A 922,746-nucleotide genomic window follows, 5' to 3' on the forward strand; every position below is an offset into this window, starting at 1 on the left:
TTGGTGATAGCCATGGCAATGCTCTTGGCGGCCTGGCTGGTCGCCATGGCTTTACCAAAGATTGCGCCACACAGGAACAGCAGGAAGAAACGACCAGCAAAGCTGAAAGCACCCAGTTGACCACTGGCATAGTGATCCAGCAATGCAGTGGGAATGAACAGGCCATTGGTTACGGCAACTACCAGAGCGGCAAAAATGGAGGCAAAGAAGATATTGACGCCACGCAGCGCCATGAAGATCAGCAATGCCAGCCCCGCCAGCAAGCCCAGATTTCCCAACATAAATGCAATCCTTTTTGGAGTTATTGGATTGGAGGTGTGTCCACGCCGCAACAAGATACCGCAATGTCCTGTCAAGACAAGCAGATCATGGCTGCTGAATATCGCCAAAGCGCGTTGATTTATGGTCCAGACCCTTCACTGAGGCCAATCAGCTGCTAATATTGGCCTTGCCAGCTCCTGGCAAGGACTTATCAATTTAAGGGGATTTACATGAATACCATTGCACTGAAAGTATCTGCAGTTGCCCTGGGCGCTCTTCTGGCCGTTGGCTGTGCCAATACCGGTCAGCAAGAAATGAGTTCACGCATTTCTGCTGCTGAAAGCGCTGCCCAGCGTGCCCAGCAAACCGCTGATCAGGCCAACCGCAAGGCAGATGAAGCTCTGGCCGCGGCCCAGCGCGCTCAGCAGTCAGCTGATGAAGCCAACCAGCGCGCAGTTCGCATGCTGGAGCAAAGCAGCCGCAAATAAGGTTGTTTGCTGGCGAGTTATTGTCGGATTACAAACGCAATGGCTCGCCAATTTTTACCGGCACCCCTTCCGCTGCATCGACTACTTCCCGAATGCGCGCCCAATCCAGCCGCATGCCATAGGTCAACTCGGCTCGCTCGCTCATCAAGTCGCGAATCGCGGCGAAGCGATCCAGCGCTGTCGGCAAACCATGCTCATCCAGCGGTGTGTGCGCTTCCAGATAGAGCGCCCCCTGGTGTATCCCGAGCTTGAACGGTTGGTTGACAATAGTCACCGGTGTGCCCAGAGGGACCTGCGGGAACAACTCGCCGATATCATTGTTGTCCAGCCGGAAGCAGCCGGAACTGACCCGCATGCCAATGCCAAACGGCTTGTTGGTGCCATGAATCACGTAAGCACCCATGGCCAGATTCATTTTGTAGGCACCCAACGGATTCTCCGGCCCCGGCGGGACCATGCGCGGCAGGTGTTCGCCGCGCAACGCATAATCTTCGATGATCGATTGAGGCGGGAACCAGCGCGGATTGGCCTCCTTGTAACGTACCTGTGTTTCCCCGGTCGGTGAAGCCCAACCTTCGCGACCGATACCGATTGGATAGGTCACAACGCTGTCGCCTTCTGGCGAGAAGAAATACAGGCGGAATTCCGGCAGGTTGATCAGAATGCCCTGAGTCGCGCCGTGCGGCAAAACATGCTGCCCCGGCATCAGTACCGCAGTACCCTCCCCCGGCAACCAGGGGTCAATGTCCGGGTTGGCTGCAAGCAACTCCAGGTAACCGTAACCATGCTTTTTACCCAGCAAGTGAAAGGTATCCTCGAAGCGTGCCGGGACATGAAACAACTCACCGACCAGGTGATTGCCGGGCTGCCAGGGATATTCTCGTGCCAGCAAAGAAGGACTGAGCAGCAGCAACAGCAACAGGCCGGCACAGCAGCGAATCATCGTGGACATGGTCAGTCTGCCTGCTCATCGAGCCAGGCCTCAATCAACGGCCAGGCATGCTCAAGTATCAAGGGCTGCGCCGCAGCGGTCGGATGAATACCATCCGACTGCATCAGCGCCGGGTCTTCCGCAACCGGCGCGAGCAGGAAGGGCAACAACGGAATCTCGTAATTCTCACTGACGGCAACGAATACCTGGCGAAAAGCCGAGGTATAGCGCACCCCATAATTGGGTGGAATCTCCATGCCCAGCAGCAATACGTCAGCGCCGGCTGCTTGCGAGCGCTCCACCATCGAAGAAAGATTCTGTTGCATATTGGTTGGTGGCATGCCGCGCAACCCGTCATTGCCGCCCAGCTCAATGATCACCAGATCCGGTGAATGCCGCGCCAGCAAGGGCGCCAGGCGCGCCACCCCGCCCGCCGTGGTATCACCGCTGACCGAGGCATTGATCACGTCAACATCATGGTTTTCTGCGTCAAGGCGCTGTTCCAGCAGGCTGACCCAGCCCTGTTCGATTTCCAGACCGAAAGCAGCGCTGATACTATCACCGACAATCAGCATGCTCTGCGCATGCAACGGCAAGGCCAGCAACCACAACAGCGCTGCGCCGAAAAGCGTTTTCCACTGAGTTTTCAAAAGGCAGATTCCATGTCAGACCAGGTCATTGTTGCCGTTCACCTTAGCAAAGTCGTCCACAGCTCGGAAGCGGAGTTGACCATTCTTGACAATGTCAGCCTGAGTATCGAACGCGGTGCCAGTGTCGCTATCGTCGGCGCCTCCGGTTCCGGCAAGTCCACCCTGCTCAGCCTGCTGGCCGGGTTGGATCTGCCAAGCAAGGGCGATGTGCAACTGGCAGGGCAATCGCTCGGTGCGCTGAATGAGGACCAGCGCGCGGCCCTGCGCGCCGAGCATGTCGGTTTTGTGTTTCAGTCTTTCCAGTTGCTCGGGAGTCTGACTGCACTGGAAAACGTGATGCTGCCCCTGGAACTGAAAGGGCGCCGCGATGCACGCGACCAGGCAGACCGCCTGCTTGATCGGGTCGGCCTGAGTGCGCGCACCACCCACTACCCGCGCCAACTGTCCGGCGGCGAACAACAACGGGTGGCCATCGCCCGCGCCTTTGCCAGCGAGCCGGACATTCTGTTTGCCGATGAGCCTACGGGGAATCTGGATGCAGCAACCGGCGCGAAGATTACGGATCTGCTGTTTGACCTCAACCGAGAACAGGGCACCACGCTGGTCATGGTGACCCATGACAATCGCCTCGCCGAGCGCTGTGCCAGTGCACTGGCCCTGGATGCGGGTCGCTTGCAGGAGCCAGCGGTATGAGTGGACATCGCGCGGCGCCTTTGGCCGCTCGCCTGTTGGCGCGGGAATGGAAAGCCGGCGAGCTGCGGGTACTGGTGTTCGCCCTGGTGATTGCCGTGCTGGTCAGTACCGCGATCAGTTTTTTTACCGACCGTTTGCAGCGTGGCATGGTCAGTCGTGCGGCAGAGTTCCTGGGTGCCGATCTGGTGCTGTCGTCACGCGCCAGCTTGCCGGAAGAGTGGCGTCTGCAAGCCACGGAACTTGGCTTGCAGTACACCGATGTGGTCGAGTTCTCCAGTGTCATGACCAGTGACAGCGGCATGCAACTGGCCGCAGTCAAAGCCGTTGGCCCCGGCTACCCCCTGCGCGGTGAAGTGCGCATCAGTGACGAGCAGTTTGCCGAGGAACGCAGTGTTTCGAGCACGCCGCCGCAAGGTGAGCTCTGGGTGGAGTCTCGCCTGCTGAACATCCTGCAGCTGGATGTGGGCGCACCTCTGGATGTGGGCCGTAGCCCACTGATTGCCAGTGCCGTGCTGACCCATGAACCTGACCGGGTAGGTGATTTCTACAGTCTCAACCCACGGGTACTGATGAATCTTGCGGATCTGGAAGCCACCGGAATCATCCAACCCGGCAGCCGTATCCGTTATCGTCTGCTGCTCAGTGGCAATGAAGGCGCACTGGAACGCTTTCAGCAATGGGTAAGGCCGCAACTGGAACCCAATCAGCAGCTGACGACAGTCGCGGATGACAACCAGCAGATTGGCAGTGCACTCGACCGCGCCGGACAGTTCCTCGGTTTGGCCAGTATCGCTGCGGTGGTGCTGGCCGGCGTCGCTGTTGCCCTCTCCGCCAGCCGTTTTGCCACCCGGCATTTCGATACCAGCGCCCTGTTGCGCTGCCTGGGTGCCAGCCGGCGCCGGGTGATGCAGATTTTTCTGATTCAGCTCGCCTGTCTCGGGGTGCTGGCCACCCTGCTCGGTTTGTTGCTGGGCTGGTTTATGCAATGGGGGCTGATTTACCTGCTGCGCGACCTGCTACCGCCCAATTTGCCCGGTGTTGGCTGGCAGCCACTGCTGGTCGGTGCAGGTACCGGTCTGGTCGGCCTGACCGGCTTTGCCCTGCCGCCGCTCATGCGCCTGGGCAGAGTCTCCCCCTTGCGCGTTCTCCACCGCGAACTGGCACCGTTACCGAGCAGTGGCTGGCTGATCTATGGGCTGGCGCTCGGCGCGCTTTGTCTGTTGATGTGGCAATTCACCGGCAATCTGCCCATTACACTGGCGGTGGTACTGGGGGGCTCGGTTGCCGCCCTGCTATTGGGCATCGTAGCACTGGGCCTGCTCAAACTGGTCGGCAACCGGTTGCGGCGAACCAGCCTGGCCTGGCGCCTGGGCAGTGGGCAATTGCTCAAGCAACCCACCACCGCAGCCGGGCAGATTCTGGCTTTCGGTCTGATTCTGATGGCCATGGTGGTGATCCTGATCCTGCGTACCGAGCTGCTGGACACCTGGCAGGCACAATTGCCGGAAGATACGCCGAACCAGTTTGCACTGAATATCCTGCCCAGCGAAGAAGCTGCCTTTGTCGCCAAGCTGGAGGAGATTGGTGCCATCCCTGCCCCGCTCTACCCGGTTGCTCCCGGCCGCTTGACGCTGATCAATGATCAACCGGTGCGAGATCTGGTCAGCAAGGGTACTCAGGCCGAACGGGCTATCAACCGCGACCTGAGCCTGACCTGGTCAGCTGAGCTGGCAGAGGATAACCGTATTGTTGCCGGCCAGTGGTGGCAGGAAAGCCAGCCAGAACAGGCATACGTGTCGGTGGAAAGCGAGCTGGCTGAGAGTCTTGGCGTCGGGCTCAACGACCGCCTGACTTTCGTCATTGCCGGGCAAACCCTGGTTGCCGAGGTAGCCAGTATCCGTGAAGTGAACTGGGACAGTTTCACACCCAATTTCTTCATGATCTTTTCACCCGGCACACTGGATAACGTACCCACCACACTGCTGACCAGCTTCCGCCTGCCCAGCGAGCACCGCGATGGGCTGCGCGATCTGGCCCGCGCCTTCCCGGCAATGACGCTGCTGGATGTGGAAGCCATTTTGCAGCAGATTCGCGAGATTCTGGCCCAGGTTACGCTGGCGGTGGAGTACGTCCTGCTGTTTGTATTGCTCGCCGGCTTTGCCGTGCTCTTTGCCTCTTTGCAATCGACGCTGGACGAGCGCCTGCATGAGGGCGCCCTGCTGCGTACGCTGGGCGCACGACGCCAGCTGCTGCAACAGGCCAACCGCATGGAGTTCGCCCTGCTCGGAGCACTGGCCGGGATACTGGCGATTGTCGCTGCCGAACTGATCACCTGGTTACTGTATCGCAACGCGCTGGAACTCACCTGGCAGCCACATCTCTGGTACTGGCTGCTGGTGCCGTTGGGGGGAGCCCTGTTGATTGGCGTAGCCGGCGCCATCGGCACTCGACAGGTGGTGCGACAAAGCCCGATGTCATTGCTGAACCGGGGCTGAACATGAGTCGTTATCGTCCACCCCGGCAGGCCGGCACGCCCCTGATCACCGCTGCCGGCGCCCAGCGTCTGCGAGACGAGCTGCACGAGCTATGGCATGTACGACGGCCGCAGGTCACCCAATCGGTCAGTGAAGCGGCAGCCCAGGGTGATCGTTCGGAAAACGCCGAATACACCTACGGCAAAAAGATGCTGCGCGAAATCGACAGCCGGGTCCGCTTCCTGCGCAAGCGCCTGGAAAACCTCAAGGTGGTCGATCAACCGCCGGGCAACCCCGACAAGGTATTTTTTTCCGCCTGCGTCAGCCTGGAAGATGAAGATGGCAAGGAACTGGTGATTCGCATTGTCGGGCCGGACGAAATCGACCCCAAACAGCAGCACATCAGCATCGACAGCCCGATGGCCCGTGCCCTGCTGGGCAAGCAGGTCGATGACGAGGTCGTCGTCAGCGCTCCGGCGGGCGAACGCAGCTGGCTGATTGTCGCTATCGATTACCCCGTCAGCCAGGCCTGACCGTGTCAGGCTTTCGCGGTCAACCGCCAGGTGCGGTGGATCTTCGGGCTGCGCGCAAAGTCGCGATCAATGGTCTGCTGGGTGATGTCTTCCACGACAAACTGCTCGCTCAACTGCGGGTCCAGCTTGAAGCGCCGGAAGTTGTTGGAAAAATACAGCACGCCACCCGGTGCCAATCGGGCCATGGCCATTTCCAGCAGGGCAACATGGTCGCGCTGCACATCGAATACATCGTCCATGCGTTTGGAATTGGAGAAAGTCGGTGGGTCAATAAAGATCAGTTCATACTCATCACGGCACTCCGCCAACCATTGCATGACATCGGCACGCACCAGCTGATGCAGGTCTGACAAACCGTTCAGCGCCAGATTGCGCCGCGCCCAGTCCAGGTAGGTATTCGACAGGTCGACACTGGTGGTACGGCGTGCGCCTGCCATGGCCGCATGCACGGTGACGCTGCCGGTGTAACAGAACAGGTTGAGCAAACGCTTGCCACTGGCTTCGGCAGCAATCCGCAAACGCATCGGACGGTGATCCAGGAACAACCCGGTATCCAGATAATCGGTCAGGTTGACCAGCAGTTTGACAGCGTCCTCCTGCACCGGCATGAACTGCCCCTGCTGTGCCATGCGCTGGTACTGCTGCTTGCCCGCCTGACGCTGACGCTGCTTGAGTACGATCTGCTCACGGGGAATGCCCAGCACCTGCGGCAGTGCCGCCAGCACATCCTGCAAGCGCTCGGCAGCCTTGTCTTCGCTGATGCTCTTTGGCGCCAGATATTCCTGCACATGCGCCCAATCATCGTAGAGGTCGATAGCCACGGCAAACTCGGGCATATCGGCATCATAGACCCGGTAGCAACTGATGCCCTGTTGCCGTGCCCATTTACCCAGGGTTTTCAGATTCTTCTGCAAGCGATTGGCGAACATCTGGGCTGATTCGCCCAGCCGCGCTACCGTGGCCTGCACACCTGGCTGCCCCGCTGTCGGCTCGCCGCCCTCCAGCAGGTAAGCCTCGGGCTGCAAGTGCATCAGCAGCAACTTGCAGGGCAAGGCGCCATTGAACAGGTTGTACTGTTTGTGGCTGCGGATACCCATGCGCTTGCCCAGCTCCGGGTTGCCGGTAAAGATCGCCGCCTCCCACCCCTGACAGTGCTGACGCAACACTTCACCCAGTTTCTGGTACAGGTAGACCAGGCTGGCGGTATCACCGAGGCGTTCGCCGTAGGGCGGATTACAGACGACCAAACCTTTCTGGCCGCGATCCGGTTGCGGCGCAAAGGTCGCCAGCTCGCCCTGATACACTTTTACCCAGTCACTCAAGCCGGCGCGCTGAATATTGTTGCGCACCGGCTGCAGCAGCCGCGGGTCGGCTTCATAGCCGCGAATCCATGCCGGGGTCTTTTGCAAGCCCGCTTCAGCCCGTTCACGGGCTTCTGCCACCAGACGCTGCCAGACTGCCGGTACGTGCTGCAACCAGGCACTGAACCCCCATCGCTCGCGCTGCAGGTTGGGTGCAATATCGGCTGCCATCAGTGCCGCTTCAACCAGAAAGGTACCCGAGCCACACATGGGGTCAGTCAGCGCCTCCCCTGCCGCCGCTCGCCTGGGCCACTCCGCGCGCAGCAGAATCGCCGCAGCGAGGTTTTCTTTCAGCGGGGCAGCCCCCTGCTGCAAGCGATAGCCACGCTGGTGCAGGCTGGCACCGGACAGATCCACCGCCAACTGCACCTGACCGTTGCGGCAATGCACGTTCAGGCGCAGATCCGGTTGCACGCGATCGACACCCGGGCGCTGGCCATCGGGCTGTCGCAGCTGGTCGACCAGCGCGTCCTTGACCTTGAGTGCACCAAAATGCGTATTGTCGACACCCGGCAAGCGGCCACTGAAATCCACTGCCAGAGTACCCTCGGCTGTCAGATGGTCCGCCCAGTCGATGGCGCTGACACCCTGGTAAAGCGCTGCGGCATCCTCGGCGGCAAAGCGATCAAGAACCAGCAACACCCGATTGGCCAGGCGCGACCACAGGCAGAGTCGATAACCCAGCGCCAGATCACCCTGGCAACTGACTCCAGCCACGGTTTCCTTTGCCTGATCTGCGCCCAATTGACGCACTTCGTCGAGCAACAGGCCCTCGATACCTTTCGGACAGCTGACAAAATATTCAAGAGTCTGTTGCATCATGTTGATTTCCAGTGCGGTGTGACAGTGATATTGCAACCCCGTTTAAGCAGGGTTGCAAGTATGACAAAACGATCTTTTGCGCCAGCCAAGTCGATGCAGTACAACTTGAGCATGTCTTGAGCGTTTGATTTCGGCAGTCATTGACTGCCCAGTGAAACAGCCTCCCGGCTGTTTCGCCGTCCCGGACCAGGAGCCGGGCAAACTCCCGCTACGCGTGGCCATGTCGGCAAGCATAGCGGGTTGTGGAACCAAATGAGGGCTTTACCTTATGCGAAGACTCAAGCGTGATCCGATGGAACGAGCATTTCAACGCGGTTATCAACATGGTGTTCAGGGCAAGTCCCGTGATACCTGCCCTTTCAGTAACCCAGAGGTCAGACAGAACTGGATGAATGGTTGGCGCGAAGGCCGAACCGATAATTGGGATGGCCTCAGAGGCATTTCCGGCGTGCACCGATTGAACGAGATGCACGCGGTAGGTTAACTCCCCCGCATTTGCTGATTTTTCCATGGCGCTCCACCCGAGCGTCCGGCCCTCGAGGCCCGGCCCCCGCTTTGCGGGGGCCTTTCATTTCAGTGCATGTCAGATCTAATGGCCTGCAACCGCATCAACGGCTTCACGAATCAACGCGGGGCCGCGGTAGACAAACCCACTGTACAGCTGAACCAGGCTGGCACCGGCGGCAATTTTGGCCGCAGCGTCCGCGCCGCTGAGGATTCCGCCCACACCAATGATTGGCAGTCGCCCATTGAGCTCTTGCGCCAGCAGGCGCACCACTTCGGTAGAAGCCGCCGTCAACGGCCCCCCCGACAGACCACCGGCTTCATCACCATATTGCAAATCAGCCACCGCATCCCGTGCCAGCGTGGTATTGGTGGCAATTACCGCATCCATACCCTGCTCAAGCAAGGTATTCGCCACCAGCACCAGTTCTTCCGGCGTCATATCCGGAGCAATCTTGATCGCAATCGGCACATAGCGGCCCTGTTCTTCGGCCAGTTGCAGCTGTGCCCGCTTGATCTGTTCGAGCAGGACTTTCAGGGCATCACCATATTGCAGGGTGCGCAAACCCGGGGTATTGGGTGATGACAGATTGACCGTGACATAGCTCGCCCGACTGTAGACCTTGCGCAGGCAATACAGATAGTCATCCACTGCCTGTTCGACCGGGGTTACGGCATTCTTGCCGATATTGATGCCCAGCACGCCCTGGTAGCGAACTTTTGCCAGCCGCTCCAGCATGACGTCGACACCCAGATTATTGAAACCCATGCGATTGATGATTGCCTGCTGCTCCGGCAGCCGGAACATCCTTGGCTTGGGGTTGCCCTGTTGCGGCCGTGGCGTGACCGTGCCCACCTCGATAAAACCAAAGCCCAGGGCAGACAAACCATCCACCGCCTGAGCGTTCTTGTCGAGGCCGGCAGCCAGACCAACCGGATTGGCGAAGTCCAGCCCCATCACGCTCACCGGGAAACGGGCTGGTGGACGGGTGAAGCGGTCCGTCAGACCCAGTCGCCCAGCCGTCCCAATCATGCCCAGGGTCAGGTCATGGGCGGTTTCCGCCGGCAGTCTAAATAGCAGCGAACGCAACGTGGGGTACATGGGGAAATCCTTGGACTGACAGTGATTGGCGCGGATTATACGGGATGATCATGCAGACTGCAGCGCTGTTTGGCGATTCGCGCCGCTGGCTAGGTGGGCACAGCCTGGCGGCACAGCGCCATCCAGCGCTGCAACCCCGGGCCCTGGAACTTGTTGCGCGGAATGGCAAAATAGAACCAGCGATGAAAATCCCGCTGTGGCACCGGTAAAGGAACCAGACTGCCGCGCCGGAAAGCATCCACCAGGGTAACGGCCGACAGACAACCAACGCCAAGGCCCGCTTCGACCGCCCGTTTGATCGCTTCAGTGTGCTGCAGTTCGAGCTTGATCCTCAGCTCGGGCAGCAAGCCGTGCATGGCCCAGTCAAAGTGTTGCCGGGTACCCGAGCCCCGCTCACGCACAATCCACTCCTGTTGACACAGGTCTGCATCACTCAATGCCGAGCGGCCGGCCAACGGATGATCGGGTGCGGCAAATACGACCAGCTCATCCTTTCTCCAGGGCAGAATATCCAGCTCGGGGTGGTTGACCTCACCTTCGATCAAACCAATGTCCAATTCAAAATTCATCAGCCGGGCGACAATATTTTCTGTATTGGCAACATCCAGAACGACCCGTGCGCCGGGTTGTTCCTGCAGGTAGCGCGCCATGATCTCTACCGCCAGGTAATTGCCGATACTCAGGGTCGCGCCAACACTGAGATGCCCCGCGTCCTGATGCTGACGCAAGGCCAACTCCAGTTCTGCGGCCTGATCCAGCAGGCTTTGCGCCAGAGGCCTGATCCCCCTCCCCACCTCATTGATCCGCAAGCGTTTACCCAGACGATCAAACAACTGCACATCAAACTGGTCTTCCAGCTCACGCAGGGCACTGCTCGCTGCTGACTGTGACATGGACAGGCTGGCCGCCGCCTGAGTCAGATTCTGATAGTGAGCAGTCGCAAGAAAGACCTCTAACTGTCGGAGCGTATACTTCATTATCTATTTTACCGATTAGCATAAGAAAAATTATCCATTTAATCGATAGGATAGTTTGCGGCTAACCTTTGTACAACAGTTAAACAATCACGGAGACATCATGGCTGGTTTCAATACTGAAAGTGTACTCAGCGTGCATCACTGGACAGACAATCTGTTCAGCTTCACCACCACGCGTGATCCCGGGTTCCGCTTCAAAAACGGGCACTTCATCATGATTGGTCTGGAAGTTGAGGGCCGGCCTCTTATGCGCGCCTACAGCATTGCCAGCCCGAACCATGATGACACACTGGAATTTTTCAGTATCAAGGTGCCGGATGGCCCGCTCACGTCACGCCTGCAGAACATCAACAGCGGTGACCAGATCATCATCAGCCGCAAACCGACCGGCACGCTGGTTCTGGACCACTTGCTGCCGGGGCGCAATCTCTACCTGTTGAGCACCGGCACCGGTCTGGCGCCGTTTATCAGCATCATTCAGGACCCGGAAACCTACGCCCAGTACGACAAGGTCATTCTTACCCACGGCTGCCGGCATGAGCGTGAACTCGCTTACCAGGAGCTGATTACCGAACAACTGCCCAACCATGAATACCTGGGCGAGATGATTCGCGATCAACTGATTTATTACCCCACGGTGACCCGTGAGCCGTTTCGCAATCAGGGACGATTGACCGATCTGATGGTGAGTGGAAAATTGTTTTCCGACGTCGGTTTGCCGCAATTTGATCTGGAGCAGGATCGCTTCATGATCTGCGGCAGCCCCGGCATGTTGAAAGACACCTGCCAGATTCTGGATCAGCAGGGATTCTACGAAGCACGGCATGGCGACCAGGGCCATTACGTGATTGAACGTGCCTTCGTGGAGAAATGAGACGGATACAGAAAGGGAGCCTTGCGGCTCCCTGTTTCAGCTACTGCGACCGCGCGGCCCGGCAAAGAACCAGATAATCAGACCCAGCAATGGCAACAAGAGTACCAGCAAGATCCAGAGAACTTTAGCGCCGTTGCCAGCCTTGCTCTGAACAATGTTCACGATGGCCCAGATATCCAGGATCAGAATGATCAGGCCAAAAAAACCACCCACATTGACGTCCATACCTGCTCCTTGCCTGCCGTAAGTGCTTTACAATCTAGTTCAGCAATCGGCAACTCGCCAGCAGCAAGCTCAGAAATACGCGTTCTCGGTTACCGTGTGGTCAGTCACATCGCGTACGCCGGTGACTTCCGGAATACGGGAAATCATGGTTTTTTCAATGCCTTCTTTCAGGGTAACGTCAACCATGCCACAGCCTTGGCAACCCCCGCCGAACTGCAGCACGGCAATACCACCTTCAACCACATCAATCAGTTTGACTTCACCGCCGTGACTGGCCAGGCCGGGGTTGATCTCGGTCTGCAGCAGGTAATTGATGCGCTCGTTCAGCGGGCTGTCGTCATTGACCATGGGCACTTTGGCATTCGGTGCCTTGATGGTCAGTTGCCCCCCCATACGGTCAGTCGCATAGTCGACCACGGCGTCCTCAAGGAAGGGCTCGCTCACCGCATCAATCCAGACATTGAATGGCTCAAGGGCAAGCAACTGGTCTTCCGGCTTTTCTTCTCCCGGCTTGCAATAAGCAATGCAGGTTTCCGCATAGGGCGTACCTGGCTGGGTGATGAATACGCGAATTGCAACGCCCTCGCCGTCCTGCTTGGACAGTAGGTCGGCCAGATAAGCCTGGGCGGAATCGCTGAAAAAAATGCCTGCCATGAAGTGCCTCACATCGGTAACGGTATACCGCCTAGTGTACGGCATTGCGCATGACGAATAAAGTCCTACCATTCCGCTAGGGTATTTATCCGGGCGAAGTCTGCCAGCACATGAAAACCCTTCATGACCAACCTGAAAGCTTTCAGATTCAGCCCGGCGGCGCATTCTGCTATGATTGTCGGCTTTTCAAGTGGTCCCTGCCCCGGAGTCTCCATGTCTGACCTCAATACTCGTCTTGCCGCCCTGAATGAGGCCCTGCGCCAGCGCATCCTGATCCTTGACGGTGGCATGGGCACACTGATCCAGAGTTACAAGTTCGAAGAAGAGGATTACCGTGGCGAGCGCTTTGCCGATTGGCCGAGCGACCTGAAGGGCAACAACGACCTGTTGATTCTGACGCGCCCGGAAGCCGTTGGCGACATGCACAAGGCCTACCTGGATGCCGGGGCCGATATTGTTGAAACCAACACCTTCAACTCGACCCAGGTATCCCAGGCTGACTATGGCATGCAGGAGCTGGCCTATGAGTTGAACCTGGAAGGCGCGCGTCTGGCCCGTCGGGTATGCGATGAAAAGACCGCACAAACACCGGAGCGTCCGCGCTTTGTTGCCGGCGTACTGGGGCCGACCAGCCGTACCTGTTCGATCTCGCCGGATGTCAACAACCCCGGCTTCCGCAATGTCACGTTTGATCAACTGGTGGACGATTACATCAACTCCACCCGGGGCTTGCTCGAAGGCGGCGCCGATCTGATTCTGATCGAAACCATTTTCGATACCCTGAATGCCAAAGCGGCCATTTTCGCCGTGCAGCAGGTGTTCGAAGACACCGGTATCGAATTGCCGATCATGATCTCCGGTACCATTACCGACGCTTCCGGCCGTACCCTGTCGGGTCAGACCACCGAAGCCTTCTGGAACTCGGTTCGCCACGCCAACCCCCTGTCAGTCGGCCTCAACTGCGCCCTGGGTGCCAGCGAGCTGCGGCCTTATCTGGAAGAGCTGTCGAACAAGGCCGAAACGCATGTATCGGCGCACCCGAATGCCGGCCTGCCCAATGCCTTTGGTGAATACGACGAAACACCGGCAGAAACCGCCGCAGTAATTGAAGAATTTGCCGCCGCCGGCTTTCTCAATATCATTGGCGGCTGCTGCGGCACCACGCCGGCGCACATTCAGGCGATTGCCGAAACCGTTGCCCGGTTCCCGCCGCGCCCGGTTCCCGAGATTCCCCGTGCCTGCCGGCTGTCCGGCCTGGAACCTTTCACCATCGACCGCAATTCGCTGTTCGTCAATGTCGGTGAGCGCACCAACATTACCGGCAGCGCCCGTTTTGCCCGTCTGATCCGTGAGGACAACTACACCGAAGCACTGGAAGTGGCGTTGCAACAGGTGGAAGCCGGTGCCCAGATCATCGACATCAATATGGATGAGGGCATGCTGGATTCGCAGGCGGCCATGGTCACCTTCCTGAACCTGATTGCCGGCGAGCCGGACATTGCCCGCGTGCCGATCATGATCGACTCCTCCAAATGGGATGTGATTGAAGCCGGCCTCAAGTGCATTCAGGGCAAGGGCATCGTCAACTCGATTTCGATGAAGGAAGGCGTTGAGCAGTTCAAGCAGCAGGCGCGGCTGTGCAAGCGCTATGGCGCCGCCGTCGTGGTCATGGCCTTTGACGAACAGGGCCAGGCCGACACCGAAGCGCGCAAGAAAGAAATTTGCGAGCGCTCTTATCGCATTCTCGTCGATGATGTCGGCTTTCCGCCGGAAGATATCATTTTCGACCCCAACATCTTTGCCATCGCCACCGGCATTGACGAGCACAACAATTACGCGGTCGACTTTATCAACGCCTGTGCCTTCATTCGTGACGAATTGCCCTATGCACTGACCTCCGGTGGCGTGTCCAACGTGTCTTTCTCCTTCCGCGGCAACAATCCGGTGCGCGAGGCGATTCACTCGGTGTTCCTGTTCCACGCGATCAAGAACGGCCTGAGCATGGGTATCGTCAATGCCGGCCAGCTGGAAATCTATGACGAGATTCCTGCCGAATTGCGCGAAAAAGTTGAAGACGTGGTCCTCAACCGCACGTCGGAAGGCACCGAAGCGCTGCTGGCGATTGCCGACGACTACAAGGGCGACGGCAGCGTCAAGGAAGCAGAGACCGAGGAATGGCGCAGCTGGGACGTGGAAAAACGCCTGGAGCATTCGCTGGTCAAAGGCATTACCACCTTTATCATTGACGATACTGAAGAATGCCGCCAACGCATGAATCGCCCGATCGAGGTGATTGAAGGGCCGCTGATGTCGGGCATGAACGTAGTCGGTGACCTCTTTGGTGCCGGCAAGATGTTCCTGCCCCAGGTGGTCAAGTCCGCCCGGGTAATGAAACAGGCTGTCGCTCACCTGATTCCCTTTATCGAAGAAGAGAAAGGCGAAAACCCTGAAGCCAAGGGCAAGATCCTGATGGCCACGGTGAAAGGCGACGTGCATGACATCGGCAAGAATATTGTCGGCGTGGTACTTGGCTGTAACGGCTATGACGTCGTCGATATGGGCGTCATGGTGCCGGCGGACAAGATCCTGAAAACCGCCATCGAGGAAAAGGTCGACATCATCGGCCTGTCCGGCCTGATCACGCCGTCACTGGATGAAATGGTTCACGTCGCCAAGGAAATGCAGCGTCAGGGCTTCAAGATTCCCTTGATGATCGGTGGTGCAACCACTTCCAAGGCCCATACAGCGGTGAAAATCGACCCGCAATACAGCAATGATGCCGTGATTTACGTCACCGACGCCTCACGCGCAGTGGGCGTGGCCACCAGCCTGTTGTCGAAAGAAATCAAACCGGATTACATCAGCAAGATCCGCGAGGAATACGGTGTGGTGCGTGAGCGCACCGCCAACCGCAGTGCGCGCACCGAACGCCTGCCCTACCCCGAAGCGGTAGCCAACCGGCTGAATCTGGACTGGCAACGCTATCATCCGCCGGCGCCGACCTTTACCGGGGTGCGCACGCTGGAGGATATCGACCTGCGTGAACTGGTCGAGTATATCGATTGGACGCCCTTCTTTATTTCCTGGGATCTGTCGGGTAAATACCCGCGCATCCTGCAGGATGAGGTCGTCGGTGAAGCAGCGCGTAGCCTGTTCGATGATGCACAGGAGATGCTGCACAAACTGGTCTCGGAAAAACTGATCAGGGCCAAGGCACTGGTCGGTTTCTGGCCGGCCAACCAGGTCAATGCCGACGACATCGAGCTATTCGACAGTGACGGACAGCCGCTGACGACCCTGCACCATTTGCGTCAGCAGGGTATCAATCCTGAAGGCAAACCCAACCTCTGTCTGGCCGACTTTGTGGCGCCGAAAGAGACCGGGCTGACCGACTACGTCGGCGGTTTTATCACCACCGCCGGTATCGGCGCGGAAGAGCTGGCGAAAAGCTACGAGAACAAGGACGATGATTACAACGCCATCATGGTCAAAGCCCTGGCCGATCGACTGGCTGAAGCCTGCGCCGAATGGCTGCACGCCAAGGTACGTCGCGAACTCTGGGGCTACGCCCCTGATGAAAAGATGGACAACGACTCCCTGATCCGCGAGAAGTACCGCGGTATTCGACCGGCGCCCGGCTACCCTGCCTGCCCCGATCATACGGAAAAAGGCACGTTGTTCGAGCTGCTCGATCCTGACAACAACTGCGGCGTCACCCTGACCGAGCACTTTGCCATGTTCCCCACTGCCGCGGTCAGCGGCTGGTATTTTGCCCACCCTGACAGCAAATACTTCGCTGTCGGCAAGATCGAACGTGACCAGGTCGAAAGCTACAGCACCCGCAAAGCGCAGGATATCGCCGTCAGTGAACGCTGGCTGTCTCCCAATCTTGGATACGACGCCTGAGGCCTGATGACCTTCCTTCCCGCCCGTGATCGGTTGCGCACCATAACCTGGTTGGGCCTGCCGATCATGGGCGGCATGCTCAGCCAGAGCCTGCTCAATCTGGTCGACGCTGCCATGGTCGGCAGTCTGGGCAAGGAAGCACTGGCCGGGGTCGGCCTGGGCAGTTACGTCAACTTCATGGCCATCGCACTGATTATGGGGCTTGGGGCCGGGGTGCAGGCCATGGTCGCTCGCCGGCGTGGCGAAGGTGCCGAACAGCAGATAGCCGCGCCTTTGAACGAAGGTTTGCTGATTGCCCTGATCGCGGCCATTCCACTGACCCTGATCGGCTGGTTCAATGCCGACCACATCATCGGCTTTCTTTCCGACGACCCTGCTGTCGTGGCACTCGGCAGTGACTATTTCCAGTGGCGCAGCCTGGCCATTGTTGCCGTTGGCTTCAACTTCGCGTTTCGCGGCTACTGGAATGGTACGCGCCAGTCGGGGCTTTATCTGCAGATCCTGATTCTGATGCACCTGGCCAATGTAGCCATCAGTTACGGGCTGATTTTCGGCCACTTCGGGCTGCCGGAAATGGGGGCCGAAGGCTCCGGTCTGGGTACCTGTATTGCCATGTTCATTGGTTGCGGGCTGTATTTCGTGATGACCCTCAAGCGCGGCCGCCAACATGGCTTCCTGCAGGCCCGACCACGCTCCCGCGAGCTGAAAAGCATGCTGCGCCTGTCGGTTCCCAACTCGCTGCAGCAGTTCTTTTTTGCCACCGGGATTACCACCCTGTTCTGGATCATCGCCCAGGTCGGTACCGCCGAACTGGCGATTGCACATATCCTCATCAACCTGGCGCTGCTCTTGATCCTGCCCGGCGTCGGCCTGGGCATGGCCGCCACCACGCTGGTCAGCCAGAGCCTGGGGGCTGACAAAGCCGAAGAAGCCTATCGCTGGGGCTGGGATGTGGTTCGGGTTGCCGTTCTCGCGCTGTTCGTCATGGGTTTACCGTTCTGGCTCATGCCGGAACTGGTACTGCGGCTATTTACCCAGGACCCGGACCTGCTCGTCCTCGGCCAATGGCCGTTGCGAATAACCGGGATCGGCATGACTCTGGATGCCACTGCACTGGTACTGACCCAGGCGCTGCTGGGCGCGGGTGCCAGCCGCACAGTGATGCTGGTCAACCTGGGTAGCCAGTGGCTGCTGTTTCTGCCGCTGGCCTATCTGGCTGGCCCGGTGCTGGGAGGTGGCTTGCTGGTGATCTGGCTGATGCAGAGTTGCTACCGGGCGCTGACGTCCGTCATTTTCGCCATCATGTGGCGCCGACGGCATTGGGCGCAGATACGCATATAAGTTATGCTGACACGATTGACGAAGAGGTGATCATGCCCGAATCAACAGAAAACAGAGAGTCCGGCAAACAACCCATGCGCTTTCGCGACATGCTCTCCAGCGTGTTGATGGCCGCTCTGGGCGTGCAAAGCGAGAAAGCCCGGCAACGGGATTTCTCGCAGGGAAAACCCAGCCATTTCATTATACTGGGTGTCGGTTTTACCGCGTTGTTCGTGTTGATTGTGCTGGGCGTGGTCAAGCTGGTACTGAGCTTGAGTGGCATCTGACCGGCCAACGGCGTTGGCCACAGACGCAGCAAAGCAACCGCTCAACGCCTGGCGCGGGAGAGCGGTCGCGGGAAGAACCGGCGATCAAGCAGATGTTACTGCTGGGAAATCCAGAAAACAGCGGTAGCCACGGCGATCAGAATAATCACTACCGCAGCGAATGCATCTGCGTAGCTGTCGCCGTTATCGTCCTGCTCCAGCTCCTGGTTACGGATATCGTGGTCGCTCATGGTCGGTCCTCACTGTTATTGTTGTTGATTGCATCCGGGCAGCAAACCCGTAAACCACCAAGACTCAGGGTGGCTCTTGCGTAAAATACTGGTGCAGTAAAGCCCAGACGCGATAAAAACTCAACCCGGACGCGGTTGCGTACCCGGTAAACAGGCCAAAAACAGACACTTGGTTCTATCCATATAGATAAACATTACTTTTGTGCATATCCAAAAACTGGTAATGTCTGCGCGCCCGTGACATAGCCCCGGGATAGCCTGGTCGCTTACGAAAAGTTGGCCGCAGAGACCATCAACAGGTTGTCAGCATGTATATCTACGACGAGTATGATCAACGGATCGTTGAGGACCGCGTCAAGCAGTTCCGCGATCAGACACGCCGCTTTCTCGCCGGCGAACTGACCGAAAATGAATTCCTGCCGCTGCGCTTGCAGAACGGCCTCTACGTACAGCGTTATGCGCCGATGCTGCGCATTGCCGTGCCTTATGGTGTGCTCTCCGCCGAGCGTCTGCGCAAGCTGGCGTTTATCGCGCGTACCTATGACAAAGGCTATGCCCACCTGACTACCCGCCAGAACGTGCAGTTCAACTGGCCGGCACTGGAAGATGTGCCGGACATTCTGGCTCATCTGGCTGATGTGCAGATGCATGCGATCCAGACCAGCGGCAACTGCATCCGAAATACCACCACCGACCAGTTTGCGGGGGTTGCTGCCGACGAACTGTTAGACCCGCGCCCATGGTGCGAAATCATCCGTCAGTGGTCGACCTTCCATCCGGAGTTCGCCTATCTGCCGCGCAAGTTCAAGATTGCCGTCAACGGCGCCAGTGAAGACCGTGCAGCCATTGGCGTGCACGATATCGGCCTCAATGTGGTCAGGAACGACGCGGGCGAGATTGGCTTCCGTGTTCTGGTCGGTGGAGGCCTGGGCCGAACCCCGATTGTGGGTGCCGAAATCAACGCCTTCCTGCCCTGGCAGCACCTGCTGACCTATCTGGATGCCATTCTGCGTGTGTACAACCGTTACGGTCGTCGTGACAACAAGTACAAGGCGCGGATCAAGATTCTGGTCAAGGCACTCACGCCTGACGTCTTTGCCGAAAAAGTCGCCGCCGAATGGGCACACAGTAAAGATGGGCCAGCTACCCTGACCGAAGCCGAAGTCGCGCGCATCAGCAAACACTTCGTACTGCCTGCTTACGAAGCGTTCAGCGGCGATGATGCCGGCTACCTGACCAAGCGTGAAAGCGACAAGGGCTTCAACAACTGGTCACTGCGCAATGTGCACGCACACAAGGTTGCCGGCTACGCTGCTGTGACCCTGTCACTGAAGCCGACTGCCGTGGCGCCCGGTGATATCAGTGCCCAGCAACTGGAAGCCGCCGCCGACCTGGCCGAGCGTTTCAGCTTTGGCGAGATTCGCGTCAGTCACAACCAGAATCTGATTCTGCCGCACGTGCGTCAGGCCGACCTCTTCGCACTCTGGCAAGAGGCCCGGGAACATGGCTTCGCCACCCCGAACATCGGCCTGTTGACCGATATGATCTGCTGCCCGGGCGGTGACTTCTGCGCCCTGGCCAACGCCAAATCAATCCCGATTGCCGAAGCCATCCAGCGTGCCTTCGATGACCTTGATTACCTGCATGATATCGGTGATATCGACGTCAATATCTCCGGCTGCATGAATGCCTGTGGACACCACCACGTCGGCCATATCGGCGTATTGGGCGTAGACAAGAAAGGCCAGGAGTTCTATCAGGTATCACTCGGTGGCAACAGCGGCCGCAATGCAGCCATTGGCCAGATTCTCGGCCCATCCTTTGCTGCCGAACAGATGCCCCAGGTGGTCCAGCGCATCATCGATGTCTACCTGGAGCAACGCACTGCCGAAGAACTCTTTATCGACACCTATCAGCGGATAGGGATTGCCCCGTTCAAGGAGCGCGTCTATGCAACGAATCATTAAGGACCGCCAGGTCATCGACGAAAGCTGGCACCTGTTGCCGAAAGACGCCAGCCTCGACGGCCTGTCCAACAGCGACGACCTGATCGTTCCACTGGCCCTGTGGCAGGAACACAGCCATGCGCTGAAAGTGCGTGATGGCGGCCTGGGTATCTGGCTGGACAGCGACGAGGAAGTGGAAAACATTGTCGATGACCTGGCGCATTTTCAGGTCATCGCCCTCAACTTTCCGGTATTCAGTGACGGCCGGCACTACTCCAGTGCTCGCCTGCTGCGTGATCGTTTTGACTACCAGGGCGAACTGCGCGCCATCGGCGATGTGCTGCGTGACCAGCTGTTTTACTTACAGCGCTGTGGCTTCAACGCCTTTGCCATTCGCGAGGATCGCGACACTGAAGATGCCCTGCAAAGTCTGAATGACTTCTCCGAGGTATATCAGAGCGCCACTGACCAACCTGAACCACTGTTCCGACGGCGCGGCTGAAGAACCGGATTGCCTCCAGCCAGGCTACCCGCAAGGGCTAACCTGGCTGGAGACGCGATCAGAGCCCATCCAGGGGAAAAAATACCCCGCTACTCCACACTCCGGTTCGCTGCACACCATCCATTTCGCGCTCGACCGCCAGATCAACCAACTGATAAAACACGTTGCGGTGGATCAGCGCATCCAGATTGCTGCGGACTCGCACATAGGGCGCGGGCTCTGCGGAACTGCCGCGCAGCTCAACCCACAGAGGGTGCTCTGAGTCAGCGGTAACGCTGTCGTCCAGATTGGTCGTAAAGTTCAGGCTTTGCTGCTCGCCCTGCCCTTCAACAGTCAGCCGGGTAGCAACGAAAGGCGCGTCATCAACCTGAATCCCCCAGCGCTCCACAGGCGTTACCAGATAGTAACGCCCAGCGTCCGCATCGAATTTCAGAATACCGGCAAAGAGCTGTACCAGGGGCTTGCGCCTGATGGGATCACCTTCGTGATACCAGGTGCCGTCACGAGCGATGTGCATATCCATTTCACCGCTCAACGGCGGATCCCACAAATGCACCGGGGCTGGCTCGCGACGTTGCCCGCTGTCCGCTTGCGGAATACTGTCAAGCAGAGACTGCGGCGGTGGTGGTCGTTGCATAGAAATACTCCTTGATGCCGATCACTGTGCAAAAGTGCCGAACAATGATGGGGAGAATGGCTGTGGCAGCGCTGCAGGGTGAAAGACCCTGTCAACTCGCTCCAATATCCGCCGAGAACACTGCCTAGCGTGCAATAAGGCGATTCATGTAGTCATCCAGAGGGCGACGCAGAAGATCTTCGGGCTTTTGCTGATAGAACTGCAGAAAGCCGCCTCGGGTATGGATGACAGCATAGTCGACCTGACGACCACTGTTCACTTCGAACAGGGTCATCTGCAGAATAGCGCGATCGGTCCCCAGGTCACGAAACTGCCTGGATACCGACCAGTGTTCGCTACTGCCAACGGCATCCTTGGCCCGGGCAAAACGGGTATACAGCAAGTAATCGGCGTAATGCGACTGCGCCTCGGCCAGTGCCTGCTCAAGACCCAGGGGGTTCTCCGCCCGCCGCACGCGCGGAAAGACATTCACTGCCGCATAAAAAGCTTCTTCCGCCACCACATTGGGGCGTGCATAGGGGTTGTCCACCGGAAGAAAATGGCCCTGGGCAATATACAGCCGCGAATCCGGTTGCAGCGTCCAGTTCGCCGGGCGCTCCAGACGGTAGTGATTCATGGCCCCCATATCACCCAGATAGTGCCGCGAGGTCTTCTGCATGTCCGAAGGGCTGACACAGCCAGCCAGCATCACCGCACCAAGAACCACCAAACAACGCCAAATCCATCGCATAGCCAACTCTCCAGCTGTGCAGCTCTAGAGGCCGCGCATCCACTCCGGACGCAGACCAGCGGAAGCCGGAGTCTCCATCGCCGCGTGCACTTGTTGTAGCATACGCGCCTTGTCCGCGCCCAACACCCCTTTCAGCACCAGATAGTTGGACGCGTGGTCACTTCTGAACACGCTGTTGTCCAATTCCAGCGCGTCAAGCAGCAACGCCATTTCAGCAAACAGATCCTGCTGCTCCAGTGGTTCGAAGTCGGGGTACAGCGTCTTGAACCGGTCCATTCCCTGAGGAAAGCTGACTACCAGAGTAGACAGAAATTCCGGTTGTGTCTCATTGGCCAGGCGCGCCGAGTTCAGTGCATGCTGGCGGCTCAAACTGCGCCCGCCCAGGCCGTTGAGAATCATTACCGAGCGCTGCATACCGGCATCACCAGCCTTGTTCAGCGCCTCAATGGTGGAAGCGGCCGTCTCGCCTTTGTTGACGCGCTGCAGCACCTCGTCATCACCCGACTCGGCACCCACGTAGAGCATCGCCAGACCGGCTTCACGCAGCTCCTCCAGCTCGGCTACCGACTTGCGCTTGAGATTGCGTGGCAAGCAATAGGAGGTAACCCTTTCAACCGTTGGCATATGCTCACGAATGGCCTGCAGGATTCGCAGCAAGCGGTGGGTCGGCAGCACCATGGCATCGCCATCGGCCAGGAACACTCGCTGAACGATCAGGCGCTCGCCGCAACGGCGAATTTCATCCAGCACCTCACTTTCCTTGCGGGCGCGAAACTTTTTCTGTGGGGCCGTGTACATCTCGCAGAACGTGCACTGATTCCAGGAACAACCATTGGTGACCGGGAGAATCAGTGAGTGGGCTTCACTCGGTGGCCGGAAGACCGGCTCGATATAACTGACCGGAAGCTGATTGAGCATATCGCCGCGGCATCCTCGCTGAATTTAACTGCTCATTTTAGCCCTGGATAGCTGCAAATGGCCATCCCCTATATGGGCTTAGCGTAGCCAGACTTTTTCTCATATTGTATCAATTCAAGTCAGCTTGTCTGAGGAAGCCATGCATATCCAGACAATCACCCCCAGAGTGAGACAAGCCTGCCGAACAGCGCCTGCTACCCTGAGTAACAGGTCGTTTCAAGGGCTGCTTCTTCCATCAGGAGGATGAAGAGGCTTTGCACCGGCTTTCCTCAACAGGTCTTACCATTTCAGTCCAGGATAAGAACAATGCGCACACTAACCAACAAATCCGGGTTCGCTCTGACCAGCCTGTCCGCAATCATCCTCAGCGCCGCCCTGACCGGCTGCCTGTCCGGCTCCGGCTCTTCCGGCTCGGATGCTCCTCCGGTTGACCCCTTGACCATATCAACCCAGCAAGGTGACTTTTCCGGCATCAACCTGAACGGTGTCCGGGTCTTCCGCGGCATCCCCTATGCCCAACCACCTGTCAATGATTTGCGCTTTTCGGCCCCCCTCCCGGCCGAAAGCCATGACGGCGTCGTTGCTCTGTCAGAAGAATTCGGCAACATGTGCCCGCAGTCGGATATCAATACCGGAGCCGTTCAGGGTGACGAGGACTGCCTGTTCCTCAACGTCTACGCGCCCGAACAAGCTGCCGGCTTACCGGTAATGGTCTGGATTCACGGTGGCGCTTTCGTATTTGGCAATGGAGGTGGCGAATATGACCCCACTCGCCTGGTGGAGGAAGACGTCATTGTCGTCACGCTCAATTATCGCCTCGGCCATCTTGGTTTTCTCGCCCACCCGGAGCTGGGTGACGGGGATGGCAACTTTGGTCTGATGGATCAACAGCTGGCACTGCAATGGGTCAAAGACAACATCGCCGCATTTGGCGGCGACCCGGATACCGTCACCATTTTTGGCGAATCAGCCGGTGGTCACAGCGTCATGAGCCATATTGTTTCTCCCAGTGCGCAGGAAAACGACCTGTTCCAGCGCGCCATCATCCAGAGCGGCTCCTATGCACAGGACCAGGTCCCGCTCGCCCAGGGCCAGCAGATTGGTCTGGGGGTTGAAGGTGCCGCCCGGGCAACCTTTGCCGACGTCTGCGCCGAACAGACTGCCGCAGATTGTTTGCGCGCGCTGACGCCCACGCAGGTCCTGGCTCTGCAGGGATCACAGTCCATACCAACGGCCGGCGGCAATTTCCTCCCCCGCTCGATTGCCCAAGGTCTTTCAAGCGGCCAGATTGACAACAATCTGGATATCATGATTGGCAACAATCAGGACGAAGGCACGCTCTTCGTTGCGCTGGACGAGCTGACCAACAACCTGACCTCTCTCGATGCCATGGGAATCGGCGAGTACCGCAACCGGGTAGCTGATTTCTTTGCGCCCTACCTGGCGGTAGTGCCCTTCGACGTTGAGCAGATTGGCGACGACTATCTCGCCCGCTATACAGGCAACCCGAGCCAGCTCTCCCTCGCCCTGTCAGCCATCTGGACTGATTTCATGTTCGCCTGCAACAGCCAGGCCCAGGCCGGCCTCTTTGCCGGGCAAAACATGAATACTTACCAGTACTGGTTCCGCGACACCAACGCACCCTGGACTCTGGTGCCACCGGCAGTACCCGTGCCCAATGTCGGCAACGTCCCCATCAGCTTCCCGCTGGGGGCCACACACGCGGGTGAGATCCCCTATGTGCTCTACCCGGAAAGCATCATGCAGGATCGCTATACCGGCAATGAAGCAGAGCTCGATGACCTGGCAGCCAACATGGTCACCTTCTGGACCCAGTTCGCCAAATACGGTGACCCGAATGCCAGTGACGGTGCAACCCTTGAGTGGCCGCAAGTCAGCAGTGGAGAAATCATGCAGCTCGATACACCGCAACTGGAAACGGTTAGCGCCTCCGAGTTTGCTGGATATCACTACTGTGGCTACTGGGCCAACCCACCCCTGACACTGTAATTGTCCGGGTGTCGGAATAGCCCCACAAAAAACGCCGGCCTGAAAGGCCGGCGTTTTTGTATATCGATGCACCCTAATCCGTGCGCCGCTTGAAGCGGTTACCCATACGCACGCCGACATCAGTCAGAAATTGCATATAGCCTTCCTTGTCTTCAATAACCTCTTGCCAGAAGGGCGAGTGATACATCGCCATCGCCCCGTGCACCAGGGCCCAGGCAGCACAGTAATGGAAATAGGCCGGCACGTCTTCGAGCTTGCCTTCATCGATCCGCTGCTGGATAACCCCGGTGAGATGATTGAAATTTGAAGCGCGAATCTGGTGCAGTTTTTCCACCATGGCCGGCAGCTGGTGGCTTTTCACCAGCTTTTCTTCCAGACGGTCAAACAAGCGATAGCGCTCGGGATCACTCATGCGGAAGGCAAAATACTCTTTCGGCAAGGCAGCCTTGTCACGCTCGATAAGATTGGAATGCAACAGATCCGCCAGATCTCTCTCGTAATCCAGCATCAGGCGCAGAAATATTTCGGCCTTGGATTTGAAATGCTTGTAGATAGTCCCCTTGCCGATACCCACTTCATCGGCAATCATCTCAACGGTTACGCTGTCTTCACCATGCTGCAGAAACAGATTCAGTGCAGTATCAAGAATTTCCTGTTCCCGACGCCGGAACTCGCGTACTTTCCTGGATTCTTTTTGCATTGGCCTTCCCGGTTTAAAATCAGTATTCGGTCCAGTATATGCCAGCTGATGAAGTCTATGAACATTTTCTGACCAGGCAGGCACAATATGTTCTTTTCAACAACAAAGCGTTGTAAATAGAGGCATAATGGCGACCGCGTTCGCGCCTCAGGATTGCTTGCTGCCGGCAAACACATGTTCGGCATCCAGACTCAACAACGCCCGGTCAGGCTTGCCGATGGACAGCAAGGGCAAGTCGGCACTCAATACCCAATGCCTTGGCAGCTGCTCAACCGGCAGCAACTCGGACAACGCGGCTTCCAGCTCAGCCGCGTCGACCTGAAAATTGACTGGAACCACAAAGGCCACCCCCACGGCACCGCGTACCGCATCGCTGACCGATACCACAACAGCCTGCACCACTTGATCAAGTGATTCCAACGCCTCCTCGATCACCTCCGGCACCACCTCCTGCCCGACCGACAGAAAACGCCCGGCCAGGCGCCCCTGCAAACGCAGTGTTCCCGCCGCATCCGCTACTGCTAGGTCTCCTGAATGCAGCCAGCCATCCGGCGTCAACACCGCCTGGGTCGACTGCGGATCGCGCCAATAGGCCAACATGCGCCAGTCACGCGGCAACTGGATTTCACCCGCCGCCCCCTCGGGCACATCCAGCCCCAGCTCATCCACCAGGCGCGCCCGGATACCCGGCAATATCCGCCCGACCGACTCGCTCAGTTCAGGCGCTGCCAGCCCCGGTGGCGACAAGCTGCACAGAGAGACACCTTCACTGAGGCCATAGCCCCTTTGCACGATGGCACCGGTTTTCAGTAGACGCCGACACAGTTCAGTCCCCGGGCGCTCGGCAATCAATACAATACGCTGCAAGGCACTGAAATCGGAATGGGCCCAACGCTTGTCGGCCAGCAGACGAACACACCAGGCAGGCACCCCGATCAGAACGCTGATAGCCTCACCACTGATGGTCGCCAACACCTTGGCTGGTTTGTTGACAGGCTGAAACACCAGCTTCGCGCCAACCCATTGCGCCGCCGCACAGGTGTCCAGCAAACCGCTCAAATGGCCCATGGGCAAGTGGCACAGCATCCGGCTCCTGGCCGTCAGATCCAGCCCGCGGGAAATTTCCGCCGCCATGCGCAACAGCGTCGCTTCGCTGTGCAATACCCCCTTGGGCTCACCACTCGAGCCAGGGGTGAACACCAGCAAACGCGCATCACGGGTATCCAGCAACGCGTTTTCCGGGTGAGGTGTTTGCGCCGCACGGCACTGTACAGCGGCAATCGCAGCGGCCAACTGCGGCAGCGCTACCTCTACCGTCGACCACTGCAACAAACCTGGTTGTTCGGTCAGTCGCGGCTCAGCCAGTAAATCCATAATCAATGCCGGATCAGCCTGGGCAATCTGAGTCGTCAAGGTTGTGTCCCGACCAGCCGGGTCCAGCGCCACATAGATGGCATCACAGGCGCAGCATGCCAGAAACAGCGCCCAGGGTTCTGGTCGCGGACTGGCCAACACCGCGACCCGGTCACCCGGCCGGATACCAGCCTGGCGCAACGCTGACGCCAGCTGCTGAACCTCGCGCCAGACCTGGTTATGCGTAAACGTCTGCTCAGCCAGCGTCCAGGCGGGTTTGTCCGGTCTGCTTGCGGCCAGCTGCTGCAGCACCTCGGTCCAGCGAGAAACGCCTGCTGTCGTCAGATTGCTGTTGATCGGTGCTGGAATGGGTTGCCGATAGAACAACCAGTCTGCAGCCAGGACTACATTGCCCTGGTCATCCTCCAGCTCGACCGCCAGCTTCAAACGTATGCCTCCACGTGGATGCGGGGTCTTCTCTCGGCTATTGACGCGAGCGCGAACTGCACGCCCGACAACCAGTGGATGCAGAAAACGCAAACGGTCAAAACCATAATTGAGTGAATGGTTGATGTCGTAGTGGTCATCGTCACCAATGTCCTGACACAGCTGAATCAACAGCGCGACCTGCAAGAAGCCCTGCACGATAGCACCGCCATAAGGCATCTCTCGGGCGGCACGATCATCGTCGCAATGCACCCATTCCGCAAAGCCATCGCCGGTCGTCAACGCATGCTGATTGACCATTTGCCGGGTCACGGTCAACCAACGGGATTGCTCGGGTGCGGCCATTGCCGTTCTCCTTTTTGTTGTTGGCATTCAGAACCTGTTGCGGAACAAGCCTTCGCAACGGCATTGCCAGCCCCACAACCGGGCAACCAGCCTGCGACGGGAGCCTGACTGAGGAGCCCTGATTTTGGCACGCGAGGCCAAGGCATTCCTGATTCTGCTGTCACTATACTGAGAGCGAGTTACTGGCAATACCCCTATTGACCACAAGAATAATCCGGACTCAGCCATGACATGTTTACGCACATTACTACTGGCCGCCAGCCTGCTCGCCAGCTTCGTCACCCAGGCCGACACGCGCCCGAATATCCTGTTGATCCTCGCCGATGACATGGGGTTCAGCGACCCCGGCGCCTATGGTGGCGAAATCAGCACCCCCAACATCGACACACTGGCCGCCGAAGGCATGCAGTTCACCAACTTCAATGTGTCTGCCACCTGCTCTCCCACGCGCGGCATGCTGCTCACTGGCGTAACCAATCACAAGGTCGGCATGGGCAACATGCGGGAAATCATGGCCGACAACCAGAAAGGCCAACCCGGTTACGAAACCTGGCTGAATGATCAGGTTGTCACCCTGCCCACCCTGCTGCGTGACCATGGTTACCGCACCTATATGGCCGGCAAATGGCATCTTGGTGACCGGCCACAAAGCCTGCCTGGCGCACGCGGCTTCGAGCAATCAGTGACTCTGCTGGAAAGCGGAGCCGACAACTGGGAAGCCAAACACTACCTGCCCGGCGGCAGCGCTACTTATCTGGAAAATGATCAACCGATCAGCCTGCCGGATGATTTCTACTCTTCCACCTTTTTTACCGACAAGCTGATCGGCTACCTCGACGCTGATCGAGAACGCGACGAACCCTTCTTCGCTTACCTGTCATTTCAGGCAGTCCATGCACCACACCATGCGCCTGAAGCGTTCATCGAGCGTTATGCCGGAAAATATGATCAGGGCTGGGACGAAATACGCCGCCAACGCTACGAGCGAATGACGGCCATGGGGGTAGTTCCTCGCGCCATTGATTCCGTGGTTTCCAGTGACTGGGGCACATTCTACGATGCCGAAACCATCGACTGGGATAGCCTGGACGATGAAGAACGTCGCTACCGTGCGCGACAAATGGAGGTCTATGCCGGCATGGCTGAAGCCATGGATCACAACATTGGTCGCGTGTTCGCTTATTTGCGCGAACAGGGTCAACTGGATAACACCCTGGTGATTTTTCTCAGTGACAACGGTGGTGAATCTACCGAGCTGGTGAATGTTGCACCGATGTTCTACCGCTGGCGTTACAACCTCGAACGGGAGCAACTGGGCGCGCCCGGCAGTTACAGTGAATATGGTCCCGGCTGGGCCTATGCCTCCAACACACCGTTCTTTTCCTACAAGGGTTCACCCTTCAATGGCGGCATGCGCGTCCCCCTGCTGGTGCGCCAGCCTGGCCAGATAGCAGCCGGCGCGCAAACCAACGCCTTTGGCTACGTCACCGACATCACCCCGACATTGCTCGAGCTGGCCGGCATTGAGCAACCCGATGGCCGCTACCAGGAACGTGAAGTGCACCGCATTATGGGTAAAAGCCTGTTGCCCTTGCTGCATGGTGAAACCGAACGCATCCACGGCCCTGAAGATATAACCGTGTACGAACTGGCGGGAGGCATTGCAGTATGGCAAGGGGATTACAAGCTGGTCGTCGCGTCCGAAGCGATCAACAATCGCCAGGGACTGTTGCTTTTCAACCTGGCCGACGACCCCTTTGAACGCAACAATCTGGCCGCCAGCAACCCCGAGTTGACGGCGACCATGTACCAGTATTACCGCGATTACGTCGCAGCCAACAACCTGGTCGAAGTGCCGGCAGACTACGATGCCTGGCAACAGTTGCGCAGCAACGGTCGCGAGCAGCTTATCGCTCGTCACCGGATGTCCTTGCTTTTTGCCGGCATACTGGTTCTGTCACTGGCGGGTGCACTGATCTTCTGGCTGATCAACCGTCTACGCAGTTAGGGAACCCCTGAAAAACGCAGTTTGCGCGATGTAAACGAGCAGTGTGATCGGGCTCGCGCACAAGGATGTTTTCAACGCCGCTGCTGCAACCCGGGTAGTTCTGCAGAGGTGCCTCAGTCGTCCGTTTTGGCCTGATACATGGCGCGGTCAGCGACATTGAACAGGGCGTCGCTGTCGCCGGCATCATCGGGAAACAAGGCCTGACCGATACTGACGCCCACTGCAGCCTGCTGGCCATCCGGCAAATCCACCACGGTAGTCACCAGCCGCTGGAGCTTGTCGTGCAAGGCCGGCAGGCTGGCGGGATCATCCACCTGCTCCACCAGTACGACAAACTCATCCCCCCCGACACGGGCAATGGTATCCGACTCCCGCAATCCGTCGCGAAGTCGCCCGGCTATCTGCCGCAACAACTCATCACCGGCGCTGTGCCCGAAGCGATCATTGACCAGCTTGAACTTGTCCAGATCCAGTACCAGCAGAGCAAAGGGCTTGCCCAGGCGCCGGGACCGTGCCATCGCACTCTGCAACCGATCCGCAAGCAACTTGCGATTGGCCAGGCCAGTCAGATCATCATGATTGGCCTGTTGCTCCAATTGCGCCTTGCTGAGCAACAGCTCGGCGTTGGCTTGTTCCAGGGCTTCGGTGCGATGCAATACCCGGGATTCCAGCACCTGCTCACTTTCGCGCAAGGCTGCGACCATACGACGATTTTCAACCAGCGCCTGCTGTTGCGCCTGGTCCTGAGCACGCTGAATGGCATTGATGCGATCGCCCAACGCCAGTGAGAGCAAGACCATTTCCAGACCTGAGCCGATCAACATGGCGTTGGTGGTCAACAGGTTGCTGGGGAAAAAGCCCAGATTGTGCAATGCGAGTATGACCATGCCGATAAGCAAGGATACCCAGGCCAGCACAAAAAACCGCGCACCGGGACGCCCCTGATAGAAACTCACGGCGCCCAGCAACAAGGCTATCACCGCAAAAGTCAGCGCTGCCACGTTGACCGCCAGTGCAGCCAGGTAATACGACCAGAAGAGGGTACAGAAGAAAATAAACACGAAAACAACGCCCAGAGCAGGCATCAACCACTGCAACCGCAGGCTGCGCGGAGTCTGGCCGAGAAAACGCTGAACGAAAATACAGCCGAATATCCCGGCGGCTGACACCCCGCCCGTTGGCGACAAATGGGTCAACAGGGCGTTGTCAGGCCAGATAAACTGCCCGGTAAAACCTGCCAGCCCGGCCTGTCCGATTCCCAACAGCCCGACAAAAGCGACATAGGCCAGATACAGGGGCTCGCGCAAGGCCAGGAAAAGGAACAGGTTATACAGCATCATGCCCAGCAGCAGACCGTAATACAGGCTGAGCAGCGTATAAGTACCCTGATCATGCGACCAGATAGCATCCGGCTGCCAGAGCTTCAGCGGAATCGAAAGCGTACCCTGAGAGCGGGCACGGACAAACAGGCGGTATTCGGCATGGGATGCCAGTTCCCACTCGACAATCAGATTGCGATGGGCAACCGGACGTTGATTGAACGCAACCAGATCACCGGTATGTTGCTGTTGAAAATCGCCATCCGGCCCGGCCAGATAAAAATCCAGCACATCCAGTGACGGGTGTGCGACTTCCAGCAGCCAGCGCGAAGGGATTCTGGATGTGGAGAAATCCAGCTGCAGCCATACCTCATCCCGGGTAATGCCGAAGTTGGTTCCCTGCCCCGCCATTAACGCTTGGAACCGGCCCTGCCGATACGACTCGCGGGCCTCGTCCAGAGTCAACGGGGTACCCGGATTACGCAACACCTTCACATGCGCCGACAGAGCCTGGCTCGGCACATCGTTCAGCGCAAGAGAGGCGCCCATAACAGCTGGCGTTAGCAGAATCGAGCTCAGCAGGCTCAGCCAGCAGAGCAGGCATCGCAACACAGGGTTTTTATGCACAGCGCTCAGAGGGCCACACTCCTTTGTAGATGTTATCAGGCATCTGAAGTGCTCTATATTAGCTCATGCCAGACGCCCCTATCGGGATTATTGGGACAAAACACCCTGTTGCGAGCCAATAACCTGATCTGGAGCAAACCACTTGAGTTTATCGTGCAGCTGTACAACTTCACCAACAATCAACAGGGTTGGCGGTTCAACCGTGGTATTGGCTACCAGCTCAGGCATGCTGGCCAGTGTGCCGATCAAGACTTTCTGATTGCTGGTTGTACCCTGCTGAATCAGTGCAATCGGAGTGTCCGGGCCACGTCCATGACTGATCAGCCCCTGGCAGATGTCCGCCAGCCCGACCAGTCCCATATAGAACACCAGCGTCTGCCCCGGTGCTACCAGGTCACGCCAGGGTAGATCGGTCGTACCGTCTTTACGGTGGCCGGTGACAAAACGCACCGAAAGCGCATGATCACGGTGGGTCAGTGGAATACCGGCATAGGCCGAGCAGCCATTGGCGGCAGTTATTCCGGGTACGACCTGAAACGGCACGCCATGCGCCGACAGCTCTTCGATCTCCTCACCACCGCGACCGAAAATAAACGGATCACCGCCTTTCAGCCGCAGCACACGCTTGCCCTCTTTGGCCAACCGGACCAACAGCTGGTTGATCTGTTCCTGGGGAACTGCGTGTTCGGAGCGTCGCTTGCCGACATAAATCCGCTCCGCATCGCGCCGGCACAGGTCAATGATGGGGGTTGCAACCAGGCGGTCGTAGAGCACCACATCAGCTTGCTGCATCAGCCGCAAGGCGCGGAAAGTCAGCAAATCCGGATCGCCCGGCCCGGCACCGACCAGGTAGACTTCACCCTGGTAATCCTGCCCGGCCTGCTGCTCCAGACGCTCGGCCAACAAGGTTTCCGCCTCTTGCTCCTGACCAGCAAAGACGCGCTCGGCTATATCGCCCTGAAACACATTTTCCCAGAACACCCGGCGCTGGTTGATGCCCGGAAAAGCGGCCTTGACCTTGCCTCGGAAACGCTTGGCCAATTGCGCCAGGGTACCGTAAGTGTGCGGGAACAGGGTTTCGATACGGGCGCGAGTCAGACGGGCCAGCACCGGTGCATGACTGCCGCTGGAAATAGCGATCATCAATGGCGAGCGGTCGACAATAGCCGGGAAAATCACTGTACACAGATCCGGTGCATCGACTGCATTGACGGGCAAGTTGCGCGCCTGGGCAGCCGCTGAGACATCTGCATTCAGACCATCATCATCGGTAGCGGCAATCACCAACACCACGTCATCGAGATCGCTGGCCTGATAGCCACGCTGAAAGCATTCGCCACCACCCTCTTCAACCAGGGTTTTCAGCTGGCTTTCAATCTCAGGTGCAACCACCTTGAGGCGGGCACCCGCCTCGCTCAGCAGGCGGGATTTGCGCAAAGCAATTTCACCGCCCCCGATGACCAGCACCCAGCGGTGGTTCAGGTTATGAAACAGCGGTAAATAATCCATGGCGCTCTCAGTCGGTGTGTGTCGATAATCCGTACGGGAACAGCCTCAACCGATCCGTTCAATCCCACCCATATAGGGTCGCAACGCCTCAGGCACCGTCACCGAGCCATCGGCCTGCTGATAATTCTCCAGCACTGCGACCAGGGTGCGACCAACCGCCAGACCGGAGCCATTCAGGGTGTGCACCAGCTCAGGCTTGCCGGTCTCCGGATTGCGCCAGCGGGCCTGCATGCGGCGAGCCTGGAAATCGCCGCAATTGGAGCAGGAGGAGATTTCGCGGTACTTGCCCTGGCTGGGAACCCACACTTCCAGATCATAGGTCTTGACCGCGCCAAAGCCCATATCACCGGTACACAATGCCAGGGTGCGGTACGGCAGCTCCAGTCGCTGCAGAATATCTTCGGCATGCCCGGTGAGCTCTTCCAGTGACTGCATGGAATCTGCCGGTCGCACAACCTGGACCATTTCAACCTTGTCGAACTGGTGCTGACGGATCATGCCACGGGTATCGCGACCAGCAGCCCCGGCTTCACTGCGGAAACAAGGCGTATGCGCAGTCAGACGCAGTGGCAGACTGGCGGCATCGACAATCGACTGGCTGACGATATTGGTCAGCGACACTTCTGCCGTCGGTATCAGGTAGAGATCGCGCTGATCTTCCCGGCGAATGCGGAACAGATCTTCCTCGAATTTGGGCAACTGGCCAGTGCCCTGCAGGCTGTCGGCATTGACCAGATACGGCGTATAGACCTCTTCATAGCCATGCTCGTTGATGTGCAGATCGAGCATGAACTGCGCCAGCGCACGGTGCAAACGGGCAATCGGGCCGCGCATCAAGGCAAAGCGCGCACCGGACAGCTTGGCCGCGGTTTCAAAATCCAGATAGCCGTGTTGCTCGCCAATGGCAACATGATCAAGCACATCGAAATCGAACTCACGCGGAGTACCCCAGCGGCGTACCTCGAGATTGTCGTCTTCATCCTTGCCCACCGGAACCGAAGCATCCGGCAGATTGGGGATGCCCAGCAGCAATTGATCCAGCTCACCCTGAATACCTTCCAGATCCTGCTTGGCCTGATTCAGCTCTTCACCCATGCGGTCCACGTCAGCCAACAGGGGTTGAATATCCTCGCCCTGCGCCTTGGCTTTGCCGATCGCCTTGGAGCGGCTGTTGCGCTCGGCCTGCAGGCTCTCGGTGCGTGTTTGCACTTCTTTGCGCCGGGCTTCCAGGGTCGCCAATTGGTCGACATCCAGAATAAAACCACGGGTCGCCAGACGCTCGGCAATCTCTTGCGGTTGGCTACGAACCAGTTTGGGATCAAGCATGGGCATCATCTTCAGCTAGAGGCGAATGTAAGGCCCATCCGGGGCCGCCAAAGCCGCACAGTATACCCGCTCTGCCCCCCAATCGCCCAGCCTGAAACGCCACCCATGGACCGCCACGGCCTGCGGTCTCGCGGTGATGGCGGGGCCGAATACGACGTGCCCTGCCCTGAGGCCTCATGGCGAGAAGCGCAAAGACGCAGCAATCCACTCGGGCGGCAAATAAAACTTATGATCGGCGCTTGCGCGCACTTTGCTGATCCAGCCCACGCAAATGCTCGAGCTTTTGCGCGATCTTCAGCTCCAGCCCGCGCGGTACCGGCTGGTAATACTGCCGTGGCTCCAGGTCCTCGGGGAAGTAATCTTCGCCGGCCGCATAGGCTTCAGGCTCATCATGGGCGTAACGATAACCCACGCTGTAACCCAGCTCCTTCATAAGTTTGGTCGGCGAATTGCGCAGGTGCAGCGGCGGCTCATGGGAAGGCTGTTCGGCAACATCACGCATGGCTGCATTGAAAGCCTTGTACACGGCATTGCTTTTTGGCGCACAGGCCAGATAAACAATCGCTTGCGCCACGGCCAGTTCACCTTCCGGGCTGCCCAGGCGCTCCTGCACATCCCAGGCATTCAGGCACAGGGTCAGCGCCCGCGGATCGGCATTGCCGATATCTTCACTGGCCATGCGCACAACCCGGCGGGCGATGTATAGCGGATCACAACCACCATCCAGCATGCGGGCAAACCAGTACAGCGCAGCATCCGGGTTGGAGCCACGAACCGACTTGTGCAAAGCCGAAATCTGATCGTAAAAGGCTTCGCCGCCCTTGTCGAAACGCCGCCGGCTGTCATTCAACAGATCAGCCACCTGCGCCTGCTCGATGGTACCGCCATCATCCACCAGGTCTGCGGCTATCTCCAACAGATTGAGCAAGCGCCGGGCATCCCCATCGGCAGCATCCAGCAACATCCGGCGCGCATCCGCATCCAGGCTCAACGTGTGCTGCCCCAGGCCACGCTCCGTATCGGCCAATGCACGGTCGAGCAAAGCCTCCAGCGCGGGCTGCTCCAGTGCCTTCAGCACATAGACACGTGCCCGCGAGAGCAAGGCATTGTTCAGCTCAAAGGAAGGGTTTTCCGTGGTCGCACCGATAAACAGCAAGGTGCCATCTTCGACAAAGGGCAAAAAGGCATCCTGCTGCGCCTTGTTGAAGCGGTGCACTTCATCGACGAAGAGGATGGTCTGTCTGCCATTCTGTGCCGCCTGCTGGCGCGCCTGCTCGACCGCCTGGCGAATCTCCTTGACCCCGGCAAGCACCGCCGAAATAGTCACGAAGTGGGCATCAGCCAGAGTGGCCAGAAGTCGTGCCAGGGTCGTTTTACCCACCCCCGGCGGGCCCCAGAAAATCATCGAATGCAGGGCGCCCTGCTCCAGCGCCTGACGCAACGGACGACCCGGCCCGAGCAAATGCGCCTGGCCGGCATACTCGTCCAGGGTGCGTGGCCGCATGCGAGCGGCCAGAGGCTGATGTCGCGGGGCCTGGGCAAACAGGTCCATGTTATTCGCTGATCACATCGACCCCTTCGGGGATATCGAAGGTAAATGCGTCGTCATCCACCTCTGGGTTGATCTGCACATCGCTGAACAGGATGTTGGTGCGCTGGCCAATCGGATCGTTCAACTGCATGTCGTTGATCTTGCCATCCCAGAATGACAACCGTAACTCCTCGAACAGCGTGTCACTGGCTTTTGGGATCAAGGTGAAATCCACCACGCTACCGCTGTCTTCCACGTGGATGTCGAAGTTTTCCGCCAGGGTGCTGACGTCACCGGACAACAGCAAGGCCGGGGTATGCGTCAGGCGCGGGTCCATTTGCTGCACGGTTACCTGCATCAAATCCGGGTCATACAACCAGATCTGTTCGCCATCGGACACCAGCACCTGTTCCAGGGGTGGCGCGGTATGCCAGACAAATTTGCCCGGACGCTGCAGGGTTACCTGGCCTGTGGTTTCCTGCAGACTGTCGCCACTGGCACTGCGGGTCATCTGCGAAAAATCCGCTTGCAGGGTTTCTGCACTGGACAGCAAGCGATTCAATTCCGCTGCCGCCTCTGCCTGGCTGTCGGCCTGAACCAGGGCAGCACAACTACCGACTGCCAGGGTCAAGGTCAGCATGGATCGGGTTACAACTCGGTGAAACATCGGGCGCAAGGTGTGGCGCATGTATGCCTGTCCTCTCAATCACGTACCGGGGGTGGAGCAATCACTTCGCGACTGCCATTGGTGTTCATGGAGGTTACGACACCGGCCATCTCCATAGATTCAATCATGCGCGCGGCGCGGTTGTAGCCGATTTTCAGCTTGCGTTGCACGGCAGATATGGAGGCCCGCCGACTTTCGGTGACAAACTGCACCGCTTCATCGTACAAGGGATCATCATCTTCACTGCCGCCGCCGCTGCCGGCGGGGTCGATACCCGGAATCGCTTCATCGGTACCGTCGACGATGTCCTGAATATAATCCGGCTCACCGCGCTGCTTCCATTCATCCACCAGACGGTGTACTTCATCATCAGAGACGAATGCCCCGTGAACCCGCACCGGCAAACTGGTACCCGGCGGCATGAACAGCATATCGCCATGCCCCAGCAGCTGTTCAGCACCACCCTGATCGAGAATGGTGCGCGAATCGATCTTGCTGGACACCTGGAACGCCATACGGGTCGGGATATTGGCCTTGATCAGACCGGTAATCACGTCGACCGACGGGCGCTGGGTAGCCAGAATCAGATGAATACCCGCCGCACGGGCTTTCTGCGCGATCCGGGCAATCAATTCTTCGACCTTCTTGCCGACGATCATCATCATGTCGGCAAACTCATCGATCACCACCACGATGATCGGCAGGGTTTCCAGCTTGGGTGGCTCGTCTTCCGGTGATTCGCGGCGGAACAAGGGATCGTTCAGCGGCTCTCCGGCTTTCTCGGCATCCCTTACCTTGCGGTTGAAACCGGCCAGGTTGCGAACGCCCATCGCCGCCATCAATTTGTAGCGACGTTCCATTTCGGCGACACACCAGCGCAAGGCATTGGCGGCCTCTTTCATATCAGTCACTACCGGTGCCAGCAAATGCGGAATGCCTTCGTAGATCGACAACTCGAGCATTTTCGGGTCGATCATGATCAGACGCACTTCATCCGGCCCGGCCTTGAACAGGATCGACAACAACATGGCGTTGACGCCGACCGATTTACCCGACCCCGTGGTACCGGCCACCAGCAAATGCGGCATTTTAGCCAGATCCGCCATCACCGGATGGCCACCGATGTCATGCCCCAGCGCCAGGGTTACCGGTGAGGTGGCTTCATCGAATTCACGCGTTTGCAGCACCTCGGACAGGCGCACAATCTCACGATCTTCATTGGGGATCTCGATACCAACGGTGGTCTTGCCCGGAATCACCTCGACCACACGCACGCTGATGACGGCAAGCGAGCGGGCCAGATCCTTGGCCAGGTTGGAAATCTTGCTGACCTTGACGCCCGGTGCCGGCTGAATCTCGAAGCGGGTAATGACCGGACCAGGCTGGACCTTTTCCACCTCGGCATCGACGCCAAAGTCCTTCAGCTTGATTTCCAGCAGGCGCGACATCCCTTCCAGTGACTCGGCAGAAAAACCCTTGGTTTTCTTGCTCGGCGCATCCAGCAAACCAATCGGCGGCAACGAACCCGGTTCGACCCCGGCGAACAGGCTGGATTGCTTCTCTTTCTGGGCGCGCACGCTGGCTTCAACCGGCTTGGTATCCGGTGGCACGATTTCCGGAGCCTTGCGATGCTCCCGCTCGGCACGGTGCCGTGCCAGCGCTTCCTGGCGTTGCGCCCGGGACGCTTCCGCCTGACGTTTGGACTCGGCACTGTCTACCGGCTCACGACGTGGCGCCGCAGACGACGCAGCGGCCTTGCGTCCCTGTCGGCGCGCCATCCAGGAGGCCCAGGCACGCCGCAGCAAATCACACAGATCCAGCACAATTCGCCCGGTCAGATCCATCACCCGGAACCAGGACAAGTTGGTGAATACGGTAATCCCGAACAGAAACAGGGTAAGGAACAGCAATGTGCTGCCTTGCATGTTCAGAATGGGGTAACTCAACTGACGCAGCAACTCACCCAGGATACCACCCGCTCCGGCTCCCTCCGGGAAATTCGCCGGCGGGCTGCCATGCAAGGCCACCAGTGCGGTACCGGCCAGCAACGTCAGCACAAATCCGATCAGCCGCCAGGAAAACAGCCAACCATTCCAGACCAACGGCAGATGACGCCGGCGAAACATTTGCCATACCTTGAGCGCCACGATCAACGGAAACAGAAAGGCCAGGTAACCCAGGGTCAATAACAGGATATCGGCCACCCAGGACCCCATGCGCCCGCCAGCATTCTGGACCTGACTGACGTCACCACTGCGGGTCCAGCCCGGGTCTTCCGGGCTGTAGGTAAAAAGCGCCATGCACAGATAAAGGCACACAGCGATCATCGCCAGCAGAGCACCCTCACGCAGGCGCAAGCTGAGTTGCTCGCGCCAGGCCGGATGCGGCGGATTGGATTTAGCCGTTTGTGATGCTTTCAAAACCTGATTCCCTGTTTTGGGTCAGTGACTATTGTACGGCGACTGAGGCGGGTTCTGCATGTGTTGGTTGCACAGCCCCAACCCCAAAACTATTTATTTGCAAGACAATAACTTATAAGCTCTTCTTTATAAACCATGCAACTCATCCTGACGGATACCCAAGCCCATGTCCCTGCAGCAAGTCCAGCGCCTGACCTGGCTCGATCCCGATGACCTGCGCTTTCCTCCGCCCGAGCAGGCGCTGGACGACCCCAACGGCCTGATTGCCCTGGGCGGTGACTTGCGTCCGCAACGACTGATCAAAGCCTACCGACAGGGCATTTTCCCCTGGTATCAGGATGACCAGCCATTACTCTGGTGGTGCCCTGACCCGCGTACCGTTGTGACCCCGGACAGCCTGCATGTATCCCGCAGCATGCAGAAATTCCTGCGCAAAACCGATTTCCGGGTCAGCTTCGATCAGGACTTCCCTGCCGTGATCCGTGCCTGCGCTGCACCACGCAGCTATGCCGATGACACCTGGATCACCGATGACATGCAAGCCGCCTATAGCGCACTGCACCGCCTGGGCATTGCCCACTCGGTCGAAGTCTGGCAACAGGACCAACTGGTAGGTGGCCTGTACGGCATTGCCCTTGGCCGGGTGTTTTTTGGCGAATCCATGTTCAGCTGGCAAACCAATGCCTCGAAGACCGCATTTATCCATCTGGTTCGCCAATTGGGCGCATGGAACTTTGCGCTGATTGATTGCCAGATGCCAACCGATCACCTGTTCAGTCTCGGCGCGCAGTCCATGTCGCGCAGTGACTTTCTGCAACAACTGGCAAGACTGTGCCCGGCAGATGGCCCGAATGCCTGGGGGCAGTCACAGTAACGGAAAAAACAACGCAGACTTTGTCATCAACCGCTGACCGGCTCTATACTGAAACGACAACAATGTCAGCGCCTCATCCAACCATGACCAACCTGGCCCAACTCAAATTCTTTGCCACCCAACCGCATACCTGCAGCTACCTGCCGGAAGAGCGGGCCACCACGCTGTTTCTGGATCCACAACAAAGCATCGACCTGACCACTTACAGTCGCCTGTCCGATCTGGGCTTTCGACGCAGCGGTGACCATCTCTATCGCCCGCACTGCGAGCGCTGCAGCGCCTGCATTGCCGCACGCATCCCGGTCGACCGCTTTACCCCCAACAAACAGCAAAAACGCATTCTGCGACGCAACCAGGACATCCGCATCAGCGAGCACCACGCCGTTTTCAACGAGGAACACTACGCCCTGTTTGCCCGTTATATCGAGCAACGGCATGCCGATGGCGACATGTACCCACCCAGCCGCGAGCAATTTGAGTCCTTTCTGGTACGCGATCACAGCTTTACCCGTTTCTTCGAATTCCGGCTCGAAGAACAACTGATCGCCGTTGCCGTCACCGACATCATGGAGAACGGCCTGTCCGCGGTTTATACCTATTTTGCCCCGGAGCATGAGCGTCGCAGCCTGGGCCGCTTTGCCATTCTCTGGCAAGTCGAGGAAGCCCGGCGGCGTCAACTTCCGGCCCTCTATCTCGGTTACTGGATCAAGCAGTGCCGCAAGATGAATTACAAAACCGAATACCGACCACTGGAAATGCTGGTCAATCAGCGCTGGGTAGCCATCAGCTGATCTCAACGCCCCAAGCCCGCCTCTCGACAATCAAACCTGCATCAGATTGACACGCAGTTGCTGAATCTGATCACGCGTATCCGCTGCCGCCTCGAATTCCAGATCACGCGCATGCTGGTGCATTTTCTCTTCCAGTTGGCGAATGCGTTTGCTGATCTCGGCCGGTGAGCGCAAGGTCTTGTACTCGGCCGCTTCCTCGGCTGCCTTGAGCCGTTTGCGCTTGCCGCTGCGGCTACCCGGCACCACCGCGCCTTCCATTATATCGGCGACACTGCGGGTTACGCCCTTGGGCGTAATGCCATGCTCAAGGTTGAAGGCGACCTGCTTGGCTCGGCGCCGGTCGGTTTCGCCAATGGCCCGCTCCATAGAGCCGGTCATACGGTCGGCATACAGAATGGCCTTGCCATGCAGATTACGCGCAGCGCGGCCGATGGTCTGAATCAGCGAACGCTCGGAGCGCAGAAAACCTTCCTTGTCCGCGTCCAGGATGGCCACCAGCGACACTTCCGGCATGTCCAGCCCCTCGCGCAGCAGGTTGATGCCGACCAGCACGTCAAAGGTCCCGATACGCAAGTCGCGGATAATTTCCACCCGCTCCACGGTATCGATATCCGAATGCAGATAACGCACGCGCACATCGTGATCGGCCAGGTAGTCCGCCAGATCCTCGGCCATGCGCTTGGTCAGCGTGGTGACCAGCACCCGTTCTTCGGCGGCCACACGCAAACGGATTTCAGAGAGCAAATCGTCAACCTGGGTGGTCGCCGGGCGCACTTCGATCTCCGGGTCAACCAGACCGGTCGGACGGACCACCTGCTCGACCACGCGACCGGCGTGCGCTTCTTCATAGGGGCCCGGGGTGGCCGACACAAAAATGGCCTGCGGCGAAATGCTTTCCCACTCATCAAAACGCATCGGCCGGTTATCCAGCGCCGAGGGCAAACGGAAACCGTAGTTGACCAGGGTTTCCTTGCGCGAACGGTCACCCTTGTACATGGCACCGACTTGCGGCACTGATACGTGGGACTCGTCGATCACCAGCAAGGCATCGGCCGGCAGGTAATCAAACAGGGTGGGCGGCGGTGCACCGGTTTCGCGCCCGGACAGGTAGCGCGAGTAGTTTTCGATGCCATTGCAATAACCCAGCTCGAGAATCATTTCCAGGTCAAAGTTTGTCCGTTGCTCCAGACGCTGGGCCTCGACCAGTTTGTTCTGTTCCTTGAGCTGCGCCAGGCGCGCCTGCAGCTCGACCTTGATATGTTCCACAGCCTCAATCAGTTTCTCACGCGGCGTCACATAATGGCTTTTGGGATAGACAGTTACGCGTGGAACCTTGCGTATCACTTCACCTGTAAGCGGGTCGAAAAAGCTGATCTGCTCGACCTCGTCATCGAAGAGTTCGATACGTATGGCCTCAAGCTCGGATTCCGCCGGAAAGATGTCGATCACATCGCCGCGCACCCGGTAGGTTGCCCGCGCCAGCTCCATGTCGTTGCGCGTGTACTGCAGCTCGGCCAGGCGGCGCAACAGGCCGCGCTGGTCCAAACGATCACCACGGTCCACATGCAACACCATCTTCAGGTAGGACTCAGGATCACCCAGACCATAAATGGCGGAAACGGTCGCCACGATGATCGCATCCGGCCGCTCCATCAGGGCCTTGGTCGCCGACAGGCGCATCTGCTCGATGTGGTCATTGACCGAGGCATCCTTCTCGATAAAGGTATCGGATGACGGCACATAGGCTTCCGGCTGGTAGTAATCGTAATAGGACACGAAATATTCCACCGCGTTGTGCGGAAAGAACTCGCGAAACTCGCCATACAGCTGCGCCGCCAGCGTCTTGTTTGGCGCCATGATGATGGTTGGCCGGCGCACCTGCTGGATCACGTTGGCAATGGTAAAGGTCTTGCCCGAGCCGGTTACCCCGAGCAGGGTCTGGTGCGACAAACCGGCCTGCAGCCCTTCCACCAGCTGGCGGATAGCTTCCGGCTGATCGCCGGCAGGCTGAAAACGGGTTTGCAGCTTGAATTCGCTCATGGGTGGCTCCAGCAGGAATGGATCAGCCGGTAAGCATACCATCGACCGCAAGCGCCTGCCCCGGCGGCTCGCATCCGGTAACAGAGTACGTTTATAATGGGCAGCCTGAACGGCACGGCCCGACACCCATCATTCACCTAACGTATCGAGTTTGCCACTATCATGAGTGTGTTCTCCCCAGTTGAAATGGCCCCCCGCGATCCCATTCTTGGCCTGAATGAAGCCTTTGCTGCCGACCAGCGTGCCGGCAAGGTCAACCTCGGCGTTGGTGTGTATTACGACGAAGCCGGCAAGGTTCCGCTGCTGCGCGCGGTTCAGGCCGCTGAAGAGGCGCGGGTGGCCGAGCACGCCCCTCGCCCCTATCAGCCGATGGAAGGTCTGGCCAGCTACGATGCGGCCGTCCAGCGCCTGCTGTTTGGCCCTGACTCGCCACTGCTCGACGCCGGCCGCCTGATTACCGCACAGTCGCTCGGTGGTACCGGCGCCCTCAAGCTGGGTGCCGACTTCCTGCAGCGTCAGGCCGGCAAGCGCATGGTCGCGATCAGCAACCCGAGCTGGGAAAACCACCGGGCCATTTTCGAGGCAGCGGGCTACGATGTTGTCGCCTACCCCTATTACGATCCGAAGACCCATGGCCTGGATCTGGACGGTATGCTGCAGGGCCTGCGTGACCTGCCCGATGGCACCGTGGTGATTCTGCACGCCTGCTGTCACAACCCGACCGGAGTGGATATCGCCATGGCCGACTGGGTCAAGGTCATCGACGTGATTCAGCAGAAAGGCCACGTTCCTTTCCTCGATATCGCCTATCAGGGCTTTGGTTCCAACCTGGAAGATGACGCCGCTGCGGTGCGCCTGTTTGCCGAGTCCGGCCTGGCCTTTCTGGTTGCCAGCTCCTTCTCCAAATCCTTCTCGCTCTACGGCGAGCGCGTTGGCGCCCTGACCATGGTCACCGCCAGCCAGGAAGAAACCGCGCCGGTGCTGTCTCAGCTCAAGCGCGTGATCCGTACCAACTATTCCAACCCGCCGACCCACGGTGCCAAAGTCGTCGCCGCTGTACTGACTACTCCGGATCTGTACCAGCAGTGGGAAGTGGAACTGGGTGAAATGCGTGACCGCATCCGTGACATGCGCAGCAGCCTGGTCGCCAAACTGGCAGCAGCCGGCGTAGCGACAGACATGAGCTTCATTCAGCAGCAGCGCGGCATGTTCTCCTACTCGGGCCTGACCGCCGAGCAGGTAGCACGGCTGGCAGACGAGTTCGGCATCTATGCGGTGAGCAGCGGACGCATCTGCGTCGCCGCCCTGAACACCGGCAATATCGACGCCGTCGCCAACGCCATGGCCGCTGTATTGAAGTAAAATCTACCTGACAAAAATCATCCAAGATGTTGACTTGGATGATTTTTTTGTTAGAGTACGCTCCGTCATTCCGCGATAGCTCAGTTGGTAGAGCAAATGACTGTTAATCATTGGGTCCCAGGTTCGAGTCCTGGTCGCGGAGCCAGATTCAAAGGCCATGCAGGCAACTGCGTGGCCTTTTTTGTTGCCTTTAATCGCGACAGATCCAATCAGCCCTCACCCGAGCAAGCCTCAGCGGGCAGCCTGACCAATCCCCAGCCAAAGACCGGATCATGCCCGGCAGCCCCCAGATCCTGACTGTATCCCTGCAGTGCTCCATGCAGTATTCCCCGCGGCAGGTTGGGGTTGCGACGGAGGAAGTACGCAGCGACAGCCACCGCATGCGGCGCAGCAAAAGAAGTGCCGGAACGGTACTGACCGTCGCCGTCGCTACTGGCTGTCCAGACATCGACCCCGGGCGCGGCAAAATCGATATATTCGCCCTGGTTGGCAAATGGATAGACCCGCAGTGCAGCATCAATTGCAGTAATGGCAAACACGCCCGAATGGGCAGCAGGATAGGCTGGCTTGTCGCGTAGACGGTCGTTACCGGCAGCAACAAAAATCAACATCCCCTGCCCGACACTCCGATCCAGCACTCTATCCAGAACGCGGTTTGCACGCGTCCCTGACAGGGAAATATTCACCAACCTGACCTGCTGAGCAAGCAACCAGTCCAACGCCCGGGCGATGGCCTCGGTGGTCGCAACACTGCCATCATCAAACTGCTCGAGCACTGCAGCCGACAGCAATTCCACCTCCGACAGCAGTCCCATCAGGGCGGGGTCGTTGCCGTTGCCAGCCAGCAGCACAGCAATTGCCGTGGCATGTTGCTTGTCCATGCTCGCCTCGCGGCGGTAAAAAGGTTTCAGCTGCAGGCGCTGCCCCGCCAGACCGGGATGCTCCAGGTCAACCTCGCCATCAACAATGCCAATCCTGGTCGGTGTTGCCACGGGTTCGGGGCAATCACCAAGGCGCTGCCAGTTTATTGCCTCGTGCGCATAAAGCCGGGGTTCTGAAACCGTGAAATAGTAGTGATTTCGGTCCACCTCGGCATAAGGATAACGCGCACGCAGTTGTTCGATTGTGTTGTCCAGTTGATCGGTATCCGTGTGCACGACCAGCAGGCTGAGCTCCATGGCCGGCAGGTTGTGCTGGGCAAGCAGATCAAAGCCCCGGGCAGCGAGGTCACTGATAACGGCCGTCAGGTGATCGCTGTCAAATAACAGAACAACCTCGTCGGCTCGATACTCGCCACCTTGCCGAGGCACCTCAGGAGCAGCAAAAGCACAGGTGCGCAGATCCAGCGCACTGGGGCGAAGCTCAGGCGATGAGTCTGCTTGCACAAACAACCGATAGACCTGCTGCGGCTTGATTCGGCTGTCCACCGGCAACAATACACGCTGGACACGGTTGTTCTGACCGACCGCTGGCAAGCTGATGAATCCCCCGTCTACCTGAATCGACCAGGGTCGATTGGCCACTGAAGAATCCGCTGGCAGTGTCAGGGCTATCACCTGACCGGGGTAGACGCATGATCCCGCGGGAGCGCGCAAACCGGGAGGCGCGGAAGGCTCTCTTGGCGGTGGCTGTGGCTGCGCCTGCTGCTGTGGCTCTGATCGTGGTGTGCGTTGTGGTTGCGGTCGCTGCCGCGGCTCTGGTTGTGGTTCTCGTTGCAGTTGTGGTTCTCGCTGAGGCTGAGGCAAAGGCTGCACCCGAACCTGCGCCGGAGGAAACGGGCTGCGGGCGGTTGCCGGATCAGTCCGTGTCTCTGCCGCCCGAACCGGGAGGCAGACGGCAACCCCCAGCGCCAGAAACAGCAGCAGACGTTGCACCCTACTGGACCTGCAGTGAGTCGATGATGTCTTGTTCTTTCAGCCAGGCAATGGTGCCGTCTGCCTCATCCTGAACCAGGATCCGATAGATCCCCAGCGCCGACGGCCCATCGACAATCCGGCTGTTGCTCGCCAGCAAGACAGCACGTATCTGCTGTTCCGTGGTCTCCGGAGCAAAGGTAATGCTGATGGCAGTGCCACCAGCCTGGCCATCCACAGCCCCGCCAGCCGGGTAATAATCAGCAGGCTGCTCGACCTTCAGCACTATTGCGGTTTGCGCCAGCAGCAAGAATGAAGCCGCGATTGCGGCGATGTGCCAGCCACGAACGGATCGGGCTGTGCTGGCTGGCTGCGGCTTGTGCAACTGCTGTTGCAACCGCTTGAGCCCCATTTCACCGGGGCTGTTGGCGGCAGCTGGCTGACTTTTCAGGTGTTTGCGCAGGGCGCGCAAAAAATCCAGCTCTTGCTGCAGTTCGGGATAATCCGTCAGCGCATGTTCGACAGCCTCGACCTCGCCCTCTGTCAGGGTACCATTCAGATAAAACGGCAGAAGCTTCTCGGCATCCAGTCTAGTCATCATCATGAGCACCTCCCAGCAGGCGCGACAGGCACTTTTTCATTGCCTGTTTGGCATGGAACATCCGGGTTTTCACCGTGTTTTCCGGGCAGTCGACGACCATGGCAATATCGCCATAGGACATCTCTTCAAAAAAAGTCAGCTCCATGACCGCGCGATGGGCGACAGACAGCGTCTCGATGCAATGGCGAACCTGTTGGGCTTGCTGATCACCGATCAGGCAACTCAAGGCACCGGGGCTGTCATCGGCAAGCTCTGCCATTTTCTCGTCCTCCAGTTGCTGTGGCCTGTTTTTGCGCAGACGATCAATCACCTTGAAATAGGCGATACTGAACAACCAGGTAGACACCTTGGAGCGGCCCTGAAAGCTGTCGGCTTTGCGCCAGACATCCATGAACACCTCATTCAGGATGTCAGCGGCTTCAAAGGCATCGTGCAACTTGTTCAGGATAAAATTGAACAAGCGCGTCTCGTATTGCCGGTAGAAAGCAGCCAATGCCTGCTGATCGCCCTTGGCGATCTGACGCAGCAAATCTTCATCCTGTGTGCTCATAAGTCAGGGGTCCGAGCAGGTTTGCGCGGGGAAATGGCAATCACCCTGCCTTCGCTATCAAACGCCCGCAGCTGCCATTGGTAGCTTGTGCCGGATGACAGCCAGTCCAGCGTCATGTTCGACAAAGCCATTGAAAGATCAGCAGACGGCACCAGCTTGCCACTCAGGGGCACGCTGCCACCCCGGGCAAAGATTTCCACCTGATAGGCATGGGCATTGCTCACCGGTTGCCATGCAAAAGTCGTATCGTGATCCAGCAGCGCATTGTCCCGGGGCTGATCAACGACCAGTTCAGGGAGGTCAGCAACTGGCATCGGCTGACTATTGTCGATGACGAAGTAGCGCAGAATCGGAATATCCATCCGGGCACTGGTGTCACGTACCGAGAAAGCCAGCAGATACAAGCCCTGACGCTCTGTCGGCAACAGCGGGCTGACCACACGGACCTTGCCCTCGCCTGCGCTTACCAGGCTTTGCCGCACCACCTGAAGCACCCGGCCGGCACCGCTACCCAGACTGGCCGTGGGATCAATAACGCGCCATTCACCTTGCAACACTCCGCTACTGCGGAAGCTGACATCGGCCACCGCACGCAACTCGGTGCGCTGCCCCACCACATCGGTGCGGGATGCATCCTCAAAGGTCAGATCAATCCGACTGACTGTGAGCCCTTCTTCGCCGCTGCCGCCCGCATAAACGGCCAGGCTACCCGCCTCTTCGCGCTGGCCGTCACTGAACACGCGCACAATGCGTACGCTGCCGGCCGGGCTGTCGGCAATGCGTCTGGCCAGGCCAACATTTACCTGAAGGGTTTCATTGAAAGTCAGCGTACCGCTCTGCCCCGCTGTCAGTGCAGAGGTTTGGCTGAGCAATCCACCGACAGTGGCCACAGTCGCCCCGTCGATCTGCAGCACGGCCCCCGGAGAACTGACCTGACGCGTAACGGGACCGGCTCTGGTAGCCGCATCGCTCTCGGTACGACTGACTTGCCAGCCGACATTGACAGGCATTGTGCTGTTGACTGGCAGCGTCACCGTCCCCGGATTGGCCGCAACCGAATTGACAACCGCATACGCCGGTGTGTTGGCTGCAAACAACCACAACAGAACACTAAAAACCGCCAGCCAGGGGTGCATTGATGCGCAAAATTGCGAAGACCTGGTAGCGGTGCCGGCCTGAGGTGTACGCGGTAGTTTCATGATTGTTCTCCATAGAACCTCTGAATGCGAGAGCCACGCCTGGTTTGTTCTGCGATGCTTTCAACAGCGTCCAGCCCAACTCGGCATTGACCAGGTGTCTGTCTGGTAGGTCGTTGTCACCACTGGCGAGGTTCATATTGTAATTCATGCTGAAATCAAGCTTTCCGGGGACCAGGATCGAGTTGATCCCCAGGTTCAGGTTGGTGCTGTAACTGCGCTGCTCTTCAAACTCGGTACTGAATACGCCGTATTGCAAGTCAGAATTCAGTGACAGCCGTTCGCTCACCTGTTTGCTGGCAGCCAGCGACAGGAAGCGACTGTCAGTCCCCAGGCCCATTCCGGATCGATCGTCGAATTCTGCCTGGGTATATGAGCCGGACCAGTGCCATTGCGCGTAATTGGCGCCCCCTCCCAAGGTGATGGAACGAGCGATATTGTCATTATTGAATCCCAGGTATCCCTGTGGCGTTTTGTGTCTGTCCAGGTTGGCGATCAGGCCGGATAATTGCAGATAGGGCGTGCCCAACCAGGCACGAGAACCCGATTGCTGATCGAAGGTATAGCTGCCATTCCAGGCCAGGCTCTGTAAACGATCCGTTGGCATCCCTTCCAGATCAGCGACATTGTTGGTTTCCTGAGTAACCTGCACATTGGTCAACAGCCGGCCCCAATAAAAATCCGAGTAGACCGAGACCATATCCCGGTCTGCCGCCAGCCCCGGGTTGGCCAGGCTGGCAAAAAAAGTATCGATTCGCTGGTAATCCGTACCCACCACCAGATCAACCGGCTGGTCAAGCCAGTCAAGATCGGAAAAAGGCCTGAAATCAAAGCCCATTCGCCAGGCATCGCTGCTATGCATCACATCGGTATGATCGCTGATATCCGGGTCATAGCGACTGCGAGCGTACTCACCGCTCAGATTCAAGCGCCCCTGCCAAAAGGACTTTTCCAGCATCAACCCCCAACCCGATCCCTTGCCAGTACTTTGCTCTTCGCTAATGCCCAAGCCTGCCGTACTCCCCTCACCGCTGTAATACATCGCAGTGATCGCCAGACCGTCCTCACCTGCTGAAAAGGGCTGCAACCGGGTCGATAATCCGTGCATTCGGTTGCGAGTGTCATCAATCCCCGTCAGATGCCTTGCGCCGGCAATGGAATCCGGGCGCAGAGCAAAGAACTGAGTGGCCAAGCGGTTATTGTTGCTACCAGCCTGAACGGATAACCCACGCCGTTGTTGCGGGGAAAAGAGCAGGCCATCCAGCCCCAGACTGTGATGACCCAGATTCACACCGGTATGCAGATGCTCGCCCTGATGACGGGAAGCCAGGCTGTACTCGCCAAGGTCCAGAGTCTCACCGGTCAAGGTGTTCGATCGCTCGCTCTGCAACAGATAATTGCCCTGGGCATTGAACTGCCAGTTGTTACCCTGCAACTCAGCCGCGCCAACCCCGGCACCGGACAATTGCTGACGCCCGGTATCGCTCTTGATATTGTGCTCATGCAGGCGATAGCTGGCTTCCAGGGTATTATTCACGGACCAGGACGCTGAGCGCAGCCACTGCTCGGCAGCCGCTATTTGTTGCGCATCAGCCATGGCCGGGGCGGTGCCCGCAGCGCCGTCGGGTTGGGGTTGGTCAAAACGCCAACTTGCAACCTCTTCACTGCGGCCATCCGGCTGTAGCAACACCAGTCGAATGCTGTGTGGCCCCGAGCCCAGGGGCTCTGGTGGCGCGTAGAGAAAGTCGCCCTCTTCCCACGACAAGAACGCGGTGACGTCGATACCGTTAACCTCAACCGCCAGCCGGGTCAGGGTAAGCATATCGATATCGTCCGGCAGAGATATTGCGAATAGCTGACCGGCGCGCGGTGCAAGAATCAGCTCGGCCTGCACATCATTGGCCCAGAGCAACGCCGAGTGCAGCCACAAGGGTATTGACAGCAGCGCGCCTAGATATCTGCTCTTCATGGTAGCAAGTTCCCTTTAATCAATAAGGCAGAGCCTTCAATCAAGGCCCTGCCCGCCGCCCCTGTATGGGATCAGCAATCAACCATGGTTATCGCTTCGGCAAGGCAGCCGGCTCTTGTTCAACAGCCCGAATACGCGCAGGCGCACTTGGCTCAGATGCTGGTGCTGGCTGTATCTTGTCGAGTTCCGGTGTAGCCGCTTGTGGCCTGACCCGTGAAGGCGATGCTGGCGCTGGGCCTGGCGGTTGATCGGCCTGGAAGCCACCTGCACCACCGCCCGGCTGCACGGCCACCTGCGGTACACAGCGGTGGTTCCAGTTTGCGCTGCCATAGGCTTTCCATTCACTCCAGGTATTGCTGTCAGCATCCCTGACCGATGCTTTTATGCTGAGTGGATGGGTAAAAGTCTGATTCAAGGTATCCCAGCCAGCGTTATAGCCCTGATTCAACTTTGCCGTCAGCGGATAGCTGAAATCATGATGGGCATGCATGTTGGTCGTCGAGTCATAAACAATCTCTCCGCTGCTGTGCACGGGATTGCTGTTGTCTTCCACTCTGAAACGAATATGGCCTTTGCCATTACCGCTGTAATTGATGCGAATCACCGGGTCAGTCTCCGGAACACACCGGCCAATATAGTGGGGCATATTGGGCTGAAAACTGGCGCTGTTGAGCATCAACGGCAAATCATGACCAATATGACCCGGCATCTCGGTACCCGCCAGCTGACCACTGAGTTGCACCGGGGCAATCAGGTCCGGGTCACCTTTGTAAATCACCGTCATATCGATGGACGTCGAAGCAAAAGCCGGCCTCGAGGTATTGCTCGAGGTGTTTTTGCACCACCCCGCCAGCGACACAGTGCGGCTCACCGTAATGTAGTGATCCTGCCGGTAGAAATCGATAGCGCTGCCGCCCTGGCCAAGGTGCTGCTGCAATTCCTTGTTCAGTTCTTCCTGCGGATTGAAGCGGATGGCTGGATGCCCTTGCTTGATCTGGGACAGAGGAATACTGAAGCTTTGCTGGTTACCCGCTTCGGTGACTCTTTTGTTGCCCTTGCCGCTGGTGAAACTGGGATGATAAACCGCATCAAACAGGGTTTGCGGCGACTGGACAGAATCCAGGAACAGGGAGATCGGGCCAAAGTAGGCGCGAGCATGGTCAAACCCGACGTTATTGCTGGCTGCACAGGAAACAAGCCCAGTGAAATCAACATCAACATGTGTTTTGTCAGGCTGTAGCTGCATGGCTTGCAGCTGTTTGCTGGCTGCGATGTTTTCAAGTTCAACCGAATGCGTGTATATCCCCTTTTCCACCGACAGGGACACTCCGCTGATATATTCCGGGTACAGGTTGGCTGATGCAGCACCGGCAGTCATTGTCAGCGCCAGTGCAGCCAAGACACGCATACCGCCACTGGTGTCAAGTACTTTCATGATCAAATCTCCGTTTGAAAAAAGAAGCGTTACTTACACCAGCTGTGTCGTAGTCACTCATGGTGACGTTCAAATTATTTTCCAGATGTTGCGCATTATTTATGACTGACCAGTACCAATCAAGTACTCATCGTCATTACCTGTCGTCTTCGGTCCTTTTTCAGTTGGCCTGATACAGCCATCTTTTCAGCATCAGCGGCATGCTCTATTCTGCAGACATGATGATTTCCAACACGCACCCAACCCCCGCCCTTCGGCTGGCAAGCACGCCGGCCCACAGCAGGCAGCACATTGAATGAAAGCGCCCAGAGTAACCCTGGAGCAGTGGCGAGCCTTGCAGACGGTCGTTGACGAAGGTGGTTTTGCGCAGGCGGCAGAAGTACTGCACCGTTCGCAATCCTCAGTCAGCTACGCCATCAAACGGCTGGAGGAGCAACTCGGCATTCCTGTTCTGGAAATTGTCGGACGCAAAGCCGTGCTGACCGAAGCCGGGCACACTCTGCTGCAACGCTCTCGCAACCTTACCGATCAGGCCAGCCTGCTGGAAAATCTCGCCCAGCAGATCGAACAGGGCTGGGAACCGGAAATCAATCTGGTCGCCGATGCGGCCTATCCCACTGAACGCCTGGCCAATGCCCTCAAGGCCTTTCTGGCTTTCAGTCATGGCAGCCGCGTACAACTGCGCGAGGAAGTGCTCTCCGGCGTGGAAGAGCAGCTGCTGGCAGGCAACGCCGATCTGGCTATATCCGGGCTGCAGATAACCGGCTATCTGGCCAAGGAGTTGGGCAGTATCGAGTTCATTGCCGTTGCTCATCCCGAGCATGCCCTGCATCAGCATCAACATCTGCTGAGTCAGGATGATCTCAAGAGCGAATTACAGGTAGTCACGCGCGACTCCGGAGCCCGGCATCCCAGGGATGCCGGATGGCTGGGTGCCGAACAGCGCTGGACCGTCGCCAACCTGGCAACAGCCGCCGAACTGGTTGCCAGCGGCCTCGGCTTTGCGTGGCTGCCCACGCACGAAATTCGCCATTTCATGGTGGATGGCCGCCTCAAACCCCTGTCGCTGGTTCAGGGCGGTCGCCGCAACCACATGATGTACCTGTATGTTGGCCAGGAGAAACCACAGGGGCCGGCGAGCAAGATTCTTGCCGATTTGATCAGCCAACATGCCCTTCAACGACCCCTGACGAGCTAGCCCGTAAACGAATCACCCGGCACCCGCACCCAACCTTCCATCAGAATCCGCGCACTGCGACTCATGATCGCCTTGGTCGCGACCCAGTCACCGTCAACCTCGGCCACTTCCGCGCCCACCCGCAAGGTGCCGGACGGATGCCCGAAGGTCACCTGCGAACGCTCGCCACCCCCCGCGGCCTGATGGACCAGCGTGCCGGGAATCGATGCCGCGGTGCCAATGGCCACCGCCGCCGTCCCCATCATGGCATGGTGCATCTTGCCCATCGACAAGGCACGCACCACCAGATCAACCTCATTGGCTGAGACGCTTTTGCCACTGGACGCAGTGTAATCCTGCGCCGGTCCGACAAAGGCCACCTTGGGCGTATGCTGACGCCTGGCCGCTTCACTGATGTCATTGATCAAGCCCATCTTGACCGCCCCGTATGCCCGAATATTCTCGAACATCGCCAGCGCATCAGGCTTGCTGTTGATCGCATCCTGCAGCTCGGTACCGGTATAACCAATATCCACGGCATTGACGAAAATGGTCGGAATACCGGCCGTGATCATGGTCACCTGCAAGGTACCAACACCCGGTACTGTCAGATCATCCACCCGGTTGCCGGTCGGGAACATGGCACCCTCGCCATCGGACGGGTCCATGAACTCCAACTGGATTTCCGCCGCCGGAAAGGTCACCCCGTCCAGCTCGAAATCACCGGTTTCCTCCACGGCGCCATTGGTCACCGGCACATGGGCAATAATCGTCTTACCGATATTCGCCTGCCAGATACGCACCGTGCAGATGCCATTCTCCGGCACCCGCGCCAGATCCATCAGCCCCGCATGAATGGCAAAAGCCCCCGCCGCCGTCGACAGATTGCCGCAGTTGCCACTCCAGTCGACAAATGCACTGTCGATGGATACCTGCCCGTAAAGGTAATCGACATCATGACCCGGCTGTTCACTGCGCGACAGAATCACGCACTTGCTGGTACTCGAGGTCGCCCCACCCATACCGTCGGTATGTTTGCCATAAGGGTCCGGGCTACCAATCACCCGCAAAAACAACTGATCCCGCGCCTTGCCGGGAACCTGAGCCGCTTGCGGCAGATCCTCCAGCCGAAAAAACACCCCTTTGCTGGTGCCGCCACGCATATAGGTCGCCGGGATGCGGATTTGTGCTGCGTGTTTCATTTGGTGCTCCTGTTTGGTTGTGGGGTGATGGGCTTAATACCATCCCCCTCTCCCCAACCCCTCTCCCGCCAGGGGAGAGGGGCTATTTGTGCAAGCTTTCAGCTCATGCAAGAGGCTTGAACATATTCGGCAGTCATGCTTGGAGTCACCCCTCTCCCCTCGCGGGAGAGGGGTCGGGGGAGAGGGGGAGCGAAGATTGCTTAATCCGCCTGAACGCTCTCACTCACCCTCCCCCTCAACCGCCGCATAAATCACTTCCAACACCTGCTGCGTATTCAACAAAATCTCATTATTCCAAAACCGCAACACCCGAAAGCCCTGCGCCTGCAGCCATTCATCACGCGCCACATCATGCGGGCTTTCGTTATGTTGCCCACCATCAGCCTCGACGATCACCCGTGCACCGAAGTGCACAAAGTCGACAACGTACTTACCCAGCGGTTGCTGACGACGAAACTTCTGCCCAGCCAGGCGATGGCTGCGCAAGTGATACCAGAGCACTCGCTCCGCATCGGTCATTTGCCGACGCAATTGCTTGGCAAAGGCTTTCTGATCCATGGCTTCCCTGCCTTGATGTGGTTGTTTGGGGTGTTGGGGAGTTGGCTGGATCGGATTATGTCACCCGCTTCACCCTCTCCCCAACCCCGCCTGCGGCCCCCAGCCCTTCGCAGAGCTCAGGGCGTTCGGGCGGGCGAACCAGTGCTTCGCTTTTACCGCCCTCACCCCGTCAAGGGAGAGGGGCTAAATGGTGCGAGCTTGGCGATAGCAGAATATCTCCGACACTTCTCGTTAGTCAGCCAGAAGTCACCCCTCTCCCTTGACGGGAGAGGGGTCGGGGGTGAGGGTGAAAGCGATCCAGCAACATCAACCTCGCTGAAATACCCCTTAAACCGCCCCCTCCAAAAAGTCCTGCGCAAACCGCTGCAACACGCCACCCGCCTGATAAATCGACACCTCTTCCTGGGTATCCAATCGGCACGTCACCGGCACTTCCAACTGCTCGCCGTTGGTGCGGGTAATCACCAGGGTCATGTTCGAACGTGGTGTAATATCGCCGTGCACATCAAAGACTTCGGTGCCATCAATCGCCAGCGTCTTGCGCGTGGTACCCGGCTCGAACTCCAGCGGCAACACGCCCATACCCACCAGGTTGGTGCGGTGAATGCGCTCGAAACCTTCGGCGACAATCGCCTCAACCCCGGCCAGGCGCACACCCTTGGCGGCCCAGTCACGTGAGCTGCCCTGGCCGTAATCGGCGCCAGCAATAATGATCAGCGGCTGTTTGCGGGTCATGTAGGTTTCAATCGCTTCCCACATGCGCATCACCTTGCCTTCCGGCTCCACGCGCGCCAGTGAGCCCTGCTTCACTTTGCCGTTCTCGTCCAGCACCATCTCGTTGAACAGTTTCGGGTTGGCGAAGGTGGCGCGCTGGGCGGTCAGGTGATCGCCGCGGTGGGTGGCGTAGGAATTGAAGTCTTCCTCGGGCACACCCATTTTGTGCAGGTACTCACCCGCGGCGCTGTCCATCATGATCGCATTGGAGGGCGACAGGTGATCGGTGGTGATGTTGTCCGGCAACACCGCCAGCGGACGCATGCCTTTCAGCGTCGGCTCGGCTGCCAGCGCGCCTTCCCAGTAGGGCGGGCGACGAATATAAGTGCTCTTCGGACGCCAGTCATACAGCGGGTTGATGTTCTGCGCTTCGCGGGTGATGTCGAACATCGGAATGTAGACTTCACGGTACTGCTCGGGCTTGACGCTCTGCTTGACGATGGCGTCGATCTCTTCATCGCCCGGCCAGATATCTTTCAGGGTGACGGGGTTGCCGTTCTGGTCATGTCCCAGCACATCCTTCTCGATATCGAAACGGATGGTGCCGGCAATCGCATAGGCCACCACCAGCGGCGGTGACGCGAGGAAAGCCTGCTTGGCATAGGGATGGATACGGCCGTCAAAGTTGCGGTTACCCGAGAGCACCGCCGTGGCATAGAGGTCGCGGTCGATGATTTCCTGCTGGATCACCGGGTCCAGCGCGCCGGACATACCGTTGCAGGTAGTACAGGCAAAGGCCACCACACCAAAGCCGAGACTTTCCAGTTCCGGCAACAGATTGGCTTCTTCCAGATACATCTTCACCGTCTTGGAGCCCGGCGCCAGCGAAGATTTGACCCACGGCTTGCGGGTCAGGCCCAGCTTGTTGGCATTGCGCGCAATCAAACCGGCGGCAATCATGTTGCGCGGGTTGCTGGTGTTGGTGCAACTGGTGATGGCGGCAATGATCACCGCGCCATCGGGCATCTTGCCCTCTTCTTCCGCCCAGGCACCGGCAATACCACGACTGGTCAGCTCGGAAACCGGCAGCAAGGCATGCGGGTTGGACGGGCCCGCCAGGGTACGGGTGACGCTGCTCAGATCAAAGCGCAGCACGCGCTCGTACTCGGCGGTTTTCAGGCTGTCGGCCCAAAGTCCGGTGTGCCTGGCGAACTTTTCTACCAGCGCGACCTGTTCGTCATCACGACCGGTCAGTTTTAGGTAATCGATGGTCTGGTTGTCGATATAGAACATACCGGCCGTGGCGCCGTATTCCGGCGTCATGTTGGCGATGGTCGCGCGGTCACCCACGCTCAGGCTGTCAGCGCCTTCGCCGTAGAATTCCAGGTAGGCACCCACCACGCGCTCACGGCGCAGGAACTCGGTAATCGCCAGCACCATGTCGGTACCGGTAATACCGGGCTGCAGCTTGCCGGTCAGCTCAACGCCGACGATATCAGGCAAGCGCATCATGGAGGCGCGGCCCAGCATCACGCTTTCCGCTTCCAGACCGCCAACACCCACAGAGATCACCCCCAGGGCATCGACCATGGGGGTATGGCTGTCGGTACCGACGCATGTATCCGGGAAGGCCACGCCCTCACGCACCTGCACCACCGGCGACATCTTCTCCAGATTGATCTGGTGCATGATGCCGTTACCCGGCGGGATCACGTCGACGTTTTCAAAGGCCGTCTTGGTCCAGTTGATAAAGTGAAAACGGTCGTCGTTGCGGCGATCTTCGATGGCGCGGTTCTTCTCGAAGGCATCCGGATCGGAACCCGGCGCTTCCACCGCCAGCGAATGGTCGACAATCAGCTGGGTCGGCACCACCGGATTGACCTTGGCCGGATCCCCGCCCTTCTCGGCGATGGCATCCCGCAGACCCGCCAGATCGACCAGCGCGGTCTGACCGAGGATGTCATGGCAGACCACCCGCGCCGGATACCAGGGAAAGTCCAGATCGCGCTTGCGTTCGATAAACTGCTTGAGCGCAGCGGTCAGCTCGGCCGGATTGCAGCGACGCACCAACTGCTCGGCCAGCACCCGTGAGGTGTAGGGCAGTTTGGCGTAGGCACCGGGCTGGATGTCATCAACAGCAGCCTGGGTGTCGAAATAGTCCAGGTCGGTGCCTGGAAGTCTTTTGCGGTATTCAGTGTTCATGGTTCAACCTGTGGTTGGTTGGGCTGGGCTTGCTCCCTTCCCCCTCACCCCCGGCCCCTCTCCCGCGAGGGGAGAGGGGTGACTAAAGCTCAACCTTATGTAAGTCGATTAGGGAGCTCGATCATAGCCCCTCTCCCCTTGCGGGAGAGGGGTTGGGGAGAGGGGGGAAGTCAACAACAAACCCACCCAAAAAAATTACTTACGCTTTTCAATCGGCACAAACTTCACATCTTCCGGCCCGACATAGTTGGCGCTGGGACGGATGATCTTGCCATCGATACGTTGTTCGATCACATGACTCGCCCAGCCCGAGGTGCGTGCAATCACGAACAGCGGCGTAAACATGGCGGTCGGTACGCCCATCATGTGGTAGCTGACCGCACTGAACCAGTCGAGATTGGGGAACATTTTCTTGATCTCCCACATCACGCTTTCCAACCGCTCGGCGATGTCATACATCTTGGTGTTGCCCTGCTCTTGCGACAGCTCGCGGGCAACTTCCTTGATCACCTTGTTTCGCGGATCGGACACGGTATAGACCGGGTGACCGAAGCCGATCACCACTTCCTTGCGCCCTACCCGCTCGCGGATATCGGCCTCTGCCTCATCCGGGGTGTCGTAGCGCTTCTGGATCTCGAAGGCGACTTCGTTGGCACCACCATGCTTGGGACCACGCAGGGCGCCGATGGAGCCGGCAATACAGGAATGCATATCCGACCCCGTGCCGGCAATCACGCGGCCGGTAAAGGTCGAGGCGTTGAACTCGTGCTCGGCGTAGAGCACCAGGCTGGTGTGCATGGCACGGACCCAGGAGTCGCGCGGCTTCTCGCCGTGCAACAGGTGCAGAAAGTGCCCGCCGATGGAGTCATCATCCGTCTCGACATCAATGCGCTTGCCGTTGTGGCTGTAGTGATACCAGTACAGCAGCATGGAGCCGAATGATGCCATCAGCTTGTCGGCAATATCACGGGCACCCGGATGGTTGTGGTCATCCTTTTCCGGTGCCATGCACCCCAGAACAGAGACGCCGGTGCGCATCACATCCATCGGATGGGCCGACGGCGGCAGTTGTTCCAGCGCGGTTTTCACCCCGGCCGGCAGGCCGCGCAGCGACTTCAGTTTGGCCTTGTAACCAGACAGCTCAGACACGGTCGGCAGCTTGCCGTGGACCAGCAAATGGGCGATTTCCTCAAATTCGCAGGTGGTCGCCACATCGAGGATGTCGTACCCGCGATAATGCAGATCATTACCGCTGCGGCCAACGGTACAGAGCGCGGTGTTACCCGCTGCGGTGCCACTCAAGGCCACGGATTTTTTCGGTTTGAACGTCGGCTGCTTGTCGTCAGTCTTGCTCATGCGTTCATCTCCTCTCAGGTATTCTTGTGCGGATTATTTTTTCGCGGCAAAGAGCGCGTCCAGCTTGTCTTCAAAAGCATGGTAGCCAATGCGGTCATAGAGTTCGGCGCGGGTCTGCATACTGTCGACCACGGCTTTCTGATGGCCGTTTTCACGTATAGAGGTATAGACGTTTTCCGCGGCCTTGTTGGCCGCGCGGAAGGCCGACAGCGGGTACAGCTGAATGGCAACACCGACCGATGCCAGCTCGTCACGGCTGAACAGGGGCGTGGCACCAAATTCGGTGATATTGGCCAGCACCGGCACATCCAGTTCTTTGACGAAACGCTCGTAAGTCGGCAGATCATAGGCGGCTTCGGCAAAAATGCCGTCAGCACCAGCGGCCACATAGGCCTTGCAGCGCTCAATGGCAGCATCCACACCTTCGGCCTGGATGGCATCGGTACGCGCAATCAGGAAGAAATCCGGATCCGTCTTGGCATCTACGGCTGCCTTGATACGGTTGACCATTTCCTCGCAGGAGACAATTTCCTTGCCGGGGCGGTGACCACAGCGCTTGGCGCCCACCTGGTCTTCAATATGCGCCGCTGCGGCACCGGCCTTGATCAGGCTCTTGACCGTGCGTTCGATATTGAAGGCGCTGGGGCCAAAACCGGTGTCGATATCCACCAGCAGTGGCAGATCGCAGACATCGGTAATCCGGCGCACATCGATCAGCACGTCTTCCAGGGTATTGATGCCCAGGTCCGGCAGGCCAAGGGAGCCGGCAGCGACACCCCCACCCGACAGGTAGATTGCCTTGAAGCCGGCGCGCTGGGCCAGCAAGGCGTGATTGGCGTTGATTGCACCAATGACCTGCAAGGGGCTTTCGGCCGCCAGTGCCTGACGAAAACGTTTACCTGCGCTAGTGCTCATACTTGTCCCTCCTGAGGATCCCGGGGCGCGTCTTGCTGTTGCATGCGACGCTCGATATTGCGGCGTGAAGCGCTGATATGCCGGCGCATCAACATTTCCGCGAGTTCGCCATCACGATCGGCGATGGCTTCAATGATTCGGTGGTGTTCGGCAAACGCCTGCTGCGGGCGCTTGGGCGTGGTGGAATAGCGATAGCGGTACATGCGTACCAAGTGATAGAGGTCACCACAGAGCATGTCGCTCAGCGTCTGGTTCTTGCTGCCCTGAATGATCAGGTAGTGGATATCCAGATCGCCTTCCTGCTGGTAGTAGGACTCGTTGGCCTTGAGGCCGCTGTGCTTCTCATGGGTGGCCAGCACATTGCGCAGCCCGGCGATTTCCGCATCCGTCATATGCTCGGCTGCGAGCCGGCAGGCCATGCCCTCCAGCGCCTCGCGCACATGGTAGAGCTCAATCAGCTCCTTGAAGCTGAGCGACACCACACGGACACCGGCATGGGGAATGCGCACCACCAGACGACGCCCTTCCAGCCGGCGAATTGCCTCACGCAGCGGGCCGCGGCTGATGCCGAAGGTCGTGCTCAGGTAGTGCTCACTGATCCGCGTGCCTGGCTCAATCTCGCCTTTGACGATCGCCGTCTGGATGCGCTGAAAGGCACCATCAGACAGGGTGGTGGCCGGGGAATCGTGTTCTGCAGTAGCCAATTGTCGACAACCTCTAGGTTTAGCTGAGCTTTTATGGCTTTATTGTCGCCATTTTGCTCTCCGAACATAAAGATTGTCAACAATCTGCTCTCGGGAACGCCGAGTTGCACTCGGCTGGCAGTGCGCAGCGCTGCCTGGGTTAAACCCGCCAGCCCTGACGGGCTGCTGTGCCGAGTGCAACTCGGCGGTCCCACAAGGCGCGCCCTGAGAGTGGCGGTGCCAGTTGCTGCTACCTCCTCATCAATGTTCAGTACAAAAGCGCTTTGACTGGCCGCACGGTTCTTCCGGTGACGCTGCGCCTGGGAACGCCGATTTGTACTCGGCTGGCAGTGCGCAGCGCTGCTCGGGCTAAACCCGCCAGCCGTGACGGGCTGCTGTGCCGAGTGCAACTCGGCGGTCCCACAAGGCGCTCCCTGAGAGTGGCGGCACCAGTTGCTGCTACCTCCTCATCAATGTTCAGTACAAAAGCGCTGTTGACTGGATGCACGGCCCTGCCGGTGGCGCTGCGCCTGGGAACGCCGAGTTGCACTCGGCTGGCAGTGCGCAGCGCTGCTCGGGCTAAACCCGCCAGCCGTGACGGGCTGCTGTGCCGAGTGCAACTCGGCGGTCCGGAACTTCGGAGCAGAGTGATTTGATGACAGCTCTTTTCTTCTGCCCCAATCCAGCCCCTGTGTGCTCTGGCGAACCCGTGCTAATATGCATCCACCTCTACGCACGGCCCCCTTGCAGTCCCTGGCGTAGTCGAGTGACTTAGCCCTGAGAACAATATGCACGCCATCAATCTGCACCTGAAAATCCTGATTCTGCTTCTCGTTATTGCCGGACTGGGCACCACCGCCTACCAGATTTTCGTACTCGACATCCCCCTGACTGAAGACGAAACCGACAACATCTGGAGCCTCGATGCCCGGATGGAATTCCAGGCGCGCGAAGGCACGCCGGTCAAGGCGCAAATGTTCCTGCCGCCGTTGAATCAGGAGTACATCAGCCTTAACGAAAGCTTTATTTCCAGCAATTATGGCGTCAGCATCAACCAGATCGAAAGCAACCGCCGCGTTACCTGGTCGGCGCGCCGGGCACAGGGCAAGCAAACGCTGTATTACCGACTGGTGTTGACTCAGCGCTATGCCAACGAGCGCGATCGAGTCCCCCCGTTCCCCCAACGCACACCCGTGCCCCTTGAAGGTGTGGAAAAAACCGCTGCGGACGCGCTGATCAATCCGATTCGTCAACAATCGGCTGATATCGAAACCTTCATCAGTGAAACCATTCGTCGGGTCAATGACATCACCGATGACAATGTCAAACTGCTGCTCGGCGGCAGCACCGATGCACATGACAAGGCGCGCGTCATTGATCTGCTGCTGTCTCACGCCCGCATCCCGCTGGAGCTGGTGCACACGGTGCGACTGGAAAGCAGCAATGTTCAGGAGCCGGAACTATGGTTGCGCAGCCACAATGGTGAAGGCTGGATGTACTTCCACCCGGAAACCGGGCAGCAAGGCATTCCGGATAATCGCCTGGTCTGGTGGACCGGTAACGATCCACTGTTCACCCTCGAAGGCGGGCGAAACGCGAGTGTCAGCTTCACTGTCAACAACAGTGAAATGAACGCCATACGACTGGCTCGCATGGCCGACGAGACACGTGCCTCGGCATTGCTCGAATACTCACTGTACGGCCTGCCGCTGCATGCCCAGCAAGTCTATCAATTGATGATCATGATCCCGGTTGGCGTCCTCGTCATCCTCATTCTGCGCAACCTGATCGGCATGCAGACCCTGGGCACCTTCACGCCGGTACTGATCGCCCTGGCCTTCCGGGAAACGGATGTTGGCTGGGGTATTTTCCTGTTCAGCGTGATCACAGCACTGGGCCTGTCGCTGCGCTCCTACCTGGAGCACCTGAAACTCCAGATGCTGCCGCGCCTGTCAGTCGTGCTGACCTTTGTCGTGCTCTTGATCGCCGTTATCAGCCTGTTCAGTCATAAACTCGGCTTCGAACATGCGCTGGCTATCTCGCTGTTCCCCATGGTGATTCTGACCATGACCATCGAGCGCCTGTCGATTACCTGGGAAGAACGTGGCGGCGTGCATTCGTTCAAGGTTGCCGTAGGTACCCTGATTGCCGCCACTCTGGCTCACCTGCTGATGAGCATTCCGGAACTGACCTACTTCACCTTTACCTTCCCCGGCATCTTGCTGGTAGCCGTCGCCTTCATGCTTGCTATGGGCCGGTATCGCGGTTATCGCCTGACCGAACTGATGCGCTTCAAAGCCATGCTGAAAAAGAGCGGGGAGTCCTGAGCCATGTTCTTCTGGAAGACCTGGAAGGAACTCAAGGCCCAGGGCATCATGGGCATCAATCGGCGCAACGCGGATTACGTACTCAAGTACAACAAGCGGCACCTGTACCCGCTGGTGGATGACAAGATCCTGACCAAGGAAAAAGCCATCGGCGCCGGCATTGATGTGCCGCCGCTGTACGGCGTGATCGATACCGAAAAGGATATCGACACCCTCGACCGCATCACCGAAAAGTACACCGACTTCGTGATCAAGCCGGCACAGGGCGCGGGTGGCGACGGCATTCTGGTGATTGCCGACCGTTTTGAAGGTCGTTACAAGACGGTATCCGGCAAGATCCTCACCCATGAGGATATCGAGCACCACATCTCCGGGATCCTGTCCGGTCTGTATTCGCTCGGCGGCCACCGCGACCGCGTGCTGATCGAGGGCCGGGTGATTCCCGACCCGCTGTTCCAGAGCATCAGCTATGAAGGCGTGCCGGATATTCGCATCATCGTGCTGCAGGGTTACCCGGTCATGTCCATGGTCCGGCTGCCAACCCGGCAATCCAATGGCAAGGCCAACCTGCACCAGGGCGCGATTGGTGTCGGTGTGGATCTGGCCAGCGGTCTGACCATGGGCGGCACCTGGCTCAATAACAAGATCAACAAACACCCGGACACCACCAAACTGGTGGCGGGCGTTCAGATACCCGACTGGCGTGGCAGCATGGTGCTGGCCGCGTCCAGCCACGAGTTGACCGGGCTGGGCTATATCGGTGTCGACCTGGTGCTGGATGAGAAGCGGGGCCCGCTGGTGCTTGAGTTGAACGCCCGCCCCGGTCTGAGCATACAGATTGCCAACGATGCCGGCCTGACCCACCGCTGCCATGCCGTTGAACGCCATATCGCCGCGCTGAAAAAAGCGGGCAAAAAGGAAACGCCCGAACAGCGAGTCGAGTTCGTCATGCAGCATTTTGGCCACCCGATGCCGGTCATGTCGATCGAAGAAGCCGGGCCGCCGGCGGGCGAACCGGATGCCGGCGCCCCCGTGCCGGAGCAGGCGGAAGCCGCAGATGATTTGGCTGCAACCGAGAGCACTAACCAACCTGCAGGTGACGCCAAGCCGTGACTGCCCCGGCCCACACAGCCTACCGGCTGACCTCACTGCCCTATCAGACATCACCACTGCCGGCCCTGCAGGCAGTGCGCGATCTGGGCTATCCGGTCGTGCTCGATTCGGCCAGTCACACCTACAGCCGCTTTGGCCGTTACACCCTGCTCAGTGCCGGCCCGGACCACCTGATCGAACCCCGCGTCGGCGAATCCGGTTACCAGGTACTGGCCCGCCTGCGTCGGGCGCTGAGCGACTTGCCCGCTGCAGACTGGCCGGAAGAAACCCAGCTACCCTTTGGTGCTGGCGCCCTCGGACATATCAGTTATGACTTCGGCCGTTTGCTGGAAGACTTGCCCAGCCTCGCCAATAACGACCTGCAGGTGCCCACCCTGCGCTTTGGTATCTATGCCTGGAGCCTGGTCACCGATCACAAGCAACAACAAAGCTGGCTGGTCTGCCACCCGAGCCTTGCCAGGCAGCGTGAAGCCGCCTTGCTGCTGCGCTTGCAGGCACTGAGTGATTCCGGCTCCGATCCCGCGTGCGCAGACTTCAGGCTGACAGCCCCCTTCCGGCCCGAACAGGACCGCGCCCGTTATCAGGCTTCATTTCAGCGCGTACAGGACTATATTCATGCCGGCGACTGTTACCAGATCAATCTGGCCCAACGCTTCAGCGCGCCCTGTTCCGGTGATCCACTGACCGCCTGGGCTGCCTTGCGTCGTGCCTGCCCCACCCCTTTCGCCGCCTACCTCGAAGGCCCGGCCGATGCCCTGCTGTCACTGTCGCCCGAACGCTTTCTCAAGCTGGTCGATGGCGAGGTGGAAACCCGGCCGATCAAGGGCACCCGCGGTCGCGGCAAAACTGCAGAAGATGACCAGGCACTGGCTGATGACCTGCTCAGCAGCGAAAAAGACCGCGCCGAAAACCTGATGATCGTTGATCTGTTGCGCAACGACCTCGGCCGCAGCTGTCAATCCGGCAGCGTGCGCGTACCCGAACTGTTCAAGCTGGAAACCTACCCCAACGTGCACCACCTGGTCAGCAGCGTCACCGGCACCCTGGCCACCGACAAGGACGCCCTCGATCTGATCGCCGGCGCCTTTCCCGGCGGCTCGATCACCGGAGCGCCGAAAGTGCGGGCCATGCAAATCATCGAAGAACTCGAACCCGTGCGCCGCAGCCTCTATTGCGGCAGCATCGGCTACATCGGCTGCGAAGGCCAGATGGACCTGAACATCGCCATCCGCAGCCTGGTCCACCAGCAGGACCGCCTCTACGTCTGGGGCGGCGGCGGCATCGTTGCCGACTCCCGGGCCGAAGCCGAATACCAGGAAAGCCTGACCAAAGTCCGCGTGCTGATGGACACCTTGCACAACCTCTGACCCCAAGCAAGGACCTCCCCCCCTCTGGCAGCGCACAGACCCGGGAACGCCGAGTTGTACTCGACAAAGCCGTCCGCCAGGGCTGCCGGGGTTAACGCCCCACCACTCAACAACCCTGCACTGCTTCGCAGTGCCTGCCGAGTGCAACTCGGCGCTCCCAGGAACCACCCCCCCCAGAACAGCCCGCACGGACCCAGGAACGCCGAGTTGTACTCGGCAAAGCCGCCCGCAAGGGCTGCCAGGGTTAACGGCTCTCCACTAACAACCCGGCACTGCTTCGCAGCGCTTGCCGAGTGCAACTCGGCGCTCCCAAAAAAAACCGCACCCAGCTCACCCCACATCACCAATCTGACCTGGATCATGGGCACAGCCGCTCAAGATCGGTATATTGATGACTGAAGTCCAGCCAAGGCGAAATCATGCACAAGGACCAGCAGACCCCCGATACCCTGCCCGCTTACCAGCTCAGCCCCGAAGAATGTCTGCTTCAATTGCAGTCCGATGAACAGGGGTTGAGTCAGCTACAGGCTGATCAGCGCTTGCAGGACACCGGCCCCAACCGCTTGCCGGTGGCAGCCAAGGAAGGTCTGCTCAAGCGCTTTTTCAAGCATTTTCATGACATCCTCATCTACATTCTGTTGGTCGCAGCCGGTGCCACTGCCCTGCTCGGTCACTGGATCGATACCGGGGTGATTCTTGTCGTCGTCATCATCAATGCCACCATCGGCTTCATCCAGGAAGGTAAAGCCGAACAGGCCTTGGCAGGCATCCGTAAAATGCTGTCACAGCGCGCCACGGCCAAACGCGATGGTGACTGGCAGGAGATTGAGGCGGAACATCTGGTGCCAGGCGATATCGTCCGTTTACGCTCGGGCGATCGTGTCCCCGCCGACCTGCGCCTGCTCGAGTGCAACAATCTACGCATTGAAGAGTCCGCTCTGACCGGCGAGTCCATGCCGGCCGACAAAAACACCGAGACGGCCACCGCCGCAACCAGCCTGGGCGATCGCAGCGGCATGGCCTATTCCGGAACCCTGGTCGCCGCCGGGCGTGGGCTGGGCGTGGTGTCTGCCACCGGTTCAGCCACCGAACTCGGCCGCATCAACCGACTGATCGCCGACGTGGAAACCCTGCAAACCCCGCTGACGCGGCAAATGGCCCAGTTCAGCAAGATACTGTCCGTGGTCATTGTCGGCCTCGCCGGCCTGATGTTGCTGGTCGGCATCCTGCTGCATGACTTCGCCCTCAGCGAGCTGTTTCTCGCCGCCATCGGTTTCGCCGTCGCGGCCATTCCCGAAGGGTTGCCGGCAATTCTGACCATCACCCTGGCGCTCGGCGTACAGCGCATGGCCAAACGCAACGCCATTACCCGCAAGCTCAACGCGGTGGAAACCCTCGGCTCGGTCACCGTGATCTGCTCGGACAAAACCGGCACCCTGACACGCAACGAAATGACCACGCGCCACGTTGTAACCGCTGCCCACAGCTACCATGTCAGTGGCACCGGCTATGCCCCCGAAGGTGAGATCAGTTGTGATGACGACCCGATAAAAGCTGCCCAGCGTGTCGATCTGGACGCCCTGCTGGAAACCGTCGCCATTGCCAACGACAGTCGTGTTGAAGCCACCAATGGGCAATGGCAAGTCATTGGCGAACCCACTGAAGGTGCGCTCTGCACCCTGGTACACAAAGCGGGATTCGAGGCGCATAACTACCAGCGCATCGCTGAGATACCCTTTGAGTCGGACAATAAATTCATGGCAACCCTGGCCGACACTCCGGATGGTGAACGCCGCATTCTGCTGAAAGGGGCTCCGGACCGACTGCTGGAGCGCTGCCGTCTGCAACTGGATGCCAATGGCAACACCCGGCCACTGGACCCGACATGGTGGGAGCAGCAACTGAACCAGTTGAGTGGCGAAGGGCTCCGCGTACTGGCGGCCGCCGCGCGCACCGTGCCGGTCAGCAAAGACACCCTGAGCATTGATGATCTCGACGACCTGGTGTTTCTCGGTCTGATCGGCATTATCGACCCACCACGCCCGGAGGCCATCGAAGCTATTGCCAGCTGTCATGCCGCCGGCATCCGGGTCAAGATGATAACCGGCGATCACGCCGGCACCGCCGAGGCCATCGGTCGTGAAATGGGTATTGGCACGGATGCCGATCCCAAAGTCATCAGTGGCGCAGAGATCGAAGCCGCCAGCGACGAGGAACTGGCCCGGTTGGCGCAGACCTGCGATATTTTTGCCCGCACCAGCCCCGAACATAAATTGCGCCTGGTCAAAGCCCTGCAAGCAACCAACGAAATCGTTGCCATGACCGGCGACGGCGTCAACGACGCCCCTGCCCTCAAGCGCGCCGATGTCGGCATCGCCATGGGTATCAAAGGCACCGAAGCCACCAAGGAAGCGGCCGATATCGTTCTCGCTGACGACAATTTCTCGTCCATCGCCCAAGCGGTGGAAGAAGGCCGCACCATCTACGATAACCTGCGCAAGGCGATCATGTTTTTGCTGCCCACCAACGGCGCCCAGGGCCTGGTGATTCTCGCCGCCGTCGTGCTCGGCATGGTATTGCCGATTACCCCGGTGCAAGTGCTCTGGGTCAATATGATCGTTGCCGTCACCCTCGCGTTGGCGCTCGCCTTCGAGCCTGCCGAACCAGGCCTGATGCAACGACCGCCGCGTGATCCCGGCGCAGCCATTATCTCCCTGGTGTTCCTGATACGAATCGGCCTGGTCTCGGTATTGATTGGTGCTGCAACCATTGTCGTCTTCCAGTGGCAAATCCGCATCGGCACTGAACTCGACATGGCCCGCTCCACCGCCATCAACACCCTGGTCATCGCCCAGGCCTGCTACCTGTTCAACAGCCGCTTCCTTGCCACCCACAGCCTCAACCCGGCCCTCCTGTTCACCAACAAGGTCGCCTGGCTGACGATTGGTATATTGCTGCTGTTGCAAATGGCGTTTATCTACCTGCCCTTCATGAACACGGCTTTTGGTACCACGCCACTGGCGCTGCAGCACTGGCTCATGCCTCTGGCAGTGGGGATTGGGGTGTTTCTGGTGATAGAGGGCGAGAAGTGGGTATGGCAGCGGTTGAGGTAGGGGTGGTTATTTAATCGCCCCGGACGTTCGTAATGAGCGAAGCGGCGCTTCGCTTAACCCCCTCTCCCCCGGCCCCTCTCCCACAAGGGGAGAGGGGTGACGTCTTGCACATGCATGCGACTACCTCTGGCATACAGCGCTCGTTCAGCGGGCACTGTAAAACCCCTCTCCCCTCGCGGGGTGAAGACGGGGATGGGGTAAGGAAAAACGCTACATCAAATAACCAGACCAAACCTTACAGACTCAAATCCCGCACCGACGCCTTGATGAATGCTTGCTTCAGGTCAGCAAAGGCTTGCACCGCCGGGAATTGCGGAAATTCGGCGATGACATTATCCGGGGCGTGGAACAGGATGCCGGCGTGGGCTTCGGACAGCATGGTGGTGTCATTGTAGGAATCACCCGCCGCAATGATGCGGTAATACAGACTCTTCAGTGCAATGACCGACTGCCGCTTCGGGTCTTTCTGGCGCAGCTGGTAGCTCACCACGCGATCGTTCTCATCGGTGATCAGCTTGTGGCACAACAGGGTCGGGAAACCGAGCTGGCGCATCAGCGGCTGAGAGAACTCGTAGAAGGTATCCGACAGAATAACCACCTGAAAACGCTCACGCAGCCAGTCGATAAATTCGACCGCGCCATCCAGCGGCTTCAACGTGGCGATCACTTCCTGAATGTCGCCCAGTTTCAGGTTGTTCTCATCCAGAATGCGCAAACGCTGCTGCATCAGCACATCGTAATCAGGAATATCCCGGGTAGTCGCCTTGAGTTCTTCAATACCGGTTTTCTCGGCAAAGGCAATCCAGATTTCAGGGACCAATACGCCCTCAAGGTCAAGACAAGCGATCTCCACGCAACACTCCTGATATGACTAGTAATAGATGGCGCAACAATCTACCGGCTTCGCTGCAGGCACGCAATCATTAGCACCGGCATACCGGAAACATCAAACAAAAGAGCATAAAAATATAACCAAATAAAAGCAGATGTGCTAAGTCGCCTTTGTTAGACTGCCGCCTAGCCCGTGCCAAACAGGCCTGATGGAGACCAACATGACTAGCCCCTTTGACCCCGCTGCACTAGCCGAGCAGTATGCCAAAGCCACGCCGCAAGACATTCTCAGCCTCGCAATGGAACACTTTGACGACCTCTGGCTGTCATTCAGTGGTGCTGACGATATCGTCGTGCTCGACATGGCCTGGAAGCTGAACAAGAACATCAAGGTATTTACCCTCGATACCGGCCGGTTGCACCCGGAAACCTACCAGTTTCTCGAGCGGGTGCGCACGCATTACGGCATCGAACTGGAAGTACTGTCGCCCGATCACGAGGCCCTGCAGGCCTACGTCAAGGAAAAGGGGCTGTTCGACTTTTACCAGAGCGGGCATGGCGAATGCTGCGGTATCCGCAAGATCGAACCCCTGCGTCGCAAATTGTCCACGGTCGATGCCTGGATTACCGGCCAACGGCGAGACCAGAGCCCGGGTACACGCAGCCACGTTCCGGTGATCGAACTGGATACCGCCTTTGGTAGCGAAGAACACCCGCTGATCAAGTTCAACCCGCTGGCCAACTACAGCAGTGAAGAGGTGTGGACCTACATTCGCATGCTGGAAATACCCTACAACCGCCTGCACGAACGCGGCTTTGCCAGCATTGGCTGCGAGCCCTGCACGCGCCCCACCCTGCCCAACCAGCATGAACGCGAAGGCCGCTGGTGGTGGGAAGAAGCCACGCAGAAAGAGTGCGGCTTGCACGCAGGCAATTTGATCGCGCGGGACTGAAAACCCCGGTCACCAACTCCCCGAGGCAAGCCTGTCCAGGGCGTTGGTGACGGTACCCAAGGCCTCAGATACAGGTAGCACCACCATCAACAGGCAGCGCTATCCCGGTGGTAAAACCGGCATTGGCTGAACACAGATACAATACGGCAGCAGCCACTTCCTCAGCCTGACCAACCCGCCCAACCGGGTGCATGCCGGCAGCAAACTCGGCCTTGCGCGGCTCAATCTCGACCGCACGACGGAACATCTCGGTATCGATAACTGCCGGGCAAACCGCATTGATACGAACGCCCTTTTTGCCATACTCAACGGCAGCGGAACGGGTCAGGCCCAGAACGGCATGTTTGCTGGCACTGTAGATGCTCATCTTCGGCGCCGCCCCCAGCGCAGCAACCGACGCGGTATTGACGATAGCGCCGCCGCCCTGCTCCAGCATCAGGGGAATCTCATGGCGCATGCAGTGCCAGACGCCTTTGACATTGACATCCATGATGCGGTCAAACACTGCTTCATTGCCATCGGCCAGCTTGTCCTGCTCGATTTCAATCCCGGCATTGTTGAAGGCACAATCCAGCCGGCCATGCGCGGCGCGAATCTGCTCGATCAGAGCCTTCACTTCATCGGCATTGGTAACATCACAGGCAATAAAACTCGCTGAGTGGCCTTCGGCTTGCAGACGCGATGCCAGAGCCTCGCCCAGTGTCCGATCAATATCCGAAACAACCACCGTAGCGCCCGCTGCGGCAAAAGCTTCAACTGTTGCCAGACCAATACCCGCAGCACCACCCGTGACCAGCGCTACCTTGCCTTTGAAATCATTACTCATGCCAACCGCTCCTGAAACCACGCAGCCGAGGGAGTTCAGCCGCCTGCCCGCATGATAAAAGATTAAATATGATCTGGCAGTCACAAAAAGACTGAATAACTGATTTGGTTCCAGCCTTATCCCTGTGATCAATAATTCTGTCGCCGGCTTGAACGCATACCTGTAATCAAGGCCGTGAAAGGCTTAGAATACCCGTAGAACGCTCAAGCTGATGGATGTACTCATGGTCAACTCCCTGCAAGCACAACTGCTCAAATCCGGTCTGGTCGACGAGAAAAAGCTCAAGCAAGCCCAAAGAGCGAAGAAGAAAGCCGCCAAACAGGAACCGGAAAAGGCTGCCGATACCGGCGCAGCCATTCAGCGTGCCCGCGAAGAAAAGGCCGAGCGGGACCGTCAGCTCAACCTGGAGCGCAAGGCAGAAGCCGAACGCAAGGAACGCGAAGCCCAGGCCAAGCAATTGATAGAGCAGCACAAACTCGACCGCGCCGGTGGCGAAACGGCCTATCAGTTCGTGCACAAGAAAAAGATCAAGCGGATTTATGTCACCGAAGAGCAATTTGCCCAGCTGAGTCGCGGCAAGCTTGGTGTGGTACGGGTTTCAGGTAGTTATGAACTGATTCCGCTGGCAATTACCGAGCGACTGGCAGAGCGCGTCCCCCATTGGCCGGTCAGTGTTGCCAAGGTAGAGGCCGACACCCCTGCTGAAGACGATCCCTATGCCGACTACAAGATCCCCGACGATCTGATGTGGTAAGGCCGCGAGCCCGCCAGGGCTGGCGGGTTTGACCCGAGCAGCGCTACGCACTGCCAGCCGAGTACAACTCAGCGTTCCCGGGAGTAGCGCCACCGGAAGAACCGTGCGGCCAGCCAACGTGCTTTTGTACTGAACATTGATGAGAAGCCGCAGCAACTGGCACCGCCCCTCTCAGAAAGCACCCTGTGGGACCGCCTTATGGGACCGCCGAGTTGCACTCGGCATAGCAGCCCGCCAGGGCTGCCGGGTTTGACCCAAGCAGCGCTGCGCACTGCCAGCCGAGTGCAACTCGGCGTTCCCGGGAGCAGCGCCACCGGAAGAACCGTGCGGCCAGCCAACGTGCTTTTGTACGACAATTAATGAGAAAGCCGCAGCAACTGACACCGCCCCTCTCAGAAAGCACCCTGTGGGACCGCCGAGTTGCACTCGGCATAGCAGCCCGCCAGGGCTGGCGGGTTTGACCCAGGCAGCGCTGCGCACTGCCAGCCGAGTGCAACTCGGCGTTCCCGGGAGCAGTGCCACTGGAAGAACCGTGCAGCCAGTCAACGTGCTTTTGTACGACAATTAATGAGAAAGCCGCAGCAACTGACACCGCCCCTCTCAGAAAGCACCCTGTGGGACCGCCGAGCTGCACTCGGCATAGCAGCCCGCCAGGGCTGGCGGGGTTGACCCAAGCAGCGCTGCGCACTGCCAGCCGAGTACAACTCGGCGTTCCCGGGAGCAGCGCCACCGGCAAGGCCGAGCATCTTGTCAACAGCGCTTTTGTACTGAACATTGATGAGAAAGCCGCAGCCTCTCGCACCGCCACTCTCAGAAAGCACCCTTGTGGGACTGCCTTGTGGGACTGCCTTGTGGGACCGCCGAGTTGCACTCGGCATACCAGCCCGTCAGGGCTGGCGGGGTTGACCCAAGCAGCGCTGCGCACTGCCAGCCGAGTGCAACTCGGCGTTCCCGGCAGGGCCGTGCAGCCAGTCGCTGAGAGCGGCCTGCCTGCGACCTGATTACTGCCCGCGCACGAAGTCGATCAGGCCTTTGGTAGAGCTATCCAGCGACGGGTCCTGGGTACCGGAGCGGATAACCCCCAGGGTCTGATTGGCAATCTTCTTGCCCATTTCCACGCCCCATTGATCAAAGGGGTTGATGCCCCAGATGACCGACTGGGCAAACACCTTGTGCTCGTAGGCCGCGATCATCGCACCCATGCTGAAGGGTGACAGCTCACGCAACAACAGGGTCGTGCTCGGCTGATTGCCACGGTAGTGCTTCCAGGCTGGCAACTCCTCCGGATTGTCCAGAGCCGCCTCACCCAGCGCCAGCAAGCGTGACTGGGCAAAACAGTTGGCCAATGCCAGCTCATGCTGGCGGATCAGTTCATCCGAGCCCGCTTCGGCCTCAGCCTGATAGCGCAGCGCCGGTGCGATGAAGTCGCAGGTCACCACTTCCGTGCCCTGATGCAGCAATTGGTAAAAAGCATGCTGCGCATTCGGCCCTACTTCGCCCCAGAGCACCGGACAGGTATGCTGTTGCACCTGCTGCCCATCCCGCGTCACCGACTTGCCGTTGGACTCCATCTCCAGCTGTTCCAGGTAAGCCGGCAATTTCTCCAGACGGCCGTCATAGGGCAGGATGGCATGCGCATTGATACCCAGGCAGTTGGTGTTCCAGACGCCGATCAGCGCCATCAGCACCGGAATGTTTTCCAGCCAGGGCGCATTGCGAAAGTGCTCGTCCATCCACCAGGCCCCAGCCAGCAAGCGTCTGAAACCGGGCATGCCGATGCGCAAGGCAATCGGCAAACCGATGCAGGACCAGAGAGAGTAGCGCCCACCGACCCAATCCCAGATACGCAGCTGGTTCTCCGGCAGAATCCCCCAGTCAGCCATCTTGTCAGCGGCTGACGATACGCCGATAAAGTGGCAATGCATCAGTGCCTGGCTGGCACCCAGGCTGCGTTCCAGCCAGGCCCGCGCGGTATCGGCATTGGAGAGCGTATCGACAGTGGTAAACGACTTCGAGGAAATAATGAACAGCGTCTTGTGTGGGCGCAGGTCGTGCAGCAGCTGCGCCATCTGGCTGCCATCCATGGATGAGGCAAAGTGAATGCCCAGCTTGTGTTGCTCGTCATCCACCTCACCCAATGCCCGGCTGACCATCAGCGGGCCGAGATCAGAGCCACCCACGCCAATGTTCACCACATCGGTAATCGCCTCCCCCGTGACCCCTCGCCACTGGCCGGCATGCACCTTTTCCACAATCTGCTGCATGCGCCCCAACTGCGCCTGAACCCCGGCAAAAAGACCCGGCTGCGGGTCGGCAAACTCGGTATCTGCCGGCGCCCGCAAGGCCCAGTGCATGGCCGCCCGGTTTTCCGTATTGTTCACCGGCTCGGCACTGAACAGCCGCCGGGTCCAGTCACGCAGTTCCGCCGCATCCGCCAGGCTGGCCAGCGCCTGCATCACGGGCTGGTCAACCCGTTGCTTGCTGAAATCCAGCAACAAGGGCCCCTGCATGACCGAAAAGTGCTGATGGCGCTGCGCATCCGCCGCAAACAGATTGGCCAGATGCTGCCCCTGCAGCCGTTCGGCATGCTCGGCCAGATGTTGCCAGGCTCCGGACATCTGCGGATTACCGCCATCCGGGATGGCATTGTACTGGGCAGGTTTGATCGAATCGTTCACCGGCCTACTCCGTAATAAACAAATCCATGGCTGCGAACATAGGTCGGATCGTAAATATTGCGACCGTCCAGCAACACCGGTTCCCGCATCAGCTTGAGCAACCGGCTGAAATCCGGGCTGCCGTACTCCTGCCATTGCGTCATCAGCATCAGGGCATCCGCGCCTTCGGCCGCCGCGTAAGCGTCAGGTATACACTGCAGATCCTCGCGCTCGCCATAATGCGCCTGCAAGGCGGGCAACGCCTCCGGATCATGAATGCGCACACTGGCCCCCTGTGCCCACAAGGCTTCCAGGGTCCGCAACACCGGCGCATTGTCAATGCGGCCAGTCCCCGGTTTGAAGGCCGCACCCCAGATCGCTACCACTCGCCCTTCCAGCTCTGTCTGGTAGTGCTGCCACAGCTTGCGAAACAACACTTCCTTCTGTCGTTCATTGATTGCCAGCACCTGGTTGAGCAACTGCGAGCCCACACCGGAAGCCTGCAAGGTATCCACCAGATTGATCACGTTGGAGGCAAACCCGGGCCCACCAAAGCCCACACCCGGTTGCAGGTAGGCAGGGCCAATCCGAGAATCGGCCGCCAGCCCGCGACGGACCTGATCAATATTCAGGCCCAGGCTGTCGGCCTGGGCGGCCATATCGTTCATGAAACTGATCCGGGTGACCAGCATGCCGGTAATCGCCAGCTTGGTGAATTCAGCCTCACGCGGGGTCATCACCAGGAAAGGATCTTCACCACGACAGAATGGCCGGAAAATCTCGCGCACCAGGTGCTCCGCCCAAATCAGATCACACCCCAGGATGATTTTCTCCGGCTCAGCCATGCCCTTGAGTGCCTGCCCTTCCTGCAAAAAGTCCGGCAGGCTCACCACTGCAGCCTCGGCCTGCGCGGCCAGGGTACGCAGGCACACATTCAGTTCTTCAGTACTGCCGACGGCAAAAGGCGACTGATTGACAACCAGCCAGTTGCGTCCGGGTACGCGTGCAATGCGTTCTATCAGTGCTTTGGCAACCGCATACTCTTCCGCGCCCAGGCCAACAAAAACGGCCCGGCAGCCCGGATCGGGCAGAGCGTCGAAGTCAGCAAAACGCAAACGCTTCTGCTCCCGCTGCTGGGTCAGCAGCTGCGCCAGACCCGGCTCACTGAAACCCGACCGGCCCGCCGCCAGCTGCTCGGCCAGTGCCCCTTCAGGCACGCGCAAGGTCACTTCATGCCCGGTAGACGCCAACATGCCAGCCGTCACGACCGCAAACAGGGTGTTGCCGTATACATCGAGCTGCATCAAGCAATCTCCGCTGCATGCTGACGAATCAGGGCGGCCAGGGGTTCACCCACCTCGGGATGGCGCAAGCCATAGGCCAGAGTCGCCTGCATGTAACCGGTTTTACTGCCGCAGTCGTAAGTGTTGCCGAGCATGCGATAGGCCTCTACCGGCTGTTCTTTCAGCAAGCTGGCAATGGCATCGGTCAACTGGATTTCATTCCCGGCACCGGGCCGGGTTTCGCGCAGCAGGGCAAAAATGCGCGCCGGCAGGACATAACGCCCGACCACCGCCAGATCGGAAGGCGCATCAGCCCGAGCAGGCTTCTCTACCAGCGCCGTAACAGGCTGACTTTCCCCGGCTGCCGGCGCAGTGCCCTGCAAGGCGACGACACCATAGCTGGATACATTCTCCATCGGCACCTGCTCAACCATTACCTGAGCACCATGTCCGGCGGAAAAACGCTCGCACATCAGCGCCAGATCCGGCTGGCTACCCGCCGGCAAAGCGGCGTCATCGACCAGCACATCGGGCAGGAGCACGGCAAAATCCTCGTTGCCAACCACCTCTTGAGCACACAGAACGGCATGCCCCAAACCCAGTGCCTGCCCCTGCCGCACACTGATGATGCGCACATCCGGCGGCACTATGGAACGAAGCACCTGCAGCAAGGCATCCTTGCCGCGGCGCTCCAGCTCGGACTCCAGCTCGTAATTCACATCGAAGTGATCTTCAATCGCGCGCTTGGCCGAATGGGTCACCAGCACGATTTCACGAATACCGGCCGACACCGCTTCTTCGACCACATATTGAATGACCGGCTTGTCTACCACCGTGATCATTTCTTTCGGAATCGCCTTGCTCGCCGGCAAAAACCGCGTACCCAAACCTGCAACAGGGAGAATTGCCTTCTTGATCGTCACGGGCTACATCCTGAATTGAACAGTACATTGCATCAGCCGGCCCTGTTCAGGCCCGCTGACGTTGAACACGAATCGCGCGCAGGGGCATTTTCAAGCGTTGCTCACGGTGCAGCAGGTTGATCAGCAACACTGCCCGCTCATTTCCATCCGGATGCAGGAACACCGCATCAAGCTCGCGCAAGGGGCCTTCGGTAATGCGCACCAGGTCACCCACCCTGAACGCCGACTCCGCCGGTTGCTGATCAGCACGTTGCTTGATCGCATGAATAAGCGCCGGCTCGAGTTTCAGCGGCAAGCCTCCGAAAGTCACCATGCGCGCTACCCCTCGGGTCGAGCGAATGCTTGACCACTGCTCGGCACCTGCCGCCATGCGCACAAACAGGTAACCGGGAAACAGCGACTCGCTCAGCAGTACGCGCTTGCCGCCGCGAACCCGCTCCACACAGTGCACCGGACGATAACAATTGATCTGCTGATTGCGCAGGTGCCACTCGGCACGTTCATCCTGGCGTGATTTGCATTGCACCAGATACCAGCCATCAGCTTTGCTTGACTGCACATTCCCCTCCTGCCTCCATGGCTCAAATCATGACAGCGGTGAAATCCGTCCACCGTCAGTGCATTACCTCGTCGGACGTCTTCTGCTGAAGATGCAGCCAGTCCACTATATCTTCCTGGGGCTGATAACCCTGAACCAACTCCGCCATCAAAACCCGCAAACGCTGGTAATCGTCTGCCTCAATGGCTTCTGTCAGCCCGTCCAGAGCCGGTTTCAGGCTTCCCCAGGGCAAGAAATCCTCGCTCGCCCGCATGATCATTGCGTGATCAGTGGTACTCACGTTGCTACCGATCAACAGCTCCTCGTACAGTTTCTCACCCGGGCGCAAGCCGGTAAACTCGACCGCAATGTCGCCGGCGGGGTTTGACTCGTCCCGAATCGACAAACCCGACAGGTGAATCATCTTGCGCGCCAGGTCCAGAATACGAACCGGAGCGCCCATATCCAGCACGAACACATCCCCACCCTGCCCCATCGAACCCGCCTGAATCACCAGCTGCGCCGCTTCAGGGATGGTCATGAAATAACGCGTCATCGCCGGGTCGGTCACGGTTACCGGGCCACCGCGCAGAATCTGTTGCCGAAAGCGCGGAATAACCGATCCGGATGCCCCCAGCACATTCCCGAAGCGCACCATGGTGAACCGCGTCTTGCACCGTTTGCGTGACCCGGCTTCGGCATTATTACTGCTCAGTGCCTGCAATACCATCTCGGCCAAACGCTTGGTGACACCCATCACACTGCTCGGGCGCACGGCCTTGTCCGTCGAGATCAGCACAAAATTGTCCACCCCGGTACTGATGGCAGCCATCGCCGTATTCAGGGTACCAAACACATTATTGTGCACACCCTCACCAATATTGTGCTCTACCAGCGGCACATGTTTATAGGCGGCGGCGTGGTAGACAGTGTTCACGCCAAAGCTGCGCATTACGTCTTCAAGCCGCTGCAAGTTGCGTACCGTGCCCAATACCGGTTGCAACATAACCGGCAGATCGTCAGCGCGGATGCGCTCTTCCAGTTCTGCGTTGATGGTGTACAAATTGAACTCGGCATGTTCGAACAGAATCAGCGCGCGCGGCCCCAACCCCAGTATCTGGCGGCACAGTTCGGCGCCAATCGACCCGCCGGCACCGGTAACCATGACCACCTGATCGCGAACACAGGATTCCAGCAACGCCTTGCGCGGCGGCACCGGGTCGCGGCCCAGCAAATCGGCGACATCCACTTCCTGAATATCATCCACCTTGACCTTGCCGCTGGCCAGATCCATGAAGCCCGGCACACTGCGCACATGCAAGGGAAAAGCCTGCAGGTATTCCAGAATTTCACGTCGCCGTGCGCGCGAGGCCGACGGCATTGCCAGGAGCACTTCTTCAACCCCGGTCTCTTCGATCATTTCACCGATACGGGAAGGCTTGTACACCTTGATACCGGCAATCACCCGGTTGATCACATTGGGGTCGTCGTCGATGAACGCCACCGGCTCCATGCCACGCCCCAGACGCAGGGCTGCAACCAGCTGGTTGCCGGCTTCCCCGGCGCCATACACCGCCACCTTGATCCCCATTGAGCGAGCGTTTGCCGAATGGCGCACAAAGGGCAGACCCAGGCGGTAATCGCCGAGCACAAACTGTCGCATCAACAGGCGCAGGCCACCCAGCAGCACCAGACTGGTACCCCAGTAGATGATCACCAGTGAGCGCGGCACCAATGCCGTGGAGGAGCCGACAAAATAGATAATGGTCGCCAGCACCAGAGCGGACAAGGTGACCGCTTTCAGAATAGCCAGCAAGGCATCGCTGCCCATGTAGCGCAACACGGCGCGGTACATGCCGATTTTGATGAAGAAAGGCAGGGAGACCAAAGGCGCGGCACAAAACAGCCACAAATGCCCTCCGAACGGCTCGACCATCGAGGTATCGCCCAGGCGCAACAGGAAAGCCGACCACAAAGCCAACCAAACCAGCAGCACATCGACGGCCACCTGGATCAAACGCTTTGATCGACGGGGCAAATTCAGCAATTTATTGCGCAGCATCCAGCTTCTCCGCTCTCCCGGCACCCAGTACCAGTGCCAATCCCATCAGGGGTAACCACGCCAGCAACAACACTATCAGCCCCGGCAGGTGACCGGCGGCAGCAACCCAGGCCCAGGGGAACAGCCACACAACATTCAGCAGGCCAACCGCAACTGTCACTCTGGCATGGCTGTGCCAACGCCGGCTGGCAAACTGGTAAGCGTGACGCCGATGCGCATGATATACCTTCTCACCCCGCATCAGCCGACGCAACAATGTCACGCTGGCATCGACCATGAAAACACCCAGCATCACCAACCAGGCCCAGAACAATTCCACTGACAGCAAGCCACCGTGCAGTGCCAGCACGGCCAGCCAGAGGCCGAGAAACCCACTGCCAACATCGCCCATGAAAATGCGTGCCGGTGGCCAGTTGCAGAATAAAAATCCCAGCACTGCCATGGCTGACAACAGCAACAGCACGGCGTTCCCTGCAAAACCGACGGTCCAGTAGATGACTGCCATGGCCAGGGTCACGCTGACGGCCTCCAGACCGGCAATACCATCAATGCCATCCATGAAGTTGAACAGGTTCAACAACCACACCAACAGCAAGGTCGCCAACAGCCAGCCGATCAGACTCTGGCCAAGCTCGAAACCGAACAACACCAGCGGTGGCAACTCGCCCAGACAGAGCAGCGCCCAGGCCGCCGCCACAAAATGCCCCAGCAAACGCCAGCGTGCAGCCACATGCCCCGTATCGTCCACATACCCCATCACCGCGACCAGGGCACCCGCAGGCCCCAGCGCCAAGGCCAGGCGCGCCTCAACCAACGCCAACAGAAACAACAGCGGCAAACACAACACCAGGGGCAACACAAAAGCCAGGCCACCACCTCGGGGGGTGGGCAACCGGTGAGAGCTGCGCGCATTCGGCACATCCAGCAATTGCCGCTGCAACGCCCACCGACAGACGCCTGCGGTCAGCCCCCACGACAGCAGCACCAGCAACAGGGCCAACACCAGGGTTACCGTCATGCGCATGGTTCATCCCGCAGCAGCGCCAGCGCCGCCGGCATGCCGAGCGGCGGCGCCCAGTCCAGGTATTCCCGGGTCTTGCCGATATCAACCTGCAGACTTCCCAACAAGCGTTCCGCCTCCGCCGACTTGCCACAGGCGCGCGCCAGCCATTGCAGGCAGCCCACGGGCAACGGCAACAGACGCAGCGGACAACCCAGGGCCTGCGCCAATCGACGCAAGAGTTCCGGCGTACTCACATCATCCCCGTCACTGGCCATGAATATCTGATTGACCGCCCGGGGATGGTCAATACAGCGATTCAACAAATCCACCAGATTATCCAGTGCCAGCATACTGCGGCGATTATCAACCGCAGCCAACGGCAGCGGCCAGCCAGAGCGCACCCAGCGCATCAGACGGCGAAAATTGCCGCCCACACCCGGGCCATACACCAGCACCGGACGCACAATGACCACCTGCATCCCGGTGTCGGCGGCCAAAGCCAGCAAGGCTTCTTCGGCTTCGCGCTTGGATAGTCCGTAAGCGCCGTCCGGACAGGCCGGATCATCAGCCCGCAACGGCTTGCCGGGAAGGCTCTCGCCCCCTGCGGCCTTGACCGAGCTGACAAAAACGAAGCGCTGCACCCCAGCCGCTGCCGCTGCCCGCGCCAGCGCCAGCGTGCCTTCGACATTGACCCGACGAAACGCCGCCAACGGATCGCTGGCTTGCTCATCCAGCACATGCACCCGTGCCGCAGCATGCACCACGACGGAGTGACCACGAACGACCGGCTGCCAATCGGTTGCTTCCAGACTGGCAATGGAGCGGGTTGCAACAGAATCCGGCAGATCCGCCAATGGCTCGCGCAGTGCCAGGGTCAAACGCACATCTGCCCGTTGCTGCAAACGACGCCACAAACGGCCGCCGATCAAACCGGAAGCGCCGGTCAGCAACACCGCATGCTCGGCCTTCGGCTCAAGGTACTCATCAAGGTTCAAGCATGGCTCCTGTCGCACTCCGCACATCGTCCGCCATCTTACCGCTAAACCCGCAGCAACAGAACCGTCATCAAGCCTCGGGAATGACCACGTCCAGGGCTTTGCCACGGCGTTTTGCGTGCTCGCGCAGCTGCTCGGCCAGTGCCTGTTTCGCCTGTGGATCACCATGCACCAGGCGCACCTGCTCGGGCCAGTGTTCCATCCCCGTCACGAAGCCGACCAGGCCATCCCGGTCGGCATGCGCGGAGTATCCTCCCAGCACATGCACCTGAGCACGAATGTCATAGCGTTCATTATCCAGCTCCACATAACCACCGCGCGGCCCGTAGCGCTGAATCTGCCGCCCCGGCGTGCCTTCGGCCTGATAACCGACAAACACCACATCATGCCGTGCATCGCCCAGCATGGCTTTCAGGTAGTTGACGATGCGCCCGGCCGTGCACATGCCGCTGCCGGCTATCACTACCGCCGGTTGCCGGGTCTGTGCCAAACGGTTGACCATGGCCTGATGCTGAGCGTGATCATCCACCCGCAGCAGGTTGTCAAAAGCCAGCGGACGACGCCCGGCAGCAACCCGCTCCAGTGCTTCCTTGTCCCAGTAGGGCTGCAGTTCGCGATACAGGTCGGTAAAACGGCTGGCCAGCGGCGAATCAAGAATCACTGGCAGCCTGGCCCAGTCATAATACCCGCGCTGCTGGCTGATGATGTCTTCCAGCTCATAGAGCAGCTCCTGCGTGCGGCCAATACTGAATGCCGGAATCAGCACCGTACCGCCATCCGTCAACGCATGCTCCAGCACCGCCTGCAAACGCGCTTGACGCTGCCGCCGATTCTCATGCTGCCGGTCACCGTAAGTGCTCTCCAGCACAACCACATCGGCCTGCTCGGGAATAACCGGTGGTGGCAGCAGTGGCGCATGGGTTGCGCCCAGGTCACCGGAAAAAACCAGCCGGCGACGGCGTTCTGTCTCCGGGTAACGCACATCGCAGTCAACCCAGGCCGATCCCAGAATGTGTCCCGCGCGCTGCAGCCGGATCCGGCAACACACCGCCGCATTCTCGAGTACCGTCACCCACTCACCGTAGGCATGCCCTTGCAGGCGCTGCCTGACCAGGCCGACAAAACGGCCGGCCAGCTCGCGGTCCCGCTGCACGCCAACCATAAAGGCGTCTTCCAGCACCGTCGGCATCAGCAGTGCCGAAGCTTGCGAACAGTGCACCGGGCCCTGAAAACCCGCCGCCAGCAACCAGGGCAAGCGCCCGATATGATCAATGTGCACATGGGTAGCAATCAGCGCCCGTACCGACTGCATGGCGAACTCAATACTCAGGTCGCCCGACCCGGCACCGGCTGCGGACACCTCAGCGCCCTGAAACAGACCACAATCGATCAACACGCTGTTATCCGGAGTCAGCCATAGCTGATGGCAGGAACCGGTGACTCCGGTCACGGCCCCATGGTGTTGAATCCAGGGATAATCCTGCGGAAAACGCCTGATCTCGCCCATACAGCACTCCTTGCCGTTTATCTCAGCCGTGATTATACGCCGATCGCACAATAACTACTGTGAACCAGTTGGCAAAACCGCAAACTGGTAGCAGCCAGACATGTATAATGCCGCCTGCAAACACCAAAGCCCTGGCAGCAAACCACCGGAAGCCCTATGCCCCGCGGACCTCAACATCACTCATGACCCTCTGGCTGCAACTGTCTCGCACCCTGGTACGCTACCACCGGCTCTACCAACTGCTGTTTTTCATGACGCTGGGAGCAGCCCTGTACTTTGGCCTGCGCCCTCACCATGCGCCGCCCAGCCACAGCTGGATACCGCTGACCCTGCACGTCAGCGGCATGTGGTTCATTACGCTGCTCAGCTTTCTGGCCTTCCCGCGCGGGTACTGGTGGCTGCATGGGCTATTGCTCGGCGCGCTCGGCACCGGCATCGAGTTCGGCCAGTCCTTTCAACCCAGCCGCACGGTCGACCTGTATGACATCTATGCCAACCTCGCGGGCGTCGCGCTGGGCATCCTGCTGGTCGGCCTGCTCAAGGGCGCACGCAAGTGGCTCTCCTCGGGCTAACCGGTTTTCCGACGCACAGAGCTGTGGTGATTGGCCAGAACAGCCACCGCGCACAACACGACAAAAGTGGCGGCATTGGCGGGCATCTGCAAATCAAAATCAGTCAACCCGTGAAAGCCGATGGCAAGCACGCCGACGCCCACCCCCATGCCGACACCACTGCGATACAAGGACTCATTCAACCACACCGGTTGCAAAGCCAGCCTGAGCACCAACAGTACAAAGAGCAGCAACGGAGCAAAACCGAGCACACCGAATTCGACAAAAAACTGCATGTAATCATTGTGGGCCAGATCAAAATGCAGCCGGATATCCGGACCCGGGAAGCGCGGAAATACCGCCTCAAAGCTGCCTGCCCCCTGCCCCGTCCATGGCCGTTCCTGTGCCAGGGGAATAGCGGCAAAGAACACATCATCTCGCAGCTCGTTGGCCTTTTGCACCACCGCGCCATCCACCACCACATCGGTGAACTGAGTGCTCAACACGCGATCCTTCAGGCGTTCCAGGCCAAAATACTGGCTGATCACCAACACATCGATAATCAGAATACTGGCCAGGATAAGCCCATTGCGCAGTCGATTGCGCTTGTCACGCAAGACGAACAACCCGCCCACGCAGAGCAGCGCCGCAAAAAAAGCCGCATTGCCACCGCGTGAATGGGTCATGACCAACGCAATCACCATGATCACCAATGCCAGCCGCAACCGCGCTTTGGGCCCCAGCAGCATTTCAATCAGATTGGTCCAGCGAAAATCGCGGCTGTCACGCCAGGCCATCAACAAACCGATACCGGCCGCCAGGCACATGGCCAGATACCCCGCCATGCTGTTGCGATTGACAAAGGTTCCGGTCGCATTGCCGATATAGGTTTCCTTGGGCACCAACAGCAGCCACTCGATACCGGTCAGGGTCATGAAAGCGCCATAGAAGCCCTGCAGCGTTCCGCTGACCACCAGGGTGCCGAGCAACCAGTTCAGGCGCTTGCGGCTGCGAAACAGGCTGAGGGTGAGCAAAAACAACAGGCTCAAGGCGCAACCCAGCAGCAGGGCCTGCAGCGTAGCGCCGGTATCCATGCTCAACCCGGTCGCCCATTGCAGCGCCACCCACAGCTGGGCCAGCAGCAACAAGCCCAGCAGCGGCAATCCCGGCTTCAATGCCTTGCCTGGCGGCAACACTGCGCGCCACTGGGCAACAGCCCATATCAGGCCCAGGCCGCCAATCCAGAGCAACATGACCCCTAACGCCCATTCCCGGTTACTGGCCAGCGGCAACGGCAACCAGATAAGCAACAGCAAAACACCCGCCATCAGGATACGATCAAGAGAAAAAACCGTGCTGCTCATGCCGCCTCGTTGTCTGTAATGGTTCGGCCCACTGGGCAAGGCTGCGCAGTTTAGCACCGCAAAAGCGTCCCGACATATGCCTTGTTCAGCCCACGCATCAGTTCCTGCAGCGGAATATCCGCCATTGCCCTGACGTCAACAAACTGAGAATATACCCGCGAAAACTGAATTCAATCATTGCGTTGGACTACCCGGCATTGTCATCTAGACTACAGTTGTCAGGTTCGCACCAGAGGCAATGAATCCAGTTTATATGCCCTGCAGGCCGTGTTGTCAGGAAATACGCAGAATCCTGTGGCGGTAGCATGCTTGACGGCATACTTCATACCCGCCCCACGCATAGACCAACGAGGACGTTACCATGCGCAAAGCACTCACCGGCATCACACTTGCCATCGCCCTGGCTTCCGGCCATGTCATGGCGGATGAAGCCACCTTGACTGCCCTGCAAGACGCCAACATCGTCATGACAGACCAGCAAGCCGACGCCATTGAAGCAGCAACCGGTGAAGAACTGATCGCCCTGATCACCGAACTGGCTGAAGCCAACGTCGACCAGGCCGCCGCCATTGTCAGTGCCGCCGTCAAAGCCGCTGACAGCAGCGAGACGGCCACGGCGATTGCCAACAGCGTTGCCAATGCACTGCCAGCCAACGCTCGCCCAGCGATCATGGCCGCAGCCCGGTCTGCGGCGCAAAGCGCGGGCATGCAGATCAACACACCCGCTGGTGACCCGGGTGGCCCATCGGTACCATCGCCAACAGGCCCTGCGACCCCGAGCTCACCCGCCGGTGGTGGTAGCAGCAGCGCCAGCCCTACCTGATATTTTCCGGCCGGGTTGATGCCAACCAGCCCGGCTTTACTGACCTTCACATCCAAGGATAGTGACCGCATGAAAAAAACCACTCAACTCAGCCTGATCGCGCTGGCCGTTGCCGGTATCAGCTCACACGCCAGCGCCGTAGAGCCAGCCAGCATTCAGCTGACTGATGGCTTGATGCTGACCCCGGAAATCACTGCCGGCTACCGTTATGAAGACAACTTCCTGTCGGTGGAAAACAATGAATTGTCGTCCTGGATTACCACCATTAGCCCCTCATTGACCCTGCATGGTGGTGGCAGCAAATCGGAATACCGCCTGAATTACACCGGTGAGCGCGAGCTGGTCAATTCCTACAGCGAGTTTGGCAATACCGATCATCACATCACCGCCGATGCAGGTTTCGAGTTCAACGCACGCAATCGTCTGGTGCTGAACGCCGGCTACCACAAGGTAGAAGACCTCTCCAGCTCTGCGACCGGCGTCGCCGAACCCGACAAGTACAACACCCGCAACATTGGTGGCGTTTATACCTACGGCGCGCAGACCGCCCGTACCCAGATCGACCTGGGCGCCAGCCACACCCGCTTGCGGTACGACAACACCGGCAACCTCAATGCTGACAAGGAACGTGATACCGACGCCGTACACACTACCGTCTATTACCGCATAGCCCCGCGCACCCGCGCACTGGCCGAACTGCGCTATGCCGAGCTCGACTATGTATCGGCCAGCGCCTTGAATGCCAAGAACTACGCAGCACTGGTCGGTGCCACCTGGGAAGCCACAGCCAAAACCACGGGCACCGTCAAGCTGGGTGGCGAACGCAAGCGTTTCGACAGCAACGTGTATGACGACACCTCCGGCGGCATGTGGGAAGTCGGCATCAACTGGGCCCCGCGCACCTACTCGACCTTTGACCTGACCGCCACCCGCGCGCTCGACGAAGGGGAAGACGGCGCCTCCGCGATCCAGCGCACCAGCACCGGTCTGGCGTGGACGCATTACTGGGCCACCCGCCTGTATTCCAACGTCGGTTATACCTATACCGAACGTGATTACGAAGACTACAATCGCAAGGATGAACTCGACAGCTTCAACCTGGGTCTGACCTACGAGATGCGTCGCTGGCTGGATTTTGGCGTGCGTTACAGCTATCTCGACAACGACTCCACCTTCCCGGGTGAAAGCTACAAGCGCAACATCTTTGCCCTGAGCATGACCGCCAGCCTGTAAGCCTGGCGCCAGGCAAGACCCGAGGGGTGGCTTGCCACCCCTTTTTTACGCAAGACCCGTCGCAACCAAACAGAGAGCACATCACCCTATGGCCCACCGCATCTTCCACTACCTGCTTTTAGGTATGGTTCTGCTGGGAAGCAGCGTTCTCCAGGCACAGGAAAACTCCACCTATCGCCTCTCCTCCGGTGATGTCATCAGCATCAATGTGTTCGGCGAGGAAGACCTCAGTTTTGAAGAGTTGCGGCTCAATGATGCCGGCATCTTTTCGTTCCCTTTTCTGGGTGAAATCCGTGCCCGCGGCCTGACCGCCAGTCAGCTGGAAGACCTGCTCACCGAGCGACTCAAAGGCGACTACCTGATTTCACCCCGCGTATCCATCAGCGTGCTGCAATACCGTGAATTCTTCATCAGCGGTGAAGTGCGCGAACCCGGTGGCTACCCCTATCAGCCCGGCCTGACCCTGCGCCGTGCCATTGCACTGGCCGGCGGAATGACCGAGCGGGCCAGCACCAACCGCATCACCATCATCCGTGACCAGAGCGGCAGCAGCGAAAAAGGCAGCCTGGACAGCATCGTCATGCCCGGCGATACCATTACTATCGATCAAGGTTTCTTCTGAGCATGGAAAGCAGCACCAGCAACACCCCTGACAAACTCACGGCCATACAGCCGCTGGACGACAACAACGACGAAATCGACCTGCTCAAGCTCGCCCGCACTCTGTGGGCACGCAAGTGGAGCATTGTCAGTCTGACGCTGATCGTCATGCTGGTTACCGCGCTGGTAGTCCTCAGCATGACGCCGATCTACCGCGCCATCAGCACGCTGCTGATCGAAAAAAGTCAGGCTCAGGTCGTCTCCATCGAGCAGATGTATGGCATCGAAGGGAGCAACAGCGAATACCTGCAAACCCAGTTCGAGCTGATCCGGTCGCGCTCTCTGGCCGAGCGGGTGGTGCGCGAACTCAACCTGATGCACCACCCCGAGTTTGATCCGCGCCAGCAACCGGAACCACTGATCGACCTCAATCTGACCGCCCGCCTGCGCGAGCTGGGCATTGGCAGCGTCGTGCCCGCCACCCTGCCGGAAGACCTGGACCCGACCATCGAGCCGGCGGAAATCGAGATTTTTGATCAGGTAGTGCGCGATCTGCGCGAACGCATCACCGTCAGCCCCGTCGCCCGCAGTCAACTGGTGCATATCCAGGTGGACATGGCCGACCCACAGATGGCCGCACGCACCGCCAACGCACTGGCCAACGGCTTTATCGAACAACAGATGGAAGCGCGCATGGAAATGTCCATGACCGCGACCAACTGGATGAACACGCGTCTGGATGAGCTGCGTGACACCCTGCGCCGGGCAGAAAATCGCCTGCAGGAGTTCCGCGAAAAGGAAAACCTGGTCGATGTGGGCGGCGTAGCCACCATTTCCGCCAATGAACTCAGCCTGACCGGCGACCGCATGATCGATGCCCGGCGCGAACGCGCCGAAGCCGAAAGCCAGTACCGCCAGGTGCAGGCCATGCGCGGCGGCGGCTGGCAACAACTGGCAACCATCCCTGCCGTGCTCGGCCACCCGCTGATCCAGCAATTTCGTGCCGAGCAGGCCCGCGCCCGTGCGCGTGTGGATGAGCTGTCCAAACGTTATGGCCGCCTGCATCCGACCCTGCAAGCAGCGCAATCCGACCTGAATGCGGCCGAAGCCAGCCTGCGCGGCCAGGTTGAACAGATCGTCGCCGGGATCGAACGCAACTACCAGCTCGCGGTTGCCAACGAAAACTCCCTGCGCTCCAGCTTCAATGCCAACCGCGAACAGATTCAGGATATCTCGCGCAAGGAATTCGAGCTGCGCGAACTGCAACGCGAAGTGGACACCAACCGCGCCCTGTATGACACCTTCCTCGGGCGCCTGCGTGAAACCACCGCCACCTCGGACCTGGAAAGCGCCAACGCCCGCATTGTCGACCGCGCCACCATACCGGCCGAGCCGATTAAACCGAAGAAAACCCTGATTGTCGCCATTGCCGGCCTGCTGGCGGCTTTTGTCGGCATCGGCCTGACGCTGCTGCTGGATGCACTGAACAACACCTTCCGCCGCACCGAAGATGTCGAGCAGCGCCTCAACCTGCCCGTGCTCGGCATAGTGCCGCTGATCAAGAACCGCAAACGCAACGAAATCGCCCACCTGTTCAGCGACGGCCAGGACAAGGGATTCAGTGAATCCATCCGCACCATCCGTACCGGCGTCGTGCTCGCCAGTATGGAAAACCCGCAAAAAGTCATGGTGGTTACCTCCTCCATTCCCGGCGAAGGCAAAAGTACCGTGGCTGCCAACCTGGCCATGGCCCTGGGTCAAATGGAGAAAGTCCTGCTGATCGATGCCGATATGCGTCGCCCCACCCTGGCGAAAAACTTTGACTTCACCGTGGGCACCCCCGGCCTGGCCAACCTGATTGCCGGAACCGCCAAACTGGACGAATGCGTCAGGCGCGTGGAAGGCATCGACATGATGTGTGCCGGCAGCGTGCCGCCCAACCCGCTGGAACTGCTGAGCTCGCCACGCTTCAGCAAAATGATCGAGTTTTTGCGCAGCAAATATGACCGCATCATCATCGACTCACCGCCCACCCAGGCCGTCAGCGATGCCGTCGTACTCGCCACCCATGCCAACGCCCTGCTCTATGTCATCAAGGCAGAGGCTACCGCCGTGCCGCTGATCGAACGCGGTGTCGGTCACCTGCTGCAGAACCGCGCCCCGATTACCGGCATCGTACTCAACCAGGTCGACATCAAGAAGGCGCAAAAATACGGCTATGAATACGGCGGTTACTACGACTATTACGGCTACAGTGACAGCAAAGCCACATGATCGACCTGCACAACCACCTGCTGCCCGGGATTGATGATGGCGCACCGGACCTGCTGACCGCCCTGAAACTGGCCAGAATTGCCGAACAGGACGGCATCACCCACATGGTGTGCACACCGCACATCCATCCGGGCCGGTATGACAACAGCCCGGCCATCATCGGCCCGACCCTGGCACTGCTGCAGCAGGCCCTGCAGGACGAAGGTATCCAGCTGCAACTGGCCAGCGCTGCCGAAGTGCGCTTCGGCGTGGAAATCATGGCCCAGCATGCCAACGGCGAGCTGCCTTTTCTCGGCCAATGGCAAGGCAAGCAGGTACTGCTGCTGGAATTCCCCCACAGCGAAATCCCCTTCGGCGCCGAACGCCTGACCGACTGGCTGCTGCAGCGGGATATCATCCCCATGATCGCCCACCCCGAGCGCAACAAGGGCCTGATGCGTCAGCCCAGCAAACTCAAACCGCTCCTGAGTCAGGGTTGCCTGCTGCAAATCACCGCCGGCGCTGTTGTCGGCCGCTTTGGCGACAACGCCCGGGCACTGGCCACGCAGCTACTGAAAGAAAACCGGGTTACCCTGCTGGCCACCGATGCGCACAATCTCACTCACCGGCCGCCCGTGCTCAGCGAAGGTCTGGCCGCCGCCGCAGCACTGATCGGCGACAGCGCCGCACAGCAGCTGGTCAAAGACAACCCCTGGCAGATTGCTGCGAGCCACTTTGCATGAGCCGGAGCCGCACCGTCCCCCTGCCCCGCTGGCAGCAACTGTTACTGGCCCTGTTTGCCGCGCTGCTGGGTTGCGTATTGCTGATCACCGGCAGCCGGCTGCTGGTCTCCGGTATTGCCGGCTATCAGGTGCAGGCGTTCATCGAGAACTGGCGGCAACGCAACAGCGAGCCCAACCCCATCGCCTGGCAAGTCGCCGCGGACGCCGCCGACCGGGCCGTTCGCTGGCACCCCGGCACCAGCGGCTATCACCTGGAACAACGCGGCCACCTCTACCAATGGCAACATTACCAGCACGGCTATGGTGACCCCGCCGTTGCTGACGCGCGCGAGCAGTCGGTCGTCTCACTGCGACAGGCCATTGCCGCCCGTCCCAGCTGGCCGGACAACTACCTGGGCCTGGCCCACGGAAAAATGCAGCTCTGGCAACTGGATAGCGAATTCCTGCAAGCACTGGACAAAGCCCACTATTACGGCCCCTGGCGGCCGCATATTCAGGCCGGGCTGGCCCGGATCAGTCTGCAGATATGGCCACAACTGCCCCCCAGCCAGCAACAGCAAGCCCTTGAGACCGTCCAGCGCAGCCTGCGCCTGAACGGCAGGCGGCATGCCCGTCAGCTACTCAGCCTGCCCCTGCACACCATGACGCTGAGTGATGTCTGTGCGCGGTTGTCGCCAGACACCCCCGCCCGTGACGAACTCTGTCCTGCGCAAGCGAGTGATCAATGACCCCGATCAACACCACTCCGGCGCCCGGCCAGGTGCGCGGCCTGACCTTCTGGGGCCAATGGCTGGTCGCCCAACTGCTGAGCAGCAGCCTGCTGATCGGCCTGACGCTGAACAAACTCGACGATGTCACCTCGCCCTATCGCATCCTGATCATTCTGGCCGTGGTGTTCAGCATTCCCGTCTACAGCCTGCTGCAGACCTACCATAAGGAACACGGCAAACTGACCGGCCTCAGTCGGTTGCTGGGCGCCTGGCTGGTCCTGCTCGCCAGCCTGATCATTACCGCCTTTGTCACCAAAACCTCGGCCACCTACTCGCGGGAAATCATCCTGCTCTGGGCCTTCTTTGGCTTCCTGCTGCAAGCAGCCAGCTACCTGCCGCTTCAGGCCATTTCCAACCGCTATCATCAACGCCTGCGCCAGGAACGCCGCAGCCTGATCATCGGCACTGGCGAGCTCGCCGAACAACTGATCAAGGAAATCCAGCACCTGCAGCGCGACAAGCTGATCGGCCTGGTGCAGCACGACGACCAACCCGCTGATGACACTCGCCATGGCCTGCCCGTTCTGGGCAACCTCGACAGCCTGCGTGCGCTGATCCATGAAAAACGCATCAGCCGGCTGTATATCGCCTTGCCGCTGAGCGCCGCAACCACCATAGAAGGGCTCTACTTTGACCTGCTGGATGCCAGCGTCGATGTGGTGCTGATCCCCGACCTGCACAGCCTGGTGCTGCTCAATCACTCGGTACACAACATCGGCAGCCTGCCCGCCCTGCACCTGAACGAAAGCCCGTTGACCGCGCACCCCACCGCCGCCGTCAGCAAAGCCATCATGGACCGCAGCTTGGCCCTGCTGGCCATCATCGGCTTTGGCCCGCTGATGCTGTTGATAGCCCTGCTGGTCAAACTCAGCTCCCAAGGCCCGATCCTGTTCAAACAGCAACGCCATGGCATGAATGGGCACATCATCAACGTCTACAAATTCCGCTCCATGCGCCTGCATGACGACCAGAACGTCAAACAAGCCACCCGCGACGACACCCGCATTACCCCCATCGGCCACTGGATACGGCGCACCTCAATGGACGAACTGCCGCAATTCTTCAACGTCCTGCAAGGTCAGATGTCCCTGGTCGGCCCCCGCCCCCACGCCGTCGCCCACAACAACTACTACACCGACAAAATCGACGCCTACATGGCCCGCCACCGCATCAAACCCGGCATCACCGGCCTCGCGCAAATCAGCGGCTACCGCGGCGAAACCGACACCCTGGACAAAATGCAGAAACGCGTAGAACTCGACCTGGAATACATCAACAACTGGTCAATCTGGCTCGACATCAAAATCCTGCTGAAAACCCCCTTCACCCTGTTCAACAAAAACATCTACTAACCCCACCCCCCTGGGAACGCCGAGTTGCACTCGGCAAGCAGCCCAACAGGCTGCCCAAAACCATCCACCCCAACAGCGCCCCACCCCACCACCCAGCACAACCTGCCGCTCCCCGGGAACGCCGAGTTGTACTCGGCAAGCAGCCCAAAGGGCTGCCCCAAAAACCACCCAACCCAGCAGCGCCCCACACCACCACCCAAGTACAACTTGGCGCTCCCAAACACCAACCGCCCCCCTGGGAACGCCGAGTTGCACTCGGCAAGCAGCCCAAAGGGCTGCCCAACCCCACACTGGCCCACCAACCAATAAAAGCGTATTCTTGAAACCAAGGCAGTGGAGGTACAGCAATGAATGACTGCAAAGAAAACTCAGCCCTGACCAAAGTACGAAAAACCAAACGCAAACAGCCTTTTGACGACAACAAAATGCTGATGCAATTCGCCAGGCTGTCATCACGCAAATCCATCGAGAACCTGCTCGCCTCAGGCATCTCGGTTGTTTACATGAAAGACGGCGACCTGGTCAGCCAGAACCCTGACCATGAAATCACCGTCATCAAACCCGCCGAGAACAAGGAAAAGTTCGACCTGCGAGAGTACCTGTGCCACGGATAAGGCTGATAGCCGGCCCCAATGGCGCCGGCAAAACCTCTTTGATGAAAACCCTGGTCAGTCAGAAAGTCCCCATCGGCCAGTACATCAACCCGGATGACATCGCCCGCCACATCGTACTACCGGACGCACTGCAACGAACCGAGACAGCGTTGAATACGCATCCCGGCTGGCCTGAGCCCAACGAAGAATTCGACAATTACTTCTCGGTATCCCTCGCCCAGACCATAGCCACCGGCTTGCGTCAGGACTGGCTGCACTACCAGCTATCCCTGACCTACGAGTCCGTCATGAGTCATGAAAGTCACCTGGATTTCATCGACAGCGCCATAGCAGCAGGCTTTGAACCGTACCTGTATTACATCTGCACATCGGATCCAGAGATACACAAGGCACGCGTCAAGCAACGCGTAGCCTCCAACGGGCATGACGTCCCGGAAGACAAAATTGTCAGCCGCTACTATCGCAGCCTCAAGCTGCTTGAAAAAATGACACGCAAATGCAAAAGAGCGTACTTTTTCGACAACTCCGGCCACCATCAGCAACACTTTGCAGAAATCACCCCGGACGGCTACCTCGATATCTTCGAGGCACAATTCAACCAGGCAGACCCCATCTGGTTTGTAGACAACCTGCTAAAAGCATGGCCCAAATCCAAAATCCGCCTCGCCACCCTATAACCCCAACCCTAGCCCGCCTGGGAACGCCGAGTTGCACTCGGCAAAGCAGCCCAAAGGGCTGCCCCAAAAACCACCCAACCCAGCAACGCCCCACACCACCACCCAAACACAACTTGGCGCTCCCAAGCACCAAACCCATCCCCGGGAACGCCGAGTTGCACTCGGCAAGCAGCCCAACGGGCTGCCTCAAAAACCACCCAACCCAGCAACGCCCCACACCACCTCCCAAACACAACTTGGCGCTCCCAAACACCAAACCCGCCCCTGGGAACGCCGAGTTGCACTCGGCAAGCAGCCCAAAGGGCTGCCCCAAAAACCACCCACCCCAGCAACGCCCCACACCACCACCCAAACATAACTTGGCGCTCCCAAACACCAAACCCGCCCCCTGGGAACGCCGAGTTGCACTCGGCAAGCAGCCCAAAGGGCTGCCCCAAAAACCACCCAACCCAGCAGCGCTCCGCACTGCCAGCCAAGTACAACTTGGCGCTCCCAAACACCAAACCCACCCCCGGGAACGCCGAGTTGCACTCGGCAAGCAGCCCAAAGGGCTGCCCCAAAAACCACCCATCTCCCTTCAGCTCCCCCCACAAGCAAGGTACACTGCCTCAACACGCTCACACAGAGCACCGTCAATACCGCCGTTCTCAGGAAAATAACGCCAAATCCTGTGGCGGTAGCGTGTCGGAAAACCTTGCAACACCCAGCCTCAGGACGCCACCGGCATGCCGCCCATCATGAAAACCCTGACCATCTTCGGCACCCGCCCCGAGGCCATAAAAATGGCCCCACTCGCCCTGCAACTGGCTGCCGATGAACGCTTCAATGCCCAGGTATGCGTCACCGGCCAACACCGTGAAATGCTCGACCAGGTCCTTGACCTCTTCGACCAGCAACCCGACTACGACCTGAACATCATGAAAGCAGGCCAGGACCTGACCGACGTCACCTGCGCCATCCTGCAAGGCCTCAAGCCCGTACTGGCTGAAGCCAAACCGGATATCGTCCTGGTCCACGGCGACACCGCCACCACCCTGGCTGCCAGCCTCGCCGCCTACTACCAGCAAATACCCGTCGCCCACGTCGAAGCCGGCCTGCGCACAGGCAACCTCTACTCCCCCTGGCCGGAAGAAGGCAACCGCACCCTCACCGGCGTACTGACCGCCCTGCACTTCGCCCCCACCCCAGGTTCACAACACAACCTGCTGCGCGAAGGCATTCCAGCAGAACGCATTCACGTCACCGGCAACACAGTGATCGACGCCCTGCTCGACGTGGTTGCCAAACTGGACAACAACCCGACGCTACAAACACAGCTAGCCGAACAGTTCAGCATGCTCGACCCGGCCAGAAAACTCATCCTGGTGACCGGTCACCGCCGGGAAAGCTTTGGTGGAGGCTTCGAGCGCATCTGTCAGGCGCTGGCTAACACCGCCAGCCGACACCCGGACATACAAATTCTGTACCCCGTGCACCTCAACCCCAACGTGCGCGAACCGGTCAATCGCCTGCTCAGAGACCAGCCAAACATCCATCTGATCGAACCGCAGGACTACCTGCCCTTCGTCTACCTGATGAACCGCGCCCATATCATCCTGACGGACTCCGGCGGCATCCAGGAAGAAGCGCCCTCCCTCGGCAAGCCAGTACTGGTCATGCGCGACACCACCGAGCGCCCGGAAGCCGTCGACGCGGGCACCGTCAAACTGGTCGGCACCGATGCAACCAGCATCTGCCAACAGCTCGACCTGCTGCTACAGGACAAAAACGCCTACGCCGCCATGGCCATGGCCCACAACCCCTATGGTGATGGCCAGGCCTGCAGCCGAATCCGTCAGCACTTGCTGGACTGGGCCGGTGCCCGCTAAATGATGCAACAGAGAAAGCACATGACCTTCAACACCATCTCCATGATCGGCCTGGGTTATATCGGCCTGCCCACCGCCGCCGCCTTTGCCTCACGCAAAATCAAGGTCATCAGTGAAAAAATCAACCAGCATCAGCATCACAACCAAAGAGCCAATTCACCATGAAAATCGCCGTCGCCGGTACTGGTTACGTCGGCCTCTCCAACGCCGTACTCCTTGCCCAGCACAACGAGGTTGTTGCGCTCGATATTTTGCAAAGCAAGGTCGCACTCATCAACAACGGGCAATCCCCTGTCGTAGATGCAGATATAGAAGACTTCCTGCGTATCAAAGACCTCAATCTCACCGCCACGACTGACAAGTATCAGGCCTACGAGAGCGCAGAGTTCATTATCATCGCAACACCGACTGACTACGATCCGGATACAAACTACTTCAACACCACAAGCGTTGAAGCCGTAATCAATGACGCAATGGCAATCAACCCTGATGCCACCCTGGTGATCAAATCGACCGTTCCCGTCGGTTACACAAAAAACCTGCGCAAAGAAACCGGTAACCAAAACATCATTTTTTCACCCGAGTTTTTACGCGAAGGCAAAGCCCTGTATGACAACCTCCACCCTTCTCGCATCGTAGTCGGCGACCAAAGCGAGCGAGCACAAAAATTCGCAAAGCTGCTCAAGCAAGGCGCAATCAAGCAGGATGTAGAAGTACTGCTGACCAACAGCACGGAAGCCGAGGCAATCAAGCTCTTCGCGAACACCTACCTGGCCATGCGTGTCGCCTATTTCAACGAACTGGATACCTTCGCCGAAAGCCACGGTCTGAATAGCCGTGAAATCATCGAAGGCGTATGCCTTGATCCTCGTATCGGCAATTACTACAACAACCCCAGCTTTGGATACGGTGGCTACTGCCTGCCAAAAGACACCAAGCAGCTGCTGGCCAACTACCAGGAAGTACCCAGCAACATCATCAAAGCGATTGTCGATGCCAACACTACACGTAAAGATTTTATCGCCAATGCCATCATTCAGCGTAATCCAAAGGTTGTCGGCATATATCGCCTGGTAATGAAAGCTGGCTCAGACAATTTCCGCACGTCCGCGATCCAGGGTGTAATGAAGCGTATCAAAGCCAAAGGCATCGAGATCGTCATATACGAGCCGAGCTTAAAGGAAAAGACATTCTATAATTCGAGAGTTATCAATGAGTTGGGTGAATTCAAACAAGCCAGCTGCGTCATAATTGCCAACCGACAAAGTGACGAGCTGGAAGATGTAAAAGATCGGGTCTATACACGAGATCTGTTTGGTAGTGACTAGCTCATCAAATGCCCCAGAATATAGACTCTATCCCTACCAGGAAGGGGCTGAGTCAATTTTTCCAAGACCAGTTCCAGCAGCACCTTGAACACCACTAAACAAGAAAAACCCAGTAATAAGGGCGAGATGGTGCTCACAGATATAAACTAGGCATACTTGAACGGGCAACCTGAACAATGAGTTGCTTGGTTGCTGATTCGCCTGGCTGGATACGGGTACCAACGTAAGCCAAATGGATATACTGGAAGGAAAACAATGATTCCCGTAACCAAGCCGTACCTCCCAAACCGAAACAAGCTCAACGAATATATTGATAGTATCTACGAATGCCACTGGCTTACTAACAACGGTCCGCTGGTTCAAGAATTAAGTCGCCGCTTGGAAGAATATTTGGGCGTCAAGAATCTCCTGCTTGTCTCCAATGGCACCTTGGCCCTCCAAATTGCCTACCGAGCACTCGGTATTAATGAGCCGGTAAAAGGAAAACAGGCTGAAGCGATAACGACGCCATTTACCTTCATCGCGACAGCAAGCTCCTTAAAGTGGGATGGCATTCAACCCGTTTTTGCGGATATAGACCCGCAAACATGGTGCTTGGCTCCGGAGAATATTAAAGCCGCAATTACTCCTCAGACCCGTGCCATAGTCCCGGTACACGTGTTTGGTAATGCTTGTGATGTGGAAGCCATTGATACTGTTGCCCAAAAACACAAGCTTAAAGTCATATACGACGCCTCCCATGCCTTCGGCGTAAACTACAAGGGCAAAAGCCTGCTAGAACACGGCGATGCCTCTACTCTAAGCTTCCATGCCACCAAACTGTTTCATACCGGTGAAGGTGGAGCAATTGTTTTCAAGCGCAAGGAAGACCTAGACCGAGCAAAAAAAATGATTAACTTTGGAATCACCGGGCCGGAGACCATAGAAGAGTTAGGAATCAACGCCAAAATGAATGAATTGCAAGCAGCAATGGGGTTGTGCGTTCTAGACGAGATGGAAGGCAATATGAATGCCAGGGCTGAAATTTGGGCAAACTACGAAAGAAAATTAGCAGGTTCAGTACAGTTTCAAAAGATAAGTGAAAACATCTCATATAACTCAGCATACTTTCCAGTAGTGCTCGATACTGAGCAGAAAGCCATCGAGATAGAAAAAAAATTGAAAGAGATAGGGGTTTGGGCACGCCGGTATTTCTACCCATCACTAGAGACTGTCAGGTTTTTAAATGGGCAAAACCAGCAGCCCGTTTCACATGACATAGCCAGCCGTATTTTATGTCTACCAATTTACTGTACTTTAGCCATTTCTGACCAAGATAAAATCTCAAAAATCGTGAAAGAACAATCCGTCAAGACCTCAGAATGAGGCCAAGTTCAGGAGCGCATGAGCATATGAAAACAATTGGAGTGATAGGTGCTGGAGGATTTGGTCGTGAAGTCATGCCGCTAGTTAGAAAAATGATGAATGATCAAGAAGAGAAGGATTTTGTTTTCATTGTTGAAGATGAGTATGACACTGGAACCCAAACAATAAATGAATACAACGTTATAAAATTAAGTGATTTTCTCAAAATTAAAGGTGAGAAATATTACTGCATCGCAATTGGAGATTCAAAAATAAGAGAGAGGATCTCTACAAAAATTCCAGAAAACATGGCGACTCCTATCTCAGTTTTCTCAGAAACTCACATATCATTAGATCAGAACATGATTGGACCTGGCGCCATATTTTCCAACTTCACTCATGTAACATCAAATGCAAAGATCGGCAAGCACTTTCATTGCAACATATATTCATATGTGGCACATGACGTTGTAATAGGAGATTATGTAACTTTCGGGCCAGGGGTAAAGTGCAATGGTCATGTAGTCGTGGAAGATCATGTTTATATTGGCACCGGTGCAATCATAAAGGATGGAACACATAGTCCAATCACTATTGGTCAGGGGGCGATTATTGGGATGGGCGCCGTCGTAACCAAAAGCGTAGCTCCAGGCGAAATAGTTGTAGGGAACCCTGCAAGGCCAATTAAAAAAAATTAAGCCGGCTTTAACTAGACTGTTTAGATTGTTATGAAAATCCTACATATTGCAACGGACGATAAATTCATAGAGCAGGCCATCCCTGTATTTGAAAGTGTATTTCCGGGCAAGAACGACGTGATAATTTTCACCAAAACAACGCCGCTTCAATACGTTAAGCTTCAGACTGCAAAAGTAGTATTAAAAAACAAATTATTCTTTACAAGGGCCGCTGTAGATAGAGAAATCTACAACAGATATGAAATAATAGTTTTTCATTCATTCTCACACTTAACATATCCAGAAATATTCAACATACCCATAAACAAGGCGACAATATGGCTTGGATGGGGGTATGACTACTACGAGGATACGCTCGGGAAAGATACATTACTGCTTGAGAAAACGCTTAATCTTTCAAAAAGGCTCGAACCAACAACACCCATATATGTCATCAAGAAAATAATTAAGAAATCAGCTGTGTTCTTGGGTGTTATCGCTTCAAAGAAAAAAGCCATTGAGCGCCTAACGATATTTGCGCCTGTCCTCCCATCTGAATTTGATATGGTCAAAAATTCCAAGAATTGGAAGCGATTTCCTGACCATGCCATTTGGAATTATGGAACCATAGAGGATAATTTGATAAAAGGCTTTGAAACTGAGAGCGTGAGCGGAAATTCCATTCTTGTAGGAAATAGTGCGTCCTTAGAGTGCAACCACGCTGAAGCCTTCGACATATTGAAAAGCATAGGGATAAGTGACCGAAAAGTTGTTGTCCCCTTAAGCTACGGCCAATTGGAATACAGCAAACTGATATCGACCCTTGGCAAGGACTACTTCGGCGAAAACTGTGAATCTTTAAATACGTTCATGCCTATTGAAGATTACGTCAAGACCATAAGGAAATGCGGCTACGTAATAATGAATCATAAGCGTCAGCAAGCGGTTGGAAATATCGTGATCATGCTTTACCTGGGAGCCCGAGTATTTGTCCGCACTGAAAACCCAGTGTTCCGTTTTTTTAATAGCTTGGGTATTCAGCTATCCACGATGGAAGAGCTGGAAAACAATCATGACCTTATTAACACCCCCCTCTCCAGAGCTGAGCGAGCCTGGAATAGAAAAACTGTCAGCAATTACTGGTCGCGAGAAAAAGCATTTAGAAGAACCGAGCAACTCATCAACAATGCGTTTTCTCTAAGCCAGCAATACAACACAGATTCAAAAAAGCATTAACGACTTGACGGTCGAGAAAATAAATGAAAATAAGCAAGAATCATCACAACAGAAAACTCCATAATTGGTTGGCATATGATATTGGAGATCAGTTCTTAATAAAATATGTAGACCGATATAATGGAACACTCTACGACTTGGGCTGTGGCGAGTCACCGTACAAAGATTTTTTTCTGACTTATGCTGACCGCTATGTAGGGGTTGATTGGACAGGCAGCCTGCACAACACGAAAGCTGACATTGCAGCTGATTTGAATAAACCTTTTCCCATTGAGTCTGACGTGGCAGACACCATCGTGTCACTTTCAGTCCTGGAACATCTTTGTGAACCACAAAATATGCTGGATGAAGCCTTCCGCATCCTGAAGCCAGGGGGCAATATTGTCCTTCAGGTGCCTTGGCAGTGGTGGATACACGAAGCTCCTTACGATTTTTTCCGTTATACACCTTACGGCTTGAAGTATATGCTCGAGAAAGCAGGATTCAGGGATATCTTGGTGGAAGCGCAATCAGGCTTTTTCTCTATGTGGATCCTGAAAGCCAATTATTTCAGTAGACGATTGATAAAAGGGCCAAAGCCTCTTCGCTGGCTTATAGGGGCCATTTTGAGCGTGATATGGTTTGTGAATCAGAAAACAGCGCCACTACTCGACAAACTGGATCGCAATTGGGACCTGGAAACCAGTGGCTACTATGTAACCGCAAGGAAATCCTGAAATGAGCTTGAAGGCTCAAGCGGTTAGCGGTGTTAAATGGACCGCTTGGTCAACCTTGCTTATCACTGCCTTTCAGTTTGCTCAGCTATCTATTCTAGCTCGCCTTCTGGACCCGGCCGATTTCGGCCTCATGGCGGTAATGATGGTGGTCATCGGATTCTCTCAGGCCTTCCAGGACATGGGAATCAGCAACGCCATTATTCAGCGGCAAAATATAACCCATACACAGCTGTCAAGCCTGTACTGGCTGAACATCGCGTCGGGGATTGTGCTTTGCCTGATTGTAATGGCGATCTCCCCTTTGGCAGCAGACTTCTTCGACGAACCCAGAATCTCCGGGCTGATGAAAACCCTTTCCGGTGTTTTTATTCTGGTCGCAATCGGCAATCAGTATCGAGTACTTTGCCAAAAGGCGCTGCAATTTCGCTATACGGAAACCATCGATATCATTGCAGCTGCAGGATCTCTTGTTGTAGCTGTTTACTTCGCTTTACAGGGAGCGGGTGTATTGGCCCTTGTATACGCAATGCTGGCCCAGGCAGGCCTGGCAAGCGCCTTGTTTCTCTGGGTTGGCTTGCGCGAATATCACAGGCCGTCGCTTGTTTATCGGCACGCCGAACTGAAAGGGTTCTATGGATTTGGCCTGTACCAAATGGGTGATCGCTGTATCAACTACCTCGCTACCAACGCTGACAAATTGCTTATCGGGAAAATGGTGGGAATGAGTGCAGCCGGCTTTTACAACCTGGCATGGCAACTCATCATTTTTCCAGTCAGCAAGATCAACCCCATTGTTACCAAGGTTGCTTTCCCGGTCTATTCCAAGGTTCAGAATGACTTCACGGCTCTGAACCGATATTACACATTCAATGTGAAGGCATTGTCTTTGGTTACCTTGCCAATACTTGCCTTTCTGTTCTTCTTCTCGCATGACGTCGTTCGGATTGTATTTGGTACTGGATGGTCCGCTACCGCTGAATTGATTCCAGCCCTTGCGCTTGTAGGTATGCTGCGGGCGCTGGGCAATCCCGGTGGGGCGATTGTGCTGGCCCTGGGAAGAGCGGATGTGGGCTTTTGGTGGAATGTTGTATGGTCTGTTTCTATCGTGACCGCGCTCACCCTGGGGTTAATGATATCCCCCTCCGCACATACTGCAGTCAACATTTTAGTCGCTTTGTCCATCACGCTAGGAACGTTCTGGCATGTCATAATTGCAAGAATATCCAAAGTTGACTACTGGCCAATAGCCAGACATTTTTTCACCTTATTTACAGTAGTAATGGCTATAGGCTGGGCGGGAGCTTCATTGGTTGAGGGAAACGAAATAAACAATCCCGTATTACGGCTCGTCAGTGGCGGACTTTTCTGCATATTGACGTATGTGGTGTATCTTTATCTTTTCGAAAAAGAGATATTTAAAATACTGAGAAATCAAACCAATAATGAACTATAACTCTGTAAGCATATGATGATAGAGAAATGCTCAATTATAATACCGATATATAACAGCTCGCAATTCATTGAAGAATCATTGAATAGCATTGAAAAACAAACAGCAAATATTGAAGCAGAAGTTATTCTAATAGATGACAAATCAGACGATCTAGGTATCCTAAAAAATAAAACCGAAAATTTTAAAAGATTTCCAATACGGCTTATTGAAAAGAAAGTAAAAAGCAATGCTGCTACAAGCAGAAACCTTGGATTAAAACTATCAAGCTCTGATTATATATTTCTATTGGATAGCGACGATTTGTTTATGCCAGAACACATCGAACAAAGAATAGAAACACATAAAAGAACAAAGGCAGGCATTATATTTAGCGATTTTAACTTAGCAAGCAATCAAAAAATCAAGGATGAGAACATAAAGCGCAGCGAATTCATCCTGTCAGATATGCGTGAATACTTATTTGGCAACAATCAAAGCGACTTCCGAACCTCAACCATTAGCATATGTAAGTATTTTTACAAAGAAACATTATTTGATGACAGACAAAATAAACATCAAGACTGGGGGTTCGCCGCCAGGGCATCTGACAACAATGAAAAAATTTATTTCAGCTCATCTAAAACCATTATCATTAATGAACAAATAAATCCTCTCAGGATGAGCAACAAACAAAACTTAGCTGCAACTGATTACTTTATTGAACAGTACCTGTCAGATAAAAAACATGTTGTGAATTTTTGCAAAAGGCATATTGGCAATGCTATAAGAAACCAAGACACCAACGCGACAGCTTATTACCGAAAAAAACTACTGCCATATTTGAAAGAAACACCAATAAAACTCAAAAATTTTAACATTCATTTCTTGCTGCTTTTTTCACCCAGCCTAATAAGCAGAACACTACTACGTATAATTGATATATTTAAACTTTGGAAATCTCGAACTTTTTTAAACAGTAAAGCTTGGAAAAAGCAATGATAGAAAAAAGACTACACTACTGCTGGTTCGGCGGAAACACTCTACCTCCGTTACACCGTCGGTGCATTGAGTCCTGGAAACAAACTAATCCCGATTTTGAAATAATGAGATGGGATGAAACAAATACTGACTTTGATACACCTTTCCTTAAATATTCATTCAAGAAACGGCAGTGGGCATTCATATCTGACTATATCCGAATGCGTGTAGTCCATAAATTTGGTGGAGTATACTTAGATACAGACATGGAGGTAATAAAACCTCTTACGCCGTTACTCGATTCATTTTGCTTTTTGGGTGAAGAATCTAACGGGAGACCTAACACAGCAATTTTTGGTGCAACTACAAAACATTTATTCACTACAGAATGCATGAAAATAATAGATCATCGTTTCAAAACCAATATGCCGTATTTAATTGCGCCAGAAGTAGCTATCCAAGCAATCATGAATATGGATGACACCAATATAAAAGTGCTGCCTTCAGAATATTTTTATCCATACAACCCTTATGATATCGAAAGAGAAACAAAAAACTTAATGTATGCCGATATTACTCATAACACCTATGCCATTCACCATTGGGGAAAAAGCTGGGAGATGAGCCTATATGAAAGAATCAAACGAATCGCCAAAAAAAAACTACTTACTTCAAGAGCTGATTCATGAAAATATTAGCTCCTAACATTCCTAGGTTATTATTAAAATCAGGTCCATACTCACTAACCCTAATAACTCTAGCCTTACTTGCCATTTCAGGTCTATCATCACCATATGATTACAACTGGCTTCCAGCCTTTGGCATTCTTGAATTCACCTTTCTTATATCAGCAAGCTTAATCGCTACTAAACCAAAGCGTGAACTGCTGCCTTTGTTTGCTGTATTATTAGTATACTTGGTCACTACTTCAGTAATAGCTTACCAGACCAAGCCAACGCATACCCTGGATTACTTACAAGCATATAAAGCCTTTTTTTACTTACTCCCCATCCCCTTTCTTATAAAATCAAAAAATGTAGACCCAAAGCTTGTTTTGTATTTTTTTTACTTTTTGATTTTTTGTTTTTTGTTAAAATATAGTTACTCTAGAGTCGCTGAATTTACACCGCGAATGGCTGACCGCCCAGGCCTTTATGGTGAAAACAATTTTGAACTTATTTTCCTCATATTACTTTATTATCTTTTAAGTATTAGAACATCCTTACCGAAAGCAATCTTACCCTTGCTGGCAGTAATAATCGTATTATCAGGCTCAAGAAGTGCAGCCTTAACTTTTTTAGCTGTATTTTTCTTTGCGCACTTGTCCCAGCTAAACTATCGCAGCATTATATACATCATAGTTCTCCCTGCTGTAGTAGCAATAGTTTACTATGTAGTAACATCGCGCGGAGAGTTAACCATTGAAACAATAGACAGGTTTAAATTCTTCAATATCTTTCTCTACGAAATCAGACATTGGAGCATTTTTGACTTTCTTTTAGGAACTAAGCCGATCACCCCTTTAAGTGGAGCAACCTGTTCTATTCTAAGCTACTATGATGACTTATACAGCTTATCCGGAGACCAGACATGTTACTCAGTAATATTGCATTCATATATACTGCGGGTTATATTTGATCATGGAGTATTGGGCTTATTATTTATAATAATATTTTATTATTCAACACTTAAACTTTGCAAGTTTTCATCTAAAGATGCAATCTGCTTTATAACTATCATGTTACTTTCAGCGCTTTCGGTCTCATCATTTAATAGCATATTCTCACCATTAGCATTGCTTTTTTTTATAGCACTTAAAGGTACACATGAAAAAGAAACAATCATCAGACATCCTAAGACTCATATCGGAAAAAAACAAAAGCTCCTGCCAAATCAATAGTAATTCAGGGGAGAATACTACCTTCATAAATCACTATTCTTACGGTATTCTTCGGAAACATATTGAACTTTTGGAAAACTTTACATCTATTCACATAGATGGAATCTTACTTTGCATCGTATTAAATAGAATTGGAATCCCAGTTCGTCGTTTAAGCTTTGATATGACATCGCTTGCCCCCGCTGTTTTTGAGCGCGCCTCAAGAACCAATGAGTCAATAATACTTGTGGGCGGTGAAACAGGAGTCGCTAGAATTGCTGCAAGTAATTTCTGTCAAAAACACCCTGGCCTGAATATCATTGCAGTATATTCAGGTTTTTTCCCTCCAGAGCGCCCCAAAGAAGATGTTTTAAATGAAATCCGCTCTGCTGCCCCTGATATCGTCATATGTGGTATGGGTACACCTCGCCAGGAAGAGTTTTTAGATGAATTAACTAAAGCTGGCTGGCGCGGCACTGGATACACTTGCGGTGGTTTTTTACATCAAACAGCAAAAAGAGGAAATACCTATTACCCAACCTGGGCAGACAAGTATAATCTTCGCTGGCTATACCGAATCTACGACGAGCCCAAGCTTTTTAGTCGCTATACTATTGATCTTATTCGTTTTCTTTATTTCTTCGTTCACGATTATTACCGATATAAAAAATATAATCAATCAACTATAAGGTAATTCCCTCTAAAAACCAGAGAGCTCAAAAGTAGAGCTAACCGCAACGAAATTCTGCATGAAAAATCACGTTTTTCCGATAGCCAAATTATGGCAATTCTCAAACAAGCTGAGAACGGCGTGCCGGTACCCGAGCTGTACCGTGAACACCGCATGTGCAGTGCCAGCTTTTACAAATGACGAGCCAAGTTCGGCGGCATGGTTACGTCAATGATGAAGTGTCTGAAAGAGCTCGAAGATGAAAACCGGCGGTTAAAGAGAATGTATGCCGAAGAGCGTCTCTAGTCAGAGCTGCTTAAAGAAGCCCTGGAAGGGAAGTTTTAAAGCGATCTCTACGTCTTGAGATGGCACACAAAGCGGTTGCTGATGCCCGTTGCAGTATTCGTTGGCCTGCGCCATCTTGAGTGTCAGCGAATCCTTTATCGCTTCCAAGCCAAACTCAGAAGTAAAAATGCGGAGAGCGCCGACCTGCTGGTGGGGTTAATTCACAACAAGCGCAACTTGGCTTTAGCCTATTTTTCCTGTACTTGCGCAACGTGAAAAGACACTCCTGGAGCCACAAGCGCGTTTATCGGATTTACCGGAAACTGTAACTGAACATGCGGATCAAGCCCTGCAAGCGGCTGGTTCGTGAGTAGCCCAAGCCGCAGGTCGTGCCGACGGCCATTAACACCAGCTTATATGTACATGAAAATTTTACGGTTAAATCTAGGGGAAAATATGAAGAAGCTAATTAAGTCCGCCGCAAAAAAAATACTTCCGAAATCTATCACAAATGAAATTAAAGCAATTATAAATGCTAGGTCCGATAGAACTCCAATTGCTAAAAGGCACTGCAACATTTGTGGTTATGAGGGTTTTTTTAAGGGGTTTGGACGGCCGACGAGGCTTGACGCGTGTTGTCCAAAATGTGGTTCTCTTGAGCGCCATCGACTCCTCATGTTGGGAGTTGAACGTGGATCGATTTTGAATTTTGATAACAAGAATGCTGCTGTTTTACATTTTGCTCCAGAACCGATTTTAGAAAAAATTTTTAGAGATCGTTTTTCTGATTACTGTACTGCTGATTTATTTGCAGAGTCTGATATAAAATTAAATATAGAAGATATAGATTTAGGTGATGAGAAGTACGACATTGTCATTGCAAACCATGTGTTAGAACATGTTGATGATAGGAAAGCATCTAGAGAACTATCTAGAATTTTGAAGAAAAATGGAATTCTTATTTGTCAAGTCCCTATCATTGAGGGGTGGGATAAAACCTATGAAAATGACAATATCTGTACTGATTTAGAGCGTTGGGTACACTTTGGGAAAGATGATCACATAAGGTTTTACGGTAAAGACTTTAGGGACAGGATTTCTGAGAGTGGATTTAACCTGTTTCAGGAGATAACCGCTGAAGGTGTAGATGTTGTCAATAATGGTTTACTTCGTGGTGAAAAAGTTTTTGTTTTTCAAAAAGCTAGCAACTGAAGATATCCATCTAACGTAAAAACAGGCAGTTAAAGCGAGGAACCGGAGCGCTCAAAAGTAGAATTTTCCGTAAGCTAAACGCAGCGAGACTCTTCATGGAAAAATCAGAGGGTGTTCAAAACTCTGTGTCACCGACAGCAGCGTCACAGACTGATGTATTCGTCCAGGCGCTCGGGGAAGTGGATGGCCATCTGCGACAGCGTCAGGTTCCAGTTCTGAACGGGGTGGGTCCAGCGCTCGGATGCCTTGAGTATACCGGCATAGAGCAGCTTCAGTAAGGCGTTCTCACTGGCAAAGCCGCCCTTGGTCTTGGTCAGCTTGCGGAACTGGCGATGCACAGCCTCCACCGCATTGGTGGTGTAAATCGCAGTGCGGACGTAATCGGGATATTTGAAGTAGGCCGATAGGGTTGGCCATTTGCCCCGCCAAGACTTGATCACCATTGGATATTTCTCGCCCCATTTGGCTTCCAGTTCATCGAGTGCGATTTCTGCGGCGTTCAGCGTTGCAGCCTTGTAGACGGGCTTCAGATCAGCCATGAAGGCTTTCTGGTTTTTCGATGCGACATACTTCAGCGAGTTGCGGATCTGGTGAATCACGCAATGCTGGATTTCCGTTTTCGGGTAAATGCTCTCGATGGCTTCCGGGAAGCCTTTCAGGCCATCTACACAGGCGATCAGGATGTCCTTAACGCCACGATTGTAGAGGTCTGTCAGCACGGAGAGCCAGTGATGGGCGCCTTCCTGGTCGGACAGATACAGGCCAAGCAGCTCCTTCTTTCCCTCGATGTTCAGGGCGAGAATGGTGTAGATGGCCTTGCTGACGTAACGCCCGTTTTCCTTGATTTTGTAGTGAATGGCGTCAAGCCAGACAATTGGATAGATGACTTCAAGATCACGCTCTCGCCATGCCTGTAGCTCTGGCAGAAGTTTGTCGGTGACAGCATTGATGGTGCCGTTGGACAGCTCAATATCATATAACTCAGCAATGTGAGCGCGGATGTCCTGGTACCTGTTGCCGAGCGCAAACAGGGCCAGGATTTTGCGCTCCAGCTCATCGGTCAGGTGCGTCTGGTGTTTCTTGATAAGCTGGGGCTCGAAGGTGCCGCTGCGGTCACGGGGCGTCTTCAATTCGAAGCTGCCGACGGGGCCTTTCATGGTCTTGCCAGTCGTGCCATTCTTGCGGTTCGGCGTGGCCTCTTTGGCAAGATGATTGTCCAACTCAGCCTGCATGGCGGCTTCGGTGAGTTGCTTGATCAACGGCGTGAGAATGCCGTCTTTACCGGTCAAATCCTGGCCGTCACGCAGGGCTTGCAGGGCGGCGTCAATGTCGAATGTGGGTTTGCTCATGGTTCACCTCTCTGATGAGTAGATTAAAGAGGTGACACAGAATTATGAACACTACCAAAAATCACGTTTTTCCGATAGCCCGATTATGGCAATCCTCAAGCAAGCCGAGAGCCTATGTGTCAGCGTAGTTATCGCCTGATAATTTCAGAGGACAACCATGCCCATTACTCACCGGAACGTGAGGAAGCCATCCTCTAGAAGATGGCCCCACCTCATAGCCTGACGGTGGCCGAGCGAGCAGGTCGGGAAGGCATGAACCGCGATCTTGTACAATTGGAGTGAAGCAGCCAGAGATCGAGGTTCCGTTTTGCCGTCGAACTCAGCCACTCCTAAAAAGTGGAGTAGAGAAGAGAAGTGCCGCATTGTTCTGGAGACTGCCCCAATGACCGAGGCGGAGCGCAGCGAATATTGCCGCAAGCACGGTCTGTATCCGGAGCAAGTCGAAGCTTGGAAGACTGCCTGCATGGTTGCCAACGCTCATTCTCACGAACAGGCCAGGCGTCACCGGAAAGCGGCTAGTCGAGCCCGCTACAAAGAGCGTTTCACATGGGAGCGAGTCCTTGGTGAATACGAACAATTGCTGACTAAGTGGTACCCATCCAAATAATTACAAGTCAGCCTATCTCATTCACAGGACAGCAACTGTCGGTGCCCACTTAAATTGGTTATGTTCTGAAAAGGAGTTTTCATGAAAGGCATCATCCTCGCCGGCGGCTCTGGAACCCGTTTGCACCCTATTACCCGTGGCGTTTCAAAGCAGCTGTTGCCAATCTACGATAAACCAATGATTTATTATCCGCTGTCTGTTCTTATGTTGGCGGGCATTCGTGAAGTGCTGGTCATCTCAACACCAGAAGATCTCCCCTGCTTTCGTAAACTACTGGGAAATGGCTCGGATTTTGGTATTGAACTCAGCTATGCGGAGCAGCCCTCCCCTGACGGTCTGGCTCAGGCCTTCCTTATTGGCGAGAAGTTCATTGGCGACAGCAATGTCTGCCTGATTCTTGGTGATAACATTTTTTATGGCTATGGCTTCAGTGCCATGCTGCATGAAGCTGCGTCACGTGAGAAAGGCGCGACGGTATTTGGCTACCACGTTAGCGATCCAGAGCGTTTTGGTGTCGTTGAGTTTGGTAGCAATGGAAAAGCTATCTCCATAGAAGAAAAACCTGCGATACCAAAGTCCAGCTATGCGGTAACCGGATTGTATTTTTATGATAGCGACGTGGTCGACATCGCCAGACAGGTAAAACCTTCTCACCGTGGTGAGCTGGAGATTACTGATATCAACAATGCCTATCTGCAGCGTGGCGATCTGCATGTGAGCTTGCTCGGGCGAGGTTTCGCCTGGCTGGATACCGGTACCCATGACTCCCTGATGGAAGCCAGCCATTTTGTACATACCATTGAGTCGCGCCAGGGACTGAAGGTCGCTTGCCTGGAAGAAATAGCCTATCACCAGGGTTGGCTGGACGCAGCGCAATTGGAAGAGCAAGCCAACGCGCTCAGCAAGACCGGATATGGTCAGTACCTGCACAAGTTGCTGGTGAATCAGCAACCTAGTTAAGGCGTTAAGTGCGGGTTTGAGTCGTAGCGTTATCTGGTGATTGTAGGGTTGGACCCGGCAGCCCTGATGGGCTGCTGTGCCGAGTGCAACTCGGCGTTCCCAGGCGGTGGTGGTCCCAAAGCGTGGCGGTGCCAGCTGCTGCTTACCCATCGATCGTCGGTCCGACAGTGTTGTTGGTTGCAAGCACCGCCCTGCCGGTGGCACTGCTGCCGGGAACGCCGAGTTGCACTCGGCTGGCAGTGCGTAGCGCTGCTTGAGTTAAACCCGCCAGCCCTGGCGGGCTACTATGCCGAGTGCAACTCGGCGCTCCCAGACGCTGGTGGTCCCAAAGCGTGGCGGTGCCAGTTGCTGCTTACCCATCGTCGTCGGTCCGACAGTGCTGTTGTTTGCATGCACCGCCCTGCCGGTGGCACTGCTGCCGGGAACGCCGAGTTGCACTCGGCTGGCAGTGCGCAGCGCTGCTTGGGTTAAACCCGGCAGCCCTTGCGAGCTGCTTTGCCGAGTGCAACTCGGCGGTCCCAGGCGCTGGTGGTCCCAAAGAGTGGCGGTGCCAGCGGCTGCTTACCCATTGATCGTCGGTCCGATAATGATATTGGTTGAGTGCACGGTGCTGCCGGTGGCGCTGCTGCCGGGAACGGGCGCTCGCTTCTTGCAGGGTGTAATGGTGGGTTGAAGTGGCCAGTGGCCGGCTTTGGGCGCATACTGTGAGGCGTTGTGACTGGCAGCAAAAATAATAAGGAGTTGCCCCTCGATGCCCTCCAGGTACATGCCTCATGTGTACAGTCTTCGCACCGAACTGACGCTGTGGTTTGGTGGCCTTTCCCTGATTATTTTGCTCGCTGCGGGTTTTTATGTCGGCAATATTGCCACCGGGGCGCTTGCTGCCCACAGCGGAGAGCTGCTGTTTCAGCGGGCCAAGTCTGCAACTGACTTGCTGGAGACCCATCTGCGCGAACGTGAAAAGGAAATTGCGCTTTTGGCGCGTTCGCCTTTGCTGGTCAACGGGGATCTGGGCAGCGCCGTTATTCGTGAGGTGCTGGAGATGCGCCAGCAGACGAATAATGAATATGCCTGGATTGGTGTGTCCGGTGTGGATGGACGTATCACGCAGTCTACCGGAGGCTTGCTGATTGATGTGCAGGTGGATCAGCGGCCCTGGTTTCAGGCGGCGTTGAAGGGGCGTTTTATCGGTGATGTGCATGAGGCGCTATTGCTGGCCAAGAAGCTGGAAAATGCATCGCCGGATCAACCCTTGCGGTTTATCGATTTTGCTGCGCCCATCAAGGGCCCAGATGGCAAAACGCGCGGTGTGCTGGGTGCCCATGCCCACTGGCGCTGGGTGACGGAGACGGTCGAGTCGGTGATGACGGCGGGGCTGGACGATTCAGGCATTGAGTTACTGATTGCCGACAGCCGCGATAATATTATCTACCCTTTGGCCTTTGTTGGTACCACCCATTTGCCACAGATCGGCGCGGATCACGGTCATTATCTGCGCATGCGCTGGGCGGATGGTGAGGAGTATTTTACTGTTGTGCAGGATGTGAATACCGGCCTGGAGCCAGGGCTTGGCTGGCGTATCGTTGTGCGTCAGCCTTTGCATGCGGCATTGGGGCCAGCGGAATCTTTGCGTAATCATCTGTGGTTACTGGGTGTGCTGTCCGCGCTGATGTTTGTGCTGATAGCTCGGAGGTTGTCCGCCCAGCTCAGTCGTCCGATTGAGCAGTTGGCGGCGGCGGCCCGTTCGGTGACCAGTCGCAATGGCAAGGTTGACTATCCCCAGGCGGAGCATACCCGGGAGCTGAAACAGTTGGTGGAGTCGATCCGTTATATGACCGATTCGTTGCTGCAACAGGAAAGCGAGTTACTGGCACTTTGTCGCTGGAGCAACAAGTGGCTGAACGGACTCGGGAGTTGTCGGCGGCCAACCTTAGGCTTGAGAAGCTGGCGACTGAGGATGCGCTTACCGGCATTGCCAACCGGCGTTCCTTTGATGAGAAGCTGATGGAGCTGTGGCACGCTTTTCAGCGCACGCAACGGCCTTTCAGTTGTCTGATTCTGGATATTGATCACTTCAAACAGGTGAATGATGTGCATGGCCATGCGCTGGGCGATCAGGTATTGCGCGAACTGGCTGGGGTTTTGCACGATCAGGTACGGGTGACTGATGTGTTGGCTCGATATGGTGGTGAGGAGTTTGCGCTGCTGCTGCCTGAAACTCTGGCGCAGCCGGATGCGCTGGCTGTGGCCGAAAAAATCCGCGAGACGGTTGAAAACAGCCGGTTTGTTGCTGATCTGCGCATTACGGTAAGTATTGGGCTGAGCCAGGTGCGGGCTGAGGATGAGGCGCTTGATAAACTGTTTGAGCGGGCTGACGAGGCGCTGTACCGCGCCAAGCATCAGGGCCGCAACCGAGTTGCCTGCGCCTGACTCGCTGTTATAGCCAGGCACCGCCGCCCTTCCCGTCGGCAAGTGACATATTCATCGAATTAAATGAATACTTGATGTGAACAGTTAATATACCTGTAACCCGCCGCTCTGACGTCGATACTATCGCCCCCTCTTAAATGGCTATTTTCATCCTTTCTGGCCTCCTTGGCCTGGTCGGTATCAGGCGGGTGAAATACAACAAACTGACTTACGAAGGACGTTATATGAAGTCAGGAAAATTTTTGTTGGCAATCGCAGTGTCATTCCAATCGCTACGCCCGATGCCAGTATGGCGAGTGGGCAAAAGGGCTCTGTTTATATTGCCTCAGTGGTGGATAACCGGGTATTTGAGGAGGCCCCTCGGGACCCTCCAGTACCGTCACTGGGGTTTGAGGGTGCAAGTGCTGCAACAGATGCGATCAAGGCGCGAGCAATAGGACGAAAAAGAGACTCCTATGGCAAGGCGCTGGGTGACATTCTTCTGCCTGAAGGTCAATCGGTTGAGCAGTTAATACGTTTGCATGCGACCACTGCGTTCAATGATACGGGGTGGCAGGTGGTTGATATCGCCGTCATCGCGAAGCCGCAGGCTGTGGCGATCCATTTTTGGCCTGCACCATTGGATTGTCACGTCGCTGCGCTCCTCGCAATGACATGCATTATTTTTTCAGGGTGAGTTTGACGTTGAGGCCGCCGAGGGGGCTGTCTTGCAGCTCTAGCTGCCCCTGGTAGGTATCGACCAGGTCGCGGACGATAGCGAGGCCGAGGCCATGGCCGTTGACGCTTTGGTCCAGGCGGGTGCCGCGTTGCGTGGCTTGCTGGCGTTCCCCTGCGCTGATCCCGGGGCCGTCATCTTCGAGGCTGAGTTGCAACTGCTGGTTGTCCAGCGTCCAGTCCAGCCGAATCTGACTGTTGGCCCATTTGCAGGCGTTGTCGAGCAGGTTGCCGAGCAGCTCGAGCATGTCTTCACGGTCAAAGGGCCACTGCTGGCCGCTCGGGTAGTCGGGATGGCTGATGTGCAGGTGCTGGCCATGCACCTGTCGCAATGAGGTTATCAACAGGGGCAGATCAGTTGCCGGAGCAAAGCGTTGGCCGGCGTGACTTTCCGGGGCCAGACGGGCGCGTTGCAGGGCGCGTTCGAGTTGGCGGCGCATACCCTGCAGTTGGGTCTGTATAACCGCGCGGTCGTCTGCTTGCAGTTGGGGTTTGACCAGCAGACTTTCGATCACGGCCAGTGGGGTTTTCAGGGCGTGGCTGAGGTCGCCGACGTCGCGCCGTGAGCGCTGGATGATGCTGTCCATTTGCGCGCCCAGGTGATTGATTTCCTTGACCAGTGGCATGAATTCTCGGGGTACGTCGTCACTCAGCATCAGGCGTTCACCGGCCTGCCATTCGGCCACTTCCTGGCGGGCCTGGCGCAATGGACGCAGGGCGAGTTGCAGCAGGCTTTGTTGCAGCAGCAGGCTGACCAGTACGGCCAGCCCACCGAGCAGCCATAACCAGAGCCGGGCGCGTTGAAAGGCGGCGAGCTGGGGCTGATAATCCAGTGCGACACTGATCTGCACGCTTTGCCCGAAGCGTTCAAAACGGTCGGTGCGCACCAGCAGTTGCTGGCCCTGGGGGCCGGCAGCCAAGGCAAAGCGGCCGCTGCTATCGGCGGTGGGCAGACGCTGATCCCACAGCGAGCGCGAGCGCCAGCGGTTGTTGTCGGTTTCGATCAGGTAATAACGGCCGGAAAAGGGGCGCAAGTAATCGGGGCTAACGCGGGAGGCGTCGAGAAAAACCCCTTCCGCGTTTCGGCTGAGGGCTGCAAGCAGGGCATCACTTTCCCGTTGCAGGTCTTTGCCCAGGTAGTCGCGCTGGGCCTGGTCGAACAGCCAGATGGCGCTCTGCCCGACCAGTATGACGGTGGCCAGCAGGACCAGCAGCAGGCCTGTCCCCAGTTGCCGGCTGATCGATTTCATGGTGTCAGCCCGACCAGCACATAGCCCTGGCCGCGACGTGTTTCAATAGCCTGTTTGCCGAGTTTGCGGCGCAGGTGATTGATTTGTACTTCGATGACGTTTGAGTCACGCTCGGCTTCATAGTCGTAAAGGTGCTCGGCGAGGCGGGTTTTCGACAGGATCTGGCCCGCATGCAGCATCAGGTAACGCAACAGGCGAAATTCGGTGGCAGACAATTGCACGGCATGCAGGCCGGGGCCGGAAACTTGCTGGGTCGATTCATCGAGTGTCAGGCCGGCGGCATCAAGCGCCTGTTGCGGTTCACGGCCATGACTGCGGCGCAGAAGCGCCTGCAGTCGGAGGAGTAACTCCTCCGGGTGGAAGGGCTTGCTCAGGTAGTCGTCGGCTCCAGCACGCAGGCCTTCGACCCGTTCGGCCCAGCTGCCGCGGGCGGTGAGCACCAGCACCGGCATGCTCAGCCTCTGGTCGCGCCAGTTCTGCAGCACCTCAAGCCCGCCACGTCCGGGCAGGCCGAGGTCAAGAATACAGAGGTCGTAGGTTTCCTGTTCGCCCAGCAACTGCACATCGCGGCCATCGGTGCGCCAGTCAACCGCATAACCGGCTTGGCGAAGGCTTTGGGTCAGGCTGTCGGCCAGTGCTATGGAGTCTTCGGCAAGTAGCAGGCGCATTAGTCGTCCTCGTCGATATCGATATCCAGCAAAGTGCCGGTTACCGCATCATACTCGAGTTCGAGTACACGTCCGTCCCGGGTGATGACTTCAATTTCATACTCGTAGCGGCCATCATCGAACTCGAGTTCGGCTTCGAGAAAGCGCCCGGGGAATCGCTGCAGGGCATCGTCGATCAGGCTTTGCAGGGGTAGAATGCGGCCCTGCTCGACCAGCCTCAGTACCTGCTCCTGATCAATATCATCAGCCAGCAAGCCCCCCGCCAGCAGGCTGCCGATGCACAACCAGCCGCACAGGGCGGCGGGTTTGAGTGCGCGACGCAGATCAGTCATCAAGCTCGATCTTGATTGCTTCGCCGCTGCTGGCATCCAGGGTGATGTCCCATTTGCGGCCATCTTCCTGGCGGATATCCAGTTCATATTCATAACGGCCGTCATCCTGTTCCAGGTCGCGGTCGGTAATTTGACCGGGCTTGATGGCCAAGGCTTTTTCTTCCAGGGTTTCCAGCGGCATGATAATGCCCTGCTCGACCAGCAGAGTGGTCTTTTCGGTGCTGATGTTATCGGCAAAGGCGCTGGCCGAGGTCAGGGTGAGGCCGGTGATACAGGAGATTGCGATCAGTTTTTTCATTACGATATACTCCGTTGTTTGAAGACAGTCGCAGCATAGCCCGTGAAGCTGAACTGAAACTTAAAACCTGACAATGGATTGCTACGTCGTCATCGCTAAGCCGCAGGCTGTGGCGATCCATTCTTGGTCTGCAGCATTGGATTGCCACGTCGCTACGCTCCTCGCAATGACGATTGAGGGTCTAGGCAGCAGAGAGTGCCTGGCTAGGCAGTTGGCTCAATGTGGTTGAATGGGAACTTGACCTTAACGGCAAGAACAGCAACCCCGTACAGGCATGGCACAGATAACTTTGCGGCACCACCAGACAATCACAAAAGTAGACAGGGAAGATTATGCTTGCAGTACCCTCTTGTTGTCTGCCGCGGTCTGCGGCACGTCGTTTTTCTTTCTCCCGTTCACTGACAGCCACCCTGCTCGGACTGCTTGCTTGCAGCCCGGCCTGGGCTCTTGACTTTGCTGTTATCAATTCGCAGGACAGTGGCGCGGGCTCACTTCGGGAAGCCATTATCGATACCAATAATAATCCACTGTCTGCACCAAACCGGATTCTTTTTGCTCCCAGCATGAACGGGCAAACCATTACCCTGCAGAGTCCTTTGCCGCCAATAACAACTGATCTTGAGGTGAATCCGCCAGGCGGGCCTCGGGTCATCGTTAGCGGACAAGCGCTGCATTCGGTTTTTCATGTCGGCCAGGCCAGTGGCAGCTCAATCTCTGTGACGCTACGCAATCTGGATATTGTCGAAGGTCGAGCTCGTGGTGGTAATGGAGGCTCTTCCGGCGATGGCGGTTCGGGCGGTGGTGGTGCTGGCCTGGGTGGCGGGGTTTTTGTTGACAGTACAGCCGATGTAAGCCTGGACAATATTCAGTTTTCCAGCAACCAGGCTATTGGCGGCGATGCATTGCCCACTACCGGCAATTTCGACATAGCAGGCGGTGCTGGCGGTGGGGGCAAACTGTCTGATGGCCAGAATGCCACAGATTACGACGGTGCGAGTGGTGGCGGGCCGCTTGGTGGCGGCGGCGGCCTGGACGCTGGTGCTGTTTCAGGCGGAAATGGCGGAGATGGCGGACCAGACAGTGGCGGTGGCGGCGGCGGTTTTGGTGTTACCAATGGGGGCCAAGGGGGTAATGGTGGCTTCGCAGGTGGCGGCGGTGGCGGTGGTACTGGCGTTTCGAGAAGCGGTAACGGTAGCCGGGGTGGCGATGGCGGCTTTGGTGGCGGTGGCGGTGGCGGTGCTTTTACCACGGTTTCGCCCAAAGGCAGCGGAGGCAGTGGCGGTTTCGGCGGTGGCGACGGGAGTAACGCTGGCTCATCAGGCGGTCGCGGCGGTGGAGGTGCCGGTTTTGGCGGTGCTGTTTTTGTTCGTGATGGCGGCAGCGTCGCTGTGGTCAACGGTCAGTTCACCAGCAATACCAGTACCGGCGGTGCTGGCGGCAATAACGGTATGGCTGCAGGGGGTGAGTTCTTTCTGATGGGCGGTGGCGTGCTGGATATTACCGTGGATTCCGGCCTGACAACTACGCTGTCAGATGGCATTGCAAGCGACAATACGCCAGTGCGTCTGGATAAATCCGGTACCGGCACCTTGGTCCTGGAAGCCGAGAACGCCTTTGCTGATGGCCTGAATATCTTCGCGGGGAGTGCGCAGTTTGACGCAGCTTTCAATGCAGGTTTTCTGTCGCTAGGCGACGATACCAATTTGCTAGTAAACGGGACGATTGACGGCGATGTGGCTGGCAATATGACGCTGGCGAATGATACGACGGTGACGCTGGGTAGCTCACCCGGGGTGCTGGCCGTCGGCGGCAATTACTCCGATACGGCAACGACCACGCTGAACCTTCCCGTTACCGACAGCGCTGCCAGTCTTTTGCAGGTTGAAGGCAATGCGGCGCTGAGTGGTGGCACGCTGTCTGTGTCGATTGCTTCAGGCAATTACTCCGCTGATGCCGAGTATCCGGTTCTGATTGCTGATGGTGGTGTTACCGGCACCTTCAGTAATTTTCTGCAAGATAACCCGGCTCATCCGATGGAACTGATTTATCGCAGTGATGGGGTTTATCTCGGTGTGGTGAGTTATGACTTGAGCAGCAGCGTTATTTCTGGCAACGGTAGCGTTGACCCGGCACTCGCGCGCGTAGCTTCTGGTGCTGTGGGCCAGGTTGAGATTACCCCCGACACGGGTTGGTCATTGATATCGGTTAGCGGTGATACCTGTACACCCGTGAACAGCTCAGGCGAGCTCTGGACGGTGAGCAACCTGACACAGGATTGTGCCATTGAGGCCAGTTTCGAGATTAACCAGTACACCGTGAGCGCCACAGTGACAGAAGGCAACGGTTCTGTTCTGAGCCCAGCCACTCAACTCGTTGATCACGGTGACAGTGTGTCGGTAGAGCTGGCTGCTGATGAAGGCTGGCAAGTCGAGTCGGTTGTTGGTGACAGCTGCAGCTTTGAGGAACAGAGTGGGCAGTGGACAGCGGACAACCTGACCGGCGATTGCAACGTGGCCATCAGTTTTTCCCAAATTCCGGTTATAAGCCCAGTGCCTTCGCTGAATCCGGCTGGACTGTTACTGCTGGTACTGACGCTGCTCTCTGGCGGCCTGCTTGTACAGCGCCGTACAGCTTAACGTTATGGCCTTACAATGCCGTTTGGGAGCCAGCATATTAGCTTGACCTGGCTAATACTTGCCAAGGCAAGGCTGCCGTCCAGCAATGCATTGGCGTGGAGAACAATCAAATGGATTGCCACGCCGTTGCGCTCCTGGCAATGACGTCGTGTGGGTGGCTGGGCTGCTGGGCGAGCGCGATGACATAGTGTGGAATGCCGCAGCGTCATTTTCTTTACATCCAGCGGGCCAAGTTCATGCACCACAGCCTTACTGGATTTGCCTTCAGAAAACTCTATGGCTTCAGCCAAGCCCTGTTTAATACTTGAAAATGCATTAGCCATCATTGTCACCATAATGCTTACGTAAAAGACTGGTGAGTTGTGCAAGTTCATTTCGTTCAGAAGACCCAATGCATATTTCAGGAATTCAGGTAATTCTACGATTGTTTGCATGAGACCAAGGGCAATCCAATGGATTACCCTTGGTCAAGAAAGTGCCTTCAACGCATTTACGACTGGGTACTCTGGCAGGATAGCTGTCAGTCTCTATTTTTACCTGATGGGCAGTGAGGTCTGGTCACCCATTGCCAGTTTAGGTTGTTGTCGAAGGCCAAATTCAGAGATGAGCGGCGCTGGGTAAGTGTTGGGATGGACCCGGCAGCCCTTTGGGCTGCATTGCCGAGTACAATTCGGCGGTCCCAGGCGCTGGTGGTCCCAAAGAGTGGTGGTGCCAGTTGCTGCTTACCCATCGATCGTCGGTCTGACAATGTTGTTGGTTGCAAGCACGGCCCTGCCGCCGGCGCCGCTTACTGGGAACGCCGAGTTGTACTCGGCTGGCAGTGCGCAGCGCTGCTTGGGTTACACCCGCCAGCCCTGGCGGGCTGCTATGCCGAGTGCAACTCGGCGGTCCCGGAAACCCGGCAGCCCTGATGGGCTACTTGCCGAGTGCAACTCGGCGCTCCCGGAAAACCGATGGCCGTGCAGGTGTGGGTTATGCACTGTGCCCCGTTTCGGATACTGCACTCCACGGACGAATATTTTTCAGCTGATCCTCAAGAGCATCTTCCGCAATCTCAGTGTCGTAGGCTGCCTGTGCTCGCAACCAGTAACCATTGGACAAACCAAAGAAGCGACACAGTCGCAGGTCCGTGTCTGCTGTTATCGAACGCCTTCCAGCGATAATCTGGCCTATCCTCTGAGCAGGCACCCCAATCTCTTTGGCCAAACGGTATTGAGAAATACCCATCGGCTCAAGGAACTCCTCCTTCAGTAACTCGCCTGGGGTTACAGCTTCAATATTGCGCATGAGTTACCTCCTAATGGTAATCAACAATTTCGACCTCTTCCGCGCCAGCATTGGTCCAGCGAAAGCAAACCCGGAACTGCCGGTTAATTCTAATGCTGAACTGACCATGGCGGTCACCATGCAATGGCTCCAACATATTGCCGGGCGGTACTTTTAAATCATCCAGCTGGCTTGCAGCCTGGAGTTGCCGAATTTTCCTCAAGGCAACTCGCTCAAAGTTGATGAAGCGTCTGACGCGGCGCCCGCTTGCCAGCTTCTCGGTATCCTTACACTTGAACGATATGATCATAAGAGAATAATGACGCAGGGCATTAGTAACGTCAAGCGTTACTATTTAGTGAAGCAGGCTCAGAGAAACGGTGTTTTTCAGAGTGTGGTTTGAGTCAGATCTTGTATCTTTTACCTTTGGTCTGCGATCAAAGGTCTGGTGAAAATGGATTGCCACGGCCCGGAGTGCTGTTGGTTGAATGCACCGCCCTGCCGGTGGCACTGTTGCCGGGAACGCCGAGTTGTACTCGGCTGGCAGTGCGCAGCGTTGCTTGTGTTACACCCGCCAGCCCTGACGGGCTGCTATGCCGAGTGCAACTCGCCGATCTCGGACCTCGGTAGTCCCGCAAAGCGGGATGCCGTGGGTGGTGGTCATCGGCTGCAGCGGTCGAGGAGCCGACAATACGCACGACAAGGACGAGCAGCCTGTGCTAATTTCCAGCATTCAAAACCCAAACGGAATGATTCAATGGATAGTGAATCCCGATTTTCCCTTCTTTTTGCCATGGCGACAAAGCAAGCGCTTCAGTCCCCTTCTCCTCAAGCGCAGTCTTCAATACCACGATGGTTGAACCATCCGATAAGGGCCCTGGTCGCTCTGCTGTGTTTATTTTCTGCAACGTCCGTCTGGGCTCAGGGTACTGCCCTGGACTTTGATGGCGATGACGATTACGTAACACTTGCCGCACTGCCTGACCAGTGGACCACTCTGCTGGATGATGGCTTTACTGTGACCCTCAGGGTACAACCAAAAGACATCGGCACCACTCAGCGTCTGTTTTTTATCCAGGAGGACACTGATAACGTCGCCACAGCAATGATCAATAGTTTGGGTCAGGTTTATTTCATTATCAGGCATGACGGAACCTACTACTCCAGGTATAGCCAACTCAATGTGGCGAACGACACCTGGACCGACCTGGCCTTCGTCTGGGGTTCAAATAGCAGTCAAGTGTCTATATGGCTGGATGGCCAGGATTCGACCGCTCTTCTCGGTGGAAGCACATCCATGGGGGCCGATAATACGTTCACACTGGGTAGTCGCAGTGATGGTGATCAGACTCTGAACGGTGTGCTTGATAATGTTCGTATCTGGGATTCCGCTCTGGATGCCAGCACCATCAACCTGATTGCCAATAACTACTGCCTGCAGGCTGACATTCCGCTGCATGCCTATGACTTTGAAGTTGGCACGCCCGGTGCCGACAATACTGGCCTGAATACACTGCCAGATCTGATCGGCAGCAATCCGGGCACACTCTCTGGATTCGATCTGACCGGCAACCGCTCGAACTGGGTGGAGGGTGAACGCGGTGCTTGTGCGGACTTTGATTATGCCCTGACATCCACTGTTTCTCAGGCTGTCGTTGCTCCGGCTGATCAATTGACATGGTCAGCCACCCTGAGCAGCGACACCCTGGTTCCCGGTGATCTGCTGCCGGACGTGGAAATAGTCTTGCCTCTACCGGCGGGTTTGCTGTTTGATTCGCTGATATCAGACCCTGCATTCAGCTGCACAACACCGCCAGTCGGTGCGTCTGGCAGCCTGAGCTGCGCTGCAAGCGGATTGATTGCTCCCGGAACCTATGCTTTTGATGTCACCACCAGCGTTGAGCCTGCAGCCTTGCCCAATACCGCCTATACGGCTGAGTGGCGTGTTGTGCAGCCGACAAGCGACCGCCTGGGTCCCAACAACACATCGGCTGATGTCGCCAGGGTCAATAACCTGCTCCTGCTGGTTGATGATGACGTGACCGTGAACCCCTCATCACCGTACATTGATGTTCTGGCTAATGATTCCGATGCGCCCGGTGGCCCGGGGCTGGATGTTGCCAGTCTGGCTCTCAGCCAGGCAGCATCGAACGGAACGGCCAGCTGTGCTGCTGGTGTGTGCCGATATAAACCTGATAGTACATTCGTGGGCACGGACAGCTTCCGCTACCGGGTTTGCGATGTCGGCACGCCACAGGTTTGTGGCGAGGCTGAGGTGCGCATAGAGGTGATTTTGTTTGCCGTCCCCGTAACCGGCCCTCTGGCCTGGTTGATGATGGTGCTTCTGGTTTCGGGCGCAGGCGCCTACCGGTTGAAACTAGCAGGCCTGCCCACTCCCAAGGGTTAATGCTATCGCATATAACGCCATTCATTCGCTCCTGCCTCCGGGAACGCCGAGTTGTACTCGGCTGGCAGTGCGCAGCGCTGCTTGGGGTGGTGTTTGGTGGTGTGGTGCCGGATTCAGGTGAACCCGGCAGCCCTGGCGGGCTGCTGTGCCGAGTGCAACTCGGCGGTCCCAGATGGCGGTCCCGAACAACGGCGGTGCCAGCTGCTGCCTTTCCATCAATCGTCGGTCCGAGAGTGATGTTGGTTGAGTGCACCGCCCTGCCGGTGGCGCTGCTGCCGGGAACGCCGAGTTGTACTCGGCTGGCAGTGTGCAGCGCTGCTTGGGGTGGTGTTTGGTGGTGTGGTGCCTGATTCAGGGAACCCGGCAGCCCTGATGGGCTGCTGTGCCGAGTAAAGCTCGGCGGTCCCGGATGGCGGTCCCGAACAACGGCGGTGCCAGCTGCTGCCTTTCCATCAATCGTCGGTCCGAAAGTGATGTTGGCTGAGTGCACCGCCCTGCCGGTGGCGCTGCTGCCGGGAACGCCGAGTTGCACTCGGCTGGCAGTGCGCAGCGCTGCTTGGGGTGGTGTTTGGTGGTGTGGTGCCGGATTCAGGTGAACCCGGCAGCCCTGGCGGGCTGCCGTGCCGAGTACAACTCGGCGGTCCCAGATGGCGGTCCCGAACAACGGCGGTGCCAGCTGCTGCCTTTCCATCAATCGTCGGTCCGAGAGTGATGTTGGTTGAGTGCACCGCCCTGCCGGTGGCGCTGCTGCCGGGAACGCCGAGTTGTACTCGGCTGGCAGTGTGCAGCGCTGCTTGGGGTGGTGTTTGGTGGTGTGGTGCCTGATTCAGGTGAACCCGGCAGCCCTAGCGGGCTGCTATGCCGAGTGCAACTCGGCGGTCCCAGACGGCAGTCGTGGATTGCGGTGGTTCCGTTCCGTGAGGTTCCTGTGCCTTTCAGGATTCTATTCTTGCTGCCTTTACTGCCTCTGATTCTGCCTTGCCCGTGGGCCCGGTAGAATGCCATTCGGTGCGTGGCTGGAGAGCAAGCGAACACTGGTAATGCCGGCGATCTGGTGGCCGCGTTCGGAGATGGTGTTGATCACCTGGTCCACGACGGCTTGCACCAACATGCCAATCAATCCACCCGAGTTGCCATTTTGTTCTGTGCTCGAGGCAGTCGCCTGCCCTTTCCACAGCAACTGGCCGGAACGGCTGTCCACCAGGCTGGCTTCGGCAGTCACACGTGTGTCACTGGAAATAACCATATAGCTGGTGCCGTATTGCTTGATGGTGATGTACAACACGGCGTCTGCGGCAAAGACGTCATTCAGCCTGTTGAGGGGCAGGTTGTGAATATCTTCAGCGGTATGCAGGCCGTTGTCATGGAACATTTGCTGCACGACGGCTACCGGAAATACGTAATAACCGGATTCCGCCAACGGGTAGCTGACTTGTGTCAGCAAGCTGTAGCCCGCTTTGGGGTCCAGGGAGTTGTTGACCGGTGGCAATACCAGGATCGAGCGGGGCTTGCTCGCCTGGAAGGCGCTGTAGTCATAGGCATTCGGTGTGGCACACCCGCTGAGCAGCATACTGGCACCCAGCGCCAGCAACCCAATCCATTGTTTCATTGCTCATTCGCCTTGTGCATCGTCAGTACGTAATTGATGAAATGCGCGGACTCGGGAAACAGGCGCTGTTCAATCAGCAGTTGTTCGTGCGCCTTCGCATTCCTGCCCATCTCCGCATACAGCATGCCGAGGTGGGCGTGCACACCGGGAGGTACGCTGGAACCGGTCGCATGGGCCCGGTCGATCAGGGCTTCAATGTCTGCGGCCAGTTCTGCGTTCTGGGTGATGCCATCCTGGTGATGCGCATATAACGCTGGCTGATAATCCCCCCAGTAATACAGGTTGGAGGACTGCGTTGCGCAGCCGATAGTTGCCAGGGCCAGAAAGGCCAGGCCGAGCAATCGCGCTTTGTGGAGAGCAAATAGAGCAGTGCTTGTCATTGCGCCGGATTCCAGACTCCCCGATCAATCCCCTCTACCAGGCGATTGACTGCTTCCCGGATGGCCAGATCCAGTACTTTGCCATTGAGGGTGGCGTCATAACTGGCGGTGCTGCCAAAGCCAACGACTTCCCGGTTGGACAGCTCATACTCACCCGCGCCCTGGGTTGAGTACATAACTTCCGAGCTGGCGACGTCGACCACATTCAATACCACTTTGGCGTAGGCTACCTGAGATTTTCCGCGACCGAGAATGCCAAACAGCTGTTGGTCCCCGACGACTTTGCGGCCGAATTCGGTAACGTCGCCGGTAATGACGTAGCGGGCGCCTTTGATTTGCTGTTGCTGGCCGCTATAGCCGGCTTCGGCGCGCAAGGCCTCCATGTTGGTACGTTCCAGCACCCGGAAACGGTTGGTCAGCTGCAGGTGGGATACCAGTGTGGTTTTGGCCTGGTTGCCAAGACGATCAACACCATCGGAGAAAATGCCTCGCTGATAGCTGGAGCGGTTGTCAAAACTCCCGACTGAGATCTGGCTGCGCTCGCCCTGGTAATCCGAACCGTAGCTATTGACCTGTGCGACCGGCAGGCTGCGCGAGGTTTCAGTGGCACAACCCGTCATCAGCATCAACGTTGTGAGGCTGGCGGTCAAAAGATAGCGCGTCTGCATCGAGAAAGATCCTTTCCGTGGTGTTTGTATGGATACAGCCGAATATTATCACGCAAACCCGCAGCCGTGCGGCGCCGGGTACGCCGAGTTGTACTCGGCTAGCAGTGCGCAGCGCTGCTTGGGTTAAACCTGGCAGCCCTCGCGGGCTGCTTTGCCGAGTGCAACTCGGCGTTCCCAAATGGCGCTCCCTGAGAGTGGCGGTGCGAGTTGCTGCTTTCCCATCACTCGTCGACCCGGCAGCGCTGTTGACTGGGTGCACGGCCTTGCCGCCGGCGCTGCTGCCGGGTACGCCGAGTTGTACTCGGCTGGCAGTGCGTAGCGCTGCCTGGGTTAAACCCGCCAGCCCTGGCGGGCTGCTTTGCCGAGTGCAACTCGGCGTTCCCAGAACGGCACACCCTGCACGACTCCCTGGGTGCGCCGAGTTGCACTCGGCTAGCCGTCCGCAGGGCGGCCGGGGTTGGATCGCACAGGTCCAAAAGCACTGCTCCAATGCCACAGTTCAGGTTTTGCCACCAAACCCGCCTGCACCGGGTTTTCTTCGATATAGCGAATGACAGTCAGCAAATGCCGCTCGCTGCGAATAAATCTGTCCCAATAATCCCGATGCCACAAAGGCCCTGTACCAGAGCATGCCAGCCGGCCAATCTGGCGACTGCTGTAACGCTTCCAGCCCTGCACCACTTTACCCAATGGCCAGTCTGGTAGTTGCTCGAACAGCACATGCACATGGTTGGGCATTACCACCCAACGCAGCAGCCGATACCGCAAGCCATCACCAAACAACAACGCTTCCTGCATGATCGTGGCCGCCTCTGTATTGGCAAGCACGCAGCTGCCATACCCGGCATCCAGTAACTGATCCAGCTTGAGCAGACGTTGAGGTTCAGCGGAGGCCAATGGCGATTCGAGTGCCTCGGCTCGCAGCCGCATCAGTGCTTGCCGAGGTAGAGAGTCAGCCAAATGAAAACAGACATGTTGCACCGTACCCGGTACATCGAAGTGCGGAATATAGCCGCGAGAGACCCAGCCATCCTTGATTAAATCAGACATGATTCATCCTTGCCGAGGTTTATCCATAATCCCTGGACGCAGAATACACCCATTGAGCACTGCTTCGCAGTGCTGGCCAAATGCACTCCCGGGAACGCCGAGTTGTACTCGGCTGGCAGTGCGCAGCGCTGCTTTGGGTTACACCCGGCAGCCCTGGCGGGCTGCTTTGCCGAGTACAACTCGGCGGCCCCACAAGGCGCTCCCTTAGAGTGTCGTTTCCATCAATCGTCGACCCGGCAGCACTTTGACCAGGTGCACGGTTCTTCCGCTGGCGCTGCTGCTGGGAACGCCGAGTTGTACTCGGCTGGCAGTGCGCAGCGCTGCTTTGGGTTAAACCCGCCAGCCCTGGCGGGCTGCTTTGCCGAGTGCAACTCGGCGGTCCCACAAGGCGCTCCCTTAGAGTGTCGGTTCGAGTTGCTGCTTTCCCGTCACTCGTCGACCTGACAGCGCGGTTGACTGAGTGCACGGCCTTGCCGCCGGCGCTGCTGCCGGGTACGCCGAGTTGTACTCGGCTGGCAGTGCGCAGCGCTGCCTGGGTTAAACTCGCCAGCCCTGGCGGGCTGCTGTGCCGAGTGCAACTCGGCGTTCCCGGAAAAAAGGTAGCCCTTTGCGTTGCGTTGTCGAGTGCAACTCGGCGGTCCCACATGAAGGCGGTCCCATAAGGATTTCCCCAAGGGGGCTTTGCCCGATGACAGCTTCGTCGGGGGGCATTACACTCCTTTGCACGCACCGTCCGGTTTCGACACCCGGCCGGTAGTCATCCGCTATTGAACCGGAGAAATTACATGTCGATGATCAAACGACCGCTGGCCGTGCTGGCTGGCGCGTGCCTGTCTGTTGCCGCTCTGTTGTCCAGCGCCCACGCCACTGAGGTGCTGCGCGTTTCCGCCATCCCTGATGAAGCACCGACCGAACTGCTGCGCAAGTTCAAGCCGCTGGGCGAGTACCTGGAACAGGAGCTGGGCATGCAGGTGCAGTTCCAGCCAGTATCCGATTACGCCGGTGTGGTTGAAGCGCTGGGTGCCAAGCGGCTGGATCTGGCCTGGCTGGGCGGTTTTACCTTTGTCCAGGCGCGTCTGCGTACCGGCGATGCCATTCCACTGGTGCAGCGTGAGCAAGACGAAGTATTCACCAGCACTTTCATTACCGCTGACCCGGACATCAACAGCCATGCCGACCTGAAGGACAAGAGCTTTGCTTTTGGTTCGGTATCCTCCACTTCCGGACACCTGATGCCGCGCTATTTCATGCAGCAGGATGGCATCGATGTGGACAGTCATTTCAGCCGTATCGGTTTTTCCGGTGCCCACGATGCGACGGTTGCCTGGGTCGAATCCGGGCGTGTGGATGCCGGTGTGCTGAACGCTTCGGTCTGGGAAAAACTGGCTGCCGACGGCAAGGTCGACACCACCAAAGTGCGCGTCTATCAGACCACGCCGACCTATTTCGATTACAACTGGACAGTGCGTGGCGATCTGGACCCGGCACTGGTCGAGCGGATCCAGGCTGCCTTTCTCAAGCTGGACCCGGCCAATCCGGAGCACAAGGCGATTCTCGACCTGCAGCGAGCCAGCCGCTTTATCGAAACCCGTGCAGACAATTATGACGGCATCGAGCAGGCCGCACGGGCAGCCGGCCTGTTGCAGTGAGCGTACGGCTTGAGGGCGTGGGTCTGACCCACGCCAACGGCTTTGTCGCCTTGCAGGACATTAATCTGCAGATTGCCCATGGCGAGAGGGTTGCCATTATCGGTTCTTCCGGCGCCGGCAAGACCAGCCTGCTTCGCCTGCTGGGGACCAGCCTGCGGCCTGGCGGCGGCACGCTGGAGCTGCTTGGCAATCAGCCAGGCCGGTTGCGTGGACGGGCCCTGCGCCAGTTGCGCAGCCGTATCGGTCTGATCCACCAGAGCCCGCCACTGCCACCCCGCCAACGTGTGATCACGGCGGTGCTGGCTGGGCGGCTGGGTCAATGGTCGCTGGCCAAAGCTCTGCTGTCGCTGTGCTGGCCGCTGGATATTGACGGCGCGCGTGCTGCATTGGCGCCTCTGGATCTGGACGAGAAGCTGTTTGCTCGTTGCGATCAGCTGTCCGGTGGCCAGTTGCAGCGGGTCGGCATTGCCCGGGTGCTGTACCAGAATGCCGAGCTGCTGCTGGCCGACGAACCGGTCTCATCGATGGACCCGGTGCTGGCCGAGCACACGCTGGCAATACTCAACCAGTTGGCCAGCCAGCGCGGCCAAAGTCTGATCGCCAGCCTGCACGCAGTGGATCTGGCCCTGCAGCATTTCCCTCGGGTAATCGGCTTGCGCCAGGGGCAACTCTTGTTCGACAAGCCGTCCGAAGCGGTCACCCGGGACGACTTGCAGCAGCTGTATGCCAACCAGAGCCTGGATACACCCGAGGCCCCAGTTCACGGCAATAGCCCGGCGACGGCCACTGCGCCCCCGCGATGCGTCTGATGCACAAGGATACAGCCCGACGCTGGCAGGACCCTGCCGCCCTGCCCCGTGCCCTGATTACGTTGGGCGCGCTGATTCTGTTGTGGCCCGGGCTGGTACTGACCGAGTTCAACCCGGCGACCTTGTTTGACCCACGCAATGCTGACACCTTTGGACGCTTTCTGTCAGGTTTCTGGCCACCCGAGGTGTCACGCGAGTTCCTTGCTCTGCTGACTACCGCCACCCTGGAAACGCTGGCCATGGCCACCGCTGGACTGGCGTTGGCACTGCTGCTGGCGATTCCCCTGGGACTGATTGCCACGCGCGCTTTGTCGGTGTCGGCATTGCAGCGGGGGCAACCGGCGCTTCACGGCGGCTTGATCCGCTACCCGGTGCGGCTGCTGCTGGTCATCTTGCGCAGCGTGCCGGAAATCGTCTGGGCCTTGCTGTTTGTGCGCGCTGTGGGGCTGGGCCCCACTGCTGGTGTGCTGGCCATCGCCATCACCTACAGCGGCATGCTCGGCAAGGTCTATGCGGAAATCTGCGAGTCGGTCGACCAGCGACCGGCACAGGCGCTGCTGCAAGCCGGCAGCGGTCGTTTGGCGGCATTCTGTTACGGTATTCTGCCGGCCGCGGCTCAGGAACTGACGTCCTACACCCTGTATCGCTGGGAGTGCGCTCTGCGCGCGTCGGTGATCATGGGCTTTGTCGGCGCCGGCGGGCTTGGCCAGATGATCGACCTGTCGATCCGCATGTTTGCCGGCGGTGAGGTTGCCAGCATCCTGCTGACTTTTCTGTTGCTGGTATTGCTGGCTGACCAATTGAGCAGCCTGCTGCGCCGGAGGTTGGCATGAGCCGGCGCATTGAGGGGCTGTTCTGGCTGCTGCTGATCGGCGTCGCCGTGTTCGCCGCGTTCAGCTATCTGGGGCTGGATTTGCCCGGGCTGCTGCAGGGCGACAGCCCGCAACAGATGCGGGAATACGCCACCTCCTTTTTCCCACCGGAGCGTTCCGGCAGCTGGCTGCGTCAGGTCGGTTTTGGCGCGCTGGAGACTCTGGCTATCTCGGCCATCGGGACTTTGCTGGCAGCCCTGATCGGTGCCGGCCTGAGCCTGCTTGCTGCCGGACGACTGGGGCGAGTGGCCAAGGCACTTTCCCGGCTGTTGCTGAATGCTCTGCGCTCGGTGCCTGAACTGGTGTGGGCAGCCCTGATGGTTCTGGCTGCCGGACTCGGCCCCTTCGCCGGTACGCTGGCTATTGCCCTGCATACCGCCGGCGTGCTCGGGAGACTCTTTGCCGAGGCGCTGGAGAATACCCCGGCCGAGCCCACCAATGCCTTGCGCGAGGCTGGGGCCGGCGCGCTGGCAGCCTTCTGTTACGGCACCTTGCCGGGGGTGTTGCCGCAATGGTTGTCCTATAGCCTGTACCGCTGGGAAAACAACATCCGCATGGCCGCCGTGCTCGGTTTTGTTGGCGCCGGCGGCCTCGGCCAGATGCTCTATGTCACCCTCAGCCTGTTCCAGCAAGCACGCGCCTCCACGGTGATTCTGGCCATGCTGCTGATGGTCCTGCTGGTCGACGCCCTCAGTGCCTGGTTGCGCCGACGGCTGGGGTGAAAGGCAAGCGGAACCCGGGCAGCCCTATGGGCTGCTATGCCGAGTGCAACTCGGCGTTCCCGAAACAGCAAAACCTGCACGCCTCCCTGGGTGCGCCGAGTTGTACTCGGCTGGCAGTGCGCAGCGCTGCTTTTGTGTATGTGGTTTGGGTAACGGCCTTGCTGGTGGGGACCCTGGCAGCCCTGCGGGCTGCTGTGCCGAGTGCAACTCGGCGTTCCCATAACAACAAAACCTGCGTGCTTCCCTGGGAGCGCCGAGTTGTACTCGGCTGGCAGTGCGCAGCGCTGCTTTTGGGGGCAGGTCAATCTGTTACCCAGTTGTTCTGTCTGAGTCCGGCAATGTAATCGCTCAGGCTTGTCTGCACCGACCAGCCCAGGGCGCGGGTTTTGTCGGTCATCAGATCCGCGGTCATTCGGTTGCCTTGCCGCTCGGGCAGCATGATGACGTCGCCACCAAACAGAGCGGCAACATCGAGTACTGACAAGGCCTCCGGATTGCCAATGCCGAAGTCGTCACCAAAGCCTTGCTCGCCAACCCGTATAAGACCATCCACGATGTCGTCAACATGCGTGAAATTGCGTTTCTGGGTGCCGGGGCTGACCACCGAGAGCGACTCGCCTCTTCTCATCCGCTCGGCAAATGCGCCGATCAGCGTGGCATACCTGCCGCTGGCAATCTCGCGCCGCCCGAAGACGTTGTAGAAATACACGATGGCGTAAGGCACATTGAACCAGGCACCATAATTTCTCACCAGTTCGGTATTGCTGGCCTTGCTCCAGGCATAGGGACTCTGGTTGCGGCCCAGGCCGCCATCACCGAACTTGGTGCTGCTGCCGGCATACACCAGCTTGGCGCCAGTCTTGCGGCAGAACTGCAGCAGGGCAAAGGTTCCCTGTTTGTTCATCGTCCAGACCTTGTCGATATCATCAAAGCTTTGTTCAACCCGCGAGTATTCTCCCAGGTGATAAATACAGTCTGGAGCAAAGTCGACAAGGCTCTCTACATCGGCGCTGTCACCTGTCAGGTAGGTGACATTGTCAACGTGATTTTCAACGCGCCCGGTAAAATAGTTATCCAGCGATACCACATGATTACCCGGCACGTGTGCCAGACGCTCACACAAATGACTGCCGATAAATCCCGCACCACCCGTTACCAGTATCTGTGTCATATCCAATCTGTCAGTCAGCCATCCAGTTACAACTATGCGACAGTCTAAAGCAACTTTCCTGACCTGGATCACGGGACTTGTATTTCCGTGAACATAGTGTTTTGACGCCAAAAAAAACATATTTCACAAGATGTTTTGCGCTGCTATCTTTTCTGCAATTCAAAACAATGTTCAAGCACCCTGACTGTCCCGACCAATGAGCGCAATGGACGTGCTCACCTGCCTATTCACGGAGGATTACCCCATGAAACACATCGTTATCTGTGCCGATGGTACCTGGCAATCACCTGAATCCGATACGGCTACCCATATCCTGCGTCTGGCAGAGGGGGTTGCGCCGGAGGACAAGTCGGGCAACAAGCAAGTGGTGTATTACGACTGGGGCGTAGGGTCGGACGGTGATCGCTTTACCGGTGGTGTCACCGGCAAGGGCATCGACAAGAACATCATGGATTGTTACCGCTTTATCGTACACAACTACGATAGTGGCGATGCCTTGTATCTGTTCGGCTTCAGTCGTGGGGCTTATACCGTGCGCTCGCTCGGCGGCCTGATCCGCAATTGCGGGGTGTTGCGCCGCGAGCATGCTGACAAGGTGCCGGCGGCCTACGCGCTGTACCGACAACGGGGGCGAGCCTCTGCTCCGGGTGAAAACAAAGCCAATACCTTTCGACGGGATTACTCGGTGGCCGATGTAACCCGCATCCATTTCCTCGGTGTACTGGATACGGTGGGGGCGTTGGGCATTCCGGCACCTTTTCTGGGCACACTGGGAACCCATCGCTACCTGTTCCACGATACCGAGCCGAGCAGCATTATCAATCACGCGCGCCATGCGCTATCGATTGATGAAGACAGGCAGGATTTCGAGCCAGCCCTCTGGACGCCCAAAGCGGAAATCGACCTGCAACAGGTATGGTTTGCCGGCGTGCACACGGATATTGGCGGCGGGTATCCGGACCGCTCGCTGGGCGACCATGCCGGACACTGGCTGGCCAGGGAAGCAATGGCTTGCGGCCTGGCGCTGGAAGCGCATTTCCTGGATGGCCTGGCGCCAGATCATGCCGGCAAGCAGCATAATGAGTACAAGGGATTTTACCGCGCCATGCGCCGCCGCTTTATTCGCGAAGTAGAGCCAGTGCTGCACGCCAGTGTCAAGGCGCGCTGGCTGGACCAGCAACTGAACTACAAGAGCCCGGCGTTACGCGAGATGCTGCAACGTCTGGGAGATGATTGGGAGCACGTCAAAGTGATTGAGTAAAGAGATGCAGTGCATCTTCGCAGGCGAGGAGCGTCATGCCCGCGAAGATACTTCAGCCAGGTAGCCTTCAGCCTTCGCCGCCCTGAATCGGAGGCAGCGGTGGCAGCGGCTGCTCACTCATTTCCAGAGAGCATACCAGGTCACAGAACCCGGACGGTTCCAGGCGCAAGCCAACCCGGCAGAGCTCAAAGCTCGGAGGCCCTTCGAGATTGCAGTCAAAGCCTTCTTCTGAGCCGATACCGGTTATCTCCTGTGTGACATTGCTCTGATTGGTAACCTGGAATCTTTCAATCCACATTTCAGCACCGAATTGAGGCAAGGGTGCCAGCAGAACCACCGTGCCGCCACTGGGGGCTGTAAGGGAAACAGGGATTACCGGAATCTCGGCTTCCACATGGCCCACCAGCTTGAAGCCACTACCCGCAGAGAGCAGTGCGCCAGCGGCCAGCATAACAGCGGCCATCGGCATACCCGGGCGAATAGCGCCTCTGACCTTATGGAAAGCGATCACTCCCATCAACAGAGCGAGAATGATCAGCGCCCAGCCACCCAGCGTCGGTATCGAAGCTACAAAGGGTGAATGATCAATGGAACCAATCGGCCCCGATACCGAGCCGGCATGCAAGCTGGTGGCACAGGTCAGGGCCGTAGCTCCGGCAAAATGAACAAGCAATGGTCTGGTTCGCATATCAGTTCCTTCTTTAGCGTGGTTTGGCATGTTTTATGGTTGTTGCCCGGGGGCGAGTTGTATCGCGTGCATCCGATCTGTGTTGCCAGCGAAAAGGCAGCAACAGAAGCCGATCGATTCTTGAGCTGGCGGGATCACGAAGGTACTCAAGGCCGATCTGGTAGCCCCGAGCAGGCGCCGTGGCAGTGCCGAACAGGTAGTCATACCAGGGCACCAGGGTGCCGTAATTGGAATTGGTCAGTTGTTGCTCGCTGGCATGGTGATTCCGGTGAAAACCGGGGGTAACAATCATCCACCCTACGACCCTCTCGATTGCAGCGGGCAAGGTCAGCCGGCTGTGACTCCAGAGCACGACGACGATGCGCACCAGGGCAAACAGCAACCACACCTGAGCGGACACCCCCAGGAGCAGCGCTACCGGCACCAGAACGCAGGTAGTGATAATGGCTTCGCCCAGATGGTGCCGATGCGAGGTAGTGACGTCCAAACGGGTGTCCAGATGGTGCACGGCATGCAGCCGCCACAGGTAGCGGACATGGTGAAACGCACGGTGCAGCCAGTAACTGATGGCTTCGAATATCAGAACAATCAGCAAAAACTCAACCAGAGGGGGCAATGCGTCAAGGTGGAAAGCGGCAGGCAGGTCATGCAGGGCCGGTAGCAGGATCAAGGCACTCAGGAACATCCCGACAAAGAAATTGATCAGCCCCAGCCCCCAGTTCGAGAGCAAGCGGCCGGTATCGTTCAACCCGTCACTGTTCTTGCAGCTTTCCAGCAACATGAACAGCAGCATGCCGCCAAAGGTCAATACCAGCACTGCCAGAAGACTGTTATTCACCAACCATAAAAACATCTTGTCCACATCCTGTGACGACGTAACTCTGATGACTATTGCATCAATAAACTAGGGCGAAAGCGGAACAAATGCAACGCTGTTGTGGCAACTGTGAGAAAGTAATCTTACTTATGAACATGACAGGTTAAACAGCAAGAGGTCGTCCGGTTTCTGACGCCTGTAAACAGGCGCTAAAAACTGTACGCAATACATTGTCCCGGACGGTATTGTCTGCATAAACTACGTGCACGTGTGCCAATATGCATCAACTACAAGAATCTGGACGGGCACACCCAGCAGTCAAAACAGGAGTGGATCATGCTGCGTTTTTCCGTGAGTAGTTTTTCTTTGGGGGTGATATGTTCTGTTACTGCACTCAGTGCACAGGCCGCCCCGATTGAACTGGACCCGGCGTTCGGGAACAACGGCGTAGCCTCAGTCGCTGTCGACCCTTCCGCCGGCGACGAAGCACAGGCGATTGCGCTGGACAGCAACGGCAATATTGTTGCCGCGGGTTATATCAGCGCGCCAGGCAATGCCTTTGCCATCAGCCGGTTCACCGCCGACGGCAGCCTTGACACTACCTTCGGCTCCTCAGGCATTGTGGTCAATGATCTGACCACCCGCCCTGATGGTGCCTATGCCGTCGACATTGATGCCAGTGACAACATTATCGTTGCCGGCCGGTCCAATGTCGGCATGGGCACTGGTGACTTCACCCTGCTCAAATACACGCCGGCTGGTGTTCTGGATACCAGCTTCGGCACTAACGGCGTAGTGACCACCTCTTTTTCCACCTCAGCAACCCCCTATGCCATTGGCCGCGACAGCAACCAGCGCATCATCCTGGCTGGCGCTGTTGCAGGTAGCATCATCAGCCTGGCTGCATACTCAGCCGACGGCACGCTCGATACCAGCTTTGCCAGTAGCGGCACCCTCGAATCCGGTGCTGGTCACACACTTCGCGATCTCGCCATAGACGGCAGCGACCGCATTATTGTCGGTGGCTTCACCGCCAACAACGCCTCGGCCGATTTTATCGTTGCTCGCTACCTGAGCGATGGTTCCCTGGATACCAGCTTTGGCAACAATGGCACGGTCGTGTCGGATCTGGGTGACAAGGACCAGATTTACGGCCTTACGCTGGATGCAGACGGTAATATCGTGGTGGCAGGCGCCTCCGGCGGCGGTCTGGCCGTTGCCCGCTACACGCCTGACGGCACACTGGATAACACCTTTGCCGGTAACGGCTGGGCCACGGCAGACCCCTCCGGCGCCAACGACATTGCCTACGATGTCGCGATTGACCCCGCAGGCAATATTGTTGTTTCCGGGATCGGCGGCCCCAACTTCATGCTGGCGCGCTTTGACAGCACCGGCGCACTGGATACCACCTTCAATGACACCGGCTTCCTGGTTGAAGACATTACCGGTACCAATCAACAGGACAACGGCTACAGCCTGGTGCTCGACAGCAACGGCGGCTTTCTGGTCGGTGGTCGAAAATTCAACACCACGACCAGTTTTGATATGACCGTGGCCCGTTTTCAGGTAGGCAATGCTGCCCCGGTTGCCTCTTCGGTATCTGTTGACGGCGTGGCCCAGGTTGGCAGCACACTGACCGGGACTTACACCTATTCCGATGCGGACAGTGACCCGGAAGGCGCCAGCCAAATTCGATGGAGGCTGGATACTAATGCATCCGGCAACAATCTCATCACTATTCCTGGTGCCGACTCACTGCAATACGTGATCCAACCGGATGCTATTGGCAACTTCCTGTTCTTTTGCGTCACCCCTGTGGCCACCTCAGGTACCCTGACCGGTAACGAAACCTGCTCGCCCGCAACGGCAGCAGTACTGGCGGATGATGATGATGGGCTTGATGGCAGCATAGAAATTGGCGTACCCGACCCGGATGGCATCGGTAACGGCGACGGCAATGGCGACACTGTGCCGGACAATGAACAGGGCAATGTGACTTCCTTGCTGCAGTCAGGCAGCTCAGCTTATGCCACGCTGGTCAGCCTGGGTAACCTGCAACTGTCAGCCGTTACCGCCCAGCCAGCACCGGCCGGCTTGCCCGCCAGCGTCAACACACCTGTCGGGGCCTTCAGCTTTACCGCCACCGGCGCAGCACCGGGCGCCACTGAAGACTTCGAGCTGTACATTCCATTCGATCCTGCGATCACCATGGCGCTGAAAGAAAATCGTCTGACCGGCGAATGGGTCGATGTGGCTGACAGCATCACTCAGGTAGGCAACAAGACCCGCATCAGTTTCTCCATCACCAATGGAGGTCCCTTCGATGCGGATGGTGACGCCACCAACAATCAGATCCAGGACCCTATCGTGCCGGCCTCGGGCAACCTGTCCAACACGATTGCCATACCATCACTCTCTCAGCTTGGCCTGTTGATCATGGTATTGATGATGGGTATCAGCACCACGGTAGTGCGGCGGCGCAAAACAATCGGCTGAAAACGGGCAAGTAGTGCACATACCAGCTTCCTGCCTTGCGGGGGGCTGGCATTGTGGCTTTGCTTCGGCAACCCCTATACAGTCAGCGACTGCTTCCACTGTACGCCCCATTCAGTCACACCAACGCAAGCGCCCTCCTGCTTGTGTTCAAGCCGATTCTGCGAGACTTGAATTGCTTATCTGGTATAGAGTCGTTGTTCTAGCTGAATACCGAGGATGGTTTTGATGATGTCGAAGACAAGGATAACAGTGTTGCTTACTTTTTTGCCTGACTGTCGGACCCGCCAGAGCTTCAGACGCTTTGCCATGGCAAGCCTCTGCATGCTTTTCGTTCCATTGGCTCAGGCCAATTTTTCCGTTCCCCCCGGTGGTAGCTTTACCGTTCCTGCGGGCGGCTCTTTTGACGTGTCATGCGGTTTGCTGGACGTTCAGGGCGAGCTGCTCAACGACGGCGAAATCACACAAGCACAAGATGTCGACATTGCCGGTAGCGGAACATTGAATGCAGGCTCCGGAACGTTGTTCGTGGGGCAAAACTGGAACAACAGCGGTACTTTCATACCCGGCAACAGCACGGTAGTGGTCGATGACAGCTGCGGCACTGACCCGATTGTGTTTACCGGGGCTACAACGTTCAACAATCTGACGATTATCAGCAACTCAGGTCGCACAGTGCTCTTGCCTCCGGGCAATGGTCTGGTTGTCAACGGCACGCTCACGCTTCAAGGCGCCGGCGCCCAACCTCTTGTTCTGGAATCTTCCGGACCGGGCCTGGCGACCATTCAGCTTGGCCCCGAAGCCCTGGTCATCACTGACAATGTCGACGTGGCTTCGAACGTCAGTATCGGTGAACGGTCTTCACATATTGCCGCCATCCCGACTACCAGCACCCTTGGCCTGACACTACTAGCCATGTTGCTTGCCCTGCTGGCCCGTGCACGCCTTTCAACACGCTCACACTATCAACGCAACATCCGCCAAGGCTGAAGAATCCATGCTCAAACGCATCTTGACCTCCCCACTGGCAGTGCTTGTCGCCTGTGGCCTGTACCTGCCAACCACCTTGGCTGCAGATATTACCGCTACCCTGCCCGCTGCTGGCGGCTTCGTTATCAAAGGCTCCGATGGCGACGAGCGCATGCGCGTTGATGATGATGGCGCCGTCATTTTGCCTACCATTCCCACGTCAGCCGCAGGTGATACCGTGCTGTGTTATGACGCGTCAGGCATCCTGGGGCCCTGCGCCGCTGGCGTAGCCGTCGGCCCTGAGGGACCTCAGGGCCCCGAAGGTCAAGTGGGCCCGCAGGGGCCTGAAGGCCCGACAGGTCCGCAGGGCCTGACGGGGCCACCCGGCATTCAAGGTCCAGTCGGGCAAACCGGCAATACGGGTGCCACCGGTCCGCAAGGTATCCAGGGCCCACAAGGCGTGCCGGGGACTCTGGGGGTATTTGGCACCAATACGGGCAATGCCGCCGCCGGAAATACTAACGATTGCATCATGGGTACGCTGATACTGACTGCGGCGAATGTCGGGCCCGGTTTGCCTGCCAACGGGCAACTGCTGCCCATTTCCTCCAACACCGCTTTATTTGCTTTGTTGGGTACCAAGTTTGGCGGCAACGGATCAACCACTTTTGCCCTGCCGGATTTGCGTGATGCTGCCCCTGATGGAACGACCTATATGATCTGTGACGTCGGTATTTTCCCCAGTTATCGCTAGCAGCCGGACTGGCAACGGGTTACTCATGGCAGGCATGCGGCCTGCCATTTGAGGCGCAAACATGCAGTTGACATTACTCTTGCGTTATGAGTATAAGAATTGTTGAATTTTTATTCGCAATATCTCATGAGCCACTAAAGTGCGTGCTTGAAATGCGTGGCTAGAAAACCAGCACCAGTAAACGGAGTTACACAATGAACCTCAAAAGTTTTTGCACCGTCTCGATCGGCCTCCTTTGTCTGCTTTCTTTTGGCGTTGCCAATGCCGCTACCGTCTCCTATTCGATAACGCCCCCCTCCCTGCTCTTTGCTGATCCCGGTTACACACCTGATGGCAACGTGACGGCCACTGTTGCCGACACCCTCGACTGTACTGATGGCACTTTTACCGTTAACGCCAGTCCCGTTGCTGCCAGCGGGCCTGGCGGTTCGACGCCACCCTTAACTGCAGTCACAACGTATATCGGGTTCCCTGCAGGCAGTAACTTTTCCTTCAACAACGCCGGTTACGGTCAATACCAGATAACAACGACGACCACGGCCTGTGCCACAGGCACGCCACCCGACCCCATTGTCAATATCGTCACCCTCAGAGAAGCGAAGCCCATTCCAAGCCTGTCTCAACTCGGCCTGATTATCATGGCATTGATGATGGGCATGGGTGCTGTGGTCATGCGCCGCCGCCAGGCCTGAGACCGCTGACAACCTGACATCAAAGCGTCACTTTCCCACCCTACCCTTGGCCTGTACCTATCAGGCCAAGGGGCAAGCATGAAAGTTGCTGTAGTGGGAACAGGTTACGTCGGTTTGTCAGTTGCGGTATTGCTGTCCCAGCGTCACCAGGTTGTCGCGCTGGATATTGATCAGGAAAAAATCGAGCTGATCAGACAGCAGGTCAGCCCGATTGTCGATACCGATATCCAGCATTATCTGCAGAACGTCCCGCTCGACCTCACGGCCACCTGTGACCCGGTCCTGGCCTATCAGGATGCTGATATTGTGGTGATCGCCACCCCGACCGATTACGACCCCCAGACCAATTACTTCGATACCAGCAGCGTTGAGACAGTTGCCCGCGCCGCCCTGGCCTGCAACCCGACGGCCTGCCTGATTATCAAGTCCACCATCCCACAGGGTTTTACACGCCAGCTAAGAGCAACACTGAATCATGAGCGCATTATTTTCGCGCCAGAGTTTTTGCGTGAGGGCAAAGCCCTGCATGACAACCTCTACCCATCACGCCTGGTGCTGGGAGCGCGCAATCAGTGCGCGGAGCTGTTTGCCGAACTGATGCTGGAAGCTGTGCTCGGGCCAGCGCCTGAGGTGTTGTTTACCGATGCCGACGAGGCCGAAGCGATCAAGCTGTTCGCCAACACCTATCTGGCCATGCGGATTGCCTACTTCAATGAACTGGACAGCTTTGCCGAGTCTCACAACCTGGATAGCCGACAAATCATTGCCGGCGTCGGGCTGGACCCGCGCATCGGACAACACTACAACAACCCTTCGTTCGGTTACGGTGGCTACTGCCTGCCAAAAGATACCCGCCAGCTACTGGCCAACTATGCCAATGTGCCCAGCACGCTGATAAAAGCCATTGTGGCTGCCAACACGACGCGCAAGGACTTTATTGCCGATGCCATTCTGAGCCGCAAACCAGCCCGGGTCGGCATTTACCGTCTGGTAATGAAAAGCGCTTCCGACAATATCCGCTCATCTGCCGTTCAGGGCATCATGAAACGAATCAAGGCCAAAGGTGTACCGGTCCAGGTGTATGAACCGGTACTCGAGGACAGCAGCTTCTTCAATTCACCCGTGGTGACCGATCTTGCCGCGTTCAAACAGGATTGCGACCTGATTATCGCCAACCGCATGACCGATGAGCTGAATGACGTCAGGCACAAGGTGTATACCCGGGACCTGTTTGGCCGTGATTGAACAGCCATTGATCCCGGCCTAGTCGTTTATCAAGGCGCGATAGCGCTCACTCAAGGTGTCGATGTCATAAGCCCTTTCAGGCGCAATGCGCTCAAGCTGCAGTTCGGGCCCTTCATCAGTCAGATAATCGTAACCAGCCTGCTGCAAGCGATTTGCCGGATCGAGCCGCTGATAGAAGTCTCTGCGCTCTAGCCGACTGGCTTTATCAACCATTTTCAAATGGTACAAATGGAACCGGGCACGATGAATTTTTCCGCCTTCATGCAGCACATCAGTGAACCAGTCACCATGAAAGGCCTTGGTACCAGGCAAATGTATCGATCCCTTTGGCACACTGAAAAAACAACCGGTTTGCTTGCTACCCCATAATCCATCGACCCGGTATTGCAGGGGGTCATCCCACAGTTCACGCATGGACAGTGACAGAACGGCTTGTTTTCCTGGTTCAAAGCAACCCGCCAGCTCATGTATTTGCTCTAGAAAGAGACGTTCAAAGCGTTGATCGGCATCACAGGTCAGCACCCAGTCGTATCCCAGGTCTTGCGCTTTCTGCAGCAAGCGTCGGCGGTTTTCCGGTTCATTCCACTCGCGCGTGCTGCTCGCCGGATTGTGCAGACACTCAACGACGGCCGGATGAGCAGCCAGTATTGCGGCGGTGGCATCGGTAGAGCCATCATCCAGCGCAATAATCCCATCCACATAGCCCGCCAGGTGGTCCAGACAGCCGGGCAAATCACGCTCTTCATCATGCAACTGCATCAGACAAGCAATACGCGGCTTCCACTGCGCTGTCGGGGCAGAGCCGAGAATCCCTGCCTCACAATGGCGACAACTGAAAGCTTTGGCGTAATGTTGATGATTGCCGCACACTGAACAACGCCGTCTGGAACCCGCTTTTGCTGGTTCGATAAATGGAACCGTCTTCCTTATTGAGCTTTCCCAGTCGATTCCAGTGGTATTTTTTATTGGCCCTGAGCACAAGGCCACACGGGCAAAATCCTGCCCCCAACTTGCATCGTTTGCCTGAGCTGTGGAGATAGCACACTTTCGAAAAATGTCGTCCGCATCATATTGCTCACCACCCCTGCGCAAGCGATCTTCCAGGTGCAACAAGCGCATATGCGGGCAAAACAGATTCTGGTAACCAGCCAGCTCCATGCGAACGCGCAGATTGTCATCATCACCGCCCCAGACAGTGAAGTTTTCGTCATATCCATGCACGGCTTCAAAGGCCGCTTTGGGCGCACAAATGGAACCGTAGAAGCTGGCAATCCGGAAAATATCCGGGACAGCACAGTCAAACTGTCGGGCCAATTCCTGCGCCTGCTGCAGATAGGCAGCGTGATCCCGATAGAGGTGCGGGTTGGTATATAAATGGCTTTCCAGCTCCTCAAAACAGGCAAAACCGACCTGACCCAAAGCAATCGCTTGCGGGTATTCCAGTAACGTCCTGAGGGCGGCCGCAGGCACATCGGTGACACAGGCAGATTCAGGCGACATCACCAGCACATAATCACCCTGCGCATGCCGCAGACCCACGTTGATGGCGCAACATGGCGGGCGCCAGTCATGCGGCTGATCATTGACCACGACTTGCCAGCGAATATCGGGATAGAAGTTCAGCAGTTCAAGCACGGCCTGCTCTTCAGAGGGCTCATCCATCACCAGGATGACTTCAATGCCTGACCGGGCAAAATACAAGGCGTTGATGGGCAACACACGCCGCATATCGGCCAATTTTCGAAACCAGGGCATGACAATGCTCAGTACGGGGCGGCCATCAGGCTGACTGGGGAGCGGAGCCAGGGCAAACAGCGGTTTTTTCGGCCTGTCTGGCAAGGCTGGCTGCTGAGTATCTGCTGGCTGATCATTGGCGGCTGCCTGCCCACAACAGTGTTTATAGCGTTTACCGCTTCCGCAGGAACAGGGCGCGTTGCGTGACTGTGTGCTCAATGCTTGTCCTCACTGATTGAATCGAACCATATCGAATCATGCCTTCCTCGCTGCCGCAACCGGAAAAGCGTTTGATTTCATCAGACTGTAACAGTACTGACAGCCTGTGTATGATGCGCGCTTGAGCACTCAGTTCTTGTCAAGGATGCCATGACTCTCACCCTAGCCTCACTGATTCTGACCCTGCTGGGCATGCTGCTCGGTCTGCGCGCGATCAGCGCGGCCGCACCCCGGATTGCCTTCGCTGCCCTGTGTTGGTTGCAGCTGTTCCTGCTGGGCGCTTACTGGCTGGCGAATCATCTGAGCGGAGTCGGTATCGATGAGTCGGTGATTTATCACTTGCAGGAGGATATGCAAGGGATGGGGCTGGTCCCGTTTCTGGACCTCATCATCTTCAGTGCACTCTATCTGCTTGCCATTTTCGTGCTCAGCGGTCTGATTGTCCGCTTCAGCCGAGCTGCGGGCGTCAAAGCCGGCTCAGGCTGGCGTCGAATCAGCGGATTTGTCGCTCTCTGTGCTGCCCTGGCATTCAATCCGGCCAGCCATGACATCGTGGAGCTGTACATGCCGAGCGCGCTCATGGAGGGCATGGAAATACCGGTCGAATACCAGGCAGTAAACCACTTGCCTGCCACCAGGGAACCGAAAAACCTGGTTGTCCTGTATCTGGAATCCGTGGAAGACACCTATTTCGACGATGCACTTTTCCCCGATTTGCTTCCCGAGCTGAGCGCACTGAAAGAAACCGCCATCAGCTTCAGCGATATTCGCCAGGTTCACGGTACCAGCTGGACCATTGCCGGCATGACCGCTTCCCAGTGCGGCATTCCCCTTGTCACCCCGGGCAGCGGAAACAGCCAGGGCGGGCTTGATCAATTCCTGCCCAAGGCCATTTGTCTGGGCGACTTGCTGGCTGCACACAATTACCACTTGAACTATATGGGTGGCGCCACACTCAGCTTCGCCGGCAAGGGCCGCTTTTACGCCAGCCACGGTTTCACTGAGATTGACGGGCGCGATGAATTGCTGCCTGCGCAAGCTGACCCTGACTACCACTCCACCTGGGGCCTGTATGACGACACATTATACGACCTGGCTACCGAACGCCTGCACGAGCTGCATGCGGCCCCTGCCCCCTTCGGCCTGTTTCTGTTGACGCTGGATACCCACCATCCCGACGGACACATGTCTCGTAGCTGTGCCGATGTGGTCTATCAGAATGGCGACAACCCGATACTGAACAGCGTGCATTGTACCGACCGTCTGGCTGCCGGCTTTATCCGCCGGTTTCTTGCCAGCGAGGCTGCCGAAGACACCGTTCTGGTGGTGCTGTCCGATCATCTGGCAATGCCGAATACTGCAACCACGCTGTTGCAACAGGGAACCAGACGCAACCTGGTGATGCTCTTCACCCCGGATCAGCCCAGCGCACAGATCAACAAGCCCGGTTCATTGCTGGATGTCGCCCCGACGATCAAGCAGGCAATCGGGTTTGACAGCCCGTCTCTCGGCCTGGGGCGTTCGTTACTGGCTGATGTCCCTACCCTGGTGGAGTCGCAGCCAGATACAGATGAGTGGTTAAGAACCTACCGCCCGCTGTTTCAGAGCATGTGGTCTTACCCGGACATCAAGGAGGGCATTCTGATTGACCCGGCGGCAAAAACGGTTCAGCTGGGTCAACGACAGCTGGATTACCCCGTTCTGTTTTTGCTCAACGAGCAACAGGCCATTACCGAGGTCTACTTCAATGACGCAAACCCTGCCACCCTGACCCGCGAAGTAAGCAATCTGACGCAGGACCAGCCATTTATCTGGATAGACGAGTGCCGCAAACAATCCACCCGTCATGCCGACGAAGGCGAGTGTCTGTTATTCGGGCATCTTGGTCAGAGCGCACCCATGACCCCCGAACCGGTCAACGAACAACCGCTGCTGAGTTATGACCGGGTGCGCCAGGCAATGGATTCCCCCGCACTGGACGCTACCCGTTATACGACAAGGCAACAGCAACTGACGTCCATTGAGCAGACCTTGCGCACCCGTGAACACCAGTTTGCTGCCCATGATACGGATCCCATGCATGATGCTGAGTACTTGCTGCATTCATTTTCCGGCCCCGGAGTTACCTCCGCCGTACAAAACCTGGGGACCGACCAGACCCTGCCGCTTCAACGCGGGCTGACGCTGGTAGGGTTCTCCGCGAGGGAAGACGCTGCCATCCTGGCTCATGTCGATACCTGTCAGTTGGCTGAGCAGTCAGAAACCGCCGAACCCGGTGTTTTCCGGCACGCGATCGACAATGCCGAGCAATACAGCGCTTTCGCGGTGATAGCCCATGACAGCGCCCAATGTGGAGCGGTCGACTTCTCACCACTGTTTGCCAGCACACCCTTTACCCAGTGGGGCAATATCGGTTTTCGGGCACCTTATATCGGCATCATGACCCGCTCGGGAAAAGTTCAGGAACACGTCGGGCGGTTTGGTGAAAACCTCAGCGTGCATGCCGAACACTTCATCAGCCCAGAGCCCTGAAAAAACGCCGAGCGACCTTACGATTGTCATGCCTGGCTCTGATCATGTCTCTACAGCAAACCGTGACCGCAGCAATACGGGTTGATAAGCTCGTACACTACATTGATGTTGCCGGGCCCCAAGGCCATGCCTTTACAGCGAGTAGAATGCCATGCAAAAACCTCTGACCTGCTTCAAAGCCTATGATATTCGCGGCCAACTCGGCACCGAACTGAATGAAGAGATTGCCTACCGCATTGGCCGCGCTTTTGCTCGCTTCCTGCAGCCGCGCCGCATCGTGCTCGGGGGCGACGTGCGCGAGAGCTCACCGCAACTGAAAGCGGCGCTGGCCAATGGGCTTCGCGATGAGGGCGTAACGGTCTGGGATCTGGGGATGACCGGTACGGAGGAAGTCTATTTTGCTGCCTTTCACCTGACCGTTGACGGCGGAATCGAAGTAACGGCGTCGCATAACCCGATCGACTACAACGGCTTCAAGCTGGTTCGCGAAGGGGCCCGCCCCATTTCTGCAGATACCGGCCTGGCCGATATCCGACAGATGGCAGAAGCGATGGATATAGCGCTGGTCGACGGCAAGGACCCCGCCGTCGCCGAGTCCGACCGTGGCGACTACCGCAAGATTGATAACCGCGCCGATTACATCGAGCATCTGATGGGATACATCAACCCGCAGAACTTCACGCCCCTGCGAATTGTCGTCAATGCCGGCAATGGCGCTGCCGGTCCGGCCATCGATGCGCTGGAAGCGGCATTTACCGAGCGGGCGATTCCTGTTGAGCTGATCAAGATCTGTCATACCCCGGATGGCAGCTTCCCCAACGGCATTCCCAATCCCTTGCTGGAAGAAAATCGCGGCATGACCCGTGATGCGGTGCTGGAACACAAAGCCGACATGGGCATTGCCTGGGATGGTGACTTTGACCGCTGTTTTCTGTTTGACGAGCAGGGCCGTTTTATCGAGGGCTACTATATCGTTGGCCTGTTGGCGGAGGCCTTTTTGAAGAAGGAGCCCGGGGCGCGCATCATCCATGACCCGCGCCTGGTGTGGAACACCATCGAACAGGTTGCCAACAATGATGGGGTTGCCGTACAGACCAAGGCCGGGCACGCGTTTATCAAAGAACGGATGCGCCTGGAAGACGCAGCCTATGGCGGCGAGATGAGTGCTCACCACTATTTCCGCGACTTTGCCTACTGTGACAGCGGAATGATCCCGTGGCTTCTGGTAGCCGAGCTGGTTTGCCGCAAGCAACAGCCCCTCTCAACCCTGGTGGATGCCCGCATCGCAGCCTTCCCTTCCTCGGGTGAGATCAACCTCACCGTGGCCGACGCCGGCGCCGTATTGAGCCACATTGAAAAACTGTATACGCCTGATGCCATTGATGTCGACTATACCGACGGCATCAGTCTCTGCTTCAAGGAATGGCGCTTCAATCTGCGCGCATCGAATACTGAACCGGTTATTCGCCTTAATGTAGAAAGTCGCGGCGATATGGCGCTGATGGAAAACAAGACCCAATCTTTGCTCGAGGCGATAAAAGCATTGCCAGCGGGTAGTGTCTGATTGTTTTTTGGCGTCAAAACTTGACACTTTCAATATTTGCTGCGCTGACATACAGTTCTTCGGCAAACAATTTTTGCCACTTTCAATGAGCTGAAACGGCGCACCATGTTCATGCATGCAGTTGCCTTGCAGCTCGAAACGGATTTTAAATGCAAGGAGTACTTCATGTATCTGAAGAAAGCTTATGTCGCCAGCTTTTTGCTGATGACCAGCTTGCCTGTAGTTGCACAAGAAGGTGAACCCGGTTTTGATATTGGTTGGGGCAGCGGCTTGAACGCCATTCCCTTGGGCGGCTGGGCGACCGCTCTGATTACGTTGTCCATGCTGGTTACCGCCGGCATTTTCTTCAAGCAACGCAAAGCCGGTGGTGGTGTGGCTGCAGTTGTACTCTCGGCCAGCATTGCCGTGATTGGCTACCAGCAGGATGTGCTGGCCCTGCCCTCTTTGGTCGACAGGCTTATTGACAGCCCCAGTGGCAGCGACTTCCTCAGCTGCATTGAGACAGATGGCTGGGAAATCAGCACCAATCAGCCCAATGGCATTGTGTTTACGCGTATCGAACCAAACTTTGGTTTGATCCGACTCTCTGAGGGCGAGCCACTGCAACCAAAGCTAGGTGGCACATGCTCGCTCAACGATCGCCTGATGCCTGGCGAAACCTGCACCCTTGAATGCAGCTTCGGTGAAATCCCCATCGATCAGTTTCCGCAATAAACCGCCCTTCCGGCAGGCACTCGCCTGTGCCTGCCGGATTGCCACCAATTGCCCCCGAGCGCCAGCCAAGGTAGCATTGCCGGCCATATTTCCAAGGCAACAGGTCGGCCATTTATGAAGATTCTGGTTACCGGTGGTGCAGGCTTTATCGGCAGTGCAGTTATTCGCCATCTGATTGCCCATACGGAACATGCCGTCGGCAATATTGACTGCCTGACCTATGCCGGCAACCTGGAGTCGCTGGGCGACGCAGCAGACTCACCCCGCTACACCTTCTACCAACATGATATCTGCGATGCGCAGGCAATGGCGCAGGTATTTGCCGAGTTTTGCCCGGATGCCGTGATGCATCTGGCGGCAGAGTCACACGTTGACCGTTCGATTGATGGCCCGGCTGATTTTATCAATACCAATATCATGGGTACCTATACCCTGCTGGAAACGGCACGCCAGTACTGGGCACAGCTGCCCGCTGAACAGGCCAGGCATTTTCGCTTCCATCATGTTTCCACCGATGAAGTCTATGGCGACCTGGAAGGAACTGATGACCTGTTCACCGAGCAGACGGCGTACGCTCCCAGCTCACCCTACTCGGCCTCCAAAGCCAGCTCAGACCACCTGGTCAGAGCCTGGCATCGCACCTGGGGGCTTCCAGTCCTGATTACCAACTGCTCGAACAACTACGGGCCGTGCCATTTCCCGGAAAAACTGGTGCCGCACATGATCCTCAATGCGCTGCATGGCAAACCCTTGCCGGTTTATGGTGACGGGTCGCAAATACGTGACTGGTTGTTTGTTGAAGACCACGCTGCGGCCCTGGTTGAAGTGATTTCCCGGGGACAGCCAGGAGAAACTTACAATATTGGTGGTCACAACGAAAAGCGTAACCTCGAGGTGGTGGAAACCTTGTGTGCGCTGCTTGAAGAACTGGCGCCGGAAAAACCTGCCGGGGTGGCACATTACCGCGATCTGATCACCTTTGTGCGCGACCGGCCAGGTCACGATGTACGCTACGCCATTGATGCCGGCAAGATTCAGCGCGAGCTGGGCTGGACACCAGCGGAGACCTTCGACTCGGGTATGCGCAAAACGGTGCAATGGTATCTGGACAATCCACAGTGGTGGCAACGTGTGCTCTCTGGTGAGTACACGCTGAATCGTATCGGCACTCAGGGTTGATAGCCCACTGATTTACTGACAGGAACATGAATGAGCAAGCTCAAGGGCATTATTCTCGCCGGTGGCTCGGGCAGCCGGCTGCACCCGATTACTATTGGCGTGTCCAAACAACTGCTGCCGGTTTACAACAAACCGATGATTTATTATCCGCTGTCGGTACTGATGCTGGCCGGTATCCGCGATGTGCTGGTGATCTCTACCCCGGAAGACATGCCGGGCTTTGAACGCTTGCTGGGCAACGGCGAGCAGTTTGGTTTGCAGATCAGTTATGCCGTGCAAGCCGAGCCCAACGGGCTGGCGGAAGCCTTCATCATTGGTGCTGACTTCATCGGTGACAGCAATGTATGCCTGGTCCTGGGTGACAACATTTTCTACGGGCACTTCACCGATACCCTGCGCGAGGCAGCTGCCCGCCCAACCGGAGCAACCGTGTTCGGCTATCACGTCACTGACCCGGAACGTTTCGGTGTGGTCGAGTTCGACAACCAGGGGCGAGCAATCAGCCTGGAAGAAAAGCCGACACAGCCAAAATCCAACTACGCGGTAACCGGGCTGTATTTTTATGACAACGATGTGATTGATATTGCCCGCAATATCCAGCCTTCGCAGCGCGGTGAGCTGGAAATTACCGACGTCAATCGCGCCTACATGGAGCGTGGCGACCTGAATGTGACCTTGCTCGGGCGCGGCTTTGCCTGGCTGGATACCGGCACCCATGACTCACTGCTGGAGGCAGGGCAATTCGTGCAGACGCTGGAGCACCGCCAGGGCTTGCAGGTTGCCTGTCTGGAAGAGATCGCCTTTTCACAGAACTGGATCGACCGGGACCAACTTGAACGCCAGGGACAAGCCCTGGCAAAAACCGCTTACGGCCAATATCTGCTGCGCCTGGCAGAGGATCATTGATGAAGGTAATACCTACCCGACTGCCCGACTGCGTCATCATAGAACCCCGTGTATTCGGGGATGAGCGCGGTTTTTTTCTGGAGACCTTTCAGCTTGCCCGCTACGCCGAGCAAGCCGGGATCACCCTGCCCTTTGTGCAAGACAACCATTCGCGTTCCAGACGCGGCGTTCTCCGTGGCTTGCACTTTCAGATCAACAAACCCCAGGGCAAACTGGTGCGCGTTGTCTCGGGCGAGGTATTTGATGTGGCGGTGGATCTGCGTCCCGACTCGCCCGCATACGGCCAGTGGGAGGGGGTAATGCTCTCGGCCGAGAACAAGCGTCAATTCTGGGTACCGCCGGGCTTCGCACATGGTTTTGTTGTGCTCTCGGAGGAAGCCGACTTCGAGTACAAATGCACTGATTACTACGACCCTGACGACGAGGGCGTTATCCGCTGGGACGACCCGGAGCTGGCAATTGCCTGGCCACAGGGCCTGGAATTTACCTTGTCGGCCAAGGATACCGCCGCAGGCAGCTTTAATGAGTACCGCCAGGCATGAAGATTTTGCTGACCGGCGCCAATGGCCAGCTTGGCCGCTGCCTGCAGGATGTGTTGGCCGCTACCGAGCATGCATGGCTCGCCTGCAGCCGCGAACAACTGGATATCACCAATGCCCGGCAGGTACAGCAGCAGGTGTCACACTTCCAGCCCGAGGTGATCATCAACGCAGCGGCCTGGACCGGCGTTGACAGTGCTGAAACCCATGCCGAGTCGGCATGGAAGATCAACGCGGAAGCGGTCGCGTTATTGGCCCAGGCCGCCAACAGCGTGAATGCCCGGCTGATTCAGGTATCAACGGATTATGTGTTTGACGGCAACCACCAGCAACCCTGGCGGGAGACGGACCCTACCCGGCCCCTGGGGGTTTACGGCGCCAGCAAGCTGGCTGGCGAGCAGGCTGCCGCGCAAGCCAATGAGCATATTATCGTGCGCACGGCCTGGGTCTTCAGCGCCTATGGCAACAATTTTCTCAAGACCATGCTGCGCCTGGCTGGCGAACGGGATGAGCTGGGCATCGTTGCCGACCAGACCGGCACTCCGACCTGGGCGGGTGATCTGGCGCAAACGCTGGTGCAATTGATTGGCATCCCGCATGCGCGCGGCATTTACCACTTTTCCGGTGGCACGCCCTGCACCTGGTTTGATTTTGCCAGCGCAATTTTTGCCGCGCTGAAAGCCGGCGATCCCGACGCCAGGATCCCGCTACTGAAACCGGTAAGCACCGCCGAATTTCCTACGCCAGCCAAGCGCCCGGCCTGGTCGGTTCTGGATGACCAGCGCCTGCAAGAGCTGCTGCCCGGGTCTCGGGGCAACTGGGGCGCCGCGCTGGAGTCAGTGATAAGCGCCTGCCACCAGGCAGATTGATGACCTGCCACCCCTCGCCTTGACACACCTGCCGCAGCCGCCTGGGCCAGACCAATTGGTACTGGCCTGCAGGGCTGGTATACTGCGCTGCTAAACGATCAGGGAAGATCCTAATTCAAATTGCCAGCCTAGTGTAGGAGATAGCTTGTGGAACGCGAATTCATGGAGTTTGACGTTGTCATCGTAGGCGCAGGCCCGTCCGGCCTTGCAGCTGCCTGTCGATTGAAGAAAGAAGCCGCCGAAGCCGGCCAGGATGTGAGTGTTTGCGTCGTGGAGAAAGGCTCGGAGGTTGGCGCTCACATTCTGTCTGGTGCCGTTTTTGAACCGCGCGCCCTGGAAGAGCTGTTTCCTGACTGGAAAGAGCTCGGTGCCCCGCTGAACGTCCCGGTTGCGCGTGATGACATCTACATGCTTACCAGCGAAGAAAAAAGCACTAAAGTCCCCAACTTTTTTGTGCCGAAAACCATGCACAATGAAGGCAACTACATCATCTCCCTGGGCAATCTCTGCCGCTGGCTGGCCGAACAGGCAGAAAACCTCGGTGTCGAGGTGTATCCCGGTTTTGCCGCTCAGGAAGCACTGATTGATGACAAGGGTGTTGTGCGCGGCATCATTACCGGCGATCTGGGTGTTGACCGCGAAGGCAATCCCAAGCCGGGCGTGCATACGCCGGGTATGGAACTGCGCGCCAAGTACACCCTGTTTGCCGAAGGCTGCCGTGGCCACATTGGCAAGCAGTTGATTGCCAAGTACAAGCTCGATAGCGAAGCCGATGCCCAGCATTACGGTATCGGCATCAAGGAACTGTGGGAAATCGATCCGGCCAAACATGAACCCGGCCTGGTCGTGCATACCGCCGGCTGGCCGATGGAAATCATGGGCAGTGAAAATACTGGCGGCTCATTCCTTTACCACATTGAGGACAACCAGGTGGTGGTTGGTCTGATTGTCGACCTGTCCTACAGCAACCCGCACCTGTCACCCTTTGACGAGTTCCAGCGCCTCAAGCACCACCCCAAACTGAAGCAATACCTGGAAGGCGGCAAGCGCCTGGCTTATGGCGCCCGTGCCATTTGCAAAGGCGGCTACAACTCGCTGCCGAAATCAGTCTTCCCCGGTGGTGTTCTGATCGGTTGTGACCTCGGCACGCTGAACTTTGCCAAGATCAAGGGCAGCCACACGGCCATGAAATCCGGCATGCTGGCAGCGGATGCCGTACTCAAGGCACTGAAAGACGGTCGCGAGGGGGGTGACGAGCTGAACGAATACCCCGAACTGTTCAAGAACAGCTGGCTGTACGATGACCTCTTCCGCGCCCGCAACTTCGGCCCGGCGATTCACAAGTTCGGTACCTTCTTTGGTGCTGCCTTCAACTTTGTGGACCAGAACCTGTTCGGCGGCAAGATTCCGGTAACCCTGCGTGACACCACGCCGGATTACGCTTGCATGAAAAAGGCCTCCGAGGCTGAAAAGATTGCCTATCCCAAGCCAGATGGCAAGCTGAGCTTCGACAAGCTGTCTTCGGTCTTCATGTCCAATACCAACCACGAAGAAGATCAGCCAGTGCACCTGACACTGAAAGATCCGAACGTGCCACTGGACGTCAACCTGCCACAATACGATGAGCCGGCACAGCGCTACTGCCCGGCTGGTGTCTACGAGATTGTGACCAGCGAAGAAAGCGGCGAGAAGAAATTCCAGATCAATGCGCAGAACTGCGTGCATTGCAAAACCTGCGACATCAAGGATCCGTCGCAGAATATCAACTGGATCGCGCCTGAGGGTACCGGCGGCCCGAATTACCCGAACATGTAATAGTCGCCGTCGAAAAAACCCACTGCTTGCAGTGGGTTTTTTTATGGCTGTGCACAATGATTTGCATTGGGCACAAAAAAACCCCGGGGATCAACCCGGGGTTTTCAATGTCTGGCGCAGCGGACGGGACTCGAACCCGCGACCCCCGGCGTGACAGGCCGGTATTCTAACCAACTGAACTACCGCTGCGCTGAGTTACAGGGGCTGGACTGGCCGACACCGCTGAACTGGGGCGCATTCTATCTCTTTTTGGTGGCGAGTCAAGCACTTGCAGCACAAATCAGCCGCCCGACAAAAAGTTGCATAAAAAGGTAAGCTGGTCCAACCAGAGAAAACAATCTCTTGCGAGGAACCTATGCCCGCTATCGGCTGGATATTTATCATATTGGCCTTCGGTATGGTGCTGAGTAGTCTGTTGCTGTTGCGCGACAGCGCCAACACCATGCCAATCAGCCCGGAAAAACTGGCCCGCATCAAGGAGCGTCAGGCACAGCTCGAGGCGGAAGAGGCCAAAGAAAAACAGGCGGAAGAGAACCGGCCGGATTAACGTCTGAGAGGCCTCCTGGTTCAGCCTCCCTGCGTTTGACGGCAGGGCTGGCAAAGGCATGGGCTACGAAGTAGGATAATGAACAGTCTGTAAAAAATTTCCTACGCAGGGTCATGCCATGCCTACCATTCAACACGCGGACTCCTACTACGCCGCTTCCGCCAATCCCAGCCCGGACCGTCCAGCCTTGAGTGGCTCCACCCGTACTGACGTTTGCGTGATAGGGGCTGGCTTTACCGGTATATCGGCCGGCCTGTTTCTCGCCGAGCAGGGCTTCAAGGTCACCGTGCTCGAGGCAGCCCGCGTCGGCTGGGGCGCTTCCGGGCGAAATGGCGGGCAGATCGTCAACAGTTACAGCCGCGACATTGATGTCATCGAGCGTACCGCTGCGCCCGAACAGGCGGCGTTACTCGGCAAGATGGCGTTTGAAGGCGCGCAGATCATCCGCCAGCGGGTTGCCCGATACGGTATCCAGTGCGATCTCAAGGATGGCGGCATTTTTGCTGCCTTGACCGGCAAGCAGCTTGATCACCTGGAGCAACAACAACGACTGTGGGAGCGCTACGGCAACGACAAACTGAGCCTGCTTGATCAGGCAGACATCGCCCGTCGCGTTGGCAGTTCGCGTTATGTCGGCGGCTTGCTGGATATGAGTGGCGGACATATCCACCCGCTGAATCTGGTACTCGGCGAGGCGGCTGCCCTTGAATCTCTCGGCGGGGTGATCCATGAGCAGTCTGCGGTCACTCGCATTGAACACGGCCAGCCCGCTACCGTGCATACGGCCGATGGGCAGGTCGAAGCACGCTTCGTGATCGTCGCCGGCAATGCCTACCTCGGCAACCTGCTACCGCAGCTGGCTGCAAAATCGATGCCCTGTGGCACCCAGGTCATTACTACCGAAGCACTGGATGAGGACCTGGCGCTCAGCCTGCTGCCCCAGGATGACTGCGTCGAAGATTGCAATTACCTGCTCGATTACTATCGCCTGTCTGCCGATCGGCGGCTGATCTATGGTGGCGGTGTCACTTATGGCGCGCGCGACCCGGCCAATGTCGAAGCCCTGATCCGACCGAAATTGCTCAAGACTTTCCCGCAACTGGAAGGGGTAAGGATTGACTATGCCTGGACCGGAAACTTCCTGCTCACGCTCTCCCGACTGCCCCAGGTCGGCCGACTGGGAGAAAATATCTACTACTCCCAGGGCTGCAGCGGCCACGGTGTTACCTACACGCACCTGGCCGGCAAGGTACTGGCGGAAGCACTGCGCGGCCAAGCCGAACGTTTCGACGCCTTTGCCAGCTTGCCGCACTACCCTTTCCCCGGCGGTCGGCTTTTGCGTGTGCCCTTTACCGCCATGGGTGCCTGGTATTACCAGATGCGGGACAAATTCGGTATTTGATTGTCTATACCTGTTGAGACTTGTCTGACATCAACCGCAGCCATGTCTGAAAACACCAACAGCAAAGGAGTGAAACCTATGTCAACAATGCATTCGATCAAGCGTTACATGGCAGTCATTCTGTCTGTGGTATTTCTGCTCGGCAGCATCAGCGCCGCTTATGCGCAACCCGGCATGATCGGTACCCATGAAGTGGTCGCCGAGCAACAGATGAACGTTGACCGTGAAGCCTTGATCGCCATGCTCGACGAAGGTGCAGTCAAGGACAAGCTGGCCAGTATGGGCGTCTCGTCCGAGCAGGTTGAGCAGCGCATCAACAGCCTGACCACTGCCGAGCTGGCAGAGTTCAACCAGCAGCTCGACAATGCACCAGCCGGCGCCGGGGTGGTGGGTATCATTGCGCTCTTCCTGTTGGTCTTCATCATTACCGATATGCTCTGCGCAACCAATGTCTACAACTTCGTCAATTGCGTGCGATAAACCCGCCGAGGCGGAATGCACTCAGGGGCGCTTGCGCCCCTGAGTGCTGTTCAAACAAGGCCTTTCCATCCATGCTTACTGCTTCACTGCGCCTGACTGCCTTGCTCGGCCTGCTGCTCGTGCTGTCCGCTTGCGCCGGACGCGGTCCGCTGCTGCCGGATGACAGTGCGGTGGCCGAACTACCGCGCAAGGTGCAGCTCGACGTCCCCTTTCACGCTCAGGACGCCTATCAATGCGGCCCTGCTGCACTGGCCATGGTATTCAACCATTACGGACTGCCTGTCCATCCTGATCACATCAAGGACCGGGTTTACCTGCCGGAACGCCAGGGCAGCCTGCAAATGGAAATGGTTGCGGCCAGCCGTGAACGCGACCTGTTGGTCTACCCCCTGACAACTCGTCTGGAGGCGCTGCTGACTGAACTGGCCGCCGGCCATCCGGTACTGGTCATGCAGAACCTCGGGCTAAGCTGGCTGCCGCAATGGCATTATGCGGTGGTGATTGGTTATGACCTGGAGACGGAGCACCTGATCGTTCACAGCGGTCTGAATGCTGCACAGCGGGAAAGCTTTGCGTTGTTCATGCGTACCTGGGAACGGGCTGAACGCTGGGCGCGTGTGCTGGTACCCGCCGGGCAGATACCCGCCACTGCAGAACCCTTGCGCTACCTGCTGGCTGCCAGTGAACTGGAGCAGACCGGACGCTTGGCAGCGGCTGCCGAAGCCTACGAAAGCGCTCAGCAGCAATGGCCGGAACAGCCCGGGGCTCGCCTCGGTCTGGGCAACATAGCCTGGACACAGGCCCGCAAAGGCGATGCCATCGAGCATTTCCGCATGCTGGTGGATGACTTCCCGGAATTGACTGCCGGCTGGAACAATCTGGCAGTGGCCCTGGAGAACAGCGGTTGCCCGCACAGTGCCAAAGCGGTGCGCCAGTGCGAGACGGGGCATTCGGTCACGCTGTCCGTCGGCGTCCAGCATGAAAACGCCGCTCAATCCCGGTGTCGCCTGCCCAGGGTTTGCGGGCAAAGTGTGGACGAGCCTTGAGCCGTGCAACCCCGGGCAATAAATGACAGACACAAAAAAGCCGGCTTGCAAGCCGGCTTTTTTGTTGATTGGTGGAGCTAAGCGGGATCGAACCGCTGACCTCCTGCATGCCATGCAGGCGCTCTCCCAGCTGAGCTATAGCCCCGTGGTCTGACGACCCTGCCACATGAATGCGGCAGTAATAAATGGCGTCCCCTAGGGGACTCGAACCCCTGTTACCGCCGTGAAAGGGCGGTGTCCTAGGCCACTAGACGAAGGGGACGCAAACCCTTCTGATTTACCTTTGGCTGGTAAAGGCAAACCCTAGATTAAAACAGGCCAATGAACGAGTCACTGACCTAAAACTTGGTGGAGCTAAGCGGGATCGAACCGCTGACCTCCTGCATGCCATGCAGGCGCTCTCCCAGCTGAGCTATAGCCCCGTCTCGAGGACGGGGCGAATATTAGGGTCAGGGGAAGTCACTGTCAATAGAATTTTTTCCAAAACAGCGACTTAAGCTCGCATCAGGTCGTGTTGTCTGAGTACTCAGCGGTCTCGGAGCACGACGTTCACCCAGCCAGCAACCCGCGCAATACGTAGTGCAGAATGCCGCCGGCCTTGAAGTAGTCGATCTCGTTGCCGGTGTCGATACGGCAGAGCACCTCGAACTTGACCTGGTCGCCATTGGTCCGGGTGGCCACAACCGGCAAGCTTTGACCCGGTTTCAGGTCATCATCCAGCCCCTGGATATCAATGCGCTCATGCCCATCCAGGCCCAGTGCAGCGACACCCTGCCCATCCTGGAACTGCAAGGGCAGCACACCCATGCCGACCAGGTTGGAACGGTGAATACGCTCAAAGCTCTCGGCAATCACCGCTTTGATACCCAGCAAATTGGTACCCTTGGCCGCCCAGTCGCGGCTGGAGCCGGTACCGTATTCCTTGCCGGCCAGGATCACCAGCGGGGTATCTTCCTTCTGGTAGCGCATGGCGGCATCATAAATGGATTGACGTTCGCCACTGGGCACATGGATGGTTTCACCACCCTCCTCGCCTGCCAGCATCAGATTACGGATACGGATATTGGCAAAGGTGCCGCGCATCATCACCTGATGATTGCCCCGGCGTGAGCCATAGGAATTGAAATCATCCGGTTTTATGCCGAGACTTTGCAGGTACTCGCCCGCTGGCGAGCTGGCCTTGATTGAACCGGCCGGCGAGATATGGTCAGTGGTGATCGAGTCGCCAAAGACGGCCAACACACAGGCTTGCTTCACCGGCTCTACGGGCTTCAGCGGTTGATCAATATGCTCGAAGTACGGCGGGTTTTGCACATAACTGGACTTGTCATCCCAGGCATAGGTGCTGCTGTCCGGTACCTCAATACCCTGCCAGTGCTCATCGCCACTGAAGACGTCGGCATAGCGCTCACGGAACATGCTCTGTTCAACCATGGCCACTGCTTCAGCAATTTCGGCATTGCTGGGCCAGACATCCTGCAGATACACCGGCTTGTTGTCGGCATCCAGCCCGAGCGGCTCCTTGGCCAGATTCATGCGCGTATTGCCGGCCAGGGCATAGGCCACCACCAGGGGCGGCGAGGCCAGCCAGTTGGCCTTGACCTGCTGATGTACACGGCCTTCGAAATTGCGATTGCCGGACAATACCGACGAAACGACCAGGTCATGCTCAGTGATGGCTTTGCCGATGGCTTCCGGCAGGGGGCCGGAGTTGCCGATGCACGTGGTGCAACCGTAACCAACCAGATTGAAACCCAGCTTGTCCAGATAGTCATTCAGACCGGCCTTGGCGAGGTAATCCGTAACCACCTTGGAACCGGGCGCCAGGGATGACTTGACCCAGGGTTTGCGTTGCAACCCTTTCTCCAGGGCTTTTTTCGCCACCAGGCCGGCCGCCATCATCACGCTGGGGTTGGAGGTATTGGTGCAGGACGTAATCGCGGCAATGACCACGGCACCATGCTTGAGCACATGTTCCTCGCCATCGATTTCAACCGTCGTAGCCCCGCTATGCGATCCTACGGCCGTGCCGCCGCCCCCTTCACTTTCCAGCCGCGCTTCAGCCTCGTCATCCGGCGTAACCTGCAAGGCCAGCAAATCATCAAAAGCCCGCGGGACATCACCCAGGGCAACCCGATCCTGCGGCCGTTTCGGGCCTGCCAGGCTGGCTTCCACCTCATTCATATCCAGATGCAGGGTGGCGGTAAACACCGGTTCATGGCCCGACTCGCGCCATAACCCCTGCGTCTTGCAATAGGCCTCGACACGCTCGATAACCGCATCCGGCCGGCCGGTTTGTCGCAGGTAATTGATCGTGACGTCATCTACCGGAAAGAAGCCGCAGGTGGCGCCATATTCCGGTGCCATGTTGGCGATGGTGGCACGGTCCGCCAGTGACAGATCGGCCAGACCATCACCATAGAATTCGACAAACTTGCCGACCACACCCCTGGCCCGCAGCATCTGGGTTACCGTCAGCACCAGGTCGGTAGCCGTCATTCCCTCTTTCATCTTGCCGGTCAGTTTGAAACCTACGACTTCGGGAATCAGCATGGATACCGGTTGGCCAAGCATGGCTGCTTCCGCCTCGATGCCGCCAACCCCCCAGCCAAGCACCCCCAGACCATTGACCATGGTGGTGTGCGAATCCGTGCCGACCAGGGTATCCGGATAGGCCCATTGCTCGCCGTCCCGCTCTTCAGCCCAGACACTTTCGGCCAGATACTCGAGATTGACCTGGTGACAGATACCGGTGCCCGGCGGTACCACCCGGAAGTTGTCAAACGCCTGCTGCCCCCAGCGCAGAAAGGCGTAACGTTCGCCATTGCGTTCCATTTCTATCGCCACATTATCCTTGAAGGCGCTGGCATCGGCGAAGTGATCGACCATTACCGAGTGGTCAATCACCAGATCAACCGGTGACAATGGATTGATCTGCTGCGGGTCTCCACCCGCCTTGGCCACGGCATCCCGCATGGCGGCGAGATCGACGACTGCAGGTACGCCAGTGAAGTCCTGCATCAGTACCCGTGCCGGACGGTACTGGATCTCCCGCGTCGAGCGTTGATCCTTGAGCCAGTCAACCACCGCCTGGCAATCAGCCAGGGTCACGGTTTTGCCGTCCTCATTACGCAGCAAATTTTCCAGCAAGACTTTGAGAGACATCGGCAAACGACTGATATCGCCCAATTTTTCCGCCGCTTTCGGCAATGAATGATAATGGTAACTGGTGTCCCCGACGGCGAGGGTTTGCAGGCTGTCCAGGCTATTCTTGACTGTCATGCTGAGACCTCTTGGCAATGCGCTGGCAGCAAGCCAGCGGCAGAATTGATATACTCCCCAGACTACAGGGTCTGGCGCCCAAGCAACAACACAGGTAAAGAACTCTGACGTGTTGACGATAACAACAGCATAGACCAATAAAACCATTCGCCTCGCCGTATCAGGACGACTCCATGCGCAATAATCAGCCCGTCACCCAGCGGGAACAAAGCTTTACCCAGGATCAGCGATTGATTTCCACGACCGACCTCAAGGGCCTCATTCGCTACGCCAATGAGGCTTTTATTGCGATCAGTGGTTTCACTGCGGATGAGTTGATCGGTGCTCCGCACAATCTGGTCCGCCATCCGGACGTGCCACCGGCCGTTTTCGAGCATATGTGGACGGATCTCCAGGCGGGTCGCAGCTGGATGGGTATCGTCAAGAATCGTTGCAAGAACGGCGACCATTACTGGGTCAACGCCTATGTGACCCCGGTACTGGAAAACGGCAAGGTGACCGGCTACGAATCCGTTCGCGTCAAGCCGACGCAACAACAGGTCCAGCGCGCAGAGCATCTCTACCGACGCCTGAATCGTGGCGGTAAAGCCGTACAGGCCAACTGGCGGGGCTGGCTGGCTGATGTAACGCCCATGCTCGCCGTCGGTGGGGCTACTGCGGCACTCGGCAGCGCCTTGGGCCCTTGGGGTATTGCCACCAGTCTGATTGTCAGCGTGCCGGCCGCCCTGAGTGTGCGTGCCTGGCAGGAAGCACGTTTACAGCGCATTATTGGTCAGGCCACACAAACCATCAGTGATCCCCTGCTGGCGCAAATGTACACCCCTTACCGAGGCTCCCTCGGGCAGCTGGAAATGGCGCTGCTGAGCCAGCAGGCGCGTTTGCAAACCAGCCTGACCCGTTTGCTCGACAGCGCCGGGCAGTTGCGCAGCCAGGCTACCGAAGCCAGTCAGTTAGCGCTGGATAGCTCGCACGGCCTGAACCAGCAACGCCAGGAAACCGAACAGGTAGCCACCGCAGTCAATGAAATGGCTGCCGCCACCCAGGAAGTGTCCGGCAATGTGCAGCGTACTGCCGAGTCAACCCGCCATGCCAGCGCATTGGCCAGTCAGGGCAAAGAAGTGGCCCAGGCCACTCGCCAGGCCATCGAACAATTGGCCAGCGCGGTGAATGCCGCTGCCGAGGTATCCAGCCAGCTGGCCACTGACGCCAGGGAAATCGGGACCGTGGTGGATGTGATCAAGGGGATTGCCGAGCAGACCAACCTGCTGGCTCTCAATGCTGCCATCGAAGCCGCACGTGCCGGTGAGCAAGGCCGGGGCTTTGCCGTGGTTGCCGACGAGGTGCGCGCACTGGCCAGCCGGACCGCCGACTCGACCGAACAGATCCACGGCCTGATTGCCAACCTGCAGCAGGCGGCAGAAAAGGCCGTCAACGCCATGCAACAAGGTCATGCTCAGGCGGACAAGGGGCTGGAGCGTGTGGTGGCCGCAGATGAAGCCCTGGATGGGATCAGTCAGGCCATCGAGCAAATAAACGACATGACCAACCAGATTGCCAGTGCTGCCGAAGAACAAAGCGCGGTGGCCGAGGAGATCAACCGCAATATCACCACGATAGCCGATCTCTCGGAGTCGACCGCAGGCAAGGCACAACGCAGTGCAGACCTGAGTATCGAACTGGCGGATACCGCCGGACATCAGGCCGAGCTGGTTGAGCGCTTCAACCGCTGAAACTGTGACGTCGGGGCCGTATTGCCAGCCGGCCCCGGCTGGGATTACTTGATCAGCAGAACCGGCACCGGCACTTCATGCACAATGCGTGTGGCAACCGAGCCCATGACCAGGTTGCCCAGATTGCTCATGCCGCGGGTACCCATGACCACCGTATTGCAGCCCAACTGCTTGACCGCTTTGACCACTTCACCGATGACTTCGCCAATCACGGCATGGGTCTCGAAATTGATGTTTGCGGCCTCAAGCATGGCTGCAGCGTCGGTATTGATGTCCTGACCGTGCTGCAATGCCCCGTCATGCAATTGCTCCAGCATGCTAGCGGACACATAGTTGCCATACAGCTTGGGCTCGCTCTGCACGTTGATCACATGTACCTTGATGGCCGGATACTCGGCGGAAAAGTCGACCAGATATTGAATCGCCCGCTTGGCGCTGGATGATCCGTCAAAGGGTACCAGTACATTTTGCATAAATTGTCCTTTTCATTTCATGAAACCGCATGACCTGCTTGATTATAACCAGAATCCAGTGTGCCAAAACTGCCCGTTCTGCGGCTGACGCAGGTCAAACATGCGCATAGAAATACTGCCGGCGCTGCAATTACCCCTGGTCAACCGTTTTTACCGGGCCCAGGGCAGCCGCATGCGCGCCCGAGGACAGCACCAGGTCTGGGTGCTGCGTGATCCTGAGATTTGCTGTGCCCTGTGCCTGGAGCCGATTGCCGAAGGTTTCTGGCTGACCAGCCTGTGCACTGCCGTGGAGCGCCGGCAACAGGGACTGGCCCGACAGTTGCTGGGCGCCAGCCTGAGCAACTGCAAAGGCCCTGTCTGGCTGTTCTGCGCACCGGAACTAGGGTCCTTCTACCAGCGCCACGGCTTTGTGCCGATCCGGAATCTACCGCACCCGTTGCAGCAACGCCTGCAGCGCTACCAACGGCACAAGCGCCTGCTGGCGTTGCAGTGCACCAGCTTATGACCCAAAGCGCCATCATGGTGCACCACAAGACTGCAACCCGTCTGACATAATGCTGCAATAATTAGTCAAGGCATTGTTTTAATTGAAAAAATCAAAATTGGCACAGTTTCTGCTCAGATCATATCGCCAACCAATTCAACACGATTGAATTTTTACACAACGGGGATACACCAAATGATGAAGAAACTTGCCATTGCCATCGCCACCGCCAGCACACTGAGTGCTGCCAGCCTGGCACAAGCCGAAGCATTCGACACAGCTGTCGGTGAACTGGACGTGAGCATGACAGCTACGCTGGCCACTGATTACATCTGGCGCGGTCAGTCGCAAACTGCCGGCGTTGGTGCCGTACAGGGTAGCCTGGATATTGGTCACGAAAGCGGCCTGTATGTTGGTGCCTGGGCGTCCAACATTGACGCTGATGCTTTTGGCGGCTCTAGCGTAGAGATTGACTACTACGTGGGTTACGGTGCCGATATTACCGACAACATCAGCTATGACCTGAGCTGGAACACGTACACCTACCCTGGCGCGGGCGGCAACCTCGACAACGTCGATGAGTGGATTCTGGGCTTCGGCGTCTATGGTGTCGACCTGGCAGTCAAATATGCCTACGACCCCTCCAGCGCCCTGTACTACAGCGCTGGCTACGGCTTTGACCTGCCAGCTGGTTTCGGCCTCGGCTTCCACGTCGGCTACGCTGACACCAAGGATGAACTGAATGCCCCCACCGACACGAGCGAAAACTACACTGACTGGGCGATTACCGTGAGCAAGGAAATCCTGGGTCTGGATACTGCATTGATGTATTCCGATACCAACATCAAGAGCTCAACCTGTGACGCCTGGTACGGCAAGAGCAGCTACTGCAGCTCGAACTTCACACTGTCTGTATCCAAGAGCTTCTGATCGGCAATACCTGCCTGTTGTGACCCTCCGGGCTGCAACAGGCAGGCAGCTTCAACGTGCTGCTTCAGTTTCAACCCGGCATCCACGCGTGCCGGGTTTTTTTTATTCCGGTGTACTGCTCTGCTCAAGCAGGGTAATGATTTGCAGCGCCTGATCACGATGGCTGCCACAGATGGCCGGCTCGGCCTGAAACTCGGCGCACACCCTCGGCCGCAGTGGCGAACCAAACAGCTGGCAGCGCCATTCAGCATCCAGATGCGGACAGGCAACGCCGGCCGGCTTGCCCAAAGGCAAGCCCGGCAGCGGGCTGGAAATCGAGGGAGCGATACAACAGGCGGCACAGCCGCTTCGGCATTGCATCAGTTGCGGGATTGCAGACGGGTAATCAGGCTTGACGTATCCCAACGACCGCCGCCTGCGGCCTGCACATCGGCATAGAACTGGTCAACCAGTGCCGTCACCGGCAATTGACTGCCATTGCGCCGCGCCTCATTCAATACTATGGCCAGATCCTTGCGCATCCAGTCAACAGCAAAGCCAAAATCAAATTCACCGGCCAACATGCTTTTATGGCGGTTATCCAGCTGCCAGGACTGTGCTGCACCCTGGCTGATCACCGCCATTGCAGACTCGCCATCCAGACCGGCCTGCTGCGCAAAATGCAAGGCTTCCGACAATCCCTGTACCAGGCCAGCAATGCAGATCTGATTGACCATTTTGGTCAGCTGGCCACTGCCAACCGGCCCCATAAGCTGTTGCATACGGGCATAGGCAGACAGCACCGGCTCAACCTGACGATAAGTCGCCTCCGAGCCACCGAGCATAATGGTCAGCTGGCCGTTCTCGGCTCCGGCCTGTCCACCGGAGACCGGTGCGTCCAGAAAGCCGACGCCCTGCTCTGCTGCCCGTTCAGCCAGTTCACGCGCAACATCAGCCGAGGCCGTGGTGTGATCGACAATAATGGTGTCCGCAGGAATGCCGGCAAGCACTCCGTCGGGGCCACTGATCACTGCGCGCACATCAGCATCGTTGCCGACACAGACAAAAACCAGCTCTTGCCCGGCCGCAGCTGTCGCCGGTGTCGGGCAACTGCGGCCGGGGAATTGCGCCAACCACTGCTCGGCTTTACCGCCGCTGCGGTTATACACGGTTACCTCATGCCCGGCTTGAGCCAGATGCCCTGCCATCGGGAAGCCCATTACGCCAAGACCGAGAAATGCCACCTTCGCCATCATTCACCTCCGCAAACAAAACAGCCACGCCCTGAGGCGTGGCTGATGATGTTGAGCATGATAGCAAAACTGTCAGTCTTCGTGCGGAATCGGGTCCGGGTTGCGATCCCAGCCGACCAACAGAATAGTCGCCAACACACCGAAGGTCAGACCGATCCAGGGCTCGAAGAAGGCCAGAGCTGCGCCAATCAGTACAACGGTGCCGCGTGAGGTATTGTTCTGCGGAATCGACATGGCCACATAGGCACAGGCAAAGCCGGTCAATACCAGAGTCAGCGACAATGCCACACCCAGCAAGGGTTGCAGCCCGGTCAGCAATGGCAGCAGGAAGAACAGGATCGGCACGCCCATCATGTAATAGGAAGCCAGACCACTGTGCAGGCTGTTCATGCCTTCAACACCCTGCTTCCAACGCTGCACGATAATCACTTGAACCCCCGTCCACATGGCGCCCTGGGTCGGGAAGAAGGGGGCAAAAATCCCCATCAGTGCATTCCGGATGCCCACCGACAAGTGCGTACGCGTCGGGTTGATATCGATATGCTCATCCTGGCGCTTGGTCAGGCCATCCCGGATCACTTCATTACCGGTTACCATGTCGCCGAACAGGATGACGTAGGTAATGATTGCCAACGGCATGCCCTGCAGAAACATGTCCAGACTCGGCCAGCCGATAACGAAAGGCGACATCAGGTTCCAGGCCTCACCGACCGGGGGAATCAGGATACCCCACTGAATATCGTAGCTGACCTCACCTACCATGGGGCCAACCACGCCGGCGATGATAAAACCAGGCAACAGACCCAGTGCGCCGATAATGGCAAAAACCTTGTATCTTTCCTTCAGTTTCTGCATCGGCAGGGAGAAAGCAAAGATCAGGCAAACGGCACACGCGAGGGTAATGGCGATCGGCTGCTGAAACAGGAAGCGCTCGGCATCATCAATGAATACCCGTTTCAACGCTGCGATGGCGGCACCAAGAATGATGCCGGCTTTCAGCGTATCAGGCAGCCAGAGCACAAACTTTTTGCCCAGGCCACTGACCCCGAGAACAACCAGCAGCACGGCAAAATTGAGAGACAGTGCCGTCATGGCCTGAAAGCGGGACGCCGGGTCATCATAGCCGCCCAGCACGAAGGCAAGTACCAACGGCAATGCCGGCGTGACCCACCCCGGCGCATAGGGTTCCCCGAAGAAAATGACCGCTGAGCCGATGAGAATGGAGTGAATCATCGACATGGCCACAGCCTGCTCAAAGGTCAGGCCGAAGAACTCCATCATCAAGGGAACCAGGGCAAGACCGGTCGCTGCGGCCACAAACAAACCCTGCAGTGCTTCCTGCCAATAGAATCGTGTGTGGTAAAACGGCAAGCGGAAGGTAAAAGGGCCCCAGCGCCAGCCGGGAAGCTCGGGTTTAGACATGGCACACTCCGTGACTTTTTGAATTTGTTTTTTTGTTTTCCGAACCGGATCGGAATTGCGAATCATTATGCCGTTTGTTCACCGTCCGTGCATACGGCCATCGGGATTACGCCAGACCCTGATGCCGACGGCTTGACAACACATCTCCAGAACCACTGCTTCAACGCAGACCACTGCCGACAAGGGCCGCAGCAGTCTGCACTGGTTGACGACCATCACGCGCTGCTCTCAATCACACCATACTTGCATTATCACAACTATGAATAGCCCTGTTCAGAGCCCTCGCCACGCTCTTCCCGCAGCAGACGCAGCCGCGTTGCCGACGGTGAACCCGTACCACGGGCCATCAGGCTGTAGAGCACCGGAATCACGAACAGGGTCAGCACCATGGATACACTCACACCCGACATGACGACGATACCGATCACCGAGCGCGTCTCAGCGCCGGGGCCAAATGCAAATACCAGTGGCAAAGCACCCGCTACTGTCGTCACCCCGGTCATCAGGATCGGCCGCAGACGCAGCGTACTGGCTTCGACCAGGGCCTCATCAAAGGGTTTCCCGTCATCACGCAACTGATTGGCGAACTCGACAATCAGAATGCCATTCTTGGCGGCCAGCCCGATCAGCATGACCAGCCCGATCTGGCTGTACAGGTTGAGCGAATTCCCCGTCAGCCACAGTCCGATCAGCGCACCGCCAATGGCCATGGGCACGCCAAACATGATCACCAGGGGATGTATGAAACTCTCGAACTGGGCAGACAGCACCAGAAACACCACGACCAGCCCAAGTACAAAGACAAACAATAGCGACCCGCCAGCGTTGCGGAAATCCAGCGACTGGCCTTTGTAGTCAATCACCAGATTGTCCGGCAAATGCTCCCGCGCCAAGGCTTCAACGTGATCCAGCGCGTCTCCCAGAGAAACACCGTCAGCCAGCCCGGCTTCAAGCGTGATAGCCCGGTTGCGATTATAGCGGTTCAGCGTGGTCGAGCCGGCGTATTCCTCCAGACTGACCATATTGGACAACGGAATCAACTCGCCACTGTTGGCCGAGCGCACATAGATATTTTGCAGGCTGGTTGGCGCACGCTGACTTTCCGGCTCACCTTCCAGAATCACGTCATACTCTTCACCGTCATCGATGTAGGTAGTGACGCGGCGCGAGCCCAGCATGGTTTCCAGCGTGCGCCCCAAGGTGCCGATGTTGACGCCGAGGTCAGCAGCACGATCGTAATCCACGTGCACTTCCAGCTGCGGTTGAGTTTCCTTGTAATCCGAATCCAGATTGATCAGGCCGGGGTTGTCTGCTGCAATCCTGTCCATCAAGGTATCACGCCATTCCGCCAGTTCGGCATAGGTACCGGCGCCGCCAATCACCATCTGGAAAGGTTGTTGCCCACCGCTGCCGAAACCCTGACGCATGATCGGAAATGCGCGAACGCCAGGCAGATCAGCCAGTCGTTGCTGAATGTCAGCCATTATCTCCCATCCCGAACGCCGCTGCCCCCAATCTTCCAGCACAATGATCACAATCCCGGTATTGAAGGTTTCCACGCCACCAAAAGCACGCGGGGCACGCACCAGCAAGCGCATGATGTCGCCCTGGTCGACCAGGTGCATCAGGCGCTCTTCAATCTCGTTCATGTAATCGAGCATATAGTCGTAGGTCGCGCCTTCGGGACCATTGACGATCAGGAACATCGAGCCGCGATCTTCCCGTGGGGTATATTCACTGGGCAACTGGTTGAACAGCCAGCCTGTGCCGGCAAACATGGCCAGAAACACCAGCAGGGCCACCCAACGCCAGCGCAGAACCCGGACCAGCACGCTGGCATAGATGCCACGGGTGGCAAACAGGACTCGCTCAACCTGCTGCGTCAGCCAGTTCTCGCCATCGCGTGGCTTGAGCACCTTGGAGGCCAGCATGGCCGACAGGGTCAGGGCGACAAAACTGGAAAAGGCCACCGCTGCAGCCATGGTCAGGGCAAACTCGGAAAAAAGACGTCCGACATCGCCCTGCAGAAAGGCGATGGGCACGAATACAGCGATCAGCACCAGCGTCGTCGAGACCACGGCAAAGGCCACCTGGCGGGTTCCGTAAAAGGCGGCCACCAGTGGTGTCTCCCCTTTTTCGTCAATCCGCCGACGAATATTTTCCAGCACGATGATGGCGTCATCCACCACCAGACCGATAGCCAACACCAGCGCCAGCAGGGTCAACAGGTTGACGGTAAAACCGAACAGCAGCAAGCCGATAAAGGTAGCCATGATCGAGACCGGCAGAGTCACTGCGGGTACCAGAATGGCACGGGGACTGCCGAGAAACAGGAAAATGGCCAGTACTACCAATACCAGGGCTATGGCCAGGGTGCTGTACACTTCCTTGATCGCGCCCTCGATAAATACCGAGCCATCGAAGCTCGGTTCAATCCGCATACCCTCCGGCAGCGTGCCATTCAGCTCATCAACCAGAGCACGCGAAGCCCGTGACAACTCCAGGGTGTTGGCGGTGGATTGCCGCTCCAGGCCAATACCGACCATGGGTACGGTATTGCCACGAAACAGATTGCGTGCTTCTTCCGTACCCCGCTCCACTCGGGCAACATCGGCCAGACGTACCAGGTAATTGTCACCACGGGCAACGACGAGGCGGGCAAAGTCATCGGCCGTATTGAAACTGCGCGCGACGCGCACGGTGAACAATCGATTGAATGACTCGATATTGCCGGCGGGTAGCTCAACGTTCTCGGCACGCAGCGCATTTTCAATATCACTGACTGTCAGATCACGCGCCGCCATGGCTTCGCGGTCCAGCCAGATACGCATGGCGTAACGTTGCTGCCCACCAACACGGACCGCCCCGACCCCGTCCAGCGTGGAAAACCGATCGACCAGAAAGCGCTCGGCATAATCGGTCAGCTCGGTCATGTTGAGGCGATCACTGGTCAGATTCCACCAGATCACGACATCCTGGTTGGCGTCGACCTTGCGTACCGCAGGCGGATCAGCTTCATCCGGCAACTGACGCAGCACCGCCGACACCCGGTCGCGAATATCATTGGCGGCTTCGTTGACATCCCGGTTGATGGAGAAACGGATAGTAATGCGTGAGCGACCATCCTCGCTTTGCGAGTCGATAAACTCGATACCTTCGATACCTGAGACGCGTTCTTCGATAACCTGGGTAATCTGGGAATCAATGACACTGGCCGCAGCGCCTCGATAGTTGGTATCGATGGTCACCACCGGCGGATCTATGTCGGGGTACTCGCGCAGTGGCAACATGTTGAAAGCCACTACCCCGAATATCACCAGCAGCAATGCCAGTACGGTCGCAAAAACCGGGCGGGTAACCGCGCTGTCAGACAGAATCATCGACTACTCCCTGATTAATTGACGGCATCGTCGCTGCGCAATGTATCCGCCACTGACTGACCAATATCCAGCTCGGCCTTGATGCTCACACTCTGCCCCGGCCGCAGTTTGAAACCACCGTGGCTGACGACCTTGTCATCCGCGGCCAGCCCGGAAAGAATCTCCACGTAACCGGCAAAGCGCTGCCCCAGCTCGACCTGTTGCCGGGTAACCGACCAGCCGCCGTCTTCACCGGCATCCAGGCGCATGACAAACTGGCGCAACCCCCGAGGCAACAAGGCTTCTTCAGGAATGACCAGAGACTGGCGCGGCAGGCTGGCAATCCGGACGCTCATCAGCATGCCCGGGCGCAGCAAGCCTTGCGGATTGGGAATCAGCGCACGTACCCGCACCGTTCGCGTGACCGGATCAACCTCGTTGTCCAGAACGCTGATTTCACCCTCGAACAATGTATCCGGCCAGGCACCGCTAGTGGCGCTGATCATCAGACCCGATCGCAACTCGGCCATGCGGGTTTCCGGTACGCGAAAATCCAGCTTCATGACGCTGTCGTCATGCAGGGTGGCCACCGGAGTACCCGGTGTCAGCAGACTGCCGACACTCACCTCGCGCAGACCAACCACGCTGTCGAACGGAGCGCGAATCTGACGATCCGCCAGGCGAGCTTCAACGGCTTGTATCCGCGCACGGGCAATATCATATTCACGCTGCCGATCTTCCAGTTCCTGATTGGACAGGAAGCGGCTTTCCACCAGCTGACGCGCGCGCTGCAACTGACCCTCCGCATTGGCCAGCGCAACTCGCGCTTCTTCCAGCTGAGCTTGCTGCTCGCGGTTATTGAGTTCAACCAGCAGGTCACCAGCCTTGACCCGCTGGCCATCGCTGAAATGAATACTGCTGATGGTTTCCGTCAGATTGGCCGTCACCACGGCTGTTTCATTCGCCATCAGGGTGCCCAGCGCCTGGATGTCGGTCGACAGGTGGCGTTGCTCCGCCGCCACCACCAGGACCGGCGCTGGCGGCTGGGCCACAGCCAACCCGGCACTACCCGACAGAACCAGTGGCACCAGGGTTCGGAGCAAGATTTTCACCGCAGACATTCTGATCACCCGTAGCAGTCACCCCGCGTGGCGGGGCGAGAATAAGAATCAAGCTGACTATGATGACGTTATCCGGGTGAGCTGCCCAGTCCTGATTGGCAAGGATTTTCGAACACTATGTGACTGAATGTGCCGCCCTACTCTGCCAGGCGCTCACGCAGGAACAGGTGCATGGCAGCAAAGGCGCGTTCGGCAACCAGTGGGTGGTATTCAGCCTGCCCCGGCATGGCAGCGGTCGGGTCGGTGAAAGAATGCACGGCACCGCCGTAGCTGGTCAGTTGCCAGTCCACCTCGGCGGCACGCATTTCCGCTTCAAAGGCCTGTACCTGCTCGGGTGGTACATAGGGGTCATCCGCGCCATGCAGCACCAGTACCGAGGTCTTAATGGCCTGGGCATCATCTGCATTGGGCGTGTCCAGGTTGCCGTGGAAGGATACTACCCCGCCAATCTCGGTGCCGGAACGGGCCAATTCAAGCACAGTACCACCGCCAAAACAGAAACCAATGGCGGCCATTTTGCTGGTGTCCAGTGCGACCTGATCGGTCTGCTCCTTGAAAACTTCGAGAGCCGCATTGACCCGCTGGCGTTGGCGGGCACGATCATCGCGCACAAAGCTGGCGGCCTTGCCCGCCTCGTCGGCATCCTGCGGACGGATATCCTTGCCATACATGTCAGCGATGAAAACGACGTATTCGGAACCTGCGACCCGGTATGCCTTGTCTGCCGCCTGTTCGGTCACGCCCATCCAGTTGGGCACCATCAACAGGCCGGGACGTGAATCGCTGACGCTGCCGTCATATACCAGCATGCCCTGATAGGGCTCGCCATCGATATCATAGGCAACCGGTTGCGTGACCATCTCGGCCTGAGCGGCCGTGGCAACTCCTGCCATCAACAGGGAAGTCAGTGTCTTTTTCATGCCATTGTCCTTGGGCTTTGGAAAGTCAGGCTGAATTCAAGTTGTTGGCGGCCAACCTGTCAAGCGCGGTGACGGTTAAAACAGACACACATGCAAACGGGCGGTAGCCACCTGACAGCAACTACCGCCCGTTCTCGTCACCGCTATGGCCGGTCAATCAGCTCAGCGACTGAGCTCCACCAGCAGTGCATTCAGCCGACGCACGTAACTGCCGGGGTCCTGCAAAGACTCGCCGGCGGCCAACGCAGCTTGATCAAACAGGATATGCGTCAGATCGGCAAAGCGCGCCTCATCCTGTTCCGCATCGAGCTTTTCCAGCAATGGATGGCTGGTATTGATCTCCAGAATCGGCTTGCTGTCCGGTGCTTTCTGCCCGGTGGCTTCCAGGATCTTGCGCATCTGCATGCCCATGCCGTCTTCATTGATCACCAGTACCGCCGGTGAATCGGTCAAACGGTGTGAGACCTTGACCTCTTCCACGCCATCCTTGAGCACCTCCTGGATGCGCTTGACCAGGTCCTGCTTGGCCTTGGCCGCTTCTTCCTGTGCCTGCTTGTCTTCGTCACCTTCCAATTGGCCAAGGTCCAGATCACCACGGGCGATATCCACGAACTGCTTGCCCTGATATTCGTTGAGATGACTCATCAGCCACTCGTCGATGCGGTCAGTCAGCAGCAGTACCTCGATACCCTTCTTGCGGAAGATTTCCAGGTGCGGGCTGTTCTTGACCTGGCTGTAGCGCTCGCCAGTCAGGTAATAAATCTTGTCCTGACCTTCCACCATGCGCTCGATATAGGCATCCAGTCCCACCACTTCGCTGTCATCGGTCTGCGCTGTCGAGGCAAAACGCAGCAGCGCGGCGATCTTCTCGCGATTGGCAAAGTCTTCGGCCGGCCCTTCTTTCAATACACTGCCGAACTCTTTCCAGAAAGTTGCGTACTCCTCCTGCTTTTTCTTCGCCAGTTTTTCCAGCATGTCGAGCACGCGTTTGGTCAAGGCTGACTTCATGCTGTCGATGGCCGGATCTTTCTGCAGAATTTCCCGCGAGACGTTGAGCGACAGATCGTTGGAATCGACCACCCCCTTGATGAAACGCAGATACAAGGGCAGGAACTGTTCGGCGTCATCCATGATGAAGACGCGCTGCACATAGAGTTTCAGGCCACGCGGTGCTTCGCGCTGATAGAGGTCAAAAGGTGCCCGGCCCGGCACATACAGCAGGCTGGTGTATTCCAGCTTGCCTTCAACCTTGTTGTGGCTCCAGCTCAGCGGATTTTCGAAGTCATGCGCAACGTGCTTGAAAAACTCCTGATATTCCTCGTCGGTAACCTCGGTGCGCGGACGGGTCCACAGCGCACTGGCGCGATTGACGCTTTCCCATTCAACCTCAACCGGCTGATCCTTGTCGTCACCCATGTGTTGTTTGGGCAGTTCGATAGGCAGGGAGATATGGTCGGAATACTTCTTGACGATATTGCGCAGACGCCAGCCATCGGCAAATTCGCTCTCGGCGGCTTTCAGGTGCAGCACGATACGGGTTCCACGTTCGGGCTTGTTGATGGTGGCGATGCTGAACTCGCCCTCACCCGCCGACTCCCAATGCACACCCTCCTCGGCATCCGCCCCGGCGCGGCGAGTAAACACTTCGACCTTGTCGGCGACAATGAAAGCACTGTAGAAACCGACCCCGAACTGACCAATCAGACTGGCATCCTTTTGCTGATCGCCGGACAGCTGCTGCATGAAGGCAGCCGTACCCGACTTGGCAATGGTGCCAAGATTCTCGATCACTTCGGCCCGTGTCATGCCAATACCGTTGTCTTCGATAGTCAGCGTCTTGGCCGTTTCGTCGGCACTCAAGCGAATGCGCAATTCAGGGTCACTTTCCAGCAACTCAGGCTGAGCAATCGCTTCAAAACGCAGCTTGTCAGATGCATCTGAAGCATTGGAAATCAACTCACGCAAAAAGATTTCCTTGTTCGAATACATCGAATGGATCATCAGGTGCAGTAGTTGCTTGACTTCGGTCTGAAAACCGAGCGTTTCCTTTTGCGTTTCCACGGTCATGGCGTCAGTGTCTCCATTGGTCACAGGGGCCGCTATTGCGGCACGTTGTTATCCAGCAGACCTTGGCGAGCAAGGCTGCGTACATGGCAGGTAAATGGGGACAGTCGCGGTTATTTCAAGGGGCGCATTTCAATGCTGCGCACATCCAGCGGGTTGAAATGCAACTCGACCTGATTGGCATCGTGACGCTGCAGCAAGACCAGACGCTGACTCTCGCTGATACGTTGCAAACGCCCTTGATGGCTGCGTCCGGACCAGGTGACCAGACGCACCTCTTGACCCAGGTAGTCCGTCGGCTGTTCAAACAAAGCCATGAGACTGAGCAACTGCCAGTCATTGGCTGTCTGTCGGCCAGCGTCCATTGCTCTTTCCTGCTCGGCGGGAATGACCTCGACCGGGTTTGCCTCCTTGTCGGTACTCGCCTGATCAGGCTGCAACCATTCCGGCGACTCGGCCAGAGTCACGGTGCCGCGCACCCAGGTCTGATACGTGGCGGGCAGGCGCAGATCCAGCGTCAAACGCTCATGCCGCTGACCCAGGGGCTGAATAATCAGCGTGTAAGGATCGCTGACCTGACGCCAACCAGGCACCGACAGAGCGCCGTCATGCCATTGCATGACGACTTCGGGCCAGGGCCCGGCATCACCGGGCAACCATTGCAGACCCGTCTCGGGCAGCTGTTCCAGAGTGCTGAAGCGCAGGCGCAGTGAGCGCCGCAAACGATGGGTATCGCGCTCTTCCAGGATCAGATCCTGACCGGCCCAGAAGGCCTGGGTCGGATGAAAGGCTTGCCCCATCAGACGGCCATGCAAAGCGGTTTGAGTGCCCTTTTCGGCCGGATACCAGGCGCCGCTGATCAGCGCATCAAAGCGCTCCGGTTGCTGCTCATGCAGCCACCACAGGCCGCCGCCCATCAGCAACAACCCCAGCAACAGCAGCAAACGGGGCCAGAGCGCGAAGCCACGCCCACGCACCAGCAATAGAAGCGGCGCAGCCAGCAGTGCAGCAATGAAGTGCCCCGAAGACTGGCGCCAGGCAGTCACCGACAACCACAGCCAACCACCAGCCAGAAGCAACACCCCGACAATAATCAGCACGGCATCCATCCAGTGCGTGACTCCTGTTCAGTCGAGCTTGAAGTGGGCCCGGGCAGTAGCTATCGGCTCATCCGAACGCGTTTGCCAGGCCGTTACTGCCACATTACCTACTCGACGCCCCTGACGCCAGACCTGACAGGTCGCATAGGTATCCCGATCCAGGCCGGCACGCAGATAATCAATGGAAAAATCGATGATCTTGGGGAAGTTCTGACTGCTCATGAAAATCATCAGATGCAGCCAGGCGGCTTGCTCCATAAAACCGGCAATGACTCCACCGTGAATGGCTGGAAGCACCGGATTCCCGATATTGCCGGGTGATGTCGGCAGATGAAACACCACTTCTTCACCCAGGCGCATGACCTGGATGCCGATAGTCCGGGCATAGGGAATCAGCTCGATCACCGGGGCATAATTGCCACTCGCGTGCGCCTCGCGCAGCAACTGTTCAATTTGCTGGGCACTCATACCGGGCCTCCTGCATGCTTGCCGCCACCCGGCATCGATCCGGATTTGCCCAGACGCATGAAAGCCCCGACAACATGAGCAATCGGTTCATCCCGGTTGTCCTGATAAGCCACCCCACGGGTAAAAATAACCGCCGAGGTCAGACGATAACATTCAGCAAACCCGTAAATCGGTTTATGTGGCTCGGCCGGGTGCATGTAATCAATGCGCAGGTCCAGCGTTGGGCATATCTCGAACTCGGGCAGATAGCATACGGTGGAGATGCCGCAGCAGGTATCCATCAGGGTGGTAATGGCTCCTCCGTGTACAACACCAGTGAACGGATTGCCGACGATAGCGTCCGAATAAGGCAGTTTGAGGACCAGCCCTTGTTCGTCAGCCTGCTCTACCGTCATGCCCAGCTCCTGACAGTGACGCAGAATTGATAAAAAGCTGTTCGCTCGCTCAGCGATAGAACTCATGCAAAAACACCTGATAATGACTCATAACCTGGGCATATTACCTTGTCTGATCGCTTTCGGGTTTGCTTTTGTTGCCACCCCGGCTCTATTCTTGGTGCGGGCTGCAGGAACGTCAGAGCCCCTTTCATAGTAAAACCAAGGAGTTCTCAATGAAAAAGTTTGTTGCTACGACTGCACTACTTGCGAGTATCGGCTTGTTGGCTGCCTGCCAGAGTGAACCGGAACCGGAAGATCATATGGAATCAGCCGCTGAATCCATGTCTGACGCGGCAGAAAACGTCGGCGATGCCGCATCCGATGCTGCCGATGCCACCGAAGAAGCAGTCCGCGAAGCGACTGGCAACGAGCGCACGACCGGAGAGCGCATCGAGGATGGCGTTGAATCAGCCGGTGAAGCCATGGGCGACGCCTATGACAGCTCGGCTGAATACGTGGAAGAAAAGGCAGAAGATGCCCGTGAAGCCATGTCCGACGATCAGTAATTATTTTTGCTGGCCGAGGCCCTGCCTCGGCCAGCATCTGATCAGCCGAACAGCGGGCTGAGCAACAAGAGTACCGAACTGATAAAACCCACGCCCCAGACCAGACTGCGCAACAGGTGTACATCCTTGATGTACAACACGGTGTAACCGATTCTTGCCAGTACGAACAACGCTGCCAGCGTATTCACCAGCGTTCCCGCACTGCCCGTCACCTGGGCAACCAGCACCCCGGCAGCAAACACCGGAAAAGCCTCAAAGTGATTGGCATGCGCAGCCATTGCGCGCGCACCCCAACCGGTAAGCGCGGCCTGTTGCGCGCGTGGGTGACGGTTGTCATAACCTTTGTTTCCCGAACGCGCCATGGCGACAGCAACCGGCGCCTTGGTTGCTACCAGCAGCAAGGCTGCGATGAACAGACACCACAGGGGAAAACTCATCAGACAGACTCCTTGTTATTGTCAGTCTGCGGGGTCGGGGTATAAAGCATGGCCCGCAGCACGTCAGAATGAAACTCTCGCCGATACAGTACGCCAACCACTCCCGTGGTGACCAGAATGAAAATCCATGGATTGATAAACCAGCTCAGCGTAGCCAGGGCAAAGTAAAAAGCACGCAAGCCCAGGTTGAACTCATGCGCCGCCATCGACAACACCCGGGCTCCACGCTCAGCATAAGCCTTGCGCTCGGCTTCGGTAACATTCTTTTCCCCGACAATGGGGGCCGAACCGACCAGTACCGAAGCAAAGTTGTACTGCCGCATCCCCCAGGAAAAGGTAAAAAAGGCATAAACGAAGATTGCCAGCAAAACCAGTAGCTTGAGCTCGGACACCTCACGACTGACGGTAGTAACAAACGGCAGATCCTGCAGCAGGCTTTGTGCCCGATCGGTCGCCCCCAGTACAGCCAGCAGGCCCGCCAGAATCAGCAGTGTACTGGAAGCAAAAAACGCGGTATTGCGCTCCAGATTGCCCACTACGCTGGCGTCGGCAATCCGTTGATCGCGCAACAGCAACCGGTTCATCCAGTCCAGCCGGTAGAGATGCAGTATGCTGGCCAGACAGGCAGTATTCTTTGCCTTGTAGTCGGCGTAACGGGTATAACCTACCCAGCACAACATCAGCCATAGAAAAGCAAACAGGTTCAACCAGATATCATCGGCAGAAGGGATTGCAGGCAAGACAGTCTCCTTTAACTACATGCAGCGGAGTATTCATTTTCATCCGCCAGGCTGTCATTACTTTAGCACCAAAACAGAGCCCGGGGACTGACTCTCAGCGCCAAAAGTACTGCAAGCCGCATCCTGCAGATATAAAAAAACCGCAGCCGGAGCCGCGGTTTTTTTCAACTGACGAAAGGGACTTACTGCTTGATTTCCCAACCGGTCAGTTCTGCCAACGCCTTGCCGATTTCAGCCAGCGAACGCACGGTTTTAACCCCGGCATCTTCCAGCGCAGCAAACTTCTCGTCTGCCGTACCTTTGCCGCCGGAAATGATCGCGCCGGCATGACCCATGCGCTTGCCCGCCGGAGCTGTGACACCCGCGATGTAGGATACGACCGGCTTGCTGACATTGGCCTTGATATAGGCCGCAGCCTCTTCCTCGGCACTGCCACCGATCTCACCGATCATGACGATGGCTTCGGTCGCCGGATCCTTCTCGAACAACTCGAGAATGTCGATGAAGTTGGAACCCGGGATCGGGTCGCCACCAATACCAACACAGGTGGACTGGCCAAAACCGGAATCCGTAGTCTGCTTGACCGCTTCATAGGTCAGGGTGCCGGAACGGGACACGATACCGACCTTGCCCGGCAGGTGAATGTGACCGGGCATGATGCCGATCTTGCACTCGCCGGGCGTGATAACACCCGGGCAGTTCGGCCCGATCAGGCGCACACCCAGCTCGTCGCACTTGACCTTGGCATCCAGCATATCCAGCGTCGGGATACCTTCGGTGATGCACACGATCAGCTTGATGCCGCTGTTGGCTGCTTCCAGGATCGAATCCTTGCAGAAGGGAGCCGGTACATAGATAACACTGGCTTCAGCGCCGGTTTCGGCAACCGCTTCAGCAACGGTATTGAACACGGGCAGGCCCAGGTGGGTAGTACCACCCTTGCCGGGTGTTACGCCGCCAACCATCTTGGTGCCGTAGGCAATGGCTTGTTCGGAGTGGAAAGTGCCCTGGGAACCGGTAAAGCCCTGGCAAATGACTTTGGTATCTTTATTGATCAGGATGCTCATTATTTACCCTCCGCGGCCTTGACGACTTGCTGGGCAGCGTCGGTCAGACTGGTTGCAGCAATGATGTTGAGGCCACTATCGGCCAGAACCTGGGCGCCAACATCGGCGTTGTTGCCTTCGAGGCGAACCACGACCGGCACTTTTACGCCGACTTCCTTGACTGCACCAATGATGCCTTCGGCAATCATGTCACAGCGCACGATGCCGCCGAAAATGTTGACCAGCACGGCTTTGACATTGCTGTCAGACAGGATGATCTTGAACGCTTCGGTGACGCGTTCCTTGGTTGCACCGCCGCCAACGTCAAGGAAGTTGGCCGGGCTGCCGCCGTGCAGGTTGACGATATCCATGGTACCCATGGCCAGACCGGCACCATTGACCATGCAGCCAATGTTGCCTTCCAGCGCCACGTAGTTCAGTTCGAACTGGGCTGCGTGGGCTTCACGCGGATCGTCCTGCGACGGGTCGTGCATGGCGCGCAGCTTGGGCTGGCGGTACATGGCGTTGCCGTCGATATTGATCTTGGCATCCAGGCAATGCAGGTCGCCGTCTTCCTTGATCACCAGCGGGTTGATTTCCAGCAGGGCCAGATCATAGTCGGCAAACAGCTTGCCGAGACCAACGAAGATGTTGGTGAACTGCTTGATCTGGTTACCGGTCAGGCCCAGCTGGAACGCCAGCTCACGACCCTGGTAGGGCATCGGGCCCACCAGCGGATCAACCGTAGCCTTGAGAATCTTTTCCGGGGTTTCTTCGGCAACCTTCTCGATTTCCACGCCACCTTCGGTAGAGGCCATGAAAACGATACGGCGAGTCGAACGATCAACCACCGCACCCAGGTAGAGCTCCTGGGCAATGTCAGTGCAGGACTCAACCAGAATCTTGGTCACTGGTTGACCATTGGCGTCAGTCTGGTAGGTCACCAGACGCTGGCCCAGCCACTGTTCGGCGAATGCCTTGGCATCGTCCTTGTTCTTGATCAGCTTGACGCCACCGGCTTTACCGCGGCCACCAGCGTGCACCTGGGCTTTGACTACCCACATGTCACCGCCAATCTTGTCGCACGCTTCTACTGCTGCTTCGGGCGTATCGACAGCGAAGCCCTTGGAGACGGGAAGGCCATACTCGGCGAAGAGTTGTTTCCCCTGATATTCGTGAAGATTCATGCTTGTCTACCGTTTTGATCGTGTAGGAATTGCGTTATCGGCTACAGCAAACCACCCTGCAACCGGCCTGGATCCTGTTTAGGAACCTGCCGACCGGAGCCGGCGTACCATCCCGGGGTCAACCGAAACCGGCGAATCAGACTGCGACTCGCCGGTCATGCGGGCGCTAGTTTAACGCTTCTTGCGGTTGGCTACATGGATGGCGTGACCATTGACTGCCAGGGCCGCTTCTTTCAGCGCCTCCGACATGGTCGGGTGTGAGTAAACCATCATGCCCAGATCCTCGGCACTGGTGCCGAATTCCATGCCAATGGCACCCTGCTGCACCAGTTCGGCGGCAGCCGGACCAATGACATGCACACCCAGGACGCGGTCGGTTTTGGCGTCAGCCAGCATCTTGACCATACCGCCAGTATCATTGGCAGCCATGGCTCGTCCGCTGGCGGCGAAGGGGAAAACCCCAACCTTGTATTCGACGCCTTCCGACTTCAGTTGTTGTTCGTTTTTGCCCACCCAGGCAATTTCCGGGTGGGTGTAGATGACCGAGGGCACCAGGTCGTAGTTCATTGCGGTCTTCTGCCCGGCAATGCGCTCGGCAACCATGACGCCTTCTTCCGATGCCTTGTGGGCCAGCATGGCGCCACGCACCATATCACCCACTGCATACACGCCGGGTACGCTGGTCGCGCAATAGTCATCCACGAAGATGATATCGCGTTCATCCTTGTCGACACCGCAATCGGCAGCCAACAGGTTTTCGGTATAGGGGCGGCGGCCAACGGCAACAATCAGCTTGTCGAAAGTCAGCTGCTGTTCGCCTTCGGCATCGGTAAAGAACACGGTAACCTGTTTGCGCTTGATCTCGCTGCCGGTCACTCGAGCGCCCAGACGAATCTGCAGGCCCTGCTTGGTGAAGGTCTTGTGCGCTTCTTTGGCAATCTGCTCGTCAGCCAGACCCAGAAACTGCTCCTGGGCCTCGAACACAACCACTTCCGACCCCAGACGACGCCATACTGATCCCAGCTCGAGTCCAATCACGCCGGCGCCAATCACGCCGAGCTTCTTCGGTACGCTGGTGAAATCCAGTGCGCCAGTGGAATCGACGATGATGTCATCGGTCAACGGCGTCGGAGGAATCTCGATCGGACGTGAACCGGAGGCCAGCATGACATTTTCCGCTTCATAGACCTCGGTTTCACCATCCGGCCCGGTCACTTCGACTTTCTTGCCGGCCAGGAGTTTGCCATGGCCTTCGATACTGGTCACGCCGCTGGCCTTGAACAGGGCAGCAACACCGCCTGTCAGCTGCTTGACGATCTTGTCCTTGCGCTCGATCATTGCCTTGACGTCGATGCTGACACCTTTGGCTTCGATACCGTGAATCTTGAAACCTTCCTGGGCTTCATGGAATTTCCATGAGGAATCCAGCAGTGCCTTGGACGGAATGCAACCGACGTTGAGGCAGGTCCCGCCCAAAGCCAGCTTGTCATCCTTGTCGGTATACTTTTCCACACAGGCGACGCTCATCCCCAGCTGGGCAGCACGAATGGCACCGACGTAACCACCGGGGCCCGCACCAATCACGATCAAATCAAATTTTTTGCTCATAACCCAATTCCTCTATATGCAGCAGGCGGTCGCGGCCGCTCGCAAGCGACCCGACGCGCGCATAAATGTTGCTGATCAGACTTCGAGCAGCAGACGTGCGGGATCTTCCAGCAGGTCCTTGATGACCACCAGGAAGCTCACTGCTTCCTTGCCGTCGATCAAACGGTGATCGTAGGACAGGGCCAGATACATCATCGGCAGGATAACCACTTCGCCATTGACTGCCATCGGCCGTTCCTGGATCTTGTGCATGCCCAGAATGGCCGTTTGCGGCGGATTGACGATGGGTGAAGACAGCAGCGAGCCAAACACGCCACCGTTGGAAATGGTGAAGGTGCCACCGGTCATTTCCTCGATCGACAGCTTGCCATCACGCGCTTTGCGGCCGTAGTCGGCCACCCCGCCCTCGATCTGGGCCAGGCTCATGAATTCAGCGTTGCGCAACACCGGCACCACCAGGCCACGGTCGCTGGATACAGCCACGCCAACATCCATATAACCGTGATACACAATGTCATTGCCATCAATCGAGGCATTCACGCCGGGGAAGCGCTTGAGCGCCTCGGTGACCGCCTTGACGAAGAAGGACATGAAGCCAAGACGCACACCGTTGTGCTTCTTCTCGAACATGTCCTTGTACTTGCTGCGCAGCTCCATGATCGGCTTCATGTTGACTTCGTTGTAAGTGGTCAACATCGCCATCGACGATTGGGCGTCCACCAGGCGCTCGGCAACCCGGGCACGCAAGCGCGTCATGGGCACGCGTTTTTCCTGACGATCACCCTCGCCCACCTGCACAGCTTCTGATTGAGCCGGCTTGGCCGCAGGCTTTTCTTCAGCCTTGGGTGCGTTTTTCTTCGCCTCGATGGCGTTGACCACATCTTCCTTGGTGACGCGACCATCTTTACCGGTGCCCTTGATGCTGCCAGGGGCAATGCTGTTTTCTTCCGCCAGTTTGCGCGCCGCAGGTGACAGCAGAGGTTCTTCGTCACTATCGCCAGCGTCGGCCTGTTTGTCATTGCCGGCCGGGGCAGCCTCTTCCTTTTCCTTCACCGGCTTGTCACTGCCACCCGAAGCGGCTTTTTCGCCATCCTTGAGAGTGCCCAGCACTTCGCCGCTGAGAACGGTATCACCTTCATTCTTGATGATCTCGCCCATCACACCATCGGCTTCCGCCAGAACTTCCATCACCACCTTGTCGGTTTCGATGTCTACAACGAGTTCGTCGCGCTTGACTGCGTCGCCGGGCTGTTTGTGCCAGGTTGCCACGGTACCGTCAGCGATGGACTCGGGGAATGTCGGGGCTTTGAGTTCAATAGCCATTGTTGATCCTTATCGATTCGTCTTGTCGTCTGCCGGTATTTACGCTTTCAGCGCGTCTTCGAGCAGTTTTTCTTGCTGTTCCGCATGCATCGATGGATGGCCACAGGCCGGTGCAGCCGAGGCTTCCCGTCCAGCGTAGTCCAGATACAATTCTTTTACCTTGTGATCGGCGAGTACCCGACGCATGTGATGCTGGCTGCAATACCAGGCACCCTGGTTCATCGGCTCTTCCTGACACCAGACGACCTTCTTCAGGTTCTTGTAAGGCGCCAGAACCTCGGCCAGGTCCTCTTCCGGGAATGGATAGAGCTGCTCAATGCGAATGATCGCAACATTGTTCAGCTCTTCATTGCGCCGCTTCTCCAGCAAATCGTAATACACCTTGCCACTGCACATTACGACGCGATCAACTTTTTTCACATCCTGCTCGTCATATTCCGGCATGACGGGCTGGAAGGAGCCATCGGCCAGATCTTCGAGGCTGGAAATCGCCAGCTTGTGACGAAGCAATGATTTCGGCGTGAGGGCAATCAGCGGCTTGCGCAGCGGGCGAATGACCTGACGACGCAACATGTGATAGACCTGTGCCGGCGTCGAGGGTACACAGACCTGAATATTGTGTTCTGCACTCAACTGCAGGAAGCGTTCCAGTCGTGCTGAGGAATGCTCCGGGCCCTGGCCTTCATAACCATGCGGCAACAGCAGGGTCAAACCGCACAGACGGCCCCACTTGTGCTCGCCACTGGTGATGAACTGGTCGATGACCACCTGTGCTCCGTTGGCAAAATCACCAAACTGGGCTTCCCAGATCACCAGCACATTGGGTGTCGTGGTGGCGTAGCCATACTCAAAAGCGACCACCGCCTCTTCCGACAGCAGCGAATCATAGATATCGAAGCGCGGCTGATTGGCATCCAGGTTGGCCAGCGGGACATAGGCATCGCCCAGATCGCCCTTCTGGTTATGCAATACGGCATGGCGGTGCGAGAAAGTACCGCGGCCCACATCCTGGCCACTGATCCGCACGGGATGACCTTCATGCAGCAGAGTGGCATACGCCATGGTTTCGGCAAAACCCCAGTTGATTGCCAGAGCTCCCGCCGCCATTTTGCGCCGATCCTCGACAATCTTGCTCACCTGACGCTGCAACACCAGGCCATCGGGCAGGGTATTAAGCCGACCTGCCAATTCCTGCAGGGTCTTCAGGTCAAACCGGGTATCGTGGCGCGCGGTCCACTTGTGGCCCAGATAGGGTGCCCAATCGACAAAGGAGCTGACATCCGGCTCCTTGACCAGACTTTTGACCACGTGATCGCCGTTATCCAGGGCTGTTCGATAGTCTTCGAACATTTCCTGAACGCCCTCTTCAGTCAGGGCCTGTTCAGCAATCAGGCGCTCGGCATAGATTTCACGCGTGGTTGGATGCTTGGCGATCTTGGCGTACATGTGCGGCTGGGTACCCGAGGGCTCATCAGCTTCATTGTGTCCACGACGGCGGTAGCAAACCAGATCGATCACCACGTCGCGCTTGAACTGCATGCGGTAATCAACCGCCAGCTGGGTCACGAACAGCACCGCTTCAGGGTCATCACCGTTGACGTGAAAAATCGGTGCCTGAATCATCTTGGCGACGTCGGTGCAGTACTCGGTGGAGCGCGCATCATCCTGACGACTGGTGGTGAAACCGACCTGGTTATTGACGATGACATGGATGGTGCCACCGGTCTTGTAAGCCCGGGTCTGGGACATCTGGAAAGTTTCCATGACCACGCCCTGGCCGGCAAAGGCCGCATCACCATGGATGCTGATCGGCACAACCTTGTTGCCATCGCTATCCTTGCGGCGGTCCTGACGGGCGCGTACCGAGCCTACAACCACCGGAGACACGATCTCCAGATGCGAAGGGTTGAACGCCATGGCCAGATGGACTTCACCACCGGAGGTCATTACGTTGGATGAGAAACCCTGGTGGTATTTGACGTCACCGGAGCCCAGATCAACCTTCTTCTTGCCTTCAAACTCGTCAAACAGCTCACGCGGATTCTTGCCGAGAATGTTGACCAGCACATTCAGGCGACCCCGGTGAGCCATGCCGATAACAACCTCGTTGGTACCGTAGGAACCGGTGCGCTGAATGATCTCGTCCAGCATCGGAATCAGACTTTCACCGCCTTCGACACCAAAACGCTTGGTGCCCGGGTACTTGGTGCCCAGATACTTTTCCAGTCCCTCTGCCGCGGTCAGGCGCTCAAGCAGGTGGCGACGCGCATCCACGGAAAAGGTCGGTTTGCCACGCACGCTTTCCAGTCGCTGCTGAAACCAGCGACGTTGATTGGAATCGACGATGTGCATGTACTCGGCACCGAAGGTCGCGCTGTAGGTCGACTTCAGGGTTTCCATGACATCAGCGAGGGTGGCTTCGTCCTTGCCGTCCTGCAGTTCACCGGTGCGGAACACGGTATTCAGGTCGGCATCGGTGAGTCCATAGTCGGACATTTGCAGATCAACGATTTCTTCCCGCTGCCAGAGCTCGAGCGGATCCAGACGCGCTGCCTGGTGGCCACGCATTCGATAGGCCTGGATCAGACGCAGGACATCCACTTGCTTCTTCTCGTGGTCGACACTGACCGCGCCTGCGGACGAGCTGCTGGTGGCAGCTACCGGGCGGCGGTTGTTCTGGGTAAGAAGCTGGAATTGATGGCGTACGGCGGAGTGGGAAACGTCCGTGGCAGCATGGCCATTGACCTGGGGCAGCTTCTGGAAATAGCTGCGCCACTCATCGGCAACACTGTTCGGATCTTGCAGGTAGAGCTCGTAAAGCTCTTCAACATAGGAGGCATTCCCGCCGGATAGATGGGAAGTACTCCACAGCTGCTGCATATCGCTGTCTGACATGCTTGGTCACCCTCATAAAGGGGGACACCACCTGGCGCAAAGACCATTAATTGGCAGTCACCTGCCTTCCGCGCAGAACATGTTATAGGGCACCGCATTGTCCCTGCCGATAACCCTGCCAACCATATTCTGCCAAACCGGAATTTGCCGGCCCCGACAGATAGTTCGGGTGTTACCCGATTGTCCCTGTTGGTTGTGCTACTAAAACAGGCTGCGGCTTTTTGGGCTACAGCCCGATCTGTGTAACCGGCGCCCTATAGCAGGCGCCGGCACAGGTTCAGTCTGTGCAGACTCAGGTACCGCTTTGCAGCAACATGTTGCGAATGTGGCCGATCGCCCGGGTCGGGTTAAGACCCTTGGGGCACACATTGACGCAATTCATGATGCCGCGGCAGCGGAATACGCTGAACGGATCATCCAGTGCAGCCAGACGCTCATCGGTTTTGGTGTCACGACTATCCGCCAGGAAGCGGTAAGCCTGCAACAAACCAGCTGGACCAATGAACTTGTCCGGGTTCCACCAGAACGAAGGACATGACGTGGAACAGCAGGCACAGAGAATACACTCGTACAGACCATCCAGCTTGTCACGCTCTTCCGGCGACTGCAGGCGCTCGATAGCCGGCGCCGGCGTGTCGTTCTGCAAATACGGCTGAACCTTCTCGTATTGCTTGTAGAAGATGCTCATATCGACGACCAGGTCACGAATTACCGGCAAACCTGGCAATGGACGCAACACCAGCTTGTTGTTCTTCACTACGTCGGACAAGGGCGTGATGCATGCCAGTCCGTTCTTGCCATTGATATTCATGCCATCGGAGCCGCACACACCCTCACGGCAGGAGCGACGATAGGACATGCCGACATCCTGCTCTTTGACCAGGGCCAGTACGTCAAGCACCATCAGGTCCTTGCCACCGGTATCGACCTGAAAATCCTGCATATACGGAGCGCTGTCACTCTCCGGGTTATAACGATAAACACTGACTTGCAACATATCGGTCACCCTTAGTAGGTACGTACTTTAGGTTCAAAGGTTGGCACTGTTTTCGGCGTGAAGTTGACGGCCCGCTTCTTCAGCTCTTTGCTCTCGGGCATGAACAGACTGTGGCACAGCCAGTTCTCATCATCCCGGTCCTCATAGTCTTCGCGCGCGTGGGCGCCACGACTTTCGGTACGCAGGTTGGCCGCGATTGCGGTTGCTTCAGCCACTTCGAGCAGATTCTGCAGCTCCAGTGCCTCGATACGCGCAGTATTGAACGCCTGGCTCTTGTCGTTGATTTTGACCTTCTCGATACGCTCGCGCAGGTCAGCCAGTTGCTTGATGCCTTTTTCCATGAACTCGCCGGTACGGAATACACCGAAGTAGTTCTGCATGCAGCTCTGCAGCTCTTTACGCAGCGGAGCCACATCTTCACCGTCGGTACGCCCGTTAAGGCCGGACAGCCGGGCCAGCGACGTCTCGATATCGGACTCGGACGCGGTACGGTATTCGATACCGTCCTTCAGTGCGCTTTCCAGATGCAAGCCGGCCGCACGACCGAACACCACCAGATCCAGCAGCGAGTTGCCACCCAGGCGGTTGGCGCCATGCACGGATACGCAGGCCACCTCACCGACGGCAAACAGACCTTCAATGATTTTGTCATTGCCACTGGCATCCTGGGTAATCGCCTGACCATGGATATTGGTCGGGACACCGCCCATCATGTAGTGACAGGTCGGAACCACAGGAATCGGTGCCGTGACCGGATCGACGTGGGCAAAGGTCTTGGACAGCTCACAGATACCCGGCAAGCGACTGTGCAGCACTTCCTCACCGAGGTGATCCAGCTTGAGCATGACGTGATCACCATCCGGACCACAGCCGTTGCCGGCGAGAATTTCCTTGACCATGGAGCGCGCAACAACGTCACGACCAGCCAGATCTTTGGCATTGGGCGCGTAGCGCTCCATGAAACGCTCGCCGTCCTTGTTGATCAGGTAACCACCTTCACCACGGCAACCTTCGGTTACCAGGGTACCGGCACCGGCAATACCGGTCGGGTGGAATTGCCACATTTCCATATCCTGCGCCGGCACGCCAGCACGCAGGGCCATGCCCATACCGTCGCCGGTGTTGATCAACGCATTGGTAGTGGAGGCGTAGATACGCCCGGCACCGCCGGTGGCCAGTACCGTGGCCTTGGAACGGATATAAACGGTTTCACCGGTTTCAATACAGATGGCGATTGTACCCACCACGGCACCATCCTGGTTCTTCACCAGGTCGACCGCGTACCACTCATTGAGGAAGGTGGTGTTGTGCTTGACGTTGTTCTGATACAGCGTATGCAGCAGCGCATGACCGGTACGGTCAGCGGCAGCGCAGGTACGCGCGGCCTGAGTCGGGTCATCCGGACCTTTGGACTGGCCACCGAACGGACGCTGATAAATGCGACCCTGCTCGGTACGCGAAAACGGCAGCCCCATGTGTTCGAGTTCGAATACGGCTTCCGGGCCCACCGAGCACATATACTCAATGGCATCCTGGTCGCCGATATAGTCGGAGCCCTTGACGGTGTCATACATGTGCCAGCGCCAATCATCATTCGGATCAGCAGAGGCAATGGCGCAAGTGATGCCGCCCTGGGCCGACACTGTGTGCGAACGGGTCGGAAACACCTTGGTGACCACAGCAGTCTTGTGACCACCCTGAGCCAATTGCAACGCGGCACGCATGCCGGCCCCACCACCACCGATAATGATGGCGTCAAAAGTCAAAGTACGCATATTAGCCATTTAGATACCCCAAAGAATCTGCACGCCCCAGACGAAGAACACGAACATGGCAAGACCACACAACGCCTGGAACAGGAAGCGAATGATGGTCGCGGATTTGCCGATGCCCATGGGAGTCAGGTAGTCGGTGGAAATAGTCCACATTCCGACCCAGGCATGAACGCTGAGGGCCACCAGTGTGAGCAAGCTGAAGATGCGCATCCAGTTCTGGCTGAACAGTGCTTGCCATTCAGCATAGGTCAGACCCGGATTGAAAATCAGAAAACCAAGCAGGAACAACACATAGGCTGCCAGGACAACCGCGGAAACACGCTGCGCCATCCAGTCGTAAAGACCGCTGCGCGACAGATTGGTGACGTTGGTTACCATACCCAGACCCCCAGGAGAACAATGCAGATGGCGGAAAGCACGATCACGATCTTCGCGCCCAGTTTGCCGCTTTCCAGCTCTTCACCGATGCCCGCATCCATCACCAGGTGACGAATACCTGCAATCAGGTGATAAAGCAGCGCCGACAGCACACCCCAGACGACCAGCTTGGCCAGGGGATTCTGCAGGAAGTCTTGAACTTGCTCGAAACCAGCTTCGGAACTCAACGATGTATCCAGCATCCAAAGCAAACCAGCAATGAAGAGGAACAGGATGACGCCCGAAATACGGTGAGCAATTGACGTATAAGCGGTTACAGGAAGCTTGATTGTCCTGAGATCTAGGTTGACAGGTCTTTTGCTATTCACGGCTATATTCACACTCATGGCCCTGAGGTCAGGGCTGGATTATTGGAAGGTGCACGCTTTTGGGTACCCCAATGCCTTGTTTTTGCGCACTATACAGCTCTGTGCCAAGGTCATTTTGCCGGTGATGGAGTATAGAGACTTGCCCCCCTTATTACAATGCGCCGGACCCTTCGCAGCTTTGCAGAATGCGTCTGCATGGCCGCTGGGCGTTCAATTCCAGAGGCATAATAAAAGCTTTTTATTGACCCGATATCCATTCACAATCGGTATAATTGACAAACCGATTTATCACCTTATAGTGATGCGGGCCCTGCGTGGGGGGTCACACTTTCGATACCAGCAATTTAAGGAGGCCATCAATGGCTGACAAGAAGGCGCAGTTGATCATCGAGGGCGCTGCCCCCATTGACCTGCCTGTTTATTCCGGAACACTCGGCCCTGACGTCGTCGACGTACGCGGGCTGACCGGCGAAGGCTTCTTTACCTTCGATCCAGGCTTTATGGCCACCTCATCCTGTGAATCAAAGATCACCTACATTGATGGCGAAAAAGGTGTCCTTCTGCATCGCGGCTATCCGATCGAGCAATTGGCCGAGAATGCCGACTTCCTGGAAACCTGCTACCTGCTGCTCAATGGTGAATTGCCCACGGATGCCGAAAAGGCCGAGTTCGTCAGCACCATCAACAATCACACCATGGTGCATGAACAGCTGAAAACATTCTTCAATGGTTTCCGTCGCGATGCACACCCGATGGCCATCATGTGTGGCGTTGTTGGTGCACTGTCTGCCTTCTACCACGATTCGCTGGATATCAACGACGCCAAGCACCGACAGATTTCGGCCATTCGCCTGATTGCCAAGATGCCGACGCTGGCAGCCATGGTCTACAAGTACTCCCAGGGCCAGCCACTGATGTATCCGCGCAATGACCTCTCCTACTCGGAGAACTTCCTGCACATGATGTTCAACACACCCTGTGAAGAGAAGAAAGTCAACCCGGTACTGGCCAAGGCCATGGATCGCATCTTTGTCTTGCATGCCGACCACGAACAGAACGCGTCGACCTCGACCGTACGCCTGACCGGTTCCTCTGGTGCCAACCCTTTCGCCTGCATCGCTGCGGGCATTGCCGCTCTCTGGGGGCCTGCTCACGGTGGTGCCAACGAAGCCGTACTGAGCATGCTGGATGAAATCGGTGACGTTTCGAACATCGAGAAATTCATCGCCAAGGCCAAAGACAAGGACGACCCGTTCAAACTGATGGGTTTCGGGCATCGCGTTTACAAGAACTTCGATCCGCGCGCCAAGGTAATGAAGCAGACCTGCGATGAAGTGCTGGCCGAACTGGGGATCAACGATCCGCAACTGGAACTGGCCATGAAGCTGGAAGAAATTGCGCGCAACGATCCTTACTTCAAGGAGCGCAACCTGTACCCGAATGTTGATTTCTACTCAGGTATCATCCTCAAGGCAATCGGCATCCCGGCGTCCATGTTTACCGTGATCTTCGCTACCGGTCGCACACCTGGCTGGATCGCGCACTGGAACGAAATGATCAGCGGCCCGTACAAGATTGGCCGTCCGCGCCAGCTGTATACCGGCTCGACCCAGCGCGATTATCCGACGAAGTAAATCCGCTGCTCAGACATGTCTTCAAGAGCAAGCCAGACATTAAAAAACCCCGCCTGAAAGCGGGGTTTTTTAATGTCTGTCAATTCACATGTTCCGACACTAAATCAGCTCATGTATTCCGGCCCGACCCCGAGGCCCCAGAAAATCACCGAGGTGACAATCATGGATACCAGCATGACCAGGCCAACCGCCAGGATAGAGCTGGAGAACATGAAGCCCTCTTCCTTGGAAATACCCATGAAAATCGGGATACCCTGATAAAGCAGGAAGGTCGTGTAGCCAATGGCGGCGATGCCAACCAGCATGCCCAGCCACAGGCTCGGATAAAGACCGGCAACACCGGCAAGAAACAGCGGCGTCGCCGTGTAGGCGGCAAACACGACACAGTCATTCAGCGTCGGGGTGGAGGCATAGGTACGCGCCATCCAGTGAATAAAGCCACCCATTACGGCAACGCCGACAAGCATGGCGAGGTACGCCAGTACGGTCATTTGCAGAGCACTGGACTGAGTCAGCCTGACTGCCTCGGACCCACCGATACTCCAACCAACCTGAGTGGTGCCAATATAGGCTGAAACCGCCGGAATGGCGGCAAGTATGAGCACATGCGTGAGATACATATGGCCGATCGTTTCGTCTTCACCCTTGATATCCTTCCATTCCTGGTCCGGATGAGTGAACAACCCCAATACGTGATGGATCATGGTCTGACCTCCTGATTATTATTCAGCCCACCAGCAATCGTTGTGCCAGCGAGGACAGAAGGTGCGACCTCTTGTCGCATCCTCCTTGTCTAGGACTATAGCCAAATTCAGTATAAAAAGTGTCGCTTACCTTAGAGAGATTCGCGACTTCAAACCTTCCCGTAATAGCGTTGAAGAATTAAGAACGCATCATTGATCGCTTGTGCATCCGCCGTTGAACCGCCCCGATCGGGATGATGCTGACTGAGCATTTGCCGGTATCGTCGCTTGATCTGCCCGGCAGTAACCGGCTCTTGCAGGCCAAACAGCCTCAGGGCACGCGCATGTTCAGCAGGCGGAATGCTGGATCGTCCCTGAAAAAAATCACCCAGCAAGCGCTCGACGTCATCGGCATTGGTCTCAACCCATTGCCCCCAGTCAAGATAGTAGCTGCGCATCGGGTCTTCTCGCTGCAACCCTGCATACCCGGGCAACCTGGGCCCCAGACGAATCGTCAGCGCATGAATATCCAGTTGCTGGCCTTGGCCGGCAACTTCGTCCGCCAACTTGTACAGCTCGTGAAAGAGCAAAAAATGCAGCTGAAACAAGCTGAGTGGCTCACGCAGGGCGCCAGGCACAGCAAAGGGGGATGCGGGAAACTCGACAGCCAGCTGCTTGATCAGGCCGTACTCGTCGATACCTTGCGGAACAGTGCGCAGCAGATTCAGCAACCTGGCCGAAAAATCAGCTGGCAGCAAGTCTTCTGGTTGCAATTGCACGGCACTCATCGCCTCAGTTTAGCCAATACAGTTCGGATAAAACACCGCAGATTGAAGGAAATGTCAGCAAAGTGTCATTACCCGTTCATCAACATTGCGTTTGATAGAGCCTTCAATTTCAGACTGCAGGATATCCAGATGAACAGAGCGATGATACCGGGACTGGCGGTACTGACCGCCACCCTTTTGTCCGGCTGCCTTTCCAGCGGCAGTTCTTCCGACAGCAACGATGTCACTCCACCCCAGGTAATCACTCCCGAGCGGATTCAATTGAGTTTGCTGGGCCGCTACAGCGCCGGGGAGTACGACGTCAGCGCTGCGGAAATACCGGTCTATGATCCGGAGAACCGGCAAATCTTTGTCGTCAACGCCCGCAATGGTGCCGTTGATATTCTTGATGCCAGTGACCTGTCCAGCCCGGCCTACCTGAGTACCCTGACTGTGGATGACGTTGCGGCAGATGCCGTGGTCAACAGTGTGGCCTACTTCAACGGTCTGCTGGCAGTGGCTATTGAAGCCAGCCCGAAAACCGAGCCGGGTTATGCCGCCATTTATGATGCCACGACCCTGGAACGATTGAGCCTGACCGAAGTTGGCGCACAGCCCGACATGCTCGTTTTCAGCCCGGACGGTAGCCACTTGCTGGTGGCCAACGAGGGCGAGCCCAGCGACGATTATCAGATCGATCCCGAGGGTTCGGTAACCGTGATCAGCCTCGATGGCAGCAGCATCAGCAACGTCCGAACCGCTGATTTCTCGGCGTTCAATGGACAGCGACAGGCACTGCAGGATGCCGGGGTCCGCATTTTCGGACCGAACGCGTCGGTGGCAGAGGACATGGAGCCGGAATACATTACCGTCAGCGCAGACAGCACCACCGCCTGGGTCGCCTTGCAGGAAAACAACGCCCTGGCCAGGCTGGATGTCGCCAGCGCCACCATTACCGATATTTTGCCGCTGGGTTTCAAGGACCACGGCCTGCCGGGCAATGGCCTTGCAGCCAGTGACGATGAAGACGAGATCAATATCCGCACCTGGCCGGGGCTGGTCGGCATGTATCACCCGGACAGCATCAGCAGCTACACCGTGGATGGCCAAACCTACATTGTCACCGCCAACGAAGGTGATGCCCGGGCCTGGGGAGAAGACAACCAGGCTTACTGGGATGGAGATGCAAGCCAGGGGTTTGTCGAAGAAATACGCCTCAAGCACCTGGTGCATCGCAATGGCTTTGCGCGCCGCGTTGGTGATGACATGCCGGCGCAACTCAACCAGCTGGCCAATGGTGCGTTGCTCAACCCTGACGTTTTTGCCTACTGTGGCGCCAGTGCCGGGGAGCCCGGAGACTGCCGCGAAGATGAGATGCTGGGGCGCTTGACTGTCTCCTGGGTCGATGGCTACCGGAAAGATGCCAGCGGCAACCCGGTACTGTTCGACGCCAGCGGCACCGAAAACCCGGCGGGTGACCGTCTGATGTACGACCAGATATTTGCCTTTGGTGGCCGCTCTTTTGCTGTCTGGGATGAGGATGGCAACCTGGTCTGGGATTCCCGTGATCAAATCGAGCAGTTCATTGCCAGTGACGAGTGCATGGCAGGGTCGGAACGCAGCATTCCATGCAAGGACTTCTTCAACTCCAATCATTCTTCAGGTGACAGCTTCGGCAACCGCTCTGATAACAAGGGGCCGGAACCTGAAGGGGTAGCCATAGCTACGCTGGGTGAGAAAACCTTTGCCTTTATCGGCCTTGAGCGTATGGGCGGCATTCTTGTGTACGATGTCAGCAACCCGAGCGCTCCGACCTTCATGGATTACTACAACACCCGGGAAAACTTCATCCTTGATCCCGAAGATAACCTGGCTGAAGTCGGCGACCTGGGTCCGGAAGGTCTGGTTTTCGTCGACGCTGCAGACTCACCGAATGGTGAAGCCCTGCTGATCGTCGGCAACGAAGTCAGCGGCACTACGGTGATTTATCAGGTCAACCAGCTGGTTGACTGACTGTAGAAAGGTGCCGGCTGTTTTCCCCGGTCCGGCACCTTGCCCCACTTACCCGGGATTAAACCTCATTCTCTTCCTGCCGCTGTCGACTGTCCCGTACCGCCGTCAGAAAGCCCTCTCCCCAGTGACGAATATCGAAGTGACTGACAACGCTGAATAGCTCGCGAATACGCGCTTCGCGCTCGGCTCGACCCAGCGTCAAGCCGACGTACAGGGTGTCACGCAGATCGTGCGGGTCATGTGGGTTGGTCAGGAGCGCACCATGCAACTCCGCTGCTGCACCAGCAAACTCGGACAGCACCAGCACCCCACGCCCTTCGCATAGTCCCTGCGTAGCGACATATTCCTTGGCGACCAGGTTAAGGCCATCACGCAGCGGCGTTATCCACATGACATCCGCCATCAGGTAGTAAGGAATCAGTTCCTTGAACGGAATGGCGCGATAGAAAAACTGTACCGGCGCCCAGCCAACCTGGGAAAAACGCCCATTGATGCGTCCGACCGCCTGTTCGATCTGCTGCAGCAAGGTCTCATAGATGGTCATTTCCTTGGCCGCAGGTACGCACACAGTAATCAACGTGACCTTGCCGACCAACTCCGGGTGCGCCTCGAGCAGAGCTTCAAAAGCCTCGAGCTTGGCCAGAATCCCCTTGGTGTAATCCAGTCGCTCGACCGAGAGCACCACACGAATCCCGGTCAATTGCTCACGCAGGGTTTTCATCAAGGCCTGAGTCTCACGGGTATTCACCAGACTGCGAACCCGCTCGACATCCAGCCCGACCGGATGGGCGCCCAGACCGATTTGCCGGTTATGCACCTTGATCCGGGTCGTCATGTTGTCGAGCCCGACGGCACAACCATAGGTGCGGTATCGTGGTGCACAGGACTGGGTTTCAAGCACTTCGACCGGTGCAACGCCACGGACTACGTCGACAAAATTCTCCGCCTGACGGGGAATATGAAAACCGACGTAGTCGCACTGCAACAAACTGCCAACGATTTCCCGCCGCCAGGGCAAGACATTGAACACATCTGCCGAGGGGAAATACGTGTGATGGAAGAAAGCGATGGTCAGGTCGCCCCGCAAGGGCCGCAGAAACGCCGGCACCATCCACAGATTGTAATCATGGATCCAGACGACCGCGTTTTCTGCAGCCTCTGCGGCTACCCGCTCGGCAAACAGCCGGTTGACCTTGAGAAACACCGCCCAGTCATCCTCACGGAACACTGCCCGCTCCCAGAACGTATGCAGGGTTGGCCAGAAGGCTTCCTTGGAGAAACGCTTGTAGAACACATCGACGTCATGCTTGCTCAAGGCAACGCGCGCGGCGGTCAGTTTGGGGTAGTGCTCCTTGTCCACACTGGTGTGCACTTCAAAAGGCACTGCACTCCGCGGCTCATGCACCGACCAGGCAACCCAGGCTCCTGGTTGATCCGTCGAAAAGAAACTCAGCAGGGTGGGAATGATCCCGTTGGGTGAGGTCGGCGGCCGACGAATCAGCTTGCCCTGCTCCATCACCTCTTCGTACGGCAGGCGGTGATAGACCATCACCAGCTCAGACTTGCCCTTGACCTGCAAGTCCGGCAATTCGGAATCCACCCCCAGGGGGCCGAGGAAGCCAAAATGCCCGAAAGCTTCGAGGATACCGCCGCAACCGCTCAGGCGTGCGTGCAGGACCCGCGCCCGATCAGCGGTTGCATCCAGCAAGCCCGCTTCCGATTCACCCACACACACACCCTTGAAGCCCTGCTCATACATCGACAGATCGTTCAGGGTGTCACCGGCAACCAGCACATCATCAAAAGGCACACCGACATGCTCGACCAGGCGCTTGAGCGAACTGCCCTTGTTTACCCCGCGCGGCAGGCAATCCAGATACATGCCGGCAGAGAACAGTGCATCACACCCCAGGGACTGGATTGTCGCCACCAGCGCGTCAGTCACCGCCTCAGGTTCACAGAACCACGAACAGCGGCGCTGTTGCGGTACTTCCTGCCGCTCCAGTCCGGGAAAGCCTTCCAGTGCCCGCATCACCGGCCACTCACCCGGCCAGTTGGCTTCGATCTCCTGTTGCAGCGGATAGACCGGCTGCAAATTATGCCCATCCACCAGGGTCGCCCCGACATCACTGATGATGTAATCCGGGCGTGGTATCGCCGGGTCGGACAATAGCGGCTCAACCACTTCCAACCCACGACCGGTAACAAAAACCAGGGTAATACCCGGGTGGGCAGCAATCAGTTGGTAGAGGCGCTGGCGATTCTCCGGATCGCCAGCCAGAAAAGTCCCGTCCAGATCGGTGGCTAACAACATCAGCATTCTCCTGCTCACCGAACAGACGCTTTTCTCATTCAGTCGTCTGTCCGGGATGGGGTTTCAGGATGCGGAGCATGCTCCTCATCCAGCATCATCTCGAGTACAGCCGGTGATGTGCGCACCATAGGCACGTAATGCGCCGCTGATTCGACAATCTGGTCCTTGCCTTTGCGCCAGTGCTGCCAGGCATGCACTGCGCTGATGCCGAACATCAACATGAAAAACAGCGGCAGGGCCTGTGGTGCCCACCAGCCCATAAACCACCCTGCAAGCGCCGGGCCAACTGCGGCACCGCCGCCATGCAACATCAGCAGCGCAGCATTTCCCGGCAGCACTTCTTCCTGATGCAGATGATCCATCATGTGGGCGACCACACTGGGATATACGGCAAATGAACCGCCACCAAAGACCGCTGCAGCCACCAGTAACCAGTGCCCGTAGGGCCCCAGTATCGCCATCATCAAGCCGCCAAAGGTCGCAATGGCAGCAATGATAGCCAGCGCCAGACGCCGGTCCACGCGGTCAGACAACATACCCATCGGCCACTGCAACAGTGCGCCGGCCAGAATCACCAGGGAAATAAACCAGGCAATATCCCCGGCTGACATGCCCATGCGCCCGGCGTAGACCGCCCCCAGGCCCCAGAAGCCACCCATGGCCAGGCCAGACAACAAGCTGCCGGCACAGGCCACCGGCGCTGCCAGCCACAAGGTACGCAATGGCAACCGCGCCGTTTCGCCAATCACTGGCTGAGGCAAGCGTGTCGCGGCCAGTGGCATCACTGCCAGACACATCAACACCGCCGCCAGAGCGAACAGCGTGAAAGTCATCGGGCTGTCCAGGTGCAGAAATTGCTGCGCCACCGCCAACGACATCAGGTTCACAGCCATGTAGCTGGAAAAAACCCGGGCTCGATGCTCCTGCGGGGCCTGACTGTTAAGCCAGCTTTCAATCACGGTATAAATCCCGACCAGCATGAAACCGGTCAATACCCGAAGTGCGATCCATACCCATGGATTAACCATCAGGACATGCAGCAGGACACAGGCGGCGGTTGCCGCCGCGAAAAAAGCAAAGGCCCGGATATGCCCCATACGCCGGATCAGCCGTGGCCCCAGCAAGGTGCCGAGAATAAAGCCGACGAAGTAGGCCGAACCGAGCAACCCCAGTATCTGGTCAGTAAAACCTTCGCCAGCACCACGCAATGCCAGCAGTGTATTGAGCAAGCCGGTACCCAAGAGTAACAAGGCAATACCGAACAATAGGGCGGTAATCGGGAACAACAATTTCACCATGGGACCTGTCTCCTGAGTCGATAGAGGGGTTCCAGGCAGGTTTGGGCAGGGGTCAACGTTGTTTATTGCAACTCGTTGACCGCTGGCTGGCATGCCGCCAGTCCAGCTAAAGCAAGCACCGATAAAGGGCCAGCCGGATTTGTTATGGGGTATGCAGTGGCTGAAGCACTGCTTTCAGCAGTCAGCTACCTGAACACAGCCTAACCAACCATGGCGAGATGTGCCAGTTGACAGTCCGGCCGGACTCAGGTCGCATGGAGCTCAAGGCAGTTCAGACCAGGAGCCGGACATGACAAAAAAACGCTTGCTGATTGTGGCCCACGCCCCCTCGGAGAACACGCGAAAACTGGCTCAGGCCGTCCTCAAAGGTGCGGAACATGAGGATATCGAAGCGGTTGAAGCGGTGTGGAGGCCACCACTGGAAACGCAGCCGGATGATCTGCTGGCCGCTGACGGGGTGATTCTGGGCACTACGGAAAACCTCGGGTATATGAGTGGCGCCCTGAAAGATTTTTTTGATCGTTGCTATTACCCGGTACTGGAGCAAAAGCAGGGCCTCCCCTGCGCCCTCTACGTTCGCGCCGGCCACGACGGCACGGGCACCTTGCAGGCGATCAGGACCATAGTGACTGGCCTGCGCTGGCAATGGGTGCAGGAGCCGCTGTTGTTCAAGGGTGACTGGCAGGACGATTTTCTTGCGCAGGCCGAAGAGCTCGGGCTGTATATGTCCGCCGGCCTGGATGCCGACATTTTCTGATCCTGGCAGCCTCGGCCAAACTTCCTGACAAAAGCCTTCTGGAACAGGCCTTTCAGCCGTATAATAGCCAACATGAATGAGCTCATGCAGCGCCTAGAGGCGTGTTATCAGCAGGCTGAAAGCCACTTTGGCCGGCGCTTTGAACGCCCCGAGGTGCGCCTGGATTTACGTGGACAAAAAGCCGGCATCGCCTATCTGGATAGACGCTTGCTGCGCTTCAATGCCGGCATGTATGAGCGGCACGGCGAGGACTTCCTGCAGCAGACAGTGCCGCATGAAGTTGCCCATCTGATTGCCCATGCATTATTTGGCCAACGCATTCGCCCCCATGGACCCGAGTGGCAATCCATTATGCGCGACCTGTTTGGTCTGCCAGCGCAACGTTGTCACAGCTACAGCGTGCCCCAAAGACGCACCACCGAGTACCTTTATCGCTGCGCCTGCCCCAATCCGGTGCATTTCACCCCGCAACGACACCGCTGGGTTATCAAGGGGCGTCGTTATCAGTGCACCCGTTGCAGTCAATTGCTGCATTTCACCGGCCAGGCGCAGCAGAACCTGCGCTAAGAAGCGTCTTCCCGGACCAATCCATCACAGCGTCAAGCGACCTTGATCCAGCAAGCCTTGTATGCCATCCAGCAGCTTGCCATTGAGGGCGCTCGCCTTGTCCAGGCGCTCCTGATCAAAACGCCCATCCAGCGAGAAGCCACCGTCAAGCATGGACTCCAGCATCTCCCGGGCATCATTGCCGATCTCACTGGCCTGGCGCAGTGACTGCAACAGCCCGTCGGCGTATTCGCGAAGCGCATTGTTGGTCACGCTGGGTGCAGCACCCGGTCCGGATACCTGGCCATAGGCGGCACTGACCTGTGTAACCCGTGTCTGGGTCATGCTCAAGGACATTGAAGCCAGCTGACTGGTGTCCATATCCAGCGTCAATGCACGCTCGAAAGCACCCTGCACATCGCCGGCGTAAAAGGTGTCAGCCAGCTCCTGAACCTGTTGCATCAAGCCTTCCAGCGCCTTCAACTCATCGGCATCCAGCTCGCCATCCAACTCGACCTGCCATTGGCCGATACGCATTTCACTGCTGCTGGCGCGCACTGCCCCGCTCTGCCCGCCCGCGCCTGACTGACTGTAGGCCTGCAGCGTACCCATGGAGGCTGATGCCTGAGCAATACTGATACGCAACTGGTCGCCATCGCGGGTGGTCAGATTCATCTCGAAGGTTTCGGCCTGGGCACTGAACCGCTCAGCGCTGAGCTGGCTGGTGCGCTCGACAGGCGCAGCAGTGTCTGGCAGGAAGCGCTCGCGCAGGTTCTGCAGGCCACTCTGAATAGCCTCATAGGTGGCATCGATATCCGCTGCCACTTTGCCATTGAGCATTCCCATACCGTCGAGAATCTTGCGCGCTTCGGCAAAGCCTTTCTCGATGCCGCGGACGGCCTGATCCAACCGCTTTTGCAGGGCATCAGCATCGGCACCATCGGCAGCATCCTGCTGCAAACGGCCACCGACAAAGCCAAGAACGCGGTCGGCGACCTTGTTTGGCGCAAAATTGTCAGCCTGATCGGCGGCCAGACTACCGGGGGCCAGGCCCAGTTGCTCGGTCAGACGATTGGCCAGAGTCAGTTGTGGATTGAGGGATTCTCCACGTGGAGAATTCTGCGTCGCCGGCACCGAGTAGCGCGACTGGGCCGGGAGCAACGGGTTTGAAGAGCTCATAACATTCACCTCTGGTTGTCAGTCACGCTATCGGCGACTGACCCCGAGGCTTGAGTTCGCGGCGACGAACGGTCATTGCCGCACCAGATTCACAATGGACGCAGCTGGCTGATAAAGGGCCGCAGTGAGTAACCCAGGCGGGGCTCAAGATCATCAGCCCATTGCTGCATGGCCACCTGATCCAGTGACAAGGTCCCATTGGCCGGGACAAACAACAGCACATTCCCCTCTTTTACTTCGCTACGCAGTGCTCCCGGGCCGAGTACGTCGCGCAGCATCTGGAGGGCAAAGGGTTCTCCGTTGTCACGCTGTTGCCACTGATTGATCACCAGCACACCCTGTGGGTGCAAAGCGCGTCGACAGGCACGAAAGAAGTCCCCCTCCAGCTGCAGCCGCGACAGGCCACCCTCCATATACAGATCCACCAGCATAAGGTCACAACTGCCTGGCTGCGCCTGAAGGTAGGTATCGGCACAACCACGCACCACCTGCAGGCGCGAATCGTCCGCCAGCCTCAGCCATTGCACTGCCAGTTCCACGACCGCAGGGCGCAGTTCAACGGCCGTGACCTGCTCTGGTGCAAAATGCGCCAGCGCGCAATTGGCCAGGCTGCCACCGCCCAAACCGAGCACACTGACCGTCGGCTTCTCGCGAGCCCAGAAAAACCCCAATAACATGGCCCGGGTATAGTCATATTCCAGCCAGGTGGGGTCAGGCAGATAACAACAGCTCTGCTCGGTGTTTTCGCCAAAGATCAGGAAGCGGTATGGATAGGCTTCGGTTACCCGCAAGCGACCAAAATCGTCCAACACGCTTTCCACGATAATTTCATCGGTATCGGGCATGGGCGCCTGCCAGCGGCTTGTCAAACGAGACCATAGGGTTTTCAGATTCATGCCTCAGATTAGCACTCCGTCAGGAACTGCAACAGCGTTGCCCGGCCCGGCTGAGCAAAAGCTGCAAGGAGTGGTAAACTGCCTGCCTTCAAGCTTGCGCAAATAAGGATCTCTCAGCATGTGTGGAATTGTCGGTGCCATCGCTCAACGCAACATCACGCCGATTTTGCTTGAGGGTTTGCGGCGTCTGGAATACCGCGGTTACGACTCGGCAGGGCTGGCGGTCATCAATGCTGACGGCAAGGTGCAGCGCACGCGGGCAATGGGCAAGGTCATCGAACTGGAGAAGGCACTTGACCGGCAGCCGGCCAGCGGTCACCTGGGCATTGCCCACACGCGCTGGGCAACGCATGGGCGTCCCGCCGAGCGCAATGCCCATCCGCATCAATCCGGTGGTCTGGTCGTCGTGCATAACGGCATTATCGAAAACCATGCCGAGCTGCGTCGACAGTTGCAGTCCAGGGGCTTTACCTTTACCTCGGACACCGATACCGAAGTCGTTGCCCATTTGCTGGCCCAATACTACGGCGAGACGGATGACCTGCTCAGCGCCCTGCGCCTGACCCTGAATGAGATACATGGCGCCTATGCTCTGGCCGTCATGCACCAGGAGCAACCGCAGGCCCTTTACTGTGCACGCATGGGCAGCCCCCTGGTGATCGGTGAAGGCAGCGAAGAACACTATCTGGCGTCTGATCCTCTGGCCTTGCTGCAGGTTACCGATCGTTTTCGCTATCTGGCCGAGGGCGATCATGCCCGTGTTACCCGCGACGGCTGTGAGATATGGAATGCGCAGAACGAGATAGTCGAACGCCCGATCAGTCGCTATGAGCACGCAGCACACAGCCTGGACAAGGGCGACTACCGGCACTTCATGCAAAAGGAAATTTTCGAGCAGCCACAAGCCATAACCGACACACTGGCCGGCATGCTGGCGGATGACCACGTGTTGACTGCCGTGCTGGGGCCGGAAGCGGAAAATCGCCTGGCCGATATCGGCAATATACATATTGTTGCCTGCGGCACCAGTTACCACGCCGGCCTCGTCGCCCGCTACTGGATTGAAGAGCAGACCGGCCTGCCCTGCCAGGTAGAGGTTGCCAGCGAATACCGCTACCGGCAGGTGGTGGTGCCCGCCAACACCCTGCTCATCACCCTGTCACAATCCGGTGAAACGGCCGACACTCTGGCGGTATTGCGCCACGCGAAAACCCGCAACTATCTGGCCACCCTGGCCATTTGCAACGTTGCCGGCAGCTCGCTGGTTCGCGAGGCTGACTGGCGCTTGCTGACCCATGCCGGCCCGGAAATCGGCGTTGCATCAACCAAGGCCTTTACTACCCAGCTGGTAGCCCTGCTCTGGCTGACCACCGCTCTGGCCCAGGTTCGTGGTGTGCCGGCGGCAACGCTGAAAACCAACCTGGATGCCCTGCGCAGCCTGCCCGGTCTGGTTGAACAGGTGCTGACCATGGAGCCGGCAATCATCGACCTGGCACAGCGCTTCGCCAACAAGCACCATGCCCTGTTTCTTGGTCGTGGTGCCCACTACCCGATCGCCATGGAAGGTGCACTGAAGCTGAAGGAAATTTCCTATATTCATGCCGAGGCCTATGCAGCCGGTGAACTCAAGCACGGTCCGCTGGCGCTGGTCGACGAGGATATGCCGGTGATCAGCGTGGCGCCGAGTGACAGCCTGTTGGAAAAACTCATTTCCAATCTGGAAGAAGTGCGTGCCCGTGGCGGACAGTTGGTAACCTTTGCCTGTGAAACCGTCGATCACCAGAGCGGTGAACAGGATGTGACTCTGCACCTGCCCAATGTGCCTGACTGCATCTCGCCCATCCTGTTCACCCTGCCCTTGCAATTGCTCAGCTACCACGTTGCCCTGGTCAAGGGCACGGACGTGGACAAGCCACGCAATCTGGCGAAATCGGTCACCGTGGAGTAAGTAGCGGCAGATGAACAAGGCCAAGCGTTACGAGATCTTTCGCCGGCTGCGCGAAGACAACCCGAGCCCGACGACGGAGCTGGCATACAGCACGCCATTCGAGCTGCTGATTGCCGTGATTCTGTCGGCGCAAGCGACCGATGTGGGGGTCAACAAGGCGACTGCCAGACTCTACCCGGTGGCAAATACGCCCGAGGCCATATACGCCCTGGGCGTCGAAGGTCTGAGTGAGTTCATCAAGACCATTGGCCTGTACAACAGCAAAGCCAAAAACGTCATTGCCACCTGCCGTATTCTGATCGAGCAACACAACAGCCAGGTGCCGGACAATCGTGAGGCGCTGGAAGCGCTGCCCGGCGTTGGTCGCAAAACTGCCAACGTGGTGCTGAATACGGCTTTTGGTCAACCCGCCATGGCAGTGGACACGCATATTTTCCGCGTCAGCAACCGCACCGGCATCGCACCAGGCAAAACCGTGCTGGACGTCGAGAAAAAACTGATGCGTCATGTGCCGCGGGAATTTCTGCTTGATGCCCACCACTGGCTGATCCTGCATGGGCGGTATGTCTGCAAGGCTCGCACCCCGCAATGCGGCAGTTGCCGCATTGAAGACCTGTGCGACTTCACACACAAGACCAGTGATTGAGAGTCCGACTTTTTTTCGCTGCCGAGATATAAAAAATCTATTTCCGCTACAGCCCGACTCCCGCTATAAGGTGCGCAAGTGGTACCGTCAATGTGGAGTAATGTATGGCCAAAGCTAAACCCGATATTGAACTGGATGACGACGACTTCATTGACGAAGACGACACCCCTGATACTGATTCAAACACCAACCAGCGCAGCAATCTGACCAAGCGCCGGCAGATTGATGACTACCTGGAAGAACGACGTTTGCAAAAGCAGCTGTCAGACTTCGATTTTGATCTCTGAACACGTGGCGTGACCCAGGTCACGCCACCCACCCCTATAAAAACAAGTCGATCAATACATTTTTACTATCAAAACCATATTTCCTGGCAATTTGCTCGCTCCCGCAAGAGCCTCTAGGCTATCATTATTGAGAATGATTCTGATTACCCAGAGGTAAGACCAATGACCAAGACCATGAGTTTCGCCGTTGTCCATGTCACTATCGCCTTTACCGTGGTCTATGCCTTGACCGGCAGCCTGATGCTCGGCGGTGCCATTGCACTGATTGAGCCTGCGGTGAATACCCTTGGCTACCACCTTCACGAAAAAGTCTGGCAGCGGATCGAACACAAACGGGCACAACGCGATGCTGAAATGATTTCTCCGATCATTAGAGCCTGATGGCGGCCCGGGAATGAATAACCGTCTGGTACAGCCCAGGCCAATCAGCTAACCTCGCAGCATATAGTTGCTGTTATGGAGCCGGGATGAACCCGTCAACACTGATAGGTATTTTGGCCAGTCTGCTGGTGCTGGCCAGCGTGTTATTCATGTCCGCTCAGGACCCGCTGTTATTCATCAATCCGCCCGGACTGGCCATTGTGCTGGGTGGTACTCTGGCCGCCACTTTCATCAGTTATCCACTCAGTGAAATAGTGCGTATTTTCAGCCTGTTTCGCACTGTATTGCGCAATGAAAAACTCTATACACAGCATGATATTGACGAGCTGGTGAATATTTCGCGCCTGTACATGGACGGCAATTTGCCGGCTGTCGAGCGTGAATTGGACAAAGTGAACAATCCCTACCTGCGCACAGGGGTGCAATTGGTCGTTGATATGACGCCGGAAGAGGATATTCTGGATTTCATGCAGTGGCGCATATCCCGTTTGCGTGCTCGGGAGCACGCCGAAGCCCAGCTGTTTCGCGTTATGGCCAGCTTCGCCCCGGCGTTCGGCATGATTGGCACCCTGGTCGGGCTTATCAACCTGATGTTCATCCTTGGTGATGGCAACGTGGTCCAGATTGGTCAGCAACTGGCAATTGCACTGATGACCACGTTTTACGGCATCCTGCTGGCAAATCTGGTGTTCAAGCCCGTTGCGGTCAAACTGGAACGGCGGACCGAACAACGCGTCATCGTAATGAACATGGTTATGCAGGGCATTTCGATGATGTTCAACAAACGCAGCCCGGCACTGATGCGTGAAACCCTGAAATCGTTCATGGCCAACCATGAGGACGAGATTCGTGATGTCCGCCCGTTGAGAAAAAAACCGGATGCGGCCCCCAAGCCAGCCAGGAGAAACACCCATGGTTGAAGGCGGCACAGCCAGGGCTCGCCAACGGGATCACAGCATCGCTGTTACCGACAGCAGCGAAGAAGAAGCCTGGCTCATCACCTACCTGGATGTCATTACCCTGATACTGGTGGTCTGCGTCGTTATGCTGGCTTTTTCTGGCGGCCAGATTGGTCCTGCTCAGCGAGCCCAGGACAGTGCCGCTGAAACCGTCGCCCTTCTGCCCGGACAAGACGGGCTATTGGAAAGCAGCGCCGGCTCGGCACCGCCCTCAACCGATATTGCCCCCGATACTGCGAATGTGAAGCCAGCAACCGATGCGTTGCAATCCCCTGATCTCTCAAGCCTGAACCTGGAAGGTCTGGGTGAAGATATCGATGTCATTCTGCAGGACAGCAGTATCAGCTTTCGCATCAGTAGCGAGATTCTCTTCCCCTCTGGCGAAGCCTTCATGTCGCAAGCGGGCTATGACGTTCTGGATCAGTTGATTCCGGTGCTCGACGACGTCGATTATCAGGTCAGTGTGGCCGGCCATACTGACAACATCCCGATCAGAACCGCCCAGTTCCCGTCCAACTGGGAGCTTTCCTCAGCCCGGGCCGGAAGCGTCGTGCGCTACCTCGAATCCCATGGCATTGCACCTGAGCGACTGACGGCTATCGGTAACGGCAGCTCCAGCCCCTTGACTGACAACGACAGCGCTGAAGGCCGAGCGGCCAACAGGCGGGTCGAATTGACGCTGGAAATGCCTGGCAACTAGGCCTTGCGCTCCCTGAACACAACAGTAACTTTTTCCCGCAACTTGCTTTGCCGCACACAATCAGCCCTGCAGGTACTCCACCACCGCATCAGCATCTCCGGAAAACACCACACGCTCCTGTTTGTTTTCCCGTTGGTAGGCATACATGGGGTCGTAATACTCTTGCAGCAGAGCGGCAATCCAGTCTCGGTGCGCATGCACGTCACCCTGGCTGCCATGCAATGCCAGGGCATCCTGCATCAACGCCTGAATGCGTTGATGGCGTTCGCCACCAAGGCGTTTGCGGATACGCAGCAGACTGCTCAGCAGGTGCTCGCTCAAGGCCGCAAAGGCCGCCTCCGGCGCATCCGGATGCTGCACTGCAAATTCAGCCTGCATATCGAGCACATAATCCTGCAGGATACGCCCTGTTCGCTGCTCAAAGCTGTCTTCCAGCCAGACCAGTGGTGCCTGCTGCATGGCCTGGTACAACGGCAGGGGCACATTGCAACGGCCGACGATACGCCCTTCGTCTTCCAGTACCAGATGATTGAAACCGGCAGCCCGCCGCTGCAGCACTTCAATGACCAGGGCATTCTCGAAATCGATCTGTCCCGGTTGCGGTGTTGCATGGCGGCCAAAGCTGGAACCGCGATGATGGGCATGGTGCTCCAGATCCACGCTGTTCGCCAACCGCTGCAAGACCTCGGTCTTGCCCGTGCCGGTCAAGCCGGCAACAAGCTGCAGGGAACACTCACTGGCAGCAGCGTCCAGACTATCGATCAGAAACCGCCGCATGGCCTTGTAGCCACCGACAATACGCGGGTATTCGATCCCGGCGTCGGCCAGCCATTGCTGCACCAGCTGTGAGCGCAAACCACCACGAAAGCAATACAGATACCCATCAGGATGGGTGCGGGCGAAATCCGCCCAGGCCGCAATTCGTGACGCTTTCAGCTCGCCGGAAACCAGACGATGCCCCAGCGCAATGGCTGCAGCCTGACCTTCGCGTTTATAGCAAGTACCCACCTGAGCCCGCTCGGTATCATCCATCAACGGCAGGTTGATCGCGCCGGGAAAGCTGCCATGGGCAAATTCGACCGGGGCGCGCACATCGAACAAGGGTACTTCGTTCAACAGTATCTGGCGGTAATCAACGCTGTTGTCTCGCATCACACAACCTCGACACAGGGGCCATTACCCGGCGGCAGGCACTCGCCAATCGGCTGCAACTCCAGGCCCTGTTCACGCGCCAGTTGCTCGAAGGCGTCGCAGTCAGATGGATTGACGGCGACCAGCAAGCCACCGCTGGTCTGCGGGTCGCACAACAGGCTTTGCCATGCAGGATTCGCCAGTGAAACCTGATCACCATAGCTGACGAAATTACGGCCGGTGCCGCCGGGTACGCAACCGGCAGCCAAGTAGTGTTCGACCCCTGACAGGCGCGGCACGGCTGATTCACGTACCCGGGCAGTGATGCCTGAACCCGATGCCATTTCCACCAGATGCCCGAGCAAGCCAAAACCGGTCACATCGGTCATCGCGTGCACCCCTGACAAACGGGCGAAGTCAGCACCAATCCGGTTCAGCTGGCACATCAGATCGCGTGCCCTGCCCCGGTCTTCCTCACGCAATCTGGTCTGTTTTTCAGCAGTCGTGAAAATACCGATGCCCAGAGGCTTGGTCAGATACAACTGATCGCCGACCTGTGCCTGGTCATTGCGCTTCAGATGCGCACGTTCCACCCGACCAGTAACGGCCAGGCCGAAAATCGGCTCCGGGGCATCGATCGAATGCCCCCCGGCCAGCGGCATGCCCGCCGCACTGCATACGCTGCGCGCCCCGGCGATCACTTCTCCGGCAATTGCCGGCGACAACAGATTGATTGGCCAGCCAAGAATCGCTATGGCCATCATCGGCGTCGCGCCCATGGCGTAAATATCGCTGACCGCATTGGTGGCGGCAATCCGGCCGAAGTCAAAGGGATCATCAACAATCGGCATGAAGAAATCCGTCGTGCTGACGATCCCGGTCTCGGCATTCAGGGCAAATACCGCGGCATCATCGCGGCTGTCATTGCCGACCCAGAGATCCGCATAGGCGGGCCCAGGCTGGCCAACTGCGAGAATTTCATCCAGTACTCCGGGGGCGATCTTGCAGCCACAGCCAGCGCCATGACTGTATTGCGTCAGCCGAACGGGTTCAGACATGTTTACTCCTGACATCTTGATCGGGTCCGTGAATCAGCCCGCCAGCTTGCGCCTGACGAGCCTCGTATTGATCCAGCGCATCACTGGCGACAATGCGCCCGAGCTCGATCAATTCCGGTGCGCGGTAAAATTCGAAAAAACGACACAGACGCTTGGGAACATCAATCACCAGATCCGGCGGATAACCGGCAATCTTGTACTGCGTCAGTGACGCCTGCATGGTTTCGAACGACAGGTTGATCAGCTCGAGCATGCTGGCCGGCAGGGTATTCAAGCGGTCATCCATTACCGGATCATTTTCCGGTGGCAGATCGGGCAGATCATTGGGCTCCGTATTATCCAGATTCTCCAGCAATAACGCCTGCTCATCACCCGGCGAGCGCCGGCGTGACAACCAGCCGCTCAAATTCAGGTTATCCAGCCACTGATCCCACTGCTGACGAATCGATGGCGGTCGTTCCACCTCGGGTAGCGTATAGCCGTTGGTATGCATGCTGTTGAGGTTGACGGCAATGATCATATCGCAATGGGCCGAGACGACCGGCACTATGGGCAAGGGGTTCAGCAGACCACCATCGACCAGCACACGATTGCCCTGCCGTACCGGTGCAAACAGACTGGGGATGGCTGCCGAGGCACGCATGGCCTGATGCAGGCAGCCCTGCTGGAACCAGATCTCCTGCTGACTGGTCAGGTCGGTGGCGACTGCGGTGAAAGCAATGGGCAATTCCTCAATCCGGGTATCACCGACCATCTCGCGGATATGGCCGAAGACCTTCTCGCCACGAATTGCGCCAAGATTGCCAAAACCGACGTCCAGCAGCTTGATGACATCCAGATAGTCCAGCCCGGAAACCCAGTCGCGGTACTCGGCCAGCTTGCCTGCAGCATAGACACCACCAATCACCGACCCCATTGAACAACCGGCAATACAGTCTATCTGATAGCCCCGCCGCTCCAGCTCCTCGATCACGCCGATATGCGCGTAACCCCGCGCGCCCCCACTGCCCAACACCAGGGCAACCCGCTTTGCCATCCCGTTCTCCCCGCCGCCACCGACCATCACCAATTGACGAATTCCGTTGCCATGCGCAATATGCCGCAGTATACCCTCCAAGCAGGCGTTGGCGTGATCACAGGTAGACTGAGAATACTATTGAAATGGGTACTGGCGGCCATGCTGCTGGTCATGGCCGTTCAGCTCAGCCTTGGCTGGCTGCTCGACCGCGCTGCCGCGCAGCGCTCCGGCACAATGACCCTGAGCGGGCTGGAGTCGCCGGTGCAGGTCTATTTCGATGCCTGGGGCATCCCGCATATCGAAGCAGCCAGCGACCTCGACGGCTATCGTGCGCTCGGCTACCTGCATGCTCAGGATCGCCTGTTCCAGATGGATATGCTGCGCCGGATCGGCGGCGGACGCCTGGCTGAACTCCTTGGTCCCGAGTCAGTTGAAACCGACCGATTCTTCCGTTCGCTGGGCATAAGCCGCTTTGCCCGGGGCTATGAGCAACGCATGCAAGCACAACCCGACGAACCCCATGTTCAAGCCATGCAGGCCTATCTGGACGGCATCAATGCCTATATCGACAGTGGTGCCCGCCCTCTGGAATACCGCCTGCTACTCGCCCGACCAGGCTATTTTTCCATCCGCGACATCGCACACATCAGTGGTTACATGGCCTACAGCTTTGCCGAAGCCTTCAAGACCGATGCTCTGGTTGACCATATTGCCGGCACTCTGGGCGAACGCCATCTGCAGGATCTGGTTTTCGACTGGCCGGACACGCTGCCACCACGCAGCCGGAGACCAGCCCAAGAAGCGGGCGATGTGCAGAATGAAAGCGCGCTCTTGCCCTTGCTGCATCAGGTAGCTCGCGTCGAGCAGCAGCTTCCCGCACCGCGCTTTCTCGGCAGCAATGCCTGGGCGGTGAATGCGCGCCTGAGCCAAAGTGCCGCGCCGCTGCTGGCCAACGACCCGCATATGGGCTTTTCCATCCCGGCGGTGTGGTACGAAGCCCACCTGCGCACACCGGAACAGGAGGTCTATGGTCACTTCCTTGCCGGCATGCCTTTCCCCTTGTTGGGACACACCCGGCAGCATGCCTGGGGCCTGACCATGCTGATGAACGATGAAGTGGATTTCTATCGGCAACAGGTAAACCCGGACAACCCCAATCAGATACGAACTGAAGGCGCATGGCAAACCCTGCAGGTGCATGAGGAAGTGATCAAGGTTCGCGGCCAGGAAGACCGCCTGATCCGTTTGCGCAGCTCTGCTCACGGCCCGATCATCAACGACAATGCGATGGCGCAGACAGACGCTCAGAACCCGCCACCAGTGAGCTTGCTATGGACCTTTTTGCACCCGGACAATGACGTCGGCAAAGGCTTTTATGGCCTCTCTCGAGCCCGCTCCATTACCGAGTTCGATGCCGCTGCCGGCCATCACTGGTCACCCGGGCTGAATGCAATCTATGTTGATATTGACGATAACATTGCCCATTTCACCCTTGGTCGCCTGAAGCGCAGCCCCCAGAGCAACAACAGCTTCAGCTTGCTCGATGGCGCTGACAGTGAAGACCGCTTTCGTGGCTACCGCCCGTACAGTGACAACCCCCGCAATATCAACCCGCGCTCCGGCATGCTGTGGAGTGCCAATCAGCCATTCGCTGACGAAAATCCCCAGCGACATCTGCCTGGCTACTATGCTCCCAGCGAGCGCAGTGAACGACTACGGGAACTGTTGCAGGTCGATGCCACCTTCGATCTGGCCGACTTCAAGGCCATGCAGATGGACAACAAGCGACCCCAGACACTGGCAATGCTGCACGAAGCACTGCCACTACTGGATAACCGCCTGCTGCGCAGCGACCTGCGAGCACCCGCAGCTGAAGCTCGTGAATTACTCGAACAGTGGGATGGCCGCTTCAACCACGACAGTGCCGCTGCCAGCATTTTCCAGCGTTGGCAGGAAGCCTTGATGGAAGCGCTGTTTGCCGACGAACTGGGCAACCAGTACGCCTTTTTCAAGCAAACCCTGATGGCGGAGAAAACCCTGAATGCCCTGTTCTGGAAGTCAGCCTCGCCCTGGTGGGACAACCGTTTGCACCCCAGCCGTGATGGCCGCCAGGCGGCGGTTGAACATGCCTGGGTAAAGACAATCGAAGGCCTGAGCGAACAACTGGGCATCGTCCCGAAACGCTGGGCCTGGTCGCGCCTGACCCGCCTGGAACACCAGCATGCCCTGAATGATCGGCTACGCTTTGCCAGCCTCTTCAGCGTTGATCCCATCAGCGTGAATGGCGGTCGCGAAACTCTGAACAATATGGCGTTTGATCTGGGTGGCGAGCACTATTCCGTGAAGGCCGGGCCATCGACCCGCCGCCTGATTGACCTGGCGGACCTGAACAGCACATTGGGCAGCAACCCCCTGGGCCAGTCAGGCAACCCTTTTGATCCACATTTCATGGATCAGGCCGAGTTGTATAACAACGGCCACTATCGTACCCAACTGTTCGACTGGCAAGGCATCAGCGCTCTGCCCCACAGACTGCTGCTGCTGCCGTAAAAAGGCACTCGGATCAGAGTTTGCGCAACACTACCTGATCAACCGGCGCCTGCTCACCGATTTCCAGGCGATTGGGGCGGATGCCTCGCTGAATCAACCCATCGTAAAAATGCTGCGACTGCGCACCGTGAACAACCACGCGCATGCTCCGATCGGTACGCAGCATGCGATTGAGCTGATCCAGCCAATCATTGCTCAGATCACTCTCCCCGGCCTGCAAATCAAACGCAGGAACGGCAATATAGCCTTCGGATTGCATCTGTTTGATCAGCGTTGCCGGCGTGGGCAGCAAGGCATGCTGCAATGGAATTGCCGGCGTCAGCTGGTCAGTATGCAGATAGACCCGACGGTTGCCGCGCGTGATCGCATACAGACTTACAAAGTGCTGGGGCTCGGTATCCAGTCGCAAGGCGGCATAGAACTGGTTCTCCTCAGGGCCATACAGCCGGGAAAAATCAAATACCTGATTGGCCCAGATGCTGCTGCTGCCACACTCACGTCCCTCACAGAAGTACAGCACGCTGTGCGGCAACTGCTGCAACTGATTTTTCGCCTGAAAAAAAGCTTCGCGCGCTGTATGGCCTTCCGGAATCTGCTGGGTCAGCCTGATCAGCTCACCCTGCGTACGAACCTCGCGCTCAATACGCAGCTCGTTGTTGATGCGCCGAATGCTGCCCAGCACCACACTATGTTCACCCTCGAGATGCTGTTTGTTGACGACAATGCTTGCCTGCGGGAAAGGCACCAGCAACAGGTCTTCCGGCAGTTCAGCCGCGTTTACCCCCGCCGCCAGGACACCAGTGACAACCGCAGTCAACAACAAAGGACGCATGCGCTCTCCCATCATGCCAAAACAATAGGATCAGCCTTACCCAGCGCTATTCGCGGGTCAAGACAAATCGCTGAAAAAACTGTGAAGAAGGGTTGCAACCTCGGGGGCCTGCGCTTCCAGGTGAAGGTGGTGGCCACCATCCATTGCATGCACGCGGATATGCTCGAATTGCCAGACGCGTTCGACGACAGCCGGATATTTGGCCATCACGCCCTGGTTGGCCAGCACCACACAGGCTGGCGCCCGAATGGCCTCGATAAAGGCAATCGCATGTTGATTGGTAAAACGCAGCGGAGATGGCAAAAACAGCTGCGGATCGGTGCGCCAGGTCCAGCCGCCATGATCCGGCATCAAACCTCGCTCAACCAGGATGCCTACCGCCTCACGGGATATCGGGGTGTTGGCGCCCATCAAGCGTGCCTTGATGGCCTTCTCCACGCTATCGTAAATCGGCTTGCGCTTGTTCGCGGCCTGCAGACTGGCGGCGAAGTATTTGGCCATTTGTGCCGGCGCGTCGTCTGCCTCGGCCGTCACCGGCAACAATCCATCAATCATGCCTACACCCATGATCCGGTCCGGCAGGCTGCCGGCAAGAATGCCACTGATGATCGCACCCATGGAGTGCCCCAGCAGCGCAAACCTTTGCCAGCCCAGACTATCCGCAACCTGCAATACGGTTGCTGCCTGCTGCCACAGGCTGTAACCCGCCGCCGGCAGGTGATCGGACAGACCATGCCCCGGCAGGTCCAGCGCGACTATCTGCAGGCCCGGCATGCGCGCGGCGATCAGATCAAAGGTGGCGGCATTATCCAGCCAACCGTGCAGGGCAATGACCGGAACGCCATCGGCGGGGCCCCAGACCTTGGCGGCTACTTCAATATTCGGCAAATTGAACCGGACTTCATGACTCGTGGTTGCACTCATGCAGTTACTCGTTGTTATGGCCGGCCCATACTACCGGGCGACCGCTGACCGACCAGATGCTCAATCGGCTGGCATAAGCCGCCTCGATCACGGATCGGCGCAATTTCAGGGTAGGTGTCAGGTAGCCCTGCTCGATTCGCCAGGGGTCGCTGACGACGACCAGACAGGACAAACGACTGCGCCGCGGCAGACTCTGGTTGATCTCTTCCAGCAGACCGCTCAACTCACGTTCGATCTGTTCGCGATTATTGATCAAACGATCCTGTACCGGTGCTTTCAGGCGCAACAGAGCCAAGGGCAGCGGCAAATTGTTACCCAGGATGCACGCCTGATCAATCAATGGGTGCTCCTGAATGCGCAGTTCTATGGGTACCGGCATGACCCGCTGACTTTCACTGGTAACCAGCGCGTCCTGAATCCGGCCCAATACCCGCAAAAAACCTTCGTGATCCATCTCGACCAGATCACCGGTATGCAGAAACCCGTCAGCGTCCAGTGCTGCGGCCGTTTTTTGCGGATTTTTGTAATAGCCTTGCATCACAGCAGGACTGCGCACCAACAGCTCGCCTTCATCGCTCAGGCGGCACTCGACCCCCGGATTGGGCAGGCCAACCCACCCCGGCCGATAACGCTTGGGGCGGCCCAGATGCGAATAGCCGACATTCTCGGTCAGGCCATACCCTTCGGCGACCCCGACCCCCAACTGACGAAAAAACTGAATCAGGCCGATACTGGCCGGTGCGCCGCCGCTCACCAGGTAGCGTACATCGGCCATGCCCAGACGCCGGAGGATGCGCCCGGCAACCCGGTGGCGCAGAAAAGGTATGCGCATCAGCGTGCGCAACACACCCGGTGAAACCTTCTTTTCCACCCCCTGGCGCAAGACATCCAGAATGCGAGGAACGACAAACAACAGCGTCGGCCGGGCCTGCTTCAGATCACGCATGAAGGTGCAGCCTCTTGCTGCAAAATGTACCCTTATACCGGCGATCATCGAGGTAATTTCCATCACCTGACGCTCATAGATATGGCTCAGTGAGAGAAACGAAAACAAGCGATCGTCAGCGGTAATATTGAACAGACGCAGGTTGTTGCGGCCGACAAAGGCCAGATTGGCGAAACTGAGCATCACCCCCTTGTAGACACCGGTCGTGCCCGAGGTAAAAATCACCGTAGCCGTCTGCTGCGGATCGGGTACCGGTGAACCGGCAACGGGAGTAGCGGAATCGACAATACTGGCCCAGGCGCGCAGGCAGCCGTCTTCACTGGCGGTCGGCAGACCAATACGCGGAATACCGGCTGGCAAGGCCTGACTGATGCTGGCCCACTCATTGATTTCGCCGACAAACAACACCTGAACATCACCCTGGCGAATGATCTCGGCCATCGCTTCCGCATCCAGATTGGGGTGCACCGGCACGGAGATGTACCCGGCCATCCAGATGGCCAGATCGGCAACAAACCAGTGTGCCGAGTTTTTTGCCAGCAGGCCGATATGAGCTCTGTCGGACAGCCCCATCTCGAGCAAATAACCCGCCATCGCGCGCGCCTGGCGACCAACCTCGGCCCAGGTCAGGGTTTGAACATTACCCGCCACATCCGGCTGCAACAGCCAGGGCTGATCTGGATGGTTTTCTTCATGCGCATAGAAGGCGTGCAAGGGTGTTGCAGCCGCAGCCGGCCCCTTGTTCGACATGGTTACCTCAACTTTTTTATAGTTATTTCAAGGTGATAACCGCTTATCACATCACCTGTACGGGTGACTAACTATCCCACGACGAGGTCTGCTAAACAAGCCAATGCTCACGCATTGATCCGGCGCCCGCAGCAGCTCAACGACGAAGCTCGGCCGGCGCCTGCAAACTCAGGAGTTCGGCCACCCCGGCGGCGGCAAAATCCAGCTGCAGACAGGCCAGTGATGCCGTCGCCATGGGATAATGCCCCTGCCGGTTTCCCTCCACCAGCAAGCTGATCAATTGACTGACCAGGGGTTGATGACTGACCAGCAACAGCTCTTTTTCGCTGCGTTCGGCAAGAAAATCCAGCACGGCCATGGGCGCATCATCCGGAGTCAGCCAGGGGACTGTTGCTACCGCCCGGCGGTATCCGATGACATCCACAACTTCCGCAGCCGTCTGCTGCGCGCGGGTATAGGGGCTGGCCAGAATCGCCTCCAGCGGTTGATCGATCAACTCGATCGCCATCTCCCTGACTTCCTGATGACCGCGGGCGGTCAGCGTTCGTTGCGGGTCACTATCGGCCATGGCATGGGCCTGACCGTGTCGCATGATCCAGAGCTTCATCACACCCCCTCCAACGGCGTGCAGGCCATAAAGGCCGCGAATTCAACATCCTGCTTTTGCTCGGCACTCATCAATCTGCCGATAACCTTGTCCAGCGGCTGCTGTTCGAACAGAATCGCATGCAAGCCGGCCACCAATGGCATGTACACGCCTTCGGCATCGGCTTTCTGCTTGAGCACCCGCAAGGTATTCACCCCTTCTGCTACCTGCCCCAGGCTGGCGACAGCCTCATCCAGCGACTTGCCTTCCCCCAGCGCAAAACCCACCCGATAATTGCGTGACTTGGGAGACATGCAGGTAACGATCAGATCACCCACCCCGGCCAGGCCCAGAAATGTCAGCGGGTTGGCGCCCATATGTACCGCAAACCGGGTCATTTCAGCCAAAGCGCGGGTAATCAGCATGCTTTTGGTGTTTTCGCCCATACCCAGTGCTGCCGCCATCCCGGCAATAATTGCGTAGACATTTTTTAGCGCCCCACCCAACTCCACCCCGTAACGATCCAGGCTGGCATAGACCCGCAGTTTTGAACCTCCCAGCACATCCTGAACTGCCTGGCACAGCGCCTCGTCAGGGCTTGCCACCACTGTCGCCGTCAAGGCCCCTTCCGCCATTTCGCGGGCCAGATTGGGGCCTGACAACACAGCGACGCGGGCTTTGGGGGCCGCTTCTTCGATGATGTCGCTCATCAGCACGAAACCCGGCAGCTGGATCCCCTTGGTAGTGCTGACGACAATGCGGTCAGCCAGCAACGGGCCTATCTGTGCCAACACACTGCGCAGCGCACTGCTGGGAATAGCCAGGAAAATCACCGGGGCCTGCTCCACAGCCTGCAACAGGTCAGTGGTTACCCTCAGTTTGCTGTCCAGCTCAATACCCGGCAAATAGCGCGTATTGCTGTGCTGCTGGCTGATTTCTTCGGCGACTGCGGCATCGCGTAGCCACAGCGTGACCGGCACCCCGTCCGCGGCCATCAGATTGGCCAGCGTGGTACCAAAACTGCCGCCACCCAACACGGCGACCGGGCCCCTGGAATTGCTCATCAGACATCCTTAACAATTGGCTTTACCGGGTCAGTATAAGCCGCTGATCCGGGGGCATGCGATGAGTCCGTGAAAAAAAACCAATGTCTAGGTAATATGCAGAAACAAGCCACTAACCTGACATCACACAAAAACAATGTTGCCAAAAAAATCACTCGTCGCGGTTATCAGTCTCACCGCCAGCCTGCCATTGATGGCGCTGGATGACACTCTGAGTGAAGCAATGGATCTGCCCACCGTACTCAGTGCCACCCGCCTGAAACAGGCCCCAGCCGAAGTCCCCGGTAGCATGACCATACTGAATCGCCAGTTGATTCGTGCCAGCGGCGCCCGGGACATTCCCGAGCTGATGCGTCTGGTTCCCGGCATGAAGGTCGGTTATCGGAACGGGCATATTGCCAACGTCAACTACCACGGCACCAACTTCAATGAAGCCCGGCGCATGCAGGTCCTGATTGATGGACGTTCGGTTTACCGCCCCGGTCTGGCCAATGTCGACTGGAGTGACATTCCACTGGCGATTGAAGACATCGAACGCATCGAAATCATGCGCGGGCCGAATACCGCGGCCTTCGGTGCCAATGCCCTGATGGGGGTGATCAATATCATTTCGACGCGCCCGGAGTTGAGCCAGGGCTCACGAGTCAAGATTACCCGTGGGCAGCGTGGTGTCGATGATTTTTATGCTCGTCAGGGCATAGCCTTTGGTAACACCTATGCGCGGCTGAGCCTGATCGGCAAGCAGGATGACGGTTTCGAGCTGGACGAAGACGGCAACGACTACCGTGATGGTCGGCGACTGAATGCCGTCAATCTGCTGGGCAATACCGACATCAGCCCGACTCAGACACTGAGCTGGCAACTGGGCGCCAAAGAAGGCAGCAACCAACGCGCCAACGACTACACCGAGATGGCCGAACCGAGCGATGACAGCTTCCTGCTTGATCGCTTGCTGGCAGAAGAACTCAGCAGTGATTCCGATATCCGCGCACGCGACTATTTCATTCAGTTGCACTGGAAGAACGAACTCAGCCCGGATCACCGGCTTGAGGTGAAGACTTACGCTCAACACATGGAGCGTCTGACCGAAACCCGCGCCTGCGACTCACCTATCGTCTTTTCACCGGAAATGCGCGAGTTATACCTGGTAGGCAATGTGTTCCCGCGCCGCATGAATTACATACTGCGCAACCGCAGTGGCATATGGGCTGATCCTGCCTACTATCGACCAACACTGGTCAACCGGGACGGCCTGCCTCCGGAATACCTGCAGCTCATTGAAGACATCATTGACCAGCATGCCGCTGTCCGCAACGGCCCGCCAACCTGTTTCAATCTGAATGAAAACCTGCGTGAAACCCGTTTTGAAGTTGAACTGCAGAACACCGTGCAGATCACCTCGGATCTGCGTAGCGTCTTTGGCGTCAACCTGCGGCATGACCAGGCCAGCTCGCAGACGCTGTTTGGCGGACGGGTCAACAATACCATTGGGCAGTTGTTCGGCAACCTGGAATACCGGATCAACCAGCGCTGGCTGTTGCATGCAGGTGCCATGGCGGAAGAAGATCAGCTGAGCGGCTTTTCGTTTTCACCGCGACTGGCAGCGCACTACTTTATGCGGCCGACGCATAGCCTGAGAGCGGTGTATTCCGAAGCGGTGCGCTCTCCCGACATGTACGAGAACAATGCCTACTGGACCTATCGCCCGAGCAACCTTGAAGGCGCACCTACCACGGGCGACACCTATTACGCCCTGGCTGAAGGACCGGGCGACCTCAAGCAGGAGCGCATGCGATCTGTTGAACTGGGGTATAACGGCCATTTCCATCACTCGGGCCTGAGCATCGACATCAAGCTGTTCTACGATGAAATTCGTGACATGATCAGCCAGCCGCTGCAAATCGTGAACTTCGTTCCGGACAACAGCAGCTTTGCTCGCTTCAAGGGCGGTGAAACCCAGGTTGACTGGCAGGCCAACCGCAACCATCGCCTGCGCGCAACCTATGCCTATGTAGACTTTACCGCCACCAACCGACTTGATCAGCGCCTGACCTCGCGGCACTCAGGCAGTGCCGGCTGGATCGCCAACTGGAACAACCAGTTGGAAACCAGTGTGTTCTATTATGGCGCACAAAAGCTCAACGAGTTTCGTTTTGAGCGGCTGGACGCTCGTATCGCGACCAACTTCCGCCTGACTCGAGACAGCAACCTGGAACTGGCTATGGTCTGGCAACACCGACTGGATGACGAGCCACTGACACGGGATGACAACAACTTCAAGAACCAGAATTACTACCAGTTGAGTGCAGAGCTCAACTTTTGAGTTAAGCTGAGTAAACCTTCAGACAAGGACTGTCTTTCATGCGGTTAGACGCTCACGTCAGGACATACTCATGAATACAGCACGCAGAGCACTGCTGCTGATTCTGTTGTTGAGCGTCTGGCCCGCCTACAGCCAGACCCTCATCGTTATTCCTGCTGAAAGTCAGCTGACGCGTGAATTCATTGGCGGACTGGAAGCTGACTTACCACTCGGACCACTCAAGGTTGTCACCCTGGCCGAAGCCGAACTGACCAGCGCCCCCGAGCGCATCGTTACCCTCGGCCCGGATGCACTGGACTGGCGTCTTCAGCAAGCCAGTGACGTCCACACCCTCGCGCTCTATGTCAACCGTGGCCGGTTACCGCCTGATCGGCCGGATTGGCTCCAGGTGATGCTCTCCAGTCCACAACCCGTGCGCCAATTACGCCTGGCCAAAGCACTGGTACCCCGCGTGCAGCGTATCGGCCTGCTGTTCACCGACAAGAGTTCCGACCAGCTGCCAGCCTGGGACCCGGCGGCGGCGGACAGCGACCTGCGACTCATCAGCCGTGAATGGGAAACCGACAACCCGATTACCCGCCCACTGACGGACTTGCTGGATAACTCGGATGTGCTGGTCGCGCTGGATGATTCAACCATCTGGAATGCCGATCAATTGAAAACCATATTGTTGACCAGTTATGCCAGAAACCGGGTCATCATTGGCCCGGCGGCTCCCTTTGTAGATGCTGGCAGCCTGGGGACCACTTACAGCAGCGCAATGGATATGGCACTCAGCGCCCGTCGGCGCTTCAGTCAGCCATGGCAGCCCGGGGCTGTCTTCTATCCCGACGAATTTTCCCTGCGAATCAATGCCCAGGTAGCCCGCTCTCTGAGCCTGCCGGTGCCTGACGAGGCGGCATTGCTCCAACATCTCAAGGCCGAGGAGGCAGTCCGGTGAACCTGCTCAAGCGTGGCACCATACATGGCCGATTACTGTTGATCGCTTTATTGCCGGTACTCTTGTTCGGTATCACCACTCTCGTTTATACGACCAATGCGCGACTCAGCGAAGTCAACCGCAACCTGGCCGAAACCGGGCAACTGATCGCCGAGCAACTGGCCCCGGCAGTGGAGTACGGTGTAATCAGTGGCAACCTCGCTACCCTCACCGGCCTGATCAGTGGCGCCCTCGATTCCAGCCACGTAAAATACGTTCAGGTTATCGACCGTCACGGCCAGGTTTTGCTCGAGAGCAGCCGCGAGCTGGATGCGGAATCGGCCGCCAACCTGCAGTATTACAGCGCCGATATCCTGCGTGAACGCATCCTGTTGCAATCCGACCCCTTCAGCAGCACTCCGATCGGCAGTGAATTGACCGGTGACCGTTACCTGGGGCAGGTTCGTGTGGGCCTGAGCAATCAGGCAGTGCTGGACCAGCAGAACGAAATTCTCGCCCGCACAAGCTTGCTAGCATTGTTGGTGCTGCTGGGAGCTTTTATCCTTGCCGCGCGCCTGGCCAAGGCTATTTCCGCGCCTCTTCAGCGCATGGGGAAAGCCGTGCAGCGGCTCCAGACCGGACACCTCGATACCCGTCTGAAAATCACCGACACACATGAAATCGGCGATTTGATGCGCAGCATCAACGCCCTGGCCAATGCTCTGCAAAAATCTGATCGTGAACAGCAGGTTGCCATCGAACAATTGATCAGTGCCCGTGAAGATGCCGAACAAGCCAACCGGGCCAAATCCAGTTTCCTGGCGATGATGAGCCATGAATTGCGCACACCGATGAATGGCGTGCTTGGCATGCTGCAATTGCTGCAAACCACCCCGTTGACCCCTGAGCAGGAAGAATACGTTTCCGTCGCCGGCGAATCCACCGATCACCTGCTGCGGGTAATCAACGATATCCTCGACTTTTCGCGCATCGAACGCGGCATTATCGAACTGGAGAATGTGGTTTTCGATCTGCCACACCTGCTGCACAGCACCGTTAGCAGCTTCGAGCATGAGGCTAGACAGAAAGGCCTCGACCTCCACTTGCATGTGGATCAGGCCGCCGGCTTGCCGGAAGCCAGCCTTCATCAGGTAATGGGTGACCCTACGCGCATCCGGCAAATCCTGGTCAACCTGCTGGGTAATGCATTCAAGTTCACCAATAGCGGCAGCATCAAGGTCAATGCGCATATCACTGCCGACAGCGACGAGCGTCTGTGGCTGGCGTGTGAAGTCCGTGACACCGGTATCGGTATTCCTGCTGATCGACTGGACACCATGTTCGATGCCTTTGCTCAGGGCGACAGCAGCACATCACGACGTTATGGCGGCACTGGATTAGGCTTGTCCATTGCGCGCACCTTTGCCCGCCATATGGGCGGTGAGCTGACCGCGCGCAGCACAGAAGGCCTCGGGTCCAGTTTCAGTCTTGGCATTCCGCTGCAACGCGCCAGGAGCACCAGTCAGCGGCCCCACGCTCCGCCGGTCGCAGGTCCTCAGCTGGACACTCAGGACCCACATCCGATCCTGGTGGTCGAAGACAACCCGGTCAACCGCCTGGTGATGCAGGGGCTACTGCGCGAACTCAATAGCCCACTACTCATAGCCGACAATGGCGAGGAAGCCCTGCGCATGCTCATGGACACCCATGCCAGTCCTGTCAGCCTGATCCTGATGGATTTGCAACTACCCGACCGCAGCGGCCTGGCGGTCTGGAGCGACTATCAGCGGTTCTGTGAGCAACGGCAACAGACCCCCGCACCCTGTATCGCGCTGACCGCCAGCGCATTGAACAGCGAGCGTGAGGACTGCCTGCGGGCGGGCATGCAAGGCTTTCTCAGCAAGCCGGTATCACGGCAGAAACTGCTGTCTGAAATCGCCCGCGTTCGGGCCGGGGCGTCCGGCGATCATTGACTGGGCTGATCAAGCATCATTCTGCATGTCTGCCGACGTCCATGGGCATGGATTCTCGCGGCCACAGCAGGGAAAATGGAGCCCGTTTATCCAACCAGAGAGCCCGTCATGACCCTGACCGCAGAAAGCCCCTTCACTACCCTGCCTGACCTGATTGCCGACCACGCCCGTCAGCGTCCGCAGCACCCGGCCCTGATTCAGGATGGCGAACAGCTCGACTACACCGCCCTCGACCGGCAAATGGACCGGGTTGCCGCCGCGCTGCAGCGCGACGGCTTCAAGCCCGGCGATGCCATTGCCATCTGCGGTCTGAACAGCATCAATTACGCTTGCCTGTTCCTCGGCGCCCTGCGCGCCGGGGTCGTGGTCGCCCCACTGGCACCCTCATCCACCCCGGAAAGCCTGCTGACCATGCTTGCAGACGCTGCCGCCAGGCTCTTTTTTGTCGACCAGGCCACCGAACAGGCCCTGCAGGGTGTTCGCGAGCAGCTGCCCGGCCAGCCGATCAGCCTGGATAACAGCAGCAACAACAGCTTCAGCTACTGGCTGGCGGACGGACAACCGGAACCGGTCAATATCCCGCCGGAGCTGTCGTTCAACGTCATCTATTCCTCCGGCACTACCGGCGAGCCCAAAGGCATCGTGCAGTCCCATGCCATGCGTTTTGCGCACATCACCCGCAGCCTCAGCTTCGGCTACGGGCCGGAGAGCGTCACACTGATTTCCACCCCGCTGTACTCCAATACCACCCTGGTCTCCTTCCTGCCCACCCTCGGCCTCGGCGGTACCGTACTGATGATGGGCAAGTTCAACGCCGAGCGTTACCTGACACTCGCCGAGCAGCACAAGGCCACCCATACCATGCTGGTGCCGGTGCAGTACCAGCGCATCATGTCGTTACCCGACTTCGGGCAGTTCGACCTCTCCAGCTACCAGGTCAAATTCAGTACCAGCGCGCCTTTTCACGCCGAACTCAAAGCCGACATTCTCGCTCGCTGGCCGGGTGGTCTGGTCGAGTTCTACGGCATGACCGAAGGCGGCGGCTCCTGCATGCTGCCGGCGCACCTGTTCCCCAACAAACTGCATACTGTCGGCAAACCGCTGGAAGGCCAGGACATGCGGGTGATTGACGAAGACGGCAACGAACTGGCCGTTGGACAAATCGGCGAAGTGGTCGGCCATTCCACCGCGATGATGACCGGCTACCTGAACAAACCGGAAAAAACTGCCGAAGCCGAATGGTATGACGCCGAAGGCAAACGCTTTATCCGCACCGGCGATGTCGGCCGTTTTGATGAAGACGGCTTCCTCACCCTGATGGACCGCCGCAAGGATATGATCATCAGCGGTGGTTTCAATATTTATCCCAGCGATCTGGAACAGGTGCTGCGCCAACACAAGGATCTGGCTGATGTCACCGTGATCGGTGTCGCCTCGACCAGCTGGGGCGAGACGCCGGTCGCCTATGTGGTTCCGCAAGCGGGCAAAGCCCCCGACCCTGAAGCCATCCGTGAGTGGTTCAATGCCCAGGTCGGTAAAACCCAGCGCCTGACACGGGTTATACTGGCCACTGAACTTCCACGCAGCGCCATCGGCAAAGTGCTCAAACGCGAACTGCGTGACCAGTTTCAGGCTGATAACGGCGTGCTGGCTTGAGCCATCTGCAACTCAGCGTTGAAAGTGAGGCAAGCGAGGATGCGCCAAGGCAGCCGGCACAGATCAAGTGCAGTTTACAGTCGGTAAATGCGCATTGTGCGGCTGCTAGCATGCCTGCATCGTCAAGCACCATCGCTTTCAGGGCATAATTTTTGTGCTGAAGGTCGATCAAGGGTATCCTCAGCGCTGCCACAAGGTGTGACCCAATGGTCGCCCTGGTAGTCTGAGCTTAAGCAACGCCGAAATAATAGCGCCCCAACGGGGCAGAGCAGGAGCCACTCCATGTCACAACAGAATGCGTACAACCGGGAAGAACTGCTGGCCTGCGGCCGTGGTGAAATGTTTGGCCCGGGTAACGCACAATTGCCCGCCCCCAACATGCTGATGATGGATCGCATCGTGCAGATCACCGACAAGGGCGGTAAGTACGGCAAAGGCGAAATCATTGCCGAACTGGATATCAACCCGGACCTGTGGTTCTTTGCCTGCCATTTCGAAGGTGACCCGGTCATGCCCGGCTGCCTCGGTCTGGATGCCATGTGGCAACTGGTCGGTTTTTATCTTGGCTGGCTCGGCTATGCCGGCCGTGGCCGCGCGCTGGGCTCAGGTGAAGTCAAGTTTTTTGGCCAGGTTCTGCCCACTGCGAAGAAAGTCACTTACACCATTCATATCAAGCGGACCATCAACCGCTCGCTGACGCTGGGCATTGCCGATGGCAGCGTCGCCGTCGATGGCCGTGAGATCTACTCCGCCGAGGGCTTGCGAGTAGGCCTGTTCACTTCTACCGACAGTTTCTGAGGACAATTACCATGCGTCGCGTCGTAATTACCGGTATGGGCATCATGTCGTGCCTGGGCCAGGATCTGGAAGCCGTAACCGCCAGCCTCAAAGCCGGCAAATCTGGCATCCGTCACAATCCCGAATACGCCGAAATGGGTCTGCGTAGCCAAGTCTCCGGCAGTGTTGTCGCCAATCTTGATGAGCTGATCGATCGCAAGGTCAAGCGCTTCATGGGTGATGCCGCTGCATTTGCCTACCTGTCCATGCAACAGGCAATTGCCGACGCCAACCTGAGCGAAGATCAGGTCAGCAATGTTCGTACCGGCCTGATTGCCGGCAGTGGTGGTGCGTCCACTCTCAACCAGATGGAGTCGGTGGATATCCTGCGTGAGAAAGGGGTGAAGAAAATTGGCCCGTATCGCGTTCCGCGCACCATGGGCAGTACCGTCTCCGCCTGTCTCGCCACCCCGTTCAAGATCAAAGGCAACAACTACTCCATCTCCAGCGCCTGCGCTACCAGTGCCCATTGTATTGGTCACGCGATGGAACTGATTCAGCTCGGCAAACAGGACATCGTCTTTGCCGGCGGTGGTGAAGAAGAGCACTGGTCACTGTCCATGCTGTTTGACGCCATGGGCGCGCTTTCCACCCAGTTCAACGAAACCCCGGACAAAGCCTCACGCGCCTATGATGCCAAGCGTGATGGTTTCGTGATTGCGGGCGGTGGCGGCATGGTCGTCGTCGAAGAACTCGAACACGCTTTGGCCCGTGGCGCTAAAATCTATGCCGAAGTGGTCGGCTATGGCGCGACGTCCGACGGTTACGACATGGTCGCCCCGAGCGGTGAAGGTGCCATTCGCTGCATGCATCAGGCACTGGCCACAGTCGATGGTGATATCGAGTACCTCAACACCCATGGCACCTCGACGCCAGTCGGTGATGTCGCGGAACTGAAAGCCATCCGTGAAGTGTTTGGCGACAAGGCTCCGATGATCAGCTCGACCAAAAGCCTGTCGGGTCACAGCCTGGGCGCCGCCGGCGTTCAGGAAGCCATCTACAGCCTGCTGATGATGCGTGACAATTTCCTCTGCGCATCAGCCAATATCGAAGAGCTTGACGACAACGCCGGCACCCTCCCCATCCTGCGCGAACGCCAGGACAAAGCCGTGGATCTCGTCATGTCCAACAGCTTCGGTTTTGGGGGTACCAACGCAACCTTGGTACTCAAGCGCTGGAACGAATAAGGACGGTAAGCTGACCACTTCAGCAATCAGCAAAGACTGCTGACGCTGCAATACAAAACGGGCAATCATTTGATTGCCCGTTTTTTTGTACCCCGTCCAGAGCATTACCCACCTGACCCAGCCGGGGTTTTCACTGCTCCGGATTGCCATCACGGTTTTGCTGACAAAAAAAGGGGTACCCGGAGGTACCCCTTAAACTCAAATAGTCATTTGAGCAGCATGTAACGCTTAACGCACACCTGAGGCGCGCAGTGCGGCCGGCGTGAACTGGTTGTAACTCGGCGAGTAATCAAAGTTCGGCGCCGCACGCTCTTCGGTGTACATACCCAGAGCGATGTAACGACCAGCGATCAGATCATACAGGGTTTCAATTGCATAACCCGGGATCTTCTCGTGATAGTTGTGCGCAATGTGACCTTCACCTACGCGCCACAGGGTGCCACGACCGTCGTAGTGATCGGCCAGGGTAAGCAACCAGGAATCTTCATCCATAAAGAAGTTACGCTGGGCGTAAATATGGCGTTGACCATCCTTGACGTTACCCTGCACTTCCCACACACGATGCAGCTCGAAACGGGTGTGTTCCGGGTTGATATGACCCTCTTGCAGCACATCCGCGTACGGCAGACCGCGCTCGGTCAGCTTGTAGCTGTTGTAGGGAATGAAGACTTCCTTCTTGCCAATCAGCTCCCAGTCGTAACGATCCGGGGCACCGTTGTACATGGCGAAGTTGTCCGAGGTCCGCATGCCGTCCGACGCTGTACCCGGACCGTCATAGGCCACCTGCGGAGCGCGACGCACACGACGCTGACCCGCATTGTACACCCACGCCATACGCGGTTCCTGCAACTGATCCAGTGAATCGTGGACCAGCAACACGTTACCTGCCAGACGTGACGGCGCATTCACCCGTTGCTTGAAGTACAGCAAGGTGTTGGGAATGGACTCGTGATCCACATCCGCCATCTGGTTCGGATAACCGACTTCCTCTTCCAGCTTGATCAGCGTGTAGGAACCGTTCACCTGCGGCATCGCCTGCATGTAGAAGCGGTGCACGTTCTTGCGATAACGGGTGTTGTGGTTCCATACCACTTCCACGCCGCTCTGCGGAATCGGGAAGGCAAAGGTACCGTGCGGGAAGTTGGTGATGCCGTCACCGTTATTCACCAGTTGCGCCTGACCGGCCATACGCTGGACCTGGTCATACACATCCTGCGAATAACCGATGCTGCGATGTGACTGATACACCGGCATCTGGAAGGTTTCCGGATAACGCTCGAACAGGGCGATCTGACCGGGGGTCAGGTTGTCGCTGTAGTCCTGGTAGTTTTGCGCGGTAATCACAAACTCGGGCTGCTCGCCCTCGTACGGATTGACCGCAAAGCCATCCTCCAGAAGCCGACCGGCATCGCTATCCAGACCACCAGTCCACTCTGGAATGGTGCCCGCAGCATTGCCGGCACGCTCGGCACCGACCGGGGTCAGATCAGCACCCAGGCGGCTATAGTCGGGCTGCTGCGCCATGACGCTGGTGGCGAGCAAGCTAAGCGCCAGACCACCAGCACCCAGCAGAGTCATTTGTTTACGCATATTGTTTTCTCCAATGGCCAGTATTAGAAGCTTACGCTGAAGCTGACAGATGCAAAGTCACGATCAACGTTGGTGTTGTACTTACCATCGAAGTACGAGGTGTAGCTGATACTGGCGTTGTATTTGTTCGCGTAATCAGCATTCAGCGCCAGGCTGACTGATTTGGCATCTTCGTTGAAGTTCGGACCATAACCGTCAACATCATGCGACCAGGCAATGCTCGGGCTCAGGTTCACACCGCGGAATACGTTGCTGTAATTGAGCGCCGCGCGTACCCGGTAACCCCAGGACCAGTCGGTGTAGAAACCATCGTTCTCACACCAGCTCAACGCCCGGTTGCCACCGGTCAGGCTATCCGCATCGACCGAGGCACAGGTGCCTTGAGCGCCGGTATCACCAGCCACGTAGGGGCTCTGACCAAACAGCGAATCACGGCCGAACTTGGTGGTATCACCCAGGCCACCGATGTGGTTGACACCCACTTCACCTACCAGGGCCAGACGACTGGCACCCATCACACGCTCGATAAAGTGAATGGCGGTTACCTGCGCCTGCCAGAACTCCTTGCGTACATAACCCTGGATGTAATCGCCGGGGTTGACCTGACCTTCCAGGCCACGGTGGGTATTGTCACTACCCGGAACCACGGCTACACCACCCGGTACACCAATGCCATCCAGCGGAATGCCCGCGGCCAGCAGTGCGGTACGGCTCTGGTCACCGGAGTTGATCTGCATCGGCATGTTCGGACGGTAGCTGATTTCACCACCCAACGAAGTACCACCCAGATTGGTCTGGAAGCTGACGCCATACAGACGGATGTCTTCCGGGTATTCGAAGAAGTAACCCGCCGGACCCACGGCGCCATCAATCCCCTGTACCGGAGCCAGGGTAGAGCCGAAGATGGCAGGCGGCAGAGCGCCGGCACCGACCAGGGCATTCTGGCCCAGAACACGACCGGCAATGCTGGAGTAGAAAGGTGCACGGCTGTGGTAGTTCATGGCGTAGAAGCCGAACTCGGTGTCATTCAGCTGAGGCGCGAAATAACGGAAGGCGACACCCCACTGACCATCATCACTGGCATCCTTGTCTTTGCGCGCGCGAACGATGTACGACGCATTGCCCAATCCGGCCAAGGCATTCGTAGGCTCACCCTGCGGATAGTCGGGACCCGCGACGACCAGGCGGTCATTACAGCCCTTGGCCAGGGTGTCGGCACCCCAGAAAGTACCGCAGTTATCCAGAACTGAAGGCGCCCACTTCAGCTGATAGAAGGCCTCCATGCTCAGGTTGGCGGTCAGACCCTGGTTCAGGTAGAGCATTTCCACCGGAATCAGGCCTTCCTTGAGTTCTGCACCAGGGCGACGCAAGGCGGCTACGTCGATCGGGTTGATGCTGTTGATGGAGTTCTGGATGAAAGTACTTTCACCCCAGCTGACAACCTGGCGACCGAGACGGATGTTGCCCGGGTTGTTGCCGATGAAATAGTTGTGATAAACGAACGCATCCAGCAGATAGATACCGGAAGCCTTGGTCAACGGGTGACGGCCGGCATCATCGATATCGTAAAAACGCTGGCTACCGTCTTTGGTTTCGAAATCGTACCAGTACTTGCCGCGGAAAAAGGCACCAGAGTTCTCGTAGGTCAGCGAGAGGTCATGAGTACCACGAACGATCTTGGAGAAAATATCACCCTTATCGTAGTTCAGGCGGCCGTCATCCGAGGTGCGGGCTACGGCCTGGCCATTTTCGCCCGGAGTACGGTAATCGATGAACCGATCGTCCGCATCTTCCATGGACATGCTCACACCAATCGACAATTGCGAGTCAAACTGACCACGCACATCACCGATGTTGAAATCTACTGCGTTGGCGGTTCCTGAGAAGCTGGCCAGACTGATTGCCAGAGGCAATGCAGCAAGCTGCCAAGCATGCATTTTTTTTGTCATTGTGCTGCTCCGTTAGATTAGATCTGTGGAGCCCAGCGCCAGCCAAGGCGTCTGGGATCGGGACCAAGTCTGTCACGACGCAGAAAAATGATTTGACTGATTCGGACCAATTAGTTGACCCGACGGGACATTCACCATTTGAATAGGATAAATGCATAATCAGGATTCAGTGTTGCATTGTTTTGCACAATGTAGCGAAATCCTTTACGTTATGTTTCAAAGCGGCGTGACTCCAGCCGCACAAAACAAGAAAAAACGAAGAGAATGCAGTATGACTCAATCGACGTCACCGCTTGCCTGCCAGCGCTTGCAGGAAAGAGCTTTTTGGGTTCAGGGGATTTACAAGGCCTTGTCCTACTGCGACAAGTCACCGGAACAACTGCCCGATCACCTGCAGTCATTGTGCAGCGCTGACAATCTGACGGCCACCAAAGTCAGTCAGGCGCAGATGAATCAGCTCTGGCAGGCGGCCATGGAGTTGACCGGTGATCCGCATTTTGGCCTGCATATGGGGCAAATGACCTGCGGCAATACCCTGAAGGTATTGATTCTTGCCGCCTCTTCCAGCGCAACAGCGGGTGACGCCATTGAGCGTATCATTCATTTTTTCCCGATCTTCAGCACTCAAGCCCAACTGTATACCACCGAAGATGAGCAATACCTGACGCTCTATCTGCAACCCAAGGGCAACCCGCACGCCATGCATATCGAGGCATTGATCAGCCAATGCGAGAAAATCTGGCGTGCGATCACCCCGGAAAAATTGCCTCTGGTGATGGAAACCCGTCTGCCCCAGGACAGTGATCGCAATCGACCACTATACGAGCAAGCCCTCGGTTGCAAGGTGCGCACCGGCAGCAAACGCATTGCCGTGCGTTTCAACCACCAGGCACTTCGCGAACCTCTGAGCAGTGCTGATGATTTTTTGTTGCGACGACTGGATACCTCACTGGAAGACATGCTCAGTGAACTGCCCAATGTGGACTTTGCCGAGCAGGTCAAGCAGCGCATTCGGCAGCTGATAGGCGAGCGCGAAGTCAATGAAGAGCTGGTGGCGGCGCCTTTCAATATGAGCCCACGGCATTTGCGTCGCAAGTTGAGTGCCGTGCAAACCACCTATGAGCGCTTGCTGGACGAAGTACGGATGGAAATAGCCATTCGACTGATTCGAGAAGCGCGTCTGAGCCTGGGACGGATTGCCTACGAGCTGGGTTTTCTGGACCCGAGCAGCTTTACTCGCGCCTTCCGCCGCTGGACCGGGATGAGCCCGACGGCGTTCAAGGATAATGCCCTGAAAGATCGGGCTGCGTCCTAGGGGACAACCCGTCACAGTCCTGAATAAAAAAGGGGGAGCCGAAGCTCCCCCTTTTTTGTGGTCATCCCTGACCCGTCAGCTTGTGACTGACACCAATCAACGTACCCCGGATGCGCGCAGTGCGGCCGGCGTGAACTGGTTGTAACTCGGCGTGTAATCAAAGTTCGGCGCCGCACGCTCTTCGGTGTACATACCCAGAGCGATGTAACGACCAGCGATCAGATCATACAGGGTTTCAATTGCATACCCCGGGATCTTCTCGTGATAGTTGTGCGCAATGTGGCCTTCACCTACGCGCCACAGAGTGCCACGACCGTCGTAGTGATCGGCCAGGGTGATCAGCCAGGAGTCTTCGTCCATAAAGAAGTTACGCTGGGCGTAAATATGGCGTTGACCATCCTTGACCGTACCCTGCACTTCCCACACGCGATGCAGCTCGAAACGGGTGTGTTCCGGGTTGATATGACCCGCCTGCAACACATCCTCGTACGGCAGACCACGCTCGGTCAGCTTGTAGCTGTTGTAGGGAATGAAGACTTCCTTCTTGCCCACCAGCTCCCAGTCGTAACGATCCGGGGCACCGTTGTACATGGCGAAGTTGTCCGAGGTCCGCATGCCGTCCGACGCTGTACCCGGACCGTCATAGGCCACCTGCGGAGCGCGACGAACACGACGCTGACCCGCATTGTACACCCACGCCATACGCGGTTCCTGCAACTGATCCAGTGAATCGTGGACCAGCAACACGTTACCTGCCAGACGTGACGGCGCATTCACCCGTTGCTTGAAGTACAGCAAGGTGTTGGGAATGGACTCGTGATCCACATCCGCCATCTGGTTCGGATAACCGACTTCCTCTTCCAGCTTGATCAGGGTGTAGGAACCGTTCACCTGCGGCATCGCCTGCATGTAGAAACGATGCACGTTCTTGCGATAACGGGTGTTGTGGTTCCATACCACTTCCACGCCGCTCTGCGGAATCGGGAAGGCAAAGGTACCGTGCGGGAAGTTGGTGATGCCGTCACCGTTATTCACCAGCTGCGCCTGACCGGCCATACGCTGGACCTGGTCATACACATCCTGCGAATAACCGATGCTGCGATGTGACTGATACACCGGCATCTGGAAGGTTTCCGGATAACGCTCGAACAGGGCGATCTGACCGGGGGTCAGGTTGTCGCTGTAGTCCTGGTAGTTTTGCGCGGTAATCACAAACTCGGGCTGCTCGCCCTCGTACGGATTGACCGCAAAGCCATCCTCCAGAAGCCGACCGGCATCGCTATCCAGACCACCAGTCCACTCGGGAATGGTGCCCGCGGCATTGCCGGCACGCTCGGCACCGACCGGCGTCAGGTCAGCACCCAGGCGGCTATAGTCGGGCTGCTGCGCCATAACGCTGGTGGCGAGCAAACTAAGCGCCAGACCACCGGCACCCAGCAGAGTCATTTGTTTACGCATATTGTTTTCTCCAATGGCCAGTATTAGAAGCTTACGCTGAAGCTGACAGATGCAAAGTCACGGTCAACGTTGGTGTTGTACTTACCATCGAAGTACGAGGTGTAGCTGATACTGGCGTTGTATTTGTTCGCGTAATCAGCATTCAGCGCCAGGCTGACTGATTTGGCATCTTCGTTGAAGTTCGGACCATAACCGTCAACATCATGCGACCAGGCAATGCTCGGGCTCAAGTTCACACCGCGGAACACGTTGCTGTAATCCAGCGCTGCACGGACCCGGTAGCCCCAGGACCAGTCGGTGTAGAAACCATCGTTCTCACACCAGCTCAACGCCCGGTTGCCACCGGTCAGGCTGGCCGCATCGACCGAGGCACAGGTGCCTTCAGCGCCGGTATCACCAGCCACGTAAGGGCTCTGACCAAACAGCGAGTCACGACCGAACTTGGTGGTATCACCCAGGCCACCGATGTGGTTGACACCCACTTCACCCACCAGCGACAGGCGGCTGGCACCCATCACACGCTCGATAAAGTGAATGGCGGTTACCTGCGCCTGCCAGAATTCCTTGCGTACATAACCCTGAATGTAGTCGCCGGGGTTGACCTGACCTTCCAGGCCACGGTGGGTATTGTCGCTACCCGGAACCACGGCTACACCACCCGGTACACCAATGCCATCCAGCGGAATGCCCGCGGCCAGCAGTGCGGTACGGCTCTGGTCACCGGAGCTGATCTGCATCGGCATGTTCGGACGGTAGCTGATTTCACCACCCACCGAGGTACCACCCAGGTTGGTCTGGAAGCTGACGCCATACAGACGGATATCTTCCGGGTACTCGAAGAAGTAACCCGCCGGACCCATGGCACCATCAACCCCTTGTACCGGAGCCAGGGTGGAGCCAAAGATGGCAGGCGGCAGGGCGCCGGCACCAACCAGGGCATTCTGACCCAGAACACGGCCGGCAATGCTGGAGTAGAAAGGTGCACGGCTATGGTAGTTCATGGCATAGAAGCCGAACTCGGTGTCATTCAGCTGAGGCGCGAAATAACGGAAGGCCACACCCCACTGGCCATCATCACTGGCATCCTTGTCTTTGCGCGCGCGAACGATGTAGGGCGCATTGCCCAGTCCAGCCAGAGCAGCGTTGGGCTCACCCTGCGGATAGTCGGAACCCGCGACGACCAGGCGGTCATTACAGCCCTTGGCCAGGGTGTCGGCACCCCAGAAAGTACCGCAGTTATCCAGAACTGAAGGCGCCCACTTCAGCTGATAGAAGGCCTCCATGCTCAGGTTGGCGGTCAGACCCTGGTTCAGGTAGAGCATTTCCACCGGAATCAGGCCTTCCTTGAGTTCTGCACCAGGGCGACGCAAGGCGGCTACGTCGATCGGGTTGATGCTGTTGATGGAGTTCTGGATGAAAGTACTTTCACCCCAGCTGACAACCTGGCGACCGAGACGGATGTTGCCCGGGTTGTTGCCGATGAAATAGTTGTGATAAACGAACGCATCCAGCAGATAGATACCGGAAGCCTTGGTCAACGGGTGACGGCCGGCATCATCGATATCGTAAAAACGCTGGCTGCCGTCTTTGGTTTCGAAATCGTACCAGTACTTGCCGCGGAAGAAGGCACCGGAGTTCTCGTAGGTCAGCGACAGGTCATGAGTACCGCGAACAATCTTGGAGAAGATGTCACCCTTCTCGTAGTTCAGGCGGCCGTCATCCGAGGTGCGGGCTACGGCCTGGCCATTCTGGCCTGGCGTGCGGTAATCGATGAACCGATCGTCCGCATCTTCCGTGGACATGCTCATGCCAATCGACAATTGCGAGTCAAACTGACCACGCACATCACCGATATCGAAAGCGACTGCGTTGGCGGTTCCTGAGAAGCTGGCCAGACTGATTGCCAAAGGCAATGCAGCAAGCTGCCAGGCGTGCATTTTTTTTGTCATTGTGCTGCTCCGTTTAATTGACTAGTACCTGCGCACAAGTGAACAGGACGCGCCTAGTCTGCAACAGAGACAAGAGTTTTACCTGTCTCAGGCGGACCTTACTCTTTACCTGAGAGGACACGCCCAGGAAAAAGCTTAACGCCTCTATTTCAAGGGCAGACCCACCATTCAGACAATGAATACCCCTGTTCTCTTGGCTGGACGGGACATCGGAAATGCCGTACAACTAGCCGGACAGGACATAATGAGCTTAAAAGAAGAAACGTGACATGACTGCGACTTCCCCTTTGATCAGGACGAGCAGGGAGTCTAGCGCCGCACCGCAGGAACATGCCTGCTGGCTGACTCTCATCAACCTCGGGCTGGCTTGCTACCACTGCTCTCTGGATGACTCATCATCCTCCCGGCCATTCAGTCAGACTCCGCGCAGTGCAACAGACCGCCTGAGCCAGGATACGTGCTCCATGCTCTGGAGCGAGGCGGTGTCTATCAGCAATGAGCCCTTGTTTGGCCTCCGGCTCATGCAACAGCAACTTCCGACCCCCTTGCAAGCCGTTGCTTTGGCGGCCAGAGCATCTACCCACCTCGGCGCCGCGCTGGATATCCTGAGCCGCTATCTACCGTTACTGACCAATCAGGCGCGGCTGGACATCCACACTGACGAGCAACAAGCTCAGCTGATACTGCTACCGATCGGACAGCCTCACCAACAGCATCTTCATGCCATGTTGGGATATATCGTCCGATTGCTTGAAGAGTTGCACGAACATCGCCCGGCACAATTGCGTATTGAGATGCCACTGGAAAAGCACGTTCATGCTGAAGCAGAAAAACTGTTGCAGCATTCACTGCAGGCGACCACCGATTATTGTCGTATCAGCCTGCCACGCGCAGCGCTGGAGATTCCACTCAGCGGCGCAGACGATATACTGCTCAATGGCATGCATGACACCCTGGGCAACATGTTGGCGCATACGCCAACCATTAGCCTGATCGAGCAGGTAAAAAAGCGTATTTTGACCCTGATGAGCTCAGGCGAGATATCGGAAAAAGCCATTGCCGAACCGATGAAAATCAGCCCGCGGCATTTGCGGCGAAAACTCAACCAGCACGGCACGACCTACGAACAGCTGGTTGACGAGGTTCGCCGCGACAACGCATTGCGACTGATTGCTGACCATGGACTGTCGCTGACCGAAATCGCCTATGAACTCGGTTTTCTCGACCCAAGCAGCTTTACCCGGGCCTTCCGCCGCTGGACGGATATGAGCCCAACCGGCTACCGGCGGCAGCAGGCTGGGGGCAAGCGCCGGCTCAGTGCTTGATGAACAACAGGGTCATGCGATCACTTTCACCGATCGACAAATACTGTGCACGGTTTTCATCGCCAAGGCGCAGGGTTGGCGGCAAGGTCCAGACCCCTTCGGGGTGATCGGTATTATCCTGTGGATTCTGATTGACCGGGCTGCGCGACAACAACTCAAAGCCGGCCTCTTCGGCCATGGCAATAATCAGTTCCTCTGCCACATAACCGGTTTCGACCATCTGTTCCAGGCTGGTTCCGACGCGAGCACGGTGCTCCACCACACCCAGCTTGCCGCCAGGCTTGAGTGCAGCATAAAACTTGTTGAAAACAATTTGCGCCTGCTCTTCACCTGCGGCCAGCCAGTTATGCACATTACGGAAAGTCAGCACCCGATCGGCGGACTCGGGCTCGGCAATCGGCTGCTGCGGGTCGTAATTCAGCACACTCAGCTCAACACCCTCGAGCTTGCTGCGGGGGCGTTGCATGAGACGCTGATAGTCTTCCAGACTGTCACGAAAGTATTCGTTGTCGCTCTGCGGATCGAAATGGGCTGCAATCAGCTTGCCTTCCTCGCGCAGCAAGGGAGCGAGTATTTCACTGTACCAGCCCTCCCCGGGCCATGCTTCGATGACGGTATGCCCCGGCTCAACGCCAAAGAAGGCCAGCGTCTGTTCAGGGTTGCGATGAGCGTCGCGCATTACGTTGGTGATCGAGCGGCCGCCCGCACTCACCGCCTGCCGCACAGCCTCCTGGTGCTCCAGCGATAACTGTGGCGGCATTGCGGCGTCTTGCTGGGCAACGGCAGACAGCGACAATGACAGCGCAAGCGACCCGACTAACTTTCTCAACATGGCAAAAAGTCCTCTCCAGAATTTTCAAATCAATCTGAATCCAGCCTAACAGTTGGAAACATTCAGGTCATTGCAGCGCCGGCATTATCCGGACAAAGGTGTAACATAGTCATAACTGTTGCATCTCAACAATACAGTTACCGGCCAAAGGATTATTCCGTGCGCGACACCTTGCCCCTGCTGAATCAACTTGACTTCCCTGCCCTGCAACGACGCGAGCTGGAAACCTTGCAGGTCAACCTGACCTACCTGTGCAATCAGCGCTGCCTGCACTGTCATGTCAACGCTGGCCCGACGCGCACGGAAAGCATGTCCGACGAGGTAATCCAGCTACTGTATGCAGTGATTGACAGCCACGCGGTACAGGCCCTGGACCTGACGGGTGGCGCGCCGGAAATGCACCCTCGCTTCCGTGACATCGTTGCCCATGCCCGCGAAGAGGGGCTGGAGGTCATTGATCGCTGCAACCTGACCATTCTCAGCGAACCGGGCTATGCCGATCTGGCCGAATTTCTCGCCGAACAAGGCGTTCAGGTGTCTGCCTCCCTACCCTGTTATTCGCGGGACAATGTTGATCAGCAACGTGGAGACGGCGTATTCGAACGCAGCATACAGGGACTGCGCCAGCTCAACGCCCTGGGTTACGGACAGCCGGATAGCGGCCTGGAACTCAACCTTGTCTACAACCCGCAAGGTCCCAGTCTGCCACCTCCCCAGCAGGCCTTGCAGGCCGATTACCAGCAACACCTGTGGGAAGATTTCGGCATTGTCTTCAATCAGTTGCACACTATCACCAACCAGCCGATTGCCCGTTTTGGCAGCACGCTGGTGAGCAAGGGTCAGTTCAATACCTACATGACCCTGCTAAAGGACAACTTCAGCAGCGACAACCTGCCAGGACTGATGTGCCGCAACACCGTCAGTGTCGACTGGCAGGGCTATCTGTATGACTGTGATTTCAACCAGATGCTCGATCTACCCATGCCCACCCTCGCACGTGATCGTAGCCATTTGCGCGATTTGCTCGCAGCCCGATTGCAAGGCCGACCGATAGCGACCCGTGATCATTGTTTTGCCTGTACCGCAGGCCAGGGGTCGAGCTGCGGCGGTGCATTGGGTACATAAGCGGAGTTTCCGCAACGGACGCCTCAGCGTCAGGTCGTCTTTGGCTGCTCTTCGCGCGCTCGTATCTGCCGATACAGCTCTTCTGCCGCAGACTTCAACGCGCGCGCCTGTTCCAGCTCCATATCGGCCATACACCACAAGCGGTGGGGTATATCTTCAGCCTGCTGTCGCAGATCACGCCCGACCGCAGTCAGGCACATCAACCATTGCCGCTCATCGGTTTCGCCCTTGCGCCGTTCGATCAGTTCTTTTTGCTCAAGTCGCTTCAGGATCGGCGTCAAAGTGCCTGAATCCAAACGTGTTTTGCTGACCAGCTGTTTGATGGCGACGCCATCAGCCTCCCACAGAGCCAGCATGACCAGGTACTGCGGATAGGTCAGATCCAGCGGTTCCAGCAAGGGTCGATAGGCCCGTACCAGCGCGTTGGTCGCAGAGTACAGGGAATGGCACAACTGGTTTTGTAACAACAGCGGATCAACGGCGTCAGTAGGTAAAGACATGGCATACTCGGCAAGTAATGAATAATTTATTTTGCGCGCAAGCTATTGACCGGTCAACCTCCACTGCGTATTGTTTTGCGCACAAGATAATTTTATGGAAAAACGACCATGCTGAAAACTCTCCTGATCATTCTTGCCCTGCTCGCGCTGCTGATCGTGGCTTTTTTCGTCCGCATTTATTGGCAAAACGCGCAAGTACCTGCCCTGGGCCATACACAAGGCCAGCTGACTCCCCTGAGCAGCAAACCCAATGGCGTCTCCAGCCAAACCAGCGACGCGGATAAAAAAGTCGAGCCCTGGCCCTTTATTGACGATCAGAGCAGCAGCATGCAGGCCATTATGGCTGCGGTGCAAAGCTACGGTGAGGCCGACGTGGTTACGCAAGAACCGAATTATCTGCGCGTGGTCTTTGTTACCCCGCGGATGCGCTTTCGTGATGATGCCGAATTCTATCTGGATGCAGACACCAAGCTGGTGCACTTCCGCTCCGCCAGCCGTGCCGGACATTCTGACATGGGCCTGAACCGCAAACGCCACCAGGCATTAACCCGCCTGTATCTTGAACAGCAAAACTGAGGTCACTGATGTCACGCAAGAAAATTCTTCTGCTAGTCGGCCTGGCCACCCTGGTTGCACTGTTTTTCGGGCTGGAACTGAACCAGTATTTCAACCTGGAAACCATCAAGGCACAGCAACACAGCCTGGAGCAGATGGTCAGTGCCTACCCAGTGCTGGCGGCGGTGATCTATTTCGGCGCTTACGTCATCATCACTGCTGTCTCGCTACCCGGCGCAGCCTTGATGACATTGATCGGTGGTGCGCTCTTTGGCCTTGGCTGGGGGCTATTGCTGGTGTCCTTTGCTTCCACTCTGGGCGCCACTCTGGCCATGCTGATCAGCCGTTTTCTCTTGCGTGACTGGGTCAAGGCCAGATTTGGCCGCAAGCTGGATCGTATTGATCAGGGCGTCGAGCGTGAAGGCGGTTTTTATCTGTTCGCCCTGCGCCTGGTACCGGCTTTCCCCTTCTTTCTGATCAATCTGGCGATGGGGCTGACCCGGCTGAAGACCCGCACCTACTGGTGGATCACCCAGGTTGGCATGCTGCCGGGCACCGTGGTCTACGTAAACGCCGGGCGTGAACTCAGCCAGGTGGATACACTGGGCGGCATTCTGTCCCCCGGTTTGATTGGCGCCTTCGTGTTGCTGGGTCTTTTTCCCTTGATTGCGCGCAAGTTGCTCAATGTCGTACAGGCACTCAAGGTCTATCGCGGCTGGAACAAACCCAAGGTGTTTGATCGCAACCTGGTGGTGATTGGCGCCGGCAGTGGCGGCCTGGTCAGCGCCTATATCGCCGCTGCGGTCAAAGCCAACGTCAGCCTGATCGAAAAGCATGCCATGGGTGGCGATTGCCTGAATACCGGCTGTGTGCCCAGCAAGGCACTGATACGCAGCGCCCGCCTGGCCCATGATATTCGCCAGGCCAAACAGCTGGGCATCTCGGCGGGTGAACCGCAGGTTGATTTTGCCGCCGTGATGGAACGAATTCAGCGGGTGATCGCGGATATCGAGCCCCACGACTCGGTGGAACGCTACACCGGGCTGGGCGTGGACGTCATCCAGGGCGAAGCCACTATCACCTCGCCCTGGCAGGTTGAAGTCAACGGCAAGACCCTGACCACACGCAACATCATTATTGCCGCCGGGGCGCAGCCATTCATTCCTGATCTACCCGGCATCGATCAAGTGCCTTGCTATACTTCAGACAGCATCTGGTCGCTGCGTGAACAGCCCAGACGTCTGCTGGTTCTGGGCGGCGGCCCGATTGGCTGTGAGCTGTCCCAGGCCTTCCAGCGTCTCGGCAGCCAGGTGATTCAGCTGGAACGCAATAATTGCGTCTTGCCGCGTGAAGACAGCGATACCCGCGAGCTGGTGGAGAACAGCCTGCGCGCGGATGGCGTCGAGCTGCATCTGGAACATGCCGCAGAAGCCTTCAGTGCCGAGAACGGCAGCTACCGGATCAGCGTACGCAACCTGGCGACCGATGAAACCCGTCAGATCGAGTTCGATACCCTGCTGGTCGCTGTCGGCCGCAAGGCCAACACCAGCGGTTACGGCGCAGAGAACCTGGGACTTGAACTGCGGGAAAACGGCACCCTGGCCACCAACGAATATCTGGCCACCCGTTACCCGAACATCTTTGCCGTGGGTGATGTTACCGGCCCCTACCAGTTCACCCATGTCGCTGCACACCAGGCCTGGTATGCCGCCGTCAATGCCCTGTTCGGCAGCCTGAAAGGCTTCAAGGTGGATTATCGGGTCATCCCGCGGGTGACCTTTACCGAGCCGGAAGTGGCCACGGTGGGCCTGACCGAAAGCGAAGCCAATGAACAGGACGTTGCCTTTGAAGTCACTCGCTACGGCATTGACGACCTGGACCGGGCGATCGCCGACAACAGTGCCCACGGCTTCGTCAAGGTACTGACCAAGCCGGGCAAGGACCAGATTCTGGGCGTGACCATTGTCGGTGCGCATGCCGGGGAATTGCTCGCCGAATATGTGTTCGCCATGAAGCACAATCTGGGGCTGAACAAGATTCTTGGCACTATCCACAGCTACCCGACCCTGGCTGAGGCCAACAAGTTCGCTGCCGGCGAATGGAAAAAGGCCCATGCACCCCAGGGGGTCCTGCGCTGGGTGGCCCGCTATCATCGCTGGCGCCTGGGCAGTTGAGCATGCGCTTCAGCATGATCATGCCGGTGCGCAACGAAGCCGCCGGCATTCAACAGGCACTGGCCTCGCTGCAATCGCAACGGGGCGCTGAGCTTGAAATTATTCTGATTGATGGTGGCAGCAGCGATGCCACCGTCGAGCTGGCCCAGCCACTGGTCGATCAAGTGCTAAAGAGTCTGCCCGGGCGCGCCAAACAGATGAACACCGGCGCTGCGGTCGCCCGCGGCGACTGGCTGATCTTTTTGCATGCAGACACCCGTTTACCGTCCAACTTTACCCACATCATTCCCCAGCAAGTCTCTGACTGGGGGCGTTTCGATGTTCGCCTGGAGCCAACAAGCCCCCTGTTGCAGCTGGTGGCCTGGATGATGAATCAGCGTTCCCGGCTGACCGGCATCTGTACCGGCGACCAGGCCCTGGTAATCCGGCGCGACCTGTTCGAACAGATCGGTGGCTATGCTGACATACCCTTGATGGAAGACATCGAACTGAGCAAACGCTTGCGGCAGATATGTCACCCCGCTCGGCTTCGCCCGGCACTGACCACCTCCAGCCGGCGTTGGCAGCAGAACGGCAGCTTGCGCACCATTGCCCTGATGTGGTGGCTGCGCCTGGCCTTCTGGCTTGGCGTATCGCCGCAGCGCTTGGCTCGTTGGTATCGCTGAGCAAGGTGTGCTGGCGAAGGGATGGCATTATTTAACGTAATCTGTATAATCGCTCGCCGAATACAGGACACCACTCTGGTGTCGGCACAGGGATTGAGCCGTTATCTTGACCTGCCATGATGCACGCCCCCCCCTTTGCCCGCCTGATGATGCCTGATCCGTATCAGAAGTTCAGTCGAGGAAGACACAATGCATTACGGAAAACAGTTGGCCACTGTCGCCGGTTTTGGGCTCTTGGCTTTATTGCCGCTGGCAAGCCCGGCCATGACGCTGGAAGAACTGGCCGCTCGGGTCGAGCGTCTGGATGAAGAAAACCAGCAGTTGAAAGCCCGCATTGCCGAGCTGGAAACCAGACAGTCGGAACCCAATGAGCCTGCTCAGCAGTCAATTGCAACTGCCCGGCAGCAAAGCCGCCCCGAGCTACCCAGCGTCAAACTCGATCACCAACATGCCTATACCATGCTGGATCAGACCACACTGATCAATCGCAAGCAGGAGTACATTCTGCGTAGCAGGCAGTCGGGCGCTCTGGCCGACAACACGGTGTATCTGAGCGGTGCCATCAACGCCATTGCAAACTATCAAAAGAGCAACACCGAGAGTAAGTTCGGTTATCTGATGCGTCACCCGACCGCTAACAACCAGCGCACGGACAAGGTCTCGGAAGCCATCATTCATTCTGCGCAACTGGCCCTGACCGCATCTCTGGGCGACTGGACCAACGCGTACATGGAGTTCCTCTACGACCCGCACCAGAGTTTTGGTACCGGCACAACGACCGACCTGAACCGCAACCAGGTTCAACTGCGCCATGGCTACCTGCTGTTCGGCAACCTGGATCACTCGCCGTTCTATTTTTCACTCGGTAAAATGACTACCCCCTTCGGCCTGACCGATACACTCAATCCATTTACCTCATCGACAGTCTGGCACGCCTTTGGCGGCCTGGCGTATGGGGCCAATATCGGCTGGATGCATGAAGGCTGGAATCTGGACATCATGGCCATTCAGGGTGGCGCCCAGTTCCGTGCTGCCAATATGCCGGTGGACGACAGCAATGTGCCCAGCAAACTGAACAATTTCGCCGTTGATCTCAACTATACGCTGGACCTGTCTGCCGACAGCCACCTGCTGCTGGGCGCGTCCTATATCAAGGGCAGCCCGTACTGCCAGGATTTCCCGGTAGTGCATTTCAACCCGTGCTCGGACCGCAACGCAGCCTGGGATGCTTATGCGCAATGGAATCACCGCAATTGGACCGTTCAGGCAGAGTACGCATCGACGCTGGACGAGTGGCCCGGAACCTTCAACCCCAGCCTGCCGCAATACTCCGCCGCCAAGGTCAGCAGCTGGAACCTGGGTACCCGCACAGAGCAGCGTGTATTCGGCCAACCGGTGAATTTTTCGCTTGATTTCAGTCGTTTCAAATCCGGCCCCAGTGGCTCGCCCTGGGAAAAACAGGACCAATGGGTGCTGGGCATGTCAACCTATCTGACCCCCAGCACCAAGATGTTTACCGAGCTCGTTCGGGCCGAAGGCTATGTCCCGCTCAACTTTGTCAGCGGCGGCAATATGCAACCGGGTGAAACGCACAGTGACACCCATGCCGACAGTTCGATTTTTGTCCTGGGGGCCAACGTCGCCTTCTGATTGCCAAAACCGGCTGTGACTCCTGAGGCGGTTCGACAGATGTCGCAGGAGTCCGGCGCGCCCTATCGATGACTGTCTGATTCAGGCAGAGTAGGTGTCTTCGCCTGGGTCTGAATGGACATACGCCATGAAGTCACTGCCTTTACTGATTTTCGCCAAGGCGCCAGTTCCGGCTACCGTGAAAACCCGGCTGATCCCGGCACTGGGCGCAGACGGGGCCTGCACCCTGTATCGACGACTTCTGCGCCATACCCTGCAGCAGACCGCCCACTGGACAGGTCCGCGCGTGCTCTATTGCGCTCCTGACAGCAGCCATCCCGAGTTTCGGGCACTTGCCAGCGAATTCGATCTGCAACTGTGCAACCAGCACGGTGACGACCTGGGCATGCGCATGTTCAACGCCCTGTCTGACCACCCCGAAGGTGCCCTGTTGATCGGCACTGACTGCCCTGATCTTGATTGCAGCCATCTGCAACAGGCAGCCGAGGCGCTGGCCCGTCACCACAGTGTCTTTCTGCCCAGCGAAGATGGCGGCTATGTACTGGTCGGCCAGCAATCCGCGCATCCGGCACCCTTTGCGGACATGCGCTGGAGCCAGCCAGACGTCATGTCGCAAAGCCGACAGCGCCTGCATGCGGCCGGTCTGAATTGTTGGCTTGGCCCGACCCTGTGGGATCTGGATGAACCCGAAGACCTGTCGCGTTTGCAGCTGGATGACCAAGGCGAGTCATGAGTCGTCAATAATTGCCCACCCCTTCCATCACACTTGCTTATGCAAAGCTATTCCATCCATGGGACATAGTTCATCTATTGTCTCAGTGACTATATGGTCGCTATCAATGTCGAGCCCGGTAACGGCCTGTCGACCTACCATCACTCACTGATTGATAAAAGGACGCCCCATGTTCGAACTCAGCCCCCGCGTCAAGGAACTGAAGCAACAGATCCAGGCCTTTATGGATGAACACATCTACCCCAACGAAAAAGTGTTCTACGAGCAGGTCAAACAGAACAAATGGGGCCATCCGCCGATTCTGGAAGAGCTGAAAGCCAAAGCCAAAAGCCAGGGTCTGTGGAACCTGTTTCTGCCCCACTCCGAGCGTGGCGCCGGTCTGAACAACGAAGAGTACGCCCACCTGTGCGAACTCATGGGCCGGGTATCCTTTGCCGGTGAAGTGTTCAACTGCAACGCGCCCGATACCGGCAATATGGAAACCATCGAGCGCTACGGCAACGACGAGCAGAAAGAGCGCTGGCTCAAGCCGCTGCTGGCCGGTGAAATCCGCTCCTGCTTCTCCATGACCGAGCCCGATGTCGCCTCATCCGACGCCACCAACATCGAGTGCGAAATTCGCCGTGAAGGCGACGAGTACGTCATCAACGGTACCAAGTGGTGGTCCTCCGGGGCGATGAACGAACACTGCAAGATTGCCATCGTCATGGGCAAGACCAACCCGGATGCGCCCAAGCACCTGCAACAGAGCATGATCCTGGTACCGCTGGACACCCCCGGTGTGAAAATCGTCCGTGATCTGCATGTCTTCGGTTATGACCATGCGCCGCACGGCCATGCCGAAATCGAGTACACCAATGTGCGGGTACCCGCTTCGAACATGCTGCTCGGCGAAGGCCGCGGCTTTGAAATTGCCCAGGGTCGCCTCGGGCCAGGCCGTATTCACCATTGCATGCGTGCCATCGGTCAGGCCGAACGCGCACTGGAAGCCATGTGCCGCCGTGCCGCTGATCGGGTTGCCTTCGGCAAGCCCATGTACCGCCTCGGCAGCGTACCGGAAATGATCGCCAAATCGCGTTGCGAAATCGATCAGGCCCGCCTGCTGACCCTGCACGCAGCACGCAGCATGGACCTGCACGGCAACAAGGTTGCCCGCCAACAGATCGCCATGATCAAGGCTGTGGCTCCGACCATGCTGTGCAACGTGATCGATCGTGCCATCCAGATCCACGGTGCCAAGGGTGTCTGTCAGGACAGCTTCCTCGCCTCCGCCTATGCCAAGGCGCGCACCCTGCGTCTGGCCGACGGTCCGGATGAAGTACACCTGAACACCATCGCCAAGCTGGAAATGGGGCAGTACCTCTAAAACAGCCGCATGCGACAAGCTTCTAGCTGCAAGCGGGTTTCACCTGGCTTGCAGCTTGTCGCTTGTAACGTGCAGCTCAAGCGCAGCGAGGTTTTTTTATGAGCAAGCTGTTTGATCTGACCGACAAGGTCGCCATCATCACCGGCTCGACCAAAGGCATCGGCAAAGCCATTGCCGAGGAATATGCCAAAGCCGGGGCCAAGGTGGTTATCTCCAGCCGCAAGGCGGACATGTGCGAACAGGTCGCCAGTGAACTCCAGGCGCAAGGCTTTGATGCCCTGCCGGTTGCCTGTCACGTGGGTGACAAGGCGCAACTGCAGAATCTGGTCGACAAGACCCTGGAAGCCTATGGCCAGATTGATATTCTGGTCTGCAACGCCGCTACCAACCCGGTCTATGGCCCGACGCACAACGTCAGTGATGAGGCCTTTGACAAGATCATGGGCACCAACGTCAAGGGCACCTTCTGGCTGTGCAATATGGCCATCCCGCATATGGTCAAGCAAGGTGGTGGCAGCATTGTACTGCTGTCCAGCATTGCCGGCCTGCGCGCCAGCGCCAACATCGGGGTCTATGGCATGTCCAAGGCCGCCGAAGCCGGACTGGCACGCAACCTGTCGCTGGAATGGGGCCCGCAGAATATCCGCGTCAACAGCATCGCACCGGGGCTGATTCGTACCGATTTTGCCCAGGCATTGCTGGATGACCCTGCTCGCCTGCAACGCGTGGAAGAAAAGCTGCCGCTGCGCCGTGTCGGCGAGCCGGTTGATATCGCAGGGGTGGCGCTGTTCCTCGCTTCGGCAGCCGGTGCCTATGTCACCGGGCAAACCATCGTTGCTGATGGTGGCGATACCATCACCTGATGATAACGATGGATTCAGCAAGCTGTTGTTCACGCCAGACACCTGTCTGGCGTGTTATTTTCTAACCATAAGATTGTTTCCAGTCATCCAATAATTAACTACGGGATCTTCAAGATGAGCGAAGCCACCCTGATTGACGTCTTGCCTGCGCACCGCTTCGACGAGGCCAAACTGGCCAGCTATCTCAAGGGCAAACTGCCGGATGTCGACAAAGGTATTCATATCACCCAGTTCCAGGGTGGCCAGTCCAACCCCACCTTCCTGCTGGAAATCGGCGAAAAACGCTATGTTCTGCGCAAGAAGCCACCGGGCAAACTGCTGCCCTCGGCACATATGGTCGAGCGCGAGTTTCAGGTGATCAACGCCCTCGGCGACACCGGCGTTCCGGTCCCCAAGGCGCAATTGCTGTGTGAAGACCCCGAGGTGATCGGCACCAATTTCTACATCATGGATCACGTAGAAGGCCGCGTGTATTCGCAGCCGTTGCTGCCCGATGTCAGCCCCGAACAGCGCATGCCGATTCATCAGTCCATGATCCAGACCATGGCCAGGCTGCACAACGTCGACTGGAAAGCCGCCGGGCTGGAAGGTTATGGCAAGCCGGATGGCTATGTCGCTCGTCAGATCAAGCGCTGGAGCGGCCAGTTTGAAGCCAGCCGCACCGGGGACATGCCGTCGATGGACGCGCTGATGGCCTGGCTGCCCGAGAACGCCCCTCAGGATGACCACACCACCATTGCCCACGGCGACTTCCGTATCGGCAACCTGATCCTGCATCCCGAACAGCCGGAAGTGGTCGCCATTCTCGACTGGGAACTGGCCACCCTCGGCCATCCGCTGTCGGATCTGGCTTACTGCTGCCTGCCCTACCATCAGCCATCCAGTGTTGAAGGCATGCGCGGTATGCAGGGGCTGGATCTGAAAGCCTTGAATGTGCCGGAAGAGCAGCAGGTGCTCGACTGGTACTGCGAATACACCGGACGCAGCGACATTCCCGACTGGAACTTCTTCCTCGCCTTCTCCCTGTTCCGCCTGGCGGCCATTGTGCAAGGGGTTTACCACCGCGCCCTGCAAGGCAACGCCAGTAACGCCGATGCGCTGGACGTCGGCAAGCGTGCCAGCCTGCTGGCCGATATTGGCTGGGACATCGCCCAACGCTAACCTGTAGCAGGTGTCCGATAGCATCGGACACCTGTCTGACATTCCGCCGGAAACGAGCAAACCATGAGCAAACCGATCAAACGCGTCCTGTTGACCAATGACGACGGCTGGCGTGGCCCCAGTCTCAAGGTGATGGAAGAGATCGCCGAGCAGATTGCCGAAGAAGTCTGGGTGGTGTCGCCCGACCTGGACCAGAGCGGCGTCTCCATGTCGATCTCGCTGCATCAGCCGCTGCGTGTGCATCATTTCGACGAGCGTCGCTTCAGTGTCAGTGGCACACCGAGTGATTGCGTGCTGCTCGGCGTCAGCGAGCTGATGCCGGAAGCCCCTGACCTGATTCTCTCCGGGGTCAACAATGGCGCCAATATCAGTGACTCTGTCGCCTATTCCGGCACCATCGGTGGCGCCCTCACCGGCACCTTGCTGAATATTCCCTCGATTGCCCTGTCCCAGGCCTATCACAAGGGCCTGCCGGTGCATTGGGAAACCGCCCGTGAGTATGGCGCCGGCGTGATCCGTGAGCTGCTGAAAAAGGGCTGGCCGGCTGACTGTGCAATGAATATCAACTTCCCCGCGCGACCGCCGGAAAAAGTCACCGGTGTTGCTGTTTGCCGCGCCCGCGCCGGCAGCATCGGTGGCATCAATATCGAAAGCCGTCGCGATACCCGCGACGTGCCTTACTACTGGCTCGGCTTCCAGCGCCAAACCGAAAAGGTCACCGGCCTGGATACCGACGTGGGTGCCCTGCGTGCCGGACGTATCAGCATTTCACCGCTGCGTTTCGAGCGTGATATTGCCAGTTGGCAGATCGACAGTCAGACCCTGGCGAAAAACCTCGGCATTGCCGACCCCGAGTCAGATGATGGCCACACTGACGAAGTAAGCATTGATCACTGACACGCCTTTCAAGGAGCCTGTATGCAACGTTTCGAGAACAAGATTGCCCTGATTACCGGGGCAGGCAGCGGTATCGGCCGCGCCACGGCCAAACGCCTGGCCGCCGAAGGTGCCCGCCTGATGCTGGTCGACCTGAATGAAGAAGGTCTGGCGCAAACGGTCGCTGACCTGCCCGCCGGCAGTGAAGCCCTGACCCGCGCCATGAACGTTGCCGAAGAGGCGGCAGTGGAGCAATGTGTCGCCGATACCATCGCCCACTACGGTCAGTTGGATGTGCTGTGCAACAACGCCGGGGTAGCCGGTGGCGATTACAGTACCGCGCAGGAACAGAGTCTGGACATCTGGCAGAAGATTATCAGCGTCAACCTGTATGGCGTCATGCTGTTCACCAAATACGCTTCGCGGCAGATGGAAAAACAGGGCCAGGGCGCCATCGTCAATACCGCCTCGGTTGCCGGTATTCGTTCCGGTGCCGGCGGCAACGCCTACAGCGCCTCCAAGGCCGGGGTGATCAACTTCACCATGACCAGCGCCTGTGATCTTGGCGGCCTGGGGATTCGCGTCAATGCCGTGTGCCCGGGGCTGGTAGAGACCGGCATGACCAAGCCGGTGTTCGACTACGCCCGCTCCAACAACAAGGAACAGAAGCTCGGCGCCCGCTGCGAACTGCGTCGCTATGGACGCCCTGATGAAATTGCCGGGGCCATCGCCTTCCTTGCCAGTGATGATGCAAGCTATGTCACCGGTCAGGCCCTGGCGGTAGATGGGGGCAATACCGCTTCGCTGAATTTACCGGGCATGAAGGTATAACTGCAACCGACTCTGCCCGCCGGGGCCCTGGAGGCCCGGCGGGCAGCCGGCTTGTCACTCGCAGCACAAGCCAGCTGACTCAGATGGCGGCCGCCAGGCGCGCACCCTGATCAATCGCCCGCTTGGCATCCAGCTCGGCGGCAACATCCGCACCACCAATCAAGTGCACCGGCTTGCCCAGTGACTCGATACCGGCCTGCAATTCGCGCAGTGACTCCTGCCCGGCACAGACGATAATGGTATCCACCGGCAATACCTGAGGCTCGCCATCGGCAACGCGGACGTGCAGGCCCTGATCGTCAATTTTTTCATAGCTGACGCTGTTGAGCATTTTCACCTGCTTGTTTTTCAGGCCGGTACGGTGAATCCAGCCCGTGGTCTTGCCCAGGCCACTGCCGACCTTGGTGTCCTTGCGCTGCAGCAGGAAGACGTCGCGTGCCGGCGGATGCGGGTGCGCTTGCACGCCCTTGATACCACCACGGGCTTCGATGGCCGGATCAATCCCCCACTCTTTCCAGAACAGCTCATTGTTCTGGCTCGGGCTTTCACCGGCGTGGGTAATGAACTCGGACACGTCAAAACCAATACCGCCGGCACCGATCACGGCCACCTTGTCGCCCACCGGCTTGCGCTCGAGAATCGCATCCAGGTAGCTGATGACCTTGGCATGCTCGATACCCGGAATCTCCGGCGTGCGCGGCACAATACCGGTGGCCAGAATTACTTCGTCAAAGTCTTTCAGGTCTTCTGCGGTTACCCGCTTGCCCAGCGCCAGCTGCACGCCGTGCTTGCTGATCATCTTGCTGAAATAGCGCAGGGTTTCGTAGAACTCTTCCTTGCCCGGAATGCGCTTGGCGATATTGAACTGACCGCCAATCTCGTCGGCTGCATCGAACAGGGTCACGCTGTGCCCGCGCTCGGCGGCAATGGTTGCCGCAGCCAGACCGGCCGGCCCGGCACCTACGACAGCCAGCTTCTTCACCTGGGTGGTGGGGATATAGTTCAGCTCGGTCTCGTGACAGGCACGTGGATTGACCAGGCAGCTGGTCAGCTTGCCGCCAAAGGTATGATCCAGACAGGCCTGGTTGCAGCCAATACAGGTATTGATCTCATCGGCGCGGCCTTCCGCGGCCTTGAGCACAAATTCAGGATCCGCCAGGAAGGGACGCGCCATGGAGATCATGTCGGCATCCCCATCGGCCAGCACCTGATCCGCCACTTCCGGGGTATTGATGCGGTTGGTGGTGACCAGGGGAATCGATACTTCGCCCTTGAGCTTGGCCGTTACCTTGGTAAAGGCGCCACGCGGCACCTTGGTGGCAATGGTCGGGATACGCGCTTCGTGCCAGCCAATCCCGGTATTGATGATGGTCGCGCCGGCCTTTTCGATGGCCTTGGCCAGCATGACGACTTCATCCCAGGTGCTGCCATCTTCGATCAGGTCGAGCATCGACAGGCGATAGATAATGATGAAATTGGCACCCACGCCTTCGCGCACCCGGCGCACGATCTCGACCGGCAGGCGCATGCGGTTTTCATAGCTGCCGCCCCAGCGGTCGGTGCGCTTGTTGACGTGACTGACCAGGAACTGGTTGATGAAATAGCCTTCCGATCCCATGATCTCGACGCCATCGTAGCCAGCCTGCTGAGCCAGCTTGGCGCAATTGACGAAATCATTGATCTGCTTCTCGATACCCGCCTCATCCAGCTCTTTGGGGGTAAAGGGATTGATCGGCGCGCGCACTGCACTGGCAGAGACCAGATCCGGGGTATAGGCATAGCGCCCGGCGTGCAGAATCTGCATGCAGATCTTGCCGCCCGCCTCATGCACGGCCTTGGTGACCAGGGTGTGATGCTCGGCTTCTTCCGGTGTGGTCAGCTTGGCTGCGCCCTTGCCAACGCTACCCTCTTCATTCGGGCCGATGCCGCCGGTCACGATCAGGCCTACGCCGCCCTTGGCGCGTTCTGCAAAATAGGCGGCCATGCGCTCAAACCCGTGGGGGCGCTCTTCCAGGCCCGTGTGCATGGAGCCCATCAGGGAACGGTTGCGCAGGGTGGTAAAGCCCAGGTCAAGCGGGGCCAACAAGTGAGGATAACGGGCTTGCACGTTCATCGGTCTCTCCGGTGTCATCAGGCGTCAAATGCCGGCCTTGTTGTGGCCGATCGAGTCAGTGCTGAGACAATAGGCCGACTGCGGCACGTGAACAATCACCCTGAATAACATTTTTATAACTTCAGCTAACAATGCAGTAGACTTGCGTTACCAATAATGTCGAGGGGTGTGCCATGAAGCTGGGGGATCTGTCGGTAGGCTATCTGATCAGCCTGCGCCTGGCGCTGGAAGACAGCGGGCAGGACCCGTGGCCGCTGTTTCAGCGCTATCGCATTACCCCGGATATGCTTGCCGAGCCACAGGCCAGAATCAGTATTCCGCGCTTTATGCGCCTGGGCAATGCAGCCATTCGCCTGACCGGTAACCCGGCGCTGGGTTTGCGCATGGGGCAACTCAGCCAGCCCAGCCATCTGGGCCTGGCCGGTATGGCCGCGCAATGCGCGCCCACGCTGCGGCAGGCCCTGGAAACACTGACGCGGTTCGAGCGCCTGTCGAGCCAGAACTACCGCGGGCACTCTACCTTTGCGGCACCGGCGCACCGCTTCTATTCAATCAGCCCCTATAACGCCTTCAACTTTTTTGTGGTCGATTCGGCGCTGTCTTCACGCGCTCACCTGGCCTGGCAATTGACTGGGGCGCAGGCGCGTCTGCGGGAAGTCCACGTCGAGTTTGCTCCGCCGCCCTATGCTGACGACTACGAAGCCTTGTTCGGCTGCCCTGTGCATTTTGAGCAGGCAGAGAATCAACTGATCTGGGACAGCGCCAGCCTGGAGTTGCCGCTGGTGCAAAGTGCGGCCACCACTCATGCCCACCTGATTCAGCTCTGTGAACAGCAGCTGGCCGAGCAGATGCGTCATCGCCGCTTGCGGGAAAAGGTCGAAGAACTGATTTCTGCCCGCCTGCACCGCACGCTACCCACGCTTGAGCAAGTCGCGGCACAACTCGGCACGGCCCCCTGGACCTTGCGTCGGCGCTTGCTGCAGGAAGACCAGATCCGCTTTCAGGATATTATCGATCAGACCCGGCGGGATCTGGCAGTGAGTTACATACGTGATACCGAGCTGGCACTGGGTGAAATCGCCTTTCTGCTCGGCTTCTCATCCCCTGCCGCCTTTCAGCGTGCCTTCCGCCGCTGGACGGGGCAGCCACCGGGGCAGTTTCGGCGCAGTGAACTGCGGGCCGATCCATGAGCAATTGGCAGGCATAAAAAAACGCCGAAGGATTCACATCTCTTCGGCGTCATCAACATCATCCCCATCACGGGATCGCTGCTCGAGCAGCTCTTCTACATAGTCATTCATCGGTCATCTCCTGTCTGACTGGTGCACTGAACCTCCGTGGTTCACAGCCTGTTTAACATACTGCTGATGACAGTCAGATGACCGTAAGGCGCTATAGTTCCCCCATGTTAGCCATGCCACAGCTGAGAGTGCCAACCCCCTGCCATGCTGCGGCCCCCCGGCCAACCTGTCGCAGCAGCGGTCCCACGGGAAAAGTCCGCTGTGCCTTCCGACAGGGTTTTCTCTGGCGCCTCAGGCGGCGCTCTTCTCTACCTTGCGCTGTTTTTCATACAGGAAGCGCAAGACTGCCTGGCGATACCGGTTGTAGGTCGGGTCATCGGCCAGGGCAATGCGGTCACGCGGACGCGGCAGGTCGATATCCAGCACTTCGCCGATAGTGGCTGCCGGTCCGTTGGTCATCATCACGATGCGGTCTGACAGCAGCACGGCTTCGTCCACATCATGGGTGATCATCATCACGGTATTTTTCAGCTCGTTCTGGATACGCATGACCTCATCCTGCAGGTGAGCACGGGTCAAGGCATCCAGCGCGCCAAAGGGCTCATCCAGCAACAGCACCTTGGGCTGCATGGACAGCGCGCGGGCAATGCCGACACGCTGCTTCATGCCACCGGAAATTTCATCCGGACGCTGGTGCAGTGCATGGGTCATGTTGACCAGATTGAGGTTGTAACGCACCCACTCATCCCGCTCGGCCTTGCCCATGCTGCTGCCAAAGACCTTGTTGACGGCAATGGCGACATTCTCGTACACCGTGAGCCAGGGCAGCAGTGAATGGTTCTGGAACACCATGCTGCGCTCCGGGCCAGGGCCTTTGACTTCCTTGCCATCCAGAATCACTACGCCGTCACTGGCATCCAGCAGACCGGCGACGATGTTCAGTACGGTCGATTTGCCGCAACCGGAGTGGCCAATAATCGAGATGTATTCGCCGCGCTCGATCTTCAGATTGATGTCACGCAGTACATCATTGCTGGTTTTACCGGTGTTGAAACGCTTGTTGACCTGTTCAATGGTCAGATAGCTGTTACTCATGATAATTCTCCTCAGGCGCCAGAGGTGCCACGGGTAACCAGTCGACCGATCAGGGCGACCAGACGGTCAAGGGCGAAGCCGACGATGCCGACATAGATCAGGGCCAGTACGATGTCGCTGATCAGCGACGCGTTCCAGGCATCCCAGATAAAGAAGCCGATACCAACGCCACCTACCAGCATCTCGGCGGCAACAATCGCCAACCAGGACAGGCCGATACCAATGCGCAGGCCCGAGAAAATATAGGGCGCAGCCGCTGGCAGCATGATCTTGGCGAAGTACTCGGCACCGTTCAGGCGCAGTACCCGGGCAACATTGCGGTAGTCCTCAGGGATATTGCGCACCCCCACCGAGGTATTGATGATGACCGGCCAGATCGCGGTAATGAAAATCACGAATATGGCTGACGGGTTGCTGTCCTGAAAACCAGCCAGTGACAGCGGCAACCAGGCCAGCGGTGGCACGGTACGCAGGACCTGAAACAGCGGGTCCAGTCCGCGCATGGCCCAGGTCGATTGCCCGACCAGCACACCCAGGGCAACACCGACAATCGCCGCCAGGGTATAACCGTAGGCTACCCGCTCCAGGCTGGCGAGAATCTGCCAGGCCATGCCCACATCGTTACCGCCGTGGTTATAGAAGGGATTGACGATCAGTTCCCAGGTATCCGAGACCACCTGGCTGGGCGCCGGCAATGAACTGTCCGGAGCGGCGCAGAGCATCTCCCAGAGCAGCAAACAACCAGCAATCACCAGCACTGGCGGTAACGCCCGGTGCAACAGGAACTGACTGACATTGACCAGCCAGACCGGCATGCTGCGTTCCACAGCGGCCGTATCAGCAACCGGCTCGACGCTATTAATGGTTTCAATACTTGCTTTGGCATTCATCAGGCTATCCTCCTGCCAGGGCCTCAGGCCGTGGCTTTGATCTCAAGGCTGTCGAGGTAGGCTTTGGGGTTTTCCGGATCAAACACCTTGCCGTCGAAGAAGGTTTCCTTGCCGCGCGAGGTGCTTTCCGGAACAAGCTCGCTGCCCAGACCCAGATCGGCGGCGGCAGCGCGCCAGATATCCTCGCGATTGACCTGCTCGACCAGCCCCTGGGTATCGAAATTCATGGGCAGATAACCCCAGCGCTGGTTTTCGGTCAGAAACCAGAGGTCATGGCTCTTGAACGGGTAAGAGGCGTGGTCCTTCCAGTAACGCATCTTGTGCGGGCTGTTTTCGACCACCTTGCCGGTGCCGTAATCGAAGGTGCCGCGCATGCGCGCGATGATGTCGTCGAACGGGGCATTGATCCAGCGGCGACGCGAGCAGATGGTGGCAACCTCCTCAACATTGGCCGGATCCTCGCAGAACATTTGCGCTTCCATAACCGCCTTGAGCAAGGCGCGTGTTGCATTCGGATTCTGTTCAACCCAGTCAGCGCGCATGCCCAGGGCTTTTTCCGGGTGCTTGTCCCACAGCTCACCCGTGGTATTGGCGGTATAGCCAATGCCCTGACTGATCAATTGCTCGTTCCAGGGTTCACAGACACAGAAGGTGTCCATGCTGCCGACGCGCATATTGGCGACCATCTGTGCCGGCGGCACCACGATAGTGGCGATATCCCGGTTCGGGTCGATGCCACCCGCCGCCATCCAGTAGCGAATCCACAGATCATGGGTGCCGCCGGGAAAGGTCATTGCAGCGCGTACTTCATCACCCCCTGCTCGCTTGGCTGCCAGCGCAGCCTTGAAGGGGGTACTGTCGACCCCCAGCTTGAGATCGGCGTATTCACGGCCGACCGAAATGCACTGCCCCGCCAGGTTGAGCCGGGCCAGAATCACCATGGGTACCTTGACGTTGTTCGCAGTCATGGCCCCGGATGAAATCAGGTAGGGCATGGGGGTAAGGATATGCGCGCCATCAATGCCGTTGCGCTCGGAGCCGAGAACCAGGTTATCGCGTGTGGTGCCCCAGGAGGATTGCTTGAGCACTTCCACATCCGGCATGCCGTATTTGGCAAACATCCCCTTTTCCAGCGCGACAAACAGTGGCGCCGCATCGGTCAGAGCAATAAAGCCCAGCTTTGCCTTGGTGGTTTCCGGTGCATCCGAACCCGCCGCCCAAGCCGCGGTACGCAAGCCGGGAATCCCGCCACCCAAGAGCGCAGCACCCCCTGCTGCGGCAACTGAGTACTTCAGAAAATCACGACGTTTAATCGTATTTTCACTGATTTTTGCCGAATACTCTTTGCTCTTGTCCATCAGTGCACCCCTTGCAAATACGCAAAAAAAAACGGCGTGCACTCCGGTCTCGAGCAAATCGAGGTGGAGTGGACGCCGTTGTCCAAAATCAATGTGTAGCCTTACTGCTGGCCTGAGTATCGCAATGCAGAGCTTGTGCCAACTTGCCTGAACAGGACTGATTTCAGTCTGGGCATGCTCTCCATCCAGCCAATGGATGCACTCACATGCCTTTCCGAGAAGCAGGAATATTCCATTTGAATACAGCCACTTGCTCGAATAACCTGATAAACCTGAAGACCATGGGCATCAAGAGCTCGGGTATTCCGCTTGTGGTTCGATGTTATGACCCTTGAGCCGATAGCAGGAGAAGCAGACCCACGGATAAAGTGCACAGTTAAAGCGCAACTCAATAGGGACTTGCGCAGTGCCAGTGCATGCAATCACCTTCCCGGACGGCCTTTTTCCTGATTGATCAGAGTGCGTGCCACTTCCAGAAGTCGCACGCCCTGACTCATCGCCGCCTGCTGCAACAGCCGGTAAGCTTCAGGTTCATTGACCTTGTGCTGCTCCATCAGCAAGCCCTTGGCTCGCTCTACCCACTTGCGCTCGTCCAACGAAGTACGCACTACGGCCAGCTCATCGTGCAGTGCCAGCAAACGCTGATTCTGCTCATGCACCAAATCCAGCACCGAACGATTCAGTTGATGACCCATGGCATCGCCGGGCACTGATTCCAGCTCGGTTGCCTGCACGTTGTACAACCGGGTACCCGGACTGGCTGCCGTACTATCCATACTTCCCAGGCGCTTAAGCAGGGCACGATGATTGTCCAGTTCCGCGCTTGCCTCGGCAATGCTGCAATGGCATTGGTTACGCAACTCAAGCGTCAACTGATCTTCAATCGCCTTGAATGCATCAATTCGCGTCGTAGTCAGCTCAAACCACGGCAGATGCAAACTGGCAGGAATCGGTTGTTGCTCACTGCTGCGCATGGCTACCAGGCGCAACTGTTCAATCTCTGTCTGCCAGGGCTCAGCCGCCAGTGCCTTCCAGGCCAGCAAGGCTTCAGGGGTAGAAAAATCGACAAAGGTTTCAAAGCAGCGTTGCTGGCTCTCACCCAGAAAGTGCAACCGCTGGATCAGAACCGGACTGAACCAGCCATTGATGAAGCCAGCCACTCCGGTCGCCCGCTCCTGGCCAGCCAGTTCCTTGCCCTGCATCATGTTGAACAGTGCGACCAGGCATCGTGTGACCTTGGGATCACTGGCGGTATCTGCTGCCTCGAAAACCACCGCCAACAGGGCCGCAATCGGGCGACTGAAGGCAGCAGTGGACTCTTCGGCACTCAATGTTCGGCGCCGTACCGCAGCACGCAATCTGACCAGGCCTTCCAGCCCATGTAATACGGCTGCTATATGATTGAACAGCCGCACCTTCTCCGCAGCACAGGCGCGGTTCAGATCCGGCTGTTCAAACCCATCCAGCAAGACACTCTCTGCCAGCTTGCTTTGCGCAGTCAGCGCATCGAGGGCATCCTGACACTGGTCATCCGGGCTGCCCAGATGAATATTCGAATAACCCCGTTCACGCTGCAAGGTATGGACCAGTTGACTGACCTTGGCCACCAGTTCGCAGGTTGCATCGAGCTGTTGCAGCCCCTGAATTTCACTGCGACGGGCCGCCAGAATAAAGTCCAGTGCACGGGACATGGCAAAGCTCCAGAAAAAACACCATGTCTCATGTAAAGCAATACTTGTACCAACAACGGGCAGAACAGAAAGATCAGCTCTGGTTCGGGACGCCAACCGGCTTCAAGGTCAACCGGCAAAGCGCCGGAATAACCAATAAAGTGAGAAAGGTTGAGGCCAGCAAACCCGAGATGATCGCCCAGGCCATGGGTGGCCATAACGTCGAAGACGACAGCGCAAGCGGCAATAAACCCGCGACAGTCGTCGCCGTAGTGAGCAGAATGGGCCGTGTTCTTCGCTGCACCGCTTCTGCCACAGCATCCGCCACGCTGGCACCCGACGCCAGACGTTGATCAATCAGGTCGATCAGCACAATCGCGTTGTTGACCACAATACCGACCAGCGCAATCACCCCCAGCATGGACTGAAACCCGAAGGGCGACCCTGTCAGCACCAGCCCGGGTACCACCCCTACCGCAGCCAGAGGAACCGTCAGCAGGATAATGCCAACCCGCCGAAACGAATTGAACTGCCAGAGCAGAAAGAAAAGCAGTAACAGGATACCCACCGGGGCCGTTGTGGCCAGAGCGCTATTGGCATCCCCCGAGCCCTCACTGTCACCACCATATTCGAGCCGGGTTCCGGCTGGCAGCGGATTCTCGCCAAGGTGTTGTTGCAAAGCCTCCTGAACCTGGCTGAAAGCAAAGCCCGGCTGCAGATTGGCGCTGACCGTGGTGACCCGAACGCCATTGCGCTGCCTGATACTGGCCGTCTCCCACACGGGCTCAAGGCTGGCCAGAGCACTCAACGGCACAGCATTACCCTGCGGGCTGATGATCAGCCCGGAAGCCAATTGCCGGATGTCTTGCTGGGTGCCTTCCGGAGTTCGCAGCACCATTGGAATGGGTTCGCGTTCCTGCCGATAGAGTTCAACTCTGGCACCCAGGCTGCGCCCAAACAGATTCCGCGCAACGTCGGCCCGACTGAGGCCGAAGCGTTCTGCCTGGGCATCATCTACTCTGACCTTGATTGCAGGCACACCCAGATCAATGTCATGGCGAACATCTGCGGTACCTTCAACGCTGCGCAGGGCAGCAAAGACCTGCTCAGCCGCAGCATGCCGTTGCTGTTCATCGACGTGATACAAACGAACCTCCACCGGAGCCAGCCGTGGCGGCCCCTGGCCCAGGATACTGGTCACCAGCTCCAGTGACGGATGTTGCTGCAAGGAGTATTCACGCAGCTCATCCATAATAGTCCGGGTGGACGCCAGGTCACGGGTATGAATCACCAGGCGGGCACGGTGCGGCGATTCCGGCGCACGCATCAGATTGTAATAAAAACTGGGGCCTGCATAACCGGCGAAACGGTCTATACGCTGCACATCGTCACGCTGCAACAACCAACCCTCTACCTCTGATGCAACGGCCATGGTATGTGACTGGTCGCTGCCTACCGGCAAATACAATTCGGCAATCACCAGCGGTCGATCCGCGTTGGGGAAAAACTGTGTCTGCAACCAGGGCGACATTCCCACACTCAGTACCACCATGACAGCACCCATCAACACCAGGAGGCCAGGAGCGCGTCGACTGGCCTCGGCCAACAAGCCGGACAGCCATTGCATCCAGCGTCCCTGGGCACGCTGTCCAGGGTGCAGCAATTTGCTGGCCAACAAGGCACAGGCTGTCACCGCCATCAGGTAACTGATCGTCAATGTCAGCATGATCATGACGGGAATACCCCGGGTAAAATCGGCAGTGGCGCCTTTGGACAAAAGCAGTGGCGTAAACGCCGCCAGAGTGGTCGCTGTCGAAGCCCCGAGAGGGCCGGCCATCTCTTTGATTGCATCTTGCGCAGCCTCTGCACGGGGCTGACCACTGCTCAGGCGGTGCTGTATGTTCTCCACCATGACAATGGCATTATCAATCAGCACGCCCAATGAAATTACGATGCCGGTGACAGCGATCTGATGCAGGATGCCGCCGCCCAGGTTATAGATTCCCAGGCTGATCAGGACCACAAGCGGCAGCATGCTTGCTACCAGCAAGCCCATTCGCCACCCCATACCCAGGAGCACAACACCGACGATGATCAACACACTACCCAGCAGGCTGCGTTCAAGGCTGTCCAGCCGCTCTACCACCAGATCAGGCTGAAAATAGACTTCATCAATTTCCAGCGGTGCAAACTCACCACGCAGCTCCTGCAAACGCTGGCGGACAGCCTGACCAAATGCGACCGCATCCAGTTGACCGCGTCGTGGTATGAGGCTCAACATGACGGCCTGCTCCGAAGCAAACCAGGCACGCGGCTGATAGGGTTCAACCGGGCCGCGCCAGATATCGGCCAGTGCCGACAAAGAAACACTGCTGCCATCCGGCAGACCGATCTGGGTCAAGGCCAATTCGTCCAGGCTGACAAACTCGCTGTTCGGCAGCAGACTCAGCCGCTGTTCTGCCACGCTCACAAATCCGCCCGGCAGAACCTGGTTGCGTTCACTGAGTCGAGAAATCAATTGATTGCGTGATACGCCGAAACGCTGCAGATCGCTATCGCGCAACGCAATGGTGATCTGTTCGTCAGCCTGGCCGTCAACTTCAATACGCGACAAAGCCGGAATATCCATCATTGCCCGCTTGAGTCGCTCAGCCTCCTGACTCAATGTCACCAGCGAAGCATCACCACGAAGCGCGAGCACAACGGCAGGAATATCAATCAAGCGGTCATCCAGACTCATGCGCTGAATGCCGTCAGGCATTTCCAGCTCGGCTCTTTGCATGGCCTGACGAACCCGGTCCCAGGCCGAGTCGGTGTCGTAGATGACATCGCGCAACTGCAGGGTAATCAATGCCACCCCATTGCGGGCATTGGCGGTGAAATAATTCACTTCATCGACTTGCAGTAACTCGTCAGACAGCGGTCGCAAGACCAGACGTTCAATGGATTCCGCATCAGCGCCTGGATAAATGACTGTCAGCAAGGCAGCGCGGTAAGGAAAGCTCGGATCTTCCTGACGCGCCATATTGAAATAGCTGGACAGCCCGAGGAGGCACAACATGGTTACCACCAAACCGATCAGACGGGGACGACCAGCCAGCCAGCGGCTCATGGCAACACCTCCACCCGATCTCCGGGCAGTAGCCGACTCAATCCGGCATAGACAACCCGATCACCTGCCTGCAGCTCTCCTGGTGGCACCATGGCCCATTCCCCACGCAAAGCCACGACCCTCGCCACTACGCGCTCAACGTGCGAATCACGGACTCGAAATACTGCCGGCTCGCCAGCATGGCGCAGCACTGCAGCCAGTGGCACGCGCAAGCGCGAGTCAGCGTCACGGGGCAATTCAACCTGCAGGCTGTCGCCCGGACGCGCCTGACCGTCCGGCAAACGCAGCCTGACCGGATACAGTGCCTGCTGCCCGGACTGCCCCTGGGCCACTTCATGGACCTCAGCCTGCAAGGTCTTCCCTGTGCCTGCCGCCCATACCTCGACCACCTGGCCTGGATGCAAACCCTGAGCCCATTCGCCGGGTATACTCACGTGAAGTTCCAGCTTTTCTACACTGGTGAGGTGAACCACTGGCTGACCCACAGCAACAAACTCTCCCGACTCAACGGGCAAGCCTTGCACCTGACCGGAAAACGGTGCTCGCAGCTCTGCTTCCGCAGCGAGTTGCTGACGCTGGCGCAGCCCCGCTTCGGCACTGACCAGAGCGGCTTGCAGACGTTGTGCAGCAGACTCCAGCTGTTCGCGTTGCTGAGAGGACATGACCCCGCGCTCATGCAGTTGCCTGGCACGGCTGGCTTCGCGCTGCGCCTGCTCAAGCTGAGCACTCAGCTCATTCAGGCGCGCTTCGGCTGCCTGCAAGGCAGGCTGCAACTCGGGGTTATACAGGGTCGCGAGCAACTCACCGGCAACCACTGTCTGGCCTAGCTGCAAGCCTTTGCGACTGAGCACCCCGCCTACCTGAAAGGTCAGACTGGCTCGCTCCGATGGCATTGCCACGCCAGCGAAACGCAGGGTATCCGGATCGCTATCAAGATCCAGCACTGCAACCCTGACGGAAGCAAGCGCCGGAGACTCCTCTCCCTCGGCTGCTGCTAGCGAACCGGGATTGCTCTCGGTACAACCGAAAAGCAATAGAGTGCTGATTAAAATCGTGCTGACTGGGCGCATCTGATGCAACATGGCTGGCTCCATACTTTTGACACTTTGTCATTAACAGTTTGTCAAAGTTTGACAACTTGTCAACAGAAAAGCAGAATACGACCATCAATCACTATCAAGGCCCCCATGAACCACTCTCGTCGCACTGAAGAAAAGCTGAATCGCCGCGAAGCGATCCTTAACGCTGCCGAAACAGTCTTCTTTGATAAAGGATACGAGCGCAGCAGCATGCAGGAGATAGCGCAACAGGCCGAGCTGAGCCGGGCTTTGCTGTACGTCTACTTCAAGGACAAGCCAGCCATCATGCGCGGGATTATCTTGCGGGCCGGGCAGGCACTGAATGCGCGCTTCGAAAAGGTCATCGCGGAAGCCGACACCGGTATGCAGCAAGTAGGAAATATCGGTCGTGCGTATTTTGCATTCAGCCGCGAACAGCCCAATTACTTTGACGCATTAACCCAGGTCAGTGCTTTTGTGGAGCGCGAACAGCCTGACGATTTGACGCTTGAGCTTATCCATTGCGGCGAGCAGATAATGCAGAAAATGGTCGCCTGCCTTGAGCACGGCCTGCGTGATGGCAGTCTGAGCAAGGAGCGCGTCAGCAACCCGACAAAAACGGCGTTTTACCTGAGAGGCAGTTTACACGGAATCATTATGCAGGCCCGGCTGCACAGTGCCGAGGATAGCGACCACCCCGATATGGCCGAGATGGTCGAGTACACCCTGTCGATGCAGAAACACGCGCTGTCACCCTGATGTGGTAACAGCGCCGCTGAGGGAATCAGAGTAGCGCCAGACGCTTTTCCCAGGCTTTGATTTCCTTCTTCGAGCCAGGCCCCAGCAGTTCCAGCGCCTGACGCAGACGAAAACGTGTCAGATCCGGGCCCAGGTGGGCCATGGCGTCCAGTACCGAAACCGAGCTGGCCTGCCCGGTTATCGCCGGAAACAACAAGGGCATCAGGTCGCGCAGCTTCAATTCGAAAGCCCCGGCAATCTGGTTTATCGCTGCGGTGATGCCGTCCTTGTCCCAGTGACGCAACCCTTCCAGCTTCCAGAGCAGCAGTTGCAGGGCTTCACGAACCTGATCTGGCGTCAGTTTCTTGTGCGCAAACAGGGCCGGATCGGGATTCACCTTGCCACTGAGAAACACGGCGGCCAGCGGTAGCATGTCACTGAAGGTTTCCACCCGTGTCTGCAGCAGCGGCACCAGGGGTTTCAGGTACTCGGGATTGAGTGCCCAGGCCTGAGCGGCACGGACAAAAGCCTCGGTATCCAGTTCGCGCAACCACTGGCCGTTGAGCCAGGACAGCTTTTCCACATCGAAAATCGGCCCGCCGAGCGAGACGCGCTGTATATCAAAGTGTTCGACCATCTCGTCGAGGGAGAACTTTTCCCGTTCATCGGGCATCGACCAGCCCATGCGGCCAAGATAATTGACCACTGTTTGCGGCAGATAGCCCATGCGCTCGTAGAAGGTGATACTGGTCGGGTTCTTGCGCTTGGACAGTTTGCTCTTGTCCGGGTTGCGCAGCAGCGGCATGTGACACAGCTCGGGCATATCCCAGCCAAAATACTGATACAGCAACATGTGTTTGGGCGCCGAATTGATCCACTCTTCGCCACGCAATACATGGGTAATGCCCATCAAATGGTCATCCACCACATTGGCCAGGTGATAGGTCGGCAGGCCATCGGCCTTCATCAGCACCTGCATGTCGACCTGCTCCCAGGGAATTTCGATCTCACCGCGGAGCATATCCTGTACCTTGCAGACACCGTCACCAGGCACCTGCATGCGCACTACGTGCGATTCGCCAGCAGCCATTCGGCGCTCGACTTCAGCGGCATCCAGATGCAGGCAATGGCCGTCATAGCCCGGGGTCTGTTTATTGGCCATCTGCTCGGCCCGCAAGCTGTTCAGACGCTCCGCACTGCAGAAGCAACGGAAAGCATGGCCCTGCTCAATCAAGTGTTCGCTGTGTTGCTGGTAAATCGCACTGCGCTCGCTTTGCCGGTAGGGCCCATGCGGGCCACCGACGTCCGGACCTTCATCCCAGTCCAGCCCGAGCCAGCGCAGGGCGTCCAGAATCTGCTGTTCGGATTCTGGCGTCGAGCGCACCTGATCGGTGTCTTCAATGCGCAGGACGAACTGACCACCGTGCTGACGCGCGAAACACTGATTGAACAGGGCAATATAGGCGGTGCCAACGTGGGGGTCGCCGGTGGGCGACGGTGCGATACGGGTACGAACAGTCATGAAATCTCTCTACTGATGGGCCAGCGCCCGAAGGGGTCAATGCCGGCATTCTACCTGAGCGCAGGCCGCGCTTGAATCCTTGCGCTCAGGGAAACGGAGCACAATGCGACAGATGCACCCCGGCTGTCAGGCACCACGCGCAAGGACGCGCCCTCAGTTAATCAATGCCAGCAGCTCCTCGTCGAGACCGAGATTGACCCGCTGTTCCAGCCTGGCAATGACAAAATCGATAAACGCCTTGACCTTCATCGACTGAAAACGCCGAGAAGGATAGAGGGCATACAGCTCGCTGGAAGGCAATGTACAGTGCTCCAACACCCGGCACAATTTGCCCTCCTCCACCTGCGGCTCGGCAATGAAGGCTGGCACATTGATAATACCGGCGCCGGCAATGGCGGCTTCGCGGGCGAAGGTGATGTTGTTCACGGTCAGCACCGGGGTGATAGCGATGTTCGCATCCGGCTCGACAAAGCGCCATTTGCGGCTGCTGTCCATGACGGTATGGATACAGCGGTGCTGCACCAATTCCTGAGGAGACTGCGGGGTACCGTACTCTCGCAGATAGTCCGGACTGGCAAACAACTGTCTGGGGCTGGCCATCATCGGCCGGGCAACCAGGCTGGAATCCTGCGGGCGACCACGATGTATGACCACATCAACGCCCTCTTCCACCGGGTCAATAACCCGCGTCGTAAGATCCACCTCAACCTGAATGGCCGGATAACGGCACATGAACTCACCGACTACGCCACCGAGGAACAACTGGCCAAACTCGATGGGCGAGCTGACGCGCAATAAACCCGTCGGCTCGCTTTGCAGCTGCATGATAGCCTGCTCAGCTTCGGCAAATTCCTGCATGATCTGCCGGCAGCGCTCGTAATAGGCCTGACCGACTTCGGTCAAACGCAGCTTGCGTGTGGTTCGGTTGAGCAGGCGCACGCCGAGCCGTTCTTCCAATTGCACAATCCGTCGACTGACGGTGGACTTCTGCATGCCCAGTGTGGTCGCCGCACTGGTGAAGCTGTGGCACTCGACCACCCGAGTAAAAATCAACGCATCATCCAGACCCATAATACTGTTCCTTGAATGCAACAAAGTTTCCAGATTCCAAACTCTATATAGACATGCGCGACAGTGCTAGTGTTTAGCCAAAGGCACGGAACGCCCATATGCATTCTACATCAACAATAATCATTATCAGGTAAAACTGTGTCCACTCGCGTCCGTTTTCGTCTGTTGGCCTTTTTCTGTGTCGTCCTGCTTGCCTTGGCCGGCTATGGCACTTATTGGTGGCTGATCGGCCAGCACTACACCAGTACCAACAATGCTTATGTGCAGGCTGATATCACGCGCGTCAGCAGCCAACTCCACGGACAGGTCAGCGAGATACGGGTGACCGACAACCAACAGGTTCAACGCGGCGATATTCTGTTGCGACTGGATCCACGTGACCACGAACTGGCCTTGCGCCGCGCGCAGGCCCGGTATGCATCAACGGAAGCTGCCAGCGCCCAGGTCCGTGCCCGACTGGCACAGCAAGACAGCCTGCTGGCCGCAGCCCGTGCCAACGTAGCCGCGCGCGAAGCCGAGCAACAGCGTTACCAGCGCGATTTGCAGCGACTGACGCCACTTTTGCGCTCCGGTTACGCCGCCGTCGAGCAGGAAAGCACCCTGCAAGCCAATCTGGCCATTGCCCGCGCACAACAACAGCAGGCCGAAGCAGCACTGGCCACGCAGAGCCTGGCGGCTGCCAGTCTTGAAGCCGAGCTGTCGCAACTAGCCGCCGATCGGCAGGCCATAGCCAGTGATATCGAGCAAGCGCAATTGAATATTGAACGCAGTGATGTGCGCGCGGCGATTGATGGTGTCGTCGGTCAACGGAACGTGCGTCCTGGTCAGAGCGTGCAGCCCGGGCAACATTTGCTTGCCCTGGTACCACCGGACCAACAGTGGATCCAGGCCAACTTCAAGGAAACCCAGATCAGTCGCATGCGCCCAGGTCAGACAGCAAGCCTGACCCTGGATGCCTTCCCCGGCGAACAGATCGACGGACGCATTGACAGCCTGTTTCCGGCTGCCGGCTCGCAATTCAGCCTGCTACCGGCAGACAACGCCAGCGGCAACTTTACCAAGGTAGTGCAGCGGATTCCGGTGAAAATACTGCCGGATCCGACACACCCGTTGAGTGCCCGGATGCGCCCTGGCATGTCGGTCTCGGTTCGGGTCGACCTGCGTGACGACTGACCTGCGTCCGGAACTGATTTCACCCCCGACACGACGCGACTGGATCGCCATCCTGGCTGCGATTCTCGGGGCATTCATGGCGATTCTGGATATCCAGATCGTCAATGCCTCGCTGAAAGAAATCCAGGGGGCATTGTCAGCCACCCTGGAAGAAGGCTCCTGGATTTCCTCGTCCTACCTGGTCGCTGAAGTGGTGGTCATACCGCTGGCCGCCTGGCTGACCGTTGTGATGTCGCCGCGGCGCTTTGCGGTGAGTATATCCGGGCTTTTCGTGGTTGCTTCACTGCTCTGCTCGATGGCCTGGAGTCTGGAAAGCATGGTGGTCTTCCGGGTACTGCAGGGACTGGCCGGGGGTGCGCTGATCCCCTTTGCTTTCACTCTGGTGCTGACCAGGCTGCCACTGGAAACCCGTCCAAAAGGCATGGCGCTGTTTGCCATTACCGCTACCTTTGCGCCCTCGATCGGCCCCGCCATGGGTGGCTGGCTGACGGAGCATTTTGGTTGGGAGTATATTTTCTACATCAACCTCATTCCCGGCGCCCTGATGATCTCCGGGCTGCTCTATGGTCTGGATAAGCAACCGCCACGCTGGGAGTTACTGCGTCAGGGGGATTACGCCGGCATTCTGACCATGCTGATTGGTCTCGGTTGCCTGCTGGTACTCCTTGAGGAAGGGTATCGCGAGGACTGGTTTGAGTCCGTGACCATGCGGGTACTGGCGCTGATTGCCTTTGTCAGCCTGGTGACTTTCGTGATTCTTCAGCTGTCGCGGGACAACCATCTGGTTAATCTGCGCCTGCTGTCCGAACGCAACTTTCTGCTCGGCAGCCTGGCGAATATCGGTCTCGGGGTCGGGCTGTTCGGTACCATTTTTATCCTGCCGCTCTATCTTGCCCAGGTACAGGCCTATACCCCGCTACAGATTGGCCAGGTAATCATGTGGATGGGGTTGCCGCAACTGCTGGTAATACCGCTGGTACCCCTGCTGATGCGGCATCTTGATGCGCGCTGGATTTGTGCCTGTGGCTTTACTCTGTTTGCCACCGCCAGCTTTCTCAGCGGGCGGCTTAACCTGGACTTTGCCGGCGACCAGTTGCTGGCAATCCAGATCATTCGCGCTATGGGGCAGCCGATGATCCTCGTGCCCTTGTCAATTCTGGCAACCGCATTGATACCACCATCCCAAGCCGGTTCAGCGTCCACACTGTATAACATACTGCGCAATATTGGCGGCGCCCTGGGGATTGCCCTGCTGGCTACCCTGCTGGATAGCCGCAGCAGCGTGTATTACGAGCAATTGCGCGTACATATTCACCCCGGCAACCCGGAACTCGGCGAGCGGCTGGCAATACTTCAGTCCCAGCTGGGCAGTGAACAGGCCGCCTTGCAGGCGCTTCAAAACCAGGTACTGCAACAGGCGCAGATTCTTGCCTACAACGACGCTTTTCACTTTATTGGCGGCATGCTGGCTTTTTCCGTGGTTTGCATTCTGATAACCAAGGCATTGCCGCGTTCCTGAGCGTTCATCAGTAACCATTGAGAAGGCAAAACTGTGCAAGGAACACAACAACCTGGCCACTCATCAAACTGCCACAGGGATTAAGCGGCCCTTTAATATCAGAAAGCTCTTTCAAACTGTCCTTTAGTGCTATATTTGATCGCAACAAGCCATTATTCATCTCGCAATTGCGAGAAATAACTTTACCTAGACCCGGGAGTACTGGAATGACAATGCGGTTTTTTGGCGCCTCGACGACGGCTTTCATTGCCGCTGCCATTCTTTATTCGTCTCCCACCTGGGCGGTTTACTCTCTCAATGGCGATGGCACGCTGACAGATAGCACGTCTTCACTGGTGTGGGACACGTGCCATCTTGGCCAAACCGGCACCGCTTGTACGGGTACCGCCGGGATGTACAGCTGGGCTGGCGCACAAAGTGCCGCTACAACACTGAACCTGGCAGGCCAGCACGGTTTCAATGACTGGTGTGTTCCGACCTTTGCCATTAACAATGCACTCTGGACTAATCAGACCACCACCCTGCCAAACAATATTGCCGACTGGCATTGGACCTCCGACATCATCGGTGGCGGGCAATGGGTAACGAGCTTTGCGAATGGAGCCAATTCGGCAATTGTGACCAGCGCCGTAGCGCGCTTGGTGCGGCACCAGGGCAATGTGTACGGCGTCGACGCGCCCTGCGGGACGACGCTATCAAGCGCAGTGTCGGGTACAACGGCGACAACCACCACTCTGACGGCCACAGTGACCAATGGTGCAAGTGGTACCGGCTACTGGATCGCCATCATTGATGGTGGCACGCCCCCAACGGACGTGCAGGTCCAGGCTGGAGTCTCCTACCCCGGTGCCACAGTCGTCGCCGATGGTTCAGGAGCATTGATGCCGGGCCAGAGCAGCACAACTTTCAACGTTAACGGTTTGAGCGCCAACACAGCGTATTCGGTCTATTTCGTGGCCAGAGACGGTGCTGACAACTTCTCGTCCGTTGTTGGACCCAGAAATATCACGACTAGCGACGCACCTGTACCCGTGATGTTGACTCCGGTGCCGACTTTATCGGCATGGGCGTTGCTTTTGATGTCAAGCTTGCTCAGTGCTGTGGCACTGATGGTACTGCGGCAACGCCGAACCCAGGGCAGCTAGCCACGCTCAACTCAAGTTCTTGCTGCGTCAGGCAGGCGTTAGCCTGCCACGCGGCTAACGCCTGTCTTTCCTGATAAACTGCTTTGCTTTGGCGCTTTGTGCGTTTAAGCGCAGTAAAGCAGTGTTTCCATTCTTTCGTTTGCGCTGAATTATTGTGCCCGTATACCGGTGCTACATCGTCTGGTGGCGTTGCTACATTGTAGCAAGGGCACGCAAAAAACACGCGAAAACGCTAGCAAATGAGCATATAACAGGCACTACAGAATGCAGCAGAAACAGCCCTCCAGCCCAGCAACCACGCGCCCTGGCCCGTCGCGGCGCTTCTGCGTAGCGCCGATGATGGATTGGTCGGATCGTCACTATCGTTACTTTGCCCGCCTGATCAGCCAGCACGCCTTGCTGTACACCGAAATGGTCACCACCGGTGCGATCATTCATGGCGATCGCTCGCGCTTTCTCGGCTATAACGCCGAAGAACAGCCATTGGCTATCCAGCTGGGAGGCAGCAATCCTGAGGAATTGGCGCAGTGTGCCGCCCTTGCGGAACAAGCGGGCTTTGCCGAGGTGAACCTGAATGTCGGTTGCCCCAGCGACCGGGTTCAGAACAACCTGATTGGTGCCTGCCTGATGGGGCATCCCGCGTTGGTGGCGGATGGCGTCAGGGCCATGCGCGAGGCTTGCAAGCTGCCGGTGACAGTCAAACACCGTATCGGCATCAATGGCCGCGACAGCTATGCCGAGTTGTGCGACTTTGTCGGTCAGGTTAAGGAAGCCGGCTGCGAAACCTTTATCGTGCATGCACGCATAGCGATTCTGGAAGGTCTCTCACCCAAGGAAAATCGTGATATCCCGCCACTTCGCTATCCGGTGGTGTATCAGCTCAAGCAGGATTATCCCGGGCTGGAGATCATCATCAATGGCGGACTGGACTCACTGGCGCTGGCCGAGCAGCAATTGGCCCATGTCGATGGTGTCATGCTCGGCCGAGCGGCTTACCACAACCCCTGGCTTCTGGCCGACGTCGATCAGCGCTTTTACGCTGATCCGGCGCCACGCCCGGATCGCTTGCAGGTTCTGGCCGCCATGCGGCCCTACATTGCCCGACATATCGCCGGCGGCGGCAACATGAACCACGTCACCCGGCATATGCTCGGGCTTTTCCAGGGGCTGCCCGGCGCCCGACACTTCCGCCGCACCCTGAGCAGCGACATTCATCGCACCGATGATCCTCTGGCTCTGTATGACCGCCTGATGGCGGATATGCAGGCCCGCATGGCCAAACGGGATTGCTCCCTGTAACAGGCATAGGGTATGGTCAATTCAAACCCTCAGCTATCGAACAGACTATGACCAGCCAACTAGACAGCCTGAAACAACATACCCAGATCGTTGCCGATACCGGTGATATTGAAGCTATACGTCGCCTGCAACCGGTTGACGCCACTACCAATCCCTCGCTACTGCTGAAAGCTGCGCAACAGCCTGCATACAGTCATCTGCTTGACCAGGCGCTGCGCGACTCAGCCGGCAGTTATGAGCGCCTGGCTGATGCCTGTGACCTGTTTGCAATAGCCGTGGGCAAGGAAATCACCCAATTGGTGCCCGGTCGGGTTTCCACTGAAGTCGATGCCCGCCTTTCCTTTGATCGTCGCGCCACCCTGAACAAGGCGCGCAAACTGATTGAGGGCTACGAGCGTAACGGCATTAGCCGCGATCGGGTACTGATCAAGATTGCCGCCACCTGGGAAGGTATTCAGGCTGCCGCCGAGCTGGAAAAAGAAGACATCCAGTGCAACCTCACTTTGTTGTTTTCCTTCGCCCAGGCGCAAGCCTGCGCCGATGCGGGCGTTTACCTGATCTCGCCTTTCGTCGGTCGCATTTACGACTGGTACAAGGCCAGGGAAGGTCGCGATTTCAGTGGCCTGGAAGACCCGGGGGTGGAATCAGTCGCGCGCATCTACCGTTACTACAAGCATCATCTTTACAGCACTGTCGTTATGGGGGCCAGCTTTCGCAACAGCGGACAGATTGCCGCGCTGACTGGCTGTGACCGATTGACCATCAGTCCGGCACTGCTGGAAGAGCTGGCCGCAACGCCTGGCGAACTGACGCCCTCGCCCCTGCTGCAGGGCAGTGCCGAGCCCCGACAGAAACTGGAAGAGATTGATTTTCGCTGGGCCCACAACGAGGATGCCATGGCCACCGAGAAGCTGGCTGAGGGGATTCGAGCATTTGCTGCAGATCAGGTCAAACTGGAACAGCTGCTGGCCAACCGGGCAGCCTCAGCCGCTTGACTCCAGGGTGCTGACCAGATCGCGAAAAGCTTCGCGATTATGCTCATTGAGGTCCATCAGAATACGGTGGGCCTCGAGAACCTTGTCCTTGACCAGTTCCTCCGACAACATTTGCCCCGGCAGATCCTGCAACTCGGTATCAGTCGGTGCCGCCTGGGATACGATATTGAACACCTGATCGAACCCCATGCTTTGCAGCAGGCGGTTCATGTCATCGTGATTGGAAACCAGCGTCGGCAAAAAGCCAACCTTCTGTTGCGAAAGGATGGATAGCTTGGCCAACAAACCCAACGAAGTACTGTCAATCGCTTCGGTTTCACTCAGGTCAATGATAATGGCATCAAAGTTCAACGCACTGAAAATCTTCTCGATATAAGCATCCAGTGCCGCACACAGGGTCAATCTGACGTCACCGATAAACTTGAGCACAAAGGTGCCTTTGGCTTCGGCAAACTGAATTCGACCAGTGTTCATCATTCCTCATTCCTGCTCAGCAACATGACTGAGATATCATCCGGTTTGTTGCCCTGCCCCTGCTCCGGGAGCAGGCTGGAGAGCAATTGTGCAAGGTCGCCGCAAGACGCTTCGAGCAATTGTGGTAGCTGCGCTTCCTTGTCTCTCAGCTTGGCCCCGGGAATACAATCAAGCACGCCATCGGAGCACAGCAACAAGCTGAAGTTGTCAGGGAGGTCGATAGTGCAGTCTTCATAATCGGCATCCCCGAACAAGCCCACCGGCTTGCCTTTGCCGGGCAGATAACGGGCTTTACCGTCTTCCAGCAACAACGGAAGCGGCAGGTGGCCACCAATACTGTACGTCAGTTGGCCCCGCTTTTCATCAATCACGCCACCCAGCATGGTGACATGCTTGCCCAATTTGCAACTGATCAGGCTGCGATTGATATGCCCAAGCACTTCAGAAGGCTTGAAATCAACGCGACCTTCTCCCTCTCGCCGACGCTGCTCGTACAGCAGCCGCGTCGTCATGAACTTGAGCAGAACAGTGACAAAGGCCGACGAAGCGCCATGCCCGGATACATCGGCCAGGTAAAAGGCCAATTGCGTATCCGATACACGGAAATAATCGACAAAATCACCGGACAGGTACAAGGACGGAATGATTTTGTGCTCGAAGCAGAAGGTTCCGCTTCGCCAGGGACTGGGCGGCAGCATGTTGAGCTGAACCTGACGTCCGGCGGCCTGATCATCACGCAATTCTTTGAGGTGGTTTTCCAGCTCGCGATTGGCCAGTTCCAGACGATCACGAATACGCTGGTTCTCACTGCGCAAGCGCGCACGGTCGAGACTGCGGCGTACCGCATGCTCAACCACCAACAAGTCGGAAATCGGTTTGATCAGATAATCACTGGCACCCAACCGCAAGGCTTCAACGACCTCATTCATGTCGCCGGTATCAGATAGCACGACAATCGGCAGTAAAGGGGCTTGCTCGGCCAGCCTTTGCACCAGACTGAAACCGCTGTGATCCGCCATATTGAGGTCACAGATAATCAGTTCCGGGGGATGTTCGGCGAGCAGGGCCTGGCCTTCGGTCACGTCGGCGGCATGCAATACGACAAAGCCAGAGGATTCAAGATGGGACACGACAGCCTGCCGAGCGTGGGCATCGTCGTCAATCACCAACAGTGTCGTACCATTGAGTTGCATATCTTCCCTACATCAACGTCGCCCGATGCGAGACCGGAGTACAGGACGTCGGGGTACTAACTAGCCCAGTCAGACGGGCTGACCGTTTCAAGGTGCAAACACTACTCCCATCGCCGCCAACAGGCAACCACTTCACCGGGGTACAAGGGCAAGCAAAGAAAGCGCTCGCTCCGGCGATCAGCAAATGGAGAAATTTCCGCGATTTTAGTGTTAACTTAACCAGCAGCAAATAATGACAAACCACACCGGGGGATACAGCATGTCCTTTCATGACCAAAAGTACAGCGAAAAGCGCGACTTTATCCGCATGACAGTGGAAACGCCAGCCACGCTGGCCGCAACCGATTTTCCCGAAGGCCTTGCGGTGCAGTGTCAGGATCTGTCCAGCCAGGGCGTTCAGGTTGCCGCACCACGCGAAGTACCCGCCGGCACGCAAGTCGTTCTCAGCATTCCTTCGCCAACACCCAACCTTCCGGGACTTGAAGGCAAGGGTGAAGTGGTCCGCTGCACCCCGGATGATGCAGGCGGATTCACCCTGGGCGTGCGATTCGATCAACTGGGATGATTGTCAATGGCGGCTAAAAGTCGTCTTCGACATAGCCATCATTGATACGGAATTCGCGATTTTGCAGGTAGGCATTGCGAACAAAGATATAACGATCGCCGCGAATCATGCGCTCCTGCTCAAGGATACCGGCGCGGGAATTGACCATATCGGTAGCGTAAGCCAGGTTGCGTGTGCGCACATGAGTAATGTGGCCACCGTATTCATAATTGGCTGCAGTTTCCACCCGCGCTGCCGTATCACGAACCGTGCTTGGCCCCATGAGCGGCAAGACCAGATAAGGCCCGCTATCTACACCCCATATTCCCAGGGTAATACCAAAATCCTGACGATCATGTTCCAGCCCCATCCGCGATGCCACGTCGAACACGCCAACCACGCCCAGGGTACTGTTCAACAAAAAGCGTGACAGGTCGACACTGGCACCGTGCATTTCACCCTGCAATACGTGATTGAAAAAGTTTTTTGGCTCACCCAGGTTGCGGAATACATTGCTCACCCCGTCGTTGACCGGATCGGGCAACACACTATTGTACGCCTTGGAAATCGGCTTGAGCGTGTAAGTGTCGACCGTGTCATTGAAGCGAAAAATCGTCCGATTCATGGGTTCCCAGGGGTCAGGATTACGGGAATCAGCGGAATAATCATCGTCTTCCATGGCTGAAACCGGTGCTACCAGAGCCAACGACAATACGCTGCCAAGCAGTGCAGAGGTCAAGCTATTCAACGGGTTCATCAGGTCAATCTCCATTCGCCAGGCACGGCAATACCTGCATTGTAATCCATTATTCACTCTATCCCAGTGTGTTTTTCGCTGCCAGCTCGCCGTTGTTTTGCAATATTTTTCTGTTGTGCCACCTACAGAAAACAGCCAGGCAGAAGACGCAGGGATACAGCTCGGTTATAGTAAGTACAACCTATCTGCCTGGAGCATGCAATGTCTGCACAACGCCTCAAGTCGCAACTTGAATCGCTGCAAAACACCCTGGATGAAGTGGAAAGCCCCCTGACGGATGAAGAACGCAAAGCCTTGCAAGACGTGGCCGACAGCCTGCAGGCTCGCTTGCTGGCTGTCGAGGCGCAGGAAGAGCTGGAGGCCGACCCGACCCTGGTTGATGGGGTGCATTTGATGGTCGAGCGTTTTGAAGCCGAACACCCGCGTCTGACTGGCACCTTGCGCAACATTATGCAGACACTGTCAAACATGGGCATTTGAGCGACTGCGGGCCCGTTGCAGGGCCCGCGATGGATTCTGGTGTAACCGCTTACTGACGCGCCAGGCGCAGATTTTTCGGCATACCAGGCTGCGTCGATCGCCAAGGATTGATATCCAGCCCGCCACGGCGCAAATAGCGCGCATATACAGTCAATTCGGCGCCCTGCCCCAGTACCCGCAGCAGATCAACAAAAATCCGCTCGACACATTGCTCATGAAAATCTGCATGCTGCCGGAATGAGATCAGGTAGCACAGCAAAGCCTCCTGATCGAGTGCCGGGCCACGATAATCTATCTGGACACTGGCCCAGTCGGGCTGGCCGGTCACCGGGCAATTGGATTTGAGCAGGTGGCTGTACAGACTTTCCGCTACGTTCAGGCCACTGTCTGCCAGTCGAAGCAGCTCAGGGTTGTAGTGATATTCATTGATCGACACATCCAGATCATCCAGGCAGCGTCCTTGAAGCTTGCCGACCCCCTCCTGCAGCAAGACGTCCATGCCCGACAGGTGCACCATGACCGGGCCTTGAGCGGCAACGCTCAGATCCGATTCCAGCGTGCGCACCACATCCGCGCGATCACTGAATACCGTTTGATTGAAAGAGTTAAGGTACAGCTTGAACGATTTGGATTCGACGATCCGCGCCGCCTTTAGCGGAAACACGAACTCCACCGCAGCGACGGCCGGCTTGCCGGATGGCGTCAGCCAGGATAATTCGTAGCAATTCCAGATGTCGGCGCCATTAAAGGGCAACTGTTCAGGTTGCAAACCCAGCTCGGCCCACTTCGGCGCCCGCGCGATGGGAAACAGCAATGAAGGCGTGTAGACACTGACATAGTCACTGGACTTGCCCAGTGGCGATTGTTCGGCCGGATGTTGATCCATGCAAATACCCTCTATTGACGCATGCCGATGCCACGCACCAGCAGCCAGTAACTGATGCTGTAGAGCAAACCAGTAAAGATGAGCATCAGGGTCAATGCAACGCCGATACCGATATCCGACACGCCGAGAATGCCATAACGAAAGGCATTGACCATATGCAGAATGGGATTGATCAGGCTCACTTTCTGCCAGAACTCCGGCAGCATGCTGATCGAATAGAACACCCCGCCCAGGTAGGTCAACGGCGTCAGTACAAAGGTCGGGATAATCGCAATATCATCAAAGGTGCGAGCAAATACGGCATTGATAAAACCACCCAGGGCAAACACCAGCGACGTCAAGAACACCACCGTCACAGTCAACAGAATATTATCAACCTGCAAACGGGTAAACAGGAGCGACATCAGGGTAACAATCAGGCCGACCGCCAGGCCTCGGGCCACACCGCCAAACACATAACCCAGCAGGATGACATGCGGCGACACCGGGGCCACCATCAACTCCTCGATCGAGCGCTGGAATTTGGTACTGAAGAAGCTTGATACCACGTTGGAGTAGCTGTTGGTAATAACAGCCATCATGATCAGGCCCGGCACAATGAAATCGATATAGGGCAAACCGTCCATGTCGCCGATACGCCGGCCGATCAAATTGCCGAAAATCACGAAATACAGCGCCATGGTGATACCCGGAGGCAGCAGCGTTTGCGGCCAGATCCGGGTAAACCGGCGGATTTCCTTGTGCAGGATAGTGGTGAAGGCAATCCAGCTGGTACGCCAGTACATCATTACGCCTCCCCTTGTTTGATTTTGCGCGCATTTTCATCAACCAGCGAGAGAAACAACTCCTCGAGGCGATTGCTGCGATTGCGCAGACTCATGACCTGCACCCCCTGATTGTCCAGCTCGGTAAACAGCGCATTCATACCCTGGTTCTTGTCGACCTGTACCGCCAGAGTGTGCGCGTCAACCAGTTCGAAGGGATAATCGGCCAGACCGAAACCGGCAGGCAGGTCGTCACGGCAGTCGAGCAGGAAAGTCTCGACGTGCAGTTCTTTCAGAAGCGCCTTCATGCTGGTGTTATAGATGATATTGCCCTGGTCGATAATGGCGATGTTGCGACACAGCTGTTCGGCTTCTTCGAGGTAATGGGTGGTGAGAATGATGGTGATGCCCTGGGCATTGATCTCCTGCAGAAACTCCCACATCGAACGACGTATCTCGATATCCACACCCGCAGTCGGCTCATCCAGGATCAACAACCTGGGCTCGTGGATCAGCGCCCGGGCGATCATCAGGCGACGTTTCATGCCCCCGGAAAGCATGCGAGAAGGCACATCCCGCTTGTCCCACAAGCCAAGTCGTCTGAGGTAATGCTCGGCACGCTCGCGGGCACGGGCCAGGGGGATACCGTAGTAGCCCGCCTGATTGATCAGGATATCCATGCATTTTTCAAACTGACTGAAATTGAACTCCTGAGGCACGACGCCGATGCAGTGCTTGGCCGCCATCAACTCACGATCAAGATTGTGCCCGAATACCTCAACCTCACCACGGGTCTTGTTGACCAGCGAGCAGAGGATCCCGATGGTAGTCGACTTGCCAGCCCCGTTCGGGCCCAGCAAGGCGAAAAAGTCGCCCTGCTGCACCTCCAGGTCGATACCTTTCAGCGCCGAAAAACCATTGCCATAGACTTTTTCCAGCCCGCGAATACGAATTGCTGCCGTCATGCCGAATCCTTACCACGAAATAGGAGTTAACAATGGGGGCCCGACAGGTAAATTCAAGCCCGACGAAAAACCAGCTATGCTGTACGAGAGTGCCATCAACTACAACCAGGAGTGTTAAATGTTGACCCTACTCTGGCTGCTCGGCCTGATTCTCTGTGTTGCCGCCCTTGCCTACTATCGTAGCGGCCTGCTTAACGGCAGCCTGGCAACAGCTGTCTACCTTGTCGTGCTGACTCTGGTCAGTCCGGTGCATTGGGTTATTACCCTGCTGCTGTGGGTGGTTTTCCTCGGCATCGCCGTCCCCCTGAACCTGACTGAATGGCGGCGGCGCAGTATCAGTGCTCCCCTGTTCCAGTGGTTCAAGAAAGTGCTGCCCCCCTTGTCGGACACCGAACAGGAAGCGCTGGATGCCGGCACTGTATGGTGGGATGGCGACCTGTTCAGCGGCCGTCCTGACTGGAACAAGCTGCACAGCATACCCCAGCCGGTACTTACGGATGAAGAGAAGGCTTTTCTCGATGGCCCGGTGGAAGACCTTTGCCGGATGACTGACGAGTGGGAGATCACCACGGAACGTCAGGACCTGACTGAAGACATGTGGAATTTCATCAAGTCCAACGGATTCTTCGGTCTGATCATTCCCAAGGAATACGGTGGCAAAGGGTTTTCCGCCTATGCCCATTCACAGATTGCAATGAAACTGGCCAGCCGCAGCGGTGACCTTGGCTCGACCGTCATGGTACCCAACTCACTGGGGCCGGCGGAGTTGCTGATGCAATACGGTACCGATGCGCAGAAAGACCATTATCTGCCACGCTTGTCCAAGGGCCAGGATGTTCCCTGCTTTGCACTGACGTCTGCCGAAGCGGGCTCGGATGCCGGAGCGATGCCGGACAAAGGGGTTATCTGCAAGGGTCAATGGCAGGGTGAAGAGGTCATTGGTCTGAAAGTGACCTGGGAGAAGCGCTACATCACTCTGGGGCCAGTGGCTACGGTACTGGGTCTGGCCTTCAAGGCCTTTGATCCAGAGCATCTGCTGGGCGACGAAGAAGAGCTGGGAATTACGCTGGCACTGATTCCGACCGAAACACCCGGGGTCGAAATCGGCCGTCGTCATTTCCCGCTGAATGCCGCCTTTATGAATGGTCCCAACTCGGGCAAGGATGTGTTCATTCCGATGGACTACCTGATTGGCGGCCAGGACATGATCGGTCAGGGCTGGAAGATGCTGATGAATTGCCTCTCGGTCGGCCGGTCAATTTCCTTGCCGGCCGGGGGTACCGGTGCCGCCAAGATGACCAGTATGACAACTGGCGCCTATGCGCGCATCCGCCGTCAGTTCAATATGCCGATTGGTGAATTCGAGGGCATCCAGGAAGCCCTGGCGCGGATCGGCGGCAATACTTATGTGATGGATGCCACGCGTACCATGACCGCTGGCGCAGTCGATCTGGGTGAAAAGCCCTCGGTACTCTCGGCTGTGGTCAAGTACCACCTGACCGAACGCATGCGTGAATGCGTGAATGACGCCATGGACGTTCATGGCGGCAAAGGTATTTGCATGGGGCCGAAAAACTACCTGGGGCGGGGTTACCAGTCGGTACCGATCTCGATCACGGTGGAAGGGGCCAATATCCTCACCCGCAACATGATGATCTTTGGTCAAGGCGCCATACGCTGCCATCCCTTCGTGCTGCGCGAAATGCAGTTGACCCAGGAAAAAGACAGCGGCAAGGCCTTGCAGCAATTCGATCAACTACTGTTCGAGCACATTGGCTTTGCTGTTGGCAACGCTGCTGGCAGCCTGCTGCTGGGCCTGACCGGTGGTCGACTGGCGAAAGTTCCGGAACATGCCGACACCCGTCGCTATTATCGACAACTGAGTCGGCTGGCTGCCGCCTTTGCCACCCTGACTGATACCAGCATGTTGATCCTGGGTGGCGAGCTGAAGCGCCGTGAACGCATTTCTGCCCGCCTGGGTGATGTGCTCAGCAACCTGTATCTGGCCAGCGCCACGCTCAAGCATTACGAAGACCAGGGCCGCCCCGAGGAAGACCTGCCGTTCGTACGCTGGGGTGTCGAAGACCTGTTGGCAAAAACCGAGCAGGCAATGCATGAAACCTTGCTCAACTTTCCCGATCGCCGGATTGGCTGGCTGCTGCGCCCGATCATTTTCCCGCTGGGCCGTCGCCTGAGCCCACCGGCAGATCGTATTGGGGCCGAAGTCGCCCGTCGCCTGATGACTCCGGGTGCCGCTCGGGATCGCCTGCTGGAAGGCTGCTATGTCAGCAAGGACGCCGACGATGTCACTGGCCTGCTCAACCACACGCTGGAATTGATCATGACCACCGATCCCCTGGAAGTTCGCATCGCCAAAGCCATTCACAAAGGCGAATTGAACGTGGAACCGGGTCATGACGAGCTGGCAATGGCTGCCGAGAGCGGTGTCGTGACCGCCCAGGAAGCCGAAAAAGTGCGTCAGGCTCGTGCCGCTCGTGAAGCAGTCATCGCGGTTGATGACTTTTCTCCTGAGTCAATGCAGCCTGCGGCGAGCAAAAGTGCCGCGTCCAAACCCCGCGGCAAGAAGAAACCGGCCGTAACACCAGCCGAGTAAACCCACCCCGGTCGCGGATCGCCCCGGCGATCCGCGGTCTGTTAGAATGCGCGCTTACGGCAATCAACCGGAGCTGCGACACCATGCCCGTCACCCTCAGCTATCACGACTACCACCTCGCCCTGCTGAAAAGCCTGTTCGATACCCTGCGCGCGCAAGCCATGCTGATGGAGCAGGTGCCCGAGGAAAGCAATCAACTGTTTTTCGAACGCTTCGAGGAATTGATCGAACAACTTGAGCAAGGCGAGCAGGACAGCCTCTACAAGGGGCAGGACATCATCTGCCAGATCATCAGTCGCTACCCACAGATCGCCCAACTGATTCCACGTGACCTGCTGTGGTATTTCGGTGGCGACTGCCTGCATTTCATGCCGGACGAAGAGATTGTCAAATACCAGCAGCTCGATGAGCTGCAAGCAGAGGCACTGGATAGAGGCGAAGACTTTGACTGGGTATCAGCGCGGCAAGCAGCCTTCTGAGCCCGGCTCCGGGCTCAGAAGGCAACATAACATGAACTGTCACGCGCGAGGCAGGGTGACTCCGCGCTGCCCCTGATACTTGCCCCCACGGTCGCGGTAGGATATTTCACAGGGCTCATCAGATTCGAAGAACAGCATCTGCGCCACGCCTTCGTTGGCATAGATTTTTGCCGGCAAGGTCGTGGTGTTGGAAAATTCCAGCGTCACATGCCCTTCCCATTCCGGTTCCAGCGGCGTGACGTTGACTATAATACCGCACCGGGCATAGGTGCTTTTGCCCAGACAAATAGTCAGCACATTGCGCGGAATACGGAAATATTCGACGGTGCGTGCCAGGGCAAAAGAGTTCGGTGGAATGATGCAGACATCACTCTTGATATCGACGAAGCTGTTTTCATCGAAATGCTTGGGGTCTACGGTTGCCGAATGAATATTGGTAAACACCTTGAATTCATCGGCACAGCGCACGTCATAACCGTAGCTGGACACCCCATAGGAAATCACCCGATCGCCCTCGGCGCCGCGCACCTGACGCTCGACATAAGGTTCAATCATGCCCTGTTCCTGGGACATGCGACGTATCCAACGGTCTGATTTGATGCTCATGGGGCAGTCCTGCTCGAAGAAAAAAGTGCGTGCATGTTAACGGGTAATGTGCAGCGGCAAAAGCCCTGTTGCAGAATGCTGCCCTCCCCCTCAAGGAACCGGGTTCAGGCTTCAAGCGCTCACGAAGCCCACCAGCGGCGCAACAGCGAAACCCAGGCCTGATCAGTCATCACTGATACTGATCTGCGGCCCACCGGCATCATCATTCGCACGCTCAGCCAATCGCGCCCCGACATGCCGGGCAATATCCTGATAGAGCATGCTGATCTGGCACTCTGGCTCGGCAATCACCGTAGGTGTTCCGCCATCCGACTGTTCGCGAATCATCATCGACAACGGCATAGAGGCCAACAGGTCGACACCATATTGCTCGGCGAGCTTTTCGCCGCCACCGGCACCAAACAGATGTTCGGCATGGCCACAATTCGAGCAAATGTGCACAGCCATATTCTCGACCACACCCAGCACCGGAATATGCACCTTGTGGAACATTTCGATGCCTTTCTTCGCATCCAGCAAGGCCAGATCCTGGGGGGTGGTGACAATCACCGCACCGCTCACCGGTACTTTCTGTGCCAGGGTCAGTTGGATATCACCAGTGCCCGGCGGCATATCCACCACCAGGTAATCCAGCTCATCCCAATGCGTCTGGGTCAGCAACTGCAAGAGCGCGCCGGACACCATGGGGCCGCGCCAAACCGCTGGCGTGTTGTCATCCAGCAGAAAAGCCATGGACATCACCTGTATGCCGTGGGCTGTTGGTGGTACGAACCACTTCTCATCACGCACTTCAGGGCGGGTACCTTCAGGCAAACCCAGCATCAACCCCATGCTGGGGCCGTATATGTCCGCATCCAGGACACCAACCCGGGCGCCTTCCCGATGCAAAGCCAGGGCCAGATTGACGGCAGTAGTGGATTTGCCCACCCCACCTTTGCCCGAGGCCACCGCGATAATATTACGCACCTTGTCCATACCTGCCAGTGAGCCCTGCACTGGCGCCCGCGCTACCACGCATCGCACGTTGACAATGGCGGATGCGACGCCGGGGACAGCTTCAACGGCCACCTGCAACATCTGGCCAATACCGGGGCACAGGCTGTTGGCTGCGTAACCCAGCTCCAGCTCGACACGCACCTGATCCTGCTCAATCTGCAACTCGCGCAAGCAACCGGCACTGATCAGGTCGGTGTTCAGGTATGGGTCACGGTAATTTTTCAGCGCCGCTTCCACGGCTGAGTGCTCGATCATATTCATTTGCTAGCTCCGGCATCTGGCCTGGAAAAACATCAGACGGCTATCCTACTGCCTGCCTGCGGCAACGCAAGGCGATACCGGGTTTTCTTTGCTGCAAAACGACAACACACCGCAATTGCGGTGTGTTGTCATCTCATCCGGCACTTGATCACTGCATGCCGGTTACTGATTCAAAGGTTCACTCGGTCATGGTTTCCGCCGCATCGTCGGCAAGAGACTCAGCTTCGTCTGCTGCCGCCTCGGCAGCGTCTTCTGCTTCATCCATGGCATCTTCAGCTGCGGACTCAACGTTGTCAGACGTGGATTCCTGCGCCTCATCCACCATGTCCAGCAGCACCTGCATCAGACGAGTACCGCGCTCACCCACCATCTCGGCGAAAGTGTCACGCACCGGCAGACTCCGCTCGCGGAAGGCTTCACGCTCTTCAGCCGTCAGGTAAACCAGTTCAATGTCACTGTTCTCGGTGATGATATCCAGACGCTCGTTGTTCAGTTCGGTCTGAACGGCATGGATGTAGGGCACCAATGCTTCAACGGCTTCTTCGATAACAGTCTTGTGCTCGTCACTCAGACCATCATAAAAATCCTTGTTGGCCATGAAAGTGGCGATAAACTGCGCCTGATTGGCAAAAATCAGATAATCCTGTACCTGATAAAAGTCCATCTCCTGATGCGCGAATACCGGCTGGATGTTGCCGTCGATCTGACCCAGTTGCATACCGCTGAACAGCTCGCCGTATTCCATGGTGGTCGGGTCGGCACCGTAAGCCTGGTAAGTTTCGCGCAGCAGGCGGTTATCCATGGTACGAATAGCTACCCCGGCAAACTCCTCTGGAGTACGAATTTCCTGGTTGGCACTCCATACCTGCCAGCCTTCCGGCACGACAGCCAGCGGATGCAAATCACGCTCACGGAAAGAATCGAGCAGATCGGGATGTTTGCGAAACGCCGGATCATTGAGCACTTGCGCGTTGGTCCACTCGTCATCAGTCAACACGAAGTTGAGGCTGAACAGCTGCGACTCAGGCACCGTACCGCCGAGGAAACCGGAACCAAATGCAAAGTCTACGGCACCAGACTGCACCTGATCGTAGATGTCGGTCAGCCCACCCAGTTGACCATAGGTATAGATGCGCACATCCACTTCACCGTCGGTCTTCTGGTTGACCAGCTCGGCAAAGTGAGCTGCATATTCATACTGCACACTGCCTTCGATCTCTTCGATGGCAAAACCCCAGGTTACTGTTTCCATCGCCTCAGGTTCTGCCGGATCCGTCGTGGTAGTGACTTCGGGTTCATCCGAGCCACACGCTGCCAGCATTACTGCAGCTGCCAGACCGATACAGCCATTACGCCATTTCATGGAACGCTCCTTTTCAATTGTTCGTAATAACAAATTAACCTTAACACATGAAACCCAGCTGTCCATTCCGTGCAAAGGCTGGCGCTATGGGGTATGTTGAATCAGGGAGTCATTCAACAAGGAGTGGTCATGCCTGCAGCCATACTGCAGACAAAGCGCCTGCTGGTCGGGGCAGCAGCCTTGCTCGACCGTATTATCGAACAGATCGAGAAGTCGATTCTCGGTTGCAGCGTGTTGTTTCTTGCCGGCCTGCTGATCATCCATGTGATTGGCCGCCAGGTATTTGGCAACGGTGTTACCGGCCAGGTCGAACTCACCCAGATCAGCATGGTCATCATGACCTTTGCCGGCCTCAGTTATGCGGTACGCAGGGCGCGTCACATCTGCATGTCCGCCTTTTACGATCAGCTCAAGGGTCTGCCGCGCAAAATGCTGCTGGTAACGATTTCCCTGAGTACCGGTGCGCTGTTGTTCTATTTTTCCTGGCATGCCTGGGATTATGTCAGCACCCTGCAAGGTCGTGGGCGCACCTCATCGGCATTGTCGATTCCACTATGGATTCCCTACCTGATCGCTCCCATCGGCTTTGCCCTTGCAGGTATCCAGTACTGGCTGACGGCACTGCGAAATCTGACCTCCGATCAGCTCTACCGTTCTTTCTCGGAGCTGGAGGCTTATGACGAGGTGCCGAATGACGGCAACACAGGGCTATGAACACAAGGGAACTGAAATAGCATGCTGACCTGGATCATTGTCGTCATGGTGGTGCTACTGCTACTCGGTTTCCCGATGATGGTGCCGCTTCTGGTTGCCAGCCTGCTGGTCTTCTTTCTGATAATCGGCATGGACAATGTCGGCCTGTTGATGGGCCAGATGATCAGCGGCGTCCAGGCCTGGGCATTGGCTGCCGTACCACTGTTCATTTTTGCTGCTGACCTGATGACGCGCGGACATACGGCCAACCGTTTACTCGATTTGGTGCAGAGTTTTGTCGGTCACCTGCGCGGCGGCTTACCTATCACCACTGCCGCCAGTTGTACCCTGTTCGGGGCTGTTTCGGGCTCCACCCAGGCCACCGTCGTAGCCATGGGCGGGCCGATGCGCCCCAAATTACTGGAAAAGGGCTACAAGGATTCCTTCAGTCTGGCGCTGATCATCAACGCCAGTGACATTGCCCTGTTGATTCCGCCCAGTATCGGCATGATCATTTATGGTGTGGTGTCAGGGGCCTCGATCGGTGCCTTGTTTATTGCCGGCATACTGCCTGGCCTCCTGCTACTTGTCCTGTTCTCCGTTTATTGCTGGATTGCTTCTATTCGCATGGGCATAGAGCCCGAAGTCAGAGTGGGCTGGATGCTGCGTCTACGAGCACTCAAGCGCGCGTTATTGCCGCTGGGCTTCCCCCTGGTGGTCGTTGGCGGCATTTATCTCGGCGCATTCAGTCCGACCGAAGCAGCTGCGATCGCCGTACTCTATGCGCTGATACTGGAAGTGGTCATCCTGCGTGCGGTAAAAATCAGTGAACTGTGGGATGTCGCCATATCCACCGGGTTGATTACCGGCGTGGTATTCATTCTCGTCGCCGCTGGCAATGCCTTCACCTACACAATTTCCTTTGCCGGCATTCCGCAAGCACTGCTCGGCCCGGTGATTGAAACGATTGGTGACAGCCAGGTGCTGGTGCTGACCCTGATCGCCGTCGCCTTTTTTATTGGCTGCATGTTTGTCGATCCAATTGTCGTCATTCTGATCCTCACACCGCTGTTCAAACCTGCAGTAGAGGCGTCCGGACTTGATCCGATTCATGTCGGGGTAATCGTCACCCTGCAGGCTGCCATCGGCTCGGCTACGCCACCCTTTGGCTGCGACATCTTTACCGCCATGGCAGTATTCCGTCGACCCTATTTTGATGTCATCAAGGGTACGCCACCCTTTATTGCCATACTCTTGTTTGCCACGGTACTGCTTATCCTGTTCCCGCAGATTTCTCTCTGGTTACCATCATTGGCCAGCTGACAAAGTTTAATGCTAAATTGACATCCTAAATAAAGCGACGCTGCAGCCGACAACCAGTATGAGCCGGCTCTGCTTCGGCGCGTGACAATAATAATGCCCATATGGGCCACCCAGGGGGACCTTATGCCAGTCAGTCAAGTCGTCGACGTTGCGCATGCCTCACAGCCAAGGCGTTTCCGCGTGCGCCCGGCAACAATCAGCCTGTTTGCCTGCCAGCTAGCTCTGTTGGCTCTGGTGCTCTGGCAACTCAGTCATATCTGGCAACTGATCGGTCTGGTGCTCGGGGTCATCGTGCTTGGCCTTGCCTGGCACCTGCAACAAGGCAGCGGTGGTGACAGCACTCGCTTGCTGCAACGCCTGTTGAAGGCCAACGGCGAACAACTGGACCTGTCCGCAGATGATCAGCAAAGCGATGATGAACTGGTCAAGGCCTACGATCAGTTGAGCGAACGGCTGCGTGACATGTTTTCCGCGTTTCAGCGGCAAAGTCTGGCCATTGCCATCTCGTCGGGCAGCAGCCGCTTGCTGGCGGAGCAGGCTGCCCAGGAAGCCAAACAACAACATAGCCTGTCGGAGCTGATTTTTCAGGCCAGCGAACAAACCAACAATGCCTTGCAGGACATATCCAGCCGGGCTACCAACATTACCAGCTCAAACAGCCACAACCTCGAAATCGCCCGCTCATCCAGCCAGCAGCTGGGCGATGCACGCGAGCAAATGGCTCAGATCAACCAGGTAATGGGTAGTTTCAAGGAGAACATACAGGCGCTGGACAGCACCTCCAACCAGATCCGCGACATTCTCACCACGGTGCAGGATTTTTCTGCCCAGACCAACATGCTGGCGCTTAATGCTGCCATCGAAGCTGCCCGGGCTGGTGAACAGGGTCGTGGTTTTGCCGTGGTCGCCGATGAAGTCCGCAACCTGTCCATCAAAGTTGGTAGTGCCGCCGAAAAGATCAGCCAATTGATTGAACAAATGATCAAGGCCATGTCGGGTGCCGACCAGCAAACACACAACATACTGCAGCAGGCTGACCAGGCCAGCGCAGCAGTAAGCACTGCTGCCGATCAGTTTGAAGGAATGGTCAGCGACTTTCAGCAAACCAATGATGATCTGTTGATGGTCACCAGTGCACTGGAACAGCTAACCGTGACCAATCAGGAAACCCACCAGCATGGCAGCGCCATCCGTGACCTGAGCCTGACCATCGGTCAACACATGCAGGATACTTTTGCCCAGGCCGACCGCATGCGCGATGGTACCAATGAGGTTCTACAGGCCTTGTGCCGCTTCCGGCTCGGCGAAGGCCACCTCGAACACGTCAACGCGCTCTTGCTCGAGCGACGCCAGATCATGGAGCGTGAACTCGATGATCTGGCCGATCAAGGGGTCAATCTGTTTGACAATCACTTCACCCCGATACCCAACACCAAACCTCAAAAACACGAGGTCAGCTGGGCGGATGCAGCCATCGGCAAAATTCGGCCCTTGCTGGACTCCTGGGATCAAAATGGCAAGGACGGCATCATTTATATGTCGCCGGTCAACGATCATGGATATTTACCGACCAGTCGCTCGGCCTCCTCCAAGCCGCCAACTGGCGATCCACGCGTGGACGCCATGCAGAGCAACTACAAGATCTTCTCGATCAAGACTGATGCCGAACTGGAAAACCTGCGCAAGTGCAGCTTTATCAGCATGGGAACCTTTGTTCTTCCAGGCACCAATACTGTATTTTTTGTCATCTTTACCCCGCTCTTCGTCAAGGGTAAACGCTGGGGCGCATTGGCCGCCGGGGTGCATCCCAAGGTATTGGGCTTGCAATAACGCCCTTCATTGCCGCAGCAATCGGCGGGCAAAAAGGCCCGCCTCGACGGCTGCAGCTGCGATCAAGTCTTCCTGAGAGCGCCCGGACGCCTTGGTCGGGCGCAGATCATGCTCGCCATCATGCAACCAGCGCACCTCGACGCTATCCGCCAGACCATAGCCTGCCACCTCATGCTCGCGCCCAAACGGATCACGGGTCCCCTGCACGATCAGAATCGGTTTTCCCTGCTGTTGTAAATGCTCTGTGCGCAAGCGTTCCGGCTTGCCGGGGGGATGGAACGGATAGCCAAAGGCAATGGCGCCAAGCGCATCGGAATGTTCAAGAATATGGCTGGCAACCCGACCCCCCATGGATTTTCCGCCCAGTAATGCCGGCCCGGCCACCCCGTCCAGCTGCTGACGAAAAGCCTCCTCCAGCCGCGGCATCGGATTTGGTGGACGTTTGCGCCCACCGTTACGACGCTCGGCCATATAGGGGAACTCGAAACGCAGTACACTCAACCCCTCTGACAGCAAATGGGCGGCCAATAACTCCATATAGGGGCTATCCATCGGCGCCCCTGCACCATGCGCCAACACCAGCGTAGCCAGACGAGTGGAACCGGCAGGATGTTGCAGCATCGTCTAGACTCCAGCAATAAGGCTTGAGGGTGAAGGGGCACAGAATAGAAGCACTGCGACATCATGCCACAGCACTAGCACCCATGCTGCACTTCACTTTCAACACGCAGCTGTCTACCCTTTAACTAACCCCAGCCGCCAGAGCAGACCACAAGGGGTGAAATCCTTGACTGCGCCATGCCGTAAATCGTGTATACCGGTTGACAAAACGTGGCAGAAAGTGGCTTGCCAGAGCCTTGTAAAACCTTGGTTTTCATTGACATGTGTCATTGCAAACAAGGTCTCCATTGCTCATACTTGCCCCGCTTTGAATCCCCCTTAAACTCATAGCTATCCATGGAATCTCGCATGAGCACAGCTACTACAGAAACAGCCTATAACTACAAAGTAGTGCGCCAGTTTGCCATCATGACGGTGGTCTGGGGCATTGTAGGTATGGCCGTAGGCGTACTAATCGCGGCACAGCTTGTCTGGCCACAACTCAACCTTGACTTGCCGTGGACCAGTTTTGGTCGACTGCGGCCCTTGCATACGAACGCGGTCGTTTTCGCCTTTGGTGGCTGCGCCCTGTTTGCAACCTCGTACTACATTGTTCAGCGTACCTCACAGGCCCGGCTGATCTCGGACAAACTGGCTGCCTTCACCTTCTGGGGCTGGCAAGCGGTTATTGTTCTGGCCGCTGTAACCCTGCCGCTCGGGCTGACCAGCAGCAAAGAATATGCCGAGCTGGAATGGCCGATCGACATCCTGATCGCGCTGGTATGGGTAAGCTATGGACTGGTGTTCTTCGGCACCATCATGAAGCGCAAGATGAAGCACATCTATGTGGGCAACTGGTTCCTCGGTGCTTTCATCATCACCGTGGCTGTGTTGCATATTGTCAACAGCATGGCGATTCCGGTTACGCTGACCAAATCCTACTCAATGTACGCTGGCGCAACAGATGCCATGGTGCAGTGGTGGTATGGTCATAACGCGGTAGGCTTCTTCCTGACCGCCGGCTTCCTGGGGATGATGTACTACTTTGTACCCAAGCAGGCCGAGCGCCCGATCTACTCCTATCGCCTGTCGATCGTGCACTTCTGGGCACTGATCTCGATCTACATCTGGGCCGGCCCGCACCACCTGCACTATACCGCTCTGCCGGACTGGGCTCAGTCGCTGGGCATGATCATGTCCCTGATTCTGTTGGCACCCTCATGGGGCGGCATGATCAACGGCATGATGACGCTGTCAGGTGCCTGGCACAAACTGCGTACCGATCCCATCCTGCGCTTCCTGGTCGTGTCTCTGGCTTTCTATGGCATGTCCACCTTCGAAGGTCCGATGATGTCGATCAAAACGGTTAATGCGCTCTCGCATTACACTGACTGGACAATTGGTCACGTCCATGCCGGCGCACTCGGCTGGGTTGCCATGATCTCTATCGGCTCGCTGTACCACCTGATTCCACGCGTGTTCGGCCGCGTAGACATGTACAGCGTTGGCCTGATCAATGCGCACTTCTGGCTATCCACCATCGGCACCGTGCTCTACATCGTATCCATGTGGGTCAACGGCATCACCCAGGGCTTGATGTGGCGAGCAGTCAATGTTGACGGCACTCTGACCTACTCCTTCGTTGAAGCGGTTGTTGCCAGTGAACCCGGCTATTACGTGCGCGCACTCGGCGGCCTGCTGTTCCTCATCGGGATGTTCCTGATGGCTTACAACGTATGGCGCACCGTGCGTCTGTCCAAGCCGGCTGAAGTTCAAGCTGCTGGTCAGATGGCCTGAGGAGCAAGAAATGAAAAGTCATGAAATCGTAGAAAAAAACATGGGCCTGCTGGTGGTACTGATCGTCGTCGCCATCAGCTTTGGTGGCCTGACCCAGATCGTGCCTCTGTTCTTCCAGCCGGAAACCACGGAACCCGTAGAGGGGTTGCGTCCTTACACTGCCCTTGAGCTGGAAGGCCGTGACATCTATATCCGTGAAGGCTGCGTTGGCTGTCATTCACAGATGGTCCGGCCGTTCCGCGCCGAGACCGAACGCTATGGTCACTACTCGGTTGCCGGTGAATTCGTCTGGGAACACAACTTCCTTTGGGGCTCAAAGCGTACCGGTCCTGATCTGGCCCGTGTTGGCGGTCGTTATTCCGATGACTGGCATCGCGCCCACCTGATCAACCCGCGTGACGTCGTACCCGAGTCCATCATGCCAGCCTACCCCTGGCTGCAGAACAATGACCTGGATGGCCGCCACACCGCGCGCAAGATGGAAGTCCTGCGCACTCTGGGTGTCCCATACACGGATGAAGACATTGCCGGTGCACAGGAAGCAGTTGACGGAGTCAGCGAAATGGACGCCGTCATTGCCTACCTGCAGCACCTGGGCACAGTTCTCTCTGATCGTCGGTAACTATTATGGACATCAATACATTGCGCGGAATTTCGACCCTCTTTGTACTGCTGGCATTCATCGGCATCACATTGTGGGCCTACAGCTCCTACAAAAAGAAGGATTTTGACGAAGCGGCCAACTTGCCCTTCGCCGATGATCCGGAGGAAAAGCGCAAGGATGTGTCCCGTGAGCAGCAAGACACCAGGAGTAATAACGAATGACTAATTTCTGGAGCGGTTACATCATTTTCCTGACTGTAACCAACCTGGCGCTTATCGTGTGGCTGATTTTTGCCACGCGAAAGGGCCAACGGTCGAATACTACCGAAGAAACCGTAGGCCATAATTTCGACGGTATTGAAGAATACGATAACCCGCTGCCGCGCTGGTGGTTCATGCTGTTTATCGCCACCATTGTATTCGGGGTTATCTATCTGGCGCTGTATCCAGGTCTGGGCAAGTTCCCCGGCCTGCGCGGCTGGACCCAGATCACCCAGTACGAAGCGGAAGTTGAGCGCGCTGAAGAGCAGTTTGCCCCCATCTTTGCCCGTTTCGCCGACATGCCGGTAGAAGAGGTTGCCCAGGACGACGAAGCCCTGCGCATTGGTCAACGCCTGTTTGCGACCAACTGTTCAGTGTGCCACGGTTCAGATGCCCGAGGCTCCTTTGGCTTCCCCAGTCTGGCCGACAGCGACTGGATCTGGGGCGGTTCGCCGGACCAGATTCGTACTACGCTGGAGCGCGGTCGTCAGGCAGCCATGCCCGCCTGGCAACAGGTATTGGGAGACGATGGTATCCGCAATACAGCCGGCTACGTACGCCATCTGTCCGGGCTGGAAACCGAGAACGTTGATCTTGATGCTGGTCGCCAGCACTTCCAGAGCGTTTGTTCCGCTTGCCATGGTCCGGAAGGCAAAGGCAACCCGATGCTGGGTGCTCCCAACCTGACCAATGATACCTGGCTGTATGGCTCGACCATGACACAGGTTCAGCACACCCTGCGCTATGGCCGCAACGGTCACATGCCAGCCCAGGCTCACCTGGGTGACGATCGCATTCACATTCTGACTGCCTACGTACTCAGCCTTTCCGAAGACGCCGAGTAAGCCTGCTGCGACGGCAAGTCGCATGGCGCGACACTCTTGCACATACTATCCTGAGTATGTGCAAGAGCTAGCCCGCCTCCCGGCCGGGCTCCCCCCTTCCCTGAAGTCATGGCCTGATAATCATGAGCGATAAAATCCCACTCAAGGATGTTTCTGCAGACGCGGTCAAAACCTTTGACCTCTACGCCAAACGCGACCCCATTTATGTCCGCTCCTATCAGGGACTGTTCAAGAATGTTCGTCTACTGGGCGTCGGCTTTCTGTTTCTCATGTACTTCGGTACCGTCTGGCTGAAATGGGAAGGTCGCCAGGCAGTGTTGTTCGACCTGCCAGCACGCCAGTTCCACGTATTCGGCGCCACCTTTCAACCGCAGGATTTTTTCCTGCTGTCGTTCTTGCTGATCATTTGCGCTTTCGGACTTTTCTTCATTACCGTATTTGCCGGCCGCGTATGGTGTGGTTACACCTGTCCGCAAACCGTGTGGACCTGGATCTACATGTGGGCCGAGCGAGTTACCGAAGGTGAACGCAACAAGCGCATGAAGCTGGACAAACAGCCCTGGAGCCTGGACAAGCTGAAGCGAAAGTCAGCCAAGCATGCAATCTGGCTCACAGTAGCCCTGGCCACAGCGATCACCTTCGTTGGCTACTTCATGCCAATCCGGGAACTGGTCGTCGACATAGGGACTTTCCAGGTATCCGGCTGGGCCTTGTTCTGGGTATTTTTCTTTACTGCTGCAACCTATCTGAATGCCGGCTGGATGCGTGAGCAGGTGTGCATATACATGTGCCCTTACGCCCGTTTTCAGAGCGTGATGTTCGACAAGGACACCCTGATTGTGTCCTACGACGAAGCCCGTGGCGAACCACGTGGCTCGCGCAAGCGTGGCAGTGACCCTCGCGCCCAGGGCCTGGGCGACTGCATCGATTGCAATATCTGCGTGCAGGTCTGTCCAACCGGGATCGACATTCGCAAGGGCCTGCAATATGAATGCATCGGTTGCGCCGCCTGTGTCGATGCCTGCGACCAGGTAATGGACAAAATGAACTATCCGCGCGGCCTGATTCGCTATACCACAGAGCACAGCCTGGAAGGCCAGGAAACCAAACTGTTGCGCCCGCGCCTGCTGGGTTATGGCGCTGCACTGGCCATCATGATCGGGCTGTTTGTGGTCACACTCAGCAACCTCGCCCAGGTCAGCATGGACGTGCAACGTGACCGCAATGTGCTGTACCGCGAAACGCGCAGTGGCATGATTGAAAACGTGTACATTATCCGGATCAATAACCGCACCAATGCTGAAGCCAGCTATCAACTTGAAGTCGACGGCCATCCGCAACTGCACCTTGAGCTGCCTGCTGACCGCCTGACCGTCGAGCCGAGCAGTTCTTTGCAGATTCCGGTTAACGTACAATTGGATCCTGTTTACATGGAAGGAACCAATATTCCCATTCGCTTCCATGTCGAGGCCAATGACGACAGCGAGATCAACGCCACCGTCGACAGCCGCTTCATGGGCCCAACACTCAGGTAAAGCATGCATACGCAAGACAGTATCCCACCCTGGTACAAGCAATTCTGGCCCTGGTTCCTGATCGGTATCCTCGCCTTTGCCGTTGTGATCGGTCTCGGGTTGTTGTTTATCGCCATAGCCAACCAGGACTCCATGGTGCGCGACAACTACTACCGCGAGGGTCGAGCCATCAACATGCACCTGGGACGGGATCAAATGGCCCGCGAGTTGAGCTTGCGGGCCGACTTCAGCATTGATGATATAACAGGTGAAATAAGCCTGACCCTCGATGGCGGGCTGGAGCCTCTGCCGGAAACTCTGCAGCTGGATCTGATTGCTCCGACCCAGGCTCACAAGGACCGCAAATCGTTACTTACCCGTATCAGTGGCAATCAGTACCGGGGGCAACTGGATACCGGCGTTGAAGGTCGCATGTATATTGATCTGAGCGATCCCCAACGCGTGGGTAACGATGGCTGGCGTCTGACTGATGAGAAACACATTCAACTCGGCGAGCGTTACGAGCTCGTTGCCCGCTAAACCATGACCTTTCCGCTGCCCTGCTATCACTGCGGCGAGCCGGTTCCAGCCGGAGCGCCCTGGCAATCCCGGATCCTCGGTCAGGCGCGCCCCATGTGTTGCCCGGGCTGCGAAGCGGTGGCCGATGCCATCGTGGCCGGCGGTCTGGAATCCTTCTACCAGCACCGCACGGAAAACGCCGCCAACCCGGAAGCGCTGCCCAGGGTTCTGGAAGAAGAACTGGCCCTGCTGGATCGGGCCGAAGTGCAAGAACGCTTTATCAAGTCCGACGGTGACTTCCAGCAACTGCAACTTCTGGTCGAAGGCATCACCTGTGCTGCCTGTGGCTGGTTGATTGAACAACGTCTGGGTAAATTACCCGGGGTCAAGGAAGCACGCCTGAATCTGAGCAATCACCGGCTGACACTGGTCTGGGATCCTGCCCACATCCAGCCATCTGCCCTGCTCGGCGAGCTCAAGCGCATAGGATATACAGCGCATCCTTACCAAGACGACCGCGCCGCCTTGCATATGGCCGAAGAAAACCGCCGTTACCTGCGTCGCCTTGGCCTCGCCGGGCTGATGTTCATGCAAGTGATGATGGCCACCATGGCGCTGTCTCCCGAGTTCAATCAGGACATCACCCCGGCGATGGAAACACTGTTGCGCTGGGTCAGCCTGATCATGACTACCCCGGTGGTTTTCTACAGCTGCGTGCCCTTCTTTCAGGGCGCATTACGCGACCTGAAAACCCGCCGCCTGACCATGGATGTGTCGGTATCCCTGGCGATCGGCGGGACGTATCTTGCCGGTATCTGGGCTACGGTCAGCAACACCGGAGACATCTATTTTGACTCGGTCAGCATGTTTGCCCTGTTTCTGCTGGCCGGGCGATATCTGGAGCGTCGCGCACGTCAGCGCACCATGGAAAGCACCGCGCGACTGGTCAATCTGCTGCCCCCATCCGCCGTGCGCATCGACCGCAATGGTCAGCCCCGGCGGGTAATGCTCAGCGAAGTGCAAGCCGGTGATATTCTCGAGGTCAAACCGGGCGAATGCATTCCGGCTGATGGTGAGATCATTCAGGGCCGCAGCAGCGTTGATGAATCCGCTCTCTCCGGCGAGTATCTTCCGCTGACCAAATCAACGGGTGACCGGGTTACTGGTGGCACCCTGAATGTTGAAGGCCCCCTGCGTCTTCGGGTCGAGTTCATCGGTGAAGAAACCCGACTGTCAGCCATTGTACGCCTGCTTGAACGGGCCCAGAGTGACAAGCCACGCCTCGGCATGCTGGCCGATGCGGTCGCCCACTATTTCCTCATTGTGGTGCTCAGTGCCGCCGTCATCATCGGTGGACTCTGGTGGTGGCAGGCCAATCTGGATACCGCGTTCTGGATCGTCATCGCCATGCTGGTTGCCACCTGTCCCTGTGCCTTGTCGCTGGCAGCGCCCACAGCCCTGACAACGGCTACCGGCAGCCTGCACAAACTCGGTCTGTTGGTGACCCGTGGCCATGTGCTTGAGGGGCTTAACCAGATCGATACGGTGATCCTCGACAAGACCGGCACCCTGACCGAAGGTCGCATGACGCTTGAACGCATCGACACGCTGAATCAATGGCCGGAAGACCAGCTGCTGCGTTGGGCACGAATGCTCGAAGCCCGCTCTGAACACCCGATTGCCCGTGCTTTCGGTCGCAGCATGGAGGTGGCAAGCGATATTACCAATGTGCCGGGCCAGGGGCTGGAAGGCCAGTGTGAGGGACGCACCTTGCGCATTGGCAAGCCTGCCTTTGTTGCCAAGCTCGGTGACTACCCTGCCCCGGCCCTTCCGGATCAGCCGGGGCAATGGCTGTTACTCGGTGATACGCAGGGTCCGCTGGGCTGGTTTGTGCTCAACGACCGCCTGCGCCAGGATGCCGCTGATCTGGTACAGGGGCTAAAAGCACGCGGCTTGCAAGTCATACTGCTCTCAGGTGATCACCAACAGATTGTAGACCGCATGGCAGATACGCTGGGTATCGAGCAGGCCATCGGCAATGCCAGTCCGGATGACAAACTGGCTTTCGTGCAGCAATGTCAGGCTGCGGGCAAACAGGTGCTGATGCTCGGGGATGGCGTCAATGACGTCCCCGTACTGGCCAGTGCCAATATCTCGATTGCCATGGGAGAGGCATCCGATCTGGCTAAAACCAGTGCCGATGCGGTTTTGCTCAGCAGTCATTTGCACGTTTTGCTGCAAGCCCTCAACGCCGCCAGGCGTACCCGGCGAATCATGATTCAGAACCTGTTCTGGGCCAGCACCTACAATGCCTGTATTCTGCCGTTGGCAGCCTTGGGCATGGTTACCCCGGCGATTGCAGCATTGGGTATGTCTGCCAGCTCCTTGCTGGTGGTGTTGAATGCCCTGCGTCTGCTGCGCCTGGGCGATCACCAAAAACCGCGCGACAACCAGAGCCAAAGGCGCTGGCAGGAGCAAGTCACATGACCATTCTGTATATTCTGGTACCGATTGCCCTGTTGCTGGTCATCATTGCCGTAGTAGTGTTCAACTGGGCGGTGAATACCGGTCAATATGACGATCTGGAAGGGCCGGCACACAGCATTCTGTTTGATGATGACGACCCGGCCCACCTGGCGGCGCAGCCCGAAGAGCAAACGGCCAAAGAACAGCCTTCCAGCAGCCAGACGCCTGCACCTGATGCTCCGCCCGCAGGTGACAACAAAGAACACAAAGCCGGATGAGCACTGATCTGATCCCCTTGCTGTTGACCGCCCTGGCACTGGGTTTGCTGGGGGGCGGCCACTGTATCGGCATGTGCGGCGGGCTGATGGGGGCCATGACGCTGGCGATTCCAGCCGATCAGCGCAAGGGCTGGGTTCTCTGGCGCGTCCTGCTTGGCTACAACCTGGGCAGGATAGCCAGCTACACCCTTGCCGGCGCCTTGCTGGGTGGCCTGGGCTGGCTGGCGCAAGATATCGGGCTGGGCCGCAGCCTGCGCACGGTGGCCGGTTTGATGATGATCGCCATGGGCCTCTATCTCGCCAACTGGTGGGCCGGGCTGACCTATGTGGAACGCCTTGGCAAAGGCCTCTGGCGGCATATCCAGCCCCTCGCCAGCCGGATGCTGCCAATCACCAGCGCCCCGCGGGCATTGGTTGTTGGAGCGCTGTGGGGCTGGCTGCCTTGCGGCCTGGTCTACAGCACCCTGATATGGGCCAGCAGTCAGGGGCACGCTGGCCAATCCGCGCTGCTGATGCTGGCGTTCGGGGTTGGCACCCTGCCAACCTTGCTGGCGACAGGTGTGGCTGCGGAACGTCTACTCGCGTTGCTGCGATTGCGCAGAGTCCGCATTACTGCCGCACTGCTGGTCATTCTTTTTGGTATCTGGACCCTGCCCGGCCCGCACAAAGCCTGGTTGATGGGTCACAGTACCGGCCAGACTCACAACGACCAACCTGCACCCGCATTTGATCCACATCAAGGCCCGGAACAAAGCGACCGCCTACACTGAGCCCAGTATTCGTACTCAGTGAGGGAATACCCATGCAGGCTGTTCTTTACGCCCCGACTTCAACCAAGCCTGGCGGCAATGGTCAGTTACCTCTGCGCCAGTTGCTCCGGGAAACGGTGGATCACCTGGCCATCCGCCGGGCACTGCGAGCCAGCCGGCTTGCCGAACGTGATCTGGCCCTGAATATTCGGCTGCCTTTTTGCGCCAACGCCTGCTTTTTTTGCAACCGCTGCCGGATAATCGCCAAGGACCGTAGCAAAGCCAGCGACTATCTGCATTTACTGGGTACTGAAATCGCCACAATTGGCCGTCACCTGGACCAGCGCCAACAGGTCAGGCAACTGCATCTGGGGGGCGGCACCCCGACGTTTTTCGGCCATCAGGCACTGACCCAGTTGATGAACAAGCTGCACCGACATTTCAATCTGTCGGCCATGCCCGACATTGATGCCAGCGTGGCTATCGACCCGCGTGAGGTCGACTGGGCCACACTGGATTTACTGCGCGGCCTGGGCTTCAACCGTCTGAACATCATGCAGCCCAGTCTCGACCCTCGCGTACAAACTGCGGTCAACCGCTTGCAGGGTGACCAGCAATTTGCTGAATGCCTCGCCGCAGCACGCACCCTGCGCTTCCACAGCATCGGCATCGAGCTGATGGCTGGTCTGCCCGAACAAAGCCTGGACAGTTTCTGTCAGACACTCGACAGCATCGTTGGCTGGCGCCCGGAACGCATCCGTTTGACCTGCTACCGTCACCAACCAGAGCATTATCCGCCGCAGCGACGAATCAACCGGGCCAGTCTGCCCAGTCCCCAGGAGACTGCGGCGGCGAAGCAGCATTGCCAGCAGTACCTCCTGGCAACGGGTTATCAACGACTGCAACATGACCTGTTCGTTTTGCCCCAGGATCCACTGGCCATTGCCGCAGAGGACAGCACGCCATTGCGCCATACCGCGTGCGGCTTGAGCGGGCATCCTGATTGCGATGAAATCGGAGTCGGCCTGGGTGCAATCAGCGACGTCAACGGCCTCGCCTGGCAAAACAGCACGCAACTTGCCTGCTGGCAACAGCGAGCAGCGCGCGCCCAGTTTACCGCCCAGTATCAATGGCCTGCTCCAGCGGCCCCCTGACGCCGTCTTTGGCTCGCTTATCATGTTCGGCTATAGCGACAGTTAGCAATGGCGAAAGCAGGTTCCATGTTGTAGGCTTTCCAGATAATGCCCGGACGCTGGATGCCCCCATGAGTGACGCCATCAAACTACGTGCCCTGCCTGAAGCCCACTGCAAAGATTGCAGCCTGTCAGCCATGTGCCTGCCCCTCTCCTTGCAGGATCAGGAACTGGAGACTCTGGACAACATCGTCAAGCGCGGCCGGCCACTGAAAAAGGGTGAAAACCTGTTCCGTCAGGGCGATCCGTTCAATTCCATCTATGCGCTGCGCTCGGGCGCAATCAAGACTTTCAGTGTGTCTGACAGTGGTGAAGAACAGATCACCGGTTTTCACCTGGCCAGCGAAATGATCGGACTATCGGGCATGGATGACGAACGCTACCCCGTCTCGGCCGTAGCGCTGGAGACCACCTCGGTATGCGAGATTCCCTTTGAGCGCCTGGATGACCTGACCGCAGCCATGCCACAACTGCGCAAGCAGGTCATGCGCCTGATGAGCCGGGAAATTCGTGACGATCAGCAAATGATGCTGTTGCTGTCGAAAAAGACTGCCGACGAACGCATCGCAACCCTGCTGATCAACCTTTCCGCTCGGTTCCGGGCCCGTGGCTACTCGGCCACTGCCTTCCGGCTGGCCATGTCGCGCAATGAAATCGGCAATTATCTAGGCCTTGCGGTGGAAACGGTATCCCGGGTATTTACCCGCTTCCAGCAACAACAACTGATTGCCGCTGAAGGCAAGCAGATCGAAATTCTCGACCATGCGCAGCTGTGTGCTCTGGCCGGCGGTCAATTTGATTAAGCGTGACATAGGGTTTGCATGATTTTCGACGAATACAGTATCAAGTCTCAGGTGAGGCCGGTCCCGAACTTTCCCAAACCCGGGGTCACTTTCCGTGACATTACCCCTCTGTATCAATCGCCACGTGCCATGCGCATGATTGCCGACAGCCTGATTCAACGCTATGTGGACAGTCCGATTACGCATATCGGTGCTATTGATGCGCGCGGATTTCTTCTCGGCGCGGTGATAGCCTATGAATTGAACAAGCCCCTGGTATTGCTGCGCAAGCCGGGTAAATTGCCAGCGGACGCTCTGCGGCAGAGCTACCAGAGCGAGTATGGCGAATCTGCCCTGGAGATCCACCGCGATGCCTTGCAGGCCGGCGATCAGGTATTGTTGCTGGATGATCTGATCGCCACCGGTGGCACCTTCCTCGCCGCTGCCCGGCTGGTCAAACAACTGGGTGCCGACGTCTACGAAGCTGCCGCCATCATTGACCTGCCTGATCTGGGTGGCTCTCGCCTGATGCAGGATGCCGATATTCCCACCTTTACTCTGTGCGCCTTTGCCGCAGACGAGTAGAATTCCTCTCTGACCCGGGGTCACTGCACGTGGCCTCTGCCTTTCATCCCTGGCTATCTATCGAACTTATGACTGACTCTGTACAGAACCAGCAGCCCTGGCGACAGCGGCTGGCCAACTGGATCGAACGCCCGCGAGCCCAATTTACCATCATGATCCTGATCCTGATCAACGCGGTCGTGCTCGGGCTGGAAACCTCCTCAGAGATCATGCAGCAGTGGGGCACATTGCTGATGACGCTGGATACATTGATCCTGGGCGTGTTCGTGATCGAAATCAGCCTGCGGTTTATCGCCCATGGCTGGCGCTTGCTGAAAGATCCCTGGGGACTGTTTGACACTATCGTGATTGCCATTGCCCTGGTGCCTGCCAGCGGCCCTCTGGCCGTGTTGCGTGCGTTGCGGGTTCTCCGGGTATTGCGCTTGATTGCGTTGGTACCAAGCATGAAAATCGTCGTGCAGTCATTGCTTGCCTCGCTGCCCGGCATGGGCAGCATTGTCGCGCTACTCGGTCTGGTCTTCTATGTTGCGGCGGTGATTGCCACCCAGCTGTTTGGCCAGGCCTTCCCCGAGTGGTTCGGCACCCTGGGAGCCAGCCTGTTCAGCCTGTTCCAGATCATGACGCTGGAAAGCTGGTCTATGGGCATCGTCCGGCCGGTGATGGAGGTCTATCCGCTGGCATGGCTGTATTTCGTTCCCTTTATTCTGATTGCCACGTTCATGATGCTGAACCTGTTCATCGCCGTCATCGTCGATGCCATACAGAATCAAAGGGAACGTGTTGCTGCCAGCAAGGCCGGCACAGAGGGTCAGCATTCCCTGGAAGACGCAGCAAAATCCCACCCCCACACCAGTCTGTCCGGGGTCAATCAGGAATTATTGCTACTTGAAGTACGCGAATTGCGCAAGGAATTGGCCAGTTTGCGCAGTACCATGGCCAAGTAATTGGCCTGACCGGAAGAACGACAAGCGGCGCAAAAATGACCATGAATGGACCTTTTGCACAAGTTTGCTTATCATGCGCAGAATAACAACAACCGATGCCAACTATCACTCGGCATCACCTCACCGAGGAAACTGCTGCATGGCCCAAGCCACCTTGCCGCCAGATACACGCCTGCTGCTGATTGACGATCACCAGATCTATCTGGATGGACTGGGACTCACCCTCAGCAACCTGGGCGAAGGCGTTATCATTGATCATGCCGGTACCGCTCGTGATGCCGAACTGCAGGTAGCCCAGCACAGTTACGACCTGATCCTGCTGGATTTGCAGCTCCCCGACAGCAGTGGTCTCAGCCTCCTGCAACGTCTGCGTGATATTGACCCGGTTGCACCGATCGCCATTCTCACCGCCAGCAACAGCCCCAGCGACCAGGAAGCCGCCTTGCAATCCGGCGCTGCCGGGTTCATCAGCAAAACCGCCAATGGTCAGTTGCTACAGGATGCGGTAACCCGGTTACTGTTTGGTGAACAAGTCGTCATTGCCGGCGATAATCAGCCACTTGACCGGCAAAGCTGTGCGCGTGAACTGGGCGTTACCCCACGTCAACTGGAAATCCTCGACCTGTTGGCCGAGGGCCTCCCCAACAAGGTAATCTGCCAGCGCCTGTCGCTCTCCGAAGATACGGTCAAAACCCATCTAAAGGCACTGTTTTCCACCCTCAACTGCCATAACCGAACCGAGTGCGTAGCTCAGGCCCGCCGTCTCGGCCTGGTCAGCTTCTGACACTGTTGCGTAGCAAGGTTTGCAAATGACGGCGCAGGCGTGAGGGGAGAACCGGTTTATAAAGCACATGCACGTCGACCAGGCGAGCCTGTTCAGCAACTTCCTCACGGGTATCTGCAGTGACCAGTACCGCAGGCCCGGAGAAGCGTTTGCTGGTGCGCAACTGGCGCACCAGCTCCAGGCCATTGAGCTCCCCTTCCAGCCGATAATCGGATAGCAAGACATCCGCACCGGCAGATTCAAGGGCGATCATCACCTCCTCGGCCGACGCATAGCTGACCACCTCCAGCCCCCACTGGACCAGCAACCCCTGCATGGCCTCACGGTTGATTTCATCATTGTCAACTACCGCAACCTTGCCCTGCAGGCCCGGCTGCAACTGTCGGGCGGTGCTGGCCGGTTGGTCTCGCCACTCGGCTTGCGGCACCTCAAACCAGAACCGTGAACCCTGACCCGGGGCCGACACCACGCCCGAAGGATAGGTCAGCAAATGCAGCAATTGGCGGCAGATGGACAGGCCCAGGCCGACGCCTTTGTCCAGGCTTCGTGCCGGGTTCGCCAACTGGGTAAACTCCTCGAAAATACGCAGCTGATCGGCTTCAGTCATGCCACAGCCATCGTCCGCAATCGCCAGGCGCAGCCGGTCATCGGCACGACTGACTTCGACGCGCACTTCAGTCGCGCGGGCATGCACCAGAGCATTATTGAGAAAGTTGCGTACCAGCCGCTCCAGCAGTACCGGGTCACTCTGCACGGCCACCCGTGGCGGGCACAGCAGTTGCAACTCCACACCTTTAGCCCGGGCACTGGACTCCATGCTGGCCAACAAGCGACTCAGCCAGGGGTGCAGGTTGATACTCTGTAACTGAGGCTGGACCATACCCACACTCAGACGCGAAATATCCAGCAAGGCATTGAGCATATCCTGCAAGACATGGGCCGAATCCGCCAGACGCTTGAGCGTTTTGCGGGTTTCCATATCCGTGATGCGACCGTCAAGGTTTTCGATAAACAGCGTCATCGCGTGCAGCGGCTGGCGCAAATCATGACTGGAGGTAGCCAAAAAACGGGTTTTGCTCTGACTTTCGCGTTCCGCCCGACGCTGGGCTGCCTGCATCAGCCCTTCATTGAGAAAGCCGTAGCGCAGCATATATTCGTACAGGTAAGCACCAAAGGTCCCGATTACCGTAAAGCAGCTGAGATAGAGTCCATTGGCAAAAATTACGCTACGCGGTGCGCCAGCAGCGTACTCGGCCAGCAAATAGACGGCGACAATGATCCAGGAGCCCAGAACCGCATGCCGGGTCGGCAGGCCCAGCAAAAAAAAACCCGCCAGCAGCACCAGATACAGCCCTTCATGCGTGACTGCCACCGGCAAATCAACCTGCCGCGCAGCCACAATCACCAGCGCAACCATCAAGCCACTGAGGGTATAACCCAGAATAGACACAGCGAATGCCTGGTCTGGCGCCACCTTGGCAGGTCGGCCGGAATACCAGATCGCCCAACCAACCACCAGAAGTACTGCCATACGCGCAGGAATGGTGACCTGATACAGTTCTACCGTCAGATAAGCCCAGTCCAGCAGCATGAACAACAACATGAACGTGAACGCACAGACGGCAACCACAAAGGCTCTGTTGGCCAGGCGCACATGCATGTACCCGGCGAAGTCTTCTTCCAGTTCGGCATTGAAGCGCAAACGCCGAAGGCCACTGCGCTGAGCGAGCAAAGTCGGCTCATCCAGCATGCTCATGGCCTGACTGTCCAGGTTGGACATAGCAACTCCCGTGAGTTTCTTGTTATTTTCCGGTGACAGGCATCAACTGTCAGCTGGCGCGTTTTCCTGCATCCATTCAGCGACCCTGGCCTGCTCAACGGCATTCAGATGCAAGCCCAGCTTGCTGCGTCGCCATAATACATCGTCAACGCTCTGCGCCCATTCATCCCGACACAGATAACCCAACTCGGCTGCCGTCAATCCCGCCCCGAACATCTCGCCGAGATCCGCAGCACTGCGCGCCTCGGCCAGAAAACGCCAGCATAGCCGTCCATAACTGCGGACAAATCGCCGCCGCTGTGCCTGAGTCAACCAGGGAAAAGCCTCTTCCAGCTCTTGCTCAAGGGCCAGAGGACTTGCAAAATCACCACCGGGCAAGGGCTGCTTCGCCGTCCAGGCTGGCCCCATCTGGCCGAACCAGGGTTGCAGGTGCGCCAGGGCGGATTCAGCCAGGCGGCGATAGGTAGTCAACTTCCCCCCGAACACGCTGAGCAATGGCGGCTGGTCAGGCTGGCCCTGTACAGAGAGCGTGTAATCGCGCGTTACCGCGGCCGGGTTACTGTCATCGTCATCCAGCAAGGGGCGCACCCCCGCATAGCTATGCTGAATCTGTTGCCGGTCTACCGTCTGGCGAAAGTAATGTCCGATAACCGCCAACAGGTAATCTTCCTCGTCACGAGTCGGCTTGACCTCTGCCGGATCGCCGCGATAATCCCGGTCAGTCGTACCGACCAGAGTGAAATCATCCTCATAGGGCAACACAAAGACAATGCGTTGATCGACATTCTGCAGTATGTAGGCCTGGTCACCTGCATACAGACGCGGCAATACGATATGACTACCCTGAACCAGACGCAGCGCATGCGGGCTGGGCAAGTCGAGGGCATCTTCAATGACCTTGGCGGCCCAGGGCCCGGCAGCGTTTACCAGCCCCCGCGCTCGAACCTCTCTGAGCCCGGAGGCGGTTTGCAGGGTTACCTGCCACCAGGCCCCTTCACGCCGCGCAGCAATACACCGGGTCCGAGGCAAAATACTGGCGCCTACAGCATGCGCCTGCATGGCATTGAGCACGACCAGACGGGCATCATCGACCCAGCAGTCTGAATACTCGAAAGCGCGCAGCAGGTCTGGCCGTAACGGGTTGTCTTCAGCCAGTTTTACCGCCCGCGAGCCAGGCAAACGCACGCGCTGACCCAAGTGGTCATAGATAAACAGGCCTGCACGCAGCATCCACCATGGCCGCAAGTGCCGCTCATGGGGCAGCACAAAGCGCAACGGCCAGATAATATGCGGAGCCTTGGCCAGCAATATCTCGCGCTCCCCGAGCGCCTCGCGCACCAGACGGAAAGCGAAGTGCTCCAGATAACGCAACCCACCATGAATCAGCTTGCTGCTGGCCGAAGAGGTATGCGCCGCCAGGTCATCCTGCTCGCAGAGTAATACTGAAAGCCCTCGCCCAGCCGCATCATTGGCAATGCCCACCCCGTTGATGCCACCACCGATGACCAGCAGATCACAGGTATCCGGATCGCTATGCATCGATGCAGCCAAAAGCTGTGACTGTTGCATGTATTCCCCCACTTGACCCAGCCGGAAAAAGCCTCATGCCCCTTGGCCTGTTCGACTCGGGCGTTTAACCTGTTGCCTGGCACTCACTTGCGGCTTGAACTCCACAATAACAGCAAAACAACAGGATACCGACACCATGGCCACGCATCTTCTTGCTATAGACCAGGGCACCACCAGCAGCCGCGCCATTCTGTTTGATGCCGCTGGTACCCCCCTGGGCAGTGCGCAAGAGGAATTTAGTCAGTACTTTCCCTGCGATGGCTGGGTTGAACACGATGCCGAAGAAATCTGGCAAAGCACTCTGAGCGTTTGCCGGCAACTGCTTGCCGAACAGAACATGCACGCAAGCGACATCCGCGCCATCGGGATTACCAATCAACGTGAAACCACCTTGCTGTGGGACGCCGACAGCGGGGAGCTGCTGCACCGCGCCATCGTCTGGCAGGACCGACGCACGGCAGACTACTGCGCCGAGCTGAAACAGGCCGGGCATGAACCCATGGTCAGCAATAAAACCGGTCTGCTGATAGATCCCTATTTTTCCGCGACCAAGCTGCGCTGGTTGCTGGAACACATACCAGAGGCCAGAGCCAAAGCCGAACAGGGAAAGTTGCGATTTGGTACCGTCGACAGCTTTCTGCTCTGGCGGCTGACCGGTGGCAAGGTTCACCGTACCGATGCCACCAACGCCTCGCGCACCATGCTGTTCAATATCCACACCCAAAGCTGGGATCAGGACCTGCTTGAATTATTCGACATTCCCGCCAGCCTGCTCCCCGAGGTAATGGATACCGCTGCCGACTTTGGCCACACCGAGGCAGGTTTGTTTGGCGCAGAAATCCCCATCACCGCGATGGCCGGTGATCAGCAAGCCGCTCTGATTGGCCAGGCCTGTTTCCAGCCGGGCATGGTCAAGAGCACCTACGGCACCGGCTGTTTTATGATCATGAATACCGGTGACCAGCCGATTCGTTCGAACAATCGCTTGCTGACGACAGTCGGCTATCGCCTGCAAGGTCAGGTAACCTTTGCTCTTGAAGGGAGCATTTTCGTTGCCGGGGCGGCAATCCAGTGGCTGCGCGACGGCCTGAAGCTGATTCAGCACGCCGGTGAGACCGAAGCCATGGCCGAGCAGACCGGGCATGATTGCGGCGTCTATCTGGTACCTGCTTTCACTGGCCTGGGTGCACCCTACTGGGACCCCAAGGCGCGTGGAGCCATTTTTGGCCTGACCCGGGATACCGGCATTGCTGAAATCGTCACCGCCGGGCTGCAATCGGTCTGCTTCCAGTCCCGTGATTTGCTGGATGCCATGCAAGCTGACGGAGCTATCAGCACCTCGGCATTACGAGTGGATGGCGGCATGGTGGTCAATAACTGGGTCGTGCAGTCCCTGGCTAACATCCTTGGCGTACCGGTTGAACGCCCGCAAGTCACTGAGACAACGGCACTTGGCGTGGCTTATCTGGCCGGACTGCACAGTGGGCTGTTCGCCAGCCTGGAGGAGATAGCCGCGCATTGGCATTGCCAGCGCAACTTCAAACCGGATATGCCGGAAGACCAGCGCAATCAGCTCTATCAGGGCTGGCAGGATGCAGTGCGGCGTGTACGCGAGGGCTGACACAGCCCGTCAGAGATCGATTCGCCCGCGCAGCTGCTTCCTCTGGCCGTGACGAGTCTTGGCATCCAGCCGGCGCTTCTTCGCTGCCCGCCCCGGTTTGGTTGGTCGCCGCGGCTTGACCTCAACGAGCACACTGTTGATCAACTCGACCAGACGCCTTATGGCATCTTCGCGATTCTGCTCCTGGGTGCGGTATTGCTGCGCCTTGATCACCACCACTCCATCCTTGGTGATACGTTTGTCATTCAGCGCCAGCAGGCGTTCCCGGCAAATGTCCGGCAGGCTGCTTCGGTTGATGTCAAAGCGCAAATGGATAGCGCTGGATACCTTGTTGACGTTCTGCCCGCCAGCACCCTGGGCTCGAATCGGCAGGCACTCGAAGTCCGCTTCATCCAGTTGCAGATTTTTGTCCAGTTCGATCATTCGCTGCTCTTCAGACGACGACAGAGTATGCTGATACCTTAACATTGATCATGGCTCGGCATGGATATTCGACAACTGCAGTTTCTTATCGCGCTGGATGACACCCGCCACTTTGGCCAGGCGGCTGAACGCTGCCATGTGACTCAACCAACGTTGTCCATGCGCTTGCGCCAACTCGAAGAACAGCTTGGGCTGACCCTGGTACAGCGCGACCAACGCTTTCATGATTTCACCCCTGAAGGCAAGCGCATCCTCGCCTGGGCCCGCAGCCTGATGCGTGCACACGACGGTTTGCTGGCCGAAGCCGCAGCCTGTCGTGGTCAGTTGATCGGTACGCTGCGCCTCGGCATGGTACCCCTTGCGGGGTTCAATCCGGCCCGCCTTTTGGCTTTGTGGCGTCAGGAGTATCCGGAGCTGAGCCTGCAACTGACCACTCTGAGCAGTGAACAGATTCTTGAACAGCTGGCCAGCAACCAGCTCGACCTCGGCCTCGGCTATCTGAATAAAATCGATCCGGCCAGTTTTGCCAGCCTGACGCTGGCGATGCCAACCATGGGCCTGCTCTTCGCTCCGGCCCATGTCAGCCCACCCAGCGATTCACCCAACTGGCAGGAAGTAGCCAGATTGCCCCTTGGCTTGTTGTCCAGTGGCATGCATTTTCGTCAGGCGGTTGAACAAGCCCTGCGCAGCCGAGGTTTGCGCGCAAATCTGGTGATCGAAAGTGATGCCGTCCAGCAATTACTGCACAGCGTGCGTTACGGACTCTGCTGCAGCGTCATCCCTTACGATGCGGATCTGTTGGCAAGCAATCCCGACCTGAACTGGATCGCCATCGCCGAAAGCAGCAACCTGGCGCCCATCGGCTTGTTGATCAGGCGGCAGAAACCCACCAGCGTTATTGCCCAGACGTGTTTCAACGCCGCCAAACCACTGGAAATGGTGCAACCAGACGGGCCATAGACCACCTTGATCAGCCCATCAGCAGCAGCAATTGGACGACGCCCGAGGCAACCCCTAGGCTGATCGGAAGAATCTGCCTGCCAGCGAGTCAGTCATGCCCAGACCCGAACCTGTCCCACCTTTCAGCTACCAGACACTGCACACTCCGGCACAACTGCATGATGCCTGTCTTGCCGATGAAGTCGCCGTGGCGATCAACTACAACGACCTGAATCACGCTGTCATGATGGCCAGCCCTGATGATCTGCACGATTTTGCGATCGGTTTCAGCCTGGGGCAGGGCATTATCGAGCAGCCCTGCGAACTTCTGGATATTACCATCCAGCATGCGGGCGATCACTGCCAGCTCGATCTGGAGCTGAGCAGCCGGCGCCTGTGGCAGCTCAAGCGCCAGCGTCGCCAGCTTGCCGGTACCGCGGGCTGTGGCCTGTGTGGCAACAGCGCGCTGGAACAGGCCCTGCCACAGCTGCAACCCGGGCCAAGCCGCCCCCTGCCCCGACCCGAACATCTGGCCGGGCTGCGCCAGCGACTGGCCGCACGACAAGTCCGCGCTCGGCAATCCGGGGCCATGCATGCGGCCGGGTATATCGACGCCCAGGGCGAGTTGCGCGTGTGTCGGGAAGACATCGGCCGGCACAACGCCCTGGACAAACTCATTGGTGCACTGGCGTTGGCGCGCTTGCCTGCAACCGAGGGTTTCGCCATCGTCACCAGCCGCTGCAGCCTGGAACTGGTGCACAAGGCCGTTCGTGCCGGTTTGCCGACGCTGGTCTCCCTGGCTGCGCCCAGCCAACTCAGCGTACGCTGGGCCAGCGCTCTGGGCCTGAACCTGATTCATCTGTCGCAGCGCGCCGGCCCACGCGTGTATCGAATGGAGCCGGTCTTGTGAGTAAAACACCCCTGTACAAGCCCTACCCTGGCCCAGCCGCTGGCTGGGGCGCGCTGCGCAGCGTGACTCAAGCCTGGATGAACAGTCGCCAACCGTTGAAAAACCTGCGCGCCATGCTGCGCACCAACCAGCATGGCGGCTTTGATTGCCCCGGTTGCGCCTGGGGTGATGACCCCGCCGCCGGCAGAATAAACTTCTGTGAAAACGGCGCCAAGGCGGTCAACTGGGAAGCGACCCGAAGAGCAGTGGATGCCGACTTTTTTGCCCGTTACAGCGTAGAACAATTGCGCGCGCAGTCAGACTACTGGCTGGAATACCAGGGCCGACTGACCCGGCCGATGATTCTTCGCCCGGGTGACAGCCACTACCGACCCATCGAATGGAGTCAGGCCTTCGCGTTGATCGGCAATCAACTACGCCAATTGCCCGATCCACGACGGGCCGAGTTCTATACCTCTGGGCGTGCCAGCAACGAAGCGGCCTTTCTCTATCAACTCATGGTCCGTGCTCTGGGCAGCAACAATTTCCCCGATTGTTCAAATATGTGCCACGAAGCCAGCGGTGTGGCACTGAACCGTCACCTGGGCAACGGTAAAGGCAGCGTGACCCTGGATGATTTCGCTTATGCAGACGCCATTTTTCTGTTCGGTCAGAACCCCGGCAGCAATCATCCGCGCATGCTTGAACCTCTCAGTCAGGCCGTGCGCCGCGGTGCACAGGTGGTCTGCTTCAATCCATTGCGCGAGCGTGGGCTGGAACGTTTCCAGCACCCACAGAGTCCACGTCAGATGCTGGGAAATAACTCAGACCCCACACACAGCGCGTATTTTCGCCCCCACCTGGGTGGCGATCTGGCAGCACTGCGCGGCATGGCCAAGATGCTCTGGCAGTGGGAACAAGAGGCGCAGGCAAATGGCAAGCCAGCCGTATTCGATCATGCGTTCCTGCAAGCCAACAGCCTGGATCTGACACCCTACCTGGCACTTCTCGATGCAACACCCTGGGACACCATTTGCGAGCAATCCGGCCTGACTCTGGCAGAGCTGGAACGGGCAGCACGCATCTATGCCGCATCCGAGCGCGTTATTATTTGCTGGGCCATGGGTATTACCCAGCATCACCACTCGGTGGCCACCATCGGCGAAATCGTCAATTTGCAGCTGTTGCGCGGCAACCTTGGTCGCCCCGGGGCCGGTGTGTGTCCGGTGCGAGGTCACAGCAATGTGCAGGGCGACCGTACCATGGGCATCAATGAGCGCCCGGGCCAAGCCTTCCTTGACGCCCTGGAGCAACACCTTGATTTTCATCCACCGCAGGAACCGGGTCACAACACGGTAACCGCCCTGCAGGCCATGCTCGCGGGAGAAGTCGACGTATTCATCGGCCTCGGCGGTAATTTTGCCCAGGCAACACCGGACAGCCAGCAAGCCCATCAGGCCTTGCGCAACTGCCAACTCACCGTGCAGATCAGCACCAAACTGAATCGCAGTCACCTGACACCGGGGCAAACGGCTCTGATTCTGCCTTGCCTGGGCCGCACCGACATTGATCATCAGGCCAGCGGCGCGCAAGCGGTGACGGTAGAAGATTCATTCAGCATGATCCATGCCTCGTACGGACAACTGCCTCCGCTCTCAACGGAGATGCGCTCGGAGCCGGCCATTATCGCCGGTATCGCACAGGCAGCCCTGGGCAACTGGCCGGTCAACTGGTCTGAGCTGGTGGCCGATTATGACCGGATTCGCGACCTGATCGCTGCCTGCATTCCCGGCTTCACTGACTTCAATCAGCGCCTGCAACCCCCCGGCGGTTTTCATTTACCGAATCCAGTCAACCGGCATCAATGGCAAACCCCCTCCGGTCGTGCCGAATTCAGCCTCCATCCACTACCGGCCAGCCATCTTCCCGCGTCCGTACTCAACAGTGGTCAGCAACCCGAGTTGATTCTGCAAAGCCTGCGCTCGCACGACCAATACAACACCACCATCTATGGTCTGCATGATCGCTATCGCGGCGTCAGCGGGCACCGTCAGGTACTCTTCATCAATGCTCTGGATCGTGAACGTCTCGGCTGGCCACCCGGTGCCAGGGTTGATATCGAGTCACTCTGGGACGACGCAATCGAGCGTCGCGTTCCGGGCTTCAGCCTGATTGATTTCGACATACCGCTCGGGCAGGCGGCGGCATATTACCCGGAAATCAATCCGTTGCTCCCCCTGGCCAGCTACGGCGCTGAGAGCTTCACCCCAACGGCAAAATTTATCGCCATTCGGCTGCGCCCGAATACTGCCAGCAATCCTCCACTGTCTGTGTCAGGTGCTATTATCAATCTATAGCCGCCAGCCAGAGTGAACAGACTCATGACCAAGGTGATCATTGCTGCACTGAGCATTGTTTTTTTCGCCAGTCCGGTCATGGCCGAAGAGCAACAAGACGGTGATGACAGCGATCTTCCGGCCTGGGGTGAAGAACGGGTGGACCGGATGCATGACAGCGTCTCGCGCTGGGTCACCTCGACCTCGCGCAATCTCGATGGTTTTATTTCCCGCGAGTATCCCGACTACGACAACACCTCTTACCTGCGGTTGCGCTACACCTTCGACTGGGAAGAGGCTGAAACCAATGATCACGACCTGAGCGTGCGCTTTCGGCTTGACCTGCCAACCACGGAAGAACGCCTGCGCCTGATTCTTGAAAGTGAACCGGAAGAATCCCGGGGCACACTGGCCGAACAGGGCACCGGCCGTTTGACCGAGCAACAGACCTCGACCAGCAATACCATTCTTGGTCTCAGCCGACTGAGCGGCCGGGACAAGCGCGAACAGTGGAACTTCCGTACCGGTGCCGGGATTCGCTTGCGCCTGCCGCTGGATCCATACGTCCGCGTGAGCGCTGAAAGGCTGTGGGGTGTGGGTAACGGCCCCTGGCAACTCAGCTCGGACAACCGCGCATCCTGGTTCAATAAAGAGGGTTACTCAGCGCGATCACGCTGGGATCTTGGCCGACCGCTGGATGAACGAAGGCACTTCCGTTTCGTAACGACCTTTCAGTGGCAGGAGGATGAAGATACGCTGGAGTTTTCCGAAAGCATCGAGCTGCATCAGAAACTGAGCAATCGCAGCGCCATGCGTTATGCCGCAGTCATGATCGGCAACAGCCTGAGCAACCCACGAATCAATGACTATTACCTCCAGGCGTACTACCGCCGCGACATTCACCGTGATCGCGTGTTTCTCGACCTGATCCCCGAGCTGCAATTTCCCCGCCGAGCCAACTTCGACCCACGCTGGGCGTTCACTATGCGCTTCGAACTGTATTTCCGCGGTCTGATTCAGCGTACCCAGTACCCCTGAACCCGGGCCGGCATAGGCTCTCATGTCCCGCTGGCCCTGATTGCTGGTCAAGCATGCTCTGACATCCTGCATTGACAATAGTTCTCATTATCTATACGTTTAGCAAATGAGATTGATAGCGATAGACTATTCACAATAATTCGCATGCGTCCACAGCGAACGCGCGATCAGTCTCTTGGAGCGTCCCTTTTGCTGAAACCGCGCCCGGCAGAATCAAACAGCGGTTCAGAGCAAACCGGGTCAAGCAGTTACAACTACCCTCAGGAAAACCGAATGAAACACACGATGCATTTCAGTCGCCATAAGGTGGCCGTCGCTATCGCCGCAGCACTTCTCCCATCAGCCCTCATCGCCCAGACCAGTGAACCACTGCGCATGCCCGCCATGGAAGTTATCGGCAGCGATGAAGAGAGCATCCTGCGTCAGACCGGCGCCTTCGTCATCATCGATCGCGAGCAGATCGAACGTATTCAGCCGACTTCCACCGAGGATGTGCTGCGCCGAATTCCCGGCATCCACACCAAGACCGAAGAAGAGTCAGCGGTTGTCAGCAATATCGGCATTCGCGGCCTGTCAGCCAGTGAAGCCAAGTCGCTGGTACTGGAAGATGGCGTACCGGTCGCTCCCGGCCTGTTCATCGGCAATGACCGTTACTACAATCCCCGCATTCAGCGCATGCAAGGCATTGAGGTGCTCAAGGGCTCTTCGTCGCTGCGCTATGGCCCTTCAACCATTGGCGGTGTCGTCAACTACATAACCAAGACACCCGATGACGGGGTTGCCGTATCGGGCCGGGTAGGCTCTTTCAATACCCGCGAAACCACGCTGGAAGCCGGTGGGCGTACTGCATCCGGTGAAGCTTTCGGTGGCCTGGTTGCTACCCACGCGCGCAGCGATGGCTTCATGGACAAGGACTACGAGATGACCGACCTGATGTTCAAGGCCGGTGTTGCCCTGAACGCTGATCAGAGCCTGGGTTTCAAGTTTTCCTGGTACGAAAATGACGCCAACATCTCCTATCGCGGTCTGCTGCTGGACGATTATCGCAGTGGCAAAACCTACAACCCGGCGCCTGACGATTACTATCTCACCGATCGCAAGGCCTTTGACGTCAACCACGAATGGCACCTGAACGATCGTGCAACCCTGCGAACCCTGGCCTACTGGAGTGAAGTGACTCGTGACTATTGGCGCTACAGTGTCGATACCGCAGCATCCAACGCCGCCGGTCGCTGGGTCTATACCGATGACCTGACCGGCAACAACCGGAGTTTTGAGCGCTTTGGTGTCGAGACCCGCCTGACCCTTGATCACGACCTGTTCGGCTGGATCAACCAGGCCGAATTCGGCCTGCGCTTCATGCAGGAAGAGTCGGATGACAAGCGCATTCGTGCCACCCGGGACCAGGACCGTACCGGCATCAATGATCGGCACCGGGTCGACAGCGCCGACAGCATTGCGGCTTACGTCCACAACCGCATCATCGTCAGCGACCGCCTGACTGTGACTCCGGGCCTGCGCGTGGAATCCTATGAACAGAAACGCAAAATTCTGACCCAGAACAGTGCCTCGGAAACCACACGCAACACCGAATTTCTGCCGGGTATCGGTGCTACCTGGCAGCTTACACCCACTGCCCAGCTCTACGGTGGTGTATACCGGGCTTTCTCACCGGCATCCAACGGCGTAGCGCTGGACGGCCTTACCGATCAGAATCTTGATGGTGAGCGTTCAGAGAATTACGAACTGGGTATTCGGGGTGCCACCAGCGACCTGAACTATGAATTGACCGCCTTCTATATGGACTTCCGCAACCAGGTGGTAACCGGCAACAGTGATCCCAACCTGTCACAGTCCAACGCCGGCAAAACAAAACATTACGGCCTGGAAGCGGCCCTGGGCTATGACATCGGTGGTGGTTTCAGCGTTGATACCAACCTGACCTGGGTACCAAAATCCGAGTTCAGTTCAGGAGAATTCAGTGGCAACCGCCTGCCGTACGCGCCAAAGTACCTGGCCAATGCAGCGCTGAACTATACCCGGGGTAAACTGGCAACCGCCTTGACCGCCCATTACCAGAGCGAGCAATACGGTGATCCCAGCAACCGCAAGGATATTCCAGGCAACGCGGCTGGTGGTATCTGGGGTGGTGAAATGTCGTCTTACACCGTGTTCGACCTGACTGCGCAGTACCAGCTGAGCGAGCAATTGCGCCTGCAGGGTGCGGTCAAGAACCTGACTGACAAACGTTATATCACTGGCCTGCGCCAGGGTATTTATGTCGGTCCCGAACGTTCGATGGAAGTGGGCTTCAACTACCGCTTCTGAGCGTGAAACCGCAGTAAAAAAGCCCGCCCTGTGCGGGCTTTTTGCATGGCTGGATCGGGCAAAATTGAGGACAGCAAAGCCGGAAACAGAAAAGCCCGCTCAAGGCGGGCTTTTTTGCGTTTTCAGGGTAGTTTGCACCAACCGGAAAACCGGTGAAATTGGTCGGAGCGACTGGAATCGAACCAGCGACCTTCTCGTCCCGAACGAGACGCGCTACCAGGCTGCGCTACGCTCCGTAGTGGTCGGGCATTTTACCGAATCGACTGATTTACACAAGAGCACAGTGGAAAAATTTGTGTCACTGCGGGCAGTTAGCCTATTTCCAGTGCTCCGGCAGATTGGCATTGAACAGGCGTGGATCATCACCGGGCAGGTCCAGAAATACAGGTTGCTGACGGGACAACCAGCGCCGTGGACTGCGCTCACCCGTCACCCAGGCCGCTTGTAAAGCCGACAAACTCTCACGCGGCAAAACCGCCAGCAGGGGTTGCCATTGTTGGCCGCTACGCACCAGCACCGGATGCTGTGAACGTTGCGCGGCCAGATCCAGCAGGTCTTGCAGCAGCGCCGTGTCCAGATACGGCAAATCACATGGCAGCACCAACAGGTGGCTCCCCCGGCAAGCGTCCAGACCCGCAAGCATCCCGGCCAGGGGGCCCGGAAAATCAGTGTCGGCATCGGCCAGCAACCGATCTGCCCAGGCTTGATACATTGCCTGGTTGCGGTTGCAACTGATCAGCAGCTCGCCAACCAGCGGTCGCAGCAAGCTGCTCAAGTGGGCAGCTACCGGCTGCCCCCGCCAGATCATCAACCCCTTGTCCCGTCCTCCCAGACGCTGGCCGCGCCCTCCGGCGAGAATCAGCCCATCAGGTTGAAAGCTGTGATGCATAGCCATCAGGACCCTCCGTTAAGGCGCTTGCTGTGGTATAAATAGGCATCGTTTGCAACCCACAAGGATGCCTCGGCATGGCTCATTCTGCCAGTGAATTCACTCCGCTCCAGCTAGCGGTACTGACTGTCAGTGATACCCGCAACCTGGATAACGACACCTCCGGCCAGTTACTGGTTGATAATGCAACCGGCGCCGGCCACCAATTATGCGGACGGCAGCTGCTGCCCGATGACATCTATCAGATTCGTGCCTGTGTATCAGCCTGGATAGCCGACCCGGCCGTGCAGGTCGTTCTGATTACCGGTGGCACTGGCTTCACGGGTCGCGACAGCACTCCGGAGGCCATTACTCCGCTGCTGGATAAAACGGTAGATGGTTTTGGAGAGCTGTTTCGTCACCTGTCCTGGCAGGAAATCGGCACCTCAACCCTTCAGTCGAGGGCCCTCGCCGGACTGGCCAATCGTACCCTGATTGTTTGCATGCCGGGCTCAACCGGTGCCTGCCGTACCGCCTGGGAAGGTATTCTGGCCGAGCAGCTGGATAGTCGTACCAGGCCGTGCAATTTTGTTCAGCACCTGTCTGCAGTCGCTGCCTGTGAGACGCGGGGATGATTTTGACTCCAGTATCAGAAGCCCTTCATCAGGTGCTGAATCATGCCAGTCTGCAAGCGGCCAGACCCAGCCTGCAGGTACCGGTGCAGCAAGCATTGGGGCGGATACTGTCAGCTCCCGTGCGCACCCGGATTGATGTGCCTCCCTGGGACAACAGCGCCATGGATGGCTATGCCCTGTGCAGTGCCGACCTGGCGGAAACGGCAACGCTACCCATTGCCCAACGAATCACCGCCGGCTTGTCACCCGCGCCGCTACGCCCTGGTACCTGCGCGCGCATTTTTACCGGCGCACCGATACCCGCAGGTGCCGACGCGGTAGAAATGCAGGAGAACGTCGACATCGACGCTCTCGGCAATGCCCGCTTTCCGCATGCCGTCAGTGCCGGACAAAACATACGGCCACAAGGTCAGGATTTGCAGCAGGGTCAGACCCTGTTTGCTGCTGGCCGGCGCCTGCTGCCCCAAGACCTCGGTGTCATCGCCAGCTGTGGCATCACTACCGTGAGCGTGGCCCAACCCCTGCGTATTGCCGTGGTGTCTACCGGTGATGAATTGCTTGAGCCCGGTGCTCCACTGGCTCCCGGAAAAATATACAACAGCAATCGTTTCACGCTGTTCGGTTTGCTCGCGCATCTGGGTCAGGAAGTCATCGACGGAGGCATTCTCGCTGACAACCCGGAGCTGATACGCACACAACTGACACAGCTGGGCAAAACCTGCGACGTGATCATCAGTACTGGCGGCGTATCGGTTGGCGAAGCCGACTACCTGGGTCAGATTCTGCGTGAAAATGGACAGTTGACCCTGTGGAAGCTGGCTATCAAACCCGGCAAGCCCTTCACCCTTGGACAGATTGCCAACACGCCGGTGCTTGGCCTTCCCGGCAACCCGGCGGCCGTTCTGGTAACTTTTTTGCTGTTGGTCAAACCCTGGCTATTGTGCCGCCTGGGCGCCAGTGACTACCTGCCAACGGCGTTACCCATGCCCGCAGGTTTTGCCTGGAACAAACCGGGCAAGCGCGACGAATATGCCCGTGCGTATCTGCATCAGGGCCGCTTGCAGCTCAGCGGCAACCAGAGCTCAGGCATTCTCAGCAGCGCCAGCCAGGCCAGCGGGCTGGTGATCCTGCCGGCGGGCGATCAGATCAAACCGGGCGATCTGCTCGACTACCTGCCCTTCACCGGACTACTGGGTTAAGCACGCACTGAAGGCCCCGGCATCGTATTTGATCACAATCTTTGCTGGGGTCTGCCGCCCAACCCGTGTAGGGTAAATAGTAAAATTTGCCACTACTATCAAGATAGATCGAATTTTTGCTATCACGTTTTGAACCACAACGGAGGTTACCAGTGAACAACGCCGAACTTCAGGCCCTGAAAGAACGCTACGTTGCCGCCGGGGCTGCCAGCCCCAATAAAAACTTTGCCGCGCAGGCCGAGAACGCCATCATCCATGATGCCGACGGCAATCGTTTTATCGATTTTGCCGGTGGCATTGGCGTGCTGAATATCGGTCACCGCCATCCCAAAGTGGTTGCTGCCGTCAAGGCGCAGCTCGACAAGCTGATGCATACCTGCCAGACCGTCATGCCCTACGAGGGCTACGTCCGGGTCGCTGAAGCCTTGAGCAAGGTCACGCCGGTGCGTGGCCACGCCAAGGTCATGCTGGCCAATTCCGGCGCTGAAGCCCTGGAAAATGCAGTCAAGATCGCCCGTGCTGCAACCGGGCGGACCAACGTCATCTGCTTTGATGGTGGTTACCACGGGCGCACTTTCATGACCATGGCGATGAACGGCAAGGTCAAACCCTACCAGGGTGATTTCGGCCCCATGCCCGGCACCGTATTCCGTGCGCCCTACCCGGTTCCTTACCACGGCGTCGACGAAGAAGAAGCGCTGCGTGGGCTGCGCATGACGCTGCGCACCGATTCCGCACCGGAAAGCACGGCTGCCATCTTCATCGAACCGGTATTGGGTGAAGGCGGCTTCTATGCCGCTTCCCCGAGCTTTCTCAAGGCCGTGCGCGATATTTGCGACGAACACGGGATCCTGATGGTGGTTGATGAAGTCCAAAGCGGCTTTGGCCGTACCGGCAAGATGTTTGCCATCGAGCACAGTGGCGTTGAGCCGGATATGATGACCATGGCCAAGAGCATGGCTGACGGGATGCCGATCTCCGCCATTGTTGGTACCGACAAGCTGATGGATAGCTCCGGACCAAACTCCCTGGGCGGCACCTATACCGGTAGCCCGGTGTCCTGTGCGGCAGTTCTGGCGGTCATGGACGTGTTTGCAACCGAGGACATCCTTGGCAAGTCCCTACGCCTGGGTGACAAACTGGCCAAACGCTTTGCTGACTGGCAGGAACGCTTTCCCTTCGTCGACAACAGTCGCAACCTCGGTGCCATGGCAGCCTTTGAACTGGTCGAAGACAAGCAAAGCCGCAAACCCCGTGCCGATCTGGCTGCAGCAGTCACTGCCAAAGCCAAGGAAAACGGTCTGATTCTGCTCAGCTGTGGCATGCATGGCAACACAATCCGCTTCCTGATGCCGGTCACTATTGAAGAGGACATCCTGGAAGAAGGCCTGGCGATTGTCGAAGCAGCGCTGCAAGGACTGAGCTGAGCTACTGCCCCCACGGCATTGGGTGGCCGCCGACAGCTATCGGCGGCCACTGAATGCTCTGGGCCGCATGCCGGCTCACTCTGAACCAAAAAAGGGCCACCGGATGAAACGCCGGCGGCCCGAATACAACAGAGCGTGGCTGTTGTAGGGGAGCGTTACTCAAGCACTGATGGCAGTCATGCTCTTGTGTTCATTGATCAGGTGCTCAACCACACCAGGATCGGCCAGGGTGGAAATGTCACCCAATCCATCGTATTCGGCGACGGCAATCTTGCGCAGGATGCGACGCATTATCTTGCCTGAGCGGGTTTTAGGCAGTCCCGGAGCCCACTGGATAACATCAGGCGTGGCAATCGGGCCGATTTCGTGACGCACCCACTGGCGCAGTGCCTGACGCAGGGATTCACTGGCCTCTATACCATCATTCAGGGTCACGTAGACGTAGATACCCTGACCTTTCAAGTCATGCGGCATGCCAACAACAGCGGCCTCTGCGACATCCTTGTGTGACACCAGCGCACTCTCCACTTCGGCGGTACCCATACGGTGGCCGGAAACATTGAGCACGTCATCCACGCGTCCTGTAATCCAGTAGTAACCGTCCTCATCCCGCCGCGCCCCATCACCGGTGAAATAAGTGCCCTTGAAGGTGCGGAAGTAGGTATCCACAAAACGCTCGTGATCCCTGAAAATCGAGCGCGCCTGTCCCGGCCAGGAATCCAGCAGCACCAGGTTGCCCTCCGCTGCACCTTGCAGAATATTGCCCTCATTATCGACCAGCGCGGGCTGTACGCCGAAGAACGGGCAAGCGGCTGAACCTGGCTTGAGCGGCGTGGCACCGGGCAATGGTGTCATCAGGGTGGCGCCGGTTTCGGTTTGCCACCAGGTATCGACAATCGGGCAACGTCCCTTGCCGACGGTGTGGTAATACCAATTCCAGGCTTCCGGATTGATCGGTTCGCCCACTGACCCCAGCAGACGCAGGCTGCTGCCATCCGCTCCCGCCATTGCCGCATCACCCATGGCCATCATGGCGCGAATAGCCGTTGGCGCCGTGTAGAGAATATTGATCTTATGGGTATCAATTACCCTGGCCATGCGGGTGACATCCGGATAATTCGGCACCCCCTCGAACATTACCGTGGTACCGCCATTGGCCAGCGGGCCGTAGATGGTATAGGTATGGCCAGTAATCCAACCGATATCAGCGGTACACCAGAAGACTTCGCTATCCTTGTAATCAAATACATACTGGTGGGTCAGCGCAGCATACGTCAGGTAACCGCCGGTGGTGTGCAGGATTCCCTTGGGCTTGCCGGTCGAGCCGGAGGTATAGAGGATGAAGAGTGGGTCTTCACTGTCCATCGGCTCAGGCGGACAGAAATCATCAGCCTCGGCCATCAACTCGGCATAATCACGGTCGCGATGATCGTGCCACGGAATCTCGGCACCGGTATGGCGAACCACAATGACCTTGTCCACAGTCTTGATGTCGGCATGCGTCAGAGCCTCGTCAACGTTTGCCTTGAGTGGCGTTGAACGCCCGCCACGCAGCCCCTCGTCAGCGGTGATAACCACATTGGAACGGCCATCAAGAATGCGTCCGGCCAACGCCTCCGGCGAGAAGCCCGCAAAAACCACTGAGTGAATCGCTCCGATACGCGAGCACGCCAGCATGGCGATAGCCGCTTCCGGTATCATCGGCATGTACAGGGTTACCACATCACCCTGGGCGACACCCTGATGCTTGAGTGCATTGGCAAAACGGCAGACATCGCGGTGCAACTCGCGGTAGGTAATGTGCCTGGCCTGCCCGGGCTCGTCAGCTTCCCAGATAATCGCGGTTTGCTCGCTGCGCTGTTCCAGGTGTCGGTCCAGGCAATTGGCGGAAACGTTCAAATGACCACCGAGGTACCATTTGATCGATACGTTATGGTCATCAAAACTGGTCTGCTTGACCTTTTTGAACGGCCGCATCCAGTCAATCCGCTTGGCCTGCTCGGCCCAGAACTGCTCGGGATCGTCTATCGATGCCTGATACAGGCGCTGGTAGGTATCCTGATCAATCAGGGCATTGCGGGCAAACTCTTCGGGAACCGGATACAGGGTCGCGTTGCTCATGGGGTCACACCTCGGGCTGTCTTTTGTTATGGCCCACAGTCTTGCCGGAGAGACCGATGGGAACCATACGACCAAGGTAGAAAGCCGTTTAGACCTTAGGCTAAGGCGTCACTGCAAACGTGTGGCAATGTTTCAAAATGCTCACCGGCAACACATAGCAAGGCACAACTGCTAGGCTGACATCATTAAAAGCAACCGGGAGAAAAACCATGCAGCAGCCCTTGGCCGAACAGACGCTTGCCAGTCAGGCTGACAAAAGTGGTATGCCAGCAGAAAGTGATCTGGCAATACTGTTGAAGGAAATGCCTGGCTGGAGCCTGCGCCTGATTGATGGCGTTGCCCATCTGGAAAAAGTCTACGCCTTTGCCGACTTCGCCGCCGCGCTGGCCTTTACCAACCGGATCGGGCAGCTCGCCGAAGACGTCGATCACCACCCGGCCATCCTGACCGAGTATGGCAAGGTAACCCTGAGCTGGTGGAGTCATGGACTCGGTGGCGTACACCACAACGACCTGATCATGGCCGCGCGGAGTGACCAGCTTTTAAACGCGGACTGACAGGAAGCGCTGCTGTAACGGCATACTCAGCCTCGATTACCTGAAAACTGCCTGGATAACCCCCGACATCGGCGCCCAAAACATCCAAGTTCGGACATCCGAAACGATCATGGCGAGCGGTGTATATCCGCCCGCCACTTTCCTCATCACTCGCAGCGACGACGTCGCCCGACAACAGCTGTTAATGCGAGCGAAATCGACAGCAAGATCACCATCCACTGCGACAGCGACGGAATCGACGCGATATTATCGCTCAGGAGCTGAATCCCTGGACCACCCGGATCAGTGATGGTCGTGCTGTCAGCGTCGAAGTCGAAGGGTCCACCCTCGGTCAGCGGGAATACGATGCGCGTCTTGTTGCCAACCTGGCTAATGCTCGTAGCAATATTAGCCCAATTCCCTGACGTGTTCTGCTTCCAGTACCCGTTGATCTCGGCATTGAAGGGTACGAACAGCACCACTTCCTCCGTGGCTCCGGGCGTTACGTTGCTGATGGTGAAACTGAACATGCCGTAAGGAAACTGCACTCCTGCTGGTCCATTGACCGGTGCCGGCTCGGCGGAGACATTCACCAGTGGCTTGCTCGCGTCGCTGGTTTCGAGTGTTGCCATCGCAGCGCCAACGGAGGTGTTGAACGACGTCACATGGGCCTGTTGACTGTCCTGAACGCTGTCAGCGTTGCCATCGCCAAAGCCTGTGCCGTCCGGGTCAGGGACGTTGTTCTCTTCACTTGCATCCACGCCGTCGCCATCATTGGCGTACTCGTAGGCGCCGACATCAACCTGCGTGCCGATAACGCGCGAAAAGCCGATACCACGCTGATCGGTCGTCAAGGACACAGCCAAGGCATCATTGCCCGTGTCGATCGCAGCACTGCCAGGGAGCAGCGCATGCGTACGCGTCGGCCCGCCGTTGTTGGCGAGCGCTGCGAGCAGTGGCGTTGCGGCTGATCCGCCGCAAGTATCATCATCGGCGACGGTGTTGTTGTGGGTCATGCTGCCGCCGCAGTTCTCGAAACCGTTGGCCTGCATCGCGAACAAGGTGTTGTTCAGCGTCACTGTGCCAAAGCTTCTCCAGAGGCCTCCACCCGGCCCCGCCAAGGCTGTTGGTTCCGCCACATTCGACGCGTTGTCGGCGATCGTGACATTGGTGCTGGCGAAGCTGCCTCCCATGACAGCACCACCACCGCCTGCACCGCGTGACTGATTGCCACTGAGCGTGACATTGAATGCTGTCGCAGATCCCACGCCTGTTTCCATGCCACCGCCAGCCCCGACGCTGTAGTTACCTTCGATCAGTGAGCGCTCCAGGACCAGGGTGCCGCGATTGACCAGGCCACCACCAGCCGCATTCGAGTGCAAGTCGCGGAGGGTGCTCTCGCGTATCGTCAGACTGCCGTTATTATGGATGCCGCCGCCCGACAAGGTGGACTGACTATTTTCGATCAGGACGCGCTCGAGCAGCAACGTACCGTGGTTAAGGATGGCCCCTCCCCCCTTGAACTGGTCACAGCCGTTACGCACGCCAAGGTCACGCAACACGAGATTGCCGTCTCCCGCTACCCACAGCGGACTGAATCTCGCACCACTTCCTGAACAAGGCTGCCCACCAACGTTGAACAACGCGGCATCACGTTCGATGATTGCGCCATTGCCGTTGATCGTCAGTTGCGAACGGATGCGCGGCAAGCCTCTGAAGTCATCCACGGCCGACGTAAGAACGTAGGTGCTGTCTGTGGCGAGTTCGATGACGTCGGCACCGATTGTTCCGGCCACGCAGTCGCCAACGGATTGATCCGAGCCACTTTCCGCATTCCTGATTGCCTCGATCAGGGAGCATTGACCGTTGGCGGCCACTTCAACTTCTCCGGGTGCAACGGTGATCACCGCCGCATGCGCCGGTAACGCGAACAGGGCCACGCCGAGCGTGGCGAGTGCAAGACCGGTTTTCATGTAAAACCTCTCTCTGGTTCAAGGGGGGGATATGGGTTATGGGGCATGTCGCAGGTACAACCGGCACACCCTTGATCAGATGTGCCTCGGATAGGAACGGGAGGGGATACTGCTTTCTCGTGGCGCCGGTAGGCGACAAGCACATATGCAGTAGTGGCCGCAGACACCAACAAGACCAACTGGACCACATCGACCCAGCCTGTGCCAGCACCAGTCAAGAGTGGCCATGCGCTGACAAGCACCAAGAGTTCGAAACCCAGCAGCACACCACAGATGCTCCGGTACGAAAGACGCCTGCGCACACCCTGATCCGCACGCCCCTTGGCTGTGACCTCGAAGGGGGTATTCGGCGCGACCAGCGCCTTGAACAGTGACATGCAGTACAGCGGGCCAAGGAAGTTGCTCATCACTGCATTCTGGACAATATAGGTCTTGTGCTCAGGCTGAATGAAGAAGGTGCGCTCCCACAGGTGGTTGCCGATCACTCCAATCAGTAGCAAACAGAGCATCCCGACCAGCATCAATGGCCCGACCTCCAACGCCACTCCTGTAATCAGCAGGCCCAGCAACACGGCTTTGCCGAGTACGAAGAAGCCGCCCCACACATAGTAGTTGAGCAGCATGAAACCGAACAATCGGTCCTTCCACGAGTAGTGCCGCCACACCTTTGGGAAATAACGGAACAACAGATCAAGCCCGCCGGAAGCCCATCGACGCTGCTGACCAAGAAAGGCGTCCCAGGTCGCGGGCAACTCACCAACCGCGATCACCTCGTCGACGTAGATACCACGCAAGCCGAGGGCTCGCAGTCGCATCATCATCAGGTAATCCTCGGTCAGATGCACCGGATAGAAACCGCCCAGCGCATCAAAAGCGCTGCGACGGAAAGTAGTATGAGCGCCAACGATGACGGTCATACCCAGACCGAAGTAGCTGCGATGGACCAAGCCGAAGAAGGTATCACGCTCCAGACTGGCCGCGCGGGTGATGAAATTGTCATCGCGGTTGCGGAATACCTCAGGCCCCTGCACATAGGCCACATCCGGGTCACCGAAAAACGGAAGAACGGAACGGTAGAAATCCGGCTCGGGGATGTGATCCAGATCCATGAAAGTGATCAGGTCATAGCTTTCCGCCCGCGTTGCATCCAGCCAGGCGTTGATGTTCCCGCCCTTCTGCCGGGCCTGGAAAGTGCGGAAGCTGCGCCCGGACGGCACGTCGTTGTAGCGTTCGACCCCGTTGCGCGTGAAATGGAAGAAGCGAACGTCGCGATCGTGGTAACGGCGATTGAACTCCGCGACCAGCTTGCGCACTCGCGGGTCGTCCTCTTCGTCCAGCACCCAGTGGTCAAGGGCATTGTCGCCAGCCGACACCGCGGCCATGCCGGCCAGTTTCTGTTCGAGCAAGCCGAACTCCCGGCTTGGCACGATAGTGGTCGCCATCGCGATGCGCAGGCCCGTGGGCAGCTCTGTCCGGGTCGCTATCGCACGCCGCATCGCGAGCACGCGATAGACGTAGAGCGCCTGCCACAGCACCGCCAAAGTGCAGGTCATCACGATGATCGCAAACACCACGCTCGGGCTGAAAAAGCGCGGCAAGAGCATGCCCATCAAGGTCACTGCAAGCCACAGCATCCCTGCGAGCAACCCGACCTGCAGAATAATGAACAACACACGACGACTGGCGCCAACGACCGGGACCAAACGATAGGATGGAGGTGCGGCAGCCCCACAAGAATGAGTATCCGAGCCACTCGATTGAGAGCCGGAAGGGCTGGCATCACTCACATTCAATGTCATCAACTCCCTGTACAGTGACCACAGTCTGGTATTCATTCCAGGCAATTCGCAGCCCCAGGATTACCTCTGGTTCAGGCATTTAAAGACTAAACCACATAAACCGCGAGCCGTCCAGACTGATGACCTATGCGGGCGCCGGCTATAAGCAGCAAGTCGGAACCCTCCAGTTTCAGGTTTTACTTGCCGTTTGCCGCTAAGGATAGCGCTTCACGCGCCCCTTACTTCACCTCCACCGCCAGGCTCTCGGCAATTTTCTTCTGCCAGATCGCCGGACCCGTGATGTGCGCGGATTCACCCGTGCTGTCAACCGCGACAGTCACCGGCATATCTTCCACCTCAAACTCGTAGATAGCTTCCATACCCAGCTCCGGGAAAGCCACTACATCGGCTTTCTTGATTGCCTGGGCGACCAGGTAAGCAGCACCGCCCACTGCCATCAAATAGACAGCCTTGTGATCCTTGATCGCCTCAATGGCGATCGGACCACGTTCGGCCTTGCCGATCATTCCAAGCAGACCGGTCTGCTCCAGAATCGGACGGGTAAACTTGTCCATGCGCGTGGCAGTGGTCGGGCCGGCCGGTCCGACCACCTCTTCACGTACCGGATCTACCGGGCCTACGTAGTAGATAAAGCGGCCCTTCAGATCTACCGGAAGCTCTTCACCCTTGTTTAGCATGTCGACCATACGCTTGTGCGCAGCATCGCGGCCAGTCAGCATCTTGCCGGACAGCAGCACAGTTTCACCACTCTTCCAGGTCTGTACTTCTTCCGGGGTCAGGGTATCCATATTGGCGCGGCGAACACCGGTGCCGACTTCCCAGGTGATATCCGGGTAGGCATCCATCGGCGGTGCCTGCAGTTCCGCAGGACCACTGCCGTCGAGCACAAAATGCGCATGGCGGGTTGCCGCGCAATTCGGGATCATGCACACCGGCAGACTGGCCGCATGCGTCGGATAATCCTTGATCTTGATATCCAGCACCGTGGTCAGGCCACCCAGACCTTGCGCACCGATACCCAGGGCATTGACCTTGTCCATGATTTCCAGGCGCAGCTCCTCGACCCGGTTCTGCGGACCGCGTGCACGCAACTCATGGATATCGATGGAATCCATCAAGGATTCCTTGGCCAGCACGGCGGCTTTCTCGGCGGTACCACCGATACCGATGCCCAGCATACCCGGCGGACACCAGCCAGCACCCATGGTCGGCACGGTTTTGAGCACCCAGTCAACAATCGAGTCGGACGGATTGAGCATGACCATTTTCGATTTGTTCTCGGAGCCGCCACCCTTGGCCGCCACATCAAACTCGATGCCGTCGCCCGGCACTACCTGGTAGTGAATCACCGCCGGGGTGTTGTCCTTGGTGTTGGTCCGCTTGCCCGCCGGATCAGCCAGAATGGAGGCACGCAACACATTATCCGGATGGTTGTAGGCCTGACGGACGCCTTCATTGATCATGTCGTCCAGGCTCATGGTCGCGCCATCCCACTGCACGTTCATGCCGACACGGGCGAACACGGTCACAATACCGGTATCCTGGCAGATCGGCCGGTGCCCGGTGGCACACATGCGTGAGTTGATCAGAATCTGTGCCATGGCATCGCGTGCCGCCTGTGATTCTTCACGTTCGTAGGCTTCATGCACAGCCTGAATGAAATCCACCGGATGATAGTAGGAAATGTACTGCAGCGCCTCGGCTACACTCTGGATCACATCATCTTGTTTGATAACAGCCATGCTGAAACAGACTCCTCTGGTTAGTGGCAAGCAACCAATACAACCGCTGCGGCCAGGGCAATATCGGTGACGCCGCGCGTAACCGATTTTTCAGTACTTTAATGTGGCAAAGTGTGCACTGGTTCACAGACACAACCCACCAAATCACGGATAATGGGCGGCTGAATAACGCCCGGAAAATCAGGCCCGCATTATACCCAAGCTGGCCCACCTTCAAACCCGCATTTATGCGCGCTCGACCAAAGGCTAGGCAACAGAGTCAATTCGAGTTAAATTGACGTCAAAATGCCATCATCGGGAAGAGGGCATCACGTGACAGACACGGATACCGCTACACAAGCCAAATTTCAGCGCCTGCGCCTGCAGCGCTTTCTTATGGCCCAGCTTAATTACCTTATTACCTATGTGGTTATCATTACCACCTGGTTGTTCGGTGAGTATCACGGCACTGAATTGCAGGCCCTGAGTCACATATTGATCGGTTTCGGCACCCAGGCGGTTTTTCTCTGGCTGTTGATCAGCAACCTTAATCTGAAATTCCGCGACCCCAGCATGACGGTGGCACAAATCGTCGTCGCCACGCTGTTGCTGACCTATATGCTGGTCTACGTGGGTGAGTTGCGTGGCAGCATGACCACTGTATACGCCATCATCCTGCTGTTTGGCGTGTTCCAGCTCAGCCGCCGGGCCTTTGTTGTCTGCTCCGGCTTTGCCCTCGCCTGCTTTGGCAGTCTGATTATTCTGGAACCTATGCTGCTGCCGGAGCCGGCACCCGTCAACCGCATGCTGCTGCAATGGTTCCTGCTCGCATGCTTTCTCGCCTGGGTGTCAATGTTCTGCAGCTACATCCGCGATTTGCGTGAACGCCTGCAAATGCGCCACAACACCCTTCAGGTGCATCAGGAAACCCTGAAAGGCATGATGGGACAACTGGAAAGCCTGGCGACCACTGACGGCCTGACCGGACTACTGAACCGCCGCACGTTTTACCAGGAAGCCGACCGTCGACTGACCCTGCTGACTCCGGGAAAAACTGCCGGGCTGGCAGTCATCGACCTTGATCACTTCAAGCAGGTCAACGACACCTACGGGCATGACGTCGGTGACAAGGTGCTGAAAAGTTTTGCCCAGATAGCCCGTGAAAGCCTGCGCGAAGATGACCTGCTGGCCCGGTTCGGTGGCGAAGAATTCATCCTGCTGATTCACCATGCCGACGTCGACCTGCTCAATCAATGCGTTGAACGCATTCGTCAGCGCTTTGCGCAGACACGATTTGCCGGTTTACCAGAAGACTATCGCTGCACTCTGTCAGCCGGCTTGAGTCTGCTCGGCCCAGGTGACAGGCTGGATGAACGCATTCGTCAGGCAGACCAGGCTCTCTACGCGGCCAAGGCAGCCGGACGCAATTGCAGCCAGATCAGCGACGCGGCCTATGCCTGAGATCAAGCTCGCAGACCGACAGATCAGTCTGCCGCCTGGCAGCAACCTGCTCGATGGTTTGCTGGCTGCCGGCGCTCAGGTTCCTTATTCATGCCGCTCCGGGCACTGCCAGACCTGCCTGCTGCAAAATCACCAGGCGCTGGCAGATGATGACCCGGCCTGCTGCAACTTGAGCCCTGAACAACGCGCAGCTGGCTGGCTACTGGCTTGTCAGTGCCAGGTTACCCAGGACCTCGATTTGCACCCCTTCGACCCGCGCCACAGTGCCGTACCCGCACTGATCACCGGTCAAACCCGTTTGGCGGATGATGTGCTGGAACTGCGTCTGCGCCCCCGCGGGCTGTTACGCTACTTCGCTGGCCAGCACGCCACCCTGTGGCTGGATGAACATCTGGGGCGCAGCTACTCGATTGCCAGTCTGCCCGATCAGGGCGAACTGCATTTTCATGTACGTCTTTATCCACATGGGGCTTTTTCGCAACGTATTCAGCGCATGGATAATGGCCAGACAATCTATCTCTCGAATGTGGCAGGGAATTGCCACTATGACCCCGATTGGCATGATCGCCCACTGTTGCTCCTGGCCCGGGGCACAGCGGTCGGCATGCTCCAGGCAATCGCCCGGGATGCCCTGAAACAGGGGCACTCGGCCGGCATCACACTGATTGTCTGGCAACGTAGCGAAGACTCCGGCTACTGGCAGCAGAGCTTGCAGAGCTGGGCAAACCAGCACCCCACTGTCACCTATCTGACCACCACGGATGCTGAAGGCGATCGGCTGTTACGACGAAGAGGGCTTGTCGCCCGCAACACGATGGCGCTAGTCTGCGGCAGTCCGGCTTTCGTCGAGCGTCAGCGCAAACCCTTGTTCATGAACGGGCTGGCGCGCCGACAGATACTCGACGAAGCTTTTCTCGGCAGCCAGACAGCTGCCGTTGACCCGAACCATGGATAACCTCGCATGACCGAACACCTGCTGACCGAGCGTCAGGATGGCGTACTGACCCTGACCCTGAACCGTCCCGACAAGAAGAACGCCCTGACCCGTGATATGTACAGCGGCCTGGCCGATGCCATTGCCAGCGCCCAGGACGACAAGGCCATTCGCGCCGTGATCATTCGTGGCAGCGACAGCTGCTTTACCAGCGGCAACGACGTCAGTGACTTTATCAATACACCATCCAGCGGGCCCGACAGCCCGGTTTACCGCTTCCTCAAAGCCATCTGTCACGCCGAAAAGCCCTTGATTGCTGCCGTCAATGGCCCAGCTGTCGGGGTGGGCACTACCTTGCTGCTGCATTGTGACCTGGTCTATGTGGCTGACAATGCACGCCTGAAAATGCCCTTCGTAAACCTTGGTCTGTGTCCGGAGGCAGGCTCCAGCTTCCTGCTGCCACGCTTGCTCGGCCACCTGCGTGCTGCTGAACTGCTTTTGCTCGGTGAAGAAGTCAGCGGCCAGCGCGCTACCGAGATCGGTCTGGCCAATCAGGCCCTTCCCGCGGGCGACGCTGTGTACCAGGCCGCACTGGCCAGTGCCCAGCGCATTGCCAGCCTGCCGCCGGGCTCGATCAAATTGAGCAAGCAACTGATCAAGGCGGGCGTCAGTCGCCAGGCCGATGAGGTCATGAGCATTGAAGGGGAGCATTTCGCCCGCCTGCTGCAAGGTGCGGAAGCGCGCGAGGCATTAACGGCCTTTATGGAAAAACGCCAACCGGTGTTTGCCGATCACTAACCCCGGGGCCACGCTCAGCCACGAATATTGAACCACAGCATCGCCAATCGATTGAGCCTGCCCCAGAGGCCGATTTTTGCCCGGTGCCAGAGTGGCAAGCGCCGCCACTCGGCATAAGTCCACTCTTTGCACTGGGCAAAATCCTGACTGAAGCTGGCCACCACTGCAGTGGTCAGCGACCGATCCAGCGCCTGTTGGTTGGCTTCCAGATTCCAGTGCATGTTCCAGTGATCGAAATTGCACGAGCCAATACTGACCCAGTCATCAGCCAGCACCATTTTCAGGTGCAGAAAGCGCGGCTGATATTCAAAAATACGTACGCCTGTTTTGAGCAATCCCCGATAAAAACGCTGTCCGGCATACCTTACTGCGGGGTTGTCGGTAATACTGCCACACAGCAGCAATCGCACATCCACCCCACGGCGCGCCGCACGCTTCAACGCCCGACGCACCTGCCAACTGGGCAAGAAATACGGTGTAGCCAACCACAGACGCTGTTCTGTGCGGCTGATGGCTGCCAATAAGGCCTGCATGATTTCGCGATGCTCACTGGCATCGGTGTAGGATACCCGACCATAACCAGTCGGCTCGCCGGACACAGGTGGCGGCGGCACCCGGACCTTTTTCAGGCGCGGCGGCTGCCAGCGCAGGCGCCGTCCACACAAGCGCCACTGTCGCTCGAACAGATCCAGCCAATCAGCGACCACCGGTCCCTGAACGTCCAGCATGATTTCATGCCAATACGTGTTCAATTGCTCCGGCTGATAAAAATCGTCTGTCAGTCCCGCACCACCCACAAAGGCTTCCTGCGCATCCACCAGCACCAGTTTGCGGTGATCCCGGTGCAGGTTACCGCGCCCACCCAGCCATCGCAGTGGATTGTAGAAACGCAACTGAATCCCCGCCGCCTGCAGCTGATCGCGCTCAGCCTGATCCAATTGGGCACTGCCAAAGCCGTCGAGCAGACAACGCACCTGCACTCCCCGCCCGGCAGCCGCCACCAGCACCTGGATCACCGCCGCACTGGTTGCACCCGAGCTGACCAGATAAAACTCCAGATCAATGCTGTGCCTGGCCCCAGCCATGCATTGCAGTATTCGCGGCATAAAGGCGCCACCATCGATCAGCAAGCTGAAGCGATTGGCGCCATGCCAGGGATATATCGGGCCAGCCATCCAAAGCCTTTTGCCAGGGGCACAGCCAGTGCTATGCGGGCAAGTGCCTCGCTGGCCGTACCGATTACGGGATCCGGTAGTTCTCCTGACTGAGCAGATCCATGCCGCACTCCAGCTGGCTGATCCAGTCAAGGAACTGATTGATCATATCAGGCCCGACAAACGGACGGCCATGCTGGGGCACAATCATTGCCGGCTTCAGCTGGCGAATCATGTTGGCCCACAGGCGGCATACCTTGTTGCCGGCCATATAACGGCGGTGAAAGCCTTCCATACTGGACACATGCTTAGCAAAGTCAGTCACCGGCTCGGCGTCATCAAGCATTGAGGCGCCCATGTCACCAGAGAACAGAATGCCACTGATCGGATCAAAGAATTGCAGATTACCCACCGAATGCAAAAAATGCGCAGGCAAAGCCTTGATCACGGTTTCCCCGAGCGGAATATCCTGCCCCCGATCCGGTACGGCAATCATCCGCTCTGTCGTACTTATTCCGCCAGAACGCTGGGTCATGAAACTGGCTGACAGATGTGGCAAAAAACGCGCCCACAATTTGGAACAGACAACCTTGCAGCGGGTATGCAAAAACCATTTATCCAGCGATGCAATGATGTCCGGATCCTGGTGTGAAGCAAACACGTAGGTCAACTCCTGAACCGGAATGTGCCGGCTCACCGCCATCGACAGCGGCATATAGGTCAGGTCGCCACCTGGATCAAGCAAGGCATGCTGGTTGTGGTCAATGATCAGAAACTGATTCGACTGCACACCGTCACCGGTCACCAGTTGGTCGAAACACAGCACTTTGTGGGTACCGTTATCAAAAAGAATGCGCGGGGGACTGGACATAGTCTTGCTCCTTGTTGGCCAAGGCGCCCTTTATAGGTCAGGCAAGGCACGGACATACTGACCTGCATCAAGCGAGCGGCCTATTGTCACGGCTTGGTCACGCCGTCTTCACAGAATTGACATGGCAATAGCTGAGGATGATGGATAACCATTGTCCTCAGGGAGTTCGCAATGCAGCATAACGCCTATCCACTGGAGCAAACCGAGCGTCGCTTTGTCGTTGAGTTGGCGCACAGCAAGCAACTGCTGGAAGCCGCGCAAAAACTGCGCTATCAGGTCTTTCGCGATACCTATGGGGCCGAATTGAGCACGCAGACCGATGAGCGTGATCAGGATCACTTCGACCTGTTCTGCGAACACCTGATTGTTCGTGATTTACACACAGACCAGATCATTGCCACAACCCGCCTGCTCGACAGCCGGGCTGCCCGCCTGGCTGGCGGCTTCTACAGCGAAAGCGAGTTCCAGCTGGTCGGGCTGAACGAGCTGCGCGGAAATATTGTTGAAATCGGCCGGACCTGCGTCCACCCCGCCTATCGAAGCGGCGCCTGTATCGCTACCCTGTGGTCCGGTATTGCCCAGATGATGAACAGCCGGGGTTACAGTTATCTTATCGGCTGTGCCAGCATCGGTGTGCGTGATGGAGGCCTGCAGGCGCATGCGGTCATGCAGCGTTTGCGCGAACGCTACCTGAGCCGTGAATGGCTGAATGCAATACCGCGCCTGCCTTTGCCGGAAATGGAATTGCCCGCCAACGTGACCGCCCAGCTGCCACCCTTGCTGAAAGCCTATATGCGCCTGGGCGCGCAGATTTGTGGTGAGCCCTGCTGGGACCCGGCATTCAATGTAGCCGATATATTTATCCTGTTACGCCGGGAAAGTCTCAGCCCGCGTTACGCCCGTCACTTCAAGGCCGGCTGAGATGGACTGGAGGGCGGCCTGGCGCCGCTGCTGGCGCATTCCGGCGATCACTGGCTGGATAGCCTGGGGGTTGTTGCTGGCGTTGCTGCACGGCGCCTGGCGCCAGTGGCGCCCGCAACACAGCGAAGCGCAGCGGGCCCGCCTCATGCAGCACTGGATGCGTGGACTGCTCGACCTGTTGCCACTGGATGTTCGCTATCTGGGGGCAGCCACCCGACAACCCGCCCTGTGGCTGTGCAACCATATTTCCTGGCTGGATATCGTGGTACTCGCCGCTCTTTACCCGCAACGCTTTGTGTCCAAGTCCGAAGTCGCGGATTGGCCGCTGATCGGTCAGCTGGCCCGTGCGGCCGGTACCCTGTTTATTCGTCGCGGCAGCGCTTCCGGGTTGCAGCCAGCCCTGCTTGAGCAGCTGCAACAGGGGCATTCAGTCATTCTGTTCGCCGAAGGCACAACCACCAGCGGTGACCGTGTTGCGCCGCTGCATGGGCGCTTGTTATCCGCCGCACAGTTGAATGGCAGCCCGCTGCAACCGGTAGCCCTGGGGTATTATCGACGCGGTCGACGTGACACTCTGGCGCCTTTCATTGGCGATGATCACTTCCACCATCACCTGTGGCGACTACTTGGCAGCGCGCCGATTCAGGCACGGGTACAGTTTCTTCCCGCACTGGCTACCGACCAGGGCAGCCGCCAGCAATTGGCCGACAGTGCCCGGCAGGATATTGCTCAGGCCTTGGCCGTACCCTTGCTTGCAGCCTCGGGCAGGCGCAGGAACTCCCCGGCAACAAAAGCCTGCACGTCAGGCATAAAAGCCAGAAAGTCCGCTTCGAATCCGGCGTAATCCGCTTCCAGTTCGGCAACACCCCCCGGCAAAGCATTCTCTCTGCTCAGGCGCCGCGCCAGGTTATCTACCGCCCCGTGCAGATTGTCCAACTGCGCGTAACTGCTCAGCCAGTCATGCTCGGCCATGAGCTCGATCACCCGCCGCGCCCGTTCCGGCATCAGCTCGCGCTGACCGAGCAAGTGTCGATACATTCCTGCGGCATAGCCGTCCAGCGGCTCGGGATGAAAGCGTGACCAGTGTCGGGCCAACAGATGATCGTAATACATGTCGACCAGAATCCCCGCATAGCGTCGCCGCAGCGGACTGATGCGCTGCTTGCTGCGCAGCACCAGAGGGTGCTGATCGGTATAGCCGTCAATCCGCCGATGCAGCCAGATGCCTTCGCGCACACCGACCGGCAGGGCCAGAGTCGGGACCGGCCCCTTGACGAAATCACCCAGCACACTGCCCAGAGCCGGCTCGGCAGCCTGCGGCCCCAGATAGAGATGAGCGAGAAAGTTCATCAGCGCCCATCCAGTTTCTGCTGCAGCGTAGATATCTGGGTTTGCAGGGTATTGAGGTTGCGCGTGACCTGAACCCGGAAACTGTCGATCGCCCGCAACGCCTCACCCGTTTCTTCCTGCTCACGGTCCAGCCGGGCTGACAAGGCCAGAATGGCCTCTTCGGCAGCCTCCACATCGGGCTTGTCACGATTGACAAGGCGCTCGATTTCGGCCGCCTGGGCAGTTTGCTCGTTGCGCAAGCGAGCCAATTGATCCGACCAGCCGGACATCGCAGACACGTGCTGCTCCAGCCCGGCCAGTTCGGCCTGCAAGGCTGTCAGACCGGCATCACTTGCCTGCTGCAGGGTGCGCAAGGTGGCCGCCAGCTCAGTTTGCGCCGCCATGGCCTCCTCTCGGGCCACCACCGCTTCACTCGATGCCTGATCCAGCGCCGCCTGCAGAGCTGCCAGTTGCTGGTCTTGTTGCTGCTCGGCCACTTCCAGCTCCTCCAGCTGCCGGCCCTGCTCAGCCAATTGTTGCTGCAACGCAAGCAGCTGATCGTGCCGAGCTTGCTCGGCCGCTGTCAGCTGGGATTCAGTTGCCGACACCTGCCCGGTAATGTGTTCAATCTGTCCGGCCGCATCCTCGCTGATCCGCGCAAAACTGTCCTGGGTAGCAATCAACTGCAGGCGCAAGGCACTCTGTTGCTGATACCCCCAATACCCCAATCCAAGCAAACCCAGCGTCAAGGCTGCTGTCAACGCCCATAAAGCCCCCGTATTGGCCGGCACGCGCTGCTCGCGCACTACCGCACGCATACCGGCGGAAGCATCGCCAGACGCATCCAGCGTGCGTTCATCACGGCTGGCGTGAATACTGGGTAGCGCCTCATCGGTCTCATCAGCGGCCATAATCTCTCCTCAACAACGCCCCCTGGCGGGGCAAAAAAACACTGAAACGCACCAGCAGTAAGCGAAAAAAGCCCGATGCAGAGCGGTTGCTTCCCCATTATCGGGGCTTTGCAGAGCATTGTGAACTGGTATGCTTTCTGCATATGTCTGTTGTCAGTTGCCTGCACCGGATCGGACCTGCCAGCCTGGCTGTGGTTCCCGCATCCCCCCAGGCCTTGCCATCGGGAGGCATATCATGATTGCAGAAAGTCAATTCAACCGCTCTACCCTGGATTGCATGACCTTGCTGCGCCGCCGTTTAAAGCAAACACTGGGCGTCAGCATCCGTCTCAGCCAGCCAGACGCACCTGAGCAACTGGTCAAACATGCCAATGATTGTGATCAGGCTGATATCCGTGAGCTCGGCCAGCGCCTGAATGCGCTGTTGACGCCGGAAGCACACGAGGAAGTGCACGAGCCTGTGACTCCGGTCGTCACATTGGCCCAGGGGGCTATCGAGTCGCGTACCTACAAACCTGACCGCCAGACCGAAGCAGAGCAGGAACCCAGTGGCCGCAAACCCGGCGGCAGCGTGCGCGTGTATCGTGGTCAAGTCATCCACGTTTGACTCTCCTGTCGTAAACCCACACAAGTGCTCCGTGGATAGAATCCCCGCCAAATGCTATGCTTGACGCTTCCTGTCAGTGACCGACAGGCAGCGCCCGGGCATCATTGCCTTTACCAGAGGCGTAACGGGCGGCCCGGTTGACCGTGGCCGGTTGCCGACCCGGCAAGCATGTTTTGCACCAGTGAGCGGGGGAACCCGTTAACTGAACCTGATAATGGAGAGATAACATGGCTTTTGAATTACCCGCATTGCCCTACGAGAAAAATGCCCTCGAGCCGCAGATTTCCAATGAAACACTGGAATACCACTATGGCAAGCACCACAAGACCTATGTGGACAACCTGAACAAGATGGTTCCCGGCACCGAATTCGAAGGCAAGGGCCTTGAAGACATCATCAAGACCTCCAGCGGCGGCGTATTCAACAATGCTGCCCAGGTCTGGAATCACACCTTCTACTGGAACTGCATGAGCCCGAACGGCGGTGGTGCACCCACCGGCGAGCTGGCCAAAGCGATTGACGCCACCTTCGGTTCATTCGACACGTTCAAGGAAGAGTTCACCAAAACCGCTATCGGTACCTTTGGTTCCGGCTGGGCCTGGCTGGTGAAAAAGTCTGACGGCTCCCTGGCGCTGGCCAGCACCATTGGTGCCGGCAACCCGTTGACCAACGGTGATACCCCGCTGCTCACCTGCGATGTGTGGGAACACGCCTATTACATCGACTACCGCAATGCCCGACCCAAGTATGTCGAAGCATTCTGGGAACTGGTCAACTGGGATTTTGTGGCGAAGAACTTCAGCGCCTGAATCTGCTGACCTGCTCAGCCCGCAAACACCCCGCCCAGGCGGGGTGTTTGCATTTTTGCGCTTGCATCCCGCGGCCTGCTGACGGCATGATGGAGGAAAAGCCAACTCTGACTCTGGACAAAACAAAACCTTGAAACTAGAGCATCGGCATAGCCTTTCCGTCAAACTGCTTCGTCTCGTACTTATGTGGGCGATACTGGTTGGCATCATCCTGAGCTGCGGTCAGATCCTGTATGACCTGCGCCAGGAGCGCAAACTGATTGACGACAGCGCCACTCAGATTCTCGCCATGGCCCGCGACCCAGCTACCCAGGCGGTATACAGCCTGGATCGGGAAATGGCTACCCAGGTAGTCGAGGGACTGTTCGAATACCAGGCTGTGCGTTTTGCTTCCATCGGCCATCCGGATGAAACCCCGCTATCCCAGCGCGAACGCCCGCTGTCCGATCCCCCCTTTCGCACTCTGACCGATCACCTGTTCGGCGTTGATCAGCACTACGCCATCGAGCTTTATGGGCGCCCTCCATTCAACGAGTATTACGGCGACCTGCGCCTGACGCTGGATACCGCTCCCTTCGGCCAGGATTTTTTGCGCCGCTCAATGGTCATCCTGCTGGCCGGCATCCTGCGCGCGATGGCCATGGCCTTCGTGCTTTACCTCCTCTATCACCTGTTGCTGACCAAACCCCTGGCACGCATCATTCATCATATTGCCGAAATCAATCCGGACAAGCCCGGGTCCGCGCCCATTCCAATGATTCCCGGCCATGAAAAGAACGAGCTGGGCCTGTGGATCGGCAAGGCCAACGAGCTGCTTGACTCGATCCAGCGCAACAGCATGAAACGCCGCGAGGCCGAAGCCAGCATGTTGCGCATGGCGCAACATGACAACCTGACCGGTCTGCCCAACCGCAGCATGTTGCAGGACCAGTTGAATCGGATTCTGGCCGATGCTGGCCGCCGCCAACGTGGCGTTGCCATCCTCTGCTGCGGTATTGATGACTTCAAGGAAGTCAACGAACAGTTCGGCTACCAATCCGGTGACCGCTTGCTGATTTCCGTCGCCGACCGCCTGCGCGCCAACAGCGGCCGCCTGGGCAGCCTGGCACGCTTGGGCGGCGACCAGTTTGCTCTGGTGCAGACCGGCATCAATGAACCCTATGAGGCAGCTGAACTGGCGCAAACCATTCTGGATGACCTCGGCCAGCCATTTGATCTTGATGAACAGCGCGTCAGTCTGGGCGCAACCATCGGCATTACGCTGTTCCCGGATGATGGCGACAACGCGGAAAAACTGCTGCAAAAAGCCGAGCAGACCATGATGCTGGCCAAGGGGCGCTCACGGAACCGCTACCAGTTCTATATTGCCAGCCTGGATAGCGAAATGCGTGTGCGACGCGAGCTGGAAAAAGATCTGCGGGGGGCCCTCGACCGCAATGAGTTCTATCTCGTCTATCAACCGCAAATCTGCTACGACGAACACCGGGTCACCGGCGCGGAAGCACTGATCCGCTGGGTACACCCGGAGCGCGGTCTGGTACCGCCGGACCTGTTCATTCCGCTGGCCGAACAGAACGGCAGCATTATTCAGATTGGTGAATGGGTTATGGATCAGGCCTGCGCCGAATTGCGCACCTGGCATGATCTGGGCTATGACAATTTGCGCATGGCGATCAATCTGTCCACCGTACAGCTGCATCACAGTGAGTTGTCGCGCTCGGTTACCAACCTGATGCAGCGCTATGCCCTGCCCCCACTCAGCCTGGAAATGGAAGTCACTGAAACCGGTCTGATGGAAGATATCAGTGCGGCCGCAGCGCACCTCAACAGCCTGAAAAAAGCCGGCGTGCACATTGCCATTGATGATTTCGGCACCGGATATTCATCACTCAGTTATTTGCGCGGGCTGCCCCTGGACAAGATCAAGATTGACAAGAGTTTCGTGCAGGACGTACTGGTCGACGAGGATGATGCCACCATCGTGCGCGCCATTATCCAGCTGGCCCGCAGCCTGAACATGCACGTAATTGCTGAAGGCGTTGAAACCATTGAGCAGGAAGCCTACATCATCGCTCAGGGTTGCAGCGAAGGTCAGGGCTACCTGTACAGCAAGCCACTTGAAAGCAAGGCCTTCATTGACTGGCTACAGGCCTTTGACCAGCAGAGCCAGGCCGACAGAACAGTCCGGCACCAGACGACCCGCGACTGATCCTGCTAGCTGGTCACCAGCGCAAGAGCCAACCACACAGCCCCTGCACCGGCCAGCACAAAGCCGGCACAGCTCCATTGCGCATGCCGACGCATACGCCCGCTGAGGGCATCTTCATGGTGATCAGAAAGCAGAAAGGGCAATCCACGCCGGGGAGGCCTGGATAAGGTATGGACCACCTCGGCCGCATTCTGCTCACGCGCCTGACTGCTGGCCTCACTGGCAGCCGCCTGCTGGACCTGCTGCCACTCCTGCATATCGAGCTGACCGTCTCGATTATGATCAAAGCGCGCCAGCAAATCAGTGTAGTCAGCCTTCCAGTTGCTGATGATACGTCTTGCCATGGCCCTTTCGTCCACCGCCTCACGCCCACCTCCACGACTCTTGAACCAGCCGAGCGCGTAAAGCACTTCATCTGCCAGCAACAGCTCTTCACTATAGCGGTAACGCTTGCTGACCAGCAGATTCAACACCCCGCTACCACCGCCGGGATTCAGCGGCCAGCGCTGACGGCCTTCCCAGCGACGGCGCCGGGCCGGATGCACCTCCGCGCCTCGCGGATCGATCCAGCACTGACCGGTTTCATCACAGAGCAAAAAGGGTCGCTCGGATTCACCGCTTTCAATCACACGCCAGCGGCTGTTACGTCCAGAGCTACGATATTCTTCGACCTTGAAGCGGTACCACAGGCAATTGGCCCCGCCCAGGGGAGAAACCAGCGGCGCATGCCCGCCACTCTCCAGTCGCCCGGCAAGCTCAACCAGACCCTGGGCAGCCGAGCGAATACGCGAGCGCGGGGTGTCCTCGATCCAGCGAGCCCGACGGTAGCGGCTGAACATCAGCCAAGCACAGGCCAGTGTGGCAACGCAAACGAACAGGAGAAGCATCCAGAACTGCCCCGGGGGCAGCCAGAACAGGCCGTGCACGTCGATCATGAGAACAGGGCGCGGATATTCACATCCGCCTTTTCCTCATCAGTGAACTGCAACAATTCCGCAGACACAAAGTTGAAGGCACGCGCAATGATCACATCTGGAAACTGCTCGATACGCACATTATTGATGTTGACCGCCGCATTATACAGTTCACGCCGATCGGCAATGCCGTTTTCCAGTCCGGAAATACGGCTTTGCAAATGCTGGAAGGATTCATTGGCTTTCAGGTCAGGGTAGTTCTCGACCACGGCGAAGAGCTGCCCAAGGCCAGCTCTGAGCATGGTTTCGGCCTGGCCCAGGCCTTTCACGTCACCCTGTTGCCGGGCCTGAGACACTGCACCGCGTGCCTGGACCACCTTTTCCAGGGTTTCCTGCTCATGCTGCATGTAGCGCTGGCAGGTATCGACCAGCTTCGGTAGTTCTTCATGGCGCTGACGCAACAACACATCGATATTGGCCCAGGCCTGGCTGACCGCGTGCTTGATGGAAACCAGTTGGTTGTAAAGGATAATGGCGTAGATCAGCACCACCGCTACCAGCAACCCCAGACCGATATAAACTGGATTGAATTCCATCTTCACTCCTTGAAATGATCAGCGCTGGCCAGGCCTCTGCGCCATTACTGAAACAACGACTCACCGGTCAGGCCGTGCTGCTCGAGAATCTCGCGCAAACGTTTGAGCGCTTCAACCTGAATCTGCCGCACCCGCTCACGCGTCAGGCCGATTTCGCGCCCGACCTCTTCCAGCGTGCTGCTTTCATGCCCGCGCAAACCAAAACGTCGAGCGACAACTTCACGTTGTTTTTCGCTGAGTTCGGACAGCCACAGATCAATGCTGTTATTCAGGTCATCATCCTGCAACCGGTCAAACGGATCCGTCGATTGCTCATCCGTCAGCGTGTCGAGCAAGGTCTTGTCCGAATCCGGCCCGAGCGACATATCAACCGAAGCCACTCGCTCATTGAGACCCAGCATGCGTTTGACATCTGCCACCGGACGGTCGAGCAGATCGGCAATTTCTTCCGGGGAAGGTTCGTGATCCAGTTTTTGCGTCAACTCACGGGCGGCGCGCAAATACACATTGAGCTCTTTGACAACATGAATCGGCAAACGGATGGTACGCGTCTGGTTCATGATCGCCCGCTCGATAGTCTGTCGTATCCACCAGGTCGCATAGGTGGAAAAACGAAAACCACGTTCTGGGTCGAACTTTTCTACCGCACGAATAAGACCCAGATTACCTTCTTCGATCAGGTCAAGCAGCGTCAGCCCGCGATTGACATAACGCCGGGCTATCTTCACCACCAGGCGCAGGTTGCTCTCAATCATGCGCTTGCGCCCGGCGGGATCACCTTTCTGCGCCAGACGGGCAAAATGCACCTCTTCTTCCGGCGTCAACAAAGGGGAAAAACCGATTTCATTCAGGTACAGCTGGGTTGCATCCAGCTGCTTGGTAAACTCGAAACTGTTTTCACGCTTGTGATTGCGTGGTGTTGCCGGCGACTTGCGCTTGTTGGGCGAGTCCATGTCTGCCTCCTCGTCATCCATCGCAGCGCGATCAGCAACCGGAACATCCTCGTCCAAACCCAGGTCCGGCTCGTTATTCTTATTTGTTGCCATTGTGCATGCCCCATATTCAAGCCAACGCAGTCCGCTGTTGCCAGCGGGCCAGCAGCAATCGGCCATAGCCCCCACAGCTTCCACCGATGCTCACATCCATGTTGCAACAGCGCCATGACGGCACTGTTACCATTAATACTTTTACGGCATTTTCAACGCTTGGGCAAATATCGCAGTGGGTCAACCGGCTGCCCTCGCTGGCGGATCTCGAAATGCAGTTTGACCCGGTCAGTCCCCGTGCTGCCCATTTCTGCAATCTTTTGCCCCGCCTTCACCTGATCACCCTCTGCAACCAGCAATCGATTATTGTGTGCATAGGCGCTCAAATAAGCATCACTGTGCTTGATGATGACCATCTCACCGTATCCGATCAATCCACGTCCGGCATACACCACAGACCCCGCCGAAGCCGCTTTTACAGGCTGTCCCAATTGACCCGCAATATCAATCCCTTTATTCAAACTGTCGTTTGACTGAAAGCGCGCTATCAAGGGCCCCTCAGCCGGCCAGGACCAGCCATCGACCACCGTCGCCGGCGGGCTGGCAGCAGGGGGGGCTGCACGTGGACGCGAAGGCTCTGCGGATGGACTCGGATCAGGTGTGGAGGAGCGGACTGGCGGCCGGCTGGACGGAGCACTGCTGGTAGCAGCGGGCTGACGCCGGGTGGCCTGACTGGCTGGCCGCGCAGCGGCAGCCACGGGCCGCAAACTGAGCCTTTGCCCGGGGTAAATGGTGTAAGGAGCGGGAATGTTGTTGTTGGCTGCCAACTGGCGCCAGTCCCATCCATAGCGGAAAGCAATCGAGTACAGGGTGTCACCCTGCTGCACCGTGTGGGATCCACTGGTTACCGGTTGCCGCGACTGGCCACCACGGCCCCGGTCATCGATATGGATATTGCCCGAGGGGCTGGCGCAGCCTGCCAACAACACAATCAGGGAAGCAAATACCAGCAAGCGCACTCTGGCATCACCTCTTTGCCACCCGCGCTTCAACCCCATAGCAGCGTAAGCCCCATTATCTGTGCAACCCTCTTGTCGACAGGTCAAGGCCCTCGGCAACCTGTCAATCAGCTTGCTCACCACCCTGGTGCCGTCCCCAATAATCCAGAAGATACACTAATACCACGGCAGCCAACATCAATGCCAATCCAGCCGCCCACTGAGCGGGTTCGCCTGTCAGCCGGGCAAACTCGGCTGGCCAGATATTACTTTGCAGCAGAGGCACCTGCTCGCCAGCACTGTTCTCCCGCCAGCTCAAGGTCTGTTTCCACGGCCAGACCTTGCCCAGTGAGCCAATCAACAGCCCGGTGAGAAATGCCAGGGTAACGTTGCGCGCATGAAGCAGTAAGTAATTGATCAAACGTGAAAAACTCAATAGCCCGGCCACACAGCCGAGCAGAAAGACCACCAGCAGGCTGATATTGAAATCCCGCACTGCGCCCAACACGCTGGCGTACAGGCCGAGCAAAAGCAGGATGAAGCTGCCGGAAACACCCGGCAGAATCATCGCGCAAATCGCCAGTGCCGCGCCAAAGAAAACCACGACCGGGGTGGCTTGCAGTTGCAAGGGGGAACTGACGCCCAGCAACCAGGCCAGCCCAGCCCCCAAAACCAGCAGCAGAGCAACCCAGCTGTTCCAGCGTTCAATATTGCGCGCCACCAGAGGGATGGAAATGAGGATCAGACCGAAAAAAAATGACCAGATCAGAATGGATTGTTCAGCCAGCAGATAACTGATCACTCGGGCCAAGGTGGCAATACTGGTAAAAATACCGGCCAGCAAAACCAGCAGAAAAGTACCATCAATTGCCAACCAACTTTCCCGTACCTGACCGCGCATAAAGGCCAGAAGGCGGCCAGGTGTGCAGGCGGCAATGGCCGCCAACAGGCGCTCGTAAATACCGGTGATAAAGGCCACGGTGCCACCTGACACGCCGGGAACCAGATCAGCCGCGCCCATCGCCATGCCTTTGAAAAACAGCAACACAAAAGCCATTCTGCGCCGGTTCGACGGCTTCATGACGAAATTGCTCCCGCCAACAGAGGAACGAAACGGACCGGCTCGACCGCTTGATGAATGAAGTCATCACCCTCACGCGTCACCAGTGTCAACACCTGATCGCGCGCACCTACCGGAATGACAAGGCGACCGCCATCAGCCAGCTGCCTGAGCAACTCTGCCGGCACTTCCGGGGGGGCGGCCGTGACCAAAATGGCATCGTATGGCCCATAGGCCGGCCACCCCCAATTGCCATCGGCATGACGGAAGACGACGTTGCGAATATCGATCTCCTTGAGCACGGCCTTGGCCCTTTCCTGTAACGGATAAATGCGCTCAACACTGAAAATCCGCTCGACTACCTGAGCCAGAATTGCCGTTTGATAGCCCGAACCGGTGCCGACTTCCAGCACCTTGTCCAGCGGACCACCGCCCAGCAACAACTCGGTCATCCGGGCAACAATATAGGGTTGCGACAACGTCTGATTATGGCCAATCGGCAGCGCGGTATCTTCATAGGCGCGATGTGACAGCGCTTCATCAACAAACAGGTGGCGCGGCGTCCTGCGTATCGCTTCCAGCACGTGCAGGTTGCGAATGCCTTCTTCGAACAGCCGCTCCATGAGGCGTTCACGGGTGCGTTGCGAGGTCATGCCGATGCCGGTCTTGTAATGGAGGTCTCGCACGATGTCAGTCCAGGTGGTTCAGCCAGTCGTTGAGGTGATCAAACACCTCATAATGGGTTTTGTCGATGCGCAGCGGAGTCACCGCGACATAGCCTTGCATCACAGCATGGAAGTCGGTGCCCTGACCACCATCTTCGGCATCACCCGCCACCGAAATCCAATAGCCTTCCTTGCCGCGCGGATCAACCCAGCGCACCGGCTCTGCTGCTCGCGAGCGATGGCCGAGCCGGCATAGCCGGATACCCTTGATCTGCTCCAGGGGCAGGTTGGGAATATTCACATTGAGCACAGTGCGGGGTGGCAGATCAAGGCCTTCATGGGCCTCTACCATGCGCCGGGCAATAGTCGCTGCAGCCGGCAGGTTCTCGGTCTGTCGACTGGTCAGGGAAAAGGCCATCGCCGGGCGGGAGAGAAAACGCCCCTCCAGTGCAGCGGCAACCGTTCCCGAGTAAAGCACGTCATCACCCAGGTTGGCACCCAGATTGATACCGGACACCACCATATCGATGCTGTCGACAAAGAGCGCGTTCAGCCCCAGATGCACGCAGTCGGTTGGGGTACCATTCAGGCTGATATAGCCATTATCCAGAGTAAAGGGGCGCAATGGTTTATCCAGAGTCAGCGAGCTGCCGGCACCACTGCGGTCTTCCGCCGGTGCAATGACCTTGCAATCGGCATAATCGGTCAATGCGCTGTGCAGGGCTTGCAGCCCGGGTGCCAGCACGCCATCGTCGTTGGCTATCAGTATTCGCATCAGTGTTCGCTATCCAGTTCGCCTGCCGGGCTGCTGATCAAGCTGACCAACTCGCGCACCACAACGGTGGCGAAACAGCCGGTAGGCAGCGTAAATTCAAGTTGCAGGCAATCAGCCGTGGGATAATGCCACGTCAGCGCGCCTATGGGGAGGCGCAATATGCGTCGTTCCTGTTTCAGTCCTGCCGCTGCCAGCCAGGTACATACTACCGGCTCAGCGGCAGCAATGCCTTGCTCCAGAGCCAGAATCGGCCCGTCGACCGGTGGTTCACCCTGCCCCCACAAGGGTCCCGTTGGATGCACATCCAGCGCCTTCACCCGCGGATCATCGGCTGCCAACCGACTGGCAGCGAAGTGGCTGCGGCTATCGCTGAAGGCAACACAATCGTCATCCAGAATCTGCTGCCAGCTGCCATCCGCCACCCGTGCCGCCAGAACCCGGTTAAACAGGTAGCTGCGGGCGCTGGACAATAGCCGCGAACGCTTTCCCCGTGCTGGTGGCAAGGCACCACGCGCTGCCCAGTCCCGAGCCTCAAACAGGTTTTGCCCGGCATGGCCGAAGCGCTGCGGACCAAAATAATTGGGGACGCCACAGCGGCTCAGCGTTTGCAGACGCTGATCCAGCTGCAACCGCTCAGCCTGCAAATCGGTAAGCCGGATGGCAAAGCGATTGGCCTGATGGGCACCTCGTTGCAATTTACGTTGATGCCGCTGCTGCTCGATCAGTCGCAGATCAGCCGACCACAGGCTGGACAAATCCGGATCTTCGCGGCCGGGCAAATGCAAACTGAACCATTGTCGGGTCACGGCCTGACGGTCTTTGAGCCCCGCATAGCCAACATCACGCAAACGAATGCCCGCTGCCCTGGCCAGCAACCTGGCAACTGCTTCGGTATTCTGCTCACGCTTCTCAAGCAGTAACCACACATGCTCTCCACTACCGCTCAGCTCCAGATTGAGCACTTCCGTCACGCAAAAATCGTCAGCACTGGCTTTCAATCGCGCCTGTCCACACGGGCCACCCCAGGCACGGGGCCCCAGCAAAGCGTCAACCTCACTCACGATGCAGCCAGCAGAATCACCGCATGCACGGCAATACCCTCTTCCCGTCCGGTAAAACCCAGCTTTTCCGTCGTCGTCGCCTTGGCATTGACCTGATCCAGCGTCACCCGCAGATCCGCTGCCAGGTTGGCGCGCATGGCCGCAATATGGGGAGCCATCTTCGGCGCCTGGGCAATAATGGTGGCGTCGACATTACCTACTTTCCAGCCCTGGGCCGCCACCAGACCCAGCGCATCACGTAGCAGCACACGGCTGTCGGCACCCGCATAGCGTGGATCGGTATCCGGAAAATGCTGACCAATATCCCCCAGCGCCGCGGCGCCCAGCAGGGCATCCGTCACTGCATGCAAGAGCACATCACCATCGGAATGCGCGACCAACCCCTGATGGTGGGCAATGCGCACCCCACCCAGCACCAGGCTATCGCCAGGGCCGAAGCGATGCACATCATAACCGTGACCAATCCGCAGGTTCATTGCGTATCCGCCTTGCTGCCACCAAGACATTGCGGCGAATCCGGTGCTGCGGTTCGCGCCTGCCACTCCTCCGGGGTATAGGTATGCAGGGCCAGTGCGTGAATGCGCTGCATCAGCTCACCCAGCGCGGCATACACCGCCTGGTGGCGGCGCACTCGTGTGAGATCGCCAAAGGCATCGCTGACCACCACCGCCTTGAAATGGGATTCCGAGCCGGGCGGTACATTATGCATATGGCTCTCGTTGGTCAGTTCCAGGTGCGCTGGCGACAGCGCCTGCAAGGCGTCAGCCAGCATCGTCTGGGTGGTTGTCATGGGGTTATCTCCTGCTTGTACATGATGCGTAAGGGCTGCTGAGCAACCAGGCCACGCGCTGGCAACACCGCTATCAGCCACTGCAACTGTGTTCGGAAAGTCCAGTTTACCTCAGGTGCCATCCGCTTCGGAGGTTTCCCGCGGGCCAGGTTGGCGCTCTTTCAGTGCACTGTCCATCTCGTCCAGCACCTGCTGGACCTCTTCAGCCAGGCGCTCATCCCAGCGCTGCTGGGCAAGCGCCATGGATTCACTGCTCAAGCGGGGTAAATTCTCCATCAGTTTCTGGCCCACCTCCGACTGATAGAAATCCGCCAATTGTTCGAACTCCTCGGCAGTAAACACCGGCAAGTAAATGTCGATCAGATCGTCCTTGATCACTTCCCAGGCCAGCTGCTGATCCAGACGCGCACGCGCCAGCTCCTGATGTTCACGCAAAATCGATTCATACTGAAACGACCCACCGGCCTCGGTAAAGTGTCGGGTCAGTAATTGACTGACCTGCTGGTACAGGGGTGCGGCCATGCTTTCCGCCTTGGCCAGTTTGAGAAAACGCTCAGCACTGGCCCGGTGCCCGGCATCTGCAAACGCCGACGACGATAACCACAACCCCGCCAACAACAGGCTGACACTGAATAATCTGGCCATTCCGGCTCTCCCTATGCTCTGACTCACAGGCAGCTATACTGACAGGCCACAGCGCAATTGAGGAGTCCTTATGAGCACTCGCAGCGAAACCGACAGCATGGGCAGTATCGAGGTCGCCAAAGACGCTTATTGGGGCGCCCAGACCCAGCGCTCCCTGCAGTTTTTTGCCATCGGCGAAGAACGCATTCCGCTCGCGGTCATTTATGCCCTGGCCCAGATCAAGAAAGCTGCCGCGCGATGCAATAGCCAAGCCGGGAACCTGCAACCCGAGCTGGCCATTCTGATCGAACAGGCTTGCGACGAAATCATCGCTGGAGAGCATGATCGGCAATTTCCACTCTCGGTCTGGCAAACCGGTAGTGGCACTCAAAGCAATATGAACGCAAATGAAGTTATTGCCAACCGGGCCAATGAGCTGGCCGGACATGCCCTGGGCGGCAAGCAACCGGTACACCCGAATGACCACGTCAACCGCGGGCAGAGCTCCAACGACACCTTTCCCAGCGCCATGCACCTGGCGGCGCTGACTGAAACCGATCAGCACCTTTTGCCGGCGCTGCATGGGCTGCGTGATTGCCTGGCGGATATCGCCGATCACTATCAGAAGCAGATCAAGATTGGCCGCACCCACATGATGGATGCCACTCCGCTGACCTTTGGCCAGGAAATGTCGGCCTTTGTCAGTCAGCTGGATCTGGGCATTGAAGCCATTGAACAGGCGCTGCCGTCAGTCTGTGCCATTGCCCAGGGCGGAACTGCCGTAGGCACCGGCCTGAACGCCCCCAGGGGCTTCGCCCAGGCCATCGCCGACTGCCTGGCAGAGCAAACCGGATTGCCTATTACCAGTGCCGACAACAAGTTTGCCGCCCTTGCCGGCCATGAACCTCTGGTACGTTTGCACGCAGCTTGCAAACAGATCGCCGTGACTCTGATGAAGCTGGCCAATGATTTGCGCCTGCTGGGTAGCGGGCCTCGAGCAGGGCTGGGCGAAGTGCGTCTTCCGGCCAATGAGCCGGGCAGCTCAATCATGCCGGGCAAGGTCAATCCGACCCAGTGCGAGGCGCTGTCCATGTTGGCTTGCCAGATTATGGGCAATGACAGCAGTCTGAGCATGGCCGCCGCCCAGGGTCACCTGCAATTGAATGTATTCAAGCCGTTGGTGATCTACAACCTGTTGCAATCCATTCGTCTGCTGACGGATGGCAGCAACAGCTTCCGTCAGAACTGCTTGCTGGGGCTGGAAGTGGATGCCGACAAGATGCGCGAACACCTCGACAACAGTCTGATGCTGGTCACTGCACTCAATCCACTGATCGGCTACGACAAGGCCGCGGAGATTGCCAAGAAAGCATGGCAGGAAGGCAGCAGCCTCAAGCAGGCAGCCATGGCACTGGGGTACTTGAACGAAGCGGAGTTCGACCAGCATGTACAGGCGAGGAACATGCTGGGCGATTGAAGCACCCGGCCAAAGTAACACCGGCTACGGCAAAAGCCCCGGAGGATTACTCCAGGGCTTGATCGATACGCAGAGTGACTGCGTCTTCGGCACCGACCGTCACTGTCGCCAAGCGGCCTTCATGACTGCCCTGCATCACATTGCCATCCGGTGACAAGCGGGCAATCAACTCGACCTGCTGGCCCGGTTCCAGACGCACTCCCGGCAACATGGCATCGGCATTGCCCAGTACAACATCAGCCGGCAACTCGTCCGGGTTGAAGCGGCGAGCCACCAACGGCATTGGTTGCCCCTGGGGATCACGTGCAAAAAGGAACACCACAGCTTCCTCGCTGACGTTCTCCAACAGATTGGCTGCCAGCTCCAGGCGCACACGAATCACCGCCTGCGGATCATCCTGTGGTCGTTCGCCCTCATCACCCCCCAGGCGTCGCTCAGCCCGCTCAATACCACCACGAATGGTCGCAGCACCCTCACTGTCTTCAGGCATACCGGCCAGCAAACGTGTCCAATATCCAATAGCCCCCGTGTAATCCCTTCCTTCAAACGCTGCGATGCCCATCAGCCCCAACGCCGTCGGCTCCTGTGCATCCAGCTCCAGAGCGCGATCCAGGGCCTCTACCGCCGCGGCATCAAGTTGATTGCCTGCGGCGAAGTAGCGTGCCTGAGCCAACTGTGCCAGTACTTCGGGACGTTCACCCACTCGCTCCAGACTGTTGCCGAAGGCAGCTGCAGCCATCTCCGGCTGCTGAGCGCTCATGTAGGCGCGTCCAAGCATGTACCAGGCTTCACCATTTTGCGGCTGCACGCGCACGATGCGCTCCATGCGCTCAATATATTCCGGCAAGCTCTGGGTCGCGGACGTCTGCTGCAACTCGCGCTGCAAGGCCAGCCCCTCCGGATTTCCCCACAGGGTATAGAGCCAGACTACCGCTACCGGAAGCAGCAAGGCAGGCACCAGCAGTTGCCACCACCCGCCTCGCTTGCGAGGACGCACACCAGTATCGGCATTCGCCGTATCTTCCAGCAGCAGCCGACTGGCTTCCTGTTGCGCCTGTTCCTGCTGTTCGGCAGTGATGTCGCCTTGTTCCCGCTGAGCTGTCAACTCGGCGACCCGCTCTTCATACAAGGCCACATTCAGTGCAGTGCGGTCCACCGTCTTCTGCTGCCGGGTACGCCACAACGGCCAGATCAGCGTGAGCATGCCGACAAGGATCAACAGAGCACTCAATAACCAGAAATCAATCATCAGACGCTCGCTTCTTCAACAGGGATTGCAATCGTTGCTGGTCATCGTCGCTCAAGTCATGTACTTCCCCGGCCAACGCCTTGCGCCGGCGACGGACCATGACGCCGAGGATGGCAAAACCAGCCAGCAAGAGCACCCCAGGACCAATCCACAGCACCAGTGTCTGGGCATTGAGCGGCGGGCGGTAGCGGACAAAATCACCATAGCGCTGGACCATGTAGTCAGTGATCTCGCTATCGCTTTTATCCTCTTGCAGCAGACGGTAAACCTCACGGCGCAGATCAGCGGCAATCGGTGCATCCGAGTCAGCAATATTCTGGTTCTGACACATCGGGCAGCGCAGCTCCTGACCCAGCTGATAGTAGCGCTGCCGCTGCTCTTCGCTGTCAAACTCGAAGGTATCGACCGCCGCCTGAGCGAACCAGGCCAGGAGCGTGAATACGGCAACCAGAAGAAAACGCATCATTGCTCCTCCAGCAGCGCGTAGTAACGCGGTCCCAGCTCGTTTTCCCAGACACGGTCATCAACTACGCCAATGAACTTGTAACGAATCACCCCTTCAGCATCAATCAGAAAGGTTTCGGGGGCGCCGTAAACGCCCAGCTCAATCCCCAGACGACCGTCCTTGTCGGCTACATTTTGCTGGTAGGGGTCGTGAAAATCCTGCAACCATTTGCGCGCTGCAGCATTGTCATCCTTGTAGTTGATGCCGTGAATCACCACGCCGTCGCGGGCCAGCCGGTTGAGGTAGGGGTGCTCCACCCGGCAGGCCACACACCACGTACCCCAGACATTGACCAGAGCGGGGCCTTCAAGGTCCGCCGCTGTCAGCAAGCGCTCATCGTCTTCGACCGCTGGCAGACTGAATGCAGGGAGCGGCTTGCCGATAAGTGCCGAGGGCAAGGCATCGTCATCGACAAACAACCCCTTGAACAGGAAAACCGACATCAACAGAAAGACCGCCAATGGCAGCAACATCAATCCTCTATGCATCAGCTTGCTCCAGTTTTGCACTTTGGCTACGGGCCCGGCGTGCTTTCAAACGATAGCGCTTGTCGGTCGCGGCCAACAGGCCACCAAAGACCATGAGCAGACCACCCAGCCAGATCCAGCGCACAAAGGGTTTGATGTGTACCCGCATGGCCCAGGCATCGTTACCCAGTGGCTCACCCATGGCAACAAACAGATCGCGAGTAAAGCCGGCATGGATCGCTGCCTCGGTCATCATCTGGTTCTGCACGGTAAACAGGCGTTTTTCCGGACGCATCTGGGTAATTCGACGCTCGCCCTTGTAGACATTGATAATCGCCACATCCGACTGCCAGTTGGAACTGACCCTCGGCTGGATGCCTTCGTATTCAAAGCGATAACCACCCAGCTCCACCGACTCGCCCGGCGCCATGCGTAAATCGCGCTGACTGTCGAACAAACTGGCGCCAACCACGCCGACCGCGCACACCGCCATACCGATATGCGCCAGGGTCATCCCCCAATAACTGCGCGGCAAGCCGCGCAAGCCAGGCCACCACCCCTTGTGGCGGGTCTTGTTGTGTATATCCTTGAGACTCAATCCGACTACCCAGATCACCAGCAACATCAGACTGCCGATAGCAAAGTAGTGATCGCCTACCCACAGCGCCATGGCAATCGCGCCAATGGCGGACAACACAAGCACCCATTTGATCTGCCCCCACAGCCAGCGTAGTGGAGTCTCTTTCCAGCGACTGAGCATACCAATGCCCATGGCGGCCATCAGCAGTGCCATCAAAGGCACGAAAAGCGCATTGTAATAGGGCGGCCCGACAGAAACGATCGCCCCGGTCATGGCATCCAGCACCAGTGGGTACAGAGTGCCGAGCAGCACCATGAGCGTTGCCACTACCAGGATCACGTTGTTGACCAGCAGAAAGGTTTCCCGTGACCACAAATCAAAACCGATCCGGCTCTTCACCACTGGCGCGCGCAGGGCATACAACAGCAGGGAGCCTCCGACCACCACCAGCAGGAAACCAAGGATGAAGACCCCGCGTTCCGGGTCTGTGGCAAAGGCGTGTACTGACGTCAGCACCCCCGAGCGCACCAGAAAGGTCCCCAGCAGGCTGAGTGAGAAGGCCGCAATGGCCAACAGTACGGTCCAGCTCTTGAATACCCCGCGCTTCTCGGTAACCGCCAGTGAATGCAGCAGTGCCGTACCGACCAGCCAGGGCATGAAGGATGCATTTTCCACCGGATCCCAGAACCACCACCCTCCCCAGCCAAGCTCGTAATAGGCCCACCAGGAACCGAGAATAATGCCCAGCGAGAGAAAGGCCCAGGCTGCCAGCGTCCACGGTCGCGACCAGCGCGCCCAGGCCGCATCCAGGCGGCCACCCAGGAGCGCAGCAATCGCAAAGGCAAAGGCCACCGAGAAACCGACATAGCCCATGTACAGCGTCGGCGGATGCACGATCAGGCCAAAGTCCTGCAACAAGGGATTGAGATCGTTGCCATCGGCCGGGTGGAAAGGCAGTTGACGATCGAAAGGATTGGAGGTCATCAGCGTGAACAGCAGAAAGCCACAACCAATCATACCCATCACCGCGAGTACCCGGCTGAGCATCTCATCGGGCAAATCACGCGAGAATACCGCAACGGCAAACCCCCACCCGGTCAGCATCAAGGCCCACAGCACAAGTGAACCTTCATGCCCGGCCCAGACGGCGCTGAGCTGGTAATACCAGGGCAAGGCCGAATTGGAGTTGAGGGCGACATAGGTCACGCTGAAGTCATCGGTCAGAAAGGCATAGGTCAGGCACACATAGGCAAGCAGCACAAACAGCAGCTGCCCTGCCGCCGCCGGTCGGGCAAAATTCATCGCCAGACTGTCACCGCGCCAGGCTCCGTACAAGGGAATAATCGATTGCAATACGGCAATCACCAGAGCAATGATCAGCGCGACCTGACCCAGTTCAGGAATCATGCAGCCTCCAACATCAGTATGAATAGCCGGACGAGGATTCTTGCTCGCCAGCCTTGGACTCGTTCACTCGTTCCATGGCACGCTCCATCGCCTGGGCGACTTCCGGCGGCATGTACTCTTCGTCGTGCTTGGCCAGGACCTCATCAGCAATCAGGACCCGGTCCGCATTCAATCGACCCAGTGCAACGATACCCTGCCCCTCGCGGAACAGGTCCGGCAGAATACCATCGAAGCTCACCGTCACCGACCGCTCGCCATCAGTCAGATCGAAGGCTACATTCAAATCCGTTTGTGATCGCACCACACTGCCGTCCACCACCATGCCACCGGCGCGAATGCGCGTATCCAGCGGTGCCCCACCTTCGGCAATCTCGGTCGGGGTGTAGAACAGGTTGATATTCTGGCTCAATGCGGCCAGCGCCAGGGCTACGGCGATACCCACGCCGGCCAGAATCAACAAAACAATCGACAGTCGTTTCTTGCGAACCGGATGCATTACATCTCCTCCCGGCGGCGACGCCGTGCTGTTTCTTTGATCAGGCGCTTGCGCGCCAGCCAGGGCTGCACCACATTCAAGGCCAGTATCGCCAGGGTGATGACATAGGATGCCCAGACATAAGGCCCATGCCCATCCATGGCAAAAAATTCGCTCAGACCACTCATGACAAACGCTCCAGCTCGGCTTGTGCCCAGCGGGTTTTCGATTCACGACGCAGCACTTCATTGCGCATGCGCATCAACAAACACACCGTAAACAGGGTGTAGAACCCCAGCACCGCCAGCAATAATGGCAACCACATCTCGGCCGGCATGGCCGGTTTTTCAGTCAGTTTGAAGGTCGCCGGCTGATGCAGGGTGTTCCACCAGTTGACCGAGTATTTGATGATCGGAATATTGATCACCCCGACGATAGCCAGCACGGCAGTGGCCTTGGCCGCAGTGTCGCGATTGCTGATCGCTTGCGATAGCGCAATTACGCCAAAGTACAGGAACAGCAGAATCAACATTGACGTCAGCCGCGCATCCCAGACCCAGTAAGTCCCCCAGGTCGGTTTCCCCCAGATGGCACCGGTCAACAGCGCGACAAAGGTCATCCAGGCTCCGAAGGGCGCAGCACAACGCAGCGCCACGTCAGCCAGTTTCATCCGCCACACCAGGGTTACAATGCCGCAGGCAGCCAGCATGATATAGACCGATTGCGCAACAAAAGCTGCGGGGACGTGGATATAGATAATCCGGAAACTGTTGCCCTGCTGATAATCTTCAGGCGCATACAACAAGCCCCAGACGAGCCCGATAGTCAGCAGCAAGGCACTGGCTACGGCAAACCAGGGCAACCAGCGGCCGCTGATGTCGTAAAACCATCTGGGCGAACCCAGCTTGTGAAAAAACGTCCAGTTCATGCGTCAGACACTCGTTTCAGGAGTTGAAAACTCTAGGATCATTCGGCTACCCCGATCCGCAACCCGGCAGCAATCGCAAAGGGCGCCAGGGTCAACGCCAATACTGCCAGGCAACCCAGCCAGAGCAGATAACCGGCAACCGGCAAACCCTGCATGGCAGCTTCCACCGCGCCAGTACCCAGAATCAGCACCGGAATGTACAGGGGCAGAATCAACAGTGCCAGCAAAACTCCGCCACCGCCTTTGAGGCCGACCGTCAGAGCGGCTCCAACCGCACCGAGCAGACTCAGGACCGGCGTACCCAGCAGCAGCGTCAGACACAATACCGGCACCACGGCCAGCGGTAACGACAGCATCAGGGCAAAGACCGGCGCCAGCAGGACCAGGGCCAGACCCGATATCAGCCAGTGATGAACCACCTTGATCAACACCATCAGTGCCAGCGGATATGGCGACAATACCCACTGTTCCAGTGAGCCATCCTCGTAGTCACTACGAAACAGGCCATCCAGAGACAGCAAGGTCGCCAACAAGGCGGCCACCCAGACCACTCCCGGGGCCATTATCTGCAAGGTACCCGGCTCCGGCCCGACCGCCAGCGGAAACAGGCTGATCACAATGGCGAAAAATATCAGCGGATTGAGCATCTCACCCGGACGACGCCAGGCCAGACGCCACTCGCGGCAGAACAGTAACCAGAGCACACGTCCCATCAGGTCACCCGCTGCAAGTCAAGCTGGCGCACCTGTGGCAGGTGCTCCAGGCTGTGATGGGTCGTCAGGATGACGCAGCCACCCGCCTCCGCATGTGCCAGGACATGACGCTCGAGGCTGGCTACACCATCACGGTCAATGGCCGTAAAGGGTTCGTCCAGTATCCATACCGGATGCGCCTGCAAATACAGGCGGGCCAGGGCTACTCGACGTTTCTGGCCGGCCGATAGCTGGTGGCATGGTACATCTTCGAATCCACGCAGGCCCAGATTTTCCAGTGCCTGCCAGATAGCTTCGCGGCTGACCGGCGTGTTCAGCGCACATAGCCAGGCCAGATTCTCTTCCGGTGTCAGGCTCGCCTTGACCGCTGGTTCATGACCGATAAACAAGCGCTCACGCTGCCAGCGCTCACGACCAGTCGGGGTATACACCGAAGCATCGCCATAACGCACATCCCCTTCCAGTGCCGGCATCAAGCCGGCCAGAATGCGCAACAGGCTGGTTTTACCAGTACCATTGGGTCCGATCACCTGCAGGATGTCGCCGGATTGCAGCGCAAAATCCATACCGCTGAACAGCAGGCGCTCATCCCGCTCGCAGGTCAGATTGTGGACTGTGATCGACTGTGCTTGCACCTTGACCCCGTTAATGATCCCATCGAACTGATGAGCAAAGCGCCAGCGACCGCTATACTTCCAGGCAACTTTACTGGTCGGCGCGTGAAATTGCGCTAACCCCTTAATTTATGGGACTCATTATACATACAGCCCCTTTTACAGTGGCCATGATTTACATCAACTTGTGACAATATGAGCTCAGATTTCAGCTTGCCGCCACTGCCGCCACAAACCCCGGGGCCCATACCTGCGGGCACTTCCGCGCGTCCGAGCGACAGCCTCGCGGTCGCCCTGCAACTCATGCGTCCGATTGCCGCAGGATTGCTTGGTGCTCAAGCCGCCCAGGCTGAAGTCGTCAAAAGCCAACCAACCAGCAACGGTCAATTCGAGTTGATGCTGCGTGTCGTGGTGCAAGACAATCGCGGGGAACGCAACCTGCAGCTGCCTGTGCTGAGCCCTCGTCCCCTGCCGGAAGGCAGCCAGCTGAATCTGCAGCAAGTGAATCCGAACCGGCTCATGGCAATTCTCACTCCGGCGCTACCCGCTGCCGGCACAGAAACCATCACCCGACTGGATCCACAACGTTTTCCACCCAACAGCCAGGTACAGGCGCGGGTAATCCAGCAGCAACCTGTGGTTACCAACAACCAGACAACCTATGCGGTACAGGCACGCATCACCAGCGAACAGGCCAGTGGTCAATTACTCAACCTGAACAGCACCCGTCCAGTTGCCGTCGGGAGTCTGATCACGGCGTCAGTCGGTCAGCAAGGTGAGTTGCGTGTGGCTGCGCTACCTGATCAGCAACGTCAGCTGCTGGTCTTGCAAGGGCTGCGTGACACCCTGCAACGTCAGGCCACGGCGGAACCGCTGCTCCAGCGAGCAGACCAGCTGGCCCAGCCCGCAGCGCCGAACAGCCAGACGCTGACACCCCCGCTGCATACCGCCATCCGCCAGGTATTGCAGTACATCAGCACGACGCAGCAGCTAAGTACCGAAAGCGGCGTTGCCCGCGCATTGCGTGACAGCGGCGTATTTATGGAAGCCGGGTTGCAGCGCCTGACCCAGGCCTTGCAACAGAGCACTGCAACCGTCTCTACCGACAGCCGTACCCCGCAAAACAATGCAGAAACGGTGCGCTTGCCCGAACTCAAGGCATTGCTGCCCCTGCTTGGAAAACTGGCCAGCAGCAGCGAACCACCACCGGGCAGCGACCTGAAAAGCGGCTTGCTTCAGCTACTGGTCACCCTGCAGCAACATTTGCCGCCGGGTGGCATGCGCAACCTGTTGCAAGCCGGCAGCCCCTGGCAGGCACCACCAATGGTCAAACCCGGCCTGTTTCCGCTGCCTACCCGAGTCCTCCAGCAACTGGGCAATACGTCGGACCTCGGCAGCCTCCTGCGCCTGACCGCAGCCTTGCTGTCACGCATTCAGCACCATCAATTGCAGAGTGTGGGGCAAACCCAGAGTTTTGCCGATGGCAGCAGCCAGACGGTATGGCAACTGGAACTCCCCGTTCGGGACGGCCAGCAATTCAGCCATGTACAGATGCGTATTCAACGCGATGAAGAAGCGGCAAAGAAAAAAAACCAGGACGCCGCCTCCCCCCAATGGGAAGTGCGCCTGGCCTTCAGCCTGGAGCAGTTGGGCCCGCTGCAGGTTATTACCCGTCTGCACAAGGAAACGGTCAGCAGCCAGTTCTGGGCCGAGCAACCCGATACCCTGCAACTGGTCAGGCAGGAGCTGGACTACTTGCGCCAGCGTCTGGAAAGCCAGGGACTGGCGGTCGGCAAGCTGAGCTCGCACCGCGGCAGCCCACCGGAACCTGAACAACTGGTGCAACAACGCTGGATTGACGAGGTAACCTGATGGCTGAATCCACCACCCGGGAAGCCGTTGCCCTGGTTTATGACGGCGAAACCACCCCAACTCTCAGCGCCAAAGGCGAAGCCGAGATAGCTGAACAGATCATCGCCCTGGCGATGGAATATGAAGTACCCATCTATCAGAATGCTGACCTGGTTCAGGTACTGGCGCGCATGGAACTGGGCGACCAGATTCCAGCGGAACTGTACCGGACGATTGCCGAAATCATTGCCTTTGCCTGGTATCTCAAAGGCAAGGCGCCAGAGGGTTTCGTGCCGCCGGAAGCAGACCAGACGGATGTTGACGACGCAGAATAAGCGGGTCTTTGTTGATCAGGCAGAGGGCTTGCGGACGGCGTGCAACTTGAGCACCAATTCGGCTTCTGCACGGGACAACCCGCATGCCTGCGTCAGATCTTCCATGCTGGCCCCCATACCCACCAGACGGGCAGCCTGATTGTAGGGCAGGGTTTGCGGGTCCTGCTGCTCGACCTGCTGCTGCCGGTCATGCAGACGCTTGAGTTGCTCGCGTAGCACATTGAGCTCTTCCCCCATACCGACCGTACCCTGGCGGAAACCACTCAGATCACGAGTCAGCTGCTCGACGCGCTGCTCCAACCGGGCATGCCGGGTATCAATCTTAAGCAGACGACGGCGCAGGACAATGGCCAGCAGCACCAGAGCAGCTACCAGCACGCCCAGTCCAAGTCCTACCAGCAGCATTGCCCAGGGCGCCATCATGGCATCAGAATCCTTGCAGCTCGGCCCACTCTTCTTCACTCATCATCTTTTCCAGGTCCACCAGAATCAGCAACTCATTGTTCTTGTTGCAGACACCCTGGATGAACTTGGCCGACTCATCGGTACCCACATTGGGCGCAGTTTCGATTTCGGACTGGCGCAGATAAACCACTTCCGCCACGCTGTCGACCAGAATGCCGACCACCTGCTTGTCGGCCTCGATAATCACAATACGGGTATTATCGGTTACCGGCGCCGAAGACAGCCCGAAGCGCAAGCGGGTATCAATCACCGTCACCACGTTGCCACGCAGGTTGATGATTCCCATGACATAAGAAGGCGCGCCAGGGACCGGAGCAATTTCGGTATGCCGCAATACTTCCTGCACCTGCATCACATTGATGCCATAGGTTTCGTTGTCGAGGCGGAAAGTCACCCACTGCAGGATCGGATCTTCCGCACTCTGATTGTTGTCATTTTTCATCGTTATACTTCCCGCTCCAGGTTATGCGTTCATCCTAATGCGCCGGCGCAGGCTTGTCACCGCCTGTCTGCTGGCCATGCTGGCTAATCAGGCGGGCCAATGCCGAAACATCCAGCAAAGCGCACATATGTTCAATCACGGTACCTGCCAGCCAGGGACGTTTACCTTGCTGGGAACGCCACTTGACCTGTTCCGCCGTCAGCCTGATGGACTGACTGACGTCATGTACCGCCATACCCCAGTCGTATCCCTCAACAGAGATCACGAACTGCAGACGGTCCTGCAACTCCTCACGATAGCGCTCGGGCATCACCCAGCGCGCTGTATCCAGCACCTTCAGGTTGCCAGCCGGGGTCGGCAGGATGCCAAGAAACCAGTCCGGCTGCCCAAAGAGTGGCGTAATCTCGCTGTCCAGTGGGTAGATACTGCCCAGGGACACCAGCGGGACTGCCAGCGTCAGACCACCGACGTCAAACAGCAAGGCCTCGAACTCACCTTCACGCCAGGCTTCGTGCACAGCAGCTGCTGGTACCGGAGCCTCCTCCGGTGCAACCGTCTCGACGACGGCCTGACTCTCGATCGCCTTGTGCACGACCAGGGGAGCCGGCGGAGGGGCAACCGGTAGCGTTGGCTCAGCACTTTCCTGCAGCGCGACAGCTGCTTCTTGCAACAAATCATCCAGATAATGCTGCAGAGTCTGTTCCGGTATGTACTCCTGTACCGGGAGACGTTTACTCATGTGTAATGTGCCTTGTTGATCATGTCTGCTTCCTGTATCGGCCGTGAACGCATGGACATTAGCCTGACTCATGCTACCGCCACCTTGCCGGACAGCGACTGGGCGAGCAAATAGCGCAACAGAGCACGATAAGCCAGAACGCCACGGGCAGAGGCGTCCAGTTGCGAAGGCACGACGCCAGCCAGGCTGGCATCCCTCAGCTTGGTATCAATCGGGATAAACGCTTGCCAGAGATGATTGCCATAATCCAGACGCAAGGTTCGCAAGGTGCTCACCGAAGCCTGGGTACGACGGTCAAACAGGGTGGGCACGATAGTGAAAGGCAAGGCCTGCTTGCGCGATCGATTGACCATATTCAGTGTATGAACCATGCGCTCCAGGCCCTTCAGGGCAAGAAACTCGGTTTGTACCGGAATCACCAGTTGCTCGCAGGCAGCAAGCGCGTTGATCATCGATACCCCCAGGAGAGGGGGACTGTCGATCAGCACAAAGTCAAAACGGTCCCACAATTGCGCCAACGCACGCGACAGCACCAGACCAAAACCACCCTGGCTCGCTGACTGGCGCTCCAGCGTAGCCAATGAGGTACTCGACGGCATCAGGCTGATGCGTTCATGCGAGGTGGCCAGCAACAAGGCTTCCGCCAGCCCGTCAGGTACCTGGCCCTGATGCTGAAACAGATTGAATACGCTGCTGGTCAGGCTGTCAGGATCATGCCCGAAATAGCTGGTCATCGAGCCATGCGGGTCCAGATCAACCACCAGCACACGCTGCCCCTGATCAGCCAGCAAGCCGGCCAGGGCGACAGCTGTCGTGGTTTTGCCCACCCCACCCTTCTGATTGGCTACTGCCCAGACTCTCATTACACCCCTCCGCGAGTCATGTGCCTTGCCTGCAGTGCAGGCACACAACGAAATTTTGACGCCTGACAGGATCAGACGCAGCTATACAGAATTAATTAGCAGAAGTCGTGCCAGTTTGCGACCTGGCTTCGCGCATTGAGTCGATAGGGTCCGCTTCGTTATCGAACGGGGTATGCCGCTGATCGGTAAAGCGTGACACCAGTAGCACCACCCGACGATTCGCGCGCCGACCGGCGGCGGTGGTGTTGTCTGCCACTGGCTTGTGCTCACCGTAGCCGACTGCAGCCAGCCGCTGGGGATCGACGCCACCATTGGTCAGCATACGCACGACACTGGCTGCCCTGGCCGCAGACAACTCCCAATTGGTCGGATACTGACGCGAATTGATGGGCAGATTATCGGTAAAGCCTTCCACATGAATCGGGTTCTGATACGGTGCCAGAATGTCGGCTATACGATCGATCAGAGTGAATGCAGCATCCAGCGGCAAAGCGTCCGCACTGGGGAAAAGCAGGCTTGAGTTGAGTTCAATTTCGATCCACAACTCATTGCCGCGCACCTCCAGATCGCCGGCGCTGATCAGATCACCGAAAGCCGAACGCAGCGACTGGGAGATATCTTCCAGTGCGTCCTGGCCCTCGCCATCACCACGACCACTGGCCGCAAATTCGCTGGAACTACTGATACCACGCGGCACTTCTTCTCCGATCTGGATCGGCTGGATGGATCGCTGCGGGGTATTGAACGCTCCCACCAGCGTATCCGACAAAACCTTGTACTTGCCTTCATTGACCGAAGAGATGGAATACATGACAACGAAAAAGGCAAACAGCAAGGTAATGAAGTCAGCATAGGAAACCAGCCAGCGTTCATGGTTCTCATGCTCGGGCTGCATTCGACGACGCATGGCCTACTCCAGGAAGCCCTCGAGCTTCATTTCGATGGCGCGTGGATTTTCGCCTTCGGCAATTGAGAGCAGCCCTTCCAGCAGCATTTCACGGTAGCGTGATTGCTGCATGACGACCGCCTTGAGCTTGTTGGCTACCGGCAGCAGAAACAGGTTGGCCAGAGCCACACCATAAATGGTCGCCACGAAAGCGACTGCAATCCCGCTACCCAGCGCTGACGGGTCAGCCAGATTGCCCATCACGTGAATCAGCCCCATCACCGCCCCGATAATACCGATGGTCGGCGAATATCCACCCATACTTTCGTAAACCTTGGCCGCCATCAGATCACGGCTTTCCTGGGTGATAATGTCCACTTCCAGGATGCTGCGCAAGGCCTCCGGTTCGTTACCATCCACCAACAGATGCAGCCCCTTGCGGACAAAGGGGTCCGGTTCCAGATCGGCCAGACTTTCCAGCCCGAGCAAGCCCTCCTTACGGGCCGTAGTACTCCATTCGATGATGCGCGCGATACCTTCCTGCAAACGCTGCTGGGGTGGCACAAAAATCCAGCGTGCGATGGTCAGCGCGCGTTTGAAGATGGGCAAAGGCGTCTGAATAAAGGAAGCACCCAGAGTCCCGCCGATAACAATAATCGCCGCCGGGCCATTGAGCAGAGCGCCGAGATGCCCACCCTCAAGATAATTGCCCCCAATAATGGCCACAAAAGCCAGAATGACGCCAATTATGCTGAGGATATCCATCAGCCCAGCTCCGCCAGATAACGGCCGATATCATCCAGACTGTAAATACCATCGGCCAGGTTGGCCTTGGCAATAGCCATCGGCATCCCGTAAATCACGCAACTGGCCTCATCCTGCGCCCAGATCTGACTGCCCGCCTGTTTGAGCATGCGCGCACCTTCACGACCATCAGCGCCCATACCGGTAAGGACGACCGCCAGCACCTTGTCCTGAAAGGCCTTGGCAGCCGAACCAAAAGTGACATCGACACACGGCTTGTAATTCAACCGTTCGTCACCCGGCAGTATGCGTACCGTACCACGACCATCCACCATCATCTGTTTGCCACCGGGTGCCAACAAGGCTGTTCCGACACGCAATATATCGCCGTCCTCGGCTTCCTTGACGCGAATCCTGCAAAGCTTGTCGAGACGCTCGGCAAAGGCCTTGGTAAAGGCTGCCGGCATATGCTGCACCAATAGCAGCGGGGCCGGAAAACTGGCCGGCAATTGCGTCAGTACTTTCTGCAGGGCCACCGGGCCACCGGTCGAGGTGCCAATGGCAACCAGCTTGTATTGGCGTTTGCGTGGTGGTGGGCTGCTGGCCTGCCGAGGCGCTGCCGGGGCGTCTCGGCGGGGGGCAGCGGGCTCATTCAGCGGCCTGCGCAAGCCTGCTGCTGGCGCCGGGGTGGCTGCTGTGCTGCGGCTGGGGCCACTCAGACCCAGCGAATGCCGGTTGGTCCGTGCCAGGGTATGTACCCGCTCACAAAGCAGCTGCCGTACCTTGTCCGGGTTGCGCGAAATGTCTTCAAAATTCTTTGGCAGGTAATCGGCTGCACCGGCTTCCAGCGCATCCAGGCTGACGCGGGCACCTTCGTAAGTCAATGAAGAGAACATCAGCACTGGCGTAGGGAAGCGCTGCATGATTTCCTTGACCGCAGTAATGCCGTCCATCACCGGCATTTCATAATCCATGGTGATAACGTCAGGCCGCAGTGACTGGACCTTTTCGATTGCTTCCTTGCCATTGGTGGCCGTGCCGACAACCTCAATCTGCACGTCACCGGCGAGAATTTCCGTTACCCGGCGGCGGAAGAATCCAGAGTCATCCACCACCAGCACCTTAACCGCCATACTGTCTCCCAATCACTATGCTGGGCTTGTGTAGCCCGCGCCCTGACAATCCCGATTTATTCCGGAGCAAACCTACCGGCGGGCACAGCAACGTCAGCCACGACGTGCATAGCGCTTGAGCAGGCCCGGAATATCCAGAATCAGGGCAATTCGTCCATCCCCGGTAATAGTTGCTCCAGCCATACCAGCCGTGCCATGGAGCATTCGACCCAGGGGTTTGATCACCACTTCTTCCTGACCTACCAGTTGATCAACCACAAAGCCGACCTTCTGTGTTCCCACGGACACTATTACCACACTGGCTGCCGAATTGTCCGAGGTATCTTCCACCCCTGGCAGCAACCAGCGCTTGAGGTAGAACAGCGGCAGTGTCTTGTCACGTACGATAATGACTTCCTGACCATCGACGACATTGGTGCGTGACAGATCCAGGCTGTATATCTCGTTGACATTGACCAACGGCAAGGCAAACGCCTGGTCAGCCAGCATGATCATCAGGGTCGGCATGATTGCCAGTGTCAAGGGTACCTTGATGGCAATCCGCGAGCCTTTGCCCTTGGTCGACTCGATATTGATGGTACCGTTGAGCTGGGAAATCTTGGTTTTGACCACATCCATACCGACGCCCCGGCCGGACACATCGGATATTTCCGTCTTGGTCGAGAAGCCCGGAGCCAGAATCAGATTGAAGCATTCATTCTCGCTCAGGCGCTCGGCGGCATCCTTGTCCATCATGCCCTTCTCAACCGCCTTGGCACGCAGCACATCCGCATCCATACCGCGACCATCGTCAGTGATGGTCAACAGAATCTGATCGCCTTCCTGTTCAGCGGCCAGCACCACTTTACCGGTGCGCGGCTTACCCGCCTGCTCACGCTCATCAGGCATTTCAATACCATGATCGACCGAGTTGCGCACAAGGTGGACCAAGGGATCAGCCAACGCCTCAACCAGGTTCTTGTCCAGATCGGTTTCTTCACCAATCAGTTCCAGGTTGATTTCCTTTTTCAGGTTGCGCGCCAGGTCCCGCACCACACGCGGGAAGCGGCCGAATACTTTCTTGATCGGCTGCATGCGCGTTTTCATCACCGAACTTTGCAAGTCGGCAGTGACCACATCCAGATTGCTGACCGCTTTGCTCAATTCTTCGTCATTATTGCTGTCACCCAGGCGCACCAGTCGATTACGCACCAGCACCAGCTCACCGACCATATTCATGATCTCATCCAGCCGCGCGGTATCCACGCGCACGGTGGCGTCAACCGGAGCCGGCTCATTTCCACCGTTACCCCCCGCCGACTTGGCGGCAGGCTTGGCAGCCGGTTTTTTCTCGGCAGCAGGTGACGCTGCTTTGGCTGCGGCTTTGGGGGCCGCCTTGGCAGGTGGCTCAGTTTTTTCCGCAGGCTTGGCGGCTGCAGGCGGCGGAGCTGCACCCGCTGGCGCACCTTCGACACCGGGGCCCTTGCCTTTGCCGTGCAATTGATCGAGCAAGGCTTCGAACTCATCATCACTGATGTCGTCTCCGGCCTTCTCACCTGCCGGGCTGCCCGCCGCCTCGGCGTCAGCTGCGACGCCCGGGGCCTTGCCGCTGCCGTGCAATTCATCCAGCAGCGCTTCGAATTCATCTTCGGAAATATCATCTCCGCTGCTCGCTGGAGCAGCTTCGGCAGCTTTCAGTGCCGGGGCCTTGCCTGGCCCGTGCAACTGATCCAGCAGCGCTTCGAATTCATCATCAGTGATTTCATCACTGTCAGCCGACCCCTCTGCCGCAGGCGCTTCCGGGGCATCAGTGGCAGTACTTCCACCGGGTTCATGCAAGGCATCCAGCAACTGCTCGAACTCGTCGTCAGTTATATCGCCTTCAGGCGTTGCGTCCGGGCTTGTGGGTGCCGTTTCCGGCTCGGCACTGGCGGGCGGTTCCGGCGCCGCATCCGCCGACTCAGGCTGAGCCAGTACTGCCAGTGCGGCCAGGAGTTCAGGATCAGCCGGGGTCGGCTCAGTACGTTCACGCACTTCATCGAACATGCTGTTGACGCTATCCAGCGCTTGCAACACCACATCCATGAGTTCCGAGGTGACCTGACGCTCGCCTTTTCGCAAAATATCAAAGACGTTCTCGGCAATATGGCAACAACCGACCAGAGCATCGAGCTGCAGGAATCCAGCACCACCTTTTACGGTATGGAAGCCGCGAAAGATAGCATTGAGCAAATCCGTATCGTCCGGACGATTTTCCAGTTCAACCAGTTGCTCGGACAACTGTTCGAGGATTTCACCCGCCTCGACCAGAAAGTCCTGGAGGATTTCCTCGTCCGCATCGAAACTCATGCACCTACTCCCCTAGAATCCAAGACTGGACAGAAGATCATCAACTTCATCCTGCCCTGACACAACGTCTTCTCTTTTATCGGCATGAATCTGCGGACCTTCACCCCCAGAGGAGGATTTTTTCTGTTCTTGTTGTTTTTCATCGTGCTGAATACCGGCCATACGGTCGACGTGACCGGCCATTCGTACCAGACTGACCAGGCTTTCTTCGACATCGTGAACAAGGGTCGTTACCCGCTTGATCACCTGACCGGTCAGGTCCTGGAAGTCCTGCGCCAGCATGATATCGTTGAGGTTGCTGCTGATCTGACTACTCGACTGTTCGGTTTGCTCGAGGAATTCACCCATGCGCCGGTACAAGTCCCGGAACTCATCAGCGGCCATCTCGCGCCGCTGCAGGCGCTGCCAGTCATTGCGTAAGGCAGCGGCCTGCTGCCCGAGATCGGTCGCCACCGGAAGGGTGTCATCAACCAGATCCATGGTTTTATTGGCCGCGCCCTCAGTCAGCTTGACGACATAATCGAGCCGGTCAGAGGCATCGCTGATCTTGGACACTTCACCGTCTGGCTCCTGCTCTCCCAGAGCATGACTGGTATCCAGCTGAAAATTCACGATGGCATTGTGCAGTGCGCGGGTCAGCTGACCAACCTCATGGTAGAGGCCGCGATCACGCGCCTGGTTGATGGCATGAACCACCATGATGGCTTCACCGAACTTGCCCTGTTCCAGGTACTCGACCAATTGGCGCGCGTTGTCCTTGAGTGAGTTTTCGAACTCCTGAGCGGTCGCCTGGCCGGGATCCTTACTTAACGCCATAACCTGTACCCCGGTGCTTGATTATTGTGCCTGTACGCGCTCAAAAATCTTTTCGATCTTCTCTTTCAGAGCCTGGGCGGTAAAGGGTTTGACCACATAGCCATTGACGCCAGCCTGAGCCGCTTCAATGATCTGGTCACGCTTGGCTTCGGCAGTCACCATCAACACGGGCAAGTGTTTGAGGCGCTCGTCGGCGCGAACTGCTCGCAACAGGTCGATACCGCTCATGCCGGGCATGTTCCAGTCGGTCACCAGAAAGTCGAAGTTGCCGCTTTGCAGCATGGGCAGCGCAGACGTACCGTCATCGGCTTCAGCGGTATTGGTAAACCCGAGGTCGCGCAACAGGTTCTTGATAATCCGCCTCATTGTCGAAAAATCATCAACAATGAGAATTTTCATGTTCTTGTCCAAGTCGACCTCCGTACAAACCAGGAATCCAGCGGCTCGGTGCCCCGCCTACCTAATGTTATTGGCCAAACAAGCCGGTTAATAATCCAGCCGTCAGTCTACCGGACTTGCTGCAGCAGCGCTGCCGATAGCGACGAAAATAATCCCTGCGCATTGGGCGCCAACAGAACCGGGTCAGTCTCCCTGCCAACCCGACAATCGCGCTCGCAAGCGAGCAGCCGATTGCGAGTGGAGCTGACTTACCCGGGATTCGCTGACCCCGAGCACGGCGCCAATCTCTTTCAGGTTGAGCTCTTCGTCGTAATACAGCGACAACAGCAGCCGTTCACGCTCTGGCAGACTATCGATAGCCTCGACCAGGGCGGCGCGAAAGCGATCGTCACGCAAGCCATCAAACGGACCTTCTTCACCAACCGACTCGGCCGGCATCCCCGCAGCCAGCAAATCATCAAAACTGAACAGGCGGCTGCCGGCAGTATCGTTGAGCATGGCGTAATAATCGTCAACGCTTACGTCTAATTCGGCCGCAACCTCATGATCTTTAGCGTCACGCCCCAATCGGGACTCGACCGCACGTATCGCTTCACTGACCATCCGCGAATTACGGTGCACCGAACGTGGCGCCCAATCCCCCTTGCGCACCTCATCCAGCATGGCGCCACGAATGCGAATGCCGGCGTAGGTTTCAAAACTGGCGCCCTTGCCATGGTCGAACTTGCGCGACGCTTCAAGCAAACCGATCATGCCGGCCTGGAGCAAATCATCGACCTGAACACTGGCCGGCAAACGGCCCAGCAAATGATAAGCGATACGCTTGACCAACGGAGCAAACTGCTCCACCAACTGATCCTGATAATTATTATTTTGCGCTCGCGTATACATGCTCACCCCGCCAGCCGATGCCATCATAAGCCTGATCCTGTCCGCTGCACCAAGCGCTCGACAAAAAACTCGAGATGCCCGCGCGGGTTAGCCGGCAGCGGCCAGCCATCCACTTTTTGCGCTATGCCACGAATGGCAATAGAGGCCTTGCTGCGCGGAAAGGCTTCGTAAACTGCCTTTTGCTTCTGTACCGCCTTGCGTACCGACTCGTCGTAAGGAACTGCGCCAACATACTGAAGTGCGACATCCAGAAAACGATCCGTTACCTTGGTCAGCTTAGCAAAAACTGAACGGCCTTCCTGCGGCGTATGCACCATATTTGCCAGAACACGGAAACGGGTCATGCCGTGATCCCGGTTGAGCAGCTTGATCAAGGCGTAGGCATCGGTAATCGAAGTCGGTTCGTCACAGACGACCACCAGCACTTCCTGGGCAGCGCGCACAAAGCTGACCACCGAATCGCTGATCCCGGCAGCGGTATCCACAATCAGCACGTCAATATTCTGGCCGATATCACTGAAGGCCTGGATCAGACCGGCATGCTCCTGCGGTTGCAGATTGACCATCCGCGCAGCGCCAGAAGCCGCCGGCACGATGCGTATACCGCCCGGACCATCTATCAGCACGTCACGCAGCTCACAGGTACCGTCAAGCACGTCCACCAGAGTGGCTTTGGGTTTCAGGCCAAGCAGTACATCCACGTTGGCAAGACCAAGGTCAGCGTCAAGCAAGACGACGCGTCGCCCCAGATCAGCCAACGCCAGACTCAGGTTGACCGACACGTTAGTCTTGCCGATGCCGCCCTTGCCACCAGTGACTGCGATAACCTGAACCGGATGATTGCTCGCCATCTCGCTGCTTACCTTAATCTGTATTGTTTTCAACCAGCACGCTGGCTATTTAGTATACCGGCAAAAACGTCGGCCATGGTGGCATCTGCCGGTGTTTCCTCACTGGCCAGGCTGACTGCACGACTGACCAGCTTATGGCCAACGGCCTTACTGATGTCATCCGGAATACGCTGGCCATCTGCCAGATAGGCTAACGGCAAACCGACCTCCATAGCCAGCCCGAGTCCCTCACCCAGTGTCGCTGCCTCATCGACCTTGGTCAGCACACAGCCAACCAGGTTGCAGCGTTTATAGCTGTGCCAGGCAGCCTTGAGCACACGATACTGGCTGGTGGCCGGCAGTACCAGCAGAGGTTGCACTCGGCGACCCTGTTGCGCCAGCTCATTCAGCTGGCTGCGCAGCTCCGGATCATCCCCATGCATACCCGCAGTATCCACCAGCACCAGACGCTTGTCGGCAAAATCCGCCAACACCTCGCTCAGGTTGTTCTGTTCATCCACCACCCGTACCGGCACATTGAGAATACGGCCCAGGGTACGCAGCTGTTCATGGGCACCAATACGATAGGTATCCATGGTAACCAGAGCCACGTGTTGACTGCCGTGTTTGAGCACATAGCGCGCGGCCAGTTTGCCCAGGGTGGTAGTCTTGCCGGCGCCGGTCGGCCCAACCAGAGCGATAACACCGCCCTTGTCCACCAGGTCGGCTTCTGCAACCGGCAGGCTGTGCGCCAGATGAGCCAGGAGCAAGCGCCAGGCCTGGCGCTGATCGGAGATATCGGCCACCTTGGTCATCAATTGCTGCGACAGCTCTGCCGGCAAACCCAACTGGGTCAGCTTGCGCCACAACCCCGCCTGCTTGGGCTGCTGCTGATTGATCTGCCCCCAGGCCATGCTGCCCAGCTGTACTTCAAGCAAGTCCCGCAGGCCGGCAAGTTCGGCTTTCATCGCTTGCATACCGGCGCTGTCGCTGGCACTGGAGCTCGCCTGTTCGCTGTAGGCCTCAGGTGCTTTTGCGGGTTTGGCCAGCGGCGCCACATAAGGTTCGGTCGCTTCCTGCTGCAAGCGGGCGAGGAAATCACGGGCTTCAGTCGAGCCACTTTCAGCGGCCTCGCGCATGCTGTCGCCAAACATTTGGCGGTTGACTACCGGGCTGTCGCTTGAGCGCTCGCCGGCATCCAGTCGTGCCCGGGCGGTAACCATCTGCTCGCGGGTTTTCTTCAACTCACGATCCAGGCCCGGTGTGGGTGGCGTTACTCGTGCTGGCTCGTAATCCAGCGCAGCGGTCAGCTCAATTCCGCCAACTACCCGACGGTTGCCAATGATGGAAGCTTCCGGCCCCAGCTCGTCGCGGACCTGCTTCATCGCCTGACTCATGTTGGCGGCAAAGAAACGTTTGACTTTCATGGCTGACCTCACCCTTTATGCTCAATTCTGCCCGACGGTGGCCACGATAGTGACCTGCTTGTTGTCGGGAATCTCCTGGTAGGACAGTACGTGGGTACCTGGCGCGGCGTAGCGAACAAACTTCGCCATCATGTTGCGTACCGGACCGGCAACCAGCAATATTGCCGGCTTGCCTTGCATCTCCTGACGCTGAACCGCTTCTGCCAGGGAACGTTGCAGTTTTTCCGCCATTCCCGGCTCGAGCATGATGCCGTCTTCACCACCCTGTCCTGCCTTCTGAATACTCTGTAGCAACATCTGTTCCAACTTTGGATCCAGAGTGATCACAGGCAGCTCAACGTCAAGCCCGACAATGCTTTGCACGATTGAGCGAGACAAGGCGATGCGCACCGCAGCGATCAACGCGCCGGGATCTTGACTCTTGCTGGTCTGATTGGCGATGGCTTCGGCGATGGTACGAATGTCACGCACTGGCACCTGCTCTTGCAGCAGCCCCTGCAACACCTTGAGCAACCCGGACAGTGAAACAAGCCCCGGCACCAGCTCCTCCGCCAGCTTGGGTGAGGCCTTGGCCAACACCTGCATCAGCTGCTGCACCTCTTCGTGACCCAGCAACTCGTGGGCATGCTTGTGCATGATCTGGTTCAGGTGCGTAGCAACAACGGTACTCGCATCCACCACGGTATAGCCCAGCGACTGCGCCTGGTCTTTCTGCCCGGCTTCAATCCATACTGCTTCAAGACCAAAAGCCGGATCCTTGCCGGGAATACCCTTGATCTCGCCAAACACCTGTCCCGGATTGATCGCCAATTCACGGTCGGCATAGATCTCGGCTTCTGCCACACCAACGCCCATCAAGGTGATGCGGTAGACATTGGGCGCCAGATCCAGGTTGTCGCGAATATGTACCGAAGGCATCAAAAAGCCCAGATCCTGCGACAGTTTCTTGCGTACCCCCTTGATCCGCGCCAGCAACTGGCCACCCTGGTTGCGATCAACCAGGGGGATCAGACGGTAGCCGACTTCCAGGCCCAACATATCCACCGGGGTCACATCATCCCAACCCAGCTCTCGGGTTTCCGGCTTCTGCAATGCCGGTACCTCCGCTTCCTTGCGCTCCTCTTCCGCCGCGGCTTCTTCCTTGTTTTTCTGTTTCTGGGCTATCCAGTACGCGGCACCAGCAGCCAGCGCGCCGAGCGAGAGGAATGAAAAATGCGGCATGCCGGGAATCAGACCCATGACAATCAGAATACCGGCAGCAATAGCCATGGCTTTGGGTGAGGTAAACATTTGCCGCTGTACCTGGTCACCCATATCTTCCGAGGTAGAAACGCGGGTAACCATGACCGCCGCAGAGGTCGACAACAGCAACGAAGGAATTTGTGCCACCAAACCGTCACCGATGGTCAGTAGCACATAGATGCGCCCGGCTTCAGCAAAGGGCAAACCGTGCTGCGCCATGCCGATGGCCAGGCCACCAATGATATTGATCGCCAGAATCAGCAAGCCAGCCACGGCATCACCGCGAACAAATTTGCTGGCGCCGTCCATGGAACCATAGAAATCGGCTTCCTGAGCCACTTCCTGGCGTCTCAGCTTGGCTTCTTCCTGATTGATAATGCCGGCATTCAGGTCGGCATCAATCGCCATTTGCTTGCCCGGCATGGCGTCCAGGGTAAAACGGGCGCTGACCTCGGAAATACGTCCGGCACCTTTGGTCACAACCACGAAGTTGATAATCATCAGAATGGCAAACACCACCAGACCCACGACGTAATTACCACCGATGACCACTTCGCCAAAGGCCTGAATCACCTTGCCAGCGGCATCGCCACCCTCATGACCATATAACAGGACTACCCGTGTCGACGCTACGTTCAGTGCCAGGCGCAACAGGGTCGCTACCAGCAAAATGGTCGGGAAGACAGCAAAATCCAGTGGCCGCAAAGCATAGGCACAGACCAGCAACACCACCAGTGCCAGCGCAATATTGAACGTAAAAAAGGTGTCCAGCAGAAAAGGCGGCATCGGCAACATCATCATGCCGAGAATCACCAGCAGCAGAATCGGCACGCCCAGGCTGCCGTGACGCAAGCTGAGTAAACTGCTCCGCATATTCCCCAGCACTTGTGTGCGATCGACTGCCATGCCTGTCCTTTCCCCATCAAAAAGTTGACGCATAAAACCGCTTGCACAAGTACTCAGCAAGAAGCGTTCCATTTTACCGAGAATTTAGCCATGCATTCTCAACCACGGGCTGCCTCGAAGCCTGCGGCAATGATATGCTCTTGTGCTTACGGCCACCGCACCTGTTTGAGATGAGGCTCCATGAATCAGTTTTCTGCGCCGCTGTTAATCAGCCTGTTTGTACTGCTTGTTGGCTGTAGCGGCCTGCCTGAGCGGCAAACCGACAGTGGTGAAACAGACAAGGAAAGCACGTCCGACAGTCAAAGCGAACGCGAGACTGAGCTGGCTGAATTGTTTGCTCAACCCTACATCGATCCGCTGACTCGCTATCTGGAAGAGCATGAAGACAACCGCCGGTATAGCGCCTACATCGCGAAGGTCACCACCGAGAGAGACCAGCGCTGCCAGGCTATTGCCGAACAGTACCGCGGGCGGGCTGCCAGCCAGGAAAACCTGAACCGCTACCGTCGCGGTTACCTCTATTCCTGCCCGGATGATGTCAGTGCCTTTGCCGAGCGCGTCGAGAAAGCCATGGCAGTTGAGCGCCAGGCCAATCAGCGGAGTTCGGACACCCGTTCCTCTGTGCAGGAAACGACTCAGCGACAGATCAATAACTGCTACCTGTATTTCACCATTCGCAATCTGCGGCGGGCACGCAATAACTGTGAGCAACCGGCAGCAGCCGGTGACCCCAAGGCCCAGCACCACCTTGCCAGCCTGGAAAGAACGGATGGAGACCTGGCCAGCGCCCTGGAGTGGGCGCGGCTATCCGCAGAGCAGAATCATGCTCCCGGCCAACTGCTGTATGCTGAACTCTTGCAAACCGGCCAGGGTGACAACCTCAATAACCGCACGGCACTACAATGGCTGGAAGCAGCAGCGACACAGGGCCTGGCCGCAGCGCAATACGCTGCAGGGGTGGCCTATGCTGAGGGCCGTGGCACCAGTGTGGATACATCACGCAGCCGCAGCTACTGGTTTCAGGCCGCCGAGAAGAATCATCCTGATGCGCAGCTGGCGTTGGCAGAAAGCCTGCTGGCAGATAACACCGCCCAGACCGGCGCCGCTCGCGAGTGGTTGAGTCGCGCTGCTCGACTGGGGTCGACCCGGGCACAAATGCGTCTTGCCGAGAGTTTTGCCAAAGGCCTGGATGGCGCACCCGATGCCCAGCAAGCCTATATCTGGTATAGCCTGGCCCTGCTCGGCGGTGAGAGCGACGCCAGAGCCCACGTCGAAGAACAAGCCAGCCGGTTGTCCGATGAGCAACTGAATGCCGCTCAGCGTCGTATTCGCGACGACCACCGACAGATGCCCAGATGAAAGCTCCCCCGCGAGCAGTCAATCTCCGTCACAGCATACTTCTGGTGCTCGGACTGCTGGTACTGCTGTTCATTCTGGGCATGTGGCTGATGTCCACCCTGAACCTCAATTTTGCCCAGCAGGCAATGACCCAGCTTCGCGAACAACAGGTGGCCGACACCTTTTATGCCAACCTTGATCGCATAAACAGTCACCACAGCCTGATGGAGAAAAACACCCGTGACCTTGCCCGCATGACCCAACAATGGCATGCACTGGGCGGCAGCCTGACTGAGCTGGACACCATGCTGGAAACCACACTCGCAGAATTCCCTGACGTCTACGCTGCGAGCCTGCTGTTTGATGATGCCCCGCAGGGAAACAGTAGCCCACTGAACCTGTTCGCCTATCGCGATGGCGCGCATATTCAGCTGGATACCGAGAGTCCTCGCTGGCAACAAGGGAGTGGCTACCCTGAGTTGCACGAGATACTCAAGACTCACCCGGAACCCGCTGCACTGCATTGGACACCCGCCTACTACAGCATCCGCAGCGATGCGGTCGTCATCAGCCTGAGCACCCCCTTGCGGAATAGCGCGGGCGACTGGCTGGGGGTTGCCAGTACCGACTGGCGCGCCGACGACATCATCCGTCTGGTCAGTCGGGTTGAAGTTACCCCGAGCACCTTCGCCTTTCTGCTCGACCGCGAGAATCGCAACCTGAGCAGCCTGGCTCTGGCCGACACGCCAAAAGCCCAGCAACTGATGGATGCTATCGCAGACCGTGAACTGCACCAGCGACAGGTCGAAACCAATAGCGCTACCTCACTGACTGCTCGCGAATTGCTGGCACCCATGCAAAAAGACCGGATACGCATAGCAGGTGGCGATTATGCGCTGTTCTTTTCCACTACACGTGCGGGCATGACCTTTGGTATTGGTGTACCTCAGGCTGAAATCGATGCCGTATTAACGCCCATGCGTCAGAGCAATCTGCGCATTGCGCTGGGCATCGGCAGTGTGCTGTTACTGTTATCGGGAATCATCCTGTTCATGGTAGCCAGTACGCTCAGGCAGCTGCATAACCTGTATACCGACAGCCTGACCGGCCTGCCCAACCGGGCCCGGTTGCTGCTGGATTTGCGCAAGCGCAGCAAGCAGGGTTCGCTGGTGCTGCTCAACCTGGATGCCTTCAAGGAAATCAATGATGTGTATGGCCACCCCTGTGGTGATCACATCATCCTGCACCTGGCCAACAGCCTGACCGACTTCATGCGCACCAACCAGTCGTGGGCCAGCGCTCGGCTGTACCGAATGCCGGCGGACGAATTTGCCATCTGGCTGCCTGGGCGCCTTCAAACGCATGTGTTGCAAGATCGCCTCGCCAATCTGCACCACTTTCTCAATAGCCTGAACAGCCGCTGGGAAGACCAGCAGATCCCCCTGAGTGCCAGTCTTGGCCTGGCCAGCAGCTGGCAACTGGATAGCCAGCAACACCAGGCGCATGAGCTGCTTTCCTGTGCCAACATCGCCCTCAAGCAAGCGCGCCTGAGCCAGAACAGCTTGCGTATCTATGACCCGGCACAAGGCATAAAACGCGACTACGAGCATAATCTGCAGTGGGCCAACCGGTTGAAAACCGCACTGGAAAACGGCCGCATCCGCCCATACTTCCAGCCCATAATGGATGTGCGAACGGGGAAAATCGGCAAATACGAATGCCTGGTCAGGCTCATTGATGAACAGGAAGTAGCGGTCAGCCCGGGAGAGTTTCTCGCCGTAGCCAAAAAAATCCGTCTATACCGTTCGCTCACACGGACCATGGTTGAACAGGCCGTTGAGCGCTTTCGCGGTACTGACCAGCAATTTTCCCTCAACCTGTCCGGTGAGGATTTGCTCGACAGCGATCTGACCGACTTTATTCTGCAGCAGTTGGCCGACAACCAGGTTGCCGGTCAGGTCATCTTCGAGATTCTGGAGTCCGAAGGCATTGAAAATTACGCGGCAGTTCGCCAATTTATTGATCAGGCCAAGGCTATGGGCTGCCAGATTGCGATTGACGATTTTGGTACTGGCTACTCCAACTTCGAACACTTGCTGCGGCTGAATGTTGACCTGATCAAGATTGACGGCAGCCTGATCCGTCAGCTCGACCATGACAGTACCGCACTGACCCTGACCCGGGGCATTGTCCAGTTTGCCCGTGAGCTTGGCATGCAGACCGTAGCCGAATTCGTGCACAACCAGGCGGTATTTGACCAGGTGCAGCACCTGGGTATCGATTTCGCTCAGGGTGCTTATATCGGTATGCCGGGCGCCGAGCTGCTACCCAGCGAGGCTGCGGACGGGGCTAACGATAAATAATATCGCTGCGCATGGGTGCCAGCCGTGCCAGCAGACGATTTTGTGCAGCGACCGGCACGCCCTGCTCTTGCATGGCCGCAATCAGATCCTCAACCAGCGCATTGAAGTCCGACTCGGTCAGGTCCATACCGGTATGACTCTCGGCCATGCTGTCACCGGTGTATTCACACGGCCCACCCGCCTCGAAGCAGAACTGCTCGATCAACATGTCATGCAGCCGGTCAATGTCAGTGTCCTGGAAATGATGGACGATGCGCGGGTTCTCGGAAATATTGATCAGCAGGCCTTCGACGATACGGGCAATTCCGGCCTGACCACCCAGGGCCTGATACAGATCATCATCAGCTGGCGGCTTCTCGGGCGCAGCACAGGCACCGAGCCCCAGACACAAGACAGCAATGGGCAACAAACGCATGGTGACTCCTAATAACTCAGCTGCAATGACAGGTACATGCCGGTCTGATCGTCCAGCGTAGCGATCGACCCCAGGTCGGCCCAGGCCGCAACCACGGCAAGGTGTTTGTTCGGGAAATAACCCACGAAAATATCTTTCCAGTCACTTTCACGGGCAAACGACAGATTGTCTGGCTTCTGCCGATACTCGACTCCGACAACCCAATGGGGACTTGGCATTACCGCGACACTGGCCTCACCCAACCAGTCATGCTGATCGTTCCGGTCGCCACCAAAGCCCAGCAACCCGGTCTGGTTGGCACGGCTGTAGCGCAGCGTGCCATTCAGCAACAGGTTATAGCCAAAAGCCCCACCCAACACCAGCCGACTGGCTGATATGTAAGCATCTTCATCACTGCTGCGCCGCGCCCCGACCGTTTGCGGAATAGTAAAATTTCGCTGACGCTTGTGCTGCAAACCGGCCGACACCTGGGGTAAGCGGTCATACACCAGATCACCGAACAGGCGTACCTTGAGGCCGAAGACGTCCTGATGCAGGCTGCTGTCCGGCAAGCTCAATTGCCGGCTCAGGCGACCGATATCCAGGCGCTGGCGGGCGACTGACAACTCCACCCGATTGGCATAGCTGAAGCTGGCGCCAAAACTGTCAAAACGATAGTCCCGGGTATCCACATGGGTCGCGAATACATCGCCACCCCACTGCTCACGGGTCGCGTAACCGGACATCACGGCCCAGGGCACAATGCCGCCGCCAGCCGCGCCTTCAATACTGGTGGCACCGCCGGTCGCCAACAAACGATCACCCGCAAATGCCGGACTCAGAGCTGTCGCAGCCAACAGGAGACTGCTCAGTCCCAGCAATTGCAGCAATCTGCGTGATGTGGATCCAATCTGCATAGGTTCAGTTTCCTTGAATAACCGGTTTTTCGCGTGCTTGCAGCCACTTTTCCAGGTCAGCCACCGGCAGTGGGCGGCTGATGAAATAGCCCTGACCTATCTCGCAGCCGTGTTCACGCAACCAATTCAGGCTGGCCTCATCCTCAATACCTTCGGCAACGACCTGCAAGTTCATATTGTGAGCCAACTCAATGGTTGAGCGCACAATCACCGCATCATCTGCGTTCTGAGCCAGGTTGAGAACAAAGGACTTATCGATCTTGAGTATCTGTACCGGCAGGCTTTTCAATGTCGCCAGGGATGAGTAACCGGTTCCGTAATCATCCACAGCGAGGCTTATACCCAGCTCGCGCAATCGGCGCAGATTGACAATGCTGGCTTCCGGATCACGCATCAAGGCACTTTCCGTCACTTCCAGCGACAACGATTGTGGCGCTATCTGATAGCGCTCCAGCGCATTGCGCACCTGGGCCGGAAAGCCGGCATTCTCCAGATCCCGGGTCGAGACGTTCATTGCCACTTCGATATACCAACCTGCAGCCTGCCAGCGTTGCAACTGTGTCATGACCGCTTCCAGCATCCACTCGGTCAACAAGCCAATACTGCCGGTTTCTTCTGCCAGGACAATAAATTCATCCGGGCCGACAGGACCCAGTCGGCCATGGTGCCATCGTATCAATGCCTCTACGGCATGAACCTTACCCGTTGCCATGCATAGCTTTGGCTGAAAGACGACGGACAACTCATTGAGGCGAACAGCATGGGGCAGGTCACGAATCAATTGCATACGGCGCTGATAGGCCTGATCACGCTCGCTCTGGTACACCGCAAGACGATCAGCGCCCGGCTGGGCGGACGACACCGCCATGCGCACGCGGCGCAGCAACTCATCGCCATGATTACCCTGCTCTGGCCATAACACCAGCCCAGCCAGCCAGGTCAGGCTCTGTTTGCCGCCGGGCATACGCACGTCAGTGGAGAGCAGAGTCAGAGCCCGATCGGCATGGACCGCTGCCTGCGCCAGGGACTCCTGCTCCAGAAGTAAAAAGAATCCTTCACCGGGCTGATAGGCAATCAACTCGCTGTGTTCATCCCCTTGCTGCAAGGCGTCAGCCAGTTCAATGATGGCCTGCTCGAACGCCGCCTGACCATGCACCCGAATGATCGCATCCACCTCGGCCAACGCCAGTAACACCAGAACCCCGTGCTGCCGCGCCTGCAAGGACTCATCCAGTCGGCCATGCAAACGCGTCAGATTGGCCAGACCGGTCAAAGGATCATGCAGGGCATTGTGCTGGATTTGCTGCTCACGTTCGGCGATTTCGCCGCGCATCCGGTCGATACTCTGCGCCAGCAAGCCCAGTTCATCGCTGCGCTGCAGGCTCGCCTGCGCCCGGTAGTCACCACTACCGATCCGCCGCGCCATGATCGCCAACTCGCTGACCGGTCGCGACAGGCTGCCGGCCAGCAGCATGGCAGCAATAAAGGAGATCACCAGCGCCAGCAAGGCAATCAACCATAGCTCCCGCTTGAGCACATCAAAAATGGCCAGAGCTTCTCGCAAGGGGCTGAGCATTTCGGCGTAAACCGCCCACGGCGCTTCATCCAGCAAGTCAAGCCGCGTGGTCAGGTAATATTCCCCCGCCAGCACTCGCATCGCTGCAGCATCCTCCGCACGCGCCGGTGCAAAGTCACGCAGGGTGGCAACCTGATCGACGACCTGGTCTTGCTCACGGGTGACAAAACTGACCTCCAGGCCGGTCAGGGCACGCATATCAGTGGCCAACTCGGCATCCAGTGCAAACGCCAGCACTACTTGTCCGAGCAGCCTGGGGGCATGCACCAGCGCTTCGACCAGCAAATACGGCCGCCCTCCCAGCACCGCCAACATGCCGCCCTGAGGCAAGGGTTGCATGGCTTGCAGATCCAGATCATCACGACCGTCAACCGCACCCTGACTGGTCGCCCGAACACGGCCATCGGTATCCAGAAACAGGGCCTGATCAGCGCCAATGCGTGCCGCCTGATTGCGCAACGCCGAGGCCAGTGTCGGCATGTCACCACTGGCCACAGCGTCGCGGAAACCAAAATCCGCTACCAGCACTTCGGCGGCGTTGGCCAGCTCCCGCGCACGCAGCGCAAGCAGACGATCCAGAACATTGGCGCCAACAACAAGCTGCCGGTGCGCCTGTCGCTCAGCAGAGTTACTGGTGGTATTCAGGACGGCCGCAAAAACTGCCAGCAGAACCCCGGCCAGCAGTGCAATCAGCACCAGCATCAGCCGGGTTCGCAGTCGCTTAATCTTTGGCATGACCGGCAGCCCGGCGGAAACGTTGCTGTAAAGGCGACAGTTCAGGCTCAGCGCTGGTTACCTCTGCAGGGATAGCAATCTGAAGCCCATGCTGGCCCGCAGCAAACACACCCAGATCCACTGGAGCCGCATCCTGCAAGCGTGGATGCCAGACGGCTACCAGCCATTCTCCGGCAGGCAGGTCGACCAGCTCAACGTCGCCTGCCGCGTCGGTGACAGCATGGCGGGCCTGTTCGGCTACCAGAATATAGCCACGCATCCGGTCATGGATATTACAGCCCAGCACGACTGCGCCGGGCTTGTCGAACAGTACCGGAGGCGCTTCCGAGCCCTTGAACAGACGCAATTCGAAACGTTTGGCTGGCGAAAAAGAGTAAACGTGGTGGCGCACATCATCGCTATTGGGGAACTCCACCTCGGTGGCTGGCGGAACCACCAGCACCTGTGGCGTAAACTGCATATCAACCTGATCCATGACTGCAGCAGACAGGGGGGCAGCGGCGCTACCGGTATCCACCAGCACAACGGCTCCGGATAACGGGTTGCCAGCCGAGTCGCTGAGCTGCAGACTCAAGGTTTGCGCGGAGATTCCAACACTGGCCAGCAAAACCAACGTGGCGGTCAGCCCTACAGCAAACAATCGCCACCTCAGCACAGGTAATACCATTTGAATGCGCCCGTGAATGCACTTGAAGTTTGATATTACGACAGTAGCATAATTTTTCTGATACCAACCGAGCAATACAACCATGCCGATCCCCCTGTCCGTACTTGATCTTTGCCCGGTACCTGCCGGCAAGACACCGCGAGATGCCTTGCACAACAGCCTGGCACTTGCTCGTCACTGTGAAACGGCGGGTTACCAGCGCTATTGGGTCGCCGAACACCACAATATGACCGGCATTGCCAGCGCCGCCACCTCGGTGGTAATGGGCTTTCTTGCCGCCGGCACCGATACAATCCGCATCGGCTCAGGCGGCATCATGCTGCCCAACCACGCTCCCCTGCAGATCGCCGAACAGTTCGGCACCCTGGAATCCTTGTATCCCGGGCGAATTGACCTTGGCCTCGGCCGCGCTCCCGGCACGGACCCCGCCACAGCCGCTGCATTGCGCCGGGGCCGCAGCGATGGCGAGGACTTTCCGCAGATGCTGGATGAGTTACGTCGGCTATTTGCGCCCGCACAGCCCGGGCAACGGCTGCGGGCAACGCCCGGTGCGGGCCTGGCGGTCCCCCTCTGGCTGTTGGGCTCCAGCACTTTCAGTGCGCAGCTGGCAGGCCAGCTCGGACTGCCATTTGCTTTTGCCGGGCAGTTTTCCCCGGATTACCTGCACGCTGCACTGGCAACCTATCGGGACCATTTCCAACCATCCGAACAATTGGCAGAGCCCTACGCCATGCTCGGTATCAATGCCTATGTAGCCGAGAGTCGTGAACAGGCACACTTTTTCGCCAGCTCCCATCAACAGGCATTCCTTAACCTGGTGCGCGGCACGCCGGGACAACTGCCCCCGCCGGTCGAGGACATGGAAGCTCTCTGGCAACCCCATGAACGCCAGCACGTCATGTCTACCCTGGCTGGCACCCTGATCGGCGACGAAACGGCCGTGAGTGAACAGCTGGCGAGTCTGCAGGAACGCACACACGTCAATGAACTGATCGTCAACAGCAGCATTTATGATCAGGCGGCACGGCGCGATAGCTTCAGTCGCCTGATGCGGGTCAACCGTCAGCTATGAGTTTCCGGGGAACCCCTGAAACACAGGTAGTTTTTCAAAGGCTTGCTGGAGCAATTGGCCGGGCCAAATGCGAGAAAGCAGGCACTTAACACGTCAACCATAGTCTATTCATGGGGTGACAATGAATGCATGGGGGTAGTTATGGCCAGATTCACATCAAGCGATGGCGTTGATATCTACTACCAGCAGTGGGGCGCACGCCAGCCCGGTCCGCCGGTCATTCTGCAACACGGCTATGTAGCCAACGCCAGGCTGAACTGGGTCATGCCCGGCATAGTTCGCGCGCTGACGCGTGCCGGGCGCCGGGTCATTGCACTTGACGCCCGCGGGCACGGGCGGTCCGGCAAGCCCCATGAAAGCAGCTTCTATGGTGAATCCAGAATGGCGCTGGACATCATTGCGCTGATGGATGAACTGGGACTGGATGAAGTTGATCTGGTGGGTTACTCCATGGGCGCAACCGTTGCCCTGCTGACCGCCGTCGGCGAGAAGCGCATACGGCGCTTGGTGATAGGCGGCATTGGTGGCTCCACGCTTGACCTCGGCAGTAACCGTGCGCGGGGCAGCAAAGCGCTGGCCTCAGCCATGCTGGCGCGTCGACGTTCTTCGATTCGGCATCCGATATTGGCAGGTTTCCGACTATTTGCCGACCTCATCTGGGCTGACCGCAAGGCGCTTGCCGCGCAAGCATTGGCGTTTCACCGCCAGCGCATTCCACTGGAACGCATCACGGCCAGTACGCTGGTTCTCGCGGGGCGTGATGACTCCTTTGCCACCAGCCCGCAGCGGCTGCACGCCGCCATTCCGGGCTCAGAGCTGGTGATTACCCGGGGCAATCACAGCACAGCCTTGTGGAAACCGGCATTCCATTCCGCCATTGTCGACTTTCTGGCATGAAAGGCAAAGCGGAAACCCTATGACACAGTAGTTTTTACCCTGCTTCTCAGGTATAAAGAGCGGCGTGCGGGTGTAGCTCAATGGTAGAGCAGAAGCTTCCCAAGCTTACGACGAGGGTTCGATTCCCTTCACCCGCTCCATGTCTATGTATCATCCGCCATCACCACTCCCACAAAAAATCGCAAAGCACTGATTTAGCTTGATTTTTCTGCCCCATACAGATTCAAGCGCTATCATTTGCTAGCAGGCCAGCGCGTCACGCCTTGTATGGTGCTAATGGCCATTGACATGCATCAAGCCCCCCTTGCCTCAAGGCCAGGTGCTCTACCCTCAAATAGGTCCACGATGTCTGCGTGGCCTTTCTCTCGTGCTAATTCCAGGCTTGTTTTCCCGGTTTGATCCCTGATGGTTGGGTCACCACCATGCTCCAAGAGAATCTGCACCACATCAGTCTTTCCATACGCAACGGCAGCTTGAAGGGCCGTGTAGTTTCGTTTTCCTTGGTTCTGCTCCGTCCTGTGGGCGAAATGCGCGTTGACCTTTCCGCCTTTGGCTAGTGCGAGTTGAACCAGGTCAGTCCTGCCGAGAGCGCAGAATCCGATGAACGGTGAAACGCCGAATGCATTCGGTTGGTTCACGTCCGCGCCCTGCTCAATAAGATAGGTAGCCACATCCCAGTTGTCGTGTTCCACAGCTTTGATTAGGGCAGTGTCACCGTAGGCGACTTGACCATTTATATCGGCCCCGCCTTCAAGTATCAGCTTGACGACCTCGAGATTACCGTAGGCTGCAGCGAACGCGAGCGGTTTGTTGACCTGATTGGGTTGTTGCGGCGGGTCAAGGTTTACATTGCCCTTCGCGATGATGCGTTCAACGTGTGCGGTATCTTTCGCTCGAATTGCCTCGAACAGTACCTCGTCAGGCGCGCTACAGGCGCTCAGGATCGTGGCGGCCAGTAGAGCCAGTAGTGTCTTTTTCATTGTTCTTCTCGGAATGTGGACTTCCCCCAATAAAGTGGACACGCCCACATCAGTTAATTATCTCGAACTCTAGCGGAGTCCGGTAACCAAGGAGCCTCTCACTAACTCCCTGCTGAAGCGTGCAGATGCTGTGCTTGGTTGGGACGTGAAGGCTGGTTGCCTTTACCAGCAACAAAATGCCGCAGGTCTGCGCTTCAGGCCCAGCCCTTCGGGGTTTTCAGGCTGAGCATGCAATGAGTTATTCAGAGTTCCCTGGCGCAAAACCAGAACAGCCGCCCGCTTGCCGAATCATAGCGGTTCAAGAGCCGATGTCGCTCACACCTGGTTGAGTCGAGAGACGTTTCCAGGAAAAACACTCACTGTTTCTGGATATCAACTAACCGGTAAATCGGTTCACCGACCGTGCGAATCTCGCTTTGCGGCTCCAGGGTGGCGGTTACCTGTCCGACGAAAGCAGGCTTATCCCAATCGATCCAGATGCCGGCCGGGACAAAATCTTCACGGTAGACCACTACCTCGTATTGCTTGCCAGCCAGGGTAAAGTCACCATTGGCGATATCTTCATGCCCGAGCAGTTCCATATCCAGCATCCCGCTGCCCTGCAATACAGTGTCTCCAGCGGGCGCGTCCGGCGCATCACTTCCACACCCCGTCAGCAGAGCGGCCAGCAAGGCCGACACCATCAATTTGTACACAGAAACCTCCTTGTTGTGTTGGCACTGATAGCAAAACCCCCGCCGCAGCGGGGGCTGAACAGTCACTCAGGCAGACTGGACTGCGCTTTTGATCAGCGTTTGCAGCTCACCGGATTCCTGCATTTCGATGATGATATCACCACCACCAACCAGCTCACCATTGACCCACAGTTGCGGAAAGGTCGGCCAGTTGGCGTATTTCGGCAGCTCGGTCCGGATGTCCGGGTGCTGCAGAATGTCGACATAGGCAAACTTCTCGCCGCAACTCATCAGGGCCTGCACCGCGCGTGCGGAGAAACCACACTGGGGAGCATTGGGTGCGCCTTTCATGTAGATGAGTACCGGGTTGCTGGTAGTCTGCTCTTTAATGGTTTCGATGGTATCCATGATGCTCCTCACGAGGCTGATTCAGGTCCGGCATTGGCCGGGCAATGAAGCATTATACGTCATTGCCCGGCTGGCTTCACCTGCACAGCCCGTGTGGGCTTTGCTTACGCAGCCACCACCTCTACCGGCACGCCATTGACGGCAGCATTCCCCGTCACCGCATCAACCCGTAGCTCATCGGTCAGGTCATTGGCGCTGACACCCGCATGGGCACGGGCAACGTCCTGCTGCACACCCTCGCGGTCATGGCCCCAACCATGCGGCAGACTGACAACACCGGGCATCATCTCCTCGCTGGCCGTCACCATGACCTCCAGCTCACCGACCCGCGAGCGCACACTGACCTGCTGGCCATCGGCAAGCTGACGCTGCTGCATATCATCCGGATGCATCAACAGCTGATGCCGGGGCTTCCCCTTCACCAGCCGCTGGTAATTGTGCATCCAGGAATTGTTGCTGCGTACATGGCGGCGACCAATCAGCAGCAACTGCTCGCCATCGACGGGCTCAGTCAGGCTGGCAGCGAAGCGTTCAAGATCAGCCAGCATGGCTGTCGGGGCTGCTTCGATCTGCCCACTGCCGGTTTGCAGACGGGTCAGCAGGCTGGGTTGCAAGGGACCCAGATCAATGCCGTGGGGGTGCTGCCTGAGCACGTCAAGGCTGATGCGCTCGGCATAGGGACCGGCTTGCAGACCGGCGTCGATCATCTCGGCCGGCGGCTTGGTCTCCCGGGGCTGCTCGCCCTTCCTGTCGGCAAAAGCCTTGCCCAGGCCCACAAAGATCTCCCAGTCATGCAGAGCGCCTTCTGGCTGGGCGAATACCGGCTGGTTATAGCGGGTTACATTGCGCACAGCAAAACTGTTGAAGGTAATGTCGTAATGATCGTGCTCCAACGGTGAGGTCGGCGGCAGGATAAAGTCGGCATGCTGCGTGGTTTCATTCACATAGAGGTCGACGCTGACCATGAAATCCAGCCCGGCCAGGGCTTGATCCAATTGTCGACCGTTCGGCGTCGACAACACCGGATTACCTGCAGAGGTAATCAGCGCACGAACCTGGCCGTCACCCGGGGTCAGCATTTCTTCGGCCAGCGCCACCGAGGGCAGCTCACCATTGAACTCCGGCAAACCTGATACCCGGCTACGCCACTGGTCGAAATGTCCGGGCTTGCTCATCCGCGTAACATCAAAGGCCGCTTCGGTGAGCATGGCGCCGCCCACGGCGTCCAGCCGCCCGGTCACCAGATTGATCAACTGGATAACCCACTGGCACAAAGTACCGTAAGCTTGTACCGACACACCCATGCGACCATAGCAAACCGCACGTTCAGCGGCTGCGAACTCGCGGGCAATCCGCTGGATATCCTCAGCGGCAATGCCGCATACCGGCGCCATACGCGCAGCATCAAACTCGGCGATTGCTTCACGCACGTGTTGCAGGCCGCTGGTCTGCTCCATCACCGGCGTGTTCCGGGTCAGTCCTTCGGCAAACAGGGTATGCAGGATGGCCAGCAGAAACGCCGCATCCGTGCCTGGGCGGATGAACTGGTGTTCATCCGCGATATCGGCGGTTTCACTGCGCCGTGGATCGACCACCAACAACTTGCCGCCACGCTGCTGAACCGACTTCAGGCGTTTTTTTACATCCGGCACGGTCATGATGCTGCCATTGGAAGCCAGGGGATTGGCACCGAGCATCAGGAAATAATCCGTATGGTCGATATCCGGAATCGGAATCATCAACATATGGCCGTACATCCACAGAGAAACCAGATGATGCGGTAACTGATCGACCGAGGTTGCCGAAAAGCGCTGACGGGTGCGCAACTGGCCCAGAAAGTAGTTGCTGTGAGTCATCGAACCGAAATTGTGCACATTGGGATTACCCATATAGACGGCGACGGAATGCCTGCCATGCTCGGCCTGGATCGCCTGCAAGCGCTCGGCTATCTCGGCAAATGCCTCTTCCCAGCTCACCGACTGCCATTTTCCGGCAACTTTCTTCTGTGGCTGGCGCAAACGTTGCGGATCGGTATGCAAATCCTGCAAGGCGGTAGCCTTGGGGCAAATATGCCCGCGGCTGAACGGATCTTGCGGGTCACCCTTGATCGAGAGTATTTGCTGGTCCTCTACTTCAATGGCCAGGCCACATATGGCTTCGCACAGATGACAGGCTCGGTAATGGGTAGTTTTCATGTTGATTATCGTTGTCTACAGTGGCTCACGGATAGCTGACAATAGGCCGGAATGCTGCCGCCCACCAAGGCTGATGGCACACTTATTCATTAATTGAATCCCGCGACATTTGCCATGGGGCGGATTTTCCCGATAAGATCGCTGCTTCTCTTTTTTGGGTCTGCCTGATACTGGGCTTTGCAGCCACGGTAGTAGAGCTGTTTCCGTAATCAGGCCAACCCGCAATCAGGTAGTCCCGTGATGACTGTACGGCATTTTCTTTCATTGATGGATCTGAGCCAGACCGAACTCAACACCCTGCTCAAGCGGGCTGTGGAGCTGAAGGCTTTGCAACGTCAGGGCGTAATCTACGAGCCACTGAAAAATCGCGTGCTCGGTATGATCTTCGAAAAAGCCTCGACCCGTACCCGGGTATCCTTCGAAGCCGGCATGATCCAGCTCGGCGGCCAGGCTATCTTCCTGTCACCACGCGATACCCAGCTGGGCCGCGGCGAGCCGATTGAAGACAGCGCGCGGGTGCTCTCGCGTATGTGTGATGCAATCATGATCCGCACCTTCGCACATGAAACGCTGGACACCTTCGCCAGCCATTCGCAGGTTCCGGTTATCAATGGCCTGAGTGATGATCTGCACCCCTGTCAGCTGCTGGCCGACATGCAGACATTTATGGAACACCGCGGCAACATCCAGGGCAAAACAGTCGCCTGGGTCGGCGATGGCAACAACATGTGCAACACCTTTATCCAGGCCGCGGTGCAGTTCGACTTTCAACTGCGCATCGCTTGCCCCAAAGGCTACGAGCCTGATGCCCGGTTTGTCGCCCAGGCCGGCGATCGGGTGCTGATCACTCAGGATCCGGCAGAAGCGGTTGCCGGCGCGCATCTGGTCAATACCGATGTCTGGGCCTCGATGGGCCAGGAAGATGAAGCCGATGCCCGGGTCAAGCGCTTCACGCCTTACCAGGTTACTCCGGCCATGCTGGATCAGGCCGATGACAGCGTGATTTTCATGCACTGCCTGCCGGCGCATCGCGGTGAGGAAGTCAGCGCCGAATTGATGGATGACCCGCGTAGCGTAGTCTGGGATCAAGCGGAAAACCGTTTGCATGCGCAGAAAGCACTGGTGGAATTCCTTCTGATAGACTGAGCGCCGTGCACAGCCCGGGAGATTCGGCATGAGCAGTAATGGCATCGTCCTTGAATTGAACCAGTTGAGTTGCGGCTATGGCGATACCACTGTGGTCAGCCAACTGGACATTCACCTGCGCGCCGGAGATATCGGCTGTCTGCTGGGTCCATCCGGCTGCGGCAAAACCACGACCCTGCGGGCGATTGCCGGCTTCGAGCCGGTTACCGGTGGTCACATTCAACTGGATGGTCGCGAAATCTCGCGTCCCGGCCAGCAGGTACCCCCGGAGCAACGCCAGATTGGCATGGTGTTTCAGGATTACGCGCTGTTTCCCCATCTGACCGTGGAAGACAATGTCGGTTTTGGCATCAATCGTGATCCGCAACGGCGCAAGGTCGTCAAGGAACTGCTTGATCTGGTCAAGCTGGGAGCCTACGGCAAGCGCTATCCGCATGAGCTGTCTGGCGGCCAGCAGCAACGGGTGGCATTGGCGCGGGCTCTGGCCCCCGACCCCAAACTGCTACTGCTGGATGAACCGTTCTCCAACCTGGATGGCGAATTGCGCCGGCGCCTGTCTGCTGAAGTGCGCGAGATTCTGAAATCCCGAGGTATCAGTGCGATGCTGGTCACCCACGACCAGAACGAAGCCTTTTCGGTAAGCGATCATGTCGGGGTACTGAAAGACGGCAAGTTGCAGCAGTGGGATACCCCTTACAACCTCTATCACGAACCAGCGACGCCTTTCGTTGCCAGCTTTATCGGGCAGGGCTACTTCATTCGCGGCCAACTGTTATCACCCGATACGGTGCAAACCGAACTCGGCGTCATACGTGGCAACCGTGCCTATCAGCTACCTGCAGGCAGCGCCGTTGACGTATTGCTGCGGCCGGATGACATCGTCGGTCAGGAGCCCAGCAGCCTGAAAGCCGTGATTACCGGCAAAACCTTTCTTGGGGCAACCACCTTGTATCGGCTGCAACTGCCTACCGGCAGCACGGTCGAATCGATTTTCCCCAGCCATGATGATCATGCTGTCGGTGAGAGCGTTGGCATCCGTATCGCCGCCGATCACCTGGTGGTGTTCGCCGCGCGCGGCAGTGTCAACGTGCATGCCCAGCTGCCATTGGAGCAGGTTCTGGACAACGAAAATGCGGCCGAGTCTGCCTGAACCGGCAACTGATCCTGTCAGACGGCAGTCAGGCCTGATTGCCGCCACACGTCCATCCATGCCAACCCTTCAGCGGTCAATCCGGCCGGCTGGTATTCTGCGGCCAGCCAGCCCTCATAGTCCACGGCCTGCAACAGCCCGGCCAATGCAGAATAATCCATCGCCCCCGTTCCGGGCTCATGTCGGCCCGGATAATCGGCGAACTGGATATGACCGATAAAACCCTGCAGGCGATTGAGCGCCAGGCCAATATCTTCCTGCATACGTGCCAGATGATAGAGATCAATCTGGGCTCGGACATTGGTATGGCCAACACGTTGCAACATGAGCAGCAATGCGTCCGAGCCATCGAGCAGGAAGCCGGGCATGTCATGGCTATTGATGGCTTCGCACACAACCCCGATGCCCAGATCAGCAAAGGCATTGCCTGCCGCACGCAAGTGTTTGCCCAGAAGTTCCAGAGCCTGTTCACGGTCAACGCCATCGGCCAACCGTCCCGGCAGTACGTTGACCTGTAATGGGCGGGCAACTTCGGCATATCGCAGAGCCTGCTCCAGTGCCCGCGCGAAATCCGCTTCACGTCCGGGCACTGCTGCCAGTCCGGGGCCACCCTGAAGCAGGTCGGCGGCAGGCAGATTGATCAGTACCAACGGCAAGCGATTGTGTTGCAACACCTGCTGCAAATCGGTTGCAGGAAGGCTGTAGGGAAACTGGATCTCTACGCCGGCAAAGCCGGCATGACGCGCCAGACCGGCACGCTCGACCAGCTCGGCCTCAGTAAACAACATCGACAGATTGGCAGCCAGGGGCCAGGCCATGCTTTTCTCCGCAAAGATTCAGGCAACAAATGTCAGGCTGAACGCTCCTGGACCAGTACCCAAGGGCGAATAACCACAGCCCACAAGGTCTCGGGGTTTCGTTCATGCCACTCGAGAGCCTGGGCATCGCTGACCTGATGCAGCTGCTCATCCGCCATCCACTGTTTGACCCGGGCACTATCGTCATTCGTGAGTGCTTCGGCTACCTGGACCAGATCAAGCTCTGGAGTTACCTGCCATAGCTGGCCTCGGGCAAAATGTGGGGCCAATGTCGACCACTCAATGGGTGCCGTCGCGCCAAGGATGGCTGCATAGGCTTCACTGACAGACTCACTCACAACACACTCCTGCAATTTTGCTCCGAAAACGTCATTGTACCCCCGTAACATGGGCTCCGACGAGCGGCAGATGATGGCACAGTGCGGCCGTAGTCGGCTTGCAACTTGAGTGCTATGCTCATTCGACAGGTTGTCAGCCGGTAACAGTATGCGGTACCACGCTGAAGTATTGCGGTGCACAACAATACGAACTTCAAACCAAGACTGCCATAACATGACCAAATTAGCCGCTATTGGATCGACTCTGTCCCTTGCCTTCTTGATCGGCTGTGCTACCCCACCGCCACCGCCGCCAGAGCCAACCTACTCCTGGGCTGACAGCCGGGAACCGCAGTTAAGCCAACTGGCCGCGGAAGAAGGGTTCGAGCTGGAACGTGAAGGTGAAATGCTGCGCCTGATTATCCCCGTGGACGGCAATTTCCATCCCAAACGCACCCTGTTGCAGCCCTCCGGACTGGTTCCATTGAGCAAGGTTGCAAAAGCACTGCGGCACGACAATGAAAGTCAGTTTGCGGTGATCGGGCACAGCGATACCCGAGGTGACAGCGCGATTAATCGTCAGCAAAGCCTGGAACGCGCCCAGGCCGTGGCCAGCGTGCTGATGCTCGGCGGCGTCAGTAGTCAGCGCATGCAACTGCGCAGCATGGGAGAATTCCAGCCGAGGGCCGATAACAGTACCGATAGTGGGCGAGCCCTGAATCGCCGAATCGAAATTCTGTTGCAGCCCTACCCGACCAACGTGGCCTTCGCCAACTGAGGTTATTGCTGCCAGGGTTGCCCGCGCGTGCGACGCGAGCGACGCAAGCGTTGCTGCATGGCAGCCTTGGCCAACATATGTGCACTGACCGGCGCGGTAATGAACAGAAACAGGGTAATCAGCAGTTCGTGCAGGCTGATGCCATCTCCCCGGGTACTGAAGAACACCATCGAGCCGACTACCAGAGCGCCTACACCCAGCGTCGTGGCCTTCGTCGGCCCATGCAGACGCATGTAGAAATCAGGCAACTTGAACAGGCCGATAGCACCGATCAGAGCAAACAGACTGCCTAACAGCAACAACGCCGCCACCACCAGCTCCACCCAGTCAAACGTCATCTGCCGATCTCCTATTCAATGATGTCGCCACGCAACAGGTGTTTGGCCACGGCAACGGTACCAACAAAACCCATCACCGCAATCAACAGTGCCGCCTCGAAAAACAGGTCAGACGCCAGAAACATTCCCAACAACATGATCAACGCGATGGCGTTGATATACAGGGTATCCAGCGCAAGGATGCGATCAGGCAAATCGGGGCCGCGCAACAGGCGCAATACAGTCAGAAAAACAGCAACCGACATAATCCCCATGCACAGCAGAATCACGTAGTCGAGCATTCGAATACCTCCTGCAGTGGCCGCTCATAGCGGGTTTTTATGGTATCGATCAACGCTTGCTCGTCAGCCACATTAAAGGCATGAATCAGCAATAGATGGCGTTTCTGGTCGATATCTGCCGATACCGTGCCCGGCGTCAGCGAGATAGTGCTGGCCAGCAGGCTGATCGTGAAATCCTGCCTCAACTCCAGCGGATACTCGATAAAAGCAGGCTGCAAATTACCGCTGCGACCGAGGATCAATCGCGCCACCTCGAAGTTGGCCTGAACAATATCACCCAGCACCCGGAGAACAAACCGCAGCAACACATAGGGGTGGCGCAAATGCGGCGGATCAGGCCAGAAACGATGGGTAGCCAGTGGAATCAACCAACCAAGCAAAGCAGCCGACAACAGACTGGCAAAGGACAATTCATTGACCAGCAACAGCCAGATCAGCAGCATGAACAGGCTCAACCACGGATGCGGCAGCCAGGTTAATCGCCGACTCATGGCGCACCTCCTTGTGGCACAGAGGACAGCACCGCATCGATATAACCGATCGGATTGGCCAACTGCTCGACTGCAGCCATGAGGTAATCCAGCACCGGAGCAGCCAGAATCACCAGTAGCGCGCTGCTCGCCAACAACAAAAGACAGGCGAACAGACGACAATGATCCAACGGCTCTCCGCTGGCTTCAGCTTCCTCGCCCGCCTGGCGCCAGAACAAGGTACTGCCAGCCCGGCTCAGAGCGACGATAACCAGCAGGCTGCTACCCAACAAGGTGGCATATAGCCAGGCCGCCATGCTCCCGGTGCCTGCAGCCTGCAACAACAGTACTTTACCGATAAAACCGGACAAGGGAGGCAACCCGGCTACTGCAATGGCGCCGAGAAAAAATACCGAACCCAACAGCATTCGCTGAGCCAGTGGAGGCCCCGCTACCAGGCGGGCGGCGAAGCGAGGCCCGCGAGCGCGGTCCAGCAAACCGGCAAACAGAAACAGTCCGGCCGCGACCCAGGTTGATTGCAGCAGGTAATACAGCGTTGCCTGCAAGGCGGCTTCCGACCCCAGTGCCACACCGGACAGCAGAACACCAACCGACAACACCACCAGATAGGCTACGACGCCGGGTAAGCTACTTGCCGCCAGCGCGCCCAGCGCGCCCAGCACCAGGGTAAGCAGGGCCAGCGGCCAGAGCACGACCTGGGCCATGCCGGCCAGAGCCCCGGATGTATCGGCAAACAGCATGGTGAATACGCGGATGATGGCGTAAATCCCCACCTTGGTCATGATCGCAAACAAGGCCGCAACCGGCGCAGCCGCACTGGCATAGGCGCGGGGCAACCAGAAGTAGAGTGGAAACACTGCGGCCTTGAGGGCAAAGACCACCAGCAGCAACATACCCGCTGCCCCGGCCAGATACAACTCATTGTCATCCAGTATGGCAATGCGCAAGGCCATATCGGCCATATTCAATGTTCCGGTCACGCCGTACAGGGTGCCCAGTGCCAGCAGGAAAAGAGCCGATCCGAGCAGATTCAACAGCACATAGTGCAACCCGGCACGGACCCGCGCACCACTTGGACCGTGAACCAACAGGGCATAGGAGGCGATCAACAGAATTTCAAAGAATACAAACAGGTTGAACAGATCACCGGTCAAAAAGGCACCATTGATGCCCATCAACTGAAACTGGAACAAGGCATGAAAGTTCGGCCCTAGGGCATCATCGCCACGACTGGCATAGAGCACTACCGGTAGCGCCAGCACAGCACTGAGCAACAGCATCAGCGCGGTTAGCCGGTCAACCACCAACACAATACCGAAAGGCGGCATCCAGTTACCCAGTGCGTAGACATTGATGCCCTGCTCCGCTGCCACCAAAAGCCCCACAGCCAGCGGCAATTGCAACAAGCTGGCCAACAGCGACAACGTGCGCTTGTGCGTCATCGACAAGCGGGCCAGCAGCAATAGCACGGCACCGGCGAACATGGGCATTAGAATGGGCAACACCGGCAAATGACTCATCCGCGATCCCTCCGGCCATCAACATGGTCGGAACCCAGTTCACCGAGGGCACGCAGGGCCAATACCAGGGCAAAAGCCGTCATCGCAAAACCGATCACAATCGCGGTCAATACCAGGGCCTGGGGAAGAGGATCAGCAACCTCGGAACCCTGACCGAGGACCGCCGGCATACCGGTGTACAGCCGGCCACTGGCAAACAGAAAGAGGTTGACCGCATATCCCAGCAACGTCAGACCCATTACCACAGGAAAAGTACGTGCACGCAAAATCAGGTAGACCCCGCAGGTGGTCAGAACACCCAGCGTCAGAGCAAACAACAAGGCCATCAGGCACCCTCCCCGTCATCACGCACTTTACTCAATTTGCCGAGATTGGCCAGAATCAGCAAGGTGGCCCCGACGACGGTCAGGTATACCCCCAGATCAAACAGCATTGCACTGGCCAGCTCCAGATCGCCAACCAGTGGCACATGTACATGAGTAAATGTTGAGGTCAGGAAGGGGTAGCCCAGCAGCCAACTGGCCACCCCGGTAATACCGGCAATCAATACTCCGGATGCCGCCAGCGCATGGTAGTTGACTCGCCAGCGGGCACGAGTCCACTCTTCACCACTGGATACATACTGCAGAATCAATGCGATGGCAGTAATCAGCCCGGCGATAAAACCACCACCGGGCAGATTGTGCCCGCGCAGAAAAATATAGGCTGAAATCATCAACGCCAGCGGCAACATCACCCGCGACAGGTTGACCAGCATCAGCGGGTGGGCCTGGTGCGCCCAGGGTCGGCCAAGCGCATCCGTGGTCGGTACGTGCAGACGCAAGCCATCAATCATTGCGTAAATACCTACACCGGCAATCGCCAGCACGCTGATCTCACCCAGGGTATCGAACCCCCGGAAATCAACCAGAATGACATTGACCACATTGGTCCCGCCCCCACCGGTCAAGCTGTTGGCAATATAAAAACCGGCAATACTGTCCTCGGGGCGAGTCAGCAGGGCAAAGGCCAGCACACTGACCAGAAGACCCGCCAGCCCGGCCAAAACCAGATCTCTCCAGCGCCGCAGATTGCTTGACTCCTGAGGCGTGTAGCGCGGCAGGAAAAACAATGCCAGCATCAGCAGTAACACGGTAACCATTTCCACTGACAGTTGTGTCAGGGCCAGATCGGGTGCGGAAAAGCGTGCGAAGGCCAGAGCAACCAGCAGACCAACCACACTGAGCATGATCAGTGCTACCAGCCGCTGATGGTGCCAACGCACCGTAGCCAGACTGGCCACACAGAGTATCAGCGCACCCAGCAGAGTCGCTCCGTCCACCGCTCCCAGTGCCAACGGGCCTCGCCATTGCGGCATGGCAAGCAACCAGTATCCGGCACCCAGAATCGCGACCAATAGCAGCCAGGCCATATAGCGCTGCAGAGATCCGCTTTCCAGACGCAACAGCAAGCGAGCAGCCAACCATACGCTCCGCTGCACCAGAGCTTCGAACACCTGCTTGGCATCCCAGTTGGGAATTCGACCCAAAGCGCGGAATTGTGGCTTGCGCAGCAGATAGATCAGCCCACCCCCAACTACTGCAAGCACACTGAACAGCAAGGGTTGATTGAAGCCGTGCCAGATCGCCAGCGTGGGTAACTCGATGGCATGTCCCAGAGTTGCCGTCACCGCCGAATGTAACAACGCGGTGATCAGAAAGGCAGGAAACACACCGACCAGCACACAAAGCAAAACCAGTAACTGGACGGGCAAGTGCATGCCTGCCGGGGGCTCATGTGGCGGAAAACGCGGTACATTGACCGCTTGACCATCAAAAAATACTGCATGCACCAGGCGAATTGAATAGGCCACGGAAAATGCCGCCCCCAGCAATACCAGAACAGGCAACAAGGCGCTAAAACTGCCCCACTGTTGCTGCGCCAGCACTTCAACAAACAGCATTTCCTTGCTCAAAAAACCATTCAACAATGGCAAACCAGCCATGGCAGCGGCGGCCAGCATGGTCAGTACCGCCGTATGGGGCATAAAGTGCCAGAGGCCATTCAAACGACGGATATCCCGTGTGCCGGTTTCATGGCTGATAATGCCGGCAAGCATGAACAGTGACGCCTTGAAAATAGCGTGATTGATGAGATGAAATAAAGCAGCAGCCACCGCCAGCCGGGTATCCAGGCCAAAAAGCAACGTAATCAGGCCAAGATGGCTGATCGTCGAATAGGCCAGCAAACCTTTGAGGTCATGTTTGTAAAGCGCCGTAATGGCCCCAATCAGCAGCGTCAACAAACCCACGGTACTGACCAGTACAAACCACCATTGGGTATCGGCCAATGCCGGATAAAAGCGTGCGAGCAAAAACACTCCGGCCTTGACCATGGTTGCTGAATGCAGGTAAGCCGAAATCGGGGACGGCGCTGCCATGGCGTGCGGCAACCAGAAATGCAGCGGAAATTGCGCCGACTTGCTGAAAACGCCCAGCAACACCAGCACCAGCGTCAGCGGATACAACGCATGGGCACGAATCTGCTCACCGGCGGCCAACACATCCGTCAACTGATAGCTGCCGACTATATGCCCTAGCAGCAGGACCCCCGCAAGCAAGGCCAGACCGCCGCCACCGGTCACCGTCAGCGCCATGCGCGCACCCTTACGTGCTTCGCTGCTGTGCGACCAGTAGCCGATCAACAGGAAGGATGACAGGCTGGTCAGCTCCCAGAAAAAGATCAGCAGCAACAGATTCTCGGCCAACACCACTCCGAGCATGGCGGCCATGAACAACAGCAGATAAGCGAAAAAGCGCCCCATAGGGTCACGCGGGGACAGGTAAAAGCGGGCGTAGAGAATGACCAGCAGGCCAATACCGAGAATCAGCAGGGCAAACAGAAACCCCAGACCATCAAGACGAAAGCTGATGTGCAGGCCCAGAAGCTCAAGCCAGGCCCAATGTGCCAACAGTACCTCACCAGACAGGACTGCCGACGCCTGGCTCAGCAACAGTACCAGAGCCAGAGCCGGTGCCAGTGCCGTTGCCCAGGCACAACTATTACGTCCCCATGCTTCCGCCATTACCGGCAAGAAAACCGCCAATAACGGTAGCAGTACAATAAGGAGCACTAACATCAGGCAGGTCTCCGCGAGAGGGAACAATAAGGGCTGAGTACTCAGGGAACGAGCAGAGCAAGGCCATTATCCACACCCACTTGCACCTTGTCATTTGGACAACGAAAAATCACTCGATATCAAGCCCATCTGAGCGCTCGCTTGATACCGATTTTTCAACGCGTTGGGCCAGCTCACAAGCCATGCCGCTGGTCATACTCTTCATGCTCAAGCGCATCACCCAAAGGACCGACTTCCGGCTTGAAACCTGCTCTGTGTCCTGCCCGGGAAATCGCATGCGCCGCCATGGGTGCTGTCATCAGCACGACCAACACCGCCAGCAAAACAGCAAACCAGCGGGCGCCGTCAGTAGCCGCCAGCGCGCCCAACAACACCAGAATTGCACCCAGAGCACCCGCCTTGCTGGCTGAATGCATGCGCGTGTAAGCATCCGGCAGGCGCAACACGCCAACAGCACCCAACAGGCTGAAAATACCGCCCAACAGGATCAGCGTGGCTGCCACCCAGGGAAGAATGGTCATGCGTCACCTCCGGGCTTACCCGGGTGCCGGGGTTGACCGTGGGGGTCGTCACTATGGTGCGTCCCCTTGAACAACAGCGCAAAGGCGACACTGCCAAGAAAACTCACCAGCGCCAGAACAATCGGCACATCCAGCAGCACGGCTTGTTCGCGTACAACCGCCAGCAGGGCAACCCCGGCCACGCCAATCATGGTCATCGCATCCACCGCGACGGCGCGGTCCGGTCGACTGGGTCCAACCAGCAGGCGCCACATGATGATCAAGGCACTGCTCACCAGCATGGCGCCAGCCGCCGGCAGTACCCAGACCGCTCCGGCAATTTCGACATTCATGCTTCACCTCCCGGATAGACCCAGGCCATCAACCGTTGCTCGATCTCGGCAACAGCAGAAAAAACCGGATCCGCCGAGGCCGTATCGAGAATATGTACATACAAGTCGCCATCGTACTCGTTGTAATCCAGCGCCAGGGTGCCTGGCGTAAGCGTCAGCAAACAGCCGATAATGGTGACCAGACGACGATCACGCGTCTTGATCGGCACTTTCACCACCGCAGAGGACACCTGGCGCCGGGGGTTGAGCACAATCAGCGCGACATCCAGCGTGGCAGCGACAACCTTCCAGGTATACCAGAGCACGAATACGGTACCGACTTCGATGCGCCGCGCATACAGCCGGCAAACAGGCAGCAACACCCCCAACACCCGAAACAGCGGATAACCCGCCGCCAGCGCCAGAAACCAGCTGGTCGCACTTAAATCATCCAGCCACCATGCAAGCACGGTAGCGCCCAGCAAATGCAACACCAGCATCAGTTCACCTCCGGAGACACGAGCTGCAGGTAGGCCGGCGCGGCGACCAACTGATCAGCCGCCGCCATGGCATAGTCCATTACCGGTCCGGCACCAAAACCAATGACGACGGTAATTGCACCCAACACCGCCACGGTTACCCAGGCACCTCGGGGGCCATCGCCATTATTGGTCACCAACTCAGGCTGCGGATGCGCTTTGAGGAAGCTTTCATTCCAGATCTTGCTCATCGACAGCAAGGTAAAGATACCGGTCAACAAGGCAAAGAATGTGGCCCACCAGACACCGGCATCCAGACTGGCCTTGACCAGTACGAACTTGGCCCAGAAGCCGGACAAGGGTGGAATCCCCGCCAGTGACAACGCCGGGATGGCAAACAGCACGGCCAACAAAGGCTTGCTGTGATAGAGGCCACCCATGGCAGCCAGTCGCTCCGAGCCGGACAAACGCGCGGCAATCCCGGCGACAAAGAACAGATTGGCTTTGACCACAATATGGTGAATCAGGTAGAACACCGCGCCGGCCAAAGCCAGCGGGGTGGCCAGGGCCAGACCGAGCACCATATAGCCCACCTGGCTAACGATGTGAAAAGACAGGATCCGGCGTACTTCAGTCTGCGCCGCTGCACCCAGCACGCCAATCAGCATGGTGGCGCACGCCACCCAGAGCAACACCGTATGCACAATGCCGGGCTCGGGCCACAACAGGGTAACGATGCGTATCAGTGCATAGACCCCAACCTTGGTCAGCAAACCGGCAAACAGCGCCGAGACGGGGGTCCAGGCAACGTGATAACTCGCCGGCAGCCAGCCGAACAATGGAAACAGGGCCGCCTTGATCGAGAACGACAGCAACATCACGATCACGCCGAGCCAGGCCGCGTCACTCGCCTCCCCGGCCCGGAATAACCACGCCAGTTCACCCATGTTCAGGGTTCCGGTAGCCCCATAGACCAGCCCGGCAGCCATCAGAAACATCAGCGTCGCCAGCATATTGAGGACCAGGTAGGTCATTGCCCCGGATAACCGCCGCTCACCACCACCCAGGGCAATCAGGGCGAAGGAGCCAATCAGCAGCACCTCGAACCAGACGTAAAGATTGAAAATATCTGCCGTGATGAAAGCACCGCAAATGCCTGCCAACAAACCCTGCACGAACAGATTGATATCACGCAGAAAATCTGCGGGCATCGGCTGGCGTTGAGCATAGACCAGAGTAGCCAGGCCAATTACACCGGTAATCGCCACCATCACGGCTGACAGGCGATCAATAACCAGGCTGATGCCGTAGGGTGCCTGCCAACCGGCCATTTGCCCGCTGAGCATCACTCCCTGATGAGCCAGAATGACCAGATAGACACCGGTAGCCAACAAAGCCACGGTGCCCAGCAGGCTGATGGCACTGACCAGTTGATGCTGTCGCTTGAACAACAGCGCCAATAGCAGAGTGGTCAGCGGAATGATGACCGGCAAAACCAGCAGCACATTCATCGGCGATCCTCCGCCGGTGATGAGTCTTCGCAGTCATCCGGAGCCGGTTGCTCGGTCACTGAGCTGACATTGTCGGTATCCTTGTCACCATGCAGCTCGTGGGTCCGCTTGAGCACTGCCAAAGCAAACACGAACAGAGCAAAACCAATGACGATAGCCGTCAGTACCAGCGCCTGAGGCAAAGGATTGGCGGCATCAACCTGCTCGCCCAGCAAGAAAGTAAATGCCGCTCCCTCGCCACTGAAACGCCCGCTGGTCAGCACACCCATATTGATGGCATTGCCCAGCACGGCAATCCCCAGTACCACGCGCATCAGATGCTGATCCAGCATCATCCAGATTCCCAGACCGGCCATGACGCCGGCGGTAATCGCCGCAATCCATTCCATCAGGCCGCCCTCCCGATCAGATTTCGCAACATGTGCATTACCGAGCCAAAGACGGTCAAAAAGACGCCGACATCAAACAGCAAGGGAGTACCCAGTTTGACTCCAAACACCTCCGTCCAGTAACTCTGCATGTAGTCCTGGCCGTGATACAGACCAAAAAACCCGGCCCCTATCGCACAGGCCAAACCCACGGCGATCACCGTTGGTGGAGTAATCCGGTTCAGACCGCGCTGAATGCCGCGACCGTAGGTAACAATCATCAGGGTGAAACCGGTGGCCGCCACCAGGCCACCAATAAAGCCTCCACCGGGTAAATTATGCCCGCGCCACAACACCACCAGCGACACCAGCAGCAGTACCGCAGCCAATGGGCGCATACCCTGTCGAATCAACACCGAACCGAACTCCGGCATCCCTTTGGGTTTGTCATCCGGCTCCTGCCCGGCACCCAGCAGCGTAGCTGCAGCCAGCGCAGCAATAGCCACCACGACAATTTCACCCAGCGTATCCACGGCACGGAAATCAACCAGAATCACGTTGACGACATTGCTGCCATAGCCGCCCGGCAAACTGTTGGCCAGGAACCATTCAGCGAGGTCACCCGGAAGCGGCTGTGAGGTGGCAAGCATCAACATCAAGGTCACAGCGAGGCCAAAGCTGACGGCCACTGCTGCATGCCAGGCATTCACCTGCAAACGCTTGGAGCCGCTGGCCGGCACCATCGGCATGCGGCGCAACACCATAGCGAGGAAGACCACTGTCAGGGTTTCCACCATCAACTGAGTCAGGGCCACATCCGGCGCATTGACTGAGACGTAAAACAACGCCAGACCCAGACCACTGGCACCCAGCGAAGCCACCAATGCCAGGCGCCCGGCCATAAAGGCTGCCCCGGCTGCACCACCCAGCGCCAGCAGGCAACCCAGCACTCCTGACAGTCGAATATCAGTCAACTCGGTGGTCACAAAAGGATTACCACCCAGCATGATCATGCCAGCCAATACACTGCCAGTGATGACCATGGTCATCAGGCCCATGTGCAGACGCAAGGAACCATGCTGGAACTGCCGGGCAACCCCGCCAGCAACCTGGAATACCCGCCCGAGCAAAAGATCCCAGAGCAGATCACCACTGATCCGCGAGGCACGACCAAGGCGTTCGGCAAACGCGCGAACGGCATTGGCTTTGAAGTAGAAAAAGGCTCCCAGGCTCAAGGTCAGGATGCTGGCGAGTACCGCCGGCGTCAGACCACCCCACAGATACAGATCAACACTGATTTCCGTACTGGAAATATTCTGCACAGCGGTATTCACCAGCCAGGTTTCCGGCCAGTGGTTCCAGGCGCCGAGCATAAAGCCACCCACAGCCAGCAACAGCGGGCCTAACCAGAGAAACGGCGACACCTCATGCGGATGATGATCACCAAAATCACGTTTGCGACCGGCAAAGGTCTTGAAAAAAATCAGCCCGGCGGCTGCCACCAGAAGAGCATTGGTCAGAATCATGACCCCGGTGACCGTCAGCCCCAACGAGCCCATCTGCAGCAAACCGGCGTATTTGAACTCCTTGGCGATAAAACCGAAAAAAGGTGGCAAGCCTGCATTGGAAAAAGCTGCCAGCCCAACGGCAAAGGCCGTCACCGGCATAACCATCAGCAAGCCTCCCAGCTTGCGCAGATCCCGTGTACCGGTAGAGTGATCAATGGCGCCCACCGCCATAAACAACGCACCCTTGTAAAACGAATGCGCCACCAGATAGAGCACGAAGGCCTGCAAACCATAGGTCGTATTGGTGCCGATCAACATGGTCAACTGACCCAGCACAGCCACTGTGGTGTATGCCAGCATGCGTTTGAGATCGTATTGACGGATGGCCAGAATCGCCCCCAGCAGCGCCGTAGTGGCCCCCAATACCACCAGAATGGTACTCCAGGTCATACCGCCACCGAGCGTCGGATTCAGCCGGGCTAACAGATAGACACCCGCCTTGACCATGGTTGCCGAGTGCAGATAGGCCGACACCGGGGTTGGCGCATTCATTGCGTTGGGCAACCACAAGTGGAAGGGAAACTGTGCCGACTTGGTAAAACAGCCGATCAATACCAACGCCATGATGGCCGGGAACAGCACACTGTCCTGCACCACGGCAGCGTCCAGCTGGGATATTTGCCAGGCATCGCCGGCGATTCCGAGCAATACCAGCCCGGCCAGCAATGCCAAGCCACCACCGGCCGTAATCAACAAGGCCTGCAATGCCGCGCGTCTTGATTCCGGATTTTCGTGGTTGTAGCTGATCAACAGAAAGGAGGCAACACTGGTCAACTCCCAGAATACGAACAGGGCAATCAGATCATCGGCCAGCACCAGCCCCAGCATGGCCATCATGAATATCAGCAGGTAGGCATAAAAGCGCCCCAAATGATGATGATCATCCAGATAGCCAGCGGCATAGAGCACAATCAGCGCCCCGATACCGGTGATCAGCAGGGCAAAGATCAGCGCCAGACCATCCAGTCGCAAAGTCAGGCTGACATCCAGTGCCGGCACCCAGGCCAGCGTTGCGGTTACTACATCACCGGCAGCCACCAGCGGAATCAGGGTCGCGAACCAGATAAAGCAGGCCGCGGGCACAATTGCCAGCAACCAGCCCGCCTGTTTGGGGACCATACGCCAGATCAGTGGCGCGCACAACGCATTAATTGTGATAGCCAGCAAGGCAACAAGCATGAGCGATGTTCCATCCTAATCAATCAGTTTTGACAGCCAGAGTCGGCAGGCCGATGATTTTTAACACAGAACCTGCCAGTGGCAACATCTTGACAGCGTGATTTCTGTGACAGATGAAAGCAATCGTCTCGACGCTATAAATAAGAAGGGAAGGGGATTGGCAAGAAATACTTTGTTACGAGCATGCAATGTGAGCATGGTCATCCCTTATCTGCATTATTGTTGTGGGCAACGGACCCGCTGGATTGGCGAGCATTGAATCAGACTACGCGAAATAAACTTGTTTGGTCACCCGTGCTCTATCATTCAGGGTAAAAATACCCAATCGATCACCCCGAGGGTGACCATGAGCTATGCACCCGTCATCATCCTCCAGTGGCACTGCTCTGGCCGCAAAAAAAGTGGCCACGTCTGCAGCTTATCACCCGACTGCCACTAATCCGAATATTGAGGAAGTCGCTCGAAGATCAAAGACAAACCGGTTATCATGCCCGGGCTTTTTAATCGGTAGCGGTATATCCCCTACCCGTCAATCATTGCGCTTCGTAGTAACCCGTCAAAACAACAACAAGATCGTGCAGGTTGCCGAGCATGTCCGGAGTTTACGCATGCCCGCATTGCAGTCCGCCTGGATCTTCTACCTGAACCATCCGGCTTTCGTCATCAATGCCCTGGCCCTGTTCTATGGGCTGTGTGGTGCCTGGTTGGTATTTGCCACCCAGTATCGCAGCCGCCGCGCCATTGCCAATCTCACCGTCAGTCCCGCCAATAGTGCAGGCTCCCCGCCCTTGATGGAACTTGACCCGGCGAGCCAGCGCACCAACCGGTTGTTCTACACGGTTGCTGCTGTCTGCCTGGGTCTGGCAATGTTGCTCACTCTGATCAGCACTCTGATTTAAGGCACAAGCGATCTCACAGCCGCCTCAACGGCTGTTGATCAAACCACGGCTGATCACCGGGTTGGCATATTGCAGCAACCAGTAAGGCCGCTCAGCTTCGGGGCATGCCGCCAGCCGCTGCTCGAAACGCTCCAGCTCAGTGGCCAGCTGGTCGGGAGTAAACTGCTCGCGCCAGTCAGTGACCGCCACTCCCGGTGTAGTCAACACGCGTTCGAAGGCCAGGTAATTACTCGGATACAAGCGATAGGATGACAGTATCTGTCGATCCACTTCACGTGCAGCCTGCTTGGCATCGACAATCCCCTTGCCCAGCGGCCGGCCGAAGGCAACATGCACCCGCCCCTTGTAGCCGGTCAGACCCATGGCAATGGAGCGGTCATCTTCACCCGGTGCCTTGGTATAGCTGCCCTTGAGCCCCTTTTCCGCCAACTCATGCGCCTTCATCTGGTCGCAAGGGTCCCATTCATAGGCAATGGATACCGGCACCACGCTCAGTGAATGAATCACCTCGTCAAAGGGTTCTTCTTTGCGGCTCATGCAGAACATCTTGATGATTGCCGAGTCAGTCTGGTCCTTGCCGTCTTTGGCGCGACCTTCTGCCTGGGCGATCCATACCGAGTGCCCTTCAGCGATCGAATGGTTGATGTACGCGGACAGCGTTTGATAGGCCGTCAGCTTCTCGCGACGCCCGGTCAAGGACCGGTGCACGATAAAGCTCTTGTTCAGACGCATCAGGTCTGCCACAAAGGGTCGCTGCAACAGATTGTCGCCAATCGCAATGCGTGGCGTCGGGTGCCCCGCATGGTAGAGCGCATAATTGACGAAGGCCGGATCCATGACGATATCTCGATGGTTGGCCAGAAACAGATAGGGCTGATCCTTGTCGAGTTGTTCCAGCCCGCTGTAGGTTACCTCCAACGTACTGTGCTCGATCAATTTGTCCAGATAGGGCTCGACCCGGTGCTGCAGTTCATCCACGCTGTGAATCTGTCTCGCTTCACGGCGTAATCCAAGGCTGACCAGTTTTTTCGCCAGACCAGGGCTCAAACGCGCCAGACGCGGCAAGCGCTGGGCGGCCAGTAGTTGCAACAACTCCGGATCACGAACCAGACGCGCCATGACGTCGGCAACTTCGTCATCCCGATAAGGGCGGATGGCTTCAAACTCGCGCATGCAATCCTCTCAATGATCAGTAGGCGCGCATTATGCGTTTCCTGGCGCGCTTTCACCAGTTCAACGATGCAGCTACACTGACAGTCACATTCACTGCCGGTCCGGGTAACCTATGCGTGCACTGGAAGAAGCCCTGCTGCAGTGCCCACACTGCGGCGAATCCATTACCCTGCTGCTTGACCTCAGTGGCGGTCCTCAGGCCTATACCGAAGACTGCCAGGTCTGCTGCCAACCGATTCATGTCAACCTGTGGATCGATACCGACGGCGACGATTATCACGTCGACCTGCGCCGCGAACAGGACTGAATGTCAGGATAGCCCATGCTGTGTGCCTACCATCCGAGCGATATGATTGAAGGTGAACTGCTGCGGCAGATGCTTACTGAACAACATGTGCCCTGCTATCTCAGTGGACAGTATCTGCAAGGGGCAATTGGTGAGCTGCCCGTGCATGATTTGCTTGGCCTTTGGGTCAATGCCGAGGATCTCGGTCTGGCCCGCGAGCTGATCCGGGATTATCAGCAAGCTACCCCGATCTTTCCCGAAGAACAGGAAGACGGCGCGTGAGTGGACGCCTGGCCCAGTTCAACCCGCCCTTGGCAGACCCACCAACTGACTGGCAACCCAGCTGGAACCTGTCGCCCGGACAACCCATCCTCATCCTGCGTCGTACCGAGCGACAACTCGAATGCGCCCGCGTGTTGTGGAAGCTGACACCAGGCTGGATGCGCGAGCTGGACAAGGCACCCTTTAACGTGCGCGCTGAATGGCTGCTCGACAAAGCCCAGTTCAGCCAGCCACTGGCGCAGCGACGTTGCCTGCTGCCGATAGATGGCTATTACCTGTGGCATCAGCGTGGCAGCCGGAAACAGCCCTGGTATCTGCGCCGGCAAAGCGGCGGTCTGGCCGTAGCCGGGTTGTGGGAACGCTATCAACTGGACGATGGTCAGTTCTGGGATAGCTGCGCCTTGATCAGTGTGCCGGCCAAAGGCCTGGCACGACAGCTGGGTGAACGCATGCCAGCAACCCTGAACCGCGGCGAGCAGGCTATCTGGTTGGCCGACGCCACCGCCTTCAGCGCTCTGCAGCCCTTGTTACTGAATGCCGCCAGCCAGGTTGAACTGATTCACCCGGTAAACCCGGCAATGAGCAATCCCGGGCTGCAGGGGCCAACCTGCTGCGCCCCCAGCGGGCGCAGCCAGAGTCTCTGATCAGACCTTGAACTGATTGATCAGGCGGCGCTGATGCTCGGCCAGCTTGGTCAGCCCGGCACTGGCCTGTGAGGCTTCTTCCGCCCCCTTGGCTACCGATTTGGCCACTTCATCGATAGTTGTAACGTTGCGGTGCACATCTTCCGCGACCGCGCTTTGCTGTTCGGCAGCACTGGCTATCTGGGTATTCATTTCACTGATTACCGAGACCGCCTGGGTGATGGCATTCAGTGCAGCGTCCGCCTCTTCCGCCTGCTCGACACTCTGCTCGGTTCGCGAACGGCTTTGCTCCATCACTTTGACGGTGTCACGAGCGCCCTGCTGCAGGTGCTCAATCATGCCCTGAATTTCCTCGGTCGAGGCCTGGGTCTTCTGCGCCAGGTTGCGGACTTCATCCGCGACCACAGCAAACCCACGCCCCTGTTCTCCGGCCCGTGCCGCCTCGATCGCAGCATTCAAGGCCAGCAAATTGGTTTGTTCGGCAATACCGCGAATGGCAACCAGAATGCTGCTGATATTTTCGCTATCCTGCGCCAGCGACTGCACACTGGCTACCGCGCGCTGGATGTCCCGCGACAGCTCAACAATCGTCTGCGAGGTCGCCTGAACCACCTGGCGACCCTGATTGGCCGATCCATCAGCATTGCTCGCCGCTTCAGCAGCCAACGAGGCATTACGGGCGACATCCTGCGCGGTGGCAGTCATTTCATTCACCGCCGTGGCCACCATGTCGATCTCACCCAATTGACGTTGCACGCCCTGGTTGGTCCGAATGGCAATGTCGGCGGTATCTTCCGAGGCATCGGTAACCTGCTGCACCGAACCGACCACCTCTCGCATCATCGCCTGCAAACGGTCGAGGAAGGCATTGAACCCTCTGGCCATAGCACCCAGTTCATCGCGACGGTCAATCTGCAGCCGCCGGGTCAGGTCACCTTCCCCGCTGGCAATATCATCCAGCATGGCCACCATGCGCCGAGCCGGTTTGGCCAGGCTGTAGCCCACCATTACCATGACGAGGCTCCCAAGCACCGCAACCAACAGACCGATCAACGCCAGATTGCGCGAATCGGCTTGCTGCTGGTCTTGCAGATCACCGGCAAAGGCCTGCAGATCCTGCATCACCGCCTGGACAGGCAGCGTAATCAAAAAAGTCCACTGAGTGCCGGTGTCAGCAATAGGCACTGGCAGCAAGAGGTTTATCTGACCGGCTGCCTGATCGATTCGATAACTCGGTTCACTGCCTGACTGGGCAAGCATCTGCATCTGTTCACGATCGAGGGTACTGCTGGCCAGATCACCCGGACTGGCGTCGGACCCCGTATAAGCCACCAACCGCTGATTGGTACTGATCAATGCCTGTCGCCCTTGACCACCATACAAATTCGCGTTGCTGCGCTCGAGCATGCCCTGAACAAAATTCACTGACAAATCGGCGCCGGCCATTCCGCGGAATTCGCCCTCTTCCATAATCGGCACAGTGAACGAGGTCAGCATGACCATTTCATCGCCAAGCTCGTAGGGTGCCGGGTCAGCCACACACGGACGCATTGTTTCACGCGGGCACAAGTAATATTCGCCTTCACGCACACCGGTATCCAGCATCGTCTGGCTTTCCAGATCACCAAGGGCATCAAGCTGCAGAGCGCCATCAGCATCCCGGAACCACCAGGGTATGAAACGGCCGCTGCCGTCGTAGCCACCTCCCTCCGTGCCCTGGTAAAACTCGTCCAGATCATCAAAGGCATTAGGCTCCCACCCGACGTAGACGCCCAGCAACTCCGGATTCTCGGCCAGCGTTTTGCGCAGCACCCGGGTCATTTCCTCACGACTCATCATCAGACTGGGCAGTGCGTCCGGGCCCATTTCACCCAGCAGCTGATTCAACTGTGCGATCTGCCTGGCAACCACAAAGGGGTATTCCAAACGCCGCTGAATGGTCTGAGCTTCGGTACTGGCCACCGCCCGCAAGCGCTGCTCCACCAGATCCTGCAGCAATACTTCGGTGCGCTCCTCGACAAAGTCGTGACTGCGCTCATTGGCGAACAGGGCATACAGGCTCATCATAATCACGGCAACCAACAGACAGGCACCGGACAGGACGGCAATCGAGAACTGAATGGATCGGAAATGCATGTGCTACCTCGGGCAAGAAAGCAAACGGACTCTGACTATATCGACAGCCACCGAAAAAGCTGCAGCATTGATTGCATGATTTTTTTCGCTACCCGCAACACTGCTTCACAGATTATAGGCGGACTGCACCGCCGCACAGGGAATTTAGCCAATTCTGCATGGTCGTAAAAGGACTTACCGTCCATTTGCAACAGCCTGACATTGTCAGCATTGCAAGGGTCTTTTATTCTGCCCCAAACCATTATGCTGAGGCTCTCATGCGGCTCCATCTGCTTATTGCTGTTCCTTTACTGATGACCCTGACTGCTTGTGAGACGGTACAAACCACACAAGGTGGAACCGTCGGTGTAGAGCGTCAGCAAATGATGTTTGGTGGCCTGTCCAGCGCCCAGGTGAACCAGATGGCCGCTGAATCCTACTTCGGCATGCTTACCGAGGCACGCAGCCAGAATGTACTGAATACCGATGCGGCCCTGGTCGGCAGGCTGCGACGCATCGCCGACGACCTGATTCCCCAGGTAGAGTATTTCCGTCCGGATGCACGCAACTGGGAGTGGGAAGTGAATGTGATCGAGAATGAGCAACTGAATGCCAGTTGCATGCCCGGAGGCAAGATCCTGTTTTTCAGTGGCATCGTCAATCGACTGGAACTGACCGATGCCGAAATAGCGCAGATTATGGGGCATGAAATGGCACATGCCCTGCGCGAACACGGCCGCGAAGCGGTTTCCCGCGCGTACGCGGCACAAGCCGGCACACAGGTTGTGGGGGCTTTGCTGGGGCTGGGAGAGAGCACCCGTCAGGCTGCGGATGCCGCGGTGCAATATGGACTGATGCTGCCGCACAGTCGTGGCAATGAAACAGAAGCTGACCTGATCGGGCTGGAGCTGGCAGCTCGCGCCGGCTATAGCCCGGAAGCCTCGATCAGCCTGTGGCAAAAAATGGCAGCAGCCTCCGGCGGCTCGCCGCCAGCCTTTCTCAGTACCCACCCCTCACCACAGGGGCGCATACAGACCCTGCGAGAAACCATCCCACGGGTCCAACCACTCTATCAACAGGCGCGCTGAAGAGCGCGCCACAACACCAGCATGCCGTCAGAGGCAGCTCTGCCAATTGAGCATTGCGTCAACAGGCAAATAAAGCAGCGGCATCCTTGATAGCTGCTCCATGCCTTCAGCGTCCTGCACAAAACCGGGTCATTTGACTAGGCACGCCCCACGTAATCTCCGCTACGGGTATCGACCTTGAGCACCTCTCCGGTATTGATAAACAACGGCACCTTGACCACCGCACCGGTGGACAGTGTGGCCGGCTTGGTACCACCACCCGACGTATCACCGCGCACGCCCGGATCAGTCTCGACCACTTCCAGCTCGACAAAATTTGGTGGGGCTACCGCAATCGGCGCGCCGTTGAACAGGGTGACACTGTAAACCACCTGCTCTTTCATCCAGTTCTTGCACTCACCTATCGCCCGCTCATCAGCACCGACCTGCTCGAAAGAACCATCAGTCGCCATGAAATGCCAGAATTCACCATCGGCGTACAGGTACTCCATCTCGCGCTCCATTACATCAGCGCCTTCCAGACTGTCACCCGATTTGAAGGTACGTTCGTTGACCCGGCCGCTCATCAGATTCCGGACCTTGACCCGATTGAACGCCTGCCCCTTGCCCGGCTTGACGTACTCATTCTCCAGAATGGAGCATGGATCGCCGTCGAGCATCACCTTGAGCCCCGGTTTGAATTCATTGGTAGAATAATTGGCCATAATGCTTCCCAGTCACTTTTGTGTGTGGATAGATGCGGTAGCGCGTCGAACCGGCCGACCGATGTCCAGCCACCCTTGCGCGGAAAAACGAACATGATACATGGATATTCAGCCGCTGTTGAGCCTGCCCGCTGGCAAAACATCCTCGCCGACAGCGTTACCGATCCGCGCGAGTTGCTTACCCGGCTCCAGCTCGGACTCGACTTGCTGCCCGCCGCTGTTGCTGCCGACAAGAGTTTCCGCTTGCGCGTGCCCACACCCTTTATTGACTTGATGCAACCCGGCAACCCGCATGATCCCTTGCTACGCCAGATCCTGCCGCTGGGCGACGAACTTCTGGAACACCCCGGTTTCGTCAGCGACCCCCTTGGTGAGCAACACAGCAACCCGCAACCCGGCATCGTACACAAGTACCATGGACGCTTGCTCTTGATTGTCAGCGGCGGCTGCGCAGTCAATTGCCGCTATTGTTTCCGCCGGCATTTCCCCTATGCCGACAACAACCTGAGTACCACGGAATGGCACCAGGCTCTGGATTACATCCGCCAGGACGACAGCATCAAGGAAGTGATCCTCAGTGGCGGCGACCCGCTGATCGCCACCGACAAAAGGCTGGCCTGGTTGACCACGGAAATTGCCGGAATCCCCCATGTACGTCGCTTGCGTGTACACACCAGACTGCCGCTAGTGTTGCCTCAGCGCATCACTGAATCCCTTATCACGGCATTGACCGCCACCCGACTGCCGCTTACCGTGGTACTTCACTGTAACCACGCCAATGAGCTCGGTACAGCCCAACGCAACGCCATCCAGCAACTACGTCAGGCCGGGGTGATGTTGTTGAATCAGGCAGTATTGCTCCGGGGAGTCAACGATAATTTGACAGATTTATGCGACCTGAGCGAAAACCTAGGCGATACTGGCGTTTTACCCTATTATCTGCATATGCTTGACCACGTAAGAGGGGCACAACACTTTCTGGTGGATGAGGCGACCGCAACCCGGCTGATGGCGCAACTGCTGATCAAACTGCCGGGTTTCATGGTCCCCAGGCTGGTGAGGGAAGTCGCAGGACAACCCGCCAAAGTGCCCATTCCAGTGGATCTGGTCTATGCTTGAGGCTATGTTGCTGTCTCTCAACTCAACAGACCCAGTGGGCCTCACCAGGCTTCAGGCACATCGGACATTTAGTTGCTAAAGTGATAAAGAGATTCTGGAAGTCTTCACCATCAAACAGTGATCGCAATCAGGCCAAGGCCCCCAGCTTGGATACGGATGTTATGGATAGCACACAGCAGAAAATCAATCTGCGTATTCCGCAGCAAACGCTCAAGACCCTGAGCTTTGCAGAAAGCAGCGAAAAAGGCATTACCCGCTGGCTGGAAAACCTGCCGAAAGCCAATATCGGGGAGACCGCGCGCCAACTCTACCAGGGGCTGATCGAACTGAATCAGCTCGATATTGCGCCGGAAACCCGTTTGCAGATGCTGGAGAAGATCCGCCAGGAAGTACACTACGTTTGCAATGCCCTGGCCAAATACTACCTCGGCCAGTCGATCGTGCTATCGGACAAGCCACGCAAGGTTGCCAATCTCTCGCAGGCGTTGCAAAACCATCTGGCGAATGGCTACAAGATCGTAGTGGCCCAGGAAAAATCTCTCAAGTCGCGCGATTACAACAACCTCATGGCGCTGGCCCTTCAGCGCGCCATGCGCGGACTCTGCGGCCCACTGCTGCGCGCCTATCAACTGTATTGCCCCGTCGCCGATGGTGTCTGGCTGGAACTGCACCAACTGTATCAATTGGCGCGCAAGCGCAAACTGCACCAACAGAAAGTCGATGACAAGGAAGCCATCGATGGCAAGACCATGACCATCGAGCAGGCCTACCTTACAGCCCTGCTGATGGGGTCTGCACGGCCCAATCAGATGCGCCAGAGCGCCATGGCCCGCTTGTTCACCATCCTCGAAGACTGGAGCCGGCATGCACAGCTGCTGCCTGCCAGCGATGGCCGGGGCTTGTTCATTATCAATCCCGATATGGATTGCCCGCCCCGTTACCGCTCGCTGATCAGCGAAGAAGACCTCAGTCAGAGCCTGGCCATGGATACCAGCGCGCTGGTGGATGGCCTCAAAGACTATATGCTCAACGGCGGCGAGAGTCGTGGCCCGCTCAAGGTACCGGACAATCTGGGCATCGAGCTGCTGCAACACCTGAGCCAGTCCTGGGGAGATCTTGCCGAGCGCACCTTCAACCGGGTGCCTGGCCGGGGCAAGCTGCGTGTCAGTATCGGTATAAGTGCCACCCATTTCCGTATTGCGCAAACCAGCTTTGCCAATTTCGTTGATGCCGACGATCTTGAACTCAATCCTTTCTCGGATGCCGCTCGCAGACACAAACAGGAAGGATGGGCTGGACCAAACACCCTGGATGGTGACCAGACAGTTGACTGGACACCATCCAGTGGAGGGGTCGAGGAAATCAATTATGACGACTCCCCCAGCGGCGCCGAAGAAGAAGACAACGACTACCCGGTGCACAGCCTGCCCATCGTCAACCACAGCCCTGGAGGTTTCTGCCTGACCTGGCCCAAGGATGTTCCAAAGGAACTGCAAGCCGGGGAATTGCTCAGCATTCAGGAAGATACCGACAACACCTGGAGTCTGGCCGTCGTCCGCTGGATTCGCCAGGTTCGTGGTGGTGGTACGCAAATGGGTATCGAGCTGGTTGCACCGCACTGCACGCCCTGCGCCGTCAAGCTGCTACCCAAGTCCGGCGAGCCCAGTCAATACCTGCGCGGCCTGATGCTGCCTGAGGTCGTTGCCATTGACCGCCCGGCAACCTTGATCACGCCGCGAATGCCGTTTCAGGTACACAACAAAGTCATGCTGTTGTCGGGTGGGCGGGAAAGTCGTGCACACCTGGTGGATCGCGTCACCGCCACCGGCAGCTTCAGTCAGTTCGAATACCAGCTACTGGAAAACGAAGCAGCCAAAGCCGCTGCCCGGAAAGAGGCCAACGCGCCTGCCAGTGGTTCCGGCCTTTCGCTGGTCAGCGAGGATGATTTTGACTCTTTGTGGAAGTCTCTGTAAATTCAACGACCCGACTTTTAGCACGGCGCAGATGCGCCACCATACTGGATACGCATGGGCACAGAACAACAGGCAATCCGGCTACTGATCCTTGATGACTCGCAAAACAATGCCGAGCACCTGGTCAGCGTATTGCGTAATGCGGGGCATGCCACTCGTGCCCACCGAGTATCCTCTGTAGAGGATTTGCAGGAAAGTCTGCAGCAGTCCTGGGACCTGTGCCTGGCCCTGCCAAAAACATCATTCATGCAAGCCAGCGACGCCTGCAACCTGATCCGTCAGACCCGTGACATTCCAATTATTCTGCTGCTTGAGCAAGCCGATACCGATGCCTCTACCCAGGCATTGCGCCAGGGCATGCAGGATGCCGTACCCCTGAGTGCGGAGAAGCTCCTGACCCTGGTCGTACAGCGCGAGTTATCCAGCCTGCAGGCGCGGCGTCAGGCTCGAATTGCCGAGCAGACCCTGAAAGAAGTGGAAAAGCGCTGTCAGTTGCTGCTTGACAGCTCGGTGGATGCTATCGCCTACGTACATGACGGCATGCATATTTACGCCAATCGCGCCTATGTCCGCCTGTTCGGTTATGACGACCCGGATGACCTTGCCGCCGAACCCATGGTAGGTCTGATTGCAACCAAGGATCAGAGTGGCTTCAAAAGCTTCTTGCGGCATTATCAGGAACGTGCGGACCAGAATGAATTGCGTTGCAATGCCAAGGACATTGACGGCAAGGAATTCCCCGTCATGCTTACCCTGTCGCCGGCCAATTATGACGGTGAGCCGTGCACCCAGGTTGTAATCCGGGTCGAAACAGCCAGCGCAGACTTTGAGGAAAAACTCAAAGCCATGGCCAGCCAGGATCTGGTGACCGGTCTGTTCAATCGCAGTCATTTCCAGGAAGAACTGGAACGTATCAGCGAACAGGTGGTTCGCGAAGGAAATCCCAGCACGCTGGTTTATCTGACCATCGATGCCTTCAATGGCCTGCAAACCGAACTCGGTATTGGTGGTGCCGATCTGGTACTCGCCGACCTCGCACAAATACTGCGTCAGAGCTTTGCCGAGGGCACCCTGATGGCGCGCTTTGGCGACGATGCCCTGAGTGTGCTGGTGCAGAACCAGGAGCCCGAGGGGCTGCAGGATACCCTGCAAGCGTTGCTTCGCCAGGTCGAGGCAAATCTGTTCGAAGCAGCAGGACGTAGCGTGCAAGTTACCCTGAGCGTCGGCGTTGCATCACTCAATGAGAATGATCACGATCCCTCCCTGATCATTAACCGTGTCTTGCGCCTGGCTGAACAGGTCAGTCGCGGTGGCGGCAACAACATCAAGATTTTCAACCCACTCGAAGAACTGGCTCACGAAGCCAATCGGGGCAATCTTATTGCCCTGGTTCAACATTCGCTGGAAACCAACGGCTTTCAGCTGCAATTTCAGCCCGTGGTCAGTTTGCAAGGTGACAACGGTGAGCTCTATGAAGCCTACCTGCGCCTGCTCAACGCTCAGGGTGAGGAAGTTCCGGCTGCCGAGTTTCTGCCTACCGCACAAGAGGCAGGCATGGCTGACGACATTGATCGCTGGGTAGTCACAGAGGCCATCAACCAGCTTTGCCAGAAACGAACCACTGGGGGGCAAACTCGGCTACTGATCAACCTGAGTGCCGCAAGCCTGCAAAACATGGAAATGCCACAGTGGATTGCCGAACAACTGAAAAGCAAACGCCTGCCATCCGATGCCGTTATCTTTCAGTTCAATGATGCTGACGCCAACACCTACATGAAACAGGCCAAGGCACTGACAGAAGCGCTGAAAAGCATTCACTGCCAGGTCTCCCTGAGTCACTTTGGCTGCGCACTCAACCCCTTTGCTGCACTCAAGCATTTGCAGGTCGACATGGTCAAAGTTGACAATTCTTTCAGCCAGAACCTGTCAACGCCCGAAGCGGTCAACAAGCTCAAAGAGCTGATCATGACGCTGCACAATCAAGGGAAGCTGACCGTAGTCCCCTGCGTTGACAGTGCAACCATGCTGCCTTCGCTCTGGCAAACAGGGGTTAATTACATTCAGGGGAACTACCTGCAAGCGCCCAGCGACAGCATGAACTACGACTTTACTGCGGAATAGACGGGCTGCAGGCACGACAAAAAAAGGTGGCAAATGCCACCTTTTTTATTTCTCATTCAACTTCAATGATCGCTCGACTGAGCACCTCTTGCGCCCGGATATCCAGATACCGGAACTCGTAAACACCTGACTCCGCAGGCAAAACGAAGCTTAACTCACCTTCTTCGTTTGTTGCCTGCGCCTCGATCCAGGTGAAATCCTGCTGCTCCGCACCGGCCAGGGCAATTCGCTGATCAGCGCCATCGGAGCCGCCAGTCCATGTCACCACCACCGTGTCACCGGGCTGGCCACTCGCCGGCGCTTTCAGTTCCGCACCGCTATCGATTTGCGCTGTTGCATCAACGATTTCGACAACAGTACTGGCAGCAGTTTTACCGCCTTCATTGAGCACATAGCGCACCTCGTACAGCCCTTCCTGTTGCGGGGCAGCAAAATCATGCTGATTGGTGCTGGCTACCCGACGCCAGTAATCGCTTGGACGAGTCCCTTCATCAGCACCGAGTGGAACGATTACAACGTAGTCACGGCGATGAATGATTGTCGACCAGCTCACCCGCATAGGCTCACCCTGGCGGACTACGTCCGGAGCAACCAGAGAGACTTCAGCAGCAACCACCTCAACAGGCGCACTCGCCACTGTGCTGCGGCCCTTATCCAGAATGTAGCGCAACTCGTACATGCCTGGTTCAGCTGGCGCAACCAGGTTGGTGGCGGTCGCAGAGCCAACCCGTGTCCAGGTACCGCGTTCACCCTCGTCAGCCCCCGCCGGCACAATCGCCACCATATCCCGACGATTGATGCTCTCACTCCATTCCAGATCAAAGCTCGCCCCTGCAACGGCGCTTTCCGGACCTGAAATGTCGACCACGGGTGCGGTCACCTCGATCGCAGCCCGGGCCTGAGTGCTGCGCCCTTCATCCAGGATATAACGCAACTCATACATGCCCGTCTCGGCAGGCGCGACCAGACTGGTGGACGTGGCGGAGCCAACCCGGGTCCAGGTGCCGCGCTCACCCTCGTCCGCCCCCGCCGGCACAATCGCCACCATATCCCGACGATTGATGCTCTCACTCCACTCCAGGTCAAAGCTTGACCCTGCAACGGCGCTTTGCGGACCCGAAATGTCGACCACGGGTGCGGTCACCTCGATCGCAGCCCGGGCCTGAGTGCTGCGCCCTTCATCCAGGATATAACGCAACTCATACATGCCCGTCTCGGCAGGCGCGACCAGGCTGGTGGACATGGCGGAGCCAACCCGGGTCCAGGTGCCGCGCTCACCTTCGTCCGCCCCCGCCGGCACAATCGCCACCATATCCCGACGATTGATGCTCTCACTCCACTCCAGATCAAAGCTTGACCCTGCAACGGCGCTTTCCGGACCGCTGATTGTCAGGCTGCTGGCAACCGCCTCAAAAGTGTGACTGGCCAACGTTCGACGACCCTCGTCAGTCACGTAACGCACCTCATACTGGCCTGGCTCACCCGGTGCTCGCAGCGTATCCGAGCTGTTATTGCGGATACGTTGCCACTGGTTGCGCTCGCCTTCATCGGCACCGAGCGGCACTACAGTAATAAAGTCGCGTTCGTGATGATTGGGTGACCAGGTAACGGTAAATTCCTCACCCACCACAACACTGTCGGGCGCGCCGAGATCAACTTCAGGCAGGTCTTCACGCAGTTCTACCCGTAGCTGCTGAACACCATCCTGCTCAACCGAGAAACCAGCTTCACCCCTGAATAATCCCGACCGAGCCTGAACACTGTACTCCCCTGGCTCGAGTGTCAGGCTGGTACTCAAACCGCTTGCCTGGTGTTCCGAACTGCTCGCATCGCCCAATGCCGTCACCTGCCAGATAACGCCTGCCATCCGATTTCCGGTGTTGGCATCAACACCTTCAAGCACTATATTGGCAACCGGTTCAGACACTGCGCTCAACGCCGCAGCCAGCTCATCTCCGGAATTGGTCTGAAACAGCTGACCACCGGTTTCTTCCGCCACACAGGACAGACTGCCGATTTCTTCTTCGGTCATTCCGAAACCCACCACGTGGGCCCGCAAATTGATGCCCGAGGCCGACATCTCACGCGCCAGTTCGCAAGGGTCGCCTGAGCAGTTTTCCAACCCGTCGGTGACCAGAATGATATCGGCGGCTTCCGCAGTACGCGGAATCTGTTCAAAGGCCATGCGCATACTGGCGGTAAGCGGTGTCATGCCCTGTGGATTAAGGGTACGAATGTGACGGGAGAGTTCCTGCGGATCATGCCGGCCCAGCGCCGCCACAGTCTCGATATCCTCGCAATCTCCGCGTTTGCGGTGACCGTAGGCAATCACTCCGATGGGCTCTGCGGCATCACGCTTGCTGAAGTATTCGTCCATTACCTCGCGGGCAATTTCAATGCGTGTGGTCTCTCCTTCCATCTGATTCCACATTGACCCTGAGGCATCAAATACCATGATCGCAGCCGTTTCTGCCTGTGCTTCGGCCACATTGCCCAAGCCTAGCAGCATGGCCAGCATGCCCCCTGTGAGCTGCTTGATTCCCTGCATGCATCCTCCTGCGGTCGGATTAAAGCGCTTATGTTGGACTCTACTGTTCTCGAACCAGTCTGGTTGATGTGGCAGGCTTTTTCCAGCACAGGTCAAGCAATTCGCTTTTCATTCTCGAACGAGGGTTCTCACCGAGAGCCATCCGCCAGACAGCACAAGGCCCGGCTTACGATGGTTAACGACCGTGCATGCTGAAAGGTCAGGGATTATTCGGCGCTTTGCGCCTCACCCCTACGGGGCCAGCGTCGCTGCGCTCCGCTGTTCCTTCGCCTGCTGTGCAGGCTCCGGTCGAACGAGGGTTCTCACCGAGAGCCATCCGCCAGACAGCACAAGGCCCGGCTTACGACGATTAGCGACCTTGCATGCTGAAAGGTCAGGGATTATTCGGCGCTTTGCGCCTCACCCCTACGGGGTCGTCGTCGCTGCGCTCCGACGCTCCTCCGCTTGCTGTGCAAGCTCCGGTCGAACGAGGGTTCTCACCGAGAGCCATCCGCCAGACAGCACAAGGCCCGGCGTTGCCGGGCCTTGTGCTGTCTGGCGGAGAGTCAGGGATTCGAACCCTGGGTACGGTTGCCCGTACAACGGATTTCGAATCCGTCCCGTTCGACCACTCCGGCAACTCTCCAGTGGCGCGCATTCTAGCAGCAACGCCTGCGGTGCAAAAGAGTTTGAGTACGGGTTAGTCGAGTGGGACGCCGAGGCGGTGGGCGACTTCTTCGTAGGCTTCGATCACGCCGCCCAGCCCCTGGCGGAAGCGGTCCTTGTCCATTTTCTTGCGGGTTGCCTTATCCCACAGTCGGCAGCCATCAGGGCTGAACTCGTCGCCGAGTACGATCTCGCCATGGAACAGACCAAACTCGAGCTTGAAGTCGACCAGCATCAATCCGGCCTGATCGAACAGTTGGGTCAATACCTGGTTAACCTGCAGGGTAAGCTCCTGCATGCGCGTCAGCTGTTCGGCGGTAGCCCAACCGAAGGTCACCACGTGCGAGGTATTGATGAAAGGGTCGCCCTTGGCGTCATCCTTGAGGAACAATTCAAAGGTGGGCGGTACCAGGGCCATGCCCTCTTCCACGCCCAGGCGCTTGACCAGGCTGCCGGCGGCGTAATTGCGTACCACGCATTCCACCGGAATCATATCGAGCTTCTTCACCAGGCACTCGGTGTCAGACAACAGCCGATCAAACTGGGTGGGGATACCCGCTGCCTCCAGCTGTTGCATGATAAAGCCATTGAAGCGGTTATTGACCATACCCTTGCGCTCCAACTGCTCGATTTTTTTGCCATCAAAGGCAGAAGTGTCGTTGCGGAACAAAAGAATCAGTCGGTCAGCATCATCAGTGGTGTACACCGATTTGGCTTTGCCTCGGTAGAGTTCGTTACGTTTTTCCATGATCGGCGGCTCCTGGGGTCCGCAGTAGGTGCTCTAAGTGCTGAATAGTCAGGCGGCCTGATGGATCGGCTGCCAGGGCAAACCCTGGTTCTGGCAGGCCACCAGAAGTTGTCCTGACCAGTCCGCCAGGACGCCGCTCAGGGCATCACGGGCAAGGTCGGGATGGTTGTTCTTTTCACTGATATGCGCCACTGCCAGATGCTTCAGCCGCTGGCGATCCAGCTCAGCCAGCAACCCGGCGGCCTGTTGATTGCTCAGATGACCATGCTGGCCACCGACCCGGGCTTTCAGTCGCGGCGGATAGGGGCCGGAAGCGAGCATATCCGGATCATAATTGGCTTCCAGCAGCAGACCGTCCAGTTGCTGATAGCGCTCGATAATCCACGGTGTAATCATGCCGGTATCGGTCAGCAGACCAAACCGGGTGGTGTCATTCTCGACAATGAACTGGCATGGCTCACGGGCATCATGCGGCACCGCTACGGACTCGACCCGCAAATCACCAATCTCGATACTGCGATCCAGTGCCAGCGTCTCGATGCCCTCGGTACCCAGCCCCAGAGCGTGCCGGGTGCCTGCGGTCATGAATACCGGAAGATTGTAACGGCGAGCCAGTTTTTCCACGCCATGCACATGATCGCTGTGTTCATGGGTAACCAGAATGGCGGTCAACTGACTGGCATGCAAACCGGCCACAGCCAGACGTTGCTCGGTACTCCTCAGGCTGAAACCACAATCTACCAGCAGCCGGGTACCCCCATGCTCTATCACGGTTGCATTGCCCTTGCTGCCACTACCCAATGAACAATAACGCACCAGTGCCTGCTGCCTTCAGTTCAGGTTGTCGCGAATCCGCGTCAACAACTCGCGAGCCTGGCCCGGATCAGCCGCGGTATCAATACTGCGATCAACACTGACCAGTACCTGCTGACCGACCTGAGTCAAGCGGACCTGCAGACGATCATTGTCATCCGAGGGCGGGGGTGGGCTACGACGGAAAAGGCGCGAGAAAAAGCCAGCTTCCGACTGCTCTGCACGAGCCACCGCATCCGCATCTATATAGTAAACCCCGGCACTGCGATTGATATCTGCTACCGGTAATTCTGCCCGCGACAGAGCACTGCCAACCAGTGACCAGCCACGGTTAAACTCGGTCTGCAGACTGAGAACCGGGTTACCGGCGCCATCCTCATCCAGGGACACAGGTATATCAGCCGGCTCACGCTCCAGGGCAGCCAGTGAATTTGCGCCACCTTCCTGCAGTTGATTGAGGTAGCTTTCCAGTTCAGCCAACAGGGTGCGCTCGAGATTGGCGTTCTCTGAACGCTCCGGCCAGTCACTGTAGTCACCACCGGCAGAACGGGTCATGTGCAGGGCATGGATTTCACTGGAGCCAGGCTGAACGCCTGGTTCGATTCGCAGCAGAAAACGGTGGTCACGCCCTCGTGTGCTCCGACCTTCACCCACGGCCGGCACCAGGCGCCGTACCAGTGTATTGTCGGCACGGCTGGCAAAATTCAGCCATTCGGTTTCGGCTACGGCCAGGTCAGCATCTGTCCGCGCCGGACCAACGCGGTAATCGCTCAGGAATTGACGCGCCAGCGGCCAGGATGCGGCCTGTGAATCCTGGCTCTGCAGCCAGATCCGCCCGCCATCCTGCTGCAATGAGTAGTTGGAGCCACCCGCAGTTACCTGCATCGGTTCGGGGCGCGGCACCTCAAAGCTCTCCGCTGCCCCATCAACCACATTCCCCGGGACCGGCAACATGTCACCCAGGGGTTTACTGTCCAGACTGTCAGGAATGGTGATACGCGGCTCAACCTGAGAAATCTGATAATCCGCTCCGCGGTCGCGGAAAAAGCCATCGTCACCCATGAGGTAACCACAGCCCGTCAGGCTGCCGGCAATAACGAGAGACAGTGCACCGAGCACAGGTTTCATGATGTATTCCTTGATAGACATGGTTACCGATAGGTCAAAGCAGGCCACAGTCGCGCAGTGCGTCTCTGACAGGCGCATGGCAGCGTTCACTCAATGGAGTCAGCGGCAAACGAATACCGTCGCCGATCAAGCCCATTTCCTGTAACGCCCATTTGACCGGTATCGGATTGGATTCGATAAACAGCAAGCGATGCAACGGCATCAGTGCTTCATTCAGGCGTCGGGCAGTATCGGCATCGCCGGCCAAAGCTGCGACGCAGAGGTCATGCATGGCCTTGGGAGCAACATTGGCAGTGACCGACACATTACCCTTGCCGCCCAACAGAATCAGTTCAACGGCGGTGGCATCATCGCCGGAGTAGATCGCCAGACGATCACCCACGCGCTCGACCAGTTCGGCAGCACGCTGCATATCACCCGTGGCTTCCTTGATACCGACAATATTGGGTATGTCAGCCAGACGCTCAACCGTGTCGGGCAACATATCCACGGCGGTACGCCCCGGAACGTTGTAGAGGATCTGGGGAATCGCTACAGCTTCGGCAATGAACTTGTGGTGCTGGTACAGACCTTCCTGGGTCGGCTTGTTGTAATACGGCGTCACCAGCAGACAGGCATCGGCGCCCACGCTGCGAGCCGCTTCCGTCAACTCGACGGCTTCACGGGTCGAGTTGGCCCCGGTCCCGGCAATCACCGGAATACGCCCGGCGACCTGATCGACAACCCGTCGAATGGCCTCTTTATGCTCATCCATATCGAGCGTAGCCGATTCCCCCGTAGTGCCCACGGCAACGATACCATCGGTGCCCTGCTCCAGGTGAAAATCGATCAACCGAGCAAGCGCCTGCCAATCCAGGTTGCCACGGGAATCCATGGGGGTAGCCAATGCCACCAGGCTGCCTGCAATCATTCCAACACTCCAGCATGAACAGTAAACGCCAATGGTACTTTCGCCGTGCTGCCAGCACAAGGGACGCGGCACTTCAGCGGACAGCCCCTGCTTGAATCAATGGCCGGCGAGGTGGACAATAGCACCTCGACCGATGGCGCTCCGAAACGCCACACCACGCGATTCATTAAAGGATTTTCATGACAACACCGCCCAGCCAACGGGAGCAGTTTCTGGTCATCAATGCCATGGGCAGCGAACCGACTGCCATGGCCCAGCAACTGGCCCGGCTCTGTGTCGAGCAGCGCTGCCTGATAGTCAGTAGCCGTATGAGCCGACATGGCAGCTGTTCGGTTTTGTTATTACAGGTTAGCGGCCCCTGGGATGCGCTTGCTCGCCTGGAGAGCCTGCTACCCGGCATTGCCAAGCGAGAAAAACTGAGCCTGTCAATTGGCCGCAGCCAGCCGATTGAGGATCGGCCGCAAACCTTGCCCTACAATGTTTTTGTTACCGCCGCCCAGCGCCCCGAGCTGCTGGCAGAGCTGAGTCAGTTTTTCCAGCTACTCGGCATCAGCATTGAAGAACTGAACAGCTTTACCTATCTGGCGCAACATACCGGCACAGCAATGATCAATCTGTCATTGACCATAGCAATACCGGCCGAAACCCAGCTGAGCTGGCTGCGTGAGCAATTTCTTGATTTCTGCGATGAACTCAACCTGGACGCCGTGATTGAACCCTGGCGTCCGTTGCATTAAGGAGACTCAGCATGAGCATTGCTGTCAACCAGCCTGTACCGGACTTTACCGCCCAGGCCACCAGCGATCAGCAAGTACGCCTCAGCGACCTGGCGGGCAAGAACGTAGTGATCTACTTCTATCCCAAGGACAATACACCGGGGTGCACAACTGAAGGCCAGGAATTCCGGGATCGCGAGGCTGACTTTGCAGCAGCCAATACGGTCATCTTCGGTGTTTCCAAAGACAGCCTGCGAGTACACGAGAATTTCAGGGCCAAGCAGGGCTTCCCCTTCGATCTGATCAGCGATCCCGATGAAACCCTGTGCAAGCACTTCGACGTGATCAAACTGAAAAAGCTCTATGGCAAGGAGTATATGGGAATTGAGCGCAGCACTTTTTTGCTCGATACCCAAGGCGTATTGCGACAGGAATGGCGCAAGGTCAAAGTCAAAGGCCATGCCCAGGAGGTACTGGAGGCAGCACAGGCACTGTGATCACCACGGAGCAGGTATCAGGCCTGCTCCACGCTCTCTTCTTCACTGCCCGCGGCCTCCACGCCACGTGGCCAGGCATAGAGCACGGCCTTGAACAAGGTGGCCAGCGGTATGGCGAAGAAAATCCCCCAGAACCCCCACAGGCCTCCAAAAATCAACACTGCCGCGATAATCGCCACCGGGTGCAGATTGACCGCCTCGGAAAACAGCACCGGTACCAGCACATTGCCGTCCAGCGCCTGAATCACTCCGTACACCACAATCAGGGAAAGGAACTCGCTGCTCCAACCCCATTGGAACAATCCGATCATGGCGATCGGAATAGTGGCCACGGCAGCACCAATGTAGGGCACCAACACAGAAAGACCGACCAGCACCGCCAACAAGGCCGCGTAATTAACCCCGAGCACAACAAAGCAGATGTAGGAAACGGCTCCGACAATGATGATCTCGACGACCTTGCCACGTATGTAGTTGGCAATCTGCTGATTCATTTCAGTCCAGACTTCCACCATTAGCCGGCGCTCTTCCGGCAGCCGACTGACCAGCCAGTCACCCAGCTTTTTACTGTCCATCAGAAAGAAAAATACCAGAATCGGCACCAATACCAGATAAATGATGATATTCAACAGCATCGGCAAGCTGGCCAGAGACTGGGATAGCAGCCATTGGCCGAACTGCCCGAACTCGGCATTGGCGGTCAGAATCAACCGCTCGATCTGCCCCTCCGACACAAAGGCAGGATAGCGTTCGGGCAAGTGCATGAGCTGCGACTGCCATTCCGCCAGCATACGCGGCAACTCATTGAACAGCGCCGCCATCTGCTTCCAGACCAAAGGTATGACCACTCCGAACACCGTGCCCAGACCACCCAGAAAGAGCAAGAACACCAGCCATACCGACAGCCAGTGAGGCAATCCCCAGCGCTTGAACAGAGTAACGATGCCTTGCAACAGATAGGCCAGAACCAGGCCGGTGAGCAGGGGCGCCAGTTTGCTGCCAAAAGTGATGATGATGGCAAACCCGAGCGCCAGCACTACTGCCAGCACCACCGCCTCTTCATCCGAGAAATATTTGTGAACCCAATTCCTGAAAACTTTCATCATGCCAGTTGATCTCACGATTTACGCAACCAATAATGAAATTCATCGTCCAAGCTTTCAGCATGCAGCAATGCATGACCGGACAACTCGGCAAAGCGCTGAAAATCGCGCCAGGAACCCGCATCAGTGGCCAACACATGCAGTATTTGCCCGCTGGCCAGTGTGTTCAGCTCCAACTTGGCCTTGAGCAAGGGCAATGGGCAATTCAGGCCGCGGGCGTCCAGTCGGGTGTCTGCATGCAGTTCAATCGGGGCTGACGACATCAATCAAAAGCTCCTTGTTTTCGTGGCGCCAGTATAGCGCTGCACAACCCGCTCCGGACAACCCGGGAAATAAAAGGTCACCATGTCTGTCAAATCCTGTCTCCCACGCCTGCTGGTCGGCAAAACACTGCTCACGCTGTGTCTGTTGGGTATGACACCCGGCGCGCAGGCACAAGCCGATTTCGATTTGCCATCGCTGGGCGATACCAGTGCCGGCATCATGTCCCGTGAACAGGAATACCAACTTGGTCGTGCCTGGCTGGGCATGTTGCGTGGTGCCGTCGCGACCAAGGATGACCCTTTACTGAAAGATTACGTTGAAAGCCACGTCTATCAGCTGGCGGAGACCAGCCAGCTGGTTGATCGCAGGCTTACCTTCGTAGTGGTGGACAGCCCGCAACTGAATGCCTTTGCAGCGCCGGGCGGCATTATCGGCATCAACGGCGGCCTGTTCCTGCACGCTCATACCGAAGGCGAGTTTGCTTCAGTCATGGCCCACGAACTGGCGCACCTCTCTCAGCGCCACTTCTCCCGCAACCTGGAGCAGCAACAACGCATGAGCGTCCCGCTGATGGCTGCCATGCTGGCCAGTATCGTGATCGCTGCTGCCGGTGGAGGTGATGCCGGCTTTGCCGCACTGGCCTCAACGCAGGCAGCGGCCATTCAGGAACAGCGCCGCTTCTCACGGCAAAACGAGCAGGAAGCCGACCGCATCGGCATTCTGAACCTGGAGCAGGCCGGTTATGATCCCCGCGCCATGCCCGACATGTTCGAGCGCCTGGTTCGCAACAGCCGTTTTGACCGTACGCCGCCAGAGTTTTTGCTTACCCATCCAGTCACCCAGTCTCGCATTGCTGATTCACGCAACCGGGCCGAGCAACTTGCGCAAGACAACGGACGGCGTGACAGCCTGGAATACCAGATGTTGCGCGCCCGCGTGCAACTCAGCTATGAAACCAGCCCAGGCGTTGCCGTACGTCGCTTTCAGGCCCAACTGGACGAACACGAGGGCAAACATGCCCCTGCACGCTATGGCCTGGTACTGGCGTTGACCCTCGGCGGGCAGTTCGAGGAAGCCGGGCAGGCACTGCAGCCCTTGCTGGAACAACAACCTGACAACCTCATCGTCCGCCTGGCTGAAGTTGAGCTGCTACGACTGCAGGGGCAAAGCAATGCCGCTCTGACGATTGTCGACCAGTTGCTGAAAATCCGTCCGGACAATTACCCGCTGATGCAAAGCAAGATTGACCTGTTACTGCACCAGCAACGCTATCAGGACGCCGAACGCTTGAGCGACCGGCTGACCAACCAGCGCAGTGATGACCCGGATGTCTGGTACATGGCTGCAGAAATTCGCGGGCTGGCAGACAATATCACCGGTCTGCATATGGCCCGCGCCGAATATTTCATGCTTGCTGGCGATCTCGACAAAGCGGATGAACAATTGGCATTGGCGGCACGCCGGGTACGCGACAATTTCGTCATGCGTTCCCGGGTCGAAGCGCGTCAGCAGCAACTGGCGCGCCAGAGAGAGATTCTGGACAGCTTCTGATCAGGCGTTGCCGACCGCACCGAGATTGGCCTGTCGGGTAAAGTCGAGCATGCGTTCCAGTGGGCGTACTGCCTGCGGGATCAGGCCGCTGTCGACCTCGATTTCATCTGTACCCTGCTCCAGACTGCTCAACACCCGCGGCAAGGTATTCATCGCCATCCACGGGCAGTGCGCACAACTGCGGCAGGTAGCACCATTGCCGGCCGTCGGTGCTTCAATCAACTGGCGATCAGGTGCCGCCTGCTGCATCTTGTAGAAAATTCCACGATCAGTCGCCACGATAAAGGTCGGGTTGGGAAGTGTCTCGGTTGCCTTGATCAGCTGACTGGTCGAGCCCACCACGTCGGCAAGCTCAATCACGGCCGCTGGCGACTCCGGATGAACCAGCACGGCAGCTTCGGGATACACGGCTTTAAGATCGATCAGTGACTGCGCCTTGAATTCCTCATGCACAATACAGCTACCCTGCCACATCAACATATCCGCGCCCGTCTGGGTTTGAATATAGTTGCCCAGATGCTGGTCAGGTGCCCAGAGAATCTTTTCACCACGATCCATCAGGTGTTCGACAATCTGCAAGGCACAACTCGAGGTAACTACCCAGTCGGCACGTGCTTTGACTGCCGCCGAGGTATTGGCATAGACCACTACCGTGCGCTCCGGATGCTGATCGCAGAACGACGAGAACTCATCGATCGGACAACCAATATCCAGCGAACAGGTGGCTTCCAGCGTCGGCATCAACACGCGCTTTTCCGGGCTGAGAATTTTCGAGGTTTCACCCATAAAACGTACCCCGGCCACCACCAGCGTGGTCGCCGGATGATCGCGACCAAAGCGCGCCATTTCCAGTGAATCAGATACACAACCACCGGTTTCTTCCGCCAGCGCCTGTACCACCGGATCAGTGTAATAATGGGCTACCAGTACGGCATTGCGCGCCTTGAGCGCAGCGGCAATACGCCGCTTGTAGTCTTCGGTTTCTTCGGCACTGAGCGGAACAGGCTCACGTGCAGCCAGATGAGCCTGCACCAGCACACGCTCGGGAATCTGTGACATAGCTTCACCCAATCAGATATATGGGTCGATTATACCATGCTGACCCGGAGCAGATCACAGGAGCTTGACCGGTCGCAAAAGAGGGAGAGGTACGGGGAAAGTGGTGGGTCGTGTAGGATTCGAACCTACGACCAATTGGTTAAAAGCCAACTGCTCTACCAACTGAGCTAACGACCCGGAACGCGCGCTATAGTACTGATTTTTCTGATGAACTCAAGCTTTTTGGGATTTTTTTAGTGCTGATAACGGGTCGGGTCCGCCACCCCGGCCTGAGCAAAGCCCTGACTGCGCAGGCGGCAGCTGTCACAGCGACCACAGGCACGCCCGGCGGCATCGGCCTGATAGCAGGAAACCGTCAGGCTGTAATCCACTCCGTGGTTGATACCCGCTATGATAATGTCCGCCTTGCTGAGCATCTGCAGCGGTGTCTGAATACGAAAGGGAGTGCCCTCTACGCCTGCTCGTGTCGCCAGGTTGGCTACCTGCTCGAAGGCCTGAATAAAGTCAGGACGGCAGTCCGGGTAGCCGGAATAGTCCACGGCGTTGACGCCGATAAAGATATCCTGCGCACCCAGCACCTCGGCCCAGCCCAAAGCCAGGGAGAGAAAGACGGTATTGCGCGCAGGGACATAGGTAACGGGTATACCTTCCTGTGGCGTTTCCGGAACGGCAATAGACGAGTCGGTCAACGCCGAGCCCCCCATGCCATTGAGGTCCAGCCCGATGACCTTGTGCTCGACGACCCCGGCATGCCGGGCAATCTGCTCGGCTGCGACCAGTTCTGCCCGATGTCGCTGACCATAGTCAAAACTCATGCTGTAACAGATATAGCCCTGAGCCTGAGCCATCGCCAGCACTGTGGCTGAATCAAGCCCACCGGAAAGAAGTACCACTGCTTTTTTCTGGTCTGTCATTTCAATGCCCCGGCTGGTCATTCCACAGATACTTGTGCAGCTGCAACTGAAAGCGCACCGGCAGGTTGTCGGCCACTATCCAGTCGGCCAGTTCGCGCGCATCGAGCTCAGCATGGCTGGGCGAGAACAACACCTCGCCAACCTGTTCCGCCAGACCATACTCATCCAGCTTGAAGCGGGCCCAGTCATAGTCTGCCCGATTGCAGAGCACAAACTTGACCTGATCCTGTGGCCCCAGCAAGGCGATATTGCTGTACAAATTTCGACCAACCTCAGCCGATCCCGGCGTTTTCAGATCGACCACCCGGCTTACCCGCGGATCAACCGCACTGACATCCATGGCTCCGCTGGTTTCCAGGGAAACCTGATAGCCGGCATCACACAACTGCCTGAGCAGCCGCAGGCAACCCGGCTGCGCCAGGGGTTCGCCACCCGTTACGCAAACATAACGCGGCCGATAAGCGCCAACCTGCTGGAGAATGTGTTCAAGCGGCATACTCTCGCCACCATTGAATGCATAGGCGCTATCACAATACTGGCAGCGCAACGGGCACCCGGTAAGGCGCACGAATACCGTAGGCAGGCCGATGGTGCGGCTTTCACCCTGCAATGAATGGAAAATCTCCGTAATCCGGAGCGTCGAAGACAGTTCAGTGGTCATTGGTCAATACCGGGCAGCACTGCGTAACAGGCAGAGGCCTATCATCAGGCCAGGTAAATCCCGACCCTGAATCGTGGAAAGGGTTATTTTAACCGAGACAGCAGGAAAAGACAGGCAGGATCAGTTCAGATTGGCCATATCCCGACGAGCCAGTTGCGCCGCGGAACTATTGGGATACTCGGCAAGTACCCGCTGAAACCATTCACGCGCCTGGGCATTGTTCTCCCGCCGACGCTCGACATCGCCCAGTTTGTAGAGCGTATCAGCTTCCTTGCGGTGACCGGGGTAGCGACTGAGAACCCGCTGGAAAGCCTGTTCTGAAGCGGTGTAATCCGATTCAGCCAGGTAGAGTTCGCCCAGCCAGTATTGCGCATTACCGGCATAATCACTCTCCGGATAACGGCGCAGGAAAGCGTTGTAAGCCGCAATGGCCTGGGTAAAATTACGCTGCCTGACCTGGTCATAAGCAGCTTCGTAGAGCAATTTCTCCCGCTCCGGATCCGGCTCGGCGACTGCCTCGTTCGTATCCAGCGGTAGCTGATCCGTCACTTGGGGTGACACAGGCTGCTCTGCAACAGGTGCGTTGTTGTCAGGCTCGGGACCAGAAGAACCTGAAACAGCTTGCAAGCGACGATCAATATCCTCGTAACGGGTTTGCTGATCATCTTCCATGCGGCTAATACGGTGCTCCTGCTCTTCGAGCATGCCACGCAGCATGGAAACCTCCTGCTGCAACTGATACAGCTGTTGCAGCAGTTGGCCCTGAGGTGACACATCCGAGCGTACCTGGGGTACATTGACTGCCGTTGAACTGCGGGAACCGTTACCGCCTCCCCGCTCATCCACCGGCACCTGGGCCAGCGCAAGCGCCGGCACCAGCATGGTCAGAACAGCAACCCCGCTGAGTACTCTCATGTCACTCCCTTATTTGCGCAGCTCAACGCGACGATTCTGAGCCCAGGCTTCTTCGCTGGAGCCCGTGGCTGCCTGACGCTCTTCACCGTAGGAAACCAGTTCCAGCTGGCTGGCTGAAACGCCTTGCAGTACCAGGTAACGCTGAACGGCAGCCGCACGGCGCTCGCCCAGGGCCATGTTGTATTCACGCGTACCGCGCTCATCAGTGTGGCCTTCCAGCACAACGCGCTGGCCGGACGCCTTCAGGTCACGGGCGTGAACATCGAGGGCGCGCATGGCTTCGGCTTTCAGCTCAGCGCTGTCAAACTCGAAGTAGAAGGTAGTGATGGCACGCAGAGCTGCTTCTTCGCTGCTGACGCCTGACGAGGTATCAGCACCGGAAGTAGAACTGCTGTTGTACCCCTCATTGGGATCGACCGCGCCGGTACCCGTTGACTGGGAACCCTTCGACGAACAGCCAACTACCAGACCAAAAGCAACCAGCAGAGCAGCAAACTTGCCGACAGTAGTAATTTGCATCATAGACTCCTGAAAAACCCCATAAGTGTGTGTTGGTGCGCCCTATGGCAGGTATGGGGACCATGATGGCACGCGCAAGTCATCGAATGGCGTCGGAATAACCGATCGCACACGACCATTGGTCGAAACCAGCATGAGTACACCTCGCCCCTGTTGACGGGTAGCATAAATTAACATAGTGCCGTTGGGTGCAACAGTAGGTGATTCATCCAACGACGTTTCTGTTAAGACTCTCACATTACCGCGCTGCAGATCCTGCGTGGCAATCTGAAAATTACGATATCCGTCCTGGCGGTGCACCATCACCATGGTGCGTCCATCAACGGATAATTTGGCATTGGCATTGTAGTTACCGACAAACGTCAACCGCTCGGCATTGCCCGTGCGCAAATCCTGCTTGTAGATCTGAGGCCGGCCGCCACGGTCGGACGTAAACACCAGAGTGTTGTTGTCCTTCCAGAATGGCTCGGTGTCGATCGCGAAATGGTTCGTCACCCGACGTATCTGCCGACTCTCCATGTCCATGGTATATATCTCCGGGTTACCGTCGCGTGACAATACGAAAGCCAGTCTTTTGCCATCAGGTGACCAGGCCGGAGCGCTGTTCAACCCCTCGAAACTGGTTACCCGCTCGCGACGTCCGGTACTGACCCAGTGCACAAAAATCTGCGGCCGGCCGGACTCAAAGGACACATAGGCAATGCGCTCCCCATCCGGTGCGTAGGACGGAGTCAGAATCGGCTCACTGGACTGCAACAAGGTAACTGAACGCTTGCCATCATAATCGGAGCGTTTGAGAGTAAAGCGTATGTTATCCGCAGAAAAACGCTCAGCCGCGACGTACAGCAGCTTGGTGCTGAAAGCGCCCTGAATACCGGTTATTTCCTCAAACACCTCATCACTGAGGCGATGCGCCATATCACGCAACTGATTGCGCGAACCACTGATGGTTCGAGTCAACAGCTCCTGTTCGCGAATAACGCTGTACAACGTATAGGTCAGGCTGAAACTGTCCGTTTCACCTTCGCGGGTGACATTGCCGACCACGACATAATCCGCGCCCAGCATACGCCAGTCCCGAGGAAAAATTTCATCTGCCCGCACTGGCTGGCCAAGCATCACATTGCGCGCCAGAGGAGCGAACATGCCGCTGTTGTACAGGTTGTCAGCCGTAATCTGTGCCATGTCCTCGTCAAGCGGCGAACTGCCTTGCCAGCCAAAGGGCGCTACGGCAATCGGTACCGATTTGTCGGTCCCACGGGTAATTTCGATCGCATCCTGAGCCATTGCCAGCTGCAACCAGCAGAGGCTGAACAGGGCAAGCAGACAGGTTTTCAGTTGCATCTTCATCAGTAAGCCAAGTCCTCTGGTCTGAACCGCAGCGTACGCTGACGATACAAACGGTCAAAAGTTGCCGGATTTTCCCGCGACAGCTGCCGCATTTCCGGAATCCGTCCGACGTTACGTACCGCCTGCACAGCCGACTGATCAAAACCGGGGTCACCGCTGGAGCGCGTGACCACCACATCGGTAATCTGCCCGGTAGGCACCATGCTGATACGTACTTCTACTACCATTTCATTGCGTGCCGTCGGCGGCCGCCGCCACTGTTCGCTGACATAGCGTCGAATCAGATCATCATAACTCGCTGCTACCTGATCGCCATGACGATCGGCCTGCGCTCGTTGATAGGCTGCTTCATTGGCCAAAAGTTCCGCCAGCGCCCGGGCGCGCTCTTCCTCTTGTGCACGACGCCGCTCCTCTGCAGCCTCACGCTGCCGCTGCGCCTCGGCTTCCGCTTCACGTTGGGCCCTGGCGGCCGCTTCACGGCGTTCTGCTTCAGCCGCAGCCTGACGCTTTGCTTCTTCCTCCCGCTGGCGGGCCTGCTCGGCAGCGCGGCGCTCGGCTTCGGCGGCTTCTCGTCGGGCCTGCTCCTCGGCCTCACGGCGTGCTTGCGCTTCGGCTTCACGTTGGCGAGCTTCAGCCTCGGCCTGTTCACGCGCCTGCTGTTCAGCTTCCAGCCTGGCCTGCTCCTGCTCCCGCGCCACTCGCTCGCGCTCGGCCTGTTGCTGACGTTGCTGCTCTTCTCGCTGTGCCGCCTCTTCCTGCTCACGCTGTTGCCGCGCCAATTGCTCGGCTTCATGACGCTGTGCTGCCGTGCGTTCGGCTTCGCCGGCAATCCGCTGTTCGGTAGCCGTCATTGCCGGGCTGCTCGACTCGAGCTGCACCAGAGTCGCCTGCACGATCGGCCGCGCCGGCTCATACTCCGGAGCACTACTGAAAGAAACGGCAAACATTAGTATCACCGCCAGATGCAGACCCAACGCCTTGATCACCGCTGGGCCGTAACGGCCGGCGGGTACCGGTTGCAGTCGCTGATCGTGCGTATTCACGGCGCCTCGGTAATCAGACCGACATTGGGAACACCGGCCTGCTGCAAGGCAGCCATCGCCGCCACAACCAGACCATAATTTGCCTGCTGATCGCCGCGAATATATACCAGCGTATCCGGACGTGCCTGGATCACCTTGCTGACACCTTCAGTCATGTCTTCCAGGCTGACCGCGCTATCCGTATGCTCTTCGGTATCCACTGCCTCGCCCAGATTCCAGTAATAGGTACCATCGGCCAATACCGACAGGGTCAACACCTGTTGTTGACTATCAGCAGGCAATACCTCACTGCTGACCTGAGGCAAGTCCACCCTCACCCCCTGATTGAGCATGGGCGCGGTCACCATAAAAATCACCAGCAACACCAGCATGACGTCGATATAGGGTACGACGTTCATCTCGGCTACCGGTTTGCGTTTCTGCCGCCGTCCTCTTCGCTGCATGAACTACTCCCGCCTACTCGTCGCTGGCATGCACGCGGCGGTGCAGGATGCTGGAAAATTCATCGGCAAAGGTCTCGTAACGACTGAGCAGCATTTCCGAACGTGAAGAGAACCGGTTGTAGGCGATCACAGCAGGAATTGCGGCGAACAAGCCCATGGCCGTAGCAATCAGGGCCTCAGCAATCCCTGGCGCGACTGTCGCCAGTGTCGCCTGTTGCGCGGCTGCCAGCCCGCGAAACGAGTTCATGATGCCCCACACGGTCCCAAACAGGCCGATGTAGGGGCTTGTCGACCCGACGGTAGCAAGGAAGGGAAGGTGCTGCTCCAGGCGCTCTTCCTCGCGAGAAATGGCCACCCGCATGGCGCGCTGCACCGCATCCATCACCGCCCCCGGATTGACTCCCGGTTGCTGACGCATACGTGAAAATTCCTTGAAGCCGGCGCGAAAGATCTGTTCCAGGCCTGAATCGGGATCTGGCTTGCCGGTCACTTCGCGATACAGCTTGGACAGGTCTACCCCGGACCAGAAACGGTCTTCAAACTCGTCCAGCGCCGCTTTCGAGGCCCGAATGGCTGTACTACGCTGAAAAATCATCACCCAGGAAATGATCGAAGCCAATACCAGGCTAAGCATGACCAATTGCACCAGAACACTGGCGCTGGTGATCAGATACCACATCGACATTTGTTCAGCTTGCACGCTATGTGTCTCCCCATTCAGCGCCGGATTCCAACGTCATGCCACGACGAAAAGCCGTAGCCAGTTCTTGCGGAAAAGGCCGTGGCCGGTAGCTGTCTGCCTTCACGCAGGCCACCAGCGCCTCCCCCTCACACAACAAGGTGCCATCAGAACGTTTGATCTGCTGACGAAAGCGTACACTCACACGCTTCACTTCCATGACCTCGGCAGTGATCACAAGTTCATCATCCAGACGCGCAGAGGCGTGATATCTGGCCGATACCGAGTGCACAACGAAAATGATATTTTCCTGCTGCAGAACGCTTTGATCAAAGCCCAGGCCGCGCAACCGCTCAGTGCGCGCCCGTTCCATGAACTTCAGGTAATTGACGTAGTAAACAATGCCGCCGGCATCGGTATCTTCGTAATAAACGCGGGCCTTGAGCGCGAACGGCTGCCCTGACTGTTCAGCGTGCATAATGTAGAACCTGTTTATGGTTTTGCATAGGGGGTGAGCAACGCAACAATGAAATAAATCTGCTCCGTTGCATCGTCACGTTCAACCGCCGCCAGCAGGATCAAACAAATCCGCCGTCGGATCGCCTAAACGCCCTGGAACATTGAGTCCGAAGTGCTGATAGGCATGCCGGGTCAGCATTCGACCGCGCGGGGTGCGGGTAATGAAACCCTGCTGGATCAGAAAAGGCTCCAGCACATCTTCAATCGTGTGCCGCTCTTCACTGATCGCTGCTGCCAGGCTGTCAATGCCAACCGGGCCGCCATCAAACTTGTCGATCATCGCCAGCAGCAGGCGACGATCCATGTGATCGAAGCCCTGCTCATCCACATTCAGCAAATTCAGCGCCTGATCCGCCACTGACTGGGTAATCACGCCCTGACTGCGCACCTCGGCAAAATCCCGTACCCGACGCAACAGGCGGTTGGCAATCCGCGGCGTGCCACGCGAGCGCTTGGCCACTTCCAGGGCGCCGTCCGCATCCAGATGCATGCCGAGAATCTGCGCCGAACGGCCAACAATAATTGCCAGATCCGGCACCGAGTAAAACTCCAGCCGCTGCACAATGCCGAAGCGATCACGCAATGGATTGGTCAACATACCCGCCCGCGTTGTCGCCCCGACCAGGGTAAAAGGCGGCAGATCCAGCTTGATCGAGCGCGCCGCCGGCCCGTCACCGATCATGATATCCAGCTGATAATCTTCCATCGCTGGATACAGAATTTCTTCCACCACCGGAGACAAGCGATGGATCTCGTCAACGAAGAGCACATCGCCGGCTTCGAGATTGGTCAGCATCGCTGCCAGATCACCGGCTTTTTCAAGTACCGGGCCGGAGGTGCTTTTCACCTGCACACCCATCTCGTTGGCAATAATGTTCGCCAGGGTGGTCTTGCCCAGCCCCGGCGGGCCAAAGATCAATACATGATCCAGCGCCTCGCCACGACCTTTCGCCGCCTGGATAAACAGCTCCATCTGCTCGCGCACCACCGGCTGGCCGATATAATCAGCCAACTGCAGCGGGCGAATAGCCCGGTCAATCACCTCTTCCTGTTGCCGCGGACTGGCCGCAATCAGGCGATCTTCTTCAATCATGCATTACCCGCCAAACCGGTGAACTCCATACCGCTCACACCATGCCCTTGAGTGCGCGCCGAATCAACTCTTCACTGCTCAAGCCTTCCGACTCCACCGCGCTCACTGCCCGGCTCGCCTCCTGCGGCTTGTACCCCAGGCCAATCAGGGCGCTGAGGGCATCATCCACCGCCGACGCCACCTGCGGTGCGGCCGAGGGCCCGGCCAGGGGCTGCAAGGCACCCGGCAGGGTCTCCCAGGCCTTGAACCTGTCCTTCAGTTCGACCAGCAGACGCTCGGCGGTCTTCTTGCCAACACCGGGAATTTTCACCAGCGCCCGCGTATCCTGGGCCTGTACTGCACGCACCAGCTCGTCCATATCCATGCCCGACATCAACGCCAGCGCCAGCTTAGGCCCTACCCCGTTCAGGCGGATCAGCTCACGGAACAACTCACGCTCACGCTTTTCCAGAAAGCCATACAACAGCTGCGCGTCTTCACGCACCACCATATGGGTATGCAGTACCACTTCATTACCCAGGGTCGGCAGGTTATACAAAGTACTCATGGGCGCATCCAGCTCATAGCCGACGCCCCCCACTTCCAACAATAAATGAGGCGGCTGCTTGTCGATCAGCACTCCGCGCAGACGTCCAATCACGGTTTTCTCCTGAGGCTTTATATGCTTCGTATTGTATTGGAAATACTGATTTGGCCAGTTCCGAGTCAGGAGCGAGGTTGCCTGTCACCGGTTCCAGGCACGCTGTCCCATCCCTGGGCGCTCGACGATAGCCATCCATGGCTCTCGACGACCTGAAACCGGTGACAGGCAACCCCGCTCGTATAGTCAGTGCATCAAGTCATTGTTTCTTACAGCGCCAGGCAAATGCACAAACTTGAATGGCGCTCTTTGACATAGCCTACCCCAGACCGCCGATGTACAGGCGACCGCCATGGATGGCGGAAGAGCAGACAATGCAGGAGCAATTGTCTGCCGTGCATCGACGAGCCCCAGGGGTGAAGCAAGCGCTTGCGAAGCACAGCTTCGCGCGCAGCTGAACGCCCGTCAATCTGTGATTGCGGGCCGGCCCGGAGGGGCTTGTAGCGTGTCTGGGGTAGGCTATGCCAAAGGGTGCCGATAACGCAGAAGGATGAGTGGCTTTCTGGACGCAATTTAAACTAGCAGCAATTAGCTTAACGTCGCCGCACCCGCCCCGACCTTAACCCGAGCGCCGCCGCACCCAACTGCCGATGCACTCCTTCCGCATGGGCATGACACAAAGCCACGGCCAGCGCATCCGCCGCATCCGCCTGCGGGCGCCCTGACAACCCCAACAAATGCTGCACCATATGCTGCACCTGCTCCTTGGTCGCCGCACCGGTACCGACCACCGCCTGCTTCACCTGCCGTGCCGAATACTCATGTACCTCCAGCCCGGCACTCACCCCCGCCACAATCGCCGCCCCACGTGCCTGGCCCAGCTTCAACGCCGAATCCGCATTGCGCGCCATAAACACCTGCTCAATACTCATCAAGGTCGGCTGATGCTCCAGAATCAAGACTGAGAGCTGCTCGAAAATCACCTTCAAGCGCTGAGGAAAGGCGCCGTCACCCAGACGAATACATCCCGACGTGACATATTCCGAGCGCCCGGACGTCACCCGCACTACCCCGAAACCGGTAATGCGCGAACCCGGATCAACACCAAGAATCACAGCCATAGGGTAATTTGCATCCTGCCCCGCAAAAAGTGAAAGTCCGACCACTGACCACCTGCAGGGAATCATCCCCCAGGCATGCTCCCGCCACAAGTCCGCAAGGTCGATCAGGCCACCAGATAACAAAAAGGGAGGCCAATGCCTCCCTGTATCTATCAACCCGTGCGTATCAGCTCAACCGAGCTGATCAATAATCTCATCCGAGAAATCCGCATTGGTATAGACGTTTTGCACATCGTCCAGATCTTCCAGCATATCTACCAGACGGATCAGCTTCTCCGCAGTATCCAGATCTACCGGTACCTGAATGTCCGCCAGCATGGAGACTTCCGCATGCTCGGCAGTCAGCCCGGCGGCATCCAGCGCATCCTTGACGGCGCCGAAGGTCTCGAAGGCGGTGTAGACGTCGATGCTGTCATCATCGTTGGTGACCACATCCTCGGCACCCGCTTCCAGCGCGACCTCCAGCACCTGTTCCTCATCAACCCCGGCAGGGAAGCTCAACTGCCCACGACGATTGAACAAATAGGCGACCGAGCCGTCGGTGCCCAGATTGCCGCCGCACTTGTTGAACGCGTGGCGCACTTCGCTGACCGTACGGTTGCGGTTATCGGTCATCACTTCAACCAGCACGGCCACGCCGCCAGAGCCATAACCTTCATAGGTCAGCTCCTCGACGTTGTCAGCCTCGTTATTGCCGGCACCGCGGGCGATGGCGCGATCAATGGTATCGCGGGTCATATTCGAGCCCAGCGCCTTGTCCACGGCCGAGCGCAAACGCGGGTTATCAGCAGGCTCTGGCCCACCCAGCTTGGCCGCGATGGTGAGCTCGCGAATCAGCTTGGTAAAGATCTTGCCGCGTTTGGCGTCTTGAGCCGCCTTGCGGTGCTTGATATTGGCCCATTTGGAATGACCGGCCATATTTCACTCCGTTTTCTTAATTACTTACAAACCTGTTCAAGTCGAGATGAGAGCCGTCGCCAGCGCAGGTCAGGCAAGGCGGAAAGAGGTGAGAAAGCGCAGTTTGCAATTGCAAATGAGCATTTCGAACCTCTTTCCAACGCTGCATGGCCAAGCGCAGCAGGCTCTCACTCGACTTTAGGTTGTTCGCGCAACCGGATATTCAGCTCACGCAACGCCTTGGCATCGACGGTACCCGGTGCCTGGGTCATGACACAGGCAGCGCTCTGGGTTTTCGGGAAGGCGATGACTTCGCGGATCGAGCTGGCGCCGGTAATCAGCATCACCAGGCGATCCAGGCCAAAGGCCAGACCACCATGCGGCGGCGCACCGTACTTCAGCGCGTCGAGCAGGAAGCCGAATTTCTCCTGCTGCTCCTCAGCGCCAATGCCGAGAATCTCGAACACCGCCTGCTGCATGTCGCGGCGATGGATACGGATGGAACCGCCACCCAGTTCGGTGCCGTTGAGCACCATGTCGTAGGCTCGGGACAATGCAGTCGCAGGATTAGACTTGAGGTCTTCCGGGCTGCACTGTGGCGCAGTAAAGGGGTGGTGCAGCGCTGAGAGACGGCCTTCGTCATCTTCCTCGAACATCGGGAAGTCGACAACCCAGAGCGGTGCCCATTCGCAGGTCAACAGCTCCAGATCGTGGCCCAGCTTGATGCGCAGCGCGCCCAGGGCTTCGCTGACGATACGCGCCTTGTCGGCACCGAAGAAAATAATGTCGCCATCTTCCGCGCCAACACGATCGAGAATAACCTGCAGGTTGTCTTCCGGGATGAACTTGACGATCGGTGACTGCAGCCCCTCAACACCCTTGGCACGCTCATTGACCTTGATATAGGCCAGGCCCTTGGCCCCATAGATGCCGACGTATTTGGTGTAGTCGTCGATCTGCTTGCGCGGCATGCTGGCTCCACCGGGAACCCGCAGGGCAGCCACGCGACCTTTGGGATCCTTGGCCGGGCCACTGAATACCTTGAATTCGACATCGGCCAGCTGGTCTTCAACATCCACCAGCTCCAGCGGAATACGCAAATCCGGCTTGTCCGAGCCATAACGCTGCATGGCTTCGGAGAAAGGCATACGCGGGAAGTCACCCAACTCGACATCCAGCACTTCCTTGAACAGCTGGCGAATCATGCCTTCGGTCAGGCCCATGATGTCCTGCTCGTCCATAAAGCTGGTTTCGATATCGATCTGGGTGAATTCCGGCTGGCGATCCGCCCGCAGATCTTCGTCACGGAAACACTTGGCGATCTGGTAGTAACGATCAAAGCCCGAGATCATCAACAACTGCTTGAACAGCTGTGGCGATTGCGGCAAGGCAAAGAAGGTACCGGGATGCGTACGGCTGGGCACGAGATAGTCACGCGCCCCTTCTGGCGTGGCGCGGGTCAGAATCGGGGTTTCCACATCGAGGAAGTCGTTGTCATCGAGGAAGCGGCGCACGCTGCTGGTAATCTTTGAACGCAGCTTGAGCTTGGCGGCCATTTCCGGCCGACGCAGGTCGATGAAGCGGTAGCGCAGGCGGGTTTCTTCGCCGACGTCAGAGTACTCATCCAGCGGGAAAGGCGGCGTTTCGGCCTGGCTCAGCACTTCCAGTTCGTAACCCAGGACTTCAATGGCCCCCGATGCCATGTTCGGGTTCACGGCACCCTCGGGGCGCGGACGCACCTTGCCGGTCACCTTGACGACAAATTCGCTGCGTACCCGATCAGCCTTGTTGAACGTCTCTTCGCGGTCAGGGTCAAAAACAACCTGGGCCAGACCTTCGCGATCACGAATATCAAGAAAGATCACCCCACCGTGGTCACGACGGCGATGAACCCAGCCGCAGAGAGTGATTTCCTGGTCCGCCAGACTCGGGTTGAGCTGGCCACAATAATGGGTACGCATCATGATGAGGTCTATCCTGTTTGCTGGTGTGTGCCTGCCCTGACTGGTTGTGGAGCGGCGGCATGATCCGAAAGCCGCATAATATACCCGAAACAGCCACCTGCCTGCGAGGGGTAAAGGCAATATGGCTTACAGCTGATCACCGTCATTTACTGCCAATGCATTGCGCCGTATACCTGAACGCACCGACGGTTCTTTTCAGCCAAAAACGATGTCAGGGATGCTGGTGTTAAAGAATTTGCTCTTCCGCTTCAATAGTGCGGATTATCGCTTTGATATCGGTTATCAGAAAGAGTAAAATATTTTGCGCAACGGATTGCACCACTTTAAAGGATTAAAGGAAATTTTCATGCCTCCCAACCTACCCTATACATTGCCGGGCACTGTATCTGGCCAGATCGAGTATCTAAGTCAACTAATTGGCTTACCACGCAACACTTTTGGTACTTATGAAGGCCTGCCTGCCATCCCCGATGACATTGCAGTGGAGATCCTTACCGGAATTGTTCTGTACCATCACTTGGCGGTCTCAAGGTCCAAGTGCAACACATGAGATAGAGTGTTGCCATGAAAACCTACACGCATTTAACTACTGATGAACGGGTCGCCTTGATGCTGATGCGAAACAAAGGGTTGAGCCTGCGTTCTATCAGCCACCACCTGGGCCGAAACGCCAGCAGCCTCAGTCGGGAACTCAAACGTAATAGCACCGGAAAGCATTACGATGTCATTCATGCTTGCGCCTTGGCGCGTGAGCGGCGAAGCATACCCCGGCGCCAAAGTCGCTTGCTACCAGACAGCGAGTTTTTCCTGGTTGTACGCAAAATGCTCAAACGGGGCTGGTCTCCCCAACAAATCGCGTCCAGACTGAAACATCAATGGCCGGACAGCCCCGAGTTTCATGTGAGTCACGAAAGTATCTACCTTGCCATCTACGCGCATCCCCGCGGCGAACTCAAGCGGCAACTGATCAGCTACTTGCGCCAAGGTCACGGCAAGCGTCGCCGCCGCACAGTCAACGCAGAACGGCGTGAGCGCTATCCCTCTGAACTGAGCATCCATTTGCGACCTCCAGAGGTTGAGGATCGCCTGATTCCGGGGCACTGGGAAAGCGACCTGATTATGGGAGCCGGTAACCGCTCGGCCGTAGCAACGATGGTTGAGCGTACCAGCCGCTTTGTTGTTTTGGCCAAGCTGGACGCCCCAACGGCTGAATGTGCGTCACAGGCGATAACGCGCGAAATGACTCGACTCGCACCTTCACTGCTCAAAACCATGACGCACGACCAGGGCAGTGAGATGGCACGTTATCAGGACATTACCGCCCAGACGGGCATGAAGATCTATTTTGCCGATCCACACAGCCCATGGCAGCGCGGTAGCAACGAAAACACCAACGGCCTGCTACGCCAGTACCTGCCAAAAGGAACAGACTTGTCCACGGTCAGTCAGGAGCGCCTTGATGAGATTGCCAACTTGCTGAATACTCGACCACGCCAGACGTTAGGCTGGAAATTTCCGGTTGAAGTGCTTGTTGAGTACCTTCAGCTGTCGGCGAGCAATAATCTTGAATCCATTAACTGAGTGTTGCACTTGGATCCTGAGACCGCCCTTACCCCGCCATGAACGAAGCCAGGTTTTACGACTCATCCATCAGCATTTGCAAGGGCGTCCAGCCATCTCGTACGCAGTTGCAAAAATCACCGATCCCATGATTAACCCCTCATGGGGTCTTTGGGCAAAAACAACGGCAGAGCTTGAAGCAGATCTAGAGCTCGCAGAAAAAGTAAGCATGGTTTTGGGCTTATCTGGCTTTGGCTTTACGGTATCCTCGCTGAATAATATCGCTAACAAACCTCGAGGCAATGCCATTCTAATGGTGTTGATATGGGGCTTCATTTACGCCCACGAGGCAGACAGAACGGCAACCCAGCAAGAACTTGTCCGACGGGCCCGGAGTCACTGAATGATACTGTATACTTCAACCGCCGCCAACGCTTTGGAAAAAAGCATACTTTATCGCTGGATAAAATTTTTTACGTTACTGATTGGAATTCCGCTTGGACACTCATTCATGCAAAGTGATATTGAGCTGGGCTTTGGACTAAAAATAATTATCATTCATGTCGTCTTCTTTATTGTTATTTATACGCAAATCCACTTAAGTGATTGGCTCTCCAGCGCACGCAATAAGAAGGTTCAGCTTGCCAGCCTGAAGCATGGCAAGCTATCACTCAAATTTGACGTCAATTCAGAGCATGATATTTCAACCATACAACGCATTGAGTTCCACATGCCCAGCTCTTTCAGAATATGGGCCTGGCCGCCTACCAAGAATATCATAAGGCTTATTTGCATTGACGGTACCAAAGAGCTAAAAACGCGTTACAGATTAACGGCACTCCAGTCTTTTCTGGATGAAATCAACTGCATTCTTGATGAAAAAAGAGAGTCAGGCCGCAATGAAATGTCCGACGCTTAAGGAAATGCTACCCAAGATTTTGTCCGCCGAGTCCGGAGTCACTAAATGGTTCTGTATATTTCAACTGCCGCCAACGCTTTGGAAAAAAGCATACTTTATCGGTGGGTCAAATTTCTTTTGATACCAACTGTAATTCTGCTGGGGAGTTCATTCCTGCAAAGTGACATCGAGCTGGGGGTTGGGCTAAAAATAATTATCGTTCATGTCGCGATTTATTTTATCATGTATCCATTTGCCCACTTAAGCAATTGGCTCTCCAGCGCGCTCAACAAAACGGTTCAGATCGCGAGTCTGGAGCATGGCAAGCTATCGCTCAACCTTGACGTCAAGTCAGAGCATGAGCTTTCAAAAATACATCGCATTGAGTTTCATGCCCCCAGCGTTTTTAAAACATGGAATTGGCCGTACGCTAGGAACACCATAAGGCTTATTTGCAGTGACGGAACCAAAGAACTGAAAACGCGCTTCGAATTAAAGGCGCTCCAGTCCTTTCTGGATGAAATCAACTGCATTCTTGATGAAAACAGAGAATCAGGCCGCAATGAAATGTCCGACGCGTAAGGAAACGCTACCCCAATAAACCCGGGGAGCCTCTAGGCAACGCTGTAACAGGTATATGTGAGAAGCCAAGCCGACTTCAATCTGATAACCTCAGCTATGCGTCAATTGCTGGCAAGGGGCAGCCATTTTCGCTTGCCCCCCTTGCTCTGGGGGTCTGAATGCTGCCCGTAGCCGGCTGTCTGACCATTGTTTCAGGCTTTATAACTCTTCCATGAAATCAGGATGTTGTCATGAAAATTGATATCGGTATCCAGGAAAATGATCGCGCCCAGATTGCTCAGGGCCTGTCACACCTGCTGGCAGACACTTACACGCTGTACCTGAAAACCCACAACTTCCACTGGAACGTCAAAGGCCCGATGTTTCAGACCCTGCACCTGATGTTCGAAACCCATTACACCGAACTGGCTGTAGCAGTGGATGATATTGCCGAGCGTATTCGCACTCTGGGGTTCCCGGCCCCCGGAACCTACAAGCAGTTTGTTGAACTCAGCTCGATCAAGGAAGAAGAAGGCGTACCCGAAGCCACCGCAATGGTCCGCCTGCTGGTAGAAGCTCATGAAGCTTGCGCTCGCACTGCTCGCAAGGCTTTCCCGGTCTGCGACAAGGCTAGCGACGAGCCTACCGCTGACCTGCTGACCCAGCGCCTGCAAGTACATGAGAAAACCGCCTGGATGCTGCGCAGCCTGCTGGAGGAGTAAGTCCCGCACCGGCTCCACCGTGAGCCGGCCACTTGGTCATCGCGTTCTTTCAGGTTAGAGTGCCCTGCCCCGGCGTCACGCATGGTTAGACCGGGGCCATGACAAACACATTGCCTGAAAGGAACAACCGCTTGAATAGTCTTCGTTATCTCCACCTTGCTTTTGGCCTGGTCAGCCTTCTTGTCGGCTTGATCATGGCCTGGCCGCTGTTCAATCAGAGCGGCCCGGTCGACTTTTCCGCCGTCAGCGCCACCATGGCTATTTTTATCGGCCTGCTCAACCTGCAACAATTCAATAATACCAACCAGGCCAATCTGACCAGCCAGCTGTCCGGGCTGGTGCTGCTGATCAGCAGCCTGGTTCCGCTGGCAGCCCTGCTTCTTAACCCGGCCATCGATGAGCTACTGCCTTTTGCCATTGGCTTAAGTGTTGCCGCTGTGTGCGCGCTCAGTGTCAGCACATTGCGTCAGCAATGGCCTCGGCGCACGAAAAAACCTGCCACCAGCAAAGGCTCGCGCAAGCGCAAAAGTAGCCGCCCCGGCAAAACCACTCCAGCAGCCGACTCGGGACGTGAGCAAGGACAGGTGAAGTGGTTCAATGCCAGCAAGGGCTTCGGCTTTATTTCCCGTGACCAGGGTGGCGATGTATTTGTTCATTTCCGCGCCATTCGCGGTGAAGGCCATCGCGTTTTGATTGAAGGACAATCAGTCAGCTTTACGGTTGAAGAGCGTGAGAAAGGCCTGCAAGCGGAAGACGTCGACATTCTCTCCTGAGGCCAGTGGGCGGCTTCAAGCCGCCCATTGACAAGCAATCCCCGTAAACGACATGTGCATTCAATAGTGCGGTGGGGGTGGCTCCTCGCTGGCATCTGCCGGCAAGTTTGCCGCCAGGTCCGTCTGTCGGCGCGCCACCAGCTCCAGGGCACGCTGCATGCGCAGCAACCTTTCCTGTAACTGCGCCACTTCGGTGTTCAGAGCATCAATAGTGTCATCCTGAAACGCCAGCCGAGTCTCCAGCGTAGCCAGCCGCTGCTCCAGATCAATCATCATCCTCTCCCCAGGCAAAACTGTCCGGTAAATAGGGCCGCAGCGCTTCCAGGCGGGCAGCCAACTGCGCGTCCGTGTAAGGCATTGCCGGGTGCTTGCCCCATACTGGTGCCGGCCAGGCGGCATCCTTCCTGAAGCGGGCAATATGATGCAGATGCAGCTGACTCACCATATTGCCCAGCGCAGCCACGTTGAGCTTGTCCGGCTGAAAGGCCGACAGCAGACATTCCTGCAGCTGACAGGACTCCTCAAGCAGCTGAATCCGGTCCTTTGGCGACAGTTGGACAATTTCTGTAATATTTGCCCGACGCGGCACCAGGACAAACCATGGATACTGCGCATCGTTTATTAACAACAAGTTACATAGTGGAAAGCTACCTAGCACATTAGCATCATTGCGTAACTGCGGATCCAGGCTGAAAATAGAGCTGGTGGGGGGCATGTTTCCTCCAGGGATGAACAAGACAATTGGCCGCCCTGTCTCGGCAAGGCGTGCAATATATCAGGCAAGAATGCCGGACGTATGGACTCTCGGCGCTCTGGTGCATTTTTTTGCGTACAACTGGCGGTTGTGCCTTGTCACAAAAATGACAACTATGCCCGCTTTTGCAGCAGATAACTTTCAAAAGCACAGTTTAAGTGCTTTAATCTCGGCGATGACAATAAAAAACAAAATCGGTTCCGTGAATCCGTACTTTTTTAACTGAAGGAGCACACAATGAAAAACGCCATCAAATGGAGTTCAGTCGCTCTCGCCGTTGCCATGGGCAACAGCTTGATCGCAGCACAGGCTACTGCCGGTGAAGGTTTTGTCGAAGGCGCTTCGGCCGACTTGAAATCCCGCACCATGTACTTCAACCGTGATTTTCGCAGTTCCGGCTCCGCCGGCAAGCGAGAAGAAGCGGCTCAAGGCTTCGTTCTCGACTTCAAATCCGGTTATACCCAGGGCGCAGTAGGCTTCGGCGCTGATGTAGTCGCCATGGCCGGTATCAAGCTGGACAGTAGCCGCAGTCGTGCAGGCACTGGCCTGCTGGAACTGGACAGCACTGGCCGCGCAGAAAGCGAATACGCCGAGATCCGCGGTGCACTGAAGTTGCGCATTGCTGAAGACACCGAATTCCGCTACGGCGTGCATTTCCCGACCAACCCGGTTGTCGCCTATGACGACGCTCGCCTGCTGCCCAATCATTATTCCGGCTACAGCGTCACCAACAGCTCCGTCGACGGCCTCTTCCTTGAAGCCGGTCGCATGGACAAGCGCGGCCCAATGGGTGATTCCGGCGAACTGGATTCAGTATCCACCTTCGAGGATTCCGACGACCTGTATTACGTCGGCGGCACCTATGCCTTCAATGACAATCTGAGTGCCAGCCTCTACACGTCGGAAATTGATGATGCCTGGGAGCGCCACTTTGTCGGTGTAACCCATACGCTTGAGCTGTCTGGCGATCTTAGCCTGACTACCGATCTGGCGCATTATCAAACCTCTGATGAGAGCGGCCCCGCCTCGAACTACGACAACGATGCCACCTCTCTGGCGTTGACCCTGGGTGCCGGTCACCACGCCCTTACCTGGGCACACCAGCGCATGGACGGTGATACTGGTTACGCCTACGACGATGGTGCCGTTTTCCTGGCCAACTCGGTTCAGTATCTGGACTTCAACGCCAAGGACGAGCGCTCCTACCAGCTGCGTTATGACTATGACTTCGCTGGTATTGGCATCCCCGGCCTGACCTTCATGACCCGTTACATTCGCGGTGAAAACATCGATATCGTCGGTCGAGACACCCGCTGGGAGCGTGACACCAACATCTCCTACACCGTACAAAATGGCGCCCTGGAAGGCCTGAACCTGCTGTGGCGTAACGCTACTGTTCGTCAGGATACCAACCTTGACGGCGGCGACGTGGATGAAAACCGTGTCATCGTTTCCTACTCCTGGAACCTGCTCTAAGCAGCAACAGGCAGGAACTGAACAAGCCCGGCCATGCGCCGGGCTTTTTCTTGCCTGCAGAAAGATTGTCGGCTGCCAGCCAGCCCCCTACAATAAGCGCCATTGTTCACTCAGTCGCAGGAAATCTGTCGCCCATGCGTACCAGCCAGTATTTACTCTCCACTCTGAAAGAAACGCCCGCTGATGCCAGCGTCATCAGTCACCAGCTGATGCTGCGAGCCGGCATGATCCGCAAGATCGCTTCCGGCCTGTATACCTGGCTGCCCATGGGGCTGCGCGTATTGCGCAAGGTGGAGCAGGTAGTGCGCGAAGAAATGAATGCCAGTGGTGCGCTGGAAGTACTGATGCCCGCCATTCAACCGGCTGAACTGTGGCAGGAATCCGGACGCTGGGAACAGTACGGGCCTGAGCTGCTGCGCCTGAAAGACCGGCATGATCGTGAATTCTGTGTCGGCCCGACCCACGAAGAAGTGATTACCGAGCTGGCCCGCAATGAAATCAGCAGCTACAAGCAATTGCCGCTCAATCTGTACCAGATTCAGACCAAATTCCGCGACGAGATTCGCCCCCGCTTCGGTCTGATGCGCGCCCGTGAATTCGTCATGAAGGATGCCTACTCCTTCCACCTTGATCAGCCTTCACTGCAGCAGACCTATGACCGCATGTACCAGGCCTACTGCAATGTGTTCGAACGCCTGGGTCTGGATTACCGTCCGGTCGTCGCCGACAACGGCTCTATCGGTGGTGAAGGCTCGCATGAGTTCCATGTGCTGGCTGATTCCGGTGAAGACGCCGTTGTTTTCTCGGACACGGGTGACTATGCCGCCAACATGGAAAAAGCAACTGCGCTGCCGCCTCAGGGCGAACGCCCACAGCCGTCAACAGAACTGGCACAAGTCGATACCCCCGATACGACCACTATCGCCGCAGTCAGCGAGCTGCTGGGCACGCATCCCGAACAGAGCGTGAAAACCCTGATCGTACTGGGCCACGCCGAAGAGGGTGAAACCCAGCCGTTGATTGCGCTGGTACTGCGTGGCGATCACGAACTGAACGAGATCAAGGCAGAGAATCACCCGGCAATTCATGCGCCGCTGACCATGGCCAGTGAGAGCCGGATAGAACAGGTCATCGGCTGCAAACCAGGCTCGATCGGCCCGATCAAACTACCAGTTCGAGTAATTGCCGATCACAGCGCCGCCCATCTGGCCGACTTTGTTTGCGGTGCCAACGTCGATGGCCAGCACTATACCGGCGTCAACTGGGAACGTGACGCGCACTTTGACGAGATCGCCGACTTGCGCAATGTGGTCGAAGGTGACCGCAGCCCGGATGGGAAAGGTCGCTTGCTGATCAAGCGCGGCATTGAAGTCGGGCACATTTTCCAGCTGGGGCAGAAATACAGCCAGGCCATGAACTGCACCGTACTGAATGAGAACGGCAAGGCAGCTACGCTGACCATGGGCTGCTATGGCATTGGTGTATCCCGTGTAGTGGCTGCCGCCATCGAACAGAACCATGATGCCCGCGGCATCCTGTGGCCGGATGATCTGGCGCCCTTCCAGGTCGCTCTGGTGCCACTGAAGATGGAAAGTTCCGACGCCGTTCGAGAAGCCACTGACGCCTTGTACCAGGGCCTGCAGAACGCCGGCATTGATGTGCTGCTGGATGACCGCGACAAGAAAGTCAGCCCCGGTGTGAAGTTTGCCGATATGGATCTTATCGGCATCCCGCACCGCGTCGTGATTGGCGATCGCGGCCTGGATGCCGGAGAGCTTGAATACAAGTACCGGCGCGACAGTGAACCGCGCAACATCCCCAGCGCCGACGTATTGGACTTCCTGATCAAGCAGATAAAGGGCCTCTGAGGCGCAACTGATGAAGCGGCCATGGACCCGGCTTGCCTTGCCCCGCTGGCTGCTCGCCGGCACGCTGCTCTGCCTCTGCGCCCCCTTGTCGGCGCAGAGCGCAAGCGGCACTGCAACTGAAACCGTCGATCCGCAACTGCGCGCTCTCCTGACGGAGGCCGTCAATAGCGCCGACAGCTTCAGCGACCGTTTCGAGGCAGAAGTCTGGTTGCTGGACATGTCCACGCGCATGCGTCGCTTTATTCCCGACGAAGCCGAGCGCCTGGATTTTTTGCGCATGGTCCACCGCGAGGCCCGGCGCGCTGAACTCAAACCGGATATGGTCATTGCAGTCATCCACGCCGAGAGCCTGTTCGACCGCTTTGCCCTGTCCAGCGTTGGCGCCCAGGGCGTCATGCAGGTCATGCCATTCTGGAAGAACGAGATTGGCCGACCGGATGACAACCTGATGGATCTGGCTACCAACCTGCGCTATGGCTGCACCATCCTGCGCTTCTACCTGGACAAGGAAAAAGGCAACCTGCGCCGTGCCCTGGCCCGTTACAACGGCAGTCTGGGCAGCCCGCGATACCCGGATCGGGTTACCGATTACTGGTATCGCTTCTGGTACGTCAACGACTGACACTGATACCGACTACCTGACTACTCCAGCTCGGCACCCTGCTCAGCCAGCGCGGCCAGCAGCTGGGCCTTGTCCTGCGGACCTTCCAGGCTCGCCAGCACCCGGCCTTCCGGGTCCAGCAGATAGGTCGTAGGCAGTACCCGAGGCAAAACCAGCCCGAATTCATCAGCGTAGTCGTGTCCAAGGACACTGAACTCAATGCCCATGCGTTCGCTCAACGCTAGCAGCGCTTCACCTTCTGCGCGATCAAAATGGATGCCAATCACCGCCAGCTGCGGGTAACTGTCAGCCAGGGCATTCAACTCCGGTAACTCATCCCGGCAAGGGGCACACCACTCGGCCCAGTAGTTGACTACCTGATAGCGCCCGGACAGATCACTCTGCGAGATTGGCTCTCCCCGCTGATCCAGCCAGAGGCGTTCACCCTCGCCACAGGCGGTCAGGGCCAACAGCCCGGTCATCAACAACCAGCGACAGGACCAGACCTTCATAGCAACTCCTCTTGATGACACTGATCTTCATCACTACGCAACAACCAATGTTTGACGCTGCCTGCCATGATGGTGTGTCGTTGTTCGGCCAATTGCTCCAGCGCCGCATGAAAATTCCTGTACCAGTTATCGGCATAGGGCATACAGGAAGGCAGCCGGTTCAAGGGTGGAATGGTTTCCGGCAGGTTTTCCAGCAGCTCCGCCATATCCATCTGGTCAAGATCACGGCACAGCACATAACCTCCCTGCTGCGCCCGGGCAATGATGTTCTGCAACTCAAGCTCATCGATCAAACGCAACCAGACCTCTTCCTGCATTGGCCAACCCGCAGCATTGACCCGCGCCAGATCAACCGTCTCTCCGCGCTGATGAGCCAACAAGAAAACACGCAACAGGTTCAGCATGTGCAGCAGCTCGGGTTGCTCGATTTCCTCCCAGGCACTCAGATTACCCAGGTTGCTGACCAGTTCAGCACCAAAGAGCACGATCACCCAACTGATGTAGATCCACAGCAGGAATAGCGGAAAAGCGGCGAAAGCGCCATAAATGACCTGATACCCCGGAAACAGCGCAACGTACAGGGCAAACAGCGCCTTGGCCCCCTCGAACAAAAGCGCGACCAGCATACCTCCCGCCAAGCCATGCCGCAGCGGCACCCGGGTATTAGGCACGGCAACAAAAATCAGGGTAAAAGCGGCGACACTGAGCAGAATCGGTACCCAGTTGAGCAACCAGCCCCAGGCCGTACTGAAAACATCATCGCCACTGAGAAAAGTCAGCGAAGCGACATAGGTGCTGACAACAAACCCCGCACCAATCAGCAAAGGGCCGAGACTGAGCACCGCCCAGTACAACAGAAAGCTGGAGACCCCGCGCCGTGGCTGGCGAATACGCCAGATAGCATTGAAGGCCTTCTCGATGTTCACCAGCATGAGAAATGCCGTAACAATCAACAGGGCAATACCGACACCGGTCAACTGACGTGCCTGCTGGGAGAACTCTCCCAGATATTCCTGCACGGTCGCCCCGGTGGAGGGTACAAAATTGCTGAAAATAAAGTCTTCTACTTGACCACTGACCTGATTGAAAGCCGGTATGGCCGCCAACATGGCGTAGGTCACAGTCATCACCGGGACCACGGCAAACAAGGTTGTATACGTCAGGGCTGCAGCATTCTTGGCACAATTGTCTTCGCCAAAGCGGCGCACCATGTGTTTGGCGAAATACAGTAACAGATTGATTTGACGTGGCATTCAAGCTCCCTGACAGCGCGCCCATTTAGCGCTTAGAATAGCCTTCATGCCGGCGTGATGGAAACCGGCGCTACTTTGCAACGGAGGTTAGCCATGTCTAGCGTACAGATCTACCACAATCCACGCTGCTCAAAATCCCGTCAGGCCTTGGCCTTGCTGGAAGAACAAGGGGTTGATCCAGAGATTATTCACTACCTGGACACACCACCCGATCACGCCACGCTGAGCGAGCTGCTGTTGACCCTGGGCTTGACCGCACGTGAGCTGATGCGCACCAAGGAAAGTCTCTACAAAGAGCTCAAGCTGGACAATCCCGAACTGACCGAGGCCGACCTGGTGCAGGCGATGGCCGATTACCCCAAACTGATTGAACGTCCAATCGTGATCAGGGACGGCCAGGCAGTCGTTGCCCGACCGCCGGAAAAACTGCTGGAGCTGTTTGCATGAAGGCAGGCTATATTCTGGTGCTTTATTACAGCCGTCATGGCGCCACTGCCGAAATGGCCCGCGCAATCGCTGATGGCATCGAACAGGCTGGCATGGAAGCACGCCTGCGCACCGTTCCTGACGTCGGTCCGCAAACCCGTGAATTGCAACCGTCGGTTCCGCCAGAAGGTGCCATTTATTGCACCGAAGATGACTTGCGCCAGTGCGCCGGTCTGGCGCTGGGCAGCCCGACGCGCTTCGGCAATATGGCAGCGCCACTGAAGTATTTTATTGATGGCACCAGTAGCCTGTGGCTGTCCGGCAGCCTGATTGGCAAACCCGCCGCTGTGTTCACCTCTACCGCCAGCCTGCATGGCGGACAGGAAAGCACCCTGCTTTCCATGCAACTGCCCTTGCTGCACCACGGCATGCTGTTGCTTGGCCTGCCTTACAGCGAAGCCGCCTTGACCCGGACCCGAGGTGGCGGCACGCCCTATGGCGCCAGCCACCATGCCGGCAGTGATGGCAAACGCAAGCTCGATGATGATGAACATCACCTCTGCCGTGCCCTTGGCCAGCGCCTGGCAGCGACCACCCGTCAACTACAGGCCGGAGCCTTGCATGCGTCGTAACAAACCCCTGCCCAGTCTGGACTACCTGCTACCCCGCGCCCGTGGTGCTCGCCTGCTGGCTGCCCTGGGCTACTACGGCCTGGCAATCACTTTGGCTATCTACAATGCACTCTTTGCCAACCTGCACGGCGCCAATCCGAATGTAATCATTGGTGTATTGCTGTTCCCGCTGTTGATTTTTCTGCCCGGCATCATCACCGGCAACCCCCGCGTGCACGCCTGGTTGTGCTTTGCCATCAATCTGTATTTCATCTACGGGGTACTGCTTTGCTTCCAGCCGGGCAATGGGCTCTATGGTGCCCTGGTCGTGTTTTTCAGCAGCCTGTGCTTTTGCGCCAGCGTGGTGTATGTGCGCTGGAGCTTTCAGGCCAAACGCGTACAAGCCGGGGACAAATACTGAGTCACCACCCCATCACCTGCTTGATAAAGGGCACCGTCAGGCGTCGTTGTGCTTGCAGTGACGCCTGATCAAGCTGCTCCAGCAGGTCAAACAGCTCACTCATGCTGCGCCCGGCCCGGCTGAACAGGTAACGCACTGCGTCCTCGGACAGTTGCAGCCCGCGGCGCTCAGCACGCATGATCAACGCTGCCTGCTTGTCAGCATCACTCAATGGCTGCAACTGATAGACCAACCCCCAACTCAGACGCGACGACAAATCGGGTAACTGCAGGCCTAGCTGACGCGGCGGAGCATCGGCCGCCAGCAATAAACGGCCTCCCTGCTCCCGCACCCGGTTATAGAGATGAAACAGTGCTTCTTCCCAGGCGCTGTCCCCGACTACCGCATCCAACTGGTCGAGGCAGAGTAAATCCAGGCTTTCGGTTCCTTCCAGCAGCGACGGGCCATGCTGCTGCAGTTCGGCCAGAGGGAAATACATGGCCAGGCCGTCCCGTTCAGCCAGTTGATGGCAAGCCGCCTGCAGCAAATGCGAACGCCCACTGGCCTGCGCACCCCAGAGCAACATGACCGATTCATCCAGCTGCCGGGCCGGATCAGCCAATCGTGCCACGGCCTCAACGCAGGCCAGGTTCGGCCCGGGATAGAAATTCACCAGCGTGGCATCGTCACGCAGCTTGATACCCAGTGGCAGCTGCAAGGGTTGACCTGCCGTCATCCGTACCTCAACGCCAGTCAAAATAAAGGGTGCGCTCACGCTGGCGAGCTGCCGCAGTGGCCTCGGCCAATGCCTGGCGTTGCGCGGCCAAGGCGCCAGGGGTTGGCAATTCTCCATCTGCGGGCAAGCGCCGGTCAATTTCCTGCCCGGCTTCCTGCTGCGGGGCCGCAACCGGATAAAGACGCTGATCCAGCGCCAGCAGCCGCAACAGTTGTTCACGCTCGCCAGCAAACGTCAGCGCCAGGGTCAAAGTGTCATCGCTAATACCCAACAGTTGCAGACTGCCCTGAGCGCCCAACTGGGCGAGGCTGCGTTGCAGGCTGGCGTAGGTTTGCAAACCTTCGACGCCGCGCACGACCAGGCGCCACTCCTGTTCGCCTCCGGTTTCACGTTTCACGGGTACTACGGCGTAGCCGGCGTGCACCTGATTGGCAATCGCCAACATCAACCTGTCGGCCTGCTCCGCCTGGTTGGCAGCAGCCTGACGCTGCTGATTGTGGTTGCCATCCAGCCATAAGTGCCAGGCAACCTGCCAGTCATCCTCAGCGGCATCCACACTCAAAGCCACCAGCCCTTCAGCGGCATAGCGCTCACTGGCCGCACGCAACACCTCGGCGTTGCCACTGCGAATATCCGCTTCACTCAAAGCCACCTGATCCTGCAGATCACCCAACGGCAGCAACAATGCCACGCCACGATGGCTGGCAGCCTTGCGCAAGGCATCAGCCCATTCACTGCCGGGTGCCAGCATTTCATCTCCCAGCGACCCATTGACTACCCCCCAGAGCAAAACGCCGGGGCGGTTGCGTCCGAGCAATGGCAGCGCGGTTTCCGCCAGCAAATCGCGCAGCAGAGCCGGTTCAAATTCGACCAGCATACGACCAGACTCGCTGCGTGAACCGACCCGGCGCATCAGCTGACGGGGATCCTGCAGGGCACGCTGAATCGGTTCTGCGGACAAATCCAGCTCAGGTCCGGCAAGGCGCGTCAGCATGATCTCGGCGGCCTCCAACTGGAGTTGTTCACGGCTGGTATCCGCGTCACCCTGCACCTCGACCTGGTACAAATCTTCCAATACCGCCGCCGACAAGGAAGGAACCAGGATAAACAGGGAAAACAACAGAGCGAGCAAGGGTTGCAACAGGTGCTTGTACATCGGGCGCTATCCGCTTGGCAATGACATCCACACCGGCTGGTGCAGATCGAACACATACATTAAACAAGCCATCGCATGGCGGCAACCAATACGCTTGTCAGCATGGTTCTGCCCGGTGTGAATTGCTACACTATGCGCCTTGTCCAGCCCCTATGCTCAGAGAATCCCGCATGACAGACCAGACCTCGTCCAAGCCCTCGATCAGTTACAAGGATGCAGGGGTCGATATCGACGCCGGCAACGCCCTGGTTGACCGTATCAAGCACGTTGCCAAGCGCACGGCACGGCCGGAAGTGCTGGGCGGGCTGGGTGGCTTTGGCGCCCTGTGCGAAATCCCTGCCGGCTACAAGCAGCCGGTCCTGGTATCAGGCACCGATGGTGTCGGCACCAAACTCCGCCTGGCAATGGACCTGAATCAGCATGACCGTATCGGTATTGACCTGGTTGCCATGTGCGTCAATGACCTGATTGTCTGCGGGGCCGAGCCGCTGCTGTTTCTTGATTACTACGCAACCGGCAAGCTGAACGTCGACATTGCTACCGACGTAGTCACCGGTATTGGTGCCGGTTGCGAGCTCGCCGGTTGCGCCCTGGTCGGCGGGGAAACCGCTGAAATGCCCGGCATGTATGAAGGCGAAGACTATGATCTGGCCGGTTTCTGCGTCGGTGTCGTGGAAAAAAGCGAAATCATTGACGGCAGCCGGGTTGCCGTTGGCGATACGTTGATCGCTCTGCCCTCCTCGGGCCCGCACTCCAATGGCTACTCACTGATCCGCAAGATCATTGAAGTTGCCGGCGTCGACATCACCGGGATCGAGCTGGATGGTCAGCCGCTGACCGACCTGTTGATGGCGCCCACGCGGATTTACGTCAAAGCCCTGCTGCAACTGATTCGTGAAACCGGAGCGGTCAAGGCCATGGCGCATATCACCGGTGGTGGCCTGCTGGAAAATATCCCGCGCGTCCTGCCCGAAGGCAGTGGTGCCCACATTGACCTGAGCAGCTGGCAACGCCCGGCCGTATTCAACTGGCTGCAAGAGCAGGGCAACGTGGACGAAACCGAAATGCATCGGGTACTCAACTGTGGCGTAGGCATGGTTATCTGCGTCGCCGCTGACCAGGCCAGCACGGCCCTGCAGGTGTTGCAGCAGGCGGGTGAACAACCCTGGGTGATCGGTCAGATTACCGCAGCCCAGGGCAGCGAAGCCGTAACCTTGAGCCAGGGGCCGCTGACGTCGTGAGCTGCCGCATTGTCGTCCTGATTTCCGGTTCCGGCAGCAACCTGCAGGCACTGATCGACCAGCTCGACACGCCGGCTGACATTGTCGGCGTGATCGCCAACCGACCGCAAGCGTATGGATTGCAGCGCGCAGCCGCTGCCGGCATTGCCAACGAATGCCTGGACCATCAGGACTACACCAGCCGAGAAGCCTTTGATCAGGCACTCATGGCGCGGATTGATGCCTATCAGCCCGACCTGGTGGTCCTGGCCGGTTTTATGCGTATTCTGACGCCGGAACTGGTCAGTCATTACCGTGGCCGCATGCTGAATATTCACCCGTCCCTGCTGCCCAGGTACAAAGGCCTGCACACGCACCAGCGCGCTCTGGAAGCTGGCGATGTCGAGCACGGCGCCACCATTCACTTTGTGACCCAGGAGCTGGATGGCGGCCCGCTGGTAGTTCAGGGCCGCGTTAGTGTGCTGACAAATGACAATCCCGAGACGCTGGCGGCACGCGTACAACTGGTCGAGCACCAACTCTACCCGCTGGCTGTGAACTGGTTTGCCCAGGGTCGCTTGCGGTTTGACGCAGAGGGTGCCCGACTGGACGAGGAACTGATTGGTCCCGATGGACTCAGAATGGAAGACCACCTGCAACTCAACGAGGCCTGATTGTGTCATTACGCCCGACTCTGCCTGCTCTGACCGCCAGCCTTTGGCTTGGTGCCAGCCTGATCCAGCCCGCCCAGGCGGATGAGCTGATCAACGCTGTACCGCTGAAGCCCTTCGATGCCAGCTACACCGCTGATATGCGACGCGTGCCGGTGAATGGCGAAGCCACCCAGCAGCTGGAACAGAATGCCGATGGCAGCTGGACTCTGACTTTCTACGCCGGCATGTTTGTCGCCCGCCTGACGGAAACCAGTCAGTTGCAACTCGACAACGGACAGCTCAAACCTTTGAGCTATCACTACGAACGCAGTGGCCTGGGCCGTAACCGGGAAACGCGTCAGACCTTTGACTGGGACGCCGGCAAAGTAACAGGCACGCATCGTGATGACCCAGTGGACCTGGCAACCGAGGATGGTCTGCTGGACAAAGCCAGCTACCAGATGGCGCTGCGCCGTGACCTGCAAGCAGGCAAGGAAGAGCTGCATTATCGCGTGGTCGATGGCCGCAGTATTGATGAGTACGAATTCGAAGTGGTCGGCAGCAAACAGGTCGAGACCGCTGTGGGTGAATTTGCTGCAGTGGAAGTCGTTCGGGTACGTGATCCGGATGCCAGCCGTCAGACCACCCTCTGGTTTGCCAAGGACTGGGACTACCTGTTGGTTCGCCTGAGCCAGACAGAGTCCGATGGCCAGCGCTATCAGATCATGCTCAAGGAAGCCACCATCGATGGCGAAGAAGTACGGGGACAGTAAGTCCTGATCGGGTCAACCCCGAGACAATAAAACGGCAGCCATTGGCTGCCGTTTTATATTGTCCAACGAAACAATCAGCTCAATCGGGTCGCCAGTGTCGCAACGTGCTTGCCCTGAAAGCGGGCAATTGCCAGCTCGCGCTGGTCTGGCTGGCGCGAACCATCACCACCCGCCAGCGTTGTAGCGCCATAGGGCGTGCCACCGCTGACCTGGCTGATATCGAATAGCTCGGGAGTGCCATAACCAATCGGAACAATCACCATGCCGTGGTGGGCCAGTGTGGTCCAGGTGGAGGTAATGGTCATTTCCTGGCCACCGCCGGTACCGGTCGAAGCAAACACACTGGCCAGCTTGCCGAACAGCGCGCCTTTGGCCCACAGGCCGCCGGTCTGATCAAGGAAAGTACGCATTTGCCCGCACATATTGCCAAAACGGGTAGGAACACCGAACAGTATCGCGTCGTAATCAACCAGTTCTTGCGGACTGGCAATGTCAGCCGCTTGTTCGGTTTTACCACCAGCCGCTTTGAAGGCCTCGGTGTCCATGGTTTCCGGAACACGCTTGAGGGTCACTTCAACCCCGGCGACGGAACCTGCACCCTCGGCAACGGCTTGAGCCAGGGTTTCAACGTGACCATACATCGAATGATACAACACCAATACTTTAGCCATGGGAGACTCCTTACTGGCCAGTGCCAGTCATATTTGAGAACGGCCCCATGATTGCATTGATAATCAGATCAATCGAATCAATATTCCAGACATAAAAATCGAATAAGTAGATAATCAAGCACCGCTATACGGCGCTTGATTATCTTGTCAGGCGGCTCAGGCTCTAAAGCTTTCACCCGCCTCCGCACGGCGAACCAGCCCGGCAGCAGGTTTCCAGAACTCACCCTGCTCCGCTTCCAGTTGGCGGATTTGCTTGAGCACCTCATCCAGACCCAGGCTATCAGCATATTTCATCGGGCCACCCTTGTCGGCCGGAAAGCCATAGCCATACAGGTACACACGATCAATGTCTTCAGCGCTTTCGGCATAACCTTCATCCAGAATCCGCGCGCCTTCGTTGACCAGCGCCAGAATGCAGCGACGAACAATTTCTTCATCACCGATATCGCGCTGAGTGTAGCCGGCCTCTTCAGCCACTTCACGCGCCAGCATATCCGTTTCCGGGTCATGGATAGCCTGCCGGCTGCCTGGCTCGTACTTGTAAAAACCGTGCCCGGATTTCTGCCCGAAACGCTCCATTTCACACAATTTGTTGTCCAGCCAGACAATCGGCTCACCACGACCAACACCGGCCAGTTGACGCGAGCGCCAACCCAGATCGATACCTACCACGTCGTACATGCGATAGGGGCCCATAGCCATGCCGAACCCCTGCAGAGCCTGATCCACTTGCCAGGGCGTGGCGCCTTCCAGCACGACCTCACGGGACTGGCGGGAATACTTCTCAAGCATGCGGTTGCCAATGAAACCATGGCAATTGCCCGCCAGCACGGCTTCCTTCTTGATCGTCTTGCCGATCGCAAGGCAGGCATCCAGCACATCCTGAGCCGTATCCTTGCCACGCACCACTTCCAGCAATTTCATGATGTGGGCCGGGCTGAAGAAATGCAGCCCCAGCACTTGTGACGGCCGCTTGGTTGCGGAAGCGATTTCGTCGATATTCAGATAAGAGGTATTGGAGGCCAGAATACCGCTGGGTTTTACCGCAATTTCCAGCTCGGCAAAGATTTTCTTTTTCAGGTCCATGTTTTCATACACGGCCTCGATCACCAGATCCATGTCCGCCAGATCGGCATAGTCCTGGGTAGTGGTGATGCGCGCGACACGGGCATCAGCCTCGGCCTGATCAAAACGCTCCTGAGCAACGGACCGCTTGTATACCTTGCCAATTTCCTCGACACCTTTTTCCAGCATCTCGGCATTAACGTCCAGCCAGGTGACCGGATAACCCACATTGATGAAGTTCATCACGATGCCTCGCCCCATGGTACCGGCACCGATTACCGCAACCTTTTTGATTTCTTCAAATGACGCCATCTTGCCTGTCTCCTGACTAGGGTGAAAACCGGATAGGTTACGCAAAAGCGGCGGAGTTTTGTAACCCTTACCACTAATAAAAGGTATTCACGCAACCTATAATGACCAACCGGTCAAAGCATCACGCCCCCAACGTTTGCTGGCAACCCCGCCAAAACAACCTCTTGTCGCTCACATGGCAGCTTTTTCAACAATTTCGCGCTATGGTTTGCCTTGTGGCAGGAAAACCCCCCTGGGTAAAGGGGTGATCTGCCAGCGTCAGTCGCCTGTTTTGAAAGCCAACAACCAAAGGACTTGTTATGTGGGACTTCGAGCCTGGCCGTGCTCTCGGCCTGATGTTTAAAACCATGCCATTCATTCTGTTTCGTCTTGGCATATACCTGGGCGCCGCCCTCGCTTACATGGTAATGACCGGTGTCGGTGCCGGTGTCGGCTATGGGATCGGCAGCCTGGGCAGTGAAGGCTTTCGTGCCGGCAGCACTTTCTGGGGTGGCTTAATCGGCTTTGGTATTGTCGGCGCCGTCATGTATTGGCTGCGCGAGTACCTGCTCTATGTCGTCAAAGCCGGCCATCTGGCCGTCCTGGTCGAGCTAATGGAAGGAAAAGAGTTACCCGCTGGCAAGGGGCAAATAAACTATGCCAGTACCGTGGTCAAGGAACGCTTTGCCCAGGCCAGTGTTCTGTTTGCAGTCGATCAGTTGATCAAGGGGGTACTCAGAGCCATTGTAGGTTTGACCCGGTCAGTTTTCCGTATGTTGCCAATCCCTGGCGGGCAAAACCTGTTGCGCATACTGCAAGCCTTTCTCAAGGTAGCGGTCGGCTTTATCGACGAAGTGATTCTCGCCTATTGCATCAAGACTCGCTCCACCAATGCCTGGGCCTCTTCCCGTGAAGCCCTGGTTCTTTATGGCCAGAATTACAAATCCATGCTGAAAAATGCCGCATGGATCACCCTCATGATCTATCTGCTCTATTTTCTGGTCTTTCTGGTCATGCTCGCGCCGGCAGCCCTGATTGCCTACCTGATGCCCGGCGGCTGGTCCGCTGCAGGCGTCGTATTTGCGTTCCTGCTGGCATGGAGCATCAAGGCTGGCGTTCTTGAACCCTTTGCAATTACCTGCCTGATGCAAGCCTACTTCAAGGCCATTGAAGGCCAGGAACCCAACCCGGAATGGGATGCCAAGCTGGATGGAATGTCCGCCAAGTTCCGCAAGCTCAAGGACAAGGCCGGAGAGTCACTGGGCAAGGCCACAGGTACCGCAACCCAGCCAGCGCCTGAGCCGGCGGTAACCGCTGGAGATCCACCACCTGGCAACTGATTGCCGCCATGCCCAGGCACCCTTGCAGTCTGGGGCATGGTACTGAAAATCAAGGAAAATCATTTGCCTTAAATGGACTGATCCGTTACATTAGCGCGCCTTGATTGCTCTCCCGGAGACGTCAAGGCATGCGGAGAGGTGGCCGAGTGGCTGAAGGCGCACGCCTGGAAAGTGTGTATACGTTAATAGCGTATCGAGGGTTCGAATCCCTCTCTCTCCGCCAGACAAATGAAAAAGCCCCAGCTTTCGCTGGGGCTTTTTCATTTGTGCGGTGATCAAACTGATGAGAAGCTTACCTCCCTTCACCCTGCCAACCAACAATTGAAGAACCATCATGGAAGATAGCCGCCTGCACACCCTGGACCGGGCAACCAGCCTTGGTCTTATCATCATCGCCGTCATGCAAGGCTATGCGCTGTATGCCCTGCACCTGGCCATCGACCACGAGCACTGGCTGGCCGCCGACCAGCGCTGGCTCAAGGCGTTATACACCCTGACAATTGGTCTGCCGGCCTTCTACCTGATCAGCATTGTGCAACTGCGTGGACGCATCAATTTGCTGCCTCTGCTATTGGCACCACTGCTCTTCTGGCTCGGCTGGCATCTTGGCTGGGTCGAACAGATGCCCGAAACAACGCGACAACGCCACCAGTTTACCTTCGCGTTCTGTATGGCTGCAGGGGTAGCCCTGTTCATCCTTGCGCTGTTCTTCCGCAGCGGCGCTGCCAACGGCACATGGCCGACGGCCTATCAGCCACTGCTGGGGTATTCATGGGAGCATGCCCTGACACTCGCCCAACTGGGCCTGTTCGTCGGTGTTTTCTGGGCGCTGCTGTGGCTCTGGGCCGCCCTGTTTGACGCGATTGGCCTGGGCTTTTTCAAATCGCTGTTTCAGGAACCGGCTTTTATTTATCCGGTTAGCTGGCTGGTCATCGGTTTGGGCCTGGTGATGATTCGCAACCGCTTCCGCTTCATCGCCAACGTACGCTTGATGTGCGAAGCGCTGATCAAGGCACTGCTGCCACTGGTAGCCCTGATCATTCTGCTGTTTTTTGCCGTACTCCCCTGGACCGGATTGCAGCCCATCTGGGATACCGGCAAGGCCGCGCAAATGCTGATGGCCCTGATGTTGACCCTTCTGCTGTTCTTCAATGCGGTCTTCCATCAGCCCCGTGACAAACCACCCTACCCGGCGTGGCTTCGCGGCCCGATCCTGCTTGCAGTGGTGCTGCTGCCGCTTGGCAGCCTGCTGGCTGCCTGGGCGCTCTGGCTGCGAATCGACCAATACGGGCTCACCCTGGACCGGCTCTGGGCCGCTGTGCTGCAAATTCTGACCGCAGCCTTTACCTTCAGTTACAGTCTGATTCTGCTCTGGCGCCGCCATACCGCCCTGCCCAGCCTGCAACGTGCCAATTTATGGTTGGCCTTGTTGGTGGCCGTTGTACTGGTCCTGATCAATACACCGCTGGCTGACATGCGCCACTGGGCCGCCCAGCACCAGGTCAAACGGTTGATGGACGGTCGTACCACAGTAGATGACTTTGACTACGCCTATATACGCTTTCAATTGGGCCAGCCAGGAGATATCGCCCTGCGCGCACTGGCTGACAGCGAGTTTGCCGAGACAAAACCTGATCTGACCCGACGTATCGAGCGTGTACTCGAACAAACCAATCGCTGGAGTCAGGACGCAGTCGTCGATACCGACAGCCTGAGCGAGGTGGCTCTGCAATTTAATGTCAGCCCCGACGACGCCGTACTCCCAGAGTCCTTGCTGGCACTGCTAATCGAGCAGAAATCACCCTGTCTGAGTCGGATCAAGCCTTGCAGGGCTCTGCGCATCGACAATGAACCCAGGTTCCAGTGGCTGATAGAAGTGCACCACGGCTATCAAACGCTGGCGTATACCGAGCAGAACACCGGCTGGCAGCCAACCGGCAGTCTGGAGCGTCTGGGAGCGATACAGGCGCGGCATACAGACGACTGTGAAAAAGTCATGCCTGAGCTCGACCTGCAGCGTATACCGGGGCCACTGACGATCTATCAGAGCGGTCCATGCCTGTACAGTCTGCGGCCAAACCTGGAAGCCGGCCGACACCAGCTTTCCAGCCCCCCCTAGTCAGTCAGGCACACTGAATGAAGGGCTGCCCGACAAGCCCGTACGGCACCAGGGGCAGCCCGAAAGGTTACACTACGGCTTATACGCGCCTGAGCTTGTTTCAGGCTTAGCCTTCACGCGGAAACGTCTGTTTCAGCCATTGCCGCAGATCATCACCAAGGTGAAATTGGGGATAGGACCAGCTCTCTTTTTTCATCCCGATTTCTTCTTCCCAGGCTCTTATTTGCGTACTGACCTGTTTGAACATGGCGTCTGGATCAGTGAATGACAAGCCAACGCTCTGGTACAAAGCCTTGGTGAACCAGGTCATTTCCGAGTCATCGCCACAGCCAAAGGACGTGCGGTCTTCGCGGGCGGAGGCCAGTATCAGGGTGTCGTTGTCCTTGAGCTCATTGGGCCAGTGGCCGGCATAGCACGCTGACACGACCAACACTTTGCGCCGAGCATCAAGTGGCTCAAGCATCTTGGCAAAGTCCTGGGGCGACAGGTTCGGCAGATCGATTCCGGGCTGACGCAACAACAACTGGCCGTCACTCCCGCCATGGCTGACCAGGTGAACGACCAGCAGGTCTTCCTCCGGATTCATTTGCTCATCCAATGCCTTGAGTGCTGATGCAATAGACGGCCGGGTAGCCAGGGGAAAGTTTTTGTACGCTCGATGATTGAGCAGCATGATAGAACGATTCTCCAGATCAAACTGCGTCTGCAAGCCATTGGTGGCCACCTGGATGTCGCGCATGAATACGGATTCTGTGCCGTCCCCGCCGACAGCCAGGAAGTAGACATCTGTCTCGCCCGATCTTTCCGCTGCCAGGCTTTCGATCTGCTGATTCAGACGCTGGTGGTTCTCAACCAGAATCTGCTCGGTAAGAGGGGCTGGCAGGTCTTCCGCGACGTATTCTTCGCGATCAACCAATTCACCATATTCCCAGGTGCCTGACAGGCTCTCCGTAGTCTCGAGCCCATCGGTATACGAAAAGGTGCCCTCGCCATGGTAAGCCCACTGATGGAATTCACCCTCATAAGTACCAAAGTCGGTAACGTGCTGCCCTTTTACCGGAACGCCGTCGGCGAATTCGGCGATATAAACTCCGCCTGGGACGTCGTAACGACCATGACCGTTGAAGTCATCATTCTGGAATGCGCCCTCATAACGGCTGTCATCATCTTCATACACGCCCTGCCCAGCCATCTGCCCTTTCTCGAACTCACCTTCATAGCGCCAGCCTGCAGGCGACTCAAGCTCGCCCTGACCATGCCAGTAGCCATCGCGGAACTCACCGCGGTAGGTCAAACCACTGGCAAAGCGCTGAACGCCCTGGCCATGGAAAAGTCCTTCGCGAATATCGCCGGCATACGTGCTGCCATCAGGCAAGCGTGCATCGGGTGACAGCAATGGTGGGGCGTCGCAAGCCGTGAGCAACACCACGGCGATCAGAGGCAGAGCAATACGCAAGGGGCGCATAAAATCAGCATTCATGTTTGTCATCGAGTCACAGTCGGAATGAGGGGTTTATCTGACGTCGCCACAAAGCGCTGACGGCCAGAAGCATTACCAGCATCAGCAGACTCCAGGAGCTGGTAGTCGGGACATTCATGATCGCCCCGGCTGCCAGCACTACCGTCAATGTCGCGCTGGCAATACCGCTGGAGCCTGAAGACGTGGCCAGCTCACCTGAAATGCTGTTATAGATGGCTGGTGTATTGGCGCTCACGTCGACCAGAATCACACAGGTGCCACCTGCCGCCACTGTACCACCGGTATAAGCGACGGTAGCACTCCCCGGTACGGTAGTGAGGGTTCCACCGGTGCAGGTGGTAGAGCTGTTTGATGGTGTCGCCACGACCAGACCCGCGGGCAGGTTGTCCGTAAAGCTCAACCCGGTCACCGGCAAAATTCCCGCACTGTTGTCGATAGTGAATGTCAGCGTGCTGGCCACGCCGGCATTGACCGTAGCTGGCGAGAAACTCTTGGTAAAACCAGGGGGCAAAGGCAATACGGTTACCTGCAAATCATCGCTCGCAGGTGGGGCATCCGTGGGGACGCCGCCGACAATACCGGAAAGGTTGCTTGTGATATTGGGGTAATCACCCGGTGGGGCGCCGGCTGGCACCTGCAGGGTAATATCAATAGTGCACGATCCACTGGCCGGAAGTGAGCCGCCGGTCAAGGTCAGAAGGCTGGTACCACTCACCTGGGAACCTGCGCCGCAAACATCTGCCAGCGGCAGCCCCTGTGCCGCAAGACCGGTAAGCGTTGCATCAAGGTCGTCAGTAAAGGCCAGGCTGGTCACCGCAGAACTGGTGAAATTTTCCAACGTGAAGCGCAGCGTTACCATGCCGCCAGCAGACACCGGGTCATCAATGAACCCTTTGGAAATCGCCAGACGGGTGACTTCAAGATCATCAGTGGCACTACCGCTGTTACCGGCAGTAGAGGTAAGGTCACCGGACACGTTGGTGTAAATGCCAGGCGTCGACGCAGTCACATCCACGGCAACCTGACATGAGTCATTCGCCCCAACACTGCCACTGAGCAGAGTGATCGCGGTGCTGCCGCCTGACGCGGTCACTGTTCCTGCGCACGAATTACTCACACTCGGCACACCGGCAATGGTGACCCCGGCGGGCAGGTTGTCAGTAAACTCAAGGCTTTCAGCCGGGAGGGGCTCTGCCGTGTTGTCGATCGAAAACGTCAGGCGCGAGATGCTTCCAGGCGTGATGACCTCCGGAGCAAAGGTTTTCGAAAAAGTCGGCATTGCAATGGCTGGCGATGCAGCAAACAGGCTGAGCACAGCCAATAGAACTGAACAGACAACTGGCGTATGGCGTTGGAGCGATGGAGAAATCAGGTTCACGGTTCTGGTCTCAGAGAAATTGACCAATGAATAGTAGCATTCGAGAGTACCAGGAACCTGATTCCGGTTATATCAACGTGCAGCAACCCAACACGCTTGCCACCATCTACAACTGTGCGGCAAGGGCGCGCGCCTTGCGCAACCAACGGTCCCGCTGTGCTGGCGTCGAACCCAGTATTGGCCCCATCAGCAAGCTCCGGACCGGGCGGATGCCACAGAACTCCAATGTCGTCACCTTCATCTGACGCACGGCTGGAGCACCATAAACCCAGCGAAAATACCAGGGGGGCGTATCCATCGTGATCAGCAAGTGAGCCGACCTTCCTTTCAGCAGTTGCTGAGGAAACTGTTTGTCAGCTACATACCGGAAGGCAAATCCGGGGAGAAACGTACGGTCCAGGAAGCCCTTCATCAGAGCTGGCGTACTGCCCCACCAGACCGGGTACACAAATACGAGATGGTCAGCCCATAACATCCAGTCCTGAGCCGCCTGCAGGTCGGGCTCCAGCACCTGCTCCGACCGATAACCGTCGTGCAACAGGGGGTCGAACGCCAGTTGATCCAGCCGCAACCACCTGACCTGATGCCCGCTCCGTATTGCCTCCTCCGCATAAGCCTCGGCCAGCGCAGAACCATAGCTCTGTGCCGAAGGATGTCCCACAACCAGCAAAATACGCCTGTCACCCATATCAGGTCTCCCGATCAGTGCATGATCGCAAGAGTGTGCACCTTGCCCCTAGGGGCAGAGTCAAGGGTGTCCGTTGGGCATATTTTCCATATGTGTGCGGGCCACACCTTCACACAGCGCTTGCGAGGTATTCGCTGACTCGGCCAGGCACAGCCGTATATCCGCTCCAATCCGGTCGACTTGCAGTTCAAGCTGTTCCAGCTGGCGAATAGTGTTGCGTATGGCCGTTTTCTTTCGATCCAGCTGCTGCAGCAACGTTTCCCAATCCGGCTCTACCTGATCAGCCTTTAGTGCAGAACCAAGTTCCGTGAGCGTGAAACCGAGCACTTGCGCCTGACGGATGACCTGAATCTGTTGCACATGCTCTTCACCATAGACCCGATAGGCGCCTTTCCGGGGGACCCTAGGGAGCAATTTCCGGGCCTCATAGAGCCTTATTGCCTTCGGGGATGCACCTGTGCGTCGCGCTAATTCGCCGATAAGCACCTGATCACCTCCATGCAGAATATGTCGAAAAACCAGCCAGCAGAATTGCAATGCACCGGATCCAGTGCCCATTCACCCCCTTGAAGCGGCAACGCGCTGGCTTCACGGCGAGCATGGAATGCGGTAAACAACTCGAGCGAGCGTGTAGCGTCACGACCTCACCTTCGCTCGCTGAAGCGCCAGGCGCGTCAAGGGAGGCCCGATGATTTCGAATACCACTGTCGCCCCCAGTACCACTGGCAGCAGCACAGCAGCGCGATCAGGAAACTGTTCGGCGGCGACCAGCGCCATACCCACCGCGACGCCAGCCTGGGGTAACAATGCAACACCCATCCAGGGGCCAGAACCTTTGGGCATGGCGCTCCACTTTGCCCCCAACGAGGCACCAAACATGCGCCCGCAGACACGCGCAAGAATGTAAGCGGTGCCAAGCAAGCCCACTGCCGCCAGCGCATCCAGTTTCAATGCTGCCCCTGCCAGCAGGAAAAAGACCAGCATAAAAGGCCACTGAATATGCTCGATGGCGTGAAAAGGCCGGGCATGATGGCGGGCAAGATTGGCCACTACCGCACCCATGACTACGGCGGCAAGCAGGAAAGAAACCTCAAACCAGCGCGCGGCGCCCAGGCATAAAAAGACCAGACCCAACGCCTCGGCCAGGGTCGGATCGCCCGGCGAGACCCGCCCGGTAGCAAAGGCAGCCGGGACGCCCAGGACCACGCCCAGGACCACGGCCCCGCCGATATCCCATGCCCCGTGACTCAGCGCAGCCATGCCGCTACCGCCATCGATCATCGATGCTGCAGCCATCATCAGACTGAACATGAGTACCCCCCAGGCGTCGTCCACGGCCACAACCCCCAGGAGCGTATCGGTAAACGACCCCTTTGCACCGCTCTCACGCACAACATCCGTCGTCGCCGCAGGTGCCGTTGCAGTCGCCAGGGCACCCAGCAGTAAAGCGAGCGCCAGGTCGTCGGTCACCAACCAGACTGCAGTGAACACGAGGGCTGCGGTGAAAATGGTGACAGCAAGAGACAACGCCAGTACATCACGCCCATGACGTTGCAAAGTCCGTCGGCTCAAATGCCCGCCCAGCAGGAAGCCGACCATGGTCAGAGCAACCTGGGAAACGACATTGAACCACTCGGTACCTGCAGGGTTCAGCCAGCCCAGCAGCGACGGGCCCAAAGCTACGCCAGCAATGATCAATAACGTCACGCGAGGAATCGGCGTATGCCGCCCCAACGATTCGGCGGCCAGGCCAACCAGAAAAATGAACCCCAACAGAACAAGCCCCGAGGTCAGGTCGGTCATGGTTACTCCTGAAGCCAGTGAGTGATACAGGGTCGACAACCTGCCGCGGTCACCGATTTACATCCTGCCATCCAGAAACACTCATGAACAAGCCTGTAGCACAATTGCACGCAGTTTTCTCCACGCGAGCAACCACTGGTCAGGCGCCGTGAATGGCCAGGACCTCAGCATTGGCGAAATGTTGGCTGGCCGCCTGGAGGCGCCAGCGAAAACCGGGCTTCAGCATCGCAGCATATTCAGGAAGCACTACAAACCGGATCCGGACAATACCCTGCTCACCTGGAGCGATCCCCGCCCCTTGGGCAACCATGATTTGCCCCATACACATCTCGGAATTACCCGGCCCGAGAAAATTATGATTTGGACGCAGGCCCGAGGTCACCGGGTTGGTCCAGCCCGATTCCTCGCCAGGCAGCATAGTGAGCAACGCTTCAACGTCAACTGTAACCCAGTGCACCTATCGCGGACTCCCGAGGCGTGTGCCAATGACCACGACCACAGACTCCGGTTCGCCAGTCAGCCCTTTTGAAGGTAGTTGCTTCATCTGCCTTGTTCCCCGACATAGAGTTGCGCCAACCCCGGCTCGACAGCGGCCGAAAAATCGTCTATCAGCGATTGCTCTGATCCAAACCCATAGATTTCGATTGAAAAAAACCATCGATTGTCATTATCCAGCTGATTGAACAGCACCTCATCCACAATCAGCCGAAAATACACCTTGGTTGGTGGCCCCTGATCCGCCTGCACAGCGATGCAAGTGAATCCTTTCTTGCGTTTTCTGATATTCAGAACATCGTCAAAGCACGGGTTGTAACTGACCGAAAATTGATTATCAACCAAAAAACGATGGACGATGCCAAAAGCCAGAACGTAATTCTTTTCCTCGGCCAAAAACTGCTTTTGGTATATCAGCTCAAGAGCCTCAGGCGGTTCGCCGTTCGGACCAATCTCCTGGTCGGCAGCCGGGTAAGGCTCGGAGCACCCGGCAGCCAGCAGAAAAGTAAAAACAATGATCGCTCGAACAATCAACACAACCTCCGTCTGTTGAATTACCGAAAACACAAACCACCTACATTTCCAAAGCCGTTCATGGTAAATGACGATCGCGCCAAGCCGGTGGCGGCACGAACTGATGAGCTGTAGAGAACTTCGCTTGACGACTCGCTCCAGATAATTTAATAACTGTCTACTTGTCTTGAAGTTCCTTTATGCCCTGGAGGAAATGGCCTATGCCTTCCCCTGTGAGCGCCATTCACACAGCACTTCAAGCTTTAACCGCAGGCCTGCTGCTCAGCTCGCCCCTTGTGTACGCCGCCGATTCCGTCGTAAGGATATTCGGAGTTGGCCAAGGCTATACTGTTCCGCCCGGCGAGCGTTTCAAAGTCCACTATCAGGTTATCCCTGATGCCGGTGGCGATCACTATTTTTATATCGACGAGGCCCTTGTCCTGGTCAGGAATGCCAACCTGATTGACCGTACCGCCTCCGGTACTTTCAACCTGACCTACCCTGCTGGCCTGGCAAAGGATCGCCTGCTGGAGCTGCGTATCTGTATCGGCGCAACGCCGGTTGCGCCCTGCGACCAAGTCAGTATTCGCGCCGGCCATGTTCTGACGCCCGAACAGGCCATTGAGATCAGTCCCAGTGGTGTCGCCGGCCACCTACCTCCGCTGACGTCCGTTGACATCGGCTACACCATCCTGAAACCAACGGCTTCCGACCAGCTTTTCTACATTGACGACGAGCTGCGCGAGCGGAGAACAGCCACCAGCCCGCAATCAGGATTCAAGACCATCAGGTATTCCGGTGGGCTCAAAGATGGCGAAGAGCGCTTGTTACGCTTCTGCGTCGATGAAGGCACAGCCAGTTCGGCCTGTGGTTTTGCCATGGTCACCGGCGGTCAACCTCCCGATGGCGTGGATGTGCCGGAACCATTCTCGGCAGCTGATCTGGCAGCCCACTACCAGCCCGTAACTGGGTGCAGCCCCGTATGCGGGTATTACTCGAATATCTACTATGGCGATCCTGACGTCAGTTGGGTGCCTGAACGTGGCGATGGCCAGCCGGACGGGTTACGCATGGATCTCTATTATTCGCACCCAGACGGACGTCTAAATCCAGAAGCCCCGCCGGCCACGCTCATCATTTATGGACATTCAGCCGGATCGAACAAGGAATCACTGCTCTCGCGCAATCAGTCACTACTCAGTCATCTGCTGGATATCGCTGACTCAGGCGCAGGTGTGGTCGTTGCATCAATAGATTTCAGGCACCCGCTAAAGCAGCTCGAGGACGACCTCACACCGACCTCAGTCGACGACTTCAGCCACGCCATACAGTTTGCTCGCCACCAGGCCGCAGCGCTCAATATCAACCCTGATGACATATTTCTGGTGGGCACGTCGCTGGGTGGCGGTGTAGCGGTCCACGCCGCCGTGCGTGACATCGCCAACCCATCGGACCCGTCTGAGGTCCGGCGAACGTCATCCAGTGTCCGTGGCGTCGTCACCCGCGATGCGCAGACTTCATTTTCGCCGCACTGGTTTCGCAGTCATTTCCTTGAAACGGCAGTTGCAGCAAGATATCAGACTGACCTGCTGGACGACGAACAACGCCTGATTTACGGCCACGCACCGGCTGGCGTCAACAGTGACTCACCGCTAATGGAGTTGCTTTATACCAGCCACTACATTGATCACAAGGTAACGCTACCCGAGTATCTTGGCAGAACAGTCGACCTGGTACATCTGCCGAACTACGGCCTGGTAATGGAAGCGCAATATCAGCTCTACGGCCTGGATGATCGTATCCGTGTGATGGAGCGCTACGCAGGTAACTTTGGACGCGATGCCGCGCGGTTTATTGCACAGCACCGTCTTGGTCGGTATTGACCTGTTCGTCAAACTGCGGCCAGGGCGGGTTGGCTAATTGCCAGCTCACCAATTCAGACAAAAGGCAAGCTCCCGCAAACGCCCTCGGCAGTTACCGCATGATAGGGTGAAACGCCCAATCATGCAGTTTCCCATCACCCACGAGGTGTAACCGGCCTGTCGTTGGGCAGGTATTCGCGGATATAGCGCCGAGCGTGATACACGGTAATGAGCTTTTCAATCGCTAGCAACCCACCGAAGAAAGTCGCCGCTTCCCAGCTGCCTTCTTGCCCGGCCAGACCGCCGGACATGGCATCGGCCACGAGCAATAGCAAGCCCGCCTCCACCATCAAATCGCCAATACCGAGGAACCAGTGACCCGTATAAAAGTACCCGCCACCGGGCAGCAGTAGCGACAGTCGAGTAGCCGTCCCCATATCCTTGAAAGTGAGCCGACACTTGTCGCATTGGTAATGATCTGGTTGTAGCGGAGCTGTACAGCGCGGGCACAGATGTACCCGCCCGCCCAGAGTGGATGAAGGACCTCTACGGCTGCCTGATTTAAAATCTTTGAAGTGCGCCTTCAGTTTTGCACGCTCATTTCGCAGAAAGAGGAACGTCTCCTTGCTGCCGTTGCGGTAGCGGATTTTCAGGTGGCGACTGCCCACCCGGATATCCTCGCAATCAGCATATTCAACCTGAGCGATACTATCGCGATAACCGAAGTTTGGCGTGGCCGGCAGATGCAGGATGCGTTGATCGGTGATGACCAGCAGTGCCCGGTTTATATAGAACACGATCCAGCCGCCGGTCAGTTGCTCAAGTAAAGACGTAGGCGAACAGCAAGTGGCGACGAGCAACACCCGTTCGTCCGTACGCAGAAACTGTGAAAGATCCGGAATCTTCGACAGCAATTTTCGCTGACGCTTTTCAATCCGCCGTTTATAGATCTGCTTGTGGTTGGAAAACATGAAATCCACGTCGAGGCATTCAGCCCACGATGGGTCCAGAGTAGTAGATTGGCTCATTGTTTCTCTTTATCGTAGATTGCCCGTGGTGCTCTACCAGGAGTGGTAACGGGCATAGCCTTGAACAGGGTGTAGGTCACGCGAAAGCTCCGGAATTGCCGACTGGAGTTGATGCCAACACATGGCGGCATGGCGGTCTCAAGGTCCAAGTGCAACACTCAGTTAATGGATTCAAGGTTATTTAAAAACAATGTCGGTTTTACGCAGAGAGCAGAACCTTCAAAGCGTTTTGAGCAAATGACCATGAATTTGATTCCACAACCGTAACCTAAGTTGATGCCAACATTATTATAGCCAACCCGATTAATTGTAAGAAAAACGGGTTTTTAGCTTCAGACCAATGAATAACCAGAAACACAAAGCTGATGGGTGAAAGAAAAAAGCACCCAAGCCCCCACCATATACTCTGTTGAAAGGCCGCAATCAAAAAACCCAACGCCCCAATGATCGCTATTCCAACCCCCAGATAGGTTAGCAACTCCATTTATCTGACCTCTTATCTCTATATTTTTATATTCACGGTGCCCCGCAATCTCTCACGGAAGACCTTCACTTAACACCCGGATGAACACGCGCAGGAAAGAGATACTTTCATCTGCATGACAGGATCGGCCAAATAAAGCATGCGGCTGGAACATCGACGCAAGAAGTGCACCCATCTTGCATTAGCGCCAACGATCCTGGCGTTATTACCCAGGTTGCATCAATTAAATTGCAGCGTTTTGCATAATCAGTACCGCAGGCCCGCCATGACAGAACTGGGTAACAACCTGAACGGGAGTGCCCTGGCGTAATCGCTTAGCCTCTGAAATAAAGTCACGGTTGTTGTCTGGCTGGCTGATTCCCTGTCGGTAAAGTGCGGCAGCCAGCCCGCTGATTGCCATCCCGTACTGCATTCGGTCCAATGCCATTCTGAATTGAACAATAGCAGCCTCTGCATCATCCTTTGTGCAGAGCAAGAATGCACCGTAGTTGCCGTAAAGCCAGGCAGAGTCCGGATCGTTGGCTATCTGCCGATGGTAGGTTTCCTCCACCTTCTCGAACTGTCCACTACCTTTATAATAATCCAGGAGTCCCCCAAAGGCTGATGACATGGCTTTCGAGCTTTCCGTACCACTGTCAATGACACTCTGGTAAAGCAGCAAGGCGTCGCCATGCTTGCCTTGAGCAATCAGTACGTTGGCCGTGTTCAAGGCCAACCATGGACTCTCAGTGCCAATTTTCCTTGCCTTGTCCAATGCATCAAGGGCGTCAGTCAGGCGATCCTGCAAATAATATATATTGCCCGCCGACACATAAGCATCCGCGTATCCAGGATCCAGTCGAAGGGCTTCATCGACCGAGCGTTCGGCAGCAGCCACCCCTTCTGGCTCGTACCGTCCTCCACTGATATAACTGCTCATGATGTAGTAGCGCGCATAGGCGCGATGGGCAGGGGCAAACTCAGGGTCAGCGCGAAGCACCCCATCCAGTTTGACTTTGGCTGCATCGAGAGCACGGGGATCGCCCCGCCAACCATCAAGCAGCGCAACAGCTTTATCATAGGCAGCCTGCTGGGCCGGAGTGCTGGTCATATGCCGCGTTGCGCCTGCATGGGCGCTGAAGCTAAAACCAGAATACACAACAAGGACAAGCAGTATTTTTGTAAGCAGATTCATAAACATCCTATGTAAGATAAGAGCACATCCAGCTTGGAGACCACCCTGTCCATCATTTGCTGGAGACTACTGCCTTTTAGATACGCTACCGCCCTACCCTGAATACGCGAGCATGCCGGTGGTGACTGGGATCAAATGTTGGGGTAACGCAGGAAGGGTGTCAGTGCATCCATTCGGGGGCGAACTGGCATCCTGCCATGGTTTGAGAACATAACTCACTTGGGCCTCGCTGACCAGTTTTGACTGCTATTCCTGCTGAATGCTGACCCGTATTACCGCTCAGAGTGTTCAGGTTGAATCCGTTGCATCGTCTTTATCCGGTATTGCTTCCACGACCAATGCAAGCCGGTCATGTTCGAAATCCATGTGTGCCGGCTCCAGACTGGGCAATGACTTGCTGGCCTTGGCCGACAGCTGGCTGAAGCGGTCAACCTTGCCATACAGGCCCTGTTTGCCGGCCAGGGCGGTGACTGTGTTGTTGTAATGATTGCTGACGGTTGCCAGGGTGACACCCAGCTTGCTCAGGCGCTCGGCTACCAGGCCGACCTGGTTGTAGATTTCACCGGCTTTCTCACTGATTTCACGGGCTTCGGTGTTACTGCGTTCGATCATCCACAGGTTTGAAACCGTACGCAGAATAGGGATCAGGGTCGTGTGTGATACCAGCACAATACCTTTGTTGTAACCATATTCGAACAGGTCTCGATTGTTCTTCAGCGCTTCGATATAGGCTGGCTCAATCGGCATGAACATCAACACAAAGCTTGGGCTGCGCATGCCAACCAGGTTGGTGTAATCCTTGGCGGCGAGCTCGTCGATATGTCGGCGCACCGCTTTGATGTGCTCGTCCATGGCCAGCTTGCCAAGCTCCGGTGTTTCAGCGCTGACGGCGCGCTCATAGGCCAGTAGCGATACCTTGCTGTCGATGATGATGTGTTTGCCATCGGGCAGTTTGATCAGGTAGTCGGTTTGCCTGTTTTTGCCGTCTTTGGTCTTGAATGACGATTGCGTTTCGAAATGCGCGTCTTCCATCAGGCCGCTCATTTCAAGGGTGCGGCGCAGCTGCGCCTCGCCCCAGGCCCCGCGTTGCTGGGAGTCACCCTTGAGCGCGGAGGTAAGGTTATTCGCCTCTTTGCTCATTTGCAGGCCGATATCCAGCACCTTGCGGATCTCGGCACCCAGACTGCTATTGCCACGCAAGGCAGCGTCATGGACTTCATTGATGCGCTGCTGAAAGCCGGTAATCTGTTCGCGGAAGGGTTTGAGCAGATGGTCAATGCTGGCCTGGCTGGTATGGGTGAAGGTTTTGCCTTTTTCTTCAAAGATTCTGTTGGCCAGATTCTCGAACTCTTGCGTCATGGATTGCCGCGTTTCAGCCAACAATGCCAACTGTTCCTTGAAGTGTTCTTCACGCCGTTCCAAAGTGGTTTTCAGTTGCGCATGCTGCTCGCGCAGGGCCTGGTAGTCACTGTCCAGTTGGCTGTTGGCAGTCAAACGTTCACGCAATTCGCTTGCCCGCTCTTCTTCGGCAAACAGCCTGGCCTGCAAGGTCTCCACCTGTTTTTCCGTTTCGTGGCGCTGCTCATGTGCCCTTGTCAGCTCACTGCGCAGGGTTTCGCGTTCCGCTTTCAGCTGTTCCAGCTCTGACCGCAACCGGCTGGCATGGTCTTCAGCGGCGCGCAATTGCTCCTGCAAGCGGCTTTCTGCCAGCTCTTGCTGATGCAACCGGGACTCGGTCTGACGACGCTCGGCCTGTTCGGCCAGACATTCGGCTTGCTGCTGTTCAGCCCTGATGCGCAGCTGTTCAAGCTCAAAGCCCTGGCGGGCAATCCGTCGGCCATAGACATAAGCTGCCAACAGGTAGCCGGCTGATAACGCTGTCAGTATTGCCACGCTCAGCAGACTGATGGTTTCGACGGTCCATGTACTTGCTGGCATATGAAGCTCCTGGCGTGAAATAAGCGGCTGCAACGGGCAGATCATCATTGTACCCAATCTGAACAAAACCATTGCCTCCGGCAGGCAAGAGTGAAATGACCGATGTAGGGGTTCTGGTCATTTATTGCTAAACTGCAGCAGATTTCCAATCCGACCCCTGAAGGAGCACCCATGAGCGACCTGGTCAGCTACGATTTTTCCGCCGGCATTGCCCACCTGAAGCTGAACAATGGCAAAGTGAATGCCATTTCTCCTGCCGTTATTGAAGCCTTCAACAAGGCGCTGGATCAAGCCGAAGCTGATCGTGCCGTTGTGGTTGTTTCAGGCCAGCCCGGCATGCTGTCTGGTGGGTACGACCTCAAGGTAATGACTTCCGGTCCTGAGGCGGCCATTGCTTTGGTCGCTGCCGGTTCTACCCTGGCCCGCCGCATGCTTTCTCATCCTTACCCGATCATTGTTGCCTGTACTGGCCATGCGGTCGCCAAGGGGGCCTTTATTCTGCTGTCGGCCGATTACCGTGTGGGCGTGGAAGGCCCGTTCAAGATTGGCCTGAACGAAGTTGCTATTGGCATGACCATGCATCATGTCGGCATCGAACTGGCGCGTGCCCGCCTGACCCCTTCAGCATTCAATCGCTCGGTAATCAATGCGGAAATGTTCTCTCCCGAGCAAGCGGTCGCAGCCGGGTTTCTTGACCAGGTAGTGGCAGCCGATGCTCTTGAGCAGACCGCCATGCAAATGGCTGAGCAATTGACACAACTGAACATGCAGGCGCACAAGGCAACCAAACTGAAAACCCGCAAGGCCTTGCTGGAGCGACTGGATCAAGCCATTGCGCAGGACAAGCAGCACGCACTCTGAAAAACAGCGCGATATTGCCGACTGCACGTTGCTGAGCTGTCGGCATTAACTGAGCGCAACGTAACGGCTGATCAGTGCGCGCAAGGCAGCCGGCTTGACGGGCTTGGGCAGAAAATCCAGCCCGGCCAGGCGAATCTCGGTAATCAGTTCGCTGCGACCGTCGGCACTGATAACCACACCGGGAATGTCGCCCAATTGCTCGCGCAGCCAGTGCATCACGGCCATGCCGGTGTCACCGGCGTCCAGGTGGTAATCAACCAGCACCAGTTGCGGAATGAAGCCGGACGCCAGCACGGCAGTGATTTCTTCACGGTTCCGTGCGATTGCCACCTGGCACTGCCAGCGGCTGAGCAAGCTGTGCATGCCGGTGAGAATATTCGGCTCGTTGTCGATGCACAGCACCTGGGCGCCACTGACTTCGGCAGCGTTCAGCTCCGATGTTGCGCTCGGGCGCACTGCACTGCTGCGAGCCAGAGGCAAGCTGACACTGAACACGCTGCCTTGCCCGGGCCACGAACGCACTTGCAGCTCATGTCCCAGTACCCGGCACAAACCATCGGCAATTGCCAATCCCAACCCGAGGCCCTTTTCTGCCTGGGTGCGGTGACTGTCCAGACGCTGGAATTCTTCAAAGATGATCTGCAGTTTGTCGCGTGGAATACCCGGCCCCTGATCCCAGACTTCAAGTCGTACCCGCTCGCCCTGACGCCGCACGCCAAGCAAGACTCTGGAGCGTCCGGCGTAGCGGAAAGCATTGGTCAGGAAATTCTGCAGAATGCGCCGCAACAAGCGTGGGTCTGAACGCACACGCAAACGGCTGCCGCACACGCGTAAATCTATTCCCTGCCCACTGGCCAGCGCACCAAACTCGACGCGCAGCGGCTCGAACAGATCATCCAGCACCAGGTCCGACCACTCTGGCGTAATGCGCCCGGCCTCAAGCCGGGAAATATCCAGCAGGTCGGAAATCAGATCCTCTGCCGAACGCAAGGACGTATCCAGATGCTGCACCAGCTCCAGTGCTTCTCCCGGCAGGTTCTGTTGGTGCGCCAGTGAAGCCGAGAACAGGCGCGCGGCATTCAGCGGCTGCATCAGGTCATGGCTGACCGCGGTCAGAAAGCGACTTTTTGACTGGCTGGCTCTTTCGGTCTGTGCCTGCGCCAGCAAAAGAGCCTGGTTCAATTCGGAGAGTTCGCGGGTGCGCTCATCGACCCTTTGCTCCAGCCCTTCATTGGCTTCCTTGAGGGCCTGTTCGGCATCACGGAAAGCGGTAATATCAGTGAAGCTCATGACAAAACCGCCACCCGGCATCGGGTTACCGATAATCTCGATCACCTGGCCACTGGGGAATTGTCGTTCCGAGCGGTGAGCGGTGCCCTGTTGCATCCAGTTGATGCGTTTGTCGACATGCTCCTGCGGATCACCCGGGCCGCACAGGCCACGCTGAGCGTTGCACAGAATCAGATCGGCAATTGGCCGGCCGATAATGATCAGGCCGTCGGGATAGTCGAACATTTCCAGATAGCGGTTATTCCAGGCGACCAGACGCAGCTCCTTGTCGACCACGCTGATGCCCTGGGTAATGTTCTCGATCGCCCCCTGCAGCAGGCCACGGTTGAACTGCAGCACTTCCGAGGCTTCATCAACAATGCGCACAACATCGTCAAACTGCATGTCGCGGCCTTCAATCGCGGCCTTGACCATCACCCGTGCCGATGACGCCCCCAGTACACCGGCCATCAGGCGCTCACTGTGGGTAATCCAACCACTATTGGCGATCTGCTGGGGTTGCCACTCCTGTGCCTGCAACTCGGCATAACGCTGAAAGCTGTACAACGCGCGCTCTTCACCGACAAAGCGCCCGGCCAGGGTCAGCAAATCCTCCACGGTCACTCTCAACAAGGCACGACTCGGGCCGTCATCCCAGGTGCTGGCATCCTGACTGACAAAGCGACTGGCCTGCCAATGTTCCAGCACCCGGGTACGGCTGAACATCGAGACCAGCACAAACACCAGCAGATTGCCCAGCAGGGCCAGCAAGCTGCCCAGCGTCAGGCTGTCGAGGGGCAAGCCCAGGGCATTCTCATGCAGCGCGGACAGACCCGGCAAGACCAGTACGTTCCAGCTGAAAGCAGCGGCCAGCAACGGCAACACCAACAGATACGCCCACAGACTGACCCCTACAGCCAGGCCAGCAAACACGCCGCTACGGTTGGCCTGCTTCCAGAACAGGGCACCCAGCATGGCCGGGGCCAACTGGGCAATGGCGCCGAAGGCCACCTGACCGATACTGGCCAGACTGCCCGCCGAACCGATCAGACGATAGACCAGATAGGCCAGCAAGAGGATCACCAGAATACTGGTGCGGCGGATGTTCAACAGCCAGTCGCGGAACGCTTCGAAGGACTGCTCGCGGCCTTGCTGCTTGCGCAGCATCAACGGCAGAATCACATCATTGGAAACCATGGTACTCAACGCGATGGCCGCGACGATAACCATACCAGTAGCCGCCGAGGCGCCGCCGAGAAAGGCCAGCATGGCCAGCCAGGGGCGTTGCTCCAACAAGGGAACACTGATGACATAGGCATCGGCCGACATTCCGCCGCCGCTAGCCATTTGCCCGGCCAGGCTGATCGGCACAACAAAAAGTGCGGCCAACACCAGGTACAGCGGAAAGACCCAGCGCGCAGTGCGCAAGTCACCCGGGTGGCTGTTTTCTACCACTGCGGTCTGGAATTGTCGCGGCAGACACAGAAACGCGAGAATGGCGATAAAGGTCTGAAACAGCAGACTGGTGATCATGGTATCGCGCTGCCAATAATCGGTCAGCACCGGGCTTTCCAGCGCTCGCTGGTAAAGATCACCGAAACCGCCAAACATGCCCCAGACCACGAAAGCACCCACGGCCATAAAGGCCAGCAGTTTGACGATGGACTCAAAGGCAATCGCCAGCATCATGCCCTTGTGGTGCTCGGTAGCGTCCAGGCTGCGGGTTCCGAACAGAATGGTAAACAGCGCCAGCACCAGGGTAACCACCAGTGCCGTGTCCTGTGCACCCAGGTTGTCCGATTCAGCACTGTAGAGGGCTGCCGGGTTACTCAGCAGGTTGTAACCCAGCACTATGCCTTTGAGCTGCAGGGCGATATAGGGCAGCACACTGACCAGGCAGAGCAAGGTAACCGCAACGGCCAGGGCCTGGGATTTGCCGTAACGCGCAGCGATAAAATCAGCAATGGAGGTGATGTTTTCATGCTTGCTGATGGCGATCATGCGCGCATACAGCTTCCAGCCGAACAGGAACAACAGAATCGGTCCCAGATAGATCGGCAGGAAGCCCCAGAGCTGCTCGCTGGCCATACCGACTGCGCCGAAAAAGGTCCAACTGGTACACCAGACCGCCAGTGACAGGCTGTACACCCAGACGCGCAGACGCGGTGCAAAGCCACCCGGCTGCCTGTCACCCCAGAAGGCGATGGCAAACAGCAGTGCTATGTACAACAGGAAAACAGCGGCGACCAGAGTACCAGGCAGCATGGCAACATCATCAATACGTGAAGGTTGAATTCAGTCTGGCAGGCAGACCCGGATTTGCCCAGCCGACCTTGGTCGCAGAGCCTGCAATCAGGCCTTCTGGGTCAACTCCATCTGTTGCAACAGCAAGGCCGCCTGGGTCCGTGTGCGCACCCCGAGTTTACGGAAAATGGCGGTCACATGGGCTTTTACCGTCGCTTCGGATACGCTCAGCTCCCAGGCAATCTGCTTGTTCAGCAGGCCATCGCAGACCATGGTCAACACACGAAATTGCTGCGGGGTCAGGCTGGCCAACTGGGCGCTGACATTCTTTTCCTGATCACTCACCGGGCCTGCGGATTCGCCGCTGGAAGGCCAGCTGACGCCGCCTTCCAGAACCTCTTGCACCGCTTGCTGGATGGCTTCCAGGCTGGAAGATTTGGGAATGAATCCGCTGGCACCAAAGTCCCGTGCGCGTCTGATCACCGGCTCTTCCTCCTGCGCCGAGATCACGACCACCGGAATCTGCGGATACTGACCCCGCAGTAAAACCAGACCGGAAAATCCGTAGGCGCCGGGCATGTTCAAGTCCAGCAATACCAGATCCCAGTCACTGCGTTGATCAAGGTTATTCTGCAATTCGGCAATGCTGCCGGCTTCGGTCAGGTTGATCTCAGCATTCAGGCCGTGGCTCAGGGCCTGGCGCAAAGCACTGCGGAACAGCGGATGATCGTCTGCGATCAGGATGTCATAGCTGGGCGCCATGGAATGGTCTCGGTCGTTTTATTGGGATTGTTATTTCACGCGACAAAGCCTGCCACCAAGGTCAGGCTGCGTCAATTCGATACATTCGCATGCTCGGCGCAGGCTAAGCGCAACGCAGACGATCAGCAACCCGCTGAAAATCGGTGTGCATCTGTGACAGCAACGCCCTGACAGTCGCTTCATCTGCCGAATCTGCGGCAACTTCTACCTGCAGGCAGAGCTCTTGCAACGCCAGTGCGCCCATATTGCCACAACTGCCTTTGAAGCTGTGCGCACTGTAGCGCAAAGCGCGCCAGTCACTATCCTGCAAATGGCTTTGCAGCTGCCGCAGACGCAATTCAGCATCCCGAGTAAAGGTATCCACCAATAGCGGATAATCATCCTGCATCAACTCCCGCAGTGCGGCCAACACATCATCATCCAGATCCGGCAGGGCATCACTCATAGACATCCTTCAGTTAGTCCTCACGGGGCGTGCCAGGCAAGACGCACTTGCACCCCGCGCCCATCAGGCAGCACCTGCATTTCATCCGTCAGCGCTGCTACCAATGTCAATCCGCGTCCAGCATAACGGAAACTGTCGGCTATGACAGTTCCGGTCTTCGCCGTCACAAAACCCTGGCCGCTGTCCTGCACCTCTATCAACAAACGCCCCCCACTGGGCTCCTGAGTATGATCCAGCATGACGCGAATCCAGCCCTCCTCCAGCTGCTGCAAACGCTGACTGCGCTGCAGGTAATAGCGGTTAAAGCCCTCAGCCGTGGACTTGAGTGATGAATCCAGCGCCAGCAAACCATGCTCGAGGGCATTACTGAAGAGCTCGGACAGAACGGTTGCCAGTGTGCCCGCATGGTCACGCAAGCCGGGTACGCGCAACAGTTCATCCAGCAACCAGGGCAATGGATTCTGGGTGCGAATGGCCTGGGCACGAAATACATGCTCCAGTCGCCAATCGTGCATTTCTCGCTGACTGCGAAAACGCATGGCTGGTGATCGAGGCAAAACATCAGTTGGCATACTGACCTGCAGCAGACTCAGATCATCATCCTTGCGACCATGGAAATCCTTGATCGCTGACAGCAAATGGTCAAACAGTTGTTCCGGCTGCCCGCTTCCTGCCGCCAGCACTTTCGCCACACCCTGATCACCAAACTGCTGGCCCTGCGCATTTCGGGTTTCGATAATGCCGTCAGTCCAGCATAACAAGCGTTGACCGGCTGACATTGGCAGGGTCAGGGTGCTGACGTCAAAGCGGTCATTGGGCACCACGCCCAGCGGCAAATGGGTCGAAGGCAACCAATGCTGCACGCTGCCATCCACATCCAGCAATACGGCATCCGGCAAGCCGCCATTCCAGACTTCCAGCTTGTGTTTGAGCGGGTTGATCTCGGCCAGCAAGGCGCAACAGAACACTCCGACCGGCAGGATACGCTCCAGCTTGTCATTCAGCTCCGCAAGAATATCCTGCAAGGCAAAGCCCCGCGCACTCATGGCGTAAAAGACCTCCGCCAGTGGCATCGCGCCGATGGCGGCCGACAGACCATGGCCAGTAAAATCGGCCAGCAACACGTGCATGCCCCCCGCCGGGCATTGGGCTGCCAGGAGTACATCGCCATTGAACATGGCGTAGGCGGATTGCAGGTAACGTACGTTGGGCGCATCCAGCGCCCCGGCATGCGCCACACGGTCAAAAATCCGCTTGGCCAGCTCCTGGTCATGCACCATGCGTTCGTGTTGTCGACTGATCAGGTCACGCTGTTGCTGCAGGGTGTGATGCATTTCCTGCATACGCTGGAAGGCTTGAATCTTGGCCTGCAGAATCACCGGGTTATAGGGCTTGGTCAGGAAGTCGTCGCCGCCGGCTTCCAGGCAGCGCACCAGCGCATGGGTTTCGGTCAGGCTGGTAAGAAAAATGATCGGTACCAGGTCTTCACCGGCCGCCTCTCGAATCAACTGGGCAGCTGCAAACCCGTCCATCACCGGCATCATGGCGTCAAGCAGGATGAGCTGTGGACGCTCACGAAGGAACTGCTCAACGGCATCGGCGCCATTCTCGGCCGCCAATACCTCATGCCCCTGGCGCGAGACCAAACGCGACAGAATCAGTCGATCCGCCGGGTTGTCATCCGCCACCAGAATACGCAAGCCGGCTGGCGGCTCAGCCCCGGATGGCACTGCCGCAGCCATAGGATGCCTACTCGATAGTGAACAGTTGTTCGAAGTTGGAAATGCTCAAGACCTTGCGCACCTCCGGGCTCGCATGCTGGATGCGAATATCCGCCACATCACCGCCGGCGTGGTCGCGCAACAGCAACAACATGCCCAGTGCCGAGCTGTCGATATAGTCGGTATCCTGCAGATCAATGCAATAGCGCCTCGGGGACAAACCTGCCCGCTCATACGCTTCGCGAAATACCTGATGGGATGAAAAATCGAAGCGTCCACTTACCTTGATGGTTAGCAACTGGCCACTTTCCGTTAGGTCAGCCTGAATCGGCATGCGCTGCTCCTCAACACCCTCGCCTGAATAATGTTCAGCATAGCAGCATTTCAGTCAGCTGCCGCTCAAGTCCGGTCTTTTTCCGCCAATGCTCAACTTTCGCGTCGGCTGACACTGTGTGCCCGTTGGGATAACTCATCGAGCATTTTCTGTTCCTGCTTATCCGCCCTGACGCGCGCCTCTTCGCGGTAGCGCTCAATCAGCTTGCGCAACGCCTCAACGCGCTGGTAACGCTGTTGCCAATTGGCTCGGGCCTTGTCAACGCTTTGCTCATGCCACTGCAAGGTTTGCTCCTGCTGGGCGACAGCACTCTGCATCTGGCCGAGAAACTGTTGGTAGTTAAGCAGCCACTGCCGATTCACCCCTTGGGCGCCACGCTCGGCCCAGCCACGCTGATACTCGTCGGCATAGTAGTTGAGATCTCGCAGGCGGGCATTGGCATCTTCCAGTTGTTGCTGACACTTACCCAACATGCCGGCTGCCTTGCGCTCTTCTTCCAGCGCCATATCAAGCACCGGTTGGAGTCGGCGGATACGGCTTTCACTCATGGCTGATGATCTGTTGCAGTTGCTGCTGGCTATCTTCCAGGGACACGTTTTCAGTCAACCCCTGACGCAAAAAGCCCTGCATTGCCGGCATTTTGGCAATGGCCTTGTCGGTCAAGGGGTCGGAACCGGCAGAATAGGCACCGACACTGATCAGGTCGCGGCTTTGCTGGTAACGCGCGTAGGTCTGTTTGAACAGTTGCGCTTTTTGCAGGTGATCCTCGGATACAATCTGCGGCATGGCACGGCTGATCGAGGCTTCAATATCAATTGCCGGGTAATGGCCTTCTTCAGCCAGCCGGCGCGACAGCACCACATGACCGTCAAGAATTGCCCGTGAGGCATCAGCAATCGGATCCTGCTGGTCATCACCCTCGGACAGCACCGTGTAAAACGCGGTAATCGAGCCGCCACCCTCTTCCGCATTGCCCGCACGCTCAACCAGCTGCGGTAGTTTGGCAAACACGGATGGTGGGTAACCCTTGGTGGCGGGCGGCTCGCCAATGGCCAGGGCAATTTCCCGCTGGGCCTGGGCAAAGCGGGTCAGTGAGTCCATCAACAGCAGCACATTCTTGCCCTGATCCCGAAAGTATTCGGCAATTCGCGTGCAATACATGGCCGCACGCAGACGCATCAAGGGCGCGTCATCGGCCGGCGAGGCAACCACCACCGAGCGAGCCATGCCTTCCTTGCCAAGGATTTGCTCAATGAACTCCTTGACCTCACGACCACGTTCACCCACCAGGCCAACAATGGTGATATCCGCTTCGGTAAAACGGGTCATCATGCCCAGCAACATACTTTTGCCCACGCCACTACCGGCAAACAGCCCCAGTCGCTGGCCACGGCCGACAGTCAACAAGCTATTGATCGAGCGAATGCCGACATCCAGTGGCTGTTCGATCGGGTGCCGTTTCAACGGGTTGATCACCGGCCCGTTCAGGTCGACCATATCCGCAGCCATGATCGGACCGGCGCCATCCAGAGGGCGCCCGATACCATCCACCACGCGTCCGAGCATACTGACGCCCATCGGCAGGCGCCCGCTACCGGAGCTGGGTACAACGCGCGCGCCCGGCTGCAAACCCTGCACACTTTCGACTGGCATCAGGTAGGTCTTGTTGCCGGCGAAGCCCATGACTTCAGCTTCAATTTCACTGATACCTTGCAAGGATTCACTGATCACCCGGCAACGGCTACCCACCGAAGCCTTGCAGCCTTCGGCTTCCAGCGTCAAACCAACCATACGGATCAAACGACCTTCTACCACCGGGGCAGAGGCCAGTTGCACCACATCACGATAGGCACTCAGGCGGCGGGCGAAACTGGCGCGCTCGAACTTACTCATGGCTATCGCTATGACCGGGGCTTTCCGGCAAGGGGCTCAGTGCATCCATATCCGGTGCAACGGGATGCGCACGCTGTTCCTGATGCTGGTCTTGCAGCTGGGTCAGCGCCTGTTCCAGCCGGGTTTCCAGGCTGGCATCAATTTGGCTGTGTTCGGTTTCCACCCGGCAACCACCCGGCAGCAACTGGTCGTCTTCGAGCAGCCGCCAGTTTTCTTCATGCCGCTCACGGAGCGCCTTGACGGCTTCAAAGTCGGCGGGATTAAGGTAAATGCGAATATTATCCGCCCCCATCGGCAAGCTTTTCAGCGCGCCGCGCAACACATGCAGAATCTGGCTCGAGTCGGTTTCCAGTTCACGCTGGATCACGCTGCGCACGGTCTGCTGAACCAGCATGAGCAGCATTTCTTCAATTTGCGCGTCCTGATTTTGCATGGGTTGCATCAGGTTGCTCATCAGGTTTTCCAGCTCGACCAGCCGGCCATCCAGCTTGTCACGGGCTTCCTGCTGCCCTTTGAGCTGGCCGGAATGGAAGCCGTCTTTTTCGCCGGTAGCGAAACCCTCGTTGTAGGCCTCTTCCCGGATCTGTTCGAGTTCTTCGACGGTGAACGGCTGCGGGGCTTCGACCTCTTCCAGCTCTGCCTCGGCTGGGTCTTCATCAGCTTGAGCCGCCTCTTCCTGCTCGCGATCCAGCGCCACATAATGCGGTGCCTCGTCAAAACTGGGCAGGCTCCAGCGGCTGAAGGCCGAAGGGTGCTGGCCGCGAATCAGGTCGCTGTCATCCTTACCGGCCATTTACAGCATCTCCTCGCTGCCCTTGCCACCGAGCACGATTTCACCGGCATCCGCCATGCGGCGGGCAATGGTCAGCACTTCTTTCTGCGCTTGTTCGACTTCGCTGATGCGCACCGGTCCCTTGGCTTCCAGGTCATCCTGCAGCAACTCAGACGCACGTTTCGACATGTTGCGGAAAATCTTGTCCTTGACTGCCTCGTCGGCGCCTTTGAGGGCAATGATCAACACTTCCGAAGACACTTCACGCAGTAGCGCCTGAATCCCTCGATCGTCAATATCGGCCAGATTGTCAAACACAAACATCAGGTCTTCGATCTTGCCTGACAGATCTTCGTCGATCTCACGGATCTGCTCGATCAATTGCGCTTCGGTGCTGCTTTCGAGGTAATTCATGATGTCGGCTGTGCGCTTGATGCCGCCCATGGCCGCACGCGTGGTGTTCGAGTTGCCAGCAAATTGTTTCTCTAGAATCTCGTTCAGTTCTTTCAGTGCCGAGGGCTGTACGGTATTCAGGGCCGACACGCGCAAGAGCACATCGAGACGCACCTTGGGATCGAAATAACTGACCACCTCGGCCGCCATGTCCGGATCCAGATAGGCCACCACAATGGCCTGGATTTGTGGATGCTCGTAACGGATCACATCAGCAACGGCTCGAGGCTCCATCCATTTCAGGCTGTCAAGGCCCGAGGTGCTGCCACCCAGGAGGATACGATCCACCAGACTATTGGCTTTGTCCTCGCCCAGAGCCTGCGTCAGCATGGTGCGGATGTAACCGTCAGCGCCTGCCCCCAGGCCGGTCTGCTCACCGACCTGCTCCACAAACTCGCTCATCACGCCCTGTACCTGCTCGCGCTGCACGGTGCGCATACCCGCCATCGCGCTGCCCACTCGCTGCACTTCCTTCGGCCCCATGTGCTTGAGGATCGCAGCGGCGTCGGATTCACCCAGACTGAGCAAAAAAATGGCTGCCTTGTCCAGCTTCGACATCTTTTGCGTGACTTTCTTTGTGTCTTCACTCATCGGCGTTGACCCAATCCTTGACGACCTGAGCGACCCGGCCAGGGTCTTCTGCGACCAGCCCCTTGATCGCATTCAGGTGTTGTTCATAACCGGCGGTTGGCGGTGGCAACATGACCGGACCAGACGCCGGACCGGACAGGCTGACCTGGTCTTCACTCAGATCATCAAAACCATCGCTGCCCATACTGCCGCCACCCGGCAGTGCCATCGGGTACTCACCACCCTGACTGCGCGAGCCGCTGGTCAGGTTTTTCAATACCGGGCGCAGCACACCAAATACCAGGACCAATACAAAGAGTATACCCAGAATCTGCTTGGCGACATCCCAGAACCAGGGCTGCGACCAGAAAGGAATTTCCGCAATCGGCTCCACCTCGCCTTCCGGCACGAAGGGGGCATTGATCACGCTGACACTGTCACCCCGGGTGGCGTCAAAGCCGACAGCATCCTGTACCAGGCGGGTAAAACGCGTAATCTCGGCTTCGGTCAGCGGCGTGCTGATCACTTCCCCGGTATCCGGATCGACCTGCACCGGATCATCCACCACCACGGCGACAGACAAGCGACGCAAGCGACCCTGAGACTGACGGGTATAACTGATCTGTCGATCCAGTTCATAGTTACGTGTAGCCTGTTCGCGGCTATTGCTCGGCGGTGGCGGCAGAACCGGCTCACCGGTATCCGGATCGATGACCTGTTCGGGCACCTGAGCGGCTCCCGGAGGCTGATTGGCCAAGGCTCCCGGGATACCCTGGGCCTGGGCACCCCCTGTACGCTCCTCGGACATGACCTGCTCACTGCGCAGGGCGGACTCGGGACTGAACATCTCCGAGGTGGACTCAACCGAACTGAAATCGACATCCGCAGACACTTCAGCCTTGTAACGGCCATTGCCGAGCACCGGCTGCAGGATATTGTGCACCCGGCGTGTGTAGGTATCTTCCAGTCGACGGGTGTAATCGAATTGACGCCCAGCCATGGTCAACTCGCTCAGTTCGGCCTGGTCTGACAGCAAATTGCCAGCCTGGTCGACCACCGTCACTTCATCCTTGCTCAGTTCAGGCACGCTGGTCGCGACCAGATTGACGATGGCCATCACCTGACTCGGCTCCGGACGGCGGTTACCGAAGGTTTCCAGCAAGACCGAAGCACTGGGACGGCGATCATCGCGCACAAAAACCGTCGAACGCGGCATGGCGATATGAACCCGCGCACCGCGTATGTTGCTCATGCTTGAGATGGTCCGCGCCAGCTCGCCTTCCAGCCCTCGGCGGTAGCGGGTAGTTTCCATGAACTGGCTGCTGCCAAAGCCCTGATCACGATCCAGAATCTCGAAACCCAGGTTGCGGTCGGTCGGGGTAATGCCGGCCTGCGCCATGGTCATGCGCGCAGCGGACATATCTTCACTGCGGACCAGAAGAGCACCACTGTTGGGTTCTACCCGGTAGCGAATCCGGCTCTGCTGCAACAGCTCAACCACCTGCCCGGCATCATAGGTTTCCATATTGTTGTACAACGGGCGCCATTCCGGCTCCTGCGACCAGAGCACCACGGCAAACCCGATCGCCACACTGGCAGCCAACCCGATCAGCAAGCCGAATTGCTTGAGCATCGGCAAACTGGCCAGATTGTCCAGAAAGGTCAGCCCCATCAATGGCTTGCGACCAGGGCTGGCATCGGCCTCCGGGCGGGTCGCTGGGGTGTTGGCAGTGGCTGGGCTTTCCATGGGTCAATCCTCAAACTCGGCTGGCGAGGGATACTACGCGGGTCAGAGTATGAATCAAATCTGCATGCGCATGATTTCTTCGTACGCACTGACCATACGGTTGCGAACTTGTACTGTTGCCTGCATGGCAACCGATGATTTTTGTGATGCAATCATGACATCGGTCAGGTCAACACCGGCCTCGCCCATTTCATAACTGGTACGCAAATCACCGGTAGTTTTTTGTAATTCATTGACCTTGTCCAGCGCTCCACGCATTACCTCGGAGAATTCACTGCCTTTGTCCGGACCCTGCTCGAGCGCTGCAGGAGCCTGCGGCTTGCCGGTGGCTTCCATCTGCATGGCGCGCATTTGCATCATCAGACGATTGAATTCAACACCCTGGCTAATCTGGGTCATGCTTGCCTCCCAGTCGCAAAAAATTGACGGCGACTATTGCTTTGAGAGTAGTGCAGCAAGAAGAGTGCCAAGTTGAGTCAGGGATGGAATAAGGGGGGAGTGAGCAGGCAGCCCCCTCTCCCCAACCCCTCTCCCGCCAGGGGAGAGGAGCTTTGCTGGGTTGTCGTGAGACAGGAGGGCTGAGGGAGAGAGAATCATCAAACGACCAACAAGCTATACCGCCACATCAAACCCCGCTTCACGCATCTGCGCCAGCTTGTAGCGCAAGGTCCGCGGGCTGATGCCCAGGCGTTCGGCGGCGTCTTTGCGACTACCGCCTTCGGCGCGCAGCACATCAACAATGATCTGGTACTCGGTTTTTTTCACCCCGCGCTCCAGATCACCCTGACCGCTTGCTGCAGGTGGCTTGGCCTCGGCAGCCGTCGAATAATTGGCACTGGCGGGAGCCGCCGTCATTGCTTGTCCCGGCTGCAGGTCAAGACACAGGTCCTGGGCATGAATCACCCCGCCCTGCTGTAGAATCATCGCACGCTGCACGGCATTATCCAGCTCGCGCACATTGCCGGGCCAGGCATGACTGCGCAGGGCCTCGACGGCATCAGCGGCAAAGCGCACGCGTGGTTGCTGGAGTTTACGCGCATGCTTGCCCAGCAGACGTTCGGCAATCGGCACAATGTCGCCCGGTCGGGCGCGTAGTGGCTGCCACTGCAAAGGAAACACACTCAAGCGGTAGTACAGATCCTCACGGAAAGTACCGGCCTGCACCGCTGCCAGCAAATCGCGATTGGTGGTAGCCAGAATGCGGATATCCAGATTGATCAACTTGCGCCCGCCGACACGTTCCACCTCACGCTCCTGAAGCACACGCAACAACTTGGCCTGCAGGGCCAGCGGCATCTCAGAGATTTCGTCCAGCAGCATGGTGCCCCCATTGGCCTGCTCGAACTTGCCCGGCTGGGCGGCAATTGCGCCGGTAAAGGCGCCCTTTTCATGGCCGAACAGGGTTGCTTCCAGCATATTCTCAGGAATCGCCGCACAGTTGATGGCAATAAACGGCTGCTCTGCGCGCGGAGATGCCTGATGAATATAGCGGGCCAGCACTTCCTTGCCGGTACCGGACTCGCCGGAAATCAATACGGTAGAATCACTCGCCGCAACCCGTGCAGCCAGTTGCAACAGTTGCTGGCTGGATGGCTCTTCTGCCACTGGCCCGTCGGTGTCTGCTTGCAGGCGACCGCAGCCATGCTGGGCCACCAGCGTCAGCAACGCATCCGGTTCAAAGGGCTTGACCAGATAATCCACCGCTCCGGCGCGCATGGCGTCAACGGCCCGCTGCACCGTGCCGTAAGCCGTCATCAACAGTACCGGCAACTGCGGATACTCGGCACGCAATACCTGCAGCAGCGCGTGCCCATCCATACCCGGCATGTTGACATCACTGACCACCATGGAGACCGGATGTTGCCTGAGCAGGTGCAAAGCCGCCTCACCCTGTTCGGCCGCCAGCACCGGGTACCCGGCCAGACTCAATGTATCAGCCAGTGCTTCGCGCAGGCTGGCATCATCTTCCACCAAGAGAACGGACGGTTGTGCGCCGGTCTGTGGTTCAATCATTTTAGCGGCGTGCATTCAACTTGCCTCCCGTTGTTGCCCGGTGTGTTGCAGTGGCAACAACAATTCCACACAGGTACCACGACCCGGCTTGCTGCGCAGGAAGAAACTGCCCCCGTGGGCGCGGGTAACGGATTTGACCACCGCCAGACCCAGACCGGTCCCATTGGCTCGATGGCTTTGAAAAGGCTCACCCAATCCCTGCAGCTGTTCATTGCTCAGCCCGGGGCCGGTATCCACTACGGTAAGGCTCAACTGACCTTCCAGCTCACGCAGAGCGACCTTCAGGTGTGCACCCGGGCCAACGGCTTGCATGGCATTGTCCAGCAGGTTCTGAATCGCCCCGAGCAGTGTGGCCTGATTACAGCGCAGCACCGATCCGGCTGGACACAAGTCCACCCAGCGACAGCTGGCTGAGGCCTGATCCAGCACGGGTTCAGCCTGCTGCTGCAAGGCCGCCAGCAAGTCAGCTGGAGTCAGCTGATCCGGGAGAGGCAAATCCCCGCGGGCGAACAACAGCATGTCCCGCACCTGGTGCTCAATACTCTGCAAGCGGCCTTTCAGGCGATCGGCAAAACGTTGACGATGGGCTATAGCCAGACCCGGATCAGTCAGATGGCTCGCGTAAAGCAACGCCGTCGACAGCGGCGTGCGAATCTGATGTGCCAGTGAGGCCACCATACGACCAAGGGCAGAGAGCCTTTCATGCCGCGCCAACTCTGCCTGCAGTTCACGGGTTTCGGTCAGATCGGTGAGCAGGATCAGTTGCCCCGGCTCACCACGCAGGGAACGTGTGGCGAGAGAAACCCGGCGTCCACTGCGCAGGGAAACTTCATGGTAGTCATCATCGCGAGGGGCAAAGCGCTCATTGATAATATCGCGCCACAACTGCCCTTCCAGAGGTTCGCCGAGTAATTCACAGGCTGCCGGATTGGCTTCATGCACGCGGCCCTGGCCATCCAGCACCACGACACCACCTGGCAACAGATCAAGCAAATTCTGCAGGCGTGCCGCCAGTCGACCATTCTCGGCTGCTTCTTCGGCACGTTGCGCGTGCGCTTCGGCCAATTGTGCGCGCAGGGTGCCCAATTGCCGTTCGAGCAAGGCCTCGGAAGCTCCCAGACGCTCGGTAACCCGGCCCAGCAATGCCTGGGCACGTTCCAGCTCGAGCTGCTCGGCTGGCAGATCATCAGCGGGTAAATGGGGCTGTTGGGACAAACGGCGCTGCTTGGCGGCCATGTCAAACCTCTGATCAAAATAAATGGCTTTACGGTGATAAAGCAAGGCTTGTGCCACCCATTCTGATTTCTTTTAAATCAATGACTTGAAAGATTAAAAACATGACTGCGTCAGAAAACAGACGGCAACCGACCGGCTGCCGCGTCATTTTTTACCCGCCATAAATTTTACAGTCGCGGCGAACCACAGCAGCGGTATAAGATCATCACCCCAAGCAGTACGCTGTGGTCGTTTTGAGGTCGACATGAACAACTTGGACAACGCGCTGGACGTCGCTACGCACCTGTCACGACTGACGCGGGCTTTGAGCAGCGAGCACGATGCTCAGCGACTGCTGGATCAGGTGGTTGAATCCGCCATGGATCTGCTGAACAGCGATGGCGGCACCCTGTACATTCAGCAGCACAACCACCTTCACTTTCATGTTCTGCGTAACCGCAGCCTTGGCCTGGACGACAGCTCGGTCAAATTGGCGCCAATACCTCTGGATGATCTGGAAGGGAGCGCTTCACGCCTGGTCGTCGTGCGGGCCTTCAAGGACCGCGAAACCATCGTTATTGACGATGCTTACCAGGATCACCGCTTTGACCTGACTGGCACCCGCCAGATTGATCGGCAACTGAATTACCGCTCGCGTTCATTTATCTGCGTACCGCTGAAAGACAATGAAGACCAGGTTATTGGCGTATTGCAGTTGATCAATGCACTGGATGCCGATGGGCAGGTGGTCGCCTTTCGCGCTGAACAACGCTATCTGCTCGAGGCCCTTGGCGCCATTGCCGCCACTATTCTCACTCAGCGCGAACTGATCAACGCGCAAAAGACCCTGTTCGAGTCCTTTATCAAGCTGATCGCCGAGGCCATTGACTACAAATCCCCCGTTACCGGGCGCCATTGCCAGAAGGTTCCGGAAATTGCCATGTTGCTGGCCGACGCGGTATGCGATTCCCGTGAGGGAGCCTATGCCGATGTGGCATTCAACGAGCAGCAGTTGTATGAACTGAAAATCGCCGCCTGGTTGCATGACTGCGGCAAGATCACCACGCCTGAGGCCATTATCGACAAGGGACGCAAGCTGGAGCAGCAGTTTGACCGTATCGAGCTGGTTGCCAGCCGTGTGCGCGAATACCAGTCCGCCCTCTTGCTGGCTGACCTGCGCCAGCATGGCACTGCCAGCCCGACAGCATCCTGCAAGGCTGCAATGACGCAAGCGGATGCTGATCTGGGTTTCATGCGCCAGATCAATCTGGGCGGGGAACAGCTGGATACTGCCGATCTGCAACGCCTGGAAAAACTGGCCGAGATCAAGTGGTGCGGGCCAGATGGTCGGCAGCGCACACTGTTGAGCGAAGACGAACTGGCCAACCTGTCGATCAGGCGTGGCACTCTGTTGCCGGAAGAGCTGGCGATCATGCGTGATCACATCGTGGTCACCAACCGCATGCTGCATTCACTCCCCTACCCGCGCAATCTGCAGCAGGTACCGGAAATTGCCGGCAATCATCATGAACACCTGGATGGCAGTGGCTATCCGCGCAAATTGAGCGCCGAACAGCTTTGCGTGCGCGCCCGTATCATGGCGATTGCGGATATCTTTGAAGCCTTGACCGCCCCGGACCGGCCCTACAAACAAGGCATGCCGCTCTCTCAGGCACTGAGCATCATTGGTCGCCATGCCGCTGCCGGGCGACTGGATGCGGAGCTGTTTACCATTTTTGTGCGCAGTGGTGCGTATCTGCAGTATGCCCGCCGCTTCATGTCGGCCGAGCAGATCGACCAACCCGATCTGGATAACCTGCCCGGTTTGCTGCGCTGAACCGACAGGGCAACAAAATCAGTCGCGATTGATACCGTACTTGCGCATCTTTTCCACCAGTGTGGTACGTCGAATACGCAAGCGTTCGGCAGCCCTCGCGACCACGCTGCCGCATTCATCCAGTGCCTGCTGAATCAGGGTCTGTTCCAGGCCGCCCAGATAATCTTTCAGGTCAAGCCCTTCCGGGGGCAGAAAGGCCGGACTGTCGAGCCCGACCAAGCCATTGAAGGCATCACCACGCTCGTCACCCTCATCCGACAACTGACGCAGGTCCTGGTGATCATCTTCCACATAACGGAATTTTCGTGGCAACTCATGCACGCCGATGACGCCGTGAGGGTGCATGATCGCCATGCGCTCAACCAGGTTGGCCAGCTCACGTACGTTACCCGGCCAGTCATGCTGACACAGTGACATGATCGCCGAGGTACTGAATCGAATGGAGCCGCGCTTCTCGGTTTCCATGCGCGTGATCAATTCACTGAGCAGCAGTGGCAGGTCTTCAATGCGCTCTCGCATGGCGGGCATCTCGATCGGAAATACATTCAGACGGTAGAACAAATCCTCACGGAAGCTACCGGCCTCAATCATGTTTTCCAGATTTTTGTGCGTGGCAGCAATGATGCGCACATCCGCTGTCTGTACCTTGTTGCTGCCAACCCGTTCAAAAGTCCGCTCCTGCAGCACGCGCAGCAGCTTGACCTGCATCGGCAACGGCATATCGCCGATCTCGTCGAGGAACAGCGTGCCGCCCTCAGCCAGCTCGAAACGCCCGGCGCGCGAGGTAATCGCCCCGGTAAAAGCGCCCTTCTCATGGCCAAACAGCTCGCTTTCCAGCAACTCTGCCGGAATGGCGCCGCAATTGACCGGCACAAAGGGCTTGTGCTTGCGACCGGAATGGTAGTGCAGGTTACGCGCCACAACTTCCTTGCCGGTACCCGACTCGCCGAGAATGAGTACCGTGGCCTCAGTATCCGCCACTTGTTGCATCATCTGGCGTACGCCCTGAATCGGTCGACTGGTGCCAACCAGACTGCGGAACAGGTTGGGTTCGCGCTGGCGCATCGGACTCTTGCGCTCGTCAAAAATCTCGCGGTAAACCTGCGCACGGTGAAGGCTGTCAAGCAGCTGATTGTAGCTCAAGGGTGGCTCAAGCACCGATAACAGGCGCTGACGCAAGTGATCCGGCCAGTTATTCGCCTGCGCCGGATCAACCAGCACGACAGGGAGATTGCTGTCCCAACGGTCCAGTTCCGTCAGCAGGGCCTGCAAGCCATCACCCAGGTTGCAGTCGCCCATAATCACGCACTTGAAAGAAGCAGCTTGCAAGGCATCGGTATTCACCGCGTCCTGCCAGGCCGCAGAGGTAGTGATCACGGACTCCTCGCCCAAAAATCCGAGTATGACACTCAGGTCATGGCGGTTCTGGGCGTCGTCTTCAATCAGCAGAATATGGTTATTCGGCAACATAGGGGGACTGTTGGTCCTTGATCACGTGGGTGGCACCGTTTGCGTAATTGCGTAATTGCGTAATAGCGCAGCGCCATGATGTCTTGTTAGTAGCCCAACAATAGGCAGATTTGTCGTTCGAGTCAAATACTTGGCGCAATAAAATGTAAATAGTCGCGGCAAATCCAGCGCCACCCTGCGCACATACACTATGGACCGCCACAAGCTGCGGCATCGCGGTGACAGTGCGACTGGGCCAGAAAAATATAAGCCCACAAAAAAGGCAGACCCGAAGTCTGCCTTTTGCAACCACAATTCAGCTTATTCGAACAACTGATACACCTTGGCGCCCTGCTGGCTGCGTTGCAGGCCCTGCATTTCTTCCGCCAGTTTGCCCTGAACCGCCTGACACAAGGCAATGACTTCGCGGTAGGTTTCCAGCAGGCTATCCAGCGCGTCGGCCAAGGCCTGATCATCGCGTTTTGGCTGGCTGACAGCTTCGGCTACCAGATCGCGTGTGAGCATATCCAGCTCGGCCACCTGCTCCCAGTCACCAGCCTGTACAGCACTGATCAGCGCTTTATGGGTATCTTCCAACTGTTTAACGGCCACAGCCATGACAGCTCTCCTCAGGACTGGCGAATACCATCCCAGCCTTCTTTGACTTCACGCAGCAAGTTTGCCACTTCATCCAGCAATGCCGGGTCATTGTTCATATTGGCCTGCGACAAACGCTGCTGCATAAACTGATACAGCTCATTCAGACTGGCCGCCACTTCACCGCCCTGCTTCAGGTCCAGCGCGTCTTGCAAACCACCGACAATCGCCACTGCCTTGCCAATCAACTCGCCCTTCAGCGGGGTATTGCCATATTGCATTGCACCTTTGGCCTGCGCAATACGCTGCAAACCGCCTTCCATCAACATCTGGATCAACCGATGCGGATCTGCCTCACTGACCTGGGCGTTCACGTTTACGGTCTGGTACTGCTTCATTGCGGTGTAGGCATTCATAACGACCAATTCCTGCGCTGTGTGATACATGCTTACTGTATCGGCTGCGCCGGGAGAACTTTAGCCGAAAACACAAAAAATCATCCGCTGTGACTACACAACCTCACCACGAAAACCACTACATGCAACCGTCTCTACGCAGGCCACTGGCAGTTCGGCTCACTGCACCAGAAAGGTACTCAGGAAACTTCGGGCTCAATCCCGTCCCAGCCCTCTTTGATTTCCATCAACAGGGCCTCCACCTCATCCAGCGAGCGCGGGGTGTCATCCAGCGCGACCCCCGCCAGCTTGCGGGTCATATAGTCATACAAGGCATCCAGGTTCTGCGCGATATCGCCGCCCAGTTCCCTATCCAACGAGCCTTGCAGGGCGCCAATAATACTGACAGTACTGCTGACGGCAACACCCCGGCGCTCAGGATTACCCATCTGCTGCGCATGTCGAGCCAGACGCACGCGCTCAATGGCACCGGCCAACAACAACTGTACGGCGCGGTACTGGGATACTTCCTGGGAAATATTGACCTTTTTATAGGTATCGATCGGATTGCTCATCAGCGACGGTTATCCTGTCTGACCACACCGGGTAGGTTGGACAATTGGTTGGTAAGGTAATCACTGGTCTGGTTCAACTGGGCGACCAACGAATCCATGGCGTTGAATTGCGACAACAGGCGGGCTTCCAGTTGACCAATGCGGCGAGTCAGGCTTTCGCGCTGATCATCCACACCAGTCAGCGTATTCTGCAAGGCTGTGGTGCGGCTTTCCAGCACGCCACCGCGCTGGGTATAGGGCTCGGCAACTGTATTCAACTGCTTCAACAGTCCATCATCACCCGTCAGGAGACCCGCTACCTGATCAAAATTATTATCCAGCGCGTCATTCATCCGCGTCTGGTTGATTTCCAGAGTTCCGTCACGTTTGGTGGCAATCCCGAGATCAGCCAGCATGCGCAAATCACCATCACCAACCACGCTCCCCATAGCGTTGCGCATGGAAGTGCTGAAGGACCGCACCGAGGCGTCGCCAACCAGGGGGGCTGCAAGGGGCTCGCCGTCATCCCCGCCTACCCGGGTCACGCTGGTCAGCTCGCTCATGGTGCCGCTTAACGCGTTGTAAGCCTCAACAAACTTTTCCAGAGCCGATCGCACACCCGCGCGGTCTTCACTCACGCCCAAACTCATGGTGCTGGCATTGGTCTGGTCTTCAGCTGACTGGGCGGCTTTAAGGGTAATGCTGACCCCTTCAATGGCCTCATCAATGGTATTACTGGCGCTGCTGACGGTAATACCGTCAATGGCGATATTGGCATCCCGCGCATAACTGATCACTCGGGGCGCGCGTGGATCATTGGGGTCCTGGGGAGGGGCGACAAAATCCGTGGTGGCGGGTGGAGTAAAAGCCAGCACGTTCAAATCACCGGTATCGCCAGCATCGGTGCTGGCAGTGACAGTGATGTCATTGCCGGTACCGGCCTGATTGGAGCTTAATACCAGACGTGAACCGCCGGCGCCACCGGGATCGGTAACGATAGTCGCACTGATGCCAATCTCGCTACCCTGAGTATTGATTGCGTCACGAATGGCCGTCAGGCTGTCGTTACCTGCAGTCACGTCAATATCCAGTGTCTGGCTGCCAACGCCGATAGACAGCGTCCCGGTACCCACCGGATCACTGGCATTATCCTGGCCGGCAAGCGCTACACGACTGGTTTGGGCCAGATTGAATACCTGAATATTGTAGTTACCGGAGGCAGCTGTCTTATCCGCCGTGGCGGTGAAGCTGCTGGTATCGCTGGACCGGGCACTGCGCTTGGTGAACAAGGCAGGGTCGTTCAACTCATTGAGTGCGGTCTGAAAGGTAGAAATTGCATTACGGAAACTGCCCAGCGCGGAAATACTGGTCGTCGTCTTTTTTTCCAGCCGGTCAAGCTGTGCCTTTTTGGGTGCCCGCTCAGCCTCAACCAGTGACTTGACGATGTTGTTCACGTCAAGACCGGAACCGATTCCACCAACGCCACCGATTGCCATATGCCTACCCTCATGACCGTTTATTGACGGTCGTGTACCGAATGAATGTGTCCGGTTACATCAGGCAAGTTACGTGCCAGCAAACCGGCTGACAGAAGGGCTGAACTCAGGCTTCTGCCTCGAATAACAAACTGCGAATTTCCGACAGGCTCTCGGCCAGGCGCAATGCCTCTTCCGAAGGGATCTGACGGATGACATCACCACTGCCGGCTTCCGTGACATTGATCACTACCTGGCCACTGGTGTCGTCGAGTTGAAAGTTGATATCCCGCCGTACCGATTGCACAAAATCCTGCATATCGGATACCACGGTCTGTAATTCCTCCGGCTCCATCCGTTCAGCTGGCTGAACCTGCTCCACCGCTTCGCGGGTTTGTGCTGCTACAGGCTGGGTCGCCGCTGGTGCCGTGACCTGGGTTGACTTGGCAAGGGCCTGCTGGCCGCTGCCTGCCTCGACTGATACCCCGTTACTGGCGGAGCGGTTCAGTTCGAAAGGTTTGAGTACGCCAATATCCATGGTACTTACCTCAGATAGGATAATGCGGGGAAAGGTTGCCCCTTCCCCGCAGTGTAACCCCTATTACCAGCTTAGCCCAAGAGGCTAAGAACGGCCTGGGGCAACTGGTTGGCCTGAGCCAGAATCGAAGTACCAGCCTGCTGCAGAATCTGGTTCTTGGTCAGAGCTGCAGTTTCTGCGGCAAAGTCGGTGTCCTGGGTCCGGCTGCGAGCAGCAGACACGTTTTCCGAAATGCTTTGCAGGTTGCTGATAGTCGATTCAAAGCGGTTCTGCACCGCACCCAACTGGGCGCGCTGGCTATCAATGCTTGAAATCGCCCCGTCAATCACTGAGATGGCATCCTGGGCTGCGTCAACGGTCAGGATATCCAGCGATTCAACATTGACGCGCGAACCGATTGCGGCTGCAGTGATTTCGGCAACATCCGCGCTACCGTCATCAGTCAGGCTGAATGAACCAGTCGAATCAAAAGTCAGCGTGCCGACGGCCTGGGCCGCTACGTTGGTGCCATCCAGAGTTACGGCAGTGTCGAAAGTACCATCCGACAATTGCACCTGAATAGCCAGAGTTTCAACGTTGGTGCTACCGTTTGCATCTTCATTGAAGTTGTCGATTTCAATGCTGTCGCCGTTGCGCGCACTGACCACCAACTCCTTGTCATTATTGATGGATGCCGACAAGCCGTTGGAGCCAGAGTCTTCGTTGATGGCATCACGCAGAGCTTCCAGATCCTGGGTTGCGTCACCGGAGCCAGCAATCTGAATGGTGGTTTTTTGACCACCGGCAGTACCAATGTCGAAGCTGACGGCTTCACCAGATGCGAGACCCAGGTCAGTACCGAAAGAAATGGCGCTTTTTGCACTCGCAGTCACACCGGTATCGCTGGAAATCTGGTTGACCTTGCTGGCAACATCACTGGCAGAGTCAGTTGCAACGACATCGATAGTACCTGAACCAACAGAGCCATTCACGGTAACGACACCCGCGGAGAAGGCGTTTGCACCTTGCGCGGTGGCGAGATCTGCAGCTACAGCAGCAGTCCCGGTAACGCTACCGTCATCACGCGAACGGAAGGAACCCAGTGTTTCGGTAGAGGCATCGGTCAATGTCACACCGATTGTTTCGTTAGCCTGTGAACCAACCTGGAAGGTGGTTGAACCAAAGCTGCCGTCGAGCAGTTTGCGGCCACCAAAGGCAGTGGTATCAGAAATACGGGTCAGCTCTTCTTTCAGCTGGTTGACTTCCTGATTCAATGATTTGCGCTCAATCGCAGAGTTTGAACCGTTGGCCGATTGCAGGGCCAGGTCACGCATACGCTGCAGAATGTTGGTGGACTCTTGCAGAGCACCTTCAGCGGTCTGGGAGATGGAGATACCATCGTTGGCGTTACGTACCGCAACACCCAGACCATTGATCTGACTGGTCAGACGGTTGGAAATCTGCAAACCGGCGGCATCGTCTTTGGCGCTATTGATACGCGAACCGGATGACAGACGCTCCAGAGAGGTTTGCAGCGCATTGGAGCTACGACCAAGGTTGTTCTGTGCGTTGAGAGATGCAACGTTAGTATTTACTGTAAGGGACATGGTGATGCCTCCGTAGGACCTATTAAATGTTTGCCTGAGCAAGCGACCTCAGGGCGGGCTTTGCCCAGGCACCCATCGAGTTCGCGTTCAACCAAGTTATCGGCGTGCCCTCTGAAAGCTTTAGGATTTTTTGCGAAAATAATTTTTCTACTGTGATGTCAAGCACTTGGCTCAATATCAAATCCCTTCACCCTCCCGACAGGCCTTGCAGTGACACGCCATAACCTGTCGTTACTTCTATTAACGGCCAAGCGTTGGAATACTTGAGGCCAGGTGCCAGTATTTTTTTTGCTCAGCCGGAGTCAGCGTATGGCTAATGTGAACACATCCGTCATTGTCCACCACACCCAACACCCCAGGCGCTGGCCCGCCTGGCCCGCCATCGTCGTAACCGTGATGGCAGCAGGTCTGGTCGCCTGCGCTTCGTCTCGCCCGCCCCAAGAACCCATCGCTGACAACCAGGCACGTATTACCTTCAGCACTCAACCGATGGATAACCTGCGGGCCCATCGGTTGAATGGCGAACTGGTGCGGGGGTTGAGCTTTGACGACATCCCAGCCGGCGCTCACCGCCTGGATGTACGCTTTCGTTTTGAACGACCGGGCGGCGGGCAGCCGGGGCTTCGCGATTCACAGCAACACACCTGTGATTTGCGCATCCATTACCCAGCCTTTGAAGGCGGGCAACGCTACGTGATTCGTGCCGAGCTGTTCCACTGGCGACCCCGCGGCTGGTTGCAGAATGCTGCGGGCGAACGACTGGCAGACGCTGACGTTGTGCACTGCTCACCGGGCTGAAACAGCCTGAGACCCGGACCAGCAAAACGGCCAACTCTGGCCGTTCGCGCTATGCGCGAAAGCCCGCTTCATGTGCTCTGGCGCGTCAATACATCGAGGTCCGCCTGGTTTTCACTGCCACCAGCAACAGAGTCAGTGCAGCCAATGAAATCAGCGCAGTAAAGCCGATGACGGTATTGCCAAAACCAATCAGGTCACTGACCAAACCAACCCCCAGAACCACGGTCGCCATGGTCAGGTAAGCCATCAGATAGAAAGCCGAGATAATTCCGCCCCGTTCCTCCGCTGGTGCGACCTGACTGATCGCGGCCAAAGCCACCACCCCGGTAGCCCCTGCCCCCATGGCTGTAGCCAGGGTCGCAATGGAAAACATGACCGGTGAACTACTGATGACCGCCAACGCCAGACACAACAAACCGCCAATCAAAAGAGGCGGCCCGATCAGAATCAGACGATCCAGTGGTTGTCTTTGACAGGCAAACTGGCTGATGCCGGCGGTCAGCTGCCAGGCGGCGGCAAACAGACCGGCCATGGCGCGATCACTGACGCCAACCAGCTCCCGTGCCAGTGATGGCCCGAGTGAGGCATACAGGCTCCCGGTCGACCAGGCCAGACAGATACCCGCTGCCGAAAAGGCAAAGGCACCCAGCAAGGCTCGCGGTACTTTGACCGGCGTCGGCCGCCAGTCACGAAAGTGAAAGTTCTTCTGCCGCCGACCAATGTCCTTGGGCCAGGGCGCAGTTAACAGCAGAACCAGGGTCAGCCCACACAGACCCAAAGTGACCAGAAAGGGCCATGAACTCGCGCCACTGTCAAACGCCAGAGCCAGTGAGCTCAGGGTCGGGCCGGCAAAGGCTCCCATGGTAAAGAACAGCGCCGACATGGTGGCTGCCCGGGTCCAGTTATTGTCCGGATCGAGTTCAATCACTGCGGCCGACGCTGCGCCGGTGACAATACCGGTGCCGATTCCGGTGAGAATCCGTGCCGTGCCCAGCCAGTAGATGTCACGGGCAAAATAGAACACCAGCACCCCGGCGGTGATAAACAGGATGCCCGGCACCAGGAGTTGCCGCCGGCCGATCTTGTCGGAGAGGGTGCCCAGCGTCAGCAACATGCTGACCACGCCAAAGACATACACGGCAAAGACTGCAGTCAATGCGGTTGCGGAAAACCCCATTTGTACCTGCCAGACGGCATACAGCGGGGTTGGCAGGTTACTGGAAAAAATGGCCGTAAAAATTGCCAGCAAGGCCGCCAGCATGGCAAGGAAACGGGGTTCTTTGGCAGTGACAGGCGCAGCAGTGCCCGGCATGGCGGTTTTCCTGATCGGCGAGTGAAGGTAGCTGTCTATTATCGCAGACTGCGGTAAAAGTTGCCCGCCGTTGAGCACAATCCAGCGTTCAGCGACCTGGCGGCATGGCCATCGACTGGGTCAGTGGTTGGGCCAGGTCATACAATGACAACGGGTAGTCGGGGTCCAATGCACGCTGCCTGAGCATGCCCAACTGGGAAAAATCCGCCGGAGGGGTGGGCCATTGCTCCGGCGCCTCGATCACGGTAACGGAATCACCCGTCACCTGTGCCAGGGGGAACCGGAACGGATGATAGCCAGTCATCCCCAGGCGCAGGTCAGTCACCACCCAGTAACCATCAATCAGGTCATAGCGCAACGTATCGCGGGTAAACCAGCGCAAACGATCGTGGGCCTGGCTACCAGACAATGCTTGCTGGCCGGCTGTGGCGTTGCGTGGCAATCGTTCAAGCCGGGGCGGGCTTTTATCCAGCCAACTGACAACGCCCTCGTAATAATCGTCGCCGTCAACGGCCACTACACGCCAGAGCACCGTATTGAAAGGTGTCGGTGAACTGAAGGTGTGCTCTGCCTGAATGCCATCACGGTGCATCGCCGCCAGCAATTGCTGATCAGCCATCTGTTTGCCGAGCAAAGTGCTGCCCAGATACAAGGTACTCAGGGCCAGCGCCGCGTATTGCCAGCGCATGCCGGTACGCTGCAACCCCCAGATGGCACCCACGACGACTGCCAGCAGCAGAGGCAGGGTATACAGCGGATCTATGATGAAAATGCTGGAAATCGCCGCCGGCGGCGGGCTGAACGGCCAGAACAGCTGTGTCCCGTAGGAGGTAAAAGCATCCAGCAGCACATGGGTACTCAACAACAGCCAGATGGCCAGCCACAATCGCAGGCCGCTGTAACCGGGATGCGGTCGCCAGCGCCGGATGCACCAGGCGAGAAGAACACTGATACCGCCAAGCACAAAAAGAGAATGACTGAAGCCACGATGAAAAGTCATGTTGGCCACGGCATCGCCATAATCCAACACCACATCCATATCCGGCAAAGTGCCCAATACGGCGCCATACAGCAAGGCCTTGCGTCCTTGCCAGGGTCCCATCATGGCGCCATAAATCGAGGCGCCCAATACCGCCTGGGTGACTGAGTCCACGCGCGTTATCCCTTACTGATATCAATCATTTGAAAGTCTAACGGTGCGTATCCTGCTCACCCAGCGGCTAACAACCTCGAAAGGTGTCGGTTACTCGGCAGGCTTGAACAAGATATGACTTACCGTATTGTGCACCACTCGCGAGTGGCGGAAGTCAGTACTTTGCATCATGCCCATGACAATTCGCTGATTGTCGGGATCAATCCAGGCCCAGGGGCCTTCAATGCCCCACCACCAGAAAGTGCCTTCAGGCAAATAGCCCGCCGGCTCGGACTCGTCAACCACGGCCACATTCAGGCCAAAGGTATTGCCCGGGGCCCACTCTGGACCGTCAATCCCCTCCGGCAGTTGGCGACTACGCATCGCTTGCACTGTTTCAGGTTTGAGCAGACGCACACCATCCAGCTCACCCTCGTTCAGCAGCATGCGGGCAAAGCGCAGATAATCATCCATGCTGGAGACCAGGCCGCTCCCCCCCATGATCAGGTTCGGTTTGCTCAGCCAGTCATCTTTCGGCAGCGGCTGCAGGCCGGCGTCAGTCGGATGATAACTGGTTGCCAGTCGGTCAGCCTTGTCGGCACTGACAAAGTAGGCGGTATCCTGCATGCCCAGGGGGCCGAGCACCCGTTCCTGGAGATAGTCGTCAAAGGATTGCCCACTGAGCACTTCGACCAGACGGGCCTGGATGTCGATCGAGAAGCTGTAGTGCCAGCGCGTACCGGGCTGATGCCGCAGGGGCAAGGCAGCGACACGATCTACCAGTTGTTCCAGCGTGATATCACGGCTGAACAGACCGGCCTGCTCATACAGGGTATCCACGGCAGACTGGGTGAAGCGACCGTAGGTAAAGCCAGCGGTATAGTTCATCAGCTCACGCACCGTTATCGCGTGGGTAGCCGGAACCGTTGGCAGGTTCTCCGGATCAGCATCCAGCGACTTGGCTACCTGCAGACCCTTGAATTGCGGCAAGTGCTGCTCCAGCGGATCATCCAGGCTCAGTTTGCCCTCTTCCACCAACATCAATAACGCCACCGCCGTTACTGGCTTGGTCAATGAATAGATCTTGAACAGTGAGTCTTCAGCCAGCGGCGTTTCACTGGCAATGTCCTGGTAGCCATGTTGCTGACGATGAACAACCTCGCCATCTTCATAGACCAGCGTGGCAATACCGGCCAGGTGCCCTTCTTCAACCTGGGCCTGCATAGCCTGTTCAAGCAGGCTGAAACGCTGTGGCGCGATGGAATCGGCCTGCGCCAGTGGGGCCAACAACAAGGCCGAAATGGCCAAAGCGGAAAATTGCCGAAAACCGGCAAAGGGAAAACGACTGGACATCATGGCTCCTTTATTTTGTTATCCGGGCAAGGGGGATGCCCGCCAGCGGGAAATGCTTTGATACCAACCGACGTTGGGATGCGCGCAAAACTGGAGTATCTTTTTAACGGATAACCTGTGGAAGACACAAGTATGAATCGTCGCATGCTGTTACAAACCATGGCTTTGCTACCGCTACTCCCTGCGCTGCGGGTACTGGCCAGTTCGCCGGAGAACACGCCGCACATGACCGATATTTCTTTTACCCCACTCGATCATGCGCATGACTATTGGCGAGACAAGGTGTCCGCGGACGCCTGGCATATTCTTTTTGAAGAAGGTACCGAGCCTGCCGGCAGCAGCCCGCTGGACAAGATCTATGAGCCAGGCACCTATGTCTGTGCCGCCTGTCATCTGCCGTTGTTCCTCAGCGACGACAAGTTCGACAGCAAAACCGGCTGGCCCAGTTTTACCCAACCGATTGCGGACACCATGGGCACCAAGCGCGACTACAAACTCATCTGGCCACGTACCGAGTATCATTGCGCGCGTTGCGGCGGCCACCAGGGTCATGTTTTCAATGATGGCCCGCCACCGCGCGGCGAGCGCTGGTGCAACAATGGTCTCGCCCTTCGTTTTATACCGGCCGAGCAACCACTACCCGAACTGAGGGGCTGAGCATGTCACGTCATTCAGGCTTTATCCTGCTCTGCCTCTGTCTTGCCTTCAGCGTTGCCAGTCATGGCCAGGAGCCGCTGCAGGAAGGGCCTGCGGGAACCCGAATGGCCGTCTTTGCCGGCGGCTGTTTCTGGTGCACCGAGGCAGATTTCGACAAGATGACCGGCGTGGTCGACACTGTCTCCGGGTATATTGGCGGCAACGCCGATACCGCTACGTACCCAAAAGTATCGGCCGGCGGGACTGGGCACATCGAAGCAGTTGCGGTCTTCTACGACCCGCAGCAGACAGACTACGCAACCCTGCTCGAACAATTCTGGCCGACCATCGACCCGCTGACCGACAACGCTCAGTTCTGTGATAAAGGCGCACATTATCGCAGCGCCCTGTTCTATAAGGATGAGGAACAACAGGCGCTGATTACCGCCTCACGCGATGCCCTGGCGGACTCCGGTCGCTTCGAGCAACCGATTGTCACCGACATTTTGCCCCAGACCGCATTTTACCCGGCTGAGGAATACCATCAGAACTACTATCAAAAGAATCCATTGCGCTACAACTTCTACCGCAGCCGCTGTGGCCGCGATGCTCGCCTGGCTGAAGTATGGGGTGATTGAGGATTCACGACCAAGAGTGCCAGACAACTGACGCTCGCTCTGGTATACTGGCCGACCATTCAACAAAATGTGTGCCTCATGTCAACCAAATCTGCGGCAAAACGCAAGGCCGATGCTGCTGTTGCCACGCACAACAGCATCAATGATCAAATCTCCGACTTTCTCAAGTCCGGTGGCGAAATCCAACAAATCCCCAACGGTGTCAGCGGCCAGACCTATGGCTCGGCCCGACCGCAAGCCGGCAAACCTGCCGCACGCTAGTCAGAATGCCTGCACCGTCGGGCGGATGGTCAATTCGTTGATATCCACCTCGGCGGGCTGGGCAATCGCCCAGGCAATGCTTTCAGCTACCCTTTCAGGCGCTATCGCATCAGCATAACCCGCCTTGACCGCAGCGACCGTCTTCTCATCGGAACTGCCCATTGGCAACTCGGTATCGATGGCACCGGGTGAAATCAGTGTAGTGCGGATGGTCCCACCTTCCTGCCGCAAGCCTTCACTGAGCGCTCTGACAGCATATTTGGTCGCACTGTAAACCGCTCCATTGGGCACAACCTTGTGTCCGGCAATCGAGCCCACATTGATGAAATGCCCTTTTTCCTGCTGCTGGAAGATCGGCAAAGCGGCGGCAATGCCGTGCAACACGCCCTTGATGTTGATATCCACCATGCGATCCCAGTCTTCCGCCAGTACCTTGTGGATGCTGCCCAACGCCATCAGTCCGGCATTGTTGATCATCACATCAACCTGGCCGAAGCGCTCTTTGGCCAACGCCAGCAATGCCTGCATATCGTCCGAACGGGTCACATCGGTCACCCGATAAGCCGCCTTGCCACCTGCCCCTTCAATCTCGGCGACCAGGGCCTGCAAACGGTCTTCTCGCCGCGCGCCCAAAACGACTGTCATGCCGGCAGTTGCCAGATGGCGTGCCGTTGCAGCACCAATACCGCTGCTGGCACCCGTAATGACGACTACTTTGCTGTTGTCTTGCATGCGTATCCTCCTTGGTTGGCTATCCACCTCAGCCTGGAGGTGGACGAAACGAAAAGGAACAATCATTCACTTTTCTGATGATACAGGATCAGCACCGAGCTCATGCAATGCCTCATCATGCAGGCTGACCAATATGGCGTGCCCGTTGTCAGCCACCCGGAAGCCACCCCACCTGGCCGGCTCATAGCGCTCAGCCGTACCTTCCTGGAAAAATAACCGTTGGGACCCACGCTATACTGTCCACTGTTGCGACGCAAACGCAAAGTCACCACCTCTGACTCGCGGGCAGGCAAGTCGGAGAGCTGGAGAAAACGCCCACGCCGTTGCTCGTCGACATGAATATGCGCAAAAGGCGGCAAGGCGCGAACTTCCCGAGAGCGCTGCTGGTCGGCCAGCTGTCGGTCAATGGCAAAGCTGAGCTGCATGTAATCACCTTGCATCAGTGAGCGCGGATCGACCGGGGCGAGCTCAAGCAGCACAAACTCGCCCTCACGCAAGGTGCGTTCATGTCCATAAATGGCGAAGCCGGCCACCAGCATTACCAGCAACCAGCCGACAACCATTACCCCGGGATGACGACGTCGAATCATGCTGTTGCCCTCCCCCAGCGTTGCCAGCAACCATAGGCCAACAACAACAGACTACCCGACAGCATGAGCAACCAGGATTTGTGCAGCAGGCTCAATTGCAGGCTGTAGTACCATTCACTCAGGGCCAGCAAGGTGAACAGCGGGCAGAGCATGCACCAGACCCAGCTACGCGCATAAAACACCAGCAAACCGAGCGTCATGGCCAATAGCAAGGCAGGTGCCTTGAATAGCAAAACAGCCAATGCAAGCGCCAATACAGGTGCAGCCAAGGGCCACTGCCGCAGCTCGCGGGAAAACAACCAGCCCACTGCCAACACAGCCAGGGCGGCAATACTCATACGGTAGCCAAGCATCCAGAAATCTGCAGTACCCTCAGCCGGCAAGGTAAACCAGAAGCCCTGTTGTGCGTAAACAGCCAGCAACAGAGCGAACAGCGTGGTCGCATCCAGCATCGGCTTGAGCCAGGCAGCACTGTGGTGTGCAGCCCAGCGATACCGGGTGGCCCAACCAAGCGCCGCCAGCCCCGCCAGCAGGCTTGCATACACCAGCAACAATGGACCGAATTCCAGCAGCAGGGCACCGTACATCAGGCTGAACAGGCAACACAGCTGGCGATGTCGTTGACTTCCCGGCACCCACAGCATCACCAGTGCCAGCGGTAGTCCAACCACCGCGATCGACTGTAGCCAGTTCAGCAACGGGTTCAATTCATCAGCCCAGACAAACACCAGCATCCCCTGCCCACTCAAGGAAAAGGCCAGCGCCAACTGTTCGATAAACAGCCCCTGACTGCGCAACATCAACCAGGCGCATCCAAGCAGTATCAAGGCGTACAGGCTGAGACCAAAGATATTATCCACCAGCAGCACCCAGGGCCCCATGGTTGCGCTGATCATCATGAGTGCGGCCAGCCAGGCGGCCAGGCCAAGCAACAGATTCAACCACCAGCGACCGGGATCTGCTGTCTGCAGACGCTGCGCAATCGCTTCGTCAATCAGGCCGTCCTTTTGCCAATCGGCAATCAACGCCAACTGCACCGCCCGCTTCATAACCCCTCCTTGTGCAACCGGTGCAACCAGATCGAGGCCAGCGCGCTACTGCCAATCACGAACAACCCAAGGCCGTTGAACAGAAAGAATGCATCGGTTTTTTCCAGTATCCGGGCCAGGCCGGATGTCGTTACAGCAATCAGGGTAAAACTCTGCAGGGCCAGCAATGACAGATCAGGCCGTATCCACCGATAGAAAGGCATCCCCGCAAGCAGAACCAGGGCCAGACAGATTGCCAACACAGCAAAACGGCTTTCCCACCAGACAAACATACCGCCGACACCCAGACATCCCAGCACGACCATCGCACTGAGGCGCTGCATCAGTCGCGATTGCAAGGCAAACCAGCGCAGACCAAAGCCCTCGAACAGTAGAAGTACTGCGAGATTGATCAGTGCAACCCAGAGCATGGCATCCTGCGGATCCCAGCGGTTGAACAGACTCCAGACAATGCTATGGCTGAAATAACGCCACAGGGCCAGGTTGAGCAATACCCAGACCAGCAACCAACAGGCGCGTGAAGCGGAATACCAGGCCCAGGGCAGAATCAGCACTGCCCAGACCGCAAAGAGTTGCCAGATATCCGCACCCGACTGATAGGTCTGTCCGATCAAAGCCAACAAGGCGCCCGTCATCAGACAAGCCCCCAGCAACATGGCCTGATGCACCAGCGGCCGGTTGACGCTGAACCAGGCGCTGGCAACAAAAGTGCTCAGCACCCCCAGCGCCAGTGCCAGCTTGTAACCGCGCGCAAGACTCGCCCAATTCCAGGCAAAAAAGAAAATGATCCCGCTGACCAACAAGAGCACGCCACCCAGCAGTAATACCTGATTCAGCAGCCGCTCCCAGTCAGCCATTTGTGCACGCAACGGCCGTCCAGATTCAATGCGTGCCAGGGCATCTGCGGGCAGCATCCCCTGCTCGGCCCAGTGCAGGCAGGTATCGGCTTCCTGCAAACGCTGACGTCTCACTTTGCCTCCCCGCGCAGTGCGCTAACCGATGCCTGCAAAACCTCGGTGCGGGCTTCTTGCGGCGTCAATGGGTCAGCCGCGACCAAAGCAACCCGTGACCAGAAGCGGCGGAACAGCCCCTTGTTCGGTGCCCGACTGAAAAAACTGCCCCAGAGCCCACGCAGCGCCATCGGAATCACCGGCACAGGGTGACTCTCGAGAATGCGTTGGCAACCATCACGGAAGGGATTCATGTCGCCATCTGCGGTCAGCTTGCCCTCGGGGAAAATACACACGACCTCCCCCGCTGCCAGGTACTCGCCAATTCGCTGGAAAGCCTGCTCGAACGTCTGTTCGCACTCGCTACGCGGTGCAATGGGCACTGCACCAGCCGTGCGGAAGATAAAGTTGAGTACCGGCAAGTTATAGATACGGTGGTACATGACAAAGCGTACCGGACGGCGTACCGCGCCACCAATCAGCACCGCATCGACAAAAGACACGTGGTTGCACACCAGCAGACAAGGCCCCTCATCCGGAATGGCTTCCAGATTCTCATGCGTCACCCGGTACATCGAATGACCGAGCAACCAGATCAGGAAACGCATGGTGAATTCAGGCACGATGGTGAAGATATAGACGCAAACGGCAATATTCATCAGCGCCACCACCAGGAAGAGCTGTGGAATACTCAGCCCGGCCAGCGTCAACATCAGGATGGAGACCACCGCCGCCAGCACCATCAGCAAGGCATTGAGAATATTGTTCGCGGCAATCACGCGAGACCGCTCATGCTCCGGAGTGCGCGACTGAATCAGCGCGTACAGGGGAACAATATAGAAACCACCAAACAGCCCCAGCCCGAATAAACACAGAAGCACCCACCAGGCCGCGGGCTGGGCCAATAATTGCAGCCAGCTGTAAGGTTCACTGGCAGCAATCACGCCCGCCGAGAACCACCAGATCAGGATGCCGAACAGGGTCAACCCAAAGGCCCCGAAGGGCACCAGGCCAATTTCGACCCGACGCCCTGACATGCGCTCGCAGAGCAGAGAGCCCATGGCAATACCCACCGAGAACAGCGTCAGAATCAGGGTCACCACACTCTCATCACCATGCAGATGATCCTTGGCAAAACCGGGAATCTGGGTCAGGTAGATGGCACCAATAAACCAGAACCAGGAATTACCCAGCAGGGAGCGTGACACCGACGGCATTTGCTGCGCCAACCCAAGATGCAGAATCCGCCAGGACTGGCGCATGATATTCCAGTCCAGCTTAAGCTCCGGCATCCCGGCATGTGCTCTAGGCACCCCCAGACTGCTGACCAGCCCCAGCACCGCAATCAGTACAACGGTGATCCCGATGGCCATTGCCCAATGCTCACCACTCATGAGGATACCGGCATACAGGGTACCGCCGAGAATGGCCAGAAAAGTGCCCATTTCCACCAGTGCATTGCCACCAAGCAGCTCCCGCTCATTCAGGTGCTGGGGCAGAATGGAGTATTTCACCGGACCAAACAGTGCCGACTGGACACCGGTAGCAAAGAGCACGGCCAGCATCAGCGGCAAACTACCCAGCAACAGACTGGCCGCTCCGACCAGCATGATCAGCACTTCACCGAACTTGATCAGCCGAATCAGCCGCTCTTTGGCAAACTTCTCGCCAAACTGCCCCCCCAGCGCGGAGAACAGGAAGAAAGGCAGAATGAACAGCATGGCAGCCAGATTGATCAGCAGATCGCGGTCGGCAGTGAAGGTCAGTTTGTACAGGATCGCCAGAACCAGCGCCTGCTTGAAGACATTATCATTGAAGGCACCCAGTAGCTGGGTGAGAAAAAACGGCAGAAAGCGCCGACTGCGAAGCAGTTCGAATTGTGACGTTTGCGACATATCCCTGTTACCTGTATCCGATTGGCGGCTTTACTCTTGAGAACGCAGCATAGCCGATTCAGGACACAAATCAGAATCGCCAACAACAAGGGGCCGTACAAGACGGCCCCCTGGGTCATGCTATCAAACCTGTTTCAGGGCTGTTGCGGTTCCAGCTGCAGGCGGGCATTGCGGCGCATGATCCAGCGGTGAATCTTGTCATGCCGCTCCGACGTCAGCGGGTATTTCCAGGCAATGGCAAAGGCCAGCAAATACAAGGCCACCGGGCCCAGAATGTAGAGCACACGCAAGGCCATCAACTGGCCGTCATCATGTACGCTGGCCTGGGCATCAAAGCCGACCAGCCAGAGCAGGCCCAGTGACAACCCAAGGCCCAACGCCATGGCCAACTTCTGCGCCATACCTGACATGGCAAAGAACAGACCGGTGCGATGTTCCTTGCTGCGCGCAGTATCCAGATCAACGATATCCGCCAGCATGGCCAGTGGAAGAAACTGGAAGGCGGCAAAGCAGAAACCCTTGAGCGCGAACATGATGGCGAAAGGTACCACCTGTCCCGCCTGCAAGGCGAACATGCCGAGGATGCTGACACTGGAGACACCCACAGCTACGCAGAAGGCCTTGTGCTTGCCGATCTTCTTGCCGAGGATCAGCCAGAAAGGAATGCCGAGGATACCGATACCGAAGTAGATCAGGTACATCAGACCGATGTAGGCCTGAATTTGCAGCACATGCTGCATAAAGAATACCGACAGCGCATTACGGAAGGACTCGCCAGTCACCACGATCAGCAGCATCAACATCATGCGCTTGAACGGGGCATTGTACTTGAGCACCTTGAGGCCTTTTCTCCAATCGGTTTTTTCGACGGTTTTGGGCGGCGCTTCGCGCACAAAGGTCAAGGCGAGGAAGACGGTAATCGGCAAGGTGACGATAAACAACCAGGCCATGCCACCCAGGATAGGGCCATACCCCATGCTCAACTCACCGTCGGTGCCCAGCAACCAGATAATGAATTGCATGAAGAAGCCGTCAGTATGCCCCTCGGCAAACCGCGCAATCATGGCTTGCACAATCGCCGGAGCCAATGCCGCCAGAAACAGCCCGATCAATACATAGCCTTCACGCGAGGCGGTTACCCGGCTGCGTTGATGATACACCGGTGACAGTTCGGCACCCCAGGCGCCATAAGGCAATGTGACCATGGTCCAGCCCAGATACATGAGCACTGTCCACAGCAACAGGTGCCCCACGCCAACACCATCCGGAGGCATAAACAGCATGACTGTCCCCAGAATCACCAGCGGAGTACCGAAGAAAATCCATGGTTTGCGCCGACCAAAGCGGGTGGGTTTGCGATCACTGATGGTGCCAATCAGGGGGTCGGTTATCACATCGGAAAAACGCGCCAGCACCAGCACCAGGGCCACCAGGCCCATATTGATACCCAGCTCCCCCGCATAGAATGGCGGCAGATACACCACCAGAGGGTAGCCAATAACAGCCAGGGGCATACCGATTGACCCGTGGATCAACAGGGTCGAACGCTTCAGGATCCCGCTTTGACTCATACATCTCTCCCGCAAGAGAACCGCGCAAGTTCCCGCAGGACTTGCATTATTATGCTTATGCGACTCTTCGACTCTGGCCTGCGGGCTGCCAGCAAGGCTCCGCAACAGCCGACATCAGTTGATGGGTGTGTTGTTGCCCGACTTGTTTTTATCGACAACCAGCAGATTCTTATGCATGACAGTCGGCAACGCAACAGCGAAAAACCATTCATCAACAGCAAATCACCTTGCGCTTGCACCCAGATGGCCAACAACAATAGTTGTCCGGGCAAGAAGCCTTGCCAGACGGGCGCCCGAGCACACATCAGGCAGCAATCAGGCAGCTTATTCAGCTGAATGATGGCACTGAACAGTCAGTTACTGACTGCCTTCCGGCTTTGCCGGGTTCGGATGGATACGGCAAGCAAGAGCGTTATGATTTATAGTTCACAGGCGTAAAGATAACGGCTACTTTTCCGGCCTGTTGCCTGACTGCAAATGCCAATAATTTTACGGACAGACCATGCCACTCACCCGCTCCTGCTTGCGCTTGCTGGCTTTCAGCCTGCTGGTACTGACCCTGTTGTCAGCCTGCAGCACTACCCGCCTCGGCTATGCTCATCTGCCCTGGCTGGTCAGCTGGAAGAGCCGCGAGTATGTACCGCTGAACCGCGATCAGCGCAGCTGGCTCCGTGAGCAGATCGCCGAGCATCGCGACTGGCATTGCCGTCAAGAGCTGCCCCGTTACCCGGCGTTGCTCGACGAACTGGCCGACCCCTTGCTGAGCAACCCGCCCCAGGGCAGGCAGTTGCTCGCTGCACGTGACAAAATCGAGCCGGCGCTCGACCGTCTGCTCGGTGCCCTCGCCCCCTCACTGGCTGAGCTGCTGCAGCAACTGGATGAAACACAGGTTGCTGCCCTGCGGCACAACCTCGAGCAACAACACGGTGAGCTTTACGATACCTATGTGGCTCCAGATGCCGCCACCCAGGCGGCCGAGCGCCAACAACGACTGGAAAAACGCCTGCGCCCCTGGCTGGGACGCCTGCAAGCGGATCAGCAGCAGCGCATTTCCGAGTGGTCAGCACAACTGGAAGGTCAGAACGCCATCTGGCTGGAGAACCGCAGCTATTGGCTGCAGGCTTTCAATGCGGCTCTCGACCAGCGAGATCAGACCGATTTCGCCCTGCATGTCGAGCGCCTGCTGACGGATCGCAAAAGCTATTGGACCGAAACCTTCCAGCGACGCACCGAGATCAACAGCCAACTGGCCGCTGACATGCTCAGCGATGTGGTCGCGCTGAACTCGCCAGGTCAGGATGATCGACTGCGCCAACGCCTGGACCGATTGAAGGCCGATATCGCACACATTGACTGCAATACGGAAGCAGCCGTCAATTGACCCGCATCAATCACCGTGGTGAATTTCTGGTCTAGAGTGAAGCTGTTGCCCACTCACACTCCAGGAGTTGCGCCATGTCCACTATGAAAGCGGCGGTCTTTGTTGAACCCGGCCGTATCGAGATCCAGCAGCGCCCGATCCCCACGATTGGTCCGACCGATGCCCTGCTGAAAGTCACCACCACCACTATTTGTGGCACCGACGTGCACATTCTCAAGGGTGAGTATCCGGTCAAACCCGGATTGATCGTTGGCCACGAACCGGTAGGAGTGATCGAAAAACTGGGAGAAGCGGTCACCGGCTATCAGGTTGGTCAACGCGTGATTGCCGGCGCCATCACACCCTGTGGCCAGTGCCATCCCTGCCTGGATGGCATTTCCAGCCAATGTGGCGGCAAGGCCATGGGCGGCTGGCAGTTCGGCAATACGATTGATGGCTGCCAGGCCGAATATGTGCGCATCCCCAACGCCCAGGCCAACCTGACTCCGGTCCCGGACGGGTTGACTGATGAGCAGGTATTGATGTGCCCTGACATCATGAGCACCGGCTTTGGCGGTGCGGAAAATGGCCATATCCGTATCGGTGACAGCGTGGTGATCTTTGCCCAGGGTCCGATCGGCCTGTGTGCCACTGCCGGGGCCAAACTGATGGGTGCAACCCGGATTATCGTGGTTGACGGGGTCAAGGAGCGCCTTGATGTCGCCAAGCGGCTGGGTGCTGACGTCACCATCAACTACAAGGAAGAAGATCCGCTGACGACAATACGCGAACTGACGGGCGGCCAGGGGGTCGATGTAGCCATTGAGGCGCTCGGCACGCAGGAAACCTTCGAGGCCTGCCTGCGTGCTCTCAAGCCTGGCGGCACCCTGTCCAGCCTCGGGGTGTATTCCGGCAAACTGTCACTGCCCCTGGATGCCCTCGCCGCCGGCTTGGGTGATCACAAGATCGTCACTACTCTGTGCCCCGGTGGCAAGGAACGCATGCGCCGTCTGATGGCAGTGGTTGCATCAGGGCGTATCGACCTGACGCCACTGGTTACCCATCGCTTCCAGCTCGATGACATTGTCGACGCCTACGACCTGTTCAGTCATCAACGCGATGGCGTACTCAAGGTCGCCATCACGCCATGAGACAGAGCGTGACCAGCTCAGCCCAGCGTAGCCAGGATTGAATCAAGGGCTACCGCTGGCAGCTCGGCGCGGGTAATCGGGCGACCAATCACCAGATAGTTGCTGCCGTTTTCCAATGCTTGCGCCGGACTGACAACGCGTTTCTGGTCATCGGCGCTGGCATCAGCCGGGCGGATACCCGGGGTAACCAGCAGAAAGTCATCATTCAGTGCACCGCGCAGAGCTTTGGCCTCACGGGCCGAACAGACCACGCCATCCAGGCCACAATCCTGGGTCAACCGAGCCAGCCGCTGCACCTGAACCATGGGTTCAATATCCACCCCCACTTCCAACAGGTCTTCCTGCTCCAGACTGGTCAGCACTGTCACAGCCGTCAGCAGTGGCCGTTCACCTGTGCGCTGGTCGAGTACTTCCCGGCAGGCATCGAGCATGCGTCGACCGCCGCTGGCATGTACATTCACCATCCATACACCCAGCTCGGCAGCGGCACGCACGGCAGCTGCGGCGGTATTGGGAATATCGTGAAACTTGAGATCGAGAAAAACATCAAAGCCCAGCTTGTGCAACTGATCGACTACCTGCGGACCACTGGCAGTAAACAGTTCCTTGCCGACCTTGAGGCGACACCGTTGCGGATCAAGCTGAGCAGCCAGAGCCAGTGCTGCAGCGGCATCCGGATAATCGAGGGCAACAATTACGGGTGTAGTGCAGGTCATGCATGATTCCTGTATGAGAAACGCGCCTTGCGGCTTGATTGAATGCCTGACAGGGTCTTGTTTGCCGTACGCCCCGTTTTCAGATCTCTTGGCTGATTGCGCTACCGCCGGGCAAATGCCCATTCTGTACCGGGCGCATACTCGACCAGTGATGACAGGTCGGGCATTGCCAATGCAACTCCCGTGCGGCAAAACCACACGACTGGCAACGATAGGGCCGCCAGTCAGCTACCAGATCAGCCACAACCTGGTGCTCCAGATCCCGTGCAGTGGAATCAGTCAGTGGCAAAGTCATCAAATAACGCAGCAAACCCAGTGATGGCTGACGCCGTGCATAGGTCTGTACGAAACGCAACGCTTCACCTTCGTCGTGCTGACGCAACTCACTTGCCTTGGCGAGCACCACGGCTACCGGAGGCTGGTCAGAAGCCGCCAGTACCCGGTCAAGGTAGGCAAGAAAATCCAGGTTGCCATTATCCTTGCACCAGCGCGCCAGGGACAAGGCTTGCGGGACGAAATCGGCACCTTCGGCGACCAAGCGTTGCAACCACCTGGAACAGTCGACCGGCCGCTCAGCCTGATGTTCCAGTTCGGCCAGCAACAACATCGCACGTACACAGTGGCGATCAACCTTGAGTGCCTGCATCAAGAGGCGCCGTGCCATGGGCCATTCACCGCGCTGCAAAGGCACGCGGGCCTGTTCACAGTAGTAATGCGCCAGAGGAATGGCAAATTCCGGCTGCTCCCGAACCAGCAACAGGCCGATATGGATGGCTTCGGCCCAGTCATGTCCGCGCTCGTGTACTTTAACGAGTTCAGTCATGGCGTCGGCTCTCAGGGGTGAGCGGGCATTGATCAATTCCTGCAGCAGGCGCTCGGCGCGCTGATCAAGGCCCACTACCAGGTAGTCACGGGCCAGCTCAAGCTGCACGCTATCCGCCTGCTGCCGCGACAGGTTGGGGCGGGCCAGCAGGTTCTGATGCACCTTGATCGCCCGCTCGACGTCACCGCGTTGGCAGAACAACTTGCCAATGGCAATGTGGGTTTCTACCGTTTCCGGGTTCACTTCCAGCGCCCGGATGAAGGTTTCAATGGCTTCATCCGGCTGTTCGTTGAGCAGATAATTCAGACCAATAAAATACTGTTTGTCGATCGCACTGCCATGCGGCTGCAACATGACACCGACCTTGATCGCTTCGCGGCGACCAAGATACCAACCAATAATCAACGCCAGCAGGAACAGCCCAAGAAACAGCAGATGCTGCATTGCCATCAACCTTTGATAGCCTGGGTACGCAGCTTGTCGATTTCCTTGCGGTGACGATTGAGCTCATTGCTTTGCAACATCAATTGCAAGCGCAGGCGCGCGGTAATCATCCAGCCGAGGAAGATGCCCAACAAGCCGCCAAGAACAAAGGCAACGATGACGAACAGAGACAGGGGCAAGGCGGGTGATTGCAGCTCAAGAAACTGCAGCGTGACGTTCTGCCGGTTTTCCAGCATGAAGTCGAGGGCGGCCAGGGCGACCAACAGCAGGACAATAATCAGCAAGGCACGCTTGAGCCATTGCATGGCAGATACTCCATTCCATTCATTCGCACAACCCGGAGTATAGCGCAGGGGGATAGCGGCAGATACCGCCTAGGCCATTTCCAGCGATTCGTTAACCCGGTCGCGCAATTCCTTGCCCGGCTTGAAGTGCGGCACAAACTTGCCATCCAGCTCGACAGCATCACCCGTCTTTGGATTACGTCCAATGCGTGGCGCACGATAATGCAGCGAAAAGCTGCCAAAACCCCGGATTTCTATACGTTCCCCGGTGGATAAGGCTTGTGACATATGCTCCAGCATGGTCTTGATTGCCAACTCTACATCCTTGCCCGAGAGTTGCCCCTGCTTCTCGACAATGCGCTCTATCAGCTCCGACTTGGTCATGGATTTTCCTTTTTTTTCAAGCGGCTGCAACGGTTGTACCACGCTCCCGCGTCAGCTACAAGCGGCAAAATGCAAGCATAAAAAGGATCAGGCACAAAAAAGGGCGACCGAAGTCGCCCTTTTTGACAGCTGGAAAACTGAACTCAGTTCTTGCCTTCCATCTGCTGCTTGATCAGATCACCAATGGTGGTCGGACCAGCGGCCAGCATTTCCTGCTTGCGCAGATCCTGCATGGCGTCTTTCTCGTCGGCAACGTCTTTCGCCTTGATCGACAGGCTGATGACGCGGCTCTTGCGGTCAACACTGATGATCTTGGCTTCGACTTCGTCGCCTTCATTCAGCACGTTGCGCGCGTCTTCAACGCGGTCACGGCTGATTTCAGACGCCTTCAGGGTGCCTTCAACTTCTTCGGACAGCAGGATCACGGCGCCTTTGGCGTCAACTTCCTTGACCTTGCCGGTAACGATGGTGCCTTTCTCGTTCAGCGAAACAAAGCTGGAGAAGGGATCGTCTTCCAGTTGCTTGACGCCCAGCGAGATGCGCTCACGCTCGGGATCAACCGACAGGATAACGGTTTCGATCTCGTCGCCCTTCTTGAAACGACGTACCGCTTCTTCGCCAGTTTCGTTCCAGGAGATGTCGGACAGGTGAACCAGACCATCGATGCCGCCTTCCAGACCAATGAAGATACCGAAATCGGTGATCGACTTGATGGAGCCGGAGATCTTGTCGCCCTTGTTGAACTTGCTGGAGAACTCTTCCCACGGGTTCATCTTGCACTGCTTGATGCCCAGGGAGATACGACGACGATCTTCGTCGATATCCAGAACCATGACTTCCACATCATCGCCCACCTGGACAACCTTGGAAGGATGGATGTTCTTGTTGGTCCAATCCATTTCGGACACGTGGACCAGACCTTCAACGCCTTCTTCCAGCTCGGCAAAGCAGCCGTAATCGGTCAGGTTGGTGACCTTGGCATTGACGCGAGTACCTTCCGGATAGCGACCGGTGATGGCAACCCACGGATCTTCACCCAGTTGCTTCAGACCCAGGGAGACGCGGTTGCGCTCACGATCAAACTTGAGCACCTTGACGTCGATCTCATCGCCAACGTTGACGATTTCGGACGGATGCTTGATACGCTTCCAGGCCATGTCGGTGATGTGCAGCAGGCCGTCTACGCCGCCCAGATCGACGAACGCGCCGTAATCCGTGAGGTTCTTGACGATACCCTTGACCACTTGACCTTCCTGCAGGGTTTCCAGCAGCGCTTCGCGCTCTGCACTGTTTTCCGCTTCCAGGACGGCACGACGGGAAACGACAACGTTGTTGCGCTTCTGGTCGAGTTTGATGACCTTGAACTCGAGTTCCTTGTTTTCCAGGTGCGTGGTGTCGCGTACGGGACGCACGTCAACCAGCGAACCAGGCAGGAAGGCACGAATGGTGTTGACGTCAACGGTGAAACCACCCTTGACCTTGCCATTGATGATGCCCTTGACGATTTCTTCGGCGGCGAAAGCTGCCTCGAGAACTTTCCAGGATTCGGCACGCTTGGCCTTCTCACGGGAAAGTTTGGTTTCACCGAAGCCGTCTTCTACGGCGTCCAGTGCAACGTGCACCTCATCACCCACAACGATGGTCAGTTCGCCTTGATCATCAAGGAACTGCTCACGCGGGATAACACCCTCGGATTTCAGCCCGGCGTGGACGGTGACCCAGTCAGAGTCAATATCAACTACGATACCGGTGATGATGGAGCCTGGCTCCATATCGAGAGTTTTCAGGCTTTCTTCAAAAAGTTCGGCAAAGCTTTCGCTCATTTGGATTCCTGTAAATGTCAGTAAAGGCGGCAACCGCCGGACCGCGAAAGTCGCGCGTCGCACAGTCACACACCCGCCACGCCATCAGCTTGCGTGGGTTGGTTAGTTAAAGCTCGCAGCAGTGGCGCTGATTACCTGCTGCAAACCCGTCCTGATCAGTTCAACAGATCGCGCTTGCGCGCCTCCGTCATCACCGTTTCAAGTACTTGCTCAATCGACAGACTGGTCGAATCGATCTGCATGGCATCATGGGCGGGTACCAACGGAGCCACACTTCGGTTCATGTCGCGCTCATCACGCGCCACAATCTCATCGAGAAGACTCGCCAGATTAGCATTTTCGCCCTTCTCCAGCAACTGTCGATGGCGACGATTGGCTCGCTCGCTGGCACTGGCGGTCAAAAACACCTTGAGCGGTGCGTCGGTGAATACCACCGTGCCCATATCACGGCCATCGGCGACCAGCCCCGGCGCTTCGCGAAAAGCCCGCTGGCGTTCCAGCAAAGCGTCGCGCACAGCCGGAATTGCCGCCACAATGGATGCCCCGGCGCCCACCCGCTCATTGCGGATCGAGCGACTGACATCTTCCCCCTCGAGAATAACGCGCTGTTCCTGATGGTCATTGGCGGGCACGAACTGGACATCCAGATAGGTCGCCAGGCGCACCAGTGCAGCCTGATTATCCAGATCGACACCATGATTCTCGGCGGCAAAAGCCAGCAGGCGGTACAGGGCACCCGAATCCAGCAGATTCCAGTCAAGTCGCTCGGCCAACAGGCCGGCGATAGTGCCCTTGCCCGAGCCACCAGGCCCGTCGATAGTGATCACCGGGGCAAGTTCGGAATCCGTCACGCCGTCTCCTCGACTTGCACATGCATGCCTAGTGATTGGGCCAGCTCGACAAAGCCGGGGAAGGACGTGGCCACGTTGGCGCAGTTACGGATGCGAATTTCCCCTTGAGCACGCAAGGCGGCCACACTGAAAGACATGGCAATGCGGTGATCATCGTGGCTTTCCACTTCACCGCCGTGCAATGGACCGCCCTGAATGATGATGCCATCCGGCGTCGGCTCGGCACTGACACCGAGCGCCTGCAACCCATCAGCCATCACCTGGATACGGTCGGATTCTTTTACCCGCAGCTCTTCAGCACCACGCAAAATGGTCTTGCCCTCGGCGCAAGCGGCAGCAACAAAGAGTACCGGGAACTCGTCAATGGCCAGCGGCACCTGATCAATCGGAATGTCAATACCCTTGAGCGGCGCGTGACGTACCCGAATATCCGCAACCGGCTCACCGCCGACTTCACGCTCATTGATCAGTTCAATATCGCCGCCCATGGCACGCAGAATATTGATCACGCCAATCCGCGTTGGATTGATACCCACATGCTCCAGGGTCAGATCAGCCCCCGGGGTGATGGTGGCGGCGACCATGAAAAAGGCCGCGGACGAAATGTCCGCCGGCACATCGATCTTGCCACCGGTGAGCTTGTGCCCGGGCTCGATGGTAACCCGCGGACCATCAACCTCAACCGGATAGCCAAAGCCTTTGAGCATGCGCTCGGTATGATCGCGGGTAGGGGCCGGCTCGGTCACCGAGGTGCTGCCTCGGGCGTAGAGTCCAGCCAGCAGCAGGCAGGATTTGACCTGGGCACTGGCCATCGGCATGTCGTAGTCCATACCCATCAGCATGCTGTCGCCGGTGATGCGCAGTGGCGGCCGGCCTTCATTGGCCGTCTCGATCTGGGCACCCATCTCACGCAGCGGCTTGGCCACCCGAGCCATCGGGCGCTTGGACAGCGACGCATCACCCGTCAGCACGCTGTCAAACGCCTGCCCGGCCAGCAAACCGGCCAGCAAGCGCATGGACGTACCGGAATTACCTACATATAGAGGGCCAGGCGGTGCCTTGAGGCCATTCAGGCCGACACCATTGATGGTCACCCGACCATGATGCGGACCTTCTATGACGACACCCATATCGCGGAACGCCTGCAAGGTTGCCAGGCTGTCTTCACCCTCAAGGAACCCTTCAACCTGAGTAACGCCTTCGGCCAGCGAGCCAAGCATGATCGAGCGATGGGAAATGGATTTGTCACCGGGGACCCGCACACGGCCGGCTACCTGGCCGCCCGGACGGGCAATAAAATTGATCATTTGAGTTTGCATAGGTTCCATATACGCCCTGCGGGCCAGAATGGTACTGAAATGTTCACGGGCTGATTTGGCCCGGGTAAAAACGCCAAGCAAGGTTTTCGCATCGCCTTCATCAACGGCGGTGCGCAAGCGTGCCAGGTCGCGGGTGAAGGCATCCAGACTGCGCAAGACAGCATCCCGATTAGCCAGAAACACATCACGCCACATCACCGGATCACTTGCCGCTATACGGGTGAAGTCGCGGAAACCACCCGCGGCATACCGAAAAATATCCAGGTTCTCGCTGCGCCCGGCCAAGGTATCCACCAGGGAAAATGCCAACAGATGAGGCAAGTGGCTGGTCGCGGCCAAGACTTCATCATGGTCAGCCAGCGGCATGCTTTCCACATCCGCACCCACTGCCTGCCACAGTCGCTGCACCAGCGCTACTGCCTGCTCGCTGGTGTGTTCCAGCGGAGTAAGGATCACCTTGTGACGGAAGAACAAGTCGGCACGCGCCGCTTCCACGCCGCTTTTTTCCGAACCGGCAATCGGATGCCCGGGCACAAAGCGACCGGGAATCTGCCCAAAGGCTTTTTCTACCGCAGCAACAACCGCACCCTTGGTGCTGCCAACATCCGTGAGCACCGCTTCACCCAGATCCAGCACCACCAGATCAGCCAGAACCTGTTCCATCGCCAGCACCGGCACTGCAAGCACAATCACATCGGCGCCCCGTACTGCCTCGGCCAGATCGGCAGTGACCTGATCAACCACGCCCAGCGGGATCGCTATCCGCCGGGCAGTCTCGTCCCGATCACATCCAACCACCTCGCGAAACAGGCCGGATTCCCGCGCCCCCTTCGCCAACGAGCCACCAATCAGACCAAGGCCGATGACCGTCAGGCGGCCCATTGTCGGTTGCTCCGATGACACCGGCATGACATTACTCACCCGCCAACACCTGTTCCAGTGCCAGCAGGAAACGCTGATTCTCTTCCGCCAGACCAATCGACACCCGCAAGTGCTGCGGCATACCGTAGCCCGCAACGGGCCGCACAATCACACCGGCATGCAGCAGTGCCTGATACACCGGCCCAGCCTCCCGACCCAGATCAACCGCAATAAAGTTGCCACGCGAGGGAATCCAGCTCAAACCCAGGTGACGCAGGCCGGCTTCCATTTGGGCCATGCCTTGCTGGTTGACGGTACGACTGACTTCCAGGTATTCGCGATCACTCAGCGCGGCAGTCGCGGCAGCCAGAGCCAGACTGTTGGCATTGAACGGCTGGCGCACCCGATTGAGCACATCGGCAATCACTGGCTGGCATACGGCAAACCCGATCCGTAGCGCGGCCAGGCCGTAGGCTTTGGAAAAAGTGCGCGACACCAGTACGTTGGGGTATTTACGCAGATAATCCAGACCGTCGGGAAAGTCGGCGTCAGTGACATATTCCGTATAGGCTTCATCCAGCACGACCAGCACCTGCTCCGGCACCCGGGCCAGAAACGCATCCAGCTCGTCACGCTCAACCCAGGTACCCGTCGGGTTATTTGGATTGGCAATAAAAATCAGCTTGGTAGCCGGAGTGATCGCGTCAGCCATCGCCGTCAGATCGTGGCCCCATTCACGCGCCGGAACAACGACTGGCCGGGCACCGATGGCCTGGGTAACCAAGGGGTATACGGCGAAAGCGTGCGCGCTGAACAGCACCTCGTCCCGGGGCGACACAAAGGCACGGGCAACCAGCTCGAGAATATCGTTGGAACCATTACCCAGCACCAACATATCGGTGCCTACCCTGTAATGTGCCGACAGGGCCTGCTTGAGTTTGAAGCCGTTACCGTCCGGGTACCGCGTCAGTTCCGGCAAAGCGGCCTGAATCGCGTCCAGCGCGGCAGGGCTCGGACCCAATGGGTTTTCATTACTGGCCAGCTTGACGATGTCAGCCACCGGCAAACCCAGCTCACGAGCCAACTCGTCCACTGGTTTGCCCGGCACATAAGGCGACAATTGCTGCACACCCGGCAAAGCCAGGGACAGGAAATCACAGGTCATAAGTGCTCCGCACTGGCCGACACAGTCGGCCGCTCAAGGCTTCAGGCTGTACGCGGAAAGACCATTGCCGCATCGACATCTCGCACACAGCACCAGATACCATAAATCTCACTTTTCCAGCGTCAGGCATTCAGCCTGCAGCCGTCTATAACACCGCTTTCGGATAGGACCCAAGTACTTTCAGCGCTACCGACTCATCGGTGATCTTTTCCAGCACGTCCTTGATCAGGGGTTCGGACTGATGGCCGCAGAAGTCGATAAAGAACACATAGGTCCATTTTCCGCTGCGAGACGGCCGGGTTTCAATGCGCGTCAGGTCGATGCCGTTGCTGTGGAATGGCTGCAGCAGATGGTGCAAGGCACCCGGCTTGTTGCGCATGGAAACAATGATCGAGGTCTTGTCGTCACCCGTCGGCGGCACCGCCTGATTACCGATGATCAGAAAACGCGTGGAGTTATCCGGACGGTCTTCGATTTTCTCGGCCAGTCGAGTCAGTCCGTAGAGCTCGGCAGCCATATCGCCGGCAATCGCGGCAGAATTCCACTCACCCTTGACCCGCTTGGCCGCCTCGGCATTACTGGCCACCGCGACCCGCTCGACATTCGGATAATGCGCGTCCAGCCACTTGCGGCACTGGGCCAGCGACTGGGCATGCGAATACACCCGGGAAATCTTGCCGGTCTGGGTATTCTCGCCCACCAATAAATGATGGTGAATACGCAGCTCGACTTCACCACAGATCACCATGTCGTGCTCAAGGAAGCTGTCCAGCGTGTGGTTGATCGCACCTTCGGTGGAGTTCTCGACCGGCACCACACCGAATTGCACCGCGCCGGCAGCCACCTCACGGAAGATCTCGTCAATCGCCGCCATCGGCACACTGATCACCGAGTGGCCAAAATGCTTGAGCGCCGCTGCCTGGGTAAAGGTACCTTCCGGGCCCAGATAAGCCACCTGCAGGGGCTGCTCCAGCGCCAGACAGGCGGACATGATTTCGCGAAACAGGCGCGCCATTTCTTCGTTGTCCAGCGGACCGGGGTTCAGCTCCATGATGTGCTTGAGCACCCAGGCTTCTCGCTCGGGACGATAGAACACCGGCGCCTGGCCGGTCGGCAGCGCCTTCTGCTTGACCTGGGCAACGGTTTGCGCACAGTGAGCACGCTCACTGATCAACTCGAGAATTTTCTCGTCGATGGTATCGATGCGCTTGCGCAGCGCCTGCAGTTGGGTTTCATCGGACATGGGGCATCAACCGTGTTGCTGCTCGAATTCGGCCATATAGGCCACCAGGGCATCTACCGCCGCTTGCGGTACGGCATTATAGATGGAGGCACGCATGCCACCGACCGAACGGTGACCTTTCAGGTTCAACAAACCACGCTCTTCAGCGCCGGCAAGAAACGGCTTGTCCAGACGATCATCGGCCAAACGGAACGGGATATTCATCCACGAGCGATCAACCGGACTGATCGGATTACTATACAACTCACTGGTATCGATGGCGCTGTACAGGGTCTGCTGCTTGGCGTCGTTGATTCGCTGCATGGCATCCAGACCGCCCTGCTGCTTGAGCCATTGAAAAATCAGGCCCGACAGGTACCAGGCAAAGGTCGGCGGCGTGTTGTACATCGAGGCATTCCTGGCGGCCACCGTGTAATCAAGCATGGTCGGACACGTCGCACGCGCACGCCCCAGCAGGTCTTCACGGATGATCACCACGACCAGACCGCTGGGCCCGATGTTTTTCTGCGCGCCAGCGTAAATCATGCCGTAGCGACTGACATCCAGCGGACGCGACAGAATGGTCGAGGACATATCGGCAATCAACGGAGTATCGCCGGTATCCGGTATCCAACTGAACTCCAACCCGCCGATCGTCTCGTTCGGCGTGTAATGCACATAAGCAGCCTCTGCCGACAACTGCCAGTCGTTCTGGCCGGGGATGGCAAAGTAGTCATACCCTTTGGCACTGGCAGCGACATTCACATTGCCAAAACGGCTGGCTTCCTCAATGGCCTTGGCCGACCAGATACCGGTATCGATATAGTCTGCCATGCCGCCGTCAGGCAACAGATTCAGCGGAATCTGGGCAAATTGCTGGCTGGCGCCACCCTGCAGAAAGAGCACCTTGTAATTGTCGGGAATGGCCAGCAGGTCACGCAGATCCTGTTCGGCGGTTTCCGCCACACTGACAAACTCGTCACTACGGTGACTCATTTCCATGACTGACAGGCCTTTACCCTGCCAGTCCAGCAGTTCCTGCTGTGCCTGTTGCAATACGGCTTCCGGCAAGGCTGCCGGGCCGGCACAAAAGTTGAACAATCGCTTGCTCACGCTCTGCTTACTCCTGCTCGTCCGCGGGCCCTGATGCGGCCTCGCCGTTATTCTCGTCTGGCGCATCCACGTCGGTCACCTCGGCATCTTCAGCGTCCAGCTCCACCTCTTCCGGCTCCTGAACCCGCTCCACACCAACCAGTTTCTCACCATTACCCAACTTGATCAGGGTGACGCCCTGGGTGTTGCGCGAGAGCCGCGAGACTTCACTGATGCGGGTACGCACCAGAGTGCCCTGATCAGAGATCAGCATGACTTCATCACCCTCAATCACCTGAACCGCCCGCACCAGAGCGCCATTGCGCTCATTGGTAACCATGGCAATCACGCCCTGGCCACCACGCTTGTATTGCGGGAAGTCTTCAACGGCCGTGCGCTTGCCAAAACCGTGCTGGGACGCGGTAAGGATGTCGCAACCCGGTTCGGCAATCAGCATGGAAACCAGACTCTGCCCCTCGGCCAGACGCATGCCGCGAACACCACGGGCGGTGCGGCCCATGGCGCGCACATCGGATTCCTTGAAGCGGGTCACCTTGCCGCCATCCGAGAACAGCATGACTTCGCGTTCACCATTGGTCAGTGCGGCAGCAATCAACCGGTCACCCTCGTCCAGATCCAGCGCAATCAGACCCACACTGCGCTGACGACTGAACTGCACCAGCGGGGTTTTCTTCACCGTACCCTTGGCCGTGGCCATAAAGATGAACCAGCCTTCTGTGTATTCATCCACCGGCAACATGGCACTGATGTACTCGCCCTCTTCCAGCGGCAACAGGTTGACCAGCGGCCGACCACGCGCGGTACGCGAAGCTTCCGGGATCTCGTAGGTTTTCAGCCAGTAGACCTTGCCACGACTGGAGAACAGCAGCAGGGTGGTATGACTGTGAGCAACCAGCAGATGCTCGACGTAATCCTCGTCTTTCACCCCGGTAGCGGCTTTGCCGCGACCGCCACGACGCTGGGCCTGGTAGTCGGTCAGCGGCTGGCTCTTGGCATAACCACCGTGGGAAATGGTTACCACACGGTCTTCTTCGGTAATCAGGTCGGCAACCGTCAGATCCAGGCGCGAGGCGACGATCTCGGTACGGCGCTCATCACCGAAGTTGGCCTTGACCTCTTCCAGCTCCTCGACAATCACTTCCATCAGCCGTTGCTGGCTGTTGAGAATGCGCAACAACTCACCGATCTGTTGCAGGATTTCCTGATACTCGCCGAGCAGTTTTTCATGTTCAAGACCGGTCAGGCGATGCAGACGCAGTTCGAGAATCGCCTGTGCCTGTTCCGGCGACAGGTAATATTTGCCCTCACGCAGTCCGAATGCCTCATCCAGCCCTTCCGGGCGGCAGGATTCAGCGCCGGCGCGCTCGACCATCTCGACCACCGAACCCGGCTCCCAGGCGGTGGCAATCAGGCGTTCCTTGGCTTCTGCCGGTGACGGCGAAGCCTTGATCAGGGCGATGACCGGGTCGATATTCGACAAGGCAACCGCCTGACCTTCAAGGATATGCCCGCGCTCACGCGCCTTGCGCAGCTCATACACGGTGCGCCGGGTCACCACTTCGCGGCGGTGGCGAACAAAGGCTTCGAGCAGCTCTTTCAGATTCAGAATGCGCGGCTGACCATCCAGCAAGCCGACAATATTGATACCGAACACGCCCTGCATCTGGGTCTGGGCGTACAGATTGTTCAATACGACTTCGGCGACTTCGCCACGGCGCAACTCGATCACCACGCGGATACCGTCTTTATCAGACTCGTCACGCAGCTCGGAGATGCCCTCGATCTTCTTTTCCTTGACCAGCTCGGCAATCTTTTCGATCAGCCGCGCCTTGTTCAACTGGTAGGGCAGCTCACTGATAATGATCTGCTGGCGCCCGCCCACCTTGTCGATATCCTCGATCTCGCACCGGGCCCGCACGTAAATGCGGCCACGTCCGGTACGGTAGGCTTCGACGATACCGGCGCGGCCGTTGATGATGGCGGCCGTCGGGAAGTCCGGCCCGGGGATATATTCCATCAACTGGTCAATATCCAGCTCGGGGTCGGCAATCAGCGCCAGACAGCCATTGATCACTTCGGTCAGGTTATGTGGCGGAATATTGGTCGCCATACCGACGGCGATACCGCTGGAACCGTTGATCAGCAGGTTGGGGATCTTGGTCGGCATGACCGCCGGAATCTGCTCGGTGCCGTCATAGTTGGGCACCCAGTCAACGGTTTCCTTGTCCAGATCGGCCAGCAATTCGTGCGCCAATTTGGACATGCGCACTTCGGTATAACGCATGGCAGCCGCGTTATCGCCATCAACCGAACCGAAGTTGCCCTGGCCATCAACCAGCAAATAGCGCAAGGAGAATGGCTGTGCCATACGGACGATGGTGTCATACACCGCCGAATCACCGTGCGGGTGATATTTACCGATCACGTCACCGACCACACGCGCCGACTTCTTGTACGGCTTGTTCCAGTCGTTTTTCAACTCGCTCATGGCGAACAGGACGCGCCGATGCACCGGCTTGAGGCCGTCCCGCACATCCGGCAAGGCCCGGCCCACAATCACGCTCATGGCGTAATCGAGGTAGGACTGCTTGAGTTCATCTTCGATATTGACGGGAAGGATTTCTTTGGCCAGTTCACCCATGAAACGGCATTCCTTTTATAGTCGGCATTCGGTAGCTGCCTGATAGCCTTGGTTCGCGCTGAAAAGGGCTTGCAGAGTCGCTGCCAGCAGGGCTGACAGGGCGTCTCGACTGGGCCCGATCAAAGCCAAGCAGCATACCACAATGGATACAAAGAGGCAGCCGCCGGGGCAATCAATGTAACCGCTGGCGGCTCATCATATCGGCCAGCTTGCGCGCATCCGGACGTTCGATAATGCCCTTCTCGGTGACGATGACATCAATCAGGTCCGCGGGAGTAACGTCAAACACCGGATTGAACACCTCGGCACCGGTATCCAGCTGGCGATTGCCGACAATCAGCAGCTCGTCAGCATCGCGCTCTTCCAGTGGAATCAGGTCACCATTGTCCAGCTGCATGTCGATGGTGGAACTGGGCGCCACCACCATAAAGCGAACGCCATGGTGCATGGCCAACACCGCCAGGGCATAAGTCCCGATCTTGTTGGCAACGTCGCCATTGGCGGCAATCCGGTCGGCACCGACAATCACCCAGGAAATCGACTGTTCCTTCATCAGGTGACCCACCGCCAGATCAGCCTGCAAACTGACCGGAATGCCTTCGCGCATCAGCTCCCAGGCGGTCAGGCGCGTACCCTGCAGCCAGGGGCGGGTTTCATTGGCATGTACCTGTTCGATCAGCCCGGCGGCATGCGCCGTGCGGATAACCCCCAGTGCAGTGCCAAAACCACCGGTCGCCAGCGCACCGGCATTGCAATGGGTAATCACATGCTGGGGGCGTTTGTCGTATTTGCGCAGCTGCTGCATACCCAGGCGCCCCATGGTCAGGTTGGCCTCACGATCACTGTCATGAATCTGCCGCGCCAGTGCCAGCAGGGTAGCCGGCACATCACTCCCCTCAGGGAGGCGCTGCAGCTGTTGCTGCATCATGCGTAGCGCCCAGGCCAGATTGACCGCCGTCGGCCGCGTGCCTTCAAGCATGGCAAAACTCGGCTCCAGGGCCGCCGACCAGTCGTCGGCGCTGCCCAGCTCGCGCGCCGCCAGTGCAATGCCATAGGCGGCCGCAATACCGATAGCCGGCGCACCACGAACACTCATCGCATTGATCGCTTCCGCCACATCTGCCGCAGTGCGGCACAGCAGGTAGCTCTCGTTGCCCGGCAACTGACGCTGATCCAGCAGTAGCAAGCCGTCTCCGGACCAGGCCAGAGCCTGAAATTGTTCTCGTGGAACTGCCGCTTCAACTGCCATTGTCCGCTCCTGCCGAGCGCCCACCCATGCGAGCGCAAAGCCGCCAAGTATACCGTGCCGGACAGGGCCCTGTCCGTTTTGCCACAGACTGACATTATTATTGCACTGCACAGGCTCAAGGCTAGGGGTATACTGCCGCGCATGATACAAAACGAGCTACCCATGACCGCACTACCCGAACAGCCGGACCTGATCATCGAGGCGCGCTGGATTGCGCCCGTGGTGCCTGCAGGGCAGGTACTTGAGCATCACGCCCTGGTCATTCATGCCGAGCGCATTGTTGCCCTGCTGACACAGGAACAAAGCCGGCAACTGCATCCACGGCAACGCCGCAGCCTGCCCCATCACCTGTTGATTCCAGGCCTGGTGAACGCGCATGGCCATGCTGCGATGACCCTGTTCCGTGGGCTGGCTGATGACTTGCCACTGATGACCTGGCTACAGGAACACATCTGGCCTGCCGAAGCCCGCTGGGTAACCCCGGATTTCGTCCGCTGTGGCAGTCAGCTGGCAATTGCTGAAATGCTGCTGGGCGGCACTACCTGCTTTGCCGACATGTATTTCTACCCCGAAGTGACGGCTCAGGTTGCCCGCGAGGCAGGCATGCGCGCCCAGGTTGCCTTCCCGATCATCGACAACCCGATTCCGGGCGCCGCCAACAGCGACGAGGCCATCCACAAAGGCCTCAAGCTGCACGATGAAATGCGTCATAACGACCTGATCAGCGTTGCTTTCGGCCCCCACGCGCCCTATACCGTAGGTGATGAAGCGCTGACCCGGGTACGCACCCTGGCAGACGAACTGGATATTCCGATCCATATGCATATCCATGAAACCGCCGGCGAAGTCAGCGATGCGGTTGCCGCCAGCGGTCAGCGGCCACTGCAACGACTGGCTGACCTCGGTCTGCTTGGCCCGCGCCTGCAAGCCGTACACATGACCCAGGTGGATGATGCCGACCTGGCACTGCTGCAGGCCCATGCAGTGCAGGTCATTCATTGCCCGGAGTCCAACCTCAAGCTGGCCAGCGGCTTCTGTCCGGTGCAGCGCTTGCTGGATGCGGGTATCAATGTCGCACTGGGCACCGACGGCGCTGCCAGCAACAACGACCTCGACCTGCTTGGCGAACTGCGTACCGCCGCCCTGCTGGCCAAAGCCTGCAGCGGACAACCGACTGCACTGGATGCTGATACCGCACTGCATATGGCGACCCTGGGTGGAGCCCAGGCCCTGGGCCTGAGTGAGCAGATTGGCTCGTTGGAAGCAGGCAAAGCTGCCGACGTGATTGCCGTCGACCTCTCCGGTGTGGCTCAGCAGCCGGTTTATCATCCGGTGTCGCAATTGCTCTACACCGGATCGGCCGCACTGGTATCCGATGTCTGGGTAGCCGGACGGGAAAAGGTCCGTGATCGCCAATTGATAGCCTTGCCCCTGGAGCGTGTACTCAACGAAGCGTCCGTGTGGGCCCCACAGATTTTGCAGGGAGATAGCCATGAGTCTTAATGTTGATCGCGCTGAAATCGCCAAATTCGAAGCCCTGGCCAGCCGCTGGTGGGACCGCAACAGCGAATTCCGTCCGCTGCACGAAATCAATCCACTGCGCTGCAACTGGATTGACGAACGCGTTGGTCTGGCTGGCAAGCGGGTTCTCGATGTCGGCTGTGGCGGCGGCATCCTGGCTGAAGCCATGGCCCAGCGCGGCGCCGAAGTGACCGGCATCGATATGGGCGAAGCGCCTTTGGCCGTCGCCCGCCTGCATCAGCTGGAGTCGGGTGTCGAAGTGGATTACCAGCAAACCACGGCAGAAGAGCTGGCTGACGCACAGCCGGAGAGTTTTGATGTGGTTACCTGTCTGGAAATGCTCGAACACGTGCCCGACCCGTCGTCAGTGATCGCCGCCTGCGCGCGGCTGGTCAAGCCGGGCGGCCAGATATTCTTTTCCACCATCAACCGCAATCCGAAATCCTTCGTGTTTGCCATCCTCGGGGCCGAATACATCTTGCGCCTGTTACCACGCGGCACCCACGAGTTCGCCAAATTCATTCGGCCGGCCGAACTGGGCAACTGGGCCCGCGAAGCCAAACTGGACCTGCAGGACATCACCGGGCTGACCTACAACCCGCTGACCAAGGTGTACAAGCTGGAAGCCAATGTCGACGTCAATTACATGATGCATTTTCAGCGGAGTCTCTAATGCCCCTTAACCGACGTTCACAGCAGTTCAGCGCCGGTATCAGGTACTACGACAAGGCGCGCCTTGCCATGGGCTTCACAGGGCACGCTGAAACGCTGCAAACTTCAGCTAAAGGACACTAGTCATGCGTCGCGGTGTACTTTTTGACCTTGATGGCACCCTGCTGGATACCGTTGAGGATTTCTATCGCATCATCGAACAGATGCGCAGCGAACGGGCCGCACCCGAGGTCCCCGCCCAGGTGATCCGCCAACAGGTATCCAATGGTTCGGTCGGGATGCTCTGTGCTGCCTTTGCCATCCGCCCGGACGCGGCGGATTTCACTGCCCTGCGCGACGATTTTCTGCAACGCTACGAACAGCAGCTGGCCGTCCACACCCGCCCCTTCCCCGGCATCACTGAATTGCTGGACTGGCTGGATGAGGAGCAGATTCCCTGGGGCGTGGTGACCAACAAACTGAGTCGCTTCAGCATTCCCTTGCTGGCCGCCATGGGCTGGTCCGAGCGCTGCGCAGCGCTGGTCTGTCCTGACCAGGTCAGCCAGCCCAAACCCCACCCGGAACCCTTGTTCAAAGCCTGCGAACAAATGGCCGTTGATCCGGTCGGCAGTCTGTTTGTCGGCGACCACCTGCGCGATATCGACGCTGGACGCGCCGCTGGTATGCAGACCGTCGCCGCCCTGTACGGCTATTTGCCGGTGGGTGATGACCCCGGCCGCTGGCAAGCTGATCACTGTATAACTCATGCTGTCGAGTTACGCCCCTGGCTGACCCGGCAGTGGCAACCGGAGAAATGCCATGTTTGATTACCAAGCCCCTGCTGACCTGCTGCGCGACAAGGTCATTCTGGTTACCGGCGCCGGAGACGGCATCGGCAAGGCCTGCGCCCTGAGTTGTGCGGCACATGGCGCCACCGTCGTCCTGCTCGGGCGCACGCTGAGCAAGCTGGAAGCGGTCTATGACGCCATCGAGGCCGCAGGCCATCCACAACCGGGGCTCTGCGTGCTCGACCTCGTCACGGCAACGGAAAAGGATTATGACGACTTGGCCGATCAGCTCTTCGACACCTTCGGCAAGCTGGATGGCCTGGTCCATAACGCCGGCCTGCTTGGACCGCGGACGCTGATGGATCAGGTCAAACCGGAAGCCTGGCTGCAAGTCATGCAGGTCAATCTGCATGCGCCTTTTATGCTGACCCGGGCCATGATGCCCTTGCTGCGAGCCGCCGAGACAGCTTCCGTGCTTTGCGTATCCTCGAGCGTAGGTCGGACCGGCCGCGCCTACTGGGGACCATACGCGGTAAGCAAGTTTGCTCTGGAAGGCTTCATGCAGGTCCTGGCCGACGAGCAGGATGGCACCAGCAAGATTCGGGTCAACAGCATCAACCCCGGCGCCACACGCACCGCCATGCGGGCTGAGGCCTATCCCAGCGAAGAACCAGGCAATCTGGTGACGCCTGCGGAGATCATGCCGGCCTTCCTTTACCTGCTCGGCGACGACAGCTTGACGGTGAACGGTCAAGCCCTGGATGCGCAGTAGCCAATTATCTGACAGCGCGCCTCACGGCAACCACCATCAATCTGCCATCAGGCGGCAAAAACCTGCCGCCTGAATGTGCAACCAGACTGACAACTCCGACCAAGCCATTGAATTTAAATCCTTTTTAACTATTGGCACAGATACTGCTTCAGTCCCCTCAACAGCAACCTTGACGGGGTAACAGATGAACTCCACTTCCGGAAACACCATCGACTTTGACAGCGCACGGCTAAAGATAAAATCAGCCGGCGCGCAGGCCAGCAAGTCCGTGCACAGCAGCGCCAGCCCGTCTGTCAGTCAGTTGCAACAAAGCCTCAGTCAGTTGCTGCAAACCTCGCTGGAAATGGATCGCATCCTCGGCCTGTTCTTTGCCACCCTGCAACAGGCGCTCGAACTGAACAGTCTGGAGTACCGCCACGATGCCAAGCAGCTGCAGTTCGACTTCGGCAGCCCGGCGCTGCATCGTTGCAGCTACCGTCTGACCCACCTGGGCGATTTTCTCGGTGAATTGCGTTTCAGCCGCAGCAAGCGATTCAGTGAAGCCCAGCTGAAAGGTCTTGAAAGCCTGCTCGGCAGCCTGCTCTATCCTCTGCGCAACGCTTTGCTGTACCACGAAGCCATTGCCTGCGCGCTGAACGACCCGCTGACCGGGTGTGGCAACCGCCTGGCACTGGATCAGGCGCTCGACCGGGAAATCAAGCACGCCATCCGCAAACGGACTGACCTGTCGATGATGGTGATCGACATTGATCACTTCAAAACCATCAACGACACCTACGGTCATGCCTTTGGCGATGAAGCGCTGAAAGCCATGGTCAGTGCCTGCGAAGGTTGCCTGCGGGCAGTGGATGGCCTGTTCCGGCTTGGCGGGGAAGAATTCGTGGTACTGCTAAGCGACACCAGCCTGGTGGATGCGCGCATGGTTGCCGAGCGAATCCGCAACGCCATAGCCGAGATGCAGTTCCAACTGGATGGCCAGCCGATTCCGTTGACTGTCAGCATTGGGGTTGCCCGTCGACGCAACGATGAAAGCCAGCAAGCCCTGTACGAGCGCTGTGATCAGCAAATGTACAAGGCCAAGCGCGGCGGTCGCAATCAGGTCATCGCTGAAGGCTGAGCCTGGCTGACACCAGGCTCGTTCCGGTCAGTGTTTGGCGTCACTGCCAAAACCGGCATTCAGATAATCCTCAAACAGCACATTGATGTTGCCCAGCGACATCAGGTGGGCATAAATCAGGCCCAGAAAACCCTGTCTGTTCAACTCCAGCACATCGGCGTCACCCAATTGCCGCAACCGCTTTTCGTCAACGGCATAAAAGTCTTGCAGGGTAAAACTCTTGCCATTCCTGTGCGTCATCTTGACTGAACGCGGAACCAACAGGTTCAGCTTCTGCAACTGCAGTACAAAAGCGCGCGTCTGCTTGGAATCGTTGAAATAGTTTTGCATCAAACCGACCATGCTCTGCAAAAACGTGCTGTACTCGCCATTGTCAGTAAAAAGCTCTCGCCCTTCCTGCTCATTCCAGCCGGCAAAGTCCTCATCAATGCAGATGGTCAGCTCTTCAGCGCCGGTATCAGCAAACATAAAGGGATAGCGACGAACAAAAGCCGGAACATAGGTACTTTCCTGCCACTGGCCATCCGCTTGCAGAAAGCGATTGTGCCCTTCGGTAAGCCCCATCAAGGCCACCGGGGAGATGTTGTCTTCGCGCCCGATAAACAGCAGCGGAAAGCTGCGGGCCGCAGAGAAAAACTCTGCCCCGTTAATCGGGACCATTTGCGCATCACGCGCAAATTCAAAAGTTGTCGCATTGCTTACCCGCAGATTGCGGTGTGCCTGGCGATCCAGCGGCTTGATGCTGTTATACAAAAACAGGGTCTTCATTCAACGCTCTCCAAAATAAAACATGAGTCCTGAACAGAATTCAGCGTTTGGGCTTGGTACGACGCAGTGGCCGCGGGGTATGCAGCGATGGCTTGCGCGCCTGGCGCTTGCGCTTTTCCTTTTCCTGCTGACTGGCTTCAGGCAAGGAAACCGGCCTGAGCTCAACCTCGGCGCTCAGGGTGTCAAGTTCCTGCTGAGCCATCTCACGCCAGCGTCCGACCGGCAATTCCGGACCCAGGAAGACGGGGCCAAAGCGTACCCGCTTGAGCCGGTTGACACGCACCCCCTGAGACTCCCACAGACGCCGCACTTCACGGTTACGGCCTTCCAGCAAGCAGACATGAAACCAGCGATTGATGCCTTCACCACCGGCCGTGACCACGTCGGTAAACCGCGCCGGGCCATCTTCCAGCATAACGCCGGTAGTCAGACGCTCGATCATGGCTTCATCGACCTCACCCATGACACGCACCGCATACTCACGGTCCATCTGCCAGGACGGATGCATCAGCCGGTTGGCCAGTTCACCATCGGTGGTAAACAACAGCAAGCCGGTGGTATTGATATCCAGCCGGCCGATGTTGATCCAGCGGCCCTGCTTCAGGCGCGGCAAACGATCAAACACAGTGGGGCGGCCTTCGGGGTCATCGCGGGTACAGACTTCACCTTCGGGCTTGTTGTAGATGATGACCCGGCGAACGACTTCGGTATTCAGGTCGCGTTTGAGCGGGCGACCATCCAGGGTAATCTGGTCGAGGCTGTCAACGCGGCAACCGAGTACCGCCTGTTCACCATTGACCAGAACCCGACCGGCGGCAATCCAGCCTTCAACTTCTCGGCGGGAACCCAGGCCCATGCGGGCAAGGACTTTCTGGAGTTTTTCACCACTGACTGGTGGATTGGTTGTTTCGCGCATATCGGGCACCTCCCGGTGGCTGGCGTAGCTGGCAAGTCCGCGAGAATATCACTCGCCGGGCGGCTCGTCATCTGTTGGCTCTTCCCGCGCCGGCAAGTCATCGAAATCGGTCTTGATGCGTTCTTCCATGCCGCGCAGCTCGTCCAGCAGCGCATGAAAATCTTCTTCCGCAGCTTCGCCGTCCAACGGTTGCAAGGGCTCGACCGGCATCCACGGCGTCGCTGGGGCCTGGGTTTCCTCATCGCTGCCGGTGTCCTGCAGGTCCAGTTCGGGCTCGGCATCCAGGTCACGAATGGTCGCCAAGGGTGGCAGCTCGTTGAGACTATGCAAACTGAAGTAATCAAGAAACTGGCGGGTAGTGGCATACATGGCTGGGCGGCCCGGTACATCACGGTGACCGACCACCCGCACCCATTCGCGATCGACCAGAGTACGGACGATGTGGCTGCTCACCGCCACCCCGCGAATATCCTCAATCTCGCCACGGGTGATCGGCTGGCGGTAAGCAATCAGTGCCAGTGTTTCCAGCAGCGCACGCGAGTAACGCTGCGGCCGCTCCTCCCACAAGCGACTGACCCAGGGCATGAACTCATTGCGCACTTGAAGTCGCCAGCCGCTGGCCACCTCGACCAGCTGCATGGCTGAGTCGGCATAGCTGTCAGCCAGTTCGGCAAGCGCCGCGCGCAATGCATCATTCGCTGGCAATTGTTCGGGCTCGAACAGATCCTTGATCCGCTCCAGGTTCAGCGGCTTGTTGCTGGACAGCAGCGCCGCTTCAAGAATCCGTGACAGGGGTGGTTGGCTCATCTGCGCGCACCTTGACGTGAATGGGGGCCAGGGGTTCGGTTTGTACCAGTTCGATCAGTTGTTCCTTGACCAGTTCCAGCACCGCCATAAAGGTGACGACGACACCCAGGCGCCCCTCAGACGTACTGAACAGACTGACAAAAGGCACGAAGGCGCGGCCCTGCAAGCGATCCAGCACCTGCGCCATGCGCTCGCGGGTAGACAACACCTCCCGGGTGACCTGGTGACTTTCGAACATATCGGCACGACGCAATACATCGGACAATGCCAGCATCAATTCCTGCAAATTGACCTCAGGTGCCTGGGTGCGCTGCGGCAAAGCCGGCACCTCGGCAGCAGCCAGCGTCAGGTCACGGCCAAGGCGCGGCAAGCTGTCGATATCCTCGGCGGCCTGCTTGAAGCGCTCGTATTCCTGCAGGCGACGGATCAGCTCGGCACGAGGATCACCCTCCTCTTCGTCGAGCTCTTCCTGACGCGGCAACAACAGGCGGGATTTGATCTCTGCCAGCATGGCAGCCATCACCAGATACTCGGCAGCCAACTCCAGGCGTATCGCCTTCATCAGCTCGACGTAACTCATGTACTGGCGGGTAATTTCCGCCACCGGAATATCCAGAATGTCGATATTCTGTCGGCGGATCAGATACAGCAGCAAATCCAGCGGGCCTTCAAAAGCCTCGAGAAAGACTTCCAGCGCCTCGGGCGGAATGTACAGATCCTGCGGCAATTCGGTCACCGCCTGGCCGTACACCACGGCAAAAGGCAGTTCCTGCTGGTGTACCAGAGGCGAAGTGGCAGCGCTGGCCGACGAGGTCGAGGGGGTCTCAGTGTTCGTCGGCTCGCGCATGGGGTCAGGGCCGGTAATGCAGGCCCATGACCTGCCGCACTTCAGCCAGGGTATCGCGCGCCGCTTCGCGCGCGCGCTCGGTGCCCTCGGCCAGAATCACCCGCACCGCATCCGGGTTCGCTTCGTAATCCTTCGCCCGCTGCTGCATCGGCGCCAGCTCGGTACTGATCGCATCTATCACCGGCTTCTTGCAGTCAATACAGCCAATACCGGCACTCCGGCAGCCTTCCTGCACCCAGGCATGGGTTGCCTCATCGGTATAGACCTGATGCAACTGGAATACCGGGCACTTGCCCGGATCACCCGGATCATTGCGACGTACCCGAGCCGGATCGGTCGGCATGCGGCGCACCTTCTCGCTCACCTCATCCGTGGTATCACGCAAGGTAATGGTGTTGCCGTAGGACTTGGACATTTTTTGCCCATCCAGGCCCGGCATCTTCGAGTCCGGTGTCAGCAGGGCCTGTGGCTCGGGCAGAATCACCTTGCCGCCACCTTCCAGGTAGCCAAACAAACGCTCCTTGTCGCCCAGGGTAATATTCTGCTGCTCCTGAAGCAGGGCACGCGCCGTATTCAGTGCCTCGCTGTCACCCTGCTCCTGATAGGTCTTGCGCAGGTTGTTGTATAGCTTGGCGGCTTTTTTGCCCATCTTGCGGACCGCAGCCTCGGCTTTCTCTTCGAAACCGATTTCCTTGCCGTACAGGTGATTGAAGCGCCGCGCCACTTCACGGGTAATTTCCACGTGCGCTACCTGGTCCGCCCCGACCGGTACCTGACCGGCGCGATAAACCAGAATATCCGCGCTCTGCAGCAAGGGGTAGCCAAGGAAACCGTAGGTCGCCAGATCCAGATCCTTGAGTTTTTCCTGCTGATCCTTGTAGGTCGGCACCCGCTCCAGCCAACTGACGGGTGTAATCATCGACAATAACAGGTGCAGCTCGGCATGCTCGGGTACCTGCGACTGGATGAACAGGGTCGATGCGTTACCGCTCACTCCGGCCGCCAGCCAATCGACCAGCATGTCCCAGACACTCTGCTCGATATCCTGCGGCGTCTCGTAATGGGTGGTCAGCGCATGCCAGTCAGCCGCAAAGAAAAAGCAATCATACTCATGCTGCAACTTTACCCAGTTCTTCAACACACCATGATAATGACCCAGATGCAATCGACCAGTCGGGCGCATGCCAGACAGAATCCTGCGCTGCGAATCTACGGAACTCAAGTGTCACTCCTGACGCTATCAACAGAAAGAAGCCATAGGTACATGGCAGAAAGTGCGCAGTATACCCGCAAGTCGCCGCCCCCGGGCAAACCCGACACCAATTACCCTCGCCGTTTTACCGCCGCTCTGAAGCTGCAAGCGGTTTTGCCTGCCAAGGACGCAAATGCAACAACAATATGACTGTTGCAACTAGCCACCGAAGGGGGTTGGATCACCCAGACCGACCCGTGTCACTTCAACCACATCGTCCAGCATGCTGACCACTGTCGTTGGCTCTACCTCGCAGGCGCCGCCGTCAATGATCAGATCCAGCTGCTTGCCGATACGATCCCGGATCATCTCCGGGTCGGTCAGCGGCAGGTTGTCGCCCGGGAGCATCAGGGTCACGCTCATCAAGGGTTCGCCCAGGGCTGCCAGCAGATCCAGGGTGATCTGGTGGTCAGGAATGCGCAGGCCGATGGTGCGTCGCTTCGGATGCAGCAAGCGCCGTGGCACTTCGCTGGTCGCATTCAGGATAAAGGTATAAGGCCCCGGCGTATGCGCCTTGAGCAAACGAAAGGTCGTGTTGTCGACCTTGGCGTAAACCCCCAGCTCGGACAAGTCACGGCACACCAGAGTGAAGTTGTGATTCTTGTCCAGCTCACGCAGGCGACGAATCCGCTCCAGCGCGTTCTTGTCGCCCAGATGACAGCCCAGGGCGTAGGCCGAATCAGTCGGATAGGCGACCACACCGCCCTGACGAATAATATCAACCGCCTGCCGAATCAGCCGGGGTTGCGGGTTATCCGGATGAATCTGAAAAAACTGACTCACACTAAATTCCTCATCCACAGCGGCCAGGCGCCGCATTAAAAGCTTCATCCTGCCAGAGTGGCGAACACTCCGGCGGTAATGCCGTCATTTGCCCCAGCGCCATCCAGGGCGAATCCGGGTTATGGAAATCACTACCACAGCTGACCAGAAAACCCAGTTCTCGGCTCAGTTTACCAAGGTAGGCCACCTGCTCAACCGGCTGCTTGCCATTGACGACTTCAATGCCACGACCACCGGCCTCGGCAAAGGCCCGCAGCAATTTGCGCAGCTGACTCCGGCTGAAACCGTATTGCCACGGATGGGCAATCACGGCGATGCCACCGGCACTGCGAATCTGGCCAACGACTGCTTCCAGGGTCGGCCAGTGCTGGCGAATATCACCGAGCTTGCCGGCGCCGAGCCATTTCTGGAACGCAGCTGCACGATCCGGCACATGGCCGGCAGCCACCAGCCAGTCGGCAAAGTGCGGGCGTGCGGGCGGGCTGTGCTCCTCCGCTCCGGCCAGTTTTTGCTGCTCAATGGCTCCGGCCAACGCACCCGGCATATTCTTCTGTGCCAGTTTGTCGGCGATCTGCTCGGCCCGGCGCCAGCGCCCGGTGCGAACTTCGCTCAGGGCCTGTTGAAAGTCGCCATCCTGCGGATCAAAACCATAGCCCAGGATATGCAACGTGCGTGACTGCCACTGGGCTGACAGCTCGACACCACTGACCCAACCCATACCCGCGGCCAATGCAGCCGCTCGCGCCGACTCCAGACCATCGATACAGTCATGGTCGGTCAAGGCGATCAGCTCGACGCCGGCTGCGGCAGCACGGTGCATGAGTTGGTCGGGGGCCAGCACGCCATCGGAAGCGGTACTGTGCATGTGTAGATCAGCGCGCACAGGATCTCCTGCATGGGGAATTTCCACCATTATGCCTTGTCTACGCCTTGAACGCTCAGTCGGATACACTTGTGCCCGATAATGCGTCTGCGTGAGCCGTGAACAAGCGACCTGCTGCGGAGCCTCATGCAATGTGACGATCATGTTCGTGCAATCTTCCGGCACGCCTGCCATTGAGTGGCAGCATGGAATCAAGGACAAACAATGTACTACGCCATCATGGCTACCGATTACCCCGACACCCTCGATGCCCGCCTGCAAGCGCGGCCGGATCACCTGGCGCGGTTGCATGCATTGCAGGATGCCGGCCGGTTGCTGCTCGCGGGGCCGCACCCGGCCGTCGACAGCAATGATCCCGGCAGCGCCGGTTTTACCGGCAGCCTGGTGGTGGCCGAATTTGCCAGCCTGGAAGCGGCCGAAGCCTGGGCTGCAGCGGACCCCTATGTTGCCGCCGGCGTCTATCAGGATGTGCGGGTCAAACCGTTCAAGGCCGTGTTGCCGGCCCAACGCTGAGCCGAGCCAAACTCAAGAGGCAAGCCCGTGACCACTGCCCGATTATTGATGATTGACGATGACCAGGAGCTGTGTGGTCTGCTTGGCGACTGGCTGGGCAGCGAAGGGTTTCAGCTCGATTGCGTGCACGATGGCGAGCAGGGCCTGGCCCGCGCACTGACCGGTGAACATGAAGCTATCATCCTGGATCTGATGCTTCCCGGCATCAACGGTCTGGACCTGCTGCGTGCTCTGCGCCAGCAGGCTCAGGTACCGGTGCTGATGCTCAGTGCCCGGGGAGAACCGGTTGACCGCATTCTGGGCCTGGAGCTGGGTGCCGACGATTATCTGGCCAAACCTTGCGATCCACGCGAACTGGTCGCCCGCTTGCGCGCCCTGCTGCGCCGCAGTCAGCATCAGGACACCGGCAACGAGTCCAGCCTGCTGGACGTCGGTGACCTGCGCCTCGATTCGGTCAACCTGGTCGCCTGGCGCGATGGAGAGCTGCTGACCCTGACCCAGACGGAAGCACATATTCTCGCCCTGTTGTTACGCCACGCGGGGCAGGTGATTGACCGCCAGACCCTGTCGCGCGAGGTATTGGGCAAGTCCCTCGGCCCCTATGACCGCAGCCTGGACATGCACATCAGCAACCTGCGACGCAAACTCGGCACCCATGCCGACGAGCGCCCACGCATTCAGGCACTGCGCGGGCGGGGTTATATCTACGCCGCGTGAGCTTTACACAACCTTTACCGCCAGGCAGCCCAGCTTGACAGTGTATTCGTCAGACTGAGCATCAAGGGTCAAACATGGCCCCCGACTGAATGACCAAACAGGAGTCAATGATGAACAAGACCTTGATCGCCAGTGTAATGATGCTGGGTATCGGCCTCAGCGGGCATACCCTTGCCGCCCACCATGGCCAGGGCAAGCAGGATCGCGGTGAGCGTTACCTAGAACGCATGACCGAACAACTCGACCTGACCAGTGAGCAGCAAGAGCAGTTGCGTGAAATCCACAAGGAACAGCGCGAAGCCTACCGTGAGCTGCATGCGCAAACCCGCGAGCAGGTTGCCGAGGTACTGACCGAGGAGCAACAGGAAAAAATGCAGGCCATGCGTGAAGAGCACCGGGAAAGAATGCAACAGCATCATCAACAGCGTGACGAGTCTGGCGAGCGCCATCAACGCAACCGGGATTACTGATCCGCATGCGACTGTTCTGGAAAGTCTTTGCCGTTCTCTGGCTGGCAACCCTGCTGGTTGGTGGCTCTGGCTTTCTGGTCAGTCGTGCCCTGCAACAGGACTGGATGCTGCTGCAATTTCACCCGCAATTGCGTGATTTTGCCAGTGAACTGGTCAATGAATATGAGCAACAGGGGCCAGATCAGGCACAAGCCTGGCTGGAACAGCAACTGGCAGAACACCGTCTGCGAGCGCGCCTGTTTGATGCCAGTGGCGACCCTCTGCTGACGGGCACGCTCTGGCCCAGCGCGCGGCAGCATCTGGTGGAAGAACGCCAGCACAAGTCCCGCCGCAATCCCTATGGGCGCCGCTTCCAGCTGGTCTGGAACAGTGACCTCGCCACCTACCAGTTGAGCCTGCATGTGCCGACACCGGAGCTGTTTCGCTGGCAGCGCACACCCTTTGCGCTGATTGCCAATATCATTCTGGCCATGGCGTTGCTGGCGCTGCTCAGCTTGTTGCTCAGCCGCTACCTGACCAGCCCGCTACGCCGCCTTGGGCACGCCGCGCAAGCCCTGGGCGAGGGGCAATATCAACCCGAGAGTTTGCTGCCCAGCTTGCGCCGGCGCGATGAAATCGGTGACCTGTCACGTCAGTTTCAGCATATGGCCTCCCGCCTGCAAACCCTGCTCGACAGTCAACAGCAGCTGATGCGCGATATTTCCCACGAACTGCGCTCCCCCCTGGCCCGACTGCGTATCGGTCTGGCCCTGGCCAGCCGTCAACCGCTGCCCTCGGACGATCCTCTATGGCAGCGGCTGGACCGCGAATGCAGCCGGCTGGACGAGCTGATTGGCGACATCCTCACCCTGAGCCGGCTGGACAGCCATGACCATCCCAGCGAACGTTTTGATCTGGATACTCTGGTCAGGGAATCGGTAGCCGACGCCAGCTTCAGCGCCGAGCATCAACGGATCGAACTCCAGGGTCAAACCAGGAGTCAGTTGACTGGCTGGCCGCAACAAATTGCCAGTGCGCTGGACAATCTGCTGCGCAATGCATTGCGCTTCACCCCCGAGAATGGCCAGATCAACATCCTGCTCGCGCGCCAGGAATCACAGGCCATTATCCGTATTGAAGACAGCGGACCCGGAGTACCTGATGCATGGCTAAGCCAACTGGGCGAGCCCTTTGTGCGCCTGCCCGGGCAAGCCGCAGACAGCGGCCATGGCCTCGGCCTGGCGATCGCCCGGCGTGCCATTGACCGACATCAGGGCCAACTGCGCTTTGATCGCAGCCCGCAGCTCGGCGGCCTGCGTGCCACCATCAGCCTGCCGCTGGGCCACTCCAGGGCGTGAAAAAATCTGTCGTGGCCAGTTCAGGCGGGGCCTTGCGCTGACCCAGGCACTGCCCCAGATACAAGAACGCAATAACCTGCTCGTTATCCGCCAGGCCCAATCCCTTGCGGACCACCGGGTGGTAGGCCATCTCGCCAGTACGCCAGACCGCACCGAGATCCAGCGCATGCGCGGCCACCAGCATATTGCTGACGGCCGCGCCACAGGCCAGATCCTGCTCTGACGCCGGAACCTTGGGGTGCGACTGACGGCAGCTGATAGCAACAATGATCATCGGCGCACGCAGCGGTTGTCGGCGCAGCTTGTCTTGCCGCTCGGTTGACAGCTCCGGCTCATCATGCAGCGCTGCCTGAACAAAGAGCTCACCCAGTTGCTCCAGCCCCGGCTGTTCCAGCACCAGAAAACGCCAGGGACGCAACCAGGCATGATCAGGCGCACGCAGCGCTGCCTTGAACAACTGCTCTCGCTGCTCGGGGCTTGGCGCCGGGCCCGTCAGGCGAGGTACAGAAACGCGCCCATGCAAAGCGTGCAGCGCATCCATCAGGCCTCCTTGGGATTGGGTGAATTCAGATGTTGCTCACGGTACTGACCGGGGGGCACAGCATACCAGCGCCGGAAAGCGCGGAAAAAGTTGCTCGGGTCGGCAAACCCCAGCAGATAGGCAATTTCCAGCAGCGTCAGTTCCGGTTCGGCCAGATACTGCAGTGCCAGCTCCCGCCGCGTGTCATCCAGCAGCTGCTGATAACTGGTGCCCTCCTCCTGCAGACGGCGCTGCAAGGTACGCGTACTCATGCGCATCGCTTCGGCCACCGCATCACGCTTGGGTTCACCCTGAGGCAACAGCCGGCAGAGCGTTTGCCGGGCCTGATGGGTAACCCGGTTCTGGGCAAACTGCGCCAGGTACTCGCTGGCCATATGATCATGCATCTGCGCCAGGCGGTCGTTGCCGCTGGATAGCTGCTTGTTCACTTCGGCGCGATCAAAAACCAGGGCATATTCGGTGCTGGAAAAAACCAGCGGGCAGCCAAAAAGGGTTTCATAGGGCACCGCATCAGCGGGTGCCGGAGCAGCAAAACGGGCCTGCTGCGGCACCAGCTCGCGTCCGGTCATCCAGCGGCAGAACGCCAGAAGGTAGGCCATGGCGGCTTCGTGAACCTGACTGGGAACCGGCAACTGGTCACCATGGAATGCCAGCACCAGTGCTACCTGTTGCGGTTCCAGACGCAAATCCAGATCCGATGACTCACCCATGATGCGTTGAAAACGCACGATGCGTTTGAACGCCTCGAGCAGACTCGGGCTGGACATCATGGCATAGCCAACCAGGTTGAAATACGCTGGTCTTACCACCCGGGCCAGATTCAGCCCCAGGGCCGGATTACCGCTGCGCTGCACCGCCAAATGCCAGAGCCGGGTCATCATGTCCTGCTCGAAACGTGCTTCCGGCTCGCGCAAGAGGCGCTTGTCCAGCCCGACATCAGTGCACAACTGCCCGGTATCCAGCCCCTCCAGGCGCATGGCCTCGAGCACCGCACTGGCCCAGCTTGATGAAGTGGTACGCAAATAAGCAGGCATCTTGGTAACCGGTTCTCCTCCACACCCTCTGCATGATTGCAGGGGCAAAATATGCAACCAAGCATAGTGCAAAGCCGGTCGCGACAACACCCGGCCGGCAAAGTCAGTCTGCTGGCACGCTGGGCCAGTGCAGCCGGCCATAAATTGGCTAAGGTGCGCTTCTGGACTAACCTGATATGCAACCTACAAGGAGTTTTCATGACCGAGACCAGCTCTCAAGCAGCCAGCGAACTACCGGCATTCAGCTCCTTTGCCGAGTTTTACCCCTATTACCTCAGCGAACACAGCAACGATACCAGCCGTCGTCTGCACTACGTGGGCAGCTGCCTGGTGCTGTTGATTCTCGCCGCGGTTCTCCTCAGCCAGAACTTCTGGTGGTTGCTGGCACTGCCTGTCGTCGGCTACGGATTTGCCTGGGTTGGCCATTTTTTCTTCGAGAAAAACAAGCCGGCTACCTTCAAGTATCCGCTGTACAGCTTCATGGGTGACTGGGTCATGCTGCGTGATGCGCTTACCGGACGCATCCGCTTCTGATCGGGTGCGCGATTGTCAGCCCGCTGACAGTCGCCTACCCCGTGCTCGTCTAGACTGCACCCTGCTCTGATAATAAAACCCGCAGGAGACAACCATGGGCAAGCACGAACAGGCCACCTTTACCGCCATGCAGGAAGGCACAGCAGAAGACTGGCAGATCATCTCCACGCACTTCCGGGACTTTGCCCGCGAATTGCCGGATCGCATTCTCAGCCACCTCAAGCTGCTTGATGGCGACTTTGGCGGTTTCCCGATTGATCGCCTGGAGCACTCTCTGCAAACCGCTACCCGCGCCCACCGCGACGGTCGGGATGAGGAGTACGTAGTCTGTGCCCTGCTGCACGATATTGGCGACACCCTGGGCTCCTACAATCATCCGGACATTGCCGCCGCCATCCTCAAACCCTTCGTCAGCGAAGAGAACCTGTGGATGGTCGAAAAGCATGGCGTTTTCCAGGGCTACTACTTCTTTCATCACCTGGGCATGGATCGGCACCTGCGGGATCAGTTCAAGGATCACCCGCTGTATGCCTATACCGCTGAATTCTGCGCCAAATACGACGCGACGGCCTTTGATCCGGACTACGCCTCTGAATCGCTGGAATTCTTTGAGCCCATGCTGCGCCGGGTATTTGCTCGACCACGCAATTCCATGTACGCCAAGGCAAGCGCTGAATAGCACAGCGCTTTACTTTCCGCCCTGACATATTATGATCGCTCGAGGACTTCTCGGGGCGATCATGGCCCCTGCCCATGGCACGGGAACCAGATAATAATGTCAATCAATAGCCGCATACACCCGGTCAAGCCACCGATGGAGGGGTACCACTCCCGAACGCTGGCTTACCTCTGCGTCGCCATTACCTTTACTGCCCTGGGCGTCCAGCGTGGTTTCGATCTGCAGCACCTGGTCGTTATTGCCTACTGCCTGATCTTTCCGCATCTGCTGCGCTGGTTGCTGGCCCGATTCAGCGCCGACAATCTGCGTCGTGGCGGCTTGATCGCACTCGCGGTGGATGCGCTGCAAACCGGCATACTGATCACACTAAGCCTGTACAACCTGGTGCCCAGCCTGGTGTTTCTGCTGTTGATCAGCTTTGCCAGCAGCATAATCGGCGGGACCTTGTACCTGGGGATCGGCTGGTTGCTGGCACTGCTCGGCTTGCTTGGCTCAAGCCTGTTGCTGATGCCGTCACCGCAGATAGACACCAGCCTGACAGTGATGCTGGCCAGCCTGCTGAGTCTCAGTGTGTTTATCGTGATTACCGCCGTCTACGTCTATCAACAAGGACGCAACCTGGAAAAAGCGCGCCGGGCCATCGGCGCCGAACAGGAACGCAGTGCCCGGTTGGCGAGCAACCTGTCGCGCTACCTGTCTCCTCAGGTCTGGGAATCGATCTTTTCCGGCCAGCGCACGGTGACGCTGGAAACCCGTCGCAAGAAAATGACCGTGTTCTTCTCGGATATTCGCGGCTTTACCGAACTGGCCGAGGAGATGGAGGCAGAGGCCCTGACCGATCTGCTCAATCACTATCTCAATGAAATGGCGAAGATTGCCCTTGAATATGGCGGCACCATCGATAAATTCATCGGCGACTGCGTGATGATTTTCTTTGGTGACCCGGTCAGCAAAGGCGCCAAGGAAGATGCCGAAGCCGCCGTTGCCATGGCCATTGCCATGCGCAAGCACATGAAAGTGCTACGCCAGCAGTGGCGAACCCGCGGCATCACTCGTCCGCTGGAAATCCGCATGGGCCTGAGTACCGGTTATTGCACCGTGGGTAATTTTGGCGCCAATACGCGGATGGATTACACCATTATCGGCCGCGAGGTGAACCTCGCCAGCCGACTGGAAAATGCCGCCGAATCCGGCGAAATCCTGGTTTCACACCAGACCTGGTCACTGGTCAAGGACCGCGTCATGTGTCGCGACAAGGGCGAAATCAGCGTCAAGGGCTTTTCCCGCCCGGTGCAGGTCTATCAGGTCGTCGGCCTGCGCAGTGAGCTGGGCGCGGCCCCCAGCTACCTGGAAGAAGAGCTGCCCGGCTTTTCGATGTATCTGGATACCAACAACATCCGCAATTACGACAAGGATGAAATTGTCAAAACCCTGGAACAAGCTGCACGTAAACTGCGCGACAAGGTGATTATCTGAGCGCAGCAATCCGGGTTGCGTATTTTTGCCCTACAGTGACCCGGGCTCGTATACAATCGCCGCTGGATTCCACGTATTGCCATCGGTTTTATCATGTTCAAACGCTTGCTCTGTCTACTGCTGATTTGCGCGCCACTGGCCGTCAGTGCCGAAGAACTGCGTACCGGGCTGGTCCTCTCTGGTGGGGGTGCCCGTGGCATGGCGCATATCGGCGTACTCAAGCAACTGGAAGCACGCAACATCCCCATTCATGCGATTGCCGGCACCAGCATGGGGGCCGTAATCGGCGGGTTGTACGCAGCCGGCTACAACGCTGAAGAACTCGAAGAGATCGCCCTCGCCCTGGATTGGGAAAACATCCTCAGCGACAGTCCGCAACGGGAGGACATCCCCTTCCGTCGCAAGCAGGATGACCGTGATTTCCTGGTCAAATACCGCCTCTCGTTCAATCAGGGTCGTCTCAGCCTGCCGCGGGGTCTGCTGCAGGGGCAGAATCTGAGCCTAGCACTGGAAACCCTGCTGGTGCATACCAACGAAGTCGATGATTTCGATCGGCTGCCAATTCCTTTCCGCGCCGTTGCTACCGACATCGCCAGCGGTGATTCCGTGGTCTTCCGCAGCGGCCACTTGCCTCAGGCTATCCGCGCCAGTATTGCGCTACCGGGCTTTTTCGCCCCGGTGCAAATCGATGGGCGCCTGCTGGTGGATGGCGTATTGAGCAACAATGCGCCGATTGATGTTGCCCGTGCCATGGGGGTTGACCGGGTCATCGTGGTGGATATCGGTACACCACTGAAAACGGCTGAGGAATTGAACTCCATCGTCGACATCATGGATCAGACCACAACCCTGCTGACGCGCACCAATACCGAACGCCAGCTGGCTACCATGAGCCCCAGTGACATTCTGCTGCAGCCCCGACTGGGCGCCATGGGGTTCAGTAGCTTCAATGACATCGATCAAGCCATTGCCGCTGGCGAGCAAAGTCTGCTGGAGGCCAACTGGCAAGACTTCGCCGCACCGCTGAAACCCGGTGAGCCGGGCGGCAACCTGGCCAGCGAACGGCCACAGCGCCAGCCGGTTATCTCACGGATTGAAATCCGCAATACCGGCAAGGTAGACGACCAGGTGATCCGCGCCCTGATTCGACAGGACGTGAATGAGCCACTGAATATCAGCCGGCTGGAAACCGACATGGGCACCATCTATGGCACGGATTATTTCAGCCGGGTCAATTATGAAATTGTCCACGATGATAACGACGGCAACACCCTGTTGATCCGTACGCGTGGACGGGAAACCGGCACCGACTACCTGCGCCTTGGCCTCAGCCTGGCCGATGATTTTCGTGGCGGCAGCCAGTTCAATATTGGCGCCAGCTACCGCGTCAATGGCGTCAACCGCCTTGGTGCAGAATGGTTCAACCGCTTGCAACTGGGTAGCGATCAGCTGGTTTACAGTGAGTTCTACCAGCCACTGGACTATGGCTCGCGCTATTTCATAGCGCCCTTTATTGACGCTGAAGCACGGAATGTCGAAGTAATCGTCGACAATGACCCGGTGGTTGATTATCGCCAGCTACGCTATGGCACCGGTATCAACCTGGGCCGGCAGATCGCCAACAACGGTGAGGTTCGTCTGGGTATCTCGCGCTATCGCGGCGAGGCCAAGGTCCGTGTTGGTGACCCTGACCTGCCCTCTTTCAACTTCAACGAAGCCTTCTACACGCTGCAAATCGACCGCGACACCCTGGACGACATCAACTTTCCGACCCGAGGCGATGAAGCCCGGCTGACTATCCGCCAGTCCGATCCGGACCTGGGCGCCGATGATCGCTACCGGCAAACGGAGTTCACCGCCCGCCGGGTCTATTCCTTCGGTCCGAACAGCTTTCAGGTCGGTGGTGGCCTGGGTCGCACCGAAAATGAAGTGGATATTGCCCAGAGCAGCTTCCTGCTGGGTGGCCCGGGCCGGTTTTCCGGCTATCGCGAGAACAGCCTGGCCGGGCAGAATTACAACCTTGCCCGCCTGGTTTATTTCCGCCGCTTGAGCAGCGATAGCTATGCCCCGCTTGGCATGCCACTGTACTTCGGGACCAGCCTGGAATATGGCCGGGTCTACAACAAGAGCGTGGATGGTTTTGATACCGGGTATATCAGTGCCGCGAGCATCATGATCGGTGCCGACACCTTCCTTGGCCCGCTGTTCTTCGGCCTCGGGGCCAACCAGGATGGTGACCGCGCGCTCTATATGAAACTGGGACAGACGTTCTAACCGGCAATTTCCAGCTCCAGCGCAGCGCGGATACACAGCAGCTCGCCTTCCTGCAACGCCAGGCCATCCCGCCCGGGCAAGTTGCGTACGCCGGGCAAATGCTCTTCGCCTGCCGCCAGGAAAAGATCCTGCGCTTCCTCAATCACGGCCTGCGGCGCCTCGACGACCTGCTCCAACGCAAGATCACCCTGACGCACCAGGCGCGCCAGTTCATGCCAGGTATCCTTGCTGCTCAGGCCCAGCTGACGGCTGATCTGCTCTGCGCCCATACCCGCGAGCACCAAGGCCTGGACTTCCTGACCCCGGGCCAGGCGGGACTCATCCTCTGCATTCGCCGCCGCCCCACTGCCGTCCAGCAAGACCTGCAGGAAATCAGCACCATAGCGCTCCAGCTTGTGCGCACCAATGCCACTGACATGCCCCATATCCTGCAAACTGCCCGGCCGCTGGCGCAGCATATCCACCAGCGTGGAATCCGGAAAAATCACATAAGGCGGCACGCCATGCTCTTCCGCCAGACGTTTGCGCAGCGCACGCAGGGCTTCCCACAGGGGCTTGTCGGCATCGGCCACCACCGCCCGCTCACTGCCACGGCTCGGCAAGGGTGCCGAACGCGCCGCATCCTTGCGCAATGCCAGCGTTTCTTCACCACGCAGCAAGGGGCGGCAGGATTCATCCAGCCGCAGACTGCCATAGCCATCCAGATCCACCTCAACCAGACGGCGAGCAATCAACTGACGGAATACCGAACGCCACTCGATCTCGTTGAACTGCTTGCCAATGCCATAGGTTGAGAGGTGCTGGTGACCGGCAGTGCGAATCTTTTCGTTATCGCGCCCAAGCAGAATATCCACCAGGTGGCCCACTCCGTAGCGCTGACCACTGCGATAGATGGTCGATAGCGCCATACGCGCCGCCTCACTGCCATCCCAGGTCGCCACTGGCTCGCGGCAATTATCGCAATAGCCACATGGCTCCGGCATGTCATCACCAAAATAACTCAACAGCGATTGCCGCCGACAACTGGTCAGTTCGCACAGGGCCAGCATGGCATCCAGCTTGTGGCGTTCGATACGTTTGTGCCGCTCATCACCGTCCGAATTGGCCATGATCTGATTGAGCATCAGTACATCCTGCAGACCGTAAGCCATCCAGGCATCCGCCGGCAGGCCATCACGCCCGGCACGGCCGGTTTCCTGATAATAGGCCTCGACACTTTTCGGCAAATCCAGGTGAGCCACAAAACGCACATTGGACTTGTCGATACCCATGCCAAAGGCAATGGTCGCCACCATGATCAGCCCTTCCTCGTTGAGAAAACGCTTCTGGTGCAGCGCCCGCAATTCCGACGACAGCCCGGCATGGTACGGCAGCGCCGGCCACCCCTGTTGCGACAGCCACTGGGCGGTATCTTCCACCTTCTTGCGCGACAGGCAATATACGATCCCGGCGTTGCCCTTGTGCTGGCCAAGAAACTGCTGCAGCTGCTGCCGCGGCTTGTCCTTGGGCACAATGCGATAGAAGATATTCGGTCGATCAAAACCGGAGACAAAGCAAGCCGCCTGCTGCAAATGCAGACGCTGAATGATTTCCTCACGTGTGCGCTCATCGGCGGTCGCCGTCAGCGCCATGCGCGGTACCTGCGGGAACAGGCTATCCAGTTGTCCCAGTTGCAGGTATTCCGGACGAAAATCATGCCCCCACTGGGATACACAGTGCGCCTCATCAATGGCAAACAGGGCAATATTCAGGCTCTGCAGGAAATTCAGGGTGCGCGGTTTCAGCAGGCGTTCAGGTGCCAGATAGAGAAAATCCAGCTCGCCCTGGCGCAGCGCCCGGGCAATCTCGCGCTGGGCCTGTTCATCCAGCGTTGAATTCAGCGCCGCGGCGCGCAAGCCCAATTCATTCAGGGTCGCGACCTGGTCATCCATCAAGGCAATCAGCGGTGACACCACCACACAAAGCCCGTCACGCAGCAGCCCGGGGATCTGGTAACACAACGACTTGCCGCCACCGGTCGGCATCAACACCAGGGCATCACCGCCCTGCATCACCTGATCAATGATATCCGCCTGTTGGCCTCGAAAGGCGTCATAACCAAAGACTGCCTGCAGTTTGTCCAATGCTTGCGCGCGCATGCCGCTCCCGGAGCCGTATCGAATTTAATCGGCCAGTATACCAGCCCGGCCCCGACGACCCAGTGAAAAGGGGCTATAGTTCTTCGAGAAGCACATTATTGGGTCGACAGCAGGCGGCATCAATCATTGCTTATCGTCAACGACAAAACACCAACTGCCAGTTACAATGGCGGCCATTGTCACAGTCGAGGTATACCCATGTCATTCGCCAGCCAACTCGCCCAGCTAGAGCAGTTTCTTGATGCCGATGATCTGCACGATGAAGCGCTTGATTATATGGCCGGTCATGGCTATCTGACCGCGCTGGCCATCAGCCCGGTAGAAGTACCGGATGACGAGTGGCTGGAAGAGCTGTTTGCCGAGCAACCGAACTACCAGGATACCGAGCAACAGGCACTGATCGAAGGCACCCTGCGCGAACTCAAAACCCGCCTCGGCAGCGAGCTGGCCAGCGACGAAGCCCTGGACATGCCCTGTGATCTGTATTTGGGTGACGAAGCCGATCTGTCGGATATTCGCAGCTGGTGTGTCGGCTTCATGGAAGGCGTCTTCATGCGTGAAGAAGACTGGTTCGCCCGCGACGAAGAAACCGTCAGCGAGTTGTTGCTGCCCATCATGGTCGGTTCCGGCCTGTTCGACGATCAGCCCGAGTTTGTCGAAATCAATCAGGATGCCGACATGGTCGATGACATGCTCGAACACATCCCCGACGTACTGACCCAGCTCTTCCTGCTCTTCCACGCCCCGGAAGACAAGCCGAAGCCGGCGCTGCTGTCACGGCGTTGAAGCTCCAGGCAGAAGAAAACGGCGCAGCAAAACTGCGCCCGTTGGAAGCCTTGTAGTCCATCACCGCTTAGATTGAACAGGAAGCTGCCGAGTGCAGCTTTATCGTCGGTCCCCAGTCACACCAAGCAGATAGGCCGGCATTGCCTCAGCCGGCATGGGTCTCGCATACAGATACCCCTGCGCCAAATCGCAGCTTAACGCTTTAACCAGGTCATCCTGTTCAGCCGTTTCCACGCCTTCAACAACAACGCTCAACCCGAAGCTGTGCCCGACACTGATGATGGCTTGCATGATCGCCATATCACTGTCGTTTTCCATGGCGTGGTGCAGGAAGCTTCGGTCAATCTTGAGGCTGCAAACCGGTAACCTGCGCAAGTAAACCAGAGACGAATATCCGGTACCGAAATCGTCAATGGAAATATGTACGCCAGCGTTTTTCAACGTTTCCAATTGACCTATCTGCTCAAGATCACCACCGATCACTTCATTCTCTGTCAGTTCTACGCCCAGCTGCGAAGGCAGCAAATCGTAACGGTGCAGCGTCTGCAGGATTTGATCAGCCAAGTGCTGGTTCGTCAGTTGCTTGCCCGACAAGTTGATATCAATACGTAGCTTCTCAAGCTCCGTGCCCTTCCATGCGACAAGCTGCTTGCAGGCCGCTTCGATAACCCAATCTCCAATCCGGTTGATCAGCCCCGACTTTTCAGCCACCGGAATAAAGATATCCGGTGGTACCGGCAGCGCATTGTTATCAAAGCACCGCAGCAAGGCTTCGCAGGACCGAATGCTCCCGTCATGCAGATCAATCTGAGGCTGAAAATACAGTTGCAGACTATCGGCAGCGAGGGCGCTACGCAAAAGGGCACCTATCTTTTGATAATGATGCAGCCGGTCATTGATGTCCGAGGTGTAAAAACAGACTCTATTTTTGCCCTTATCCTTAGCTTGATACATGGCTGCATCGGCATTACCCATCAGGTCAGCAATCGTTTTGCCGTCATCGGGAAACAGGCTGACACCAAAGCTGGCAGAAACCTGATAACAAAGGCCATTAATCACAAAACCACGATCGAGGGTATTGGCTATACGTTGCAAGAGCTCGTGAATACCTTCTACGCCATCAAAATCAAACAACAACAGCACAAATTCATCACCGCCAAACCGGCTGAGCTGATCGCAACTGCGGATTTCTGTTTTCAATCCCTCCGCAACCGCGCGCAACAGCTCGTCGCCATAGTGGTGCCCCAAGGTATCGTTGATCATCTTGAAATTGTCCAGATCAATAAATACAACGGCTACTTTGCTGTTTGGTCGTCGCTCGGCCTCTGCAAGGCGCGCCGATAGCTCAGCCTCCATCAACCGTCGGTTTGGCAGCTGAGTCAAATCATCAAAATTCGCCATCCATTGCAGCTTTTCCTTGGCTTTTTTCTGTTCCTGCAAGCTGATGTCAATACAGAACATTTCGCAGTCACCCGTGTCCTGCTTGATCATCACATGACTGGAGTACACCGGAACCGGGTGACCATCTTTGTGCTTCAACTCCACTTCCTCTGCGGGAATGCTGACGTTGCTGTGCAGCCAGTCCTGGTGGGCGTCTATTACGCCTTCACGCATTTGGTCAGGGATAATGAGATCTTCCAGCAGCTGGCCTTCAGCTTCCTCCCGGGTATAGCCGTAAAGGCACTTGCTCGCATCGTTCCAATAAATCACCCGGCGCTGCCTGTCATAGCCCTGTACCGCGATCATTGGCAGGCTTTCAATCAACTCGTAGAAGTTTTGTTCGCTTTGCTTGATGGCACGCGACGAACGTCCGTCGTGATCAGCGGATGAAAGAGGTGATTTCGGGCCAAGAAAATCTGGCATTCAACGTGCCTCCGAATGGAGTTTCAGGCAATCGAGAAACAACGAGGGGATTTTTCAGATATTAAAAGCAGTATAGGTGCTATTGACCGGATTGCCCGGTAATCGACCCGCCCGATTGGGTAGCAATCACTCAGGGCCAGTGCTGTACTCGGTGGGGGGGGGGGTAATGCCTGCTCACCGATAGTCGACAACGGCAATCAATGGGTTGCAGCCAACATCAACGAAACATGTGCCGTCACGGGGCAGATTGAACTGACCCTGGTTTCCGTCTGACGCGAGGACACAAGCCTGAAGTCATTATTCTGGTTGAGGCGAATGAGTTTCTGCATTTTGCATGGCCACTACAGCAGGTCCGCCGCCACAAAACTCGGTAACAACCTGGGCTGATGTTCCCTCACGCAGGCTCCGAGCCTCGGCAATCAGTTCATCGGCGTTTTCTCGCTGATTGCCCTCCACCATGACACTCTGCCGATAAAGCGCAGCAGCGAGTCCGTTACGTGCTATATCGTACTGGGTAAGGCCCAGCGCCAATCTGAAGTGGGCAATAGCAGCCTCCGCGTCGTCCTTGGTGCAGAGCAAGAATCCACCGTAGTTTCCGTAAGCCCAGGCAGCCTCCGGCCGATTAGCTATCTGCTGCAGATAAATACTTTCAACTGTCTGGTACTGACCAAGGCCATGATAGTAAAGAATGAGACCATCCATGGCTAATGACACCGCTCTTGCATTATCGGTGCCGCTGTCGACAACGCTCTGATAAAGAACAGCGGCTTCGGCATGCTGGTCCTGGGCAATAAGCACATCAGCAGTGTGTATGGCCAGCCATGGATCGTCCGTGCCAATCTCCTTTGCTTTGGCCAGTGCAGCAGCAGCGTCAGCCAGGCGGTTCTGCAAAAAATACAGGTTCCCGGCAACGACATGCGTCTCCGCTGATTCGGAATCCAGACGCAAAGCCTCATCCAGAGAGCCTTCCGCTGCAGCCAGAGCGGACGGCTCGTAACGGGTGCCATCGATGAATCCAGTCAGGATATGGTAGCGAGCCAATTGTCGATGAGCAGGAGCAAAATCCGGCGCCACGCGGAGAATACCCTCTAGCTTCACTTTTGCCGCATAGAGCACACTGGGCTCACCTCCCCAACTATCGAGCAACATGACAGCTTCATCATATGCAATCCTGTTTGTTGGATTGATGCCCTTGTGCTGCGTTTCCTCAGCAAGGGAAGCGGCGCTGAAACAGGAGAAAACAAGCAGGATGAGCAGTATTCTTGCCAGCAGATTCATAAGTGTCCCGTAGAAGATAAACGTGTAGCCAGTGTTGTAAAACAAGAGTCAGGCTCTGACTTGATGTGTATTCATCCTGAGGGGAGAAATCCAGACGCCCGGTAACACGTCGGGAGACGCGCAAGAAGATACGGGGGAATGCGCACAGCCGGTGGCGGAGCGGCTACTGGAGCTGGCGTCGCCATCAAGCGCAGAATTGATCCGGCAGGAATCACATCCGGAGCCTGGATATGGGGGTTCAGCGACAGTATCTGGTGGAGGTAGCGGTTGTAGTCGGGACCGCTTGCCCCCACCCCGTAGAATCGGCCCATTATCATCGACAGACTCTCGCCTGGTTTGATTCGGTATTCGAAGCTTCCCGCTGAGGTGACCATAAAAATCCTTTTAAATGGCAGTGCTGCCGTCTTCTGCAATCCATGCACGAGCGCGTCTGTATACGCAGCGCTGCAGCATACGATGACTTGCCGAGTCGGGCAATCGGAAGAAGCCCAATATGAGAACCAGTTAACAGTTCAGCAAGAAAAATCTCTGTGTCACACAAATCGCCAGGGCAAGTTCTGCATTTTGCTTGCGCTTATACATGCAAAAGGTAAGACCTGCCCCCTGTTTTCCTGGTCGCGGTGGAAAACTTTCCCGCCAACAGCGCCGACTATGCGACTTATTCTGATAGTTTAGAAGCCTCTATAGCCTTTGAAGCCTCTAAAGGACTTAAAGCCCCTAAAGCTTCCATTTTATTAATGAGCTCTTCCATATATCGATCTGTTTCCTGTTTCTGCTTTTCAAGCTCTTGCAAGTAACCACGATAAAACTCCTGAAAATCCGCTTCATCGCTTTCATACATTGCCGCTGTTTCAATTGCCGCAGCGCCGAATGGGCCTCGACGAATGGCTATAGCAGACGGATGTGCTGAATGTTCAGGCTTGGTAATTGAGACAGCATAACTTATTCTCTCGAGCGCATAGTCATTTGTATCTGGCCCTTCCGACATTGAAACACCTTCAACTTCTTTTAATGCTTCTTCTAGCTCATTGATGTAGCCCGATGCTACTTTTTTGGGGCCTGTCTCGGAGAAAAATGCCCAAAAGGCCTGTGGCGGAATTTGATCAACGCCGCTTTCAAACGACATAGGCAATCCATTGTATAGCGACAAACCTTTGCCTTCATCATGGTACATATAGACCGTACCAAAAATTCTCTTATTATCGCGAACTTTCCAGCCACCCAAAACCAGCTTTAACCTAAAAACCTCCTCTGGTTTTTTGTAATCAATTATCAGGAGGTCATCATTAAAGGATATATCAGACGCATCCAGAACAAGCACCTTATCATTTCCTAGATCATCCCTCTGAATCCAACGCCCACCGACGGGCGAGAGCTCCAGAATCTGGCGATCTGGATGAAGAGCAGAAGATGCCGTGGACCACGTGCCATAGAATTCCTCTCCAGCGATTGTGCTGATGGCAAAAGCATTAGCAACGGAACTGAATAATGCCAAAAATAGTACTGCACGTCTGATCATTGGGTCCTCGACTTAGCATTGCGCAATGAGGGTAAGGTAATTAGCTGCTTTTCTCGTTTTTAAAAGGCTGCCAATTCCAATAGGTAAAAGATCGCCACAGCCACTCGGCGGGGCCGAAACGGTAGCGTTTCAACCACCAATGGCTGATAACGACTTGCAGCGCAAAAAATGCCACGGCCAGCACAAGCTGCCAAACCCTGGGCACCTGCCCCCAAAGGCCCAGACCGTAGCCGTAGAAAACGCTGGTCCATATAATTGACTGCAACAGATATTGGCTTAATGCAGTGCGCCCTAACGGAGCCAACCAGGTGAGTTTTGATGCGGCCAGCAATACCGCTGCCAGATAACCCAGCGGCAAAATCACCCCTGCCACCAACCCCAGAAACTCACCCACCACGGGGCCTGGGTCGAGCATCACGATATCGCCTTGATAAAAAAGTGCAGTGCTCAAGGCTGCCAATAACAAGCCCAATGGAAGGCCCACCATTGCCCAACGGCGCAAAAACCTTCGATGCGCGGGCAAGTCAATCACTTTCCCTGAGACTGCCAGCCAACGGCCCAGCAGAAAGTATCCAAGCACTATCATCAGCAGGTATATGCCATCCAAAGACAGATATGACCAGTAACTGCGAATGCGTTCGCTCGTTACTTCAGAAAAACTGCCGTTGATATAGACGCTGCTGGCACGTGCCACATCGTCCATCAAGGCGGCTTTTTCATGAGCCAATGCCTTTTGCATAGCAGTCAGCGCAACCGGGTCTAAAACAATTACCAGTAACACTGCTACCAACAACGCCGGCACGCCAATTAGTACCAGCGTCCATTTCCACAAGCGTTGCACCGGCGTATTGCGAAAAAACAGCAGCATGAGCACGGCGCAAATGGCATAGATCAATAAAATATCGCCCGGCCAAATAAAAGCCAAATGAAAGAGTCCAATCAGCGCCAGCAGCAATAATCGACGGCCATAAACGGTCCAGAAGCGAACGCCTTTTGCCGTAGCACTCTCAGTCATCAATGTAAAACCGATGCCGAATAACAACGCAAATAATGGATAGAATTTACCCTCCGCCAGCCAACTTATCAGCCAATCGGCGCCGAGGTTAATACCGGTAAGCGAGGGGTCATACCCCACATACATAGCCTGAAGGGGGCGACTGAACCACTGAAAGTTAACAAGCAAAATACCCAACAGGGCGAAACCGCGCAAAACATCCAGGTGAACCAGTCGCTGTGCGGCGGGTGTAGAATTTATTATATTTTCTTGCACTTCATCGTCCCTAATGACTGACTGCTCATAATACGGCTCACGCATGAACCCCGATGGCCGCAGGCCGCTATCAAGCCCCTAAGGGATTGCATGCATTATACGGTCACTTTCAAAGTACGACAGGGCTCTTTTCTGGACTTCAAGCGCCTCGTCTGCCTGCCCAACTGCCACCAGGATCTCGATCAGAGACAACACATCATTGACGAAACTCTCATCTGCATACGCTATAAACCTCGGGGTATTCAGATCAGGATTTCCTCTAGCCAATCCAAGATTTCTCTCCCGCATATGACGTAACCCTTCGTATTTAAGTATGGGGTCGCCAATATACCTGGCTGATATGTCATACGCTTTATTCTCTATTAACAGCCGCTCGGCGGCATGATAATAGCTCTGGGCCTGGTCAGGGTATTTTTCATCCAGAATAATGAATAAATCCAACGTCGCTTCTCTATCACCCATTACCCTGTTTATCGACGACAGTTCAAGAAAATTCTGGAAATCCCCTTGCCCGGACAGTAGCAGCTCCTTGTTATCATCTCGAATACCAATCAAAGCATCCATTGCAGCGGGGTAATTTTTACCAAGCCGAACCCACTCATCAAGTGCGTAAGACAACCTTACACCACCCATGCCTTGTGACGTTTTAGATGCTTCGTGAAACCAGAGATGCTTTTCCAGGGCTTGTTGATATCGCCCTTCTTTCGTTAACTGTACAATATGATCCAGGTCGCTGTTATCAACGGTACCGTACGACAAACTTGAAAACAGAAAAGAAACAATTAAAACCAGTATTTTATTCATAAAATCCCTTTCGAAAAATATCCCAGGCCAGGCATTGCTTTTTGCTCAGGTCGATACAGGCAAAAGGCAAGACCTCACTCTCGTTTCCTTGATGTGGTATCCGAAGTTTACAGCTGAAGCGACCATTAAAATCCTTTTACATGGAGTGGTTGCCGTCTTCTGCAATCCATGGGCAACGGCGTCGGTACAAGCAGCGCTGAATCTTACGACGCCTGGCTGAGCAGAACAATTGGACGCGCCCCAATATGAGAACCAGTTAACAGTTCAGCAGGAAAAAAACGCAACGCGTTGCATCGGCCCTATGCCATTCGGGTAAAGGTGCTGGATGCAGGCGACAGCAAGTCCTGGCCCTGCCTGCCCCCCAAAAACACGGCCACTCACCAGCCTTTGCAGCCTTTGGGTTCCGGGGCTAATCCTCTTCGATGCGGTCGTACTGTTCCGCCAGATAATCAATCAACGCGCGGACGGCAGGCAGCATTCCACGCCTGGACGGGAACACCAGATGAATCACTTCACGGCGCGGTTCCCATTCCGGCAGCACCCTGACCAGTGCACCTGAATTCAGCTCGTCAGGCAACATCAGCAAGGGCAGCTGGACCACGCCTACGCCTGCGATAGCCGCTGTCTTGAGGGTCAGCATGTCGGTGGTGCAATAGCGCGGTTCGAAGGGTACGTCCTGCTTGCGTCCATCCTTGTGTTGCAGGCGCCAGAGATGGTGTTCCTGGCGCGAAGCCCGACTGAGGCTTGGCCATTGCTGCAACGCCTCAGGCTCAGCGGGTTGCCCACCCATTTGCCGGATCAGGTCGGCGCTGGCCACCAGGCATTGCCCGCGGTCGGACAACACCCTGAGTACCAGATTACTGTCGTCGAGTGGCAACGGGCGAACGCGTAGCGCTATGTCCACGCCTTCGGCCAGAACGTCCACACGCCTGTTGGTGGCTTCAAGGTCAATGCTTACTTGCGGATACTGGCGCATGAAGTCCGCCAGCATTTGGCCGACATGAAAATGCAGCAGCCCCACTGGACAGGTGACGCGGATGCGCCCACGGGGTTCGACCCGAACAATGTCGATAGCTTCCTGAGCCGCTTCGGCTTCGATCAGCATGGCGCTGCAGTGCTCGAAATAGCGTTCGCCTATCTCGGTCACCTGAAAATGGCGAGTGGAACGCTGTATCAGGCGCACGCCGAGTTTTTCTTCCAGCATGGCAATGCGGCGGCTCAGCTTTGATTTGGGAATACCCAACTCTCGACCTGCCGGGGCGAATCCACCGAATTCAACGGCTTTGACAAAATAGTACAGGTCATTCAGGTCCTGCATGGGTCCTCCTTGGAGCGTTCCATGAATAGGACGCAGTACATGGTTTTTTCAAACTACCGCCATGGTTGTGCCAATACTAGTCTTGTTTGTGCAAATGCGGTGAAAGCACCGCTGATTTCATTGGACTGGAAAAGGAGCTACTCATGAGCAAGCCTTATGTGCGTCTTGATAAAAATGATGCGGCTGTACTGTTGGTCGATCACCAGACCGGACTGCTGTCATTGGTCAGAGATATTGACCCGGACCGGTTCAAGAACAATGTGCTGGCACTGGCGAAGTACTTCGAGCTGCCTACCATTCTGACCACCAGTTTCGAGGCGGGACCGAATGGGCCCTTGGTACCAGAGCTCAAGGAGATTTTTCCTGACGCGCCGTACATCGCTCGGCCAGGTCAGATCAATGCCTGGGACAACGAAGACTTTGTCGCGGCGGTGAAAGCTACCGGCAAGAAGCAATTGATCATTGCGGGCGTGGTAACGGAGGTCTGCGTTGCTTTCCCTACCCTGTCCGCGCTGGCCGAGGATTTCGACGTATTTGTGGTGACAGATGCGTCCGGCACCTTCAATGCGCTGACGCGTGATTCCGCCTGGGATCGCATGTCTTCAGCCGGCGCGCAACTGATCACCTGGTTTGGTGTTGCCTGCGAGTTGCACCGCGATTGGCGGAACGACGTGGAAGGCCTGGGGCAATTGTTCTCGAATCATATTCCGGACTACCGGAACCTGATCAACAGCCATACCGCATTTACCGCCGGCAAGTAGCAGAACGTGGAGGTCAGGTCTTGTTCCTTGCCCGGATGGCTACAGGCAATCGTCAAGGCCTGGCCCTTGTTTCGTTACCCACTGCAGCGGATGGTTAGTGACGGTGGCTTTTACCAACATGTGTATGGCCATCGCCTGGCGGCGTACTGACACCGCCTGAGGTGTTCAAGCGCTGAAGGATGCCGCACTCATCGACACCGCGCCCGGAAGCACAACGATGCCGTAAATCCAGCAGTTGTTGTTCCAGCACCAGCAAACTGGCCATCCGCACTTGTACATGCCGGATATGTTCATCTACCAGGCTATTCACACCTTCACAGTTTTCTTCGGGATTATCCATCAGCGCCAGCAAACGTCTAATCTCGTTCAGGGTCATGTCCAGCGTTCGACAGTTACGAATAAACGTCAGCCGCTCAAGGTGCTCACGGGAGTAAAGCCGGTAATTGGATTCGCTACGCGCCGGGGCAGGCAAGAGCCCTTCATTCTCGTAATAGCGAATCGTTTCAACCTGGCAATCCGTTAGTCTGGCCAGCTCTCCAATTTTCATAACCTGCCTCGTCGATAAACGCTTGACCCTATAGTGGCTTCAGGGTGTTCACTTAGCATACATCATCAACGAGGATACCCACATGGATGGCTGCTGCGATAACGCACAAAAATCTCAAGCGGTTATAAAGAGCGGATGTTGCGACCCCAACGACGCCGCGATCTCCTCTGCGGGCACGCAGGCTGAACCCTTGGCCACTGCAGGGCAAACCCGAATCAGAATCGACCAAATGGACTGCCCCACGGAAGAAAAACTGATCCGCGACAAGCTATCGTCCCTGCCTGGCGTCACTGATTTGGGATTCAACCTGATTCAACGCGTACTGACCGTCCGCCACTCTGAGAGTGCGCTGCCAGCAGTCCTTGCCGCTATTCGCGACCTCGGCTTCACGCCAGTGGTTGAGGGCTCAGCAACAGCCAACGAAGAGGCGCAAACTGCCCCGCGCAAGAAAGCCTGGTGGCCTTTGGCGCTATCAGGTGTGGCCGCCGTATCGGCCGAACTGCTGCACTTTACCCAGCTGGCACCAGAATGGGTAGTCGCTGGCATAGCCCTGTTCGCCATTTTGCTGTGCGGCCTGACAACCTATAAAAAGGGCTGGGTTGCCCTGAAGAACGGTAACCTGAACATCAATGCTCTGATGAGTATCGCAGTGACCGGCGCGGTGATGATAGGGCAATGGCCGGAAGCCGCCATGGTCATGTTTCTCTTTACCGTCGCCGAGTTGATCGAAGCCAAATCGCTTGATCGGGCGCGCAATGCCATACGGGGGTTGATGGATTTAACGCCAGAGCGGGCCACGGTGAAGCAGCCCGACGGCACATGGCTTGAAGTAGACATCAAGAACGTCGCCATAGGAGCGCAACTCAGGGTTCGGCCAGGCGAGCGTATCGGCCTCGATGGCGAGGTCACTGCCGGTCACTCCACCATCAACCAGGCGCCCATCACCGGAGAAAGCCTGCCGGTAGAGAAAACCACCGGCGACCCGGTTTTTGCGGGAACCATCAACCAGGGAGGCTCACTGGAGTACCGAGCCACGGCCGCCGCTGCCAACACGACGCTGGCTCGCATCATTCACGCGGTTGAAGAAGCCCAGGGCTCACGTGCCCCGACCCAGCGCTTTGTCGACCAGTTTGCCAAAGTGTACACCCCGATAGTATTCCTGTTCGCACTCGCTATCGCCATTGTACCGCCGCTGTTTATGGCCGAACCCTGGTACGACTGGATCTATCGTGCCCTGGTATTGCTGGTCGTCGCTTGCCCTTGCGCCTTGGTCATTTCAACGCCCGTCACCATTGTCAGTGGTCTGGCTGCAGCCGCGCGCAAAGGTATCCTGATCAAAGGCGGTGTGTATCTGGAAATCGGCGGCAAGCTTGGCTTCCTGGCACTCGACAAGACCGGAACCATTACCCATGGCAAGCCGGTGCAGACCGATTACATGCCCTTGGTCGAACAGGGCTCGGATCGCTACCTTACCCATGCGGCCAGCCTGGCTAGCCGGTCCGATCATCCTGTTTCACTAGCGATAGCCAGGCATGGCTCTGACAAAGAGCCGACCTTAGCGGACGTGGAAGGATTCGAAGCGCTACCGGGTCGAGGTGTACGGGGCACTATTGACGGCACGCACTATCATCTGGGTAATCACCGCCTGGTGGAAGAGCTTGGTTTTTGCTCACTGGAGCTGGAAACAATCCTCGAGCGCCTCGAATGCCAGGGCAAAACAGTGGTCGTGCTGTGCGATGCGCAGCGAGCCGTAGCCCTGTTCGCTGTCGCCGATACAGTCAAAGACTCCAGCCAAGAGGCGATAAAAGAGCTGCATGCGCTGGGCGTGAAGACAACCATGCTGTCCGGCGACAATGCATACACTGCTGAAGCCATCGCAAAGCAGGTCGGTATTGACGAAGCGCGCGGCAACCTCCTCCCGGGTGACAAGCTACAAGCCGTTGAAGCATTGCAAGCACGCGGCTACGTGGTCGGTATGGTCGGCGACGGCATCAATGATGCGCCCGCACTGGCGACCTCTGAAATTGGCTTTGCCATGGCTGCCGCGGGTTCGGACACTGCCATCGACACTGCGGATGTCGCATTGATGGACGACGACCTGCGCAAAATTCCGTCCTTCATCCGACTGTCCCGGCAAACAGCAGCCATCCTCAAGCAAAACATCATTCTGGCGTTAGGAATCAAGGCGCTGTTTCTCGTCATCACGCTATCGGGTCAGGCAACGATGTGGATGGCGGTGTTTGCTGATATGGGCGTCAGTTTGTTGGTGGTGTTCAATGGCCTGCGCCTTCTGAAAAAGTAAAACGGGGGAAGTTGAAGATGAAAACAGCCTTGCAACTCGCCATTGCACAAGCCTTTCAACAGGCTGAGTACGCCAAGCAGGAACAGCGCAGTGCAGACGCCTTTCAATGGTTAGAGCGCGCGCACATACTGACTCAGCGCCAACCTCTGCTGCATGCCAGATCACACTGGATGATGCTCGCGCTTGGCTGGCAGACAAATGATTATCGTGAAGTCGCGGGGCAAATACCTCGCATTGTCGCGGCACTGTTGTTCTCCAGAGTGTGGGTGCCCTTCGGAAATACCGGCCGCTCCAGAGTCAGTGCTTTCAAGCCAATGCCGATCTCTGCAGAGCTAAAGGAGTTGCTTTCGAACAGCGACAGGAATCCACCTCGTCGTTGATTGTGCGCGGTGAGACTCAGGCTCTCGGACTCAGCTCTTGTTTTGTGCTTGATTTAATACAGGCAAAAAACAAGGACTGCTAGCGTCTGACCTTCACTTCCGGACCCGCCAGGTGGGCCAGTAGCGGATTGGCCGTCCATACCCGTTGGCGCAGAGCGAAGCCGATCGCCAGGCCGGCGATGAAGCCGCCGACATGCGCCCAGTAGTCGATACCCTGTTGCCCCATGGCCATGCCGTAAAAGTTCAACGCCAACCAGATAGCGAAGTACCACATAACCGCAAGCTTCTTCTGCCAGACGAAGAACATGAAGGTCATGCTGGCATTGGGGAACCACAGAATATACATGCCGAACAACCCGGCAATAGCGCCACTGGCACCGACAGACGGGATCTCTGACCCCAGGTTGGCCAGAACACTGACAAGCCCGGCCAGAATGCCACAAAGCAGGTAGAGCCCAAGAAAGCGCCAATGACCCAGGGCATCTTCCAGGTTATCCCCGATCACCCACAAAAAATACATATTGCCGATCAGGTGCATCAAGCTGCCATGCAGAAAGATCGCAGTGACAAAGGCCCACCAGTGGCTACCCGCCTGAATGTCGGCTGGCGCTATGGCGAAGCCGCCAAAGACCCGCCCGGCCAGCACCGGATCAAAGCCGTAGGTCAGAAAGATCAGGGTATTGATGGCAATCAGCGCATAGGTCACCCAGGGGGTAATGCGCGGTTTGACGTTGTACTCCAGCGGCATGCGTGACAGCATCTGGAAGATCCAGGTTTTCCAGTTCACTGTTTTGTTCATCTCGACCAGGGCATGTTTGATGGCCGAGGACTTGGCCACCTTGCACGCCGTGTCCTTCTCTACCCAGGCGCCATCGCAGCGCTGGCAGACGTCGATATCGACGTGAAAGTCGTTCAGCACATGGAACACCTGCAGCCGGGTGCCACAGTCCGGGCAATGTCGATGCGACGGTTCCAGAGCCGGGCCCAGGTTGGCCACATAGTCGGCCTCTTCCACATGCTGACACTTGGCGGCGATAATGGCGTTGAGACTACCCCTCTCGAACCACAACCCTCCGCACGTGTTGCAATTGTCGACTTCTTCACCCTCGTAGTAATTGACGGCAAGAGTCGTATTGACGCAATGGGGGCAATGCTTTTTCCCGGCCATGGGTGCTTCCTTGATGATGTCCCTATCTGTGAGCTGGGCTTGATCTGCCTTCGCTCAAATGCAGTATCAGACGCAGCCCTGCATCTTACGACGCCTGGCCAAGCCGGACAATCGGACGCTGCCCAATATGAGAACCAGTTAACAGTTCAGCAAGAAAATCACGGCGTCAGCTCAACCTGACCCTGGTTTCCCAGCAGCACTACCGAAAACAGATTGTCCTCAGCCAGCCACCACTTCTCGGCCTGCCAGCCTGCCTCAGCAGCCAACTGTTGAAACTCCTCGGGGTGATACTTGTAGGAATTTTCCGTGTGAATGGATTCGCCGATACGAAACTGGAAGTTCTCTTTGCCCAGGCGCACGGATTGTTCACTGCGACTGCACAAATGCATTTCGACGCGTCCCCGCTCACGGTTGTACCAGGCGCTGTGGTCAAAGTTGTCCGGCTCGAAATCAGCCCCCAACTCGCGGTTGATGCGCGTCAGAATATTCTTGTTGAAGCGTGCGGTTACACCTTCTCTATCGTTGTAGGCCCGATTGAGCACCTGCTCATCTTTTTTGGTATCCACCCCCAGCACCATGTAACTGCCATCACCCAGGGTTTTGCGGGCGCTTGCCAGAAAATGTATCGCAGAGGTCGGGTTCAAATTGCCGATGGTAGAGCCCGGGAAAAAGCCCATGGGCGTTGCCGCGCTCGGCGCCAATTCCAGAGGTTTGGTAAAATCACCTTCAATCGGTTGTATCTCCAGTGACGGATAGTGTTCCGCCAACAGCGCACAGGCATTGTGCAGATGGGCACCGGAAATATCGATGGCGGTAAACCTTCGAATCGCCGCCACGCCGTCAAGCAAGGGTTTGATCTTGTGCAAGGAGCCCGCGCCGAACTCGACCACATTCAGCCCTTCTGCCCCCCGGTCGGCAAAGTAATCATTCAGATCGGCGGCCACGTCTGGCAGCAGGTTGAGTTCAGTTCGATAGGGATAGTACTCATCGAGCTGACAGATCTGGTCAAAATAATGCGACCCCAGCGCATCGTAAAAGTATTTCGGTGACAGCTGCTTCTGCCGTTGGCGCAACCCCGAGATCACATCCCGGTAAAATTCTCCGTCGATCGACTCAGCCACAGGCTTGGCCTGGGCACGGATGACTGTGGAGGACATGGGCGCTCCCTCTGAAAGGTGTGAGTCATCATGGGCAGCTCGGCGCTTGTACCCTACCGGGCCAGGCGCAAGCCACTGAACTGCCAGCGTTGATGGGCGTAAAAAAAGTTGCGGTAGCTTGCGCGCATTTGCTGCTCGGCCGTGGCACAGGACCCACCTCGCAAGACCCACTGGTTGGCCATGAACTTGCCGTTGTATTCCGCCAGAGCACCGGCGGGCGGGGTAAAGCCCGGATAGGGACTGAAGCTGCTGGCGGTCCACTCCCAAACATCGCCGTACATCTGTTTCAGACCCGGCTCGGGCCCTGCCGGCTGCGGTTGCCAACGGTCGGCTTCGGCAAAGTGCCCACGCAGGGGTAGAGTGCCGGCAGCGCATTCCCACTCGAATTCCGTGGGCAATCGATACCCGGCCCAGCGGGCAAAGGCGTCGGCTTCGTAATAACTGATGTGACATACCGGCGCCGCCGGATTGACCGGCAAGTAGCCACGCAACGTCAGTTGCTGCCACTGCTGCTCACGCCACTGCCAATACAGCGGAGCCTGCCAGCCCTCGCTCTGACAATGGCTCCAGCCGTCGGACAACCACAACTCCGGGCGACGATAGCCACCGTCTTCAATAAACGCCAACCACTCACCGTTGCTGACCGGGCTGTTGCGCAGCTGAAAAGGCTGGAGAAACACCTGATGCCTGGGCTGTTCACAGTCGTAGGCAAACCCCTGTTCCGCATCGGTACCCACCTCGACCAGACCACCGGCGAAGGAGCTGAAGCCGGTATCCGGGGCCTCCGACGATCGCGCCCCGGCGCCCAGCCCGAAGCCGGTAAAGGCATAAGGATTGCATGACAGGGCATGCTTGATGTCGGTGAGAATCAGTTCCTGGTGCTGCATTTCATGGTGCAGGCCGATGGTCACGCCAGCGCGCACATCGGGGCTGGCTGAGGCCAGCAGCTGCTCCATCGCGCGATCCACCCGGGCGCGATAGTCCAGGACTTTCGCCAGAGAAGGCCGGGACAGCAAACCGCGCACCGGCCGCGGGTGACGCTCACCGATAGTGTCGTAGTAGGAGTTGAACAGGTATTGGTAGGCCGGGTCGACACAACGATAACCGGGCAGGTGAGGCTGAAGCAGAAAGGTCTCAAAAAACCAGGTGGTATGCGCCAGGTGCCATTTGGTCGGACTGGCGTCGGGCATGGACTGCAGCAGCATGTCCTCATCACTGAGATCACGGGTCAGTTCCAGGGTTCGCGCACGCACCCTGAGATAGTCGCTTGAGGCATCCCGAAGATCAGCTCGACCAACATCAAGATCAGTGTCCAAAAACATGGTGTCATCCTTACCTGCGTCCATGCTCCGCCCGCAAAGATCCTGCGCCTGGCTACCGTCGCCAAAGCGGTGCACGTTCATGAAGGCGAAGCCGTAACAGAAAAGCTGTCGTTGTCATTGGCTGTGTCAGGGCATTATAGACGCCCAGAAAAATCTCGGTGGCAGGCCTGGCGATTTATTGCAGCTCTGGATCAATCTCGCCCGGCCTTGATTGCAGCTGAATGCCGAGCAAAAACCTGCGAAGGATCTGATCCTTGCATTCTCGATAATTCTTGTTCCCCGGCTTGCGAAAAAAAGCACTTAATTCATGCTTGCTGAGCCGAAAGTCAGCCAACTCCAACAAGTGTAGAACACCTTCAGCCTGTAAATTGAGCGCGATCCGCAATTTCTGCAACACCATATTATTGTTAAGGCGCTCTTCCAGCGGAGGCTGCGCCCCGTCGCGCTTGCCACGCTTGAAGATAATAAAACCATTGAGAAAAGCGGCCATTTCACGGTCATTCATCTCGAGAAAACCGTCGTCTTCCTCCCTTTTCAACCAGGCGACTACCTGCTCTTCGGTCACGTCAATATCGGCCAGGGCGATGATGCCGACCACTGCGCTGTCTTTTAAGTCAAACGCATAACGCAAGCGGCGTAAAATATCATTGTTGGTCAATGTTCAATTCCTGATTTGCAGAGCAGCCAGACGTCCAACCCTTAACTGTAAAAGACTTCAACCTTGCCCTTCAGCTTAATCAGCAATGGCTGCCCGCGGCGGTCCCGGGCTTTGGGGGACGGCGTTTTTATCCAGCCTTCGCTGATGCAATATTCCTCGACGTTGGTACGCTCCTTACCGTTCAACAGAATGCCAACGTCATTTTCGAAAATAGCTTCTACATAATACGGGCTGCTGGGGTTGGTCGAGAGTCTGTCGGGCAAAGGAGGTAGCGATTCAGTATCGGTCATAAGAGAGGCCTGAGCTGGAAAAGATGCGCCATCTTATCAGTAAAGAACGCGTACTCAGCAACCGCGGCAAGAATTTCGGCGCCGCCAGAGGTGGCCGACAAGCACTGCAGACACACCCGTACCGGCCAGGGATTTTGCGCTACAATGCGCGCGTCTAGCCAAATCGGGTGCTCTATGAAAGTGTGTGGCGTTGAAATCAGCAGCAATGACGTAAATCTGTGTTTGTTGTCACTGACAGACGAACTTTTTGAACTGCCTGATTGCCGCTCCAGGCGGCTGACGTTGAAAGACATCAACAGCACACGCGAGCTGCGCTATTTTCAGCAGACCTTTGCCAAACTGATGCAGGACTACCAGGTCGACCGGGTGGTTATCCGCCAGCGACCGATGAAGGGCAAATTTGCTGGCGGCGCAGTCGGTTTCAAGCTGGAAGCGGCCATCGAACTGATCAGCGATCTGGATGTGATCATCATGTCTACGACCGATATCAAGGAATCATTGAAGCGCAACCCGATGCAGATCGCCTATGCCGACACTGACCTCAAAGCCTATCAGGAGGTCGCCTTCAATACTGCCTATGCCTACCTGATGAAAGACAAATACGCCGCGCAGGAAGGGTAAGAGCAGGTCTTGGGGTTTGCCCTGCTGACAACCTTGCCAGCACGCGCGGCGTGGTAATGAAGGCGAAGCCGCAACGAAAAAGGCGTCGCCCTGATTGGAGTTATCGAGCCGTGTCGACTGGCATTGAAGGCTGAGCCTCGCGATCTATTGCCAATTGCACCTGGCGGTAAAACGCCAAACGCTCCTTGCCCTGGTTGCCGCCCTGACGATCGGTCGCCTGAGGCCAGTTACCGTTCGAGGCAATTACCAGGTTCCGCTGTGGGTCAATGAAGATGCCCTGGCCGAAAATCCCCCGCGCACTATAGGCACCATCATCCATGGTCCACCACTGATAACCGTAACCCTCCCCTGACCTGCCGATATCCGCCTGCTTGGTGGTGGCCTCTGCGATCCAGCCATCCGGTAATACCGGCTCACCATTGGCGATGCCGCCACCCATGATGAACAACCCGAAGCGAGCGAAGTCCCGTGTGGCCGCCTGTACGCAGCAGCCGCTGATCTCATGACCGGTGGATCCCAACAGCCAGGTCGCGTCCTGTTCCATACCAAAGGGCTTCCAGACTTTGTCGGACAGGTATTCCGCCAGCGGCTTGTTGGCGGCCGCACTGGCGAGCACACCAATCAGATTGGTCTCACCGGTCTTGTAGACCCACTGGGTACCTGGCTCTGCCTCGGATTCCAGTTGGCGCATATAGCTCACGGTGACATCGACACCCGGCTCGGCCTGGTGCGAACCAAACCGTGCAACGTCCGACTGCGGGTCGGCATAGTCCTCATTCCATTGCACACCCGAGGTCATCGTCAGCAACTGCTCGATGGTAACGTTGTCGTACGCAGACCCTTGAAGATCGGGAATGTACTCCGACACGGTGTCATCGATGCTCTTGATGTAGCCGTCCCTGATAGCGGCACCGACCAGAGTCGAGGTAAAGGATTTGGCAACGGAGAAACTGGTCCAGCGGCCCTCGGGACCAAAGTCCAGCCCATATTGCTCAAGGCGTATTTTGCCATCATGAACGATCACCAGCGCGGCGGCGCGTTGCGACGCCATAAAGGCATCGACATCCATGCCAATATCCAGCGGTTCGCCCTCAGGCAAGGGATAAGGGTCCTCTCCGGCGGCAATCACCCGCGACTCGGACAGCACCGGCACACGGTCCAATACCCGAAAAGCAGCATCCCGCTCCGGCGTTGACCAGAACAGTACATTGGTATCGGTAGGAAAGTTCAGCACCAGCCTGCGCATATCCTGGCCAGCAGTCATCCAGAACAGACCGCACCCCACCAACAGCAAAACAACGATTGAGATGATCCATTTTTTCATGCTTACTCCCATTTTTGTTGTGTGCCTATTCTAGGGGAGCACGCACAGGTGTAACCCCTGTTTTTACGGGCATAAAGCCTGGTGATTACCGGGTATGAGGGAGCTGACCCTCACCCCATATTCCCGCACAGCCGCCCTATTGTCATCAGCGCCTTTTCGACGGCGGTGCTCCAGGGCTGGGCGCAGTTGAGGCGGATGCAGTTGTGGTATTTCTGGTTGGCTGAAAACAGCCGGCCGGGTGCGATGCTGATTTTGTGTTCCAGCAATCGATGGGTCAGTGTCAGGGCGTCCAGCGTGGGGGCCAGCTCCACCCAGAGCACGAAACTACCCTGCGGCTGACTGACCCGCGTCCCCTCCGGAAAGTATTTGCGGATGGCGCGGGCAAACAGACTGACCTGCACGGCATAACGATCTCTGGTCTGGCGCAGGTAGCGGTCATGATGGCCGTGCTCCAGATAGTCCGCCATCACCAGTTGGGAAATGCTGTTGGTCGCCAGATTGGTGACGTATTTGTGGTATTCCACCTGCTGGCGAAAGCGATCCGGCACCAGCATCCAGCCCAGGCGCAGGCCGGGGGAAACGGTTTTCGAGAACGACGTGCAGTGAATCACCTGCCCGGGATTCAGGCCTTGCAAGCAGCCCGGTCGCTCCCCGTTGTGACCGAGATCCCCGTAGACATCATCCTCAATCAACACCAATTGATGCTTGTTGGCCAGAGCGGCCAGGCGCCGCTTGTGGGCATCATCCATTACAAAGCCCAAAGGGTTATGAAAATTGGGGATAAGCACACAGGCCTTGATCGGCCACTGCTCCAGAGCCATTTCCAGCGCTGGCAGACTGATGCCGGTTTGCGGGTCCGTGGGGATTTCCAGCGCTTTCAGCCCCATGGACTCGATCACCTGGAGCAAACCATAAAAGGTGGGGGATTCAAGGGCAATCACATCGCCTGGCTGGGCCACGGCGCGCAGGGCCAGGGTCAGGGCCTCGTGCCCGCCATTGGTGATAATGATCTCATCGGCATTCACGCGGCTGCCGGCCAGGGCCATGCGGCGGGCAATATGCTGTTGCAGCTGGGGCAGCCCCGGCGGAAAGGCGTAATGGGTGGCCTGAGCACTCTGATTACGCGCCACCTTACTCAGGCTGCGTTGCACGGCGCGCACCGGCAAAAAGTCATTGTGCGGCACCGCAGCACCCAAACGGATCATGCCCGGCTGGTTGACGGCATTGGCCAGGTGCAAGGACAGCTCCTGCCCCGTGACCGGCATGGGCTGCTGCAGTGGGCGGGATGCTTCTGGCAGCTCCGAGCGTTGCCACACCTGGGGACGCACGTAGTAACCGGAGCGGGGCCGGGCCTCCAGCACACCGGCATTTTCCAGTGCACGCTGGGCCTGAACCACCGTCGAGACACTCACACCAAACTGCTGGCTCAAGGCGCGCACGCCGGGCAGGCGCTGGCCCGGTCGATAGGTACCTTGTTCAATATGATCGGACAGGGTGGCGGCGATATTCTGGTAGAGCGTCATGGTGTCTTCAATACAGTTTGCGGCTGAAAAAGCAGTACAGATATGCAACATAATAAACTGTACCGATCAATTATAATTAAACTACATCTGTATCGGTTCGACTGCAAACCTTAACCTGTAAGCCAATTCAATACTGGCTTACAGGACCCCGCCATGACTATCAGCCTGGACTCACCCCTGCTCTTGGCAACCATCAGTTTTGCCTTCGTCTCCTCGGCCACACCAGGGCCGAATAACCTGATGCTACTGGCATCCGGGGCAAATTTTGGTTTTCGTCGCACCATTCCACATATGCTGGGGATTGTGCTCGGAGTTGCGCTTTTGCTGGCTTTGACCCTGGCCGGGCTGGGTGAACTTTTTATCCGCTTTCCGCCGAGCCAGTTGGCATTTCAGGTGGCCGGTGTGGCCTATCTGTTATGGCTCTCCTGGAAGATTGCCACGGCCCCCGTGGGCGAGCTGAAAGCGGAAGACAGCACAGTGGAAGCAACGCCCTTGCGTTGGTGGCAAGCGGCAGCCTTTCAATTTCTGAACCCCAAAGCCTGGATGATGGCGTTGGCTGCCATCAGCAGTTTTACCCTGGGTGGAGAGTTGTATCTGGTCTCGGGGCTGATGGTGATGCTGGTGTTTGCCCTGGTGGGTCTGCCCGCCATCTCGTTGTGGGCTGGTTTCGGCGTGGTCATTCAGCAACTGTTGCACAGCTCCCGCCGCCAGCGGGCGTTCAATCTGGCGATGGGACTACTGACAGCAGCCACCGCCATAGTGATCGTGCAGGTATAGGTGTATTGCCCGCTGCATTGCGGGCAAAAGGCAAGGCCTCACGCTCGCTTCTCAAGTTCAGGGATTTGACACCACAGTCACTGGTCAGGTGTTTTCTCGCTCTTCATCTGAGCGACCACGTTGCAGAAAAATCGCGCGTTCTTCACGTGCCGCCGCAACCAAACCAGACCACGCGGTGCACCCCTCAAGCTCATCTGGCCGCCATGTAGTGGGCACGTTTTGCCAGGAGCATTCGAGAAGGTTATGAAATCGCCTGAGGGCATTCAATTCCTCAGCGCTAAAGACTGGCTCATTATAAAAACCCAAGCGATCATCATCCATGTAGTCGTACCATGTTTCTATAATCTCATCAGTTCCTATTGCACTAACGGCTTCTTCGTCGGCAAAAGCGTCGAGGGACTCCATAAGTCGGTTTCTCAGCCTTTGCTTTAAAAGAGTATCAGAAACCTCCGACATGCTTTTCACCTGACACCAGAATAGTCATAACGCAGCCATCACGCGCTTGTCGCGTGCATTGCCGCTTTTGCGCCGGTGAAAATTACAGACACAGGCTTGTGAGTCTTGGGGTGAATGGGTTCACGCATCTCCAGTAATCGAAATCCATTGCCTGAGAACAGCGTAACCCAGCTTTCGAGCGTTCTGAAATACCATGGGGCCGGATCAATAAAGTCCGTGCCAAAACCAGCCCAAGAGCCTTTCCGCCAACCGTCGATATAAGGCAGGTCACTCGCGACCACCGGATGAGGTGTTTGAACAATAAAAACTCCGTCCGTTTTCAAACTCGCCGGTACGGCTCCAAACAGCGTCTCGACCGACTCCTTTCCGAGAAGCGAAAAATTACACACAACGACGTCGAACGAACCGTCAACTGCACCGGCAGCCATATCCTCGTAAGATGCGACCCTGAAATGCCCCCCACCGGCACTTTTGGCTTGCTCAATGAGATCAGGCACTACATCGATCCCGACTAAATGTGGCACTTGAGAAGCGAGTTCACGGATGAGCCATCCCTCGCCGCACCCGATATCGAGAACCGATTCCGGAGCATGACTCAACACAGCCTCGACGATTGCCTTGTTCGTGATCAGTTTGCGGCTCTCAATATGACCACCTCGAACAGCCGCAGACCACTGAGATGCATTTTTCTCCCACGAGTCGACAATTTTTTCATCACTATACGGGTTCATAGAGCAATCCGTTTCAAGCCGCTAACGCCGCTCGGCATGCGCGGCTACAAAAAAAGAGCTGCATCGGACGTTAACGAATGCGCGAGTTCTTCAACTCTTGTGGCGACGTCCAGGAAGTCCTGCCTTTTGCTTGCTACGATGTAGGAAAATGGCAAGACCTGTCTCTAGAGTTTGCTACTTGTTTGGCGCGTCACTTCGATACAAAACGGTGGACAAGATTGCCTTTACGCATGAAGTAAAAAGCTGAAATCCCATAGAGGAAAAATTCTCCAACGCGATTTGACAGTAACGTCTTGGCCGTTTTTTCCGCCATCACCTTGCCACTCAATACGGGAGACGTCTCATCGACAACCATCCCGACATCACTGAGGTACAGCCAATAAGTCCCTACGCTAAGCAGACTTGTCAGGCTGACGACGGTCAGGACAAGGAATACTAATCCGGCTGCTCGTATTACAACCCATAGCGCTTCGTCTTTACTCATGCTCTGTCCTTAGATTCCCCTAGCGAGGCTGTAGAAAAGCCCATTTCGGACTCACCCAGCAGCCGCTTTCCTGTTGATGTCTGACCCCGAATCATCAGGGCTGTGTTTTCTCGATTATCGCTCGATACCTGATTTTATCACTGTACTGGGTGGATTTATGCAGCGTTTACCTAATTTTGCATCATGATTCCGGAGCAGGGTCACCGTCGACTTCCAAACAAGTGGAGAATCTTATTTTCCTCGACACCCCCTTAGGGTCTGAGAAAAAAGGAACATGCAACTTGCTTTTATTAAAAGCACGCAACTTCCACATGGTTGATCCTGTAAAATTAAAAGCAACCATGTCAGGCTCAATAAGCTCTGAAAATCGGAATGAGCCAGTAGAATATGGAGCCCCAATAGTTACAGACTCAATCACATGAGCATTGTTATTCAAGAGATAAATACGAAGCATATCTTCACTCGGTATATCATCTGACATAAATACTACATATGAATCGTGGAAACCGACACATAGTTCCAGGATAGCGCCGGCGAGTATCGTCTCCGTGCCCACCCCTCGCAAAAAAACCTGGCTTTGGGTTAACGTATAGTCGTCACCGTCGCTGACCACTTTAGTGGCTAATATGTCGTCAGGAATAATTTCCATGTTCCTCACCTACCACACGAGACTGACGCCAAACGCGGCAAGCGCGCCAGCAACAAACGCACCAACGCTCACGCAAACCGAGAGAAGTCCAGGGGCATATCTTGCCTTTTGCCCTGGTTTCAGCCCTTTCGCCCAGGTTACCAGTGTCGCGTGTACTCTTCCTTTGGGGGCAGATCGGGACGAAGCACGCTGTGCCCGGCTTTGAGCACAGGGAACAGAGCGTCATCCAATCCGCGCCATTCATCCTCTTCCATGATTGCGAACTCCGCCCGACGCATGTCCAGAAAGGCCGACCACTTGTCGTCCCGGTCAAAAACGTCGAACCAGCGACCATCGAGTTCGCCGTCGATCACGAGGTAGTGATCCATTGTGACCACCGCCGGTGCGGTCAAATTTGATCCGAACTCCAGAATCCCGTCGTTGTAGTGACCGATTACAATGTCGGCAACCTCTGCGTCTCCTTCGAACACCAGTTCGGCGCCTCCGCCAACGATGGCATGCGCGCTGGACTGTCCGCCCACCAGAAGGAAAGGACCACTGTCCCCGCTGGCGTTGATGATCGAGCCGCTGACAGTGAGGTTGCCTGTCACTATCAGGCCATCTGAGCCCCATTTTTCATCCCAGTCCAGCAGCAGATTGCCGTCGATGCTCAGGTCGCCTTCTATTACGCGAATCTGCGCCCCTTCGCTGGCCTGAAAATACCGACTCGGTGGTCTCAGGATCCAAGTGCAACACATGAGATAGAGTGTTGCCATGAAAACCTACACGCATTTAACTACGGATGAACGGGTCGCCTTGATGCTGATGCGAAACAAAGGGTTGAGCCTGCGTTCTATCAGCCTCCACCTGGGCCGAAACGCCAGCAGCCTCAGTCGGGAACTCAAACGTAATAGCACCGGAAAGCGTTACGATGTCATTCATGCTTGCGCCTTGGCGCGTGAGCGGCGAAGCATACCCCGGCGCCAAAGTCGCTTGCTACCAGACAGCGAGTTTTTCCTGGTTGTACGCAAAATGCTCAAACGGGGCTGGTCTCCCCAACAAATCGCGTCCAGACTGAAACATCAATGGCCGGACAGCCCCGAGTTTCATGTGAGTCACGAAAGTATCTACCTTGCCATCTACGCGCATCCCCGCGGCGAACTCAAGCGGCAACTGATCAGCTACTTGCGCCAAGGTCACGGCAAGCGTCGCCGCCGCACAGTCAACGCAGAACGGCGTGAGCGCTATCCCTCTGAACTGAGCATCCATTTGCGACCTCCAGAGGTTGAGGGTCGCCTGATTCCGGGGCACTGGGAAAGCGATCTGATTATGGGAGCCGGTAACCGCTCGGCCGTAGCAACGATGGTTGAGCGTACCAGCCGCTTTGTTGTTTTGGCCAAGCTGGACGCCCCAACGGCTGAATGTGCGTCACAGGCGATAACGCGCGAAATGACTCGACTCGCACCTTCACTGCTCAAAACCATGACGCACGACCAGGGCAGTGAGATGGCACGTTATCAGGACATTACCGCCCAGACGGGCATGAAGATCTATTTTGCCGATCCACACAGCCCATGGCAGCGTGGTAGCAACGAAAACACCAACGGCCTGCTACGCCAGTACCTGCCAAAAGGAACAGACTTGTCCACGGTCAGTCAGGAGCGCCTTGATGAGATTGCCAACTTGCTGAATACTCGACCACGCCAGACGTTAGGCTGGAAATTTCCGGTTGAAGTGCTTGTTGAGTACCTTCAGCTGTCGGCGAGCAATAATCTTGAATCCATTAACTGAGTGTTGCACTTGGATCCTGAGACCGCCCTCCCGTAACTTTGCAGGCGGCGCTTTAGATCGAAGCGTTCGATCGCTTCAGCCTGCGCAATGCGCACCCCGGGTGTTGACCACTTGTCGAGCGGGGATGGTTCCACTGGTTCGATAGTCACCTGTTGCGCCTTATCTGCAAATGCATTAGCAGGATTACTTTCTACAGTGGCGTTCAAAGAATAAGGCGCAGAACCAGATGAGTTATTGCTATCAAGACCCTCATCAGCACTGCAGCTTGAGGCAAAAACTGAAGCTGTAAATATTAGAAAAGGTATATTGGCATTCATTTCTCGTCCTTGATGTTGCACTTATGGAGACTCTAAACAAGTCCCCGAAATCGGGGACAATACGGCCATCGTCAACCGTACAGGATTCGCTGTCACCATGGATCATGGTCATCTTTTCCGAAGCCGAGTAGCAGACGAGGAAGCGCAAGACCCGTCGGAGAAGTCCAGGGTCATATCCTGCCTTTTGCCCTACTTGCAATGCTGCATTATTAACAGAGGCAGATAGTAAAAGGCAAAAGGCAAGACCTGTCCCTGGTTTCATGACCCTAAATTCAAAACAATCCACTTGAATTTTAAGACGACTGGTCATATTATTTCCCGCATGAGCAGAACAGCCGATCCAACCTACATTCCAGAATGCCTGATCAGTGCAGGTCTCGACCTGTTTATAGGTCAGGGGTACAACGCTACGGGTATCCAGCAGATCACCGATCATGCCGGGGTGCCGAAGGGATCGTTTTACAATCATTTTGCCGGCAAGGAAGCCTTTGCGGCCCTGGTTGTTGCACGCTATGCCGACAACAACGAGAAGTCCTGGGCGCTGATGATGTCTACGGCGCCCAGTGGGCCGATGGATAAAATTCGTCACGTCTTTGAGCAGATGATCGCCTATCACGAGCACGGCGAACGGTTGTGTGGCTGCCTTATTGGCAACTTTGCCGGTGAAATTGCTTTGTCCAGCCCGGCCTGTCGTGCCGAGCTGCTCAAAGCCCAGGCTGCCTGGCGGGATCGCCTGGCAGAATTGATTGTGCAGGCACAAGCCGCGCATGCAGTGCGAGCAGATATTGATGCCACCTTGCTCTCCGAACTGACCTGGAATCTGTGGGAAGGCGCGCTGCTGCGGATGAAGATCGAAGGGTCTATTCGATCGCTAAAGCAAAGTATTTCTCTGATTCTCGACCTGTTCTATCCGCCCGTCAGCGAGCCGGTGGCCGCGCTCAACAAATAAGGTTTCCCCATGAAATACTTTTCCTCGCTTATCCCATTAGCCTTGGGTTTACTGGTATTGCTCCTGTCTGACAGCTTGCATGAGACCAGTCTGATCAACGCGGCGCTGCAATGCATCCTGTTTGCCCTGGTGGTGTGCCTTCCGGCCTGGCTGACAGGGCGTATGTCCTATGTCGATATAGGCTGGCCCTGGGGTTTGGTGGTGATTGGTGTAGTGGTTTACTTTTACGGAGAGGGCGATGCGATGCGGGTCACCCTGGTCAGCATTGCCTATCTGTTCGCTGGTGGAAGGATGGGGGTGGACGCCTTGAGGATGTGGTTGTCCGGCGAGTTGAAAACCGAGCTTCCACGCTATGAATACCAACGGCGCCGCTGGGAAAAGAACGGCAAAAGCAATGCGCCCTTGGTCAAGCAGGTTGAAGTCATCTCCCAGGGGATGGCGAACATGTCCTTTCTCGCCCTGCCTGCACTGATCATCGCGTCCAACCCGCACAGCAGTATTTCCGTTTTTGAAGTGATCGGTCTGGCGTTGTGGTTTCTGGCGTTCGCCATGGAATCCCTTGCTGATCGTCAAAAACATGCCTTTATCAAGAAGATGAAAGCGGCTGGAGAGACCAACAAGGTATGCAACGCAGGGCTGTGGAAGTACAGCCGTCATCCAAACTACTTCGCCGAATGGATGGTATGGAATGCTTTGGTCATTGCTGCCATCCCTTCCTGGATAGCGCTGTATGACAGCGAGGCATTGGCGATATGGGTCTTGCTCGGAGCAGGTTTGTTGTTTGCTTCAAGAATCATGTATGTGACGCTGGTGTATTACACTGGCGCGGTTCCTGCGGAGTATTACTCGGTTAAAAAACGCCCCGAGTACAAGGCGTATCAACAGAGCACCAATATGTTCTTTCCCGGGCGCAAGAAATAAAGCGCTCTTGGCCAAGCAATATCAGTTCGGCTGGGCGCGCACCCTCCGTTCAGCACTAAGACTTCCGGCTGATACGGAGCTGGCGCCTGGTCAGCTGCTCCCAAGTATTTACGTTCGAAGCTGCCGCTCCCCTCGCATTTCGCATGTACGCGCGACCACGACAAAATTAATAATGAGACATTGGTCACAGTTACGGGCAGACCACGTTGAATCTATTTTCGGTCGGACATAATCTCACTCTCGCTCAAGACACCCGGATGTTGACGCAAACCTCTACCCCATAGTTGTGTGCGAAATAACGTGCCTGGGGCTCATCAATACATCGCCATTTACCCCGTGGTGGCCTGCGCGCAGGCCGTTTTATGTCAGAAGAAAAATATGCGAATTGCACGTTTCACAGTATCTGTTGCCCTTTGGCTTGCTGCTCTGCCGGCAAATGCTCACTTGCTGTGGCAAGGCAGTGAGCTGGGGATGACTCCCGTTCAGATTCAACAGCTTTTCCCTGGTGCGCAACCGCCAGGCATCCAAGGTTCACTGTATGGCGGTGCGAAGGAGTTGCTTGCAGTCCCAGACGTAGAAATAGCGGGCAACACGTTCGTGGCTTCATTCTTCTTCAAAGACAATGGTCTGACACAAGTAATGCTGAAATTGACTGGCGAGGAGACAACGGATGGCATGGAACGTGCCTACGTCTCGCTATACGGTGCCTTCAGAGCCAAGTACTGTGATGAAGAGTTAACGACGATGAATACTGCCTTCATGCGGACAATGACGACAGAGTGGCTTCCAGAGGGGAGAAGAGTCATTCTCCGTTACTTTGAGTGTCGAGACTGTATTTCTGACCTCTCTATTGTTTATCAGGTGCGATTGCCATCCAGGGAAGAACTGAATAACCACTGAATGCGCCAGCGCGGATGTTGGTCGGCTTGAAACGTGAACCCCAGACACTTCACTCCCGTTACTTGTGAGCTTCTGGCCGTTCCCCTTTCATGCTTTCTTTCCTCCTTTCCCGTCCTCGAATCGCCTGATGAGCGGGCGTCCGCCCAGTGGAATCTATCAATGCGTATATGGAGTGTACTGCTAATGCGAGTATGGAGTGCTTTGCTTATGTCTGCCCTTGTGAGTGTTTCGAGCGTCGCCAGCGCGATGCCCTGGATTTCGCCCAATGACTTTCCCGGCGTCCGCCCGGCCACCGCCGAGGAGCGGGCTGGCATCTCCAGGCTATTGAGCGGCTACAACGTCCTCTACGATTTGGCGGACAGAGATTTCCTGGTGCACGAGGGCGATCTGCACGTGCCCGGGCACTTCAAGTCCACGGGGCCGCTGCTGGTGCGGGGCGATCTGCGGGTCTATGGTGTCTACGACGACGATAATCTGCCCTACGGCATCGTCGCGGTGCTGGGCAACATGCAGGCGCAGCACCTCTACAGCTTTGCCTCACTCTACGTACAGGGCAACCTGGAGGTCGAGGGTGTGATCGCGACGGTCTACAACGATTTCACCTTCGAGATCGACGGCGAGGTGAACGCCGCTGGCCTGATCGTCTCCGGCAAGTATGCGAACTTCCAGGTGGGTGAGCTGGGTTTCCAGCTGGATGATCGCTACCACGGGGCGGAAGCAATGTCGCCCGCGCACAAATTGCGGCATGAGAATGGTCTGCGTCGCCTGCGACCGGAGTTCTTCAGCTCGCCCGGCTTCCTCGAGGCCGTCTACAAGGGCCAGACGGCGTACTGTTTGGCCGTTGACGCGGATGCCCTGCGCCTTGCGATGCACCAAGGCCTCCCCCTGCTGCGCGACACCGAGGCTCCTCCGAAACTGCCGCAGTGGCTGGATGCAGCGATCGATTTCGAGGCCGACGACGCCAGTCTGCTTACCCTGATCGGCAAGGATCCCTTGGTCGACCAGTTGATGGCTGCACGCGAAGTGCTGAGCCCGGTCGCCGCTGAAGCGCTGGCCCCCGGCGGTGATCCGATCGTACTGGAGTGGCTGACCCAGATCTATCCGGAAATCGCCCAGGCGCACGCGGGCGAGAACCTGCAGCCCGGCGTGGCGCAGCGACTGGCTGCCGCCCATAGCACCGACGAAGCCACACTCGAACGCATCGCCCGCAGCCCCGACGCGGAAGTGCGTGCAGCACTGGCCATGCGCACGGATCCTCCGGTCGCGCTGATCCGTTTGCTGGCCGAGGATGCCGAGCCCGCCGTGCGCAGCACCATGCTGACCAAGGGCTTCAACGTGCTGGCACTTGAACCCACGGCGCTGGCGCCGCTGATCGAGTCTGCCGATCAGCCGCTCGTCAATGCCCTGGCCAAGGCCAGCCTCAGCATCGACGAAATCGAAGCCTTACTGCCGCGCATGGATCGGATGGGCCATATCTATCTGGCCGAATCGCTGTGGCGTCAGGCGCTGGGCGCGCAACCAGCGCGCATGGACACCGAGCAGCGCGTGCAGCTGATTGATCGTTTGCTGTCGATGCCGAAGATGGACGGCATTGCACGCACATACGCCTTCCTTGCGCTGGACGGCGCTCAACAGGCGGCGCGCATCGAACTGTTGGAGCAGGGCGATGTGGATGAGCGTAGCCTGGTGCGTCTGGTCGCACCCGAAGTCGCCGACTGGATGCTGACGCACTCGGACAAGACAGGCAGCGCGCCCATCGGGCTCGGCCTCAATCGCGGTCTGTCGCCCGAGCGCCAGCGACAGGTGCTGGCGCTCAGCCTGAAGGCCCCCGAAAACGAGCGCGCGCAGGCCTTGGCTGACCTCGCCGACAATGACTCCCTGGACCCGGATGTGGTGGGGGCACTGATGCACGAAGCGCTGCGACTGGGGCTGCCCAGGCACACCGATCTGGCGGATCAGCTGTTGGACCGCGGTGACCTGCCGAAAGCCGCCCTCGACGCGCTCGTCGCCAGGCACGGCTACATCGAGGACGTGGCGCTGACCCTGCTCTTCCAGGCCCATGCCGACGCCGATCAGCTCAAGCCTGCGGTCGCTCGCTGGTACAAGCACGAGGACGTGGCGAGTGAAGCCGCCACTCTGGCGGGGCTGCAGGGCGAGGCCTACTTTCATGGCCTGGCCAAGGCGAAGTCGCCCGAGCTGCGTGAGCTGGCCGCGTTCAACCACGGCACCCCGGCCGAGCTCATTCCCGACCTGCTGGCAGATGAGGTCGCCGAGGTTCGCTACGCTGCAGGCCGGCAGCCCTCGTTGACTGCCGAGCAAATCGCCGAACTTGTCGGCTCTGTCGGGTCCTGGCGCAATTCCTGGGACATGCCGGTGCTGCCTGCCGAGGTCTGGACTGCGCTCCTCGCGCGTCATCAAGAAGGCGTCGGTGCACGTCTCCAGCTGATGGAATGGGCTGCCATCGCCGAGCTGGAAGCACGCCGACGAGCCCAGCCTTGAAAACCTGAGCAGGACATGGGCATCTACCACTTTTGTTCAGCGGCGCCCTTTTCAGCAAGCAGAGAAAAGGACGCCCGGTGGAGGGCTGTCAGCCCCGGAACCAACCAACCCCCAACAATGTCCCTGTTATAGCACCACAGAAATCCAATCGCCCCCTGGTGCCGACAAAAAGGCGTCTTCAGCAATGAGCACCAACAAAACCAATGCCGCCGCATTCGTGGTTCGAGAAGCCCGAGAGGCGGATATTCCGGTACTCATCGATTTTCTGGCCAAACTGGCACTGCATGTCGCCGGTGGCGTCGACCACGTACTCAAAGACAAGGAACAGAAACGACTCGCAGAGTCGCTGCGTCGCACCATGAATGACGCGAACGCGCGAATCCTGGTAGCAGAGCTACCGGATCAGCGTCTCGCAGGGATGGGCTATCTCGCAGTCTGGCGCAGCCCGGGAATCTGGGAACAAGCCGGAGACATCGAATTCAAGTCAGGCATCATTGACGATATCTGGGTCGAACCGGATTGCCGGAAACTGGGTATTTTCAGTGCCCTGCTCCAGGACCTGATCGCCTTTGCGGAAAGCCGAGACGTTCAGGAGCTTATTCTGGAGTATTCAGTTACCAACAAGGAAGCCGACGCCGTTTGGTCTAAACTGGGATTCAAGCCCACGGGCGTTCGCGCCGCCGCCTTTACCCAGACAGTGAAGGCGGAACTAGCGAACAGACAATAACCGGGTAATGAAGCGGAGACAGCGTGATAGGTGATCGCACGGTAACCATATTTTATGACGAAGTCATGCTGCAGCATGATCCCAAAGTGGATCTTCCCTTTATTCCCAGCCGGGTGGAAAAGCGTGTCAGGAACCTTCTCGGCACACTGGACTTCAAATGGAGTTACCCGGAACACCCCGGACGACTGACAGCCATCCTGGATTTGCTCGAGAAAGAGCCCGTCCCCGGCACCAGTTTCCGGGCCGGGCCCAGTGCCACCTACGAGCAATTAGGCCGCGTTCACACCAGCGGCTATCTGGACGATATCTTTTCCCTTGATGGCAAAGCGGCCTGGCTCGACCGCGACACCACAGCCGTGTCGGAGGGCAGCATCAAAGCGGCCACCGCCGCCGCTGGGCAGGCGATTGCAGCCGTTGAATGTGTGGTCAAAGGCGAAGCGCAAAGCGCATTCGCCCTGGTCCGGCCACCGGGCCATCATGCCGAGCCCGTGCGTGCCCGGGGCTTTTGCCTGTTCAATAATGTTGCGGTAGCAGCGGCCCACGCGCAGGCAAAGCTGGGCTGCGAACGCATCCTGATCATTGACTGGGATGCCCACCATGGCAACGGCACGCAGGAAATCTTCTGGGCCGACCCCGATGTACTGTTTTTCGACATCCATGGCGCAGCGCCTTTTTATCCGGGTTCCGGTGACCTCGATGAAGTGGGCGCCGGTTTCGGCGAAGGCTATACCGTGAATGTTCCCATTCCGGAAAACTCCGGCGATATCGCCTTTGAAAAAGCCTTCCGGGAGATATTGATTCCCGCTGCCGAACGCTTCAAACCGGACTTGGTGTTGGTGTCTGCCGGCTTCGATCCCCACCGCAATGACCTGGCACTCAACCTGAGCTACGACGGATTCGCTGCGATCACGGGTATTGTTCAGCAAATTGCCGACCAGCACTGCGGTGGCAAGCTCGCCCTGGTGCTGGAAGGCGGTTATAACCTGACCTCACTTGCCAAGGGGACACGCACTGTTCTGGAGGTACTGGCCGGAGGCGACATACCAACCTTGTACGAATGCGGCGTAAAAGCCGTCAACGAGGCAGCAGAATTTCACCGTGACGCGTTTACCGATGATTGAAGTAACGCCCAAAGCAGCAGCCCGCGAACATTCAATAGCCTCCCTTTGTTGGTTAAGCATTTTCTGACTCGACTCTAGCCTTCAGATTATTGAGCCCCACACGCGCTTGAGCAATAATACTTTTTCGCAAAAATATGGGCTCTATTATCTTTAGCCATGACTTAGTCACATACCTGAATTCTCGTTTGAATGATGTACCATTAGCTATTGGCGTAAGCGTATAACTAGTTGTTGAGTCCACGAGACTCGAAGTGGCAGTAACTTCCCAGATCTTGGCATACTCCGATTTATAAACTGTGTAAGTGAGCGCTTTTTTAATCGTAAAAGGAAGTAATTTTATCGGTTTTTGCACAGTGACTATTTCGAATGTCTGTCCAACTTCACTAGCTCTATATTCTTTATTAGAAGGCTGTGATGACGGATACCATTCATGCCATCTATTTGGATTAGTGACATACTCAAATACTGATTCTGGATCACACACAATCTGTACTTCGTTCAAAAAATGTTGCGCAGACATCAGTTTTGTCCTCGTGATGTTTAATGCTGAAATAACCGGCGGCCCGATAGAGACGTCCGGTGGGCGGCGCCCCGGCCGTGACCTATTGCTTTTCAGGTGCAGCGGGAAAACACTCTCGGTCAAGCTATGAAAACCTCCATAGGTCAATTTCAAGCCTATATCCTGAGACCGTTCAGCATATCCTGCACCATCTCGTCCAAGTCTTGGTTGGCCTGATGAACGTTCGGCAGACTGCTTAGATTCATGGCAGCATTGACGAGCAGGCCATAAATCATATTCACCACTAACTCTCGCGAGTAAAGCTTCATACGTCCATTGTCCTGCAGGCTCGCCACTACCCGTTCGATATGCCCCAGAGTGTAATGAGAATCGATCGCACGCCACGCATCCCATCCAAGTATGGAAATCGCTTGCTGCAGGGAAATCGTGTGCTTGCCGTGGGCGACTATAAAATCCAGAAAGGCTCGACACTGGGCGAATGCATAAGCCCAAACGTCATCCTGCAGGGGGACAGCGGCCATTACCTCAGACACTTGTTTCGCCTGACGCTCTAAACAAGCACTGAAAACAGCTCGCTTGTCTTTGAAATGGTGGTACACAGCGCCCTTGGTTACTCTCGACTGCACCGCTATCGCCTCAAGGGTTGTGCCACTGAAGAGCTGCCGGCTAAAAAGTCTATGACTCGTTTCTAGAATAGCCTCCCGGGTTTCTTCTGCGTACGCCTGGCGCCTGCTCTGTTTTTCCATGGTTGATCTTCCATAAATTATGGGCCTAATATTACCTTACATACCAATAGTATGCGAGGTACCCTTGGTATGTCGTATTCTAAATGCGGTTGAAAAGCCAAGACTCTCTCCAGGTGAAGGCCGTAGCGATCGACTGCATATTCTTTTCATTCGGAAAACTAGAGGCACCTATGGACAAGGAAATCGCTGATAAACCAGTTGTACAACACCTGGTGTGCGAGGATGGATATCCAATCGCAGCGACTCTCTATCGAGCGAGTGTGCCTCGAGGGACGATCATTATCGCCCCAGCCTTGGCAGCTACCCAGTCTTTCTATGCTGACTTCGCGGATTTTCTGACTTCACAGGGTTTCGACTGCCTCACATTTGACTATCGAGGGTCGGGCCGCTCCCTATCAAAATCAGAGACGTACGACATCCGCCTTGAAGATTGGGGTAAACAGGATATTGAAGCCGTCATTAGGTTCGCAACACAGCGTTGTCGAAACGTTTCAGAGAACCACCCTATTTACTTGATAGGGCACAGTATAGGCGGCCAATTGGTAGGCCTGGCCCGATCTTCACGGGACCTCAGCCGGATTGTTCATGTAGCCGTATCCGCACCATACTGGCGCCGTTGGCCTTTTCCGCTTAACGCTCGTATGCTAGCGGTTTCCCGAATTCTGTTGCCTTTGTTTTCAGCCTTCCGAGATCGATTTCCTTCGCGGCAACTAGGATTGGGTGGCATGGATATTCCCGCCTCTGCTGTCAAACAATGGGCAAGGTGGATGCGCTGTCGCGACTACATGTTTGACCCTCGCTTTGGACTCGACCTGAGTGGCTATAAGGCGCTTGAGCAGCCCTTGCTTTCAATGAGTTTCAGCGACGATGATATGGCCCCCTATACCAACATCGAACATATATTGACTAATTTCCCGAATGCGCGAGTCACCCGCCGACATGTGGATGTCTCAACTCTTCAACCCGGCGCAGTTGGACACGCAGGCTTCTTCAAGCCTCGTTTCGAGAAATCTATTTGGCGGGAAACGCTCGCATGGCTAACGGCCACGGACACCAATATTCAGGATCAACCCGAGATGCAAGGGAACGAGTAGCTGAATGAGGCCCAACAGACCCAGCTAACAGGGAGCCACTGTGTCACATGTAAAAGTGCCGACTGCCTTTGTAGTGGTCAACAGATACCGGACAGTATTTTGAGTTTTTCTTCCGCCGCTAACGGCATGGGCCGGGGTCGTGGGCCGGGGTCAGGTCTCGCCTTTTGCTCAAAGCACATGTGTACCGCTATTGAGACAGGCAAAAAAAGACCTGACACCAAGGCTTGCCCCGCACCTTATGCGGTAACATCGGTTAGCGCAGTACCAGACCCCTCAATTATTGCTGGAGAAAAAAGTGTCAGATACCAACATCGAACTTACCTCGACCATCAGCGAAAACAACACACTGAAACTGGCCCTGAACGAGATCGAGATCCCGCAGCCGGGCGAAAACCAGATCGTCATCCGCGTCGAAGCCGCGCCTATCAACCCGTCTGACCTGGGCGTGATGTTCAGCGCGGCCGATATGACAACGGCCAAGCAGTCCGGTAGCCCCGATCGCCCGGTCATCAGTGCCGATGTCCCGGCCAAGTTCATGGGCGCCGTTAAGAAGCGGATTGGCAAGCCGATACCCGTAGGCAATGAAGGCGCCGGTACCGTCGTCGCTGCGGGCTCATCCGCCGCTGCGCAAAGCCTGATGGGCAAAACCGTTGCCTTCATTGGCGGTGGTAGCTACCGCAAATACCTTTGCGCCAATGTACAAAGCTGTCTGGAACTCGAGCCGGGTACCACGGCAGTCGAAGGCGCTTCCAGCTTTGTTAATCCGCTGACGGCATTGGCCATGGTAGAAACCATGCGCGCTGAAGGTCACAAGGCTATTGTTCACGCTGCCGCCGCCTCCAACCTCGGACAAATGCTCAACCGCATCTGCATCGCCGATGGCATCGACCTGGTCAATATCGTCCGCAAGCCGGAACAGGAAGCACTGCTGCGCGACATGGGTGCTAAATACGTGGTCAACTCCAGTAGCGACAGCTTTATGGCAGACCTGACCCAGGCATTGATCGACACCGGCGCTACCATCGCCTTCGACCCTATCGGTGGCGGTCGCCTGGCCAGCGATATTCTCACCTGCATGGAAGCCGCCGTCTCTCGCAACATCACTGAATACAGCGTGTATGGATCGGATATCTACAAACAGGTGTATATCTATGGCGGCCTTGATCGCGGCCCCATCACACTGAACCGCACCTTTGGTTTTGCCTGGGGTGTGAACGGTTTTCTGTTGTTCAATGCATTAGGAAAACTGGGCCAGGAAACCAACATCGCCATGCGCAAACGCGTAGCCGCTGAAATCAAAACCACCTTCGCCAGTCACTACACCCACGAAGTATCCCTGGCTGGTGCCTTGCAACTGGATGCCATCGCGGCCTACGGCAAACTGGCTACCGGCGAGAAGTACCTGATCAAACCACAGAGCTAACCTTTAGAGGGTCAGGTCAGGTTTTGCCGTTTGCTCAGAGCATATGCATCACGCTTTTGAGACAGGCAAAAACAAGACCTGATCCTCGTTTCGTTTTGACCCTCATTTCGTTTTTTCAGATGCTCATTGAAAAACTGTGAACTGCATCGCAGTTTGATCACAAACGACCCTGTCGCCTGCGGTTTTTTGATATCTTGCGGCTTGGCCATAAAGCCTGGGCGGCACTGACAGTTTTTCAGCGATAACCTGGATGTTGTAGCTTTCAAGTGATCACGTTTGAATCATGAGCAAGGATTAAAAATGGATTTTAACGATAGGCAGTATGCAACGGCAGTCATTAATTTTTTTTGGGGGGCTGGAACCACAACGCCAGAGGGGGTTAATGAGGCTGCGGTGCTTGCAACCTATGAAGCTCTTGAGCAAGCAAATGTCTGCTCAGATTCCATGGATCTGGTACCAAGGCCGGCTTTTGGGAGGGTTAATATCAAGTATGCATTGAAACAGCTGGCAGGGATTGGCAAACGAATAATGCAAGGCGATGACAATATATATAATTCCTGCAGGGCCGTAGTGGGTGTCCGGTATAAATCTAAAATAGTTATGGCACTGGCTGGAGTCTAAGATGAAGAAAGTATTTTTTGTGCTGTTCTTGTCATTTGCGGTAATAAGCTGCAAGGCCCTTGCCACTCCTGCAAAAACTGACTTGCATTATAGCGGCCACGTCTTTTCAGTTCCCGTCAATGCCCATGTGATTGCAGTATTGGGTGACGGAGATGAGACTATGCTGGTACTTCGCTATGGCCCGGAGAAGGGTGAAAGATACCTGGCCTTTTCAGATATTGAAGATGACAAAGACGCGAGTTATGGATGCGAGCCCAGCGTGTTTTTTGCGGCGCTGTTTACAGAGGCACCCGGTGAGGGCTGCAGCGCTGATATGTTGAGCTCTTTTAATGACGTGTTTGTAAAGCAACATGACGTGGGCAAGTGGGAAGGTGACAAACTGACGGTATATTTCAGTATTGGTGAAGAGCTGTCATTTCTCTTTGCCTTTGATGCTGCCGGAGAGTCCATCAAGATTGACACCGACTTTTTGTCGAAAGAAGAGCTGAAGGCGCTTGTGGATAGCGCGCTGTAGCCTGCCTGCAAAAGGCCCAGGCAGCAGTCATCCGGGCCGTTTTGCTGTTACCAACGCTTTAGGGGGCAGGTCTTATGCTCAAACGCTCGCCATCAGCCGCGCGAGCTACGAGCGTTGGTTGCATGGCATTGTTATAGCTCAACCGGCTCATCACGCATTTTTTCCCAGGTTTGCACCATAAGCTTCTTGGTTGGCCCCCAGCGGTATCCCCCCAGCGCGCCACTCTGCTGTATAACCCGGTGGCAGGGAATCAGTAAAGCAACTGGATTTGTTCCAATGGCGTTACCAACCGCCCTTGCAGATCTGGGGGCGCCGAGTGATTTGGCTACGTCGGCATAGCTGGCCACAGCGCCCGTTGGTATTTTCAGTAGAGCTCGCCACACAGCGATTTGAAAATTGGTTCCTGCCACATGCAGCGATAGCGGACCATGCCTGGAGGCAGCATCACTGCTAAAAAATGCATCAATAACATGGCGCGTAGAGGGGAGGCTCTCCCTGATCGAGCTGAGAGGCCAGGCGTTATGCAAGTTATCCAGCAACTCGTCCATGCTGTTGAAGTCCATGAACTCTGCCCGGCACACACCACGCTGGGTAACCGCAACAAACATTGGTCCCAGCGGGGTAGCGTGTACACCGTACTCGATATGAACCTGCTTACCTCGACTTTTATACTCGCCGGGTGTGACTGCTTCCAGCTGCACAAAGTGATCGTGCAACCTTGAACTGCCGCTTAACCCAAGTTCATGTGAGACTTCGAGCATGGAACGAGAATTCTCCAGCAACACTTTGCCCCGTTCCAATGTCAGGACCTGTAAAAAGCGCTTCGGCGTAGTACCCGCCCACCGACAAAACAGCCTTTGAAAGTGATAGGGGCTCAGATGCACATGGGCGGCTATCTCTTCAAGGCTGGGCTGATCAATTGCCCGATCAACCAAATAGGCCATAGCGCTTGCGATTCGGTCATAGTCTGACATGGCGCGGCCTCTCAGACACGATTTATGGATACACCACCATCTACCAGCATCGCAGAACCAGTTGTGAAACTGGAAGCATCGGATGCCAAGTACAATGCGGATTGAGCAATTTCATCGGGTGTCGCCATACGCTTGAGAGCATGCAGACTGTGCACAAACGCCAATGCTTCCGGCGTATTGGCAAATTCACGCCCCGCTGGCGTATCAGTACCACCGGGCAGAAGGGCATTGACCCGGATATTCTGAGGTCCATGCTCTGACGCCAGCACTTGAGTCAACCCAATAAGACCCGCCTTACTGGCTGCGTAGGCAGCCATGCCAGGCATGCCTGCGGTGTAACCAACAAAGGTAGAGGTAAAAATTAGCGAACCTCCATTTCGGACAGCCATGGCGGGCAACTGGTACTTTGCGCCCAAAAATGCGCTGGTCAAGTTGGTCGCAATAACCTGATTCCAGTCCGCTTGCGACATCTCCGGGACAGGGCCCATAGCACCCAGGATAGCCGCATTATTGAAAGCGATATCCAATCCGCCAAAGTGACTTACCGCCTTATCTACCAACGCTTTGGCAAAAGCCTCATCCCCAACGTCGCCCGCTAGTGCCAGTGCCTGACCGCCTTCCGCATTGATTGAGTCCGCAAGGTCATCAAGCTCCTTTTGTCGCCTTGCAGCCACCACGACGGCAGCACCTTCTTTTGCAAAAAGCTTCGCAGCTGCGTAGCCAATACCGGTGCTGGCGCCAGTAACGATAGCAACTTTGTTAGCAAGTATAGTCATCAATCATTCCTCCTGGCTCTGCCCACTGTATAAGGGCACATGCCCGAACAGGGGCTATATTAGGAGGACGAACGACTACTGCCGACCCGAATCTTGCTGTACTTCAATTGCGCTATAACGCCGCCAACACGCGCTGCTTTACAGTGAAGGCGAAGCCAGAACGAAGGAGCTGTCGCCGAGCTTGGCCTTGTCAGGTCTGTTGACACAAAATCGTACGGGAACACAGTACATAAAGGTGCCGATATGGACACAATGAGTGTAAACAAATTCAGAGACAACCTGAAAAGCGTTGTAGAGCAGGTGATTAGCAGGCATGAGCCGCTCAAGGTGACACGACGAGCCGGAGAGGCTTTCGTGGTGATAAGCGCCGACGACTGGGAGCGGGAACAGGAAACCCTCCACGTCCTTCAAAGCAAGGAACTTATGCAGCAGATTTCGGCTTCTCTTGAAAGCCACTCCCGTGGAGATGGCTATCAACCGACTGACGAGCAAATGGATGAGATCACTGGTATTTGAGGGTAACACCAGGGAAGCGTATGAGGTTATGCGTGAAAAGGACAAACGATTGCACAAGGGCTTGTGCAAATTGCACAAGGAAATGCTGCGATCGGACGATCCTTCTTCCGGGCTTGGAAAGCCTGAACCGCTAAAGCACAACCTCTCTGGCTTATGGTCAAAGCGGATCTCACAGAAAGATCGTTTGATATATCGGTTCGACGACAAGTCCATTTATATCTTCGCTATTGGTGGACACTACGATCAGCCCTAACGCTTTGCTCAGGGAAATCCCGAGGTCAGCTCTTGCCTTTTGCCCTGCCGACGATTCTGCTTATGCGCGAATAGTGCAGACCAAAATGCTCTCCAATGGCTTGCAGCGTATAACCTCCACTCACATAAGCACGACAAAAACTCTGGTAATTGGCAATGGCAATTGCGGCATGTACCGCCGTATTCACCACACCAACCAAGCCAAAGCGTATAAATTGATGATGTCTCGTGAAAATTATCATGCTGACTACTTGATCACTTCACGTACGATGTATACCGGACGTTTCTTTGATTCAGCAAAAATCCTACCAACGTACTCACCCAACACGCCGATACCGATCAGTTGCACGCCGCTGGCGAAAAGCACAGTGATCATGATAGAACTGTAGCCAGGAGTATCTACACCAAAGAAAAGTGCCGTGATAAACAGATAAGCAGCATAGACGAATGCCGCCACCGATACCGCACAACCGAGGTAAGTCCACACTCTAAGAGGCGCAGTGCTGAAGCTGGTTATACCTTCGATCGCGAAGTTCCACAATTTCCAAGTATTAAAACTGGTAGCGCCATGCTCACGGGGCGCCACTTTATAGTCTACTGTTGTGGTGCGAAAACCCACCCAAGCGAACAGTCCCTTCATAAAGCGGCTATTTTCCGGCAGGTTTTTCAGTGCCTCGACTACCTTGCGATCCATCAACCGAAAGTCACCTACGTCGGCCGGAATGTCAATATTCGAAATACGGTTGTGCAGCTTGTAGAAGTAGTTGGCTGTAAACTTTTGAACAAGCCGGTCTGTTTCACGGTCAACTCGCTTAGCCAGAACCACTTCAGCACCCTCTTCCCATTTTTCAATGAGTTCCAGAACGACTTCTGGAGGATGCTGGAGATCGGAGTCAATGGGAATGATCGCATCGCCGGTTGCATAATCCAAGCCTGCAGAAATGGCTGCTTCCTTACCGAAGTTGCGCGACAAGTCGACAATCGTCAAGTAATCATTATCTGCCTTGGCCTTGATCAGCTCTTCATAGGTCTGATCAAGGCTGCCATCGTTAATGGCAATAACCTCAACTTCGTATCGTTCGGTCAATGGCGCTAGCGCTTCATTGATTCTATTGAAGAACACCCGCACGCCCTGTTCTTCGTTATAGAAAGGGCACACCAAGGAAATTTTGCGCTTCATTAAGACTGTCATCGAGCTTCTTTTACCGATTATGAGATACCGCCGACGTGGAAAATTCCAATTTTTACTGTTTGGCTGCTGATCGCCCGGGACCCGGGAACAGAGCTTCCATCTCAGTCAATTGTGGCATATCGGCCTTAACAAACAAATATAAGGATTGGCGGTCTCAGGATCCAAGTGCAACACTCAGTTAATGGATTCAAGATTATTGCTCGCCGACAGCTGAAGGTACTCAACAAGCACTTCAACCGGAAATTTCCAGCCTAACGTCTGGCGTGGTCGAGTATTCAGCAAGTTGGCAATCTCATCAAGGCGCTCCTGACTGACCGTGGACAAGTCTGTTCCTTTTGGCAGGTACTGGCGTAGCAGGCCGTTGGTGTTTTCGTTGCTACCACGCTGCCATGGGCTGTGTGGATCGGCAAAATAGATCTTCATGCCCGTCTGGGCGGTAATGTCCTGATAACGTGCCATTGTTAATGGCCAATTAATCTGACCCACCTCTGGCCAACAATTTTGACCCACCCATGGTGGCATAGGCCACCGATCCATGTAGCGTCCCCCGCCTTATGCACAGGCCGGGGACAGATCATTGAAGGAGTGGGTTGTGATTCACAAGATCAAGGGGTTGTATGACCAGGGCCGTGGCCTGTCGGTCCGTGCCATCAGTCGCGAGCTGGGGATATCCCGGAACACCGTACGCAAGTATCTGCACCTGGATGAGGTGCAAATCAGCACTGCCATTGCTGACCCTTCACGCACCAAGTTGCTCGACCAGCACCGTGATTATCTGATCAATCAGTTGGGTCAGTTTCCAGCCCTCAGCGCGGTCAAGCTGGCCCGTCGTCTGAGGCAGCGCACCGTTGACCTAGCGGTGTCAGACCGGAGCATCCGCCGGTATGTGCAAGAGCTCAAGCAGCAGGTTGCCAGCGGTCAGTTGCGCTATTACGAACCGGTCGTTGAGTCGGTACCGGGCGTCCAGTGTCAGGTCGATCCTGGTGAGCTGCGAGGCGTCATGATCGGCGGCCTGGAGCGTGTCGTTCACTTTGTGGTGTTTGTGCTGTCCTGTTCCCGCTTGATGTATGTCGGCCTCGACTTCCGTCCCTTGCACACCGAGCGATTTATTCAGATGCACGACGAGGCCTTCCGTTACTTCGGCGGCGTCACCGAGGAGTGCATCTACGATCAGACCAAGATGGTGGTGATTAACGAGCAGTACCGTGAGCTGACGCTGAACCAGCGCTTCCACCAGTATGCGACTACCGTCGGGTACCGCATCCACGCGTGCGAGGGCTATGACCCGGAGAGCAAGGGCAAGGTGGAGTCCGGGGTCAAGTACGTCAAGCGCGACTGCTTCTACGGTGAGCAGTTCCAGGACGAGAACGCCGTTCGCCAGCACCTGCATGACTGGCTTGAGACGGTGGCCAACGCCCGCCTGCATGGCACGACGGGCCAGCATCCACGGGTCCATTTCGAGGCGCTGGAGCGTAGCCAACTCAAGCCCTATCTGGTCCCGCAGAGCCTGCTGCACTTGGCGCCGACAAGGGAGACACGCAAGGTCGACAAGACCGGCTTGATCTCCTGGCAGGCCAACAAGTACTCGGTACCCATGGCCTGGCAGCAAGCCCGTGTCGGTGTCAGCGCACAGGACGACCAGTTACTGATCCATGACCTGGAGAGCGGTGAACTCATCGCCACCCATGACCTGTGCAAGGCCAAGGGCCGGATGATCAAGAACAACAACCATTACCGCGACCATGCCCAGCGCATCACCGACTTGGAGCACAGCATCGACTCGATCTTGCCCGATGACCTGGGGGCAACCCTGTGCCAGTTGCTCAAGCGTACTTCCCCGCGCATCTACAAGGACCAGTTGGTCGCCGCACGCGACCTACTCATGGCCCATGCGCCGGTTGATACGACGCTGCTTGGTGAGCTGTGCGGGCGCGGCGAGCTGACTGCCACTGGACTCAAGCGCTATCTCGAAGCCTGGCAGCAAGCCAAGGCGCGGGGGCGGGTCATCAGCGATCAGGACTATGCTCCCGTAACTGGCAGCCAGGTCAGTCACGCCGACCTGAACGCTTACGCCCGGGTTGGCCAGTCGACTGGCCACGGGGTGACCCCATGAGCCTGCTCGACAGCACCATCGCGCAGTACCGCAGCCTTCGCCTCAGCGCGACCGCTGGTGAGCTGGCCACCCTGCTGACCAAGGCCGAAGCCAATGAACTGTCCTACCTGAACTTCGCCCAGTCACTGGTCGAGCATGAGCTGAACGCCCGCTCCAGCAGCCGCGTGAGCCGCAACCTCAAGCAGGCCCAGTTCCCCTCGGAGAAGCATCTGGAGGCCTTCGACTACCGGCACCAGACCACCATCACCAAGCGCCAGGTCAGTGCCTTGCTGGACTTCAGCTTTATCGACAACCGGGACAACCTGGTGTTCATCGGACCACCGGGCGTGGGCAAGACCCACTTGGCCATTGGGATTGGCCACAAGGCGGTCCAGGCTGGCTACAAGGTGCTGTTCCGCACCGCTCTGGCACTGGTCGAGGATCTAGAACTGGCAGAGATGAAGGGCGAGCTGAAGAAGCGTTTGAATCAGCTGAGCAAGTACGACGTGCTGATCATCGACGAGCTGGGCTATCTGCCGATGACACGGCAGGCCCGGTACAACCTGTTCCAGTTGATCAACAACCTGTACGAGTACCGCTCGGTCATCCTGACCACCAACAAGGACTTCACCAGTTGGGGCGAGTTCTTCCATGACGATAACGTGGCCGTGCCCATCATCGACCGCGTTATCCACCATTCACACATTTTTATGCTGGGAGGTGAGAGCTATCGACTGAAGCAGAAAACCGGCGGTTAGCGGTACGCAAGTGGGTCAATTTTATTGGCCAAAAGTGGGTCAAAATTAATGGCCATTGACAGCCATCTCACTGCCCTGGTCGTGCGTCATGGTTTTGAGCAGTGAAGGTGCGAGTCGAGTCATTTCGCGCGTTATCGCCTGTGACGCACATTCAGCCGTTGGGGCGTCCAGCTTGGCCAAAACAACAAAGCGGCTGGTACGCTCAACCATCGTTGCTACGGCCGAGCGGTTACCGGCTCCCATAATCAGATCGCTTTCCCAGTGCCCCGGAATCAGGCGATCCTCAACCTCTGGAGGTCGCAAATGGATGCTCAGTTCAGAGGGATAGCGCTCACGCCGTTCTGCGTTGACTGTGCGGCGGCGACGCTTGCCGTGACCTTGGCGCAAGTAACTGATCAGTTGCCGCTTGAGTTCGCCGCGGGGATGCGCGTAGATGGCAAGGTAGATACTTTCGTGACTCACATGAAACTCGGGGCTGTCCGGCCATTGATGTTTCAGTCTGGACGCGATTTGTTGGGGAGACCAGCCCCGTTTGAGCATTTTGCGTACAACCAGGAAAAACTCGCTGTCTGGTAGCAAGCGACTTTGGCGCCGGGGTATGCTTCGCCGCTCACGCGCCAAGGCGCAAGCATGAATGACATCGTAATGCTTTCCGGTGCTATTACGTTTGAGTTCCCGACTGAGGCTGCTGGCGTTTCGGCCCAGGTGGAGACTGATAGAACGCAGGCTCAACCCTTTGTTTCGCATCAGCATCAAGGCGACCCGTTCATCAGTAGTTAAATGCGTGTAGGTTTTCATGGCAACACTTTATCTCATGTGTTGCACTTGGACCTCGAGACCGCCCATCCTTAAAGATGATTCGGTCGACCTCACTAAGATCTTCAAGACGAATGCCGCCTTTCTCGACCAATGATTTGCACTCGCTTGCTTCTATGCCAATTTCAGTCCAGGCATAAGAAATGATTTCCCAGACGTAATACCGATCCATGGCATACCTCACGCCTAACGCTTGTAGCACCTGCACAAATTGTGACGTGCCTTTTGGTGTATTGTGAGCAACGCGAACACCAAAAGGCGCGTTGCAATTTGTGTCAGGTGGCTACACTTGTTAAATGTTTGTTTGCTACGTAGGCAATGCCGACCGCGATTACTATACCCACCGCGTCTGCGGCTAAATCCACAAAGTCAAAAGTTCTGGATGGTATAAATGCCTGACTAAGCTCCTCCACAACTACAAATAGTCCAACCAACACAGCACCATAATATAGTTTAAACCCGCCACAAGAAAAAGCCCGAAACTTTGATCCAACAATAGTGACCAAAGTCAAAAAACCAAAAAGGCACATATGCCCTAGCTTGTCGCCGTAAGGGATCGATCTAATAAAATCGAAAAAAACACTGCTCCCCCCTGTATTCGCCAAGTAGATTACCCACAAAATAAATGCGAAAAAAACAACAGCTATGGTTACGATTAGCTTATACAAAAATCACGCCTTAATTCTGAAAGGTTCTTTGGGATCATGGATGCAACAGGAATGTTAGACAAAGGCGTAGCGCTCTTTCCTCGAATTATTTCTTTCCGAAACAAGGAGTGCTTTGACGGGAAAACTATCCATCCAAGTATAAATAGGACTTTACCAGCGAAAGTGGAATTTTTGTTGCCCCACATAAACGCCTGAAGCTTCAACTCTTCTGTGACTGTCGTTCCGTACCCCAGCAACACGTGGTAGGAATCGTGCTCTTCGTATTTTGATAGATACCCTAGATTTCTACTACTTAAGAAATTATAGAGCTCCCGACCAAGCGTTTCATCTTCAAATTGAGCTAGATTCTCAAACGGATACGGCCACGCGTCCGGCGTTCTAAATAAATTCAAGACCGGAACACTCAATTGGATGAGCTTAGCAATAACTTTGTGTCGATTCATGATTACATTTAACGCCCAGCTCAGCGGGCAATTGAAGCGAAGCGTAGATTGCTCCGCTGCAGCTGCTTGTTATAAGGTCTATCTTTCATAGCTATTCAAGACTCCTTCGTGGAGACGGCGACATTGCTTCAGAATCTCCAGCGAAGCTGCTATTAGATGTTCATTTCTTCCCAGCTCAACTTCACCATCTGGTGAGTACTTACCGCCGTGGAAGAGATTATTCCTGACCGTTCGAACCATTTTTAATAACTGCTGAGTAGATCGCTGACCTTGCTCAAGCTCTTGCTCAACAAACTGAAGGCGACCATCTCTGAGCACTTGTTTCCTCGGCCGCTGTTCTAGTAAGAACTTTGCGGCCTCAGCAAGATGCTCGTCTTCCAATTGAGTAAAGCGCTCATGTATGTGGTTCGCGAAACGGTCCCAAGCAGGATCGACTCTGGCGGGGCCACCATCGGCAAACTCAGTTGATTTAAGAGCGTATTCCATGCGAGAAAACACTGCTAGAAACTCTGTCGCCAGTTCGACCGGGATATTCAACTGCCTGAAGATAGCTCCATTCATGGTTCTGCCTTATAACGCCCGCAGCATGCGCGGCTTTGGAATGGAGGCGAAGCCGCAATGGAAAAGCCGTCGCCTTGCCTGCGATTGTTAGGACAATCAACTATGCCCGAATTCATCAAGTCGTCGCACCTCAAGCCCGATCTCATCGGAAGACGACATTATATTGCGAAGGATCTGCGGTGAAATTGCCACGCCGTCCTCTTCGATAGCCAGTGAAAGGTTCAGCTCCTTTGACTGATCCAGCAAGCCCCGTACTAGCGCAAAAGTTTCTTCAATCTCGTTGTCAAAGATCTCACGCTCGAAAACAGGCGCCTCGGTTTCGAGGGCCCAAGTGACTTCAGCAATGCTTGCCTTGGTCAGCGATCGGACTGCCTTCACGACAGCTCCCGATTTGGAGCCACCAAGAACTGTAATTGAAATCACCGACTTACATACCCTCGGCTCATGTCCTAACGCCCGCAGCATGCGCGGCTTTGGAATGGAGGCGAAGCCGCAATGGAAAAGACGTCGCCGTGCCTGCGATGGTTATGCTTTTTACTCATACTGAGCGGCCTCATCTCTTAGGCATTGCGCCAAGTCAGCCGGTTCCATAACCCAGAACACCCACTCTTTGTTCGGAAATACCGCGACCTTAACATTGTCAGCCTCAAAGGTTGGCAGCCAATGGGATAGAAATTCTTCAAGTGCTATCTCTACCGCATGATGGCCAGGGAAATGCTCATCAACAATTTTTTGAGCATACTCGGGGTGCGGCCAAACGGGGAAATACTCTAAATCTTCGGGAGTGATCGGAACCAGCCAGCCAAGATCGTTTTTGACACCCCACAACTGCCCCCAATCAGCAACCTTTCCAACAAAATGAGAGCTTCGGTCAGCACTGCTAAGTGCTAACACAGCATCGAATTGTTGGGGATTCATTTTGTAAGGCACTCGAAATCCTTATGAGCATAACGCAGAGCTTTGCGGCAATTTTGTAGCCGCAAAGCGGTGGAAAAATTGTCCGGCAACAGTGACTGGTTATCCATTATTCGTAGTGGCTCCAGAGGCGGAGGACTTTTACCACTTTCTCGTCTTCGAGCACTTGGTATACCAGGCGGTGCTGGATATTGATGCGGCGTGAATAGGCACCCGCAAGATCACCAATAAGCTTCTCAAGCGGAGGCGGCTTGCGGTACGGATCTTCTGCAATTAGTGCCAACAACTCTTGGGCTTTTGGTTTGAGGCCGCTGGAGGCCAGCTTCTTTGCATCTTTCTGGGCTTGTTTGGTGTAAACCAACTTCCATGTCACCAGTTCAGCTCCTCATCGCATTCATCCACGGAGGTATCCATTCCCTCACGAATAGACTCACGCATACCCGGTACGGAAAGCAGGTAAAGCGTTTCCTGGATGGCAGACCAGTCATCCTCCGAGATCAGGACAGCTTTGTTTCGCTTGCCCAGAATGACGATTGGTTGATGGGATTCGGCAGTCTCGTCAATCAACCGATAAAGGTTGCTGCGCGCCTCAGTTGCTGTGATTCCGGTCATGACGCACCTATTGCGTGTTCAACTTTTCACCAAGTGTACGCCTCCAATCACGTACGTCAAGACGGACGTCATGCATAACGTGTGAACTCATGGGCCGGCTTATAGCCGCGAAGCGGCGGAGAGCCGGTCCCATGCAGTGATTGGTTATGAATTGGCAACACAGCCTCCAATCTTATGGACACGCTTTGTTGAAGCCGGATATTTGGCCAGGAGCTGCACAGGACGGATTGGGCGAGTCACAAGATTCCCGCCACAGTTTGGGCACTGGTGGTTCAGGACCTGGGCTGCGCAAGAAACGCAAAAGGTGCATTCGAAGGTACAGATTACTGCCTCGGTCGATTCCGGCAGTAGGTCTCTATCACAGCACTCACAGTTCGGCCTTAGCTCAAGCATCCATGTCTCCGTGCTGATTCATAACGTAGAGCTTTGCGGCAATTTTGTAGCCGCGAAGCGGTGGAGAAATTGTCCGGCAAAAGCGACTGGTTAGATTGCTTTTGCATAGCAGTGCCAGATGCTGAGCCCTGAGAAAACACCACTGGCACAAAAATACAACCCGTTGGTATGCCAGTACGCTTCGAAATGTCCCCCCGTGTATGGATAGAACCATACCGCCCAAAATGCAGCACCGCACAAAAAGCCGCCGAAAATAAAATACTGCCAGCCAATTGCACCCAATCTTCGAGCCAACAAGAACAATGGTACGCCCAATACGACTGCAACCACCCAGCCAATTATAGTCGCGACTATTCCATACATCCCAATCGCAGACATCAGAGAAAAACCACTGCTACCCAGGAGCGCAGCGCCACTCAAAAACAGCGCGGTGACCGCGAACATCGCAATGGGTATACCTCTGAAAATGCTGAGTAATAGGTATCTCATCGGTATCTCATAGCAATCTAACGCCCGGCTTTGGGGCGGTCTTGTAGCCGCGAAGCGGCGGAGGGGCCGTCCCAGCCCCGCAGGGGCGACAACAGCCGATTGTTAGTAGCTTTTCTACTCATGCTTTAAGTGGTGCTCGTAGAGATACTCGACGTTGACCGGCGTCATTTGTGCGCCACGGCATGATGGAATCTTGCTTTCCATAAATAGCTGCGATAGATCGTCTATCGGCCATGGTGAATTTGATTTTTCGAGTATCAAATAAAGCTCAGCGGCTGCACGGATGAACTCTCGCGAATACGTCGTTGCCCAGCTTCCAGGGCCGTGGGTGTTTGGCAGATATTCGCCTTGATATTTTTTACATGTAGAGATTAGCTCGCGAACCCTGGCCTTCTTCGATTTAGGAATTTTCATGAGACTCCCTGAGCGACTAACGAGGCTGTAGAAAAACCCATTTCGGACTCATCCAGCCGCCGTCTTCCTGTTCATGTGTGACCCCGAATCATCAGGGTTGTGTTTTCTCAGTTGCCGACCAAAAGCTGACTTTATCGCTGTACTGGTGTTCTGAGGCTTGGCAACCCAGTGCTATCAGCCATATTGTCCGTAATTCGCCAGTTTCTCAATGTTGTGTATCAGGCAATACAGCTGCCATTGGCCCTGGACCTTTCTACGGCCCCGCAAGCTGAAGCGACTCAGCCGCTTGTTGGTGCCGATATTGCCAAACACAGGTTCCACCACTGACATCCTGTGGCTGTAGATCGCCCTGCCTTCAGGACTATCCACCCGGTGCTTCATCCAGTCGGTGTAACTGGGAGGCCGGTTAGCTTCGAGCTGGAATGATACTTGTCTTCCTGCCCCCTTGCGGTGTTCTGCCGATTGCGGGTTATGCATGCACGCTTCGCGCTTGGGGCAGTGTCGGCATTGCAGCAGTCGGCCTTCGAAGTAAGCGACTGGGATGCCGTTGTCATTTGCACGTACGCCCCGGTGGCTCAGCTGTTGTCCGGCGGGGCAGATGCAGGTCATCTTGATTGGGTCAAACTTAAAAGCACCGGCTGGAAACGTGGTTTTGCGGGTCTGGCCTGCAGGCTTCTGGTGACGCTTGCCGTATTTGTCTTTCTGCTCGGCAAAGCGCGGGTCGCGGCTCCGGAACCGATTGTCCGGGATGTAGCCGTTGATTTTCCGGTCATGCAGGTAGTGCATATTCGCTTCGTTGGCGAAGCCCGTGTCGGCAGTGACAACCGTGCCTTGCTGGTAGATGCTGTCGGCGATGCCCAGCTTCTTATAGCGGGCTTCGACCGTTTCCAGCACCGGTTGTAGGGTATGGTGCTCCTGCCCTTCGCCAAAGGCCTGAGCATCGATGATGACCTGGTATTTCCTGTCCACTGTGGCCACGCCGTTATAACCCTGGATCGTGCCCTTGCTGGTGGTCATCTTGGCGCTTTCATTATCGGTGATGTTGCTCTTCACTTCCTTGCGGCGTTTACCCTGGCCCATCCTTGGACTCTGGGTCTTTAAAAAGCGATCGACCTTTTCCATGGCCTGATCCAGCGAGAGGATCATCTTGCCATGACGGATGGCGCGTTCCATCTCAGCTTCAGTCTCGGCGGAGTCGTGCTGACGGTGCTCAGCCAAGTGGTGGCGTATCAGTTTGCGTAGCTTATCGCGCTTGGCCTTCAGTTCCTTGAAGGTGCCTGACCACTCCTTGGCAGCATTGGATGAGGTCTTACAACCGTCGATAGCAAACAGCTCGTTTCCCAGCAAACCCTGCTGGTGACAGACCAACAGCACTTGCTCAAACACAGCTTCGATGGCTTCTGCATTCTCGCTGACAAAGCTCGCCAGCGTGGTGAAGTGCGGGACCGTATCGCAGGACAGGGCCTTGAACAGAATGTTGGTTTCACAGCACCACTGAATCTGGCGGCTGGAGGTAATGCCTTTGGAGTAGGCAAACAGGATGATCTTCAACAGGATGGCTGGATCGTAGGCCAGGCGGCCGGTGTCCTCATTGCGATAACGCGGGTGAAATACCGACAGATCCAGCTTGTGTTCAATCAGGTAGTGAACCGCGTACTCGAACGTACCTGGCTGGAGCTGCTCTTGGTAGTTGATCACCACCATGCTGTGCTGGCTGTAGTCGTAGGGCTTGAAGCGTGGCATGCAACACTCCTTGTTGGTCTGCCCAAATCCTAGCAAATCAGGGGTTTTTCTACAGCCTCAACGCCTGCCACAGCGGCTAAAAATGAACGTCAGTGAGTTTTTAGTCCAAAGCCCGGAACGGGCTGGCTGCTGGCGATTGTTAGGTTCTTTTACCATGATTTCTTTATGTTTGCCCAATATTCTTCGTGTTCTGGTGTGCACGGAAAATTACGTAAAAGTGTTGGAGATTTATAAAAGTCGTTTTGCGTATAACTCCACCTAAAAATATGACCATCATGAGCAAAAGCCGTATGGCCGTAAAACCCTTCTAGATTGATAAGTGCATCTATAAAAGACTCACGAATAATACATTCAGGTTTTGGTTCGGGTAAAAGATGGGAGATTCTGCTTTCCAATAATGCTTCCCCACTAAATAAAAATAACACTATGAAAGTACTGCTAGCTATAAAGTACTTAATTGCCAAATGCAGTTTTATATGTCGAATTAGCAATATAAGTGCAATAGATGAAAAACCCGAAATAAACAGGGGAATCCAGAGGAATTCAATGGAAGAAAGAAGATAAAAGAGTGCTAAAGGTGGTATCAAAGCTAAGTGATCAGCTCCAATTGTTAGCCAGAAAACAATCCATAGTAAGCATACTGGAATTAAATTGATGATTAGTTTCATGGGAACCTAACGTGGAGCTTTGCGGCAATTTTGTAGCCGCGAAGCGGTGGAGAAATTGTCCGACAAAAGCGAATTGTTAGGCCCTTTTGCGAATAATATAAACGGCTTCATCACCATACTTAACCTTGCCTATTTCATGTATGGAATCTACAACACCCTGTGCTTCTTCTGGAACCTCCGAACCCCATACAACACCCTCATATTCATATGGATAGGGCGTACCATTTGGATTTGGTGAATGAAGAAATATTCCATTATTTCCGGTGTTTTCACACAAAGTAGCCCATACCTGAATTGGCTCTTCGCGCTGTACACAACGCGCCTCAACCCGAAGAAGTAATTTGTATGTAAGCGAAGCAACCAAGCCCCTTGCTTTATTTGCACGGCACTTCATATCAGGATGTGTATGCCAATATGAAAACCAGCTAGACATATCTAGTCTGTCAATATGCGAGTTACATGAGGCTTCTCGCTCTGCTAGATAACGTGTGATACGTTTTTTGAATCTACGATCCATCTTTTTTTGTAGGCCTAACATTTATATAGTGGTCTCACCGACCAATATGTCGATGAACGTTTTGTCCTTCCGATATTCATCCCGGCGCCCCTTCAATCCTGCATTTAACCTTGCTTTTGGGCTTTTAGCGCTTATTTCACTAGCCGACAAAATGATCATCGAGCCTCATATCTCAGTTTTTCGCCAATGTCCCAACCCATTGAGTTTAGACAAGAAAATGGAGTGTCGCGCTGTTGCTCCAAGATATCGGTCACAAGGGCCGTTTTCCTGGCTTGCCCAATGCAATATTTTTATTAATACTGTTTATGCATACAGCATAAGGAGCAGTCAATGGATGACATTCCGATTCCCCTACCGGCGCAACCTGCGCGCTTTATGGATCGATTCAGGGCGCATATGCGGGCCAAGCGTCTGGCTTACCGCACTGAAAAAACTTATTGCCTCTGGGTGCTTGATTTCATTCGTTTTCACAAGCGTCGTCATCCTGAAACGATGGGAGCGGCAGAAGTTGATGCCTGGTTGAGCTACCTGGCTAACCAACGCCACGTGGCAATTAATACCCAGAAAACGGCCCTCAATGCAGTAGTTTATCTATATCGGCAGTTCCTTGAACGTGACTTGGGTGAGCTGCAGTTCAACAAAACCAACAAGGGCAGGCGCTTGCCTGTGGTGTTTTCCCATGAAGAGGCCATGCAGGTGATTGACGCCATGAACGGTGTCCATCAATTGGTGGCCAGTCTGATGTACGGTTCTGGTCTTCGGGTCATGGAAGCCGTGCGTTTGCGAGTGCAGGATGTCGACTTCTCCGAGCAATGCCTTTTTATTCGTGAGGCCAAGGGCGAAAAGTGGCGCCGTACACTGCTGCCGCATGCTTTGCTGGCACCCTTAAGGGCACAGATCGATATGGCTCTGGCGCTCCATAAACGTGATCTTCTGGATGGCTATGGCGCCGTTTATCTACCAGGCGCTCTCGACAAGAAATACCCAAAGGCTGCGACCAGTTCGCAGTGGCAATATATATTCCCTGCCCCTAATCGGGCGATGGATCCTCGCAGCCAGGTTATGCGCCGGCACCACGTCGGTGAACAACAGGTTCGTCGCGCGATGGCTGCTGCCATGTCCAGATTGGATATTCGTAAAAAAGCCAGTTGCCATACCTTTCGCCACAGCTTCGCCACCAATTTGCTCAAGGCCGGCACTGATATTCGCAGCATTCAAGAGCTGATGGGGCATACCGATGTGAATACGACAATGATTTACACCCATGTTGTCGGGGCGCATGCCCGTGGCGTGGCCAGCCCGCTGGACCGGTCTTGATGTTACAATTGATCGGAGACGCTACCGCCCTACCCTGTTTACGCGAGCATGCCGGTGGTACGCCACATCAACTGATTGTCACTTCAGGAAGGAAGTCAGTTCATCCATAAACGGGGACTGGCATCCGGCCATTAGTATTGACCATAAACCAGGATTGTCGGTTTTTCCAGTTGCGGGGGCGTTTTCTTGCTCGGATTGTTGTGCACTCAGAACGGCGGAAAGCCTGCCATGCGCCAGCAGCCGCTGAGATCCAGGGCCATATGAATGACCAGCCCGAGCCCGATCAGGCGTGTCGGGCGCCAGGTGCACATCAGCAGGTAGATGCCGATGGCGGGCCAGGTGTGCAGGGGATGAAAACCGATGGAGCAGCGGTCGGGAGAGAAGATGGGGGTGGCGAGCAGGTGGTCGAGGTCGACCAGCATGGTGGCCAGCATGATCAGCCAGGCTTTGAGCCAGATGCTGCGGTAACCGAACCAGGCGACCAGTCCGGGTACCAGGGCATGCAGCAGCAGATGTATTGCGGTGGTGAGCATCAGACGGCTTGTTTTGCCCCGGCGGCGAGCCAGCGCTCGAGCAGTGATTGCACGGCTTCGGGGGGCTGGTAACCGTTGGCCAACAGGGCCAGTTGGCCGTTGCGCTCGGCCAGCAGGGTCGGGAAGCCGCTGATACCCAGATCCCCTACCCAGTTGATATCACTGGCCAGGCCGGCCAGGCTGGCTTCCGCGTCGTAGGCTTCGGCAAAGCGCTGTGCCTTGTAGCCTGCCGATTCAGCCAGCGCCACCAGGGTGCTGGTGACGGTGATGTCTTCGGCGCGGGCATAAAAGGCCGATTGCATGGCTTGCACCAGCGGCCAGACCTTTTTGGCATCCAGCCCACGTGCGGTGACCAGTGCGCGGCAAGCAGGGGTGGTGTTATAGCAAAAGTCTGCCGGCAAGGCGTCTATCGAGGTAAAGGGCTGGCCGGAGACGTCGGCGACGGCGATCCAGTGCTCATTGAGCGCGTCGCGGGTGGCAGTATCCAGCGGTTCACGGGCTGACCGCAGGCCACCGGCAACCAGGTGCACAGGCACCTCGCCGGCTTGCACGATCTGCTCGATCACCGGCGCAAAGCCCCAGCACCAGGAACACATCGGGTCCATTACGTAGATCAGGCGCTGGGACATGGGCTTTTCCTCAGTCCGGGTTCTGGTTTGGCGATGCCAATTGCTGCGGCAAGCCAATCGGGTGTGGCTGGTTGCGCTGACGGGCCAACCGAATCTGCCGCTGGCGTTCTTCTGCCCGCTTGCGGGTTTTTTCCGGCAGGCTGTCATAGCAGTGCGGGCAGCTGACGCCTTCCTCGTATTGCTCGGAGGCCTTGTCTGCCGCTGAAATCGGGTGGCGGCAAGCGTGGCACTGGTCGTACTCGCCCGGCGCCAGGTCATGCCCCACAGTAACCCGATTATCAAACACGAAACACTCGCCCTGCCACTTGGTCTGCTCGGCGGGCACCTCTTCCAGGTATTTGAGGATGCCGCCCTTGAGGTGATACACCTCGTCAAAGCCCTGCTGCAGCATGTAGCTGGAGGCTTTTTCACAGCGGATGCCACCGGTACAGAACATGGCCACTTTCTTGTGTTTGGCGGGATCGAAGTGTTGCTGGATGTACTCCGGGAACTCGCGGAAGGATTTGGTCTTGGGGTCTACCGCCTGTTCGAAGGTGCCGATGGACACTTCGTAATCATTGCGGGTGTCGATCAACAGCACTTCCGGGTCGCTGATCAGGTCGTTCCAGTCCTTGGCTTCGACGTAAGTGCCCACACGCTCGTTGGGGTTTACGCCGGGTACGCCCAGGGTGACGATCTCTTTTTTCAGTTTGACCTTGGTGCGGTAGAAGGGCATCTCGTCACAGACCGAGACCTTGTAGCCCAGATCGGTCAGCCGCGCGTCGCTGCGCAGCCAGTCGAGTACCCGCGCCATGCCGGCGGGTTCACCGGCGATGGTGCCATTGATGCCTTCCTGCGCCAGCAGCAGCGTGCCCTTGACGCCATTGTCGAGCATTTGCGTGAGCAGGGGCTCGCGCAGTGCCTGATAGTCTTCCAGGGTGACGAACTTGTACAGCGCCACCACTTCGATTGTTGCCATGCCTTTTCTCCGTCAACGCCCGCGTAAAGGGCGAACAAGGCGCGCAGTCTAGCAAAATGGTCGGCGCTGCACAGCGCCTCCCGTCAGCCAGACTGCTGGCAACGCCCTAGCAGCCTAATGCCGCCGCATGATGCTGCATGTGCTCCGGCAGGAAGCTGGCGATAAAGTAATAGCTGTGGTCATAGCCCGGTTGCCGGCGCAGGGTCAGCGGGTGGTTGTGCTGATTTGCTGCGGCCTCAAGCAATTCCGGCTTGAGCTGCTCGACCAGGAAGTTGTCGTCTTCACCCTGGTCGACCAGCAGCGGCAAGCGCTCTTCGGCGCGAGCGATCAACTCGCAGGCGTCCCAGTCCTTCCAGGCTTGCCGATCCGGCCCCAGGTAATTGCCCAGCGCCTTGTGCCCCCAGGGGCAATGCAAGGGGCTGCTGATCGGCGCAAAGGCCGATACCGACTGATAGCGACCGGGGTTTTTCAATGCACAGACCAATGCGCCATGGCCGCCCATGGAGTGGCCGCTGATGCTGCGCTGGTCCGACACCGGAAAGTGCGCCTCGATCAGCGCCGGCAACTCGTCCACTACATAGTCATACATGCGGTAATGCCGTGCCCAGGGCTGCTGGGTGGCATTGACGTAAAACCCTGCGCCCAGGCCAAAGTCATAGGCGCCGTCTGCATCATCCGGCACCTTGTCGCCACGCGGGCTGGTATCCGGCGCAACCACCACCATGCCCAGCTCTGCCGCCAGGCGCTGGATGCCGGACTTCTGCATCACGTTCTCGTCGGTACAGGTCAGCCCCGACAGCCAGTACAACGCCGGCAAGGGCTTGCCCTGATCCGCCTGCGGCGGCAAATACACGGCAAATACCATATCGCAGTTCAACACCGCCGACGGATGCCGGTAGCGCTTGAGCCAGCCACCAAAACACTTGTTGGCTGACACCAGTTCCAGAGAGGTCGTCATAGTTGCTCCTGTGGTCGCGTTCAGAAATGCACCACCGAACGAATGCTCTTGCCTTCATGCATCAGCTCAAAGGCCTTGTTGATATCTTCCAGCCCCATGGTGTGGGTGATGAAAGTATCCAGCGGAATCTCGCCGGTCTGGGCCTTTTCCACATAGCCGGGCAATTCGGTGCGCCCTTTCACGCCGCCAAAGGCACTGCCACGCCAGACGCGGCCGGTGACCAACTGGAACGGCCGTGTGCTGATCTCCTGCCCGGCACCCGCCACGCCAATAATGGTCGACTCGCCCCAGCCCTTGTGACAGCACTCCAGCGCGGCACGCATCAGCTGCACATTACCCACGCACTCAAAGGAGTAATCCACCCCGCCATCGGTCATCTCGACAATGACTTCCTGGATCGGCTTGTCATGCTCCTTGGGGTTCACAAACTCGGTCGCGCCCAGTTCTTTGGCAATGGCAAACTTGTCGGGGTTGATATCAATCGCAATAATCCGCGACGCCTTGGCCATGGTCGCGCCGATAATGGCTGCCAGGCCAATACCACCCAGCCCGAAGATGGCCACGGTTGCGCCCTCTTCCACCTTGGCGGTGTTCAATACCGCGCCAATCCCGGTGGTCACGCCGCAGCCGAGCAGACACACCTTCTCCAGCGGCGCATCCTTGGGGATCTTCGCCAGGGAGACTTCCGGCAGCACCGTGTACTCGGAAAAGGTCGAGCACCCCATATAGTGATAGATCGGCTTGCCCTGGTATGAGAAACGCGAGGTACCATCCGGCATCACGCCCTTGCCCTGCGTCGCTCGCACCGACTGGCACAGATTGGTCTTGCCCGATGTGCAGAACTTGCAGACACGGCACTCGGCGGTATACAGCGGAATCACATGGTCACCGACTGCCAGCTCGGTCACCCCTTCACCCACCGCCTCGACAATGCCGCCACCTTCATGGCCCAGAATCGCCGGAAAAATGCCTTCCGGGTCTTCACCGGACAGGGTAAAGGCATCGGTATGGCAAACACCGCTGGCGACAATACGCACCAGCACCTCACCACGCTGCGGCGGCGCCACATCCACTTCGACGATTTCCAGCGGTTTGCCGGCTTCAAAAGCTACTGCGGCACGGGACTTGATCATGTGAGGCTCCAAAATAGTGATGGGATTAAGTTCACAGCTCAGCTAAACACTGATGAATGCACAGAATCTGAAAGCGGTGTTGCCAGCGCCCTGCCTCAGACCGTCGATGCACAAGGACGTGCATCGACGAGCCCCAGGGACGGCTCGTAGCGTGTCTGAGGCAGGGCGCTGGCAATGCCGCTTAACACCGAAACACGACTAATCAGGGTTTAACCGACACGAAGCGTTTAATTGATAGCAGTGTAGTAGACTCACTCACAGATAATAATCAGCCAATTATCAAAACATTATTGCCATACAGGGATAATCATGGATCCGTGGGAAGGTTTTGACGCCTTTGTCAGTGTCGCCGACAGTGGCCACTTCAGTACCGCCGCCCAGCGACTGGGCGTCTCCACCTCACATGTCAGCCGGCAAATCGCCCGCCTCGAAGAACGCCTGCAAACCCGATTGTTCTACCGCAGTACGCGCCAGGTCAGCCTCACCGAAGCCGGCCATACCTTCCTGCAACACTGCCGCCACCTGCTGGATGCCCGTGACGAAGCCATCCAGGCCGTCAGCGATCTCGGCGGCGAACCCAAGGGCCTGCTGCGCCTCACCTGCGCCGTGGCCTACGGCGAAAGCTTTATCATGCCCCTGGTTACTGACTTCATGCAGCGCCACCCCAAACTGCAGATCGACATGCAACTGACCAACCAGACCCTCGACCTGCTGCATGGCAGTTTCGATCTGGCCATCCGCCTCGGTCGCCTGCAGGACTCCAACCTGATCGCCACCCGCCTGGCACCGCGCAACATGTACCTGTGCGCCGCTCCTGGCTACCTGCAACAACATGGCGCCCCGCACAGCCTGTCCGAACTGAACCGGCACAACTGCCTGATTGGCAGCAGCGACATCTGGAGCTTCGACCAGAATGGCCGCGAAACACCGATACGGGTACACGGCAACCTGCGCTGCAACAGTGGCCGCGCCGTACTCGATGCCGCCCTGCGCGGACTCGGCCTGTGCCAACTGCCCGACTACTACGTGCAGCAACCCATCGCCGACGGCAAGCTGCACGCCCTGCTGCCCCAGCATCAGCCACCCCACACCGGTGTCTGGGCGCTGTACCCACAAAAACGTCACCTCTCGCCCAAGGTGCGCCTGTTGATTGATCATTTGCGAGCCGGGTTGGCCGCCCGCCCCGAATACCATCATGCAGAACTACCCTGGTCCCAGCAGCAGCGTTAAAAACAACCTTAAAAGGCTATTTACCCACGCGCACAAAAAAACCGCCCGGCGAACCGGGCGGTTTTCAGAACTGGAATCCAAACAACTCAGTTCATGGCTTCAGCGCGCTCTTGCAGCTCTGGGTCAGCCTGCAGGCGAGTAGCGATCTCGTTGTACTGGTTGACTTCAATGCCTGAATCTTCAACGGCTTCAACCATTTTTTCCTGGGCTTCGATCTGCAAAGCCTGTGCTTCTTCCTGGCTTTCTACGCCTTCAAGACGGCCAGTGAATTCGTCACGGATTTCGTTGACTTCGCTGGCGGCATCGACGAAGTTCTGCAGATCTTCATCGCTCACTGGCTCGGCAGCTGCTTGTTGTGCAGGCATGCCACTGGGCGGCTGCTGGGCCGGGTCTGACGCTTGTGCCATGGCAGCGGTAGATGCCATGCCAAAGGTGGCCAGAGCGACTGCAGCGGTCAATGTTTTCAAGTTCATCATAGGTGTTCTCCTTTCCGTTTAAAGTTATCAAATACTATTCAGATAGCGTGCCAACTTTCTAGAAAACTACCTATCTGATTGAATTTTATCGAATTTACCGAATAAAGGCGATATCGCGGCACGCGCCTGGCTGGTTAAAACCCACCCATTCATGTATCTTTTTTACACATGAGAAAATTATATCCGTTCATATTCAACACAGGTCTGCGTCTGAACACCGTTCAACGCAGCTTGTTGCTGTTCGTTGTCTTGCCCCTGGTGCTGCTCACCGCACTGGGCATTCGCTTCGGCCTGGGCCAGGCAGGTGACTACCAACAAGAGCGACTGAAGAATGACCTTGAACTGATCGGCCGCGCCATCAGCATCCCGGTCGGGGCCGCCCTGTCGCAAAACGATAGCCAGGCAATCGAGCTCGCGCTCGGCTCGGTGTTCGTGCTTGGCGAGGTGTATGGCGCATCGGTATTCGATGTTGACGGCAACCGTATCGCGTCTGCCGGAATCACCGAAACCGACCTCAGCCGCACGTCCATCCCCACCCGCATCGTCGCCACGGGCAAACAACAGGAAGCCTTCAGCCGGGTCGGCGGGCGCGAGCTGTTTTCCCACTTCGAGCCGCTGTTCGATACCAGCGGCCAGATCAAGGGCATGATCCAGATTACCCGTCGCGCCAGTGATTTCGGGCAGGCGTTGTCGCAATTGCAGATTATTGCCTGGCTGGTCTGGGGGCTGCTCAGCCTGACGATCCTCTGTGCCGTTCTGCTCGGCCACTACGGCAGCATCGGCCGCCATGTCGACAAACTGCTGCTGCACATGCAGCGCGTAGCCCAGGGCGACCACGCCCACCGCGCAGCTCTTGAAGGCCCCAATGAAGTCGCCGCGCTGGGTGAGGGGCTGAACCAGATGCTCGACAGCATCGAACAGGCGCAGGACAACCTGGAGCAGCATCGCAAGGCCGAAACCGAGCTGCTGGCCCGTCTCAAGGACAACGAAAAAATGGCCGCCATCGGCAGTATGGCCCGCGGCATCGCCCATGAGCTTGGAGCGCCATTGAGTGTGATTGATGGTCGCGCCCGGCGCCTGCAAACCAGCCTGAGTGACGACCCGCAGCAACAGCGCCAGCTGGAAGGTATTCGTGATCAGGTCGCCCGGCTGACCCGCACGGTACGCCAGTTGCTCGACTACTGCCGCCCGGCGGCCACCGAGCCGCGGACCCAGACTCTGCTGCCGCTGTTGCAGGGGCTGCACAGCGCACTGCAACCGGAACTGGATGCTGCCGGCAAACAGATGCACTGCCAGCTGCCGGACGATTTACCCCCCGTTTACGCCGATGATGGCCGCCTTGAACTGGCCCTGCTCAACCTGTGTCGCAATGCCCTGCAGGCCGCCGACGGGCAGATCGGCATCAGCGTGGAAGCCGATGCCGACTGGCTGCACATGCACATCGACGATGACGGCCCCGGCCTGCCGGACGGTCCGATCGAACGCTTGCTGGAACCCTTTTACACCACCAAATCCCCGGGCGAAGGCACTGGCCTTGGCCTCGCCATCGTCAACAGCGTCGCGGAAGAGCATGCCGGCAGCTTGCAGCTCGGGCACAGCCCGCTGGGCGGTTGCCGCGCCACCCTGAGCCTGCCACTCACCCGACCGGAGACCCCGCATGCCGAAAGCTGAAGCCATTCTGCTGGTTGAAGATGATGCCAGCCTGCGCGAGTTGCTGGCCGAAGAACTGGAAGCCGAAGGCTATCAGGTAGCTGCCTGTGGCGATGCCGAAAGCGCCGTTGAACACCTGCGTGAACACACCCCGGCACTGGTGGTCAGTGATCTGCGCCTGCCCGGGGCTGACGGCCTCAGCCTGGTCAGTCATTGCAGCCAGTTGCAACCGCCGCCGTCGATTCTGATCATCACCGCTTTTGGTTCGGTACAGCAGGCGGTGCAGGCGCTCAAGGTGGGGGCGGACGACTTTCTCACCAAGCCGCTGGAAATGGATCACTTTCTGCTCACGGTCAAACGCCTGTTGGACAACCGCCAGCTGCGCGATGAAGTGCAGCACTATCGCGAGCTGCTGGCGGCCGACCAGTTTCACGGCATCATTGGCCAGAGCCCGGCCATGCAGCAGCTGTTTCACCAGATCCGTCAGATTGCTACCGCCGAAGGCCCCGTTCTGGTCCAGGGAGAGAGCGGTACCGGCAAGGAGCTGGTCGCCCGTGCCCTGCACGAGCAAAGCTGCCGCGCCGGCAAACCCTACCTGACGGTCAACTGTGGCGGCATTCCCGGCGAATTGATGGAAAGCGAGTTTTTCGGCCATGCCGCCGGCGCCTTTACCGGCGCCCGTCAGCAACGGGCCGGGCTGTTTCAACAGGCCAACGGCGGCACCCTGATGCTGGATGAGCTGGGGGAAATGCCGCTGACGCTGCAGGCCAAGCTGCTGCGCGCGCTGCAGGACGGGCATATTCGCCCGGTCGGCAGTGACCATGAAATCCAGGTTGATGTGCGCGTGATCGGCGCCACCAATCGCGATCTGACTGCAGCAGTGGCGGCCGGTGACTTTCGGGAAGACCTGTTCTACCGGCTGGAAACCTTTGCCTTGCAGATTCCACCGCTGCGTCAGCGCACGGGCGATGTCATGTTGTTGGCCAAGGTGTTTCTGGCGCAGGTGAACAGTCGGCAGAACATCCGTCTGCGCGGCTTCACTGATGCCGCTACCACCTTGCTCAACAGCTACCCGTTTCCCGGCAACGTGCGCGAACTGCAAAATGCAGTTGAGCGGGCAGCAACCTTCTGCACCAGCGAATGGATTGATGTACCGGAATTGCCTCAGCGCATCCGTGACTACAACGGTACCCCGTGCAGCGCTGACCTGACCGCCACGGTGGAGCAGGATCTGACCAGCCCTGCCGTGCTGACGGACGACCTGCAAAGCCTGGAACAGGTGCAGCGGTTGCATATCCAGCGCGTTTTGCAGTCCACTGGCGGCAACAAGCGCAAAGCCGCAGAAATTCTGGGTATCACCCGCCGCACCCTGTATCGCTGGCTGGAATAATGCGGCCAGTGAATACACCGGCATAGCGCGCAAACCGCCTGACCACGGGTAGACTGACCTTTTCGGATTACCGGGGGACAATCCATGCAACTAGCCAAAGCTTTTTTCGATGTCGGCCTGTTCAGCAACCAGGCTGCCGCGCACCACAGCTTCTGGAGCGAACGCATCGCCCTTCCCTTCGATCACAGCCTGAAGCTGGGCGGCGGCGTGCTGCAGCACCGCTTTCAGGTGGGCAGCGCCGTACTCAAACTGAACGATGCCCGCGATCCCTTGCCGACAGCCCGGGGGCCGATCCGCGAACTGCTGGTGGCGCACCCTGACTGCCAGCAGGTGGAATCCCTGCAGGACCCCGACGGCAACCGGATCACCCGCGTGCCGTCGGGGCATGATGACATTCATGGCCTGGCCGTGCGTCTGGCCGTGGCCGACCCGGCCCGCAGTGCCGATTTTTACCAGCGGGCGCTGGGCTGCAAGCTGATCAGCCCGGCCCGGCTGCAAGCGGGTGAAGCCATCCTGCTGCTTGAGCAGGCCGACTCGCCAGCCGAGCAGGAGCAACCCCTGGCCGCTATCGGCCTGCGCTATCTGACGCTGCAGGTGTTTGACTGCGATGCAGCCCACGCGGCCGCATTGGCCGCCGGAGCCAGCAATGGCCGCGACCCGGTGACCCTTGGCAGCACCGCCCGGATTGCCTTTATCCGCGACCCGGATGGCACCTGGATCGAACTGTCCGAACGCGCTTCAGTGACCGGCAAGGCGGTGTGAGCCGACCTCACACAGGGATTTACACAGTCTTTACCCAACGCCGGCACAACAGTGGCCCCTTCCGATTACACTAGGCGCAGTTTTCAGTTGATTGGATAGTCCATGTCTGCGTCTCGTCGTTCCTATTGGTGGTTACTGCTGTTATTGCTTGTTGGCGCCCTGCTGGTGGCCGGTTATCTGTGGCATGCCAATCAGCAAAATACGCCGCAATACACCACGGCCAGCGTCACCCGGGGCGATGTGGAAGACAGCATCACTGCGCTGGGTACCCTGGAGCCGCTGAACTCGGTGGACGTTGGCACCCAGGTGTCCGGCCAGCTGAAACAGTTGCATGTCGAACCCGGCGACCAGGTCAGCGAGGGTGATCTGCTGGCTGAAATCGATTCGACAATTTACCTGGCCCGCGTCGAAGCCAGTACCGCACAGCTGGCCAACCAGCGTGCGCAGCTGACGGATCGCCGGGCCCAGCAGACCCTCGCCCGCCTGCAAGCGGAACGCCAGCGCGAGCTGTTTGCCCTTGATGCCACCAGCGAAGAAGCCCTGCAGACTGCCGAAGCCACGCTGCTCTCGGCCAATGCCCAGATCGAAGCCTTGCAGGCGCAGATTCGCCAGACCGAATCCGGCCTCAAGGGCGATCAGGCCGACCTCAATTACACCCGGATCTACGCCCCCATGGCGGGTACCGTGGTAGAGCAGTTTGCCAATCAGGGCCAGACCCTGAATGCCAACCAGACCGCGCCGGTCGTGGTACAGATTGCCGACCTGGCCACCATGACCGTGCGCACCCAGGTATCCGAAGCGGATATCAGCCGCATCGAGCCGGGCATGCCGGTGTACTTTTCCACCCTTGGCCAGCCCCAGCGCCGCTGGGAAAGCAGCCTGCGGCAGATATTGCCAACCCCGGAAATCATCAACAATGTGGTGCTGTTCAACGCCCTGTTCGATGTACCCAACCCGGATAACGAACTGCTGCCGAAGATGAGCGCCCAGGTGTTTTTTGTGCGCGCCGCCGCCGAAGACGTACTGACCGTTCCGATTGCTGCCTTGCAACCGTTGCCCAACGCCGACAGCCGTGACCGTTTTCGGGTGCGCGTTCTGCATCAAGGCGCGGTAGAAGAGCGCGAAGTGCGCACCGGCGTGCGTACCCGGGTGGTGGCGGAAATTCTCGAGGGGCTGAGTGAGGGCGAGCAGGTGATTACCAGCCAGCCACTGGACGCAGCCAGCGGCAGTGAAGGCATGCCACGGCGGATGCGTTGAGATGAATACGCCCCTGATCGAGCTGCGCGATATCAGCCGTACCTATCGCAACGGCGAGCTGGCCACCACGGTGCTGACGGATGTCTCGCTGAGCATTCAGCCCGGTGAGTTCGTTGCCATTATGGGCGCTTCCGGGTCCGGCAAATCGACCCTGATGAACATCCTCGGATGCCTGGACAAACCCAGCACCGGCCAGTACCTGTTTCAGGGCCGCGATATTGCCCAACTGGACAAGGACGCCCTGGCCAGCCTGCGGCGGGAAACCTTCGGCTTTATTTTTCAGAGCTACAACCTGATCCCCTCGGCCAGTGCCACGGAGAATGTCGAAGTACCGGCGATCTATGCCGGCATGCCGCGCGAAGCCCGGCACCGTCGGGCTGAACGTCTGCTGACCGAGCTGGGTCTGGGTGAGCGGTTGCGCAACCGTCCCAGCCAACTGTCCGGCGGCCAGCAACAGCGGGTATCCATCGCCCGCGCGCTGATGAACGATGCCCGCGTGTTGCTGGCCGACGAACCCACAGGCGCGCTGGATAGCCAGAGCGGCAAGGATGTACTGGCGCTGCTCAAGCAGCTGCATGAACGGGGCAAGACAGTGATCGTCATCACCCACGATCCGAAGGTCGCCGCCCATGCCGATCGGCTGATCGAGATTGCCGACGGTCAGATCATTGCCGACAGCGGCAGCCGCAGCGAGCAACCCGCCGCCCCGCAATCGCCGGCCGAGGAGCACCCGATACGCGGCCTGCTCGGCGACACCCTGGAAGCGGTACGCATGGCTTTGCGTGCGTTGCGCGCCAACCTGTTTCGCACCGTGCTGACGCTGCTCGGCATCGTGATCGGCGTGGCGTCGGTCGTGGTCATGCTCGCCGTCGGCAATGGCGCACAGAAAGAAGTGGTCGACCGCATCAGTGCCATGGGTACCAACCTGTTGCTGGTCCGCCCCGGCGCACCCAATACCCGCCGCTCGGTGGATGGCTCGACCAATACCCTGATGCCGGAAGATGCCGAACTGGTTGCCCAGGTGGACAATGTGCGCGCCGCCGTACCGGAAATGAGCGGCCGCGCCACCCTGCGCTTCGGCAATACCGATTATCAGACCAGCGTGACCGCCACCAGCCCCGATCTGCCGCTGGCACGCAGCTGGCCGGTCGCCAACGGCGTCTTTCTCGACCAGCAGGACAATGCCCGTTACGCCGCCGTGACCGTGCTCGGGCAAACAGTGGTGAACAACCTGTTCGGTGACCAGGACCCGCTGGGCGACTATGTGCTGATCAACAACGTGCCTTTCCAGGTGATCGGCGTGATGAGCGAACGAGGCGCAACACCCTGGGGCAGCGACCAGGATGATGTGGTGCTGGTACCCCTGAACACTGGCAGCCTGCGGCTGATTGGCCAGCGGCACCTGAACACCATTACCGTGATGGTGGATGATCTGGGTCTGGCCGACCAGACCCAGGAAGCTGTGCGACAAACCCTGATTCAGGCCCACGCCGGGGTGGAAGATTTCCAGATTCGCAATATGGCCTCGCTGATCGACAATGTGGCGCAGACGCAGAATACCTTTACCGTACTGCTCGGCTCGATTGCGGCCATCTCGCTGCTGGTTGGCGGCATCGGGGTGATGAACATCATGCTGGTGAACGTGACCGAACGCACCCGCGAGATCGGTATTCGCATGGCCACCGGCGCCCGCACGCGGAATATCCTGCAGCAGTTTATTGTCGAGGCGATGGTGGTTTCCGCCATTGGCGGCGCGCTGGGCGTGCTCTTCGGGCTGGCCTTTGCTGCCGGCCTGCAGGCTCTGGGCACCGCCATCCAGTTCACCAGCGGCCCGGTCATTCTCGCCTTTGCCTGTGCCTTTGCCACCGGCCTGATCTTTGGTTTCATGCCGGCGCGCAAGGCCGCTCACCTTGACCCCGTGGTAGCCCTGAATGCTGACTAGACTCCTTGCCTGCCTGTTCGCCAGCCTGACCCTGAGCGCCTGCGCCCTGCAAACGCCATTGCCGGAACAACCCATTGCGCCACCGGCCCACTGGTCAACCGAGAGCAGCGCCGAGCTCGAAACAACCGACTGGACGGCCTGGCAGTCAGCCCAGCTACAGACCCTGCAACAACAGGCACTGAGCGCCAACCTGGATATCGCCAGCTCCATCGCCCGGCTGCGACAGGCCGATGCGCAATTGCAACAAAGCGGCGCCAGCCTGTTACCCCAGCTCAGTGCCGGACTGGGTGCCAACCGCAGCGACAGCGAACGCACTGACAGCGACGGCAACAGCAGCCGCAACAGTTACAGCGGCAACCTGAATGCCAGTTATGAAGTGGACTTGTGGGGCCGCCTGCGCGCGGAACGCGATGCCAGCCGCGCCAGCCTGCTGGCCAGCGAGTTTGATCATGCCAGTCTGCTGTTGACCATCGAAGCCAGCGTGGCCAGCACCTGGTTCCAGCGTCTGGAAACCCGCCGCCGTCTGCAACTGGCCGAAGACAGCCTGGCCAATGCCCAACGGGTGCTCGAGCTGGTGGAAAACCGCTATCGCCTGGGTGCGATCGACAGTCTGGAAGTCAGCCAGCAGCGTACGCTGGTCGCCCAGCTGCAAGCCGGCTTGCCCACCCTGCGCCAGCAATACCGCCAGCAAAGCAACGCCCTGGCGCTATTGATCGGCCAGGGCCCGGATGCCGAGCTGCCGGAGTCAGCACCCGCACTGCTGGCCGACTTGCAGGTACCCGAGATTGCCCCCGGCCTGCCGGCCAGCCTGCTGCAGCGCCGGCCGGACATCCGTGCCAGCGAAGCCCGCCTGCAAGCGGCCAATGCCGATCTGACCGCCGCCCGTGCCGCCCTGTACCCGAGCATCCAGTTGACCGGGCAATACGGCGCACAAAGCCTGGCGCTGTCCAGTCTGGTGAATAACCCGGTCACCGCCTGGAACCTGGCCGCCGGCCTGAGCCAGCCCATCTTCCAGGGTGGCCGCCTGCGCGCTCGCGTTGCCCAGACCCGTGCCCGTCAGGACGAATTGCTGATCGATTATCAGCGCACCCTGCTGACGGCTTTTATCGATGTTGACAACGCCCTGAGCAATGTCGACCAGACCCGCCAGCGCGCCGCATACCTGGCCGCCACCGAAGCCGAGGCCAGCCGCGCTCTGGAACTGGCCGAGATCCGCTACCGCTCCGGTGCCATCGATCTGCAAACCCTGCTGGATACCCAGCGCACCTGGTACAGCAGCCAGGACAATCTGGCCCAGGTCCGTGCGGCGCAACTGCTGGCCAGTGTCGATCTGTTCCGGGCCCTGGGTGGCGGCTGGCAAGCGGGCGCGGTAAGCTATCCGACCGACAATGATTGACTGGAGCCAACACCACCTTGCCCGCCTGCCTGCATCTCGCCACGCTGAATGAGCGCCACTTTACCCGCCACCCCGAGCCCCTGCCCGCGCTGACGGCTTGTCTGGATGGGCTTGATCGTTTGGGCAAGGCGCTGGGCGCAGGCAGCCTGAGTCAGTTCGTGGATATTACCGAGCTTGAATTGCAGGATGCCGAAGCGCTGCTGGAAGCATCGGAAACAGTCAACCGCAGCGTTGACCCCGAAACCGGCCTGGTCTGCGCGCTGGAAGACATGCAGTGGTTTCCCGTCGCCGCCGGCATGATTACCCTGGAAGCCATGCTCAATCACCTGGCTCGCAATCACCCACGCGAACTCAAGGGTGCCGATCTGGCGCAACTGAGCGCCGAACTTGTCTACTGCGAACAGCAGCTACGCCCGCTGGAGCACGAGGGCGCGCAATTTCATTTGCATGCGGTCGTCAGCGACTGATCGCGCACTGCCAGCCCGACGCCTGACTCCAACTGATCATCCAGCACCTCTCCCATCAAACCCTGAATGGAGTGCCGGGTAGTCAGCATCAGCGATTCCAGTTCAGCGCGCGAGTAATCGCGCGTATCGATCGGCTCACCGATATGCACCGACACTGGCTGGCCCAGGTTGAAACGCCAGCTTCTGGCCGGCAGCACCTTGCTGATGCCGCGAATACCGACCGGAATGATCACCGCTTCGGTATCCAGCGCCAGATGAAAGCAGCCCTTCTTGAACGGCAATAATTCACCGCCCAGCGATCGCGTGCCTTCCGGCGCAGCCCAGAGCACAATGCCCGATTCCATCATCGCCCGCGCCTTGTCCAGATCTTTCAGCGCCTGGTTACGCTTGCGCCGGTTGATCGAGGGGAATTCTGCGGTACGCATGGTGATGCCGAGCAAGGGAATGCGGTACAGCTCGGCCTTGGCCAGCATGCGGATCGAACCCGGCATGGCGGCAAATATGGCCGGAATATCGTAGTGACTGGCATGGTTGCAGAGAATAATGTAACGCCGACCATCGTTGAGCTCCGGTGCCTGCCCCACGACGTGCAGATCCATGCGCACCAGGCGCAGCAACAGCGCTGCCCACCGACGGGTATAGCGATCAACCCGTGACCGGTCGAGGCGGCGGAAAGCCGCACGAACCAATACGTCGATACAAAATCCTGCTGTTACCAATACCGATCCCAGAACCACGCCAATACGGCGTGCCAGGTTGGCTGACTCGGTAAATACCGGCAGTCTGGTCATTGTTATTCTCCGGTCTTGCAACCTGGACGTGTCTTGAAATACAAAGGTTGCCATAATACCGACATAAAAGCCTATTCTGCACTCTCATTACCTACGTAGTACAAGGCATCACATGACAGAGCTGGTTCGCATCATCTACATCAGCCGGGCAACGTTCGACACTCTGCCAGCGGCAGACGGCGTTGAACCTACGGTTTCACGCATTCTTTCTGTTTCCCGGCGCAACAACCGCAACAATGGTCTGGTGGGCATGTTGTATTACGGCGACAGCTGCTTCTTTCAGTGCCTGGAGGGTGAGCGCAACAAGGTCGAGGCACTGTACCGGACCCTGCTGAAAGACAAGCGGCATACCGATCTGAAAATTCTTGCCAGCGAACCGATCAAGCGCCTGTCATTCCCGGACTGGAACATGAAATATGTTCCCCTGGATCAGAGCATGAGCCGTTTGATGAGTGAGCATGGATTCGAGCGCTTTGACCCTTACCGCTTTGATCACCACCTGGTTGAGCGCGTGATGCAGTTGATGCAGGGCGTACCCGACCCGACCGAGCCGACTACGGAACCCCGGCCTTCAGCCCCCTGCCGCAGCATCCAGCTGGACACCGCAGAGCAGGCACCGCCAGCGTCCGAGGGTAGCCGCACCCCCCTGCTGCTCCCCGCGATTGCCATCACCATCAGTAGCCTTGCCCTGCTGATAAGCCTCAGCTGCCTGGGCATGCAACTGGGCTGGCTCTAGCCACTGATCAGCGCTTCCAGGCGGGCCAGCAAACCGGCCTCATCCACCGTATCGCATTGCTCGGGTTGCAGAAACTGTTCCGCGTACTGGCGATAGACACCCCCGGCAATGAACAGGTGCAACAGATCGGCATCCACGTGTTGCTGTTCGGCCATGCTGACCAGAATACCGAGTGATACCGACAGGGTCTTGGCCTCCTTGTAGGGCCGGTCGGCAGCGGTGAGCGCTTCGAAAATATCTGCAATCGCCATAATCCGCTCCGGCACACCCAACTGCTCGGCAGTCAGCCGGCGCGGGTAACCCCGACCATCCAGCGTTTCGTGGTGAGTGGCTGCCAATGTCGGTACCCGTTGCAGGTAACGCGGGAATGGCAAGCTTTCCAGCATGATCAACGTCTGCACGATGTGATCATTGATCTTGAAGCGTTCTTCCGGCGTCAGGGTGCCGCGACTGATGCGCAGGTTGTACAGTTCCCCCAGGTGCATGGCGTGCTCGGGCAATGCCATATCAAAGCCCCAGTGGTTGGCCGGATTATCCCGCTCGACCGGTGGCTTTTTGTCGCCCCAGGGAAAAATATGCTCCGGACGGTCAGCCAGCAAGCCCTCGCTGACCGGCAAGTCTTGCGTCGGGATCTCTGCCATGCGCGCCTGCTCGGCCAGGGACAGCCCCAGGCGATTGTCAAAGTGGCGCAGCCAGCGCCGCTGGGCAATCTGTTCCAGTTCGGCAACCTGCTCATCTGACATGGCTTCGCCACCGATATTGGCCTTGGCAACCAGGGCAAACTCTTCCTGCAATTGCTGCTGCACTGCCCGGCAATCCTGGCGTAACTGCTCACCATCGCCACCGCTCAGCTGGGCGCGCAGACAGTCCAGCTCGGCATCGCGCCAGAGCACTTCGAAGCGGGTGCGGATTTCATGGATACGGTTGTAGATGGTTTCCAGCTTGGTGGCCTTGTCGACCACATATTCCGGGCTGGTGATCTTGCCACAATCATGCAGCCAGGACGCCAGATGAAACTCGTAATGCTGATCCTCGTTCATGTTGAAATCCGCCAACGCGCCTTCCCGCGCTGCTTCGGCCTTGGACAGCAACATCTTCGCCAGCTGTGGCACGCGCTCGCAGTGCCCGCCCGTGTAGGGTGACTTGGCATCAATCGCATCGGCCAGCAAGCGAATCATTGCATCCAGCAGTCGCTGCTGGCCGGCAAACAGGATGCGCGTTTCAATGGCCACCGACAGGGTGCCGGACAGGTCCTGCACAAAGCGCTGCAGGCGCTGCCGAAAGTCGCCTTCCAGTTGCACCGAGAGCTCCACGACCAGCAAACCGAGCAAGGCCTTGTGGCGGTCATGCAAGGCCACCACCAGATAGCTGTGATCGGCATCCAGGCGATGCAACAGCTGCTCTTCCGGGGCGTTGCGGAACGCCTCGTCCAGCACAAAGGTGTCAGGGTAATGGGCTCCCTGGTAGCGACTGCTGCAGTTGAGCCGGGTATCCGTTTCATTGCACAGATACACGGCGCCGCTGCGTCCTTCAGCTGTGGCCACCAGATGCTCCATGACCTCGTCGAGCATTTGCTCCAGGTGCGGCTCATGACTCAGCGCCAGCGTGATCTGCTGAAAATGGTCAATCGCCGAACCCATGCGCCCCATGAGCACGCTCAGGTGGTTGACCTCCCTGATTCGCGAACGCACGCGCGGGGGCTGGGTAAAATCGAAGTCGCTGAATGCACGCACCTGCTCGGCCAATTCACTCAACGGCTCCCCCAGACGCCGCCCGAATTTCCAGCCCAGCGGCAATATGACCAGCATAATGGCCAGCGCCCAGATGGCCTGATCAAGCAGGATGTCACGGGCGCCGGCAAGCAATTCCCAGCCGGGAATGGCGATCAGAACATGCACCCCGGAATCGGCAAAGGCCGCCAGCGGCAAGCTGATGCCATACCAGGTCGCGTTATCCGACACATAGCTGACGGGCTCACTCTGATCCGCCCGCAGGGCCACCTGCCCGGAGAGAGTGTGCAAGGCCGGGTTGGTCAGTTCTGACAGTCCGGCCAATCGAAAACTGCCGTTCTGCTGTTTCAGGATCTGCTCCAGGTCCGGGTAGGCCAGCACCCGGCCGTCGGCATCAACCACGGCAACTTCGCTGCCCGGTGTCATGCGCATATCGTGGAGTTCGCTGGCCAGATCACCCAGGGCAGCATCGAGGCCAATGACTGCATCGCCCACCTTGCTCGGCAAGGCCATGGTCAGGCCGACTTCACCGGTGGTAAAGAACACATAGGGTTCCGTCAGCAGCAGTTCACCGGTCTCTCTGGCCTGCTGGTACCAGGGGCGGGTACGTGGATCGAAGCGGTATTCAGCTTCAGCCTGCCCCGGCAGCACAGTCAGCTCGGCATCATAGAACTGCCAGTGCCCCCGGAGCTGTTGATCATCGCCATAATGCATGCTCTGGACCAGATAGGCTGCCTGCTCGGGAGGGGCCTGTGCCAGCGCCGGATTGCGCCCTTGCAGCGGGCGGACCAGCAGAAATTCGCCATTGGCATAGCCGATGAAAACCGCACTCAGGGTGGAGTTCGCCGTCAACACCTCGACCAGCAGGGGTAATCGCTCCAGGCGTTGTTCAATATCGGTAGCGGCACCCAATGGATCATGCGCCAAGGCATGCAGGGTATTTTCCGCCGGGCTGATCAGACGACCGGCCCGTTCATCCATGATCACCGCCAGTTGCCGCGCCGAATCCTCGGCGGCGGCCAGCATGGCAGCACTGGTTCCGCGATAGCCCTGAACCACGGTAACCAGCATGACCGCCAGCAGACTGAGAACGATACCGCCAGCCAGCATCCATTGCACCGGCAAGCCGCTATTGCGCATTTTCTTCATTCCTTGAACTACCCGTTAGCGATATACCTTTACAAGATAGGTCACTTTAAGGTGAACTGCCGTGGCAGACGCCATTCATCAGAACAATAATTCGTATTTCAATGCTCCGACTGCTGTTTACACTCGCCCTGACATTTGCCCTGACCGCCAACCACCTGTGGGCGGACTCGCTGCCCCTGGTACCGGATGCTGATGGCCGCCATCGCATTACCGTGGGCCTGATTGAATTCCCGCCCTATTCCTACACCACCGAGACGGGTGACATTGGTGGGCTTTTTATCCCCTTGATGGAGCAAATTCTCGACGAGGCGGGTTTCACCGCCCAGTTTCGCATGCTGCCGATCAGCCGCCTGAGCCTGGGGCTGCAGGATGGGGCTGTGCACCTGTGGCCGGGCATCGATGGCAAAAGCGACTTGCGCGACCATACCTTCGTCGGTGATCAGTCTCTGGCGCATATCAGTATCAACCTGTATCACCGCAAGGACTCGCCAGCTCCGGTCTGGCCCGATGCCCTGCATGGTCAGGAAGTGATCATGCTCAGCGGCTACGACTACTCGCCAGGCATCATGCAGGTGATCAATTCACCGGCGAACCAGATTACACCGCGTTACTCCCACCAGCATGAAGGGGCTGTCGGGATGCTGCTGCACCGTCGTGCCAATTTTCTGATCAACTACCAGGCCCCCATGCAGCAACTGTTTCAGCAACAACCGGAACTCGCCGAGCAACTGCGTCAGCGGCCACTGGAACGCATCCCTCTGCAGATGGTGGTCTCTCGCCAGGCACCGATCGGCGGTGAATATCTGTTGCAGCAACTGGAGCAGGCCTACTCGACTCTGCGTACTGAACAGCGCGATATTCAGCTGCCCGATAGCTGATGCAGCCGGGCACTGGCTGACGTAAGCTGGCGGCAATCATGGCCCGACCGCATGGGGCTTTTTTACCGGGGAGAGTGCCGACATGCCGACCTTTGAACACCAGATGCTGCAACTCGACAGTATTCAACTCAGCCTGTACAGCGCAGGCCCGGTTAGCGGGCCCGTGGTCTGGCTGCTGCACGGCTTTCCCGAATGCTGGTATTCCTGGCGACACCAGATAGCAGCCCTCAGTGCTGCCGGTTACCGGGTAATGGCCCCGGAAATGCGTGGCTACGGCCGTACCAGTGCCCCCCAGGCTGCCGAGGCATACGACATCATTACCCTGTGCGGCGACATTCAGCAGGCCATGGACAAGCTGGGCCAACAGCGGGTGGCGATGATCGGACACGACTGGGGTGCACCGGTCGCCTGGCACCTGGCCCTGCTGGAACCCGAACGGGTGGCGGTAGTCGGCGGCTTGTCAGTACCCTATGGCGGCCGACCGAAGCGGCCGGCAATCGAGGTGATGCGCGAGCTGTATCAGGACAAGTTCCATTACATGCTCTACTTCCAGCAGCCGGAGCGCGCCGAAGCAGAACTGGCGGAAAATATCCCCCGCACCATGCGGGTGATCATGCATGGCATGTCATCCACTGATGCCGGCAATTCTCTGGTGCAGGACAAACCGGCCGATGCCCGCTGGCTGGATGACCGGGAAGACTCCGGCGAGCCACCCGTCTGGTGCCCGCCGGACGCCTTTCAGGTCTATGTGGATACCTTTGAACGATCGGGCTTTCATGGCCCCATCAACTGGTACCGCAACTTTGAACGCAACTGGGAACGCACCGCCGACCTGGCTGGCCGCAAGATCGAGCAACCGGCACTGTTCGTGATTGGCGACCGTGACCCGGTGGGCCAACTGGAAGCCTACACCATCAAGAAAATGCCCAGTGTGGTACCCCGCGTCGAGCAGCATCAGATAGCTGACTGCGGGCACTGGATTCAGGCGGAACAACCGGAACCGGTCAATCACTTGCTGCTGGACTTTTTGCAGCGTCATTTTCCGCTGCCCTGAAACATCAACGGGGGCCATCAAGGCCCCCGCTCTGATCCACGCTGCTGACACCGTCAGACGCGGAACTGCTGCACCAGAGCACGCAATTGCTCAGCCAGCTTGGCCAGCGCCTCGCTGGCCTGGGTCGATTGCTCCACGCTGTGACTGGTTTGCTGGGCTACATCATTGACGCCGTGGATGTTCTGATTGATTTCACGCGCGGTGGCAGTCTGCTCTTCCGCCGCACTGGCAATCTGCTGCATCATTTCATCAATCAACAAGACACCCTTGGCGATACTTTCCAGCGACTCGCCGGTCTCACCCACGTGTTCAACCGTGCCTTGCGCACTTTCCCGACTGACCTGCATCACCTGCTCTGCCCGTGACGCGCCAGCCTGCAACTTCTCGATGGTCGACTGGATTTCGGTGGTCGAATCCTTGGTACGACTGGCCAGTGAGCGCACCTCATCGGCAACGACGGCAAAACCGCGCCCACTCTCACCGGCCCGGGCTGCCTCGATAGCCGCATTCAACGCCAACAGGTTGGTCTGCTCGGCAATGTTTTCGATGACCTGCAACACATTGTCAATGCGGTCGCTGTCTTGCTTGAGCTCGGCGACCACCGTGGTGGCGTTTTCAATTTCATCCGCCAGACGGTTGATCGCAGTCACGGTATTGCCGACCACGACGCGGCCGTTATTGGCATTGCCGCTGACTTCCCGGGCGCTGTCCGCCGCCCGCAGGGTATTGCTCGCCACTTCTTCCACCGTAGCGGTCATTTCATTCATTGCTGCCGCTGCGCTGTTGATCTGGGTCGTCTGCTGCTGCATGCCGGCTTCGGTTTCTTCGCTGATTTGCGATAGCTCGGTCGCCGCGGCGGCGACCTGTTCGGAATACTGGTTGACCTCGCCAAGCATGGTGCGCAGGCTCGCCTGCATGGTCCGGATGGAAGCCAGCAGACTGCTGTCGTCCCCCGACTTGAGCGTGATTGTTGCCGTCAGGTCACCCTGCGCCACTTGATGCACGACATCAGCCGCGTATTGGGGATCCCCACCCAGGGTACGCAGGACCGAGCGCACCATCAGCAAACAGATGCCGACGGCGACAACGATAATCACCAGCGATACGCCAATGATCAGCCACATCATGCGATTGAGTTCAGCCATGGCGACCGAGGCTTCGGTTTCTACCACCAGCCCCCAGCCCAGCATGGGGAGATAGGTGTAACTCCCGATCACCGGCGTTGCCGCTGCATTGGCATACTGGCCTACCCCGCTGCGCCCGTTGGCCATGGCCTGACCCGCTTCGGTATCGACCTGGCCACTGACGCCACGCAATGAGTCAGCCGTGGTCACCGGCTCACCCTTGCTGTCGAGCAGGAAAATTTCCGTACCCGCCGAGCGATCAAGTTCGGCTACGCGTTCGATGATGGTGTCGACCATCACCGCCCCACGCATGACGCCAACGATCTCGCCGCCCCGGCGTACCGGAATGGCTACCGTCGACACGCGATTGCCGGTAGCACGGGAAACCACCGGCTGCGAAAAGGTATCCTGACCGCTGATAGCCTGTTTGAACCAGGCCCGGTCGGCCACATTGAATTCTGCTGCCTCACTTCGGCGCATCACTCGCGTACGACCATCATGGGCAACACCCACGACCCCGCGCCCATCGGGGCCGACAAAGAAGATGGTGTCATAAAACCCCTGGGCATCGGCGATCCGCTCCAGCAGATGTTCCAGCTCATCGAGGTTTCCATGCACGCTGGCATTCAGGTCCGCCAGGTAGCGCATCTCATCCTGCCGCGCCTGCGCCCAGTCTTCGAAGGACTGGGCATTGAGCCCACCCATGGTCTGCAGCTGGTCGAGGGTCGCGGTAGTGAAGGAGGCCCGGTACGACATCATGATCAGGCTGGAAATGGTAACAATGGATACCAGTATCAGGCCTACCAGCATCAGGGTCAGCCGAGCAGCGAAACTCAGCCGGGGTGTATTCTTGCTCATAAAAACTCCAGTGTTGGCAGGCAAACTCATGGCTTTGGGACCGCATGCATGACCACAGTGCAGCCGGGACACCAAACAGCGTCCAGTTCTTGACCAAAGCCTGTCTTACAGTTGGTTATGCTGAAATTATGGCATAATATTTCAGCTTTCACCGGAGCTATCGACCTCTCTTGACAGTTCTTTAGCGCACTCTGACGCCACGTCGGCAACTTGACGAATCCGCTATTCAGCGCCATTGTGACTGCTGAATCGTTCTGCCCGGCGCACCGCTCTGCCACAACATGTTGGAGTAGCCGTTTGGCGACAGGATTGACCGCCCGCGCAGGCAAGCAGTATCAATCTGAAACAGGTGTCCTTTATGGAAATGTCAGCCTTGGCCGGCACGCCGCTCACCGCTACCGGCGCCCTTTTTCTGGTGTTTTTTCTGATTTTCTCGCTGGTCTACAACCGCATTCTGGTCGGCCGTTTGAAAACCCGCGACAAGACAATCCAGGCGCTGCACAGCAAGCTGGAAAAGGCGGAAAAACACACGCATCAGAACAATCAGACGGACCCTCTGACCGGGCTGTGGAATCGTTGGCGATTGAGTGACGAAGCAGATGCTGAACTCAAGCGATGCCGGCGTCATGATGTTCCGCTGAGCACCCTGGCCATCGAACTCGATCAGTTCAATGACATCAACCAGAATCATGGCCACCAGGTCAGCGATGAAGTGCTAAGCAGTTTCAGCAAGCTGCTGAGTACGACTATCCGTCAGTCGGACCTGGTTTGTCGCTGGAGTGGTGGCAAGTTTCTCATGTTGCTGCCCCACACGGATCTCAAACAGGCAAAGGAGCTGGCAGAAAAGTTGCGCCAACTGACTGCGGACAGCAACCTGCTGGTCGATAATGCCATCAGCATCAGTGTCGGCATCGCCAGCCTGCAAAAGGATGAAGACTTCAACAGCCTGGTGACCCGAAGCGAGATGGCCCTGGGCGAAGCCCAACGCAATGGCCGTGACCGCAGCCAGGCTTGTCTGACCGAGCCCGGGCGCGAGGCTGAAGCCAAAGAAACCTGACCCAACCCGCACCTCAGCTCACCATTTTCACCATTAAAGAAAGACTGATTGACGCCACAAAACCCTTGCAGCCCGGTTGTTGCTGACCGGGCTGACGCACAGCAGTGATTTAATCGGTGTTTCCTGAATTCGCATTGAGATAAGACGAGCGGGTCAGACCCAGGCGCAAGGTATCCAGAATCCTGGCCCGTTCACTCGGACTCAAGCGAGCCCCTGCGACCTTGTCGCGATACAGGGTCAAGAGTTCACCGGGTGCAAAGTGCACATAGCGCAGCATGTCTTCAATGGTATCGTGGGTCTCGATGCCGCCATGCTCGACCCGGCCGCCTTCGCGCAGGTAGACGTTGACCGAATCGGTATCGCCAAACAAATTGTGCATATCGCCGAGAATTTCCTGATAGGCGCCGACCAGGAATACGCCCAGCAGATAATCTTCACCCTCGCGCAGATCATGCACCGGCAAGGTGTTCTCGATGGATTGCTCATCGACGTAATGGCGAATCTTGCCGTCCGAGTCGCAGGTCAGATCCTGTAGAACCGCACGGCGCAGGGGTTCTTCATCCAACCGGTTGAGCGGCATGATCGGCAACACCTGATCAATCGCCCAGGTATCGGGCAGACTCTGGAATACCGAAAAATTGCAGATGTACTTGTCGGCCATCTTGTCATTCAGCTCGTCCAGCACCTGACGGTGCGAACGCTGGCGCGCTTTCAACTGGGCATGCAGCCGATTGCACAGGGCAAAGTAGCACTGCTCGGCCAGGGCCTTTTCCGCCAGGCTGACCTTGCCCTCGGCATACTGGCTGGCGGCATCACTGATGTAATGCGTTGCACGCCAGTAGGTTTCAGTGACCAGCTCAATGTCATCCCGATCCAGCAGGGCGATCAGGTTGCGCACCACCGCCGGCAAGGCCTCCAGATCATCGATTGGCGGCACCATGTCGTTGTAGCGCTCGACATCGGTCACCTGGACTACCAGTACGGCATGGTGGGCGGTCAGTGCCCGACCGCTTTCGGAAAAGATGTGCGGATGGGGCAAGGATTGCTGGTCACAAAAATCCTTGAGCATGGCGACAATCGTGTGCGCATACTCATTGACGTCGTAGTTGATCGAGCTGGCATTGCGCGAATGGGTGCCATCGTAGTCCACCCCGAGGCCACCACCGACATCAATATGATCGACCGGCAAACCCAGCGCACGCAGCTCGCCAAAGTAGCGAATGGCTTCACGAAAGCCGTGCTGGTAGTCGGCCAGATTGGCAATCTGCGAGCCCATGTGAAAATGCAGCAGACGCATGCCATCCTGCAGGCCGGCGTCGGTGAAGCGTTGCACAACGCGCAGAAGTTGCGCGGCAGAGAGGCCGAACTTGGACTTTTCGCCCCCGGTATCGGCCCACTTGCTCGATGCCAGGGATGACAGCCGCACGCGCAAGCCGATATTCGGCGTCAGCCCCAGGGCGGCCGCTTCTTCGATCACCAGATCGACTTCGGACTCTTTCTCGATAACGATGAATACCCGGTGCCCAAGCTTTTGCCCGAGCAGCGCCAGATGGATGAATTCGCGATCCTTGTAGCCATTGCAGACGATGGTGCCGCCCTTGGGGGATAGTGCCAGCACGGCCATCAGTTCCGGTTTGGAGCCGGCTTCCAGCCCAATGGATACATTCGGGGTGGCAATGATGTTTTCCACCACCGCTTCCTGCTGGTTGACCTTGATCGGATAAAGCGCCGTGTAGCTGGCCTGGTATTCCAGCTCGGCAATACTCTGATCGAAAGCGCCGGTCAGTTGACGAACGCGGTGCTGCAGAATATCGGGAAAACGGATCAGCAGGGGCAAGTCCAGCCCGGACTCACGCAACTGCTGCACCAGCTCATGCAAATCAATCTCGGCACCCTGTTCGCCTTGGGGTGTCGCTTGCACATGCCCCTGATCGTTCAGATTGAAGTAGCCAGCGCCCCAGTGGCGAATACCGTAGACGCTGCGGCTGTCGGCAACGGTCCAGGCGGAAGCATCTTCCTTGCGCGATCGGCGAGGGCTGGGCATGGGGCAACTCCTTCAACTGTCTGAAATCAATGCGCAAGGATAACGCAAATACCCGCACGCCGCTGCCCAAGCTGGCGCGCGCCGTCTCAAGTCAGGGCATAACAGCCTATTTGTCCATTCGATAAGCATGGCAGGCTGACAGCAGCAGGACTATGGTGTTGGCTTTACCCCATTATGAAGGAGTCCGTCATGCAGGAATATTTCAGTCTCGCCGGTCGCACGGCGCTGGTTACCGGTGGCAGCCGTGGTATCGGTCGCATGATCGCCAAAGGGTTCGTCAAGGCTGGCGCCCGCGTTTTCATTTGCTCGCGCAAGCTGGCTGAAGGCGAAGAAACCGCGAAAGAATTGAGCCAGTTCGGTGAATGCATTGCCCTGCGCGCGGATCTGTCGTCGGAAGAAGGCGCCAAGGCGCTGGCTGCCGAGCTGCAGCAACATACCGGGCAGCTGGATATTCTGGTGAATAATGCGGGTACTGCCTGGGGCGGCGAGCTGGAAACCTTTCCAGCGGAAGGCTGGCACAAGGTCATGCAGTTGAATGTGACTGCGGTATTCAGCACCATCCAGCAATTGCTTCCCTTGCTGCGCAAAGGCGCCAATGCCGATAACCCGACGCGGGTCATCAATATCGGCTCGGTCGCCGGCATCAGTACCTTTGGTGAGCAGGCCTATTCCTATGGCCCGAGCAAAGCAGCCGTGCATCAGATGTCACGCCTGCTGGCCCGCGAGCTGGTCAATGAACACATCAATGTGAACGTAATTGCACCCGGCCGCTTCCCGAGCAAAATGACGCGCCACATCCATAGCGACCCCAAAGCTCTGGCCGAGGATTGCGAAATGATCCCGATGGGGCGTTGGGGCAAGGAAGAGGAAATGTCGGCATTGGCGATTATGCTGGCCAGTGCAGCAGGCGCCTACATGGCCGGCAATATTATTCCCATTGATGGCGGCTTCACTTTGTAAACAAGTGCATCCATCAGCCCGCTAAGAGTGCGTGCATGCGGCATTGCCATCCACCCGCTCCAGACACGCTACGAGCCGTCCCTGGAGCTCGTCGATGGCAACACCGCTCTCGGGCTTTCTGCATTCTGACAGCAAATAACCCGCAGTTTTTAAACAGCAATCACTCCGCAACCAATACCAACTTGCCCACTACCTTGTCGGCCGCCAATTCGGCGAAGGCATCTTCCGCCGCCTTGAACGGGTAAGTACCCGCCACCAATGGCTTCAGGGTGCCGTCCGCAAACAAGGGCCAGAGCCTCTGTTCCATTCGTGCCAGCAAGTCCGCCTTGAAATCGGCACTGCGCGTACGCAAGGTCGAGCCGGTCAGTTGCAGACGCTTGACCAGTACCTTGGCCAGATCCAGCTTGGCTTCTCGCCCGCCCATCAGACCAATCATCACCCAGCGGCCGTCCAGTGCCAGCAGATCAAGGTGGTCAGCGGCATAGCTGCCGCCAACGGGGTCGAGCACCACATCGAAGGGACCGAAATCCTGCAACTGGCTGATACCCTGCTGGCGCAATACCCCGCCGCTCGCACCCAGAGCACGCGTCTGGGCCAGTTTTTCCTCCGAGCCCAGGCTGACCCAGCACGGGTTGCCCATCGCATGACACAGCTGGATAGCCGCCGTACCCACGCCGCTGGCACCGGCATGAATCAGGACTTTCTCACCCCGTTTGGCCGCACCCAGCTCGAAAACATTCAGCCAGGCCGTCGCGAAGACTTCCATGATCGCACCCGCCTGCGCCCAATCGAAACCTTCAGGCACGGGCAGCAGGTGTCTGGCATCCACTACCACTTCTTCCGCCATCCCCCCACCCGCCAGCAAGCCGCACACGCGGTCGCCAACGGCCCAGCGGGTATCGCCACAGGTTTCAATGACTTCACCGGCGCACTCCAGCCCCAACACGGCTGGAGCACCCGGCGGGGGTGGATACATCCCAGCCTTTTGTAACAAATCTGCCCGGTTCAGTCCGGCAGCCTTGATTGACAGACGAACTTGCCCAGAATCAAGGGGTTGCGCAGGTTGTTCAACCCACTCCAGCTGTCCGCCATTGGCTTGCAATCCTCTCACGCTGCCTCCATAGTGTTTGTGTTAATAGGTAGGTTCGGCATTGGCCGACAATACCCCACCAGCCGCGGATACGATACCCACCATGAATGCTTTGAATACCCTGCGCTCGGCTTTCCTGATCAGCTTGCTGGCCTGTTCCAGCCTGCTGCCGGCCTATGCTGAACAAGCCGATAGTCTTGACCTGGAAGCCTTGCAACCTACACGCGAGCAAATGGTTGCCAGCCTCAACATTGTCGAGCTGTTGCGCCGCCATCACTACAACCGCATTCAGCTCAATGACGCGCTATCAAGCGACATTTTCGATCTCTATCTCGAGCAGCTTGACCCCCAACGCAGCCTCTTTACTGCGCAGGATGTCAGCAACTTTGAAGAATACCGCTATCGCATGGATGACTTGCTGCTTGACGGCGATCTGACCATCGGTTTCGGCATGCATGCACAGCAAATCCAGCGCGCAGATCAACGTATCGAATTTGCTCTCCAGTTGGTAGATGAAGGTCTCGAGCAACTGGACATGAACAGCGACGAGCAGATTCTGGTTGATCGGGAAAACGCTGAGTGGCCGGCGGATGAGCAGGCCCTCGAAGCCCTGTGGCGCAAACAGATTACCGACGAAGTGCTGCGCCTGTCGCTGGCCGGACGCGAGATGGAGGCCATCAGCGAGCAGCTTGAGAAGCGTTACAGCAATCAGCGAAACCGTTTGTACCAGACCCGCGGTGAGGATATTTTCCAGAATTACATCAATGCCCTGGCCCAGGCCTATGATCCGCACACCCAGTACATGTCACCGGAAAATGCGGAAAACTTCGACATCAATATGAGCCTGTCGCTGGAAGGCATCGGTGCGGTCTTGCAGAGTGACAACGAGTTCACTCGCATTGTCCGACTGGTACCCGCGGGGCCGGCACAGAAAAGCCAGCAGCTGGAACCGGCTGACCGTATTGTCGGTGTTGCCCAGGGAGCCGATGAAATGGTCGATGTCATTGGCTGGCGTCTTGATGAAGTGGTCAAGCTGATTCGTGGCCCCAAGGGCTCCAAAGTCCGCCTTGATGTCATTCCTGCCGCCAACGCCCCCGGCGATTTGAGCAGTCGCGAAGTCAGCCTGACCCGCGAAGCGGTCAAGCTGGAAGATCAGGCAGCTCGCTCCAGCATTCTCGAATGGCAGGACAAGGAGCAGGAATACCGCATTGGTGTGATCGAGGTGCCGGGCTTCTATCTTGACTTCAAGGCCTATCGCAACGGCGATGAAGATTACCGCAGCACTACCCGTGACGTACGCCGCCTGCTGAGTGAATTGCAAGAAGAAGGTGTCGATGGCGTGGTGCTGGATTTGCGCAACAATGGCGGTGGTTCACTGCAAGAGGCCACCGAACTGACTGGTCTGTTTATCGAACAGGGTCCAACGGTGCTGGTACGCAATAGCCAGGGCAAGGTGCAGGTGCTGGATGACAGCAATCCCGGCATTGCCTATCAGGGTCCACTGGCGGTGATGGTCAATCGTCTTTCCGCCTCGGCCTCGGAGATTTTTGCCGGTGCCATGCAGGACTATGGCCGTGCCCTGGTGATCGGTGAACCCACGTTTGGCAAAGGTACCGTGCAGTCAATTCAGCCGCTCAACCACGGCGAACTGAAACTGACGCTGGCCAAGTTTTATCGCATTTCCGGGCAAAGCACGCAACATCGTGGCGTAGTTCCCGATATTGTTTTCCCGTCACTGCTGGACAGCCGCGAGATTGGCGAAAGCAGCCTGCCCCGGGCCCTGCCCTGGGATACCATTGCGCCGGCAGACTACAACGCCGGATTGCAGCTTGCGCCCTTTATTCGGCAATTGTCGGAGCGTCACCTGGACCGGGTAGCCAGTGATGCCGAGTTCAATTACACCCTCGCCCGCGTTGACTTGAACAAGCGCATGCAGGAACGAGAATTTTTGCCGCTGAACAAGACGCTGCGGCAGGAACAGCAAAAAGGTTTTGAGGCTGAAATGCTTGCGCTGGAAAACCGTAGGCGGGAAGCACGTGGCGAGGAAGCACTGACCGAGATCGAGGAGAAGGACCCTCTGACCGAATCGATTCATGCCCTCAACCAGGAAGATGAGGATTCCGAGGATGACCCTTTCCTGGTTGAAACCGGACGCATACTCATTGACATGCTGGAACTGAATGAACGCCTGGCGCATGCAGGCTGAGCACTGAGCAAGGCGGGTAGCATGCGGTCACCCATGCTACCCCGCCGACAGCCCTCCGGGGGCCTGTCAGGCCGGTCGAGATTTGGCTTGAGTCCCTTACCAAAACCCCGCATAGTCCATGCTTGACGTTTGCTCCTTCCAGGTGGAGTTACCCAGTGCGCCTTGCCATCCTGAGCCTTTCACTGCTGCCCGCAACCAGTCTCTGCGCTGCCCCGCCAGAAGCACCCATCCGTTGGGGTTTTTCCCCGGCCGACCCTGCACCCTACGTAATAACGCAGAGCGACAACAGCCTGGCACCCAGCAGCCTGACCTACCTTATCGGCAATCTGGTTGCCGACCAGCACGGCAAACAGGTCGACTTTATCCCTACGCCGAATAACCGGATCGATGAATCGCTGCAGCAGGGCCGTATTGAATTGCTGTGCAATACGCAGCCGGATTGGCATGCCAACCCGAATGATTACCTGTGGACGCAGCCCTTGTACAGCGATGCCGACATCATCGTCAGCCGCGAACACCCCGCGCCGGACAGCTTGAGTGATCTGCATGGCAAAGTACTGGGGACCACCCTGGGTTATCACTACGCCGACGCGTTGAACCGTGCCTTTCAGGACCAGCAAGTCAATCGTCACGATGTACGTGATATCAGCGTGCGCATGGCCATGGTGCAACGCGGTCGATTGGACGCCAGCATTGAACTGCGTCGAGCTGCCCGGTTTTATATTCGCCAGGAGAATGTCAGCGAATTGCATTTGAGCGACTGGAGTCTGGAGAGTTTTGACTTGCGTTGTGCCATTGCCGGCAATGATCAGGCGCGCCGAAACAAGCTACGCAACAGTATCAATGAACTCCTGGCCGAGGGTGTTATTCAACGCCTGGTCAGACGTTACGATTAAACCGGAAGTTACCCACAGATGCTGTGGATAAGTCTGTGAAAAAGTCGGGTAAAGCCGCCTGAAATAGCCATAAAACAAGGCCTCAAGACAAACTGAGCAGATTTTGAGCAGACTGAAAAACACTTTAAAATCAGATAGATATAAAAAAACGCCAGTTTGAAACAAGGCTTGCATCGGGCCCGAAGAAAGTGTTACCGGCATTTGTGCATAAGGGTAACACTATTGAACCTGAAGGCTCTGGGAAAGGGTAAAACCGGCCAGTCAGAACGCCTGGCCGGTAACAGTCGATCTACTCTGCGGAATCGATGCTGAGCAATTCCATATCGAACACCAGAATGGAGTTCGGCGGAATGCTCGGGCTCGGGCTGCGTTCGCCGTAAGCCATGTCGCTCGGAATGGTTACTGTCCACTTGTCACCCACTCGCATCAGCTGCAGGACCTCAACCCAACCCGGGATAACACCGCTGACCGGAAACTGGGCCGGCTCACCGCGCTCAAGCGAGCTGTCAAATACCGTCCCGTCTACCAGACGGCCTTCATAGTGCACCGTCACCATGTCATTGGCGCCAGGGCTTGCTGCCTCTTCATCGGCAGCGCTGAGCACTTCATACTGCAAACCCGACTCGGTGGTGACCACGCCTTCACGCGCGGCGTTTTCTTCCAGGTAGCTCTGATTGGCAGCACTGGCTTCTTCCGCCAAGGCTTCAACCCGCTCCTGGGCACGATTCTGCAGCTGGGCAAAGGCATCATTCAGAGCCTCTTCATCCAGGCGCGGATCGTTACGCTCCAGCGCATCTCTCAGACCCAGTGCCAGTGCATCCGTGTCGATGTCATCCAGACCTTCCTGCAACAGGCTGCCGCCCATATTCAGACCGATGCCATAAGAGGCTTGCTGGATCGGCGTGGAGAGATCTGTTTCCGTAACTTCCGGTGTATCGTCGGCACAACCGACCAGGGTGATCATACTTATGGCAATGCTGGCTGCCAGCAGATTTCGCTTCATGCTTACCTCGATAAACAGGCCTGTAACAGGCAGGAATAAAGGACTCAGCTTAACAGGGCAGACAGATGCCGACCACAGCAGAATTCGGTTTTTCCCCTGCCAATCAATGCCTGGCGCATGGGCATGCCGACAAGGCGTCACCCTTGCATCGCGCGTAGGCGGCATGCCGGGAAGTGACAAGAAGAAGAAAGGATTCCGGGTGGTCAATTTACCAGGGCCAGAGACTAAAAAACCCTTGACCGGAAACCGGTCAAGGGTTTTGCAAGATGGCGCAGCGGACGGGACTCGAACCCGCGACCCCCGGCGTGACAGGCCGGTATTCTAACCAACTGAACTACCGCTGCGCGATACTTTGAGTGCGAGTGGTGGGTGATGACGGGATCGAACCGCCGACCCTCTGCTTGTAAGGCAGATGCTCTCCCAGCTGAGCTAATCACCCATTTGCTCTCGAAGTGGGGCGCATTATGGTCACCTTTTGCGCCTCTGGCAATACCTTTTTGGTTTTTTTTTCAGGTGTATTTCAATGCCTTACCCCAATACCGCAAAATTTGCCGGTTTGTCAGCCAGACGACTGCCTGATTCTGTCTGAAGACTGGCGAGGCAACGACTAGTCAGGCACTATCTGCCGTTCCGCCGCTTACGGCCCGCTCTATTTTCCGACACGACTTCAACGCAACAAGGAATGCTTCATGTGGTTTCGCAACCTGCTGTTCTATCGTTTCAACCAATCCGTCCCCTTTACTGAAGATCAGCTGTCGACCGCGCTGGAAGAGCGCCCTGCGCGCCCCTGTGGCAGCCAGGAACAGATTACTCTGGGCTGGACTACGCCCTTTGGCCGTCATTCGGAGAACCGACTGCAGGTTGCCGAAGGCATCTGGCTGATTGCCATGCGCAAGGATGAACGCATTCTGCCCGGCAGCGTCATCAAGGATGCCTTGACGGAAAAAATCGAGGAAATCGAAGCACGCGACGCCCGCAAGGTTTACCGCAAGGAACGCGATACGCTCAAGGATGAAATCGTGCAGACCCTGCTGCCACGTGCCTTTACCCGCAGCCGCACCACGCTGGCTTGCATTTCACCAGCCAACGGCTGGCTGGCCGTCGATAGTGGCAGCCATAAAACCGCCGAGGACCTGCTCAACCTGTTGCGGGAAACGACCGGCAGCCTGCCCGTTCGACCCTTGACGGTGAAAATTGCACCGGCCGCCTGCATGACGGAGTGGGTGCGTCAGGGAACAGCGCCCGAGCAACTGGTCATCGGTGATGAGTGCGAACTCAAGGATACCCATGAAGACGGTGGTGTGATCCGATGCAAGCGGCAGGATCTTTCCAGCGATGAAATCCAGCAGCACCTGACCGCCGGCAAGCAGGTCAGTCAGTTGGCACTGCAGTGGGATGACAAGCTGAGTTTCACTCTGGATGACAAGCTGACCGTCAAACGTCTGCGCTTTGAGGATGTGCTGCGGGAGGCAGCTGACGAAGCCGCAGGTGATGATATGGCCTCCCAACTGGATGCCAGTTTTGCCATCATGGCCAATACCCTGGAACAACTGTTGCCCCTGCTGGGCAACGCTTTTGGTGGCGAAGATCACCCGCAGGGTATCTGATCCGGGGCTTACCGCAAGCTATCCACAAAATCTGTGGATAAGCTTGTGGAAAGCGTCGCAGGATTGCCATTAAAGCTACAGCTTATGCGGTCGACAGTCAGATTGGTTAAATTTTGAGCAATTAAAAAGCGTTATAAATCAGCAGGTTAGCAAGTGTTCGGCAACGCACACAAAATCCATGCGGTTTTCCGGGCACAGCTCACGAACAGGTACCCCCCTGTGCACAGCTAGCGAGCACAAAGGGGCTAAGAGCGCTGTTTTGGCCATCAGTTTGCCCCGTTGTGGCGCTCCAGCCAGACTTGCGCATCGGCGGCTGCCGAGCTGCGTGGATAGGCACTGGTCACGTACTTCATTCGCTGCCTGGCTTGATCGTTGTCGCCACTGTCTGCACTCAAACGGGCCAGGCGGTATTCTGAGCGCGCCATCCCTTCATGAATTTCTTCCAGTCGGGGAACAACATCCTGCCGGTAGCTGGATTCCGGGTGGTCGCGGACAAAACGTACCAGACGGGCATGCGCCTCGCGGCCCGTTTCCAGGCGTTTGCGGTCGTCACCCTGTTCCAGCTCAAAGTGCAGGACGCCAGCCAATGCCCACAGGTACTCGCTGTAATCGGCATGTTCCTGATCCACGAAATCATCGCGGTAGCCCTGCAACAGACGTTCGGTCAGGGACAAACTGCCCTGCTGCAGACACGCAAATGCCGCCTCCTGATGCAACTGCGCATCCCCTGAACGGCGCACCTGATCGACCAGAGCGCGATCACAGCCGCCCAAGCTCAATTTGGCCCGCGCTTCGGTGATCGCTTGCTGATCGACGGGCTGACTGCCACCCGTACCGGCACAACCGGCCAGCACACTGACAACCACGGGCAACCAAAGGTGTTTCATTATCACTCCTTACTGCAGTTGGGCCTGCCATTGAATCCAGCCCTGTGCGTTCGGTTGGCCAAGCATCTGCAGGCCACCGGCCAGGCCTGGTTCGGCGTCCGCTCTGGCCTGCAAACGGGTATCCAGATACATTGGCTGGCCCGGCCGCCAGCGAGCATCCCCCTGCAAGCCCAGCGGGCCGCCCTGGTCCTGTAGATCCAGCGTCAGCCAGCCATCGCGCTGCCCCAGGGTGGCACTCAAATGACCCAGCGCAAGGGGCTGCGGCAAACCACCTGCCGCCCCCTGCCAGACCAGGCGACCTTCGGCTGCAGACACCTGGTCGAGATCGATCAGCTCAAGCCGAGGGACATCCAGCAACCAGCTGCCGGCGAGAATGAAAGGTGCGCGATTGACTTCAGCCATGCTCGCGGCATCCAGCTCACCGCTAACATCCTGCAACTGGATTCGGCTGGTGCCCAGCAACAGATGCGCGGAAACTTCTCCATTGCGGGGCTGCCAGAGCAGGTCCAGTGCGATATTACCGCGCAGCAGTCCCATGGGTCGCCAATCCCATTTAAGCCCCCCCTGATCCACGCCGTTTACCGTCATCCGGGCAACCTGCCCCTGCCAGAGGGTCCCATTGAGACCTTCCAGTTCGACATTGGCCGGCAAATCCGGGGCAATTCGCTGCCAGACGATACTGGCTGGCAACTGCCACAACAACGCCAGCAGATACAGGACAAACGCCAGGCCCAGCGTCAGTTTCACACCCGGCCCTTTCATGGCTGTGGCTCCACCAGCACACGCGCCGAGACCTGGCCCGGTTCACTGCCGACATCTAGCGCCAATTGACTCACCTGCAAACCGTGTTGACGTTCCAGTTCACCCAACCAACCTACCAGCGCATCAAAACCAACACCGTCAAACCACAAGCGCGCGCCCCCGGATTCAGGCTGCACCCGCTCCAGCGGCTGGCGGATACCCGCTGCATTGGCCGACACTTCGACCAGCGTCAAGACTGAGCCATTGCTGTCGCGCTGGGGCTTGCCGCTTTCCATGTTGGCCCGACGGCGGACCTGATCAGCCTGTTGCTGCATCCAGGCGACATCGGTAGACAAACGACTCACTTCTGCCTGCAGCTCACTGCGATTGGTGCTCAACGGTTCCCATACCCAAAGCCAGAGTACGATGACAGCCAATACAGCCAGGCCGGCTATGACGATTATGCGTTCACGGGGGACCAACCCCGACCACCAGTCATTCATGACTCACTCCTTTGCACACGCAAGCGGGCACTGACTCCGTCGCTGGTCGAGTCCGCGCCCTGCAGATCCTCTCTCAAATTCGGCTGCTCGCTCAAAGCGGCGCGTATGCTTTCCAGTTCGGCAAAAGACGCCACCTGCAACTCGAGCTCTACGGCAGTCAGGGTGCCTCGCAAGCTCACAATCTGCGCATCCGCATGGGCTTGTACCACCTGTAAAACATCATGCAGCAAGGGGCCCATGCTCGGCCCACCGGAAACCGCGGCGCCTCCGCTCAGCACCTCACGAAACTGGTTCACCGGGTCCACCGGTGGTGTGGATGGCAAACTGTTGGAGAAGATTTGCAACATCTGTACTTGCAGGCGGTCACGCTCCTGGTCCAGGGCACGCCACTCGATCAGTACCTGCGCCAGCACCAGGAGTACGATGGCCGCGGCCAAAGCCATGACGGGGCGCAGTTTGCGCCAGGGTGGCGCCGCCAGGCTGGTCGCGTACGCACCGGTCAACAGATTGCAGGCCGGGTTGCTCCCCTGTAACGAACGCAGCAAGGTCGCCCAGTCCAGTGGTTTGGCAGGATATTCGTCTATGGTGGTCGACGACGACAATCCCAATTGCCCAGCCGACAGACCAAGCAGCTCGATCGCAAGTTCAGGCTCACCATGCAGTCGACGCTGCAGCCAGAAACCAACCAGCTCAGGCTCCATCAATTGCGGTTCCTGGTCGGCGGCGGTCAGCACAACCTGCACCTGACCGTCCGGCCAGACGCACTCCTGCAGACGCACCCCCTGCTCCGGGGCCAGTGGGGAAAAAATCCGCGGCGCCGGGACTATGGCTTCAAGTCGCCAACCCGGAAGCTGCAACAATGCCTGCCACTGCTGCATCAGGTCATGGCTGACTACGGCGGCGACCAATTCATCGTTGGGCGTCCGCGGCCCGGCGACAAAATGCAGGCCATCAATGTCCTCACTCAACTGGTCTTCCAGTGCGTAAGGCAAGGCTGCCCGTTGTGCTGCCCCGCGGCGCGCCGGCATAGTGATCCGGTACAGGCTGACTGCCATGGCCGGCGCCAGCGCACGGACGCGGGTCTGGGCAAACCGGGCGTGCAAATCCGCCAGGCTGTCGACCCCGTGCGCAAGCAGGCTGCCATCACGCTCAAGCTGCCACCAGCACAAGGCTGGCTGCACAGCATCAGCTTCGGCGGGTGCTGGCAGGCTGTCCGGTAATAACACTATCAACATAATCTTGTCCGTTTTTCAGGGCTCGCAAGCCGTTTGTTCGCGCAAAACCACGATGCCATTGGGTGCATCCAGCAGGGTGCACTGGTAAAAACGCCGATCAGCAAACTCGGCCACAATCTGCAAACGCATAAACCAGGGTCCCTCCCCGCCAACACCACGCCCGGAAAAGACCTCCTGCATCAGCTCACTGCTGCGCTCGAGGTCAATCGGGCTGCTACGCCCCGGGTAAGCCGTCACATAGGGCGCCAGCGCCAACCAGGCTTCTTCATTCATCCCCGGCACATTGGCCAGTTCCGCTGCAAGTATAAAGTTGCGATTACCCGACACCCTGGCTGGCTCCTGCAGGCGATAGCGCGGGTCGTCAGATTCGGCATCCATCCAGTCGCTGACGGCTACCGCCAAAAGCGCTCCACTGGGCATATCTACCCCGCTTTCTTGTCCGACCCGGTCAACCAGTCGAGCAAAATCCCCTTGCTCGGCCTCATCTGCCCCCGCGAGGGCATTGAGGTTGTAACGGCAGCGCATGTCATCCAGCGTGGCCTGCAGTCGCACGGAATCCACATCAAAGGGCAAGCTCGGTGAACGGCAGGTATCCCACGGCAAATCATCCGGCCCTTCCACTTGCTCCAGCAGTTGCAACACCATTTTCTCCGCGCCAAGCGCAATATGGCGCGACATGTCACGCTCGAATACTGCACTGGTACGACGGATATCCGCCTGCCCGCGCAGCGCCATGGCCGCAGCCGCGCTGGCTGCCAGGGCGACCACCAGCAGTGCCGTCACCAAAGCGACCCCACCCTGCCTGCGCCTCATAAACCCACCGCCATCAACCGCCGTACTTCACCCAGTTGCGGTAAATCCAGCACCAGCTCGATCGCCAGCGGCAAACGCGCACTGTCGCTGCCATCCGCCGGTGGCCAGGAATCCACGCGTTCAATACCGCTGTCAGTGCGCACCAGGAAATAGAAACTGCTGTTGATTCCCAATTGCTCGTCTTCGTCAACCAGGTCGGCAAATCGCTGCAAGCGTTTACTCTCCGGATCGACCACATCCACCCCTGGCCATAGCTCGCGCTCCAGCCCGCGTTCATGCAACACCCAGGCAGTGCGGCGCAAGCGTTCACTGCCTCCGGCTCCGGAACGCACCAACTCCAGACGCACCGCATCACTGCCGGGACGCAAACGCAGCGGTGGCAAGCGGTCACCGTATTCATCCCGCGTACTGCTGCTGATGACTTGAGCCAGGTCGCGCTCCAGCACGCTCAGTGTCACTTGCAAATCAGCCAGACGCTGAGATTGCCCCCGCGTGATGTGGTCGGCATCCAGTATCGCCCGCAGCCCCTGATGGGCCATGATGCTCATGACCGCAAATACGGCCAGTGCAACCAGAATTTCCAGCAGGGTAAAGCCCGCCTGATTCCGCGTAACTCTGATCATGGCAACACAAACCCGCTGACGGTGGCGCGTTGCTGTTCTTCGCCCTGCTCCGCCAGCCAGAGACGCACATCTATACGTCGTACGGTGGGCAAGGGCAAAGCTGCTTGCGGGGCGTAATCAGTGATTTCCAGCTGATAGGCGAAACGGTAAGGCCCCATCTCGGCCTGACCACTACGCTCCCCCGGAGACGCCTGACGCATGCCGGTTTCATACTCAGCCAGGATATTCTGCCCGGCCCAGTGGGCCATGGTGCGCTCCTGCAGATAGGCGCTATTGCGCGCATGATCCGCGCCACTCTTGACCAGAGCAGCCAGCGCGACACCCAGTACGGTGAGCGCAACCAGCACTTCCAGCAGGGTAAATCCACGCTCAAGGCTGCGCTTCATTGATCACCTCGACCTGACCATCCAGACTGATGTCGATAACCTGCTGCAAATTGCGCCCCGGCACTTGCAGAATCACCTGCGAGGGCGTCATCTCGCCGGTATTGCCCAGACGGATATGCGGCTCCCAACTGCCGGTCTGGGACAAGGGGAGGCGACGGCCTTCCTGTTCCAGCACCACTTCCAGCAAACCCTGTTCAAATACCCGGGGCTGCAGCTGCTGATCCTGTACCGGCTGCCACTCGCGGCTGGCATTATCCAGGATCACCAGTTCCAGCAGGCTGTATCCATCCGGTCGCAGCCCCAGAGCACGCTCACCGCCGCCGGTAATCATTTGCTCGTCGCGCACCAGTCGCAACAGCCCGGCCAGTCGTTCGCTTTCGCTGCGCATCTGGCGTTCGGCACCATCGCCAATCGCCAGAGTCGCCATACTGACAATAATGCCCAGCAACAACAGCACCACAAGCAATTCCAGAATGGTAAAGCCGTGGCTGACTGCTCTTGGTTGCCGGGCACAACGCTGCATCAGCGCGTCTGGTCCGCGTTCCAGTTTCCGATGACGGCATTGGCTCCTTCACCACCCGGACGCCCATCGGCACCATAGCTGAACACGTCGTAATCGCGTCCATCACGCCCTGGGCGCATATATTGATAGTCATTGCCCCAGGGGTCCTGCTGCAAACGATCCAGATAGCCGCCCTGCCGCCAGTTACGCGGGGCATCGCCCCCCGTCGGCATTTCTACCAGTGCACGCAGCCCCTGTTCAGTGGTCGGATAATTGAAGTTGTCCAACCGGTAAAGGTTGAGCGCACTTTCAATGGCCCGCAGATCATTCTGTACCTTGGTAATCCGCGCCTGATCCGGGCGGTCCATAACCCGAGGCACCACCACGGCGGCCAGAATGCCGAGAATAACGACCACGACCATGACTTCGATCAGAGTAAAACCACCCTGACGCCCTGTTGTTTTCTGTGCAGACATAAGCATATTCAGTTGACCAGTTGGTTGAGTTCGAAAATTGGCAACAGAATCGCCAATACGATGATGAGAACAATACCGCCCATGGCCAGGATCAACAGAGGCTCGAAAACCCCCATGACCATGGCAATGCGTGATTCCAGCTCACGCTCCTGGGTTTCGGCTGCACGCTCGAGCATGTCGTCCAGTGTACCGCTGCTTTCCCCGCTCTTGATCAGACTCAGGGTCATCGGCGGGAAATAGCCACTGCGCTCCAGCGAGTGACCCACTCCAGCCCCTTCACGCACCCGGCGGGCGGCGTCCGTAACCGCTTCCCGCATGGGTGTGTTGGTGATCACGCTGGCGCTCATGTTGAGCGCCTCCAGTAGCGGCACACCACTCCCCGCCAGAATATTCAGTGTGCGGGCAAAGCGCGCGGTGTTCAGACCACGCGTCAGGCGCCCTATCAACGGCAAGCGCAGCATGGTGCGGTCCCAGGCAAAACGGAAACCCGGGCGCTTGAGCATGTAGCGCACAACGAAAACGGCCCCGATCAGTATCGCCAGCAGCAGCAAGCCCCAGTCTCGCAAACCGTCACTGACTGCAATCAGGGCGGTGGTCAACCAGGGCAACTCCTGATTCATGCCGGCAAAGACTTGCACCACCTCGGGCACCACATAGGTCAGCAAGGCCACAGTAACCAGTATGGCAACCAGGGTCAGTGTGGCTGGATAGAACATGGCCAGGAGGATTTTCTGGCGCATGGCATTCTGCGCTTCCACATTGTCGGCCAGTCGCTCCAGCACCAGATCAAGCCGCCCGGCCTGCTCGCCCGAGGCGATGGTGGTGCGATAGATAGCGGGAAATACCGAGGGAAACTCGCTCAACGCATGCGCCAGCGGCAGCCCTTCCATTACCCTGGTTCGCACCGCAGACAAGGTATTGCGAACCCGTTGCGACTCGCTCTGCCGGGCCACCGTGCCCAAGACTTCCTCGATCGGCATGCCAGCCCGCGCCAGCGTTGCCATTTGCCGGGTAGCCAACGCCAGTTCCAGGGGTTTGACGCGGGCCTGGAAAACCGGCAAACGCAGCCATGAAACCTTTTCCGCTACCTGGTCGACCGACACCGGCATCAGACCCTGATCACGCAGTCGTGAACGTACCTGGCGCGAAGAGTCTCCCTCTTCAACCCCTTTGCAGGTCTTGCCCCGTGCGTCCAGAGCGACGTACTCAAAAGCCGGCATGCTCAGTCTTCCCGCGTTACGCGTAATACTTCTTCGAGGGTGGTCTGCCCAGCCAATACCCGACGCAGCCCATCATGACGAATCCCCATTTGCCCCAACCGCGCATGCTTGACCATGACCTGCTCACTGGCACCATCGTGAATCAGCGTGCGCAGCGTATCGTCAATTTCGATCAGCTCGTAAATCCCGGTTCGACCACGATACCCTGTGCCGTTGCAGGCATCACAGCCAACCGCCCGGTACAGCGTCGGTGGCTGATGTTCATCCACGCCCATCAGGCGGCATTCATGGGTCGAGGCCTGGTGTGCTTCACGGCAATCCGGGCACAAGGTGCGCACCAGACGCTGGGCGAGCACCCCGTTCAGCGTGGAAGACAGCAGAAAAGGTTCGACACCCATGTCACGCAGACGGGTAATCGCACCCACTGCGGTATTGGTGTGCAGCGTGGAGAAAACCAGGTGACCGGTCAGACTGGCCTGAATGGCTATCTGCACGGTATCCACGTCACGGATCTCGCCGACCATGACCACATCCGGATCCTGACGCAGAATGGCGCGCAAACCACGGGCAAAGGTCATGTCGACCTTGGTATTGATCTGGGTCTGGCCGATGCCGTCGAGGTAATACTCGATCGGGTCTTCTACCGTAAGAATATTGCGGCTGCGATCATTCAGCCGCATCAAGGCTGAATACAGGGTCGTCGTCTTGCCCGAACCAGTCGGGCCGGTGACCAGCACGATGCCATGCGGCCGGCTGATGACACGTTCCATGGCGTCATAGTGCTCCTCGCACATACCCAGCTGACGCAACTCCAGGCGCCCCGCCTGCTTGTCGAGCAAGCGCAGCACCACGCGTTCGCCATGCCCGGAGGGCAGCGTAGAGACCCGCACATCCACCGCCCGACCAACCAGACGCAAGCCAATACGACCATCCTGGGGCAGGCGCTTTTCAGCGATGTCCAGCTTGGCCATGACCTTGATCCGCGAAACGATGACCGGTGCCAGCGCGCGCGGTGGCTCAAGCACTTCGCGCAACACACCATCGACGCGCATACGAATCGACAGGCGATTTTCAAAGGGTTCGATATGTATGTCCGAGGCATTTTCCTTCACCGCCTCGGACAGCAGGGCATTGATCAGCCGAATGATCGGCGCCTCATCCTGCGACTCGAGCAGGTCTTCCGGCTCGGACAGCGACTGGGCCACCGACATGAGATCGGCATCATCACTCAGGCCTTCAACAAACTGCATGGCATCGTTGGCCGAGCGCTCGTAACGATCACGCAATCGCGCAGCGAAAGCATCATCATCCAGCAACACCGGTTGCAGCGGATGACCGGCACGGCGACGCAACTCCAGCAGTGCTTGCGGGTCGCAATCCGCCCGCACAAACACTTCCAGGCTGTCATTGTGCAAGTCCCCCGCGAGCACCCCAAAGCGCCGGGCAAATCGGTAACCCGTCTCGGCATGCTGTTCCGGGCGTTCGGCAAATTCGCTGATGCTGCTCTGCTCGATACTCATGGCAGCACCTCAGGAACCCGGCGGCGCGGGGATGCGGGTTTGCGACGGCGGCTTGCCCTGCAATGCGTTTTCAAAAGGGGCTGGCAGGGACAGCAAATAGTTCCAGTCCGGCAACACCGGCACCTGATCACGCGATACCAGGCCACGCTTGGTCTGCTGCTCCTTGAGCTGCTGGTCGCGAATGAAGCTGTATTTACCGTGGGTCAGGCTTTCCGCGACCATGCTGTCGCGCACGATGACCGGGCGGATAAATATCATCAGGTTGCGTTTTTCCTGCCGTGCAGTGTCATAACGGAACAGCCGCCCCAAGCCGGGAATATTCCCCAGCCCGGGCACCTGATCGCGGGTTTCCACCATCTGATCGTCAATCAGACCGCCGAGTACAATCAACTGATCATCATCGACCATGACGTGCGTGCTCAGGTTGCGGGTATTGGTAACGATATCCGCCGCACCCGTTACACCGGGAGCAATCTGCGAGACTTCCTGGGCAATCTCCAGGCGCACGGCATTGCCTTCATTGATTTGCGGACGGATGCGCAGCTTGATGCCGACATCTTCACGCTGAATGGTATCGAATGCCTGGCCGGAGTCTTCCACCGAACGCCCGACCACGAAGGGCACATTCTGGCCCACCACGATTTCCGCTTCTTCGTTGTCCAGGGTCAGCAGGCTGGGAGTGGAGAGAATATTGCTCGAACTGTCGCCCTGCAATGCGCTGACCAGCAGGGCAATCTGTGAACTGCCCAGACTGCCGATACCGCCGAGGGTCGCACCACTGCCAATCGACGGCGGCGAGGAGATATTGCCTTCGAGGAAAGAGTTGATGCCAGCGCCCAGATCAAGCAGGCCCTGACTGCGATTGAAGTTGATGATGCCCACGCCGGTACGTTCATTGCCAAAGCCCCACTGTACGCCCAGCTCGCGCGCCCGATCATAGGAAACTTCGGCAATGACGGCTTCGACCAATACCTGGGCACGGCGAATATCCAGCTGGCGGATAATACCGGACAACTCGCGGCTGATTTCCGCCGGCCCGAAAATGACGACCGAATTGGTACTCTCGTGCGCCTGAATGCGAATAAGGTTTTGCTGTCGGCTGCTGGAGCTTGTTGAGCCACCCGCCGATGAGCTGCCCGTTTGCTGGTATTGGGGCTCATCACGACCTTCAGCAATACCGCGCAGGACTTCAGCCACTTCTTCGGCGTTGGCGTAGCGCAGATAATGCACCTGCGTGGCACCACCTTCTCCCTCCACATCCAGGCGTTCTATCATGCTGCGCAGAGCTCGGCGGGTTTCCGGGTCGCCGCGCAAGACCACTGTATTGGTGCGTTCATCGGCGATAAGCCGACTGCGCTGATTGAACTCTTCACCCGGTTGAGCATCCAGACCCTCGATGATGCGAACCATGTCAACGGCCGAACCGTGTTGCAGTTTAACCAGCTCGAAATCCTCCATGGATTCGAGGTCAATGCGCTCAATCAGGCTCTGAATACGGCGAACATTGGCTGCCGTATCGGCAATCACCAGACTGTTGGACTCGGCCGCCGCAGCCAGGTGCCCGCCTTTCGGCACCAGAGGGCGCAAAATACGCACCAGCTGACCGGCATTGATATGTTTGACGCTGATGACATGAGTAATCATATCGTCGCCACGTGAGTCGGCGGTCAAGCCGGGGACTTCATTTTCCTTGGCCTGGATATCCGGCACAATTCGCACCGACCCATCAGCACCTTCGACAGCGGCAAAGCCATAGGATTTGAGCACGCCGAGAAACAGGTCATAGAGATCACCACGTCGAATCGGCGCACCGGATACAACATTGACCTGACCGCGCACGCGGGGATCGACAATAAAGTTGATACCAATCTCCTGACTGACAATTTCGATCAGTCCGTTGATTTCGGCATCACGCAAATTGAGTGTCAGCTCTTCGTCCGGATTTTCTACAGTCATGGCACTGACAGGCAAGCTGAGGCCAGCACTGAGCAGACCGAGACTCAATACCAGAGGCAGGGCACGGCGGGAAAACTGGGGCATCTTTGGCATCGTTTCTCAATCCAGACTGATCGTTAGGCTTAAGGGTTCACCGTTGCGCTCAAGGTAGAGCGCAACCGAGCTGGAACTGCCCAGCTCTTGCAAAATATCGCGGTAATCGTTGATTTCGGCTACCGGCGTGCCTTCCACGGAAATGATGACATCTCCGGGTTCCAGGCCCGCTGCGGTAAATTCGCGTTCATTGCGTGCCGGGTTGACCTCGAGCCCATACACTTCACCGTCAACCATCACCGGATTGGCACTGACCACCTCGAGAAAACGCTGCGGATCGCTGGTCCAGGCCTCGCGATCGATTCGCGGCATGCCACCCATATCTTCGCTGGGGATATCCACCATTCGCTCTGGCGCCGCCGACGAACTTCCGGCGCGACTGCCGGAGCGCTGCTCTGAACGCTTCTGCAATCTCAGGGTTTCCAGAACACCGTCGCGTGCCAGCAGAACCCGATCACCCAGTACCTGATCAAGGCGTACATTCCCCGGCAGGTCGGCACCGACGCGATAGAGGCGCTCACTCTGACCCTGAGTGGTAAGAATAGCGGCGCTGCGCGCTGGATCAGGATCGGCAAAAACCCCTTTCAGAACCCAGTTGAGGGAGGTGTCGGGGGCATCAATGGTAACGACGCCAGCGCTTTGAGCTGCCTGACCAAAAACCGACAGGCGAGCCAATTCGGCAAAGCCGGCGCTGCGACGATTACGCTCACCGGCTGATGCCGAAGCAGCGGTCGGCGGCTCGTAAGCAGGCAACATGATGGATGGTTCGAGTACTATCCAGGTCAGACGGGCCAACAGCAGTGCACAGACCAGTGCCAACAGCAAAGTTGCGAAACGCAGCAAGGTATCCAAGGGTATCCGGGCAGCCAACGGCATGTGTTCTCCAGGGCAAAGACTGCGGCGAGGCGCGCCGGCGTCAGCAAACGGCTGTCAGTATGCCCACACTTCTTTGCAAAATTATTGTTATACGCCTGAAACAGGTCATAAACCTTCATCCGATTGTCACGAATTTATCAGTAGCCAGCAACCCCCCTGAAAAGGTTAATTCAGAGCCTCGCTCACAGTAACCTTGCCCTCCTGTTTCAATGTGAACCGCAATCACCTATTCGGGTGATTGTGGTAAACTGTCTCATCATTGCTACTAATGACGTCACATCGACAGCAACGAAATGCCACAAAGATCCCGACTTGAGACTTGCCAGTCGCCTGAATCGGGACTTTACTAGCGGGAGCGGTCACAGCATCGCCCGCCGGCTTTTTCATGTCCTGAACGTGAGCCAGGTAAGAACAACAACAAAGCAAGCCAGGAGAATTCCATGTTTTCACTTCGTAAAACCGCGTTGATTGGTCTCAGCGTCAGCGCCATAGCCCTGTCCGGCTGTCTCAGCGGGGGCGGAGGCGGCGGCAGCGATGATGTCGTTACGCCTGAACCGCAAACACCACAGCAAGAACGCATCGATGATGGCTTCTTTTTTGTAGCCGACAGTGTTGTGGATGATTTCGAGCCAATAAGCGGTACAGAGACCCAGCGCTTTGCCGGTGAGTTGGACGGTGCTGGTTACCGGGTTGAAATTCCGCCGAACTGGAACGGCACCCTGGTCATGTGGGCTCACGGTTTCCGTGGCGAAGGGCCGGAGCTGACCGTTGACAACCCACCCATCCGCGAGCACCTGATTGCCCAGGGTTATGCATGGGCCGCATCCAGCTACAGTGCCAATTTCTATGATGTGCGCGCAGGGGTGGTTGATACCAACAAACTGGCCCTGGCCTTCAGTGACATTACCGGTGCTGCAGAGCCTGATCGCTTCCTGATCAGTGGCTTTTCCATGGGCGGCCATGTTACCGGGGCTGCGATTGAAGTCGAGAACATCCAGGCGCTGTCGCAAGTTGATCTGGACGTGAACTATTCAGCGGCTCTGCCAATGTGCGGCGTAATGGGCGACACGACGCTGTTCGACTATTTTGGCGCCTACGGATTGTCCCTGTTCCAGCTGGCTGGCGTAGGCCCTGACGAGTATCCGATCAGCGCTGAAGATGCGGCAGACCGTCTGGCCGTTGCCCGCGACGTACTCTGGACCGACTACGATGCCAACAAGAATGCCGATGGCCTGACTTCAGAAGGCCTGGGGCTGTTTGCTACCCTGCAGAACCTGAGCGGTGGAGCACGGCCTATTTATCAGTTCTCGTTCGGTGCCTACCAGGACCTGCTGCAAGGTTTCGTCGGTACGGATGGTACGGTAACTGGTATTCTTAACGACAATGTGGTCGACACCACCTACATCCGCTACCGTTTCCAAAGCCCGCAGCCGGGTCCGAACATGCCCGGCAATCCCAACGAAGCCGGCTTGACGACAGCGGAACAGGGTTTCAATTCAGTGATTGCCCAATCAATACCCGATAACGACGCGAACCCGTTGCGCAATGATGGGCCACCGCTCATCCCACGCATCAATGGTGAGTTCGATATCCCGGTATTGACCATGCATGGCCTGGGCGATCTGTTTGTGCCCTTCAGCATGCAACAGATCTACCGTAACCGTGCAGTCGCAGCAGGTAATGGTGATTTGCTGGTACAACGGGCCATTCGTGACCCCAATCATTGCGGGTTCACCAGTGGTGAGATTATCGAGGCCTTTGATGATCTGATTGCCTGGGTAGATCAGGGCATTACTCCAGACGGCGATGACATCATGAACCCGGCTGCAGTAGCCGACTCGAGCTTTGGCTGTCAGTTCTCGCGCGCCAACCGCTTTGCCGGTACTGCACTGGCACCGGCTACCGCGTGCCCGTAAGCTACAGAGTCATGGCAGGCGAAGCAGACTTCGCTTGATCGTTTGATGGTACCAACAACAAAGCCGCTTTCAGCGGCTTTGTTGTTTCAACAGCACGGAAACCTGTTTCTCACTGCTTGTCCTGTTGCTTGCGTCCGGCTGCTCAGTGTCACTGACCGCCGAGCGAAAACCATGAACAACCCCACCCAGATCGCTGCCTATGGTCCGCAATCGTCTGCTGCCAAACAGCAGCATCACGATCACCAGCACCATCAATAGCGACCCGATACTTACTCCGCTGGTACCCATAGCCTGCTGCTCCCAAAAAAAGACCACCACAGCTCACTGTGGTGGTCAGATTCAGCACTAGTTTCAATCAGGTGCCGATAACACCGCCGTCGTCTTTCCAGATGACGACTGTCGCAGAACGCGGTGGATTGGTACCGAAAGGCCAGGTACTGCGCACAGTGCCGTTAGCCCATTCATCCGCTGCTGTGGTTGCTCCAGGATGCTGCACGTTGATAAACAGCGTGCGCTGGTCCGGTGTGGTGATACAGCCGGTAATTTCCTGTCCGATCGGGCCCGTCAGGAAACGACGGATTTCTCCGGTTTCCGGATTGGCAGCAAACATGCAGTTATTACCCATAATCGCGAATTGATTGCGATTCTGGCTTCCTTCACCAACATCGGTCTGGATCCAGATACGGCTGTCCTTGTCGATCCACAAGCCATCCGGCGAACTCATGTAGGCATCTTCGGTCAGCACATTACCGTTCATGTCACGGCCGATAAAGTTGGCATTGCCAGACTCGCCACCATCACCCGCCAGCAGGAACAAATCCCATTCGAAGCTGACAGCCGCCTGTTCATTATTGGCTTCAGCCCAGCGCACGATTTGACCATGACTGTTGCTTGCACGCGGGTTTGCCTCGTCAATTTCGGCTTCGGTTCGCGAGGTATTATTGGTCAGCGCGAAATACACGTCGCCATTGTTGGGATCCACTGCACCCCATTCAGGACGATCCATGCGGGTGGCACCGACCAGTGTTGCTGCATCTCGGGTATTGATCAGCACATCGGCCTGACTGGTATAGCCATTCGCCGGGGTCAGACCATTCTGGCCGTATACCAGCGGCAACCATTCCCCAGTACCATCAGCATTGAATTTAGCCACGTACAGGATACCGTTATCCAGCAAGCTGCCATTGGCTGTGGAGGCAAAGTAATTATCATGGCTGACATATTTATAGATGTACTGATAGCGGGCGTCATCCCCGGAATAACAGACTACCGGCTGGCCTTCTACCGCAGGGGCAAAAACCACCCCTTCGTGGGCAAACCGGCCTAACGCGGTACGTTTCTTCGGCACACTGTCGGGATCGAAAGGGTCCACTTCCACCATCCAGCCAAAACAGTGTGGCTCGTTGCGGTAATCCCCGGTCGCATCATCAGCCTTGATGCTGGCATCAAAACGGATGTACTGATCTTCACCGCTTTGCGCCAGCTCCCACCCATAGCGTCCGCGACCGGAAGCACGGACACCATACTGGGCAGTATCGCGCGAATTGCTGCCTCCGTTGACGAAATAACCCGCCCAGTTCTCTTCCGAAAACATGTAGGTATTCCATGGCGTTACACCGTGGGCGCAGTTGTTCAGGGTACCGCGCGTCATGGTGCCGTTGGGGCTGTACAAAGTCTGGACGAAGGCCGAGCCACGAACCGGGCCCTGAATTTCCATTGGCGTCAAGGCGGTAATTCGCCGGTTGCGGGAATCCTGCTGGATCTGCCATTCGTTGTTGATCTGTTTGCGGATGCGGTAAACGCTGATGCCATGCGCATTCATTTCTTTCAGCACTTCATCGGTCGGGCGATACTGATCATTCTCGGCACCGTAAAGACGTACAGCGCCCGAATTGAGGGGTTGCCCAATCGAGTCTTGATGCATGAAACGCGGCTCAACGTACTCATGATTGACTACCAACAAACCGTCTTCTGAGCTGCCTTCATACGGCGACTCCCCCTCGATGGGAAAGAAATGCATACCATCGTGGTGACTACCAATCTGTTGAGCCTGATCAGCGCCGGTGTTGTTGACCGAAAAAGCCGGCATGCTCCCCAGAATCGGCTCGCCCCAGGCACCCAGCACATGATAGCTGTAACCTTCCGGAACGATGATGTCGTCCGCTTCACTGGACGAAACAGCATTGAAGCCAATCAGGGCTGCCGGCGCTGGCGCCGGATCACTACTTGAACTGGAGCCACTGCTCAGGCAGCCGGTCAGACTGGTACCCAGAAAACCGAGAGCGGCAGCCCCCATGGACCCCTTGACCAGTTCACGACGACCCAGGCGAGCCTGTAGTACGGCAGCAAAGGTGGGATTGGGTGCCATATTGATCTGCGGCTCATCGCCATCACCATGATCAAGCAAAGTAACCTGTTTGCTATCAACTGACATCGGTATTTCCTCATAGGAGTGGTTGTAATCACTTCGCTATGATGAAAAGACAAGATGACGAATCCAGAATAAAACGATGAAGATTTTGCGCACTTTTTGCGACAGGAATGGGCGCGCAATCATCTCGTTATCACCTATTCCAGAGCATTCGCAGGCATTGAAAGAAAAGTTACCGGCCACTGACACGCAGGCGCAACAAAGTCTTGGCATAGTAAAGATGCTATTTCCAGCTGACAGGTTTACAGATGCCCTACCCCCTCGCCATTGGCCAACCCGTGCCGGACTTCCTGCTCAGCCCGGTCAAAGGTACCAGCCCGCTTTTTTATGAAGTCTATTGCGGCCAACCTCTACTGGTGTTGGTTGCAGATACTGCCAGTGAGCTGCAACCCTTGTACGACCTGACGACTCAACACCCGGTACTGGCACTGGTCCGCAGTAAAAATGACCCATGGGAGGGACTGCCCTGGCCGCTGGAACGCGGCAATGCTTCCCTGTGTCAACGCTTGACCGGTTGCGCTGGTGGCAAGGTTCATGCGCTCTTGCTGAACCATGAACTGCGTCTGATCGGAAGGATAGACAATCCCGGCCGAGGCAGCCTGGAGGCACAATGTGCTCTGCTGAGTCCGCCACCTGAATCACGCCTGATTGATCGTGTGGCCCCGGTATTGCTGGTGCCCGATGTCATTCCTGCAGCGCTGCGCAAACGCCTGATCAAGGCCTGGCAACAGGACCACAGCAGCAGTGGCATGGTCCGTTTACAGGCGGGCACTCGCGTACTGCAACCTGATCCAGCCTGCAAAACCCGCCTGGATCATGCGCTGACCGATCCAGAGCTGAATGCCGACCTGAACCAATGCCTGGTGCAAACCCTGCTGCCCGCTATTGGCCGCAACTTCCATTACAATGCCGACCGTTTCGAAGGGTTCAAGATTGTTGCCTACCAGGCCAGTGAACAGGGGCATTTCGCCGCGCACCGGGACAACATCAGTGCAGATACAAGTCACCGGCGTTTCGCCATGACGATCAATCTAAACGATGATTTCACCGGTGGCGAACTGGTGTTTCCCGAATACGGCCCCGACCGCTACCGGCCTACAGTCGGCGGGGCTATCGTGTTTTCCTGTTCCATGCTGCACCGGGTGTTGCCGGTAACCGCCGGCTGTCGCTACGCGGCGCTGACCTTTTTCTGGAACAGTTCTGCCCGGCACTGAGCCTGCCCGGAAAGATCAGGTACTGATCCGGTACACCCGTTCCTGAAGTTGCGTCATTCCCTGCTCACGAAACACTGCATGGTCGTCCAACACATCCTGCTCATCGAGCAACTCGATCCTGCAGCCAGCAAACAGACTGCGCACTTCGGCATCCGGCACGCTGAATGGCGGGCCGGGACGTTGCTGCTGCGGGTAATCCAGGGTAATCAAGAGCAGTTGCCAGCCAGGCGGCAGAATATGGCGCATATGTGCAACATAGCGGTGGCGCATTTTTTCCGGCAAGGCGATCAGCGCTGCCCGATCGTAAATCCCCTTTACACTGGCAACATCCTCGGTTTGCAGGCCGAAAAAGTCCCCGCAGTACAGGCAGTAGCCCTCTCCCTCGCTGATGGCAAATTCACCCTGTTGCCGCCAGCCCAACTGTAATTGCTGCTCAGCTGCGAAGCTTTCCAGTGCACTGCGCGCCAATTCAATCCCCAGAACCGGATGGCCACGCTGGCGCAGCCAGGCCATATCCAGACTTTTGCCGCATAAAGGCACCCACACCGTCGCGCCTTCCGGCAAGCCAAGCGCTGGCCACCAACGGCTGAGCAAGGGGTTCGGGCGTGACTTGTGAAAGCCAATCTCACCTTTGCCCCAGCGTTCGTGCCAGAATTCCGCCTCCATACGCCCTCCCGTTATCAATTCAGACCTGACTATACCCCAGGCACCCCTCAAGGTGACGCCGACGGGTCCCCAACCCGCTCAATTGATGAATTTGCACAATTGCACCTGCCAGCGCCCTGGCAAACGGTATACTGAAAAGGCTTATTCTCAGCGTGTGGAGATGCATGGACACAATCAACACTCTATTCATGATCGGCGCCCTGTTGCTCAGCGCCAGCATTCTGGCCAGCTCGCTATCCTCGCGGCTGGGGATTCCCCTGCTGCTGGTGTTTCTGGTCATTGGTATGCTCGCCGGGGAAGATGGCCCGGGCGGTATTGTTTTTGACAACCCGAATACCGCTTTCATGATCGGCAGTCTGGCATTGGCTATCATCCTGCTTGATGGCGGCATGCGCACGCGGGTAGAGAATTTTCGTGTCGGTCTCTGGCCGGCGCTCTCCATGGCCAGCGTCGGGGTAGTGATCAGTGCAGGCTTGACCGGGTTGATCGCCTGGTTGCTGCTCGACCTGCATTGGCTGCAGGCCCTGCTTTTGGGGGCCATTGTCGGCTCGACCGACGCTGCGGCGGTCTTTTCCCTGTTGCACGGCAAGGGGCTGAACCTGAAGCAGCGGGTCGGTGCCACACTGGAAATCGAATCCGGGTCAAACGATCCAATGGCGATTTTCCTCACCATAACCCTGGTCGAAATGCTTGCTGCCGGGCAGACCAGCTTCAGTTTTTCCTTTCTGGGAACGCTGGTACAGCAATTCGGTATCGGTATCGTATGCGGGCTACTTGGCGGCTATGTGCTGGCGGAACTGGTCAACCGCGTTCACTTGGCCAGCGGGCTCTATCCGCTCCTGATTACCAGTGGGGCCATTCTGGTCTTTGCGGCGACCAACAGCATTGGCGGCAGCGGTTACCTGGCGATTTACCTGACTGGGCTGGTGATCGGCAATCGGCGTACCCATAACCTGCAGAATATTCTCAACGTGCAGGATGGGATGGCCTGGTTGAGCCAGATTGGCATGTTCCTGATGCTCGGTTTGCTGGTAACACCCTCCGGGCTGATCGAAAGTGCACTACCCGCCATCGCCATCGCACTGTTCCTGATCCTGGTCGCGCGCCCGATTGCGGTACTGATCTGCCTGGCACCCTTTGTGTTTGCCTGGCGAGAACGTGCGTTTATCGCCTGGGTCGGCTTGCGCGGGGCGGTGCCCATCATTCTGGCGATATTCCCGCTACTCGCCGGCCTGGAACAAGCCCAGTTGCTGTTCAACGTTGCTTGTGTGGTGGTACTGGTATCGCTGCTATTGCAGGGCGTTTCACTCCCCCTGGCAGCGCGCTGGTGCCGAGTTGAAATTCCGCCCCAGCCTGTACCCTTGCAACGCACCAGTCTGGATACCGTGATCGATGCCGATTACGAGGTATTGATCTATCAGCTGGACAACGCCAACTGGTGTGTCGGCAGCAAGCTGCGTGAACTGACCATGCCCGGTGAAACCCGGATTGCAGCCCTGTTTCGGGGCAGTGAACTGCTGCACCCGAAAGGCAGCACTCGCCTCGCGCTGCATGATGTGATCTGCGTGATCGGTCGGGCCAAGGACTTGCCCGCCCTGTCCAAGCTGTTCAGCAAGACACACAAGCCGCGTCACCTGGAAGACCGCAGTTTCTTCGGCGACTTTATTCTGGAAGGGGATGCCCACCTGGGTGATGTCGGCCGCTTCTACGGTTTCAGCGTGCCGGATGATCTGGCCGGGCTGACGCTGGCCGATTTCTTTTATCGCCACTTTGGTCGCCACCCGGTCGTTGGTGATCGCCTGACCTGGGAAGGTCACATCTGGGTAGTCGCAGCGATGGACAACGATATTATCCTCAAAGTGGGCCTGAAACTGGGTAGCGGCTCGGGCAAGCCGCCCCTGGGATTTCTCTGAAGTGGCAGATACCGCTTGACCTTGACATGATGTAAGACTCTAAGCTGTCAACATTGACACGCCTGGAGGCCTGCATGAGCACATTGACTATTCCCATCAGCGGCATGAACTGCGGCAGTTGCGTCGGCCGGGTGGAAAAAGCACTGCAACAGGTCAACGCAGTACTCAACGCTGAGGTCAACCTCGCCAGCGAGTCGGCACGTATTGAACTGACCGATGATCAGCATTTGCCGGAAGTCTGTGCTGCCTTGCAGCAGGCCGGCTACGGTGTACCGCTGGAAACCCGGCAGTTGAGCCTGAGCAACCTGTCGTGCGCAGGCTGTGTACGGCGCAGCGAAACGGCGCTGCTGGGCGTTCCCGGCGTGGTCACGGTAGAAGTCAATCTGGCCAGCGAACAGGCGCGGGTCAGCTATGTTGCCGGCACCGATCCGGATAACCTGCTGGCCGCCTTGCGCAAAGCCGGTTACCCGGGTGAGTGGCTGGATAGCCAGCAGCCGCAGGCAACCCGCGAAGACGAGCAGCAGAAAAATCTTCATAGAGAACGCCGCCATCTGTTCTGGGCAGCCATTCTCAGCACGCCGCTGGCTCTGGCGATGTTCCCGGACATGCTTGGTCGGCCGGAATGGATGCCACCCGCCATCCTGCAACTGCTGTTGGCCAGCGTGGTGCAATTCTATTTTGGTGCCCGTTTCTACCGCGGTGCCTGGCATGCCCTGCGCAACCGCAGCGGCAATATGGACTTACTGGTCGCCATGGGCACCAGCGCTGGTTGGTCGCTGAGCACCTGGAACTTCCTGACCACGCCCGGCGGACAAATGCCGGTGCTGTTTTACGAAGCGTCGGCGGTGATCATCACCTTTATTCTGCTGGGTAAATATCTGGAAAGTCGTGCCAAAGGGCAAACCCTGGAAGCGATTCGCGCGTTGACGGCATTGCGTCCGGATCAGGCGCGACGGCGCACGGCTGCCGGTGATGAGATGCTGCCGCTGGCACAGATTCAGCCCGGCGATCATATTGTTGTACGTCCGGGCGAGCGCATTCCGGTGGACGGCGACGTCATCGAGGGTGGCAGCCATGTCGATGAATCCATGCTGACCGGGGAAAGCTTGCCAGTCAGCCGGCAAACCGGTGATGTCGTCAACGCAGGCTCAATGAATCAGGATGGTGTCTTGCTGATCAATACCACGGGGGTAGGTCAGGACACGCTGCTGGCCCGAATCGTTCGTCTGGTGGAAAGTGCTCAGGCCTCGAAAGCACCGATTCAACGGCTGGTCGACCGTGTCAGTGCCGTGTTCGTGCCCGTAGTGGTGGTTATCGCCTTGCTCACCTGGGGGATTGGCAGTGTGCTGATTGGCCCGCAAACGGCACTGCTGCATGCCATCGCCGTACTGGTTATTGCCTGCCCCTGTGCATTGGGCCTGGCCACACCCACAGCCATCATGGTGGGTACCGGGGTGGCTGCACGCAACGGCATCCTGATTCGCGACGCGGAAGCACTGGAGCAGGCCCACCGCGTTGATACGGTGATTTTTGACAAGACCGGCACTCTGACCGAGGGCAAACCAGCGGTACAGGCTTTCATTGCCCTGAATGAGGCAGCCAGCGGACAGGCGCTGCAACAGGCACTGGCCTTGCAGCAAGACGCCGAACATCCGCTGGCGGAAGCACTGCGTCAGTATGCCGAGCAACAGGGTGCCAGCGCTGGGCGAGTCAGTGATTTCACGGTACATGCCGGGCGCGGCACCAGCGGCGCACTTGACGGGCAGCGGCTGTGGCTGGGCAATGCGCGATTGATGCAGGAGCAAGGTCTGGATCTTGCTCCCTGGCAAGACACAGCCCGCGGGCAAGAAGCCAAGGGCCACACTCTGTCCTGGCTGGCCAGCGAACGCGATGGGCAGGCTGAGGTCGTGGCGCTGATCGCCTATGCCGACACCCTGAAGACCGGTGCGCGCGAAACAGTGGCACAATTGCGCGCCAGCGGGATTGAAAGCTGGCTGGTCAGCGGCGATAGCCAGGCAGCAGCGCAGGCGATTGCTGCGCAACTGGGTATTGATCAGGTACGGGCGCACGTGTTGCCGGAAGACAAGGCCAGAATAGTCAATGAGCTGCGTGAGCAGGGCCGGCACGTCGCCATGATCGGTGACGGCATCAATGACGCCCCCGCGCTGGCTGCCGCCGATGTCGGCATGGCCATGGCGACCGGCACCGATGTGGCCATGCACAGCGCCGGGATTACCCTGATGCGTGGAGAACTGCAGTTGATACCGGCCGCCTTGCAGGTATCACGTCGCACCTGGGCCAAGATTCGCCAGAACCTGTTCTGGGCCTTCGTCTACAACAGCCTGGGCATTCCACTGGCGGCGATTGGTCTGCTGACACCCATGATGGCAGGCGCCATGATGGCGGCCAGCAGTGTCAGCGTGGTAACCAATGCGCTGTTATTGAAACGCTGGCAACCGGAGATCAAACCCCATGAACATCAGTGACGTTGCTCGCGCCAGCGGATTGAGCCCGCGCATGATTCGGCATTACGAGCAAATCGGCCTGCTGCCCCAGGTCGCACGCAAGACCTCCGGGTACCGCGATTACAGCGAGACCGAGCTGCACAGCCTGCGCTTTATTCAGCATGCACGCAGCCTGGGGTTTTCCATGGAACAGGTTGGGCAACTGCTGGCCCTGTGGCAGAACCGCCAGCGCAGCAGCGCCGAAGTCAAACAGCTGGTGCAGGGCCACCTGCAGGAGCTGGAAAAGAAAATTCAGGATTTGCAGGCGATGCACGACACGCTGGCGCAACTGGCCGACTGTTGCCACGGTGACAACCGGCCAGAGTGCCCGATTCTGGATACCCTGGCGCGCTCAAGCTGAAACCGGAACGCACTGAATCGCCACGGGCTCCGCCCTCGCGATGACAGCCAGGGAGGCTATTGCGATGACGGGACCAGTGGCATTGCCTGGTTAACGGATAAAGTTGAACAGGTTCAGGCTGCTGATCTTGACGAAACTTTGCTGCGCGGCTTCCAGAACCACACTTTGCATACTCAGACGACTGAGCGCTTCGGCATAATCCAGATCTTCCAGTTCCGAGGTAATGGTCTGGTTGATCAGCTTGGACTCAGCCAGTTCGTTTTCCGATGAATCGACGATATTCAATCGCGCGCCCAGGCTGGTTTGCACGCCAAGCACCTGATTCATCGCATTGTCGATATTGCTCACAGACAGGCTGAGCACATCCCGGCGCTGCAATCGGCTTTCGGTGTCATCGCCATCATTGGCCAGAGTATCGCGCAGCAATGCTACGGTATCCAGGATACTGCGTTTCTCGCGATTATCACTGGCCGGGGTCAGGTCTCCTCGGTCAACGGTAAACTCATCGTTTTCCTGCAGTTCACCATCGAGCTTGACCACCACCCCGGCATGACGAATGCTGAAGCTGCCATCCGGGCCCGCTTCCAGATCACCGGTTACCGGGGGCAACAAGGGATTGCCCGCCGTGTCGAGGACTTCATAGGTCTCGGCGTCAACCCCGATACGGATGGTTATGCCATCGTTGGGGTAAAAGTCTTCATCATAGACCCGCTTGTTTTCCACTTCGCCGAGCGAAATACGCACATTGCCGGGGTTGGCCGGGTCAAATGGCTGGGCTGCCGTATTCACCCGATTGACGTTGGCTACATCAACAAACAGTGACTTGCCACTATCATTGATGGCGACCATTTTGGAACTGCCAATCTGGATCGAACGCTGGCCTTCATCGCCCTGATAGCTGTAACTGCCATCAGACTCCCGTACAAAGGGGGCCTGATCGCTTTGGTAACCACCAAACAGATATTCACCACGCGCATTACGCGTATTGAACAACTGGAACAATTCGTCTTCCAGCTCCCCCAGTTCCTGCGCCAACGCCTGCCTGTCCTGAACACTGTAAGAGCCGTTGCCAGCCATCAGGCTTATTTCACGGACCCGTTGCAGACTGTTGTTCACACCATTGAGAACACTTTCTTCCTGCACCAGGCTGTTGCGCGCGGCGCGCAGATTGTCTTCATACTGTTTGATCTGGCTGCCCTGCTGGCCCAGTTGCAACAAGCGCACAGTCGCCACCGGGTCATCCGCAGGCGACAGAATGCGCTTGCCGGAACTGACTTGCTCCTGGGTTCGTGACACCTGGGCATAGTTGTCCTGAATGCCGCGAACACCGTTATTGAAAGCCTGTATGGTGGAAATACGCATGGTAGCTACCCGTCAGCGAATGCTGCTTATCAAAGTATCGAACACTGAACGCGCAATCTGGATTACCTGCGCCGATGCATTGTAATACTGCTCGAATTTGATCAGATTCGTGGCCTCTTCATCCAGATTGACCGCCGATACCGAATCACGGTTATTGGTCGCCTGCTTCAGAATCGCACCGGTGGATTCGGCATCTGTCCGCGCCTGCGAGGTCACCGTTCCCACCCGCTGGACCAGGTCACCATAACCATCGAGGAGGGAAAAGCCCCGATCACCGTTGCCTTGCCCCAATACGGCTTCGGTTTGCAACGCTGAAATTTTCAATGCATTACGGTTATCGGCCACACCTTCATTAAACTGAAGTGCAAAACTGTCACCGTCCAGCGGTGAACCGTTGATTTGTGCTTCAAAGGTAAACCCGTTGACCTCGATTTCCAGTGTCTGGCGCTGGCCGGGGGTCACTGCCGCGGGGGTAACACTGCTCAACGCTACCGGGTTGCCGGCATCATCTTCCAGCGTCAGATTGCCACCGTTGAAGACCAGGTTGACCCCGCCAGCCAACAAGGCTTCAATATCGCCCACATCAGACCCTGGCGGTATGCCCGTCACATCTGGCTGACTGACTTCGCCGGTACCGCGGTTGTCCAGACTGGCATCCATTTTCGCCGGGGCGGCAAATGCCAACTCCTCGGGGCGCTGCATTTGTACTTCAATGCCTCCAGAAGCATAGCGGGTTGGCGTCAGCAAAAAACGATCACCATCGGCCAGCGTGCCCGAGTCGAGGTCGACACTGAATCCATCGATCACCGGCGGGTTCAGCGGATCGAGAACAAAAGGCCCGCTGACGGTTCCGTCACTGACCCGGCGCACGGTGAAATCAGTGGCCGAACTGAAGGTCAGCTCATAGTCTGATGTGGTCAGTTCGCTGCTGTCCTCAATCAGTACATTCAGTTGAGCCGTGTCGTCCAGGTTACCCGGCAAGGCTCTACTGCGCAGCTGAACGTTACCTTCGCTGTTGATGTCGGCAAACATCGGAGCGCCAACATTGCCGTTCAGATCCAGCCCCTGGGCCAGCTGGCTGTTGATCTGGTCTGCCACCGAAATGGCCAGACGACCGACACTGTTCAGTGCGGTATCCAATACCTCGCTGCGGTAACGAATCAGGCCACCCAGCTCACCACCGCCGATCAAGCCGGTAACATCCTGTGCGGCGTTGCCGCTGACCAGCTGCACATCCACCCGGCTTGGATCACTCCCCCCGGGAACCACGCGCATGCTGGAGGCATTGATACCGACAACCAGAGGCTGCCCGGTACCAACGAACAAGTTGAGCGTATTGTCATCCTGAGGCACCACGGTGACGCCAACCAGCTCATTCAGTTTGCGAATTGCTTCGTCCCGCGAGTCCAGCAGATCATTCGGTTGGCCGCCGTTGGCGACCGCCTTGGCAATGGAATCATTGTAATCGGCGACCGCGGATGCCAGCCGATTGACTTGATCGGTAATGGTGCCCAGTTGCTTGCCGATAAAATTGTTCTGTGTTGTGAGAGACTGCTGCACCGTATTGAAGCGTGAAGCCAGACCGTCCGCTTCGGATAGCAACAACTGCCGTGCCGGCAAGTTGGCCGGGTCTTCCACCGCCGTCTGCAGCGCATCAAAGACTTTCTGCATCCCGGGGGCAATGCCCGTCGCGTCACCGGCCAACAGGTTGTTCAGCTCTTCGATCTGGCTTTGAAAGGTCTCGATTTCACTGCTGCGATTGGTGCTCGACCAGAGCTGATTGGTCAGGAACTGGTTGCTGATACGCTGGATGTCGACAATTGAAGCACCTTTGCCGATAAAGCCGGCACCGGTGAAACCCGCCGGATTGGTCGTCTGCACCGTTCCCTGACGGCTATAGCCGGGGGTATTGACGTTGGAGATGTTATGGCCGGTCACCGACAGGTTGGTTTGCGACGAGCGCAAGCCACTCAAACCGACACTGAAAAGATCAGCCATGGTCAGGCCCTCGCCGCTGTCACGGCAGCATTATCTTGTTGTGCCAATTGCTCGGCAGCTGGAGCCAGTTGTCTGGCAATCTGCGACACCTTGCTGGCATAGTGCGGATCAGTCGCGTATCCGGCTTTTTGCAGCGCCCGGAAGAAAGCGTCCGGGTTATCGGTTTGCGTCAATGCCTGGCTATAACGGCCATTGCTCTGCAGGAAATCGACGTAATCCTCGAAACTCTGCTCAAAGCTGGCATAGCTGCGAAAGCTTGCCTGTTCCTTTACGCGCTGCCCTTCCCGGTACTCATGGGTCAGCGTGCTGGCCTTTTCTCCCTGCCAGCCGCCGTGTGACTTGATCCCGAACAGGTTATAGCTACTGCCACCATCAGCGCTCTTGATCATGGAACGCCCCCAACCGGTTTCCAGTGCGGCCTGGGCCACCAGGTAACGCGGCTCTACGCCCAATCGCTGGGCGGCCTTCTCCGCCATTGGCAACAAGGTACTGACAAACTGCTCCGGATTGTCAAAACGGGCAAATGGGCTGGCGGGCTTGCTGACCGCTGCAGTTGGCTGGCTATCCGTCGGCTGGGCAGCCAAACGCCGTGTCGCCAGCTGATCAGCCACTGGTGGCTGGCTCGTTTCGGGAGGCGCTGATGTGGCATCTTGCAACGCCGCATAACGACTGACTATCGCCAGGCGACGCTGGGCAAGCAGTGCCGAATGGTCCTGCCCGGACACCGCGGCAGACAGGGGCGCAGGCTGTGCTGCAGGTCCGGGTGCAGCTTTGGGCGACAGCTGGCGCATCAGTACATCGGCCAGACCAACGCCCTGCTTCTCCGCCATATGCACAGTCAACTGATTGTCGTACATGTCCTGGTACATCTTGGTGGCGTTGGAATTCAGCGGGTTGTCCTCGCCGAACACCGCATTGGCATCGCGCATGCTCTTGACCATCATGTTCAAAAACAGCGACTCGAACTGTTCCGCCACCTTGCGCAGGTTGCCTTCACTGTTCGCCTTGTCCCCGGTCCCCAACTGCTGCATGGCCGCCAGGTCGTTGTAGTTAAGACTGTTGCTGTTGATGTTCATGTTGGTCTCCACTCAGATGACCACCAGCTCGGCGCTCAAGGCGCCGGCTTGCCGTAAAGCTTCAAGAATCGCCATCAGGTCACCGGGGGCAGCACCCACCTGGTTGACCGCACGCACGATTTCGTCCAGTGAAACACCGGGATTGAAGACGAACATACGACTATCGCCTTCTTCAATATTGATTTGCGAGCTGGGCGAAATCACCGTTTGCCCACCACCAAACGGGGCGTCGGGCTGACTGACTTCCGGATTTTCCGTGATGGTCACCGTCAAGCCGCCATGGGTGACTGCTGCGGGCTGCACCCGGACATCCTGACCGATGACAATAGTCCCGGTCCGCGAGTTGATGATCACTTTGGCCGTTGCTGCGCCCTGCTCGATACGCAGATTTTCCACCATCGACAGGTAGTCAACCCGATGATTGGGATCCAGCGGAGCTCGTACACGTATGGAGCCCCCATCAATTGCCTGGGCAACATCCGGCCCAAAGGTTTCATTGATGCGATCCACCACGCGTTTGGCGGTCGTAAAGTCATGCCGGTTGAGGTTGAACACCAGGTGGTCATTGTTGGTGAAGGGGCTGGGTACCGCCCGCTCGACCGTTGCCCCTCTGGGGATACGACCGACACTGGGCACATTGACGGTAATCCGCGAGCCATCAGCACCTTCAGCACCAAAGCCGCCGACCACGAGGTTGCCCTGGGCAATCGCATACACCTGTCCATCGGCCCCTTTCAACGGGGTCATCAACAGGCTGCCACCACGCAGGCTCTGCGCATTGCCGATTGAGGATACGGTAATGTCGATAGCCTGCCCCGGCTGGGCAAAGGGCGGCAGATCGGCATGGATGGCCACTGCCGCCACATTGCGCATCTGAATCCGGGTGCCAGGCGGCACAGTAATACCGAACTCGCTCAGCATGTTGTTGAAGGTTTGTACGGTAAAGGGCGTTTGTGAGGTCTGGTCACCCGTGCCATCCAGGCCAACAACCAGGCCGTAGCCGATCAACTGGTTGCTGCGCACGCCGGCAATGCTGGCGATGTCCTTGATGCGTTCGGACGCAGACAGCGGCGCCAGCATGGTCAAACAGAGAAACAGGCAGAAAGTACGCATAATCCGTAACTCCGTTAGAAGGGCCACATCGGGCTCATGAAGAACTGACTCAACCAACCCGGTTGACTGGCATTGGCAAAAGCGCCGCGTCCGGAATAGGTGATCCGGGCATCCGCTATGCGGGTCGAGAGCACCGTATTGTCCGGACCAATATCATCGGACCGAACCAGGCCGGAAATACGAATCAGCTCATCACCGTTGTTCAGGGTGATCCATTTTTCCCCGCGGACACGCAGGATGCCGTTCGGCAATACATCGGCCACGGTTACCGTGATCGAACCACTCAGACTGTTGCTCTGATTGGCATCCGCCTCGCCGTTGAATGCCCGGTCACCAGAGATATCCACGCCCAAATCGATGCCGGTATCCAGTGCGCCAATTGTCGGGTTGGCAATCTGCATGGAGCTACCCTTGCTGATCTCGTTATCGGACTGTTTGCTGGCAGCAGTGCTCTCGCTAAGGGTGATGGTAATGATGTCACCAATCCGATGGGCCTTGCGGTCCTCATACAGGCTGACACCAAAACCGGCCTGGTAAATCGCTCCGTTGTTCATTTCCTGCGGCATCGGTGAGCGCGGCAGGACCGGGGCATACGCCGGGTCGTTCGGCACCGGAGGCATCTGCATACACGCACTAAGAGCCAATACAGCCAGCAATACAACTGAGATTCGCAGGGCATTCATGATCTGCTTACTCCATTAAAGAGTCTGACTGATGTACTGCAACATCTGGTCAGCGGTGGAAATCACCTTGGAGTTCATTTCGTAGGCGCGCTGGGTGGTGATCATGTTGACCATCTCTTCCACCACGCTGACATTGGAATTTTCCAGGGTATTCTGCAGCACCTGACCCAGACCGTTCTGACCCGGGTTGCCTACCTGTGGCGCACCACTGGAGGCGGTTTCAATGAACAGGTTGCCACCAATCGATTGCAGGCCCGCCGGATTGATGAAGTCGGCGGTTTGTATGTTGCCAACCTGCTGGACACCCGGATCACCAAAAACACTGATGGTTACCGTGCCGTCTTCCCCCACGGTAAAGGTCTGCACATCATCCGGCAGCACAATGCCGGGCTCCAGCGGGTAACCGTTACTGGTAACGATTTGTCCATCCGCATCCAGGTGGAAGCTGCCGTCCCTGGAATAGGCAATGTCGCCATTGGGGGTCAGAATCTGGAAAAAACCACGGCCATTGATGGCCATATCCAGTGGCTGCTCGGTTGTCTGCAACGGGCCCTGAGTAAAGATTTTCTGTGTACCGACCACCCGCACACCGGTACCCAGCTGCAAGCCAGAGGGCAACTGCGTGTCCTGGGTTGTCTGAGCACCGGGTTGACGCTTGATTTGATACAGCAGATCTTCAAACTCGGCACGGTCGCGCTTGAAACCCGTGGTCGAGACGTTGGCCAGGTTATTGGAAATGGTCGTCATCATGGTGTCCTGTGCGGACAACCCGGTCTTGCTGACCCATAGTGCTGCGTGCATCACAACTCTCCTCGCTGTTCGTCAACGAACAGTCGCCGATTAACTCATTTGCAGAAGACGGTCAGTCGCCTGTGCATTCTCTTCTGCGGTACGCATCATCTTGATATGCAGTTCGAACTGACGGGACAGGGACAGCATGGCAGTCATCTCTTCCACTGCATTGACATTGCTGCCCTCCAGAAAGCCGGACGCCAGGCGGACATTGCCATCCGCAGGCTGCTCCTCTGCGCCGATGACCCGCATCAACCCGTCGGGCCCTTTACTGATGGTTTGCGGATCCGGGTTGACCAGCTTGATACGGTCGACTTCAGCCAATACGTTGGGGGCTTCACCCAGCGCCTGAACGCTGATGGTGCCGTCCGCCCCGATTTCAACCTTGGCGGCCGGCGGAATCGCCACCGGCCCTCCATTACCCAAAACCGGCAGCCCGCTGCTGGTAACCAACTGGCCCAGCTCGGTGATATGCAGACTGCCTGCCCGGGTATATGCCTCGGTACCATCCGGAGCCTGTACGGCAATCCAGCCATCACGCTCGACGGCAACATCCAGCTCACGGCCGGTCTGCAGCATGCTGCCCGCCGAAAAATCAGTGCCTGGACGCTCGGTCATGGCATAGGCGCGGGTAGGCATGGTTTCACCGTAAACCGGCATGGAGCGTGCCTGCTCGAAGTCGCGCCGGAAACCCGTGGTTGCCACGTTGGCCAGGTTATTGGCATGTGCGCGCTGGCCCAGCATATTCTGGCTGGCTCCACTCATCGAGATATACAGTGACTTATCCATCCTGACTCCTGCGGCGTCGAAAATTTGCCGTAATTGTGGATCTCACTGGTAATCTTGCAGAAACTGTGCCAACAACCAATTTTCAATATAACCACATGATTTTATTGGGTTTTAAAATTGGAGCGAGGGCGACTGGAAGGACTGGCGGCAAACTACTGCCGACCGGGAAATGAACTGACAAAAAAACGCCGCCCGGAGCGGGCGGCGTTGTTGGAGAATCAACGCAAGTTGATGATGGTCTGGGTGACCGTATCCTGCGTTTGAATGGTTTTGGCGTTGGCCTGGTAGTTACGCTGAGCCACAATCATATTGATCAGCTGCTCGGACAGATCGACATTGGACTGCTCCAGCGCGCCCGACTGGATCGAGCCCAAGGTGCCACTGGTTGGTGCACCCACAACAGGCTCACCCGAAGCGGCTGACTGTGTCCAGGCCGTTTTACCCTGGGGGTTCAAGCCTTGCTGGTTGGCAAAAGTTGCCAACACTACCTGCCCTTGAACCTTGGTCTGGCCATTGGTGTAACGCGCTACCAGCAACCCTGTATCATCAATTTCCAGCCCGGCGAGCTCGCCCGTGGTAAAACCATCCTGAGACAGAGCGGTCACCCCGAAACTTGAGGCGTACTGGGTAGACCCGGTCAAATCAAGCGAGAACCCGGCGGGTGACTCAGCCCCGGTAGGCTGGCCGGCCGAGTCAAGCGGCTCCCAGAAATCAAGATCAGTATTGCTCCCCCCCACCAGCTCACCGACACTATTGAACGTCAGAGGAATCGGTTCTGGCGCAAAAGCCGGATCGGTGGGCAGCAAATTACTGCCGACCAGATTACCGCCACCATCAAGGGTGCCATCCAGGTTGACCTGCCGCCCATCAATCAAGGCAAACATGTTCCACTCGTTGGCGTCGGTCTTGACGAAATACTTGGTCAGAACGTGCTGATTACCCTGACTGTCATAGATGTTGACCGATGTAGAGCTGTTATAGGTTGCCGAGTTGGTCGGGTCAAAAGTCCCTTGAGCAGCCCCTTTGGCAGCAGCAATTTCAGCCGGTGTCGGGTTGGCTGGATCCACTGCGTTGGTGTCGATGTATGTGTCATAGGCTTGCTGCCATGGCTGTGGCCGGACACTGGTCGAATTCAGGTTCAGGGTCGACTCGATCTGAGTCGTGGCCTGGGGATTGGCCGAACGGGTATCTACCCGCAGATCGGTCTGTACCCCTTGATTGACCTGTCCAGTGACCTGATTGATACCGTAGCCCTGCAGTCGTTCACCAAAATTGTTGGTTATAAAGCCTTCGCGGTCAGTACCAAAAAAACCGGCGCGGGTATAGCTGAGCGCCCCTTCGTTGCTGGTCACAAAAAAGCCATTGCCATTGATCGCCAGATCAAGACTGTTTTGGGTAAAGTCGATATTGCCCTGAGTAAACAGCTGCGCCACATCGCCCAACAGCACCCCGCTGCCCTGGGCATTGCTGCCGGAACCCAGCACCGAGGCAGCATACACATCGGCAAACTCCGCCCGCGACCCCTTGAAACCAACGGTACCCACGTTGGCAATATTGTTACCGGTAATATTCAGATCGGAAGATGCCGCCCGAATACCACTCAAACCGATATTAAATGACATATCAAACTCCTTGCTTGTATCGGACGGCCGTTAACGGCCGATGGAAAAGACTTCAGACAGCTCCATGCTGCCAAGACCAGACAGATTGAGTACCATGCCGCCGTCCTTGCCCATACCCAGTGACACGCTGTCCACATTGGCAGGAAGCAAGGTTGCCAATTGCTTGTTCTCTCCCTCCAGCACAGCATTGGCCTCGAACTTGTAGCGACCGGGAGGCATCACATTGCCTTCACCATCCTTGCCATCCCAGGTGAACTTGTGCAGACCCGCCTCCTGGGCTCCCATATTGATATTGGCGACCAGACTCCCGGCATCGTCATAGACCGACACTCTGACTACCTGACTCGGCTGATTCAGCACCAACTCGCCGGTCAACCCCTCACTGGTATCCACCATGGCCTGAGAAGTAGGCACTGTAACGCTGCGCCCGACCAGTGAAGAGGCTTGCAGGGCTTGCGATGACTGATACCCGCCCAGCAATGACTCCATCGACTTGTTCAGGTTTTCAATCCCTTCAACCGTGCTGAACTGAGCCATTTGCGCAATGAACTCGCCATTTTCCTGTGGAGACAGCGGGTCCTGGTTATTCATCTGCGCGACCAGAAGCTCAAGGAATTCGTTCTTGCCCAGTTCATCACCTTTGGCAAAACGCGACTGATCGACCTGGTATTGATCCAGTACGCTTTCACCGGTAGCCAAACTGCTGTTGATGTTCATGCCCTACTCCGTTGCTGGTCTTACTGGCCTAGTGTCAAAACACGTTGCAGCATGGTTTTGGTGGTATTCATGATCTCGACGTTGGTCTGATAGCTTCGTGAAGCAGACATCATGTTGGCCATCTCTTCGACCACATTGACGTTGGGGTAATACACATACCCCTCTTCATTGGCCATCGGGTGCTGCGGCTCATAACGGGCCTGCAACTCAGCGTCAGACTCGACAATCCCCAGCACCTGAACGCCCTGGCCCTGGGCCTGATCCTGGTTAAACGGAGCGCCGCCGAACTCACCCTGTTGCTGGAACACCGTGGCAAACACCGGATTCCGCGCACGGTAGGTTTCATCCGTGCTGCTGGAAACGGTTTCGGCGTTGGCAATGTTGCTGGCCACCGTGTTCAGACGCAGTGACTGTGCGCTCATGGCAGAACCGGCAATATCAAAAATTTGACTCAGAGCCATGATTATTCTCCCCGCAGGGCAGTCATCAGCCCTTTGAATTTGCTGTTAAGAAAAGTAAAGCTGGCCTGGAAATCAATCGCATTTTCGGCAAACTTGGCTTGCTCTACCTGAGTATCCACGGTATTGCCGTCGATAGCCGGCTGCAGAGAGGTGCGAAACCGCAGACCAGCGGCCTGATCAACCAGGCTTTCAGCCGACAGATGTTGGGCATGGGTCCGAGCAGCTTTAAAGCTGCTGTCATTGCCGGTTTGCTGGGCCTGCAGAACACTCTGGAAATCCAGGTCGCGGGCCTTGAAATTAGGGGTATCGGCGTTAGCCAGATTATTCGCCAGCACCGAGGCACGTTCGGCACGGAACTTCAGTGCCTGCTCGTGGATACCCAGTGCGCGGTCAAAGTTAAGACTCATGGCGGCAACCTCGTGTCAATTTCTGCGGAGTTTTCTCCGGACACAAGCACACAAGCAATCGTCGTGCCAAAAATCAAATACCAACAACTTCAATGGGTTGGAGTGAAAGCAAGCGCAAAAGCGGCAACGTTTTTCCGTCGCCTGGCAAACAGGGGCAAAAGATGGCAAGCATTAGCGGCAAGGCAAAGGAAGGGCCGGACAAGCACTGAGCGGACTATTTTGCCTGGTAAACGATACCCGGGCTGCACTGCACCATCTGGTACAGTTCCGGCAAGCCGTTCAAGGCTTCCGAGGCCCCAAGCATCAGATAGCCGCCGGGTTTAAGAGTAGCGTGAATGCGGCGCAGGATGTCTTTTTTGACCTCAGCCGAAAAATAGATCAATACGTTGCGACAAAAAACGATATCGAACTTGCCGAGCATGGCGTAGCTATCGAGCAGATTGAGGGCGCGGAATTCGACCCGGCTTCGAATCGGCTGCTTCACCACCCAGCGCCCCGGCCCAAGTGGCTCAAAATAACGGGTAAGGCGTTCTGCGGCCAGACCACGGGCCACTGACAAGCTGTCATACTCGGCACTTTTGGCCGCCGTCAAAATGCTGCCGGACAAATCCGTTGCAACAATCTGCGCGCCTGCACGCAACTGCCCGAGGTTGCTGCGCTCGAACTCATCAATCGACATGCTCAGGGAATAGGGCTCCTGGCCCGACGAGCAGGCCGCCGACCAGATGCGCAATCGCTGATGGGGGTTGGCCTTGATAAATTCGGGGATCAGTTTTTTCTTCAACACTTCAAATGGGTATACGTCACGAAACCACAAGGTTTCATTGGTGGTCATGGCGTCTACTACAGCTTCTTTGAGGCCGGCACGGGGCTGGGCCTGAATCCGCCGCACCAGCTCGCCCAAACTGCTGATCTTTTCAGCCTCGAGCAGGCGATTCAGCCGGCTGGCAACCAGGTACTGTTTGTTGTCTCCCAGCACGATGCCGCAGGTCTTTTCCAGAAACTCGCGAAAAACCTGAAAATCCTGATTTGCTGAACTCACGCAGCCTTCCTGTTATGCCTGTCGCTTGAAATCACGGGTAGCGGCCTATTCTGCCACATCACCACGTAAAGCATGCAATCGATCAATGACCCGGTTGGCCAGCTCATCAGGCCTGAATTTGGCCAGAAAGTCATTTGCACCAACCTTTTTTACCATTGCCTGGTTGAACACCCCGGACAGAGAGGTATGCAGCATGATGTGCAGCCCACTCAAGCGAGGATCGTTGCGTACTTCGGCGGTCAGGGTATAGCCGTCCATTTCCGGCATTTCAATGTCGGAAACCATCAGCAACAACTCCTTGGTTACATCTTCGCCCCGTTCAGCCATATCCTTGAGGTAGTTCAGCGCCTGCTTGCCGTCGTTCAAGGCAATCACCTCGACACCGACCTCCTCCAGGCAGCGGGTGACCTGCTTGCGTGCAATCAGGGAGTCATCCACCACCAATACACGCCGGGAAACGGCCTCGGCCTGGGTTTGCTCATCGATGATCCCTGCAGTAATACCCTCTTCCATCGGTACGACTTCAGCGAGGATTTTTTCCACATCAATGATTTCGACCATCTGATCATCCACGCGGGTCACAGCAGTCAGGTAATGCTCACGACCAGTACCCCGGGGCGGCGGATGAATCTCCGACCAGTTCATATTCACGATGCGCTCTACCGAACGCACCAGAAAACCCTGAACCCGGTAGTTGTACTCGGTGATAATCACGAAAGCCGTGCTGATATCCTCCAGCCCCGGGCCACCCGTGGCACGATTGAGGTCGATAATCGGCAGGGTGCCGCCGCGAATGTGGGCAACACCGCGCACAACGGGGTTTAGCCTGGGAAGAATGGTCAGCTTGGGGCACTGCAAAACTTCCTTGACCTTGAACACATTGATTCCGTAGAGCTGCTTTCCAGCCAGACGGAACAACAATAATTCAAGGCGATTCTGACCAACCAGCTGGGTACGCTGGTTGACTGAATCCATCACGCCAGCCATAAGCCACTCCTTATTGCCATCCGGGTCAGGCACGCTAATTGCTTGATACACTGGCAACGACGTTTCATTGACATGCACAACCCCTTAGTCATCAAGGTTTATTGTATGCGTTTTCTCAACATCTGCGCGGCTTTGGCGATATTTTTTTCCGCCAATGCAACAGCCAACCCGCTGATAGAACAGCTTATCGGCGCGACTACGGCTTTTCTTGAGAAAGAAATCGAGCAGCATCTCGATCAAAGTAGCCGTGATGCCCGGCACAGCATCAGCGTCAATCGTCTGGATTCGCGATTGCGCCTGACCCCATGTCCCGAAAACAGCCTCAGGGCAACACTGGAAAGCCCTGCAGTTCCTGTTGGTCGGGTAACGGTGCGTCTTGCCTGCGAAAGCGAGCACGTACGTTGGCGCCTGTTTGTCCCGGCCGAGGTCAATCTTTATCAGCCGGTAGTCGTAGTGACCCGTGCACTGGGCCGACACGACGCCATCAATGCTGAAGATCTGACCTTGCTCGAGCGGGATGTCGGTCAACTCAATGGCGGCTACCTCACCGAACTGGACCAGGCCATTGGCATGCGCACCCGACGTTCAATGCGTGAAGACACTGTACTGAACCCAAACCATCTGGAGCTGGACGAGATCGTCAAGCGAGGTGACCGGGTAATCATCAGCGCAGCCAATAGCCAGATATCGGTACGTATGCCTGGTGAAGCCCTGGAGGGCGGCGTGATCGACAGTCAGATTCGGGTACGCAACAGTCGCTCGGGACGAACCGTGACGGCCAGGATTACCGCCCCGGGCCAGGTCGAAGTAGCACTGTGAAGGCCCCACTGCATTGCGTTATACTAGCCTCGTTGTCATCTGGATTCACAGCCCTGCAGGGCCAACTGACAACAAGGCAAAAAAACTTTGCATCCAGGGCTAAAGTTTTTGCCGCACTGGCCGTTATAGATGTCAGTAAAGTATTTAATTCTTGAGGACGGATAGAATGGTCATTGACTTCAACGCGCCCAATAGCGCCAACAACAGCGGCCGCAGCAGCCAGGCTGGTGCGGCGAACGGCAAGCGCGACGCCGGCATGGATAACGCCAGCACTGACAGCCGCAGCCCGCAAACGGCCAGCCCCGCTGCCGATACTGCGGTCAACCTGAGCTCTCAGGCTCAGCAGCTTCAGGTAATTGAAGATCGACTGAAGCAAATGCCGGAAGTTGACAGTCAGCGCGTGGCTGAATTGCGTGATGCGATTGCCAATGGCAGCTACCAGATTGACAGTGGTCGTATTGCTGACAAATTGCTCGCCAGCGAGGGCTGAACCGGAGCCAGCGCCACACGGGATTGATCACGGAGAACCGACATGCAGCAATTGGCAGCATTACTTGAAACAGCCAACCATGACTGCATTGCTTTTCTCGAGCTGCTGGACGCAGAGCAACAGGCGCTGATTGAAAGCAATATGCCCGCCCTTGAGCAATTGCTTGAGCACAAGGCTCCCCTGATCAAGCGCCTCAACCAGCACGACGTGCAGATCAATGAGTGGCTGACTGCGCAACAGATCGCAACAGGCGACCTCAGCGCGTATCTGGCCACTCATGCAGATTCCGAGCTGCAGCAGTCGTATCAGGACTTCCTCGGCAATCTCACGCAATGCCAGCAGGCCAGCAACCGCAATGCCCAGTTGGTGGCGCACAACCAGCACAGCACGCGCCACCTGCTCGATCTGCTGCGCAATCAGGGTGAAAGCACGCAAAATGTTTATGATCGTCAGGGCCTGACCCGTGGTCCAGGCGGCCACCGCACCATCAGCAAGGCCTGATGATTCCGTAGTCAAAAAGCCAGCATAGTGTGTATAGTTACGCCACTGCCGAACAACAACCGGGATTACTCAGTGACGAGTCTTTTTGCGCAATCAACCGGCCCGCAGCCGCCACGCAACATTCGTTCATCCATTGAAATCTGCGCTTTGCTGAAAACCCTGCAGCACTCCCGTACCCCCCTGACCGTCCACTTTGCTGACCGCAATGCCACCTTCCAGAGCTTCATTGTTGATATGGACAGCAAACGCCATCTGGTATGGATCGACGAAATGATTCCCCAGGCCGGTGATCGCTACATGGGTCAGGGCGAACCTTGTCGGCTGGAAGCCTGGCAAGAAGGCGCCCATTTACGCTGGGAGGGCGCCGATGCCGTCCGCGAAATGCTGGATGATGCGCCCGCATTCCGCATGGATATTCCCGATTTGCTGGTATACCACCAGAAGCGCGGCGCTTTTCGCGCCCCCATCCGCAGGAGCCTTGAAGTAGGCATCGGGTTGAGACACAGCAAATTGAATACTGCCCCACGTGGGTATCTGATGGATATCTCCGCGACCGGCTGCAAGGCCCGCGTGGAAGGAAATCAGGTCAACAGCCTGCCCACCGGCGAGATATTCGATCTCAGCCATATCACCTTGCCTGACAATGGACGCACCTCGGTAGCCGTGGAAGTTCGCCACCGACAGTATTTTTCTGACACCGACGAAACCCATGTCGGCTTGATGTTCCGCGACACAAGCCCCGCCCTGCAGCGCCAGATTGACCGTTTCGTCAATTTTCTGCAACGAGAAGCCCGGCGACTGGAACGCGACGACCTGTTCTGACCTGCACTTTAACCAGGCCGATGCTCTGCCTGATCGGCATCGCGTTCAGAGACAGCCACGGCGTAGGCTTCCGACTCATCGATCATTTGCTCGACAACCATCTGTTCATCCACCCGCGGATCAAGTGCAGCCCCCAGGGGTGAGCTGGCCAGGTTGCCCGCAGAAGGCATGAAGTTCAACGGCGCCTCTTGCACCAGATGCTCGCCCGTGACGATTTCCGGACGCACCCTGACCACAAGAACAAAGCTGCACAACCCGATAAATACATAGAGCCAATGCGCGCCAAGCAACTTCATCACCACTGACCCCAGCAAGGGACCAATACTGGCACCAACCCCGAAGGTCACCAACAGCATGGCCGCCAGAGGTACGCGATCTTCCTGTTCGACATGGTCATTGGCCAGGGCAACGGCCAGGGGATACAGGGTGAACAACAACAAACCGAATCCCGCAGTGAGCACCAGTAACCAAAAGCCGGGCGCAGCAACCAGCGCAATCAGCATGGCAACACCCGTCAACACGATGCCGTTGATCTGAATCATCCGGCTGCGATCAAAACGGTCGGATAGCCAGCCGACTGGCCATTGCGCTATCAATCCGGCACCAATGGTCACCGCCATGAACACACCGATATCAGACGTATCCAGACCGACATTACTGGCAAAGACCGGCGACATGCCATAGAAAGCCCCCATCGCCAGCCCCGACACCAGTACCGTGGTCAAGGCCAGCGGAATCCGCTCAAAGAAAACCCGCACCTTCATTGGAGCCGGATGCAGTGGTGCCGGATGCAAACGGCTGGTTACCGCCACCGGAATCAGACAGAGCGAATAACACATGGCGACCAGAATCAGGTGCTCGACCGCCAACTCCGGCATCAATGTCAGCACTACCTGACCCAATACCAACCCAAGGAAAGTCACTACCATATAGCCGGCGAATACGCTGCCACGTTGATGTGATTCAGCCTGCTCGTTCAACCAGCTTTCCAGCACCATGTATTGACACATCATGGCCATGCCAGCGATAACCCGCAATACCAGCCAGATTTCCACCTTACCCGTCAGCGCGTGCCCCAGCACCGATGCGGTTACCAGGCCGGCACTGGCTACAAAAGCCCGGATATGCCCGACCTTGGCGATCAGGCGATGCCCTACCGACGCGCCGAAAACCAGGCCAACGTAGTACCCCGTCATCAATAGACCAATCCATATCTCGCTGACTCCTTCGCCGGCCAGACGCAAACCCAGGTAGGTACCCAGCAGACCGCTGCCCAGCAGCATCAGCAAGGTCGCGAAATACAACGACGAAAAGGCAGTAAAGGCAGATGGCATTCCGACTCCAGACATTACAGGCAGGATCACACAGCAACAGACTGCCATGCAGTGTAGAAGATAGCTCTTCACGAACCGCATAAAAGCTATCGTGGCACAGGTATATTGCAACAGCCAGATGGATGAATAATGGCGCGCGAGCCCGGATTCGAACCGGGGACCTACCGCTTAGGAGGCGGTTGCTCTATCCAGCTGAGCTACAAGCGCGCAGACTAACGGCGAAGCCGTAAATCGACGCGAATAGTAACCGACACACAAGAGTCAGGCAAACCGACTGAAGTGGTTCGATAGCGTAACAATGGCAAAATGACGCATTTTTGGCGACATTTTATCGACACATGCCTGCAAACCGTCTATAAATAATGCTACGATATCTCTGGTTATGCCGATGCGAGTTCAGCCTGCCGCCGGGCGGCGACGAACGCGCATGGAACCATTGACGAAATGGTGTATCTTAAGGATGAGTGAAGGCATTTTGCAGCCATTGCACGGCATCTGTGGGATACCGTCCCCAACCATCAAATTGAGCGACTTGTTGCGATTATGAAAACAGCTACCCAAACCTATACCAGCCGCACGGCGGACAAGTTTGTCGTTCGCCTGCCCCACGGCATGCGCGATCGCATAGCTGATGTTGCCAAGCAGCACCACCGCAGCATGAATTCCGAGATCATCGCCCGCCTTGAGCACAGCCTCGATGATCTGCCCAGTCTGCCAGAAGGTCCTACGCGACATAGCCTGAATGCGCTCTCGGCAGACAGCCTGAGCGGGCATGAGCAGGAATTGCTGACCCGGTTTCGCGATATGAGCCGCCGCCAGCAAAACGCACTGCTGGCACTGCTGATGAGCGAAAGCGCCTGAGTTCAGCACGACGGCCTCGCTGCAGCCCTGGTTTGACGACTGAAAAGCCGCTCAATTGAGCGGCTTTTTTAGTGCGCCCTGGCCAGTCCAGTAGTGACTGGCGCTGCGAAATGCACAAAAAAGCCGCCCCAAGGGGCGGCTTTTTGATCGCACTGAAAAGGCCTCAGCCAACAAAGTTGAGCAGGATACCTGCCGCAACTGCCGAACCGATCACCCCGGCCACATTGGGGCCCATGGCATGCATCAGCAGGAAGTTATGCGGATTGGCTTCCAGGCCGACCTTGTTGGATACGCGTGCAGCCATAGGCACAGCGGAAACACCAGCAGAACCAATCAACGGGTTGATCGGCTGCTTACTGAACAGGTTCATCAGCTTGGCCATCAGCAAACCCGCAGCAGTACCGCCACAGAAGGCCACCATACCCAGCACCATAATACCCAGCGTACTCAGGAGCAGGAAATATTCTGCTTGCAGCTTGGAGCCAACCGCCAGCCCCAGACCAATAGTCACAATATTGATCAACGCATTACGCGAGGTATCAGCCAATCGCTCGACGACACCGCACTCTCGCATCAAGTTGCCGAAGCAAAGCATGCCCACCAACGGCGCCGCAGAAGGCAGCAACAAGGCTACCAGCATCATCAGCACCAGCGGGAACATGATCTTTTCCAGCTTGCTGACTGGACGCAGCTGAGTCATCTTGATTGCCCGCTCTTTCTCGGTAGTCAGTGCGCGCATGAGTGGCGGCTGCAAAAGCGGAACCAGCGCCATGTAGCCATAAGCGGCTACAGCAATAGGACCGAGCAAGTGTGGCGCCAATTGCGAGGTTACAAAAATCGAGGTCGGACCATCTGCCCCGCCGATAATCGCAATCGAGGCAGCCTCCTTGAGCGTAAACTCAAACCCCGGAATACCCCATGCAGTCAACGCCAGGGCACCCAGCAAGGTACCAAAGATACCAAATTGCGCCGCTGCCCCCAGCAACAAGGTGCGTGGGTTGGCCAACATGGGGCCAAAGTCGGTCATGGCGCCTACGCCCATGAAAATCAACAGCGGAAATACCGTGGTCGGCAAGCCTACCTGGTAGATCAGATAGAGCAGACCACCGCTGTCGGCAATCCCGGCAACCGGCAAGTTAGCCAGGATCCCGCCAAAACCGATCGGTATCAACAGCAAGGGCTCAAAGCCCTTGCGGATGGCCAGATAAATCAGACCCAGGCACACGGCAATCATGATTACCTGACCCAACTGCATGTGATACAGCCCGGTCGTCTGCCACAACTGAAGCAGCTTATCCATGAACAGTCCCCTTAGCCTATGGTCAACAAGGTATCGCCAACGGTAACGGCATCACCGACCTTGACGTTGACACTAACGACCGTGCCGGCTTTGACTGCACACACATCGGTTTCCATTTTCATTGCTTCAAGAATCATCACCACCTGCCCCTCTTCGATACTGTCGCCTTCCTTGACCAGTACCTTGAAGATATTGCCGGCCAGCGGTGCTGGCTGCTCTTCGGCATCGCCGGCCGGGACCGCAGCAGACGCACTAGCCCCGCCCTCTGAAGCCGCCGCACCCACAGGCTTGATGCCGGTTATATCACCGCCGTCAGCCACCTGGACAACAAAATCTTTGCCATTGACGGTAACGGTATAGACTTCCTGCTTGCCGGGTTGAGCGGCTGCAACCATTTCCTGACCGGTCGGCACCGGTTCGAAGGCATCCGGGTTGCCGCGATTTTCCAGGAATTTCAAGCCAATTTGCGGGAACAGTGCATAGGTCAGTACATCATCCACTTCTGCCTCGGCCAGCTTGAAACCTTTTTCCTTGGCCAGATCTTTCAGCTCGGCGGTAAGCTTGTCCATTTCATTATCAAGCAAATCTGCCGGACGGCAGGTAATCGCTTCGGCGCCATCCAGAACGCGATCCTGCAATTCCTTGTTGAATGCCGCCGGTGCCGCGCCGTATTCCCCTTTGAGAATACCGGCCGTCTCCTTGGTGATGGACTTGTAACGCTCACCCGTCAGCACATTGATCACCGCCTGGGTGCCTACAATCTGCGAGGTTGGCGTTACCAGCGGAATAAAGCCGAGGTCTTCACGAACACGAGGAATTTCCGACAAGACTTCATCAAACTTGTCGCTGGCGCCCTGTTCGCGCAACTGATTTTCCATATTGGTCAGCATGCCGCCCGGGACCTGCGCAACCAGAATGCGCGAATCAACCCCTTTGAGGTTGCCTTCGAACTTGGCATATTTCTTTCGCACTTCACGGAAGTAAGCAGCAACTTCTTCCAGCAATTCCAGGTTGAGCCCGGTATCTCGATCGGTGTTCTGGAAAATCGCTACTACAGACTCGGTCGGTGAGTGGCCATAAGTCATCGACATCGAAGAAATAGCGCTATCGACATTATCGATACCCGCCTCAGCAGCCTTGAGAATGGTCGCAGTAGACAAGCCGGCAGTCGCGTGGCACTGCATATGCACCGGGATACTCAGTGCCTGCTTGAGACGTGACACCAGATCGAAGCCGGTGTATGGCGTGAGAATGCCCGCCATGTCCTTGATCGCGATCGAGTCTGCACCCTGATCTTCAATCTGTTTGGCCAGATCCACCCACATCTCGATGGTATGCACCGGACTGGTAGTGTAGGAGATCGTGCCCTGGGCATGCTTGCCCTGTTTTTTGACTGCCTTGAGCGCAGTTTCCAGATTGCGCGGATCGTTCATGGCATCGAAAACACGGAAAACATCGACACCGTTTGCCGCCGCACGCTCAACGAAAGTATCGACCACATCATCTGCATAGTGCCGATAGCCCAGCAGGTTTTGCCCACGCAGCAGCATCTGCTGTCGGGTATTGGGCATGGCTTTCTTCAGCTCGCGAATACGCTCCCAGGGATCTTCACCCAGGTAGCGGATACAGGCGTCGAAGGTAGCACCGCCCCAGGACTCAACTGACCAGAAACCCACCTGGTCCAGCTTGCCGGCAATCGGCAGCATGTCATCCAGGCGCATTCGGGTTGCCAGAATGGATTGGTGGGCGTCGCGCAAGATGACATCAGTAATACCCAAGGGTTTTTTGCTATCGGTCATAATGTTATGGCCTTTCTGATTGTAATGTTAAAGCGATAAAGTGGGTGTCAGGAACCGCGACGGGCACGGTGCTGGCGAATCGCCGCTCTGATGACAGAGATGGTCTGCTCATCAACGTCGCCCGCCCCTGCCTTCGGTTTGGCCGCGGACCTGCCGGCGGGCACTGCAACCGGTTCCGGGAAATAACGCCCGAGGACTTTTGACATCAGCGTAACAATGACTACCAACATAATGAGAAAGACAAACACCGAACCCATGCCCAACAGCATCAGTTCAACGCCTTCCTCCATTAATTCGGACGAATTCATCTGACCTCCAAAACAATAAGGCGCACTAATGCGCACATCCTGATGTTATCACCAGTACAAATTCAGCTAAAGCGGCGCACGGCTACCCTGCGATTATGCACAGTAATTTACAAATCGCGTTAATGTAGCTTGCCGTCACACTTTTGGCAACGAATCAGAATGCCCGACAGGCTCCCGGCAAAAACCAGACTGCATTGCCAACCAAATGATTTACAAAAGAAAAATAGTTGCCAGACCCAGGAAAATGAAAAACCCGCCACTGTCGGTAATGCTGGTAATCATAACACTCGAACCCAGAGCCGGGTCGCGCCCGAAACGCACGCGCAGCAACGGGATGCACACCCCCATCATCGCGGCCAACAGCATGTTCAACACCATGGCAGACATCAGCACAATCGACAAAGGCGCATTGCCATAGAGCAGATAGGCAATCAGCGACAGCACAAATCCCCAGAACAGACCGTTGACCAGAGCTACCCCGATTTCTTTTTTCAGCAAGCGCTTGCCATGGGCAACCTGCACCTGTCCGGTCGCAATACCGCGCACGATCATGGTAATGGTCTGGTTGCCGGAATTCCCGCCGATACCCGCCACAATAGGCATCAGGGCCGCCAGCGCGACCAGTTGCTCAATGGAGCCTTCGAACAAACCGATGACCCGTGACGCGACAAGCGCTGTACACAAATTGATCGCCAGCCAGGCCCAACGGTTACGGACCGACTTCCATACCGAGGAAAAGATATCCTCCTCTTCGCGCAAACCCGCTGCGCTGAGCACTTCAGCCTCGCTTTGCTCACGAATGTAATCGACCACCGCATCAATGGTCAGGCGGCCGAACAGGCGCCCATCATCATCCACAACCGGGGCAGAGATCAGATCGTAGCGCTCAAACGCCTGGGTGGCCTCATCAGCATCATCGCTGGCCCGAAACAGGACCGGATCATCCGACATCACCTCGGCGACGGTCATTTCCGGTGAGCTGACGAGTAATTTGCGGATCGGCAAGACGCCCTTGAGCACGCCGTCGGCATCAATCACGAACAGCTTGTCGTTATGGTCAGGCAGCGAATCAAAGCGACGCAGGTAGCGGCTGACCACCTCCAGCGTGACATCATCCCGAATGGTGATCATGTCGAAGTCCATCAGCGCCCCGACCTCATCCTCGGCAAAGGACAAGGCTGACTTCAAGCGTTCGCGCTCATTGACATCCAGCGTATCCATGAGCTCGCGGACAACATCGCGCGGCAAATCAGGCGCCAGATCAGCCAACTCATCAGCGTCGAGATTGTTGGCTGCCGCCAGGATCTCGTGGCTATCCATATCGGCGATCAGCATTTCACGGACCGCATCGGACACTTCCAGCAGAATATCGCCATCACGCTCGGAACGAACCAGCTGCCAGGCCAACAACCGCTCTTCCAGCGGCATGGACTCCAGAATCACCGCCACATCGGCCGGATGCAATTCATCCAGCCGCTGCTGCAACTCGCGACTCACTTCCTCGCGCAGAACGTCAGCAACCTGATCGACATCTTCCTGCTCGGCCGATTCCGCCGCATGCAGTTGCCGCACCAATGCCAATACCTGATCAAGACGATCCTGCAAGCTTTCGGGCGACTTTCTCTGCATTTCCGGCATGGACGGGTTTCCTGACATCTGAACAAACGGCAATGGCTCTAGCTTAGCAGTTGGCGCAGCGCAATGCTGCTGCAAGTCCATGACAATCCAGCAAAACACGGACGAAAAAAAACCCACTGACGAGGCAGTGGGTTTTTTCAATATGGCGCACTCGGGAGGATTCGAACCTCCGACCGCTCGGTTCGTAGCCGAGTACTCTATCCAGCTGAGCTACGAGTGCGTTGTGGGTGCGCATTATAGGGCTTTTAAAACCCCTGTCAAACATTATATTTCGTTAAGAATCAAAAACTAACGTTTGACAAACTAATGAGCAAAAAGTGGCGGAGAGGGCGGGATTCGAACCCGCGATACGCTATTAACGTATACTCCCTTAGCAGGGGAGCGCCTTCAGCCACTCGGCCACCTCTCCGTAACACGCGAAGAATACTACCTACGCGCACGCCCTAATGCAATGGAAAATTCCATAAAAATTAGCTATTTGGTTCGTCATCCTTCTCTTTCTGGATGCGCTGGTAGATTTCCTCACGGTGCACTGCCACTTCCTTCGGGGCATTGACCCCAATTCGTACCTGATTACCCTTGACGCCAAGGACAGTCACTGTCACCTCATCACCTACCATCAGGGTCTCACCAACCCGACGTGTCAATATAAGCATTCCATTTCTCCTTGCTCTTGATCAGGACATAGCACTCTGCAAAAAACCGGCTCCTTGCCTACCAAGCCTGTCAGAGACATCAGTATAGACAGCTCAGATGGGCTTGCATGCCATCTTCGCCGCAGAATATTTCTGTGCTCGGCAGCATGCTGGCAGACGGGCACGGCGGCCAGAAACCGTGCCCTTGCGGACGAGCACATTGCACCCGCCCAAACAAACGGGTTTACAGGCGATCCTCGGTAGCATCGCCATCCAGCTCAAAGGCACTGTGCAGCGACCGCACCGCGAGCTCTAGATACTTCTCGTCAATCACGACTGAAATTTTGATCTCGGACGTTGAAATCATCTGGATATTGATACCCTCATCCGACAACGCCTGGAACATCTTGCTGGCGACGCCAGCATGTGAACGCATACCCACCCCGACAATAGACACCTTGACGATCTTGCTGTCACCGCCAACCTCACGGGCACCTATCTGCGCAGCGACCTGGTTGAGAATGTCCTGGGTCTTGCGCACATCGTTTCGATGCACGGTAAAGGTGAAGTCAGTGGTGTTATCGTGGGATACGTTTTGTACGATCATATCCACTTCAATGTTGGCCGCACTGACCGGGCCAAGAATCTTGAACGCGACACCGGGGGTGTCCGGCACACCGCGAATGGTCAGCTTGGCTTCATCGCGATTGAAAGCAATGCCGGAGATGACAGGTTGTTCCATTGCAGCACCATCCTCAAGGGTAATCAGGGTCCCGGGACCCTCTTTGAAACTGTGCAATACGCGCAGCGGTACGTTGTATTTACCGGCAAACTCGACAGCCCGGATCTGTAACACCTTGGACCCGAGGCTGGCCATTTCCAGCATTTCTTCAAAAGTGATCTTGTCCAGCCGGCGGGCATTCTCGACCACCCGTGGGTCGGTGGTATAGACACCATCTACATCGGTATAGATCTGACACTCATCCGCTTTCAACGCAGCGGCCAGGGCAACCCCCGTGGTATCCGAACCACCCCGCCCCAAGGTCGTGATATTGCCCTGCTCATCCACGCCCTGGAAGCCGGCAACGATGACGACACGCCCGGCAGACAGGTCAGCCCGCATGCGCGCATCGTCAATGTGCTGGATGCGGGCCTTGGTATGTGCGCTGTCGGTCAGAATACGCACCTGGCTACCGGTGTAGGACACCGCGTCGACGCCACGCTCTTTCAGTGCCATCGCCAACAGGGCAATGGTTACCTGCTCGCCAGTGGAGACGATGACGTCCATTTCCCGCGGATCCGGCTCGGCCTGAATAGCTTTGGCCAGATCAATCAAGCGGTTGGTTTCACCGCTCATGGCAGACACCACCACCACCAGGTCATCACCCCGGGCACGGAAGTCTTTCACTTTCTCGGCAACCTGGCAGATGCGTTCAACACTGCCGACCGAGGTACCGCCAAACTTCTGGACAATTAGCGCCATTTTGTTGAACCAACTCCCTGCTCGGACATCTGCTTTCGACTATTGATCAACCCGCATCGCGGGCATCCTATTGCGCAGCCAGCCACTCGGCGGCCTTGTTCAATGCAACATCCAGCGCAGCGACATCAGTACCGCCACCCTGCGCCATATCCGGTCGACCACCGCCCTTGCCACTCACCTCACCCGCTGTAAAGCGGATCAGATCGCCGGCTTTGACGTTGCCGGCCAAATCCTTGGTCACACCAGCCACCAGGACTACCTTGCCATCAAGCTCACCGCCCAGCAGAACTACCGCCGAACCCAGCTTGTTTTTCAGCTGATCAATCAGTGCCAGCAGAGCCTTGCCGTCCAGGCCATCAACACGCTTGATCAGGGCATTGAATTGGCCGATCGGCTTCGCTTCAGCAGCCATATCACTGCCCGCTGCGCTGGCTGCTTTGGCTTTCAGTTGCTCAACATCTTTCTCCAGTTGACGACTGCGCTCAACCAGCCCCGACAATTTGTCCAGCAAGGTGTCTCGCGAGCCCTTGACCAACTGCGCCGCCTGGCGCAACTGCTCTTCGGTCTGGTTAAGATAATCCAGTGCGCCCTGGCCGGTGACGGCTTCGATCCGCCGAACACCGGCAGCAATGCCGCCTTCGCTGACAATCTTGAACAAACCGATATCGCCTGTACGACTGACATGCGTGCCGCCACATAGTTCGACGGAAAAGCCGTCACCCATGGTCAGCACGCGTACCGAACTGCCATATTTCTCACCAAACAGAGCCATGGCCCCTTTGCGCTTGGCGGTCTCGATATCGGTAATCTCGATGTCTACCGCCGAGTTCAGTCGTACCTGCTGGTTGACCCGTTGCTCCAGTGCACGCAATTGCTCGGCGGTAATGGCTTCAAAATGACTGAAATCGAAGCGCAGACGCTGGCTGTCAACCAGCGAGCCTTTCTGAGTCACATGCTCACCGAGGATTTCACGCAGAGCTGCGTGCAGCAGGTGGGTGGCGGAGTGGTTCAGCTTGGTTGCCTGGCGTACGCCGGCATCGACGACGGCTTTAATATCCGCACCGACACTCAGGCTGCCCTGGGCTACCACGCCATGATGCAGATGGGCGCCGCCAGCCTTGGTGGTATCACGGACATCAAAGCGCACACCGGCACTTTCCAGGTAGCCATTGTCACCGACCTGCCCACCGGATTCGGCATAGAAGGGCGTGCGATCCAGCACCACAACCCCGGACTCGCCATCCGCAAGCACGTCAACCGCCTCACCCTCGCGAAACAGGGCGATGATCCTGCCGCTGCCTGCGGTCTGTTCGTAACCCTCAAAGCGGGTCTCGGCATCCACTTTAACCAGACTGTTGTAATCCAGACCGAACTGGCTGGCTGAACGGGCACGCTCGCGCTGCGCCTGCATGGCCGTTTCGAAACCGGCCTCATCCAGCGTCAAACCTCGCTCGCGGGCAATATCACCGGTCAGGTCCATGGGAAAACCGAACGTATCATAGAGCTTGAACACCAGCTCTCCGGGGATTTCCTTGCCCTGCAGGCCAGCCAGATCCTGCTCGAGAATCTTCAGACCCTGCTCCAGGGTCTTGGCGAACTGTTCTTCCTCGGATTTCAGTACCCGTTCGATATGCGCCTGCTGGCTTTTCAGCTCCGGGAAAGCCGCTCCCATTTCAGCCACCAGCGCGGCGACGATACGGTGGAAGAACAAACCACTGGCGCCCAGCTTGTTGCCATGGCGACAGGCGCGGCGAATGATCCGGCGCAGCACATAACCGCGGCCTTCATTCGACGGCAACACACCATCGGCTATCAGGAAGCTGCAGGAGCGAATATGGTCAGCGACTACTTTCAGTGACGCCGCGTCGTCATTGGCACAGCCGATTGCCTCGGCGGCAGCCGCCAGCAAATTCTGGAAGAGGTCGATTTCGTAGTTAGCATGCACGCCCTGCATCACCGCACTGATACGCTCCAGGCCCATGCCGGTATCCACACTGGGCGCCGGCAGCGGATTCATCTCACCAGCGGCACTGCGGTTGAACTGCATGAAAACGATATTCCAGATCTCGATATAGCGGTCACCGTCTTCTTCCGGGCTGCCCGGTGGGCCACCCCAGATATCCGCACCATGATCGTAGAAAATTTCCGTACAGGGTCCACAGGGACCGGTATCACCCATCGCCCAGAAATTATCCGAGGCGTAGGGCGCACCCTTGTTGTCACCGATGCGCACCATGCGCTCAGCCGGCACCCCGATTTCCTTTGTCCAGATATCATAGGCCTCGTCATCCGAGGCATAGACAGTCACCCAGAGTTTCTCGGGGTTCAACCCCATCCAGTCCTTGCTGGTCAGGAAGGTCCAGGCAAAGTTGATCGCATCGCGCTTGAAGTAGTCGCCGAAACTGAAATTGCCCAGCATTTCAAAGAACGTATGATGGCGCGCGGTATAGCCCACATTTTCCAGGTCATTGTGCTTGCCCCCGGCGCGTACACATTTCTGACTGCTGGCGGCCCGCGTGTAATCACGCTGTTCAAGGCCGAGGAAACAGTCCTTGAACTGATTCATGCCGGCATTGGTGAACAGCAGGGTCGGGTCGTCGGCCGGAATCAACGAACTGGAGGCGACACGACTGTGCCCCTGCTGCTCGAAGAAACGGAGGAAGGCTTCACGGATTTCAGCGCTTTTCATAACTCCCCTACCACAAATAGTTGAACCTGCCCGAAAATCGGGCAAAGGCTGGCATTATATAGACATTGCAGCGTGGGATGCACCAGCCCACGGCCTGAATCTCTCTATCAATCTGATAGACAGATCAAGATAGCAGGTGAACGAATAGCTTGAGGACCAACCCCCAGGGCTGGCTTATGTCACTGGCCAGGCTGAATCATCCTGGTATGGATCGGCAGCAACGTCAGGTGCGAGTGGAACGGCGCGTACCGGCATTCCCGCGCGCAAACGCAAACGCTGGGCGGTTTCCTTGGCCACGATCAAAGTGCCGGTGGCGACCCGACCAGCAGCAACGGTCATTCGACAGTCAGCCCGGCCACGGTTGTGAATCAGATAATCCTGCGCTTGCTCGCCGGGCGTACCGATCGCCAACAGCAAGACCTTGCTGTCACGAATCGAACGTATTTGCTGAATCGGCGCCTCTACCGTGGCACCGCCATCGAAGATATCGATGTAACCCTGATAGCTGAACCCCTCCTCCTGCAACATGGCCAGGCCAGGGGCCGATTGCGGGTGAACTTCCCCAATCGCGGCACGGGCCGCGTCACTGAGAAAACAGGCATACAAGGGGAACTTGGGCATCATCTCGGCAATAAAGGCCTTGCTGCCAATGCCGGTCAGATAATCGGCTCGGGCAAACTCCATCTTGAAGAAGTGCCGACCCAGACTGTCCCAGAAAGGCGACCCCCCTTGCGCATCACTCAATCCGCGTATTTCACAAATCGCCCGTGGTGCAAAATCTGCGGCAAACTCGGCCATGAACAGCAAACGGGATTTGGATAACAGCCGACCCGTTCGTGCTGTCCGATGTGGCGGTGGCAAGAACAACGAACAGAGAGCGGTACTCCCGGTCAGGTCATTGACCAGAAACAGTGTGGGATGCTGACGGTAGACCTGCATCTCACTGCTGGCTGAAACCGTCAAACCCATACGATAGCTGTACCAGGGTTCACGCAGACCAGCGGCAGCCAGCAAGGCACTGGTGCCCAGCACCTGACCCGAATCATCTTCCAGCAGGAACAGGTAATCCGCCTCAGCCGCCTCAACCTCACCGGCAAAGCTGCGCGCCACGCGCTGAAGCCGTTCGGCCAAATGCTCTTTATTGGCCGGTAAACTGGTCAGCCCCGCGCCAGCCCGTTCGGCAAATGCCAACAGACCTTGCAGATCACCCGGTATTGCAGCACGCACCAGCATGTCAGCTCACCTCCAACAGACGCAGGGCATCACCAGTGCGCACCTTGAGCAGTTCAGCCTGCTCGGCGCTGAGGGTCAACATCTGCCCTGGTTGCCAGTCCACGGTCAACACGCTGGCACGATAATCTGCCACCCGCTGATTACTTACCAGCCAGCACTGCCGACCCGGCACTACCTCGGCGACCACATCGGCACAGGCAACCTGACTTCCGGAAATTCCACGCAGGCTGTTGCCACGGGCATGCAGCACCGGGCCACCGTCAAAAATATCCACGTAGTTGTCGGTCTCGAAGCCCTGCTCCAGCAGCAGCTCGAATACTGGTTCGGAGACCGGGTTAACCTGACCTATGGCTTCTTGCGCGGCATCCGACAGCATGGGCACATAGATCGGATAACCCGGCATCAACTCGGCCAGAAAGCTGCGGCCACGCGTCAGGCCAATCTGCTCGGCTTCACTGTAACTGACAGCAAAGAAGTGCCGCCCAACGGCATCCCAGAAAGGGGCATTCTGGCCATCACTGATACCGGCAATCTCGACCGCAACAGATTCAGCGAAACGATCGGGGTGACTGGCCATAAAAGCCAGTCGCCCCAAGGCATTGAGCGCCAGCACTGACGCATTCTGGTTCGGCAGTTGATACAAGCCGGACAACAGGCTGTGGCCCGTCAGATCATGGCACAGAGACAACACATGGATGCGGTTGTGCAGCCCCAGCTCGCGCGAGGCATGCAAAAACACTTCATTCCGAAAGGTATAGAAAGGCTGACTGAAACCGGCGGCGGCGACGATGCTGCTGCAGCCGACCAGCTCGCCACTGTCGCTATCCTCCAGCACGAAAAAATAGCGCTCTTCACCACTGAAGGTTACCCCCTCAAGCATAGCCGCTTCCGAGGCCTCGATCAGTTCAGCCAGGCGCTGCTCTGCAGCGGGCACGGCTGCGGTGCCCGCTTTGGTGGCAGTGACCAGGCGCTGGATGCGCCCCATATCCTGACGACGGCAGAGTCGTTGCAGCAGCATCGGCAAATCTGCCTTATCCGACCAGCTCAGCGAGCGCTTGATCCAGCCGCGCCAGCGCTTCACTGATATCCGCTTGCGGAATCACCAGGCTCGGTGCAATTCGCATCACGTTGGGCCCCGCCTGCAGCACCAGCAAGCCATGACGCTCGGCAGTCGCCTGGATATCCTTGGCGCGCCCCTGCCAGGCCTCGCTCAATACCGCGCCGAGGAGCAACCCTTTGCCACGCACACTGGTAAATACCCCGTAACGGGTGGCCAGCGCCATTAGCCCTTCACGCAACTGTTGTTCGCGTTCGGCAACACCGGCCAGCACTTCCGGCGTGTTGACAATATCCAGCACCCGCTCGGCGACCGCACAACCCAGAGGATTGCCGCCGTAAGTGCTGCCATGGGTGCCCACTTCCAGATGACTGGCCACTGTCTCCGTTGCCAGCATGGCAGCAATCGGGAAACCACCGCCGAGACTTTTGGCCGTGGTCAGAATATCCGGCACCACATTGCCATGCATATAGGCGTAAAGCTTGCCAGTCCGACCCATACCGCTTTGCACCTCATCGAACACCAGCAGCGCCTGATGGGCATCGCACAGCTCCCGCGCCGCCTGTAAATAGGCCGGATCGGCCGGAATCACCCCGCCTTCCCCCTGGATGGGTTCGATAACCACGGCACAGGTGCGGGAAGAGACGGCAGCGCGCAAGGCGTCAACATCGTTGTACGGCACATGGGTGATGCCCTGCAGCGCCGGACCAAAGCCCTGGGAATACTTCGGCTGCCCGCCGACGCTGACGGTAAACAGCGTGCGGCCATGAAAACTGTTGGTGCAGGCAATGATCTCGTGCTTGTCTGCCCCATGCGTGTTGTGCGCCCAGCGCCGAGCCAGCTTGAACGCCGCTTCATTGGCCTCGGCGCCGGAGTTGGCAAAAAACACCTTGTCGGCAAAGGTCGCTGCCGCGAGTTTGTGGGCCAGACGCAGGGCCGGCTCGTTGGTCAGAATATTCGACACGTGCCAGAGCAGGCCTGCCTGGGCAGTCAACGCCTCGACCAGTTGCGGGTGGGCATGCCCCAGCGCATTGACCGCAATACCGCCCGCCAGGTCAACATACTCGCGCCCCTGCTGATCCCACAGTCGCGAGCCCTCACCGCGCACGGGAATCATCTGTACCGGCGCGTAGTTGGGCATCATGACCCGGTCATAGTCCGACCGGCCGACCTGTATTGACTGCGACATTGCCAAGCTCTCCTGTAGCCACCTGAAGTGGATGTTGATTAAACAGTAGCATCCTGCTGTTGCGCGCGCCGCCGGTTGCGGTCTTCACGCGGTGTAATACCAAAACAATTGCGATAGGCACTGGAAAAATGCGGACCTGAAGAAAATCCGCATGACAGGCCAATCTGGATGATGGACTTGCTGGTCTGCAGCAACATCTGACGCGCCCGGTTAAGGCGCATTTCCAGATAATACTGCGAGGGTACGCTATCCAGATACTGACGAAAAATGCGCTCCAGCTGCCGACGCGACACACACACATGATTGGCAATGTCATCCGTGGTCAGCGGTTCTTCAATATTGGCTTCCATCAGGATGACCGCCTGGGTCAGCTTCGGGTGACTGCTGCCCAATCGATTGCGCAAGGGCACACGCTGCTTTTCGGTCGCGTCCCGGGTGCGTTCCAGGGTCAAATCTTCAGCCACCAGGGCAGCCAGATCCTGTCCCTGCTGCTCAGCCAGATGTTTGAGGAATAGATCCACGGTGGCCTGCAGGCCACTGCTGGTCAAGCGTTTGCGATCTTCCACGAACAGCTGGCTGGTCGCTTCTACCGCTGGAAAACGCTCACGAAACTCATCCAGCATCCGCCAATGCACGGCGCAACGGCAGCCATCCAGCAGCCCCGTCATCGCCAGTGGAAACACGCCCGCCTCAATCGCTCCCAACTCGACACCCTCCTGCAACCGCAGCCGCAGCAAGGGGGCCAGCCAACCCGGCACCTGTGCCGGCAATTGGTCGGCATCCGCCACCAACCACAGGGACGACAATCCCTGCGTTTGCTCACGCACGGGATTGGCGGGCCAATGCAGCCCTTCCGGGGTTACGATGGGGTGTTCATCCAGAGTCAGGCAGGTAGCCTTGTAGCACTCTCTCTCGGCCAGACGGTTGGCTGAGCGCAGGGCTGCAAGCGCAGGCATCAGCACCGTCGGAGAAGCCCCCGGCCAGAGCAGAAAACCGACGTGCCGCAGTTCAGACGCCATGCACCGCACCTTTACATGCTACCGCCCAGCCTGTCATGCCAACGTCCAACCCGTTCAATCATCAAGCTGAACATTGTGCCACAAGCCGCAGCTGGCAAAACAGCTCAATTGTGAACTCAGGCGCGGCTCAGACCGAGTTTCTTTTCCGCCAGACGGGTCATTTCAGCATAGATGGCATCCGGCTGGGCTTGCTTCATGGCCCAGGCTTCACGACCTTTTTCGTGCGGCAGTATCATGAACTGTCCATCCGCTGACTCACGCACGATTGTGGCTGCCACCTCGGCCGCACTGATTGGCGAGTTTTCCAGCAGTTTGGCGATATCCGACTTGTCCTGCGAACTGGGGCCGCGATAGGAGTCGAGCAGATTGGTCTGAAAGAATGACGGGCAAACCACGCTGACGCCAACGCCGACAGGCTGCAATTCGCACAACAGGGATTCCGACAGGGCGACAACGCCGGCCTTGGCGACATTGTAATTGCTCATGCCCGGCGCCTGCATCAGGGCCGCCATGGAAGCGATATTGATTATGTGGCCACTTTTCTGTTCCAGAAACATGGGCATGAATGCCTTGCACCCCTTGACCACACCCATCAGGTTGATACTGATCTGCCAATCCCAGTCTTCCAGCGACAAGTCCCAGAACATGCCCCCGGACGCCACACCGGCATTATTGATCAGCACATCCAGGCCACCAAACTGTTCTTCACAGGTTTGCGCCAGAGCGGCCAACTGGCTGTAATCACGCACATCACAGCGCTGAACAACGCCCTGCGCCCCTTTGGCCCTGACCAGGGCCAGGGTTTCTCTGGCACCCGCCTCGTTAATGTCGGCCAAGGCCAGTTGGGCGCCGGGCTGGGCGTAACACAACGCCAGCTCACGTCCCAGACCACTTCCCGCACCCGTAATGACTACCCGTTGAGCTTGCTGCATTGTGACCCCTGCCTGCTTATGCTGGTTAATTGATACTTTTTGTTTTTGTGTCTTTATCAATTGACTCTCAGAGTCTAGCGGCATGCTTGCGTCCTGCGCAGTAAATCCCGTCGTTATAAGTCTGGCGAATAGGCCGCACTCACGGCTTGCCCGGTTTGCCCGCCCCACGATGTGCAAAATGCGCCTGGTAGGTCAGGGTCCCCATGGCCGCAATCTGACCATCAATGAGACGCTCGAAAGGGCGCAGCAAGGGAGTGAAGTCAATCGCCGGTTCAAGAATGCCGAGCGCCCTTACGCCAGCTTCCAGGGTCGACAGCGCCTCCGCACCGGGGGACTTGCGCAAGCGGTATCGACTCGGCGGCCCGGCAGGCAGTGCCACCTGCGGCAACGGGTGCAATACCGGATTCAGGTAGTACAGTTTGCGCGCCTTGCGCCAGGTACCATCCAGCAGCACAAGCCGGCGCGGCCGCCCGTCGCTGGTCGACGCCAACTCGCCAGCGTCAGGGCCGGGGAAAAGCAGCTCCGTCCGGTAGTCTGCATCCTGCAGCCAGGCCATCCAGTCATCTGGCACGTGCTCTGCCACCAGCAAGTGGGCAGTGTCCAACCCCAGACAGAGCAGGCGCGCGGTATTCAACGCGTGATGCTGCTCGCTGGGATGCTGCAATACCAACAACTCGGTGGCAGAGTGCAAGTCTGGTATGTCTGCGCACAGACAATGGCTTTGCGGGCGTAAACAGCGCGTACAACAAGGTCTTTTGGTCATGCCGCCATGCTAATCGATCACCTGGGGTTGGCCACAGATAAAAAAAAGCGGTTCACCCTCTCGGGGAACCGCCAAAGGCCTTGCGAGCCATGCCTGGTGAAAATCTGTCAGCCTTTTTTCTTGTCGGATTTTTTATGGCTGTCGTTCCATATGAAATAACCGAAGCCGCCCAGAAAAGCGACCATCAGCCCAACAGTCAGAATACCGGCTACTACTACTGTGTCCATGTACATGGTGATGACTCCTCTGGGTCATTAAGCAATGACTACAGAGTAACCACACTCAGCGGCAGGTTTATTGACAATAATCAATACAGGTGAGGGTTATTTCTTTTTTCGCGGGGATCGGCTTTTCTTGCCTTTTTTCTTCGCTGCGGAGGATTTCCGTCCGGGCAGAGGCAGGGCCTGCTCGAATGCCTGACGAACCCGCTGCAAGCGGGCTTCGTTCAGGTCATGGCGCCGCTCCTGGCGGGCCTGTTGCAAGTCGACCAGATTGTCTGGGGCTTTGTCTGTGCTCATATCGACAGAATATCAGACTTCGATATCAACCAGCAGCCCCTTGTCCGGCAGCTCATGCGGGGTAGTTTCGTCTCCGGCTAGCGACTCTGCCGGAGGCTCGCCGGCTACTTCCGGGGCAGTTGCTGCCCGCTTGCGGCCGCGGCGTTCGGGAAAATGGCCCAGATCGCGCTGACGCCGATCCCGCGACTCAGTCACCAGGTCATGCAGGAACTCGGCTTCAGCCAGCGGCTTGACCGTTTTGTTGATTTTCACTCTGTCATTCATCGAGCCCGCCGGGGGCAAACCTGGAATCAGCATGCTTACCCCTCCTCGCTGGCCGGTCCATACCTAGTATATCGACAACCAAAACGACAGCTTGATCCCCCAAAAGCGTGAAATTGGTCACAAAACAGACAAATAGTTGGTCGATTTATGCTATCCGACACTCGCCAAATAATAATTTCAGCCACTGAAAGCGGTTTTGACGACTCAAGCGATCAGTTACCATATGCGCCTTTTATCGCAGCAGGAGCATGGCATGTCGGCATTCACCCCGGGGCAACGCTGGGTCAGTGATGGAGAAGCAGAGCTCGGATTGGGCACAGTCTTGTCATTGGACGATCGTGCAGTCGTTCTGTTGTTTCCCGCCAGTGGCGAAACCCGCCACTACGCCCTGCGCAATGCTCCGTTGACTCGGGTCCGTTTTACTCCCGGCGACAGCATCAGCCACCATGAGGGCTGGCAGTTAACCGTCAATGACGTCAGTGAAGAAAATGGCTTGCTGGTCTACCGCGGTTTGCGCGAAGACGGCAGCCCGGCCGAATTTGCCGAAACCATGCTGGACAACTTCATTCGTTTCCGGCTCGCCAGTGACCGACTGTTTGCCAGCCAGAGCGATCCGCTGCCCTGGTTCAGCCTGCGGCATGAAACCCTGCGGCACCATTGCCGTATTCAGCGCTCAGCCCTTCTGGGCCTGGCCGGTGCACGCACCCAGCCAATCGGCCACCAGCTGCATATTGCCCGCGAAGTGGCTGACCGTATTGCCCCGCGGGTATTGCTGGCGGATGAAGTTGGCCTGGGCAAGACCATTGAGGCCGGCCTGATCATTCACCGCCAGTTGCAGAGCGGACGCGCACGCCGGGTACTTATCGTGGTACCGGAAAACCTGCAGCATCAGTGGCTGGTGGAGATGCGTCGACGCTTCAATCTGCGCTTTGCCCTGTTCAACAGTGACCGCTTGCTCGGCGCCGAAGACAATCCCTTTGAAGAAGAGCAGTTGGTGCTGATTGCCCTGGAAAGCCTGCTGGAGGACCCCCGCACCTGCCAGTGGGCTGAAGCCTGCCCCTGGGACTTGCTGGTGGTGGATGAAGCCCACCATCTGGTCTGGCATCCCGATGGCGCCAGTCAGGAATACACCCTGATCGAACAGCTGGCGCAGCAGATTGCCGGCGTACTGCTGTTGACCGCGACCCCCGAACAGCTTGGCCAGGCCAGCCATTTTGCCCGTTTGCGCCTGCTCGATCCTGACCGTTTCCACGACTTTGAGGCTTTTGTTCAGGAAACCAGTGACTATCAACCCATTGCCGCGGCCGTAAAACGCATGCTTGACGGCGAGCCGCTGAGCACGGAAGAACAAAACCAGCTCAGCGCCTGGCTGGAGCAGGACATTTCACCACTGCTGCACGGCCTGGAAGACCCCGACCCGGTTACTGCAACAACTGCACGGGAGCGTTTGCTGCGGCAATTACTGGACCGGCACGGCACCGGCCGGGTGCTCTACCGCAATACCCGCCAGGCAATCAGTGGCTTCCCGGGGCGCGAGCTGCACCCATATCCACTGCCCTGCCCCGACATCTATAACGACCTCGATGGGCAGACGGCACTCTACCCGGAAGTTGAATGGCAAACCATGAACGCCGCCGGAGACCCCTGGTGGCAGCAAGACCCGCGCGTCGACTGGTTGATCGATACCCTGAAAATGCTCAAGCGCAGCAAGGTATTGGTGATTTGCGCCCATGCGGAAACCGCACTGGACCTGGAAGATGCGCTGCGAGTGCGCACTGGTTTGCAGGCCGCCACGTTCCATCAGGGTATGAGCATCGTCGAGCGCGACCGGGCTGCGGCCTTCTTTGCTGATGAAGAATTTGGCGCCCAGGTACTGATCTGTTCAGAAATTGGCAGCGAAGGGCGTAACTTCCAGTTCGCCCATCACCTGATCATGTTTGACCTGCCCAGTCACCCGGATCTGCTGGAACAGCGTATTGGTCGCCTGGACCGCATTGGCCAGCAGGCCACTATACAATTGCACGTTCCCTACCTGGAAGATACCGCGCAAGAGCGCCTGTTTACCTGGTACCACCAAGCCCTCAACGCCTTTCTCAGCACCTGCCCGACCGGCAATAACCTGCAGCATGAATTTGGTGCGGAACTGCTGCTACAGCTGGATCATCCCGACCATATCGCCTGGGAACAATTGCTCGATAGCGCCGCCCAACGCCGTGAGATGCTGGAAGCTGAGCTCAACCAGGGTCGTGATCGGCTGCTGGAATTGCATTCCCGCGGCCACGGCGATGCCGACAAGATGCTCGCAGCCATTGAACGCCAGGACAACGACCCACAGCTGGCGATTTTCATGGAACGCTTGTTCGATGTATTCGGCATCGACAGCGAAGACCATTCAGACAATGCCCTGATTCTGCGGCCCAGTGAACGCATGCTGGACGCCAGCTTCCCGCTCGGCGACGACGAAGCCACTACGATCACCTACGACCGTGACACCGCCCTGAGCCGCGAGGATATGCAGTTCATCACCTGGGAGCATCCCATGGTGCAAGGTGGCATGGATATGGTGCTCGCCGGCAGCATGGGCAACAGCGCTGTCGCTCTGCTGAAAAACAAGGCACTGAAACCTGGCACCTTGCTGCTGGAATGCCTGTTTATCAGCGAGGCGATTGCCCCCCGTGAGCTGCAACTGCAACGTTATTTGCCACCGACGCCGGTGCGCTGTCTGCTGGACATCAATGGCACCGATCTGGCAGCCAAGGTCAGCTTCGACACCCTGGATAACCAGCTCGACCCCATGCCTCGCCATCTGGCCAGCAAAGTCGCCAAGAGTCAGCGTGACAATGTAGAAAAGCTGCTGAGCCGGGCCGAGGCGCTGGCCGAGGTGCAGCATGACAGCCTGCGCCAACAGGCAATTGCTGGTTTCAGCGCCGAATTGAGCGAAGCCATCGAGCGGCTGACCCACCTGCAACAGGTCAACCCCTTGGTGCGTCAGAGCGAGATTGACGCACTGCGCGAACAACACGAACAGGGGCTGAGTCACCTGCAACAAGCCAAGGTTCGCCTCGATGCATTGCGCCTGTTGGTGGTTCCCTGAGGCTCTCTGCTCTAACCGTCCAGAGTGGCGGGACAGGGTAGCCGCAGAAAACGCTGGATGGCCTCGCGTTGAGCGAGGGCATCACGGCGGCCGAGGGCTATCAGTTCCTGGCAGTACTCCGCCTCGAACAGCAGATAGCTGGCCATGCTGCCGCCTGAAGCCCGGGTAATCCCGCTACCCTTGATAAAAGCACGCAAACCGGCCGGCAGCGCTTTGCGATGACGAGCGGCAATCACGTCCAGCGGCTCGGTGGGAGAAATAACCAGGACTTCCACCGGGCGCACGCCATGGGCGCGCGTACGTGAGCCAGCCGGCATATAGGTCGCCAGACTGTTCATGCGCTCAAGCAGTTCGATATCGGTTTCCAGATTATCGACAAAGGTACTGTTCAACAGGTGACCACCAATCTGCGCCAGCGTCGGCGGCAGGGCTGCGCGCAGTCGTGGACTATGCTGACCGCCAGCCGCTCTGGCTTCCCGGGCCAGGTTGTCCGACACCCCGACAACCATGATTTTGCTGGCACCCAGATGCAAAGCCGGGCTGATCGGTGCCTGCTGTCGCACCGCCCCGTCACCGAACCATTCGCGGTTCAGCCGTACCGGAGGAAACAACAGGGGGATGGCAGCCGAGGCCATCAAATGGTCCAGCCCCAACGGCGCCTTGACCCCGACCCGGCGATGCCGACTCCAGGGCGCTATGCGCTCATGCCCTTGATAGAAACAAACGGATTCAGCCGACTGATAGCCAAAAGCACTCACCGATACCGCACGCAAATGCCCACTATTCAACGCTGGCTCAATGCGTGAAAAACGAATTTTTTCATCGAGCAAGTCACGCAGTGGCTGATTATTCAGCAATGAGGTGGGCGCCTTGCTCGGCCAACCGAAGAGATTGGCCTTGCCCCAGCGCCAGGCTTGAGCCAGCAGCGAGCCCCAGCCCGTGTGATACACCTGCTCGCAACTGAAATTTCCCCATACCTGCTGCAACCCCTCTATCGCTGCCGTGTAGTCTTCTGCATGGGTTGCCAGGGCCAGTGCATTGATCGCACCGGCCGATGTGCCACACACAATCGGAAAAGGCAGCGGGGAGCCAGCTGGCATGAGTTCATTGACCGCCTGCAGCACCCCGACCTGATAAGCCGCCCGGGCGCCGCCGCCGGACAGCACCAGCCCGGCACAGTCCTGCTGATGAAACTGCTTCAGCAGCTCACTCAAGACCGTCTCCGGCGCTTCTTGCGCTTGGCCGCATAAGGTCGTGCATCGCCCTCAGGGCGGGTCTTGAAACGTCGGTGTACCCACATATATTGCTCCGGTTGCGCCAGAACAGCCTGCTCTACCCACTGATTGATCCGCGTGGCATCGGCTACGGGATCATCGCTGGGAAAGTCGCTCAGCGGCGGGTGTACCACCACATCATAGCCACTGCCATCAGCCCGCCGATGCTGGGTAAAAGGTATTACCACAGCCTTGCCGAGCCGCGCAAAGGTACTGGTTGCGGTGACCGTCGCCGCCTGCTGACCAAACAAGGGAGCAAATACACTGACCTTGGGCCCGTAATCCTGATCCGGGGCGTACCAGGTCACGCGTCCCTTGCGCAAGGATCTGAGCATGCCACGCACATCATCACGCTCAATGGCTAGAGCCTCCTCGCTGTGCCGTTCCCGACCGCGGCGCTGAATATAGTCAAACGCCTTGTTTCGATGCTCGCGGTACATGCCATCAAACGTCACGCGTTGCCCCAACAGTGCTGCACCGATTTCCAGCGTAGTAAAATGCAGCGAGATCAGTACGACTCCCTGGCCCCGGGTCTGAGCTTGCTGCAGATGCTCCAGCCCGCTCACATGGGCCAGACGCGCCAGACGCTGTGGCGGCCAGAACCAGGCCATCGCCGTCTCCAGCAAACCAATGCCGCTACTGATGAAATTGGCCCGCAACAGTTTTTCGCGCTCCGCCTCGCCAAGCTCGGGGAAGCACAACGCCAGATTGATACGCGCGACCTCGCGCCGTTCGCGCATGCCAGCCAGCATTGCCAGACCGAGCAGGTGTCCCAGCCCGAGCAACCAACGATAGGGTAGCCGAATCAACAACCAGAGCAGGCCAAAGCCCAGCCACAACAACCAATAACGTGGATGCAACAATGCCATGCTGAAACCGGGACGCGCCATCAGATCCTGCCTTGCGGTGGAAAACATCTATTCTACCCAAGCAGCCGCCCCCTTGCGATCCGTGCACGCAACCGATATAAGGTGTCGCAGCCATACACCTGAACAGACTGGATGTCCCGATGACCGCCAACAGCACCCCGGACCTGCTCGACAATGACCCCGTGTTTCACCTCAAGGGTGGCATGCTGGCCATGACCATGATCGAATTGATCCGCCAGACGCCTTATGCCTTTGCCCGTCAACTGGCCGACAAGGTGGAGCAGGCACCGAATTTTTTCCGCGATACACCGGTCGTTTTCAGCCTGGAGAAGCTCAGTGGCGAGCTTGCACCGGCAACCTTGCAGGAATTATTGCGCATCAGTCGTGATCATGGCCTGCAAGCCGTAGCACTGCGTGGCGACGAACGCTTCCGTCAGCTGGCCCAGGAGGCCGAGCTGGTACTGCTACCACCCGGCCGCACGCGGGAAAAACCACTGGAAGAGCCCGCGGCCGACGCGCCACCCGTGGCCGACGAACCCGTTGACCAACCCACAGCCGACAACAACTCACCGGTTGTCAGCTGTGGGCGGGTGATTACCGACCCTATACGCTCCGGACAGCAAGTCTATGCCCGTGGTGGTGATCTGGTGGTACTCGCCCCGGTCAGCGCCGGCGCCGAGTTGCTCGCCGATGGTCACATCCATGTCTACGGCCCCCTGCGCGGCCGGGCCCTGGCCGGCGTGCGCGGCAACACCGAGGCCCGCATCATCTGCCAGAGTCTGGAAGCTGAACTGGTTTCCATTGCCGGCCAGTACAAGGTCGCCGAGGACTTGCGCAAGGCACACTGGAAAAAAGCCATTCAGGTCAGTCTGGATGGTGACAGCTTGAAGATAAGCGAGCTATGACAGATACTGTGCAACCATTCTGATACGCCGGAATTGCTGGCCTTGAGCCAATACGGAAACTGCGCGGGCAACGCCGGGCAGTGCCGGTTTCCGCTCCGGCAACCATTCACTCGCTAACCGACAGACAGGAAGGTCACCTTGGCAAAGATCCTCGTCGTAACTTCAGGCAAGGGTGGTGTGGGCAAGACCACCACCAGTGCCGCAATTGGCACCGGCCTCGCCCTTCGTGGCTACAAAACCGTTATCGTTGATTTTGACGTTGGCCTGCGCAACCTCGACCTGATCATGGGCTGTGAGCGCCGCGTAGTGTATGACTTCGTCAATCTGATCAACGGTGACTCCAATCTGAATCAGACCCTGATCAAGGACAAACGCTCGGACAAACTGTTCATCCTTCCCGCTTCGCAAACCCGCGACAAGGATGCCCTGACGCCCGAAGGCGTCGAAAAGGTTCTCAATGAACTGAAAGAGACCTTCGATTACATCGTCTGCGATTCACCCGCCGGCATCGAAAAAGGCGCACATCTGGCCATGTATTTTGCCGATGAAGCCATTGTCGTGACTAACCCGGAGGTCTCTTCCGTGCGCGACTCCGACCGTATGCTGGGTTTGTTGGCGAGCAAATCGCGCCATGCCGAGCAGGGCGAGAAGATCAAGGAAAATCTGTTGCTCACCCGCTACAACCCGGAACGGGTGGATACCGGCGAGATGCTCTCGGTCAGTGACGTTGAAGATATTCTCTCGATCCCGCTGCTGGGCGTCATCCCGGAATCCCAGGCCGTTCTCAAAGCCTCCAACCAGGGTATTCCGGTCATCATGGATGACAAGAGCGACGCCGGACAGGCCTACAGCGATGCGGTTGATCGCCTGCTGGGCAAGGAAGTACCGCACCGTTTCCTAGAAGCGCAGAAAAAGGGCTTGATGAGCCGACTCTTCGGAGGGCGCTGAATGATGAGCATCTTCGACTATTTCCGCGATCGCAAAAAATCCACGACTACCGCTTCGGTGGCCAAGGAACGCTTGCAGATCATCGTTGCCCATGAACGCGGTCAGCGCAATCAGCCTGACTACCTGCCGCAGCTGCAGCAGGAAATCATTGACGTGATCAGCAAGTACGTCGCCATTGATCGCGACCAGGTCAGCGTGGCACTGGAGAATCAGGGCGACTGCTCGATTCTCGAACTCAATGTCACCCTGCCCGACCGCTGACCCCGAGAGTGCGCCGCCGACCGGCGGCGCCAGGTAACTCCATGCCCTTGAGCACTATCCAGATCCTGCACCAGGATCCCTGTTTCCTGATCGTCAACAAACCCAGCCTGCTGCTGTCCGTCCCCGGCCGTGCCGAGGACAACAAGGACTGCCTGATCACCCGCCTGCAGGACAACGGCTACCCCGAGGCCCGCATCGTGCACCGCCTGGACTGGGAAACGTCCGGCATCCTGGTGATTGCCCGCGACCCGGACAGCCACCGCAAACTGTCGCGCCAGTTCCAGGACCGGGAAACCGAGAAAACCTACCACGCCCTCTGCTGGGGCCAACCGGAACAGGACAGCGGCCACATCGACCTGCCACTGCGTTACGATCCGGAGAACAAACCCCGGCATATTGTCGATCACGACCTCGGCAAGTCAGCCCAGACCTTCTGGCGTGTACTCGAGCGGCACCACGACCACTGCCGCATCGAACTGACCCCGATTACCGGTCGCTCACACCAATTGCGCGTGCATATGCTGGCCATCGGACACCCGCTGCTTGGCGACCGCCTGTACGCCAGCGGCCCGGCACTCGACGCCTGCCCGCGCCTGGCCCTGCATGCACAGCGCCTGGTCATCAGCCATCCGCACAGCGGTGAACGACTCAGTTACCTCTGCCCCACGCCTTTTTGAGTGGAAAACGATAGACTGAGTACATAGCAACGAACGCGTGCTGCTTGCACGAAGCACGCAGATTGCGTTGCTGCCCACCGGTTCCAGACCGTCGATAGCCATGGCAGAAAAATGCTCCTGCATTTTCTGCACTTCTGCCATCCTTGGCAGTCGGATGCTATCGACGAGCGCCCATGGACGGGACAGCGTGTCTGGGACCGGTGGGCAGCAATGCGATCTCGCACAGATCTACCGTTCACCGCAAACAGACTTTACGCAGCAGGAACATTAAATGCCCCATAGCGCCATCAACACCGACCTGGCCAACTTTATCCAGGCCTCCCCCACCCCCTTTCATGCCACCCGCAGCCTCGCCGCACGCCTGCTCGAAGCCGGCTACGTGCCACTCGACGAACGCGATGACTGGGAACTGGCATCCGGCGGGCGGTATTTCGTCACCCGCAACGACTCCTCGCTGATCGCCTTCAGCCTCGGCCAGGACGGCGCCCTGCAACGCGGCCTGCGCCTGGTCGGCGCGCATACAGACAGCCCCTGCCTGCGGGTCAAACCGCAGCCCGAGCTGGAAAAAGCCAAACTCTGGCAACTGGGCGCTGAAGTCTACGGCGGCGCATTATTCGCCCCCTGGTTCGACCGCGACCTCTCGCTCGCCGGCCGCGTCACCCTGCGCACTGACGACGGCGAACTGGTCAGCCGGCTGATCGACTTCGAACGTCCGATTGCCGTCATTCCCAGCCTGGCCATTCACCTCAATCGCGGCGTCAATGAAGGCGTGGCCATCAACCCGCAAACCCATTTGCCACCGGTTCTGGCACACGTACTGGAGCCCAAACGCGACCTGCGTCAATTGCTGCGCGATGAAACCCAGCGCCAGCACCCGGACCTGACCATCGACCAGGTGCTGGATTACGAACTCAGCTTTTACGACACCCAGCCGCCCGCCACCCTGGGACTCGACGACGATTTCTTTGCCGCTGCGCGCCTCGACAACCTGCTGTCCTGCCACGCCGGCCTGCGCGCCCTGCTCGACAGTGATGGCGAACAGGCCTGCCTGCTGGTCTGTACCGACCACGAAGAAGTCGGCTCGGCCTCAGCCTGTGGCGCGGATGGCCCCTTCCTTGAGGATGTACTCAGCCGCCTGCTGCCTGACAGCACCCAGCGCATCCAGGTGCTGCAACGCTCGATTCTGGTCTCCGCCGACAACGCCCACGCCCTGCACCCCAACTTTGCCGACCGGCATGACGGCAACCACGGCCCGCAGTTGAACGGCGGGCCGGTGATCAAGATCAACAACAACCAGCGTTATGCCAGCAACAGCGAAACGGCCGCCCTGTTCCGCCATCTGTGCGACCAGGCGGGTGTGCCGGTACAAAGCTTTGTCGTGCGCTCCGATATGGGCTGTGGCAGCACCATAGGACCAATTACATCCAGCCGTAACGGCATTCGCACCGTGGATATCGGCGCACCTACCTTCGCCATGCACTCGATACGGGAGCTGGCCGGCAGCCGCGACCCGGGTTATCTGATTCGCGTGTTGCGGACTTTCTTTGATGCTGACCGGCTGATCTAGAAAACCACTGCAAGCTACCTGCGTTGTCCGCCACCTGTGGCTGGCAACGCAGCACGACACAAGCCTCAGCCACCCCCTTCCCTGATCACTTTCTGACCGTTAGTCCGTTATCCGGCAAATCCGCTGGCGGATTATGCACGCCTGGACTATGCAGAATTTCTGTAAATACGTCGAAAACAGGTCGCGTTTTCAGTCCAGCAGGCATCGGCTTACAGCCCCCGCCAACTCTGGCTTTAGCAGGATTCCATGACAGATCTATTTAACAGCTAAAAATATTACATAAGCAACCAATATGGCCTGTAAGGCGCATTAATGCAGGGTTGAGATAATTTTCAGGATATGTTTATTATAGATAAAAGCATTTACGCATAAACATTGAGGATTCATTTTGACAGACGCTACTGCCTATTCACTGCGCACCCCGCAAGCCACCGATGGCTATGCCTTAAGCCAGCTGGTCGAGCGCTGCAAACCCTTGGACACCAACTCGGTCTATTGCAACCTGCTGCAATGCAGCGACTTTGCCGACACCGCGATCGCTGCAGTCGCTGAGGATGGCGATCTGGTCGGCTTTATCTCTGGCTATCGCCCACCAGCGCGCCCGGAAACACTCTTTGTCTGGCAGGTTGCCGTCGACAGCCGCATGCGCGGCCAGGGTCTGGCACTGAAGATGTTGCTGGCCCTGGTGGAACGCTTGCGCGCTGACGGTGTAACCCATATGGAAACCACCATCACGCCGGACAACGAAGCCTCACAGGCGCTGTTCAAAAAGGCTTTCCGCCAACTCGGTGCCGACTACAGCACCAAGGTCAAATTTGCCCGAGACACCCATTTCAATGGCCTGCACGATGACGAAGTGGTCTATCGCGCCGGTCCTTTCAGCCAAACTGTCACCGCTTGAAACCAGGAGCACCCATGACTACTTTCGAACAGTTCGAACAACATGAATCCGGCATTCGCAGCTACTGCCGTTCGTTCCCGGTTATTTTCAAGCAGGCACGCGGTGCCGAACTGATCACTCAGGATGGCAAGTCCTACATCGACTTTCTCGCCGGTGCCGGCACCCTGAACTACGGCCATAACAACCCGGTTCTGAAGAAAGCGCTGATCGACTATCTGGCCGATGATGGTCTGACCCATGGCCTGGATATGTACTCGGAAGCCAAGGAAAACTTCCTTGAAGTCTTCCATCGCGTGATTCTGGAACCGCGTGGCTATGGCGACTACGTCACCCAGTTCAGCGGCCCTACCGGTACCAACTCGGTGGAAGCAGCGTTGAAACTGGCGCGCAAGATAACCGGCCGCAACAACGTGATCAGCTTTACCAACGGCTTCCACGGTTGCTCCATTGGTGCCCTCGCGGTGACGGGTAACCAGCATCACCGTGGTGCTGCCGGCGTCGCCCTGACGGATGTCAGCCGCATGCCGTATGCCAATTATTTCGGCAAGGACGTCAACACCATCGCCATGATGGACAAACTGCTCAGCGATCCCAGCAGCGGTATCGACAAGCCGGCGGCAGTGATTGTTGAGGTAGTCCAGGGTGAAGGTGGCTTGAACACGGCATCTGCCGAATGGATGCGCAAACTGCAGAAGCTGTGCCGCAAGCACGAGATGTTGCTGATTGCCGATGATATTCAGGCCGGCTGCGGTCGTACCGGCACCTTCTTCAGCTTTGAAGACATGGATATTCAGCCGGATATCATCACACTCTCCAAGTCCCTCAGCGGTTATGGACTACCCTTTGCTGTAGTGGTCATGCGTCGTGAACTGGATCAGTGGGAGCCAGGTGAGCACAACGGCACTTTCCGTGGCAACAATCTGGCTTTCGTTACTGCGGCCGCGGCCATGGAACATTTCTGGACCACGGATGAGTTCGCCAAGAGCGTGCAGGCCAAAGGCAAGCTGATCAAGGAGCGCATGCAGAAAATCGTCAGCAAGCACGGCCCTGATTCTCTGTACGTCAAAGGTCGCGGCATGATGGTTGGTATCAACTGCCCGAATGGCGAGATCGCCTCTGCTATCTGTGCCGAGGCTTTCCAGCACGGCCTGGTGATCGAAACCAGCGGCAACCACAGCCAGGTCGTCAAATGCCTGTGCCCGCTGATCATCAGTGAAGAGCAGATCGACACGGCAATGACCATTCTGGATGCGGCCTTTGCCAAGGTCATGAAAGAAGAGGCGAGCAGCCAGGCCTCCTGATTTGGCCCGCGCTGTGGCCTGGTCCGCAGCGCTGCCCTTACCCATTTACGCTATACAAGGAATTCTTATGATTGTTCGTACTCTGGATGAATGCACCAGCTCCGATCGCCGCGTCAAAGCCGAAAACGGCAACTGGGAGAGTGTGCGCATGTTGTTGAAAGACGACAACATGGGCTTCTCGTTCCACATCACTACCATCTTTGCCGGTACCGAGACCCACATTCATTACAAGAACCACCTGGAGTCAGTCTACTGCATGAGCGGTAATGGCGAGATCAAGACCCTGTCCGACGGCAAGGTCTATCAGATACAGCCGGGCACCCTCTACATCCTCGACAGGCATGACGAACACATGCTGTACGGCGGTAGCGAAGACATGAAAATGGCCTGCGTATTCAACCCGCCGCTGTCCGGCAAGGAAGTACATGATAAAGATGGTGTTTATCCGGTCGACTGATCAGGCCACTCAACTGTCTGGCAGCTGTTAGACAAACCGATGCGGGAGCTGGTGATCCAGTTTCCGCATCATGCCAGTAGCCAAGTACAAAACGCCCACACACCCAGAATGACGGTAACCAGGACTATGCATACAGTAGAGAAAATCGGCGGCACCTCAATGAGCCGCTTTGACGAAGTACTGAACAACATTTTCATTGGCCAACGTCAGGGTAGCGAACTGTATCAGCGTGTCTTCGTTGTCTCCGCTTACTCTGGCATGACCAATGCCCTGCTCGAGCACAAAAAAACCGGTGAGCCCGGCGTTTACGAGCGTTTCGCCGACGCCACCAACGAAGATGCCTGGGGTGATGCGCTGGATACGGTGCTGGAAACCGTACTGGTGAAAAATGCCGAGCTGTTCCCCGGCAAATATGAGCGTCAAGCTGCTGATCGATTCATTGAGGGTCGCATCAGCGATGTGCGTGACTGCATGACCAGCCTGCAGCAGCTGTGTTCCTACGGCCATTTTCAGCTGGAAGAGCACCTGATGAAGGTGCGCGAAATGCTTGCTTCGCTCGGCGAAGCCCACAGCGCATTCAATACGGTTCTGGCACTCAAGACGGCTGGCATCAATGCCCGCCTGGTTGATCTGACCGGCTGGAATCAAAGCCAGGCCAAGTCCTTTCAGGACATGATCAAGGACAGCTTTGATGGTATTGACCTGAGCAAGGAGCTGGTGGTTGCCACCGGTTATGCGCACTGCAGCGAAGGCCTGATGAACACCTTTGATCGTGGCTACAGCGAAATTACCTTTGCGCAGATTGCTGCCACAACTGGCGCGCGTGAAGCCGTCATCCACAAGGAATATCACCTTTCCAGCGCCGATCCGAACAAGGTTGGCGTCGACAAGGTAGTGACCATCGGCCGGACCAATTATGACGTGGCTGACCAGCTGTCCAACTTGGGGATGGAAGCCATTCATCCGAAAGCAGCGCGTACCTTGCGCCGGGCCGGCATTCAGCTGCGCATCAAGAATGCCTTTGAGCCGGATCATACGGGTACGCTGATCAGCCAGGATTATGTCAGCGAAAAGCCCTGTGTCGAAATTATTGCCGGCCGCAAGGATGTTTACGCGCTTGAGGTTTTCGACCAGGAAATGCTGGGTGATGTGGGTTATGACATCGAGATTACCCGCCTGCTCAAGCAGCTCAAGCTGTATCTGGTGAACAAGGATTCGGATGCCAACAGCATCACCTATTACGTTGCCGGCTCGCGCAAGATGATCAACCGGGCAGCGCGTCTGATCGAGGAAAAGTATCCGATGTCCGAGGTCAATGTGCATAACATTGCCCTGGTATCTGCCATCGGCTCCGACCTCAAGGTCAAGGGTATTCTGGCCAAGACGGTCGCGGCACTGGCTGAAGCAGGCATCAGCATCCAGGCGGTACACCAGTCGATGCGCCAGGTTGAAATGCAGTGCATCGTCAAGGAAGAGGATTATGACGCGGCGGTAGTAGCCTTGCACAAGGCACTGATCGAGCCGGAAAATCATGGCGACGTGATTGTCGCCGCCTGATGGCACAGCTTGAAATAAAAACCGGTGCACTGCACCGGTTTTTTATGGACTGTAATCCGTTTCAGGCATCAACCTTTACGCCACTTCCGTCGATTGATCCAACAAAAAAGCACTGACTCGCTGCGCCGCAGCTGATGAATCTTCCTGCATAAAGCAATGCCCGCCGGTAATGGATTCTGCGCTGACCTGAGCATTGAGCTTTGCCCAGCGGGTTACGGCCTGGCGTACAAAGGGGTAGCTCTGGTCACCATAGATCACCCGGGTCGGCGTGCGCACCCGGCGTAGCGATGCCCAGAGGCGTTGCGGCATGGAATCGAAAACTTCCGCTTCACGGCTGGGGCGGCATTTGAGCTCAACACCCAATTCGGCATGATCGCGCAAAGCGTGCTCGATGTGCGCGCGGAAGGCCGCCTCTTCCCAACCACGGAACATACCCCGGTTGTGCAGGGCACCGTAGGCGGTATCCCGGTCAGGCCAGTGGTGACGACGTGCGCGCGCCTTGTCTGCAATCGGATTGCGACGTACACCGATCAGGCTGAGGCTCTGGCGCAAGGCAATCAATGATTGCGGGAAAAGCACCGGATCAAGCAGCACGGCGGCCTGAAACGCTTGCGGATGCTGAGCCATGATCAGACTGGTCAATACACCACCAAAACTGTGCCCGCAGGCCAGATGCGGCACCGTGCCAAACTGGCCGTTGCCGGCCTGAAAGGCTTCATAGGCCAGTTCGGCGTTGCGGTTCCAGCCGACAAAATGGCCGCCATGCTCGCTCTCACCATGGCCCTGCAGATCACACAGCCAGAGATCAAAATCATCCGACAAGGCTGCCAGAAGCGGCTCATAGGTGCGGGTACAGAAGCCATTGCCATGCAGAAAGTGCAGTAGCGGCTTGCCGCTGGGGGCGGTGTGCCAGCCACGCAGGGCAAAACCAGCGGAAGTGTCATGGGACCAGGGGAACAACTGCATCGTGAGAGCCTTGGCAAGTAAAACCACAGTTTACACAGCCAAGCCGCATGGCCCCAAGCCGGAAAATGCAACGCTGCAATGCCAGCCTGCAACAATTCAGGCCACCTTGCCGTCAACCAATGGCATCCAGTGACAGCATCAAGCGTGACTCATCCATTACCGGGCGCGGCGACCGATGCACAATCCCCTGTCCCACATCACCCGGCCAACTTTCCCCCTTCAGCAAGGCGATCGAGCCGCAGTCGACACTGCCGGTTGCCGGCAAAGAAGTCCAGGCATCTGCTGCCGGGGACCCCAAGTCATCCCGTGGCAGGTTGTCGTTCTGCAACCACTCAGTGCCAGGACCATAATAGGTGGTGACCAGCCGAATGCCGACCTTGTCCACGTGCCAACGCGGACACATAGCCCGGTCCAGCACGCGCAGGCGCAAACCAACACACTCAGCGTCCAGCAGGCAGGCATACATAGCCACCAACATCTGCACATCGGCAACAAAGTCAGCGTGACCGGGCACATGCTCAAGCCCGGCAAATAGCCGACTCAGGTCAGGTGCTTCATTCTCCGATGCCAGGGTAATACTGGTGGCTACGCTCAAGGGGGCCTGGCTGGCCAGTGCCCGAGCGACAAAGCCCTGCAGATTGTCTGTCAATGAACGCTGCCAAACGGCAAGATTGACCCCGTCATTCAGCGCCGCGAGCAGCACCTCCGCTTCAGCACCCTGGGCAACATGTGGCCAGGACGCAGCCGATCTGGCCAAGGCACTCATGCGGCTTCCTCAGTCCATGGACCAAAGGGATCAGGCAGCTGCGCCCAGGCATCCGGGCCACGAGCAAACTCTTCATCACTCAACAGACAGGCCTGCAGCTCAGCCTTGAGCCGGTCGAAGTCAACATGCTGACCAATGAACACCAATTCCTGCCGACAATCACCAAAATCACCCTGCCACTTCTGTTTTATTGCCTGCCGGCTGGCCTCGTCATCCGGCCAATGCTGCTCGGGCACATAACGCCACCAGCGCCCGGCATAGCCATAGCGCATCTGGGTACCTGCCTGCGACCAGCTGCCGGCCTCCTCCGGGCGACTGGCCAGCCAGAAAAAACCCTTGCTGCGCAACAAGCGACCATTGCGCAGCCCCGTGTGCAAGAAGTGATGAAAGCGCTCGGGATGAAAGGGGCGCCAGGCACGGAAACTGGTAGACGCAATGCCGTACTCCTCGGTTTCCGGCACATGCTCTCCGCGCATCTCCTTCAGCCAACCAGGTGCCAGTGCGGCGCGGTCAAAGCTGAAACGTCCGGTGTCGAGCACCTTCTCAAGCGGCACCTGCCCCATCACCGCGGGAATAATCTCGGCTTCGGCGTTAAGGCTGCGCAGAATCGCTTGCAACTCCTCCCGATCGGCAGTCGAAATCAGGTCCATCTTGCTGACCAGGATCACATCGGCAAACTCTACCTGCTCGATCAGCAGGTCGGTAACCGAACGGGCATCGTCCTCACCCAGGGTTTCACCCCGACTGGCCAGACTATCGGCGGCCTGGTAATCATTCAGAAAGTTGAGCCCGTCGACTACCGTCACCATGGTATCCAGTCGCGCCATATCGGACAGGCTGCGGCCTTGCTCATCGCGGAAAGTGAAGGTTTCCGCCACCGGCAGGGGTTCGGAAATTCCCGTGGACTCAATCAGCAGATAATCAAAACGTCCCTCGCTGGCCAGTCGGGCAACCTCTTCCAGCAGGTCTTCGCGCAGGGTGCAACAGATACACCCGTTGCTCATTTCCACCAGCTTTTCTTCCGCACGATTGAGGCTGACATCACGCTGCACCTCTGCGCCATCGATATTGATCTCACTCATATCGTTGACGATGACGGCCACCCGGCGGTTGTCACGGTTCTTCAGGATCTGGTTGAGCAAGGTACTTTTGCCGGCGCCAAGAAAGCCGGACAGCACAGTGACGGGTAACAGATTGGGTTCAGTAGTCATCAGGCACCTCCGATATATTTGTTATAACATATCAAATGTATCGGTAAATGCCTAGTTAGCGGGCAGCGATTGTGCGCTGCCCGCAGAGGGATATCAGGGATTCAGCGAGTCAAAGGCAGCCCCTTCCGCCTCGGCTGCAGCCGCACGCATCTTGATCAGATCCTTGATTTTGCGATGCGGGAAAACGTAGAACTGGTCATTCTCTACCGCTTTCAGCGTCATTTCAGCAATGTCTGTTGCCTGGATTCTGCCCTTGGCTACCGCTTGCTTGATCATCTCGGTGCGCTTTTTCATCATTTCGCTCGGCTCAACCGTATCCGCCTTGTCTTCCGGGCGATTACGCGCAGACTCATGAATCGCGGTAGGGAAAAACGCCGGGCAGAGACAGGTGACACCAACCTTGGAACCAGCATCACGCAGATCGAGTGCCAGGGTTTCCGACAACGCCACCACAGAGTGCTTGGTAACGTTATAGATCGCCATGCTCGGACCGTTCAACCAACCGGCAGCGGAAGCGGTATTGATGATATGCCCTTCACCCTGCTCGATCAGCATCGGAGTGAAAACCTTCACCCCCCAGACCACGCCATACAGGTTGACGCCCATAACCCATTCCCAGTCGGCCACCGTGTTTTCCCACGCTGGACCACCGACGCTGACACCCGCATTGTTGAAAATCAGATGCGCCGCACCAAAGCGCGACTTGCACAGTTCAGCCAGGGCCTCGACCTGCTCAAGGCTGGACACATCCAGCTTCATGGTGGCGGATTCGGTAGCCGGGTGTGTTTCAGCGACCAGGCGCAGGGTTTCCTGCATTCCCTTTTCATCGACATCACCGAGCACCAGGTGCATGCCACGGGCTGCACAGCTCAGTGCCAGCTCACGTCCCAGACCACTGCCGCCGCCGGTGATTACTGCCACCTTGCCTTGAAAATCCTGCATCTGTGTTCTCCTGTCAGTAGGGTTGCCGTAGGCATTAGCCGGTCATTAAACCCGCTGCCGCTGCGTACTGCCAGCCCCATCGGCCATGGTGATTGTGGAGGTTAAACCCGAGTGATGCGCAACCCGGGAAATCGGCTATGCTCAATCAATAATGACCTATCAGTCACACCCTGTTCAACGCTGGTGACCGTCATGCGTTCATGGTTGTTTGTTCTCAGTCTGTTGGCTTGTCTGCCGTTGGCAGCTGCTGAACCCGTTCGGCTGACGACTGACATCATGCCGCCCTATCAAGTCCGCGAAGGCGACCAGCTTGCCGGCAGCTCTGTCGACGCCCTTGACTGTATTTTCCGGGCCCTTGAACGCAACTACGAGATTCGCGTTTTCCCCTGGGAACGCGCCATGCATGAAGTCGCAGCGCAACGCGCGGATGCGTTCTTTTCCGCGACGCGAATGGCCCGCGCCAATCACTTCGCCACGCTCAGCGCTCCCCTGGCGCTGGAAAAATGGTACTGGTACAGCAATGTTCCGGTTGCCCCGCGCCACCTTTTGAGTGGTAGCCAGCCCCTGCGCATCGGCGGATTGCGCGGCAGCAACCAGGTAGCCTGGCTGCATGAACACGGGGTAAAAATTACCGTACAGGTCAATACCACTCGACAGTTGCTCCAACTGCTCGCTGCGGGCCGAATCGATGCCTTTGTGGCTGACCAGAGCACATTGAACATCGAGCTGACTCACCTGCCGACGGACATGCGTCCGGCTCATGAACATTTTCTGCAATACAGCACGCTCGGTGTCTATTTTGGGCATCATTTCCTGCAGCAGGAAACCGATTTCCTGCCACTGTTCAATGCCGAGATTCATGGTTGCATCGGAGAGATCAACAGCCTGAGCCCGGAAGAACGCCAACACATCGCCCGCCAGTTTGCACAGCATTTCGCTCACTGGGTAGAGTTGCCCGACATCATTGCCGCCGTTCAGGCACAAAACAGCCAGCACGAAGGCATCAGCCAAACCGACATCAACCGGCTTGATCAGCAGTGGATGAACGAAACAGCCTTGCGCGAACAACCATTGATCCAGTCCGTGCTCGAGCGGCCACTATCCCGTTGGTTGCAAACCCGCCAGGGTCTCAGTGCGCGGCTGATCAGCGAAATAATAATCACCGATCGCCATGGCCTGAACGTCGCGGTCAGTGAGATCACCACCGATTATTGGCAAGGCGATGAAGCCAAGTTTCAGCGGGCGTTCTTCAGCAAGGATTCCCGGCCGTTTCTCGGCGTACTGGAATACGATCAGTCCAGCCAACGCTACCATGTGCACTTCAGCAGTCAGATTCTCGACCCGCAGTCCGGCGAAGTCATTGGTGTCATGGTTATTGGTCTGGATATCGGCAAGGCCCTGCGGCAGCTCAACCAGAACCGATCCTGGACTGGCACGGTCGACCATGCAATCAGCCGCTGAAAAGACTGTATCCCAGCAGAATTACAATTGCCGTCGTCAGCACCGATGCAACAATCGCCAGCAGGCCATCTTCCGCTATCAATGAAAGCCCGTAAGCCAGCAAGGCAGCACCGGCAATATTGGCGCTGAAGGGGATGATTTCCGTGACTGGCGTGATGGCCGCAATAAACAGCGCGATACCGGCAATGACCAGAGCCGGCATACCTTTAACCAGAAAAGTCAGCCTCGGCTTGAGCCCCTTGTCGATAAAACGTGCAGGTTTGCGCGCCCAGGCAACCGATTTCTGCAGTTTTTCCCTGGAGACAGAACGGCGCAACAAGAAACCAGGCAACCAGAAGTAATTCCTTCCAGCCAGCAACTGGGTAGCGATCACCGCCACTATCACCGCAACCATAGTGGGAACGCCGGGAATATCGCCAACGATCGGCAAGGCGATGATTACTCCGGCCAGCACCAGTAACGGCCCGAATGAGCGGTACCCGATTTCTTCCATCATTGCGCCAAGTGAAACATCGCCATGTTCAACCGATGCCGATTCGATCCGATCCAGCACCTGCTGCAGATTTTTGATGCCTTTGTCTGTCATGTCACTCCAGATAGCCTGTACGTATTGGTTGCCGGCACCCAACTGCCAACGGGGAAATGGCTCCCTGAACACTATCAGCAAACAGACTACCAACAATCTGGAGAGTGGGAGATGTGTATTTTTATTCCGGGCGCTGATAGCCTCCGACCAGGCCATTCTTTGACAGCACCAGTTGCCACAACTGAATGTCACGCGCACGGAATGCACCCGCGCATGACAACAGATAATAGCGCCACATGCGGAAAAAACGCTCGCCCAGAGCGTCGGAAAATGCTGGCCAGGCCCGTTCGAAATTCACATACCAGGCCATCAGGGTCCGATCGTAATCAGCGCCAAAATTATGCACATCCTCGATCACGAACAAACCATCCACCGCATCGGCCAGCTGGCCCATACAGGGCAGATCACCATTGGGAAAGATGTACTTGTCAATCCATGGGTCCGGTACCGTGCCGCGTACATTCTTGCCAATGGTATGCAGCAGTAACAGGCCTTCTTCAGCAAGACAGCTCTGGGCGACCTCCATGAATATCCGGTGATTCTTGCGCCCTACGTGCTCGAACATGCCGATACTGGCGATCCGGTCGAACTTTTCATCCAGCTCGCGATAATCCATCAGGCGAAAGTCCAGCGGCAGATGCGGGTAGCGTGCCTTGACGAAATCAACCTGCTCGCGGGAAACCGTCACACCCACACATTCCACACCATAATGTTCAGCGGCATAGCTCATGAAGCTGCCCCAACCACAGCCAATATCCAGTACCCGCATACCCGGCTGCAACTGAAGTTTGCGGCAAACCAGGTCCAGTTTGGCTTCCTGCGCCTGCTGCAAGGTGTCGGCATTGCGCCAGTAGCCACAGGTATAGGTCATGCGCGGGTCCAGCATTTGCTGGTAGAACTCATTGCCCAGATCGTAGTGCTGCTCGCCTACCTGCCAGGCACGGGCTGTGGTTTGCAAATTGAGCAGGCGGGCACGCAGACTGTGAATCACCAGACGCAGCGGCTGTATTTCCTTATCCAGTCGCGCACTGAGCAGACGGAAAAAAAACTCATCCAGCCGTTCACAGTCCCAGTCACCGGCCATATAGGTCTCGCCGAGACCCAGATTACCGCGCGAGAGTATTTGCTCCGGAACCCCGGGACGCTGAATGCTGATATCCCAGGGCCTTTCACCGTCGACCTGAATATCGGCTTTCGCCAGCAGATCCGCAACCACATGATAACTGCTGGTATGCGGCACCTGGTCCCGGCTGGGCTGACGCTGAAGTGTAGAACTGCCGACCATGCTGAGACTCCTGTCAACAAAACTGACTTCGACCACCTGTCAGCTTTGTTCAGAAATCGCTATTGGTCAAATACTGACCAGAAAATCATGCCTGCAGGCACTCAGTCAGTTGCCTTTACCAGGGGCGACTGCGACCCGTCGGATTGACTTCCCCTTGAGCAGACGTTTGACATTCATTTTCCAGTCGAAGTAGTGAAAAGGCAGCCGGTAAAAGAAGCCAAAGTTGCGGCCAAGGACGCTCAGATAGCCTTCCATGAATGCAATACGGCCCTCCCAGTCGAGCTTGTAGCACGTACGCTTCAGGTCGGACAAGCGCGCTGCCATAGGCGTCCAATGGGGATAGAAACGCGCCCTGGCGGTATCGATCAGGCTGAAATGAATATTGGCCGGATCGTCCATATGGACCAGAATATTGCCGCCGGTCAGATCACGGAAATAAACGCCAAGCGTATGCAGGCGCATCAGGAAGTGCTGCAACTGGCGGAAAAAATCATCCCGTGAAATGCCGTGGCAATGGGTCTCGCCTCGGGCATAGGCACTGAAAAACTGCTTGACCGAAGGTACCTCTCCGGCATATTCACAGATGTACCAGTTATTCAGCGGATCCTTGCGATCAGAGCGCTCGAAATAGGCAACCGGTTTCGGCGAGCCCAGCCCGGTGCGCAATATCTGGTAGGCTCCGTTCCAGCTTCTGGCCGCCTTGCTGGGCTTCAGCCGGTCAGTCACCCGCTTGTTCAAGCTCAAGCGATTGGGTTTCTTTACTACCAGCCAGTCACTGGCATTTTCCCGTGGATCGGCGACCCTCCAGATCACATTGCGCGCCTTGCGCAACATGGCTGTTTTGCTGGGCTGTTCAATATGTGCAGGATGCAGGGCAGAGAGTATTTTGTCCGCTTCGGCCCGGTCACGGGCGAACACCAGGCCTCGCCATTGACCATCATCAAAGTGGTAATGCTGCCCACCGGGACGGTTGCCATAGACGCACAGGTCAGGCAGCACATCCTGTTGTTCGTCTGGATATACGTCGGTACCCGGCGGCCAGCTCAGGTACAGCGGTGACTCGGTAACCAGGTCCGGTATTTCCGCCACCGGCTGACCGTATAAATCATGGCAGCGGGCGGTAGCAAGCTCCTGCTCGCTATACAAGCGTGCAAGCACGGCCGCTTTTGCGTTCGTGGTCCAAACGACCTGCACCAGTTCCCCATCAGGTCGACGAAAAGCATGAACCTGCAGGTTCTCGCTACTCCCCTGTTGCCCGAGGTACGCACTACCCGGAATACGCTGATTGAAAGCAGCCAAGGCAAAAAACGCCGGACGCCGGCGAAAATCTGCCGGGCACCCATTATTGCAGTCGTAACGGGTGACCAGTTCATGAGCGGCAGGCTTGCCGGTGCCATCATCAACCAGCCCTTCGCGCTGACTGATCAACGGCCCCCAATAAGCACGCTCCAGACCACTGGATACGGCGGTCAGGATCATATAACGGGTAACATAGTCAGCCTGTTTTACCTCCGCATCGACCAGCCGCCTGGCGATGCGTGGCAAGGTCCAGAATGCGGTGGTTGAATAGGTTTTCGCCACGCCATACTCGCCGGACAGCTTGCCCAGCAAGCGGGCTTTCTTGATCAGGTTCAGCTTTGGCCAGGTGGCCAGACGCCGGCCAAGGACGCGGTGATCAAACAGCTCGGGTTCAATACTCCGTTCAGAAAACAGATTGTCGGTATGTATATCCGGCAACACGCCGGCCTGTTGCATCACGGCAAGAAAACCAGCGTTGAAGGGTGGCTCAAAATCGGACACATTGGGCCCTGCAATGGTTACGCCATGGGCGCGCAGCTTGCTGTGGGCAATTCGCCAGGCACACATGAACTGGTCCAGTGATGCATAACCAGACCAGCGCCGGCGGTTGACCGTATTGCCTACCTCTACCGACTCCAGATGCCGTCCAAAACGCAGCAACACCGCTTCCACAAAATCACCCCAGCGCTGTTGGGGCTCGGGTTGATCCATCCGGGCGGCGTCTTCCATGCTCGGCATCAACCGCAGCATGACCTTGAACCCCTTGTCCAGCAGCCGCTGCAAGAAGCGCGCGCAGTGATTCTCCAACGCGCTATAGGTGAAATCCAGACGAACCTGACGCACCGCCAGTTGCTGCAGATAGTCGATCACCTGATCGTCACAGGCGGCATCCGGCATGCTGGCAACACAAATACCACTGAAGTCAGCCGGTATCTGATGGTGAGCCAGGGGCTGATGCCCCTGAGCAAGCCGAAAACGTCCTTTCAGCAAGTATCCGATCATTGATTGATTGAACAAGCGCTTTTCAGACGCTGGAGAAATTGCACTGTCAGACATGGGTTCTTCTTGAATTATTGGGCAATCAGGCCAGACCTTTCTATCAGTAAGCGCACTGTAAAGAAAAGATCATCTGCCTAAAACTAACGCGACCCATCGTTGATAAAAAGCCTGTAACCTCACCAGCCAGAAAAGGCGCTCTACCCACCCAGCTCTGCGGCACAATCCACACACAGGGTGATAGCCGGGTCAATGCGCAAACGGCCAGGCGTAATGGCTTCGCCACACTCGACGCAGTCACCAAAGTCGTCACTGTCCAGTTGCTGCAGTGCGCGCTGCAAGCGCTGCACCTGAACGTTGACCCGGGCCTGGGTCGCATCCTGCATCGCTTGTTGCTGCAGCGCATCCATGCGCGACAAGCGACCCACCTTGGCCTGATCCAGCTCGACCGCTTCACTGCGTGTCGACTGCCCTTCGGCCTGCTGCATGGCGGCCTGCAAACGACTGTGCAGCAGCTGACGCAACTCGGCCTTCAGGGCAGCATCCATGGGCGACGGTCTCAGCGCAACAACAATAACGGACGCTGGGTATGCGCCAGAATGTTGGTCGTCGTACTGCCAACAAAGAACTGGCGAATCCGTGAATGCCCATAGGCACCCATCACGATCATATCAATATCCTGCTCTTCCTCGTACTCAAGCAACGCTTTCTCGACGTCACCGGCACGAATACTGGCATGTACGGTAAAACCGGCCTGCTCCAGTTGCCCTTTGGCAGCATTGATCGCTTCCCAGGCATCATTGGTATCGGCACCGACCATCAGCAAATGGATCGGCAAGCCCTTGAACAGTGGGCTACCCGCAATCATTTCAATGCCTTTGCGCGTGCTGGGGCCGTTGTCAAAGGCCAGCATCACGGAACGTGGCTCGCGGAACTCGCCCGCCGTCACCAGAATCGGACGATGCATGGTACGAATCACACTTTCCAGGTGCGACCCCACATGGTCCCCCTGGTTGTCACCCTGCTTACCCTGGCGCCCAATCACCAGCAACCGCATTTCGTGCTCCAGCTCACGCAGGGTTTCCACCAGGTCACCGTGGCGCTGCCGGGTTTGCGGTGCACCGACGCCGTCGGCGTGAGCACGCTCCACTGCAGCCTCGAGCATCAACTGGCCTTGTTCACGCATGATGCGTGCACGTTTGGCATCCAGATCCACCAGCTCCTCCAGCAGGTGCTCGCGACTACCCAGGCCAATATTGCCGGACAAGTCGAGTGACTTGCTGCTGCCTGCTTCGTCCAGCACATGCAGAAAAACCAGGGGGGCATCCAGGCGCAAGCTGGCCCAAGCGGCGTAATCACAGACCGCCGGGGTCGAACGGGAGCCGTCAATGCAGCCCATTACCAGATTGGTGGTCACTGAAGTGTTCTCCTTGTTATGCATGTTAGTGCCCCATCAACTTGTCGACGGCATCCGGCTTGTCATGCACGCCAAAGCGGTCGACGATGGTCGCACTGGCCTCATTGAGGCCCACAATGTCCACATCTGCACCTTCACGGCGAAACTTGATCACAACCTTGTCCAGTGCAGCAACGGCGGTAATGTCCCAGAAATGCGCCCGACTCAAGTCAATGATCACCTTATCAAGCGCTTCCTTGAAGTCAAAGGCATCAACGAATTTATCCGAGGAGCTGAAAAACACCTGACCCACCACCTTGTAATGACGCACACGACCATCGCTCTCCAGCTCGCTGCCGATATGCATGTAATGCCCGATCTTGTTGGCAAAGAACATCGCTGCCAGCAGCACGCCAACAAACACCCCGAAAGCCAGGTTATGCGTGCCCACGGTCACCGCTACAGTTGCCAGCATGACGATATTGGTCGATAGCGGATGCTGCTTCATATTGCGGATGGAATCCCAACTGAAGGTACCGATCGACACCATGATCATCACCGCTACCAGCGCAGCCATGGGGATCATGCCCACCCAGTCACTCATGAACACAACCATCAGCAGCAGCACTACACCGGCGGTAAGACAGGACAGTCGTGTGCGGCCACCGGACTTCACATTAATGACCGACTGCCCAATCATCGCACAACCGGCCATACCACCGAGCAGGCCTGAGCCAACGTTGGCAATGCCCTGCCCCTTGCACTCACGGTTCTTGTCGCTTTCCGTGTCTGTCAGATCATCAACGATGGTCGCGGTCATCATCGACTCCAGCAAACCAACTACTGCCAAAGCAGCCGAGTAAGGCAAGATAATCACCAGGGTTTCCAGGTTAAGTGGTACGTCAGGCCACAAGAAAATCGGCAGTGTATCCGGCAGCTCACCCATGCTGGATACCGTACGAATATCCAGGCCCAGATAGATCGCCAACCCGGTAAGAACAAGGATACAGACCAGCGGCGAGGGAATGATGCGCCCAATACGGGGCACATAGGGGAACAGGTAGATAATCCCCAAACCCGCTGCAGTCATCGCATACACATGCCAGGTCACGCCGGTGAGCTCGGGTAACTGCGCCATAAAAATCAGGATCGCCAGCGCATTGACAAAACCAGTGACCACCGAGCGTGAAACAAAGCGCATCAGCGATCCTAACTTCAGGTAACCCGCGCCAATCTGCAGCAGGCCGCAGAGAATGGTTGCCGCCAGCAGATACTCCAGACCGTGGTCACGCACCAGGGTCACCATCAGCAGCGCCATGGCCCCGGTGGCTGCCGAGATCATGCCTGGCCGGCCACCGGTAAAGGCAATAATCACCGCTATACAGAAAGAGGCATAGAGCCCGACCTTGGGATCAACCCCGGCAATGATCGAGAAAGCAATCGCCTCGGGAATCAGGGCCAGCGCGACCACGATACCAGCGAGCAGATCGCCACGGATGTTGGAAAACCAGTTCTGATGAACGGATTGGGCAAAGGTCATAACGAGATTCCGATTGGGTAAAAAGGCATGGGCAACAGAAAACCGACCGGCAACCGGACACAGGTGTCCGCCGGTTGGCTGGCAACACAGAGGGGGGAGCTTTACGGTGGCGTAAGGCGAAAGGTGCGAGGCACTGATCTGTCCATGCGGCTGAATCGAGGGCGCGCACTATAGCACAGCCGCGTGGCTGAGCGCCATTATTGGTCCGCAGACCGCTTTGCGCATAGAATGCAGAACGTTCTGTCCCTGGAGTTATTTCATGCGCCTATTGCCTGCCCATGCGCCATTCACCATGCCCAGCCGCTTGCCAACCACCTTGTTGCTAGGCTGCGCTTTGGCCCTGACGGCCTGTGCCAGTAGCGCGCTTACCGCTGAACTGAATCACTCACCAGAGGCCAGCAGCGCGGTCGAGCAAACGGTGGATTTCGAACAGTGGCTGGCAGGCTTTCGTCAACGGGCACTGACACAGGGCGTTGACCAGGACATTATCCAGCAAGCCACCCGTGAATTATCACCAGACCCCGCCGTGATACGCGCCGACCAGCATCAACCCGAGTTCAGTCGTCCGGTGTGGGAGTATCTGGAAGGAGCCTTGTCGACCATCCGGATAAATAACGGCCAGCTGCTGCTGCAAGAACACGCCGATCTGCTGACCGCAATCGAACAGCGTTATGGTGTTGACCGTCACATACTGGTCGCAATCTGGGGGCTGGAAAGTAATTTTGGTGGCAACATGGGCAACCGGAAAGTCGTGCGCTCACTGGCCACCCTGGCGCACCAGGGGCGTCGACCCGAGTTTGCCGAGACACAGCTATTGGCCGCTCTGACCATTCTGCAACGCGGCGACATCAGCGTCGACGCCATGGTCGGCTCCTGGGCCGGGGCCATGGGACAAACTCAATTCATTCCGACTACCTACAACAGCCATGCCGTCGATTTTGACGGCAATGGCAAGCGCGACATCTGGAGTTCAAAAGCCGACGCCCTGGCCTCGGCGGCCAACTACCTGCAAGCGTCCAACTGGCAGAGCGGGCAACCCTGGGGCTTCGAAACGCGACTGCCAGAGGATTTTGACTATGCCAAAGCCGACCTGAATCAACGCCGCAGTCTGGCTGAATGGCGCGAAGCAGGCCTGTATTTGCCTGAGCGGTACAACAGCCTGGAAGCCGACAGTACAGCGGCAATCCTGCTGCCCGCCGGGCATCGCGGACCGGCTTTTCTGGTGTTTGACAACTTCCACAGTATTTTGCGTTACAACAGCTCAACCAGCTATGCACTGGCGATTGGCTTGCTGAGCGAACGCCTTCAGGGGCGTGGCGAGATACAGGCCAGCTGGCCGACACAGGATCAACCACTGTCGCGCGAACAGCGGCATGAATTGCAGCAAATACTGACGGACTATGGCTTCGAGCCAGGTGAGGTCGATGGCATCCTCGGCGCCAATACCCGTGCAGCGATCCGCCGCTTTCAGCAAGAGCACCAACTGCCTGCTGACGGCTACGCCAATCTCAAGCTACTGCAATTGTTACGCAAGCTTTGAGCATGCGACGGGCAATGAGCAACACATTCATGCTCGCTCAAAGGGAAAGGCCAGCACTTCAGCAATGTGCTCCGCCCCTTCGGCCAGCATAAGCAACCGATCGAAGCCCAGGGCCACACCCGCGCAGTCAGGCAACCCCGACTCAAGGGCAGCCAGAAGATTCTGATCCAATGGGCGAGGCGGCTGCCCCAAAAGCTGAACTTTTCGCGCATCCTCGGCAAATCTGCTGGCCTGCTCGGCAGCATCAATTAGTTCATGGTACCCATTGGCCAACTCCATACCGCCGACAAAGAACTCAAAGCGCGCCGCCACCGGATAGCTGTCATCGCTCGCCGTAATTCGCGCCAGTGCAGCCTGCGAAGCAGGATAGGCATAGACAAAGGTCGGCTGCTGCAGCGTCGGCTCAATACAGTGCGAGAACAACAAATCCAACCAACCATCACGCGCCAGCTCGCCTTTGAAGCCGGTATGCTGCTCACCCAGAGCACGCAGGCTGGAAGTGGCGCAGGCATGAATATCCAGACCGGCAAAGTGCTCGGCAAACACATCCGCATACCTCACCCGGCGTGCGCTTGAATGCCCGAGCAGCCCGGAGGTCAAGGCTTCAACCTCATCCATCAATTGATGATGATCGAAACCCGGACGATACCATTCAAGCATACTGAATTCAGGGTTATGCCGCCGGCCCACTTCACCATTGCGAAATACCCGACACAGCTGCCAGATAGCACCGGACCCGGCGGCCAGAAGACGCTTCATGGGGTATTCGGGTGAGGTGTGCAGATAACAATGCCGAGCCTGTCCATCCCGGTCTACCCGCGTCTGCATCGGCTCAAGCATCGGGTCTGCTACTGCTGCAGCAGAGAGTATCGGAGTATCAACCTCAAGCACTTCACGCGCGGCAAAGAAATCCCTGATGGTTTGCTGCATAACAGCCCGGCGACGCAAAGTCGCCATGCTGGCACTTGGTTGCCAGGTCATAGTTCATTCCAGAAAATACAGAGTCACAGAGTGTGTTGTCAGTAACTCACACCCAGCTTGCGAAACACAAACCCCAGCAGCCAGGCCGGCCCCACCAGCAGGAACTGGACATCCTTGAAAAATGACGGTTTCTTGCCTTCCACCTGATGCCCGTAGAACTGCCCGATCCAGGCCAGCACAAAAATCGCCAGCGACGGCCAGAACACATAAGGCATCACGCTCAGAATCAGCAGCATGATCAGTCCGAGCACCAGCATCGCTGCGCCAATGCGCCAGGACAAGCTGAGATAAAACACCATCGACAACGCCAAAGCCCCTACCGCCACCCAGGGATGAATCGCCCACAGCATGCCCAGCACACTGAAGGTAATCAGTGGCACACAAATCCAGTGCACCAGCTTGTTCACCGGGTTCTGGTGACTTTCGCCATAATCGGCAAACCATTGATCAATCGTTTTCATGGTTACTCCTGCCTTACGCTGTTGTTATTTTTGACCTACAAAAAGATACCTTGGTTTCATGAAGTCTGCACCATTACCCGCAGCGATGAATAACAAGCACTCATTAACAGCACGAATGCCCGCTAGGCCGATTGGCGCTGCCCTGGTCTGGACCGTTAGATGCCAGGGATGGCATCTACGAGTCCCCAGGGAAGGGTTCACGGCGTGTCCAGACCAGGGCAGCGCCAATCGGGCTTACACACCGAACCGACTAAATCAGTGTTTCAAGACACATAACACGAATAAACAGACAAACCCGACAACATATCCACCTCTGCCGACCTGCCTTCAGCAGTGGTAAACTCCACGCCATGAATACACTCGCACCCAATCGTCCCGTCGTACTTTGCCTCTCCGGGCATGACCCCAGTGGCGGTGCCGGCCTGCAAGCCGACATCGAAGCCCTGCTCGCCCAGCATTGTCACGCCGCCCCCACCGTCACCGCCCTGACCGTGCAAGACACCGCCGACGTCAGCGACTTTCGCGTGCTCGACCGCGAATGGGTGCTCGCCCAGGCCAACAAAGTCATCAGCGACCTGCCCGTGTCAGCCGTCAAGCTCGGCATGCTCGGCTCGGTCGAGATGGTCGACACCGTACTGGAACTGATGCAGCGCCTGCCCGACACCCCCCTGGTCTGCGACCCCGTACTGCGCGCCGGCGGCGGCGGTTCGCTGGGCAAGGATGACGTCGGCTATGCCATGCGCGAACGCCTGTTCCCGGTCTCCACCATCGCCACCCCCAACCTGCCCGAAGCACGCATCCTCGCCGAACTGCCCGCGGGCAGCGCAGATGACTGCGCCGAACGCCTGCTCGTGCATATTGACCACCTGCTGATCACCGGCGGGCACGGCGATGAAGCCGAGATTCACAACCGGCTCTATACCCGCAGCGGCGAGCGTCACGACTTCACCTGCCCGCGCCTGCCCGGCAGCTATCACGGCTCCGGCTGCACCCTGGCCAGCGCCCTCGCCGGCCGCCTCGCGCTGGGTGAAGGCCTGGTCAGTGCCGTACGCAGCGCTCTGGATTACACCTGGCGCACCCTGCGTGATGCCGAGCAGCCCGGCCAGGGCCAGTATGTACCGCGTCGCCTGCCGCTGGATTTTGGCGCATGAGCCAGCCTCTTCGCGGCCTCTACGCCATCACCGATAGCCAGTTACTGGCGGACGGCAAACTCTTGCCCTATGTCGATGCTGCCCTGGCCGGCGGCGCCCGACTGCTGCAATACCGCGACAAATCCGGCGATGCCGGCAAACGCCATACCGAAGCCAGCGAACTGGCGCGGCTGTGCCGCTATTACGGTGCCGACCTGATCATCAACGATGATCTGGCGCTGGCCGCCGAACTCGGGGTTGGCCTGCACCTGGGCCGCGACGACGGCTCCCTGCGTGAAGCCCGTCAGGAACTGGGCCGTGATGCCATTATTGGCGCCACCTGCCACGCCAGCCTGGCCTTTGCCGAACAGGCCGCCGCCGAACAGGCCAGCTATCTGGCCTTCGGCCGCTTCTTTCAATCAGTCACCAAACCCGGTGCCCCGGCGGCTACGCCCGTGTTGCTGGAAACCGCCAATCGACGCTTCACCCTGCCCCTGGTAGCCATCGGCGGCGTCAGCACGCACAATGCGCCGCAACTGATCAGTGCCGGCGCCAGCCTGCTGGCCGTGGTTCATGGCTTGTTTGGCGCCAACTCGGCCGAAGAGGTCGAGCGCCGTGCACGGCATTTCAACGAACTTTTTCTCAGCTTGTGAGACACCCTATGTCACGTTCCGAACAACTCTTTGCCCATGCCCAACAGCACATCCCCGGTGGCGTCAATTCCCCCGTGCGCGCCTTCAAGAGCGTGGGCGGCACACCGCTGTTCTTCAAACACGCCGCCGGCGCCTACGTCACCGATGAAGACGACCGTCAGTATGTCGACTATGTCGGTTCCTGGGGCCCGATGATTCTGGGTCACAGCCACCCTGACGTGCTCGACGCAGTGCGCGCACAACTCGAACATGGCCTGTCCTACGGCGCCCCGACCGAGCTGGAAACCGTCATGGCCAACCTGGTCTGCGAACTGGTGCCGTCAATGGACATGGTGCGCATGGTCAGCTCCGGTACCGAAGCGACCATGAGCGCCATCCGCCTGGCCCGGGGTTATACCGGCCGCGACAGCATCATCAAGTTTGAAGGCAACTATCACGGCCATTCCGACAGCCTGCTGGTCAAGGCCGGCTCCGGCGCCCTGACCCTGGGCGTACCCAACTCCCCCGGCGTGCCGGCAGACTTTGCCAGGCACACCCTGACCCTGCCCTACAACGACCTGGCCGCGGTGGAAAAAACCCTGCAAGAAGTCGGCGATCAGGTCGCCTGCATCATCATCGAACCGGTTGCGGGCAACATGAACTGCGTGCCACCGGTTGACGGCTTCCTCGCCGGCCTGCGCACACTCTGTGACGCCCATGGCGTGGTGCTGATCTTTGACGAAGTGATGACCGGCTTCCGCGTTGCGTTGGGCGGCGCCCAGGCCTACTACGGTGTCAACCCGGACCTGACCACCTTCGGCAAGATCATCGGTGGCGGCATGCCAGTCGGCTGTTTTGGCGGCAAACGCGCGATCATGGAACATATCGCCCCGCTCGGCCCGGTCTATCAGGCGGGCACCCTGTCCGGCAACCCGCTGGCCATGGCCGCCGGTATCACCACACTGAAACTGCTCAGCCAGCCCGGCTTTCACGATCGCCTGAGCAGCTATACCAGCCGGATGCTCAGTGGCCTGCAAGAACGCGCCGATGCGGCAGGCATTCCTTTTACCACTAACCAGGCCGGCGGCATGTTCGGCGTGTTCTTTACCAACGCAGACAAGGTCACCACCTTTGATGACGTGATGGCCTGTGATGTCGACCGCTTCAAGCGCTTCTTCCACGCCATGCTGGCCGGTGGCGTGTATCTCGCGCCCAGCGCCTTTGAAGCCGGCTTCACCTCGATTGCCCATGGCGACAAGGAACTGGAGCTGACCCTGAACGCTGCGGAGAAGGCCTTCGCCCAGCTATGATCGCCTTCAGTTACTTGCTGCTGGCCGCCGCTGCGAGCTTTTTCTGCGTATGGCTCTGGCCGCGCCGCCAGCGTTGCCGGCCCGGTGCGCGCGGGGCCATCACTGCAGCCCTGGTCGCCCTGGTACTGGTTATCCTCAGTAGCGGCCTGCATGTACTTGGCCTGATCGGTGTGAGTAACGATGCCGTCGAGCACAGCCAGCGTATCTTCGGTCTGTCTGCCCAGGTGATGACACTGCCGCTGCTCGGGCTGGTCTGTTTTTACCTGGCGCACAACCTGCAATGGTCACCACCCACCTGGGCCAAGATCATCCTCGGTCTGATGGCCTTCTTCGAGCTGTCACGCTACCTGGAACAGCAGATCGCCTATCAATGGCTGGTCAACCTGACCGGGATTGCAGCCCTGCTCGCTGCCTGCGTGATCAGTTGGCCCAGGCAGCGGCTGATCAGCCTGCTGGGTGCGGTCACCGTTGTCAGCGTGCTGCTGCCCGCCTGGTTCGCCAATCAGGTCCCCCTCAGCGCGCTGATGGATGCCAGTGCGCACGCCAGCTGGCTGTTGCCGGGTCTGTTTGCCGTTTGCCTGATGGTTGGCCTGCTCGCCGAACAGGCGCACAATAGGGAAAACACCCCTGCCGCGGACAGCCGCGAGGAATAAGCATGGCCAGCTTCAAGCACCGCTCACTTGCCCGCCTGTCTGTTGCACTGCCGTTGTGCCTGCTGCCCGGCTTGCTGCTTGCGCAAAGCGGCAACCCGTTGCTGATCACCGCGGAAGATCGCTGCGGCTTCGAGCGGGTAGATGACTCCAGCCTGCCGCAGGCCATCGAACGCTGCACCGAAGCAGCCACGCAAGGCGACAGTCAGGCCCAATTCGAACTGGGTGACCTCTACTATCAGGGTGACCGGATAACCCGTGACTTCGATCAGGCACTGAACTGGCTTGAAGAAGCCTCGCTGCAAGGCCATCCGACGGCACAGTACCAGCTGGGCCTGATGCATTATCAAGGCGAAGGCGTTGAGCGCAATCTTGCCCAGGCCTATATCATCCTGAAAATGTCGGCCGTCAACGGAGAAGACGCCGCGATGGATGCCAGCGACCGCATCGCCCTGCAAATGAACCAGGAAGAATTGCAGGTGGCTACGCAGCTGCTCAGCACCCTGTTCCGCAATTACCTTGAGCAAATGCGCGAAGAACAGCTGCAGGGGCGTTAAACCGCCTCCAAAACTACCGGCGTTGCCGCAGCCGCGTTAAAGTGCGCATCCGGACCAAAATACCTATCTGCAACCCGCTGTAGCCCATATGGGCTATGGCTTTCCGCCACATTTTCCGCCCTAATCCAGTCTGCATGCAGTTCGTCGACCACGATGTGCCTAACAAGAACAATTCAACCGCGACGACGACAGGAAAACCATGACACGCAAACGTGCTCTGGTAGTGGATGATTCACGCTCGGCCAGACTGATTCTCAAGCGCCTGCTTGAGCAACACGGCATTGCCGTTGACGAAGCCGCCTCGGCCGAAGCAGCCCTCGACTTTCTGCACTACCACAAGCCCAACGCCATTTTCATGGACCACATGATGCCCGGCATCGATGGCCTGGAAGCGGTACGGATTATCAAAAGTGATCCGGAAACAGCGCTGATTCCGATCATGATGTACACCTCACGCGAAGGTGGCGAGCTGTACCTCAGCCAGGCACGTGCACTGGGTGCTGTCGGTGTACTGCCCAAGGAAATGAAGTCGGTCGACCTGCCGGCCATGCTGCGCACCCTGCATCTGCTGGATGATGATTCGCCCAGACCAGCGACCGCCGAACCCGTCAGCATCGATATAGACAGCAAGCCCTACAGACCAGCCGAATTGCGCCCCGAACCGGCACCGACAATGGATTTTCAGGCAGTCAACAGTGCCGCGCGTGCCGCAGCCGATGACGCCGTACTCAACACCTTGCGCCCGCAGCTGGAACGCCAGACCCGTGCACTGCGACAAAGTCTGCGTGAAGAATTGCAGCGCCTTGACAGCAACCGGCCTGAACCAGGCCCGGCTCGATCAGAACCCGTGCGCCGCTGGCCAGCACTATGCTTCGGCCTGCTGTTGGGGGTGAGCGGAACCTTTGGCGCCTATCAACTGATCGCTGACTCGCACGGCAACACCACGCCAGCTGCCGGGAACCCCGGCACAAATACCACGCCGGCACAGGAGCAAGGGCTGTGGCTGAGCGCCATGGCTGAAGAGAAAAACCGCACGGCACGCGAACAGGTTGCCTTGCTGCGTGCTCTGGAATGGGGGCTCAACCACAACGGACAATTCGACTTCGGCAGTATCCCTTTCGACAACGCCCTGCTCGGGCGACTGAACGAGCTCTTGCCTCTACTGCATGCCGGCGGTTTTCGAGGCCGTATCGAACTGACTGCACACAGCGGGCAGTTCTGCCTGCAGCAAAATGCCGAAAGCAGCCTGCAAATAGCGCCGGAGGGGTTACCGTTAACGGAGTGTGATGGCCTGAACAGCGAAGCAGAGCGCTTGCAGCGCAGCCGCGAACTGGAATCACTGGCCTTCGCCCGGTTTGCCAATCAACAACCCTTGCTGAACGGAAGTCCGATCACTCTGCAGCTCAATCCGAGCCGGGGCGATCAGCCGCTGGCCGAGTACCCCCCGGTAAACAGCATGCTCACTGCCAGCGACTGGAATGCGATTGCCAGGCAAAATCAAAGAGTCGAGATACGTCTGGTTCGTTAATGAGCCTCTGAATACGCCGGCGAGGCAGGTAGTTTTCAGAGGCTCATTTTGATCAGGGGGTAAGAGGTGGCCCCGGAAAGGTCATGATATTGCTACCCCCCTTGGCTTCACTCACCTTGGGTGCACCCGCACGTTCCACTTCGTCGATGCGCACGATCGCATGCACCGGAATAAAACTGCGTTTGACGCCTTCAAATTGACTTTTCAGCTTTTCTTCGCCCGGATCAACCAGCATCTGAGAGCGTTCGCCAAATACCAGCTCCTCGATCTCCATGAAGCCCCACAACTCACTCTGGTAGATCTGGCGCGCATAGAGTTCGAAGACTTCACCCTGGTTGAGGAAGATAACGCGAAAGATCGGCTGCTTGTCGCTACTCATGATGCGCCCATCGACTGAAAATAAAGGGCGCGAAGCATAGCACAACCCAATACCGACGCAGAATAGCGACCGACCGCTGGTAGCATCGCAGGCATAACAAAGGGCCCGTCATCCGTGTATAATCGCGCCTTTTCAGCAAGGTTACGCCCGACGCCCATGGCCAAGAAACTCTTTATCCAGACCCACGGTTGCCAAATGAACGAGTATGACAGCTCGCGCATGGCCGACCTGCTCGGCGAACATCAGGCAATGGAACTGACCGACAGTCCCGATCAGGCTGACATCATCCTGCTCAATACCTGCTCGATTCGGGAAAAAGCCCAGGAGAAAGTCTTCTCCGAGCTCGGCCGCTGGCGCCCGCTGAAAGAAAAGAATCCCGACCTGATCATCGGCGTTGGCGGCTGCGTCGCCAGCCAGGAAGGCAGCGCCATCCGTGATCGCGCCAGTTACGTCGACGTCGTCTTCGGCCCCCAGACCCTGCACCGTCTGCCGGAAATGATCGATGCCGCGCGCACCACCAAGACCGCCCAGGTTGACGTCTCCTTCCCGGAAATCGAGAAATTCGACCGCCTGCCGGAGCCGCGCATCGACGGCCCCACGGCCTTCGTCTCCATCATGGAAGGTTGCAGCAAATACTGCAGCTTCTGCGTCGTACCCTACACCCGTGGCGAAGAAGTCAGCCGCCCCTTCGATGACGTACTCGCCGAGGTTATCCACCTGGCGGAAAACGGCGTGCGCGAAGTGACCTTGCTGGGCCAGAACGTCAACGGCTACCGTGGCCAGACCCACGACGGCAGCATCGCCGACCTGGCTGACCTGATCCGCGTGATTGCCGCCATCGACGGCATCGACCGCATCCGCTACACCACCAGCCACCCGCTGGAATTTTCCGACAGCCTGATCCAGGCCCATGCCGAGGTACCGGAACTGGTCAAGTACCTGCACCTGCCTGTGCAATCCGGCTCCGACCGCGTACTCGCCGGCATGAAGCGCAACCACACCGCGCTGGAATACAAGTCACGCATTCGCAAGCTGCGCGCCGCGGTACCGGACATCATCATCAGCTCCGACTTCATCATCGGCTTCCCCGGTGAAACCGAGCGCGATTTCGAGCAAACCATGAAACTGGTTGAAGACGTCGGTTTCGACTTCTCCTACTCGTTCATCTACAGCTCGCGCCCAGGCACCCCGGCCGCCGACCTGCCGGACGACACCCCCACCGAGGTGAAAAAACAGCGCCTGCAGATTCTGCAGAACCGCCTCAACCAGCAGGGTTTCGAGAACAACCGCCGCATGGTCGGCACCACCCAGCGCATTCTGGTCAGCGACTACTCGAAAAAAGACCCCGGCATGCTGCAGGGCCGCACCGAGCACAATCGCGTGGTCAACTTCCGCTGCGACAACCCGGCACTGATTGGCCAGTTTGTCGACGTCGAGATTATCGAAGCGCTGCCGCATTCGTTGCGCGGCCAACTACTCTGAGCCTTCAAATCGTCAAGAGAGCACAACGTTGGTAAGTGCTCCGGACGCAGGGCCATGCTGGACCGTCCATGACCAACGACTGCCATGGATGGCAGAAGTACAGAAAACGCAGGAGCAGTTTTCTGTAAGGTCATGGACGAGCTTACAGGGATGTACTTGCAGCGTGTCCAGCATGGTCCTGCGTCCGGGGCACACCCACTGAACCAACCAACGCTTGCAGCCACGATTCCCCAGCTTTATGCTTGAATTCACCAATAGCCACACGGCGACCACGGACTACCTTGAACGCACCCCTGCATATACATCGCTTCACCATTGAACCCGTCGACTCGCGGCGTTTCGCCAGCCTGTGCGGCCAGTTCAACGAACACCTTCAACTCATCGAGCAACGCCTCGGCATCGAAGTGCGCAACCGCGGCAACGAGTTCGAGCTGATTGGCGAACAGGCCCTGACCCGTTCCGCCGAAGCCGTTCTGCGCCAGCTGTACCGCGAAACCCGCGACAACGGCGAACTGACGCCCGATACCGTACACCTGTTCCTGCAGGAATCCGGGCTGGAAAGCCTCAGCGAAGCCCTGCACGACAGCAGCAACCACAAGCCCGTCGTCTTGCGCACGCGCAAAATGACCATCCAGCCGCGCGGCCCCAACCAACAGGCCTACGTACGTTCGATACTGGATCACGACATCAACTTCGGTATCGGCCCGGCCGGTACCGGCAAGACCTATCTGGCCGTCGCCTGCGCCGTTGATGCCCTGGAACGGGAACAGGTGCGTCGCATCCTGCTGGTTCGCCCCGCCGTTGAAGCCGGCGAAAAGCTCGGCTTCCTGCCCGGCGACCTGGCACAGAAGATTGATCCCTACCTGCGCCCGCTGTACGACGCCCTGTATGAAATGCTCGGCTTCGAGCAGGTCGCCAAACTGATCGAAAAGCAGGTCATTGAAGTCGCCCCGCTCGCCTACATGCGTGGCCGCACCCTGAACAACAGCTTCATTATTCTCGACGAAAGCCAGAACACCACCCTGGAACAGATGAAAATGTTCCTCACCCGCATTGGCTTCGGCTCCACCGCCGTGATCACCGGGGACACCACCCAGGTCGACCTGCCACGCGGTACTCGCTCCGGGCTGATTCACGTCACCGAGGTGCTCAAGGGCGTCAAAGGGATCGGCTTTACCGAGTTCAAATCGAAGGACGTGGTCCGTCATCCATTGGTCCAGCGCATCGTTGAAGCTTATGACCGCTTCGATCAGACCCAGGAACAGGCTCGCATGGAGCGACAGGAACGGCACAGCAAGCCGGACAGCAGCAATGACGGTTGAGCTGGATATTCAGCGCGCCACTGAGATCACACCGCAACCCGATGATGCCAAGCTGTTGCTCTGGGCCAAACTGGCCCTGCGCGAGCATCCCGGCAGTGAATTGACCATTCGTCTGGTCGACGCTGACGAAAGCCGCGCCCTGAACCATGCTTATCGAGGCAAGGATGCACCTACCAACGTGCTGTCCTTTCCTGCAGAATTACCGCCCGAACTCGAGATCCCGCTGCTTGGCGATCTGGTGATTTGTGTGCCGGTAGTGGACCGCGAAGCCGGCGAACAAGGCAAAACGGCTGAACAGCATTGGGCGCATATGGTTATCCATGGCTGCTTGCATTTGCTCGGGCATGACCATACAGACGACGTTGAAGCGGATTTGATGGAAAGTCTGGAGCGCCAGTTATTGAGTGAGCTGGGGATACCTGACCCCTATATCAGCAACCAAGAGTGAGGATCATGAGCGAAGACCGATCGACCAATGGACACAAGACCTGGCTGGACAGACTGGTCCAGGCTTTTGTCCATGAACCCAAAAGCCAGCAGGAACTGATCGAACTACTGCGTGAAGCGCACCAGAATGACGTGCTGGATATTGAAGCCCTGTCGATTATTGAAGGCGCCCTGCAGGTCGCTGACATGCAAGTCCGTGACATCATGGTACCGCGCTCGCAGATGACCACCATCAAGGTCACCCAGAGCCCGCGCGACTTTCTGCCCAGCGTGATCGAAGCCGCCCACTCGCGCTACCCGGTGATCGGGGAAAGCATGGATGAAGTTCTTGGCATCCTGCTGGCCAAGGACCTGCTGCCCCTGTTGCTGGAAGGCAGTGTCGAGCGCTTTGACATCAAGGACATCCTGCGCCCGGCCACCTGCGTCCCGGAGTCCAAACGACTCAATGTGCTGCTGCGTGAATTTCGCGCCAATCGAAACCATATGGCCATTGTCATCGACGAATACGGCGGCGTCTCCGGCCTGGTCACCATTGAAGATGTATTGGAACAGATCGTCGGCGACATCGAAGATGAACATGATGTCGATGAAGACGATCAGATCAAACCTTTGTCCAGCAGTGATTTCCTGGTCAAGGGCCTGACCCCGATCGAAGATTTCAATGAGCACTTCGAAACCGAATTTCCCGATGAAGAGTTTGATACCGTTGGCGGCCTGGTGATGAATGCCTTCGGTCACCTGCCCAAGCGCAACGAAGTGGTTGAACTGGATCGCTTTCGTATACGCGTTCTGAATGCCGACAGTCGCCGGGTACACCTGCTGCGCGTCAGTCTGATTCAACCCTGAACGGAACCCCTGCATGCACGAACCCGGCAAGCAATTTCTCGCCTGGCTGAGCAATCCCGGTTGGCCCGGACACTGTATTGCCCTGCTGGCAGGGACCATGAGCACCCTGTCACTGACGCCCTTCGGCCTCTGGCCGCTCGGACTGTTGTCGGTAGCACTGCTCTATACCGGTGTGCAACAACTCAATCCGCAACAGGCTTTCTGGCGTGGTTGGGCCTGGGGATTGGGCCTGTTTGCCAGTGGTGCCTCCTGGGTATATGTGAGCATTCACGTCCACGGTCACGCCCATCCACTGCTCGCGGGCCTGCTGACTGCCGGCTTCGTCAGTGGGCTGGGGCTGGTTTTCGCCCTTATGACCTGGACCTGGGCACGCTGGCTGCGACCTGAGGCATCTGGCTGGCTCAGCCTGTTCGCTTTCAGCGCTCTGTGGGTGCTGCAGGAACTCTTTCGCGGCTGGTTTCTTACCGGCTTTCCCTGGCTCTACCATGGCTACGCACATACCGATACCTGGCTGGCCGGCTGGGCGCCCATTGGCAGTGTCTGGCTGCTCAGCCTGCTCAGCGTGTTTACTGCCTGCCTGCTGACCCGCGTCTGGGCCTGGCGCCGACAACCGCTCCAATTGGCTCTGGCTACCGGGCTGATGGCCGCGATATGGCTTGGTGGCCTGGGCCTTGGCCAGGTGCAATGGACCCAGCCACACAGCCAGCCAGTCAGCGTAGCGCTGATTCAGGCCGACGTGCCGCAATCCCAGAAATGGGACCCGGAGTACATCGACAACAGCCTGGCCCGTTACCGCGACATGAGCTATGCCGTTGCCGGAGTTGACCTGATCGTCTGGTCGGAAACCGCCGTGCCTGTTCTGCAAAGCCACGCCCAGGCCTTTGTCCAGACGATGGCTGACAACTTGCGCGCTGAAGGCAGTCAATTGATTACCGGCATTCCGGCCGACGAATATGCTGATGAGCGCCTGCATATCTACAACGCCATTACCGTCGCAGGCGCCGCTGATCAGACTTACCGCAAACACAAACTGGTGCCCTTCGGTGAATTTGTTCCGCTGGAAGACTGGCTGCGCGGTCTGATTGCCTTTTTCGACCTGCCGATGTCGAGCTTTTCCCGCGGCGGTATTGATCAGCCGCCCTTGCTGGCCGCCGGACAGCGCCTGGCGCCTTACATCTGCTATGAAGTTGTCTATCCGCACTTTGCCGCTCGGCTGGCAGCCAAAAGTGACCTGTTGATTACCATCAGTAACGACAGCTGGTTTGGTCGCTCGCTAGGGCCCTTGCAGCACCTGCAGATGGCTCGCATGCGGGCATTGGAAAGTGGCCGCTGGATGCTGCGCGGAACCAATAACGGGGTTACCGCGTTGATAGATCCGCAAGGAAGGATTACCCAACAGATCCCGCAATTCGAACAGGCCAGCCTGGTCGGTGAAGTCCAGCCCTATCAGGGGCTGACGCCCTGGTTACGCTGGCGTTCCTGGCCGCTGGCAGCAGTCATCGGCAGCATATTGCTGCTCAGCCTGATACAGCGGCGGCGCCAGACTTGAGTGCTGCCCGAGACGGGTCAATACCTGCTGCAGCAACAGCAGATCGCCAGCGCTGAGCCCCTTTACCTCCAGTTCCAGTGGTGGCTGACTGTGACCAGCAAGCCATTGGCGAGTTCGCGCCATATCCAGCGCCTGATCCAGCCGCCGCAACAGTCGGTCATAGCCCTGTTGTGGTCGACATGTGTCCAGCAAGGCTGGTTCCGCTGACTTCATTCGCTGCCTCCTGCCCGCACACACTGCCCGGGCCTTACCGTTTTCTTCCCCTGTGCTTCAGCATAGTCGCCAAAAGAGGCCCCCGGCGAGCCGGCGACGAACGGCATATGACTACCTCAGGTGGCTCGGGTGGTGTATCCTGCCGGCTTACTTCTGACCTTCCGACGAGCCCCTTTGACAGCCCCGACTATGCAAGAACAGTACGCACCCCGAGAGATCGAAGCCGCCGCCCGCAGTGACTGGGATGCCAGCCAGGCCTTCCGCGTGGAAGAAACTCCCGGCCGGGATACCTTCTACTGCCTGTCCATGTTTCCTTACCCCAGTGGCAAACTGCACATGGGGCATGTGCGCAACTACACCATTGGTGACGTGATTGCCCGCTATCAGCGCATGCAGGGCAAGAATGTCATGCAACCGATGGGCTGGGATGCGTTCGGCATGCCGGCAGAAAATGCCGCCATGAACAACCAGGTGCCACCGGCCGAATGGACCTACTCGAACATCGACTATATGCGCAGCCAGCTGCAAAGCCTTGGGCTGGCCATTGACTGGTCTCGTGAGTTCGCTACCTGCCGGCCCGAGTATTACCGTTGGGAGCAGTGGCTGTTTACCCGGCTGTACAAGAAAGGCGTGATCTACCGCAAGAACGGTACCGTCAACTGGGATCCGGTCGACCAGACCGTGCTGGCCAACGAGCAGGTCATCGACGGCAAGGGGTGGCGCTCAGGCGCCGAGATCGAAAAGCGCGATATCCCCATGTATTACTTCCGGATTACCGACTATGCGGAAGAGTTGCTCAGTTCGCTGGATGAGCTGGATGGCTGGCCGGAACAGGTCAAGACCATGCAGCGCAACTGGATCGGCAAATCAGTCGGCATGGAAGTGCATTTCCCCTATGATCAGGCCAGTATTGGCCAGACCGGCAAGCTGAAGGTCTTTACCACCCGCCCGGATACCCTGATGGGCGCTACCTATGTGGCGGTTGCTGCCGAGCATCCGTTGGCAACCCGGGCTGCTGATGGCAATCCGCGCTTGCAGGCTTTCATTGATGAATGCAAACGGGGTGGCGTGGCCGAAGCTGACATCGCCACCCAGGAAAAGAAAGGCCTGCCAACCAACCTCTTCGTCGAACACCCGCTGACCGGGGAAAAATTACCGGTATGGGTCGCCAACTACGTGTTGATGAGTTACGGCGATGGGGCGGTCATGGCTGTACCCGCCCATGATGAACGTGACTTTGCCTTTGCCGACAAGTACAAGCTGCCAATCAAACCGGTGATTCGCACCTCGGCCGGCGATACAACACCCTCGCCCTGGCAAGACGCCTACGCGGAAAAAGGTGTACTGATCAATTCCGATGAATTCGACGGCATGGATTTCGACAGTGCACTGACCGCCATTGGTGAGGTGTTGCAGCAAAATGACCTCGGCGCACCGCGAACCCGCTTCCGCCTGCGTGATTGGGGCATCAGCCGTCAGCGCTACTGGGGTTGCCCGATTCCGGTCATCCATTGTGACAGCTGTGGCGACGTTCCGGTGCCGGATGATCAATTACCGGTAATACTCCCGGAAGACGTGGTGCCTGACGGTACCGGCAGCCCGCTGGCGAAGATGCCTGAGTTTTATGAATGTGCCTGCCCCAGCTGCGGCAAGCCGGCACGGCGTGAAACCGACACCATGGATACCTTTGTTGAATCATCCTGGTATTTCGCCCGCTATGCCTCACCGCATTTCGAAGGCGGCATGGTGGACCCGAAAGCAGCCAATTACTGGCTTCCGGTTGATCAGTACATCGGTGGTATCGAGCATGCCATTCTCCACCTGCTGTATGCGCGCTTCTTCCACAAGCTGATGCGTGATGAAGGCCTGGTCGATAGTGATGAACCCTTCAAGCATCTGCTGACCCAGGGCATGGTACTGGCCGACACCTACTATCGCACTGACGCCAAAGGCGGCAAACAATGGTTCAATCCGGCCGATGTCGAGGTCGAGCGTGACGCCAAAGGCAAGATTACCAGTGCCCGCTTGAGCAGTGATGGCCAACCGGTCGAGATCGGCGGCACCGAGAAAATGTCGAAGTCGAAGAATAACGGCGTTGATCCGCAAGCCATGATCGACCAATACGGTGCAGACACCTGTCGCCTGTTCATGATGTTCGCATCACCGCCGGATATGAGCCTGGAGTGGTCTGACTCCGGGGTCGAGGGCGCTCAGCGCTTCTTGCGCCGGGTCTGGCGTCTTGCCAGTCAGTTTGTTGCTGAAGGCGCGGCTTCAGCACTGGACGTCGGCAGTCTGAACGACGCGCAAAAAGATGTGCGTCGTTCGATTCATCTGGCAATCAGGCAAGCCAGTCACGATATTGGCCAGCAACACAAGTTCAACACCGCCATCGCTGCGGTGATGACCCTGATGAACGTGCTGGAAAAAGCCCCGCAGCAGTCGCCACAGGATCGTGCGCTTTTGCAGGAAGGCCTGGAAGCCGTCACCCTATTGTTGGCACCAATCACTCCGCATATCTGTCACAGTCTGTGGCAGGCCCTGGGTCATGCTGATCCGGTCATTGATGTGCGCTGGCCCAGTGTGGATGACAGTGCCCTGGTGCAAGACACGTTGCAAATGGTGATTCAGGTCAACGGCAAGCTGCGGGCACATATCGACGTTGCTGCCGATGCCAGCCGCGAAGCGATCGAAGCCATCGCCCGCGACAACGAGAATGTACAGCGCTTCACCGAAGGCCTGAGTATTCGCAAGGTCATCGTCGTGCCGGGTAAACTGGTCAATATTGTCGCCAACTGATCGCGGTTCAAGGAGAACATAGCGGATGAAAATGCTCAGCTCACAGCGCGGTATGCGCACTCTGGCCAGTGGCACCTTGCTGCTCGGCCTGCTTTTCCTCACTGGCTGCGGTTTCCAGTTGCGCGGTGCCGGCGTCGACAATGTCAAGCTGGACAGTCTGCAGGTCAGCGCCGAAGATCCTCACAGTGCCATCGTGCGTGAAGTAGTCGATACGCTGACCCGTGAGCAGGTCAACATCAGTTCGGCGGCGGCCTACCAGCTGCATATTTCCGCTGAGCGTCAGGAAAGCAAGGCGATCACCTACTCTGGCCGTGCCACACCGGCAGAAATGTCCCTGACCAGTCAGATCGAGTACGTCATCAGCGACCGTCAGGAACGCGTACTGGTCGGCCCTGAAACCCTGAGCACCGAGCGCGTCTATGTCAATGACCGTGACAACGTGGTCGGCAGCGGCCAGGAGGCCGAGTTGTTACGCCGCGAAATGCGCCGCGACCTCAGCCGTCAATTGCTGTTTCGTCTTTCCAGTCTCAGCGAAAGCGAGCTCCGGGCCCGCGAACAGGCGCTGGGTCAGCCGCAGTGAGCCATGAAGCTCAATAGCCATCAATTGGCGCGCCAGCTCAACGAACAGCTGGCGCCCGTCTATATCCTGTGCGGGGATGAACCGCTGCTGCTGGGTGAAGCTGCAGATCTGATTCGGCATGCCTGCCGACAGGCTGGCAGTGAAGAGCGCCAGGTCTTTCATGTTGAGCGCGGGTTTGACTGGTCACACCTCTACGCCGCCAGCCAGAGTCTGTCTTTATTCGCCCAGCAACGCCTGCTTGAGCTGCGCTTGAACGGCAACCCGGGTGACGACGGCAACAAAGCCTTGCAAGCGTATCTGGAGAGTCCGCCAGATGACACAACCCTGTTGGTTACCTTGCCCAAACTGGACAAGAATGCGCTCAAAACAAAATGGGCCAAAACCCTGATCGAGCACGCCAACAGTCGTTTTGTGCAGATCTGGCCAATTGATAGCCAGCAACTGCCTGACTGGATGCGCCAACGCCTGAGCAACGCAGGCCTGCAAGCCAGCCCGGAAGCGCTGGAATTGCTGGCAGAACGGGTGGAAGGCAACCTGCTGGCTGCGGCACAGGAAATCGAAAAGCTCAAACTCTTCGACCAGGGCGGCCAGATTGAGCTGGAAACCATTCGCCAGGTGGTTGCCGACAGCGCCCGCTTCGATGTCTTTGGCCTGGTTGATGCCTTGTTGCAGGGCGATGCCGGACATGCCCTGCGCATTCTCAGCGGCTTGCGCGGTGAAGGCGTGGAAGCGCCCATCGTACTCTGGGCCATTGCCCGTGAAATACGCGGACTTACGGATATGGCGCAGCAGATCGAGCGCGGCATACCCAGCGACAAGGTCTTTGCCAGTCAACGCCCGCCGATCTGGGACAAGCGCCGACCGCTGTTGAGTCAGGCGCTGCAGCGCCACCCGGCCAGCCAATGGGCCAGCTGGCTACGCCAGGCCCAGCTGGTCGACGAGCAGATCAAGGGGCTGCAATCAGGTTCGCCCTGGGACACCCTGGCCCAAATCATCGCTGGCGCGGCGCACCGGGGCTCGCCGGTGTTGCGCAGTCTCTGAGCAGGCGATCTGATCAGGGTACGGCGTTACCAGTCACACTCATCACAGGTCCCTCGCTGCCCGCCCCAGGGCCTGCAGGGCTTGCCACAGGCGCGGCGGCAGGTGCTCCGGGTCCAGACTGTCGAGCAGATTCTTCACCGCCAGCCCCAACTCGGTATCGCCCGACAACTGCAGGCGACGACGAAAGAACAGCGTATCCGGGTCCTCCTGTCGACTGGCCAGCAGCAGGAAATCACGCCAACTGCCGGCAATGCAGGCATCCGCCGATTGGTCGCGGCAGACGCGCAAGCCAAGGCGGTCGCGACTGACGCACCAGCTCAGACCCAGATCAGTGATCGTCAGCTTCAACCAGCGACCTTGCAGCATATCCAGCTCACCCATAGCCAGCGGTGCAGCCAGCAAGCGCGCCAGGATCGGTTCCAGAATGGCCTGCTGCAGTACAAAGGGGACATGCCGGGTAACCGGCAATACAGGTGACACCAATCGCAATCCCGCGACTGCCGGCGCGAACAACGAGCCATTCAGCATAATCCGGCCTCTTCTACCCGCAACATGCCAGCCTGCCCATACCAATAGCCATTGCAGCCATCCACCACCAGCGGTGGCTCACCACCATGACGTACCTGATCAAAATAATTGATCACCTGCGACATGTTCTGCAACCGCGGGCTCAGGCGCAGCATGTCTACCCCCATCTGCTGCAGCTGTGGATACTCGGCAAGCAGATTGCACACCCCTGCCGACAGGGTCTGGATACCATTCAGGGTAAACAATGGCTGACCTTCCTGGGTCAGCATCGGCAAGCCTTCCGGATAATATTGGCAAACAAAGTCGCAGGCATCTTTCGGCCGGTGCTCGGCGCGGGCGGTAAAACAGCGCGCCGAATAGGCCAGCGGCAGATAGCCCCAGGCAAAGACCTCCAGTTCCGGCAAGCTGATCGTCTCCTCTCGGCACTGGTTCAGCAGCGCTTGCAACAAGGCACCGGAACACTCCACAGGAGGCACCCAGCGCTGCATACCTGCGGCCTGCAATTCAGCCAGAGCAAAGGCGTTGTAGACATTCAACGCCGGCCCACCAACAAAGTCCTGGCCCAACTCACTGAGCATCTGAACCGCCGCCATATCATTGGCCTCGACCATCAGTTCGCCATTGGCACACAAACGCCGCAGGCTGGCACGCTCGGAGCCGGCCTCGATCAGGGCCAATCCGGACAGTACGACGTCAACCCCGCTATGCTCACGCAGATCACGCGCCAGCCCCAGCCAGTCATCCAGTGAAAGCGCACGCCGCTTGCTGCATACGGTTTCACCCAGATAGATCACATCCAGCGGCTGTTCGGCCATCTCGGCATAAAAATCCAGCAGTTGCCGGCGTGACCAATAAAACAGCACCGGTCCCAGACTCAGTCGCATTGGTTGGCTCTCCTATTGCCAGGCCCGTTGGTAGGCACCCAGGGTAGTTTGGCTTCCTTCCGACAGTGCAGCCAGGCGCCGCATCCATCCGGCATCAACCTGAAAACCAGCCGGATCGGCGGCATAGGCATCCAGCGCCTGACGCCACACCCGGGTTACCTGCTCGACATAGGCTGGACTGCGCTGGCGACCTTCAATCTTTACCGCCGCAATACCCATGGCGACCAGTTGCGGTATCAGATCCAGGGTATTCAGGCTGGTCGGTTCTTCCAGTGCATGCGTCCGCTGCCCATTGACCATAAAGCGCCCTTTGCACAGGGTTGGATACCCGGCAGGCTCATCCTCGGCATACCGGTCAATCAATACATTATTCAACCGGGCTGACAGGTTGTCCGACTCCTGACTCCAGCGCACGGCACTGGCCGGCGAACAGACACCGCATAAATTGGGTGACTGCGCGGTAACATATGAGGATAAATGACAGCGCCCTTCAGCCATGATGCACAGGCTGCCAAAGGCAAACACTTCCAGCGGAACCGGACTCAGCGCGGCCAGGCGCTCGACCTGTTGCAACGAGAGCACACGGGGCAATACTGCACGGCGAATCCGGTAGCGCTGATGATAGAAGCGCAGTGCATCGGGGTTGGTCGCCGAGCCCTGCACCGACAGATGCAGCGGCAGATCCGGATGATGTTTGCTGGCATACGCGAGAACGCCCGGGTCAGCTGCAATCAACGCATCCACGCCCAGCGCCGCCGCCTGGTCCACTGCACGCTGCCAACGTGCCCAACCATCCGGCAAGGCATAGGTATTCACTGCGATGTACAAGGCCTTGCCCTGCGCTCGCACCAGCGCCAACCCCTGCTCCAGTTGCTGATCAGTAAAATTGAGGCCGGCAAAATGGCGCGCATTGGTATCATCGCGAAAGCCGGTATAAACAGCATCGGCGCCTTCACGCAAAGCCGATTTCAGTGCAGGCAGGCTGCCTGCGGGACACACCAGTTGCATGCCTGCATTCCTCTTGCATCAGACCAGCCATGACTGTGCGACAAGGTGTGGGAAATTGCCTTGATAATTGTCAAGACTTGTCGGCTGAATGCGGTTGACGGGGAAGCACTGATCAGCCAGGTTTTTTTGCGCCCGGCAGCATTGCCAGTCACCGATGCCAGACACGCTACAAGCACATCCATGTGCGCTCGTCGATAGCCATCCCTGGCTAGCGACGGTCTGGCACCGGTGGCTGGCAACACCGCCGACACTTATTGTGTGGCTGATCAGTGCTTCGCACCGCAGCCTGCGACCTTGGTGCCATGCAGGGCGCAAGCTGGCTATGATAAACTCGGCGCATGATTCTGCCGGGCAGCCTGCCCCCAAGACGAGAACCCAACCCATGAGTGAGCAGCCATCCAAGCCGGTATCCAGCGGTGAAAAGTTCCGCACCGAGCACGGTATCGCCGCGATCAAGGATGGTCAGAAGCAGCGCAAGCAAACTGACGAAGGCGTCAGCAACGGGCCCAAGCCAAAGTGGCTGCGGGCAAAAATGCCCAGTGGCGCCCGCTTTGAAGCGGTCAAGCGCAACGTCAAGGAACACCGCCTGAGCACGGTGTGTGAGGAATCGCATTGCCCCAATCAGGGTGAATGCTGGGCCAACGGCACGGCCACCATCATGCTGATGGGCTCCGTATGCACCCGTGCCTGCCGCTTCTGTGCGGTAGACACCGGCAATCCGAATGGCTGGCTGGATCAGGAAGAGCCGGCCAACACCGCCAAGTCAGTCGAACTCATGGGCCTGCGCTATATCGTCCTGACCTCGGTTGACCGGGATGATCTCGATGATGGTGGCGCTGCCCATTACGCGGCCTGCGTGCGTGCGATCAAGAAGCGTACGCCGCAGGTGGTGGTAGAAGCATTGACTCCGGACTTTGATGGCGTACTCAGCGCTATCCAGGCCGTGATCGACTCAGGCCTGGAGGTTTTTGCCCAGAACGTGGAAACCGTCGAACGCCTGACGCACAAGGTACGCGACCCGCGTGCCGGCTACCGCAAGACCCTGGATGTGCTGGCCTATGCCAAGCAGCATCGTCCCCAGGTACTGACCAAGACCAGCCTGATGTTGGGGCTCGGCGAAACCGACGCCGAGATTCTGCAGACGTTTGAAGATCTGCGCGCCATCAAGGTCGATATTGTCACCCTTGGGCAATATCTGCGCCCAACGCGCAACCACCTGGCGGTTGAACGCTGGGTAACTCCGGAAGAATTCAATCGCTATCGCGACATTGGTCTGGAAATGGGCTTTATGGAAGTCGCGTCAGGCCCGCTGGTTCGCTCCAGCTACCGCGCTGACCGGGTGTTTGAAAAGAACAACCTTGGCCTCGCCGAGCCGGCCAGAGTGCCGGGGCAAGAGAACAGCGCTGTTATTGAGTTGATTCCCACCAGAACTATCTAGGGAGGCCACTGAATAAACTGCCGGCCCAGGCTGTGCTGTTACCTGAAGGCCAGCTCAAGCAGCGCCATCATGATCAGCCAATAACCGCTGCAGGTGCCCCTGTAAACGCTCAGCCACCTCACTGACAGCAACAGGCCCGGTCATCTGATCGCGCATCTGGGTCATTTGCAGGCCGGCGTAGCCGCAGGGATTGATACGGCGGAAGGGCTCCAGGTCCATGTCCACATTCAATGCCAGTCCATGGAAAGAACAACCCCGGCGGATACGCAGTCCGAGCGAGGCAATTTTTGCCGCGCCAACATAGACGCCCGGTGCATCCGGCCGTGGTGCCGCGCTGATGTCGTAATCGGCAAGCAGGTCGACCAGTGCCTGCTCCATCAGACTGACCAGCTCGCGCACACCCATGCCACGTCGGCGAATATCCAACAGCAAATAAACCACCAACTGACCGGGGCCGTGGTAGGTCACTTGCCCGCCGCGCTCAACCTGAACGATCGGTATGTCGCCGGCAGCCAGTACATGCTCGGCCTTGCCCGCCTGCCCCTGGGTAAATACCCGCGGGTGTTGCAACAGCCAGATCTCGTCGGGTGTATCGGCATCACGCTCGGCGGTCAGCTTGCGCATGGCGTCAAGGGTCGGCAGATAGTCCACCAACCCCAGATCACGAACCCGTAAAGGAGGAGGTGCCATCACAGCACCATATGCACACGACCCGTGGACTTCAGGGCCAGATGCAACGCCTGCAACTGCTCTTCACCCGTCGCGGTTATACGGATGCGCACAGACACAAAGCGCCCGTTCTTGCTGTCGCGCACATCGACCAGCTCGACATCACCCGCCGAGGTGTGCTGCTCAACGACAGTCACCACCAGATCAGTAAAATCGTCCGTCGCCGTGCCGATCACCTTGATCGGATAACGGCAGGGAAATTCGATTGTCGGGGCTTGCGGGGTATCCGCCATAACAGTTACCTGTAATCAGTTGAACAGACCGTAGAAGAACAGTCGCAAGCTGTCCCACAGACGGCCAAAAAAACCGGCGGCTTCAACGTCGGCCAAGGCGACCAGTGGTGCCTTGTGCACGACTTCATCGCCCAGACGGACCTCTACCTCGCCCAGCTCGTCGCCCACTACGATGGGGGCGCGCAGGGTTGATTTCAAGCTGACACTGGCTTGCAAGCGATCAGCCTGACCACGCGGCAGGGTCAACAGCAGGCCATCGGCCAGGCCGGCACGCACCTGGTTGTCGACGCCGGCCCAGACACGAGGGGTAGCCAGCACTTCGCCTGGCTGATAGAAGTTGCGCGTTTCAAAAAAGCGGAAACCCCAGGTCAGCAATTTTTGCGTTTCCGACGTGCGGACCTCGTCGCTGCTGGTACCCATGACCACGGAAATCAGGCGCATGCCTTCACGCTCCGCCGAGGCCACCAGACAATAACCCGCTGCCTCGGTATGTCCGGTTTTCAAGCCATCGACACTGCTGTCACGCCACAACATGCGATTGCGGTTGTTCTGCCGGATACCGTTCCAGGTAAACTCACGTTCCTTGTAGATCTCATAGTATTGGCGGTCGTCACGGATAATCGCGCGCGCCAGCAGTGCCATATCGCGGGCACTGGAGTGCATCGCATCATCCGGCCAGCCAGTCGCATTGGTGAAATGGCTGTTCTGCATGCCTAAACGCCGGGCATGGCTGTTCATCAGGTCGGCAAAGGCATCTTCACTGCCGGCAATGTGCTCGGCCATGGCAATGCTGGCGTCATTGCCGGACTGGATGATCACCCCGCGCTTGAGATCAATGAAGGGGACCCGATCGCCCACTTCGATAAACATCTTCGAGCCGCCCTTGCGCCAGGCTTTTTCGCTGACCAGCACTTCATCCTGTTCATTGATGCGCCCTTCCAGCAACTCAAGACTTCCGAGATAGCTGGTCATCATCTTGGTCAGGCTGGCGGGTGGCAGGCGTTCGTCCGCGTTGTGTTCGACCAGAATCCGACCACTGTTGGCATCCATCAGGATATAGCTGCTGGCAGCAATTTGCGGTGCTGCCGGGACCATCGGAATGGATGCGTTTTGCGCCTGCACCAGCGTTGTCATACCCAGCACCAGGCCAGTCACAAACAGGTTTTTCATTGATTTAAACATGATTCTCACAAAGTCAAAGGCATGGGATTTCAGTTGGCACGGATCAGTGTGGGTGAACCCAGATCCGCCAGACGCAGACGATCCATCAGACGCACGGCCTCAGCTTCACTGGCTACCGGACCGACCCTGACGCGATGCAGGGTCTGACGCTGTAACTGCACGGGGGACACGCTGACACTGGCACTGACCATGGCTTGCACACGCTGGCGCAGTTGTTCAGCCGCCTGGCTGTTGGAGAAGGCACCCAGTTGCAGATAAAGTTCCCCATTTGATGCGGGAACATTATCAAGCGCGGCATCCACCAGCTGACGATCTCTGTTGTTTTCCTGCTGCCAGGCTACCGGATCAATTCCCTCGACCAGCACCCGCGCTGTCCCCTTGTCGGCAAAGCCGAGACGTTGCGCCGCAGCATAGGACAGATCAATAATTCGCTCTGAATAGAAAGGTCCGCGATCATTCACCCGGACAATCACCTCGCGATTGTTTTCCAGGTTGGTTACCTTCACGTAGCTTGGCAGAGGCAATGTCTTGTGGGCGGCCGTCATGGCATAAAGGTCATACACCTCACCATTCGCTGTAAGCTGACCGTGGAACTTGGTGCCATACCAGGACGCAATGCCTTCTTCACGGTAGTTGCGGCCATCCTGCAAGGGTTCATAACGGACACCCATCAGGGTATAGGGGGTGGCCTTGTAGGCGCCGTCGTGCGGCGTCGGAACCGCATCCGGGATACCCGAGACATCCATCAGATAACTGGGCGCGCCATCCTCCAACGTGGGTCGAATCGACGGTGCATTGCGATCAATCGCCGTGGCCGCCGGGCTTTCGATCCGCTTGCCACTACCGGAACAGGCAACCAGGCTCGCGCCCAGAACAATCAGCAGACAAGTCCGGCAAAGTCGAGCGACAGTCATGGGATTCGCGCCTCACGTAGCTGTTGTGCCAACTGATGTACGACCATGGCGTACATCACGCTGTGATTATATCGGGTAATGGCGTACAGATTATCCAGGCCGATCCAGTGCTGCTGCTGATCGCCGGCGTCAAACTCGAAACTCATGACGCTCTGCTCATCCGGCAGATCCGTGGCCGGCTGCCAACCCAGGGCGCGCAGCTCGGCCACCGTCAGTCTGGCCTGCAGGCCGTCATTCAGAGTGATGCCTTCAGCATAGCGCTCACCATTGACCTCGGCGGCGACCACGACCGGCGCACCATGCTGCCACTTGTGCTCCTTGAAGTAGTTGGCCACGCTGCCAATGGCATCGACCGGATTGTTCCATATATCCACTTTGCCATCGCCGTCAAAGTCGACGGCAAACACCTGATAACTGCTGGGAATGAACTGCGGATAACCCATGGCACCGGCGTAAGAGCCGGTCAAAACACTCGGGTCCATTTGCTGTTCACGGGTCAACACCATGAAAGCCTTGAGCTGGCGACGGAAGAAGTCAGCCCGCGGCGGATAATCAAAACCCAGCGTGGTCAACGCATCCAGCACCCGATGAGTACCTGTGTGCCGCCCGTAAAAAGTCTCTACACCGATAATGGCGACAATTACTTCCGGCTCAACACCGTATTCCTGCTCTGCCCGCGCCAGCGCCTCTGCATGCTCGGCCCAGAACTCAAGTCCTTGCTGCAAACGCTGCTCGGTCACGAAAATGGCTCGATACTCATGCCAGGGGCGCACGCGTTCCGCCGGCCGCGAGATAGCATCCAGGATCGGTTGACGGCGTTCTGCCCCGGACAGCAGGCGCAACATGTAATCGGCACTGAAACCGTGTTCGCTTTGCATTTCCTGGATAAAGGGCAATACTGCCGGGTGCTCGACCCCATAGTCCGAAGCCGCCGCCAGAGGCGCCAGCAAGCTGCAAGCGACTGCCAGCACAGACCGCCGCCAGTGATACACCACGCCCGAAAAACCGGTATTTAGCATCTATTCTTCTTCCTGATTGCGTCACCCGGACACCGCCGGGTTTACGGTCAACCTTCTGACATCCATTTGCGGTGGGTATGAATCGACATCAGGATGCCGAACCCTGCCAGCAAGGTCACCAGAGATGTACCGCCGTAACTGATCAATGGCAAGGGTACCCCGACCACCGGCAAGAGTCCGCTGACCATGCCGATGTTGACGAACACGTAGACAAAAAAGGTCAGGGTGATACTGCCTGCCAGCAGTTTGCAGAAGCTGTCTTGTGCCTGCAAGGTAATATAGAGTCCCCGGGCAATGATCAGCAGATAGACCGTCAAAAGCAGGCAGATACCGACCATACCAAACTCCTCACCCAGCACCGCAATCACGAAATCGGTATGCCCTTCGGGAAGAAAATCCAGGTGCGACTGGGTCCCTTGCAACCACCCCTTGCCATAGACCCCACCGGAGCCGATGGCAGCTTTGGACTGAATGATATTCCAGCCAGCCCCCAAGGGATCCGACTCCGGATTGAGGAAGGTCAGCACCCGTTGTTTCTGATAATTGTGCAAGACAAAAAACCACATGGCGACCGCAGCCGGCATCAGCAGAATGGCTGCACCGATCATGTAGCGCCAGCGCAAACCGGCCAACAAGAGGACGAAAAAACCGGAAGTGGCAATCAACAATGAAGTGCCCAGATCGGGCTGCCTGAGCACCAGGAATACCGGCACAGCGACAATCAACAGACTGATCACCACCTGAGGCAGTGTTGGTCGCAGGGTATGCCGGCCAAGGTACCAGGCCAGCATCATCGGCATAGCCAGTTTCATCACCTCTGAAGGCTGAAAGCGCATCAGACCGGGAATACTCAGCCAACGCTGCGCTCCCTTGGCCTGCACCCCCGCCACCAGTACAGCGACCAGCAACAACACACCAGCCAGATACGCCAAAGGCACCCAACGCTGCATAAAGCGTGGCTGAAACTGGGCTATCACCAACATTACCGCCAAACCCACTGCATAGGCCGCACCCTGACGGTAAACCAGAGCCAGGCTGCGTCCGCTTGCCGAATACAATACAAACCCGGCCACTGTAGCCAGCACCAGTAACAGCAACAGCAGCCAGGGATCGACATGAATGCGTTGCCACAGCGGCATCCGTCGCCCGTAACCCTGGGGGGCCGGAGTGTTCAGGCGTTTCAGCAGTTTCATTGACTCTGCTCCTGCTGCGGGTCAGGTGTCTCGGCGCCGGTCAACAACCAGGCATCAAACAATGCACGCGCTACCGGCGCCGCCTCACGACCACCTGATTCACCATTCTCGACCATGACTGCCACTGCAATCCGGGGCTCATCCGCAGGTGCAAAGCCGATAAACAGAGCATGATCCCGGTGCCGCTCCTGCAAGGCTTCAGAGTCATATTCATTGCCCTGGGCAATAGCCACTACCTGAGCGGTACCGGTCTTGCCGGCAATCTGGTATTCCGCATCCCGGGCCGCCCCCCGGGCTGTTCCATGGCTGGCGTGCATCACATCTTCCATGGCATCAATGATAAATTCCCAATCGTCCGGATTGCTCAGCTGGATGTCATCCGGCGTGTCACTGGTATCCGGTTCGAGGCCTTCGGCATCCTTGAGCAGGCGTGGTCGCATCCATTTGCCACGACTGGCCAGCAAGGCGGTTGAATGGGCCAGTTGCAGCGGAGTCATCATCATGTAGCCCTGGCCAATCCCGGCAATCAGTGTTTCGCCGGGATACCAGGGCTGACCACGGGCATTTCGTTTCCACTCACGGGAAGGCATCAAACCGGTCTGCTCCTCGAACATATCCAGAGCTACCCGCTGACCAAGCCCGAACTTGCTGAGGAAATCATGCATATGGTCAATGCCCAGCTTGTGCGCCAGATCATAGAAAAAGGTGTCGTTCGAGCGAGCAATCGAGAAACGCATGTCCACCCAGCCATCACCCCGTCGATTCCAGTTGCGATAACGGTGACTGTGATTGGGCAGCTGATAAAAACCCGGGTCATACACCCGACTGCTTCGGGTAGCCGCTCCATGCTCAAGCCCGGCCAGGGCAATCATCGGTTTGATGGTCGAGCCGGGGGGATACTGACCACGCAACACCCGGTTGAACAAGGGCCGATCCAGCGAATCTCGCAGAGCAGCGTAATCGGCGTGGCTAATGCCGGTAACAAACAGATTGGGATTGAACGATGGCTGGCTGACAAAGGCCAGAACACCACCAGTGTCCGGTTCAATCGCTACCACGGCGCCTCGACGCCCGGCCAGAGCCTCTTGCGCAATCTGTTGCAAGCGAGCGTCCAGATGAAGCGTGAGGTCACGTCCTGGTTGCGGATCGGTTCGTTTGAGTACGCGCAACACCCGTCCCCGGGCATTGGTTTCCACTTCTTCATACCCCACAGTACCGTGCAGCCAGTCTTCGTATTGTCGCTCGATACCGGTCTTGCCGATGTAATGGGTGCCAGCGTAAGCCACCGTATCGATACGTTGCAATTCCGCCTCGTTGATCCGCCCGACATAGCCGATTGCGTGAGCAAACTTTTCCCCCAGCGGGTAATGACGAACGAAACTGGCCTGCACTTCTACCCCGGGCAAACGGAACTGATTGACGGCCAGCCTGGCAATCTGCGCTTCGGTCAGCTCGAACATGATCGGTACCGCTTCAAAGGGCCGCCGCCGCTGCTGCAACCGCCTTGCAGCCCGCTCCATCGACTCGGCATCGAGCTCGAGCAAATCCTGCAGCAATTCCAGCGTGGCCGGGAGATTCGGCACCCGCTCATGGGTAATGTTCAGGCTGTAGCTGGGACGATTCTCGGCGAGTACGATGCCGTTGCGATCATGGATACGTCCTCGCGTCGGCGGTACTGGCTGCACATGCACCCGATTGTTGTCCGACAGCGTCGAATGGTAGTCATACTGCACTACCTGCAGGTAGTACATACGCGCTACCAGGGCACCCAGCATCGACAGTATCACCAGGGCACAGAGCAGCACGCGTCCCTGCACAATGCGGGCATCGCTCTTGAAATCAGTGAGCTTGATCGGCTTGGCCATTACTTACTTGTGATAGGGGTGACGGTTGAGAATGGTCCAGGCCCGATAGAGCTGTTCAGCCAGAAGGATGCGCACCAGAGGGTGCGGCAGGGTCAATGGTGACAGAGACCAGCGTTGCTCACTGGCCTGGCACACCGATTCGGCCAGCCCCTCGGGACCACCGACCATCAGGTTGACCGTGCGCGCATCCAGCCGCCAATTATCCAGTTGCTCTGCCAGCGTTGCCGTTGACCACTCACGGCCATTGACCTCCAGCGTCACGATTCGTTCCCCTGGCTGGGTTACGGCCAGCATCTGTTCGCCCTCACGCTTCATCAAACGGGCAATATCGGCATTCTTGCTCCGGTTGCCAAGCGGGATTTCCACCAACTCCAGAGGCAATTCAGGCGGCAGGCGTTTGGCATACTCCTGATAACCCTGCTCCACCCAGCGCGGCATACGCGACGCCACGCTGATCAGGCGAATGCGCATATGACTACTCCGTCGGCTGCTGGGCCGCTGCGCGGCGGCTTTCAGCACTTTCCCACAGCCGTTCGAGATCATAGAACTGGCGCGTAGCGGGTTGCATGATATGCACCACCACATCCCCCAGGTCGACCAGAACCCACTCGCCGCCCGCCTTGCCTTCAACACCCAGCGGTTTATTGCCGGCCAGCTTGGCCTTCTCCACCACGTTGTCACTCAGGGCTGAGACGTGGCGGCTGGACGTGCCGCTGGCAATCATCATGTAATCGGTAATACTGGTCTGTTCGCGCACATCAATCTGGACGATTTCTTTCGCCTTGAGTTCTTCCAGTGCGTTGTTGACCAGAGTGATCAGTTCATCGGTTTGCATAGTAAGGGGTCAGTCCTGTCTGTCCGGGCGATACAGCCCATGGGTATGAATATAGTCAAGTACCGGATCGGGTAACAGAAAACGAGCCGACTGGCCCTGCCCGATCAGGTGGCGAATCTGGGTAGCGGAAATCGCCAATGGCGTCTGTTCCAGGGTAATGATTTGCCCGGCCGGGCCTTGCAACGCATCCAGACTGGCTATGGTTCGTGCTGCGAGCAGGTCTTTCAGAGCTTCCGGTGCTTCCTGATCGAAGTCCGGGCGCTGCAAAATTACCAGATGAGCCAGCTCAAGCAGTTCCTGCCAACGTTGCCAGCCAGGCAGGCCGCAAAAAGCATCCCAGCCCAGAATAAAAAACAGTGGCGCCTCGACGCCGAGTTCGTCACGCAGTGACGTCAGGGTATCCACCGTCCAGGAGGGCTTGTCGCGTTGCAGTTCGCGATCATCCACCTGCAACTCCGCCGTATTGCCCAGGGCCAGATGCACCATGGCCAGCCGCTGCTCGGCAGAAACGCCCGGCGCTTCCCGATGCGGCGGCCGCGCACTGGGCACCAGACGCAGCTCATCCAGCGCCAGCCGTTCGCGCACCTCTATGGCGCTACGCAAATGGCCGAAATGCACCGGATTGAAGGTGCCACCGAGCAAGCCTATACGGCGACTCATGGCCCACTCACTGACGGATGTGTCCGTCGCCGAACACCACGTATTTCTCGCTGGTCAGCCCTTCAAGACCTACCGGGCCACGGGCGTGGATCTTGTCGGTGGAGATACCGATTTCGGCTCCCAGACCATACTCGAAACCATCGGCAAAGCGCGTCGAGGCATTGATCATCACCGAGCTGGAATCCACCTCGGCGAGAAAACGCCGCGCGCGGGTAAAATCTTCGCTGACCATGGCATCCGTGTGCTGAGAGCTGTAGGTATTGATGTGCTCGATAGCGGCGTCCATATCAGCGACAATTCGAATGGCCAGAATCGGCGCCAGGTATTCGGTTTGCCAGTCGTCATCACTGGCCGGAACAGCCTGCGGCAGCAGCGCCAGAGTCTTCGGACAGCCTCGCAACTCAACCCCTTTCTCGGCAAATAGCGGCGCCAGGCGTTGCAGACACTCAGCGGCAACCGACTCATGCAGCAGCAGGGTTTCCATGGCATTGCATACCCCGTATCGGTGCGTCTTGGCATTCAGCGCAATGGCTGTGGCTTTATCCAGATCGGCACGATCATCAACATACACATGGCAGATACCGTCCAGATGCTTGATTACCGGCACCCGGGCATCCTGACTGATGCGCTCGATCAGACCCTTGCCACCGCGCGGCACGATGACATCAACGTATTCGGGCAGTGTAATCAACGCACCAACCGCTTCGCGATCAGTGGTCTCAACCACTTGCACCACCTCATCCGGCAAACCGGCCGCAGCCAGCCCCTGAGCAATACAGGCAGCAATCGCCTGATTGGAATGAATCGACTCCGAGCCGCCGCGCAAAATGCAGGCGTTGCCCGACTTCAGGCAAAGACTGGCGGCTTCCACGGTCACATTGGGCCGTGATTCATAGATGATGCCAATGACGCCGAGCGGCACACGCATCTTGCCAACCTGGATACCCGACGGGAGAAATTTCATATCCTGAATAGCGCCAACCGGATCCGGCAAGGCCGCCACCTGACGCAAGCCCTCGACCATGGCCTGGATACCCGCCGGAGTCACAGCAAGGCGGTCAACCATGGCCGCATCCAGGCCCCGCTCACGGGCGGCTTGCAAGTCCCTGGCATTCGCAGCAACCAGCGTATCGGCAGCCGCCAACAGGGCATCTGCAGTTGCCAGCAGGGCCTTATTCTTCACCGCGGTCGGCGCGCGCGCGATCACCCGCGACGCTGCCCGGGCCTGCTGCCCGAGACCAACCATGTACGCCCTGACCTGCTCGCTAGTCATCTATTCACCACTTCACTGTTGACGCAAAACTCCCATTATACCGACAGCGTGCGTATGAAGACAGGCGCAACTGCTGCAGGTTTTTCTAGCCCCGGGCAGGTTCCGTCATTCAGCAAACCAATGGAAGGCGTTCAGCAATTGACCCCAAGGCAACCGACTGCAACTATGTTGGCAGCGATCGCAACTACGCCGGTCGACACCCTCGACAATAATAGCCATGGAGAACGCCATGTCCGCCGTACCCGTTTCCGAACTGACTTCCTACATTGGCAAGGACCTTGGACATTCCGACTGGATGACCATTGATCAGCAGCGCGTCAATCAGTTTGCCGAATGCACCGGTGACCACCAGTTCATTCATATTGATGAAGAAAAAGCCAAGCAAACACCTTTCGGTGGCACCATTGCTCACGGCTTCCTGTCATTGTCACTTTTGCCGGTGCTGTCTGCCGGCCTGCTGATTCGCCCTGAGGGGCTGAAAATGGCGGTCAACTACGGTCTCGACAGCCTGCGCTTTATCCAGCCCGTCCGCGTTGGCTCGCGGGTACGCCTGCAGGTCACTGTCATCGACGTAACCGAGAAGAACCCCGGTCAGTGGCTGGTGAAATCCCGCTCCACCATGGAAATTGAAGGTCAGGACAAGCCGGCCTTCATTGCCGAAGGTCTGACCCTGTACTTCGTCTGACCTTGCATGAGCCCCGCCATGCGGGGCTCATGAGCCTGCCCGGCCTTTGCCTACTCGCCCCAGCGGGCCAACAGTGTCTGCTCGATACCCAGCTGATTGAGAATCCGCGCCACGACAAAATCGATCAGATCTTCAATACTCGCCGGCTGATGATAAAAGCCCGGACTGGCCGGTAGTATCACCGCCCCCATCTGACTCAACTTGAGCATATTCTCCAGGTGCAACGTCGAATAAGGGGCTTCTCGCGGAACCAGAATCAATGTACGCCGCTCCTTCAGGGCGACGTCTGCTGCACGCTCAATCAGGTTATTGCTCGCCCCGGTGGCGATTGCCGACATACAACCCGTCGAGCAAGGGCACACCACCATTGCCCCCGGCGCCCCTGAACCCGAGGCCACAGGAGCCATCCAGTCCTGCTTGCCAAAGACCCGGATCTGACCTTCGCGCGCGGCAAAATGCTCACTCAGATAGGCTTGCAATGCTTGCGGCTTGGGCGGCAGCTGCCAATCGGTCTCGGTTGCCATCACCAGTTGCGCCGCCTGGGAGATAAGGAAAAACACCTCGACATCGGCTCTGACAAGGCATTCCAGCAAGCGCATGGCATATTGGGCGCCAGACGCGCCGGTAACGGCCAGGGTTACCCTTTGCTCAGGCATAGTGCTGCTCCAGTGCGGCAACCAGCTGGCCGTGCAGGCCGGCAAAGCTGCCATTGCTCATGATGACTACCTGACAACCGGGTTCGGCGACCGCCAGAACTCGCCGGATAATGTCAGCCGTTGAATCCAGCACCCGAGCCGGCACCGGGCTCGCTGCAATAACGCTATCCAGCGACCAGTCCAGGCCCGGTGGCTGATACCAGATCACTTCACTGGCATCCACCACACTGCGCGGCAAGGCGGCCTGATGACTACCCAGACGCATGGTGTTGGAACGCGGTTCAATCACCGCAATCAACTGCCCGGCGCCCAATTGCTTGCGCACGCCGGCCAAAGTAGTCGCGATTGCCGTCGGGTGATGGGCAAAATCGTCATACACGCGGATACCATTGATCTCTGCCAGCAGCTCCATGCGCCGCTTGACGCTGGCAAAGCGGCCCAGCGCCGCGACAGCTTGAGCTGGCGCCACGCCGACGTGTCTGGCCGCCGCCAGTGCTACCAGCGCATTGGCGACGCTGTGCTCACCGGTCTGCTGCCAACGCACCTCGCCCTGGCATTTACCCTGCAGCCAGACCTCGAAGTGCGAACCGTCCGCTTCCAGCAAACGCGCTTGCCAGTCGCCCCCGGCGCCTGTTGTCTGCTCTGGAGTCCAGCAGCCCTGCTCAATTACGCGCTGCAAGGCGCTATCTGCCCGTGGATAAATGATCAGGCCCGCGCCTGGAACGGTTCTTACCAGATGATGAAATTGTCGTTCGATCGCGGCCAGATCAGGAAAAATATCCGCATGATCGAACTCCAGATTATTCATCACCAAAGTCCGCGGGTGATAATGCACAAACTTGGAACGTTTATCGAAAAAAGCGCTGTCATACTCATCGGCTTCAACGACAAAAAACGGGGTATCACCCAAGCGTGCCGATAGACCGAAATTCTGTGGCACTCCGCCAATCAGATAGCCTGGCGCCATGCCGGCATCTTCCAGCAACCAGGCGAGCAAACTGGCCGTAGTGGTCTTGCCATGGGTGCCGGCAACGGCCAACACCCAGCGCCCCTGCAACACATGATCAGCCAGCCATTGCGGGCCGGAGACATAAGGCATGCCTTGATCCAGCACATATTCCACCGCTGCATTGCCGCGCGACAGGGCGTTGCCAATCACGACCAGATCCGGCGCCGGTTGCAGATGTTCCGGCGCATACCCTTCCTGCAATTCAATACCCTGCGCCGCCAATTGCGTGCTCATCGGCGGATAGACGTTGGCATCGGACCCCGTAACCCGGTGTCCCAGCTCCCGCGCCAGCAAAGCCAACGAACCCATAAAGGTGCCGCAGATACCGAGAATATGGATGTGCAACGGGGAGCTCCTGTTCTGAAAGTAAGCGGCTGGTTTCCAGTGGCAAGCAGCAAGTGCCTGGCAGCCTGCAGGATAGTCATGGCTTGCCGCATACCAGCCTGTCGCATGTTGGCGAAGTTTACCACGCCCGCCAGACGGCCATGCAAAAGCAACGGGATTCCGCTATCATTCGCGCCATTCATTACGTCCCATCAGTTGCCAGACCGGTTAAGGACTGGCCTTGCGCACACATGGAGCCTGCATGACCGTCAAGAATGCTTTTTACGCCCAATCGGGTGGCGTCACCGCCGTGATCAATGCCTCTGCCGCGGGGGTGATCGAGACCGCACGCAAACATGGCGATCGCATAGGCACTGTCTATGCAGGACGCAATGGCATCATCGGCGCGCTGACCGAAGACCTGATCGACACCAGCCTCGAATCGGCCGAGAACATTGCCGCCCTGCGTCATACCCCGTCCGGCGCCTTTGGCTCCTGCCGCTACAAACTGAAGAGTCTGGACGCCAATCGCGCGGAGTACGAACGCTTGATTGAAGTATTCAAGGCGCATGATATCGGTTACTTCTTTTACAACGGTGGCGGCGACTCGGCAGATACCTGCCTCAAAATCTCACAGCTGGCCGAAACCATGGGATACCCGATACAGGCTATCCATGTCCCCAAAACCGTAGACAATGATCTGCCGGTTACCGATTGCTGCCCCGGCTTCGGCTCGGTAGCCAAATATGTCGCCACCTCGATTCGGGAAGCCGGCTTTGACGTTGCCTCCATGGCAGCCACATCAACCAAGGTCTTCATTCTTGAGGTCATGGGTCGGCATGCCGGCTGGATCACCGCAGCCTGCGGCCTGGCCAGTGAAGCCGAAGGTGAGCCGCCGCATATTCTGCTGTTCCCCGAGATCGAATTCGACCAGGCTACCTTCCTCGCCCGGGTTGATGAATGCGTGAAAACGCATGGCTATTGCGTGATCGGGGTGTCGGAAGGCATCAAGAATACCGACGGCAAGTTCCTGTCGGAAACCGGCCTCACCGACGCCTTTGGCCATGCCCAACTGGGCGGCGTCGCCCCGACCATTGCCAAACTGGTCAAGGACGAACTGGGGTACAAATATCACTGGGCGGTGGCTGACTATCTGCAGCGCGCCGCTCGCCATATCGCATCCAAAGTCGATGTCGAGCAGGCCTATGCCCTCGGGGTAGCCGCTGTCGAGATAGCCCTGGCCGGCAAGAATTCGGTTATGCCGGCGATCCGTCGCCTGCAGGACAACCCCTATCAATGGGATATCATCGAAGCCCCCCTGAAAGACGTTGCCAACGTGGAAAAATTCATGCCGCGCGACTTTATCAGCGCCGACGGATTCCATATTACGGAAGCTTGCCGTCGCTATCTGTCACCACTGATTCAGGGTGAAGATGCACCGCCGTTCAAGAATGGCCTGCCCAGCTATGTGCGCCTGACCAATACCAGCATCGCTCGCAAGCTGCCACCTTTCAGCGTCTGAGCACGCCCCAGAGCAGCAACGGCTCCCAGTCTGAGACTGTGGAGCCGTTTTTTTGTCCCGCCCCATTGCGCATTGTCTCGGCCTGAGGCAGCATTTAAGGCTGACCCCATACAAACTGACAGCCATTAACTGACCAAATCAGAGGAATTCGTATGCGTATTGTGCAAGCGGGCGTTGAGCGTCTGGATGAAATCACCCCGCTGTTTATCAAATACCGCGAGTTTTACGGCCAATCCCCCAAACCGGAAGCCTCCGAACGCTTTCTTCGGGCTCGCCTGCAGGAAGATGAAGCGGTAATCCTGCTCGCCGAAGATGAAAGCACTGGCAAAGTCCTGGGCTTCTGCCAGTTCATTCCCAGTTTTTCTGCCCTGACGCTGACTGCCAGCTGGGTGCTCAAAGGCATTTACGTGATTGAAGAAGCGCGCCGACAACTGGTGGCAGACCGCATGATCAACCACGCCAAGGAGCTGGCAAAAACCAAGGGCATCGGTCGCATGACGGTAATGACAGGGGAAAGCAATGAAGCTGCCCATGAGCTCTATCGCTCATTGGGTTTCACCGATGATGTCGATTTCCGTTATTTTGCCTCCAAGCTATAGCTGCCCGGCACAGGACAGCCGGCAAGAACCGGCTGTTTATACCTTGGTCGAAGTCATTTTACTTGGTATCGCGGCCCCGAACGCCTATAATGCGCGCGACTTTTTCCTTCATGCCCGAATCAGGTAAACCATGAGCTACGACCAGATCCCCGCAGGCAAAGACATCCCCAACGACATCTACGTCGCCATCGAGATCCCCGCCAACCACGCACCGATCAAATACGAAATCGACAAGGACAGCAGCGCACTCTTTGTTGATCGTTTCATGGCTACGCCGATGTTCTACCCGGCCAACTACGGGTATATACCCAACACCCTGGCTGATGATGGCGACCCGCTTGACGTACTCGTGGTTACCCCTCACCCGGTAGCACCGGGCGCAGTTATCCGGGCACGCCCGGTTGGCGTGCTGCACATGACCGATGATGGCGGCGGCGACGCCAAATTGATCGCCGTACCGCACGACAAGCTCAGTGCGCTGTACCGTGACATCAAGGAGTACACCGACCTGCCGGAACTGTTGATTCAACAGGTTCAGCACTTCTTCGAGAACTACAAGGATCTGGAGCCCGGAAAATGGGTCAAGATCGACCGCTGGGGCAATGCAGACGAAGCCCGCGCGGAAATTGTTAAGGCCGTGGAAGCCTATCAAAAATAAGCTTCCTGCCCCCTGAAAAAGCCGGCCACAAGCTGGCTTTTTTTATGCCTGCGCGCCAGCCGCTTCGCCTCGGTTACACTGCTTCTTTTACCTTATTCGACTGCAAGGCTCCACTCAGCCATGAATGACCGCTACTTTGATCAGTTGGGCAGCCATCTGGCGCGCAAAATCTACGCCGGCCCCAAGGGGGCGATCCGCCTCGCCGTCCTTACCCGGGACCTGCAGGAATGGTTGCCGGCAGCGGACAGCACCGCCCTTGAAGTACTGGACGTCGGGGCCGGGCTGGGCCATATCAGCGCCTGGCTGGCGGAACGCGGGCACGATGTAACCGTCAGCGAACCTTCCCCCGAGATGCTGAGCGCCGCTCGCGAGCGACTGGACAATGCAGGCACTCCCGCCGGCGCCTATTGGCCATTGCCACTGCAGGACCTCCCTGCCCAGGGGCAACAATTTGATCTGGTAATTTGCCATGCAGTTCTGGAATGGCTGGCTGACCCGCAATCGGCCCTCGCGCACCTGAGATCATTATTGAAAACCGGCGGCATGCTATCGCTGGCTTTCTACAATCGCGACGCCTTGATCTATCGCAACCTGATCAAGGGCCAATTCCGCAAACTCGAGCGCCAGCAGTTGGCTGGAGTAGGCCAGCGCGGCCTGACCCCGCAGCAACCTGTTGATCCACGCGAATTGGCCCATTGGGCCAGCAACGCCGGTCTGACCAGGGAGCACGAAAGCGGAATACGGGTGTTTTACGATTACATGCCGCCCCACTGGCAAAAGCTGGCCGAAGAAGACGACGTGATTCGCGAGGAACTGGCCTACAGCCGCCACCCGGCATACGCCCCTCTCGGGCGTTATCTGCATTGGTGGCTAAGGCGTGACTGAGCTCAACCGCCACTGCGTTTGACACTGAATCCTTGCTCACGCAGCCATTGGCACAAGAGCTCGACCTGATCCCCCTGTATCTCGATCACACCCTCCTTGACTGCGCCGCCACAACCACATCGGGTTTTCATTCGCTTGGCCAGGGCCTTTAGCTCTTCGACCGGCAACAATACTCCAGCGACCGTGGTCACCGTTTTGCCGCCCCGGCCCTTGCTTTCTCGCCGCACGCGCACAATGCCGTCACCTTCCGGCACCCTTGGTTCAGCACAGCGACATTCCGCCACCGGGGCACCGCAGTCAGGACACATACGCCCACTCTCGGTGGAATAAACCAACCCACCCAGAGCCTGCAAACCACTGGCTTTCTTCATTGCTGACCGCCTTGTTAACTACCGGTTAGGGAACCAATTTGCTCAATAATCTATCTGAAGAATGATTTTACCAGCCAGCGAGCCGCTGAAAAACAGAGACGAGGCAGTCGCAGCCGCTGACCGCAACGCAATGTTCAGCAACAACGTCAGGCAGCAATGTGCAGCCTGAGACCATTTGCCACTCGGCAGTGGCTTCCTGTGTCATTATGATGGTGCCTTTTGAATGACTTGAGACTGCTTATGCTGCTTTTGCGTGTCCTGCTGATCTGTATCCTGTTGCTTGGCGCCAGCGCTCAGGCCAACCCGTTTTCATCCGACAGTGACAGCGGACTGAGCAGCCCGTTCTCTTCCGGCAGCTCCCTGCAGCATGACTTTCTGCCCGTCAATGAAGCTTTCCGCCCCATGCTGGACGAGGTCGACGAGCAGCACATCAGCCTGTACTTCGATATTGCCCCCGGCTACTACCTGTATCGCCATCGCTTTGAATTTGCCCTGACCAGTGGCGACGAGATTACCCGCATCGACTTGCCATCCGGCAAAGCCATGCATGATGAGTTCTTTGGGGATATCGAGGCCTACTACGACGAGGTCAGCGTCCAGCTGCAGCATGCAGTGGGCACCCTACCCGGCGGCCAACTGCAAGTGAGCTTTCAGGGCTGCGCCGATGCAGGCCTGTGCTATCCACCGGAAACCGTATTGCTTGATTTACCCGGTGCAGGCGGCACCGACAATACCAATAGCCAGGCAAACCCCGCAGCCACTGCCAGTGGCGCACCGGATGCGGGCGGTGCCAGTCGTTTTCAGTCGCTGCTGCAAGGCGGGCAACTCGGTCTGGCACTCTTGCTGTTCTTTCTTGCCGGCCTGGGGCTGACGTTCACCCCCTGCGTGCTGCCGATGTTGCCGATTCTGTCCAGCCTGGTCGTCGGGCGTGATGATATTGACCGCCCAAGGGCGTTGATACTCGCGCTCAGCTATGTGCTGGCCATGGCTATCAGTTTCGCCCTGGTCGGGGCACTGATCGGTACCTTTGGTGCCGCGCTGAATATCCAGGCGCGCCTGCAATCGGTCTGGGTCTTGAGCATTTTTGCCTTGTTCTTCGTCGCCTTTGCCCTGGCCATGTTCGGCCTGTTCGAACTCCGCTTGCCCGCTCGCCTGCGCGAACCGATAGAGCATCTGGCCGGCCGCACACGCGGCGGCTCGATTCCCGGTGCAGCAACCATGGGCGTGCTCTCAACACTGGTGGTCTCGCCCTGTATTTCAGCCCCGCTGGCCGGAGCGCTGGTTTACATCAGCGCCACCGGCAATGCCATGAGTGGCGCAGCCACCCTGTTTGCCCTGGCCCTGGGCATGGGACTGCCACTGCTGCTCGTCGCAGTCTTCGGCAACGCCCTGCTGCCCCGCTCAGGCGCCTGGCTGGAAACGGTCAAGCAGCTTTTCGGCTTCGGCTTGCTCGGGGTCGCCATCTGGCTACTGGAACGTGTGCTCCCCGGCCCCGTCAGCCTGGCACTGTGGGCTGCGCTCACTGCGGGCCTGGCTGTACGCCTCGGACTATTTGACCGTACGCCGAAAAATGCACCCGGCAAGATTGCCCAGACACTGGCCCTGCTCAGCGCCATCTATGCGGCCGCAGCATTGTTCGGCAGCCTGGCCGGCAACTCTGACCCACTTCGCCCACTGGCCAACCTGGGTACTACCAGTGGTAGCGCCAGCAGCTCAGTCAACACCGGCTTTGCCAGCGTGACTGACCAGGCGGGACTGCAGGCCATGCTGCAGCAGGCAAACGAGCAACAACGTCCTGCCATCATTGAGCTTTACGCTGACTGGTGCATCAGTTGCAAACAGATCGAGCGCGATATTCTGGCCCGTCCAGATATCCAGCAAGCCATGCAGGGCCTGGTGCGCATCAAGCTTGATATGACAGCCAACACTCCGGACCAGCGTGCATGGCTGCAGCAACACCAATTATTTGGTCCACCGGCTTTTCTTTTTTTCACCCCTGACGGCATTGAAGCTACCGAACTTCGCATACAGGGCGAGACTGATCGCACCGCGTTCAGCGCACGGCTAGAGGCACTGGCCGCTCTCAACTGATCAACTTCTGAACAATTTCGGCCTTCTTGCGGGCATCATGCTGCTATCTGAAGACAACCAACAGATTCTGGACAGCGCTTGCGCTTTCCGGCAAACTCCCAGACAGAACACTGACCCAGTGGTCAGCTCAGCAACAGGTATTCAGCCGGATTCAACATCATGGCCAGCATTCTGGTTCTGCACGGACCCAATCTAAATCTGTTAGGCAGCCGCGAACCGGGTGTCTACGGTGCCGTCACTCTGCCGCAGATCGATCAACGCTTGCGCGAGCTGGCCAGCAGCCAGGGGCATCACCTGCTCAGCCTGCAAAGCAATGCCGAGCATGAGCTGATCGAGCGCATCCATGCTGCCCGTGACGAAGCCATCGACTACATCATCATCAATCCCGCCGCATTTACTCATACCAGCGTTGCCATACGTGACGCATTGCTGGCGGTGAGCATCCCATTCATCGAGGTGCATTTGTCCAACGTGCATCGCCGAGAAGCTTTTCGTCATCACTCCTTCTTTTCCGACGCCGCCGAAGGGGTGATTTGCGGCCTTGGCGCCCAGGGTTACGAACTGGCCTTGCAAGCCGCACTGCAACGCGCCGAACAAGCGAATTCGATTCAATAAATAAATCTGTACTGGAGTACATACAACAATGGATATTCGTAAAGTCAAAAAACTGATCGAGCTGCTGGAGGAATCCGGTATTGACGAACTGGAGATTCACGAAGGCGAAGAGTCCGTTCGCATCAGCCGTCACAGCAAACAGCTGGCTCCGCAGCATCAGTACTTTGCGCCGCAACCCATGCCAGCAGCCTCAGCACCGGCACCAGCCGGTGCGGCCCCGGCCGCCGCACCGGCAGTCGAAGCTGCCGAAACACCGGCTGGCCATCTGGTCCGCTCGCCCATGGTTGGCACCTTCTACGAAGCCCCGTCACCCGCCTCGCCGGCCTTTGCCAGTGTTGGCCAGAGCGTAAAAGCCGGTGATGTGCTGTGTATCGTGGAAGCGATGAAAATGATGAATCACATCGAAGCCGACAAGAGCGGCGTGATTCAGGCCATCCTGGTTGATAACGGCCAGCCGGTGGAATTCGATCAACCCTTGTTCAGCATCGCCTGAGCCCTGCCCGGAGCCAACGATGCAGAAAGTACTCATAGCCAACCGCGGTGAAATTGCCCTGCGCGTGATTCGCGCCTGCAAGGAACTGGGGTTGAAAACCGTCGCCGTGCACTCTACGGCTGATCGCGAACTCATGCACCTGGCACTGGCTGACGAGTCCGTGTGTATTGGCCCAGCCAATGCCACAGCGTCTTACCTGAATATTCCAGCCATCATCAGTGCCGCCGAGGTAACCGGCGCCGAGGGCATCCATCCCGGTTACGGCTTTCTCGCCGAGAATGCTGATTTTGCCGAACAGATCGAGCGCTCGGGTTTTACCTTCATTGGCCCCAAGGCCGACGTCATTCGCCTGATGGGTGACAAGGTATCCGCCATTGCCGCCATGAAGGCCACTGGCGTTCCAACGGTACCCGGTTCCGATGGTCCCCTGCCGGAGGATGAAGCCGAATGTCTGGCCATTGGTCGCCGGGTAGGCTATCCGGTCATCATCAAGGCTGCCGGCGGCGGCGGCGGTCGCGGCATGCGCGTGGTGCATCAGGAAGAAGACCTGCTGAAATCCATTCGCCTGACCCGTACCGAAGCCGGTGCAGCTTTTGGCAACCCTGTCGTGTATCTGGAGAAATTCCTGACCAACCCACGTCACGTGGAAGTACAGGTGCTCTCCGATGGCCAGGGCAATGCCATCCATCTGGGGGATCGTGACTGCTCACTGCAGCGTCGCCACCAGAAGATCATTGAAGAAGCACCGGCTCCCGGTATCGATGAGAAAGCCCGCGCCGAAGTGCTGGCTCGCTGCGTACAAGCCTGTATCGATATTGGCTACCAGGGGGCGGGTACTTTTGAGTTCCTCTACGAAGATGGCGGTTTCTATTTCATCGAAATGAATACCCGCGTTCAGGTTGAGCACCCGGTTTCGGAAATGGTTACCGGAGTGGATATCGTCAAGGAGCAGCTGCTGATCGCCGCCGGTAACAAGCTGAGCGTGACCCAGGATGACGTGGTGATCCGCGGCCATTCCATCGAATGCCGGATCAACGCCGAAGACCCGACGACCTTCATGCCCAGTCCCGGCACCGTAACCTTCTTCCATGCTCCTGGCGGGAATGGCGTTCGGGTGGATTCGCACCTGTACAGTGGTTACAAGGTACCCCCGAACTACGACTCACTGGTTGGCAAGCTGATCACCTATGGCGCTACCCGTGATGAGGCCCTCGCCCGTATGCGCAACGCTCTGGATGAACTGGTGGTTGACGGCATCAAGACCAATACACCACTGCATCGGGAACTGGTGCGCGACGCAGCCTTCTGCAAGGGTGGTGTCAACATTCATTACCTCGAGCACAAGCTGGGAATCAAGTAGCGCAAGCTGCAAGAGTATGATGCGGTATCTGCGGGAGCGCACGGCGCTCCCGTTGTTTTATGGATGTTTGCCCCTGACAGCTATCTGCTTGACGCTTTTCTGAAGGAAACCTATGCCCTGGTTACAACTGCGCCTCGCCATCAGCCCTGATCAAGCCGAGGTGCTGGAAGATGAACTGCTCACCCTGGGTGCGGTATCGGTGACCTTTATGGATGCCGAGGACCAGCCGATTTTCGAGCCGGATCTGGGCACCACCCCACTGTGGAGCAATACCCATTTGCTCGCGTTGTTCGAGGCCGACCAACAGCCCGATGAACTTCTGGCGCAATTGCGCTTGTGGCACGACGACACACTGCCTGACTATTCCCATGAACTGATTGCAGATCAGGACTGGGAACGCAGCTGGATGGCTGATTTTACCCCGCTACGCTTTGGCCGGCGGCTATGGATAGTACCCAGCTGGCACAAGGCGCCCGAACCGGATGCCGTCAATCTGCTGCTTGACCCTGGCCTTGCGTTTGGTACCGGTACCCACCCGACTACCGCGCTGTGCCTGGAATGGCTCGATGGTCAGGCACTGGAAGGCTGCAGCCTGGTCGATTTTGGCTGCGGCTCGGGTATTCTGGCAATTGCCGCTCTTCTGCTCGGCGCAGGCCCGACGACCGGTACGGATATTGACCCACAAGCATTACAGGCCAGCCGTGACAATGCACAACGCAATGGTATTGCCGATGCTGACCTGTCACTGTACCTGCCCGCAGATATGCCGCAGACTCCGGCTGATGTCGTCGTTGCCAACATTCTCGCCGGCCCGCTGGTCGATCTGGCCGAACAACTGACACGCCTGGTCAGGCCTGGCGGCCGGTTGGCGCTGTCAGGTATTCTGCGCGAGCAGGCTGACGAGGTTCTAGCGGCCTACCGCAGCGACTTTGACCTCGACCCGGTGGCCGAACGGGATGGCTGGATTCGTATCAGTGGCCGCCGGCTTGGCGCCGCGCACGGATAGCGGCAGAATAGGTACTGACTGTTTTTGCCGGCGACAACAAAGGATCCGACCCCCATCATGAGTGCCACTCTGGTTACCCAGTGCCCACATTGCCAGACCCGCTTTCGGTTGTCGCAGGAACACCTGCGGGCTGCCGCTGGCAATGTACGCTGTGGCGCTTGTCTCAAGGTGTTCAATGCCAACCCGCCTGCTGCCGGCGATGGTGCTGCTGCAATCAGTGACGACCTGAGGGCCATGCCCGACCACCAACCGCGCACCAAGACCCGTCTGGATGATGTACTGATCCATGACGACCTGGAACTCGATGACCTGGACCTGGAAGATCTCGGGCTGGATGAATCCATTATTGACGAGGTCAATCCGGCGCCACCACCGCAGCAAAGCAGCTTGCCATTAGCCAGCCCTGCTGCGCCCAGCTCAGCGGACAAACCGCAAGCCGTTCAGCCATCATCAGCCTCACAACCATCATTTCCCAAACCGGAACCAGAACCAGAACCAGAACCAGACATCGAAACTGTTCCCACCGTCGACGAGCAACCCCGGCATGCCTCGTGGCTCAGCCCGTCAGACCAAACAGCGGCGCCCCTGTCAACAAAAGATGACAGCCCCCCGGCTACGACCACCCAGGCCGACATTGACGACCACCCGCCTGAGCACGGCATTTTCCTCCGCGATCAACCGCAAACGGAAGCACTGGAGACAACGCCGAGCAGCCGCAAGAGCGCCGAGCAACCAGCGGATACGGAACCGGACAGGCCCGGTAACGACAGGCAGGCCGACAGCAACATACCTGCCGGCTCCGTCACGGACGAGACCGACGCTCGCCGAGAACCCCTGCTCGGTGATGATTTCATTCTGCCTGACATGGACAGCGAAACCTTTTTGCTGGATGACCAGGCAGTTTCCCGGCCACGCCCACGTAACGCCCTCTGGGGCATACTCAGCCTGCTGGCCATAGTGGCTCTGATCGGGCAATTCGGTTATTTCAATTTTGCCGCTCTGGCGCATGATGAGCGCAGCCGGTCTTTTATCGCCAGCTGGTGCAACCTGGCAGGCTGCCAACTACCCCCCCAGGTTGATATCAGCCTGATTCGCAGCAGTAACCTGACCGTTCGCCCGCATCCGGAATATCCCAATACCCTGGCGATCGATGTCATCCTCTACAATCGCGCCGACTTTGCCCAGCCCTTTCCGGTACTGCGCATGCGCTTTTCCGACCAGCGCGATCGCGAAGTTGCCAGCCGACTGTTCCGGCCGCAGGAGTATCTTGGCGGTGAACTGGCAGGTGCCCGGTTGATGCCGTCGCAGACTCCCATCCATGTAGGGCTCAGCATGCTGTCCCCAGAGCAGGCCGGCAGCAGCTACCGGCTGGACTTTCTCAGCCCGGAACACTGAGCCGGCCATCGAGGCGCCTTCATCCCGACCCGCTGACGACCCTTGATCGGGCTGATTAAAAATCAGCCAGATCAGACTTTATATGGTCATTCTTTACGGGTATGATGACTGCCCTTTTTCATTCTTCCCGCATTCGTCAGCGGCCCTTACCAGCGGCCATTAACGACTGTGGCCTTGACGACTGGCAACCACAGGGATGGACATGCAGTGATCAGTATCGGCCCTTACCAGCTCGCCAATCCGGTCATTCTGGCGCCTATGGCCGGCATAACCGATCGTCCTTTCCGGCAACTGTGCCGGGAACAGGGCGCCGGGCTGGTTGTATCGGAAATGGTTACCAGCGACGTGCGCCTATGGGGCAGCCGCAAATCCCGCCAGCGCCTGGCACATGACAGCGAGGCAGCACCGCGCTCAGTGCAGATTGCCGGCGGTGATCCGGCAATGATGGCTGAAGCGGCACGCATGAATCAGCAACTTGGCGCCCAGATCATTGATATCAATATGGGTTGTCCCGCGAAGAAGGTCTGCAACAAGGCGGCTGGCTCGGCATTGCTGCGCGATGAACAACTGGTCGGACAGATTCTGGCGGCCGTCGTCGCTGCCGTCGACATCCCGGTCACCCTGAAAATCCGCACCGGATGGGACCGCGAGCAGCGCAATGCCCCTCGCATTGCACGCATTGCAGAAGACAGCGGTATCCAGGCACTCGCCGTGCATGGCAGAACCAAAGCCGACCTTTTCAATGGCGTGGCAGAGTACGACACCATCGCCGACATTCGTCAGCAGATCAGTATTCCCCTGTTCGCCAATGGCGACATCGACAGCCCGGCAAAAGCCCGTCAGGTACTCGATTACACGGGCGCCGATGCCGTAATGATCGGTCGTGCCGCTCAGGGCCGACCCTGGCTGCTCGGGCAAATTGCCCATTACCTGAGCCATGGTGAGCAGCTGGCAGAGCCGGACATGGCCAGCCAGCGCGACATTATGCTCGGGCATATCCGCGCCCTGCATACCTTTTATGGTGACCTGCAAGGCGTGCGCATCGCCCGCAAGCACGTCGGCTGGTACCTGAAAACCCTGCCCGGCGCCGAACCTTTTCGCAAGATTTTCAATCGCATTGAGTGCCCCAAGGAACAACAACAAGGCATCAATGGCTTTTTTGCCCGCGTAATGGAAGGAGGCCTGGCGGCATGACGCTTCTGAATACTTTCCAGACTAACGGAACCCTACCCGTGAGTGATACCACCGAACCCAGCCCGGAATCCCTTGGCGCCCATAGCTCCAACCTGACTCCCAACGCCACCCTGCGGGATAGCGTGGAACAGGCACTACACAATTATTTCAATCACCTCGACGGCCAGGACGTGACCGATGTCTACAACATGGTGCTTTCCGAAGTGGAAGCTCCACTACTGGAAAGCGTGATGGACTACGTCAAGGGCAACCAGACCCGCGCCTCCGAAGTACTCGGCCTCAACCGCGGCACCCTGCGCAAGAAGCTCAAACAATACGGCCTGCTCTGAAAGTTGGCGCCTGCGGCGCAAGGCTGAAAATGCCAACGGTACAAGTGGCAATACCAGGCCACGGACACTGGAACCCAGGGTGATCATGGCCTTCCAGCGTCAAGCCTCCAGCCATCAGCGAATAAACAGACGAATAGTCACGACCTGAAAACCAACCCGGGACCCAAGATGACCGACCAAACTACCCGCCTGCCGGTACGTCGCGCGCTGATCAGCGTGTCAGACAAAACCGGTATCGTAGATTTTGCCCGTGAACTGACCAGCCAGGGAGTGGAAATCCTCTCGACTGGCGGCACCTTCAAGTTACTGCGTGAGCAAGGCATCAATGCCGTTGAAGTGGCCGACTACACCGGCTTCCCGGAAATGATGGATGGTCGGGTGAAAACCCTGCACCCGAAAATTCACGGCGGCATTCTTGGCCGGCGTGACCAGGATGGTCCGATCATGCAAGAGCATGGTATTCAGCCGATCGACATGGTGGTGGTCAACCTGTACCCCTTCGCAGCCACCGTGGCCAAGCCGGGTTGCAGCCTGCCGGATGCGATCGAAAATATCGATATCGGTGGCCCAACCATGGTACGCAGCGCAGCGAAAAACCATAAAGATGTTGCCATAGTGGTCAATGCCAATGACTACAGCAGCATTCTGGCCAGTCTCAAGGCCGGCGGCCTGAGCTATGCCGAACGCTTCGACCTCGCCCTCAAGGCCTTCGAGCACACCGCAGCCTATGACGGCATGATCGCCAATTACCTTGGCACCATCGACCAGACCCGTGACAGCTTGAGCACCGACGATCGCGCTGCCTTTCCACGCACCTTCAACAGCCAGTTCATCAAGGCGCAGGACATGCGCTACGGTGAGAACCCGCACCAGGCGGCAGCGTTCTACAAGGAAGCCGCCCCGGCCGATGCCTGCATTGCGACCGCGATTCAACTGCAGGGTAAAGCCTTGTCGTACAACAATGTGGCTGATACCGATGCCGCCCTGGAATGCGTCAAGAGCTTCAGCAAGCCGGCCTGCGTGATCGTCAAACATGCCAATCCCTGTGGGGTTGCCGTAGTCCCCGAGGCCGACGGTGGTATTCGCCAGGCCTACGAACTGGCCTATGCCACCGACAGCGAATCGGCATTCGGCGGCATCATTGCCTTCAACCGCGAACTGGATGCCGACACAGCCCGGGCGATTGTTGAACGCCAGTTCGTCGAAGTCATCATTGCCCCCAGCATCACCCCTGCAGCCCGCGACGTGGTTGCCACCAAAGCCAATGTGCGCCTGCTTGAAACCGGTCAATGGGGCGCAGCGCCTCAGGCCGACTGGGACTTCAAACGCGTCAATGGCGGCCTGCTGGTTCAGAGCCGCGATATCGGCATGATCACCGAGGCGGAGCTCAAGGTCGTCACCCAGCGCGCGCCAAGCGAACAGGAAATGCATGACCTGATTTTCGCCTGGAAGGTGGCCAAATTCGTCAAATCCAATGCCATCGTCTATGCCAAGCAGCGCCAGACCATTGGTGTCGGTGCCGGCCAGATGAGCCGGGTCAACTCGGCGCGCATCGCCGCAATCAAGGCAGAGCACGCCGGCCTGCAGGTCGCTGGCGCTGTCATGGCCTCCGATGCCTTCTTCCCGTTCCGCGATGGCATCGACAATGCCGCAGCCAACGGTATCAGTGCGGTCATTCAACCCGGTGGCTCGATGCGCGACCAGGAAGTGATCGATGCAGCCAATGAAGCGGGCATGTCGATGGTGTTTACCGGGATGCGGCATTTCCGGCACTAAAAACCGCTGAAGGCTCAAGGCTGACAGCCAATAACGTCTATCCAATCAGGGCAGGTGGCTTGAATGAATGTATTGATTATCGGCAGTGGCGGACGTGAGCATGCGCTGGCCTGGAAAGTGGCGCAGGATGCCCGTGTCGAGCAGGTGTTTGTCGCCCCCGGCAATGCTGGTACGGCACTGGAACTGAAGTGCGAAAACGTCGCGATTGATGTTCTTGAACTGGATCGACTGGTTGATTTTGCCCGTGACAACCATGTCGCGCTGACCATTGTCGGTCCGGAGGCACCCCTGGTTGCCGGAGTGGTCGACCGTTTCCGCGCGGCCAACCTGCCCTGCTTCGGTCCGACGGCAGCCGCCGCGCAACTGGAAGGCTCCAAGGCTTTCACCAAGGACTTCCTCGCCCGGCACAGCATACCCACTGCCGAATACGGCAACTTTACCGAAATCGAACCGGCACTGGCCTATTTGCGTGAAAAATGCGCGCCGATAGTGATCAAGGCTGATGGTCTCGCCGCCGGCAAGGGTGTAATCGTCGCCATGACGCTGGCAGAGGCGGAAGACGCCGTCCGCGATATGCTCGCGGGCAATGCCTTTGGCGAAGCTGGCTCGCGCGTGGTTATCGAAGAGTTTCTCGACGGAGAAGAAGCCAGCTTTATCGTCATGGTAGACGGTGAACATGTACTTGCCATGGCCACCAGCCAGGATCACAAGCGCGTTGGTGACGCGGATACCGGGCCGAATACCGGCGGTATGGGTGCCTATTCACCAGCCCCGGTGGTTACCCCTGCTGTACACCAGCGAATCATGGACGAAGTGATCTGGCCGACCGTCAAGGGCATGGCTGCCGAAGGCAATGTCTATACCGGATTTCTCTACGCCGGGTTGATGATCGACAAGGCTGGCGCCCCCCGGGTTATCGAGTTCAACTGTCGTTTTGGTGATCCGGAAACCCAGCCAATCATGCTGCGCCTGCAGTCCAGTCTGGTTGATCTGGTCGAGGCCGCGCTGAATGGCTCACTGGACCAGGCCAATGCACATTGGGATCCACGCCCCAGCCTGGGCGTAGTACTGGCAGCCGGTGGCTACCCGGGCAGCTATGCCAAGGGCATCCCGATCAGCGGCCTGACGCAGGCTACGGCAGCCGACGGCAAGGTTTTTCACGCGGGCACCACGTTGCAAAATGACCAGGTAGTTACCAGTGGCGGTCGAGTGCTCTGTGCAACCGCACTGGGTGACAGCGTTCTCGGTGCCCAGCAAGCGGCTTATGCGTTGGCCAGCAACATCCAGTGGGAGGGCTGTTTCTACCGCCGGGATATTGGTTATCGGGCCATTGTGCGTGAGCAGAACAGCTGACCTGACAGCCTTTGCCGGCAGGCGTCACCGGCAGACGACAGCCGGCAATACACTGAGCTATACTGTTGGTTTACTGTTATATGCCCATGGACAGGACTGACCGAACGTGAAGCAAGTACGCTGGTTGTTGTTCGCGAGTCTGCTGTCACTGTTGTATGGACTGCTGCCAGGTGCCGCAGTAAACGCCAGTGAACTTCCGCAGCCTCAGGTTTTCATTGACAGCCAGGGTGAGCTTGAGCTGGCCGATGTGCTGACCAATCGCTATGCCAATCGTTTCATTCCACTGCCTCCGGGACGCATCAAGCTTCCCGGACAACAGACCGCTGTCTGGCTCAAGGTCCGTGGCCCCTTGCCAAGCCGTCAATGGCTGCATCTGAGCAACCCGGCCATTCAGTCGATCAGCTACTACCATATGGTTGACGGTACGCTGGAAGAGCATTATCAGACCGGGGCTCACCAGGCTCCGGCTGTGCGTGCCGAGCCACATGCCAATTTTGTTTTCGCGCTGCCTGCACTGGGTCAGCGTGACCAGTTACTACTGCGGCTGCACAACCCCTACCCTCAGCAAACCAAAATGGATTTCTGGCCGCAAGACAGCGCCTTGCTATTGCATGGTAACCGGCAAGCCCTGGAGGGACTCCTGGTTGGCCTCGCGCTGGCATTGGTGCTGCACGGGTTATTGCAGGGTTTCAGTGGTCGTGATCCCTTCCATTTGCTGCTCGCCGCCGCTGCACTGCTTCAGGCGCTGAGTGGAATGAGCCATATCGACTGGGTCGCCACCCAGCTACCGCGGCTGTACGGCCAAAGCGGCGATTTACTGTATTTGCTCAGCTTACCGCCGGTGCTCTTGCTCTTTCGCGCCTGGCTGCCAACACCCGAGCCGCTGCAGGAACGTCGACTACTCCATGTCGGCGCATTCGCCCTCTTTGTCAGCGCCCTGTTGATCACCGCGTGGCCGGTCGTACTGGGGAGCATGGCGCCATTGATTACCTTGCTGGTGCCGCTGGCTGGTATCGCGCTACTGATCCATCTGTGGTTGCGGCAACAAGGGTTTAATCTGGCCGGTCTGCTCGCCTGCGTTGCACTTGTCGGCAGTGGCCTGCTGCATTTCCACCTGATCGACAGCAACCAGGCCGAACCCTTGTGCCGCCTGTTGTTCTGGGTCGGCCTGGTCGCTCTGGCCTGGCACCTGTATTTGCGTCAACAGCGGGCATTGAAGGCGCGCACCCGTACGCAGCATCAGGCTGCTACCCGGTTGGTTGAGCGCCGCACCCGGGCAGAGTTCCTCAGTCGTGTCAGCCATGAAATCCGAACTCCGATGAACGGCGTACTGGGAATGAGCGAACTGCTCCTGGACACCGCCCTGTCGACCAAGCAACGCGATTACGTACAAACCATTCACGCCTCCGGCAACGACCTGTTGACCCTGCTTAACGAGATCGTCGACATGTCCCGTCTGGAAGCCGGAGAACTGCAGCTGGAAAGTGTGCATTTTGATTTGCATGCCCTGGTCAACGAATGCCTGGATACCTTCCGCTCCAGAGCGGAAAGCCAGGGGCTTGAATTGATCGGTTTTGTTCATCCGGATACTCCAAGGCGCGTCAACGGCGATGCAGCGCGTCTTCGCCAGGTACTGTCCAGCCTGCTCAATAATGCCTTGCAGCATACGCACAGTGGCGAGGTGCTGCTGGTTGTGGGTCTGGATCAGCCACTCAAGCACGACAGCCAGCCAGAACCGCAGACCCGCCTGCGCTTTGCCATTCAGGATACCGGGCTGGCACTCTCGACCAGCTTGCGCCAACGCCTGCTGGGTGAACGCCCCCCACGGGTGGACGGCTTGCCGGGGGCTGAAGGTGACGGTCAACTGGCACTGCTGATCAGCCGCCATCTGATCGACATGATGCATGGTCAATTGGGCATTAAATCGGGCGCGCAAGGAAATACCCTGTGGTTTACCTTGCCACTGGAGGTGTTGGAACAGGGACCGCCAGCGACCGATGAGGGTGATTGCCTGCGCGCCCGCAACGTGCTCGTAGTCGATGACAACGCCACCTGCCGCAAAGTGCTGCAACAGCAATTGAGTGCCTGGCAAATGCAGGCTCAATGCGCTTCCAGCGGCAAGGAGGCCCTGGCCCTGATGCGCAACCAGGCCAATCTTGGCCAGCCTTTCGATATGCTGTTGATTGATCAGTCGATGCCGGGCATGACCGGACTGGAGTTGGCCAAACGCATTCAGGATGACCCGGGGCTGACGCAGGACGTTCTGTTGATCATGCTCACCGGCATCAGCCAGATTCCCAGCCGGGTCGTCGCACGCAATGCCGGCATCAGCCGTATATTGAGCAAACCGGTGGCTGGATACAGTTTGCGTACCACTCTGATAGATGAGTGGTTGCTGCATCAGGAACGACAGCGCTTACAGCAGCTCAATCAGACCCATTCATTGCAACTGGGGCAGCACCCGACCAATCAGCGACCGACAATTCTGGTCGCTGAGGACAATGCCATTTCCACCAAGGTGATACGGGGCATGCTGACCAAGCTCGGGCTGGACAGCGAAGCCGTTGCCAACGGCCGCGAAGCCTGTAAACGACTACGCGAAGCACATTTCGACCTGGTGCTGATGGATTGCGAAATGCCGGAAATGGACGGCTTTACGGCTGCTGAGCATATCCGTCAATGGGAGCAGGACAATCATCGTCAACCCGTGCCGATTATCGCCCTGACCGCGCATATCATGCCGGAACATCGCGAAAGGGCCAGCCGTGCGGGCATGAATGGACACATGGCAAAACCGGTAGACCTCGGGCAACTGCAGGAGCAATTAAGCTACTGGTTGGGAACCCGTCTCGGCCATTCCGATTCACTGGGCTGACAGCCTGCACAGGCGCATGCATATGCGGCATACAGCTGGGTCAACAAAGCAGACAGTGACATCGGGCATTTCCTCGCTAACAGCCATGATCCTGCTGTTAGCTTAGCCCGGCACCGCACGGAGACCAGTTGGATCTGCCTATAAGCCTGATAGCTGCCGGTCTATCGCGCTCCCGAACGCGGCTTGCCCTTGCCTGCTTTGCGTTTGCCGGTTTCCCGTGGCGGCAAACCGGTGTGCTGGGTGAGCACACGCCCGGCTTTCGGGCTGCCGGCGGGTGTGGAGTTTTTCCGTCGCGCACTCTGGTAACTGTCGATTGCCGGCTGAAAAGTCGGAATCAGTTGATGCTTGCCATTACCGATCAGGTCACTGCGTCCCATGGCCTTGAGCGTCTCACGCAACAGCGGCCAATTGTTCGGATCATGGTAGCGCAGGAAAGCCTTGTGCAAACGACGCTGTCGTTCACCCTTTACCGTATCTACCGACTCGCTTTTGTAGCTGACCTTGCGCAGTGGATTCTTGCCACTGTGGTACATGGCCGTGGCACTGGCCATGGGTGACGGATAAAACGCCTGTACCTGGTCAGCGCGGAAGCCATTGCGCTTGAGCCAGAGGGCGAGATTCATCATGTCCTCGTCGGTAGTCCCGGGGTGGGCGGCGATAAAATAGGGGATCAGGTACTGTTCCTTGCCCGCTTCCTTGCTGTATTTTTCGAACATCTGCTTGAAGCGGTCATAACTGCCAATACCCGGCTTCATCATTTTATCCAGCGGACCGTTCTCGGTGTGCTCTGGCGCAATCTTCAGATAACCACCGACATGGTGGGTCACCAGCTCTCTGACGTATTCCGGCGACTCCACTGCTAGGTCATAACGCAGACCGGAGGCAATCAGGATCTTCTTCACGCCGGGTAATTCGCGGGCCTTGCGGTACAGACCGATCAAGGATGAGTGATCAGTATCCAGGTTCTCGCAGATACCCGGATAGACGCAGGACGGCTTGCGGCAGGATGCTTCTATTTCGCGGCTCTTGCAGGCGACCCGGTACATGTTGGCCGTTGGACCGCCGAGGTCGGAAATCACCCCGGTAAAGCCCGGCACAGTATCGCGGATGGCTTCAATCTCGCGGATGATGGAATCATGCGAGCGGTTCTGGATAATTCGCCCCTCATGTTCGGTGATCGAACAAAAGGTGCAGCCGCCGAAACAGCCGCGCATGATATTCACCGAAAAGCGGATCATCTCATAGGCAGGTATACGCGCATCGCCGTAGGTCGGATGGGGTACCCGCGCGTAGGGCAGGTCAAACACATAATCCATCTCTTCGGTACTGAGCGGGATGGGTGGCGGATTGAACCACACTTCCTGATCACCATGCCGCTGCACCAGTGCACGCGCATTGCCGGGATTGGTCTCCAGGTGCAATACCCGATTGGCATGCGCATAGAGTACCGGATCGCCTTTGACCTTTTCATAGGCCGGCAGGCGGATCACGGTACGATCTCGCTCCAGACGTGGATGCGGCAACAGTTCCAGCACCTGCACGTCAGAGCCCGCCTCCTGCTGCGCATCACCCTTGGACTGCTCCACCGCACAGGCAGCGGTATCCTGGGTATTCACATAGGGGTTGATGATCTTGTCGACCTTGCCTGGCCGGTCGATACGACTGGAGTCCAGCTCGAACCAGCCTTCCGGGCTGTCCTTGCGGATAAAGGCCGTACCGCGGATGTCGGTCATCTCGGCCAGTGAGTCACCGCGGCTCAGGCGCTGGGCAACATCCACAATCGCCCGCTCGGCATTGCCGAAGAGCAGCAGGTCGGCACGCGCATCGAGCAGAATCGAGCGACGCACCTTGTCTTGCCAGTAATCATAGTGCGCGATGCGGCGCAGTGAAGCTTCAATGCCACCCAGAATGATCGGCACATCCTTCCACGCTTCACGGCAGCGCTGGCTATAGACCAGACTGGCCCGATCAGGCCGGCTACCGCCCTTGCCACCCGGGGTGTAGGCATCGTCCGAGCGTACCTTGCGGTCGGCAGTGTAGCGGTTGATCATCGAATCCATGTTGCCGGCAGCCACGCCGAAAAACAGATTCGGCTTGCCCAACTGCATAAAGGCATCCTTGCTCTGCCAGTCCGGCTGACTGATGATGCCAACACGGAAGCCCTGGGCCTCGAGCAGGCGTCCGATAACGGCCATGCCGAAAGACGGATGATCCACATAGGCATCGCCGGTAACAATAATGATGTCGCAACTGTCCCAACCCAGCTGGTCCATTTCGGCGCGACTCATTGGCAGGAATGGCGCCGGACCAAAGCACTCGGCCCAATACTTGGGATAATCGAACAGCGGACGGGCCGCCGGCATACTGAGGGACATGACTACTCCAGATCACCGTAACCGGAGTAAGCCCCCGGTGCCAGGTTCTCGAAACGGGTGTATTTGCCGAGAAAGGCCAGCCGCGTGGTGCCGATAGGCCCGTTCCGCTGCTTGCCGATAATGATTTCAGCCATTCCCTTGTCTTGGGTATCGGGATGGTAGACCTCGTCCCGGTAAACGAACATGATGACATCGGCATCCTGCTCGATTGCGCCCGATTCCCGCAGATCGGAGTTGATCGGTCGCTTGTTGGGTCGCTGTTCAAGAGAACGATTGAGCTGCGAGAGCGCCACGACGGGCGTATTGAATTCCTTGGCCAGCGCTTTCAGCGAGCGGGAAATTTCGGAGATTTCATTGGTGCGGTTTTCCGCCCCGCCGCCGCCCAGGCGCATCAACTGCAGATAGTCGATCATGATCAGCGCCAGATCACCATGCTCACGCACCACACGGCGCGCGCGCGCGCGCATTTCCATCGGCGACAGGCCGGCGGTGTCATCGATGAACAGCTTGCGGTCATTCAACAAGTTCACCGCCGAGGTCAGCCGTGGCCAGTCATCGTCATCCAGCCGACCTGAGCGCACCTTGGTCTGGTCGATGCGACCCAGTGATGACAGCATACGCATCATCAGGGATTCACCGGGCATCTCCAGGGAAAACACCAGCACACCCTTTTCGCTGCGCAGCACCGCATTCTCGACCAGATTCATGGCAAACGTCGTTTTGCCCATGGACGGACGGCCGGCAACGATAACCAGATCGGCAGGCTGCAAGCCTGAGGTCATTTCATCCAGATCCGTAAACCCGGTCGACAAGCCGGTAATTGCCCCATCACTGTTGAACAGGGTATCAATACGATCAATCGCCTTGGCCAGCAGATCATTGACACCAACCGGACCACCCACTTTGGGCCTGCTTTCGGCAATCGAAAAAATCTTCTGCTCGGCCTGATCGAGAATTTCGGTGGCTTGCAAGCCTTTCGGGTTGAAAGCGGTATCGGTAATTTCCGCACTGATGCCGATCAACTGACGCAGAGTGGCCCGTTCACGAATAATCTGCGCATAGGCAGTAATGTTGGCTGCAGAGGGCGTATTCTTGGCCAACTGGCCCAGATACGCCAGCCCGCCAACCTGCTCACTCAGGCCTTCGCGATCGAGCTCTTCGGCCAGTGTGACGACATCGAAGGGCTGATTGCGCTTGGCCAGACTGACCAGCGCACGAAAAATAAGCCGGTGATCGTGGCGGTAGAAATCCCCCTCACTGACCAGCTCGGCAATCCGCTCCCAGGCCATGTTGTCCAGCATGACCCCACCCAACACCGCCTGTTCCGCCTCAATCGAATGCGGCGGCACCTTGAGCGAACTGGCTTGCAGATCCAGCTCTTCAGTAAAGGTTGACGGCTGTGACATGGAGTACACCTGTGCTGACAGCGGAAATGACAACACGGCGCTGCCCGAGGACAGACGCCGTGTTGCACAGTCTAGCGGTTGCGCCCGGTTAAATCACCTGGCGGTGACCGGAGCAGCAGGTATCAACCCGCGACAACAACCAGCTTGACGGTGGCTTCAACATCCGTGTGCAGGTGCACAGTGATCTCGAATTCACCAACAGTACGCAGTGGGCCTTCCGGCAGGCGCACTTCGCTTTTCTCGATAGCAACACCAGCAGCGGTGACGGCATCGGCGATGTCACGCGTACCGATGGAGCCGAACAGTTTGCCTTCTTCACCAGCGTTGGCGCTGACAGTTACTGTCAGATCAGCCAGTTTCTCCGCACGGGCGTCAGCAGCCGCTTTCTTCTCGGCGGCCAGTTTTTCCAGTTCGGCGCGACGTGCTTCAAAAGCAGCGACGTTGTCTTCGGTAGCCGCAGTGGCCTTGCCGAAGGGGAGCAGGAAATTACGCGCGTAACCGGCCTTGACCGATACCTTGTCGCCAAGGCCGCCCAGGTTTGCGATTTTCTCGAGCAGGATTACTTCCATTACGATGACCTCTAAATCAGGGTTGGTCGTTCGAATCAGGGTCTTGCGGCGGCGCTTGTGGCGGCTGCATGCGACCTCGAAAATCAAACAGACTGTCAATTAATGCCAACAACAGAATCAACGGAAAAACAAACTGGGCAAACAACACCAGCAACAGGTAGAACATGACCAACCAGGCCACACCCATACCCTTGATGCCAGCCACGCCATGCACCAGTGCCAGACCTGCCAAAAACAACGGCAAGGTGGCAATCGGCGCCACCATGGCCAATTGGCCAAGCTGGGCACCGAACAGTGACAGCAGCAGCAAACCACCAGCCACCAGCGGCGTCAGGCGCAGACGGTGGAACTCCGTCCGAAAACCACCCGGGTTGTACAGCCGCGCCTGCAGTGAGCGACCAATCATCACACTCACTACTGCCAGCAATGCATGCGAGCCGCCGATCAGTCCAGCCAGGATCGGCAACAGCAAACCGTCCAACCGACTCATGGTCGCTTCGTCCAGCTCGCTCATGTCACCCAGCAACTGTGGCAACATGTCGCGCACTTCGGCGGCCAGTGCCTGCATTGGCGCGTTCAGCGCCATCAGCAGGACAGCGCCGAACAACAACCCCAGCGGTACGCTGGCCAGTACGACCGGCACCCAATCATTGCGTTGCCGCAACAAGGTCGCCAGCCCGGCAGCACCAGCCATTACCAGCACTGGCGTCCAGTCACCGAGAAAAGCCCAGACCAGAGCGGGCAAGCCGCCCCAGATCATGATACTCAGCGCATCCTGAAGCCCACGGCGCAATATCACCAGCGCCAGGGCCGCAGCGGCCAGCCAGAATAACAAAGGCACCGCAGCGCAGACACCCACTACCAGAGTGGCCTGCCGGCTGCCGCGCATGATGTATTCAGCCAGACCGCGCATCCGTTTGCTCTATCCCGTTCTGTTGTACAGCCGCCTCAGCGACCGTGGCTGTCGGTGTAGGGCAGCAGTGCCAGGTAGCGCGCGCGCTTGATCGCGGTTGCCAACTGACGCTGATATCTGGCCTTGGTGCCGGTGATCCGGCTGGGTACGATCTTGCCGGTTTCGGTGACATAGGCTTTCAGGGTGTTCAGATCTTTGTAATCGATCTCTTTAACGCCTTCAGCGGTAAAACGGCAGAACTTTCTGCGACGGAAAAAACGTGCCATGGCAGCGTCTCCTTATTGATTCGGATGGGAAAAGCGAAAACTTACTCGTCGTCGTTGTCGTCAGCGTTGTTATCGCTGTCGTCATCGTCGCGGCTGTTATCGTTGCGATCGTCATCACTGCGCTCACGACGCTCACGACGCTCGCCACGGCCGGTGTCTTCAGCTTTCAGCATGTCAGACGGCTCGGTAACGGCTTCATCGCGACGGATCACGAGATTACGGATAACGGCATCGTTGTAACGGAAGTTTTCGGTCAGCTCTTCCAATGCCTTGGCGCTGCACTCTACGTTCAGCATGATGTAGTGTGCCTTGTGGATCTTGTCGATCGGGTAAGCCAGTTGACGGCGTCCCCAGTCTTCCAGACGGTGCAGCTTGCCGCCGTCTTCTTCGATGAGCTTGGTGTAACGCTCGATCATAGCGCTGACCTGCTCGCTCTGATCCGGGTGAACCAGAAATACGATTTCGTAATGACGCATTGTAGCTCCTTACGGGTAATAGCCAGCCACCCAATTATGGTCTGGCAAGGAGTGGAACTTAGAATTGGGCCGCACATTCTAGGGGAAGCCAGCAACAGTAGCAAGCGGAAACACACCAGCAGGAAGCGGCTGGCGGCCTCGGAATGACCGCTTGCATCTTGCAGCTTGTAGCTGGCGCTATGGCTGCCGCTGCCGGACGGCTTCGAACAGACAGATGCCCGTAGCGACCGAGACATTCAGGCTGCTGACACTGCCGGCCATTGGCAGTTTCGCCAGATAATCACAGTGCTCGCGAGTCAGTCGTCGCATGCCACTGCCTTCGGCCCCCATGATCAGCACACTGGGCACCCTGAAATCGATCTGATAAATCAGCTGCTCGGCCTCACCGGCCGTACCGACCGTCCACAAGCCGCGCTGCTGCAAGCTTTTCAGGCAGCGCGCCAGGTTGGTCACGGCCACCAGCGGCACAGTCTCAGCAGCACCACAGGCCACCTTGCGTACCACTGGCGTCAGGCCGGCAGACTTGTCCTTGGGGATAATCACCGCCTGCACACCGGCGGCATCCGCCGTACGCAGACAGGCGCCGAGGTTGTGCGGATCGGTCACTCCATCCAGCACCAGCAGCAAGGGCGGGGTGTCCAGTTTATCCAGCAGGTGCCCAAGCATATCTTCGGACCACAACTGGCTCGGCAGAACCTGGGCCAGCACGCCCTGATGCACACCACCACCACTTTGCTGATCCAGCTCGTCCACACTGACCCGCTGAACACTGATAGCGCCCTGCTCGGCCAGATTGACAACCGCCTGCATACGCTCATCCAGACGGCCGCGCTGTAGCCACAAGGACTTGACCCGCTTGGGGTGACGCTCCAGCAGCGCCTTGACGGCATGCAGGCCGAAAACCGTTTCCAGCTCACTCATTGAACGCCGTTACTCCTGCGGTTTCTTGCGCTTGCGCGGAGCACCACTGCTCGCACCGGATGCAGCACCTGGTTCCGGCGGGCGTCGCCCAGCCTTGCTCTTCTTGCTCCTGGGCGCTGTCGTCACAGGCTTGTCACTGCCGCCCGCCCTGGCTGACTTGCCCGCTTTTCCCGCCGCCGCTTTTGGCTTGCCACTACGGGGCTTGCTGGTTGTTGACCTGGGTTTGCCTTTGCCTGCCCCCGGCTTTCCAGCCACAGGACCACGCCCCGGCAAGGGGGTTGGCTGTTCGGCGGACATTTCGAAATCGATCTTGCGGTCATCCAGATCGACCCGCGCAACCTTGACCCGGATCGGATCACCCAGCCCGTAGCGACGGCCCGAGCCTTCACCGGTGAGCCGGTGATGTACGGCATCGAAGTGATAGTAGTCGGCCGGCAAGGCGGTGATATGCACCAGCCCTTCAATATAGATATCGGTCAACTCGACAAACAGACCAAAGCTGGTTACCGAGGTAACCAGGCCTTCGAAATCATCACCCACGCGGTCTTTCATGAACTCGCACTTGAGCCAGTTGACCACATCGCGCGTGGCCTCATCTGCCCGACGCTCATTGCGCGAACAGTCTTCACCCAGACGTTCGAGGTCTGCCACTTCATAGGGATAGATTTTTGCTTTCGGCAACAGGCTGGCACCCGCACGCCGAACACAATCCGTCTTGCGCCGTGAACGCACGACGCTGCGAATGGCCCGATGCACCAACAGATCCGGGTAACGCCGGATCGGCGAAGTAAAGTGGGTATAGGCTTCGTAATTCAGGCCGAAATGCCCTTCATTATGCGGGCTGTACACCGCCTGACTGAGAGAGCGCAACATCACCGTCTGAATCAACTGGGCATCCGGGCGACCCTGGATCTTCTGCAACAGAGCGCTGAAATCTTCCGGCGCCGGCGAGGCACCGGGCTTGCGGTTCAATGACAGCCCCATGCTCGAAAGGAACTGGGTCAAGCGCTCAAGCTTCTCCGCCTGCGGCGCATCGTGCACCCGATACAGTGAAGGAATGCTGTGCTCCTGCATAAACCGCGCAGTCGCCACGTTGGCGCACAGCATGCACTCTTCAATCATCCGATGCGCATCATTGCGCGTGGTCGGACGAATCTCACTGATCTTGCGATCTTCACCAAAGACAATCTGGGTTTCGGTGGTTTCAAACTCGATAGCACCGCGCTGCTTGCGCGCCTTGAGCAAACCCTTGAACAGATCATGCAGGTTGTGCAGATGCGGCAACACTTCGGCATATTCAGCCGACAGCGCCTTGCCTTCCTTGCTGCGCGGGTGCTCCAGCATGGCCGAGACCTGGTTGTAGGTCAGCCGCGCATGCGAGTTGATCACCCCTTCATAGAAACAGTAATCGGTCAGCTCGCCACTTTTCGACACGGTCATCTCACAAACCATGGCCAAACGGTCCACTTTGGGATTCAGCGAGCACAGCCCGTTGGAAATCGCCTCCGGCAGCATCGGAATCACCTGGCTGGGGAAGTACACCGAGGTTCCGCGCAGCTCGGCTTCCTTGTCCAGTTCGGAGTTCAGTGGCACATAGTGGCTGACATCGGCGATCGCCACATAGAGCTTCCAGCCACCGGAAAACAACCGCCAACCACTGGCTTTTTGCGGCTCACAATAGACCGCGTCGTCAAAGTCGCGGGCATCGGCTCCATCGATGGTCACCAAGGGCAAATGACGCAAATCAATGCGCTTCTGCTTGTCGCGCTCTTGCACAAAGTCAGCCAGCTGGTCTGCTTCAGCCATGACCTCTTCCGGCCAAACACTGGGGATGTCATAGCTGCGCAGCGCGACCTCAATCTCCATCCCCGGTGCCATGTAGTCACCGACCACCTCAACGACCTCACCCATGGCCTGGCGATGAAAGCTTGGCCATTCGGTGATGCGCACCTCAACGAACTGACCATGCTCGGCGCCACCTTCGTGACCCGGCTGCACCAGGACCTCATGATTGATTTTGGCGTTGTCGGCAACCACCCAGGCAATCCCTTTTTCCTGGTAAAAGCGGCCCACCAGGAATTCATGCCCGCGCTCAAGCACTTCAATGATCGCACCTTCACTGCGTCCGCGACGATCAACGCCGGTGACCCGGCCCAACACGCGGTCACCATCAAAGACCAGGCGCATCTGTGCCGGACCGAGGAACAGGTCATCGCCACCTTCATCCGGCACCAGGAAGCCGAAACCATCCCGATGACCCTGCACCCGGCCTTTGATCAGGTCGAGCTTGTCGACCGGTGCATAGGCGCCCCGACGGGTATAGATCAACTGACCATCACGCTCCATGGCGCGCAGCCGACGGCGCAGGCCTTCGACCGGATCTTCGCCGGTGACCCCCAGCTCATCCTGCAGCTGGGCGCGCGTAGCCGGGGCCCCACGCTCCTTGAGCAACTCGAGGATAAGTTCACGGCTGGGGATGGGATTGGCATATTTTTCTGCTTCGCGTTCTGCTGCAGGGTCACGCTCGACCCAAGGCGTTGCAGCGGCAGAATCCGCCGCAACAGAACGGCTCGACCGGGAGGCCGAGGCTTTATCTTCAGTTTTTTTCGTCATAGGTGTCTATTGAACCGCGAATCACCTGCCCTTGTGAAGCACTGTCTGCATTCAGGCCGCATATGGCGACCATGCCAGGGATGAGTAATTTCGCCAGCAGGTTGAATAAAATAAACTTTTTTCGCATCCAGGGCTTTACAAGCCCCCCGATGGCTACGTATTATTCGCGCCGTCAACACAACAACGGTTGGCAGCGAAAACCACAAGGTTTAGCATAGCATCCGTTGGTCATGTGACGCCCAGGTGGTGAAATTGGTAGACACGCCAGCTTCAGGTGCTGGTGGGGGCAACCCCGTGGAAGTTCGAGTCTTCTCCTGGGCACCAATTCTGAAAAAACCGAGCTTATGCTCGGTTTTTTTATGCCTGCAATACGATACAAGGCGTCCACTGCCCGACCTGAAGCCGCTTGAGAGCGGACATTTCTGGCGGTCACAAAAAAAGCGCCCCGCGGGACGCTTTTCAGCAACTCAACCCACTACCTCAATACAATTGACGCAGCACGATGGTTTCGTGACGATCAGGCCCGGTCGAGATAATGTCGATTGGCGCACCCACCAGCTCTTCAATCCGGGCAATATAGGCGCGCGCGTTGGCCGGCAACTCTTCCAGCGTTTTCGCACCCAGCGTAGTTTCACTCCAGCCGGGCACTTCCACGTACACCGGCTCCAGGCCAATGTAGCTGTCAGCATCGGTAGGTGCTTCAATCACCGCGCCATCGGCATTGCGATAGCCGATACAGATGCGAATCACATCCAGGCCATCCAGTACATCCAGCTTGGTCAGACACAGGCCACTGATGCTGTTGATCTCGATGGCACGGCGCAGCATAACGGCATCAAACCAGCCACAGCGGCGTGCGCGACCGGTGGTTGAGCCAAATTCATGCCCTCGCTGGGCCAGACGCGTACCAACATCGTCAAACAGCTCGGTCGGGAACGGCCCGGAACCGACTCGCGTAGTGTAGGCCTTGGTGATACCCAGTACGTAGTCCAGGAACAAGGGGCCAAAACCCGACCCGGTAGCCGTACCACCAGCCGTGGTGTTCGAGCTGGTCACGTAGGGGTAGGTACCGTGATCGATGTCGAGCAACGAGCCCTGGGCACCTTCGAACATCAGGTTGGCACCTTCCCGACGCAGCTCATGCAGACGCGCAGTGACATCGGTCATCAAAGGTGCCAGCCAATCGGCATAACCCAGTGCTTCATCCAGGGTCTTCTGGAAGTCGACCGGTTCAGACTTGTAGTAATGCTGCAGGGCAAAGTTGTGATAATCCAGCACTTCGCCCAATTTGGCAGCAAAACGTTCGCGATGAAACAAATCAGCAACGCGCAAACCGCGCCGAGACACTTTATCTTCATAGGCTGGGCCGATACCGCGGCCGGTAGTACCAATCTTGGCTTCGCCACGGGCACGCTCACGCGCCTGATCCAGCGCCACGTGATAGGGCAGGATCAATGGACAGGCCGGACTGATGCGCAAGCGCTCACGCACCGGGACACCTCGCGCTTCCAGCTCTTTCAGTTCCTTCAGCAGGGCTTCCGGCGACAACACAACGCCATTGCCGATAAAGCACTGAACATTCTCGCGCAAAATACCTGACGGAATCAGGTGCAAGACAGTCTTTTCACCATCAATGACCAGGGTATGCCCGGCATTGTGCCCGCCCTGATACCGCACCACTGCCGAGACCTGATCGGTCAGCAGGTCAACGATCTTGCCTTTGCCTTCATCGCCCCACTGCGTGCCCAGGATGACAACATTCTTGCCCATGTTCAGCTCTTGCCTCGTTGGTTCGGGGGGCCACACGGCCCGCCAGTTCAAATGGAAATCTTGCCAATCTGCCATTGGCCATCGACGTGGTTCAACTGGCGATCACAACCCGCCTGATACGCATCCGCATCCAGTTGACCGGGTAACGCCACAACCACACGCTCGCCGGCACTTCGCAGGCGCGCCACTTCGTCCTGCAAATCGCTGGCTGCGCTGTAGGGAACCCAGATACCGCGGCGCTGTTCGGCAACCACCTCTCCCCGCGCCACCAGCAGACGCAAATCGGTGGAAAACCCGGTGGCTGGCCGCGCGCGCCCGAAATCGGCACCAATGTCATCATAGCGACCGCCCTGGGAGATACTCTGGCCCATCCCCGGAACATAGGCAGCAAAGACTATACCCGTGTGGTAATGATAGCCACGCAATTCGCCCAGATCGAAATACAGCGGAATATCCGGATAACGACGACGCAGAGTCTGGGCAATTTCACTCAGATCATCCAGCGCTGCCATAACCGACTCCGGCGCGCCATCGAGCAGCGCGTGCGCCCGCTCCAGCACTTCTGCACCGCCAGACAATTCAACCAGCGAACTCAGCATGGCCCCCAGGCCCACGGCATCTACCCGGGACGCCAGTGCCTGCACCTCATCGACCGCCTTGCGCTGCAAGGCGTCAAACAGTGCTTGCTCACAGTCATCATCCAGACCCGCGGCCTGGACCAGGCCGCGGTAGATACCTACATGCCCGATGTCCAGATGAACATCCGGCACCCGACAGGCAGTCAGGGTTTCCAGCATCAAGGTCAACACTTCGATATCACTGGCGCTCGAGGCATCACCATAGAGCTCGGCACCCAACTGGATCAGGCTGCGCGAAGTGGACAAGGGGCGCGGCCGGGTGTGCAGCACACTTCCGCAATAGCAGAGGCGCGAGGGACCGGGCTGGCCAAGGGTATGCGCGTCAATCCGCGCCACCTGGGGAGTGATATCTGCTCGCAACCCGAGCATGCGACCAGACAGCTGGTCGATCATTTTGAAGGTCTGCAGCTCAAGGTCGTGGCCGGCACCGGTCAACAGTGATTCCAGATACTCGATATGCGGGGTTATCACCAGCTCGTAACCCCAACGGGAAAACAGGTCCAGCAGCTGGCGGCGAGCGGCTTCAATACGCGCCGCCTCGGCAGGCAGCACCTCTTCGATCCCATCTGGCAAAAGCCAGCGATCAACTGTCGGCATTGTCACAACCTTCAATAATTCAGGAGAAACCGGCTCACGTCAGCGAATCAGATACAGGATGCAGGTACCTGTCAGCATGCTGGCCAGGCCGATGATCCGCAATTGGCGGTCACTCACTTGACTGACGCTCAGCAACATCGCTTTCCAGCGGGCCGGCGCCAGAAAGGGCATCAGCCCTTCGATCACCAACACCAGGCACAAGGCCGTCAGCAAGCTCTGCCAATCCATGCTGTACGCCTCCGCCATCAGGCGCAGTGCGCCACCGGTCACAAAAAAGCCGGGATATCCCGGCTGCGCAAGTGTAACACGTTTTTTTCAGGGCTCTGAACAATCAGAACCGCTAGTCGACAAATTGCCGGCTAGCGATTCTCGCCAGATCAGCGCTGACTACCCCGCAGATAGCGGAAGAATTCGCTGTCCGGGTCCAGCACCATGATATCGGCCTTGCTGGTAAAGCTTTCGCGATAGGCCTGCAAGCTGCGATAGAAAGAATAGAACTCCGCGTCCTGATTGTAGGCTTCGGAATAGATAGCTGCCGACTGGGCATCGCCGTCACCCCGGATCTCCTCGGACTCACGGAAAGCTTCCGCCAGAATAACCCGTCGCTGACGGTCGGCATCAGCGCGAATCCCTTCGCCGATCTCACGACCACGGGCACGATGCTCGCGCGCCTCACGCTCACGCTCGGTACTCATGCGCTCAAACACGCTGCGATTGACCTCACGCGGCAAATCAATCCCCTTGACCCGCACATCCAGGACCTCGATCCCCAATTCACGCTGTGCATTTTCATTAAGCGAGCTGGTAATGTCAGCCATCAACTGATCACGCTCACCCGACACAACTTCGTTCAGGGTACGCCGCGCGACTTCATTGCGCAGCCCGGATTCCAGCTGACGAGACAGGCGTTCTTCAGCCAGTGAACGCAGGCCCGACGTTGCAGTATAGAAGCGCTGCACGTCATCGATGCGCCATTTGGCGTAGGAATCTACCATCAAGGCTTTCTTTTCCAGAGTCAGATAACGCTGGGTAGTGGTATCCAGGGTCAGCAAACGTCCATCGAAAATGCGTGCTTCCTGGACGAAGGGCAGTTTGAAGTGCAGGCCGGGATTGATGTCGTTGCGCACCACCTTACCAAATTGCAGGACAATGCCCCGTTCGGTTTGTGATACCACGAAAAAGCTCTGCCAGCCGACTACCAATACCACCAGGGCAATGACCAGCCCGAAGATTGTCTTGTTACTCATTAGCGCGACTCCCTTGAGCGTGCATCACGCTGCTGCAATTGCGCGGGCACGCGAGCGGAACCATCGGACAACGAAGAGGCCGCAGAAGAACTGCTGCCTGAACTGCTGCCACTACCGGATTGCTGCATCAATTTATCCAATGGCAGATACAACAGATTGTTGTTGCCTTCGCTATTGGAAATCATGACCTTGCTGGTGTTCTGCATGACATCCTGCATGGTCTGGATATACAAGCGCTCACGCATGACCTCGGGTGCCTGCTGATATTCGGCCAGCAGTTGATTGAAGCGGCTGGTTTCACCCAATGCACGGGCAATCACTTCATCGCGATAACCGTTGGCTTCCTCCAGCATGCGCTGGGCATTACCGCGGGCTTCCGGAATCACGCCATTGGCATAGGACTCAGCCTGATTTCGCTCACGCACTTCATCTTCACGGGCACGAATCACGTCATCAAAGGCATCCTGAACTTCCGTCGGCGCCTGCGCGCTGGCGACGTTGACGGCCACCACGGTAATGCCGGTCTGATAAGTGTCCAGGTAGCTCTGCAGCCGCTCGGAAATATCCACTCCCATTTGCTCACGGCCTTCCGTCAACACCTGGTGCATGGAGGTCGAGCCAACAACATGACGCAAGGCGCTTTCGGTTGCATGGCGCAAACTGGTTTCCGGAGCTTCCACCTTGAGCACGAAATCTTCCAGGTTGGAGATGCGATACTGCACGGTCAACGGGACCTGAACGATATTCTCGTCTTCGGTCAACATTTGCCCCGTTTGCTCATATGAGCGCACCTGGGTCACATTACGCTGGAATTTCTTTTCGAGCGGCGGGAAATACATACGCAGGCCTGACTCTTCGGTACGGTGATATTCACCGAAACGAAGAACAATCGCCTGCTCCTGCTGGTCCACCTTATAAACGGCATTGAACAACCAGAAAGCAAACAGGATCAACAGGCCAATACCCCAGATACCTTTGGGAATACCCTGGCCACCGCCCGTATTGCGCTTGCCTCCGTCGTCATCACCGCCGCGCTTCTTGCCACCAAACATGCCGTTCAGGCTGTCCTGCAACTTGCGCAGTGCCTCATCCAGATCCGGCGGTCCTTGCTTGCCCCCGCGATTACCGCCGCGGTTGCCACCAGAACCCCATGGGTCCTGATTATTTGAATTGTTACCGCCACCAGGCTCATTCCAGGCCATAGCGCTCTCCGTCGTCCCAAAAAACCAAATCTACATCGCGACCGGACTAAGATGCCACGACGATTATCGATCTGAAATAGTACCTTAGTTCAGCCACCACAGGCGACCGACAAGGCGATGCATTATTGCAAAACGTGTTGACTGAGGAAGTGCTCCGGCTCCAGGCCTTCTCGCTTGATCAGGCGATTGAAATCCGCTCGCGGCAGTCGCAAATCCAGCTGTTGCCGACCGTCATCATTATTGTGCTCAGCCAACACTGCGCCAACCTGGTAAAACTGGGCACGCAAGCGGGCCTGATCATGCTCAATAAGCACTGTCGTCTGCAGAATATCGTGCCCCAGGCGCTCGGCAATGGCCTGGTTCACCAGGTCCAGCCCCTGATTGTTCTGTGCCGAAACCCAGACCCGCACCGGAACGCCCTCTTCATCACGCTGAATATGCGGCTCGATGGCCGGCAACAAATCAATCTTGTTGTACACTTCAAGCGTGGGCAATTCGCTGGCACCGATTTCATGCAACACCAGATTGACCTGCTCAATATGCGAATCACGCTCGGCATCAGCAGCATCAATCACATGCAGCAGCAAGTCCGCGCGACTGGATTCCTCCAGCGTGGCACGAAAGGCTTCAACCAGTTTGTGCGGCAAGTGACGAATGAAACCTACAGTATCAGCGAGGATGACAGGCCCGAGCTCGGCCAGCTCGATGCGCCGCAACGTCGGATCCAGAGTGGCAAACAGCTGATCAGCCGCATAGACGGTCGACTCAGTCAGCGTGTTGAACAAGGTGGATTTGCCGGCGTTGGTGTACCCCACCAGGGATACTACCGGGATTTCTGCTCGCTGCCGCCCACGCCGGGCTTGCTCACGCTGCCCACGCACTTTCTCCAGACGCTTGGTAATCTGTTTTATGCGCGCGCGCAGCAAGCGGCGGTCGGTTTCCAGCTGGGTTTCCCCCGGGCCACGCAAGCCGATACCGCCTTTCTGCCGCTCAAGGTGGGTCCAGCCACGCACCAGCCGGGTGCTCAGGTGGTCCAGCTGTGCCAGCTCAACCTGGAGCTTGCCTTCATGAGTACGTGCGCGTTGGGCGAAAATATCCAGAATCAACCCGGTACGATCAAGCACCCGGCATTTCAGCACACTTTCCAGATTGCGCTCCTGGCTGGGCGACAGCGTGTGATTGAAAATCACCAGCTCACCCTCATTGGCATCCACCAACGCCTTGATTTCATCCACCTTCCCTGGCCCGACCAGAAAGCGCGGGCTGGGGTGGAAGCGCGAAACCGTCAACAGACCAACCTGTTCGGCGCCAGCAGAGCTGACCAGCTCAATAAATTCGTCGGGATCTTCTCGGCTTTGTTCATCCAAGCCTTCCAGGTGAATCAGAACAGCCCGTTCACCACCTTCGTGACGCTCAAAGAACAATCAGACCTCCCACAGATCAGGCACTGCCTGCGTCCGCCTCGTCCGCGCCCTGCACCGGCAAACGCACCGGACGACCCGGTACCACGGTGGAGATGGCATGCTTGTAGACCATCTGGCTGACAGTATTCTTCAGCAGGATGACGAACTGATCGAACGACTCGATCTGACCCTGCAGCTTGATGCCGTTGACCAGATAAATGGATACCGGAACACGTTCCTTACGCAGAACGTTCAGGTAAGGGTCTTGTAGTGAATGCCCTTTTGACATTGCCTAACTCCTTATGGAAACCGTTATTGTGTGCACTTGTGATGCGTTAATATTGCCGGCCTGTCTCTGCCGAAAAACGCTGCTCCCACCCTGGGAACCCCGGTTTTCCACTGGTATCCGACAAACTGGCCCAACCACAGCAACCGGGTACGATCACTGCGAATCTCTTAATATGGCGACCTGCCGTACTGCTTTCAAGGCCCGGTCATATCTTTTTGCATCCAGGCTGTCCAGCCACTCGATTCGCGCCTGCCATCCGCGCAACCAGGTGAACTGCCGCTTGGCCAACTGCCGTGTAGCGATGATACCCCGTTCGACAAACTCGGCGTAGGAAAGTTTAGCGTCCAGATAATCCCATGCCTGCCGGTAACCAACCGCACGCACCGACGGCATCATCACGTCCAGATCTCCCCGCGCATGCAATGCCTCAACTTCGGCGACAAACCCCTGCTCCAGCATCTGCTCAAAGCGCCGGGCTATTCGCTCGTGCAATACACTACGCTGCGCCGGTGCAACCGCCAAGTTGAGCATAGTATAAGGCAAATCATCCTGCCCGCGCGCCTCTGACTGCTGTTTTTCAGCCGCCTGTCGGGCATGGTGAACGCTGAGCGGCATGCCACTGAGGTAATAGACCTCCAGCGCTCGCTGAATACGTTGCGGATCATTCGGATGAATGCGCGCGGCTGAAACAGCATCCACACTGGCCAATTCGGCGTGCACTGCAGCCCAGCCATCGGTCTCGGCCTGCGCCTCGATTCTTGCTCGCACTACCGGATCGGCCGCCGGCAGCCGTGCCAGCCCCTGGCTCAGTGCCCGAAAATACAGCATGGTGCCGCCAACCAGCAAAGGCACGCGCCCCTGGGCATGCGACGCCTCAATCAGAGGAACAGCATCAGCAACAAATTGTGCAGCTGAATAAGCATCCACCGGGTCGAGAATATCTACCAGCTGGTGCGGATATCGCGCCAATGTTGCTGCATCGGGCTTTGCAGTACCAATATCCATACCGCGGTAAACCAGCGCCGAATCCACACTGATCAGATCGCAGGGCAGATTATCGGCCAGAAACAAAGCCAGATCTGTCTTGCCGGCAGCCGTTGGCCCCATCAGGCAAATGACAGGCGGGCGTTGAGTATCAATCATGGCTCAACGGCCACGCAAAAACAGTTTGTCCAGTTCAGTCATACTCATCGACGTCCAGGTCGGTCGCCCATGATTGCACTGGCCACTGCGCTCTGTCTGTTCCATATCGCGCATAAGGGCGTTCATTTCGGCATGGGTCAAACGCCGGTTGGCGCGAACGGAGCCGTGACAGGCCATGGTCGAGAGCAGTTCATTCTGATGGGCCTGGATACGATCGCTGGTACCGTATTCGAGCAAATCAGCGAGCACATCACGCACCAGTTGCTCGGCATCAGCCTGGCGCAGCAATGCCGGAATTTCACGAATGGCCATGCTTTCCGGGCCCATGCGCTGCAAGGCAAAACCCAGGCGCTGAAACCAGTCGGCATGCTCTTCGGCGCAATCCGCCTCGCGCTGGCTGAGGGCCAGCGAAGCGGGCACCAGCAATGGCTGGCTACGCAGCCCTTCTTCAGCCATCGCCAGCTTCAAACGCTCATAGGTAATACGCTCATGTGCAGCATGCATATCAATCACTACCAGACCATCGGCGTTTTCCGCCAGGATATACACCCCGTGCAATTGTGCGATGGCATAACCCAGCGGCGGTATCTCACGATCATCGGCAGCGGGTAACGATGGATTGCCCGGCGCAGCAGGGTCACCTTTGGCCCCATATAGCGCCTGGTAACCGGCCATATCAGCAGCGATGCTGGCCGGGGCCGGGCGTGCGGGTACCTGCCATTGCCCGGCCGGCTCACTCAGCGGCATACGTGTCTGGCCGGAAAATACGCCGGCTTGCAGACCACTGGCAGGTTCCGTAGCCGGGGCTGGCGGGGCTTCGGGTTGAGTGGTATCGCCTGGCCGCTGATCCGCCAGTGCCCGATGCAGGCTGCTGAACAGAAAATCATGCACCATACGGCCATCACGGAAACGCACTTCATGTTTGGTCGGATGCACATTGACATCAACCACGCCCGGATCCAGCTCCATAAAAAGGACAAAGGTCGGGTGCCGGCCATGAAACAATACATCGCGGTAAGCCTGGCGAACTGCATGGGCAACGAGCTTGTCCTTGATCATGCGGCCATTGACAAAGAAATACTGCAAATCCGCCTGGCTGCGTGAGAAAGTCGGCAGCCCGACCCAACCCCACAGGCGCAGCCCGCCACGCTCCACATCCAGGGTAACCGATTGCTCGACAAAAGCCGGGCCGCATACGGTAGCTACCCGGCGCCGAGCCTCCTGCTCGGTCTGCGCCGGACGCAAATTGAATACTGGACGGCCGTTGTGACGCAGACTGAAAGCAACATCGAAACGCGACAGGGCGAGACGCTTGACCACCTCCTCCAGGTGAGAGAATTCGGTCTTTTCGGTACGCAGGAATTTACGCCGCGCCGGCGTATTGAAAAACAGGTCACGTACTTCCACCGTCGTGCCTTGCGGATGGGCCGCCGGCTGCAGTCGCGGCTCCATATCACGACCTTCGGTTTCAACCTGCCACCCCTGATCAGCCCCGGCTGCGCAAGAAGTCAGGGTAAGACGTGAGACCGAACTGACCGAGGCCAGGGCCTCGCCGCGAAAACCCAGGGTATTCACCCGCTCCAGATCATCCAGCTGCTGAATCTTGCTGGTGGCATGGCGTGACAGGGCCAGAGGCAGGTCACCCTCAACAATGCCGCTGCCATCATCACGTACGCGCAACAACTTGACCCCGGCCTGCTCGACCTCGATATCCACCCGCCGGGCGCCAGCATCCAGGCTGTTCTCCAGCAATTCCTTGATTACCGAAGCCGGGCGTTCAACCACCTCACCGGCGGCAATCTGGTTGGCCAGCCGCGGGCTGAGTAAATGTATTCGGGACATGAAACCTCAGTTACGTACCAGCATGCTGCCGGCAGGAATCTTGATAACCTGACCAACGCGAATCCGGTCGCCGGGCAAATCGTTGGCCTGACGCAGGCTGGCCAGGGTAACGCCATAACGGGTGGCAATCATCGACAGGGTGTCGCCACGGGTTACCCTATGTTCGGAGGCACGGGCGGTCTTCAGTTCACCGCTGTCCTTGAGCGCGGAAATTCGCGTACCCGGTGGTGGATTACGGTGAAAATACTCACGCACGCCAGTGTGAATGGCTCGCGCCAGCGCCTGCTGATGACCGCTGGTAACCAGCTTTCGAGCCTCACCGGGGTTTGAGATAAACCCGGTTTCTACCAGAATAGAGGGAATATCCGGTGACTTGAGCACCATAAAGCCGGCTTGCTCCACTCGGCGTTTGTGCAGCGGGGTGAACTGACCAATCGAGCTCAATACCTGCTGCCCGACATCCAGGCTGGCCGACAGGGTTGCGGTCATCGACAGGTCCAGCAGCACACTGGCCAATACCTGATCCTTGTTGCTCAGGCTGACACCGCCAACCCCGCCGATCAGATCGGAACGGTTCTCCCGATCAGCCAGCAAGCGGGCAGTTTCCGAGGTCGCACCACCGGTAGACAAGGCATACACCGAAGCACCAAACGCACCCTGCCGGGTGAACGCATCGGCATGCACGGAAACCAACAGATCAGCACTGTGCTGACGAGCGATCTCGGTACGCCGGCGCAGGGGAATGAAATAGTCCCCGGTACGCACCAGCACCGCCTCGAACCCTGGCTCGGCATCAATGATAGTTTTCAGTTGGCGCGAAATGCGTAACACCACATCCTTTTCCTGGGCCCCATGCGCTACTGCGCCAGGATCTTCGCCGCCGTGCCCGGCATCAATGGCGATAATGATATTGCGGTCCCCACCCTGAGGCGCCTGACGGGGCAAAGGCGCCGCTTCAGGGCTGGCGGTCTTCGGCAAACTGCTGCGTGGGGGCTCGTTATCATACAGATCGATCACCAGGCGATGACCGTATTGCTGATTGGGTGGCAAGGCAAAGCTGCGCGGATTGACACTGGCGCTCAGATCCAGCACCACCCGCAAATCCGTTTCATCGCGTGGAGCCGAACGCACTCCGGTCAACGGCGTATTCTCCAATGGCAGCGCATCGGTGCTGGCGGCGAAACGCGCATTGCTGATATCGATGACGATACGTTCGGGACTGCTGAGGGTGAACAAGGTGTGTTCGGCCGGGCCGGTCAAATCAAAAACCAGGCGGGTATTGTCCGGTGCGCGCCAGAGCCGGACATTTTCGATCTCGGCGGCTTGCAACGCCGGCGTGACCAACAGCATCAGCAGCAGGCCGCACAGCAGCCAGATCTGGTTATTATGTCTTGCAGACCCTGACATCACGATTATTTTGCACCCCACGCTTGGTTCAGGCGCTGACAAACGGCCAGTCCATGCGGACTTTGCCCTTGAATAGCTACTTTACGTCCCGTATCCGTCATCCTGATGGTAATCGTCAGATCAGCCGTTGGCAAAAAACCAGCGCCTTTATCGGGCCATTCAATCAGACACAGGCTATGTTCGTCGAGAAAATCCCGCACGCCGAGAAACTCCAGCTCTTCCGGATCGGCCAATCGATACAGATCAAGATGATAAAGACTGACCGCCCCCAGCTCATAGGGTTCAATCAGAGTATAGGTCGGGCTTTTAACCGCACCCCTGTGACCCAGTGACTGAATCAGACCACGACTGAGGGTGGTTTTACCAGCACCGAGGTCGCCGTGCAGAAATACCAGCCCGTGACCTTGCAGTGCAACACCCAGCTCCGCCCCCAGCGCCAGCATGGCGGCCTCCCCCTCTACTTCTTGCTCTAGCTGCATGCCTTTACTCCGAAAATCCATTGAGCAGACGCCGAACCGGCATTATCAAATCACTGGCCAGCAGCCCCCACTGACCCTGCTCCGCAGCCATGTCTCCGGCACGGGCATGCACCAGCACCGCCAACTGCAGGGCCGTCGCCGGCGGCAACCCCTGTGCCAGCAAGGCACCGCACACGCCGGACAATACATCGCCCATGCCGGCAGTCGCCATGCCCGGGTTACCCGCGCGACACAAGCCCAACACCCCGGGAGCTGACGGCAGACCAGTAGTCAGGCTACCGACCCCTTTGAGCACTACCTGGCAGCTATACTGCTGTGCCAATGCATGAACCGCTGCCGGCCGGTCGTCCTGTACTTCTGCCGTCGTGCAGCCGAGCAAACGCGCCGCTTCGGCAGGGTGCGGAGTCATCAGGGTACGACTGTCCAGTTTCACCGCAAGCCCCGGATCGGCGGCTATCAGGTTCAGAGCATCCGCATCCAGAATCTGCGGCAGACCTGCGCTCAAGGCTTGTTCCAACAGACTGTGTGACCAGGTACTCTGTCCAAGCCCCGGGCCGATTACCAGAGCATTGGCCCGTGCCAGCAGTTCACTGGCCTGATGGGCCTCGGTGACCGCTTTGACCATCACCTCCGGGCAACGTGCCAACAGGGCTGGAACGTGTTCGGCTCGGGTCAGTACACTGACCCGACCAGCGCCACTGCGCAGTGCGGTTTCTGCCGCCAGCATGATCGCACCACCCATACCCTGGTCACCGCCGAGTAATAACAGATGACCAAACTGGCCCTTGTGCGCAGACCGTGCACGGGGCGGCCGCTGCGCCAGCAAAGCAGGCAGATCCAGTATCCGGGCCAGCGCAGCAGGGGTCTCGATGGGTAATTCTGCCAGCGGGGCGAACACCAGCTCGCCGCAATGGTCCGGGCCCTGGGCAGTCAGCAAGCCTAGCTTGGCCGCAATAAAGGTCACCGTCAGCTGCGCCTTGACCGCAATACCTCCGATGCGGCCAGTGTCAGCATCCAGCCCGCTGGGCAGGTCTACCGCCACTACCGGCAAGTTGCTGGCGTTGATCGCGGCAATAGCGGCAGCAACATTTGCGCGCACTTCGCCGGTGATGCCAGTACCCAAGAGTGCATCCACCAGCACGCCCTCCAGCGGCTGGCCCGGCGCCCAGGCCTGAATGCGGATACCTGCGCCAGCGGCGCGTTGCCAGGCGGTGGCGGCATCACCCTGCAAACGTTGCGGATCAGCCAGATAATAAATACTGACCTCCCAGCCTGCGGCCAGCGCCTGATGCGCCAGCAGATAACCGTCGCCCGCATTGTTGCCCGCGCCACAGAACACTGTGAGCACGCCTGCACGCGGCCAGCGTGCCTGTAACGCCTGCCACAGGGCATCCGCTGCTCGCCGCATCAGCTCCAGACCCGATATGCCACCAGCAATCAGCGCGGCATCAAGTTCTCGGGTAGCCGCTGCTGAATAAAGCGCGGCGGGAAAGTCGTTCGCCATTGCATGTATCCCTGGCCGTTGTCTGGCACAATTGTACACCCCAAAGACACCCCACTGCTGCCATGACTATGCCTCCCACCAACCCTGCTGATCTGGCCGAACGCATTCGCGATATGGCAACTGCGCTCGGCTTTCAGCAGTTGGGCATCAGTGCTGCCAGCACCGGACAGCACGCGGATCATCTGCAGCGTTGGCTGGATGCCGGTTATCACGGCGAGATGCAATGGATGGCCAGTCATGGCCGCAAGCGTACCGAGCCAGCAGAACTGGTTCCCGGCACCCTGCGCGTGCTGTCGGTGCGCATGGATTACCTGCCGCCGGAACCGGATATGGCCCGTTGCCTGGGGCAACCTGAACGGGCCTATATTTCACGCTACGCCCTCGGACGTGATTATCACAAACTGATGCGCCGTCGTCTGCAGCAACTGGCTGAACACATTCAACAACTGATCGGCCCCTTTGGCTACCGCGCCTTCGTCGATAGCGCCCCGGTACTGGAACGCGCGCTGGCAACCCAGGCCGGGCTCGGCTGGATTGGCAAGAACACCATGCTGATCAATCGGCGCGCCGGCAGTTACTTTTTCCTTGGCGAGCTGTTTACCGATCTGCCCTTGCCGCTGGATGACGCCCATGAACAGGAGCATTGCGGTCGTTGCACTGCCTGCCTGGAACGCTGCCCGACCCAGGCCTTTACTGGCCCCTGGAGTCTGGATGCGCGGCGCTGTATTTCCTATCTGACCATTGAACTGAAAGACAGCATTCCACTGGAGTTGCGTCCGCTGATGGGCAACCGGGTGTTTGGCTGCGACGACTGCCAGATGGTCTGCCCATGGAATCGCTTCGCCAAACCCAGCGCCGAGGATGACTTCAGCCCGCGTCAGCGGCTGGATCAGGCCAGCCTGGTCGAACTGTTCCGTTGGGATGAAGCCACATACCTGGCCCGCACCAAAGGCTCCGCTATTCGTCGTATCGGCCATGAACGCTGGCTGCGCAATCTCGCCGTCGGCCTCGGCAACGCCACCAGCAGTATCCCGGTGATTGAAGCCCTGCGCAGCCGCAGCACACACCCATCTGAACTGGTACGCGAACACGTCGCCTGGGCACTGGCCCGGCACCAGACAACCTCACAGGATTGAACATGGCCAACAAACCCCTGCAGGGCCTGAAAGTGATCGAACTCGGCAGCCTGATTGCCGGCCCCTTTGCCGCGCGCATCTGCGCTGAGTTCGGGGCCGAGGTCATCAAGGTAGAACCCCCCAACGGCGGCGACCCGCTGCGCAAATGGCGCAAGCTCTATCAAGGCACCTCGTTGTGGTGGTTTGTTCAGGCACGCAACAAGTCCTCACTCACCCTCAACCTGAAATCCCCCGATGGCATAACCATACTCAAACAGCTACTGGCCGATGCCGACATTCTGATTGAAAACTTCCGCCCCGGAACACTGGAAAAGCTCGGTCTCGATTGGGATACCCTGCATGCCCTGAACCCCGGACTGGTCATGGTGCGATTGTCGGGGTTCGGACAAACCGGCCCACTCAAGGATCAACCCGGTTTCGGGGCTGTTGGCGAGTCAATGGGTGGGCTGCGCTACATTACCGGCTACCCCGATCGCCCACCGGTGCGCACCGGCATTTCCATCGGCGACTCGATTGCCGCACTGTGGGGCGTTATCGGCGCGCTGATGGCTTTGCGTGAGCGCGAAGTGCGTGGCGGCAAAGGCCAGGTTGTCGATGTCGCCCTGTATGAAGCGGTATTTGCCATGATGGAGAGCATGGTGCCTGAATTCGATGTCATGGGATTTGTCCGCGAGCGTAGCGGCAACATCATGCCCGGTATCACCCCTTCGTCGATCCACACCTGTGCCGATGACAAAGCCGTGCAGATCGGTGCCAATGGTGATGCCATTTTCCAGCGTTTCATGCGTGCCATTGGCCGCCATGACCTTGCTGAGGATCCCGCTCTTGCGGATAACAGTGGCCGCGATCAACGCCGTGATGAACTCTATACCGTGATCGACAACTGGGCCGCCAGCCTGCCGCTGGATAGCGTACTGCAGATACTCAAACAGGCAGAAGTGCCCGCCAGCCGGATTTATTCAGTAACCGACATGTTTCAGGACCCACAATTCCTGGCGCGTGACATGTTCATCAGCGGCAACCTGCCCGACGGCAAGGATTTCAGAATGCCGGGTATTGTGCCCAAGTTATCCGCCACCCCAGGCAGCAGCGAATGGACAGGTCCGGCACTCGGTGAACACAACGAACAGATCCTCGGCAGCCTGGGCTACACGCCCGAAGACATTGCCCGGCTGCGCAGCGAGGGCATTATCTGAACAACCACCGGGCTCAGCCGAAGTCCTGCTTTTTCATCCAGGGGATTATTCGCTCGAAAGCCCTTTCGATATTCTCCAGTGAGGTTGAATAACTCAGGCGAATGGCGTTGTTGCAACTGCTACCAAAGGTTTCTCCGGGAATCGTGCATACCCCGGTTTCCTTCAACAGCCGCAAAGCCACATTGGTACCGTTGACCCCTTCAGGCAATGAGGGAAACAGATAAAAGGCCCCTTCCGGCTTGTACCCGGTCAGGTAGGGTGTCTGCTCGACCAGCTCGACCAGGCGATCACGTCGCCGGGTATATTCGGCCAGCATGTCGTTGACGAAGGTGTTGTGCCCATGCAACGCCTCTACCCCGGCCCACTGGCAAGGCGTATTGGCAACCGTGGTGGTAAACATGTGATAGCGGCGCAGCTTCTTGATCGCCGCCTGGCTGGCGATCAACCAGCCAATGCGCATCCCTGCCATGCTGTAGGTTTTGGAAAAGCTGCTGATCACCATGACATTGTCCAGATCACTGCAACTGCCCAGTACCGAGGGATACTCCTTGCCGTCATAGATCAGGTGGTCGTAGACCTCGTCACTGATCACGTGAATATCCCGGTATGCACACTCCTCCAGAATCGCATCCAGCGTCTCCTTGGGGTACACCGTGCCGGTCGGATTGCTCGGTGAGTTGAGTACGATGGCATAGGTGTGCGGTTCTATGGCATCAATCACTTCCTGCGGATCGAGCTGATGGTTGTTTTCCGCCCGGGTGGGAATCTCGGTCACCTCACCGCCGTTCATGCGGATCAGTGGTGAATACAGCATGAAGGCCGGATCCGGCACAATAAAATGCCGGCCAGGTGCCGCCACTGAGGTCAGCGCCAGATACACCGCTTCCGTGGCCCCGGTGGTTACCAGAATATTCTCTGCCGTCAGCGGACGCTGATAGCGGTCACTGTAATACAGTGCCAGCGACTCGAGCAGCTCAGGCAAACCCGCATCCATGGTGTAGCCGGTCTGACCGGCCTTGAGTGCGTCAATTGCCGCATTCACCACATTGTCCGGCGCCGGCAGATCGGGTTGACCAATCGACAGATGAATAACGTCACTTTGCAGTGCCGCCATATTGACCATCTTGCGAATACCGGGAATCGGCATAGTGCGCAGGGCCGGGTTCCAGACCGGGTCTTCGGACTCGTAGAACTCGAAATCCATGTTACTCAGGGGCATGCGACCTCCGGCAATCAGCGGGCAAACAGCGCGGGGCGACGATCAGTCAACGGCGCCGCTTGCTGGTAGGCATGGCCGGCGCGGAGCACCAGCGCATCGTTGTAACGAGCACCCACCAGGTGCAAGCCAATGGGCAGGCCCTGCTGGTCAAAACCACAAGGCACAGATAGCCCTGGCTGTCCGGTCATGTTGAACGGATAAGTGAAAGGCGTCCAACTCGGCCAGCGCGTGCTGGGCCAGTCCTCCGGCACTTCTCGCCCGGTCTTGAACGCAGTGATGGGTAGCGTCGGTGTCAGCAGCAAGTCATATTTCTGATGGAAGTTCGCCATGCGCTCACGCAGCGCCATGGCCGCATTGGCCGCCCCCATGTATTCGAGCATGCCCAGCTTGCCAGCCTTCTCGGCCACCTTGACCAGCTCGGGGTCCATCAGTGCACGCTTCTTGCCGCTCAGATCACGCATGGCATTCGCCGCACCGCCATAAAACAAATGACCGAAGGCGGCAATCGGATCACTGAAGCCGGGATCGACTCGCACTACCTCTGCGCCCAGGTCCTCGAAGACCTTGACTGCTTCGGCAACACAGGCTTCTACCTCCGGGTCAACATCGATATAGCCCAAATTGGGGCTGTAGGCGATTTTCAGACCTTTGACCCCGCCGCTCAGTTCTGCCAGATAATCGATACCACGCCGGGGAATCGCGTTGACATCACGATGATCGGCCTCGGTAATCACATTCATCATCAGCGCGCAGTCTTCCACCGTCCAGGTCATCGGACCGGCATGGGCCAGGGTGGCAAAGGGACTGGCCGGCCAATGCGGGACCTCACCGAAAGACGGTTTCAAACCCACAATGCCGCAAAACGACGCCGGGATACGGATTGACCCCCCGGCATCGGTACCCAGTGCCAGTGGCGCCATGCCCAGAGCGACGGCCACACCACTACCGCCACTGGAACCACCGGCGGTTTTGTCCGGATTCCACGGATTGTTGGTTACGCCATCAATCGGGTTGTCGGTCACCCCCTTCCAACCCAGTTCTGGCGTGGTGGTCTTGCCGATGGGTACATAGCCATGGCGCGCCAGAGCCGCCGTGGTCGGCGCCGACTTGTTCAGGGTTGATTCCGGATCAACGGTCTTCGAGCCGCGCAAGGTTGGCCACATCGGGGTCAGGAAAACATCCTTGACGGCAACTGGCACCCCGTCGAGCAAGCCTTGAGCGCTGCCTGACTGGTAACGCTGCTCAGACTCACGCGCCAAAGCCAGGCTGGTTTCCCGGTCAACCAGACAGAAACCGTTGGTATGTGTATCCACAGCTTCAATCTGATCCAGCATGGCCGTAGCCACCTCTACCGGTGACAGCGATTTGTCACGGTATTGCTGTAACAACTGCATGGCCGTCATCTGCAGTATATCTTGGGACATGGCCTTCTCCTTTTGACTATGAGTGCTGAACGGGGGCCGGCAAAACCGGGCAATTCGCTCAGCGTTTTTTTACCTGATTGAACAAGGCCTCGCCGGCCTGCCAGCGCTGAAAATTGGCGACAAACTGCTCGCCCAGCGCGCGTTGCCAGCCAATGAAATCGCCCGCCATGTGCGCCGACATCATGACCTGGGGCTGGGCCCACAAGGGATGCTCCGGCGGCAATGGCTCCTCTTCAAACACATCCAGCGCGGCCCCGGCTATCTCGCCCTGTTCCAGGGCATTCAGCAATGCATCGGTCTGCACGACAGGACCGCGACCCACATTGATCAGCCGCGCAGTCGATTTCATCGCGGCAAAAGCCTGGCGATCGAACATGCCCTCGGTCGCCTCATTCAGCGGCGCGGTAATCACCACAAAATCCGCTGCGGGCAAGGCATCGTGCAGTGATTCCTGGCCCACTACCTCAACAAAGTCGTCGTCTTCACGGGCCTTGCTGGCTACACCTCGCACCTGCATACCCACGGCACTGAGCAAGCGGGCAACCTGAGCACCGATAGAGCCTGCCCCCACCACCAGCACATGACGCTGCTCAATCAATTCGGTATCGCGATGCTGCCAGCGCCGCTCCGCCTGCAGGCGCAAATTGCCATGGGTATCCTTGGCGAACATCAGTACGGCGCCCAACACGTATTCGGCAATGCCGCGATCGAAAAGCCCGCGGGCATTGGTCAGCATGATCGGACTGTCGACCAGAGCAGGGAACAACAAGGCATCGACCCCTGCGCTGGTGGCGTGCACCCAGCAGAGCTTTGGCTCATCCGGCCAGCAACGTTCCAGCAGCCCGGTACGAAAATCGGTAACCACCAGAATGTCGGCATCAGGCAAGGCCGCGCGCAACTCGTCTTCGGCGCTGACAGTTTGCACCTGTACGGTATCCGGCAACCCGTCCAGACCCGGCAGCTGCTCATCAGCCTCCGCAACCAGTACCAGAATACGGGTCATAGGCTCACCTCAGTCGTCAGGCAACAATGGCCCTGAACGTGTCCCGGGGGATGCGCAGCGGCGAACTCTGGCAGGGAAGACAATAGAAGCATTACAGGAACTCCTGACGCTGGAGCAGGGCTTGCGCCCTGCGGAAAAACGCCGATCACAGGGCAGCAATAATGCCCTGGGTGATCTCTTGACAGTTGCGGTTCCGATGTCCGTTGGACACCAGATCAGCAGCGACAGCGGCGCGCAATTGCTCGCCGGCAGCGGTAAAGCCGAGCCATTCCAACATCATGGCCGTCGTCAGCAACATGGCAGACGGATTGGCCAACCCCTGGCCGGCAATATCCGGCGCACTGCCATGGGTTGGCTCAAACAGCGCCGGCATGGCACGGCTGTCCGGATTGATATTGCAGGATGGAGCGAGCCCCAGGCCACCCGACAATACTGCCGCCAGATCAGTCAGGATATCGCCATGCAAGTTACTCGCCACTACCACATCAAACTCCCATGGGCACTGCACAAACTTCATGCAGGCGGCATCGACCAACTCATGACGCGTACCAATTTCAGGGAACTCCCTGGCGATCTCGTCAAACACCTCGGAATACAACTCACCCCAGGCCGGCTGGGCATTGCGCTTGGTTACCAGACACAACTGGGCAAAGGCCTGGCCCTTTTCCGCACAATAAAACTGCTTGGTCTCGCCACGCAGCACCAGACGTCGCCGCGCACGCAAGAAAGCATGGCGAATCAGTCGCTCGGTTGCCCTGCGGGTGAACACTTCCAACTGGGTTGCCACTTCGTTGGGCGTGCCCCGGTGCATACGACCACCCTGGTTGACGTATTCACCTTCACTGTTTTCACGAATCACCAACATATCGATATCCGCGGCACGCGGATCGGCGAGGAACTGTGGCGCCCCCGGCAGCAGGCGTGCCGGTCGTTCACAAGCCCACAAATCCAGTTCCTTGCGGAATGCCAACAGCGGGGCAAGGGAAATACCGTCTGGCAGCCGGTAGCGTTGCGGATCACTGGTTGGGCCGGGGTCACCCAGCGCACCGAGCAATAGCGCGTCATAGCCTTTGACCCGGTGCATGGCATCTTCCGGCATCATACGACCGTGCTCCTGGTGCCAGGCAGTACTGGGCCATTCCAGGGTGTCCCAACTGATGTCGACATGGTGATGGTCACGCAGTTGAGTCAACACCTGCTCAGCGGCAGCAACCACTTCTGCACCGATACCATCGCCCGGCATCAGGGCAATGTGGCGTGGCTGAGGCTTGGTCGCGACCATCATTCGGCTCCCATGCACAGATATTTCAACTCCGTATATTCATCCAGCCCATGCCGCGAACCCTCACGACCCAGCCCGGAGGCTTTTACCCCGCCGAAAGGTGCAGTCGGATTGGAGATTGCACCCTCATTGATTCCCACAATCCCGGCTTCCAGGGCATCGGCTACTCGCCAGATGCGATGAATATCACGGCTGTAAAAATAAGCCGCCAGCCCGAACGGGGTATCATTGGCAATAGCGATCGCCTCGGCTTCAGTATCAAAAGGAATAACCGCCGCCAATGGACCGAAGGTCTCTTCCTGACAAAGTTGCATATCAGAGCTGACATCGGTGATCAGTACGGGTTCCACAAAATTGCCGCGCGCACCTTCCGGGGCAGTACCCGACACATGCCGCGCACCTTTGCCCAGCGCGTCGCGGTAGTGCTCGCAGACTTTCTCCACCGCTGCGCGGTTGATCAACGCCGACTGGGTAACGCCCTCATCAAAACCATCACCCAGTTTCAGCTCGCTCATCGCCTTGGCCAGGCGTTCAACAAAGGCATCATGCACACCGCGCTGAACCAGAAAGCGATTGGCACACACACAGGTCTGACCGGTATTGCGGAATTTGCACACCATGGCGCCTTCAACCGCGCGCTCTATATCTGCGTCATCGAAGACGATAAAAGGCGCGTTGCCACCCAGTTCCAGCGAGACTTTCTGGATATGCTCGGCACATTGACGCATGAGTTTGCGGCCTACCCCGGTCGAACCGGTAAAGCTCATCTTGCGCACCACCGGGCTGCCGGTAAGTGTTTCACCAATGGTTGCTGCATCACCGGTCACAACGCTGAAAACACCAGCCGGGATACCCGCTTCTTCAGCAAGTACAGCCAATGCCAGCGCAGTATAGGGCGTTGCCTCGGCCGGCTTGACGATCATTGAGCAACCGGCCGCCAGCGCGGCACCTGCCTTGCGGGTAATCATCGCAGCCGGAAAATTCCATGGCGTGATGGCAGCGGTAACGCCTACTGGCTGGCGAGTAACCACAATATGCTGCCCCGGTTTTGCACCGGGAATGGTTTCGCCGTATACCCGCCGCGCCTCTTCAGCAAACCAACGCAGGAAGGACGCCGCATAATCCACTTCACCCTTGGCTTCTGCCAGGGGTTTGCCCTGCTCAAGGGTCATCAGTGTGGCGATGTCATCCTTGTGCTTCTGCATCAGCTCATACCAGGCAAACAGGTAATCAGCCCGCTGCTGAGCGGTATAGCCGCGCCAGATCTTGAAGCCCTCTTCCGCGGCGACAATGGCCTGTTCGATGTCGGCTCGCCCAAGATCCGGTATATGACCGATGACCTCACCGGTGGCTGGATTGTCCACGGCGACCTGCTGACCGCCAGAGGCATCAACCCACTTGCCCCCCAGGTAACATTGCTGACGAAACAGATGCGGCGATTGCAAACGGGAAATGGACATGGGCCTCCTCCGACAGAGCGTCGTTAAAAAGTTCTGATTTCAGCCTAGGCCTTTAAACGGGGGGATGCAAACCTTCTGCTGCACAGGATATGACGGCCTCCGCAGGAGGCCAGAAAATCCCTCTGGTCAGCGCAGGCTCAAGTGGTTAGCATGCCGATTTAACCAGAGACAATGAATCGCAATGCACGGACAGATCATCGGCTACGACAACCGCATGGCCAGCGGAAAACTGCGTTGCAGCAAAGGTCAGGAATACGAGTTTGCGCAACGTGAATGGCAAAGCCGGATACAACCGCGAGTCGGTCAACGCGTCAGCTTCAATCCGGTCGGCCATCATGCGACCGGCGTTCAGCCGCACGAGATGCCGCAGACAAGCGTGGTAAGCACGGATTCAACCACGCCCGATCCGGCACAGCCGGCAACCGTGGCGCCTGCAGCTGCCGCGGAACAACCAACGACCTCATCCCTGGCCGTTGTCAGCCTGGTTGCCGGGATAGTCGGGTTGTTCTTTTTTGGCTCACTGGTTGCGGTCATCTGCGGTCATATCGCTCGCAGCCAGATAAGGCAAAGTCAGGGCAAACTGACCGGCGACGGCCTGGCCATTGGTGGCCTGATAATGGGCTATTTTGCCCTCATCCTTAGCGTTCTCTTTGCTTTGGGTATAGCAAGTGCAGTGTATATGGCCAACGACACCTGATCGGAGCCAGGGCCAGAAAGGATTATTTCACCGATCATTCATTGCCTTGTCTATTTTCCTGTCGGTCTTGTATTGGCTCAATGCATAGACCGACCAGATGGCTGCAGGTATCCAGCCAATCAGTGTGATTTGCAGGACCAGGCAAATAATCCCGGCGAAGGGCCGGCCAATGGTGAAGAACTGCAGCCAGGGCAGCAACAGAGCCAGTAGCAAACGCATACATCTCTCCTTGTCGTGATCAGATATTGAACTGCTGGCCGCATTCTAGCCCGACTTGTCTGCGGCTGGCACTGCGAAAGCCCTGCAACCCGAACAGCCTGTAACTGCTGGCGGCAGCGGAGAGCCCACTTTCCCTGTATATGGTTCTCCGTCTGCAACACGACTCCCGCAGTGTCAGCCAATGCCACCGAAAGGGATTAGTAACCAATGCGAGGGAGAGGTAAGCGACGGTTAAATAATCAATGGTAGTGCCTGGAGGCGTTGGCAATGCGTTGAGCCATGTCACTACCCTCACACTTGTCAGCAATATCGCCCACGGTCACCACACCAACAAAATCCTTGTTCTTATCGTTGTTCAGCACCACAAAACGTTGCACACCATTGTTTTGCATGCTCTGAAGAACCGTTTTCACGTCGTCATCCTGAAAACAGTACAGTACTTTGCTGCTCAGAATACTGCTGACACTCTCGTTGGGTGACTTGCCCTCAGCGACAGCTCGCACGGCAATATCGCGATCAGTAACGACACCCACAATCTTTCCCTTGTCAGCAACCGGAGTGAAGCCGCGTTGGTTGTCACGCATGCGCTGAGACGCTTCCAGGATACTGGCATTGGCATCGAGATATTCAGGTTTACCGGTCATCACATCTTTGACTTGCATAAGTCCTCCCCATTCGTTCCGAGGAAAATCAGTTCAGAGCGTGGCGTTTATGGCCAATATCTGACTCCCTGAACTCATCTCGACAGAGTCAGCGGCTAAAAGTTTCATATCCTTGAGTACCTGCAAGCAAGCGCATCCTCATGGAAACCGGCAGCTTGATTATCGGTTGGCTGACTTGATGCACACAAGGGAACTGCTAGCCTTCCAATAATCAGAATATCCAGCGCAGACTGCCAATGTGCTGACAACAGGTTTGCCAAGCTGACAATTTGAACAGAAAGGAAAGCGCAATGGGAACTCGGAATCAAACCGCTCGCGCAACGAAACCGGTTTATATTATTGATGGTGCCCGCACCCCTTTTCTGAAGGCCCGCGGACGGCCAGGCCCCTTCACGCCGGTTGACCTGGCCGTGCAGTGCGGCCGGCCTTTATTGCTGCGCCAGCCCTTTTCAGCCGAGGCGTTTGATCAGGTCATCCTCGGCTGTGTCAACGTGATCTCGGAGGAAATGAACCCCGCACGTGTCGCCGCCTTGCGCCTCGGCATGGGCGAGCAGATGCCGGCGTTTACCGTGCAGATCAATTGTGGCTCGGGCATGCAATCGATCGACACGGCAAGCAAATATATTCGCGAAGGCAGCGCCGATCTGATTCTGGCAGGCGGCACTGAGGCGCTGAGTCATTCCCCCCTACTATTGAGACAAGGGGCCGTCGAATGGCTGAGCGACCTGCAACAGGCCAAAAGCATGACAGCCAAGGTGCAATCACTGGGTAAGTTCCAGCCGGGCATGCTCAAACCGGTCATTGGTATTGAGCGCGGCCTGACCGATCCGATCGTCGACCTGAACATGGGACAGACCGCCGAAGTGCTGGCCCATCTGTTTGGCATCACCCGGCAGCAAGCCGACGAATATGCGCTGGAGAGTCACCAGCGCCTGGCTCATGCCCAGGACGAGGGCTGGCTGAATGATGAAGTGGTGCCGGCCATGTCCAGTGATGGCAAGCTGTACCCGGCCGATGACGGTGTGCGCAAGGACAATACCCTGGGCTCACTGGCCAAGCTCAAGCCGGTCTTTGAACCGCCCCACGGGCAAGTGACCGCCGGCAACAGCTCACAGATTACCGACGGCGCCTCCTGGCTCATCCTCGCCTCGGAAAAGGCGGTGAAGGAACATGGCCTCAAGCCCATCGCAAGAATTGTCGACAGCCACTGGGCCGCGCTGGACCCCAAGATTATGGGTTTGGCCCCGGTGCTCGCAGTGACCGAGCTGCTCGAGCGACATCAGCAAACGAAAGACGATATCGATCTCTGGGAGATCAACGAAGCCTTTGCCGCGCAGGTGTTGAGCTGCCTGGCTGCCTGGGAGGATGCCGCCTTCTGTCGCGACGTGCTCGGCCTCGACCAGCCCTTCGGCAAGATTGACCGCGAACGCCTGAACGTCGACGGCGGCGCAATCAGTCTCGGGCACCCGGTCGGCACCAGCGGCAACCGCATCGTGCTGCACCTGGTAAACGCCATGCGCCGCAAGAAACTGCGGCGCGGAGTTGCTACCGAATGTATTGGTGGCGGACAGGCCGGTGCCATGCTGATCGAAATGCTAGAGGAGACAAGCTGATGACAGGCAATGTGTATTCCGCGCTGGCTCAGCGAGACCGCGAATTCGGCCCCTTCGAGCGCGCGCCGCAACAGACTGACGGCGAGAGGCGTAACTGGCACCTCAAGCGTGACGAACAGAATGTCGCCTGGCTGTTGATGGACAAGGCCGACACCAGCACCAACGTGCTGTCCGAAGATCTGTTGCGTGAACTGGACGGGGTGCTCGCCCAGCTGGAAAGTGACCTGCCAACAGCGCTGGTCATCCGCTCGGCCAAGGAAAACGGCTTCTGCATGGGCGCAGATATCAGCCAGTTCCGGGATCTTGATAACCAGGCCCAGGCGATAGAAAAGCTCAACGAGGCACACAAGGTTGTACAGCGACTGGCTGACCTTAAATGCCCGACCATCGCGGTGATCCATGGGGCGGCCCTGGGTGGCGGCCTGGAACTCGCGCTGTGTTGCGACTACCGATTGGCCGTGCACGGCGCCACCTTCGCTACCCCGGAAATCCAGCTGGGTCTGCATCCTGGCCTGGGCGCAACCGTTCGGCTGCCAGCCCTGATTGCCCCTGTCGAAGCAATGACCATGATGCTCACCGGCAAGAATGTACATGACGGCAAGGCCAAGTCGCTCGGCCTGATCGACCAACTGGTGGAAGAGCGCCATGTCGCTGCCGCCGTTGCCGCGGTTGTTAATGGTGATGTCGACAAATCCGCGCAGAGCATCTGGACCAGCAAGCCCTTCGAACACAGCCTGCCGCGCCAAATGGCCGCCAGGAAAATGCGTGCCCAGGCAGCCAGCAAGGCACCGCCAGAGCATTACCCTGCCCCGGAGGCACTGATTGCGCTGTGGGAAGAACATGCCGACGACCCGCAGAAAATGCTGCGCAAGGAAGTTGAATCCTTCGCCACGCTGTTGCAGACCAGCACCTCACAGAACCTGGTACGAGTGTTCTTTTTACGCGAGCAACTCAAGGCCCAGAGCAAGGTAGCCGAGGACGTCGACGACCTGCCGGAGCTGCGTCATATTCACGTGATTGGCGCAGGTGCCATGGGTGGCGATATAGCCGGCTGGTGCGCGCTGCAGGGCTTTCGTGTCAGCCTGTTCGACATGAAACCGGAGATGATCGCCAAAGCAGTCGGCAAGGTGGCCGGGTTATGCAACAGCAAGCACCTCTCTCCTGCCGAGACCCGTGATGTGCTCGACCGCTTGATTCCGGATCTGGCCAACGACGGCCTCAGCCGCGCAGACCTGGTGTTGGAGGCCGTACCGGAAGACCTCGAACTCAAGCACACCGTCTACGCGGAGGCCGAGCCGCGACTCAAGCCCGGCGCGATTCTCGCAACCAATACCTCCAGCATCCCACTGGAAAAACTACGGGAAAAGCTGCAATCCCCCGAGCGACTGGTCGGCATTCACTTCTTCAACCCGGCTGCCCAGATGCAACTGGTTGAAGTGGTCGCCCATGATCAGGCCAGCGCCAGCACCCTCGCCCAGGCCCGTCGCTTTGTCGGCCAGATTGAACGGTTGGCCGCACCGGTCGCCAGCGCGCCAGGCTTTCTGGTCAACCGCGCGCTGACGCCCTACCTGGTAGAAACCATCTGCCTGCTCGATGAAGGCGTAGCCGCCGAAGCCATTGATAAAGTCGCGCTGGATTTCGGCATGCCCATGGGCCCGGTCGAGTTGGCCGATCAGGTTGGTCTGGACATTTGCCTGAGTGTTGCCGATATGTTGCGTGAGCGTCTGGATACCGAACAGCCGGCAACACCGGACTGGCTGCGCAACAAGGTCGACGATGGCGAGCTGGGCAGCAAATCAGGTAAAGGCCTGTACACCTGGAAAGATGGCAAACCGCAGAAGCGTGACAAGGTCGAGCCGGCACCTGAAGACACCCTGGACCGGCTCATTCTGCCCATGCTGAATGCCTGCCAGGCCTGTTTGCGCGAGCAGGTCATCGAAGACAGCGACCTGCTGGATGGCGCCATGATCTTTGCCACCGGCTTTGCGCCCTTTCGTGGCGGCCCCATGCACTATGCCCGCGAGCGGGGCTATGAGGAAATCGCAACTCGCCTCAATGGCCTCAAAGACCGGCATGGTGATCGCTTCACTCCGGACTCAGGCTGGAACGCCGAGGAAAAGCCACACCAGCAACCGTGACTGCCTCGTTTCACACCCTGCAACGAGTGGAGCGGTTACGCCAGGGTAGATTACCTGGATAACTGCTGCCACCACCGTTCCAGCTGATTCGGGAAACGTGCAGTCAATGGCAGGTTATCCAGCTGCCATTGGGGCGGCAACGGCTCAACCGGTTGTACCTTCACCAACAAACCAAGATCAGTACCGCCGAAGGGTGAGCGAATATCGGGGGGCAAACGACTGACCTGTTGAGCCGTATCGATAACCCGGGCATCCAGCCACTGCTTGTCTGGCAGTTGCAGCGCCAAAGGTTGACCGGGGTAAGCGAGGTCGCGATGACGGGGATCGAGGAATACATGTATCTCGGTGGTCTCTGATGAGGAAACTTGCAACAGCAAGGTACCAGGTCCAACACTTTCCCCTTCACTGACCTCGACAGTCTGAACGCGTCCATCAACTGCGGCAGTCACCTGCAACTGCTGCAGACGCTGCTCGATCGCAGCCAGCTCGTAGACCGAGCGTCGAGACTGAATCTGCTGTTCGGCCAATGGCTCCGTACTGCGCTGTAGCGCAGCCACCGCAGCCTGCCGGTCGTTAAGCGTATCTTCAGCCTGCTGTAGCTCACCTCGGGTTGCAGCGCCCAGGGACACAAGGCGCTGTAACTCTGAAACCCGTGACTGTGCTCGTGCAACCTGCTGTTGCAAAGCTCGTTGCTGCTGCTCAAGCGGTGCACCACCTGTCGACCGGGTTGGGGTAGTAGCATCAAGTGCTTGTCGCTGCGACAAGAGCGCAGGATTCTCCAGGGTAACCAGTTGGGCACCCGCGCTTATCTGCTGGCCGGGAATAACATGCAGCTGCGTTACCACTCCGCTTTCCAGTGCGCGCACATCCTGAAGCAGCTGAACAGTGCGGGCCGGTACTTCAAGCAGCACCAGACCACTGGCCAGCTTGAACAGAAACCACAAAAAAGGACTGGCAACGATCAACAGTATCAGATACCACCGCAGGCGGTAGGCCGCGCGTTTTCCCGGTGCATACATGACCTTGAGTCCACCATCGACTGTCGGATTCTGCTCTTTCTGGCTGGAAAATCGAACTTTCATGGCACCTGGCTTCCTGCTTCGATGATGTTGAGATAGTGCTGCCAGTCTTGCCAGGCCAGACCGGCAAGATCGTGCTTGCCGAGTTGCCTGCGCAAACGCGCATTGAGGGCTTCAAGCTCGCCATGAGATGAACCCTGCCAACTGTTCTCTTGCGGCAGTGTGGACTCGACACTTTGCGCGAGGCTGACCTTCAGCTCTGGCCAGGCGTCCGCAATTGCTGCAGTGCGTTCTATGACCGAGCTCTCGGCAGTGCTGTAAAGCATGATGGTGACTGCATCGATATCCAGATCTGGCAGTGCGCAGGGAATACAGTGTCCGGATCCTCGGGCGGTTGGAGCAAACCAGCGATGATGGCCGACCAGCGTAACCGGCCAGGGGCTGACGTTGCTGACAGCCTCGAGGGTCTGTAACCAGTCGACCAGCCGCGTGTCCGGCACCGGCCAACCCAGTTGCTCGACTTCGAGATCGAGATGCAGGTGGTCAAAGGGCAGAGCCGCAAATCTGTCGATCAACTGCAGCAGGTCGGCGCGATTCTCGGCTGATATCCAGGCAGGATCACCAAGCAGGAGATCGACAATGAAGCCGTGTTGCCGCAGCTGTCGAATCAGTTGCTCGATGTTCGGCGACAGCTGTTCAAGCCGCGCTACCTGTTCAGCATCGAACCCCAGATAAACATGATTGAATCCCGCCGACGTCAGTGCGTTGATCTGTTGTTCGCGGTGTCGTTTATCCAACAACAAGGTACTGTTCCAGATGTAGGCAGACTGCCTCCAGCCAGGTTCCTGATGCGATGCCGGTGCGGGCCTGTCAGCCTTTGCAGACCATTCCACCTGTTTTGTGGAAAGCAGAGGTAGCTGTTGCTCGGCCAGTGTCTCCAGCTCGGCCAGCAAACTCCAGGCTGCATGCCAGTCATTGATCAACTCGAGGCCGATGTCCGCCTGCTCAAGGCGGGCCATTCGCAACCCCATGAATTCGCTGGCATTGTTGATGCGCTGACGCTCTTGCTGCTCCAGTATCAGCTGCCTTGTGTAGTCGAGCTGTAGCTGACGCAGCGCAATACTGTCGAGTTGTTGGCGATATTGTTGCAATGTCAGCTCAAGCGTTTGAGCGAGGGATTGCCTGGCATCAAGATAGCGCTGGTGGGCTGCCCTCTGCTGAGCAGCAGCTGGTGTTTCTCGGCTATCAGCAATACCAGTCAGCGGGGTTTCGAACGTAATTGCGGCCACCAGCCCGCTACCGCTGCCACCAATATCCGTACGGCGATCATAACTCTGCGCCAGGCTGAAGCTGGCATCAACCCGATCAGACCAACGTTCCCGGGTCAGAGGCTGCAACCCCTGTTGTTCTGCCTGGTGAACCTGCAACGCCGGATGTTCTTCCAGCAAGGGCAGCCATTGCTGCAGCGGGGCTGGCTCCAGCGGTAGCGCTTCGACCTGAGCCTTGGTGTCAGCAGCAAGGGGCTTGCCGTGAAGATAGCCTAGCCTTTGCTCAAGCTGTGCCATGCGCTGTTGCAGGTTGCCGCAGGGGAGCATCAGGCTGCGCCAGCGCTGCTGGGTCCATAACTCCTCGGACAGCCTGAGCTCCTTGTGCATGACCCGTGTTGCCACACGGTCGTGTTCATCGCGCGCTTTTATCCGCTGCCTGGCGCACCAGTCATCCAGTGCCTGTTGTTGCCACCAGTCTATGTAGGTCTGACGCAACAGCATGCGTTGTTCAGCGCGACTGAGCTCCGTCATCTGTTGGGCCTGGGCCAGTGATACTCGGGCATCGGTCACCGAGGCCTTGCGTGCCTGCATGCTGCCAAGCAAGGGATAACGTAGCCCCAGTTGTGCACCATAACCCTCAAACTCCTGAATGCCTGTCGTTTCCACCTCCCGGAAACGACCACTGTCGACGCCACCAAACAGGCTCCAGCCCGCTGTCGCCCGGCGCTGTTGCAGCTCCGCATCGATGCGTTGCTCTTCATGCTGGCTGGCCAGAGTGGCAGGGGTGTCGTGCATACCATCAAGCAGTGACTGCAGGCTTACAGCCATTAGCTGCTGTGGTGACAGCGCTATCGCAATCAAAACGCTGCCAAGCAGCAATTGCATTGATGGTCTGCCACCCATATCAGAACCTCTTGCCTTTTTTCAGCACCCACCAGGGCGCCATGCTGGTTTCCTCATGCCCGCGCCGCAGGACCTCATTCATTGTGCAGACCACACCCCAACAACGCAGCCCGAACATGAAAACCGGGAACAGCGGAACCACAGCCAGCAACCTCAAGTCGTCACGTGGACGTTCCGACACCAGTAACAAGCCCAACACATAAAGGCAAAGGGTCACAGCCAGGTAGACCAGATAAACCAGTGTGGTCAAAATCAGCAATGTCTGCACAGGAAGCAGCACCAGTGCCGCAAGCGTGTAGCCGACAATCATGAAGGGCAGTACCAGTTGAAAGAAGAAACCGGTGATCAAGGTCATCAGAAAATTGGGCCAGCCGAGCAGTCGGGGAGTCATGCTGTGGGAATGCTTGCGGATGTACAAGAAAAACAGATCGCCATCCCAGCGCAGTCGTTGCATGAGAAATTGGCGCAGGGTCACGGGTGCATCCGTATGCCCGACAGCCGCCGGTTCAAAAGGAATACGCAGAGGATGCCGGGCAAAATAACCCTTGATGCGCAAGGTAATATCCAGATCCTCCGCAGAATGCGTATCCCACCCCCCTATATGCAGCAGAAACTCACGCCGGAAAGCACCAAAGGCACCAGAGATGTTGTTGACGGTATTCCATTCTGACAGGCCTGTTTTGCTGACATGAATCGACAGGAAATACTCCAGCGCCTGAATCCGCGTAATCAGTGATGCGCGCATATTGCGCACCCGCAGGCTTCCGGCAACGGCAGGTACTCCGGGGTCGACGAAATGTCGGGTAATGCTGCTGACCATGGTGTTGTCAAAGGAGGTGTCACCGTCCAGCGCCAACACTATATCGCCCGTTGCCTGTTGCAGGCCGGCATTCAATGAAGAGACTCGCCCCCCACGCTGCCACTTGGCAATCGGCTTCAGATGTCGACGGGGATGGATGCCGGAGTCAATCCGGTAGTCGCGAATGACTTGCAGTGTTTCCTGATTGACCGCAGCCCCATCGATGACGGGTATCAGCTCAATATCACCGGGATAGACCTGTTCGCAAAGCGTTTCCAGCGTCTTAAGTACATCTCGGCCCTCGCTGTAGCAGGTGATGATGCATGACACTGTGGGTGCATAGTTTGCCGCAGCAGGAATAGTCGACATTTTACGCGAATACCAGCGCACCACCCCCGCAGCGATCAGCAGGTTCATCGGCAATTCGATCAGCAGAAAAAACGGGAACAGCAACAACAGCAGCCTGGTGACGCCATCGGCACTGGCCACCATGCTGATGATTTCATGTAATGTCAGTATCGGGGTTTCCACCATCAACCCATCTCACCCGCCAAGCGTCCAATCAGCAGCGGTGCATCCTCTTCAGCCAGCAAATCATGTGGCAGAGTGAGGGCTGACGCCTGTACATCGGGAGCACTGTCCCGGATCGCCAACAGGCTGGTGAAGTCGGACAGGCGCCTGGACAGCACATCGACGCCGTTACGGTCAGTATGTGGCAACAACAACCAGAGCAGATTCTCGCTTGAACGACTGCATCGATCGGTATCCCTGATCGCATCCTTGATACGCTCAATCAACTCATCCATGCTGGCTTGCCCTTCCGGTGTACTCAGCAGTTGTTCAAGATTGCTGAATCTAAGGGCAAGCAAGGAGCAGGGAGGGGTATCTGGATAACGACGCAATTGCTGTATCTGCCAGTCAAGCAAATTCTGGAAAGCGTTCTGGCTGATCAGGTTGAGACGCCCGAAGAACTCGTTGCTGCCGCTTTCGGAAAAGCCCTGGCGACAACGTAGCCGGGCATTTTCCGTCAGGTGGTAATGCCTGATTTCACGGACTCGCAGAGCATCCGGTTGCTGCTGATGGTCACAATCAAGGCAGCGCGCCTGGACGTCCGCATCGATAAAGAAGCTATGACAAACGCGACAACTCAGATTTTCCAGGGGGTCGGTCATAATCGCTGCCGATGTGTCTGAGTCTGGTCAGACAGTTGGGGCACAGCATCATGCCGTCCTTGAGAAAGTTCTCCTGCGCGGCGACATGACCACAGGTAAAACAATGCAGAGCCGGCTCTCTGGCTATGTCCAGTGCGTTGCATTCCGGGCACAGATCAACATAATTCAGGCGAGCCGAGTTGCATTTCGAGCACAGGCGTATGCGGTCGATGAGTTCGCCGGCAGCAAACCATCCCTGCTCGCTCATCAAGCGCAACCAGGCCATCTCGTTAACCGGCTGATCATTTGCAAAAGCGCTGATCAGCGGATAACTGTACATGTGAGCAACGGTGGTGTTCCGTACGGGTAGCAGGCTGGCATGCGGACGGGTCCAGAGCCAGGCAACAACCCGCTCTTCAAGGCGTTCAGGGCGGCGACCCAGATTGAAAGCAGCCAACCGACTCGCAATGGCTTCACAGGTCTTGGCAATAATCTCTGGTTTCTGCGGCAGAGGCCCGTCACACAGCGGATGGTCATTGTCCTGTGAACGAAGCGTGAAAGCCGGCACAAAACGATAAGCGTCTTCGGCGCGCAGTGCCAAAAGAGCCTGGTCAAACAAGTCCGCATCAACATCCAGCACCACGGCATCAACGGCGGGGTCAACTGGCAATTCGGCAACGCTTTGGCACTGAAACCAGTCGCTTGGTGTATCGGCACTGCCTTTTCTGGCGATCAGGGCTACCCGGGGATACTGCATTATTTACCGCTCTTTAAAGCCATTTCAATTTGCCATTACAGCATAGGATGATTTTTTATGCACACAACAGGCAACTGACGATTACACATTCAGCAGGTCGTCTTGCCGACTCAGCCAGTCAGAGCAGACTGTCGCGGGCAGCAAGCTCTTGCGCCGTTTGCACCTGCCTGTCACGGTCGATACTGTAAAAGCAATACGCGCTTACCGAAGCAAAACCAAACAGGCAGGCCGAAAGATTCAGCAACGCCAGCCGTGTTACGTGCTCCGGCAAGACCTGACTGGGCTCGGCCTGAACCGGGAAACCGATCAGATCCAGACCAACGCCCGCAACCAGATAGCCGACCGCAGCAGCCATCTTGCCGGTAAATGCCACAGCGCTGAACAGAAAACCCTCTTGCCTGCGCCCGGTGCGGAACTGGTGCTCCTGGGTGACATCCGCCATCATGGACGCGCCAGATGTCATCGCCAACCCCGCTGCCATACCCGAAACAAACAGCACAAGAAATATCAATGGCTCGAAGAGCACATTGTCTTGATCCGGGAATACACCTGCCAACCGGGATACAACCGCGATATTGCTCGCCAAGGGACCGATCAAGGCTGCCACGATGATGGTACGCTTCTTGTCGAAGCGTCGATGCAAAGGTTTTGCCAGCAATATTCCCACCGGCCATCCAGCCAGCAAACCAATCGCCAACAGAGCGATCGCTGAACTGGGCAGTTGCCAGAAATAAACGTTGAGATGCATGTTCAGCGTTTGCACGATGCCGATTGACACCGCGACCAGCATGGTACCAATGAACAGCGCTCGAAATGACCGGTTATGCCATGCTGCAGCAACATCTTCACGCACAGGAACACGTGCCAGGCTATCCGAGGCCCTGGGCAGCGAAGCAATACGGTCACGCGTCCCCCAGGCTGACAGCAAGATAGCCAGCACCATGATAATGGCCCCTGCCAACGCCACCTTTGGATAGCCGGCAGGATTGAGCAGACCATTTTCGAACTCGACACTGTCCGGAAAAAACAGCGACAAACCGACTACGGCAACCAGTGCTGCGGCAAGTACACCGCATATCCCCCGCCAGGCCGCAACCGATGTACGCTCCTGATAGTCAGCTGTCAGCTCCGCTCCCAGAGCCAGATAGGGTACGTAGTAAAGGGTCATGGTGCCGCGGACCAGGATCGCAAAGCCGGCCAACCAGCAAAAAAGCCCCAACTGAGAAAGTGACGCAGGCGGCATGAACAAGCCGAACCAGGCAAGCCCCAAGGGCACTGCTGCCACCAGCATGAAGGGGTGGCGACGACCGAAGCGCGAGCGCCAGTGGTCTGAGACATAGCCAGCCAGCGGATCAGTCACGGCATCAAAGATCAATGCGATCATCACCGCAATCCCGGCAAGGGTTCCGGACAGCCCCAGTACCTGGGTGAAATAGAAAAACAGGAATATATCGAAGCCGGTAGCCTTGATGGTTTCGGCGACCTGGCCAAGGCCATAGGCGAGTTTTGTTCTTACGGGGAGCAAGACGCTGGAATGCATGTTATTTGATCTTGTTATGTATCCGAGACGTTCTGACGGTTCAAATCATCAAACCGTCCCTTCGGCTGGCAAAGGGGCTGTCGCTTTTATCGTCAATGCCTTTTGGTCAGCGCCGGGCAATATAACAACATCATAAGCACCGGATTGCCAGTCTTCTGACAATGTCAAATGGCGCGTTGTCGATGGCTACCGTAATAGCCTCTTCAACCCTGCCTGTCACTCGCTGTATTGTGTCTACAATTAAAACTCCGATGGCTGTGAAATGTTCAATGTCCGATTCTCCTCGCTATTTCAACGATTGTGACGCCCTGGTCGATGCCATTCTGCAGCAACTCGGCAACAGGGTAGTACTTGGCCTGCCCTTGGGACTGGGCAAGGCCAACCACCTTATCAACGCATTATATCGACGTGCCTGTGCCGATCCCGGCATCTCACTGAGCATTCTGACTGCACTGACTCTCGAGCGTCCGCATGCCGGGAGTGAGCTGGAAAAGCGCTTTCTTGACCCGATCTCTGCGCGCCTGTTCGATGACTACCCCGCACTTGAATATGCCCGCGCGGTTCGCTCCGGTGAATTGCCGGACAATATCGTCGTCAAGGATTTCTTTTTGCAGTCGGGCCAGTGGCTTGGTTTCCCTCTGGCCCAACAGAACCATGCCTCAATCAACTATACCCATGCACTGAACGAGCTGCTCGACTCCGGCGTCAACCTGATCCTGCAGCTCATAGCCCCCCAGCACAGTGACTACAGTGGTCCTGAACCCCGTTTCAGCCTCGGCTGCAATCCGGATATCAGCGCGGACCTGCTCGATCGGCGGCGACAGGATAGTTTACCCATCCTCAGCGTTGCTCAGGTCAATTCCCGGTTGCCGTTCATGGCCGGTGCTGCCGACCGGCCCGACAGCGATTTCGACATGATCCTGCAGGAGCCCGGCTACGAATTCGAGTTGTTCATGCCGCCCAACAAACCGACCTCGGCTACCGACCATGCGATCGGTCTGGAAGTAGCCAACCTGATCGAGGACGGTGGCAGCCTGCAGATCGGCATCGGCTCGATCGGTGATGCCATTACCCACAGCCTGGTACTTCGCCATCAACAGAATGCACTGTACAAGGATTTACTCGACAGACTTGGCAGCCAGCGACCTACCCGGTCTGCGGCACAGTGCGAGCCATTTACGCAAGGGCTGTACGGCGTAACCGAAATGCTGGTGGAAGGTTTTCTCGAGATGATCACGACCGGCATCATGACCCGGGAAGTGGACGGAGCGGTGGTGCACGCCGGGTTCTTTGTTGGCAGCCCGACCTTCTACCAACGCCTGGCAGATATGCCCGCGGCAACGCGCAACAAGATCGCCATGATGCCAGTGTCATTCACCAACGACCTCTATGGTGATGAGCAGCGCAAACGAAAGGCCCGTACCGCCGCACGCTTCGTCAATAGTGCCATGATGGTGACGCTGGGCGGTGCAGTGATCTCGGATGGACTCGCTGACTATCAGGTCGTCAGCGGTGTTGGTGGTCAGTACAATTTCATTGCTCAGGCATTCGCCCTCGAAGACGGCAGATCCATCATTACTCTGCCCAGCACGCGCACCCGTAAAGGTATACGCCAGTCGAACATCGTCTGGGATTATGCGCATATCACCATACCGCGGCATTTGCGCGATATCGTGGTAACCGAATATGGCGCAGCAGACCTGCGCGGCAAGACCGATGCCGAGGTAATCAACGCCCTGCTGGCAATTACCGACTCGGCGTTCCAGCCACAATTGCTGGAACAGGCAAAAAAAGCCGGAAAGGTATCGGCCGACTACGAGATCGCACCGGCACACCGCAACAACACCCCCGAACGTATCCATCAGGCGCTGCAACCCGCCAGGGATACCGGGCAGCTGCCTGACTTTCCGCTGGGCAGCGGGCTTACCCGGGAAGAGGAACACCTGGCGGTCGCGTTATCCAGACTGTCATCCCTGGCCGGCAACAAAAGGGCACTGCTACCGATAATCGCTGCCGGACTGAAGCGGCGCCCGGGGCCGACGACCCTGGCATGCCTCGAACGTATGCAGCTTGCGCAGCCACGCGGATTTGCCGAAAGGCTGTACCGCGCACTGCTGCTGGGGACGCTGGAAACCCAAAGAGCCTGAGCCTTGTCAGTCTGAGCTACCTAATTGTCCCTGATTGCACGTACATCGAAGTCCACTGTCAATTCCAGAGAGTCGGGTTCATCGCCCTCAGGTGTGCCCTGGAGAGTCAATGTACCCTGATATTGTCCGACGAAATGGGCCGAATCTCCTTCAACCTCGCTGACGCTGAGTTCCCAATGTTTCGGCGTATCCTGGTTGCCATAGTTCGGCATAAAGCGGTTGGTATGGAAGTAGCTTGCCTCTGGCGGGCTGATCAATTCGCCATTCATCAGCACGAAACTGATATTCAAAGTACCCTGAGTAGCAAAACGCTTTTCAACATGGGCTTGCAGAGAAACGTTCAGCATGCCGGGCCCTAACTCGGAGAAGCCTGCGGTTGATGCGCCATCCTGCTTGACCACGTGCCAGGTCTGAGGTTCGCCATCAAGCGTGCCTTCAATAGTGTCGGCCAGCACTGCAGTACTCGACAGCAAGGCACACGGAAGTATCAGAGAGTTCAGCACAATTTTTTTCAGGGTATTCATGAGTATTCCTTCAAGATTTGTTGACATATTCAGCCTTGGCCCGGCTTGCACATACTTCAGGCCGCCATTCCGTGCTTTAGATGCACGCCGCTTCCGGGGTCTGGTGACTGGCCCGGAAGGCTTGCTGAACGGGATCGAGGGACTGAGCGTTAACGCTGGCTGAAAGAAGAACAACTGTTGAAAAAACAACGAATGTACAACGCACTGCACTTGACATCACCGACATCCTGTCCTGATCAATTGAATGGCCAACGGCAAAACCCGATATAAATAATAGACCACAATCTCCGATTGCCCTCCCTGGCTATCGGTAACAAACTGTTTAAATGCTGGGCAACCCGGACAACGCCATCGCCAGCTCTTCCTCACTGTACTCATGATCACTCAACTGACCCGCAAAGTAGGCAGTATAAGCCGCCATATCAAAGTGGCCGTGACCACACAGATTGAACAGAATAACGTCCTGTTTGCCTTCACGCTTGCAGCGCAAAGCTTCCTCGATAGCACCTTTTACCGCATGATTTGCTTCCGGCGCCGGTACAATCCCCTCGGCACGGGCAAAGAGCACGCCCGCTTCAAAACATTCTTTCTGCGTATAGGCAACAGCCTCAAACAGGCCCAGTTCCTTGACATGCGACACCAGCGGGGCCATGCCGTGATAACGCAAACCGCCTGCATGAAAGCCCGGCGGGGTGAAATGCGCACCCAGCGTATGCATCTTGGTCAGCGGCGTCATGTGCGCGGTATCACCATAATCATAGGCATATTTGCCACGCGTCAGTGAAGGACAGGCCGAGGGCTCAACTGCCACCACGCGCGACTTCTGACCGCCACGCAGAGCATGACCGATAAACGGAAAAGCGATCTGTCACCGCCGGAGTAATACTGACCCACCAACGTCGACTTAAAATTGACCCACCTGAAGCAAAATGGCCGCCTAATCAAATGACCAGAGCGGCGGCCGATGTTGACTCAGGAGAGACTCGTGGAAATTCATGTATTACATGGCCAAGGCAACAGCATTCGCGCCATCGCAAAGCAGCTCGGAGTGTCGCGCAATACGGTGCGGAGGTATCTGCGGGATCTGACGGTTGTACCTAGCTATCCGGACCGGGCTGCTCGCCCAGCAAAGCTAGAGCCCTACAAAACCTATCTGTTAGCACGGATCGAGGCGGCCAAACCGCACTGGATACCGGCAACGGTTCTGTTCAGCGAGATTCAGGATCGTGGCTATGCTGGCGGAATCACTCAGCTCAAGAACTATCTCGCCGAGTTCAAGACGGCCGTGCCTGATCCGGTAGTTCGTTTCGAGACGCCTCCAGGCAAGCAAATGCAGGTCGATTTCACGACCATCTCTCGCCACCGGCGCACGATCAAAGCTTTCGTCGCCACGCTGGGATATAGCCGCGCTACCTACGTCCGGTTTTCCGAGCATGAGCGTCAGGATGACTGGCTGCGCGGGATCGAGGAGGCATGCCATTACTTCGGCGGGGTACCCCAGGAGATCCTGTTCGACAACGCCAAGACCATCATGATCGAGCGTGATGCTTACGGCGAAGGCCAGCATCGTTGGAATGCGCAACTGCTGGCGACTGCGCGTGATTATGGCTTTATCGCCCGCGCTTGCCGACCCTACAGAGCTCGCACCAAGGGCAAGGTCGAGCGCTTCAATGGTTACTTGAAAAACAGCTTCATCACGCCCCTGGCAGCCACTCTGAATCAGGCTGGGCTTCGGCTGGATGTGGCCACGGCCAATGCCCATATAGGTCCCTGGCTCGAGCGTGTGGCGCACCAGCGTATCCATGGCACCACCGGCATCAAGCCTCAGATATTGCTGGATCAGGAGCGCTTCCAGCTCAGGCCATTGCCACGGCGGGCAAAACGGGGCTTAGAGCACATACCCGCCGCCGCACGGCCTGTGCCCAGGGAGAGCTTCCAGCATCCGCTGAGCACCTATGATCGGCTGCTGGAGGCACGTCCATGAACCTGCAACATCAGCGTATCCAACACGCCTGCGCGAACCTAAAGCTCGACACGTTAGCCAGCGAATGGTCAGCCATGGCCGACCGTTGCGCCTCGCAAGAAGACACCTTGGCCGACTTCCTTGAGCAGCTATTGCGCTTGGAACTGGACGCACGGTCCCTGCGCTCCCGTGAGACCTTACTCAAGTTTGCCGGCTTCCCTGGGCGCAAGCTCTTCGAGGACTATGACTTTAAATTCGCCAGCGGAGCGCCGCGCAAACAGCTGAACGAACTGACAAGCTTGGCCTTCGTAGAGCGAGCAGAGAATGTCGTACTCCTCGGCCCCAGTGGCGTTGGCAAGAGTCATCTCGCCATCAGCCTAGGTCACAAAGCCGTCGCTCAAGGCATCAAGACACGCTTCATCGCCGCAGCCGATCTGATGCTGCAACTGGCAACAGCCCGCAAACAGGAACGCCTAGAGCAATACTTGAAGCGCAGCGTGCTAGCTCCGCGGCTGCTGATCATCGACGAGATCGGCTATCTGCCGTTTGGCCGCGAAGAAGCCAATCTGTTCTTCAATGTCATCGCCAAGCGGTACGAGCAAGGCAGTGTCATCGTAACCAGTAACCTGCCGTTCTCGCAGTGGTCCCATGCCTTCGCCGATGACACAACCTTGACGGCAGCGCTGTTAGACCGGTTGTTACACCATGCGCATATCGTGCAGATCCGTGGCGAAAGCTACCGCTTGAAGGACAAGAACGCTGCGGGTATCGCGCCGGTCTCGGGCAGCAGCCAAGGTCTATTAACCAACAATTAATCGCCAAGGGTGGGTCAGTTTTAAACCGACGATATCGCCGATAAGTGGGTCAGTTTTGAACCGTCGTTGACAGATCCCGGCAAAGTTGGACCCGCCGCCGGTACAGCCGACAATCACATCCGGCCAGTCACCCGCCATTTCCATTTGCTGCATGGATTCGATACCGATAACGCTCTGGTGCAGCAATACATGATTGAGTACCGAACCAAGGGCATATTTGGTGTCAGGGTCCTTAACCGCCAGCTCGACCGCTTCGGAAATGGCAATTCCCAGGCTGCCCGTGTGATCCGGTGTTTCCGCCAGTACCCGACGACCAAACTCAGTCAACTCCGATGGCGAAGCGATACATCTGGCACCATAGGTTTCCATGACTGCACGGCGATAAGGTTTCTGCTGAAAGGAAACACTGACCTGGAATACCGTCACATCCAGATCAAACAATGAGCCCGCGAATGACAGCGAAGTACCCCACTGCCCAGCACCGGTTTCGGTGGTCAGGCGCTTGACCCCGGCTTCCTTGTTGTAGAACGCCTGCGGAATGGCCGAGTTGGGTTTATGACTACCCGCCGGACTGACACCTTCGTATTTGTAGTAGATCTTCGCGGGCGTACCCAATGCCTTTTCCAGACCATAGGCACGATAAAGTGGTGCCGGACGCCACAGTTTGTAGACATCACGAACCGGCTCGGGGATGTCTACCTCACGTTCAGTGGTCATTTCCTGCTCGATCAGCGCCGGAGTAAACAAGGGGTCCAGATCACTGGCAGTGACCGGCTGATGGGTTCCCGGATGCAGCACCGGCGGCAAGGGTTCGGGCAGGTCGGCCTGAATGTTGTACCAGGCGCGCGGCATTTGACTTTCGTCGAGCAAGTACTTGGTGGGCATTGCGGAATAATCTCCCTGTCAGTTAACGGGGAAATATCCCATAGCTGCCTTTGCAAGCCAATGACCCAGATCAGTAGAGGTTCACGCGAGATGAACAAAAAAGGCTGCCCAGTCATTTGCGACTGGGCAGCCTTTCCGATCAAGAACAGGTAACCATCCATGGTTGATGTCGTCCGTGATGGCAGAACAATACTGTGAAACCATCCGAAAACAAACCGGCAAAATGCCAGGACGTGAACTGTGTCACAGTATATTTGCGTTAACGCTGGCTACCTGCCCACAGCGTGCACATTTATCGCTTCGGCGCACCGGTAAAACGCAAATATGGCAGCTTGATATCCAGGGTACCGAATTTCTCCTTGGCTTGATCATTGTTCAGGCTCAGGGCAACGATTACATCTTCGCCAGGCACCCAGTTAGCCGGGGTGGCAATCGGCACACCATCAGTAGCCTGAACAGCATCCAGGGCGCGCAGTATTTCCGCAAAATTACGCCCGACAGTCATCGGATAAGCCATGGTCAGACGTATTTTCTTGTCCGGCCCGATGATGAACACAGTGCGCACCGTGGCACTGTCAGCCGGAGTGCGGCCATCGGGCAGGTAGGCATCCGCCGGCAACATGTCATACAGCTTGGAAACCGTCAGCGACCTGTCATCAATAATCGGAAAATCAGCAGGAGCTCCACAAACAGTCTCGATATCACGCTGCCACTTCTTGTGCTCGTCAACACTGTCAACAGAAACACCCAACACCTTGGTATTACGCTGGGCAAACTCCGGAGCCAATCGGGCAACGGCCCCGAACTCAGTGGTGCACACCGGGGTAAAGTCCTTCGGATGAGAAAACAGAATCGCATAGCTGTCACCGATCCACTCATGCAGTGACAACTGACCAGCAGTGGAGTCAGCAGTGAAATCCGGGGCAATATCGTTAATACGAATAGACATCTTGGCCTTCCTGTTTGGTTGAAGTGAATGAACGCGGCATGCTGTTGCTTTCAGGTGGAGTAAGCGTAGCAGATCGTAACCCAGGCGGCATTCAAGCAACCATCAACTGCAGCGGTTACCCTTTATACTGGGTTGGGCAGTAAGCCCGCAGCACGGCAGGGTGTCTGAGTGCCGCATGCTTGGTCTTGCGACCGGACACTCGTTTGCGCCATAGCCGAAACGACGACGGCCGCAACGTTTGGCGCATCAAGCCAATAACCTGCGAGTCATTCAACGCATATAAACGCGCAATGGCTTCAAAAGGCGTTCGATCCTCCCAAGCCATTTCGATGACACGGGACAGGTCTGCTTCATTCATGCCCAAACGGGTTTTCATATAACTATCCCGACAATTTAAGCAGCTACCACCCTTAAGTCATCCATGATCATTCGCTGCATCGGGACCATGCAACGCCTGCAGTTTCAGTCCGGCAGCCAACAAACCCAACCCGAGAGCAAGAAAGCTGCCAGGGGCCCCGTAATAGAAAATGCCGTCAAACACCGCTAACACCAGCATTCCAAGAGTAACCATCAAACCCAGCAATAAAGGTGGTTGAGCACGACGCCCCATGTGACAAATCACCCAACTTCCGCGCAAGAAATAATAGCTGATCAAGCCAAGAATCGCCGCCGTCGTAATCAGTCCCCACTCCAGCAGCAGCTGGAACAGCCCGTTATGTGCTTGGATAATACTGGCCTCTTTCCCCCAGACCGACACAAAACCGTTGCCGCCCCAGCCGAACCAAATCCGCTCCTGGATAAATGGCCATAACACCGACCAAATCCACAGTCGTCCGGAGCTCAGTGCATTCACCGAAGTCGCCGCGTCAGAACGCCACAGGGCATCAAACCAGCCTACGCCTCGCACATCGACACGGAACAACAGCGACATGGCCAAAGCCAATATAACCAGATAAGCCATGCTGCGAAGCCGTTGCCAACTGAAACATGAACAGAAAAGTACCAGACTACCGGCCAACATAACCGCAAGCGCAGCTCCACGCCCACCATTCCAGAATAGAAGTGAGAACCCAAGCAGTACCGCTACTCCGGCCAGATAATGCTGAAGCAAGCGGGCAGAAAAGAACCAGTAGGTCGCAACAATGGCTGCAAAGCAGAGAAAATATCCCATATGCCGGATATGTCCGAATAGCGGAGGCTTGGAAAACCAGTCATAAAGCCGTGGCTGGTCCACTGTAAACCAGAGCATGGCTACAGCCAGAGTGCATACCAAAAGCGCAGCGAATACCGACCAGAACAGATAAACCGGACGCCAGCTATATTGACGACTGCAAGCATATACCGACCAGGCAAACAGCAGATGTCCCAGCATATGGAATACGCGATCACTCGTTGCCATCACCTCGTCCACTGACGCAGCAAGCGCGTTGGACAGCAGCATCAGACCCAATATCAGCAAGACAATGACAAAATACGGCCACGAGTGTTGCACCAACGCCGGAAAACACCTCACACACAGAGTGAAAAGGGAAAATTGCAGCAAAAAGATTTGCCACTCGGCCAGATAAAGAGCTTGGCCATTGATTACGCAAGCGGCAAATACGACCAGCGACAGCCATACGGCAAGCATGCCCTCTCGGCCAGGCACATATCGCCCACCCTGAGCAGCCCGCAGCACCCAAAGCAACAGCATAATCGCCAACAGATGAATCAACCGCGGCCAAGACAGCCAGGGTTCTCCTTCCAGAAAGGAAAACGTATGCATCAGCAGCGCCAAAATGCCGATCAGGCACAGCAAGAGGTTACCGAGCCGCAGGGTACCCAGTGCCGTTAGCTGCAAGGCAAGCGACAATACCACCATACCGACCCAGGCATAACTCAACCATCCCGGACCATAAAAATGCAACGTCGCCAAACCAGCCATGACCGCTAACAAGAGACAACCAAGCACCTCAGGCCAAATCCGATTGAAACGCGATAGCAACTGCTCCATCAGTTATCCTCAGTCCAGTTCAGGTAGCTTTGTCGGTATTCATTTATGCGGCGCCGATCCTGCTCGTCCACGTCAATAAAAGTCATTGGTTGCCCTTGCGCATCCAGCCCTACGCTATAGAAAGCGCTCTCTCTGGCAGAAAACCAGGTCACACGGTCACGGCAACGCAGGCCAATATCCTTGGCCGTTAACAACTGCGGTAGCTTGTCCGCTTTCAACACCAGCTCCCCGTCTATCAGATCATAGAAAATCGCCCCTTCACTGGCCACATCCATATCATCCAGGGTTGTATAGTCACTGGCGGCCTCGATGCGCAAGCCGGTTTCAACAAAGAAACACGGGGTTTCAGGCATGACAAGCAAGTCACTCGTTTGTGCGAAGTGCTCAATAATGTCTCGAACACCATTCAGAGAAACATGCTGCTTTATCTGTTGCGGCTCTCCAACTGGTCGTCCATCCAGAAAACGCACGTAAGCCAAGGGAATGCGATTCTGATGGTCACTGAGCAAGTCCGTGCCATGCCCGTAGCTCTGTACCAGAAAGGATTCACCGTTCCTTTGCAGGTCGGCTTCCAGTTCGCCCAGCGCCTCACCATGGTCGGCCAACACCACCACCAAAGCATTCTGCAAGACGCCACGCTGTTGCAAACCCGCTAATAATACCGCCACCTGGTCATCCACGACCTGCAGGGCGCGAATATAACGTTGAAACATCTGGTTTTCATGCTGGAACACGTCACGCGTATGCCTGGATTTGAAGGGGAAGTGACCACTCTGAAAGTGTACCGCCAGCATCAGGGGCTGCTCTGTGTGTATTGCTGCCAGCACATCTTTCACAAACATGTCGGCTGAATAACTCGAATAAGCCGCTACGTTATTCCAGCTCCATGGTAACAACCACCGCGATCCGGGCCACTGCAACAAGAGATTGCCCAACGGATTATCCACCAACCCATGGACCAGAAAATCCAGGGCACCCGGCATTGGCCCCACCACTTGATCAAAACCGAACTCAGCACCCATATTATTGAAACGGCGCTCATCCATGGCATAAACGCCTTGGTAGTCTTGGCTGGCCAACGTCTTGAAGAAATTGTCGTGCAGTGCCGGCTGTTTTCTATCACTCAAATTGAACACACCACGGTGTTCGGCAACCTCAAGCCCGGTCAACAGGCTGACCCAGGCAGGAAAAGTACGCCCGAGGGGGGTATAGGCACGCTCGTATTGATAACCAGATGCCATCAGGCTTGAAATGTTAGGCAACTGCACCGAATACTGCTCTGCAGTATAGGCAGACAGAGAGTCTACTCCGATCACTACAATGTGAGGTCGGTCAATGTGCTGCGACAGCACACTCGGCTTGATCGCATACAAAAGACCGTATGGCAGCAAAAACACAAGAGCCAGCAATAGCGCCGCTCCCGCTATACATTTGCTCTGAGCCAGCTGGCGTAGCAAAGCCAACAGCAACAATACTGAACCCGCGATAAAAACCGGCATCGGAGACGGCAGAAAGGCGACTGCATAGCTGAAAGCCGAGTCGGGAAACAACACCAGGCTGGAAGCATAAACATACAGGATCAATAACAGGTCGATGAGCAAGCGAATGCCCCGCATCGAATGCAACGAAGCTGGCAGCAATTTCAACAGAAAGCGCCGGCATAACCAATAAAAGCTGAAATACAGAAAAAGAAGCAGTAGCAGATACCAGGCCAGGCCCGATACGATCTCGAATGAATAAAAAAAACTTTCGTAGGCTTGGTGATCTGAAGCAAGGAAGCGAACCAGCCAGGTATCGAAAATCAGGGGCATGAAAACAAAAGAAAGGAATGCAAGGAACGCAATAAACGTTCTAGAGATTGATAGCATCACATCGGCATCGCATCTTGGGCCCATAAAAACAAACCCCGGAGTACCGGGGTTTGTTTGTCACTCAAATAACTAACTTCAACCGCGGCAGCTACCCGGTGCCCACTCAGTGCGGCCGGTCACATCACATTCCCACTCGGTAATATAGTTGGAAGTGATAGTCGGAGTCAGTACTACTGCAAAACCAGACATATCACCCTGGCCGGTAGCGGTGATCACACCAGCAGTATCTACCGACACACCGCTGACATACTGGCTATTCTGCGTAGAGTCACAAGTGCTGTAGGCGGAAGATGCGGCACCTGACTGCACCAGCTCACTCATGCATGTACGAGCACCACTAGCGGCCAGTACAACCTCAGAAGCCTTGGCGCGGTTGGTATAGTCCTGATAGGCCGGCAGAGCGATGGCAGCCAGAATACCGATGATCGCTACCACGATCATCAGTTCGATAAGGGTAAAACCTTTTTGAGCTTTCATTTAGACTTCTCCTTGGAATCAATTCAGCCAAACGGCTATGAATAATCAAAGCATATTGCGTGCCAACGCCTGTTATTGCTTCGTGGCCTTCTGCTTCAATGCATCTGGGGCCACATTGTTACTGGAAGCACGTTGCATTCGCCCCTCAAAAGTCAAATTGTGACAATTTTCGTCACTCTCATTGCATACCTGCTGCAACAGAAGCTGCTCACCTGTATGCCACCAAGTCAACAGCATATAGTGTGCATGCCGTCTAGACTGTACTATAGTTGCAACGATAAATGCCTTTAAAGGATTACCCTTAACTCTATGGAAACGCCAGCCCTTTCCGGCCTTGCCCGGCGCATAGTACAAGATGAATTGCTGGATGCTGCCGCTGCCGCCAAAGCCAGCAAACAAGCTAGCCAGGATCGCATTCCGTTCATTACATATCTTGTGCAACACAAGCTGGCCAATTCACGCGATCTGGCCATGCTCTGTGCTGAAGAGTTCGGCTATCCCTTCTACGACCTCAGCGCGATCGATACCGAAAGCCTCCCCGAGCAAACCCTGGTCAGCGAGAAGCTGATTCGCCAGCACAATGTGATGCCTCTGTACAAGCGAGGAAATCGGCTTTTTATCGCATTGTCAGACCCAACCAACCAGCAAGCGTTGAGTGATATACAGTTCAATACCGGCTTGATGACCGACGCAGTTATTGTCGAAGATGACAAGCTGCATACCGCCATTGACAAGTACCTGGATAGCCCCACCGGCGGTTTGGGTGATATGACGGACCAGGAACTGGACGATCTGGACGTGCAGACAGTCCGCGAAGATGGGGACAACGATGCCGCCCAGACCGATGCTGATGACGCGCCCATCGTTCGATTCGTCAATAAAATGCTGCTTGATGCCATCAAGCTGGGGTCATCGGACTTGCATTTTGAACCCTATGAAAAGATGTATCGCGTTCGTTTCCGCACCGATGGCATCCTGCATGAAGCTGCAAAGCCACCCGCGCAACTGGGCGTTCGCATTGCGGCCCGCCTGAAAGTCATGTCATCCATGGACCTTGCTGAGCGACGCAAGCCCCAGGATGGCCGTATCAAGATGCGCATCTCCAAAAACAAGGCCATCGACTTCCGTGTCAATACCCTGCCCACACTGTGGGGTGAAAAGGTAGTACTGCGTATTCTGGATTCCGAAAGCGCCAAGATGGGCATTGACGCATTGGGCTACGAGGATGATCAGAAGAAAATGTACATGGATGCGCTGGCCCGCCCTCAGGGCATGATTCTGGTAACTGGCCCGACCGGTTCGGGTAAAACCGTATCCCTGTACACGGGCCTGAATATCCTCAATACCATGGAACGCAATATTTCCACGGCGGAAGATCCGGTGGAAATAAACCTGGAAGGGATCAACCAGGTCAACGTCAACCCCAAACAGGGGCTGGATTTTGCTCAGGCACTGCGCGCTTTCCTGCGTCAGGATCCCGACGTCATCATGGTGGGGGAGATCCGCGACCTGGAAACGGCGGAAATTGGTATCAAGGCGGCACAGACCGGTCACCTGGTGATGTCCACCTTGCACACCAACAGCGCTGCTGAAACCCTGACTCGCTTGCGCAATATGGGCGTTCCCTCATTTAACATTGCCACCTCGGTCAACCTGATCATCGCTCAGCGTCTGGCGCGCCGCTTGTGCAAAAGCTGCAAAGCACCCATGGACGTACCCCGTGAGACGCTGCTCGAAGAAGGCTTTACGACCGAGCAGCTCGATGCCGGCTTGAAGATATTTGGCCCCGTGGGTTGCGAAAACTGCAAGGATGGTTATAAAGGACGTGTGGGCATTTACGAAGTGGTTAAGGTGACGCCAGCCATGCAGCGTATTATTATGGCAGACGGTAACTCCATGGAGATAGCCGATGTAGCCCGCAACGAGGGTTTCAAAACCCTGCGCGAGTCTGCCCTGTTCAAGGCGGAACAAGGGGTAACCAGTCTGGCGGAAGTTAACCGAGTGACCAAGGATTAAGTCATGGCCCAACAAGCAGCAATAAAAAAACCTGCCGCGGCAAAAAAGAAAGCCAAGGAAGCAAAGGTCTACCCATTCAAATGGGAGGGCAAGGACCGCAAAGGCACCAAGGTATCCGGTGAAATCCAGGGAACCAACCCGGCACTCATCAAGGCACAACTGCGCAAGCAAGGCGTGCTGGTCACCAAAATCAACAAAAAGTCGACGCTTTTTGGCTCCCGGGCCAAAAAGATCAAACCCCTGGATATTGCCTTTTTCACCCGTCAGCTCTCGACCATGATGGAGTCGGGCGTGCCCATTATCCAGGCTTTTGACATCATTGCCGAAGGCTCGGAGAATCCGAATTTTACCAAGCTGATCAACGAGATCAAAAACGATGTTGCTGCGGGCAGCACCCTGGCCGACTCTTTGCGCAAGCACCCCAAGTACTTTGATGACCTGTTCTGCAATCTGGTTGAATCCGGTGAGCAGTCCGGTCGCCTGGAATCCCTGCTGGATCGTATTGCCACTTACAAGGAAAAGACCGAGGCACTGAAAGCCAAGATCAAAAAAGCCATGACCTACCCCATTGCTGTAATTGTGGTAGCTATTATTGTCACGGCTATTCTGTTGTTGAAAGTAGTACCCCAGTTCAAGGATGTGTTCGCGAATTTCGGTGCAGACTTGCCTGCCTTCACATTGATGGTGATCGGGTTATCAGAATGGTTGCAGAGTTGGTGGTTTATCATTTTGATCGCTTTTATTGCCATTGGTTACGTTTATTCGCAACTCAACCTGCGATCGAAAAAATTTCGTGACGCGCAAGACCGTGCTTTGCTCAAGGCCCCCATTGTCGGCAAGATTATTTATGAAGCGGCAGTAGCCCGGTATGCTCGCACTCTCTCTACTACCTTTGCGGCTGGCGTACCACTGGTTGAAGCGCTGGATTCTGTTGCTGGTGCAGCAGGCAATGTCGTCTTCTATAACGCTGTTATGCAGATAAAAGAAGACGTTTCTGCCGGTTCTCAGCTGAACTTTTCCATGCGTTCGACTGGTGTGTTCCCCAATATCGCGATCCAGATGGCGGGCATCGGTGAAGAATCTGGTGCATTGGACACCATGCTGGAAAAAGTCGCTGATTACTACGAAGCCGAGGTCGATAACAAGGTGGACAATCTGACCACCTTGATGGAACCCATGATCATGTGTGTGCTGGGTGTGCTGGTCGGTGGTTTGATTATCGCCATGTACCTGCCCATCTTCCAGCTGGGTAATGTCGTTTAATGGAAATATTGGACTATTTGGCCAGCCATGCGCTGGCCTTTATTTTGCTCACTGGCTTGCTGGGTCTGATTGTCGGCAGCTTTCTCAATGTGGTGATCCATCGTCTGCCGCGCATGCTCGAGCGCGAGTGGCTGCATCAATGCCGGGAGATGCTGGAGCCCGAGAAAGAGCAGCCAGCTGAATCAACGTACAACCTGGTGTTGCCGCACTCCCATTGCCCTCACTGCCAGGCAGAAATCAAGGCCTGGCAGAATTTGCCCGTCATCAGTTATCTGCTGTTACGCGGGCGCTGCGCCAACTGCAAGGCGCCGATAAGCTTGCGCTACCCACTGGTTGAGCTGTTAACCGCGGTCATGTCGATGCTGGTGGCCTGGCAATTCGGTTTTGGCTGGCCAATGGCAGCCTTCCTGCTACTGACCTGGGCACTGATCAGCGTGAGCATGATTGACGCCGATACGCAGCTATTGCCCGACATCATTGTATTGCCGATGCTTTGGCTCGGTTTGCTACTGAACTCGACGGGCATGTATACCGACATGCAAAGTGCGCTCTGGGGCGCGGCGGCTGGCTACCTGACCCTCTGGTGTGTGTTCTGGGTATTCAAGTTGATTACCGGCAAGGAAGGTATGGGATATGGTGACTTCAAGCTGCTGGCAATGCTGGGGGCCTGGGGTGGCTGGCAGATTCTGCCGCTGACCATTTTGCTGTCCTCACTGGTCGGTGCGATTCTGGGCGTCATCATTCTGAAAAGTCGCGGCCAGTCGAACGCAACCCCCCTGCCCTTCGGCCCGTATCTGGCGATTGCCGGCTGGATTGCCTTGATCTGGGGTGATGAGATTACAGGAACATACCTGCAGTTTGCCGGTTTCTGAACCGGCACTGCCCAGTACCTAATCCGGTAATGACCAGTCGATCGGCAATTTGCCCTGCGCCTGCAGGTACCGGTTCGCCGCAGAAAAATGCCCGCAACCGATAAAACCTCGATGCGCCGATAGTGGTGACGGGTGGACCGACTTCAGCAGGCAGTGCCGCGCCGGATCAATATGTGCGGCTTTTTTCTGCGCGTAGCTACCCCAAAGCATGAACACCAGACCTTTCTGTTGCGCAGCCAGTCGCTCAACCACGCAGCTGGTAAAGGTTTCCCAACCTTGCTTGGCATGACTTCCAGCTTTGCTCTGCTCGACAGTCAGCACCGCATTGAGCAATAACACTCCCTGATCAGCCCAGGCCTGCAAGCAACCGTGATCAGGCAACGGTAAATTGAGGTCTCGCCGCAACTCTTTGAAAATGTTCTGCAGCGATGGTGGCGGGCGTACGTCCGGTGGTACCGAAAAACTCAACCCATGCGCTTGCCCGGGACCATGGTAAGGGTCCTGTCCGAGGATAACCACGCGCACCTGGTCAGGGCGGGTACTGTTCAGCGCATTGAAAATCTGCGGGCCTGGCGGGTAAATAACCTTCCCGGCAGCCTTCTCAGCCCGCAGAAAAGCTTTCAGCGCCTGCATGTATGGTTGCTCGAACTGGTCACCGACCAGCTCGAGCCAAGCCGACTGCAGTGCTCCGGAAGGTTCAGGCATGCTTATTCAGGCAGCGGTGCTTGTGGCAGGGTTGCTTCGCGATCGCAGCGCAAAAGACGCTCGCGATCATCCAGAAGCACCCCGGAGAGAGAATTGTGCCGCACACCATGTACGACCAGCAGCCCATCCGTGCATTCAGCGACGAAATCCGACGGCGAACTGCGCAATACATCGCCATCACCACTGGTGACCAGTCGGAACTCCTGCACAGTCAGACCATCAGCAGGGCTGACGTGATTGAGAAAACCATAGAAGTGCATGGCCAGCACCGTACAGATAATGGTGACGATAGCGGTCAAGGCAACCACTTGCTTGGTATTGTAGCCTTCCGGCGCGGAATCGGTCATAGCTTTTAACCTCGATGAGTGCAGCTTAATCAATCGTGCTCTGGTCGCATGTGCGGGAACAGAATAACGTCGCGAATAGATGGCGAATCGGTCAACAGCATCACCAGCCGGTCAATCCCGATACCCTCACCGGCGGTGGGTGGCATGCCATACTCCAGCGCGCGGACAAAGTCGGCATCATAGTGCATGGCCTCATCGTCACCGGCATCCTTTTCCTCAACCTGAGCCATAAAGCGCTGCGCCTGATCCTCGGCGTCATTCAGCTCCGAGTAGGCATTGGCAATCTCGCGACCACCGATAAACAGCTCGAAACGGTCGGTCACGCTGGGGTCATCATCACTGCGACGTGCCAGCGGCGAGACTTCAAAGGGATAGCGAGTGATAAAGGTCGGCTGCTCCAGCTGATGCTCGACCAGCTCCTCGAAAATCATCGTCTGCAACTTGCCCAGCCCTTCATAACCCTTGATCGCAGCGCCAGCCTTTTTCGCGATGGCGCGGGCGCGCTCCAGGTCGTTCAGGTCATCGGCGGTGATCTCCGGGTTGTACTTGAGAATGGCATCAAATACCGACAAGCGCGCAAAGGGCTCGCCGAAATGGAACACCTTGCCCTGGTAGGGTACGTCGGTGGTGCCGAGCACCTGAGTGGCCAGACCACGCAGCAGCTCTTCCGTCAGGTCCATGTTGTCTTCGTAGTCGGCATAGGCCTGGTAGAACTCGAGCATGGTGAACTCGGGGTTGTGCCGGGTGGATACGCCTTCATTACGGAAGTTGCGGTTGATCTCGAACACCCGCTCGAAACCACCCACTACCAGACGCTTGAGATAGAGCTCGGGCGCGATGCGCAGGAACATGTCGATATCCAGCGCATTGTGGTGGGTTTCAAAGGGCTTGGCCGCGGCGCCACCGGGGATGGTCTGCAGCATCGGCGTTTCCACCTCGAGGAAGTTGCGCTCGAGCAGGAACTGTCGGATATAGCTGATCACCCGTGAACGGATCTGGAAGGTACGCCGGGTATCCTCATTGACGATCAGATCGACATAACGCTGGCGGTAACGCTGTTCGGTATCGGTCAGGCCATGGTGCTTGTCCGGCAAAGGGCGCAGGGACTTGGTCAGCAGGCTGACTTCGGCCATATCCACATAGAGGTCACCCTTGCCGGAACGCGCCAGATTACCGCGCACTGCGATAATGTCGCCCAGATCCCAGGTCTTGATCGCTGCCAGGGTATCGGCATCCAGTGTCTTGCGGTTGACGTAGACCTGCAGGCGGCCCGTCATGTCCTGAATCACCATAAAGGCGCCACGATTGAGCATGATCCGCCCCGCAACCCGAACTTCCGTGGGGGTCTCGGCCAGGGCTTCCTTGCTGTGCTCGGCATATTGCTGCTGCAAATCCTGGCAATAGCTGTCACGGCGGAAATGGTTCGGGAAGACGCCACCCCTGGCTCGCTCGGCGGCCAGTTTTTCCTTGCGCAGGGCAATCAGGTTGTTCTCTTCGTCATGCTGGGCTTGCTGGTCGTGCTGCTGATCGGTCATCTCGGGTCTTCCTGGGTAAAACGGCAATTGGCAACGGCTGATTAAAGTCCCTGTTTCAGACTGGCCTCGATATATTCATTCAGGTCGCCATCCAGCACGCGATCACAATCGCTGCGCTCAATGCCGGTGCGCAAATCCTTGATCCGCGACTGGTCAAGTACGTAGGAGCGAATCTGGTGACCCCAGCCGATATCCGACTTGGTGTCTTCCATGGCCTGGGCCGCAGCATTGCGCTTCTGCATTTCCAACTCGAACAGCTTGGCCCGCAGCATCTTCATCGCCTGATCCTTGTTCGCATGCTGCGAACGCTGGTTCTGGCAGGACACCACCACATTGCTCGGCACGTGGGTGATTCGCACCGCCGAGTCCGTGGTGTTTACATGCTGACCACCAGCCCCGGACGAGCGATAGGTATCAATGCGCAGATCCGACGGGTTGATATCGATCTCGATGTCGTCATCAATTTCCGGCGCGGCAAAAACTGCGGAAAACGAGGTATGCCGGCGATTGCCGGAATCGAAAGGACTTTTCCGCACCAGGCGGTGCACGCCAATTTCAGTGCGCAGCCAGCCAAAGGCATATTCGCCGCGAACATACAGCGTGGCGCTTTTGATACCGGCGACATCACCTTCGGACAGTTCGACGATCTCAGTATCAAAACCCTGCTTGTCCGCCCAACGTAAATACATGCGCAGCAGCATATTGGCCCAGTCCTGCGCTTCGGTGCCGCCAGAGCCGGCCTGAATATCCAGGTAACAATTATTGGCATCCATTTCGCCGCTGAACATACGGCGGAATTCGAGCTTGCTCAATAAAGCACCCAGCCGGGCCAATTCACTTTCAATATCGGCCACAGCGCCGCTGTCTTCTTCTTCGGCAGCCATTTCCAGCAGCTCGCTGGCATCTGCAAGGCCGCTGGCCATGTCATCCAGGGTTTCCACGATCTGCGCCAGTTGCGCCCGCTCGCGGCCCAGATTTTGCGCCCGTTCCGGTTCGTTCCAGACGCTCGGGTCTTCCAGTTCGCGCTCGACTTCGGTCAGACGATCAAGTTTGTGATCGTAGTCAAAGATACCCCCTGATCGAGTCAGAGCGGGTGCGCAGGTCTTTGATGGTATTCTGAATCGGATTGATTTCCATGGCGACAAGTTCCAGTCGGGAAAAAGCCGCCATTGTAGCGGAAATCAGGCCTCAAGTGCACCGGCTGATCATCCCGATCCTCAGAGCTGAGCGCCCTTGACACCCAACAGCCTGGCCAGCAACAAAGTGCCCACGCCCCAGGCAGCATTGACAATAAATCCGAGCGCAAACACCACGGGGATGCGTGCCAACGGCAGGCTGTAGCCCTTGAGCGGGAAGACCACGACGATGGCCACCAGCGTCAGCGCCAGACCACCGAACAACAGGGCTTTCAGCCAGCGGTGACGCGCCGACAACCGGTCCAGCGCCAGAAACATCACCAACGCCCAGAGCCCGCCCCAGAAACTGGACGACAGCACCGATGGCACCCCCAGCGGCTGGGTCGGCGCCATCGAATAGGGTGCGGAGGGGAAAATCCCCAGCACATAGAGCAGCCCGGCGACCGTTTGATGAAAGCACAGCACGGCAAGAAAGCCGGCGACAAAGATCAGGATCCAGCGTTGCATGGCACATCCTCACAGTTTGCTGGGGTATAACCCCTTGTTGTTATCGTCATTGGCAGCATTTGACTCATATCAGTCGTACACAGACTGCCGTGTACTATTCTAGACGCAACCCTGAATTGCGCGGAGAAATGCCTGTGAGCCAACTGTTGCCCGATATGACCACTCTCGACCAACATGCCGACCAACAAGCAGACTTTGCCAACTGGCGCGCCGGGCACGGAGTGATCAGCCACAGTGCCGAGACCCAGGCAGCAGTCTACCGCCTGGCCCACCATCTGGTAGAAGGTGGCAAGCAGCCCGATCTGGCCAGTGTCTACCGCCAGATGCGCGCGCTTGACCTGCTGACCAGCGCGGGGCTCTGGCTGGTTGTGCATATGACTTATGCCAAACGGTTACGCACCGATGGTAGCGCCCTGACCGCCGAAGACTTCAAATCACGCCCTGAAGGCCACACCGGTGGCGCGCTGAACATGGTGCCGGGCTATGCCGCCTATCTGGCAATCAACAGTCTGACTGGCCAGACCCGAAGCTGGCTGATGGGCCAGGGACACTGCGTTGCGGCCATTGATGCCATCAATGTACTGACCGGCAACCTGCATCCAGAGCAGGCGGAGCGATACCAGGGCGATGGCGGCCTGGACCGCCTGCTGCAGGATTTCTATGGCTACGCCCAGCAACCCGATGGCAACCCGGCGGCGCCACTCGGTAGCCACGTCAATCCGCATACCGCTGGCGGCGTCATTGAAGGTGGCTACCTCGGCTTTGCCGAACTGCAATATGCCCACATGCCGCTGCCCGGTGAAAGCCTGGTGGCCTTTCTGTCTGACGGTGCTGCTGAAGAGCAGCGCGGCAGCGACTGGATTCCGCGCTGGTGGCGCGCTGACGACTGCGGGGTTGCCCTCCCGATCATGATTGCCAACGGCCGCCGCATCGAACAACGCACCGAACTGGGCACCCAACAAGGCGTGGCGGCCTTTGCCGAACACCTCAAAGCCTGCGGCTTCGACCCGATCCGCTTTGACGGCCGCGACCCGGCTGCCTTTGTCTGCACCTTGCTGGAAATGGAATTGCGCCTGGGCCACCGGGTCGATGAATACCGCCGAGGTCTGCTCAACTACCCGCTACCTGTCCCCTACGGGATTGCCGAAACGGTCAAGGGTTTCGGCTTTTACGGCGCTGGCGAAAATGCCGCACACAACCTGCCTTTGCCGGCCAATCCGCAATCCGATGCCGCCGCCCGCGAGCTGTTCAACCAGCATGCCGGCAAGCTCTGGGTGGCGCCTGACGACCTGCAGGCAGCGTGTGCTGCACTAGGCACTCACCAGGCACAGCAGCGCCCGCTGGAACGCGACCATGCTCTGGCGCAGCGCCTACCTGCGGCACCTCATCTACCAACACTGAACTGGAGCCAGCAAACCCAGTCACCCATGCTCGCGGTGGATGGCTTTTTTACCGAACTGGTCGCCGCCAATCCCGACCTGCGGGCTCGCGTCGGCAACCCCGATGAACTGGCCAGCAACAAACTGGCCGGGGTGCTTGCTGCCCTCAAGCACCGGGTCAGCGACCCGGAAAATGCCAATGAGGATATCCATGGTCGAGTGATTACCGCGCTCAATGAAGAGGCCGTGGTGTCTGCCTGTCTGGCCAACAAGAGCGGCCTCAACCTGGTCGCCAGCTATGAAGCCTTCTGCCCGAAAATGCTCGGCGCCATCCGCCAGGAACTGATCTTTGCCCGCCACCAGAAAGAGGTCGGCCGCCCTGCCGGCTGGCTCGGCTTTCCGGTCATTGCCACCTCGCATACCTGGGAAAACGGCAAGAACGAACAATCCCATCAGGACACCACCTTTTGCGAAGCACTGCTGGGGGAAATGAATGACGGCATGCGCGTGATCATGCCCGCCGATTACAACAGTACCCTGGCGATTCTGCCCGGGGTCTATCAGACACGCGGCGTGATCAGCTGCCTGGTGATTCCCAAGCGCGACCGCCCCACTCTACTGAGCCCTCAGCAGGCCGAGCAACTGGCAGCCGACGGTGCCTTGCTGCTGGACAGCTTTGCGGCACAGGGTGAACCGATACAATTGATTGCCAATGGTGCCTATCAACTGGGCGAGGCCCTGCGCGCGGCCGAGCGCCTGCGCGAACATGGACGAAGCTGGCAATTGATCTACCTGCAGGAACCCGGGCGCTTCCGCGCACCGCGCGATCACTGGGAAGCCGAATACACGGTCAGCACCGCTACCCGCGAAGCGCTCTTTCCGGCGAACCAGCAACGGGTGGCGCTCACGCATATGCGCCCGGAAGTCTTGCGCGGACATCTGACTGAATTATTGGGTGACACCCGTCGCTGCCGGGTACTGGGGTATATCAACCGTGGCGGCACCCTGGATGAACCGGGCATGTTGTTTACCAACAAATGCACCTGGGCGCACGCCCTGGTTGCCGCTGCCGAACTCAGTGGAGGCACGGCAAGCGATTGGCTGAGCGCCGAAGAACTGGCTAGCGTAGAGGGTCGGGGCGACCCACAGTTGTTACGCTGATAGGGCTGGGAGCCACACCACTATGTGGCCCGGCTTGACTCAGGCTGAGCAGCAAGGGTTTGAGATCACTGGCCGATTGCGGTCTGCTGAACCAGTAACCTTGCACCAGATTGCAGCCTTCACCACTGAGAAAATCCATCTGTTCGGAGGTTTCAATACCCTCGGCAATCACATCCATCGACAAGCCCTTGCCCAGGCCGATGACTGCTCGACTGATCGCCTTTAGTCGCTCGTCGTCCGGCGCCTGGCTGATAAAACTCTTGTCGATCTTGATGATGTGCAACGGATAACGGTGCAGATAGCCCAGCGAGGAAAACCCGGTACCAAAGTCATCCAGCGCGATGCGCACACCCGTGCTTTCCAGCTCACGCATGGTCGCCAGGGTTTCCGGGCCGTCCTGCATCAGCAGGCTTTCGGTAATTTCCAGCACCAGACTCTTCGGCGGCAAACCCGTGGCGGCCAATACCTCGGCTACCCGCCCGGCAAAATTCTTTTCCAGCAACTGGCGACTGGACAGATTTACCGAACAACGCAGCCCCGGCAAACCGTGCTCTTGCCACTCCCGCACCTGGGCGCAGGCCTGCTGCAGCACCCAGTCACCGACTTTGACGATATCGCCGGTTTCTTCCAGGATCGGAATAAACTCATCCGGCCCGATCATCTTTTCGCCCTGCCACCAGCGCAGCAAAGCCTCAACTCCGACCACGCGCGAGCGACCCGCTCCCACTTCAACAATCGGCTGATAGAACAACTCGAACTCACCCTTGCCCAGGGCATCACCCAGCGCGGTTTCCAGTTTCAGGCGTTGGTGCACTTCCTGCTGCAGGCTGGCATTGAACAATGCCAACTGTGATTTGCCATAGGCCTTGGCGCGATAAAGCGCCAGATCCGCTTCACGCAGGGCATCCTGCTCGGCATCATGTCCGTTCAGCGGTGCAACACCGATGCTGGCACTGATATTCAGACGGTTGCCGCTGGCAATCAGGGGGTATTGCATACCATGCATGATACGCTGGGCCACCCGTTCGGCATCTTCGGCATGCGCCATGTCATCCAGCAGCACGACAAACTCGTCACCACCAAAGCGGCACAGATGATCGCCCGGGCGCAGGCAGCGCTCGATCCGCGTGGCGACCTGCACCAGCACCTGATCACCGACCTGATGGCCCAGGCTGTCATTGATCAGCTTGAAACGATCCAGGTCAATGAACAATACCGCTGCATACCGCGCCCCGGGTTTGGCCTGGCGCTGCAAGGCCTGTAACAACAACTCATTCATGCGTTCGCGGTTGGGCAAACCGGTCAAGGGATCATGCAAGGTGGCGTGCATCAACTCGCGCTCGGCCTGCTTGCGCTGACTGATATCGGTTTGGGAGCCTGCCAGCAAACGTTCGCCATGCTGGTCCCGCGAGACCAGGCCGCGAATCAATACCCAGATCAACTGGCCCCAGCGGTCACGGATCTGGCATTCCAGGTGCAGGAACGCCTGACGACCTTCCAGGTGAGCAGTCACCGCCGCCAGAAAGCTCTGCTGCTGAGCCTCGGGCATACGCGCAGCCCAGGCATCCAGGGTGCGCGGAACGGTGGCGGCGTCCAGCCCCAGCATGTCCTGCCAGCGTGGCGATACTGTCAGCCGGTCATCATCCACATGCCATTCCCAAAGACCGTCATTCGCGCCCTGTACCGCCCGCTGATAACGTGCCTCGCTGTCCTCCAGCGCCATTCGACTTGCAGCGGAGTAGGTATCTACCGCCAATGACATATCAAAAAACACTGCGCGACGCAGGCTCCGATACAGTTGTCGGGCCAGCGTCGGCTGATCGGAAAAGTGCGCATTCAGCGCTTCATGCATGTAATCGAGGTAAAAATGATAAGCCCCCAGATACCACTTGAGGTCAACGCCGTTGCGTTCATGCTGGATGCCATACAGAACCCGCAGGCGGGCGTATTGCATATCGAAAGGGCCACGCACCAGCTGACCAAAATAACGCAGCTGCTGCTGTTTCAGGCCATTTTGCTGCTCCACACGATTGAGCACCCCGTTCAACCGTTCGAAAGGAGCCAGGTGCGTCAACAGGGCATCCATGCAGGCTTGCTGCAAGCGGTCAATCAAAGGCAAATGGCATTCAAAAACCTGCAAGTCAGCGGCGTCCAGCTGCAGCAACTGCAAGCGCTGGCACAAATCGCTGCTCGACAACCCCAAGCTGGCCTGGATTTCTTCCAGGCGCTGTTTCAAATCAGGCACTTCCTCGCTCCCCTGGTCCTGCTTCCATGTCTGGCGGGACATCAGCGCTGGTCACCTGTTACGGATATGTAAGAATTATTGTGGCATCCATAAGACCCAAAGCCTGCCGGCACCTCAATCACCCGCTTGGGTGATGCAAGCCTGCGGCAAGCACTAAACCAACTGGGCTACGATAGCCTTTAGCCAGCATGGCTGGCAAGCTCAAGCTGACTGATTCAGAGCGGTTGCAGATGACGCGCCAGAAGTTGCAGGCTGCGCCGACCGCGAAATTCGTTGACGTCCAGACTGAAAGCGACACGCACGCGCTGAATGCGCTCATTCGGCCAGACATCAAGATCAATATTGAAGGCAATGGCATCCAGCAAGCGCTCCTGTCCGGGCAAACGCAGCAACATCTTCAGATGGCGCTCGCCGACCAGCCGCTGCTGGATCAATTCAAACTCGCCATGAAAGCCGGGCTCGGGAAAGTGCTGCCCCCAGGGGCCAGCCAGCTGCAACTGGCTGGCCAGCTCGAGGCGAAACTCATCCGGGGCCAACTCACCATCAGTCAACAAACGGCCCGTCAGGTCATCCGCGCTCAGCTGGCGACGCACCTCCTGATCAAAGGCGCGCTTGAATGCGGCCAGATTAGCCTGAGGCAGTGAGAGTCCGGCGGCCATGGCGTGACCGCCAAATTTGCTGATCAGACCCGGATGATGCGCCGCAACGGCATCCAGTGCGTCGCGGATATGCAAACCGTTGACCGAACGTGCCGAGCCCTTGATGTCTCCATTACCGGCATCGGCAAAAGCGATTACCGGGCGGTGATAACGCTCTTTCAACCGCGAGGCGAGAATACCGATCACCCCCTGATGCCAATCAGGATCAAACAGACAAAGCCCATACGGCATTTTGGCGGCATTCAGTTCCATGGCTGCCAGGGTCTTTTCCGCCTGTTGCTGCATCTCGCGCTCGATCCGCTTGCGCTCGCGATTCAGCCCGTCCAGTTCGCCAGCCATACCGCGGGCATCAGCCAGACTGTCACTGAGCAGGCATTCTATCCCCAGGCTCATGTCATCCAGCCGCCCGGCCGCGTTCAGCCGCGGCCCAAGGATAAAACCCAGGTCACTGCTGGTCAGCCGTTCGGCATTGCGACCGGCCACTTCCAGCAGCGCGGCAATACCCGGGCGGCAACGACCAGCACGGATACGGGCCAGCCCCTGATGCACCAGAATGCGGTTGTTCGCATCCAGCGGCACCACATCGGCTACCGTGCCCAAGGCGACCAGGTCGAGCAACTCACCCAGATTCGGTTCGGCGCCCGGCGCAAAGTGCCCCTGTTCGCGCAAATGCGTACGCAGGGCCAGCATGACATAGAAAATCACCCCGACGCCGGCAATCCCCTTGCTGGGAAAGTCGCATCCGGGCTGATTCGGGTTGACGATGGCATCTGCCGCCGGCAACTGCTCGGCCGGCAAATGGTGGTCGGTCACCACCACCTGCAAGCCGGCTGCCTTGGCAGCGGCCACACCCTCGATACTGGAAATACCGTTATCCACGGTGACCAGCACATCGGGATGGTAACGCTCGGCAACGGCGACAATCTCCGGCGTCAGGCCATAACCGAATTCAAACCGGTTAGGCACCAGATACTCGACCCGCGCCGCGCCCAGCGCACGCAGCGCCAGTACCGCAACGCTACTGGCAGTGGCGCCATCGGCATCGAAATCTCCCACAATCAGGATCGACTGGCCCTGCCTGATCGCTGCTGCGAGCACCTGCACGGCAGCGTCCATCCCTTTGAACAGGGTAAAGGGCAGCAGTGCCTGCAGGCGTTTGTCCAGCTCACTGGGGCTCTGCACACCACGGGCAGCATATAAACGTGTCAACAATGGCGGCAATTCACCCAGATCAGGCAATTGCGACGGTAGCGAGCGGGTTTCAATCTGCATGGTCAATCAACGCTGCCCCTGCAGCCAATCCAGGCTGATCTCGTGTTGCTGGTCAGCGTCGCTGACGTATAGCACGCCGTCACTGATCATCAAGCCCCAGTCGATACTGCGGGGTAAATCCTTGGCCAGTGCTGCCAGTGCCAGCGGCTCGACCTGCGCAATCGACAGGTTTTTCAAGCCGGCCACCGCGGGTAGCAGTTTTCCGGCCCAGACCTGATTGTTGCCATAGGCCAGCAGAGAAACCCGCTCAGCGCGCCGCGAACACCAAGTCAGGCGCTCGGCATCCGGTTGGCCAACCTCGATCCAGTGCAGTACGCGATCATCCAGACTTTTCAACCACAGCGCCGGCTCATCCACATCCGACAGGCCGCGACCAAAGGCCAGCCGCTCTTCATACCAGAGCGCCAGTGCAAGAATGCGCACAGTCATGCGCTGTTCGGTTTCCGACGGGTGCCGGGCCACCGTCAGGCGCACATTTTCATAGACCCCGCGATCGGTGTCGGTGAGGTTCAGATTGATTTTGTACGGGGTAGCTTGCAGCGCCATGGGGCGAATTCCAGAAAAAATGTGCCCGCAGTATAACCTATTGGCCGGGCCTCATTTGGCCGGACGAGCAGCGCTGCAAAGCCGCCACCCAACCGAGCCAGGCAGAGGTATCAGCCGGTGCCACCCACGGTGATCTGGTCAATCTTGAGCGTCGGCTGGCCCACCCCGACCGGTACTGACTGGCCATCCTTGCCGCAGGTGCCCACACCGCTGTCCAGCGCCAGATCGTTGCCGACCATGGACACGCGGTTCATCACCTCCGGGCCGTTGCCAATCAGGGTGGCGCCTTTGACCGGCGCGGTGATTTTGCCATCTTCGATCAGATAGGCTTCGCTGGTGGAAAACACGAACTTGCCGCTGGTGATGTCTACCTGTCCACCGCCAAGATTGGCACAGTAAATGCCTTTTTTAACCGAGCGAATGATCTCTTCCGGGTCACTCTCGCCGGCGCGCATATAGGTATTGGTCATACGCGGCATCGGCAGATGGGCATAGGACTCACGGCGACCATTGCCAGTGGCCGCGACGCCCATCAGGCGGGCATTCAATTTGTCCTGCATATAGCCCTTGAGAATACCGTTTTCGATCAACGTGGTGCACTCGGTCTGATTGCCTTCATCGTCCAGACTGAGAGAGCCCCGCCGCCCCGGCAGAGTGCCGTCATCGACGATAGTACACAGCGACGAAGCAACCTGCTCGCCAACCCGGCCACTGAAAGCCGAACTGCCCTTGCGGTTGAAATCACCTTCCAGGCCGTGGCCGACGGCTTCGTGCAGCAGCACACCCGACCAGCCGGACCCCATGACCACCGGCATACTGCCGGCTGGTGCAGCAATGGCTTCGAGGTTGACGCTGGCCTGGCGGACGGCTTCACGGGCATAGCCCATGGCGCGCTCTTCGGTATCGAAATAGCGGTAATCGGTACGCCCGCCGCCACCAAAACTGCCACGCTCACGGCGACCATTGTGCTCCATGATCACACTGACATTGAGACGCACCAGCGGACGTATATCGCCCGCCCAGGTACCGTCACTGGCAGCAATCATTATCGTGTCATGCACCCCGCCGAGACTGATGCTGACCTGGGTAATGCGGGTATCCAGGCTACGGGTGTAGGTGTCCAGCCGCTGCAGAAAAGCTACCTTGTCGGCCTGATTCATGACCTCCAGCGGGTTGTCCGGCAAATAGAGCGCGCTGGCATCACTGCGCCGCCAGGCGCAGACACTGCCGGCCTGGCCGGCACGGGCAATCGAGCGTGCCGCGCCAGCCGCCTGACTCAGCGCTGGCAAGCGAATATCGTTGCTGTAGGCAAAACCGGTTTTTTCCCCGGACTGGGCGCGCACGCCGACGCCCTGATCGACATTGAAACTGCCATCCTTGACGATACCGTCTTCCAGTACCCAGGATTCGCTGATCTGGTGCTGAAAATACAGATCGGCTGCGTCCACACCGGGGGCGGCGACCAGGTGGCCGAGAACACTGGCAATGCTGTCCGGACTCAGCTCAGCGGGTTGCAGCAGGCGCTGTTCGACATGCGACAGAGTATTACTCATCAATCGGTACTCCTTGGACCGGAGACAGCTCAACTGCGATCCGGGTTGACCGGTCGAGGCTGGCCGACCGGTGGAAAACGGCGGTGCGCAATTATCGGCATCTTTGCCCGCACCTGATGTAAATGCTGGTGATTCAGCTGGCCCACGATTACGCCTTCGCCGCTCGGCAAGTCGGCAATCACGCTGCCCCAGGGGTCAATCAGGCAACTGTGTCCAAAGGTCTCACGGCCATTGGCATGGCGTCCACCCTGATTGGCAGCCAGCAGGTAACACTGGGTTTCAATCGCCCGCGCGCGCAGCAACACCTCCCAGTGCGCGGCACCAGTAACCGCAGTAAATGCTGACGGCACCGTGATCACATCGGCTCCAGCCAGACGCAGCGCCTGATACAGATCAGGAAAGCGCAGGTCATAACAGATCGACAGGCCAAGGCGGCCCACCGGGCTGTCTATGCATACCACCTGACTGCCGTAACCATAATCCTTTGACTCCTGATAGCTGCCATGATTGTCAGCTACCTGCACATCGAACAAGTGCAGTTTGTCGTAGCGGGCGACCTCGCTTCCCTGATCATCAACCACCAGACAGCAGGACATGGCCTTGCCATCATCTGTCCGCGGCAAGGGGATGCTGCCAGCCACCAGCCAGACGCCATGCTGACGCGCCTGATCGGCAAGAAAACGACGAATCGGCCGCTCTGGAGACAACTCGGCCTGTGCAATGGCGACCAGGCTGCGATTGCCAAAAGCAGCAAAGCACTCGGGCAGCAGCACCAGCTCGGCACCCTGTTCGGCCGCTTCTGCAATCAGCCGTGCGGCCTGCGCAAGATTGTCGAGCACGTTTTCGCTGCTGATCATCTGTATGGCTGCAAGGGATGTCTGCATGTTTATTCCTCCAACGCCGCTTCATTGTCGAAAGCCCGGTCGAACTCAACGCTTGGCTGCTGCCAGTCACCACTGAGCCGATACTTGACCGAGGCAAAGCGCGCGATACGGTCGCCCAGAATGCGGTCTGCAAGAAACAGCACCCCGCCAATTTGTGGTGCACCGGCCAACAGGGCAGCCAGCGGCAAATTGTTGGTGATCGGTAAAGTCACCAGCAAACCCATGTCGATCTGATCGGATGGCAAATCCAGCTTACCATCCAATTGCAGGCGTGCGCTTGGTCCATCCAGTATCAGCGGGCTGCGAGTCTGCATGACGCCATCATGGATATCCAGCTCGCCCTTGAGTGAGTCATAGGCCGTGCCTCGACCAAAGATGTCTGAAAAATCCAGACGCAAACGACGGGTCAGCGCAGTGAAGTTCAACAAACCAAACACGCGCAGTGCATCAGCGCTACCCTCACCACTCTGCAGCATGCCCTGGCTGGCCTCAAGGCTCAGGCCGCCACTACTCCGGGTAAAGGCAAAAAATGCCGGCGAACCAGGCCATTGCAAGTCCAGGTCGGTATGAAACGCTTCGCTGGTGAGCGTCGGCGCATAATTCCAGGCCACCAACACGTCACCAATATCATCGGTATCCAGCTGGCCGCGGAACTGGGTGCGTTGCGGCTCGGCTTGCCAGTCCAGCGTACCTTGCAATTGCAGCCCACGCAGATCCGCGTCCAGCCCCTGTACCCGGGTGCCTTCAGCCTGCGGGCGCAGGAAGAAACGGACACTGCCGACCGCTTCAGTGCCCCAGAACAACTGATCGATACCCACATTGACCGCCGGCAAGTTGCGTGGATCAACTTCCAGTAGCGGGTCTACCGGCAGCACAGGTTCGATCAGACCACTGCCGGACGGTGGTTCTGCCGTAGCAGGCCTGGGCAAGCGCAAGCGCTGTAACTCGACCACCCGCGGCTCGGACGGATTGGCGGGCAAACTGACCAGACCACGGACATCCTGCTGATCGATATCCATTACCCAGCCGTCATCGCTGTGCGCAGCGCTTAGCGCAAGATCTGTCAGTTCCCAGCCAAACGCATTGAAATCCTCGACATCCAGGCTCAGACGCCTGAGCAAACCATCCTGCAAGAGTGCCGCCGGGGTCAGCTGTTCACCTTCTCGCTGCGCCTGCCACTGTTGCCACTCGGCGACATCCAGCCGCGGAAAACTGGCAGTCAGGCTGATACCCGGCCAGATCGGAGTTACCGCCTGCCCCCGGCGATACCGCAGGTCTGCAGCCAATGACTCACCATCCCGGTGCACTATTCCGCGCCAGTCATCGCCAACACTCAGACGCCACCGCTGCTGATCACCCTGCAGGCTCAACTGCAGCTCCGCAGGCATGCTCTGCTCGGCAGCCAGCCCCAAAGGTTGCGGCAGTTCAAGTGCCAGCCCCTGCAAATCCGATTGCAATTGAATACGCTGCTCATTGGGCAACAGGTCGATGCGGGCTTGCCAGCCCAACATCCCGCTCAGCAAGCCCGGGGGGAGAGGTTCCAGTAGTTTCCATTGGCGCAATTGGTCAATCCGGTGCTGGCCGCGCAGTTGAATGCGCGGGTTGCCAGCATGCTGACGGATATCACCACGTATCTGCTGCCCCAATACGCGCGCTTGCAGGTTGTCGACGGTCAGTCCGGCATTGTCCTGATAGTGGAAATTACCAGCCAGCTGCCGGAACAATAGATCCAGTTGCGGCATTCGCAGTTGCTCGGCATCGACTTGCCAGCGCGCATCGACTTCTGGCGGGGTGCCGCGCTGCAAGGGAATCCCCAGCTGCAAGTCGCCACTCAGCGTCCCGTTTGCCTGCCAGCCAGCGACCGGGTCCCCTGCCAGCTTGCGCAATGGGCTTTCCTGCAACAGGCGCAAAGCATCCTCCAGCGGCCCGTCCATCTTGCCCGTTATATCCAGGTGAGTGGTCAGCTGTTCCGGACGACGCGATTGCAGCACCAACTCAGTAAGCCGGGTCTGCCACAAGCGCGCCTCGGCCCGCTCAATGAACACCCGACCATCTTCCAGCCAAATGCCGGCATCCACCGCCTCCAGGCGTGGCCAGCCGGGCTGGAACAACAGGTCAGCGGACTGCAAGTCGACGTACAGACCTATCTCTCGACCGTCGGCATCCTCCAGCAGGCTGCCAGTGTAGGAAAAAACAGCCCGAGGAATGTCGCCACTGACATCGGTGGCGGCGAGCCAGTCAGAAACTGCAGGATTGAAAGCAGGTGAGCGCGTGGGCAGATAGCGCGCGTAATAGGATGCCTGACTATCTTCTATACTGGCACGCAGATCCATGGTCGGTGGTGTTTCGGCCCACTCCAGCGGCAAGTCCAGCGCCAGGGTTACGGCCATGTCGCCCTCTTCCCCGCCAATGGCCGCTCCCGGGACATCCAGTGTGAAACCTTGCTCGGGCTGCCAATTCCAGAAAACATCTGCGCGCAGTCTCTGGTAGGCAAATGGTTCGGCAAAGAGTCGTGGCAAATCTATCGACCAGTCAGCCATATCCAGCTGCAACTGCCCTTGCTCAGGCGTGCCCTGAAGGACCCCGCTGACCCCGTCAAAGCCCGGCACGCCCTCCCAGGCATTCACCGCAACCTGTTGCAACCGCGCGCCCACCTGCCAGGTTCGCCAGTCACGCCAGTCGCGTTCGCCACTGATCTGAATATCACCTAGACGACCTTGCGGAGACAGGGTTGAGAGTACCTCATGCAGCCGCTGTTCCGGCAACAGGTCCAGGATCAGCCCGGACACGGGCTCCAACATCAGCTGATTGAGCCGGGCACGCCAATTACCTTGATCCCGGTTGCGTTCGATGTGCAAGTCCATCACCGGCAGCTGCTGGTCTTGCAGCCGCGCTCGTTGCAAACGCAACGCCAATTGATCATGCATGCTGAAATGCTGATAACCCAGCTGTACCTGAAGGTCTTCGATCACGGTATCTCTGCGCACTATGCGCGGTACACTGAGCTCAGCCCGAGCATCCTGCAACTCACCCGCCTGCCACGCCAGCCAAAGCTGCCCACCCAGGTCCAGACTACTCAAGCCGGTTTGCTCAACCCAGTTCTGCGGCAGACGATGACGCCACTGTGCAGTCGGCATGAGCAAATATCCCTCAAACCGCGAGCTGCGCCAATCATTCGGCAGCAACTCACCCTGGATCCGGGTCTGCGCAACCTCACCATCAGGCAGCACAACCCTGGCATCCAGTCGCGAATGGCCGGACTGATTGCGCAGGGTCAGATCGCCGCTGCTGAAGGCCCAACTGGGCAGCTGGTAGGGAGAAATGCGAATCTGACTATCGAGCAGGGTGATTCTTCGCTGACTGAGCAGTAGCTCGGCTATATCCTGCAGTGCCATCAGAACCCGTGCATCCTCGCTGATTCCTTTCAGGCGCCAAACCCCTGTGGCGTCTTCAAGCAGCTCGAAAGCCAGCCCGTCAATCTGCAAGGCATCCATCACCGGACGCTGCTGCCACAGGCTGGCAAACACATCGAGCCGCGCATTGACCCGGTCGAGGGCAAAGAGCACAGGGCTGTCAGGGTCAGCATTCGCATGCACGCGCAGTCCCTGCAGTTTGAGCACTGGCTGACTTCCCTGCATTTCACCCTGCATCTGTTGCAGACTGATGGCTCGCCCTGTTGCCTGCTCGAACCAACTGATCACTTGCGGCTGATAGTCAGCAACCGCGGGCACCAGCAAGCGGCCGAGACTGACATAGGCGGCGGCCAGAATCAGCCAGCCGGCCAATAACAGGATCAGCACATCCAGCAAGCGGCGGGTCCAGCGTGCCCAGGCCATGAGAATCAGCGCCCGTTCACATCAGCACCACGTCGTACTGTTCCTGGGTGTACATGGTTTCCACCTGAAACTTGATCGGGCGCTCGATAAAGAGCTCGAGGTCAGCGACATTGCCGGACTCCTCGTCCAGCAATCGGTCAATGACGGATTGCGAAGCCAGCACCATGTACTCGTCAGCCTGATAGGCACGCGCCTCACGCAGAATTTCGCGAAAAATCTCGAAGCAGATTGATTCGGGGGTCTTTTGAATACCGCGACCCTGGCAGCTCGGGCAAGGCTCGCAAAGCACCTGTTCGAGACTCTCCCGCGTGCGTTTGCGGGTCATCTGCACCAGGCCAAGCTCGGTAATACCGATAATATTGGTCTTCGCGTGATCGCGCTCCAGTTGCTTATCCAGAGTACGCAACACCTGCCGCTGATGCTCTTCATCTTCCATATCGATAAAGTCGATGATGATGATGCCGCCCAGGTTGCGCAGACGCAGTTGGCGGGCAATCGCAGTGGACGCTTCCAGATTGGTCTTGAAGATGGTTTCTTCCAGGTTGCGATGACCGACAAAAGCACCGGTATTGACATCGATGGTAGTCATGGCTTCAGTCTGATCAATCACCAGATGACCGCCCGACTTGAGCATAACCCGACGTTCCAGCGCTTTCTGAATCTCATCCTCGACACCGTAGAGATCAAAAATCGGTCGCTCACCCGGATAATGCTCAAGCTTGCTTTCAGCCCCGGGCATCAGTTCCTGCACAAACTGCTCGACCTTCTGGAAGGTTTCACGGGAGTCGATACGGACTTTTTCAATCCGGTTGTTATCCAGATCACGCAGGGTGCGCACTGCCAGTGGCAGGTCTTCATAGATAATTGAAGCAGCCGGTGCCTTGCCAAGCTGCTCGGATACCTGCTCCCACAAGCGTTGCAGGTAGCGGATATCCAGAACGATATCTTCTTCACGCGCGGCCTCGGCTGCGGTGCGCAGAATAAAACCGCCTTTCTCTTCTTGTCGGGTCTGCTCAAGGTTGTTGGCCACGATCTGTTTCAATCGCTCGCGCTCGGCCTCGTCTTCAATCTTCAGCGAAATGCCGACATGCGCTGTGCTCGGCATATAGACCAGATAACGCGAAGGAACCGACAGGTGCGTGGTCAGGCGGGCGCCCTTGGTGCCGATCGGATCCTTGGTCACCTGAACCACGATGGACTGCCCCTCATGCACCAGCGCACTGATGGGCTCAACCGACGACCCCTCACGCTGGGAAATCTCCGAAGCATGAATAAAAGCCGCCCGTTCCAGGCCAATGTCGACAAACGCCGCCTGCATGCCGGGCAATACCCGTACTACCTTGCCCTTGTATATGTTGCCAACAATACCCCGACGCAAGGTGCGCTCGATGTGGACTTCCTGCAGTACGCCGTTTTCGACCAGTGCGACGCGGGTCTCCATCGGGGTGACGTTGATCAGAATTTCTTCACTCATTGGCAATCCATCGAAGTTTACAGAAGGTCAATCAAACAGACTGCCAGCAGGATACCCCAAAGTGTGCCAGAAGGTCGGCAGTTTCCCGCAGCGGCAAGCCGACAACGGCGCTGTAACTACCCTCGATACCCGTGACAAAAACAGCGCCCAACCCTTGAATCGCATAGCCTCCGGCTTTGTCCTGCGGTTCTCCGGTTTGCCAGTAGGCTGCCATTTCACGGGCTGTTATGGTGCGAAAACTGACCCGGGTGCTGACCAGACTGTCGTTCAGTTGCGTACCCCGCGCCACACTGACGGCAGTCATGACCTGGTGACTGCGTGCCGCGAGCAGTCCAAGCATCCGCGCGCCATCACCGGCATCAGCCGGCTTGCCGAGGATCTGCTCATCCACCACTACAACCGTATCCGCCGCCAGTACGACAGCATCAGGGGGAGCAGACTTCACTCCGGCCAGCACCTTGGCTCTGGCGATGCGCTGCACATAGTCGGCCGCCAGCTCACCCGGCAATACCCGCTCGTCAATATCAGTGGCGGCCTGGATACAGGGTACGCCGATCTGGGCCAGCAGTTCACGGCGCCGCGGTGACGCAGAGGCAAGATACACCAGCGCCTCAGTAGACATGGAAACGTCTCCGCACCGCTGCCAGCAACGCCACTACCCAGGGCCAGAAGAAGGCACTGACCAGAGCCGGCAGCAAAAACAGCAACAAAGGCGGTCGATTGCCGGTCAGACTGTTCAGCCACAACAACAGCATTTGCGCGGTGCCCAGCACCGGCAACATCACCAGACTCTGCTGCCACAAGGGAAAACGACGAATGCGCTGATGCAAAACCAGGACCAACCAGGCCACCAGAGTCATGACCAGTGCATGCTGACCGAACAGGTCACCATAGAGCACATCCGTTGCCAGTCCGCTGACCCAGGCTGTCAGCAAACCTACCCGATGCGGCAATGCCATGACCCAGTAGGCCAGCACCATGGCCAGCCATAATGGTCTTGCGGCCTCAATACTCGAAGGCATCGGCATGATACTGAGCAACAGGGCCAGCAAAATACTGGTGGCAATGACCAGACTACTGCGCATCGTCCACCTCCAGATGTTCGCCATAGCCACTGTCCGGGCTGAACACCAGCAGCAGGTAACGACTGCGACTCAATTGTGCGCTGGGCGCGATGCGCACCTCGGCAAACGGCTGCCCCGGGTCACGCTCCACACTGATTACCCGGCCCACCGGATAACCGGCCGGAAACCGCTGCCCCAGCCCTGAACTGACCACCAGATCGTTGATGCGGACATCCGCGGTATCACCGACATAGCGCAGCTCCAGCCACTCATTGCTGCCCGTGCCATTGGCAATGGCGCGCAGGCCATTGCGATTGACCTGAACCGGCAGGCTGTGGGAGGCATCGGTGATCAACAATACCCGCGACGTGTAGGGCATCACCTCGACCACTTGCCCCATAAGACCGGTGGCATCCAGTACCGGCTGACCGAGAAAGGCCCCGTCACGCTCACCCTTGTTGAGCATAACGCGTTGATTGAAGGGGTTGGGGTCGACACCGATCAACTCGGCAACCAGCACACGCTCATCGACCAGTGAAGCGGAATTGAGCAGTTCGCGCAGACGCACATTCTGTTCAGTCAGCGCCGCCAGCTTCTGCAACTGACGCTGGGCAAGCAAGGCTTCGGAGTGCAGCCGCTGGTTTTCCGCGATCAGGTCTGAGCGGCTGGCGGTCAGCTGGCTGATACCCGCCCAGCCACGGGCCGGCAGATCAGCCACGTAATACATGGGTGACAACAACAGTCCCAGTTGCGCTCGCACGGGCTGCAAGGCAGCAAAGCGCGCATCCACCACCATCAGCACCAGTGACAGCACCGTCAGAACAAACAGACGTATGCCCAGCGACGGGCCCTTGATGAATAACGGTTTGATGCTCAAGGCTCCTTTGACTGGTGTCCGCCCTGCGGCCAGGCAAATTCAGGACAGTAGCCGGAAATACAACCCTGCATCCCGGCCTGGCCACCCGACAGTTTGCAGAGGCTGCCGCCGTCGACTGTCAACCTATTCGGTCGACAGCAGATCCATGCTGTGCTGATCCATCATTTCCAGCGCCTTGCCACCACCACGAGCAACGCAGGTCAACGGCTCTTCAGCGACGATAACCGGCAAGCCGGTCTCCTGGCTGAGCAGCTTGTCCAGATCCCGCAGCAATGCACCGCCGCCGGTCAGAATAAGGCCGCGTTCGGCGATATCCGAAGCCAGTTCTGGGGGAGACTGTTCCAACGCGCTTTTGACCGCTTGCACTATGGTCGCCAATGATTCCTGCAGGGCTTCCAGTACTTCATTGGAATTCAGGGTAAAGCTGCGCGGCACCCCTTCAGCCAGATTGCGGCCACGCACATCAACCTCCAGAGTTTCACCCCCCGGGAAGGCAACGCCAATTTCCTGCTTGATTCGTTCGGCAGTGGACTCACCAATAAGGCTGCCGTAATTACGTCGCACATAGGTCACGATGGCTTCGTCAAAACGGTCACCACCGACCCGCACTGATTCAGCGTAAACCACACCATTCAGAGAGATCAGCGCGATTTCCGTGGTCCCGCCACCGATATCCACGACCATGGAGCCGCGTGCTTCTTCAACCGGCAGGCCAGCCCCGATAGCGGCTGCCATAGGCTCTTCGATCAGGAAGACCTCACGCGCCCCGGCGCCCAGCGCCGATTCACGGATGGCACGACGTTCAACCTGGGTGGATTTGCATGGCACGCAAATCAGCACGCGCGGGCTGGGCTGGATAAAGCTGTTTTCATGGACCTTGTTGATAAAGTACTGCAACATCTTTTCGCACACACTGAAGTCGGCAATCACGCCATCCTTCATAGGCCGAATAGCCTGAATGTTACCCGGTGTACGGCCCAGCATGCGCTTGGCCTCGGTGCCCACGGCAACCACACTTTTCTGGTTGCCATGGCTGCGGATAGCGACGACGGACGGCTCATCAAGCACGATACCGCGGTCACGAACGTAAATAAGAGTGTTGGCGGTACCCAGGTCAATCGACAGATCACTGGAAAACATGCCACGAATTTTTTTGAACATGCGCTGAATATACCCCGAGAGAACGCGTGGGTTGGTCGTAATAATGAAGAAGCACGGATAAACTACCTGCAGGCAACGGGCAGTAACATTGACTCACCAAGGGTTCAGGTGATTGCACAAGGCCGTTACTGACCGGACAACATAAGCACGCAGGGCACTGATCGGTACTTCCGGAAGTGTCGCAACTCTAACAATGGCGGGGTTTTTGGGCAAGGCGTGGATGTGGTAAATTCGCGCCCTTGTCCATATTTACGCCAATATCGGGGCTGATCAAGTCGACATCAGCCTATTACTGCCGGAGATGGTCCGGCTGCATGGAGAACAACACATGGCCTTAGACCGCAACGAGGTGGAAAAGATCGCCCACCTGGCGCGTATCGCCCTGAGCGATGAGGATGTACCGGCCACGACGGCCAAGCTGTCAAGCATCCTCGACCTGATCGACAAGATGCAGGCCGTTGATACCACAGGCATCGAGCCGCTGGCACACCCGCTGGAAACCACCCAGCGCCTGCGGGCTGATGAGGTAACCGAGAAAAACCAGCGCGACACCTACCAGCAGATTGCACCGGCGACCGAATCCGGGCTCTACCTGGTACCCAAGGTGATTGAATAAACCCGCCGCGACGAGATTCTTCCCATGCATGAGAAAACCCTGGCCGAACTATCCCGGGCCCTGCACAGCAAAGCGATTTCCAGCGTCGAGCTGACTGAGCATTACTTGCAACGTATTGAGCAACACGACAGCCAACTGAACAGCTTTATCACGGTAACGCCTGAGCTGGCACGAGAGCAGGCGAAAGCAGCAGATGCACGCCTTGCCGCCGGTGACGCCACCGCACTGACCGGTATTCCACTGGCGCACAAGGACGTCTTCTGCACACAAGGCGTGCGCACCAGTTGCGGTTCGAAAATGCTCGACAATTTCGTTGCCCCCTACGAGTCCACAGTCACCGCGCGCTTCAATGCCGCCGGTGCTGTCACTCTGGGCAAGACCAATATGGACGAATTCGCCATGGGCTCGTCCACCGAGTCGAGCTTCTATGGCCCGGTATGTAACCCATGGAATGCCGAGCATGTCCCCGGCGGCTCCTCCGGGGGCTCGGCGGCGGCGGTAGCCGCTCGCCTCTGCGCCGCGGCTACCGGTACCGATACGGGTGGCTCGATTCGTCAACCGGCCGGTTTTACTGCCCTGACCGGACTCAAACCAACCTATGGCCGGATATCGCGCTGGGGCATGATTGCCTACGCCTCCAGCCTGGATCAGGGTGGCCCGATGGCACGCAGCGCTGAAGATTGCGCTCTGTTGCTGCAAAGCATGGCCGGTTTTGATCCGCAGGACTCAACCAGCGTTGACCATCCGGTGGATGACTATACGAGCGGCCTGAACGGGTCGATCAAGGGCCTACGCATAGGCTTGCCGAAAGAATATTTCGCCAGTGGCCTGGATAGTGCGACCGCAGCGGCGATTGAAGCCGCCTGCCAGCAATTCCGTGCCCTCGGTGCCGAGGTGCAGGAAATCAGTCTGCCAAATGCCGAACTGGCCATTCCGGCCTATTACGTCATTGCCCCGGCGGAGGCTTCCTCCAACCTGTCCCGTTTTGATGGCGTGCGTTTCGGCTACCGCTGCGAAGATCCGGCCGATCTGACCGATCTGTACAAGCGTTCGCGGGCCGAAGGCTTCGGTGCCGAGGTCAAGCGACGCATCATGGTTGGTGCCTACGCACTCTCGGCCGGTTACTATGACGCCTATTACCTGCAGGCGCAGAAAATCCGCCGATTGATCAAGAATGACTTTATGGCCGCCTATGAGCAGGTCGACGTGATTCTTTGCCCGACCTCGCCGACACCAGCCTTCCGCATCGGTGAAAAAATCGACGACCCGGTGAGCCTGTACCTGACGGATATCTATACCATCACCGCCAACCTGGCCGGCGTACCGGGCATAGCCCTGCCAGCCGGTTTTACCAACGGCCTGCCGATCGGCATGCAGCTGCTCGGGCCTTATTTCAGTGAAGCCCACTTGCTGAATATCGCCCACCAATATCAGCAGCATACCGATTGGCACACCCGCATCCCGACAGGTTATTGAGACTTAGCGCACCGCATCACCCTTCCCTCTCCCCTTGCGGGAGAGGGTGGCCCGAAGGGCCGGGAGAGGGCGAAAAGCAGCGGACATCACGGCTTTTGAGGAACACACAACATGCAATGGGAAATCGTCATCGGCCTGGAAATCCATGCCCAGCTGACCACCGCCTCGAAGATCTTCTCCGGTAGCGCCACCACTTTTGGGGCTGAACCGAACACCCAGGCCAGCCTGGTCGATCTGGGCATGCCGGGCACTCTGCCGGTACTGAATGCGCAGGCGGTCAGGAATGCGGTCAAATTTGGTCTGGCAATCAATGCCGACATTGGCATGACCAACGTGTTTGCCCGCAAGAATTATTTCTACCCGGATCTGCCCAAGGGTTACCAGATCAGCCAGATGGACCTGCCGATTGTCGGCAAGGGCTTTCTCGACATCACCCTGGACGACGGCAGCATCAAGCGTGTCGGCGTCACCCGCGCGCACCTGGAAGAGGATGCCGGCAAAAGCCTGCACGAAGACTTCCACGGTATGAGCGGCATCGATCTCAACCGTGCCGGCACTCCGCTGCTGGAGATAGTCTCCGAGCCCGATATGCGCAGCGCCAAGGAAGCCGTGGCCTATGCCAAGACCATCCACTCGCTGGTACGCTACCTGGGTATCTGCGACGGCAACATGGCCGAGGGATCGCTGCGTTGCGACTGCAACGTCTCGGTGCGCCCCAAGGGGCAGAGTGAATACGGCACCCGCTGCGAGATCAAGAACGTCAACTCGTTCCGCTTTATCGAGAAGGCAATCAATACCGAAGTTCAGCGTCAGATCGAATTGATCGAGGACGGCGGCACCGTGATTCAGGAAACCCGCCTGTATGACCCGAACAAGGACGAAACCCGCTCCATGCGCAGCAAGGAAGAAGCCAACGACTACCGCTATTTCCCCGATCCTGATCTGCTGCCCGTGGTGATCGAGCCGGCCTTTATCGAGCAGGTGCGTAGCGAGTTGCCGGAACTGCCGCAGGAAAAGCGCGAGCGCTTTGAAAGTGAATTCGGTCTTTCCGCCTACGATGCCAGCGTACTCTCGGCGCAGCGTGAAATGGCTGATTATTTCGAGGCGGTGCAGCAAGAATGTGGCGATGCCAAACTGGCAGCCAACTGGGTCATGGGCGAGCTTTCAAGCCTGCTCAACAAGTCTGATCTGGATATTGCCGAATCACCGGTCACAGCCACACAACTGGGTGGACTTATCCAGCGCATCAAGGACAACACCATTTCCGGCAAGATCGCGAAAATGGTATTCGAGGCGCTGGCCAACGGCGAAGGCGAAAGCGCCGATGCGGTGATTGAAGCCAAGGGCCTGAAACAGGTGACAGACAGCGGCGCCATCGAAGCCCTGCTGGATGAAGTCCTGGCAGCCAATGCCGAGCAGGTTGAACAGTATCGCAGCAGTGACGAGGCCAAGCGCGGAAAGATGTTCGGTTTCTTTGTCGGTCAGGCGATGAAAGCCTCGAAAGGCAAGGCCAACCCGCAACAGGTCAACGAATTATTGAAGAAAAAATTGCTGCCCTGATATTCCCCTTCCCTGCGTCAGCCCGCGGCAGCAGCGGGCTGACGAGCACCGCGACGCTGCGGAAAAAAGCTGTACGACCTCTGGACGACTCTGGTTACTTGGCGCGGCCGGTATAGCATCTATACTGGTTCGCGGAGCCAATACACCAACAAGGACAAGAGTCTATGACGACAGCCACTCCTTCAGCGTGGAAATCCACCATCCTGATTCCGGTATTTGCCCCCGCAGTACTGGTCACCCTGCTACTGGTCATCGGCACCATCAGCAACCCCGAACTGGCTGGTAGCATCTTCGCCAGCACGCTCGCCTTCATAACCGAAACTTTCGGCTGGTTCTACATGCTGGCAGTAGCGATGTTCCTGGTGTTCATCGTGGTTATTGCCATGACCAAATGGGGCAATATCAAGCTCGGGCCGGATCATGCCGAAGCGCAATACAGCTTCCCGGCCTGGTTTGCCATGCTGTTTTCCGCCGGCTACGGTATTGCACTGCTGTTTTTCGGCGTTGCCGAACCGGTATTGCACTATGCCGCGCCCCCGAACGGGGCTGCAGAAACCGTAGACGCCGCCAAGCAGGCAATGCAGATTGCCTTTTTCCACTGGGGTTTCCACATCTGGGCCATTTACGGCCTGGTCGGTCTGGTATTGGCCTACTTCTCTTTTCGCCACGGCTTGCCGTTGTCGATACGTTCCGCACTCTATCCGCTGATCGGTGATCGCATCTATGGCCCCATCGGTCATACCGTCGACACCTTTGCGATTCTCGGCACCCTGTTTGGTATTGCAACCACGCTGGGTCTCTCGGTCAATCAGATCAATGCCGGCATCAATTATCTGTGGCCACCCATTCCGGTCAACGTCACCGTACAGATCATTGCCATCGCCGTCATTACCGCACTGGCACTGATTTCCGTGGTAGCCGGCCTGGACAAAGGGGTCAAGCGACTGTCGATTCTGAATATGGGCCTGGCCATCGCATTGATGCTGTTTGTATTCATTGTCGGGCCATCCATCCTGATTCTGGAAACCTTCCTGCAGAACACCGGCAGCTATCTGAACAATATCGTTGAGCGCACCTTCAATCTGCAGGCCTATACACGCTCCGACTGGATCGGTAACTGGACCCTGTTCATTTTCGGCTGGACCATCGCCTGGGCGCCTTTTGTCGGCCTGTTCATTGCCAAAATCAGCCGCGGTCGGACCATCCGCCAGTTTGTCTTCGGCGTCATGTTCGTACCGACCATGTTCACTTTCCTGTGGTTCTCCATTTTTGGCGATACGGCACTGAATCTGATCATGAACGAAGGCTACACCGCGCTGATTGGTGAGGTGCAGGAAAACAACGCCGTTGCGCTGTTCCGACTCTATGAGCAGTTGCCGCTTTCAGGCATTGTGTCCTTTATCACGGTCATTCTGATCATCACCTTTTTTGTCACCTCCTCGGACTCCGGCTCACTGGTGATTGACTCGCTGGCATCCGGTGGTGCCTTGCATACGCCTGCCTGGCAGCGGGCTTTCTGGGCCATTCTGGAAGGTGTGCTGGCCTCGGTACTCTTGCTGGCTGGGGGGCTGGGTGCGCTGCAGACGATGACCATTGCCAGCGCACTGCCGTTTGCCATCATCATGATCATTGCCGCCATAGGCTTGTGGCGCGCCCTGGTCATTGAAAGCCACCGCAATGTCAGTCTGACCGATGGCCTGCATACCCGCTCCAACAACGAATCAGCCCCGCGCAGCTGGAAGAAACGCCTGCAGAGCCTGCTGCACTATGCCGACCGTGACTCGGTGAGCCACTTTATCGCCACCTCAGTGGCCGATAGCATGCACCATGTCGGTGAAAGCCTGAAAGACAGCGGCTGGCCGGCGAAGGTCGAGCACGACCCTGAGGGCTGCCGCGCCTGGCTGGAAGTAGTCCGCCCGGGCGAGGTTGATTTCATCTATGAAATTCGCATGGTTGGGCATAATCGGCCGACATTTGCCTATCCGGAAATGGATCGCAGCCGCGATGGTGACGAGCACCACTACCGCGCCGAGGTTTTCCTTCGCCGCGGCGGCCAGGCCTATGATATTTACGGATACGATGAACAGGAAATCATTGCCGATATTCTTGATCAGTTCGAGAAATACCTGCACTTCCTGCATATCTCGCCCGGCACCCTGCCCTGGAACATGGCCGAGCATGACGACATGCTGCAACAACCGACGCCACCTGAAGGTGACCCACAGGTGGTTGACAACAAATAACCCCGGGCAGAGGCCTGCCAACAGAATGCAAAACAGCCCCGAATGGGGCTGTTTTGCTGTCAGATCAACGCCATGCAATCACGGCCGGCTTGCCTGCTCTTTCAACGACCCAATACCTCTGCTATAGCCGGGTCCTGGAACAGGCGGGTCAAGGCATCATTCATCACCTCGGTGACCAGACGAGTATTGGTTTCCTCGTTCGGCGCATAGGCAAAACGGTGATTGGACGAAGCGCTGTAGCGGCCGCGATACTGCTCAGCTCCCTTGCGCGCCTGTGCGCTGAACGTTGCCGTCAGGTTGGCTGCGGTTACGTAGGCGTTCTCACTCGGAACGTCATAGGCCAACCCGGACAGGCTGACAGTCAGCCGAGCCGCATCGGGAGTGCCTTCGGCAACCGGCGTGTAGCCCAGAGACCGCACGGCCGTTTCTACTTCCTGACGCAAGCGTGGTAAAACCTGCTCGCTCAGACTCAGGGTGCTGGTCTGCGGGTAGATGCCACCGCGCGTACCAAGCGTTTTGCTCTCCCGCGTATCATTGACCTCCACCACCACCGGCTGCTGCGCGCCCACCCGTGAGGGCTGCATTTGCAGCGCTGGCCGCACATCCAGTGTCTGCGGACTGTGGGCACAGCCCACCAGAACCATCAAGGTGCCAGCCAGCAGTGGCCATGCCATTCGCTTCAACATTGTTGCACTCTCCCATAACAAGGATCTCGAATGCCGCGAGCATAGCATTGACCGCGACCCTCCGGCAGCGCTTTTGACTGCAGTGTCTGCCCATCGGTTCCTGTCATCAAACAGCAATCGGATGGTCCTATTCTGGTTACAGTGAAGTGAGGAGAACCAACATGCGCTGGTGGAAAATCAAACGCAGCAAGCCACGCTGTTACGCCAAACTGGATGCCCAGGGACGTTGTCTGGCGCTATGGCGTCTGGATACGCCACCGGAAGGCCGCCACTGGGTTGAAGTGCGTGATCTGGACACCCGGCAAATCGGCCAACCGGCCGATCAGCTCATCCCGGCTGACAACGATAACCAGGATGACTCCCGGAGTGCCTGGCAGCACACTCAGCGGGCGCCGGCCTGCTCAAGAATGGCCACATAGTCAGCAGCCTGGTCGTGTTCACGCAGCTCAGCAAGAAAGCTCTTGCCGTCGGCATCAACCGCTGCATCGAGATCGTGCCCTGCTGCCTTGAACATGGCGACAAAACGCTCAAAGTCTTCTACCCGCAAGCCACGGTAAGCTCGGGTCAACAGGTGCAGTTCGACGGATTCGTCACCATAGGGACGCGCTTCCAGGAACGCGGCAACCTGCTCATCGGTCATTGGCTCGCCAATCACCTTTTTCTTGTCTTTACGCACACTCACCTCACTGCAATCCGGCATGTCTTTGAAGTCAGGCATTGTAACCAGCCACTCGCGGTTAAGGAAACGCTGAACAATGTCCTTACCTCGTCATTTCAGTGACCTTTAAGCGCATAAATGCCCGGCGCATTGCGCCAGTAGCCTTTGTAGTCGAGACCAAAACCGAAAATGTAGCGATCTTCCACGTCCAGCCCGGTGTAATCGGCACGCATGCCAGGGTAGGCTTTGCGCTGGTGCTGCTTGTCCAACATTACCGCGGTTTTGACCGACTCGGCGCCAGCATCCTTGCAATACTCGACAATGGCGGCAAGGGTATGCCCTTCATCCAGAATGTCATCAAGAATCAGTACTGTCCGCCCGACCAGTGAGTGCTCGGCACGGGCTTTCCAGAACAACTCACCCCCCGAAAGCTTGTTGCGATAGCGGGTAGCATGAAGGTAGCCAACCTCCATCGGAAACGGCAGACGGGTCACCAGTTGTCCGGCAATCACCAGGCCACCATTCATCACGCTGTAAACCAGCGGGTTGGCATCGGCCAGTTCGGCAGTAATGCTATCAGCCATCTGGTCCATCGCCGCTTCAACCTCGGCCTGGCTGAACAGGCAGTCCGCCTCATCCATTACCTGCCTGATGTGTTCCAGATCGATTGCCATGCACTGACCTCCAGTTTGGGTTAGGCCGCCGCTGAAAATGGCCTGCGTTGCCGCAGTTGCGTTTTCAGCATCGCCTTGGGCGAAAAGGGCCGAAAAGTACTGATCTTGCGGCACAAAGGCAAGCTTTTCAGTATCTGGCCGGTGATTTCCGGATGACCGGACAGGCTACGATAGTTTAGGCTATTGCAGTCAAAGTCCGCGCCTGTAGAGAATGTCCGCCATGAATGTGCAAGAAATCCGTCACCCCCTGATCCGCCATAAATTGGGTCTGATGCGTCGAGCCGAGATCAGCACCAAGAATTTCCGTGAACTGGCGCAGGAAGTCGCTGCCTTGTTGACCTACGAAGCGACTCAGGATCTGGCCGTGGAAAGCTATACCATCGACGGCTGGTGCGGCGACGTGGAAGTGGAAAAATTGTCCGGAAAAAAAATTACCGTGGTGCCGATTCTGCGCGCCGGCCTTGGCATGCTAGATGGCGTGCTCAGCCTGATTCCCAGCGCCAAGGTCAGTGTCATCGGCCTGGCACGAAACGAGGAAACCCTCGAAGCCGACACCTATCTGGAAAAACTGGTGGGTGACATCAATCAGCGTATGGCACTGATTATTGACCCCATGCTGGCTACCGGAGGCTCCATGGTAGCAACCATCGAGATGCTGAAAAAAGCCGGAGCGCGGGACATTCGTGCCCTGGTTCTGGTCGCCGCGCCCGAAGGGATCGAACGGGTCAATCGCTCGCATCCGGATGTATGCATCTACACCGCCTCGGTTGATCAGCGGCTGAACGAGCAAGGCTACATCATTCCCGGCCTGGGTGATGCCGGCGACAAGATTTTTGGCACCAAGCAAAAGGATATCGTCTGATGGAGGCCCTGGACACGCGCGGCTGGCGGAGTGCACTGGCCGGTTCGCAGATGCTCTTTGTGGCTTTCGGCGCCCTGGTGCTGATGCCGCTGATTACCGGTATGGACCCCAGCGTAGCGCTGTTCACTGCGGGTATCGGCACCCTGATGTTCCAGTTCACCACCCAGCGCCAGGTGCCGGTGTTTCTTGCCTCAAGCTTCGCCTTTATTGCCCCGATCATGTACAGCAATCAGACCTGGGGGCTGCCAGCCACGCTTGGCGGCCTGCTGGCAGCCGGGCTGATGTACATATTGCTGAGCCTGCTGGTGCGTCTGCGCGGGCCCGGCTTCATTCAACGCCTGTTGCCGCCTATCGTGGTCGGCCCGGTGATCATGGTGATCGGGCTCGGGCTGGCTTCGGTCGCGGTCAATATGGCAATGGGCAAAACCGGTGATGGCGCCGAGCAGATCATTGACTATCCGATTGCCATCAGCATTGCCATGCTGTCATTGGCGACCACTATTGCGGTCGCTATTTTTGCTCGGGGACTGTTCCGCCTGGTCCCCATTCTGGCTGGTGTAATCGTCGGCTACAGTCTCTCCTGGCTGCTGGGCATCGTCGAATTTTCCAGTGTCAGTGAAGCCAGCTGGCTGGCCATGCCCGGTTTTGTGACTCCCGAGTTCAAACTGGCGGCAATCCTGTTCATGATCCCGGTTGCAATTGCCCCGGCGATTGAACATATCGGCGACGTGCTGGCAATAGGCTCGGTGACCGGCAAGGACTATATCCGCAAGCCGGGCTTGCAGCGCACCCTGCTCGGTGACGGTATTGCCACGTCAGCCGCTGCGATGTTTGGCGGTCCGCCGAACACCACTTACTCGGAAGTCACCGGCGCAGTAATGCTGACGCGCAACTTCAACCCCAACGTGATGATCTGGGCCGCCTGTTTTGCCATTGGTCTGGCGTTTATCGACAAATTTGGCGCCATTCTGCTCAGTATCCCGACACCGGTCATGGGCGGTATCCTCTGTCTGCTGTTTGGCTCTATTGCCGTAGTGGGAATGAACACCCTGATCAAGCATCAGATCGACCTCTCGCAACCCCGCAACCTCTGCATAGTCTCGGTCACGCTGGTATTCGGTATTGGCGGCCTGATGATCGGTAACCAGAGCTTCAGTCTGCAAGGTATCAGCCTGTGCGGGGTAGTTGCCATAGTGCTCAACCTGGTGTTGCCACAGCCGACAGCCAGTCGCGAAGCCAAACCTGAAGCCTGACGTTTTGCTCGTCGCTGATAGCTTGAGGCAGAGCGTCAGCGACGCCAACACCTGGTGTTGACTGGCGTGCGCTGCCCCAACTGGTCGAGCGAATAAGTTGCGCAGGTGTCGCCCTCCATAACCCCGCCGATTACAGCGACCGCCTCCAGCAAATAGGTGTCTTCAGTGCGCGTTACCGTAATGCTGTACACCGCAGAACCACTGGTCGGGCTTTGCGTCATCAGACCATGAACCTGACCACCCTCGTAGCTGCCATTGCGGGTATAGTGCCGCTCCAGCATATGCGCATTTTCCAGCAAAACCGAACTGACCTCCGCCCGCCGGGTCTTTTTCACCTGCTCGGTGTACGCCGGATAGGCGACTGCGGCAAGAATACCGACAATCGCCACTACAACCATTACCTCGATCAGGGTAAAGCCTGACTGCTGCCAACGGATCATATCGGGTTCCCTCACATCAACTGGCGCCACATGATGCGGCGGAAGGTATCGAGCAATAAACCGGCGACACCTCCGCTGCCGGCGGAACCCTGGATAATGTAGTGCTCAACCCCCTCACCGCGAACACCGGTAATTTCTCCGGGCAACCCCACACCCGGCCCCACGCCGGCGACCACGACGTCGTAACTGTCTACCCTGCCGTCCTGATTGGTATCCAGAATCGGGTAAGCCATCATCGCACCGGAAAAAATATTCAGCGCCATCAACCAGCCATCGCCTTCGCTGATGCAGGGGTCGGCGCCATCATTTCGGATAAAGCCCGAGGTAAACACCACCCGCTTCGAGCGCACCAGAAATGGCTGGGTAACCCGCTCCCCAACGGCATTGCCTTCATGAATCAACGGCAGTTTCCAGCCCCGTTCATGGCTCCAGTCAACAGCTCGCTGACTGACTTCGCGCACCGGCACACTGATGTTGTCACCATTCAGGTCAAAGGCGTCCTGTTGATATTCTGCACTGATGTTCTGCTCAAGCAGATTGTCTGACGTCAAGCCTCCCTGGTCTCCTGGGCGGTCCCATACCGCATAGAACGCCTGCTCGGTCAGCTCGGTGCGGTCGGCAAACTCTAGAAACTTGCCGGTGCCAAACAGCACCAGACGCCCTGAGTCCGGATGATTCACCCATTGTGGAGCAACCGTAATGGGCTGCCCCGTGTCTGTGGTAAACAAGGGGCTGGAACCCAGAGCATTACCCCAACTTGCCGACGAGCTGCCGCCAAGATCAAACTTCCACAGGTTTCCTGCCAGGTCACCCGCGTATGCGCCAATCACGTCACCCTGACTGTCGGTAACCAGTACCGGCGTCGACAGGCCATTGCCACCACGGGTATCCACAGTAATTTCCGCCACCCTGGCACCATTCTGCAGATTGATGACATAAAGCACTGCATGACCTGACGTGCTGCCGTAGCCGTTGCCGGTGATGGCCACCCACTGTCCGTTCAGGCGGGCAATCTGTGGCTGGGCATAGGTATACCCCATGTGCTGCCAGTCAGAAGAGGTATGCGGGCCGATTTCCCACAAGGCGCCCAAGGCACTGTTGCCCTGCACCGCATCGAACAGACGAATCGCATACAGACCCTGCCCGCCAGCACCCAGGCCACCCACCGCCAGGGTAGTCCAGACATTGCTCGTCCCCAGTTGCGCATCGGCAACAGCGATTTTTCCGTCAACCCCGGAGAGGTGTGTGGCCGCCGTGAAATCGGTACGGGCACGCCCACCCAGCGTGGTGTAGGTGGCGACAGGCAAATAGGCCAACCGATGTTTGCCAGCGTCGGCACTGAACACATGCAACAAACCATCATTGGAACCAGCCACCAGTGAAGGAGTCATCTCGGCAAGTTTGCTGGCGACAAAAGCATTATAAGCGGTTGAAGGCACTGCGGTGCGCTCCCCCGGCCTGGCAAACGCCAGATTGGAGTGAATGATATCGCCCAGTAGATGCCCGCGCGGACGCAACCCGTTGATCTGATTGCCCCGTGCCCAGTCCAGCAGGTGTTGCCCTGCTGCGGGCTGATCGGCAATCCCGGCTATGCTCGCTTCCGTCTGCAGCAGGCTTTGCTGCTCCCTGGCCAGCGTGGCAAACGTGCCCGAATCAAGCTCGGCAATACCAACAGCACCCGTACCGCCGGGCATGCGGTAGGTCTGGTAGCGACCACGGGTTGCGCGCTTGAAGGTATTATCCGTCGACCAGCGCAATTCCCCCGGTTGACCGTTGCCGTCAATGGCCACCGCATCGATACGTCCACTCCAGTCCTGCGGATCATAGCGGGTACGGTAAAACACAGAATCGGCTTGCAGGTCAGGACCGCTGACCGCCCCACCCCCACCCGATCCTGCGGCCGCGTTTATACCCCGCAGTGCGCTGCCGAGGGCGTAACTGAATTGCGCGCTGTCATTGGCCGGATAATATCGCCCATTTCCGGCATTCGCCATGCTGCTCAAACGCGGGTCGTCGACAGTGAAGCCGATGGTATGGGTGCGCATATTCTGTTGCGCAAAGGCTGGATCATCCCAGCTTTGGCCAGCATTGTCGGTACCGTCACGTTCAGCCGTACGCATATCGATATCATGGGCAAAGCGGGCAATATCATTGAGAAAGAAGGTGCTGCCCTCTTCGGCAATATCAATGCTATCGAGATTGCCGAGGAAAGGGTCGTGCCAGCTGCGCAACTTGTCTGCCACCGTTTCACCGGCTGCCAGCACCCCGGCATCCGGTTCGACAGTGCTGCTTGTCGGGAACTGACTATCGTAGGTAGGCAAACCATCAGTGATAATCAGGCCAAAATTACCCTGACAGCGATACTGAATCGGGCTCTGGAAAGCTGCACGGTTACCCTGATCCGGTGATGCCGCTGCCGGAGCCGGAGAGAAGTAGGGCTCCAGACCGCGCATATACCGCGTGACTTCATAGTAGGTTTCCGCCAGTGGCGTATGGGTCCAGCCATCGGCATTGCCGACGTCCGCGGGCACCGGGGAAATGGCATCGATCTGGTCGATCAGCCGCTGCTTGTGAGCCTGGCCAGCCGACGTCGTTTCATTGATCGCATCCACCGGTACCAGCAGGCGACCGCCATGGGTGTCTCGCCGGGTTCCGACACCCGTTGATTCATTAAAGACAAAAAGACCGAAACGCATGTCGCGATTGTCGGACAACAAGCTCTTGACCGCCCTCCTGGCCACCTGCAAGCGCTCAATCCCTCTTCCGTTGTCACCGATGCCAGTGCGCATACTGGATGAGTTATCAAACAGGATGACCACATTCGGCGCGACCGCCGGACTGGCCAGAATCGGTCCACTCAGCGGCGCAAAAGCCGGGACCGATTGCGCTCCAGCCAGACTCATGCCGGCACCGGCACAAATGGCCAACAGGCGCCGGTAGCGCACGGCGCCTGACTCAGGCTTCACTTTGCACATAGATAGCCTCCAGCACTGTTCGTGTGGAGCCACGGAAAGATACCACCACCACCCGATACAGGGTGCCGGGTGCAGGTCTGGCAATATTCACCGGCGTATTGCTTTGCCCCAGATTGATGACCCGGTACCACAAGGTCATGTTGTTGGTCTCAGTCGACGGGCTGATTTCTATCCACTGGTTGCTCGGGCGTGATTGGGTGGCAGGATCATAAATGCTCGCATCGATATTGCAGTCGGCACCGCTACAGGGCGTCGCGAAGCCGGCAAAGTTATCGAACAGATCGACCTCAGCCTGGCGCAAACCGGCTTCCGCGGCCTGCAAGCTGTCGTTACTGAATTTGCTGTTGGCCGCCATGCGCTCCTGGCTGCTGGCGGCTTGCACTGCCGCAATTGCCGCCATGGTCATCAACAACAGAAAGATCAGGCTGACAGCCAGTGCTGCCCCCCGTTCGCTGTCAGGTACAGGTTTCAACACAGAACCTCCTTGCTCAGTTGATACGGTTGCGCAAAGCGACAACCAGACTAAATTCACGGGTTTTCACCCGAGCCGCGCCGAGATCTCCCGGGCTGTCACTCAACTGCAGACCCAGGCGAACACTACGAATCCGTCCGTAGTCACTGCTCGTCAGTGTGTCGACATAATGACCCTCGACCCCGGGCTCATCGGCCGAGCCGGCCAGACCGAAACTGACATCCCACCCGGCAACACCTTCGATCAGAGTTTCGAAATGACCCGCTGCATTGCTGCGCAACTGCAGCCGGTTACTGTCCAGCCGGTATTCCAGCTGCCGTATCGGGATCAGAATATCCCCGGCCATTACCTCGACAGTCCCGCTACCGGCAATACGCAGCTCATCCCGGCAATTGGTCGCAATCAACCACTGCGCGCCATAGTTGCTGACTGCTCGCTGGGTAGTAACCTCAAAGATTTCATTGTTGAGATCGGCAGTGACAAGCCGCAACACGCCGGCGTCGAAACGAATCGGTTGCTGCAGCTCGGCCGGAACGGCGTCACGGGCCGGTGTCGGCAAGCGTGTCAGATCAAGACAGCCGTGCATGTTGATCATGCGTAACTCGCTCGACAGGCGGCTGAGCACAAAGCGCGCGTCTTCTTGCAAGGTAGAGGTACGCTGTTGCAGATCGAAAGTCTGGTGACTGGCGAGGAATACCTGCACGACACCCAGCACCAGTACCAGGCCAAGAACCAGTGCAATCATCAACTCGATCAGGCCCAAACCCTGCTGAGCCCCGCGAAACCTGTTCGTGCAAGCAGGCATCATGGGGTTGATCCCCGGATCAAACTGGTGACGACAAACTCTGCATCCGGCTCATTGGCAAGTATGCGCGCTTCCGACCAGGCAATAGTGATGATGGCGCGGTTGTCAGTGATCGCAATCGAGCCACGGCCACCCGGCAGCTGACAACCAACCGCAGTGGCGAAATCAGCCAGATCAACCGCATGCACACTGTCAGCGCTCATCTCACCGGACGGACAACTGTCCACGGTAGTGGCGTAGCTGGAGAGGTTCTCGGCATTGGCGCGCATGCGGTCAAGCATGTCGTAGGCAATAAAGGTGGATTGCGTGGTATGGCCTGCACTGGCGTTGTAACGCAAGGCATTGAGTTGCAGGACCGCTGCACCCAACACACCAATTGCCAGTACCAATACGGCGACCAGAACCTCCAGCAGGCTGACGCCACGCTGAGAGGTCGCAAAGGAGATATGCGAGACACCAGGTTGCGCAACATGACGCGCAACCAGTGCTGTACCGGCTTTCCTTTGCCGGCTAACCATTATGTGCATTCCGTGCACCCTGGCTGGATGTAAAACTACACTTTACTCAGCCGGGCGACACTGGCAAGTCACAAAATCAATGATAAATGCCAAACCCGTCACAAAGTGGGAAATTCATTACCGCCCCACTAACAATCAGACCGCCTCAGGCTCGGTCCTGCTCCATTGCACCAGCGCCTCAACCCACTGTGGGTGATCATTCAGACAGGGAACCAGCACCAGCTCTTCCCCCCCGGCGGCAATGAACTGCTCACGCACCTGATCGCCGATTTCCTCCAGGGTCTCGATGCAGTCGGCAACAAAGGCGGGGCACATGACGATCAGGCGCTTGACCCCCTGTGCTGCCAGTTCATCTACGCGAGCATCGGTATAGGGCTCAATCCACTTGTCCTTGCCCAAACGCGACTGGAAGGCCTGCGACCACTGATCATCATTCAGGCCCATGCGTTTGACAAAGGCCTTGCTGACCGCCGTACATTGCGCTCGATAGCAGGTGGCATGCGCCGGCGACGGCCTTTCGCAGCAATCCGGAAACTGCAGGCAATGCTGACCGGTCGGATCGGCCTTTTTCAGGTGCCGCTCCGGCAGCCCGTGATAGCTCAGCAACAGATGGTCGAAGGGTTGTTCAAAGTACTCCCGAGCACTGGCGACCAGCGCATCCATGTACTCTTCGCGCTGATAGAACGCCGGCACCACGGTCAGCCTGATCGGCAACCGATGCTCCTGGATGACCCGCTCTGCCTCTTTGACCGATGTCGTGATAGTACTGTCAGCATGTTGCGGGTATTGCGGCATGAACAGAATCTCGTCCACGCCCTGTCTGGCCAGCGCCAGAATGCCGCGCTCAATCGAAGGCTCTGCATAGCGCATGGCCAATTCCACCGGCATATCCAGCTGCGCTTGAACGGCTTGCTGTACCCGGCGACTGATCACAATCAGAGGCGACCCCTCATCCCACCAGATAGACGCATAGGCCTCGGCGGATTTTTTCGGTCGCAACCACAGGATCAGACTGACCAGAAGCCGCCGCGCCGGCCAGGGAAGGTCAATCACATAGGGATCCATAAGAAACTGATTCAGGTAGCGTTTAACGTCAGCTACCTCAGTGCTTTCCGGCGAACCCAGATTAACCAGCAATACCCCACGTGATGACATGACGACTCCCGACTGTCAGTGATTGATAACATCTTTCAGCGCTGTTTCCAGCTGACCGAACTTGAATTGATAACCCTGCTCGAGCAGTTTTTCCGGTTTGGCACATTGGCCAGTCAGCAATAACCGGGACATTTCCCCCAGGCCCAGCTTGAGCAATGGCGCCGGCAAAGGCAGCAGCGCTGGCCGTTTCAGCACCCGCCCCAGGGTACGGGCGAATTCGCGATTGGTAACCGGGTTGGGAGCGACTGCATTATAAGGGCCTTGTGCATCAGGGTTGAGCAGCAACTGCATAATGATTCCAAGCATGTCATCACGGTGAACCCAGGGCATATACTGCGCGCCCTTGCCGATCGGCCCACCCAGGCCAAGTTTGAACGGCAGTAACAGGCGAGAGAGAAACCCGCCATCCGGGGCCAGCACCAGGCCGGTCCGCAACAGACACACCCGGATACCGAATGAGCCGGCACGGCGGGCAGCAGCTTCCCAGGCATCGCACAGGGTATGCGTATATTCCAGATGCGGCGGGCTCTGCTCGGTAAGCACCTGATCGCCACCATCGCCATACCAACCCACCGCTGAACCACTGACCAGAACACCGGGTTTGTGCGTTTGCTGCCCGAGCCATTCGACCAGTTGCTCGGTCAAACTCACCCGGCTGGCCCAGAGAACAGCTTTGCGCTTGGCCGTCCAGGGGCGATCAGCAACCGGGGCTCCGGCCAGATTGATCACGGCGTCCAACGGTTGCTGGTCAAGCTGTTGCAAGCTGGCTATTCCCTGCACCTGGGCACCACAGAGTGCTGGAACCTGATCCGGCCGGCGGCTCCATACCGTGAGCTGGTGACCGTCAGCCACCAGACGTCTACATAAAGCACGGCCGATCAATCCGGTACCGCCGGTTAGCAAGATATGCATGCCTTCTCTCCTGGTTGAATGCCTGTGTGACAGGCACCAATGATTGGGTTGCAATACCTGTGTCCAGCTTGATGCACAGGAAAGGGAAAACTCGACTAGGCAGTCTATGTCATCCGGCGCAGAGATGCTTGCAGCTGCCGGCAGATTGAGCGATGCTATACACACTTACCCCCATGTACAAGTTTTGTCGAGACAATCCTGTATCCACTTTGCAACGGAGTCTGCCTGCCCTATGTCGCAATCACTGAACATCGCCATAATCGGTGCCGGTTTGTCTGGTATCAGTGCAGCCCGCAGTCTCGCTGCGGCAGGGCATGCTGTCGTTCTGTTCGACAAAAGCCGTGGCAGTGGTGGTCGCCTCAGCAGCAAGCGCACTGAATTCGGTAACTTTGATCTGGGGGCGCAATATTTCACTGCCCGTGACCATGGTTTCCGGCAGGAGTTGAAAACCTGGCTGGATGCCCGTTATGTCGAAGAATGGACGCCGAACCTGTACCAATACGACCAGAACGGGTTGCAACTGTCGGCAGACAACCAGCAACGCTTTGTCGGCTACCCGAGAATGACTGCCTGGTCCCGGGGTTTGCTCGAAGGCCTCGAATTGGTCAGTAGTACCCGGATTGAAAAACTTCAGGCACAAGATGACGGACAATGGCTACTGCTCGACGATCAGCAGCAAACACACGGCCCCTTCGCCCGTGTCGTGGTGGCCACTCCGGCGCCACAAGCGGTTCCCCTTCTGGCGCCAGCCAGCCAACTTGCGCAGGCCGCCAGCCAGGTTGAGATGCTGCCCGGCTGGACGCTGGCGTTGAGTTTTGCCGAGCCATTGGACACCCAGGTAGATGCCTGCTTTGTACGCCAGGGGCCCATCGACTGGATTTCCCGCAACAGCAGCAAACCCGGACGCGAGCAAAGCGACAGCTGGGTCATCCAGTCCACACCAGCCTGGGCTCAGGAACATCTCGACACCGACAAAGACAGCATTGCCGGCAGCTTGCAGGCAGCGTTTTCTGAAGTGCTCGGTATCAAGGTGCCGGCAACCCAATTCAGTCACGTGCATCGCTGGCTGTATGCGCGCCCCGGGCAGCAGTGCGAATGGGGAGCACTGGCAGCCCCGGAACTGGGCCTCTACGCTTGCGGCGACTGGTGTCTGGGCGGTCGGGTTGAAAATGCCTGGCTCAGCGGGCAGCAGGCCGCCAGAACCTTGCTCAGCAAGCCCTGATTTAAAGGCAGGGAATATGCACCGGCTCAATCCAGACAAGCTACTGCACTCGAAGTGGACCGCTACGCGGCCGGTCCATCGTGAACGCCATTTCATCGTCACCGCCCTCTACCGTGATGAGCTCGAGCGCGTAGAGAGTGTCGAACTTGAAGCGGTTCTGACCAAGAACTCCCAGCGTATCGACTGGCAACGACTGCGCGATGCTGATACCTGGCAAATGGGCTGGCGCTGAACAGCCGCAAGATTGCAGACCACCGAGACAAAATACTTGTACAAATATAGGACTTGTGTACACTAATTCTTGTACACAGTATTTTCATTGTATAAGAGGTGTCGGCCATGGTTGATTCACAGCGCATTCCCATCGGTATCAGTCAATGCCTGCTGGGCAGCCCGGTTCGCTTCAACGGCGGGCACAAGCACTCACGCCTGTGTACCGCGCAATTAGGCGACTGTTTCGAGCTGGTGCCTTTCTGCCCCGAGGTCAGCATCGGTCTCGGCACCCCGCGCGAACCCATTCGCCTGGTCGGTGAACCCAGCCGGCCCCGTGTGGTTGGCAGTAAAACACCTGCATTGGACGTCACTGACGACCTGCGCAGTTATGGTCGCAAGGTGGCTGCCGAACAAACGCACCTGTGCGGTTTCATTCTGATGCAAAAGTCACCCAGCTGCGGCATGGAACGGGTCAAGGTTTACCAGAGCAACGGCCACCCTGCACAGGGCACCGCTGCCGGCGCCTTTGCTGCAGAGCTGATGCACCAGCGCCCATTGCTGCCAGTAGAAGAAGAGGGCCGCCTGCATGACCCGGTATTGCGAGAAAACTTCGTCACCCGGGTCATGGTTTACGCTGCCTGGCAGCAGATGTTGACCGAAGGCCTGAGTGCCCAACGCCTGCTGCAATTCCATGCCCGGCATAAATACCTGCTGCTGGCGCACCACCCGGAACACTACCAGCGCATGGGCCGCCTGCTCGCCAACCTTGCTCAAGGTGACTTGTCCCCTGTCGCGGACAGCTATTTCGAGCTGTTGATGACTGCGTTGAAGAAAACGGCCAACCGGGGTAGTCACAGCAATGTACTCGCGCACATTGCCGGGCACTTCAAGCGCGTGCTGAACAGTGACGAACGGCAAGAGCTTGAAACGCTTATCGCTGATTACAGGCAAGGCCAGATTCCTCTGGTCGTTCCCCTGACACTACTCAAACATCACCTGATGAAGCATCCGGACGATTACCTGCATCAACAGGCCTACCTGCAACCTCATCCGCCCGGGCTCAGCCTGCGCAACGCCATTTGATCGTGGCTCAGGAGATTGCCCATGCAACCCGATGAACCGGCAATGCTGCCCATTCGCGAAGTGTCTCGCATGACCGGCGTGAACGCCGTCACGCTGCGCGCCTGGGAACGTCGCTACGGTTTGATCAAACCGCACCGCACACCCAAAGGGCATCGCTTGTATTCTGATCGCCATCTGGCCCAGATACACTCGATACTGACCTGGCTTGAGCGAGGCGTTGCCGTCAGCCAGGTCAAGGAATTGCTTGAACGCCCCAACCAGGCCCGAAGCACTGCAGACAGCCCGTGGCAGCAAGCGCAACAGAACCTGCTCAATGCCCTGCTGGCCTTCGATCCTGACCAGCTGGAGCACATATACAACCAGTCTGCATCGCAATACCCGGTACGCACCCTGTGCACTCAATTGCTGGAACCGCTGTTGCAACAGCTTGAGCAACGCTGGCAAGGTCAATTCGGCAGCCAGCTGGAGCAGGTATTTGCGCATACCTGGCTGCGCAGCAAGCTGGCCACCCGGCTGTATCACAACAATTGCCACCAGCAAGGCCCGCGCCTGATACTGGCCAGCCTGTCTGATCAACATTGCGAACCCGGTCTGTGGCTGCTGGCCTTGCTGCTCAGCAATGACGGTTACAGCATCAACCTGCTGGAATGGGAAGTGCCTGCCAGCGAGCTGGGGTTGATCTGCGAGCACAATCAGGCCAAAGCACTGATCATGTTCAGCAGCCAGGCTTTGCCCGCGGCACAACTGCGCCGCCATCTTCCCAAGCTGAGCGATCACCATGACACTCCTCTGTTCATGGCAGGTCCGGCCGCCATCATCCATGACGAGGAGCTGATCGAACTCGGTATTCAACCGCTGGCCGACCTGCCAAGCCGTGCCCACAGCCGGCTGATGACCTGGCTGGAGGAGGACGCATGAGCGCATTGCAGCTGTGCTGGCTTCGCAACGACCTGCGCCTGTCTGACAATCACGCCCTGTGGCACGCCCGTGAACAAGGTCCCGTTGTGGTCGTATGTCTGCTCTGCCCGACTACCTGGCAAGAGCACGCAGACGCACCGATCAAGATGGACTTCTGGCTGCGTAACCTGGCCAGCCTGAGTCACGATTTGCAGGCGCTGAATATTCCCCTGCGAGTGCTTGAGGTGCCGGACTGGCAGGACGCACCCGAGGCTCTGCTGCAACTGGCTGATGAAATCGGCAGCAACGGCCTGCACTTCAATGACGAGTACGGTATTCACGAACAACAACGGGACGACGCCGTAGCCGCCACCTTTGAGCGTGCCGGACGCTCATGTCAGCGATATACCGATCAGCTGTTGTTCGAACCCGGCAGCCTGCTGACCCAGGCCGGCAGCATGTTCAAGGTGTACAGCCAGTTCCGTCGCCTGGCCTACCGCGAGCTGCATCGCAGCTGCCCGCCCTGCCTGCCGCGCATAGCGGCTCAGGACCAGGCACCCTGCGCCAGCGATCCGGTGCCCACCGAGCTGGCGGACTTTCGTGCCAGCGACAGTCAGCGCGCCCTGTGGCCGGCCGGTGAAGCCGCTGCCGCTGAACGCCTGAGCCTGTTCTGTGAGCAGATCATGGCGGATTACGATGCACAACGTGACCGCCCTGACGTCGACGGCACCAGCCGCCTTTCAGCCTATCTGACCGGCGGTGTGCTGTCCGTGCGCCAATGCCTGCATGCCGCTCTGACCTGTAATCAGGGTGAGTTCGACAGCGGCCAGGCCGGCGCCGTGAGCTGGATCAACGAGCTGCTCTGGCGCGAGTTCTATAAGCACATTCTGGTCTGCTACCCACGGGTATCGCGGCACCGGGCTTTCCGCCCGGAAATGGACGCTGTGCCCTGGCGTAACGACCCTGCCGGGCTACAAGCCTGGCAGCACGGCAAGACCGGTTTCCCGATCCTGGATGCCGCCATGCGCCAATTGCTGGCAACCGGCTGGATGCACAACCGTCTGCGCATGCTCAGCGCCATGTTTCTGACCAAGAACCTGCTGATTGACTGGCGCGAAGGCGAACGCTGGTTTATGCAGCATCTGATTGACGGTGACCTCGCCGCCAATAATGGTGGCTGGCAGTGGAGCGCCTCTACCGGCACCGATGCCGCACCCTATTTTCGCATTTTCAACCCACTGACCCAGTCGGAAAGATTTGACCCTCAGGGTGATTTCATCCGCCAGTGGCTGCCCGAACTGGCTGGCCTCACGGGCAAGCAGATCCACCAGCCGATCAAGGCCGATCTGTTCAATGCCATTGATTACCCTGCAGCCATTGTTGATCTCAAACAGACCCGTCAGCGGGCGCTTGAAACCTTCAAATCTCTGGGAGACAGCGCATGACCACAACCGTTGCCGAGCGTTTTGCGCAGGGATTTGCCGCACTGAACAAGGACAACCTGTCGCAACTGGCCGAGCTCTACCACGAAGACATGGTGTTCACCGATCCACTGCACGAAATCCATGGGTTGGCTGCCATGCAGGCTTACTGCGCCAACCTGTATGCCAACGTCACCCATATCGCATTTGCTTTTCACCACTGCCAGCAGCTAAGCGACACCGAAGCCGTGCTGCGCTGGACCATGACTTACCAACATCCGCGCCTGCAACGCGGGCAACCGATTGCGGTCGAAGGTTGTAGCTTTGTGCAATTTCGCGGCGACAAGGTCTGCCGCCATCGAGACTATTTTGATGCCGGCGCCCTGCTCTACGAGCACTTGCCACTGCTGGGCCGGCTGATTGCGTGGCTGAAAAGGAGATTGGCATGAATCCGCAACGTATCTGGCTGACCGGTGCCTCCAGCGGTATCGGCCTGGCGCTCGCCCGCGAACTGGCCAACGCAGGCCATCAACTGGCGCTGACTGCACGGCGCCGTGAACCACTGGATGAGCTGGCTGCCGAGTTCCCCGGGCAAATCGAGGTACTGACCGCCGATATGACCGAGCAGGCAGAGGTCATCGCTGTGGCAGAGGCTATGCAGGATAAATGGGGAGCGCTGGACCTGGCGATCCTGAATGCGGGTACCTGCGAGTATGTTGACGTATCCAGTTTCGACTCTGCCCTGTTTGCCCGCGTCATGGCCGCCAACGTTCAGGGGACCGTGCACTGCATTGAGGCTGCGCTGCCCTTGCTGCGCAAAGGGGAAAAACCCCGGCTGGTCGGTGTTGGCAGCAGCGTAACCTTCTGCCCGCTCCCCCGTGCGGAAGCCTACGGGGCATCCAAGGCCGCCATACGCTACCTCTTTCAGTCACTGGAGCTGGATCTGGCGCAGTGGGATATTGGTGTCAGTCTGGTCAGCCCCGGCTTTGTCGAGACGCCGCTGACCGCCCAGAATGACTTCCCCATGCCCATGCAGGTCAGCAGCGAAAAAGCCGCCCGCAAGATCGTCAAAGGCATCGCCCGTGGCCAACGGGAAATCCGCTTCCCGGGCATTTTCATCGGCTTCCTGCGCTTGCTCGGCAGCCTGCCCAACAGCCTCCGCTTTGCCCTGACCAAAGGCATGGCCCGGACCGATAGCGAGGGGCGTGACTGATGCGCATAGCCATTATCGGTACCGGCATATCCGGCCTGGTTTGTGGCTACAAACTGGCCGCGCAGCACGAATTGACTGTATTCGAGGCCGTCGACTGGGTGGGTGGTCACACGCACACGGTCGATATCGAGATGCAGGGTCAGCCTTATGCTATCGACACCGGCTTTATTGTGTTCAATGACTGGACTTACCCCAACTTTATCCAGTTGATGAACGAGATTGGCGTCAGCTCCAGGCCCACCGAAATGAGTTTTTCCGTGCATGACCCGGTCAGCCGCATGGAATACAACGGCAACAACCTGAACAGCCTGTTTGCCCAACGCAGCAACCTGCTTTCACCGGGTTTCCTCGGCATGGTTGGCGATATCCTGCGCTTCAATCGCCAGGCTCTGCGGGACCTCAGCGAAGAACGCATCAGTGCGGAAACCACGCTCGGGGATTACCTCGTGGCGGAAGGCTACGGCCAGCGATTTATCGACCATTACATCATTCCAATGGGATCGGCGATCTGGTCCATGTCACTGGCCGATATGCTGGCCTTTCCGCTGCAGTTCTTTGTACGCTTCTTCCGCAATCACGGTTTGCTCTCGGTCAGTGATCGCCCACAGTGGCGTGTCATTCAGGGTGGATCGCGCAGTTATGTTGCTCCCCTGAGTGCCGCCTTCGCCGAACGTATTCGCCTGAACTGTCCGGTGCAACGCGTTGAACGCACGCTTGAGGGAGTAACCATTCACAGTGCCGCCGGCAGCGAAACATTCGACAAGGTGATCTTTGCCTGTCACAGCGATCAGGCGTTGGCGATGTTGAGTGACCCCAGTGAACAGGAATTGGCGATTCTCGGGGCCATTGGTTATGCCGACAACGATGTTGTATTGCACACCGACACCCGCCTGCTACCTGATCGCAAGCTGGCCTGGGCCAGCTGGAACTATCGACTCGGTGGCGACCGCCAGCAGCCGGCGGCAGTTACCTACAACATGAATATCCTGCAGGGTATACAGGCGCCGGAAACCTTCTGTGTCAGCCTGAACCAGACTGCCGCCATTGATCCACAAAAGATCCTCGCCCGCTTCAGTTACGCGCACCCACAGTTCAGCCTGTCGGCACAACAGGCCCAGCAACGCTGGCGTGAACTGCTTGGCGCACGACACAGCTATTTCTGTGGTGCTTATTGGGCCAACGGCTTCCACGAAGATGGCGTGGTCAGTGCCCTGCGGGTGGTTGATGCCTTGCAGGAGGAGCCGCTATGAATGCATCCAGCGCACTGTACCGGGGCTGGATCAGGCATCGCCGATACGCCCCGAAAACCCACAACTTCACTTACCGGCTGAGCCTGCTGTGGCTCAATCTGGATGAGCAGGCTGAGGTATTCAAGCTGAGTAGCCTGTGGTCTGGCCGCTGGTGGTCACCCATGCGCTTTCGTCCCGACGATTATCTGCGCCACCACGCCCGCGAGCATGAAAACCTGCAACAGACCGCCCGACGACTGGTCAGTGAGCAACTGGGGCTGCACCTGAATGGCCCGGTCTGCCTGCTGACCCAGGTACGCAGTTTCGGTCTGGTGTTCAACCCGGCGTCCTTTTTTTACTGCTACGACCAGGCGCACAAGCTGCGCGCCATCATCACCGAAGTCAGCAATACGCCCTGGCTGGAACGGTACTGCTATGTGATGAAAACCGATCCCGAGCAGCGCACGCAGAATTTCCAGGTGGCCAAATCCTTCCAGGTGTCACCCTTCCTGCCAGCCGAGCTGGATTACCGCATGCGCTTCAGTCAGCCGGGTAAAACCCTGCTGATCCACATGGAAGACTGGCAGGCCAACGAAAAACTCTTCGACGCCACACTCAACTTGGCCCGCCAGCCGCTGAGCAAAAGTCTGTTGCGCCGCGAGGCCTGCAGCTTTCCGTTCATGGTGCTGAAAACCATAACCGGCATTTACTGGCAGGCACTGCGCCTCGCTCTGAAACGCATTCCCATTTTTGATCACCAGGCCCCGGTACAGATCACCACCGCGGCTACTGCTATCAAGGTCAAGGAGTCTTCGCATGAAAAGCATTGACGAAACGCAGGTCTGCTATAGCGACGACCGGGCAGCAAGTGACGAGCGTGCCAGCCAGTTGCTGGGCAAGACCCGCCATCGAACCGAACTGGTTGCCGACCGGCCAAACTGGATGCAGGCGCTGTCCCGCCGCCTGGTGTTGGCTCAATTGAAGTCACTGCGCTTTGGCTTGCTGACCTTGCACGAAGATGGTCAGGTCCTGCAATTCGGCCAGCCCGATGAAGATGGCCTGCACGCCGAAGTTCACTTGCACAGTGCAGCGGCTTATCCCATGGTGGCCGGCAACGGCAGTGTCGGGGCGGGAGAGTCCTATATTCACGGCTTCTGGACCACGCCGGACTTGAGCGCGGTTACTCGCCTTTTTGTACGCAACCTCAGCGTACTGGATGCCATGGAGCAGGGTATTGCTCGACTGGGCCGGCCGGCACTGAAATGGATGCACTGGCTTAACCGCAACACACTGAAAGGCTCTCGCCGGAATATTCAGGCGCACTACGATCTCGGCAATGACCTGTTCGAGAATTTTCTCGATCCCAGCATGATGTACTCGGCCGCTATTTTCCCACCCCAGTGTGACAACCTGGAACAGGCTCAGCAGCACAAGCTGGAGCGCATCTGTCGCAAGCTGGAACTCAAGCCGGGCGACCACCTGCTGGAGATTGGGACCGGTTGGGGCAGTATGGCCATCTATGCAGCGCAGCATTATGGCTGCCGCGTGACCACCACGACGCTGTCACAGGAGCAATACGCCTACGCCAAGGACAAGGTCACTGAGCTTGGCCTGCAAGACCGCATTACCCTGCTGCTCAAGGATTACCGCGAGCTGACCGGGGAATACGACAAACTGGTCTCGATCGAAATGGTCGAAGCCGTCGGCCACAACTATTTCCGCACCTATTTCGAGCACTGCGCCCGGCGCTTGAAGCCGCACGGCCTGATGTTGCTGCAAGCCATCACCATCAGGGATCAGCGTTATGAGCAGGCGCGCAGGAGCGTCGATTTCATCCAGCGTTATGTGTTTCCCGGTGGCTCGCTGCCGTCGGTCAGCCTGATTGGCGAGCTGACGCGCAAGCATACCGATCTGGCCATGCTGCACCTGGAAGACATCGGCCTGCATTACGCAGAGACCCTGCGCCACTGGTACCGCAACCTGAAGAACGCACGCAGCCATCTGCAGCAACTCGGGTATGATGACTACTTTTTCCGGCTCTGGGAGTTCTACCTGTGTTACTGCGAGGGCGGCTTTGATGAGCGCTCGATCGGTACCGCACAGATCCTGTTCAGCAAACCCGATGCCCGGCCGGACCTGCACTTGCATACCCTGGGAGCCTGAGATGCCAACCAAGCTGATTGCCAATGCCGTCCTGTTTCAGCTCGGCTGGTTTGCCGCGATACTTGGCGGTAGCTCTGTCTGGCTGCTGATTCCGCTTGCTGTGCTACTGGTCCACTTTACCTGGATAAGTAGCTGGGCCGCCGAAGGTAAACTGGTAATGAGCGTTTTCTTTGCCGGTGCAGCGCTGGATTCGTTTCTCATGCACCTTGGCGTATTCGACTTCCCCGGCGAATCCGATCTGGTTCCATTGTGGCTGGCCTTGCTCTGGGCATTGCTGGCCACCACGCTGAACCATTGTCTGGCATGGACTCGGCGCTGGTGGCTGGCAGCCGGCGTCGGCGCCATTGCCGCACCCTGCTCCTATCTGGCAGGCGCTGCACTGGCCGATGTCAGGTTGCCGCTGGGCACGCTGCCCAGCATACTGATTCTGGCCGCCACCTGGGCCATCGTACTGCCGGTTCTGCACGGCTTCGCCCATCTTTACCGCGAGCAATATCGCCAACGGCTGGCCGCCGAACAACAACGCAATCCGGCTAGAAGTTAAGCCGATAGTGCAGTACCAACTTATCAACCCCGCTGTTGCGGCGGTTGAAGCCTGCATTCGAATAATGGAAATAGCGTATAGCCACATCATCGCCATTGGCCAGACGCATGCCGACACCCAGACGATCGGCAAATTGCAGGCTGGAACCCAGTCGGGTACCTGGCGCCAGGCGTGAACGGCTGAACCAGGCAACACCGATCCCGGCCTCAAGATAAGCCTGAGGGGTCCGGCCAGCACTGCCGATATTCAGCCGCAGTACCGGAGAGGCATCAAGGCTCACAGTATCCAGACTCCCCCAATACGTTGCCGCCAGATCCCAGTACCCATTCAGCCTCAGTTGGCCACTGTTGCTCTGCCACAAGGTCCGGTCAAAATCCCATTGTGCACCCAGGCGCAGGGCCGTAGTTGATTCCGAGCTGCGACCCGCATCCAGACTGAACGCGTCCTGTGCCATACCGGACGAGGACATCAGCAGCGCACACAGGCCGGCAATACTGACAACCCACTTGTTTTTCATCGTTCCACTCCTTCTCGCAAAACCCATCATAGGGACAAAGGCTGCACGGATGCCGGACCACGCCATAGCGCCGGCATGCTCTGTTGCATCCCAGCGACCGAGCCGGTCGTCCAGAAAGCGTCTTGTGCCGCGCATTCGGCGGCGGTCTGGATGTCGGCCGCCTGCAGGCGCTCACCCAGTTGCCTGGCTACTGCAGCGCCAGTATCGATCAAGGCAACATCCGCAGGCACCAACTCAGCCAGCAAGGGGCGTAAAAACGGGTAATGGGTACAACCCAGAATCAGCGTATCGCAACCGGCTGCCAGCAGTGGCGCCACATAGCGCTGCAGCAGGGCCCGGGTAGCCGGGCTGTGCAGTTCACCCCGTTCGACACACTCGACCAGCCCCGGGCAGGGCTGGGTAATGACCTCGACATCACCGGCAAAGCGATCCAGCAGGGCGGCAAACTTGGCGCTTTGCAAGGTGCCGGTGGTGGCCAGCACACCGACTACACCGCTGCGTGTGGCCTGAGTGGCGGGCTTTACCGCCGGCTCCATGCCGATAATCGGCAGGTCATAACAGCTGCGCAAATCGTTGATGGCTGCAGCCGTCGCCGTGTTGCAAGCCACCACCAGGGCCTTGGCGCCTTGTGCCAGCAGAAACGCCGCAATCTGCCGGCTGCGCTGGCGAATCAGTTCAGGTGGCTTGTCGCCGTAGGGAACATAGCCACAGTCAGCCACATAGAGCAGGCTTTCCCGCGGCAGCTGCTGGCGGATTTCATTCAGCACGGAGAGGCCGCCGAGGCCGGAGTCAAATACCCCGATTGGCGAGCAGTTCATGCCTTTGACCCCGCACCACAACAGGCGCACGCGGGGTCACGCGGTACCCGCAGTTCACGGAAGCGCCCATCCAGCGCATCCAGCAACAACAAGCGGCCAACCAGTGGCGTACCAAATCCCGCCAGCAATTTGAGCGCTTCCAGCGCCTGCAAACTGCCTATGGTACCGACCAGCGGGCCAAGCACGCCGGCTTCACTGCAGCTAAGGGTGGTTTCTTCACCATCGCCATACAGACATTGGTAACAGGGGCTGTCATCACGCCGTGGATCAAATACACTGAGCTGCCCTTCCAGGCGGATGGCAGCGCCGGATACCAGCGGTTTGCGCGCCGCAACGCAGGCGCGATTCACTGCCTGCCGGGTGGCAAAGTTATCACTGCAATCCAGCACCAGATCCACCGCCTCTACCGCTTCGGCCAGTGCCTGGCCGGAGAGCGCCAGCGGCAGGGTGTCGATCTGCAGCTGGGGATTCAGCGCCAGCAGACGCTCACTGGCCGACGCGACCTTGTCGCGGCCAATATCCGCCTGTTGATGGATGATTTGTCGTTGCAGATTGGTCAGATCAACCTGGTCCGGGTCGGCCAGGGTGATCTGCCCGACCCCGGCAGCAGCCAGATAGAGGGCCACCGGCGCACCCAGTCCGCCAACACCGACGATCAGCACGTGGCTGTCGAGCAAGCGCTGCTGGCCGTCGATATCCACCTGCGCCAGCAGAATCTGACGGCTGTAGCGCAACAGTTGCTGATCATCCATGCCACTGCCCTCCGGTTACTCGCGTCTGCCCGGCCAGGTCCTGCCAGGAGGCCACCGCCTGATAGCCCTGTTCATGCAACAGGGCCTGTACCGCCGCCGCCTGTTGCCAGCCGTGTTCCAATAGTAGCCAACCCTGCAGATGCTTGCGGGACTCACCGATGATCTGGCGAACATCCTGCAAACCATCGTTGCCGCTGACCAGGGCGCTGCTCGGCTCGAAACGCACATCACCCTGACTCAGGTGCGGATCATCACTGGCAATATAGGGCGGGTTGCTGACCACCAGATCAAACCGCTGGCCACTCACCCCGGCAAACCAGTCGCTGCGCTGAAAGCTGACATTGCGCAGGCCCAGTTCCTCGGCATTGCGCGTGGCCAGCGCCACAGCGTCGGTCACCCGATCAACGCCAGTAAGCTGCCACTGGGGCCGCTCACTGGCCAGGGCCAGGGCAATCGCCCCGCTGCCGGTACCCAGATCCAGCACCCGGGCAGCGCCGGTCGGACCCAGCTCCAGGGCCAGCTCGACCAATCGCTCGGTATCCGGTCGCGGTATCAGGGTGCTGGGCGCCACGGCCAGATCCAATGACCAGAAGCCCTGGCGGCCAAGCAGATAGGCCACCGGCTCGCCGGCACGACGGCGCGCAAGCAGCGTCCGATAGAGGTTCAGTTGCGGCGCGGTCAGCTCATATTCCGGCCAGGTCCGCAGATAGCTGCGCGACTTGTCGAGCACAGCCGCCAGCAGCAACTCGGCATCCAGTCGCGGGCTGCCGGAATCCGGCAAGTCAACCGCAGCCAAGACCTGATCAATGCGCATCCAGTGCAGCCATCTGGTCGGCCTGGTATTCGCGCCGCAGAGGTTCAATCACCGCTTCCAGGTTGCCCTGAATCACTTCATCGAGGCTGTACAGTGTCAGGTTGATGCGGTGATCGGTTACCCGCCCCTGGGGGAAATTGTACGTGCGAATGCGCTCTGAGCGGTCACCCGAACCGACCAGCAAACGGCGGGTATCCGACAACTGCTTTTCCTGCGCTTCCCGCTGTTGATTGGCCAAACGCGACTGCAACAGGCTCATGGCCTTGGCGCGGTTCTTGTGCTGTGAACGCTCTTCCTGACACTCCACCACCATGCCGCTGGGCAGGTGGGTCAGGCGAATCGCGGAATCGGTCTTGTTGATGTGCTGACCCCCAGCACCGGAGGCGCGGAAAGTGTCCACACGCAAATCGGCAGGATTGATGTCGATGGCGGCCTGCTCGTCCATTTCCGGCAATACCGCTACCGTGCAGGCCGAGGTGTGGATGCGGCCCTGGGACTCGGTTTCCGGTACCCGCTGTACGCGGTGGGCACCCGACTCGAACTTCAGCCGGGCATAGACACTGGCGCCCTCAACCCGGGCGATAACCTCCTTGAAACCGCCATGCTCGCCTTCGTTCTCTGACAGCACCTCTACACGCCAGCCCTGGCGCTCGGCATAACGCAGGTACATGCGGAACAGGTCACCGGCAAAGAGTGCGGCTTCATCACCACCAGTACCGGCGCGAACTTCCAGAAACACATTGCGTTCGTCATCCGGGTCCTTGGGCAATAGCAGCTGGTTCAGCGTCTGCTCCAGCTGCTCCAGCTGCTCGGTCCCGACCGCCAGATCCTCTTCGGCCATCGCACGCATGTCCGCATCGCTGTCCTTGAGCAGCGTACGCGCCTCATCCAGGTCAGCCTGCACGCTGCGCCATTGCTGGTAGCAGTCCATGGTGGTTTCCAGCTCGGCATATTCTTTCGAGTACTCGCGAAAACGCCCTTGATCACTGATCACCTCAGCATCACTGAGTAAAGCCGACAGCTCTTCAAAACGGTCTTGCAGGGTATCCAGGCGGTTAAGCAGTGAAGCCTTCATGGTTTGCCTTGTGGTGGTGTTAGGGTCGGGGCCTGATCTGCTTCCAGGGCAAACAGTTCCTGCGCCAGCGCCAGCGCATCGGCCCGCCCTTCGGCGGTCATTTGCTTGAGCTGCACACTGGGATCGTGCAGCAACTTGTTGGTCAGCGCACGGGCCATTTCAGTCATCACCGCAGCGGGATCACCGCCGCGCTGCAGCCGGCTCATGGCCCGGGTCAACTCCTGATCACGCAACGCCTCGGCTTTTTGCCGGTATCGGCGCAGCACATCGACTGCCGCCAGAGCCCGCAAACGCTGCATGAACTCATCCGTACCCAGTTCGATCAGACGTTCGGCCGCGTCAGCCGCGCCCTGACGCGACCGCAGATTTTCCGCGATGACTTCATGCAAGTCATCCACGGTATACAGGTACACATCCGCCAGCCGGCCGACTTCCGGCTCTATATCCCGCGGTACGGCAATATCGACCATGAACATGGGTTTGTGCCGGCGCTGGCGCAGGGCGCGCTCTACTGCCCCCTTGCCCAGAATCGGCAAGGGGCTGGCAGTGGAACTGATGACAATGTCGCATTCGGCCAATACGTCGGGAATCTGGTTGAGCACGATTGCTCGGCCGCCGAGTTCATCGCTCAGTAACTGCGCCCGCTCCAGGGTACGGTTGGCGACAATAATCTTGCTCACACCCTGCTGGTACAGATGACGGGCAACCAGGGTGATCGTTTCCCCGGCACCGATCAGCAAGGCTGTGCTGCGACGCAAATCGGAAAAGATCTGCCGCGACAGACTGACTGCAGCAAAGGCCACGGAGACCGGATTTTCGCCAATGGCGGTATCGGTGCGCACCTGTTTGACCGTATTGAAAGTGCTCTGGAACAAGCGGTCCAGTTGCGGACCGAGGGTACCGGCCGTGCGAGCAGCCTGCCAGGCATCCTTCATCTGACCGAGAATCTGTGGCTCACCGAGGACCATGGAATCCAGCCCCGAGGCAACGCGCATCATATGGCGTACCGCAGCCGACTCCTGATACTGATAACTGCTACCGGTCAACTGCTCAGCCGGCAAGCCATGGTAGTCCGCCAGCCAGCGCAACACCCGCTCGGCATCCGGCGTATCCTGGCTGCAGTAGATTTCAGTGCGATTGCAGGTAGAAAGAATCGCCACTTCCTGGGTTGCGGTATCCACACGCATGCGCTGCAGGGCTTCGGCCAGCTGCTCAGGCGAAAACGCCACCCGCTCGCGTACGTCGACGGCTGCCGTCTTGTGATTGATGCCGATTGCCAGAAAACCCATGATGCCTCTTTATGCGAGGGACTGCGGAATGATTCAAACCCCCAATTGTCCTATGTATATCAACGCCAATCAATTCCTCAGGCCGCGCCGGTGTGTTTAGGCGGAATCCTGTGGCATCATCATCCTTATCTGATCGCTGTTGCGGAACGCCATGACACCTACCCTTCAACGTACCTTGCTGGTCATCAGCCTCAGCCTGGCCGTCACTGCCTGCGCCAACCGGTCGCAGGTCGAGAGTCCGGAAACCGTGCTGACCGAGCCCCAGTCCGAACAGAGTCCGGTGGCGACCCCGGACATACCGCCGCGTCCCTTCCCCAAGGATACCCTGTTCGAGCTCCTGGCCGCGGAAATGGCCGGCCAGCGCAATCGCTTTGATCTGGCATTGGGCAACTACCTGCGCCAGGCCGAACAGACCCGTGACCCCGGTGTGGTTGAACGTGCACTGCGGGTTGCCGAATTCCTCGGGGCGCAAGAACCCGCGCTGGAGATGGCGACCCTGTGGGCGCAAGTAGCGCCGAATGATGTCGAAGCGCATCGCGCTGCGGCCCTACAGCAGGCACGCGCCGGACAGATCGAACCAGCCACGGCAAGCATGCGCAAAGTGCTGGCCATGAGCGGTGAGGCGCACTTTGACTTCCTTGCCGCGGCGGCCAGCCAGAGTGACAGTGCTACGCGCAACAATTTCCTCGACACCCTGCAGCAGTTGCAGCAGGAATACCCGGACAACCGCCAACTGGCATTTGCCCGTGCATTGATAGTGCATGAACAGGAGCCGCAACAGGCCCTGGACATCCTGCAGCAACAGCCACTCATAGAGCAGCAGGCGGGCGCCCTGTTACTGCACGCCAACCTGTTGAGCCAGCTGGACCGTCCGCAAGAGGCTATTGATCTGCTGCACACCAGCCTGCAGCAGCACCCGGATGACAACCGTCTGCGCCTGCAGCTGGCCCGCCTGCTGCTCGGCAATGACGAGCTGGATGCTGCAGCCGGACAGTTTGGCCGCTTGCGCGAGCAAAACCCGGATGATCACGACCTGACCCTGACACTGGGTCTGATCAGCCTGGAGAACCAGCAACCCGACCTGGCCATTGATTACCTGGAACAAGCCCTCGAGCAACAGCCGGATAACGGCACCACTCTCTATCATCTCGGCCTTGCCCAGCATGAACTGGGGCAAACGGAAGATGCCGTGCAAACCTGGCTGGCCGTGCGCAATGGCAATGAATATCTTCCGGCTCGCCTGCGCATTACGCAAACCCTGGTGGCCGACGAGCGTCTAGACCTGTTGTCGCAGATCCTCGCCGAATCACGCAGTGAACGGCCTCAGGAGCGCATGCAGCTCTATCTGCTTGAGATCGAAAGCCTGCTTGACCGGTATCCCGAACGTGCCCTGGAAATAACCCAGGAAGCCCTGACCGAATTCAACGATGACATTGACCTGCTGTATATCCGCTCGCTGCTGCATGATCAGCTGGGGCAGGCTCAACAAAGCGAACAGGACCTGCGACATATTCTGAGCCGGGAACCCGATAATGCCCGGGCGATGAATGCACTTGGCTATACACTGGCCAACCGCAATCAACGCCTTGACGAAGCGCTGGAGCTGATCGAACAAGCCCTGACCCTCAAGCCCGACGATCCGGCCATCCTGGATAGTCTCGGCTGGGTGCATTACCGCCTGGGCAATCTGGAGCGGGCACTGGAGTACCTGCAACAGGCCTGGGCTGACTTCCCCGACCAGGAAGTTGCCGCTCATCTGGGTGAAGTACTCTGGCAACTGGGTCGCCGCGACGAAGCCCGCGCCATTTGGGACAAATCACTGGACAATGATCCCGACAGCCCAATGGTGCGAGAAACCCGACAACGCCTGGAAAACGAGTAAGCCATGCGTCTGACCCGCCTTCTCCTGCTGCTCTTGGCGACCCTGACTGTGACCGCCTGCAGCAACCTGCATCAGCGCGAAAGCCTGGACATCGGTGGTGACGCGCAAGCCTGGCGGGCGCACAAGGCCAGCCTCACGTCACTGGATAACTGGATACTGCACGGCAAGATTGGTCTGCGTGCCCCCGAGGAGTCCGGCAGCGGCACACTGTTCTGGCTGCAACAGCAAGACTATTACGACATTCGCCTGTCCGGCCCGCTGGGCCGTAGGGCCACCCGCATTCAGGGCGACCGCGACGGCGTCACGCTGGAAATGGCTGGCCAGCCGACCCGGCAAGCGGCAGACGCCGAACAACTGCTGGCACAGAGTATTGGCTGGCGGCTGCCGGTAGACAATCTGTTGTGGTGGGTGCGCGGGCTACCGGCGCCGGACCGCCCCAGTCAGCTGCAACTGGACACCGACAGTCGCCTGGCGCGCCTGCAGCAGGATGGCTGGACGGTCGAATACAGCCGCTACCAGCCCGTTGGCGAGCGGCAATTGCCGCAGCGCCTGCAAATCAGCGGTTATGATCTGCTGATTACCCTGGTCGTCACCAACTGGGAACCGCGCAATTGACAGCCAGCAATACACTGAGCCTGCCCGCACCCGCGAAACTCAACCTGTTTCTGCATATTACCGGGCGCCGTGCTGACGGTTACCACCGGCTGCAAACCCTGTTTCAGTTCCTCGATTACGGCGACACCCTGCACTTCCAGCCACGCAGCGATGGGCAGATAGTACTGCAGAGTGATTTGGCCGGGGTAAAGCCGGATGACAACCTGATAGTGCGCGCAGCCAGATTACTGCAGAACCATTGCCGGCAAACCTGCGGCGCGGACATCCGGCTCGACAAGCGCCTGCCCATGGGCGGCGGTCTGGGCGGCGGCAGCTCCGATGCCGCCACCACCCTGCTGGGCCTCAATCACTTGTGGCAATGTGGTGCAAGCCTGGATGAGCTGGCCGAGCTTGGCCTGGAACTGGGCGCTGACGTCCCCGTTTTCGTGCGTGGCCAAGCGGCCTGGGCCGAAGGTGTTGGCGAGCAGCTGACCCCGGTAGAGATCGAAGAACCCTGGTATCTGGTAGTGATCCCCGATTGCAGTGTCAGCACGGCAGAAGTTTTTTCCGATCAAAGGTTGACGCGCGACACCCCGCCCATTACATTAGCGGCCTTCCGTGAGCACGGTGGTCGGAATGACTGCTTGCCGGTTGTTGCAGCGCGCTATGAGAAAATTCATAACACGTTGATCTTGCTAAACAAATATTGTGAGGCTAAGATGACCGGGACTGGCAGTTGCTTGTTTGGGGCCTTCCCAAACGAACGCGAAGCTGATAAAGTTCGCGCCCGGTTGCCAGCCACACTGCAAACCTTTGTTGCCAGGGGTTGTAACGTTTCAACGTTGCATCGCCAACTCAGCAAAGCGGCGTAAAAGGGTGCAACCTAGTGTACCCGGACAGATACAGGGGCGTAGCCAAGCGGTAAGGCAGCAGGTTTTGATCCTGCCATGCGTTGGTTCGAATCCAGCCGCCCCTGCCATTTTTTCCCGGCACAATCATGAACATCTTGAGCTGATCGCTCGGGCTGATGCTCTGTCATCTCCCGTTGGATCGTCTCATCCGCATCGACCACTACCACAAAAAGGTAATGCAGCGTGTCCAAGATGATGGTTTTTACGGGGAACGCCAACCCCGATCTGGCACGACGCGTCGTGCGTCAATTGCATATTCCCCTGGGTGACGCCTCCGTAGGCCGTTTCAGTGATGGCGAAGTTGCCGTTGAGCTGAACGAGAACGTGCGTGGCAAGGATGTCTTCATCATCCAGTCCACCTGCGCACCGACCAATGACAACCTGATGGAACTGGTTGTCATGGCTGATGCCCTGCGCCGCTCTTCGGCCACTCGCATCACCGCAGTCATTCCCTATTTTGGCTATGCCCGCCAGGATCGCCGCCCACGCTCCGCAAGGGTGCCCATCAGCGCCAAAGTCGTTGCCGACATGCTCGACGTCGTCGGGGTTGACCGCGTACTGACCGTTGATTTGCACGCCGACCAGATCCAGGGTTTCTTCGATATCCCGGTCGACAACATCTACGGCTCGCCGGTTCTGGTCGACGACCTGATCGCCCAGCGCTATGAAAACCTGATGATTGTCTCTCCCGACATCGGCGGCGTGGTTCGTGCGCGAGCCGTGGCCAAACAGATGGTTGTAGACCTGGCGATTATCGACAAGCGTCGGCCCAAGGCCAACCAGTCGGAAGTCATGCACATTATCGGTGACGTGGAAAACCGCAACTGTATTCTGGTCGACGATATGGTCGACACTGCCGGCACCCTCTGCCATGCCGCCAAGGCATTGAAAGATCACGGTGCGGCCAAGGTATTTGCCTATTGCACCCACCCGATCCTGTCCGGCAAGGCCATCGACAACATCTCCGGCTCGGCACTGGATGAACTGGTAGTCACCAACACTATTCCGCTGTCTCCAATGGCTGCGCAATGCGACCGCATTCGCCAGCTGGACATGGCGCCCATCATTGCCGAGGCCATGCGCCGAATCAGCAATGAAGAATCCATCAGCGCGATGTTCCGCTAGCAACACGCGCTGGGTAAACAGCCCGGAATGATTCCGGGCTTTCATCAATGCATTCGCCGCGTTGGTCGCAAACGCCCGAATGTTTAGCAAGGAGACTACACATGGTCGACTTCACCCTGAATGCGAAAGAGCGTACCGACCTGGGGAAAGGTGCGAGCCGCCGCCTGCGTCGTAACGCTGAAATGGTCCCGGCAATCATCTACGGTGGCGAAAAAGCCCCGCAGAATGTATCGCTGGAAGCCCGTGAGCTGAAAAAAGCATTGGAAAACGAAGCTTTCTTCTCCCACGTGATCAAGCTGAACGTAGAAGGCAAGAAGCAGGACGTTCTGCTGAAAGCCCTGCAACGTCACCCCGCCAAAGGCCACGTCATGCACGCTGACCTGCTGCGCGTGGTTGCCGGCCACGAAGTAACCCTGCAGGTGCCCTTGCACTTCGTCAATGAAGACAAGTGCGTTGGCGTGAAGAAAGAAGGCGGTATCATTTCTCACACCATGACTGAAATCGAAGTCAGCTGCCTGCCGAAAGACCTGCCCGAGTTCCTTGAAGTCGATATGGCTGATGTGGCACTGGGTCAGACTGTTCACCTGTCCGACGTCAAACTGCCGAAAGGCGTTAGCTCGGTTGCTCTGAGCCACGGTGCCGATCACGATCTGCCGGTTGCCAACGTGCACGCTGCCCGCGTTGCCGTTGACATCGAAGAGACTGACGCCCCGGCTGCCGAAGGTGACGAGGATTCAGCGGAGTAATCCAGCCGCTGAGTAGAGAGGGGCGCCCGTAGTGTCGCAGGGAATCAAGCTGATCGTTGGCCTGGGTAATCCAGGCCCCGAATACGCCAATACCCGGCACAATGCGGGCGCCCTTTTTGTTGAGGAAATCGCCGCCCGGCATAATCAGCCGCTCCGCGTCGAAGCCAAGTTTTTTGGTCTGACTGCCCGTATCACCCTGCAAGGGCAGGACCTGCGCCTGTTGATCCCCACCACCTACATGAACCGCAGTGGCCAGGCTGTAGCCGCCCTTGCCGGTTTCTATCGCATCAGCCCCAGCGAAATTCTCGTCGCACACGACGAACTGGACCTGCCGCCCGGCGTGGTCAAGTGCAAGCAGGGCGGAGGTCATGGTGGGCACAACGGACTGCGCGACATCATTGCCCGACTCGGCAATGACAACACGTTTCATCGCCTGCGATTGGGTATCGGCCACCCCGGCCACAGCTCGCAGGTCACCGGTTATGTACTGGGCCGTGCCCCGCAAGCCGAGCAAGAGGCGCTGGACACCTGCGTGGATGCTGCCATCCGCGAACTGCCGGCCATGCTGGATGGCGACTGGACCCGGGTAAAACAGCAACTGCACAGCCTGAAAGCCTGATTCAACGATTCGCCGACAACGGCAGAGGACAGCACTATGGGATTCAATTGCGGTATCGTCGGCCTGCCCAATGTAGGCAAGTCCACCCTGTTCAACGCGCTGACCAAAGCGGGTATCGACGCCGAGAACTTCCCTTTCTGCACCATCGAGCCGAACAGCGGCATCGTCCCCATGCCTGACCCGCGCCTGGACGCCCTCTCGGCCATCGTCAAGCCGCAGAAGACCCTACCCACGACCATGGAGTTTGTCGACATTGCCGGCCTGGTAGCCGGCGCCTCCAAGGGTGAAGGTCTGGGCAACAAGTTCCTCGCCAACATCCGCGAGACGCATGCCATTGCCCACGTGGTCCGCTGCTTTGAAGACGACAACGTGATCCACGTCGCCAACAGCGTCGACCCCAAACGCGATATCGAAATCATTGATCTGGAACTGATCTTTGCCGACCTCGACAGCTGTGAAAAACAGCTGCAGAAAGTCACTCGCAACGCCAAGGGTGGCGACAAGGACGCGATCGCGCAGAAAGCCTTGCTCGAGCAACTGATCCCGCACTTCAGCGAAGGCAAGCCCGCGCGCAGCCTGCTGAAAAACCTCAGCCCGGAAGAGCGCCAATTGGCCAAAGGCTTCCACCTGCTGACCAACAAGCCGATCATGTACATCGCCAACGTGGCTGAAGACGGCTTCGAGAACAACCCCTACCTCGATACGGTCAATGCGATTGCTGCCGAAGAAGACGCTATCGTGGTGCCGGTGTGCAACAAGATCGAAGCCGAGATCGCCGAACTCGACGATGGCGAGGAAAAGGACATGTTCCTGGAATCCCTCGGCCTCGAAGAGCCCGGCCTGAACCGTGTTATCCGCGCCGGCTACCAGCTGCTCGACCTGCAGACCTATTTTACCGCCGGGGTCAAGGAAGTCCGCGCCTGGACCGTCAAGGTCGGCGCTACCGCACCACAGGCCGCCGCCGTGATCCATACCGATTTCGAGAAAGGCTTTATCCGTGCCGAAGTCGTCAGCTATGACGACTTCATCCAGTACAACGGCGAAGCCGGTGCCAAGGAAGCGGGTAAATGGCGCCTGGAAGGCAAGGAATACATCGTCAAGGATGGCGATGTGATGCACTTCCGCTTCAATGTTTAAGCAGTTGATATGGCAGACAAAAAACTGCCTGTCAAAGCTTGACAATCAGGGCGCGTAACCTAATAATGCGCGCCTCGGATGGCTACATAGCTCAGCTGGTTAGAGCACAGCATTCATAATGCTGGGGTCCCTGGTTCAAGTCCAGGTGTAGCCACCAACCTTTTCAAGGGCTTAGCTTCGGCTAGGCCCTTTTTATTGTCTGCTGCTCAGCCAGTACTTATTCATCTTTCTTTTTTTGCTCACCCTGCCGCTTGCGCCAGTCAGCCACCTCACCCAGCTTCAACCCTTCCGGCAATTGGCCCAGCTTGCGATGTCCCAGGCGCTGAGAACTGTAGATACCGGTGTGACCGGAGAATAGATAGCTGACCACGCAGGCGATGCCGGCGAAGAGGCCAATCTCGGCGCCGAACAATTCCATGGCCATCAGGGTTGAGGCCAGCGGGGTGTTGGCAGCGCCGGAGAAAACGGCAACAAAGCCCACGGCAGCCAGCAAGCCAAAGGGCATATTGAGGATGGGCGCCAGGGCGTTGCCCAGGGTGGCACCGATATAGAACAGCGGCGTGACCTCGCCACCCTTGAAGCCGCTACCCAGTGACACCACGGTAAACATCAGCTTGCCGGCAAAATCCCAGGGTGCCAATGGTTGCTCGAAAGCCTCCATGATCACCGGTATGCCCAGGCCGATATAGCGGTCGGTACCCAGGGCAAAGACCGCTGCAGCAATCACCACGCCACCGATAAAGGGCCGCAACGGGCTGTAGCTGACCTTGCGCCGCATCAGTCCGGTCAGGCTGTGCGTGGCTTCAGCGAACAGTCGCGCGGTCAGCCCGAAGATGATGCCGGCCAGCACCATGGCGGTAAGCCCCCAGAGTGACATCGACGGTATCTCGGGTATCAGATAATGATCGTGCTGGATGCCCCACCAGAGTGCCACCTGGTCCGCCAGAATGGCGGCCACCAGACACGGCAAGATGGCTTCATAGCGCAAACGCCCGGTCGCCAGCACTTCCAGCGCAAAGACCGCAGCCCCCAGGGGCGTGCCGAATACCGAGGCAAAGCCGGCACTGATGCCGGCCATAAGAATGATCCGGCGGTCTTCGCCGGACAGGCGGAACAGGCCGGTCAATTGATCAGCCAGGGAGCCGCCCATCTGTACCGCAGTACCTTCACGCCCGACCGAGGCGCCGAACAGGTGTGAGGTGATAGTGCCCCAGAGCACCAGTGGCGCCATGCGCAGCGGGACCACCTTTCGCGTATCGTGGATTTCGTCGAGCAGCAGATTGTTGCCGGCAGCCACGCTTTCGCCCCACCGCAGATAGACCCAGCCCACCACGAAGCCGGCAACCGGCAGCAACCAGATCAACCAGCGATTGGCATTCCGGGTATCGGTCGCCCAATCGAGTCCATAAATAAAGGCAGCACTGGCACTGCCGGCCAGCAAGGCAACCAGAGTAGCCAGCAACAGCCACTTGATGACATGCCCCAGCAGGGCCAGATACGGCGGTAATGTCGGAATGCGCATAAATGATCCAGTGATTGTGAGTTCCAGCACAAATCCGGATTCAAGGAAGGACCGCCTGCTCAGGCACCTGCGCGACGTCCGTCAATCCGGAACACGAGCAGGCATCATCAGCCCCAGGGGCGGTTAAGGGAGGAATGCCATCTCCACTGGGATCAATCCTAACAGCCTTGCGCAGAGCCGACTAGTCGGTTGTTGGCACCAGGAGTTCGTCCAGTGCATCACCATTACGCTTGAACGCCTTGGCAAAGTGTTCACGGTGACGTGCCATAAACACACCCGCCTCCTCGGCCTGGCTTTCATTGATGCTGGGTACGGCATGCCGCAGTACGGCGCTCAGCTGCTCGGCGAGTTCCAGCATTTGGTCATGTCGGTCGGCGGCGGCTTTATCCATGAACAACTGCTCCGGGTCTCTGCTACTGCGATACAGGGTTTCTACGGCCATGCTTACCTCTGGCGGAAGATTGCGATAGCGCGCAGCATAACATCTACTGTATATAAAAACAGCTATCTTGCTGCCACATGGATTTGATGCAGCTCGATCGCGGCCAGCCACTCCAGTTCGGCTATCGCCTGCGCGGCTTCATGCTGGCAGGCTGCATCGGGAGTGCGGGTAAAGAACAGCTCAAGCAGTACCTGCTGACGATGGTAGTGAATCTGTACCCGGGCACTGTCAGCCAACGCCGGGTAGGCGGCCAGGGCCGCGAGGATATCCGGACGCAGGGGAGCCAGTGTGTGATTGACCGGCGTCTCGTCATCTTCCGGGTCGATATGCAGGGTAATGTCGCCCAGGCGAGAAAACTCGCGCATCAGCCGCCGCATCACCCAGTCGGAAATCTGGTGCCCTTCGGAGACGGAGATATAGTTCCCCACCTGAATATGCACATCGATAAAGTACTCGTTGCCCATATGCCGGGAACGCAAGGCATGCACACTGACCACACCGGGTACTTGCATGATGCTGTTGCGGATGGCCGCCTGCCGATCCTCGTCGAGGCCGCGATCAGCCAGCTGCTGTAACGCATTCCAGCCCAGAACCGCACCCATTTGGCCGATCAGCGCGGCAACCAGAAGCGCCGCCCAGCTTTCTATCCAGGCATAGCCAAACCAGGTCGCCAACACGCCGAACAGCACCACCAGGCTGGAGAGCGCATCACTGCGACTATGCCAGGCATTGGCCTTGAGCAGATCAGAATCCAGCTTCTCGGCCCAATGCAGCCCGTAGCGATAGAGCAACTCCTTGCTCAGCAGCGACAATACTGCCGCAGCGATCGCCCAGGTACTGGCCTCGGCCACCGGGGCATTGCCAATCAGCCGGTTGATGTTGTCCCAGCCCAGGCCTGCGCCAACCAGCAGCAATACAGCGCCCAGCAGAACAGTACCTACCGTCTCGAAGCGAGCATGCCCGTATGGGTGGTCATTATCCGGCTCGGCGTGGGAAATACGGTTGATCGCCAGTACAAAACCATCCGTCAGCAGGTCGGACAGGCTGTGAATACCATCAGCAATCAAGGCCGGTGAGCGCACCCAGAAACCAATCACCAGCTTGACCACCGAGAGCAGAAAATCGACCAGCGTGCTGATCCAGGTAACCCGCTGCATATGTCGCTGGCGTTCAGCTGGCGCCAATACCAATGGTTTGCTGCGCATGGCTATCGCCTCAGTCCGATTGCGGGTGGGTCAATTGCCGTAACAGGCTCCGCTCCAGTTGTTGCAGTGTAGCAGTGCCCAGATCTTTCCCCGCGTGCAAAGCCAAAACCCGGCCTACCGCAGCCTCCAGTTGATCGGCCAAAGCGGGCTGGCGCCAATGGTAGCGCAGCAACAATCCCGCACTGAGCACCGCAGCCAGCGGATTGGCACGGCCACTGCCGGCAATATCCGGCGCACTGCCATGCACCGGCTCGGCCAGGGCAATGCTCTGACCCCAGTTCAAGGATGGCGCCATACCCAGCCCCCCGGACCAGTGACAGGCAAGATCGGACAGGATGTCGCCAAACAGGTTGGTGGTCAGCAACAGGTCGAAACGCTCTGGCTCTGCAACCAGCTGCAAGGCAGCGACATCGACCAGGCTCTCATCGACCTGGTCTTCCAGACCAGCCGCTGCCAGCACCACTCGACAACGGTCACGGAACAGGCCGCAGGTCAGCGGCAGCACATTGGCCTTGTGCACCAGGGTAATGCGTTCGGCGCCACGCATACGCGCCACATCGACCGCACGCTGCGCCAGGGCCTCACTGGCACTTGCGGTAATATGCCGCTCTGCCACTGCATGCCCGCTATCCAGCATCCGCTCAGGGCCACTGTACAGCCCTTCACTGTTCTCGCGCAGAATCAGCAAATCAACGTCATCACGTGGTGATACACCAGGCCAACTGCGCACCGGGCGCAGGTTTACGTTCAGCCCCAGAGTCTGGCGCAAGGTCAGGATGGCGCTGCGATAACCGGCTACCGGTTGTGACGGTGAGGATACGGCGCCAAACAGGCCGGCACCGCAAACGCGCATACGCTCAAGGGTCGCCTCGGGAACAGCCTGGCCGCAGCGTTGAAAACACGCCCAGCCCGCCTCCGCGTGTTCCACCTGCAAGTCCGGCAACAGGACCTGCAAGGCGCGGACGGCAACCGGGACAACCTCCGGACCAATCCCGTCACCAGGAATCACGCACAGGCGATAGCTCACACCGGTGGGCTCAAGCGGAACTGTTCGGGGAGTTGCTCGGCATTGTCGACGGTCACGCCCAGATCCTTCAGGTGACCATCCTTGATGCCGTAAATAAAGCCGTGAACAGCCAGCGGCTGGCCACGATGCCAGGCGTTCTGCACAATCGGCGACTGGGTCACGTTGGCTACCTGCTTGATCACATTCAGCTCGCACATGCGATCAAGCTGAGCCTGCGGATCCAGAGGTTTCAGTACTTCCCACTGCTCGTGGTAAAGGTCACGAATGGTGCGCAACCAGGTATCCACCAGACCTACCTGCCGTGGCTGCATGGCGGCGTTCACACCACCACAGCCATAATGCCCGGTAACGATGATGTGCTTGACCTTGAGCACATCCACGGCGAACTGCATCACCGACTGACAATTCAGGTCGGTATGCAGTACGACATTGGCTACGTTGCGATGAACAAAGAGTTCCCCCGGCAACAAACCAACGATTTCATTCGCTGGCACTCGCGAATCGGAACAGCCGATCCAAAGATATTCCGGCGCTTGTTGATTGGCCAATTTGCTGAAAAATTCCGGATCTTCCTGGGTGATCGACTCGGCCCAGGCCCGGTTGTTGGCAAATAATTGGCTCAGTTCTGACATGCCTTGTCTCCTAGCAATTCGTTCCTGCTGCTGACGTCAATGACAGCAACCGCGTCACCCTTCCGGTTCGTCGAGAGTGAAGGCCATGACCAGCGCATCCTCACGCCCACCGACCATCGGGTAATAATTCTTGCGCCGGCCGATCTCGTTGAAGCCAACCTGGTCATACAGGGCAATGGCTGCGGCGTTGGATGCGCGCACTTCGAGAAAACACACATCGGCCTGCCGGTGCTGGGCGCGGACCAGCATATGCTGCAACAGGTATCGACCAAATCCATTGCCCTGGCTCTCCGGCTTTACCGTCAGATTGAGCAAATGCGACTCGCCGGCCGCCGCCGTCAAAACGGCGTGCCCAACCTGCTGCTCTCCGCGATACAGTATCCAGCATTCATAACCGGACTTGAGACAATCGAGAAAAATACCCCGCGTCCACGGGTGTGAATAGGCTGAATATTCGACACTCAATACGCTGTCGATATCACTTTCCTGCATGACTCTTAATTGCACGTCTTCTCTCACGCCGACTGCCACCTCACCATCACGCGCTGCAACAGCGCCCACAATTCAGCCTTGCTGGCTGGCGTCTGGAGCAAATCGTCCAGGCTGGGAGCAAACCACGCCGGCGGCAGCCCCTCCAGCGCTTCCTCACGACCAAAAGCGGCCTCTGCATCAACCACACTGGCTTTGGCCAGAAGCCCGGCGTGCCGGCCGAAACTCCCCAGGGAAACCAGCGTCTGTTGCTCCAGTCGAGCTTGCACAAAGGCCTGCAAGGCCTGGTGTGCAGCCACTTCACTTTGCTCAAACTGTGTATTGCGGGTCAGCGGCCATTTGAAGTCAGCCAGAAATTGTGCCGGCATGGGCAGTTGCACGGCGCGCAGAATATCGGCCAGCAAGCGGGCCGCCGGGCTGCGCGCGCCCAACCCATCCGCCGGCATTTCCAGCAGCAGGGCACAGGGCCCGGCCAACCATAGCTGCGCGGTAAATGGCGGGCAGACTGTCGCCGCGGACTGCCGGGCAGGCTGCATCGCAGTAGAGGAACCACTCTGCTCCGCCGCGGCTGAGGCAGCTGGAGTCGGCTGGCGTGCAGGCAGCATGGCCTGCCGTACAGCATCAGCTCCGGATGTGGGTTGCGGCGCAACCTCCGCCGGCTTTTCCATTGCCGTTGCTACTGGCAACGACTGCGGTGATTCCACGGTTGCATGCAGCGGCCGACGTCCCTTGGCCGCGCCGGAAAGCGGCTGCCGTGGTACCCAGGAGGTGACCCCGAGTACGTGCAAATAGGCCTGTCGACGAGCTTCCTGCATCAAACATCTGCCGCTTGCGGATGGGCACGATAAGCGCCTGCCAGCAACAGGTTCAAGGCATTGATATAAGCCTTGGCCGACGCGACAACAATATCCGTATCGGCGCCATTGCCGTTGACGATACGCCCGGCTTTTTCCAGTCGCACGGTCACTTCGCCCTGCGAGTCGGTGCCCTGGGTAATCGCATTGACTGAATACAGCTGCAGCACCGTCTGCAAATCGACAATCTGCTCGATCGCCTTGAACGTTGCATCCACCGGGCCCGACCCCTGGGCGCGCGCCTCGCGCTCTTCGCCATCAACGCTCAGCAGCACATGGGCTTCGGGAACCTCGCCCATACAGGAGGCGACTTCCAGATGAACCAGGCGGACCTTCTCGTCCACCTCGGTTATGGCATCCGATACCAGCGCCTGCAGGTCTTCATCAAAAATTTCGTGCTTTTTGTCCGCCAGTTGCTTGAAGCGGGCAAAAGCAACATTCAGTTCTTCGCCGGTAAGGTTGATGCCCAGCTCTTCCAGCCGTGAACGAAAAGCATTGCGACCGGACAACTTGCCCAACGACAAGCGATTGGTATGCCAGCCGACCGATTGTGCACTCATGATTTCATAGGTTTCGCGGTGCTTGAGCACCCCATCCTGATGAATACCTGACTCATGGGCGAAAGCATTGGCACCGACAATCGCCTTGTTAGGCTGCACCGGGAAACCGGTAATCCCGGAAACCAGACGCGACGCGGCGAGAATATGCTCGGTGACGATGCCCGTATGTACTCCGAGCACATCCTCACGCGTCTTGATCGCCATCACGATCTCTTCCAGTGAGGCATTCCCGGCTCGCTCGCCCAGTCCATTGATGGTGCATTCCACCTGACGGGCACCCGCCGTAACGGCAGCCAGCGAGTTAGCCACCGCCAGCCCCAGGTCGTTATGGCAGTGGACGGAGAATACGGCCTGATCGGCATTCGGCACACGCTCGATGATTTGCCGGATAGTGTCGGCAAACTGGTGTGGAATGGCATAACCCACAGTGTCGGGAATATTGATGGTGCGTGCACCGGCCTTGATCGCCGCTTCGATGATGCGACAGAGGAAATCGATCTCGGAGCGACCGGCATCTTCACAGGAAAACTCGACATCGGCACACAGATTGCGCGCCTTGCGTACCGATCGCACCGCCTGCTCGACGACCTGATCCGGCTGCAGCTTGAGCTTGTGCTGCATGTGGATCGGACTGGTGGCGATAAAGGTATGGATACGCCCATGACTGGCATTCGCCAAGGCTTCGGCAGCCCGTTCGATATCGGCATCTACGGCACGCGACAGGCTGCATACAGTGCTGTCCTGAATGGTATCGGCAATCAGCTTGACCGCCTCGAAATCACCCGGACTGGCAATTGCAAAACCGGCCTCGATAACATCCACCCGCAGCTTTTCCAGCGCCTTGGCAATGCGCAGTTTTTCCTCTTTGGTCATCGAGGCACCGGGGCTCTGCTCACCGTCCCGCAGGGTGGTATCAAATATGATGACGCGATCTTGGCTCATGGGTGTACTCCTCAGTAACAGTGGTCAGCCGGGAAAAGGTCCACTGCAGGCATTCTGGTTATGTGTCTAATATACCGCATTCAGTGGCCAAGGACTTCCCCGGACCACGTTTGCCTTATGCCTGATCAACACCCGGATAATTGAGCATTCACAGCCTGCCGGCAAACCCCCTATGCTGACGGCAATAACAACAATGGATTCATCGCATGTTTGACCGTCATTATCAGGTCTGGCCCGACCAGGTGCCCAAGCAGCTTGAACTGCCGGCAACCAACCTGTTCCATAACATCACAGTCGCCGCACTGCGCTACCCCGAGCACCCAGCCATCCTCTATTACGGTTCAGCGATCAGCTATCGACGCCTGCAGCAAGAAGCGGAGAGCCTGGCCGGCTACCTGCACCAGGCTGGTGTCGCCAGTGGTGACCGCGTGCTGCTGTACATGCAGAACAGCCCGCAGTACATCATTGGCTTCTTTGCCATTTTGCGTGCCAATGCAGTGGTGGTGCCGGTCAACCCGATGAACCGCAGTGCCGAACTGAGCTACCTGATTGAAGACACCCAGGCAACGGTGGCCTTGTGTGCCGAAGAACTGATCGACTTTATCGCTCCCCAGGTCGGCCTCAGTTACCTGAAACAGGTTGTCGTCAGCGCCTACAGTGAATACCTGAGCGCAGCGACCGACCTGCCGTTGCCCGACGCCGTCCTATTGCCACCCAGCACCAGCTGCCCTGCCGGCGTTATCCGCTGGCAACAAGCACTGGCTGCCGGCTGCACACCACCAGCCTTGACCACCGGGCCAAACGACCTCGCGGTCATCCCCTACAGCTCGGGAACTACCGGCAACCCCAAGGGTTGCGCGCACACTCACCACAGTGTCATGGCCACTGCCGTGTACGGTGCCACCTGGGTCAATGCGCAACATGATCTGGTACATCTGGTATCGGTGCCCATGTTTCATGTCACCGGCATGCAGTCATGCATGAACAGCACCCTGTATGTTGGCGGCACCCTGGTCGTCATGACGCGCTGGGACCGCAAAGTAGCCGCTGAATTGATACAGCGGCATCAGGTCAATACCTGGCGCAATATCTCCACCATGGTCGTCGACATGCTGTCCGATCCGGACATTGACCAGTACGACATCAGCAGCCTGCGCGGTATTGGCGGCGGTGGCGCAGCCATGCCCGCCGCAGTCGCTCACAAGCTGCAAGCCAAAACCGGGTTGGTCTACATGGAAGGCTACGGCCTGTCGGAAACCATGGCGGCCACGCACGCCAACCCCATCCAGGCCTGCAAGGCACAGTGTTTGGGTATTCCCTCGATTGGTGTGGATTCCCGGGTGATCAATGTCGATACCCTGGAACAGCTGGGCCCGCACGAAACCGGAGAAATCGTCATGGCTGGCGAGCAGGTTTTCCAGGGTTACTGGAACAACCCGGCAGCCACTGCTGAGGCCTTTATCGAGCTTGATGGCAAACGTTTCTTCCGCTCCGGCGACCTCGGCTACTACGATGAGCAGGGGTATTTTTTCCTGGTTGACCGGGTCAAGCGCATGATCAATGCCTCCGGCTACAAAGTCTGGCCGGCAGAGGTGGAATCACTCATGTACGCTCACCCGGCAATTCGGGAGGTGTGCGTAATCTCCATGCCGCACCCGCGTCGTGGAGAAAGCGTCAAAGCCGTAGTGGTACCTGCCGATGGCAAGCAACCCAGTGAAAAAGACATCATCAGCTGGTGCCACGCCAATATGGCAGCCTATAAATGCCCCGTGGTCGTCGAGTTTGCTGACAGCATCCCGCGCTCAGGCACCGGCAAGATCATGTGGCGACAATTGCAGGAACAGGAGTGGGCGCGCTAGCGTGCAGCCCTGTCAGCTGAAGTGCACCGTGCCAGCCCGGTTGCACTTCGGGCAGTCAACAAAAATATATTCCTGGAGGTTAGCGCTGGCTAACTGCACTCTGCAGAACACACATACCAATGGGTTGTGTACCACTCCGTCATTTCTTCGCCATCGTAATCGCGACTCATAAACCTGACCCGTTCAGTGCGCATCCCACCCGGCATTTCAAATGGGATGCCGTCATTCCCGATGGGTGAAGGGATACGTTTCTGCCATTCATCATCTTTATCGTAGAACCCTTTGCGATAGGCATCATCAAAAAAGACAATGATGGTTGAACCATGCAGATCAGGCCAGGTAAGGATCAGATCAATCTGTACCCTGGAGTGCGTATCTGGCTTTGCATCGTTGAGATTCTTCAAGGCTCGAAACATCGCCCTGACAGCTTGAGCCTGCCATTCAGGTTTGGTGGTAGGTGGGTCGACAAGGCGGTCCAACACGGGAATTCTGTAATCAAGATACCGCTGCCCAGACCATTCTGCCGGGAAATAACCTTCAAACTGGTCAGCCCACTCATCAAGTGCTTTCAGCCGCCGTGTGGCCCCACGTACTTTTTCTTTAGGTCTGCTAAAGCTGATTCTTCGCATAATTTTGCACTGTTGACAGCCTGCGCTGGCGCCTTGACGGTTTTTTGCGACAGTCACCCAAAAAGAACGATGATGCAGCAGTCGCCCATCGCCCGGTGTCAGGTATATTTTTCAAGCATGGCCTGGACATGAGTAATACCTGCCAGAAAATCCCTGGACTCAAGGCGCTCCATAGGAGATTGCCAGCCCTCTTCCATGTGTCCATCCACAACAGACACTGCGTAAAATCCATCCAGATTGATTTCACAGCCGTAATAGCCAAAATCAACGATACAGTTCGACAGGCGGTGAGTGAACTGCATCAAATCCTCCCTCGGATGAATATCACCGCCAAACCTCAAGATGCCGGTATCGAACCCTTCTCGCCGAGAACTGAGGATATTGTCAGGATCGTAGATATGCCATGTGCTTTTATCTACCTGGAACACGTGACCCTCCACCCGATAGAAGTTTCGGGCGCCTGTTCCACGACTCGAACGACGCCTTGCTGATGTTTAACCCTGAGGTTGGATGGGCCTCCACACAAGACCCATCCTGGTTATACCGAGCCGTGGCTTGCAAAGTAGCGTACTTTACCCGAGCGGCTGCGGTGGTACCGGCGTTGCCGGGGGCATTGGTTTGCTTGCATCCACTTGAGCGTCCACTGGCTCTGCCGGTTCTTCCTTGTCAAACAGCTTTCCATCAATAATGGACCGCGGATCCAGATGTTCAAGGCCGACTTCCTTGAGAATGGAATCCAGCAGCGGCACATTGGCGCGGTGCTTCAGCATTGCATTGACCAACTGGTCCGAGAGGTTTGATCCACCTCCATTGCTATTGCCTTCGCCAGCTGCCCCACCATTGAAACCCGGTGCGCCGTTGATATCAAAGATCTTGATGCTGTCGATTTTCTCGGCCGGCTTCATCGCCTGCTCCATGATTTTCGGCAACTGGGCAATCATCTCCATCTTCTCGGCAAAGGACACCTGTTCACGGCTCAGCAGGTTTTTCGCTTCGTTAAGCTGTCGCGCACCCTCCGCTTCGGCCTCGGCTTTGACCTTGATCGCACCTGCTTCAGCATCGGCGGTCACTCGAATAGCCTCAGCATCATTCGAAGCGGCAGCTTTACGCGCTTCAGCTTCTACCGTAATGCCAATCGCTTCCCGCTCTGCGCTTTCCTGTGCCTGGATCACGACAATGCGCTTTTCCCGTTCGGCGCGTGCAGTTTCACGCACGGTGATAACGCCCTCTTCCTTGGCAACGGCCTGCGCCCTGGCTTCATCCGCCTCGGCCGCAGCACGGGATTCATCCTTGGATTTTTCAGCAACAGCGATTTTCTGATCCTGACTGGAAAGCTCCAGACGTTTGCTTTTCTCGATATCGCGATTCTGGGTTTCTTCTTCCATGGCAATGCGGGCCAGCTCTACCGCACGGTTGGCAGTGATATCCGCTTCCTCGGCTTCGCGGCGTCGTTCCGCGCCGACCCGAGCTATATCGGACTGCTGGCTGGCGCGACGATTTTCAATCTGCTGTGTCTGCTCAAGTCGCGCGAACTCTTCATCCTGCTGAATACCCAGTTGACGCTTGGCTGCATCGGTCGATTTCATCTGAATCTCGACCATGGTTTCCTGTTCAATGTCGTTGCGAATCTTGCGACGGGATTCCAGCTGTTCGGTAAGCTTGGTCAAACCTTCGGCGTCGAACGCGTTCTCCGCATTGAAGTACTCCTTGGCCGTTTGATCCAGACCTGTCAGGGAGACGGATTCCAATTCAAGACCGTTCTTGAACAGGTCTTCCGCGCAGCTGGTCTGCACCTCCTGAACAAAGGACACGCGCTCTTCATGTAGCTGTTCCATGGTCATACCCGCCGCCACAGAACGCAACACATCCACGAACTTGCCTTCGATCAGCTCCTTGAGCTCGTCGGGACGCTGTGTGCGCGCACCCAGGGTTTGCGCGGCCGTCGCGATAGACTCGTTATCGGGTTTCACCCGGACATAGAACTCAGCGGTAACATCGACCCGCAAGCGGTCTTTGGTAATCAGCGCCTGATCATTGGCGCGCCGCACCTCAAGCCGCAAGGTATTCATGTTCACGTAGATGATTTCGTGCAGCACGGGCAACACCATGGCGCCGCCGTCCTTGATGATTTTCTCTCCACCGAAACCCGTTCGAACAAACGCACGTTCCTTGTTTGCACGGGTATAAAGCCGCGCAAGAATGACGCCAAGCACCACAAGGGCAAAAAAACTGATCCCGGCGACAATCAATATAAAAGCGAGGTTACTTGCATTTCCCATTATCTATTTCCTTGACTATTTTTCGTTATCCAGAACGGAGGAATCCTGCTTGATGACAACAAACTGGTTACCTTCACGCCGTACAATAAGCAGCGGCATACCGGGCCCGAAGGGACCGTGCCCATCTTCGGCCAGCACCATCACGTAATGGGTCTGGCCATGTTGGTCGCGCACCCGCGCTTCGGCTGACTGAACGCTGCTCGACTGACCGATGGTGACAAAGGCTTCACGACCGATGAGGGCTTCCAGTGACACCGATGACGTCTCATTTTTCGGCATAATGGCTTCGAGTGCGGATGCCCCCCAGCGCGTCACGGGCAACGCGGCCATAAAGGCCAGAGGGACAGACAACAGGGCAGGCAACATAAGACCGAACGTACTGCTTGCCGCAAAGTTCATGGCCAATCCAATGCAGCCAAAAGCGGTAAGAAATACCACCAACAACATCAGGATGGGTACCTTGCCGACCTTCAGCCAACCCAAAAGGCGTGACAGCGCTGAATTGGAACCCGCATCGGCCACTTCAATGTCGGGGTTGATACTGACATCCGGAACAAATGAATCCAGCATGTTTCCCAGGCCGACACCCAACACCGCGCCCACACCCTCGAACAAACCGATAATCAACATCAATGTCAGCGCGATCGCAAAGGGCAGATTGGCGTTTGCCAATAGAAGATCGAGCACCTCAACCTTCCTTTTTCAGTGCCGCCAGCCGTTCCGCCACCCGGTTTTTACGGTGCAGTTCCTCCAGTTCAGCCCGTGCCGACGCATTGGCCGTCTCCGCTTCTCCCGGCAGCCCGGTGACTGAAGCCTTTACGCGGGCAACAGCCCCGCCGGCCTTCTCAACACGGCTTTCGATTGAAGAGCCGGCAGCCAAGCCTTCGCCTTCCGCGCCCAACTGACCTGAGTCTGCACGCTTGCGATCACGAATGATTTGCAGATCACGCTCCATCTCGTCACGTTTGGAACGCAGCCCGGAAAGATAGCGGTTGAGCTCTTGCTCCTCTTGCTGAGTAGTGGCCACCAGGCTTTCGATAATGGGCAGGCGATCTTCTATGCCGACCAACTCGTTGGCTCCTGCTTCGGCAAGATCCTCACGGTCTTTCTGCAACGCCGTCTGGATTTGTTGCTTCAGACTCTCCGCGCGGTCATTCAGCGACGACAGTTCCCGATTGGCATTGTGCCGGTTGGCCTGCTTACGCCCGATTTCAGCCCTCACCTCATCAATGGCGCGCTCAACCTCTTCGATGGCCTGACGGGCCACGACCTCTGGTGCAGCGTTTTCCGCTGCATCAACCGCTGAGGTAAAAGTACCGCCGACAAGGCGCGCAACCCGGCCAAGTAGTGATTCGCTCATAGGTATATCTCCTTAAGGGTTCCATCCATTTATTGTTCTCTTTTGCCCGCCGTCACAGCAGCCTGACGGACATCAGCCATTAGGGACCGATTGATGTGACGAAGGTGCTATTGGCATGCATTCATTGCAGACGAAGTTCAAGCCGATGGATCGGCCGGCGCCGTCAGTCATGCCCGTTCTTCAGCCGTGCAGGTATTTCTGTGCACCACTAGAGTGCCCCGCCCATCAAGTACAGTGCCAAAAGAACCAGCACCAACAAGCCAACTACGCTACACCAGAAACCCGAATCCCGCGTGCGGTACTCATCCAGATATACCACTTCAGTAGAGGACGGATACTTGCCCAGAGTGACTATCTTGCAGATTGGCCAACCAACCCAGTAACAAATCATGCCGAAGAAAATCTCTGCAAGAATATAGCCTATCCCCCGGAGAAATCCTTTCCCTATTTCTTCAAGTAAATCATCCATAACTTTTCTCTTGAGTCCACATTTTTTCGTCATCATGCGGTTGTCAGGTGTCTGCACCTGCGCCCGGAGTAACCATATCCCGTTCTCCAGACGCTACGCCATACTCGAGATCAATTATTTGACCGCAAGGTCCTGAATACCAAAGATCCCATGTGGACGTAGATTCAGCAGCCAACTGCCACTGGTACAGGGTGTTGCCATGAGAGGTTTTAGCGCGCTGTGGCAACGCAGCTAGCGTCCAGAGGCTCCCTGGCTTATCCGCACGGGGCAAATTACTTATCAGACTTTGTAGCGCAGCGGAGTACCTGTCCGCCCACCTGCACTGGTTATGTGTGTTGCTATAAACCACATGGCTTGAGGGCAAAAAGGAAAAGCCCAAACCAGACATTAGCCATCAGAATTAGCAATTTTATGGCGTCCCGAGCAAATGCAGGAATATCCCGATACCAGTACAAGTAGCCAATAACTACCCACTGAGCAGCAAGCCACAAGACCGAGAAATAGAGAAAGCCTTTGTGGCATTCCGTCTCGGGAAGCGTGAAATAGGCGTACCACCAGGACAGTACCGCGCCCGTAGATAGAACGACCAGAAGCACGCAAGAAAGCAGATTACGGCACTGCGGATAATCTGTGCTTAAAAGCCTGGCTCTGAATTCATCAAATTTATCAGTCATTCATTTTCTCGCCATGAACTGCCACTGGCACCACCCACATACTGCCCTGGCCTGGTTATGAGTTAGCTGATGAGGCAATGTCTTCACCGAACATGATTCGATGCCCCTCTGGTGTCGCCACACCAAACTCCCGCAAGCCCCAAGGCTTGTCAGATAATGCCTGGAAAATCTCTGCGCCGCGCTGCTGATAGTCACGGTAAATTTCGTCGATGCCTTCACAGTTCACATAGGCAAAGTAGGAATGCTCATGCGTATCACGTGCCGAAATTTCGTCCGGGCAATGCCCTATCATTAGGTGAAAACTGCCGAGACTCAGGAACGACCAGCCGTCCACACGGAACCGGACGGAAAACCCAAGTTTGTCGAGAAAGTAGCTCTCGGTCTTCTCAAGATCCTTGACCGCCAGAACATGCTGGGTCGCATTTACTTTAAACACCGATGACTCCTTTCACGCGTGTGGATACGCATAACGAAAAGCTGTGCAGCAATGTTGGCTTTGCTCGCATCGGCTTGCTAGATGCGCCTAGCACGGAGCCACCGAAAATGCAGAGCCAAATGCGCTTGCCATCCCATTTAATACTTCTGTTGTAACCCGCGCCCTGTTAAGGGCTATATCAAGCAAAAGTCCAAATATCACTGCAATATACGCCAGATAACCAAAACCCATGTAGTCGTTATATAGAATGGTATAAAACCAGTCCTGACCAAAGATATATATTGATGAAGACAGCATTGTTGCCGCCACCAACAACAACCCAGGAACGAACAAATGCTTCACGGCTGCTGGCTTAACAAATGACATGGCCAGGAGAATCAAAAACATCGCCAAATTGGAGCCAAGAAATATCCGGAGATCAAGTTTCAGATTGTTCACGATTTCAAGATACTTACCTTTTACGATATCACTTAGCGTATTTTCAGCGATCTGGATATTATTTATTCTCTCCATGTAACCCGAGGTTATTGACTGCGCCAATGCTTTTTTCTTTTCGCAATCATAGCCACACATAGACGCGATGATGCTGGTGTCAATGGCCATTAATTTTGACCCACTTTTGGCCAATAAAATTGACCCACTTGCGTACCGCTAACCGCCGGTTTTCTGCTTCAGTCGATAGCTCTCACCTCCCAGCATAAAAATGTGTGAATGGTGGATAACGCGGTCGATGATGGGCACGGCCACGTTATCGTCATGGAAGAACTCGCCCCAACTGGTGAAGTCCTTGTTGGTGGTCAGGATGACCGAGCGGTACTCGTACAGGTTGTTGATCAACTGGAACAGGTTGTACCGGGCCTGCCGTGTCATCGGCAGATAGCCCAGCTCGTCGATGATCAGCACGTCGTACTTGCTCAGCTGATTCAAACGCTTCTTCAGCTCGCCCTTCATCTCTGCCAGTTCTAGATCCTCGACCAGTGCCAGAGCGGTGCGGAACAGCACCTTGTAGCCAGCCTGGACCGCCTTGTGGCCAATCCCAATGGCCAAGTGGGTCTTGCCCACGCCCGGTGGTCCGATGAACACCAGGTTGTCCCGGTTGTCGATAAAGCTGAAGTCCAGCAAGGCACTGACCTGGCGCTTGGTGATGGTGGTCTGGTGCCGGTAGTCGAAGGCCTCCAGATGCTTCTCCGAGGGGAACTGGGCCTGCTTGAGGTTGCGGCTCACGCGGCTGCTGGAGCGGGCGTTCAGCTCATGCTCGACCAGTGACTGGGCGAAGTTCAGGTAGGACAGTTCATTGGCTTCGGCCTTGGTCAGCAGGGTGGCCAGCTCACCAGCGGTCGCGCTGAGGCGAAGGCTGCGGTACTGCGCGATGGTGCTGTCGAGCAGGCTCATGGGGTCACCCCGTGGCCAGTCGACTGGCCAACCCGGGCGTAAGCGTTCAGGTCGGCGTGACTGACCTGGCTGCCAGTTACGGGAGCATAGTCCTGATCGCTGATGACCCGCCCCCGCGCCTTGGCTTGCTGCCAGGCTTCGAGATAGCGCTTGAGTCCAGTGGCAGTCAGCTCGCCGCGCCCGCACAGCTCACCAAGCAGCGTCGTATCAACCGGCGCATGGGCCATGAGTAGGTCGCGTGCGGCGACCAACTGGTCCTTGTAGATGCGCGGGGAAGTACGCTTGAGCAACTGGCACAGGGTTGCCCCCAGGTCATCGGGCAAGATCGAGTCGATGCTGTGCTCCAAGTCGGTGATGCGCTGGGCATGGTCGCGGTAATGGTTGTTGTTCTTGATCATCCGGCCCTTGGCCTTGCACAGGTCATGGGTGGCGATGAGTTCACCGCTCTCCAGGTCATGGATCAGTAACTGGTCGTCCTGTGCGCTGACACCGACACGGGCTTGCTGCCAGGCCATGGGTACCGAGTACTTGTTGGCCTGCCAGGAGATCAAGCCGGTCTTGTCGACCTTGCGTGTCTCCCTTGTCGGCGCCAAGTGCAGCAGGCTCTGCGGGACCAGATAGGGCTTGAGTTGGCTACGCTCCAGCGCCTCGAAATGGACCCGTGGATGCTGGCCCGTCGTGCCATGCAGGCGGGCGTTGGCCACCGTCTCAAGCCAGTCATGCAGGTGCTGGCGAACGGCGTTCTCGTCCTGGAACTGCTCACCGTAGAAGCAGTCGCGCTTGACGTACTTGACCCCGGACTCCACCTTGCCCTTGCTCTCCGGGTCATAGCCCTCGCACGCGTGGATGCGGTACCCGACGGTAGTCGCATACTGGTGGAAGCGCTGGTTCAGCGTCAGCTCACGGTACTGCTCGTTAATCACCACCATCTTGGTCTGATCGTAGATGCACTCCTCGGTGACGCCGCCGAAGTAACGGAAGGCCTCGTCGTGCATCTGAATAAATCGCTCGGTGTGCAAGGGACGGAAGTCGAGGCCGACATACATCAAGCGGGAACAGGACAGCACAAACACCACAAAGTGAACGACACGCTCCAGGCCGCCGATCATGACGCCTCGCAGCTCACCAGGATCGACCTGACACTGGACGCCCGGTACCGACTCAACGACCGGTTCGTAATAGCGCAACTGACCGCTGGCAACCTGCTGCTTGAGCTCTTGCACATACCGGCGGATGCTCCGGTCTGACACCGCTAGGTCAACGGTGCGCTGCCTCAGACGACGGGCCAGCTTGACCGCGCTGAGGGCTGGAAACTGACCCAACTGATTGATCAGATAATCACGGTGCTGGTCGAGCAACTTGGTGCGTGAAGGGTCAGCAATGGCAGTGCTGATTTGCACCTCATCCAGGTGCAGATACTTGCGTACGGTGTTCCGGGATATCCCCAGCTCGCGACTGATGGCACGGACCGACAGGCCACGGCCCTGGTCATACAACCCCTTGATCTTGTGAATCACAACCCACTCCTTCAATGATCTGTCCCCGGCCTGTGCATAAGGCGGGGGACGCTACATGGATCGGTGGCCTATGCCACCATGGGTGGGTCAAAATTGTTGGCCAGAGGTGGGTCAGATTAATTGGCCATTAACAGCTGGAAATCTTTTCGGGCAAATCATTTTGTAAATCGGCCTGAATCTGCTCTTTCTCCAAACCCAACCTACCGGCTATATTAGATACTGCCTCTGTTATAGAGGATTCACTTATAGCTTGCTGCTGCTCAAGTATTTCTTTTTCAATCTGGCTTTTCACAAAATTTCTGGCTGTTTCTTCCACTTTTTCAGGTGATACGTACGTCACCGAAAACAGAATACCAAACAGAACAATACCGAATGCACTTATTAACTTTAATGTAGTGGTCATAGTTTCCTTGGCATGTAACGCTGCCAACACGCGCGACTACGAAATGGAGGCGAAGCCGCAACTGAAAAGCTGTCCTCGCACTTGGCCTGGTTAACTTTGATTGCGGCTGAAGACATAGAGAACCCCGGCGATGCAAAGCGCAATTACCGCGACAACATCTGCAATGACGACCTTGCGGATGGCTTCATTGTAATCGCCCACAGACCAGGCGATGGCCATGAAGGACACAACACTCAGAAAGCCTGCCAAAAATGCCAATGGTTGGAGCCAAGGCTTGAATGCGGCATACACCATAAATAGTCCCAGCAGACCGAATAATACGGCGCGATGGCGCATGAGAATCACAAGGTTTGGGTCACCAAGGGTTACACCGTATAGAGCCGATAGACGTTCAGTGCCGAGAACTCCAGAAACGGGTAACAGATGAATGATACCTACCAGCACCAACAGACCTGCGACAATCTTCTCCATGATCCTGTGATCTCCCTACTTAACGCTCGCCATCACCAGTGAGAGAGCCGCAGCGAAGCGGTGGTTTTGGCGTCCGGTGTATGGCTTCGTTATGTGTTGATCTCGCTTGAAAATTGCACTGGCATAAGGACAGCTATTATGTGCCACAAGCTGTTAACTCTTGGGTATCGTATCAGGACGTATATATGGAAACATGTGCGCTACGTAGTCAGCTTTTCCGAGTTCGATCTTCTCGCTGCGCAATATTGAATAAGCAGTCATGATGTGGAAATAGAACTGGCCTAATGTCCAATCGCGTGCATATTGTTCGGCGGTCAAATCAAGAATCATACCGTTCGGAAGTTCGTGCGTAAGTGGCTGATCCGCTTTTGCATCCAGCGCGTCGGGAGTGAGGCCGTCCAATAATGCGATAGTTTCATCAATCCGAGCTTGAGCGTCGGCAAACGAGCCGGGCCGCTCACCTGCATTTCGCCCTTCTTCAAGCAGTTCATCGATAGATTCTGGAAAAGGCTTTCCTTGAAGCCGGAATATTGCCTCTTGAGCCTGCACGCAAGCAAACCGAACCTGAGTCGACAGAGGAAACATGTCTGGCGCCAGGCGCGCGGATAACAGCGCTTCCGCATCTGCTTTCTGAATCTGCGCCTGTGCCTTCTTCAGCCAGCCTGAGAGCGCCCGAAGCATTTGCGTATAGGTTGGGACGAGTAGCTTCGTTAGTGACATGGATTTCCTTCCTTAAAATTGATAGCTGAGTATTGCCCGTTATTGAGTGCATATGCCTATAGCTTGGTAGAAAGCCATATGGCGACCTTTGTTGAATACCGTACGACAACGAATATCGGGGCATAGAGGAAAGAACCCGCGCCGTTTTCCCGGCCATAATTCCTATGTTCTTCCTCATCCGATTTTATGCTAAAAACAGCGTTGTGCGCTTCTTCGTCATGCTGGCGCAGGAACTGAAGCTGCCAATCTAGATGGTGAAGCACAGTGGACTCAATCGACTCTGTACACACCCATATGGCGTTACGCCCAAGAATCGCCGTCATGAAGCCTAAACAGCAGCCCCCAATCGCCCAGAGCTTGAGAGCATAGCAGTGTCGAATATTGCGACGCTTCAAGATATCTGAAAACGTCCGAAGGTGCTGTTGTTCATGGATAAGCATCTCCTCCAACGTCGGCACAATATCTTTGAAGCACAGTTTCGCAATTAGCAATTGGGTGCTATAGATATGGATGGCTCCGTATTCTCCCGCATGATCGACTCTCAGTATTCTTTCAACTTCTTTCATTCGAAGCTCATTTTCTGTCGTCTACCCGCATGTAACGCACAGCTTTGCGACAACTTTGGAGTCGCGAAGCGGTGGAAAAATTGTCCGTCAACCGCGAATTGTTGGGCTCAATATATTTCGCACTCATAACTCGGTTCCGTTGCAAACTTATCTGGCACCCATGGTGCCTTGTGGTTTAATTCGGTATATTTGCAGACATTCACATGGTCGCGGTGAATAACAGCAGATTGAATTAAGAGCCCACCACAACGAGGTGAAAATTCGAATTTAAATAGCTTTCCATCTGCACTAGTAATCTGCAACTCGATTGACGGGTTTGCTCCACATGGACCTCGCACTGAGGCATCACCCTCGTGTAACTCTACTTTTGCTTGCGTGTCATTCAGGAATTTGCACGAGCGGCTACTCAAATTGTAGCCGACTGGTATTTCGTTCATTTCCATGTGGGCCCAATTTACAAAAATAGCTTTGACTTTCATTTCCTCTGATAATGAATCACACGAAATCGCTATGGTCTCATTAACCTCGTCAGCAAATACCACTCTCACAAGAAACAGGCTTAGGATTACAAATAAAGCCTTATATCTCATATTCAAAGCCTTGCGCCGAGCTTTGCGGCAATTTTTTAGCCGCAAAGCGGTGGAAAAATTGCCCGGCAACTGTGACTGGTAATGCATTATTCGTAGTGGCTCCAGAGGCGGAGGACCTTTACCACTTTCTCGTCTTCAAGCACTTGGTATACCAGGCGGTGCTGGATATTGATGCGGCGTGAATAGGCACCCGCAAGATCACCAATTAGCTTCTCAAACGGGGGTGGCTTGCGGCACGGATCTTCTGCAATGAGTGCCAACAACTCTTGGGCTTTTGGCTTGAGGCCGCTGGAGGCCAGCTTCTTTGCATCCTTCTGGGCTTGTTTGGTGTAAACCAACTTCCATGTCACCAGTTCAGCCCCTCATCGCATTCATCCACGGAGGTATCCATTCCCTCACGAATTGACTCACGCATACCCGGTACGGAAAGCAGGTAAAGCGTTTCCTGAATGGCAGACCAGTCATCCTCCGAGATCAGAACAGCTTTGTTTCGCTTGCCCATAATGACGATTGGCTGGTGGGATTCGGCAGTCTCGTCAATCAACCGATAAAGGTTGCTGCGCGCTTCAGTTGCTGTGATTCCAGTCATGACGCACCTCTTGCGTGATCAACTTTCACCAAGTGTACGTCTCTAAGCACGTACGTCAAGACGGACGTCATGCATAACGCTGTGATCTCCGGAAAATCAGGAGCGCAGTGAGTGATTTTCCTGAGAGCAGCTATTTGTTGGGCGGCGACAGTACGAGCCTAGATGGAAACCGTGCGTTGCGCCAAAAAAAGATGTCGGCCGCTAATCCAGAAGCCTTCGCGGTGAATCCATGTCCTCATGCAGGACACGAACAATGAGCACCTCCGGCTCGTGCACTTGATAGAACATGGCGTGATGCTCTACTTGCAACCTACGATACCCGGGAAGAACATGGGCGTAGTCAGCGCCGAGTGATGGATGATTAATCAGCTGATTCATTCCTGCCTCAAGCTGATCCAGGTATACATCCGCCTGATCAACCCCCCATTCTTCGCAGGTATGCAGCCAGATTCCGGTAAGGTCCGATTCCGCCTTCGGCGTGACGGTTAACCTAAGCACTAGTCAGCCGCCTTCATCCGCTTACGGCCAGCCGCCTTAATAGCCGATATATCGAGTGGCTTAGGCTTCCCGCTTGACTCACCCTCACCGAGCGCTTGCCTCAGCGTAGCAAGACGCTCCTTGGCCTGCTGGTCTCTTCGGATGAGATCACGGATATACTCGCTATCATTGCCAAATTGACCGCTCTCAATCTGGCCTTTGACCCAGTCGTCTTGCTGTTCAGTCAGCGTGATGGTCTTCCGGTGCATGCTCATAGCCTTGTGCTCCTAAAGTAGCAAGAGTATGACAATATCATACTACTTGTTCACGCCGAATCAACTCCCCCATTTTGTCGCCCAACGCCGGCCGTCACCGGTGACTAAAGCCGGCGCTAAGCGGAGATTTTGGCATCCAGTGCACGGCTTGGTTATGCAGCATGCAGCGGCTTGATTCGATCCACTTCTTCCTTGACCGACTGCGCGGCAGTCCAAAGATCAACAGATTGCTGTGCGCTCAGCCAGAATTCAGGCGAGTTACCAAACAAACGCGCAAGCCGGAGCGCCATTTCAGGGCTGGCAGCACGACGTTCGCGCAATAGTTCATTTACTGACTGACGAGAGACACCCAAAGATTCGGCCAATCCCGAAACCGTCAGACCATAGTCCGGAAGAAAATCTTCTCTCAGCATCTCGCCAGGATGAGTGGGTTTGCGCTGCATACCGGTAGTATTAAGAATAGCCATATCATCACCTCACTCAGTGCTAGTCACACACTTCGACTTCATACGCATCACCATCTTCAAAACGAAAACAGATACGCCGCTGATCATTAATAGAAATTGCGTGCTGCCCCTGCCTGTTCCCCGACAGCGGATGAAGGCGATTGCCGGGCGGCACTTTCAAATCCTCTAGCTGTACGGCCAGATCTACGTATTCAATTTTTCTAGCTGCTATCGGAGCAACATCCGCAGGAGATTTCTTTGACTTGCCCTTGGAGTAGAGCTCCTGGGTTCGTTTGTCAGCGAAGGATTTGATCATGGAGAAATCTGTAGCGCGTCACATGACACCTGTCAATGCGATCTGGAAATGACTGCATAACGTGCGAACTCATGGGCCGGTTTGCAGCCGCGAAGCGGCGTAAAATCGGCCGCTGTGCAGCTGATTGTCATGTTTTCCCTGAAGTGCTAGATTGTGTATAGAAACCGAAAAATGTACACATAGGTGCAACATGAGAACGAACATTG

Annotated in this window: 858 protein-coding genes, 18 tRNA genes, 7 pseudogenes and 1 riboswitch (2 of these 884 cut by a window edge); of the genes and pseudogenes, 351 read left to right on the plus strand and 532 right to left on the minus strand. The window is 57.5% G+C overall.

The features are described from left to right. Positions 1–281 carry the beginning of a GntP family permease gene (locus BLU07_RS07760; RefSeq protein WP_092385744.1) on the minus strand. The gene continues 1,123 nt to the left of window position 1, outside the view, so 281 of the gene's 1,404 nt are visible here — the first part of the coding sequence; its start codon is at positions 279–281; its stop codon lies beyond the left edge, outside the window. A gap of 210 nt (positions 282–491) precedes the next feature. Between BLU07_RS07760 and BLU07_RS07765 the strand changes: the two genes are divergently transcribed. Continuing rightward, a complete protein-coding gene (locus BLU07_RS07765) occupies positions 492–749 on the plus strand; it encodes an Lpp/OprI family alanine-zipper lipoprotein (protein WP_092385746.1) in 258 nt (85 codons plus the stop codon). 28 nt (positions 750–777) lie between these two features. Here BLU07_RS07765 and BLU07_RS07770 read toward each other — a convergent pair whose 3' ends face one another. Both BLU07_RS07770 and BLU07_RS07775 read right to left on the minus strand, forming a co-directional pair. Beyond that, on the minus strand, positions 778–1,701 hold the full coding sequence (locus tag BLU07_RS07770; protein ID WP_092385748.1) for a L,D-transpeptidase family protein: 924 nt from the start codon (positions 1,699–1,701) through the stop codon (positions 778–780). Between the two features lie 2 nt (positions 1,702–1,703). Further along, positions 1,704–2,330: an arylesterase gene (locus BLU07_RS07775; RefSeq protein ID WP_407920099.1), complete on the minus strand. Its 627-nt coding sequence runs from the start codon at positions 2,328–2,330 to the stop codon at positions 1,704–1,706. Between the two features lie 12 nt (positions 2,331–2,342). Between BLU07_RS07775 and BLU07_RS07780 the strand changes: the two genes are divergently transcribed. Genes BLU07_RS07780 through greB form a run of 3 tightly spaced genes read left to right on the plus strand, consistent with a single transcriptional unit; the run spans position 2,343 to position 6,030 of the window. Beyond that, positions 2,343–3,023 (plus strand): ABC transporter ATP-binding protein, encoded by a 681-nt coding sequence (locus BLU07_RS07780; RefSeq protein WP_092389677.1) that lies wholly within the window; start codon positions 2,343–2,345, stop codon positions 3,021–3,023. Then, entirely contained in the window at positions 3,020–5,518 is a 2,499-nt protein-coding gene (locus BLU07_RS07785) for an ABC transporter permease (RefSeq protein WP_092385752.1), read from the plus strand. Before BLU07_RS07780 ends, BLU07_RS07785 begins: the two co-directional genes overlap by 4 nt. 2 nt (positions 5,519–5,520) lie before the next feature. After that, entirely contained in the window at positions 5,521–6,030 is a 510-nt protein-coding gene (gene greB / locus BLU07_RS07790) for a transcription elongation factor GreB (protein ID WP_092385754.1), read from the plus strand. A 5-nt stretch (positions 6,031–6,035) separates the two neighbouring features. On the opposite strand, the gene rlmKL is transcribed toward greB, so the two are convergent. Beyond that, positions 6,036–8,210: a bifunctional 23S rRNA (guanine(2069)-N(7))-methyltransferase RlmK/23S rRNA (guanine(2445)-N(2))-methyltransferase RlmL gene (rlmKL, locus tag BLU07_RS07795; RefSeq protein ID WP_092389679.1), complete on the minus strand. Its 2,175-nt coding sequence runs from the start codon at positions 8,208–8,210 to the stop codon at positions 6,036–6,038. Between the two features lie 271 nt (positions 8,211–8,481). On the opposite strand from rlmKL, the gene rmf reads away from it, so the two are divergent. After that, positions 8,482–8,697 carry a ribosome modulation factor gene (gene rmf / locus BLU07_RS07800; protein ID WP_092385756.1) on the plus strand — a complete coding sequence of 72 codons (216 nt, stop codon included), beginning with the start codon at positions 8,482–8,484 and terminating at the stop codon, positions 8,695–8,697. Between the two features lie 105 nt (positions 8,698–8,802). On the opposite strand, the gene BLU07_RS07805 is transcribed toward rmf, so the two are convergent. Together BLU07_RS07805 and BLU07_RS07810 are read right to left on the minus strand one after the other, a co-directional pair. Next, positions 8,803–9,819, minus strand: coding sequence for a quinone-dependent dihydroorotate dehydrogenase (locus tag BLU07_RS07805; RefSeq protein ID WP_092385758.1), 1,017 nt, complete (start codon positions 9,817–9,819; stop codon positions 8,803–8,805). An 89-nt stretch (positions 9,820–9,908) separates the two neighbouring features. After that, positions 9,909–10,796 (minus strand): LysR substrate-binding domain-containing protein, encoded by an 888-nt coding sequence (locus tag BLU07_RS07810; RefSeq protein ID WP_092385759.1) that lies wholly within the window; start codon positions 10,794–10,796, stop codon positions 9,909–9,911. A 100-nt stretch (positions 10,797–10,896) separates the two neighbouring features. Between BLU07_RS07810 and BLU07_RS07815 the strand changes: the two genes are divergently transcribed. Further along, positions 10,897–11,670, plus strand: a complete 774-nt coding sequence (locus tag BLU07_RS07815; protein WP_092385761.1) for a ferredoxin--NADP reductase — start codon at positions 10,897–10,899, stop codon at positions 11,668–11,670. 36 nt (positions 11,671–11,706) lie between these two features. On the opposite strand, the gene BLU07_RS07820 is transcribed toward BLU07_RS07815, so the two are convergent. Further along, on the minus strand, positions 11,707–11,895 hold the full coding sequence (locus tag BLU07_RS07820) for a PLDc N-terminal domain-containing protein (RefSeq protein ID WP_092385763.1): 189 nt from the start codon (positions 11,893–11,895) through the stop codon (positions 11,707–11,709). Between the two features lie 69 nt (positions 11,896–11,964). Continuing rightward, a complete protein-coding gene (gene nfuA, locus BLU07_RS07825) occupies positions 11,965–12,549 on the minus strand; it encodes a Fe-S biogenesis protein NfuA (protein ID WP_092385765.1) in 585 nt (194 codons plus the stop codon). A 213-nt stretch (positions 12,550–12,762) separates the two neighbouring features. Here nfuA and metH point away from each other — a divergent pair, with 213 nt between their 5' ends. Genes metH through BLU07_RS07840 form a run of 3 tightly spaced genes read left to right on the plus strand, consistent with a single transcriptional unit; the run spans position 12,763 to position 18,062 of the window. Continuing rightward, positions 12,763–16,455: a methionine synthase gene (gene metH, locus BLU07_RS07830; protein ID WP_092385767.1), complete on the plus strand. Its 3,693-nt coding sequence runs from the start codon at positions 12,763–12,765 to the stop codon at positions 16,453–16,455. A 6-nt stretch (positions 16,456–16,461) separates the two neighbouring features. Then, on the plus strand, positions 16,462–17,796 hold the full coding sequence (locus BLU07_RS07835) for an MATE family efflux transporter (RefSeq protein WP_092385769.1): 1,335 nt from the start codon (positions 16,462–16,464) through the stop codon (positions 17,794–17,796). 32 nt (positions 17,797–17,828) lie between these two features. Beyond that, a complete protein-coding gene (locus BLU07_RS07840) occupies positions 17,829–18,062 on the plus strand; it encodes a DUF2970 domain-containing protein (RefSeq protein ID WP_172830102.1) in 234 nt (77 codons plus the stop codon). A gap of 95 nt (positions 18,063–18,157) precedes the next feature. Here the strand turns inward: BLU07_RS07840 and BLU07_RS17965 are convergent, their stop codons facing one another. Beyond that, positions 18,158–18,292, minus strand: coding sequence for a hypothetical protein (locus tag BLU07_RS17965; protein ID WP_269434160.1), 135 nt, complete (start codon positions 18,290–18,292; stop codon positions 18,158–18,160). Positions 18,293–18,600: 308 nt separating this feature from the next. On the opposite strand from BLU07_RS17965, the gene BLU07_RS07845 reads away from it, so the two are divergent. Beyond that, on the plus strand, positions 18,601–20,259 hold the full coding sequence (locus tag BLU07_RS07845) for a nitrite/sulfite reductase (RefSeq protein WP_092385773.1): 1,659 nt from the start codon (positions 18,601–18,603) through the stop codon (positions 20,257–20,259). Beyond that, a complete protein-coding gene (locus tag BLU07_RS07850) occupies positions 20,243–20,740 on the plus strand; it encodes a DUF934 domain-containing protein (protein ID WP_092385775.1) in 498 nt (165 codons plus the stop codon). The genes BLU07_RS07845 and BLU07_RS07850 overlap by 17 nt, the downstream gene beginning before the upstream one ends. A gap of 58 nt (positions 20,741–20,798) precedes the next feature. On the opposite strand, the gene BLU07_RS07855 is transcribed toward BLU07_RS07850, so the two are convergent. The 3 genes from BLU07_RS07855 to BLU07_RS07865 form a co-directional block, all read right to left on the minus strand. After that, positions 20,799–21,377: a DUF1285 domain-containing protein gene (locus tag BLU07_RS07855; protein WP_092385777.1), complete on the minus strand. Its 579-nt coding sequence runs from the start codon at positions 21,375–21,377 to the stop codon at positions 20,799–20,801. A 124-nt stretch (positions 21,378–21,501) separates the two neighbouring features. Next, the gene (locus BLU07_RS07860) at positions 21,502–22,107 is read right to left on the minus strand and encodes a DUF4823 domain-containing protein (protein WP_092385779.1); all 606 of its coding nucleotides are present in this window, start codon (positions 22,105–22,107) and stop codon (positions 21,502–21,504) included. A 24-nt stretch (positions 22,108–22,131) separates the two neighbouring features. Continuing rightward, positions 22,132–23,025: a radical SAM protein gene (locus tag BLU07_RS07865; protein WP_092385781.1), complete on the minus strand. Its 894-nt coding sequence runs from the start codon at positions 23,023–23,025 to the stop codon at positions 22,132–22,134. A gap of 306 nt (positions 23,026–23,331) precedes the next feature. Between BLU07_RS07865 and BLU07_RS07870 the strand changes: the two genes are divergently transcribed. Then, complete coding sequence (locus BLU07_RS07870) at positions 23,332–25,035, plus strand: carboxylesterase/lipase family protein (RefSeq protein WP_157719125.1); 1,704 nt, start codon at positions 23,332–23,334, stop codon at positions 25,033–25,035. 73 nt (positions 25,036–25,108) lie between these two features. Here the strand turns inward: BLU07_RS07870 and BLU07_RS07875 are convergent, their stop codons facing one another. Beyond that, on the minus strand, positions 25,109–25,735 hold the full coding sequence (locus BLU07_RS07875; RefSeq protein WP_092385785.1) for a TetR/AcrR family transcriptional regulator: 627 nt from the start codon (positions 25,733–25,735) through the stop codon (positions 25,109–25,111). Between the two features lie 147 nt (positions 25,736–25,882). Beyond that, on the minus strand, positions 25,883–27,880 hold the full coding sequence (locus BLU07_RS07880; protein WP_172830103.1) for an AMP-binding protein: 1,998 nt from the start codon (positions 27,878–27,880) through the stop codon (positions 25,883–25,885). A gap of 226 nt (positions 27,881–28,106) precedes the next feature. Here BLU07_RS07880 and BLU07_RS07885 point away from each other — a divergent pair, with 226 nt between their 5' ends. After that, positions 28,107–29,888 carry an arylsulfatase gene (locus tag BLU07_RS07885; RefSeq protein WP_092385789.1) on the plus strand — a complete coding sequence of 594 codons (1,782 nt, stop codon included), beginning with the start codon at positions 28,107–28,109 and terminating at the stop codon, positions 29,886–29,888. Positions 29,889–30,001: 113 nt separating this feature from the next. On the opposite strand, the gene BLU07_RS07890 is transcribed toward BLU07_RS07885, so the two are convergent. From BLU07_RS07890 to BLU07_RS07915, 6 genes are all read right to left on the minus strand, one after another. Continuing rightward, a complete protein-coding gene (locus BLU07_RS07890) occupies positions 30,002–31,756 on the minus strand; it encodes a diguanylate cyclase (protein ID WP_157719127.1) in 1,755 nt (584 codons plus the stop codon). 165 nt (positions 31,757–31,921) lie between these two features. After that, positions 31,922–33,343, minus strand: a complete 1,422-nt coding sequence (gene cysG / locus BLU07_RS07895) for a siroheme synthase CysG (protein WP_092385793.1) — start codon at positions 33,341–33,343, stop codon at positions 31,922–31,924. 45 nt (positions 33,344–33,388) lie between these two features. Further along, positions 33,389–34,669 (minus strand): serine--tRNA ligase, encoded by a 1,281-nt coding sequence (serS, locus tag BLU07_RS07900; RefSeq protein ID WP_092389681.1) that lies wholly within the window; start codon positions 34,667–34,669, stop codon positions 33,389–33,391. 226 nt (positions 34,670–34,895) lie between these two features. Further along, positions 34,896–36,221, minus strand: a complete 1,326-nt coding sequence (locus BLU07_RS07905; protein ID WP_092385795.1) for a replication-associated recombination protein A — start codon at positions 36,219–36,221, stop codon at positions 34,896–34,898. A 1-nt stretch (position 36,222) separates the two neighbouring features. Next, positions 36,223–36,840 (minus strand): outer membrane lipoprotein chaperone LolA, encoded by a 618-nt coding sequence (gene lolA / locus BLU07_RS07910; protein WP_092389683.1) that lies wholly within the window; start codon positions 36,838–36,840, stop codon positions 36,223–36,225. Positions 36,841–36,902: 62 nt separating this feature from the next. Continuing rightward, positions 36,903–39,287, minus strand: coding sequence for a DNA translocase FtsK (locus BLU07_RS07915; RefSeq protein ID WP_269434161.1), 2,385 nt, complete (start codon positions 39,285–39,287; stop codon positions 36,903–36,905). 166 nt (positions 39,288–39,453) lie between these two features. On the opposite strand from BLU07_RS07915, the gene aat reads away from it, so the two are divergent. Both aat and BLU07_RS07925 read left to right on the plus strand, forming a co-directional pair. Then, positions 39,454–40,161: a leucyl/phenylalanyl-tRNA--protein transferase gene (gene aat / locus BLU07_RS07920; protein WP_092385797.1), complete on the plus strand. Its 708-nt coding sequence runs from the start codon at positions 39,454–39,456 to the stop codon at positions 40,159–40,161. Positions 40,162–40,244: 83 nt separating this feature from the next. Next, positions 40,245–40,952: an arginyltransferase gene (locus tag BLU07_RS07925; protein ID WP_092385799.1), complete on the plus strand. Its 708-nt coding sequence runs from the start codon at positions 40,245–40,247 to the stop codon at positions 40,950–40,952. A 30-nt stretch (positions 40,953–40,982) separates the two neighbouring features. Here the strand turns inward: BLU07_RS07925 and uvrB are convergent, their stop codons facing one another. Then, on the minus strand, positions 40,983–42,992 hold the full coding sequence (gene uvrB / locus BLU07_RS07930; protein ID WP_092385801.1) for an excinuclease ABC subunit UvrB: 2,010 nt from the start codon (positions 42,990–42,992) through the stop codon (positions 40,983–40,985). A gap of 162 nt (positions 42,993–43,154) precedes the next feature. Here uvrB and BLU07_RS07935 point away from each other — a divergent pair, with 162 nt between their 5' ends. Both BLU07_RS07935 and BLU07_RS07940 read left to right on the plus strand, forming a co-directional pair. Beyond that, complete coding sequence (locus BLU07_RS07935; protein WP_092385803.1) at positions 43,155–44,354, plus strand: amino acid aminotransferase; 1,200 nt, start codon at positions 43,155–43,157, stop codon at positions 44,352–44,354. A gap of 69 nt (positions 44,355–44,423) precedes the next feature. Further along, a tRNA-Asn gene (locus BLU07_RS07940) sits at positions 44,424–44,499 on the plus strand. Between the two features lie 64 nt (positions 44,500–44,563). Here BLU07_RS07940 and BLU07_RS07945 read toward each other — a convergent pair. The 6 genes from BLU07_RS07945 to BLU07_RS07970 form a co-directional block, all read right to left on the minus strand. Then, on the minus strand, positions 44,564–45,877 hold the full coding sequence (locus BLU07_RS07945; RefSeq protein ID WP_092385805.1) for a S8 family serine peptidase: 1,314 nt from the start codon (positions 45,875–45,877) through the stop codon (positions 44,564–44,566). A gap of 352 nt (positions 45,878–46,229) precedes the next feature. Further along, positions 46,230–46,811, minus strand: coding sequence for an anti-sigma factor family protein (locus BLU07_RS07950; RefSeq protein ID WP_157719129.1), 582 nt, complete (start codon positions 46,809–46,811; stop codon positions 46,230–46,232). After that, positions 46,798–47,358, minus strand: coding sequence for a sigma-70 family RNA polymerase sigma factor (locus BLU07_RS07955; protein WP_092385809.1), 561 nt, complete (start codon positions 47,356–47,358; stop codon positions 46,798–46,800). Before BLU07_RS07955 ends, BLU07_RS07950 begins: the two co-directional genes overlap by 14 nt. Further along, on the minus strand, positions 47,355–48,368 hold the full coding sequence (locus tag BLU07_RS07960) for a hypothetical protein (RefSeq protein ID WP_157719131.1): 1,014 nt from the start codon (positions 48,366–48,368) through the stop codon (positions 47,355–47,357). The genes BLU07_RS07955 and BLU07_RS07960 overlap by 4 nt, the downstream gene beginning before the upstream one ends. Positions 48,369–48,468: 100 nt before the next feature. Continuing rightward, complete coding sequence (locus tag BLU07_RS07965) at positions 48,469–50,523, minus strand: hypothetical protein (protein WP_092385813.1); 2,055 nt, start codon at positions 50,521–50,523, stop codon at positions 48,469–48,471. Positions 50,524–50,611: 88 nt separating this feature from the next. Further along, positions 50,612–51,958 carry a hypothetical protein gene (locus tag BLU07_RS07970; protein ID WP_092385815.1) on the minus strand — a complete coding sequence of 449 codons (1,347 nt, stop codon included), beginning with the start codon at positions 51,956–51,958 and terminating at the stop codon, positions 50,612–50,614. Positions 51,959–52,253: 295 nt separating this feature from the next. Here BLU07_RS07970 and BLU07_RS07975 point away from each other — a divergent pair, with 295 nt between their 5' ends. Further along, on the plus strand, positions 52,254–53,156 hold the full coding sequence (locus tag BLU07_RS07975) for a LysR family transcriptional regulator (protein ID WP_092385817.1): 903 nt from the start codon (positions 52,254–52,256) through the stop codon (positions 53,154–53,156). Here the strand turns inward: BLU07_RS07975 and prpF are convergent. From prpF to BLU07_RS08005, 6 genes are all read right to left on the minus strand, one after another. Next, positions 53,153–54,337 (minus strand): 2-methylaconitate cis-trans isomerase PrpF, encoded by a 1,185-nt coding sequence (gene prpF, locus BLU07_RS07980; protein ID WP_092385819.1) that lies wholly within the window; start codon positions 54,335–54,337, stop codon positions 53,153–53,155. The two genes, BLU07_RS07975 and prpF, sit on opposite strands and share 4 nt — an antisense overlap. A gap of 219 nt (positions 54,338–54,556) precedes the next feature. After that, positions 54,557–54,895, minus strand: coding sequence for an endonuclease domain-containing protein (locus BLU07_RS07985; RefSeq protein ID WP_092385821.1), 339 nt, complete (start codon positions 54,893–54,895; stop codon positions 54,557–54,559). A 327-nt stretch (positions 54,896–55,222) separates the two neighbouring features. Beyond that, positions 55,223–57,811: a Fe/S-dependent 2-methylisocitrate dehydratase AcnD gene (acnD, locus tag BLU07_RS07990; protein ID WP_092385823.1), complete on the minus strand. Its 2,589-nt coding sequence runs from the start codon at positions 57,809–57,811 to the stop codon at positions 55,223–55,225. Between the two features lie 195 nt (positions 57,812–58,006). Next, positions 58,007–59,167, minus strand: a complete 1,161-nt coding sequence (prpC, locus tag BLU07_RS07995; RefSeq protein WP_092385825.1) for a bifunctional 2-methylcitrate synthase/citrate synthase — start codon at positions 59,165–59,167, stop codon at positions 58,007–58,009. Between the two features lie 33 nt (positions 59,168–59,200). After that, entirely contained in the window at positions 59,201–60,082 is an 882-nt protein-coding gene (gene prpB / locus BLU07_RS08000) for a methylisocitrate lyase (protein WP_092385827.1), read from the minus strand. Beyond that, entirely contained in the window at positions 60,079–60,786 is a 708-nt protein-coding gene (locus tag BLU07_RS08005) for a GntR family transcriptional regulator (protein ID WP_092385829.1), read from the minus strand. Before BLU07_RS08005 ends, prpB begins: the two co-directional genes overlap by 4 nt. 767 nt (positions 60,787–61,553) lie before the next feature. Here BLU07_RS08005 and rloB point away from each other — a divergent pair. From rloB to BLU07_RS08025, 4 genes are all read left to right on the plus strand, one after another. Further along, on the plus strand, positions 61,554–63,092 hold the full coding sequence (gene rloB, locus BLU07_RS08010; RefSeq protein WP_092385831.1) for an osmotic stress tolerance membrane protein RloB: 1,539 nt from the start codon (positions 61,554–61,556) through the stop codon (positions 63,090–63,092). Positions 63,093–63,095: 3 nt separating this feature from the next. Continuing rightward, positions 63,096–64,205 (plus strand): alpha-L-glutamate ligase-like protein, encoded by a 1,110-nt coding sequence (locus BLU07_RS08015; protein ID WP_092385833.1) that lies wholly within the window; start codon positions 63,096–63,098, stop codon positions 64,203–64,205. After that, the gene (pabB, locus tag BLU07_RS08020; protein WP_231701705.1) at positions 64,202–65,572 is read left to right on the plus strand and encodes an aminodeoxychorismate synthase component I; all 1,371 of its coding nucleotides are present in this window, start codon (positions 64,202–64,204) and stop codon (positions 65,570–65,572) included. Before BLU07_RS08015 ends, pabB begins: the two co-directional genes overlap by 4 nt. Positions 65,573–65,991: 419 nt before the next feature. Beyond that, the gene (locus tag BLU07_RS08025; protein ID WP_092385835.1) at positions 65,992–68,685 is read left to right on the plus strand and encodes a cation-transporting P-type ATPase; all 2,694 of its coding nucleotides are present in this window, start codon (positions 65,992–65,994) and stop codon (positions 68,683–68,685) included. 235 nt (positions 68,686–68,920) lie between these two features. On the opposite strand, the gene thrH is transcribed toward BLU07_RS08025, so the two are convergent. Then, positions 68,921–69,538, minus strand: coding sequence for a bifunctional phosphoserine phosphatase/homoserine phosphotransferase ThrH (thrH, locus tag BLU07_RS08030; RefSeq protein ID WP_092385837.1), 618 nt, complete (start codon positions 69,536–69,538; stop codon positions 68,921–68,923). 199 nt (positions 69,539–69,737) lie between these two features. Between thrH and BLU07_RS08035 the strand changes: the two genes are divergently transcribed. Further along, on the plus strand, positions 69,738–70,469 hold the full coding sequence (locus BLU07_RS08035) for a phosphoadenylyl-sulfate reductase (protein ID WP_092385838.1): 732 nt from the start codon (positions 69,738–69,740) through the stop codon (positions 70,467–70,469). A 64-nt stretch (positions 70,470–70,533) separates the two neighbouring features. On the opposite strand, the gene BLU07_RS08040 is transcribed toward BLU07_RS08035, so the two are convergent. Further along, the gene (locus BLU07_RS08040; RefSeq protein WP_092385840.1) at positions 70,534–71,295 is read right to left on the minus strand and encodes an SDR family oxidoreductase; all 762 of its coding nucleotides are present in this window, start codon (positions 71,293–71,295) and stop codon (positions 70,534–70,536) included. Positions 71,296–71,518: 223 nt separating this feature from the next. On the opposite strand from BLU07_RS08040, the gene BLU07_RS08045 reads away from it, so the two are divergent. Further along, positions 71,519–72,049, plus strand: a complete 531-nt coding sequence (locus BLU07_RS08045) for a DUF2058 domain-containing protein (protein ID WP_092385842.1) — start codon at positions 71,519–71,521, stop codon at positions 72,047–72,049. A gap of 1,001 nt (positions 72,050–73,050) precedes the next feature. On the opposite strand, the gene pgi is transcribed toward BLU07_RS08045, so the two are convergent. From pgi to BLU07_RS08085, 8 genes are all read right to left on the minus strand, one after another. Beyond that, positions 73,051–74,727, minus strand: a complete 1,677-nt coding sequence (pgi, locus tag BLU07_RS08050) for a glucose-6-phosphate isomerase (protein WP_231701706.1) — start codon at positions 74,725–74,727, stop codon at positions 73,051–73,053. Then, on the minus strand, positions 74,724–76,010 hold the full coding sequence (locus tag BLU07_RS08055) for a nucleotide sugar dehydrogenase (RefSeq protein ID WP_092385844.1): 1,287 nt from the start codon (positions 76,008–76,010) through the stop codon (positions 74,724–74,726). Before BLU07_RS08055 ends, pgi begins: the two co-directional genes overlap by 4 nt. After that, positions 76,010–76,912 (minus strand): UTP--glucose-1-phosphate uridylyltransferase GalU, encoded by a 903-nt coding sequence (galU, locus tag BLU07_RS08060; protein WP_157719133.1) that lies wholly within the window; start codon positions 76,910–76,912, stop codon positions 76,010–76,012. Before galU ends, BLU07_RS08055 begins: the two co-directional genes overlap by 1 nt. Positions 76,913–76,958: 46 nt before the next feature. Beyond that, a complete protein-coding gene (gene rfaH / locus BLU07_RS08065; RefSeq protein ID WP_092385846.1) occupies positions 76,959–77,471 on the minus strand; it encodes a transcription/translation regulatory transformer protein RfaH in 513 nt (170 codons plus the stop codon). Between the two features lie 55 nt (positions 77,472–77,526). Beyond that, the gene (locus BLU07_RS08070; RefSeq protein WP_092385848.1) at positions 77,527–79,512 is read right to left on the minus strand and encodes a polysaccharide biosynthesis protein; all 1,986 of its coding nucleotides are present in this window, start codon (positions 79,510–79,512) and stop codon (positions 77,527–77,529) included. Then, the gene (locus BLU07_RS08075; RefSeq protein ID WP_331457080.1) at positions 79,499–80,536 is read right to left on the minus strand and encodes an MraY family glycosyltransferase; all 1,038 of its coding nucleotides are present in this window, start codon (positions 80,534–80,536) and stop codon (positions 79,499–79,501) included. Before BLU07_RS08075 ends, BLU07_RS08070 begins: the two co-directional genes overlap by 14 nt. Then, on the minus strand, positions 80,527–81,510 hold the full coding sequence (locus BLU07_RS08080) for an NAD-dependent epimerase/dehydratase family protein (RefSeq protein ID WP_231701707.1): 984 nt from the start codon (positions 81,508–81,510) through the stop codon (positions 80,527–80,529). Before BLU07_RS08080 ends, BLU07_RS08075 begins: the two co-directional genes overlap by 10 nt. A 70-nt stretch (positions 81,511–81,580) precedes the next feature. Next, a complete protein-coding gene (locus BLU07_RS08085) occupies positions 81,581–83,017 on the minus strand; it encodes an MBL fold metallo-hydrolase RNA specificity domain-containing protein (RefSeq protein ID WP_092385852.1) in 1,437 nt (478 codons plus the stop codon). 182 nt (positions 83,018–83,199) lie between these two features. Between BLU07_RS08085 and BLU07_RS08090 the strand changes: the two genes are divergently transcribed. After that, the gene (locus BLU07_RS08090) at positions 83,200–83,589 is read left to right on the plus strand and encodes a VanZ family protein (RefSeq protein ID WP_157719135.1); all 390 of its coding nucleotides are present in this window, start codon (positions 83,200–83,202) and stop codon (positions 83,587–83,589) included. On the opposite strand, the gene BLU07_RS08095 is transcribed toward BLU07_RS08090, so the two are convergent. After that, positions 83,586–84,932 carry an O-antigen ligase family protein gene (locus BLU07_RS08095; RefSeq protein WP_092385856.1) on the minus strand — a complete coding sequence of 449 codons (1,347 nt, stop codon included), beginning with the start codon at positions 84,930–84,932 and terminating at the stop codon, positions 83,586–83,588. The genes BLU07_RS08090 and BLU07_RS08095 overlap by 4 nt on opposite strands. Positions 84,933–85,293: 361 nt before the next feature. On the opposite strand from BLU07_RS08095, the gene BLU07_RS08100 reads away from it, so the two are divergent. The 23 genes and pseudogenes from BLU07_RS08100 (at position 85,294) to BLU07_RS08210 (ending at position 107,622) form a co-directional block, all read left to right on the plus strand. Beyond that, positions 85,294–85,755 (plus strand): hypothetical protein, encoded by a 462-nt coding sequence (locus BLU07_RS08100; protein ID WP_092385858.1) that lies wholly within the window; start codon positions 85,294–85,296, stop codon positions 85,753–85,755. A 69-nt stretch (positions 85,756–85,824) separates the two neighbouring features. Further along, positions 85,825–86,988 carry an outer membrane beta-barrel protein gene (locus tag BLU07_RS08105; RefSeq protein WP_231701708.1) on the plus strand — a complete coding sequence of 388 codons (1,164 nt, stop codon included), beginning with the start codon at positions 85,825–85,827 and terminating at the stop codon, positions 86,986–86,988. Between the two features lie 88 nt (positions 86,989–87,076). Further along, positions 87,077–87,610 carry a polysaccharide biosynthesis/export family protein gene (locus BLU07_RS08110; protein WP_092385859.1) on the plus strand — a complete coding sequence of 178 codons (534 nt, stop codon included), beginning with the start codon at positions 87,077–87,079 and terminating at the stop codon, positions 87,608–87,610. A gap of 2 nt (positions 87,611–87,612) precedes the next feature. Further along, on the plus strand, positions 87,613–89,862 hold the full coding sequence (locus tag BLU07_RS08115; protein ID WP_092385860.1) for a GumC family protein: 2,250 nt from the start codon (positions 87,613–87,615) through the stop codon (positions 89,860–89,862). Continuing rightward, the gene (locus BLU07_RS08120; RefSeq protein WP_092385861.1) at positions 89,859–90,584 is read left to right on the plus strand and encodes a tyrosine-protein phosphatase; all 726 of its coding nucleotides are present in this window, start codon (positions 89,859–89,861) and stop codon (positions 90,582–90,584) included. The genes BLU07_RS08115 and BLU07_RS08120 overlap by 4 nt, the downstream gene beginning before the upstream one ends. Then, positions 90,581–91,312 carry a hypothetical protein gene (locus tag BLU07_RS08125; RefSeq protein WP_092385862.1) on the plus strand — a complete coding sequence of 244 codons (732 nt, stop codon included), beginning with the start codon at positions 90,581–90,583 and terminating at the stop codon, positions 91,310–91,312. The genes BLU07_RS08120 and BLU07_RS08125 overlap by 4 nt, the downstream gene beginning before the upstream one ends. Continuing rightward, complete coding sequence (locus tag BLU07_RS08130) at positions 91,309–92,706, plus strand: undecaprenyl-phosphate glucose phosphotransferase (protein WP_092385864.1); 1,398 nt, start codon at positions 91,309–91,311, stop codon at positions 92,704–92,706. The genes BLU07_RS08125 and BLU07_RS08130 overlap by 4 nt, the downstream gene beginning before the upstream one ends. A gap of 347 nt (positions 92,707–93,053) precedes the next feature. Beyond that, positions 93,054–93,320, plus strand: a complete 267-nt coding sequence (locus BLU07_RS08140) for a hypothetical protein (protein ID WP_092385868.1) — start codon at positions 93,054–93,056, stop codon at positions 93,318–93,320. Beyond that, positions 93,308–93,997: a zeta toxin family protein gene (locus tag BLU07_RS08145; RefSeq protein ID WP_092385870.1), complete on the plus strand. Its 690-nt coding sequence runs from the start codon at positions 93,308–93,310 to the stop codon at positions 93,995–93,997. The genes BLU07_RS08140 and BLU07_RS08145 overlap by 13 nt, the downstream gene beginning before the upstream one ends. 737 nt (positions 93,998–94,734) lie before the next feature. Then, positions 94,735–95,865: a non-hydrolyzing UDP-N-acetylglucosamine 2-epimerase gene (gene wecB / locus BLU07_RS08155; RefSeq protein ID WP_092389698.1), complete on the plus strand. Its 1,131-nt coding sequence runs from the start codon at positions 94,735–94,737 to the stop codon at positions 95,863–95,865. A 21-nt stretch (positions 95,866–95,886) separates the two neighbouring features. Continuing rightward, positions 95,887–95,997: pseudogene (locus BLU07_RS08160) on the plus strand (hypothetical protein); the annotation flags it as partial. 29 nt (positions 95,998–96,026) lie between these two features. After that, positions 96,027–97,193 (plus strand): nucleotide sugar dehydrogenase, encoded by a 1,167-nt coding sequence (locus BLU07_RS08165; protein ID WP_092385874.1) that lies wholly within the window; start codon positions 96,027–96,029, stop codon positions 97,191–97,193. A gap of 255 nt (positions 97,194–97,448) precedes the next feature. After that, the gene (locus BLU07_RS08170) at positions 97,449–98,558 is read left to right on the plus strand and encodes a DegT/DnrJ/EryC1/StrS family aminotransferase (RefSeq protein ID WP_092385876.1); all 1,110 of its coding nucleotides are present in this window, start codon (positions 97,449–97,451) and stop codon (positions 98,556–98,558) included. A gap of 26 nt (positions 98,559–98,584) precedes the next feature. Then, positions 98,585–99,235 carry a NeuD/PglB/VioB family sugar acetyltransferase gene (locus BLU07_RS08175; RefSeq protein ID WP_092385878.1) on the plus strand — a complete coding sequence of 217 codons (651 nt, stop codon included), beginning with the start codon at positions 98,585–98,587 and terminating at the stop codon, positions 99,233–99,235. 30 nt (positions 99,236–99,265) lie between these two features. After that, positions 99,266–100,450: a TDP-N-acetylfucosamine:lipid II N-acetylfucosaminyltransferase gene (locus BLU07_RS08180; protein ID WP_092385880.1), complete on the plus strand. Its 1,185-nt coding sequence runs from the start codon at positions 99,266–99,268 to the stop codon at positions 100,448–100,450. Between the two features lie 23 nt (positions 100,451–100,473). Beyond that, the gene (locus BLU07_RS08185; protein ID WP_092385882.1) at positions 100,474–101,166 is read left to right on the plus strand and encodes a methyltransferase domain-containing protein; all 693 of its coding nucleotides are present in this window, start codon (positions 100,474–100,476) and stop codon (positions 101,164–101,166) included. 1 nt (position 101,167) lies between these two features. After that, complete coding sequence (locus tag BLU07_RS08190) at positions 101,168–102,619, plus strand: MOP flippase family protein (RefSeq protein WP_092385884.1); 1,452 nt, start codon at positions 101,168–101,170, stop codon at positions 102,617–102,619. A 15-nt stretch (positions 102,620–102,634) separates the two neighbouring features. After that, positions 102,635–103,597 carry a glycosyltransferase family 2 protein gene (locus tag BLU07_RS08195; protein WP_407920106.1) on the plus strand — a complete coding sequence of 321 codons (963 nt, stop codon included), beginning with the start codon at positions 102,635–102,637 and terminating at the stop codon, positions 103,595–103,597. Beyond that, positions 103,594–104,265, plus strand: a complete 672-nt coding sequence (locus BLU07_RS08200) for a glycosyltransferase (protein ID WP_092385888.1) — start codon at positions 103,594–103,596, stop codon at positions 104,263–104,265. Before BLU07_RS08195 ends, BLU07_RS08200 begins: the two co-directional genes overlap by 4 nt. Next, on the plus strand, positions 104,262–105,476 hold the full coding sequence (locus BLU07_RS17560; RefSeq protein ID WP_157719138.1) for a hypothetical protein: 1,215 nt from the start codon (positions 104,262–104,264) through the stop codon (positions 105,474–105,476). Before BLU07_RS08200 ends, BLU07_RS17560 begins: the two co-directional genes overlap by 4 nt. Beyond that, positions 105,403–106,149 (plus strand): WecB/TagA/CpsF family glycosyltransferase, encoded by a 747-nt coding sequence (locus tag BLU07_RS08205; RefSeq protein ID WP_092385890.1) that lies wholly within the window; start codon positions 105,403–105,405, stop codon positions 106,147–106,149. The genes BLU07_RS17560 and BLU07_RS08205 overlap by 74 nt, the downstream gene beginning before the upstream one ends. Before the next feature lie 87 nt (positions 106,150–106,236). Further along, positions 106,237–106,781: pseudogene (locus BLU07_RS17860) on the plus strand (transposase); the annotation flags it as partial. Positions 106,782–106,866: 85 nt separating this feature from the next. After that, entirely contained in the window at positions 106,867–107,622 is a 756-nt protein-coding gene (locus BLU07_RS08210; RefSeq protein ID WP_157719140.1) for a class I SAM-dependent methyltransferase, read from the plus strand. A 143-nt stretch (positions 107,623–107,765) separates the two neighbouring features. Here BLU07_RS08210 and BLU07_RS08215 read toward each other — a convergent pair whose 3' ends face one another. After that, positions 107,766–108,971: an IS256 family transposase gene (locus BLU07_RS08215; protein WP_092385894.1), complete on the minus strand. Its 1,206-nt coding sequence runs from the start codon at positions 108,969–108,971 to the stop codon at positions 107,766–107,768. 307 nt (positions 108,972–109,278) lie between these two features. Here BLU07_RS08215 and BLU07_RS18065 point away from each other — a divergent pair, with 307 nt between their 5' ends. From BLU07_RS18065 to BLU07_RS17565, 5 genes are all read left to right on the plus strand, one after another. After that, positions 109,279–109,578, plus strand: coding sequence for a glycosyltransferase (locus tag BLU07_RS18065; protein ID WP_407920107.1), 300 nt, complete (start codon positions 109,279–109,281; stop codon positions 109,576–109,578). Positions 109,579–109,659: 81 nt separating this feature from the next. Further along, positions 109,660–110,538: a glucose-1-phosphate thymidylyltransferase RfbA gene (gene rfbA, locus BLU07_RS08225; RefSeq protein ID WP_092385898.1), complete on the plus strand. Its 879-nt coding sequence runs from the start codon at positions 109,660–109,662 to the stop codon at positions 110,536–110,538. A 775-nt stretch (positions 110,539–111,313) separates the two neighbouring features. Continuing rightward, positions 111,314–112,543 carry a cache domain-containing protein gene (locus BLU07_RS08235; RefSeq protein ID WP_197675095.1) on the plus strand — a complete coding sequence of 410 codons (1,230 nt, stop codon included), beginning with the start codon at positions 111,314–111,316 and terminating at the stop codon, positions 112,541–112,543. Then, a complete protein-coding gene (locus tag BLU07_RS17740; RefSeq protein WP_231701710.1) occupies positions 112,432–112,968 on the plus strand; it encodes a GGDEF domain-containing protein in 537 nt (178 codons plus the stop codon). The genes BLU07_RS08235 and BLU07_RS17740 overlap by 112 nt, the downstream gene beginning before the upstream one ends. 289 nt (positions 112,969–113,257) lie before the next feature. Continuing rightward, a complete protein-coding gene (locus BLU07_RS17565; RefSeq protein ID WP_157719145.1) occupies positions 113,258–113,644 on the plus strand; it encodes a hypothetical protein in 387 nt (128 codons plus the stop codon). On the opposite strand, the gene BLU07_RS08240 is transcribed toward BLU07_RS17565, so the two are convergent. The 4 genes from BLU07_RS08240 to BLU07_RS08255 are packed head-to-tail and all read right to left on the minus strand — an operon-like array spanning position 113,628 to position 116,230. Next, positions 113,628–114,932, minus strand: coding sequence for a sensor histidine kinase (locus BLU07_RS08240; protein ID WP_092385902.1), 1,305 nt, complete (start codon positions 114,930–114,932; stop codon positions 113,628–113,630). The two genes, BLU07_RS17565 and BLU07_RS08240, sit on opposite strands and share 17 nt — an antisense overlap. Beyond that, positions 114,929–115,600 (minus strand): response regulator transcription factor, encoded by a 672-nt coding sequence (locus BLU07_RS08245; protein ID WP_092385904.1) that lies wholly within the window; start codon positions 115,598–115,600, stop codon positions 114,929–114,931. Before BLU07_RS08245 ends, BLU07_RS08240 begins: the two co-directional genes overlap by 4 nt. After that, complete coding sequence (locus BLU07_RS08250) at positions 115,600–115,932, minus strand: PepSY domain-containing protein (protein ID WP_092385906.1); 333 nt, start codon at positions 115,930–115,932, stop codon at positions 115,600–115,602. Before BLU07_RS08250 ends, BLU07_RS08245 begins: the two co-directional genes overlap by 1 nt. After that, positions 115,925–116,230: a PepSY domain-containing protein gene (locus tag BLU07_RS08255; protein WP_092385908.1), complete on the minus strand. Its 306-nt coding sequence runs from the start codon at positions 116,228–116,230 to the stop codon at positions 115,925–115,927. The genes BLU07_RS08250 and BLU07_RS08255 overlap by 8 nt, the downstream gene beginning before the upstream one ends. A 332-nt stretch (positions 116,231–116,562) precedes the next feature. On the opposite strand from BLU07_RS08255, the gene BLU07_RS17970 reads away from it, so the two are divergent. Then, positions 116,563–118,866 carry a hypothetical protein gene (locus BLU07_RS17970; protein ID WP_092385910.1) on the plus strand — a complete coding sequence of 768 codons (2,304 nt, stop codon included), beginning with the start codon at positions 116,563–116,565 and terminating at the stop codon, positions 118,864–118,866. A 2-nt stretch (positions 118,867–118,868) separates the two neighbouring features. Here the strand turns inward: BLU07_RS17970 and BLU07_RS17745 are convergent, their stop codons facing one another. The 3 genes from BLU07_RS17745 to BLU07_RS08275 form a co-directional block, all read right to left on the minus strand. Next, a complete protein-coding gene (locus BLU07_RS17745; RefSeq protein ID WP_197675097.1) occupies positions 118,869–119,300 on the minus strand; it encodes a hypothetical protein in 432 nt (143 codons plus the stop codon). A 538-nt stretch (positions 119,301–119,838) separates the two neighbouring features. Continuing rightward, on the minus strand, positions 119,839–120,153 hold the full coding sequence (locus tag BLU07_RS08270; RefSeq protein WP_092385912.1) for a HigA family addiction module antitoxin: 315 nt from the start codon (positions 120,151–120,153) through the stop codon (positions 119,839–119,841). Positions 120,154–120,163: 10 nt separating this feature from the next. After that, positions 120,164–120,442 carry a type II toxin-antitoxin system RelE/ParE family toxin gene (locus BLU07_RS08275; RefSeq protein WP_092385914.1) on the minus strand — a complete coding sequence of 93 codons (279 nt, stop codon included), beginning with the start codon at positions 120,440–120,442 and terminating at the stop codon, positions 120,164–120,166. A gap of 546 nt (positions 120,443–120,988) precedes the next feature. On the opposite strand from BLU07_RS08275, the gene BLU07_RS08280 reads away from it, so the two are divergent. After that, on the plus strand, positions 120,989–122,539 hold the full coding sequence (locus BLU07_RS08280) for a LamG-like jellyroll fold domain-containing protein (protein ID WP_157719147.1): 1,551 nt from the start codon (positions 120,989–120,991) through the stop codon (positions 122,537–122,539). Positions 122,540–123,497: 958 nt separating this feature from the next. On the opposite strand, the gene BLU07_RS08285 is transcribed toward BLU07_RS08280, so the two are convergent. The 4 genes from BLU07_RS08285 to BLU07_RS08300 all read right to left on the minus strand — a co-directional run bounded on the left by BLU07_RS08285 (position 123,498) and on the right by BLU07_RS08300 (position 126,246). Beyond that, positions 123,498–124,148, minus strand: coding sequence for a DUF799 domain-containing protein (locus BLU07_RS08285; RefSeq protein ID WP_092385919.1), 651 nt, complete (start codon positions 124,146–124,148; stop codon positions 123,498–123,500). Further along, entirely contained in the window at positions 124,145–124,528 is a 384-nt protein-coding gene (locus BLU07_RS08290) for a DUF4810 domain-containing protein (protein ID WP_092385921.1), read from the minus strand. Before BLU07_RS08290 ends, BLU07_RS08285 begins: the two co-directional genes overlap by 4 nt. Next, positions 124,525–125,196, minus strand: a complete 672-nt coding sequence (locus BLU07_RS08295) for a CsgG/HfaB family protein (protein WP_092385923.1) — start codon at positions 125,194–125,196, stop codon at positions 124,525–124,527. The genes BLU07_RS08290 and BLU07_RS08295 overlap by 4 nt, the downstream gene beginning before the upstream one ends. Before the next feature lie 432 nt (positions 125,197–125,628). After that, on the minus strand, positions 125,629–126,246 hold the full coding sequence (locus tag BLU07_RS08300; RefSeq protein ID WP_092385925.1) for an REP-associated tyrosine transposase: 618 nt from the start codon (positions 126,244–126,246) through the stop codon (positions 125,629–125,631). A gap of 791 nt (positions 126,247–127,037) precedes the next feature. On the opposite strand from BLU07_RS08300, the gene BLU07_RS08305 reads away from it, so the two are divergent. Genes BLU07_RS08305 through phnE form a run of 4 tightly spaced genes read left to right on the plus strand, consistent with a single transcriptional unit; the run spans position 127,038 to position 130,298 of the window. Further along, on the plus strand, positions 127,038–127,895 hold the full coding sequence (locus tag BLU07_RS08305) for a putative selenate ABC transporter substrate-binding protein (protein WP_092389702.1): 858 nt from the start codon (positions 127,038–127,040) through the stop codon (positions 127,893–127,895). After that, positions 127,892–128,704, plus strand: a complete 813-nt coding sequence (locus BLU07_RS08310; RefSeq protein WP_092385927.1) for a phosphonate ABC transporter ATP-binding protein — start codon at positions 127,892–127,894, stop codon at positions 128,702–128,704. The genes BLU07_RS08305 and BLU07_RS08310 overlap by 4 nt, the downstream gene beginning before the upstream one ends. Further along, entirely contained in the window at positions 128,695–129,537 is an 843-nt protein-coding gene (locus BLU07_RS08315; RefSeq protein ID WP_172830104.1) for a PhnE/PtxC family ABC transporter permease, read from the plus strand. The genes BLU07_RS08310 and BLU07_RS08315 overlap by 10 nt, the downstream gene beginning before the upstream one ends. Continuing rightward, positions 129,534–130,298, plus strand: a complete 765-nt coding sequence (phnE, locus tag BLU07_RS08320; protein WP_092385929.1) for a phosphonate ABC transporter, permease protein PhnE — start codon at positions 129,534–129,536, stop codon at positions 130,296–130,298. The genes BLU07_RS08315 and phnE overlap by 4 nt, the downstream gene beginning before the upstream one ends. Before the next feature lie 301 nt (positions 130,299–130,599). Here the strand turns inward: phnE and BLU07_RS08325 are convergent, their stop codons facing one another. Continuing rightward, positions 130,600–131,469, minus strand: coding sequence for an NAD-dependent epimerase/dehydratase family protein (locus tag BLU07_RS08325; protein WP_092385931.1), 870 nt, complete (start codon positions 131,467–131,469; stop codon positions 130,600–130,602). Positions 131,470–131,713: 244 nt separating this feature from the next. On the opposite strand from BLU07_RS08325, the gene BLU07_RS08330 reads away from it, so the two are divergent. After that, positions 131,714–132,730, plus strand: coding sequence for a DUF2235 domain-containing protein (locus BLU07_RS08330; RefSeq protein ID WP_092385933.1), 1,017 nt, complete (start codon positions 131,714–131,716; stop codon positions 132,728–132,730). A 67-nt stretch (positions 132,731–132,797) separates the two neighbouring features. Here the strand turns inward: BLU07_RS08330 and BLU07_RS08335 are convergent, their stop codons facing one another. Both BLU07_RS08335 and BLU07_RS08340 read right to left on the minus strand, forming a co-directional pair. Next, on the minus strand, positions 132,798–133,418 hold the full coding sequence (locus tag BLU07_RS08335; RefSeq protein WP_157719148.1) for a midcut-by-XrtH protein: 621 nt from the start codon (positions 133,416–133,418) through the stop codon (positions 132,798–132,800). Between the two features lie 13 nt (positions 133,419–133,431). Then, on the minus strand, positions 133,432–134,271 hold the full coding sequence (locus BLU07_RS08340) for a sterol desaturase family protein (RefSeq protein ID WP_092385937.1): 840 nt from the start codon (positions 134,269–134,271) through the stop codon (positions 133,432–133,434). A 300-nt stretch (positions 134,272–134,571) separates the two neighbouring features. Here BLU07_RS08340 and BLU07_RS08345 point away from each other — a divergent pair, with 300 nt between their 5' ends. From BLU07_RS08345 to BLU07_RS08365, 5 genes are all read left to right on the plus strand, one after another. Continuing rightward, entirely contained in the window at positions 134,572–136,734 is a 2,163-nt protein-coding gene (locus BLU07_RS08345) for a choice-of-anchor U domain-containing protein (RefSeq protein ID WP_092385939.1), read from the plus strand. A 249-nt stretch (positions 136,735–136,983) separates the two neighbouring features. Further along, positions 136,984–137,721, plus strand: a complete 738-nt coding sequence (locus tag BLU07_RS08350; RefSeq protein WP_157719150.1) for an IPTL-CTERM sorting domain-containing protein — start codon at positions 136,984–136,986, stop codon at positions 137,719–137,721. Positions 137,722–137,728: 7 nt separating this feature from the next. Then, entirely contained in the window at positions 137,729–138,454 is a 726-nt protein-coding gene (locus tag BLU07_RS18070; RefSeq protein WP_092385943.1) for a phage tail protein, read from the plus strand. Between the two features lie 194 nt (positions 138,455–138,648). Then, positions 138,649–139,146 (plus strand): IPTL-CTERM sorting domain-containing protein, encoded by a 498-nt coding sequence (locus tag BLU07_RS08360; protein WP_092385945.1) that lies wholly within the window; start codon positions 138,649–138,651, stop codon positions 139,144–139,146. A gap of 78 nt (positions 139,147–139,224) precedes the next feature. Further along, positions 139,225–140,391, plus strand: a complete 1,167-nt coding sequence (locus BLU07_RS08365) for a nucleotide sugar dehydrogenase (protein WP_092385947.1) — start codon at positions 139,225–139,227, stop codon at positions 140,389–140,391. 18 nt (positions 140,392–140,409) lie between these two features. Here BLU07_RS08365 and BLU07_RS08370 read toward each other — a convergent pair whose 3' ends face one another. Both BLU07_RS08370 and BLU07_RS18075 read right to left on the minus strand, forming a co-directional pair. Then, positions 140,410–142,146, minus strand: a complete 1,737-nt coding sequence (locus tag BLU07_RS08370) for a glycosyltransferase (RefSeq protein ID WP_231701711.1) — start codon at positions 142,144–142,146, stop codon at positions 140,410–140,412. A 129-nt stretch (positions 142,147–142,275) separates the two neighbouring features. Continuing rightward, positions 142,276–142,344: pseudogene (locus tag BLU07_RS18075) on the minus strand (SEC-C metal-binding domain-containing protein); the annotation flags it as partial. A 150-nt stretch (positions 142,345–142,494) separates the two neighbouring features. Here BLU07_RS18075 and BLU07_RS08375 point away from each other — a divergent pair. From BLU07_RS08375 to BLU07_RS08410, 8 genes are all read left to right on the plus strand, one after another. Further along, on the plus strand, positions 142,495–144,876 hold the full coding sequence (locus BLU07_RS08375) for a sulfatase-like hydrolase/transferase (protein WP_092385951.1): 2,382 nt from the start codon (positions 142,495–142,497) through the stop codon (positions 144,874–144,876). Positions 144,877–145,027: 151 nt separating this feature from the next. Beyond that, the gene (locus BLU07_RS08380) at positions 145,028–146,440 is read left to right on the plus strand and encodes a phosphohexomutase domain-containing protein (protein ID WP_092385953.1); all 1,413 of its coding nucleotides are present in this window, start codon (positions 145,028–145,030) and stop codon (positions 146,438–146,440) included. A gap of 165 nt (positions 146,441–146,605) precedes the next feature. After that, positions 146,606–147,154, plus strand: coding sequence for a hypothetical protein (locus BLU07_RS08385; protein ID WP_157719152.1), 549 nt, complete (start codon positions 146,606–146,608; stop codon positions 147,152–147,154). Positions 147,155–147,268: 114 nt separating this feature from the next. Then, positions 147,269–148,333, plus strand: coding sequence for a dTDP-glucose 4,6-dehydratase (gene rfbB / locus BLU07_RS08390; RefSeq protein ID WP_092385957.1), 1,065 nt, complete (start codon positions 147,269–147,271; stop codon positions 148,331–148,333). Between the two features lie 30 nt (positions 148,334–148,363). Further along, on the plus strand, positions 148,364–149,239 hold the full coding sequence (gene rfbA, locus BLU07_RS08395; RefSeq protein WP_092385959.1) for a glucose-1-phosphate thymidylyltransferase RfbA: 876 nt from the start codon (positions 148,364–148,366) through the stop codon (positions 149,237–149,239). Further along, positions 149,239–149,781 carry a dTDP-4-dehydrorhamnose 3,5-epimerase gene (rfbC, locus tag BLU07_RS08400; RefSeq protein ID WP_092385961.1) on the plus strand — a complete coding sequence of 181 codons (543 nt, stop codon included), beginning with the start codon at positions 149,239–149,241 and terminating at the stop codon, positions 149,779–149,781. The genes rfbA (BLU07_RS08395) and rfbC overlap by 1 nt, the downstream gene beginning before the upstream one ends. Then, positions 149,778–150,647 carry a dTDP-4-dehydrorhamnose reductase gene (gene rfbD / locus BLU07_RS08405; protein ID WP_092385964.1) on the plus strand — a complete coding sequence of 290 codons (870 nt, stop codon included), beginning with the start codon at positions 149,778–149,780 and terminating at the stop codon, positions 150,645–150,647. Before rfbC ends, rfbD begins: the two co-directional genes overlap by 4 nt. 147 nt (positions 150,648–150,794) lie before the next feature. Further along, entirely contained in the window at positions 150,795–152,462 is a 1,668-nt protein-coding gene (locus BLU07_RS08410) for an electron transfer flavoprotein-ubiquinone oxidoreductase (protein WP_092385966.1), read from the plus strand. A gap of 112 nt (positions 152,463–152,574) precedes the next feature. Here BLU07_RS08410 and BLU07_RS08415 read toward each other — a convergent pair. Then, positions 152,575–152,651 (minus strand) — tRNA-Asp (locus tag BLU07_RS08415). A gap of 166 nt (positions 152,652–152,817) precedes the next feature. Between BLU07_RS08415 and BLU07_RS08420 the strand changes: the two genes are divergently transcribed. The 4 genes from BLU07_RS08420 (at position 152,818) to BLU07_RS08435 (ending at position 155,937) form a co-directional block, all read left to right on the plus strand. Beyond that, on the plus strand, positions 152,818–153,009 hold the full coding sequence (locus tag BLU07_RS08420) for a DUF2897 family protein (RefSeq protein WP_092385968.1): 192 nt from the start codon (positions 152,818–152,820) through the stop codon (positions 153,007–153,009). A gap of 118 nt (positions 153,010–153,127) precedes the next feature. After that, positions 153,128–154,411 carry an NAD(P)/FAD-dependent oxidoreductase gene (locus BLU07_RS08425; protein ID WP_092385970.1) on the plus strand — a complete coding sequence of 428 codons (1,284 nt, stop codon included), beginning with the start codon at positions 153,128–153,130 and terminating at the stop codon, positions 154,409–154,411. Positions 154,412–154,519: 108 nt separating this feature from the next. Further along, entirely contained in the window at positions 154,520–154,891 is a 372-nt protein-coding gene (locus tag BLU07_RS08430; protein ID WP_407920108.1) for a PA2779 family protein, read from the plus strand. A gap of 71 nt (positions 154,892–154,962) precedes the next feature. Further along, positions 154,963–155,937, plus strand: coding sequence for a PA2778 family cysteine peptidase (locus tag BLU07_RS08435; RefSeq protein WP_092385973.1), 975 nt, complete (start codon positions 154,963–154,965; stop codon positions 155,935–155,937). Positions 155,938–156,006: 69 nt separating this feature from the next. Here the strand turns inward: BLU07_RS08435 and BLU07_RS08440 are convergent. From BLU07_RS08440 to acnA, 4 genes are all read right to left on the minus strand, one after another. After that, positions 156,007–156,082: transfer RNA gene (locus tag BLU07_RS08440), tRNA-Ala, on the minus strand. Positions 156,083–156,123: 41 nt separating this feature from the next. Beyond that, positions 156,124–156,199 (minus strand) — tRNA-Glu (locus BLU07_RS08445). A gap of 84 nt (positions 156,200–156,283) precedes the next feature. After that, positions 156,284–156,359: transfer RNA gene (locus BLU07_RS08450), tRNA-Ala, on the minus strand. 127 nt (positions 156,360–156,486) lie between these two features. After that, on the minus strand, positions 156,487–159,219 hold the full coding sequence (acnA, locus tag BLU07_RS08455; RefSeq protein ID WP_092385974.1) for an aconitate hydratase AcnA: 2,733 nt from the start codon (positions 159,217–159,219) through the stop codon (positions 156,487–156,489). Positions 159,220–159,392: 173 nt separating this feature from the next. Here acnA and BLU07_RS08460 point away from each other — a divergent pair, with 173 nt between their 5' ends. Further along, the gene (locus BLU07_RS08460; protein WP_092385976.1) at positions 159,393–160,949 is read left to right on the plus strand and encodes a methyl-accepting chemotaxis protein; all 1,557 of its coding nucleotides are present in this window, start codon (positions 159,393–159,395) and stop codon (positions 160,947–160,949) included. A gap of 44 nt (positions 160,950–160,993) precedes the next feature. Here BLU07_RS08460 and BLU07_RS08465 read toward each other — a convergent pair whose 3' ends face one another. Further along, positions 160,994–161,422: a universal stress protein gene (locus BLU07_RS08465; protein ID WP_092385978.1), complete on the minus strand. Its 429-nt coding sequence runs from the start codon at positions 161,420–161,422 to the stop codon at positions 160,994–160,996. A gap of 100 nt (positions 161,423–161,522) precedes the next feature. Between BLU07_RS08465 and BLU07_RS08470 the strand changes: the two genes are divergently transcribed. Both BLU07_RS08470 and BLU07_RS08475 read left to right on the plus strand, forming a co-directional pair. Beyond that, a complete protein-coding gene (locus BLU07_RS08470; RefSeq protein ID WP_231701712.1) occupies positions 161,523–161,927 on the plus strand; it encodes a GNAT family N-acetyltransferase in 405 nt (134 codons plus the stop codon). Positions 161,928–162,101: 174 nt separating this feature from the next. Further along, positions 162,102–162,836 carry a TorF family putative porin gene (locus BLU07_RS08475; protein WP_092385980.1) on the plus strand — a complete coding sequence of 245 codons (735 nt, stop codon included), beginning with the start codon at positions 162,102–162,104 and terminating at the stop codon, positions 162,834–162,836. Positions 162,837–162,938: 102 nt separating this feature from the next. On the opposite strand, the gene BLU07_RS08480 is transcribed toward BLU07_RS08475, so the two are convergent. The 10 genes from BLU07_RS08480 to BLU07_RS08525 form a co-directional block, all read right to left on the minus strand. After that, on the minus strand, positions 162,939–163,196 hold the full coding sequence (locus BLU07_RS08480) for a YkgJ family cysteine cluster protein (RefSeq protein ID WP_157719154.1): 258 nt from the start codon (positions 163,194–163,196) through the stop codon (positions 162,939–162,941). Then, complete coding sequence (locus tag BLU07_RS08485; RefSeq protein ID WP_092385984.1) at positions 163,196–164,068, minus strand: NAD(P)-dependent oxidoreductase; 873 nt, start codon at positions 164,066–164,068, stop codon at positions 163,196–163,198. The genes BLU07_RS08480 and BLU07_RS08485 overlap by 1 nt, the downstream gene beginning before the upstream one ends. Before the next feature lie 72 nt (positions 164,069–164,140). Continuing rightward, a complete protein-coding gene (locus BLU07_RS08490) occupies positions 164,141–165,490 on the minus strand; it encodes a hypothetical protein (RefSeq protein WP_092385986.1) in 1,350 nt (449 codons plus the stop codon). Positions 165,491–165,747: 257 nt separating this feature from the next. Continuing rightward, a complete protein-coding gene (locus BLU07_RS08495; RefSeq protein ID WP_092385988.1) occupies positions 165,748–168,870 on the minus strand; it encodes an efflux RND transporter permease subunit in 3,123 nt (1,040 codons plus the stop codon). Between the two features lie 14 nt (positions 168,871–168,884). After that, on the minus strand, positions 168,885–169,970 hold the full coding sequence (locus tag BLU07_RS08500) for an efflux RND transporter periplasmic adaptor subunit (RefSeq protein WP_092385990.1): 1,086 nt from the start codon (positions 169,968–169,970) through the stop codon (positions 168,885–168,887). A 137-nt stretch (positions 169,971–170,107) separates the two neighbouring features. After that, a complete protein-coding gene (locus BLU07_RS08505) occupies positions 170,108–170,890 on the minus strand; it encodes a dienelactone hydrolase family protein (RefSeq protein WP_092385992.1) in 783 nt (260 codons plus the stop codon). Between the two features lie 162 nt (positions 170,891–171,052). Continuing rightward, entirely contained in the window at positions 171,053–172,957 is a 1,905-nt protein-coding gene (gene htpG, locus BLU07_RS08510) for a molecular chaperone HtpG (RefSeq protein WP_092385994.1), read from the minus strand. Between the two features lie 110 nt (positions 172,958–173,067). Next, positions 173,068–174,063, minus strand: a complete 996-nt coding sequence (locus tag BLU07_RS08515) for a hypothetical protein (protein ID WP_092385996.1) — start codon at positions 174,061–174,063, stop codon at positions 173,068–173,070. 18 nt (positions 174,064–174,081) lie between these two features. Next, positions 174,082–174,522 (minus strand): PaaI family thioesterase, encoded by a 441-nt coding sequence (locus tag BLU07_RS08520; protein ID WP_092385998.1) that lies wholly within the window; start codon positions 174,520–174,522, stop codon positions 174,082–174,084. Beyond that, a complete protein-coding gene (locus BLU07_RS08525) occupies positions 174,519–174,983 on the minus strand; it encodes a PaaI family thioesterase (RefSeq protein WP_092386000.1) in 465 nt (154 codons plus the stop codon). The genes BLU07_RS08520 and BLU07_RS08525 overlap by 4 nt, the downstream gene beginning before the upstream one ends. Before the next feature lie 149 nt (positions 174,984–175,132). Between BLU07_RS08525 and BLU07_RS08530 the strand changes: the two genes are divergently transcribed. Continuing rightward, the gene (locus BLU07_RS08530) at positions 175,133–175,465 is read left to right on the plus strand and encodes a hypothetical protein (RefSeq protein ID WP_092386002.1); all 333 of its coding nucleotides are present in this window, start codon (positions 175,133–175,135) and stop codon (positions 175,463–175,465) included. A 41-nt stretch (positions 175,466–175,506) separates the two neighbouring features. On the opposite strand, the gene BLU07_RS08535 is transcribed toward BLU07_RS08530, so the two are convergent. The 11 genes from BLU07_RS08535 to sdhC all read right to left on the minus strand — a co-directional run bounded on the left by BLU07_RS08535 (position 175,507) and on the right by sdhC (position 188,231). Continuing rightward, positions 175,507–175,902 carry an MAPEG family protein gene (locus BLU07_RS08535; protein WP_092386004.1) on the minus strand — a complete coding sequence of 132 codons (396 nt, stop codon included), beginning with the start codon at positions 175,900–175,902 and terminating at the stop codon, positions 175,507–175,509. Further along, complete coding sequence (locus BLU07_RS08540; RefSeq protein ID WP_407920109.1) at positions 175,902–176,633, minus strand: DUF599 domain-containing protein; 732 nt, start codon at positions 176,631–176,633, stop codon at positions 175,902–175,904. Before BLU07_RS08540 ends, BLU07_RS08535 begins: the two co-directional genes overlap by 1 nt. A gap of 191 nt (positions 176,634–176,824) precedes the next feature. Next, positions 176,825–177,709 (minus strand): succinate--CoA ligase subunit alpha, encoded by an 885-nt coding sequence (gene sucD / locus BLU07_RS08545; RefSeq protein WP_092386006.1) that lies wholly within the window; start codon positions 177,707–177,709, stop codon positions 176,825–176,827. After that, positions 177,709–178,875 carry an ADP-forming succinate--CoA ligase subunit beta gene (gene sucC / locus BLU07_RS08550; protein ID WP_092386008.1) on the minus strand — a complete coding sequence of 389 codons (1,167 nt, stop codon included), beginning with the start codon at positions 178,873–178,875 and terminating at the stop codon, positions 177,709–177,711. Before sucC ends, sucD begins: the two co-directional genes overlap by 1 nt. A 171-nt stretch (positions 178,876–179,046) precedes the next feature. After that, positions 179,047–180,483 (minus strand): dihydrolipoyl dehydrogenase, encoded by a 1,437-nt coding sequence (gene lpdA / locus BLU07_RS08555; RefSeq protein WP_092386010.1) that lies wholly within the window; start codon positions 180,481–180,483, stop codon positions 179,047–179,049. A 75-nt stretch (positions 180,484–180,558) separates the two neighbouring features. Then, on the minus strand, positions 180,559–181,806 hold the full coding sequence (gene odhB, locus BLU07_RS08560) for a 2-oxoglutarate dehydrogenase complex dihydrolipoyllysine-residue succinyltransferase (protein WP_092386012.1): 1,248 nt from the start codon (positions 181,804–181,806) through the stop codon (positions 180,559–180,561). 39 nt (positions 181,807–181,845) lie between these two features. After that, positions 181,846–184,701 (minus strand): 2-oxoglutarate dehydrogenase E1 component, encoded by a 2,856-nt coding sequence (locus BLU07_RS08565; protein WP_092386014.1) that lies wholly within the window; start codon positions 184,699–184,701, stop codon positions 181,846–181,848. Between the two features lie 292 nt (positions 184,702–184,993). Continuing rightward, entirely contained in the window at positions 184,994–185,698 is a 705-nt protein-coding gene (locus BLU07_RS08570; RefSeq protein WP_092386016.1) for a succinate dehydrogenase iron-sulfur subunit, read from the minus strand. An 11-nt stretch (positions 185,699–185,709) separates the two neighbouring features. Next, positions 185,710–187,482 carry a succinate dehydrogenase flavoprotein subunit gene (gene sdhA, locus BLU07_RS08575; RefSeq protein WP_092386018.1) on the minus strand — a complete coding sequence of 591 codons (1,773 nt, stop codon included), beginning with the start codon at positions 187,480–187,482 and terminating at the stop codon, positions 185,710–185,712. Further along, positions 187,483–187,851: a succinate dehydrogenase, hydrophobic membrane anchor protein gene (gene sdhD / locus BLU07_RS08580; protein WP_092386020.1), complete on the minus strand. Its 369-nt coding sequence runs from the start codon at positions 187,849–187,851 to the stop codon at positions 187,483–187,485. Then, positions 187,845–188,231 carry a succinate dehydrogenase, cytochrome b556 subunit gene (gene sdhC, locus BLU07_RS08585; protein WP_092389710.1) on the minus strand — a complete coding sequence of 129 codons (387 nt, stop codon included), beginning with the start codon at positions 188,229–188,231 and terminating at the stop codon, positions 187,845–187,847. The genes sdhD and sdhC overlap by 7 nt, the downstream gene beginning before the upstream one ends. Before the next feature lie 347 nt (positions 188,232–188,578). Here sdhC and gltA point away from each other — a divergent pair, with 347 nt between their 5' ends. After that, complete coding sequence (gene gltA, locus BLU07_RS08595; protein ID WP_092386024.1) at positions 188,579–189,853, plus strand: citrate synthase; 1,275 nt, start codon at positions 188,579–188,581, stop codon at positions 189,851–189,853. A 104-nt stretch (positions 189,854–189,957) separates the two neighbouring features. Here the strand turns inward: gltA and BLU07_RS08600 are convergent, their stop codons facing one another. Both BLU07_RS08600 and BLU07_RS08605 read right to left on the minus strand, forming a co-directional pair. Then, positions 189,958–190,557 carry a Yip1 family protein gene (locus BLU07_RS08600; protein ID WP_092386026.1) on the minus strand — a complete coding sequence of 200 codons (600 nt, stop codon included), beginning with the start codon at positions 190,555–190,557 and terminating at the stop codon, positions 189,958–189,960. A 149-nt stretch (positions 190,558–190,706) separates the two neighbouring features. Next, positions 190,707–191,315, minus strand: coding sequence for a DNA-J related domain-containing protein (locus BLU07_RS08605; RefSeq protein WP_157719156.1), 609 nt, complete (start codon positions 191,313–191,315; stop codon positions 190,707–190,709). 138 nt (positions 191,316–191,453) lie between these two features. Here BLU07_RS08605 and BLU07_RS08610 point away from each other — a divergent pair, with 138 nt between their 5' ends. Further along, the gene (locus BLU07_RS08610) at positions 191,454–193,316 is read left to right on the plus strand and encodes a choice-of-anchor I family protein (protein ID WP_092389712.1); all 1,863 of its coding nucleotides are present in this window, start codon (positions 191,454–191,456) and stop codon (positions 193,314–193,316) included. Between the two features lie 58 nt (positions 193,317–193,374). Here the strand turns inward: BLU07_RS08610 and ggpS are convergent, their stop codons facing one another. After that, entirely contained in the window at positions 193,375–195,630 is a 2,256-nt protein-coding gene (ggpS, locus tag BLU07_RS08615; RefSeq protein ID WP_092386031.1) for a glucosylglycerol-phosphate synthase, read from the minus strand. 38 nt (positions 195,631–195,668) lie between these two features. Further along, positions 195,669–196,928, minus strand: coding sequence for an MFS transporter (locus BLU07_RS08620; RefSeq protein ID WP_092386033.1), 1,260 nt, complete (start codon positions 196,926–196,928; stop codon positions 195,669–195,671). 289 nt (positions 196,929–197,217) lie between these two features. Between BLU07_RS08620 and BLU07_RS08625 the strand changes: the two genes are divergently transcribed. Both BLU07_RS08625 and BLU07_RS08630 read left to right on the plus strand, forming a co-directional pair. After that, on the plus strand, positions 197,218–197,685 hold the full coding sequence (locus BLU07_RS08625; RefSeq protein WP_092386035.1) for a flavodoxin family protein: 468 nt from the start codon (positions 197,218–197,220) through the stop codon (positions 197,683–197,685). 72 nt (positions 197,686–197,757) lie between these two features. Next, entirely contained in the window at positions 197,758–198,252 is a 495-nt protein-coding gene (locus BLU07_RS08630; RefSeq protein ID WP_092386037.1) for a SprT family zinc-dependent metalloprotease, read from the plus strand. 24 nt (positions 198,253–198,276) lie between these two features. Here the strand turns inward: BLU07_RS08630 and BLU07_RS08635 are convergent, their stop codons facing one another. Continuing rightward, the gene (locus tag BLU07_RS08635) at positions 198,277–199,410 is read right to left on the minus strand and encodes a DUF5610 domain-containing protein (protein ID WP_172830105.1); all 1,134 of its coding nucleotides are present in this window, start codon (positions 199,408–199,410) and stop codon (positions 198,277–198,279) included. Positions 199,411–199,499: 89 nt separating this feature from the next. Next, complete coding sequence (locus BLU07_RS08640) at positions 199,500–200,255, minus strand: spermidine synthase (RefSeq protein WP_157719157.1); 756 nt, start codon at positions 200,253–200,255, stop codon at positions 199,500–199,502. 169 nt (positions 200,256–200,424) lie between these two features. On the opposite strand from BLU07_RS08640, the gene glmS reads away from it, so the two are divergent. The 6 genes from glmS (at position 200,425) to BLU07_RS08670 (ending at position 205,227) form a co-directional block, all read left to right on the plus strand. Further along, positions 200,425–202,254, plus strand: coding sequence for a glutamine--fructose-6-phosphate transaminase (isomerizing) (glmS, locus tag BLU07_RS08645; protein ID WP_092386041.1), 1,830 nt, complete (start codon positions 200,425–200,427; stop codon positions 202,252–202,254). Between the two features lie 10 nt (positions 202,255–202,264). Next, positions 202,265–202,900, plus strand: a complete 636-nt coding sequence (gene nth, locus BLU07_RS08650) for an endonuclease III (RefSeq protein WP_092386043.1) — start codon at positions 202,265–202,267, stop codon at positions 202,898–202,900. A 104-nt stretch (positions 202,901–203,004) separates the two neighbouring features. After that, a complete protein-coding gene (locus tag BLU07_RS08655; RefSeq protein WP_092386044.1) occupies positions 203,005–203,187 on the plus strand; it encodes a PA3496 family putative envelope integrity protein in 183 nt (60 codons plus the stop codon). A gap of 162 nt (positions 203,188–203,349) precedes the next feature. After that, entirely contained in the window at positions 203,350–203,568 is a 219-nt protein-coding gene (locus BLU07_RS08660) for a DUF2061 domain-containing protein (protein ID WP_092386046.1), read from the plus strand. Positions 203,569–203,654: 86 nt separating this feature from the next. Then, entirely contained in the window at positions 203,655–204,488 is an 834-nt protein-coding gene (locus tag BLU07_RS08665) for a motility protein A (RefSeq protein WP_092386048.1), read from the plus strand. Continuing rightward, on the plus strand, positions 204,481–205,227 hold the full coding sequence (locus BLU07_RS08670) for an OmpA/MotB family protein (protein WP_092386050.1): 747 nt from the start codon (positions 204,481–204,483) through the stop codon (positions 205,225–205,227). The genes BLU07_RS08665 and BLU07_RS08670 overlap by 8 nt, the downstream gene beginning before the upstream one ends. A 60-nt stretch (positions 205,228–205,287) precedes the next feature. Here the strand turns inward: BLU07_RS08670 and mnmH are convergent, their stop codons facing one another. From mnmH to BLU07_RS08685, 3 genes are read right to left on the minus strand one after another with little or no spacing between them, the layout of a single operon-like run. Further along, positions 205,288–206,379 carry a tRNA 2-selenouridine(34) synthase MnmH gene (gene mnmH / locus BLU07_RS08675; RefSeq protein ID WP_092386052.1) on the minus strand — a complete coding sequence of 364 codons (1,092 nt, stop codon included), beginning with the start codon at positions 206,377–206,379 and terminating at the stop codon, positions 205,288–205,290. Beyond that, positions 206,379–207,416: a selenide, water dikinase SelD gene (gene selD, locus BLU07_RS08680; protein WP_092386054.1), complete on the minus strand. Its 1,038-nt coding sequence runs from the start codon at positions 207,414–207,416 to the stop codon at positions 206,379–206,381. Before selD ends, mnmH begins: the two co-directional genes overlap by 1 nt. Further along, positions 207,409–208,452, minus strand: coding sequence for a patatin-like phospholipase family protein (locus BLU07_RS08685; protein ID WP_092386056.1), 1,044 nt, complete (start codon positions 208,450–208,452; stop codon positions 207,409–207,411). The genes selD and BLU07_RS08685 overlap by 8 nt, the downstream gene beginning before the upstream one ends. A 120-nt stretch (positions 208,453–208,572) precedes the next feature. Between BLU07_RS08685 and BLU07_RS08690 the strand changes: the two genes are divergently transcribed. Continuing rightward, a complete protein-coding gene (locus BLU07_RS08690) occupies positions 208,573–210,984 on the plus strand; it encodes a penicillin acylase family protein (protein ID WP_157719158.1) in 2,412 nt (803 codons plus the stop codon). 13 nt (positions 210,985–210,997) lie between these two features. On the opposite strand, the gene BLU07_RS08695 is transcribed toward BLU07_RS08690, so the two are convergent. The 5 genes from BLU07_RS08695 to BLU07_RS08715 all read right to left on the minus strand — a co-directional run bounded on the left by BLU07_RS08695 (position 210,998) and on the right by BLU07_RS08715 (position 216,086). Next, the gene (locus BLU07_RS08695; protein WP_157719159.1) at positions 210,998–211,816 is read right to left on the minus strand and encodes a DUF4892 domain-containing protein; all 819 of its coding nucleotides are present in this window, start codon (positions 211,814–211,816) and stop codon (positions 210,998–211,000) included. Between the two features lie 57 nt (positions 211,817–211,873). After that, the gene (locus tag BLU07_RS08700) at positions 211,874–212,740 is read right to left on the minus strand and encodes an alpha/beta fold hydrolase (protein WP_092386062.1); all 867 of its coding nucleotides are present in this window, start codon (positions 212,738–212,740) and stop codon (positions 211,874–211,876) included. A 4-nt stretch (positions 212,741–212,744) separates the two neighbouring features. Continuing rightward, the gene (locus tag BLU07_RS08705) at positions 212,745–214,436 is read right to left on the minus strand and encodes an AMP-binding protein (RefSeq protein WP_092386064.1); all 1,692 of its coding nucleotides are present in this window, start codon (positions 214,434–214,436) and stop codon (positions 212,745–212,747) included. 136 nt (positions 214,437–214,572) lie between these two features. Next, positions 214,573–215,043, minus strand: a complete 471-nt coding sequence (gene sixA, locus BLU07_RS08710) for a phosphohistidine phosphatase SixA (RefSeq protein ID WP_092386066.1) — start codon at positions 215,041–215,043, stop codon at positions 214,573–214,575. After that, on the minus strand, positions 215,043–216,086 hold the full coding sequence (locus BLU07_RS08715) for an NAD(P)H-dependent glycerol-3-phosphate dehydrogenase (RefSeq protein ID WP_092386068.1): 1,044 nt from the start codon (positions 216,084–216,086) through the stop codon (positions 215,043–215,045). Before BLU07_RS08715 ends, sixA begins: the two co-directional genes overlap by 1 nt. Positions 216,087–216,222: 136 nt before the next feature. On the opposite strand from BLU07_RS08715, the gene BLU07_RS08720 reads away from it, so the two are divergent. From BLU07_RS08720 to fabB, 6 genes are all read left to right on the plus strand, one after another. Next, positions 216,223–218,409, plus strand: coding sequence for a TonB-dependent receptor plug domain-containing protein (locus BLU07_RS08720; RefSeq protein ID WP_092386070.1), 2,187 nt, complete (start codon positions 216,223–216,225; stop codon positions 218,407–218,409). Positions 218,410–218,479: 70 nt separating this feature from the next. After that, complete coding sequence (locus tag BLU07_RS08725) at positions 218,480–219,349, plus strand: hypothetical protein (RefSeq protein WP_092386072.1); 870 nt, start codon at positions 218,480–218,482, stop codon at positions 219,347–219,349. Continuing rightward, on the plus strand, positions 219,346–221,301 hold the full coding sequence (locus BLU07_RS08730; protein ID WP_092386074.1) for an ATP-binding protein: 1,956 nt from the start codon (positions 219,346–219,348) through the stop codon (positions 221,299–221,301). The genes BLU07_RS08725 and BLU07_RS08730 overlap by 4 nt, the downstream gene beginning before the upstream one ends. A 108-nt stretch (positions 221,302–221,409) precedes the next feature. Further along, positions 221,410–222,957 carry a class I adenylate-forming enzyme family protein gene (locus tag BLU07_RS08735; RefSeq protein WP_092386076.1) on the plus strand — a complete coding sequence of 516 codons (1,548 nt, stop codon included), beginning with the start codon at positions 221,410–221,412 and terminating at the stop codon, positions 222,955–222,957. A gap of 282 nt (positions 222,958–223,239) precedes the next feature. Continuing rightward, positions 223,240–223,755: a 3-hydroxyacyl-[acyl-carrier-protein] dehydratase FabA gene (gene fabA / locus BLU07_RS08740; protein ID WP_092386078.1), complete on the plus strand. Its 516-nt coding sequence runs from the start codon at positions 223,240–223,242 to the stop codon at positions 223,753–223,755. 11 nt (positions 223,756–223,766) lie between these two features. After that, complete coding sequence (gene fabB / locus BLU07_RS08745; protein ID WP_092386080.1) at positions 223,767–224,981, plus strand: beta-ketoacyl-ACP synthase I; 1,215 nt, start codon at positions 223,767–223,769, stop codon at positions 224,979–224,981. Between the two features lie 228 nt (positions 224,982–225,209). Here fabB and BLU07_RS08750 read toward each other — a convergent pair whose 3' ends face one another. Both BLU07_RS08750 and BLU07_RS08755 read right to left on the minus strand, forming a co-directional pair. Then, entirely contained in the window at positions 225,210–226,571 is a 1,362-nt protein-coding gene (locus tag BLU07_RS08750) for a DUF1329 domain-containing protein (RefSeq protein WP_092386082.1), read from the minus strand. Between the two features lie 23 nt (positions 226,572–226,594). After that, positions 226,595–228,520, minus strand: a complete 1,926-nt coding sequence (locus BLU07_RS08755; protein WP_092386084.1) for a DUF1302 domain-containing protein — start codon at positions 228,518–228,520, stop codon at positions 226,595–226,597. A gap of 271 nt (positions 228,521–228,791) precedes the next feature. Between BLU07_RS08755 and BLU07_RS08760 the strand changes: the two genes are divergently transcribed. After that, positions 228,792–229,835, plus strand: a complete 1,044-nt coding sequence (locus BLU07_RS08760; RefSeq protein WP_172830106.1) for a helix-turn-helix domain-containing protein — start codon at positions 228,792–228,794, stop codon at positions 229,833–229,835. Between the two features lie 96 nt (positions 229,836–229,931). On the opposite strand, the gene BLU07_RS08765 is transcribed toward BLU07_RS08760, so the two are convergent. Then, positions 229,932–231,293, minus strand: a complete 1,362-nt coding sequence (locus tag BLU07_RS08765) for a DUF1329 domain-containing protein (protein ID WP_092386088.1) — start codon at positions 231,291–231,293, stop codon at positions 229,932–229,934. A gap of 23 nt (positions 231,294–231,316) precedes the next feature. Beyond that, a complete protein-coding gene (locus tag BLU07_RS08770) occupies positions 231,317–233,242 on the minus strand; it encodes a DUF1302 domain-containing protein (RefSeq protein WP_092386090.1) in 1,926 nt (641 codons plus the stop codon). Between the two features lie 269 nt (positions 233,243–233,511). On the opposite strand from BLU07_RS08770, the gene BLU07_RS08775 reads away from it, so the two are divergent. After that, positions 233,512–234,567, plus strand: coding sequence for a helix-turn-helix domain-containing protein (locus tag BLU07_RS08775; RefSeq protein ID WP_092386092.1), 1,056 nt, complete (start codon positions 233,512–233,514; stop codon positions 234,565–234,567). Here BLU07_RS08775 and BLU07_RS08780 read toward each other — a convergent pair. Beyond that, the gene (locus BLU07_RS08780; protein ID WP_092386094.1) at positions 234,557–235,399 is read right to left on the minus strand and encodes a class I SAM-dependent methyltransferase; all 843 of its coding nucleotides are present in this window, start codon (positions 235,397–235,399) and stop codon (positions 234,557–234,559) included. The two genes, BLU07_RS08775 and BLU07_RS08780, sit on opposite strands and share 11 nt — an antisense overlap. Positions 235,400–235,558: 159 nt before the next feature. Here BLU07_RS08780 and arsS point away from each other — a divergent pair, with 159 nt between their 5' ends. Then, on the plus strand, positions 235,559–236,524 hold the full coding sequence (gene arsS / locus BLU07_RS08785; RefSeq protein ID WP_092386096.1) for an arsenosugar biosynthesis radical SAM (seleno)protein ArsS: 966 nt from the start codon (positions 235,559–235,561) through the stop codon (positions 236,522–236,524). 29 nt (positions 236,525–236,553) lie between these two features. Here the strand turns inward: arsS and BLU07_RS08790 are convergent, their stop codons facing one another. Next, positions 236,554–237,024, minus strand: a complete 471-nt coding sequence (locus tag BLU07_RS08790; protein WP_092386098.1) for a MarR family winged helix-turn-helix transcriptional regulator — start codon at positions 237,022–237,024, stop codon at positions 236,554–236,556. 108 nt (positions 237,025–237,132) lie between these two features. Between BLU07_RS08790 and BLU07_RS08795 the strand changes: the two genes are divergently transcribed. From BLU07_RS08795 to BLU07_RS08840, 10 genes are all read left to right on the plus strand, one after another. Further along, positions 237,133–237,600: a DUF1499 domain-containing protein gene (locus tag BLU07_RS08795; protein ID WP_197674989.1), complete on the plus strand. Its 468-nt coding sequence runs from the start codon at positions 237,133–237,135 to the stop codon at positions 237,598–237,600. An 8-nt stretch (positions 237,601–237,608) separates the two neighbouring features. After that, positions 237,609–239,753: an FAD-dependent oxidoreductase gene (locus tag BLU07_RS08800; RefSeq protein ID WP_092386100.1), complete on the plus strand. Its 2,145-nt coding sequence runs from the start codon at positions 237,609–237,611 to the stop codon at positions 239,751–239,753. Positions 239,754–239,755: 2 nt separating this feature from the next. Next, entirely contained in the window at positions 239,756–240,418 is a 663-nt protein-coding gene (locus BLU07_RS08805; protein WP_092386102.1) for a TIGR04283 family arsenosugar biosynthesis glycosyltransferase, read from the plus strand. A 189-nt stretch (positions 240,419–240,607) separates the two neighbouring features. Beyond that, positions 240,608–242,068, plus strand: a complete 1,461-nt coding sequence (locus BLU07_RS08810) for an LbtU family siderophore porin (protein ID WP_092386104.1) — start codon at positions 240,608–240,610, stop codon at positions 242,066–242,068. Positions 242,069–242,195: 127 nt separating this feature from the next. Continuing rightward, positions 242,196–242,801, plus strand: coding sequence for a TIGR04282 family arsenosugar biosynthesis glycosyltransferase (locus BLU07_RS08815; protein ID WP_092386106.1), 606 nt, complete (start codon positions 242,196–242,198; stop codon positions 242,799–242,801). Positions 242,802–242,970: 169 nt separating this feature from the next. Then, positions 242,971–244,167: an acyl-CoA dehydrogenase family protein gene (locus BLU07_RS08820; protein WP_092386108.1), complete on the plus strand. Its 1,197-nt coding sequence runs from the start codon at positions 242,971–242,973 to the stop codon at positions 244,165–244,167. Between the two features lie 98 nt (positions 244,168–244,265). After that, positions 244,266–245,030 carry an SDR family NAD(P)-dependent oxidoreductase gene (locus BLU07_RS08825; RefSeq protein WP_092386110.1) on the plus strand — a complete coding sequence of 255 codons (765 nt, stop codon included), beginning with the start codon at positions 244,266–244,268 and terminating at the stop codon, positions 245,028–245,030. Positions 245,031–245,144: 114 nt separating this feature from the next. Continuing rightward, complete coding sequence (locus BLU07_RS08830) at positions 245,145–246,191, plus strand: phosphotransferase (RefSeq protein WP_092386112.1); 1,047 nt, start codon at positions 245,145–245,147, stop codon at positions 246,189–246,191. Between the two features lie 63 nt (positions 246,192–246,254). After that, the gene (gene surE / locus BLU07_RS08835; RefSeq protein ID WP_092386114.1) at positions 246,255–247,088 is read left to right on the plus strand and encodes a 5'/3'-nucleotidase SurE; all 834 of its coding nucleotides are present in this window, start codon (positions 246,255–246,257) and stop codon (positions 247,086–247,088) included. Between the two features lie 21 nt (positions 247,089–247,109). After that, the gene (locus BLU07_RS08840; RefSeq protein ID WP_092386116.1) at positions 247,110–247,898 is read left to right on the plus strand and encodes an SDR family NAD(P)-dependent oxidoreductase; all 789 of its coding nucleotides are present in this window, start codon (positions 247,110–247,112) and stop codon (positions 247,896–247,898) included. Between the two features lie 79 nt (positions 247,899–247,977). On the opposite strand, the gene BLU07_RS08845 is transcribed toward BLU07_RS08840, so the two are convergent. Continuing rightward, positions 247,978–250,011: an NADPH-dependent 2,4-dienoyl-CoA reductase gene (locus BLU07_RS08845; protein ID WP_092386118.1), complete on the minus strand. Its 2,034-nt coding sequence runs from the start codon at positions 250,009–250,011 to the stop codon at positions 247,978–247,980. Positions 250,012–250,184: 173 nt separating this feature from the next. Here BLU07_RS08845 and BLU07_RS08850 point away from each other — a divergent pair, with 173 nt between their 5' ends. After that, entirely contained in the window at positions 250,185–251,201 is a 1,017-nt protein-coding gene (locus BLU07_RS08850) for an AraC family transcriptional regulator (protein WP_092386120.1), read from the plus strand. Between the two features lie 342 nt (positions 251,202–251,543). On the opposite strand, the gene BLU07_RS08855 is transcribed toward BLU07_RS08850, so the two are convergent. The 6 genes from BLU07_RS08855 to BLU07_RS08880 all read right to left on the minus strand — a co-directional run bounded on the left by BLU07_RS08855 (position 251,544) and on the right by BLU07_RS08880 (position 260,321). Further along, complete coding sequence (locus BLU07_RS08855; RefSeq protein WP_092386122.1) at positions 251,544–252,347, minus strand: ABC transporter ATP-binding protein; 804 nt, start codon at positions 252,345–252,347, stop codon at positions 251,544–251,546. An 11-nt stretch (positions 252,348–252,358) separates the two neighbouring features. Beyond that, complete coding sequence (gene ntrB / locus BLU07_RS08860; protein ID WP_197675116.1) at positions 252,359–253,162, minus strand: nitrate ABC transporter permease; 804 nt, start codon at positions 253,160–253,162, stop codon at positions 252,359–252,361. A 98-nt stretch (positions 253,163–253,260) separates the two neighbouring features. Then, positions 253,261–254,595, minus strand: a complete 1,335-nt coding sequence (locus BLU07_RS08865) for a CmpA/NrtA family ABC transporter substrate-binding protein (protein WP_092386126.1) — start codon at positions 254,593–254,595, stop codon at positions 253,261–253,263. Between the two features lie 422 nt (positions 254,596–255,017). Next, positions 255,018–256,286 carry a nitrate- and nitrite sensing domain-containing protein gene (locus BLU07_RS08870; RefSeq protein ID WP_092386128.1) on the minus strand — a complete coding sequence of 423 codons (1,269 nt, stop codon included), beginning with the start codon at positions 256,284–256,286 and terminating at the stop codon, positions 255,018–255,020. A gap of 73 nt (positions 256,287–256,359) precedes the next feature. Next, on the minus strand, positions 256,360–259,377 hold the full coding sequence (locus BLU07_RS08875; RefSeq protein WP_092386130.1) for an efflux RND transporter permease subunit: 3,018 nt from the start codon (positions 259,375–259,377) through the stop codon (positions 256,360–256,362). After that, positions 259,374–260,321, minus strand: a complete 948-nt coding sequence (locus tag BLU07_RS08880; protein ID WP_157719160.1) for an efflux RND transporter periplasmic adaptor subunit — start codon at positions 260,319–260,321, stop codon at positions 259,374–259,376. Before BLU07_RS08880 ends, BLU07_RS08875 begins: the two co-directional genes overlap by 4 nt. Positions 260,322–260,564: 243 nt before the next feature. Between BLU07_RS08880 and BLU07_RS08885 the strand changes: the two genes are divergently transcribed. Continuing rightward, complete coding sequence (locus tag BLU07_RS08885) at positions 260,565–261,194, plus strand: TetR/AcrR family transcriptional regulator (RefSeq protein ID WP_172830108.1); 630 nt, start codon at positions 260,565–260,567, stop codon at positions 261,192–261,194. A 25-nt stretch (positions 261,195–261,219) separates the two neighbouring features. On the opposite strand, the gene gltX is transcribed toward BLU07_RS08885, so the two are convergent. Next, positions 261,220–262,695, minus strand: coding sequence for a glutamate--tRNA ligase (gene gltX / locus BLU07_RS08890; protein WP_092386136.1), 1,476 nt, complete (start codon positions 262,693–262,695; stop codon positions 261,220–261,222). Positions 262,696–262,848: 153 nt separating this feature from the next. Further along, positions 262,849–263,766 (minus strand): LysR family transcriptional regulator, encoded by a 918-nt coding sequence (locus BLU07_RS08895; protein ID WP_092386138.1) that lies wholly within the window; start codon positions 263,764–263,766, stop codon positions 262,849–262,851. 138 nt (positions 263,767–263,904) lie between these two features. On the opposite strand from BLU07_RS08895, the gene BLU07_RS08900 reads away from it, so the two are divergent. The 5 genes from BLU07_RS08900 to tal all read left to right on the plus strand — a co-directional run bounded on the left by BLU07_RS08900 (position 263,905) and on the right by tal (position 269,897). Then, the gene (locus BLU07_RS08900) at positions 263,905–264,939 is read left to right on the plus strand and encodes an HlyD family secretion protein (RefSeq protein WP_092386140.1); all 1,035 of its coding nucleotides are present in this window, start codon (positions 263,905–263,907) and stop codon (positions 264,937–264,939) included. Beyond that, on the plus strand, positions 264,929–266,458 hold the full coding sequence (locus BLU07_RS08905; protein ID WP_231701613.1) for a DHA2 family efflux MFS transporter permease subunit: 1,530 nt from the start codon (positions 264,929–264,931) through the stop codon (positions 266,456–266,458). Before BLU07_RS08900 ends, BLU07_RS08905 begins: the two co-directional genes overlap by 11 nt. A gap of 206 nt (positions 266,459–266,664) precedes the next feature. Beyond that, positions 266,665–267,603, plus strand: coding sequence for an Lcl C-terminal domain-containing protein (locus BLU07_RS08910; RefSeq protein WP_092386142.1), 939 nt, complete (start codon positions 266,665–266,667; stop codon positions 267,601–267,603). A gap of 264 nt (positions 267,604–267,867) precedes the next feature. Next, positions 267,868–268,902 (plus strand): tRNA dihydrouridine(20/20a) synthase DusA, encoded by a 1,035-nt coding sequence (gene dusA, locus BLU07_RS08915; protein WP_092386144.1) that lies wholly within the window; start codon positions 267,868–267,870, stop codon positions 268,900–268,902. 47 nt (positions 268,903–268,949) lie between these two features. Then, complete coding sequence (tal, locus tag BLU07_RS08920; protein ID WP_092386146.1) at positions 268,950–269,897, plus strand: transaldolase; 948 nt, start codon at positions 268,950–268,952, stop codon at positions 269,895–269,897. Here tal and rssC read toward each other — a convergent pair. Both rssC and BLU07_RS08930 read right to left on the minus strand, forming a co-directional pair. Beyond that, entirely contained in the window at positions 269,886–270,371 is a 486-nt protein-coding gene (gene rssC, locus BLU07_RS08925) for an anti-sigma factor antagonist RssC (RefSeq protein WP_092389720.1), read from the minus strand. The two genes, tal and rssC, sit on opposite strands and share 12 nt — an antisense overlap. Continuing rightward, positions 270,371–271,564 carry a PP2C family protein-serine/threonine phosphatase gene (locus BLU07_RS08930; RefSeq protein WP_092386148.1) on the minus strand — a complete coding sequence of 398 codons (1,194 nt, stop codon included), beginning with the start codon at positions 271,562–271,564 and terminating at the stop codon, positions 270,371–270,373. The genes rssC and BLU07_RS08930 overlap by 1 nt, the downstream gene beginning before the upstream one ends. 259 nt (positions 271,565–271,823) lie before the next feature. On the opposite strand from BLU07_RS08930, the gene BLU07_RS08935 reads away from it, so the two are divergent. Further along, positions 271,824–272,129 carry a PilZ domain-containing protein gene (locus BLU07_RS08935; protein ID WP_231701614.1) on the plus strand — a complete coding sequence of 102 codons (306 nt, stop codon included), beginning with the start codon at positions 271,824–271,826 and terminating at the stop codon, positions 272,127–272,129. A 13-nt stretch (positions 272,130–272,142) separates the two neighbouring features. On the opposite strand, the gene BLU07_RS08940 is transcribed toward BLU07_RS08935, so the two are convergent. Further along, positions 272,143–272,865 carry an MlaA family lipoprotein gene (locus BLU07_RS08940; protein ID WP_231701615.1) on the minus strand — a complete coding sequence of 241 codons (723 nt, stop codon included), beginning with the start codon at positions 272,863–272,865 and terminating at the stop codon, positions 272,143–272,145. A 201-nt stretch (positions 272,866–273,066) separates the two neighbouring features. On the opposite strand from BLU07_RS08940, the gene BLU07_RS08945 reads away from it, so the two are divergent. Continuing rightward, on the plus strand, positions 273,067–273,345 hold the full coding sequence (locus BLU07_RS08945) for a DUF4404 family protein (RefSeq protein WP_092386154.1): 279 nt from the start codon (positions 273,067–273,069) through the stop codon (positions 273,343–273,345). A 49-nt stretch (positions 273,346–273,394) separates the two neighbouring features. Here the strand turns inward: BLU07_RS08945 and queF are convergent, their stop codons facing one another. The 3 genes from queF to BLU07_RS08960 are packed head-to-tail and all read right to left on the minus strand — an operon-like array spanning position 273,395 to position 275,960. Next, positions 273,395–274,231: an NADPH-dependent 7-cyano-7-deazaguanine reductase QueF gene (queF, locus tag BLU07_RS08950; RefSeq protein ID WP_092386156.1), complete on the minus strand. Its 837-nt coding sequence runs from the start codon at positions 274,229–274,231 to the stop codon at positions 273,395–273,397. An 11-nt stretch (positions 274,232–274,242) separates the two neighbouring features. Next, positions 274,243–275,019: an ABC transporter permease gene (locus BLU07_RS08955; RefSeq protein ID WP_092386158.1), complete on the minus strand. Its 777-nt coding sequence runs from the start codon at positions 275,017–275,019 to the stop codon at positions 274,243–274,245. After that, positions 275,019–275,960 carry an ABC transporter ATP-binding protein gene (locus BLU07_RS08960; protein ID WP_092386160.1) on the minus strand — a complete coding sequence of 314 codons (942 nt, stop codon included), beginning with the start codon at positions 275,958–275,960 and terminating at the stop codon, positions 275,019–275,021. The genes BLU07_RS08955 and BLU07_RS08960 overlap by 1 nt, the downstream gene beginning before the upstream one ends. A gap of 121 nt (positions 275,961–276,081) precedes the next feature. On the opposite strand from BLU07_RS08960, the gene BLU07_RS08965 reads away from it, so the two are divergent. Then, positions 276,082–278,574 carry an acyl-CoA dehydrogenase gene (locus BLU07_RS08965; protein WP_092389722.1) on the plus strand — a complete coding sequence of 831 codons (2,493 nt, stop codon included), beginning with the start codon at positions 276,082–276,084 and terminating at the stop codon, positions 278,572–278,574. An 83-nt stretch (positions 278,575–278,657) separates the two neighbouring features. Further along, positions 278,658–279,053: a PA2817 family protein gene (locus BLU07_RS08970; protein WP_092386162.1), complete on the plus strand. Its 396-nt coding sequence runs from the start codon at positions 278,658–278,660 to the stop codon at positions 279,051–279,053. 39 nt (positions 279,054–279,092) lie between these two features. Here BLU07_RS08970 and dcd read toward each other — a convergent pair whose 3' ends face one another. The 3 genes from dcd to dctP form a co-directional block, all read right to left on the minus strand. Beyond that, positions 279,093–279,659 carry a dCTP deaminase gene (dcd, locus tag BLU07_RS08975; protein ID WP_092386164.1) on the minus strand — a complete coding sequence of 189 codons (567 nt, stop codon included), beginning with the start codon at positions 279,657–279,659 and terminating at the stop codon, positions 279,093–279,095. Between the two features lie 162 nt (positions 279,660–279,821). Next, entirely contained in the window at positions 279,822–280,916 is a 1,095-nt protein-coding gene (gene apbC, locus BLU07_RS08980; protein ID WP_092386166.1) for an iron-sulfur cluster carrier protein ApbC, read from the minus strand. A gap of 178 nt (positions 280,917–281,094) precedes the next feature. Beyond that, entirely contained in the window at positions 281,095–282,279 is a 1,185-nt protein-coding gene (gene dctP, locus BLU07_RS08985; RefSeq protein WP_092386168.1) for a TRAP transporter substrate-binding protein DctP, read from the minus strand. Between the two features lie 129 nt (positions 282,280–282,408). Between dctP and BLU07_RS08990 the strand changes: the two genes are divergently transcribed. From BLU07_RS08990 to BLU07_RS09000, 3 genes are all read left to right on the plus strand, one after another. Next, entirely contained in the window at positions 282,409–282,993 is a 585-nt protein-coding gene (locus BLU07_RS08990; protein WP_092386170.1) for a TRAP transporter small permease, read from the plus strand. Between the two features lie 21 nt (positions 282,994–283,014). Continuing rightward, entirely contained in the window at positions 283,015–284,295 is a 1,281-nt protein-coding gene (locus BLU07_RS08995; protein WP_092386172.1) for a TRAP transporter large permease, read from the plus strand. 123 nt (positions 284,296–284,418) lie between these two features. Continuing rightward, the gene (locus BLU07_RS09000; RefSeq protein ID WP_157719161.1) at positions 284,419–286,125 is read left to right on the plus strand and encodes a methyl-accepting chemotaxis protein; all 1,707 of its coding nucleotides are present in this window, start codon (positions 284,419–284,421) and stop codon (positions 286,123–286,125) included. Positions 286,126–286,131: 6 nt separating this feature from the next. On the opposite strand, the gene BLU07_RS09005 is transcribed toward BLU07_RS09000, so the two are convergent. Beyond that, the gene (locus BLU07_RS09005; protein ID WP_092386176.1) at positions 286,132–286,746 is read right to left on the minus strand and encodes an alpha/beta fold hydrolase; all 615 of its coding nucleotides are present in this window, start codon (positions 286,744–286,746) and stop codon (positions 286,132–286,134) included. A gap of 348 nt (positions 286,747–287,094) precedes the next feature. Between BLU07_RS09005 and ccoN the strand changes: the two genes are divergently transcribed. The 14 genes from ccoN to BLU07_RS09075 all read left to right on the plus strand — a co-directional run bounded on the left by ccoN (position 287,095) and on the right by BLU07_RS09075 (position 300,045). Beyond that, the gene (gene ccoN, locus BLU07_RS09010; protein WP_092386178.1) at positions 287,095–288,522 is read left to right on the plus strand and encodes a cytochrome-c oxidase, cbb3-type subunit I; all 1,428 of its coding nucleotides are present in this window, start codon (positions 287,095–287,097) and stop codon (positions 288,520–288,522) included. A 10-nt stretch (positions 288,523–288,532) separates the two neighbouring features. Then, a complete protein-coding gene (gene ccoO / locus BLU07_RS09015) occupies positions 288,533–289,144 on the plus strand; it encodes a cytochrome-c oxidase, cbb3-type subunit II (protein WP_092386180.1) in 612 nt (203 codons plus the stop codon). Positions 289,145–289,149: 5 nt separating this feature from the next. After that, positions 289,150–289,347, plus strand: coding sequence for a cbb3-type cytochrome oxidase subunit 3 (locus tag BLU07_RS09020; protein ID WP_092386182.1), 198 nt, complete (start codon positions 289,150–289,152; stop codon positions 289,345–289,347). Next, the gene (gene ccoP / locus BLU07_RS09025) at positions 289,344–290,231 is read left to right on the plus strand and encodes a cytochrome-c oxidase, cbb3-type subunit III (protein WP_092386184.1); all 888 of its coding nucleotides are present in this window, start codon (positions 289,344–289,346) and stop codon (positions 290,229–290,231) included. The genes BLU07_RS09020 and ccoP overlap by 4 nt, the downstream gene beginning before the upstream one ends. Before the next feature lie 122 nt (positions 290,232–290,353). Beyond that, positions 290,354–291,766, plus strand: coding sequence for a cytochrome c oxidase accessory protein CcoG (gene ccoG / locus BLU07_RS09030; protein ID WP_092386186.1), 1,413 nt, complete (start codon positions 290,354–290,356; stop codon positions 291,764–291,766). A 3-nt stretch (positions 291,767–291,769) separates the two neighbouring features. Then, a complete protein-coding gene (locus BLU07_RS09035) occupies positions 291,770–292,285 on the plus strand; it encodes a FixH family protein (RefSeq protein WP_092386188.1) in 516 nt (171 codons plus the stop codon). Positions 292,286–292,288: 3 nt separating this feature from the next. Further along, positions 292,289–294,751 (plus strand): heavy metal translocating P-type ATPase, encoded by a 2,463-nt coding sequence (locus tag BLU07_RS09040; RefSeq protein ID WP_092386190.1) that lies wholly within the window; start codon positions 292,289–292,291, stop codon positions 294,749–294,751. Beyond that, entirely contained in the window at positions 294,748–295,008 is a 261-nt protein-coding gene (gene ccoS / locus BLU07_RS09045; protein ID WP_092386192.1) for a cbb3-type cytochrome oxidase assembly protein CcoS, read from the plus strand. The genes BLU07_RS09040 and ccoS overlap by 4 nt, the downstream gene beginning before the upstream one ends. Next, entirely contained in the window at positions 295,005–295,778 is a 774-nt protein-coding gene (locus tag BLU07_RS09050; protein WP_092386194.1) for a sulfite exporter TauE/SafE family protein, read from the plus strand. The genes ccoS and BLU07_RS09050 overlap by 4 nt, the downstream gene beginning before the upstream one ends. Positions 295,779–295,810: 32 nt before the next feature. Continuing rightward, positions 295,811–296,911, plus strand: a complete 1,101-nt coding sequence (locus tag BLU07_RS09055) for a radical SAM protein (protein ID WP_092386197.1) — start codon at positions 295,811–295,813, stop codon at positions 296,909–296,911. A 110-nt stretch (positions 296,912–297,021) separates the two neighbouring features. Further along, positions 297,022–297,753, plus strand: a complete 732-nt coding sequence (fnr, locus tag BLU07_RS09060) for a fumarate/nitrate reduction transcriptional regulator Fnr (RefSeq protein ID WP_092386199.1) — start codon at positions 297,022–297,024, stop codon at positions 297,751–297,753. Between the two features lie 18 nt (positions 297,754–297,771). Further along, a complete protein-coding gene (locus tag BLU07_RS09065; RefSeq protein ID WP_092386201.1) occupies positions 297,772–298,317 on the plus strand; it encodes an adenine phosphoribosyltransferase in 546 nt (181 codons plus the stop codon). 68 nt (positions 298,318–298,385) lie between these two features. Then, positions 298,386–299,261, plus strand: a complete 876-nt coding sequence (locus BLU07_RS09070; protein WP_092386203.1) for an ion transporter — start codon at positions 298,386–298,388, stop codon at positions 299,259–299,261. A gap of 139 nt (positions 299,262–299,400) precedes the next feature. After that, positions 299,401–300,045, plus strand: a complete 645-nt coding sequence (locus BLU07_RS09075) for a response regulator (protein ID WP_092386205.1) — start codon at positions 299,401–299,403, stop codon at positions 300,043–300,045. Here BLU07_RS09075 and BLU07_RS09080 read toward each other — a convergent pair. Next, positions 300,035–301,825, minus strand: a complete 1,791-nt coding sequence (locus tag BLU07_RS09080; RefSeq protein ID WP_092386207.1) for a hybrid sensor histidine kinase/response regulator — start codon at positions 301,823–301,825, stop codon at positions 300,035–300,037. The two genes, BLU07_RS09075 and BLU07_RS09080, sit on opposite strands and share 11 nt — an antisense overlap. 42 nt (positions 301,826–301,867) lie before the next feature. Further along, complete coding sequence (glpD, locus tag BLU07_RS09085; RefSeq protein ID WP_231701616.1) at positions 301,868–303,394, minus strand: glycerol-3-phosphate dehydrogenase; 1,527 nt, start codon at positions 303,392–303,394, stop codon at positions 301,868–301,870. A 136-nt stretch (positions 303,395–303,530) separates the two neighbouring features. Between glpD and glpK the strand changes: the two genes are divergently transcribed. Then, a complete protein-coding gene (glpK, locus tag BLU07_RS09090) occupies positions 303,531–305,015 on the plus strand; it encodes a glycerol kinase GlpK (protein ID WP_092386209.1) in 1,485 nt (494 codons plus the stop codon). 9 nt (positions 305,016–305,024) lie between these two features. Here glpK and arfB read toward each other — a convergent pair whose 3' ends face one another. Next, the gene (arfB, locus tag BLU07_RS09095; RefSeq protein WP_092386211.1) at positions 305,025–305,438 is read right to left on the minus strand and encodes an alternative ribosome rescue aminoacyl-tRNA hydrolase ArfB; all 414 of its coding nucleotides are present in this window, start codon (positions 305,436–305,438) and stop codon (positions 305,025–305,027) included. Positions 305,439–305,498: 60 nt separating this feature from the next. Between arfB and BLU07_RS09100 the strand changes: the two genes are divergently transcribed. The 5 genes from BLU07_RS09100 (at position 305,499) to BLU07_RS09120 (ending at position 312,968) form a co-directional block, all read left to right on the plus strand. Further along, positions 305,499–306,398: a LysR family transcriptional regulator gene (locus tag BLU07_RS09100; protein ID WP_092386213.1), complete on the plus strand. Its 900-nt coding sequence runs from the start codon at positions 305,499–305,501 to the stop codon at positions 306,396–306,398. A gap of 94 nt (positions 306,399–306,492) precedes the next feature. Continuing rightward, complete coding sequence (gene fdhD, locus BLU07_RS09105) at positions 306,493–307,287, plus strand: formate dehydrogenase accessory sulfurtransferase FdhD (RefSeq protein WP_092386215.1); 795 nt, start codon at positions 306,493–306,495, stop codon at positions 307,285–307,287. After that, positions 307,284–309,623, plus strand: a complete 2,340-nt coding sequence (locus tag BLU07_RS09110; RefSeq protein WP_231701617.1) for an FdhF/YdeP family oxidoreductase — start codon at positions 307,284–307,286, stop codon at positions 309,621–309,623. The genes fdhD and BLU07_RS09110 overlap by 4 nt, the downstream gene beginning before the upstream one ends. A 24-nt stretch (positions 309,624–309,647) precedes the next feature. After that, complete coding sequence (locus BLU07_RS09115; protein ID WP_092386217.1) at positions 309,648–310,640, plus strand: hypothetical protein; 993 nt, start codon at positions 309,648–309,650, stop codon at positions 310,638–310,640. Between the two features lie 273 nt (positions 310,641–310,913). Then, a complete protein-coding gene (locus BLU07_RS09120) occupies positions 310,914–312,968 on the plus strand; it encodes a TonB-dependent receptor family protein (protein WP_197674990.1) in 2,055 nt (684 codons plus the stop codon). A gap of 159 nt (positions 312,969–313,127) precedes the next feature. On the opposite strand, the gene BLU07_RS09125 is transcribed toward BLU07_RS09120, so the two are convergent. Both BLU07_RS09125 and mobA read right to left on the minus strand, forming a co-directional pair. Beyond that, positions 313,128–313,204, minus strand: a tRNA-Pro gene (locus BLU07_RS09125). A gap of 80 nt (positions 313,205–313,284) precedes the next feature. After that, positions 313,285–313,863 carry a molybdenum cofactor guanylyltransferase MobA gene (gene mobA, locus BLU07_RS09130; protein ID WP_092386219.1) on the minus strand — a complete coding sequence of 193 codons (579 nt, stop codon included), beginning with the start codon at positions 313,861–313,863 and terminating at the stop codon, positions 313,285–313,287. A 71-nt stretch (positions 313,864–313,934) separates the two neighbouring features. On the opposite strand from mobA, the gene moaB reads away from it, so the two are divergent. From moaB to gabT, 3 genes are all read left to right on the plus strand, one after another. Next, complete coding sequence (gene moaB / locus BLU07_RS09135) at positions 313,935–314,471, plus strand: molybdenum cofactor biosynthesis protein B (RefSeq protein ID WP_092386221.1); 537 nt, start codon at positions 313,935–313,937, stop codon at positions 314,469–314,471. Further along, positions 314,468–315,670, plus strand: a complete 1,203-nt coding sequence (locus tag BLU07_RS09140) for a molybdopterin molybdotransferase MoeA (protein ID WP_092386223.1) — start codon at positions 314,468–314,470, stop codon at positions 315,668–315,670. The genes moaB and BLU07_RS09140 overlap by 4 nt, the downstream gene beginning before the upstream one ends. A 152-nt stretch (positions 315,671–315,822) precedes the next feature. Further along, positions 315,823–317,097, plus strand: a complete 1,275-nt coding sequence (gabT, locus tag BLU07_RS09145) for a 4-aminobutyrate--2-oxoglutarate transaminase (RefSeq protein WP_092386225.1) — start codon at positions 315,823–315,825, stop codon at positions 317,095–317,097. Between the two features lie 159 nt (positions 317,098–317,256). On the opposite strand, the gene acs is transcribed toward gabT, so the two are convergent. Then, complete coding sequence (gene acs / locus BLU07_RS09150; protein ID WP_092386227.1) at positions 317,257–319,218, minus strand: acetate--CoA ligase; 1,962 nt, start codon at positions 319,216–319,218, stop codon at positions 317,257–317,259. Positions 319,219–319,427: 209 nt separating this feature from the next. Between acs and BLU07_RS09155 the strand changes: the two genes are divergently transcribed. Continuing rightward, entirely contained in the window at positions 319,428–319,775 is a 348-nt protein-coding gene (locus BLU07_RS09155) for a 4a-hydroxytetrahydrobiopterin dehydratase (protein ID WP_092386229.1), read from the plus strand. 146 nt (positions 319,776–319,921) lie between these two features. On the opposite strand, the gene BLU07_RS09160 is transcribed toward BLU07_RS09155, so the two are convergent. The 3 genes from BLU07_RS09160 to BLU07_RS09170 all read right to left on the minus strand — a co-directional run bounded on the left by BLU07_RS09160 (position 319,922) and on the right by BLU07_RS09170 (position 325,268). Continuing rightward, positions 319,922–321,727: an IPTL-CTERM sorting domain-containing protein gene (locus tag BLU07_RS09160; protein ID WP_092386231.1), complete on the minus strand. Its 1,806-nt coding sequence runs from the start codon at positions 321,725–321,727 to the stop codon at positions 319,922–319,924. Next, the gene (locus BLU07_RS09165) at positions 321,724–323,526 is read right to left on the minus strand and encodes a glycosyltransferase family 2 protein (RefSeq protein WP_157719162.1); all 1,803 of its coding nucleotides are present in this window, start codon (positions 323,524–323,526) and stop codon (positions 321,724–321,726) included. The genes BLU07_RS09160 and BLU07_RS09165 overlap by 4 nt, the downstream gene beginning before the upstream one ends. Before the next feature lie 218 nt (positions 323,527–323,744). Beyond that, on the minus strand, positions 323,745–325,268 hold the full coding sequence (locus BLU07_RS09170) for a fumarate hydratase (RefSeq protein WP_092386235.1): 1,524 nt from the start codon (positions 325,266–325,268) through the stop codon (positions 323,745–323,747). A 312-nt stretch (positions 325,269–325,580) separates the two neighbouring features. Between BLU07_RS09170 and BLU07_RS09175 the strand changes: the two genes are divergently transcribed. Genes BLU07_RS09175 through BLU07_RS09185 form a run of 3 tightly spaced genes read left to right on the plus strand, consistent with a single transcriptional unit; the run spans position 325,581 to position 328,440 of the window. Further along, positions 325,581–326,708 carry a GGDEF domain-containing protein gene (locus BLU07_RS09175; protein WP_157719163.1) on the plus strand — a complete coding sequence of 376 codons (1,128 nt, stop codon included), beginning with the start codon at positions 325,581–325,583 and terminating at the stop codon, positions 326,706–326,708. After that, positions 326,701–327,663, plus strand: a complete 963-nt coding sequence (locus BLU07_RS09180; protein WP_172830109.1) for a 2Fe-2S iron-sulfur cluster-binding protein — start codon at positions 326,701–326,703, stop codon at positions 327,661–327,663. The genes BLU07_RS09175 and BLU07_RS09180 overlap by 8 nt, the downstream gene beginning before the upstream one ends. Before the next feature lie 6 nt (positions 327,664–327,669). After that, positions 327,670–328,440 carry an enoyl-CoA hydratase gene (locus BLU07_RS09185; protein ID WP_092386241.1) on the plus strand — a complete coding sequence of 257 codons (771 nt, stop codon included), beginning with the start codon at positions 327,670–327,672 and terminating at the stop codon, positions 328,438–328,440. 14 nt (positions 328,441–328,454) lie between these two features. On the opposite strand, the gene BLU07_RS09190 is transcribed toward BLU07_RS09185, so the two are convergent. Further along, positions 328,455–329,615 (minus strand): phospholipase D-like domain-containing protein, encoded by a 1,161-nt coding sequence (locus BLU07_RS09190; RefSeq protein WP_092386243.1) that lies wholly within the window; start codon positions 329,613–329,615, stop codon positions 328,455–328,457. Between the two features lie 64 nt (positions 329,616–329,679). After that, on the minus strand, positions 329,680–330,465 hold the full coding sequence (locus tag BLU07_RS09195; protein WP_092386245.1) for an oxygen-binding di-iron domain-containing protein: 786 nt from the start codon (positions 330,463–330,465) through the stop codon (positions 329,680–329,682). A 171-nt stretch (positions 330,466–330,636) separates the two neighbouring features. Between BLU07_RS09195 and BLU07_RS09200 the strand changes: the two genes are divergently transcribed. Together BLU07_RS09200 and BLU07_RS09205 are read left to right on the plus strand one after the other, a co-directional pair. After that, positions 330,637–331,386 (plus strand): GNAT family N-acetyltransferase, encoded by a 750-nt coding sequence (locus tag BLU07_RS09200; protein WP_092386247.1) that lies wholly within the window; start codon positions 330,637–330,639, stop codon positions 331,384–331,386. A gap of 1 nt (position 331,387) precedes the next feature. Further along, positions 331,388–332,230, plus strand: a complete 843-nt coding sequence (locus BLU07_RS09205; RefSeq protein ID WP_092386249.1) for a lysophospholipid acyltransferase family protein — start codon at positions 331,388–331,390, stop codon at positions 332,228–332,230. On the opposite strand, the gene BLU07_RS09210 is transcribed toward BLU07_RS09205, so the two are convergent. Then, complete coding sequence (locus tag BLU07_RS09210) at positions 332,116–332,736, minus strand: acyl carrier protein phosphodiesterase (RefSeq protein WP_092386251.1); 621 nt, start codon at positions 332,734–332,736, stop codon at positions 332,116–332,118. The two genes, BLU07_RS09205 and BLU07_RS09210, sit on opposite strands and share 115 nt — an antisense overlap. Further along, complete coding sequence (locus tag BLU07_RS09215) at positions 332,736–333,626, minus strand: coiled-coil domain-containing protein (protein WP_092386252.1); 891 nt, start codon at positions 333,624–333,626, stop codon at positions 332,736–332,738. Before BLU07_RS09215 ends, BLU07_RS09210 begins: the two co-directional genes overlap by 1 nt. Positions 333,627–333,861: 235 nt before the next feature. Between BLU07_RS09215 and BLU07_RS09220 the strand changes: the two genes are divergently transcribed. From BLU07_RS09220 to BLU07_RS09230, 3 genes are all read left to right on the plus strand, one after another. Continuing rightward, positions 333,862–334,233, plus strand: a complete 372-nt coding sequence (locus BLU07_RS09220) for a hypothetical protein (RefSeq protein ID WP_092386254.1) — start codon at positions 333,862–333,864, stop codon at positions 334,231–334,233. Between the two features lie 227 nt (positions 334,234–334,460). Continuing rightward, positions 334,461–335,042 (plus strand): superoxide dismutase, encoded by a 582-nt coding sequence (locus BLU07_RS09225; RefSeq protein WP_092386256.1) that lies wholly within the window; start codon positions 334,461–334,463, stop codon positions 335,040–335,042. A gap of 130 nt (positions 335,043–335,172) precedes the next feature. Next, complete coding sequence (locus tag BLU07_RS09230) at positions 335,173–337,251, plus strand: putative bifunctional diguanylate cyclase/phosphodiesterase (RefSeq protein ID WP_092386258.1); 2,079 nt, start codon at positions 335,173–335,175, stop codon at positions 337,249–337,251. Positions 337,252–337,256: 5 nt separating this feature from the next. Here BLU07_RS09230 and BLU07_RS09235 read toward each other — a convergent pair whose 3' ends face one another. From BLU07_RS09235 to BLU07_RS09285, 11 genes are all read right to left on the minus strand, one after another. Continuing rightward, complete coding sequence (locus BLU07_RS09235; protein ID WP_231701618.1) at positions 337,257–338,186, minus strand: E3 ubiquitin ligase family protein; 930 nt, start codon at positions 338,184–338,186, stop codon at positions 337,257–337,259. Beyond that, positions 338,183–338,761 (minus strand): LemA family protein, encoded by a 579-nt coding sequence (locus tag BLU07_RS09240; protein ID WP_092386260.1) that lies wholly within the window; start codon positions 338,759–338,761, stop codon positions 338,183–338,185. Before BLU07_RS09240 ends, BLU07_RS09235 begins: the two co-directional genes overlap by 4 nt. Before the next feature lie 44 nt (positions 338,762–338,805). Further along, positions 338,806–339,807 carry an RNA polymerase sigma factor RpoS gene (rpoS, locus tag BLU07_RS09245; RefSeq protein WP_092389732.1) on the minus strand — a complete coding sequence of 334 codons (1,002 nt, stop codon included), beginning with the start codon at positions 339,805–339,807 and terminating at the stop codon, positions 338,806–338,808. Positions 339,808–339,959: 152 nt separating this feature from the next. Then, positions 339,960–340,805, minus strand: coding sequence for a peptidoglycan DD-metalloendopeptidase family protein (locus BLU07_RS09250; protein ID WP_092386262.1), 846 nt, complete (start codon positions 340,803–340,805; stop codon positions 339,960–339,962). A 64-nt stretch (positions 340,806–340,869) separates the two neighbouring features. Beyond that, the gene (locus BLU07_RS09255; RefSeq protein WP_231701619.1) at positions 340,870–341,826 is read right to left on the minus strand and encodes a DUF368 domain-containing protein; all 957 of its coding nucleotides are present in this window, start codon (positions 341,824–341,826) and stop codon (positions 340,870–340,872) included. Further along, positions 341,823–342,458, minus strand: a complete 636-nt coding sequence (locus tag BLU07_RS09260) for a protein-L-isoaspartate(D-aspartate) O-methyltransferase (protein ID WP_092389734.1) — start codon at positions 342,456–342,458, stop codon at positions 341,823–341,825. Before BLU07_RS09260 ends, BLU07_RS09255 begins: the two co-directional genes overlap by 4 nt. Positions 342,459–342,495: 37 nt before the next feature. Then, a complete protein-coding gene (surE, locus tag BLU07_RS09265) occupies positions 342,496–343,245 on the minus strand; it encodes a 5'/3'-nucleotidase SurE (RefSeq protein WP_092386266.1) in 750 nt (249 codons plus the stop codon). Beyond that, positions 343,245–344,306, minus strand: a complete 1,062-nt coding sequence (gene truD / locus BLU07_RS09270) for a tRNA pseudouridine(13) synthase TruD (RefSeq protein ID WP_092386268.1) — start codon at positions 344,304–344,306, stop codon at positions 343,245–343,247. The genes surE (BLU07_RS09265) and truD overlap by 1 nt, the downstream gene beginning before the upstream one ends. Continuing rightward, the gene (gene ispF / locus BLU07_RS09275) at positions 344,303–344,776 is read right to left on the minus strand and encodes a 2-C-methyl-D-erythritol 2,4-cyclodiphosphate synthase (RefSeq protein WP_092389736.1); all 474 of its coding nucleotides are present in this window, start codon (positions 344,774–344,776) and stop codon (positions 344,303–344,305) included. Before ispF ends, truD begins: the two co-directional genes overlap by 4 nt. A 2-nt stretch (positions 344,777–344,778) precedes the next feature. Further along, positions 344,779–345,096: a BolA family protein gene (locus BLU07_RS09280; protein ID WP_092386270.1), complete on the minus strand. Its 318-nt coding sequence runs from the start codon at positions 345,094–345,096 to the stop codon at positions 344,779–344,781. A gap of 111 nt (positions 345,097–345,207) precedes the next feature. Then, complete coding sequence (locus tag BLU07_RS09285) at positions 345,208–345,741, minus strand: DUF2059 domain-containing protein (RefSeq protein ID WP_092386272.1); 534 nt, start codon at positions 345,739–345,741, stop codon at positions 345,208–345,210. Positions 345,742–345,811: 70 nt separating this feature from the next. Between BLU07_RS09285 and fumC the strand changes: the two genes are divergently transcribed. Continuing rightward, on the plus strand, positions 345,812–347,197 hold the full coding sequence (fumC, locus tag BLU07_RS09290) for a class II fumarate hydratase (RefSeq protein ID WP_092386274.1): 1,386 nt from the start codon (positions 345,812–345,814) through the stop codon (positions 347,195–347,197). Positions 347,198–347,243: 46 nt separating this feature from the next. Here fumC and ccmI read toward each other — a convergent pair whose 3' ends face one another. Genes ccmI through ccmA form a run of 9 tightly spaced genes read right to left on the minus strand, consistent with a single transcriptional unit; the run spans position 347,244 to position 354,156 of the window. Continuing rightward, positions 347,244–348,446: a c-type cytochrome biogenesis protein CcmI gene (gene ccmI, locus BLU07_RS09295; RefSeq protein ID WP_092386276.1), complete on the minus strand. Its 1,203-nt coding sequence runs from the start codon at positions 348,444–348,446 to the stop codon at positions 347,244–347,246. Next, positions 348,439–348,912, minus strand: a complete 474-nt coding sequence (locus BLU07_RS09300; RefSeq protein WP_092386278.1) for a cytochrome c-type biogenesis protein — start codon at positions 348,910–348,912, stop codon at positions 348,439–348,441. The genes ccmI and BLU07_RS09300 overlap by 8 nt, the downstream gene beginning before the upstream one ends. Continuing rightward, the gene (locus BLU07_RS09305) at positions 348,909–349,439 is read right to left on the minus strand and encodes a DsbE family thiol:disulfide interchange protein (protein ID WP_092386280.1); all 531 of its coding nucleotides are present in this window, start codon (positions 349,437–349,439) and stop codon (positions 348,909–348,911) included. The genes BLU07_RS09300 and BLU07_RS09305 overlap by 4 nt, the downstream gene beginning before the upstream one ends. After that, positions 349,432–351,405: a heme lyase CcmF/NrfE family subunit gene (locus BLU07_RS09310; protein ID WP_092386282.1), complete on the minus strand. Its 1,974-nt coding sequence runs from the start codon at positions 351,403–351,405 to the stop codon at positions 349,432–349,434. Before BLU07_RS09310 ends, BLU07_RS09305 begins: the two co-directional genes overlap by 8 nt. Positions 351,406–351,418: 13 nt before the next feature. Continuing rightward, positions 351,419–351,901, minus strand: coding sequence for a cytochrome c maturation protein CcmE (gene ccmE / locus BLU07_RS09315; RefSeq protein ID WP_092386284.1), 483 nt, complete (start codon positions 351,899–351,901; stop codon positions 351,419–351,421). After that, positions 351,901–352,068 carry a heme exporter protein CcmD gene (ccmD, locus tag BLU07_RS09320; RefSeq protein ID WP_092386286.1) on the minus strand — a complete coding sequence of 56 codons (168 nt, stop codon included), beginning with the start codon at positions 352,066–352,068 and terminating at the stop codon, positions 351,901–351,903. Before ccmD ends, ccmE begins: the two co-directional genes overlap by 1 nt. After that, the gene (locus BLU07_RS09325) at positions 352,065–352,808 is read right to left on the minus strand and encodes a heme ABC transporter permease (RefSeq protein ID WP_092386288.1); all 744 of its coding nucleotides are present in this window, start codon (positions 352,806–352,808) and stop codon (positions 352,065–352,067) included. Before BLU07_RS09325 ends, ccmD begins: the two co-directional genes overlap by 4 nt. 38 nt (positions 352,809–352,846) lie before the next feature. Beyond that, complete coding sequence (ccmB, locus tag BLU07_RS09330) at positions 352,847–353,521, minus strand: heme exporter protein CcmB (RefSeq protein ID WP_092386290.1); 675 nt, start codon at positions 353,519–353,521, stop codon at positions 352,847–352,849. Next, positions 353,521–354,156, minus strand: coding sequence for a cytochrome c biogenesis heme-transporting ATPase CcmA (ccmA, locus tag BLU07_RS09335; RefSeq protein WP_092386292.1), 636 nt, complete (start codon positions 354,154–354,156; stop codon positions 353,521–353,523). The genes ccmB and ccmA overlap by 1 nt, the downstream gene beginning before the upstream one ends. Before the next feature lie 174 nt (positions 354,157–354,330). On the opposite strand from ccmA, the gene fliK reads away from it, so the two are divergent. Together fliK and BLU07_RS09345 are read left to right on the plus strand one after the other, a co-directional pair. After that, complete coding sequence (gene fliK, locus BLU07_RS09340; protein ID WP_092386294.1) at positions 354,331–356,007, plus strand: flagellar hook-length control protein FliK; 1,677 nt, start codon at positions 354,331–354,333, stop codon at positions 356,005–356,007. After that, the gene (locus tag BLU07_RS09345; RefSeq protein WP_092386296.1) at positions 356,007–356,321 is read left to right on the plus strand and encodes an EscU/YscU/HrcU family type III secretion system export apparatus switch protein; all 315 of its coding nucleotides are present in this window, start codon (positions 356,007–356,009) and stop codon (positions 356,319–356,321) included. The genes fliK and BLU07_RS09345 overlap by 1 nt, the downstream gene beginning before the upstream one ends. A 15-nt stretch (positions 356,322–356,336) precedes the next feature. On the opposite strand, the gene BLU07_RS09350 is transcribed toward BLU07_RS09345, so the two are convergent. The 14 genes from BLU07_RS09350 to flhA all read right to left on the minus strand — a co-directional run bounded on the left by BLU07_RS09350 (position 356,337) and on the right by flhA (position 370,432). Next, complete coding sequence (locus BLU07_RS09350; protein ID WP_092386298.1) at positions 356,337–356,744, minus strand: DUF2802 domain-containing protein; 408 nt, start codon at positions 356,742–356,744, stop codon at positions 356,337–356,339. Between the two features lie 4 nt (positions 356,745–356,748). Continuing rightward, entirely contained in the window at positions 356,749–357,228 is a 480-nt protein-coding gene (locus BLU07_RS09355; RefSeq protein ID WP_092386300.1) for a chemotaxis protein CheW, read from the minus strand. 34 nt (positions 357,229–357,262) lie between these two features. Further along, positions 357,263–357,967 (minus strand): CheW domain-containing protein, encoded by a 705-nt coding sequence (locus tag BLU07_RS09360; RefSeq protein ID WP_092386302.1) that lies wholly within the window; start codon positions 357,965–357,967, stop codon positions 357,263–357,265. A gap of 68 nt (positions 357,968–358,035) precedes the next feature. Beyond that, positions 358,036–358,830: a ParA family protein gene (locus BLU07_RS09365; RefSeq protein ID WP_092386304.1), complete on the minus strand. Its 795-nt coding sequence runs from the start codon at positions 358,828–358,830 to the stop codon at positions 358,036–358,038. Positions 358,831–358,921: 91 nt separating this feature from the next. Next, positions 358,922–359,737: a flagellar motor protein MotD gene (gene motD / locus BLU07_RS09370; RefSeq protein ID WP_092386306.1), complete on the minus strand. Its 816-nt coding sequence runs from the start codon at positions 359,735–359,737 to the stop codon at positions 358,922–358,924. A gap of 3 nt (positions 359,738–359,740) precedes the next feature. After that, positions 359,741–360,481 (minus strand): flagellar motor protein, encoded by a 741-nt coding sequence (locus BLU07_RS09375; protein ID WP_092386308.1) that lies wholly within the window; start codon positions 360,479–360,481, stop codon positions 359,741–359,743. Next, positions 360,481–361,593, minus strand: coding sequence for a protein-glutamate methylesterase/protein-glutamine glutaminase (locus tag BLU07_RS09380; protein ID WP_092386310.1), 1,113 nt, complete (start codon positions 361,591–361,593; stop codon positions 360,481–360,483). The genes BLU07_RS09375 and BLU07_RS09380 overlap by 1 nt, the downstream gene beginning before the upstream one ends. 93 nt (positions 361,594–361,686) lie before the next feature. Then, the gene (locus BLU07_RS09385) at positions 361,687–363,921 is read right to left on the minus strand and encodes a chemotaxis protein CheA (protein ID WP_092386312.1); all 2,235 of its coding nucleotides are present in this window, start codon (positions 363,919–363,921) and stop codon (positions 361,687–361,689) included. A 12-nt stretch (positions 363,922–363,933) separates the two neighbouring features. Further along, positions 363,934–364,737, minus strand: a complete 804-nt coding sequence (locus tag BLU07_RS09390) for a protein phosphatase CheZ (protein WP_092386314.1) — start codon at positions 364,735–364,737, stop codon at positions 363,934–363,936. A 21-nt stretch (positions 364,738–364,758) separates the two neighbouring features. Beyond that, on the minus strand, positions 364,759–365,136 hold the full coding sequence (locus tag BLU07_RS09395; RefSeq protein ID WP_092389738.1) for a chemotaxis response regulator CheY: 378 nt from the start codon (positions 365,134–365,136) through the stop codon (positions 364,759–364,761). 183 nt (positions 365,137–365,319) lie between these two features. Beyond that, positions 365,320–366,051 carry an RNA polymerase sigma factor FliA gene (locus BLU07_RS09400; RefSeq protein ID WP_092389740.1) on the minus strand — a complete coding sequence of 244 codons (732 nt, stop codon included), beginning with the start codon at positions 366,049–366,051 and terminating at the stop codon, positions 365,320–365,322. After that, positions 366,051–366,878, minus strand: a complete 828-nt coding sequence (gene fleN, locus BLU07_RS09405) for a flagellar synthesis regulator FleN (protein ID WP_092386316.1) — start codon at positions 366,876–366,878, stop codon at positions 366,051–366,053. Before fleN ends, BLU07_RS09400 begins: the two co-directional genes overlap by 1 nt. A 29-nt stretch (positions 366,879–366,907) precedes the next feature. Continuing rightward, positions 366,908–368,284 (minus strand): flagellar biosynthesis protein FlhF, encoded by a 1,377-nt coding sequence (flhF, locus tag BLU07_RS09410; RefSeq protein ID WP_092386318.1) that lies wholly within the window; start codon positions 368,282–368,284, stop codon positions 366,908–366,910. Between the two features lie 21 nt (positions 368,285–368,305). Continuing rightward, positions 368,306–370,432, minus strand: coding sequence for a flagellar biosynthesis protein FlhA (gene flhA / locus BLU07_RS09415; RefSeq protein WP_092386320.1), 2,127 nt, complete (start codon positions 370,430–370,432; stop codon positions 368,306–368,308). A gap of 180 nt (positions 370,433–370,612) precedes the next feature. On the opposite strand from flhA, the gene BLU07_RS09420 reads away from it, so the two are divergent. Both BLU07_RS09420 and BLU07_RS09425 read left to right on the plus strand, forming a co-directional pair. After that, the gene (locus BLU07_RS09420; protein WP_092386322.1) at positions 370,613–371,791 is read left to right on the plus strand and encodes a tetratricopeptide repeat protein; all 1,179 of its coding nucleotides are present in this window, start codon (positions 370,613–370,615) and stop codon (positions 371,789–371,791) included. Next, the gene (locus BLU07_RS09425) at positions 371,788–374,133 is read left to right on the plus strand and encodes a bifunctional diguanylate cyclase/phosphodiesterase (protein WP_092386324.1); all 2,346 of its coding nucleotides are present in this window, start codon (positions 371,788–371,790) and stop codon (positions 374,131–374,133) included. Before BLU07_RS09420 ends, BLU07_RS09425 begins: the two co-directional genes overlap by 4 nt. On the opposite strand, the gene BLU07_RS09430 is transcribed toward BLU07_RS09425, so the two are convergent. Genes BLU07_RS09430 through BLU07_RS09445 form a run of 4 tightly spaced genes read right to left on the minus strand, consistent with a single transcriptional unit; the run spans position 374,120 to position 378,395 of the window. Continuing rightward, positions 374,120–374,548, minus strand: a complete 429-nt coding sequence (locus BLU07_RS09430; RefSeq protein WP_092386326.1) for a group I truncated hemoglobin — start codon at positions 374,546–374,548, stop codon at positions 374,120–374,122. The genes BLU07_RS09425 and BLU07_RS09430 overlap by 14 nt on opposite strands. Before the next feature lie 8 nt (positions 374,549–374,556). After that, positions 374,557–375,444 carry a DUF3034 family protein gene (locus tag BLU07_RS09435; RefSeq protein WP_092386328.1) on the minus strand — a complete coding sequence of 296 codons (888 nt, stop codon included), beginning with the start codon at positions 375,442–375,444 and terminating at the stop codon, positions 374,557–374,559. A 4-nt stretch (positions 375,445–375,448) separates the two neighbouring features. Continuing rightward, the gene (locus tag BLU07_RS09440) at positions 375,449–377,755 is read right to left on the minus strand and encodes a putative bifunctional diguanylate cyclase/phosphodiesterase (protein WP_092386330.1); all 2,307 of its coding nucleotides are present in this window, start codon (positions 377,753–377,755) and stop codon (positions 375,449–375,451) included. Further along, entirely contained in the window at positions 377,742–378,395 is a 654-nt protein-coding gene (locus BLU07_RS09445) for a methylamine utilization protein (protein ID WP_157719164.1), read from the minus strand. The genes BLU07_RS09440 and BLU07_RS09445 overlap by 14 nt, the downstream gene beginning before the upstream one ends. A gap of 109 nt (positions 378,396–378,504) precedes the next feature. On the opposite strand from BLU07_RS09445, the gene BLU07_RS09450 reads away from it, so the two are divergent. The 3 genes from BLU07_RS09450 to BLU07_RS09460 all read left to right on the plus strand — a co-directional run bounded on the left by BLU07_RS09450 (position 378,505) and on the right by BLU07_RS09460 (position 380,531). Then, positions 378,505–379,494: an LLM class flavin-dependent oxidoreductase gene (locus tag BLU07_RS09450; protein ID WP_092386334.1), complete on the plus strand. Its 990-nt coding sequence runs from the start codon at positions 378,505–378,507 to the stop codon at positions 379,492–379,494. A gap of 141 nt (positions 379,495–379,635) precedes the next feature. Then, complete coding sequence (locus BLU07_RS09455) at positions 379,636–380,391, plus strand: alpha/beta fold hydrolase (RefSeq protein ID WP_092386336.1); 756 nt, start codon at positions 379,636–379,638, stop codon at positions 380,389–380,391. Positions 380,392–380,457: 66 nt separating this feature from the next. After that, positions 380,458–380,531, plus strand: a tRNA-Gly gene (locus BLU07_RS09460). 153 nt (positions 380,532–380,684) lie between these two features. Here BLU07_RS09460 and BLU07_RS09465 read toward each other — a convergent pair. The 4 genes from BLU07_RS09465 to BLU07_RS09480 form a co-directional block, all read right to left on the minus strand. Continuing rightward, positions 380,685–381,371 (minus strand): ankyrin repeat domain-containing protein, encoded by a 687-nt coding sequence (locus BLU07_RS09465; protein ID WP_092386338.1) that lies wholly within the window; start codon positions 381,369–381,371, stop codon positions 380,685–380,687. Positions 381,372–381,727: 356 nt separating this feature from the next. Then, positions 381,728–382,066 (minus strand): outer membrane protein assembly factor BamD, encoded by a 339-nt coding sequence (locus BLU07_RS09470; protein ID WP_092386340.1) that lies wholly within the window; start codon positions 382,064–382,066, stop codon positions 381,728–381,730. A 66-nt stretch (positions 382,067–382,132) separates the two neighbouring features. Next, positions 382,133–382,453 carry a Grx4 family monothiol glutaredoxin gene (gene grxD / locus BLU07_RS09475; protein WP_092386342.1) on the minus strand — a complete coding sequence of 107 codons (321 nt, stop codon included), beginning with the start codon at positions 382,451–382,453 and terminating at the stop codon, positions 382,133–382,135. A 104-nt stretch (positions 382,454–382,557) separates the two neighbouring features. After that, positions 382,558–384,648, minus strand: a complete 2,091-nt coding sequence (locus BLU07_RS09480; RefSeq protein ID WP_092386344.1) for a molybdopterin oxidoreductase family protein — start codon at positions 384,646–384,648, stop codon at positions 382,558–382,560. 240 nt (positions 384,649–384,888) lie between these two features. Here BLU07_RS09480 and argF point away from each other — a divergent pair, with 240 nt between their 5' ends. Further along, on the plus strand, positions 384,889–385,794 hold the full coding sequence (argF, locus tag BLU07_RS09485; RefSeq protein ID WP_092386346.1) for an ornithine carbamoyltransferase: 906 nt from the start codon (positions 384,889–384,891) through the stop codon (positions 385,792–385,794). 28 nt (positions 385,795–385,822) lie between these two features. After that, the gene (locus BLU07_RS09490; RefSeq protein ID WP_092386348.1) at positions 385,823–386,944 is read left to right on the plus strand and encodes an ABC transporter ATP-binding protein; all 1,122 of its coding nucleotides are present in this window, start codon (positions 385,823–385,825) and stop codon (positions 386,942–386,944) included. Positions 386,945–386,961: 17 nt separating this feature from the next. Here BLU07_RS09490 and BLU07_RS09495 read toward each other — a convergent pair whose 3' ends face one another. Both BLU07_RS09495 and BLU07_RS09500 read right to left on the minus strand, forming a co-directional pair. Continuing rightward, positions 386,962–387,762, minus strand: a complete 801-nt coding sequence (locus BLU07_RS09495; protein WP_092386350.1) for a hydroxypyruvate isomerase family protein — start codon at positions 387,760–387,762, stop codon at positions 386,962–386,964. A 32-nt stretch (positions 387,763–387,794) separates the two neighbouring features. Beyond that, the gene (locus BLU07_RS09500) at positions 387,795–388,100 is read right to left on the minus strand and encodes a DUF2288 domain-containing protein (RefSeq protein WP_092386352.1); all 306 of its coding nucleotides are present in this window, start codon (positions 388,098–388,100) and stop codon (positions 387,795–387,797) included. Between the two features lie 214 nt (positions 388,101–388,314). Between BLU07_RS09500 and BLU07_RS09505 the strand changes: the two genes are divergently transcribed. Further along, positions 388,315–388,857 carry an OmpA family protein gene (locus tag BLU07_RS09505; RefSeq protein ID WP_157719165.1) on the plus strand — a complete coding sequence of 181 codons (543 nt, stop codon included), beginning with the start codon at positions 388,315–388,317 and terminating at the stop codon, positions 388,855–388,857. 2 nt (positions 388,858–388,859) lie between these two features. On the opposite strand, the gene BLU07_RS09510 is transcribed toward BLU07_RS09505, so the two are convergent. The 12 genes from BLU07_RS09510 to mbhE form a co-directional block, all read right to left on the minus strand. Further along, positions 388,860–389,195: a Na+/H+ antiporter subunit G gene (locus BLU07_RS09510; protein ID WP_092386356.1), complete on the minus strand. Its 336-nt coding sequence runs from the start codon at positions 389,193–389,195 to the stop codon at positions 388,860–388,862. Between the two features lie 11 nt (positions 389,196–389,206). Then, positions 389,207–389,476: a K+/H+ antiporter subunit F gene (locus tag BLU07_RS09515; protein ID WP_092386358.1), complete on the minus strand. Its 270-nt coding sequence runs from the start codon at positions 389,474–389,476 to the stop codon at positions 389,207–389,209. After that, positions 389,461–389,967 carry a Na+/H+ antiporter subunit E gene (locus BLU07_RS09520; RefSeq protein WP_092386360.1) on the minus strand — a complete coding sequence of 169 codons (507 nt, stop codon included), beginning with the start codon at positions 389,965–389,967 and terminating at the stop codon, positions 389,461–389,463. Before BLU07_RS09520 ends, BLU07_RS09515 begins: the two co-directional genes overlap by 16 nt. Then, positions 389,964–391,487, minus strand: coding sequence for a monovalent cation/H+ antiporter subunit D (locus tag BLU07_RS09525; RefSeq protein WP_092386362.1), 1,524 nt, complete (start codon positions 391,485–391,487; stop codon positions 389,964–389,966). The genes BLU07_RS09520 and BLU07_RS09525 overlap by 4 nt, the downstream gene beginning before the upstream one ends. Continuing rightward, entirely contained in the window at positions 391,484–391,813 is a 330-nt protein-coding gene (locus BLU07_RS09530) for a Na+/H+ antiporter subunit C (RefSeq protein WP_092386364.1), read from the minus strand. Before BLU07_RS09530 ends, BLU07_RS09525 begins: the two co-directional genes overlap by 4 nt. Then, on the minus strand, positions 391,813–394,605 hold the full coding sequence (locus BLU07_RS09535) for a monovalent cation/H+ antiporter subunit A (RefSeq protein WP_092386366.1): 2,793 nt from the start codon (positions 394,603–394,605) through the stop codon (positions 391,813–391,815). Before BLU07_RS09535 ends, BLU07_RS09530 begins: the two co-directional genes overlap by 1 nt. 173 nt (positions 394,606–394,778) lie before the next feature. Further along, positions 394,779–395,126: a monovalent cation/H(+) antiporter subunit G gene (gene mnhG / locus BLU07_RS09540; protein WP_092386368.1), complete on the minus strand. Its 348-nt coding sequence runs from the start codon at positions 395,124–395,126 to the stop codon at positions 394,779–394,781. After that, on the minus strand, positions 395,123–395,458 hold the full coding sequence (locus BLU07_RS09545) for a monovalent cation/H+ antiporter complex subunit F (protein WP_092386370.1): 336 nt from the start codon (positions 395,456–395,458) through the stop codon (positions 395,123–395,125). The genes mnhG and BLU07_RS09545 overlap by 4 nt, the downstream gene beginning before the upstream one ends. Continuing rightward, positions 395,455–395,937 (minus strand): Na+/H+ antiporter subunit E, encoded by a 483-nt coding sequence (locus tag BLU07_RS09550; RefSeq protein ID WP_092386372.1) that lies wholly within the window; start codon positions 395,935–395,937, stop codon positions 395,455–395,457. Before BLU07_RS09550 ends, BLU07_RS09545 begins: the two co-directional genes overlap by 4 nt. Beyond that, positions 395,937–397,427, minus strand: a complete 1,491-nt coding sequence (locus tag BLU07_RS09555; protein ID WP_092386374.1) for a proton-conducting transporter transmembrane domain-containing protein — start codon at positions 397,425–397,427, stop codon at positions 395,937–395,939. The genes BLU07_RS09550 and BLU07_RS09555 overlap by 1 nt, the downstream gene beginning before the upstream one ends. Beyond that, positions 397,424–397,816: a sodium:proton antiporter gene (locus BLU07_RS09560; protein ID WP_092386376.1), complete on the minus strand. Its 393-nt coding sequence runs from the start codon at positions 397,814–397,816 to the stop codon at positions 397,424–397,426. Before BLU07_RS09560 ends, BLU07_RS09555 begins: the two co-directional genes overlap by 4 nt. After that, a complete protein-coding gene (mbhE, locus tag BLU07_RS09565; RefSeq protein ID WP_092386378.1) occupies positions 397,816–400,542 on the minus strand; it encodes a hydrogen gas-evolving membrane-bound hydrogenase subunit E in 2,727 nt (908 codons plus the stop codon). Before mbhE ends, BLU07_RS09560 begins: the two co-directional genes overlap by 1 nt. Before the next feature lie 608 nt (positions 400,543–401,150). Between mbhE and BLU07_RS09570 the strand changes: the two genes are divergently transcribed. After that, complete coding sequence (locus BLU07_RS09570; protein WP_092386380.1) at positions 401,151–401,441, plus strand: hypothetical protein; 291 nt, start codon at positions 401,151–401,153, stop codon at positions 401,439–401,441. Positions 401,442–401,465: 24 nt separating this feature from the next. Here BLU07_RS09570 and BLU07_RS09575 read toward each other — a convergent pair whose 3' ends face one another. Then, a complete protein-coding gene (locus BLU07_RS09575; protein WP_092386382.1) occupies positions 401,466–402,614 on the minus strand; it encodes a 1-acyl-sn-glycerol-3-phosphate acyltransferase in 1,149 nt (382 codons plus the stop codon). A 112-nt stretch (positions 402,615–402,726) separates the two neighbouring features. On the opposite strand from BLU07_RS09575, the gene BLU07_RS09580 reads away from it, so the two are divergent. Genes BLU07_RS09580 through BLU07_RS09590 form a run of 3 tightly spaced genes read left to right on the plus strand, consistent with a single transcriptional unit; the run spans position 402,727 to position 403,826 of the window. Beyond that, complete coding sequence (locus BLU07_RS09580; protein WP_092386384.1) at positions 402,727–402,921, plus strand: CPXCG motif-containing cysteine-rich protein; 195 nt, start codon at positions 402,727–402,729, stop codon at positions 402,919–402,921. Between the two features lie 15 nt (positions 402,922–402,936). Then, entirely contained in the window at positions 402,937–403,182 is a 246-nt protein-coding gene (locus BLU07_RS09585) for a putative signal transducing protein (RefSeq protein WP_092389742.1), read from the plus strand. Continuing rightward, complete coding sequence (locus BLU07_RS09590; protein ID WP_157719166.1) at positions 403,179–403,826, plus strand: SOS response-associated peptidase; 648 nt, start codon at positions 403,179–403,181, stop codon at positions 403,824–403,826. Before BLU07_RS09585 ends, BLU07_RS09590 begins: the two co-directional genes overlap by 4 nt. Here the strand turns inward: BLU07_RS09590 and BLU07_RS09595 are convergent, their stop codons facing one another. Continuing rightward, entirely contained in the window at positions 403,827–405,962 is a 2,136-nt protein-coding gene (locus BLU07_RS09595; RefSeq protein WP_092386388.1) for a methyl-accepting chemotaxis protein, read from the minus strand. Positions 405,963–406,255: 293 nt separating this feature from the next. On the opposite strand from BLU07_RS09595, the gene BLU07_RS09600 reads away from it, so the two are divergent. Then, entirely contained in the window at positions 406,256–407,029 is a 774-nt protein-coding gene (locus BLU07_RS09600) for a M48 family metallopeptidase (protein ID WP_231701620.1), read from the plus strand. 137 nt (positions 407,030–407,166) lie between these two features. Here the strand turns inward: BLU07_RS09600 and efp are convergent, their stop codons facing one another. Further along, positions 407,167–407,733 carry an elongation factor P gene (gene efp, locus BLU07_RS09605; RefSeq protein WP_092386392.1) on the minus strand — a complete coding sequence of 189 codons (567 nt, stop codon included), beginning with the start codon at positions 407,731–407,733 and terminating at the stop codon, positions 407,167–407,169. Positions 407,734–407,826: 93 nt separating this feature from the next. Between efp and epmB the strand changes: the two genes are divergently transcribed. The 3 genes from epmB (at position 407,827) to BLU07_RS09620 (ending at position 412,946) form a co-directional block, all read left to right on the plus strand. Further along, positions 407,827–408,852, plus strand: a complete 1,026-nt coding sequence (epmB, locus tag BLU07_RS09610; RefSeq protein WP_092386394.1) for an EF-P beta-lysylation protein EpmB — start codon at positions 407,827–407,829, stop codon at positions 408,850–408,852. Between the two features lie 161 nt (positions 408,853–409,013). After that, positions 409,014–410,825 (plus strand): hypothetical protein, encoded by a 1,812-nt coding sequence (locus BLU07_RS09615; RefSeq protein WP_092386396.1) that lies wholly within the window; start codon positions 409,014–409,016, stop codon positions 410,823–410,825. 54 nt (positions 410,826–410,879) lie between these two features. Then, entirely contained in the window at positions 410,880–412,946 is a 2,067-nt protein-coding gene (locus BLU07_RS09620; RefSeq protein WP_092386398.1) for an EAL domain-containing protein, read from the plus strand. 52 nt (positions 412,947–412,998) lie between these two features. Here the strand turns inward: BLU07_RS09620 and BLU07_RS09625 are convergent, their stop codons facing one another. The 6 genes from BLU07_RS09625 to dapA form a co-directional block, all read right to left on the minus strand. Further along, complete coding sequence (locus BLU07_RS09625; RefSeq protein ID WP_092386400.1) at positions 412,999–415,494, minus strand: vWA domain-containing protein; 2,496 nt, start codon at positions 415,492–415,494, stop codon at positions 412,999–413,001. A 535-nt stretch (positions 415,495–416,029) separates the two neighbouring features. Next, positions 416,030–416,119: transfer RNA gene (locus tag BLU07_RS09630), tRNA-Ser, on the minus strand. Positions 416,120–416,173: 54 nt separating this feature from the next. After that, a complete protein-coding gene (purC, locus tag BLU07_RS09635; RefSeq protein WP_092386402.1) occupies positions 416,174–416,887 on the minus strand; it encodes a phosphoribosylaminoimidazolesuccinocarboxamide synthase in 714 nt (237 codons plus the stop codon). Between the two features lie 48 nt (positions 416,888–416,935). Beyond that, positions 416,936–417,703, minus strand: a complete 768-nt coding sequence (locus BLU07_RS09640; protein ID WP_092386404.1) for an MBL fold metallo-hydrolase — start codon at positions 417,701–417,703, stop codon at positions 416,936–416,938. Between the two features lie 15 nt (positions 417,704–417,718). Further along, positions 417,719–418,828: an outer membrane protein assembly factor BamC gene (bamC, locus tag BLU07_RS09645; protein ID WP_157719167.1), complete on the minus strand. Its 1,110-nt coding sequence runs from the start codon at positions 418,826–418,828 to the stop codon at positions 417,719–417,721. A gap of 34 nt (positions 418,829–418,862) precedes the next feature. After that, complete coding sequence (gene dapA / locus BLU07_RS09650; protein WP_092386408.1) at positions 418,863–419,738, minus strand: 4-hydroxy-tetrahydrodipicolinate synthase; 876 nt, start codon at positions 419,736–419,738, stop codon at positions 418,863–418,865. A 179-nt stretch (positions 419,739–419,917) separates the two neighbouring features. On the opposite strand from dapA, the gene BLU07_RS09655 reads away from it, so the two are divergent. Together BLU07_RS09655 and BLU07_RS09660 are read left to right on the plus strand one after the other, a co-directional pair. After that, positions 419,918–420,475: a glycine cleavage system protein R gene (locus BLU07_RS09655; protein WP_092386410.1), complete on the plus strand. Its 558-nt coding sequence runs from the start codon at positions 419,918–419,920 to the stop codon at positions 420,473–420,475. A gap of 11 nt (positions 420,476–420,486) precedes the next feature. Continuing rightward, the gene (locus BLU07_RS09660) at positions 420,487–420,951 is read left to right on the plus strand and encodes a peroxiredoxin (RefSeq protein ID WP_092386412.1); all 465 of its coding nucleotides are present in this window, start codon (positions 420,487–420,489) and stop codon (positions 420,949–420,951) included. Between the two features lie 17 nt (positions 420,952–420,968). Here the strand turns inward: BLU07_RS09660 and BLU07_RS09665 are convergent, their stop codons facing one another. After that, a complete protein-coding gene (locus BLU07_RS09665; RefSeq protein ID WP_092386414.1) occupies positions 420,969–422,057 on the minus strand; it encodes an AI-2E family transporter in 1,089 nt (362 codons plus the stop codon). Between the two features lie 11 nt (positions 422,058–422,068). Beyond that, positions 422,069–422,317, minus strand: a complete 249-nt coding sequence (locus tag BLU07_RS09670; protein WP_092386416.1) for a sulfurtransferase TusA family protein — start codon at positions 422,315–422,317, stop codon at positions 422,069–422,071. Positions 422,318–422,399: 82 nt separating this feature from the next. Between BLU07_RS09670 and BLU07_RS09675 the strand changes: the two genes are divergently transcribed. Further along, a complete protein-coding gene (locus BLU07_RS09675; RefSeq protein WP_092386418.1) occupies positions 422,400–423,869 on the plus strand; it encodes a M48 family metalloprotease in 1,470 nt (489 codons plus the stop codon). Here BLU07_RS09675 and nadA read toward each other — a convergent pair whose 3' ends face one another. The 16 genes from nadA to aspS form a co-directional block, all read right to left on the minus strand. Continuing rightward, entirely contained in the window at positions 423,870–424,928 is a 1,059-nt protein-coding gene (gene nadA, locus BLU07_RS09680; RefSeq protein ID WP_092386420.1) for a quinolinate synthase NadA, read from the minus strand. A 101-nt stretch (positions 424,929–425,029) separates the two neighbouring features. Beyond that, a tRNA-Lys gene (locus tag BLU07_RS09685) sits at positions 425,030–425,105 on the minus strand. Positions 425,106–425,161: 56 nt separating this feature from the next. Beyond that, positions 425,162–425,842: a 7-cyano-7-deazaguanine synthase QueC gene (queC, locus tag BLU07_RS09690; RefSeq protein ID WP_231701621.1), complete on the minus strand. Its 681-nt coding sequence runs from the start codon at positions 425,840–425,842 to the stop codon at positions 425,162–425,164. 1 nt (position 425,843) lies between these two features. Next, positions 425,844–426,491, minus strand: coding sequence for a 7-carboxy-7-deazaguanine synthase QueE (queE, locus tag BLU07_RS09695; RefSeq protein WP_092389744.1), 648 nt, complete (start codon positions 426,489–426,491; stop codon positions 425,844–425,846). Positions 426,492–426,623: 132 nt separating this feature from the next. Beyond that, complete coding sequence (gene ybgF, locus BLU07_RS09700) at positions 426,624–427,418, minus strand: tol-pal system protein YbgF (protein WP_092386424.1); 795 nt, start codon at positions 427,416–427,418, stop codon at positions 426,624–426,626. Positions 427,419–427,427: 9 nt separating this feature from the next. Beyond that, entirely contained in the window at positions 427,428–427,937 is a 510-nt protein-coding gene (gene pal, locus BLU07_RS09705) for a peptidoglycan-associated lipoprotein Pal (RefSeq protein ID WP_092386426.1), read from the minus strand. Positions 427,938–427,979: 42 nt separating this feature from the next. Then, the gene (gene tolB, locus BLU07_RS09710) at positions 427,980–429,281 is read right to left on the minus strand and encodes a Tol-Pal system beta propeller repeat protein TolB (protein ID WP_407920110.1); all 1,302 of its coding nucleotides are present in this window, start codon (positions 429,279–429,281) and stop codon (positions 427,980–427,982) included. A gap of 5 nt (positions 429,282–429,286) precedes the next feature. Continuing rightward, on the minus strand, positions 429,287–430,330 hold the full coding sequence (gene tolA / locus BLU07_RS09715) for a cell envelope integrity protein TolA (RefSeq protein ID WP_231701622.1): 1,044 nt from the start codon (positions 430,328–430,330) through the stop codon (positions 429,287–429,289). Further along, positions 430,327–430,773: a protein TolR gene (gene tolR, locus BLU07_RS09720; RefSeq protein WP_092386430.1), complete on the minus strand. Its 447-nt coding sequence runs from the start codon at positions 430,771–430,773 to the stop codon at positions 430,327–430,329. The genes tolA and tolR overlap by 4 nt, the downstream gene beginning before the upstream one ends. Positions 430,774–430,786: 13 nt before the next feature. Further along, positions 430,787–431,458 carry a protein TolQ gene (gene tolQ / locus BLU07_RS09725; RefSeq protein ID WP_092389748.1) on the minus strand — a complete coding sequence of 224 codons (672 nt, stop codon included), beginning with the start codon at positions 431,456–431,458 and terminating at the stop codon, positions 430,787–430,789. A 16-nt stretch (positions 431,459–431,474) separates the two neighbouring features. Further along, positions 431,475–431,930, minus strand: coding sequence for a tol-pal system-associated acyl-CoA thioesterase (gene ybgC / locus BLU07_RS09730; protein ID WP_092386432.1), 456 nt, complete (start codon positions 431,928–431,930; stop codon positions 431,475–431,477). An 81-nt stretch (positions 431,931–432,011) separates the two neighbouring features. Next, complete coding sequence (ruvB, locus tag BLU07_RS09735) at positions 432,012–433,064, minus strand: Holliday junction branch migration DNA helicase RuvB (protein ID WP_092386434.1); 1,053 nt, start codon at positions 433,062–433,064, stop codon at positions 432,012–432,014. Between the two features lie 34 nt (positions 433,065–433,098). Next, entirely contained in the window at positions 433,099–433,704 is a 606-nt protein-coding gene (gene ruvA, locus BLU07_RS09740) for a Holliday junction branch migration protein RuvA (RefSeq protein ID WP_092386436.1), read from the minus strand. Positions 433,705–434,237: 533 nt separating this feature from the next. Beyond that, complete coding sequence (gene ruvC / locus BLU07_RS09745; RefSeq protein WP_092386438.1) at positions 434,238–434,765, minus strand: crossover junction endodeoxyribonuclease RuvC; 528 nt, start codon at positions 434,763–434,765, stop codon at positions 434,238–434,240. A 171-nt stretch (positions 434,766–434,936) separates the two neighbouring features. After that, positions 434,937–435,683 carry a YebC/PmpR family DNA-binding transcriptional regulator gene (locus BLU07_RS09750; RefSeq protein WP_092386440.1) on the minus strand — a complete coding sequence of 249 codons (747 nt, stop codon included), beginning with the start codon at positions 435,681–435,683 and terminating at the stop codon, positions 434,937–434,939. 167 nt (positions 435,684–435,850) lie between these two features. After that, positions 435,851–437,626: an aspartate--tRNA ligase gene (gene aspS, locus BLU07_RS09755; protein ID WP_092386442.1), complete on the minus strand. Its 1,776-nt coding sequence runs from the start codon at positions 437,624–437,626 to the stop codon at positions 435,851–435,853. Positions 437,627–438,190: 564 nt separating this feature from the next. Here aspS and BLU07_RS09760 point away from each other — a divergent pair. From BLU07_RS09760 to BLU07_RS17975, 5 genes are all read left to right on the plus strand, one after another. Continuing rightward, positions 438,191–439,207 (plus strand): IS30 family transposase, encoded by a 1,017-nt coding sequence (locus BLU07_RS09760; RefSeq protein WP_092386444.1) that lies wholly within the window; start codon positions 438,191–438,193, stop codon positions 439,205–439,207. A gap of 382 nt (positions 439,208–439,589) precedes the next feature. Next, positions 439,590–440,105, plus strand: a complete 516-nt coding sequence (locus BLU07_RS09770) for a hypothetical protein (protein WP_092386448.1) — start codon at positions 439,590–439,592, stop codon at positions 440,103–440,105. 45 nt (positions 440,106–440,150) lie between these two features. Then, positions 440,151–440,666, plus strand: coding sequence for a hypothetical protein (locus BLU07_RS09775; protein WP_092386450.1), 516 nt, complete (start codon positions 440,151–440,153; stop codon positions 440,664–440,666). A gap of 230 nt (positions 440,667–440,896) precedes the next feature. Continuing rightward, positions 440,897–441,367, plus strand: a complete 471-nt coding sequence (locus BLU07_RS09780; RefSeq protein WP_092386452.1) for a Dps family protein — start codon at positions 440,897–440,899, stop codon at positions 441,365–441,367. 131 nt (positions 441,368–441,498) lie between these two features. Next, entirely contained in the window at positions 441,499–442,140 is a 642-nt protein-coding gene (locus BLU07_RS17975; RefSeq protein WP_269434153.1) for a cold-shock protein, read from the plus strand. Between the two features lie 60 nt (positions 442,141–442,200). On the opposite strand, the gene BLU07_RS09790 is transcribed toward BLU07_RS17975, so the two are convergent. Continuing rightward, complete coding sequence (locus BLU07_RS09790; RefSeq protein ID WP_197674991.1) at positions 442,201–442,416, minus strand: SlyX family protein; 216 nt, start codon at positions 442,414–442,416, stop codon at positions 442,201–442,203. After that, complete coding sequence (locus BLU07_RS09795) at positions 442,406–442,837, minus strand: HIT domain-containing protein (RefSeq protein ID WP_197675117.1); 432 nt, start codon at positions 442,835–442,837, stop codon at positions 442,406–442,408. The genes BLU07_RS09790 and BLU07_RS09795 overlap by 11 nt, the downstream gene beginning before the upstream one ends. 294 nt (positions 442,838–443,131) lie before the next feature. Here BLU07_RS09795 and BLU07_RS09805 point away from each other — a divergent pair, with 294 nt between their 5' ends. From BLU07_RS09805 to BLU07_RS09815, 3 genes are all read left to right on the plus strand, one after another. Then, the gene (locus tag BLU07_RS09805; RefSeq protein WP_092386458.1) at positions 443,132–444,370 is read left to right on the plus strand and encodes an OprD family porin; all 1,239 of its coding nucleotides are present in this window, start codon (positions 443,132–443,134) and stop codon (positions 444,368–444,370) included. A 134-nt stretch (positions 444,371–444,504) separates the two neighbouring features. Next, on the plus strand, positions 444,505–446,238 hold the full coding sequence (locus BLU07_RS09810; RefSeq protein WP_092386460.1) for a proline--tRNA ligase: 1,734 nt from the start codon (positions 444,505–444,507) through the stop codon (positions 446,236–446,238). 10 nt (positions 446,239–446,248) lie between these two features. Continuing rightward, a complete protein-coding gene (locus BLU07_RS09815) occupies positions 446,249–446,860 on the plus strand; it encodes a lytic transglycosylase domain-containing protein (protein WP_092386462.1) in 612 nt (203 codons plus the stop codon). A gap of 20 nt (positions 446,861–446,880) precedes the next feature. On the opposite strand, the gene BLU07_RS09820 is transcribed toward BLU07_RS09815, so the two are convergent. Next, positions 446,881–447,351, minus strand: a complete 471-nt coding sequence (locus tag BLU07_RS09820; protein ID WP_092386464.1) for a TlpA family protein disulfide reductase — start codon at positions 447,349–447,351, stop codon at positions 446,881–446,883. Then, positions 447,348–448,604, minus strand: a complete 1,257-nt coding sequence (locus BLU07_RS09825; RefSeq protein ID WP_092386466.1) for a YihY family inner membrane protein — start codon at positions 448,602–448,604, stop codon at positions 447,348–447,350. The genes BLU07_RS09820 and BLU07_RS09825 overlap by 4 nt, the downstream gene beginning before the upstream one ends. Positions 448,605–448,697: 93 nt before the next feature. Here BLU07_RS09825 and arsC point away from each other — a divergent pair, with 93 nt between their 5' ends. The 3 genes from arsC to BLU07_RS09840 are packed head-to-tail and all read left to right on the plus strand — an operon-like array spanning position 448,698 to position 450,062. Next, a complete protein-coding gene (gene arsC, locus BLU07_RS09830; RefSeq protein ID WP_092386468.1) occupies positions 448,698–449,051 on the plus strand; it encodes an arsenate reductase (glutaredoxin) in 354 nt (117 codons plus the stop codon). Beyond that, a complete protein-coding gene (gene wrbA / locus BLU07_RS09835) occupies positions 449,048–449,662 on the plus strand; it encodes an NAD(P)H:quinone oxidoreductase (protein ID WP_092386470.1) in 615 nt (204 codons plus the stop codon). The genes arsC and wrbA (BLU07_RS09835) overlap by 4 nt, the downstream gene beginning before the upstream one ends. Then, entirely contained in the window at positions 449,652–450,062 is a 411-nt protein-coding gene (locus BLU07_RS09840) for a DUF2069 domain-containing protein (protein WP_157719168.1), read from the plus strand. Before wrbA (BLU07_RS09835) ends, BLU07_RS09840 begins: the two co-directional genes overlap by 11 nt. 1 nt (position 450,063) lies before the next feature. On the opposite strand, the gene hda is transcribed toward BLU07_RS09840, so the two are convergent. Both hda and BLU07_RS09850 read right to left on the minus strand, forming a co-directional pair. Beyond that, positions 450,064–450,777, minus strand: a complete 714-nt coding sequence (gene hda / locus BLU07_RS09845; protein WP_092386472.1) for a DnaA regulatory inactivator Hda — start codon at positions 450,775–450,777, stop codon at positions 450,064–450,066. Positions 450,778–450,784: 7 nt separating this feature from the next. Then, positions 450,785–451,933 (minus strand): DUF2066 domain-containing protein, encoded by a 1,149-nt coding sequence (locus BLU07_RS09850; protein WP_092386474.1) that lies wholly within the window; start codon positions 451,931–451,933, stop codon positions 450,785–450,787. A gap of 170 nt (positions 451,934–452,103) precedes the next feature. Here BLU07_RS09850 and purM point away from each other — a divergent pair, with 170 nt between their 5' ends. From purM to BLU07_RS09865, 3 genes are read left to right on the plus strand one after another with little or no spacing between them, the layout of a single operon-like run. Beyond that, positions 452,104–453,174, plus strand: coding sequence for a phosphoribosylformylglycinamidine cyclo-ligase (gene purM, locus BLU07_RS09855; RefSeq protein ID WP_092386476.1), 1,071 nt, complete (start codon positions 452,104–452,106; stop codon positions 453,172–453,174). Continuing rightward, positions 453,171–453,827: a phosphoribosylglycinamide formyltransferase gene (gene purN, locus BLU07_RS09860; protein WP_092386478.1), complete on the plus strand. Its 657-nt coding sequence runs from the start codon at positions 453,171–453,173 to the stop codon at positions 453,825–453,827. The genes purM and purN overlap by 4 nt, the downstream gene beginning before the upstream one ends. A gap of 59 nt (positions 453,828–453,886) precedes the next feature. After that, positions 453,887–454,579 (plus strand): DUF3108 domain-containing protein, encoded by a 693-nt coding sequence (locus tag BLU07_RS09865; protein WP_092389756.1) that lies wholly within the window; start codon positions 453,887–453,889, stop codon positions 454,577–454,579. Positions 454,580–454,653: 74 nt separating this feature from the next. On the opposite strand, the gene wrbA (BLU07_RS09870) is transcribed toward BLU07_RS09865, so the two are convergent. Beyond that, positions 454,654–455,250 (minus strand): NAD(P)H:quinone oxidoreductase, encoded by a 597-nt coding sequence (gene wrbA / locus BLU07_RS09870; protein ID WP_092386480.1) that lies wholly within the window; start codon positions 455,248–455,250, stop codon positions 454,654–454,656. A gap of 156 nt (positions 455,251–455,406) precedes the next feature. After that, positions 455,407–456,627 carry a 3-hydroxyacyl-CoA dehydrogenase gene (locus BLU07_RS09875; RefSeq protein ID WP_092386482.1) on the minus strand — a complete coding sequence of 407 codons (1,221 nt, stop codon included), beginning with the start codon at positions 456,625–456,627 and terminating at the stop codon, positions 455,407–455,409. 299 nt (positions 456,628–456,926) lie between these two features. Here BLU07_RS09875 and BLU07_RS09880 point away from each other — a divergent pair, with 299 nt between their 5' ends. From BLU07_RS09880 to BLU07_RS09890, 3 genes are all read left to right on the plus strand, one after another. Next, positions 456,927–457,946, plus strand: coding sequence for an ABC transporter ATP-binding protein (locus BLU07_RS09880; RefSeq protein WP_197674992.1), 1,020 nt, complete (start codon positions 456,927–456,929; stop codon positions 457,944–457,946). A gap of 132 nt (positions 457,947–458,078) precedes the next feature. Further along, positions 458,079–458,169 (plus strand) — tRNA-Ser (locus tag BLU07_RS09885). A gap of 111 nt (positions 458,170–458,280) precedes the next feature. Next, entirely contained in the window at positions 458,281–460,065 is a 1,785-nt protein-coding gene (locus BLU07_RS09890; RefSeq protein ID WP_092386484.1) for a DUF4153 domain-containing protein, read from the plus strand. Between the two features lie 106 nt (positions 460,066–460,171). Here the strand turns inward: BLU07_RS09890 and BLU07_RS09895 are convergent, their stop codons facing one another. From BLU07_RS09895 to BLU07_RS09925, 7 genes are all read right to left on the minus strand, one after another. Next, complete coding sequence (locus tag BLU07_RS09895; protein WP_172830110.1) at positions 460,172–461,545, minus strand: C13 family peptidase; 1,374 nt, start codon at positions 461,543–461,545, stop codon at positions 460,172–460,174. Positions 461,546–461,558: 13 nt separating this feature from the next. Continuing rightward, positions 461,559–462,824, minus strand: coding sequence for a DUF7933 domain-containing protein (locus tag BLU07_RS09900; protein WP_157719169.1), 1,266 nt, complete (start codon positions 462,822–462,824; stop codon positions 461,559–461,561). Positions 462,825–463,029: 205 nt separating this feature from the next. Next, a complete protein-coding gene (locus BLU07_RS09905) occupies positions 463,030–463,611 on the minus strand; it encodes an NAD(P)H-dependent oxidoreductase (protein ID WP_092386490.1) in 582 nt (193 codons plus the stop codon). A gap of 60 nt (positions 463,612–463,671) precedes the next feature. Continuing rightward, the gene (locus tag BLU07_RS09910; RefSeq protein ID WP_157719170.1) at positions 463,672–464,169 is read right to left on the minus strand and encodes a MerR family transcriptional regulator; all 498 of its coding nucleotides are present in this window, start codon (positions 464,167–464,169) and stop codon (positions 463,672–463,674) included. A gap of 78 nt (positions 464,170–464,247) precedes the next feature. Beyond that, entirely contained in the window at positions 464,248–465,414 is a 1,167-nt protein-coding gene (locus tag BLU07_RS09915) for a cation:proton antiporter (RefSeq protein ID WP_092386494.1), read from the minus strand. A 139-nt stretch (positions 465,415–465,553) separates the two neighbouring features. Then, positions 465,554–465,871, minus strand: coding sequence for a hypothetical protein (locus BLU07_RS09920; protein ID WP_092386496.1), 318 nt, complete (start codon positions 465,869–465,871; stop codon positions 465,554–465,556). A gap of 83 nt (positions 465,872–465,954) precedes the next feature. Beyond that, positions 465,955–466,446, minus strand: a complete 492-nt coding sequence (locus BLU07_RS09925; RefSeq protein ID WP_157719171.1) for a hypothetical protein — start codon at positions 466,444–466,446, stop codon at positions 465,955–465,957. 197 nt (positions 466,447–466,643) lie between these two features. Here BLU07_RS09925 and BLU07_RS09930 point away from each other — a divergent pair, with 197 nt between their 5' ends. After that, positions 466,644–468,305, plus strand: a complete 1,662-nt coding sequence (locus BLU07_RS09930; protein WP_157719172.1) for an alpha/beta hydrolase — start codon at positions 466,644–466,646, stop codon at positions 468,303–468,305. 134 nt (positions 468,306–468,439) lie between these two features. On the opposite strand, the gene BLU07_RS09935 is transcribed toward BLU07_RS09930, so the two are convergent. The 3 genes from BLU07_RS09935 to rmuC form a co-directional block, all read right to left on the minus strand. Then, complete coding sequence (locus BLU07_RS09935; RefSeq protein WP_157719173.1) at positions 468,440–469,312, minus strand: hypothetical protein; 873 nt, start codon at positions 469,310–469,312, stop codon at positions 468,440–468,442. Between the two features lie 707 nt (positions 469,313–470,019). After that, the gene (locus BLU07_RS09945) at positions 470,020–470,970 is read right to left on the minus strand and encodes a tetratricopeptide repeat protein (RefSeq protein WP_157719174.1); all 951 of its coding nucleotides are present in this window, start codon (positions 470,968–470,970) and stop codon (positions 470,020–470,022) included. Between the two features lie 288 nt (positions 470,971–471,258). After that, positions 471,259–472,908, minus strand: coding sequence for a DNA recombination protein RmuC (rmuC, locus tag BLU07_RS09950; protein ID WP_092386508.1), 1,650 nt, complete (start codon positions 472,906–472,908; stop codon positions 471,259–471,261). Positions 472,909–473,079: 171 nt separating this feature from the next. On the opposite strand from rmuC, the gene BLU07_RS09955 reads away from it, so the two are divergent. Beyond that, complete coding sequence (locus tag BLU07_RS09955) at positions 473,080–473,769, plus strand: crotonase/enoyl-CoA hydratase family protein (RefSeq protein WP_092386510.1); 690 nt, start codon at positions 473,080–473,082, stop codon at positions 473,767–473,769. Positions 473,770–473,814: 45 nt separating this feature from the next. Here the strand turns inward: BLU07_RS09955 and BLU07_RS09960 are convergent, their stop codons facing one another. From BLU07_RS09960 to BLU07_RS10020, 13 genes are all read right to left on the minus strand, one after another. After that, entirely contained in the window at positions 473,815–477,303 is a 3,489-nt protein-coding gene (locus BLU07_RS09960; protein ID WP_092386512.1) for a hybrid sensor histidine kinase/response regulator, read from the minus strand. A gap of 87 nt (positions 477,304–477,390) precedes the next feature. Beyond that, positions 477,391–478,044 (minus strand): response regulator transcription factor, encoded by a 654-nt coding sequence (locus BLU07_RS09965; protein WP_092386514.1) that lies wholly within the window; start codon positions 478,042–478,044, stop codon positions 477,391–477,393. Positions 478,045–478,147: 103 nt separating this feature from the next. Continuing rightward, positions 478,148–478,489, minus strand: coding sequence for an Hpt domain-containing protein (locus BLU07_RS09970; RefSeq protein WP_092386516.1), 342 nt, complete (start codon positions 478,487–478,489; stop codon positions 478,148–478,150). Positions 478,490–478,509: 20 nt separating this feature from the next. Beyond that, positions 478,510–480,231 carry an ATP-binding SpoIIE family protein phosphatase gene (locus tag BLU07_RS09975; protein ID WP_092386519.1) on the minus strand — a complete coding sequence of 574 codons (1,722 nt, stop codon included), beginning with the start codon at positions 480,229–480,231 and terminating at the stop codon, positions 478,510–478,512. A 7-nt stretch (positions 480,232–480,238) separates the two neighbouring features. Then, positions 480,239–480,544 carry an STAS domain-containing protein gene (locus BLU07_RS09980; protein ID WP_092386521.1) on the minus strand — a complete coding sequence of 102 codons (306 nt, stop codon included), beginning with the start codon at positions 480,542–480,544 and terminating at the stop codon, positions 480,239–480,241. Between the two features lie 92 nt (positions 480,545–480,636). After that, positions 480,637–481,092 carry a flagellar export protein FliJ gene (fliJ, locus tag BLU07_RS09985; RefSeq protein WP_092386523.1) on the minus strand — a complete coding sequence of 152 codons (456 nt, stop codon included), beginning with the start codon at positions 481,090–481,092 and terminating at the stop codon, positions 480,637–480,639. Further along, positions 481,085–482,437, minus strand: coding sequence for a flagellar protein export ATPase FliI (fliI, locus tag BLU07_RS09990; RefSeq protein WP_092386525.1), 1,353 nt, complete (start codon positions 482,435–482,437; stop codon positions 481,085–481,087). Before fliI ends, fliJ begins: the two co-directional genes overlap by 8 nt. Beyond that, positions 482,430–483,230 (minus strand): flagellar assembly protein FliH, encoded by an 801-nt coding sequence (gene fliH / locus BLU07_RS09995; RefSeq protein ID WP_092386527.1) that lies wholly within the window; start codon positions 483,228–483,230, stop codon positions 482,430–482,432. The genes fliI and fliH overlap by 8 nt, the downstream gene beginning before the upstream one ends. Further along, positions 483,231–484,253, minus strand: a complete 1,023-nt coding sequence (fliG, locus tag BLU07_RS10000; RefSeq protein ID WP_092386529.1) for a flagellar motor switch protein FliG — start codon at positions 484,251–484,253, stop codon at positions 483,231–483,233. Beyond that, the gene (fliF, locus tag BLU07_RS10005) at positions 484,246–485,979 is read right to left on the minus strand and encodes a flagellar basal-body MS-ring/collar protein FliF (RefSeq protein WP_092386531.1); all 1,734 of its coding nucleotides are present in this window, start codon (positions 485,977–485,979) and stop codon (positions 484,246–484,248) included. Before fliF ends, fliG begins: the two co-directional genes overlap by 8 nt. Positions 485,980–486,033: 54 nt before the next feature. Beyond that, positions 486,034–486,369 (minus strand): flagellar hook-basal body complex protein FliE, encoded by a 336-nt coding sequence (fliE, locus tag BLU07_RS10010; RefSeq protein ID WP_092389758.1) that lies wholly within the window; start codon positions 486,367–486,369, stop codon positions 486,034–486,036. A 222-nt stretch (positions 486,370–486,591) separates the two neighbouring features. After that, complete coding sequence (locus BLU07_RS10015) at positions 486,592–488,007, minus strand: sigma-54-dependent transcriptional regulator (RefSeq protein WP_269434154.1); 1,416 nt, start codon at positions 488,005–488,007, stop codon at positions 486,592–486,594. Further along, entirely contained in the window at positions 488,008–489,228 is a 1,221-nt protein-coding gene (locus tag BLU07_RS10020) for a sensor histidine kinase (RefSeq protein ID WP_092389762.1), read from the minus strand. Positions 489,229–489,472: 244 nt separating this feature from the next. Here BLU07_RS10020 and BLU07_RS10025 point away from each other — a divergent pair, with 244 nt between their 5' ends. Then, positions 489,473–491,044 (plus strand): HD-GYP domain-containing protein, encoded by a 1,572-nt coding sequence (locus tag BLU07_RS10025; protein WP_092386533.1) that lies wholly within the window; start codon positions 489,473–489,475, stop codon positions 491,042–491,044. Positions 491,045–491,062: 18 nt separating this feature from the next. Here the strand turns inward: BLU07_RS10025 and BLU07_RS10030 are convergent, their stop codons facing one another. The 7 genes from BLU07_RS10030 to BLU07_RS10060 form a co-directional block, all read right to left on the minus strand. Further along, positions 491,063–492,514 carry a sigma-54 dependent transcriptional regulator gene (locus BLU07_RS10030; RefSeq protein WP_092386535.1) on the minus strand — a complete coding sequence of 484 codons (1,452 nt, stop codon included), beginning with the start codon at positions 492,512–492,514 and terminating at the stop codon, positions 491,063–491,065. Positions 492,515–492,814: 300 nt separating this feature from the next. Further along, positions 492,815–493,111: a flagellar protein FliT gene (locus BLU07_RS10035; protein ID WP_092386537.1), complete on the minus strand. Its 297-nt coding sequence runs from the start codon at positions 493,109–493,111 to the stop codon at positions 492,815–492,817. Between the two features lie 11 nt (positions 493,112–493,122). Then, positions 493,123–493,506: a flagellar export chaperone FliS gene (fliS, locus tag BLU07_RS10040; protein ID WP_092386539.1), complete on the minus strand. Its 384-nt coding sequence runs from the start codon at positions 493,504–493,506 to the stop codon at positions 493,123–493,125. 179 nt (positions 493,507–493,685) lie between these two features. Next, positions 493,686–494,060 carry a flagellar export chaperone FliS gene (fliS, locus tag BLU07_RS10045; protein WP_092386541.1) on the minus strand — a complete coding sequence of 125 codons (375 nt, stop codon included), beginning with the start codon at positions 494,058–494,060 and terminating at the stop codon, positions 493,686–493,688. Then, positions 494,060–495,535, minus strand: coding sequence for a flagellar filament capping protein FliD (fliD, locus tag BLU07_RS10050; RefSeq protein ID WP_231701623.1), 1,476 nt, complete (start codon positions 495,533–495,535; stop codon positions 494,060–494,062). Before fliD ends, fliS (BLU07_RS10045) begins: the two co-directional genes overlap by 1 nt. A 106-nt stretch (positions 495,536–495,641) precedes the next feature. Further along, entirely contained in the window at positions 495,642–496,052 is a 411-nt protein-coding gene (locus BLU07_RS10055) for a flagellar protein FlaG (protein WP_092386543.1), read from the minus strand. Between the two features lie 71 nt (positions 496,053–496,123). Next, positions 496,124–497,638 (minus strand): flagellin, encoded by a 1,515-nt coding sequence (locus tag BLU07_RS10060; RefSeq protein WP_092386545.1) that lies wholly within the window; start codon positions 497,636–497,638, stop codon positions 496,124–496,126. 309 nt (positions 497,639–497,947) lie between these two features. Here BLU07_RS10060 and BLU07_RS10065 point away from each other — a divergent pair, with 309 nt between their 5' ends. Further along, positions 497,948–498,436: a PA0061/PA0062 family lipoprotein gene (locus BLU07_RS10065; RefSeq protein ID WP_092386547.1), complete on the plus strand. Its 489-nt coding sequence runs from the start codon at positions 497,948–497,950 to the stop codon at positions 498,434–498,436. 85 nt (positions 498,437–498,521) lie between these two features. Here the strand turns inward: BLU07_RS10065 and BLU07_RS10070 are convergent, their stop codons facing one another. The 3 genes from BLU07_RS10070 to BLU07_RS10080 form a co-directional block, all read right to left on the minus strand. After that, positions 498,522–499,748, minus strand: a complete 1,227-nt coding sequence (locus BLU07_RS10070) for an MFS transporter (protein WP_092386549.1) — start codon at positions 499,746–499,748, stop codon at positions 498,522–498,524. An 88-nt stretch (positions 499,749–499,836) separates the two neighbouring features. Next, positions 499,837–500,901 carry a metal-dependent hydrolase gene (locus tag BLU07_RS10075; protein ID WP_092386551.1) on the minus strand — a complete coding sequence of 355 codons (1,065 nt, stop codon included), beginning with the start codon at positions 500,899–500,901 and terminating at the stop codon, positions 499,837–499,839. A 90-nt stretch (positions 500,902–500,991) separates the two neighbouring features. Beyond that, positions 500,992–502,233, minus strand: coding sequence for a serine hydrolase domain-containing protein (locus BLU07_RS10080; RefSeq protein ID WP_157719175.1), 1,242 nt, complete (start codon positions 502,231–502,233; stop codon positions 500,992–500,994). A 132-nt stretch (positions 502,234–502,365) separates the two neighbouring features. Between BLU07_RS10080 and msrB the strand changes: the two genes are divergently transcribed. From msrB to BLU07_RS10095, 3 genes are all read left to right on the plus strand, one after another. Continuing rightward, positions 502,366–502,890: a peptide-methionine (R)-S-oxide reductase MsrB gene (gene msrB, locus BLU07_RS10085; RefSeq protein WP_092386555.1), complete on the plus strand. Its 525-nt coding sequence runs from the start codon at positions 502,366–502,368 to the stop codon at positions 502,888–502,890. A 2-nt stretch (positions 502,891–502,892) separates the two neighbouring features. Further along, positions 502,893–503,507, plus strand: coding sequence for a peptide-methionine (S)-S-oxide reductase MsrA (gene msrA / locus BLU07_RS10090; protein WP_092386557.1), 615 nt, complete (start codon positions 502,893–502,895; stop codon positions 503,505–503,507). Between the two features lie 78 nt (positions 503,508–503,585). Further along, positions 503,586–503,768 (plus strand): hypothetical protein, encoded by a 183-nt coding sequence (locus tag BLU07_RS10095; protein WP_092386559.1) that lies wholly within the window; start codon positions 503,586–503,588, stop codon positions 503,766–503,768. On the opposite strand, the gene BLU07_RS10100 is transcribed toward BLU07_RS10095, so the two are convergent. The 6 genes from BLU07_RS10100 to BLU07_RS10125 all read right to left on the minus strand — a co-directional run bounded on the left by BLU07_RS10100 (position 503,769) and on the right by BLU07_RS10125 (position 510,555). Further along, a complete protein-coding gene (locus BLU07_RS10100) occupies positions 503,769–504,500 on the minus strand; it encodes an SDR family oxidoreductase (protein ID WP_092386561.1) in 732 nt (243 codons plus the stop codon). Between the two features lie 62 nt (positions 504,501–504,562). Next, complete coding sequence (locus tag BLU07_RS10105) at positions 504,563–505,090, minus strand: GDYXXLXY domain-containing protein (RefSeq protein WP_197674993.1); 528 nt, start codon at positions 505,088–505,090, stop codon at positions 504,563–504,565. Further along, positions 505,087–506,139: a DUF4401 domain-containing protein gene (locus tag BLU07_RS10110; protein ID WP_092386563.1), complete on the minus strand. Its 1,053-nt coding sequence runs from the start codon at positions 506,137–506,139 to the stop codon at positions 505,087–505,089. Before BLU07_RS10110 ends, BLU07_RS10105 begins: the two co-directional genes overlap by 4 nt. Then, a complete protein-coding gene (locus BLU07_RS10115; protein ID WP_092386565.1) occupies positions 506,136–507,110 on the minus strand; it encodes a DUF2157 domain-containing protein in 975 nt (324 codons plus the stop codon). Before BLU07_RS10115 ends, BLU07_RS10110 begins: the two co-directional genes overlap by 4 nt. Beyond that, complete coding sequence (locus tag BLU07_RS10120; protein ID WP_092386567.1) at positions 507,107–508,984, minus strand: MFS transporter; 1,878 nt, start codon at positions 508,982–508,984, stop codon at positions 507,107–507,109. Before BLU07_RS10120 ends, BLU07_RS10115 begins: the two co-directional genes overlap by 4 nt. 134 nt (positions 508,985–509,118) lie before the next feature. Then, positions 509,119–510,555, minus strand: coding sequence for an MFS transporter (locus tag BLU07_RS10125; RefSeq protein ID WP_092386569.1), 1,437 nt, complete (start codon positions 510,553–510,555; stop codon positions 509,119–509,121). A gap of 502 nt (positions 510,556–511,057) precedes the next feature. Here BLU07_RS10125 and BLU07_RS10135 point away from each other — a divergent pair. Both BLU07_RS10135 and BLU07_RS10140 read left to right on the plus strand, forming a co-directional pair. Beyond that, complete coding sequence (locus BLU07_RS10135) at positions 511,058–511,936, plus strand: DUF6279 family lipoprotein (RefSeq protein WP_092386573.1); 879 nt, start codon at positions 511,058–511,060, stop codon at positions 511,934–511,936. Between the two features lie 74 nt (positions 511,937–512,010). Further along, positions 512,011–513,066 (plus strand): NAD(P)-dependent alcohol dehydrogenase, encoded by a 1,056-nt coding sequence (locus BLU07_RS10140; protein ID WP_092386575.1) that lies wholly within the window; start codon positions 512,011–512,013, stop codon positions 513,064–513,066. Positions 513,067–513,083: 17 nt separating this feature from the next. Here BLU07_RS10140 and pyrF read toward each other — a convergent pair whose 3' ends face one another. The 12 genes from pyrF to mtnA form a co-directional block, all read right to left on the minus strand. Further along, positions 513,084–513,782: an orotidine-5'-phosphate decarboxylase gene (gene pyrF, locus BLU07_RS10145; protein ID WP_092386577.1), complete on the minus strand. Its 699-nt coding sequence runs from the start codon at positions 513,780–513,782 to the stop codon at positions 513,084–513,086. 79 nt (positions 513,783–513,861) lie between these two features. Continuing rightward, positions 513,862–515,049 carry a tetratricopeptide repeat protein gene (locus BLU07_RS10150; RefSeq protein ID WP_092386579.1) on the minus strand — a complete coding sequence of 396 codons (1,188 nt, stop codon included), beginning with the start codon at positions 515,047–515,049 and terminating at the stop codon, positions 513,862–513,864. Positions 515,050–515,054: 5 nt separating this feature from the next. Continuing rightward, positions 515,055–515,354: a lipopolysaccharide assembly protein LapA domain-containing protein gene (locus BLU07_RS10155; RefSeq protein ID WP_092386581.1), complete on the minus strand. Its 300-nt coding sequence runs from the start codon at positions 515,352–515,354 to the stop codon at positions 515,055–515,057. A 69-nt stretch (positions 515,355–515,423) separates the two neighbouring features. Next, a complete protein-coding gene (ihfB, locus tag BLU07_RS10160; RefSeq protein WP_092386583.1) occupies positions 515,424–515,717 on the minus strand; it encodes an integration host factor subunit beta in 294 nt (97 codons plus the stop codon). 143 nt (positions 515,718–515,860) lie between these two features. Continuing rightward, positions 515,861–517,540 carry a 30S ribosomal protein S1 gene (gene rpsA, locus BLU07_RS10165; RefSeq protein WP_092386584.1) on the minus strand — a complete coding sequence of 560 codons (1,680 nt, stop codon included), beginning with the start codon at positions 517,538–517,540 and terminating at the stop codon, positions 515,861–515,863. A 155-nt stretch (positions 517,541–517,695) separates the two neighbouring features. Beyond that, complete coding sequence (gene cmk / locus BLU07_RS10170; RefSeq protein ID WP_092386586.1) at positions 517,696–518,391, minus strand: (d)CMP kinase; 696 nt, start codon at positions 518,389–518,391, stop codon at positions 517,696–517,698. Continuing rightward, entirely contained in the window at positions 518,388–520,619 is a 2,232-nt protein-coding gene (locus tag BLU07_RS10175) for a bifunctional prephenate dehydrogenase/3-phosphoshikimate 1-carboxyvinyltransferase (protein ID WP_092386588.1), read from the minus strand. Before BLU07_RS10175 ends, cmk begins: the two co-directional genes overlap by 4 nt. A 4-nt stretch (positions 520,620–520,623) precedes the next feature. Beyond that, the gene (gene hisC / locus BLU07_RS10180) at positions 520,624–521,736 is read right to left on the minus strand and encodes a histidinol-phosphate transaminase (RefSeq protein WP_092386590.1); all 1,113 of its coding nucleotides are present in this window, start codon (positions 521,734–521,736) and stop codon (positions 520,624–520,626) included. 145 nt (positions 521,737–521,881) lie between these two features. Beyond that, entirely contained in the window at positions 521,882–522,979 is a 1,098-nt protein-coding gene (gene pheA / locus BLU07_RS10185) for a prephenate dehydratase (RefSeq protein WP_092386592.1), read from the minus strand. A gap of 6 nt (positions 522,980–522,985) precedes the next feature. Next, positions 522,986–524,071 carry a 3-phosphoserine/phosphohydroxythreonine transaminase gene (gene serC / locus BLU07_RS10190; protein WP_092386594.1) on the minus strand — a complete coding sequence of 362 codons (1,086 nt, stop codon included), beginning with the start codon at positions 524,069–524,071 and terminating at the stop codon, positions 522,986–522,988. A gap of 7 nt (positions 524,072–524,078) precedes the next feature. Beyond that, positions 524,079–526,712, minus strand: a complete 2,634-nt coding sequence (gene gyrA / locus BLU07_RS10195; protein WP_092386596.1) for a DNA gyrase subunit A — start codon at positions 526,710–526,712, stop codon at positions 524,079–524,081. 172 nt (positions 526,713–526,884) lie between these two features. Further along, entirely contained in the window at positions 526,885–527,961 is a 1,077-nt protein-coding gene (gene mtnA / locus BLU07_RS10200; RefSeq protein ID WP_092386598.1) for an S-methyl-5-thioribose-1-phosphate isomerase, read from the minus strand. 162 nt (positions 527,962–528,123) lie between these two features. Here mtnA and BLU07_RS10205 point away from each other — a divergent pair, with 162 nt between their 5' ends. The 5 genes from BLU07_RS10205 (at position 528,124) to BLU07_RS10225 (ending at position 532,810) form a co-directional block, all read left to right on the plus strand. Continuing rightward, positions 528,124–529,464, plus strand: a complete 1,341-nt coding sequence (locus tag BLU07_RS10205; protein ID WP_092386600.1) for a TRZ/ATZ family hydrolase — start codon at positions 528,124–528,126, stop codon at positions 529,462–529,464. Next, positions 529,454–530,155 carry a bifunctional 2-polyprenyl-6-hydroxyphenol methylase/3-demethylubiquinol 3-O-methyltransferase UbiG gene (ubiG, locus tag BLU07_RS10210; protein WP_092386602.1) on the plus strand — a complete coding sequence of 234 codons (702 nt, stop codon included), beginning with the start codon at positions 529,454–529,456 and terminating at the stop codon, positions 530,153–530,155. Before BLU07_RS10205 ends, ubiG begins: the two co-directional genes overlap by 11 nt. A 124-nt stretch (positions 530,156–530,279) precedes the next feature. Next, the gene (locus BLU07_RS10215) at positions 530,280–530,960 is read left to right on the plus strand and encodes an HAD-IA family hydrolase (RefSeq protein ID WP_092386604.1); all 681 of its coding nucleotides are present in this window, start codon (positions 530,280–530,282) and stop codon (positions 530,958–530,960) included. Next, positions 530,953–531,693: a YciK family oxidoreductase gene (locus BLU07_RS10220; protein WP_092386606.1), complete on the plus strand. Its 741-nt coding sequence runs from the start codon at positions 530,953–530,955 to the stop codon at positions 531,691–531,693. Before BLU07_RS10215 ends, BLU07_RS10220 begins: the two co-directional genes overlap by 8 nt. A 184-nt stretch (positions 531,694–531,877) precedes the next feature. Continuing rightward, on the plus strand, positions 531,878–532,810 hold the full coding sequence (locus BLU07_RS10225; RefSeq protein WP_092386608.1) for a GGDEF domain-containing protein: 933 nt from the start codon (positions 531,878–531,880) through the stop codon (positions 532,808–532,810). A gap of 27 nt (positions 532,811–532,837) precedes the next feature. Here BLU07_RS10225 and BLU07_RS10230 read toward each other — a convergent pair whose 3' ends face one another. The 7 genes and pseudogenes from BLU07_RS10230 to BLU07_RS10260 form a co-directional block, all read right to left on the minus strand. Continuing rightward, the gene (locus BLU07_RS10230; protein WP_092386610.1) at positions 532,838–533,578 is read right to left on the minus strand and encodes a SapC family protein; all 741 of its coding nucleotides are present in this window, start codon (positions 533,576–533,578) and stop codon (positions 532,838–532,840) included. Between the two features lie 58 nt (positions 533,579–533,636). Continuing rightward, positions 533,637–534,494, minus strand: a pseudogene (gene rluB / locus BLU07_RS10235) (23S rRNA pseudouridine(2605) synthase RluB); the annotation flags it as partial. 48 nt (positions 534,495–534,542) lie between these two features. Beyond that, on the minus strand, positions 534,543–535,301 hold the full coding sequence (gene scpB, locus BLU07_RS10240) for an SMC-Scp complex subunit ScpB (RefSeq protein ID WP_092386614.1): 759 nt from the start codon (positions 535,299–535,301) through the stop codon (positions 534,543–534,545). Beyond that, positions 535,270–536,148 (minus strand): segregation and condensation protein A, encoded by an 879-nt coding sequence (locus BLU07_RS10245; RefSeq protein ID WP_092386616.1) that lies wholly within the window; start codon positions 536,146–536,148, stop codon positions 535,270–535,272. Before BLU07_RS10245 ends, scpB begins: the two co-directional genes overlap by 32 nt. A 4-nt stretch (positions 536,149–536,152) precedes the next feature. Beyond that, on the minus strand, positions 536,153–537,370 hold the full coding sequence (locus BLU07_RS10250) for a tryptophan--tRNA ligase (protein ID WP_172830111.1): 1,218 nt from the start codon (positions 537,368–537,370) through the stop codon (positions 536,153–536,155). A gap of 189 nt (positions 537,371–537,559) precedes the next feature. After that, positions 537,560–538,183, minus strand: a complete 624-nt coding sequence (locus tag BLU07_RS10255) for an L-threonylcarbamoyladenylate synthase (protein WP_092389767.1) — start codon at positions 538,181–538,183, stop codon at positions 537,560–537,562. 10 nt (positions 538,184–538,193) lie between these two features. After that, positions 538,194–539,066 (minus strand): PHP domain-containing protein, encoded by an 873-nt coding sequence (locus BLU07_RS10260; RefSeq protein ID WP_092386618.1) that lies wholly within the window; start codon positions 539,064–539,066, stop codon positions 538,194–538,196. A gap of 204 nt (positions 539,067–539,270) precedes the next feature. Between BLU07_RS10260 and BLU07_RS10265 the strand changes: the two genes are divergently transcribed. The 4 genes from BLU07_RS10265 to BLU07_RS10280 all read left to right on the plus strand — a co-directional run bounded on the left by BLU07_RS10265 (position 539,271) and on the right by BLU07_RS10280 (position 542,103). Next, complete coding sequence (locus tag BLU07_RS10265) at positions 539,271–539,579, plus strand: YciI family protein (RefSeq protein ID WP_092386620.1); 309 nt, start codon at positions 539,271–539,273, stop codon at positions 539,577–539,579. 48 nt (positions 539,580–539,627) lie between these two features. Next, positions 539,628–540,296 carry a response regulator gene (locus BLU07_RS10270; protein WP_092386622.1) on the plus strand — a complete coding sequence of 223 codons (669 nt, stop codon included), beginning with the start codon at positions 539,628–539,630 and terminating at the stop codon, positions 540,294–540,296. A 110-nt stretch (positions 540,297–540,406) separates the two neighbouring features. Continuing rightward, entirely contained in the window at positions 540,407–540,766 is a 360-nt protein-coding gene (locus BLU07_RS10275; RefSeq protein WP_092386624.1) for an MICOS complex subunit MIC60, read from the plus strand. 5 nt (positions 540,767–540,771) lie between these two features. Continuing rightward, positions 540,772–542,103 carry an ATP-binding protein gene (locus BLU07_RS10280; RefSeq protein ID WP_092386626.1) on the plus strand — a complete coding sequence of 444 codons (1,332 nt, stop codon included), beginning with the start codon at positions 540,772–540,774 and terminating at the stop codon, positions 542,101–542,103. On the opposite strand, the gene BLU07_RS10285 is transcribed toward BLU07_RS10280, so the two are convergent. Continuing rightward, on the minus strand, positions 542,072–542,644 hold the full coding sequence (locus tag BLU07_RS10285; protein WP_092386628.1) for a nitroreductase family protein: 573 nt from the start codon (positions 542,642–542,644) through the stop codon (positions 542,072–542,074). The two genes, BLU07_RS10280 and BLU07_RS10285, sit on opposite strands and share 32 nt — an antisense overlap. After that, the gene (locus tag BLU07_RS10290; protein ID WP_092386630.1) at positions 542,644–543,678 is read right to left on the minus strand and encodes an AraC family transcriptional regulator; all 1,035 of its coding nucleotides are present in this window, start codon (positions 543,676–543,678) and stop codon (positions 542,644–542,646) included. Before BLU07_RS10290 ends, BLU07_RS10285 begins: the two co-directional genes overlap by 1 nt. Positions 543,679–543,876: 198 nt before the next feature. On the opposite strand from BLU07_RS10290, the gene BLU07_RS10295 reads away from it, so the two are divergent. From BLU07_RS10295 to BLU07_RS10310, 4 genes are all read left to right on the plus strand, one after another. Beyond that, the gene (locus BLU07_RS10295) at positions 543,877–544,212 is read left to right on the plus strand and encodes a DUF962 domain-containing protein (RefSeq protein ID WP_092386632.1); all 336 of its coding nucleotides are present in this window, start codon (positions 543,877–543,879) and stop codon (positions 544,210–544,212) included. A 94-nt stretch (positions 544,213–544,306) separates the two neighbouring features. Beyond that, positions 544,307–544,891, plus strand: a complete 585-nt coding sequence (locus BLU07_RS10300) for an HD domain-containing protein (RefSeq protein WP_092386634.1) — start codon at positions 544,307–544,309, stop codon at positions 544,889–544,891. Between the two features lie 96 nt (positions 544,892–544,987). Continuing rightward, on the plus strand, positions 544,988–546,367 hold the full coding sequence (locus BLU07_RS10305; protein WP_231701624.1) for an adenylate/guanylate cyclase domain-containing protein: 1,380 nt from the start codon (positions 544,988–544,990) through the stop codon (positions 546,365–546,367). Positions 546,368–546,460: 93 nt separating this feature from the next. Next, on the plus strand, positions 546,461–548,641 hold the full coding sequence (locus tag BLU07_RS10310) for a patatin-like phospholipase family protein (protein ID WP_092386636.1): 2,181 nt from the start codon (positions 546,461–546,463) through the stop codon (positions 548,639–548,641). Here BLU07_RS10310 and recQ read toward each other — a convergent pair. Continuing rightward, positions 548,638–550,779 carry a DNA helicase RecQ gene (recQ, locus tag BLU07_RS10315; RefSeq protein WP_092386638.1) on the minus strand — a complete coding sequence of 714 codons (2,142 nt, stop codon included), beginning with the start codon at positions 550,777–550,779 and terminating at the stop codon, positions 548,638–548,640. The two genes, BLU07_RS10310 and recQ, sit on opposite strands and share 4 nt — an antisense overlap. 198 nt (positions 550,780–550,977) lie before the next feature. Between recQ and BLU07_RS10320 the strand changes: the two genes are divergently transcribed. Beyond that, complete coding sequence (locus tag BLU07_RS10320) at positions 550,978–551,565, plus strand: UPF0149 family protein (RefSeq protein WP_092386640.1); 588 nt, start codon at positions 550,978–550,980, stop codon at positions 551,563–551,565. Between the two features lie 99 nt (positions 551,566–551,664). Here the strand turns inward: BLU07_RS10320 and BLU07_RS10325 are convergent, their stop codons facing one another. From BLU07_RS10325 to BLU07_RS10350, 6 genes are all read right to left on the minus strand, one after another. Continuing rightward, complete coding sequence (locus BLU07_RS10325) at positions 551,665–553,428, minus strand: putative bifunctional diguanylate cyclase/phosphodiesterase (protein WP_092386642.1); 1,764 nt, start codon at positions 553,426–553,428, stop codon at positions 551,665–551,667. A gap of 297 nt (positions 553,429–553,725) precedes the next feature. Beyond that, entirely contained in the window at positions 553,726–554,706 is a 981-nt protein-coding gene (locus BLU07_RS10330) for a tetratricopeptide repeat protein (protein WP_092386644.1), read from the minus strand. Between the two features lie 658 nt (positions 554,707–555,364). Continuing rightward, on the minus strand, positions 555,365–556,225 hold the full coding sequence (locus tag BLU07_RS10335; protein WP_092386646.1) for a hypothetical protein: 861 nt from the start codon (positions 556,223–556,225) through the stop codon (positions 555,365–555,367). Between the two features lie 40 nt (positions 556,226–556,265). Beyond that, entirely contained in the window at positions 556,266–557,540 is a 1,275-nt protein-coding gene (locus BLU07_RS10340; RefSeq protein ID WP_092386648.1) for a DUF418 domain-containing protein, read from the minus strand. A 33-nt stretch (positions 557,541–557,573) separates the two neighbouring features. Then, positions 557,574–558,299, minus strand: coding sequence for a hypothetical protein (locus BLU07_RS10345; RefSeq protein ID WP_092386650.1), 726 nt, complete (start codon positions 558,297–558,299; stop codon positions 557,574–557,576). A 409-nt stretch (positions 558,300–558,708) separates the two neighbouring features. Then, positions 558,709–559,617, minus strand: coding sequence for a LysR family transcriptional regulator (locus tag BLU07_RS10350; RefSeq protein ID WP_092386652.1), 909 nt, complete (start codon positions 559,615–559,617; stop codon positions 558,709–558,711). Positions 559,618–559,760: 143 nt separating this feature from the next. On the opposite strand from BLU07_RS10350, the gene ycaC reads away from it, so the two are divergent. Next, positions 559,761–560,378: an isochorismate family cysteine hydrolase YcaC gene (gene ycaC / locus BLU07_RS10355; protein WP_092386654.1), complete on the plus strand. Its 618-nt coding sequence runs from the start codon at positions 559,761–559,763 to the stop codon at positions 560,376–560,378. A gap of 94 nt (positions 560,379–560,472) precedes the next feature. Here ycaC and cadR read toward each other — a convergent pair whose 3' ends face one another. Next, positions 560,473–560,925, minus strand: a complete 453-nt coding sequence (gene cadR, locus BLU07_RS10360) for a Cd(II)/Pb(II)-responsive transcriptional regulator (RefSeq protein ID WP_092386656.1) — start codon at positions 560,923–560,925, stop codon at positions 560,473–560,475. Positions 560,926–561,154: 229 nt separating this feature from the next. Between cadR and BLU07_RS10365 the strand changes: the two genes are divergently transcribed. Further along, positions 561,155–563,227: a heavy metal translocating P-type ATPase gene (locus BLU07_RS10365; RefSeq protein ID WP_231701736.1), complete on the plus strand. Its 2,073-nt coding sequence runs from the start codon at positions 561,155–561,157 to the stop codon at positions 563,225–563,227. 17 nt (positions 563,228–563,244) lie between these two features. Further along, positions 563,245–563,607 (plus strand): DUF3703 domain-containing protein, encoded by a 363-nt coding sequence (locus BLU07_RS10370; protein ID WP_092386660.1) that lies wholly within the window; start codon positions 563,245–563,247, stop codon positions 563,605–563,607. Between the two features lie 79 nt (positions 563,608–563,686). Here the strand turns inward: BLU07_RS10370 and BLU07_RS10375 are convergent, their stop codons facing one another. The 5 genes from BLU07_RS10375 to BLU07_RS10395 form a co-directional block, all read right to left on the minus strand. After that, entirely contained in the window at positions 563,687–564,775 is a 1,089-nt protein-coding gene (locus BLU07_RS10375) for a rhomboid family intramembrane serine protease (protein WP_092386662.1), read from the minus strand. 158 nt (positions 564,776–564,933) lie between these two features. Continuing rightward, the gene (egtD, locus tag BLU07_RS10380; protein WP_092386664.1) at positions 564,934–565,932 is read right to left on the minus strand and encodes an L-histidine N(alpha)-methyltransferase; all 999 of its coding nucleotides are present in this window, start codon (positions 565,930–565,932) and stop codon (positions 564,934–564,936) included. A 53-nt stretch (positions 565,933–565,985) separates the two neighbouring features. Then, complete coding sequence (gene egtB / locus BLU07_RS10385) at positions 565,986–567,254, minus strand: ergothioneine biosynthesis protein EgtB (protein ID WP_092386666.1); 1,269 nt, start codon at positions 567,252–567,254, stop codon at positions 565,986–565,988. Positions 567,255–567,429: 175 nt separating this feature from the next. Continuing rightward, entirely contained in the window at positions 567,430–567,912 is a 483-nt protein-coding gene (locus tag BLU07_RS10390) for a YehS family protein (protein ID WP_092386668.1), read from the minus strand. A 41-nt stretch (positions 567,913–567,953) separates the two neighbouring features. Further along, entirely contained in the window at positions 567,954–568,202 is a 249-nt protein-coding gene (locus BLU07_RS10395; RefSeq protein ID WP_092386670.1) for a DUF3297 family protein, read from the minus strand. A gap of 174 nt (positions 568,203–568,376) precedes the next feature. Between BLU07_RS10395 and BLU07_RS10400 the strand changes: the two genes are divergently transcribed. Further along, on the plus strand, positions 568,377–568,823 hold the full coding sequence (locus BLU07_RS10400) for a DUF3010 family protein (RefSeq protein ID WP_092386672.1): 447 nt from the start codon (positions 568,377–568,379) through the stop codon (positions 568,821–568,823). Positions 568,824–568,923: 100 nt separating this feature from the next. Here the strand turns inward: BLU07_RS10400 and BLU07_RS10405 are convergent, their stop codons facing one another. Both BLU07_RS10405 and BLU07_RS10410 read right to left on the minus strand, forming a co-directional pair. Beyond that, positions 568,924–570,147, minus strand: coding sequence for a serine hydrolase domain-containing protein (locus tag BLU07_RS10405; protein WP_092386674.1), 1,224 nt, complete (start codon positions 570,145–570,147; stop codon positions 568,924–568,926). A 110-nt stretch (positions 570,148–570,257) separates the two neighbouring features. Beyond that, the gene (locus tag BLU07_RS10410) at positions 570,258–571,670 is read right to left on the minus strand and encodes an aminotransferase-like domain-containing protein (protein WP_092389771.1); all 1,413 of its coding nucleotides are present in this window, start codon (positions 571,668–571,670) and stop codon (positions 570,258–570,260) included. 153 nt (positions 571,671–571,823) lie between these two features. Here BLU07_RS10410 and BLU07_RS10415 point away from each other — a divergent pair, with 153 nt between their 5' ends. Next, on the plus strand, positions 571,824–572,447 hold the full coding sequence (locus tag BLU07_RS10415; RefSeq protein ID WP_197674994.1) for a LysE family translocator: 624 nt from the start codon (positions 571,824–571,826) through the stop codon (positions 572,445–572,447). Between the two features lie 84 nt (positions 572,448–572,531). Here BLU07_RS10415 and BLU07_RS10420 read toward each other — a convergent pair whose 3' ends face one another. The 5 genes from BLU07_RS10420 to BLU07_RS10440 all read right to left on the minus strand — a co-directional run bounded on the left by BLU07_RS10420 (position 572,532) and on the right by BLU07_RS10440 (position 575,522). Further along, the gene (locus BLU07_RS10420) at positions 572,532–572,903 is read right to left on the minus strand and encodes a hypothetical protein (RefSeq protein ID WP_092386676.1); all 372 of its coding nucleotides are present in this window, start codon (positions 572,901–572,903) and stop codon (positions 572,532–572,534) included. A gap of 38 nt (positions 572,904–572,941) precedes the next feature. After that, a complete protein-coding gene (locus BLU07_RS10425) occupies positions 572,942–573,634 on the minus strand; it encodes a methyltransferase domain-containing protein (RefSeq protein ID WP_092386678.1) in 693 nt (230 codons plus the stop codon). A gap of 190 nt (positions 573,635–573,824) precedes the next feature. After that, on the minus strand, positions 573,825–574,118 hold the full coding sequence (locus tag BLU07_RS10430) for a hypothetical protein (RefSeq protein ID WP_092386680.1): 294 nt from the start codon (positions 574,116–574,118) through the stop codon (positions 573,825–573,827). A 181-nt stretch (positions 574,119–574,299) separates the two neighbouring features. Next, positions 574,300–574,767, minus strand: a complete 468-nt coding sequence (locus tag BLU07_RS10435; protein ID WP_092386682.1) for a hypothetical protein — start codon at positions 574,765–574,767, stop codon at positions 574,300–574,302. 137 nt (positions 574,768–574,904) lie between these two features. Then, positions 574,905–575,522, minus strand: a complete 618-nt coding sequence (locus BLU07_RS10440) for a hypothetical protein (RefSeq protein WP_092386684.1) — start codon at positions 575,520–575,522, stop codon at positions 574,905–574,907. Between BLU07_RS10440 and BLU07_RS10445 the strand changes: the two genes are divergently transcribed. After that, complete coding sequence (locus tag BLU07_RS10445) at positions 575,521–576,537, plus strand: IS30 family transposase (RefSeq protein WP_092386686.1); 1,017 nt, start codon at positions 575,521–575,523, stop codon at positions 576,535–576,537. The genes BLU07_RS10440 and BLU07_RS10445 overlap by 2 nt on opposite strands. On the opposite strand, the gene BLU07_RS17575 is transcribed toward BLU07_RS10445, so the two are convergent. Next, a complete protein-coding gene (locus BLU07_RS17575; protein ID WP_157719177.1) occupies positions 576,498–576,854 on the minus strand; it encodes a hypothetical protein in 357 nt (118 codons plus the stop codon). The genes BLU07_RS10445 and BLU07_RS17575 overlap by 40 nt on opposite strands. Positions 576,855–577,176: 322 nt before the next feature. On the opposite strand from BLU07_RS17575, the gene BLU07_RS10450 reads away from it, so the two are divergent. The 6 genes from BLU07_RS10450 (at position 577,177) to BLU07_RS10475 (ending at position 583,971) form a co-directional block, all read left to right on the plus strand. Further along, positions 577,177–577,803, plus strand: coding sequence for a TetR/AcrR family transcriptional regulator (locus BLU07_RS10450; protein ID WP_092386688.1), 627 nt, complete (start codon positions 577,177–577,179; stop codon positions 577,801–577,803). Positions 577,804–577,812: 9 nt separating this feature from the next. Then, positions 577,813–578,724 carry a DUF1295 domain-containing protein gene (locus tag BLU07_RS10455; protein WP_092386690.1) on the plus strand — a complete coding sequence of 304 codons (912 nt, stop codon included), beginning with the start codon at positions 577,813–577,815 and terminating at the stop codon, positions 578,722–578,724. Between the two features lie 378 nt (positions 578,725–579,102). Next, the gene (locus tag BLU07_RS10460) at positions 579,103–579,624 is read left to right on the plus strand and encodes a hypothetical protein (protein ID WP_157719178.1); all 522 of its coding nucleotides are present in this window, start codon (positions 579,103–579,105) and stop codon (positions 579,622–579,624) included. Between the two features lie 207 nt (positions 579,625–579,831). After that, positions 579,832–582,123 carry a hypothetical protein gene (locus BLU07_RS10465; RefSeq protein ID WP_092386694.1) on the plus strand — a complete coding sequence of 764 codons (2,292 nt, stop codon included), beginning with the start codon at positions 579,832–579,834 and terminating at the stop codon, positions 582,121–582,123. Between the two features lie 184 nt (positions 582,124–582,307). After that, positions 582,308–582,850 (plus strand): GNAT family N-acetyltransferase, encoded by a 543-nt coding sequence (locus BLU07_RS10470; RefSeq protein ID WP_092386696.1) that lies wholly within the window; start codon positions 582,308–582,310, stop codon positions 582,848–582,850. Between the two features lie 23 nt (positions 582,851–582,873). Continuing rightward, positions 582,874–583,971, plus strand: coding sequence for a histone deacetylase family protein (locus BLU07_RS10475; protein ID WP_197674995.1), 1,098 nt, complete (start codon positions 582,874–582,876; stop codon positions 583,969–583,971). Between the two features lie 52 nt (positions 583,972–584,023). On the opposite strand, the gene BLU07_RS17580 is transcribed toward BLU07_RS10475, so the two are convergent. Then, positions 584,024–584,491 carry an SRPBCC family protein gene (locus tag BLU07_RS17580; protein ID WP_157719179.1) on the minus strand — a complete coding sequence of 156 codons (468 nt, stop codon included), beginning with the start codon at positions 584,489–584,491 and terminating at the stop codon, positions 584,024–584,026. Between the two features lie 155 nt (positions 584,492–584,646). Next, complete coding sequence (locus tag BLU07_RS10485) at positions 584,647–585,237, minus strand: TetR/AcrR family transcriptional regulator (RefSeq protein ID WP_092386698.1); 591 nt, start codon at positions 585,235–585,237, stop codon at positions 584,647–584,649. A gap of 170 nt (positions 585,238–585,407) precedes the next feature. Between BLU07_RS10485 and BLU07_RS10490 the strand changes: the two genes are divergently transcribed. The 4 genes from BLU07_RS10490 (at position 585,408) to BLU07_RS10510 (ending at position 588,889) form a co-directional block, all read left to right on the plus strand. After that, positions 585,408–586,331, plus strand: a complete 924-nt coding sequence (locus BLU07_RS10490) for an alpha/beta hydrolase family protein (protein ID WP_157719180.1) — start codon at positions 585,408–585,410, stop codon at positions 586,329–586,331. Between the two features lie 295 nt (positions 586,332–586,626). Beyond that, positions 586,627–587,754 (plus strand): zinc-binding dehydrogenase, encoded by a 1,128-nt coding sequence (locus BLU07_RS10495; protein ID WP_092386702.1) that lies wholly within the window; start codon positions 586,627–586,629, stop codon positions 587,752–587,754. Between the two features lie 300 nt (positions 587,755–588,054). Then, a complete protein-coding gene (locus BLU07_RS10505; protein ID WP_092386706.1) occupies positions 588,055–588,375 on the plus strand; it encodes a hypothetical protein in 321 nt (106 codons plus the stop codon). A gap of 1 nt (position 588,376) precedes the next feature. After that, positions 588,377–588,889, plus strand: coding sequence for a hypothetical protein (locus BLU07_RS10510; protein WP_092386708.1), 513 nt, complete (start codon positions 588,377–588,379; stop codon positions 588,887–588,889). A gap of 131 nt (positions 588,890–589,020) precedes the next feature. On the opposite strand, the gene BLU07_RS10515 is transcribed toward BLU07_RS10510, so the two are convergent. After that, a complete protein-coding gene (locus tag BLU07_RS10515) occupies positions 589,021–589,863 on the minus strand; it encodes a bifunctional transcriptional activator/DNA repair enzyme AdaA (protein ID WP_092386710.1) in 843 nt (280 codons plus the stop codon). Between the two features lie 11 nt (positions 589,864–589,874). Continuing rightward, a complete protein-coding gene (locus tag BLU07_RS10520; RefSeq protein WP_092386712.1) occupies positions 589,875–590,639 on the minus strand; it encodes an SDR family oxidoreductase in 765 nt (254 codons plus the stop codon). Positions 590,640–590,882: 243 nt separating this feature from the next. On the opposite strand from BLU07_RS10520, the gene BLU07_RS10525 reads away from it, so the two are divergent. Together BLU07_RS10525 and BLU07_RS10530 are read left to right on the plus strand one after the other, a co-directional pair. Beyond that, positions 590,883–591,155: a type II toxin-antitoxin system Phd/YefM family antitoxin gene (locus tag BLU07_RS10525; RefSeq protein WP_092386714.1), complete on the plus strand. Its 273-nt coding sequence runs from the start codon at positions 590,883–590,885 to the stop codon at positions 591,153–591,155. Continuing rightward, entirely contained in the window at positions 591,136–591,408 is a 273-nt protein-coding gene (locus tag BLU07_RS10530; RefSeq protein WP_092386716.1) for a Txe/YoeB family addiction module toxin, read from the plus strand. The genes BLU07_RS10525 and BLU07_RS10530 overlap by 20 nt, the downstream gene beginning before the upstream one ends. Positions 591,409–591,433: 25 nt before the next feature. On the opposite strand, the gene BLU07_RS17760 is transcribed toward BLU07_RS10530, so the two are convergent. The 3 genes and pseudogenes from BLU07_RS17760 to BLU07_RS10545 all read right to left on the minus strand — a co-directional run. Continuing rightward, the gene (locus tag BLU07_RS17760) at positions 591,434–591,649 is read right to left on the minus strand and encodes a hypothetical protein (RefSeq protein ID WP_092386718.1); all 216 of its coding nucleotides are present in this window, start codon (positions 591,647–591,649) and stop codon (positions 591,434–591,436) included. A gap of 5 nt (positions 591,650–591,654) precedes the next feature. Continuing rightward, positions 591,655–592,599, minus strand: coding sequence for a glycosyltransferase family 2 protein (locus BLU07_RS10540; protein ID WP_092386720.1), 945 nt, complete (start codon positions 592,597–592,599; stop codon positions 591,655–591,657). A gap of 174 nt (positions 592,600–592,773) precedes the next feature. Further along, a pseudogene (locus BLU07_RS10545) lies at positions 592,774–593,058 on the minus strand (IS30 family transposase); the annotation flags it as partial. A gap of 133 nt (positions 593,059–593,191) precedes the next feature. Here BLU07_RS10545 and istA (BLU07_RS10550) point away from each other — a divergent pair. Together istA (BLU07_RS10550) and istB (BLU07_RS10555) are read left to right on the plus strand one after the other, a co-directional pair. After that, positions 593,192–594,712 carry an IS21 family transposase gene (gene istA, locus BLU07_RS10550; protein ID WP_092383324.1) on the plus strand — a complete coding sequence of 507 codons (1,521 nt, stop codon included), beginning with the start codon at positions 593,192–593,194 and terminating at the stop codon, positions 594,710–594,712. Then, a complete protein-coding gene (gene istB, locus BLU07_RS10555; RefSeq protein ID WP_092383322.1) occupies positions 594,709–595,449 on the plus strand; it encodes an IS21-like element helper ATPase IstB in 741 nt (246 codons plus the stop codon). Before istA (BLU07_RS10550) ends, istB (BLU07_RS10555) begins: the two co-directional genes overlap by 4 nt. A gap of 60 nt (positions 595,450–595,509) precedes the next feature. On the opposite strand, the pseudogene BLU07_RS10560 reads toward istB (BLU07_RS10555), so the two are convergent. The 14 genes and pseudogenes from BLU07_RS10560 to BLU07_RS17600 form a co-directional block, all read right to left on the minus strand. Beyond that, a pseudogene (locus BLU07_RS10560) lies at positions 595,510–596,247 on the minus strand (IS30 family transposase); the annotation flags it as partial. A gap of 293 nt (positions 596,248–596,540) precedes the next feature. Next, a complete protein-coding gene (locus BLU07_RS10565) occupies positions 596,541–596,933 on the minus strand; it encodes a VanZ family protein (protein WP_092386724.1) in 393 nt (130 codons plus the stop codon). Continuing rightward, the gene (locus tag BLU07_RS18080; RefSeq protein ID WP_092386726.1) at positions 596,921–597,376 is read right to left on the minus strand and encodes a Coq4 family protein; all 456 of its coding nucleotides are present in this window, start codon (positions 597,374–597,376) and stop codon (positions 596,921–596,923) included. Before BLU07_RS18080 ends, BLU07_RS10565 begins: the two co-directional genes overlap by 13 nt. Before the next feature lie 78 nt (positions 597,377–597,454). Continuing rightward, a complete protein-coding gene (locus tag BLU07_RS10575) occupies positions 597,455–597,937 on the minus strand; it encodes a hypothetical protein (RefSeq protein ID WP_092386728.1) in 483 nt (160 codons plus the stop codon). Positions 597,938–598,033: 96 nt separating this feature from the next. Further along, on the minus strand, positions 598,034–598,315 hold the full coding sequence (locus BLU07_RS10580) for a hypothetical protein (RefSeq protein WP_092386729.1): 282 nt from the start codon (positions 598,313–598,315) through the stop codon (positions 598,034–598,036). 156 nt (positions 598,316–598,471) lie between these two features. Beyond that, complete coding sequence (locus tag BLU07_RS10585; protein WP_157719181.1) at positions 598,472–598,867, minus strand: DUF2750 domain-containing protein; 396 nt, start codon at positions 598,865–598,867, stop codon at positions 598,472–598,474. A gap of 94 nt (positions 598,868–598,961) precedes the next feature. After that, complete coding sequence (locus tag BLU07_RS10590) at positions 598,962–599,225, minus strand: Txe/YoeB family addiction module toxin (RefSeq protein WP_092386731.1); 264 nt, start codon at positions 599,223–599,225, stop codon at positions 598,962–598,964. Further along, on the minus strand, positions 599,222–599,464 hold the full coding sequence (locus tag BLU07_RS10595; RefSeq protein ID WP_092386732.1) for a type II toxin-antitoxin system Phd/YefM family antitoxin: 243 nt from the start codon (positions 599,462–599,464) through the stop codon (positions 599,222–599,224). The genes BLU07_RS10590 and BLU07_RS10595 overlap by 4 nt, the downstream gene beginning before the upstream one ends. Before the next feature lie 144 nt (positions 599,465–599,608). Then, the gene (locus BLU07_RS10600; protein WP_092386733.1) at positions 599,609–599,857 is read right to left on the minus strand and encodes a DUF1272 domain-containing protein; all 249 of its coding nucleotides are present in this window, start codon (positions 599,855–599,857) and stop codon (positions 599,609–599,611) included. Between the two features lie 90 nt (positions 599,858–599,947). Then, positions 599,948–600,346, minus strand: coding sequence for a hypothetical protein (locus tag BLU07_RS10605; RefSeq protein WP_092386734.1), 399 nt, complete (start codon positions 600,344–600,346; stop codon positions 599,948–599,950). Positions 600,347–600,460: 114 nt separating this feature from the next. Further along, positions 600,461–600,760 (minus strand): hypothetical protein, encoded by a 300-nt coding sequence (locus tag BLU07_RS10610; protein ID WP_092386740.1) that lies wholly within the window; start codon positions 600,758–600,760, stop codon positions 600,461–600,463. 174 nt (positions 600,761–600,934) lie between these two features. Further along, positions 600,935–602,503, minus strand: coding sequence for a transposase (locus tag BLU07_RS10615; protein ID WP_092386742.1), 1,569 nt, complete (start codon positions 602,501–602,503; stop codon positions 600,935–600,937). A gap of 149 nt (positions 602,504–602,652) precedes the next feature. After that, complete coding sequence (locus BLU07_RS17595; RefSeq protein ID WP_157719182.1) at positions 602,653–603,171, minus strand: hypothetical protein; 519 nt, start codon at positions 603,169–603,171, stop codon at positions 602,653–602,655. Between the two features lie 76 nt (positions 603,172–603,247). Beyond that, positions 603,248–603,604, minus strand: a complete 357-nt coding sequence (locus BLU07_RS17600; RefSeq protein ID WP_157719183.1) for a hypothetical protein — start codon at positions 603,602–603,604, stop codon at positions 603,248–603,250. A 414-nt stretch (positions 603,605–604,018) separates the two neighbouring features. Here BLU07_RS17600 and BLU07_RS10625 point away from each other — a divergent pair, with 414 nt between their 5' ends. After that, the gene (locus tag BLU07_RS10625; protein ID WP_092386746.1) at positions 604,019–605,005 is read left to right on the plus strand and encodes an integron integrase; all 987 of its coding nucleotides are present in this window, start codon (positions 604,019–604,021) and stop codon (positions 605,003–605,005) included. A 206-nt stretch (positions 605,006–605,211) separates the two neighbouring features. Here BLU07_RS10625 and BLU07_RS10630 read toward each other — a convergent pair whose 3' ends face one another. The 5 genes from BLU07_RS10630 to BLU07_RS10650 all read right to left on the minus strand — a co-directional run bounded on the left by BLU07_RS10630 (position 605,212) and on the right by BLU07_RS10650 (position 609,216). Then, the gene (locus tag BLU07_RS10630) at positions 605,212–605,538 is read right to left on the minus strand and encodes a DUF6122 family protein (RefSeq protein ID WP_092386748.1); all 327 of its coding nucleotides are present in this window, start codon (positions 605,536–605,538) and stop codon (positions 605,212–605,214) included. Continuing rightward, complete coding sequence (locus BLU07_RS10635) at positions 605,538–606,167, minus strand: DsbA family protein (RefSeq protein WP_092386750.1); 630 nt, start codon at positions 606,165–606,167, stop codon at positions 605,538–605,540. The genes BLU07_RS10630 and BLU07_RS10635 overlap by 1 nt, the downstream gene beginning before the upstream one ends. A gap of 10 nt (positions 606,168–606,177) precedes the next feature. Then, positions 606,178–607,125, minus strand: coding sequence for an oxygen-dependent tRNA uridine(34) hydroxylase TrhO (gene trhO / locus BLU07_RS10640; protein WP_092386752.1), 948 nt, complete (start codon positions 607,123–607,125; stop codon positions 606,178–606,180). A 106-nt stretch (positions 607,126–607,231) separates the two neighbouring features. After that, a complete protein-coding gene (gene fghA / locus BLU07_RS10645) occupies positions 607,232–608,083 on the minus strand; it encodes an S-formylglutathione hydrolase (protein ID WP_092386754.1) in 852 nt (283 codons plus the stop codon). Positions 608,084–608,103: 20 nt separating this feature from the next. After that, entirely contained in the window at positions 608,104–609,216 is a 1,113-nt protein-coding gene (locus BLU07_RS10650) for an S-(hydroxymethyl)glutathione dehydrogenase/class III alcohol dehydrogenase (protein WP_092386756.1), read from the minus strand. Between the two features lie 309 nt (positions 609,217–609,525). On the opposite strand from BLU07_RS10650, the gene BLU07_RS10655 reads away from it, so the two are divergent. Continuing rightward, positions 609,526–610,446, plus strand: coding sequence for a LysR family transcriptional regulator (locus tag BLU07_RS10655; protein WP_092386758.1), 921 nt, complete (start codon positions 609,526–609,528; stop codon positions 610,444–610,446). An 86-nt stretch (positions 610,447–610,532) separates the two neighbouring features. Here BLU07_RS10655 and BLU07_RS10660 read toward each other — a convergent pair whose 3' ends face one another. Beyond that, complete coding sequence (locus BLU07_RS10660) at positions 610,533–610,922, minus strand: DUF4168 domain-containing protein (RefSeq protein ID WP_197674997.1); 390 nt, start codon at positions 610,920–610,922, stop codon at positions 610,533–610,535. A 168-nt stretch (positions 610,923–611,090) separates the two neighbouring features. Here BLU07_RS10660 and BLU07_RS10665 point away from each other — a divergent pair, with 168 nt between their 5' ends. The 7 genes from BLU07_RS10665 to BLU07_RS10695 all read left to right on the plus strand — a co-directional run bounded on the left by BLU07_RS10665 (position 611,091) and on the right by BLU07_RS10695 (position 619,786). Continuing rightward, on the plus strand, positions 611,091–612,593 hold the full coding sequence (locus BLU07_RS10665; RefSeq protein WP_092386760.1) for a sensor histidine kinase: 1,503 nt from the start codon (positions 611,091–611,093) through the stop codon (positions 612,591–612,593). Beyond that, the gene (locus tag BLU07_RS10670) at positions 612,580–613,962 is read left to right on the plus strand and encodes a sigma-54-dependent transcriptional regulator (RefSeq protein WP_092386762.1); all 1,383 of its coding nucleotides are present in this window, start codon (positions 612,580–612,582) and stop codon (positions 613,960–613,962) included. Before BLU07_RS10665 ends, BLU07_RS10670 begins: the two co-directional genes overlap by 14 nt. Before the next feature lie 84 nt (positions 613,963–614,046). Further along, complete coding sequence (locus BLU07_RS10675; protein ID WP_092386764.1) at positions 614,047–614,724, plus strand: VOC family protein; 678 nt, start codon at positions 614,047–614,049, stop codon at positions 614,722–614,724. A gap of 102 nt (positions 614,725–614,826) precedes the next feature. Continuing rightward, positions 614,827–615,981, plus strand: a complete 1,155-nt coding sequence (locus BLU07_RS10680) for an efflux RND transporter periplasmic adaptor subunit (protein WP_092386766.1) — start codon at positions 614,827–614,829, stop codon at positions 615,979–615,981. A 1-nt stretch (position 615,982) separates the two neighbouring features. Further along, positions 615,983–617,923 carry a MacB family efflux pump subunit gene (locus tag BLU07_RS10685; protein WP_092386768.1) on the plus strand — a complete coding sequence of 647 codons (1,941 nt, stop codon included), beginning with the start codon at positions 615,983–615,985 and terminating at the stop codon, positions 617,921–617,923. After that, positions 617,913–619,319 carry an efflux transporter outer membrane subunit gene (locus tag BLU07_RS10690; protein WP_092386770.1) on the plus strand — a complete coding sequence of 469 codons (1,407 nt, stop codon included), beginning with the start codon at positions 617,913–617,915 and terminating at the stop codon, positions 619,317–619,319. Before BLU07_RS10685 ends, BLU07_RS10690 begins: the two co-directional genes overlap by 11 nt. Continuing rightward, complete coding sequence (locus BLU07_RS10695) at positions 619,316–619,786, plus strand: hypothetical protein (RefSeq protein WP_157719184.1); 471 nt, start codon at positions 619,316–619,318, stop codon at positions 619,784–619,786. The genes BLU07_RS10690 and BLU07_RS10695 overlap by 4 nt, the downstream gene beginning before the upstream one ends. Here the strand turns inward: BLU07_RS10695 and BLU07_RS10700 are convergent. Then, positions 619,759–620,577: a lysophospholipid acyltransferase family protein gene (locus tag BLU07_RS10700; protein WP_092386774.1), complete on the minus strand. Its 819-nt coding sequence runs from the start codon at positions 620,575–620,577 to the stop codon at positions 619,759–619,761. The genes BLU07_RS10695 and BLU07_RS10700 overlap by 28 nt on opposite strands. Positions 620,578–620,689: 112 nt before the next feature. Here BLU07_RS10700 and BLU07_RS10705 point away from each other — a divergent pair, with 112 nt between their 5' ends. Next, the gene (locus tag BLU07_RS10705; protein WP_092386775.1) at positions 620,690–621,313 is read left to right on the plus strand and encodes a BLUF domain-containing protein; all 624 of its coding nucleotides are present in this window, start codon (positions 620,690–620,692) and stop codon (positions 621,311–621,313) included. Here the strand turns inward: BLU07_RS10705 and BLU07_RS10710 are convergent. After that, positions 621,310–624,183, minus strand: coding sequence for an HD domain-containing phosphohydrolase (locus BLU07_RS10710; protein WP_092386776.1), 2,874 nt, complete (start codon positions 624,181–624,183; stop codon positions 621,310–621,312). The two genes, BLU07_RS10705 and BLU07_RS10710, sit on opposite strands and share 4 nt — an antisense overlap. Before the next feature lie 110 nt (positions 624,184–624,293). Between BLU07_RS10710 and BLU07_RS10715 the strand changes: the two genes are divergently transcribed. Both BLU07_RS10715 and BLU07_RS10720 read left to right on the plus strand, forming a co-directional pair. Then, positions 624,294–625,070 carry a substrate-binding periplasmic protein gene (locus BLU07_RS10715; protein ID WP_092386781.1) on the plus strand — a complete coding sequence of 259 codons (777 nt, stop codon included), beginning with the start codon at positions 624,294–624,296 and terminating at the stop codon, positions 625,068–625,070. Between the two features lie 82 nt (positions 625,071–625,152). Then, positions 625,153–626,124 (plus strand): alpha/beta fold hydrolase, encoded by a 972-nt coding sequence (locus tag BLU07_RS10720; RefSeq protein WP_092386782.1) that lies wholly within the window; start codon positions 625,153–625,155, stop codon positions 626,122–626,124. 53 nt (positions 626,125–626,177) lie between these two features. Here the strand turns inward: BLU07_RS10720 and BLU07_RS10725 are convergent, their stop codons facing one another. After that, complete coding sequence (locus tag BLU07_RS10725) at positions 626,178–628,106, minus strand: methyl-accepting chemotaxis protein (RefSeq protein ID WP_092386784.1); 1,929 nt, start codon at positions 628,104–628,106, stop codon at positions 626,178–626,180. Positions 628,107–628,464: 358 nt separating this feature from the next. Between BLU07_RS10725 and BLU07_RS10730 the strand changes: the two genes are divergently transcribed. Further along, positions 628,465–629,163, plus strand: coding sequence for a GGDEF domain-containing protein (locus BLU07_RS10730; protein ID WP_092386786.1), 699 nt, complete (start codon positions 628,465–628,467; stop codon positions 629,161–629,163). 109 nt (positions 629,164–629,272) lie between these two features. Here BLU07_RS10730 and speA read toward each other — a convergent pair whose 3' ends face one another. Next, positions 629,273–631,207, minus strand: a complete 1,935-nt coding sequence (speA, locus tag BLU07_RS10735; RefSeq protein WP_092386788.1) for an arginine decarboxylase — start codon at positions 631,205–631,207, stop codon at positions 629,273–629,275. Positions 631,208–631,396: 189 nt separating this feature from the next. On the opposite strand from speA, the gene BLU07_RS10740 reads away from it, so the two are divergent. Next, positions 631,397–632,167: an SDR family oxidoreductase gene (locus tag BLU07_RS10740; RefSeq protein WP_092386790.1), complete on the plus strand. Its 771-nt coding sequence runs from the start codon at positions 631,397–631,399 to the stop codon at positions 632,165–632,167. A gap of 160 nt (positions 632,168–632,327) precedes the next feature. Here the strand turns inward: BLU07_RS10740 and BLU07_RS10745 are convergent, their stop codons facing one another. Then, a complete protein-coding gene (locus tag BLU07_RS10745; RefSeq protein ID WP_092386792.1) occupies positions 632,328–633,278 on the minus strand; it encodes an NAD(P)H-quinone oxidoreductase in 951 nt (316 codons plus the stop codon). Between the two features lie 82 nt (positions 633,279–633,360). Between BLU07_RS10745 and BLU07_RS10750 the strand changes: the two genes are divergently transcribed. Next, on the plus strand, positions 633,361–635,463 hold the full coding sequence (locus BLU07_RS10750; protein WP_092386794.1) for a carboxy terminal-processing peptidase: 2,103 nt from the start codon (positions 633,361–633,363) through the stop codon (positions 635,461–635,463). Between the two features lie 155 nt (positions 635,464–635,618). Next, on the plus strand, positions 635,619–636,359 hold the full coding sequence (locus BLU07_RS10755; protein WP_157719185.1) for a substrate-binding periplasmic protein: 741 nt from the start codon (positions 635,619–635,621) through the stop codon (positions 636,357–636,359). 289 nt (positions 636,360–636,648) lie between these two features. Here BLU07_RS10755 and BLU07_RS10760 read toward each other — a convergent pair whose 3' ends face one another. The 3 genes from BLU07_RS10760 to BLU07_RS10770 all read right to left on the minus strand — a co-directional run bounded on the left by BLU07_RS10760 (position 636,649) and on the right by BLU07_RS10770 (position 637,801). Next, positions 636,649–637,362 carry an FKBP-type peptidyl-prolyl cis-trans isomerase gene (locus BLU07_RS10760; RefSeq protein ID WP_092386798.1) on the minus strand — a complete coding sequence of 238 codons (714 nt, stop codon included), beginning with the start codon at positions 637,360–637,362 and terminating at the stop codon, positions 636,649–636,651. 267 nt (positions 637,363–637,629) lie between these two features. Then, positions 637,630–637,706 (minus strand) — tRNA-Asp (locus tag BLU07_RS10765). Positions 637,707–637,725: 19 nt separating this feature from the next. Continuing rightward, a tRNA-Val gene (locus BLU07_RS10770) sits at positions 637,726–637,801 on the minus strand. A 250-nt stretch (positions 637,802–638,051) separates the two neighbouring features. Between BLU07_RS10770 and rdgC the strand changes: the two genes are divergently transcribed. Then, positions 638,052–638,969 (plus strand): recombination-associated protein RdgC, encoded by a 918-nt coding sequence (gene rdgC / locus BLU07_RS10775; protein WP_092386802.1) that lies wholly within the window; start codon positions 638,052–638,054, stop codon positions 638,967–638,969. A 266-nt stretch (positions 638,970–639,235) separates the two neighbouring features. Here rdgC and bamD read toward each other — a convergent pair whose 3' ends face one another. The 13 genes from bamD to gspC are packed head-to-tail and all read right to left on the minus strand — an operon-like array spanning position 639,236 to position 650,800. Continuing rightward, positions 639,236–639,856: an outer membrane protein assembly factor BamD gene (bamD, locus tag BLU07_RS10780; RefSeq protein WP_092386804.1), complete on the minus strand. Its 621-nt coding sequence runs from the start codon at positions 639,854–639,856 to the stop codon at positions 639,236–639,238. A gap of 9 nt (positions 639,857–639,865) precedes the next feature. Further along, positions 639,866–640,618: a type II secretion system protein N gene (locus tag BLU07_RS10785; RefSeq protein ID WP_092386806.1), complete on the minus strand. Its 753-nt coding sequence runs from the start codon at positions 640,616–640,618 to the stop codon at positions 639,866–639,868. After that, the gene (gene gspM / locus BLU07_RS10790; protein WP_092386808.1) at positions 640,615–641,100 is read right to left on the minus strand and encodes a type II secretion system protein GspM; all 486 of its coding nucleotides are present in this window, start codon (positions 641,098–641,100) and stop codon (positions 640,615–640,617) included. The genes BLU07_RS10785 and gspM overlap by 4 nt, the downstream gene beginning before the upstream one ends. Further along, positions 641,097–642,335 carry a type II secretion system protein GspL gene (gspL, locus tag BLU07_RS10795; RefSeq protein WP_092386810.1) on the minus strand — a complete coding sequence of 413 codons (1,239 nt, stop codon included), beginning with the start codon at positions 642,333–642,335 and terminating at the stop codon, positions 641,097–641,099. Before gspL ends, gspM begins: the two co-directional genes overlap by 4 nt. 15 nt (positions 642,336–642,350) lie before the next feature. Then, complete coding sequence (locus BLU07_RS10800; protein WP_092386812.1) at positions 642,351–643,148, minus strand: type II secretion system protein GspK; 798 nt, start codon at positions 643,146–643,148, stop codon at positions 642,351–642,353. Continuing rightward, complete coding sequence (gene gspJ, locus BLU07_RS10805) at positions 643,145–643,771, minus strand: type II secretion system minor pseudopilin GspJ (protein ID WP_092386813.1); 627 nt, start codon at positions 643,769–643,771, stop codon at positions 643,145–643,147. Before gspJ ends, BLU07_RS10800 begins: the two co-directional genes overlap by 4 nt. Continuing rightward, positions 643,768–644,157, minus strand: coding sequence for a type II secretion system minor pseudopilin GspI (gene gspI / locus BLU07_RS10810; protein WP_092386814.1), 390 nt, complete (start codon positions 644,155–644,157; stop codon positions 643,768–643,770). Before gspI ends, gspJ begins: the two co-directional genes overlap by 4 nt. Beyond that, positions 644,141–644,680 (minus strand): prepilin-type N-terminal cleavage/methylation domain-containing protein, encoded by a 540-nt coding sequence (locus BLU07_RS10815; protein WP_092386815.1) that lies wholly within the window; start codon positions 644,678–644,680, stop codon positions 644,141–644,143. The genes gspI and BLU07_RS10815 overlap by 17 nt, the downstream gene beginning before the upstream one ends. Continuing rightward, on the minus strand, positions 644,680–645,135 hold the full coding sequence (gspG, locus tag BLU07_RS10820) for a type II secretion system major pseudopilin GspG (protein ID WP_172830112.1): 456 nt from the start codon (positions 645,133–645,135) through the stop codon (positions 644,680–644,682). The genes BLU07_RS10815 and gspG overlap by 1 nt, the downstream gene beginning before the upstream one ends. 8 nt (positions 645,136–645,143) lie before the next feature. Further along, positions 645,144–646,355 carry a type II secretion system inner membrane protein GspF gene (gene gspF, locus BLU07_RS10825; protein ID WP_092386819.1) on the minus strand — a complete coding sequence of 404 codons (1,212 nt, stop codon included), beginning with the start codon at positions 646,353–646,355 and terminating at the stop codon, positions 645,144–645,146. A gap of 2 nt (positions 646,356–646,357) precedes the next feature. Continuing rightward, positions 646,358–647,875, minus strand: a complete 1,518-nt coding sequence (gspE, locus tag BLU07_RS10830) for a type II secretion system ATPase GspE (protein ID WP_092386821.1) — start codon at positions 647,873–647,875, stop codon at positions 646,358–646,360. Positions 647,876–647,884: 9 nt separating this feature from the next. Continuing rightward, positions 647,885–649,915 (minus strand): type II secretion system secretin GspD, encoded by a 2,031-nt coding sequence (gene gspD, locus BLU07_RS10835; protein WP_092389782.1) that lies wholly within the window; start codon positions 649,913–649,915, stop codon positions 647,885–647,887. 15 nt (positions 649,916–649,930) lie between these two features. Further along, a complete protein-coding gene (gspC, locus tag BLU07_RS10840) occupies positions 649,931–650,800 on the minus strand; it encodes a type II secretion system protein GspC (RefSeq protein ID WP_092386823.1) in 870 nt (289 codons plus the stop codon). Positions 650,801–651,240: 440 nt separating this feature from the next. Between gspC and BLU07_RS10845 the strand changes: the two genes are divergently transcribed. Next, positions 651,241–652,716 (plus strand): hypothetical protein, encoded by a 1,476-nt coding sequence (locus BLU07_RS10845; protein WP_092386833.1) that lies wholly within the window; start codon positions 651,241–651,243, stop codon positions 652,714–652,716. A 69-nt stretch (positions 652,717–652,785) separates the two neighbouring features. Here the strand turns inward: BLU07_RS10845 and BLU07_RS10850 are convergent, their stop codons facing one another. Together BLU07_RS10850 and BLU07_RS10855 are read right to left on the minus strand one after the other, a co-directional pair. Then, positions 652,786–653,004, minus strand: coding sequence for a twin-arginine translocase TatA/TatE family subunit (locus BLU07_RS10850; RefSeq protein ID WP_092386834.1), 219 nt, complete (start codon positions 653,002–653,004; stop codon positions 652,786–652,788). 67 nt (positions 653,005–653,071) lie between these two features. After that, a complete protein-coding gene (locus BLU07_RS10855; RefSeq protein ID WP_092386835.1) occupies positions 653,072–655,150 on the minus strand; it encodes a PhoX family protein in 2,079 nt (692 codons plus the stop codon). Positions 655,151–655,395: 245 nt separating this feature from the next. On the opposite strand from BLU07_RS10855, the gene BLU07_RS10860 reads away from it, so the two are divergent. After that, positions 655,396–656,361, plus strand: a complete 966-nt coding sequence (locus BLU07_RS10860; RefSeq protein WP_092386836.1) for a 2OG-Fe(II) oxygenase family protein — start codon at positions 655,396–655,398, stop codon at positions 656,359–656,361. A 15-nt stretch (positions 656,362–656,376) separates the two neighbouring features. Here BLU07_RS10860 and BLU07_RS10865 read toward each other — a convergent pair whose 3' ends face one another. Next, positions 656,377–657,027: a thiopurine S-methyltransferase gene (locus tag BLU07_RS10865; RefSeq protein WP_092386837.1), complete on the minus strand. Its 651-nt coding sequence runs from the start codon at positions 657,025–657,027 to the stop codon at positions 656,377–656,379. A gap of 164 nt (positions 657,028–657,191) precedes the next feature. On the opposite strand from BLU07_RS10865, the gene BLU07_RS10870 reads away from it, so the two are divergent. The 3 genes from BLU07_RS10870 to cueR all read left to right on the plus strand — a co-directional run bounded on the left by BLU07_RS10870 (position 657,192) and on the right by cueR (position 661,805). Next, a complete protein-coding gene (locus BLU07_RS10870) occupies positions 657,192–658,940 on the plus strand; it encodes a potassium/proton antiporter (protein ID WP_092386838.1) in 1,749 nt (582 codons plus the stop codon). Between the two features lie 74 nt (positions 658,941–659,014). Continuing rightward, positions 659,015–661,426 (plus strand): heavy metal translocating P-type ATPase, encoded by a 2,412-nt coding sequence (locus BLU07_RS10875; RefSeq protein WP_092386839.1) that lies wholly within the window; start codon positions 659,015–659,017, stop codon positions 661,424–661,426. Further along, the gene (gene cueR / locus BLU07_RS10880; protein ID WP_092386840.1) at positions 661,413–661,805 is read left to right on the plus strand and encodes a Cu(I)-responsive transcriptional regulator; all 393 of its coding nucleotides are present in this window, start codon (positions 661,413–661,415) and stop codon (positions 661,803–661,805) included. Before BLU07_RS10875 ends, cueR begins: the two co-directional genes overlap by 14 nt. A 90-nt stretch (positions 661,806–661,895) precedes the next feature. Here the strand turns inward: cueR and flgL are convergent, their stop codons facing one another. The 13 genes from flgL to BLU07_RS10945 form a co-directional block, all read right to left on the minus strand. Then, on the minus strand, positions 661,896–663,167 hold the full coding sequence (gene flgL / locus BLU07_RS10885; RefSeq protein WP_092386841.1) for a flagellar hook-associated protein FlgL: 1,272 nt from the start codon (positions 663,165–663,167) through the stop codon (positions 661,896–661,898). 12 nt (positions 663,168–663,179) lie between these two features. Then, positions 663,180–665,165 (minus strand): flagellar hook-associated protein FlgK, encoded by a 1,986-nt coding sequence (gene flgK, locus BLU07_RS10890; protein ID WP_092386843.1) that lies wholly within the window; start codon positions 665,163–665,165, stop codon positions 663,180–663,182. 2 nt (positions 665,166–665,167) lie between these two features. Continuing rightward, positions 665,168–666,241 carry a flagellar assembly peptidoglycan hydrolase FlgJ gene (gene flgJ / locus BLU07_RS10895; RefSeq protein ID WP_092386845.1) on the minus strand — a complete coding sequence of 358 codons (1,074 nt, stop codon included), beginning with the start codon at positions 666,239–666,241 and terminating at the stop codon, positions 665,168–665,170. Between the two features lie 12 nt (positions 666,242–666,253). Then, entirely contained in the window at positions 666,254–667,354 is a 1,101-nt protein-coding gene (locus BLU07_RS10900; RefSeq protein WP_092386847.1) for a flagellar basal body P-ring protein FlgI, read from the minus strand. A gap of 14 nt (positions 667,355–667,368) precedes the next feature. Further along, positions 667,369–668,037: a flagellar basal body L-ring protein FlgH gene (flgH, locus tag BLU07_RS10905; RefSeq protein WP_092386849.1), complete on the minus strand. Its 669-nt coding sequence runs from the start codon at positions 668,035–668,037 to the stop codon at positions 667,369–667,371. A 15-nt stretch (positions 668,038–668,052) separates the two neighbouring features. Beyond that, positions 668,053–668,838: a flagellar basal-body rod protein FlgG gene (gene flgG / locus BLU07_RS10910; protein ID WP_092386850.1), complete on the minus strand. Its 786-nt coding sequence runs from the start codon at positions 668,836–668,838 to the stop codon at positions 668,053–668,055. Positions 668,839–668,877: 39 nt separating this feature from the next. After that, complete coding sequence (gene flgF, locus BLU07_RS10915; protein ID WP_092386851.1) at positions 668,878–669,618, minus strand: flagellar basal-body rod protein FlgF; 741 nt, start codon at positions 669,616–669,618, stop codon at positions 668,878–668,880. Between the two features lie 218 nt (positions 669,619–669,836). Then, entirely contained in the window at positions 669,837–671,240 is a 1,404-nt protein-coding gene (locus BLU07_RS10920; protein ID WP_092386852.1) for a flagellar hook protein FlgE, read from the minus strand. 30 nt (positions 671,241–671,270) lie between these two features. Further along, positions 671,271–671,957, minus strand: coding sequence for a flagellar hook assembly protein FlgD (gene flgD / locus BLU07_RS10925; protein ID WP_092386853.1), 687 nt, complete (start codon positions 671,955–671,957; stop codon positions 671,271–671,273). Between the two features lie 20 nt (positions 671,958–671,977). Then, positions 671,978–672,418 (minus strand): flagellar basal body rod protein FlgC, encoded by a 441-nt coding sequence (gene flgC / locus BLU07_RS10930; protein WP_092386854.1) that lies wholly within the window; start codon positions 672,416–672,418, stop codon positions 671,978–671,980. 2 nt (positions 672,419–672,420) lie between these two features. Beyond that, the gene (flgB, locus tag BLU07_RS10935; RefSeq protein WP_092386855.1) at positions 672,421–672,825 is read right to left on the minus strand and encodes a flagellar basal body rod protein FlgB; all 405 of its coding nucleotides are present in this window, start codon (positions 672,823–672,825) and stop codon (positions 672,421–672,423) included. A 214-nt stretch (positions 672,826–673,039) separates the two neighbouring features. Then, a complete protein-coding gene (locus BLU07_RS10940; protein WP_092386856.1) occupies positions 673,040–673,867 on the minus strand; it encodes a CheR family methyltransferase in 828 nt (275 codons plus the stop codon). Between the two features lie 45 nt (positions 673,868–673,912). After that, positions 673,913–674,854, minus strand: coding sequence for a chemotaxis protein CheV (locus BLU07_RS10945; RefSeq protein WP_092386861.1), 942 nt, complete (start codon positions 674,852–674,854; stop codon positions 673,913–673,915). A 105-nt stretch (positions 674,855–674,959) separates the two neighbouring features. Between BLU07_RS10945 and flgA the strand changes: the two genes are divergently transcribed. From flgA to BLU07_RS10965, 4 genes are all read left to right on the plus strand, one after another. Beyond that, the gene (gene flgA / locus BLU07_RS10950; protein WP_092386862.1) at positions 674,960–675,673 is read left to right on the plus strand and encodes a flagellar basal body P-ring formation chaperone FlgA; all 714 of its coding nucleotides are present in this window, start codon (positions 674,960–674,962) and stop codon (positions 675,671–675,673) included. 166 nt (positions 675,674–675,839) lie between these two features. Continuing rightward, positions 675,840–676,163 (plus strand): flagellar biosynthesis anti-sigma factor FlgM, encoded by a 324-nt coding sequence (gene flgM, locus BLU07_RS10955; RefSeq protein WP_092386863.1) that lies wholly within the window; start codon positions 675,840–675,842, stop codon positions 676,161–676,163. Between the two features lie 42 nt (positions 676,164–676,205). Continuing rightward, positions 676,206–676,664 carry a flagella synthesis protein FlgN gene (locus tag BLU07_RS10960; RefSeq protein WP_092386864.1) on the plus strand — a complete coding sequence of 153 codons (459 nt, stop codon included), beginning with the start codon at positions 676,206–676,208 and terminating at the stop codon, positions 676,662–676,664. A gap of 72 nt (positions 676,665–676,736) precedes the next feature. Then, entirely contained in the window at positions 676,737–677,486 is a 750-nt protein-coding gene (locus BLU07_RS10965) for a flagellar brake protein (protein WP_157719186.1), read from the plus strand. An 8-nt stretch (positions 677,487–677,494) separates the two neighbouring features. Here BLU07_RS10965 and BLU07_RS10970 read toward each other — a convergent pair whose 3' ends face one another. Together BLU07_RS10970 and BLU07_RS10975 are read right to left on the minus strand one after the other, a co-directional pair. Beyond that, on the minus strand, positions 677,495–678,820 hold the full coding sequence (locus BLU07_RS10970; RefSeq protein WP_092386872.1) for an MFS transporter: 1,326 nt from the start codon (positions 678,818–678,820) through the stop codon (positions 677,495–677,497). Between the two features lie 130 nt (positions 678,821–678,950). Further along, positions 678,951–679,029: transfer RNA gene (locus BLU07_RS10975), tRNA-Arg, on the minus strand. Positions 679,030–679,363: 334 nt separating this feature from the next. Here BLU07_RS10975 and BLU07_RS10980 point away from each other — a divergent pair. Then, positions 679,364–679,681, plus strand: a complete 318-nt coding sequence (locus BLU07_RS10980; protein WP_092386873.1) for an Arc family DNA-binding protein — start codon at positions 679,364–679,366, stop codon at positions 679,679–679,681. A 163-nt stretch (positions 679,682–679,844) separates the two neighbouring features. Here the strand turns inward: BLU07_RS10980 and BLU07_RS10985 are convergent, their stop codons facing one another. From BLU07_RS10985 to BLU07_RS11065, 18 genes are all read right to left on the minus strand, one after another. After that, complete coding sequence (locus BLU07_RS10985; protein WP_092386874.1) at positions 679,845–680,981, minus strand: sodium ion-translocating decarboxylase subunit beta; 1,137 nt, start codon at positions 680,979–680,981, stop codon at positions 679,845–679,847. 11 nt (positions 680,982–680,992) lie between these two features. Then, a complete protein-coding gene (gene oadA / locus BLU07_RS10990) occupies positions 680,993–682,780 on the minus strand; it encodes a sodium-extruding oxaloacetate decarboxylase subunit alpha (protein WP_092386875.1) in 1,788 nt (595 codons plus the stop codon). Positions 682,781–682,827: 47 nt separating this feature from the next. Next, positions 682,828–683,088: an OadG family protein gene (locus BLU07_RS10995; protein ID WP_092386876.1), complete on the minus strand. Its 261-nt coding sequence runs from the start codon at positions 683,086–683,088 to the stop codon at positions 682,828–682,830. A gap of 210 nt (positions 683,089–683,298) precedes the next feature. Further along, on the minus strand, positions 683,299–684,726 hold the full coding sequence (gene mgtE / locus BLU07_RS11000) for a magnesium transporter (RefSeq protein ID WP_092386877.1): 1,428 nt from the start codon (positions 684,724–684,726) through the stop codon (positions 683,299–683,301). A gap of 143 nt (positions 684,727–684,869) precedes the next feature. Continuing rightward, a tRNA-Arg gene (locus BLU07_RS11005) sits at positions 684,870–684,946 on the minus strand. A gap of 98 nt (positions 684,947–685,044) precedes the next feature. Then, positions 685,045–685,135, minus strand: a tRNA-Ser gene (locus tag BLU07_RS11010). 61 nt (positions 685,136–685,196) lie between these two features. Next, positions 685,197–685,382 carry a carbon storage regulator CsrA gene (gene csrA / locus BLU07_RS11015; RefSeq protein WP_092386879.1) on the minus strand — a complete coding sequence of 62 codons (186 nt, stop codon included), beginning with the start codon at positions 685,380–685,382 and terminating at the stop codon, positions 685,197–685,199. A 223-nt stretch (positions 685,383–685,605) separates the two neighbouring features. Then, positions 685,606–686,844 carry an aspartate kinase gene (locus tag BLU07_RS11020; protein ID WP_092386881.1) on the minus strand — a complete coding sequence of 413 codons (1,239 nt, stop codon included), beginning with the start codon at positions 686,842–686,844 and terminating at the stop codon, positions 685,606–685,608. Positions 686,845–686,911: 67 nt separating this feature from the next. After that, positions 686,912–689,533, minus strand: a complete 2,622-nt coding sequence (alaS, locus tag BLU07_RS11025) for an alanine--tRNA ligase (RefSeq protein ID WP_092386887.1) — start codon at positions 689,531–689,533, stop codon at positions 686,912–686,914. Positions 689,534–689,707: 174 nt separating this feature from the next. Then, positions 689,708–690,766 (minus strand): arginine N-succinyltransferase, encoded by a 1,059-nt coding sequence (gene astA / locus BLU07_RS11030; protein WP_092386889.1) that lies wholly within the window; start codon positions 690,764–690,766, stop codon positions 689,708–689,710. Position 690,767: 1 nt separating this feature from the next. Then, positions 690,768–691,784 carry an arginine N-succinyltransferase gene (locus BLU07_RS11035; protein ID WP_092389784.1) on the minus strand — a complete coding sequence of 339 codons (1,017 nt, stop codon included), beginning with the start codon at positions 691,782–691,784 and terminating at the stop codon, positions 690,768–690,770. Positions 691,785–691,797: 13 nt separating this feature from the next. Then, positions 691,798–693,012 carry an aspartate aminotransferase family protein gene (locus BLU07_RS11040; protein ID WP_092386891.1) on the minus strand — a complete coding sequence of 405 codons (1,215 nt, stop codon included), beginning with the start codon at positions 693,010–693,012 and terminating at the stop codon, positions 691,798–691,800. A 38-nt stretch (positions 693,013–693,050) separates the two neighbouring features. Next, positions 693,051–694,031, minus strand: a complete 981-nt coding sequence (locus BLU07_RS11045; RefSeq protein WP_092386893.1) for a GlxA family transcriptional regulator — start codon at positions 694,029–694,031, stop codon at positions 693,051–693,053. A gap of 116 nt (positions 694,032–694,147) precedes the next feature. Next, the gene (locus BLU07_RS11050; RefSeq protein WP_092386895.1) at positions 694,148–694,963 is read right to left on the minus strand and encodes an SDR family oxidoreductase; all 816 of its coding nucleotides are present in this window, start codon (positions 694,961–694,963) and stop codon (positions 694,148–694,150) included. A gap of 139 nt (positions 694,964–695,102) precedes the next feature. Then, positions 695,103–695,726 (minus strand): tRNA-uridine aminocarboxypropyltransferase, encoded by a 624-nt coding sequence (locus tag BLU07_RS11055; RefSeq protein ID WP_092386897.1) that lies wholly within the window; start codon positions 695,724–695,726, stop codon positions 695,103–695,105. 107 nt (positions 695,727–695,833) lie between these two features. Then, positions 695,834–695,959: a cytochrome c oxidase subunit CcoM gene (ccoM, locus tag BLU07_RS17980; RefSeq protein WP_269434155.1), complete on the minus strand. Its 126-nt coding sequence runs from the start codon at positions 695,957–695,959 to the stop codon at positions 695,834–695,836. 90 nt (positions 695,960–696,049) lie between these two features. After that, complete coding sequence (locus BLU07_RS11060) at positions 696,050–696,244, minus strand: hypothetical protein (RefSeq protein WP_092386899.1); 195 nt, start codon at positions 696,242–696,244, stop codon at positions 696,050–696,052. A gap of 12 nt (positions 696,245–696,256) precedes the next feature. Next, entirely contained in the window at positions 696,257–696,541 is a 285-nt protein-coding gene (locus BLU07_RS11065; RefSeq protein ID WP_092386901.1) for a hypothetical protein, read from the minus strand. Positions 696,542–696,761: 220 nt separating this feature from the next. On the opposite strand from BLU07_RS11065, the gene rapA reads away from it, so the two are divergent. After that, positions 696,762–699,602, plus strand: coding sequence for an RNA polymerase-associated protein RapA (rapA, locus tag BLU07_RS11070; RefSeq protein ID WP_092386903.1), 2,841 nt, complete (start codon positions 696,762–696,764; stop codon positions 699,600–699,602). Between the two features lie 11 nt (positions 699,603–699,613). Here the strand turns inward: rapA and BLU07_RS11075 are convergent, their stop codons facing one another. Beyond that, positions 699,614–700,816, minus strand: coding sequence for a patatin-like phospholipase family protein (locus BLU07_RS11075; protein WP_231701625.1), 1,203 nt, complete (start codon positions 700,814–700,816; stop codon positions 699,614–699,616). After that, complete coding sequence (locus BLU07_RS11080) at positions 700,813–701,766, minus strand: lipid A biosynthesis lauroyl acyltransferase (RefSeq protein WP_092386905.1); 954 nt, start codon at positions 701,764–701,766, stop codon at positions 700,813–700,815. The genes BLU07_RS11075 and BLU07_RS11080 overlap by 4 nt, the downstream gene beginning before the upstream one ends. 119 nt (positions 701,767–701,885) lie before the next feature. Here BLU07_RS11080 and minC point away from each other — a divergent pair, with 119 nt between their 5' ends. From minC to BLU07_RS11125, 9 genes are all read left to right on the plus strand, one after another. Then, positions 701,886–702,650, plus strand: coding sequence for a septum site-determining protein MinC (minC, locus tag BLU07_RS11085; RefSeq protein WP_092386907.1), 765 nt, complete (start codon positions 701,886–701,888; stop codon positions 702,648–702,650). Between the two features lie 138 nt (positions 702,651–702,788). Next, a complete protein-coding gene (gene minD, locus BLU07_RS11090) occupies positions 702,789–703,598 on the plus strand; it encodes a septum site-determining protein MinD (RefSeq protein WP_092386909.1) in 810 nt (269 codons plus the stop codon). 3 nt (positions 703,599–703,601) lie between these two features. Then, complete coding sequence (gene minE, locus BLU07_RS11095; RefSeq protein WP_092389788.1) at positions 703,602–703,859, plus strand: cell division topological specificity factor MinE; 258 nt, start codon at positions 703,602–703,604, stop codon at positions 703,857–703,859. 41 nt (positions 703,860–703,900) lie between these two features. Then, on the plus strand, positions 703,901–704,536 hold the full coding sequence (locus BLU07_RS11100) for an RluA family pseudouridine synthase (protein ID WP_092386911.1): 636 nt from the start codon (positions 703,901–703,903) through the stop codon (positions 704,534–704,536). A gap of 271 nt (positions 704,537–704,807) precedes the next feature. Continuing rightward, on the plus strand, positions 704,808–706,103 hold the full coding sequence (locus BLU07_RS11105; RefSeq protein WP_092386913.1) for a M18 family aminopeptidase: 1,296 nt from the start codon (positions 704,808–704,810) through the stop codon (positions 706,101–706,103). Positions 706,104–706,491: 388 nt separating this feature from the next. Then, entirely contained in the window at positions 706,492–707,004 is a 513-nt protein-coding gene (gene ectA, locus BLU07_RS11110) for a diaminobutyrate acetyltransferase (RefSeq protein WP_231701626.1), read from the plus strand. A 14-nt stretch (positions 707,005–707,018) separates the two neighbouring features. Next, entirely contained in the window at positions 707,019–708,305 is a 1,287-nt protein-coding gene (gene ectB / locus BLU07_RS11115; protein WP_092386915.1) for a diaminobutyrate--2-oxoglutarate transaminase, read from the plus strand. Positions 708,306–708,372: 67 nt separating this feature from the next. After that, positions 708,373–708,762, plus strand: a complete 390-nt coding sequence (locus BLU07_RS11120; RefSeq protein WP_092386917.1) for an ectoine synthase — start codon at positions 708,373–708,375, stop codon at positions 708,760–708,762. A 126-nt stretch (positions 708,763–708,888) separates the two neighbouring features. After that, entirely contained in the window at positions 708,889–710,319 is a 1,431-nt protein-coding gene (locus tag BLU07_RS11125; RefSeq protein ID WP_092386919.1) for an aspartate kinase, read from the plus strand. Positions 710,320–710,394: 75 nt separating this feature from the next. Here BLU07_RS11125 and BLU07_RS11130 read toward each other — a convergent pair whose 3' ends face one another. The 4 genes from BLU07_RS11130 to BLU07_RS11145 all read right to left on the minus strand — a co-directional run bounded on the left by BLU07_RS11130 (position 710,395) and on the right by BLU07_RS11145 (position 714,204). Further along, positions 710,395–711,285 (minus strand): alpha/beta fold hydrolase, encoded by an 891-nt coding sequence (locus tag BLU07_RS11130; RefSeq protein ID WP_092386921.1) that lies wholly within the window; start codon positions 711,283–711,285, stop codon positions 710,395–710,397. A gap of 112 nt (positions 711,286–711,397) precedes the next feature. Beyond that, complete coding sequence (locus BLU07_RS11135; RefSeq protein ID WP_092386923.1) at positions 711,398–712,051, minus strand: DUF1826 domain-containing protein; 654 nt, start codon at positions 712,049–712,051, stop codon at positions 711,398–711,400. Continuing rightward, positions 712,048–713,262 (minus strand): zinc metallochaperone GTPase ZigA, encoded by a 1,215-nt coding sequence (gene zigA, locus BLU07_RS11140; RefSeq protein WP_092386925.1) that lies wholly within the window; start codon positions 713,260–713,262, stop codon positions 712,048–712,050. The genes BLU07_RS11135 and zigA overlap by 4 nt, the downstream gene beginning before the upstream one ends. Positions 713,263–713,355: 93 nt before the next feature. Next, positions 713,356–714,204, minus strand: a complete 849-nt coding sequence (locus tag BLU07_RS11145) for an SDR family NAD(P)-dependent oxidoreductase (protein ID WP_092386927.1) — start codon at positions 714,202–714,204, stop codon at positions 713,356–713,358. A 192-nt stretch (positions 714,205–714,396) separates the two neighbouring features. On the opposite strand from BLU07_RS11145, the gene BLU07_RS11150 reads away from it, so the two are divergent. Next, positions 714,397–715,665 carry a transporter substrate-binding domain-containing protein gene (locus BLU07_RS11150; RefSeq protein ID WP_157719187.1) on the plus strand — a complete coding sequence of 423 codons (1,269 nt, stop codon included), beginning with the start codon at positions 714,397–714,399 and terminating at the stop codon, positions 715,663–715,665. Here the strand turns inward: BLU07_RS11150 and BLU07_RS11155 are convergent. From BLU07_RS11155 to BLU07_RS11180, 6 genes are all read right to left on the minus strand, one after another. Continuing rightward, positions 715,655–716,251, minus strand: a complete 597-nt coding sequence (locus BLU07_RS11155; protein WP_092386931.1) for an exopolysaccharide biosynthesis protein — start codon at positions 716,249–716,251, stop codon at positions 715,655–715,657. The two genes, BLU07_RS11150 and BLU07_RS11155, sit on opposite strands and share 11 nt — an antisense overlap. A 121-nt stretch (positions 716,252–716,372) precedes the next feature. Beyond that, positions 716,373–717,536 carry a cyclopropane fatty acyl phospholipid synthase gene (cfa, locus tag BLU07_RS11160; RefSeq protein ID WP_092386933.1) on the minus strand — a complete coding sequence of 388 codons (1,164 nt, stop codon included), beginning with the start codon at positions 717,534–717,536 and terminating at the stop codon, positions 716,373–716,375. A gap of 105 nt (positions 717,537–717,641) precedes the next feature. Continuing rightward, entirely contained in the window at positions 717,642–719,891 is a 2,250-nt protein-coding gene (locus BLU07_RS11165) for a lipopolysaccharide kinase InaA family protein (RefSeq protein ID WP_092386935.1), read from the minus strand. 140 nt (positions 719,892–720,031) lie between these two features. Continuing rightward, positions 720,032–720,379 carry a TraR/DksA family transcriptional regulator gene (locus tag BLU07_RS11170; protein WP_092386936.1) on the minus strand — a complete coding sequence of 116 codons (348 nt, stop codon included), beginning with the start codon at positions 720,377–720,379 and terminating at the stop codon, positions 720,032–720,034. Between the two features lie 11 nt (positions 720,380–720,390). Next, positions 720,391–721,230, minus strand: coding sequence for a universal stress protein (locus BLU07_RS11175; RefSeq protein ID WP_231701738.1), 840 nt, complete (start codon positions 721,228–721,230; stop codon positions 720,391–720,393). Positions 721,231–721,273: 43 nt separating this feature from the next. Beyond that, positions 721,274–722,767 carry a SulP family inorganic anion transporter gene (locus BLU07_RS11180; protein ID WP_092386938.1) on the minus strand — a complete coding sequence of 498 codons (1,494 nt, stop codon included), beginning with the start codon at positions 722,765–722,767 and terminating at the stop codon, positions 721,274–721,276. Between the two features lie 259 nt (positions 722,768–723,026). Between BLU07_RS11180 and BLU07_RS11185 the strand changes: the two genes are divergently transcribed. Further along, positions 723,027–724,307, plus strand: a complete 1,281-nt coding sequence (locus BLU07_RS11185; protein ID WP_092386940.1) for a lytic murein transglycosylase — start codon at positions 723,027–723,029, stop codon at positions 724,305–724,307. Positions 724,308–724,334: 27 nt separating this feature from the next. Here the strand turns inward: BLU07_RS11185 and epmA are convergent, their stop codons facing one another. Further along, positions 724,335–725,288 carry an EF-P lysine aminoacylase EpmA gene (epmA, locus tag BLU07_RS11190; protein ID WP_092386942.1) on the minus strand — a complete coding sequence of 318 codons (954 nt, stop codon included), beginning with the start codon at positions 725,286–725,288 and terminating at the stop codon, positions 724,335–724,337. A 38-nt stretch (positions 725,289–725,326) separates the two neighbouring features. Continuing rightward, positions 725,327–725,749: an Mpo1 family 2-hydroxy fatty acid dioxygenase gene (locus tag BLU07_RS11195; protein ID WP_092386944.1), complete on the minus strand. Its 423-nt coding sequence runs from the start codon at positions 725,747–725,749 to the stop codon at positions 725,327–725,329. Positions 725,750–726,099: 350 nt separating this feature from the next. Between BLU07_RS11195 and BLU07_RS11200 the strand changes: the two genes are divergently transcribed. From BLU07_RS11200 to BLU07_RS11225, 6 genes are all read left to right on the plus strand, one after another. Next, positions 726,100–726,900 (plus strand): hydroxymethylpyrimidine/phosphomethylpyrimidine kinase, encoded by an 801-nt coding sequence (locus tag BLU07_RS11200; protein ID WP_092386946.1) that lies wholly within the window; start codon positions 726,100–726,102, stop codon positions 726,898–726,900. Further along, a complete protein-coding gene (gene thiE, locus BLU07_RS11205) occupies positions 726,897–727,532 on the plus strand; it encodes a thiamine phosphate synthase (protein ID WP_092386948.1) in 636 nt (211 codons plus the stop codon). Before BLU07_RS11200 ends, thiE begins: the two co-directional genes overlap by 4 nt. 8 nt (positions 727,533–727,540) lie before the next feature. Beyond that, entirely contained in the window at positions 727,541–728,821 is a 1,281-nt protein-coding gene (gene hemL / locus BLU07_RS11210) for a glutamate-1-semialdehyde 2,1-aminomutase (protein ID WP_092386950.1), read from the plus strand. Next, positions 728,818–729,474 (plus strand): hypothetical protein, encoded by a 657-nt coding sequence (locus BLU07_RS11215; RefSeq protein WP_092386952.1) that lies wholly within the window; start codon positions 728,818–728,820, stop codon positions 729,472–729,474. The genes hemL and BLU07_RS11215 overlap by 4 nt, the downstream gene beginning before the upstream one ends. Positions 729,475–729,476: 2 nt before the next feature. Continuing rightward, positions 729,477–730,028: a tetratricopeptide repeat protein gene (locus BLU07_RS11220; RefSeq protein WP_092386954.1), complete on the plus strand. Its 552-nt coding sequence runs from the start codon at positions 729,477–729,479 to the stop codon at positions 730,026–730,028. Positions 730,029–730,227: 199 nt separating this feature from the next. Further along, on the plus strand, positions 730,228–731,556 hold the full coding sequence (locus BLU07_RS11225) for a response regulator (protein ID WP_092386956.1): 1,329 nt from the start codon (positions 730,228–730,230) through the stop codon (positions 731,554–731,556). A gap of 52 nt (positions 731,557–731,608) precedes the next feature. Here the strand turns inward: BLU07_RS11225 and BLU07_RS11230 are convergent, their stop codons facing one another. Beyond that, the gene (locus BLU07_RS11230; protein WP_092386958.1) at positions 731,609–731,935 is read right to left on the minus strand and encodes a DUF1820 family protein; all 327 of its coding nucleotides are present in this window, start codon (positions 731,933–731,935) and stop codon (positions 731,609–731,611) included. A gap of 156 nt (positions 731,936–732,091) precedes the next feature. On the opposite strand from BLU07_RS11230, the gene miaB reads away from it, so the two are divergent. The 5 genes from miaB (at position 732,092) to lnt (ending at position 737,581) form a co-directional block, all read left to right on the plus strand. Then, complete coding sequence (miaB, locus tag BLU07_RS11235; RefSeq protein ID WP_092386964.1) at positions 732,092–733,417, plus strand: tRNA (N6-isopentenyl adenosine(37)-C2)-methylthiotransferase MiaB; 1,326 nt, start codon at positions 732,092–732,094, stop codon at positions 733,415–733,417. Positions 733,418–733,698: 281 nt separating this feature from the next. Further along, complete coding sequence (locus tag BLU07_RS11240) at positions 733,699–734,739, plus strand: PhoH family protein (protein WP_092386966.1); 1,041 nt, start codon at positions 733,699–733,701, stop codon at positions 734,737–734,739. Beyond that, positions 734,729–735,187, plus strand: coding sequence for an rRNA maturation RNase YbeY (ybeY, locus tag BLU07_RS11245; protein ID WP_092386968.1), 459 nt, complete (start codon positions 734,729–734,731; stop codon positions 735,185–735,187). Before BLU07_RS11240 ends, ybeY begins: the two co-directional genes overlap by 11 nt. 5 nt (positions 735,188–735,192) lie before the next feature. Then, entirely contained in the window at positions 735,193–736,032 is an 840-nt protein-coding gene (locus BLU07_RS11250) for an HlyC/CorC family transporter (protein WP_092386974.1), read from the plus strand. A 13-nt stretch (positions 736,033–736,045) separates the two neighbouring features. After that, entirely contained in the window at positions 736,046–737,581 is a 1,536-nt protein-coding gene (gene lnt, locus BLU07_RS11255) for an apolipoprotein N-acyltransferase (protein ID WP_092386976.1), read from the plus strand. Here lnt and BLU07_RS17605 read toward each other — a convergent pair. Then, a complete protein-coding gene (locus BLU07_RS17605) occupies positions 737,498–737,794 on the minus strand; it encodes a hypothetical protein (RefSeq protein WP_157719188.1) in 297 nt (98 codons plus the stop codon). The two genes, lnt and BLU07_RS17605, sit on opposite strands and share 84 nt — an antisense overlap. A gap of 189 nt (positions 737,795–737,983) precedes the next feature. On the opposite strand from BLU07_RS17605, the gene leuS reads away from it, so the two are divergent. From leuS to holA, 3 genes are read left to right on the plus strand one after another with little or no spacing between them, the layout of a single operon-like run. Next, positions 737,984–740,590, plus strand: coding sequence for a leucine--tRNA ligase (leuS, locus tag BLU07_RS11265; RefSeq protein WP_092386980.1), 2,607 nt, complete (start codon positions 737,984–737,986; stop codon positions 740,588–740,590). A 25-nt stretch (positions 740,591–740,615) separates the two neighbouring features. Next, entirely contained in the window at positions 740,616–741,170 is a 555-nt protein-coding gene (locus BLU07_RS11270; protein ID WP_092386981.1) for an LPS-assembly lipoprotein LptE, read from the plus strand. A gap of 3 nt (positions 741,171–741,173) precedes the next feature. Beyond that, positions 741,174–742,211: a DNA polymerase III subunit delta gene (gene holA, locus BLU07_RS11275; protein WP_092386982.1), complete on the plus strand. Its 1,038-nt coding sequence runs from the start codon at positions 741,174–741,176 to the stop codon at positions 742,209–742,211. Between the two features lie 42 nt (positions 742,212–742,253). Here holA and ubiT read toward each other — a convergent pair whose 3' ends face one another. The 3 genes from ubiT to ubiU are packed head-to-tail and all read right to left on the minus strand — an operon-like array spanning position 742,254 to position 744,631. Then, positions 742,254–742,739: a ubiquinone anaerobic biosynthesis accessory factor UbiT gene (gene ubiT / locus BLU07_RS11280; protein ID WP_092386983.1), complete on the minus strand. Its 486-nt coding sequence runs from the start codon at positions 742,737–742,739 to the stop codon at positions 742,254–742,256. After that, on the minus strand, positions 742,733–743,623 hold the full coding sequence (locus BLU07_RS11285) for a U32 family peptidase (RefSeq protein WP_092386984.1): 891 nt from the start codon (positions 743,621–743,623) through the stop codon (positions 742,733–742,735). Before BLU07_RS11285 ends, ubiT begins: the two co-directional genes overlap by 7 nt. 12 nt (positions 743,624–743,635) lie before the next feature. After that, positions 743,636–744,631 carry a ubiquinone anaerobic biosynthesis protein UbiU gene (gene ubiU, locus BLU07_RS11290; protein ID WP_092386985.1) on the minus strand — a complete coding sequence of 332 codons (996 nt, stop codon included), beginning with the start codon at positions 744,629–744,631 and terminating at the stop codon, positions 743,636–743,638. 382 nt (positions 744,632–745,013) lie between these two features. Here ubiU and lipA point away from each other — a divergent pair, with 382 nt between their 5' ends. After that, on the plus strand, positions 745,014–746,069 hold the full coding sequence (gene lipA, locus BLU07_RS11295; RefSeq protein ID WP_092386986.1) for a lipoyl synthase: 1,056 nt from the start codon (positions 745,014–745,016) through the stop codon (positions 746,067–746,069). Between the two features lie 54 nt (positions 746,070–746,123). Here the strand turns inward: lipA and lipB are convergent, their stop codons facing one another. From lipB to BLU07_RS11350, 11 genes are all read right to left on the minus strand, one after another. Next, positions 746,124–746,759 carry a lipoyl(octanoyl) transferase LipB gene (gene lipB, locus BLU07_RS11300; protein ID WP_092386999.1) on the minus strand — a complete coding sequence of 212 codons (636 nt, stop codon included), beginning with the start codon at positions 746,757–746,759 and terminating at the stop codon, positions 746,124–746,126. Continuing rightward, positions 746,759–747,031, minus strand: coding sequence for an HP0495 family protein (locus BLU07_RS11305; protein WP_092387000.1), 273 nt, complete (start codon positions 747,029–747,031; stop codon positions 746,759–746,761). The genes lipB and BLU07_RS11305 overlap by 1 nt, the downstream gene beginning before the upstream one ends. 15 nt (positions 747,032–747,046) lie before the next feature. Beyond that, entirely contained in the window at positions 747,047–748,165 is a 1,119-nt protein-coding gene (locus BLU07_RS11310) for a D-alanyl-D-alanine carboxypeptidase family protein (protein ID WP_231701739.1), read from the minus strand. Positions 748,166–748,242: 77 nt separating this feature from the next. Beyond that, positions 748,243–749,127: a septal ring lytic transglycosylase RlpA family protein gene (locus tag BLU07_RS11315; protein ID WP_092387001.1), complete on the minus strand. Its 885-nt coding sequence runs from the start codon at positions 749,125–749,127 to the stop codon at positions 748,243–748,245. Then, complete coding sequence (gene mltB / locus BLU07_RS11320) at positions 749,124–750,146, minus strand: lytic murein transglycosylase B (RefSeq protein ID WP_092387002.1); 1,023 nt, start codon at positions 750,144–750,146, stop codon at positions 749,124–749,126. The genes BLU07_RS11315 and mltB overlap by 4 nt, the downstream gene beginning before the upstream one ends. 47 nt (positions 750,147–750,193) lie before the next feature. Next, positions 750,194–751,339 carry a rod shape-determining protein RodA gene (gene rodA / locus BLU07_RS11325; protein WP_092387003.1) on the minus strand — a complete coding sequence of 382 codons (1,146 nt, stop codon included), beginning with the start codon at positions 751,337–751,339 and terminating at the stop codon, positions 750,194–750,196. Beyond that, the gene (gene mrdA, locus BLU07_RS11330; protein WP_092387004.1) at positions 751,336–753,204 is read right to left on the minus strand and encodes a penicillin-binding protein 2; all 1,869 of its coding nucleotides are present in this window, start codon (positions 753,202–753,204) and stop codon (positions 751,336–751,338) included. The genes rodA and mrdA overlap by 4 nt, the downstream gene beginning before the upstream one ends. Positions 753,205–753,207: 3 nt before the next feature. Then, positions 753,208–753,675, minus strand: coding sequence for a 23S rRNA (pseudouridine(1915)-N(3))-methyltransferase RlmH (gene rlmH / locus BLU07_RS11335; protein ID WP_092387006.1), 468 nt, complete (start codon positions 753,673–753,675; stop codon positions 753,208–753,210). Between the two features lie 4 nt (positions 753,676–753,679). Next, complete coding sequence (rsfS, locus tag BLU07_RS11340) at positions 753,680–754,039, minus strand: ribosome silencing factor (protein ID WP_092387008.1); 360 nt, start codon at positions 754,037–754,039, stop codon at positions 753,680–753,682. Between the two features lie 9 nt (positions 754,040–754,048). Next, on the minus strand, positions 754,049–754,699 hold the full coding sequence (gene nadD, locus BLU07_RS11345) for a nicotinate-nucleotide adenylyltransferase (protein WP_092387011.1): 651 nt from the start codon (positions 754,697–754,699) through the stop codon (positions 754,049–754,051). A 7-nt stretch (positions 754,700–754,706) separates the two neighbouring features. Next, complete coding sequence (locus BLU07_RS11350; RefSeq protein ID WP_231701627.1) at positions 754,707–755,972, minus strand: glutamate-5-semialdehyde dehydrogenase; 1,266 nt, start codon at positions 755,970–755,972, stop codon at positions 754,707–754,709. Positions 755,973–756,201: 229 nt separating this feature from the next. Between BLU07_RS11350 and BLU07_RS11355 the strand changes: the two genes are divergently transcribed. After that, entirely contained in the window at positions 756,202–756,657 is a 456-nt protein-coding gene (locus BLU07_RS11355; RefSeq protein WP_092387015.1) for a MaoC family dehydratase, read from the plus strand. A 50-nt stretch (positions 756,658–756,707) separates the two neighbouring features. On the opposite strand, the gene BLU07_RS11360 is transcribed toward BLU07_RS11355, so the two are convergent. After that, on the minus strand, positions 756,708–757,313 hold the full coding sequence (locus tag BLU07_RS11360; protein ID WP_092387018.1) for a flavin prenyltransferase UbiX: 606 nt from the start codon (positions 757,311–757,313) through the stop codon (positions 756,708–756,710). Next, entirely contained in the window at positions 757,306–758,667 is a 1,362-nt protein-coding gene (gene mpl / locus BLU07_RS11365; protein ID WP_092387020.1) for a UDP-N-acetylmuramate:L-alanyl-gamma-D-glutamyl-meso-diaminopimelate ligase, read from the minus strand. Before mpl ends, BLU07_RS11360 begins: the two co-directional genes overlap by 8 nt. A gap of 241 nt (positions 758,668–758,908) precedes the next feature. Here mpl and BLU07_RS11370 point away from each other — a divergent pair, with 241 nt between their 5' ends. The 4 genes from BLU07_RS11370 to BLU07_RS11385 all read left to right on the plus strand — a co-directional run bounded on the left by BLU07_RS11370 (position 758,909) and on the right by BLU07_RS11385 (position 762,310). Beyond that, positions 758,909–760,168, plus strand: a complete 1,260-nt coding sequence (locus tag BLU07_RS11370; protein WP_092387022.1) for a 6-phosphofructokinase — start codon at positions 758,909–758,911, stop codon at positions 760,166–760,168. A 152-nt stretch (positions 760,169–760,320) separates the two neighbouring features. Then, the gene (locus BLU07_RS11375; protein WP_092387024.1) at positions 760,321–760,767 is read left to right on the plus strand and encodes a GNAT family N-acetyltransferase; all 447 of its coding nucleotides are present in this window, start codon (positions 760,321–760,323) and stop codon (positions 760,765–760,767) included. A 130-nt stretch (positions 760,768–760,897) separates the two neighbouring features. After that, entirely contained in the window at positions 760,898–761,425 is a 528-nt protein-coding gene (gene ppa / locus BLU07_RS11380) for an inorganic diphosphatase (RefSeq protein WP_092387025.1), read from the plus strand. 120 nt (positions 761,426–761,545) lie between these two features. Beyond that, a complete protein-coding gene (locus BLU07_RS11385) occupies positions 761,546–762,310 on the plus strand; it encodes a methyltransferase domain-containing protein (RefSeq protein ID WP_092387026.1) in 765 nt (254 codons plus the stop codon). Positions 762,311–762,312: 2 nt separating this feature from the next. On the opposite strand, the gene BLU07_RS11390 is transcribed toward BLU07_RS11385, so the two are convergent. After that, entirely contained in the window at positions 762,313–762,681 is a 369-nt protein-coding gene (locus BLU07_RS11390; RefSeq protein WP_092387027.1) for a translation initiation factor Sui1, read from the minus strand. A 240-nt stretch (positions 762,682–762,921) separates the two neighbouring features. On the opposite strand from BLU07_RS11390, the gene dsbD reads away from it, so the two are divergent. The 11 genes from dsbD (at position 762,922) to BLU07_RS11445 (ending at position 777,168) form a co-directional block, all read left to right on the plus strand. Then, positions 762,922–764,772: a protein-disulfide reductase DsbD gene (dsbD, locus tag BLU07_RS11395; protein WP_092387028.1), complete on the plus strand. Its 1,851-nt coding sequence runs from the start codon at positions 762,922–762,924 to the stop codon at positions 764,770–764,772. A 159-nt stretch (positions 764,773–764,931) separates the two neighbouring features. After that, positions 764,932–765,387, plus strand: coding sequence for a type II 3-dehydroquinate dehydratase (gene aroQ / locus BLU07_RS11400; RefSeq protein ID WP_092387029.1), 456 nt, complete (start codon positions 764,932–764,934; stop codon positions 765,385–765,387). A gap of 28 nt (positions 765,388–765,415) precedes the next feature. Continuing rightward, positions 765,416–765,880: an acetyl-CoA carboxylase biotin carboxyl carrier protein gene (gene accB / locus BLU07_RS11405; RefSeq protein WP_092387030.1), complete on the plus strand. Its 465-nt coding sequence runs from the start codon at positions 765,416–765,418 to the stop codon at positions 765,878–765,880. Positions 765,881–765,899: 19 nt separating this feature from the next. Continuing rightward, positions 765,900–767,240, plus strand: a complete 1,341-nt coding sequence (accC, locus tag BLU07_RS11410; protein ID WP_092387031.1) for an acetyl-CoA carboxylase biotin carboxylase subunit — start codon at positions 765,900–765,902, stop codon at positions 767,238–767,240. A gap of 112 nt (positions 767,241–767,352) precedes the next feature. Further along, the gene (gene prmA, locus BLU07_RS11415; protein ID WP_092387032.1) at positions 767,353–768,246 is read left to right on the plus strand and encodes a 50S ribosomal protein L11 methyltransferase; all 894 of its coding nucleotides are present in this window, start codon (positions 767,353–767,355) and stop codon (positions 768,244–768,246) included. Between the two features lie 57 nt (positions 768,247–768,303). After that, positions 768,304–769,641: a DUF3426 domain-containing protein gene (locus BLU07_RS11420; protein WP_092387041.1), complete on the plus strand. Its 1,338-nt coding sequence runs from the start codon at positions 768,304–768,306 to the stop codon at positions 769,639–769,641. 258 nt (positions 769,642–769,899) lie between these two features. Continuing rightward, positions 769,900–770,835, plus strand: a complete 936-nt coding sequence (dusB, locus tag BLU07_RS11425; RefSeq protein ID WP_172830141.1) for a tRNA dihydrouridine synthase DusB — start codon at positions 769,900–769,902, stop codon at positions 770,833–770,835. Continuing rightward, complete coding sequence (gene fis / locus BLU07_RS11430) at positions 770,832–771,164, plus strand: DNA-binding transcriptional regulator Fis (RefSeq protein WP_092387045.1); 333 nt, start codon at positions 770,832–770,834, stop codon at positions 771,162–771,164. Before dusB ends, fis begins: the two co-directional genes overlap by 4 nt. A gap of 168 nt (positions 771,165–771,332) precedes the next feature. Continuing rightward, positions 771,333–772,940, plus strand: a complete 1,608-nt coding sequence (purH, locus tag BLU07_RS11435) for a bifunctional phosphoribosylaminoimidazolecarboxamide formyltransferase/IMP cyclohydrolase (protein ID WP_092387052.1) — start codon at positions 771,333–771,335, stop codon at positions 772,938–772,940. Positions 772,941–773,003: 63 nt separating this feature from the next. Next, positions 773,004–774,293 (plus strand): phosphoribosylamine--glycine ligase, encoded by a 1,290-nt coding sequence (gene purD / locus BLU07_RS11440; protein WP_092387055.1) that lies wholly within the window; start codon positions 773,004–773,006, stop codon positions 774,291–774,293. Positions 774,294–774,399: 106 nt separating this feature from the next. Then, positions 774,400–777,168 (plus strand): response regulator, encoded by a 2,769-nt coding sequence (locus BLU07_RS11445; RefSeq protein ID WP_092387057.1) that lies wholly within the window; start codon positions 774,400–774,402, stop codon positions 777,166–777,168. A gap of 161 nt (positions 777,169–777,329) precedes the next feature. Here the strand turns inward: BLU07_RS11445 and BLU07_RS11450 are convergent, their stop codons facing one another. The 8 genes from BLU07_RS11450 to rnr all read right to left on the minus strand — a co-directional run bounded on the left by BLU07_RS11450 (position 777,330) and on the right by rnr (position 786,707). Next, the gene (locus BLU07_RS11450) at positions 777,330–779,531 is read right to left on the minus strand and encodes a YgiQ family radical SAM protein (RefSeq protein ID WP_092389794.1); all 2,202 of its coding nucleotides are present in this window, start codon (positions 779,529–779,531) and stop codon (positions 777,330–777,332) included. 14 nt (positions 779,532–779,545) lie between these two features. After that, positions 779,546–780,949 carry a replicative DNA helicase gene (gene dnaB, locus BLU07_RS11455; protein ID WP_092387059.1) on the minus strand — a complete coding sequence of 468 codons (1,404 nt, stop codon included), beginning with the start codon at positions 780,947–780,949 and terminating at the stop codon, positions 779,546–779,548. 122 nt (positions 780,950–781,071) lie between these two features. Then, entirely contained in the window at positions 781,072–781,518 is a 447-nt protein-coding gene (gene rplI / locus BLU07_RS11460; protein WP_092387061.1) for a 50S ribosomal protein L9, read from the minus strand. Between the two features lie 16 nt (positions 781,519–781,534). Then, positions 781,535–782,431, minus strand: a complete 897-nt coding sequence (locus BLU07_RS11465; RefSeq protein ID WP_092387072.1) for a hypothetical protein — start codon at positions 782,429–782,431, stop codon at positions 781,535–781,537. A gap of 35 nt (positions 782,432–782,466) precedes the next feature. Continuing rightward, on the minus strand, positions 782,467–782,697 hold the full coding sequence (rpsR, locus tag BLU07_RS11470) for a 30S ribosomal protein S18 (protein WP_092387074.1): 231 nt from the start codon (positions 782,695–782,697) through the stop codon (positions 782,467–782,469). 41 nt (positions 782,698–782,738) lie between these two features. Further along, positions 782,739–783,173 carry a 30S ribosomal protein S6 gene (rpsF, locus tag BLU07_RS11475; RefSeq protein WP_092387076.1) on the minus strand — a complete coding sequence of 145 codons (435 nt, stop codon included), beginning with the start codon at positions 783,171–783,173 and terminating at the stop codon, positions 782,739–782,741. A gap of 177 nt (positions 783,174–783,350) precedes the next feature. Beyond that, entirely contained in the window at positions 783,351–784,094 is a 744-nt protein-coding gene (gene rlmB, locus BLU07_RS11480; RefSeq protein WP_092387078.1) for a 23S rRNA (guanosine(2251)-2'-O)-methyltransferase RlmB, read from the minus strand. 9 nt (positions 784,095–784,103) lie between these two features. Continuing rightward, positions 784,104–786,707: a ribonuclease R gene (gene rnr, locus BLU07_RS11485; protein ID WP_092387080.1), complete on the minus strand. Its 2,604-nt coding sequence runs from the start codon at positions 786,705–786,707 to the stop codon at positions 784,104–784,106. A gap of 237 nt (positions 786,708–786,944) precedes the next feature. Between rnr and BLU07_RS11490 the strand changes: the two genes are divergently transcribed. Beyond that, positions 786,945–787,031: transfer RNA gene (locus BLU07_RS11490), tRNA-Leu, on the plus strand. Positions 787,032–787,187: 156 nt separating this feature from the next. Here BLU07_RS11490 and BLU07_RS11495 read toward each other — a convergent pair. The 12 genes from BLU07_RS11495 to BLU07_RS11550 all read right to left on the minus strand — a co-directional run bounded on the left by BLU07_RS11495 (position 787,188) and on the right by BLU07_RS11550 (position 800,228). Further along, positions 787,188–788,477 (minus strand): adenylosuccinate synthase, encoded by a 1,290-nt coding sequence (locus tag BLU07_RS11495; protein WP_092387082.1) that lies wholly within the window; start codon positions 788,475–788,477, stop codon positions 787,188–787,190. Positions 788,478–788,524: 47 nt separating this feature from the next. After that, a complete protein-coding gene (locus BLU07_RS11500) occupies positions 788,525–789,712 on the minus strand; it encodes an ATP phosphoribosyltransferase regulatory subunit (RefSeq protein ID WP_092387084.1) in 1,188 nt (395 codons plus the stop codon). Positions 789,713–789,751: 39 nt separating this feature from the next. After that, positions 789,752–789,940: a DUF2065 domain-containing protein gene (locus BLU07_RS11505; RefSeq protein WP_092389796.1), complete on the minus strand. Its 189-nt coding sequence runs from the start codon at positions 789,938–789,940 to the stop codon at positions 789,752–789,754. Positions 789,941–790,089: 149 nt separating this feature from the next. Further along, positions 790,090–790,959: a protease modulator HflC gene (gene hflC / locus BLU07_RS11510; RefSeq protein ID WP_092387086.1), complete on the minus strand. Its 870-nt coding sequence runs from the start codon at positions 790,957–790,959 to the stop codon at positions 790,090–790,092. Next, positions 790,959–792,161, minus strand: a complete 1,203-nt coding sequence (hflK, locus tag BLU07_RS11515) for an FtsH protease activity modulator HflK (RefSeq protein ID WP_092387088.1) — start codon at positions 792,159–792,161, stop codon at positions 790,959–790,961. The genes hflC and hflK overlap by 1 nt, the downstream gene beginning before the upstream one ends. A gap of 122 nt (positions 792,162–792,283) precedes the next feature. Continuing rightward, positions 792,284–793,585 carry a ribosome rescue GTPase HflX gene (gene hflX / locus BLU07_RS11520; RefSeq protein ID WP_092387090.1) on the minus strand — a complete coding sequence of 434 codons (1,302 nt, stop codon included), beginning with the start codon at positions 793,583–793,585 and terminating at the stop codon, positions 792,284–792,286. A gap of 16 nt (positions 793,586–793,601) precedes the next feature. Next, positions 793,602–793,853 (minus strand): RNA chaperone Hfq, encoded by a 252-nt coding sequence (gene hfq, locus BLU07_RS11525; RefSeq protein ID WP_092387092.1) that lies wholly within the window; start codon positions 793,851–793,853, stop codon positions 793,602–793,604. Between the two features lie 153 nt (positions 793,854–794,006). After that, positions 794,007–794,996, minus strand: coding sequence for a tRNA (adenosine(37)-N6)-dimethylallyltransferase MiaA (gene miaA, locus BLU07_RS11530; protein WP_092387094.1), 990 nt, complete (start codon positions 794,994–794,996; stop codon positions 794,007–794,009). A gap of 3 nt (positions 794,997–794,999) precedes the next feature. Beyond that, a complete protein-coding gene (gene mutL / locus BLU07_RS11535; RefSeq protein WP_092387096.1) occupies positions 795,000–796,838 on the minus strand; it encodes a DNA mismatch repair endonuclease MutL in 1,839 nt (612 codons plus the stop codon). 6 nt (positions 796,839–796,844) lie between these two features. Beyond that, positions 796,845–798,245: an N-acetylmuramoyl-L-alanine amidase gene (locus BLU07_RS11540; protein ID WP_092389798.1), complete on the minus strand. Its 1,401-nt coding sequence runs from the start codon at positions 798,243–798,245 to the stop codon at positions 796,845–796,847. Positions 798,246–798,250: 5 nt separating this feature from the next. Further along, the gene (tsaE, locus tag BLU07_RS11545; protein WP_092387098.1) at positions 798,251–798,724 is read right to left on the minus strand and encodes a tRNA (adenosine(37)-N6)-threonylcarbamoyltransferase complex ATPase subunit type 1 TsaE; all 474 of its coding nucleotides are present in this window, start codon (positions 798,722–798,724) and stop codon (positions 798,251–798,253) included. A gap of 4 nt (positions 798,725–798,728) precedes the next feature. Beyond that, positions 798,729–800,228 (minus strand): NAD(P)H-hydrate dehydratase, encoded by a 1,500-nt coding sequence (locus tag BLU07_RS11550; protein ID WP_092387100.1) that lies wholly within the window; start codon positions 800,226–800,228, stop codon positions 798,729–798,731. Between the two features lie 62 nt (positions 800,229–800,290). Here BLU07_RS11550 and queG point away from each other — a divergent pair, with 62 nt between their 5' ends. Further along, positions 800,291–801,364: a tRNA epoxyqueuosine(34) reductase QueG gene (queG, locus tag BLU07_RS11555; protein WP_092387102.1), complete on the plus strand. Its 1,074-nt coding sequence runs from the start codon at positions 800,291–800,293 to the stop codon at positions 801,362–801,364. 2 nt (positions 801,365–801,366) lie between these two features. Continuing rightward, positions 801,367–802,560, plus strand: a complete 1,194-nt coding sequence (locus tag BLU07_RS11560) for a CaiB/BaiF CoA transferase family protein (RefSeq protein WP_407920071.1) — start codon at positions 801,367–801,369, stop codon at positions 802,558–802,560. A gap of 13 nt (positions 802,561–802,573) precedes the next feature. Here the strand turns inward: BLU07_RS11560 and BLU07_RS11565 are convergent, their stop codons facing one another. The 5 genes from BLU07_RS11565 to BLU07_RS11585 all read right to left on the minus strand — a co-directional run bounded on the left by BLU07_RS11565 (position 802,574) and on the right by BLU07_RS11585 (position 808,948). Then, the gene (locus BLU07_RS11565) at positions 802,574–803,779 is read right to left on the minus strand and encodes a pyridoxal phosphate-dependent aminotransferase (RefSeq protein ID WP_092387107.1); all 1,206 of its coding nucleotides are present in this window, start codon (positions 803,777–803,779) and stop codon (positions 802,574–802,576) included. Positions 803,780–803,793: 14 nt separating this feature from the next. Further along, the gene (locus BLU07_RS11570) at positions 803,794–805,203 is read right to left on the minus strand and encodes an amidase (protein ID WP_092387109.1); all 1,410 of its coding nucleotides are present in this window, start codon (positions 805,201–805,203) and stop codon (positions 803,794–803,796) included. 58 nt (positions 805,204–805,261) lie between these two features. Then, positions 805,262–806,206: a D-2-hydroxyacid dehydrogenase gene (locus BLU07_RS11575; RefSeq protein ID WP_092387112.1), complete on the minus strand. Its 945-nt coding sequence runs from the start codon at positions 806,204–806,206 to the stop codon at positions 805,262–805,264. 145 nt (positions 806,207–806,351) lie between these two features. Then, on the minus strand, positions 806,352–807,491 hold the full coding sequence (locus BLU07_RS11580; RefSeq protein WP_197674998.1) for an isocitrate/isopropylmalate dehydrogenase family protein: 1,140 nt from the start codon (positions 807,489–807,491) through the stop codon (positions 806,352–806,354). Continuing rightward, the gene (locus tag BLU07_RS11585) at positions 807,488–808,948 is read right to left on the minus strand and encodes an NAD-dependent succinate-semialdehyde dehydrogenase (RefSeq protein ID WP_092387114.1); all 1,461 of its coding nucleotides are present in this window, start codon (positions 808,946–808,948) and stop codon (positions 807,488–807,490) included. Before BLU07_RS11585 ends, BLU07_RS11580 begins: the two co-directional genes overlap by 4 nt. 181 nt (positions 808,949–809,129) lie before the next feature. Between BLU07_RS11585 and BLU07_RS11590 the strand changes: the two genes are divergently transcribed. Further along, positions 809,130–809,645 (plus strand): DUF4190 domain-containing protein, encoded by a 516-nt coding sequence (locus BLU07_RS11590; RefSeq protein WP_197674999.1) that lies wholly within the window; start codon positions 809,130–809,132, stop codon positions 809,643–809,645. Positions 809,646–809,672: 27 nt separating this feature from the next. On the opposite strand, the gene BLU07_RS11595 is transcribed toward BLU07_RS11590, so the two are convergent. Together BLU07_RS11595 and BLU07_RS11600 are read right to left on the minus strand one after the other, a co-directional pair. Next, entirely contained in the window at positions 809,673–809,864 is a 192-nt protein-coding gene (locus BLU07_RS11595; protein WP_092387116.1) for a YqaE/Pmp3 family membrane protein, read from the minus strand. 239 nt (positions 809,865–810,103) lie between these two features. Then, positions 810,104–810,526, minus strand: coding sequence for a CBS domain-containing protein (locus BLU07_RS11600; protein ID WP_092387118.1), 423 nt, complete (start codon positions 810,524–810,526; stop codon positions 810,104–810,106). A 290-nt stretch (positions 810,527–810,816) separates the two neighbouring features. Between BLU07_RS11600 and BLU07_RS11605 the strand changes: the two genes are divergently transcribed. After that, the gene (locus tag BLU07_RS11605) at positions 810,817–812,139 is read left to right on the plus strand and encodes an acetyl-CoA C-acetyltransferase (RefSeq protein WP_092387120.1); all 1,323 of its coding nucleotides are present in this window, start codon (positions 810,817–810,819) and stop codon (positions 812,137–812,139) included. Continuing rightward, entirely contained in the window at positions 812,139–814,277 is a 2,139-nt protein-coding gene (locus BLU07_RS11610; protein ID WP_092387122.1) for a 3-hydroxyacyl-CoA dehydrogenase NAD-binding domain-containing protein, read from the plus strand. The genes BLU07_RS11605 and BLU07_RS11610 overlap by 1 nt, the downstream gene beginning before the upstream one ends. A 50-nt stretch (positions 814,278–814,327) precedes the next feature. On the opposite strand, the gene BLU07_RS11615 is transcribed toward BLU07_RS11610, so the two are convergent. The 6 genes from BLU07_RS11615 to BLU07_RS11640 all read right to left on the minus strand — a co-directional run bounded on the left by BLU07_RS11615 (position 814,328) and on the right by BLU07_RS11640 (position 821,714). Further along, positions 814,328–815,359, minus strand: coding sequence for an HlyD family secretion protein (locus BLU07_RS11615; RefSeq protein ID WP_092387124.1), 1,032 nt, complete (start codon positions 815,357–815,359; stop codon positions 814,328–814,330). Next, positions 815,356–817,392 (minus strand): TolC family protein, encoded by a 2,037-nt coding sequence (locus BLU07_RS11620; protein WP_157719190.1) that lies wholly within the window; start codon positions 817,390–817,392, stop codon positions 815,356–815,358. The genes BLU07_RS11615 and BLU07_RS11620 overlap by 4 nt, the downstream gene beginning before the upstream one ends. A 76-nt stretch (positions 817,393–817,468) precedes the next feature. Then, on the minus strand, positions 817,469–818,800 hold the full coding sequence (locus BLU07_RS11625; protein ID WP_231701741.1) for a glycosyltransferase family 2 protein: 1,332 nt from the start codon (positions 818,798–818,800) through the stop codon (positions 817,469–817,471). Next, positions 818,800–819,438 carry a TackOD1 domain-containing metal-binding protein gene (locus tag BLU07_RS11630; RefSeq protein WP_092387128.1) on the minus strand — a complete coding sequence of 213 codons (639 nt, stop codon included), beginning with the start codon at positions 819,436–819,438 and terminating at the stop codon, positions 818,800–818,802. The genes BLU07_RS11625 and BLU07_RS11630 overlap by 1 nt, the downstream gene beginning before the upstream one ends. Beyond that, positions 819,395–820,174, minus strand: a complete 780-nt coding sequence (locus BLU07_RS11635) for a TackOD1 domain-containing metal-binding protein (RefSeq protein ID WP_092387130.1) — start codon at positions 820,172–820,174, stop codon at positions 819,395–819,397. Before BLU07_RS11635 ends, BLU07_RS11630 begins: the two co-directional genes overlap by 44 nt. Before the next feature lie 118 nt (positions 820,175–820,292). Further along, complete coding sequence (locus BLU07_RS11640) at positions 820,293–821,714, minus strand: MFS transporter (RefSeq protein ID WP_092387132.1); 1,422 nt, start codon at positions 821,712–821,714, stop codon at positions 820,293–820,295. A gap of 269 nt (positions 821,715–821,983) precedes the next feature. Here BLU07_RS11640 and BLU07_RS11645 point away from each other — a divergent pair, with 269 nt between their 5' ends. Continuing rightward, positions 821,984–823,861, plus strand: coding sequence for an acetyl-CoA hydrolase/transferase C-terminal domain-containing protein (locus BLU07_RS11645; protein ID WP_092387134.1), 1,878 nt, complete (start codon positions 821,984–821,986; stop codon positions 823,859–823,861). A gap of 20 nt (positions 823,862–823,881) precedes the next feature. Here the strand turns inward: BLU07_RS11645 and BLU07_RS11650 are convergent, their stop codons facing one another. After that, positions 823,882–824,385 carry a hypothetical protein gene (locus BLU07_RS11650; protein ID WP_092387136.1) on the minus strand — a complete coding sequence of 168 codons (504 nt, stop codon included), beginning with the start codon at positions 824,383–824,385 and terminating at the stop codon, positions 823,882–823,884. A gap of 322 nt (positions 824,386–824,707) precedes the next feature. Then, complete coding sequence (locus BLU07_RS11655; RefSeq protein WP_407920111.1) at positions 824,708–825,250, minus strand: pyridoxal-phosphate dependent enzyme; 543 nt, start codon at positions 825,248–825,250, stop codon at positions 824,708–824,710. Between the two features lie 99 nt (positions 825,251–825,349). On the opposite strand from BLU07_RS11655, the gene istA (BLU07_RS11660) reads away from it, so the two are divergent. Both istA (BLU07_RS11660) and istB (BLU07_RS11665) read left to right on the plus strand, forming a co-directional pair. After that, positions 825,350–826,369 (plus strand): IS21 family transposase, encoded by a 1,020-nt coding sequence (gene istA, locus BLU07_RS11660; RefSeq protein WP_092385633.1) that lies wholly within the window; start codon positions 825,350–825,352, stop codon positions 826,367–826,369. Continuing rightward, the gene (gene istB, locus BLU07_RS11665; protein ID WP_092385635.1) at positions 826,366–827,163 is read left to right on the plus strand and encodes an IS21-like element helper ATPase IstB; all 798 of its coding nucleotides are present in this window, start codon (positions 826,366–826,368) and stop codon (positions 827,161–827,163) included. Before istA (BLU07_RS11660) ends, istB (BLU07_RS11665) begins: the two co-directional genes overlap by 4 nt. On the opposite strand, the gene BLU07_RS11670 is transcribed toward istB (BLU07_RS11665), so the two are convergent. The 6 genes from BLU07_RS11670 to BLU07_RS11695 all read right to left on the minus strand — a co-directional run bounded on the left by BLU07_RS11670 (position 827,149) and on the right by BLU07_RS11695 (position 833,338). Further along, positions 827,149–828,048, minus strand: coding sequence for a TrpB-like pyridoxal phosphate-dependent enzyme (locus BLU07_RS11670; RefSeq protein ID WP_231701629.1), 900 nt, complete (start codon positions 828,046–828,048; stop codon positions 827,149–827,151). The genes istB (BLU07_RS11665) and BLU07_RS11670 overlap by 15 nt on opposite strands. A 292-nt stretch (positions 828,049–828,340) precedes the next feature. Then, on the minus strand, positions 828,341–828,997 hold the full coding sequence (locus tag BLU07_RS11675) for a peroxiredoxin (RefSeq protein ID WP_092387138.1): 657 nt from the start codon (positions 828,995–828,997) through the stop codon (positions 828,341–828,343). A gap of 115 nt (positions 828,998–829,112) precedes the next feature. Then, positions 829,113–829,373 (minus strand): TIGR03643 family protein, encoded by a 261-nt coding sequence (locus BLU07_RS11680; protein WP_407920072.1) that lies wholly within the window; start codon positions 829,371–829,373, stop codon positions 829,113–829,115. 39 nt (positions 829,374–829,412) lie between these two features. Beyond that, positions 829,413–830,990 carry an O-antigen ligase family protein gene (locus tag BLU07_RS11685; RefSeq protein WP_092387140.1) on the minus strand — a complete coding sequence of 526 codons (1,578 nt, stop codon included), beginning with the start codon at positions 830,988–830,990 and terminating at the stop codon, positions 829,413–829,415. Beyond that, complete coding sequence (locus tag BLU07_RS11690) at positions 830,990–832,636, minus strand: sulfatase-like hydrolase/transferase (protein ID WP_157719191.1); 1,647 nt, start codon at positions 832,634–832,636, stop codon at positions 830,990–830,992. Before BLU07_RS11690 ends, BLU07_RS11685 begins: the two co-directional genes overlap by 1 nt. Positions 832,637–832,936: 300 nt before the next feature. Then, positions 832,937–833,338: a pilin gene (locus tag BLU07_RS11695; RefSeq protein ID WP_092387144.1), complete on the minus strand. Its 402-nt coding sequence runs from the start codon at positions 833,336–833,338 to the stop codon at positions 832,937–832,939. Positions 833,339–833,647: 309 nt separating this feature from the next. Between BLU07_RS11695 and pilB the strand changes: the two genes are divergently transcribed. From pilB to BLU07_RS11710, 3 genes are read left to right on the plus strand one after another with little or no spacing between them, the layout of a single operon-like run. Further along, a complete protein-coding gene (gene pilB, locus BLU07_RS11700; RefSeq protein WP_092387147.1) occupies positions 833,648–835,354 on the plus strand; it encodes a type IV-A pilus assembly ATPase PilB in 1,707 nt (568 codons plus the stop codon). Between the two features lie 3 nt (positions 835,355–835,357). Beyond that, entirely contained in the window at positions 835,358–836,617 is a 1,260-nt protein-coding gene (locus tag BLU07_RS11705) for a type II secretion system F family protein (protein WP_092387149.1), read from the plus strand. Beyond that, positions 836,617–837,489, plus strand: coding sequence for a prepilin peptidase (locus BLU07_RS11710; RefSeq protein WP_092387151.1), 873 nt, complete (start codon positions 836,617–836,619; stop codon positions 837,487–837,489). Before BLU07_RS11705 ends, BLU07_RS11710 begins: the two co-directional genes overlap by 1 nt. Positions 837,490–837,507: 18 nt before the next feature. Here the strand turns inward: BLU07_RS11710 and ung are convergent, their stop codons facing one another. The 5 genes from ung to BLU07_RS11730 all read right to left on the minus strand — a co-directional run bounded on the left by ung (position 837,508) and on the right by BLU07_RS11730 (position 841,719). Next, positions 837,508–838,194 (minus strand): uracil-DNA glycosylase, encoded by a 687-nt coding sequence (ung, locus tag BLU07_RS11715; RefSeq protein ID WP_092387153.1) that lies wholly within the window; start codon positions 838,192–838,194, stop codon positions 837,508–837,510. Between the two features lie 2 nt (positions 838,195–838,196). Next, positions 838,197–838,541: a hypothetical protein gene (locus BLU07_RS11720; RefSeq protein ID WP_092387155.1), complete on the minus strand. Its 345-nt coding sequence runs from the start codon at positions 838,539–838,541 to the stop codon at positions 838,197–838,199. Between the two features lie 29 nt (positions 838,542–838,570). Further along, positions 838,571–840,076 carry a lysine--tRNA ligase gene (lysS, locus tag BLU07_RS11725; RefSeq protein WP_092387157.1) on the minus strand — a complete coding sequence of 502 codons (1,506 nt, stop codon included), beginning with the start codon at positions 840,074–840,076 and terminating at the stop codon, positions 838,571–838,573. Positions 840,077–840,117: 41 nt separating this feature from the next. Further along, positions 840,118–841,213, minus strand: a protein-coding gene (gene prfB / locus BLU07_RS17610; protein WP_157719192.1) for a peptide chain release factor 2 whose coding sequence is annotated in 2 segments (ribosomal slippage) — positions 840,118–841,140 and positions 841,142–841,213 — 1,095 coding nt in all. Because the reading frame shifts where the segments join, the coding sequence is not laid out codon by codon here. 80 nt (positions 841,214–841,293) lie between these two features. Then, positions 841,294–841,719 (minus strand): hypothetical protein, encoded by a 426-nt coding sequence (locus BLU07_RS11730; RefSeq protein WP_092387160.1) that lies wholly within the window; start codon positions 841,717–841,719, stop codon positions 841,294–841,296. Positions 841,720–841,853: 134 nt separating this feature from the next. Here BLU07_RS11730 and BLU07_RS11735 point away from each other — a divergent pair, with 134 nt between their 5' ends. Further along, positions 841,854–844,259: a phosphoketolase family protein gene (locus BLU07_RS11735; protein ID WP_092387162.1), complete on the plus strand. Its 2,406-nt coding sequence runs from the start codon at positions 841,854–841,856 to the stop codon at positions 844,257–844,259. On the opposite strand, the gene BLU07_RS11740 is transcribed toward BLU07_RS11735, so the two are convergent. The 11 genes and pseudogenes from BLU07_RS11740 to mreB all read right to left on the minus strand — a co-directional run bounded on the left by BLU07_RS11740 (position 844,219) and on the right by mreB (position 859,830). Continuing rightward, the gene (locus BLU07_RS11740; RefSeq protein ID WP_231701630.1) at positions 844,219–846,504 is read right to left on the minus strand and encodes a putative bifunctional diguanylate cyclase/phosphodiesterase; all 2,286 of its coding nucleotides are present in this window, start codon (positions 846,502–846,504) and stop codon (positions 844,219–844,221) included. The genes BLU07_RS11735 and BLU07_RS11740 overlap by 41 nt on opposite strands. A gap of 215 nt (positions 846,505–846,719) precedes the next feature. Next, positions 846,720–848,435, minus strand: a complete 1,716-nt coding sequence (recJ, locus tag BLU07_RS11745) for a single-stranded-DNA-specific exonuclease RecJ (protein ID WP_092387166.1) — start codon at positions 848,433–848,435, stop codon at positions 846,720–846,722. A 6-nt stretch (positions 848,436–848,441) separates the two neighbouring features. Beyond that, positions 848,442–848,981, minus strand: coding sequence for a YaeQ family protein (locus tag BLU07_RS11750; protein WP_092387168.1), 540 nt, complete (start codon positions 848,979–848,981; stop codon positions 848,442–848,444). 110 nt (positions 848,982–849,091) lie between these two features. Continuing rightward, positions 849,092–850,534: a metalloprotease TldD gene (gene tldD / locus BLU07_RS11755; RefSeq protein WP_092387170.1), complete on the minus strand. Its 1,443-nt coding sequence runs from the start codon at positions 850,532–850,534 to the stop codon at positions 849,092–849,094. Positions 850,535–850,563: 29 nt separating this feature from the next. Then, a complete protein-coding gene (locus BLU07_RS11760) occupies positions 850,564–851,418 on the minus strand; it encodes a carbon-nitrogen hydrolase family protein (protein WP_092387172.1) in 855 nt (284 codons plus the stop codon). 2 nt (positions 851,419–851,420) lie between these two features. Further along, entirely contained in the window at positions 851,421–855,254 is a 3,834-nt protein-coding gene (locus BLU07_RS11765) for a YhdP family protein (protein ID WP_092387174.1), read from the minus strand. A 16-nt stretch (positions 855,255–855,270) separates the two neighbouring features. Further along, on the minus strand, positions 855,271–856,728 hold the full coding sequence (gene rng / locus BLU07_RS11770) for a ribonuclease G (RefSeq protein ID WP_092387176.1): 1,458 nt from the start codon (positions 856,726–856,728) through the stop codon (positions 855,271–855,273). Between the two features lie 31 nt (positions 856,729–856,759). After that, complete coding sequence (locus BLU07_RS11775) at positions 856,760–857,350, minus strand: Maf family protein (protein ID WP_092387178.1); 591 nt, start codon at positions 857,348–857,350, stop codon at positions 856,760–856,762. Then, on the minus strand, positions 857,340–857,813 hold the full coding sequence (mreD, locus tag BLU07_RS11780; protein WP_092387180.1) for a rod shape-determining protein MreD: 474 nt from the start codon (positions 857,811–857,813) through the stop codon (positions 857,340–857,342). The genes BLU07_RS11775 and mreD overlap by 11 nt, the downstream gene beginning before the upstream one ends. After that, positions 857,809–858,663, minus strand: a pseudogene (mreC, locus tag BLU07_RS11785) (rod shape-determining protein MreC); the annotation flags it as partial. The pseudogene mreC and the gene mreD, both read right to left, overlap by 5 nt. Positions 858,664–858,792: 129 nt before the next feature. Next, positions 858,793–859,830: a rod shape-determining protein MreB gene (mreB, locus tag BLU07_RS11790; protein WP_092387182.1), complete on the minus strand. Its 1,038-nt coding sequence runs from the start codon at positions 859,828–859,830 to the stop codon at positions 858,793–858,795. A 328-nt stretch (positions 859,831–860,158) separates the two neighbouring features. Between mreB and gatC the strand changes: the two genes are divergently transcribed. From gatC to BLU07_RS11810, 4 genes are all read left to right on the plus strand, one after another. After that, positions 860,159–860,446 carry an Asp-tRNA(Asn)/Glu-tRNA(Gln) amidotransferase subunit GatC gene (gene gatC, locus BLU07_RS11795; RefSeq protein ID WP_092387184.1) on the plus strand — a complete coding sequence of 96 codons (288 nt, stop codon included), beginning with the start codon at positions 860,159–860,161 and terminating at the stop codon, positions 860,444–860,446. Between the two features lie 24 nt (positions 860,447–860,470). Further along, a complete protein-coding gene (gene gatA / locus BLU07_RS11800; protein ID WP_092387186.1) occupies positions 860,471–861,922 on the plus strand; it encodes an Asp-tRNA(Asn)/Glu-tRNA(Gln) amidotransferase subunit GatA in 1,452 nt (483 codons plus the stop codon). Positions 861,923–862,033: 111 nt separating this feature from the next. Further along, positions 862,034–863,482: an Asp-tRNA(Asn)/Glu-tRNA(Gln) amidotransferase subunit GatB gene (gene gatB, locus BLU07_RS11805; RefSeq protein ID WP_092387188.1), complete on the plus strand. Its 1,449-nt coding sequence runs from the start codon at positions 862,034–862,036 to the stop codon at positions 863,480–863,482. Positions 863,483–863,646: 164 nt separating this feature from the next. Beyond that, complete coding sequence (locus BLU07_RS11810; RefSeq protein WP_092387190.1) at positions 863,647–865,725, plus strand: BCCT family transporter; 2,079 nt, start codon at positions 863,647–863,649, stop codon at positions 865,723–865,725. A 101-nt stretch (positions 865,726–865,826) separates the two neighbouring features. Here the strand turns inward: BLU07_RS11810 and BLU07_RS11815 are convergent, their stop codons facing one another. Then, entirely contained in the window at positions 865,827–866,411 is a 585-nt protein-coding gene (locus BLU07_RS11815; protein ID WP_092387192.1) for a YajG family lipoprotein, read from the minus strand. Positions 866,412–866,572: 161 nt separating this feature from the next. Here BLU07_RS11815 and BLU07_RS11820 point away from each other — a divergent pair, with 161 nt between their 5' ends. After that, on the plus strand, positions 866,573–866,830 hold the full coding sequence (locus BLU07_RS11820) for a hypothetical protein (RefSeq protein WP_092387194.1): 258 nt from the start codon (positions 866,573–866,575) through the stop codon (positions 866,828–866,830). On the opposite strand, the gene BLU07_RS11825 is transcribed toward BLU07_RS11820, so the two are convergent. Together BLU07_RS11825 and BLU07_RS11830 are read right to left on the minus strand one after the other, a co-directional pair. Next, positions 866,794–867,129 carry a PA4642 family protein gene (locus BLU07_RS11825; protein ID WP_231701631.1) on the minus strand — a complete coding sequence of 112 codons (336 nt, stop codon included), beginning with the start codon at positions 867,127–867,129 and terminating at the stop codon, positions 866,794–866,796. The genes BLU07_RS11820 and BLU07_RS11825 overlap by 37 nt on opposite strands. A 56-nt stretch (positions 867,130–867,185) precedes the next feature. After that, the gene (locus tag BLU07_RS11830) at positions 867,186–867,743 is read right to left on the minus strand and encodes a hypoxanthine-guanine phosphoribosyltransferase (RefSeq protein ID WP_092389813.1); all 558 of its coding nucleotides are present in this window, start codon (positions 867,741–867,743) and stop codon (positions 867,186–867,188) included. Positions 867,744–867,963: 220 nt separating this feature from the next. Here BLU07_RS11830 and upp point away from each other — a divergent pair, with 220 nt between their 5' ends. Further along, positions 867,964–868,605, plus strand: coding sequence for a uracil phosphoribosyltransferase (gene upp, locus BLU07_RS11835; protein ID WP_092387196.1), 642 nt, complete (start codon positions 867,964–867,966; stop codon positions 868,603–868,605). Then, a complete protein-coding gene (locus BLU07_RS11840) occupies positions 868,605–869,858 on the plus strand; it encodes a uracil-xanthine permease family protein (protein ID WP_092387198.1) in 1,254 nt (417 codons plus the stop codon). The genes upp and BLU07_RS11840 overlap by 1 nt, the downstream gene beginning before the upstream one ends. A 35-nt stretch (positions 869,859–869,893) precedes the next feature. Here the strand turns inward: BLU07_RS11840 and BLU07_RS11845 are convergent, their stop codons facing one another. The 7 genes from BLU07_RS11845 to BLU07_RS11875 form a co-directional block, all read right to left on the minus strand. Next, complete coding sequence (locus BLU07_RS11845; protein WP_092387200.1) at positions 869,894–870,298, minus strand: type IV pilin protein; 405 nt, start codon at positions 870,296–870,298, stop codon at positions 869,894–869,896. Positions 870,299–870,309: 11 nt separating this feature from the next. After that, positions 870,310–873,273 carry a PilC/PilY family type IV pilus protein gene (locus BLU07_RS11850; RefSeq protein WP_092387202.1) on the minus strand — a complete coding sequence of 988 codons (2,964 nt, stop codon included), beginning with the start codon at positions 873,271–873,273 and terminating at the stop codon, positions 870,310–870,312. Then, entirely contained in the window at positions 873,254–873,748 is a 495-nt protein-coding gene (locus tag BLU07_RS11855) for a pilus assembly PilX family protein (RefSeq protein ID WP_092387204.1), read from the minus strand. Before BLU07_RS11855 ends, BLU07_RS11850 begins: the two co-directional genes overlap by 20 nt. A 13-nt stretch (positions 873,749–873,761) precedes the next feature. After that, positions 873,762–874,553 carry a PilW family protein gene (locus tag BLU07_RS11860; protein ID WP_092387206.1) on the minus strand — a complete coding sequence of 264 codons (792 nt, stop codon included), beginning with the start codon at positions 874,551–874,553 and terminating at the stop codon, positions 873,762–873,764. Next, positions 874,550–875,077 (minus strand): type IV pilus modification protein PilV, encoded by a 528-nt coding sequence (gene pilV / locus BLU07_RS11865; RefSeq protein ID WP_092387208.1) that lies wholly within the window; start codon positions 875,075–875,077, stop codon positions 874,550–874,552. Before pilV ends, BLU07_RS11860 begins: the two co-directional genes overlap by 4 nt. Before the next feature lie 126 nt (positions 875,078–875,203). Next, positions 875,204–876,223, minus strand: a complete 1,020-nt coding sequence (gene hemH / locus BLU07_RS11870; protein ID WP_092387210.1) for a ferrochelatase — start codon at positions 876,221–876,223, stop codon at positions 875,204–875,206. A 15-nt stretch (positions 876,224–876,238) separates the two neighbouring features. Then, a complete protein-coding gene (locus BLU07_RS11875) occupies positions 876,239–877,135 on the minus strand; it encodes a TIGR01777 family oxidoreductase (RefSeq protein WP_092387212.1) in 897 nt (298 codons plus the stop codon). A gap of 232 nt (positions 877,136–877,367) precedes the next feature. Here BLU07_RS11875 and BLU07_RS11880 point away from each other — a divergent pair, with 232 nt between their 5' ends. The 11 genes from BLU07_RS11880 (at position 877,368) to BLU07_RS11930 (ending at position 887,120) form a co-directional block, all read left to right on the plus strand. Continuing rightward, positions 877,368–878,357 (plus strand): NAD(P)/FAD-dependent oxidoreductase, encoded by a 990-nt coding sequence (locus BLU07_RS11880; protein WP_092387214.1) that lies wholly within the window; start codon positions 877,368–877,370, stop codon positions 878,355–878,357. 16 nt (positions 878,358–878,373) lie between these two features. Further along, positions 878,374–878,589, plus strand: coding sequence for a TIGR02450 family Trp-rich protein (locus tag BLU07_RS11885; RefSeq protein WP_092387216.1), 216 nt, complete (start codon positions 878,374–878,376; stop codon positions 878,587–878,589). 107 nt (positions 878,590–878,696) lie between these two features. After that, positions 878,697–879,653 (plus strand): YbgA family protein, encoded by a 957-nt coding sequence (locus tag BLU07_RS11890; protein ID WP_092387218.1) that lies wholly within the window; start codon positions 878,697–878,699, stop codon positions 879,651–879,653. Between the two features lie 21 nt (positions 879,654–879,674). Further along, positions 879,675–880,571, plus strand: a complete 897-nt coding sequence (locus BLU07_RS11895) for a MerR family transcriptional regulator (protein WP_092387220.1) — start codon at positions 879,675–879,677, stop codon at positions 880,569–880,571. A 5-nt stretch (positions 880,572–880,576) separates the two neighbouring features. After that, positions 880,577–881,995, plus strand: coding sequence for a deoxyribodipyrimidine photo-lyase (phrB, locus tag BLU07_RS11900; RefSeq protein ID WP_172830142.1), 1,419 nt, complete (start codon positions 880,577–880,579; stop codon positions 881,993–881,995). Next, positions 881,992–882,420, plus strand: a complete 429-nt coding sequence (locus BLU07_RS11905) for a nuclear transport factor 2 family protein (RefSeq protein ID WP_092387225.1) — start codon at positions 881,992–881,994, stop codon at positions 882,418–882,420. Before phrB ends, BLU07_RS11905 begins: the two co-directional genes overlap by 4 nt. Then, the gene (locus tag BLU07_RS11910) at positions 882,417–883,184 is read left to right on the plus strand and encodes an SDR family NAD(P)-dependent oxidoreductase (protein WP_092387227.1); all 768 of its coding nucleotides are present in this window, start codon (positions 882,417–882,419) and stop codon (positions 883,182–883,184) included. Before BLU07_RS11905 ends, BLU07_RS11910 begins: the two co-directional genes overlap by 4 nt. Further along, positions 883,184–884,434 (plus strand): NAD(P)/FAD-dependent oxidoreductase, encoded by a 1,251-nt coding sequence (locus BLU07_RS11915; RefSeq protein ID WP_092387229.1) that lies wholly within the window; start codon positions 883,184–883,186, stop codon positions 884,432–884,434. Before BLU07_RS11910 ends, BLU07_RS11915 begins: the two co-directional genes overlap by 1 nt. Further along, complete coding sequence (locus BLU07_RS11920) at positions 884,431–885,243, plus strand: DUF1365 domain-containing protein (RefSeq protein WP_092387231.1); 813 nt, start codon at positions 884,431–884,433, stop codon at positions 885,241–885,243. Before BLU07_RS11915 ends, BLU07_RS11920 begins: the two co-directional genes overlap by 4 nt. 112 nt (positions 885,244–885,355) lie before the next feature. Then, positions 885,356–886,576 carry an SAM-dependent methyltransferase gene (locus BLU07_RS11925; RefSeq protein WP_092389815.1) on the plus strand — a complete coding sequence of 407 codons (1,221 nt, stop codon included), beginning with the start codon at positions 885,356–885,358 and terminating at the stop codon, positions 886,574–886,576. A 1-nt stretch (position 886,577) separates the two neighbouring features. After that, positions 886,578–887,120 carry a DUF2878 domain-containing protein gene (locus tag BLU07_RS11930; protein ID WP_092387233.1) on the plus strand — a complete coding sequence of 181 codons (543 nt, stop codon included), beginning with the start codon at positions 886,578–886,580 and terminating at the stop codon, positions 887,118–887,120. On the opposite strand, the gene BLU07_RS11935 is transcribed toward BLU07_RS11930, so the two are convergent. From BLU07_RS11935 to hemA, 6 genes are read right to left on the minus strand one after another with little or no spacing between them, the layout of a single operon-like run. After that, positions 887,110–887,637 carry an acyloxyacyl hydrolase gene (locus BLU07_RS11935; RefSeq protein WP_157719193.1) on the minus strand — a complete coding sequence of 176 codons (528 nt, stop codon included), beginning with the start codon at positions 887,635–887,637 and terminating at the stop codon, positions 887,110–887,112. The two genes, BLU07_RS11930 and BLU07_RS11935, sit on opposite strands and share 11 nt — an antisense overlap. Positions 887,638–887,663: 26 nt before the next feature. Next, positions 887,664–888,455: a glutamate racemase gene (murI, locus tag BLU07_RS11940; RefSeq protein WP_092387237.1), complete on the minus strand. Its 792-nt coding sequence runs from the start codon at positions 888,453–888,455 to the stop codon at positions 887,664–887,666. Then, positions 888,452–889,207, minus strand: coding sequence for a molybdopterin-synthase adenylyltransferase MoeB (locus BLU07_RS11945; protein ID WP_092387239.1), 756 nt, complete (start codon positions 889,205–889,207; stop codon positions 888,452–888,454). The genes murI and BLU07_RS11945 overlap by 4 nt, the downstream gene beginning before the upstream one ends. Then, positions 889,200–890,021, minus strand: coding sequence for a peptide chain release factor N(5)-glutamine methyltransferase (prmC, locus tag BLU07_RS11950; protein WP_092387241.1), 822 nt, complete (start codon positions 890,019–890,021; stop codon positions 889,200–889,202). Before prmC ends, BLU07_RS11945 begins: the two co-directional genes overlap by 8 nt. Beyond that, positions 890,011–891,096 carry a peptide chain release factor 1 gene (gene prfA / locus BLU07_RS11955; RefSeq protein WP_092387243.1) on the minus strand — a complete coding sequence of 362 codons (1,086 nt, stop codon included), beginning with the start codon at positions 891,094–891,096 and terminating at the stop codon, positions 890,011–890,013. The genes prmC and prfA overlap by 11 nt, the downstream gene beginning before the upstream one ends. Then, a complete protein-coding gene (gene hemA / locus BLU07_RS11960) occupies positions 891,093–892,385 on the minus strand; it encodes a glutamyl-tRNA reductase (RefSeq protein WP_092387245.1) in 1,293 nt (430 codons plus the stop codon). Before hemA ends, prfA begins: the two co-directional genes overlap by 4 nt. Positions 892,386–892,536: 151 nt before the next feature. Here hemA and BLU07_RS11965 point away from each other — a divergent pair, with 151 nt between their 5' ends. The 9 genes from BLU07_RS11965 to BLU07_RS12005 all read left to right on the plus strand — a co-directional run bounded on the left by BLU07_RS11965 (position 892,537) and on the right by BLU07_RS12005 (position 899,556). Further along, entirely contained in the window at positions 892,537–894,267 is a 1,731-nt protein-coding gene (locus BLU07_RS11965; RefSeq protein WP_092387247.1) for a tetratricopeptide repeat protein, read from the plus strand. A gap of 3 nt (positions 894,268–894,270) precedes the next feature. After that, positions 894,271–894,882, plus strand: coding sequence for a lipoprotein insertase outer membrane protein LolB (gene lolB, locus BLU07_RS11970; protein ID WP_092387249.1), 612 nt, complete (start codon positions 894,271–894,273; stop codon positions 894,880–894,882). After that, on the plus strand, positions 894,879–895,733 hold the full coding sequence (gene ispE / locus BLU07_RS11975; protein WP_092387251.1) for a 4-(cytidine 5'-diphospho)-2-C-methyl-D-erythritol kinase: 855 nt from the start codon (positions 894,879–894,881) through the stop codon (positions 895,731–895,733). The genes lolB and ispE overlap by 4 nt, the downstream gene beginning before the upstream one ends. Before the next feature lie 32 nt (positions 895,734–895,765). Next, positions 895,766–895,840: transfer RNA gene (locus tag BLU07_RS11980), tRNA-Gln, on the plus strand. A gap of 115 nt (positions 895,841–895,955) precedes the next feature. Then, on the plus strand, positions 895,956–896,897 hold the full coding sequence (locus tag BLU07_RS11985; RefSeq protein ID WP_092387253.1) for a ribose-phosphate pyrophosphokinase: 942 nt from the start codon (positions 895,956–895,958) through the stop codon (positions 896,895–896,897). Between the two features lie 101 nt (positions 896,898–896,998). Next, complete coding sequence (locus tag BLU07_RS11990; protein WP_092387255.1) at positions 896,999–897,643, plus strand: 50S ribosomal protein L25/general stress protein Ctc; 645 nt, start codon at positions 896,999–897,001, stop codon at positions 897,641–897,643. A gap of 43 nt (positions 897,644–897,686) precedes the next feature. Next, complete coding sequence (gene pth / locus BLU07_RS11995) at positions 897,687–898,262, plus strand: aminoacyl-tRNA hydrolase (protein WP_092389817.1); 576 nt, start codon at positions 897,687–897,689, stop codon at positions 898,260–898,262. Between the two features lie 36 nt (positions 898,263–898,298). Then, positions 898,299–899,399, plus strand: a complete 1,101-nt coding sequence (gene ychF, locus BLU07_RS12000; RefSeq protein ID WP_092387257.1) for a redox-regulated ATPase YchF — start codon at positions 898,299–898,301, stop codon at positions 899,397–899,399. An 80-nt stretch (positions 899,400–899,479) separates the two neighbouring features. Then, a tRNA-Met gene (locus tag BLU07_RS12005) sits at positions 899,480–899,556 on the plus strand. A 60-nt stretch (positions 899,557–899,616) separates the two neighbouring features. Here the strand turns inward: BLU07_RS12005 and BLU07_RS12010 are convergent. From BLU07_RS12010 to BLU07_RS12045, 8 genes are all read right to left on the minus strand, one after another. Further along, complete coding sequence (locus BLU07_RS12010; protein WP_092387259.1) at positions 899,617–900,921, minus strand: voltage-gated chloride channel family protein; 1,305 nt, start codon at positions 900,919–900,921, stop codon at positions 899,617–899,619. A 91-nt stretch (positions 900,922–901,012) separates the two neighbouring features. Then, positions 901,013–901,075, minus strand: a riboswitch (Fluoride riboswitch). A 27-nt stretch (positions 901,076–901,102) separates the two neighbouring features. Next, the gene (locus BLU07_RS12015) at positions 901,103–901,363 is read right to left on the minus strand and encodes a YebG family protein (RefSeq protein WP_092387261.1); all 261 of its coding nucleotides are present in this window, start codon (positions 901,361–901,363) and stop codon (positions 901,103–901,105) included. Between the two features lie 62 nt (positions 901,364–901,425). Next, entirely contained in the window at positions 901,426–902,568 is a 1,143-nt protein-coding gene (locus BLU07_RS12020; RefSeq protein ID WP_092387263.1) for a cation diffusion facilitator family transporter, read from the minus strand. A 10-nt stretch (positions 902,569–902,578) separates the two neighbouring features. Beyond that, positions 902,579–903,595: an isocitrate/isopropylmalate dehydrogenase family protein gene (locus BLU07_RS12025; protein ID WP_092387265.1), complete on the minus strand. Its 1,017-nt coding sequence runs from the start codon at positions 903,593–903,595 to the stop codon at positions 902,579–902,581. Beyond that, positions 903,592–904,227 (minus strand): carbonate dehydratase, encoded by a 636-nt coding sequence (gene can / locus BLU07_RS12030; RefSeq protein ID WP_092387267.1) that lies wholly within the window; start codon positions 904,225–904,227, stop codon positions 903,592–903,594. Before can ends, BLU07_RS12025 begins: the two co-directional genes overlap by 4 nt. 54 nt (positions 904,228–904,281) lie before the next feature. Further along, complete coding sequence (gene rimI, locus BLU07_RS12035) at positions 904,282–904,746, minus strand: ribosomal protein S18-alanine N-acetyltransferase (protein WP_407920075.1); 465 nt, start codon at positions 904,744–904,746, stop codon at positions 904,282–904,284. After that, positions 904,743–905,531, minus strand: a complete 789-nt coding sequence (locus BLU07_RS12040) for a hypothetical protein (RefSeq protein WP_092387271.1) — start codon at positions 905,529–905,531, stop codon at positions 904,743–904,745. The genes rimI and BLU07_RS12040 overlap by 4 nt, the downstream gene beginning before the upstream one ends. After that, positions 905,531–907,072, minus strand: coding sequence for a 2-isopropylmalate synthase (locus BLU07_RS12045; protein ID WP_092387273.1), 1,542 nt, complete (start codon positions 907,070–907,072; stop codon positions 905,531–905,533). Before BLU07_RS12045 ends, BLU07_RS12040 begins: the two co-directional genes overlap by 1 nt. 206 nt (positions 907,073–907,278) lie before the next feature. Between BLU07_RS12045 and BLU07_RS12050 the strand changes: the two genes are divergently transcribed. Continuing rightward, a complete protein-coding gene (locus tag BLU07_RS12050) occupies positions 907,279–908,931 on the plus strand; it encodes a long-chain-fatty-acid--CoA ligase (protein ID WP_092387275.1) in 1,653 nt (550 codons plus the stop codon). An 89-nt stretch (positions 908,932–909,020) separates the two neighbouring features. On the opposite strand, the gene BLU07_RS17615 is transcribed toward BLU07_RS12050, so the two are convergent. From BLU07_RS17615 to BLU07_RS12160, 22 genes are all read right to left on the minus strand, one after another. Then, positions 909,021–909,560 (minus strand): DUF3916 domain-containing protein, encoded by a 540-nt coding sequence (locus tag BLU07_RS17615; RefSeq protein ID WP_157719194.1) that lies wholly within the window; start codon positions 909,558–909,560, stop codon positions 909,021–909,023. 98 nt (positions 909,561–909,658) lie between these two features. Continuing rightward, the gene (locus BLU07_RS17620) at positions 909,659–909,988 is read right to left on the minus strand and encodes a hypothetical protein (RefSeq protein ID WP_157719195.1); all 330 of its coding nucleotides are present in this window, start codon (positions 909,986–909,988) and stop codon (positions 909,659–909,661) included. Between the two features lie 144 nt (positions 909,989–910,132). After that, positions 910,133–911,839 (minus strand): flotillin family protein, encoded by a 1,707-nt coding sequence (locus BLU07_RS12065; protein WP_092387281.1) that lies wholly within the window; start codon positions 911,837–911,839, stop codon positions 910,133–910,135. Positions 911,840–911,854: 15 nt separating this feature from the next. After that, positions 911,855–912,526, minus strand: coding sequence for a YqiJ family protein (locus tag BLU07_RS12070; RefSeq protein WP_092387283.1), 672 nt, complete (start codon positions 912,524–912,526; stop codon positions 911,855–911,857). Between the two features lies 1 nt (position 912,527). After that, positions 912,528–913,199 carry a PspA/IM30 family protein gene (locus BLU07_RS12075; protein ID WP_092387285.1) on the minus strand — a complete coding sequence of 224 codons (672 nt, stop codon included), beginning with the start codon at positions 913,197–913,199 and terminating at the stop codon, positions 912,528–912,530. Positions 913,200–913,407: 208 nt separating this feature from the next. Then, positions 913,408–913,668: a hypothetical protein gene (locus BLU07_RS12080; RefSeq protein WP_157719196.1), complete on the minus strand. Its 261-nt coding sequence runs from the start codon at positions 913,666–913,668 to the stop codon at positions 913,408–913,410. A 338-nt stretch (positions 913,669–914,006) separates the two neighbouring features. Then, complete coding sequence (locus BLU07_RS12085) at positions 914,007–914,342, minus strand: hypothetical protein (protein WP_092387289.1); 336 nt, start codon at positions 914,340–914,342, stop codon at positions 914,007–914,009. A 55-nt stretch (positions 914,343–914,397) separates the two neighbouring features. Beyond that, the gene (locus BLU07_RS12090) at positions 914,398–914,778 is read right to left on the minus strand and encodes a VOC family protein (protein ID WP_092387292.1); all 381 of its coding nucleotides are present in this window, start codon (positions 914,776–914,778) and stop codon (positions 914,398–914,400) included. Positions 914,779–914,865: 87 nt separating this feature from the next. Continuing rightward, complete coding sequence (locus BLU07_RS12095; protein ID WP_197675000.1) at positions 914,866–915,381, minus strand: hypothetical protein; 516 nt, start codon at positions 915,379–915,381, stop codon at positions 914,866–914,868. Between the two features lie 48 nt (positions 915,382–915,429). Continuing rightward, positions 915,430–916,170 carry an IS21-like element helper ATPase IstB gene (gene istB / locus BLU07_RS12100; protein WP_092383322.1) on the minus strand — a complete coding sequence of 247 codons (741 nt, stop codon included), beginning with the start codon at positions 916,168–916,170 and terminating at the stop codon, positions 915,430–915,432. Continuing rightward, positions 916,167–917,687, minus strand: coding sequence for an IS21 family transposase (istA, locus tag BLU07_RS12105; protein WP_092383324.1), 1,521 nt, complete (start codon positions 917,685–917,687; stop codon positions 916,167–916,169). Before istA (BLU07_RS12105) ends, istB (BLU07_RS12100) begins: the two co-directional genes overlap by 4 nt. Positions 917,688–917,814: 127 nt before the next feature. Continuing rightward, positions 917,815–918,090 (minus strand): hypothetical protein, encoded by a 276-nt coding sequence (locus BLU07_RS12110; RefSeq protein WP_197675001.1) that lies wholly within the window; start codon positions 918,088–918,090, stop codon positions 917,815–917,817. Positions 918,091–918,180: 90 nt separating this feature from the next. Then, positions 918,181–918,561 carry a phosphopantetheine adenylyltransferase gene (locus tag BLU07_RS12115; RefSeq protein ID WP_092387295.1) on the minus strand — a complete coding sequence of 127 codons (381 nt, stop codon included), beginning with the start codon at positions 918,559–918,561 and terminating at the stop codon, positions 918,181–918,183. A 153-nt stretch (positions 918,562–918,714) separates the two neighbouring features. Then, positions 918,715–919,281: a DUF1993 domain-containing protein gene (locus BLU07_RS12120; protein WP_092387297.1), complete on the minus strand. Its 567-nt coding sequence runs from the start codon at positions 919,279–919,281 to the stop codon at positions 918,715–918,717. Between the two features lie 56 nt (positions 919,282–919,337). Then, complete coding sequence (locus BLU07_RS12125; RefSeq protein WP_092387299.1) at positions 919,338–919,847, minus strand: demethoxyubiquinone hydroxylase family protein; 510 nt, start codon at positions 919,845–919,847, stop codon at positions 919,338–919,340. Positions 919,848–919,954: 107 nt separating this feature from the next. After that, positions 919,955–920,524, minus strand: coding sequence for a hypothetical protein (locus BLU07_RS12130; protein ID WP_092387301.1), 570 nt, complete (start codon positions 920,522–920,524; stop codon positions 919,955–919,957). After that, positions 920,524–920,787, minus strand: a complete 264-nt coding sequence (locus BLU07_RS12135) for a Txe/YoeB family addiction module toxin (RefSeq protein ID WP_092387303.1) — start codon at positions 920,785–920,787, stop codon at positions 920,524–920,526. Before BLU07_RS12135 ends, BLU07_RS12130 begins: the two co-directional genes overlap by 1 nt. Then, positions 920,784–921,026 (minus strand): type II toxin-antitoxin system Phd/YefM family antitoxin, encoded by a 243-nt coding sequence (locus BLU07_RS12140; protein WP_092387305.1) that lies wholly within the window; start codon positions 921,024–921,026, stop codon positions 920,784–920,786. The genes BLU07_RS12135 and BLU07_RS12140 overlap by 4 nt, the downstream gene beginning before the upstream one ends. 201 nt (positions 921,027–921,227) lie before the next feature. Then, the gene (locus BLU07_RS12145) at positions 921,228–921,524 is read right to left on the minus strand and encodes a type II toxin-antitoxin system RelE/ParE family toxin (protein WP_092387307.1); all 297 of its coding nucleotides are present in this window, start codon (positions 921,522–921,524) and stop codon (positions 921,228–921,230) included. Then, entirely contained in the window at positions 921,524–921,778 is a 255-nt protein-coding gene (locus BLU07_RS12150) for a type II toxin-antitoxin system ParD family antitoxin (protein WP_092387309.1), read from the minus strand. The genes BLU07_RS12145 and BLU07_RS12150 overlap by 1 nt, the downstream gene beginning before the upstream one ends. Before the next feature lie 152 nt (positions 921,779–921,930). Continuing rightward, a complete protein-coding gene (locus tag BLU07_RS12155; RefSeq protein ID WP_092387311.1) occupies positions 921,931–922,245 on the minus strand; it encodes a HigA family addiction module antitoxin in 315 nt (104 codons plus the stop codon). 19 nt (positions 922,246–922,264) lie between these two features. Then, positions 922,265–922,540: a type II toxin-antitoxin system RelE/ParE family toxin gene (locus BLU07_RS12160; protein WP_092387313.1), complete on the minus strand. Its 276-nt coding sequence runs from the start codon at positions 922,538–922,540 to the stop codon at positions 922,265–922,267. Between the two features lie 190 nt (positions 922,541–922,730). Between BLU07_RS12160 and BLU07_RS12165 the strand changes: the two genes are divergently transcribed. Beyond that, positions 922,731–922,746: the start of a type II toxin-antitoxin system VapB family antitoxin gene (locus BLU07_RS12165; protein ID WP_092387315.1), read on the plus strand. 179 nt of this gene lie beyond the right edge of the window; only the first 16 of its 195 coding nucleotides appear in the window; the start codon lies at positions 922,731–922,733; the stop codon falls past the right edge of the window.

Origin of the sequence: Halopseudomonas salegens (assembly GCF_900105655.1) — a bacterium.
In the GTDB taxonomy this organism is placed as follows: Bacteria; Pseudomonadota; Gammaproteobacteria; order Pseudomonadales; family Pseudomonadaceae; genus Halopseudomonas; species Halopseudomonas salegens.

What these genes read in the sequence shown, in the direction of transcription:
- BLU07_RS07765 (WP_092385746.1), top strand. Translation starts at nt 492, where the DNA reads ATGAATACCATTGCACTGAAAGTATCTGCAGTTGCCCTGGGCGCTCTT.
- BLU07_RS07770 (WP_092385748.1), bottom strand. Translation starts at nt 1,701, where the DNA reads ATGTCCACGATGATTCGCTGCTGTGCCGGCCTGTTGCTGTTGCTGCTG.
- BLU07_RS07780 (WP_092389677.1), top strand. Translation starts at nt 2,343, where the DNA reads ATGTCAGACCAGGTCATTGTTGCCGTTCACCTTAGCAAAGTCGTCCAC.
- BLU07_RS07785 (WP_092385752.1), top strand. Translation starts at nt 3,020, where the DNA reads ATGAGTGGACATCGCGCGGCGCCTTTGGCCGCTCGCCTGTTGGCGCGG.
- greB (WP_092385754.1), top strand. Translation starts at nt 5,521, where the DNA reads ATGAGTCGTTATCGTCCACCCCGGCAGGCCGGCACGCCCCTGATCACC.
- rlmKL (WP_092389679.1), bottom strand. Translation starts at nt 8,210, where the DNA reads ATGCAACAGACTCTTGAATATTTTGTCAGCTGTCCGAAAGGTATCGAG.
- rmf (WP_092385756.1), top strand. Translation starts at nt 8,482, where the DNA reads ATGCGAAGACTCAAGCGTGATCCGATGGAACGAGCATTTCAACGCGGT.
- BLU07_RS07805 (WP_092385758.1), bottom strand. Translation starts at nt 9,819, where the DNA reads ATGTACCCCACGTTGCGTTCGCTGCTATTTAGACTGCCGGCGGAAACC.
- BLU07_RS07810 (WP_092385759.1), bottom strand. Translation starts at nt 10,796, where the DNA reads ATGAAGTATACGCTCCGACAGTTAGAGGTCTTTCTTGCGACTGCTCAC.
- BLU07_RS07815 (WP_092385761.1), top strand. Translation starts at nt 10,897, where the DNA reads ATGGCTGGTTTCAATACTGAAAGTGTACTCAGCGTGCATCACTGGACA.
- BLU07_RS07820 (WP_092385763.1), bottom strand. Translation starts at nt 11,895, where the DNA reads ATGGACGTCAATGTGGGTGGTTTTTTTGGCCTGATCATTCTGATCCTG.
- nfuA (WP_092385765.1), bottom strand. Translation starts at nt 12,549, where the DNA reads ATGGCAGGCATTTTTTTCAGCGATTCCGCCCAGGCTTATCTGGCCGAC.
- metH (WP_092385767.1), top strand. Translation starts at nt 12,763, where the DNA reads ATGTCTGACCTCAATACTCGTCTTGCCGCCCTGAATGAGGCCCTGCGC.
- BLU07_RS07835 (WP_092385769.1), top strand. Translation starts at nt 16,462, where the DNA reads ATGACCTTCCTTCCCGCCCGTGATCGGTTGCGCACCATAACCTGGTTG.
- BLU07_RS07840 (WP_172830102.1), top strand. Translation starts at nt 17,829, where the DNA reads ATGCCCGAATCAACAGAAAACAGAGAGTCCGGCAAACAACCCATGCGC.
- BLU07_RS17965 (WP_269434160.1), bottom strand. Translation starts at nt 18,292, where the DNA reads ATGAGCGACCACGATATCCGTAACCAGGAGCTGGAGCAGGACGATAAC.
- BLU07_RS07845 (WP_092385773.1), top strand. Translation starts at nt 18,601, where the DNA reads ATGTATATCTACGACGAGTATGATCAACGGATCGTTGAGGACCGCGTC.
- BLU07_RS07850 (WP_092385775.1), top strand. Translation starts at nt 20,243, where the DNA reads ATGCAACGAATCATTAAGGACCGCCAGGTCATCGACGAAAGCTGGCAC.
- BLU07_RS07855 (WP_092385777.1), bottom strand. Translation starts at nt 21,377, where the DNA reads ATGCAACGACCACCACCGCCGCAGTCTCTGCTTGACAGTATTCCGCAA.
- BLU07_RS07860 (WP_092385779.1), bottom strand. Translation starts at nt 22,107, where the DNA reads ATGCGATGGATTTGGCGTTGTTTGGTGGTTCTTGGTGCGGTGATGCTG.
- BLU07_RS07865 (WP_092385781.1), bottom strand. Translation starts at nt 23,025, where the DNA reads ATGCTCAATCAGCTTCCGGTCAGTTATATCGAGCCGGTCTTCCGGCCA.
- BLU07_RS07870 (WP_157719125.1), top strand. Translation starts at nt 23,332, where the DNA reads ATGCGCACACTAACCAACAAATCCGGGTTCGCTCTGACCAGCCTGTCC.
- BLU07_RS07875 (WP_092385785.1), bottom strand. Translation starts at nt 25,735, where the DNA reads ATGCAAAAAGAATCCAGGAAAGTACGCGAGTTCCGGCGTCGGGAACAG.
- BLU07_RS07880 (WP_172830103.1), bottom strand. Translation starts at nt 27,880, where the DNA reads ATGGCCGCACCCGAGCAATCCCGTTGGTTGACCGTGACCCGGCAAATG.
- BLU07_RS07885 (WP_092385789.1), top strand. Translation starts at nt 28,107, where the DNA reads ATGACATGTTTACGCACATTACTACTGGCCGCCAGCCTGCTCGCCAGC.
- BLU07_RS07890 (WP_157719127.1), bottom strand. Translation starts at nt 31,756, where the DNA reads ATGGGCGCCTCTCTTGCGCTGAACGATGTGCCGAGCCAGGCTCTGTCG.
- cysG (WP_092385793.1), bottom strand. Translation starts at nt 33,343, where the DNA reads ATGGATTATTTACCGCTGTTTCATAACCTGAACCACCGCTGGGTGCTG.
- serS (WP_092389681.1), bottom strand. Translation starts at nt 34,669, where the DNA reads ATGCTTGATCCCAAACTGGTTCGTAGCCAACCGCAAGAGATTGCCGAG.
- BLU07_RS07905 (WP_092385795.1), bottom strand. Translation starts at nt 36,221, where the DNA reads ATGGACCTGTTTGCCCAGGCCCCGCGACATCAGCCTCTGGCCGCTCGC.
- lolA (WP_092389683.1), bottom strand. Translation starts at nt 36,840, where the DNA reads ATGCTGACCTTGACCCTGGCAGTCGGTAGTTGTGCTGCCCTGGTTCAG.
- aat (WP_092385797.1), top strand. Translation starts at nt 39,454, where the DNA reads ATGTCCCTGCAGCAAGTCCAGCGCCTGACCTGGCTCGATCCCGATGAC.
- BLU07_RS07925 (WP_092385799.1), top strand. Translation starts at nt 40,245, where the DNA reads ATGACCAACCTGGCCCAACTCAAATTCTTTGCCACCCAACCGCATACC.
- uvrB (WP_092385801.1), bottom strand. Translation starts at nt 42,992, where the DNA reads ATGAGCGAATTCAAGCTGCAAACCCGTTTTCAGCCTGCCGGCGATCAG.
- BLU07_RS07935 (WP_092385803.1), top strand. Translation starts at nt 43,155, where the DNA reads ATGAGTGTGTTCTCCCCAGTTGAAATGGCCCCCCGCGATCCCATTCTT.
- BLU07_RS07950 (WP_157719129.1), bottom strand. Translation starts at nt 46,811, where the DNA reads ATGATGATGACTAGACTGGATGCCGAGAAGCTTCTGCCGTTTTATCTG.
- BLU07_RS07955 (WP_092385809.1), bottom strand. Translation starts at nt 47,358, where the DNA reads ATGAGCACACAGGATGAAGATTTGCTGCGTCAGATCGCCAAGGGCGAT.
- BLU07_RS07960 (WP_157719131.1), bottom strand. Translation starts at nt 48,368, where the DNA reads ATGCCTGTCAATGTCGGCTGGCAAGTCAGTCGTACCGAGAGCGATGCG.
- BLU07_RS07965 (WP_092385813.1), bottom strand. Translation starts at nt 50,523, where the DNA reads ATGAAGAGCAGATATCTAGGCGCGCTGCTGTCAATACCCTTGTGGCTG.
- BLU07_RS07970 (WP_092385815.1), bottom strand. Translation starts at nt 51,958, where the DNA reads ATGAAAGTACTTGACACCAGTGGCGGTATGCGTGTCTTGGCTGCACTG.
- BLU07_RS07975 (WP_092385817.1), top strand. Translation starts at nt 52,254, where the DNA reads ATGAAAGCGCCCAGAGTAACCCTGGAGCAGTGGCGAGCCTTGCAGACG.
- prpF (WP_092385819.1), bottom strand. Translation starts at nt 54,337, where the DNA reads ATGAAACACGCAGCACAAATCCGCATCCCGGCGACCTATATGCGTGGC.
- BLU07_RS07985 (WP_092385821.1), bottom strand. Translation starts at nt 54,895, where the DNA reads ATGGATCAGAAAGCCTTTGCCAAGCAATTGCGTCGGCAAATGACCGAT.
- acnD (WP_092385823.1), bottom strand. Translation starts at nt 57,811, where the DNA reads ATGAACACTGAATACCGCAAAAGACTTCCAGGCACCGACCTGGACTAT.
- prpC (WP_092385825.1), bottom strand. Translation starts at nt 59,167, where the DNA reads ATGAGCAAGACTGACGACAAGCAGCCGACGTTCAAACCGAAAAAATCC.
- prpB (WP_092385827.1), bottom strand. Translation starts at nt 60,082, where the DNA reads ATGAGCACTAGCGCAGGTAAACGTTTTCGTCAGGCACTGGCGGCCGAA.
- rloB (WP_092385831.1), top strand. Translation starts at nt 61,554, where the DNA reads ATGCACGCCATCAATCTGCACCTGAAAATCCTGATTCTGCTTCTCGTT.
- BLU07_RS08015 (WP_092385833.1), top strand. Translation starts at nt 63,096, where the DNA reads ATGTTCTTCTGGAAGACCTGGAAGGAACTCAAGGCCCAGGGCATCATG.
- BLU07_RS08025 (WP_092385835.1), top strand. Translation starts at nt 65,992, where the DNA reads ATGCACAAGGACCAGCAGACCCCCGATACCCTGCCCGCTTACCAGCTC.
- BLU07_RS08035 (WP_092385838.1), top strand. Translation starts at nt 69,738, where the DNA reads ATGACTAGCCCCTTTGACCCCGCTGCACTAGCCGAGCAGTATGCCAAA.
- BLU07_RS08040 (WP_092385840.1), bottom strand. Translation starts at nt 71,295, where the DNA reads ATGAGTAATGATTTCAAAGGCAAGGTAGCGCTGGTCACGGGTGGTGCT.
- BLU07_RS08045 (WP_092385842.1), top strand. Translation starts at nt 71,519, where the DNA reads ATGGTCAACTCCCTGCAAGCACAACTGCTCAAATCCGGTCTGGTCGAC.
- BLU07_RS08055 (WP_092385844.1), bottom strand. Translation starts at nt 76,010, where the DNA reads ATGCAGCTCGATGTATACGGCAACACCCTGTTTGCGGTCGTGACGGCT.
- BLU07_RS08070 (WP_092385848.1), bottom strand. Translation starts at nt 79,512, where the DNA reads ATGCTGCGCAATAAATTGCTGAATTTGCCCCGTCGATCAAAGCGTTTG.
- BLU07_RS08075 (WP_331457080.1), bottom strand. Translation starts at nt 80,536, where the DNA reads ATGCGCATGACGGTAACCCTGGTGTTGGCCCTGTTGCTGGTGCTGCTG.
- BLU07_RS08085 (WP_092385852.1), bottom strand. Translation starts at nt 83,017, where the DNA reads ATGGGCGAGATCAGGCGTTTTCCGCAGGATTATCCCTGGATTCAACAC.
- BLU07_RS08090 (WP_157719135.1), top strand. Translation starts at nt 83,200, where the DNA reads ATGACCCTCTGGCTGCAACTGTCTCGCACCCTGGTACGCTACCACCGG.
- BLU07_RS08095 (WP_092385856.1), bottom strand. Translation starts at nt 84,932, where the DNA reads ATGAGCAGCACGGTTTTTTCTCTTGATCGTATCCTGATGGCGGGTGTT.
- BLU07_RS08100 (WP_092385858.1), top strand. Translation starts at nt 85,294, where the DNA reads ATGCGCAAAGCACTCACCGGCATCACACTTGCCATCGCCCTGGCTTCC.
- BLU07_RS08105 (WP_231701708.1), top strand. Translation starts at nt 85,825, where the DNA reads ATGAAAAAAACCACTCAACTCAGCCTGATCGCGCTGGCCGTTGCCGGT.
- BLU07_RS08110 (WP_092385859.1), top strand. Translation starts at nt 87,077, where the DNA reads ATGGCCCACCGCATCTTCCACTACCTGCTTTTAGGTATGGTTCTGCTG.
- BLU07_RS08115 (WP_092385860.1), top strand. Translation starts at nt 87,613, where the DNA reads ATGGAAAGCAGCACCAGCAACACCCCTGACAAACTCACGGCCATACAG.
- BLU07_RS08120 (WP_092385861.1), top strand. Translation starts at nt 89,859, where the DNA reads ATGATCGACCTGCACAACCACCTGCTGCCCGGGATTGATGATGGCGCA.
- BLU07_RS08125 (WP_092385862.1), top strand. Translation starts at nt 90,581, where the DNA reads ATGAGCCGGAGCCGCACCGTCCCCCTGCCCCGCTGGCAGCAACTGTTA.
- BLU07_RS08130 (WP_092385864.1), top strand. Translation starts at nt 91,309, where the DNA reads ATGACCCCGATCAACACCACTCCGGCGCCCGGCCAGGTGCGCGGCCTG.
- BLU07_RS08140 (WP_092385868.1), top strand. Translation starts at nt 93,054, where the DNA reads ATGAATGACTGCAAAGAAAACTCAGCCCTGACCAAAGTACGAAAAACC.
- wecB (WP_092389698.1), top strand. Translation starts at nt 94,735, where the DNA reads ATGAAAACCCTGACCATCTTCGGCACCCGCCCCGAGGCCATAAAAATG.
- BLU07_RS08165 (WP_092385874.1), top strand. Translation starts at nt 96,027, where the DNA reads ATGAAAATCGCCGTCGCCGGTACTGGTTACGTCGGCCTCTCCAACGCC.
- BLU07_RS08170 (WP_092385876.1), top strand. Translation starts at nt 97,449, where the DNA reads ATGATTCCCGTAACCAAGCCGTACCTCCCAAACCGAAACAAGCTCAAC.
- BLU07_RS08175 (WP_092385878.1), top strand. Translation starts at nt 98,585, where the DNA reads ATGAAAACAATTGGAGTGATAGGTGCTGGAGGATTTGGTCGTGAAGTC.
- BLU07_RS08180 (WP_092385880.1), top strand. Translation starts at nt 99,266, where the DNA reads ATGAAAATCCTACATATTGCAACGGACGATAAATTCATAGAGCAGGCC.
- BLU07_RS08185 (WP_092385882.1), top strand. Translation starts at nt 100,474, where the DNA reads ATGAAAATAAGCAAGAATCATCACAACAGAAAACTCCATAATTGGTTG.
- BLU07_RS08190 (WP_092385884.1), top strand. Translation starts at nt 101,168, where the DNA reads ATGAGCTTGAAGGCTCAAGCGGTTAGCGGTGTTAAATGGACCGCTTGG.
- BLU07_RS08195 (WP_407920106.1), top strand. Translation starts at nt 102,635, where the DNA reads ATGATAGAGAAATGCTCAATTATAATACCGATATATAACAGCTCGCAA.
- BLU07_RS08200 (WP_092385888.1), top strand. Translation starts at nt 103,594, where the DNA reads ATGATAGAAAAAAGACTACACTACTGCTGGTTCGGCGGAAACACTCTA.
- BLU07_RS17560 (WP_157719138.1), top strand. Translation starts at nt 104,262, where the DNA reads ATGAAAATATTAGCTCCTAACATTCCTAGGTTATTATTAAAATCAGGT.
- BLU07_RS08205 (WP_092385890.1), top strand. Translation starts at nt 105,403, where the DNA reads ATGAAAAAGAAACAATCATCAGACATCCTAAGACTCATATCGGAAAAA.
- BLU07_RS08210 (WP_157719140.1), top strand. Translation starts at nt 106,867, where the DNA reads ATGAAGAAGCTAATTAAGTCCGCCGCAAAAAAAATACTTCCGAAATCT.
- BLU07_RS08215 (WP_092385894.1), bottom strand. Translation starts at nt 108,971, where the DNA reads ATGAGCAAACCCACATTCGACATTGACGCCGCCCTGCAAGCCCTGCGT.
- rfbA (WP_092385898.1), top strand. Translation starts at nt 109,660, where the DNA reads ATGAAAGGCATCATCCTCGCCGGCGGCTCTGGAACCCGTTTGCACCCT.
- BLU07_RS17565 (WP_157719145.1), top strand. Translation starts at nt 113,258, where the DNA reads ATGGCGAGTGGGCAAAAGGGCTCTGTTTATATTGCCTCAGTGGTGGAT.
- BLU07_RS08240 (WP_092385902.1), bottom strand. Translation starts at nt 114,932, where the DNA reads ATGAAATCGATCAGCCGGCAACTGGGGACAGGCCTGCTGCTGGTCCTG.
- BLU07_RS08245 (WP_092385904.1), bottom strand. Translation starts at nt 115,600, where the DNA reads ATGCGCCTGCTACTTGCCGAAGACTCCATAGCACTGGCCGACAGCCTG.
- BLU07_RS08250 (WP_092385906.1), bottom strand. Translation starts at nt 115,932, where the DNA reads ATGACTGATCTGCGTCGCGCACTCAAACCCGCCGCCCTGTGCGGCTGG.
- BLU07_RS08255 (WP_092385908.1), bottom strand. Translation starts at nt 116,230, where the DNA reads ATGAAAAAACTGATCGCAATCTCCTGTATCACCGGCCTCACCCTGACC.
- BLU07_RS17970 (WP_092385910.1), top strand. Translation starts at nt 116,563, where the DNA reads ATGCTTGCAGTACCCTCTTGTTGTCTGCCGCGGTCTGCGGCACGTCGT.
- BLU07_RS17745 (WP_197675097.1), bottom strand. Translation starts at nt 119,300, where the DNA reads ATGCAAACAATCGTAGAATTACCTGAATTCCTGAAATATGCATTGGGT.
- BLU07_RS08270 (WP_092385912.1), bottom strand. Translation starts at nt 120,153, where the DNA reads ATGCGCAATATTGAAGCTGTAACCCCAGGCGAGTTACTGAAGGAGGAG.
- BLU07_RS08275 (WP_092385914.1), bottom strand. Translation starts at nt 120,442, where the DNA reads ATGATCATATCGTTCAAGTGTAAGGATACCGAGAAGCTGGCAAGCGGG.
- BLU07_RS08285 (WP_092385919.1), bottom strand. Translation starts at nt 124,148, where the DNA reads ATGAAACAATGGATTGGGTTGCTGGCGCTGGGTGCCAGTATGCTGCTC.
- BLU07_RS08290 (WP_092385921.1), bottom strand. Translation starts at nt 124,528, where the DNA reads ATGACAAGCACTGCTCTATTTGCTCTCCACAAAGCGCGATTGCTCGGC.
- BLU07_RS08295 (WP_092385923.1), bottom strand. Translation starts at nt 125,196, where the DNA reads ATGCAGACGCGCTATCTTTTGACCGCCAGCCTCACAACGTTGATGCTG.
- BLU07_RS08300 (WP_092385925.1), bottom strand. Translation starts at nt 126,246, where the DNA reads ATGTCTGATTTAATCAAGGATGGCTGGGTCTCTCGCGGCTATATTCCG.
- BLU07_RS08305 (WP_092389702.1), top strand. Translation starts at nt 127,038, where the DNA reads ATGATCAAACGACCGCTGGCCGTGCTGGCTGGCGCGTGCCTGTCTGTT.
- BLU07_RS08315 (WP_172830104.1), top strand. Translation starts at nt 128,695, where the DNA reads ATGCGTCTGATGCACAAGGATACAGCCCGACGCTGGCAGGACCCTGCC.
- phnE (WP_092385929.1), top strand. Translation starts at nt 129,534, where the DNA reads ATGAGCCGGCGCATTGAGGGGCTGTTCTGGCTGCTGCTGATCGGCGTC.
- BLU07_RS08325 (WP_092385931.1), bottom strand. Translation starts at nt 131,469, where the DNA reads ATGACACAGATACTGGTAACGGGTGGTGCGGGATTTATCGGCAGTCAT.
- BLU07_RS08330 (WP_092385933.1), top strand. Translation starts at nt 131,714, where the DNA reads ATGAAACACATCGTTATCTGTGCCGATGGTACCTGGCAATCACCTGAA.
- BLU07_RS08335 (WP_157719148.1), bottom strand. Translation starts at nt 133,418, where the DNA reads ATGCGAACCAGACCATTGCTTGTTCATTTTGCCGGAGCTACGGCCCTG.
- BLU07_RS08340 (WP_092385937.1), bottom strand. Translation starts at nt 134,271, where the DNA reads ATGTTTTTATGGTTGGTGAATAACAGTCTTCTGGCAGTGCTGGTATTG.
- BLU07_RS08345 (WP_092385939.1), top strand. Translation starts at nt 134,572, where the DNA reads ATGCTGCGTTTTTCCGTGAGTAGTTTTTCTTTGGGGGTGATATGTTCT.
- BLU07_RS18070 (WP_092385943.1), top strand. Translation starts at nt 137,729, where the DNA reads ATGCTCAAACGCATCTTGACCTCCCCACTGGCAGTGCTTGTCGCCTGT.
- BLU07_RS08360 (WP_092385945.1), top strand. Translation starts at nt 138,649, where the DNA reads ATGAACCTCAAAAGTTTTTGCACCGTCTCGATCGGCCTCCTTTGTCTG.
- BLU07_RS08365 (WP_092385947.1), top strand. Translation starts at nt 139,225, where the DNA reads ATGAAAGTTGCTGTAGTGGGAACAGGTTACGTCGGTTTGTCAGTTGCG.
- BLU07_RS08370 (WP_231701711.1), bottom strand. Translation starts at nt 142,146, where the DNA reads ATGCCCTGGTTTCGAAAATTGGCCGATATGCGGCGTGTGTTGCCCATC.
- BLU07_RS08375 (WP_092385951.1), top strand. Translation starts at nt 142,495, where the DNA reads ATGACTCTCACCCTAGCCTCACTGATTCTGACCCTGCTGGGCATGCTG.
- BLU07_RS08380 (WP_092385953.1), top strand. Translation starts at nt 145,028, where the DNA reads ATGCAAAAACCTCTGACCTGCTTCAAAGCCTATGATATTCGCGGCCAA.
- BLU07_RS08385 (WP_157719152.1), top strand. Translation starts at nt 146,606, where the DNA reads ATGTATCTGAAGAAAGCTTATGTCGCCAGCTTTTTGCTGATGACCAGC.
- rfbB (WP_092385957.1), top strand. Translation starts at nt 147,269, where the DNA reads ATGAAGATTCTGGTTACCGGTGGTGCAGGCTTTATCGGCAGTGCAGTT.
- rfbA (WP_092385959.1), top strand. Translation starts at nt 148,364, where the DNA reads ATGAGCAAGCTCAAGGGCATTATTCTCGCCGGTGGCTCGGGCAGCCGG.
- rfbC (WP_092385961.1), top strand. Translation starts at nt 149,239, where the DNA reads ATGAAGGTAATACCTACCCGACTGCCCGACTGCGTCATCATAGAACCC.
- rfbD (WP_092385964.1), top strand. Translation starts at nt 149,778, where the DNA reads ATGAAGATTTTGCTGACCGGCGCCAATGGCCAGCTTGGCCGCTGCCTG.
- BLU07_RS08420 (WP_092385968.1), top strand. Translation starts at nt 152,818, where the DNA reads ATGCCCGCTATCGGCTGGATATTTATCATATTGGCCTTCGGTATGGTG.
- BLU07_RS08425 (WP_092385970.1), top strand. Translation starts at nt 153,128, where the DNA reads ATGCCTACCATTCAACACGCGGACTCCTACTACGCCGCTTCCGCCAAT.
- BLU07_RS08430 (WP_407920108.1), top strand. Translation starts at nt 154,520, where the DNA reads ATGGCAGTCATTCTGTCTGTGGTATTTCTGCTCGGCAGCATCAGCGCC.
- BLU07_RS08435 (WP_092385973.1), top strand. Translation starts at nt 154,963, where the DNA reads ATGCTTACTGCTTCACTGCGCCTGACTGCCTTGCTCGGCCTGCTGCTC.
- acnA (WP_092385974.1), bottom strand. Translation starts at nt 159,219, where the DNA reads ATGACAGTCAAGAATAGCCTGGACAGCCTGCAAACCCTCGCCGTCGGG.
- BLU07_RS08460 (WP_092385976.1), top strand. Translation starts at nt 159,393, where the DNA reads ATGCGCAATAATCAGCCCGTCACCCAGCGGGAACAAAGCTTTACCCAG.
- BLU07_RS08465 (WP_092385978.1), bottom strand. Translation starts at nt 161,422, where the DNA reads ATGCAAAATGTACTGGTACCCTTTGACGGATCATCCAGCGCCAAGCGG.
- BLU07_RS08470 (WP_231701712.1), top strand. Translation starts at nt 161,523, where the DNA reads ATGCGCATAGAAATACTGCCGGCGCTGCAATTACCCCTGGTCAACCGT.
- BLU07_RS08475 (WP_092385980.1), top strand. Translation starts at nt 162,102, where the DNA reads ATGATGAAGAAACTTGCCATTGCCATCGCCACCGCCAGCACACTGAGT.
- BLU07_RS08480 (WP_157719154.1), bottom strand. Translation starts at nt 163,196, where the DNA reads ATGCAATGCCGAAGCGGCTGTGCCGCCTGTTGTATCGCTCCCTCGATT.
- BLU07_RS08485 (WP_092385984.1), bottom strand. Translation starts at nt 164,068, where the DNA reads ATGGCGAAGGTGGCATTTCTCGGTCTTGGCGTAATGGGCTTCCCGATG.
- BLU07_RS08490 (WP_092385986.1), bottom strand. Translation starts at nt 165,490, where the DNA reads ATGTCTAAACCCGAGCTTCCCGGCTGGCGCTGGGGCCCTTTTACCTTC.
- BLU07_RS08495 (WP_092385988.1), bottom strand. Translation starts at nt 168,870, where the DNA reads ATGATTCTGTCTGACAGCGCGGTTACCCGCCCGGTTTTTGCGACCGTA.
- BLU07_RS08500 (WP_092385990.1), bottom strand. Translation starts at nt 169,970, where the DNA reads ATGTCTGCGGTGAAAATCTTGCTCCGAACCCTGGTGCCACTGGTTCTG.
- BLU07_RS08505 (WP_092385992.1), bottom strand. Translation starts at nt 170,890, where the DNA reads ATGAAAAAGACACTGACTTCCCTGTTGATGGCAGGAGTTGCCACGGCC.
- htpG (WP_092385994.1), bottom strand. Translation starts at nt 172,957, where the DNA reads ATGACCGTGGAAACGCAAAAGGAAACGCTCGGTTTTCAGACCGAAGTC.
- BLU07_RS08515 (WP_092385996.1), bottom strand. Translation starts at nt 174,063, where the DNA reads ATGGATGCCGTGCTGATTATTGTCGGGGTGTTGCTTCTGGCTGGTGGT.
- BLU07_RS08520 (WP_092385998.1), bottom strand. Translation starts at nt 174,522, where the DNA reads ATGAGTGCCCAGCAAATTGAACAGTTGCTGCGCGAGGCGCACGCGAGT.
- BLU07_RS08525 (WP_092386000.1), bottom strand. Translation starts at nt 174,983, where the DNA reads ATGAGTTCTATCGCTGAGCGAGCGAACAGCTTTTTATCAATTCTGCGT.
- BLU07_RS08530 (WP_092386002.1), top strand. Translation starts at nt 175,133, where the DNA reads ATGAAAAAGTTTGTTGCTACGACTGCACTACTTGCGAGTATCGGCTTG.
- BLU07_RS08535 (WP_092386004.1), bottom strand. Translation starts at nt 175,902, where the DNA reads ATGAGTTTTCCCCTGTGGTGTCTGTTCATCGCAGCCTTGCTGCTGGTA.
- sucD (WP_092386006.1), bottom strand. Translation starts at nt 177,709, where the DNA reads ATGAGCATCCTGATCAATAAAGATACCAAAGTCATTTGCCAGGGCTTT.
- sucC (WP_092386008.1), bottom strand. Translation starts at nt 178,875, where the DNA reads ATGAATCTTCACGAATATCAGGGGAAACAACTCTTCGCCGAGTATGGC.
- lpdA (WP_092386010.1), bottom strand. Translation starts at nt 180,483, where the DNA reads ATGAGCAAAAAATTTGATTTGATCGTGATTGGTGCGGGCCCCGGTGGT.
- odhB (WP_092386012.1), bottom strand. Translation starts at nt 181,806, where the DNA reads ATGGCTATTGAACTCAAAGCCCCGACATTCCCCGAGTCCATCGCTGAC.
- BLU07_RS08565 (WP_092386014.1), bottom strand. Translation starts at nt 184,701, where the DNA reads ATGTCAGACAGCGATATGCAGCAGCTGTGGAGTACTTCCCATCTATCC.
- BLU07_RS08570 (WP_092386016.1), bottom strand. Translation starts at nt 185,698, where the DNA reads ATGTTGCAAGTCAGTGTTTATCGTTATAACCCGGAGAGTGACAGCGCT.
- sdhA (WP_092386018.1), bottom strand. Translation starts at nt 187,482, where the DNA reads ATGGCTAATATGCGTACTTTGACTTTTGACGCCATCATTATCGGTGGT.
- sdhD (WP_092386020.1), bottom strand. Translation starts at nt 187,851, where the DNA reads ATGGTAACCAACGTCACCAATCTGTCGCGCAGCGGTCTTTACGACTGG.
- gltA (WP_092386024.1), top strand. Translation starts at nt 188,579, where the DNA reads ATGGCTGACAAGAAGGCGCAGTTGATCATCGAGGGCGCTGCCCCCATT.
- BLU07_RS08600 (WP_092386026.1), bottom strand. Translation starts at nt 190,557, where the DNA reads ATGATCCATCACGTATTGGGGTTGTTCACTCATCCGGACCAGGAATGG.
- BLU07_RS08610 (WP_092389712.1), top strand. Translation starts at nt 191,454, where the DNA reads ATGAACAGAGCGATGATACCGGGACTGGCGGTACTGACCGCCACCCTT.
- ggpS (WP_092386031.1), bottom strand. Translation starts at nt 195,630, where the DNA reads ATGTTGTTAGCCACCGATCTGGACGGGACTTTTCTGGCTGGCGATCCG.
- BLU07_RS08620 (WP_092386033.1), bottom strand. Translation starts at nt 196,928, where the DNA reads ATGGTGAAATTGTTGTTCCCGATTACCGCCCTATTGTTCGGTATTGCC.
- BLU07_RS08625 (WP_092386035.1), top strand. Translation starts at nt 197,218, where the DNA reads ATGACAAAAAAACGCTTGCTGATTGTGGCCCACGCCCCCTCGGAGAAC.
- BLU07_RS08630 (WP_092386037.1), top strand. Translation starts at nt 197,758, where the DNA reads ATGAATGAGCTCATGCAGCGCCTAGAGGCGTGTTATCAGCAGGCTGAA.
- BLU07_RS08635 (WP_172830105.1), bottom strand. Translation starts at nt 199,410, where the DNA reads ATGAGCTCTTCAAACCCGTTGCTCCCGGCCCAGTCGCGCTACTCGGTG.
- BLU07_RS08640 (WP_157719157.1), bottom strand. Translation starts at nt 200,255, where the DNA reads ATGCCCGATACCGATGAAATTATCGTGGAAAGCGTGTTGGACGATTTT.
- glmS (WP_092386041.1), top strand. Translation starts at nt 200,425, where the DNA reads ATGTGTGGAATTGTCGGTGCCATCGCTCAACGCAACATCACGCCGATT.
- nth (WP_092386043.1), top strand. Translation starts at nt 202,265, where the DNA reads ATGAACAAGGCCAAGCGTTACGAGATCTTTCGCCGGCTGCGCGAAGAC.
- BLU07_RS08655 (WP_092386044.1), top strand. Translation starts at nt 203,005, where the DNA reads ATGGCCAAAGCTAAACCCGATATTGAACTGGATGACGACGACTTCATT.
- BLU07_RS08660 (WP_092386046.1), top strand. Translation starts at nt 203,350, where the DNA reads ATGACCAAGACCATGAGTTTCGCCGTTGTCCATGTCACTATCGCCTTT.
- BLU07_RS08665 (WP_092386048.1), top strand. Translation starts at nt 203,655, where the DNA reads ATGAACCCGTCAACACTGATAGGTATTTTGGCCAGTCTGCTGGTGCTG.
- BLU07_RS08670 (WP_092386050.1), top strand. Translation starts at nt 204,481, where the DNA reads ATGGTTGAAGGCGGCACAGCCAGGGCTCGCCAACGGGATCACAGCATC.
- mnmH (WP_092386052.1), bottom strand. Translation starts at nt 206,379, where the DNA reads ATGCGAGACAACAGCGTTGATTACCGCCAGATACTGTTGAACGAAGTA.
- selD (WP_092386054.1), bottom strand. Translation starts at nt 207,416, where the DNA reads ATGTCTGAACCCGTTCGGCTGACGCAATACAGTCATGGCGCTGGCTGT.
- BLU07_RS08685 (WP_092386056.1), bottom strand. Translation starts at nt 208,452, where the DNA reads ATGGCAAAGCGGGTTGCCCTGGTGTTGGGCAGTGGGGGCGCGCGGGGT.
- BLU07_RS08695 (WP_157719159.1), bottom strand. Translation starts at nt 211,816, where the DNA reads ATGCGTCCTTTGTTGTTGACTGCGGTTGTCACTGGTGTCCTGGCGGCG.
- BLU07_RS08700 (WP_092386062.1), bottom strand. Translation starts at nt 212,740, where the DNA reads ATGAGTGCAACCACGAGTCATGAAGTCCGGTTCAATTTGCCGAATATT.
- BLU07_RS08705 (WP_092386064.1), bottom strand. Translation starts at nt 214,436, where the DNA reads ATGTCGAACAAGGGGCCGGCTGCGGCTGCAACACCCTTGCACGCCTTC.
- sixA (WP_092386066.1), bottom strand. Translation starts at nt 215,043, where the DNA reads ATGAAGCTCTGGATCATGCGACACGGTCAGGCCCATGCCATGGCCGAT.
- BLU07_RS08715 (WP_092386068.1), bottom strand. Translation starts at nt 216,086, where the DNA reads ATGAGCAATTCCAGGGGCCCGGTCGCCGTGTTGGGTGGCGGCAGTTTT.
- BLU07_RS08720 (WP_092386070.1), top strand. Translation starts at nt 216,223, where the DNA reads ATGTTGCCAAAAAAATCACTCGTCGCGGTTATCAGTCTCACCGCCAGC.
- BLU07_RS08725 (WP_092386072.1), top strand. Translation starts at nt 218,480, where the DNA reads ATGAATACAGCACGCAGAGCACTGCTGCTGATTCTGTTGTTGAGCGTC.
- BLU07_RS08735 (WP_092386076.1), top strand. Translation starts at nt 221,410, where the DNA reads ATGACCCTGACCGCAGAAAGCCCCTTCACTACCCTGCCTGACCTGATT.
- fabA (WP_092386078.1), top strand. Translation starts at nt 223,240, where the DNA reads ATGTCACAACAGAATGCGTACAACCGGGAAGAACTGCTGGCCTGCGGC.
- fabB (WP_092386080.1), top strand. Translation starts at nt 223,767, where the DNA reads ATGCGTCGCGTCGTAATTACCGGTATGGGCATCATGTCGTGCCTGGGC.
- BLU07_RS08750 (WP_092386082.1), bottom strand. Translation starts at nt 226,571, where the DNA reads ATGCGTAAACAAATGACTCTGCTGGGTGCTGGTGGTCTGGCGCTTAGC.
- BLU07_RS08755 (WP_092386084.1), bottom strand. Translation starts at nt 228,520, where the DNA reads ATGACAAAAAAAATGCATGCTTGGCAGCTTGCTGCATTGCCTCTGGCA.
- BLU07_RS08760 (WP_172830106.1), top strand. Translation starts at nt 228,792, where the DNA reads ATGACTCAATCGACGTCACCGCTTGCCTGCCAGCGCTTGCAGGAAAGA.
- BLU07_RS08765 (WP_092386088.1), bottom strand. Translation starts at nt 231,293, where the DNA reads ATGCGTAAACAAATGACTCTGCTGGGTGCCGGTGGTCTGGCGCTTAGT.
- BLU07_RS08770 (WP_092386090.1), bottom strand. Translation starts at nt 233,242, where the DNA reads ATGACAAAAAAAATGCACGCCTGGCAGCTTGCTGCATTGCCTTTGGCA.
- BLU07_RS08775 (WP_092386092.1), top strand. Translation starts at nt 233,512, where the DNA reads ATGACTGCGACTTCCCCTTTGATCAGGACGAGCAGGGAGTCTAGCGCC.
- BLU07_RS08780 (WP_092386094.1), bottom strand. Translation starts at nt 235,399, where the DNA reads ATGTTGAGAAAGTTAGTCGGGTCGCTTGCGCTGTCATTGTCGCTGTCT.
- BLU07_RS08790 (WP_092386098.1), bottom strand. Translation starts at nt 237,024, where the DNA reads ATGTCTTTACCTACTGACGCCGTTGATCCGCTGTTGTTACAAAACCAG.
- BLU07_RS08795 (WP_197674989.1), top strand. Translation starts at nt 237,133, where the DNA reads ATGCTGAAAACTCTCCTGATCATTCTTGCCCTGCTCGCGCTGCTGATC.
- BLU07_RS08800 (WP_092386100.1), top strand. Translation starts at nt 237,609, where the DNA reads ATGTCACGCAAGAAAATTCTTCTGCTAGTCGGCCTGGCCACCCTGGTT.
- BLU07_RS08805 (WP_092386102.1), top strand. Translation starts at nt 239,756, where the DNA reads ATGCGCTTCAGCATGATCATGCCGGTGCGCAACGAAGCCGCCGGCATT.
- BLU07_RS08810 (WP_092386104.1), top strand. Translation starts at nt 240,608, where the DNA reads ATGCATTACGGAAAACAGTTGGCCACTGTCGCCGGTTTTGGGCTCTTG.
- BLU07_RS08815 (WP_092386106.1), top strand. Translation starts at nt 242,196, where the DNA reads ATGAAGTCACTGCCTTTACTGATTTTCGCCAAGGCGCCAGTTCCGGCT.
- BLU07_RS08820 (WP_092386108.1), top strand. Translation starts at nt 242,971, where the DNA reads ATGTTCGAACTCAGCCCCCGCGTCAAGGAACTGAAGCAACAGATCCAG.
- BLU07_RS08825 (WP_092386110.1), top strand. Translation starts at nt 244,266, where the DNA reads ATGAGCAAGCTGTTTGATCTGACCGACAAGGTCGCCATCATCACCGGC.
- BLU07_RS08830 (WP_092386112.1), top strand. Translation starts at nt 245,145, where the DNA reads ATGAGCGAAGCCACCCTGATTGACGTCTTGCCTGCGCACCGCTTCGAC.
- surE (WP_092386114.1), top strand. Translation starts at nt 246,255, where the DNA reads ATGAGCAAACCGATCAAACGCGTCCTGTTGACCAATGACGACGGCTGG.
- BLU07_RS08840 (WP_092386116.1), top strand. Translation starts at nt 247,110, where the DNA reads ATGCAACGTTTCGAGAACAAGATTGCCCTGATTACCGGGGCAGGCAGC.
- BLU07_RS08845 (WP_092386118.1), bottom strand. Translation starts at nt 250,011, where the DNA reads ATGAACGTGCAAGCCCGTTATCCTCACTTGTTGGCCCCGCTTGACCTG.
- BLU07_RS08850 (WP_092386120.1), top strand. Translation starts at nt 250,185, where the DNA reads ATGAAGCTGGGGGATCTGTCGGTAGGCTATCTGATCAGCCTGCGCCTG.
- BLU07_RS08855 (WP_092386122.1), bottom strand. Translation starts at nt 252,347, where the DNA reads ATGAGTAACAGCTATCTGACCATTGAACAGGTCAACAAGCGTTTCAAC.
- ntrB (WP_197675116.1), bottom strand. Translation starts at nt 253,162, where the DNA reads ATGCCGGTCTGGCTGGTCAATGTCAGTCAGTTCCTGTTGCACCGGGCG.
- BLU07_RS08865 (WP_092386126.1), bottom strand. Translation starts at nt 254,595, where the DNA reads ATGGACAAGAGCAAAGAGTATTCGGCAAAAATCAGTGAAAATACGATT.
- BLU07_RS08870 (WP_092386128.1), bottom strand. Translation starts at nt 256,286, where the DNA reads ATGTCCCGTGCACTGGACTTTATTCTGGCGGCCCGTCGCAGTGAAATT.
- BLU07_RS08875 (WP_092386130.1), bottom strand. Translation starts at nt 259,377, where the DNA reads ATGAGCCGCTGGCTGGCTGGTCGTCCCCGTCTGATCGGTTTGGTGGTA.
- BLU07_RS08885 (WP_172830108.1), top strand. Translation starts at nt 260,565, where the DNA reads ATGAACCACTCTCGTCGCACTGAAGAAAAGCTGAATCGCCGCGAAGCG.
- gltX (WP_092386136.1), bottom strand. Translation starts at nt 262,695, where the DNA reads ATGACTGTTCGTACCCGTATCGCACCGTCGCCCACCGGCGACCCCCAC.
- BLU07_RS08895 (WP_092386138.1), bottom strand. Translation starts at nt 263,766, where the DNA reads ATGGGTCTGGATGATGCGTTGATTTTTACTCGGGTGGTCGAGTGCCAC.
- BLU07_RS08910 (WP_092386142.1), top strand. Translation starts at nt 266,665, where the DNA reads ATGACAATGCGGTTTTTTGGCGCCTCGACGACGGCTTTCATTGCCGCT.
- dusA (WP_092386144.1), top strand. Translation starts at nt 267,868, where the DNA reads ATGCAGCAGAAACAGCCCTCCAGCCCAGCAACCACGCGCCCTGGCCCG.
- tal (WP_092386146.1), top strand. Translation starts at nt 268,950, where the DNA reads ATGACCAGCCAACTAGACAGCCTGAAACAACATACCCAGATCGTTGCC.
- rssC (WP_092389720.1), bottom strand. Translation starts at nt 270,371, where the DNA reads ATGAACACTGGTCGAATTCAGTTTGCCGAAGCCAAAGGCACCTTTGTG.
- BLU07_RS08930 (WP_092386148.1), bottom strand. Translation starts at nt 271,564, where the DNA reads ATGCAACTCAATGGTACGACACTGTTGGTGATTGACGACGATGCCCAC.
- BLU07_RS08935 (WP_231701614.1), top strand. Translation starts at nt 271,824, where the DNA reads ATGTCCTTTCATGACCAAAAGTACAGCGAAAAGCGCGACTTTATCCGC.
- BLU07_RS08940 (WP_231701615.1), bottom strand. Translation starts at nt 272,865, where the DNA reads ATGAACCCGTTGAATAGCTTGACCTCTGCACTGCTTGGCAGCGTATTG.
- BLU07_RS08945 (WP_092386154.1), top strand. Translation starts at nt 273,067, where the DNA reads ATGTCTGCACAACGCCTCAAGTCGCAACTTGAATCGCTGCAAAACACC.
- queF (WP_092386156.1), bottom strand. Translation starts at nt 274,231, where the DNA reads ATGGATCAACATCCGGCCGAACAATCGCCACTGGGCAAGTCCAGTGAC.
- BLU07_RS08955 (WP_092386158.1), bottom strand. Translation starts at nt 275,019, where the DNA reads ATGATGTACTGGCGTACCAGCTGGATTGCCTTCACCACTATCCTGCAC.
- BLU07_RS08960 (WP_092386160.1), bottom strand. Translation starts at nt 275,960, where the DNA reads ATGACGGCAGCAATTCGTATTCGCGGGCTGGAAAAAGTCTATGGCAAT.
- BLU07_RS08970 (WP_092386162.1), top strand. Translation starts at nt 278,658, where the DNA reads ATGCCCGTCACCCTCAGCTATCACGACTACCACCTCGCCCTGCTGAAA.
- dcd (WP_092386164.1), bottom strand. Translation starts at nt 279,659, where the DNA reads ATGAGCATCAAATCAGACCGTTGGATACGTCGCATGTCCCAGGAACAG.
- apbC (WP_092386166.1), bottom strand. Translation starts at nt 280,916, where the DNA reads ATGAATATGATCGAGCACTCAGCCGTGGAAGCGGCGCTGAAAAATTAC.
- dctP (WP_092386168.1), bottom strand. Translation starts at nt 282,279, where the DNA reads ATGAAATGGCGTAATGGCTGTATCGGTCTGGCAGCTGCAGTAATGCTG.
- BLU07_RS08990 (WP_092386170.1), top strand. Translation starts at nt 282,409, where the DNA reads ATGCCTGCAGCCATACTGCAGACAAAGCGCCTGCTGGTCGGGGCAGCA.
- BLU07_RS08995 (WP_092386172.1), top strand. Translation starts at nt 283,015, where the DNA reads ATGCTGACCTGGATCATTGTCGTCATGGTGGTGCTACTGCTACTCGGT.
- BLU07_RS09000 (WP_157719161.1), top strand. Translation starts at nt 284,419, where the DNA reads ATGCCAGTCAGTCAAGTCGTCGACGTTGCGCATGCCTCACAGCCAAGG.
- BLU07_RS09005 (WP_092386176.1), bottom strand. Translation starts at nt 286,746, where the DNA reads ATGCTGCAACATCCTGCCGGTTCCACTCGTCTGGCTACGCTGGTGTTG.
- ccoN (WP_092386178.1), top strand. Translation starts at nt 287,095, where the DNA reads ATGAGCACAGCTACTACAGAAACAGCCTATAACTACAAAGTAGTGCGC.
- ccoO (WP_092386180.1), top strand. Translation starts at nt 288,533, where the DNA reads ATGAAAAGTCATGAAATCGTAGAAAAAAACATGGGCCTGCTGGTGGTA.
- BLU07_RS09020 (WP_092386182.1), top strand. Translation starts at nt 289,150, where the DNA reads ATGGACATCAATACATTGCGCGGAATTTCGACCCTCTTTGTACTGCTG.
- ccoP (WP_092386184.1), top strand. Translation starts at nt 289,344, where the DNA reads ATGACTAATTTCTGGAGCGGTTACATCATTTTCCTGACTGTAACCAAC.
- ccoG (WP_092386186.1), top strand. Translation starts at nt 290,354, where the DNA reads ATGAGCGATAAAATCCCACTCAAGGATGTTTCTGCAGACGCGGTCAAA.
- BLU07_RS09035 (WP_092386188.1), top strand. Translation starts at nt 291,770, where the DNA reads ATGCATACGCAAGACAGTATCCCACCCTGGTACAAGCAATTCTGGCCC.
- BLU07_RS09040 (WP_092386190.1), top strand. Translation starts at nt 292,289, where the DNA reads ATGACCTTTCCGCTGCCCTGCTATCACTGCGGCGAGCCGGTTCCAGCC.
- ccoS (WP_092386192.1), top strand. Translation starts at nt 294,748, where the DNA reads ATGACCATTCTGTATATTCTGGTACCGATTGCCCTGTTGCTGGTCATC.
- BLU07_RS09050 (WP_092386194.1), top strand. Translation starts at nt 295,005, where the DNA reads ATGAGCACTGATCTGATCCCCTTGCTGTTGACCGCCCTGGCACTGGGT.
- BLU07_RS09055 (WP_092386197.1), top strand. Translation starts at nt 295,811, where the DNA reads ATGCAGGCTGTTCTTTACGCCCCGACTTCAACCAAGCCTGGCGGCAAT.
- fnr (WP_092386199.1), top strand. Translation starts at nt 297,022, where the DNA reads ATGAGTGACGCCATCAAACTACGTGCCCTGCCTGAAGCCCACTGCAAA.
- BLU07_RS09065 (WP_092386201.1), top strand. Translation starts at nt 297,772, where the DNA reads ATGATTTTCGACGAATACAGTATCAAGTCTCAGGTGAGGCCGGTCCCG.
- BLU07_RS09070 (WP_092386203.1), top strand. Translation starts at nt 298,386, where the DNA reads ATGACTGACTCTGTACAGAACCAGCAGCCCTGGCGACAGCGGCTGGCC.
- BLU07_RS09075 (WP_092386205.1), top strand. Translation starts at nt 299,401, where the DNA reads ATGGCCCAAGCCACCTTGCCGCCAGATACACGCCTGCTGCTGATTGAC.
- BLU07_RS09080 (WP_092386207.1), bottom strand. Translation starts at nt 301,825, where the DNA reads ATGTCCAACCTGGACAGTCAGGCCATGAGCATGCTGGATGAGCCGACT.
- glpD (WP_231701616.1), bottom strand. Translation starts at nt 303,394, where the DNA reads ATGCAACAGTCACAGCTTTTGGCTGCATCGATGCATAGCGATCCGGAT.
- glpK (WP_092386209.1), top strand. Translation starts at nt 303,531, where the DNA reads ATGGCCACGCATCTTCTTGCTATAGACCAGGGCACCACCAGCAGCCGC.
- arfB (WP_092386211.1), bottom strand. Translation starts at nt 305,438, where the DNA reads ATGATCGAACTGGACAAAAATCTGCAACTGGATGAAGCGGACTTCGAG.
- BLU07_RS09100 (WP_092386213.1), top strand. Translation starts at nt 305,499, where the DNA reads ATGGATATTCGACAACTGCAGTTTCTTATCGCGCTGGATGACACCCGC.
- fdhD (WP_092386215.1), top strand. Translation starts at nt 306,493, where the DNA reads ATGCCCAGACCCGAACCTGTCCCACCTTTCAGCTACCAGACACTGCAC.
- BLU07_RS09115 (WP_092386217.1), top strand. Translation starts at nt 309,648, where the DNA reads ATGACCAAGGTGATCATTGCTGCACTGAGCATTGTTTTTTTCGCCAGT.
- BLU07_RS09120 (WP_197674990.1), top strand. Translation starts at nt 310,914, where the DNA reads ATGAAACACACGATGCATTTCAGTCGCCATAAGGTGGCCGTCGCTATC.
- mobA (WP_092386219.1), bottom strand. Translation starts at nt 313,863, where the DNA reads ATGGCTATGCATCACAGCTTTCAACCTGATGGGCTGATTCTCGCCGGA.
- moaB (WP_092386221.1), top strand. Translation starts at nt 313,935, where the DNA reads ATGGCTCATTCTGCCAGTGAATTCACTCCGCTCCAGCTAGCGGTACTG.
- BLU07_RS09140 (WP_092386223.1), top strand. Translation starts at nt 314,468, where the DNA reads ATGATTTTGACTCCAGTATCAGAAGCCCTTCATCAGGTGCTGAATCAT.
- acs (WP_092386227.1), bottom strand. Translation starts at nt 319,218, where the DNA reads ATGAGCAACGCGACCCTGTATCCGGTTCCCGAAGAGTTTGCCCGCAAT.
- BLU07_RS09155 (WP_092386229.1), top strand. Translation starts at nt 319,428, where the DNA reads ATGCAGCAGCCCTTGGCCGAACAGACGCTTGCCAGTCAGGCTGACAAA.
- BLU07_RS09160 (WP_092386231.1), bottom strand. Translation starts at nt 321,727, where the DNA reads ATGAAAACCGGTCTTGCACTCGCCACGCTCGGCGTGGCCCTGTTCGCG.
- BLU07_RS09165 (WP_157719162.1), bottom strand. Translation starts at nt 323,526, where the DNA reads ATGACATTGAATGTGAGTGATGCCAGCCCTTCCGGCTCTCAATCGAGT.
- BLU07_RS09170 (WP_092386235.1), bottom strand. Translation starts at nt 325,268, where the DNA reads ATGGCTGTTATCAAACAAGATGATGTGATCCAGAGTGTAGCCGAGGCG.
- BLU07_RS09180 (WP_172830109.1), top strand. Translation starts at nt 326,701, where the DNA reads ATGCCTGAGATCAAGCTCGCAGACCGACAGATCAGTCTGCCGCCTGGC.
- BLU07_RS09185 (WP_092386241.1), top strand. Translation starts at nt 327,670, where the DNA reads ATGACCGAACACCTGCTGACCGAGCGTCAGGATGGCGTACTGACCCTG.
- BLU07_RS09190 (WP_092386243.1), bottom strand. Translation starts at nt 329,615, where the DNA reads ATGGCTGGCCCGATATATCCCTGGCATGGCGCCAATCGCTTCAGCTTG.
- BLU07_RS09195 (WP_092386245.1), bottom strand. Translation starts at nt 330,465, where the DNA reads ATGTCCAGTCCCCCGCGCATTCTTTTTGATAACGGTACCCACAAAGTG.
- BLU07_RS09200 (WP_092386247.1), top strand. Translation starts at nt 330,637, where the DNA reads ATGCAGCATAACGCCTATCCACTGGAGCAAACCGAGCGTCGCTTTGTC.
- BLU07_RS09205 (WP_092386249.1), top strand. Translation starts at nt 331,388, where the DNA reads ATGGACTGGAGGGCGGCCTGGCGCCGCTGCTGGCGCATTCCGGCGATC.
- BLU07_RS09210 (WP_092386251.1), bottom strand. Translation starts at nt 332,736, where the DNA reads ATGAACTTTCTCGCTCATCTCTATCTGGGGCCGCAGGCTGCCGAGCCG.
- BLU07_RS09215 (WP_092386252.1), bottom strand. Translation starts at nt 333,626, where the DNA reads ATGGCCGCTGATGAGACCGATGAGGCGCTACCCAGTATTCACGCCAGC.
- BLU07_RS09220 (WP_092386254.1), top strand. Translation starts at nt 333,862, where the DNA reads ATGATTGCAGAAAGTCAATTCAACCGCTCTACCCTGGATTGCATGACC.
- BLU07_RS09225 (WP_092386256.1), top strand. Translation starts at nt 334,461, where the DNA reads ATGGCTTTTGAATTACCCGCATTGCCCTACGAGAAAAATGCCCTCGAG.
- BLU07_RS09235 (WP_231701618.1), bottom strand. Translation starts at nt 338,186, where the DNA reads ATGATCGACGTGCACGGCCTGTTCTGGCTGCCCCCGGGGCAGTTCTGG.
- BLU07_RS09240 (WP_092386260.1), bottom strand. Translation starts at nt 338,761, where the DNA reads ATGGAATTCAATCCAGTTTATATCGGTCTGGGGTTGCTGGTAGCGGTG.
- rpoS (WP_092389732.1), bottom strand. Translation starts at nt 339,807, where the DNA reads ATGGCAACAAATAAGAATAACGAGCCGGACCTGGGTTTGGACGAGGAT.
- BLU07_RS09250 (WP_092386262.1), bottom strand. Translation starts at nt 340,805, where the DNA reads ATGGGGTTGAAGCGCGGGTGGCAAAGAGGTGATGCCAGAGTGCGCTTG.
- BLU07_RS09255 (WP_231701619.1), bottom strand. Translation starts at nt 341,826, where the DNA reads ATGAAGCCGTCGAACCGGCGCAGAATGGCTTTTGTGTTGCTGTTTTTC.
- BLU07_RS09260 (WP_092389734.1), bottom strand. Translation starts at nt 342,458, where the DNA reads ATGACCTCGCAACGCACCCGTGAACGCCTCATGGAGCGGCTGTTCGAA.
- surE (WP_092386266.1), bottom strand. Translation starts at nt 343,245, where the DNA reads ATGCGAATACTGATAGCCAACGACGATGGCGTGCTGGCACCCGGGCTG.
- BLU07_RS09280 (WP_092386270.1), bottom strand. Translation starts at nt 345,096, where the DNA reads ATGACAACCACCCAGACGATGCTGGCTGACGCCTTGCAGGCGCTGTCG.
- BLU07_RS09285 (WP_092386272.1), bottom strand. Translation starts at nt 345,741, where the DNA reads ATGGCCAGATTATTCAGTGTCAGCCTGTTGTTGGCGGGGTTGTGGTTA.
- fumC (WP_092386274.1), top strand. Translation starts at nt 345,812, where the DNA reads ATGAGCACTCGCAGCGAAACCGACAGCATGGGCAGTATCGAGGTCGCC.
- ccmI (WP_092386276.1), bottom strand. Translation starts at nt 348,446, where the DNA reads ATGATTGATTTCTGGTTATTGAGTGCTCTGTTGATCCTTGTCGGCATG.
- BLU07_RS09300 (WP_092386278.1), bottom strand. Translation starts at nt 348,912, where the DNA reads ATGATGCGTTTTCTTCTGGTTGCCGTATTCACGCTCCTGGCCTGGTTC.
- BLU07_RS09305 (WP_092386280.1), bottom strand. Translation starts at nt 349,439, where the DNA reads ATGCATAGAGGATTGATGTTGCTGCCATTGGCGGTCTTTCTGTTGATG.
- BLU07_RS09310 (WP_092386282.1), bottom strand. Translation starts at nt 351,405, where the DNA reads ATGATTCCTGAACTGGGTCAGGTCGCGCTGATCATTGCTCTGGTGATT.
- ccmE (WP_092386284.1), bottom strand. Translation starts at nt 351,901, where the DNA reads ATGCATCCGGTTCGCAAGAAACGACTGTCGATTGTTTTGTTGATTCTG.
- ccmD (WP_092386286.1), bottom strand. Translation starts at nt 352,068, where the DNA reads ATGAGTGGTCTGAGCGAATTTTTTGCCATGGATGGGCATGGGCCTTAT.
- BLU07_RS09325 (WP_092386288.1), bottom strand. Translation starts at nt 352,808, where the DNA reads ATGAACTGGACGTTTTTTCACAAGCTGGGTTCGCCCAGATGGTTTTAC.
- ccmB (WP_092386290.1), bottom strand. Translation starts at nt 353,521, where the DNA reads ATGGGACGTGTGCTCTGGTTACTGTTCTGCCGCGAGTGGCGTCTGGCC.
- fliK (WP_092386294.1), top strand. Translation starts at nt 354,331, where the DNA reads ATGAGCTCAGATTTCAGCTTGCCGCCACTGCCGCCACAAACCCCGGGG.
- BLU07_RS09345 (WP_092386296.1), top strand. Translation starts at nt 356,007, where the DNA reads ATGGCTGAATCCACCACCCGGGAAGCCGTTGCCCTGGTTTATGACGGC.
- BLU07_RS09350 (WP_092386298.1), bottom strand. Translation starts at nt 356,744, where the DNA reads ATGATGGCGCCCTGGGCAATGCTGCTGGTAGGACTTGGACTGGGCGTG.
- BLU07_RS09355 (WP_092386300.1), bottom strand. Translation starts at nt 357,228, where the DNA reads ATGAAAAATGACAACAATCAGAGTGCGGAAGATCCGATCCTGCAGTGG.
- BLU07_RS09360 (WP_092386302.1), bottom strand. Translation starts at nt 357,967, where the DNA reads ATGAGTAAACGTCTCCCGGTACAGGAGTACATACCGGAACAGACTCTG.
- BLU07_RS09365 (WP_092386304.1), bottom strand. Translation starts at nt 358,830, where the DNA reads ATGAGAGTCTGGGCAGTAGCCAATCAGAAGGGTGGGGTGGGCAAAACC.
- motD (WP_092386306.1), bottom strand. Translation starts at nt 359,737, where the DNA reads ATGCGTCGTCGAATGCAGCCCGAGCATGAGAACCATGAACGCTGGCTG.
- BLU07_RS09375 (WP_092386308.1), bottom strand. Translation starts at nt 360,481, where the DNA reads ATGGATATCCTCAGCATAATTGGCGTCATTCTGGCTTTTGTGGCCATT.
- BLU07_RS09380 (WP_092386310.1), bottom strand. Translation starts at nt 361,593, where the DNA reads ATGGCGGTTAAGGTGCTGGTGGTGGATGACTCTGGATTCTTCCGCCGC.
- BLU07_RS09385 (WP_092386312.1), bottom strand. Translation starts at nt 363,921, where the DNA reads ATGAGTTTCGATGCGGACGAGGAAATCCTCCAGGACTTTCTGGTCGAG.
- BLU07_RS09390 (WP_092386314.1), bottom strand. Translation starts at nt 364,737, where the DNA reads ATGGCGTTAAGTAAGGATCCCGGCCAGGCGACCGCTCAGGAGTTCGAA.
- BLU07_RS09395 (WP_092389738.1), bottom strand. Translation starts at nt 365,136, where the DNA reads ATGAAAATTCTCATTGTTGATGATTTTTCGACAATGAGGCGGATTATC.
- BLU07_RS09400 (WP_092389740.1), bottom strand. Translation starts at nt 366,051, where the DNA reads ATGGCATCGGCTGGCGGGGTGAGCATGTATACGCGAGCGCAAAATAAT.
- fleN (WP_092386316.1), bottom strand. Translation starts at nt 366,878, where the DNA reads ATGGCGAGCAATCATCCGGTTCAGGTTATCGCAGTCACTGGTGGCAAG.
- flhF (WP_092386318.1), bottom strand. Translation starts at nt 368,284, where the DNA reads ATGAAAGTCAAACGTTTCTTTGCCGCCAACATGAGTCAGGCGATGAAG.
- flhA (WP_092386320.1), bottom strand. Translation starts at nt 370,432, where the DNA reads ATGGCAGTCGATCGCACACAAGTGCTGGGGAATATGCGGAGCAGTTTA.
- BLU07_RS09420 (WP_092386322.1), top strand. Translation starts at nt 370,613, where the DNA reads ATGAATCAGTTTTCTGCGCCGCTGTTAATCAGCCTGTTTGTACTGCTT.
- BLU07_RS09425 (WP_092386324.1), top strand. Translation starts at nt 371,788, where the DNA reads ATGAAAGCTCCCCCGCGAGCAGTCAATCTCCGTCACAGCATACTTCTG.
- BLU07_RS09430 (WP_092386326.1), bottom strand. Translation starts at nt 374,548, where the DNA reads ATGCGTTTGTTGCCCATTGCTGTCTTGTGTCTGGGGCTCGGTGCCTGT.
- BLU07_RS09435 (WP_092386328.1), bottom strand. Translation starts at nt 375,444, where the DNA reads ATGCAGATTGGATCCACATCACGCAGATTGCTGCAATTGCTGGGACTG.
- BLU07_RS09440 (WP_092386330.1), bottom strand. Translation starts at nt 377,755, where the DNA reads ATGCCAAAGATTAAGCGACTGCGAACCCGGCTGATGCTGGTGCTGATT.
- BLU07_RS09450 (WP_092386334.1), top strand. Translation starts at nt 378,505, where the DNA reads ATGCCGATCCCCCTGTCCGTACTTGATCTTTGCCCGGTACCTGCCGGC.
- BLU07_RS09455 (WP_092386336.1), top strand. Translation starts at nt 379,636, where the DNA reads ATGGCCAGATTCACATCAAGCGATGGCGTTGATATCTACTACCAGCAG.
- BLU07_RS09465 (WP_092386338.1), bottom strand. Translation starts at nt 381,371, where the DNA reads ATGAAAAAGACACTACTGGCTCTACTGGCCGCCACGATCCTGAGCGCC.
- grxD (WP_092386342.1), bottom strand. Translation starts at nt 382,453, where the DNA reads ATGGATACCATCGAAACCATTAAAGAGCAGACTACCAGCAACCCGGTA.
- BLU07_RS09480 (WP_092386344.1), bottom strand. Translation starts at nt 384,648, where the DNA reads ATGAAAACTACCCATTACCGAGCCTGTCATCTGTGCGAAGCCATATGT.
- argF (WP_092386346.1), top strand. Translation starts at nt 384,889, where the DNA reads ATGACTGTACGGCATTTTCTTTCATTGATGGATCTGAGCCAGACCGAA.
- BLU07_RS09490 (WP_092386348.1), top strand. Translation starts at nt 385,823, where the DNA reads ATGAGCAGTAATGGCATCGTCCTTGAATTGAACCAGTTGAGTTGCGGC.
- BLU07_RS09495 (WP_092386350.1), bottom strand. Translation starts at nt 387,762, where the DNA reads ATGGCCTGGCCCCTGGCTGCCAATCTGTCGATGTTGTTTACTGAGGCC.
- BLU07_RS09505 (WP_157719165.1), top strand. Translation starts at nt 388,315, where the DNA reads ATGACCAAATTAGCCGCTATTGGATCGACTCTGTCCCTTGCCTTCTTG.
- BLU07_RS09510 (WP_092386356.1), bottom strand. Translation starts at nt 389,195, where the DNA reads ATGACGTTTGACTGGGTGGAGCTGGTGGTGGCGGCGTTGTTGCTGTTA.
- BLU07_RS09515 (WP_092386358.1), bottom strand. Translation starts at nt 389,476, where the DNA reads ATGCTCGACTACGTGATTCTGCTGTGCATGGGGATTATGTCGGTTGCT.
- BLU07_RS09520 (WP_092386360.1), bottom strand. Translation starts at nt 389,967, where the DNA reads ATGAGTCGGCGATTAACCTGGCTGCCGCATCCGTGGTTGAGCCTGTTC.
- BLU07_RS09525 (WP_092386362.1), bottom strand. Translation starts at nt 391,487, where the DNA reads ATGAGTCATTTGCCGGTGTTGCCCATTCTAATGCCCATGTTCGCCGGT.
- BLU07_RS09530 (WP_092386364.1), bottom strand. Translation starts at nt 391,813, where the DNA reads ATGGCCTTGTTGTTTGCTCTGACGCTGGGTGTTCTGACCACCTGCGGG.
- BLU07_RS09535 (WP_092386366.1), bottom strand. Translation starts at nt 394,605, where the DNA reads ATGTTAGTGCTCCTTATTGTACTGCTACCGTTATTGGCGGTTTTCTTG.
- mnhG (WP_092386368.1), bottom strand. Translation starts at nt 395,126, where the DNA reads ATGACCATTCTTCCCTGGGTGGCAGCCACGCTGATCCTGTTGGGCGGT.
- BLU07_RS09545 (WP_092386370.1), bottom strand. Translation starts at nt 395,458, where the DNA reads ATGAATGTCGAAATTGCCGGAGCGGTCTGGGTACTGCCGGCGGCTGGC.
- BLU07_RS09550 (WP_092386372.1), bottom strand. Translation starts at nt 395,937, where the DNA reads ATGCTGGTGTTGCATTTGCTGGGCGCTACCGTGCTTGCATGGTGGCTG.
- BLU07_RS09555 (WP_092386374.1), bottom strand. Translation starts at nt 397,427, where the DNA reads ATGAATGTGCTGCTGGTTTTGCCGGTCATCATTCCGCTGACCACTCTG.
- BLU07_RS09560 (WP_092386376.1), bottom strand. Translation starts at nt 397,816, where the DNA reads ATGGAATGGATTGCGGCGATTACCGCCGGCGTCATGGCCGGTCTGGGA.
- mbhE (WP_092386378.1), bottom strand. Translation starts at nt 400,542, where the DNA reads ATGCTTGTTGCCTTGCTGGCTATCACAATTAATGCGTTGTGCGCGCCA.
- BLU07_RS09570 (WP_092386380.1), top strand. Translation starts at nt 401,151, where the DNA reads ATGCCCGCATTGCAGTCCGCCTGGATCTTCTACCTGAACCATCCGGCT.
- BLU07_RS09575 (WP_092386382.1), bottom strand. Translation starts at nt 402,614, where the DNA reads ATGCGCGAGTTTGAAGCCATCCGCCCTTATCGGGATGACGAAGTTGCC.
- BLU07_RS09580 (WP_092386384.1), top strand. Translation starts at nt 402,727, where the DNA reads ATGCGTGCACTGGAAGAAGCCCTGCTGCAGTGCCCACACTGCGGCGAA.
- BLU07_RS09585 (WP_092389742.1), top strand. Translation starts at nt 402,937, where the DNA reads ATGCTGTGTGCCTACCATCCGAGCGATATGATTGAAGGTGAACTGCTG.
- BLU07_RS09595 (WP_092386388.1), bottom strand. Translation starts at nt 405,962, where the DNA reads ATGCATTTCCGATCCATTCAGTTCTCGATTGCCGTCCTGTCCGGTGCC.
- BLU07_RS09600 (WP_231701620.1), top strand. Translation starts at nt 406,256, where the DNA reads ATGACCCTGACTGCTTGTGAGACGGTACAAACCACACAAGGTGGAACC.
- efp (WP_092386392.1), bottom strand. Translation starts at nt 407,733, where the DNA reads ATGGCCAATTATTCTACCAATGAATTCAAACCGGGGCTCAAGGTGATG.
- epmB (WP_092386394.1), top strand. Translation starts at nt 407,827, where the DNA reads ATGATACATGGATATTCAGCCGCTGTTGAGCCTGCCCGCTGGCAAAAC.
- BLU07_RS09615 (WP_092386396.1), top strand. Translation starts at nt 409,014, where the DNA reads ATGGATAGCACACAGCAGAAAATCAATCTGCGTATTCCGCAGCAAACG.
- BLU07_RS09620 (WP_092386398.1), top strand. Translation starts at nt 410,880, where the DNA reads ATGGGCACAGAACAACAGGCAATCCGGCTACTGATCCTTGATGACTCG.
- BLU07_RS09625 (WP_092386400.1), bottom strand. Translation starts at nt 415,494, where the DNA reads ATGCAGGGAATCAAGCAGCTCACAGGGGGCATGCTGGCCATGCTGCTA.
- purC (WP_092386402.1), bottom strand. Translation starts at nt 416,887, where the DNA reads ATGGAAAAACGTAACGAACTCTACCGAGGCAAAGCCAAATCGGTGTAC.
- bamC (WP_157719167.1), bottom strand. Translation starts at nt 418,828, where the DNA reads ATGAAACCTGTGCTCGGTGCACTGTCTCTCGTTATTGCCGGCAGCCTG.
- dapA (WP_092386408.1), bottom strand. Translation starts at nt 419,738, where the DNA reads ATGATTGCAGGCAGCCTGGTGGCATTGGCTACCCCCATGGATTCCCGT.
- BLU07_RS09655 (WP_092386410.1), top strand. Translation starts at nt 419,918, where the DNA reads ATGACAACACCGCCCAGCCAACGGGAGCAGTTTCTGGTCATCAATGCC.
- BLU07_RS09660 (WP_092386412.1), top strand. Translation starts at nt 420,487, where the DNA reads ATGAGCATTGCTGTCAACCAGCCTGTACCGGACTTTACCGCCCAGGCC.
- BLU07_RS09665 (WP_092386414.1), bottom strand. Translation starts at nt 422,057, where the DNA reads ATGATGAAAGTTTTCAGGAATTGGGTTCACAAATATTTCTCGGATGAA.
- BLU07_RS09670 (WP_092386416.1), bottom strand. Translation starts at nt 422,317, where the DNA reads ATGTCGTCAGCCCCGATTGAACTGCATGCAGACACCCGACTGGACGCC.
- BLU07_RS09675 (WP_092386418.1), top strand. Translation starts at nt 422,400, where the DNA reads ATGTCTGTCAAATCCTGTCTCCCACGCCTGCTGGTCGGCAAAACACTG.
- nadA (WP_092386420.1), bottom strand. Translation starts at nt 424,928, where the DNA reads ATGTCACAGATTCCCGAGCGTGTGCTGGTGCAGGCTCATCTGGCTGCA.
- queC (WP_231701621.1), bottom strand. Translation starts at nt 425,842, where the DNA reads ATGACAGACCAGAAAAAAGCAGTGGTACTTCTTTCCGGTGGGCTTGAT.
- ybgF (WP_092386424.1), bottom strand. Translation starts at nt 427,418, where the DNA reads ATGAGAGTACTCAGCGGGGTTGCTGTTCTGACCATGCTGGTGCCGGCG.
- pal (WP_092386426.1), bottom strand. Translation starts at nt 427,937, where the DNA reads ATGCAAATTACTACTGTCGGCAAGTTTGCTGCTCTGCTGGTTGCTTTT.
- tolB (WP_407920110.1), bottom strand. Translation starts at nt 429,281, where the DNA reads ATGCAACTGAAAACCTGTCTGCTTGCCCTGTTCAGCCTCTGCTGGTTG.
- tolR (WP_092386430.1), bottom strand. Translation starts at nt 430,773, where the DNA reads ATGCAGCGAAGAGGACGGCGGCAGAAACGCAAACCGGTAGCCGAGATG.
- tolQ (WP_092389748.1), bottom strand. Translation starts at nt 431,458, where the DNA reads ATGTCGATGTGGTATCTGATCACCAGCGCCAGTGTTCTGGTGCAATTG.
- ybgC (WP_092386432.1), bottom strand. Translation starts at nt 431,930, where the DNA reads ATGCACGCTGAACAGTCAGGGCAGCCGTTCGCGCTCAAGGCCCGCGTT.
- ruvB (WP_092386434.1), bottom strand. Translation starts at nt 433,064, where the DNA reads ATGATTGAAGAAGATCGCCTGATTGCGGCCAGTCCGCGGCAACAGGAA.
- ruvC (WP_092386438.1), bottom strand. Translation starts at nt 434,765, where the DNA reads ATGGCTGTGATTCTTGGTGTTGATCCGGGTTCGCGCATTACCGGTTTC.
- BLU07_RS09750 (WP_092386440.1), bottom strand. Translation starts at nt 435,683, where the DNA reads ATGGCCGGTCATTCCAAATGGGCCAATATCAAGCACCGCAAGGCGGCT.
- aspS (WP_092386442.1), bottom strand. Translation starts at nt 437,626, where the DNA reads ATGATGCGTACCCATTATTGTGGCCAGCTCAACCCGAGTCTGGCGGAC.
- BLU07_RS09760 (WP_092386444.1), top strand. Translation starts at nt 438,191, where the DNA reads ATGAAAACCTACACGCATTTAACTACTGATGAACGGGTCGCCTTGATG.
- BLU07_RS09770 (WP_092386448.1), top strand. Translation starts at nt 439,590, where the DNA reads ATGATACTGTATACTTCAACCGCCGCCAACGCTTTGGAAAAAAGCATA.
- BLU07_RS09775 (WP_092386450.1), top strand. Translation starts at nt 440,151, where the DNA reads ATGGTTCTGTATATTTCAACTGCCGCCAACGCTTTGGAAAAAAGCATA.
- BLU07_RS09780 (WP_092386452.1), top strand. Translation starts at nt 440,897, where the DNA reads ATGAAAATTGATATCGGTATCCAGGAAAATGATCGCGCCCAGATTGCT.
- BLU07_RS09790 (WP_197674991.1), bottom strand. Translation starts at nt 442,416, where the DNA reads ATGATGATTGATCTGGAGCAGCGGCTGGCTACGCTGGAGACTCGGCTG.
- BLU07_RS09805 (WP_092386458.1), top strand. Translation starts at nt 443,132, where the DNA reads ATGAAAAACGCCATCAAATGGAGTTCAGTCGCTCTCGCCGTTGCCATG.
- BLU07_RS09810 (WP_092386460.1), top strand. Translation starts at nt 444,505, where the DNA reads ATGCGTACCAGCCAGTATTTACTCTCCACTCTGAAAGAAACGCCCGCT.
- BLU07_RS09815 (WP_092386462.1), top strand. Translation starts at nt 446,249, where the DNA reads ATGAAGCGGCCATGGACCCGGCTTGCCTTGCCCCGCTGGCTGCTCGCC.
- BLU07_RS09820 (WP_092386464.1), bottom strand. Translation starts at nt 447,351, where the DNA reads ATGAAGGTCTGGTCCTGTCGCTGGTTGTTGATGACCGGGCTGTTGGCC.
- BLU07_RS09825 (WP_092386466.1), bottom strand. Translation starts at nt 448,604, where the DNA reads ATGCCACGTCAAATCAATCTGTTACTGTATTTCGCCAAACACATGGTG.
- arsC (WP_092386468.1), top strand. Translation starts at nt 448,698, where the DNA reads ATGTCTAGCGTACAGATCTACCACAATCCACGCTGCTCAAAATCCCGT.
- wrbA (WP_092386470.1), top strand. Translation starts at nt 449,048, where the DNA reads ATGAAGGCAGGCTATATTCTGGTGCTTTATTACAGCCGTCATGGCGCC.
- BLU07_RS09840 (WP_157719168.1), top strand. Translation starts at nt 449,652, where the DNA reads ATGCGTCGTAACAAACCCCTGCCCAGTCTGGACTACCTGCTACCCCGC.
- hda (WP_092386472.1), bottom strand. Translation starts at nt 450,777, where the DNA reads ATGACGGCAGGTCAACCCTTGCAGCTGCCACTGGGTATCAAGCTGCGT.
- BLU07_RS09850 (WP_092386474.1), bottom strand. Translation starts at nt 451,933, where the DNA reads ATGTACAAGCACCTGTTGCAACCCTTGCTCGCTCTGTTGTTTTCCCTG.
- purM (WP_092386476.1), top strand. Translation starts at nt 452,104, where the DNA reads ATGACAGACCAGACCTCGTCCAAGCCCTCGATCAGTTACAAGGATGCA.
- wrbA (WP_092386480.1), bottom strand. Translation starts at nt 455,250, where the DNA reads ATGGCTAAAGTATTGGTGTTGTATCATTCGATGTATGGTCACGTTGAA.
- BLU07_RS09875 (WP_092386482.1), bottom strand. Translation starts at nt 456,627, where the DNA reads ATGGCGTCATTTGAAGAAATCAAAAAGGTTGCGGTAATCGGTGCCGGT.
- BLU07_RS09880 (WP_197674992.1), top strand. Translation starts at nt 456,927, where the DNA reads ATGTGGGACTTCGAGCCTGGCCGTGCTCTCGGCCTGATGTTTAAAACC.
- BLU07_RS09890 (WP_092386484.1), top strand. Translation starts at nt 458,281, where the DNA reads ATGGAAGATAGCCGCCTGCACACCCTGGACCGGGCAACCAGCCTTGGT.
- BLU07_RS09895 (WP_172830110.1), bottom strand. Translation starts at nt 461,545, where the DNA reads ATGAATGCTGATTTTATGCGCCCCTTGCGTATTGCTCTGCCTCTGATC.
- BLU07_RS09900 (WP_157719169.1), bottom strand. Translation starts at nt 462,824, where the DNA reads ATGCCGACTTTTTCGAAAACCTTTGCTCCGGAGGTCATCACGCCTGGA.
- BLU07_RS09905 (WP_092386490.1), bottom strand. Translation starts at nt 463,611, where the DNA reads ATGGGTGACAGGCGTATTTTGCTGGTTGTGGGACATCCTTCGGCACAG.
- BLU07_RS09910 (WP_157719170.1), bottom strand. Translation starts at nt 464,169, where the DNA reads ATGGGCACTGGATCCGGTGCATTGCAATTCTGCTGGCTGGTTTTTCGA.
- BLU07_RS09915 (WP_092386494.1), bottom strand. Translation starts at nt 465,414, where the DNA reads ATGACCGACCTGACCTCGGGGCTTGTTCTGTTGGGGTTCATTTTTCTG.
- BLU07_RS09930 (WP_157719172.1), top strand. Translation starts at nt 466,644, where the DNA reads ATGCCTTCCCCTGTGAGCGCCATTCACACAGCACTTCAAGCTTTAACC.
- BLU07_RS09935 (WP_157719173.1), bottom strand. Translation starts at nt 469,312, where the DNA reads ATGAGCCAATCTACTACTCTGGACCCATCGTGGGCTGAATGCCTCGAC.
- BLU07_RS09945 (WP_157719174.1), bottom strand. Translation starts at nt 470,970, where the DNA reads ATGAATCTGCTTACAAAAATACTGCTTGTCCTTGTTGTGTATTCTGGT.
- rmuC (WP_092386508.1), bottom strand. Translation starts at nt 472,908, where the DNA reads ATGCCAGCAAGTACATGGACCGTCGAAACCATCAGTCTGCTGAGCGTG.
- BLU07_RS09955 (WP_092386510.1), top strand. Translation starts at nt 473,080, where the DNA reads ATGAGCGACCTGGTCAGCTACGATTTTTCCGCCGGCATTGCCCACCTG.
- BLU07_RS09960 (WP_092386512.1), bottom strand. Translation starts at nt 477,303, where the DNA reads ATGCTGCCTGGTACTCTGGTCGCCGCTGTTTTCCTGTTGTACATAGCA.
- BLU07_RS09965 (WP_092386514.1), bottom strand. Translation starts at nt 478,044, where the DNA reads ATGGCGCCCAGCTATGACATCCTGATCGCAGACGATCATCCGCTGTTC.
- BLU07_RS09970 (WP_092386516.1), bottom strand. Translation starts at nt 478,489, where the DNA reads ATGAGTGATGCCCTGCCGGATCTGGATGATGATGTGTTGGCCGCACTG.
- BLU07_RS09975 (WP_092386519.1), bottom strand. Translation starts at nt 480,231, where the DNA reads ATGGCTGCGGCAGTGCCATCCGGGGCTGAGCCGCCAGCCGGCTTGCGT.
- BLU07_RS09980 (WP_092386521.1), bottom strand. Translation starts at nt 480,544, where the DNA reads ATGCCGATTCAGGCTGACCTAACGGAAAGTGGCCAGTTGCTAACCATC.
- fliJ (WP_092386523.1), bottom strand. Translation starts at nt 481,092, where the DNA reads ATGAGTGAAAGCCGTATCCGCCGACTCCAACCGGTGCTTGATATGGCG.
- fliI (WP_092386525.1), bottom strand. Translation starts at nt 482,437, where the DNA reads ATGAGTAAGTTCGAGCGCGCCAGTTTCGCCCGCCGCCTGAGTGCCTAT.
- fliH (WP_092386527.1), bottom strand. Translation starts at nt 483,230, where the DNA reads ATGGCCGGTAAGGATGACAGCGACCTGATTCGCGGCCAGCACCCTTCG.
- fliG (WP_092386529.1), bottom strand. Translation starts at nt 484,253, where the DNA reads ATGAGTGAAGACACAAAGAAAGTCACGCAAAAGATGTCGAAGCTGGAC.
- fliF (WP_092386531.1), bottom strand. Translation starts at nt 485,979, where the DNA reads ATGGAAAGCCCAGCCACTGCCAACACCCCAGCGACCCGCCCGGAGGCC.
- BLU07_RS10015 (WP_269434154.1), bottom strand. Translation starts at nt 488,007, where the DNA reads ATGCACGCCGCTAAAATGATTGAACCACAGACCGGCGCACAACCGTCC.
- BLU07_RS10020 (WP_092389762.1), bottom strand. Translation starts at nt 489,228, where the DNA reads ATGGCCGCCAAGCAGCGCCGTTTGTCCCAACAGCCCCATTTACCCGCT.
- BLU07_RS10025 (WP_092386533.1), top strand. Translation starts at nt 489,473, where the DNA reads ATGAACAACTTGGACAACGCGCTGGACGTCGCTACGCACCTGTCACGA.
- BLU07_RS10030 (WP_092386535.1), bottom strand. Translation starts at nt 492,514, where the DNA reads ATGTTGCCGAATAACCATATTCTGCTGATTGAAGACGACGCCCAGAAC.
- BLU07_RS10035 (WP_092386537.1), bottom strand. Translation starts at nt 493,111, where the DNA reads ATGGCTGTGGCCGTTAAACAGTTGGAAGATACCCATAAAGCGCTGATC.
- fliS (WP_092386539.1), bottom strand. Translation starts at nt 493,506, where the DNA reads ATGAATGCCTACACCGCAATGAAGCAGTACCAGACCGTAAACGTGAAC.
- fliS (WP_092386541.1), bottom strand. Translation starts at nt 494,060, where the DNA reads ATGAGCAATCCGATCGATACCTATAAAAAGGTCAATATTTCCCAGGAA.
- fliD (WP_231701623.1), bottom strand. Translation starts at nt 495,535, where the DNA reads ATGGCAATCGGTGGCGTTGGTGGAATCGGTTCCGGTCTTGACGTGAAC.
- BLU07_RS10055 (WP_092386543.1), bottom strand. Translation starts at nt 496,052, where the DNA reads ATGGATATTGGCGTACTCAAACCTTTCGAACTGAACCGCTCCGCCAGT.
- BLU07_RS10060 (WP_092386545.1), bottom strand. Translation starts at nt 497,638, where the DNA reads ATGTCCCTTACAGTAAATACTAACGTTGCATCTCTCAACGCACAGAAC.
- BLU07_RS10065 (WP_092386547.1), top strand. Translation starts at nt 497,948, where the DNA reads ATGGCTAATGTGAACACATCCGTCATTGTCCACCACACCCAACACCCC.
- BLU07_RS10070 (WP_092386549.1), bottom strand. Translation starts at nt 499,748, where the DNA reads ATGCCGGGCACTGCTGCGCCTGTCACTGCCAAAGAACCCCGTTTCCTT.
- BLU07_RS10080 (WP_157719175.1), bottom strand. Translation starts at nt 502,233, where the DNA reads ATGTCCAGTCGTTTTCCCTTTGCCGGTTTTCGGCAATTTTCCGCTTTG.
- msrB (WP_092386555.1), top strand. Translation starts at nt 502,366, where the DNA reads ATGAATCGTCGCATGCTGTTACAAACCATGGCTTTGCTACCGCTACTC.
- msrA (WP_092386557.1), top strand. Translation starts at nt 502,893, where the DNA reads ATGTCACGTCATTCAGGCTTTATCCTGCTCTGCCTCTGTCTTGCCTTC.
- BLU07_RS10095 (WP_092386559.1), top strand. Translation starts at nt 503,586, where the DNA reads ATGTCAACCAAATCTGCGGCAAAACGCAAGGCCGATGCTGCTGTTGCC.
- BLU07_RS10100 (WP_092386561.1), bottom strand. Translation starts at nt 504,500, where the DNA reads ATGCAAGACAACAGCAAAGTAGTCGTCATTACGGGTGCCAGCAGCGGT.
- BLU07_RS10105 (WP_197674993.1), bottom strand. Translation starts at nt 505,090, where the DNA reads ATGATTCGACGTCGTCATCCCGGGGTAATGGTTGTCGGCTGGTTGCTG.
- BLU07_RS10110 (WP_092386563.1), bottom strand. Translation starts at nt 506,139, where the DNA reads ATGAAGCGGGCGGTGCAGTTGGCGTTGATTGCCGATTGGCAAAAGGAC.
- BLU07_RS10120 (WP_092386567.1), bottom strand. Translation starts at nt 508,984, where the DNA reads ATGTCGCAAACGTCACAATTCGAACTGCTTCGCAGTCGGCGCTTTCTG.
- BLU07_RS10125 (WP_092386569.1), bottom strand. Translation starts at nt 510,555, where the DNA reads ATGAGTCAAAGCGGGATCCTGAAGCGTTCGACCCTGTTGATCCACGGG.
- BLU07_RS10135 (WP_092386573.1), top strand. Translation starts at nt 511,058, where the DNA reads ATGCCACTCACCCGCTCCTGCTTGCGCTTGCTGGCTTTCAGCCTGCTG.
- BLU07_RS10140 (WP_092386575.1), top strand. Translation starts at nt 512,011, where the DNA reads ATGTCCACTATGAAAGCGGCGGTCTTTGTTGAACCCGGCCGTATCGAG.
- pyrF (WP_092386577.1), bottom strand. Translation starts at nt 513,782, where the DNA reads ATGACCTGCACTACACCCGTAATTGTTGCCCTCGATTATCCGGATGCC.
- BLU07_RS10150 (WP_092386579.1), bottom strand. Translation starts at nt 515,049, where the DNA reads ATGCAGCATCTGCTGTTTCTTGGGCTGTTCCTGCTGGCGTTGATTATT.
- BLU07_RS10155 (WP_092386581.1), bottom strand. Translation starts at nt 515,354, where the DNA reads ATGCAATGGCTCAAGCGTGCCTTGCTGATTATTGTCCTGCTGTTGGTC.
- ihfB (WP_092386583.1), bottom strand. Translation starts at nt 515,717, where the DNA reads ATGACCAAGTCGGAGCTGATAGAGCGCATTGTCGAGAAGCAGGGGCAA.
- rpsA (WP_092386584.1), bottom strand. Translation starts at nt 517,540, where the DNA reads ATGAGCGAAAGCTTTGCCGAACTTTTTGAAGAAAGCCTGAAAACTCTC.
- BLU07_RS10175 (WP_092386588.1), bottom strand. Translation starts at nt 520,619, where the DNA reads ATGCCGGTGTCATCGGAGCAACCGACAATGGGCCGCCTGACGGTCATC.
- hisC (WP_092386590.1), bottom strand. Translation starts at nt 521,736, where the DNA reads ATGACCTGTGATTTCCTGTCCCTGGCTTTGCCGGGTGTGCAGCAATTG.
- pheA (WP_092386592.1), bottom strand. Translation starts at nt 522,979, where the DNA reads ATGTCCGATGAAACCCAACTGCAGGCGCTGCGCAAGCGCATCGATACC.
- gyrA (WP_092386596.1), bottom strand. Translation starts at nt 526,712, where the DNA reads ATGGGTGAACTGGCCAAAGAAATCCTTCCCGTCAATATCGAAGATGAA.
- mtnA (WP_092386598.1), bottom strand. Translation starts at nt 527,961, where the DNA reads ATGGCAGTTGAAGCGGCAGTTCCACGAGAACAATTTCAGGCTCTGGCC.
- BLU07_RS10205 (WP_092386600.1), top strand. Translation starts at nt 528,124, where the DNA reads ATGACCGCACTACCCGAACAGCCGGACCTGATCATCGAGGCGCGCTGG.
- ubiG (WP_092386602.1), top strand. Translation starts at nt 529,454, where the DNA reads ATGAGTCTTAATGTTGATCGCGCTGAAATCGCCAAATTCGAAGCCCTG.
- BLU07_RS10215 (WP_092386604.1), top strand. Translation starts at nt 530,280, where the DNA reads ATGCGTCGCGGTGTACTTTTTGACCTTGATGGCACCCTGCTGGATACC.
- BLU07_RS10220 (WP_092386606.1), top strand. Translation starts at nt 530,953, where the DNA reads ATGTTTGATTACCAAGCCCCTGCTGACCTGCTGCGCGACAAGGTCATT.
- BLU07_RS10225 (WP_092386608.1), top strand. Translation starts at nt 531,878, where the DNA reads ATGAACTCCACTTCCGGAAACACCATCGACTTTGACAGCGCACGGCTA.
- BLU07_RS10230 (WP_092386610.1), bottom strand. Translation starts at nt 533,578, where the DNA reads ATGAAGACCCTGTTTTTGTATAACAGCATCAAGCCGCTGGATCGCCAG.
- scpB (WP_092386614.1), bottom strand. Translation starts at nt 535,301, where the DNA reads ATGAGCCAACCACCCCTGTCACGGATTCTTGAAGCGGCGCTGCTGTCC.
- BLU07_RS10245 (WP_092386616.1), bottom strand. Translation starts at nt 536,148, where the DNA reads ATGCGCGAGCCGACGAACACTGAGACCCCCTCGACCTCGTCGGCCAGC.
- BLU07_RS10265 (WP_092386620.1), top strand. Translation starts at nt 539,271, where the DNA reads ATGTACTACGCCATCATGGCTACCGATTACCCCGACACCCTCGATGCC.
- BLU07_RS10270 (WP_092386622.1), top strand. Translation starts at nt 539,628, where the DNA reads ATGATTGACGATGACCAGGAGCTGTGTGGTCTGCTTGGCGACTGGCTG.
- BLU07_RS10275 (WP_092386624.1), top strand. Translation starts at nt 540,407, where the DNA reads ATGAACAAGACCTTGATCGCCAGTGTAATGATGCTGGGTATCGGCCTC.
- BLU07_RS10280 (WP_092386626.1), top strand. Translation starts at nt 540,772, where the DNA reads ATGCGACTGTTCTGGAAAGTCTTTGCCGTTCTCTGGCTGGCAACCCTG.
- BLU07_RS10285 (WP_092386628.1), bottom strand. Translation starts at nt 542,644, where the DNA reads ATGGATGCGCTGCACGCTTTGCATGGGCGCGTTTCTGTACCTCGCCTG.
- BLU07_RS10290 (WP_092386630.1), bottom strand. Translation starts at nt 543,678, where the DNA reads ATGCCTGCTTATTTGCGTACCACTTCATCAAGCTGGGCCAGTGCGGTG.
- BLU07_RS10295 (WP_092386632.1), top strand. Translation starts at nt 543,877, where the DNA reads ATGACCGAGACCAGCTCTCAAGCAGCCAGCGAACTACCGGCATTCAGC.
- BLU07_RS10300 (WP_092386634.1), top strand. Translation starts at nt 544,307, where the DNA reads ATGGGCAAGCACGAACAGGCCACCTTTACCGCCATGCAGGAAGGCACA.
- BLU07_RS10305 (WP_231701624.1), top strand. Translation starts at nt 544,988, where the DNA reads ATGTCAATCAATAGCCGCATACACCCGGTCAAGCCACCGATGGAGGGG.
- BLU07_RS10310 (WP_092386636.1), top strand. Translation starts at nt 546,461, where the DNA reads ATGTTCAAACGCTTGCTCTGTCTACTGCTGATTTGCGCGCCACTGGCC.
- recQ (WP_092386638.1), bottom strand. Translation starts at nt 550,779, where the DNA reads ATGCGCGCGCAAGCATTGGACAAACTGCAGGCAGTCTTTGGTTATGAC.
- BLU07_RS10320 (WP_092386640.1), top strand. Translation starts at nt 550,978, where the DNA reads ATGTCATTCGCCAGCCAACTCGCCCAGCTAGAGCAGTTTCTTGATGCC.
- BLU07_RS10325 (WP_092386642.1), bottom strand. Translation starts at nt 553,428, where the DNA reads ATGCCAGATTTTCTTGGCCCGAAATCACCTCTTTCATCCGCTGATCAC.
- BLU07_RS10330 (WP_092386644.1), bottom strand. Translation starts at nt 554,706, where the DNA reads ATGAATCTGCTGGCAAGAATACTGCTCATCCTGCTTGTTTTCTCCTGT.
- BLU07_RS10335 (WP_092386646.1), bottom strand. Translation starts at nt 556,225, where the DNA reads ATGATCAGACGTGCAGTACTATTTTTGGCATTATTCAGTTCCGTTGCT.
- BLU07_RS10340 (WP_092386648.1), bottom strand. Translation starts at nt 557,540, where the DNA reads ATGCGTGAGCCGTATTATGAGCAGTCAGTCATTAGGGACGATGAAGTG.
- BLU07_RS10345 (WP_092386650.1), bottom strand. Translation starts at nt 558,299, where the DNA reads ATGAATAAAATACTGGTTTTAATTGTTTCTTTTCTGTTTTCAAGTTTG.
- BLU07_RS10350 (WP_092386652.1), bottom strand. Translation starts at nt 559,617, where the DNA reads ATGCAGGACCTGAATGACCTGTACTATTTTGTCAAAGCCGTTGAATTC.
- ycaC (WP_092386654.1), top strand. Translation starts at nt 559,761, where the DNA reads ATGAGCAAGCCTTATGTGCGTCTTGATAAAAATGATGCGGCTGTACTG.
- cadR (WP_092386656.1), bottom strand. Translation starts at nt 560,925, where the DNA reads ATGAAAATTGGAGAGCTGGCCAGACTAACGGATTGCCAGGTTGAAACG.
- BLU07_RS10365 (WP_231701736.1), top strand. Translation starts at nt 561,155, where the DNA reads ATGGACTGCCCCACGGAAGAAAAACTGATCCGCGACAAGCTATCGTCC.
- BLU07_RS10370 (WP_092386660.1), top strand. Translation starts at nt 563,245, where the DNA reads ATGAAAACAGCCTTGCAACTCGCCATTGCACAAGCCTTTCAACAGGCT.
- BLU07_RS10375 (WP_092386662.1), bottom strand. Translation starts at nt 564,775, where the DNA reads ATGGCCGGGAAAAAGCATTGCCCCCATTGCGTCAATACGACTCTTGCC.
- egtD (WP_092386664.1), bottom strand. Translation starts at nt 565,932, where the DNA reads ATGTCCTCCACAGTCATCCGTGCCCAGGCCAAGCCTGTGGCTGAGTCG.
- egtB (WP_092386666.1), bottom strand. Translation starts at nt 567,254, where the DNA reads ATGTTTTTGGACACTGATCTTGATGTTGGTCGAGCTGATCTTCGGGAT.
- BLU07_RS10395 (WP_092386670.1), bottom strand. Translation starts at nt 568,202, where the DNA reads ATGACCGATACTGAATCGCTACCTCCTTTGCCCGACAGACTCTCGACC.
- BLU07_RS10400 (WP_092386672.1), top strand. Translation starts at nt 568,377, where the DNA reads ATGAAAGTGTGTGGCGTTGAAATCAGCAGCAATGACGTAAATCTGTGT.
- BLU07_RS10405 (WP_092386674.1), bottom strand. Translation starts at nt 570,147, where the DNA reads ATGAAAAAATGGATCATCTCAATCGTTGTTTTGCTGTTGGTGGGGTGC.
- BLU07_RS10410 (WP_092389771.1), bottom strand. Translation starts at nt 571,670, where the DNA reads ATGACGCTCTACCAGAATATCGCCGCCACCCTGTCCGATCATATTGAA.
- BLU07_RS10415 (WP_197674994.1), top strand. Translation starts at nt 571,824, where the DNA reads ATGACTATCAGCCTGGACTCACCCCTGCTCTTGGCAACCATCAGTTTT.
- BLU07_RS10420 (WP_092386676.1), bottom strand. Translation starts at nt 572,903, where the DNA reads ATGTCGGAGGTTTCTGATACTCTTTTAAAGCAAAGGCTGAGAAACCGA.
- BLU07_RS10425 (WP_092386678.1), bottom strand. Translation starts at nt 573,634, where the DNA reads ATGAACCCGTATAGTGATGAAAAAATTGTCGACTCGTGGGAGAAAAAT.
- BLU07_RS10430 (WP_092386680.1), bottom strand. Translation starts at nt 574,118, where the DNA reads ATGAGTAAAGACGAAGCGCTATGGGTTGTAATACGAGCAGCCGGATTA.
- BLU07_RS10435 (WP_092386682.1), bottom strand. Translation starts at nt 574,767, where the DNA reads ATGGAAATTATTCCTGACGACATATTAGCCACTAAAGTGGTCAGCGAC.
- BLU07_RS10445 (WP_092386686.1), top strand. Translation starts at nt 575,521, where the DNA reads ATGAAAACCTACACGCATTTAACTACGGATGAACGGGTCGCCTTGATG.
- BLU07_RS10440 (WP_092386684.1), bottom strand. Translation starts at nt 575,522, where the DNA reads ATGGCAACACTCTATCTCATGTGTTGCACTTGGATCCTGAGACCACCG.
- BLU07_RS17575 (WP_157719177.1), bottom strand. Translation starts at nt 576,854, where the DNA reads ATGAATGCCAATATACCTTTTCTAATATTTACAGCTTCAGTTTTTGCC.
- BLU07_RS10450 (WP_092386688.1), top strand. Translation starts at nt 577,177, where the DNA reads ATGAGCAGAACAGCCGATCCAACCTACATTCCAGAATGCCTGATCAGT.
- BLU07_RS10455 (WP_092386690.1), top strand. Translation starts at nt 577,813, where the DNA reads ATGAAATACTTTTCCTCGCTTATCCCATTAGCCTTGGGTTTACTGGTA.
- BLU07_RS10460 (WP_157719178.1), top strand. Translation starts at nt 579,103, where the DNA reads ATGCGAATTGCACGTTTCACAGTATCTGTTGCCCTTTGGCTTGCTGCT.
- BLU07_RS10465 (WP_092386694.1), top strand. Translation starts at nt 579,832, where the DNA reads ATGTCTGCCCTTGTGAGTGTTTCGAGCGTCGCCAGCGCGATGCCCTGG.
- BLU07_RS10470 (WP_092386696.1), top strand. Translation starts at nt 582,308, where the DNA reads ATGAGCACCAACAAAACCAATGCCGCCGCATTCGTGGTTCGAGAAGCC.
- BLU07_RS17580 (WP_157719179.1), bottom strand. Translation starts at nt 584,491, where the DNA reads ATGTCTGCGCAACATTTTTTGAACGAAGTACAGATTGTGTGTGATCCA.
- BLU07_RS10485 (WP_092386698.1), bottom strand. Translation starts at nt 585,237, where the DNA reads ATGGAAAAACAGAGCAGGCGCCAGGCGTACGCAGAAGAAACCCGGGAG.
- BLU07_RS10490 (WP_157719180.1), top strand. Translation starts at nt 585,408, where the DNA reads ATGGACAAGGAAATCGCTGATAAACCAGTTGTACAACACCTGGTGTGC.
- BLU07_RS10505 (WP_092386706.1), top strand. Translation starts at nt 588,055, where the DNA reads ATGGATTTTAACGATAGGCAGTATGCAACGGCAGTCATTAATTTTTTT.
- BLU07_RS10510 (WP_092386708.1), top strand. Translation starts at nt 588,377, where the DNA reads ATGAAGAAAGTATTTTTTGTGCTGTTCTTGTCATTTGCGGTAATAAGC.
- BLU07_RS10515 (WP_092386710.1), bottom strand. Translation starts at nt 589,863, where the DNA reads ATGTCAGACTATGACCGAATCGCAAGCGCTATGGCCTATTTGGTTGAT.
- BLU07_RS10520 (WP_092386712.1), bottom strand. Translation starts at nt 590,639, where the DNA reads ATGACTATACTTGCTAACAAAGTTGCTATCGTTACTGGCGCCAGCACC.
- BLU07_RS10525 (WP_092386714.1), top strand. Translation starts at nt 590,883, where the DNA reads ATGGACACAATGAGTGTAAACAAATTCAGAGACAACCTGAAAAGCGTT.
- BLU07_RS10530 (WP_092386716.1), top strand. Translation starts at nt 591,136, where the DNA reads ATGAGATCACTGGTATTTGAGGGTAACACCAGGGAAGCGTATGAGGTT.
- BLU07_RS17760 (WP_092386718.1), bottom strand. Translation starts at nt 591,649, where the DNA reads ATGATAATTTTCACGAGACATCATCAATTTATACGCTTTGGCTTGGTT.
- BLU07_RS10540 (WP_092386720.1), bottom strand. Translation starts at nt 592,599, where the DNA reads ATGACAGTCTTAATGAAGCGCAAAATTTCCTTGGTGTGCCCTTTCTAT.
- istB (WP_092383322.1), top strand. Translation starts at nt 594,709, where the DNA reads ATGAGCCTGCTCGACAGCACCATCGCGCAGTACCGCAGCCTTCGCCTC.
- BLU07_RS18080 (WP_092386726.1), bottom strand. Translation starts at nt 597,376, where the DNA reads ATGAATCGACACAAAGTTATTGCTAAGCTCATCCAATTGAGTGTTCCG.
- BLU07_RS10575 (WP_092386728.1), bottom strand. Translation starts at nt 597,937, where the DNA reads ATGAATGGAGCTATCTTCAGGCAGTTGAATATCCCGGTCGAACTGGCG.
- BLU07_RS10595 (WP_092386732.1), bottom strand. Translation starts at nt 599,464, where the DNA reads ATGACCGGAATCACAGCAACTGAGGCGCGCAGCAACCTTTATCGGTTG.
- BLU07_RS10600 (WP_092386733.1), bottom strand. Translation starts at nt 599,857, where the DNA reads ATGCTTGAGCTAAGGCCGAACTGTGAGTGCTGTGATAGAGACCTACTG.
- BLU07_RS10605 (WP_092386734.1), bottom strand. Translation starts at nt 600,346, where the DNA reads ATGAGATACCTATTACTCAGCATTTTCAGAGGTATACCCATTGCGATG.
- BLU07_RS10610 (WP_092386740.1), bottom strand. Translation starts at nt 600,760, where the DNA reads ATGAAAATTCCTAAATCGAAGAAGGCCAGGGTTCGCGAGCTAATCTCT.
- BLU07_RS10615 (WP_092386742.1), bottom strand. Translation starts at nt 602,503, where the DNA reads ATGCCACGCTTCAAGCCCTACGACTACAGCCAGCACAGCATGGTGGTG.
- BLU07_RS17595 (WP_157719182.1), bottom strand. Translation starts at nt 603,171, where the DNA reads ATGAAACTAATCATCAATTTAATTCCAGTATGCTTACTATGGATTGTT.
- BLU07_RS17600 (WP_157719183.1), bottom strand. Translation starts at nt 603,604, where the DNA reads ATGTCTAGCTGGTTTTCATATTGGCATACACATCCTGATATGAAGTGC.
- BLU07_RS10625 (WP_092386746.1), top strand. Translation starts at nt 604,019, where the DNA reads ATGGATGACATTCCGATTCCCCTACCGGCGCAACCTGCGCGCTTTATG.
- BLU07_RS10630 (WP_092386748.1), bottom strand. Translation starts at nt 605,538, where the DNA reads ATGCTCACCACCGCAATACATCTGCTGCTGCATGCCCTGGTACCCGGA.
- BLU07_RS10635 (WP_092386750.1), bottom strand. Translation starts at nt 606,167, where the DNA reads ATGTCCCAGCGCCTGATCTACGTAATGGACCCGATGTGTTCCTGGTGC.
- trhO (WP_092386752.1), bottom strand. Translation starts at nt 607,125, where the DNA reads ATGGCAACAATCGAAGTGGTGGCGCTGTACAAGTTCGTCACCCTGGAA.
- fghA (WP_092386754.1), bottom strand. Translation starts at nt 608,083, where the DNA reads ATGACGACCTCTCTGGAACTGGTGTCAGCCAACAAGTGTTTTGGTGGC.
- BLU07_RS10650 (WP_092386756.1), bottom strand. Translation starts at nt 609,216, where the DNA reads ATGATCAAGTCCCGTGCCGCAGTAGCTTTTGAAGCCGGCAAACCGCTG.
- BLU07_RS10655 (WP_092386758.1), top strand. Translation starts at nt 609,526, where the DNA reads ATGGATCCGTGGGAAGGTTTTGACGCCTTTGTCAGTGTCGCCGACAGT.
- BLU07_RS10660 (WP_197674997.1), bottom strand. Translation starts at nt 610,922, where the DNA reads ATGATGAACTTGAAAACATTGACCGCTGCAGTCGCTCTGGCCACCTTT.
- BLU07_RS10665 (WP_092386760.1), top strand. Translation starts at nt 611,091, where the DNA reads ATGAGAAAATTATATCCGTTCATATTCAACACAGGTCTGCGTCTGAAC.
- BLU07_RS10670 (WP_092386762.1), top strand. Translation starts at nt 612,580, where the DNA reads ATGCCGAAAGCTGAAGCCATTCTGCTGGTTGAAGATGATGCCAGCCTG.
- BLU07_RS10675 (WP_092386764.1), top strand. Translation starts at nt 614,047, where the DNA reads ATGCAACTAGCCAAAGCTTTTTTCGATGTCGGCCTGTTCAGCAACCAG.
- BLU07_RS10680 (WP_092386766.1), top strand. Translation starts at nt 614,827, where the DNA reads ATGTCTGCGTCTCGTCGTTCCTATTGGTGGTTACTGCTGTTATTGCTT.
- BLU07_RS10685 (WP_092386768.1), top strand. Translation starts at nt 615,983, where the DNA reads ATGAATACGCCCCTGATCGAGCTGCGCGATATCAGCCGTACCTATCGC.
- BLU07_RS10690 (WP_092386770.1), top strand. Translation starts at nt 617,913, where the DNA reads ATGCTGACTAGACTCCTTGCCTGCCTGTTCGCCAGCCTGACCCTGAGC.
- BLU07_RS10700 (WP_092386774.1), bottom strand. Translation starts at nt 620,577, where the DNA reads ATGACCAGACTGCCGGTATTTACCGAGTCAGCCAACCTGGCACGCCGT.
- BLU07_RS10705 (WP_092386775.1), top strand. Translation starts at nt 620,690, where the DNA reads ATGACAGAGCTGGTTCGCATCATCTACATCAGCCGGGCAACGTTCGAC.
- BLU07_RS10710 (WP_092386776.1), bottom strand. Translation starts at nt 624,183, where the DNA reads ATGCGCAATAGCGGCTTGCCGGTGCAATGGATGCTGGCTGGCGGTATC.
- BLU07_RS10715 (WP_092386781.1), top strand. Translation starts at nt 624,294, where the DNA reads ATGCTCCGACTGCTGTTTACACTCGCCCTGACATTTGCCCTGACCGCC.
- BLU07_RS10720 (WP_092386782.1), top strand. Translation starts at nt 625,153, where the DNA reads ATGCCGACCTTTGAACACCAGATGCTGCAACTCGACAGTATTCAACTC.
- BLU07_RS10725 (WP_092386784.1), bottom strand. Translation starts at nt 628,106, where the DNA reads ATGAGCAAGAATACACCCCGGCTGAGTTTCGCTGCTCGGCTGACCCTG.
- BLU07_RS10730 (WP_092386786.1), top strand. Translation starts at nt 628,465, where the DNA reads ATGGAAATGTCAGCCTTGGCCGGCACGCCGCTCACCGCTACCGGCGCC.
- speA (WP_092386788.1), bottom strand. Translation starts at nt 631,207, where the DNA reads ATGCCCAGCCCTCGCCGATCGCGCAAGGAAGATGCTTCCGCCTGGACC.
- BLU07_RS10740 (WP_092386790.1), top strand. Translation starts at nt 631,397, where the DNA reads ATGCAGGAATATTTCAGTCTCGCCGGTCGCACGGCGCTGGTTACCGGT.
- BLU07_RS10750 (WP_092386794.1), top strand. Translation starts at nt 633,361, where the DNA reads ATGAATGCTTTGAATACCCTGCGCTCGGCTTTCCTGATCAGCTTGCTG.
- BLU07_RS10760 (WP_092386798.1), bottom strand. Translation starts at nt 637,362, where the DNA reads ATGAAGCGAAATCTGCTGGCAGCCAGCATTGCCATAAGTATGATCACC.
- rdgC (WP_092386802.1), top strand. Translation starts at nt 638,052, where the DNA reads ATGTGGTTTCGCAACCTGCTGTTCTATCGTTTCAACCAATCCGTCCCC.
- bamD (WP_092386804.1), bottom strand. Translation starts at nt 639,856, where the DNA reads ATGAAACACCTTTGGTTGCCCGTGGTTGTCAGTGTGCTGGCCGGTTGT.
- BLU07_RS10785 (WP_092386806.1), bottom strand. Translation starts at nt 640,618, where the DNA reads ATGAAAGGGCCGGGTGTGAAACTGACGCTGGGCCTGGCGTTTGTCCTG.
- gspM (WP_092386808.1), bottom strand. Translation starts at nt 641,100, where the DNA reads ATGAATGACTGGTGGTCGGGGTTGGTCCCCCGTGAACGCATAATCGTC.
- gspL (WP_092386810.1), bottom strand. Translation starts at nt 642,335, where the DNA reads ATGTTGATAGTGTTATTACCGGACAGCCTGCCAGCACCCGCCGAAGCT.
- BLU07_RS10800 (WP_092386812.1), bottom strand. Translation starts at nt 643,148, where the DNA reads ATGAGGCGCAGGCAGGGTGGGGTCGCTTTGGTGACGGCACTGCTGGTG.
- gspJ (WP_092386813.1), bottom strand. Translation starts at nt 643,771, where the DNA reads ATGATCAGAGTTACGCGGAATCAGGCGGGCTTTACCCTGCTGGAAATT.
- gspI (WP_092386814.1), bottom strand. Translation starts at nt 644,157, where the DNA reads ATGAAGCGCAGCCTTGAGCGTGGATTTACCCTGCTGGAAGTGCTGGTT.
- BLU07_RS10815 (WP_092386815.1), bottom strand. Translation starts at nt 644,680, where the DNA reads ATGCAGCGTTGTGCCCGGCAACCAAGAGCAGTCAGCCACGGCTTTACC.
- gspG (WP_172830112.1), bottom strand. Translation starts at nt 645,135, where the DNA reads ATGTCTGCACAGAAAACAACAGGGCGTCAGGGTGGTTTTACTCTGATC.
- gspF (WP_092386819.1), bottom strand. Translation starts at nt 646,355, where the DNA reads ATGCCGGCTTTTGAGTACGTCGCTCTGGACGCACGGGGCAAGACCTGC.
- gspE (WP_092386821.1), bottom strand. Translation starts at nt 647,875, where the DNA reads ATGAGTATCGAGCAGAGCAGCATCAGCGAATTTGCCGAACGCCCGGAA.
- gspD (WP_092389782.1), bottom strand. Translation starts at nt 649,915, where the DNA reads ATGCCCCAGTTTTCCCGCCGTGCCCTGCCTCTGGTATTGAGTCTCGGT.
- gspC (WP_092386823.1), bottom strand. Translation starts at nt 650,800, where the DNA reads ATGCCGTTGGCTGCCCGGATACCCTTGGATACCTTGCTGCGTTTCGCA.
- BLU07_RS10845 (WP_092386833.1), top strand. Translation starts at nt 651,241, where the DNA reads ATGTTTTCACTTCGTAAAACCGCGTTGATTGGTCTCAGCGTCAGCGCC.
- BLU07_RS10850 (WP_092386834.1), bottom strand. Translation starts at nt 653,004, where the DNA reads ATGGGTACCAGCGGAGTAAGTATCGGGTCGCTATTGATGGTGCTGGTG.
- BLU07_RS10855 (WP_092386835.1), bottom strand. Translation starts at nt 655,150, where the DNA reads ATGTCAGTTGATAGCAAACAGGTTACTTTGCTTGATCATGGTGATGGC.
- BLU07_RS10860 (WP_092386836.1), top strand. Translation starts at nt 655,396, where the DNA reads ATGCCCTACCCCCTCGCCATTGGCCAACCCGTGCCGGACTTCCTGCTC.
- BLU07_RS10865 (WP_092386837.1), bottom strand. Translation starts at nt 657,027, where the DNA reads ATGGAGGCGGAATTCTGGCACGAACGCTGGGGCAAAGGTGAGATTGGC.
- BLU07_RS10870 (WP_092386838.1), top strand. Translation starts at nt 657,192, where the DNA reads ATGGACACAATCAACACTCTATTCATGATCGGCGCCCTGTTGCTCAGC.
- BLU07_RS10875 (WP_092386839.1), top strand. Translation starts at nt 659,015, where the DNA reads ATGAGCACATTGACTATTCCCATCAGCGGCATGAACTGCGGCAGTTGC.
- cueR (WP_092386840.1), top strand. Translation starts at nt 661,413, where the DNA reads ATGAACATCAGTGACGTTGCTCGCGCCAGCGGATTGAGCCCGCGCATG.
- flgL (WP_092386841.1), bottom strand. Translation starts at nt 663,167, where the DNA reads ATGCGTATTTCCACCATACAGGCTTTCAATAACGGTGTTCGCGGCATT.
- flgK (WP_092386843.1), bottom strand. Translation starts at nt 665,165, where the DNA reads ATGGCTGATCTTTTCAGTGTCGGTTTGAGTGGCTTGCGCTCGTCGCAA.
- flgJ (WP_092386845.1), bottom strand. Translation starts at nt 666,241, where the DNA reads ATGAACATCAACAGCAACAGTCTTAACTACAACGACCTGGCGGCCATG.
- BLU07_RS10900 (WP_092386847.1), bottom strand. Translation starts at nt 667,354, where the DNA reads ATGCGTACTTTCTGCCTGTTTCTCTGTTTGACCATGCTGGCGCCGCTG.
- flgH (WP_092386849.1), bottom strand. Translation starts at nt 668,037, where the DNA reads ATGAATGCCCTGCGAATCTCAGTTGTATTGCTGGCTGTATTGGCTCTT.
- flgG (WP_092386850.1), bottom strand. Translation starts at nt 668,838, where the DNA reads ATGCACGCAGCACTATGGGTCAGCAAGACCGGGTTGTCCGCACAGGAC.
- flgF (WP_092386851.1), bottom strand. Translation starts at nt 669,618, where the DNA reads ATGGATAAGTCACTGTATATCTCGATGAGTGGAGCCAGCCAGAATATG.
- BLU07_RS10920 (WP_092386852.1), bottom strand. Translation starts at nt 671,240, where the DNA reads ATGTCATTTAATATCGGTTTGAGTGGTATTCGGGCGGCATCTTCCGAT.
- flgD (WP_092386853.1), bottom strand. Translation starts at nt 671,957, where the DNA reads ATGAACATCAACAGCAGTTTGGCTACCGGTGAAAGCGTACTGGATCAA.
- flgC (WP_092386854.1), bottom strand. Translation starts at nt 672,418, where the DNA reads ATGGCTCTGAGTCAAATTTTTGATATTGCCGGTTCTGCCATGAGCGCA.
- flgB (WP_092386855.1), bottom strand. Translation starts at nt 672,825, where the DNA reads ATGAGTCTTAACTTTGACCGCGCACTGGGTATCCACGAGCAGGCACTG.
- BLU07_RS10945 (WP_092386861.1), bottom strand. Translation starts at nt 674,854, where the DNA reads ATGGCTGGCGTGATGGATTCAGTCAACCAGCGTACCCAGCTGGTTGGT.
- flgA (WP_092386862.1), top strand. Translation starts at nt 674,960, where the DNA reads ATGCGTTTTCTCAACATCTGCGCGGCTTTGGCGATATTTTTTTCCGCC.
- flgM (WP_092386863.1), top strand. Translation starts at nt 675,840, where the DNA reads ATGGTCATTGACTTCAACGCGCCCAATAGCGCCAACAACAGCGGCCGC.
- BLU07_RS10960 (WP_092386864.1), top strand. Translation starts at nt 676,206, where the DNA reads ATGCAGCAATTGGCAGCATTACTTGAAACAGCCAACCATGACTGCATT.
- BLU07_RS10970 (WP_092386872.1), bottom strand. Translation starts at nt 678,820, where the DNA reads ATGCCATCTGCCTTTACTGCCTTTTCGTCGTTGTATTTCGCGACCTTG.
- BLU07_RS10980 (WP_092386873.1), top strand. Translation starts at nt 679,364, where the DNA reads ATGAAAACAGCTACCCAAACCTATACCAGCCGCACGGCGGACAAGTTT.
- BLU07_RS10985 (WP_092386874.1), bottom strand. Translation starts at nt 680,981, where the DNA reads ATGGATAAGCTGCTTCAGTTGTGGCAGACGACCGGGCTGTATCACATG.
- oadA (WP_092386875.1), bottom strand. Translation starts at nt 682,780, where the DNA reads ATGACCGATAGCAAAAAACCCTTGGGTATTACTGATGTCATCTTGCGC.
- BLU07_RS10995 (WP_092386876.1), bottom strand. Translation starts at nt 683,088, where the DNA reads ATGAATTCGTCCGAATTAATGGAGGAAGGCGTTGAACTGATGCTGTTG.
- mgtE (WP_092386877.1), bottom strand. Translation starts at nt 684,726, where the DNA reads ATGCCGGAAATGCAGAGAAAGTCGCCCGAAAGCTTGCAGGATCGTCTT.
- csrA (WP_092386879.1), bottom strand. Translation starts at nt 685,382, where the DNA reads ATGCTTATATTGACACGTCGGGTTGGTGAGACCCTGATGGTAGGTGAT.
- BLU07_RS11020 (WP_092386881.1), bottom strand. Translation starts at nt 686,844, where the DNA reads ATGGCGCTAATTGTCCAGAAGTTTGGCGGTACCTCGGTCGGCAGTGTT.
- alaS (WP_092386887.1), bottom strand. Translation starts at nt 689,533, where the DNA reads ATGAAAAGCGCTGAAATCCGTGAAGCCTTCCTCCGTTTCTTCGAGCAG.
- astA (WP_092386889.1), bottom strand. Translation starts at nt 690,766, where the DNA reads ATGCTGGTGCGTGCTGCAATACCGGGTGATCTGCAAGGTCTGTTGGCA.
- BLU07_RS11035 (WP_092389784.1), bottom strand. Translation starts at nt 691,784, where the DNA reads ATGCTGCTGCAACGACTCTGCCGTCGTCAGGATATGGGGCGCATCCAG.
- BLU07_RS11040 (WP_092386891.1), bottom strand. Translation starts at nt 693,012, where the DNA reads ATGTCGCAGTCAATACAGGTCGGCCGGTCGGACTATGACCGGGTCATG.
- BLU07_RS11045 (WP_092386893.1), bottom strand. Translation starts at nt 694,031, where the DNA reads ATGGCGTCTGAACTGCGGCACGTCGGTTTTCTGCTCTGGCCGGGGGCT.
- BLU07_RS11050 (WP_092386895.1), bottom strand. Translation starts at nt 694,963, where the DNA reads ATGCAGCAAGCTCAACGGGTAGTCATTACGGGTGCGGGAAGTGGTCTG.
- BLU07_RS11055 (WP_092386897.1), bottom strand. Translation starts at nt 695,726, where the DNA reads ATGACCAAAAGACCTTGTTGTACGCGCTGTTTACGCCCGCAAAGCCAT.
- ccoM (WP_269434155.1), bottom strand. Translation starts at nt 695,959, where the DNA reads ATGTACATGGACACAGTAGTAGTAGCCGGTATTCTGACTGTTGGGCTG.
- BLU07_RS11060 (WP_092386899.1), bottom strand. Translation starts at nt 696,244, where the DNA reads ATGAGCACAGACAAAGCCCCAGACAATCTGGTCGACTTGCAACAGGCC.
- BLU07_RS11065 (WP_092386901.1), bottom strand. Translation starts at nt 696,541, where the DNA reads ATGCTGATTCCAGGTTTGCCCCCGGCGGGCTCGATGAATGACAGAGTG.
- rapA (WP_092386903.1), top strand. Translation starts at nt 696,762, where the DNA reads ATGTCGGCATTCACCCCGGGGCAACGCTGGGTCAGTGATGGAGAAGCA.
- BLU07_RS11080 (WP_092386905.1), bottom strand. Translation starts at nt 701,766, where the DNA reads ATGGCGCGTCCCGGTTTCAGCATGGCATTGTTGCATCCACGTTATTGG.
- minC (WP_092386907.1), top strand. Translation starts at nt 701,886, where the DNA reads ATGACCGCCAACAGCACCCCGGACCTGCTCGACAATGACCCCGTGTTT.
- minE (WP_092389788.1), top strand. Translation starts at nt 703,602, where the DNA reads ATGAGCATCTTCGACTATTTCCGCGATCGCAAAAAATCCACGACTACC.
- BLU07_RS11100 (WP_092386911.1), top strand. Translation starts at nt 703,901, where the DNA reads ATGCCCTTGAGCACTATCCAGATCCTGCACCAGGATCCCTGTTTCCTG.
- BLU07_RS11105 (WP_092386913.1), top strand. Translation starts at nt 704,808, where the DNA reads ATGCCCCATAGCGCCATCAACACCGACCTGGCCAACTTTATCCAGGCC.
- ectB (WP_092386915.1), top strand. Translation starts at nt 707,019, where the DNA reads ATGACTACTTTCGAACAGTTCGAACAACATGAATCCGGCATTCGCAGC.
- BLU07_RS11120 (WP_092386917.1), top strand. Translation starts at nt 708,373, where the DNA reads ATGATTGTTCGTACTCTGGATGAATGCACCAGCTCCGATCGCCGCGTC.
- BLU07_RS11125 (WP_092386919.1), top strand. Translation starts at nt 708,889, where the DNA reads ATGCATACAGTAGAGAAAATCGGCGGCACCTCAATGAGCCGCTTTGAC.
- BLU07_RS11130 (WP_092386921.1), bottom strand. Translation starts at nt 711,285, where the DNA reads ATGCAGTTGTTCCCCTGGTCCCATGACACTTCCGCTGGTTTTGCCCTG.
- BLU07_RS11135 (WP_092386923.1), bottom strand. Translation starts at nt 712,051, where the DNA reads ATGAGTGCCTTGGCCAGATCGGCTGCGTCCTGGCCACATGTTGCCCAG.
- zigA (WP_092386925.1), bottom strand. Translation starts at nt 713,262, where the DNA reads ATGACTACTGAACCCAATCTGTTACCCGTCACTGTGCTGTCCGGCTTT.
- BLU07_RS11145 (WP_092386927.1), bottom strand. Translation starts at nt 714,204, where the DNA reads ATGCAGGATTTTCAAGGCAAGGTGGCAGTAATCACCGGCGGCGGCAGT.
- BLU07_RS11150 (WP_157719187.1), top strand. Translation starts at nt 714,397, where the DNA reads ATGCGTTCATGGTTGTTTGTTCTCAGTCTGTTGGCTTGTCTGCCGTTG.
- BLU07_RS11155 (WP_092386931.1), bottom strand. Translation starts at nt 716,251, where the DNA reads ATGACAGACAAAGGCATCAAAAATCTGCAGCAGGTGCTGGATCGGATC.
- cfa (WP_092386933.1), bottom strand. Translation starts at nt 717,536, where the DNA reads ATGGTCGGCAGTTCTACACTTCAGCGTCAGCCCAGCCGGGACCAGGTG.
- BLU07_RS11165 (WP_092386935.1), bottom strand. Translation starts at nt 719,891, where the DNA reads ATGTCTGACAGTGCAATTTCTCCAGCGTCTGAAAAGCGCTTGTTCAAT.
- BLU07_RS11170 (WP_092386936.1), bottom strand. Translation starts at nt 720,379, where the DNA reads ATGGATGCTGCCCTGAAGGCCGAGTTGCGTCAGCTGCTGCACAGTCGT.
- BLU07_RS11175 (WP_231701738.1), bottom strand. Translation starts at nt 721,230, where the DNA reads ATGGGCTGCATTGACGGCTCCCGTTCGACCCCGGCGGTCTGTGATTAC.
- BLU07_RS11180 (WP_092386938.1), bottom strand. Translation starts at nt 722,767, where the DNA reads ATGACCTTTGCCCAATCCGTTCATCAGAACTGGTTTTCCAACATCCGT.
- BLU07_RS11185 (WP_092386940.1), top strand. Translation starts at nt 723,027, where the DNA reads ATGCGCCTATTGCCTGCCCATGCGCCATTCACCATGCCCAGCCGCTTG.
- epmA (WP_092386942.1), bottom strand. Translation starts at nt 725,288, where the DNA reads ATGACCTGGCAACCAAGTGCCAGCATGGCGACTTTGCGTCGCCGGGCT.
- BLU07_RS11195 (WP_092386944.1), bottom strand. Translation starts at nt 725,749, where the DNA reads ATGAAAACGATTGATCAATGGTTTGCCGATTATGGCGAAAGTCACCAG.
- BLU07_RS11200 (WP_092386946.1), top strand. Translation starts at nt 726,100, where the DNA reads ATGAATACACTCGCACCCAATCGTCCCGTCGTACTTTGCCTCTCCGGG.
- thiE (WP_092386948.1), top strand. Translation starts at nt 726,897, where the DNA reads ATGAGCCAGCCTCTTCGCGGCCTCTACGCCATCACCGATAGCCAGTTA.
- hemL (WP_092386950.1), top strand. Translation starts at nt 727,541, where the DNA reads ATGTCACGTTCCGAACAACTCTTTGCCCATGCCCAACAGCACATCCCC.
- BLU07_RS11215 (WP_092386952.1), top strand. Translation starts at nt 728,818, where the DNA reads ATGATCGCCTTCAGTTACTTGCTGCTGGCCGCCGCTGCGAGCTTTTTC.
- BLU07_RS11220 (WP_092386954.1), top strand. Translation starts at nt 729,477, where the DNA reads ATGGCCAGCTTCAAGCACCGCTCACTTGCCCGCCTGTCTGTTGCACTG.
- BLU07_RS11225 (WP_092386956.1), top strand. Translation starts at nt 730,228, where the DNA reads ATGACACGCAAACGTGCTCTGGTAGTGGATGATTCACGCTCGGCCAGA.
- BLU07_RS11230 (WP_092386958.1), bottom strand. Translation starts at nt 731,935, where the DNA reads ATGAGTAGCGACAAGCAGCCGATCTTTCGCGTTATCTTCCTCAACCAG.
- miaB (WP_092386964.1), top strand. Translation starts at nt 732,092, where the DNA reads ATGGCCAAGAAACTCTTTATCCAGACCCACGGTTGCCAAATGAACGAG.
- ybeY (WP_092386968.1), top strand. Translation starts at nt 734,729, where the DNA reads ATGACGGTTGAGCTGGATATTCAGCGCGCCACTGAGATCACACCGCAA.
- BLU07_RS11250 (WP_092386974.1), top strand. Translation starts at nt 735,193, where the DNA reads ATGAGCGAAGACCGATCGACCAATGGACACAAGACCTGGCTGGACAGA.
- lnt (WP_092386976.1), top strand. Translation starts at nt 736,046, where the DNA reads ATGCACGAACCCGGCAAGCAATTTCTCGCCTGGCTGAGCAATCCCGGT.
- BLU07_RS17605 (WP_157719188.1), bottom strand. Translation starts at nt 737,794, where the DNA reads ATGAAGTCAGCGGAACCAGCCTTGCTGGACACATGTCGACCACAACAG.
- leuS (WP_092386980.1), top strand. Translation starts at nt 737,984, where the DNA reads ATGCAAGAACAGTACGCACCCCGAGAGATCGAAGCCGCCGCCCGCAGT.
- BLU07_RS11270 (WP_092386981.1), top strand. Translation starts at nt 740,616, where the DNA reads ATGAAAATGCTCAGCTCACAGCGCGGTATGCGCACTCTGGCCAGTGGC.
- holA (WP_092386982.1), top strand. Translation starts at nt 741,174, where the DNA reads ATGAAGCTCAATAGCCATCAATTGGCGCGCCAGCTCAACGAACAGCTG.
- ubiT (WP_092386983.1), bottom strand. Translation starts at nt 742,739, where the DNA reads ATGCTGAATGGCTCGTTGTTCGCGCCGGCAGTCGCGGGATTGCGATTG.
- BLU07_RS11285 (WP_092386984.1), bottom strand. Translation starts at nt 743,623, where the DNA reads ATGCGACTGAGTCTGGGACCGGTGCTGTTTTATTGGTCACGCCGGCAA.
- ubiU (WP_092386985.1), bottom strand. Translation starts at nt 744,631, where the DNA reads ATGCAACTGGTGTGTCCCGCAGGCAGCCTGCCTGCACTGAAATCGGCT.
- lipA (WP_092386986.1), top strand. Translation starts at nt 745,014, where the DNA reads ATGAGTGAGCAGCCATCCAAGCCGGTATCCAGCGGTGAAAAGTTCCGC.
- lipB (WP_092386999.1), bottom strand. Translation starts at nt 746,759, where the DNA reads ATGGCACCTCCTCCTTTACGGGTTCGTGATCTGGGGTTGGTGGACTAT.
- BLU07_RS11305 (WP_092387000.1), bottom strand. Translation starts at nt 747,031, where the DNA reads ATGGCGGATACCCCGCAAGCCCCGACAATCGAATTTCCCTGCCGTTAT.
- BLU07_RS11310 (WP_231701739.1), bottom strand. Translation starts at nt 748,165, where the DNA reads ATGACAACGCTGGTGCAGGCGCAAAACGCATCCATTCCGATGGTCCCG.
- BLU07_RS11315 (WP_092387001.1), bottom strand. Translation starts at nt 749,127, where the DNA reads ATGACTGTCGCTCGACTTTGCCGGACTTGTCTGCTGATTGTTCTGGGC.
- mltB (WP_092387002.1), bottom strand. Translation starts at nt 750,146, where the DNA reads ATGCTAAATACCGGTTTTTCGGGCGTGGTGTATCACTGGCGGCGGTCT.
- rodA (WP_092387003.1), bottom strand. Translation starts at nt 751,339, where the DNA reads ATGAAACTGCTGAAACGCCTGAACACTCCGGCCCCCCAGGGTTACGGG.
- mrdA (WP_092387004.1), bottom strand. Translation starts at nt 753,204, where the DNA reads ATGGCCAAGCCGATCAAGCTCACTGATTTCAAGAGCGATGCCCGCATT.
- rlmH (WP_092387006.1), bottom strand. Translation starts at nt 753,675, where the DNA reads ATGCGCATTCGCCTGATCAGCGTGGCGTCGCGTATGCCGCGCTGGGTG.
- rsfS (WP_092387008.1), bottom strand. Translation starts at nt 754,039, where the DNA reads ATGCAAACCGATGAACTGATCACTCTGGTCAACAACGCACTGGAAGAA.
- nadD (WP_092387011.1), bottom strand. Translation starts at nt 754,699, where the DNA reads ATGAGTCGCCGTATAGGCTTGCTCGGTGGCACCTTCAATCCGGTGCAT.
- BLU07_RS11350 (WP_231701627.1), bottom strand. Translation starts at nt 755,972, where the DNA reads ATGACTAGCGAGCAGGTCAGGGCGTACATGGTTGGTCTCGGGCAGCAG.
- BLU07_RS11355 (WP_092387015.1), top strand. Translation starts at nt 756,202, where the DNA reads ATGTCCGCCGTACCCGTTTCCGAACTGACTTCCTACATTGGCAAGGAC.
- BLU07_RS11360 (WP_092387018.1), bottom strand. Translation starts at nt 757,313, where the DNA reads ATGCCTGAGCAAAGGGTAACCCTGGCCGTTACCGGCGCGTCTGGCGCC.
- BLU07_RS11370 (WP_092387022.1), top strand. Translation starts at nt 758,909, where the DNA reads ATGACCGTCAAGAATGCTTTTTACGCCCAATCGGGTGGCGTCACCGCC.
- BLU07_RS11375 (WP_092387024.1), top strand. Translation starts at nt 760,321, where the DNA reads ATGCGTATTGTGCAAGCGGGCGTTGAGCGTCTGGATGAAATCACCCCG.
- ppa (WP_092387025.1), top strand. Translation starts at nt 760,898, where the DNA reads ATGAGCTACGACCAGATCCCCGCAGGCAAAGACATCCCCAACGACATC.
- BLU07_RS11385 (WP_092387026.1), top strand. Translation starts at nt 761,546, where the DNA reads ATGAATGACCGCTACTTTGATCAGTTGGGCAGCCATCTGGCGCGCAAA.
- BLU07_RS11390 (WP_092387027.1), bottom strand. Translation starts at nt 762,681, where the DNA reads ATGAAGAAAGCCAGTGGTTTGCAGGCTCTGGGTGGGTTGGTTTATTCC.
- dsbD (WP_092387028.1), top strand. Translation starts at nt 762,922, where the DNA reads ATGCTGCTTTTGCGTGTCCTGCTGATCTGTATCCTGTTGCTTGGCGCC.
- aroQ (WP_092387029.1), top strand. Translation starts at nt 764,932, where the DNA reads ATGGCCAGCATTCTGGTTCTGCACGGACCCAATCTAAATCTGTTAGGC.
- accB (WP_092387030.1), top strand. Translation starts at nt 765,416, where the DNA reads ATGGATATTCGTAAAGTCAAAAAACTGATCGAGCTGCTGGAGGAATCC.
- accC (WP_092387031.1), top strand. Translation starts at nt 765,900, where the DNA reads ATGCAGAAAGTACTCATAGCCAACCGCGGTGAAATTGCCCTGCGCGTG.
- prmA (WP_092387032.1), top strand. Translation starts at nt 767,353, where the DNA reads ATGCCCTGGTTACAACTGCGCCTCGCCATCAGCCCTGATCAAGCCGAG.
- BLU07_RS11420 (WP_092387041.1), top strand. Translation starts at nt 768,304, where the DNA reads ATGAGTGCCACTCTGGTTACCCAGTGCCCACATTGCCAGACCCGCTTT.
- dusB (WP_172830141.1), top strand. Translation starts at nt 769,900, where the DNA reads ATGGCCGGCATAACCGATCGTCCTTTCCGGCAACTGTGCCGGGAACAG.
- fis (WP_092387045.1), top strand. Translation starts at nt 770,832, where the DNA reads ATGACGCTTCTGAATACTTTCCAGACTAACGGAACCCTACCCGTGAGT.
- purH (WP_092387052.1), top strand. Translation starts at nt 771,333, where the DNA reads ATGACCGACCAAACTACCCGCCTGCCGGTACGTCGCGCGCTGATCAGC.
- purD (WP_092387055.1), top strand. Translation starts at nt 773,004, where the DNA reads ATGAATGTATTGATTATCGGCAGTGGCGGACGTGAGCATGCGCTGGCC.
- BLU07_RS11450 (WP_092389794.1), bottom strand. Translation starts at nt 779,531, where the DNA reads ATGCCGGCGGCCCGTCCGCTGTTCGATTATCCCAAGTATTGGGCCGAG.
- dnaB (WP_092387059.1), bottom strand. Translation starts at nt 780,949, where the DNA reads ATGTCACAGCCGTCAACCTTTACTGAAGAGCTGGATCTGCAAGCCAGT.
- rplI (WP_092387061.1), bottom strand. Translation starts at nt 781,518, where the DNA reads ATGGAAGTAATCCTGCTCGAGAAAATCGCAAACCTGGGCGGCCTTGGC.
- BLU07_RS11465 (WP_092387072.1), bottom strand. Translation starts at nt 782,431, where the DNA reads ATGCGCGGTCTGGCTGAATACATCATGCGCGGCAGCCGGCAGGCCACT.
- rpsR (WP_092387074.1), bottom strand. Translation starts at nt 782,697, where the DNA reads ATGGCACGTTTTTTCCGTCGCAGAAAGTTCTGCCGTTTTACCGCTGAA.
- rpsF (WP_092387076.1), bottom strand. Translation starts at nt 783,173, where the DNA reads ATGCGTCATTACGAAATCGTATTTCTGGTTCACCCGGATCAGAGCGAG.
- rlmB (WP_092387078.1), bottom strand. Translation starts at nt 784,094, where the DNA reads ATGAGTGAGCTGGAAACGGTTTTCGGCCTGCATGCCGTCAAGGCGCTG.
- rnr (WP_092387080.1), bottom strand. Translation starts at nt 786,707, where the DNA reads ATGACGAAAAAAACTGAAGATAAAGCCTCGGCCTCCCGGTCGAGCCGT.
- BLU07_RS11495 (WP_092387082.1), bottom strand. Translation starts at nt 788,477, where the DNA reads ATGGGCAAGAATGTTGTCATCCTGGGCACGCAGTGGGGCGATGAAGGC.
- BLU07_RS11500 (WP_092387084.1), bottom strand. Translation starts at nt 789,712, where the DNA reads ATGCCGACAGTTGATCGCTGGCTTTTGCCAGATGGGATCGAAGAGGTG.
- BLU07_RS11505 (WP_092389796.1), bottom strand. Translation starts at nt 789,940, where the DNA reads ATGGATTGGCAGAGCTTGCTGACGGCCTTGTGCCTGGTGTTGGTGATC.
- hflC (WP_092387086.1), bottom strand. Translation starts at nt 790,959, where the DNA reads ATGAGTAACAAGACAATCTTCGGGCTGGTCATTGCCCTGGTGGTATTG.
- hflK (WP_092387088.1), bottom strand. Translation starts at nt 792,161, where the DNA reads ATGGCCTGGAATGAGCCTGGTGGCGGTAACAATTCAAATAATCAGGAC.
- hfq (WP_092387092.1), bottom strand. Translation starts at nt 793,853, where the DNA reads ATGTCAAAAGGGCATTCACTACAAGACCCTTACCTGAACGTTCTGCGT.
- miaA (WP_092387094.1), bottom strand. Translation starts at nt 794,996, where the DNA reads ATGATTGATACTCAACGCCCGCCTGTCATTTGCCTGATGGGGCCAACG.
- mutL (WP_092387096.1), bottom strand. Translation starts at nt 796,838, where the DNA reads ATGTCCCGAATACATTTACTCAGCCCGCGGCTGGCCAACCAGATTGCC.
- BLU07_RS11540 (WP_092389798.1), bottom strand. Translation starts at nt 798,245, where the DNA reads ATGTCAGGGTCTGCAAGACATAATAACCAGATCTGGCTGCTGTGCGGC.
- tsaE (WP_092387098.1), bottom strand. Translation starts at nt 798,724, where the DNA reads ATGCAGCTAGAGCAAGAAGTAGAGGGGGAGGCCGCCATGCTGGCGCTG.
- BLU07_RS11550 (WP_092387100.1), bottom strand. Translation starts at nt 800,228, where the DNA reads ATGGCGAACGACTTTCCCGCCGCGCTTTATTCAGCAGCGGCTACCCGA.
- queG (WP_092387102.1), top strand. Translation starts at nt 800,291, where the DNA reads ATGACTATGCCTCCCACCAACCCTGCTGATCTGGCCGAACGCATTCGC.
- BLU07_RS11560 (WP_407920071.1), top strand. Translation starts at nt 801,367, where the DNA reads ATGGCCAACAAACCCCTGCAGGGCCTGAAAGTGATCGAACTCGGCAGC.
- BLU07_RS11565 (WP_092387107.1), bottom strand. Translation starts at nt 803,779, where the DNA reads ATGCCCCTGAGTAACATGGATTTCGAGTTCTACGAGTCCGAAGACCCG.
- BLU07_RS11570 (WP_092387109.1), bottom strand. Translation starts at nt 805,203, where the DNA reads ATGTCCCAAGATATACTGCAGATGACGGCCATGCAGTTGTTACAGCAA.
- BLU07_RS11575 (WP_092387112.1), bottom strand. Translation starts at nt 806,206, where the DNA reads ATGACCCGTATTCTGGTACTGGTTGCGGAGGCTGATGAGCAGCTGCCG.
- BLU07_RS11580 (WP_197674998.1), bottom strand. Translation starts at nt 807,491, where the DNA reads ATGATGGTCGCGACCAAGCCTCAGCCACGCCACATTGCCCTGATGCCG.
- BLU07_RS11585 (WP_092387114.1), bottom strand. Translation starts at nt 808,948, where the DNA reads ATGTCCATTTCCCGTTTGCAATCGCCGCATCTGTTTCGTCAGCAATGT.
- BLU07_RS11590 (WP_197674999.1), top strand. Translation starts at nt 809,130, where the DNA reads ATGCACGGACAGATCATCGGCTACGACAACCGCATGGCCAGCGGAAAA.
- BLU07_RS11595 (WP_092387116.1), bottom strand. Translation starts at nt 809,864, where the DNA reads ATGCGTTTGCTACTGGCTCTGTTGCTGCCCTGGCTGCAGTTCTTCACC.
- BLU07_RS11600 (WP_092387118.1), bottom strand. Translation starts at nt 810,526, where the DNA reads ATGCAAGTCAAAGATGTGATGACCGGTAAACCTGAATATCTCGATGCC.
- BLU07_RS11605 (WP_092387120.1), top strand. Translation starts at nt 810,817, where the DNA reads ATGGGAACTCGGAATCAAACCGCTCGCGCAACGAAACCGGTTTATATT.
- BLU07_RS11610 (WP_092387122.1), top strand. Translation starts at nt 812,139, where the DNA reads ATGACAGGCAATGTGTATTCCGCGCTGGCTCAGCGAGACCGCGAATTC.
- BLU07_RS11615 (WP_092387124.1), bottom strand. Translation starts at nt 815,359, where the DNA reads ATGAAAGTTCGATTTTCCAGCCAGAAAGAGCAGAATCCGACAGTCGAT.
- BLU07_RS11620 (WP_157719190.1), bottom strand. Translation starts at nt 817,392, where the DNA reads ATGGCTGTAAGCCTGCAGTCACTGCTTGATGGTATGCACGACACCCCT.
- BLU07_RS11625 (WP_231701741.1), bottom strand. Translation starts at nt 818,800, where the DNA reads ATGGTGGAAACCCCGATACTGACATTACATGAAATCATCAGCATGGTG.
- BLU07_RS11630 (WP_092387128.1), bottom strand. Translation starts at nt 819,438, where the DNA reads ATGACCGACCCCCTGGAAAATCTGAGTTGTCGCGTTTGTCATAGCTTC.
- BLU07_RS11635 (WP_092387130.1), bottom strand. Translation starts at nt 820,174, where the DNA reads ATGCAGTATCCCCGGGTAGCCCTGATCGCCAGAAAAGGCAGTGCCGAT.
- BLU07_RS11640 (WP_092387132.1), bottom strand. Translation starts at nt 821,714, where the DNA reads ATGCATTCCAGCGTCTTGCTCCCCGTAAGAACAAAACTCGCCTATGGC.
- BLU07_RS11645 (WP_092387134.1), top strand. Translation starts at nt 821,984, where the DNA reads ATGTCCGATTCTCCTCGCTATTTCAACGATTGTGACGCCCTGGTCGAT.
- BLU07_RS11650 (WP_092387136.1), bottom strand. Translation starts at nt 824,385, where the DNA reads ATGAATACCCTGAAAAAAATTGTGCTGAACTCTCTGATACTTCCGTGT.
- istA (WP_092385633.1), top strand. Translation starts at nt 825,350, where the DNA reads ATGTTGACTCAGGAGAGACTCGTGGAAATTCATGTATTACATGGCCAA.
- istB (WP_092385635.1), top strand. Translation starts at nt 826,366, where the DNA reads ATGAACCTGCAACATCAGCGTATCCAACACGCCTGCGCGAACCTAAAG.
- BLU07_RS11670 (WP_231701629.1), bottom strand. Translation starts at nt 828,048, where the DNA reads ATGCCCACCAAGTACTTGCTCGACGAAAGTCAAATGCCGCGCGCCTGG.
- BLU07_RS11675 (WP_092387138.1), bottom strand. Translation starts at nt 828,997, where the DNA reads ATGTCTATTCGTATTAACGATATTGCCCCGGATTTCACTGCTGACTCC.
- BLU07_RS11680 (WP_407920072.1), bottom strand. Translation starts at nt 829,373, where the DNA reads ATGAAAACCCGTTTGGGCATGAATGAAGCAGACCTGTCCCGTGTCATC.
- BLU07_RS11685 (WP_092387140.1), bottom strand. Translation starts at nt 830,990, where the DNA reads ATGGAGCAGTTGCTATCGCGTTTCAATCGGATTTGGCCTGAGGTGCTT.
- BLU07_RS11695 (WP_092387144.1), bottom strand. Translation starts at nt 833,338, where the DNA reads ATGAAAGCTCAAAAAGGTTTTACCCTTATCGAACTGATGATCGTGGTA.
- pilB (WP_092387147.1), top strand. Translation starts at nt 833,648, where the DNA reads ATGGAAACGCCAGCCCTTTCCGGCCTTGCCCGGCGCATAGTACAAGAT.
- BLU07_RS11705 (WP_092387149.1), top strand. Translation starts at nt 835,358, where the DNA reads ATGGCCCAACAAGCAGCAATAAAAAAACCTGCCGCGGCAAAAAAGAAA.
- BLU07_RS11710 (WP_092387151.1), top strand. Translation starts at nt 836,617, where the DNA reads ATGGAAATATTGGACTATTTGGCCAGCCATGCGCTGGCCTTTATTTTG.
- ung (WP_092387153.1), bottom strand. Translation starts at nt 838,194, where the DNA reads ATGCCTGAACCTTCCGGAGCACTGCAGTCGGCTTGGCTCGAGCTGGTC.
- BLU07_RS11720 (WP_092387155.1), bottom strand. Translation starts at nt 838,541, where the DNA reads ATGACCGATTCCGCGCCGGAAGGCTACAATACCAAGCAAGTGGTTGCC.
- lysS (WP_092387157.1), bottom strand. Translation starts at nt 840,076, where the DNA reads ATGACCGATCAGCAGCACGACCAGCAAGCCCAGCATGACGAAGAGAAC.
- BLU07_RS11730 (WP_092387160.1), bottom strand. Translation starts at nt 841,719, where the DNA reads ATGCAACGCTGGATCCTGATCTTTGTCGCCGGCTTTCTTGCCGTGCTG.
- recJ (WP_092387166.1), bottom strand. Translation starts at nt 848,435, where the DNA reads ATGCAGATTGAAACCCGCTCGCTACCGTCGCAATTGCCTGATCTGGGT.
- BLU07_RS11750 (WP_092387168.1), bottom strand. Translation starts at nt 848,981, where the DNA reads ATGGCGCTGCAAGCTACCCCGTACAAAATCAATCTGAACCTCACCGAC.
- tldD (WP_092387170.1), bottom strand. Translation starts at nt 850,534, where the DNA reads ATGAGTAATACTCTGTCGCATGTCGAACAGCGCCTGCTGCAACCCGCT.
- BLU07_RS11760 (WP_092387172.1), bottom strand. Translation starts at nt 851,418, where the DNA reads ATGCAGACATCCCTTGCAGCCATACAGATGATCAGCAGCGAAAACGTG.
- BLU07_RS11765 (WP_092387174.1), bottom strand. Translation starts at nt 855,254, where the DNA reads ATGGCCTGGGCACGCTGGACCCGCCGCTTGCTGGATGTGCTGATCCTG.
- rng (WP_092387176.1), bottom strand. Translation starts at nt 856,728, where the DNA reads ATGAGTGAAGAAATTCTGATCAACGTCACCCCGATGGAGACCCGCGTC.
- BLU07_RS11775 (WP_092387178.1), bottom strand. Translation starts at nt 857,350, where the DNA reads ATGTCTACTGAGGCGCTGGTGTATCTTGCCTCTGCGTCACCGCGGCGC.
- mreD (WP_092387180.1), bottom strand. Translation starts at nt 857,813, where the DNA reads ATGCGCAGTAGTCTGGTCATTGCCACCAGTATTTTGCTGGCCCTGTTG.
- mreB (WP_092387182.1), bottom strand. Translation starts at nt 859,830, where the DNA reads ATGTTCAAAAAAATTCGTGGCATGTTTTCCAGTGATCTGTCGATTGAC.
- gatC (WP_092387184.1), top strand. Translation starts at nt 860,159, where the DNA reads ATGGCCTTAGACCGCAACGAGGTGGAAAAGATCGCCCACCTGGCGCGT.
- gatA (WP_092387186.1), top strand. Translation starts at nt 860,471, where the DNA reads ATGCATGAGAAAACCCTGGCCGAACTATCCCGGGCCCTGCACAGCAAA.
- gatB (WP_092387188.1), top strand. Translation starts at nt 862,034, where the DNA reads ATGCAATGGGAAATCGTCATCGGCCTGGAAATCCATGCCCAGCTGACC.
- BLU07_RS11810 (WP_092387190.1), top strand. Translation starts at nt 863,647, where the DNA reads ATGACGACAGCCACTCCTTCAGCGTGGAAATCCACCATCCTGATTCCG.
- BLU07_RS11815 (WP_092387192.1), bottom strand. Translation starts at nt 866,411, where the DNA reads ATGTTGAAGCGAATGGCATGGCCACTGCTGGCTGGCACCTTGATGGTT.
- BLU07_RS11820 (WP_092387194.1), top strand. Translation starts at nt 866,573, where the DNA reads ATGCGCTGGTGGAAAATCAAACGCAGCAAGCCACGCTGTTACGCCAAA.
- BLU07_RS11825 (WP_231701631.1), bottom strand. Translation starts at nt 867,129, where the DNA reads ATGCCTGACTTCAAAGACATGCCGGATTGCAGTGAGGTGAGTGTGCGT.
- BLU07_RS11830 (WP_092389813.1), bottom strand. Translation starts at nt 867,743, where the DNA reads ATGGCAATCGATCTGGAACACATCAGGCAGGTAATGGATGAGGCGGAC.
- upp (WP_092387196.1), top strand. Translation starts at nt 867,964, where the DNA reads ATGAATGTGCAAGAAATCCGTCACCCCCTGATCCGCCATAAATTGGGT.
- BLU07_RS11840 (WP_092387198.1), top strand. Translation starts at nt 868,605, where the DNA reads ATGGAGGCCCTGGACACGCGCGGCTGGCGGAGTGCACTGGCCGGTTCG.
- BLU07_RS11845 (WP_092387200.1), bottom strand. Translation starts at nt 870,298, where the DNA reads ATGATCCGTTGGCAGCAGTCAGGCTTTACCCTGATCGAGGTAATGGTT.
- BLU07_RS11850 (WP_092387202.1), bottom strand. Translation starts at nt 873,273, where the DNA reads ATGTGCAAAGTGAAGCCTGAGTCAGGCGCCGTGCGCTACCGGCGCCTG.
- BLU07_RS11860 (WP_092387206.1), bottom strand. Translation starts at nt 874,553, where the DNA reads ATGATGCCTGCTTGCACGAACAGGTTTCGCGGGGCTCAGCAGGGTTTG.
- pilV (WP_092387208.1), bottom strand. Translation starts at nt 875,077, where the DNA reads ATGCACATAATGGTTAGCCGGCAAAGGAAAGCCGGTACAGCACTGGTT.
- hemH (WP_092387210.1), bottom strand. Translation starts at nt 876,223, where the DNA reads ATGTCATCACGTGGGGTATTGCTGGTTAATCTGGGTTCGCCGGAAAGC.
- BLU07_RS11875 (WP_092387212.1), bottom strand. Translation starts at nt 877,135, where the DNA reads ATGCATATCTTGCTAACCGGCGGTACCGGATTGATCGGCCGTGCTTTA.
- BLU07_RS11880 (WP_092387214.1), top strand. Translation starts at nt 877,368, where the DNA reads ATGTCGCAATCACTGAACATCGCCATAATCGGTGCCGGTTTGTCTGGT.
- BLU07_RS11885 (WP_092387216.1), top strand. Translation starts at nt 878,374, where the DNA reads ATGCACCGGCTCAATCCAGACAAGCTACTGCACTCGAAGTGGACCGCT.
- BLU07_RS11890 (WP_092387218.1), top strand. Translation starts at nt 878,697, where the DNA reads ATGGTTGATTCACAGCGCATTCCCATCGGTATCAGTCAATGCCTGCTG.
- BLU07_RS11895 (WP_092387220.1), top strand. Translation starts at nt 879,675, where the DNA reads ATGCAACCCGATGAACCGGCAATGCTGCCCATTCGCGAAGTGTCTCGC.
- BLU07_RS11905 (WP_092387225.1), top strand. Translation starts at nt 881,992, where the DNA reads ATGACCACAACCGTTGCCGAGCGTTTTGCGCAGGGATTTGCCGCACTG.
- BLU07_RS11910 (WP_092387227.1), top strand. Translation starts at nt 882,417, where the DNA reads ATGAATCCGCAACGTATCTGGCTGACCGGTGCCTCCAGCGGTATCGGC.
- BLU07_RS11915 (WP_092387229.1), top strand. Translation starts at nt 883,184, where the DNA reads ATGCGCATAGCCATTATCGGTACCGGCATATCCGGCCTGGTTTGTGGC.
- BLU07_RS11920 (WP_092387231.1), top strand. Translation starts at nt 884,431, where the DNA reads ATGAATGCATCCAGCGCACTGTACCGGGGCTGGATCAGGCATCGCCGA.
- BLU07_RS11925 (WP_092389815.1), top strand. Translation starts at nt 885,356, where the DNA reads ATGCAGGCGCTGTCCCGCCGCCTGGTGTTGGCTCAATTGAAGTCACTG.
- BLU07_RS11930 (WP_092387233.1), top strand. Translation starts at nt 886,578, where the DNA reads ATGCCAACCAAGCTGATTGCCAATGCCGTCCTGTTTCAGCTCGGCTGG.
- BLU07_RS11935 (WP_157719193.1), bottom strand. Translation starts at nt 887,637, where the DNA reads ATGAAAAACAAGTGGGTTGTCAGTATTGCCGGCCTGTGTGCGCTGCTG.
- murI (WP_092387237.1), bottom strand. Translation starts at nt 888,455, where the DNA reads ATGAACTGCTCGCCAATCGGGGTATTTGACTCCGGCCTCGGCGGCCTC.
- BLU07_RS11945 (WP_092387239.1), bottom strand. Translation starts at nt 889,207, where the DNA reads ATGGATGATCAGCAACTGTTGCGCTACAGCCGTCAGATTCTGCTGGCG.
- prmC (WP_092387241.1), bottom strand. Translation starts at nt 890,021, where the DNA reads ATGCGCATTGATCAGGTCTTGGCTGCGGTTGACTTGCCGGATTCCGGC.
- prfA (WP_092387243.1), bottom strand. Translation starts at nt 891,096, where the DNA reads ATGAAGGCTTCACTGCTTAACCGCCTGGATACCCTGCAAGACCGTTTT.
- hemA (WP_092387245.1), bottom strand. Translation starts at nt 892,385, where the DNA reads ATGGGTTTTCTGGCAATCGGCATCAATCACAAGACGGCAGCCGTCGAC.
- BLU07_RS11965 (WP_092387247.1), top strand. Translation starts at nt 892,537, where the DNA reads ATGACACCTACCCTTCAACGTACCTTGCTGGTCATCAGCCTCAGCCTG.
- lolB (WP_092387249.1), top strand. Translation starts at nt 894,271, where the DNA reads ATGCGTCTGACCCGCCTTCTCCTGCTGCTCTTGGCGACCCTGACTGTG.
- BLU07_RS11990 (WP_092387255.1), top strand. Translation starts at nt 896,999, where the DNA reads ATGGTCGACTTCACCCTGAATGCGAAAGAGCGTACCGACCTGGGGAAA.
- ychF (WP_092387257.1), top strand. Translation starts at nt 898,299, where the DNA reads ATGGGATTCAATTGCGGTATCGTCGGCCTGCCCAATGTAGGCAAGTCC.
- BLU07_RS12010 (WP_092387259.1), bottom strand. Translation starts at nt 900,921, where the DNA reads ATGCGCATTCCGACATTACCGCCGTATCTGGCCCTGCTGGGGCATGTC.
- BLU07_RS12015 (WP_092387261.1), bottom strand. Translation starts at nt 901,363, where the DNA reads ATGGCCGTAGAAACCCTGTATCGCAGTAGCAGAGACCCGGAGCAGTTG.
- BLU07_RS12020 (WP_092387263.1), bottom strand. Translation starts at nt 902,568, where the DNA reads ATGCGCAGCAAACCATTGGTATTGGCGCCAGCTGAACGCCAGCGACAT.
- can (WP_092387267.1), bottom strand. Translation starts at nt 904,227, where the DNA reads ATGTCAGAACTGAGCCAATTATTTGCCAACAACCGGGCCTGGGCCGAG.
- BLU07_RS12040 (WP_092387271.1), bottom strand. Translation starts at nt 905,531, where the DNA reads ATGCAGGAAGCTCGTCGACAGGCCTATTTGCACGTACTCGGGGTCACC.
- BLU07_RS12045 (WP_092387273.1), bottom strand. Translation starts at nt 907,072, where the DNA reads ATGAGCCAAGATCGCGTCATCATATTTGATACCACCCTGCGGGACGGT.
- BLU07_RS12050 (WP_092387275.1), top strand. Translation starts at nt 907,279, where the DNA reads ATGTTTGACCGTCATTATCAGGTCTGGCCCGACCAGGTGCCCAAGCAG.
- BLU07_RS17615 (WP_157719194.1), bottom strand. Translation starts at nt 909,560, where the DNA reads ATGCGAAGAATCAGCTTTAGCAGACCTAAAGAAAAAGTACGTGGGGCC.
- BLU07_RS12065 (WP_092387281.1), bottom strand. Translation starts at nt 911,839, where the DNA reads ATGGGAAATGCAAGTAACCTCGCTTTTATATTGATTGTCGCCGGGATC.
- BLU07_RS12075 (WP_092387285.1), bottom strand. Translation starts at nt 913,199, where the DNA reads ATGAGCGAATCACTACTTGGCCGGGTTGCGCGCCTTGTCGGCGGTACT.
- BLU07_RS12080 (WP_157719196.1), bottom strand. Translation starts at nt 913,668, where the DNA reads ATGGATGATTTACTTGAAGAAATAGGGAAAGGATTTCTCCGGGGGATA.
- BLU07_RS12085 (WP_092387289.1), bottom strand. Translation starts at nt 914,342, where the DNA reads ATGACTGATAAATTTGATGAATTCAGAGCCAGGCTTTTAAGCACAGAT.
- BLU07_RS12095 (WP_197675000.1), bottom strand. Translation starts at nt 915,381, where the DNA reads ATGGCCATTGACACCAGCATCATCGCGTCTATGTGTGGCTATGATTGC.
- istB (WP_092383322.1), bottom strand. Translation starts at nt 916,170, where the DNA reads ATGAGCCTGCTCGACAGCACCATCGCGCAGTACCGCAGCCTTCGCCTC.
- BLU07_RS12110 (WP_197675001.1), bottom strand. Translation starts at nt 918,090, where the DNA reads ATGACCACTACATTAAAGTTAATAAGTGCATTCGGTATTGTTCTGTTT.
- BLU07_RS12115 (WP_092387295.1), bottom strand. Translation starts at nt 918,561, where the DNA reads ATGGAGAAGATTGTCGCAGGTCTGTTGGTGCTGGTAGGTATCATTCAT.
- BLU07_RS12120 (WP_092387297.1), bottom strand. Translation starts at nt 919,281, where the DNA reads ATGTCACTAACGAAGCTACTCGTCCCAACCTATACGCAAATGCTTCGG.
- BLU07_RS12125 (WP_092387299.1), bottom strand. Translation starts at nt 919,847, where the DNA reads ATGAAAGAAGTTGAAAGAATACTGAGAGTCGATCATGCGGGAGAATAC.
- BLU07_RS12130 (WP_092387301.1), bottom strand. Translation starts at nt 920,524, where the DNA reads ATGCATTACCAGTCACAGTTGCCGGGCAATTTTTCCACCGCTTTGCGG.
- BLU07_RS12140 (WP_092387305.1), bottom strand. Translation starts at nt 921,026, where the DNA reads ATGACTGGAATCACAGCAACTGAAGCGCGCAGCAACCTTTATCGGTTG.
- BLU07_RS12150 (WP_092387309.1), bottom strand. Translation starts at nt 921,778, where the DNA reads ATGAGCATGCACCGGAAGACCATCACGCTGACTGAACAGCAAGACGAC.
- BLU07_RS12155 (WP_092387311.1), bottom strand. Translation starts at nt 922,245, where the DNA reads ATGGCTATTCTTAATACTACCGGTATGCAGCGCAAACCCACTCATCCT.
- BLU07_RS12160 (WP_092387313.1), bottom strand. Translation starts at nt 922,540, where the DNA reads ATGATCAAATCCTTCGCTGACAAACGAACCCAGGAGCTCTACTCCAAG.